Genomic DNA, 901,947 nt, shown 5'->3' with positions numbered 1-901,947 from the left:
CAACGGGCGGGCCTCCGGCAGTCGGGATAAAACGACATCGACAAGTTTCTCGAAAAACACAAGCAGGCAAAGTAGCGGGGGCCTCGGCCCGGGACCGGCCTAGACCTTTGCTTCCAATGTCTGTCTGCTTTCAGCAAATTCACTTCGGACCCAGTCGGCGAACGCGGCGGCCGGCTCGGAAAGCTCCTCCAAGCTCCTGGCAACAAGCCAGTAGCCGCCGGATGCAACGTCGATGTCGAACGGCTTGATCAGTGCGCCGGTTTCGAGCTCGTTGCCGATCTGCAAGAGATCGCCCAGCGCGACGCCATGTCCGAGCAGGGCGGCCTGCTTTGAGAGCGATATATCCGCCAGCAGCGGCCCCCGCGCGGGCACGGCATCGGCCGGCACGCCGGCGGCTTCGAACCAGCGCGTCCAGCCCTGGCGATTTTCCTCATGCAAAAGTGTGTAGCGGGCAAGGTCGATTGGCTTCTCGAGGGGAGGGCCCGAGGCGAGCAGCGCCGGCGACAAAACCGGTGAATCGACTGTGGAGGCAAGCCGCTCTGCCTGGCTGCGGGGCCAGGAAGTTGCGTTGGCGCTGAAGCGCAAGGCAAGCTCAGGTTGATCGCTGCGGAATTCGATCAGCCTGGCATCGACTTCGAGGGACACGTCGATATCGGGCCGCAGCTGGCGAAACCGGTTGAGCCGAGGCACCAGCCAGACGGAGGCAAGCGACGGGAGAAGTGGTGCAAAACAACGAACCCTGAAAACGTGTGGAACATCAATGTGTTAAGGCGATCTCTCGGCACCGTTAGCGTTATCAAAGAGCGTTCAAAGGAGATAATATCGCTGTACGAGAGCGGCCTGGGGCAGAGTCGGATTGCCAGGATGATTGGAATAGGAGCAACTTCAGTCCATCGCGTCCTAGTCGCATCGGGCATCGAAAGACGGCCGACAGGTGGCCAGAAGAAACGACACTCATAGTAGTGCTTCTGCAGGAATGTGTCGAGATTTGGCACCGAATTCAAATGCAGCGTCGAACGAAACGAATCCTTTGGCCACTGGCTAGCCGGAAATGACTTAAGTCCGCCAAACCCAGGCATCCGATGTACGCTATGTGATTGGCTGCTTTCCTGCGAAACCACACAACAGGCGGAGTTACGTCGAGGTGCGATCGACGGGGCTCCATCAACAAGATCGAGGCGAAAGGCATTCCAGACGTCATGCTGAAAGGTCACTTTTCAGTTTCCCATTTTCGGACCGATATATTTTTTGTGGGGGGCGGCGGTCCCGAACCGCCTTGCCCATTGGCTTGACCTCCCCCGGGGACTATCCAAACTGAGTCTCAAAGGGATGATGGGGGAATTGATACCAGCGGGTTTACCCACATGGGTCCAGTGGCACAGTAACAGCACTTGTGGCGGCCGCTGTGGATCGTCGCTTATCGACAGTGGCGAACCGCCCGTGAGAAGCTAGTCCTAGACCTTTTTGATCGCCGTTTCGATTTCTATGCCAAAACGAAGGAGGCGATCGAACAACTTCTCGGAAATCCGCAGGTCTTTCTGGGGGGCACGTAGGGAAAGCGGGTTGGAACCCATCAAATTAATGTCTCGGCTTGGGCCAATTCCTGTTTGGTGATGACGTGGTGAGATGCACGAGTGTACAGCGCGATGGTCAATTTACGGTTGGGGCACACGATGTCATCGATGGACGACGCATCGAAGGACTGGTCTCAGGTGATCCACCAAAATTTCAAAGTCGTGACTGCCTTCTACGATGAGTTTCCGGAGATCGCCGCGCCCTATATGCGCATGACGCAGAAGCTGTAGGCTACCGCCGACGGACGCTAGGAGGGCCGATGGTCGAAGGTGAATTCCACGTCGTGGCGCATTGCCCCGTCTGCGGGGTGCCTGCGGAAGCCTGGCTTGACGAAGTGCCCGCTCCGGACCTCACTGCCGAGTCTGCGGCCGACGCGATCTCGACCGGAGATATCGAGCTCGAATGTGAGACCTGTGGGAACGAGTTTCCGGTAACTGTCACGGCTCATTTGTTCGGAAGATGGGAAGCACATCTAACCGACGATCCCAAGACGAAGGTCGAAATCGAACGCCTCGACTATTCCTACGACGACTGGCTCGAGGACATGGAGCCGGAGCCTCATCCTCGCGAGATATTCGACGCGGCAATTGGCGAATGGTTCAATCTACTTCGCGGAATGGGCGATAGGAAATCCGGGGCAGCCGGCATCAACCGAATGCTACTCGTCCAACTGTTTTCGATCCTCGAGGCGTACCTCTCGGACGCTGTTATCAAACTCGCCTTCGATGATTTGAAAGTCGCCAAAGCGATCGTCGAAAGCCATCCTGAACTGAAAAAGCAGACCGTGACCCTGATAAAGGTGGCCTCAGAACCGAACTTCGTGCGTGACACGGTAATCGCGCAGCTTCGGCAGACTCAGTTCCACCGCTTTGAGTTTCTAAACGGGATACTACACAAAGCTATTGGCCATTATTTATTGCCAAAGGAAAAGGTGATGCGTGACCTGGTCCTTCTGTCTGTCCAAAACCGTCACCATTGCGTTCATCGAAACGGCCGTGACGCTGATGGCAATACCTTGGACAGCCTCACTATAGATTACCTAACCCAGTTAGCTGGATGCTTCATGGCGATGGTTGCAGACCTGGCACCGGCCATCGAAGAGCTGGAGGCGAAACGCAACTTAAGTCTAGATGTACCTTGGTGACTTCGGGCGAGCGAAACCCTGATCACGCGCGGTGCATTGGCTGTGGTGGGGCTTGCAGAAGGACCGGAGATTGCACCAAGCCAGCCGCAAGTGGGGGAAACTGCGGACGCTGAGGATGTGGTCGACTTCATTGGCGCGATCGACGCACAGCCAGGATGCGAGCACTTGGGGTGCGCAGCCAGGATCCAGGCCGCACGGGCGCCGTCTTCCTCAATCTGTGCGACGGTCTTGGGTGCCGCGCTCATATGGCGATCTCCGGCACGCCGGCATCGGTGAGGAGCTGGTAGAGCTCGGCGACATTGTTGCGCGCACCGCGTTCCTGGCAGAACGCGAAGATGGCGCGCTGCTTGGCGCGCGAGAGGGCGACGAAGAAGGCCGCTACTCCCTCGGGATCTCCGGGAACATGCGCCCACCAGGCTTGGTCATCGAGGCCAACAAACACGATCGTGTCATATTCCAATCCCTTGCTTTTGTGCACGGTCATCATCGGGATCTGGTTGACGCCCTCGAAGGCGTCGAGACATGCGGTCCAGTCGGGGGCGCCATCGGCCGACGCGAAGAAATGCAGGCAGAAGGCCTCAAGGATGATTTGGAGGAGGTCACCGACACCGTATTCGGCATAGGTTCGGGCGATGGCTGCCAGATCGAGATATTCAAAGACTCGCGTCGCGAAGTCAGCGGCACTATTCCGAGAGGGAGCAGTCGCCGCCATTTCGGCGCGAAGCGCGGCAAGGAAGGCGGTCAGATCTGCCTCGACCTTCGCCGCGCCGATGTCGTCGTCGGCTACGACCGCCCGGAGCGCCAGAACTTCGGACGAGGCCAACTGCCAGGCCGCAGGCGCGCGGCGTGTCGCTCCGAGGCGGAATATTGCCATCGCGAGGCGACAGAGGTCGTCGGAGAGGAGATCCTGAAGCGAGGTTTTCCCGAGAGCGTGGCTCTCGTTGCGGACGCGCAGGCCATCCGCGACATCTTGATGTCGGTCAATGCATCCCGGCTTCGCCCCCGCATAGTGGAGGATGACGAGTTTTATTTTCGATCGTCTATCGCGTTTCATCGTTCAAGGATCGGTCAATGATCAGGTTCGCTATTGTTTTCGAGCTGGCAGGCTTGTTGGCGTCACTGGCCTCAGCATCGCAGGCGCGCCCTCTCAACTCTTCGGAGCGGGCGGAGTTCGCGAGGGACTTCTCCGTCGGATGCATGACAGGACCGCACATCAAGTCGATGATCGAGAGCCTTGGCGGCAAGAATCGCGAGCGACGCGAGTACTGCGACTGCGCAGGCAGTTATTTTGCCCGGAAACTGACCATCGAGCAGGCGTCCAATTCCAAATCCGTCGCGCCTTCACTGCACGCTCAGGCTCGCGACTACTGCGTGAAGAAGTTGTTTGGTGGAAACCGGAAAGCAAAGTAGTCGGCCAGGGCGCTTTCGGCCAGGTTGGAAACTTAGCTATTTCCGCCATGGTCGATTCACGAGCGGCTACGGCGCTGCGCCCTCGATTGAGGTTGAACTTCAGTGTCACGCCCGGCCGCCGATGTTCTGGGGACTGTCAGGAATTCCGTGTGCGGGCGGGCATAATGGGTAAAAAGGATTCCCACTATGACCCGACGCAAAGAACCTGCGATACCGAATGATCTTCTCGACCAGCTTCTGGCAGGCGGGGCAGCCAGTGCTGCCTTCGAACAGGGCGGCCTGCTGGATACGCTCAAGAAGGCTCTGACCGAGCGCGCGCTGAACGCGGAGATGGACCATCATCTGGCGAGCGGCGAAGACGCTGGCAACACGCGCAACGGTTATGGCCGCAAGACGGTGACGACCGAGACCGGCAAGCTGGAGATCGATGTTCCGCGTGACCGCCAGTCGAGTTTCGATCCGCAACTGATCGCCAAGTACCAGCGCCGTTTTCCCGGCTTTGATGACAAGATCGTGTCGATGTACGCGCGTGGCATGAGCACCCGGGAGATCACCGGGCACCTGCGCGATCTGTACGGCATCGATGTGTCTGCGGACCTGATCTCAACGGTGACGGACGCCGTGCTCGACGAAGTCGCCACCTGGCAGCAAAGGCCGCTCGATCCGATTTACCCGCTGGTCTTCTTCGATGCGATCCGGGTCAAGATCCGCGATGAAGGGATGGTCCGCAACAAGGCCATCCACATCGCACTGGGCGTGCGCGCCGATGGTGCAAAGGAGGTGCTGGGCCTGTGGCTCGAGCAGAATGAAGGCGCCAAGTTCTGGCTGCGGGTGATGAACGAGCTCAAGAACCGCGGCACGGAGGATATCCTTCTGGCCGTCGTCGATGGCCTGAAAGGCTTCCCGGACGCGATCACCGCTGTGTTCCCGGAGGCGATCGTCCAGACGTGCATAGTCCATCTGCTGCGCAACTCGATGGACTTCGTGTCCTGGAAAGATCGCAAGAGCCTCGCCGGCGCACTCAAGGAAATCTACCGCGCCGTCGATGCCGATGCCGCCGAAAAGGCGCTGGCGGCGTTCGAGGCCGGCCCCTGGGGCCTGCGCTATCCCGCCATCGGCCAGAGCTGGCGGCGCGCCTGGGCCGAGGTCATTCCATTCTTCGCGTTCCCTGACGACGTCCGCCGGATCATTTACACGACGAACTCAATAGAGGCGTTGAACTCGAAACTTCGACGGGCTGTCAGGGCCAGGGGCCATTTCCCCAGCGACGACGCGGCGACCAAGCTGCTCTATCTGATCTTGAACCGATCCGAGAAAGAGTGGAAAATGCCGCCACGTGAGTGGACCATGGCCAAGGCCCAATTCGCTGTCATCTTCGGCGAGCGCTTCATCAGGGCAATGGCTGCATAATGTTCAACAGCCCGCCCGCACACGGAATTCCTGACAGTCCCATGTTCTGGGTCACAACATGAAGTGTTCCCGCAGACACGTTGAGGTCGAACGGAGCGAAACATTCTGCGATCCGAAGCCAGAAGCCTTCGGGTCTGGCGCTCCGCATCACGGCCACAGATATGCCCCAACTGAGCGACACGTTGCTTGAGCAACGTGTCGCGAATGTTTCTGCCCGCCATACGCCTTCGGTCGATTGCTTCGGTCCGAATGATGACGCCGCGCTTCCCTGCGGACCGGCGGTGCTATCGGCCTTGCATCACTCGCGTGTCCTGCGGGCTGTGTGTTACGATGTCCTCGTAGCTCAGGCGGCCATTGGCGATACCGTTGATGAAGCGCGTGCAATAAATTCTTGCGACATTGCTTCTCGGACTGACATTCATCTTCTTCGCCCAGAAGACCTTGTGGTCGGCTGACCATCGATTTGACTCGCGGTAGCAGCCGTCGATGGCGTCGCGCCTCATTGCAGGGCTGCCGCGCAAGAACTCCTGCTCTTTCGGATAGAAGCTCTCCTCTGACTCGCACCCGGCCAACGCCGCAGAAATGACGATCGCTGAAACGATAGAGACCAGTCCCATTTTCCTCTCCCTTGCCGTCGACACGAGTTGCTTTGAATCGGCGTCCACGACATCGTGACCCGTTCCGCCCCGCATGCGGCATCTGAAGAGCGCAACGAGCGATGTCTTGGCGATATGGAGGGTGACAAGCTACCTGCCTTGCATGAGGCGAATAAACCGCGGGCTTAGTGTCCTCATGTCCTCGGAGGTTACGCGGCCACTGGCGATACCGTTGACTGCTCGCGTGCACCAGATTCTTGCGATATTGCTTCCGGCCCGGACGTTGAGGCTTTTCGCCATGTTTCTCGCCCACTCGGCGTCGTGGCCGGCCAAGGTCGGCCTTATGTGGCGGTAGCACTCGTCGATGGCATAGCGCTTCATGGCAGGGCTGCCGCGCAAAAGCTCCTGTCCTTGCCGATAGCCGTTCTCCTCCGACACGCACCCGGCGAGCGTCGTAGAGATGACCATTGCTGAAATGATAGAGGACAGTCTCATTTTCCCCTCGCTCGCCACCAATTCTAACGGTATGCGCCTTTTTTTCGACTTATAAGAAGAGAAGCAGCAAACGCCCCGCTACTGCGCGTGTTTGGCGACCAGCTTGGCGAGCAGCTGATCTTCTTGCACGTTCCCAGCCTTGAACTCGTTGACGATGTCCAGCGTCAGAACCTCAGCCTTGTACGACTTGGGTGCGTACCCGAGCTTCCCGCGGAGCTGGTTAAAAACCCTCTGCATCATCCTCACGTCCTCAAGCGAAACTGAAGAGAGGAATTCGCGCGCGACCATTCGAGCGGCCTTGCGTCATCTCAAACAGGGCACGGGATTGGCTGCTTGAACCCCTTGTAGCCCTTCACGGGACAGTCGCAGTTGGGGTCGAACTTCCCTAGCGGTTCATGTCGCTTACACCCGAGTTCTGTCTTATAGGCATGGTTTGGAGGGGGGCCATAGCAGCTTTCGCTCACGCATCCGCAAAGCGTCAGGCCGAGTGCGGATAGGACGAGGACTTTCATGTGTAACTCCCGACTGTCGACAACACATGCGATCGCTTGTCGCATGTCGCAGGAGCGGCGAATTTGTCGAATATCAAATCTGCTAAAGTTTAATCGTGTCTCCTCCGCCTTGTACCTGCCCGCACGGCGTTAGTAGACCGCAACATGCCGAACTTGACTTCCATCTTGTCGTCGATGGAACGGCTAGAGGACTGCGGCTGCTAGCTGGGGGCCAGCGAGGGGGCCAGCCCGCACTTCAGAATGCGAACGAGAGTCCGTAGCGGTATCTTCTCCGACATCGGACCTTACGGCCGTGCCGACCTCGGACACACAAACACCTTCAGCGCGGCGAGCAGCGCCTTCGGATCGGATCGAGCCTGGTAGACCGGCGGAGGTGCCGGGCCGCGTTTGAGAAGGATGTAGATCGCTTCCCATGCCGCGCGAGCGGAATACTCAATGGTGAACGCCACGTCGCGCGACAGCTCTACGTACTGGCCAAGGAGACCGAGATTGGTCGCGCCCTTCGGAACCGGAGGAGGGCGGTCGGAGTGCGGCATCCAGATGTTGTTTGCGTAGGGTAGATCGCATGGGATGTAGATTGACGTTTCAATGATCCGGTCACGGTTCCGATCGAACTGCAGTTGCCGCAGCACTTCCTCCAGGATCTCTTTGCCGGTGCATTGGTCCATGCGCTTCTGCACGTATTTCCCGGTCATTTCCGGAAGCAGGCCGTAGCCCCACCAAAGGTAGGTGCCGTCCGGCTGGCCGATGATTTCGGGCTGATGGAAGACCGAAAGCGACAGGACCCAGGGCGAGTCGATCAGGCTCACCAGCCCGCCGCGTCCTGTCTCTCTGCCCGTTAGCGCATGGCGGATGCGCGCCCGGAGTTCGGCAATCCCGCCGCGTTCTTCGGCGATGCGCATGTGCCCAACTCGCACTGGGTGAGCTTCACGGTCACGACGACTGGCACGGAATTCCTCGACGTCCGCGACGTCGGCCTCGCACCGTCGCTCGACCATATCACCGTCATCCAGCTGGATTATGAATGGGACGGCATGGCGACCTCGATTGTGGTGGCGCCGGAGGACATCGTATTGCTGACCTTCGGATCGCAGGCCGTCGACATGTCAGTCGGGTCGATGACCGCGCCGCCGCCGCGGCAGCGCGAAGGACGCTCCTGGGCGCTCTGGAAGCGTTGTACCCGCTCTGCGCGTCGCCGCCCAGAAAAAAGCCGCCGCCCATCTGGGCATCGGCCTCGTAGATCGTGATGTCGGGACGGGCACGCCGGCGTGGCGGATGAGATAGCCGGCCGCTGCCAGTCCTCCAAAGCCGCCACCGACGATATGGGCCTTCATCGATCCAGCCTCTGGATTACCTTGCGCTCGTCTTTAAGCATGCTCAACGTCGAAAAAACGAGTACCCTTCCTGCGCAACGGCACATTTCCTCACTTGGCCATACGGTCCATCGCGCGTCTGAGCTCTTCAAAGACCGGAACTGCCAGGCCATGGACCGGAAACCAGAACTTTCCGTTGTCGGTAGATACGAGAATGTTGCCTGAGTTGCCCGATGCCCAGATCGTCGGTCCAGCCGTGATGGCGAGCGAATAGATCGTCAGCCAGTTCTGCGGAATCCCTTCGAAGCGCTGGAGGTGCCAGCATTCTCCGCCATCCGTGGTGGCGAATATCATCCCGTGTAGGCCGGCTGCCCAGCCGTGCGAGCTGTCGGCAAATCTAACCGCATTGAGCCTGACTTCGTCGACTGGAAAGTGAGGTGGAAGCTGTATCGTCTGCTGGTGCCAGGTCTTTCCGCCGTCGTCCGTGCGCATTACGAGGGCATCGTTGCCCACAACCCAGCCGGTTCGCTGATCGACGAAATGGATGGCGCGGAAGCGCTTGCTAGCGTCGTGAAACAGCAAGGTCCAATTCTCGCCGGCGTCAGTGGTTCCGGCAATCTCCCCGCCAAGACTGACCGCCCACCCGTTCGATCCGACAAACTGGATTGCATTGATCGGACTTGCCGCTGGCGTGCTTTGTGGCGACCATGCCCATTGAGAGATTTCACGACGGTAGATTGCATTTGGCTCGTCGCCGGCGACCCAGCAAGTGCGTGCCGCATCGCAGAATACGGCATCCGGAACGTGAAAATATGCGAGCGGAGATGTCTCCCAGTTCTCACCTCCGTCTCGGGACTCGAGAATACCTGCCGGACCGACAATCAGGCCGAACCGGTCATCGGCAAAATGCATGCTTCGAAACATCCCGTCTTCGGGCGTGAGACCGGGCACCCACGCGTCAACCAGCCGGGTGTCGGTCCAGGTCACCCCTCCATCGGACGTCCTGTGGAAGCGTCCGTTCCAGTCCATTGCCCATCCTAGCGCTGAACCATTGAACTGGATCGCATGCAGATACTCCTGGTCCCGCTCGCTCTGCGGCTTCAGTTTCTCAAGGGCCGGCGCAGCCGCAGCGAGGACCTCCGACTGCTGCTGTTTCGACAATGCGCCAAAGCGAGCCAGCGTCTCATGTGCGGTCTCGCGCATTGTCGCCAGGTCCGACTTGCGCTGCTGCATGGTGGCCGCCGCCGCCTCGGCTGGTCCCCAGGGGCGCTTTCTTCGCGCTGCATCGAACAGTGTCGCCTGCACCCAGCTGCCGATCGCGGCGTCGGCGCTCGATTGCGGCTGGGAAACGCAGGGCTTCGGCTCGCCCGCATGGGCGTTGCTTGAGGTCAACATGAGAATGATAGACGCGATACGTGCGAATGAAGCGTTTGTCAGACGAGACATTGACTGATCTCCCACCAAACGACGCATGCTGCTCTTTTTTTGCGCGCGGGTGATTGATTCACGTCAATGAAGTGGAGCCAAGGTTCGGCAGGATAGCCGCCGCAAACCGGAGACTACTTGCACCATGAATGCCGCAGTCAGACTTCTACTGGCTGCCCTGCTTGTGTCGGATACTGTTCCGGAGCGCATATGTCTGCGGAGAACGCGCGGGCGACGCCATCATGCCCGGTCATCTACCGTATCTGACTGCGGGGCTTCTGGGTGCTGCCGCCGGTCGGGGATAACAACGCATTGACCCCCTATGGGATCCTTCCTTTGGCGACGGTGCTGCTCATGACATCGGGGCAGCTTCCATGTTGGCGTCCATTTTCCTGATCCTCGTCGGGATGCCTGGCGCCGCGCGATTTGACCCGCGTCAAGGCGCCGGCATCGGAGAGGCAGGATTGTCGCGGCGACAACCGGAAGGGACCCACTCATGGATGCCCGGATTGGATTCGTGGCGGCGGCCCTGCTTTTGTTGGGGGCCACCCAGCAGTGCATGTCTGCGGAGAACGCGCAGGCGAGGCCATCATGCCCCGTAATCTACCCCGATCGCATCTGGCTACGAGGATTTTCGGTGCAGCCGCCCGTTGGGGACCGGTGGTGCCGGGCTTCTCTCAACGCCGGCAACTGGGCTTTGCTCTATTGGAGAGAGAGCGGCTGGGAAAGCGAGACCGGCTGGGAACGTCCGCCGAGGGCGCGGGATCGTACCCATGGCTTCTTGATGTGGGCGCGTCCGGATGAGGTTGATGGCGGTGTGCCGAACTCGATCGCGCAGCTGACGAGTTTCGCCAAGAAATGGATAGGCGCGGGCGGAATCAGCGTTGTCCAGCTTTCCGGCAAAACCCGGCTGACGCTGAAGCGGCTGCCCGGGGCCACGTTGAAACGCGGCCGCGCTGAGCGGGACGACAGTCTGGGAACGCAATGCGTCCGCTATGACCTGGAGTTCGATGAACGGAACAACAAGCTGTTCTCGGGCAATGTGGTAACGTACGAAACGATCGGCTTTCTCTGCCTGGATCTTCTGCATCCCGATGAAGTGATCGACCTCAGTTTTTCGGAGTGGTTCGTCAAGGATGAGCCACCCGCAGTCTCGTTGATGAAAAGCCTCGAGCCGGAGGCCGACTCATTCGTTCGCAGCCTTTGGATCGACAGGCCAAGTGATGCCGCAACGGTCGAGCGCTACACGGCAGCTGCCGACGCGGGATCGGTCCAGGCGCAGTTCGGCTTGGCTTTGCATTTCCAGCTAAACGGCCAGTTTGTCGATGCCGCAAAGGGGTTTCGCGTTGCCGCGGAGAAAGGCCATCCAGGAGCCCAGAACAATCTCGCCGCGATGTACGCGGAAGGCAAAGGCGGCCTGCCGCGTGACGCAGCGCTGGCCGCCCACTGGTTCCGCCTGTCTGCCGAGCAAGGTGTTCCGGAGGCGCAGTACCGGCTTGCCGGACTCTACTTCTCAGGAGACGGCGTTGAGAAGGATGCCGCCGAGGGAATGAAGTGGCTGCGCCGCGCGGCCGACCAGGGATTACCGATGGCGCAGATTAGCTTCGGGAAGAGGTGTCAGGAAGGCGACGGCGTGCAGTCGAATCCGGTTCGCGCCTATATCTGGCTCAAGCTCGGGCTTTGGCGAGCTACGGACGCTGACGAGCGGAAGCTCGCAGAGGAACTGCTCAAGAAACTAACCGTGGCACTGACGCCGAACCAGGTCGTGTATGCGGAACGGCGTGCGGCAGCGTGGAGGCCGGGCCAGGAATAGAAACGGTACTCGGTTGGCCGATGGAGCCTGAGTCCTTAGCGGCCATCGGCCGATTCGTCTTTCAATTCCCTGCAGCTCCGATTGACGCGTATCAAGGAGCGGGCGCCGGAGAGGCCGGCGGAAAACGGTTTGGGTATCCCGGAGAAGCCAGGAGAGCAGTGCGTTTGTCAGCGATCCGGAGGGAAATGCGAACGGTCTTTATCATTTCTGCGATGGTCATTTGCGCAGCGCTGCTGGATGCGAGGTGGATGGCGTTAAATCCGACCGCTCCAGCGTCGAGATCCGCCATTTGGGTTGCGCTTGGGTGACTTCGAAATCAGTTGTTGTGGTCACTCGGCGCGAGTGACCGATGAAACAGCGCCGATTGGTGGGCCGTCAAGACTTGCCCCTGGGTAGGTAATGGGTTGCTGGTCGCCAGTGCTCATTATTGTTCGTATTATTCGCCCACTCGGCCGTGCTGCCTTTTTTGCTGGCACAGAAGAATAAGTTGTTTGGCAGCGCAAAATTTCGCGCCTACCGAATAGGCGCGGCCGATTTGCATCTTTCCGTAGTTTATGCGCTGCCGGCGATACCAATGAGATCGCCACTACTGATAAAAGAGACGACTTAAACGCGACATTTCTCCCAGCGGTTCTTTTGTCCACCTAAAAGATCATGTCAGTGAACGTAATAATACCAGTTGGATATGCGTTGACCGAAATTAAAGCGCGAGAAATTTGCACGAAACGGCAGCTTTGGAATTTTAGCAATTCTTGATATGGGACAAATCCACCGCTCCGGCCACGTCCGACAAGCGCCCACGCAATGTTGGTCAGGAGTTAAAGATGATGAAATATCTCGCCTTTGCTGCGCTTGGACTGGTCCTTTCGGGATGTGTCAGCGAAAGCTGCAAAGGCCCTCTCAGAACCATCCCTGCAAGATGGAACGGGACTGCAAGCTTCACGAACCTCGCGGGAAATGTGCCCAGCCTGCGATTGCGCCATTAAGGGTTACAAGAACTTTAAGCAACCGATCCTGTGCATTAGTCTCAAATCATCGAAGAAGCTCCGCGCTACCATCCGTCTGCACTCCGTGATTCACACTGGACAGGGTATTGGCGGGCTGAAGCCCTTGTAACCCTTTGCGGGGCAATCGCAGTGGGGATCAAACTTCCCAAGGGGTTCGCGGCGCTTGCACCCGCGTTCCGTCTTGAAGGTATGGCCGGGAAGGTAAATGCATGAATTCTCGCTGACGCAGCCGGCGAGCACCAAGCCCAGCGAAGCGACTAAGAAGACTTTCATTTGCTTTGCTCCTGACAGATCGACAATAACGAAAGCGCTTATGGCATGTTGTCGAATCAACCCCTTTGTCCGAGATCAAATCTCTGATGGCGGCAGCCGGAGAGAGCCAAGGCTATCATCCTCACGACGTCACAAAAGCTATATAAAATAGATACTTAGCGGATGCATTCCGGCCATCCCTCAAACCCAATCACCAGATAAGTCGGGCTTTTTCTCATTATGTTTGATCGAGCCTTGCCCGGATGTTGGCTGCGGCTTGTACCGTGACGTCCGGGACTTAGCGGTCCAGCGCGGTCACAATGGCAAGAACACCTTGGTCTTCCTCGATGGTCACCCTGTTTGGGTCGCCACGAACGGCACTGCACTGCCTTGAAGCTGCATAATTCGCCTGCAGGAGTCAGCTATTGTTGAGAGGAATTCCCGCCGACGTTATCATTCCAGCTCAATGTCGGTATATCGCTCTTATCCCCGACTTACGCTGGGTTTGTCGGCCTCTATCTGCGAAAGCTTTGTCCGTTCCTCGTCCAGCAACTGCAAAAGCATCTTCCGGGTCGCGAGGTCGGATTCCGTCTCCAGCCTCTCTTCGAAGTGCTTGATGTTTTCCAGGTGCACAAACTCAGCGTATCTGTGCGGCATCAGCCCCCCTCGACGAACCGAAACGTGCCTTAGGCACCTTTAAGTCAGCGGCGCCTAGGTGCATAAGCGCCTCGGAATGGTGACGGTTGAGTACACGTTGCTCCGATCGCGCAAAGCTGCGCTTACGCGCAATTTGTGCCCCGACGAGGTTCGGCGTCTGCCCGGTACCGTGCACAGCCATTTCTTGAGTGCGACTATGTGGCTTTGCTTGCCATTTTGATACGCGCACAGCCTACTTATTGCCTCATCGCCGGTCACGATAAGGCTTCGACGACTGAGAGTTAGCTGCGCTCCCGCCTTTTCCAGGAGAGCGCCATGGTAACCCTCTCGCCAAATCATTCATTGTCGTCGCTGACGCCGGAAGCGTTCGAATTTCTACGCCCTCACCTGAGAACCGTAGAATCGGTGCAAGGAGCCGTCCTGGTCGAAGGCGGCGGCGAGATTTTCAAGCGTATTTTCCCCATGGCGGGATCATTTCCATGGTGGCGAGGCTCGAAGCGAGCAGGTCAGCCTGTTTGATCCTCATCAAGGCCACAACCAGCTCATCCAGGCAGTCTGAAACCGGAGGGCTTTCGTTCTGGAAAGGTGCGACAATGAACGACAATATTTTACGGCAGAACATCATCGATGAATTGGAGTTTGAGCCCAGCATCGACGCGGCCAATATCGGCGTCGCCGTGGACAACGGCGTGGTCACGCTAACCGGTCATGTTTCGACCTTCGCCCAGAAGGCTACCGCGGAAAATGCGGCACTTTCCGTCAAGGGTGTGAAGGGCCTTGCGCAGGAAATCGAAGTGCGGCCTTACGGTTCAAATGTCACCACAGACGAGGAGATCGCCAAGCGTGCTCTCCACACCATCTCCTGGAACACGGTAATTCCCGAAGGAGCTGTTCAGGTCAAGGTCCAGAATGGCTGGGTAACCCTGACTGGAAAGGTCGACTGGCAATACCAGAAAGCCGGCGCTGCCAACGCCATTCAATATTTGGCGGGCGTACTCGGTGTCTACAACAACATCGAGGTGAAACCCCACGCGTCAGTGTCTGATGTCAAGAAGCGCATCGAAGATGCACTGAAGCGCAATGCCGAAGTCGAGGCGAAGGCAATAAATGTAACCGTGTCCGACGGCAAAGTCCGGCTCGACGGCAAGGTGCATACCTGGGCCGAGCGGAGTGCGACGGTAAGGTCCGCCTGGGCCGCGCCCGGGGTTCACCTGGTCGAAGACCGCATTATGATCGCGTGAAGTGATTTGGATGTTAAGGGAAGCGAAACATGCCGCTTCCCTTCTTCTTCTGCAGGCCTGACGGCAGTGTGGAGCGTCGCCACTCGAAAGGTCGGCACAACCTTGAAGCTAACCGACAGCCTCGATCCAGGTCCTGGATTGGCACGATCGAAGTGAACGTCGTGTTCCACCGCTGGTTTCGCGAGCGGAGAATCTTATCGACTCGGATTCGGGGCCGTTGGCGTTCCTTCGCGACCGCAGCTTGACGACGATCAAGTCTCTTCTCACGCCTGCCGCTAGAGTGACATGTAGTGGAGTGACATCATGAGAGATTTCAAAGGGAAGACTGCGATCGTGACCGGGGCCGGATCAGGCATCGGCGCGGCAATTGCAATTGAACTGGCGGCACGCGGTGCGCATGTCATTGCCGCAGACATTGATTTAGTGGCTGCAGAAACAACGGTGACGAAAATTGCTTCGACGCTTGGCAATGCGCGTGCCTTTCGGGTCGATGTCGCCGATCCGGGCTCGGTCGAGCAAATGGTGGCGTTCGCGGTCGAGACATTTGGCGGGCTCCAACTCGCCGTAAACAATGCCGGCATCGGCGGGCCAAGCGAGACCACGGCCAATTATCCCCTTGATGACTGGCGCAAGATTATCGATGTCAATCTGAACGGCGTTTTCTACGGTCTGAAATACGAGGTCGCCGCCATGCTGAAATCGCGCGGAGGCGCGATCGTCAATATGTCGTCTATTTTAGGCTCGGTTGGTTGGGAGAATGCCTGTGCCTATGTCTCGACCAAGCACGCGCTCATCGGGCTGACAAGGACGGCCGCCATGGAATATGCCGGCGACAATATTCGCATCAACGCCGTTGGTCCCGCCTTCATCGATACGCCATTGCTGACGAAAAACCTCGATGCCGAAACGATCGGACAATTGGCGGCCTTGCATCCAGTAGGTCGCCTGGGGACACCGGAGGAAGTCTCGGCGCTGACGTGCTTCCTGTTGTCAGCCAACGCCAGCTTCATCACCGGCAGCTACCATCTGGTGGATGGTGGGTACACCGCCAAATGATTCAGTTGCCACTGAAAAATGCCCACTGCAGTCGTACTGAAATCTATATCCGAATGGGAGTGCGACACATATCGCTTCCCTCTCGCTGTTGATGGGAGGCAGTCGCGCGGCTGACTTGGCGCAGCGTTCGCGCAAGTCATGGCAATCGACCTATCTATGATAACCCTCTGCTGATCTGATTGAGCGCTTATAGGGCGGGTGGTTGGTGATGTTTAGGAGTTTCGCCTTTTCTTCGTCAAGCAGCTTCAAAAGAAGCTTCCGAGTTGCCGGGTCCGTTTCCGTCTCCAGCCTCTTTTCGAAGTGCTTGATGTTCTCGCGGTGCACGAACTCAGCTTCGCTGCTTGCCATCGTGCGCTCCTCCTCTTGGAGCCTTTCAAGGCTAGGTAAACTACGCCCTTCGCGCCAATGGGTCTAGAGCGTCGCCCAGCCCAGGGGAAGGCGGCAATCCGAGACAGCCTTCAAAACTTTATCAACAATTCAGCCAAGGCCAGGAATTCACCGCAGACTGACAAGTCGCCGGCGTTTCTCTCGGGTCGTCGGCTCAAGCGAGCTTGTGACCCGCCGCCTGAATCGCGAACCGCCGTCTCCGTCTTGATTATCGCCCCGGATTTTTCGCGCGCGTGGTTTTGGGCGGACCAGCCGGCACCGAGAAGGGCATGCCAAGGTTGATGGATGTCGGCGGTACGCTACCCGTCGTCGAGAAGGGCACCACGGCCGGTGCTGGCGATGCGCCGACACGGACGTCTGCAGTTGGATCCTCGGCAAGGAGTTGTTGCGCGGCTATTTCCTGTGTCCATACGGCAAGGACGCTCTGCTGCGTTGTCACGGTGACGACGCAGTAACCTCGGGGATCCAGGACGAAAAGCGCAGCGCCGTCTTCGCTATGAATTTTTTGGAAAGCCCGGTCGATGACTTGCAGGCAGGCAACCAGGCGCTCCAAGTCCGGCAGGTGTGTGTGGCGAAGCATATCCACAAGCCTGAAGGCTTGCACGCCGCCTTCAGTGATCTTCGCGCCTTCGCGGCCAAGTTCGAAGAAGACGTTGACGACAGGCAGCATACCCCTGACCGAGTCATAGACCGCCATGGCTTCCTGGGGACTGCATGCCACCAGGTGCGACGCGTCGGAGGCCATCGTGTCGGAAACTGGGTGCAGGCCCAGCGAACGGGCGATCTCATGTTCTAGCCATTGCCGCACTTCCGGCGGAGCGGATCGAATCTGTTCAGGGCTCAGTGTGATACCGACCATTTTGAAGTCTCCCATTCGCCTGGTGTCGCCACGACAACAGAGAGCCGACACCACGACCTTGATCCGCATCAATCAACGGGCGAGTGACCTTTGGTTGCACGCAAGCTTCCGCGTCGGGTCACGAGAGACAGAGATGGCAGTGTAGGACGGCAGACCAATGTTTAACGGCAGGACGCTTCGCGTTGGCAGGCCACCTGCGCCGATCATCTTGTTCGTTTGATCCGGCTCAAAGCACGCCGTTGCCGATCGCGCTTAAAAAAAGCCCTGCCACCTGCAAAGGAGAAGGAGCGTCACATGAGCTACAAGGATATCCTGGTCTTCCTCGACGGTTCTGTCGAAAACGCGGCACGAGTGGATTTTGCCCTTTCTTTGGCGAGGGCGCATGGTGCGAGGTTGACGGGCGTCGATGTCGACTCCGCGGCGGCGTTTGTCGGCGAGTGGTCCGAACGCGCGAAATCGCTTGAAGAAACATTTCACGCAAGCGCCGAACGGTTCGGTGTGGACGTCCGCTTCAGGGTCGCAGAGCAGAGCTCGGGCGACTGGAAGAGCTACTATACGCCGTATGCGGATCTGGTGATCGCCAGCCAGCCCAATCCCGAGGTCGCCGACAAGATCCTGCCCGAAGTGCCAGGGGATTTGCTTATGTCCGCGGGCGTGCCGATGATCCTACTCCCACGGGACTGGCGTCCGACGCCAGTTGGAGAAGAGATCGTGATTGCCTGGTCACCAAGCGGACAGGCCGCGCGCGCTGTGCACGATGCGATGCCCATACTGACCCAGGCGCGAAAGGTAACCGTATTCAAATTTGCGCCTCCGGCCGACGCAAAGGATGCGGATGTTGACCTGCTGCGCGACCATTTGCGTATGCATGGCGTCAAAGCCGAGACCGACCGCTGGACGGACACTGGCGATCTATCGGCAATCGAGGCGCTATTTGCTTCGCGAGCAATGGAGGAGGCAGACCTTATCGTTGCCGGCGCTTACAGCCATTCGCGAATCCGTGAGGCCTTGTTCGGCGGGATGACCAAATCCCTGCTCGACCAATTCTCCTTGCCGGTGTTCGTCTCGCACTGAATGCGAACCCAATTCGGCAAGGGTCGGGCCACCACAAGCAGGTGAGAACTGGGTGACGGCAGCGGTTGGTACGGCTTGTCAGGTTGAGCCACTTCCCAAATTTTCCGTCTCCAGCTTCTTTTCAAAGTGCTTGAGATTCTCGCACGAACTCAGCTTCTGGCCATCGTGCGCTCCTCCCTCGTGGAGCATTTATGCGCTGCGTAAACTACGCCTTTCCTAAGTTTGAACTCGAAATAGCGAGGCCGAAAACGGGTTGGCAGCGTCACGACAAGATCGGTGACCCGTATCCACTTGGCGCAAGTGCCTCGCAGAGTAACCCTGTGTCCGAGGGCCTTCTCCGCCGCCTCGAAGGGCGTTCGCCCGCGGGCGTCCAACGTCGAAACGACGGATACTCCATCCGGCGGCGATGGATCGCAGCGTCGGAACCCAACCCGGCTATCGAGTATGAGATGGCTGGATAGCAACACAATGGGTCGGCGCTGCCCGAAAGCTCCAGGTTTGGCACTGTTCTCCGCTCAGGTTTGGCACTGTTCTCCGATCCGAGGCCGGCTTGCGCTTCGATCGCTGTCAACAGAGAAGGGCGAAAGCGGCGGGCGTGGCGCCTGCTGCGCGCGTTGGAGCCTCTTGTATTCCGCATCCAGCAAACGGGAAATATGCCGACGCTTGGGTGGATCAAGTTGGGCAGCCATCAGTCCTTGCCAGTAATAGGCAATGTTCGCCTTATGGATCAAAGCCGCCTTCGACTGTGCCATGGATGCTGAGGCTGAACTTTACCAAGGTTCCGAAATATAAGCGAAGATTTGCCGCCGCTCAAGTTCCTGCGCGACTGCCTCGGGAAGCCGACAGCAGTTGCAGTGGACCGCATGCCCCAAATGCCAGAACAGACCGTCATTGGAAGTCTGCTCGGCGGGTGCTGGGTTTTCGCTATGCCACTGCACGTTGACGGGTCTGGCAAACCTAAAATGTAATCGCTCGTGCAACATCGAAGGCCTCCCTTTTTGGAGAAGCCTATCTTCGGGCACGTCTGTCGGGGTTGATCTGAGTCAAGCGTGTCCACGGTCGCGCGATTTATCGTTCCCGCTTCCGTTGAATGATTTAGCGCCGGATGTCGAAGATGACGCTTTCTGAGAGCCTGACTTCTGTCGATCTGACTTTCCAATGTCCGACCTGCAAATTCCCCATCGTCAAGCGCGGGAGCTGGTTCCGCGTCGTGTCCAAATATCGATGCGAAGGTTGCGGGCGCACGATCCGGATTGGCTACCCTGAAAAGCAAAGGCTATTCCAAAAGCACGCCCACCTAGGCGGCTCTGCGCAAACCAGTCGCTTTCGTGGTGCGACTTAGATCTACTCCCTAGCGCACCGCTCCAATCGGGTCTGGTTGCGGCCAATATAAGAGCTTCAGGATTGATCGTGCTACGTTGGGAATGCACTATACTCGATATACAACGGACTGGTGGCCGGTCCAGATGCGGCCAGAGCTTAGTGCAGAACGTTTGTCTGTTCACCACCATGCCTATCTTGAATGCCAACGCCTCTTCTTTCCGCTTTCAGAGCCGGCGGCCGGCAGTGGCGATGCCGATCGTCAGGATCCTTCGTTGTCTCTAACGTCGGAGAGATAGCCTTGTCATTGGACGCCTTGGTTCAGCGAATGCGCAGTATACCGTTGGGCGACGCCGAGCGAGATGCTCTGGCGAGAACGATGACGAGCACAAGGAGTTACAGCCGTGGCGAGACCATCTTTGATTCCGACGAGGATAGTTCAGAGCTTCACATAATGTCGGAGGGCTGGGCCGCCCGCTCCGTTTCGTTCAAGGACGGATCCCGGCAGATTACGGATTTTCTTATCGTCGGCGATCTGTGCGACCTATCGGCATTGGGGAAGGGTTCTGTCGGACGCGTGGCCGCACTCACCCCGGCCGTGGTTACGGTTCTGAATCGGCAGGCCGTGACCGCGGCGATGGCTAGCCATCCCAACCTCGCGAGAGCTTTCATAAGTATCGCCTTGATCGAACAGGCAACCTTGCGGGTTTGGCTGGCATATATGGGGCGGCACGAGAAAACGACGCATCTTGGACATCTCTTTTGCGAGCTGCATGCCCGCCTTCGACGCGTCGATCTTGTGGGGGATCATTCCTTCGATCTGCCATTGACCCATGAGGTCCTGGCTGACGCCACGGGAATGAGTGGCGTTCACCTCAACCGCGTCCTGCAACAGATGCGCAAGGACGGGTTGATCACCCTTCACAAGCATCATTTGGAAATACTTCAGCCACAGCGGTTGCGGGAACTGGCGGAGTTTGATCCTGGTTATATCCGCCCTTTATAGCCATGGGACGGTTGAAGTTGGGAGTTGTTCTCACCATCCACAAGACCACCCCATGTCCAGTCACCGAGCAGTTGGCTGGAGCGAGTCGCCAACTTCCTGCTTGCGCCACGGCGAGGGACGGCGCTCCGCGCGGGACCACTTAGGACGTGTCGATAATTTATCGCGCTAATTTTTGGGATTGCGGCTTGATTGTATAGTTCCATTCACCGTGGAATTCGTTGCGAATGATGTTCAAGCTGGCCATGTCCTCGTCGGAGACTTTGATCCCGGCGGGATAGCGGTTTTCATCAAGTTCGCAACGAACGGTCAGTCCCGCCGTCGAGGTTGTGGCGCCGATGAGTTCGACGATGGTGCGATAATCGGTGAGCGGTCGTCCACGCCAGTTTCTCGAGATGAACGAGAAGAGGCGGTGTTCGATCTTGTTCCATTTGCTGGTGCCGGGCGGGAGATGGAGGACAGCGATGGTCAACCCCAACTCGTCGGCCAGCTTTTGGAGTTCGACTTTCCACAGGCGCACGCGCGAACCGTTGCTTCCGCCGCCGTCGGCGGTGATCGTCAAGGTATGAGCGTGCGCGTAGCGATCACGCCCCATGCTGATCCACCAGGAGCGTATGGCGTTGACGGCGAAGGCAGCGGTATCGTGGTCGATCCCGACGCTGACCCACCCTTTGTCATCGGCGATATCATAAATACCGTAGGGCGCGGCACGACCGAGCTTCGGGTCGACGAAATCATGGACGCGGACCGGCTCTGGTGCTCCGGCCGGTCGGTATTCACGTCCGCCATTCTTGAAGTCGCCGACGAGTTCTTTCTTCTTCGTATCGACGGAGATCGCAGGTTGACCGGCCGTAATGGCGTCCTTGACCGTCCTGGCGATGTGCTGGAACTGTGCGTCGCGATCGACGTGGCTCGATCCCTCCAGCGTCTTTCGATTGCCCTGAAGAGAATACCCAAGCGTTTTCAACAGAGTACCGACGACGTCATGACCGACACGATGGCCCATGGCGCAAAGCGCCGCCGCCAAGTTCCGCAAGCTTTTCGATGTCCACTTCAAGGGTGACATCGGATCGCCACGCGTGGCGGGGTCGACAAGCCTTTCCAGGTCGCTGAGAAGTGTCGGATCCGTCTGCGTCAAAGGTTTGCGTCCGGCACCCTTGCGCCGGATGCCGCCAAGAGCTGAATCCGGCGCCGCGCCGCGCAGTTCCCGCAATCCATATCCGATGGTGCTACGCGCGATCCCCGTTGCCGCGGACACCGCCGCGATCCCGCCCCAGCCCGCGGTGAGCGCTTCCGCCGCCGCAAAGCGGCGACGACCACGCTCGTCCAGCACGGGGCTAACCGCATCATAGCGGAGCTTTATAGCGGCGACATCGATCACCGCCCATGTCTACAAAGCAACGCAGGATTTCGGAATCCCCCAAAACGAGCTTTATCGATTCAGCAATTTATCGACGTGTCCTTAGGGGAAACACCGATCAGTCCCTCGTCGGGATGTCGCCCGTTCGCCTCGCCATTCCGCAATAAGCCGGACGCAGCCCGAACGCGATAGCCCAAACAGTGGCAGCGTACTCAACGGGCAATTCCATGCTCGCGAGACCAACCCATGTAAGTGTTTTCTCGGAGCCTATCTGCATAAATGCATGCTCGCAATTGAGGGTGAGTGGGCATTCGTACGCCGATAACAACGACATCTGACACATAGGGACACTGAGGAGGGAGGTTGCCACGTCGAGGCTCCTGCACTGTAGCGCGGGTTCGAGATGAGGTGCCTCCGACCTATTGGCGACGACTTGTTGATGCGCCGCAGGTTTAGCCGCACGCTCAAGACGGCTGCGGCTAAGGGAGGAGGAGATGAGGCGCGATGCAATCGCGGCCATCCATAAAGCTATCTCGCCGTAACCCCGACAAAGGGGGGCGCACCTTGATTGGTGACTGGCTACCCACCTTCACTTGATAACTGCGATTTCGGAGCCCTCGAAAAAGCAGATCTCCTCCTGAAATCGGAGCGCGTTGCCCCAACATGCGCCCCGGTAGGCCGGCGCCTTCGCCCACTCTACCCCAATGAAGGCGCCGGCCGCTCCCACATGCGAGGTGGTGATGGTGATGAACGGCCGCAAATTCGTCCACGCCGACCGTTCGATGATATCGCCCTTGAGCAGAGCCGGTCGAGGCGACGACAGTCAGCGTTGCGCCAAGCGGTCACTCAGGAGTGGAACCGAATCGCTTCGTCCAGCATCTAGAGCCCCTCATTTGGGGAACACTCTCTCCAGGGGGCCACGGCACTGCCATTGATTTGGATCAATGGCGCCAACCCTACTTCGAGATATTTTCTTAGAAAATTTTGCGAGCTGCCCTTGCGTTACAGGTCGTGGAAATCGCTGGCGCCTGCTGCCCATAAAAAGGAAACGTGGAAAGGACAAACCTGATGTTTGGCGACAAGGAGACGCGCCTGGTCGAGGCTGGACTGCTTCTGGCGGTCCCTGTTTCAATCTTGGTGGCGGTGTTGCTCGCCGGTCTTTCGTTGGCCTGAAACACGGACTATCTATTTTCACGTTCCTTGGGATGAGGCCCCCTTGAGTACTGGCGAGATGAACTTCTCTGAAGACGATCGATGAGCACCACATCGACCGGGCATTGAACCCGCGGGTTTCATCCCTCGCTGTAGGGTCAGGTCATTCTTGAGAGTGTTGAGCCGATAGCCGAGCCAAGTCGAGAATAGTTCGTCTCAACTTAATAGTTGGAGGAGCCTATGAACGGCAAGATTTTCGATAAGCCCGTTTTGGTCAAGAACGGGCAGCATATTATCGAGGAGATTGAAAGCTTGGCTGATGCTTTCCAGTTCCTTGAAAAGTGGCCGGAGAGCCGACGGGGGCCGATCTACCAGACTGCTATTCGTGCCTGTCAGCGCGCCTGTGATGGTTACGTGCCACTTTCCGTTGCGCGCGACGCATTCGCCGGGTTTGCCCGATCAGTCAAGATTCTAGAAGACGTAAGCACGGTGCTGCCGTGGACAGAGAGGACGAATTCCGGCCGCGGCGGCGTACCAATATAAACAGGCGATCGCCATTGGCACTGAGGGCTATAGCGCGCCGATCAGGTGCGCTGAGGACCACCAGCCGAGGCAATCAAGCTTGAGGCTTCCTGAGCAAGGTGGATCACCCGATGGATTGCAAATAATGCTCCCGAGAAGACGAAGGCCGATGGCTTCTCTGTCGAAGACCGCACAGCCAAGGTGATCGCAGACCCAAATCTGTCGGCATCAAGCTCTGCGAGATCCAAGAAGTCGATCCCACACGCCTGCTTTGCGCCAACGCACGAAGCGATTGTCGCAGGTGCTGCGGGTCCATAGCGCTCTGGGAGGTTGCGCCATGGCGCACCGGATCGCAGCACCCAGAAGATGCCAGTCAGCCCGCGGCCAACCTCGACGCGGGAACGCCCTCGGCTTCCGAACGGTGATCAGCTGCGAGTTCCCGATGTTGGGCTGCCAGGCTCTGCAAGGTCTGCCGTTTCATTGGCCTGACGCCCGGACTTGGTCTCACGATTTTGCCTCGGCTCCGGCACGGTTCTCCGCTAGGCAAGTTGAAGATGGTCGGTAGGATTCCCGGGCCATGCGGCGGCTCGCATCCTTGACGCGCGTCAATCCATTAGCCCTCCAAACCGGATAGAAGAAAACATGCGTTTCTTCGCTCTCAAAGGTTCGGAACAACTTGGCGCGGCCGTAGCGCAAGTGCTTTCGATCGAACTCGACCCTCATGAAGAGAGAGATTTCGAGGATGGGGAACACAAGGCTCGCCCGCTGGTCAGCGTACGCGGCAGGGATGTCTACGTGCTGCACAGTCTGGCTGGAAACGGCGGCGCCTCTGCCAACGACAGACTGTGCAAGCTCCTTTTCTTCCTGGCGACATGCAAGGAGAACGGTGCTGCGCGTGCAACGGCAGTCGTTCCCTATCTCGCCTATGCGCGCAAGGACCGGCAAACCAAGGCGCGCGATCCCGTCACCACGCGCTATGTCGCGCAACTCTTCGAGGCTATGGGCACCGACCGGATCGTCACGCTCGACGTCCACAATTTCGCGGCTTTCCAGAATGCCTTTCGATGCGAGAGCGTGCATCTCGATACGCGAAAGTTGTTTGCTCCGCTGATAGGCAAGCTGGCCGGCGACCTGCCGGTGACCATCTTCTCGCCCGATGGGGGTGGCGTGAAACGCGCGCAACTGCTCAAAGAGGTTCTGGAGGCAGAGAGCGATAAAGAAATCGGATTCGGCTTCATGGAAAAGCGCCGCAGCCGGAACGTGGTTTCCGGCGAACTGTTCGCTGGCGACGTCGTCGACAATGCCGTCTTCATCGTCGACGACATGATTAGCACCGGTGGCACCATGCTGCGCGCAGCACTTGCGTGTCGCGAACGCGGTGCCCGGGCCGTTCATGCGATCGCCACGCACGGACTGTTTGGTAAGGGTGTCGAAATGCTGTTCGGCAGTCAGGCGATAGACCGCATCACCGTCACTGACAGCGTGGACTTGGCGTCAGCTGCCAAAGCCCGTCACCCGCAAGCGCCCCTGGACATTCTGCCGATCGGTCGCCTGATCGGCAAGACAATCAGGCGTCTCCACACACAGGGGTCGATTTCCGACCTGATCGGGATTGATGACTGAAAATCTCGCGCTCCGCCTGCCTGATGTAGCCGATCGCCTGCGGGCGCCATTTTTCTGGATGACGGATAGGTGTCTCAAGGAGATGCGCGAGCCCCAAACGGGCCTTTAGCAACGCTCGGAAACCGCCATAGAGCGCCAGCAATTCGGCATCAGGGCGGTCCGGCAGCCGGCCCTCCAGAGCCTTGACCAGGAGCGGCCGAATCCATGGCGCGCCAAGCATCTCGCATTCCAAGCCGAGATAGTTGATCTCGTCATAGGGATCGACGATGCGCATCGATCGGTTGAACTCGAGGCAGTCGATGATTTGGGGTGGCTGACCAATGCAGACGTGTTCGGGGCGCAGGTCACCATGCCCCTCGACGATGGCGCCGCGAAGGATTCGTGCTTCGATCCGAGACCTTAATCGCTGCAGCAGACTGTCTACTGTGTCCAAAGTGCCGGACACCATTTCCACCAACGCGAATTCGGGCCGGAGCAGAATGGCGCGGTTGATGCGCTGCTCTTCAGAAAGGTGGCGCAGATAGGCGCCGCCGCCGTCAATTTCAGCTTGGCGTTGCGCATAAAAGGCCGCCAGCGCTTTGGCGACGTCGTCTATCTCAGTCGCCGCCAGGCGTCCGAGGGCGATGCGCTCGTCCAGCATGTCGCCGTGCGGCAGGCGCTTCATTTCGACCAGCCAGTCTACGACGCGGCCACCACCGCCGAGGGTTAGTCGGCCTGATAGGTCGCGGCGAAGAGGAACGACCCGCCGATAGGTTTCGGCGGCTAGGCGAGCGTTCAGCCGCAATTCCTCGCCACAGTAGAAGTGCCGCTTCGTGATGGTGCTGAAGTCGAGGAACGCATGCCTGACCGGCTTCTTGAGCTTGTAGACCAGATCGTCCGTGAGGAAGACCCAGGACATATGCGTCTCGCGGACATCCACATGTGTCGTTCCAACCCCGTATGCCGCCGGATCGCTGAGAAAGCTCACCTTCGCCGCCAACTCCGCAAATTGCCGATGTCCCATCATCATCATCGTCGGCACAATGGTGGCCAGAAGCGATCCGTACTTTGACGCGTGTCAAGGACGTGCCCGCTGGCCGTGACATTTTGGGTGCAATTCCGGCTGCATGTCATGGAGCGCAACACCATCGGCGATCTTTGTCTGTATCTGGATGGCGTTTTTCCGCGGGTTCGCCGGCAAGGCATGGCCTGATCAATATCGGCAAGTCGAAAGCGCAGGTCTATCTGCAGGCAAGACCGGATTGACTTTGAAGACGTGGCGGGCGGCCGCCCGCAATGCGAGAGAGGCTTGATCCCATGCTGTTCGCAGATCGCTCCGAGGCAGGAAAACGGCTTGGCAAGGCCCTTGATCGCTATCGAGGCGATAATGTCGTGGTACTGGCCTTGCCCCGCGGCGGCGTCCCGGTGGCGGCAGAGGTCGCCTCCCATCTGAAGGCTCCTCTCGACCTGCTTCTGGTGCGTAAGATTGGAGTACCAACCCACCCCGAACTTGCCATGGGCGCGATCATCGACGGCGATGATCCCATCGTTGTGCGCAACGAAGATGTCATTCGTCTAGCCTGGGTTTCGGCGGCAGAGTTTGACAAGTCATGCGAAAGGGAACTCGCCGAGATCGAGCGCCGACGTCGTCTCTACGTCGGCAATCGCCATCATGTCGATGTCAAGAGCAGGATAGCAATCATAGTCGACGACGGGATCGCAACGGGCGCAACCGTTCGGGCTGCGATCCGCGGCCTACGACGGCGCAAGCCCTGCAGCATCGTAGTGGCCGTTCCTGTCGCCCCGCCTGAAACGATCGAGGAACTGAGGAAAGAGGCCGACGATGTCATCTGCCTTGAAGAGCCCGAATTTTTCCAGGCGATCGGCCTTTATTATCGCGATTTCCATCAATTGAGAGACGAGGACGTGATCGCCTTGATGGGCGCTGCACAGGGCAGGGCATCTGCGGGACGCTCGTCGTCGGTCGACGAATAGTGCTTCAGCTATCCCCGATGGGTGGACAGCGCCCATGATTGCAATCATCGCTGAAAGCGGCCGATTTGGACTTCAAAATCGGCATGCCTAACGACTACATTTGTGTTGAATGCTTCGAGGGCCATGCGTTTTTCCAGAGGCGCTCATCATTGAAGCTCAAGCAACGGCACGGGCTGCCCGTTGACGTGAATCAAAATGGCTTTGGGTGCCTGTGCTAACATTCATGCTGTTGGGTGGCTGGTGGCGTCGTCGTTGTACGCTGCCTTGAGCCTATCCATTTGAAGTGAGTGTTGGAGACATGACGCTACCCGATAAATCTCGCACCGCTCTTGTGGCTGACATAGGCGGGACCAACGCGCGGTTCGCGATTGCGGACATCGATGAGCTCACAATCAAACATTTCGCCAGTTTCCAGTGCGACCTGTTCCCATCGCTCCAGGCCGCGGTCAAAGCCTACATGGATTGCATCCCGCATCGGCCCTCGATCGCTGGTTTTGCGATTGCCGGTCCCGTTGCGGAAGAGACCGTCCGCATGACAAATCTTCCATGGTCCTTCTCGCGCAAGGATCTGTGCTCGGCAAGCGGCGCCAAGTATGTTCATTTGGTCAATGATTTCGAGGCGCTCGCCCTGTCTCTGCCCTTTTTGGGCCCACACGACCTCCACAAGATCGGCGGAAGAGAGCCCGTGGATCGCGCGCCGAAGGTCGTGCTTGGACCTGGCACGGGTCTGGGCGTCGCGGGCCTTGTCCTGTCTCCGTCAGGATGGATCTCAATTGCCAGCGAAGGAGGCCACATTTCCTTTGCGGCCGAAGATGCGGATGAGCTCTTACTCATCAAGCGCATCGCAAAGAACGAAAAGCACGTGTCGGCAGAGCGTCTGATTTCGGGTCCAGGGCTCGTGCAGATCTACAAGGCGCTGGCCGAGACGCAGGAGGGGGCAGCGGTACTGGCCTCGGCACCTGAGATCGTGGAGCAGGCACTGCACGCCGAGAATCGTCTCGCCCTTGAGGCTCTCGGATATCTTGAGAGATGGCTCGGCCGTTTCGCCGGAGACATGGCCCTTGTCTACGGTGCCCGGGGCGGCGTCTATCTTGGCGGAGGCATCCCCGCGAGGGTTTTCGACCCTTCAGAAGCCACCGCTTTCCGTTTGGCATTTTTCCACAGGGAGTTTCAATACAAGGGGCGCCTGTCGTCATTTCTTGAACCGATCCCGATCTTTGTGATCAAGGCGCTGGATGCAGGATTGCGAGGCGCGGCAGTGGCGCTGTCTCAAGCCGAATTTCTGTCAGAAGGCAATAGCAGTGCTTCGGGCGGTAGGTCCGCGTCAGATCTTGTTCGACAGCCTGGCTAACAGGCCTCGACATCCGGCAGTTTTGTTCGGTGGTGGCAGCCCCTATTTTGACTATGCAGCCACGCTGAGGTCGAACACATCCTTTCGACGGCAAAGCTCAAAGCCGGGTCTCATAATTGCAGCCGCACCGGCTGCAACACCCAATCTGAGGGCGTCCTCAGGGGCCTTACCTTCCGAAAGTGCCCAGATCATCGCTGCTAGGAAGCTGTCTCCCGCGCCGACGGTAGAACGCGCGCGCACCTTGATCGCAGGTACGCGGAGTACACCTTGGGCGCTGGCAAGGAGTGCGCCGTCCGCCCCCATGGTAACGGCGACCAGCTCTGCCGCGCCACGGGCAACGATGTCGGACGCTGCTTGGCGGACACCCAGTTCATCCAGTTTGTGGCCGACGAACTGCTCCAACTCCCCAAGGCTCGGTTTCACCAGGAAGACACGAGAATGCATGAGTGTCGTCCCGAGACCGGTGCCAGAACTGTCGAGAACAAATCTTGCACCACGCGCTGCTGCCAACTTGGCCATTCGGCCGTAAATGTCGGAAGCTGTGTTTTTGGGGAGACTTCCGCTCGCGATAACGTACTGCCCTGCGTGAGATGAAATTATATCCAGACACGGCTTCAATTCTCCGGGGCGCACCGAAGGCCCTTCGGGAACAAAGCGATATTCGAGGCCCGTGCTGCGCTCGCGAACCATGAAGCTGATCCTGGTATCGCCCTTGATCGGCACAAGACGACCGAGGACTCCTTCCTTTTGCAACAGGCGAGCCAGTAGCGAGCCTGTCTCTCCTCCTGCAAGGAAGTAGGCTTCGGCTTCTCCTCCTAATGCCGTGATCACGCGGGCGACATTGATGCCACCACGATCAAATCTTGTGTCGGTGGTTCGCACCTTGCGAGTGGGATGCACAGTTTCCGTTTCGCTTGACATGTCGACCGCTGGGTTCAGCGTAATGGTCAGGATTTGTGTCACTTCGCCAGATCTTCCTCACCCAGCCACCGCCGCCTAATCACGTAAGTCGATGCGCTGAAGCAGGTTGCGCAACGGGTCGGTCGGCGCTTTGACGTGGCTCAAAGATATCGCACTCGGCTCAAATTCTTGATTGGGATCAAGGCTTATGCAGGTGAATTCCGCAGAGTGTCCCGATGCGTAGGGAGAGTGCGGTGAACGCAGGGTCTGCACTTGTAGATAGGCTTACGGCCCGATTTGACGAGGTCGGACGCGGCGATGTCGGCCATGTCGGAGGCAAGAATGCTTCGCTGGGCGAGATGGTGCAGGCCTTGGCACCAAAAGGCATCCGTGTACCGCCTGGTTTTGCGACGACGGCCAAGGCCTATCGGGACTTTGTGCACGCGAACCGCCTGGAAGAGCGGATCCAAGCACAGCTGGGCGAAATGATTGCTGGAAAGGCATCCCTTGCCGAGACGGGCAAGGCCATTCGGGAATTGTTTCTGCATGGCGACTGGCCCGAGGAAACCGCGACCGCGATCAAGATCGCCTATCGCGCGCTTTGCCGGAGCATTGGAAAAGCAGAGGTCGATGTCGCCGTGCGTTCGAGCGCGACCGCCGAGGATTTGCCCGTCGCGAGCTTCGCCGGTCAGCAGGAAACCTTCCTGAACATTCGTGGTGAGAATGCTCTGTTGGTGGCATGCCGCCGTTGCTACGCATCGCTCTTTACCGACCGAGCCATCAGCTATCGCCAGGCAAAAGGGTTCGATCACATGAGTGTCGCACTTTCAATTGGCGTGCAGCAGATGGTCCGTTCGGATCTTGGCGGATCGGGCGTCATGTTCTCGATCGACACGGAAACCGGCTTCAAGGATGTCGTCGTGATCGACGCCGCCTGGGGGCTGGGCGAAAATGTCGTACAAGGCGCCGTCGATCCCGACGAATACCAGGTCTTCAAACCTCTGCTCTCCGCACCCGCTCTTGTGCCCATCATCGGCAAGAAGTGCGGCGCCAAGGCGCAGAAGATGATCTACGCCGCCGGCGACAACCCAACCCGAAACGTTCCAACCTCGAAGATAGAGCGGACGGCTTTCGTGCTTGAAGATCATGAGATCCTGTTGCTCGCCAGGTGGGCAACTGCGATCGAGGCCCACTACCGCTGTCCCATGGACATGGAATGGGCAAAGGATGGGGAGACAGGCGATATCTTCATCGTCCAGGCTCGGCCAGAGACGGTCCAATCCCGTCGCGAAGCGGCAGCTTTCCGATCTTACACGATCACGCGAAAGGGGAGAAAGCTCATCGCAGGACTTGCGATCGGCGATGCGGTCGTCACGGGCCGCGTCTGCCTGATCGAAAATGCCCGCGACATCGCCAACTTCGTCGACGGTGCAATTCTCGTCACAGGAACCACCGACCCTGACTGGGTACCAATCATGAAGCGGGCGGCAGCGATCGTCACCGACCACGGCGGGCGCACCTCGCACGCTGCCATCGTCAGCCGCGAACTCGGCTTGCCAGCAATTGTCGGCACCGGCAACGCGACCGAATTGTTGCACGGTGAGCAGACCGTAACGGTGTCCTGCGCCGAAGGCGATCAGGGATTTGTCTATGAAGGGACGGCCGACTTCGACACCGAAATCGTCGACATGACCAACCTTCCACAAACGCACACCGAGATTATGCTCAATCTCGCGAACCCTGCCGCCGCGCTGCACTGGTGGCGTCTTCCAGCCGACGGGGTTGGTCTTGCCCGCATGGAGTTCGTGGTAAGCAACCATATCCGCATTCATCCGATGGCGCTTGTGCACTACGACCAGCTCAAGGACGAAGCTGCCAAGCGCGAAATCACGGAATTGACGGTCGGCTATGCGGACAAGACTGAGTATTTTGTCGACAGGTTGGCGCGAGGGCTGTCGCGCATCGCCGCGGCGCTCTACCCAAAGCCCGTCATTGTGCGCATGAGCGATTTCAAGACCAATGAATATGCCGGACTGATAGGGGGCGCCCAGTTCGAGCCAAAAGAGGAAAACCCGATGATCGGGTTCCGGGGCGCGTCCCGGTATTACTCCCCGCTTTACCGAGAGGGCTTCGCACTTGAGTGCCGAGCCATCCGCCGGCTGCGGAACGAAATGGGATTTCGAAACGTCATCGTGATGATTCCGTTTTGCCGTTCGACGCATGAGGCCGACCAGGTGCTCGAGGTCATGGCGGCGAACGGACTAAGGCGCGGCGAAGATGACCTGCAGGTTTTCGTCATGTGCGAAATCCCGTCCAACGTCATTCTAGCGGCGGAATTCGCAAAACGCTTCGACGGCTTCTCGATCGGATCGAATGATCTCACACAGCTTACTCTTGGGGTCGATCGTGACTCTGCCGAGCTCGCGAACCTCTTCGACGAACAGGATGCGGCGGTGAAATGGATGATCTCGAACGTCATCAATGCGGCCCGCAAGTCTGGCGCCAAGATCGGTCTCTGCGGGCAAGCGCCGAGCGATCATCCCGAATTCGCGACGTTCCTCGTCGACTGCGGCATCGACTCGATCTCGGTCAGTCCCGACAGCTTCATCGCGGTGAAGCGAAAGGTCGCCATGGCGGAAACCGCGACCAGAAAAAGTGAGGCAAGACAATGAGAGCCAGCGACATCATGACCATGGGGGCGACGACGGTCCGCCCCGACACCACGATCGAGCATGCGGCGCGCGTCATGCTTGAGCACCGCATCAGCGGCCTGCCGGTCGTAAACGCACAAGGAAAGCTGCTCGGCATCGTTACCGAACGCGACCTGTTGCGTCGGGAGGAGATCGGAACCGCGCGCCATCGCCCGCGATGGCTGGAGATCTGGCTGAATAGGAGTCAGCTGGCGCGAGAGTATGCTCAGGAGCATGGGCGTGAGGTCGAGCACGTCATGAGCCGCGACGTCGCAAGCGTTGGCCCGGATGCGCCGGTCAGCGAGATCGTCGACCTGATGGAAAAGCGTGCCATCAAGCGGCTGCCGGTCGTCAGCGATGGCAAAGTAATCGGCATCGTCAGCCGCTCCAACCTATTGTCGGCGCTGTCGCACCATGTCGGTGAAATCCCCTTATCGGTCGTCAGCGACTTGGAAATCCGCAAGCGCATTATGGAGGAAGTTGAAAACAAGGCCTGGATGCTTGACGTCGCGATCGACGTCGTCGTTCACGACGGTGTCGTCCATCTCAATGGTACGGTCGCGGATGAAAATGTGCGCGCCGCGATACGCGTCGCAGCCGAAAACACGTCGGGCGCCGTCCGCGTGGTCGACAATATCCGCGTTGTTACCCCCGCCGCGGACGATACGTGAGTGTTCCTTGGGGGTGCAATGAAATGGCTTGTAGACAGAATTGATCCGCATGCGAACGTTTGATTGGATCAAGTGACGAGCTTCGTGTTGATGATCGCCACCCAATATCTCGACAACGCTGCCGAGGATTTTCGTCGGCGCTCCCGCCGCAATATGGCTTTGGCCGCATTTAGGATTGGCTGGACATTGCATCCTCTTCGGTCTCGGTTTTTTGATTGCCCCCAAGAGTGGGAACGCGCCAGCGAACCACTCCAAGACCAGCGAGCGCCAGCGCTGTAAGACCTGCGCCCGTCAAAAAGGTCATTTGCGGTCCAAAGATTTCCCAAAGCATGCCTGCCAGCAGGCTCGCCGCCAGCAACGCGAAGCCACCCGCAAGGTTGAACATGCCGAAGGCAGTGCCCCTGAGTTCCGGCGGCGCAGTATCACTGACGAGCGTTGCCAGAAGCCCTTCCGTGAACCCCAGATGCAAACCCCAGAGGGCCACGCCGAGCGCAACACCGGGAAGGCTTCCGGCGCGCGCCAGCACAAGGTCTGCAGCAATGAGGATCGAGAAACCGACAATTATCATTGTCAGGCGATTGACGCGGTCTGAGAGCGCGCCCGCCGGATAGGCCGCGAGCGCGTAGATTACATTCATGACCACAAATATCAGTGGGATGAGAACGGTTGGCAAACCCATGCCTTGTGCGCGCACTAGGAGAAAGGCCTGACTGAACCTGGCCAAGGTGAACACGGTTGCGACACAGACAACAAGCCAGAAGGACGAACCCAGCCGTCGCAGCTCTGGCATGCTCAGGGGAGCCCGCACCTGACGCAAGTCTGCAGGTCGAACCGGCTCACGAACGGCAAGGGCAAGGACGCCAACCGCGAGTGCGCCGGGAAGAACGGCGACCCAGAACACGATCCGAAACTGATTGGAGGTCAGCCACATCAAGCCAATTGCCAGGAGCGGCCCGACAAATGCGCCTACCGTGTCGAGAGATTGACGAAGACCAAAACTCGCGCCTCGCAGGTCTGGCGGTGCGATATCGGCAATCAGAGCATCACGGGGGGCGTCTCGGATTCCTTTGCCGATCCGGTCGACAAAGCGTGCTGCCATAACCCATCCAACTGACGAAGCCAGCGGGAACACCGGCTTGGTGACGGCCGCCAGAGCGTAGCCGATGATGGCCAATAGCTTGCGTTTTCCCAGCCAATCAGACAGCGCACCGGAGAAGACTTTGGTAATGGCAGCCGTCGCTTCGGCAACGCCTTCTATCGTCCCGATCGCCACCATCGATGCCCCCATGACGGTCACGAGATAGATTGGCAGCAAAGCGTGGACCATCTCCGAGGAGACGTCCATCAGCAATGACACGAAACCTAGCGCCCAGATTTCCGAGGAGATGGTCCGAAGGCCTGTGCGAGCACTTTCTGAGGCCGTAGGGTGTTCCATCGCTCCCTTTCTCACCAACTCGATACTGGGACCGCCTCCGTGCCAACCTTGGGGACCGATTATCGCTTCCAGTTCGTCGCACCTGCCAACTTGCTCATTTCAAGGATCTGCTGACACGCGAGACTGATCCCGAACAGAGGCGGGTCATTGAAGGCCTGCTGGAACTGGAGCAACAAAAACTCAAAAATGGCGGAGCGTCAGGCCGCAAGCAATCGCCATCTTCAATCGCTGCGCTAAGGCCAAGAGCGCGCCGGTCAGGCGCGCTGAAGTTCTCTAGCCACGGCAATCACGCGGCCTTGACCGTGATCTTCTTCTCGGCCTTCTGGGCTTCGGCGGTCTTGGGCAGCTTCACCGTCAGCACGCCCTTGGTGAAGCTTGCATCGATCTTGTCGGCGTCGACCCCGTCAGGCAGCTGGAAGGAACGCTGGAAGGAGCCGTAGCGGCGCTCGGACAGATAATAGTCCTTGTCCTTCTCTTCCTTCTCTTCCTGCTTCTCGCCCTTGATCGTCAGCGTGTGGTTGGAGAGCTTGATCTCGACATTCTTCTCGTCGATGCCGGGCAGCTCGGCCGTGATCTCATACTGCTTTTCCTTCTCGACGAGGTCCATCGCCGGCGCCACCGGCCAGTCCGCGCTGCGCAACGACGGCAGGCTCACGACCGAAAAGGGAGCGGGTCGAGGGCAGCCGGAAGTCGAAAGCGTGGAAGTCGTCGAACAGCCGGTCGATTTCGCGACGCAGGCTTTCGAACGGTGCCGTCCAGTTGTCGGACCGGGCAGGGGCAGTGCCTTTCTCTGTCTTGACGGGGAGTTTGGTGGCAGCTTCAGCCATGGTTCTTCTCCTAGCATTTGGGGTTGAATGCGAGCCCGCCGTCTCGACCCTTTCGCCTCAGGTTTCCCTGGGAGCCGGTGAGAGAAGCGGGCCCGCTTGTCAGGGCTGTAAGAGGGAGCTACGCGCCCAACCACTTCCCGATCTCGGGTCGTTACCGCCCCGCGTGGCCACATCCAGCCTGACATGAGCTGCATCAAAGCAGTTGTGGAGTGGCCGCTCATTGATCGGGATCAATGGCGCGAGAAAAAGCCGCTCGCCGGAACTCGAATTGAGAGGCGCGACCATCAAAGGATAGCGCGGTGATTTGAAACGCCATCCCTCGGCACCGCACGGCAGTCCGATGATCAAAGGTGCTGGCGCTCAAGTTCGGCGCAGGAATAGCTGAGTGCGGACAAATCCATCGGTGAGATGGTTTGCGAGCAATGGCGTCGAACGAAAGCTCGGAAATCAGCGACTACAGTTCTTCAAGAACCGGGTCGTCGGCATGATCCTCCAGGATCGCGGCGGACCGATCGTCGGAAGGCTTAGAGGCGGGTTGGGTTCGGTGACCTGGCATCGAATATTGCGCCATTTCGTGCTGTGACAAAAGGGAATGGAGCCGTGACTGTATTGACGCCGGTGATTTGCAACCGAGCCCGATCAGTCCCAGATACCAGCCTCGCTTGCGGCATCACTGCGAATGGCGTTCCAGCACATTGATGCGGTCCTCGGTTATCCTGCCGTCTACGACCTGGATGATCCGGTCGCAGCGGCCGGCGAGATCATGGTTGTGCGTGACGATCAGGAAGGTCGTGCCGCGCTCCCTGTTGAAGCGCCGCATCAATTCGAAAACCGCATCGGCTGAGGCCGTGTCGAGATTGCCGGTCGGTTCATCGGCGAGCACCAGCAACGGATCCATGGCCAAGGCACGGGCTATGGCTACGCGCTGCTGCTGACCGCCCGACATGTTCAGCGCCCGATTGTTGCGCCATCTGCCGAGGTCGACCCAGTCCAGGAGCTCGTCGGCGCGCCGTTCCATAGCGGCGTCCGGTCGGCCACGATCCAGCAGCATCGGCATCATGACATTCTCGCGAGCGGTGAAAGCAGAGATCAGGTAATGGTACTGGAACACGAAACCGATCGTGTGGCCGCGCAGGCTGGTCAAGGCGGCTTCCGACAATTCAGTCGTGTCCTCGCCATGGATCGATAGACGCCCGGAGGTCGGGCGATCGAGCAGGCCAATGATATTGAGCAGCGTGCTCTTGCCTGATCCGGATGGCCCCATCAGGGCGACAAATTCGCGCGGGTGGATGGTGACGTCTATGCCGTGCAGCACTTCGGTCTCGACCGGGGTGCCGACATTGTAGGATTTGCGAATGCCTTCGAGAGCGAGCAGATCAGCCATGGATGGCATCCACCGGATCGAGGCTTGCGGCGCGCAGCGCCGGCACGATGCCGGCTATCACCCCGGTAATGGTGGCAAGGGCCGCCGAAGATACGAACAGGCTCGGTTGGATATAGAGGGGGAACAGTTCGGAGCCATCGGCCTGTCGTGCGTAGCGGTGCCAAACCATCAGAGCGCCGGCGCCGACAAGCGCTCCGGCCAATGAGCCGACAAAACCGAGCACGCCGCCCTGGATCAGGAAGACCCTCAGGATTTGTCCGCGCGCGCAACCCATGGCGCGCAATATGCCGATGTCCTTGGAACGCTGAAGCACGGACACCACCAGGACGGCCGCAATGCCGAACGCCACGGACAGGCCGACAAAGATGCGGATCAGGGCACTGGAGAGGTTTTGGGCCCGGATCGCAGTGAATATCTGGGCGTTGGTCTTGATCCAGCTGTCGGCCTCCACCGGTAGCGTCGCCTGAATGTCCTGAGCAATGGTTTCCGCCGCATAGACGTCGGTGACAGTGAGGTCGATCGTCGTCACGCCGCCGAGCAGCCCGAGCAGGCTCTGAGCCGTCCGCAGCGCGACATAGGCGTTGCGCGCGTTCGCGCCCTTGTTGCCGAGATCGAATATTCCCTTGATTGTCAGTGTGCGGCTGCCGCCAATGGCGGTCGTTACGTTGATCTTGTCGCCGATCGTCGCGCCGATATCCTTGGCGAGTTCGAGGCCGACGAGGATGTCGTCGGAGCCAAGCTCTGAATTGCCGGCGACGATGTAGTTCGGCACACGAACGATGCGGAAATAGTCGTCGGCCTGCATTCCAAAGATGCCGATGCTGCGGCTGGCATCGCCGCGTACGGCAAGTGCTGAACCGGATACGGTCGGCGTTGCGATCACCACATCCGGCCGGGCGCGCATCGCGGCGAGGATCGTCTGCCACTGATCGATGGAAAGGATGCGCTGCGTCGGCTGCTGGACGATCGCGGCCTCGATCACCCCATCATGCCATCTCAGTGGTCGGGCGACTTCCTGTGGCGCCAGGAGCTGGATCTGCGGCTGAGAAGTGAGCACGCGATTGGTGAAGTTGGTCTGCACGCTGGTCAGCATCGCCGACATGAACACGATGACACCGACGCCGATGGCGATGCCGCTGAGGATGAATCCCGACTGCATGCGGCCTTCGGCGAGAAACCGCAGTGCTGCGATCCAGGCAAATGTCAGCCAGGGTTTCATGACGCCACCGGCCTGATGCGCTGGCCGGCCCTGACGCCGGCGGCGATCGGAACGACCAGATCATCCTGCGCAAGTCCTTCAAGGACCTCTATCTGGTCGCTCGTGCGCAGGCCGAGCCTGACCGCCTGCTCGCGTGGGCGGCCGTTGCGAACGACGAGAACCCAAGGCGAAGCGGATGTCGGGTCATGCACCGCGCGCGCCGGAACGACCAGCGTCGAGGCGCGCTTGTCGATTTCTATGTCCACGGAGACGGTCATGTCCTGGCGCAGATAGGGCGGCGGAGCTGTTGCGGTGAGCTTCACCTCCACCGACGCGCGCGTGATGTCGATGGACGGGTTGATGTACGACACCTTGGCGTCGAAGCGATGGTCTGGATAGGCGTCGGCTGAGACCAGTGCGTCCTGACCTACCCGAAGGAGACCGAGGTTCTTCTCGTCGATCTGCAACACCAACTGGACATCGCCGGCGGGCGCCAGCACGAGGAGGGCGTTTCCGGGCTGAACAATGGCGCCACGCTCGACATTGCGGGTGATGAGTGTGCCGTCTCGCGGCGCGGCGATGGTCGCATAGCCAAGGCGCGCTTGCGAAGTCGCGACATTGGCCTGTGCCTGATTGAGCTGGGTCAGCGCCATCACGTAGTCGCTGCCCCCGGGCTGTGCGGTGTAGACGGAGAGCTCGGCCGTGCGGACCTGGGTGCGCGCGACATCAAGATCCCTGGTGGCGGTGTCGAGCGTCTCGCGGGTGCCGAAACCCGCCTTGGAGAGCTGTTCGGCCCTTTGGTAGGCCGCCTGGGCATTGACCAGCGTCGCCTCGGCCTGCTTGAGCGCCTGCTGCGCGGCCGGCAGCGTGAACTCCCGCAGCTGCCGCATCCGCGCCTCCGCCTGCGCGGCGGCGCCTTGCGCCTGGACGACCGCGGATTTCAGTTCGCTGGACTCCAGGACAATGAGCGGCTGGCCCCGTTTGACGATCTGGCCCTCGTCGACCAGCACCTCCGCGACCGTGCCGGTGTACTGCGTTCCGATATTCACGCGATAGGGCGTCTCGACGTGGCCGCTCGCCACGACGGTCCTTGTGAGATCGCCGCGGATCACGCGATAGACGACGACTTCCGGGCCGACAAGCCAGCGCGCCAGCGCCAGGGCAAGAGCGACCGCCAGCAAGGCCAGCCCGCCAAGCAGCCATTTGTGCAGCCAGACAAAATGCCTGGCCGCCGACATGCGCAGCCTGTGGGATATGTCGGGATGCAAATCTGTGTTGGTCTGCAGCATGGCGGCCTCGAGGGGTGAAATCGCCCAAGTGATTATGGCGGCACGCGCCTGCCACCTTGTGCCAGATCAATTCTGACCTTCGGCTTGCCAGTTTCCGATCGCGCGGCCGATCTCGGTTGGCAGTATCGCCTTAAGCTGGCGGGTCGACCACGATCCCGGACAGTGGCTCGACCCAGTACAGGTGGTCGGTCACGGCCTTTACGCCGGCGACGTTTTCTGCCGCGACAAGCGCGGCCTGGCGCTCGCGCTCGTCGAGGATCGCGCCATTCAGTTCGGCAATCCCCTTGTCGACCCTGACATGGATCATGCCTGTTCCAGCCCATGGCTGGGCGGCAAGTTCCGCAACGATCTTCTGACGGATCTGTTCGTCGGTTGCCAACGTCGAGCCGCCCTTTGGAAGAGAGCGAAGCAATGCGCGCAGAAGATCGGAACGTGTGACGATGCCGACAACTTTTCCGCCCTCGACCACCGGAATGCGTTTGACCTGGTGGCGCGTCATGAGTTCGACGACGTCCTCCAATGCGCTTTCAGGGGATGTCGTGACGACGTTCTCGGACATTACCTCGTCGACCCGACGGCCGTTGGCATGGACATACTCCTCGGCGACACGTCCTGGGCTGACGAGAAACTCCAGCCAGCGCGGGCGCTTGCGTTTCGTGCCCAGCTCGCCGCGGCGCAGAAAATCGCCTTCACTGACAATCCCGACCAGCATGCCATCGCTGCGGATGACGGGAAGGCCGCTGATCTTGCGCGACAGCATCAGCCCGGCCGCGTCGGCAATCGACGCCGACGGTTCGACGCCAATGACTGGGGAGGTCATTATCGATAAGGCTTGCATGTTCGTCTCCTTCGAAATTTACCCTTGTTCGGCTTGCCGCCGTGGGACCACGACAGCATGGAACAGCTGGGCTCTTCTTATTCCCTGGGCAGGCGGGCGCTTTGACCGGCGTCAAGGCAGGATCTCGACCGAGGTTGCAGTTTTCGAACCCAATCCTGCAAAATCTGGTTCGAGCGTCGAACGATGGACATCAAGCATAAATTCAACATCGGCTACGTCGTGGCCGCTCTTCTGCTGATCGGCTTGCTTCAATCCTGGCTCGCGTATCGCGATACCGCTCAGCTTTCCTACAGTGACGTCATCCGCCTCGCGCAGGAGGGCAAGGTTGCGTCCGTCACGCTCACCGAGACCATGATCGAAGGTGCGTTCAAGGAGCCGGAGGATGGCAAGACCACATTCCTTGCCAATCGCGTCGACCCTGCGGCAGCCACGGTTTTTGAGAAGGCCGGCGCCAAGGTCAGCGGCGCTTCCGACAGCAACTGGCTGACGACAATTCTCTCCTGGATTCTGCCAGCGCTGATCTTCGTCGGCATCTGGATGTTCTTTTTCCGCAGCTTCGCCGACAGGCAAGGCATGGGCGGCCTGATCAACATCGGCAAGTCGAAGGCGAAGGTCTATCTGGAGCGCAAGACCGGAGTGACTTTTGAAGACGTGGCGGGCGTCGATGAAGCCAAGGCCGAACTGCAGGAAATCGTTTCCTTCCTCAAGGACAAAGACAAGTACGGTCGCCTTGGCGCGCGTATCCCCAAGGGCATCCTGCTGGTCGGGCCGCCCGGAACCGGCAAGACACTGATGGCGCGCGCGGTCGCAGGCGAGGCGGGGGTGCCCTTCTTTTCCATCTCAGGCTCGGAATTCGTCGAGATGTTCGTCGGCGTGGGGGCAGCGCGGGTGCGGGACCTGTTCGAGCAGGCCCGGCAAGCTGCGCCCTGCATCATTTTCATCGACGAACTTGACGCGTTGGGACGTGCCCGCAGCCCGTTCGCGGGTTACGGCGGCGGTGACGAGAAAGAGCAGACATTGAACCAACTGCTGTCGGAACTCGACGGTTTCGATCCGCGTGTCGGTATCGTGCTGCTGGCCGCCACCAATCGGCCCGAAATCCTGGACCCGGCCTTGCTGCGGGCAGGGCGCTTCGACCGGCAGGTCGTTCTGGACCGGCCTGACCGCAAAGGTCGGGAGGCGATCGTCAAGGTCCACATCCAGAAAGTCTCAATCGCTCCTGGCGTCAGCGCGGACGAGATTGCCGCGATAACGCCCGGTTTCACCGGGGCCGACCTTGCCAATCTGGTCAACGAGGCGGCCATCGTCGCCACGCGACGCGGCGCCGACAAGGTGACGATGGATGACTTCACCAATGCGGTCGAGCGCATCGTCGCAGGGTCGGAACGCAAAAGCCGATTGCTGAAACCGCAGGAGCGTGAGCGTGTCGCCTTTCACGAAATGGGGCACGCCCTGGTGGCGGTCGCGAAGAGGAGCGCCGATCCGGTGCACAAGGTATCCATCATCCCGCGCTCGATCGGCGCTCTCGGCTACACCATGCAGCGTCCGACCGAGGATCGGTTCCTGATCACGGTCAGTGAACTGAAGGACCGCATGGTCGTCCTCATGGGCGGCCGCGCGGCGGAGGAAGTCATATTCGGCGAAGTTTCGACCGGGGCGGCCGACGACCTCGCGAAGGTCACGGACATCGCCCGTCAATGTGTCACCCGTTTCGGCATGGACCCGACGGTAGGGCAGGCAGTCCTCGAAGAGCAGCGTCTGCAATGGCTTGGCGACGGCCCTGGCCTGCCGAACAAAAAGGACTATTCGGAGGCCACGGCGCGTGAGGTCGATCTGGCAGTCCGCGGTATGATCGATGAGGCCTTTGCCAATGCCAGGGATTTGCTTCGCGAAAGGATCACCGACCTGCGCGCTGGCGCGAGGCTGCTGCTCGAGAAAGAAACGCTGACGCCTGACGACTTCGCTCCGCTGCGGCGAACCGAGATGCTGGCCCCGGCGGCGTGAAGGCGATGCAGGCGGAGATCCTGGTCCGCATTGAACAAACGAGGAGAGTGTCATGAAACACAAGCTTCAGCAGAAGATGATCGACATCCTGGCGCGTTGCATGGACATGACGATCGCAACGAACCGCTCCGATGGCTCGCCCCAGGCGACGGTGGTCTCGTTCGTCCATGATGGTTTGCTGCTCTATTTCGGCTGCGGCGCCGGCTCGCAGAAAGCAGGGAATATTTCTCGCGATCCGCGCGTTTCGGTCGCCATGACCGCACCCTACGACAACTGGCTGGAGATCAAGGGGCTGTCGATGGCGGCGACCGCCACCGAGGTCGTCTTGCCTGCCGAGCTCACAGAAATAGGACGCCTGATGGTGCAGCGCTTCCCGCAGATTTCGACCATCCAGCCCTCTGAGGCCGCACCCGCGAAGCTCTTCAGAGTACGGCCCACGATCGTCTCCTTGCTCGACTATTCTCTGGGTTTTGGTCATGCCGATCTCGTCAAAGTCGAGGCTGAAGACATCGCCGAAACCCTGGACAGCATGCAACACCATTGGCTTGCGGGCACTTCCGCAACCTCGTGACGACCGCGCCAATCGTCCGACCACCTGACTATCTGACCCGGCATTGAGCAGGATCAATGAGCAGGAGCGCCAAGGGTGCTTTGTTGTCGCCGCGGGCGACAAGTCCGCTTCAACAAACAGGAGACAGACCAATGACGGATCTAACATTGCGTCAGAACATTCTCGATGAGTTGGAATTTGAGCCGAGCATCGACGCCGCCCACATCGGCGTCGCCGTGGAAGATGGCATCGTCACCCTCACCGGACATGTTTCTTCCTACTGGGAAAAGACCACTGCCGAAAATGTGGTCAAGCGGCTCAAGGGCGTGAAGGGTATCGCCGAGGAAATCGAAGTCCGGCTGATTGGACAGAAGGGGACCGCGGACGACGAGATCGCCAGGCGTGCGGTCAATGCCGTGACCTGGAATGTCTCCATCCCGAGGGACAAGGTGCAGGTCAAGGTCCAGGACGGCTGGATCACGCTGACCGGGAAAGTTGAATGGCAATACCAGAAGAACGCGGCGGCCGAGGCCGTGCGCGGGCTGGCCGGCGTTGTCGGCGTTGCCAATCAGATCGAAATCACCCCACGTGCCTCGGTACCCGACGTCAAGAAGCGCATCGAGGATGCGCTGAAGCGCGATGCGGAAATCGAAGCCCAGGCGATCCGCGTCAACGTGCGGGATGGCAGGGTGACGCTTGAAGGCAAGGTCAAGGCATGGTCCGAGCGCCAGGCAGCGGAACGCGCCGCTTGGTCGACGCCGGGCGTCCGGATGGTGGAAGACCGGATTGCGATCGTCTGATGGCTCGACCTGGTTGACGCGGCGGCTCAAGCGGCCGTCGCGCCGATAGTCCGAGGCACGCGCCACCGCGAAGTGCATCTGGCGGTGAGGATCGCGGCCAATGATGGCGAGCAACGCCTTCATTCTATGTCAAGGAGTAACAACATGATTATGACGACTGGCACGCTGGTCGCGGTAACCGAGGGCGAGAAGTTGCGCCTGTTTCGCAACAAGGGCCACGAACCCCAGATCGATCTGGTTGAATTGGGCGAGCCGACGCTCAAAACGGCCAACACCGGGTCGGGCGGTCGCCACCGCAGTTCCACCGCCAATCCGGACGACTCTCGCCTGCGGGAAGACGATTTTGCCGCTGCCGTTGCCGAGTATCTCAATCGGGGGGCGCTGACGGAAGCGTTCGAGCATGTGGTGGTGGTTGCCGATCCGCGCACGCTCGGCGAACTGCGCAAGCATGTCGAGCCTTCGCTTAAAGCGAAACTGGCGGGTGAACTCGGCAAGGATCTCGTGAAGCACTCAGTCGAAGCCATCGAAAATACGTTGGCGGCGGCTTGAGTAGTCCGCACACCCCATAACCAGGCTGCTATCGACGACCGTCGCTGGTGTGGCGGGATGTTGGCTTCACGCACCTATGACTGGCAAGGGATCGCTGGCGGCAGTGTTTTTCGCCAGTGGCGTCCGCCGCAAATCCCCAGCCAAGAATCTCGGGATCCCTGCACAACCGATAGCTGTCAGCCATTGCCGCTAAACGAGCGAGAAGTCCGAGCCCAGGAAGACGAGAAATTGCCCTGTGATCAAAGGAATTCGCAGCACCGGACCGTCGTCGCTGCTGTCCTGAATCGGTGATCCCGTGACACAAGGGTGTACCTTCAGGATCGCTTTCCAGATCGTCGGAAAATCCGCCCCTTTGCTCTTCTCAGCGTTGCACGCGTTGAGAAGCCCCGTAACGCTGTCCGTCATTGAAACCACATTGCCTAAGTGCTTGATCCCAAATCCTATGAATGAATGCAGCTGGGACTGTCTTGATCTCGATCAATTTGCCCGGTTTGCTCGGATAGGCACCCAATCCCTGCCTTCCTTGCGATAATGGCGTTTCACGGCAGCCCAGGCGACGCGATAGGCTGTTTCCTCACGCTTTTCGCCTTGGTCGGCATATTCGTCGCAGGCGCTGTTGAAGGCGGCGCGAAAGATCTCCTGGGCATGCGGGGGCAGGTGGGTCCTGATGGGCGGTGGAAGATCTTCCTCGGTCGCATAAGGCATTGCGGTCCTCACTTCCAGGCCCAACCGACGCCTACGCAGGTGGCTGACGAACAGGCCAAGGCACGTCGAGGGGCGGCGATCAGTTTGACAGGAAGCGGCAGAGCTGGACGTCGTCGAGCAGCGAGCGGGTAACGCCGCCGAACACCCATTCCCTGATCCGGCTGTGTCCATAAGCGCCTGACACGACCAGGTCGGCCTTGGCGGAACTCAGGAAGTCGATCAGCTCGTCGCTCTCGTCATCGGCCTTCAGCACTTCGGTGCGAGCCGTGATACCGTGCCTGGCCAGGAAGGTCGCTACATCCTTTATGCCTGCCGTCGTTCGGTCACCCGGTTCGGAATCGATACTGACCACGATCACATCATCCGCCATCGCCATCAGCGGCACGGCATCGGCCACTGCGCGCCTGGCTTCGCGGGTATCCTTCCAGGCAACCACGATCCTCCCTGTCGGTGCCTGCTCCGCGCCGACCGACGAGATCAACACTGGCCTGCCGGCACGCAGCGCGAGGCCGCCGGGATCGACAGTCCGATAGGAATCGCCGGAGGAAGCCCCTTCAGGAGCTCCAGTGATGATGATATCCGCGCTCCTTGATGCCGCGACCAAGGCATGGTTGGGATTGTCGAGCATGTTGCGCCACTCCGTCGCCACCGAACCGGCAACCAGACCGTCAAACTCGAGGCGCCGCTCCTCGAAACGCTTCTTGATATCGTCCCTCAACTGCTGCCAGACCTCGGCGGCTATAGCGGCACCCTCGGGCGCCATCGTCACGGGCAAGGGCGCATCGGCCGCACAGAAGCCGATCAACCGAGCCTTGGAGCGCCTGGCAAGATCGATGGCGATCCTGGTGACGGGCGCGATCGGGCCATCTATGCCCACATTCAGCAGAATGGATTTGTACCCCATCGGTGATGCTCTTGGTCGGTATCGGTCGGATCGGCTTAATCTAGCCCGTCCCACGCATTGCGATCCTTGATGCCGATCAAGTTGCGACCTCAGGGCATATGCGACTCGAAATGGATGGTCTCTCCGTCCACCACGAAGGTACCCTTTCCAATATGGTGCATGGTCTTGGGCCTTGGCTGCCCCGGATCAACCCAAGCCTTCACGACCTCGAGGACGAAAAGATTGTATTTGTTGACGAGCCGGGTATCGACCACGCGGCATTCGAGATTGGCAAAGCATTCAGCGACCAAGGGCGCGGCGACACGCTCGCCGGGCAGCGGCGTCAGCCAGGTCGTCGCGAACTTGTCTTTGTCCCGGCCTGAGCAGTTGCCGGCCGCCACGACTTTCTCCGCCAGCCCCACGGCCGGGATAGCGATCACGCACTCCTTCGTGTCGCGCAACGCGCCAAACGAGAAATCGCCACTCGACACGACACAGGCAATCGTCGGCGGTGTAAACTCCACCATGTGCCACGACATGGTCATGACATTGGCGCGGCCTCTCGCCCGGGTTGTCAGCAGAGCGACTGGACCCGGCTCGATCAGCCGATAGACATCTGCAAGCGGCAGTTCCTTCATCTTCGCACCTCCGTTGTAGCGCAAGGCGGCCGTCACCGCGGCGAACAGCCTGCATGTGGCGTGTCAGTTCGAGAACAAGCGGTTGACGGAGCCATTGCTGAGCAGGGAGCGGGTCATTCCACCAAAGGCCCATTCACGCAGCCGGCTGTGACCATAGCCGCCGGCGACGACAAGGTCGGCACCCATGCCGTGGGCGAGTTCGATGATGGTTTCGCAAGCATCCCCATGATCCGGGTCCAGGACTTCCGATCTCGCCTTGATGCCATGCCTCATCATGAACCGGACGACGTCGCCGACACTTTCGCGCGCATCCCTCTGCTTCTGTTCTTCGATCGTCGCCACGAGCACATCTTGTGCGCCGGTCAGAAAGGGCAATGCATCGGTGACTGCTCGCCGAGCCTCGCGAGTATCCTTCCACGCCACCAGAACCTTCTCGGGGTCAGGTGGAACAAGCCGGTCAGCCGCGATCAGCACAGGCCGCCCAGCCGACAGCACCAATGTTCCGATGTCGACCACCCGGTTGTGATCAGCGCCGGAGACCGGCGTTCCCGTCACGACGAGATCGGCGGCGCGGGCGTGCATCGCGAGCAGGCGTGTCGGATCCCCGATCTCTTCACGTAAGGTGGCGCCGTCTCCGACGAGAGACAAGAATTCCTCCTTGAGGATCTTCAGGCGATCCTCGATCTCGATCCGACGTTCACGCATGATTTCCGCCGCCGCCATCCCACCATCGTCACCGGGAACAAAGACATATGAATCGGCCGCGGCAAAACCGATCAGCTTGGCTTCGAAGCGTCGCGCCAACTCCAGCGCATAGTTCGTTCGCGGCGCTGCCGGAGAATCGACATCGAGTTGAACCATGATGGTGTTGAAGATCATTTTCGTGCCCTCCGATGAGATTTGTCGCAGGATCACCTGAGGTCCGATCGTGCGCCTTGATGCGCATCAAAGTCTGCCGATCTCGGCGGATCGCGCCTTTCGCCTCCATCTGAATTGTGGTCTCGCCGCCCTACATTGGCATCTCTGGTTCGAGGGCGCGTTCTTTCGTCGGTTCCGGTATTTCGGTCATGGTCGCTTCGGTTAAGAGCAGGACGCTCGCCACCGAGACTGCGTTCTCCAGTGCGATGCGAACGACCTTGGTCGGATCGATGATGCCGGCTTCGACCAAGTCGACATATTCCTTCTTTCCCGCATCGAAGCCGAAATTGCCGGTGCCTTCGAGCATCTTGGCAATGACAACGCCGCCGTCGACCGCGGAATTCTCGGCGATCTGCCGGACCGGTGCTTCGAGTGCCCGCTTGAGAATCTGCACGCCCGTGCGCTCGTCGCCTTCGCAATTCTCTTGCTCGTCGGTCACGGTCTTGATGCAGCGCAAGAGGGCGAGCCCGCCGCCTGGCACTATGCCTTCGGCGATCGCAGCCTTGGTGGCGCTGATGGCATCGTCGAGCGCTTCCTTCTTCGATTTCATCTCGGCCTCGGTCGGCGCGCCGACCTTGATGACGGCGACGCCGCCCGCAAGCTTGGCCAGTCGCTCCTGCAGCTTCTCGCGATCATAGTCGCTCGTCGTATTGTCGATCTCGCGCCGAATCTGTTCGACACGGCCCTTGATCGCCTTTGCATCTCCGCCGCCGCCAATGATCGTCGTATTGTCCTTGTCGACGACAATCCGCTTCGCGCGCCCCAACTGCTCCATGGTGACGTTTTCCAGCTTGAGCCCGAGATCCTCGGAGATGACCTGTCCGCCGGTCAGGATGGCGATATCCTGCAACATGGCCTTGCGGCGATCGCCGAAGCCTGGCGCCTTTACGGCACAGTTCTTGAAGGTGCCGCGGATCTGATTGACGATGAGCGTCGCCAGTGCCTCGCCTTCGACTTCCTCGGCGATAACGAGCAGGGGGGCTCCGGACTTCGCCACAGCCTCGAGCAGCTTGATCAGATCATTCAGCGAAGCGATCTTCTTTTCGACGATGAGCACGAGCGCGTCTTCGAGGACCGCTTCCATCTTCTCGGGATCGGTCACGAAATATGGTGACAGGAATCCGCGATCGAACTGCATGCCCTCGACGACGTCGAGGACGGTTTCCGTGGTCTTCGATTCTTCGACCGTAATGACGCCTTCGCCGCCGACCTTCTCCATTGCCTCGCCGACCAACTGACCGATGAGAGGATCGTTGTGCGCGGAGATCGTTGCCACCTGTTCTTTCTCGCGACGGGTCGAGACAGGCCGAGATATCTGCTTGAGCGTTTCGATTGCCCGTTTGGTGGCGCGGTCAAGGCCTCGTTTTATGTCGATCGCGCTGGCGCCGGCGACGACGTTGCGTACGCCGTCGGCGAACATCGCATGGGCCAGAATGGTCGACGTGCTGGTGCCGTCACCGACCATGTCCCCGGTTTTCTCGGCCGCCTGCCTGAGCATCCGCGCCCCAAGATTTTCCTCGGGATCCTTCAGGTCGAATTCCTTGGCGATGGTCACGCCGTCATTGCAGACTGTGGGAGCGCCCCATTTCTTTTCGATCAGAACCGATTTCGAACGCGGCCCGAGCGTCACGCGTATGGCGTCGGCGAGCTGGGTTGCGCCACGAAGAATCTTTTCGCGCGCTGCTGATCGAAACAATACCTGTTTGTGAGCCATGACCGCCTCGGTGCTATGATCCGCCTTGGCTAGCAGGGGTGAGTTCGGCCGGCTTTGATACGCATCAATCCAAGCGTCAGCGGTAGAGACCGGCGATGCTCGAGAAATTCAGCCTCTGATCCTCATCCTACCCTCACATTCGGCGCCCTGTGAGCATTGATCACTATCTCCGGCCTTTGACGGTGATCAATGATGACCTGCGCAACTGCCTGCTTGATGCTTCGGGGCCCATGCAGGAAGCAGCCATGCGCGGATTTACGAGACGTCTCTTTCTGACAGCGGCTGCGCTTCCCGTTGCGTTGGCATGCCGGCCAGCATCCGCCGATAGCGCCACGGCCCTTCCGGAGGCAATGAGGCTCGGAGGAATGCCCCTGCTTGAGGCCTTGTCCCTCAGGCGCTCGATCCGGCTCTTTGACGACAAGTCGATCGAAGAGGGGGACCTCTCGACTTTGCTGTGGTGCGCTTTTGGTCTGAACAGGCCCGCTACCGGCGGTCATACGGCGCCGTCATGGCACGGCTCGATGGAGACCGCGATCTACGTGGCGGACGGACAGGGAGTGCGCCAATTCGATCCAATGATCCAGGCGGCTCCCATCGTGCTTGCGGAAGATATTCGCATGAGGACAGGTGCCGAGCCCTTCGTTGGAACCGCGCCTGTTGTGCTGATCTATGTCGCCGACCGCGCTCGCATGTACGAAGCAAGCGCCGAGGAACAGATCCAGGCTGCGCACGTCGACACAGCCATCGTGGCACAGAATGTCTATCTCTATTGCGCCTCTGTCGGTCTTGGCACTTGCCTGGTGAGCAGCGTCGACAAACGAGGTTTGGCCCAACTTCTCAAGCTGCCCAAGTCACAGATCGTCACGTTTGTCCAACCCGTCGGATATCCGAAGCCCGCGGTCTAAGCGTAGCGGTTCGATTTTGACTCAGCGTGCCGCCCGGTCGGCCGGAGCGCTTCCTTGGGCTCCTGATGGGGATGTCACGGCGCATGAGAAGCCGTTGGCGCAGGATAGAGCGCCTCTCCGGCTGCGGCATGCCAGTTCAGTATACCCTCCCAAATTTCCTCCGCCGTTTCGGCAAACCAGAAGAGGTCGCGATCCTCCGGATCGATGACTCCTTCCTCCACCAGGAAATCCATGTCGATGGCACGGCGCCAGAACTCCTTGCCAACCAGGACGACTGGAATTGGCTTGATCTTGCGGGTCTGAACAAGGGTGAGGGTTTCGAACAGTTCGTCCAGTGTTCCGAACCCGCCGGGAAAGGCGACAAGGGCCTTCGCGCGTAGCAGGAAATGAAGTTTGCGGATGGCGAAATAGTGCACCTGAAAACAAAGCTCCGGGCTGACATACGGATTGGGGTATTGTTCATTCGGCAAGCTGATGTTGAGCCCTACCGAAGGCATGGAAAGATCGAAAGCGCCCCGGTTGGCAGCCTCCATGATCCCGGGACCTGAACCCGTCATGATCACGATTTGGTGATCCAGCTGATCGCGATTGGCGCCGCTGACCAATCTGCCAAATTGACGTGCGACATCGTAGTAGCGCGCCTTCGATGCGATTCGTTCGGCCGCCCTGAGACGCAAGCTCACGTCGGCGGGCGGTTGCACCAGTTCCGTGCTTCGAAGTGCGCTAAGGTTGCGCCGCGCCGCAACTGGTTCGCAGATGCGCGTACTGCCGAACACGACAATCGTTCCGCGAATGCGGTGCTGACGCAGCAACATCTCTGGCTTGAGGTAGTCGATTTCGAGTCGCGGCCCACGCGTATCATCGCTTTCGAGAAAGGCAGGATCTTCGACTGCCAATCGATAGCTGGGGCTGGCCAGTATGGCCTCAATCCGGCCAGCCGCTCCAGGGTCGTCTGCCGGAGTCTTGCGGGTCTGCCCAGGCAACGGCAGCTGCCGCTGCAGCGGGTGGGGTGGTGGGGGGACGGAGATCACCCGCAGCCTGCGTTTTGATCTACCAGCCTCGGATCGGTCCATCTTGATGGCTTTCCTATTCAGTTTGAACGGCGCATCCGCAATCTCGACATCATACACAGTGGAAGCGCCAACACATCGAGCGTCGCGCCGAGCCGTGTTGGAGCGCAACACTGGAGCGATCAAATCCTGGATCGATAACCGGTCGGTGCCTCGTACCTCTCCAGGGGCAGGTGTTGCAGCATGTCCCGCCGTCCGCGGCTCTTCTTTCCGTTAAGTCTCTTCGCCAGCATCAGGGGAGACAGCAGACGAAGCTTTGAGATGCATCAAAGCGCGACCTGTGTCGGCGCCTAGATTGGCGGCAATCGGCTTTTGGAGCGTGTCATGGAACTGATGGAAGCGTTGCGCACTCGGCGTGCCGTGAGGGAATTCACGGACGAACCTTTGGATGAAACGGGACTGTCAGGAATTCCGTGTGCGGGCGGGCATAATGGGTAAAAAGGATTCCCACTATGACCCGACGCAAAGAACCTGCGATACCGAATGATCTTCTCGACCAGCTTCTGGCAGGCGGGGCAGCCAGTGCTGCCTTCGAACAGGGCGGCCTGCTGGATACGCTCAAGAAGGCTCTGACCGAGCGCGCGCTGAACGCGGAGATGGACCATCATCTGGCGAGCGGCGAAGACGCTGGCAACACGCGCAACGGTTATGGCCGCAAGACGGTGACGACCGAGACCGGCAAGCTGGAGATCGATGTTCCGCGTGACCGCCAGTCGAGTTTCGATCCGCAACTGATCGCCAAGTACCAGCGCCGTTTTCCCGGCTTTGATGACAAGATCGTGTCGATGTACGCGCGTGGCATGAGCACCCGGGAGATCACCGGGCACCTGCGCGATCTGTACGGCATCGATGTGTCTGCGGACCTGATCTCAACGGTGACGGACGCCGTGCTCGACGAAGTCGCCACCTGGCAGCAAAGGCCGCTCGATCCGATTTACCCGCTGGTCTTCTTCGATGCGATCCGGGTCAAGATCCGCGATGAAGGGATGGTCCGCAACAAGGCCATCCACATCGCACTGGGCGTGCGCGCCGATGGTGCAAAGGAGGTGCTGGGCCTGTGGCTCGAGCAGAATGAAGGCGCCAAGTTCTGGCTGCGGGTGATGAACGAGCTCAAGAACCGCGGCACGGAGGATATCCTTCTGGCCGTCGTCGATGGCCTGAAAGGCTTCCCGGACGCGATCACCGCTGTGTTCCCGGAGGCGATCGTCCAGACGTGCATAGTCCATCTGCTGCGCAACTCGATGGACTTCGTGTCCTGGAAAGATCGCAAGAGCCTCGCCGGCGCACTCAAGGAAATCTACCGCGCCGTCGATGCCGATGCCGCCGAAAAGGCGCTGGCGGCGTTCGAGGCCGGCCCCTGGGGCCTGCGCTATCCCGCCATCGGCCAGAGCTGGCGGCGCGCCTGGGCCGAGGTCATTCCATTCTTCGCGTTCCCTGACGACGTCCGCCGGATCATTTACACGACGAACTCAATAGAGGCGTTGAACTCGAAACTTCGACGGGCTGTCAGGGCCAGGGGCCATTTCCCCAGCGACGACGCGGCGACCAAGCTGCTCTATCTGATCTTGAACCGATCCGAGAAAGAGTGGAAAATGCCGCCACGTGAGTGGACCATGGCCAAGGCCCAATTCGCTGTCATCTTCGGCGAGCGCTTCATCAGGGCAATGGCTGCATAATGTTCAACAGCCCGCCCGCACACGGAATTCCTGACAGTCCCGATGAAACCGTAGTGCAAGATCTGATCGGAGCGGCCATCCTGGCGCCGAGCGCCATCAACCGTCAGCCATGGAGCTTCGTCGTCGTGCCCGGAGCCGAGCGTCTACGCAGGCTTTCGGCGGAAGCCAAGCGCCATGTGCAACTGCACTTGCCCGCCGGATCCCCGTTGGCGATGCATGCAGCCGACCCGGCTTTCGAGATTTTTCACGGCGCGGCCGCACTCATCATCATCTGCGCTGCAGATGGTGAGAGCCAGTCATTCGAGGACTGCTGCCTGGCCGGGGAGAATTTCATGCTTGCGGCGCATGCGAAGGGTCTCGGGACGTGCTGGATCGGTCTGTCGCGACCGTGGCTCAACGATCCGGCAGTCAAGGCGGAACTCGGCATTCCGGCAGAGTGGCACGCCGTCGCGCCCATCATTCTGGGTCATCGCAGGTCGCTTCCATCACCAACGCCACGGCAGAAGGCCAAGATCGTATGGAGCCGCTGACGCGCCGCATGCGATCGAGGTCACTTTCGTGGGCGATGCCAACGTGCCGTCAACCGGCGTTGGCGAACCAGGATCGGTACCGACGGCCGCCGCGATCGCCAATGCTGTCTACGCCGCGTCTGGCAAGCGCATCCGACGCCTCCCGATCGCAGCGGCACTGACCTGAGCGATGGCGCCCATCTCAACCTGGTTCGAAACAGTGGCTCCGTGAACAACGAAGATTCCACAGCCGCGGTCATCGATCGCCTTCGGATGCTTCGGTGTCGGATCGGCCCAGGCCGAGCACCAGCCGACCATATCTGCTCGCGAATGCGATCCCGCGGCCCGTCCTGAGTCCGGTCAGCCGCCAAACCCGAACACCTCGACGCTCTGGAGCCTATTCCCTGGCTTCTCGCCCCGAGATCTCCTCTATAGCTATCCGGAAGAATATGTGGCGGGCATCGTCGGCCAGGGGAGGGGTGAGTGGTTTCAGGGCGCCAGGATCCCACCAGCTGGTGTGGGTACTCAGCAATGACCAAGCACGATCCCGCTGGCGCTTGTGACCGATCCTCTCGGGCAACTCTTCGTAGCGTCCATCCGCGACGACGCTCTTCCACTGACGTCTTGGCAACGGACTCTCGACGAGCACGGACACTTGCGGATTGGAACGCATCCAGTCGATCTTCTTGCCTGGAATAGAGAATGCGTAAAATGCCTCATCAGCGTATGCATAATAGATCGGGACCACATAGGGGCGCCCGTCCTTGGCGCAAGCCAAGCGGGCCAAATGATGCCCGGCCAGCAATTCTCGGCATTCGCTCATGCTTAGGGCACGTATCAACATTGTCGTCTCCAGAACGGTTAGGAACCGAAAGCTTTGCCAGGCAACCGGCGCGTCAATCTTGGCAGACTCTACGCTCCCATCGCCTGATGGAAGCTCTCTTTTTTCTGGGGTCGGCCTCGACGCTTCTCGGAGGGAGAGACCGTGTCGCAGCTTAGTTTCTGGCCGATTACCCAGTTCCTCATTTTGCTCACTCTCGCGAACGGAGTGCCCGTGATCGCCAAGAAAATGCTTGGCGACTGGCTTGCTTGGCCAATTGATGGCGGTTGTCTTTTCTGGGACGGGCAACCACTTCTGGGTCGGTCAAAGACGGTCCGCGGGTTGGTCCTGGCAATCCTTGCAACGGCGATGGGCGCTCCCATGATCGGGCTCGACATCGAAACCGGAATGCTCGTCGGTTTCACCGCCATGGTCGGCGACATGTTGTCCAGCTTCCTCAAACGCCGCCTGAGATTGGCTTCGAGTGCCCAGGCCCCTGGTTTCGATCAAGTGCCGGAATCCCTGTTGCCCTTCCTCGTAGCCAGGAACCTCGTCGGATTTTCGGTCTGGGACATCCTAATCGGTGTTGGAGCGTTTTGGATCGGGGAACTGTTGGTGTCCCGGTTCCTCTATATGCTGCATGTCCGAGACAGGCCCTATTAGTTCTCACTTACCGGCGATCGGCGATTTATTTCGAGCTTGCGGATCGCATCGCGAAGCTCGAGCGCCGGCAACTTGGTGAAGTCCTTGGCGATCTCTGCGGTAATGGCTTTGCGGAGGCTTTCCGGAAATGCCTGACGAAGGTCGCCTAACATCTGGGGAGCGGCAACGACGACGAGTTGGTCAAAATCCTTTGCAAGATGATGATTATGCAGCGTGTCGGCCAACGTTGACGCAAAGGCTCGATCCTCCTCGCGCACGGGCTCAGAATGGTACTCCATCGCCGATCGGCGCGTCCCGACAGAGGCGAAGCTGCGACCAGGCCTGTCGGCCATGATTTCGCGCAGTTGCCGTCGTTCCGCGTGAAAAACCAGCTCATCACCGTCACCGGACGGTTCCCCCGCCGATGAGACATCGCGCAGTATTCGCGCGCGTGCTCCATCCGCGACCAAAACCCAGATCCTTTGCCGTCTCATGATAGCCTCGTTAAAAACAGCCATCATAATCATACTATGGCCAAGACTTTTGTTGTTGATCGAGGTCAATGTTGCCCTTGCATCCTCATCGCTGATGCGTCGTCCGCAGCGCCGTCTAGCCAATGACGGATCGAAGCTCGCCTTGACACACGAATACAGCTTGCGTCGGGTTCGGGCTTCGGCACCTGGCCTGTTGATGCGTGTCCATCGAGCTTCGATCCGCAGGCGAGCACGTCCGCCTGTTTGATCCTTGTCAACGCGACAGCCAGCTCATTCGGGCAATCTGATAGAAGGAGGGTTTTCGCTTGTAGAAAGGGTGCGACAATGAACGACAATATTTTACGGCAGGACATCATCGATGAATTGGAGTTTGAGCCCAGCATCGACGCGGCCAATATCGGCGTCGCCGTGGACAACGGCGTGGTCACACTAACGGGCCATGTTTCGACCTTCGCCCAGAAGGCTACCGCGGAAAATGCGGCACTTTCCGTCAAAGGCGTGAAAGGCCTGGCACAGGAAATTGAAGTGCGGCCTTACGGTTCCCACGTCACCACAGACGAGGAGATCGCCAAGCGTGCTCTCCACACCATCTCCTGGAACACGGTAATTCCCGAAGGAGCTGTTCAGGTCAAGGTCCAGAATGGCTGGGTAACCCTGACTGGAATGGTCGACTGGCAATACCAGAAAGCCGGCGCTGCCAACGCCATTCAATATTTGGCGGGCGTACTCGGTGTCTACAACAACATCGAGGTGAAACCCCACGCGTCAGTGTCTGATGTCAAGAAGCGCATCGAAGATGCACTGAAGCGCAATGCCGAAGTCGAGGCGAAGGCAATAAATGTCAGCGTGTCCGACGGCAAGGTCCGGCTCGACGGCAAGGTGCATACTTGGGCCGAACGGAGTGCATCGGTAAGGGCAGCGTGGGCGGCCCCTGGGGTTCACCTGGTCGAAGATCGTATCATGATCGCGTGACAAGGCTGAATGCTAAGGGAGGCGATTGTGTCCGCTTTCCTTTTTTGCAGGCTTGACGGCGGTGATAAGAGCGACGCCGCTCAAGAGGACCGGCGGAAGATCTTAGATATCAACCTGAACAGTGCTTTCTACGGCCTGAAATATGAGATCGCCGCCACGCTCATCAGTTTGCCGCTGAAAACTGCTCGCTGCGGTCGTACTGCGATCTGTATCTGGATGGAGTGCGATGCGTATCGCTCGCCTCTCGCTGATGGGAGCCAGTCGCGCGGCTGAGCCGGCCGCAAAGTTTGCTGACGCCGTGGCAATCGACCTATCTATCATAATCCTCTGCTGATCTGATTGATTGAAGCGCGTCTGCAGTGGCCACGGCACTGGCCGACGGCATCGAAACGAACGTGGCACGGTGCATGAAGTCCGATCCAAACGCGCTTCTGGGCAATGATTGTGATGTAAATCAAATCGTTGACGCAGGAAAATGAATAGGAGGGTTCCATGATTGTGTCGTCCTCTGCAAAGGAAAGACATTGCGCGTTTCCTGGTTCTCCCTCGCGGTCCTATTGATTGAACTCTTCCCGGCAACGCATGCATTTGCGGCAAAAGTCGAAGTTCTGATCGATCTTTCACAGCAAAGGATGATGGTCGAGGTGGATGGTGGAGATCGCTACAGCTGGCTGGTCTCAACGGCGCGGCGGGGATACCGGACGCCAGTCGGGCACTTTCACCCGGTTAGGCTTGAGAGGACGTGGTTTTCCACGCGGTATGATTTATCGCCGATGCCATATTCGATCTTCTTTCGCGGCGGATATGCCATCCACGGCACGAACGAGGTCGGCAAACTTGGGCGCCCGGTATCTCATGGTTGCGTGCGGCTTCTCCCCGCTAACGCACGTCGCCTCTTCGAACTGGTCAGACTATACGGCAAGGGCGCGACCGAAATAACAATCAGGCCATGAGATCAGCTACGGGCCGCCACGAACGGCACTGCACTCCCTTGAAGGTGCATAATTCGCCTGCAGGGGTCAGCTATTGTTGAGAGGAATTCCCGCCGACGTTATCATTCCAGCTCAATGGCGGTATATCGCTTTTATCCGCGACTTATGCTGGGTTGTCGGCCCTGCGTGTCGCAGCCTCTATCTGCGAAAGCTTTGTCCGTTCCTCGTCCAGCGACTGCAAAAGCGTCTTCCGAGTAGCGAGGTCGGATTCCCTCTCCAGCCTCTCTTCGAAGTGCTTGATATTTTCCAGGTGCACAAACTCAGCGTATCTGTGTGGCATCAGGCCCCCCTAACGGGCCGAAGCGTTTAGGAGCATCTGTAAGTCAGCGGCGCCCAGATTTGCGCTTTACGCGCAATTTGTGCCCTGGCGAGGCTCGGCGTCTGCCCGGTACCGTGCATAGTCATTTCTGGAGTGGCGGAGTATCTGGCTTGCTTGCCAATTGCCGGGTGCGCAGCTACTTTTGCCTCATCGCCGGTCACGAATTGAGGCGCCGGCGACTGAGAGTTAGCTGCGCTCCCGCCTTGTCCAAGGGAGCGCCATGGTCGCCGTTTCGCCCAATCGTCTATTGTCGTCGCTGGCGCCCGAAGCGTTCGAATTTCTACGCCCCCACTTGAAACCCGTCGAATTGGTGCAAGGAACCGTCTTGGTCGAAGGCGGCGGCGAGATTGCTCAAGTGTATTTTCCCCATGGCGGGATCATTTCCATGGTGGTGAGGCTCGAAACGGGAGCGACTGTGGAAGTCGCAATGGTTGGCAGTGACGGCCTGTTCGGCGCCTTTGCCGCACTGGATGGCAAGATCTCTCTGAACACAGCCATCATTCAACTGTCCGGAAACGCATCGGTGCTGGAGACCTCCCGTCTGCGGGCGGCGGCCGACCAAAGCGCGCCCTTTCGCGCGCTCCTTATGCGGCACGAACAGGTCATCTTCGCGCAAGCGCTGCAGTCAGCTGCGTGCAATGCGTCTCATACGGTCCAAGCGCGCTTGTCGCGCTGGCTGCTGCGTGCCCGCGTGCGTATTCCGACGAAGCCGGCCATCGATTCCGATTTGAAGCCGGCCAGTCATTCCGATTTCATTCCGGCCGGTGTTCCGATTTGAAGCCGGCCATTTTTCGGACTGATCCTGGGTCTCGTTGATGTTTGGATTGGGTTTCGTTTCAGGTCAAGCGTGCGCTGTTTCGGACGCTCTCGGCGAGCGCTGTTTTCGCATGCTTTCACCGGTGAGATCGATGCGATAGGCGTTGTGAACGAGGCGGTCCAGGATGGCATCGGCCAGGGTTGGGTTTGCAATGATCTCGTACCAGCGATCCAGGGGCAGCTGACTGGTGACGATTGTCGATCGGCGTTCGTAGCGGTCTTCAATGATCTCAAGCACATCACGCCGCTGGTCATCATTGAGTTTTTCCGGTCCCCAGTCATCGAGAATGAGAAGGTCGGTTTTGGCGAGTTGCTTGAGGATCCGGCCATAACGTCCGTCGCCTCTCGCGAGGGCAAGCGTTGCAAACAGCCGGGGAACGCGGTGATAGGCGACGGAGAAATCCTCTCGGCAAGCTTTGTGGCCAAGCGCACAGGCCAGCCAGCTCTTGCCGACGCCGGCCGGCCCGGTGATGAGAAGACTGTGATGCTTTCTGATCCAGTCGCAGCCGGCGAGCGCCATGAACAGATTGCGATCAAGACCGCGTGCGGCACGAAAGTCGGCATTCTCGATCTGTGCGTCATGGCGAAGTTTTGCAGCTCTGGCGCGGGCTTCGAAACGCTTCTGGCGGCGCATGGTAGCCTCGCGCTCGAGCAGCATGGCAAGCCATTCGCCATGCTCGAGGCCGCGTGCTTCGGATTGTGCGTCGAGTTCCTGGAAGGCAGTGGCCATGCCATGAAGGCCGAGTTCGCGCAGCATGTTGATGGTCGGATGGATGAGCATTGGTATGTCTCCTCAATGGAAGTAATCAGGGCCACGCAGATTGGCGTGATCGACGATGGCGGTCGGTTCGGTGGAATGCCTTGCGGCCTTGTGATTGGCGATGAGCGAGGCGATGCTCTTGCAGTTCAGCCCACCGATCTCGACAGCGCGGGCTGAGACGGCTTCGGCGCGATCGCGTGTGACATCGCGAAACAGGCGAAGGACACCCAGGCATGTTCGAAAGCCTTGTTCAGGATGTGGGCGGCTGGCGAGGATTGCGACAACCAAGCCTTCCGTCTCGGGCCCGACGGATGCGGCCCAGCGACGGAAACGATCCGGCGTCCACTCGGCATATCGCCGGTGGGAGCTGGGCATATGATCCGGATCCGTCCCATGACGAGGGCCGCCATAGCGGCGCTGATGGACGGCAATGCGCTTGCCGCGGTGGAAGATCTCGATGGTGCGTGCCGTTGCCCTCAGATCGACTTGCTGACGAATGAGGTTGTGCGGTACGGAATAGAAGAAGGTCTTGAACTCGACGTGGTAATCCGTCGAGACGCGGGCCAAACGCCACTCGGCGAATTCGTAGTCTTCGCTCGGAAGGCTTGCCAGCGCAGCACGCTCGACGCTCTCAAACAGTTGCCGGCGACTGACGCCCAGCCGACGCATGACGTGATCATTGATGCGATTGAGTGCCTGGCGAATTGCGGCATTGGCCTCGGCCAGCGAGAAGAAGGTCTGGTTGCGCAGCCGCCCCAGAATGCATGACTGGGCGAAACGCACGCCGTTCTCGACTTTCGATTTGTCCTTCGGCCGTCGCGGCCGTGCCGGAAGAACGCCGACGCCATAATGGGATGCCATCATGCCGTAGCTGCGATTGATCTCGGGATCGTAGAAGCTGGCGCGGCTGACGCCCGACTTCAGATTGTCGGGGACGATCAGGCGGGGAACGCCATCAAAGAAACGAAACATCCTGACGTGTGAACCAATCCAATCCGGCAGTGTCTGGGTCCAGGTCGCTTCGGCATAGGTCAAGCTGGACGCACCCAGCACTGCCACGAAGATCTCCGCCTCACGGATCTCGCCGGTGTCTCGATCAACGATCGGGATCTTCTTGCCGGAATAGTCGACGAAGACCTTGTCGCCGGCGGCGTGTTCCTGGCGCATCGTCGGCGAAAGCCGCTGTTCGAAGCTGCGAAAGAGCTCGCAGAACCGGCTGTAGCCATATCCGTCGGGATGACTTCCTCGATACTCCTCCCACAAGATGAGGAGCGTGACGCCCGGCTTCTTGAGCTCGACGGCAAGATGGGCCCAGTTCGGCTCTGTGCGCCGCCGCGTGCCCTGCTTGACGCCATTGCGAGCGAAGAGTTTGTTCTCAAGCGCGTCATCGGTCAGCTCGCCTGGCAGGGGCCAGCTCAACCCGATTGCCGCTGCGCGCCGCAGATTATCCTGCACCGTACTGCGTGCTATTCCCAGCACGACCGCAATCTCGCGGGAGCTGGTCCCGCTTCCGGCAAGCCGAAGCATTTGTCTCAACTGTCTCATGGTCAGCCTTCTCTTTGCCGGCATCAAAATGTCCTCGTTCATCGCGAGGTAATTGATGCCAAAGTTGCTGACCCAGGAGGTAATCTTCAGTGCCGAAAACCGGCCGGTCTTTGGTTGGAATGGTGGCCGGCTTCATACCGGAATGGTGGCCGGTGTTTGATCGGAATGGCGGCCGGCTTCACGTCGGAATCCGCACCCGCGATCTCTCCGGAAGCGACACCCTGTCATTTACACAGGAGTTTCTGGCTCAGATGCTGGGCACTCAACGCAACAGCGTGTCCATCGTTGCGAATACGCTCCAGCACGCCGGCCTGATCCGATATCACCGGGGGCACATCGAAATCATCAATGTGCCGGGCCTATTGGAGAGCACTTGCGAGTGCTACGGCACCGTCAAGGCATATTACGACAAGCTCCTGCGCGGCCACTAAGCATGCTGCATGAGGCTCAGAAGTCGCTCTCAACATCTTGAGTAATACCGAGTGGGGGGAATCTGTCACCGAAGTTGCCCCTAAAGCGTCGATCGCTACTACCGGGATTCCGTCTCTTTTTGCGCCTCGTTAATCTACCCGTTGCGCGCGTTGAAGCTTCTTGGTTTCCGCGTCCAGCAAACGGGAAATCTGCCGACGCTTAAGGGGATCTAATTGTACGGCCATCAGTCTTCGCCAGTAATGGGCGACGTTCGCTTGGCTGTTGCGGACGTTCATCCTTGGGTGGGAACTACCGCTTCTGGCGCAACTTGCCCGTTTGAACGAACCGTCGCGATGAGACGGACGAATTAACCATGTACGGGCTCTGGGCTTGAGATCCAATCCGGATCCCGATCGATTGCGCGTGCTTCGCTAGCGGAGCAGCAACAGGCGGCCCCCGCTGGTGTTAGAAGCACCAACGCAGGCCTGACCCGCAACCTGGTAAGAGGTCTTGGGCTATGAGAAGTGATAGATGGCATTTCCGCCGTCCGGAAGGGGACCGGCGGAGTTCGACGGTACGGCAATCGGGTCATAGACGACATTTGGGACAATCGACTGGATCGCCACCGCCTGGAGCCTTCGACAACGACATCGACAGGCTGGTCGATGAAGCCATGAAGGCGGCGCTCGCCGGAGAGGTCCGGGGCGACATCACCTTCGGCGAGTATGCGTCGCTCTTCGGCTTCTTCCGTTCGGCGGTGATGCAGGAAGGCCGGTTGTTGGAAATGGCCGTCGAGCTAGCCGTCCAGCGGAACCCCAATCTGAAACTATTGCCGACGAAAGCGATGCCGATCGTGCCCGCCGCGCAGGAGATGCTGAAGCGGACGCCGTCTGAGGAGATCAAGGGTGTGCGCTTTCCGTCTCGAGTGCATTCGACCGAGACCTACAAGCCTGACCTGTTTGTGGTGAACAGAACAACACACAGCGGGCTAATCCTGGACATCAAGCGAAGCCTCGGCTCCTACCGTCCTCAGGAAGTGGACCGGCTGCGGTTCAGGATGCTGGCGGTGGCGGCGATAGCGCCGGAATGGGTGGCTGAACACCAGGGGCCGCTCCTGGTGAAGATCGAGACCGCTATCGTCGACGGAGCCGATCAGGTGTCCGATCCCGAGCGGGGTGTCTTCCGACTTTCGGAGATCGACGACCTTCTCGAATCCGAGGGCGCTGCCGGCTCCATCAGGCTGATCCGGGAAGCGTTCTCCGGTCGGGTCCAGGATGAGCTCGCGCGCCGCTGCCGGACGCTGGCGGGCGACCACGTCGAACCTGACAAGTACCTCGACGGAGCGAATCCCGCGGGCGACCATCCGCCAGTTGGGCACGAACAGGCCTCTGTCGTTCCGTTGCAGGCGTCCGTGACGCAACAGTCCCGCTTCGGATACGCCCGAAGGCCGAGCCTGCACTGACGCCAAAGGCGATTCCAGCGCTCCATTGTCGACATCACCGACCGCAGCATGCTGCGGAACGGGAGGAGTATGTCCCCATGAGAAAACCCGTCCCCTGGAAGGAGCCTTCGCGGCTCACAGTCGAAGCGCCAAGTACCAGGAAACAGAAGCAGGCGAATCCTGCAGGCGTGGGCAACGGCGTCGGAGCAGCCCCAAGGTCGAAACCTAGGAGGTCGCCCGCATCGGCAACCCACACCGTGGCGCCAACCGTCAAGCCAAGGAAGGCGACTGCCTCGCTTCCGCTTCTGATGCTCCTCGGACACAGCGAATCCTGTGCCGAGCTCAGGCGCGCCGGCGGCATCACGGCTTGCGACTGCAGGATCAAGCCTATGGAAGATCCTGCTGTGACGGTGGGTCTCGTCATCCATTATGCACGGATCAGCCTCGCCCAGCGGGTACCCATTCCGACCGTCATCATCGAACTGCTGACTCGACGGATCGAGGAAGGTGATCCGGCCTGCATCATGGTCGCCGAGTGGTGCGACGCGTCCGGGCTCCTCAACCTGAAACCTTTGACGCGCTCGAAGCGGAGGCCTGGGTGATGGATATCCGTCTTGCAAATCATCTCCTTTGGCGTCTCCGCCACCGCGCGGAGGCTGACGCCATCGACCATGCCGTGGAAGGTGGAATCCTTGTTGAGAGGCTTCGGACGTCGGAAGGGCGGAAGTTGCGGACCTTCACGCCGGGGCCAGCTGTCGCCGGCAAATCGCAGGCCGAGATCTCGCGTCTGATCCAGCATAGCGGCAATGGCGGTCCCAGATCTGGCAGAGCGACGGAAGACGACGTGTACGGCATTGCGATGGAGGATTTGGAGAGTTCAGCCGGTCGCGGTACCAAAGGACTCCGGAAGGGCAGCGGTGCGTCGCGATCCTTTGCAGACCGTCTTCCGGATACGGCAAACCTGCTCCGCACTGTGCGCCGGTCGGCGGAGCCTCTGCGCGCGCTAGACGTCGCTACCATGCTGCTCGTCGCCCAGTCGATCACCATGAGCGCGACACCGGTCGACGAAGTCCTGGAGGCGCTGCGTTTCCCCAGTCCCATCATGACTATCACCGGGCGCGTCGCAGGATTCGAGGAAGCATTCCTCGACCTGCTCGGGCGGGGGCTGGTTCTTCCCGGCATCGTAGCATCTTGCAACGGCAATAACGTCGCGAGGGATGGTTATGGACTCCGCTTCGCCCAAGTCCCCGGTGATCCCCGCTGGCGGGTGGTCACCTTCCAGGGGCAAGATTTCGAGGCAGGTGATGAACAGCAGGCCGAGCGATGCGTCGCAGGCGCCGCCCGGAGTGTCTATCCGATCCTTGGCGTTGCCGAGAGCGATGATCGACTTCCGGAGCTCCTCCGACACGCCGCCCGGATCAATCTGACCTGCGGTCCGATGGACATGGGCATCATCCGCCAGACCATGCGCGCGGTTCTTGGAACAGTGTCGGAAGCTGGCATCGCCCACGCCCATGCATCAGCGCTGACGCTCTCCGATCTGGCGCTCGCGATCCGGCCAGGAACGTCCGTGCGACGCGCCCTTGACCTTCTGGATGACCTTGCCCGCATGCGGCTCGCATCTGCCGTCGAGCAGGAGACTGGCAGCGGCACTACAGACAAGGATTCCGGCCGAAAATCATCCAGCGGCACGAGGGCCTCAAAATCCGGGCGCGACAATCCAGGATCGGGCAGCGCGCGCCGCCATCCGGCCGTGCTGACAGGCACCGAACGGGACCGCTTCATTCCCCGCGTGGAAACGCTGACCGGGTATGGCAAGGCCAAGGATTGGGCACTCGGCCTGAAGGAAGACGTCGAGTTGTGGCGGGCAGGAAAGCTCACTTGGGAATCCATGAGTGTGAAGCTCTTGCTCAGCGGTCCACCAGGAACGGGCAAGACAAGCTTCGCAGAGGCGCTCTGCAACAGTTTGCAGATTCCGCTGATTGCGACTTCGGTCGCGACCTGGCTTGAGCCCGGCTATCTTGGGGACGCCCTGAAACGAATGAGTGCAGCCTTCGCCGAGGCGGAAGCCGCCGCGCCATCGATTCTATTCATTGACGAAATCGACGGCATCGGCAAGCGGGGCACCGAAGGGGAATGGTCGACCTACTGGAACACAATCGTAAATCGCGCGCTTGAGCTTCTGGACGGCGTTGCAAAATCGTCTGGCGTCATCGTCATTGGCGCTACCAACCGCCCATCCGCGATCGATCCCGCCATTGTCCGTTCTGGAAGGCTTGAGACGCACATCATTATCCCAAAACCCGACACGACGGCGCTGGCAGGAATCCTACGCCATCATCTTAAGGGGGATCTCACCTCCGTAGTCGCCAGTGCCCCTGCGCGGCCGTCGGGCACGGATCGCGATCCAAAATCCGAAATCTCCGACACTACAGACAAAAGGGCGTTTCAATGCTGACGTTCAAACCTGGCAGCCAGATTCAGAGCTGGGCATTCGAGGTCGAACTGGGCCGGCTGTCGGCGCTTGTTTCCGATATGGAGCAGGTGGGCCTTGGCACTCCGGTCGAAGACTTGGTCGAAAATGCTCCACGCCTCGACAGCTGGCTTGTCGGTGGACGCTCGAGCCCGTGCCTCGTCGGGCTTTCCACGGGCCATCCGAGGCTCACGGGCGATGAGCGGCCGATCACCACCTCGGACCTGTGGCTGATGTCGACGGACGGGAAGTGGGCTCGCACTTTGTCGCGCTGGTACAAACTTGGCAGGCATGGCCGCTCGTTCGGTGACTCGTGAAACGCGGGATGCCCCTATTCTCACTGCTCCAGGGAGGCGTACATGACTGTTGACGAAAGCCCTGCGGGCAACGCCGCAGTCCCCGAAGTTCTCCGCGCACTGGCGCTGAAGGCGGCGGGGCTGACCGGAGCCGACATTGAAAGACTGGTCCGAGAGGCGCGCCATAAGGCGCGTCGCGAACAGCGTGCTCTCGTGTACTCCGACCTCTTCGACATCCTCACTTCCGGTCGTCCCCAAAGGCCACATACACTGCGGTGGCGAATGGCCGTTCATGAGTCCGGGCACGCTATTGCCTACCTCACTCTCGGGATCGGCAAAATCACCGCGATCACTATCGACAGTGCGGCCGGCGGTTACATCGAAGCCGAGATTCCCGACCTAAACGAAGAGACCGAGGATTTGGGTGGCGCAGTGCTGGTGATGAGAATGGCCGGACGTGCGGCGGAATATGAAATTCTGGGATCGGTCACCGCAGGTTCCGGCGGTTCTTCCACCAGTGATCTGGCAACCGCAACGGCGCTGGCCACTCAAATGGAAACTGTCTTCGGCTTTGCAGCGGAGATGCCCCTTCTACATCGACCGATGGAAGACCGCTCCACGCTACTCACCTACCATCCTTCGCTGGCGGAACGGATCAATGACCGACTTGAGGGTGCCTATGCGCGCGCGCGCAACCTGATCCGGCGCAACAGTGCCGCAATCGAGTTCCTCGCCGAGGCTCTCATCAGGCATGGAACGCTGGAAGGGAATGATCTGAATGCGGTTCTCATCCGGGTCCGTAGTCGGATGATTCATGCTGGATTCTCGGCATGAGCATGATTTCGTACGATGGTGGACGGTCGAGTGACTTCGACTTCTCGTTTCGGTCTTCGCTGCTGATCTACAATCCGCTGATTGCCGAGCGCGTCAAACTCCACCTCTTCGTGGCGGTGGACCGGACCTCGAAGTTCGCCTTCGCTCGGCTGATGGCAGAAGGCGACCACCGTCACCGGCAAGACCTTCCTTGAGGAGTTCGTCGAAGCTGTCCCCTACAAAATCCACACCGTGCTCACCGATAACGGCCATACAGTTCGCCGACCTTGCCCCAAGAACCGGGACGGCACCACCGCAAGCTGGCGCGGTTAAGGGCACGAATGATCCCAGAGAGGCCCGTTGGTTAGTGCGGGGCGACCCGACTCTGGCGCATTGGCAACGCTGCAGGCGTCGGGAGGACTTTCGGGCGATTGCCCATCCGCCGCGCACTGACGGAGCAGAGCAGTGAAAAAGCCCGAAATTATTTTCGCTCGCAAGAGGATATATCCGTCCGCCCGAGCAGTCTCAGACCCTCAGTCGGGCCTCCTTTGAGCAGAACGAAGACGGGGTATCCGACTGGCCTCATCAAGGATTCGTGCCCCGTCCATTTCATGAGAGCGCCGGAGCAAGCACCGGGTGCTGGGGGGCGGCCGGAATCCTTTGCCGGAAGGATTAGATCCTTGCGGTGGACACTTTGCATGCAATTGTTGACACTATAGATGACATTGGTCCGCGAAAGGATTCGCTCATCTCCAATGTACTCATATTAATCGTGGTCGTTAAGGCTGAATACGTTCTCAAATATTCGCCAAAATCCGGACAAATGGCTCGGATAGGCGAAACAACGCTTCATTCAATGGGATTGACATGCCGACCAATATACAGAATGACTTTCTATCGTGAGTACTGAAAGACTGATTGAGACCAACTGGGCGAGACCCGCCCGCCACCGGAAAAGACAGAGAAATTTCCGAGGAGCAACCTGGGGAGACCTGAGAATGACGAGAGCCCCACGAACTGGAATCTATTGCCGGTCCGCCACTGAGGACCAATCCCACCCCGCATCAAACGTCGCGGTCCAACAGGCGGAGTTGACCGCCTACTGCGTCAAAATGGGTTGGCAGGTGGTAAAATGTTGTCTCGACCAGGCAATATCGGGCCATTGCTTCGAACGTCCTGCGCTTAATGAGCTCCTGGCAGCGGTTAAAACCAAACCGCGCAGGTTCGACATAATACTTGTCCGTGATTTTTCGCGGCTGGGACGTTCAATAATCGCCCAGCGCCAGATTGTGAAGATAATAAAAGGTGCTGGGATAGAAATTAGAACGCCGCAGAGCGAGCAAATATCATCGTATTGGCCTTATTTCGTGGACAAAAACTTTCTCTAAATTCTCAGAGACACAAGCGGGAGGATAAATAATGCGTATTCATTTCGCAACCGATGCACGTCCGAGAAGCATGGCCAAGAAGTTAAGGCGGCGTGGCGTGGAGAAGGGCATTGAACTCAAGTTGACTGCAGCCAAACACGCCATGGCGCGAGTCTACGGCTATCGGAACTGGATGGAGTTGGTCTCTACACTAAACACCAGTCCACCATCTCCGTGGGATTCTTACATCGATCTGGACGAGGTACTCCTGCGGAAAAATTACCAGGTGAAAGCATTGGCGTACAAACTTGGCATTGAAGAGATCACAGCTGCGGAACTCATCGCTGAGCTGCAACCGACCGAAGCGAACGCCGGGTCTATGCGCCCGCAGGTTACGCCCTTTCAACCCAGCGCTGTGACGGTAGTCACGAAAACGCGACGCAGAGCTCCGTCTAAATCGGACAGCACGATCCGCATTTTTGATTTCGTCGCGATCGCGTCCCAACCGTCAGACCCCAACAGTAGCTGGGAGGAATAACCGCATTCGAAGGGGAGTTAGTGGTCGCCGCCCGCCAGTCTGTTCCGAGGGCCAAATGTGTGTGAGGCGTTATGTCATTAGGTAAGAGATCATCAAAGAGCTCCGGACCAAGCGGGCCGGGCACCGATCAACCTGTCGTCTTTCCGGAAGCGCCAAGATCACCGACGCGCCGCAAGATTTTGGACCGAACCAGACGATCGCCACTAAGTCCCGCATCTCGTCGGAGCGCGATCGCCGTCACCAACCGTCGCGGCGCTTCGCGCAGACGCCGGCCGCACATCGTGCAAATCTTGATGCCTCTAGTCCCGACCGTCACTGAGGGCGAAATCGAAACCTTAGAGGTCATTCTGAAAGGTGCCATCAGTTTTGAGAACTGGGAGCCCAGGATCATACAATAGCCCGCTTCGCTCCAAAGCCCCTCTCGCCAAGGTGAAACCGACCATACAGCTACCTGAATAGAGGGAAGGACCACCTGTCAAGCAGGTGGTTTCACCCCACTACAAGTCTGGAGAAATACATGGCTAAAAGAGTAAAATCCTCTGCAAAGGGAGTTTCTACATTTTCATTTGCAGATATCGTTGGCACGTCAAAAGTACGGAAGCCGGAGACCATCGCATCGCGGCGCGCACGGCTGCGCGGAAAGGATATCCTATCCAGCTCTACTGCACTGAAGACCATCCGCGTTGCACTTTATCTGCGTGTTTCGAGCGACAAAAGCGTCCAAAGCAATCTTTCCATACCTGATCAGGAAGCCCAGCTAAGAGCGCTCTGCAAGCAGGAGGGGTGGATCATTGTTGCTGTCTACATAGAAGAAGGCGTTTCGGCGAAAACGGCTGCCCGCCCGCAGTTTCAGAGGATGATTGCTGACTCGCAATCCCAAGAAAGGCCCTTTGAGAAAATTCTCATTCACAATACGTCTAGGTTCGCCCGCTCGTCGAGCGATTATGCAATTTACGAGAAACTGTTGGTTCAGCACAACATCGAGATCGTCTCCGTTTCTCAAACCTTTGCAAAAGACGCGGGTGGAATGATTTCAAAGCGGATTTCTAATCTCTTTGATGAGTTTCACTCGCTCCGATCGGCTGTGGATTCAATTCGGGCAAGGCGCCGAATGGTTGAAATTGGCCATTGGCCTGGTGGTCCTCCGCTCTTTGGATATCGACTGATTCCAGCAGGAGATAATCCGTCAAGAAAATGGGTGGCAATCCGGCATGAAGAGCGCGGCGTGGTTGAAAGGATCTACTCAATGGCCCTTTATGGCGACGGCGAAGGGCCGCCACTTGGGTTACAGGCTATCGCTAAGTGGCTCAACAAACGAGGCTACCGGACCCGCGATGGTGCACGCTGGGGTGGCCAAGCAATCCACAAGATGCTTACAAACCCGGCCTATTACGGCGACTACTACTGGTTCGTGAATCCATCAGAGAACGAGTTTATCGAGGACCAGGATCCCATACTGATGGGCATCCCAGCGATTGTAGCTCGTCAAATGTTCGAAGAGGTTCAACTGCTCCTTGAGAGACGCAACCCAAAGATGCATGGGGCGAAACTCATAAGCAGTCCACTACTTCTAGCGGGAATCGCCCGGTGCAAGTGCGGCGCATCAATGACGTTGGGGACGGGCACGGGGAAGCTTGGCGTAGTGTATCGGTACTATCGGTGCAGCGCAGACAGTCGGGGATTAGATCGTTGCAGTGGACCGCGGATTCCGGAAGGCACGCTTGATTCCGCGGTCCTCGATTCCCTAAAGGACCGGATCCTTGACGAAAATCGCTTGTCAGACCTGCTCATCCGACTGAGCGAACGCGACGCACGGCAGCGCACCCGTGCCGACGGGAAGATCCCTGAATTTCAGGCGCGAATGAAGGCCGCGGAAACGGCCTTGCAAGGTATTATGGCGACTGCAAAGCTCGCACCATCCATTACTTCCCAGCCTACCTTCCAAAGGGAGCTAGAGTTGGTGTCAAGCGAATTAGCGGCAGCTAGTCACCTGATGTCCGAAGCGCTTGCGAAAGGTTCCGAACGCTCTGAGGTAACTCCTGCGAGGATAGCTTTCTTCCGATCCCAAATGGAAGAACTGCTGTTTGGATCAAATCGAGCGGTTGCGAAAATCTATTTGGCCACGATCGTCGCACAGGTTGAGGTGGGCGAGCGGTTCGTGCGTATCCACGGCCGCGTCTCGGATCTGAGGGATGCAGTCAGCGCGACGGGGCAAAGCGAGGGCGGTGTCGGTGGCGTACCCGGGGTTCGTAGATATGTTCGCAGATGGCGGCTCGACGCTGACACGAACCACGGACTGCGCCGGCGCTGCCACCAATTCGCCGAGCAGCCGATCGATGGCGTCGAAACTTGTGACAAGCTGATCAAGCAGCCGGCGGCCGGTGTCGGTCAGTTCGACGCGGCGATGGTGACGTTCGAACAAGGGCTGGCGCAGGAAGGTTTCAAGTTCGCGGATCTGGCGGCTGATCGCCGCCTGGGAAACGAAAAGCTCCTCGGCGGCCTTGCTGAAGCTAAGGTGCCGGCCCGCCGCCTCGAAACTCCTCAATGCCGTCAAAGGCAGCCGCCCGCGCTTCATTCGCATAACCCAGGATTATCCGAAGTGGAAATTATACTCGTTTGAAGGCCAAGGCCAGCGGCGGTCTAATCGCGTCAAAGGAGACCGACCATGATCCAGTTCCTGAGCATCTTTGGCGATGTGATGCGGGTCGCAACGTTCCAATGGCGTGACGAAAGACACCACGCAAAGTGTGGCGAAGAGACTGTCCGCCACGGCCGCTGGGCGCCTCCGGTTGACAGGCTGCCGTCTCGTCGCTGCCGCCCATGACGGCGCAGGGGACACGGGGCGGGGATTGCGTTCTCCCGACGAAGCTCACATCTATCGCGCAGAAGCACGCGATACGGAGACTGCGGTGCACGACCCGCATGGGCAGGCCCATACTGTCAGACCGCCAGGGCGCGGGCGCAATTGGCCCGGCCCGTGGCGCAAGACGCCCGGCCGTGTCCTCGGCACGTCTTTCGTGCGGCTTTACCAGCTGACGCTTTCCGGTTTTGTCGGCAATTCCTGCCGGCATGTGCCGACCTGTTCGGAATACGCGCATGAGGCGATTGCCCGCCATGGCCTGTGGGCCGGCGGCTGGATGGGGTTTTTCCGCGTGCTGCGTTGCGGGCCGTTCGGCACGCATGGCATCGATTTGGTACCGGAAGTGCTGGCGGACCGTTATGTCTGGTTCATGCCCTGGCGGTACTGGCGGATCGGCCGGAAACGCGGCAAAGCCCAGGCCTGACGGTGGCCTAACTTCAAAGTCGGACTATTTCGTACCATTCAGCATCATGCTGGGTCGCCGTTTTGATACATGGAATCCTCCAACCACGACGCGACTTCTGTCCAAAACCAGTTGCCGATAAAGCGATCGTCACAGGCGAGGCCCAGTCATTTTTTTATATTCTCTCCAGATTCTGATTGCCATATATACTATGTAGCGCTCATGATGGTATATCAGATACATAATAATAAACAAAACAACAGTGAAGGCGACTGTTCCAACTAAAGATAGTATGAATTCTATCGGGTGTTTTTCGAATTTAATCCAGCTGAATTTATCTCTTATTTCTCCAGATGCCAGCGCTGATGCTGATATGCCGATCGTGTACCCGATCAGGCTCGTTAACGCGATATAGGCTATAACTTTTTTCCAAACACTCATGGAGAGCAAGGCCATAATTTCATTTCTGATCGGCATTCGAGCAGTCGACGCAGACATTGTCCAGACGGGTTAACCGGCGACGATATGAGCTCCTCAGATTTGAAGTGCAACACGCGTTGAATTAACGCGTGTTTGATGGGCCAGCATTATATGGATATCGATTTGAGGGCAGATTTTTAGAATTCGGTAGGGTTAACGCAAGCCTGCACAAAGACTGCGCATTTGAGACAAAATCGAGACAAGAGACCTCGCTAAGTCCGCTGGCGAACACCCTACTGGAGCGAGCATCAATGCGTAACATCGACCGTCTTCCCTTTATCCTGGCTGGAGTCCTCTTCCTGCTCGCCTGGCTGCTGGGGTTCCCGATGCGCGCGCAATCTGCGCCGCTTGGGGATGTGCAGTGCACATTGATCGCCGAAGCGGCGAGCGGCAAGGTTCTTTATCAGGACGGCACCTGCGACCAGCGGTTCAGCCCGGCCTCGACGTTCAAGGTGCCGCTTTCGCTGATCGGCTATGACGCCGGTATCCTGAGCGACGAGCACACGCCGAGCTGGGACTACAAACCCGAGTTCGCGGCGGTGAAGCGGGACCAGAAGACAGTCGACCCGACGATCTGGGAAAAGGATTCGATCCTCTGGTATTCGCGTGAACTTACCCGCAAGCTTGGACCGCAGAGCTTTGCCGGCTATGTCTCGAAACTCGACTACGGCAACAAAGACGTTTCCGGTAATCCCGGCAAGAATGACGGGCTTACCCATTCCTGGGTCAACTCCTCGCTCAAGATCACGCCGGTCGAGCAGGTCGATTTCCTGCGCAAGCTTCTGGCGCACAAATTGCCGGTCTCGGCCAAGGCCTACGACATGACGTCAGCCATCATCCCGACATTCCAGGCCGGAGGCTGGACGGTGCAAGGCAAGACCGGCAGCACGAGGCTGGCCAATGATGCCGACAAGATCAGGGATAAGCGTTCGCTCGGCTGGTTCGTCGGCTGGGCGAAAAAGGACGGACAGCAGATTGTCTTTGCCCGCCTGGTCGTCGATGCCACCCGCACTGATATGCCAAAAGGTCTCAAGACGCGCGCGACGTTCCTGAAAGACCTGCCGCTGCTGGTGAAGTAACCCGTCAGGCGGTTCGGCGCGCGCGGATGATGTGGCCGCCGGAAGTGTTCGTCATTCCCTTCGGGGCTTTGGAAAAGCGAGCGGCGAGATCGCCGCTCTCGATATCCTCGATCTCGTCGAAGCCGAGCTCGCCCAGGGATTTCGCCAGTTCGGCCGGAACGAAGAAGCTGATCCATGGCTCCCCGACAGATGCGACGCGGGCCGCATGGAAGGCCAGCGCGGCCTGTCCCGCCGCGTCACGGTTCTCGGCCGGTTCGCTGTAGTCGAACACGACCTCCGAGCCGGGAAAGCCTGCGATCCAGGACAATGTGTTGAAGATCGCTTCCTTCGTCAGGTAGGGCACGACCCCCAGCCAGATGAAGAAACTCGGCTCGCTCGACCGCAAACCGGCGGCAGCCAGTTCGGCGGAGAGACTCTGCCGCTCGAAATCGACCGGCACGAATCTGGTGGCGGTTGGCTCGGCAAGTCCGCTATCGGCAATGCATTTGCGTTTCCAGGCTTGCGTGGCCGGGTGATCGACTTCGAACACGCTGAGGTCGGGATACGGATTGCGCAGCGAAAACGTATCGAGGCCGGCGCCAAGCACGACGAGTTGGCGGACACCGCGACGCACCGCGGCCGCCAGCCAGTCCTCGGCGAAGCGGGCGCGCGCTGCCACGAACAGACGCATGCGCCGGCGGCGCTCGTCTTCCTGCTCAAGCTCGCGCGCCGCGGGAGCGGCTTCACCCAGAATCGCGATCGCGTAGGGATCGCGAAACAGCCCCGCCTGCGGTGAAAATTGATGCAGGGCCCTCATGCGGGCGACGCCAAGGGCGGTTCGGCTGGGTGTTGCGTTTTCCATATCGACAATTCCAGACGATTGCGGGGATGTTCGCAAGCCTGAGCGGTGGGATGCGACATCTCTGCCGACATTTCCTGACGGCCGGCCAGCCAGCACTCTTTACCTGGCCCGGCACTGCCTCTAAAACCCGCGCGCTGCCGTTTGTCCATGTGATTGGCGCATCCGGCTTTATCTAGTGCATGTCGTAACCCCAGGACTGTCATACACTTTTGGGCGACATGCATTTCAACCACCCGCGCTCGTTTGCGGGACTGGATAGGAGAACCATATGCTGAATTCCGTTTCCCTGACATTTCCCGACGGCTCCGTCCGCGACTACGACGCGGCGATGACCGGCGCCGGCCTTGCCGAATCGATCTCGAAGTCGCTGGCCAAGAAGGCCGTCGCCTACGCCATTGACGGCACCGTGCGCGACCTCTCCGACCCGCTCGGCAAGTCCGGCAAGGTCGAGATCATCACCCGCGACGATGCGCGCGCGCTTGAGCTTATCCGTCACGACACCGCGCACGTGCTGGCGGAGGCCGTGCAGGAATTGTGGCCGGGGACGCAGGTGACCATCGGGCCAGTGATCGAGAACGGATTCTACTACGACTTCGCCCGCAACGAGCCGTTTACGCCGGACGATTTTCCGGTGATCGAGAAGAAGATGCGCGAGATCATCGCGCGCAACAAGCCGTTCACCAAGGAAGTCTGGTCGCGCGACAAGGCGAAAAAGGTCTTCGCCGACAAGGGCGAGCGCTACAAGCTTGAACTGATCGACGCCATTCCCGAGGATCAGGACCTCAAGATCTACGCGCAAGGCGACTGGTTCGACCTCTGCCGTGGCCCGCACATGGCCTCGACCGGCCAGATCGGCAACGCCTTCAAGCTGATGAAGGTGGCCGGTGCCTATTGGCGCGGCGATTCGAACAACCCGATGCTGACACGCATCTACGGCACGGCCTGGGCCGACCAGGCACAGCTCGAAGCCTACCAGACGATGCTGGAGGAGGCCGAGAAGCGCGACCACCGCAAGCTCGGGCGGGAGATGGACCTCTTCCATTTCCAGGAAGAGGGGCCGGGCGTCGTCTTCTGGCACGCCAAGGGCTGGAAGATGTTCCAGAACCTGGTCAACTACATGCGCCGCCGCCTCGACGAGCAGGGCTACCAGGAGGTCAACGCGCCGCAGGTGCTCGACAAGAGCCTGTGGGAAACGTCAGGCCATTGGGGCTGGTATCGCGACGCCATGTTCAAGGTGACGGTCGCCGGCGACGATACCGACGACGACCGCGTCTTCGCGCTGAAGCCGATGAACTGCCCGGGCCACGTACAGATTTTCAAGCATGGGTTGAAGTCTTATCGCGATCTGCCCGTAAAACTTGCGGAATTCGGCAATGTGCATCGCTACGAACCGTCGGGCGCGCTTCACGGTCTCATGCGCGTGCGCGGCTTCACGCAGGATGATGCGCATATCTTCTGCACCGAGGAGCAGCTGGCGTCGGAATGCCTGCGCATCAACGATCTGATCCTGTCGACCTATGCCGATTTCGGCTTCGACGAAATCAGCGTCAAGCTGTCGACGCGGCCCGACAAGCGTGTCGGCACCGACGAGGCCTGGGATCATGCCGAGGCGATCATGGGCAGCGTGCTGGAGACGATCAGGACGCGGTCCGGCAACCGGATCAAGACCTCGATCAATCCGGGCGAGGGCGCTTTCTACGGGCCGAAGTTCGAATATGTGTTGAAGGATGCCATCGGCCGCGAATGGCAATGCGGTACCACGCAGGTCGATTTCAACCTGCCGGAACGCTTTGGCGCCTTCTATATCGGCTCGGATTCGGAGAAGAAGCAGCCCGTCATGGTACACCGCGCCATCTGCGGTTCGATGGAGCGTTTCCTCGGCATCCTGATCGAGAATTATTCCGGCCATTTCCCGCTGTGGTTCGCGCCGCTGCAGGTGGTGGTGGCAACGATCACCTCGGAGGCGGACAGCTACGCGACCGAGGTGGTGACAAAGCTGAAGGCAGACGGGCTGCTGGCGGAAGCCGATCTGCGGAACGAGAAGATCAACTACAAGGTTCGCGAACACTCGCTAGCCAAGGTGCCCGTCATCCTCGTCTGCGGCAAGCGCGAGGCGGAGGAACAGACGGTCAACATCCGCCGGCTCGGCTCGCGCGACCAGGAATCGCTTGGCCTTGCCGAGGCGATCGCGCGACTGACCGAAGAGGCCGTTACACCGGACCGCAGGCGCAAACGCGCGGCCTGATCCGATAGTTCCCAGGAATGGCGGTGGAGCGATCCACCGCCATTTTCATATCCCTGTCACGCCAACCTTGTAACGAGCCCTCATGCTCAAGCTGAAGACGCGCGAAAAACCGTTTCCCGAGCTTTCCTATGCCAATCCGCGACAGCCGGCGCTGACGCGCTGGGTCATTCATTCCATTGAAGGCCTGTCGGGGCGCGACCGCTATGCCGCGCTCTATGATTTCTGGCGCCGCCAGGTGGTGCCATCAGGCGAGCGCGTGTTCAGCCGCATGCTCGACTTGATCGATGTGCGGATACGCACCGCCGACCAATGGCCGCCCGCGCCATTGCCGGACACACCGCTGGTGATCGTGGCCAACCATCCGTTCGGCATTGGCGACGGCATTGCCGTGCTGTCGCTGGCGGAGCAGTTGGGGCGGCCGTTCCGGGTGATGATCCACAAGGATCTGCTCAAGATCCGCGAGATGGAGCCCTATTCGCTGCCGATCGACTTTTCCGAGACCAAGGAAGCGCTGAAGAACAACATGGCCGTGCGTCACGAGGCGGTGCGGCTGCTGAAGGAGGGTGTCACCATCGTGGTATTCCCCGCCGGTGGCGTCGCCACCGCGCCGAAAGGCTTTGGCCGGGCGCGCGACCTGCCATGGAAGATGTTCCCGGCGCGTCTGGTGCAGGATGCCAAGGCATCCGTCATTCCGATGCATTTTTCCGGACAGAATGGCAGGCTGTTCCATTTGGTCAGCGGGCCGATGAACATGGCCGAGCGCGATGGCCGCGTGGCCAAGTTCGTCGGCAAGGCTTCGCTGACGCTGCGGCTTTCGATGCTCATCCACGAATTCGCGCGGCTTTCCGGCAAGGCGATCGACGTGCGCGTCGGCGATGTGCTGAGCTGGAGCGAGTTGGAGCCGCTGCGCGATCGCAAGGCATTGCTCGAGCGGCTTTACCGCGGTGTGTTCGACCTGGCGCCGCAAGTGTCGCGCCGCCGGATTCCGTTCCTGCCGGCGCGGACGAAACTGGCCGCCTAAGGCTAGTCCGCGCCTTCTTCGGGGTCCATGGCCGCGGCTTCGGATGCCAGAACCTCGATTTCCTGGTTCTGCCCGGCCACGACCGTGAAATCCTTCTGGTAGATACGGTCGCGGTTCTTGGCGATGATCGTGTAGTCGCCCTCGGCAAGCACCATCGAGGCGAAGGCGCCGACGGTCTCCTTGATCGGATCGCCGGATTCGTTGAGCAGCGACCATGACGTGTCGGCGATGGCTTCGCCACCGGCTTCGCGCACCAGCTTCATGGTGATCTCGGCGGCGTGATGCTCGACGGTGGCTTCGGTCAGCTTGCCGGCCTCGACGCGGATGTCGGAGCGGATCACCGCGTTGACCGCACCGTAGGTCGAGACGACATGGTAGATGCCGGCATTGAGCCGCACGACGCTGTTGGGCTCGACATCGGGAATGATCAGCGCGCGGTCGCCATTGGCCTCGGCGGTGCCCTCATAGATCGAGAAGCGCAGTTTTTTCGGCGGAATGCGCACGCCGCCGGACAGGACCGCGTCGAGCTTTAGGCCGCCGGCATCGAGTACCAGGCTTTCCCGCTTGGCTTCCTTGCCGACAGTGATGCGCTTGGTGGCGCCGGCGCGGCCATAGGAGGCATGGACCAGATAGCTGCCGGGCTCGAGCTGGAAGACGGCGCTGCCGCCATGCGCGGAGGCGACCATCGGCAATTTGCCGTTGACGGGCTCAGGCTTGAAGACACGCCAGACGAGGCCGCGGGTAATGTCGGTGCCCTTGTCGGTCAGCTGCGCCGACAAAGTGATGGCGCCACCGCCGCCAAGCGCCAGCGGGGCTTCGCTCTTGGGCGTCGCATAGCTCGATATTCCGGGGAGTTTCAGGTCGCCCACGCCATCCTTTTGCTGCGCAGCAGCCAGGGAGACCGGCAGCAGGAACAGCGCGGCGCAGAGCCAAACCAGGAAAAGACGCAGTCGCCCCTCAAACATGCCTTGCGTTGAAGCCCATGGCGGTGGCAATTTCAAGGCTTAAGAGTCCGATCCATGGACTCTTCAGCCCGGCGCTCGCGCGCCTTTGCCCGAGCCGCCCGAATTCCCGATGGTGCGCTTCAGCTCAAAACAGAGTGTTCAGGAGACTTGCGCCCATGGCGTCGCCGATCATCGACTTCCTGCTGACCCGAAATTCCGCGCCGATTCCGGACCTCAAGGAGCCGGCGCCCAGCGACGCCGATATCGCGACGATGATCGCCGCCGCCACGCGCGTGCCTGACCATGGCCGGCTCGAACCCTGGCGCTTCATCCTTTATCGCGGCGATACTCGCATCGAGATCGGCAAAAAGCTGGCGGCGCTTGCCGAACAGCGGGAAGGGCCGCTGCCCGAGGGCCGCCGCAACCAGGAACTGGCGCGCTTTTCCCGTGCACCGCTGGTGATCGGCGTGGTGTCGGTGCCGAAAGAGAACCCCAAGATCCCGCAATGGGAGATGTTCCTGTCCGGCGGCATGGCGGCGATGAACCTGATGATATCAGCCAATGCGCTGGGCTATGGCACAAACATGATCAGCAACTGGTATTCCGACGTTCCGGAGGGCAGGGCGATCCTTGGACTGGCGCCGCAGGAGCGCGTCGTCGGTTTCATCCATATCGGCTCCTATGCCGGCCCGGCGCCGGAGCGGCCACGGCCCGATCCGGCAAAGCTCTATGCCGACTACACGGGACCCTGGGCAGGCTGAATGTTCTACGAACCGTCAAAGGGGCACGGGCTGCCGCATGATCCGTCGAAGGCGATCGTGGCGCCGCGGCCGATCGGCTGGATATCGACGCTGAATGGGGCAGGCGAGATCAACCTGGCGCCATACTCCTTCTTCAATGCCGTTTCGACGCGGCCCTTCATCGTCTGGTTCTCCTCGGAGGGCGAGAAGGACAGCGCTTCCTTTGCCCAGGAGACCGGCGAGTTCGTTGCCAATCTGGTCAGCCGCGATCTCGCGGAGAAGATGAATTATACGTCCGTCAACGCGCCGCGCGGCGTCAACGAGTTCGTCTATGCCGATCTCGCCATGGCGCCTTCGCGTCTCGTGAAGCCGCCGCGCGTCGCGGCCGCGCCTGCCGCGCTGGAATGCCGGGTGACGGAGGTGTTTCGCCCGAAGGCGCTGGACGGAACGCCGACGAGCGCCGTCGTTGTCGCCGGCGAAGTGGTCGGCGTGCACATTGACGACGCCTTCCTGAAAGACGGCCTGTTCGACACCACCAAGGCTGGCAATGTGGCTCGGCTTGGCTACTTGGACTATGCCAGCGTCGACGAAGTCTTTTCGATGCGCCGGCCACGCTGGGGCAAGGATTAGGTTTCAGACCTGGCAGATCACCGCGCCTTGTCGGCTTTCCGTCGGGCCGTCATGACGGCTCTGATATAGCCGGGCTCCCCGATCTGGATGCTGCCGTCGGGAAGGCCGAGAATGCGGTCGAGAGCGATTTCGTAGAGCCTGACGCGTTTTTCCAGGACCTCGATCGCGACCTCCATATCGGCGTCGCTGCCGCCGGCGATCGCCTTGGCGACGACATCATGCGTGGCCAAGCCGAACTGCATGACGATGTCGGCGACACCTTCCGGATCGAAAGTCCTGAAGGTGCCGTCTTCGACACCTTGCCGGATGACCTTGACCAGCAGGGGCGAAAAAGACGCTTGAGCCGCCAGGTTGATGCGGTGGAAAAGAACCAGATTCTCCGGCCGAAACATCGTTTCGAAAAGAGCCCAGGCCTCCGCTGCGGTCTCGATCTTGGCCTGTCGCGACTGGCTGAGCAAGCTGTTCAGCCGTCCAAGCGGGTCGAGGTCGGGATCGTCGAGTACACTCTGAACCGCAGCCAGCGCCTGCCGCGCGAAACGGTCGGCCAAGGCTTCCAGAAGAGCCTCCTTGGAGGGGAAGTAGTGATAGAAGGCGCCCTTCGAGATGCCGGCTGAGGCAATCACGTCGTTGAGGCTCGCTCTGTCGTAACCCTGCGTCAGGAACAGGGCCTGGGCATGGTCCAGAATGTCTTCTCGCCTGATCTCTGGATGCTTGATGACACGGGGCATGACGAAACCTTCTGCACGCGCCGGCCGCTCCCGTCCAGCACGGATATCAGACAGTCCGCTTGAAACACGGACCACTGGTCGGTATGATAGACCATTGGTCTGTTTCAGCCAATGCAGGCGAGGGGCATAATGTGGAAGGTCGGTCATGATCGCGAAATTGCTTCTTCAGACATTCATCTGGTTCGGCGTCATGGGCGCCTTGCTCTTCCTGTCGGCGGGCACCTTTGCTTGGCCAGCAGCCTGGGTCTATCTGGTGGTGATGGTGGGGCTGAGCCTCACCATGGGCGTGGCGCTGGCGCGACGCGATCCGGGCCTGATGAATGAGCGGCTGAGCCCTCCGATCCAGAAAAGTCAGACTCCGGCCGACAAGGTCCTGCTCTCCATACTTCTCATCGGCATCTTCGGCTGGCTGAGCTTCATGGGGTTCGACTTCCGTTTCGGCTGGTCGGCGGTCCCCTTCTGGGCGCAGGCGGTCGGCGCGCTGGTCCTGCTGGTCGGAATCTGGATCTGCTACCTAACCATGCTGGAGAACAGTTTCGCCGCACCCGTGGTAAAGATCCAGGATGAGCGCGGACAGCGCGTGATCACCACGGGCCCCTACAGCTACGTTCGCCACCCGATGTATGCCGGCGCCATCCTCTTTTTCGCCGGCACCGCACTCCTGCTTGGCTCTTGGTGGGGGCTGGTATCGGTGCTCGTGTTCATCGTTCTCCTGGCCATCCGCACCTTCATCGAGGAGAAAACCCTGCGCACCGGCCTGCGCGGCTATAACGACTACGCAACCCGGGTCCGCTATCGCCTGATCCCGATGGTCTGGTAGCCGCCGCACCAGACGCGCGCGGCAGCTTCGCCATCACGGAAGGAATCCTTCACCGTGACCACGCGAAAAGCGATTCCCCTTCCTCTGAACACACGCTAAGAGAGCGGCTTCGGCGATGCGTTGGGGTTAGCGTATCGACCTTGGGGATAGTGCGGGGGCACCACTGGCATGAAAAAACGCGACTCGCTGGGAGCCCGGCTGCGCTACGGCTTCGACAAGAGCATGGCCGCCGGCCCGATCGCCCTGATCGGCTGGCTTGCCGTCGTTTCCCTGCTGATCATCATCGCCGCCGCCGCTTTCCTTGCCGTGACCCGCATCGCGCCGGAAGGCGGCGAGCCGCTGAACTTTTTCGAAGCGTTCTGGGAATCGCTGATGCGCACGCTCGATTCCGGGACGATGGGCGGCGACACCGGCTGGGCCTTCCGCATCGTCATGCTGGTCGTCACGCTTGCCGGCATCTTCGTCGTGTCGGCCCTCATCGGCGTGCTCAGCGCCGGCGTGGACGGCAAGCTCGATGAATTGCGCAAGGGCCGTTCTCGGGTGCTGGAGAGCGACCACACCATCATCCTCAACTGGTCGCCGTCGATCTTCGACGTGATATCCGAACTCGTCATCGCCAATGCCAGCCGTCGCCGTCCGCGCATCGTCGTCATGGCCAATATGGACAAGGTCGCGATGGAGGACGAGATCGCGGCCAAGGTCGGCAAACTGGGCAACACGCGCATCATCTGCCGCAGCGGCGATCCGACCGATCTCTATGATCTCGCCATCGTCAATCCGCAGACCTCGCGGTCGGTGATCGTGCTGTCGCCGGACGGCGACGATCCGGATTCGCAGGTCATCAAGACGGTGCTGGCGCTGGTCAACGACCCGAGCCGGCGCACCGACCCCTACAACATCGCCGCCGAGATCCGCGACGGCAAGAATGCCGAGGTCGCCCACGTCGTCGGCGGGGCCGAGGTGCAGCTCGTGCTGGCCGACCAGCTGATCTCGCGCATCGTCGTGCATTCGAGCCGGCAGTCGGGTCTCAGCGGCGTCTATTCGGAACTGCTCGATTTCGACGGCTGCGAGATCTACACGACAGCGCAGCCAGGGCTCGCCGGCAAGACCTTCGGCGAGGCGGTGATGGCCTATGAGCATTGCGCGCTGATCGGGCTTTGTGACCAGGACGGGCGTGTCAATCTCAACCCGCCGTCAGATACCGTGGTCGGTGCGGATATGCGCGCCATCATCATCGCCGAGGACGATGCCGCGATCAGGCTCGGAAGCACCACGATCAAGATCGATACGGCGGCGATCCTCGGCCCGCGGTCCGTCGAGGCGAAGCCGGAGCGAACACTGATTCTCGGCTGGAACCGGCGCGGTCCGATCATCGCCTATGAACTGTCGCGCTACGTCGCGCCTGGTTCGATCCTGACCGTCGCCGCTGATACGCCTGGCCTCGAGCAGGAAGTTGCCGGACTGCCGGTTGCCGGCGACAATCTGTCGGTTTCCTGCCGCATCACCGACACCTCGAGCAGCACGGCGCTGGCGAGCCTGGACGTGCCTTCCTACGACCACGTGCTCGTCCTCGGCTACAGCGAAGCCATGGCTGCGCAGCCGGCCGACACGCGCACACTGGTGACGCTGCTGCATCTGCGCAAGATCGCCGATGATGCCGGCCTGCACATCTCCATCGTCAGCGAGATGATCGACGTGCGCAACCGCGAGCTTGCGGCGGTGACCAAGGCCGATGATTTCGTCGTCAGCAACCGGCTGGTCAGCCTGATGCTGGCGCAGGCCTCCGAGAACCAATATCTCGCCGCGATCTTCGATGATTTGCTCGACGAGCAAGGCTCCGAAATCTACATGCGCCCGGTCGCCGACTATGTCGCCATCGACCAGCCATTGACCTTCTGGACGATCGCGGAATCGGCGCGGCTGCGCGGCGAGATCGCCATAGGCTACCGGCGAATCCGCGCCGGAGATGCCGACCAGCGGGCGCTGGGCGGCGTTACCGTCAATCCTCCGAAGTCGGAAGCGCTGACCTATCTGCCGGAGGACCGGATCATCGTGCTGGCGCGGGACTGACGACCAAAGGCTCGCCAGGCTAAACGGAGATCCCGGCTGCCTTGGCGCGGGCCAGCAGCCGTTCGGCCAGTCGCAGATGCGGGCGGTCGAACATCTTGCCGTCAATGCCGACGACGCCGGGATTCCCCGCCGCCTCGAACGCCGCGACGATCGCCGCCGACTGTTTCACCGCCTCGGCCGAGGGCGTGAAGGCGGCGTTGATGACGGACACCTGGTCGGGGTGGATCGCCATCTTGCCGGTGAAGCCGTCGCGCTCGGCCTCCGCGCATTCCGCGGTGAAGGCCGCCATGTCGCGAAAGTTCGGGAACACGGTGTCGATCGCCGCGACCTCCGCGGCTGCGGCCGCAAGGATGGTCGTCAGGCGAGCGTGGCGGAACAGGTCGGTGTAGCGGCCGTGCTCGTCGCGTGCCGCGCGTGCGCCGATCGCCGCAGACAAATCCTCTGCGCCCCAGGTCAAGCCGGCGAGCCGCGCGCTTGCGCCGGCATAGGTCGCGGCGGCGAGCACACCCGCCGGGGTTTCGGTGATGATCGGCAGGATTTTGATCGAGCCGTCGGGCAGGTCGTTCTCGGCCTCCCAGACCCTGAGCTTTGCCGAGAGCTGCTGTACATCCTGGCCGCTGTTGGACTTAGGCAGCATGATGCCGACCGGCTTTGCCGAAACGAGCGCGGCAAGATCGTCATCCGTCAACCCGGTCGAGAGGTCGTTGACCCTGATGTAGATGGCCGAGCTGGTTAGCCCCCTGCGTTCGGCAATAAAGCGTGCCGCAATGTCTCGCGCGGCTGCCTTGTTCTGCGGCGCCACGGAATCCTCGAGATCGACGATCACCACGTCGGCGCCCGCGCCAAAACCTTTTTCAAGCTTGCGCTCGGAATCGCCGGGGACGAACAGCAGCGAGCGCATCAGGCGGCCTTCTTCAGCATCATCGCTTGCCTGACGCATTTGGCGACGAGGTCGCCATGCTGGTTGTAGGCGCGGTGTTCGAATTCGACGATGCCGCGATCGGGCTTCGATTTCGATTCCCGCACCGAGATGACAGTGGTCTCGACGCGGATGGTGTCGCCATGGAAGACCGGGTGTGGAAAGGTGGTTTCCTTCATGCCGAGATTGGCGACCGTCGTGCCGACCGTGATGTCGTTGACCGAAATGCCGATCATCAGGCCGAGCGTGAACAGCGAGTTGACCAGCGGTTTGCCCCATTCGCTCCTGGCGGCGAAATCGAAGTCGATATGAAGCGGCTGCGGGTTCAGCGTCATCACCGAAAACAGCATGTTGTCGCTCTCGGTCACGGTCTTGCGAAGCGTGTGCTGGAAGACATGACCGACGACAAACTCCTCGAGATATAGGCCGGCCATTTTCAGTCTCCTGCACTGATTGACGGTTGATAGGCGCTGCATTCAGCGGTCGCAAGCCAGTTAATGAACATGGTGAACCGTTCGTAAACCATTTCTGCCTACCGTCTCCAGCGGGGCCGGAAACCTTCCGGCATGGGGCGTAAGCAGACGGGCATGGTTGTTGTTTCGCATTTCCTGAAATGGATCTACACGGCAAGAGTGTCCGAGCGCGCCGCCGCGGCCAATGCGCTGGCCCGCGCCTATGTCAATTCCGAATTGCCGTTCGAGGACCGATGCGCCGCCGAGGCAGCGCTGACGCTGCTGCTCGACGATGCTTCGTCGAAAGTGCGGCTGGCGATCGCCGAAGCGCTCTCGATGAGCCACCACGCGCCGCTGCAGATCATCAGTGCGCTGGCGTCTGACCAGCCGGAAGTCGCCGGTGTGGTGCTGGCGCGTTCGCCGCTGCTCACCGATGCCGATCTGATCAACCGCGTGGCTGCGAGCCAGAAGGCAACGCAGAAGCTGATCGCCGACCGTCCTGTCGTCTCGATGGCGCTGTCGGCGGCCATCGCCGAGATCGGTGAGGCGGAAGCCTGCGCCGTCCTGCTCGCCAATAGCGGCGCCAGCATTGCTTCGCTGAGCTTCCGCCGCATGGCCGAACGCCATGGGCACCTGCCGCAGGTGCGCGAGGCGCTGATATCGGACATCAGGCTGCCGGCCGACTGCCGGCACATGCTTCTGATCAAGCTCGGCGAGACATTGAAGACATCGCCGCTGGTCATGGCACTGATGGGCGCCGCGCGGGCCGATCGTGTCCTGCGAGACGCCTGCGTCAAGGCCTCTGTGACGCTGATTGAGGGCACGCGCCAGGAAGAACACGCCGCGCTGATCGAACATCTCAGGCTGCGCGGCGATCTCACCGCGAGCTTCCTCATCCGCACCATCGCGCATGGCAAGGTCGATTTCTTCGGCTCCACGCTGGTGGCACTCGGCCAGCAATCCGAGCCACGGGTGAGGGCGCTGCTGGCAGGCGGCCACGACGTGGCCTTGCAGGCATTGTTCCGCAGCGCCGGCCTGGCTGCCGCCACGCATGCCATCATCTTGCGTGCGCTGAAGATCTGGCGCGAGGTTGCCAATGGCAAGCGTGTTGCCGGCGTGCAGGAAGTCAGCTGGCTGATGCTCAAGGAGTTGGGCGGGCAATCCGCGGAAGGCGATCTCGCGGCCTTGGTCAAGTCGATCCATCTCGACGCGCTGCGCGAGAACGCGCGGGGTCACGCGCTGGCGATTGCAGCGGCCTAGCCTCGGTCTTTCGCGAAAAAGTCCGGAAAGTCCTCCATCGCGGCGGCAATGATGCGCAGGGATGCCGCGATCTGCAGCATGTCGCCGGTGGCGTTTCGCTGGGCGATACCAGCCGCATACTGCCGGGCGACAGCGACGGTCGCTGTCTGCGGATCGCCGGGGGAGCGGAACAGCAGTTCGCGCGCCAGCCCTCTCAGGAAATTGGCGATCGAAACCGTGGTTTCCGGTGGGATGGCATGGGTTTGGCTTGCTCCGCGCAGCCTGAGGATCTCCAGGCCGACCGTCGCGGCGGCGACGCTCCCGCCCAGCACCGCCTCGCCCTTCCTGCCGGAGTTCTGCACCAGCGGCATCAGCTGGTTGATGCGGTCATAGGCGAGGCTTTCGAAGGCCGAACGCCTCGGCACGCGCTCGTGCAGGCAAAGCCGTGCCAAATCCTCGCGCATGGCCCGCACGATCCGGTTTGCCGCGAGCCACGGATCGGCGGGCAGCACGGCAATGAAGACGCCGATCGCCAGCAGAATGCCGACCAGCACCGATGCCGAGCCGGCGAAGAACGGGCCAGGATCGTAGGTCATCGCTTGATGCGGGCTGAGGAAAGCGAGGAAGTTGATGGCGAAGGCCGTGGCGACGCCGACATAGCGCGGATTGGCCATGCCCAGCGCGGTCGGCACCAGGATCGGCACGACAAACAGGACGAACCAGCCGAAGCCGGGCAAAGCAGGCAATGCGATCTAGCCGACGAGGAAGGCAAAGGGCAAAGCTAGCAGCGTGCCCTTGAAGAAGCCCCAGGACACCTGCACCGGATCGGGGCGAGCGGCGAATAGGCTGGATACGACGGCGACGAGAATGACCGTGCCCGCCGCCTCGGACCATTTCGTCGTCAGCCAGAAGGCCGCGACCAGCAAAGTGGCAAGGGCCGCACGCACGGCATTGCGCGATGCGCCAGGGTAGTCGCGGTGCACCACCAGGGCAGGCTGCCTGCTGGCGCGGCCCGTGCGGGTGACCGGTGAACGCAAGGCATCGAGCCCGCGCAGCACCTGCTTGAGCGCCTCGGCGAAATCGGCGGCGATGGTGAGGCGGGTGATGGTGCCGACCCTGTCGTCACCCTGGTCGACCGAGGCATCGGGCAGTTGCCGGGCCTTGGCCGAGATCGCGTCGAGCTGTTTAACCCAGGATGCCGTATCGTCCAGTGCGCCGGGCTTTGCCGCCAAATCGCCGACGAGGGCCTGCAATTGCGAACGCACCGGGATGAGGGCGGCGTTTTTCGGGGCGGCGTGCGAATGCAGCGCGCGTGCCGCCGACAGGGCCGAGAGCAATTGTCCGATGGTGCGCCGCACCGGGTGGGCACGCGGCGCGAAGCTCGGCGCTTCCAGCCTGGCATAGGCGCGCATTTCGCCGAGTGTCTGGGTGTCCGCGACGAGTTTGCGATGCAGTGCGGAAAGTGTCGCTGTGTCACCGCCCGAGAAGGCGCCCGCGGCATAGGTGGCAAGGTCGAGAATGCAGCGCTTCAGCCGCGAGATGATGGCATCGCTGGCCAGTTTCGGCAGGATCAGCCGGCTGGTCACGCCCGCGCAGACAATGCCAAGGACGATTTCCGCGCAACGGGCGACAGCGAGATCGACGACCAGATGCGGCTGTCCAAAGGCAGGCAGGCCGATGATCATCGCTGTATAGCCGGCAAGTGCCGCACCATAGGCTTCGGGATTGCGCAGCAATGAGGAAACGAAGGTGCAGATGCCGATCCAGACGGCGAGCACCGTCACCAGAACCCATGGGTTGGTGCCGAAGACAGTGGTGATGCCGATCGCCGCCAGCCCGCCGGCCAGCGTGCCGAGCAACCGGTAGAAACCCTTCGCCAGCACCATACCCGCGACAGGCTGGGCGACGATGAACACCGTCATCATCGCCCATTGCGGGTGGTCGAGCTTGAGGGCATAGGCGGCGAGCAGCGCAATCAGGCCGGCCGAAACGGTGCGCAGGGCGAAAATCCAGTCCGAGCGCGTCGGCTGCGTCAACCCGGTCAGGCTCGTCTCGAAATACGCTTTCAGCCGCGCCCAGGTCACGTGCCGGTCTCCATATCGGAAGCGCAAGCTAAACTGGCCCGCGGCTAGATATCCAGCACTTCCGTCTCGGCGAATTCGGCACGCTCCTGGATGAAGCGGAAGCGGGCTTCCGGCTTGGTGCCCATCAGCTCATCGACCCTGTCCTTGGTGGCTGAATCGATTTCGTTCACATCGACCCTGAGCAGCGTGCGCTTCCTCGGATCCATGGTGGTCTCCTTGAGCTGCGAGGCCATCATCTCGCCCAGGCCCTTGAAGCGGCCAAGCTCGACCTTGCCGCGCCCGGTGAATTCGGTGCGCAGGAGCTCGTCCTTGTGCGCATCGTCGCGGGCATAGGCGACCTTGCCGCCTTGCCGGATCGAGTAAAGCGGCGGCACCGCCAGATAGAGATGGCCGCCACGCACCAGCGCCGGCATTTCCTGGTAGAAGAAGGTGATCAGCAGCGAAGCGATATGGGCGCCGTCGACGTCGGCGTCGGTCATGATGATGACGCGGTCGTAGCGCAAATCCTCGTCGCGGTATTTTGAGCGCGTGCCGCAGCCGAGAGCCTGGATCAGGTCCGATATCTGCTGGTTGGCCGCCAGCTTGTCATTGCCGGCACTGGCCACGTTGAGGATTTTTCCGCGCAATGGCAGTACGGCCTGACTGGCACGGTCGCGCGCCTGTTTGGCCGAGCCGCCGGCGGAGTCACCTTCGACGATGAACAGTTCGGCACCGGCCGCCGCGTTCTGCGTGCAGTCGGCGAGCTTGCCCGGCAGGCGCAATTTGCGCACCGCGCTCTTGCGCGACACTTCCTTTTCCTGACGCCGGCGCACCCGCTCGTCGGCGCGCGCGATCACCCATTCCAGCAGCTTCGAGGCTTCCTGCGGATTGTCGGCCAGCCAATGGTCGAACGGATCGCGGATCGCGGTCTCGACAATTCGAATTGCCTCGATCGTCGCCAGCCTGTCCTTGGTCTGGCCAACGAATTCAGGCTCGCGGATGAACACGGACAGCATGCCGGCCGCCGAGATCATGACGTCTTCGGAGGTGACGATCGAGGCGCGCTTGTTGCCGACCAGATCGGCATAGGCGCGCAAGCCGCGCGTCAGCACGTTGCGGAAGCCGGCCTCATGCGTGCCGCCTTCGCCGGTCGGAATGGTGTTGCAGTAGGAATTGATGAAGCCGTCGCCGCCGAACCAGGTCACCGCCCATTCGAGCGAGCCATGGCCGCCTTGCTTTTCGCTTTTTCCCGCGAAGATTTCCCGCGTCACCTGAAAGTCGTCGCCGAGCGATGCCTTGAGATAGTCCTTCAGGCCGCCGGGGAAATGGAACTCCGCCTTGGCCGGGGTCTGGTCCTTTTCCTTGATCAGTGAGGGATCACAGGTCCAGCGGATTTCGACGCCGCCGAACAGATAGGCCTTCGAGCGCGTCATGCGGTAGAGCCGCGCCGGTTCGAAGGCCGCGCCCTTGCCGAAGATCTGCTCGTCGGGATGGAAGCGGATTTTCGTTCCGCGCCGGTTGTGGACCTCGCCAAGCTGCTCCAGGCCGCTTACCGGAATGCCGCGCGAAAAGCGCTGGCGATAAAGCTGGCGGCCACGCGCGACCTCGACCTCGAGATGGTCCGCACAGTGCGTTGACCACGGAAACGCCGACGCCGTGCAGGCCGCCGGAGGTTTCATAGACCTTGGAGTCGAATTTGCCGCCCGAATGCAGCGTCGTCATGATGACTTCGAGCGCCGGCTTCTTGAATTTCGGATGCGGATCGACCGGGATGCCGCGGCCATTGTCGGTAACGGTCAGAAACCCGTCGGCCGAAAGCTCGACATCGATGAAGGTGGCATGGCCGGCAACCGCCTCGTCCATCGAATTGTCGATGACCTCGGCGAACAGATGGTGCATCGCCTTGTCGTCGGTGCCGCCAATATACATGCCTGGCCGGCGGCGCACCGGCTCCAAGCCTTCGAGCACCTCGATGTCGGCGGCGCTATAGCCCTCGCTGCCATCCTTGGTCGCGGCTGGGCGCTTGGCTGCTGCCTGCACAAGCGGGTCGGCCGGGCGCGCCGGTGAGCGAACCGGCTGCGGCTGCTTGTCCATATTGCCGAAGAGATCGTTGTTGTCGTCCATGCCTGCCATAGGGTCCGGTGCTGCGAATCACCCGCCGATACTGCCACGCTTTTCAGCGCCAAGCGACGGAGGTTCCTGTTACGTTCGGGGATTTGAGCCGTCTTATCCTAAAACCATTCGATAACCAAGCGGGCGGAAATAGGTCCAATACCACCGTTCTACATTCCTGATTCTTTAACAAAGCGGCCTAGCGTGAGCCCAACATAACAAGAAACGATGGCATCAGGGGTTTTCGGCGTGAGGGGCAAGGCCATAACGATGATCGGTATCGCCGCCGTTTTCGGCGCGATCTCGATCTTTGCCGCGGATTTCTGGGTCAAGAGCCAGGCCAAAGCCGATGCCGAGGAGAAGACGGCGTCGATCGCCGCTCCCGCCCCGCCCAGGATCGAGTTCAAGACCATCGTGGTGGCGAACGCGCCGCTGCGCTACGGCCAGGAACTTGACCGCGCCAAGCTGATCGAAATCCCCTGGCCACAAGATTCCCTGCCGCAAGGTGCCTTTGCCACCATCGACGGATTGCTCGGCGAGGGCAATCGCATCGTGCTGTCGCCGATCGAGGTCAACGAACCGGTGCTGCTGACCAAGCTGTCGGGGCCGAACGGCCGCGCTACGCTCTCCAACATGCTTACGCCCGGAATGCGAGCGGTGACCATCCGCACTGACGAGATCGCCGGCGTCGGCGGCTTCGTCACGCCGGGCGACCGCGTGGATGTCGTGCTGACGCGCGATGCCGGCGAAATCCAGGAGGTCGCCAAGAACGCGCAAGGTGCTGCCGGTTCAACCGTCACCTCCGAGATCGTCGTTGCCGACGCCAAGGTGCTGAGTGTCGGCCAGGGTGCCGACGAGCGCCAGACGACGCCGCAGATCACGAATTCCGTGACCATTGAAGTGACGACCGAAGGCGCGCAGAAAGTGGCGCTTGCCCGCACCGTCGGCACGCTGTCGCTGTCGCTGCGCTCAGCCTCCGAAGGCGGCGACGGCAAGAACGGCGTCACCACCATCTCGTCTTTTGGCGGATCGGTGGCGGCCAAGGCTCAGGCCGCGGCCGGCTCGCTGTTCGATGCGATAACCAAGGAGCCGGAGAAGCCGAAATTCAAGACGGTCATCGTGACGCGCGGCACGAAGGCCGAGGAATATCAGGTTCCTGCGCCGGACCAGAAGTAAAGGCCGGTGGGGACCGGACGGGACAGGGCAATTGTGATGCGTACCCTATATCGAATGATGGATCGATCGCGCTTTGCGCGGGCTCTGGCGATGGCTGCTGCGCTGGTTGCGGGCGGAATGCTCGCCTTGCCCGGCGTGGCCAAGGCGGACAATGACATCGTCTATGTCTCGGCGGCCAAGAATGCGTCGATCAAGGTCGCCAAGGGCAAGCCCAAGACGATCGTGACGAATGCCGCCTTCTACCAGATCGTCATCGGCGATCCTGAGATCGCCAACGTCAATCCATTGACCGACAAATCCTTCTATGTGCTCGGCAACAATCTCGGCACCACCGGCGTTGCGCTGTTCGACGAGAAAAAGCAGCTCGTCGGCACCGTCGACATCGAGGTGACGCTCGACACGGATCAACTGGCCAGCACCATCCGCGCCAGCGTGCCGGACGCCAAGATCAAGGTCGGGTCGGCCAATGGCCGTGTCGTGCTGTCGGGCGAGGCCGACGACGCGGTCGCCGCTGACAAGGCAAGCAAGATCGCCAGCCGCTTTTCCGGCAATGAGGAGGTGATCAATTCGGTCAACATCTCGTCGTCGCAGCAGGTTCAGCTCAATGTCCGCTTCGTCGAGATCAATCGCCAGGCGGGGCAGGATCTGGGCGCCAAATACAGTGCCAATTTTGCCTACGGTTTCGGCGGGCGCGATGTTTCGCTCGACCCCGGCACTGTGCCGGCGGCGGGAACCGGTGAAATCATCGGCCGGCTGCTGTCGAACGGCGTGTCGATCGACATCGCCATCAAGGCGCTGGAAGAGCGCGGCCTCGCCCGCCGTCTGGCGGAACCGAACCCGCCGTCTGGCGGAACCGAACCTGATCGCCCGTTCGGGCGAGACGGCGAGCTTCCTGGCCGGCGGCGAATTCCCGATCCCGGTCTCGGAGGACAACGGCAAGATCTCCGTCAGCTACAAGAAATACGGCGTCAGCCTGGACTTCACGCCGACCGTGCTCAAGGACGGGCTGGTCAGCCTCGACATCGCGCCGGAAGTCTCCTCGATCGATGCGTCGTCCTCCTACAACATCGGCACTATCTCCGTGCCGGGATTCATCGTGCGCCGCGCCAAGACCTCGGTCGATCTCAAGAACGGCCAGAGCTTCATGATCGCGGGACTGCTGCAGTCGCAAAACGACATAACCACGTCGCGCATTCCCGGCCTCGGCAAGATGCCGGTGCTCGGGGCGCTGTTCTCGTCGAAATCCTATCAGCGGCGCGAGACCGATCTGGTCATCATCGTCACGCCCTACCTGGTCAAGCCGGTTGATCCGTCGAAGAAAATGGTCGAGCCGACCGATGGCACGCGGCCGGCCAGCAATGTCGACTATTTCCTCAACAACACCGAGGAAGTGAAGGCATCGGACACCGGCCGGGCGCTGGCGCTGGCCGATGGCAGCGCCGCACGGACCGCTCCCGCCACCACGGTCGGGCACTTCCTCGACCTGCCGAAGGACTGAAACCATGCGTCTGGTCCTGACATCAAGTGTCGCCTTGCTTCTTGCCGGTTTGGCCGGCGGCTGCACCAGCGACGATTACATACGCACAGAAGGGGTGACGCCGGGCTCCGGCGACGCACAGGCCGCCAACACCGTCATGCAGATGGTCGATCCCTGGAAATACGGCGTCCAGAACACAAGGCTTCTCGTGCCTGCCAAGCGTGGCGATGCCGGGCCGGTCACGCCGGATCAGGCCGCCGCTTCGAAGGCATCGCAGACGACCACGGGCAACTGACCCCAAAGGGCGATCGCGCTCACAGGCTGACAAAAATGGCAAACGGCATCAAGACCAAGAAGATCCTGCTCGTATCGACGGACAGGACCTTCGTGCAGGACACGCGGACCGCATTCGCCGCCTCCGAGATCATCCAGCTCTCAACGGTGGAAAAGAATGTCACCGAACTGCGCGGCGAGATTCAGGAGGCGGACTTCGGCGCCATCATCGTCGACATGGACGCGGCGAGACTGGAGGAAGTCGAGTCGCTGCAGCGCGTCATGCGCCGTCTGGAGGGCAAGGCGCCGGTGGTTGTCGTCACCCAGGAATTCAACGCCGCCGCGGTGCGCATCCTGGTGCAGCTCAAGGTCGCGGACTTCCTGGTCAAGCCGATCACCACGGCCGATCTGGTGCGCTCGGTGGTGCGGGCCCTGCAAGGGCCGGGGCGTGAGGAAAACACCGAATCGCAGATCTACACCTTCATGCCGGCCGCCGGCGGCGTCGGCACCACGACGCTGGCGCTGCAGACCGCGTTCCAGCTGCATCACTCGGTGACGCGCGGCGCCTCGACCTGTGTGGTCGACCTCAATTTCCAGCAGGGCGCCTGTGCCGAATATCTCGACCTCGAGCCGCGTTTCGACATCACCGAGATCGAAAACCAGCCCGAACGCCTCGACCGGCAATTGCTCGACGTGATGCTGTCCAAGCATGCCAGCGGGCTTTGCGTGCTGGCGGCACCGACGCATCCGTCGGAGATGCGCTCGTTCAAGACCGATGTCGTGGTTCGCATGCTGGACCTCGTCTCGGCCTATTTCGACAATGTCGTCATCGACATGCCGCGCACCTGGTTTCCCTGGACGGAGACCGTGCTGCTGGGCTCCAACAAGCTCTATATCGTCGCCGAAATGACGGTGCCGTGCCTGCGCCACACGCAAAGGCTGATCCAGGCGGTCTACGAGACCGCCGGCAAGGAAGTGAAGCCGAACGTCATCGTCAACCGTTTCGAGCAGAAGATGTTCGACAACGGCATCAAGCAGGCGGATGTCCAGGAGATCCTTGGCGAGCATTTCGTCGGCGGTATCGCCAACAATTACCGGCTGGTGCGCGAGGCGGTCGACCGCGGCGTGCCGCTGCACGAGATCGATCCCAACGCCAATGTCGTCAACGATCTGAAGAAGATCATCCTGCCGGAGGAGGCGGTCGCGACCGGAGCCAAATCGAAGTCGCTGTTCGGTCTCGGCAAGGGCTTCTTGAAGAGGAAGGCCGGATGACCAGCCGTTTTTCCACCCTGCAGAACCGCGATGCGCGTCCGCAGCGCCCGGCTGATACAACGCCGGTCGCGCATCATGCGGTCGTCATCCCGACCAGCCGGAAGGCTTTGCCGGCAAAGCCGGATGTCGCGCCGGCAAAGAACGCCAACAAGGTGCTCGATGCGCGCGTGCGCATTCACCGCATGCTGCTCGAGGAAATCAACCTGGTGGCGCTGGAGCGTTTGCCCAAGGAGGAGATGCGCCGGCAGGTGCATGATTTCGTCTCGGAAAAAACCCGCCAGGAGCGGATGGCGATCAACACCGCCGAACTTGAAGCGCTGGTCGACGATATCGTCGACGAGATGGTCGGCCTTGGTCCGCTCGAGCCCTTGCTCAAGGATCCCGACATCAACGACATCCTGATCAACGGCCACCAGAACTGCTTCATCGAAAAGAAGGGCAAGCTGCAGCAGGTTCATATCCCGTTCAAGGACGAGGCACATCTGCTTAGAATCATTAACAAAATCGTCGCCGCGGTTGGCCGCAGGGTCGACGAATCGCAGCCGATGGTCGATGCCCGCATGCTGGACGGCTCGCGCTTCAACGCGGCCATCCGCCCGGTCGGCGTCGACGGGCCGCTGGTGTCGATCCGCAAATTCTCCAAGAACAAGCTCGGCCTGCACAAGCTGGTCGAATTCGGCGCCATCACGCAGAACATGGCCGAAGTGCTGGCGGCGGCCGTGCACGCCCGCAAGACGACGATCATTTCGGGCGGCACCGGCACCGGCAAGACGACTATGCTCAACGCACTGTCGGCCTTCATTCCCGAAGACGAGCGGCTGATCACCATCGAGGACGCGGCCGAACTTCAGCTGCAGCAGCCGCATGTCGCGCGCATGGAGACGCGTCCCGCCAACATCGAGGGCCATGGCGAACTCAAACAGCGCGATCTCGTCAAGAACGCGCTGCGCATGCGCCCCGACCGCGTCATCCTCGGCGAGTGCCGCGGCGAGGAGGCCTTCGACATGCTGCAGGCGATGAACACCGGCCATGAAGGGTCGATGGCGACCATCCACGCCAACACGCCGCGCGATGCCATTTCGCGCCTCGAACAGATGTTGGGCATGACCGGCATGCCGATGACGGTGCAGTCGATCCGCAGCCAGATCGCCAGCGCCATCGACATCATCGTGCAACTGACCCGGCTTTCCGATGGCAAGCGCAAGGTGACAAGCGTTGCCGAGGTGACCGGCATGGAAGGCGACGTCATCCAGATGCAGGAGATCTTCCGCTTCGTGCGCACCGGCATGGATGCCGATGGCGGCATCCTCGGCTATTTCGAGGCAACCGGCATTAGGCCGCGCTTCCTGGAGGATCTGCGTGCCATGGGCATCGAGTTTCCCGGACGGTACTTCGAACCCGGCCGGCCGCAGGAGTAGCCGGGTGTTCGACGGGCTGAGCGCAATCTATGTCGTCTATGCCGGGGCAGCACTGACCGGCATCATGATCGCCGAGGCCTGCTATCTCCTCTATGCCGGCCGCAGCGACAAGCGCACCGCCATCAACCGGCGCATGAAGCTGCAGGAAAGCAAGATCAGCCAGGAGCAGGTGCTGATCCAGCTGCGCAAGGAGCGCGGCCTCGACGCGGGCACCTCGCTGTTCTCGCCAGACCGGTTCCGCGCGCTGCGTACGCAGTCGGGCATGATCATGCCGCTGTCGAAATTTCTGATGATCACCTCGGGTGTGGCGATGGCCATGACCCTGGTCGCCATCTGGTACGGCTTGCCACTGCTGATGGGGCTTCTCCTGTTCGTCGTGCTGTTGCCGCTGGTGCCGGTGATGGTGATGCGCTCCATGCGCAAGCGTCGGCTTAAGCGCTTTGGCATGCAGCTGCCCGAGGCACTGGAACTGATCACGCGCGGCCTCAAGGCCGGTCACCCCGTGCCGGTGGCCATCGCCATGGTGTCGCGCGAAATGCCCGATCCGATCGGCACCGAGTTCGGCGTCATCGCCGATGAGGTGACCTATGGTTCCGACCTGGTCTCGGCTTTGAATTCGCTGTTCGACAGGGTCGGCCATGAGGATCTGCCGCTGTTCATCACCGCCGTCTCCATCCAGTCCAGTTCGGGGGGCAATCTGCGCGAAATCCTTGACGGCCTGGCGCTGACGATCCGCGAGCGCGGCAAGCTGCGTCGCAAGGTGCGCGCCATCTCGACCGAAGGCCGCATGTCGGCCTACATCCTGACGGCGATACCGGCGCTGCTGTTTGCCGCCATCATGGCGCTGATGCCGGGCTTCTACCGTGATGTCTGGGACGAGCCAAAGACCTGGTACCTGATCGGCGGGTCCGTGACCTGGCTGATGCTGGGCAATCTGATGATGTTCAAAATGTCGAATTTCAGGTTCTGACATGCAGGGCTTCATCGAATTCCTCGCCTCGCTCGCACCGACCTCCCTGATGCCGGTGGCGATCCTGCTTCTGGCCCTGGGCAGCGTCGCCGTCGCCTGGCCGATGGTGGCGGCGAAGGGCGACCGCAACGACGTGAAGCGCCGGCTCAAGGTCGACCATGGCGCGGTGGCCGCGAAGCCCGAGCCGCTGCAGAAGAAGAACGCCAATGTCGTGCGCGAAAAGGCGGTGAAGCGGGCGCAGGAATTCTACGCCAAGAGCGATCCGGAAAATGTCGCCCGGTTGCGCATGAAGCTGATCCAGGCCGGCTATATGGAGCCGCGCGCCGTCGGCACGTTCTTCATCATACGCTTTTCCGCGCTGGTCGGCGGCGCGATCGGCGCCTTTGTCCTCAACCAGTGGCTGGCCAGCGCCGAAGCGACGATGACCAGCCGCTGGGCGTTCGTCATCCTGTCGGGCGTGGCCGGTTATTTCCTGCCCGGCCTGGTGCTGACCCAGCAGGTGCGGGAGAAGATGCGAGAGTACCGCAACGGCTTTCCCGACTTCATGGATCTGATGATCGTCTGTTCGGATGCCGGCATGAGCATGGAAGCCGGTATCGAGCGCGTCTCGAAGGAGCTCGCCAAGACCTATCCGGCGCTCAGCCAGAATTTGCAGCTGGTGTCGCTGGAACTGAGGGCAGGGCGCAGCCTCGACGATGCGCTGAAGGCACTCGCCGACCGCCTCAGCCTGGACGAGGTTCGCTCCTTCGCCACGCTCTTACAGCAGTCGAAGGAACTCGGCACCAGCCTGTCAGGCGCGCTGCGCGTCTTCTCCGACGAAATGCGCCACAAGCGCATGTCGCTGGCCGAGGAAAAGGCACATGCCTTGCCGGCCAAGATGTCGATACCGGTGACGGTGTGCATCCTGCCGGTGGTGCTGATGATCGCGATCATCCCGATCATCGTCAAAATGACGGGTAACCACTAGGCGACATCGATGTTCAGTGGCAAGCCTGCGCATCGCGGCTTGCCGAGCTTGATACGGAGCTTGGCCAACAAGTTGCTGCCCGAACTCGGCCCTGCGACATGAGGATCCCCATGCGAATATTGTTGTGTGCCGCCGCTCTTGCCGCGGCCAGTCTGTGGCCCGCCCTGGCCGCGGCCGATGATTGCGGCGATGCCGCCGCGCTGTTGCGGCAGGCTTATCCCAAGATTCAAAAGAGCGCCGACGGCCGCTCGTTCACGCTCGAACCGCATACCAGCATCCCGCCTGCGGTCCCGCAGGACGGTATGCCTGGCCTGGTCTGCAAGGTCTGGCCTGCCCATGACGATCTGTTGCTGGTCGCGGTGCCGCTGATCGACAGCGTCCAATCCGCCGACGGCCAGCATGTTGGCGACATCGAGCTTCTGGTCGTCGACAGGAAGACCCTGCAGGTACGCCAGCGCCTGCTCCAGCCCAGGCTGATGAACGACGATGCCGTCGCCATCCGGGGAATCGAATTCGATACCGCCCGTTATGGGCTGGCGCCGGGTGTCACCGCCTTCGGCCTGCGCATCGACATGGCCAATCATTCACAGCCCAATCCCTTCAACGAAACCGACCTGCGGCTCTACGCCATATCAGGCAATGCGCTGCAGGCGGTGCTCGACGGGCTTGCCGTAGCCGGCCATGGCGGCGAAGGCGACACAAGTTGCGCGGGATCCTTTCATTCCAGCCAGGTCAGCCTGGCGATGAGCCCGAGGATCCATCGCGGCTACCATGACATCATCGCGGTAGAGCGGAAGGATACCGACGAGCCGCTCCCCGACAAGGATGGAGAGTGCCAGTCCCACCCCGGCAAGTCGGTGAGCCGGACCTACCGGCTGCGCTATGACGGCCACCGCTATCCGGTTCCGGCCGAGCTCAAGGCAATGGATCCGCCGTGAGACCGTCCCCCCGCGTCGGCTTGAGGCGTTGGCGTCCGGTGGTTAATGGCTGGTAATTGCGGAAACCAAATCTTAGCTGCATTTCGGTACCGAAGCTTAATCGCTTTGCTCTAATGTCTTTACCTGAAGAACGACCCGGCAAATCGGGCGACGGGGCAGGGCATGCGTCAGACACAATTTGCGGCGATGGCCACGATGGCGGCCGTCCTGATGATCACCGGGTGCACGACGAACAACAACGTCGACACGACCAAGACGACCGCGATCCAGCCGGCGGCCAACGATGTCGACACATCCGACCTGGCACAAGGCAAGGCGCAGTTTCGCGACGCCAATTATGGTCTCGCCGAACAGCATTTCCGCAAGGCCGTCGAGCTGAAGGCCGACAATGCGGAGGCCTGGATGGGGCTGGCCGCCTCCTATGACGAGCTCGGCCGCTTCGACTTCGCCGACCGCGCCTATGGCCAGCTGTTGAAGGTCGCCGGCCGCAAACCGCAGATCGTCAACAATATGGGCTATTCGCAACTGCTGCGCGGCAACAAGAAGAAGGCCAGGGCGCTGCTGCTCGAGGCGAAGGCCGGCATGGCCGACCCCACGGTCGTCAACGCCAATCTCGCCTTGCTGAACAAGGGCTGATGCGCGTTTGATCCTCGCGCCGCCCAAGGGTCGATTTCCACACAAGCACTGTCGACGCTTTGTAAACCCTAAACGCAGCCTGGGTCGAAAGATCGGCTGAGAACTATGTTCGAGGGCTGCCGCTGACCTAGAATGCGGCGTAACCGCCGACGCTCGAGAGGCCCCCGCCCGATATGCTGGATTTCAGTTCGCTCCTGCTCGCGGCCGCGCTGTCGGGCACATGCCTTGCCGTCACCATGTTTGCCATCTGGCTCACCGCGCCGCGGGCGCGTTTCGTGCTGACGGTGGCGTGCGGCATTATCGTGCTTGTCGCGCATGTGATCCTGTTCTGGCGCTACACCAAGGAGCCTGATCCGCTGCTTTGCCAGATTGCGCTGGCGTTGCTCAGCCTGGGCTTCCTGATCATCTGCCTTTCGGCCATGCAGTATCTCGGCGTGCCGGACCACAGGCGTGCGATCATGCCGACACTTGCCGCCATGGCTGTCTGCGCGGCCTTCACCTTCCTCGGCCTTGACGGTGTCGGCTTCATCGTCACCTACGCGACGGTGACCGTGCTGCTGTCGACGATCGGAGCCATGTTCTGGGTCAATGGCAGCCACGATCGCCGGATCCTGCTGGTGGTTTCGTTCCTGAGTGGCACCTGCGCGGGGTCGTTTGCCCTTTGCGGCGTGGTTCTGATGGCCAAGGGGCAATGGACGCTCGGGGCGGCGCCCGACAATTGGGCCGAACGTCTGAATTCCGTCGTGGCGGTAGCCTGCATGTCCGGTCTGGGCGCCTTGACGCTCTCGCTTCATCATCTGCAGGCGCAGATCGAGCTGAAGGCCGAGACCATGACCGATCCATTGACCGGGCTGATGAACCGTCGCGGGTTGATGTCCCTCCACGGCGAGCGGCCCTTCGGTCCCTTCATGGCGGTCGTCATGTTCGACCTCGATCACTTCAAGAGGACGAACGACATCTACGGTCACCCGGTCGGAGACCAGGTCCTGTGCCGCTTCGCCGCCGTCATCCGGAAATATGCCAGGACCGGCGTCGACGCCTTTCGCCTGGGTGGCGAGGAGTTCGCCATCGTCATGTCGCGGATGACGGAAGAGCGAGCCCATGATCTCGCCAGCAAGATCGGCGTCGCCTTCGGCACCGAAATCGTTCCTACCCCGCTCGGTCCGTTGCGCAGCACGGTCAGCGGCGGCATCGGCTTCGGCGGCGCCGACGGCAGCAGCCTCGACGAGGTGCTGGCCGAGGCGGATGCCGCGCTCTACGCGGCCAAGCGCGCCGGCCGAAACTGCGTCATCAGCGGCAAAAGAATGGGCCAGGCCGAACCGGTCAAGCCGGCCTTGCGCTCAGCCTAGTTATTCAGCCGCGCCCAGGTAATCCGACAGCGGCGGGCAGGAGCAGACCAGATTGCGGTCGCCGGCGACATTGTCGATGCGCGACACCGGCGGCCAGTACTTGGCCGCCGTATCGGCGTCGCCCGCGGGATAGGCCGCTTCCAGGCGCGAGTAGGGGTGGGTCCACTGGCCGGCCAGCGTCTCGGCGGCGGTGTGCGGCGCGTTGACCAGCGGGTTGTCGGCCAAGGGCCAGTCGCCCCTGGCGACTTTCGCCGCTTCGCCGGCAATGGCGATCATCGCCTCGCAGAAGCGGTCGAGTTCGCGCTTCGGCTCGGATTCCGTCGGCTCGACCATCAGCGTGCCGGCGACCGGAAACGACATGGTCGGCGCGTGGAAGCCATAGTCGATCAGGCGCTTGGCGATGTCATCGACACTGATGCCGGCGCTGTCCTTGAGCACGCGGGTATCGAGGATGCACTCATGCGCGATGCGATCGTGCCGGCCCTTGTAGAGCAGCGGGAAGTGCGGCGCGAGCCGTGTCGCCACATAGTTGGCCGAGATGATGGCGGTCTCCGTGGCCTGCTTCAGTCCGGCGGCGCCCATCATGCGGATATACATCCAGGTGATCGGCAGGATGGAAGCGCTGCCGAAGGGTGCCGCCGACACGGCATGCGCCGAGCCTTCGGTGACATGGCCCGGCAGATAGGGCTTCAGATGCGCCTTGACGCCGATCGGGCCGATGCCGGGGCCGCCGCCGCCATGCGGGATGCAGAAGGTCTTGTGCAGGTTCATATGGCAGACATCGGCGCCGATATCGGCGGGCCGGGCGAGCGCGACCAGCGCGTTGAGGTTGGCGCCGTCGAAATAGACCTGGCCGCCATGCTCGTGGATGAGGGCGCAGAGGTGGCGCGCGCCTTCTTCATAGACGCCATGCGTCGAGGGATAGGTGAACATCAGCGCCGCGAGATTCTTGGAATGCTCGTTGGCCTTGGCCCGCATATCGTCCATGTCGATATTGCCGTCTTCCAGGCAGCGCACGACGACGACGCTCATGCCGGCCATCGCCGCACTCGCCGGATTGGTGCCATGCGCGGAAGAGGGGATCAGGCAGACCGTGCGATGGCCTTCGCCGCGCGAGCGGTGATAGGCGCGGATGGCGAGCAGGCCGGCATATTCGCCCTGGCTGCCGGCATTGGGCTGCAGGCTGACCGCGTCGAAGCCGGTGATTTCGGACAGCCAGCCTTCCAGCTCGCCGATCATGGCGCGATAGCCGGCCGAATGGCTGGCCGGTGCGAAGGGATGCAGATTGGCGATGCTTGGCCAACTCACCGGCATCATTTCGGCCGCCGCGTTGAGCTTCATGGTGCAGGATCCGAGCGGGATCATGGAGCGGTCGAGCGCCAGATCCTTGTCGGCCAACCGGCGCAGCAGGCGCATCATGTCGGTCTCCGACTTGTTCTCGTTGAAGACCTGCTGGGTCAGAAACTCCTTTCCACGCGGCTTGCCGGGAACGGTGCTGTCGGCCGAGGAGGCAGCCTTGGCGCCGAACAGGGAAGCGATCGCGTCGAGATCGGCGTCTGTCGAGGTCTCGTCGAAGGCGATGCCGACATGGTCGGTGTCGAGGACGCGCAGCAGCCGGCCGGTCTTTTCGGCAGCCTCGGCGATTTGCGCGGCCTTGCCTTTCGCCTCCACCGTCACCGTGTCGAAGCGGCTGGCGCCGAGCACCGAAACGCCCGCCGCCTTGAGGCCGCTCGCCAGACGGTTTGCCAGAGCGTGGATGCGTCCGGCGATCGCCTGCAGCCCGGCGGGGCCGTGCCAGATGGCATAGGCCGTCGCCATGTTGGCGAGCAGCGCCTGCGCGGTGCAGATGTTGGAGGTCGCCTTGTCGCGGCGGATATGCTGTTCGCGCGTTTGCAAGGCAAGGCGGTATCCGGGCCGGCCCTTGCTGTCGGTCGATTGGCCGACGAGGCGGCCGGGCATCAGACGCGTCAGCTTATCGGAGACGGCGCAGTAAGCGGCATGTGGGCCGCCAAAGCCCATCGGCACGCCAAACCGCTGCATCGGGCCGACGGCGATGTCGGCGCCGAGTTTCGCCGGCGCATCGGTCAGCGTCAGGCCCAGCGGATCGGCGATGAAGACGACGATGGTACCGGTGGCGCGGGCCTTGTCGATCGCGGCCTTGTGGTCGCCATAGACGCCAAAGGTGTCGGGCCAGGAGACGAGCAGGGCAGCGGTGTTGTCGTCGATGGTCTCGCCGTCGATCTCGATGCCGAGCGGTTCGGCGCGGGTGCGCACCACATCCAGCGTCTGCGGATGCGGCGTGCCGGCGAACGCCACCTTGCTGCGCTTGTCACGGTGGTGGCGCAGCGCGATGCCGACCGCTTCGGCGACAGCGGTTGCTTCATCGAGCAGCGAGGCGGATGCCACCGGCAGTCCGGTCAATTCGGTGACCAAGGTCTGGAAATTGAACAGCATTTCCAGACGACCCTGGCTGATCTCGGCCTGATAGGGCGTGTAGGCCGTGTACCAGGCCGGATTCTCGAACAGATTGCGCTGGATGACCGGCGGCACGTGAACGCCGTGATAGCCGGCGCCGATGAAGCTCTTCAGCACGGTATTCCCAGCCATGGTCGCCGACAATTCGGCCAGCGCTTCGGCTTCGCTGGCCGGCGCGGGCAAGGTCAGCGGCAGGTCGAGGCGAATCGACTGCGGCACGGCCTGGCTGATCAGCGTCTCGACGGAAGGGACGCCGATCACCGCAAGCATGGCTCTGACATCGTTCACGCCAGGACCGATATGACGGGCCGAGAAGGGGGTAAGTGCTGTGGTCATTATCTCTAAGTCCTGATTTCAGGCGATATGGGCTTTGTAGGCGGCCTCGTCCATGAGGCCGGCGAGCTGGCTTTCGTCGGCAAGCTTCATCTTCCACAGCCAGCCGGCGCCGGTTGCCGCGGAGTTGACCAGCGACGGGTCGGAAGACAGCGTGCCGTTGGCCTCGGTGATCTCGCCGTCAACCGGCGCGTAAACGTCGGAGGCCGCCTTGACGGATTCGACCACGACGGCGGTGTCGCCCTTGGTCAGCTTCTTTCCGATCTCCGGCAGTTCGACGAAAACGAGGTCGCCGAGCTGCTCCTGCGCGTAGTCGGTGATGCCGACCGTGGCGATACCTCCTTCGACGCGGAGCCATTCGTGATCTGATGTGAAATAGGTCGTTGCCATGGAGTTCATCCTTTGCGGTAGCGATGAGGGGTGAAGGGCAGGGAGCTGATATCGACGGGGATCTTCGTGCCGCGTACGTCGGCGAACAACCGTGTGCCGGGCTTTGCCAGCGCTGCGGCGACATAGCCCATGGCGACCGGATGGCCGGCCGAGGGGCCAAAGCCGCCTGACGTGACATGGCCGGCGTGATTGCCGTCGGCATCGAACAGGGCGGCACCGGCGCGCACCGGCTGGCGGCCTTCCGGCTTCAGGCCGACGCGCTTTTGCGCCGGGCCGCGTTCGACGGCGGCGCGCAAGGCGTCGGCGCCGATAAAGGCGCCGGAAGCTCTGATGTCCTTGGGAATTGCCCACATCAGCGCGGCGGCGGCCGGGTCGGTCTCCGGCGTGATGTCCTGGCCATGCAGGCAGAGGCCGGCCTCAAGCCGCAGGCTGTCGCGCGCGGCAAGGCCGATCCACAGAACGCGTTCATCCTCGAGCAGCTTCGTGACCAAATCACGCGCGTCCGCCTCCGGCAGGCCGATCTCGAAACCGTCCTCGCCGGTGTAACCCGACCGGCTCATGAACCAGTCTTTCCGCGGCTCGACCCCGTGCATGAACAGCAGCGAGCCGGTCTCGATGCCGGCACGGGACAGGACTGCCCAGGCCTCGGGTCCCTGGATGGCCAGGAAGACGCGGTCGAGCGGCTCGACCTTCACATCGAAATTCGCGGCCAGTTCACGCAGATGCTTCTCGTCGGCGGCGGCGTTGCCGGCATTGGCGACCACCATGAACCTTGTATCGCCGAGCCGGGTGACGATCAGGTCGTCGAGGATGCCGCCGGCCTCATTGAGGAAGAAGGACAGTTTCGACTGCGAGATTTCGAGCGCGCCGGCATCCAAGGGGCAAGCGCGGTCGAGCAGCGCAACCGCTTGCGGCCCGCTGACCTCGAACAGTTTCATGTGCGAGATGTCGAAGAGACCGGCATGCTCGCGGGTGTGCAGGTGCTCCTTCATGACGCCGGCCGGATAGGTCAGTGGCATCGACCAGCCGGCAAAGGCGCCGAAGCGCGCACCGGCGGCTGTGTGGATATCTTCGAGGGGAAGGTGTTTTGAGTCGTCGCCCGTCATGTCGTCTCCAGAGTCGCACGCAATCGGCCGCGAATGGCGACCAGTCCGTGCCCCTCTGTCTGAAGCCTGAGAGACTCGCGCAGCCGGAACTCTGTCAGCGGCGCTTACACCTTCGGCGCGGGGGCAAGCCCCGACTTTCCAGAGTGTCTTTCCCGTCTACGGTTCTTTTGCCTGAGAGATTTCGGGCGATTTCCCCTTCGGCGGCAGCTCTCGCTGCTCTCTCCCGCAAACAGGTAGGACTCAGAATCCCGAGCCCTCGACGCGCCATCCATAGCCCGTCGGCGACACCTTGTCACCTCCCAGCGACATCTAAAGGTGCGTCGCGATGTAACGGATTCAGGTGATGCGCTTTAGCTCTTTGTTTGATGCATGTCGTTTTCCCAAAACCGCTGCGCACTTTTGGGCGACATGCACTGGCCGGCAAGTCTTCGCTAACCACGCCGTTTGCCGGTTTTTCAAGACACTCCTGATATAGCGGGCCGATGTAACGCTTTGGGGCGGACGGGGACGACAATGGGCGAATTGATCATGAGCGCGCCGGTGGCGGGGCTGACCTCGAAGAATCGCATTGCCCCGGAGGATGTGGTGATGCTGCGCCGCGACGTGTTCGCCGATGGCGTGGTGACGCGAGGCGAGGCCGAGGCGCTGTTCGCTCTCGACCAGACGGCCCAGGACAAGTGCGCGGAGTGGGCACCGTTCTTCGTCGAGGCGGTGACCGACTACATCGTCCACCAGGAGAAGCCGTCCGGCTATATTTCGCAGGACAATGCCGATTGGCTGGTCCGCACTATTTCGCGCGACGGCATGGTCGACAGCCGCACCGAACTCGAATTGCTGGTCCATGTGCTGGAAAAGGCGAGATCCTCGCCGAGCAAGCTTTGCGTCTATGCGCTGGAGCAGGTCGCGCATGCCGTTATCGACGGCAAGGGGCCGCTGATGCTGGGCGGCGTGTTGGTGCCCGGACTGATCGCCAAGGCGGAAGTCGAGCTGCTGCGCCGCATCCTCTACGCCCATGGCGGCGACGGCAACATCGCCATCACCCGCGGCGAGGCCGAGGTGCTGTTCAGGATCAACGAGCACACCGCCCAGGCCAAGAACGATCCGTCCTGGAACGACCTTTTCGTCAAGGCGATCGCCAATTTCGTCATGTGTTCGGCCGGCTATGAGGCGCCGACCCGCGACGTGGCGCTGCGCCAGGAGAGCTTCCTCGAACATGCCGAGCCGGCAATCGGCGGGTTCTTCAGCCGCATGGTCTCCGGCAGCCTTGCTGGCATCATCGAGGCCTATCGGTCCCCCGATGACATCGAGGCCGAATGGGAGGCCAAGAACAGGGCGGCCGAGGCCCTGGCCCGCCGTGCCGAGACGATCGATGCCGGCGAAGCCAAATGGCTGGTCGAGCATATCGGCGTGGATAGGCCTCTGTACGAGAACGAGCGCGCGCTGCTGACCCTGATCAAGCATGCCTCGCCGGAGATACATCCGGCATTGAGGCCGCTGCTTGAGAAGGTTGCCTAAAGTGCACCGTCCGCTGCTGTCGTTTTACAAAGGATGATGTTGGAGTGGCCTTCGGGCCATTCCGCGAGTTCGGCGATGCGCCGGAAGCCAGCCTTCTCGTAGAGGCCCGGTGCCTGGAAGTCGTGGCTGGAGACCCAAATTCTCCTGACTCCTCGAACCGTTGCCTCAGCGACAAAAGCGCTGAGCAACTGCCTTGCATAGCCGCGACCGCGATAGGCCTCGTCAATCCACATCAATGTCAGCTCGGACGTGCTCGCCCAAGAGTAGCCGGCGGCAACGCCGATCGCATGTCCTGCACCGTCACGAATAACGAAAGCCAGTCCCCGGTCATCGGCGCAGCCCGTCGCGCGCCGGTTGTCGTTGTGGAGGCGTTCCTCGAGCGAACTCAACTCGATCGGCGAAAGATCGTGCTCGGCCTGTATGCGGGTGGTCATCAAATCCCGCCATACCAGTCATAGCCATTGTCTTCCCAATAGCCTCCGCGGCCGCCGCCGACATTGGCGAAGCCGTCGACCAACTCGATCTTGTAGAGATATTTCGGCATTTTATAGCCGAGTTGGCGTTCGACGCGGACGCGCAACGGGGCGCCGTTTTCGACCGGGAGCGGTTTGCCGTTCAGGCCGTAGGCGAGGATCGTCTGCGGATGGCGGGCGTCGATCAGGTCGATCGTGCCGTAATATTTGATGTCGCCGGACAGGCTGCGGTCGATCGTGTCGAGGCAGTGGAACATGACGTAACGCGCCTGCGGCTTGACCACCGCCTGGTCAAGCACCAGCGACAACGGCGTGCCGGTCCATTTGGCGATGCAGCTCCAGCCCTCGACGCAGTCGTGGCGGGTGATCTGCGTGCGGCTTGGCATGTTCTGAAGCTGCTCGCGGCTGAGCGACAGCGGCTTTTCGACGAGGCCCGAGACTTCCAGCCGCCAGTCGGCGAAATTGTTGGCGAGCAGGCCCTTGTAGGTGTCGTCGTCAGGGGCGGTAACGCCGTTCGGCCGCTGCGGCTGGCGGATATCGGCCTCGGTGAATTCCGGTGCCAGCGCGTCACGGCCGGCAAGCAGGCGTTGCGCGCGATATGTCAGCCCATTGGCGTTTTCGAGGAAACTGCGCAGGCCGCTGCCGATGCTCAACTGGCTGTCGAAAGCGTCGCAGCCCGACAGCATGATACCCGAGGCGCCAAGGCTGGCGGCGGTCAGGAATTTCCTTCGACTGATCTGAAAATTGGGGCTGATCTCAAACTTCGCCATGTCAGGCACTCCTCTCGGTCGTCTTGTCGTCATGCGCGGGAGGGTCGGTGCGGTACCAGCCGGTGATGATCGAGCGCAATTCGTTGATCGGGCCGGCGGCCAGGATCATCAGAATGTGGATGATGAAGAAGCCGACCAGCAGCAGCATGACGGTGAAATGAATGGTGCGCGCCGTCTGCCGGCCGCCGAGCACTTCGTTGAGGAAAGGCAGCACCGAATTCATGCTGGGCGACAGGGCAAGGCCGGTGATGATCATCAGCGGCAACAGCACGAACAGCACACCGCCATAGGCCATCTTCTGCAGTGTGTTGTATTCACGTGTGTGATGGAATTTCAGCTTCGCGTGGTCGACTATGTCCCGCGGCAGCCGCTTGAGGTCGTCGAGGCGCGGGGCGAGATCGCGCCTGATATGGCCGTTGACCAGGCTGGCGACCAGCCAGACGATCAAGGTCGTCGTCAGGATCCAAGCGAAGAAGAAATGCACGACGCGGGCGGTGCCGAGGTCATAATAGGACGGGATGGTCGCCCAGGACGGGAAGCCACGCGCCGTCTCGTTGCCTGGCGGACCCGACCAGCCGAGCACGCCCGTCGTGTCGAAGCGGTGCCCGAAGATCTCGGTGAAGCCGCGCGGCCCGGCGCTCGTGTTTTCGGCGCCGATTTCGAAAATGGTGTTGTTGTAGCCGAAGCCGGATTGCTTGCCGATATAGAGCTGCGGCCGGGCGTTGAAGATCTGCAGGCCGGAAAGCAGCATGAAGAACAGCGAAATGGCCCAGATCCAGTGTGTCAACCGCGTCCACCGCGACTGCCGGTAGATCAGCGTGCTGTCGCTCGACACGGGAGCGTCCGGTCCGGTGGCGGATTGGCTTCTGGCAACGGATTCCATTTTGTCTCGTCTCCCGGCCTCGCGGCGCGACCTGCGCGTTCATTGTCCTCCTGATACGTCGCGATCCAAACCGATGTTTCACCCGATCACGGATTTATTACGGGCCACCCAGGCTGACGGCGAGATTGACGGCCGCGGCGACGATGACCGTGTTGAAGAAAAACGACAGGATCGAGTGGACGAGGACGACACAGCGCATATGCGTGGTCGAGATGTTGGTGTCGGCGGTTTGCGCCGTCATGCCGATGACTGCCGAGAAATAGAGGAAATCCCAACCTTCCGGGCGCTTGTCGCCTGGGAACAGCAATCCGCCGACCGGGATTTTCTTCTTGGTTTCAGCGTCCACCGCATCGCCGTCCATCCAGTAGACATGCGCATAGTGAAGTGCGGCCATGGCATGGATGGTGAACCAGCCAAGCGGGATCGACAGCAGCGCGAAACCGAGTTCGACGGAATTGCCTCTGTTCTTCTGGTTGATAAGCAGGAACAACGAGACAACGGCGACGACAACGACGACGAGCGTCACGGCGAAGATGACCAGCACCGGCTGGTCGGTGGCGCGCGCATTCTTGCTCAGATACTTGCCGGTGAATTTGGGCATCTGGCTGACGACGAGAATGACGTAGGCGGCGAAAAAGGCATTGGCGCCGATCGAATAGGCGAGCGGGGCGTGCAGCAGCAACGCCACGAGCAGCGCAAACGCGCCGAAACACGCCGACATTGCGAACAGCATATGGCGCTGCATAGGTTTCTGGATCGGGGCTTCGATGGCCATGACGTCTCCACCCTGGATCGCGCTCGGTTTCTAGCCGGGTGTGGCGGATTTCAGCGCGCGCCGCAAGATGCGGTCGAGTTCACCAAGAAACCGCGAACGGTCCTGCGGCGCGAAGGAGGCATTGTAGCCCTTGCTCTCACCGGTCTCGCGCAAATGCTGCTTGAGGTCGCGCATGGCCACCGCCATGCCGATGGTTTCGGGCGTGAACGGCCGCCCGGTTGGCCCAAGCACATGCGCCCCGAGCGCCACCGCGCGGGCGGCAAGCGGAATGTCCGCCGTGATCACGATGTCGTTGGATTTGGCATTCTCGACGATCCAGTCGTCGGCGGCGTCGGCGCCCTTGGAGACCACGACATTGCGGATCATTGGATCGCGCGATGGCCGCAAGCCGCCATTGGAGACGTAGGTGACGACGACGCCGAGGCGCTCGGCGACCTTTTCCACCTCGGCCTTGACCGGGCAGGCGTCGGCATCGACGTAGATGGCGGGTGCGGGCATAATCCCTCCGAAACGGACAGGGGCCGGAAACGTGTCCGGCCCCTGCCTGAAATCTTACAGTGTTCAGGCCGGCAAGGCGCCGGACTTCTTCGCGGTCCAGGTGGCCATATAGTCCATCAGGCCAGGGTTGAGACAGTCATAGGGTTCGAGCCCGATTGTCCTTAGCTGCGCGCGAATACCGTCCATCCGTTTTGGATCGACGCCGGATTCGATGATCGACGAGACGAAGGCTGCAAACCCCGGCGGCGACCAGCCATCCTCGACGAAGCGCTCGGGATGGATGAAGGTCAGGCCCTTGAAGGGATGGTCGCGCTCGACCGGGCCGTGCATATGGACACCGCAGCCGGTGCAGGCATGGCGCTGGATCAGCGCCGCGGAATCGACCACTTTCAGCTTGTCGCCGTTCTCGCTGACGGTGACGTCGCCCGTGCCGGCCACGGCAACCACCGAGAATACCGCGCCTTCCGGCTTCCAGCATTTGGTGCAGCCGCAGGCATGGTTGTGGGCGATCTGCCCCTTGACCTTCACCTTGACCGGCTTGCTGGTGCAGGCGCAGACCAGCGTGCCGCCGGCAAAGCTCGCGCTCTCCTTTGGCAGGCCATTGTCGATTTTCGGATGCAGTTTCTCCGCCATTCTTTTCTCCTCCCAGTTGTGAACCACAGAGGTCGCTGGCCGGTCGGTCGGCGGCGTGTGGCTTGCTTCAGTAAACGACGACGCTTCGGATCGACTTGCCCTCGTGCATGAGGTCGAACCCCTTGTTGATCTCGTCCAGTTTCAGCAAATGGGTAATCATCGGATCGATCTGGATCTTGCCGTCCATGTACCAGTCGACGATGCGCGGCACGTCGGTGCGGCCGCGCGCGCCGCCGAAGGCGGTGCCCATCCAGGTGCGGCCGGTGACCAGCTGGAACGGCCGCGTCGAGATTTCCTGGCCGGCGCCGGCGACGCCGATGATGACCGACTTGCCCCAGCCGCGGTGCGAGGCTTCCAGCGCCTGGCGCATCACCTTGGTGTTGCCGGTGCAGTCGAACGTGTAGTCGGCGCCGCCGATCTGGTCGGCGTCGCGCTTGGTCATGTTGACGAGGTAAGGCACGATGTCGCCGTCGATCTCCTTCGGATTGACGAAATGCGTCATGCCGAACCGCTCGCCCCATGCCTTCTTGTCGTTGTTCAAATCGACGCCGATGATCATGTCGGCGCCGGCAAGCTTCAGGCCCTGAATGACGTTCAGGCCGATACCGCCGAGGCCGAAGACCACGGCGGTCGCGCCTTGCTCGACCTTGGCGGTGTTGATGACGGCGCCGATGCCGGTGGTGACACCGCAGCCGATGTAGCAGATCTTGTCGAAGGGAGCGTCCGGATTGACCTTGGCCACCGCGATCTCGGGCAGCACGGTGAAGTTGGAGAAGGTCGAGCAGCCCATATAGTGGAAGATCTTGTCCTTGCCGATCGAGAAGCGCGACGAGCCGTCGGGCATCAAGCCCTGGCCCTGCGTGGCGCGGATCGCCGTGCACAGATTGGTCTTTCTCGACAGGCAGGACGGGCACTGCCGGCATTCCGGCGTGTAGAGCGGAATGACGTGGTCGCCCTTCTTGACCGAGGTGACGCCCTTGCCGACATCGACCACCACGCCAGCGCCCTCATGGCCGAGAATGGCTGGGAACAGGCCTTCGGGATCGGCGCCCGACAGCGTGAACTCGTCGGTGTGGCAAATGCCGGTCGCCTTGATCTCGACCAGCACCTCGCCTTCGCGCGGACCGTCGAGGTCGACCTCCATGATCTCCAGCGGCTTTCCGGCGGCGACAGCGACAGCGGCGCGGGTTTTCATAGGGCGTCCTCCAAATGCGAATTTTTTTCCAAGGTTTCAGGTTTTTTCGACACGATCAACTAGAAGCTGGTGCCGAGACTGGGCCACAGCGATGAATTGGAATCGCAAATCGATTGAAAGGCAGTGATTTGCATGGTCGGCTTGACCCCGCAAGCACAGGTCATAAAAGGAACGACCGACCGGAGGGGAATGACCTCAGCATGTTCACGAAAATCCTGATCGCCAACCGTGGCGAGATCGCCTGTCGCGTCATCAAGACGGCGCGCAAGATGGGGATTGCCACGGTCGCCGTCTATTCCGATGCCGATCGCGATGCCGTGCATGTCGAGATGGCCGACGAGGCGGTGCATATCGGGCCTTCGCCCGCCGCGCAAAGTTATCTTGTCCCTGAAAAGATCATCGCCGCCTGCAAGGAAACCGGGGCTCAGGCCGTGCATCCCGGCTATGGCTTCCTGTCCGAGCGCGCCGCCTTCTGCGAAACGCTGGAGAAGGAAGGCATCGTCTTCATCGGCCCGAAGCCCAAGGCGATCAAGGCCATGGGCGACAAGATCGAATCGAAGAAATTCGCCAACGCCGCCAAGGTTTCGACCGTGCCCGGCTGGCTTGGCGTCATCGAGAATGCCGACCACGCCGAACAGATCGCCGGCGAGATCGGCTATCCCGTGATGATCAAGGCCTCCGCCGGCGGCGGCGGCAAGGGCATGCGCATTGCCTGGAACCAGTCGGAAGTGCGCGACGGTTTCGACCGGGCGCGCTCGGAAGCCAAGAGCTCGTTCGGCGACGACCGCGTGTTCATTGAGAAATTCGTCGTCGATCCGCGCCATATCGAGATCCAGGTGCTGGCCGATGCGCATGGCAATGCGCTCTATCTCGGCGAGCGTGAATGCTCGATCCAGCGCCGCAACCAGAAGGTGGCGGAAGAGGCGCCGTCGCCCTTCCTCGATGCCAAGACGCGCAAGGCCATGGGCGAGCAGTCGGTGGCGCTGGCCAGGGCGGTCGACTACCAGAGCGCCGGCACGGTCGAGTTCATCGTCGACAAGGACAAGAACTTCTATTTCCTTGAAATGAATACACGATTGCAGGTCGAGCATCCGGTGACCGAACTCGTCACCGGCATAGATCTGGTCGAGCAGATGATCCGCGTCGCCGCCGGTGAGAAGCTCGCCTTGAAGCAAAGCGACATAAAGCTGAATGGCTGGGCGGTGGAAAGCCGGCTCTATGCCGAGGACCCGTATCGCAATTTCCTGCCGTCGATCGGCCGGCTGACGCGCTACCGGCCGCCGGAGGAAGGGCAATTCGGCGATGTGATCATCCGCAACGACACCGGCGTCACCGAAGGCTCCGAGATTTCGATGTTCTATGACCCGATGCTCGCCAAATTGTGCACCTGGGCGCCGACGCGCATCGAAGCGATCGATGCCATGTCGGAAGCGCTCGACAGTTTTGTGGTCGACGGTATCGAGCACAACATTCCGTTCCTGGCGGCGCTGATGCAGCATCCGCGCTGGCGGGAAGGGGCGATATCGACCGGCTTCATAGCCGAGGAATATCCCGACGGTTTTGCGCCCGTCGTGCCGAACAGCGGAGAAAAAGCAGTTCTCACCTCGATCGTGACCGCGGTGGAATTGCTGCGCCGCGACCGGCTCGACCGGCTGGGCGGGCGGTTGGCGCCGCATTCGGGTGCGCTCAAGCGCGATTGGGTGGTGAAGCTCGGCGACGACTACCTCCAGGCGTCCATCCTCGAAGGCATGATATCCATTCCGATGGAGATCGACCTGTCGATCGACGGCGGCAAGGCGCTGACCGTTTCATCCGACTGGCGGCCGGGCGACCTGATCTGGCGCGGCACGGTCGGCAAGCGCTCCGTTGTCGCCCAGATCCGGCCTGTCGCCAACGGTCTTCGCATCGCCTGGAAAGGCATGTCGGTGACCGCGCGCGCCATGCTGCCGCGCATCGCCGAGCTGGAACGGCTGATGCCGGAGAAGGTGGCGCCGGACACGTCGAAACTGCTGCTTTGCCCGATGCCCGGCCTCGTCGTGTCGATCGCTGTCACCGAGGGCCAGGAGGTCAAGGCCGGCGAGACCTTGGCCGTGGTCGAGGCGATGAAGATGGAAAACGTGCTGCGCGCCGAACGCGACCTCGTCGTATCGAAACTCAACGCCAAGCCCGGCGACAGCCTGGCTGTGGACGCGGTGATCATGGAATTCGCCTAGAGATTGTTTGGAAATTCTACTTCGGCCGCCATCTGAAGGCGTTTTCTGCGCTTCCCGTTCTACTTGCGCACCGGTTCTCGAAACCACCATCATATGACTCGCCGGAGCGAATGTCGAAACAATCTCTGAGGTGAGGCGCCGTGCATTCGGCAAGCCTGTGATTGGCGGTCGTTTGTGCTGGACTGGTATCGCCCTGTCCCGGACAATACATCTCCATCGACTCAAGGCCTTCGACAGCGCGAGAAATCATGGCGGATGACAGACTCCCACGCGACCCCCTGAAGCGCGAAGCCGCGATAGCGGCGGCGCGGCCGGAGGTGCCGGCGCGGCCGTTCGTGCATCTGCGCGTGCATTCGGCCTATTCGCTGCTCGAGGGCGCGCTCCAACTCGGCAAGATCGTCGGCCATGCCGTGAAGGACGAGGCGCCGGCGATCGCCGTCACCGACACCAACAATCTGTTCGGCGCGCTCGAATTCGCGCAGAAGGCGGTGAAGGAGGGTATCCAGCCGATCATCGGCTGCCAGATCGCGCTCGCCTTTTCCGGCGAAAACAGCGACGGCCAGCGGGATCGCCGGCGGCAAGGCCCGGAAATGCGGCCGGTCGTTCTGCTCGCCGCGACCGAAGCCGGTTATTCCAACCTGGTCAGGCTGGTCAGCCGCGTCTATCTGGAAACACCGCCCGGCGAGGCGGTGCATCTGACGACCGAGATGCTGGAGGGAAAGGCCGATGGGCTGATCTGCCTCAGCGGCGGGCCACGCGGCCCGATCGGCAACGCCTTGAAGGAGGATCGCCGCGATCTGGCCGAGGTTCGGCTTTTGACGCTCAAGGCGATGTTCGGCGACCGGCTCTATGTCGAATTGGACCGGGTCGCGGGCTATGACCGGGTCATCGAACATCAGACGATCGATCTCGCCTATGCACACGAACTTCCGCTTGTCGCCACCAACGAGGCGTTTTTCTCTTCACGCGACGATTATGAGGCGCATGACGCGCTGATCGCCATCGCCGAGGGCTCCGTCGTCGCTGTCGATACCCGCCGCCGGTTGTCGCCGGACAATTTCCTGCGCAGCCAGGCCGACATGGCAAAGCTGTTCGCCGACCTGCCGGAAGCGATCGACAATACGGTCGAGATCGCCCAGCGCTGTTCCTATTATCCGAAAACCCGCAGCCCGATCCTGCCACGCTTCACTGGCGGCGATGCCTCCGACAAGGATGCGGCCGAAAAGGCCGAGGCCGCGGAGCTCGCCCGCCAGGCGCGTGAGGGGCTCGACGCACGGCTCGCCCTGCACGGACCAACTCCGGGCTACACGGTCGAGCAGTATCGCGAACGGCTGGAATTCGAGCTCGGCATCATCGAGAAGATGAAATTCCCCGGCTACTTCCTGATCGTTGCCGACTTCATCAAATGGGCCAAGGCGCAAGGCATTCCGGTTGGGCCGGGCCGTGGTTCGGGCGCCGGGTCGCTGGTCGCCTATTCGACGACCATCACCGACATCGATCCGCTGCGCTTCTCGCTGCTGTTCGAGCGCTTCCTCAATCCCGACCGCGTGTCGATGCCCGACTTCGACATCGACTTCTGCCAGGATCGCCGCGAAGAGGTGATCCGCTACGTCCAGCAGAAATACGGCCGCGACCAGGTCGGCCAGATCATCACCTTCGGTACACTGCAGGCCCGCGCCGTGCTCCGCGATGTCGGCCGCGTGCTGCAGATGCCCTATGGCCAGGTCGACAAGCTGTCCAAAATGGTGCCGCAGAACCCGGCCAATCCGGTCAAGCTGGCGGACGCCATTGCCAATGAGCCGCGCTTTGCCGAAGAGGCCGAGAAGGAGCCGATCGTCCAGACGCTGCTCGACATGGCTCAGAAGCTGGAAGGTCTTTACCGCCACGCTTCTACGCACGCCGCCGGCATCGTCATCGGCGACCGGCCTTTGTCGGAACTGGTGCCGATGTACCGCGATCCGCGCTCGGACATGCCGGTCACCCAGTTCAACATGAAATATGTCGAGCAGGCCGGGCTGGTGAAGTTCGACTTCCTCGGCCTGAAGACGCTGACCGTGCTGGAGACGGCGGTCAAGCTGATCCGCCGGCGCGGTATCGACATCGACCTGGCGACGATCCCGCTCGACGACCCCGAGACCTACGCCATGCTGTCGCGCGGCGAGGTGGTCGGCGTGTTCCAGGTGGAAAGTGCCGGCATGCGCAAGGCGCTGATAGGCATGCGGCCCGACTGCATCGAGGACATCATCGCGCTCGTCGCCCTCTACCGGCCAGGCCCGATGGAGAACATCCCGACCTACAATGCCAGAAAGCATGGCGAGGAGGAGATGGCCTCGATCCATCCCAAGATCGACCATCTGGTGAAGGAGACGCAAGGCGTCATCGTCTACCAGGAACAGGTGATGCAGATTGCGCAGGAGCTGTCCGGCTATTCGCTCGGCGAGGCCGACCTTCTGCGCCGCGCCATGGGCAAGAAGATCCGCGCCGAGATGGACAAGCAGCGCGAGCGCTTTGTCTCGGGTGCGGTCGAGCGCGGTGTCAGCAAGACGCAAGCCGACTTTATTTTCGACCTGCTGGCCAAGTTCGCCGACTACGGTTTCAACAAGTCGCACGCAGCCGCCTACGCCGTGGTCTCGTACCAGACCGCCTATCTCAAGGCGCATTATCCGGTCGAGTTCCTGGCCGCGTCGATGACGCTCGATATGGGCAATACCGACAAGCTCGCCGACTTCCGCCAGGACGCGCTGCGCCTCGGCATCGAGGTTCTGGCGCCGTCGGTGATGACGAGTTTTCGGCCTTTCGAGGTCGGCGAGAACCGCATCTATTATTCGATGGCCGCACTCAAGGGCGTCGGCGACGCGGCGGTCGAGCACATCGTTGCCGTGCGGGGCGAAAAACCGTTCAAGAATCTCGCGGATTTCTGCGAGCGGGTCGATCCCAAGATCGTCGGCAAGCGCGTCTTCGAAAGCCTGATCATGGCCGGCGCGCTCGACTGCTTCGGCCATGATCGCGCCCAGATGATGGCTGGCGTCGAACGGATGATGGGATTGGCGTCACTTGCCCAGCAGAACGCCGTTTCCGGCCAGGCCGATATTTTCGGCGCCTCACTCGGCGCTCAGTCGCAGGCGTTGAACCTGCCGGCGACGGACCCATGGCTCGCCGCCGACCGGCTGCACCGCGAGTTCCAGGTCGTCGGTTTCTATCTCTCGGCCCATCCGCTCGACGAATACAAGGCGGCCTTGCAGAAGATGCGGGTGCAGAACTGGGCGGAGTTCTCGGCCGCCGTCAAGCGCGGCGCTTCTGCCGGCCGCCTGGCAGGCACGGTGACCAGCAAACAGGAGCGCAAGACGCGCACCGGCAACAAGATGGGCGTTGTGGCCTTTTCCGATACTTCCGGCCAGTACGAGGCCGTGCTGTTTTCCGAAGCGTTGGCGCAGTACCGTGACTTGCTGGAAGCCGGCCGCTCCGTCGTGATCACCGTCGCGGCCGAGGACCGGCCCGAGGGCGTCAATTTGCGCATCAACTCCGTGCAATCGCTGGAGGAGGAGGCAAGCCGTATCCAGAAGGCGCTGCGCATATTCGTCAGGAACGATGGACCCGCCTCGATAATCCAGTCCCAGCTCACCCAGCGCGGTGAAAGCCAGGTGAGCATCATCGTAATCAAGGAAGAGGCCCAGGGCGAGGTCGAGATCGCTTTGCAGGGCGGCTACCGCGTCTCGCCGCAGATCGCCTCGGCGATGCGCGCCGTGCCCGGCGTGGTCGAAGTGGAACTGGTGTGATCGCCGCGCTTGGCAGGCATCGGCGCATGCCGCCCATGTCATCGCGATCGGCATGAAGGCCGCTGACAGGCGAGCATCACAGGATCGTTCCGCGATGGCGCGGCTGCGCGACATGCTGCGCAGGCTCTATCATGGGCGCACGCCGGCCGCCTTCCGCTTTCAGGTTGCGGCAATCGTCATCGATCTCGCCATCATCGCCTTCTTCATCGCGACACCCGTCATCCAGCATTCGGCCTCGTTCCTGTGGCTGGATTATGCGGTGGCGGCGCTGGTCGGCGCCGATCTGATTGCCAGGCTGCTGGCTTCCAACGACATGCTGCGCCTGATGAAGCAGCCGACCTCCTGGGTGGATGTCTTCATCCTGTTGACGCTGCTGATGCCGACGGCGCTCGCCAATCTCGGTTTCCTGCGCATCCTGCGGCTGTGGTCGCTGTCGCGCAGCGGTTCGATCTGGCGGCATTTCGAGATGCGTGGGCTGAGGCCCTGGCGCGAGGCAAGCAATGCGGTCATCAACCTCTTGACGTTTCTGTTCGTCATCACCGGCTTCGTCTACACCTTCTTCTTCCGAAACGGCGCCGGGCTGGAAAACTACATCGATGCGCTTTATTTCACCGTCGCCACGGTGACGACGACCGGCTTCGGCGACATCGTGCTGCCGGGAATGGCCGGCAAGCTGACGGCGATCGTCACCATGATCATCGGCATATCGCTGTTTGTCAGGCTGGCGCAGGCGATCTTCCGGCCGGCCAAGGTGTTCTTTCCCTGTCCGCAATGCGGGCTGCAGCGGCATGAGCCGGATGCCGTGCACTGCAAGGCCTGCGGGCACGTCCTCAACATACCGAACGAAGGCGACTGACTGGCTGACTGCTACGATGCCGCCACTTCAGCCGGCTGCACCGGTTTGCGCTGCAGGTTGAGCAGATTGCCCATCAGGATCAGGAGAGCGCCACCGGCGGTGAAGGCGTCGATCTGCTCCTTGTAAAGCAGCCAGCCGACCAGCGCCGACAAGGGCACCCGCAGAAAATCCATTGGCGAAATGACGGTGGCGTCGGCATAGGTGAGCGCGCGGGCCATGCAGAAATGTGACGACATGCCGGTGAAGGCGATCAGCAGGATCCAGGGCCACAGTTCAAGCGATGGCGTGCGCCACACGTAGACGGCGGGGATGAGGCCGAGCGCCGACTGGATGATCAGCATCCAGAAGATGATGCGCACGACGCTGTCGGTGCGCGTCAGCGATTTGACCAGGACCAGCGATATGCCGAAACAGACCGCGGCGCCCAGCACGACCAGATGTCCGGGATCAACCGCGTTGACGCCTGGACGGACGATGACCACCACGCCGATCAGGCCGAGCACGACCGCCGCCAGTTTCGGCCGGCTCAGCCTTTCGCCGAGAAACGTCACCGCCAGGATCGCCGTCCAGATCGGCGTGGTGAATTCGATCGAGATCAGCACCGCCAGCGGGATCAGGGTCAAGGCGTAGAGCCATGCCGCCTGGCCGGTATAGTGGACGACGTTGCGCGCGATATGGGCGAGGGGACGCTGCGTGCGCATTGCCGAGAAGCCGCCGCTCGCCAGCACCAGCGGCAAGAGGATGAAGAAGCCGATCACCGAGCGCAGTTCCAGCACCTGGAAGACGTTGAGTTCGGCCGTGGTGGCGCGGCCGGCGACCGACATAGCCAGGAAAGAGCTGATCGACAGCGCCATCCAGAACGCGGCCTTGGGGATCGAGGGGGTGGGTGCCATGGCAGCTATCTCGCAGGCCGGGGCTTTTGCCGCAACCGCTAGCCGCTCCATTCTTCTGGGCCAGTTGCAGCGGCGTGATGTTGCAAAACGGGCATGTTGCGAGCGGAACCCGATAGGCCAGTGGGCGTTGAGTCCCGATATTCAGCCGAGCTTCGCAGGGCATCTTGCCTTTCAGCATCGACAGGAGAGTTTCGATGAGACCATTCGCGCAATTTGCGCTTGCTGGCTGTCTTTTGGTCGCGGCAGGCACGGCACACGCCGATGACACCAAGTTTCTCCAGTCGTTCAAGGGTAATTTTGCCGGCAAGGGCACTGTACAGGTCACCACGGATGTGCCGAACGTCAGTGTTTCCTGCAGCTTCAAGTCGAACGCGACCTCAACCTCGCTCTCGCTGGATGGCAGTTGCCGCGGTCTCGTCTTGGTGACACGTGCCATCAGCGCCAAGTTGAACGTCACCGGCGCGAAATACAGCGGCGTCTATGTTGGGTCGCGCACCGGGCCGGCACAGCTGAACGGCAGCCGTTCGGGCAACGCGATCAATCTTGGCATCCGCTGGGCCCAGGAGGTCAATGGTGATCGCAAGGCGCGGATGACGGTCGAGAAGCGAGGCGAGAATGGCATCCGGCTGACGGTCACCGACACCGATCCGACAACCGGCAAGAACGTGGTGACGAGCAGGATCGATCTGACGCGCACCTGACGGTCTGACCTGAATCGCAACACATCCGGTATCCAGGCTCAGTCTTCAAGCGGCTCCGGCGGATGGGCATCGCGTCCTTTGCCGAACGTATAGCCGGTTTCCACCGCCTTGCGGCCGAACTTGTCGCGCAGCGCATCGATGGCGCCCTCGGCCATGGCGCGCTTGCGCGACTGGACGTCGACCAGATCCGGTGGGTCGGCCTTGTCGTCGTCGGAGAGGTCGCTGACGCCGATGCCGAGCAATCGAAATTTCGTTCCGTCCGTTTCCTTGCGAAGAAGCTCCACCCCGGTCTGAAAGATACGGTCGGCGAGCCGGGTCGGGTCGCCGAGCTGGCGGTTGCGCGTGCGCAGCTTGAAATCCTGCGTCTTCAGCTTCAGCACCACGGTGCGTCCGGCAATGCCTGACTTTTTCAACCGCGCCGAGACCTTTTCCGAAAGCCCTCTCAGCACCGAGACCAGTTCGTCCAGCGACGCGATGTCGGTGTCGAAGGTGGTTTCGGCCGATACGCTCTTGGCGTCCTGGTCGGGGTCGACGCGGCGAACGTCCTCGCCACGCGAAAGCCGGTAAAGCCGGTCGCCCATCACGCCGTAGCGGCGCATCAGGTCGCCACGCTCCATCGTCTGAAGCTGGCCGATGGTGCGGATGCCGTCGCGTTCCAGCGTGGCGTTGAACGCCTTGCCGACGCCCCAGATCATGGTCACCGGCTGCGTCGCCAGGAAGCCGACTGCCTCGGCCTCGCCGATGACCGAAAAGCCGCGCGGCTTGCGGAAGTCCGACGCTATCTTGGCGAGGAACTTGCAATAGGATAGGCCCGCGGAAACGGTGATGCCGATCTCCTTCTCGACGGCCAGTGCGAAGCGCGCCAGCACCACGGCCGGCGGCAGGCCGTGCAGCCGTTCGGTGCCGGCGAGGTCGAGAAACGCCTCGTCGATCGAAAGCGGCTCGACCAGCGGCGTCAGCGCCTGCATCATGGCGCGCACCTCGCGGCCGACACGTACATATTTTTCCATGTTGGGCGGGATCACGACCGCCTCGGGGCAGGCCTCGAGCGCCTTGAACATCGGCATGGCGGAGCGCACGCCCCGGATGCGGGCGATGTAGCAAGCGGTGGAGACGACCCCGCGCTTGCCGCCGCCAATGATCAGCGGCTTGTCCTTGAGCGGCGGGTTGTCGCGCTTTTCGATCGCCGCATAGAAGGCGTCGCAATCGATATGTGCGAGATGCAGCCGGTAAAGCTCGGGATGACGGGCAAGGCGAGGGCTGCCGCAGCGCTCGCAGCGGCGCGTTTCACCGCGCTGAAACGTCAGGCAGTCACGGCAAAAACCGTAATCGGGATTGTTGACAGGGGCCGCCATCACTGCGAACATAAAGAGAACAGAGGCAATGGTACGACAGTGCAGGGTCAGCGACAAGCTTGGCCTGGGGAGAACCGTATGAGCACGACCATAGTACCGCTGGCGCCTGAGCTCTGGCCTGATTTCGAGGACCTTTTCGGCAAACAGGGCGCCTGTTACGGCTGCTGGTGCACGCATTTCCGGCTGGCGCCGGCGGCGCGGCGCGAGAGCAGCCGCGAACGCAACAAGGACCACATCAAGGCGCGCATCGAAGCCGGCCCGCCGCCCGGCCTGCTGGCCTTCGAGGATGGGAAGGCGGTTGGCTGGATGCAGATCGGACCGCGCGCCGACGTGCCCGAATGGAACAACAAGGGCAGGGGCTCGGCGCCGATTGATCCCGCCGACGCTTCCGATCCGGCCGTCTGGGCGATCTCCTGCTTTTTCATCCGCGCCAAGGCGCGGGGCCGGGGCATCACGCATCGCCTCGTCGAAGGCGGCATCGATTTCGCCCGCAGCAACGGAGCACGGCTTGTCGAGGCCTGCCCGATCGACCTGTCGCGCGATTCGCGATCGATCGGCCTGTTCGTGGGCTCGTCGGGGGTGTTCGAGAAAGCAGGGTTCGAGAGGCTGGTGGAACGCAAGGCGGGCCGCCCGCTGATGCGGCTGGTGCTGAAGCCGATTGCCTGACCGTCATCATCTTGCAGTTGTGATGGTATTTCCCTACCAGAAGCACGAAACGATTTTTGTCTTTTCGATCGAACGGAGACTTCCCGTGAACCGTATGTTGCCAATTGCCTTTACCGCGCTTCTGCTCAGCGCGCCCGCCTTCGGCCAGACCGTCGACAGCAAGGGCGCGAAGCAATTGTCCGATGACCTGTCCCGCTATGTCGGCAAACAGGCGCTCGACAAGGGCATCCTGAAGGTTTCGGTCGAAGGCGACGCCTACAAGGTCACGTTGGACATCAAGGCGCTTGCCGCGACGTTTCCCGAGCAGGGAAAGGTGAGATTGGACTTCGCGCCCTACGCCGTGCTGGTGAAGCCGCGCAGCGACGGGACCTGGGATGTCTCGATGGATTTTTCGCAAAGCGGATCTTTCGAGTTCAACGGGCCCGAGGGGCTGCAAAGCACGCAGTTTTCGATCAAGGACGGCAAGGGTTCCGGGGTCTATGATCCCAATCTGGCGGCCTTCATCAGCGGCGCCAGTTCGATGGCCGGCATGACGATGGCCTCGAAGGATGCCAAGCAGCAGATGGAGGCCAGCACGGGTGCCGGCACCGCGACGATCGCCGCCACCAAGGCTGCCAATGGCGGCGTCGATTTCACGATGTCGCAAAAAATTTCGAATTTCGCCGAGGCGATCAAACTGGACGATCCCGAGAACGGGCTGAATTTCCCGGTCACCATCAAGTCGCCGGAATTGTCGGTAGAAGCCAGCGGCAAGGGCGTGCAGACGAGGCCGCTGCTCGACCTCCTGGCATTTGCCGTGGCCAATGAGGACGAGAAGACGCTGAAGGCAAACCAGGCGGAGCTCAAGTCGCTTCTGCGCGCAGCGCTTCCGGTGTGGGAGCGCATCGACGGCACCTATGGCTTCAAGGATTTCGCAGTCGACAGCCCGATTGGCACTTTCGGCGCAACCCAGCTCAGCACCGCGTTCGGCAGCGACGGCGTTTCTCAGAGCGGCAAGGTCACCTACGGCATCAAGGCATCGGGGCTGACCGTGCCGCAGCAGCTTTTGCCTAGCTGGAGCGTTGCGTTGCTGCCCACCGATATCGACCTGAACTTCGGCGGTGCCAATATCGATCTCGACAGCATGGCGAAGAAGGCGATCGAAGCCTTTGATCTCAATCAGGATCCGCCGCTGTCGGCCGAGTTTGGCGACCAGCTCAAGGCCGACTTCCTGGCCAAGGCGCCGAAGGTCGTCATCGGCCACAGCGTTGTGAAGAACAAGGACATGGAGATCGCGCTGGAAGGCGAGATGACGAGCTTCGGGCAGAAACCCGACGCAAATCTCACTGTCGATGTCGCCGGCTTCGACAAGATCATGGCGCATCTGCAGGAAGCGGCAAAGGCGGAGCCGGAGGTCGGGCAGTATGTGCCTGTCGCTCTCATGGTCAAGGGTTTTGCCAAGACGCTGCCGGACGGCCGGCTGGAATGGGCCGTCAGCACCAAGGCCGACGGCTCGGTCACCGTCAACGGCGTCATGCTGAAGCCCGCCGATCCGGCGGTGGACGACAGCGTCGGCGACGGTGACGGCGCGGACGAAAGCAGCGGCGGCGACAATGGCGATGGCGCCAATGGTGGCGGCGGCGACAATGGCGGAGCCGGTGCGAAGCTGAATCCTTGAGGGTTCGGCTTTTCTGCAATTCCGGGAAAGCGCATGGCGCTTTTCCTGAGATTGCGTCTGACGTTTAGAGCCCCAGCGCGCCGGCGATCCTCGGCCCGGCTTCGTGCCAGTCCTGGACGACGATGACATCGTCCGGGACAGGCGGCAGGAAGGCGCGCAGCGAATTGTCGGCCATCAGGTGGAAGAGACTGGCGTCGGCGACGGATTCGCGCACAGACGCCAGATTGTGCGGCTGGTCGTCGACGAAGACCACAGGCCGGCCACTCTTGCCGCGCAGCCTGGCCACCGCCGGTCCCTTGGCCATCTCGGTGGTCAGCAGCGGATAGCTCAGCCCGAGCGCGTCGAGATGCGCGCGGCGCACGGCACGATGCCGGTGCGGCATGGCCGTCAGCATTATGATTTCCGCGCGGTTGCCAAGCCTTGCCAAGGTTTCCGCGGCGCCGTCGGTTATGCTTTGCCAATCGGCCTGGGTGTCGAAGAAATCGCCCAGAAGTGCCGTCACTTCTGGCTGTTCGATCAGACGGCCGCTGGCCGTTTCGGCAATGTTGCCGGTCAGCCGGAAGGACGCCAGCGTCAGGCCATAGCCGCGCGACTTCAAGAAATGCGGGAAGGGGCGAATGAATTCGAGCACGACGTCGTCGACGTCGAGCACCAGCAGCGGCCGGTCGTCCGCTGACAGTTCCTCGATCTGGCGCGCGGTCTCGGGATCATCGCTCATATGGAAAGCTCGTGGTTGTCGTCGCCGATCGGCAGTGCACGCAACGCCTTGCCGACGGCGGCCGGCGGCGTACCGGTTTCCTCGGCAAAGCGCATCAGGGTCGGCTCATGGGCAAGGATAAACTGCAGCACGCCAGCCAAAAAGCCCGGCTCGCCGGCGGCCTTGCGGATCGAATGCGCCTCTATGCCGGTGATCGCCAGAAAGCGCGGCAACAGCTCCGGATCAGAGGCGACGAAGCCCAGCGCCTTCACGGCAATGGTTTCAGCCTCTTCGCGCATTGACGCCGCGTTTGCCATCACTACCTTCGGTACGTGGAATGAGTCTCTTCCGCAGTAATGGCAAGATTTGCTTGCGGCAAGCCTTTACAGCGTCGCGCGCCGTTTGGACGCGCAGCGAGGCGAGGTGGAATTCGCGCTGCTTTGCAGCCCGGAGGTTTCCGTTTCGTCAATCATATTGCCGTATAGTGAAGCAGGGTTTGGTGCGTTCAACCGGGAGCGCATGACGGCCACCTTCGAGCGGAAGGACGGCCGGGACGGGATGTCGATGCCTAAGAAGGTTATGATCGTCGAGGACAATGAGCTCAACATGAAGCTCTTTCGGGACCTCATCGAAGCGAGCGGTTACGAGACGGTGCGCACCCGCAATGGTCTGGAGGCGCTCGACCTGGCACGTCAGCATCGGCCGGATCTCATCCTTATGGACATCCAGCTGCCCGAGGTGTCGGGGCTGGAAGTGACCAAATGGCTGAAGGAAGATGACGATCTGCACGTCATTCCGGTCATCGCCGTGACCGCCTTCGCCATGAAAGGCGATGAGGAACGCATCCGCCAGGGCGGCTGCGAGGCCTATATTTCGAAGCCGATCTCGGTGCCTCGTTTCATCGAAACCATCAAATCTTACCTGGGCGATGCCTGATGTCCCTTTCCAGCCGAGCCGGAGCGTTGTGAAATGACCGCGCGGATCCTCGTCGTCGACGACATCCCTGCCAATGTGAGGCTGCTGGAGGTCCGGCTGCTGGCCGAATATTTCGAGGTGCTGACGGCCACCAACGGGCCTGACGCCATCGAGACCTGTGAAAACGGCAAGGTCGATGTCGTGCTGCTCGACGTGATGATGCCCGACATGGACGGGTTCGAGGTCTGCCGTAGGCTGAAGAGCGATCCCGCGACGTCGCACATCCCGGTGGTGATGATCACCGCGCTCGACCAGGTTTCCGACCGCGTGCGCGGGCTCGAGGCCGGCGCCGACGATTTCCTGACCAAGCCGGTTAACGACCTGCAGCTGATGACGCGGGTCAAGAGCCTGGTCCGGTTGAAGTCTCTCACAGACGAACTCAGGCTACGGGCCTCGACGACGCGCAATATCGGCATCGAAGAGCTGCTCAGCCGCAATTTCGCGTCCGAGGACACGGCGCCGAAAGTGCTGTTGATCGACGAGCGCAAATCGTCTGTCGAGCGCATCCAGAAAATGCTGCTCGACCGTGCCGACCTCGATGTTATCGGCGACCCGCATGCCGGGTTCTTTCAAGCCGCCGAGACGTCCTATGAATGCGTGATGATCTCGACGGCCTTCGCCGATTTCGATCCGCTGCGGCTCTGCTCACAATTGCGCTCGCTCGACCGCACCCGTTTCGTGCCGATCATCCTTTTGGCGGAAGAGGGCGAGGAGGAGCGTATCATCCGCGGTCTCGAACTCGGCATCAACGATTATCTGATGCGGCCGATCGACCAGCAGGAGCTGACGGCGCGGCTGCGCACCCAGGTGCGCCGCAAGCGCTACAACGACCAATTGCGCGCCAGTGTCACCCAGACCATCGAGATGGCGGTGACCGACGGCCTGACCGGGCTGCACAACCGCCGCTACCTCGACAGCCATCTGCAGACGCTGTTCGACCGCGCCGTGGCGCGGCGCCGGCCGCTGTCGGTGATGATCACCGATCTCGACCGTTTCAAGTCGATCAATGATGCCTATGGCCATGATGGCGGCGACGAGGTGCTGCGGGAATTCGCGCGGCGGCTGCGCAAGAATGTCAGGGGTATCGACCTTGCTTGCCGGTTCGGCGGCGAGGAGTTCGTCGTGGTGATGCCCGACACCGATGGCGCCGTTGCCGAGAAAGTGGCCGAACGCATTCGCGCCGAAATCGCCCAGAAGCCTTTCGCCATCGGCGCCGACGGCAAGACGATCGAGGTTACCGTCAGCGTCGGCGTGTCGTCGGTGCTGAAGGGCGTGGATACGGTGGCGGCGCTGATGAAGCGCGCCGATCTCGCGCTCTACGAAGCCAAGAGCGGTGGCCGCAACCGCGTTGTAGCCAAGGCGGCGTGAGCATCCGCGACCGATTCCACGGTCAATCCAACAAGGTTAGCTATTTACCTTAATCCAAGCGATTCGCGAGCCTTGGTTAAGAAACTGTTGATTTTCATAAGCTCTTGCGTAAATGTGAAGGCCAAGACGAAGCCGGCACGAGAGTAGACAACCGGCTCGATCCCTAGAAATACCCCATGATGCTCAGGTCCGCCGCATCTCCTGGGTCCGTGGGGTCGGCCGGCCGGCGCTGGCACATAGTGGCCTCCTCGTACCGCTGCCAAACGCCGACCGGCCCCCTTCCTCCAAACAGAACATCAGAACTTCGTGCCAAGGCACGAAGGACTCTGATTTTTTTGCCTGTGAGCAATCTGGACTCCCGTCTTCGATCCGCGGCTGTCGGCCGGCCAAAGCGACCCGCGCGGGAGAGCACCCCTTCCATTCATACATATGGCGCACAAGGGGCTTGCGGCAAGACCCGGCTCCTCCCGTAAAAAACCCGCAGATCAGGCGCGAAAACGGGAGTGGCGATCAATGATTTCAGAGCATGCGGTGGTGATCGCCGGGGGCGGCCCGTCAGGATTGATGCTGGCGGGGGAACTCGCGCTGGCAGGGATTGATGTGGCCATTGTCGAGCGGCGGCTGGACCAGCAGCTGATCGGGTTGCGCGCGGGCGGCCTGCACGCGCGTACCATCGAAATTCTCGATCAGCGCGGAATCGCCGACCGGTTTGTCTCGCAGGGGCAGAGCTTCCCGACCGTCGGCTTCCACATGATCCGTTTGGATATCAGCGACTTTCCCAGCCGGCACAACTACCTGCTGGCGCTGCGTCAAAACCACATAGAGCGGATATTGGCCGACTGGATCAACGAGTTGGGGGTGCGGATCCATCGCGGACAGGACGTCACTGGTTTCGCGCAGGAGGATGGCGGCGTCGACGTGGAGCTGTCCGGTGGCCAACGGTTGCGGGCGCAATACCTCGTCGGCTGCGACGGAGGGCGCAGCACGATCCGCAAGGCGGCGGGCATTGAGTTCCCCGGATGGGATCCGACGATGAGTTGGATGATCGCCGAGGTCGAAATGTCTGGGGAGCCGGCATTGGGCTTTCGCAGCGACGCCTACGGAATTCATGCGATAGGCAAGATCGAGGAAAGCGGCCGGGTGGGTGTCGTGTTGACCGAGAGGCAGTTGACCATCGGCGGCGAACCGACGCTGGCCGATCTCAGCGAGGCGCTTGTCGCAGTCTATGGCACTGATTACGGGGTCCACAATCCGACCTGGATCTCCCGCTTTACCGACGTGACACGGCAGGCCGCCGCCTACCGCGACAGACGTGTCCTGCTGGCCGGTGACGCCGCGCACATCCATCCTCCGATGGGCGGGCAGGGGCTCAACATCGGCGTGCAGGACGCGGTCAATCTGGGGTGGAAGCTGGCCCAGGTGGTCAAGCTGATATCACCGGAAAGCCTTCTCGACAGCTATCACACCGAGCGTCATCCGATCGCCGTTCGCGTCCTGCGCAACGCGAAGGCACAGGTTGCGCTTCGTCGTATGGATGCCAGCACCAAGGCATTGAACGACACTTTTGCCGAGCTGCTTGGCATGGATGAGCCGCGCAAACGGATCGCCGCGGAGATGTCCGGTCTGGGCATCCACTACGATCTCGGTGTGGGACATCCACTGCTTGGGCGGCGAATGCCCGACCTCGACCTGGCCACGGCCAGCGGTCCAGTGCGGGTCTTCAGCTTGCTTCATGACGCCCGGCCGGTGCTTCTCAACCTGGGCGAACCAGGCAGGCTGGACATTGCGCCCTGGGCGGATCGGGTCCGGCAGATCGAGGCTGGATATGACGGCCCCTGGGAGCTGCCGGTTCTCGGGACGGTCGCCGCGCCCGCCGCCGTTTTGATCCGGCCCGATGGCTATGTGGCCTGGGTTGGGGTCGGAACCCAACAGGGGTTGGCCGAGGCGCTGACCATCTGGTTCGGGCCGCCCGCCAGTTAGCGGATAAGATGGAGGCGGGTCCACGCAATGTCCTGAAGCGCATCGCGTGGCAGCTTGCGACAAGGCAAAAGCCGACAGTTCTCCCGACAATCGATTGACAGGAGGTTTCATCTGTGCAGAAATTGGTTGGACCATTGGACCACTTGAATTCAGGAGGATTTGTGGACCAGAACAGCCTGCCACCCATTCAGACGACGGCGCGCGATGACGCCGTGCTGAAGGCGTTGGTGGGTTTTGTTCGCGCCGAGGCCTTGCAACCCGGCGACCGGCTTCCGACCGAACGCATCCTGGCCGAGCGGCTGAAGGTCAGCCGCAACACGGTGCGCGAGGCGCTGACGCGGTGGGAGGGGCTTGGCCTGGTTGAGCGCCGGCAAGGCAGCGGCACCTACCTCAAGGCGGCTGTTTCGCCCGACATGCTGCACATGCCGCTGACGCTGGCAGGCGGCAACGACTTCACCAGCCTGATGCATACGCTTGAAATTCGCCGCGCGCTGGAAGCGGAGGCCGCAGCCCTTTGTGCCGAACGCGCGAGCCCCGCGGACATTGCCGAAATCAAGCGCAAGCTCGACATCATGGAGCAGGCCTTCCGCACCCGTGACGGCATGTCGTCGGAAGAGGACTGGGAGTTCCATCAGGCGATCTACCGGGTCTCCGGCAATCCGCTGTTCGAGCAGATCATCGCCGCGATGCACGAACTGTTCCATCGCTTCTGGGAGCATCCGCTCGGCGTGCGCGATTTCGGCCACGCCAGCTTTCCCTATCACCGCACCATCTACGAATGCATTGCCGCGCGCGACCCGCAAGGCGCCCGTGCCGAGGCGCTCAAGCTGATCGCCACCGTCGAGGACGATCTCAAACGCGGTGCGGCCAAACTCAAACTTTCGAGCCAGACATGAACGAGCATCCGACCGGTTTCGATCACGACTATCTCGCCGAGGCGGCGACGCTTTTGGCGCATGACGAGCCGTTTCCGGGTGGCGCGGTGGTGCCGCCGATCTACCAGACCTCGCTGTTCACCTTCGCCAGCTATGCCGAAATGGCCGATACCTTTGCCGGCAAACGAAAGCAGCCGATCTATTCGCGCGGTGACAATCCGACGGTGATGGAGTTCGAGGCGCGCGTGGCCGCACTCGAGGGCGCCGAGGCCGCGCGCGGCTTTTCCAGCGGCATGGCGGCCATCAGCGCCACCGTGCTTGCCTTTGTCGGAGCGGGCGAGCGAATCGTGGCGGTCCGCAATTGCTACGGCGATGCCTACCGGCTGTTCGAGCGGCTTTTGCTGCGGCTCAACATCAAGGTCGACTATGTCGACGGCTCCGACCCGGATGCGGTGGCGGCGGCACTTCCGGGCGCCAAGCTGCTCTACCTGGAGAGCCCGACCTCGATGATCTTCGAACTCCAGGACATCGCGCATCTGACCCGGCTGGCGAAAGAGCAGGGCATTGTCACCACGATCGACAATTCCTGGGCGACGCCGGTGTTCCAGAAGCCGATCTCGCACGGCGTCGACCTGGTGCTGCATTCGGCCTCGAAATATCTCGGCGGCCACAGCGACACGGTCGCCGGCGTGGTGGCGGGCTCGGCCGCTCATATCAAGCATATCAACGAGCAGACCTATTCCTATCTCGGCGGCAAGCTGTCGCCATTCGAGGCCTGGTTGCTGCTGCGCGGCCTGCGCACGCTGCCGCTGCGCCTGCCGCACCACATGAAGAGCGGCCTCACCATCGCCGAACGGCTGAAGGCGCATGCCCATGTCGAGCGCGTCAACCATCCCGCCTATTCGAACCATCCCGGCAAGGCGACGTTGGCCGGCTATGCCGGACTGTTCTCCTTCGAGGTGACGGACGATATCGACATCCCGGTCTTTGTCGACGCGCTGAAATATCTCCGCATCGGCGTCAGCTGGGGCGGGCACGAAAGCCTGGTCGTGCCGGCCAAAGCGTCGCTGGAGCAGACGCCGGGACTGAATTCGATGGCGCGCTTCGGCGTCAGCCCCCGAACCATCCGCTTCAATGTCGGATTGGAAAGTGTCGAAGACCTCTGGGCCGACGTCGCTCAGGCCTTCGAAAAAGCCAGAAAATAACAAACGGGTTCAAAATGGGAGTCGTGAACATGAAAAAACTGACCGTCATGCTTGCCACCGTTGCGGGGCTGGCGATTTCCGCCGGGAGCGCGCTGGCCGATTCGACCCTGAAGATGGTCGAAGTCATCACCAGCCCGCCGCGCACCGAATTCCTGAAAAAGCAGATCGCCGAGTTCGAGGCCGCAAATCCCGGCGTCAAGGTCGAGCTGATCTCGCTGCCCTGGGGCCAGGCCTTCGAAAAGTTCCTGACCATGGTGCAGGCCGGCGACACGCCCGATGTGGTCGAGATGCCGGAACGCTGGATGGGCCTCTATGCCAACAATGCCCAGCTCGAGGATCTCGGTCCCTACATGGCCAAATGGGACGACGCCAAGACGCTGGGCGAGCGCGCCAAGCAGTTCGGCTCGACCGTCAACAACACCCAGTTCATGATCCCCTACGGCTACTATGTGAATGCGCTGTTCTGGAACAAGAAGCTGTTCAAGCAAGCCGGCCTCGACGGCCCGCCGGCGACGCTCGACGAGTTCGTCGCCGACTCCAAGAAGATCTCCGCCATTCCGGGCAAATACGGCTACTGCCTGCGCGGCGGACCCGGCGCCTTCAACGGCATGCACATGTTCATGAATATCGCCCAGGGCAAGGGCGGATACTTCAACGAGGACGGCACCTCGACCATCAATGAGGAGGGCTCGGTCAAGGGCCTACAGATGCTTGCCGACATGTACAAGGAAGGCCTGGCGCCGAAGGATGCGGTGAGCTGGGGCTTCAACGAAACCGTCACCGGTTTCTATTCCGGCACGTGCGCCATGCTCAACCAGGATCCGGACGCGCTGCTCGGCATCGCCGACAAGATGAGCGCCGACGACTTCGCCGTGGCACCACTGCCGGTCGGTCCGAGCGGCAAGTCCTATCCGACGCTCGGCTATGCCGGCTGGGCGATGTTCGCCAATTCGCAGCACAAGGACGATGCCTGGAAGCTGATGTCGACGCTTCTGTCGCCCAAGGACAATCTCGAATGGGCCAAGGAAGTCGGCGTGGTGCCGATCCACAACGGCGCCGACCAGGATCCGCATTTCAAGACCGAACAGTTCAAGGGCTGGTTCACCGAGCTCAGCGACACCTCCAAATATGAAATGGTGACGCCGCCGACGCATCTGGAAAACCTCGGCAATTTCGTCGACCAGGTGGCGATCAAGAATTTCCAGGAAGTGCTGCTTGGCCAAAAGACCGCGAAGGACGTCGCAGACCAGTGGGCCGCCTTCCTGACCAAGGAACAGCAGGACTGGCTGGCGAAGAACAAGAAATGATGCCTCCTCCTTCTCCCCGTTTTACGGGGAGAAGGTGTCACGAAGTGACGGATGAGGGGCGGCGCCATACGTCGACAGGTTCGCGCCGACCTCATCTGCCTGCCTGCATCTTCTCCCCGCCGAACGGGAAGAAGGACGCTGTTTTGCCTCCTGGCACCCATCCTCCACCGTAGAGCCCAATCGATGACCTACGCCGTGTCCGAAATCCGATCCGCCGGCAAGCCGCGACGAAAGCGGCTGTCGCACGCCGCCATCGAGCCCTGGCTCTATCTCAGCCCGGCGATCATCCTGCTGGTCGTGGTGCTTTTGGTGCCGCTGGTCATCGGCATCAGCTATTCCTTCCGCAAATTCTCGGCCTTCAAGTCGGAATATGTCGGGCTTGGCCAGTATCAGGCGATGCTGTCGGACCAGGTGCTGGGCCAGGCGCTGGTCAACACACTGTGGTGGACGGCTGCCAGCCTGTTCTTCCAGTTCTTCCTCGGCCTTGGCCTGGCGCTGCTGCTCGACAAGCCGTTCCGCGGCCGCAAGGCGGTGCAGGCGCTGGTGTTCCTGCCCTGGGCGGTGCCATCCTTCCTATCGGGCCTGACCTGGGCCTGGCTGTTCAATCCGATCATCGGGCCACTGCCGCACTGGTTGTTCGCGCTGGGGCTGAAGGCGGAACCGACCAATGTGCTCTCCGATCCTGCCACGGCGATGTGGGGGCCGATCGTCGCCAATGTCTGGTTCGGCATCCCGTTCTTCGCCATCACGCTGCTGGCGGCGCTGAAGTCCATCCCGTCGGAACTGCACGAGGCGGCGGCGATCGACGGCGCTTCGCCCTGGCAGCGCTTCACCAAGGTGACGCTGCCGTTCCTGGCGCCGACGATTGCCATCACTGTGATGCTGCGCACCATCTGGATCGCCACCTTCGCCGACCTCATCTTCGTCATGACCGAAGGCGGACCGGCCGGCTCGACCAACACGGTACCGGTCTACATCTATGTCAGCGCCTTCAAATCGCTGGACAAGGGCTATGCCTCGGCGGTGGCCGTGCTGCTGCTCGTCCTGCTGATTGCCTATGCGATCGCGCTGATCGGCATCCGCCGCTCCCTGGTGAGGCACGTCTGATGATCGCGGGACGCTCAACCTCACAACGGTTCTTCGGCGGCGTCGGTCTTTACGCGGCAATCGCAGCCTATGTGGTCTTCGCCCTGTTCCCGATCTACTGGACGCTGAAGATATCGGTCACGCCGGAACGGCTGCTCTACTCCGAAGGCATCACCTTCTGGCCGTCGCACATGACGCTGCAGAACTTCGTCACCGTGCTCGAGGCCACCGATTTCCCGCGCTATTTCCTCAATAGCGTCATCGTCTCGGTGTCGACGGCGGCCTTGGTGACAATCATCGCTACGCTCGCCGGCTACGCCATGTCGCGCTTCACCTTTCGCGGTAAGGCGGCGCTGGCCTTGATGCTGCTTTTGACCCAGACCTTCCCGCTGGTGATGGTCATTCCGCCGATCTACCGCGTGATGGGGCAGATCGGCCTGATCAACAGCCTGACGGGGCTGATCATCATCTACACCGCCTTCAACACCGCCTTCGCCACCTTCCTGATGCAGTCCTTCTTCGACGGCATCCCGAAGGATCTGGAAGAGGCCGCCATGATCGACGGCTGCACGCGTGCGCAGGCGATGCGCAAGGTGATCGTGCCGCTGACGCTGCCCGGCATGGGCGCGACGCTCGGCTTCGTCTTCACCGCCGCCTGGAGCGAGCTTTTGTTCGCACTGATGCTGATCTCCAGCGACGACCAGAAGACCTTCGCCGTCGGCCTGCTCACCTTCATCGGCAAGTTCGCCGTCGACTGGGGGCAGATGATGGCGGCGTCGATCCTGGCGCTGATCCCGGTCTGTATCTTCTTCGCCTTCCTGCAACGCTATCTCGTCACCGGCCTGACCGCCGGCGCCGTCAAAGGATAGATCGATGGCCTCTGTTACGCTCGAAAAAGTCCGCAAGGATTATGGCGCCGTCCGCGTCCTGCACGCGGTCGATCTTGAAATCGCCGACGGCGAGTTCGTCGTCCTGGTCGGGCCGTCCGGCTGCGGCAAGTCCACGCTTTTGCGCATGATCGCCGGGCTGGAGGAGGCTTCAGGCGGCGAGATCCGTATCGGCGAGCGGCTGGTCAATGATGTGGCACCCAAGGACCGCGATATCGCCATGGTGTTCCAGTCCTACGCGCTCTACCCGCATATGGATGTGTCGAAGAACATGGGCTTCAGCCTGCTTCTGAAGAAGGCGCAGAAGTCCACGATCGATGCACGGGTGGATGGCGCAGCCAAGCGGCTCGGGCTCGACACGTTCCTGCAACGCTTGCCGCGGCAATTGTCCGGCGGCCAGCGCCAGCGCGTTGCCATGGGCCGCGCCATCGTGCGTGACCCCAAGGTGTTCCTGTTCGACGAGCCGCTGTCCAACCTCGACGCCAAGCTGCGCGTGCATATGCGTGCCGAAATCAAGGCGCTGCACCAGCAGTTGAAGACCACCTCGGTCTACGTCACCCACGACCAGATCGAAGCGATGACCATGGCCGACCGGATCGTCGTCATGCATGATGGGCTGATCCAGCAGGTCGGCGCGCCGCTCGATCTCTATGATCGGCCGGCCAACATGTTCGTTGCCGGGTTCATCGGTTCCCCGGGCATGAATTTCCTGCCGGCAACCGTGGAGAAGGCCGGAAAGGTGGACGCGGTGCTTTCCGATGGCCAGAAGCTGCGGCTGCCGGATGGCCTGCCGCTCAAGGATGGCGACGCGATCACCATCGGCCTGCGGCCCGAACATATAAGGCTGGCCGATGACGGCGCGCTGCGGGGCGAGGTGGTGGTGGTGGAGCCGCTCGGGCTTTCGACGCAGTTCTACGTCAAACTGGCCAACCAGCAGCTCTGCGTCTTTGCCATGGGGCGGGCCGGCGTGAAGCCCGGCGACACCGTGCGGCTGGCGGCCGATCCGGCGGCGCTGCATCTCTTCGATCCGAAAAGCGGCGATCGCATCGGCTGAAGGAGCTTTTGGGCGGGGTTGAGGGAACCCAGCCCGCAGCTTCGGCAGTCGGTGCGCTGCAATTGCCGGGGGCAGGTACGCTGCTTCACCAGATTTACGAGGCTCCGTCGCTTCGAAAGGAGAAGCGGGGTTTTTCGTGCCGCCAAACCCGCGTATCGTGCGGGCTATTTGTTGCGCCACTTCGGCGGCCGACTTCTCGGGAAAGGCACGATCGTCAGAGGCGACTTCTGAAATTCCGCAGCCGCTATTTCTTCGATCATCACATCTAGCCTGGCGCGGATCCTCTGACTTGTTTCGTCCTCGCCGCACAGGCGGTTTTGTGCGCATTCCAACAGCTCGCGCGCCGCTGCAAAATCGCTTTGCATCGCAACACCCACTAGCCAACCCAACGCCGCATCGTCCTCCCACTTAGTTTAGGGATTGCTAATAGATGAATCGGCAATTTAAGGAATAGCGTCTCGTGGTTTAGCCATATTGGCTACCCGACGCGTTATGCTGGCCGTCACTTATCTTAACAAAAACACTGACTTAGATACGAAAACGCCGCCCGATGGGCGGCGTTTTGTTCGCAAAGGGAAAACCCAGATTACTTGATCTTGGTTTCCTTGAATTCGACGTGCTTCTTGGCGACCGGGTCGTACTTGCGGAACGACAGCTTGTCGGTCTTGGTACGGCTGTTCTTGCTGGTCACGTAGAAGAAACCGGTGTCGGCGGTCGACAGAAGCTTGATCTTGATGTTTGCGGCTTTGGCCATGGTATCAGTCCGTTTGTTCGTGGGGTTTTGGCCGCTGGAGCACGGGAAAACACCCGGACGCGGGAAACTTGGCGCGACACATAAAGAACGTGCCTGGAAAGTCAAGCCCGGCGGAGCTTTTCCGTCCCACCGGAACTGCCCCATGACCTCAAATCACGCGGTTTCTTTCTCCGGCGCCGCAATCTTTTTCCAGTCTCCAGTGGTGTTCCACCAGCGATTCGGATTGGCACGGTCGTCCAGCCCCTTGGAGCGGCTGGCGAGGATCGGCTGGATGCGGATCACCGGCTCCTGGTAGGAATGGGCCTGGAAAATCGCCTCGACGACACGGCTGGCCAATGCCTGGTCATCAGGCAATTCGAATGACACCTCGACCGTGCCCGGGCGGCGGCGCAATTCGGTCTCGGCGCCGGCCGCGGCCCCTTCAAGCGGCCTGTAACGCTCGATGCCGTGCGCCGACTGATAGGCGTTGCGGTCATATTTGCCCATCGCCAGCGGGGCGATCGCAACCACCGCGTCCATGATGCGGTCGATATCCGCCGCCGGTGCCTGGAAGGTCACAAGCAGCAGAAGCGTCATTCGCAGGGATGTGGTTTCAAAGCCGCTGTCGATCATGGGAGTGTCCTCAACTACCGATGTTTTAGGGACACTCTTTTACCGCGCGGCTGCTGACATGGTTCTGTCAGCAGCCTGCCGCGTGCGGGAACAGAATCGCTATCCGGGACGCTACAAAAGGATCTTGCGTACCAGCCTGAAGCAGACCAGGGCGATATAGGCGCCGAAGAAGAGGCCAAGCGACCAGCCGAAGCCGGAAGGCCCGAAACTGTCCATGCCGATGCCGATCGCCTGTGGGCCAAGCACCATGCCGACACCGTAGCACAGCACGAAGGCCGCGTTGGCCGACGCCAGTTCGTGGCCGGAGAGCTGCGAACCGAGATGGGCGAGGCCGATCGTGTACATGGCCGCGACGACACCGCCCCAGACGAACAAAAGCGCTGCCATCAAGTGCCAGTTCGCCGCAAAGAAGGGCATGAACAGCGTGCCGGCAAGGCCAACCGTGGCGCAGGCGAGCAGCAGATAGCGCCGGTCCGAAACGCGGTCGCTGATCATGCCGATCGGGATCTGCAGGAGCACATTGCCCAACCCGATCATGGTCAGCAGCAATGCGGCGTCGGCTTCGGAATAGCCGATGCGGTTGCCATAGACCGGGAACAGCGCGAAGCCGCCGGTCTCGACCGCGCCGAACACCAGCACGGCAAACGTCGCGGTCGGCACCAGCCAGATGTAGCGCAGGAAATTGCTGGTTTCGCCATCGGCGACGATGGAGGGGCTTTCGTTGCGCGCGGCCAGCACCGGTATCGCGGCCAGCGTGACCAGCGCGATGATGACGCCGAACGGCCTGAAGCCGGAACTGCCAAGATGGGCGAACAGCCATGGTCCGGCGGCAAAACCGAGCGACAGGACGGTGGCGTAGATGCCAAGAACAAGGCCGCGCCGGTGTGGCGGTGCCGACGTGCTGATCCAGAATTCAGACAGGATGAACAGCACCGTCAACGCGATATGCAGCACGATGCGCAGCGGGAACCACATCCAGAAATTGGGCGCGAAATGGAAGCCGACGAAGGCCAGCGCGCCGGTGGCGATCATGGCGATCATGGTCCAGGCGACGCCAAAGCGCATGGCGAGCGGCGTCGCCAGCGGCGCGCCGGCGATCGAGGCCAGGCCGGCGACGGCGGTGTTGAGGCCGATCATCGAAGCCGAGTGGCCGCGCGTTTCCAGGATGACGCTGAGCAGTGGCATGCCGAGGCCAATGGCGATGCCGACGACGCTGATCGACGAGATCGCCGCCACCATTGGCAGCCAGTGTACGCGTTCGTCGCCCTGTGGTTGGGTATCGACCGTCATGGGGTGCTGAATACTCTGTCTCGTTGATCTTACGCAATTCCAGACGGAAAACCGCGTCACACTCTTCCTGGAATTGCCCTACAGAAGTTCGCGGGTGAAGCGGTTGCGGACAAGCCGGTAGAACGGCACGGGACCGCCCGGACGCAGCAACGGATCATGGGCGAGGCGCTTTTCCAACTCGTCCAGGATCATTCGGGTGATGTCGGGTATGTCGGCTTCCCTGGCCTTGGCAAGCGGCAGCCAGACCAGTTCCTCGAGTTCATTGGTCGGACCGCCGCCCGGCAGTTCAACGGCGACGTCGCTGCGCCAGGCGCTGAAAAAACGCGTGTCGAAGCGGCGCACCCGGTTGGGCGGAGTGATAGCGCGCGCGATGAAGCGCAGCGTTTCGAGCGAAGGCCTTACGCCGTGTTCGACAAAACCTTGCCAGTCGCGCTTGTCGGTGGCAAAGGCGGCCCTCTCGCCGATGAGCAAACCGGCTTCCTCATAGGTCTCGCGAATTGCCGACAAGGCGACAGCGCGGGCTCGGGCGGCACTGGTGCGGCCGGGGCCTGCGAGCAGCTTCGCTTCCTCGTCGCGATGCAAAGCGGTGGCCGTCGCGATGCGGCTGTCGGCCGGATCGGTGCGGCCGCCGGGAAACACGAATTTTCCGGGCATGAAGGCGTGGCCGGCGTGACGGCGCCCCATCAGCACCAGCACCTCATCGCCCTTGCGGTCGAGAAGAATCAGGGTCGCGGCATCGCGCGGACGCAGGGGCCGGCCGCCATGTGCGGCAAGACCCTTGTCGAGCTTGTCGACATCCGCCTTGGTCATTGCTTCCATGCGCAGGGACCTAGCGGAAACTTCTTGCATGCGAAAGTGGCCTTAGCGATTGGCGTGTTGCGCCAGCGGCGCATCAGGCGCCGTGGTGGGAGCTCGCCCCATCCTTTTCGCCACCGAATCCGTGCATATAGAACGCCCATTGCAGTCCGATGACGGCGCCTTTGACAGGCTGCAGCAGGGCAACCGACAAGATGATGGTCAAGGGCACCCAGATGAGGATGTGCTGCCAGGTGGACAGCGTCGATGTCGCTTCGACGCCCATGAAGGCGCCGAGAACGATGTGGCCGACGATGACGATGACCAGGTAGGCCGGTAGGTCGTCGGCGCGATGGTGGTGGATTTCCTCGCCACAGACGCTGCAGGTCTCGACAGTCTTGGTGAAACCGCGAAACAGCTTGCCTTCGCCGCAGTTCGGGCAGCGGCCCAAAAGGCCGCGCTTCATCGCCGTCCACAAGGGGCGGGCAACCCGGCCCGTGTGATGTTCACCGCCGAAAACCTGTTCTTGTATCCCTAATTCCTTTGGCATTATCGTCTCCTGCCGCGCGAATCTGGTCGCGATTGCGACGCACGGGCGCGGCCCTTGGCCTTGTGGAACGACCTGGTGGAGCCTGGCAGGGGCTTCGGGTCGGTCAGCATCTCGAAGCGCATGGCGCCGGCCATCGGTGCCACCTCGACGAGCCGGACCTCGACATGGTCCGCGAGCTGGTAGCCTTTGCCCGTGCGTTCTCCGAAGAGCGAGCGAGCGGTTTCGTCGTATATATAGTAATCGCCGCCCAGAGTTGACACGGGGATGAAGCCATCGGCGCCATATTGCGGCAATTGGACAAATAGTCCTGATTTGGTGACGCCGGAGATGCGGGCGTCGAACCGGTCGTCGATGCGTTCGGCGAGATAGGCTGCAATCAGCCGGTCGACCGTGTCGCGCTCGGCCGCCATGGCACGCCGTTCCGTGCCGGAGATCAGGATCGCAACGTCTTCGAGACGAACTGCTTCGTCCTGTGTCAGTCCTCCCGGACCGAGGCCGAGTGCGGCAATAAGCCCGCGATGCACGATCAGATCGGCATAGCGGCGGATCGGCGAGGTAAAATGGGCGTAGCGCCTCAGGTTGAGGCCGAAATGGCCGATATTCCCGGGCGAATATTCGGCCTGGCTCTGCGAGCGCAGCACCACTTCGTTGACCAGTGCCTCATTGTCGGCGCCGCGCACGCGCTCGAGAATGCCGTTGAACTGGCTGGGCCGCATCTGCGCGCCGCGCGCCAGCGACAGGCCGAGCGTCTGCAGGAATTCGCGCAGCGATTCCTGCTTGGCGAGCGACGGCGCGTCGTGCACGCGGTAGACCAGCGCCTGCTTCTTCGCCTCCAGCGTCTCTGCGGCGGCGACATTGGCCTGGATCATGAATTCTTCGATGAGCTTATGGGCATCGAGGCGTTCCGGCACGATGACACGGTCGACCGTGCCATCCGGCTTGAGCATGATCTTACGCTCCGGCAGGTCGAGTTCGAGCGGCTGGCGGCCGGCGCGACCGCGCTTGAGGATCGCATAGGCATCCCAGAGCGGCTTCAGCACCGTGTCGAGGATCGGGCCGGTCTTGTCGTCGGGCACGCCGTCGATAGCCGTCTGCGCCTGCGGATAGGCGAGCTTCGCCGCCGACTTCATCATGATGCGGTGGAACGAGTGCCGGATCTTGTGGCCATCGGCGGAGAAGGTCATGCGCACGGCCAGCGCCGGGCGATCCTGGCCCTCGCGCAGCGAACAGAGGTCGTTCGAGATGCGCTCGGGCAGCATCGGCACGACGCGATCCGGGAAATAGACCGAATTGCCGCGCTTCAAGGCCTCGCGGTCCAGCGCCGTGCCATAGCGGACATAGGCTGCGACGTCGGCGATCGCCACGGTGGCGATCACGCCGCCCGGGTTTTTTTCGTCGGGATCGGGCGTCGCGAAGACCGCGTCGTCATGGTCCTTCGCGTCGGCCGGATCGATGGTGATCAGTGGCAGGTCGCGCCAGTCCTCACGGTGATCCAGCGTCGCCGGCTTGACGGCTTCGGATTCGGCGATGACATCGGCCGGGAAGATGTGCGGGATGTCGTGGGCGTGGATGGCGATCATCGAGACCGCTTTTTCGCTGGTCAGCGAGCCCAGCACATTGAGCACCTTGGCTCTCGGCAGCCCGTAGCGGGAAGCCCGCGCCGGCTCGACCTCGACCAGATCGCCATTCTCAGCGCCGTTCTGGAATTCCTTGTCGACGATCAGTTCGGGCTGGCGCCGTTCCACCGGTTCGATGCGGAAGGTGCCGTCCTTAAGCACGCGGAAGACGCCGAGGACGGCATCGGTGCGCTTCTCGAAGATCTTCATCACCCGGCCGGTGTAGGCGGGGCCGGACGGATCATCGGTCGGGAAGGTCTTGGCCAGGACGCGGTCGCCGATGCCTGGCGCCGGACCGTTGCCACTGCGCGAAACGCGGATCGAGACGACAGGTGGCTCGCCGGTGCTTACGGACTCCGCCGGGTGGGCCAGCAAAATGCCGTCGCCGTCACGGCCAAAGATGTCGAGCACGGCGACATGGGGCAGGGCGCCGACGCGGGCCAGCCGCTTGCGCTCCTTGGTGAGCACGCCTTCATCCTGCAAGTCGCGCAAAATATCTTTCAGCCAGATGCGGTCGTCGCCACGCAGCGCGAAAGCCTTGGCGATGTCGCGTTTTCCGGCACGATCGGGATTTTCGGCGATATAGCGCAGGATTTCGTCGCGCGAAGGCCGGTAGTCGTCCTTGACCTTGGCCCTCGTGTCGGCGGTGCGCGGATCGCCGTGGCTCCGTCCGGTGATCCTGCGCGCCACGCCGTCCTACCCTTTTTTCTTCGCCGCCGGCTTCTTGGCGGCTGTTTTCTTGGCTGCGGGCGCCTTGGCGGCTGCCGCCTTGCGGAACGGCTTCTTGCCGCCGCCGCCCTTGGCTTCCTTCTCGGCAATCAGCGCCAACGCATCCTCGATGGTCACCGATTGCGGATCCTTGCCCTTGGGCAGCGTGGCGTTGACCTTGCCGAAATTGACGTAAGGCCCGTATTTGCCGTCGCGCACGACGATCTTGCCGCCACCGTCCGGATGGTCGCCAAGCTCCTTCAGGGCCGCCGGCGTGCCGCCATTACGGCCGCCCTTGACCTTCGACTGCTTCTCGGCAATCACCGTGACGGCGCGGTTGAGGCCGATCGAGAACACATCCTCGATGCTGTCGAGATTGGCATAGGTGCCATCATGCAGCACGAACGGGCCGTAGCGGCCGAGCCCGGCCGAGATCATCTTGGACGTTTCAGGATGCTTGCCGATATCGCGCGGCAGCGCCAGCAACGCCAATGCTTTCTCATGGTCGATGGTCTCGGGCGTCCAACCCTTGGGCAGGCTCGAGCGCTTGGCGTCCTTACCGTCGCCGCGCTGGAGGTAGGGGCCGAAGCGACCCGAGCGCAGGGTGATTTCCTCGGCCGTGTAGGGATCCTTGCCGAGCACCTTGGTGCCGTCATCCCCGCCGCCATTCTCGCCATTCGGATTGGCGGCGTCGCCGAGCTGGCGGGTGAAGGAGCATTCGGGATAGTTCGAGCAGCCGACGAAGGCGCCGAACTTGCCGAGCTTCAGCGAGAGGTTGCCGGTGCCGCATTTCGGGCAGATGCGCGGGTTCGAGCCGTCTTCGCGCGCGGGGAACACCAGCGGCGCCAGTTCCTCGTTCAGTGCATCGAGCACGTCGGTGACGCGCAGTTCCTTGATGTCGGCGACGGCGCCGGAAAAATCCTTCCAGAAATCGCGCAGCACGTCCTTCCAGGCGAGCTTGCCGTCGGAAATCTCGTCGAGCTTTTCCTCCAGCGATGCCGTGAAGTCATATTCAACGTAGCGCTCGAAGAAGCTTTCGAGGAAAGCGGACAACAGGCGGCCCTTGGCCTGCGGCACCAGCCGGCGCTTGTCGATCGTGACATAGTCGCGGTCCTCGAGCGTCTTCAGGATTGCCGTATAGGTCGAAGGCCGGCCGATGCCGAGTTCTTCCAGCTTCTTGATCAGCGTGGCCTCGGAATAGCGCGGCGGCGGCTCGGTCGTGTGCTGGGTGGCGTTGATCGCCTGGCGGGCAAGCTGCTCGCCGGCGCGGATTTCCGGCAGACGGCGGTTTTCCTCGTCCTCCGCGTCGTCGTCCTTCTGATCGGTGTAGGCGGCGATGAAGCCGTCGAAGCGAACGACCGAACCGACAGCGCGAAGCTCGGCGGTGCGTGCACCGTTGACCGCCTCGATCTCGACTGTCGTGCGCTCGATCTCGGCCGGCTGCATCTGGCTGGCGATGGCGCGCTTCCAGATCAGCTCATAGAGCCGCATCTGGTCGGAATCGAGATATTGCCGAACCGATGCCGGGGTGCGCATGAAATCCGTCGGACGGATTGCCTCGTGCGCTTCCTGGGCATTCTTGGCCTTGGTCGTGTAGAAACGCGGCTTTTCCGGCAGATATTTCGGGCCGAATTCCTTGGCAATGGCGTCGCGGGCAGCGTCGATCGCCTCGGGCGCCATCTGGACGCCGTCGGTTCGCATATAGGTGATCAGGCCGGTCGTTTCGCCGCCGATCTCCATGCCTTCATAGAGCCGTTGCGCCACCTGCATGGTGCGGGTGGCGGAGAAACCGAGGCCCGATGAAGCGGCCTGCTGCAGCGTCGATGTGGTGAAGGGCGGGCCAGGGTTGCGCTTGGTCGGCTTGGCTTCCACCGACAACGCCTTGAAGGTCGCGCCCTCGAGCATCGCCTTGATGTCGTCGGCCTGCGCTTTGTTGGCAATGTCGAGCTTTTGCAGCTTCTTGCGCTCGAAGGCGGTCAGCCGCGCTTCGAAAGTCTCGTTTCGCGGCGTGCCGAGGATGGCGGCGATCTGCCAATATTCCTCGCGGATGAAGCGTTCGATCTCGGATTCACGGTCGCAGACCAGGCGCAAGGCCACGGACTGGACGCGGCCGGCCGAGCGGGCGCCGGGCAGTTTGCGCCACAGCACCGGCGACAGCGTGAAGCCGACGAGATAGTCCAGCGCCCGGCGGGCAAGATAGGCATCGACCAGCGGCGCGTCGATCTGGCGCGGATTGGCCATGGCCTCCAGCACCGACGATTTGGTGATGGCGTTGAAGACGACGCGGCTGACCGGCTTGTCCTTCAGCGCACGCTTCTGCTTCAACACTTCCAGCACATGCCAGGAAATGGCCTCGCCTTCGCGATCCGGGTCGGTGGCGAGGATCAGGCCGTCGGCATCCTTGACCGCCTTGGCGATGTCGGCGAGCCGCTTGCCCGAGGCGGTGTCGACCGCCCAGGACATGGCGAAGTCTTCATCCGGGCGCACCGAGCCGTCCTTGGCCGGCAAATCGCGGACATGGCCGAACGAGGCCAGAACCTTATAGTTCTTGCCGAGGTATTTGTTGATAGTCTTCGCCTTGGCCGGCGATTCGACGACGACGACGTCCATGAGGTCTCATATCAGCTGTGATGCGGCAGAAGAATTCCGCTGCGCGCGACGAAATCTCGTTCTATTTGCCGCTCACATGGCCGCGCTTTTGCATCCGGTCAAGGGGAAGCGCCCAAATTGCGGAGCTGTCCGCAGCAATACACTCTTAGAGTGTATGGAGAAAATCACAGATTTTGGCTTGGAGGGATGACGTCCCCCGCTCGGTGCAAACGGCCCGATTCATTTTTCGCCGAGTCGCGGAGAAGGTGGCTTGCGTACGATGCCGGGACGACGAGGGGAAGGCCGCCTGACGCTGGCCGCCGGCTGCATGGAGGAATGCCCGGCGACCAGCCTTGTCCCGCCGGCAGGCGGGCAATGGTATCGAGGATCAATCGGCTTTGGCGGTATGCCAGACGCCAGCGACGCCATCGCCGCTCACATCTCCGGCTTTCTTGTCCTTGATGAATGTGTAAAGCGGCTTCCCGTCATAGGCCCACATCTTGGTGCCGTCGGTACGGTCGACGATTGTCCATCCTTCCGAAGTCTTCGCGCCGGCCTCCGCCTTCAGCGGTGGCCAGTTGGCGGCACATTTGTCGTAGCAGTTCGACTTGCCTTTCTCATCCTTGTCATAGGTATAGAGCGTCATACCCTTGGCATCGGTGAAGATCTTGGTGCCGCCTACATCGGCCTCCTTCCAGGCGTCGGCGGCAAAGGATGCGGCGGTGCTGAGAAGCAGCGCGGCCAGCCCTATGGTTATGGTTTTCATGGAAATCTCCCTGGCTGATATTGGAGACGCGCGGGAAATCGCGGCCTCTTTGATATCAACGTCGCATGCCGGCGCTTTCGTCCCCATGTCCGTATGCCGCTGAATTTCCACACAATGGTGATTGGCAGACATGCCCGGCCGTCGCTATATCCGCCGGGGAGCGTTTGGAGTTTTGGAATGGCATTGGACATCGGCTATGTCAGCGCCGTCGGGGCGGGAGCCATCTCGTTCCTGTCGCCTTGCGTGCTGCCGCTGGTGCCGCCCTATCTCTGCTACATGGCAGGCGTGTCGGTCGACGATTTTCGCGGCAATGCCGGTGTCACGGCCCGCGAAGGCACACGCGGCGCGCTGCTCTATTCCTCGATCGCCTTTGTGCTCGGCTTCTCGACGGTGTTCGTGGCGCTCGGCGCCGGCGCCTCGACCATCGGCCGGCTGTTGCGCGTCTGGCAGGAGCCGCTGGCGATGGGCGCCGGCGTATTGATCATCCTGATGGGCCTGAATTTCCTCGGCATATTGCGCATTCCGCTGCTGTCGCGCGAGGCGCGCTTCCAGTCGCAAGGCAAGCCGGCCAGTGCCGTCGCCGCCTATGTCATGGGGCTGGCCTTCGCCTTCGGCTGGACGCCCTGTATCGGTCCGGTGCTGGGGCCGATCCTGACGCTGGCCGGCGGGCGCGAAACGGTGGGCGAGGGCGCGCTGCTGCTCGCCGCATATTCGCTCGGGCTGGGCATCCCCTTCCTGATCGCGGCGCTATTTTCCGGCGCCTTCATGCGCTTCCTCGGCAAATTCCGCGTCCATCTCGGCCGCGTCGAAAAGGCGATCGGCGCGCTGCTGGTGGTCGCCGGCGTGTTTTTCCTCACCGGCGGCGTGCAGACCGTGTCCTACTGGCTGCTGGAGAATTTCCCGGTGCTGGGCCGGCTGGGGTAGATCGCCAATGCCGCTATTGCTGTTAGGATCGAGCTGTGGACTAACTGATTAAGAGTCGGCGGCTCCGTCATCTCACCGGAATTTAACCGCATTGGTGCAGCATGGCGCCACTGCTATCCTGTGTTGATTCCCAACCCTTTTCCTATGGTTGTTCGCCTATGAGCCAGAGATCCTGCCTGTCCGTCATTCTCGCCGCCGGCGAAGGCACGCGCATGAAGAGCGCGCTGCCGAAGGTGCTGCACCAGATCGCAGGCCTGCCGATGGTCGCCCATGTGGTCAAGGCGGCCGACGCCGCAGGTGCCAGCAGCGATGCGATCGTCATCGGCCATGGTGCGGAAGAGATGCGCAAGGCGGTGGCGAAGTTCTCGCCCAAGGCCGAAACCTTCGTGCAGGAAGCGCGCTTGGGTACGGCGCATGCTGTTCTTGCCGCACGTGAAGCGATATCAAGGGGTTATGACGACATCCTGGTGATGTTCGGCGACACGCCGCTGATCGATGCGGAAGCGCTGAACTTGGCGCGGCTGAAACTCGCCGAAGGCGCGGCCGTCGCGGTGATCGGCTTCCGTCCGCCTCTTCCAAACGGCTACGGCCGGCTGGTCGAAAAAGGTGGCAAACTGATTGCCATCCGCGAGGAAAAGGACTGTTCCGAGGCGGAAAAGAAGATCGGTTTTTGCAATGCCGGCATGATGGCGGTGGCCGGCGCCCATGCGCTGAAACTGCTCGACGCGGTAGGCAACAAGAACGCCAAGGGCGAATATTATCTCACCGACATCGTCGAGATCGCCGGTGCGCAGGGCCTTGATGTCGTCGCCACCGAGGCCAGTTTCGAGAATGCGCTCGGCATCAACAACCGCGCCGAACTGGCCCAGGCCGAAGGCATCTGGCAGGCGCGCCGCCGTCAGGAGGCGATGCTGTCGGGCGTGACGCTGATCGCGCCGGAGACCGTGTATTTCTCGCACGACACCGAGATCGGCGCCGACACCATCGTCGAGCCGAATGTCTGGTTCGGCCCGGGCGTGAAGATCGCCGGCGGCGCCAAGATCCATGCCTTCAGCCATATCGAAGGCGCAACCATTGCCGCGAACTGCGATGTCGGTCCGTTCGCGCGGTTGCGGCCGGGAGCCGATCTTCGGAACAAAGCCAAGGTCGGCAATTTCTGCGAGGTCAAGCAGGCTGTCATCGAGGAGGGCGCCAAGGTCAACCATCTGACCTATATCGGCGATGCCCGCGTCGGCGCGGGGCGCCAATATCGGCGCCGGCACCATTACCTGCAATTATGACGGCTATTCGAAATTCTTCACCGATATCGGCGAGGGCGCCTTCGTCGGCTCGAACTCCTCGCTGGTGGCGCCTGTTTCGATCGGCAAGGGCGGCTACATTGCCTCGGGCAGCGTCATCACCGAAAGCGTGCCCGACGACGCGCTGGCCTTCGGCCGCGCCCGCCAGAAGACGATCCCCGGAAAGGGCAAGGAATTGCGCCAGCGCTTTGCCTCGGCCGCGGCGGCGAAGAAGAAGGCGGCTGGCGCCGATCACTAGTCTAGCGGTCAGCCGGCGGCTTTACTTCCGCCGAAGCAATCGAAAAACCGACCAATTGCAGTAACCGGATTGCAAGAGCGGTCTGGCATGGTGCATGCGTGGAGAAACGTCCGTTACACCGGACGAAATGCAATGTGACTTTCGCGGTAGGCCGGCCATCCCTAAATAGCGCTGGTTTTCCACGGGGAATCGGGGGCTGTCTACATGTGCGGTATCGTTGGAATCGTCGGCCATTCGCAGGTTGCGCCGCTCATCGTCGATGCGCTGAAGCGGCTGGAATATCGCGGCTATGACTCGGCCGGTGTGGCCACCATCGAACATGGTCAGCTCGCCCGCCGCCGCGCCGAAGGCAAGCTGATCAACCTCGAACGCCGGCTCAAGGAGGAGCCGCTCGACGGCACGATCGGCATCGGCCACACACGCTGGGCCACCCATGGCGTGCCCAACGAGACCAATGCGCATCCGCATTTTTCCGACGGCGTCGCCATCGTCCACAACGGCATCATCGAGAACTTTGCCGAGCTGCGCGACGAACTGGTCCGCGATGGCTATGCCTTCTCCTCGCAGACCGACACCGAGGTCGTGGCGCATCTGGTGGCGCGCGAGCTGGCCAAGGGGCTGAAGCCGGTCGAGGCGGCGCACCAGGCGCTGAGGCGGCTGGAAGGCGCCTTTGCGCTGGCCATCATGTTCAAGGGCGATGAGGACCTGATCGTCGGCGCCCGCAACGGCCCGCCGCTGGCCGTCGGCCATGGCGACGGCGAGATGTTCCTGGGCTCCGATGCCATTGCGCTGGCGCCATTCACCAATTCGATCACCTATCTCGAGGACGGCGACTGGGCGGTGGTGCGCCGCGACAGCGTCGCCATCTTCGACATCGACGGCAGACAAGTCGAGCGCAAGCGCCAGCAGTCGCTGTCGACCTCCTTCATGGTCGACAAGGGCAACCGCCGGCATTTCATGGAGAAGGAAATCCATGAACAGCCCGAGGTGATCTCGCACACGCTGGCGCATTATGTCGACTTCGTCTCCGGCGTCTCCAAGCCGCTCGACCTGCCGTTCGACTTCGCCAAGATCGGCCGGCTGGCGATTTCGGCCTGCGGCACCGCCTATCTCGCCGGCCTGATCGGCAAATACTGGTTCGAGCGCTATGCGCGGCTGCCGGTCGACATCGATGTCGCCTCGGAGTTCCGCTATCGCGAGATGCCGCTGTCGGCCAATGACGCCGCCTTCTTCATCTCGCAGTCGGGCGAGACCGCCGACACGCTGGCCTCGCTGCGTTATTGCCGCAAGGCCGGCATGAAGATCGGCGCCGTCGTCAATGTTCGCGAATCGACCATGGCGCGCGAATCCGACGTCGTGCTGCCGACACTGGCCGGCCCCGAGATCGGCGTCGCCTCGACCAAGGCTTTCACCTGCCAGCTGTCGGTGCTGGCCTCGCTTGCGGTGCGCGCCGGCGTGGCGCGCGGGGTGATTTCGAAGGAACAGGAAAAGACCCTGGTGCGCGCGCTTTCGGAAGCGCCGCGCTATGCCAACCAGGTGCTCAAGCTCGAAGAGCAGATCGAGCGGATCGCGCGCGAACTGTCACGCTACAAGGACGTGCTCTATCTCGGCCGCGACACCAATTTCCCGCTGGCCATGGAAGGCGCGCTGAAACTCAAGGAAATCTCCTACATCCATGCCGAGGGCTATGCGGCGGGCGAATTGAAGCATGGGCCGATCGCGCTGATCGACGAGAACATGCCGGTCATCGTCATTGCGCCGCATGACCGCATTTTCGAAAAGACCGTGTCGAACATGCAGGAAGTGGCGGCGCGCGGCGGCAAGATCATCCTGATCACCGACAGCAAAGGGGCGGCGCAGGTGAGCGTCAAGACGATGGAGACGATCATCCTGCCCGACGTACCCGAAATCATCTCGCCGATCATCTATGCGCTGCCGATCCAGATGCTGGCCTATTTCGCCGCCGTGTTCATGGGCACCGACGTCGACCAGCCCCGAAATCTGGCGAAATCCGTGACGGTGGAGTAGGGGCCTTAACAGGCGCTCTTTAAAAACTTCGCAGTTCCAAACGGCGTCCCGGTTCACTAATGTTGCGCTGCAACCCGCGCCCGGTGAACCATGTCCGATGCTCCCAAGACCTCCGGCATGACCCGGCTGAGGAACTATTTCCTCACGGGCTTCGTCGTCTGCGCGCCGCTGGCCATCACCGCCTATATCGCCTGGTCGTTCATCGGCTGGGTCGATTCCTGGGTGAAGCCCTATATTCCGGCGCGTTACAGTCCCGACACCTATCTGCCGTTCCCTGTTCCGGGGTTCGGGCTGATCGTCGCGCTGATCCTGATCACGCTGATCGGTTTCCTCACCGCCAACATCGTCGGCCGCGCCATTGTCGGTTTCGGCGAGCGCCTGCTTGGCCGCATGCCGCTGGTGCGCGGCATCTATGGCTCGCTGAAGCAGATCTTCGAGACCGTGCTGTCGAACAAGGGCGACATGTTCCGCCAGGTCGGGCTGGTCGAATATCCGCGCAAGGGCGTGTGGTCGCTGGTCTTCGTCGCCAGCGAGAAGGAAACCGAGATCAACGAGAAACTTGACCAGGAAGGCGACCCGCTGATCGCCGTGTTCATGCCCTGCACGCCGAACCCGACGACCGGGTTCCTGATGTATGTGCTGAAGTCGGACATCGTGCTGCTCGACATGACGATCGAGGACGGCGCCAAGCTGATTGTCTCGGCCGGGCTGGTGGCGCCGGAGGTGAAAAGCAAGATGGTGACGCTGAATGGCGAGCCGATCAACGGAACGGTCGCCAATCCGCCGCTGGGGCCTCATCCGGCGCGCAAGAGCCGCACGGCCTCGTCGCGGCCGAACAAATAGAGCAGCAGGCGCAGCGCCTCGCCGCGGCCGGATTGCAATTCCGGGTCGCGTGACAGGATAAGCCTTGCATCGTCGCGGGCTGCCTCCAGGAGATCGGCATGCGCCTCGATGCGCGCCACCTGGAACCCCGGTGTGCCGGACTGGCGGGTGCCCAACAGCTCGCCTTCGCCGCGCAATTTCAGGTCTTCCTCGGCGATCAAGAAGCCGTCCTCGGTCTCGCGCATCACCGACAGCCGGCGTTTTGCGGTCTCGCCGAGCGGATCCTTGTAGAGCAGCACGCAAGAGGAGGGCTTGTCGCCGCGCCCGACCCGTCCGCGTAGCTGGTGCAGCTGTGCAAGGCCGAAACGCTCGGCATGTTCGATGACCATGACGGTAGCGTCGGGCACGTCGACGCCGACCTCGATGACCGTGGTGGCGATCAGGATGCGGGTTTCGCCCTCCTTGAAGGCGCGCATCGCCTCGTCTTTCTCGGCGCCCTTCATGCGGCCGTGGACAAGGCCGATGCGGTCGCCGAACAGCGGCTTCAGCGAGGCAAAGCGATCCTCGGCCGACATCAGCTTGATCTCTTCGGACTCCTCGACCAGCGGGCAGATCCAGTAGATTTTCTGGCCGCCGGCGACGGCGTCCTGCATGCGGGCGACCAGTTCGTCGAGCCGTTCCAGCGGCAGCGTGACGGTGCGGATCGGCTGGCGACCGGCCGGCTTTTCCGTCAGCTTGGAGACATCCATGTCGCCGAAGGCGGTCAGCACCAGCGTGCGCGGGATCGGGGTGGCCGTCATCACCAGCATGTCGGGCGCATCGCCCTTGGCGGTGATGGCAAGCCGCTGATGGACGCCGAAACGATGCTGCTCGTCGATGACGGCCAGCACCAGATCGTGGAAGGTAACCGTCTCCTGGAACAGCGCGTGGGTGCCGACGACGATGTCGATCTCGCCGCTTGCCAGGCCGGCCAGTGTTTCGGTGCGTTCGCGGCCCTTTTCGCGGCCGGTGAGTATGGCGATGCGCAGCCCGACTCTGGCGGCGAGCGGCGCGATCGTCGCCAGATGTTGGCGCGCCAGGATTTCGGTCGGTGCCATCAGTGCCGCTTGGCCGCCGGCCTCGACGGCGCGCGCCATGGCAAGCAGCGCGACCACCGTCTTGCCTGAGCCGACATCGCCCTGCAGCAGCCGCAGCATGCGCTCGGGGTCGGCAAGGTCGGCATTGATTTCGGCCAGCGCGAATTCCTGGCTTGCGGTCAGCGAATAGGGAAGGGCTGCGCGCAGTTTCTCGACGATGCGGCCGTCGCCGACCAGGGGGCGGCCGGACAGGCGGCGGATCTTTGCCCGCACCAGCGCCAGCGAGACCTGGCCCGCCAGCAACTCGTCATAGGCAAGACGCCGCCAGGCCGCGCCGTCGATGGAAACGTCGATGGGATCGGCCGGATTGTGGATGCGGGTAAGCGCGTCGGCAAAGGTGGGAAAGGTGTGCCGGCGCATGAAGGCGCCGTCCTGCCACTCCGGAAATTCGGGCAGGCGCGCCAGCGCCTGGCCGATCGCGCGGCGCAGCACCTTGCCCGAGAGCCCTGCGGTGAGCGGGTAGACCGGTTCGACCAGCGGCAGGTTCTCTGCTTCGCTGGCCAGCGCGATATGGTCGGGGTGGACCATGGTCGGACGGCCGTTGAACCATTCCATGCGGCCCGAGACCACGACATGCTCGCCCACGGGCATTGCCTTTTCGAGATAGGCGGCGTGCGCATGAAAGAAGGTCAGGCCGATCTCGCCGGTATCGTCGTGGGCAAAGACCCTGTAAGGCACCGACCGGTTGCCGCGCGGCGGCGGCTGGTGACGGTCGATGCGCACGTCGAGGGTCACGATCTGGCCTTCCGCGGAACCGGCGATGCCCGGCCGGCTGCGGCGGTCGATGACGGTGTGCGGCAGCACAAACAGAAGGTCGCCCGCGCGGGCCGCTCGATCACCAAGATCCGCCGTGACGACCTTCTCGATCAGCGCGCCGACCTTGGGTCCGACGCCGGCAAGCGAAGTGATCGGAACAAACAGCGGATCGAGGATGGAAGGACGCATGATGTCAGCTTATGTCGCGACGGCCACAGCGCAAGGCTGACAGCCCCTTCTATCCACGCTATATGCGCCGCAGCAAGTGAGGATGCGCCACAATGACCGGAACGAAACGATCAAGCGAGGGGCTGGACGCCCACCGCCGCAAGCTGTTGTTCCGCTCGTGGCACCGCGGCATGCGCGAGATGGATCTCATTCTCGGCACCTTCGCCGACGCCGAGATCGGCGCCTTGACGGCTGAGGAAATCGAACAATATGAGAGGCTCCTCGACATTTCCGACACCAAATTCCTGCCGCTGATCACCGGTGAACGCCCGATCCCGGCGGATATCGATTGTCCTGTCCTGCAAAAGATCCTGGCGTCCCGCCGGACCATGACTTTCTGAACAAAAGCAATTCCAGGAAAAGTGCGAAGCGGTTTTCCCCACAGGAATTGCGACAAACAAAGACCGTGATTTGATGAGCCTCATTCCCACCATTGGTCTGCCGAAAGGCCGTGCCGGCCAGTTCATCGTCGATGGTGTCGCCGATGGATACGAGGCGTTTGCACTGGTGCAGGCCGCATTCGAGATCGCGCCCCACAAGCCGGTGCTGTTCGTGGCGCGCGACGGCCAGCGCCTGCCTGTTATCATCGAGGCACTGGCCTTTGCCGCGCCCGGACTGCCGGTGCTGGAACTGCCGGCCTGGGACTGTCTGCCCTACGATCGCGTCTCGCCCGGCTCGGATGCCGCCGCCAAGCGCCTCGACGCGCTGACGGCCATGATCGCGCTGGCGAAGAAGCCGCATCGCGCCGTCATCCTCACCACCGCCAATGCGCTGCTGCAGCGCATTCCGCCGGCTGATCTGGTCGAGGCACAGACCTTTCATGCCAGGCCCGGCAACCAGATCGACATGAACGCGCTGATTGCGCGGCTGGAAACGTCCGGCTTCGAGCGGGTGCCGACAGTTCGCGGCATCGGCGAGTTCGCGGTGCGCGGCGGCATTCTCGACCTTTTCGCGCCCGGCTGGACCGAGGCGCTCAGGCTCGATTTCTTCGGCGACACGCTGGAATCGATCCGCGTCTTCGATGCCGCCACCCAGCGCACCACCGGCCAGCGCAAGTCGATGGCGCTGCAGGCGATGAGCGAAGTGGCGCTGACGCCTGAAACCATCAGCCGCTTCCGCCGCTCCTATATCGAAGCCTTTGGCGCGCCGCAGCGCGACGACGGGCTCTACGCGGCAGTCAGTGAGGGCAGGCGGTTTGCCGGCATGGAGCATTGGCTGCCGTTCTTCTATGAGCGGCTGGAGACGGTGTTCGACTATCTGCCGGATACGCCTGTGGTTTTCGACCATCTGGCGCATGAGGCGCTGGCCGAGCGCCACACACTGATCCTCGATCACTATGAAGCGCGCAAAAAGCAGGCCGATGCTGCGCTGAAGGATGCCGTGCCCTACAAGCCGGTGGCACCGGATCTGCTCTACCTCTCGCCGGAGAACCTGATCGCCTCGCTCGGTCCACGCGAAGCGATCGACTTCACGCCCTTCGACGCGCCCGATGCCGGCGCGAAAAAGGTCTATCACGCCGGCTCGCGCCATGGCCGCAGCTTCGTCGAGGAGCGCGCCGATCCAAATATCAACGTCTTCGATGTCGTCGTCAGGCATATCGCCGACGAGCGCGCGGCACGTCGGCGTATTGTCATCGCCGGCTGGACAGAGGGTTCGCTCGACCGGCTTGGCCAGATTCTCACCGAGCATCATCTGGGCAATCTCAAGCAGGTCGAGACGCTGGCGCAAGCCGAACAGCTCGAGCCGGGGCAGGCGGCATTGGCCGTGCTGCCGCTTGAATCCGGCTTCGAGACCGAAAAACTGGTCGTCGTCGCCGAACAGGATATTTTGGGCGACCGGCTGATCCGGCGTTCCAAGCGCAAGAAGCGCGCCTCCGACTTCATCGCGGAGGCCTCTGCGCTGTCGGCCGGCGATATCGTCGTCCACACTGACCATGGCATTGGCCGCTTCATCGGCCTGCGCACCATCGAGGCGGTCGGCGCGCCGCATGACTGCCTGGAAATCCACTATGCCGGCGATGACCGGCTGTTCCTGCCGGTCGAAAACATCGAGCTTCTGTCGCGTTATGGCTCCGACTCCGCCGAGGCGACGCTGGACAAGCTGGGTGGCGGCGCTTGGCAGTCGCGCAAGGCCAAGCTGAAGCGGCGCCTGCTCGACATGGCCGGGCAGCTGATCCGTATCGCCGCCGAGCGGCAGATGCGCGCCGCGCCGGCGCTGGTGCCGGCCGAAGGTCTCTATGACGAATTCGCCGCGCGTTTCCCCTATGAGGAAACCGACGACCAGCAGACGGCCATCGACTCGGTCAGGGATGACCTCGGCGCCGGCAAGCCGATGGACCGGCTGATCTGCGGCGATGTCGGCTTCGGCAAGACCGAAGTGGCACTGCGCGCCGCCTTCATCGCGGCGATGGAAGGGTTCCAGGTCGCGGTCGTGGTGCCGACGACGCTGTTGTCACGCCAGCATTTCAAGACCTTTTCCCAGCGCTTCTCGGGCCTTCCCGTCCGCGTCGCGCAGGCCTCGCGGCTGGTCGGTGCCAAGGAACTGGCGGAGACGAAGAAGGCTCTGGCCGAGGGCCAGGTCGACATCGTTGTCGGCACCCATGCGCTGCTCGGCTCCTCGATCTCGTTCAAGAATCTCGGCCTGCTGATCATCGACGAGGAGCAGCACTTTGGCGTCAAGCACAAGGAACGGCTGAAGGATCTGAAGACCGATGTCCATGTGCTGACGCTGTCGGCGACGCCGATCCCGCGTACGCTGCAACTGGCGCTGACGGGCGTGCGCGAACTGTCGCTGATCGCCACGCCGCCGGTCGACCGCATGGCGGTGCGCACCTTCATCTCGCCTTTCGATCCGTTGGTCATTCGCGAGACGCTGCTTCGCGAGCGTTATCGTGGCGGACACTCCTTCTATGTCGTCCCGCGCATCAGCGATCTCTCGGAAATCCATGATTTCCTGAAAGAATCGGTGCCCGAACTGAAAGTGGCTGTGGCCCACGGCCAGATGCCGCCGGGCGAACTCGACGACATCATGAACGCCTTCTATGATGGGCAATACGATGTGCTTCTGTCGACCACCATCGTCGAATCCGGCCTCGACATCCCGACCGCCAACACGCTGATCATCCATCGCGCCGACATGTTCGGCCTCTCGCAGCTCTATCAGTTGCGCGGCCGCGTCGGCCGCTCCAAGGTGCGCGCCTACGCGCTGTTCACGCTGCCGGCCAACCGCAAACTGACTGACGCGGCCGAGCGCCGGCTGAAAGTGCTGCAGTCGCTCGACACGCTGGGCGCCGGCTTCCAGCTCGCCAGCCACGATCTCGATATAAGGGGCGCCGGTAATCTCTTGGGCGAAGAGCAGTCCGGCCATATCAAGGAGGTCGGCTTCGAGCTCTACCAGCAGATGCTGGAAGAGGCCGTAGCCGAGGTGAAGGATTCCGGCGAGGTCCAGGATGGCGGCTGGTCGCCGCAGATCGCCGTCGGCACGGCGGTGATGATCCCGGAAAGCTATGTGCCGGACCTGCAGCTCAGGCTGGCGCTTTACCGCCGCCTCGGCGACCTCGAAAACACCGAGGAGATCGACGCTTTCGGCGCCGAACTGATCGACCGTTTCGGCCCGCTGCCGGACGAGGTGAAGCATCTCTTGAAGATCGTCTTCATCAAGGCACTCTGCCGCAAAGCCAATGTCGAGAAGCTCGATGCGGGCCCGAAGGGCGTCGTCATTCATTTCCGCAAGCGCGAGTTCTCCAACCCGGTCGGCCTGGTCAAGTTCATCGGCGAGCAGGGTTCGCTGGCCAAGATCCGCCCCGACCACAGCGTCGTCTTCACTCGCGATTGGCCGACCGCCGAGAAGCGGCTGGCGGGCTCGGCGGTGGTCATGACGCAACTGGCGCGCCTTGTTGAGAAGGCTGTTTAGCCCACCCGACCCATTCGCCAGTGCTGAAATTCCGGTCTAGAATAGGAAATCGGCTTCGTGTATGGAGCCGCCAACCCATATAGGGGCGGAAAAGGCGGGCGAGGGTGCTCGCCGGAAAGAGTGTTGGGTGCAGCGATGACGAAATGGTCGCCGAATTCGTGGAGAGCAAAGCCGATCAAGCAGGTTCCTGCCTATCCGGACCTTGCCGCGCTGAAGAACACCGAAGCTCAGCTCGCCACCTTTCCGCCGCTGGTCTTTGCCGGTGAAGCGCGCAAGCTGACGAAGCAACTCGCGGCGGTCGCTGCCGGTGAGGCGTTCCTGCTCCAGGGCGGCGATTGCGCCGAAAGCTTTGCCGAACACGGCGCCGACAACATCCGCGACTTCTTCCGGGTCTTCCTGCAGATGTCGGTCGTCTTGACCTTCGCCGGCGCACAGCCCGTGGTGAAGGTCGGTCGCGTTGCCGGCCAGTTCGCCAAGCCGCGTTCGTCCGACAATGAGACCAAGGGCGAGGTGACGCTGCCGAGCTATCGCGGCGACATCATCAACGGCATCGAATTCGACGCCAAGTCCCGTATTCCCGATCCTGCCCGCCAGGAAATGGCGTACCGCCAGTCGGCGGCGACGCTCAACCTTCTGCGCGCCTTCGCCCAGGGCGGTTATGCCAGCCTGGAGAACGTGCATCGCTGGATGCTCGGCTTCGTCGCTGACAGCCCGCAGGGCGAAAAGTACGAGTCGCTCGCCAACCGCATCACCGAGACGATGGACTTCATGAAGGCCGTCGGCATCACCTCGGAGACCAATTACGCGCTGCGCGAGACCGATTTCTACACCAGCCATGAAGCGCTGCTGCTTGGCTATGAGGAAGCTCTGACCCGCGTCGATTCGACCTCCGGCGATTGGTATGCCACGTCAGGCCACATGATCTGGATCGGCGACCGCACACGTCAGCCCGATCATGCCCATGTCGAGTATTGCCGCGGCATCAAGAACCCGCTCGGCCTGAAATGCGGCCCGTCGCTGACCGCTGACGGCTTGCTGGAGCTGATCGACCTGCTCAACCCCGAGAACGAGCCCGGCCGGCTGACGCTGATCGCCCGCTTCGGCTCCGACAAGGTCGCCGACCATCTGCCGAAGCTGGTGCGGGCGGTGCAGAAGGAAGGCCGCAGCGTGGTCTGGTCGTCGGACCCGATGCATGGCAACACGATCGAAGCCGCCGGTTACAAGACGCGGCCGTTCGACCGCATCCTGAAGGAGGTGCAGACCTTCTTCGAGGTGCACCGCGCCGAAGGCACGCATCCGGGCGGCATCCATGTCGAGATGACCGGCAAGAACGTCACCGAATGCACGGGTGGTGCGCGCGCCATCACGGCCGAGGAATTGCAGGACCGCTACCACACGCATTGCGACCCGCGCCTCAATGCCGATCAGGCGATCGAGCTGGCCTTCCTGGTGTCGGATCTCCTGAAGAAAAGCCATCCGGTGCAGCACAAGCAGGCCGTCAACGGCTGATCCTGCCGATCCCAAACGACCAACATGCGAAGGCGCCTGAGAAATCCGGCGCCTTTTCTTGTTCCGGGACGATGTTGTCCAGGCGGTCGTCGCGTCAAACCTTACGAAAATTTATGCTGACGCGACCTGTGCAAAACAAGATTGAGGTGAAGGTTCGCCGTCGACCCAATCATCGCTGGCCAGGATTCGACGAATGGCAATGGAAGACGCTACCCAGGAGCACCTCGAGAACGCCGAGCATGCCGAACATGCCGCGCATGAGGGCAATCCCTTTCTGACCACGGTCTCCGTCACAATAGCGGTGTTGGCGGTTCTCGCCGCGACGGTCGGCAGCTTCGAGTCGCTCGAAACCGCGGAGGCGATAAACGACAAGAGCGAGGCGGCCTATCTCCAGAACAAGGCCAGCGATCAGTGGAGTTTCTTCCAGGCAAAGAGCATCAAGAAGAACAGCTATGAGATCGCGGCGGCGACGGGTGGCCCAGGAACCGACCAATTTCAGGCCGCCGCGAAGCGCAATGAAGCCGATGGTGCAGAGATCCAGGCCAAGGCGACCGAATTTGAAAAGCAGGTCGACGAAAAGCTGCGCGATAGCGACGTGCGCGAACGCCGTCATCATGTCCTGACGCTGGCGGTGACGCTGCTGCACATCTCGATCGCCGTCGCGACGCTCTCCATCATCACCCGTGGCAAGCGCTGGCCGTGGATCGGCTCGCTGGCGCTGGGGAGCTATGGCGGAAAATGGGTGATGACGGTTTGAGAAGGGCGGCGTATCGAGGCGGGTGATTGAAGCCTGCCAGAACCTCTCAAGGAGAGCGATACGCCATGAACGAGACTATCAACATTGTTCGCCTTCGTCAGCCCGACGAGATCGATGATCCCCTGACGGATGTGCTCCGCACCGGCGCGCGCAAATTGCTGGCGCAGGCGATCGAGATGGAGGCCGAAGCGTTTCTTGCCGAGATGCGGGATCTGAAGCTGCCGGACGGACGTGAGCGGCTGGTCCGGCACGGTCGCGGCCCGGAGCGGAGCATCCAGACGGGGATCGGGCCGGTGCCCGTCAGCCGGGTGAAGGTCCGGGACCGCGGCGCGACCGGCGAAGCGGACCGGGTCCGGTTTTCCTCATCGATCCTACCCAAATGGGCGCGTCGGACGCGAAGTCTGGACGCGCTGCTTCCCGTTCTTTACCTGCGCGGCGTTTCGACGGGCGACTTTCAGGAAGCTCTGGCAGCCCTGCTCGGCAAGGAGGCAGCGAACCTCTCACCCTCGGTGATCACGCGGCTGACGGCAGAGTGGACCACCGAATACGAGCGTTGGCAAAAGCGCGATCTTTCGGCGCGCCATTATGTCTATGTGTGGGCGGACGGGGTCTATCTCCAGGCGCGCATGGAAGACCATGCCGAATGCATGCTGGTGCTGATCGGCGCCACGCCTGAGGGCAAAAAAGAACTCGTCGGCTTCCAGACAGGGATTCGTGAGAGTGCGCAGAGCTGGCGCGAGCTGCTGGTCGACGTGAAGCGTCGTGGCCTGCAAATCGCGCCCGATCTTGCCGTCGGCGACGGCGCGCTTGGCTTCTGGAGCGCGCTCGATGAGGTCCTTCCCGGCACCAAGCACCAGCGGTGCTGGGTGCACAAGACAGCCAACGTGCTCAACAAGGTGCCGAACTCAATGCAGGCCGGCATGAAGACAGATCTGCGCGAAATCTTTTCCGCCCCGAACCGAGCCTCAGCCGAGACGGCGATTGCCGTCTTTGTCGAGAAATATGATGCGAAATACGGCAAGGCGGTCGACTGCCTGACCAAAGATCAGAATGCCTTGCTGGCGTTCTACGATTTCCCCGCCGAACATTGGGATCATCTGCGGACATCGAATCCCATCGAGAGCGTTTTTGCCACCGTTCGCCATCGCACGGTGCGCACGAAAGGCTCCCTATCATCGAAGACCGCAAGGCTGATGGTCTTCAAACTGGTCATGGCCGCCGCCAGGACATGGCGACGATTGAAAGGACAAAATCAGTTGCCGAAACTCATCGCAGGTGCCAGATTCCAAGATGGAATCGAGGTCATCGAATTGAAGCCGCAGAGCGCCGCTTGATCAGCCTCGTCACCCAAATTCCAGCATAGCTCGGCGCTGGGCGCCCTGGGTGTGATCGCGGCCGGCTTCGCCTATCTCTGAATTCGTCTATGTCTGATTGAGCCGGCCGGGCATCGCCATCCAATTGGAAAGAGGCCCGCATTGCCTGTCGACGGCGACTGGCGTCAGTCCTTCTTGTAGAGCAGCCAGCTCTTGCCGGCGCGGCCGGCCATCGTCGAATGTTTGGTGACGCGGTTGCGGCCGCTCACTTTCGAACGGTAGAGCGCCCGGTCGGCCTTGGTGTAGAGGTCCTCCGGGCCTTCGGCCTCGGATGCCATGCAGATGCCCATCGAGACGGTCACCGTGCCGTAATTCATGCCGGTCTGGCTGCTGGTGAACGGCGTCTGCTCGATCAGGGCGCGAATGCGCTCGGCGATCTCGTAGGTGGCGTCTTCGCTGGCACCCTCGACGATCAGCGCAAACTCCTCGCCGCCGGTGCGGGCGACGAACATGTCGCCGCGAATGCTGGTCTGGAAAATCTCGGCGATGATCTGGATGATCTTGTCGCCGACAGGATGGCCGTAGCGGTCATTGATGTCCTTGAACCGATCGATGTCGGCAAGGATCAAGGCGTTGAACAGGATGCCCTTGTTGCTGGTGTAGATCCGGGTGATTTCCTTGTCGAAGGCGCGGCGGTTCCAGATTTGGGTCAACGGATCCGTATCGGCCAGCCGCTTGTATTCCTCGAGCTTCGACTTGACGCTTTCGAGTTCGGCCGTCTTGTCGCTAAGCGTCGAAGCGATCTGCTTGCCGTGATCGATCGTCGAATTGGTGGCAACGGCCATGGCGTTGGCGATTTTTTGCAGAAGATCCTGCGAGAGCAGGCTGCGGCCACTCAGGCCATTCGATGTCTCGTCGAGGATCCTGCCGTATTTTTCGATGTGGCTGCGTTCGCTCCGCAAAAGCGCCGCGACCTCCTCGAGTTCCCGGGCGATGACGTCCCGCGCATGCTCGACGATGCCGGGGCCGTGGTTCTGGGCAAAGAAGGCGCGTCCGATCTGATCCAGTTCGTCCTGCGTCGGCCGGCTGCTCAGCGACACGACGGCGAGACTGAGTTCGCGGTTGGTGCCGCTCAATGCCTCGTAGAAGATTTCGTAGTTGCGCGGCAGGCCGAGGACGCCAAGCTGGCGCATGGTGGCAACAACCGTGGCTGCGATGTCGGTGCTTCGTTCGGTTGTGGCGGCTGCCGGCTGCATGTCTGATCCACTCTTCCCCTCGGATCCCGGCGCGGAATTTGCGGGTTCCATTGATCGCCGACCTGGGGAGCGCGACCTGATCGTCCAGAACATCTTGCGAAGAGACGCGTCCCCACCCGCCATCTTCGCTTGGCGTGACCATAGATGCGGTGGCGCTAAAGTTTCCTTAATCCGCACGACTTCCACAGGTTTTTCGCTACCTGTGGCTGTAGAAGCATAAATTTTGTACCACCATCGCGGGACAGAGCCCAGTTTTGAAGGCTTTGACTTCGAAATCCGGGCGTTGTGCTGATGGAAATGAAACTGAATTTCGAATCCGTCATGCCAATCGATGTCGCATTTGCTTGCGCGCAACCACCGCAAAGCTGGAATCCTGGCAACGATGTTGGGCGAGGTTTCTCCAGGGAGTGCCGAAATGAGTGACAGTCACCAGGGATCATGCCTGTGCGGCGCGGTCCGCTTCCGGACAAGGGGAGCATTGCGCGGCGTCGTCTACTGTCATTGCTCGCAATGCAGGAAGCAAAGCGGGCATTTCTATGCCGCGACCAACGTCGCCGACGCCGACATCGTTATCGAAGGCACGGAAAGCATCACATGGTATGAAGCGTCCGCTTTCGCCGGGCGCGGCTTCTGCAGGACATGCGGGTCCGTGCTTTTCTGGAAGCCAAGGGCTCAAGACTATATTTCGGTCATGGCGGGAGCGTTCGACAAGCCGACAGGTCTCAAGGGCGACTGTCATATCTTTGTTGGTGACAAGGGCGACTATTATTCGATCGACGACGGGCTGCCGCAGTTTGAAAAGTCGACGCCTTCGATAGCGGTCGCTGGATGAATTTTGGACGAGACGCCTTATTCCCTTGATCGGGCCGTTGCTTTATCTCGTGCCGATAACTCGGAATGAGGTTTGGGCATGCAGCGGCTGATCGACGCTTTTTTCAATTCGGTGCGGGCGTTTCGCAAGCTGGCCGCCAGCGAGAAGGCTTTCCAGCAGGAACTGATGCTGCTGGTGCTCGCCCTGCCGGCGGCGTGGTTCGTTTCGGTCTCCTGGCGCGGTTATGCCCTGCTGATCGGGGCGGTGCTGTTGCTGATCATGGTCGAGGTGCTGAACACCGGCATCGAGGCGGCCTGCGATGCCTTCAGCCGGGAGTTCAATGTCGACATCCAACTGGCCAAGGATTGCGGCTCGCTGGCGGTGCTGATCTCGGTGATCATCGTCGCCGGCGTCTGGGGCATTGCGCTCATCGAGCGGCTCACCGGCTTTCCGATCTGACCTTCCGAGTGAGGCCGGCGGCATCACTGCTCCCGGCGACGTTCCCGCTTGGCGATGTGGCGGGCGACAAGCCAGGCCAGCACGGCCACGGTGAGGCCAATGCCGAGCCCGATGAACAGCCGCTCGTGGCGCATCAGCGCCTGGCCAACGAAATGCTCGGCGCCGAGCCCGAAGACATAGCCGATCGTACTGAACAGCACCGCCCAGATCGTCGATGAGATGGCGTTGAGAATGACGAAGCGGGGTGCTGCTATGGTCGACAGGCCGGCCGCGATGCCACCGACCAGGCGCATGCCGTAGACATAGCGATTCGACAGCACGAAGATGTTGGGATGGGTGTTGAGCAGACGGTAGGCGCGGCGGAAGCCCGGCCGCCTGCGCAACCTGACGACATGGCGGTTGTCGGCGAAACTTCTGCCCAGGATGAAGAAGCAGGTGTCGCCGGCGAAGGCGCCGAGCGCTGCCGCGACAATGGCATGCCACAGCACGAAAACATTCTGGTGGGCGAAGAAACCGCCGAGGATGGCAGCACTTTCCCCTTCGGCGACGCAGCCGAGAAAGACGGCAAGCAGTCCATATTGTTCGATGAAATGATGGATCGCTTCGGTCATGGGGCCGACTGCTGCCGCGCCAGACTCTCGTCGATGCGCTTGACCGCTTCCGCCAGCCGCACGATCTCGTCGCGCATGCCGATGATCTGGCTGTGGCGCAGTTCATCGAGTTTCTCGTGCAGCGCCATGATCTCGATCTCGGCCTTCAGATTGACCTCGTAATCGTGGGCGGCGTCGATGCGGTCGCGTTCGGTCTGGCGGTTCTGCGCCATCATGATCACCGGCGCCTGCAAGGCGGCGACCATCGACAGCACCAGATTGAGGAAGATGAACGGGTAGGGGTCGAAGGCATCGCGCGTCAGAAGCCAGACATTGCCAACTGTCCAGACAATCAGGAAAGCGATGAAGCCCATGATGAAGGACCAGGAGCCGCCGATGCGGGCGATCGTATCGGCAAGGCGGTCGCCAAAGGTCTGGTGAAAAGCGACCGCCTTGTTGGTGTCCCTGGAGATCGTGGTGCGCTCGAGCGTCGATAGCAGCACCCGGCTCTCCAACTTGCTGAGGCCGTCCGGCCGTCGCTTGAGCCAGCGGTTCGCCAGGTCGTCGATTGTCTTGTACATGGCCGTCTCCGTCGTCGGTGGAGATAGACGTAGAGGCTGCCGCCTCTCGCGGGAAGTGTTACATTCAAGCCAACAGCGAGGGACCCATGGCCGATTTCCAGAAAATTCGCCTGCGCGCGGCAAAACGCAAGGGCGGCGAAGCGGAGCTTGCAACGCTGCTCGGGCCAGTGCCCGACAATGCCGCGGTCGCCGATATCCCGGACGATCGCATTCTCTCGACCATGGCCGAGCGGATCTTTGCCGCCGGTTTCGTCTGGCGCGTCATCGAGCAGAAATGGCCCGGTTTCGAAGAGGCGTTTCTGCGCTTCGAGCCGAAGCGGCTGTTGTTCCAGCCTGACGATTTCTGGCACGATCTGGCTTCCGATCAGCGCATCGTGCGCAACCCGCAGAAAATCAAATCCGTCCGCGACAACGCTGCCTTCGTCGAACGCGTGTCGAAGGAGCATGGCGGCTTCGGCGAATTCCTCGCCAATTGGCCTGCCGACGACCAGATCGGACTGATGGCCTATCTCGGCAAGCATGGCAGCCGACTGGGCGGCAATACAGGCCAGTATTTCCTTCGCTGGCTGGGCTGGGACGCCTTCGTCATCTCGGCCGATATGGCGGCAGCGCTTCGTGACGCCGGCCTCGACATCGCCGAAAGCCCGACCTCGAAGAAGGATCTCGACAAGATCCAGGCCCAGATCAATCAATGGGTGGCGGACACAGGCCTGCCGCGCCGGCACATTTCGCGCATCCTGGCGATGTCGATCGGCGAGAACCATTCTCCGCAGTCGTTGCGCGAATATATGGGCGACGACTGATCGACGGTCTCGACACGATTGACCACGTCAATCGGTCCGACACGATTGACCATGTCAATCGGTCCGGGGTTGGTCCAAGCGAACGCCATTGCGAGGCGAATTTTGCCGCGCTAAGTCAGCAGGCATGACCAAGAAGCCCGACATACTGCGCATCGCGATCGCCCAGCTCAACCCGACCGTCGGCGATGTCGCCGGCAATCTCGCCAAGGCCCGCGAGGCGAGGGCGGATGCCGCGCGCCAGGGCGCCGATCTCGTGCTCTACACAGAGCTTTTCCTTGCCGGTTATCCCCCGGAGGATCTGGTGCTGAAGCCGGCCTTCCTGAAGGCCTGCGAAAAGGCGGCGCAGGAGTTTGCCGCCGATACGTCGGATGGCGGCCCCGGCGTCATCATCGGCACGCCGCTGAAGCGTAAGAGCGGTACGCACAATTCGATCATCGTCGCCGACGCCGGCAAGATCATCGCCGAACGCTACAAGCTCGACCTGCCGAATTATGGCGAGTTCGACGAGAAGCGCGTGTTCCAGGTTGGACCCGAGATCCAGGGACCGGTCAATTTCCGTGGCGTGCGCATCGGCATTCCGATTTGCGAGGATATCTGGGGCGATGTCGGCATCTGCGAATCGCTGGCGGAAAGCGGGGCGGAAATCCTGCTGGTGCCGAACGGCTCGCCTTACTATCGCGCCAAGATCGATGTCCGCCACCAGGTGGTCATCCGTCAGGTCATCGAATGCGGGCTGCCGATCACCTATGCCAATCAGCTTGGCGGCCAGGATGAGCTGATCTTCGACGGCGCATCGTTTGCCATCGGCGCCGACAAGACATTGGCTTTCCAGATGAGCCAGTTCGAGGAAGCGGTCGACGTCATCACGTGGAAGCGCGGGGAGGACGGCTGGGTCTGCTCGGAAGGGCCGATGTCGAAGATCCCCGAGCGGGAGGAGGCCGACTATCGCGCCTGCATGCTGGGCCTGCGCGACTACGTCAACAAGAACGGCTTCAAGAATGTGGTGCTCGGCCTGTCCGGCGGCATCGATTCGGCGATCTGCGCGGCCCTTGCCGTCGACGCGCTCGGGGAAGAGCGGCTGCGCGCGGTGATGATGCCCTACCGCTACACCTCGAAGGATTCGCTCAAGGACGCCGAGGATTGCGCCCGCGCGCTCGGCTGCCGCTATGACATCGTGCCGATCTTCGAGCCGGTCGAAGGTTTCCTGCATGCGCTGACGCAGCTCTTCGAGGGCACCAAGGAAGGCATCACCGAGGAAAACCTGCAGAGCCGCGCGCGCGGCACCATCCTGATGGCGATTTCCAACAAGTTCGGCTCGATGGTGGTCACGACAGGCAACAAGAGCGAGATGTCGGTCGGCTATGCCACGCTCTATGGCGACATGAACGGCGGCTTCAATCCAATCAAGGACCTCTACAAGATGCAGGTCTACGCGCTGTCGCGCTGGCGCAACAGCCATGTGCCGCCGGGCGCGCTCGGGCCATCGGGCGAGGTCATCCCGAAGAATATTATCGACAAGGCGCCGTCGGCGGAGTTGCGCGAGAACCAGACCGACCAGGATTCGCTGCCGCCCTATCCGGTGCTGGACGACATTCTCGAATGCCTGGTCGAGAATGAGATGGGCGTCGACGATATCGTCGCGCGCGGCCATGACCGGGCGACGGTGACGCGCATCGAACACCTGCTCTACATCGCCGAATACAAGCGCCGGCAGGCGGCACCGGGTGTGAAGATCACCCGGAAGAATTTCGGCCGCGACCGCCGCTATCCCATCACCAACCGTTTCAGGGATCGTGGGTAAGCGTTCGTCCGTTGGGCGAAATAGACGGTACCGCGAGGATGCAACATGCCGGACTGTGAGATCAGCTTTGACCTCGCGCGGATCGATTTCCGTGCGACCTCCGACCTGTTGATGGCGAGCTATTGGGGGGCTGGACGCAGCGATGAGTTTCATCGCCGGGCCTTCGCCAATTCGTTCTGCGCGGCCGCCTACATCGATGGCAAGCAGGTCGGTTTCGGCAGGGCAATCACGGACCGCACGGTGTTCGCCTATCTCGCCGACATCATCGTCTGGCCGCAGAATCGCGGGCAGGGCATCGGCCAGCGGCTGGTGCAGGCACTCATCGATCATCCCGAGCTCGGTAACGTCTCGCACTGGAGCCTGTCGACCGGTGATGCGCATGGGGTCTACGAAAAGCTGGGCTTCAAGGCATCGACCGACGGTCGATACATGCGCTTGGACCGCATGCCCCAGTGATCGGCGCGGCGAACGGCTTCTGCCACCGTTGTTGCAAAATAATCGCAGTGGTTGGACCAGATATGCTTTTGGACAGAGCCCGTCTTGGCGATGCATCAGAGCGTCTCTATAAGGACCACTCCGCGATTCACTTGCGGGAGGTCCGAATGGCAGTATTTAAGATGGTAATGCGAGGCCGCGAAGCCTAGGTCTCATCCGGCGCCCCGCGAAGGTCCGTCCTTCGCATTGGAGCCGGTTTGAGCACAGGCTTTTGCCGATGCCGGTCGCCGCCCGACTACGGGCGTAACGCCAAAATATGCCACTCCGCTTCTGGGCAATCATTCGCCCCTTGCGCGGCTTCTTCAATTTTCGACCTTACTGGGATCGGGCTCGTTTGCGCCCGAATGACATCATGGCTCGTTTCAAGATCGATTTGCGCGCGAGCGCCTTTCGTAGCGTTCTTGGTTTCACGCTTACCCATTGGCGGCGCCAGCCCTGGCGGCTTTCGCTGATCATGGGTGGTTTCCTGCTGTCGACGCTGTCCGACGTCCTGACGCCGCTCTATTCCGGCCGGCTGGTCGACGCCGTCGCCAGCAGCGCCGGCGCGGACGCCATTGCCTGGAATGCCGCGATGACGGCGTTTTCGATCTTGATGGCGCTCGCCTTGACGGGCGTCGTGCTGCGGAACCTGGCGTTCATGGGCATCGTCGAACTGACGCTGAAGATGATGGCCGACATCGCCGCCGATGCCTTCCATCGCGTCCAGCGCTTTTCCACCGACTGGCACGCCAACTCGTTTGCCGGCTCGACCGTGCGCAAGGTGACGCGCGGCATGTGGGCGCTCGACCTGCTCAACGACACCATCCTGATCGCGCTGCTGCCGTCGGTGGTCATGCTCGTCGGCTCGACGCTGCTGCTTGGCTGGTTCTGGCCGCTGATGGGTGTGGTCGTCGCCGCCGGCTCGGTGCTGTTCATCATGGTGACGGCGATGCTGTCGCTTGGCTATGTCGCGCCGGCGGCCAGGCTCGCCAATACCTGGGACACGCGTCTTGGCGGTTCGCTTGCCGACGCTGTCAGCTGCAACGCCGTGGTCAAGGGCTTTGGCGCCGAGGAGCGCGAAGAGCGCCGCCTCGCCAGGGTTGTCGCCAAATGGCGGGCGCGCACGCGGCGCACCTGGGTGCGCGGCACCGTCAACGGCACCACGCAAGGGGCGCTGCTGCTGGTCATTCGCGCCGCTGTGATCGGCCTGTCGCTGCTCTTGTGGTCGTGGGGGCAGGCGAGCGCCGGCGACGTCGCCTTCGTGCTGACCTCGTTCTTCGTGCTGCAGGGCTATCTCAGGGATATCGGCACGCATATCCGCAATTTGCAGCGTTCGATCAACGACATGGAGGAACTGGTCGATTTCCAGTCCGAACCGCTCGGCATCGAGGACCGGCCCGGCGCCAGGCCGATCCGGATCACGCAAGGGTCGATCAGCTTTGACAAGGTCACTTTTCACTACGGCAATCACCGGTCGCCGCTCTATCGCGACTTTTCGGTTGATATCGCGCCGGGTGAACGCGTCGGGCTCGTCGGTCACTCCGGTTCGGGCAAGACGACCTTCGTCAAGCTGATCCAGCGGCTCTATGACGTCAATGCGGGCAAGATCCTGATCGACGGCCAGGACATCTCGCAGGTGGCGCAGGCGTCGCTGCGCGGGCAGATCGCCATCGTCCAGCAGGAGCCGATCCTGTTCCATCGCTCGCTGGCCGAAAACATCGCTTATGCTAGGCCGAGCGCGACCCAGGAGGAGATCGAGCATGCTGCGAAGCTGGCGAGCGCGCATGACTTCATCACCAGCCTGCCGAAGGGATATGGCACGCTGGTCGGCGAGCGCGGCGTGAAATTGTCGGGCGGCGAGCGGCAGCGCGTGGCGATCGCGCGCGCCTTCCTGGCCGATGCGCGCATCCTGATCCTGGACGAGGCGACGTCGAGCCTCGATTCGGAATCGGAGGTGCTGATCCAGCAGGCGATGGAGCGGCTGATGGTCGGGCGCACCACGCTGGTCATCGCCCACCGGCTGTCGACGGTGCGGGCGCTCGACAGGCTGCTGGTCTTCGATCGCGGCAACATTGTCGAAGAAGGCTCGCATGACGAGTTGATCCGGCTGAAAGGCGGCATCTACCGCCGCCTGTTCGAGCGTCAGGCGCTCGAACTGACCAAGGGACTGGTCGTTTGACCCGAGATGGCCTCCGGCATCGGCCGGAGGCCATCTCCATCAGGCGCTGTCGGCCGGAGTGACCTGCGCAGCATGCTCTTGCGGCATTCCCGCGGTTTAGACGTTTTTTACGATGCCGGGGCACGACACGCCATTTCTACCACTGGTTGTCATATATTTACGCAAAAGCAATCCAGGTAGCGTAAGTCCGTATCCTGGGATCAGATTGGTCAGCGCGGGATTTCGGCTTCACTTATGCATCTTGCTTCCAAAGATACTGGTGCGGAAAAAGCAGCTGCGCCGCCGGTGCTGGCAATTCACCATGGCTCGGTTCGGCCACTCGCCGCCGAAGATCTCGAGCGGGTCGCCGCACTCTTCCTGACGAAGTTTCGCCGTCGGCGACGTCACCTCCTCGATCGTGCGATCGCTGAGGTGGCCGAGTATATGAGCAAGATCTATCTCGACCCTGCCGGGCAGCCAGGCGCGAGCAACGCTCTTGTCCAGATCAACCCGCAGGGAGATCTGGGTGGCTTCCTCGGTGTCCTGAAGGCCCGCTACGAGCTCAACGGCGCGACATTGAATGCCGCAATCATTGGTCCGCTCATGGCTGACACCGGCACCGATCACGGTTCGGCCGGGCCGCAATTGCTGCGTGCCGTGCATCAAGGCGAATTCGATCTGCACCTCACCGATTCGGCCAACCGGGTATCCCTGGCCTTCGCGCGCCCGATGAAATATCAGTTGCTGCCGGCGCATTGCCTGGGATGGACCCGCATTTTCCGCCCGGCCGCGGTGGCCTCCGCCGTGGCGCGCGGTAAATGGCCGGGTCTGCCGCGCTTCGTGCTCGATCCCTGCGCCCGAGCATTCGACGCTTTTACGAGAAAAAGGTTCGAGCCGCCTGTCCAGCATTCCTCGTCACACCGGGTCCATCGCGAGCCGATGGATGCCGCGCAGTTTGCGGAGCGGCTGCCGGCCATTATCTCAGATTACGCGCTTCGGCCGCGCTGGCAGGATGGCGAACTGCCACGGCTGCTCGCGCTGGCGGCCGAGAAACGGGCCGACGGCCCCCTTCATTTTGGTGGGACCTACGACGAGACTGGTAAAATGCTCGGTTGCTACGCTTTCTACGGGCAGGCCGGCGGCATCGCGAACCTGTTGCAACTCCAGTCCTCTGGACCTCACTGGGGTGCGACGCTGGATGGCGTGATGGAGGACGCGTGGAATATGGGCTGCGCAGGCATCATCGGGCAGACGCAGAGCAGGTTCATGCCGCAACTCTTCAGCTACAAGAATGTCTTCTTCCGCTATGCCGGGGGGACGATGGTGCGCTCGCGCATCCCCGAGGTCGCGCAAGCGGTCCGCTCCGGCGACATCTTTATCGGTGGGTTGATGGGCGACCGCTGGACCCGCCTCAGTTCCGACGACTTCGGCCGCTGATCGCTTTCAACCAGCTGTTCTGATCGGATAAGGGCCATGCGCTTCGCATGGCCTAGTCTTTTCATCGCGCGCATCATGTTCTATGTGTGCCGACCAGCGCGGGGGCGCATCTTGTCAATCACAAAGGCATCCGGTACGCCCCGCTCATGACAGTTACCGTTCGTTTCGCCCCGTCACCGACCGGCCGCATCCATATCGGCAATGCGCGCACCGCTCTGTTCAATTGGCTGTTTGCCCTGAACAACAAGGGCCGCTTCATCCAGCGCTTCGACGACACCGACATTGGCCGTTCGAAGCAGGAATTCGCCGACGCCATCCTCTACGACCTGCATTGGCTGGGCGTTTTTCCCGATGCCACCGAATATCAGTCGCGGCGCTTCGAGGTCTATGACGCGGCGGTCGAGCGGCTGAAGGCAGCGGGCGTTCTCTATGCCTGCTACGAAACACCGGAAGAACTCGATCTTCGGCGCAAGGTGCGCCGCACGCGCGGCCTGCCGCCGGTCTATGGCCGCGAGGCCCTGGCGCTGACGCAGGAGCAGGTGGCCGAATACCAGGCCGACGGGCGCCGGCCGCACTGGCGCTTCCTGCTGCCCAATTTTACCAGCGACCCGCTGCAGCCCGAACGCACCGAGGTTCATTGGAACGATCTGGTGCGTGGCCAGGAAACGGTCGATCTGGCTTCGCTCTCGGATCCAGTGCTGGTGCGCGAGGACGGCACCTATCTCTACACGTTGCCGTCCGTCGTCGACGACATCGAGATGGGTGTCAGCCACGTCATCCGCGGCGACGACCATGTCACCAACACCGGCGTGCAGATTGCCCTGTTCAAGGCGCTGGACGCCGAGCCGCCTGTCTTCGGCCACCACAATCTCTTGACCACCGTCTCGGGCGAGGGGCTGTCTAAGCGCACCGGGGCACTCTCCATCGAAAGCCTGCGCGAGGATGGCATCGAGCCTATGGCCGTCGCGTCGCTCGCCGTTCTGGTCGGCACCTCGGAGAATGTCGCGGCCGCGCATGACCTCGCCGAACTCGCCGGCCGTTTCGATCCGGCCGCGACCTCGAAATCATCGGCCAAGTTCGATCCGGACGAACTGTTCGTGCTCAACCGCGCGCTGATGCACCATATGCCGTTCGACGAGGCGCGCGACAGGCTGATGGTGCTTGGCATCTCCGGCGAACAGGCCGAGCCGTTCTGGCTGGCGGTGCGCGGCAATCTCGACCGGCTGGCCGATGCGGTGGGCTGGTGGCGAATCCTGCGCGAGGGGCCGCAGGACAGACCGGAATTCTCGGACGACGATCGTGACTTCCTCGGACAGGCCTTCGAAGTCCTGCCCGAAGAGCCCTGGAACGGAGCGGTCTGGAAGGACTGGACCGGCAAGATCAGGGAAGCGACAGGGCGCAAGGGCAAGGGGCTGTTCATGCCGCTGAGGCTTGCCCTTACTGGACTGCCTTCGGGGCCGGAGCTTGCAGATTTATTGCCGCTGATGGGTCGGGAAGGAACGTTGGCCCGACGACCCTGACCTTGCGCTGCTCCGGCGGCAAGGCGGATACCGGCGACGTCACCGGCTTGGCGGAAAGCCGCTTGATGGCGCCGCGGTCGAGCCCGCCGTCCCTGTTGGCCAGGGTTTCCGGGTCGGTGCCCGGATCGGGCTTGGAGGCCGGCATGGGAACCAACGGTGCCGCTTCCGTTTCCGGCAGCGACTGATGCGGGGCCGGCGGGTTGCCGCCAATGATCTGGAAATTCTGCGCGGCATTGCAGCCGCAGGCCGGCGGCCGCGATATGTTGGACTGCTTGTAGAGATAGGCGGTCGGAAGCTCGCTGTAGGGCCTGCCGGTGACCGATGACGTCATCGAGGCTGAATCGTCGTCCATGCCGCGCGAATAGAAGACCTGCATCTCGGTGCCGGGGCAGCTCGATTGGCAATTCTTCTGGTCGCGCTCGAAATCGCCGACCGAGGCGGCATTCGACATCGGGAAGAAATAGCCGTCGCAGGTGCGCACGCAGGTGGTGTGGAACTCGCCGCCGGTGCCCGGAGCGTCTGGAACGCCGGGCAGGTTCAGGACGCGGTGGACATTGCGTTCCTCGCCGGGATCGTCCGGCTGGTCAGGCGTGTCGCTCGGCTGGTTGTCGCCGCCGAAAAGCTGGTCGAACAGGTTGGCGTTGCCGTCTTCGCGGTCGGCTTCCTGCAGCGGCGGGCGGCGCGGAGCAACCGTGTCGTCGCGGCAGCCATTGGCGTCGAGCGCAGCCAGGATGCGGCCACGGTCGCGACGCGAGCCGCCGCCACCGGCGAGTTGCGCACGCTTGGCCTGGAGACTGTCGAGATTGGCGTTCATGCGGTCGATGGTGGCGTTGAGCCCGGCGCATCGATTGATGTTGCGGGAAAACAGCGAAAACCCGCAACCTGCATTGTCCGCCTGGTCGCGTGCCTTGGAGATCTGTTCACGCTGCCGGTCGATCGCGGCATCGTATTTGCGGATCATGGCCGGACCACCGCCGCCGCCACGCGAAGCCGCGGCAAGATCGGCCTCCAATTGACGGCAGACCCGCGAGGCGGAGTGTGACTCGGTGATGGTGGCGCCGGACAGCAGGAGGCCAAGCAGCATGGCAGCATGCGCCCGCTTCGACCCTCCGCTTGTCATCCGTCTCAATCCCGCTAGCCCGTGCCCGCCAAGCTACCCCGTTCGCGGTTAATCGTCTATTTCGGCTGCTTGTCAGAACTTGTAGTTCATGCCGATCTTGACCGTGCTGAACTTGTTATCGAACTCGGTGTTGCTGCCGCCGTAGTCGATGGTCTGGTCGCGCAGATCGACATAAAGATACTCGACATTCGCCGACCAATGATCGGTAAATGCCTGTTCCAACCCTGCGCCAAGAGTCCATCCAGTTTTGGTGCCCTTTTCCGAAAAGCTATTGAAAGGCCCGTCAAGGTATCGGTTTTCAACGCTTCCGTAAGCAAGGCCGCCGGTTCCATAGATCAAGCTGTTGTCGAACGCATATCCGGCGCTGGCGCGCAGCGTTCCAAACCAGTCCACCTTGGTATCGTATGTATCGCCGCGGACGCCGACATTGATTTCGCCCGAGTGTCCCTTGATGTCCGCGCCGGCAATGTCGGCTTCGACGCCGAGAACCATGGAATTGATCTGGTAGTTATAGCCGACTTGAACACCACCCAGGAATCCGTCGATGTCGTAGTCCTGGCTTGCCTGAAACGTTGGCGTGTTGGGCGAACTGAAAACCGCGTCGGTCCTGCCGAACCCGTAGCCGATCTGCCCGCCGACATAGACGCCGGACCAGTCATGGACGGTCGCGGGCTCGGAACCGATGGCGTCCGCGGCCAGAGCTTGTCCGCCGATCAACGACAGCAATGCGGATGCGAGCAAGAAGCCTTTCATGACGTCCTCGCCGTCAGATCAGATGTGCAACCATATCAGGTCGGCCTTTCCTGCGAAATCTGCTTCCAGCCAAGGCCGAATTTCCACAATCGCAAGTTGCCTATCGGCAACACCACCATTTGCAACAACTTGTCGCCGGCATGTGAGGATGCTGCCCGGAAGACCAGGCCGAGCCAGCTGAAGCCGGCTTCGGCCTAGTCCAGATTGGCGACGGCCTGTGCCTTGTGCGCGGCCTCGACCACCGCCAGCGCAGTCATGTTGACCACACCGCGCGACGTGACCGAGGGCGTCAGTATGTGGGCCGGCATGTCGGTGCCGAGCAGGATCGGGCCGACATGCAACGCATCCATCATGGCGCGCAGCGCCGTCAGCGTGATGTTGGCCGAATCGAGGTTGGGGAACACCAGCAGATTGGCCTCGCCCTTCAGCCGCGAATGCGGATAGACGCGCTGGCGTAGATGCTCGGACAGCGCGGAATCGGCATGCATTTCGCCGTCGCACTGCAACTCCGGCGCGATGCGCGCCAGGATCGCCGCCGCCTGACGCATCTTGAGCGCGCTAGGTGAATCGCGCGAACCGAAATCCGAGTGCGACAGAAGGGCCGCCTTCGGCTCGATGCCGAAGCGCTGGATTTCCTCGGCCGCCAGCACGGTCATCTCGGCGATCTCCTCGGCCGTCGGGTCGACGGAGACGTGGGTGTCGGTGAGGAAGATGATGCCGCGCTGCGAGATCAGCATCGAAAGCGTCGACAGGTCATAGTCCTTGATGCCCGCGCGCGGCCCGATGATCAGCGTCACGTTGCGCAGATGCCGCTCGAAGCGCCCTTCAAGGCCGCAGACCATGGCGTCGGCGTCGCCGCGCTTCAGCGCGAGTGCCGCGATCACCGTGTTGTCGGTGCGCACCATGGTGCGCGCGGCCTCCGTCGTGACGCCGCGCCGGCCGGCGAGTTCGATCAGCAGGTCGACATAGTGGCGGTAGCGCGGATCGTCCTCGGGGTTGATCAGGCCGAAATCGACGCCCGGCTTGATGCGCAGCCCGTAGCGCTTCAGCCTGACCTCGATGACATGCGGACGGCCGATCAGGATCGGCTCGGCGATGCCTTCCTCGAGCACCACCTGGGCGGCGCGCAGCACGCGCTCGTCCTCGCCATCGGCATAGATGACGCGCTTGGCGCTCGATGCCTTGGCGGACGAGAACACCGGCTTCATCACCAGGCCGGAGCGGAAGACGAAGCGATTGAGCTTGTCGATATAGGCGGCGAAGTCGGTGATCGGCCGCGTTGCCACACCGGTGTCGCAGGCCGCCTTGGCGACGGCCGGCGCGATGCGCAGGATCAGCCTGGGGTCGAAGGGCGAGGGGATCAGGAAATCGGGCCCGAAGATCGGCGTCTCGCCCGAATAGGCGCGTGCGGCGACGTCCGAAGGCTCTTCGCGGGCAAGAGCGGCGATGGCCCGCACGGCAGCCATCTTCATCTCCTCGTTGATGGCGCTGGCGCCGCAGTCGAGCGCGCCCCGGAAGATGTAGGGGAAGCATAGGACATTGTTGACCTGATTGGGAAAATCGGAGCGGCCGGTGCAGATCATGGCATCGGGACGCGCCGCGCGCGCCACTTCCGGCATGATCTCGGGATTGGGATTGGCCAGCGCCAGGATCAAAGGCTTTGGCGCCATATGCTGCAGCAGTTCCGGCTTCAGCACGCCCGCCGCAGAGAGGCCGAGGAAGACATCGGCGCCCGGGATGACATCGGCCAGCGTGCGCGCCTCGGTGTCCTTCACATAGGGGTCTTTCCAGCGGTCCATCTCTTCGGTGCGGCCCTTGTAGGCGACGCCGAAACGATCGGTGACCCAGATGTTTTCGATGCGCACGCCGAGCGAGACCAGAAGGTTCAGGCAGGCAAGGGCGGCCGCACCCGCACCGGAGGTGACGACCTTGATGTCCGAGATGGTCTTGCCGGCGAATTCCAGTCCGTTGAGCACGGCGGCAGCGACGATGATGGCGGTGCCATGCTGGTCGTCGTGGAACACCGGTATGCTCATGCGAGCTTTCAGCCGTTCCTCGACTTCGAAACACTCCGGCGCCTTGATGTCCTCGAGATTGATGCCGCCGAAAGTGGGTTCGAGAGCGGCGACGGTCTCCACCATGCGCTCGATCTCGGGGGCGTCGATCTCGATGTCGAAGACGTCGATGCCGGCGAACTTCTTGAACAGAACCGCCTTGCCTTCCATGACCGGCTTGGAGGCCAGCGGGCCGATATTGCCGAGGCCGAGCACGGCCGAGCCGTTGGAGACGACGCCGACGAGGTTCGCGCGCGCCGTGTAATCGGCAGCGGTTGCCGGATTGTCGCGGATCTCAAGACAAGGCGCAGCCACGCCGGGCGAATAGGCGAGCGCCAGATCGCGCTGGTTGCCGAGCGGCTTGGTTGCCTGGATCTCGAGCTTTCCCGGCGTCGGATGCTTGTGGAAGTAGAGGGCGGCTTCGTCGAGGTCCGAACGTGCCGTTTTCTTGTTCTCGCCTTCCATGCGGCCGCTCCCTCGAAACCTGTGTCGGGAGTCCTTTTAGCATGCGGCCTAGATTTTTCGCGACGCTAATTGACGCGCCGGCAGCATTAAGTGGCTGCGCGTCGAAAATCAATATATATCAGATGCTTGCGGCCATTTCATGCCAGATGAGTCGCGCCGCTTCGCTGACCTCTAGATCAGAAGGCGCTGACGTAGAGGCCGCCATCGACCGGTATGTTCTGGCCCGTGAGGTAGCCGGCATGGACCGAGCAGAGAAAGGCGCAGATCTGGCCGAATTCCTCCGGCGTTCCGAGCCGCTTGGCCGGGACATCGGCGCTGATGCGGGTCTTGCGCGCGGCGGCAGCCGCCGGATCCTCTGGTGTGCCGGCCTCATGCGGGCCGCGCAGCCGGTCGGTGTCGAGCTTGCCGGGCAAGAGGCTGTTGATGGTGACGTTGCGGTCGATCACCGTTCGCGCCACGCCGGCAAGGAAGGAGGTCAGGCCGGCGCGCGCGCCCGACGACAGGTCGAGACCGGGAATAGGAACATAGACCGACAGCGAGGTGATGTTGACGATGCGGCCGAAGCCGCGCTTCGCCATGCCATCGAGGACGGCCTGCACCAGTTCGATCGGCGTCACCATGTTCTGGGTCACGCCTTCGAGGATTTTGGCGCGATCGAGTTCGCGGAAATCGCGCAGCGGCGGGCCGCCATTGTTGTTGACGAGGATGTCGGGCTCCGGACAGGCGGCAAGCAGCGCCTTCTGCACTTCGGGCTTCGAGACGTCGCCGACGACTTCCGTCACGGTCACGCTGTAACGCGCGCGCAGCTCCGCGGCGGTCTTGGCCACCAGTTCGGCGTTGCGCCCATTGACGACGATATCGCAACCGGCCTCGGCCAGCGCCATGGCGCAGCCTTTTCCAAGACCCTTGCTCGAAGCGCAGACGATAGCCTTCTTTCCGCGGATACCAAGATCCATGACGATTTCTCCTGTGATTTGGCCGGCAAGCTAGTCCTTAGGCTGGACCAATCGCAACCGTCATACGGTTGTTGCATGAATCGGGGCATAGGCTGCGCGAAAGCAAGGGTGAAATCGCGATGTCAGGCCCAGAGCCCCGCACTTTCCGCAGCATGTTCATTTCCGACGTCCATCTCGGCTCGAAGGCGGCGAAGGCCGAGTTCCTGATCGATTTCCTGCGCTACCATGACGCCGACATCATCTATCTGGTCGGCGATATCGTCGATGGCTGGCGGCTGCGGCGCAGCTGGCACTGGCCGCAAAGCCACAATGACGTCGTGCAGAAATTGCTGCGCAAGGCGCGCAAGGGCGCCAACATCACCTATATCGCCGGCAATCACGACGAGTTCGCCCGCCAGTTCCAGGGCGTGCATTTCGGCGGCATCGTCGTCGCCGACCGTGCCATCCATGAAACGGCCGACGGCAAGCGCCTGCTCGTCATCCATGGCGACCAGTTCGACACAGTCGTCCACAACCAGCGCTGGCTCGCCTATCTCGGCGACCACGCCTATGACGCGGCGATGATCGTCAACCGCGTGGTGACGCGGCTGCGCCAATTGCTCGGCCTGCCTTACTGGTCGTTTTCGTCCTGGGCCAAGGTCAAGGTCAAGAAGGCGGTCAACTTCATCGGCTCGTTCCAGACCGTGCTGACCGAGGAAGCCCGCCGCTCGCATGTCGACGGCGTTATTTGCGGCCATATCCACCATGCCGCGATCGAGAATTTCGATGACGTGCGCTACATCAACACCGGCGACTGGGTGGAAAGCTGCACGGCCGTGGTCGAGCACTTCGATGGCCGGATGGAAATCCTGACCTGGGCGCAGGTGCTGCCGGAGTCGTTTGACGAACCTTTCATCCCGATGCTCATCGAGGATCGGGTCGGGCAGGCGGCCTGACACGAAGGCCGCGACAACTTTAAGCGTCAATCGATTGGTCCAGCCGGTTTCGCCTGGTTTTCCGCCATGTTAAGGGATCGATCCACGTCGTCAGCCGGTAGAGCGCGGCGTAATTGGATCGATTCATGTCCCTGCCGCCGCTTTCGCCAGAACAGCTCGTCAAACCGCGCCATTTCGAACTGCGCATGAGCCTGATCTTCGGCACATTGTTCATATCGCTCGGCACGCATTTGCCCTATTTCCCGCTGTGGCTGCAGGCCAAGGGATTTCACGCCGAACAGATCGCCGTCATCCTGGCCGCGCCAATGTTCCTGCGCGTGGTGACCACTCCACTGCTGACGACGCTCGCCGATCGGGCGAGGGACCGTGCCAATGTCTATGTCGCGCTGGTGGCAGCCTCCCTGCTGCTGTCGGCGGGTTATCTCCTCACGCCCACCTACGCGATGGTGCTGGCGGTGTCGCTGGCGCTGACCATTGTCTGGACGCCGCATTCGCCGATCGCCGATTCGCTGGCGCTTTCGGGCGTGCGCCGCTTCGGCTCGAACTATGCAAGCATGCGCAAATGGGGATCGATCTGTTATCTCTGCGCCAATGTCGCGGGCGGCTTCATCCTGGCGGCCACCGGACCCCAAGCCGTCCCGGTGATCATATTCTTTGCCCTTGGCGCGGCGCTCGTCGCCGGGCTGCTGGCGCCGCGCATGGGGCGCCCGCGCAAGGCCTCGCCGTTGTCGGCCGCGGAAATCCAGCACGCGGCGCCGAGCCTGTTCAATGCCTATTTCCTCTACTTCACCTTTGGCGTCGGCATCATCACCGCCAGCCACGCCTTCCTCTACGGTTTCGTTTCCATCTACTGGAAATCGATCGGCATCAGCGATTCCGTGGTCGGCCTGCTGTGGGCCTGGGGCGTGGTGTCCGAAGTCTGCATGTTCTTGTTTTTCAATCGTATTTTCGCTTCCGTGTCGGTCGTCAGGGTGATGGTGATCGCCGGCATCGGCTCCATCGTGCGCTGGATCATCTTTCCACTGGTCTGGCCGCTCGGGCTCGGCATCGCCGGCTTCTTCGCCGTGCAGTCACTGCACTCGGTGTCTGTCGCAATGGTGCTCATCGGTCTGCAGAGAATGATCGCCGAGACTGTCTCCGAAGAGCGCACGGGTGCGGCGCAAGGCATCGCCTATTTCTTCAACGGCTTCTTCATGGCAGCCGTTACGCTGGCTTCCGGCCCGCTCTATGACCGTCTCGGCGTCGATGGTTTCCTGGTGATGATCCCGATCGCGATCGTCGGCCTGGTGCTGATCGGGTTCGCCGCGCGCTCAGCCCCAAAGCGCCCGGTCCGGAGGGGAGACGAGCGAACCCTGGTAGACGAGACCCGGAACACGGTCGCGGGCAAGTAGCAGCGGACCGTCGAGGTCGACGAAATCGGCGTCCTGGGCGAGCAGCACCGCCGGCGCCATGGCAAGCGACGTGCCGACCATGCAGCCGACCATGATGCCAAAACTGAGCTCGCGGGCGCGGTCGCGCAGCATGAGCGCCGCCGTCAGTCCGCCCGACTTGTCGAGCTTGATGTTGACGGCATCGTAGAGACCGACCAGCGTTTCCAGGTTCTTCGCCTCATGCACGCTTTCGTCGGCGCAGATCGGCAGCGGATGGGCGATGTGGCGCAGGATCTGGTCCTGGCCAGCGGGCAGCGGCTGTTCGACCAACGCAATGCCTCGCCCCGCCGCGAAAGCGAGGTTTGCGACGATGTTGTCGTCGGTCCAACCCTCATTGGCATCGAGGATGATTCGGCTCTGAGGCGCTGCTTCCGTCACAGCACGAATCCTGGCCATGTCGTTGTCGCCGCCGATCTTGACCTTTAGCAAAGGCCGGCCGGCATTGGCGCGGGCCTGTGCCGCCATCGCATCGGGTTCGCCGAGCGACAGTGTGTAGGCGGTTTCCAGTGGACGCAGCGGTGCGGGCCAGATTGCGTTTGCCACCGGGTTGCCGCTGATCTTGGCTTCAAGGTCCCAGAGCGCGCAGTCGACGGCGTTGCGGGCGGCTCCCGCCGGCATTGCGTCGAGCAAAGCGGTCCGGTCGATGCCGCCGGCGATCCGCTCGCGCATGGCCTCAATCGCGGCGTGTACGCCGTCCATGGTTTCCCCATAGCGCTTGTAGGGAACGCACTCGCCGCGCCCGCTATGACCATCCTGGCTGATCGTGCATGTGATGACCTCGGCCTCGGTCTTGGAGCCGCGCGAAATGGTGAAGGTGCCGGCGATTGGAAAACGCTCGGCCTCAACCGAAATGACACGCGCCATATTTTTCTGCTCCGGCTGTGCCAGAAGGGTTGTCGGCAAATCGACAAGGTCGGACCCATCAGGCTAAACAGGACGCCATGTTGACCATCGGCAAGCGCGACGCAAGCGGCACCACCGCCTCGGAGGCTGACCACCAACCGCGCGTCGCGGTCGGCGAGGAGGGTGGCGTGCTCGGCTGCGCGTTCTCCGGAATCTGGACGACACGGACGGTGGCGCTGATCGACGCCGACATGCGCAAGATCGAGAAACGAAACGGTTTCAAGACCTTGGCGCTCGATCTTTCGAAGATCGAGAAGATCGATACCGCCGGCGCCTGGCTGATCGACCGGCTGGTCAGCGCCTTCGAGAAGAGGAACGTCGAGGTCCGGATGCAAGGCCAAAGCGAGATCGCCGCCATCCTGCTCGACGCGGTCGGCGAGGCTGTGCGGCGCGAACCCGAATCCGGCCCGGCGCGGCCGCCTAACATCGTCATTCGGGCGCTGGAGGCGGTTGGCCGGCGCGTCTACGAGATGCGCGACGATTTCCTCGCCTCGATGAATATTCTGGGCGCCACCATCCGCGGTGCGCAGATGAAGCTCGGCCGTGGCCATGCCGTCAACCCGGCGGCGATCTTCAACCAGATCGACCGCATGGGCGTCGGCGCCATTCCTGTGGTGGTGCTGATGTCGGCGATCGTCGGCGCCATCGTTGCCCAGCAAGGCGCCTACCAGCTCAGCTATTTCGGCGCCGATATCTTCGTCGTCGACCTCGTCGGCGTGCTGATCCTGCGCGAACTCGGCGTGCTGATGACGGCAATCATGATCGCCGGCCGCTCCGGAAGCGCGATCACCGCCGAGATCGGCTCGATGAAGATGCGCGAGGAGGTCGACGCGCTGAAGGTCATCGGTCTCAATCCGATCGGCGTCCTGGTCTTTCCGCGGCTGGTTGCGCTGGTGATCGCCTTGCCGTGCCTGACGATCATCGCCAATTTCGCCGCACTTGGCGGCGGCATCGTCGCGGCGTGGCTCTACTCCGATATCCCACCCGCCGCGTTCATCGACCGCTTGCGTGTCGCCATCGATCTCAGCACGATTTTCGCTGGGCTGATCAAGGCGCCGTTCATGGCCATGATCATCGGCACGATCGCCTCGGTCGAAGGCATGAAGGTCGGCGGTAGCGCCGAATCGCTCGGCCAGCACGTGACCGCCTCCGTGGTGAAGTCGATCTTCGTCGTCATCATCCTCGACGGGCTTTTCGCCATGTTCTACGCAGCCATCGAGTTCTGACACCATGGCGAAGGGCAATGGCATCAAGGTGGAGGAAAAGGACGAGAACGAGATCGTCCTTTCGGTGCGCGACGTCACCGTTGCCATCGACGACAAACTGATCCTCGACAAGCTTTCGCTCGACATCAAGCGCGGCGAGATCCTGGGGTTCGTCGGCGCTTCGGGCGCCGGCAAGTCCGTCCTTTTGCGGACCATTCTCGGGCTGATGCGCAAGCAGTCGGGGACGATCAAGCTGTTTGGTGTCGACGTCGACAAGGCAAGCGATATCGAGCGCCTGCGCATCGACATGCGCCTTGGCGTGCTGTTCCAGCATGGCGCGCTGTTTTCGGCACTGACCGTGCAGGAGAACGTGCAGGTGCCGATGCGCGAATATCTAGACCTGCCAAGGAAGCTGATGGACGAGCTGGCGCTGCTCAAGATCGAGCTGGTCGGTCTGCCGCCGGACGCGGCGCAGAAATTCCCGTCAGAACTTTCCGGCGGCATGATCAAGCGCGCAGCACTTGCGCGCGCCCTGGCGCTCGACCCGGATATCGTCTTTCTCGACGAGCCGACGTCCGGCCTCGACCCCATCAGTGCTGCCGAGTTCGACGAACTTGTCGTCAAGCTGCGCGACACCATGGATCTGACCGTCTATATGGTCACGCACGACCTCGATACGCTGTTTACCGCTTGTGACCACGTGGCGGTGCTCGGCAAGAAGAAAGTATTGGTCGAGGGCACCATCGACGACATGCTGAAGAGCGAGGAACCGTGGGTAAAATCCTATTTCCGCGGAAAACGCGCCCGCCAACTTGATCTTGCCGCACGTGCATAGCCATAAGTGAAATAATGGAAACCAGAGCCAACTACGTCATTGTCGGCATTTTTACGCTGGTTGCGATCCTGGCGGCGTTCGGCTTCGTCTACTGGACGGCGGCGATTGGCGACAGAGGCGAGACGACGCTGCTGCGCGTGCGCATCCCTGGTTCGGCTTCCGGTCTTGGCCGCGGCAGCTTCGTGCTGTTCAACGGCGTCAAGGTCGGTGACGTCAAGCGCGTCTATATCGACGTCGACAATCCGACTGTCGCCATCGCCGACACCGAGATCGACCGGCTGACGCCGATCACCAAGTCGACGCAGGCCGATATCGGGCTTGCCGGCCTCACCGGGCAGGCCAATATCGAGCTCAAGGGCGCCGACCCCAAGGAAGTGAAACTCCTCGACCAGGCCGAGAAGGAAGGCAAGGTCGCCGAGATCGTCGCCAACCCTTCCGCCGTGACCAATCTGCTGCAGACGGCGCAGAACATCTTCACCCGCGCCGACAAGGTGCTGAACGAACTCGAGGGCTTCACTAGGGATGTTCGGGGGCCGCTGACGCAGACCGTGCAGAATGCGCAGACATTCTCCGATGCGCTGGCCAGGAATTCCGACGGCATCGACAAGTTCCTGTCCAGCGTCAGCGCGCTGTCCGACGAACTGAAGGGCGTGTCCGGCAAGCTCGACGGCACGCTGAAGGCGGCGGAAGGCCTGCTCAATGCCGTCGATAGGGACAAGATCAAGAGCATCGTCGCCAATGTCGATACGGTGACCGCGAACCTCAAGCAGACATCGCAACAGCTCGACGGCGTGATCAAGAATGTCGACACGGCGGTCGGGTCCGTCAATGATTTCGCCAAGCAGACGCAAGGCACGCTGGCCAAGGTCGACGGCGTGCTCGAGGGTGTCGACCCGGCGCAGGTGCGTGAGGCTTTGGCCAACATCCAGAAGGCCAGCGAAAACGCCAACAAGGCCGCTGCCGACATTGCCGTGGTGACCGACAAGTTCGCCAACCGCGCCGACGACATCGACCAGACGATCAAGGATGCCAAGCAATTGGCGCAGCGGCTTAACGACGCCTCGGTACGCGTCGACGGCATCCTCGCCAGGGTCGATACCTTGCTCGGCTCGGGGCAGGCAGACGGCGTGATGGCCGACGCCAGGGATACGCTGAAGTCGTTCAAGCAGGTTGCCGATACGCTGAATGCGCGACTTGGCGTCATCACCGACAATCTGGCGCGCTTCTCGGGCCAAGGCCTGTCGAATGTCGAGGCGCTGGTGCAGGACAGCCGCCGCTCGATCACGCGCATCGAGGAAGCAGTCACGGATCTCAGCCGCAATCCGCAGCGCATTCTTTCGGGTGGCGACGGCGAGGTTCGGCAATTCGACGGCAGGGCGCGGCGTTGACTTCGGCGCCTCCTCGCCCCAAGAACATGAGTTGCGGATGCGGGTTGATCTTACGATCCGGGGACAACGGGGATCGCGCGTGAAGTCGGTGTGGGTGAGAACAGGTGGATTGACACCGGCTGCGGCGCTGCTTGCGCTATCGCTTGCCGGCTGTGCGGTACTGGGCGGCAAGCCTGCGCCGCTCGACACATTCGAGCTTTCGGCGCCGTCGGTTGACGCCCATGGCCATAGCCGCAAGCAAATCCTGATCGCCCAGCCTTCGGCGCTCAAGGCGCTGGACAGCCAAAACATCGTCATCAAGCCCTCCGACCACTCGATCCAGTATCTGAAGGGCGCGCAATGGGCCGACCGGCTGCCGCTAATCGTGCAGGCGCGGCTAGCGGAGACCTTCCAGCGTTCCGGCAGCTTTGCCGGCGTCGGCAAGCCGGGCGAGGGCCTGGCGATCGATTACCAGGTGATCGTCGAGATCCGTTCTTTCGAAGTGAGTGTGGACGGTGGCGAACATGCCGAGGTCGACCTGTTTGTGCGCCTGCTCAACGATCGCAACGGCGAGGTGCGCGCTTCCAAGAGCTTCACCGCGTCCGCGCCCGTTTCGGGCAGCGGCAATCCCGCCTATATCAGTGCGCTCGACAGTGCCTTCGGCGATGCCGCCAAGCAGATCGTTCGCTGGACGGATTCGGTGATCTGAGCGCAATCCCGCCAGACGCTTCAAGCTACAAGCGGTCGAAGGCTTCCGGCCGCAGCTTCCCGGTCTTCATCAGATGCTGCAGCGTGTAGGTTACGGACAGCGCGTCGTCGAGCGCGTCATGTCCCTGCAATGGCGGGTGTTCGACGCCGTAATAGTCCGCGAGCTTGTTGCTCGGCGTGTGCGCTAGATCCTCGATCGGCATCCCGGCCGCTATCAGCAGCTTGACGGCGTTGTCGAACCGGGTGGCGGGGATGGACGGCCGAATGCCCGCGACATAGCAGCTGATGGCCATCATGTTCAGTTCTCCTTGCCCCAGGACCAGAACCGCGCGCCATCGGAAAAGCGATCGACCCCGGCAAGTGCTTCTCCAAGCGCAACCCCTTCGGTCTCGATGTTTTTCTCGGTGATGCCGGTCAGTCTGGTGAAGAACGGATCGAGTTCGTATCTCCGGCCAAACCGGTCGATCGGTCTGATATAGGCCTTGTGCGTGCCGAGCAGCGGAATGTCATCTTCGAGACCGAGCCTGACCGCGCCAATCTGCGCGATGACCGGGTCGGGATCGTGGGCTGCGCACCAAAACCGACGTTGCGACCCCTCAAGGCAGAGAAACTCGCAGTCGAATATGATGGCCGTCTTCACGGTTGGTACCCTTTTGGCGAGGGTCAGACAGGTGTGAATGGTTCGGCGCGCGACGGAGCCAGGGCCAGGCGGGACCATGGCCCCGCCTGTTCAATTCGTGGTTAGTGCAGGCGCCCGCTGGCGTGGGCCAGCATGGTGTAGACCTTGCCGGTGTCCGAGGTCAGGTAGGTCTGCGCCATGATGTTGTCGCGGTCGTTGCGCGAGACATCCTTGAGCAGTTTTTCGAAGTCGTCGCAGTAACGATCGACGGCGGCGCGGAATTCAGCCTCGCCCTGATACTTGCGGCGGATTTCGTCGAACGTCTGCTGGCCCTTCAGCGTGTAGAGCCGGCGCGTGAACACGTCCCGTTCGCCGCGCCGATAGCGGTTCCACAACTCGATCGAAGCATCGTGGTCGATGGCCCGTGCGATGTCGACGGACAGCGAGTTCAGCGATTCCACGACATGCAGCGGCGAGCGCTGGGCAGGGGCCGCGCGCGGTGCTTCGGCAGGCGCCGAAGGCGGTGCTGCCGGCCTGAGATCCGCCTCGTTCGATGCCGCGGTCAGCAGGTCGCGCACCCAGCCGCCCTGCGGCGTGCGGGCGCCGGCGTCAGGACGCTGGCGCGGCTCTGCCGGACGCTCTAGATCGAGCGTGCCGCGCAGTGCTGCACCGCCCAACGGCGCCTGGGGCGTGCGAAGCTCCGGCTGCGGTGCCGGCGCGCGACGCGGCGGTTCGGCAGGGCGTGCCGCCGGCGCTTGCGGCGCTGGACGCAGATTGCGTGGCTCCGGGCTGTCGCCGCCGCCGCGACCGGACTTCGCAACGATGTCCGAAAGCTCCTTCAGGGCGTTGATCTGCTCGGAAACGGCGCGGCGGATGGCAGAGGTCGATTCCTTTGCCTCTTCCGGCATCTCGATAACGCCTTTCTTGAGCTCGGCGCGGGTGAGGTCGAGTTCGCTCTTGATCGAGCTCGCGGTGCGCCGCATCTCATCGGTAGCATCTGCGAAGCGCTTGGTTGCCGAATCGACCACGTCGGTGATGGCGTTGCGGATCTTGTCGGCCGACTCCATCGTCTTGCCTTCGGCGTTCTGCAGCGTCTGGCCGACGAGGTTTTCGAAGGAGCGCATGACCCTTTCGAGGTCTTCCGACTTCTTGACCAGGCCGACGGCGAGGTCTTCGAGCGACGACTGCCTTTCCAGCGTGTGCTCGAGGTTGCTCTGGGCCGAACTCAACAGGTCCGAGGCGCTGGCCAGCAGGCGGCTGTGCTCATCGAACTTGGTGGCGATCGAGGCCACCTCGCGCAAGGTCGACGACGACAGTTCCGTCAGCCTTGTGGTGTTCGAATCGACCAGGCGCGCCGAGCTGGCAAAGGTCTGCGCCGCTTTTTCGGTTGTCGCCGCGAAGCTCTGCGTGCTGCCGGTCAGGCGTTCGTCGACCTGGCCGAGATTGACCGCGGCCTGCTCGATCAGCTGGCCGAGCTGCGAACTGGAATTAGTCATGCGGCCGATGAGATCGGCAACGCTGTCCGACAGCGACGAGCGGGCGCCTTCAACCGCCGACAAGGTCTCGGCGGTGCGGTTGGCGAGCGCGTTGACCAGGGCAGCATTTTCGCTGCGCAGCTTCTCGGTCGCGCGTTCGGTGACCTCTTCCATGCTTTTTTGCAGTTCCGAGCCGCCCTGGGCGAAGCGCTCGACTAAAGGCCGCGCGGTTTCGTCGAGGATCTTCGACATTTCGGCCGACCGCGCCGCGAGCATGGTGTTGAGTTCGCGGGTGTTGGCGCCGATCGTCTTGGCGGCGTCGTTGGTGCTCTGGCCGATATGCTGGCCAACAGCAGTGAAGGTCTCGGCGATCACATTGGCGCGCGAAACGAGCTGTGCCTCGGCGCTCGACACCTGCTCGTTGAGCCTCTGGCCTATCGTTTCGGTGGTGTGGGCGAGGCGGTTCTCGACGCTGGCGATCTGCTCCTCGACACGGGCGGCCGCGGCCGCCGCGGTCGACGCAAGACGCTCGTCGGCGCCGGCAAGTGCCTGCTCGATTTCGCGGGCGTGCACGGCCAGTTCCTGGCCGGTCTGGCGCGCACGATCGGCGACCTTCTGCTCGGTGCTGGCGAAAGCCCCGACGATGGTCTGCGCATGCTCGCCGATCGTCGAAGAGCTGTCGGCGATGCGCGAGACCAGGCGCTGGTCGGCCTCGTCGAAGATGCGGCCGATCTCGGACGCACGGCTGGACAGAGCATCCGAGCCCTCGGCGATGCGCGAGACCAGTTGCTGATCGGCGGCATCGAAAATGCGGCCAAGGTCGGTTGCACGGGCGGCGAGAGCCTCGGCGGATTCGCCGATGCGCATGCCGAGCCGCTGGTCGGCGCTTTCGAAGTTGCGCAGGATGTCACCGGCGCGGGCGGCCAGCGATTGTGCCGTCTCGACGGCGCGGGCGACCAGTTTCTGGTCGGCTGCGTCGAAGGTGCCGGCAATCTCGCTTGCGCGGGCCGCCAGATGATCCGCGGTATCCTGGGCCCGGGCAGCCAGCTGGTCGGCCGTTTCCTGGGCGCGGGCGGCGAGCTTCTGGTCCGCCAGCTCGAAGGTGCCGGCGATCTCGCCGGCGCGGGCGGCCAGCTGATCGGCGGTTTCGTGGGCACGGGCCAGCAGCGAGCTGGAGGTGTCGTCGGCGCGAGCGAGCAAGGCGTTGGACGTATCTTCCGCACGGGCGTGGAGGCGACGGTCGGCTTCCTCGAAGGTACGGGCGATGTCTTCGGCCCGCGCCAAAAGGGCGGCGGACGTCTGTTCGGCGCGCTCGGCGATCTTGCGGTCGGCGTCGCTGAAGGCTGCACCGGCCTGCTCATGCAGCGCGCTGGTGACTTCCAGGACCTTTTCGCGCAGGGCGCCGGCGACGAAGACCGCGCTCTTTTCGAGCACGCTGCGGACATTGTCGACGCCGGTCGAGAGCGCGCGCTCCATGGTTCCGGCGCGTTCCTCGATGATGCCGGTCTGACGGCTGAACGCCTGCTCGATCTTCTCCACATCGGCGGCGATCGCGGCCGAAATGTCGGTGCTTCTGGCGGCGATCTGGTCGATATGACCGGACAGCGAGCGGTCGACGTCCTTGCGGGTCTCGGCGAGCTTGCCGAGATCGTCTTCCAGCGCGCGGCTCAGCATGTCGCGGCCTTCGGCCAGCCTGCCGACATGGCCGGCGATGACGCCGTCGATATCGCCGCGGCTTTCGCTCAGCCTCTGCAGGTCGGCCTCGAGGGCGCGCTTGAGAATGTCGCGGCCTTCGGCGAGCTTCTCAACCTGGCCGGCCACCAGCCCGTCGATGCTGGAGCGGCTTTCGGCGAGCTTGGCGAGATCGGCTTCGAGGGCGCGCCTGAGAACGTCGCGGCCTTCGGCCAGTTTCTCGACCTGGCCGGCGACCAGGCCGTCGATGCTCGAACGGCTCTCGGCCAGCTTGGCAAGATCGTCCTCGAGCGCCCTGGACAGGGTCGAGCGTTCCTGGACAAGCCTGTCGGCATGGCTGCTGACCAGGCCGCTGACGCTCTCGAGGTCGGCTTCCAGCGCCTTCGACAGCGTCGACCGGTCCTGGACGAGCCGCTCGGCATGGCTGTTGACGAGGGTGTTGACGCTATCAAGGTCGACTTCCAGCGCCTTCGACAGGGTCGAACGATCCTGGACGAGCCGCTCGGAATGGCTGTTGACGAGGCTGTTGACACTTTCGAGATCGGCTTCGAGCGCCCTGGCGAACTGGGCGCGGTCGTCGACCAGCTTCTGCGACTGGTCGGCAACGGTGTTCTTGATGGTGTTGAGGTCGGCTTCGAGGGCGCGCTTGAGAATGTCGCGGCCTTCGGCAAGCTTCTCGACCTGACCTGCGACCAGCCCGTCGATGCTGGAGCGGCTGTCGGCCAGCTTCGCGAGGTCGTCCTCGAGAGCCTTCGACAAGGTCGAACGATCCTGAACGAGCCTGTTCATGTGGTCGGCGATGACGCTGTTCACATTCTGCAAGTCGGCTTCGAGGACCCGCGAAAGCTGTCCGCGATCCTCCGCCAGCCTTTCCGACTGGCTCGATATGACACCCTTGATGGTGCTGAGGTCCGATTCCAGCGCGCGCTTGAGAATGTCGCGGCCCTCGGCCAGCTTCTCGACCTGACCGGCGACGAGGCCGTCAATGCTCGAGCGGCTTTCGGCCAGCTTGGCAAGGTCGGCTTCCAGCGTCTGCGACAGCAGGCTGCGGTCGTTGGCGAGCTTGACCGAGTGATCGTCAAGCAAGCCCCTGATGCCAGATAGATCGTCCTCGAGCGAACGGCCGAGTTGGCTACGGTCTTCCACGAGCTTTGCCGAATGCACCTCGATCAGGCTCTTAATGCCGGCAATATCGTTTTCCAAGGCCTTGGCGAGCACCGCACGGCCTTCGGCGATCTTCTCGACCTGACCGGCAACCAGCCCGTCAATGCTGGCGCGGCTGTCGGACAGTTTGCCGAGGTCGGCTTCCAGGGCGCGCGACAGAATGTTGCGGCCCTCGGCGAGTTTTCCAACATGACCGGCGACCATTTCATCAATGATCGTGCGCGCTTGCACGAGTTTTCCGGAGTCTTCGTTGAGAGCTAGCGAAAGCCGGTTGCGGCCTTCTTCCAGCCTTTCGAGGTGGCTGCCGAGCGACGCGTCGATGGCGGCGCGCGATTCGTTGACCTTGCGCAGATCCTCTTCGAGGGCGCGCGCGATCAGGCTGCGGCCTTCGGCCAGCTTCTGCACCTGGTTGGTCACCGCGGCATCGATGCCGTCGCGGCTTTCGGCGAATTTCTCCAGGTCCGCCTGCATGGCGGCCGCCATGCGGTCGCGGCTTTCGGACAGCTTGCGGCTGTGGTTTTCGACGGCTTCCTCAATGCCGACACGGGCGTCGGCGAGCCGCTGGATGTCGCTATCGAAGGAACGCGAGACGACATGACGCGCCGCTTCCATGCGACCGGCAAAATCGCTGGCGCGAGCCTCCAGCATGCTCGACGTCGAGGTGACGATGTCAGCCATGTCGGCGCCGATCTGGGTCTTGCCCTGATCGATCATCGCGGCCAGCGTATCCTTGCTCTCGGCGAAGGTGTGGGCGATTTCGCGGGCGCGCTCGACCAGCGTCTCGTTGATCTGCCGGGCGCGGGCCTCGAGCGCGGCGTTGAGCTTCTGCGTGCCGGTGTCGAGCGCTTCGGCGCGGGTCTGGAATTCGCTGATCAGGGCCTGGCCGCGTTCGGCCAGCGTACGTTCGATGCCGTTGAGACTGGCTTCGAATTCCGAATTAAGGGTGCGCGCGGCGCCGCCGAGCAGCGAAACCATGCCGGTGGTGCGATCGTCGAGCAGATCGGTCAGCGACCGGGTCAGGCCGTCCGTCGTATCCGTCAGCTTGGCGATGCGCGTGTCGAGCAGGCTGGCGAAGGCCTCGCCGGAGGTCGAAAGCTTGTCGGTGATGGTGTCGAGCCGGCCTTCCACCGAATCGAAGATCGACATCGAACTTTCATTGATGCGGTCGATGAGCGTGTCGCCGGAATTGGTGATCGTCATCGACAGCTTGGTCGACGCATTGAGGATCGAGTCGCGTATGATGTCGCTGGCGGAGCCGATTTCATCCCTGAGCGTTTCATGCGCACCGGCGATCGAGGCACGGACGCGCTCGGCATGGGTGACGACTGCCTCGCGCTCGCTGCCAAGCCCGTCGACGAGCGAACGGATGCGGGTTTCGTTTTCCGAATAGGAGCGCTCGATCTGGTTGACTTCGCTGTGGACCAGCGTTTCCAGCTCCACGGCGCGGGCAAGCGTGCGTTCGATGCCTTCGCCCATTGCCGCCACCTCGCGGCGAACGGCCTGGCCGATCATCATGACGCGATCCTGTGCCATGTTTTCCGGCTCGGTCAGGCGGAAGGCCACTTCTGTCATCGACTGGGCGGCAATGCGCATGTCCTGGGCGCGGCGAATCATGGCTGCGAAAGCCCAGAACAGGATGATCGGCACGATCGCCGCGACGGCGAGGCCAATCAGCTCGGGACGGGCAAGGAACTGGTCGAGTGTGCGGATCCTCCAGATGCTCGGTCCGAACAGCAGGTTGGCGAGCCCGCCGGCGCCGGCGATCCAGGCGAGCGAGACAAAGGCAACAATCCAGTAGACGGTGTTGGAGGCGCGCCTGTTGAGGCCGTGCAGGAGGGTCTTGTAATCCTTCTGACGATCATCATTGGCCGGCGCGAAGCCCGTCGTGGACTGGGTGCCATTGCCATTGCGTGTCTCAACGGGGCGCAGTTCGGCCGGCTTGGCCTTCGGCGCGGGATTCGCGGGCTGATTGGCAATGGGAGCCTGATTGGCGGCGGGTGCCGGCTTCTGGTTGCGTCCCTCGCGTGCCAGCTCGTCGGCGGCCTGGGATATCTGCGCCTCCAGATCTTCCATCGAAGCCGCGATATCGAGATCGCCGCCGCCGATATCGCCGCTGAGGTCGAGATCGAGCGCTTTTTCCAGTTCCCTGGCCACGTCGCTGTCGAGATTTCTCGTCGTCGTCGTTGGTTTCTTTGCCATGCCTTCGCTACCCTGTACTAGCTGCCGCGGGGCTTATAATTGTCTTTTGTCGTACCCCCGCGCAGGAGGCTGAAAATGGACCTTCGTATCGTAATGACACAGGGGGGTAAAGAAAACATGCATTCCGCGGGATACGTAAAACTTTAAATATAAGGTTAACGCAACCGTGATCCGGGCGCCGTTTTCGCAACATTTTTCCGGGCCATCCATTAACCCGTTGTCCATTGGATTCGCCTAGTTTTTCAGGCGGCCGAAGAAAACGGAGTTCGAGTTCATGCGTGGCGAAAGCGGCATTGCCTTTTCAATGCCCGGAGGCGACGTCTCGGGAACCAGACAGTCCCGACCGGTCGATTTGGCACACCTTGCCCGGCAAACGATGGGCGACCGCGCCCTCGAGCAAGAGGTGCTGGCGCTGTTTGTACAGCAGGCGCTGTCGGTACGCGACAAAATAGTCGATGCCGATCTCAAGGACCGGCTTCTGCTGGCGCATGGGTTGAAAGGGTCTGCTCGCGGCGTCGGCGCCTTTGCGATCGCCGATTGTGCCACTGAGATCGAGCGGCAGCCGGAAGACGGCCAGGCCCTCAAGCGGCTCGGCAAACTGATCGACGAAGTGCGTGATTTCATCGCCGCCATCAATCGCTGACCCGGTTTGTGGAAAAACGTCACCGAGAGGCGCTTTCGCACGGCAGTTGACTTGTCTGCCGGAGTGATTATCTCGGCGGAAACTCCCTTCAGGTGACAAATGACCAAGCTGACCTTCATCGCCCATGACGGCACACAATTCGACGTGGACGCCGAAAACGGCTCGACGGTCATGGAAAACGCCATCCGCAACGCCGTGCCGGGGATCGAGGCGGAGTGCGGCGGCGCCTGCGCCTGCGCCACCTGCCATGTCTATGTCGACGAGGCCTGGACGGCGGAAGTGGGCGAGCCGGAAGCGATGGAAGAGGACATGCTGGACTTCGCCTACGACGTCCAGCCGAACTCGCGGCTGTCCTGCCAGATCAAGGTGCGCGACGCGCTCGACGGCCTGGTGGTGCGGGTACCCGAGCGCCAGGGCTGAAAAGCGGATTTTTCCCACTGCCGCTTGGCAGCGGGCCGGTGGTCATGCAGTCTCACGCCATCCAGCAACGAGGCAGGGCGCATGACCGGGATCATCAGCACAGACGTTCTCATTGTCGGGGCAGGGCCTGTTGGCCTGTTCGCCGTGTTCGAGCTCGGCCTGTTCGACATGAAATGCCACCTGATCGATATCCTCGACAAACCCGGCGGCCAATGCGCGGAACTCTATCCGGAAAAGCCGATCTACGACATTCCCGGCTGGCCTTCGATTTCGGCGCAAGGGCTGGTCGACAAGCTGCTCGAGCAGATCCATCCGTTCAAGCCTGACTTCACCTACAACCGCATGGTCTCCAGCCTCGAGAAACTGGAGGACGGCGGCTTTCGCGTCATCACGGACGAGAACGAGGTGTTCGAGGCAAAGGTGGTGGTGATCGCCGCCGGCGGCGGCTCGTTCCAGCCGAAACGCCCGCCGATCCCGGGCATCGAGCCCTATGAGGGCAAGAGCGTCTTCTATTCGGTGCGCCGGATCGAGGATTTTCGCGGCCACGACCTTGTCATCGTCGGTGGCGGCGATTCGGCGCTCGACTGGACGCTCAACCTGCAGCCGGTGGCCAAGAGCGTGACGCTCGTTCATCGGCGCCCTGAATTCCGCGCGGCGCCCGACAGCGTCAACAAAATGTATGCCATGCAGGAGATGAAGCAGCTGGCATTCAGGGTCGGGCAGGTGACCGGCCTGACCGGCGCCGACGGCCAGCTGTCATCGGCCACCATCAAGGGTGGTCCGGAAGGTGATATCGAAGTGCCATGCACCCGCATGCTGCCCTTCTTCGGCCTGACCATGAAGCTCGGGCCGATCGCGGAATGGGGGCTCAATCTCCACGAGAACCTGATCCCGGTCGACACCGAGAAGTTCCAGACCTCGGTGCCCGGCATTTTTGCCGTCGGCGACATCAACTGGTATCCGGGCAAGCTGAAGCTGATCCTGTCAGGTTTTCATGAGGTGGCGCTTATGGCGCAGGCCGCCAAGCGCATCGTCAGCCCCGGTGAGCGGATCGTGTTCCAGTACACAACCTCGTCGACCAGCCTGCAGAAGAAGCTCGGCGTGGTGGAGTAAAGAGCGCTTCTATTCCGCGATGACGGGCGCGACAGCCTCGTCGCGTCCGCGCAGCGCCTTTTCCGGCATCAGCATCATTGCGACAAGCGCCAGCCCCAGGGTGATGCCGGCGGTGATGAAGATCATCACGAACGGCAAGGCTGACGTCAGCTGGATATGTGTCTGCGAGCCCTCGGCGGAGAGCGGCAGGCCATAGCCCAGCGCCACCGCACCGAGCAGGGCGACGCCCAGCGCGCCACCCAGTGTGCGCAAGAAGGTCAGCACGCCGGTCGCGACCCCGAGATGGGTTCGATCGACGGCGTTCTGGACAGAGACGGTCGCGACGGGGAATGTCGTTCCGCTGCCCAGGCCGATCAGGGTGGTCAGGATCTCGACCTCGAGCAGCGAGGCGTGTCCGGCAATGGCACTAAGCACGCCGATGCTGACAATGGCCAAAGCGATGCCGATCATGGCGATACGCTTGTAGTGCACGAAGCGGGGGATCAGACGGCCGCTGGAGGCGGCACCGGCGACCGTGCCGAGCAAAAGGCCGAGCATGGCCAGTCCCGATTCACTGACGGAGAGCCCGATCACGGTTTGTAGATAGACCGGCAGGTAGACCGAAGCGCCGATATTGGCGGCCTGCAGCAGGAACATCGACAGCGCACCGGCGAGCACGATCGGGTTGCCCAACACTTCAAGCGAGATCAACGGTTCGGCGGCCCTCAGCAGCCTCAGTGCGAACAGGGCCCAGAACACGGCCGACCCGGTCACCAGGCCGAGAATGTCGCCCGAAAACCAGGGATAGGTGCTGCCGCCCCAGTTGAGCGCCAGAAGCAGAAGTGCCGTGGCGATAACCAGAAGCACGGCGCCCAACCCGTCGATACGGTGATGTTTGGCCGCGATCGGCAGCTTCTTCAGTGGCTTGTTGATGATGGCCATGGCCACCAGCCCAAGCGGAATGTTGATCCAGAAGATCAGCGACCAGTGCAGATGCTCGGCAAAGGTGCCGCCCAGCAGTGGCCCTGCAATGCTGGCGACGGCCCAGGTGCCAGAGACCCAGGCCGCGTAGCGTGCGCGTTCGCGCGGCGGCACGAGGTCGCCGATCACGGTTTGCGCCAGCGCAAACAGGCCGCCGCCGCCCGCACCCTGGATCGCGCGCCCTATCACCAGGACGAACATGTTGGGGGCCATGGCGCTGACCAGCGATCCGGCGAGGAAGATGAGGATCGCTGCGTAAACGGTAGGGCGGCGGCCATAGACGTCGGAAATCTTGCCGTAGAGCGGTGCCACGGCGGTGGCGGTCAGGAGATAGCCAGTGACCATCCAGGGGAGATACTCGGCGTGGCCGAGTGCTCGCGCGATGGTCGGCATGGCGGGTGCGATAATGGTCTGGTCGAGCGCCGCTAACAGCATGGACAGAAGAACGCCGCCGATGATGGCGTTCTTCTCGCTTTCGGTCAGCGGCGTGGCGTCAGCCGCCATGGTCTGCTTGTCGACAGCCTGGTCCATAGTATTATCCATATGCTTTGCGCGCGATCCGGGTCGACGATTGGGCTTGCTTGATGCGTTCGCCGCGCGATCGGTCGTGGTGCTCGTGCCTTGAGGGTTGCGCCTTGCCAACCCGTGATATGTCGTTCCGTTTAGGCCGATTTCGACTGCCGTTCGAAAATTTTTCGACTCTGGCACTACGCTTCGGCCCGGTTGGCTTTCGTCGGCGCCATCGCGCGCGCCGATGAAATTCAGGCCGGCGGCGGCAGCCGACCGTTCTCGATGCGCTGGATGCGGTAGCGCATGAGCCGCAGGATACGGCTTTCGAAATTGACGCTCTCGACGCGATCGAACTGCACCTGGGCGCGGTCGTGCCTGGCGAGAATGGCGGCGGTGATCTCGGCCGCCTTGGCCTTGGCCGTATCGCAATCCGTCCGCGGGTAGGTCGCCTTCAGCGCGTTTTCCAGCTCGCGGCCATAGTTCTTGGCGATCTCGACATGGCGTTCTTCATGGCGCTTGATGTCGGCCGACAGCGTGTCCCAGAACAGCTTCACGTCGGGATCCGCCTTGCGCGGGCGGCGCCATTCCGGAAGGATCACCTTGACCTTGACCGTCACGGCGGCGTCGGCGATCCGGCAGGAGCCAGCCTGCGTGGCGTAGCTGATACGGGTGGTGAAGGCCATCTGGGTGGCGCCGGGGTGGCGCGAGCCCGTGCTTTTGACCTGCGGCCCGTGTTTGGAGAGCTGCTTCTCGATGTCTTCGAGCGTGCTGCCGCCAATGGAAAAGTAGCTGTATGTCTTGACGAGATTGGCCGCGCCCGCCGGAACAGCGGTCATGGCAAGCAGCAGCGCGCAAAGCAGGGATCGTTTCATCATATTGCCTCTTTACCCACCTTGCTTTACGGCCGTTGCCGGCGCAACGGAATTGATCCTTTGCGGATCACACATCGTTGATGAGCCCATGGTTGATGAGCAATGACGGCGAGGCGATGGCAGCTGGCGCATGGACGTCATCTCGACCTTGGCGGCAAGGCCGTGGTCGTCGGCGTCCTCAACATCACCCCCGACAGCTTTTCCGACGGCGGACTGTTCGATGCGCCCGAAGCGGCGCTGGCCCAGGCGCGCCGCATGATCGGGGAAGGGGCACGGATCATCGATGTCGGTGGAGAATCGACCCGGCCGGGCGCCGCCGCGATCTCGGCCAGCGAGGAACAGGCACGTATCCTGCCGGTGATCGAGGCGTTGGCGCGCTCCGGTGACGTGCTGATTTCGGTCGACACCTATCGCGCCGAAACCGCGCGGCTGGCCGTGGCTGCCGGCGCGCATATCGTCAACGATGTCTGGGGCCTCCAGCGCGAGCCCGACATCGCGCGGGTCGCCGCCGAAACCGGAGCCGGGCTCATCATCATGCATACCGGGCGGGATCGCGAGAAGCTGCCCGACGTGATCGCAGACCAGTTTGCGTTCCTGGAGAGATCGCTGGAGGTCGCCCGCCGCAACGGCATTGCCGATGATCGCATCGTGCTCGATCCCGGTTTCGGCTTCGCCAAGGAGACGGCGCAGGAAAATCTCGAGCTGATGGCGCGGTTTTCCGAGCTCCATGCGCTAGGCTTTCCGCTGATGGCAGGCACCTCGCGAAAACGCTTCATCGGCACCGTTACCGGCCGCGATGCGGCAGACCGGGCTGCCGGAACGGCGGCGACCAGCGTCATTCTCAGGCTCAAGGGCGCGCATCTGTTTCGCGTCCATGATGTCGCAATCAACGTGGACGCGCTGGCCGTGGCGGATGCTATGCTGGCGCTTGAAACCGCCGTATCGGAACGCTGAGCCATGTATGTCATCCGCCTGAAGAACTGCGCCTTCTTTGCCCGGCATGGCGTGCTCGACGAGGAGGAGGCGCTCGGCCAGCGTTTCTATGTCGACGCGATGCTGTCGGTCGAACCCGGGCGCGCGCTTGTCGACGACGCCATCGAGGAAACCGTCAACTACGGCATTGCCTTCACGGTGATCGAGAAGATCATCACCGGCGAACGGCGTTTCCTGATCGAGGCCCTGGCCATGGAAGTGGCAAAGGCGCTGACGGAGCGGTTTCCGCAGATCAAAAGGGCCGAAATCACCGTGCGCAAGCCGAACGCGCCGGTGCCTGGCGTGCTCGATTATGTCGAGGTGACCGTTGTCTGGCCCGAGTAACACCGTCTACCTCAGCCTCGGCGGCAATCTGGGCGATCCGGCGGCCTCGATGGCGGCGGCGCTGCGCATTCTCGACGCCGATGCGGATACGCGCGTTACCGCCGTCTCGTCGCTCTACCGCACGCCGCCCTGGGGCAAGCTCGACCAGCCGGATTTCCTCAACGCCGCCGCCGAACTGTCGACCCGGCTCGCACCGCGGGCACTGCTTGACCTCTGCCTCGACGCGGAGCGCAAGCTGAAGCGGGTGCGCGAGGAGCGCTGGGGGCCGCGCCTGATCGACATCGACATTCTGGTGTTCGGTAACCGCGTCATCCATGAGACCGGGCTGGAAGTGCCGCATCCGCGCATGCTGGAGCGCGCTTTCGTGCTGGCGCCGCTGGCCGAGATCGCGCCGGATCTTGCCGTCGGCGGGCGAAGCGTATCGGAACGGCTCGGCGCCGTCGACGCCGCCGGAATCGAGCGATTGCCGTCCGGCCGGGATTGGTGGCTGACGTAACGATCAGCCGGAAAATCCGCCTTCGTCGAGAAAGGCCTGCTCCTGTGGTGTCGTCTCGCGGCCAAGCATCCTGTTGCGATGCGGAAACCGCCCGAAGCGCTTGATGATGTCGCGATGCTCCAGCGCGTATTTCAGGTTGAACTCGGCCCTGGCGGTGTGCAGCTCGACCGAAATGTCCTGGTCGGCAAGGTTTTCCGCATGTTCGAACGGCAAATACAGGAACACGCGGACTTCCGGTTCCAGCGCCAGGTCATGCCCGGCAGCGACCGCTTTTTCAGCGAAATGCTTCGCCAGCGGATCGGTGGCGTACATATGGCCGGTGCCACGGAAGCAATTGCGCGGAAACTGGTCGAGCAGGATCATCAGCGCCAGCGAACCTTCGGCATGGTTCGACCAGGCGTCGCATTCACGCCGCGCGGCGGCGTTGTGCAGGTCAAGAAACCGATCGCGGAAATCGGCATCGAAAGCGTCGCTCTTCTCAAACCATGCATCCTCGCCGGCGTCGCGCCAGAATTTGGTGACCGACAGGGCTCTGCTGTCCAATTCCATGCATGATTCCTTGGTTCAATCGGCTGTTTCGGATTTGTGCAGAACGCCGGCCGTCTCCTCGTTGAGGGCCTGACCGGGGCGGCGCGGCGTGGAGAGCGGTGTCGGAATCGGCGTGCCGATATTGCCCCGCAGGAAGCGCTGGCCGGCGCGAATGCCTTCGGCGAGCTGGGTTTCGAAACGGTCGGTGTCACGACGCCTGACGTCCTCGATCGTTTCCGCCACGTCTTCGGGATCAACGCCAAGCGATTCCAAGGCCGAGCCGCCGAAAACCAGTGCCGATTCGAAGGTCTCGCGCAGCTGATAGTCGACGCCGGCGCGAATGAGCTGCAGCGCGGTGCCGCGGTCGAAAGCCCGGGCAAGCACGGTGAGCAGCGGAAATTCGGCCTTGATCAACTGGGCGATGCGAACGGCCGCATCGGCCTTGTCGACGCAGATCAGCACGGCGCGCGCCCGGCCGGCGCCGGCCGCGTGCAGGATATCCAGCCGGGTGCCGTCGCCATAATAGACCTTGAAGCCGAAATCCGCCGCCGCCTGGATCATCTCGACATCGTTGTCGATGATCGACACATCGATGCCGCGCAGCAGCAGCGGCTGGCTGGCGATCTGGCCGAAGCGGCCGAAACCGATGATCAGCACGCTGCCGGTCAGTCCGTCGGCGACATCGACGCCGTCGAGCGACTGCTCGTCGCGCGGGGTGACATAGCGCAAGGCGATGATCGCCAGCGGTGTCAGCACCATGGAGATGATGACGATCGCCGTCAGCGTCGCGTTGGCCTGGTTGTCGATGATGCCGACGGCAGCGGCGGCGGAGTAGAGGACGAAGGCGAATTCGCCGCCTTGCGCCATGAAGACCGCGCGTTCCAACGCTTCACGATGGCCGGTCTTGAGGATGCGGGCGACGATGTAGATGCCAAGCGCCTTCATGACCATGTAGGCGACGACATAGACCGCGATCAGCTTCCAGTTCGCGGCGACCACATGCAGGTCGAGCGACATGCCGACCGCAAGGAAGAACAGGCCGAGCAGGATGCCGCGGAACGGCTCGATGTCTGCTTCCAGTTGATGGCGGAAGGTCGATTCGGACAGAAGCACGCCGGCCAGGAAGGCGCCCATCGCCATCGACAGGCCGCTGAGCTGCATGGCGAGCGCCGATCCAAGCACCACCAGCAGTGCCGCGGCCGTCATCACCTCACGGGCACGGGCATCCGCCAGGATGCGGAAGAACGGGTTGAGCAGATAGCGCCCCGCCAGCACCAGTCCGACGATCGCGGCAAGGCCGATGCCGACCTCGGTCAGCCTTTCCGACAGGCTGGTGTCGGCGCCGCCCGGCGCCAGGAACGCGATCAGGGCCAGCAGCGGCACGATGGCGAGATCTTCCAGCAGCAGGATGGAGACGATGCGCTGACCTTTCTGCGAGGCGATTTCGCCGCGTTCCTCGAGAAGTTGCATCACGATCGCCGTAGAGGTCAGCACGAAACCAGCCCCGGCGACGAAGGATTGCGAGACCGGAAAACCGCCGGCCATTCCCACGCCGGTCAACAGGACCGCGCAGACCCCGACCTGGAGCGCACCGAGCCCGAAGATTTCGCGCCGCAGGCCCCAAAGCCGCGACGGCTGCATTTCCAGCCCGATGATGAACAGGAACATGACGACGCCGAGTTCGGCGACGTGGAGGATGGCGCCCGATTCGGAAAAGATGCGAAGACCAAACGGGCCGATCACCACGCCGGCGGCCAGATAGCCTAGGATGGAGCCGAGGCCCATGCGCTTGAAGATGGGGACGGCGACAACCCCAGCGGCAAGCAGCGCCACCACCTGAATGAGATCGCTGCCTGATGTTTCCGCTGCCATGCCTCTTGTCCCTAAGTCTCCCTATGTCCGACAGCACTCCTTGCATGCAGTTGGAGCGGGAGGCAAGGGCGGGGAGCCTGCCAGGACGGGTAGGGTGCCGTCGAAGCGTTTCCCCTGGTGGAACAACGGTCTCCGCTTGCCTGCCGGACGAATGGTATGTATATCGGTAGGATGATTGACCATTCGTCCCGGCCGTCTCCGCCAGATATCCCGATGGATGCGCTCAGCGAAATCCTACAAGACTTTCGCTTGAGTGGCGTCAATTATGGCCGCTGCGAGCTCCAACATCCCTGGAGCATAGAATTCCCGCAACAATCGCTGCTTCGTTTTCACTTTGTCGGTCAGGGTCCATGCTGGATCCACACCGAAGCGCAGGGATGGCAGGAGTTGCGCGATGGCGATCTGGTGCTGCTGCCGCAAGGCATCGCCCATCGGCTGGCCAGCGCGCCGGACGTTGCAGGCGGCTCGCTCGATGATTGCCGGGTGACCAAGTTGGGGAGCAACGTCTGCGAAGTCGTACGGGAAGGCACGGGCGCGACAAGCACCCTTTTCTGCGGCTCAATGGCCTTGGGCGCCTGTGCGTTAAATCCATTGATCACGCTGATGCCGCCCATCATCAAGGGTTGCGACGTGGCCGGCAATGATCCGGTCGTTGGTCCTCTGCTGGCGGCCATGACCGTGGAGGCCGCGCAACCGCAGATGGGCAGCGCCACCATCTTGTCGCGCATGGCGGACTTGCTGACAGCCCGGCTCATTCGCTGCTGGGTCAATTGCACGGGAGCTTCGACCACCGGTTGGCTCGCTGCCATCCGCGACCCCCATATTGGCCGCGCTCTGGCAGCCATGCACAGAGACCCCGGCCATAACTGGACGCTCGAAAGCCTCGCCAGCCTGGCAGGCCAATCGCGCTCGATTTTCGCCGAGCGCTTCAGCGCTGTATTGGGAGAGGGTGCTGCACGCTATCTCGCCCGTTTGCGCATGCAGCTTGCCCGCGAGTTGTTGGGGCAAAACGGTTTGTCGGTGGCCGAGGTTGCTACTCGCTTGGGCTATGATTCCGAGGCATCCTTCGCTCGCGCCTTCAAGCGCATCACCAATGTCTCGCCAGGCGTTGTGCGTCGCACAATTCCCGGACGAATAGGCATGGATTTCGGATTTTGAGGTACATATAATCCGAAAAGACTCGTTTATGAAGATCTCCAAACCTTGGAGATCTTTCAGTGACTGACACAACATTACAACTTGAGGACGCGGCGATAGGCGTTGATGCCGATGCGCCGGCCGCGTGGAGCGCAACCACCTGGTTCGCAGTCATTTCATTGGCCGCCACCAGCTTTGCCCTGGTCTCAGCCGAATTCCTGCCGGCAGGTTTGTTGACGCCAATGGCGCGCGATCTCGGCATCAGCGAGGGAACGGCCGGACAGGTCGTCACCGCCACCGCTTCAGTCGGCGCCGTGACGGCCATGTTGAGCAATGTCCTCATCGGCCGATTGAACCGCAAGACGGTGCTGGTCGGCCTTATGGCCCTAGCGGTTGCTTCCAATATTCTTGCGGCGCTGGCGCCCAATTTCTGGCTGCTGTTGCTGGGTCGGGCCGGACTGGGGATCGCTCTCAGCGCTTTCTGGGCGCTTTCGGTCGCCGTCGTGGCCAGGCTGGTTGGCGCCAGCGCGACAGGTCGGGGCATGGCTATCGTCACCCTCGGCGTCTCGCTCGCCACCATTGCCGCACCGTCGATGGGCGCGTTGATCAGCGACTGGCTGGGTTGGCGCAGCGCCATGGCCATGACGGCAGGGTTGGCCTTGCTGGCCATGCTACTGCAGTTGCTTAGCCTGCCGTCTTTGCCTGCAACGGCAAGCAATAGTCTTGCGGACGTCCTTCGGCTGACACGGCGGCGTGGCATTCAACTTGGTATGCTTGCCATCCTTTTGCTGATGACGGGGCATTTTGCCGGCTCGGTCTATGTGCGTCCCTTTCTCGAACATGTGACGCTCCTTGCCACCGGGCCAATTGCCCTGGCGTTGCTCGGATTTGGCATCGCCGCAGTGATCGGCAATATTGCCGGTGGCCGCATGGCCGACGCCAATATCCACGTGGCTCTCGTGGTTACCGCCGCATTGATGGCGTTTGCGGCGCTGTCATTAGTGCTTTGGGGCGTGCACATTGGCGTTGCCTTTGGCTTCGTGACACTGTGGGGCTTCGCCTTCGGCATGGCGCCGGTGGTGTTGCCGACAAATTTGTCTCGCGCCGCGCCGGACGCGCTGGAAGCAGCGGGCAGCCTGATGGTCGCCTCTTTTCAGGTCGCCATCACCGTCGGCGCGGTTGTCGGCGGCTATGTTGTGGACACCTACGGCCCTACGGCGCCTTTGACTGTGACTGCTATCCTTGCTGCATCGACAGCCGTCTTGGCGCTGCTACAGCCGCGTAACTGAACTTTGCCGCCGCTGACACAGCAGCCCGAATCCGACCCGGCCAATATTGCAGACGCGTTACACAAGTTTACGCAATGCGCGCGTTGCTTGTTGCCACAATCGAAGGCTAAGGACGCTCGGCTTCGGCCATTGGAGGGTGAGCGACGATCAAGTCGCGCCCTTTTGAGGAGATGACTGACATGAAGAAGTTTTTGCTTGTTGCCGTCGGCCTGGCGGTGCTTGCCGGTTCGGCCTGCTCGAAGGCGCCGGAATGCACGGCCGAGATCGCGACCAAGAAGGCGCAGGACATGGCCGCCGCACTGCAGGAGGCGATCACCAAGGATCCGTCCAAGGCGGCTGACCTGACCGCCAAGGTCCAGGCAGTAACAACCAAGTACCAGGGCACCACGACACTCGCCGACGCCTGCAAGGCGTATGACGAGGTGACGGCCGCCATCAAGGGCTAAGCGCCTTTTTGCTGGTTCGAGGGGGCGGTGGCGATGGGCTGCCGCCTCTTTGCTTTTGGGGATGTGCTAGGGGCAGGCGCGACAATGCGCTCAATTCGGCGCGATGGAGCCGACTTCGACGGCATCGACGCGCTTCAGGCTCATGCCGATGACCGGCACCAGTTGGTCCTGGACACGCACGGCAACCGTCACCGTCATCGAATTGTCGTCGGGAATGCGGGCTTGCATGACGCCGCGGAGCTGATTGCGGTTGATGGTGAAGACCACCTTGCGGGCATCGACAACGTTGCCGCCGATGATGTCCAGGCCCGCACCGTCAGCGCCCCCCATGAAGGAGCCCTTGTAATCGCGGCCCTTGCGCTCGATCTTGGCCGACATCGGCTGGGTGAACATGCCGACGCGGCAGCCGCCGTCCAGAGTCATGCCCATCTTGCCGTCCGGCGTGGAGCCGGTGAAGCTGCAGTTGAATTTCGTGCCCTTGTACTTGCCGGCGACGATTTCGCCCGGGCCGACCCATTTGCCTTCGGCCGACTGGAAGAACTGCTTGTCCGGCTCTGCGGCGGAAGCCTCCGAGGCGAGACCGACGACTGCTGTGATCGCAACGGCCAGGGGCAGGACGCTGGACAGAATTACGCTTTTCATCGACGACACCCGGCAACAAAGAGGCTGTTTGGAACCGGTTCGACCATGAAGAAGATTGGTTAATGCTTCGTCACTGCGGGCCTTCGAAACGGCAATCCGCTCATCGTCAGGAAGAAGAGGACGCTATTTGCCGGAGCCTGTGGTTTCGGTGTCTTTCTTTGCGGCAAACGATGTCAATGCCGAGAGGAAATCGCCCAGTCCCGGACGCTTCGCGGCGCTGAAGGGCAGGGGACGCGCGGTTTCCATCGCCGCGATGCCGATGCGCGCCGTCATCATGCCGTTGACGACGCCCTCGCCAAGCTTGGCCGAAAGCCGTGCCGCCAGGCCGTGGCCGACGATCTGCTGGACGAAACTGTCGCCGACGGCGATCGAGCCGGTGACCGCCAGATGCGCAAGCACGCTGCGCGCCAGGCGGAAGAACCCCAGCGTTCCCGGGCGTCCGCCATAGAGTTCGGACAGACGGCGAATGAGGCGTCCGGCCTCGAACACGACATAGGCGACATCGACGAGCGCGCGCGGGCTGACCGCCGTCACCAGCGAGACGCGTTTGGCGGCTTCGAGAATCATCACCTTTGCCCTGGCGTCGAGGGGGCCGAGGATTTCCGCTTCGGCCAGGCGCACCAGATTGCCGCCGTCGATGATTTCGCCGCGCAGTTCGGCGAGCGCACGCCGGCCGGCCGCGGTCTCGGGCTTGGCCGCGACGAAAGCCGAAAGCTCGTCGACCACCGACCGTGCCGCCTTGGGGTCGTCACGCGCGATGGCGTCGAGCGCGCGTTTTTGCAGTTTTTCGACTTCGGCAAGGCGGGCGATCGCCAGGAATTCCCGAATCAGGATCACCACGAGTGCCAATACGGCGATCGCCGCCATGCCGGCGGCCAGCCAACCCAGCCATTCGGCGCGGGCGAAGAGATCGCGAACCAACTGGTCGGTCCACAGGCCGACAGCCAGCGAAACCAGCACGCCGATGGCGCCGAAGAAGATGCTGCCAAACAACGAGCGTTTCCTGGGGGCGACCGCCGGCGGCGGTTCCGCGGCCACGATGTCCGGTTCGTCGAAGACGTCGACTTCCGCCGGTATGACCAGCGCGACATCGGTCTTCAGCCCGCGGGGTTTGCGCGGGGGCTCGGCCTGCCGCGTCTTTGACGCCTCTTGTGTTGGCGCGGCTTCCGGCTCGATGCGGAAGGCCGCCGGTTTGCGGGGCGCGGTCATGCCAGATGGTCTCCGATCAGGAACTGCAAGGCACGGTCGAGCCTGATATGCGGCAGAGACAGCGTGACGCCTTCGGCCGTGCGTTCGAGTTTTGGTGGGCGGAACCGGACAAAGCGGATTGCCGGGTCCGTGGAATCCTGCCTGTGATCGGGTCCGGAGACGTCGAATACCGCATCAATCTTCTCCGGTAAGTCACCGGGAAATATGGCAGTTTCGGTCTTTCCGTCGAACGTTTCACCGTTGATCTTCTCGCCGGCGATCGGCGTGCCGATGATGACAGGCAACGTCTCACGGCCTTGCTTGACCGTGCCTTCGCGGGTCGCGCGCACCGCCGCCATGGCGACGACGTCGACGTCGGCGCCGGTGAAGTTCGCTCGTGCCACGGCACGGTCCGCCAGCCGCCGCACGATCGCCTGCAACCGGTCATGGCTTTCATGGTGCAGGTGATCGGCCTTGGTCGCGGCGACCAGGATGCGATCGATGCGCCGCGAAAACAGGTCGGTGAGGAAGCTACCCCGGCCGGGGCGAAAACAGCTGAGGATCTCGGTCACCGCACGCTCGAGGTCGGCCATGGCGCCGGGGCCGGCATTCAGCGCCTGCATGGCATCGATCAGGACGATCTGGCGATCGAGGCGGGTGATGTGTTCGCGGAAGAACGGTTTGACGACATGCGTCTTGTAAGCCTCGTAGCGCCTTTCCATCATGGCGTGCAGCGATCCCGGGCGCGGACGCCTGTCGAGGCCAGCCAGCGGCGCGAAGGTCAGTGCGGGCGAGCCTTCGAGGTCGCCAGGCATCAGGAAACGGCCGGGCGGCAAGGTCGAAAGCGCGCGCTCGTCGATCTTGCAGGCCTTGAGATAGGCCGCGAAGCTTTCGGCGAGGCGGCGTGCCGTCATCTCATCGGCGTCGCCATTCGGGTCGATTTCCGCCGAGATCGCCCGCCAGGCCCGCGAAAGATCCTCGCGCACCGGCAAAGTGGCCATCTCCATGGCCTCGTGTGAAAAATCGGCGAAGGATTTGCCGAGCAGCGGCAGGTCGAGCAGCCATTCGCCGGGATAATCGACGATGTCGACCGACAGTTTGCCTGAAGAGAACATGCGGCTCCAGCCGGAGGCCGATTCATATTCGATGGTCAGCCGCAGTTCCGAAATGGCGCGCGTGGAATCGGGCCAGGCGCGGTCGTTGACCAATGCGGCGATATGATCCTCGTACTGGAAGCGCGGCACGGCGTCGTCAGGCTGCTCTTCGAGGAAGGCGCGGGCGATACGCCCGGATTTCTGTGCCTCGAACAGCGGCAGGCGTCCGCCGTGGATCAGATTGTGCACCAGCGCGGAAATGAACACCGTCTTGCCGGCGCGTGAAAGGCCGGTAACACCCAGCCGCAGCGACGGAGAAAAAAGCCCGGTGGCGCGTCCCGACAGCGTATCGAGGGCAATTTTTGCCTCGTCAGTGAAGGTGGTCAGCGATGATGCCAAAATGTGATCTCTCAGGCTTGGGTCCGTCCGATATAGGCGCTGGAAACCCGGCTTTGAAATGGCGCCGGAAATCGATGCCGAAGCAATTCCAGGAAAAGTGTGGAGCGGTTTTCCCGGGAAGAGCGCATAGCGCTTTCCCTTGGAAATTGCGCCAAAACAGGGAGTTAGAGATCGGCCGGTGTCAGGAACGCTTCGAGATAGCCCGTGTCCTGGCCTGCTTTCGTCAGATTGTCCAGGAAACGCACGACAGCCAGGCCCGAGGTCGGGAAACCATGGTTGAGCATCGCCCGCGCCGCCTCGTCGCCATCGCCCGAGACCGCCATGGCGAGATCCTCCGTCATCGGGTTGTGACCGATGACCAGCAGCGAACCTGGCCCGCCATGCTCCCGGATGAGGCGGAGATAGCCGGCCGCATCTTCGCTATAGAGTGTGTCGAAAAACAAGACCTTGCCGGTATCGGTCTGGCCGGCCAGCCCTTCGAGCGTTTCCTTGGCGCGCCGGGCGTTGGAGCACAATGTCAGGTCGGGGACATAGCCACGCGAGCGCATGGCTGCGCCCATCGTCTCGGCATCGGCGCGGCCGGATGCGTCAAGCGGTCGATCGAAATCGCGCATGCCGGGCAGCGCCCAGCCAGCCTTGGCGTGCCGCAACAGATAGAGCCTGCTCACCCAACCTCCGATGATGCCGAAGCCGCGGTACGATTAGCCACAAGAAGGGCGCCGCGCACAATGGCCCCTTGTTCTTCCGCGCAAAGAATCAGCGGCACTTTCTCCATCGAATCAGCGACATCTCGCTCCAATGGGTGCCGCGGGGGAACTTTAACAATTGCGTGAGTCGGTGACTGATTGCGCTTGTGCAGGCGTCGGGCGGCGAATATATAAGCGCCAAATTTGGGGCAGTTTGGGTGAGTCGAATGAACGACATCGTTACCGCCGATTACGTACCCTCCGAAGACGAGCCGTTCATGAACGAGCGGCAGAAATCCTACTTCCGCCTGAAGCTCGTCACCTGGAAAAATGACATATTGCGCGAAGCGCGCGAAACTCTCGAAATCCTGCAGCAGGAAAACGCCAACCACCCCGACCTCGCCGACCGCGCCTCTTCCGAAACAGACCGCGCCATAGAGCTCAGGGCTCGCGACCGTCAGCGCAAACTCATCGCGAAGATCGATTCGGCGCTGCAGCGCATCGACGAGGGCACTTACGGCTATTGCGAGGAAACCGGCGAGCCGATCGCGCTGAAACGGCTCGACGCCCGTCCGATAGCCACCTTGTCGATCGAAGCGCAGGAACGGCATGAGCGCCGCGAAAAAGTCTATCGCGACGACTGACGCATTGCTTCTGGACTGCATCTCAAGGCAGTTACAAGTGAAGTCATTGTCAAAAATGGCCGGGTTTTCCGGCCATTTTTGTTGGCTGTATCACAAATCCGTTGCAGCAAGCGAAAGCAAAACCCGGCCGGCGGGGCGCCTCAGGCGGCAATCATTTCTTCTGGCTTGAAAGTTCGCCCAGAAGCCTGGTCATTTCATCGTCGAGCGATTGCGGCGCCTTGGCCACCGGTTTGCCAACCGGACCACCGGATCGCGGCTGGTCGAGCGAAACCTCCAGGTCCTTCATGAGCGCGTCGTCGATACTGTTCTGCGGTGGCGGTGGCGCGTGCCTGACAGCATTGGCGTTGGCGGAGCCATAGGCAGGCAGCGGCGTGACGTTGGTCGATTGATAGGGTTGCGCCGGTTTCGGTGCGGGGGCTGGGGCTGGGGCTGGTGGTGGCGCTGCCGGGCGCGGGCGGGCAGGCGGCGCCGAGGTCGCCGGCTGCGGCGCAGGTCGTGCCGGTGCGGGAGCCGGTTGAGGCGGCCGCGGTTTTGCCGCCGGGGCCGCGGTGGCCGGGACGGGCTGCAGACCGCCATCTCCGGTCAGCGCTGGACGGCGCGGCGCGGCAAGGCGTATGTCGCGTTCGACGACTACGTCGGTCGGACCGCCGATCAGAAGCAGATGTTCGATGTCGTCGCGGCGCACCAGCACCAGCCGACGATGGCTGTCGACGGCGGTGGCGTCCATGACGGCGAGCCGCGTCTTACGGTTCCGGCCACCGGCGACGAACGTGCCGAAGGTCAGGTTGCGGACCAGCCTGATGATGACGAGCACGATGACCAGCAGGATCAGCGCCGCGAAGGTCCACAGGAGTGCCGCCGCATAACCAGGGCCCGCCACGCTATCCAGCCACTGCATTGGTTTCCCCTGATCGGTCTTGGAAAGAGACGCGACACTAGACCGTTGCGGCTGGCCACCGCAAGTTGCCTTTCACGCATCGTGAACAGCTTGAAACACGGCCGGTATCATTTTTATCTGACATTTGCCGCCCGGGCCTTTTCCGGACTGGGAGAATGTGATTCAACCGGCTAAAGCGGGTCGCGCTGAAGCGGATTCACGCGAGGCGCTCTAGGGCCTTGTTTTCGTGCATGTCGTTTTCCCAAAACCGAAGTCACTTTTGGGCGACATGCATTAGGGGCGGGTGTCGGAACGTCGGACTTCACGAGCAGGGGGCATATGGCCAAGGAAGCGCGCGGCGATTTCTATCCGGTACCGATCGTCGACCAGAACACGCGACCGGGTGCGGTCACCCGGCTCATCATCTTCATCGTCGTTCTGACGGGGGCCGCGATCGTCTTCGGTCTGTTCCGCGAGCGCCTAGGCGATCCCTTCCTGCTCGGCATGCTGGGCGTGCTGGCGATGATCGGCGTCGGCTTTCTGTTCGCGACCGCGATCGGCTTCGTACAAGTCACGCCGCGCTCGACTGGCGATGAACTGTCCAAGGCTTTCGTCGATTCGATGGCGCAGGGCCTGCTGGTGACGGACACCAAGGGCCGCGTCGTCTACGCCAACCGTGCCTATGCCGACATGACCGGAGCGTCCTCGGCCGCCGACCTCAAGACGGTCGAAGGGCTCCTTTCGGATGTTCCCGAGGCCTCGGTGACGATTTACCGGCTGGCCTCCGGCCTGCGTGACGGGCAGCCGGGCGACGGCGAGTTTCGGCTGGCGCAGTCGATCCGGCCGGGAGCCGAAGCGGGCGCCCGCTGGTACCGGGCGCGCGCCCGGACCTTCAACGTTCCGGGCCAGCGCCTGCCGATGCTGGCCTGGCAACTCGCCGACATTTCGCAGGAGCGGGCCGAGCAGGAGCGTTTCTTCCTCGACCTGCAGAAGGCCATCGATCACCTCGACCACGCCCCGGCCGGCTTCTTTTCCGCCGACCAGGACGGTCGCGTCACCTACATTAACGCCACGCTCGCGGAATGGCTGGGCATCGATCTTGCCAGCTTCACGCCCGGCGCCGTCACCTTGCCGGATATCGTTGCCGGCGACGGCATGGCTTTGGTGCGCTCGGTCAAGGCCGACCCCGGCACGACGCGCAACGCGGTCATCGATCTTGATTTGACGACGATGACGGGAGAGGCGCTGCCGGTGCGCTTCATGCATCGCGTTTCGGCCAGCCGCGAAGGCATCGGCGGTCCGACGCGCACGATCGTGCTCAACCGCACGCAAGGCGAGGATGCCTCGGCCGATCTGCGCGCCTCGGAAGTGCGCTTCACCCGCTTCTTCAATTCGACGCCGATGGCGATCGCGGGTGTCGATGCCAGCGGGCGCATCCTGCGCACCAACGCACCCTTCCTGTCGCTGTTTTCCTCGGTCGTCGACCGGGATGCCGTGGACCGCCGCGTGAGGCTCGATACGGTAATCCACGAGCGAGAGCGGCCGGCCTTTGCCGCGGCATTCGAGAAGGCCCGGCAGCGGCAGGCCGACATCGAGCCGATCGACACCGTGCTGCCCGGCAACGAGGAGCGGCACATCCGTTTCTACGTCAATGCCGTCGCCGACGGCACCGGCGGCGAGGGCGCAGAGGAATCGGCCATCGTCTACGCCGTCGAGACGACCGAGCAGAAGGCGCTCGAAGGGCAGATGGCACAAAGCCAGAAGATGCAGGCGGTCGGGCAACTCGCGGGCGGCATCGCCCACGACTTCAACAATGTGCTGACCGCCATCATCATGGCGTCGGACCTGCTTTTGACCAATCACCGGCCGTCGGACCCGTCCTTCCCCGACATCATGAATATCAAGCAGAACGCCAATCGGGCGGCTTCACTGGTCAGGCAGTTGCTGGCCTTCTCGCGCAAGCAGACGCTGCGGCCGGAAGTGCTGAACCTCACCGACGTGCTCGCCGATCTCAGGATGCTGCTTGCCCGCCTGGTCGGCAACGACATCAAGCTGAAGATCGACCACGGCCGGGACCTGTGGCCGGTCAGGGTCGATATCGGCCAGTTCGAGCAGGTGGTGGTCAATCTGGCGGTCAATGCGCGCGACGCGATGCCCGCTGGCGGCGATCTCACCGTGCGCACCCGCAACGTCACCGCCGAGGAGTGCAAGATCTTCTCCTATCGCGAACTCGCCGCGGCCGACTATGTCGTGGTCGAGGTCGAAGACACCGGCAGCGGCATCGCGCCGGACGTGCTGAAGAAGATCTTCGAACCGTTCTTCACCACCAAGGAGGTCGGCAAGGGCACCGGCCTTGGCCTGTCCATGGTCTACGGCATCATCAAGCAGACAGGCGGGTTTATTTTCTGCGATTCCGAGGTCGGCAAGGGATCGACTTTCCGCATCTTCCTGCCGCGCCACATCGCGGAAGCGAAGAAGGCGGCCGAACTCGGGGAAACCCCGAGTGCCACGCCGGTCAAGCCGGTCGACAGCACCAAGGACCTGTCGGGGTCGGCCACGGTGCTGCTGGTCGAGGACGAGGATGCCGTGCGCATGGGCGGCATGCGTGCGCTGACCTCTCGGGGCTATACGGTGCATGAGGCATCCTCGGGCGTCGAGGCGCTGGAAGTGTTCGAAGCCCTGGGCGGCAAGGTCGACATCGTCGTTTCGGACGTGGTCATGCCGGAAATGGACGGGCCGACCCTGCTTGGCGAGTTGCGCAAGCGCCAGCCGGATATCAAGTTCGTGTTCGTGTCCGGCTATGCCGAGGACGCCTTCGCCAGGAACTTGCCGGCCGACGCGCATTTCGGCTTCCTGCCGAAGCCGTTCTCGCTCAAGCAACTGGCGACGATCGTTAAGGATATGCTGGAGTCCTAATTTAGCTTTCTCCAATGGTCTGCCTTGCACAACGCCCCGACAGCGCCATGATTGCGGGCGAGAGGGTAGGCGGGCTTGGGGGAGCAGCGATTGACGCCACACATAGAGGCAGGCAAGGGCGACTACGCCGAAACGGTGCTGTTGCCGGGTGACCCGCAGCGCGCCGAATGGATGGCGAAGACATTTCTCGAAGCGCCACGCTGCGTCAATCGCAGGCGGGGTGCTCTCGGCTTTACCGGCCTTTATCGCGGCCGGCCCATCAGCATTCAGGCAACGGGTATCGGGGTTTCGTCGTTCCTGATCTATACCCACGAATTGCTCGACTATTATGGCATCCGAACATTGATCCGCACCGGGACCTGCGGTGGCCTGAGCGCCGAGGTAAAGCTGCGCAGCCTGGTGATCTCGCAATCGGCACGGCCGGAAAACAAGGAGAGTGGCCAGGTCTTTGGCCTTTATGACGCTGACGCCGGTCCGGATCCGGCGTTGCTCGCCCGCGCATTGGCCAAGGCAGCCGAACTCGGCATTGACCACCATGCCGGCCTGACAGTCTGCACCGACATATTCTACCATCCTGAAACGCACGCTCGATATGCCGAGGCAAGGGCACTCGGAGCGCTGGCCGTGGACATGGAAACCAGCGCGCTCTACCGCATCGCGACGCATTTCGGCGCGAGGGCGTTGTCGCTGTTGACCGTTGTCGACAATCTGGTTACCGGCGAACAGGCCGACTATTCCGAGCGCCAGGCGCTTTTCACCGATATGAGCCGGCTGGCGCTCGAAATCGCTGGGGAAGGGCGCTAGGCAGCTTCCTGCTTCAACGCCATTCGCTCGTCCACGCTGGGCCGATGGCCGCGCAGATAGAGCGCGCAGGTGGTGCGAAGCATGGATGCGAAATTGGGTATCTCGCCGTTGATCTCGATGGCTTCGTCATACAGCTTCGAGATGAATTTCGGCGTCGTCAGGTCCTGGCTGTCGGCGATTTCGTCCAGCAAGGTCCAGAACGTTGCCTCGAGCTGGATGCTGGTCGAATGTCCATCAATGCGGATCGACCGGTTGATCTGGCGATAGCCTTCCGGATCCTGTGCGGCAAACACTCTGCACATTGGTACCTCCCGTTTTTGTTGGTCTTGGGCGTCGACGGAGCCATCGGCGCCTTTTGAACACTGCCTGCGATTTCATCTTCGACCGGACCGTCGATAACGGCAATCAGACTTTCGTCCTTATGGCGATGGCCTCCCTGGAATCTTGGGCGACACTAGCCATTTTCAAGCCGCATGCGTGGTAATCGGCTGCCACCACCTTTTTTCGCCGGCGCGCATAATCGGCTTCGAAAGTACGAACGCTGCGGGGTCTGATTTGGCGAAGGCAATCCACACCATGATCCGGGTTCTCGACGAGGCCCGGTCCATCGACTTCTACACCAGGGCGTTCGGGCTGGAGGTTGCCCAGCGGCTGGATTTCGAGACCTTCACGCTGATCTATCTCAGCAATACCGATACGCCTTTCGAAGTTGAGCTGACCGTCAACAAGGGGCGGCAGGAGCCTTATGCGCTTGGCGACGGCTATGGCCACCTGGCCGTCTCTGTCGCCGATCTCGACAGCGAACATGACCGGCTCGGTGCGCTCGGCTTCAATCCGAAGAAGATCGTCGAGTTCAACCGCGACGGGTCGCTCATCGCACGCTTTTTCTTCATCGAGGACCCCGACGGCTACAAGATCGAGGTCCTGCAGCGAGGGGGGCGCTTCCAATAGGGGACAACCCGCCGCGTGCACCGGCGCGGCGCCAGCAACGGCACCCGAAGGGTGCGAACAGCAAGCAGGGAGGAAACTATGGTCACGATCTATGACGGAAAGCCTGGACTTTCACGTCGCGAGCTTCTCAAACGCGGCAGCATCGGCGCGTTGCTCGTCATCTCCGGCAGCGCGGTCATCAGCCCGGAACAGGCCTGGGGGCTTGAAACCTCGGCGCTGAAGCCCGAGACGATGGCGACACTGATCCAAGTGGCGCGCGACATCTATCCGCACGACCAGGTGCCGGACAAATATTACGCTATCGCCGTCAAAGGCCATGACGAGACAGCCGCCAAGGATCCTGCCCACAAGGAGCTGATCGAGAAGGGCATCGCCGATCTCGACAGCAAGGCTGGCAAGGGTGGTTATCGCGGGCTCGGCTGGGAAGAGCAGCGTGTGGCGCTGCTCACCGAGATCGAGAAGACGCCTTTCTTCCAGGCGGTGCGCGGTGGTCTCGTCGTCAGTCTCTACAACCAGAAAGAGGTGTGGCCGATCTTCGGCTACGAGGGCGAGTCCTACTCCAAGGGCGGCTACATCGCGCGCGGTTTCAACGACATCGAGTGGCTCTGAGCCGCTCTGTCCGTAACCGCTTTTTGACCGATCTCATGGGAGGAAACCATGGCAGCACAATTTGATCTCAAGAATGACGGCGTGGTCGTCATCATCGGCTCGGGCGCCGGCGGCGGCACGCTCGGCAACGAACTGGCGCAGAAGGGCATCGATGTCGTCATCCTCGAAGCGGGCGCCCGCCACGAATATGAGGACTTCATCAATGACGAGTGGGATTCGTTCGCCCAGCTCGCCTGGAAGGACAAGCGCACCACATCCGGCGACTGGCGTGTGGCGAAGGATTTCCCGAACCTGCCGGCCTGGATCGTCAAATCGGTCGGCGGCTCAACCACGCACTGGGCCGGCGCGTCGCTGCGCTTCCAGGAGCATGAGTTCAAGACGCTGTCGACTTACGACAAGCAGGCCGGCGCCAATCTTTTGGACTGGCCGATTTCGCTGGCCGAGATGGAGCCTTATTACGCCAAGGCGGAAGCCAAGATGGGCGTGACCGGCACCAATGACTGGCCGCGGCTGCCGGGCAACAACAATTTCAAGGTGTTGAAGGCCGGCGCCGACAAGCTCGGCTACAAGGAATGCCATACCGGCAACATGGCGATCAACTCGGTCGAACGCGACGACCGCAACTCCTGCCAGCAGACCGGCTTCTGCTTCCAGGGCTGCAAATGGGGCGCCAAATGGTCGACCCTCTATACCGAAATCCCCAAGGGCGAAGCGACAGGCCACCTCGAAGTGCGGCCGAACGCCATGGTGATCAAGATCAACCATGATGCCAAGGGAAAGGTGACCGGCGTCGTCTATGCCGACAAGGACGGCAAGTTGCAGGAGCAGAAGGCCCGTATCGTCGCGGTGGCCGGCAATTCGATCGAAAGCCCGCGCCTGCTGCTCAATTCGCAATCGAGCAAATTTCCGCATGGGCTCGCGAATTCATCAGGGCAGGTGGGCAAGAACTACATGCGCCACACCACCGGATCGGTGTATGCCATCTTCGACAAACCGGTGCACATGTATCGCGGCACCACCATGGCCGGCATCATCCGCGACGAGGCGCGGCATGATCCGTCACGTGGCTTCGTCGGCGGCTACGAGTTCGAGACGCTGTCGCTTGGATTGCCGTTCATGGCGGCTTTCCTCAACCCTGGCGGCTGGGGGCGCTCCTTCACCACCGCGCTTGATCACTATGACCATATGGCAGGCCTGTGGATCGTCGGCGAGGACATGCCGCGCGAGGAGAACCGCATCACGCTGCATGCCGATGAGAAGGACGAACACGGCATGCCGATCGCCGACGTGCATTTCGACGATCACCCGAACGACACGGCGATGCGCAACCATGCCTATAAGCAGGCTTCAGCGCTTTACGATGCGGTCGGTGCGACGCGCACCTTCCCGACGCCGCCCTATCCCTCGACCCACAATCTGGGCACCAACCGGATGAGCGAGAAGGCGGAGCATGGCGTCGTCAACAAGCATGGCCAGACGCACGACATCAAGAACCTGTTCGTGTCGGACGGCAGCCAGTTCACGACGGGTGCCGCCGAAAACCCGACCTTGACCATCGTGTCGCTGGCGATCCGCCAAGCCGACTACATCGCCGCCCAGATGTCGGCGAGAAGCATCTAGTCCACCTCCCGACTGCCTGCTGGCGCGGGACCCGACAGGGTTCCGCGCCTTTTTTTGGCGTTCAGCCCCTTGTGCAGGTCGAGGCGGTGAAGGCTCCGTCGGGCTGCTTCATGATGATATCGAAGGAGGGTGGGTTCTGGCCGTCCAGTGTCGCCTGGGTCATCGACAGCGAGTTGCCGCCGGCGGTGTAGCCGCCGAGCGGTCCCAGCCAGGTGATCTCGCCGTTTGCGTTCATCTGATAGTTGTAGGCCTGCTGGGCGGTTCCGAAGGTTACAGGGCCTGTATAAACGTTCCCCTTGATGGTGATGTCGCCGAGGTCGAGGAACATGCCGAGCAGGTAGACTTCGCAGTGATAGGTGCCGTCAGGCATCTTGCCGTCGCTGAAGTCGGCCTGTGCGGCGCCGGTCGCTGCCGCCAGAAGCGCGGTGCCGATAAAAATGCGTGAAATCAGGGATGCCATGACGTCGCTCGGTTGAGCAGGGAGCTTGCCCTATTTTTGCGCTGGGCCGCAACATTTGTCGCCCCGCCGCACGCGTGGAGGCCAAAATCTAGGCATTTGGTGAAATTGGGCAAAATTTAGGCAGATGCTGTGTGCGCTGCGCAAATTTCCCTCAACCAATTCTTAACCAGCTCTCTTATGTTTGTTCAATCTAATATAATAATCATCTGATAATGTTGGTCTATTTGCCGTTTTTCAGCGCCCCGGCAGCGGTTGGCATGGGGGTTGCATTGTATCGTTGCGGTGCAATCAACCAGCTTGGGAGTCTTCCGTATGAGGGGTAATTTCTCGACAATAACAAAAATGTTTTCGGCGAGCGTGGTTGCCGCCGGCCTGTTGATGTCGGCTCCCGCCAGGGCGGCCGACGATACGATCAAGGTCGGCATTCTCCATTCGCTGTCGGGGACGATGGCGATTTCGGAGACGACGCTGAAGGACGCCATGCTGATGCTCATCGATGAGCAGAACGCCAAGGGCGGCCTGCTCGGCAAGAAGCTTGAAGCCGTCGTCGTCGATCCGGCTTCCAACTGGCCGCTGTTCGCCGAAAAGGCGCGCGAGCTGATTTCGAAGGATAAGGTCGCGGCGGTGTTCGGCTGCTGGACCTCGGTGTCGCGCAAATCGGTGCTGCCGGTGTTCTCCGAGCTCGACAACATCCTGTTCTATCCCGTCCAGTATGAGGGCGAGGAGAGCGAGCGCAACGTGTTCTACACGGGCGCCGCGCCCAACCAGCAGGCCATTCCGGCGGTCGACTATCTGATGAGCGAGGATGGCGGCTCGGTGAAGCGCTGGGTGCTGGAAGGCACCGACTACGTCTATCCGCGCACCACCAACAAGATCCTCGAAGCCTATCTGAAGGCCAAGGGCGTCGCGGCCGAAGACATCATGGTCAACTACACGCCGTTTGGTTTTTCCGACTGGCAGACCGAAGTCTCGGCGATCAAGAAGTTCGGCTCGGCCGGCAAGAAGACCGCCGTCGTCTCGACCGTCAACGGCGACGCCAACGTGCCGTTCTACAAGGAACTCGGCAACCAGGGCATCAAGGCCGAGGACATCCCGGTCATGGCCTTCTCGGTCGGCGAGGAAGAGCTGGCCGGTCTCGACACCGCACCGCTGGTCGGCCATCTCGCCGCGTGGAACTACTTCGAAAGCGTCGACACACCCGAAAACAAGAAGTTCATCGCCGACTGGCACAAGTTCATCAAGAACGACAAACGCACCACCAACGACCCGATGGAAGCCCACTACATCGGCTTCAACATGTGGGTGAAGGCGGTCGAGAAGGCCGGCACCACCGATCCCGACAAGGTCATCGACGCCATGATCGGCGTTTCGGTGCCGAACCTGACCGGCGGCTATTCGACGATGATGCCGAACCATCACATCACCAAGCCGGTGCTGATCGGCGAAATCCAGGCCGACGGCCAGTTCGAGACGGTTTCGCGCACGCCGGGCTTGGTGATGGGCGACGAATGGTCCGACTACCTGCCGGACTCCAAGGATTTGATCTCCGATTGGCGCAAGCCTCTGTCGTGCGGCAACTTCAACGTTGCCACCGGCAAGTGCGGCGGCAAGGGAACGAACTGATCCTCCCCGGGCTGACTAGTCAGACCCGGGCTGACCTAGTCGGACCGCGCGCGTCCGGACGGTTTCCTCCACCGTCCGGACGCCCAATTCAACCTCCAAGGGGTTAACAGAAGCCGATGACGTTGATCCGCACGGGCCTGACACTGCTGTTCCTGTTGGCGACGCTGTCGTCTTCGGGCGCGGCGGAAGCCGACCTGCGCGCCATCATCGCCAAATTCGCGACGGCCAAGGGCTTTTCGGAGATCGGAGCTGTCGTCCATGAACTGGCGGCTGCCGGTGACCCGGCCGTCGAGCGGCCGCTTGCCGCGCTCGCCGACGGCAACCTCTATGTCCGCAAGGCCGATTCCCTGGTCTTCGTCGGCAAGGAAGCCGGCGAAAGGGTCCAGCTTTTCGATCCGCTGAGCAGCGAAGCATCCGGCGAGGCGGCCAAGGACGACATCACCAAGATCAAGGTCAACAACACGCTGCGCCGCGTCATTCGCGATGCGCTGGGCACGCTGACGCTTGGCGCCAAGGACCCGACTGTCCGCATCGCCGCCGCCGACACCATGTTCAAGACGCCCGACGCGGCCAATATCGAACCGCTCGACGCGGCGATCGCCAAGGAGACGGTTGCCAGCGTCAAGGCTCTGCTGGAGCAGGCCCGCGCTGCCTCGATCCTTGTCTCGGACCGGCCTGAAGCCGACAAGCTGGCAGCCATCGCGCTGATCGGCGCGCGCGGCGACCGTGACGCGGTTTCGCTGCTCACCTCGGTCGAGGCCAACGCCTCGGGAGCGGTGAAGGAAGCCGCGACAGCCGCGATCGCCAACATCAATTCGACATTGGCGCTTTGGGATGCCGGGCAGAACATCTGGTACGGCATTTCGCTGGGCTCGGTGCTGCTGCTCGCGGCGATCGGGCTTGCCATCACCTTCGGGGTCATGGGCGTCATCAACATGGCGCATGGCGAGATGGTGATGCTCGGCGCCTACACCACCTTCGTCGTCCAGCAGGTGATCCGCACATCGTTTCCCGGCCTGTTCGACTGGTCGCTGGTCATCGCGCTGCCGCTCGCCTTTCTGGTCGCCGCACTCGTCGGCCTCGCCATCGAACGCGGCGTCATCCGTTTCCTCTACGGCCGGCCGCTGGAGACGCTGCTGGCGACCTGGGGCGTGTCGCTGATCCTGCAGCAGGCGGTGCGCTCGATCTTCGGGCCGACCAACCAGGAGGTTGGTAATCCCTCCTGGATGTCGGGTTCGTTCGATATCGGCCAGCTGGCCATTACCTGGAACCGGCTCTGGATCCTGGTCTTCGCGCTGACCGTCTTCGGCGTCCTGCTCTATGTGATGAAGCGCACGCCCTGGGGGCTGCAGATGCGCGCCGTCACCGCCAACCGGCGCATGGCCGCCTCGATGGGCATCAGGACGCCGTGGGTCGACGCGCTGACCTTCGCGCTCGGATCCGGCATTGCCGGCATTGCCGGTGTCGCGCTCAGCCAGATCGACAATGTCTCGCCCAATCTCGGCCGCGGCTACATCATCGACAGCTTCATGGTCGTCGTCTTCGGCGGCGTCGGCAATCTCTGGGGCACGCTGGTCGGCGCCTTTTCGCTGGGCATCGTCAACAAGTTCCTCGAGCCCTATGCCGGCGCCGTGCTCGGCAAGATCGTCGTGCTGGTGCTGATCATCCTGTTCATCCAGAAGCGCCCGCGCGGCCTGTTCGCGCTCAAGGGCAGGGCGGTGGAAGCATGATCACGGGACGCTTCTTCGCCGCCGGCGCCGACCGCCGCATCGCCATCACCATCTTCATCCTGTTGGCCGCGGCGATTGTCGTGCCGCTGCTCAACCTTGCGGTATCGCCAACCAGCGCCCTCTACGTCCCGGCCTATATCGTGGCGCTGACCGGCAAATATCTCTGCTATGCGCTGCTGGCGCTCTCCCTCGACCTGGTCTGGGGCTATTGCGGCATACTTTCGCTCGGCCACGGCGCCTTCTTCGCGCTCGGAGGCTATGCGATGGGCATGTATCTGATGCGCCAGATCGGCTCGCGCGGTGTCTATGGCAACCCGATCCTGCCCGATTTCATGGTGTTCCTGAACTACAAGGAATTGCCGTGGTTCTGGCATGGCTTCGACCATTTCTGGTTTGCGGCGATCATGGTGCTGGCGGTGCCCGGCCTGCTCGCCTTCGTCTTCGGCTGGTTCGCCTTCCGCAGCCGCGTCACCGGCGTCTATCTCTCCATCATCACCCAGGCGATGACCTATGCGCTGCTGCTCGCCTTCTTCCGCAACGATATGGGTTTCGGCGGCAATAATGGCCTGACCGATTTCAAGGACATTCTGGGCTTCAACGTGCAGGCCGACGCAACGCGTTCGGCGCTGTTCGCTGCCAGCGCGGTGATGCTGGCGCTCGCCGTGTTCATCACCTGGGCGATCGTCGGCTCCAAATACGGTAAGCTCCTGATGGCGGTGCGTGACGCCGAAAGCCGCACGCGCTTCCTCGGCTGGCGGGCGGAGAATGTGAAACTGTTCGCCTTCACCGTCTCGGCCGTCATGGCCGGCATTGCCGGCGCGCTTTACGTGCCGCAGGTCGGCATCATCAATCCCGGTGAGTTCGAACCGTCCAATTCGATCGAGGTGGTGATCTGGGCCGCCGTCGGCGGGCGCGGCACCATCGTCGGGCCGATCATCGGCGCGCTGCTGGTCAATGCCGGCAAATCCTGGTTCACCGGCGTGCTGCCGGAATTGTGGCTGTTTGCGCTCGGCGGCCTGTTCGTCGCCGTCACCTTGCTCTTGCCGAAGGGCATCATCGGCATGTGGGACAGCTGGCGCGGCAATGCGAAGGCGTTGCGGGCGGCCTCCGTCGCTGAAGAGGCCGGCACCAAGGTCGCAGTGGCGTCGGCGACCTCGAAGCCCGCTCGCTCGCCGGCGAGGAATCCGGGCGAGTGGTCCTTGTCCGACTCTGAACCGCAGGCGGCGGAGTAGCGACCATGAGCAAGTCGAACACCATCCTCTATCTCGACGGCGTCTCGGTCTCCTTCGACGGTTTCCGCGCCATCAACAATCTGTCGCTGGTCCTCGACAAGGGCGAGATGCGCGCCATCATCGGCCCCAACGGCGCCGGCAAGACGACGATGATGGACATCGTCACCGGCAAGACGCGGCCCGACGAGGGCGAAGTGTTCTTCGACGGCCGGGTGGATCTCACCAGGCATGACGAGGCCGAGATCGCCATGATGGGCATCGGCCGCAAATTCCAGAAGCCGACGGTCTTCGAAAGCCATACGATCGAGGACAATCTCATGCTGGCGCTGAAGGGGCCGCGTTCGATCTTCCCGGCGCTGTTCCACCGTCGCTCTGCGGCCGAGGCGCGGCAGATCGACGACATTCTCGGCGTCATCCGGCTGGGCGACAAGCGCCACGAGCTGGCCGCCAATCTCAGTCACGGCCAGAAACAGTGGCTGGAGATCGGCATGCTTCTGGCGCAGGACCCGAAATTGCTTTTGGTCGACGAGCCGGTCGCGGGCATGACCGATGCGGAAACCGAAGAGACCGCGCGGCTGCTCAAGGACATTGCGCGCGACCATTCGGTCATCGTCGTCGAGCACGACATGCATTTCGTGCGCGAACTCGGCGTCAAGGTCACCTGCCTGCACGAAGGCTCGGTGCTGTCGGAAGGCACGCTCGATTTCGTCTCAGCCGACGAACGTGTCGTCGAAGTCTATCTGGGGAGATGAGCATGATCTGGCGGGTGCAATTTCATCGCTTCGATCTGTCGTTTCTCCGGTTCTGGAGAAGGCGCTGACATGCTCGAAGTTTCCAACGCCACGCTCCACTACGGCGCCGCCCAGGCGCTGCGCGGCGTTTCGCTGAAGGCGGGCGCCGGCAAGATCACTTGTGTGCTCGGCCGCAACGGCGTCGGCAAGACCAGTTTGATGAGATCGATCGTCGGCCACCACCGGCTGACGAGCGGAAGCGTTGCCTTCGAGGGGAAGGCGCTCGACCGGAGCGCGGCGTATGACCGCGCCCGGTCGGGCATCGCATTCGTGCCGCAGGGCAGGGAGATCTTTCCCCTGCTCACGGTGCGCGAAAACCTGGAATCCGGCTTTGCGCCATTGAAGCGTGCCGACCGCAACGTGCCGGCGCATGTCTTCGAGCTGTTTCCGGTGCTGAAGCAGATGCTTGGCCGCCGCGGCGGCGACCTTTCGGGCGGCCAGCAGCAGCAGCTCGCCATCGGCAGGGCGCTGGTGATGCGGCCGAAGCTGCTGGTGCTGGATGAGCCCACCGAAGGCATCCAGCCGTCGATCATCAAGGACATCGGCCGCGCCATCCGCTATTTGCGCGACCAGGCTGGTATCGCGGTGCTGCTGGTCGAACAATATCTCGACTTCTGCCGCGAGCTTGCCGACGAGGTCAACATCATGGACCGGGGCCAGATCGTCCATACTGGCCCGGCGGAAGATCTAGACCGGGCTGACGTCCGCAAGTTCCTTACCGTCTAGAATCGGTGCTGGACTTCAGCTGACGATCCAAAGTCCTTGGCAAGTCCAATATTCTTTCATCCAGCGATCCGCATCTCTGGCGCGCCAGAGGCGGCATGCTAGTCTTTTGTTGGCTTTGTGAGTCGGCCGCTTCCGTATCAGTCTGGTTATCGCAGATCGAGGGCGCGGCGAAGGCCGGCAAGTTCCACGCAAGCAAGGCTTCCTAGCTTCCCTCCTGCGATCTTTGTCGTTCAAACGCGTTTGGGCACACAGGCTAAGGGACAGCCATGGAACGTTTCGTCGAGGACTACCAGAAGCGGCGGCTTACCGAGCGGGTCGACATCATCGCGGCCATCAACATTTTGAGGTCACAGGGCTGCGAATACGACGACCTGATCGAGGAGATCACCAAGGTGTTCTACGTCGACCTCGATACTTTCAATGAAATCGTGATGGCGGCCTAAAGCGCGTCGCGTCTGAATGGTTTCCTGCGACGCGCTTTAGGTCCTTGATTTCATGCATGTCGTTCTACCGGGGCCACTTTTGGGCGACATGCATTGGAGCCGCTTTCGCCCATCCAATGGTCACAGCTCGGCATGATACGCGCGGTCAGCTCGCGCGCCGGAACGGAGAGGCGGTGACGCGGTTGCGACCGCCGCGCTTGGCGTCGTAGAGCGCCTTGTCGGCGGCACTGAGCACCTTGTCGAAGCTGAGCCCCTCTTTGCTGCCGAATGCAAAACCGGCGCTGACCGTGCACCTCAGTGAGCCGGTTTCGGTTTCTATCAGGCGTGTCGCGAAGGCGGTCCGGATGCGCTCTGCCGCGTCCTCGACCGCTTCCGGCAAGGTGCGCTTCAATACCAGCGCGAATTCCTCGCCGCCCATGCGCGCGGCAACGTCGGTCTGGCGCAGATTACCGGCGAGTTCGCTCGCAAACACCTTCAGCACCTCGTCGCCCGCCGCGTGGCCGAACTCGTCGTTGATGGTTTTGAAATTGTCGAGATCGAAGACGACCACGGCGGTGAAGGCGCCGACCGGGAGATGGCCATGCATGTCGAACAGCGCGCGCCGGTTGAGCAGGCCGGTCAAGGGATCGGTGAGCGCGTTGCGGCGGTGATGCCTCGCCAGACGCCCCTGGTTGAGCGCAAGTGACAGGGCGCCAATACCCGTCATACTGGCGATGACGACAATGAGGCTCAGTTCCTCGGCCCAGTTGCTTGGTGCATGGCCGAGCACCAGCTTGCCGTCCCATGCCAGGACCGCCGCGCACAGCATGAAGGAAACGGCAGTGGCCGAGTAGAGCGTGGTGATGCCGACCGTCAGGGCAGGGGCTTCGTCGCGGCCGCGCCAGTATTCGAATGCCGTCGCGAACAGGAGCAAGGCGGCGAACAGGTTCTCGAACATGAAGCCAAGGCCATCATAGCCCAGAGCCATGGGAGGCAGCGTCACTGCCAGTGAAACACAGCCCAACAGTGCTCGCGGCAGCGGCGAGCCGCCGGTTCTGAACTGGTAGGCCGCACCCAGCATGGTCGAGAAACCGAGCAGCAACAGGGCAAGGGTGGCGATGCCGAGCAAGCGCCCGGGCATGTCGATATAGGCGTCATAGACAAAGATATCGCCGACCACGAACACCAGGCTGATCGCCCATGTCAGCAGGAACCGCTCCGTGCGGGCGGTCAGCCACATGCCGAACAACGTCAGGCTCAGGCAAGCGGCGGAGAAACCGACGGCCAGCAGAAGTGAAGTGTAGTCGAGCGACATGCCCCTCTTTCCCTGCCGGCGGCGGCTCAAGCTGTGCGGCTTGGCGTCGCCGCATTCATGCAGCAAGGAAGTGTCGATATGGTTACGATCGTGGCGAAGATGCCCAGGAATAGGCGCTTTGCTACGCGCAAAACGCATAGATGATGCGCTTACAGCATGTAGCCGAACAACAACGGATGCTTGTCAGCCGGCTACCCGCTTCATCAGCGCCATCGCCCCGAACGGTGCGCGCGCCTTGCCTTCGGTGATGAAGTAGACGAACACATCGCGCGGCTGCACAGGCGCGTCGGTGGCGGGATCGGCGCGCCGCAAATCGGCCGGCTGCTCGCCTTCCGCCCATGTCTTTGCCCGCACCGCCCATTCGTCGAGGCCCTTCGGCGTGTAGCAATCGGGATTGTCGTCCGAGCCGGTCTGCAGCCGTGCGTAGATGAAGTCGCCGGTGATGTCGGCGATATCAGGATATTTGGCATGGTCGGCATAGACGATCGCCGCCTTGTATTTGCGGGCAAGCGCCGCGAATTCCGGCACGATGAAACTGTCGTTGCGCACTTCCAGCGCGTGACGCAGTGCGACACCGTCCTGTTTCTCCGGCAGCAGTTTCAAAAAGGCTTCGAAATCGTCCGGATCGAACTTTTTCGTCGGCGCGAACTGCCACAGGATCGGGCCGAGCTTGTCGCCGAGCGCGGCAACGCCGGAACCGAGGAAGCGCATCATCGATTCCCCGGCTTCGCCCAGCACGCGACGGTTGGTGACGAAGCGGTTGCCCTTCAGCGAATAGACGAAACCGTCCGGCGCCTCGCTTGCCCATTTGACGAAGGTCGGCTCCTTGAAGCTGGAGTAGTAGGTGCCGTTGACCTCGATGCTCGGCACCTGCCGGCTGGCGTAGTGCAGTTGCTTGGCCTTCGACAATTTGTCCGGATAGAAGGACGTGTCCCAGGGCTCGAAGGTCCAGCCGCCCATGCCGGAGCGGATTGTTCCCGATTTGCTCATTATCGTCCTCCCGAGTGCGGTGTCTGGCCAAATTCAGAAGTCTGGGCGCGTTCAGAAAATCAGGCTGTCGTGGTCTCGTCGACCGGTTTTGCCATGTCGACCAGCACCCATCCTGGCCGGTAGGGGTTGGGCCGGCGACCCGTTTCGCGATAACCGTAGGCGAGATAGAGCGCGATGTTCCGCTCCATTTTCGCATTGGTGTAGAGCCGTATCTCCGGCAGGCCCCACAAGCGCGTCTGTTGATCCGCGTGATTGAGCAGCTTTGTGCCAAAACCCTTGCGCTGGAAGGCGGGCGACACAGCGACGGAGAAGATCATCGCGTGATCCTCATGCCGCTCCAGTGTGAGCACTCCGGCAGGTTCGCCACCGCTCTCCAGCAGCCAGACCTCGCCGTTCGCGATGCGCGGCGCGTAGTCTTCGGTCACCGGGATCGGCGGCGCTTCGAGTATGGCGTTGTAAGGAGCGTAGGCGGCTTCCGTCAGCGCGACGATCGCAGCAAGATCTTCAGGGCGGGCAAGTCTCATGACTGATCCATTCCAGCAGCAGCGGCGATCACCTTCTCCATGCCTGTGGCAATCGCCGCGACTGCAGCGCGGCTGACATCGCCCAGGCCGTGGCGACCGGCGATCCAGTGCGGATCGTTGTAGGACAGCCAGGCATTGCCTTGTTCATCTTCCCAGCCCAGCGCCTTGACGGGCAGATCGATGCCGGCAAGCTGACTGTCCTGCATGAGAGGGGTGCCACCTCTGGGGTTGCCGAAGATCAGCAGTTCGGTTGGCCGCAACGCAGCGCCGACATCACGTGCGCCGGCGGCATGATCGATGCGCGCGAAGACGACCAGGCCGGCACGCTTGACCACCTCAGCAAGGCGGTCGATGGTTTCGGTCACGCCAAAGCGGCTCTGAACCGTGATGAGACCATCCCCAGCCATCACTCCGCCGCTTCGCGCTTGCCTCCGGGGCGCCGCTCCAGCAGCTCCTTGAGGAACTGGCCGGTGTAGCTGCGCTTCTCGCGCACGATCGCTTCCGGTGTGCCCTGGGCAACCAGCTCGCCGCCGCCGTCGCCGCCTTCGGGGCCAAGGTCGAGCACCCAGTCTGCGGTTTTGATCACTTCGAGATTGTGCTCGATGACCACCACCGTGTTGCCCTGGTCGACCAGTTCGTGCAGCACTTCCAGGAGTTTGGCGACGTCGTGGAAATGCAGGCCGGTGGTCGGCTCATCGAGGATGTAGAGCGTCTTGCCGGTCGCCTTGCGCGACAGTTCCTTGGCGAGTTTGATGCGCTGGGCTTCGCCGCCGGACAGCGTCGTCGCCTGCTGGCCGATATGGATGTAGCCGAGGCCGACCTGCTTCAGCGTGTCGAGCTTGTCGCGCACGCCCGGCACGGCGGCGAAGAAATCGACGCCTTCCTCGACGGTCATGTCGAGCACGTCGGCGATCGACTTGCCCTTGAACAGGACGTCGAGCGTCTCCCTGTTGTAGCGCTTGCCGTGGCAGACGTCGCAGGTGACGTAGACGTCGGGCAAAAAGTGCATCTCGATCTTGATGACGCCGTCGCCCTGGCAGGCCTCGCAGCGGCCACCCTTGACGTTGAACGAGAAGCGTCCCGGCTGGTAGCCGCGCGCCTTGGCTTCGGGCAGGCCGGCGAACCAGTCGCGGATCGGCGTGAAGGCGCCGGTATAGGTGGCGGGGTTCGAACGCGGCGTGCGGCCGATCGGCGACTGGTCGATGTCGATGACCTTGTCGAGGAATTCCAGACCCTCGATGCGGTCATGCTCGGCCGGATGTTCGCGCGACCCCATGATGCGGCGCGAGGCCGCCTTGAACAGCGTCTCGATCAGGAAGGTCGACTTGCCGCCGCCCGACACGCCGGTGACAGCGGTGAAGGTGCCGAGCGGGATCTCGGCGGTGACATTCTTCAGATTGTTGCCGCGCGCGCCGACGATTTTCAGGCGCCGGTTCTTTTTCGCCTCACGCCGGACCCCGGGGGTGGCCACTTCAAGCGCGCCCGACAGATATTTGCCGGTGATCGAATTGGGGTTGGCCATCACCTGCTGCGGCGTGCCCTGGGCGATGATCTCGCCGCCATGGATGCCGGCGGCCGGCCCCATGTCGACGACATAGTCGGCATGCAGGATGGCATCCTCGTCATGTTCGACGACGATGACGGTGTTGCCGATGTCGCGAAGGTGCTTGAGCGTATCGAGGAGGCGCGTGTTGTCGCGCTGATGCAGGCCGATCGACGGCTCGTCCAGCACGTAAAGCACGCCGGTCAGGCCCGAGCCGATCTGCGACGCCAGGCGGATGCGCTGGCTCTCGCCGCCCGACAGCGTGCCCGAATTGCGCGACAATGTCAGATAGTCGAGCCCGACATCGTTGAGAAAGCGCAGGCGCTCGCGGATTTCCTTAAGCACGCGCACCGCGATCTCGTTCTGCTTATCGTTGAGCTGCGCAGGCAGATCGGTGAACCATTTGTCGGCATTGCGGATCGACTGTTCCGTGACTTCGCCGATGTGCTTGCCGCCGATCTTCACCGCCAGCGCTTCCGGCTTCAGCCGATAGCCTTTGCAGACGGGGCAGGGCGTCGCCGACATGAAGCGCTCGATCTCCTCGCGCATCCAGGCGGATTCGGTTTCCTTCCAGCGCCGTTCGAGATTGGGGATAACGCCTTCGAAGGTCTTGGTCGTCTTGTAGGAGCGCAGGCCGTCATCATACTGGAAGGTGACTTCGCGCTCGCCGGTGCCGCGCAGGATCGCGTCCTGGGCCTCGGCGCTCAAATCCTTGAACTTGTCGCCGAGCTTGAAGTTGTAGGCCTTGCCCAAGGCTTCGAGCGTCTGCACGTAATAGGGCGAGGTCGACTTCGCCCATGGGCTGACGGCGCCGTCGCGCAGCGACACGTTCTCGTCGGGCACGACGAGGTTGGGGTCGATGGCGCGCTGGCTGCCGAGACCGTCGCAGGTCGGGCAGGCGCCGAACGGGTTGTTGAACGAGAACAGCCGCGGCTCGATCTCGGGAATGGTGAAGCCGGACACCGGACAGGCGAATTTTTCCGAGAACAGGATGCGCTCATGCGTCTCGTTCTTCGACTTGTTGACCGAATCCTCGCCGGTCTGGCTGGAATCGAGCGGTTTATCGGCGAACTCGGCCACCGCCAACCCCTCGGCGAGCTTCAGCGCCGTCTCGATGGAATCGGCAAGGCGCGTGGCCAGATCGCCGCGCACGACGATGCGGTCGACGACGACGTCGATGTCGTGCTTGTATTTTTTATCGAGCGCCGGAACATCCGCGATCTCATAGAAGACGCCGTCGACCTTGACGCGCTGAAAACCCTTCTTCTGCAACTCCAGCAGTTCCTTGCGATACTCGCCCTTGCGGCCGCGCACGATCGGCGCCAGCAGGAACAGGCGCGTGCCTTCCTCCAGCGCCAGCACGCGGTCAACCATCTGGCTGACCGTCTGGCTCTCGATCGGCAGGCCGGTGGCCGGCGAATAGGGCACCCCGACACGCGCGAACAGCAGGCGCATATAATCGTAGATCTCGGTGACGGTGCCGACCGTCGAGCGCGGGTTCTTCGACGTGGTCTTCTGCTCGATCGAGATGGCAGGCGACAGGCCGTCGATCTGGTCTACGTCGGGCTTCTGCATCATTTCGAGGAATTGCCGGGCATAGGCCGACAGGCTCTCGACATAGCGGCGCTGGCCTTCGGCGTAGATGGTGTCGAAGGCCAGCGACGACTTGCCGGAGCCCGACAGGCCGGTCATGACGATCAGGCTGTCACGCGGCAGGTCGAGATCGACATTCTTCAGATTGTGTTCGCGCGCCCCGCGAATGGAAAGGAATTTATGGTCGGCCATCGCCGGTCGCCGCCTCAGATCTGGAATTCGTGGGATTGGCGGGATTGTCCCGGCCATCCCCTATGTAGGTGTTTTTGCCGCCACGTCGAGAGACGCCACAATTCCCGACAGAAGTCGTTTAACCGCCTTTCACGCGAAGGGGCAAGCAGAAAGAACAAAGGCCGAACACGCTCCTGACAAAGCTGTGCAGAAACCTGACCTGTACGTAACCTCCCGGCGATCACAATTTTCCGTAACCGGCTATTGAAGGTTGACGTGGCCGGCTCAGGGGAGCAGTCTCCTGAGGTCAGCGAAGCCGGCCGTCTTTCGATGGCCTCGCCGCCCCAAGGCGGCCTGCGAGACGCCGCAGGTATTTGCGATTTGCGCTTCGCTACGACAATGTCGCAACGGACACAGGAGCGGAGCATGACGCCACCGGATAGTCCCCAAGGGCTCCACGCCTCGTTGGAGCCGCGGCAGGCATAAGTGCCAGGGTTTAGCGTTTGCGCCACCCGACAAACCGTGACTTGCCGTATTCCCCAAAAATCAGAGACTGCTAGTCGGATCGTCGGCTGACGCCGCGTAGCATCCGAAATCAAACGCCGGCAGTACACTCCGGCAAAATATGGATTTGAGATCCAGAAAAGCCCCGTCCGTTTGCCTAAGGCACGGCGGGGCTGTTCGTTTGAGGAAATGGCTGAACTGGCCCAGCGGAGGGGCTGCTCACCTTGGGGGCTTAAACCCGCCCGTGGCCATATCGACCGTGATGGTGCCGGAAATCCTGACATCGGTATCGCCGATCTTGAACGTGCCGTTGCCGTTGCTGGGGAACGCATCGTCGGGTTCCGGCTGGGGAGCCGGCTTGGCGATGCGATAATCACCGTTCACGCCGGGCAGGGCGCCTTTCTGTGCCTGGGAGGTATTGTCCGCGGCAAAAGCCCCGCCGGACGTCGCGGCGGTGATCGCAATGGCTGTCATGAGTCTGTTCAGGCGGTAGCGCATGGCATGACTATAGTGCGGCGCTCATTGCGAAACCAGACCAGCGGCGGCGAAATGGATGCGACGCCGTCAGCCTTCAATGTGATGATCAGGCTTCAAGTCTTCAAATTTCTATATTAGTCTGACACAGGGCGTGCTGGCTGGCCTGGTTGCCAGTTGCTAAAATCCATGTAGCAGCGAATGGATATACCTTCGATTCGCACGTCGCCGCCACGCGCCAGACATCCATACCCTCCGGGAACATTAACTAGCAAGAAAAATGCCATGCATATTCCTGCTATAGCTAATATAGCGCGTAATGCTCGTTTGTTTGGATCGTTAGGCTTTGGCATTTATGCCCCTGTTGATAATTCAACGGATTCAATAGCGCCGAATTCATTGATAGGTGATAAAAACTATTTTCTGCATTTAGTGCATCTGCATTTAATTGATGACCAAAATCAGCCTCATGCCGCCTTTTTGCGGGTGTCGAAGACATGGTCGACAATGCCCCATGCCTGGGCCTCGCGAGCGGTCATGAAATGGTCGCGGTCGAGCGTGCGTTCGACCTCCTCATAGCTGCGGCCGCAATGCTGCGCGTAGAGTTCGGCCATGCGCTGTTTGGTCTTGCCGATCCGCTCGGCATGGCGCTGGATGTCGGAAGCTTGGCCCTGGAAGCCACCCAACGGCTGATGCAGCAGAACGGTGGCGTTCGGCAGCGCGATGCGGCGCCCCGGCGTGCCCGCCATCAGCAGGAACGAGCCCATCGAGGCGGCGAACCCCATGCACACGGTCGATACCGGGCAACTGACGTACTGCATCGTGTCGTAGATGGCGAAACCGCTGGTCACCACGCCGCCCGGCGAGTTGATGTAGAGCGATATCTCCTTGTCGGGATTATCTGACTCCAATGACAAAAGCTGCGCGCAAACCAGCGCCGAGACATCGTCGTTGATCTCGCCATTGATGAAGATGATGCGCTCGCGCAGCAGCCGCGAGAAAATGTCGAAGGCGCGTTCACCGCGGCTCGATTGCTCGATCACCATCGGCACCAGACTGGCAAGACCACTCATTTTTCGTCTCCGATTTCCGTGTTCAGGCTGCGAGCAGCAGGGTGTTCGGTATGTTCGCGGCGACAGGCTTTGCGCGCCCTTGCAATCCAAGCGAGAGCCGGCAGCCGGCGCCGGCCATGGCGACGGCAGGCATCGCTTTCCCCGCAAAACCGTCATGGACGATGCGCAGATGCGTACCGCCGGAAACGGTGCGGGCGAGCGTGAAGGTGACGACACTGTCGAACGGATCCCCAGCGTCGCCCGGCTGCTCACGCCAGGAATAGCGCAGCAAGCGCTCCGGCTCGGCGTCGAGGATTTCGCATTCGATGGCAGTGTCCTGCCCGGCGAAGGCAAAACGACTGCCGGTCTCAGGCTTGATATCGTTCGGCATCATCCAGGCGGCGAGCAGTTCAGGCACGGTCAGCGCCCGCCATACTTTTTCCGGCGGTTCGGCAAGGTCGTATTCGAACTCGAGCACATCCGGGGTCGCTTCGCTCTGGTTTCCTGCGTTCATTGATCCCACGCTCGTCATTGATCCATGTCCTTCAAAACCGTCTTCAGCCTTTCGATGCGCTCCGGCCAGAAGGTTCGGTAGCGCTCGATCCAGGAGAGCAAGGGGGCAAGCCCCTGCGGATCGGCACGATAATAGGCGTTGCGGCCGGCCCGCCGCTCGATCACCAGGCCGGCGCCACGCAGCACCGCCAGATGCTGCGACACTGCCGGCTGCGAAACCGTCAGGCCGCTGCGCAATTCCGACACGCTCATCTCAGCTGCGGCGAGGCGCTCGAAGACGGCGCGGCGCGTCGGGTCGGCCAAAGCGCGGAAAATTTCTGCTTCGATCATGACAAAAGCATAAGTCGATACTTATTGATTTGGCAAGCGCTGTTTTGAATCCCATATGATGGGCTCGGGCATTGTTGCCATTCCTTGACAATCAGCAGCAGTGCATATAGGAACGAAAAGGGAACAAAAACCTTGTGGGAAAAGCCAGCCTTAGCAGGCGGCTGACGTTCGTAGCCTGTAAGGTGCTGCGACAAAAATTTGTTTCTCGGATGAGCGCGGAGAAAAATCATGGCGGGTAGCGTCAATAAGGTCATTCTGGTCGGCAATCTCGGCGCGGACCCTGAAATCCGCCGCCTGAACTCGGGCGAGCCGGTCGTCAACATCCGTATCGCCACGTCGGAAAGCTGGCGCGACAAGAATTCCGGCGAGCGCAAGGAAAAGACCGAGTGGCACAATGTCGTCATCTTCAATGAGGGCATCGCCAAGGTGGCCGAGCAGTATCTGAAGAAGGGCATGAAGGTCTATGTCGAGGGCCAGCTGCAGACGCGCAAATGGCAGGACCAGACCGGCGCTGACAAGTACACGACGGAAGTCGTGCTGCAGAGATTCCGCGGCGAACTGCAGATGCTCGACGGGCGCCAGGGTGAGGGCGGCCAGGTCGGTGGTTATTCCGGCGGCAGCAGCCGCGGTTCCGATTTCGGCCAGTCCGGCCCGAACGAAAGCTTCAACCGTGGCGGCAGCGCACCTAGGGGCGGCGGTGGCGGCGGTTCGTCGCGCGAGCTGGACGACGAGATCCCCTTCTGATCGAAAGCAACCAAACGGCCGACGTTGTGTGATCGATACGCCCCGAGGGTCCCGCATGGACTTTCGGGGTTTTGCATTGTTGATTTGGGATCAAAGGACTGAAAGGACAGGGCGGTGAAGGCACGGATAAAGTGGGTCGAAGAGCGCACCTTCATCGGCGAGTCCGGCAGCGGCCACAAGGTGGTGCTGGGAACGGCACCTGGCCCTGAAGGCAAGACGCCGGGTCCGAGCCCGATGGAGCTGGTGCTGATCGGCACCGGCGGCTGCTCGGCCTATGATGTCGTTCATATACTGGAAAAGGGTCGCGAGGCGGTCGAGGACTGCATCGTCGAACTCGACGCCGATCGGGCCGAGACCGACCCAAAGGTGTTCACCCGCATCCACATGCATTTCATCGTCAGAGGCCGCGCGTTGTCGTCCGACAAGGTTCAGCGCGCGATCAATCTTTCGATCGAAAAATACTGCTCGGCCTCCGCCATGATGGCCAAGACGGCCACGATCACGCATGATTTTGAAGTGATTGATACGGCGGCGAAGTAGGGCAGGCGGCACTTACCTGGAATCACCTGCCTGACTCATGAGGCTGTCGAAGCTGCACGAGTTCCCTGGTGGAACACCAGTCGCCAATTCCCGTCACAATGTTTCCAGATAGAACTGCGTAACGACGCGACTGCGCTTTCTGCTCTGGGTCGCAGGCGATAGGTGAGAAGCACGACCTCCGGAGCCAGTTGAACCGCTCCGATATCGGTCATCTCCAAATGATCGTCGGGCGCTGGCTGTTCCTTCGAATCCGTCAGCGCCGCCAGGATCGATCGTTTGTCATATTCGAAACCGGATTTGCCGAACTCGATCATGCGGTCGTCGAGAACGGCGTCAAGAAAACCCGGATCAGAGCGGGTTGGCGCCTTCAGCAATGCCAACTCCAGTTCGACAATCCTGGGATCGACAGCCATTCTCAACCTCACCCCGCCATCAGAGCCTTGATGCCGTCGGCCACGAACTGCACCGCCAGTGCGGCCAGGATGACGCCGAGCAGGCGGGTCAGGATCGAGCGGCCGGTCTGGCCGAGGATGCGGTCGATGCGTTCCGACAGCACGAACACCAGATAGGTGATGGCGAGGCAGACGAAGATGATGCCGACAAGTGCTGCCTGCGCGGCAAAGCCCTGAAACGAGCCGGAGAGCAGCACCGTCGCGGAAATCGCCCCGGGGCCGGCGATCAGCGGGATCGCCAGCGGGAAGGCGGCGATGTTGTGGATCATGTCCTTGGTGATGGCGACGTCGCCGATCTTCTCCTTGCGGTCCTGTCGCCGCTCGAAGACCATTTCGAAGGCAATGAAGAACAGCAGGAAACCGCCGGCGACCCGGAATGCCGGCAGCGTGATGCCGAACACCGACAGGATCGAGGCGCCGGCAACCGCGAACAGCGCCATCACCAGGAAGCCGATGACCGAGGCGCGGACCGAAACCTGCTGGCGCTCCTCGCGGTTCATGCCGCGCGTCACGGCGAGGAACAGCGGCGCTAGCCCCGGCGGATCGATGGTCACGAGAATGGTGACGAAGGCATTGAACAGGCTGTCGAAACTCGGCATCGCTGACCCTCCCGCCGGGCCGAGCCCGCTTCGCATTGGTAGAGCAAAGCCCGGTCGGTGGGAACTGTCTTGACTGCGAAACTGCGGAGCTCAACAGGGTTAGCCGGCAGCGCGCTACAATAGGCCTCCAGGCGATAGCCGTCCGGGTCGCCAAGGCAGACAGATTCCTCCGATGCCGGCCAATCGGCGATAACAACGGTGCGGCCGTTAGGCCCTGAAATTAAGTCGGGACGGCAACAGTCGTTGGCGCAACTATCCGCTGCGCCATGGCTCGTTCCTTTGTCTGGAATGGGGCTTCGATGAGGCGGCACGCGATCTCGGCGATGGCGGCGGTGAGGATGAGCCCCCCCGCCAGAATAACGACGGAATGCGCCGAGTTCCGGATGGCTTCCGCACTGCCGGCGTAGCGGGCGCTGCCCTCTTTGACCAGCCTGAAGGCTATGGAGTGGAAAAGGTAGATGGCGTAGGAGCGCTTACCGATCCAAAGCAGCAGACGTTGGTTTTCCGCGTTTCGGAACAGGTAGCCTCGATCATAAGAGGCGATCCAGACCAGAGAGCCAGCCAGCAGAGCTATCAACCCGACATAGAACGAAACGATCAGTCCGCCCGACAAGAAACAAATGGCGGTGATGGCGAGCGCCGCGAAGAGAAGACCGATGTGGCGGTGGCGAAAGATGGTGGGAGCCAGTCGCCAATAGTCGGCATGCTGCGAAAACAGCGCGATCAGGACGCCCCATGAGATGGCATCGGTCCGCGTGATCCAAAGCCATGAGGTGTTGGGTCGGTAAAGCGGAAACTGGATGACGATGAGGAGAGCACAGATCGCTGCAAGCCATTTACGCGAGAAGATGAACACCAGCGGAAGGGTGATATAGAACTGTTCTTCCAAGGACAGCGACCAAAAATGAAGGTTGATGCCGCATGTCTTCCAGCCGGCTGACAGGCATTGGAAAAAGTGCCAGTTCTGGACGTAGATCACAACCGCCACGGCGTCGTAGAAATTGTTCTGCGGGCTGCCGAAAAAGCCGAACCCGTTCCAGGTGGCGGCCAACACTATCGAGAGAGCCAAGGTCATCCAGGAAAGCGGGGCGAGACGAAAGAAACGCCGGATCCAAAACGACTTCAAGGCGATGAGGGGCGTTTCAGACCGGATATGGCGCAGTAGCGTGGCAGTGACCACAAATCCCGATATCGCGAAGAAGATATCCACGCCAGCCCAAAAATTAGCTACCCTGAATACAGGCCACCAATACGCCGATTCCCAAGCCAGTATGAACGGAACGTGCGCAGTGATCACCATGAGGATGGAGATCGCGCGCAGAATTTCAATCTCGGCGTTCTTGGCCATTGGAGAAAAACCCAGCCTTGGGCGACCCTATATCGTCGCCCGTCGCCGATTCAATACGCGCGTCGTCTCAGCAGTTTCTTTTTCACAATTGGGCCGGCCAAGCCAGCTCGCCACTTCTGAAAAGTTCGACATGGAATCTGCCCGCGCGGGCCGGGCGGAAGGGATTTCTCATGCGTACAATCAGGAAATGGCGTCGCGGATGCCGATCGAGATATGATCGAACATGGTTTTCCCTATCGTTACAAGAGGTTGCTGGTTCAGGCTGTTGCAACGCGCCGCGCCAGGAACTCGACCTCCAGCCGCCATGTCGCGCCATTGTCGTGCGAGCGCTCGCCGAGCCAGCGGAAGGAATCTTCGGTGATCCGCGAAAAGCTCCAGCGCACCGAGGAACCGGTGCCGTCGGCGCCGACCTGCACAATCGCGTCGCCCTCGGCCCGGCCGAGCTGGCGGCTGAAATATTGATTGCGCGGATCGCTCCAGAAAATGTGCCAGGCGTCCGCGCCGGGATCATAGATCCGAAGCGTCGTGCCGTAGAACGTCCACTTGCCGAGGGACGGCTGGGAACCGATGTTCCGTGCGGGCAGGATCCAGACGTCCTGGATGGCGCGGCCCTCGAGCACCCAGCCGAAATGCACCTCGCCACGCCCGGTCAGCACGGTGCCATCCTCGAGGTGGCGCGAGGCGTCGAAAGTCCAGGCGCCGACGAAGCGGCCGTAAAGGTCCAGTTTTTCGGCAAGCCCGCCGATCGGACCGGGACTGTGCAGGGCTTCGGCAAAGGGGTCAAACATGACTGTGGTCTCTTTCTGTCAGGAGACCGCGAGGAGTAGGCGCTGACGGGGTTCTGGGCTTGGGAAAAATTGCTATATTTCGGCCATGGCAGCGACGACCCGCACTCTCGCATCCGGACCCGGCTGGCATGTGGCGGATGTGATCTGCACGGCCGGCGCGGGCGACCGGCCGTTCGAGGAGGCCCATCGGGATTTCTGTATCGCGGCGGTCACCAGCGGCACGTTCCGCTACCGCGCGCAGCAGGGAACGGGCATGATGGCGCCCGGCGCGCTGCTGCTCGGCAATTCCGGCACCTGCTATGAATGCGGGCACGAACATGGCAGCGGCGACCGCTGTCTCTCGTTCCATTTCAAGCCTGTCTACATGGAACGGATCATCGCCGGTGTGCCGGGCGCGAGCACGCTTGCCTTCGAAGCGCCGCGCCTGCCGCCCTTGCCCGCCCTGGCGCCTTTGCTGGCCGAGGCGGAGGCCGCGCGCGAAATGGCCGACAAGGGTGCCTTCGAGGAACTTTCCCTGCGCATTGCCGCCGCGGCTGTGGCCACGGTTTCCGGCGCCACATCCACTAGGCGCGGACCTAGCCGCCGCGATCAGAAACGGGTGGCCGACGCCGTGCGGCGGATCGAACTGGATGCCGACGGGCCGGTTTCGCTGTCGACACTGGCGGATGAGACGGCGACCAGTCCCTATCATTTCTTGCGCATTTTCCGGCAGGTCGCCGGCATGACGCCCTACCAGTTCCTGCTGAAGACCCGCCTGCACCGTGCGGCATTGCGGCTGCGCCTGTCCGCCGACGCGATCTCGGCGATCGCCTTCGACGCCGGCTTCAACGACCTGTCGACGTTCAACCGCCGGTTTCGACGGGTCATGGGTCAGACGCCGGGCGATTATCGCGCCAGCCGATCGGGCCGCATCGTCATACGCGCGCCTAAAGCGCGTCGAGACGCGCTTTAGGTTTTGTTTTTATGCATGTCGTTCTCCCAAAACCGAGGTCACTTTTGGGCGACATGCATTAGGCCGAGGCAGGCTCAGTCCGAGGTCGGGCCGCACCAGCCCGGCAGATAGTCCGCGTCCTTGCCCTTGGCCAGGCTGAGTGCCTCTTTCATCGCCTTGTCGAAGTTCTTCGCAACCGCGTTGCGATCGATGCGCCGACGGAGGAAATCCGCCCAGATGAATTCGCTGAACGGCGTCGTGTCCTTGGCAAAGCCGCCCATCCGGCGCAGTTCGCCTGCCATGCTCCGGTAAGGATCATCGATCAGTTCGCCGATTGTCTTGGGAATAGCCGAGTAATCGCGGCGCCGGCCGCTCTCGTCGAACGGGTGCATCCAGCCTCTGTTATCGAGCACGAAAAGAAACGTGTCCTTGTCGAGCGCGGACAGGTCGCTGATCACGGTCACAAGCACGTCCTTGACGCCTTCCTCGAGCAGGGCGCGAGCGAGGTGATGGTGATCGGTGACGTAGTTGCGATTCTTGGGACCCAACACGACCGGCACCATGTGTTTGCCGAGAAAAGCGCCGGTCTTCTTCTTGGCGTCCTGCTCCCGGATCATCTGGCGCTTCAACGCAACTTCCCGCATGCCGACCGTTATCTGCGTCGGCCTCAATTCCTCGACGGGAACCGGCGTGACAATGGGTTCTCGCGGGTCGATCATGACACTCCATCCTGTCCTTGCTGCTGCTGTTTTCCCGGACTAAGTGATTTGATCGCCGCGTCGACGCTGTGGAATATACGTTGCGGGCCCACCATTTCAGCAATGCCGAACCGCGCCAGCGCCGCCTGGGCGCGCAGCGATTCCAGCCGCGCTATGGCAAAGACCGCGCCCGCCTTGCGGCAATGAAGGATGGTGTCGATCAGGGCCTGCGGGGCGGTGTAGTCGATTTCGACGATGTTGCTGGCCTCCAGCACGACCAGTTTCACGGTTTCGTCCCTGGCATCGACAAGGTCGCAAACGCCGCGCTTGAAGCGATCGGCATTGACGAAGGACAGTGGCGCCTGGAAGGCCACGACCAGCACTCCCGGGAGTTGTTCGCCAGCGCTGGGCTTGGCCGGAGGCCACCAGACGGACGTGCCCGGCACCTGTTCGAGCTCGATAGGCTCCGTGCGCGTCGCGCTCCATATGCCATGCAGCAGCGACAGGCCGATGCCCACCGCCACGCCGGTTGCGATCGGCAACACGACGATTGCCGCCATGGTGACCAGGATCAACTCGAATTCGACCGGCGCTTGTCGATAGACGCCGGCGAACACCTTCCAGCGCAATATGTGCTGGGCAACGAACATCAGGACCCCGGCCAAGGCGGCCTGCGGAACATTGGCGAGCAGGGCGCCGCCAAAGGCACCGAGCGCCAGCACGATGGCCGCGGCAGTGAGGCCGGACAGTTGAGAGCGGCCACCCGACTGGGAGACGATGGCTGTACGCGGCGGGCTGGCATTGACGGCAAAGGCGCCGAACAGGCTCGACAAAATGCTGCCGGCGCCGACGCCGACGAAATCGCGGTTGACGTTGGGCGAGGCGTCCTGTTGCGAGGCGAAGGACCGCGAGGTGGCGGCCGTCTGCACCATGACGACAATGGCGATCAGCAGCGCCAGCGGAACGAGCGCTTGCACATCGCCGAGGCTCGTCACCGGCAAATAGGCGCCCGGCAGGCCGTTTGGCAGAGCGCCAAGCACCTCGACGCCGTGATTCCTGAGGCCGAAGACGACGACCGCAATCGTGGCAAGCACCATGCCGATCAGGGCGCCTGGGATGCGGGCGCTGATCCGTTCCGAACAGAACACGATCGCGAACACGCCGAGGCCGAGCCCCAGGCTCCAGGGATTGGTGAGATGGAGATTGCCGGCAATCTCGCCGACACGCCGCAAGGTTTCTCCACTCTCGGCAGGCAGGCCGAGCAGTCCGGGCATCTGTGAGACGATGATATGGACTGCGATGCCGGCCAAAAAACCTGTCGTAACCGGCACCGACAGGAGATCGGCGATCCAGCCGAGGCGAAAGACGCCGCTCAAGGTTACGATCAGCCCGACCATCAACGCCAGCATGGCCGCCAGTGCCAGATAATGCGGCGAGCCGGATGTGGCGAGCAGCGCCAGGCTGCCGGCGAACAGCGGCGTGATGGTCGAATCCGCGCCAACCGAGAGGTGACGATTGGCGCCGAACAGGGCAAACGCCACCGAACCGGCGACAAAAGCGAAAAAACCGATTTCGGGGGCAAAGCCGCCGAGCCGGGCCGTTGCCATCTGCTCGGGAATGGCGATCGCCGCCAATGTCAGGCCGGCGATCAGATCACCATTGAGATCCCGGAGCTGCCAGCCGCTCAGCGCCTGCAAAGGCAGCCACCGGCGCCAACTCATGGCGCTTGCGGCTTTCGCGTGGGAAAGTTGGTCCATTGCCGGCTTTTGCCTTGTGGCGGCGAAAAGCGTTGTGGCCATATCGTCGCAATCAGTGGTATCCTTTTGAAATTACCACCAAAAATGACACTGGAAAAGTGCCGCGGACATTGGAGTTTCGGCCTTGCTTCCTATATAAGCGGTCAGTGATTCCTGATTAGATTGTGATCCGATTTGACCGACCAAAAGACACCGCGCGGCGCCGACGGCGGCCCCACCGGCATCGAGCCGATCTCCATCATCGAGGAGATGCAGAGCTCCTATCTTTCTTACGCCATGAGCGTGATCGTCAGCCGTGCGCTGCCTGACGTGCGCGACGGCCTGAAGCCCGTGCATCGCCGCATTCTCTATGCGGCGCATGAGAGCGGTTACCACTGGAACCGCAAATATGTGAAGTCGGCCCGCCCGGTCGCCGACGTGATGGGTAAATACCATCCGCATGGCGACGCCTCGATCTATGACGCCTTGGTGCGCATGGCGCAGGACTGGTCGCTGCGCGTGCCGCTGATCGACGGGCAGGGCAATTTCGGCTCGATCGACGGCGACCCGCCGGCGGCCATGCGCTACACCGAATCGCGGCTGACCAAGGTCGCGCATGAGCTTCTGGAGGACATCGACAAGGACACGGTCGATTTCCAGGAGACTTATGATGCCTCGGACACCGAACCGAAGGTTCTGCCGGCGCGCTTTCCCAATCTGCTGGTCAACGGCTCCGGCGGCATCGCCGTCGGCATGGCCACCAACATCCCGCCGCACAATCTGGGCGAAGTCTGCAACGGCGCCATCGCCATCATCGACAATCCGGCGATCGACCTGCCGGCGCTGATGGAGATCATTCCTGGCCCCGATTTCCCGACCGGCGGCATCGTGCTTGGCCGCTCCGGCATCTACAGCGCCTATTCTACGGGCCGTGGCTCGATCGTCATGCGCGGCAAGGTCAACATCGAACAGCGCGGCAATGACCGTGAATCGATCATCATCACCGAGGTCCCCTACCAGGTGAACAAGGCCTCGATGATCGAGAAGATGGCGGAACTGGTGCGCGACAAGCGCATCGAAGGCATTTCCGACATCCGCGACGAAAGCGACCGCCAGGGCTATCGCGTCGTTATCGAGCTGAAGCGCGACGCCGTCGCCGACGTCATCCTCAACCAGCTTTACCGCTTCACCCCGCTGCAGACCTCTTTCGGCGCCAATATGGTGGCGCTGAATGGCGGAAAGCCGGAACTGCTGACCCTGACCGACATGCTGAAGGCGTTCGTCTCCTTCCGCGAAGAGGTCATCACAAGGCGGACGAAATTCCTGCTGCGCAAGGCGCGCGACCGCGCCCATGTGTTGGTGGGTCTTGCCATCGCCGTCGCCAATATCGACGAGGTCATCAAGCTGATCCGCACCGCGCCGGATCCGCAGACGGCGCGCGAGCAGTTGATGGAGCGACGCTGGCCCGCGGGTGATGTCGAATCGCTGATCCTTTTGATCGACGATCCGCGCCACCGCATCAATGAGGATGGCACCTACAATCTGTCCGAGGAACAGGCGCGCGCCATCCTCGAACTGCGTCTGCAGCGCCTGACCGCGCTCGGCCGCGACGAGATCGCCGACGAGTTGAACACGATCGGCGCCGAAATCGTTGATTATCTGGACATTTTGTCGTCCCGGGCGCGTGTCCAGCAGATCGTCAAGGACGAGCTTGCCGCCGTGCGCGACGAGTTCGGCACGCCACGCCGCACCGAGCTCACCGACGGCGGCGCGGATATGGAAGACGAGGACCTGATCCAGCGCGAGGACATGGTCGTGACGGTGAGCCATTCCGGCTATATCAAGCGCGTGCCGCTGTCGCTCTACCGGGCGCAGCGCCGCGGCGGCAAGGGCCGCTCCGGCATGTCGACCAAGGAAGAGGATTTTGTCACAAGGCTGTTCGTGGCCAACACGCACACGCCGGTGCTGTTCTTCTCCTCGCGCGGCATCGTCTACAAGGAAAAGGTCTGGCGGCTGCCGATCGGCAACCCGCAGTCACGCGGCAAGGCGCTGATCAACATGCTGCCGCTCGAGCAGGGCGAGCGCATCACCACCATCATGCCGCTGCCCGAGGACGAGACCAGCTGGGGCGAACTCGACGTGATGTTCGCCACCACGCGCGGCACCGTGCGCCGCAACAAGCTGTCCGATTTCGTCCAGGTCAACCGCAATGGCAAGATCGCCATGAAGCTGGAGGAGGAAGGCGACGAAATCCTCGGCGTCGAGACCTGCACCGACAATGACGACGTGCTTTTGACCGCCAGCTCCGGCCAGTGCATCCGCTTCTCGGTCGGCGATGTTCGCGTCTTCCAGAGTCGCAATTCCGTCGGCGTGCGGGGCATCACCATGGCCGAGACCGACCGCATCATCTCTATGTCGGTGATCGAGCATGTCGATGCGCCGCCCGCCGAACGCGCCGCCTATCTCAAGCGAGCCGCGGCTGAACGGCGGGCTGCCGCTGGCATCGCGGCCGGTGAAGAGGAAGAGATCGCGCTGACCAATGAAGAGGTCGGCGAGGAGGCTGAGCTTTCCGACGAGCGCTACGAGTTCCTCAAGGCGCATGAGCAGTACGTGCTGACGGTAACGGAGTATGGCTACGGCAAGCGCTCGTCGTCCTACGATTTCCGCCTGACTGGGCGCGGCGGCAAGGGCATCCGCGCCACCGACGTGTCGAAGACGGCCGAGATCGGCCAGCTGGTGGCGACCTTCCCGGTCGGCAATGACGATCAGATCATGCTGGTGTCGGATGGCGGCACGGTCATCCGGGTGCCGGTCAACGGCATCCGTTTCGCCAGCCGCGCCACAAAGGGCGTGACCATCTTCAATACCGCCGAGGGTGAGAAGGTGGTTTCGGTCGAGCGGATTTCCGAGCCGCAATCGGACGAGGAAAGCGAAGAGACCATTGAGGGCAGTTCGGAGTCTGCTCCCGGGACGGACGCTGGTCCAGACGGCGCTGAGTAAGTCCAGACATAGCAACGCCGGCCCATCGGCCGGCGCGGCAGCAAGTCCAGAACTGACTTAGTAGTGACGATACGGCTTGCGGGGGCCGAAGCCTTCGAAGCGCTTGGTGGTTGCCTTGACGCGGATGCGTTGCGCCTCCTGATGCAGCCCGAATACGGTGGCGATCAGCATGGCGACTGTCATTGCGGTGGCGAGCATGTAGATCAGCATTTGCGTGTTCTCCTGCGCCTTACAACGGATAGATGGGATTTTGGTTTCATCTTATTAAGGTGCAACCTAGTGAACGCTGCGTGAAGGCTTCGTGATCAGCGTGTTCATCTGTCGTTCATGTGCTGGAAAAGGTTCATGGGTTCCGCGCCGATCGGATTTGCCTTTGCGAGAGAGGCTCGCTAGAGCCTGCTCCATCTTGGTGGACTGAAGATGGAACAGGCTCTAGCTTTCATTTGAGCATGATCTTTTCCAAAAACCGGTTTCCACTTTTTGGGATCATGCATTAGAAGCACCTGCCATGACTGAACGCACCGCACTTTACGCAGGCTCCTTCGACCCGCTGACCAACGGCCATCTCGATGTGCTGAAGGCGTCGCTGGCCGTGGCCGACATCGTCTATGCCGCGATCGGCATTCATCCTGGCAAGAAGCCATTGTTTTCCTTCGAGGAGCGGGTGCAACTCATCGAAGCCGCCACGAAGGCCGAATTCGGCCGCGATGGCGCTCGCATCAAGGTCGTTGCCTTCGACGGGCTGGTGATCGAGGCCGCCAGGAAGCAGGGCGCCTCGATCATGATCCGCGGCCTGCGCGACGGCACCGATCTTGACTACGAAATGCAGATGGCCGGCATGAACGAAACCATGGCGCCCGAGCTGCAGACGGTTTTTCTGCCCGCCAGCCCGTCCGTGCGCACCATTACCGCCACACTTGTGCGCCAGATAGCCTCGATGGGCGGCGACATACGCCCCTTCGTGCCGGCGGCTGTTGCTGGCGCGCTCACCGCAAAATTCGCGAAATAAGCCCGGAGAAAATCCTCATGCAGCTCAAAAGGCTCGCCTCGTTCCTCGTCGTGCTTGCCGGTCTTGTGACCGCCTCGGTCTCGGCCTATGCCGCCGATCCCGAAAACACCATGATCATCACGCTGAAGGACGGCGACGTGACCATCGCGTTGCGGCCCGATCTGGCGCCCAAGCATGTCGCGCAGATCAAGAAGCTCGTGCGTGACCATGCCTATGACAATGTCGCTTTCCACCGCGTCATCGACGGCTTCATGGCGCAGACCGGCGACGTCAAGTTCGGCAACATGAAGAAGGGGTTCAACTCCCAGGCCGTCGGCACCGGCGGTTCGGACCTGCCTGACCTGCCGGCCGAATTCTCGCAGACCGAGCATTATAAGCGCGGCGTGGTCGGCATGGCCCGCTCGCAAGATCCGAACTCCGCCAATTCGCAATTCTTCATCATGTTCGCGCCGGCGCCGCCGCTCGACGGCCAGTACACCATCGTCGGCAATGTCGTCAGCGGCATGGAACTGGTGGACCACATCAAGAAGGGTGACGAGGCGGACAATGGTACGGTCTCCGACCCCGACCGGATGATCAAGGTGCGCATCGCCGCCGACAAGTAATTTCTGTTTTCTCAAAAGGATATCTGACATGGCCGAAATCAAGGACCGCGAGAACGCGCTCATCATGGAAACGACCAAGGGCAAGGTCGTCATCGAACTTTTCCCCGATCTGGCCCCCGGCCATGTCTCCCGCATCAAGGAACTGGCCAGGGAAGGCGCCTATGACGGCGTGGTTTTCCACCGCGTCATCGATGGCTTCATGGCGCAGACCGGCGACGTGAAGTTCGGCAATTCCTCGAAGCCCACCTTCGCGCCGTCGCGCGCGGGCATGGGCGGCTCGGACAAGCCGGACCTGAAGGCTGAGTTCTCCAACGCCAACCACGGCCGCGGCACCTGCTCGATGGCCCGTTCACAGAACCCGAACTCGGCCAATTCGCAGTTCTTCATCTGCTTCGACGATGCCGCCTTCCTCAACCGCCAGTACACGGTCTGGGGCCAGGTCATCGAAGGCATGGACAATGTCGACAAGATCAAGCGCGGCGAGCCGGTCGTCGATCCCGACAAGATCGTGTCGCTGAAGGTCGCGGCCGACGTCAAGTAAGGCGAAACGACAATGATGGGCGTCGTCTGGTCGCTTCTCGGCATCCTGTCCGGCGCCTTCATTGCCATTCAGGCACCGATCAATTCGCAGCTGGCGCGCGGCCTGGGTCTCCCGGTCGCGGCGGCTGCATTCTCGTTTCTGTCTGGCGCGATCGTGCTCGGCATCATCGCCGTTACGGTGATGAAGCTACAAAGCATTTCGCTCGACTGGAAGGCGCCGGCGCCCTGGCTGTTCGTTGTCGGCGGCATGCTCGGCGGCTTCTATGTCACTCTCTCCACAATCCTGACGCCGCGCATCGGCGCCGCTGCGCTGATGGCGTTCCTGGTGGCCGGCCAGTTGCTCGCCGGCATGCTCATCGACCGAATCGGCTTCCTCGGTGTCGCGGTGCGTGAAATTTCGCTCGGCCGTGTCGCCGGCGCGGTGCTGCTCTTGGCCGGAGCGCTGCTTATCCGGCTCTACTGATGCGCGTTGATCTCTTCGACTTCGACCTGCCGGAGGAGCGTATCGCGCTTCGCCCCACCGAGCCACGCGACAGCGCCAAGATGCTCGTGGTCAGACCGGGGGAGGCGCTTGATGACCGCACAGTCGGCCACCTGCCATCCCTGCTCAGAGCCGGCGACGTGCTGGTGTTCAACGACACCAAGGTCATTCCGGCGCAGCTCAAAGGCATAAGGCGGCGCGGCGATGCACAGGCGCAAGTCGAGGCCACGCTGCATATGCGCGTGGCGCCGGACCGGTGGCTCGCCTTCATGCGGCCGGGTAAGCGCATTGCCGCCGGCGACCGCATCCATTTCGGCCATGACGGCAATTCCTGCTTCCTCGGTCAACTCGATGCCACGGTGATCGAGAAGGGCGAGGGCGGCGAGGCCTTGCTTGGCTTCGACCTGTCGGGGCCGTTCCTCGACGAGGCGCTGCATACCGTCGGCCACATTCCGCTGCCGCCCTACATCGCCTCGAAGCGTGATGATGACGAGCGCGACCGTGCCGACTACCAGACGATTTATGCAAGGGAGGAAGGAGCGGTTGCCGCGCCCACCGCCGGCCTGCATTTCACGCCGGAGCTTTTTGCGGCTCTTGACGCCAAAGGCGTCGAGCGCCACTTCGTGACCTTGCATGTCGGCGCCGGGACGTTCCTGCCGGTCAAGGCCGACGATACCGCCGACCACAAGATGCATGCCGAGATCGGTTCGGTCAGCCGGGAAACAGCCAATGCGCTGAACGCGGCCAAGGCGAGGGGCGGGCGCATCATCGCCGTCGGCACGACCTCGCTACGCCTGCTGGAGAGTGCGGCGCGCGAGGACGATACGGTGCCTGCGTGGTCGGGTCCGACCGACATCTTCATCACGCCCGGCTATCGCTTTCGCACCGCCGACATGCTGATGACCAATTTCCACTTGCCGCGCTCGACGCTGTTCATGTTGGTTTCGGCCTTCAGCGGCCTCGATACGATGCGCGCCGCCTATGCGCATGCCATCGCGAACCGCTACAGGTTTTACTCCTATGGAGACGCAAGCCTGCTGTATCGAGCGGAGATGAGCGATGGATGATGACCTGCAGACCCTTGATCGCGATGCCCTGATTGCCGAGGTGAAGAAACTGCGCGCCGGCATTCGCGCGCATCGCGACACGTCAGGCCATGATCTCTGCTGGCATCACCCCGATCTGTGGGATCTGCTGCCTGAAAAGACCGAGCCGTCGATCGCCGTTCCGCCCTGGCCCAAATTCATGCGCGGCTGCATCCAATATCGGCAGTCGCTCGACAGACAGGCGCCTGACGCGCCGATCCACGACAAGGAATTCAATGGCTAAGCCGTTCAGCTTCAAGGTCCTTGCCATCGACGGCAAGGCGCGGCGCGGTGTCATCGACATGCCGCGCGGCGAAATCCGCACGCCCGCCTTCATGCCGGTCGGCACCGGCGGCACCGTCAAGACCATGTATATGGACCAGGTGCGTGGCGTCGGCGCCGACATCATCCTGGGCAACACCTATCACCTGATGCTGCGGCCCGGCGCCGAGCGTGTCGCGCGGCTTGGCGGATTGCATGAATTCGCCCGCTGGCCGCATCCGATCCTGACCGACAGCGGCGGTTTCCAGGTGATGTCGCTGTCGAAGCTCAGGAAACTGACCGAAAAGGGTGTCACCTTCCGCTCGCATATCGATGGCGCGCCCTACGAAATGTCGCCGGAGCGCTCGATCGAGATCCAGGGCCTGCTCGATTCCGACATCCAGATGCAACTCGACGAATGCACGGCACTGCCGGCCGAGCTGAAGGAGATCGAGCGCGCCATGGAACTGTCGCTGCGCTGGGCCGAGCGCTGCAAGACGGCATTCGGTGACCAGCCGGGCAAGGCGATGTTCGGCATCGTGCAGGGCGGTGACAATGCAGCACTTCGAGTGCGTTCGGCGCAGGCGCTGAGCGCGATGGGCTTGAAGGGCTATGCGGTTGGCGGCCTGGCGGTCGGCGAGCCGCAAGCGGTGATGCTCGAAATGCTCGACATCACCTGTCCCGAACTGCCCGCGGACAAGCCACGCTATCTCATGGGTGTCGGCACGCCTGACGATATCCTGAAATCGGTGGCGCGCGGCATCGATATGTTCGACTGCGTGATGCCGACGCGAGCCGGCCGGCACGGCCTGGCCTACACCAGGCGCGGCAAGGTCAATCTGCGCAACGCTCGCCATGCCGACGACCCGCGCCCGCTGGACGAGGAAAGCGATTGTCCCGCGGCGCGCGATTATTCGCGCGCCTATCTGCACCATCTGGTGCGCTCGCAGGAGGCGCTGGGCGCTATGCTGCTCACCTGGAACAACCTGTCCTACTATCAGAAGCTGATGCAGGACATTCGCGCCGCGATCGAGACCGGCAGCTTCGAGGCGCGTGGAGCCGAGATATCAGAGGGCTGGGCGAGAGGCGATATACCGGTCCTGTAGAACCTCAGGTGCTTAGCGAGTTGGATGCGCGCAGGCTGCAGCCGGTGATCTGGAACGTGCCGTCGGGCTGCTGCTGCAGCGTATAGACCGCCTCGTAATCCTTGCCGTCGGGTCCGACGATCAGCACCTGCTGGATAATCGAGCCCGGACCTGTCTGCTCGACCTTGCCGAAGGCATAGGACTGTGGCTTGCGCACCGGCGGGTAGCCATTGGTCACCATGTTCATGAAGGCATCGACGGTCGGGAACACCTGCTTCACGTTCGGGGCGGCAAAGCTGTAGGCCTTGGCGCCGTCATCGGCCAGCAGCGCCTTCAACTGACCGTCGATGACGGCCTGGCCTGCCTTGATTTCGGCATCGCCGGCAAAGGCCGAGGATATGAAGAGGAATGGAATGACTGCGAATGCGAAAAAAGCGCGGCGCATGGCCTGTCTCCGTTGTCCCTCGGAATGATCCCTCAAAAATGATGTCCGAACACGCACGATAACATACGCTTGGTGGTGCATCCCGGTTTCACCGATTGCGAATATTCGCGACCGGAATGTCATGCCTGTTGCGGAGCTGCGCGAGGCCGTGGCCAGGGGCCGCGCCGGCTAAGTGCGGATTCCAGTGCTTGAAAGGCCGCCTCCAGTCTGCCAGAAGGGCCGCTTGGACTTGGACGTTTAGCGGGACGAAGCCATGAAGGCGTTTTTCGTGCAGATCAAATGCGAGTTGGGCAAATCCTATGAGGTTGCCAGCGCGCTTGCCGATGCCGAGATCGCTTCGGAAATCTATTCCACCGCCGGCAATTACGACCTGCTCGCCAAATTCTATGTCGATGACGAGGAAGACGTCGGCCATTTCGTCAACGAGAAGGTGCAGATTCTCCCCGGCATCAAGGACACGTTTACGGTCGTCACCTTCCGCGCCTTCTAGCCGGAAATGCATTTGCCCGGGCACGAGGCAAAGCCTGATCAAGGTCGTATTTCGACTGCCTCAATTTTAGGCAGCTGCAACATACTGATCGTCCGCATCTCCCAAATCACCGATTGCGCTTGATTTTATTCGGCGACGCCAGTGAAATGGCGTCACAGGGGAGTATGCGATTGGCAGCGTTCGATGAAATGCTTCCGGAAGTTTCCGGATTGAGAAGACCGTATTCGGCTTATGATCGCTGGCTGAAGGAGCAGGATCCAGCCAGACTTACCGAGAAGATGCAGGACGCCGAACGCGTCTTCCGCAAGACCGGCATCACCTTCGCCGTCTATGGCGAGCAGGAGGCCTCCGAGCGGCTGATCCCCTTCGACATCGTTCCACGCATCATTTCAGGCAACGAGTGGCGGCGCCTGACGCAAGGCATCGAGCAGCGCGTGCAGGCGCTGAACGCCTTCCTCGACGACATTTACCATCGCCAGGAGATCCTGCGTGCCGGCCGCGTTCCCCGGGACCTCATCGCCAAGAACGAGGCGTTCTTGCCGGAGATGATCGGGGTGCGGCCGCCAGCCGGCGTCTACACCCACATCATCGGCGTCGATATCGTGCGCATCAGCGAGGACGAGTTCTACGTGCTGGAGGACAATGCGCGCACCCCGTCCGGTGTCTCCTACATGCTGGAGAACCGCGAGACGATGATGCAGCTGTTCCCCGAGCTGTTCCAGAAGATCAAGGTACGGCCGGTGGAGAACTACCCGCAACTGCTGCGCCAGTCGCTGGCGGCGGTTCGGCCGCAAAGCACCAAGGGCGCGCCGACCATTGCCGTGCTGACGCCGGGCAGTTTCAATTCCGCCTATTTCGAGCATGCCTTCCTTGCCGACCAGATGGGCGTGCAACTGGTCGAGGGCCAGGATCTCCGGGTCGTCGACGGCCATGTCGCGATGCGCACGACCGAGGGCTACAAGCAGATCGACGTGCTCTACCGCCGCGTCGACGATTCCTTCCTGGACCCGCTGACCTTCCGGCCGGATTCGGCCCTCGGCATACCCGGCATCATGGATGTCTATCGCGCCGGCAACATCACCATCGCCAATGCGCCGGGAACCGGTATCGCCGACGACAAGGCGATCTATTCCTACATGCCCGAGATCGTCGAATTCTACACCGGCCGCAAGGCGATCCTCGGCAACATCCCGACCTGGCGCTGTTCGGAGCCGGACAGCCTGAAATATGTGCTCGAGCACATCCACGAACTGGTGATCAAGGAAGTGCACGGCTCCGGCGGCTACGGCATGCTGGTCGGACCGGCGGCGACCAAGAAAGAGTGCGAGGCCTTCGCCAAGAAACTGGCGGCGAAGCCTTCGAACTATATCGCCCAACCGACACTGGCGCTGTCGACTTGCCCGATCTTGACCGACAAGGGACTGGCGCCGCGCCACGTTGACCTCAGGCCCTACGTGCTGGTTTCCGACCGCATCCAGATCGTGCCCGGCGGCCTGACGCGCGTGGCTTTGAAGGAAGGCTCTCTGGTCGTGAACTCGTCGCAGGGCGGCGGAACGAAAGATACCTGGGTGTTGGATGATTGAAGTGAGTGAGTAGGGAATAGTCAGTAGTGAGTAGTCAGCTGTCGAGGGAAGCGCATGCCATATTTCATTGAAATTCAACTATTTACTACGGACTACTCACTATTCCCTACTCACTAACCCGAAGGGCCTCCCCATGCTTCTCGGCCGCACCGCCAACGGGCTCTACTGGATGAACCGCTATATCGAGCGGGCCGAAAACATGGCGCGGCTGGTCGATGCCGGCCTGCGCATGGCGCTGACCCGCACGCAAAGCGCGTCGGAGGAATGGAATTCCGTGCTGCTCAGCGCCGGCTCCGACGTCGCCTTCAAGCAGAAGTATTCGGACTATACGGCCGCCGATGTCGCTGATTTCCTTTTGCGCGACACCTCGAATCCGTCGAGCACCATGTCGTCGATCGAAACGGCCCGCAACAATGCCCGCATGGTGCGCACGGCACTGACGCGCGAGACTTGGGAAAGCATCAACGAAGCCTGGATGTCACTAAAGCGGATGCTGGCGAGGCCAATCGACGAGCGCGACCTGCCAAGCGTGCTCGATGCCATCAAGCGCGAGACGGCGCTGATCCGCGGCTCGTTCTACGGCACCATGCTGCGCAACGAGATTTTCGACTTCTCGCAGCTCGGCACCTATGTCGAGCGCGCCGACAACACGGCGCGCATCCTCGACGTGAAGTACTACGTGCTGTTGCCGTCGATCTCCTGGGTCGGCTCGACACTCGACAATTATCAATGGGAATCGATCCTGCGCTCGGTGTCGGCGCATCGTTCCTACCGCTGGGTCTATGATGCGGACTACAAGCCGACCAACATCGCCGACTACCTGATCCTCAACGTGCGCATGCCGCGTTCGCTGACCTTCTGCTACCGCTTCTTGTCCGAGCACCTGAAGTTCCTCGGCGACGATTACGGCGAACGTCATGCCTGCCACGCGACGGCGGAGAAAACGCAAGCCATGCTGAGGGCCGGGTCGATCAAGGATATATTCGACGCAGGCCTGCATGAGTTCCTTGCCGGGTTCATTCGCGACAACACCCGGCTCGGCGACGAGATCGCGCAGGATTACCGGTTTTATTGAGGAAGCCATGAGGCTCAAGATCACCCACCGGACCGAATACCGCTACGATGCGCCGGTGCAATATCTGCTGCAGCGGCTGCGGCTGCTGCCGGTGAGCGGGCAGACGCAGACGGTGCTGTCCTGGTCGCTGAAGGTCGAAGGAGCGCGCGAGGAAGTGCGGTTTACCGATCACTACGGCAACGACACAAGACTGCTGAGTGTCGAGGGCGACCACGATTTCATCACGGTCGAGGCGTCCGGCGAGGTGGTGACGCGCGATACGTCAGGCGTTTGCGGGTCGCATCAGGGCTTTGCGCCGCTGTGGCTGTTCGCGCAGGAAACGCCCTTGACCACCATCGGTGGCGGCATCCGTAAGCTAGCCGAAGCGGTCGGCCCGGGAACCGACATCGAAAGGCTGCACCGGCTGATGGCCATGATCGGCGAGCGCGTCGCCTACACGCCAGGCACCACAAATGCGGCCACACCGGCCGAAGAGGCGCTGGCGCTGAAGACCGGGGTTTGCCAGGACCATAGCCATATCTTTGCCGCCGCCGCGCGCGCCATGGGATTTCCGTCGCGCTACGTTTCTGGCTATCTGATGATGGATTCTGTCGAGCAGGCGGCAAGCCATGCCTGGGCCGAAGCGCATGTTCCGGGTCTCGGCTGGGTTGCCTTCGATCCCGCCAACGGTATTTCTCCCGACGAACGCTATGTGAAGGTGGCAACCGGCCGCGACTACCGCGACGCCTCACCGGTGTCGGGAATTCGACTGGGACAGGCGCAAGAACGGCTTGCGGTCACCGTCACGGTAGAGCAGTAATCCGGCAAGGATTAGTGCCAGAAGAGATTCCATGACCTATTGCGTCGGCCTGAAGATCGATCGCGGGCTCGTGTTCATGTCGGACACGCGCACCAATGCCGGCATGGATTCGATCTCGACCTTCAAGAAGATGCATGTCTGGGAACAGCCCGGCGAGCGCGTCATCGTCTTGATGTCGGCCGGCAATCTGGCGACGACTCAGGCCGTCGTCAGCCTGCTTGACGAGCGCACCAAAGCGGTGACCGACCGCCACGAGAAACTGCTCGAAACGCCATCCATGTACCAGACGGTGCGGCTGGTCGGTGATACGGTGAAAGAGGTGATCGCGCAGGCATCACCCGCCGGCGAGAAGGCCGATTCTTATTTCAACGCCTCCTTCATCCTGGGCGGCCAGATCCTGGGCAGTCCGCCGCGGCTGTTCATGATCTATCCCGAGGGCAACTTCATCGAATCGACCGACGACACGCCGTTCTTCCAGATCGGCGAGACCAAGTACGGCAAGCCGATCATCATCCGCGCCTATGAGCGCACGATGAGCCTTGCCGAGACGGTGAAGCTGCTTCTGGTGTCGTTCGATTCGACACTCAAGTCGAACCTGTCGGTCGGCTTGCCGCTCGACCTGCTGTTCCTGGAGAAGGATTCCTTCAAGGTCGGCCTGAAGAAGCGGATCGGCCAGGACGACCAATATTATCGCACCATCTCCGATGGCTGGTCGAATGCGCTGAAGAGCGCCTTTGCCAGCCTGCCGGATTTTCCGGGGTGATGTATGTCGCCCAAAAGTCCCGGTTTCGGGGGAACGACATGCACAAGAACAAGGATCTAAAGCGCATCGCTTGGATCCGATCAAGCGATGCGCTTTAGGGCGCTTGCGGTAGCTGCCGGCGCTTGCATCTATTTCACATGTTAATTATTGATGAATCTGAGAGCCGGGCGAAGAGTGCCGGCATTGCATTCATGTCGGGGAGGACAGGATGAACAATGACGAGTTCCGGCAGTGGTCGCGGCGTGCCGCCGACTGGGGCGCCGATTATCGCAATTCATTGCGCGACCGGCCGGTGCGGCCGCTGGTCGAGACGGGCGACACTTTCAGGAGCATTGAAGCCTCGCCGCCCGAAGACGCCGAGCCGATGGACAGGATCTTCGCCGACTTCGAAGAGAAGATCGTGCCGGGCATGACGCATTGGCAGCACCCACGCTTCTTCGCCTATTTCCCGGCCAATGCGGCGCCGGTTTCGGTGGTGGCTGAGTATCTCGTCTCCGCAATGGCCGCGCAGTGCATGCTTTGGCAGACCTCGCCGGCGGCGACCGAACTCGAGACCCGCACCGTCGACTGGATGCGCCAGGCACTTGGCCTTCCCGAAGGATTTTCCGGCGTCATCCAGGATTCGGCCTCGTCGGCGACACTCAATGCCGTGCTGACCATGCGCGAGCGGGCGCTGGACTGGCAAGGCAACAAAAAGGGGTTGGCCGGGCAGGGGCGGCTGCGCATCTATTCCTCGGATCAGGTGCACACGTCGATCGACCGGGCGATCTGGGTGTCGGGCATCGGCGAAGACAATCTTGTGCGCATTCCCGTCGATGGCCGCTTTCGCGCCATGGATGCGGCAGCACTCGAGGCGGCGATTGTCGCCGATCGCGAGGCCGGCATGCTGCCCGCCGGCATCATCGCCAGCGTTGGCGGTACCAGCACGGGCGGCACCGACGATGTCGCTGCTGTCGCCGCGGTGGCCAAACGCCACGGGCTCTATCTGCATGTCGACGCCGCCTGGGCCGGATCGGCGATGATCTGCCCCGAATTTCGCCATTTCTGGGCCGGTGTCGAACTGGCCGATTCCATCGTCTTCAATCCGCATAAATGGCTCGGCGCGCAATTCGATTGCTCGATGCAGTTCATCCGCCAGCCGGAGGATCTTGTTCGCACCCTGGCGATCAAGCCCGAATTCCTGAAGACGCATGGCCGTGACGGCATCATCAACTATTCCGAATGGTCGGTGCCGCTCGGCCGGCGCTTCCGCGCCCTGAAACTTTGGTTCCTGCTGCGCGCCCACGGGCTGGAAAACCTGCGCGCCATGATCCGCAACCATGTCGCCTGGAGCGAGGGCCTTGCAGCGCGGCTGGCAAGGGAGCCGGATTTCGAGATCGTCAGCGAACCGATGCTGTCGCTGTTTTCGTTCCGGCACAGGGCGCCCCCGAGCGCCGATGCCGACGCGCACAATCTGCGGCTGGTCAATGCGATCAACGACGATGGCCGCATTTACCTGACGCAGACGAGGGTCGACGGGCAGGTGGCAATCCGCTTCCAGGTCGGCCAGTTCGAGGCGACCGCTAGCGATGTCGATGCGGCTTTTGCCGTCATCACCGAAATCGCGCGCGGCATGGTCTGACCGGCCAATACTGGATTGCGCTGGAGTTCGCCTTTGCAATCAGGTGATTTCCATTAGCCGGCTTATGCCTTTTCATTGCTTTCGTTTTCGGCTATAGACAAGAAAAACGAAAACGGGAGGTCGCCCATGTATCTGTCGCCACGCCATGCCGAGATCATCCAGATGGCCAAGGACCATGGCCGCGTGCTGGTCGACGATCTGGCCACGCATTTCAACGTGACGCCGCAGACCATTCGCAAGGATCTCAACGATCTCTGCGACCAACGTCTGCTTTCGCGCATCCATGGCGGCGCATTGTTCCCGTCCGGTATCGAGAACATGGAGTATGAGGCGAGGCGCAAGATCGCCGCGGACGAGAAGGAGGCGATCGGCCGCGCGGCGGCAAGGCTGATCCCCGACAACGCCTCGCTGTTCATCAACATCGGCACCACGACGGAAGCGGTCAGCAAGGCGTTGCTCGACCACAACGGCCTGATGGTGATCACCAATAATATCAATGTTGCCAATAGGATGCGTATATATCCTTCGATCGAGGTGGTGATTGCCGGCGGGGTGGTGCGCGGTTCCGATGGTGGCGTCGTCGGCGAGGCAGCGGTCGATTTCATCAGGCAGTTCAAGGTCGACTACGCCGTTATCGGCGCCTCGGCCATCGACCATGACGGCGCCTTGCTCGACTTCGATTTTCGCGAGGTGAAGGTGGCGCAGGCGATCATTGCCAATGCCAGGCATGTGATTCTGGTCTCCGACCAGACCAAGTTCGAGCGCACGGCGCCGGTGCGTATCGGTCACCTGTCGCAGGTCAACACCTTCATCACCGACCGCTGCGACATCCCCTCGGTGCGCAAGATCTGCCAGGAGGCCGAGGTTCAGCTGATCGAGACGTCGCTGGGGTGAGGCCCTTTCACGATCGTCTCACGGGTTTGTTATATTTCGTTTGACATTCGTTATGAGTTCGAAATAATTCCGCCACGGTTTCGCAAAAGACCAAAAATGGTGCAATGCGAAATCGTGGAGGAGTTAAGTGGACACGTCTTCAGTCCGGGATATTTTCGTCATAGGTGGCGGTATCAACGGTTGCGGCATAGCCCGCGATGCCGTTGGGCGCGGGTTTTCGGTTTTTCTCGCCGAGATGAACGACCTCGCCAGCGGAACCTCCTCCGGTTCCACCAAGCTGATCCATGGCGGCCTGCGCTATCTCGAATTCTACGAGTTCCGCCTGGTGCGCGAGGCGCTGATGGAGCGCGAGGTTCTGTGGAAGAACGCGCCGCACATCATCTGGCCGATGCGCTTTGTGCTGCCCTATGCCAAGGGGCTGCGCCCGGCCTGGCTGATCAGGCTCGGCCTGTTCCTGTACGACCACATTGGCGGGCGCAAATTGCTGCCGGCGACCAGGACGCTCGACATGGCGAGCGATCCGGCGGGCAAGCCTTTGAAGCCGTTGTTCAAAAAGGCGTTCGAATATTCCGACGGCTGGGTCAACGATGCGCGGCTGGTGGCGCTCAACGCACGCGATGCCGCTGATCGCGGTGCAACGATCCGGACCCGCACGAAGGTGGTCGGCGCGCGTCGCGAAAACGGCCTTTGGACAATCAAGATCGAGAACCTGCAGAGCGGCGAGACGGAAGAGATCAAGGCGCGGCTGCTGGTCAATGCCGCCGGACCGTGGGTCGATCATGTGCTTTCCGGTGTCGTCGGCCTCAACGATGTGCACAATGTCCGCCTGGTGCAGGGCAGCCATATCGTCATCGCCAAGAAGTTCGACGATCCGCGCGCCTATTTCTTCCAGAACAAGGATGGCCGCATCATTTTCGCCATTCCCTACGAGGACGAGTTCACGCTGATCGGCACCACCGACCGGGATTATCCCGGCGATCCGCACGATGTGAAGATCAGCGACACCGAGATCGATTATCTCTGCGCCGCGGCCAGCGAGTATTTCGCGCAACCCGTCAAGCGCTCCGACATCGTCTGGACCTATTCGGCCGTGCGCCCCCTCTATGACGACGGCGCCTCCAAGGCGCAGGAAGCGACGCGCGACTATGTGCTGAAGGCCGATGGCGGCGAGGGTGCAGCTCCGATCGTCAATGCGTTCGGCGGCAAGATCACCACCTACCGCCGGCTGTCGGAATCGATGCTGGAGAAGATCGAAGGTTTTCTCGGCAAGCGCGGCAAGCCGTGGACATCGGACGCGCCGTTGCCGGGCGGCGACTTCCCGGCGACCGGGTTCGACGCGCAAGTGGCGAAGCTTAAGACAGCCTATCCTTTCCTCGATGCGCGTCTCGCCCGCCGGCTGACCCGGCTTTACGGGACGCGGGCTCAGCGTCTGCTTGGTCTTGCCAAGTCGAATGCCGAGCTAGGCCGCAATTTCGGCGGCGATCTCTATGAGGCCGAAGTGCGCTATCTCGTTGAAAATGAATGGGCCGTCACATCAGAGGATGTACTGTGGCGCCGCACCAAGCGCGGCCTGCATCTCAACCGCGAGCAGGTGGCGGCACTCGATGAATTCATGCGCGGCATAAGCCGGCGGCATGTCGCGGCCGCCGAATGAAGAGGGTCTTGAGCTGATGCGGAAAGCCTGGGAGGAGGCGTCATGCTTGAACTGAGGAACGTCACCAAGGCGGTCGGTGCGGTCGAGCACGTACGCGATGTGTCGCTGACGCTTCAGCATGGCTCGCTCAACGTCCTGCTCGGGCCGACACTTTCCGGCAAGACCAGCCTGATGCGGCTGATGGCAGGTCTCGATGTGCCGACCTCCGGCTCGGTCTGGTTCGATGGCCAGGATGTCACCGGTGTGGCGGTGCAAAAGCGCAAGATCGCCATGGTCTACCAGCAGTTCATCAACTATCCGGCGATGACGGTCTACGAGAACATCGCCTCGCCGCTCCGGGTGGCCGGCGGGGAGCAAGGCAAGATCGACAGCCAGGTGCGCGAGGCCGCGGCGCTGCTGAAGCTGACGCCCTATCTCGACCGCACGCCGCTCAGCCTGTCGGGCGGCCAGCAGCAGCGCACCGCACTGGCGCGCGCCATCGTCAAGAATGCCAGCCTGGTGCTGCTCGACGAGCCGCTCGCCAATCTCGACTACAAATTGCGCGAGGAGTTGCGGGCCGAACTGCCGAGGATCTTCGCCGCCGCCGGCACCATCTTCGTCTACGCCACGACCGAACCGCACGAGGCGCTGCTGCTCGGCGGCAATACGGCAACGCTGTCGGAAGGCCGCATCACGCAGTTCGGACCGACCATCGACGTCTTCCGCAAGCCGGTCGACCTGGTGACGGCCAGGACCTTCGCCGATCCGCCGCTCAACACCATCGTGCTGGCCAAGAAGGGCGCCGACTTCCTGCTCGAAGGCGGGGTGAAGCTGCCGGTGCCGCCCGAACTCGTCGGCATCGCCGACGGCAACTACACGATCGGCTTCCAACCGCACCATCTGTCGCTCGAACGGCCCAACGCCGGCGCGGTGCCTGTGCGGGCCAAGGTCACCATCACGGAAATCACCGGGTCGGAGAGCTTCATCCATCTCGATTTTGCCGACGTGCGCTGGGTCATGCTGACCCACGGCATCAGGGATTTCGAGACCGACGAAGTGGTCGAGGTGTTCATCGATCCGCGTCACATCATGGTCTTCGACGAGCACGGCCGCGCCGTGACCGCGCCGAAGCTGGCGGCTTGAGGAGGGCGATATGGCGCGCATCGACGTCAACCATGTCAGGCATTCCTACCTGCCGAACCCGCAGAAGGATGCTGATTTCGCGCTCAGGGAAGTGCACCACACATTCGAGGATGGCGGCGCCTATGCGCTGCTCGGTCCATCCGGCTGCGGCAAGACCACGCTGCTCAACATCATTTCGGGCCTGCTGCACCCCTCGCACGGCCAGTTGCTGTTCAACGGCAGGGACGTGACCAATCTGTCGACGCAGGAACGCAACATCGCGCAGGTGTTCCAGTTTCCGGTCATCTACGACACCATGACCGTCTACGACAATCTGGCCTTCCCGCTGCGCAACCGCGGCGTGCCGGAGGCCGATGTCGACCGCAAGGTGCGCGAGACGCTGGAGATGATCGATCTGGCGTCCTGGGCCAGGAAGAAGGCGAGGGGCCTGACTGCCGACCAGAAGCAGAAAATCTCGCTCGGCCGCGGCCTGGTGCGCTCCGACGTCAACGCCATCCTGTTCGACGAGCCATTGACCGTCATCGACCCGCATATGAAGTGGGTGCTGCGCTCGCAATTGAAGCAGCTGCATCGCCGCTTCGGCTATACCATGGTCTACGTCACCCACGACCAGACGGAGGCGCTGACCTTCGCCGACCAGGTCGTCGTCATGTATGATGGCGGCATCGTGCAGATCGGCACGCCGGCGGAACTGTTCGAGCGGCCGCGCCATACCTTTGTCGGCTATTTCATCGGCTCGCCGGGCATGAACGTCATGCCGGTGGCGATCGACGGCAAGACGGCGACGCTCGGCTCGCAGCGGATCGACCTGCCGGGCGCGCCCAAAGCCGCCGGCGCTGTCGAACTCGGCATCCGCCCCGAATATGTGCGGCTCGGCCGCGACGGCATGGCCGTCTCGATCAGCAAGGTCGAGGATCTCGGCCGCCACAAGGTGGTTCGCGCCAAGCTGGAGGGGCGCGACATCGCTGCCGTCATCGGCGAGGACGAGACCGTGCCAGCCGAACCGAAGGTGTGGTTCGATCCGGCCGGCATCAACATCTATGCCGATTCCTGGCGTGTCGAGATGGGGGCATAGATGGACAAGACCTGGAACAACAAGGCCTGGTTCCTCGTGCTGCCGGTGCTGGTGCTGGTGGCCTTCACCGCCGTCATCCCGCTGATGACGGTGGTCAACTATTCGGTGCAGGACACGTTCGGCAACAATGTCTTCACCTGGGCCGGCACCGAGTGGTTCGAGGAACTGCTGTCGTCCAGCCGCTTCTGGGAGGCGATGGTCCGCAACCTGATCTTTTCCTTCATCATCCTGGCGATCGAGGTGCCGCTCGGCATCTTCATCGCGCTCAACATGCCGAAGAAGGGCTGGGGCGTGCCGGTCTGCCTTGTGCTGATGTCACTGCCGCTGCTGATTCCGTGGAACGTCGTCGGCACCATCTGGCAGGTGTTCGGACGCAACGACATCGGGCTGATGGGCTATTACCTCAACGCGCTCGGCATCGACTACAATTACGTGCAGGATCCGTTCGATGCCTGGGTGACGATCATCGTCATGGATGTCTGGCACTGGACCAGCCTCGTGGTGCTGCTCTGCTACGCCGGACTGGTCTCGATCCCGGATGCCTTCTACCAGGCGGCCAAGATCGACGGGGCCTCGCGCTGGGCGGTGTTCCGCTACATCCAGCTGCCGAAGATGCAGCGCGTGCTTCTGATCGCCGTGCTGCTGCGCTTCATGGACAGTTTCATGATCTACACCGAACCCTTCGTCGTCACCGGCGGCGGGCCGGGCAACTCGACGACCTTCCTGTCGATCGACCTCGTCAAGACGGCCCTCGGCCAGTTCGACCTTGGTCCGGCAGCGGCCATGTCGCTCGTCTACTTCCTCATCATCCTGTTGTTGTCGTGGGTGTTCTACACCGTGATGACCAACTACGACGCGGAGCGCTGAAATGGCTGGCGCCAATGAACGAACCGAGCGCAATGCGATGAACGGGACTGCCTCGGAAAGTCTCGCCGGTACGCTGTCGCAGAGCGATCTCGACAGGCGCATGCGCCGGCGCGGCGAGGAATCGCGCTGGTGGTGGATCGTGCCGACGCTCTACATCATCGTACTTTTGCTGCCGATCTACTGGCTCATCAATATGAGCTTCAAGACCAATGCCGAGATCGTCAACTCGATGACGCTCTACCCGCACGCGCCGACAATCGCCAATTACGTCACCATCTTCACCGAGAAGGCCTGGTACTCCGGCTACATCAATTCGATCACCTATGTGGTCATGAACATGGTGATTTCGGTATCGGTGGCGCTGCCGGCGGCCTATGCCTTCTCGCGCTACCGCTTCCTTGGCGACAAACATCTGTTCTTCTGGCTGCTGACCAACCGCATGGCGCCGCCGGCGGTGTTCGCACTGCCGTTCTTCCAACTCTACTCGGCCTTCGGGCTGATCGACACGCATATCGCTGTGGCGCTGGCGCATTGCTTGTTCAACGTGCCCTTGGCGGTGTGGATCCTCGAGGGCTTCATGTCGGGCGTGCCGAAGGAAATCGACGAGACCGCCTATATCGACGGCTATTCCTTCCCGCGCTTCTTCGTAAAGATCTTCATGCCGCTGATCGCGAGCGGCATCGGCGTCGCCTGCTTCTTCTGCTTCATGTTCTCTTGGGTCGAATTGCTGATCGCACGCACGCTGACCACCACCGACGCCAAGCCGATCGCCGCCACCATGACGCGCACCGTTTCGGCCGCGGGCATGGATTGGGGCCTGCTCGCCGCCGCCGGCGTGCTGACGTTGATCCCCGGCGCGCTCGTCATCTGGTTCGTGCGAAATTATATCGCCAAGGGCTTTGCCCTGGGGAGGGTGTGATCATGAACCTGGACCTCTCCTGGATGGCGTGGACGTGGCCGACGGCGGCCTTCTTCGCGACCGTCCTGCTGTTGCTGTGCGGCATGGCGGCGTGGGAATACGCCTCGCCGGGCGGCAATCCCCGCGTCGGCATCCTGCGCTTCGAGACGACGCGCGGCGATCGTCTTTTCCTGTCGCTGCTTGGCAGCGCCTTTATTCATCTCGCTTGGCTGGGTCTCGTTGGATCCAACCTGTGGTGGGCTCTCGCTCTCTCCGTGGTCTACGCCATTGGCGTGTTCCGCTACGTATAGAGGGGGAAACTGTTGGAGCGGCCGCGTGCCGGCGACCGCTCCAGATCGCACTTGAAACCTGAAACAGTGGAGGAAACACATGCGACGGCAATTTTTAACATCAACGACGGCCCTTGTCCTGTTGCTCGGCGCGGGCAATGCCTACGCCGGGATGGATGAGGCAAAAGCCTTTCTGGACAAAGAGATAGGCGGCGTGTCGACGCTTTCCCGCGCCGACCAGGAAAAGCAAATGCAGTGGTTCATCGACGCGGCCAAGCCCTTCGCCGGCATGGAAATCAAAGTCGTGTCGGAAACCTTGACCACCCACCAGTACGAGTCTCAGGTGCTGGCACCGGCCTTTACCGCCATCACCGGCATCAAGGTCACGCATGACGTCATCCAGGAAGGCGACGTCGTCGAGAAGATCCAGACCCAGATGCAGACCGGCCAGAACATCTATGACGGCTGGGTCAACGATTCCGACCTGATCGGCACCCACTGGCGTTACCAGCAGGTGCGCAATTTGACCGACTGGATGGCGGGCGAAGGCAAAGACGTTACCGATCCGATGCTCGACGTCGACGACTTCATCGGCACGAAGTTCACCACCGCGCCGGACAAGAAGCTCTACCAGCTGCCCGACCAGCAGTTCGCGAACCTCTACTGGTTCCGTTACGACTGGTTCAACGACGAGAAGAACAAGGCCGACTTCAAGGCCAAGTACGGCTACGATCTCGGCGTGCCGGTCAACTGGTCGGCCTATGAGGACATCGCCGAATTCTTCACTGGCCGCGACGTCAACGGCAAGAAGGTCTATGGCCACATGGACTACGGCAAGAAGGATCCGTCGCTCGGCTGGCGGTTCACCGATGCCTGGCTGTCGATGGCCGGCAATGGCGACAAGGGCCTGCCGAACGGTGTGCCGGTCGACGAATGGGGCATCAAGGTCGATGCGAATTCGCGGCCTGTCGGCTCCTGCACCGCGCGCGGCGGCGACACCAATGGACCGGCATCGGTCTATGCCATCCAGAAGTATCTTGATTGGCTGAAAGCCTATGCGCCGCCGGAAGCCCAGGGCATGACCTTCTCCGAATCCGGCCCCGTGCCGTCGCAAGGCAATGTTGCCCAGCAGATCTTCTGGTACACCGCGTTCACCGCCGACATGGTCAAGCCTGGCCTGCCGGTCATGAACGACGACGGCACGCCGAAGTGGCGCATGGCGCCGTCTCCGCACGGCTCCTACTGGAAGGACGGCATGAAGCTCGGCTATCAGGACGTCGGTTCCTGGACGCTGATGAAGTCGACGCCGACCGACCGCGCCAAGGCCGCCTGGCTTTATGCGCAGTTCGTCACCTCGAAGACCGTCGATGTGAAGAAGAGCCAGGTTGGCCTGACCTTCATTCGCGACTCCACCATCCATGACAAGAGCTTCACCGAACGTGCGCCGAAGCTCGGTGGTCTGATCGAGTTCTATCGCTCGCCGGCCCGTGTGCAGTGGACGCCGACCGGTACCAACGTGCCGGACTATCCGAAGCTGGCGCAGCTCTGGTGGCAGAACATCGGTGACGCCTCGTCTGGTGCCAAGACACCGCAGGAAGCCATGGATTCGCTCTGCGCCGATCAGGAAAAAGTCATGGCACGTATCGAGAAATCCGGTGTCCAGGGCGACATCGGCCCGAAGATGGCCGAAGAGCATGACCTTGCCTACTGGAACGCCGACGCGGTCAAGGGCGGCAATCTGGCGCCTCAGCTGAAGCTCGAGAAGGAGAAGGACAAGCCGATCACCATCAACTACGACGAACTGGTGAAGAGCTGGCAGAAGTAAGACTGCCCTATGCGGGCGCTCGCGCCCGTGTGAAATTGGGGGAGGCGGCATGTTGCCGTCTCCCCTGTTTTGTGTGAAGGCGGAGGATGCAATGAGCGGTTTTGTGCTCGCAATCGACCAGGGAACGACATCGACCCGGGCGATCCTGTTCGACGACAAGATGAAGGTTGCAGGCACAGGCCAGCAGGAATTCGGCCAGCACTATCCGGCCTCCGGCTGGGTCGAGCACGACCCGGAAGAGATCTGGGCAAGCGTCGTGACGACCGTGAAGGCTGCGCTGAAGAATGCTGGCCGCGAAGCATCCGATGTCGCGGCCATCGGCATCACCAACCAGCGTGAGACCGTCGTCATCTGGGACAGGGCGACCGGCAAGCCGATCCACAACGCCATCGTCTGGCAGGACCGCCGCACCGCGCCGCTCTGCCAGAAACTGAAGAAGCAGGGACTGGAGAAGAAGTTCACGCACAAGACCGGTCTGCTGCTCGATCCTTATTTCTCGGGCACCAAGATCGCCTGGATGCTCGACAAGGTGAAGGGCGCCAGGAAACGCGCAGAGAAAGGCGAATTGCTGGCCGGTACCATCGACAGTTTTCTGATCTGGCGGCTGACCGGCGGCAAGGCCCACGCCACCGACGCCACCAACGCCTCGCGCACGCTGGTCTACAACATCGCGGAAAATGCCTGGGACGACGAGCTTTTGGCCATTCTCAACATTCCAGTGAAAATGCTGCCGGAGGTCAAGGACTGCGCCGATGATTATGGAGTGACCGAGAAAAATCTGTTTGGCGCCGAGATAAGGATCCTCGGCGTTGCCGGCGATCAGCACGCCGCGACCATCGGCCAGGCCTGCTTCGAGCCGGGCATGATGAAATCCACCTATGGCACCGGCTGCTTCGCGCTGCTCAACACCGGGGGCGATCTGGTGCGTTCGAAGAACCGGCTCTTGACTACAATCGCCTATCGGCTGAATGGCAAGACCACCTATGCGCTGGAGGGCTCGATCTTCATCGCCGGCGCTGCCGTGCAATGGTTGCGCGACGGCATCAAGGTGATCGGCAAGGCCGAGCAAAGCGGCAAACTGGCTGATGAAGCCGACCCGACGCAAAACGTCTATCTGGTGCCGGCCTTTGTCGGTCTCGGCGCGCCGCATTGGGACGCCGAGGCGCGCGGCGCGATTTTCGGGCTGACCCGCAATTCCGGGCCTGCGGAGTTCGCGCGCGCCGCCCTGGAGGCCGTCGCCTATCAGACCCGCGACCTGCTCGACGCCATGCGCAAGGACTGGAAGGGCACTTCTGCCAAAACGGTGCTCAGGGTCGATGGCGGCATGGTCGCGTCGGACTGGACCATGCAGCGGCTGGCCGACATACTCGACGCGCCGGTCGACCGCCCGACCATCCTCGAGACGACCGCGCTGGGCGCAGCCTGGCTTGCCGGCTCGAAGGCTGGTGTCTGGCCCAAGGCGAAGGAATTCGCCAAGAGCTGGGCGCTCGAGCGGCGGTTCAAGCCGGAGATGGATATCGCTACACGATCCGCCAAGCTGGCAGGCTGGCGCGATGCTGTGCGCAGGACGCTGAGCGTGTCATAACTGTCTCCACAGAACGGACCTGAGGTGGGGGACATGCAGCCAGACTGGTATCCTGCTTGGCGGGACGAGGCTTTTGAACAGCTAACCGCGAAGAATGCCATTTTGGAGAAGGAGTTTCGCCTCGGCCACTGGCCGCGCTATGACTATGACCTGACGACCGCCAGGCTTGGTTTTCGGACAATGGTACCGTCAAGGTCGTTGCCGAGATTCAGATTGCTGGCTCGACGAGCGCCAAGGCTGGTAACTGGCTTTGGGCATGGTCGAATTCCAACTTGCCCAACGAACTTCTTGCCGACGCCAAACGCGTTCGTTCCTTCGGCGAGGAGAATGATATTGCCGAACTTCAGCAGGCAAGCTGGGCCAGCTGACAGGAAACTTCATTGCGTTGATCGGGATGCTGAAAGTCTCAACGAAAAGGCCCGCGCCATTTCCAACGCGGGCCTTGTACTCAGACTTGCCAGCTACTGACACCCATCCCTGGGGTCAGTAAGGCGAACGGCACTCCTGGCGCGGTCCGTAGTTCGGCTGGAATGTGTTGTCCGAAGCACGATAGCTGCGATAGCGGTCGTAGCACCACTGCACATGCGCATTGCCTTCGTGGACCCGGTTGTTCTCGCTGTTGACGATCGCACCCGTAATCAGCGCGCCCGTCGCGAAGGCCGCCAGCGGGAACCAGTTGTCGCCATGGCGACGATAGCCGCGATGGTACTCACGATAGCCGCGATGACCGTTCCAGTAGGCGCCGCCGTCGTTGTTCCGGGCAAAGTTGCGACGGACGCCGAAGTTGCGGTTGCCATAGCGGTTGTGACGCCATTGGAAATTCTGATCCCCGTTGCGGGCTTCAACGTTCAGGATATTGGATGAGGCCTCCGGTGCCTGCGGCACGAACATCTGAGCGGCATTGGCCGGAATCGCGGCCGCTACAAACGAAACGGACAAAGTGGCCGCCAGCATACCCGATATGATCTTGTTCATGATCTTCTCCTTGAAGGGTGGTTGACGTCCCTTGTGGCGAGACAACGGGCGGTATGGGGTAAGGTTCCTCGCTAAATCCCAAGTTGCTGAATTGTAATGTGTCTCCGGCCTGCCGCCAGTGCCGACGAGAGGTGATGGCACCGCTTTGCCGGGGGCGTTGCGCCGTTGATCGAAGCGGGCAGGGCGCCACCGTGGAAATGCTTGAGAAGTATGGCTCGCGGATACTCTTTTTCCGGTTGACCGGTCGAGGCACTCTCCCTATGTTCCGCGCAATTTCGAGGGCCGCCCTTTCGCGCCCGCGGGAGCGCGTAGCTCAGCCGGTAGAGCAACTGACTTTTAATCAGTAGGTCATGGGTTCGAATCCCATCGCGCTCACCATTGTTTCAATGAAATCAATAGATTGCATGAGGTTGACCGGTTGTTTTGCCACAGCGGCGCATTTGTGTCCGCGTAGTGTCCGTAAGGAGCGGTGGATAAGCTTGCCATTGGCTTTCCATGGTCGTGCAAGTTCCTTCGACACAATAGGGTTCCTCCAATCGGACGCTGGGACCCCCACCTGCTATTGAAGTCGGGCCTTGCCTCGATCTGTTCGGCACCGACAACGGGGCTCTATCAGCGGCACCACAACCCGCGAGATTGTCAGGAGCAGTGAATGTCGGCATTCGCGGCGTCAGGTGGGTTTCCCGACCCAGCATGCCCAACCTTCATTCCTCGGCGGCCCCGATGGCAGCATTTGCGGTGAATCAATGCGCGCGCTGTCCGCAACCTCCAAAGATATCGCAAGAGGTGGCATCCAGTGGTTCGACCCTGTTGCGAAGGAGGCTAAGTCTCATGAGGCCAATAGCATGTCTCTGCATGGCGACATACCCAGAGGCGAACACACCAAAGATCGCATTGAATGCGGTCGCGTTCGTCAAGCATATCGACGCAGCGCTTCATGCCGTCGCCATCAATGTCGACATTCCCGACGTTTCGAACGCCCTCTCAAGATATTTGTTGGATCTTCCCTACAAGATACAGCAGGCCGAAGCGACCAGTCGCAAGCTTGGCAAGGATTTGCTGGAGGCGATTGCGCAAGAAGCAATGCGGGCTGGCGTGACCCTCACCACGCAGGAACTTGCCGCGCCGCCGGCCTTGATGGGAGATACCGTAGCCGAGCAATGCCGATATTTCGATATCGGCCTGGTCGGATGGGCGTTGGAGAACCAGACGGCACGAATGACAGCCGAGGCGGTCGTGTTCGGGTCGGGTCGACCGACACTGATTTTTCCGGATTCCACGAAGGTTGGGGTGCTGGACCATGTGGTCATCGCCTGGGATGGCAGCCGGGTGGCCGCACGGGCCGTTGCCGATGCACAACCGTTCCTGGAGCGTGCTTCGAGGGTCACGGTCGTGACCGTCACGGACGAAAAGCCGCTTCCCGGACACGGTATCGGTGAACGCCTTGCGCTGGGATTCAGGACGCGTGGTCTGGTGGCCGAGGCTGTCTCTATCCAGGCAGGGGACAGTCCAATCGGGACAGCTCTTCAGGAGCACGCTCTCAGGCTCGGCGGCAGGCTGCTGGTCATGGGTGGCTATGGGCATTCCCGCGTCAGGGACTTCGTACTTGGCGGAGCCACCGAAGGCATTCTCAGGGATTTGCGCCTGCCTGTCCTGCTGGCGCACTAGGTGGTGGCGCAATGAGAGGCGAAGCGGATCCTATCCTGCGCTTCCACGGCTCGGCTCATGGCGTCACCGGCTCATGCTATGAGATCGAAATGGCGCACTGGCGAGTGCTCATCGACTGCGGCCTGTTCCAGGGGTCGAAATCCGAGCGGGAATTGAACTATGGCGCGTTCCCGTTTCCACCGGACGTGATTGACGCTGTCATCCTGACTCATGCTCATATCGATCACAGCGGCCTTTTGCCGAAACTGGTCAAGCGGGGTTTTTCCGGTCCGATCCATACGACTCGCGCCACCATCGACCTTTGCTCAGTCATGTTACCGGATGCGGCGCATATCCAGGAGATGGAGGTGGAGCATCTGAACCGGCGCAACGCACAGCGCGGCCGGCCGCCGGTTGAACCGATCTACACCCTGCAGGATGCGGCCGCATGCATGACTTTGTTTCGCGCCCTGGAATACGGCGCATGGACCACCATCGCCGATGGCCTTCGCGCCCGCTTCTGGAACGCGGGCCATCTGCTTGGTTCGGCATCGGTGGAGCTTGAGATCGACCGACGCGATGCCCCGTTGCGCATCATGTTTTCGGGCGACATCGGCCCAGGCCACAAGCTGCTTCAAACCGATCCCGAGGGGCCCGCCGGCGTCGACTATCTGATCTGCGAATCGACCTACGGTGACCGCGACCGCCCGGACGTTTCGCCAGAAGAGCGGCGAATCCAACTCGGCGACATCGTTCGTGGCGCCGCAGAGGCCGGCGGGCCCCTTATCATTCCGTCCTTCGCTGTCGAAAGGACGCAAGAACTGCTGGTCGATCTGTATTTGCTTATGCAAGCAGGGCAGGTGCCGTCAGCGCCGGTCTTCGTCGACTCGCCGCTGGCAACACGCGCCAGCGCGATTTTCGAGCGACATGCCAAGGAGATCGAACAGGGCGATGTGCTGCGCCAAGCGCTCAACTCGAAGGAATTGCGCTTTACCGAGACGGTGGAGCAGAGCAAGGCGATCAACCGCCTGAGCGGCTTCTTCGTGGTGATCGCCGCCAGCGGCATGTGCGACGCGGGACGTATTCGCCATCATCTCAAGGCCAATCTCTGGCGCCGGAACGCCACGGTCATGATGGCCGGATATCAGGCCCAGGGGTCGCTCGGCAGGATTCTGCTTGATGGTGCGCAACGCGTGCGCATCCAGGGTGAGGAAGTCGACGTCAAGGCGCGGATCAGCCTGTTCGAGCTCTATTCCGGCCACGCCGACGCCAGCGAGCTGGTCGCCTGGCTCAAGGCCCGAACGCCGGTGAGGCAGCGGGTGTTTCTGACGCATGGGGAGGACGCTGGTCTCGGCGGCCTGCGTGGAAGGCTTGCAGGACTTATACCCGACGACAAGATCATCATCCCAAGGCTGGACGATGCCTTCCAATTGACCCCCAGTGGCAGTTTGGTGGTCGAGCTCAACGAGCCACGCCGTCTGAAGTCGGAGAAGATTGCCCACCTCGATTGGCACAACGACCTTTCAAGGCTTCTCCTTGACGTAAATCAGGCGGTGAGCGCTGCGGCCGACGAGAGGGGCCGCGCAGCGATTATCAGGCGCATGCGTAGGGCGCTCGAGAACAAGGACGCATAAGGTGGAAGGCCGGCAATTGATTCAGGGCAAGAAGGGCGCGAGAAAGCCTGCCTGTCAACGGACAGCATATCGACTGCGTTTTGATCCGCGGGTTGATCGAAGCTGCGATCGTGGTGCCGAGCGCTATGAACCCTCAGCTATTGGCGTTCGTCATGGCGAGCAATTTTGTCTTCAGCCAAGAACCGGATTGCCGGAGAGGGAGAAAGAACCATGGCAGGGCATCAGGGCTCAGGTTGATGGGATCGCTATTCTCGACTGGCCTCTAATTTTGCTCGCGCCGAGCAGATTGGCCGGTGATGGTGGTTCCCAGATAGGTGGGCGTGTCCCGCTGGGATATCTCTCCTACCGACCGGCGAACCAGGTGCCCCTTCTCACCTCTGACAATTTCAATGGCGTCATTGAGCTTGCCGGTTGCGGCAGGTTTGCCTGTCGCTTCAATGAACTCGATTGCTGCGCTGTCCTTCGGTCCCATGGAGCCAGCCGGAAAATTCTTCCCCGATAGCTCCTTCGGGCCTACGCGCCGCGGCGGGCGATCAGTCGCCGTTCCGTAATCGATATAGACGCCTTCGACATCCGTCAGCATAAGCAGCGTGTCTGCCTTCAACGCGCGAGCGAGAAGCGAGCTTGCCAGATCCTTGTCGATGGCGGCTTCCACGCCGGAAAGACTGCCGTCGTGCCGGGCTATCACCGGAACCCCGCCACCGCCGGTGCAGATGACGATCACGCCGCGTTCTGCTCTTATCTTGTCCGCTCCGCCCTTGTCGCATCGTGCTTCCAGGACCATGTCGAACAGGGAGCGACCAACTTGCGCCTCCGAAATCGTCCAGGGCGCAAATCGGATTTGGTCGGTTAATAGGTCGTCAGGCAATGTCCGCCGGCGAGGCCTTGCGTTTTCGCCCCGTGATCATGGCGAGTACCAGATTTTCGCGATGACGAAAGCTTGCCAGCGCGACGCCGCCAATATGGAAAAAGACCAGCACAAGTAAGCCGTGCGCGCTCAGGCTGTGCGCCGTTTCGACCCACGAGACGCCGAAATACGCGTCCGTCGTCATCAGCCAACCGGTCAATGCGGTTGACCCCATCGCCGCGATCAGCGCGACCACCATTGCGCCGCCGGCTGGGTTGTGGCCGATGTACCGGGCTTCGCGGCCGCTCAGTATTGCCGAGAGATAACGCAGCACCGTCGCCGGGTCGCGCACGAATTGCGAGAAGCGCGCATAGGGCGTGCCCAGAACACCCCATAAGAGCCGCATTGCGACCAGCGCCGCAGCGGTGTAGCCGGCCCAATGGTGAACGTCCTCCGAAGAATGGGAGGTGAGCCAGGCCGTGATGAAGCTGAGCACCAGCGCCCAGTGAAAGCCCCGCACGACCCGGTCCCAGACGCGCACCATCTCCAGCGATGGTTGCGCGTCCGCCGCTCTTGAAGCGTTGCGATCAGTTTTCGCCGGCTTCGGCATTGTCGAGCTTTTCAAGGGTCTCGGCATTGTAGGCCAGATTCACTTTCTTGCCGGCCTTGTCGACTGCGTAGACTTCGTAGCAACCCTTCTCGACCTTGATCTGGCGGACGGTAAGACCTTCGCCGGTCAATTGCGCCTCGAGCGTTGCCTTGGGCTTGAACTGTGATTTCGAGGCGGTGCTGCAGCTGCCGCCAGCAGCGAGCGCCGGTCCTGCAATGATGCCGGCGAGCGCGGCGAGGACGAGGGTGCGATACATGATGGCTCCATTCGAGAGGTTGGGCGCGGATGTTGCGCCTTGAGGGGTGGATTTCGACCGATTCGGTCAGACGGCGGTATCACCGTCATTGGTGCGGGATAGCCAATTCAACCTGACAACTGGCTGACAGCGGCATAGGCACCGCCGATCGGGCTCACCGCCGGTCGGTTTGATCTGGCGCAAGGACCGCGGGTGGCGCCGCGAGCAGGATGATGGCTCGGATACAGAGCGCTTCTGCTGCTATCCCAAGGAGAAAAGTCATGAAAACCATATCGAGGAGAGCTACGATCGGGCTTGCGGCCGCAATGCTTATGATCGGCAGCGTCGACGCGACCCGGGCTGCTTCGATTGTCCAGGTCTCGCTGTGGGACAAGGGGGCAAGCGTGGAAATGCCCATGGGGCTCGCCTATGCCACGCCCGGGATCGATCTCTCCAAGGCCACGATGGGTATCAAGGCTTCCCCTGGAGCGGCGAAGGCCGGGGAGGTCACATTCAGTGTGAAGAATGATTCCAAGGACACCGTTCACGAAATGATCGTCATGTACCTTGCTGATCCCAGCAAGCCGCTTCCCTACCTTGATGCCGAGAACCGCGTCGACGAAGATAGGGCCGGCGACAAGGGCGAAGTTTCGGAGCTTGATCCCGGAAAATCAGGCACATTGACGGTCGAATTGAAGGCTGGAAAATACCTGCTTATCTGCAACGTGCCAGGTCACTATGGAGCCGGCATGTGGGCCGAATTCACTGTCGAGCCATAGATGCTGAACCAGGCAGCCGCCCGGCCGGAACCTGCGACTGCCGCAGTTTTCGAAAGCCTGCCGGGATCGCCGGCCTTGTGGGTTTGGCCGCGCCACGGCGGAATAGGCTGGGCAGTCACGGGATTTGTTTTTCCGGCGCAATATGGAACACGTCATGAGAGCGATGGTGCTCGAAAACATCGGCGTGTCATTGAAGCTGGTCGACAGGCCCGATCCCATGGCTGGACCCGGTGAGACGCTGGCTTTCTCGACGGTCCGGGCTTTCCCGAAAATGTTGGCGGGCAGGTTGAAAAATTCTCACCATGGGCGCCAAGCCGGCCGGCACGTGGTTCACATCCTAACGCGTGCTGTTTGGTCTTTAGAGATTGTGGACTCGATCTCTGACACGAAGTCCTCCACCAGAAGCGAATTGGCATAGGCCGTGACATGATCGCCGTCGAAGAACAACGGGTGTCCGTTCCTGAATGCCGAACATGTAACTTGCGGGCAGAGCGTAGGCAAAGGGTCCCAGACGTGAATGTTCGGCAGAGCCGCTGATATCTCAGCGTAGCCCTTCAAAATTGGTGATCGAAGATTTTCTATCAGCTTTCGATCGATGTCGAATCCGTTGACACAGGACGGATTCATTGAATTGAACCAATCACTGCATCGAAAGGCCGGGGCCCTGAAGATTGGCTTTGGGCCCTCGAAAACAATCGACAGTCCCGCCTTGGAGAGGGGGGTAAGTTGATCGATAGCGTTCTTGACGGCTTGTTCCGTCTGCTGCTCGCTGCTCTGCAGGCTGCTGTCGGGGCCAGCAGCCCATTGAAGGCTAAGTCGGGTCAGCCGGAGCGAGGGCAGGAACAGCAGGTCGCGAGGCTTGGCAATCTTGGCTATGTAGGCTGCACTGGCAGCCGTGGCATGAGCGCACGTCGGCTCAGTGTCGTGGCGAAGATCCAAGCTGACAAACGGGCAACCAGCGGTCGACACCACCACTGTTCGGATACCGGTTTCGAGCGTGAAGCGCTTCAGGAGAGGAATGTAGGCTCCCGCGTGAGAGTCGCCCAGCACGAACAAGGTCTCGCTACGCCCTTCGCCCGGGCACCCGCCTTTGGTGAAGAACTGCGCTTCTTCCACAGTTTCCGTGACGACGGCGCAACCAGGAGACTGGGGAGAGGTGTCTGGTGAGGTCGCGTACCATTCGCCTCTATTCCTCATGACCGTGCTCAAGGCGATTTCATATCGATTGTCGTGCATCAGTTTGAAGCCGAAAAATGCAGCAGCGATGACAGCCAGAAAGAGGGCGACAACGGCTATGTCGGGGGCGGTTCTCAGAAGCCGCAATCGACGCGTCGGTGTTTCGATCCAGAAATACGAAGCGAGGCTGAACGCCACGGCCGCCAGCAACGCTGTTAATTTTGTGGCGGTGGTTTCGGTGCCTATCGTCCATCTTGCGATCACCAAGATTGGCCAATGCCACAGGTAGAGAGAATAAGAGATCCATCCGACGAATCTGACCGGCTTTATTTCCAACACCGCAAAGTGTGGCGCACGGTCGCTTCCCAGATAGTAGAGGCATCCGATCAAGACAGTGGTGCAGGCAACGGCAGCGATGTTCTCAAGCCCATCGTAGGCCTTGCCAAAGTCGAGCACGAACGTTGCCACGAGTCCGATCAGCGCGATCGTGGCTGCAAGATTGCAATGCCTTTCGAAGCCCGTCCGTTCCCCTATCCGGCTGACAAGCTGAAAGCACAATATGCCGCATGCCAACTGCCAAAAGCGGGCATAGGGCATATAGAAGGCCTGAAGCGGATTCGCAGCCAGTAGATGAAGCCATACCGCCACCGACACGACGGCGAGCGCACCATAAACAAGCGCCGAGAATCTCTTCCCGCGCGGTCCTATTACCCAAGGAAAAAACAGCAGCGGGAAAACGACGTAGAATTGTTCCTCAACCCCAAGAGACCACGTGTGGGTGAATGGGTTAAATTCGGTCACGGGTGAAAAATAGTCGGTTCCCTTGGCCAGGAAGATATTGCTGAGGCCGACAAAGGCGGAAGAGGCGGTTTTGCTGATTGATGTGCTGAGCCAAGCGTCCGGAACAAACAGAAAGGTGGCGAGCGCACTAAACAGTAAGCACACCAACAGCGCCGGCATGATTCTTGTGAATCGGCGCGCATAGAATTCCAAGACAAAATGAAAAGCGGACTGGCCCCGGTAGCGCCTCGACACCGTATAGCTGACGACGAAACCAGAAATTACGAAGAAAACATCAACCCCTAAAAAACCATTGGGGAGGCGGTCGCCATACAGATGGTAGAACACGACTGACAGGATCGCGATGGCCCGGAGCCCGTCAAGGAAAGCCAAGTAGTCCGTCGACGAGCGTTCCGACGTCGAACCAAAATTATCGGCCATTGGACGAAACACACGTTCTTGTAGGGAAAAAATTCGATCGGATAACGTTCCGGCTGAGGCCAGTTCAGCCCCAGTTGAAGCGCGGCAGCCTTAACCTGCGGGCAATTACAGTATGTGCCGATCATGGGAAAGGCCGCACACAGGATTTGTTTCATTCGACGGCGTTGTGGGTCGATCCGTGGCTTTCCGCTGCAACCGAATGTCGCGAGCGAGGACGTTCGTCTCGCTCGCAGGACTCCGCAGCAGTGGCGATCGACCGTTCAGCTGTTTCGCGACAGATGCACGTCCAGGACGGCGGCCTTCTTGGCGATCAGGCCTTCCAGATCCGCGTCCGATCGCTTGGTGCCGGTCCGTTCGCGCAGCAGCGAGATCACCGCGCTCATTGAAAGCGGAGCAATTTGGGAAAGCGAAGTAACTTGGGAAAGCGGGGTGTTTTGGGAAAGCGGGGCGGTCTGGGTGGCCAGAATGGCGTCCACCGCGCCGGCAACATCGGGAATCTCCGTTGGTGCTCGCATGGTCGGTTCCTTTCTGCTCAGGTCGGCTTCGGCGGCGTCGGCCGGTCCTCGGACGCCGCGATCGAAGACGACAGCCAGGCCGTTCTTGACAGCGAGGGCGGCGACCATATCGTCGAGCTTGCGGTCGGAGAGGGCTGGGTCCGCGGGTTTCAGGATCTTGCGGATCACCCTAGCGGCCTGATCCGTCGATACGAAGTCATAACGCCGTTTTCTGGCCTCGACATATTGTTCGATGATCATGCTCAGGCGGCGGGCTGCAATGCCCTTGGGTTCCTGCACATCCTTGGGTTCCACGGAGCCTCCCTAGGCTGCCGTGCGTACAAATTCGGCAGCCAAAAAGAAGTAGGGCGGCTTGATCGGACATCAAACGTCCTTCGATCCATTTCGTCGCACCCGCCAAAGGGCCGGAACGATCCTGCGGCTGAAGCATTTCGTTCCATGACCAGCGCATTGAAGGCCGGGCCATGAAGATCGCTCATGTGGCGCCGCTGTACGAATCCGTTCCGCCAAGGCTCTACGGCGGCACAGAGCGCATCATTTCCTACCTGACCGAAGCCCTCGTCGACCTCGGCCACGATGTGACGCTGTTCGCCAGCGGCGACACGAAGACTTCCGCCAAACTCGTGCCCTGCCGCGAGCGGGCGCTTCGTCTTGATCCACGCCCGCTGAAGTCCGAGATCGCGGCGCATCTGTCGATGCTCGACGAGGTGAGGAAACGCGCCGACGATTTTGACGTCATTCATTTCCACCTCAGCCATTTCCTGCATTTCCCATTTTTCCGCGATATGCCGCAGCGCACGGTGACGACGCCGCATGGCAGGCTGGATTACGCGGATCTCGCGCAGGCCTATGACCAGTTCCCGCGCTTCCCGATGGTTTCCATATCGCGCAGCCAACGGGCGAGGTTTGCGTCCGCCAACTGGCTTGCCACGATCCATCACGGCCTGCCCGTCGATCTCTACGAACCCGATTTCGAGGCAGGCTCGGATGGCGGTTATCTTGCCTTTCTCGGCAGGATGTCGCGCGACAAGCGGCCGGACCGGGCGATCGACATCGCCCGCCGCACCGGCCTGAAACTCAAGCTAGCAGCCAAGATCGGCGATGGCGACCGCGCCTATTTCGAGGAAGTCGTTCAACCGATGATCGATGGCGACCGGGTCGAATATGTCGGCGAAATCGGCGAGGACCAGAAGAGCAGGTTTCTTGGCAATGCAGCCGCCCTGCTGTTTCCGATCGATTGGCCCGAACCCTTCGGCCTTGCCGTGATCGAAGCCATGGCCTGTGGAACCCCAGTCATGGCCTGGAGTTGCGGCGCCATGCCCGAAATCGTCGACTATGGGGTTACAGGCTTCGTCGTCGAAACCATCGAGGATGCGGTCGCCACGATGCCGGCTCTCCTGCAGCTCGACAGGCGGCGCATAAGGGCGGTGTTCGAAAGGCGGTTTTCAGCCGACAGAATGGCCAGGGACTACGTCGAGGCTTATTCCCTGCTGCGCAACGGCCATGAGCAAAGCAGAGCGTCGTAGGCCTTCACCCGTCCGAAAAACCCAGCACGGGGACAATCCTGTTGACCATCACCCAACTCGACGAGCGCAAGCTTGATCCTGCCATAGCTCTGGCTTCTCTGGACGAAACCGCGCCGAGGGAGCCGCATCGGCTGTTCGCCCTCAAGCATGGCGATTGCTTTGCCGTTGCCGATGCCTATGGCGATATACGCGGTGTCGGCGACGGGTTTTTTCGCGACGACACGCGCGTGCTTTCCGAATTTCGCCTCACCGTCGGCGGGCGGTCGACGTCGTTGCTGGGCGCGTCGCTCAGCCAGGACAACGTGCTCTTCACCACCAACCTCACCAATCTGCCGATAGAGAGCGCCGCTGGCCGCCAGATTCCGCAAGGCGCTATGCATATCGAGCGCGTCCGGCTGTTGTGGGAGGAAAGGCTTTATGAGCGCATAACGCTGTCCAACTACAGCCGCGAGCATTCTACGATCCTGCTGTCGCTGCGTTTTGCCGCCGATTTCCGCGACATGTTCGAGGTCCGCGGCTCGACCCGATCGAAACGTGGAACCGCCCATACGGCCGAGATCACGGGGAACGCGGTCGTGCTTCGCTACGAAGGCCTGGACAAGGTCGTGCGGACATCGGCGATTTCATTCTCACAGACGCCCGATCAACTGACTTCCGAGCGCGCCGATTTCGTCATCGCCGTCACCAAGCGCAGCAGCCAGACGCTTTATGTGGAAGTGGGCAACGCGACAGACGATCGCCCCGAAAGCCGCCGGTTTCGCGCGGCTGCCGCCCGCGCTCGCTTCGGCATGCGCGCCAAGCGCCGGCATGGCGCGACGCTGCATAGTTCCGGCCGCGTCTTCAACGACTGGATGGAGCGCGCGCGCGCCGATGTCGCGCTGCTCACCACGGAATTGGCGACCGGGCCCTATCCCTATGCCGGCATTCCCTGGTTCTCGACCGCCTTCGGCCGGGATGGCGTGATCTCGGCCTTGCAGATGCTTTGGCTCAATCCCGGTCTGGCGCGCGGCGTCCTGGCGTTTCTCGCTCAACACCAGGCGACCGAGACATCGCCTTTCAGCGATTCCGAACCCGGCAAGATCATGCACGAGACCCGCAAGGGCGAGATGGTGGCGCTAAGCGAACTGCCGTTCGGCCGCTATTATGGCGGTGTCGACACGACGCCGCTCTATATCCACCTTGCTTGCGCCTATGCGGACCGCACGGGGGATACGGCCTTCATCGATACGCTATGGCCATCGCTTTGCGCCGCGGCCGAATGGATCGAAACGGCGAGCCGTTCGACGGGGTTCCTCACCTACCAGCGCGCCGCGGAATCCGGCCTTGCCAACCAGGGATGGAAGGACAGTTTCGATTCCGTCTTTCACGCCGATGGCCGCATTCCGAAGGGGCCGATCGCGCTGGTCGAGGTGCAGGGCTACGTCTTCGCGGCGTTCCAGGGGTTGGCGAAGCTGGCACGGCTGCGTGGCGAGGCGGAACGCGCCGAGAGTTGGGAACTACGCGCCGACACGATTCGCCAAGAAGTCGAGCGCCATTTCTGGATGGAAGACCTCGGCTACTATGCGCTGGCGCTGGACGGCGATGGTCAACCTTGCAAGGTGCGCACGTCCAATGCCGGTCACCTGCTCTATGTCGGCCTTCCCGGTCCGGATCGCGCGCGCATGGTCGCCGATCAGCTGCTGTCGGCCTCGTTTCATTCCGGCTGGGGGCTGCGGACGCTGGCGGACGACGCGATCTTCTTCAACCCGATGTCCTACCACAACGGCTCCATCTGGCCGCACGATACAGCGATCTGTGCTGCCGGGCTGGCGCGGTACGGTATCCGCGACAGCGTCGTGCGGCTGATGAGCGGCACCTTCGAATCCGCTGTCCATTTCAACATGCGGTTGCCGGAACTGTTTTGCGGCTTCACGCGCGCGGCCGGCGAAGCACCGATCGCCTATCCGGTGGCTTGCCTGCCGCAAGCCTGGTCCGCCGGCTCGGCCTTCATGCTCATGCAATCGTGCCTCGGCCTGCAGATCGACGGCTGGACAGGCGAAATCCATGTGACCCGGCCGCGCCTGCCGATCGGCATCGACAACCTCGTCATCCGCCATCTTTCGGTAGGGCAGGCGGCGGTGGATCTGACGTTCCAGCGCGTCGGGGATCGCGTCGGCGCCTTCCTTGCCGAACCGCATGAGGGGCTGGTGCCGCTTGTGGTCAGGAGCTGAAAAATCGGAACCATCCTGCACCGTGAGCGTTGGACCACCACGCCATGGGGTGCCGAAACTCCAGCCGATAAAGCCGCTGCGGTATCCCATTGAAAGGTAATCGATTTCAATGCCCGACAACAGTTCGTATCTGGTCGTTCCCGTTTTCACATTGTGGCTCTTCGTTGTTGCGGCTGTCTGCGTCCTGGCCATTGTGCTGGTGACGATGGTGTTGCGGGCGCGCAAGGGCAGCAGGCTGGCCGCTGTGGAGGTTGACCCAGCTCGCGGCCCATTGCCGGAATTCGAGAAGAACGGGCAGTCGGCGGCTGCGGCACTGGTGCAGTGGTCGCCCGAAACGCTGCGTCACATCCTGGCCACCGAACTTCCCGATGCCCAGGTGATCGTCGTCTCAAACCGTGAACCGTATATCCACAACCGCGAGGGCGACGACATCCAGCTGGTCGTACCCGCGAGCGGGCTCGTCTCGGCACTGGAGCCGATCACACGCGCCTGTGCGGGCACGTGGATCGCCTATGGCGGCGGTTCGGCCGACAAGCTGGTGGTCGACAAGAACGATCGGATCGAGGTGCCGCCGGACAACCCTTCCTACACGCTGCGCCGTGTCTGGCTGAGCGAGGAAGAACAGCAAGGCTATTATCTCGGCTTTGCCAATGAAGGCCTCTGGCCGCTGTGCCATATCGCTTTCACCCGGCCGATATTCCGCGCCTCGGATTGGGAGGCCTACGAGGCGGTCAACCGCAAATTCGCCGACACCGTTGTCGCGGAGGCCCGCAACGAGCGGCCGATCGTTCTGGTCCAGGATTATCATTTCGCGCTGCTGCCGCGAATGATCCGTGAGCGGCTGCCCGAGGCGATCATCATCACCTTCTGGCATATTCCGTGGCCGAATTCCGAGGTATTCAGCATTTGCCCATGGCGCGAGAAGATTCTCGACGGCCTGCTCGGCAGTTCGATCGTCGGTTTCCACACCCAGTTCCATTGCAACAACTTCATCGACAGCGTCGACCGTTTCCTGGAAAGCAGGATCGAGCGCGAGGATTCGGCCATTTCCTATGGCGGCCAGATCAGCCTGGTCCATGCCTATCCGATCTCGATCGAATGGCCGCCGGCGCAACTGGGCAAACTGCCTGACGTGGCGCAATGCCGCCGGCAGGTTCGCGAGAAATTCGGCCTGGCCGAAAATTGTCAAGCTGTGCGTGGGCGTTGAACGTCTCGACTACACCAAGGGCATCCTCGATCGCTTCAATGCCCTCGATGAGCTGCTGACGCTTCATCCCGAATGGATCGGCAAGGTGGCGTTCCTGCAGATCGCTGCGCCCAGCCGCGGCACCTTGCCTGCCTATCAACAACTCTACGAGGAGTGCCTGAGCCATGCCGAGGATCTCAACCGGCGCTATGGTCGCGAAGGCTACACGCCCGTCCTGATGATAACGGAACATCACTCGCAGCAGCAGGTCTACGAAATCTATCGTGCCGCCGACGTTTGCATGGTCACCAGCCTGCATGACGGCATGAACCTGGTCGCCAAGGAGTTTGTCGCGGCGCGTGAGGACGAACAGGGCGTGCTGCTGCTCAGCATGTTCGCCGGCGCCTCCAAGGAGCTTCTGGACGCACTGATCGTCAATCCCTATGACGCGGCCATGATGGGCGATGCCTTGCTGCAGGCCTTGACCATGTCACAGGAAGAGCAAAGCCAGCGCATGCGACGCATGCGCGAGATCGTGCGCGACAACAATGTCTACCGGTGGGCGGGCAGCATGCTTCTCGATGCCGCGCGCTTGCGCAAGCGCGACGCGGTCGATCGTGCCGTCAGCGCCGCTCCAGCGGCCCCAGGCAACGTCATATCGCTGCTCGATCGCAGGCGGGTGGCGGCGCTATGATGTCGATCTCGCCAAACCTCGCCGTGCCGGTCGTTCCGCAAGGGCCATGGAGCCTGTTCCTCGATATCGATGGCACGCTTCTCGAACATGCCGCGCATCCCGATGCGGTGGTTGTCGGTGACGAATTGCGCACCCTGCTGGTGCGGCTCGAAGCGCAACTGGACGGAGCACTGGCGTTCATCACCGGACGGTCGATCGCCGCCGTCGATCATCTCTTCCAGCCCCTCAGATTGCGCGCTGCCGGGCTTTATGGCCTGGAGCACAGGCTGGCGCGCGATGGTCCGGTCGAGGCGGCCGGCGAACCGGCTGATATTGCAGCCCTTGCCAACGAAATCGCGACGGAACTGGACAATGCGGATGTCTATATCGAGCGCAAGGGACCCATCCTGGCCATTCATACGCGGGCGGCACCGCACCTGCTGCAACGCGCGACACAACTCGTCGAACAGGCACTGGACAGATTGCCTGCGGGATATCGGGTCCTGGCCGGAAATGCCGGTGTGGAACTGATGCCGCTGGAGGCGGCGAAGGGAGCGGCCATCCGGCGCTTCCTGCAAATTCCGGCCTTCAGGGGACGACGCCCGGTGTTCCTGGGCGACGATACGTCCGACGAGAACGGGTTCGAGACCGTCAACGAATGGGACGGCATTTCGGTTCGCATAAAGCCGCAGGGATCGACAGCGGCGCTTTTTGGGCTGGCTGGGGTGGACGCGGCCCTGGCCTGGCTGGACGAGATGAGCAGAAGCGAGACCGCGAAAGCGGCGACGCTTGCCGCAACGTCCAAATGAACCGGACTGCCCCGTAAGTCGTTGCCGGTTCACGCGCATGGAAGGAAGTTGCAATGACCCAACTGACCAGCCTCATCCAGGAAATCATGCCCGCTTGGCTCCGGCGGCAATCCAAGACGAACAGCCGAGATCGCCAGGCGGCAGCTGAGCCGCTGCGTCCCGAAGATGCGGACGCAGTCTGGCGCAAGGCTGTCGAAAACGATTTGTTTGGAGCCAACACGCCGGATTACGCCAAGACTGGGGAGAAGCAGCCCAGCCGTCATTGACGGCTGCGCTCAGCCATCCCCGAAAATCAGCGAAACATTGCCGCCGGCATGGCGTTCGAGCCGGCCGGCGAGGTCGAGTTCCAAAAGCACCATGAAGACCTGGGCCGGGTGAAGGCCAGTGTGGCGGATGATCTCGTCGACTGGCACCGGTGTCGGGCCTAGCGCCTCATTGACCTTGGCGCGGTCGCTCTCGCCGGGTGGCGGTGTGGCCGAAAAGTCGGGCGGGTCCTCGAACGGTGGCACAGCAGGCGCCCGCATGCCGGTCAGCGGCGCGATCGCCCTTGAAACGTCCGATGCCTCGGTGACCAGCGTGGCGCCGTCCTTGAGCAGACCGTTGGTGCCGGCGGCGCGTGGATCGAGCGGAGAGCCCGGCACGGCAAAAACCAGCCGGCCCATTTCGCCGGCAAGCCTGGCGCTGATCAGCGAGCCCGAACGCTGGGCGGCCTCGACCACCACCAGCCCGAGGACAGCACCCGCGACAAGACGGTTGCGGCGTGGGAAATCCTGGGCACGCGGCTGCCAGCCGAACGGCATTTCGGAGATGATGGCGCCGCGCTCGGCAATTTCCGCGCACAGGCCGGCATTTTCGGGCGGGTAGGGCAGGTCGAGGCCTCCGGCCAGCACAGCGACCGTGCCGGTTTGCAGGCTGCCCTGATGCGCCGCCGTGTCGATACCGCGCGCCAGCCCCGAGACGATGCCGTAGCCGTCGCCGCCAAGGGCGGCCGCCAGCATGCGCGCCATCTTGATGCCGGCCAGCGATGCATTGCGGGCGCCCACGATGGCGACGCCAGGCAGCCGGAACACAGCGGCATTGCCTTTGACCGCCAAAAGAGGTGGGGGATTGTCCATGCTTCTCAGCAGCGGGGGATAGTCGGGCTCGCCGATGCCGACAAAGCGCGCGCCAGCCCGGCGGGCTGCCTCGAGTTCGGCCTCGGCTTCGGCGACCGACGGAATGCGGGCGATCCGGCTGGCGCCGCCCGAAATCATCAGTTCCGGCAGGATTTCCAGCGCCACTTCGGCGGATCCGAAACGGTTGATCAGGTCGCGAAAGGAAGCGGGGCCGACATTCTGGGTGCGGATCAGCCGCAGCCAGCTCAGCCGCTGCCGGTCGCTGAGGCGCGGCCCGGTGGCCGGCGCGCTCACCGCGGTGGCGCGCTCGCTCACCCCTTGGCTCCGATCTTGCCCTCGGTGCCGGCAAGCAGCCGCGAAATGTTCGCCCTGTGCTTGATGAAGACGATGATGCTCATCACCACGAACAAAACGGCAATTTGCGGCGCGCTCATGAAGTAGAGGGCTATCGGCACGATGACGGCTGCCGTCAGCGCCGCGAGCGACGAGTAGCGGAACAGGAATGCCATCGCCAGCCAGATGACGGCGAAGATCAGTGCCACCTGCCAGGCAAGGCCGATCAGCACGCCGAGATAGGTGGCGACGCCCTTGCCGCCCTTGAAGCCAAGCCAGACCGGGAAGAGATGACCGAGAAAGGCGCCGAGGCCGGCCCAGACCGCCGTTTCCGGTGCGAAATGGCCTGCGATCAGCACGGCGGCGGTGCCCTTCAGCGCATCGAGCAGCAAGGTCGCGGCGGCCAGGCCCTTATTGCCGGTGCGCAGGACGTTGGTGGCGCCGATATTGCCGGAGCCGATCTTGCGCACATCACCGAGGCCGGCGGCGCGGGTCAGCAGCAGCCCGAAGGGAATCGAGCCCAAGAGGTAGCCGAATACCAGCGCCAGGATCAGGCCGTAAGTCATTGTTTCCCCCGCATTTCCCCCAGCTCAGCCCGGTCAGGCGCGACGCCCGTTGCCGGTCTATGCCGAGAACACTGTGCGGCCCGCGACCAGTGTTTGCAAGACCTTGCCTTGCAGGCGGGCGCCTTCGAAGCAGGTGTTTTTCGAGCGCGAGCGGATGCCGCTTTCACTGACGATCCAGGGTTCATCGAGATCGACGATCGCGAGGTCGGCGACTGAGCCCGGCTTCAGTGTGCCGCCGGGCAGTCCGAACAGCCTGGCCGGCGCTGTGGACAGCGTTTCGACCAGCCGCAGCAGGGGGACGTCGCCATTGTGGTAGAGCCGCAAGGCGGCACCCAGCAGCGTCTCCAGCCCGATGGCGCCGGCCGCGGCATCGGCGAAGGGCAAGCGCTTGGTGTCGACATCCTGCGGATCGTGCGAGGAGACGATGATGTCGACCGTGCCGTCCCTGACCGCCTCGATCATCGCCAGCCGGTCTTCCTCGGCGCGCAGCGGCGGCGTCAGCCGGAAGAAGGTGCGGTATTCGCCGACATCGTTTTCATTGAGCGACAGATTGTGGATCGACACGCCTGACGTTACGGCAGCGCCGTCAGCTTTGGCGCGCGTCACGGCGTTTGCCGCCATCGCCGTCGAGATCTTTGCCGCATGGTAGGAGCCGCGCGTCAGACGTGCCAAAGCCAGATCGCGCTCTAGCGGGATCGATTCGGCTTCACGCGGAATGCCGGAAAGGCCGAGCCAGCTGGCGTACAGGCCTTCATTCATCACGCCTGACGAACCGAGGTCGGCATCCTGCGTCTCATGCACGATGGTGGCGCCGAAATCGCGGGCATAGGTGAGCGCTCGGCGCATCACCAGCGAACTGGCGATGGTGTGGCGGCCATCGGTGAAGGCGACGGCGCCGGCCTCGCGCAGCAGGCCGAATTCGGTCATCTCGCGGCCGTCGAGGCCCTTGGTGATCGCCGCCGCCGGAAAAATGTTGACGATGGCGGTGTCCTTGGCGGTGCGCAGCACGAACTCGACCAGCGCGACATTGTCGATCACCGGATCAGTGTCCGGCATCATGACGATGGAGGTGACGCCGCCGGCGGCGGCCGCGACGCTGGCCGAAGCGATGGTTTCGCGATGTTCGCCGCCCGGCTCGCCGATAAAGACACGGCCATCGATCAGTCCGGGAATGATCGCCTTGCCGGCGCAATCGATGGTCGTGGCGCCATCGGGCACGCTCTGGTTCAACGCCGCCTTGCCGGCGGCAACGATCTTGCGACCCTCGACGATGACGGAGCCGACTTCGTCGATGCCGCGCGAGGGGTCGACGATACGGGCGCGTTCAAAGACTGACGTGCTCATGCGCCGCGACCCTCCTGGTTGCGGCCCTCTTGATTACGACGCGGGTCGAGCAGCGCTTCCATCACCGCCATGCGCACGGCGACGCCCATCTCCACCTGCTCCTGGATCACGCTTTGCGGGCCGTCGGCTATTTCCGAGGCGATTTCGACGCCGCGGTTCATCGGGCCGGGATGCATCACCAGCGCGTCGTCCTTGGCGGCCTTCAGCTTTTCGGCGTCGAGGCCGAAATAGCGGAAATATTCGCGCACCGAAGGCACGAAGGCGCCCTCCATGCGCTCGCGCTGCAGGCGCAGCATCATCACCACGTCGGCGTCCTTGAGGCCTTCGGCCATCGAGCGCGTGACGATGACGCCCATCTTCTCGATGCCGGACGGCAGCAGCGTCGAAGGCGCCACCACCCGTACCTGCGCGCCAAGCGCGTTGAGCAGCATGATGTTGGAGCGCGCCACGCGCGAATGCAGGATGTCGCCGCAGATCGCCACGATCAATTTCGACAGCGGCCCCTTGGCGCGGCGGATGGTGAGTGCGTCGAGCAGCGCCTGGGTCGGGTGTTCATGCGCGCCGTCGCCGGCATTGACCACCGAGCAGCCGACTTTCTGCGCCAGCAGGGCGGCAGCGCCCGCCGACTGATGGCGGATGATCAATATATCGGGCCGCATGGCGTTCAGCGTCATCGCCGTGTCGATGAGCGTTTCGCCCTTCTTCACGGAAGAACTTGCCACCGACATGTTCATGACATCGGCGCCGAGCCGCTTTCCGGCCAGCTCGAAAGAGGACTGTGTGCGGGTCGAGGCCTCGTAGAAGAGATTGATCTGGGTGCGGCCGCGCAGCGTCGAGGTCTTCTTTTCGGACTGCCGCGAAATCGCGACGGCCCGATCCGCCCGGTCGAGCAACAGCTCGATGTCGGCGGGCGAAAGGTCGCTGATGCCCAGAAGATGGCGGTGAGGGTAGAGTGGCAGGGACGAAGCGTCGGTCATCTCAAGGCGCTGCTATAGGGTGCGGATTTTGCGCCCGCAAGCACCAGCTTTGGATTGGCGCCTTTCTCCCCGGTATTTTCGTCGCGCACGCGGCAACGCTTGGCTATATCTAGCCGATGGCCCCGGATTCGAGGCTTTCCGACGATAGGGACGAATTGTGACCGACGACGTGACGAACCAGCCGCCGCCGCTGACGGGTGGCAACGCCTGGCGAGGCGATCCGTTGCTGATCCAGCTTGCCGAGCGCTTTTCCGACCCGGTGCGCAAGGACCTCGACGGTCTCGGCCGTTTCGTCCTGACGCAGGAGGCGCAGGAGCTGGCGCGCCTGGCCAATGTCGAGACACCGAAGCTCAGGACCCATGACCGGCAGGGACGTCGCATCGACCTCGTCGAGTTCCACCCCGCCTACCACGCCTTGATGCGCCGCTCGGTGGCGAACGGGTTGCATTCCTCGGTCTGGGAAAATGGCGACGCCGAGATCGGCCGCCGCCATCAGGTGCGCGCCGCCCGTTTCTACCTGACCGCCGAACTCGAGACCGGGCATCTCTGCCCCATCACCATGACCAGCGCCTCGCTGGCGGCTTTGATGGCCAGCCCGAAGCTGTTTCGTGAATGGGCGCCGCGCGTGACGACGCGCAAATACGACCAGAGCCAGAAGCCGCCGGTCGAGAAGACCGGGCTGACGCTCGGCATGGGCATGACCGAAAAACAGGGCGGCACGGATGTGCGCGCCAATGTGACGAGGGCCGAGCGCGCCGGCAGCGGCTTCTATCGCCTGACCGGCCACAAATGGTTCATGTCGGCGCCGATGTCGGACGCCTTCCTGGTGCTGGCGCAGGCGCCGGAAGGATTGTCGTGCTTCCTCGTGCCGCGCGTGCTCGGCGACGGGTCGGGCAACGGCTTCCGCTTCCAGCGGCTGAAGGACAAGCTCGGCAACCGCTCCAACGCGTCTTCCGAGGTCGAATTCGTCAACGCCATCGGCGAGATGGTCGGCGAGCCAGGTGCCGGCGTGAAGACGATCATGGACATGGTGACCTTGACTCGGCTCGACTGCGCGGTGGCGTCCTCGGCGATCATGCGGGCAGGACTGGCGGAAGCGGTTCATCATGCTCGCCATCGCCAGGTGTTCGGCTCGACCTTGATCGAACAGCCGCTGATGCAGCGCGTGCTGGCCGACATGGCGTTGGATGTCGCCGCCGCAACCGCGCTGTCGTTCCGGCTGGCGCGCTCCTTCGACGAAGCGGCGAGCGATCGCGGCGAGGCGGCATTTGCCCGCGCCATGACGCCGGTGGTCAAATACTGGGTGTGCAAGATCGCGCCGCCGCTGCTTTACGAGGCGATGGAGTGTCTCGGTGGCAATGGCTATGTCGAGGAGGCGCCGCTCGCTCGTTATTACCGCGAAGCGCCTGTCAACGCGATCTGGGAAGGGTCGGGCAATGTCATGGCGCTCGATGTGCTGCGCGTGCTCGGGCGCGCGCCCGGCCTGTTCGATGAGGTGCTGGCCGGCATCGACCGCGACCTCGGCGCCGGCGGGCGCGGCACGATCGGCGTGTTGAAGGCGGCGATGCAGGTGGCTTCGACCGACGAGGGCTCGGCGCGCCTGCTGACCGAACAGCTGGCGTTGTCGGCCGCGGCGGCGGAGCTGCGCCGGCTGGGGGCAGGGCGGATTGCCGATGCCTTCGTCGAGACCCGCCTGGCCGGCCAGTGGCGCAACACCTACGGCATGATCGATTCGCGCCACGACGCGCGCATGATCATCGACACGCTCTATCCGCCGGTGAACTGAGCCGAGAGCGGCGCACCGCTCGATTTTTCGATCGGTTCAACGCATCCGAGGACATCGTGAGTGCGTCCTGTGGATCGCCGTTAACCTTAACAAATGGTTTCCATTGCGGCGGCGGGCGGCAAAGCCCACTGTCATTCCTGCCGAAGCAGGGACCACGATGCGACACGTACTGACCTCCTTTCTGTCTGTGCACTGGGCGATTGTCTTCGCCCTGCTGGCGCTGATCTGCATAGATGGAGACCGTGGCGTGGCGGCGGCCCTCGGCGTGCTCGGTGTGACCGTCGAGAGCGCCCGGTTCGTCGATCTGCAGAACGTCGTCGTGGTCGCGCCGCTGGCGATCGCCTTGCTGGTCGTGGCGGTGCTGTTCTTCTGGGCCTTTGTCGATACGCTGATCAACGATGCGGCCAGCCCGGGCGCCGACAGCGTCGTTCGCATCGCCTTCATTTCCGCGTCCGGCGTCCTGTCGATGATCCTGATCGGTGGCGCCGCGCAAGGCATCAACGGGCTGTTCATGGTCGTCGCGGTGCAATTGGCGGCACTTCTGGCTTCCTATGTCGCGATGCTCGCCGAGCGGCGCTCAGCGGCCGCGTCGGATGACGCCGATTTTCGCGCCACGGCGCACAGCATGGCGAAGGCAGCGGCCCACAATTCGCTGCTTTCCCTGATATCGGGCCGGACCGGGCCGAACGGGAAGGGAGGCCGCTGATGCGCTATATCTTCGCATTGTGGGCGGCCCCGATGGCGCTGTTCTGGGGCTGGTTCTACCTGTCGCTCAACGACATGAATTTCGGCTATGTGATGCTGACCCGGCAGCTGCATGATTTCGTGTTCCAGCTTTATGGCCAGATGCTCGGCATCGATCCCGCGATCATCCCGGGAATGGTGGGAAAGGCCTGTATCTTCGACGGATTTCTGCTGATGGCGATATGGGCTTTTCGCCGTCGCCGCGAAATTCTGGATTGGGTCAGGCGTCGTCGTTCGGGCCCGGTTCCGCTTGACCGCCCAATTCCGTTCGATCGCCTGAATCGAGCGACTGAAGCCGGTCCAAGACTCCCTGCAGAATAAAGGCCGCGGCCGCCGAATCGATCTTGCCGGCACGTTTGGCGCGCGAGAAATCCATTTCGATCAACGTCCTCTCGGCCGCCACCGTCGACAGCCGTTCATCCCAGAACACAAAGGGCAGGTCGCTCAGCTGCGCCATGTTGCGCACGAAGGCGCGCGATTTTTGCGCGCGCGGACCTTCCGACCCGTCCATGTTGATCGGCAGCCCGATCGCCACCGCGCCAACATTCTCCTTCTTCAGTAATGCCAGAAGCACGGCGGCATCGAGCGAGAATTTCTTCCGCATGATGACCGGGCGCGGGTGAGCGAAGGCGAATCCCCGGTCGGAAACCGCGACGCCGATCGTCTTGTCGCCGAGATCGAGCCCCGCCAGCGTCCTGCCGTCGGCGAGCCATGCCGGCAATTGCTCAATCGTGATGATAGCCAACGGTTTTCCCTTGTTTTTTTAGCAGCGTGCGTCCTTCCGGATGCGCGGCGGACACTATACCCTTTGATATCGAGGTCATCGGCGTTTTATCCTCTGGCCCGGCAATAATCGAGGAATGCATTTCATGAAACTGACCTGGTACGGCCATTCGGCCTTCCGTATCGAAACCGACGACGCCAAGATCCTTATCGACCCCTTTCTGATCGGCAACCCGTCCTGGACGGGCGGCTGGGAAGGGCCGGCCGAAGGGATCACGCATGTTCTGCTGACGCATGGACACAGCGACCATATCAGCGGCGCGCTGGAAGTGCTCGGCAAGAGCGGCGCGCAGCTGGTCGCCAATTTCGAGATCTGCATGTATCTGGTCGGCAAGGGCGCCGACGGCGGCAAGATCAATCCCGGCAATATCGGCGGCACGGTCGATTGCGGCGGCTTCACCACCACTTTCGTCCAGGCGCTGCACTCTTCCTCGTTTGGCGAAGAAGGCGGCAAGAACGTCTATCTCGGCAATCCGGGCGGGCTGGTCCTGCATTTCCCGGACGACCCGACGCTCTACCATATGGGCGATACCGACATCTTTTCCGACATGGCGCTGATCAACGAATTGCATGAGCCGAAGATCGGCATCGTGCCGATCGGCGATCGTTTCACCATGGGCGGCGCGGTGGCGGCACTTGCCTGCCGGCGCTTCTTCAAGTTCGACACGGTCGTCCCTTGCCATTTCGGCACGTTTCCGATGATCGATCCGACGCCCGAGAAATTCGAGGCCGGCCTCGAAGGGTCCGGTGTGAAGGTCGCGTTGCCGAAAATCGGTGAAACGATTACGATCTAGAAACAGCCAAAGCGGAACAAATCCATGGCGTTGGGGCGATCTCTTTGTGTGTCGATGTTTGTCGCGGCATCGCCCGCGCTCGCCGCGGATGACTTCATCGAAGGCGTCTATCTGCAGTCCGAGGAGCTTTGCACGCAGGCCAGGAAGGACACGCTGCAGAGGCTGATCGATGCTGGCAACATCGTGCTTTCCGTGCATGGCCTGCAGGGCGTTGAATACAATTGCGAATTCGTGCAGGTCAGCAAGGCGACACGCTCGCCAGGCTGGGCGGTGACGGCCATCTGCCAGGAGCCGGGCTATGTCTTTCCCGATGTCCTGTCGGTGACGCGGATCAGCCCGACGCAGATCGATCTCGTATCGGTCCGGCCGCTCGATGACGAAAGCGAAGCGAGCGGCAACAACGGCAGCTATTATCTGTGCGAGGGCGTCGCCTTGCCATAGACTTGTCCTTGGACCGATGGCCGTGAGCCAGGGCGCCACCACGGCCTGGTCTCTCGCATGATGCATGTTGCGCCGCGCGCGCGGCGCCGCTATAGCCCGGACTGGTTTTCCCCGAGGCAAAATCTATGTCCGTTGATCTTCAGACTGTGAAGCGCGTCGCGCGTCTCGCCCGCATCGCGGTGAGCGAAGAAGATGCAGAACGCATGACCGGCGAACTGAACGCCATACTGGGCTTCGTCGAGCAACTGAACGAGGTCGATGTCTCCGGCGTCGGGCCGATGACCTCGGTGACGCCGATGGAGATGAAGAAGCGCCAGGACGTCGTCACCGACGGCAACAAGGCGGCCGACATCGTCGCCAATGCGCCGGCGACCGAAGAGAATTTCTTCCTCGTGCCGAAGGTCGTGGAGTAGGGTGCCGATGGCAATCGAGATCGCCATCGAGACACCGTTGCAGGACGATGTGCGCGGCCTGGTCAAGGAACTCAACGAGACCTTGCTCGAATTGACGCCGCCGGAGCACTGCTATCATCTGACAGTGGAGCAGATGGCCGGTCAGGACACGACCGTTTTCATCGCCCGCGACAATGGCATCGCCGTCGGTTGTGGCGCGCTGAAGCGCCATGGCGGCGCCATTGGCGAGGTCAAGCGCATGTATACGCGGCCTTCGCATCGCGGCCAGAAAATCGGCGCCAGCATCGTTGAGCGCGTCGAGGCGCTGGCGCGTCAGGAAGGGCTGAAGCGGCTGGTGCTGGAGACGGGAGACCGCCATCCCGCCGCTTGGACCGTCTACGAACGTGCCGGGTTTTCGCGCTGCGGCCCGGTGCTGGATTATCCCGATTCCAAGTGGTCGGTGTTTTACGAAAAGAGCCTTTGATGAGCGACCTGACCAGACTGACGATTTCACAGGCCCGCGCCAAGCTGCGCGGCAAGGAAATCACCGCGACCGAGATCACCGAGGCCTATCTCTCGGCCATCGATCGCGCCAATCCGGCGCTCAATGCCTATGTCGCGGTGACTGGCGACAGGGCGCGTGACATGGCCAAGGCGTCCGACGCCAGGCTGGTCAAGGGCGAGGGCGGTGCGCTGGAAGGCATTCCGCTGGGGATTAAGGACCTGTTCGGCACCGAAGGTGTCCACACCCAGGCCTGCAGCCACGTGCTCGACGGCTTCAAGCCACTCTACGAATCGACTGTCACCGCCAATCTGTGGGCGGATGGCGCGGTCATGCTCGGCAAGCTCAACATGGACGAGTTCGCCATGGGCTCGTCCAACGAGACGTCGTATTACGGCCCGGTCATCAACCCGTGGCGGCGTTCGCGCCTCGACACAGTGGTGATGCCGACGACGCATCAGGGCGACGGCGGTTTCGTCTCGGCCGGCGGCACGAAAACCCAGCGCAGCCTGGACAACGCGCAGCTGGTGCCGGGCGGTTCTTCCGGCGGCTCGGCAACCGCCGTCTCGGCGTTCCTGTGCGCCGGCGCGACGGCGACCGATACGGGCGGCTCGATCCGCCAGCCGGCGGCCTTCACCGGCACCGTCGGCATCAAGCCGACCTATGGCCGCTGCTCGCGCTGGGGCATCGTCGCCTTCGCCTCGTCGCTCGACCAGGCCGGTCCGATCGCGCGCGACGTGCGCGACGCCGCGATCCTGCTCAGGTCGATGGCCTCGGTCGATCCGAAGGACACCACCTCCGTCGACCGCCCGGTGCCGGACTATGAGGCGGCCATCGGCAAGCCGATCAAAGGCATGAAGGTCGGCATTCCCAAGGAATACCGCGTCGACGGCATGCCCGAAGAGATCGAGGCGCTGTGGCAGAAGGGCATTGCCTGGCTGCGGGATGCCGGCGCCGAGATCGTCGACATTTCCCTGCCGCATACGAAATACGCACTGCCGGCCTATTACATCGTGGCGCCCGCCGAGGCGTCGTCCAACCTGGCGCGCTATGACGGCGTCCGCTACGGCCTGCGCGTGCCAGGCAAGGACATTGTCGAGATGTATGAGAAGACCCGCGCCGCCGGTTTCGGCCGCGAGGTCAAGCGCCGCATCATGATCGGTACCTATGTGCTGTCGGCCGGCTATTACGACGCCTACTACCTGCAGGCGCAGAAGGTACGCAATTTGATCAAGCGCGACTTCGAAAATGTCTTCGCTGCCGGCGTCGACGTCATCCTGACCCCGGCGACGCCGTCCGCCGCCTTCGGCATCGCCGACGAGGACATGGCGGCCGATCCGGTGAAAATGTACCTCAACGACATTTTCACCGTCACTGTGAACATGGCCGGCCTGCCGGGCATCGCCGTGCCTGCCGGCCTCGACCCCAAGGGGTTGCCGCTTGGCCTGCAGCTCATCGGCCGGCCGTTCGAGGAAGAGACGCTTTTCCAGACCGCTGCCGTCATCGAGCAGGCGGCCGGCACATTTCAGCCTGAGAAGTGGTGGTAAGGGTATCGATCATCTGAAGGGGTGAGCGATGTTCTTCTATCTTTCCAAGGTCTTCTGGTTCTTCATCCAGCCGCTCAACCTGACGATCTTCCTGCTTCTGGCGGGATTGATTGCCGGGCTGATCGGCCGGCGGCGGCTGGCCTTCACCGGCAGTGTCCTGGCGTTTCTAATCCTGGCGCTCTCGACCTGGACGTCGCTTGGCGCGATGATGCTGAACCCGCTCGAGGAGCGCTTTCCACGGCCGCCGCTGCCGCAAAAGGTCGACGGCATCGTCGTGCTCGGCGGCGGCTTCGAGGGCGCCATTAACCTCGCGCGTGGCGGCTATGAATTGAGCAGCAGCGGCGATCGCATGGTCGAGACCGCAATCCTCGCCCGGCGCTTCCCACAGGCCAAGGTGGTTGTATCAGGCGGTCACGGCGCGTTTTTCATCGACGCCGAGGGGGACGCCGACACCGCGTCCCGCCTGCTCGTTCCGCTCGGTGTATCGGCCGATCGTCTTGTCCTGGAAGACAAGTCCCGCAACACCTACGAAAATGCTGTCTTCAGCCGCAAACTTGTCGAGCCGAAGCCGGGCGAGACCTGGCTGCTGGTGACCTCCGCCTTCCACATGCCACGGGCCAAGGCACTGTTCGACAAGGCTGGTTTTCCAACCGTTCCATGGCCGGTCGACTATCACACCTCCGGCAAGGAAGGGTGTCGGCTTGTTTCGCGACAATGCGATTGATTCCGTGCAGAACACCACCATAGCGCTCCGCGAATGGATCGGGCTTTTTGCCTATTGGCTTTCCGGCCGCATCGATCAGCCCTTTCCCGGGCCGGGCGGCTGACCGATGACGGCGCGTCGCGCCGCCGAGAAGAACTGGCGCCGCACCAGCACGGCCAGCAGCAGAAGCGTCGACAGCACGAACACCACTGGGTCAACGAACCAGCCGAGATAGCCGATCGAGAAGAACACGCCGCGCAGGCCCGAGTTGAAATGCTTGCCGGCCAGCATGTTCATCTGCGCCGCGCGCCACACCGCGGTTTCCGTGACCGGATTGCGCGAGGCTTCGCCATGCGGGATCGGCACGGCGCCGATCAGGATCGAGCAATAGTTGAACAGCCGGTAGGCCCAGCCGAATTTGAAGAAGGAGAAGGCGAGGATCAGCACCAGCCCCAGCACCTTGATCTGAAAGGCCGGGCGCGATGGCGCGCCGCCGAGCGGCAGGTTGCTCAGCACTTCCAGCACCCGGTCGGACGCACCGAGCAAGGCAAAACAGCCGCCGAGCGCGATCAGCGAACTCGACGCGAAGAAGGCGGTTCCCTGCTGCAGGCCGCTCATGATGGCGGTGTCGACGATGCGGATTTCGCGCTCGGCCATGGTGCGCATCCAGGCTTCGCGCTGTGCATTCATCGCCGTCGTCAGCGACATGCGGCTGACCAGCTTGCCGTCCGAGGCGAGCGTATGCAGGAGCCACGCGATCAGGAAGAAGGCCAGCGCCCCGAGATCAGCCATCGAAAGATAGAAGGAATCGCCCATGGGCTGAATTTATCACATCCAGCGTGGTTGCTTCGATGCCGGCTCCCGTGATCGGCGGCAATGTCGCTGCCGGAGCAAACAAGGTCGGCAGGTGCTGCGCCGCGCCCGTCAAAAGAGCGGAAACATTCCTGGGAATTCCTATATGTAGAGTCCTCGACGCGACTCCAGGAGACAGCGTGTTCCTTTCGGTTTTCGACCTGTTCAAGATCGGCATTGGCCCCTCGAGCTCGCACACGATGGGGCCGATGACGGCCGCGCGGCGGTTTCTCGACGAGGTCGCCGGAGACGACTGGCCGCGCCCCGCCGGCGCCAAGGTTGCCCGCATCGGCGCCAGCCTGCATGGCTCGCTCGCCTATACCGGCATCGGCCATGGCAGCGACCGCGCCGTCATCCTTGGCCTTGCCGGCCAGACCCCGCAAACAGTCGATCCGGACCAGGCCGACGACATCATCAGCCGCATCACCGCCGACAAGATGATTTCACCGCCAGGTCACCCGTCCTACCATTTCGATCCGGCAACCGATCTGGTGCTCGACCGCAAGACACCGCTTACCGGCCATGCCAACGGCATGGCGTTCCATGCCTATGACGCCGGCGGACGCCTGCTGCTCAAGCGCATCTACTATTCGATCGGCGGCGGCTTCGTGGTGTCGGAAGAAGAGCTGCAGCGCGTGAAGGCCAAGGGGTCGGTGACATCAGAAGGCAAGAAAGTGCCTTATCCCTTCAAGAACGCGGTCGAGATGCTCAAGATGGCGGCCAAGAGCGGGCTTTCCATCGCCGAGATGAAGCGCGTCAACGAGGAAACGCAGATGTCGCGCGAGGACCTCGACGCCGGCCTCGACGCCATCTGGGGTGCGATGAAGAGCTGCATCGATCGTGGCCTGTCGCAGGACGGCATCATGCCGGGCGGGTTGAAGGTGCGGCGTCGGGCCCGGCAGTTGCACGACAAGCTGCAGGAACAGTGGCAGCAGAACCGGCCAAATCCGCTGCTCGCCAATGACTGGCTGTCGATCTACGCCATGGCGGTCAACGAGGAGAATGCCGCCGGCGGCCGCGTCGTAACCGCGCCGACCAACGGTGCGGCCGGCACGCTGCCGGCGGTGCTGCGCTACTGGCTGCATTTCCATCCCGAGGCCGACCAACCGAGCATCCGTGACTTCCTGCTGACGGCTGCGCGCCGTCGGCGGCATCATCAAGACCAATGCGTCGATCTCGGGCGCCGAGGTCGGCTGCCAGGGCGAGGTCGGGTCCGCCTCGGCGATGGCGGCGGCCGGCCTGTGTGCCGTCATGGGCGGCACGCCCGAGCAGGTCGAGAATGCCGCCGAAATCGCGCTCGAACACCATCTCGGCATGACCTGCGATCCGGTCGGCGGGCTGGTGCAAGTGCCGTGCATCGAGCGCAATGCGCTCGGCGCGGTCAAGGCGGTGACGGCCGCGTCGCTGGCGATCAAGGGCGACGGCGTCCATTTCGTGCCTCTCGACGCGGCGATCGAGACCATGCGCCAGACCGGCCTCGACATGAACGAGAAGTACAAGGAAACCAGCCTCGGCGGTCTTGCTGTCAATGTCGTGGAGTGCTGAGCAACGCTTGGCACTGTGGAGAAGTCCCTCAGGCCGTTGACGTCCCGGCGCTCCGGACTAACCTTAGCGAATGGCTCTCAATCTCCTAAAACTGTGCGTCGGCTGCGACAGCGTCGAGGATCTCGAGGAATGGATCGAGTTCCGCCTCGACGAACGGCGCCGGTCCGGCGAACCGGCCGAACACTGGCACACCACCCGCATGGTGCCGACGCGCGGCGCCGAGGTCACCGATGGCGGTTCGCTCTACTGGGTGATCAAGGGCAATGTGCAATGCCGGCAGCTGATCACCGAGATCCGGCCCTTCATTGACGACGAGGGCATCGGTCGCTGCCACCTGATGCTCGATCCGCAAGTCGTGCGCACCGATTGGCAGCCGCGTCGGGCCTTCCAGGGTTGGCGCTATTTGAAACCGTCGGATGCACCACCTGATCTCGGTAAAGGCAAGGCGGGACTGGTCGAGATGCCGCCGAAACTCAGGCGCGAGCTTGCCGATCTCGGCTTGCTGTAGGCCATCGCGCGCAAGCGCTGTCTGTTTTGGCGCGGGCTTTTCTGGCCCTCCATCTTGCTTCGCTCTGGACTTGCAAGCGGCGCGACAACGCCACATCTTGAAATCCATGCGCGATGAAAAGCTGGCGAAGCCGACAAGGTCCACAGGGCTGGGGAGCCATTCCGCATGGCGGTCTTCTTCCTGTCCAGGTGAAAGCCTTCATTCCGGCGCAGAAAAAGTGTTGGATGACATCACGCGGCTGTCCAGGCGGACAGGGCATCTGCGGGGCGGTGGGAAATGTTAGGCGCAATTATCGGTCTGGTCGCATTGCTGCTGGTGCTCCTGGGCGTTGCCTCGGCCTTCCTCCGGGCCGATCCGGCCCGCTTGGCAACCGGCATGAGAACACTGGGACCGATCCTGCTGGCACTGGTGGGCGCCGCCGTGCTTCTGGTCGGTCGAAGCGGAATCGGCGGCGTCGTGCTGTTTGCGGCGATCGGCTGGTATGCTGCCACGCGCAAGAACCGGCCTGATGTCAAGCCGGCGCCGGGAAAACGCTCAACGGTGCGGACGGCAGCGCTTGAAATGGAGCTGGATCACGATACCGGCGGCCTCGAAGGGCTGGTTCTGGCCGGCCGCCATGACGGCAAGATGCTTGGTGCGATGGGCCTTGCGGAGTTGCAGCATCTCTACCGCGAACTCTCCGCCGATGCGGAGAGCCGCCAGTTGCTAGAGACGTATCTTGACGGCAGATTTCCCGTCTGGCGCAAAAACACTGAGACGAACGGTGGCGAAGGGCTGGGTGTTGCGCCAGGTCCGGGCGCCATGACTAAGGAGGAGGCCTACAAGGTCCTTGGTCTTGAAGCGGGGGCCGCCGCGGCGGATGTCCGCAAGGCGCACCGCCGCCTGATGCAGCGCCTGCACCCCGATATCGGCGGCACGTCTTTCCTGGCGGCGCGAATCAACGAAGCCAAGGACGTCTTGCTCTCCAATCACAACTAGTCTCCTTCGACGCAGAAATTTTCCGGGAGATACTTCCACGCCGCCCTACTGCTGGACGGCGTAGCACTCGATTTTCTTCTTCTTTAAAGCGGTGCAGGCCTTCCAGGCGGCGTCCTTCGAACCAAAGCCGCCGAAGCGGGCGCGGTAATAGGTGACGCCGTCCTTGTCGAAGGCGACGGTGAAGCCGGAAGCATCCGCCAGCGCCTTCGGCGCCTGCTTGCTGGTCTTGTCGAGGACGGCCTGGGCTTCCGACTGCTTCGGCGAAGAGGCGACCTGGATCGCCCAACCCGACGGCACCGAAGCGGTGTTGACCGGATCGACGGTTGGCGCCGGCTCGGCGGCCGCCGCCGGCTCGGCATAGGCGGCCACGACCTGTGCGCTGGCGACCTTGGGGGCTGAGACGATGACCGTCTTCACCTTCTTTGCCGGGGCAACCAGCTTGGGCGCTTCGGCCTCGGCGCTCTCTTCGTCATCACCCTGCGCAGCCGTCGCGTCGTCGGCAACGGCGTCATCGGCGCTGGCCACCGCGACCGGCTTGTCGTCCGGGGTCGGCGCGTCGTGCTTGGGCAAAAGAACCTTGGCGAGGGCCTTGACCGGGTTGCTGCTGTCGGCCTTGGCGACGAGGTCGCCGCCACCGCGGGTCGAGGCCCTTGGCATGTAGGTGTTGATCAGGGACGCCATCTGGTTGTCGCGGCTGCCGCCCGACGTGCCGCCCATGACAACGGCGACAAGGCGGCGGTTGCCGTCGGCCACCGATGAGACGAGGTTGAAGCCGGAGGCACGGGTATAGCCGGTCTTGATGCCGTCGACGCCCTTGATGCGGCCGAGCAGTCGGTTGTGACCGTTGATGCGCTGGCGGCCGTAGAGAAACGAGCGCTGCGAGAAATAGCCGTAGTACTGGGGAAAATGTTCCCTGAGCGCAATGCCGAGCGTGGCCATGTCGCGCGCGGTGGTGAACTGGCCGGGGTCGGGCAGGCCGTTGGCGTTGCGGAAGACGGTGCCGTTCATGCCGAGAGCCCGCGCCTTGGCGGTCATCATGCGGGCAAAAGTGGATTCATCGCCGCCAAGCATTTCACCGAGGGCAGTGGCCGAGTCGTTCGCCGACTTGGTGACGATCGACAGGATCGCGGTTTCGACCGAGACCGAACCGCCCGGCTTCACGCCGAGTTTCGTTGGCGCCTCGGCGGAGGCCTTGGCGGAAAACACGACAGGCGTGTTCCGGCTGATCTTGCCCTTCGCCATCGCTTCGAAGGTCAGATAAAGCGTCATCATCTTGGTCAGCGACGCCGGATAGCGCCTGCCATTGGCATCCGCGGAGTACAGCACCTTGCCCGTCTTGGCGTCCACAACGATGGCCGCCTGCCGCGCTGCCAGCGAGGCGGCAACGTCGGAGCAAACGAACGTCATCGCCAGGGCGAGGACCATGATCGCTTTGAGGGGGGAGGTGGATTTGGAAACGATGCCCAACAACGCCTGACGCACTGATATTTCCCTTGAATTCTTCGTTGCGTTGGAGGCGGCAAAGGGTCCTGCCTCACTTTCAGCCAAGCTAACGGGGCAGCGTTACCAATCCGTTTATGGTAACCGCCGCGTTCACCATTTTCTTCGGGCTTGAAACACACTTTATTTGATTTTTAGCCATTGCCTGCGCAGGCGAGCCTCGCGCGCCGGTGAAATATTGACTTTTGTGCGGCGCACAATATATTGAGGTGCATTGCACAACGGCGCCCCGAAGAAGGACGCCTCAACCGTCAAGGGAATCGTGAAATGACCCAGACCTATGAGGACTTCAGCAAATACGGCAAGGAATTCGCCGACACCGGTTTGAAGAGCTTCGCTTCGCTCTCCAAGGGCGCCCAGGCGATCGCCACCGAGGCCGGTGAGTACACCAAGAAGAGCTTTGAGGCCGGCAGCGCTGCTGTCGAGAAGCTTTTTTCGGCCAAGTCGCTGGACAAGGCGATCGAGATCCAGACCGACTATGCCAAGCAGTCCTACGAGGCATTCGTCGCCGAGGCCACCAAGATTGGTGATCTCTATGCCGAACTCGCCAAGGAAGCCTACAAGCCGTTCGAATCGATCGTTGCCAAGGCGAAGTAATTTTCGCCCTGATAGTTTCAGATCCGGCCCTTTGGGCCCGGGACAAAGCCCGGTCGCGGAAACGCGGCCGGGTTTTTTCATGCTAATTTCCGGTTCGCGGCGGCGTAGCGCTTCACGATTGCGAAAATCCGCCAAGTTTGGTCACCTAGCCATATTGTCAGCTAACCAGAAGGGCTTAAAATCGTCCATCGAACACCTACATGTCGAACTCGCATGGGGATTCGAAAGAGGCAGGATTACGTGACGATCAGTTTGACTGCCATGAGACAAGTGGCGCGGATGCAAAACGGCGGCGGCGACGGCAATGAGGCCGGCCGCGGGACGGCCGTTATCACGCGCACCAAAACCAAGACCAAGAAGCCCAGCCTTTACCGGGTCCTCATCCTCAACGACGACTACACTCCCATGGAGTTCGTGGTTCACGTGCTGGAGCGTTTTTTCCAGAAGGACCGCGAAGCCGCCACACGCATCATGCTTCATGTTCACAATCATGGAGTGGGCGAGTGCGGGGTCTATACATTCGAGGTGGCCGAGACCAAAGTGTCTCAGGTCATGGATTTCGCCCGACAGAATCAGCATCCGCTGCAATGCGTGATGGAGAAGAAGTGAGGTAACATGCCGGCTTTCTCCCAAGGCCTGGAAAAGGCGCTTCACCAGGCGCTGACGCTCGCCAATGAGCGGCACCATGAATACGCAACCCTTGAACATCTGCTGCTCGCGTTGATCGACGACACCGAGGCGGCCGCCGTCATGCGCGCCTGCAACGTCGATCTCGACGAGCTGAAGCACACTGTTCTGACCTATATCGACACCGAGCTCGACAATCTGGTCACCGGCTACGACGAGGATTCCAAGCCGACCGCCGGCTTCCAGCGCGTCATCCAGCGCGCGGTGATCCATGTGCAGTCGTCGGGCCGCGAGGAAGTGTCGGGTGCCAACGTGCTCGTCGCCATCTTCGCCGAGCGCGAGAGCCATGCCGCCTATTTCCTGCAGGAACAGCAGATGACCCGCTACGACGCGGTCAATTACATCTCGCACGGCATCGCCAAGCGTCCCGGCGCATCGGAAACGCGCTCGCCGCGCGGCGCCGATGACGAGCAGGGCGGCCAGAATGGCGCCGAGCCGCAAGAGGAAGGCGGCAAGAAGAAGCAGCAGCAGGACGCGCTGACGGCTTATTGCGTCAACCTCAACAACAAGGCCAAGGCCGGCAAGATCGACCCGCTGATCGGCCGCGAGTCGGAAATCAACCGCACCATCCAAGTGCTGTGCCGCCGCTCCAAGAACAACCCGCTCTATGTCGGCGATCCGGGCGTCGGCAAGACGGCGATCGCCGAGGGTCTCGCCAAGCGCATCGTCGAGGGCGACGTTCCCGAAGTGCTGCACAACGCCACCATCTTCGCGCTCGACATGGGCACGCTGCTGGCCGGCACGCGCTACCGTGGCGATTTCGAGGAACGGCTGAAGCAGGTCGTCAAGGAACTCGAGGACTATCCGGGTGCGGTGCTGTTCATCGACGAGATTCATACGGTGATCGGGGCAGGAGCCACCTCGGGCGGTGCCATGGACGCGTCGAACCTGCTGAAGCCTGCTCTGTCGTCGGGTGCGATCCGCTGCATCGGCTCGACCACCTACAAGGAGTTCCGCCAGTTCTTCGAGAAGGACCGCGCTCTGGTGCGGCGCTTCCAGAAGATCGACGTCAACGAACCGACCATCGAGGACGCCATCGAGATCATGAAGGGCCTGAAGCCCTATTTCGAGGAGTTCCACAAGGTCCGCTACACCTCGGAAGCCATCAAGGCTTCGGTGGAGCTGTCGGCGCGCTACATCAACGACCGCAAGCTGCCGGACAAGGCGATCGACGTGATCGACGAGACCGGCGCCTCGCAGATGCTGGTGCCGGAAGCCAAGCGCAAGAAGACCATTGGCATCAAGGAGATCGAAGCAACGATCGCTACCATGGCGCGCATCCCGCCGAAGACGGTTTCGGCCGATGACGAGAAGGTGCTGCAAGGCCTCGATATCGAGTTGAAGCGGGTCGTCTATGGCCAGGATACTGCCATCACGGCGCTGACCTCGGCGATCAAGCTGGCCCGTGCCGGACTGCGCGAACCGGAAAAGCCGATCGGCTCGTATCTGTTCTCGGGTCCGACCGGTGTCGGCAAGACGGAAGTGGCCAAGCAACTAGCCGCCTCGCTCGGCGTCGAGCTGATCCGCTTCGACATGTCGGAATATATGGAACGCCACACCGTTTCGCGGTTGATCGGCGCGCCTCCCGGCTATGTCGGTTTCGACCAGGGCGGCTTGCTCACCGACGGCGTCGACCAGCATCCGCACTGCGTGCTGTTGCTCGACGAGGTCGAGAAGGCGCATCCGGATCTGTTCAACATCCTGTTGCAGGTCATGGACCACGGCAAGCTGACCGACCATAACGGCAAGCAGATCGACTTCCGCAATGTCATCCTGATCATGACCACCAATGCGGGCGCATCGGATGCGCAGCGCGCGGCGATCGGTTTCGGCTCGACCAAGCGCGAAGGCGACGATGTCGAGGCGATCAACCGGCTGTTCACGCCGGAATTCCGCAACCGTCTCGATGCGATCATCCCGTTCGGCTCGCTGCCGGTGCCGGTCATCCATCAGGTGGTGCAGAAGTTCGTCATGCAACTCGAGGCGCAGCTCTCCGAGCGTGGCGTCACCTTCGACCTGTCGCCGGATGCGATCGCCTGGCTCGCTGACAAGGGCTATGACGAGCGCATGGGCGCGCGGCCGCTCGGCCGTGTGATCCAGGAGCACATCAAGAAGCCACTGGCTGACGAGGTGCTGTTCGGCAAGCTCAAGAAGGGCGGCACGGTGCGCGTCACCGTCGAGAAGAAGGAAACCGGCGAGACCGGCCTGAAGCTCGAATCGCTGGCCGACGAGGCGCCGGTGAAGCCGAAGAAGGAAGAGCCGGAAGACGCGCCGAAGCCGCCCAAGGCAGTGGCCAAGAAGCCTGCAGCCAAGAAGGTCGTGGCGCAGAAGCCGGAGCCCAAGGGCAAGGATGGCGGCAAGCGCAGCCTGGTCCCGCAACTGCCCCGCAAGGGCTGATCGGCACGCACTCGAAAAAGCCCCGGCAACGGGGCTTTTTCATTTTTGAGCAATGGGGTGGCTATGCCAGGCCAGATCGTCATCCTCAACGGCGCGCCGCGGTCGGGAAAATCGAGCATCGCTCGCGCCATTCAGGAAAGCTTCGATGGCGCATGGATGAATCTGGGTGTCGACAGCTATGCCCAGATCATACCGCCGCGACTTCGCCGGGAATAGGGTTGCGACCTGGAGGCGAACGTCCCGACCTCGAAGTCTTCGTGCCGCACCTTTATGCCGCCCTCTACGAATCGGTCGCGGTGCACAGCCGGCTGGGGCTGAACGTCGTGACGGACGTCGGCCATCACGATGCCTATTCGAAGCCGCTCGATTGCCTGGCCGATTGCGCGCGCCGTCTCGCCGGCCTGCCGGCGCTGTTCGTCGGCGTTCGCTGTCCGATTGAAATCATCATGGAAAGGCGAGCCGCCAGCGAGGCGGGCCGGGGTTATGTCACCGGCTCTTCGGACGATCCCACCCCTTTGCCGGTGCGTATGTGGCAAGAAGCGGTGCACCGGCCGGGCATATATGATCTCGAGGTCGATACCTCGGTCCTCAGCCCTGAACAGTGCGCACAAGCAATCCGCCAGCGCCTGCGTGATGGCGCTCAGCCGGGTGCGATCGAGCGCTTGGCTCAAGCCGCTAGCTAGACTTTCTCCTGCCCCCGAAACGAAGTTCGGCTCAGCTTCCCAGCGCCGCCCGTATTTTCTCGGCGTTCCCGGCCAGCACTTCGGGTTTCTCCATCTCACCGCTATGCGGCTTCAACGGGATGCCGTCGAAGCGCGGGATGATATGGACGTGCAAGTGATAGACGGTCTGGCCGGAGGCCGGCTCGTTGAACTGCAGGATGGTGACGCCGTCGGCATCGAGCGCCTTCTTGACTGCCAGCGCCACTTTCTGGACGACGGTAAAAAGCGGGCCGAAGGTCGACGGATTGGCGTCGAGCAGGTTGCGCGACGGGGTTTTTGGCACAACCAGCGTATGGCCGGGTCCTTGCGGCATCACATCCATGAAGGCGACGACGGCGTCATCTTCGTAGACGCGGTGCGAAGGGATTTCGCCGCGCAGGATCTTTGCGAAGATGTTGTTGGTGTCGTAGGCGGCCTCAGTCATGGCGAACGCTCCGGATTGTGCCTCGCGTCCCGTGTAGCGAAGCTCTTCCGGAGCGGCAAGACGATGTGGCGGTACGATCAGGCGAGATCGGCCATGCCAGAAGGCGTGCTACTCCTCGAGATCCTTGCGAAACGGCGTGTGTTCTTCGAGATAATCGCTCATCCGCTCCACTTCGCGCCGCTCGCGCTGGAGATAGTCGGCCACCGCATTGCGCAGGCCGGGGTGCGAAATGTAGTGCGCGGAATGCATCGTCACCGGCCGGTAGCCGCGCGCCAGCTTATGTTCTCCCTGCGCGCCCGCCTCCACCACCTTCAGCTTGCGTTCGATGGCGAAGTCGATGGCCTGGTGGTAGCAGACCTCGAAATGCAGGAAGGGATGATCCTCGATGCAGCCCCAGTTGCGGCCGTAGAGCGCGTCCGAGCCGATGAAATTGATGGCCCCGGCGATGTAGCGACCGTTGCGCCTGGCCATCACCAGCAGGATGTCATCCGCCATGCGTTCGCCGATCAGCGAGAAGAACTGGCGGTTCAGGTAGGGGCGGCCCCATTTGCGGCTGCCGGTGTCCATGTAGAAGGCGAAGAAGTCGTCCCAGGCCTTTTCCGTCAGGTCCTTGCCGGTCAGCCAGTCGATGGTGATGCCATCGGCAAGCGCCTCGCGCCGCTCCTTCTTCATCGCCTTGCGCTTGCGCGAGGCAAGCGTGGCGAGGAAGTCGTCATAGGTCGAAAAACCTTCGTTGAAGAAGTGGAATTGCTGGTCGGTGCGGTGCAGGAAACCGGCGGCCTCGAGCGTCGCGACATCGTTCTCCTGCGCGAAGGTGACATGCGCCGAGGACACGCCGAGCTTGTCGGTCACCATTTTGAGGCCGGCGGCAAGCCCGGCCCTCACCGCATCCGGATCCTCGCCTTTGCCGACCAGCAGGCGAGGGCCGGTGACCGGCGTAAACGGCACGGCGCATTGCAGTTTCGGATAATAGCGGCCGCCTGCGCGCTCGAAGGCGTCAGACCAGCCGTGGTCGAACACATATTCGCCCTGGCTGTGCGATTTGAGATAGCAGGGGACGGCGCCCAGCAGCCTGCCTTGCGCGGTCTCCAACCGCAAATGATGTCCCTGCCAGCCGGTGCGCCGCACGGCGCAGCCGGAATCCTCCAACGCGCTTAAAAAAGCGAATGAAACGAGCGGATTATAGCCGTTTTCCGCATCGCCGCGCGTGGTGCCGGCAAAGCCGTTCCACTCATCGCAGGTGAACGCGCCGATGCCCGCGGCGATACGGATCGAATAGTCCGCATTTGCAGTTTGCCCGTCGCCATCGTCGCCCTGATCCATGAGGCTTATTTAAGCTCCATCCGGGGCGCTACAAGTCACGTTTCAGACACTCCGCTCAAGCGACTTTGACCAGCTCGGGTTCGAACCCTTCGAATGTCATCTGATCGGCATATTTGAAGGTCAGGTCGATCGCGGGCTGATCATGCACCGTCCAGGTGATGACAGGCATTTTGAGCTTTTCACGCACGAAACTGACGAACGGGTTCGGCAGGTCGCCGGCGGCGTAGGAGGTGAAGGATAGCTCATGCGCCAGCATGGAAAAATGCGCCTCGATCAGCTTGAGGTCCTTGCCGTAGGCGGTCAAGCCGGCGGGAATGCCGGGTGCATGTTTCGGGAAGTCACGGATCAGCCAGTGATCGAACGACATGATCGCCGCCTTGCCCTTGTAGCGCTTGAGCATCCTGCCGACACTTGCCACTAGGCCTTCATCGCGGCCGGGAACCCCTTTCAGCTCGACGACCATGGGCACGCGGCCGTCGACGAGGTCGAGCGCTTCCTGCAGCGTCGGCACGCGGTCGGATGTGGCGCCAACCTTGAGCGCGGTCAGTTCGGCCGCGCTGCGCTGCCAGACGAAACCGTCCTCTCCAGTCAGTCTTTTCAGGTCGTCATCATGGATGATGACGGGAACGCCGTCCGACGACAGATGCACGTCGCATTCGATGGCGTAGCCCCGTTCGGCCGCGGCCGTGAAGGCGGAAAGCGTGTTTTCCCAGCGCGTCTTGTTCATGTCGTGGAAGCCGCGATGGGCAACGGGCCGGGCGGTTAGCCAGGATAGATCGGTCATGTCAGGCCTTCGTTCATTCGACTTCGAAGATGGCTTCGATTTCCACTGCGGCATTAAGTGGCAGGGAGGCAGTGCCGACGGCGGAGCGGGCGTGTTTGCCGCGCTCGCCAAGGGCGGCGACCAGGAAATCGGAAGCGCCGTTGGCAACCAGATGCTGTTCGACAAAGTCGGGGGCAGAGGCGACGAAGACGGTGATCTTCACCAGCCGGCTGATCTTCTCCAGGTCGCCGAGCGCAGCCTTGGCTTGCGCCAGAATGTTGATCGCGCAGTATCTCGCCGCGTCCTTGCCGCTTGCCGTGTCGACGTCGCGGCCGAGCAGGCCGCTCGCCTGCAGCTTGCCGTCCTTGAGCGGCAATTGCCCGGCGGTGAACAGCAGATTGCCCGACCTGCAGTAGGGAACGTAGTTGGCGGCAGGTGCGGCGGCGACTGGAAGCGTCACGCCGAGATCACTTAGCCGCTTTTCGATTGTTTCACTCATTGCTTTTCCCTATTGCTGGAAGGCGCCGCGCTGGCGGGGCCGAAATTGCTATTTTTGCCTCGCTTCCGCCACGACTTTTTTTAAGCTGGACCATCTTTCCCTGCGGCCTGCCATCAGCCGCGACGATCGGAGTACCTCATGCGCGCAGCGCGCCTCGCATTCCACGCCGTTCTGTTATCGGCGGTGTTCCCGATAGTCCCCGCCTTCGCCGTACCGGCGCTGCAGGCGCATCGCGCCGTGTATGACCTTACCCTCAAAAAGGCCTCCGACCGCTCCGGCATAACAGGTATATCCGGTCGCATGGTCTACGAATTCAACGGTTCGGCGTGCGAAGGTTATACGGTGAAATTTCGCTTCGTCACCCAGATCGTTACCGCCGAGGGCACGAAGCTGACGGACCAGCAGACGACGACTTTCGAAGATGCCGAAGGCAAGACTTTTTCCTTCGTGACCAAATCCTTTGTCGACCAGAACCTCGACAAGGAGGTCAAGGGCATCGCCACGAAAGACGCCAAGGGCCTCAAGGTCGATATCGACAAGCCCGAGAAGAACAGCCTGGAACTCGCCGCCACCCAGTTTCCGACCCAGCATCTGGTCGAACTGATCGGCAAGGCCGAGAAAGGCGAGAATTTCTACCAGACGAACCTGTTCGACGGCTCGGAGGACGCCAATAAGGTGATGGCGACCACTGTTGTCGTCGGCAAGAAGACCGAAGCCGACAAGGTCGATCCGGAGGCTCCGGCGCTGGCCAAACTCGCCACCGACAAGTACTGGCCGGTCGACATCGCCTATTTCGACGACAGCGCCCAGAACGGCGAGGAAGTGCCGGAATACCGGATCAGCTTCAAGCTGCACGAGAACGGCATCACCCGCGATCTCACCATGGACTATGGCGACTTCTCGATGACCGGCAAGCTGGTCAATCTTTCGCTGTTCGACCAGACAAAGCCTTGCGCGGTATCGAAGTAGCAGAGTTGCGCAATTGAGCTGGCCGCGGCGGGCTTGATGGCGGTCTACGTCGATGCGGCGATCTGGAGATGGGCCGGCCATCGCTGGTGCCACCTGATGGCCGACGACACCGACGAGCTGCATCGCTTCGCCGCCGCGCTTGGCGTCAAGCGTTCGTCCTACCAGGGACCGCCCAAGACATCCGCTCCGCATTATGACATAACCGGTTTCGAGCGCGACCGCGCGGTGCGGCTCGGCGCCATCGAATGCAGCCGCGAGGAAATCGTCGCGATCTTCCGGCGCGTGCGGGTGCCCAATGGAAAGGCCAAGCGATGACACCAACGGCATTTCTGGCTTATTGCGCCGCCGTCACACTCGCCGCCGCCACGCCGGGGCCTGCGATGTTCACGGTCATCACCAATGGTGTGTCGCGCGGTTTCCTTCGCGCCTTCATGGCCGGTGTCGGGGTTGCCGCCGGCGATGCCGTGCTGGTCACTCTGGCGCTGCTCGGCCTTGTGGCGTTGGCGCAAACATTCGAATGGATATTTCTCCTGCTGAAATATGCAGGCGCCGCCTATCTGATCTTTCTCGGCATCAGGATGTGGCGCGCCTCGGCCACCCAATCGAATGAGCCGCGGACGGGCGAAGCGGCATTGTCCCGGTCCTTCTTCCTCGGCGCGTCCATTGCGCTGGGCAACCCCAAGGCGATCCTGTTCCACGCCTCGATCATGCCGCTGATCCTCAACCTCGACACGCTGACATTCGTCGATGGCCTGCTGGTGGTGGCCACCGTCATCAGCGTCAATATCCTGACCATGGGGGTCTACGCAGCCCTTGCGGGCCGGGCTTCGGGCTGGTTCAGGACGCCGAAGCGCATGCGGCTGATGAACCGGTTTGCCGGCAGCGCCATGATCGGCACCGGAGCGCTGATTGCCGCACGCTGAGCGGTAAAACACCGCCCCGCTTGCGTTTGTCGCGCTTCCCCTCTATATGCGCGCTCATTCCACACACGGACTTTGGTGTCTGCCCGGGAGAAATCCGGCTGAAACCTCCGGTGGCGTTCGAGGACTGAAGTCCAAAAATGCCTGTGTCCGTGGAGGCTAACCGGAAAGGAAAATGAGAATGGCTCTGCCTGATTTCAGCATGCGCCAGCTTTTGGAAGCTGGCATTCACTTCGGCCACCAGACCCACCGCTGGAACCCGAAGATGGCGCCCTACATCTATGGCGCCCGCAACAACATCCACATCATCGACCTCTCGCAGACGGTGCCCTTGCTGCACCAGGCGCTGAAGCAGGTTTCCGACACCGTCGCCAAGGGCGGCCGCGTGCTGTTCGTCGGCACCAAGCGCCAGGCGTCCGACATCGTCGCCGATGCGGCGCAGCGTTCGGCCCAGTACTACGTCAATTCGCGTTGGCTCGGCGGCATGCTGACCAATTGGAAGACGATCTCGAATTCGATCCAGCGCCTGCGCAAGCTCGACGAGATGCTGGCCGGCGAGGCCCAGGGCCTGACCAAGAAGGAGCGCCTGAATCTCGACCGCGAGCGCGAGAAGCTCGACAAGGCGCTCGGCGGCATCAAGGACATGGGCTCGACGCCTGACCTGATGTTCGTGATCGACACCAACAAGGAAGCGATCGCCATCCTGGAGGCCAAGCGCCTCGGCATCCCGGTCGTCGCCATCATCGATTCGAACTGCGATCCGGACAAGATCGACTTCCCGATCCCCGGCAATGACGACGCGGCCCGCGCCATCCAGCTCTATTGCGACCTGATCGCCAAGGCTGCGATCGACGGCATCGCCCGTCAGCAGGGCGCGCTCGGCGTCGATATCGGCGCTTCGGTCGAGGCCCCGGTCGAGCCGGCGCTCGATCCGGCTCCGTCGACCGAGGCCCCGCAGGCGTAAAACGGCGAGGGCCGGTTCCGGCCTTCATCTTTCTAATATTTTGGCACGCTAAACGGACGCATCATCGAGTACCGGTGGTGCGTCGGTGCATTTAAAACAAAGAGGCGACAATGAGCATTTCGGCTGCACAGGTCAAAGAACTCCGCGACTTGACCGGCGCGGGCATGATGGACTGCAAGGCGGCGTTGAACGAGACGAACGGCAACATGGAAGAGGCCGTCGACTGGCTGCGCAAGAAGGGCATCTCCAAGGCTGACAAGAAGGCCGGCCGTACCGCGGCCGAAGGCCTGATCGGCGTCGATGCCGGCGTGCGCGAAGCTGCCATTGTTGAGGTCAACTCCGAGACTGACTTTGTGGCCCGCAACGAGCAGTTTCAGGAGCTCGTCCGCAACATCGCCAAGGTGGCGCTCGCCTACGGCACGACCGAGGCGGTGGCTGCCGCCAAGTATCCCGGCTCGGACAAGACTGTCACCGAGGTGATCAAGGACGCTGTCGGCACCATCGGTGAGAATATCAGCTTCCGCCGCTCGGCGAAGCTCACGGTGCCGCATGGTGCCGTGGCGACCTATGTCCATAATTCGGTTGCCGACAACCTCGGCAAGCTCGGCGTGCTGGTCGCGATCGAGACCACGGGCAATGAACATGCCGCCAACGCCTTTGCCCGCCAGGTCGCCATGCATGTCGCCGCCACCAACCCGATGGCGTTGACGGTGGAGCAGATCGATCCGGCAGCGGTAGAGCGTGAGAAGGCGATCTTCTCCGATCAGGCGCGCCAGTCCGGCAAGCCGGAAGCGATCATCGAAAAGATGGTCGAGGGCCGCCTGCGCAAGTTCTACGAGGAAGTCGTGCTCCTGAAGCAGGCCTTCGTGCTCAATCCCGACATCACCGTCGAGAAGGCGCTGAAGGATGCCGAGAAGGAAATCGGCGCGCCGGCCAAGATCACCGCCTATCTGCGCTTCGCGCTCGGCGAAGGCATCGAGAAGGAAGCGACTGATTTCGCGGCGGAAGTCGCCGCGGCGGTCAAGAAGTAAACTCCTGCCGCTTTATTCCGAAAGCGTTTTTCGGCCGGATGTCCGCAGGGATGTCCGGCCGATTTCTTGTGCGGTGTCGATAAAGGCCCGCAGTTTCGGCGCCATCGTCGCCCGGCGCGGGAAGTAGAGGAAAAGGCCAGGTTCCTCGATTGCCGATTGCGGCAGAACCTGCACCAGGCGGCCGGCTACAAGATCGGCGCGCGCCAGCGGCTCGAACATATAGGCAAGGCCCACTCCGGCAAGCGCCAGGTCAATCGCTGCGAGCGAATCCGTGACGATGGCCGTACCGCCGGTCTGCACCACGACATCCTTGCCGTCTTCGGTCAAATCCCAGCGATAGAGGGCACCGGAGCGGACAAGCCGGTAGCCGATGCAATTGTGGTTGGCGAGATCGGCCACGCTGCGCGGACGGCCGCGGCGTCCGATATAGGCGGGAGAGGCGACGATGACGGTTTTGAACGGAGGCGTGAGCCGCACGGCCACCATGTCCTGCGCGATCATCTCGCCTAGCCGGATGCCGGCATCAAAGCCTTCGCCGACGATGTCGACCAGCCCCTGGTCGGCGAAAATCTCTACCGTAACGTCCGGATAGCGCTCGGCCATCGCCGCGACGACAGGCGTCACCGCCAACGGAATCGCGATGGTGGAGGCGTTGATCCTGAGCAAGCCGGAGGACCTGCCCTTGACGCTGCGGATTCGATCGATCCGTTCACCAATATCCTGAAGGGCAGGAGCCGCGGCCTCCACCAGCGCCTTTCCGGATTCGGTCAGCGAAACACTGCGCGTCGTGCGCGCGAACAAGGGCTGGCCGATACGCTCCTCGACCAGCCGTACGGCGTGACTGACCGCCGACGGGCTCATGCCGAGTTCGGCCGCCGCGAGCGCGAAGCCGCCACGCCGGGCAACGGCAACGATCACAGGCAGATGTATGAGGAGATCGCGATCCATTCATGAGCAATATCGCATGGTCTTTGCGAACAATGCAATCTTATCGATGCCTCCGCCGGGGTCCACATTGTCGCCAACGCACCGGCGCCCACACATTGGCAATTGGCTGGTTGCATCAAGGAGAAGAGACATGAATGCGTTGAAGCACGTGACGTTCGCGGCAGGCATGGCGCTGGCGCCGATCGATGCCGGCGGGGCGGAACCCTCCGGCTGGCAGGCACTTGCGGACGAACGCGCGGTCATCCGGATCGCCGACGCCATCGACCGCGCCGTCGACGCGCAGGACTGGAAACTGGCGCGCAGTTATTTCGCGGATCGGGTTACCGCCGATTTCAGCAGCCTGTCCGGGCAGCCGGCGGCCAACATCGCCTCCGACGACCTGATCGGCGCCTGGGCCGGCAACCTCAAGGGCAGCAAGACAAGCCTGCATCTGCGCACAAATCATCAGGTCGTTCTCGAGGCGAACACGGCGACGGTCCGCTCGAACGGCTATGCCTGGAACCGGATGGAGGGCAATGGCGACCCGCTTTGGGAAGTCTGGGGCACCTATGAGCATCACCTGACGCGCTCCACCGCCGGCTGGAAGGTCGACGGCTTCGCGTTCCACATGACGCATGAGCGCGGCAACGTTTGGGTCAAGGCAACGCCGGGCAATGACACGGCGGGCCAGTGACACCGCGGCATTCACCAGCAAGCATTGGAAGACGATCATGACCATGACCTATTACACGCTCGGCAACAGCGGCCTCAGGGTCAGCCGGCTCGCTCTGGGCACGATGACTTTCGGCAAGGAATGGGGGTGGGGAGCCGACAGGAACACAGCCCGGGCGATGTTCGACGCCTATGTCGAGGCGGGCGGCAATTTCTTCGACACGGCGGACCTCTACACCGGCGGCACGGCCGAAGCCTGGCTTGGAGAATTCATCGCCGAGCAGGGCTTGCGTGACACCGCGGTGATCGCCAGCAAGTTCACCATGAACATGCAGCCGGGCAATCCGAATGCCGGCGGCAACGGCCGCAAGAACATCATGCGGGCGGTCGATGCCTCGCTGAAGCGGCTGGGCACCGACTATATCGATCTCTATCTCATGCATGTGTGGGACAGGCTGACGCCGGCCGAAGAGGTCATGCGTACGCTGGATGACCTGGTGCGGATGGGCAAGGTGCGCCATGTCGGCCTGTCCGATGTGCCGGCCTGGTATGCGGGGCGCGCGCAGGCGATCGCCGAACTGCGCGGGTATGAGCCGGTTTCGGCCCTGCAACTCGAATACTCCCTGGCCGAACGCGCGATCGAGAACGAGTTCGTGCCTTTCGGCACGCGCCATGGCGCCGGCATCATGGTCTGGAGCCCGCTGGCCAGCGGGCTGCTCAGCGGCAAGTATCGGCCGGCCCAGGCCGGAAATGTGGGCCGGCTCGACGGGTTCCGCAATTCGACGCATCCGGGCTTCCAGAAATTCACGGAGCGCAACTGGGCCATCGTGACCGAACTCGAGAAGGTTGCATCCGAGCTCGGCCGCAGCATGCCACAGGTCGCGCTCAACTGGGTGGCGACGCAGCCGGGGATCGCAACAGTCATCCTCGGTGCGACCACGCTGGCCCAGATACAGGACAATCTTGGCGCGCTGGACTTCGAGATTCCGGCAGCGCTTCGCGACCGGCTGGATTCGGTCAGCAGAACGCCGACGCCGTTCCCCTATTCCTATTTTGGGCCGCAGATACAGGCGCGCGTCACAGGCGGCGCTGCGACCGGCGACAAGCCCTCCGGCTACGCATTGCCGGTGCTTGTCGAGGGCGAGCCAGCCAGCGTGTCCGCCGGCTGATCGATCCGGCAGGCTGCCACCAATTTGCCGGTCGGGCGCCGCGTGACATCGCGGCGCCCTTCGTGTATCGGAACTCGGCATCGTGCCAATGTTCGGGGCGCGACGCCTGCGCGAGGGCGGCCAGCCCAGGCGTGACCACATACAAAAATGACGAGGACCAGATGACGGTGAAGCCCCTCTACCGACGTGTCTTGCTGAAAGCGTCGGGCGAAGCGTTGATGGGCGAACAGCATTTCGGCATCGATGTCTCGGTCGTGGATCGCATCGCCGCCGACATCGCCGAGGCCCGCGCTCTGGGCATCGAGGTCGGCGTCGTCATCGGCGGCGGCAATATCTTTCGCGGCGTGGCCGTCGCCTCCAAGGGCGGGGACCGGGTCACCGGCGACCACATGGGCATGCTTGCCACGGTCATCAATTCGCTGGCGTTGCGCACCTCGCTGAACAAGATCGGCGTCGACGCCGTGGTGCTGTCCGCGATCGCCATGCCGGAGTTGTGCGAAAGCTTTTCACAGCGCCAGGCCACCGCCTACATGAACCAGGGCAAGGTGGTGATCTTTGCCGGCGGCACCGGCAATCCGTTCTTCACCACTGATTCGGCGGCGGCACTGCGCGCGGCCGAAATCGGCGCCGATGCGTTGTTCAAGGGCACGCAGGTCGACGGCGTCTATTCTGCCGACCCGAAAAAGGATCCGAAAGCGACGCGTTTCGAGCGCATCAGCCATGCCGAAGTCATAAATCGAGGCCTTTCCATCATGGATACGGCTGCGATTGCACTTGCGCGCGAAAACAACATTCCGATAATCGTCTATTCGATCCACGAAAAAGGTGGTTTCGGCGATATTCTGAGGGGCGGCGGCCGCTGCACGGTCGTCGCGGACGATTGATCCCGGGCCTGATCCCTACAAAGGGGAAACCGGCTTTTCGAAAATCAGGCTCGAACGGGGCCTTGCCCCGAAGCAGTGAACCCGCAGCAGACGGGTCGAGGAGACTAGGATGAGTGGTGAGTACGACGATCTCAAGCGGCGCATGGATGGGGCAATCGCCGCGTTCAAGCATGACCTGGCTTCGCTGCGGACCGGCCGCGCCTCCAGCAATCTGCTCGATGCCATCCAGGTGCAAGCCTACGGCACCACCATGCCGATCAACCAGGTCGCCAACGTCACGGTGCCGGAGCCGCGCATGATCTCGGTGTCGATCTGGGACAAGTCGATGGTCGGCGCCGTCGATCGCGCCATCCGCGAATCCAACCTGGGTTTCAACCCCATCGTCGACGGCACCAATCTGAGGATTCCGCTGCCGGAGCTCAACGAGCAGCGCCGCAAGGAACTGGTCAAGATCTCGCACGGCTATGCCGAGAATGCCCGTGTCGCCGCGCGCCATGTGCGCCGCGACGGCATGGACTTCCTGAAGAAGGCCGAGAAGGACGGCGTTATCAGCGAGGATGATCAGCGCAAACGTTCGGATCAGGTCCAGAAGCTTACAGACGAAACGATCAGCACCATCGATCATCTGCTTTCCGACAAGGAAGCTGAAATCATGCAGGTTTAGGGTTGGCGGCCGGCTGACCCGAAAGCGAGATCATGACAACGCCCGCGCACGTCGCGATCATCATGGATGGAAATGGACGCTGGGCCAAGGCGCGCGGCATGCCTCGGCTCGCCGGTCATCGCGCAGGCGTTGAGGCATTGCGCAAGACGGTGCGCGCGGCGCCCGATCTCGGCATCTCGTTCCTGACCGTCTATGCGTTCTCGTCGGAGAACTGGTCGCGGCCGAAGGCCGAGGTCAGCGACCTGATGGGGCTATTGAAGCTGTTCATCCGCCGTGATCTCGCCGAACTGCACCAGAGCGGCGTACGGGTCAGGATCATCGGAGACAGGGCAGGGCTGCAGGCCGACATCCGAGGGTTGCTCGAAGAGGCCGAATCGCTCACCGCCCGTAACGAGTCCCTGACGCTGGTGATCGCCTTCAACTATGGCGGGCGCGACGAGATCGTTCGCACGGCGCGCAAGCTTGCCTCGGCCGCGGCGCGCGGCGAAATCGACGCCGAATCGATCACCGCAGAGAGCTTTGCCGGCTGTCTCGACACCCAAGGCATTCCCGATCCGGAACTGGTCATACGCACCAGCGGCGAGCTTCGCCTGTCCAACTTCCTCTTGTGGCAGGCCGCCTACAGCGAACTCGTCTTCCTGCCTTGCTATTGGCCTGACTTCAGCCGCGAACACCTTGCCGAGGCGTTGCGCGAATTTGCCGGCCGCGAGCGCCGTTTCGGCGGATTGGGCCCGCAAGACGTCGCTTCGCGACCGGCCGCGGGATGAGCAACCTTCAGCTCCGCGTCATTTCAGCGGTCGTGCTTGCCGTCATCGCCCTTGGCCTGACCTGGCTTGGCGGCCTGCCATTCCGACTGCTGTGCGCGGCCATGTCGGCGATGATCTTCTACGAGTGGACACGCATGTCGCGGCCCGCCGCGGCCAATGGGCTAGGCTTCCTGCCCGAGGCGCTGGTCGTCGTTTTCATCGGCGCCTTGATTGTCGGGCTTGCCGCACCGTGGCTGCTGCTGCTTGTCGTGATTCTGATCGCCGTTACGGCGATTGCCGCCCTGGTTCGCAAGGCCGGGCAGTGGGAGGCAAGCGGTCTTGCCTATGCCAGCGTGTCCGGCCTGTCGCTTGCGTTGTTGCGCGATGGCGACCATCCGGGCCTCGTCGCCATCCTGTTCCTGTTCGCGGTGGTCTGGGCGACCGACATTTTTGCCTATTTCGTCGGGCGCGCCGTCGGTGGTCCCAAACTGGCGCCGTCGATTTCGCCCGGCAAGACGCGCAGCGGCGCGGTCGGCGGCGCTGTCGGTGGCGTTGTCGCCGGGGTCATGCTGGCAGCAGTCGCCGGTGCCGGCAACCTGGCGCTGCTTGGCTTCGTGGCGCTTGTGCTTTCGATTATCGCCCAGGCTGGAGACCTGTTCGAATCCTGGGTCAAACGGCGGCATGGCCGCAAGGATTCGGGCGTGCTCATTCCAGGCCATGGCGGCGTCATGGACCGTGTCGACGGGCTTGTCGCGGCGGCTCTTGCTCTATACGTCATTGGCTGGATTTCGGCGGGCGCCGATCATCCGGCGCAGGGGCTGTTTCCGATTTGAACGGTGTCGTTTCACGATCTGGTGCGGGCGTGCCTTGGATTCGCCTGGATTGATGTCACAGTCACCGCGACAGCGGAAGAATTTGAGGGCATGAGTTGAACGGGATTCTTCACGCGATTTTCAGCACCGAAGGCTTTTTTCTCGGCACGCTCGTGCCGTTTCTCTTCGTGCTGACCGTGGTGGTGTTCGTCCACGAGATGGGCCACTACCTCGTCGGCCGCTGGTGCGGCATCGGGGTCAAGGCCTTCTCGATCGGCTTCGGTCCCGAACTCATCGGCTTCAACGACCGGCATGGCACGCGCTGGAAGCTTTGCGCCATTCCACTTGGCGGCTATGTCAAATTTGTCGGCGACATGAACGCCACCTCCAGCCAGCCCACCTCGGAAGATCTCGAAACGCTGACCGACGAGGAGCGCAAGGTTGCCTTCCACACACAGGCCATCTGGAAGCGAGCGGCGACCGTGGTGGCCGGGCCCCTGTTCAATTTCCTGCTGGCGATCGTCGTCTTTTCCGTGCTGTTTGCCTCCTATGGGCGTTATGTCGCAGAGCCCATGGTGGCGGAAGTCACGGCGGACAGTCCGGCGGCAAAGGCCGGCATCCAGCCTGGCGATCGATTCGTCAGTGTTGACGGCAGCAAGGTCGAAACCTTTGGCGATGTGCAGCGGCTGGTCTCGGGCCGCGCCGGCGATACCATCACCTTTGTCATGCTGCGCGACGGCAAGGAAGTCACGGTGACCGCGACGCCGCAGTTGATGGAGCAGCAAGACGCGCTCGGCAACAAGGTCAAGGTCGCGGTGATCGGCGTCGTCAACAACAAGGAACTCGGTCAGCCGCGTCTCATCACCTACACACCGGTCGGGGCGGTTGCGGCGGCAGTTGAGGAAACAGGCCACGTCATCGAGCGCACCGGCCAGTTCTTGCAGCGTTTCGCCGTCGGGCGCGAGGACAAGTGCCAGTTGGGCGGTCCCGTCAAGATCGCGGACATGGCCGGCAAGGCGGCGAAACTCGGTTTCGAATGGCTCGTGCAGCTCGTCGCACTGCTCTCTATTGGCATAGGTTTTCTAAACCTTTTGCCGATTCCCCCCCTCGACGGCGGCCATCTGTTGTTCTACGGGGTGGAGGCCGTCATTCGCCGGCCGGTGTCGGAACGGATGATGGAAATGGCCTATCGGGCCGGTCTGCTCCTGGTCTTGTGCTTCATGGGTTTCGTGTTCTGGAACGATCTGTTTGGATGCTGAAATCATGAAGAAATTTGGCTTTGGCATGGTCGATGTTGAGACGCCGTTTACCATGCACGGGGATATGAGTGACGCGAAAGCCACGCACCAGGGTTAAGTAAATACAAATTAACCAGAAGCCTTGCGTGTAGGGAAAATCCGGTTAATACGGTAGGGGAAATTACCGCACGTCCGGTTTTTCTCGCCGTGGGGACTACGAGAAAAGGTTATTAAGCCCGATGAAGGCAGCATCCAAGTTTCTGAGCGCCGCGTCAGCGGCGGCACTGTCCGCCGCTCTGGTCGTGCCAGGTGCGCTCGCAGTACAATTCGTTGCCACATCGGCGGCTGAAGCCGCTGTCGTCAGCAGGGTGGAGGTGAGCGGCAACCAGCGTGTCGACGCCGATACCATCCGCAATTACATCACCATCAAGCCGGGCAAGGCCTTCTCCAGTTCCGATGTGGATGCGGCCGTCAAGGCGCTGTTCGGCACTGGCCTGTTCTCGGACGTCCAGATCAATCAGGTCGGCTCGACGCTGGTGGTCAAGGTTGCCGAGTACAAGGTCGTCAACCAGGTGCTGTTCCAGGGCAACAAGAAGCTCAAGGACAATGCGCTTGAGGCGGCGGTTCAGCTGAAGCCGCGCGGCACATTCTCGCAAGCGACGCTCGATTCCGACGTCGAGGCCGTGAAGGCCGCCTACAGGCGCATCGGCCGCGATGATGCCGGCGTGACCACGCAGATCATGGAACTCGGCGACAACCGCGTGAACGTGGTGTTCCACATCACCGAAGGCGACCGCACGCAGATCGCGGCGATCAATTTCGTCGGCAACAGTGCCTATTCGAGCCGTCGTTTGTCGGACGTGATCAACACCAAACGCTCATCCTGGGTGTCGTTCATCCTGCGCGACGACGTCTATGACGAGGACAAGCTGCGCGCCGACCAGGAGCTGCTGCGCCGCTTCTACTACAATCACGGCTACGCCGATTTCCAGGTCGTGTCGGCCGTCGGCGAACTCGACAATGCGACGAACAAATACACGGTCACCATCACCGTCCAGGAAGGCGAGCGCTATAATTTCGGCGATATCAGCGTCGAAAGCACGATCCCGGAAGTCGACTCCAAGTCGCTGGAATCGGTGGTCGAGACCCACAAGGGCGATGTCTACAACGCCAAGGATGTCGAGGACTCCATCATCGCTCTCACCGAGAAGGTGGCCGGTTCAGGCTATGCCTTCGCGCAGGTGACGCCGCGCGGCGACCGCAATTTCGAGAACCATACGATTTCGGTGGTCTATACGGTCGACCAGGGCACCAAGGCCTATATCGAGCGCATCGAGATCCGCGGCAACGACCGTACGCGTGACTATGTCATCCGCCGCGAATTCGATGTCAGCGAAGGCGATGCGTTCAACCAGGTGCTTATCCAGCGCGCGAAGAAGCGCCTGGAAGACCTGAATTATTTTGACAAAGTCGAAATCTCGACGGTGCCCGGCTCGCAGCCCGATCAGGTGGTGCTGGTTGTCGACGTGGTCGAGAAGTCGACGGGTGAATTCTCCGTTGGCGCCGGCTATTCGACCGGCGGTGACACGGCAGGCCCGTCCGTCGAAGGCTCGATCACCGAGCGCAACTTCCTCGGCCGAGGCCAGTTCATCAAGATTTCAGCCGGTGGCGGCAAGAATTCGCGCGACTATAGCCTTTCGTTCACCGAGCCGTATTTCCTCGGACGGCGCATTGCCGCCGGCTTTGACATCTACAAGTCGACGAGGGAGTACAATAACAACTACGACAGCGATACCACGGGCGCGACAATCCGCTTCGGACTGCCGATCACCAACAGCATCACGACCCAGCTGGCGTACAATATCGCTCAAGAGAAGTACAAGGTCGACGACAGTTGCGGTCCTACCAGCGTCGGAGATCCAGACGGCACCTGCACGATTTCGCCGGCCATCTTGGATGGCATTGATCAAAGTCCTTGGATCAAGTCGTCGGTCAGCCTGGGGCTGGTCTACAACACCATCGACGACATGAAGAACCCGCATGAGGGTATCTACGCCAACACGACCGTGGAGGTCGCGGGTCTCGGCGGCGATGCCAAATTCGTGAAGATTACCGGTCGCGGCAGCGTCTATCAGGCGCTGTCCGAGCAACTCGACCTTGTCGGCCTCATTTCGGGTGGCGCCGGTCACGTCGAGGGTTACGGCAACGAAGGCGGTCTGCGCATCTTCGATCAGTTCCAGAGCACCGACCGCATGATCCGCGGCTTTGCCTATGGCGGCATCGGTCCGGTCGACTCCGCTGGTGTTGGCGACCATCTGGGCGGCACGACCTATTTCAACGCCTCTGCCGAGGCCCAGTTCCCGCTGCCGGTCGTTCCCGAGAGCTTCGGCCTGCGTGGCGCCGTATTCGCCGACGCGGCAACGCTCTACGGTAACAAGATCGGCAACCAGAGCTTGGTTGATCAGTCGTCGGTTGGCATGAAATTGCGCGCTTCGGTCGGTGTCGGCCTGATGTGGGCCTCGCCGTTCGGTCCGATCCGTATCGACTATGCGATCCCGGTCAAGAAGGAAGCGAGCGACGACGTGCAGGAATTCAACTTCGGCATATCGACCCGCTTCTGATCGGCGGCAAACGATGTTCCTGGATTTTTTGGATCCGGGAGAAATGTTCCGACCTAGCTGGATATAGCTTCTGGAATGACCGATCCGGTGTTCTTCGCGCCATCACGCCGGTATACGGCGGCCGAAGTCGCGAATCTGACCGGCTCGGTGCTTGTCGATTCCGGCCAATCCGACGTTTCGATCGAGGCGCTGGCGCCGGCCCACGAAGGCGGTGCCAATGCGCTCGTCTTCGTCGATGGCAGGCGCAATTCCGCGCTGATGCCGTCATTGCGGGCGGCCGCGGTGCTGTGTCCGGCGGAATTCGCCAACAAGGCGCCGTCCAGCGTCGCCGTTTTGGTCCATCCGCGTCCGCAACAGGCATTCGCCCTGGTCGGCCGACTGCTGTTTCCGACAGCTGCCACGCCGGGTCCAATGACCAGTGAGACCGGTATTTCACCGCATGCCCATATCGATCCGACCGCGCATATCGAAGCCGGCGCCATTATCGAGGCAGGTGTGGTCATCGGGCCAGGCGTCTCGATCGGCAAGGGCACCGTCATCGCGCCAAACGCGGTTATTGGACAATCTTGCCAGATCGGCCGTGACGGCTATGTCGGCCCGGGCGCCAGCATCCAGTATGCGCTGATCGGCAATCGGGTCATCATCCACGGCGGCGCCAGGATCGGCCAGGACGGCTTCGGCTTTGTCGGCGGTGCCAAGGGTCCGGAACGCGTTCCCCAGATCGGACGGGTCGTCATCCAGGACGATGTCGAGATCGGTTCCAATTCCACCGTCGATCGCGGCGCCATGTCCGATACGATCATCGGTCAGGGCACCAAGATCGACAATCTCGTGCAGATCGCCCATAACGTCCGCATCGGCCGCAATTGCATAGTGGCCGGGCTTTCAGGTATTTCCGGTTCCGTGGTCGTGGGTGACAACGTTACGATGGGCGGCGGCGTCGGGCTTGCGGATCACTTGACCATCGGCTCAGGAGCCAAGCTTGCCGCCAGAAGTGGATTTATGAACAATGTTCCCGCCGGCGAGATCTGGGGCGGTTATCCGGCACAGCCGATGGCGGAAGCCATGCGGGAGATAGCCATGTTGCGCACGATGGCTAGGGCACGCAAGCAGGGCAAGGACAATGGCTGATATGGTGGCGGCGACGACGCTGGAAGCGGTCGACATACTGGGGCTGATGAAGCTCCTGCCGCACCGCTATCCCTTCCTGATGATCGACCGCATCGTCGACATCGATGGCGACGATTCCGCCGTAGGCATCAAGAACGTCACCATCAACGAGCCGCATTTTCAGGGGCATTTCCCGGAGCAGCCGGTGATGCCGGGCGTGCTGATCGTCGAGGCCATGGCGCAGACGGCAGGCGCCATCTGCATCCGCAGCCTTGGGGCGTCGAAGCCGTCGCTGGTCTATTTCCTGACCATCGACAATGCCAAATTCCGCAAACCGGTCGTTCCCGGCGACCAGTTGAAGATTCACGTCAAGAAAATCAAGAAGCGCGGCAACCTGCTCAAATTCGCCTGCGAAGCCCTGGTCGATGGCACCAAGGCGGCCGAGGCCGAGATTTCAGCCATGATGGTCACCGGCGACTGACGATCGAGTGCTTATGAAAATCAAGACTTCAATCCATCCTTCCTCCGTCGTGGAAGAGGGCGCTCAAATCGGTCAGGGTGTGCGCATAGGGCCGTTCTGCCATATCAGCGCCGATGCCGTGATCGGCGATGGTGTCGAACTGGTCAGCCATGTCTCCGTCATGGGCGCGACCACCATCGGCGCCTCGACCAAGGTCTATCCGATGGCGACATTGGGCGCACCGCCGCAGAACACCAAACACAAGGGCGGCCGCACGACGCTGGTCATCGGCGCCAACTGCACCATCCGGGAAGGCGTCACGATGCATGTCGGGACCGACACCAGCCGCGGCGAAACGACAGTGGGCGACAATGGCAATTTCCTTGCCTACGCCCACATCGCCCATGATTGCGTTGTCGGCAAGAACGCCACCTTCGCCAATGGCGCGACGCTGGGCGGCCACTGCGAGATTGGCGACAACGTCTATATAGGCGGCCTCAGTGCCGTTCATCAATTCGTGCGTGTCGGCGACAATGCCTTTCTTGGCGGGTGCTCGGCCTTCGTTGGTGACGTCATTCCCTATGCCATTGCCGTCGGCAACCGCGCCAGCTTGCGCGGTTTGAACATCATCGGCCTCAAGCGCGCCGGTCTGCCGCGTTCCGAAATCTATCTGTTGCGCAAAGCCTACAGGACGATTTTCGACCGCTCTCGCACCGTTGGCGAGAACATCGAATTCGCCAAGGCCGAGTTCGCCTCTTCGCGGACCGCCATGAAGATCGTCGACTTCATCAGCAGTCGCGGCAAGCGGCACTATGCAGTGCCATCGCTAAAAGGCAGCGATGGCGACGATACCGACGATGAAGACTGAGGCCGCTTCCGCCGGTCTTGATCTCCCGCCAGATGCCAGGGTCGGCATCATCGCAGGCGGCGGCAGTCTTCCGGTCGAAGTCGCGGCGGGCTCGGCCGGGCAAGGTTATCCGCCCTTCATCGTCCTCATGGAGGGCGAAGCCGACCGTCTGCCGGAATTGTGCCGGTACGAGCATGAGACCCTTGCCCTGGAGGCGATCGGCTCGCTTATTCCTTTGCTCAAACGCCACCGGATTACCCATCTGGTGCTTGCCGGCGAGATCAAGCGCCGGCCAAGGCTGACGCATCTGCGCCCAAGCCTTAGCCTGCTGGCGGTGATACCAATTGTCGTCATGGCGCTGGCGCGTGGCGACGATGGCCTGTTGAAGGTGGTGGCGCGCGGTCTCGAGGCCCGAGGGATAAAGGTCATGGGCGCCCACGAAATCGTGCCGAGCCTGGTCGCCGCCGAAGGGGTCTTGACCAAAGCGGTGCCGCAGAAATCGGATTGGCGCGACATCGAGGCAGGCTTTGCCGCGGCGAAGGCCATCGGGGCGCTGGATATCGGCCAGGCGGCGATCGCGGTCGGCGGCCGGGCCATTGCGCTCGAGGGCATCGAGGGTACGGCCGGATTGCTCGACCGCGCCAAACTGCTGCGTGGTCACGGCCGCATCGCCGGCAAGACCCGCGGTGTCCTGGTCAAATGTGCCAAGCCTGGCCAGGAACTGCGCGCGGACCTTCCATCCATCGGGCCGCAGACGGTCGAAGCGGCATATGCGGCCGGGCTTGCCGGCATTGCCGTCGAAGCGGGGCGCTCACTGATCCTCGAAGGCCCCGCAACCCTGTCGCGCGCCAATGAACTTGGTCTGTTCATCGTCGGCCTGGCCGCAGCGGAGCCTGCACATGGCTGACAGGGCGTTGAAGATCGCGATCGTCGCCGGCGAGGAATCGGGTGATCTGCTCGGCGCCGACATCGTGCGTTCACTCCGCCAGATAACAGGTCGCGAGGTGCGGCTCGTCGGCCTCGGCGGCCGGCATCTCGGCGAATTGGGCCTGGTGTCGCCCTTCGATGCCGGTGAGATCGCGCTGATGGGTTTCAGCGCCGTCCTGCGCGACCTGCCGCGCCTCATCAGGCGGATCGGCCAACTGGCCAAAACCATTGCCGAAGAAAAGCCGGACTGCCTGGTCACCATCGACAGTCCGGACTTTTCCTTGCGCGTCGCCAGGAAGGTACGGGCAGCCAATCCGTCGATACCGATCATCCATTATGTCTGCCCGAGCGTCTGGGCCTGGCGGCCGGGCAGGGCGGTGGCGATGAAGCCCTATGTCGACCATATCCTCTGCATCCTGCCGTTCGAGGTGAAGGAACTCGACCGGCTGGGCGGCCCGCCGGGCACCTATGTCGGGCATCGCCTGACGCATGATGCGGGCGTGCTTGCCTCCCAGAAGGCGCAGGCCTTGCCGCGCGATCTTGCCCAGGACCGGATCAAGACATTGCTCGTCCTGCCGGGCTCGCGGCGCGGCGAGGTACGGCGACTGATCGAACCATTCGGCGAGACCGTGTCGATACTGCGCGCGCGCGGGCATCGGCTGCGACTGCTGCTGCCGACGGTTCCGCATGTCGCCGATCTCGTCAAATCCTCGGTCAATCGTTGGGACGAAAAACCCGAAATCATCGTTGATCCGCAACGCAAATGGCAGGCTTTCGGCAAGGCCGATGCCGCGCTGATCGCATCGGGGACCGTGTCGCTGGAACTGGCTTTGGCTGGTGTGCCGATGGTGTCGTCCTACAGGCTCGATCCGGTCGCCCGTGCCGTTGCGCCGTATCTTGTTTCGGTCTGGTCGGCGCTGCTGCCCAATCTCATCTCGGATCGCGCGCTCATCCCGGAGTTCTACAACGAGTACGTCAAGCCGAACAATCTGGCTCGCCAACTGGAAGCGTTGTTTGCCGACAGCGGCATGCGCGCCTGGCAGAAGGACGGCTTTGCGGAGATTGCGCTGCGCATGGCGACGGACAAGCCGTCGGGCGAGATCGCGGCGGGCGTTGTGCTGCGCCATATAAAAAAGGCGCCCTGAGAGGCGCCTTTTTTTAATCGGCAGCTTCGGTCAGCGCTTGGCGATCGGCACGTAGTCGCGCTCCGGCGCACCGGTGTAGAGCTGGCGCGGGCGGCCGATCTTCTGGCGCGGATCCTCGATCATCTCCTTCCACTGCGCGATCCAGCCGACGGTGCGTGCGACCGCAAACAGCACGGTGAACATGGTGGTGGGGAAGCCCAGCGCCTTCAGCGTGATGCCGGAATAGAAATCGACATTCGGGTAGAGCTTCTTCTCGATGAAATAGGGGTCGGTCAGCGCGATCTTTTCCAGTTCCATCGCGATGTCGAGCAGCGGATCGTCCTTGATGCCGAGTTCGCCCAGCACCTCGTGCGCCGTTTTCTGCATGATTTTCGCGCGAGGATCGTAGTTCTTGTAAACGCGGTGACCAAAGCCCATCAGCCGGAACGGGTCGTTTTTGTCCTTGGCGCGGGCGATGAATTCCGGGATGTGATCGACATGGCCGATCTCGCCCAGCATGTTGAGCGCCGCTTCATTGGCGCCGCCATGGGCCGGGCCCCACAGGCAAGCGATGCCGGCGGCGATGCAGGCGAACGGGTTGGCGCCCGACGAGCCGGCGAGGCGAACCGTCGAGGTCGAGGCATTCTGCTCGTGATCGGCGTGCAGGATGAAGATGCGCTCCATGGCGCGCGCCAGCACCGGGTTGATCTTGTATTCCTCGCACGGCACCGCAAAGCACATATGCAGGAAGTTTGCCGCGAAACCGAGATCGTTCTTCGGGTAAATGAAGGGCTGGCCGATATGGTACTTGTAGGCCATGGCCGCGATCGTCGGCATCTTGGCGATCAGGCGCATCGACGCCACCATGCGCTGGTAGGGGTCGGAGATGTCGGTGGAGTCGTGATAGAAGGCCGACAGCGCGCCGACCACGCCGCACATCACCGCCATCGGGTGCGCGTCGCGGCGGAAGCCGGTGAAGAAGCGCGACATCTGCTCGTGCACCATGGTGTGGCGCGTCACGCGGTAGTCGAAATCGTCCTTCTGCGCCTTGGTCGGCAGTTCGCCGTAGAGCAGGAGATAGCAGACTTCGAGGAAGTCGCCGTGTTCGGCCAGCTGGTCGATCGGATAGCCGCGGTGGAGGAGAATACCGGCGTCGCCGTCGATGAAGGTGATCTCGGACTCACAGCTTGCCGTCGAAGTGAAGCCGGGGTCGTAGGTGAAGGCGCCGGTCGTGCTGTAGAGCGAGGCGATGTCGATGACGTCGGGTCCGACGGAGCCGCTTCGCACCTTGAATTCATGGGTCTTGCCGGCGAATTGAAGCGTTGCGGTAGCCTCTAGGTTCGCGCCGCCCACATCCAGTTTTTTCGCAGCTTCGGTCATTGCAAACTCCTTGTTGTTTCCTCATGCCGGCAAAGGCAAATTCTGCAGAGCGACACGTCGAAATCACCGCAATGCGCGTATTCGCCACCGCATTTTAGGAGGTGCGTGCCAGATTGGGCCAAGGCCTAATGTTGCACTGCGAAACGCGCCTTTCAATGCCAATCTTCTTGGGCCAGTTTGCTCCTAATCGATTTGATCCGCTATGCGCGCCAGGCTTTCCTCGCGCCCAAGCACGGCAAGCACGTCGAACACGCCAGGCGAGGTGCTTTTGCCGGTCAGCGCGGCCCGCAACGGTTGGGCCACGGCGCCAAGCTTGTGGCCACCGGCCAGCGCATAGTCGCGGATCACGGCTTCCGCCGCGGCTGCAGTCCAGTCGCCGGAAAACGCATTCAAAGCTTCGTGAGCGCCGCGCAGGATCTTGCGGGCGTCGTCGTTGAGCAGGAGGGCCGCCTTCTCGTCGACCGGCAGCGGTCGCGTGGCGAACAGATAGGCCGCGCCATCGACGAGCTCGACCAGCGTCTTGGCGCGCTCCTTCAGGCCCGGAAGGGCCGCCAGCAACTGCGCCTTGTTGTGTTCGTTGAGGCGCGCGGCCATCGCCGGGCCACCCTCGAGATAGGGCAGAGTGGCGATGAAGATGTCCAACAGCTTCGCGTCGGCCATGCGCCGCATATGCGCGCCGTTGATCGCTTCCAGCTTGGCGAAATCGAAGCGGGCAGCGCCCTTGTTGACGTCGCCGATATCGAACCAGGAGATCATGTCCTTGATCGACATGATCTCGTCATCGCCATGACTCCAGCCCAGGCGCGCCAGGTAGTTGAGCAGTGCCTCCGGCAGGTAGCCCATGGCCCGATAGGCTTCGACGCCGAGCGCGCCATGGCGCTTCGACAGCTTGGCGCCGTCGGCGCCATGGATCAGCGGGATGTGCGACATGGACGGCACGTCCCAGCCCATGGCGTTGTAGATCACGGTCTGGCGGGCCGCATTGGTCAGGTGGTCGTCGCCGCGGATGATGTGGGTGACACCCATGTCGTGGTCGTCGACGACGACGGCATGCATGTAGGTTGGGTTGCCGTCCGAACGCAGGATGATGAAGTCGTCGAGATCCTTGTTGGGGAAGCGCACCTCGCCCTGGACGCGGTCATGGACGATCGTCTCGCCTTCGGTCGGCGCCTTGATGCGGATGGCGCCCTTGACGCCCGCAGGCGCCTCAGAGGGGGCGCGGTCGCGCCACTGGCCGTTGTAGCGCGGCGGCAGGCCCTTGGCCCGTGCTGCCTCGCGCATCGCCTCCAGCTCGGCCGGCGTCTCGTAGCTGTAATAGGCCTTGCCCAGACGCACGAGTTCCTCCGCGACCTCGCGGTGGCGTGGCGCGCGCTCGAACTGCGAGACCGGGTCGCCGTCCCAGGTCAAGCCGAGCCAGGAGAGGCCGTCGAGGATGGCAGCCGTCGCGGCGGCGGTCGAACGCTCGCGATCGGTGTCCTCGATGCGCAGCAGCATCGTGCCGCCGGTGTGTTTGGCATAGAGCCAGTTGAACAGAGCCGTGCGCGCGCCGCCGATGTGCAGATAGCCGGTGGGCGAGGGGGCAAAACGGGTGACGACCTTGTCGGACATGAAACTCTCGGAAACCATCTGAAGCGGGGTGCGGCCGCGCGGACTTTCGCGCGTCGCGCGTTCATGTAGCATAGGGCGTCAGGCGTGCAAGGGGCAGGACCCGATGGCTGGACGAGGCTGGGGCTCGGATCAGGGCGAGGACGCTGGTGTTGGCGTCAGCGAACGGTCGTTGTTTGCATCTCCCCTTGCGAACCCACTGCCATCGCCCCTTATGCCTGCACCCGGCAGCCAGCCGCCGCAGGCGGATATGCCGGCGACACTTCCGCCGCCTGCTTCAGGCCGGATTGTGCGTGTCCGGCGGCGACTCGCCCGGGTTTCCTGGCCTCGCCTACGCCATAGCGCGGCGACAGCAGCGGAGCTCGAGCTTGACCGGGGCATCGCCTTCCTGCTGGTGCCGGTTTGTCTGGCCGCTGGAGCGATCGGCTATTATTCGCTCGCGACGGAGCCTGATTTTGCAAAGCCTGTCGCGGTCGTCGTGCTGATGGCGGTCTGTGCGCTTGTTTCGCGCTCCTGGCCCAAAACCCATCTGGGCTTCACGGCGGCATTGTTGTGCGCGCTTGGCCTGCTTGTCGCCAAGGTCGAGACATGGCGGGCGGGCACCCAGATGCTGGGTTCGGAAATCTCGACGCAAGTCACCGGCCGTGTCGTTTCGCTCGACCGGATGGAGACCGGCCGCATCCGGCTGACCATCGACGTGACGTCGACCGCCCGGCCGAAACTGCGCTATGCGCCGGAAAGGGTCAGGCTTTCGGCGCGAGATATCCCGGCGGAAATGACCGCCGGCTCCCTGGTCACCGGCTATGCTAAACTGTTGCCGCCGACCGGTCCGGTGCGGCCGGACAGTTACGATTTCTCCTTCGACAGCTATTTTGCCGGCATTGGCGGCAGCGGATTCTTTCTCGGCAACCCAAAGCTTGTCTCAGCCACGGACGACGAGGTGCCGCTCACGGCCCGCCTTTTCTCGGGGATAGAAAATGCCCGTGAAGCCATTGCCGACCACATCAGGGCCACGGTTGGCGGTGCCGAGGGTGAGATCGCGGCGGCGCTGATCGTCGGCGTGCGGGCCGGCATTCCCGATGAAATCAACGAGGCGATGCGACGCACCGGCATCTATCACATCATCTCCATTTCCGGACTGCATATGGCGCTCGTCGCCGGTACCATCATGGGGCTGCTGCGCGGCGCCTTCGCGCTGTTTCCGGACTTTTCCGCGCGTCGGCCGGTGAAGAAATATGCGGCCGCCGCGGCCCTTTTCTCGATCGCCGCCTATCTCGTCATTTCCGGCGTCGTCGTCGCGGCCGAACGCAGCTTCATCATGCTGGCGGTGATGCTGATTGCCGTGCTGTTCGATCGCGCGGCGCTGACCATGCGCAATCTTGCGATCTCGGCGATCGCCGTCATTGTGGTGTCGCCGCATGAGGTAGTCGGCCCAAGCTTCCAGATGTCGTTCGCCGCGACCGCGGCGCTGGTCGGCGCTTATGCCGGCTGGGCGGATCACCATGCGGGAAAGGCAAGACCGCCACCGCCAAAGCGATCCCTGCCGGGTTTTCTCACGCGAAAATTCCTGCTGGCGACGGGTGGGTTGGCGATGACATCCATCATCGCCGGCTGCGCCACGGCGCTGTTTGCCATCTGGCATTTCCAGCGTGTGTCGCCGCTCAGCCTGTTCGCCAATCTGGCCGTCATGCCGATCGTGTCACTGATTGTCATGCCTTTCGCTGTTCTCAGTTCGCTTGCGATGCCCTTTGGTGCCGACAGTCCCTTCCTTTACGTGATGGGCAAGGGCCTGACCGCAATGATCGCCATATCGGCGTGGATATCGGAGCGCTCCCCGGTCGATGCGGTCGGGGCTGATTTCGCAGCAATCCGTGCTGCTGGTGACCGTCGCCCTGGTCATCGCGACGATGGCGACGACCTGGCTGCGGCTCGCGGCAGTGCCATTCGCGCTTGCCGGCCTGCTGACAGTATCGGATACGCGCGCCCCGGATGTGCTGATTTCCGAAGATGCGCGTTTGGTGGCGCTGCCGATCGGCGGTGGAGAACTCGCGGTCAGCCGGGCTCGCCCGAACGAGTTCACCGTCGACAATTGGAAACGCGCGCTGGTGTCCGAAACCATCGTCGTGCCGGAGATGTTCGACAAGGCGGACTGGCAATTCGACATTGCCGATGCCGCCAATCTGCCGCCGGGAGCGCCGTTTTATTGCACGGATGGCGTCTGTCTTGCCCGGCACCCGTCAGGGGCGATCATCGCGCATGTCGAAGACCGCAAGGACACCTGGAAGGCTTGCGGTTTCGCCGATTTGATCGTCGTCAATGACGCGACAGGCTATGATTCCTGCCACAATCCGCTGGTTCTTGTCGTCACCAAACGGCAACTTGCCCGCAAGGGCAGTGCCGCCGTCTTCTTCGACCGCCAATCGGCGACAGGTCCGCCAATCATCAGCTTCGCGGTGGACGGGCCATATCGGCCCTGGCACGAGCAGCGAAAATTTTCGCGCGAGGCGAGGGGGCTGCCGCCCTATCAAAAACCCGAAAAGCCGGCCGTTCCTGCTCAGTAGCGCCGGATCAACCCGACAAGCTTGCCTTGCACCTTGACCCTGTCTGGCCCGAAAATGCGCGTCTCGTAGGCCGGGTTGGCGGCTTCAAGGGCGATCGAGGCGCCCTTGCGGCGGAACCGTTTCAGGGTTGCTTCCTCCTCGTCGACCAACGCCACGACGATCTCGCCCGGGCTCGCCGTGTCGGCGTTGCGGATGATGACCGTGTCGCCGTCGAAGATGCCGGCGTCGATCATCGAGTCGCCCTTGACCTCAAGTGCATAATGCTCGCCACCCATGATCATGTCCGGCGGTACCGAGATCGAATGTGTCTGATGCTGGATGGCATCGATCGGCACACCAGCGGCGATGCGACCCATCACCGGGATCGACACGGCGGAAACCGCATCGTCATTATTGCCGGCCGCGGGCAAGCGCGATGCCGCCGGCTTGATCTGGCGGCCAAGACCACCCTGGCCGAGGCTGCCCTGGATGACGCTTGGCGAGAATTTCTTTGCCGCGTTGAGGCCGGGTGCGATCGAATCCGGCAGCCGCAGCACTTCCAGCGCCCGCGCCCGGTTGGGCAGCCGGCGAATGAAGCCGCGTTCCTCCAGTGCCGTGATCAGGCGATGAATGCCTGACTTGGAGGCAAGATCGAGCGCCTCCTTCATCTCGTCGAAGGAAGGCGGAATGCCGCTTTCCTTGAGCCGTTCATGAATGAACATCAGCAGTTCATGTTGCTTGCGTGTCAGCATGGCGGCCCCCAAGGCATTGAACGACGGGTGTGAATCAGAATCGAAAAACAAACCCAGAACAAACACTATCTGTTCCAGTTGTGTTCCGCAACTGTTTAAAGTTTAATGAATTTGTTAACGCGTCTGAAATTATTTGGCCCCGGCAGCGGGCCGCGCTCGACCGCTTCCGCTCCCCGCAGGTTCATTGAAATCATTTTGGTTAATGGCCTGTGGCCTACCCCTGGATGCGGTTTGGCATCAGGCGTTTGAGAGGCGTCCACAGAGCGGATTTGTACGGTGTATCGATCCATTTCCGGCGGAACGAAACGAAATCAAAATGCCAACGGTCGCGGGTTCAGGCCGGCCACGGCCGCGTGGATCTGGACGCCGCGGCGACGTCATCCGGAAACCGCTTTCAGGCTGCCGGCGCGCGCGGTGTAGGTGTTGGCGCCGTTGTCTTCGCTGTGGACATAGACATGCAGCGTGTAGCCGATATGCGCCGTCATCAGCGCCTTTGCCCGCTCGACGTCGCGATCGAGCGCCGCTTCCATGATTGCGGTGTGATGCTCGATGGCGATCGCTTCGCGCAGCGCGTCCATAGCCTCGCCATAGCCGTCCTTGAGGCCGGCCGCCGCCCGCAATGTCGGCGCCAGGCCGAGAAACCGATGATGCCGACACAGCTGATCGGCGATCGTCGAGCGAAAGCGCAACAGCCAGTTCGACGTCGCCGCGCTCAGCAACGCCGCATGGAAGGCCTCGTGGCTCTCGTCCCATTTGTCGACGGCCGCATCGGAAGGGTCTTCGACCGCGGTCTTGCAGCGGGAGAGCCGGTAATGAGCGGTGACGACCGCGTCCTCCCATTCCCTGCCGCCGTTCGCGATCGATTCCAGGAACAGCGGCATTTCGACAACCATCCTTGCGCGCGCCAGGTCCTCGAGCTCGGCGCGCGACACGGGAGCGACGGCAAAGCCGCGATTGCTGATGGCGGTGACCAGGCGCTCGGCTTCAAGTCGGGACAAGGCTTCACGCAGCGGCGTCCAGCCGACGCCGTATGTGCCGCGCAGCGCGCTCAGCTTGAGCGGCGCGCCCGGCATGAGGCGGGTGGTCAGGATATCGCGCCGCAGCAGCTGATAGGCCGCCTCGGTCTTCGTGGAATTGTTCTGATCCTGCATCGCCATCCGTCCGTCATCGGCTTGCGAAAATTATATATGAAGCGGAGGTATGGCAAGAATTATATATAATGTTTGACACACGGCGGGCGACTGACCATGATCGCCGCAGTTGCCGTCCTGTGGGCGGCGCTGATCAAATCTGGGAGGAAATGATGTTGAAGTCGAAGTCCGCTTGGCTGTCGGGATTGGCCCTGGCAGGCGCATTAATGGTCAGCGCAGGCAGCGCCGCGGCCGATCAGATACGCATCGGCATCGCCAATTTCGGCGAGCATCCGCAGCTCAACGCCGCCATAGCGGGCTTCAAGAAGGCATTGACGGACAAAGGCTTTGTCGAGGGCAAGGACGTCGTCTACACCGAAAGCCATACCAATTTCGATGCATCTCTGGTGCCGCAGATGATCGCCAAGCTGCAGGCGGAGCAGCCCAAGCTGATCTACACCATCACCACGCCGGTCTCGCAGATCGCCAAGAAGGCGCTCGCCGGTTCCGGGATTCCGATCGTCTTTGCCGCGGTCACCGATCCGGTGGCGGCCAAGCTGGTGCCGTCGTGGGACGCCGGAGACGAAGGCATGACCGGCGCCAGCGATCTGCAGGATGTCGCCGCGGTGATGGCCTTCACCAAGAAACTGCTGCCGAACGCCAAGCGTTTTGGCGTGCCTTACAATCCAGGCGAGGCCAATGACGTTGCCCTGATCGAAAAGATCAAGGCGGCGGCACCCGCCGCCGGCTTTGAGGTCGTCGAAGTCGGTGTCGACAACGTCAATGACATTCAGCAGCGCATCGCTTCGCTCGCCGGCAAGGTCGACGTGATCTACGGTCCGGCCTCGAACCTGATCCAGCCGGCGATCGCCGCTGTCTCCGCGGCCGCCCGCCAGGCCGGTATCCCGGTCGTCAACTCTGATGACAGCGCGGTCCGCAACGGCACCGTGCCGGCGAGCTTCGCGGTCAATTACACGCAGGTCGGCATGAACGCCGGCAACATCGCCGCCGAAATCCTCAAGGGCAAGGATCCCAAGACGATCGCGCCGTCGCGCCCGGCCTACAAGGATCACATGGCAACGATTTCCCGCAAGGCGATGGCCGCGTTCGGCATCGAGATACCGGCTTCGATGGCCGATTGCGGCTGCATCGTCGACTGATATCGGGCTGCAAGGGGCGATGGCGTTGGCGCCGTCGCCCTTCCGGCCAGGGAGGAACGATGCTCGATATCCGATCCGCGCGCAAAGTATTCTACAAGGGGCAGGCCGACGAGAAGGTCGCGCTCGACGGCCTCAGCCTGTCATTGGCCACCGGCGAGTTCGGCATCGTCATCGGCTCCAACGGGGCCGGTAAGAGCAGCATGCTCAACGCTATTTCCGGAGCCCTCGTCCTGGATTCCGGCAAGATCCTGATCAACGGCGCCGACGTGACAGCCATGCCGGTGCACAAGCGCGCCACACGATTGGCGCGCGTCTTCCAGGATCCGATGCGTGGCACCGCCGCCAGCATGACCGTGGCGGAGAACATGCTGCTGGCCGATCTGCGCAGCCAAAAACGCACGCTGCGGCAAGGGCTGAACGCCACGCGGCTCGCGTCCTACAAGGAGCGCCTGTCGATATTGGGCCTCGGCCTCGAAAATCGTCTCGACACCCGTGTCGACCTGCTCTCGGGCGGGCAGCGGCAGTCGCTGTCGCTGATCATGGCAGTCGGCGGATCGCCGGACCTGCTGCTGCTCGACGAGCATACCGCGGCACTCGACCCGCGCACGGCCGAGATCGTCATGCAGGCGACGGTGCGTGCCGTCAACGCGCTGAAGCTGACCACGCTGATGGTGACCCACAACATGCAGCACGCCGTCGACTATGGCAGCCGGGTGATCATGCTCGACGCGGGCCGGGTCCTGCTGGAGGTCTCCGGCGAGGAGAAGGCGAGGGTCACGGTTATCGATCTGATCGGCCATTTTTCCATCAAGACCGACCGCATGTTGCTGGCGAGCTGATCACCATGGGCTTTATTCCGGACGTTCTGACGAGCTTTGTCGCGATCATGCCGGTGACCCTGGCGCAGAGCCTGATCCTGGCCTTTGTCGTGCTCGGCATCATGATCCCGTTCCGCATGCTGAACTTTCCCGATCTCACTAGCGAAGGCGCCTTTCCGCTGGGCGGCTGCGTCTGCGGCGTGCTGCTGGCTGCCGGGGTATCGCCGCTGACCTGCATCGTCGTCGCATTTGTGGCGGGCTTCGCGGCGGGTTGCTGCACCGCCTTCATCCATCTGCGCTTCCGCATCCACACGCTGCTGGCGGGCATCCTGATGATGACGATGCTCTACAGCATCAACCTGCGCATCATGGGCAAGTCCAACCTTTCGGTTTTCGGCTCGCCCACCGTGTTCGATTGGGTGCCGTTCGCGCGGCCGGGTTTTCCGGCCAGCAAGATCGTCGTCGCCGGCCTTCTCGCGCTCATCGCCTTTGCGGCGCTCTACATGTTCTTCAGAACCGAGAAGGGGACCGCCGTGCGCGCCGTCGGCGCCAATCCCGACATGGCCGAGGCGCAGGGCATCAATGTCTGGGCGGCGACCATAGGCGGTGTCGGGCTGGCAAGCGCGTTTTCGGCCTCGAGCGGCGCGTTGATGGTGCAGTCGCAGGGATTTGCCGACGTCAATATGGGGCTGGGCATCCTCATCAACGGCCTTGCCGCGCTGATGATCGGCGAGGCGGTCGTTGGCAAGCAGACGGTCTCGCGCCAGCTGCTGGCGCCCTTTGCCGGCGCGATCATCTACTACCAGCTGGTGTCGTTCTGCCTTGCCGCCGGCATGCCGCCTCCCGACCTGAAGCTTGCCACGGGCCTGTTCGTGCTCGCCATGCTTGCTCTGCCGAGCCTCAAGCGCAGCCGGGGACCAGCGCCCGCGCGCGAAGCGATCCGTGAATAACCAGGGAATGTCACACATCATGCGTGCAACGATCGATCTCGCCGCAGTCGAAGCCATGGATGCGGCGGATCCGCTGCGTGCCATGCGCGACCGCTTCATTTTGCCGGAAGGTGTGATCTACCTCGACGGCAACTCGCTGGGTGCCGCGGCGCCCGCCGTCTTCAACGAGCTGCAAAAGGCGGCGACGCAGGAATGGGCGCAGGATCTCATCCGCGCCTGGAACACCGCGGGCTGGTTCGACATGCCGGTCGCGCTCGGCGACCAACTCGGACGTCTGATCGGCGCCGAGGCCGGCCAGACGGTGGTCTGCGACACGACCTCGATCAACATCTACAAGGTGCTGCATGCAGCCCTTGGCATTCGGCCGAACCGCTCGGTCATCGTCGCTGAGGGCGACAGTTTCCCGACCGATCTCTACATGGCCGAAGGCGTGGCCTCGACGCGGCCGGGCACGGTGCTGCGGCTCGAAGGCGTCGACGCGCCCACCATCGAGGAGCTGATCGATGAGCGCGTCGGGGTCATCCTGGTCAACCACGTCAATTACAAAACCGGACAATTGCGCGACATGACCGCGCTGACGTGCAAGGCCCATCAGGTCGGTGCGCTGATCGTCTGGGATCTCTGCCATACGGCCGGCGCGTTGCCGGTCGAACTCGATGCTGCGAACGCCGATTTCGCCATTGGCTGCACCTACAAATATCTCAATGGCGGTCCGGGTGCGCCGGCGTTCATCTATGCAGCGAAGCGCCACCACGACGACGTCCATCAGCCGCTGAGCGGTTGGTGGGGCCATGCACGGCCCTTCGCTTTTGAACAAAGTTATGCGGCCGGCAGCGGCATCCGCCGGTTCCTGTGCGGCACGCAGCCGGTGCTGTCGATGCGGGCGCTGAAAGGGGCGCTCGATATCTGGGACGATGTCGACATGGCGGCGGTGCGCAAGAAGAGCATCGCGCTCACCGACCTGTTCATCCAGCTCGTCGAAGCCAGATGCGGCGCCTACGGCCTCGAACTCGAAGGTCCGCGCGACGGCAATGCGCGCGGCAGCCAGGTGTCGTTCCTCCACCCGCATGGCTACCGGGTGATGCGGGCCTTGATCGAGCGCGGTGTGATCGGCGATTTCCGCGCCCCGTCGACCATCCGCTTCGGCTTCACGCCGCTCTATGTCGGCTACAAGGACGTCTGGCAGGCGGTCGAGGTGCTCGAGGACATCCTGCGCACCGGCGCCTGGCAGGAAGCGCGTTTCGCGGTCAAGACGGCGGTGACTTGAGACCTCAGAGCCGCGTGCGGACCGTCCACAGTTCCGGAAACAGCACGACCTCAAGCATCTTCTTGAGATAGGACGCACCTGAGGTGCCGCCGGTGCCGCGCTTCAGGCCGATGATGCGCTCGACCGTGGTGACATGGTTGAAGCGCCAGCGGCGGAAATAGTCCTCGAAATCGACCAGCTTCTCGGCCAGCTCATAGAACATCCAGTAGCGCTGCGGATCGCGGTAGACGGTCTGCCAGGCGACCATGACCTCTTCGTTCTCGGTGCGGGTCTCACGCCAGTCGGTGCGCTTGGCATCGGCGCCGATGTCGAACCCGTTGCGCGCCAGAAGCAGCAGCGCTTCGTCGTAAAGCGATGGCTCGGCCAGGATGGCCTCCAGCTTGCCGGTGAGGTCCGGCCGGTGCTTGTGAGGTCCGAGCATTGCTAGGTTGCGGTTGCCAGCCATGAACTCGATGGCGCGGTATTGCCAGGACTGGAAGCCAGAGGATTGGCCGAGCGCGTCGCGGAACTCGGTGTATTCGCTTGGAGTCATCGTGCGCAGCACGTCCCAGGCGTTGTTCAACTGCTCGAAAATCCGGGCGACGCGCGACAGCATCTTGAAGCTCGGCTCGAGGCGGTCGGCGCGAATGGAGCGTATGGCGGCGCCAATCTCGTGCAAAGCAAGTTTCATCCAGAGCTCCGAGGTCTGGTGCTGGATGATGAACAGCATCTCGTCATGCGCCGACGACAGCGGCGTCTGTGCGTCGAGCACTTTTTCCAGATGCAGATAGTCGCTGTAGGACATGCGCTCCTTGAACGACATCTGCGCGCCTTCGGAGGCCGGATCGTAGGGCTCGCTCAATTGATTTTCTCCGTACGCAGCCGGAAGCGCTGGATCTTGCCGGTCTGGGTCTTGGGCAGGGCGGCGATGAATTTGACCGAGCGCGGATATTTGTAGGGCGCTATCGTTGCCTTGACGTGGTCCTGCAGGCGCTTGACGGTCAACGCATCGGGCGCCACGCCTTGCACCAGCACGACATGCGCCTCGACGATCTGACCGCGTTCGCCGTCATCGGCGCCTATGACCGCGCATTCGGCGACATCGGGATGCGACAGCAGTGCCGCTTCGACCTCTGGTCCGGCGATATTGTAGCCGGCGCTGACGATCATATCGTCGGAACGCGCGGCGAAGTGGAAGAAACCGTCCTCGTCCTGGGAAAAGGTGTCGCCGGTGAGGTTCCAGCCGTCGCGCACATACTCCTTCTGCCTGTCGTCGGCCATGTAGCGGCAGCCGGTTGGTCCGCGCACCGCCAGCCGTCCGGTCTCGCCGCGTGGCACCTCTTGCATCGCGTCGTCGACGATACGCGCTTCATAGCCGCCCACCGGCTTGCCGGTGGATGCAGGCTTCATGTCGCCAAAACGGTTGGAGATGAAGATGTGCAGCATTTCGGTGGCGCCGATGCCGTCGAGGATCGGCTTGCCGGTCTTCTCGGTCCATTCCTCGAAGACAGGAGCCGGCAAGGTCTCGCCGGCCGATACGGCGACACGCAGCGATGACAAATCGGCACCTTCATCCATGGCCTTCAGCATGGCGCGGTAGGCGGTAGGAGCCGTGAAGGAAATGGTCGCTTTGTAGGTCTCGATGATGTGGATCATGTTGGGCGGCGTCGCCTGTTCCAGCAGCGTCGCCGCCGCTCCAAAGCGCAGAGGGAAGATGGCAAGGCCGCCAAGGCCGAAGGTGAAGGCGAGCGGCGGCGAGCCGACAAAGATGTCGTCCGGCGTGACCTGGAGGATTTCGCGCGCATAGGCATCAGCGATGATCAGGAGATCGCGGTGGAAGTGCATCGTGGCCTTCGGCACGCCCGTCGTGCCGGAAGTGAAGCCGAGCAGGGCGACATCGTCGCGGCCGGTATTCACGGCGGTGAAGGTGACCGGCTTGTCGAGCGCGGCGCGGTCGAGCTCGGCATCGTGGTTGGCGGTGCCGTCGAAACCGATCACCTGCTTCAGGAAGGCGCTGTCCTTGGCGCAGGCGGTCATCTCGTCCATCAGCCTGGTGTCGCAAAGCGCGGTGGTGATCTCCGCCTTGTCGACGATCTTGGTAAGTTCGCTGGCGCGCAGCATCGGCATGGTGTTGACGACCACCGCGCCGACCTTGGTGGCGGCCAGCCAGCAAGCAACCATTGCGGGGTTGTTGGCGGAGCGGATCAGCACCCGGTTGCCCGGCTTGACGCCATAATTCTCGACCAGCGCGTGGGCCAGCCTGTTCGTCCAGTCAGACAGTTCCTTGTAGGTGCGGCGGCGGCCATTGCCGATCAGGGCGGTGTGATCGCCAAGACCCTTCTCGACCAGCCTGTCGGTCAATTCGACGCCGGCGTTAAGGCGTTCGGGATAGTCGAAGCCGTCGAGCAGGAAGTCCGGCCACTGATCCGGCGGCGGCAGATGTTCGCGCGTGAACGTGTCGATATGCGCTGAAGGCCCAAGCATGTCGCCGCCATCCCATTTGCTGCCTGGCCAGTGCGCGAAGCATCTGTCCGAGGTCGTGGATCTGAAGTTCCCGTCTTTTCGCGAGAGGCTTTGTGTCGCCAGTTACACCTGTTCGGCGACGCCACCGGAAGGGTGGACATTCGCAGGTTTGGACAGCACAGCGGACCTCCCATTGTCGACTGTTCTCGGGGCAGGATCGCACCAGTCGAAATTTGTTTCAAGCCTAAAATGTTTTTGCCCTGAAGCATTGACGCATGGCATGGTGGCGGCCATTGCTAGCGTCAAACGCATGCGTTTTTGGGGGAGGGTGCCGATGCCTAGACATCGCATTGCCGATTGGAACAACGCCTACGCCAATGGCGCGAACATCGCCGGCAGCGACCGTTGGCCGGCCGCGTGGGCGGAACCGGCGCAGGCCTTCCGGGACGCGCTGGCGGCAGAAGGCCGGGCACGGCTGGACATCGCCTATGGCGAGCGGCCGCGAAATCGCTTCGATCTTTTCCTTCCCGAGGCCGCGCCCCAGGGGCTCATCGTGTTCATCCATGGCGGTTATTGGCTGGAGTCCGACAAGAGCGACTGGTCGCATCTGGCCAAGGGCGCGGTCAGCAGCGGCTTTGCCGTGGCGATGCCGTCCTACACGCAGTGCCCGGACATACGCATCGCGGGCATCGTCCGTGAAGTCGGCGCGGCGATCGAAAAAGTGGCGGCAATGGTCGACGGACCGTTGATGCTGACCGGACATTCGGCCGGCGGACATCTCGCCAGCCGCATGGTGACCACATCGACGCCTCTGGCGGCCGATGTGGCAAAGCGCATCCGCCATGTCGTTTCGATCTCGGGCCTGCACGACCTTCGTCCGCTCATGCGCACCGGCATGAATGGCGCTTTGGCAATCGACGAAGCCGAAGCGCAGGCCGAGAGCCCCGCCCTGTTGCGGCCCTTGGATGGCACCCGCATCACCTGCTGGGCCGGCGGTGGCGAGCGTTCCGAGTTCCTGCGCCAGAATGCGCTGCTGGCCAATATCTGGACCGGTCTTGGCGCCACCACCATCTGCGTGGTCGAGCCCGACCGGCATCATTACGACATTGTCGATGGCCTCGCCGATCCGGCGCACGCGCTGACGCGAACCTTGATCTCGGAATAGGTGAGATCGTTTTTGTCCTGTTATCAGTGAATTATGGGATAATCCTTCAGCGCAGCATCAGCACGCTGCAAGAATCCCCGGCGGCGGATGCAGGGGCAAATGGCGCCCGCACGATCAGTCCATTGGCGTCGGCCAGCATCCTCAGCATGGACGAGTCCTGGATGCTGAACGGCGTCGCCACCAGCCCGCCATCGTCCTCCCTGACCACCGACCGCACATAGTCTTGGCGCAGGTCATTGGCCGGCATTGCGGCGCCCAGTCGGGCCGAACGGATGTCCTGACGATGATCACGGCCGCCGAGCCTCGCCAGAAGCGGCTTGAGGAACAATTGCGAGCAGACCAGGCTTGCGACCGGATTGCCGGGCAGGCCGATGCACCTGATGTCGCCGAGGCGTCCGAACATCAGCGGCTTGCCGGGGCGCATGGCGATCTTCCAGAATCCGAGCGTCATGCCTTCGCCGGTCAGCACGTCATGGATCAGGTCATGGTCGCCAACCGAGGCGCCGCCAAGCGTGACGATGACATCCGCACCGGCCGCGACCGCCTTTTTGACCAGCGCTGCGATGGCATCCTTGCGGTCGGCGGCAATGCCGAGATCGAGCGCGCGGGCGCCGACCGATTGCGCGGCAGCGGCGACGCCATAGGCGTTGGACGAGATGATCTGGTCCGGCCCGAGATCGCTGCCGGGCGGCAGCAACTCGTCGCCTGTGGCGATGATGGCGACCAGCGGCCGCCTTACCACACTCACTCTGGGATGGTTGGCCGATGCCGCCAGCGAGAGTGCCGCCGCATCGAGCAAACGACCTTTTTCCAGCAGGACGTCGCCCTTGGAAAAGTCGAGGCCGATGCGGCGTATGTTGCGCCATTCCGCAGTGGGCTCGATCACTTCGATCTCACCGCCGCCGAGATCCCTCACGTTTTCCTGGATGACGATGGTGTCGGCACCTTCAGGCAGCGGCGCACCGGTGAAGATACGCACGGCCTGGCGCTCGCCGACGGTGCCCTCAAAACCGCGCCCGGCCGGTGCCATGCCGATCACCGAAAGTTTCGATGGCACGGACGCCACTTCGGCCGCGCGCACCGCGTAACCATCCATGGCCGAAGCGTTGAAGGGCGGCTGAGTGCGAAGTGCCGCGACCTGTTCCGCCAGCACCCGATCGACCGCGTCGAACAGAGAAACGCTTTCGCTGGCCAGGGGGGCTGCACCATCCAGCAGGCGCTCAAGCGCCTCGGCCACCGGAACCAGCGCCATCAGGCGCCAGCCTTGTAGTCGCCGGACTTGCCGCCGGTCTTTTCCACCAGCTTGATGCCGGAAATGACCATGGCGCGGTCCACGGCCTTTGCCATGTCGTAGATGGTCAGGCAGGCGACCGATGCGGCGGTCAGCGCTTCCATCTCGACGCCGGTCTTGCCGGTGACACGCGCCAGCGCGGTGACTTTCAGGCCGGGCAGCGCGTGGTCGGGCTCGATGTCGACGGAAACCTTGGTCAGGAGCAGTGGATGGCAGAGGGGGATCAATTCATGCGTCTTCTTCGCCGCCATGATGCCGGCGATGCGGGCGGTGCCCAGCACATCGCCCTTCTTGGCGTTGCCGGCGAGGATGGTCTTCAGCGTCTCGGGCTGCATCGAGACGAACCCTTCGGCGATCGCCGTGCGCGTCGTCTCTTCCTTGTCGCCGACATCGACCATATTGGCCTCGCCTTGCGCGCCGAGATGGGTGAGGGCCGATGTCATCGTCAGACGGCCATAGAGCGACGTGCGTCCATTCGGACGCACAAAGTACGCTCTATCACTTTGAATCTATGCATCGTGCTCTCCGAAAATCGATTCCGATTTTCGGGCCGATGCATCCAGCGCCTTGCCCGTCAGCAGAAGGCGGGTGGCGGCGGTGACGTCCTGTTGCCGCATCAGGCTCTCGCCGACAAGGAAGGTGCCGATGTCCTTCTTCTGCAGCCTGAGGCAATCGTCATGTGTGAAGATACCGCTCTCACTGACCAGCAAGCGGTCGGCCGGCACCATCGTTGCCAGCCGCTCGGAGGTTTCGAGGCTGGTCTCGAATGTTCTCAGATTGCGGTTGTTTATGCCGATCAGCCGCGACGACAGCTTTAGCGCGCGCATCGTCTCGGCTTCATCATGCACCTCGATCAGCGCATCCATGCCGAGTTCAAATGCGGCCGCTTCCAATTCGCTCGCCAAGGCATCGTCGACGCTGGCCATGATGATCAGGATGGCATCCGCGCCCCAGGCGCGCGCCTCATAGACCTGGTAGGGATCGAACAGGAAATCCTTGCGCAGCGCGGGCAGGGAGACGGCTGCCCGCGCCTTGGTGAGGAATTCCGGCGCGCCCTGGAAGGACGGTGCATCGGTCAACACCGAAAGACAGGCGGCGCCGCCCTTCTCATAGGCCTGCGCCAGTGCCGGCGGATCGAAATCGGCACGAATCAGCCCTTTGGAAGGGCTCGCCTTCTTGATTTCGGCGATCAGGGCGAAGCGACCCGATCCGCGCTTCGCCTCGAGTGCTGCAAGAAAGCCGCGTGGTGCGTCGGCGTCCTTCGCCCGCGCCTTGATCTCGGCCAGCGGTTTCAGTGCCTTGGCGGCGGCGATCTCGTCGCGCTTGTAGGCCTCGATCTTGCGCAAAATGTCAGACACGGTTCACCCGTTCGAAATTTCGACCAAACGGTCGAGCACCTGCAGCGCCCGGCCGCTGTCGATGGCTTGTGCCGCGAGCGCGATGCCGTCGGCGAGCGTCGTCGCCTTGCCCGCGATTACCAGCCCGGCGCCGGCATTCATCAGCACGGTGTCGCGATAGGCGCCGGCAGCACCACCCAGCATGTCGCGCAAGGCCTTGGCATTGTAGGCGGCGTCACCGCCGCGCAGCTCGTCCTTGGTGTGGCGCTTCAGTCCAACCTCTTCCGGGGTCAGTGTGAAGCTGCGGATCTCACCGCCGATCAGTTCCGCCACCTGCGTCTCGCCGGTGGTGGTGATTTCGTCATAGCCGTCGCCATGAACGACCCAGGCATGCTCGGTGCCCAGCGCCTTCAATGTCTCGGCCACCGGCATGATCCATTCCGGCAGGAACACACCGACCATCTGCCTGACGACGCCAGCCGGATTGGAGAGGGGGCCGAGCAGGTTGAAGATGGTGCGGGTGCCGAGCTCGACGCGGGTCGGGCCGACATGCTTCATCGCCGGGTGGTGCGCGGGCGCGAACATGAAGCCGACGCCGGCTTCGTGGATGCAACGGCCGATCGTCTCCGGCGGAATGTCTATCTTGACCCCAAGCGCGATCAGGACATCGGCCGCGCCGGTCAGCGAGGACAGGCCGCGATTGCCGTGTTTGGCGACCGGCACGCCGGCGGCGGCGATAACGAAGGCCGAGCCCGTCGAAATGTTGACGCTGTGGGAATTGTCGCCGCCCGTGCCGACGATATCGATGGCACCCGCGGGCGCCTCGACGCGCAGCATCTTGGCCCGCATCGTGGCGACAGCGCCCGAAATCTCGCTGACCGTCTCACCGCGTACGCGCAGCGCCATCAGGAAGCCGCCGATCTGTCCGGGGGTCGCGTCGCCTGACATGATGATGTCGAAGGCCTCGCGCGCTTCCTCGAAGGAAAGCGCGGTGCCGGCCGCCACCTTGGCGATATGGGTTTTCAGCGCGCTCATCTTGTCGAGGCTTGGGCAACGGCGGCCTGGTCGATGCGGACGTCATACTGCGTCTGCAACTGCGCCACCAACTGGTCGAGCAGATCGTCCGACATGCCGGAAGTGAAGGATTTTTGCGCATCCTCCGGTACCGAGCTGGCATCGGCTCCGGCGGGCTCGAACACTTCGGCGACCTTGAACAGGATCTGCCCGTCGCCGGTGGGCGAGGGGATCAAGCCGGTGCCGCCTTCGCCGACGCCGAACATCACGGCAGCGCCTTCCTTGCCGAAATCGGCATCGTCGGCTTCGCGCCTCAGGCCGCGCTTGGTCTGCTTCTCCAGTTTGAGATCGCCGGCGATGACATCGAGCGTGGCACCAGCCTTGAGCCGCTTGTCGAGCTCGCTCGCCTTGGCGGCAAGGCGCTTGGTGGTCTCGGCTGCCGTCCAGTCGGCGACGACTTTCTGGCGGACCTCGTCAAGTGTGCGGTCGCGAGCCGGCGTGATCGAGGCGACTTCATAGAAGATGAAGCCGTTGTCGGCCGTGGTCAGCGCTTCGTTTTCGGTTTTGGGTTCGGCATCAAAGACCGCCTTGATCAGTGCAGGAGATTCCGGCAGGTCCTTGACGATGGAGCCGTCCGGCCTGAGGCCGCTGCGATCGATGGCATCGATGGTGACGTCCTTCAGCTTCAGCTTGGCGGCCGCGTCGGCCAGCGAACTGCCGGAGGCGCGGGTATCTTCGTAATTGTCGTGCACATCCAAAAGGATGCGGCTTGCCTCGCCCAGCGCCAGGTCCTTGCGGATCTGGTCGGACACTTCGGCGAGCGGCTTCACCACCTCGGGCTTGATCTCGGTGACGCGCAGCAGCACCGGACCGAAGGCGCCCTGAACGACCTGGCTGACTTCGTTGGCGTTGAGCGCGAAGGCGGCATCTGCAACCGCCTTGTCGGCGATCTTGTCCTTGGCCAACGTGCCAAGCAGCGTGTCGGCCGGGGTCTTGCCTTCGGCTGTCACCAGCTTTTCGAACGTGGCGCCGGCCTTGAGCGAATCGAGCGCGGCTTTGGCTGCGTCCGGTGTCTTGAACACAAGCTGCTCGATCGTGCGCATTTCGGGCGTCGTGTAGCGCGCCTTGTTCTTGTTGTAATCGTCATTGACCTGCTGGTCGGTGACGGCAGTCGGATCCATGATGTCCACCGGCTCGAGGCGGACATAGGAGAATTTGCGGTACTCAGGTGCGGCGTAGGTCTTCTTGTTGGCCTCGAAATAGGCCTGAAGCACGCTGTCGCTCGGTGCCTCGATGGGCTCGACGAGCTTCTTCGGCAACACCAGATAGTCGACGGTGCGGTCCTCGCCGCGATAGAGCGCAACGGCCTTGAAGAAAGCGTCCGGCGCCTTGAGGCCGTCCGAGACCGCCTCGACGATCTGCTGGCGCACCGCCACCTGGGCGCGATTCTTCAGATAATCCTCGGGCCGCATGCCGACCTGGCGCAGCATGTACTCGAATGTTCTCCTGTCGAACTCGCCGCCTGGACCCTTAAACGCCGGATCCTCGCGTGTCAGCTCGGCCAGCCGGTCCTTGGACAGGCCGAGGCCAAGCTTGCGGGCCTGTTCGTCGAGAACGGCGCCGGAGACAAGCTGAGCCAGGACCTGGTTGTCGATGCCGAGCGCCTTTGCCTGTTCGTGGGTGAGGCGCTGACCGAACTGCTGCGACATGACGGCAAGCTGGCGATCATAGGCGAGGCGGTATTCGTTGATCGATACCTTGGTGCCACCCGCTATTATCACCGAATCGTGGCCGGCAAAGCCGCCCATCAGCCGCCCGGAGATGCCCCAGGCGGCGAAACTGACCACCAGCAGCGAAAGCAATGTCTTCGCGACCCATGTACCCGCCGCGCTTCTCAATACACCAAGCATCGTTACTTCCGATTTATGCGCATTTTCGCATGCGCCGAGTCTGAAACAAGCGCAATAGCGCCCTTCCGGGCCACTGTCGATTGCTTTGTGGCCTGATTTTGGTAGTGAGGGCCAGAGCTTGATATCGCCCGGAGAAGCAGACCATGACGCCAGGAATTCGCCCGCTTGTCGCCGGCAACTGGAAAATGAACGGAACCAGCGCTTCGCTGAACGAGCTCAGGATGATCGGCAACGGTTTCATGAGCGGGCTCGACGCGGAGACCGAGGCCCTGGTCTGCGTTCCCGCGACGCTGCTCTCCCATGCCGCGGAGATTCTGTCGCGCACGCCGGTCCATGCCGGCGGCGAGGATTGCCACACCAAGGAAAGCGGCGCCTACACCGGCTGCATTTCGGCGGAGATGCTGAAGGACGCCGGCGCGAGCCATGTCATAGTCGGCCATTCCGAATGCCGCGAACAACGCGGCGAGGACGATGCGACGGTCCAGGCCAAGGCCGCCGCCGCATGGCGTGCCGGGCTCGTGGCCATCATTTGCATCGGCGAGACGCAGCAACAGCGTGAAGCGGGCGCCACGCTCGACGTGCTGTCGCGCCAGGTCGCCGGCTCGGTGCCGCCGAGTGCCACGCCATCCAACACCGTCATTGCCTATGAGCCGGTGTGGGCGATCGGCACGGGCCTGACGCCGACCGCGGCCGATGTGACCGAAGCGCATGCGCATATCCGCGAAAAGCTCTCGGAGAAACTTGGCGCCGCTGCCGCCAAGATGCGCATTCTCTACGGCGGCTCGGTCAAGCCGTCCAATGCGGTTGAACTGCTCGGCGTCAGGAATGTCGATGGCGCGCTGGTCGGCGGCGCCAGCCTGAAGGCGGCCGATTTTCTGGGTATCGCCGAGGCCTATCGCAGCATTTCAGGCTAAGTTTCACGACGAAGGATGGGGCTCATCCCGTCCAAATTCGTTGCAAAGGGCGCGTTGCTTCCCATATTCCGGCCACGGGCTTGGAAATGCCGTGAAAGCATTGTATTGAGCCGCCTCCAATTCACCGGTCGTGTCCGCGGCCGGGCAAGGCCTTGCCAGGATAAACTATGCAAACCGTACTGATCGTCATCCATCTCATGGTCGTGCTCGCCCTCGTCGGCGTGGTGCTGCTGCAACGCTCCGAAGGCGGCGGCCTTGGCATTGGAGGCGGATCGGGCTTCATGACGGCGCGCGGCGCCGCCAACGCGTTGACCCGGGCAACGGCCATCCTGGCGGCGGCTTTCTTCGTCACGTCGCTGACCTTGTCGATCATTGCCCGCTACGGCGAAAAGCCGATCGACATTCTCGATCGCGTCCCAGCGACCTCGGACGGCGCCGGCAAGGGCGTGCTCAACCAGTTGCCTGGCACGACGACCCCGGCACCGGCCGGCAGCACCACCCCGACGCCGCCGTCGGGCAATGGCGCGGCGACGACGCCTGCGCCGGCAGCTCCGGCCACCGCGCCCGCCTCTGGTGCAACGCCGCCGGCAAGCAACGGCACCACCAACACGGCGCCCGCGGCACCGCAGGTCCCGAACCAGTAACCTCATCTGGTCCAAACCGCGACCTGTGATCGTTTGAACACAGTCGCGGCAAATGCTGCGCGATCACGAAGATTCAACGGGCAGCAGCGTGGTCTCACGCTTGAGGCATCCGCGCTTATTCGACTATAGATTGCACGCGGCATTTTCGGTGTCCTTGGGGGACGCCGGGCGACGCCGTGGGCAACAAGCATTGAACGATCGGATCTTCGCCATGCAGCTTCGCAGCTTCATTTTCCTGGGACTTTGCGCCGTACTCGGCCTGAGTTCCCCGGCTTTCGCCGGCGTGCCGGCCAATTTGGCCGCCAATCAGTCGGTCGACAAAACCGACGCCATCAACGTCGCAGTCAAGAGCGATGCGGCGCAGTTGAAGGCTCTCAAGAAGAAGAAAAGCCCAACACCGGACGATCTCGCCCAGATCAAGAAAATCGAGGCCAAGATCGCCGCCGACAAGGAAGACGCCAAGACCAAGGCGCTCGAAGCCAGGAAGCTGGCGTTGCGCGAGGCGGCCAAGGCCAAGGCCGACGCCGAACGGCAGGCCTTCCTGGCTAAGAAGGGAAAGAGCGCTTCTACAACGGCCGAAGTGGCTGACGCCAAGCCGGCCAAGAAGACCACAAAGGTCATCGAGCCGATCGAACCGATCACACCAATCCAGTCAGCCGAGCCGCTTCCGGCAGAAGCGATGAATGTCGCTCTGACCGGCAACAATGGTGAGCTTCGTAGCGAGGTCATCGGCCAGAAGCAGCCGAGCCGCGGCCTGTTCGCCGGCCTGTTCGGCGGCACCTCTTCCGGCTCGTCGATCAGCTATCTGCCCGAGACGCGGGCTCTCGACCGGGCTCTCGCCCAGAAGGACGCCAAGAAGCCGTTCAAGGTGAAGCCGGAATTCGTGCCGCAGGACGTGGAATTCACCGGCTATGAGCCGGGCACCATCGTCATCGACACCAGCGCGCGCCGGCTCTATCTCGTCGAATCGTTTTCGACCGCGCGTCGCTACGCGATCGCGGTCGGCCGTGAAGGCCTGCAGTTCAAGGGTACGGTCGCGGTGGGCGACAAGCAGGAATGGCCGCGCTGGATCCCGACGCTCGACATGCAGAAGCGCGAGCCCAAGCACTACGGGCAGTACAAGGACGGCATGCCCGGCGGCGGCCAAAACCCGCTCGGCGCCCGCGCCATCTACCTCTATGACGGCAAGAAGGACACGCATCTGCGCATCCACGGCACCATCGCGCCGCAGTCGATCGGAACCAGCGCTTCCAATGGCTGCTTCCGCATGATCAACGAGCACGTCATGGATCTCTACAGCCGCGTCAGGGTCGGCACCAAAGTCGTCATCATCTGACGTTTCCGCCATCCTGCCGAAAGGGCCGGCTCAGCCGGCCCTTTTGTTTTGCCTCGCTCACGACAAGCCTGTCCGGTCGTGATCCCCGGACAAACGAAAACCGTTTGTTCGAGAAAACCGGGTTCCACACTTCGGGATCATGGTCCGACGCCTTCTTGGGAAAAAACCTTCGCGGTGGTTTTTTCTCTGGCGGAATCAATCCAGCCGCGTTAAGCGATGACTCCCATGGCGCGATATGTATTCATCACAGGCGGCGTGGTTTCCTCACTTGGAAAAGGCATAGCCGCAGCGGCCCTTGGGGCTCTCCTGCAGGCGCGAGGCTATCGCGCACGCATCAAAAAACTCGACCCGTATCTCAATGTCGATCCCGGCACGATGTCGCCGTACCAGCATGGCGAGGTGTTCGTCACCGATGACGGTGCGGAGACCGATCTTGACCTTGGTCACTACGAGCGCTTCACCGGCCGCTCGGCCAATCAACAGGACAACATCACCACCGGCCGCATCTACAAGAACATCATCGAGCGCGAGCGGCGCGGCGACTATCTCGGTGCCACCGTGCAGGTCATTCCGCACGTCACCGACGAGATCAAGAATTTCGTCCTCAACGGCAATGACGACTATGATTTCGTGCTGTGCGAGATCGGCGGCACGGTCGGCGACATCGAGGCGATGCCGTTCCTCGAGGCGATCCGTCAGCTCGGCAACGACCTGCCGCGCAACAATGCCGTCTACGTGCATCTGACCTTGATGCCCTACATTCCGACGGCGGGTGAGCTGAAGACCAAGCCGACCCAGCATTCGGTCAAGGAACTGCGCGGCATCGGCATCGCGCCCGACATCCTTCTGGTTCGCGCCGACCGCGCCATTCCCAAGGAAGAGCGCAGAAAACTGTCGCTGTTCTGCAATGTCCGGGAAAGTGCCGTCATCCAGGCGCTCGACGTGCCGCACATCTACGACGTGCCGATGGCCTACCACAAGGAAGGGCTCGATTCGGAAGTGCTGGCCGCCTTTGGCATCGACCCTGCGCCGAAGCCGCGCATGGAGCCCTGGCAGAAGGTGTCGGACCGCATCCACAGCCCGGAAGGCGAGGTGACCATCGCCATCGTCGGGAAATACACTGGACTCAAGGACGCCTACAAATCGCTGATCGAAGCGCTTTCGCATGGCGGCCTGGCCAATCACGTCAAGGTCAAGCTCGACTGGATCGAATCGGAGATCTTCGAGAAGGAGGATCCGACGCCTTGGCTGGAAAAGGTGCATGGCATCCTGGTTCCCGGCGGCTTTGGCGAACGCGGCTCCGAAGGCAAGATCCTGGCGGCGAAATTCGCGCGCGAGCGCAAGGTGCCGTATTTCGGCATCTGCTTCGGCATGCAGATGGCCTGCATCGAGGCGGCGCGGTCGCTGGCGGGCGTCGAGCATGCCTCCTCGACCGAGTTCGGCCCGACCAACGAGCCCGTCGTCGGCCTGATGACCGAATGGCTGAAGGGCAACATGCTTGAGAAGCGGCGGGAAACCGGCGATCTCGGCGGCACGATGCGTCTCGGCGCCTATCAGGCCGACCTCGCCAAGGGCTCCAAGATCGCCGAGATCTATGGTGACACGCAGATTTCCGAACGCCACCGCCACCGCTACGAGGTCAATATCGACTACAAGGAGCGGCTAGAGGATTGCGGCCTGGTGTTTGCCGGCATGTCGCCAGACGGCGTGCTGCCGGAGACGGTCGAATATCCCGACCATCCCTGGTTCATCGGCGTCCAGTATCACCCTGAGCTGAAGAGCCGGCCGCTCGATCCGCATCCGCTGTTCGCCAGCTTCATCGAGGCTGCCGTGGAACAGTCTCGCCTGGTGTAGGCACCCGCCAGGCGGAGCCTCTCATGCAGACCTATGTCGCGCTCCTCTACAGCATCATCCTGGGTGAGGGGCGCCGGGTCGTCATGGCGGACCTCAAGGCGATGGCGGAAGGCCTCGGCTTGAGGAATGTTCGCACGCTGGTGGCGACGGGAAATCTGGTCTTCGAGGCTGAGAGGACCGCGACTGCCGCGCTTGAGAAGCGGCTGGAGGCCGCCTTCGAAACGGCCTTTGACCGCCACGTCGACATCATTGTCCGTGGCGCTGGAGATTGGCAGAAACTCGCGTCGCGCAATCCATTCCCAACCGAATCGGAGGAAGCCGGGGATCAGGTCGCGGTGCGTGTGATGCGCAAGCCTGTGGCCGAAGATGTCCTGTCGGGGCTTCAGGCCTATGCCGCCGAGGACGAGAAGGTGCTCCTGATCGGCGGCGACATATGGCTTGTGTTTTCGCGCGAACGGCCAAGCTCGCGGCTGCTTGCGGCCGCCAATCACAAGCGCCTGGGCATAGGCACGTCGCGCAACTGGAACACGGTGCGCAAATTGGCGGAGATGGTTGGCAGTAGGGAATAGGGAATCTGTTTGTGTATTCCCTAGCCCCTACTGCCTACTGCATCACTTTCAGGCTTTCGCTATCTTGGCGCCCGCACCCACGGCGGCGGTGCGCAGCACGTAATAGATGATGCCGGCAATCGCCACGCCGAAGAACCAGCCATAGACGCCCCACCAGGACGGCAGCCAGTTGGTGAAGTTCGGCAATATCGACGAGAAGACGGCACCGATGCCGGCCGCGATGAAGGCATTGACGTGCCAGCCGCCCTGGAAGCGGAACTCGCCGTCCTCGCGATACAGCGCCTCGACGTCGACCTCGCCTTTGCGGATCAGGTAATAGTCGACCATCATGACGCCGAAGATCGGCCCCATCGTCGCGCCGATGATGCCGACGAAATGCGCCGCACTGCCTTCCCACGGCGCGAATGGATAGAGCACAAGTGCGATGAGTGCTGCGATGTAGCCGCCCTTCTTGAAGTCGATCTGACGCGGGAAGACGTTGGAGAAGTCGAAGGCTGGCGAGACGAAGTTGGCGACGACGTTGATGCCGAGCGTGGCAACCGCGAAGGTCAGGGCCGCGAGTGCCGCCAGGAACCAGCTGTCGAACTTGGCCGAGATCTGGTCGGGATGCAGCAGCACTTCGTGGTAGACGTCATAGGCGGCAATGGTGGTGACGCCGGCGACCAGCGAGAACAGGATGAGGTTGACCGGAAGGCCCCAGATGTTGCCTTTGCGCAGCGCCGCCTTGTCCGGCGCGTAGCGGGCGAAGTCGCAGAAATTGAGATAGAGCGCCGAGAAATAGGTCACCCAGATCGCCGCGACCCCGAAGAGCGTCGTCCACGATCCGGGATCGCCCGGAATCCCGGCATCGGCGGTCTTTTCGCGCAGCACGTCCATCGGAATATCGCTGGTAAAGGCGAAGCTCCCTGATTTGACGCAGAGATAGATGGCCAGGAGCAGCATCATCACCCAGACGGCAGGCCCCGCCCAATCCTGGAAGCGGCGCACTGTTTCCATGCCCTTCTGGATGATCAGCAGTTGCAGCGCCCAGATGATGACGAAGCAGATCACTTCCAGCGTGGAATGGCCGAGAAGATGCGAGGTCTTGTTGAATTCGTCGAACCATTGCAGGCGAGTGAGCAATGCCACGATGGCGCCGGAGGCGGCGGCCGTTTGCGCGCCGTACCAGAAGCAGGCGACGATGGCGCGCACCAAGGCCGGTATGTTGGCACCCCAGATGCCGAAGGAGGCGCGGGCGAGCACGGGGTAGGGCACGCCAGTCTTGACGCCGGCATAACCGACCATGTTCATCAGCGCGTAGATGATCAGCGAGCCGATGCCGATAGCAATGATGAAATTGACGAAGCCGCCGCAGAACAGGAACAGGCTGGCGGCGAGATAATAGCCCCACAGGCTGTGAACGTCCGATGTCCAGACGTTGAAGATCGAGAATGGTCCCCAGTTTCGAACTTTGGCCGGAGCGAGATCCTCGTTGTACAGATCAGGCGATGCGCCTTGTATGGTCACTGCAATGTCCTCCCCTTGATTGGCCACGCGCCTCCACGCGATAGCTGTGCAGGTTAAGCCTGACGCTGGGGAACCGACAAGCAATCCATTTGCCGGCTTTGGCCTTAAAGATATTCAATGCGAACGGCGATTATCGAGGGGTCGCAATGGTGGGCCGCTGTTGGATACCAACAGTTCTGGTGATTCGAATTCGGGCGCTGCTTCTCCACCTAGGCGATGTCCATGACCCGCTTGTGGTCCTCGACTTCCGACAACAGCCAGTCCTGAAACAGGCCGGTGCCCGGCTTGTTGCCGATGCTGCGGCGCTGATGCAGGTAGATGCCGGCCGGATAGGTATGGCGGGCCTGAAACGGCGCGACAAGTTTGCCTTGCTGCAGCAGATCCTGCGCCATCATCGTATCGGCGAGCGCAATTCCGGCGCCATTGATTGCCTCGCGCATGATGAGCGTACAGTCATCCAGCGTCGTGCTGGATTTCGGCGTCGTGTCCAAAACGCCTTCCTGCTCCAGCCAACGCTTCCATCTCATGCTCTCGCATTCGTGGATAAGATGATGGTTGACCAGATCGGCGGGCGATCGCAGCGGCACGGGCCCATCGAGCAATGAGGGCGCACAGACCGGCGTCAGAACCAGCGGGATCAAAAGCGTCAGGGCCGGGCCGGCCTTGTAGACGAACTCGTCGACAATGGCCAAATCGAAGTTGGCGCGCTTGCCTGACGTCGAGATCTCCAGCTCCACGGTCGGATGCAGCTTGCGAAAGTTCGGCAACCGGTCCGCCAGCCAAAGGTTCAGGACCGCCGGGACGCACAAGACCCGGACGCGTTGGGTCCTGCCGTGGCTTGGGCCATCGGCGAGGCTGACGTCGTCGGTGGCGCGCCAGATGGCCTCGAACGCTTCGGAGAGGCTGCGCGCATAGTAGGAGCCCCTGATGGTCGGTGTTATCTGGCGAAAGCCGCGTTCGAACAGATCCTGGCCGAGATTTCTTTCGAGCGCACGGATATGGCGGCTGATGGCCGAGGGTGTCAGGTGCAGCTCTTCGGCCGCATCCTTGATGCTGCCGAGACGTGCGGCGGCCTCGAAAGCGCGCATGCCATTGAGTGAAGGTAGGGCCATTGGCCGATCATGAATTGTCAGTTGAGTTTTTGTCAATCGACTTGGGCGAAATTGGCGTTTGATCGCCTGGCCTGTCGGCGCTACCCAAAAGGCAAGAGCGACTAAGTCGCCATCAGAAAACGATTTTTTGGGGCCTCCGGCACCATTCCACCAAGGGCAGAGACCGGCAACAGGTTTAGCCATTGGCGGGCGAAGCGATGCACGCTGAGCCGAGGCCGGAGTCGTCAGCAAATGGGAGAATGCCAGTCTATGCCTCAATCGCCAGTACCGGTCTTTGAAACGGCGGACGGAATTTCCTCGGAAACCGCTGTCGTCGTGATCTTGCGAACCGCCCAGACAGGCTTTGGCCCGCGGGCAGCGGCACTGGACGCCGAGATGAGCGGGATCCTGTCGCGTGCCTGCTCCGACCCGGCCACCTTGGCCGAATCCGGCACGTGCATCGATCTCATCGCCCCCCAGGGCGTGTCGGCCCGGCGCGTGATCGTCCTGGCCCTTGGCAAGGCCGAGGCCGTAACCGCCCTGTCACTGGCGCGCGCCGGCGGTTTGCTTGCCGCGCATCTGGAAGGCAAGTGCGAGTGCGCCGCGACGCTTGTCCTCGACCCCATTGACGGCATTGACCTGCCCGCAGCCGAGATCCTGGCGCGCGTCGCGCTGGGCATGCGGCTGCGGCGCTATCGTTTCGACATGCGCAACCGGCGCCAGGGGGCGGGAGCGGACCGGACCTTGCGGGTACAGCTGGTCGGAGCAAGCCGCGCGGATCTGACCCCGGCACTGGCGCGGATCAATGCCATCGCGGACGGTGTCGAATATGCGCGCACGCTGGTCAATCTGCCGCCGAACCATCTCCACCCCGACAATTTCCACGATCATCTGGAGCCGCTGCGCGAAGCCGGCATCGACGTCGAGATACTCGATCCATCGCGGCTGAAGGAGCTCGGCATGAACGCGATCCTGGCCGTGGGTTCCGGGTCGGTGCGGCCGCCGCGCGTCGCGGTGCTGCGCTATCGCGGCAAGGGCGCTCCTTCCCAACCGATGGCTTTCGTCGGCAAGGGCGTGTGTTTTGACTCCGGCGGCCTCTGCATCAAGCGCGGCGAGCAGATGTTCGACATGAAGGCCGATATGGGCGGCGCGGCCGCCGTGGTCGGCCTGCTGATCGCGCTTGCCCGGCAAGGCAGCCCGGTGCATGCCGTCGGCGTTCTCGGCATTGCCGAGAACATGCCGTCCGGCACCGCGCTCAAGCCGCGCGACATCGTCACCACGGCGTCAGGACAGACGGTCGAGGTGTTCGACACGGACGCGGAAGGGCGCCTGATCCTGGCCGATTGTCTCTATTATGCCGCCTCGCGCTTCAACCCGTCGGTGATCGTCGATCTGGCGACGCTGACCTATTCGGTGATGCGCGGCCTGGGATCGGTCTTTGCAGGTCTTTTCAGCACCGACGATGCTATCGCGTCGCAGATGATCGCTGCGGGGGAAACGGTTGGCGAGCGGTTCTGGCAACTGCCGCTCGACAAGGCCTATGACGAAGGCCTGCAATCGCCCTTCGCTGACATCCGGCACCACGCCAAGGACATGGAAGACGGTGACGCGCCTTACGCGGCGGCGTTCCTGCGCCATTTCACCGAGGATCGTCCCTGGGTGCATCTCGACATCGCCGGCAAGGAAATGGCCGACGCGGACCGTCCGCTCGGCCGCGAAGGCGCCACGGCGTTCGGCGTGCAGATGCTGGAAGAGTGGGTGCAGACCAGGCTGAACTAGGCGCCTGCTGTCGGGGACAGAAACGAAATGCGTTCAAACGTGATGGGAACCGGGATGTCGTCAGAGGTCGCTAGCAAAGAGGGACGAGCCGCGTTCGGCAGTTACGAGACCTGGTATCGTATTTCTGGCGATCTCGATGCCGACAAGCCCCCGGTGGTGATCCTGCATGGCGGGCCGGGCGCCGCCCACAACTACGTCGATGCCTACAAGCATCTCGCCCGACGGGACCGCGCCGTCATCCACTACGACCAGTTGGGTTGCGGCAATTCCACTTTGCTGCCGGAGAAAGGCGCCGATTTCTGGACGCCACGGCTTTTCATCGACGAGCTGGAAAATCTCGTCGATCATCTCGGCATCCGCGCAGGCTTCCATGTGTTAGGTCAGAGCTGGGGCGGCATGCTGGGCGCCGAGTATGGGGTAACGCGGCCGAATGGCCTGAAGTCGCTGACCATCGCCAACTCGCCGGCTTCGATGAAGCTTTGGGTCGAAGAGGCCAACCGGTTGCGCGCCGACCTCCCCGGGGACGTGCAGGAGACACTGACCCGGCACGAGCAGGCCGGCACGACGGAAGATCCGGCCTACCAGGCAGCGACGATGGTGTTCTACGAGCGGCATGTCTGCCGGGTCGTGCCTTTCCCACCGGAGGTGACGGAGACCTTCGACCAGGTCGTGCGCAACCCCACTGTCTATCATCTGATGAACGGGCCGAACGAGTTCCATGTCATCGGAACGCTGAAGAACTGGAGCATCATCGATCGGCTGCAGGCCGTCGATGTTCCGACACTGATCATCTCCGGACGCTACGACGAGGCCACGCCCGCGACCGTGCAGCCCTTCAAGGACGGCATCAAGGGATCGCGCTGGGAGATATTCGAGCATTCCAGCCACATGCCGCATGTCGAAGAGCAGGACGCGTGCATGCGGGTGGTGGGCGACTTCCTGGACGACAACGACAACTGAGAAAAGGGGAACCAAGACATGAAGAAACTGCTTTTGGCCGCATCAGCCGCGGCACTGCTGGCCGGCACGTGGCTCGCTCCGGCACAGGCTGAATATCTCAAGGAGCACCGAGGTGGCACCATCCGCCTTCTGGCCCGCTCCGCGGCGGGAACGCTCGATCCGCACATCAACTATACCGACCAGGGCTGGCAGATGTACCAGCCGATCTATGACGGCCTGGTGGCCTTCCGCAAGGCCGAGGGCATGGACGGCTTCACCATCGTCCCCGATCTGGCCGAGGCGCTGCCGCAGGTCAGCAATGACGGCAAGACCTTCACCTTCAAGCTGCGCAAGGGCATCAAGTTCTCCAACGGCCAGGATATGGGCGTCAAGGACGTCGTCGCCTCCTTCCAGCGCATCTTCAAGGTTTCCGGGCCGACTTCCGGCACCTTCTATGCCGGCATTGTCGGCGCCGACAAATGCCTGGCCGATACCAAGAACTGCACGCTGGACGGCGGTGTCGTCGGCGATGAAGCGGCCGGTACCATCACCCTCAATCTCACCAAGCCCGACGCAGAGATACTCTACAAGCTTGCCTTGCCGCATGCCGTGGTGTTGCCGGCGGATACGCCCGCCGAAGACATGGGCTCCAAGCCCATTCCCAGCACCGGCGCCTACATGATCTCCGCCTTCGACCCCAACAAGGGCATGACGGTGTCGCGCAACCCGAACTTCAAGCAGTGGAGCGAGGAAGCGCAACCTGACGGCTACCCGGATGTCGTCCAGTATGATTTCGGCCTGTCCGAGGAAGCGGCCGTGACGGCGATCCAGAACGGCGAAGCGGACTGGATGTTCGATGCGCTGCCGAGCGACCGCCTGGGCGAACTTGGCAGCAAGTCCATGGACCAGCTGCACATCTCGCCGCTTTCGGCGTGGTGGTATGCACCCCTGAACAACCGTCTCGCGCCGTTCGACAATGAAAAGGCGCGCCAGGCCGTTGCCTATGCGATCGATCGCAACACGCTGGTCAAGCTGTTCGGTGGCAAGGTGCTAGCCTCGCCGGTCTGTCAGATCCTGCCGCCGGACTTCCCCGGCCATGAGGACTATTGCCCCTTCACCAAGAACCCCGGTGCCAAATGGTCGGCGCCGGATCTCGACAAGGCAAAGCAACTCGTTGAGGAATCGGGCACCAAGGGCCAGAAGGTGACCATTATCGTCGAGGACACCGCCATTTCGCGGTCGATCGGCGTCTACCTGCAGAGCGTGCTGACCACCATCGGCTATGTCGCCGACGTCAAGCCGATCTCGTCCAACATCCAGTTCACCTACATCCAGAACACCAACAACAAGGTGCAGATGTCGGTCACCCAATGGTACAAGGACTATCCTGCGGCTTCCGACTTCCTGAACATCCTGTTCAGCTGCGCCTCCTTCCGTGAAGGTTCGGATGCCTCGATCAACATCGCCGGCTTCTGCGACAAGGACATCGACGCCAAGATGCAAAAGGCGCTGGATCTCGGCGTGACCGACCAGAAGGCCGCAGACAAAATGTGGGCCGAAATCGACAAGCAGGTCACGGACAAGGCGCCGGCAGTCGGTCTCTTCACGCCGAAGCGGCTTGACTTCGTCAGCAAACGGGTTGGCAATTTCAAGTTCAACCGGCAGTTCAACTGGATGATCACCCAGTCCTGGGTGCAGTAACGAACTGCGGAGGGCACGTCCGTGTCGAACCAAGCCGTCGCCATGCCGCGCAAGACGCGAGGGCCCTGGGCCGTCGCGTTTGCGAAGCTGGCAAGGGACAGGGCTGCCATGGCATCCCTGGCCGTGTTCCTCCTCATCGTGCTGGCCTGCCTCAGCGCGCCTCTCTACGCGAAGTGGGCCGGCGTGGACCCCTTCGCCTCGACGCTCGACGCCGTCATCCAGATCGACGGCGCCGACGTTCCGGTGATGGAACAATCGACCGAGGGGCTGGGGCTCGGCTACACGCCGCTCGGTCCGACCTGGCGGCTCGGCAATTATTTCCTCGGCGCCGACAGCCAGGGGCGCGATGTCATGGCCCGAATGCTCTATGGCGGGCTGAGCTCGCTGCTGATCTCCGGTGCGGCCACCATCTTCACCCTGATCATCGGCACGGCGGCGGGATTGATCGCAGGCTATTTCGGCGGCATCACAGATACGGTGCTGTCGCGCCTGCTGGATGTCCTGTGGGCCTTCCCGATCTATCTGCTGGCGATTTCGCTTTCCATCGTCACCATCGCGCAAGGCATCAGGATCGGGCCGATCGATATCGAGTCCGGCAGCCTATGGTTGCCGGTCATCATCATCGGCATCGTCTATGTGCCCTATGTGGCGCGTCCGATACGCGGGCAGGTGCTGTCACTGCGCCACAGCGAATTTGTGCTGGCCGCGATCAATCTCGGCGTGCCGGGATGGCGCATCCTGTGGCGCGATATCCTGCCCAACATCACCACCACGCTCATCGTCTTCGTACCGTTGATGATGGCGCTGAACATGCTGACGGAATCTGCACTTTCCTTCCTGTCGATCGGCGTGCAGCCGCCCGCCGCGAGTTGGGGCACCATCATCCAGGACGGGCAGGCGCTGCTCTACACCAGGCCGCTGGTGGCGCTGGTGCCGGGCCTGGCCATCGCGGTGTCCGTCATGGCGCTCAATGTCTTCGGCGACGGCCTGCGCGACGCGCTCGACCCGCGCTCCAAGGTTCGGTTGGGGCGCGACTGATGATCTATGCCATCCTGCGCCGTTTCGGTCAGATGCTGTTCGTGATGTTCGGTATCTCGGTCATCGTCTTCCTGATCTTCTTCGCGACGCCGGGCGCCGACCCGGCGGCGCGCATCGCCGGGCGCAATGCAACAGCCGAAGTGCTGGAAGCGGTGCGCCACAATTTCGGCTTCGACCGGCCGCTCTACGTGCAATATGTGAAGATGATGGAGAAGATCTTCGTCACCGGCGACCTGACCTCCTTCGTCAATCGCGGCTGGAAGGTGGTGCCGGCGGTGATGGATTCGATCCCCGTCACGCTCTCGCTGGTGTTCGGGGCGGCGATCCTTTGGGTGGTTGTCTCCATCATCATCGGCATCGTTGCCGCCGCCACCCGCGACAGCTGGCTGGACAAGCTGTTGATGGCTTTGGGCCTGCTCGGCATCTCCATGCCGGTCTACTGGCTGGGCGAGGTGATGAACCTGATCACTCAGAGCCGCTACCACGACAGCTGGGCATTCTCATGGGTCCCGCCGCTTGGCTACAAGAATTTCTCCGACGATCCCAAAGGCTGGTTCCTGACCCTGATCATACCCTGGATCACGTTGGCCATTCTCTACATAGGCATTTACGGGCGCGTGCTGCGCGCCGCCATCATCGAATCCTTGCAGGAAGATTTTATCCGCACGGCCCGGGCCAAGGGCCTGTCGGAGACGCGCATCCTGCTGCGCCACGCCTTGCGCACATCGCTCATCGCGTTCGTCACCTTGTTCGGCCTGGACTTCGGCGCGCTGGTGGGCGGCTCGGCGCTGCTGACCGAGGTGGTGTTCGGGCTGCACGGCATCGGCAAGCTCACTTATGACGCGCTGCAGAATCTCGACCTGCCGATGATCATGGCAACGGTGATGTATGCGTCCATGTTCGTGGTCATCGCCAATGCGGTCGTCGATTTCGTCTACATCCTTCTCGATCCGCGCCTGAGGACATCATGATACTGTCGGTGCGCGACCTCAAAGTATCCTTCCGCACCAATGACGGTCTGGTGCGGGCGATCGATGGCGTTTCCTTCGATCTCGAGGAAAGCGAGATCCTCGGCGTCGTCGGCGAATCCGGGTCCGGCAAGACGGTGTCGCTGCTGGCGGTGATGGGCCTCATCACCGATCCGAACGCCAGCATCGAAGGCTCGATCCGCTACAAGGGCCGTGAATTGGTGGGGCTGCCGGCGCGGGAGCTGAGGCGGCTGCGCGGCAACGAGATCGCGATGATCTTCCAGGATCCGATGACGGCGCTGACGCCGGTCTACACGATCGGCTGGCAGATCGCCGAACAGATCCGCGCGCACCAAAATATCAGCAAAGCCAAGGCGATGGTGCGCGTCGAAGAACTGCTGGCCGAGGTGAATTTTCCCAATCCGCACGAGGCGATGTCGCGCTACCCGCACCAGCTTTCCGGCGGCATGCGGCAGCGCGCGGTGATCGCGATGGCCTTGTCCTGCAATCCGGCGCTGCTGGTGGCGGACGAGCCGACCACGGCGCTCGACGTCACGGTGCAGGCCGGCATTCTCGACCTCGTGCGCAAGCTGCGCGCGACGCACAAATCGGCTGTGGTCTTCATCACGCACGACATGGGCGTGGTCTCCGAACTCGCCGACCGGGTGATGGTCATGTATGCCGGCCGCGTGGTGGAACGTGGCAGCCGCATGGAACTGTTTTCCGACCCACGACATCCCTATACGCGTGCGCTGCTGGGTTCGATCCCGCCGCTGACCGGTGAAAAGCCGCGCCGCCTGCCGGCCATTCCCGGTTCGCCGCCATCGCTGCTCCGATTGCCGCAGGGCTGCGCCTTCGGCCCGCGATGCCCGGTGCACTACGAGCCCTGCGTGACCGACAGGCCAGAGCTTGGCATCGGCACTCACGCCGCGGCGTGCTTCCGGGTGGCGCAGGCATGAGCGGACCGATGACCGACAGCCCAATCCTCGAAACGCGTTCACTCGGCAAGCGCTTCTCGATCGGCACCCGTTTCTCCGCCGAAGGCAAGCGAACCGTCCATGCGGTTGACAATGTTTCGCTGACCGTGCGGCGCGGCGAGACGGTCGGCCTGGTCGGCGAATCCGGCTGCGGCAAGTCCACGCTGGCGCGCTGCCTGGTGAGGCTCTACGACATATCCGACGGAGAGCTGCTGTTCGAAGGCGAGGACATCACCTCGAAATCGCTGTCCGAACTGAGGCCGCTGCGGCGGCGCCTGCAAATGGTGTTCCAGGACCCGTCGGCCTCGCTCAATCCGCGCCGGCGCGTCGGCGATCTGGTGGCCGAGCCGCTGCGCATCCACGGCAAGCTTTCCTCGCGCGAGATCACCGCGCGTGTCGCGGAATTGTTCGAGCTCGTCGGCCTGCTGCCGGACCATGTCATGCGCTATCCCCACGAATTCTCCGGCGGCCAGCGCCAGCGGGTCGGCATCGCGCGGGCCATCGCGCTCAATCCCGATCTGGTCGTGCTGGATGAACCGGTCTCCGCACTCGACGTCTCGGTGCAGGCGCAGATCGTCAACCTGCTTGCCGATCTGCAGGAGAAGCTGAACCTCACCTACATCTTCATCGCCCACGACCTGTCGGTGGTGCGCCAGGTGTCGACCCGCATCGCTGTCATGTATCTCGGCTCGATCGTCGAGGAAGGGCCGGCCGAGGAGGTGTTCGCGACATCAGCCCATCCCTACAGCCAGGCGCTGATCTCGGCGGTTCCGGTCGTTGAGACCACGCCCAGCGGGACGCGCAAGCGCATCATCCTCACTGGCGACGTGCCGAGCCCGCTCAAGCCGCCATCCGGCTGCCGTTTCCACCCAAGATGCCCGATCGCGGTCGAGCGATGCCGCACGGAACGGCCGGAGCTGAGGGAGTATCGACCCGGCCGCAAAGTGGCCTGCCACTTCCCCACGGTTTAGCTGGCGACCATCGACCAAAAGTTTTTTTAAAGGTTCTGTTTTCTGTGTGGAACCAACCGCAAGACTGTGCGTTTCATAAGGTTCGATCGGGCGGCATCGCGATCGACCGGGAGGAAACGATGGACTACCTGCATTTCTTTGCGCCCGTGCGGATCTCGCGCGGGCAGGGACACCCTGTAGAAGAAGTGGATAGTGTCGCAGAGGCGATGGTTTTCTTGCGTAAATGGCCGACGGGACGACGTGGGCCAGTGTATCAGTGCGCGCTGAATTGCTGCTCGGCAGCTTTGTCGGGGCAGATGTCGGCGGAGGAGGCCAGGAAGGCATTCACCGGCTTTGCCAGGATCACGCGGCTTCTGGACGACGACATGGCGCTGCCGGTCCCCGGCGGAACCATGGCGGACGTATACGCGCTGCGGCGGTAGCCGCACCCGGATTGCCGAACGCAAGGACTGCGGCCATGACGGCCGCAGTGTGTTGACGCGCCCGTGGTGACGTGGCCGGCCGGTTTTCCCGGAAGGCCTAATCCCAAGCGACGGAATAGCGGTCGATCACCCAAAGCCAGGAGCCGTCGGCCTGCCGCCGGGCAACCTCGCTGGTGACGTCGCCGTCGGGAAGTCGGGTCGAGGTGAGGGCAAGGTCGCCGCAAATGAGCGCCGGCCGCTGTTCTCCGACCGCAAACTTCCGTCCGGACGTAACGATCCCGGCATAGTAGTCACGAATGGCTTCATGGCCGCGCAGAAAACGTCCGCCTCCGCAGTCGATCACGGCATCCGCCTCGAACAGCGCGACCATGCCATCGACGTCGCCCGCATGCTGTCTCGCTATCAGCATGGGCTCCAGCTGCTGAGGGTCGTAGGCGCGCTTTCCCGCACTCGGATCGTTCATTGAGCGCGCCTATGAAGGAAGTTGGGATGCGTGGATCCGCCGTGGTGCAAACTTACTGGACCACTCCCGCGTCGAAACGAGCATATGGCTCATGGCGCCGCCGCGCCCGCAGTCCCCAGTTCGTCGGCGGCTTCACTGATCCCGTGCGCAGCCGCGCGTTCGAGCCAAAGGCGAGCGGCAACCGGGTCGCACTCCCCGGCGAGGCCTTTCAAGAGATAACGTCCGAGCATGAATTGGGCTTGGCTATGCCCGCGTCCGGCAGCGGCGGCGTACCATTTCTGCGCTGCCGCCTGATCGGCCGGCAGGCCGTGGCCGGCTCCGTACAGCGCGCCAATCGCAAACATCGCCCCGGCGTGACCGTCGGCGGCGGCCTGCTCAAACAGCTGCATTGCAGCCTCGGGCTCGGGCATGCCGCCGCGCCCATTGAGCAGCATCTCTGCGAGCGCCACACGTGCGTCGAGCACGCCGGCGTCGGCCGCCCGCGCAAACCACACGCGGGCCTGAGTTGGGTCGGCCGCCACGCCGCGTCCATCCTGGAGGAGGCGGGCATACATATATTGCGCCTCGGCGACGCCTTCGGCCGCGCGCCGCAGCCAGTGTGCCGCTTGCCCCTCGTCCTGGCGAACGCCGACGCCCTTGGCGAAGCAGAGCCCAAGGTTGAATGCCGCGATGAGGTCGCCCGATGATGCGGCCGCCTCGAACCATCCGGCAACGCTCGCACCGTCGTCCGGCTCGCCGGCCCCTCCGAGGATAAGATTGGCGAGGTCTGTCTGTGCCTGCTGATTGCCGCCATTTGCGGAAGAGCGCAGCCAGCGCGCTCCTTCCTCGACATCCTCAGCCACACCATTTCCCGTCAAATAGAGCGAGGCCAAAGCGCGGGCAGCGGCTTGGTGGCCGGCTTCGGCCGCCCGCCGGTACCAATTCGCGGCTTCTGCAAAGTCCGGCCGCTGCGTCTTGGCATAGCGATCGCCCAACATATAGGCTGCCTCGATATTGCCGGCCAAGGCAGCACGCCGCATCCATGCCTCCCCGGCAGCGACATCTTGGCCGACGAGTGCACCGTCGATCAGTGCCAGTCCCAACCGGAACTGGGCGGAAGGCAGGCCCTTCTCTGCAGCAGCCTGATACAGTTGAGCGGCTGCTTCCATGTCGCTTGCTACGCCGAGCCCGTGCTCGGTAAGGACCGCAAGAAGATAGGTCGCGGTCGGCAGGCCGGCGTCGGCCGCACGCCTTACCTCTTCCGCAATCCGAACTCTGTTTTCGCGTTTGCCGCGGCGGGCCAGCGACAGGGCAAAGCCAAGGCACCCTTCGGCGCAGCCGGCAGCAGCCGACTTCTCGTACCAGCGGTGTGCGGCATCGGCATCGCGCATCGATGCGGGGCCGCTGGTAAGGATATAACCGAGGATCGCCTGTCCCGTGGCCGAGCCTGCCTCGGCCGCCTTGGTGGCAAAGTCGAATGCGGCCGTGAAGTCTGGTTTTCCCGGGGAATCAGGTTTGAACAAGTGCTCCGAGGGTCCCTTGCCGTCGGCTTCCGCCGTCACCAGCCCGGTGACGTAGAGCGCGGCGAGAAGCGCCTGCGCATCCGCGCTCCCGTGGTTTGCCGCCCGCAGCAGCCATCGCGCGCCTTCCATACGGCTCGGTGGCACACCGGCGCCTTCCAGATAGCAACGCGCGACCCGGTACTCGGCGTCAACGATCCCCGCGCGCGCCGCTTTCGCCATAAGCGGAAAGGCTTCGGCGGCCTTGCCGCTGTCAGCAAGCTGGATCGCCCGACGCAACACCGCCGCCGGGAAGGCCAGACCAGTCAGCCGATCCAGGATTGTCATCGATCCGAGCCTCTGATTCCTCCAGTACTCTAAGGCTCCCGCATCGCCTCCTGGCCGATCGGGAGCATGACGCCGAGAAGGTACTTGAGTATCGTGCGCCGGCCGACCTTTACGTCGGCGGTCACCGGCATGCCGGGGCTGACGGCGAAACCGGCGGGAACGCCGTGGAGGGCGACCTGGTCGATGGAGATACGCGTGCGATAGAATGGCTCGGCATCGGAAGGCAGCATGGCGAGGGAACTGTTCGGGTCGCGCGCTTGCTCCTGTGCCGAGAAGGAATCTGGGCTGAGTGCCCGCACAGTTCCATGGGCGAGGCCGTATTGCGAATAGGGGAAGGTGTCGAACTTGATGACCACCGGGTCGCCGACATGCACAAAACCGCTGCTCCTGCCAACGATGTTTGTCTCGATCTCGAGGGGCGCGTCGGCCGGCACCAGCGTGATAAAGCGCTCCCCTGACTGCATGACCGAGCCGACGGAGACTTTTGCCACCGATTGAACGATGGCGTCTGATTGGCTCTTCAACTCGACCAACTGGTTTCGAAGCTTTGCCTTGTTGAGAAGTTCGCGGGCGTCGGAGATCCGCGTGCTTGCCTCCGACAGGCTCTGCGAGACTTCAGCGCGCCAGCCCTGAATGTAGCCGTCGCGCTCGGCGGCCACCGCTGCCTGTTGGCGTTTGGCGGCTTCCGCGGTCTGCTCGGCATTGCCGAGCGCCCGGGACATTTCCGCGCGGTTGTCCTCGGCCAGGAGCGTGTTGAGGCGGCTCCCCACCTGCCTTGCCTCGAGCTGCCTGCGCATCTGTTCGATCGAGTCGGCGACCGTCAGCCGCTGCCGGTAGCCGTCGGCATCGGATTGCGATCGCGAAATCACCGAGCTGAGTTCGTCGCGCTGGCGTTCGAAATTCTCCACCTTGGCGTCGTAGACCGCCTTGCGTTGCTCGAATATCGACACCTGCAGGGTCCAACTCGGGTCGAGGCCGTTGTAGGTGAACGCCTGGCCGCTGGCCTCGGCCCTCAACCGCGCCACCTCGGCTTCAAGTGTCGAGACCTGCATCGCCAGTGCCGCCTGGTCGGCCGAGGAAAAGGTCGCATCGAGGCGGGCAAGCAATTGGCCGGCCTTGACGCGCTGTCCTTCCCGCACCTCGATCGAGCGGACAATCGCTGTCTCCAGCGGTTGCACGACGATGTTGGGGGATTGCGAGACCACCAGCCCTCTGGTCGTCACCACCTGATCGACCGGTATCAGACCCGCCAGGGCGATCAGCGCGATGACCAGGCTGGAAACGATCCAGACGATGCCGCGCGCCGCCCGCGGAATAGGCGCATTGGCGACAGCCGTCGACGGCCACTGGAACTCGAGTATGGCCGGCGTCGTCGGATCTCTCGTTTCCATCCGGTGCCACCGAGCGGGAAGGGCGGTGAGAGAGGTGCTGCTCATGGGTTACCGGACCTGATGCGAATATGAGGCGCGCGACATGATCAAACCAGCCGCGGCGGGACGGCGACGGGGCGGCCGTGGCGGCCATCGAGGTGCCGGTTCTGCTGCGACCACAACTGGCGATAGAGCGCGCATCGTTCGAGCAAGGTCGCATGCGGCGCGACGTCGAGGACCTTACCCTGATCCATGACGAGGATGTTGTCGCACTCGGTCAGCGAGGCGAGCCGGTGCGAAACGATGATCATCGTGCGCCCGCTGGCGATGCGCATGAGGTTGGCGCTGACAACCGCCTCGCTCTCCGGGTCGAGTGCGCTGGTCGCCTCGTCGAGGATGAGAATGGTCGGATCGTGGATGAGCGCGCGCGCGATCGCCAGCCGCTGCTTTTGACCGCCTGATAGATTGGGCGAACCTTCCTCGATGTAGGTGTCGTAGCCATTCGGCATCCGCTCGATGAATTCCTGGGCGCCGGCGAGGTGCGCGGCGCGCATGGCGTCGGAAAGGGTCAGGCCCGGGCGCCCGGCGATGATGTTGTCGCGGATCGATCCGCGGAACAGAAAGTTGTCCTGCAGCACCACGCCAAGCCCTTGGCGCAAATGGCGCAGGTTGATTTCCTTGAGGTCGACGCCATCAAGCTTGAGGAACCCACTGTAGTCGCGGTTGATCCCTTGCAGGAGGCGGGCGACCGTCGATTTTCCCGACCCGCTGCGCCCAACAATGCCAAACATGCTGCCGGCGGGAATATGGAAGCTGACCCGGTCGAGCGCCGGTGTCTTGGTGGCGATATAGCTAAAGGTCAGGTCGCTGAACACGACCTCGCCGACCAGCTTGGGTCTCAGGCCGGTGGAATTCGAACTGCTCTCCAGCGGCCGGTTGAGGACCGACGCTGCCTCGCCGATCGCCGCACCGACCTCCTCGTAGTCTTCAACCAGCCGGGCCAGGCCAACCAGCGGCTGGGCCACACGCTGGGCAATCATCATGAAGGCGAACAAGCCGCCGACCATGTAGCCGGTGCGGTCGTTCATCGCGAGATAGGCGCCGATCAGCATGGTGCCGAGCACCATCACACGTTCGATCGGCGTGACCAGGGTCTGCGGCCAGCTTGCCAGCTGTCCGAAGGCGAGACGCGCCTTTCCCGCTTCGGCCACCCGCTCATCCCAGAGCGCCTTGCGCTGCGGCTCGAGACCGAGCGCCTTCACCGTCTTGATTCCGACGACCGTTTCGCCGAGCGCCGCCGACTTCCAGGTCTCGGCGTCGACCACCCGCTGATATCTGCCGCGCAGCGGCCTGAGGAAGGCGAGGATGATCAGCAGGATCACCACGGCGCAGGCCAGCACGATCCAGGCGAGGGAGGCGTTGATGTAGAACATCACCGGTACCAGCACGCACAGCGTGATCATATCCAGGAACGTACTGAGGAGTTTTCCGGTCAGGAACTCGCGGATGCGATAGACCTGGGCGAGGTGATACATCGTCTCGCCGGCCGGATGCCGTTCGAAATAGTCGAGCGGCAGGCGTAACAGCCGGCTGAAGACGTGCAGCTGCAACTTGGTGTCCAGACGGGCGCCGACGACATTGATGATCAGCCGCCGTGCATGGCCAAGCAGTGTCTCATAGGCGAAAACCACGGAGATCACCGCCGACAACAGCACCAGCGTCGAGACGCTGTTGAACTGCAGCACCTTGTTGACCACCGTCATGACGATAAGCGGCGGCAGGATGGTCAGGACACTCAGCGTGAACGAGGCGATGGTGATATCGCGCAGGGCGTGGCTTTCGAGCCGCACCAGTTCGGCGAGCCAGCGAAGGGTGAAGGGCGCATCCGCCGCGACATAGGATCGTGTGGCGCGCAGCAGCAATGCCTCGCCCGTCCACACCTGCGACAGCCGCAACTCGTCGATGGCGACGGCTTCACCATCGTCGGGTGCATCCGCGCTTTTCAGGAAGACGATGTTCCGCTCGGCGCTCGCCCCGGTGAGGAGAGCCGCGCCGCCATCGTTGAACAACAGGACGACCGGTCCGGCTTCCTGGAAACGCAAGAGGTGGGACCAGCGGATGCGCACGGCGCGCGACCACATGCCGGCGTCCTGCGCCCACTGCGACAGATCGGCGGCGGCCGGAATCGCGCTCGCGGCCCTGAATTCGTTCGGGTCGAGCTCGACGCCGTGATAGCGGGCGGCGCGCAGCATCGCCTTGAGGCGTGGCCCGATCTTGTCAAATTCGGCCGGACCGCCAGGGATCCGCGCCATAGTGCTCTCGCCGCCCGCCGCGTCGCCTTGCGCGGAACCGGCTTGGATCGGGACCGCTTGGATTTCGGCGTTCACGGGGATGTTCACCATGGACTTGTCTTCCGGCACGCAAGTGAACTCGACAATTCCCGGGCCGAAGTGCCTCTGCCGAGGGTTTCGATCATGTTGCCATCGTACTCCGAATTGATCGGCCGCGCGACTCTTCTGCCAAACCGTGTCCCGGGATGTTTAACGCGCGAACTTCGCTCTTCCGCGACGTTCGCGCGTTTCCCTTCGGTGGTCTCTCGCCAGTCTTGCTCACTTATGCGGCTTCAGAAGATCCTTCAGGGTCGTCTTGGCGGTGTGGTCGGTGCTGGCGTAGCCGGTACCGTGCTTGGTCGCATCCAAGGTCTGGTCCGTAGTCACGCCGGACGGCTGGTTCTGTTGGTGACCAAATCCCCTGATCGTATTGAGGATATTCAGGAGATCGGTCGTCACCGAGCCGGCCGCCAGGCCGATCAGGTGGTGTAGCGAGGGCTGGCCGCCGCTGCCATTGCCGGTCGAGCCCGGCTGCAGGAATTGCCAGCTATCCTTGAGGCCGAGCGAGTCGGGCGTGACATTGGCGGTCTTCGGGGTGGGCGTCACCAGGGTTGTCGTCGACGGAACGATCGAGTCGTTGTGACCGCCCGAGGGTCCGGTCGGACCAGTTGTGCCGGTCGGACCCGTCGAACCCTTCGGCCCGGTGTCGCCCTTCGGCCCGGTTGCCCCGGTCGAGCCTGCGGCACCGGTTGCACCCGTGGCCCCCTTGGGTCCGGTGTCGCCTTTCGGTCCGGTTGCCCCGGTCGAGCCGGTGGCGCCGGTGGCACCCGTCGCGCCCTTAGGTCCGGTGTCGCCCTTCGGTCCGGTTGCCCCGGTCGAGCCGGTTGCGCCAGTGGCACCCGTCGCGCCCTTGGGTCCGGTATCGCCCTTCGGCCCGGTTGCCCCGGTCGAGCCGGTTGCGCCAGTGGCACCTGTCGCGCCCTTGGGTCCGGTGTCGCCCTTCGGTCCGGTTGCTCCGGTCGAGCCGGTTGCGCCAGTGGCACCTGTCGCGCCCTTAGGCCCGGTGTCGCCCTTCGGTCCGGTTGCCCCGGTCGAGCCGGTTGCGCCAGTGGCACCCGTCGCGCCCTTGGGTCCGGTGTCGCCCTTCGGTCCGGTTGCCCCGGTCGAGCCTGCGGCACCGGTTGCACCCGTGGCCCCCTTGGGTCCGGTGTCGCCTTTAGGTCCGGTTGCCCCGGTCGAGCCGGTTGCGCCAGTGGCACCCGTCGCGCCCTTGGGTCCGGTATCGCCCTTCGGTCCGGTTGCCCCGGTCGAGCCGGTTGCGCCAGTGACACCCGTCGCGCCCTTGGGTCCGGTGTCGCCCTTCGGTCCGGTTGCCCCGGTCGAGCCGGTTGCGCCAGTGACACCCGTCGCGCCCTTGGGTCCGGTATCGCCCTTCGGCCCGGTTGCCCCGGTCGAGCCGGTTGCGCCAGTGGCACCCGTCGCGCCCTTGGGTCCGGTATCGCCCTTCGGTCCGGTTGCCCCGGTCGAGCCGGTTGCGCCCTTCGGCCCGGTTGCTCCGGTCGAGCCCGTTGCTCCAGTCGAGCCGGTCGCGCCTGTCGGACCTGTAGCTCCGGTCGAACCCGTTGCACCCGTGGCGCCGGTAGCCCCAGTTGAACCTGTTGCTCCGGTAGCGCCGGTTGCGCCCGTGGCTCCGGTATCACCAGTTGCACCGGTTGCCCCGGTCGAACCGGTGGCACCCGTATCACCTGTTGCACCAGTTGAACCTGTAGCACCAGTCGATCCTGTCGCGCCGGTATCGCCTGTGGCGCCGGTTGCTCCAGTTGCTCCGGTCGAGCCCGTCGCGCCCGTATCTCCAGTCGCACCCGTGGCACCTGTTGCTCCAGTCGAACCTGTTGCTCCGGTATCACCGGTTGCACCGGTGGCGCCGGTCGAGCCCGTAGCTCCAGTCGAACCAGTGGCACCCGTATCACCGGTCGCACCTGTGGCTCCGGTTGCTCCAGTCGAACCGGTCGCGCCGGTATCGCCTGTGGCGCCGGTTGCGCCAGTCGCACCCGTGGCACCCGTTGAACCTGTAGCTCCGGTTGCTCCGGCCGAACCAGTGACACCCGTTGCGCCGGTCGCACCTGTTGCTCCGGTATCACCAGTTGCACCGGTGGCGCCGGTTGCCCCGGTTGAGCCCGTAGCTCCAGTCGAACCCGTTGCGCCCGTATCGCCGGTGGCACCCGTTGCTCCAGTCGAACCCGTTGCTCCGGTTGCTCCGGTCGAGCCTGTAGCTCCGGTTGCTCCGGTCGAACCAGCGGCACCCGTATCACCGGTTGCACCAGTTGAACCTGTAGCACCGGTCGATCCTGTCGCGCCGGTATCACCCGTGGCTCCGGTTGCTCCAGTTGCTCCGGTCGAACCAGTGGCACCCGTTGCTCCAGTCGAGCCGGTTGCGCCAGTGGAACCTGTAGCTCCGGTTGAGCCCGTGGCACCGGTCGAACCGGTTGCTCCGGTATCGCCAGTTGCCCCTGTGGCGCCTGTGGCTCCAGTCGAGCCCGTGGCACCTGTATCGCCGGTCGCACCCGTGGCACCCGTTGCACCAGTCGATCCTGTCGAGCCGGTATCACCTGTGGCGCCGGTTGCTCCAGTCGCTCCGGTCGAACCAGTGGCACCCGTTGCTCCAGTCGAGCCGGTCGCGCCTGTATCTCCAGTCGCGCCAGTTAAGCCTGTAGCCCCAGTTGAACCTGTTGCTCCGGTATCGCCAGTGGCACCGGTCGCGCCGGTTGCACCAGTCGAACCGGTTGCACCCGTATCGCCAGTTGCACCTGTGGCTCCGGTCGCGCCAGTTGAGCCTGTAGCACCAGTCGAGCCCGTCGCTCCGGTAGAGCCCGTATCGCCGGTTGCACCCGTAGCACCAGTTGCTCCGGTCGAACCAGTGGCACCCGTATCACCGGTTGCACCAGTCGATCCTGTAGCACCAGTCGATCCTGTCGCGCCGGTATCGCCTGTGGCGCCGGTCGCGCCAGTCGAGCCCGTCGCTCCGGTATCGCCGGTCGCGCCTGTGGCGCCGGTTGCCCCGGTCGAGCCTGTGGCGCCCGTATCGCCGGTCGCACCTGTGGCACCGGTTGCCCCGGTCGAGCCTGTGGCGCCCGTATCGCCGGTCGCACCTGTGGCACCGGTGGCCCCGGTCGAGCCTGTGGCGCCCGTATCGCCAGTTGCACCAGTGGCTCCGGTCGCGCCAGTTGAGCCTGTAGCACCAGTCGAGCCCGTCGCTCCGGTAGCGCCCGTATCGCCGGTTGCACCCGTAGCACCAGTTGCTCCGGTCGAACCAGTGGCACCCGTATCACCGGTTGCACCAGTCGATCCTGTAGCACCAGTCGATCCTGTCGCGCCGGTATCGCCTGTGGCGCCGGTCGCGCCAGTCGAGCCGGTCGCGCCTGTGGCGCCGGTAGCTCCAGTCGAACCCGTCGCTCCGGTATCGCCGGTGGCACCTGTGGCTCCGGTTGCTCCAGTCGAGCCTGTGGCGCCTGTATCACCAGTTGCTCCTGTGGCGCCAGTTGCGCCAGTCGAACCCGTGGCGCCCGTATCACCGGTCGCGCCTGTGGCGCCGGTAGCTCCCGTCGAGCCCGTCGCTCCGGTATCGCCGGTCGCGCCTGTTGCCCCGGTCGAGCCCGTCGCTCCGGTATCGCCGGTCGAGCCCGTCGCTCCGGTATCGCCGGTCGCTCCGGTCGAACCCGTGGCACCCGTATCGCCGGTCGCTCCTGTGGCGCCGGTAGCTCCGGTCGAACCCGTCGCTCCGGTATCGCCGGTCGCGCCTGTGGCGCCGGTTGCTCCAGTCGAGCCCGTCGCTCCGGTATCACCGGTCGCGCCTGTGGCGCCGGTAGCTCCCGTCGAGCCCGTCGCTCCGGTATCGCCGGTCGCACCTGTGGCGCCGGTTGCCCCGGTCGAGCCTGTGGCGCCCGTATCGCCGGTCGCGCCTGTGGCTCCGGTAGCTCCAGTCGAGCCGGTGGCGCCTGTATCTCCAGTCGCGCCTGTGGCGCCGGTAGCTCCAGTCGAGCCCGTCGCTCCGGTATCGCCCGTGGCACCTGTGGCTCCAGTCGAGCCTGTAGCGCCCGTATCGCCGGTCGCGCCTGTGGCGCCGGTTGCCCCCGTCGAGCCTGTGGCGCCTGTATCGCCGGTGGCACCCGCGGCTCCGGTTGCTCCGGTCGAGCCGGTGGCGCCCGTATCGCCAGTGGCGCCCGTGGCGCCGGTTGCCCCGGTCGAGCCTGTGGCGCCCGTATCGCCGGTCGCACCTGTGGCGCCGGTTGCCCCGGTCGAGCCTGTGGCGCCCGTATCGCCGGTCGCACCTGTGGCACCGGTTGCTCCAGTCGAGCCTGTGGCGCCCGTATCACCAGTTGCTCCTGTGGCGCCGGTAGCTCCAGTCGAGCCCGTCGCTCCGGTATCGCCGATCGCGCCGGTTGCTCCGGTCGAACCCGTGGCACCCGTATCGCCGGTCGCACCTGTGGCGCCGGTAGCTCCAGTCGAACCCGTCGCTCCGGTATCGCCGGTGGCGCCCGTGGCTCCGGTTGCTCCGGTCGAGCCTGTGGCGCCCGTATCACCAGTTGCTCCTGTGGCGCCGGTAGCTCCAGTCGAGCCCGTCGCTCCGGTATCGCCGGTCGCGCCTGTGGCGCCGGTAGCTCCAGTCGAACCCGTCGCTCCGGTATCGCCGGTGGCACCTGTGGCTCCGGTTGCTCCAGTCGAGCCTGTGGCGCCCGTATCACCAGTTGCTCCTGTGGCTCCAGTTGCTCCAGTCGAACCCGTCGCTCCAGTATCGCCGGTCGCGCCTGTGGCGCCGGTTGCTCCAGTCGAGCCCGTCGCTCCGGTATCGCCGGTCGCGCCTGTGGCGCCGGTTGCTCCGGTCGAACCCGTGGCGCCCGTATCGCCGGTCGCACCTGTGGTTCCGGTTGCTCCGGTCGAACCCGTGGCGCCCGTATCACCAGTTGCACCTGTGGCGCCGGTTGCTCCAGTCGAGCCCGTCGCTCCAGTATCACCGGTCGCGCCTGTGGCGCCGGTAGCTCCGGTCGAACCCGTCGCTCCGGTATCGCCGGTTGCGCCGGTGGAACCTGTGGCTCCGGTAGAGCCTGTGGCACCGGTATCGCCAGTCGCACCTGTGGCTCCGGTCGAGCCCGTGGCGCCGGTGGAACCCGTATCGCCAGTCGCACCGGTTGCGCCAGTTGAGCCGGTCGCACCAGTGGCTCCGGTCGAACCCGTGGCACCCGTATCACCGGTTGCACCAGTTGAACCTGTAGCACCAGTCGATCCTGTCGCGCCGGTATCGCCTGTGGCGCCAGTCGAGCCGGTGGCACCCGTATCGCCGGTCGCACCTGTGGCTCCAGTTGCTCCAGTCGAACCCGTCGCTCCAGTATCGCCGGTCGCGCCTGTGGCTCCGGTAGCTCCAGTCGAGCCGGTGGCACCCGTATCACCAGTCGCGCCTGTGGCGCCGGTAGCTCCAGTCGAGCCCGTCGCTCCGGTATCGCCCGTGGAACCTGTGGCTCCGGTTGCTCCAGTCGAGCCTGTGGCGCCCGTATCGCCGGTCGCGCCTGTGGCGCCGGTTTCCCCGGTCGAGCCTGTGGCGCCTGTATCGCCGGTGGCACCCGTGGCTCCAGTTGCTCCGGTCGAACCCGTTGCGCCCGTATCGCCGGTCGCACCTGTGGCACCGGTTGCTCCAGTCGAGCCTGTGGCGCCCGTATCACCAGTTGCACCTGTGGCGCCGGTTGCTCCAGTCGAGCCCGTCGCTCCGGTATCACCAGTTGCTCCTGTGGCTCCAGTCGCGCCTGTCGAACCTGTAGCTCCGGTCGAACCCGTGGCGCCGGTATCGCCAGTTGCTCCGGTCGAGCCCGTAGCTCCGGTCGAACCGGTGGCGCCCATATCGCCGGTTGCGCCAGTTGCGCCAGTCGAACCGGTTGCACCCGTATCGCCAGTTGCACCGGTGGCACCGGTAGCACCTGTTGAGCCCGTGGCACCCGTATCACCGGTTGCACCAGTTGAACCTGTAGCACCAGTCGATCCTGTCGCGCCGGTATCGCCTGTGGCGCCGGTTGCTCCAGTTGCTCCGGTCGAACCGGTGGCTCCGGTCGAACCCGTGGCTCCGGTTGAACCCGTGGCTCCGGTTGCGCCAGTTGCTCCGGTCGAACCGGTGGCTCCGGTTGAACCCGTGGCGCCGGTTGCGCCAGTAGATCCCGTCGCTCCGGTTGAACCTGTGGCGCCTGTATTACCGGTGGCACCTGTAGAGCCAGTCGAGCCCGTGGCGCCGGTCGCACCTGTTGCACCGGTTGCGCCAGTCGAACCTGTAGCGCCGGTGGCACCTGTAGAGCCGGTCGAACCCGTGGCGCCTGTCGCACCCGTTGCGCCAGTCGGACCTGCAGCAGTCAGATCAACTACGGTCCACGTACCGGCTGTTACCGCAGTTCCAACGGCCCAAGTCCCCGAATTGCCGCTATTAACGTTGCCGGAATTGACAGTGACAGTGGCGCCGGCGGTGAGGTAGATTGGAACGACAGTAGTTCCGCTAGTCGTAATACCGGACGGTAGAGTAAAAGATCCAACGACTACCGTATTTCCACCTATAACTGCTGTAAGAAAATAGACGCCTCCGGTAGCGTTGTTAGGGAACGCAACTTCGATAAAGCTAAGTCCGGCTGGAGCAGAGATATTGTTGTTTAGGAGGTCACTATACGCTCCAACGCCCGCCGCTGTCAGCGGCGGCCGGACCATGGCGCGAGGAGACTGCGTATCCAATTCCCACCTTCCGCCGAGCGCCGCGGCACCGACGAGACCCGTCGCCGCCGCGACGGGCGCGCCGGTCGCGCGCGACAGCGCGGCGACAAATGCCTGCCCACGGGCGCCTTCGCCTGTGCTGCAACCCCACAGCAAAAGATCGCCATCAGGCCCCAGGGCATGACCGATCGCCGCGAGATCGTCCGAATGCCGGTCGACGTTGGCGAGCGAAAGCGCGCCGGTGCTGAAGCTGAGTTCGCCCGAGCGGCCATGGACGACAATGTGGATGGCATCCAGGCTTTCGCGATCATGCAAGGCGCGTGCGATCTCTTCCGAAGCAGGCATCGAGCCGCTGAGAAGCACCGGTTGGACGCTCGGCCTCAGCCCTGCAATGAGCGTGGGAATGTCGGCGACTGAGGGGTCGATGAAGACGATTTCGCAAGTGTTTTTCATCATGCCATCCCCCGGCCAGCTTGGTTGGGGGTGGCGTCACCTATGTTGTTGAGGGTTGCCGTTATTGCCGGATTGAAATTGCCGACGGACCATGTCCCGGCGTTCTTGCCTGTCGAACTCCAACTGCCATTGTAGACAGCGATGGTGTTCGGACCTGGAGCGCCCGGGCCAACAATGTACCGTCCAGCGGGAAGTGCCTCGGAGATCGCGAAAGTGCCGCCGAAATTTGTCGGAACAATAAATTGCCCGATGATATTTAGCGTCCCCCCGTCATTGAGAACTATGAAATACGTTCCAGCCGCCGTGCCGGCCGCCCACTGCCCAAACACGGTGAGTCGTTCACCTTGGCCTGTTGAGGTCAATGCCTGGGAAAATGCCCCCCCATATCCCGCCATACCCACCTCCGTCAGCGGGGGCCGCCCCATGGTGCGGATTCCGACGTGAAGCCGGCCGCCATTCCAACCAAAGACCGGCCGGTTTTCGGCACTGAAGATTACCTCCTGGGTCAGCAACTTTGGCATCAATTACCTCGCGATGAACGAGGACATTTTGATGCCGGCAAAGAGAAGGCTGACCATGAGACAGTTGAGACAAATGCTTCGGCTTGCCGGAAGCGGGACCAGCTCCCGCGAGATTGCGGTCGTGCTGGGAATAGCACGCAGTACGGTGCAGGATAATCTGCGGCGCGCAGCGGCAATCGGGTTGAGCTGGCCCCTGCCAGGCGAGCTGACCGATGACGCGCTTGAGAACAAACTCTTCGCTCGCAATGGCGTCAAGCAGGGCACGCGGCGGCGCACAGAGCCGAACTGGGCCCATCTTGCCGTCGAGCTCAAGAAGCCGGGCGTCACGCTCCTCATCTTGTGGGAGGAGTATCGAGGAAGTCATCCCGACGGATATGGCTACAGCCGGTTCTGCGAGCTCTTTCGCAGCTTCGAACAGCGGCTTTCGCCGACGATGCGCCAGGAACACGCCGCCGGCGACAAGGTCTTCGTCGACTATTCCGGCAAGAAGATCCCGATCGTTGATCGAGACACCGGCGAGATCCGTGAGGCGGAGATCTTCGTGGCAGTGCTGGGTGCGTCCAGCTTGACCTATGCCGAAGCGACCTGGACCCAGACACTGCCGGATTGGATTGGTTCACACGTCAGGATGTTTCGTTTCTTTGATGGCGTTCCCCGCCTGATCGTCCCCGACAATCTGAAGTCGGGCGTCAGCCGCGCCAGCTTCTACGATCCCGAGATCAATCGCAGCTACGGCATGATGGCATCCCATTATGGCGTCGGCGTTCTTCCGGCACGGCCGCGACGGCCGAAGGACAAATCGAAAGTCGAGAACGGCGTGCGTTTCGCCCAGTCATGCATTCTGGGGCGGCTGCGCAACCAGACCTTCTTCTCGCTGGCCGAGGCCAATGCCGCAATTCGCCAGGCACTCAATCGCATCAATGATCACGTCATGCGTCGGCTGGGCGTCAGTCGCCGGCAACTGTTTGAGAGCGTCGAGCGTGCTGCGCTGGCAAGCCTTCCGAGCGAAGACTACGAATTCGCCGAGTGGCGTTTGGCCCGCGTCTCGACGGATTACCACGTCGAGTTCAAGACCTTCTTCTATTCCGTACCGCACAACCTCATTCGTCAGCAAGTCGATCTGAGGGCAACGGCACGCACCATCGAGATCTTCCACCGCGGCAAGCGCATTGCCGTCCATCAGCGCCGCTATGGCGGCCCTCGTCATGGGACGGATCCGGATCATATGCCCAGCTCCCACCGGCGATATGCCGAGTGGACGCCGGATCGTTTCCGTCGCTGGGCCGCATCCGTCGGGCCCGAGACGGAAGGCTTGGTTGTCGCAATCCTCGCCAGCCGCCCACATCCTGAACAAGGCTTTCGAACATGCCTGGGTGTCCTTCGCCTGTTTCGCGATGTCACACGCGATCGCGCCGAAGCCGTCTCAGCCCGCGCTGTCGAGATCGGTGGGCTGAACTGCAAGAGCATCGCCTCGCTCATCGCCAATCACAAGGCCGCAAGGCATTCCACCGAACCGACCGCCATCGTCGATCACGCCAATCTGCGTGGCCCTGATTACTTCCATTGAGGAGACATACCAATGCTCATCCATCCGACCATCAACATGCTGCGCGAACTCGGCCTTCATGGCATGGCCACTGCCTTCCAGGAACTCGACGCACAATCCGAAGCACGCGGCCTCGAGCATGGCGAATGGCTTGCCATGCTGCTCGAGCGCGAGGCTACCATGCGCCGCCAGAAGCGTTTCGAAGCCCGCGCCAGAGCTGCAAAACTTCGCCATGACGCACAGATCGAGAATGCCGACTTTCGTGCCGCACGCGGTCTTGATCGCAATCTGTTCATGGCGCTCGCCGGCTGCGACTGGATCAGAAAGCATCACAGTCTTCTCATCACCGGGCCGGCCGGCGTCGGCAAGAGCTGGCTGGCCTGTGCGCTTGGCCACAAAGCTTGCCGAGAGGATTTCTCCGTCGCCTATCACCGCGTTCCCCGGCTGTTTGCAACGCTTGCCCTCGCGAGAGGCGACGGACGTTATGGCCGGATCCTCAAGCAACTCGCCAAAACCGACCTTCTCATTCTCGATGACTGGGGACCGGAAAAACTCAATGATGACCAGCGGCGTGATGTGCTTGAGATCATTGAAGACCGCTACGAACGCCGATCGACAATCGTCACCAGTCAGCTGCCCCTGGATCGCTGGTACGAGATCATTGCAAACCCAACCCTGGCCGATGCCATCCTGGACCGCCTCGTTCACAACGCCTATCGCATCGATCTCACCGGTGAAAGCATGCGAAAACAGCGCTCGCCGAGAGCGTCCGAAACAGCGCACGCTTGACCTGAAACGAAACCCAATCCAAACATCAACGAGACCCAGGATCAGTCCGAAAAATGGCCGGCTTCAAATCGGAACACCGGCCGGAATGAAATCGGAATGACTGGCCGGCTTCAAATCGGAATCGATGGCCGGCTTCGTCGGAATACGCACCATGGCATCCCTTTTCCGCACGTTCAGTTTCCAGTCGCCGCCCAGCGTCTGCGACCCGACTAGGTCGTTCGCCGCCGCGACTGGCGTTCCCGTCGCGCGTGACAGCGCGTCGATGAAATTGCTTCCGGCCGCGCCAGCGCCGGCGTTGCAGCTCCATAAGAGCAGTTCGCCAAGTCCGCCCAGCGCCCGACCGATCGCAGCGAGATCGCCCTGGTCGTCGTAGAGCGTCTCGGCCGACCATTCGCCCGCTGCGAAGTTCACCCGCCCAGGCGCGCCGTGGGCGATGACGTGCACGGCGTCGAGGCCGTCGCGGCCTTCGAGCGCCAGCGCCATTTGGCGCGCGGCCGGGCGGTTGGCGTCGAGCACGATCGCCTCGACCTCCGGTCGCAGATTGGCGAGGATCGTGCCGAGATCGGATACAGAGGGGTCGACGAAAAGGATTTCTGAGGCGCCAGCCTGGCGCGCATCGGTCCGCGCATTCGGGCGACCGGTTGCCGCGGCCGGCAGCGGATGAATTTGGCGCCCATCGACCCGTGGCTCAACGCCCTGGGGCGCACGCAACAACACTTGATTCACAATACCCACTCCCGTCACCCGTGCCGCCGACGCCTCGACGGCAAACTCGCGAGCGAACTCCGGAATGGGAACGTCTGCCTTCCGCCGAGGACAGACATAGACGCGGCGTCTCACGGCGCGCCCGATGAGCGCACCTTGTTCTTCCGCTAAATTGCCTTGCTACCCAGATCCCTGCCCAAACTCGCCTGCAAGACCTCACGGCCACCCGACCGTGCGATCCGCGGGCACCCTCTATACCCATACATTAGTAAAATCGAAAATTAGCGATTTGTAAACTATTAAGGAAGGATTTGGTAAATTCTGAGGAGCGGGGCAGCAGACGTCGGTCAATATCGAGACGCCGGACTCGCCCAAATTGTTTTGGAAATCTAAGACTTTGGCGGCTTCCTTTAAGTTGCTTTCAATCCGCGAATGGTCGCCATGGCTGGGCCGGAAGCGGACACGCCTGCAGGCGGCTGACCCTGGTACCAGGCATGCCCTACGATGCTGCGCGAGCCGACAGAGCACGAATGAAAAGCGCGCGGGCTCCGCTTTCCAGCGAAGCCCGCGCGCCCGTTCGCCAACCTGGACCGGTTACCGTCCAGGTCCATTCGCCACTCAGTCGTGCGGCTTCAAGAGATCCTTCAGGGACGTCTTGACGGTGTGGTCGTTGCTGGCGTAGCCGGCGCCAGGCTTGGTCTGATCCGAGGTGAGATCCGTGCTCGCTCCGGAAGGCTTGTTCTGGTTGTTGCCAGATCCGCTGACTGTCTTGAGGACGTTCAGCAGGTCTGTCGTCACCGAAGTCGCCGCAAGGCCGACCAGTTGGCCGAACGACGCATGCTTGCCGGGATCACTGTTGCCGTCGGGCGAGCCGGACTGCAGGAACTTCGCCGTGTCCGTCAGCCCCAGCGTGCTGGCCGTGACGTTGGCGTTGTTGCCGCCGTTGCCTTGGCCTCCGGAAGAGTTGCCCTGTCCCTGATGGCTGCTGTTGTCGGCATTGTTATGGTCCCCGGAATTGCCCGGCGCGTCCTGCTGTCCATTGCCGTGGCCGTTATTGCCATGACCATGATCACCGGTCTGACCGCCTGGGCCGGTTGCTCCAGTCGACCCCGTCGGACCAGGCGAGCCTGTTGGTCCGGTCGAGCCCGTCGCTCCGGTCGAGCCGGTTGCTCCGGTCGAGCCGGTCGCCCCGGTCGAGCCTGTCGCCCCGGTCGAGCCTGTCGCCCCGGTCGAGCCTGTCGCCCCGGTCGAGCCAGTCGCGCCGGTTGAGCCCGTCGCACCGGTCGAACCGGTCGAGCCAGTCGCACCGGTCGAGCCGGTTGCTCCGGTCGAGCCGGTCGCCCCGGTCGAGCCTGTCGCGCCGGTCGAGCCAGTTGCCCCTGTCGAGCCCGTCGCTCCGGTAGAGCCGGTCGCACCTGTCGAGCCGGTTGCCCCGGTCGAGCCGGTGGCGCCGGTCGAACCGGTGGCTCCGGTCGAGCCAGTTGCGCCTGTCGAGCCGGTGGCACCGGTCGAGCCGGTGGCACCGGTCGAACCAGTTGCCCCTGTCGATCCAGTCGCTCCGGTCGCACCAGTCGCTCCGGTTGCTCCGGTCGAGCCAGTCGCGCCGGTCGAGCCAGTTGCCCCTGTCGAACCCGTTGCTCCGGTCGAGCCGGTAGAGCCCGTGGCGCCGGTCGAGCCTGTCGCGCCGGTCGAGCCAGTTGCTCCTGTCGAGCCAGTGGCGCCAGTCGAACCGGTTGCCCCGGTCGATCCTGTCGCACCAGTTGCTCCGGTCGAGCCGGTTGCACCAGTTGCTCCGGTCGAGCCGGTTGCCCCGGTCGAACCCGTCGCGCCGGTCGAGCCGGTCGCACCAGTCGAGCCGGTGGCGCCGGTCGAGCCTGTCGCCCCGGTCGAGCCTGTTGCTCCTGTCGAGCCAGTGGCGCCAGTCGAACCGGTTGCCCCGGTCGATCCTGTCGCCCCGGTCGAGCCAGTCGCACCAGTCGAGCCGGTTGCGCCGGTCGAACCGGTGGCTCCGGTCGAGCCGGTGGCTCCGGTCGAGCCGGTGGCTCCGGTCGAGCCAGTTGCGCCCGTCGAGCCGGTGGCTCCGGTCGAGCCAGTTGCTCCGGTCGAGCCGGTTGCTCCGGTCGAGCCGGTTGCGCCGGTCGAGCCAGTTGCTCCGGTCGAGCCGGTTGCTCCGGTCGAGCCGGTGGCACCGGTCGAACCCGTGGCACCGGTCGAACCCGTCGCACCGGTCGAACCGGTGGCGCCGGTCGAGCCGGTGGCGCCGGTCAAGCCGGTGGCTCCGGTCGAGCCGGTGGCTCCGGTCGAGCCAGTTGCGCCGGTCGAACCCGTCGCACCGGTCGAGCCAGTTGCTCCGGTCGAGCCGGTTGCTCCGGTCGAGCCGGTGGCACCGGTCGAACCCGTCGCACCGGTCGAACCGGTGGCGCCGGTCGAACCGGTGGCGCCGGTGGCGCCGGTCGAACCGGTGGCGCCGGTGGCGCCGGTCGAGCCGGTCGAGCCGGTGGCGCCGGTCGAGCCAGTCGAGCCCGTGGCGCCGGTCGAACCCGTCGCACCGGTCGAACCGGTGGCTCCGGTCGAGCCGGTGGCGCCGGTTGCGCCGGTCGAACCAGTTGCTCCGGTCGAGCCAGTTGCTCCGGTCGAGCCCGTGGCACCGGTCGAACCCGTCGCACCGGTCGAACCGGTGGCGCCGGTCGAGCCGGTGGCGCCGGTCGAGCCGGTCGAGCCGGTGGCGCCGGTCGAACCGGTGGCGCCGGTCGAGCCGGTGGCGCCGGTCGAGCCAGTCGCGCCGGTCGAGCCCGTGGCGCCGGTCGAGCCAGTCGCGCCGGTCGAGCCAGTTGCTCCGGTCGAGCCCGTGGCACCGGTCGAGCCGGTGGCTCCGGTCGAGCCGGTGGCTCCGGTCGAGCCAGTTGCGCCGGTCGAGCCGGTGGCGCCGGTCAAGCCAGTTGCTCCGGTCGAGCCGGTTGCTCCGGTCGAGCCGGTTGCGCCGGTCGAACCCGTCGCACCGGTCGAGCCTGTTGCTCCTGTCGAGCCCGTGGCACCGGTCGAACCCGTCGCACCGGTCGAACCGGTGGCGCCGGTCGAGCCGGTGGCGCCGGTCAAGCCGGTGGCTCCGGTCGAGCCGGTGGCTCCGGTCGAGCCAGTTGCGCCGGTCGAACCCGTCGCACCGGTCGAGCCAGTTGCTCCGGTCGAGCCGGTTGCTCCGGTCGAGCCGGTGGCACCGGTCGAACCCGTCGCACCGGTCGAACCGGTGGCGCCGGTCGAACCGGTGGCGCCGGTGGCGCCGGTCGAACCGGTGGCGCCGGTGGCGCCGGTGGCGCCGGTCGAGCCGGTCGAGCCGGTGGCGCCGGTCGAGCCAGTCGAGCCCGTGGCGCCGGTCGAACCAGTGGCGCCGGTCGAGCCGGTGGCTCCGGTCGATCCGGTGGCGCCGGTCGAGCCGGTTGCTCCGGTCGAACCGGTGGCGCCGGTCGAGCCGGTGGCACCGGTTGCGCCGGTCGAACCGGTGGCTCCGGTCGAGCCGGTGGCTCCGGTCGAGCCGGTGGCGCCGGTTGCGCCGGTCGAACCAGTTGCTCCGGTCGAGCCAGTTGCTCCGGTCGAGCCCGTGGCACCGGTCGAACCCGTCGCACCGGTCGAACCGGTGGCGCCGGTCGAGCCGGTGGCGCCGGTGGCGCCGGTCGAGCCGGTCGAGCCGGTGGCGCCGGTCGAGCCAGTCGAGCCCGTGGCGCCGGTCGAACCAGTGGCGCCGGTCGAGCCAGTTGCTCCGGTCGATCCAGTCGCACCAGTCGAACCAGTGGCGCCGGTCGAACCAGTGGCGCCGGTCGAACCGGTGGCGCCGGTCGAGCCAGTTGCTCCGGTCGAGCCAGTTGCGCCGGTGGACCCGGTTGCACCTGTAGAGCCCGTGGCGCCGGTATCACCCGTTGCACCAGTGGATCCAGTCGCGCCGGTCGCACCTGTGGCTCCGGTCGAGCCGGTCAAACCAGTTGCCCCAGTCGAGCCAGTTGCTCCGGTCGAACCCGTGTCGCCGGTCGAACCCGTCGCTCCGGTCGAGCCGGTTGCTCCTGTCGAGCCAGTCGCCCCGGTGGAACCCGTGGCGCCCGTGGCGCCGGTATCACCAGTCGCCCCCGTCGAGCCAGTTGCGCCGGTCGAGCCGGTCGCACCTGTCGCGCCGGTCGAGCCTGTGGCACCTGTATCGCCGGTCGCACCTGTGGCTCCGGTCGAGCCGGTCGAACCCGTCGCTCCGGTTGCTCCTGTCGAGCCAGTCGCCCCGGTGGAACCCGTGGCGCCCGTGGCGCCGGTATCACCAGTCGCCCCCGTCGATCCAGTTGCGCCGGTCGAGCCGGTCGAACCTGTCGCGCCGGTCGCGCCTGTGGCCCCGGTCGAACCCGTGGCGCCGGTATCACCAGTCGCACCGGTCGAGCCGGTTGCGCCAGTCGAACCTGTGGCTCCGGTCGAGCCGGTCGAACCCGTCGCGCCGGTATCACCAGTCGCACCGGTCGAGCCCGTGGCGCCAGTCGATCCGGTGGCTCCGGTCGAACCTGTGGCACCTGTATCGCCGGTCGCACCTGTGGCTCCGGTCGAGCCGGTCGAACCCGTCGCGCCGGTATCACCAGTCGCACCGGTCGAGCCCGTGGCGCCAGTCGATCCGGTTGCTCCGGTTGAGCCTGTGGCACCGGTCGAGCCAGTAGAGCCAGTAGCGCCAGTCGAGCCAGTAGAGCCAGTAGAGCCAGTAGAGCCAGTAGAGCCAGTAGAGCCAGTAGAGCCAGTCGAGCCAGTCGCGCCGGTAGAGCCTGTCGCTCCTGTCGCACCCGCCCCGGTCGCACCCGTGGCGCCAGTAGCTCCGGTCGCCCCCGCGGGTCCGGTCGCGCCTACTTGACCTGTGGTGGCGATAAAAGCAGCGGTATCAAAATGATCGCCATTATCGCCATTATTGGCAGCGATAGGAGTAAAACTATAACCTCCTGCAACAGGGGAAAGCGTGCCATATAATTTGAAAGTGCTGTCGTAAACATAATAGATATCAGTGGTATTTGGAATTGTTATTGTTGCTCTAAAGTCATTAATTAAACCACTTTGGTTTGCTGATGGAAGTTGAAAGCTGCCGACGACTGTATCATCTGAAGTATTAAGCGCCGGATTAGTCGGCGGAGACACATGAGTATCCACTATATAGTACGTGTTAACAGCTGAAGAGTTGCCGCTGGCAGTTATGGTCCCAGTGAGTGTAAGATCGGCGGCAGCAAGTACCCCCGAAAATCTGGCCACGCCAGCTGTAGTCATCGGAGGCAAAGGCGTGGACGCGCTGGCGCGTGCGGATATCTCCCAGGCGCCGCCCAGGGCGGCCGAGCCAATCAGCGACCTGGATGCGCGAACGTCCGCGCCCACCGCCTCTTGCAGCGCCCCTATATAGACTTCGCCCACATCCCCTGATGCCGTCTCGCAGCTCCACAGCCGCAGTTCGCCGTCCGCGGCAAGCGCCCGGCCGATCGCGGAAAGATCCTCAGCCGAATCTCCCACTGTCCCGACCGACCACTCTCCTGCAGCGAAGCTAACCCGGCCAGGCGCGCCATGTGCGATGACGTGCACCGCATCGAGCCCTGCGTGCCCTGCGAGCGCGGCAGAAATCTGCCGCGCCGCCGGCTGGCGGTCATCGAGCACGACAGCCCGGACTTCGGGCCTAAGGTTGCCGAGAACGGTCTCGAGGTCGGAGATCGAAGAATCGACAAAAAGAATTTCAGAGGCACGGGCCATGACTGGCTCCTGTTGGCTTCGAATTCAATTCAAGGGAAAACCGCCCATCGGCTGGCCGGCGAGCGGTCGGAAGAAGGATCTTTGGGCGGCGCGGTCATCTTCCCGACGAGCCGACGGCGCCGTCAGGCCGTTCGACAGCGGGGCTCTCTACGCGGAGGAAGCTACAGGCCTGGAAATTCCCGCCATCGTCGAACGTGCCAATCGCAAATGAGCCGGCTGCGGCGGGAACCTTGACGGTGAGAGCGACGGCGAGGCTTCGCTTGACGGCCTTGGGAAGAATGACCTGGCCGACGACGGCGTTCTTGGCCGTGTCCAGGATAAAATAAGGCACATTTTCGGTGGTGTCGCCGATGGGCAAGACGCCTCTAACGGCAACTTCCATCACTGCAAACCCTGCTATGTAGCTCATCCTATCCTCCTTGGTCCGCGGCCACAGTGCCGCGCCGTCAATTGCCGTTGGCGCCAAATGCCCGCCGCCCGGCCAGGTCAGCGCAGCTGGTGTTCGAAGTGCGTGCGACAGTGCATCGATGAAATTCGTTCCGAGCGCCCGGCCGCGCGGCCGGACGTTCGGCGGCGGGAGCGATCGACTGGCCTCTTGCCTCCGGTTCCGGAAGATCGTGCCGAAATCGGATATCGAGGGATGGATGAAAAAGGGTTCGGAAACGCGGGCCGAGGCGCGCCGGTCAGCCCATTCGGCCGGTCGGTTCTGACGACGCCTAGCCGCAGTGTTCTATCGACCCCGTGCAGTCTGGGGCCTGCACAGATCTTGCGATACGCACGCGATGCCACTTGAATCACAACCCACTCCCGTTACCGTGACGCTGACGTCTCGGCGACAACTCTCGAAGGAATGGGAGGCCGTCCGCCTCCAAAGGGGAGGGCATGGACACGACACACCGTTGGCGCGCCCTGGGGACGCACCTTACAATCTGCCAAACGGCCCTGATTACCCAGACCCTCTAACTCAACTCCCTGAGAGAGACTTACGCAGAAATTCGGGCATGCGGCCGTCCGATCCGCGGGCGTCCCTCAACACCGTATTTTAGTAAATTCGAAATTTAGCAAGTTGTAAACTATAAATTAAGCAATTACTAAATTAGCTGAAAGCAGGGTAGCGCCGCTTTAACAATAGCAGCGGGCTGGGTTAGAAAACCGTTATGAAAATCAGATGCTTATTAGGATTACTTGCAATCCTGCCTGCTTCGGACAGCAATTGAAGGTCTCCATCTTCCATGCAAACCCATCGACGATGGCGCAGCCAGACGGGTTGGCAATGTGTCAGCGGATGTGGGTGCCTCGACCTTGACGGCAGCCTGCAAATGGCGGCGAAATACCGAACCTAAACCGGTGACCGGACGAAGTGGTGAATGCCGGCGGTTGCAGTTGGGGCAGGGTCCTTTCACGATCGCGGTTGCCGCCGGCTGGCACGACGGCTGGCTGCTAACCACGATGGATAAGGTTAAGCGCGGTTTCCAGAGGACGACCTGTGAGATCCGTGAGAAGGAATGATCGGCTCTTTGGAAATATCAGCTGTTGCGCGGCCGGACTGGCAAGTGAACAGCGACAGCAGGGGAAGGCATGAGCGATCGAGACTTGGCAAATCCGCATCGAAACGGATCCGGCATGGCGCGGCGACACGCGAACCGTCCTTATCGCCGACAGTCACATTGAGGGCCGATGGATCACGAATGGCGAACGGCAAGCGGCTCTGCCTCGACATGATCGTCAAGAACGAGATGGCGAACCTTCAACGCTGTCTCGGGGCGGTTGTCGACCACATCGACTGCTGTGTCATCGGCGATACCGGCTCGACCGACGGGACCCAGGATTTCATCAAATCGTTCTTCGCTGCCCGCAACCTGCCGGGCGAGCTGCACGAATTCCCATTCCACAATTTCGAGCAGGCGCGCAACGACCGCTGCTCAGCTGAAGGAATCGCATGAGCACCATCGGCCTGTGCATGATTGTCAAGAACGAGACGAAGGTCATCCTGCAATGCCTCGCCAGCGTGCTCCCCCTTGTCGACTACGTGCTCATCGTCGACACGGGTTCCGAAGACGGCACGCAAGACCTGATACGCGGCTTCCTCGCCGATCACAATGTCCAAGGCGCTGTCATTGACGAGCCATGGCGGGACTTCGCGTACAACCGGACCTTCGCCCTTGAACGATTGCGTGAAATCGAGACTGTCGACTATGCAATGATCATCGACGCGGACGATGTTCTGATCCGGGACGCCGACTTCGATCCGATCAGGTTCAAGTCGCAGATGGAACACGATTTATACGACGTCGAGGTGTTACATGGTGGCATTTCGTTTTATCGCCCGCAGATCTGCCGCAACCGGCTGCCGTTCGCCTTCAAGGGCGTTCTGCACGAATATCTCGAGGCCCCTCCTGGCCATCTCACGCGGGAGACCGCCAAGGGTTTTCGCGTGGCGACGGGGCGTGGCGGAGCACGCAGTCAAAACCCGCGAAAGTACCAGGACGACTCGGCCGTTCTTGAAAATGCGCTTGCAACGGAGACCGACCCCTTCCTTGTTTCGCGATACACCTTCTATCTGGCACAGAGCTACAGGGATTCCGGCGAGCGGGAAAAATCACTGGCGACCTATCTGAAGCGTGCCGAGCTGGGTTTTTGGGACGAGGAGGTCTATGTCAGCCTGCTCGAGGCGGGCAACCTGATGGCAGCACTGGGGCGGCCATTCGAGGAGGTCGTTGCCGCCTTTGAGCGCGCGGCGCAGGTCGTCCCCGCCCGCGCGGAGGCTCTACACGCCGCGAGCCTCTATTGCCGCAGCCAGGGCCGGAATGCGGAAGGAACGGAATTTGCGCGTCGAGGGCTCGACCTTGTTCAACCCGCCGGACTTTTCATTCAGCCCTGGGTCTACGATTACGGAGTGCTCGACGAGTTTGCCGTCAATGCCTACTGGGCAGGCGCTTACCGGGAATCGCTCGACGCTTGTCTAAAATTGCTCGCCTCCGACAAATTGCCTGCTGAAATGACGAAGCGTGTGGTGGCCAACGCGCGCTTCGCCACCGGCAAGCTTCCGGTCAATGAGCCGCCGAAACTTGGGGCGTTCGGGACCGAGAGCTTGATCGACCAGCACAGGCTTGTCCCGCAGCGGTCGTTGCGGTCGCGCATCAAGGGCACGCCGCGCATCCTGGTGACAATCCTGGCAAAGCAGAAAGAGCCGGCACTGCCGCTGTACCTTGAGTGCATCGAGGAGCTCGACTACCCGAAGGCGTCGATCGTCCTGTACATCAGGACAAACAACAACACCGACAGGACCGAGCACATACTGCGCGAATGGGTGGAGCGCGTTGGTCACCTCTATGCCGCGGTTGAATTCGATGCCTCCAACGTGGCCGATAGAGTCGAGCAGTTTGGCGAACACGAATGGAACGAGACGCGCTTCAGGGTGCTTGGCCGAATCCGCAACATAAGTTTGCGGAAAACTCTCGAACACAGCTGCGATTTCTATTTCGTTGCCGACGTCGATAATTTCGTGCGACCGGCCACGCTACGCGAGCTTGTCGCGCTCGACGTGCCGATCGTCGCTCCCCTGCTTCGCTCCATCTCGCCCGGGCAGTACTATTCGAATTACCACGCTGAGATCGACGCCAACGGCTACTATATGCAGTGCGATCAATATGGCTGGGTGCTCAACCGCCACGTGCGCGGCATTATCGAGATGCCGCTTGTGCACTGTACGTATCTTGTCCGCGCCGACGTACTGACCGAACTGACATACGAGGACGCCACATCACGCTACGAGTACGTGATCTTTGCCGACAGCGCCCGCAAGGCCGGCATCGTCCAGTATATGGATAACCGACAGGTCTATGGCTACATCACCTTCGGCGATGGCCAATATTATGTGAGTGACGGGATCGAGCGCGCCCGAGCGCTGTTGCACGGTGCCGGCGACACGCCGGTATTCACTGCCGCCACGCCTCCGGGCGCCGTACCGATGCCAGCCCGACGTGTGGAGCCGCCGCAAATTCACCTAATAAACTTGGACAGCAGCGTCGAGCGCTGGCGCAAATATCAAGATAGGAATCCTCATCTAGCCGCCAATACAATTCGGGTATCGGCCGTCGACGGAGCATCCCTCGATAGGTCGACCTTGCAAACCTTGGTGGACGATGGAGTGATTGCCGAGGATTGCGGGTATCTGCCGGGCGCATTGGGATGTGCTCTATCGCACATCAACTTGTGGAAGTTAGCGGTATCCGAGAAGCGGCCAATTACCATTTTCGAGGACGACGTTTACTCGTCGTTCAACTTTCTTGAGGAGTCGACTCGCGTTCTGTCCATGGCTCCAGAGAACTGGGATATGGTAAAGTGGGGATTCAATTTCGACCCTCTATTCCTGTGGTTGAACTTCGATTTCTCCAAAGCCAAGCTGGAGTTCTACAACCGACAACACAAACAGATTCCGGCCCAATTTCAATCTGAAACCTATCCGCGATCTCTTATCCGACTAGTCCATTCCTTTGGTGCAATGGCTTATTCAGTAACTCCAAGGGGAGCTCAAGTACTTCTTGAAAAATGCCTACCTCTTCGAAAGCGGCTTATTCCGTTTCCTGGGACTGGAGTGGTCCTCGAGGATGAGGGCATCGACTGTGCAATGTCCGCGGTGTATGACTCGATGCAAGCGTTCGTCTGCATGCCGCCACTGGTCATTCACGACGACGAGCAGGCATCAGATCGGGAAGTCGCGAATCGGCAGTGAACTTGGCGTCGATCGCACGTTCAGCCCGACACTTCTTGCTTCGCCTCAAGACTGCCTCTCAATGGGCGCCAAGAAATAGTTATTGTCCGTGGGAAAAGTTTCTTGGACAACGTAGCGGAAAGAGTCGCACCACGAGAAAAGATCTTGCTGGCTTTGCGGCCACACTTCGATAAGTATGTTCGGGCGCCAAGTTTCGATCGTCCCCTGCATTCCTCTGAGCACCTCGAACTCTGAACCTTCCACATCAATCTTCAAGAGGCCAACCGGTTTCTGTTGCAAGAGGAGGTCTCCAGCGACGCATTTGACATTTCCATCATCGTCGTCGAGCATTTGGGCTCGACCCATATTATTGGGATCCGGCGAAAAGACACGCATTTGGGCCGCTTTTGAACCAAGGGCGAGGCCGAGATAGCTCGTGTTTATGTTTGCGCAAGCGTTCAATAGGACGTTTAACTTAAGTATTTCAATCGCTTTCGGATTGGGTTCAAAAACTATCACCTCAGATGGACTGCAGAATTTTGACATAAAGATAGAGTGATTACCTATATTCGCACCAATATCGACAAACACTTTGCCTGGTGTAGAGCGATCGCGAATCAGATCGAGCGTGTCGCGCTCATAAAAGTCCCCTCCAAATAAGATAGACTGAATTATGTCGGTTCGGTCCTGTATGAAGAAGGTGATAATCTTACCATCAATGCGGTGACTAACAATAACTCCGCTTACCTCAGACGCATCGTTGCGGAAATGGAAATTTTCCCAACCTCTGCATAGCGGAGCGGATAGAGTAATACGACCATCAGATCGTGCGGACAGAAAGGTCCCATTTTGAACAAGCCCAAATTTGTTTCTGGGCAGATCCACGATCGTCAGCGTGTTATCGGGCATTAAATTGAGAGCATCGATCCCATCTATTCTCTTAGAACCCGAGATTGCAGAGTACTCAGTGAAATAGACAATATCAGTCGGTCCATCAACGAAACGAATATGGGCCGATTTGCCATCTTTAGTCAGCAACACATTGTTTGGGCTATACTCCATAAGCCCATGCCGAAGCTCGCCAGACGAAGTGTCTACGAAGAGGGTAGTTCCATGCGAAGTAAATATTCGCTTGACGAACCCGGCCTGGTTGAAACTCGCACCCACGAAAGACCCCTCCCTTGATCCCTGATTTTGGGATGATGGTAAGCGAGTTTGGCCATTTTGCAAAAAGGGTCGAGATGGACGCCGGCGGGATTGGCCTAGTCAGGCGGTTGGAAAACGAGTTCCACGCCGATGACGCTGGCCCGCAACAACGCGCGCCGACATCGAATTCGTTGAAATTTGTCGCATAGTGCCCTATTCCCTTCCAGTAAGCGTGCTTGACGACTTTTCCGTTTTCAATCAATGCGGCTGGAATCGGGATCGAGCACGTCACCGGCGTCGATGAGGTGCATTCGATGACGCAAGGCACGCCTGATGATTCCCGCGAAGCTTTCGCGCGCATTTACCAAAGCAACGAGTGGGGCTCCGCGGAATCGCGCTCCGGACTCGGTTCAGCATACGCAACGACGCATCGTGTCCGAACCGTACTGCCGATGCTTTTGCGCGCACTGGATGTGAACTCCATGCTCGATGCGCCCTGCGGTGACTTCAACTGGATGCGCTTCGTCGACTTGGGCAAAACGCACTACATTGGCTGCGATATCGTGCCGGAAGTCATCGAAACGAACCGTGTGCGATATGCGGATCGCGAATTTCACGTGCTCGATCTGGCTGTTGAACCACTGCCGAACGTTGACCTCATTTTTTCACGCGACTGTCTGCAGCATCTGACCGAACCCGACATTTGGCGCGCGCTGCGCAACTTCAAAAAATGCGGCGCGCGCTGGCTGTTCACCTCAAGCCATTCGACCTCGGCACAGGACATTGCGCAGGAAACGGGCGGATTCGGATTTCTCAACTTACAGCAACCGCCATTCTCTTTGCCGCTGCCACTCCTGGTTATGCCGGAGGAGCACTACGCATCGAAGGCGATGTGTCTGTGGGACATGGCGCAAATCGGTGCATGACCAGTGCCATTACCGATTCAAATGTTCGTCGTCGCTGCAAAGGGAACTTAGCAAGTTACATACCCTAACGTGTTGTTCAATGGGTGTGGGGTTGCGTAAGTCCAGCGATCGCGCGCTCCGCACCACACCTCGATGGGTATGTTTGGACAAAGGAGCATAAGCTGACGAACAGGCGAAAGTTCAGTATACTTGCGGCCGTCTCGTTGGCTACCAGCTTGGCACCAGCTGCGCTGCTGAGCCGCTCTCGGAAAGCCTACGCAGCCATGCGCCCCAAAACTCCCTCGGCCCGCCCACAGCCAACCCTCCTGACCGCGCCCATCGAGCTTGCCGGCGACTGGGGCCGCATGCTTGAGGGCGCGGCTGATCAGGTCGTCGAGCGCATGCGGCATGCCTGCCTCGATGGCGTCCGCCTTGTATCCGACCGCCAGCCGACGCGGCTGCGTGTCGACGAACACACTTCTGGCACGCCGGCCATCTGGCTGCATCCGGACGGCACCAGCATGGCCTGGATCATCGTCGACATCGGCGAACGGGACTGGTCAAAGCTCGCCTACCAGTTCGGCCACGAGCTCGGCCATGTGCTCTGCAACAGCTGGCAGCCGGACGCCAAGCCGGCGCCGCCCTGCCAATGGCTCGAGGAAGCCATGGTGGAGGCCCACTCGCTGCGCGGGCTTGGGCGTCTGGCGAGAAGCTGGAAGCAGAACCCGCCCTTCGCCGGCGACAACGCCTTCGGCGATGCCATCGCCCGATACCGCCAGGATATCATCGACCGCTATACGGCTCTCGACGTTAGCCAGGGGCTCACCCGCGACGCCGCGGCATGGTTCACCGATCATCGCGGCGAGATCGAAATGCCCGCCCTTAATCCGTTCGCCCAGGCTATGTCGCTGACCATCCTCGCCGAATACGACCGCGCGCCGGACTGCATCGAGGCGCTGGGGGCACTCAACCGCTGGCCCGGCCGTAGCGGCCTGGCCATTGGTGAATATCTGCGGCAATGGGAGACGAGCTGCGCCGAGCTACAGGCCTCGCCCAGATTACCGGTCCGCCTGCGCGAGCTGTTGCGCATCGTCTGATCAGCAGTAAACCCGCCACCCGCAATCTCCGGAAACCGCGCGGAACCAGCAGGAGGCAAAGGCTTCGCGACGATCGAAAAAGCTCGTGCCGAGCGCGCTTCCACAGCCCGCCTCGGACTGGGGCAAAACTGTCTGGGGCGGGCTTCGGTTCAGCCTTGTCCCCAAAGCGAGCATGGTCTTAATATTCGCTTGCGCTAATATAAAACTGACGTAACGTCACTCCCAGCATCTTGGGGATGCGCAACCGTGGGGAATTACGATGAGAGTGGTTATAGTTTGCGCGGCACTCGTGATCGCTGCGACTGGAGTCGCCGTTGCCAAGGAGAAGAAGGTGGCCGTCAGTGATGCTACGGCCCTTTGCTCTACCAAGCATTCGAGCAAGAGGCCGAGGCCAGAGCTTGACTGCAACTTGACCGGAACAGCGAAATTGCCGGACGGAACAAAGCCGGATAAGCCGCACCTGGGATATGATACCAACCCGTGGATTATAACTGGCCCTTAGGGCCGGTTGACCCAGCCACCGGCTGTCGGTGCTGCGGCAAAGGCTGGTAGAGAGGCTCGACGGTCCGCGCCTCCAGGCGACCGCAGTTGATAACTGCATCATCGCCCTTGTGCGCTCGATCGAGTAGAGGAATATAATCCTCCATTGCGGCGACCGCCAAATGGAGATCGCCAATGGCCAGAGCCACATCTTCCAAGCAGCTATCTCAGGCTGAATGGAGTGCTTGGTGGCGGCGGCGGAAGCGCTCCACAAGAACATCGTGAGGCGGCTTATATCCCCACAACCAGCGAGCACTTCCGAGCTCTCCAAAGGACGCATGAGGCGCTGTTTAAGACGGTAAAGGATGTCACCGGCGACGATCCGCCGCTCATTCAAAGGAATGGGGCAGGTTTCTTTGCCTCCTAGGCCTTTTGTTTTGCGGCCCTGTACTCAGCTTCCCAAGGCAACGCGTCGAAGTCTGGCTTGTAGCCGCCGGCTCTGTAGGCGTCCCGGCTGATGTAACTAGCCTTGGCCCGCTCTACAATGCAGGCAAATGGCGGAATTCCAGGGCACCGGTAAAGGCCTACTGCTTCCATGAGGGTCCTCCATATACGGCCCGGCGCCTATAAGTTGGGATGTGAATAGGAACCGGGCCTAACCGACGGGCTGTTTGTGAGCACGGCGCCGCCGGCTGGTCGACGTATGCGCCAATGTAAATATGCGCGAAGCATGCATATGAAGGACGGGAGGGCCGTTGATGCCCGACAAGCCTGCAATGACCTACTGGTCAACGTCTTCGACAGGCGCACTGGAGCACCGCTGTTCACCACCAAAAGACAAGCAGAAGGCGCTCGATATGGCGTTATCGTCCCATTTCGGGACAGGGGCGCTGGGCATCGATCTTGCGTTGGACCAGGGGCACCGGGTGATCCCGGGCCCTGATCACGCTCCTGATCGGGTAGCAGGCTCGCCGGGCTAGAGGTGGCAGGGGTCTTCGCCCGGCGAGTTGTTGCTACGTCATCCGATCGTTGCACTGGCTAATTTCCGTTGGAGGTTGCCCGGAATGGTGTCCGCCGGACGGTCCGCTTCTCAGGTCTGCCGCACCTCACGCACACGGATCGTCGACTTCCTTATCGTCGGCCATCCGCTCGCGCCTGGCGATTGTGAAAGCGAATACTCGCCCATCATTTTCGTCAGTCACGCGGACCCAATCTTTCTCCCATTTTTGGGAGATTGATCTGCGCGAATTCATGATCAATGCAGCCGCGTCTGGACTACATGCTTCGACCGCCCTCGATCTAATAATTCGATCGAGGCGCATCTCTGCGACATCGTAAATTGGCATAGTACGCCCCCAACAACCCACACTTCCCCAATAGCAGTATTGCTCAGTATAGAAACGGCCGCAAGTGGTGGGCGTTGGACCCGCAAACGTGCGAAATCTTGCTTACGCCAAGGAGCTGGGCGCGAAAGGTTTGGGTTTGCCGGATGCGGCCTTGGAGCGGCGAGGGGACTTGCCTATATCGCACATGTCGTCGATATGAAGGTCGATGAGTTCGCCGAAGAGTTTTTTGGGCGCTGTGCGGAACTTGGTCGGCGTCTCACCGCGATCGACTTGGCACACAGTTCCGGTTGCCCAGCGCCGTGCTGCGTCGGGGCGCAGGAGGGGTCTCGCTGACGTAGCGACCTTTGCGACGGACTTGGAGGCGCCAGGAACCGGACGAGAGTTTTGTGTAGGTGGCCATTTTTTCGTGTGCGCTCCGTGTGCACTGGGAGATCGAAACGTGGCGAAAAGGGTCGTATTCTGGCGTAAAGTGGCGTGGCCGCGCTTTCGACTAACGAATTGATGTTAAAGAAAAAATGCTGAAAAATCAAGAGCATAGACTCGCCGTGGCGCCAATGATGGACTGGACGGACCGGCATTGCCGGTTCTTCCATCGTCAGCTGACGAGCCATGCGCTGCTCTACACCGAAATGGTGGTGGCCGACGCGGTCATACAGGGCGCGCGCGAAAGGCTGCTCGGTTTTGATGCGGTGGAACATCCGGTCGCGCTGCAGATCGGCGGCTCGGATCCGGCGAAACTTGCCGAGGCGGCGCGCATTGGCGAAGCCTTCGGCTATGACGAGATCAACCTCAATGTCGGCTGTCCGTCCGATCGTGTCCAGTCGGGCACGTTCGGCGCTTGCCTGATGAAGGTGCCCGACCTCGTCGCCGACTGCGTCGCGGCAATGAAGGCGGCGGTGGCAATACCCGTCACCGTCAAGTGCCGCATCGGCGTCGACGAACAGGATCCGGAGCCGGCGCTGGATGCGCTGGCGAACGGGGTTTTCACGGCCGGCGCCGACGCCTTGTGGGTGCATGCGCGCAAGGCGTGGCTGGAGGGGTTGAGCCCCAAGGAAAACCGCGACATCCCGCCGCTCGATTATGACAGGGTCTATCGGCTGAAGGCTGGAAAACCGAGCAAATTCATCGGCATCAATGGCGGCATTCAGTCGCTTGAGGAGGCACGCGCGCATCTCGATCATGTCGACAGCGCCATGCTTGGCCGCGCCGCTTACCACACGCCAGGTATTCTGGCGGGCGTCGACGCCGGCTTCTACGGCGCGAAGCCCGAGGCGTTCGATTTCGCCGGACTGATCGATGCCATGGCGGACTATGCGGCGCGCCACATCGAACAGGGCGGGCGGCTCGGCCATGTCACCCGCCACATGGTCGGGTTGTTCCACGGATTGCCGGGTGCTCGCCGTTACCGCCAGATCCTGTCGACCGACGCTAACCGGCCCGGTGCCGGGCCTGACGTGCTGAAGACGGCTTTCGCGGCCGTCGAATTCGGTGGAGGGGCGGCCGAGGCGGCCTGAGCTCAGTCCCGCAGGATCATGCGGTCGCCACGCACGTCGAAGCCCGACAGCGAGCCGATGAAGTTCATGCCGAGCAGGCTCTGGCTCAGCATGCCCGGGGCCGCGACCATCACCGGCATGTCCTTACGCACGATGCCGCCGATCGCCACCGCATCGGTCTTGACCGCGGCGGCGCGCGCCATGCCGTTGGCTGTCGAAACCGGTATCGTGTAATTGAGCGCGGCCGGATTGAAGCCGGCGGCTTGCGCATCTTCCGACGTCAGCACCGTGCTGGTCGCGCCGGTGTCAACAACGGCCCGGATCGGGTTGCCGTTGACCAGGATGCGCGCTTCGAAATGGCCATTGTCGGCCTTGTCGAGGGTCACCGTGGCGTGGCCGTCTTCGACGCCAAGCGCCAGCGGGCTGCCGGGAACGAGACCCGCGGTCACCCGGCTGGCGATGTCTTGCAGTTCGTAGCGGTACTGGTAGCCGGCGATCAGAGCCAGCACGATTGCCGCCCAGGCGCCGAAACTGCGGGCCATGTCGCCCAATGGGCGGCCTGATCGCAGCAGGCCGGCGCCGATCAGGGCGCCGAAGGCGCCAAGCCAGATCAGCCGGCCAAAATCGTAATTCTCGACCCCAAGCGTGCTGCCGGCGGAATCATTGAGCACGAGCAGGGCCGCGCCCACGCCGATCACCGCCATCAGAATCCAGAACAGTCGGCTGCTCATCCGTGCCTCGCTAGAGCAATTCCAGGAAAAGCGTGAACGGTTTTCCCGTGAGAATTGCGTTAAAACAAAGAGTTAGTGCGGTTCGCCGTTTTCCGTGAAACGGTGAACTGCCCTAGAGTGCGTCGCGTTCGCGCGCCATGCGGGTGCGGCGCGTTTCGCGGCGCGGCCGGCGCTCGACCGTTTCCAGTCGGGCCGGCAGTTCGGCCATCACATTGCGGCGCGTTTCGGGCGTCATCCCCATCCAGGCGCCGATTTCCTCGCGCGTGCGGCCGCAACCGAAGCAGAAGCCGGTTTTCATGTCGATCGAGCAGACCAGGATGCAGGGGGATTCGATGGCCGTCATGACTTTCTCTCGCGGGATCCGTGCGGACTCCGCTCTTCCACCTCCACATGGTGCAACGGCAAAGCCAATGCAAGCCCTCGCGATCGCGTCTTCCCAGGCCATCTTTGCGGCAATCAAGGCGGATGTTTGGGAGAGGTTGTGCCGATCACGCAACGCGGCTATGCCGCTCACGAAATCCAGGAATGATTGCTCACGACATGACCAGCGCTCTGCCTTTCGACGACTTTCGCAACTTGCTCGACAATCTGCCGGCGGCCGACCTCAAAGCCGAAGCGCGCGTGCGCGCGCTGTTTGCCAAGGCCGACAAGCCAGTGCATTCGCTCGGCCGCATCGAGGACATCGCGGCGTGGCTTGCCGCGTGGAGCGGCCGGGCTCCGCCCGCGGCAACACGGCCGCTGATGGCAGTCTTTGCCGGCAATCACGGCGTGACCCGTCATGGCATTTCGCCGCGCCCGGTGGCGGCAACCGCCAACGCTGTCGAGCTTTGCGCGGCAGGCGGTGCGGCGATCAACCAGATCTGCATTGCCTATGATCTGGGATTGAAGGTGTTCGATCTTGCCCTGCATATCCCGACCGGCGACATCGCAGAGGATGCCGCGCTTGACGAGCGCGGATGCGCGGCGACCATGGCTTTCGGCATGGAAGCGATCGCGGGCGGCACCGACCTGCTTTGCCTCGGCGATCTCGGCGTCGGCAATTCCACCGTCGCCGCCGCTTTGCTTGCCGCGCTGTTCGGGGGCAGGGGTGCCGACTGGGTTGGCCCGGGATCCGGCGCCGACGCGGCGATGCAGGTCCGCAAGGCCGATGTGGTCGATGCGGCGCTGGCCTTTCACCACGGCCATCTCGACGACCCGCTGGAAGTGCTGCGCCGGGTCGGCGGCCGCGAGTTCGCCGCGATAGCCGGCGCCATTCTCGCCGCGCGGATGCAGAAGATACCCGTGCTGCTCGACGGCTTTGCCGCAACGGCTGCCGCGGCGGTGCTTTATGCCGCGAACCCTGGAGCCCTCGATCACTGTCTTCTCGCCAGCCTGTCGCCGGAGCCCGCGCATGCCAGGGCCGCCGAACTGCTTGGCTTCCGCCCGCTGCTTGACCTCGGCATAAGCCATGGCGAAGGGGCAGGGGCAGCACTTGGCGCGGGCCTGGTCAAGGCGGCGGCGCTGACCAGTTCAGGCATGGCCGCGGCGGTTCGGATCTAGAGGCCTCCCGCCCTGGCGCATCAACGCCTGGGATTGGGGAGACGATAGACGACCGAGGTGTATTTCGGATTGGAGCGCGTCTCGACGATTGAACCGCCAAGGCCTTCCGCAATTCTTCGGCTCGCCATATTCTCTTCGGCGACAGGATATTCGAAGCCATCCGGATCGAGTTCCTCGGACGCCCATGCCACCACGGCGGCGACGGCCTCCCGGCCGATGCCGTTTCCATGGACGTCCCCCCTTATCCAAATTCCGATTTCGGGCCAGGCCGTCTTTGCCGCGTGAAGGCCGACAAGTCCCAGACAGTGATCGTCCACCAGTGAGCGCACAACAAAATGCAGATCCGATCCTTCAAGGATCGGCGCCAACCAGGATCGCCATACCTCGGCAAAGGCCGTTGATGATCGAGGCGGTTCCCACTGCATGAAACGGGTGATTGCGGGCGTGATGGCGGCAAGGACTTCGTCAGCATCAACGTCCGTAAAGAGCTTGAGGCGAAGCCGTTGCGATTTGATTTCGACGCTGCTGGCATCCCAATCTGCGGTCATTGCGGTCCGCGGTCCCCTTTGAGGCGGAATGGAGGCAAGTCGCTGGGGTCGCCTACCGCCGTCGCGCCGCCACCGCCGCGGTTGGCAGGGCCGGCAGTTCTTCCATCACCCGGCTCAGCGGGAAGATGGCAATCGCCTCCGTGCCTTCGCGCAGCTTGGAATGTAGCTCGAATTCGCCGCCATGCATGGCAAGCAGGCCTTGCACGATCGGCAGGCCGAGCCCGGTGCCTTGTTCGGCGCTCTTGATGGCGATCGAGCCCTGGCCGAAAGCGGAGAGCACGACCGGGATCTCGTCCTCGGGAATCCCCGGACCATTGTCCTTGACGGAGATGTATTGCCCGCCACCCGCCGTCCAGCCGACACGGACGCGGATCTCGCCGCCGGTGGCAGTGAACTTTATGGCATTGGACAGAAGGTTGAGCGTGATCTGGCGTACGGCACGCTCGTCGGCGAACAGTCGCGGCAATGTCTGTTCGAAATCCTGGATGACGCGGATATCCTTGTTGCGCGCCTTCAACTCCATCATGTGGCAGCAATCCTCGACGATGTTCAGCAGCATCACCGGCTCTTCGTTGAGCTGGTAGCGACCGGCCTCGATGCGCGACAGGTCGAGGATCTCGTTGATCAGGTCGAGCAGGTGCTGGCCGGAATCATGCACGTCATGGGCATAGTCCCGATAGGTGGGATTGCTCATCGGCCCCAGCACTTCGTTCGCCATCACCTCGGAAAAGCCGAGAATGGCGTTGAGCGGTGTGCGCAATTCATGGCTCATCGAAGCGAGAAAACGCGACTTTGCCAGATTGGCATCCTCGGCCCGCCGCCGCGCCTCGTCCGACATGGACTTCGCTGTCTCCAGTTCGGCGATCAGCGCATCTTTTTCGGAGCGGAACGACAACACCATCAGCGAGGCGCGGTTGAGCTGACGGGCGACATAGACGAAGAAAGGCAGTGACAGGACAAGCAGCCCGGCCAGGACCGCCTCGACCGGCATCCACAGCTTGGTAGCGACGTAGGCATAGAGCGCCACCGGCACGGCGAAAGTCGCCAGCAACGCGCCGCTCAGCGATGAAGCCATGAGCGCCGTCCCGGCCATGGCAAAAAGCAGCACCACCGCCTTGACCACCTGGAACTGATCGACCTGGCAGGCGCCGCAGCCGAGCAAGACGAACCAGCCCCAGCCGAGGCCACAAAGGAAATGGCCGAGCAGGAATTCCCGTCGCGTTTGCAGGGGGTTAAGCTCGGCAGCTTCCGTGCGCTCGATGCGCCGCGCCATGAAGGCGACGATCGTATAGCAGATGAGCGTGAACAACGCCCAGAGCCCGATCTCATTGCCGACGCCGGCGAGCCAGCCGGCAGCGGCGATCGCCAGCACGAGCAACGGGATCGCCACGGCGCCGCTTGTCATGGCGCCGGCGTGGAGTTTCAACAATTCGCGGTCGAAATCGGGATTGCCGGCTTGCTGCGAAAGACGGTCGCGCGTCTTGCGCACCGCACGCGCGACATCGCTGTTGCGATGCCGTTTCCTGCGGTCCACAATGAACTTGTCCGCTGTGTTCGAGCGTTGCAAGGGCATCAAAAACTTCAAATTATTCGTGCAGCGGTTCCAAGGTGTTAAGCTACGTTCGAATGATTAACCAACCGTTTGCCATATGAGCCGTTCCTGGTCGCCAAGATCGCGCCGGCGGTACGCGGCGCCGCGCAGCCTGTGGCGCAAGGTGTTGGACTATGGTCTGGCCATCATCATTCTGGGACTGCTGATCCTGTTGGCGGCGCGCCTCGATCGGGTGGAGACGCGCCAGACTCAAGGCGCTGCCATGATCAATGATGGCGATTCGATTACGCTCGGCACCGAGCGCATCCGCATGCGCGGCATCGACGCCCCGGAATACACACAGACCTGCCGCAGGAACGGCGCCGACTATGCCTGCGGCACGCTTGCGCGCCAGTCGCTGGTGCGCCTGATCGCCGGCAGGCCGGTCACCTGCAGCGGCTGGCAGCGGGACCGCTATGGCCGGTTGCTTGGCGACTGCAAGGCCGGCGGCACCGACCTCAACCGCGCTCAGGTCGAGGCGGGCTGGGCGGTCGCCTTTGGCGACTTCGAAAGTGAGGAAGCGACCGCCCGGGCCGCCAAGGTCGGTATCTGGGCGGGTACGTTCGACCAGCCGCAGGACTGGCGCGACAGCCATCACGGCGAGGTGGTGGAGCGAAAACATGGCACGCTGGCGTCGATCGGCGACGCCGTGCGGGAGATTTTTCGCTTCTGGTAAGGCGTATCGGCTTGGAAGGAAAGGGAGGATCGAAATGAAGCTCTTCGACGGTGGCCGGGCGCCCAATCCGCGGCGGGTACGCGTCTTCCTCGTCGAAAAGGGGATCGCGGTTCCGCTGGTGCCCGTCGACATGGGCGCGCTGGAGCACAAGGGCCAAACGGTGAGCTCGCGCAACCCTTTGCGGCGCTTGCCGGTGCTGGAGCTTGACGATGGCACCGTCATCACCGAATCCGTCGCCATCTGCCGGTATTTCGAGGAGTTGCATCCGGAGCCGGCCCTGTTCGGACGCGGCGCACTCGGCAAGGCACAGGTCGAGATGTGGCAGAGACGGATGGAGTTCAATCTGCTCAGCTGCGTCGCGCAGGCCTTTCGCCACATTCATCCGGCCATGAAGGAATGGGAAATCCCGCAAATCCCTGAATGGGGTGAGGCCAACAAGCCGAAGGCGTTGGAGTTCCTGAGAATCCTCGATGGCGAGTTGGCGAAGCGGGAATTCGCCGCCGGCGACAGCTATTCGATTGCCGACATCACCGGCCTGATCGCAATCGACTTCATGAAGCCGGCGCGCCTTAAGGTGCCGGAGGAGTGCACCAATGTCTTGCGTTGGCATCAGGCGATCTCCAGCCGGCCGAGTGCCGCCGCTTGAGCCTGGAACTGGACAATTTTGCCGCAAAAGTCCGGGCTTGCCGCATCTGTGCCGAAAGCCCCGTCGGAAAGCCGCTGCCGCATGAGCCGCGGCCCGTGCTGCGGCCCTCGTCCAGTGCCCGCATCCTGATTGCCAGCCAGGCGCCGGGAACCAAGGTGCACCTGTCGGGCATGCCGTTCACCGATGCTTCGGGCGACCGCCTGCGCAGCTGGCTCGGCGTGACCAGCGACGAGTTCTACGACATCGAGAAATTCGCCATCGTGCCGATGGGCTTCTGCTTTCCCGGCCAGGATGCCAAGGGTGGTGACCTGCCGCCAAGGCGCGAATGCGCGCCGGCCTGGCGTGCGCCCCTGATGGCGCTGATGCCTCGGATCGACCTGGTGCTGACGATCGGCATCTACGCGCAGTCCTGGCATATGGGCGCCGCGCGCCGCCCTTCGCTGACCGAAACGGTGATGGACTGGCGCGCCATCTGGGAGAATTCAGTCGGCGCAAAAGTGCTGCCGCTGCCGCATCCATCCTGGCGCAACAGCGGCTGGCTGAAGCAGAATCCGTGGTTTGAAATGGATTTGCTGCCTTTCCTGCGCTCGGAAATCCGCTATCGCCTTGGCTAGGCATTCAGCAAGAAATCACTCGCTTTCATAGTGATTGGCAGAATTTCTTTCTTGTGAAAGCCCCGAATAAAGGGGAATATAGCCAAACTATTCCTCAGGAGCCTCTAATGGACCGCCTTGACCGAAAAATTCTCCGCCTCCTGCAGGAGGACGCGACCCTCGCGGTGGCCGATGTCGCCAAGAAAGTCGGCCTGTCGACCACGCCCTGCTGGCGCCGCATCCAAAAGCTCGAGGAGGAGGGCGTCATCAAGCGGCGCGTCGCCATTCTCGACCACGAGAAGGTCAATGTGCGGGTCACCGTTTTCGTCTCCATCCGCACGAATTCGCACAGCCACGAATGGCTGCGCCGCTTTTCCGAGGTCATCCAAGAGTTTCCCGAGGTGGTCGAGTTCTACCGCATGAGCGGCGACGTCGACTATCTCTTGCGTGTCGTGGTGCCCGACATCGCCGCCTACGACGCCTTCTACAAGCGGCTGATCGCCAAGATCGAAATCCGTGACGTGTCGTCGTCCTTCGCCATGGAGCAGATAAAGTACACGACCGAAATCCCGCTCGACTACATGGTGCTGGACAAGGAATCCGGCGCCAACGCCGCCTGAGCGGGCGGCGCCCGCTCAGTTCTTCTTCTTGTTGAGGAAACTCCAGGGCGAGTTCACCGGCAGGGTGACGGTGTCCGGCACGGTGTCGACGCCGATCACATCCGCCTTGCGCACGCTGTAACCGGACTGGATGACGCTGACGCCATCCAAAATGAACAACTGGCTTTTCTCCATGTCCGGTTTCAGAGCGCCGGTGATGGCGACCGACTGGTAGGCTTGCGACATCTTGTAGGGATGGGCTGGCGTGACCAGCACGATCTGATTGGGCGGCGGCGTCGGCATGTGGCTGCACGCGCCCGTCCACGGCACCAGCAGGAACTGGTAGACGAGGTCACCATCGCGATCGACCGGCAATGCATAGCCGGCTAATTGTATGGTCTTGTCCTGCAGGCCGACGGACAGTGTCTCGCCATGATCCGGCAGTTTAGCCGCGATCATCGGCAGGCCTGCGTCTTCGGCGACCGCCTGGGTGGCCGGGCGCAAGTCCTTCCAGAAGATGTGCATGGTCTCGGCCGAGGCGCCGGCCGCGCAGAGAGACAACGCGGCCGCGAGCCCTGTGATTGACGTGAAATGGTTCATGGCCGCTCCCTTTGCAGGCGAGTAAAGACGCCATGCCAAATGACGTCAATGCTCGAGCCGCATCACATGTCGGCGAGAACCGGCCATGCCGGCCTCATGGAAGCCGCGCGACGCGAACATGTCGCGAAAGCCCATGAAACGGTAACTCGGCGACGCTTAGGCCACGGGATAGGCCTCGATGATGCGTGCGCCCTTGGCAAAGGCATGATCGATGGCTGCATCAAGTAAGGCCGAAGCAAGGCCGCCGCCGCGCAAAGCCCTCGGCACATAGAAGCAGACGATCGACCATACACCCGTCTCGCTGTCATCCTGCCGCTTTGAAAGCTTGCGATAGGTCTCGCGCGGAGCGACCGAACACCAGGCAATGGTCTTGCCGTCAATCTCAGCGAGGATACCGACAGGGGTTCCGGCATCGATGAGCGTCATCATCTGCCGCTTCTTCTCGTCGTTCTGGATATGCTCGCGGCCAGAGTGCCGCCAGGCCATGCACCAGCAGTATTTTGGCGCACCTGGCTGCTCGAACAACGTCTCGAATCTGCCACGGGTCGCCAGCGTCACCTCGGTAAAGCGGATATTGGCGAGGTCAAATTTTTCTGGCGGCGATCCGCGCGAGCGTTTTGGCATCGGTCAGTTCCTTCACGGCATTCTTGCCGTTCCAGCGTGCCGTCTTGTCGGTCGATCGCGCGAGCCTTTCGGCGACAGCAAGGGCAGCACCGTGCATAGCCATCGATCGCTTGCCGATCGAACGAAGCGCCCAGTTCACAGCCTTCTTGACGAAATTGCGCTCGTCAGTGGCATGCGCTTCGATGATCGGCAGGAAGGCGAGAAAAGTCGCCTCCGGCTCTTCCTTGCGGTGCACGACAGACCAGGCCATCATGGCGAAAGCCGTGCGTCGAACGAATTCCCGTTCATCGGCCGCGAACTCGCCGATCAGCTCTTTCCAGGCGTCCGTGTCGACGAAGAGTTCCGAGACGCCATCGACAATATCCCAGGAGTCGAAACTCGACGCCCATTGCCTGGCATCCCCGGCGGAAAACCGCTTCGGGTCGGCCGTGACGGAAGCGATGAACTGCGCCTCCATGATGCCTGACGCCCACAGCTTAAAGGCGCGCTCGTGGTTGCGTTTGATCTTCCGGGCGATCTGCCGCTGAATGCCATGCGGGATTCCAAGCGCGCGGTCGATCTTGATGCCGTAGCGCAGCATGCCGAGACGATTTTCCTCCGAGCCGATCGAGCGCAGATGCTCGACGATTTCGTCGGCACTCGATTGGGGCGAAAGCTCGGCCATCGCGACCCCTACTTCTCCAGGCGCGCCAGCAGCGAGGACGTGTCCCAGCGCTTGCCGCCCATGGCCTGCACATCCTTGTAGAACTGGTCGACAAGCGCGGTCACCGGCAGTTTGGCGCCGTTGCGGTCGGCCTCCGCCAGGCAGATGCCGAGATCCTTGCGCATCCAGTCGACGGCAAAGCCGAAATCATATTTGCCGGCATTCATCGTCTTGTGGCGGTTTTCCATCTGCCAGGAACCGGCGGCCCCCTTGGAAATCACCTCGATCACCTTCTCGATGTCGAGCCCGGCGTTCTTGCCGAAATGGATACCCTCCGACAATCCCTGCACCAGCCCGGCGATGCAGATCTGGTTGATCATCTTGGTGAGCTGGCCAGCGCCCGCCGACCCCATCAGCCCGACCATGCGGGCATAGGCGTCGATAACGGGCCTCGCTCTGTCGAAGGCAGCCTGGTCGCCGCCGACCATGACGGTCAGCACGCCGTTCTCGGCGCCGGCCTGGCCACCGGAGACCGGCGCGTCGAGAAATGAAAATCCACCTGCCTCCGCTGCTACCGCCAGTTCGCGCGCGACTTCCGCCGAAGCGGTGGTGTTGTCGATGAAGACCGAACCTTTCTTCATCGATTTGAAGGCGCCTTCGGGACCTGTCGTCACCGAGCGCAGATCGTCGTCATTGCCTACGCAGGAAAAGACGAAGTCCTTGTCCTTCGCGGCCTCCGCCGGCGTCACCGCAAGGCTGCCGCCATGCTGGCCGACCCATTGCTCGGCCTTGGCCTTGGTGCGGTTATAGACGGTGACGTCGTGGCCACCCTTGTTCCTGAGGTGCGCGGCCATGGGGTAGCCCATAACGCCAAGACCGAGAAATGCCACAGATGCCATAAGCTTGCCCTTCAGACGGAAACGAAATGCTGCGGAAGCTCTAGGCCCTGCGCTCAATTCGTCAAGACGCCTGTGGTCTGATCGACTGGCACAGCCGAAAAACGGGTCACCGCTTCAGGTGGATGGTGATCCGGCGCTCGATCCATTCGATCGCATGGCGCAACAACTCGACCATCACCAGGTACACCAGGGCCACCCAGATATAGGCCTGGATGTCGAAGGAATTGGCAAAGGCGAGTTTTGCATTGCCCATCAGGTCGTAGACGGTGATGATGGCGACGATGGCGGATGCCTTGACCATCAGGATCAGCTCGTTGCCGTAGGGCCGCAAGGCGACGATCAGAGCTTGCGGCAGGACGATCTTGCGCAGCGTCTGCAATTTGTGCAGGCCGAGGGAGGCGGCGCCTTCCCATTGGCCCCTGGGCACGCTTTCGATGGCGCCGCGCAGGATTTCGGCCTGGTAGGCGGCGGTGTTGAGCGCAAAGGCGAAGACGCCGCAGTTGAAGGCGTCCTTGAAGAAATCCCAAAGCCCGATCATCTGGAGCTCCGGTCTGAACGACCCTAGCCCGTAATAGACCAGAAAGGTCTGAACCAGCAGTGGCGTGCCCCGGAAGAAATAGACGTAACAGTAGGCAAGACCGGACAGGATCCGGTTCCTGGACATACGCCCGTAAGCAACGGGCATGGACAGGACGGCGCCAAGCACCATCGAAATGGCGACCAGTGACAGGGTAACGCCCAGTCCGCGCAGATAGGCCGGCGCATATTTGGCGAAGAAGGCCGGGTTCCAGGCAAAAAACAGATAGCTGACGATGCCGAGGCCAAAGGCGATCCACAGGCAGACCAGCGCGTAGCCGACGATGCGCGGTCGCGGCCAGCCGCGGGTCCGCGGTGGCGGCCGTTCGACCATGGCGGCGGTGGCGCTCATCGTTGTGCCTCCCGTTTGCCAAGCGAGCGCAAGATGGCACTGGTGGCGAAGGATGACACGACGGCCAGACCGAGAAAGACCAGAGCCGCAATGCTGTAAAACAGGAACGAATGCTTGGTGACGCGAGCCGCCACGCCGGCATTGCGCAGTGTCTCGGCAAGACCGACGACCGAAACCAGCGACGTGTCCTTGAGAAGGCTAAGCCAGCAATTCTCGAGACCGGGGAAGGCAATGCGCAGCAGCTGCGGCAAAATCACCAGTCGCATGGTCTGCCATTTGGACAAACCAATGGAATAACCACCCTCATACTGACCCTTCGGGATGGCGCGGAAGGCCGAGAGGAAAACCTCGCTGGCATAGGACGAGAAGATCAGCGAGAGCACGATCATGCCAGCGACGAAGCTGTTGACGTCGATGGTCGCTTCGGGGCGGAAATACCGGATGAGATGCTGCAGCAGGATTGGCATGCCGAAGAAGAACAGGAAAAGCGTCACCAGTTCCGGCAGGCCGCGAAAGACCGTGGTGTAGATATTGGCGGCGAGGCGAAGCGACGGCTCCTCGGATTGCTTGCCCAGCGCAATGAAAAAACCGATCGCCAACCCAATGGGGAGCGTCGCCAGCGCAAGCAGAACCGTTACAATGACGCCATAGGCAATGTCGTCACTCCAGCCATCAGGTCCCCAACTGAGAAGTGTCCATATGCTTTGGGCTGGCATTGACAGGTGTTATCCCCACGACGTTCCCAGGATGAATAGAAAGACGGCGGGGTATTTCCCCGCCGTCTTGATCCTGTCTATCAGGACTCGGCGCCGAAGACGTCGAACTTGAAGTACTTGTCGTTGATTTCCTTGTATTTTCCATTGGCCCGGATGGCGTCGATGGCCTCATTGAGCTTGTTGACCAGGTCGGTCTCGCCCTTGCGCACGGCAATGCCGGCGCCCGGCCCGAAGATCTCGACCGGCTGCGGCGAGGGCTGGCCGAGAATCTTGCAGCAGGCGCCATCAGGCGAGTCCAGCCATTGCTGCAGCACGACGATATCGTCCTCGATGGCGTCGAGGCGACCATTGGCCAGATCTGCCTGCTCTTCGGGGCTGCTCGGATAACCCTTCACGGTGCTGTCGGTGTAGGTCTTCGAGGCATAGTTGAAATGGGTGGTCGTCGTGGCGACGCCGATGGTCTTGCCAGCCAGATCTTCCTTGGTCACGCCCTTCAGCGTGCTGTCTTTCGGCACGGCGAGAGCCGAGGGCGTGTTGTAGTATTTGTGGGTGAAGTCGACCTTTTCCTTGCGCTCCGGCGTGATCGACATCGAGGCGACGATAGCGTCGAACTTGCCGGCCTGAAGTGCCGGGATGATGCCGTCCCAATCCTGGGCGACGAAGGTGCACTTGACCTTCATCTGATCGCAAAGCGCCTGGGCGATGTCGATGTCGAAGCCGACGAGCTTGCCGTCGGAGGTGAGGTTGTTGAACGGGGGATAGGCGCCTTCGGTGCCGATCCGCAGGGTCTTTTCCTGGGCCTGGGCGACGCCGAGCGTCAGCAGCGCAGCCGATGCGGCGAGCGCGATACGCAGTGCAATACGCATGATAGTCCTCTCTTTAATGGTCCCGGCCGTCGTTCCGAAACGGCTCTATGGGGCGGTGCTTTTGACCGCCCGCTGAAGCGATACTCCCACTCTTTCCAAGAAAAAAGCAACTGCAAAACCACCGAAATCGGCAATGGGGTTCTGCCGTTACGTTACATCTTAAGCAACGAGGCCGGTGGTGCGCTCGATGAAGTCGACTATCGATTTTACGTCGTCGAGGTCGAATGCCGGCAGGCTCTTGTCCGTGACGGCGAAATCGGCGGCGATGGCGACAATATTGGGATCACCCGCTGAAAGCGGCGTCCGATCCTTCGCTTCCAGGCGCCGCGTTTCGATCTTGCGGTGCGATTCGCGCTTGTAGCCTTCGACCAGCACGATGTCGCATGCGGCGAGCCGCGAGAGGATGCTCTGCAGCGGCGGCTCATCCTCGCCGCGCAATTCGTGCATCAGCGCCCAGCGGTTGCCGGACACGATCGCGACCTCTGTGGCGCCGGCCTGCCGATGGCGGAAGCTGTCGGCGCCCGGCTTGTCAATGTCGAAATCATGATGGGCGTGTTTGACCGTCGAGACCTTCCAGCCGCGCCGCACAAGCTCGGCGACCAGCTTTTCGGTCAGTGTGGTCTTGCCGGAGTTTTTCCAGCCGGTGATGCCGAAGACGTTCATGATGTCATGCTCTGCAACAGGCGCCCGGCCTGGGCAAGGTCGTCAGGCACATTGATGTTGAAGAAAGGATCGAGCCCAGCGGATTGCACGAGCTGGAATTCCACCTCGACGTGACCACGGCGCTCGATGAAGGTCGAAACGCGCCTGTTGTCCTCATCAACCAGAAAATGTCGCAAGGCGTCGCGACACTCCATCGGCCACAGCGCGAAGGTCGGGTGCAGCCGACCGGCCGAGGAGGCGACGGCGATTGAACCCGGATGTTCGCCGGCCGCCGCCGCAAGGCGCGCGACAAGATCAAGCGGCAGGAAAGGCGTATCGCCGGCAGCAGTGACGACGGCCTTGCAAGGCGTATTGGCAACTGCCCATTCGAGGCCGGTCAGAATTCCGGCAAGTGGCCCGGCAAAGCCTTCGACGGTGTCGGCAAGCACGGGCAGTCCGAAACGGGAAAAGCGTTCGGGATCGCCATTGGCGCTCAGCGCCAGGGTTTCGATCTGCGGGCCAAAGCGCGACAGGATTTGGTCAAGCACGCTGCCGCCGCCAAGCGGCAACAAGCTCTTGTCGCCGCCTCCCATCCGCCTCGACTGACCACCGGCCAGGACGATCCCTGCAATATCTCGCCTCATGCATCGAGCCTGTACGCCAGCCGCCGGAAATCACAAGACCCGGCTAGATTCCATCCGGCGCCATGGCCGGCCCGGTTGTTTCGGCGACGATCCTTCGCCGGCCGACAACCCGCTCGCGATAGAGCGCGTAGAGACCCGAACCGACGACGATTGTCGCGCCGACGATCATCGGCATGTCCGGTATGTCGCCGAAGACGATCAAGCCAAGCAGAATGGACCAGAGCAGCGCGGTGTAGCGGAACGGCGCGATGAAGGAGATCTCGCCCGAGCGCATCGCCATGATGATGAATTGATAACCGATAAGCACCAGCACCGCGGCCAGCGCCAGCAACGCCGTGGTCTTGCCGGTCATCGGCGTCCAGCCACCCATCGGCGACAACAGCATCGCCCCGACGACGGTCATTGCCAGCGCCGTCGCGGTCGAGACCAGCATGGTCGGTATGGTTTGGGGAATGCGCTTGGTGGCGAGGTCGCGCACGGTGCAGCAGGCGACGCTGGCCAGCGCCCAAAGGGAATAGATGCTGAAGCCATCAAAGCCGGGCCGCACGATGACCAGTACGCCTGCAAAACCGGCTGCGATCGCCAGCCAGCGTCGCCAGCCGACCACTTCGCCGAAAAACAGTGCGGCACCCATCGTCACCGCCAGCGGCAGCGCCTGAAGAACGGCCGAGACACTGCCGATCGGCAAATGGGCAAGCGCGACCAGGAATGACACGGTGGCGCCAGCTTCGCCCAGCACGCGGATTGCCACCAGCGGCTGCAGCATCAGGCGCGGCTGCAAAAGCGCGCCGCGTTGCCATGCCAGCAGGCCGACGAAGAGCGAGGCAAAGGCTCCTCTGATCAGCATGACCTGCGCCATGTTCATCGATTGCGAAGAGTATTTGGTGATGGCGTCGTTGAGCGTGAAGCCAACCATCGCCACCATCATGAACAACGCGCCGCGAAGATTGGGGGAAAGAGGCAAGACATCTACCGGTTGCTTGGGCAAGCAAGCCTGTATCAGCCCGCCACGAAACAGCAATGGCAAAGGGCTGGGCCAGGACCGGGGCATTCGCCGGTGCCGGCATGAAATCACGTCCTCAATTCGGCGCCAATCTGGTCGGGAGGCGGCTTCGCCTCCCGGAAGCTGTGCAGGCGTGGTTATGTCTATTTCTTCGGTGTCAGCACTTCGGTGCCGTTGCCTTCCTTGCCGGCGATGGTCCAAAGGCCATGCAGCGAGCCGTCATCCTCGACCTTGTAGACGACGAGGCCGATGTCCTTGCCCATGACATAGCCGGCGGAGAATGCATCGTCGTTGCGCATGCAGATGCCGTCGGAGGAAGAGCCGCCAGTCTCCCAGTGGATCGCGCAGGTCGTCCCGCTGGTCAACGTGATGGTGGCTTCGCCATCATATTTCGATCCGTCGAAATTGGTGCCGGCGACGGTGTAGGTTCCACCGATCGACTGAGCTGCCGCGGGCACGGCCGCAAGGCCGAGCAATGCAAGAGAAAGAATGAGTTTGCGCATGATTTTTGCCCCCTATCAGCGAAGAGCCGCTTTCAGGGGAAGGCTAGGCCGGAACGACGTGGCGGTAAATCCGGCGGCGGTTCGCGAACAAGACTTTTTCTGGGGTGTGATCGGAAATACTCACTGCCCCTCGAGACTGCCGGCAATGGCGCCGACCAGCGGGTCGTATTTCGACTTCAGGGCTGGCGGGTAATCGATCCAGACCGTGCGGATAACGCCATCCCTGCCGAACAGGCGCCGCTCATAAAAGATCTTTCCATCCTTCGTGCCCGACAGCACCGCCCAGTTCTTGCCGGTCTTGCTGTAGGTAACGGTATAGCCAGGTTCCTTGCTTACCTTTTCATTGGCGACAAAGCCTTTCGGCGTGTCGTCATCGACGTTGAGGATGCCGGAGCAGGTCAGGCTGGCGCCATCCGCGCTCAGCCAAACCTGTCCGTCGCCATTTTCCGGCTCGGGCTGACGATCGGTGAATATCTCATCGGGAAAGGTGCAGACGGTGCCGAAGCGCGCGTTCACATAGGTGAAGGGCTTGGCGCTTGCAGTTGTTGTAACTGGCGTCGCCAAGGACAGAACTGTGGTCAGCGACGACAAGCCGATACGATAAAGACGCAGCACGATGCCCCCTTGGCCTTGGTGACCAAAGATACTCTTGCACCAAATCGGAGAAAAATCAGCCGCCGGTGACGCTCATGTGCCGGGACACCGAGGGACGGCTGGTGCGGCGGTCGATGATGAAATCATGGCCCTTCGGCTTGCGGCCGATGGCCTCGTCGATGGCGTCGGCGACAAGTTCGTTGCCTTCGGATGCACGCAACGGCGCGCGCAGATCGGCTGCGTCTTCCTGGCCAAGGCACATATAGAGCGTGCCGGTGCAGGTCAGCCTGACGCGGTTGCAGCTTTCGCAGAAATTATGCGTCATGGGCGTGATGAAACCGAGCTTTCCGCCGGTCTCGGCGACGTGGACATAGCGGGCAGGGCCACCGGTCTTGAAGGGAATGTCGGTCAGCGTGAACTGGCGCTCCAGCGAGGCGCGCAGCAGCGACAGCGGCAGATATTGGTCGGTGCGATCGGCATCGATCTCGCCCATCGGCATGGTTTCGATGACAGTGAGATCCATGCCGCGGCCATGCGCCCAGCGCATCATGTCGGGCAGTTCAGCGTCGTTGAAATCCTTCAGCGCCACCGCGTTGAGCTTGACCTTCAGCCCGGCCGCCTGAGCGGCATCGATGCCTTGCATGACCTTGTCGAGATGGCCCCAGCGGGTGATCTGGTGGAACTTGTCGGCATCGAGCGTGTCGAGCGAGACGTTGATACGCTTGACGCCGCACTCGGCGAGCTCGGCGGCGAAGCGTGACAGCTGCGAGCCGTTGGTGGTCAGCGTCAGTTCTTCTAGCGCGCCGCTATCGAGGTGGCGCGACAGCTGGCGCACCAGATGCATGATGTTCTTGCGCACCAGCGGCTCGCCGCCGGTAAGGCGCAACCTCTTCACGCCCTTTTCGATGAAGACGGTGCAGAGCCGGTCCAGCTCTTCCAGCGACAGCAGGTCCTTCTTCGGCAGGAAGGCCATGTCTTCGGCCATGCAATACGTGCAGCGAAAATCGCAGCGGTCGGTGACCGACACCCTGAGATAACTGATCGTGCGACCGAAGGGGTCGATCATGTTCATGTTCGAGCGTTTCCGTGGCCGTTGGCGGCGCCGTTATATACAGCTATGTGATACGATCCAGCCCGGCATTCAAGATACCGCTTCTCGATCTTTGGTAACATCCCGGAGCCGACACGGTATGTCGGTTGTTCTATCAGGACTTTTCCCCTTTCGCGAAGCGGCGTAGGGAAAGGCAATCGACATGGGATCAAACAGCATGACCGCGCCAAAAGAACTCAGGGTCTCCAAGGACCGCAAGCTGCTGTCGGTCACCTTTCCCAGTCATCAGCCATTCGAACTGCCTGCGGAGCTTTTGCGCGTCGCCTCGCCATCGGCCGAGGTGCAGGGCCATTCGCCCGACCAGCGGGTGACGGTTCCCGGCAAACGCAACGTGGCCATCCTCAAGATCGAGCCGGTCGGCAACTATGCGGTGCGCATCACCTTCGACGATTTCCACGACACCGGCATCTTCACCTGGAATTACCTGCATACGCTCGGCCACGAGACGGATGAGCGCTGGAACGCCTATCTGGCGGAGCTTGCGGAAAAAGGCTTGAGCCGCGATCGCTAGATCCCTTCGCTGTCGTCAAAAAGTCATCGATGTGGAGTAGCGCCGGCAAAGGTTCGGAGACGAAGAAGATGTCGCTTGTCACCACGGTCGAACAGCTCGAGGCGCTTTACGGCGTTCCAGGCGCAGCCTCGCTGGTCAAGGAACTCGACCATGTCATTCCCGAATACGCCGCCTTCATCGAAGCTTCGCCCTTTGTCGCGCTTGCCACCAGCGGCCCGGAGGGACTGGACTGTTCGCCGCGCGGCGATCTCGCCGGCTTCGTGCGTATCGTTGATCCCAAGACAGTGATGATGCCGGACCGGCGCGGCAACAATCGCACCGATTCGCTGCGCAACATCATCCGGGATCCGCGTGTCGGGCTGCTGTTCCTGGTGCCGGGCTCGGGCACGACGCTGCGCATCAACGGCCGCGCGCACATCACCACGGACGCCGAACTTTGCGCATCCTTCAAGGTCGACGGCAAGGCGGCGCGCTCGGTGACCGTCATCGACGTCGATTCGGTCTATTTCCAGTGCGCCCGCGCCATTGTGCGGTCGGAGCTTTGGAACCCGGCAAAACATGTCGATCCGAAATCGCTACCGACGCCCGGAACAATCCTGGAAATCACCAGCCGCAAGAACATCGACGGCGAGGCCTACGACAAGGAATGGTCGGAGCGGGCGAAGAAAACCATGTGGTGAGTGACTGAAAAGGCTGTCAGGCCTCCTTCAGCACCTCATAGATCTTGCGCATCTGTTCGCCGATCATGTCACACTGCTCCGGCGTCGACTGGCTCATCGCTTTCTCGATCAATGCCATATGCACTTTCAGCGCCTGCATCAGCAGCGCCTCGCCAGCCTCGGTCAAGGCGAGCCGCAGGATGCGCTTGTCCTTCTCGTCGCCTTCGCGGCGCAGCAGGCCGCGCGTCTCCAGCTGCGGCAAAAGCATGGTGATGTTGGAGCGGCCGACGAGCAGTTTGCGGGCAAGGTCGTGCTGCGACATGCCGGGATGGCGGTAGAGGTTCATCAGCACGTCGAGCTGCGCCGGCTTCAGGTCGAGCGGCGCGAGTTTCACCGCCAGCGTGCGCTCCAGCACATGGCAGGCGCGCGCCACCGCGACCCAGTTGCGAAAACGCGGGTTGTCCCAGGGTAGCTCTTGTTTATTGTTCATCTTTGAACTATTATGTTCATGCTTGAACGTATGGATGGATTCTCACTATGGCATCAATCGGGCTGAAGGTCATCCGGAGCGTATTTGGTGCGGCCGAACATATTGCGCCACGCATCAGCGGGCGCGCGGCTTTCGAATTGTTCTGCCGCACACCGAGCGCAAAGGCGCTGACCGATGGCGAGCGCCGCGCCATCGGCCGTGCCGCCGAGTTCATGACCGAGGCGCGCCATCATCGGCTGAAGACGGCAACCGGCTGCGTCATGGTGCACGAGTTCCGGCCGGAGCCGGGCAGGGCTGCACTTGGCACCGTGCTTGTCGTTCACGGCTGGCGTTCGCGCACCGAATATATGCGCGCCTTGATCGAGGGGTATCGCGCGGCCGGCTACAGGGTCGTTTCCCTGGACCTGCCGGGGCACGGTCATTCGCAGGGCCGGCACCTGAACATGGCCAACGCGGTCGACGCGGTGCGCGTCGCCGGCGAATGGTTCGGCCCGTTTGTCGCGGCGGTGGGGCATTCGTTCGGTGGGGCTGTCGCCGCCAATGCCATTGCCGGTTCCATCAAGAACATTCCGCCGCTGGCGGCCGGACGTCTCGTGCTGATCGCAGCACCGAGCTCCTTGCCGGCGATCTTCGCCGATTTCAGCCGCATGCTCAATGTCGGGCCGCGCTCACAGGTTGCGATGGCGGACCGTGTCCAGCACCTGGCCGGCCGGCCGCTGCATGAATTCACCGGCGACCGCCAGCTTGCCCAGGCTCCTGTGCCGACGCTGGTCATCCACGCGCCGGACGATCGTGAGGTGCCGGCCGAGCATGCGAAACGCTACGCCGGTGCCGGCGGCCATGTGCGGCTGCACTGGGCCGACGGTCTCGGCCACCGCCGCATCCTTGCGGACAAGGGCGTGGTGGCACGCGCTGTTGCCTTCGTCGCGGACCGCGAGCCGTCCTTGCTACATTGAGCCGCGGTCAAGTTACTTCTTCTTCTCGCCGGGCTCGACAGGCAGTCCGGCCGCCTTCCAGGCGGTGTAGCCGCCAAGGATATGCTTGACGGGCCCAAGCCCCATATCCTGAGCCGTCTTGGTGGCGAGCGCCGAACGCCAGCCGCCGGCGCAGAAGAACACAAAGCTCTTGCCCGAGGCGAAGAACGGCTTGTGATAGGGACTTTCGGGATCGATCCAGAATTCCAGCATGCCGCGTGTGACATGTTTGGCGCCGGGAATCCTGCCGTCGCGTTCGACCTCGCGCGGGTCGCGCAGGTCGACAAAGATGGTGCCTTCGTCCTCGAGCAGTCCCGCGGCTTCCTCAGGCGAAACCACTTCGATCTCGGCGTTGGCTTCGTCCAGCAGTTCGCGATAACCCTTTTTCACTATCATCCCTCCCGGCCTTGCTGGCAGGTCGGAATTTCGAGCACAACAGCCTGCGTTTGTCACGCTCTGTCGGGGCCTGCCAATACCTGCCAGGCAGACATCGCGCCAGTGACGGTCGCCATCAGCGCGGTGCATGACGCGCCGTCGCGCGCCTGGATGGACATGCCGTGCTGGACCGTGGCGTAGAAGGTCGCCACGGCATCGCAGTCGAAATCGGCAGGCAATTCGCCCTCGGCCACACCGCGCTCCAGGCGCTTGCGCAGGGCCGCAAGATTTTCGGCGCGGCGGCGGCGCAAATCCGTGCAGATGGCACCGCTGCTTGAATCCTCATGCAGTGCGCCCAGCGCAATCAGGCAGCCCTGCGGGCGATCGGTCTGCGAATAGGCCTTGGCCGTCTGGCGCAGGAAGTTCTCGATCGCTTGGCATGCGGTCGGTGCCTCGTCCAAGGCGGCCCAGATCTCGGTTCCTTCGGCTTGCGTGTAGTATTCGGTCGCTTCGAGGAACAGCGCCTCCTTACTGCCGAAGGCCGCATAGAGGCTGGGCGAATTGATACCCATTGCCGCGGTCAGCTCGGCGATCGACGTACCCTCATAGCCCTTGGCCCAAAACAGCTCCATCGCGCGCCGCAGGGCGGCCGTTCGATCGAAGGTGCGGGGACGGCCTCTTTCCGACATGTTCTTCTTTTCTGTGTTGATCGATACATAAATGAGTTGACGCGGTCGAGCAAGGCTGCCAGACATTTATGTATCAATCGATACAGAAATGGAGAAACTAATGTCTTCCAGCAATTTGAACGGCAAGGCGGCACTCGTCACCGGCGGCAGCCGCGGCATTGGGGCGGCGATTGCGCGAAGGCTCGCGGCCGATGGCGCCAAAGTCGCGCTGACCTATGTGCATGGCGAGGAACAGGCCCGCGCGGTCGTTGCCGAGATCGAGGCCAAGGGCGGCCGCGCCATCGCCATCAAGGTGGACAATCGTGATGCCGTGGCGATAGACAGGGCCGTCGATGAGACCGTTGGCGCCTTCGGCCGGCTCGACATATTGGTCAACAGCGCCGGCATCTGGCGCGTGGCCCCCATCGACACATTGTCGTTAGCCGACTTCGACGAGACCATGTCGGTTAATCTCAGAGCCCCGTTCATCGCCTCGAAAGCGGCGGCGGCGCATATGGGCGAGGGCGGCCGGATCATCTCGATCGGCAGCAATCTCGCCGAACGCGTCACCGACACCAGCCTCGGCGCCTACTCCGCCAGCAAGGCAGCGCTGGTCGGCTTGACCAAGGCGCTCGCACGCGACCTCGGTCCGCGCGGCATCACAGCCAATGTCGTCCATCCCGGTTCGACCGACACCGACATGAACCCGGCGGATGGACCGCATGCCGAGCATCAGCGCCAGAAGATGGCGACGCCGCGATTCGGCAAGGCCGATGACATCGCGGGCATGGTTGCCTGGCTTGCCGGTCCGGAAGGACGTTTCGTCACCGGTGCCGCATTGACCATCGATGGTGGCGCCAACGCCTGAATTTGGGGAGCTCTGCAGGCTGGAGCGAAGCACCCGCGCTCCAGCCGTCACGATCTTGTGAAACCGTTCTGCAACAGGCTTTCCAAAATTTATGAAAGCTTAACGAAATCGGTATGAATCGGTATAGTCGCGCCTTACATCCGCCATGCGGTGAGCGAGACGGTCTAGCGTGCGGAACGGGAACCGGTTGCGACCGGAGCGGGTGATCCATGAAATTCCTCGGTAACAAAGCAACCGCGATGCCGCTTGTGGCGATCGCAGCAACGCTCGCCCTGGGCGCGCCTCAGGCAGGCGCCCAGGGGCTCTTCGACATGCTGTTCGGCGGCGGCATCAGGCATGAGCCGCAGGGCGAATTTCCGCCTCCGCCAAAGCACAAACCCAAAGCCCCGGCCGGCGGCGGTGGCGGTGGCGGCGCAAAGATCAGCAGCCCGTCCTATTACACCTACAAGGCTGACAAGCTTGTTCGCGTCGACTTCTCGACGCTGTCCGCCGCGCCGCAGCCGGCGACGGCGCAGGACGCGGCCTTCGTTCCGTCGGCCACCGGGGCTGCTTTCCACGATGCCATTGCCAGCCTCAGTGACTACGAACTCTATGCCGAGCCCGATATCGCCAAGGCGTTGATCGCCTACTACTCGGCCAATCCGGACTTCATCTGGGTGAACGGAACAAGCCCCAACAACCGCGCCCAGGATGCGGTGCGGGTGCTTGGCGAGGCCGCGAGCTACGGGCTGACGCCCGCCGACTACACCGTCGATGTGCCGGCCACGACTTCGGCCTCAACGGATGACGCAGCCAAGCTCAGGGAACTCGTGCGCTTCGAGATGGCGCTGTCGGCACGCGTCTTGCGCTACGCCCATGACGCCCAGAACGGCCGTGTCGAGCCCAACCGGATGACCGGCTACTATGATTTCCCAGCCAAGCCGCTCGACATGGTCGGCGTGCTGAAGACGCTGGCGCATACGCAGGAAGTGCGCACCTATCTCGAATCGCGGCATCCGCAGAATGCGGAATATCAGGCTCTGCGCGTCGAACTGGAGGCCCTGCAGGCCAGTGCGGAAAATGAGATCGTCGTCGATCCAAAGCTGCTGCTTAAGCCCGGCGAGACCAGCCCCGAGCTGCCAAAACTGCTGTCGCTGATCGCGCGCAATCTCGATGACAATATGGGCGGCACCTATGGCGAGCTGCTGTCGCGGCTGGCGACCAGCGAGGTCTATGTCCCCGAGCTGGTACCGCTGATCAAGGCGGTGCAGGTGAAGGAAGGCATGAAGGGCGACGGCGTCATCGGTCCGCGCACTGTCGCCTTGCTGGCCGGCACGTCGAAGGCCGACAGGCTGCTCAAGGTGCAGGTGGCGCTGGAGGAGCTGCGCTGGCTGCCTTCCGATCTCGGCAGCCCGCGTGTCTTCATCAACCAGCCGGCGTTCACCGCGAGCTATATCGACAATGGCGAGGAGAAGCTGAAGACGCGCGTCGTCGTCGGCCGGGTGACCAACCAGACGGCTTTCTTCTACGACCAGATCAAGCAGGTCGACTTCCATCCCTATTGGGGCGTGCCGCAGTCGATCATCGTCAATGAGATGCTGCCCAGATTGCGCAGCGATCCCGGCTACCTCGATCGGGCCGGCTACGAGGTGACGGATTCGCGCGGCAAGCGCATTCCCTCGTCGGCGGTCAATTGGGGCGCTTATGGCGCCAACATTCCCTACAGCGTGCGCCAGCAGCCGAGCGAGGCCAATGCGCTGGGCGAACTGAAGATCCTGTTCCCCAACAAGCATGCGATATACATGCACGACACGCCGCAGAAATCGTTCTTCAAGCAGGATATGCGCGCGCTCAGCCACGGCTGCGTGCGCCTGCAGGATCCGCGCGGCATGGCGGCGGCGGTGCTCGGCACCTCGGTCGACTATGTCGCCGAGAAGCTCAAGCACGGACATTCGACCGAGGATGTGACGCGCAAGATTCCAGTCTATGTCGCCTATTTCACCGCCTGGCCCGACATGTCCGGCAAGGTCGAGTATTTCAACGACGTCTACGACCGCGATTCGCGGCTGAAGCAGGCGCTGGACGCCACCGAGGCCGTGCGCTCGCCATCGAGCTGATCGTTTAGAATTGCGACAACGGGCGGCGGAAACCCGCCTCCCGCCCAGCGATCAGCCAGTAGATCAATCCGGCGACGAGGCCGGCGGCGGCGATGATGCCGATATCGGCCCATCGCTCCGGGTCTATGTCTTCCGCCGAGCTCGGCCAGATGAGGAAGAAGCCGCCGGCGGCGGCGGCGGCGCCGAAGACCATGTGCATCAGGGCATTGCGCAGCGAGAAGAACTCGGCGATCAGCGCGAAGATCAGCGTCTGCAGCCCGGTCACGACAATCGTCAGGAAGTAGACGAACATGCCGAGCGGCGGCACCACCAGGACGGCGATCGGGCTGACGCCCATGACGTCGAAATAGGCCGGCGCGTTGGGCAGGGAACTGAGCGCGGCGTAGATCGCCGCTACAGCGACCAGGCCGACCAGTACCGCGACCAGATAGCCGGCCAGCATCATCAGGATGCGCTTCATCACATGCTTCGCCGTCGCCATGCCCATCCCCCCATGCGGCGCAGTCAACCGTTGCAATCAGCCATCAAAGACGATCCAGCGCAAGGGCAGGCACCGAGCGGGCGGCTTTGGCGGGCTCGCGAACATGAAGCGGAGCCGATCAGGCGCCGCCACACAGATGCTCGGAGTCCGGCAAGGCCCACGAGCCTTTCGCAACCAGATCGATCGAATAATAGACCCGGCCACGGTCGTCGCCCTTCGGACAATCCCTGGGAATCGCAATCAGGCACATCATGACGGGTTCGCCGACCTTGGAGGCGGCAAGGCCCGGTTCGCGATCATAGGAGACGGCCCCACCGCCATTGGTGAAGGTGGCTGCGCTGCCGGCGTCGGGCGAGGCGGTTTCGAGCGGATCGTCGCCAAGCCGCGCGGTCAGCGTCTTGATATGCGTGGACGCGCATTGCCCGACGGCCGAGGGCAGGGGCTGATCGTTGTTGCCGGGATTGCGCGCGGCGGTATCCAGAGCCTTCTTGCCGATCAGGGCTATGTTGTAGTCCTGTACCCATGACGGCGCATTGCCATAGGTCTGCAAGGCGTTGTTCAGCGCGCTGACGATGCAGGCGGTATCGCTCTTGCAGGCGTTGCGGTCGGCGATCAGCCCGCGGGCGATCTTGCGCTTGTCGCCGCCGAAGGCCGGCTCGAACCCCTTGTAGGCCTTGGCGACCAGCAGATCGATGGCCGACAGCTGAGGATCGGCGCAGATCGCCTTCTCCGCCGGCAGGCTCGCCTTGGCGCAGTCGAAGGACGGCCCGTCCGCTCGCGACGAAGTCGCCGCAAGCATGCCGCCAGCCAGGACGATGGCTAAGACGAGCAAGAGATCGGTTCGAACGGAAAATCGCATGACTACCCCAAGCCAACAGGCGCTGCCCGCGCCTGGCGTGCATATCACACGCCAAGGATGGACAATTTGCGGCAATCGGATTGGCCGTCCAGGTGCACGGAGAAAATGGGCAGACCCGTCGAAATGGAGAGTCTCTGCTGGCAGCTCTTACTTAGGCTCGGCCGTCACTGGATCGTAGGTGATTTCGACCTTCGCCTTGTCCGACGTGTAATAAGTGACGGTATAGGCGCCATTGTCCCAGTCGACCTCTTTCACATAGCGAAAGCCGTCGCGCTGCTCGACCTTGGCGAGTATCTCCGACAGCTTCTTGGCGTTGGGCGGCGGCAGCGGCTTGTCATCCGCGGCCAGAGCAGGACCGGCGGCGAGAAGAACGGCGATGCTGGTCGCTACGAGAAATCTGGACATGGTTTTCCCTCAAGTTTCGACGCAAGGAAACGAGCTGGCGTGGCGGTTGGTTCCAGATGGACGCCATGCGTGCCCGGCCATGTCCGCGCAAGCTGCAATTCGCCGCGCCGCTGCCAACAGAGTGTCGACGGGCTAAGGCTGGAAAACCATTTGGAAAATGGTGGGCGATGCAGGGATTGAACCTGCGACCCCACCCGTGTGAAGGGTGTGCTCTCCCGCTGAGCTAATCGCCCGCTCGTTGCCCGAAGGCCAAGCGAGCCGCGATATAAGGGAGGCCGGCCGGTTAAGTCAAGGCGGTGTTAGGCGTTCTTTCAGAGATCGGATTCCGCGCCTTTCGGGGCCGTACCGACTGTATTCTCGCTGCTGTCCGTTCAGTGTCCCGCGGCGCGGATCAGCCGCTCCGCCAGATCCACGGTCAGGGCATCGAAATGCGAGATCACCGCCGAGGGCTCGAATTCGCGGACATGCCGGTCGGTGTAGCCGAAATCGACGGCCACCACCGGAATGCCGGCGGCCTTGGCGGTGTCGATGTCGGTTTGCGAATCGCCGACCATCAGAGCGCGGTGCGGATCGCCGCCGGCCAGCCGGATGGTTTCGGTCAGGTGGCGTGGATCGGGCTTGCGGAACGCGAACGTGTCCTGGCCGGCGATGGCCGCGAAATGCCTGGTCAGGCCGAGTGCTTCGATCAGCGCCAGCGAATTGGCCTCGTATTTGTTGGTGCAGATGGCCAGGAGATAGCCTGCCTTCTCGAAGCGGGCGATCGCCTCGATGACGCCGGGGTAGGGGCGCGATTTGCCGGGGATGTTGTCGGTATAGTGATCGAGGAACAGTTTGAGCAGCCGGTCATGCTCGGCGACGTCGAGCGAGCGCTGCTGGGCGGCGTGCGCCCGCTCTATCATCACGCGGCCGCCATGGCCGACGAAGCGCCTGAAGCCGGCCTCGTCGACGGCCGTGAGTTCGCTGGCGGCCAGGCTGTGGTTCAGGCTGTCGAGCAGGTCCGGCGCCGTGTCAACCAGCGTTCCGTCCAGGTCGAACACGATGATCGGGCGACTCATGATCCATCCGGCGCAGGTTTATACATCCGGAGGCGATAGCGCCTGCGGCGCGTCAAGGCAAGCAGAGCGGTGGATAGGTGCTCAAAGGCTTTGACCACTGTCAAAGGCTTTGACCACGGGCAAAAGCTTTGACCCGGCCGGCAAAAATGCTAGGAGCCCCGAACACTCGGGTTTCTGGGCAGCAAGCGGCATGGATGCAAGACAGTTGAAGGTCGAGGCCGCGCGGGCCGCCCTTGCCCATGTCAGCGACGGCATGCGGCTCGGCATCGGCACCGGCACCACGGCGGAAGAGTTCGTGCGGCTGCTCGCCGACAAGGTCGCCACCGGCATGACTGTCATCGGCGTGCCGACGTCGGAGCGCACCGCAGCACTTTGCCGCGAGCTTGGCGTGCCGCTGTCGACATTGGAGGAAACCCCCGAGCTCGATCTCACCGTCGACGGCGCCGACGAGGTCGACCCGGAACTGACCTTGATCAAGGGCGGCGGCGGCGCACTGCTGCGCGAGAAGATCGTTGCGGCGGCGTCGCAGCGCATGATCGTCATCGCCGACCGGTCGAAGATGGTCCAGACGCTCGGCCGTTTTCCGCTGCCGATCGAAGTCAACCAGTTCGGCCTGCGCGCCACCGAGATCGCCGTAGCCAAGGCGGCTGCGGAGTTCGGCCTTTCCGGTCCGATTACATTGAGGATGACGGGAGGCCAGGCTTTTGTTACAGACGGCGGCCATTTTATCCTCGATGCATCTTTTGGCCGCATTCCGGATACAAGAGCGCTTTCGAATGCTCTCCATGCCATTCCGGGCGTGGTCGAGCATGGTCTTTTCATCGGGCTGGCGTCAGCGGCCATCATCGCCGGCGGCGACGGTATCCAAACCGTCCATGCCGCCCGAAAACCAGGGAGTTCTACCAACCATGATGTTGCATAACCGGGTTCGCGGCCTTTGCGTCGTTCTGGCGGCTTCGGCCGTTTTCGCCTTGTCGTCGCCGGCGTTCTCGCAGGACGTTACCGAATCGCACCTCAAGGCGGCCCGAGCGGCGGTCGCGGCGATCCATGCGACCGACCCGTTCGACAATATCCTGCCGCAGGCGGCGGCCGCGCTCGAATCGCAGCTCATCCAGAAGAACCCGGACATGCAGGAGCTGATCGGCAAGACGATCAACGAGAAGGCGCTGGCGCTGGCCTCGCGCCGCGCCGATCTCGAGAAGGAAGCGGCCCTTGCCTATGCGAAGGTGTTTTCCGAAAAGGAACTCAACGATATCGCGGCCTTCTACAACTCCGACTCCGGCAAGAAGCTGCTCGACAGCGGCCCGACCGTGACGCGTGATTTGGTCAAGGCAGCCGACATCTGGCAGAACGGCCTTGGCCGTGACCTCGCCCAGCAGGTCGGCGAAACGCTGGCAGCGGCCGCCAAGGCAAAGGCCAAGGCCGCGCCTGCGCCCGCCGATGGTGCCGCTCCGGCCGACAATGCGGCTCCGGCGGATGGCGCCGCGCCCGCAGACGGTTCAGCACCGGCCGACGGTTCGGCTCCCGCCGACGGCACGCAGAACTGATCCTGCGTTTTCAAATGCGGCCTTGCGGCCATCTGTGAAGCCCGGCTTGTCCGGGCTTTTCTTTTGGCCTTCGGCGGCCTACCTGTCTCTCACATTTTCCGACGTTCAAGGAGCCGCCTCATGGCCGGTTATGACTATGATCTTTTCGTCATCGGCGGCGGCTCCGGCGGGGTGAGGGCGGCGCGCATTGCCGCCGCACTCGGCAAGCGCGTCGGCATCGCCGAGGAATACCGTTTTGGCGGCACTTGCGTTATCCGCGGCTGCGTGCCGAAAAAACTCTATGTCTACGCCTCGCAATTTCCGGAGCATTTCGCCGATGCCGCCGGCTATGGCTGGACGGTGCCGGAAGCCAGTTTCAACTGGCAGACACTGGTCGCCAACAAGGACCGCGAGATCAGCCGGCTGGAGGCAATCTACAAGAAGAATGTCGAGGGCGCCGGCGGCGAGACCTTCCATTCGCGGGCGATGATCGTAGACCCGCATGTGGTGCATCTCCTGGACAACGACCGCACCGTCACCGCCGACCAGATCCTGATCGCCACCGGCGGCCGTCCGGCGGCCCACCCAGCGCTTCCCGGTCATGAGCATTGCATCTTTTCCAATGAGGCTTTCGACCTCAAGGAACTGCCGAAGGCGATCATGATCGAAGGCGGCGGCTATATCGCGGTCGAATTCGCCAACATTTTCCACGGTCTCGGCGTCGACACCACGCTGGTCTATCGCGGCAAGGAGATCCTCAGCCGCTTCGACATGGATCTGCGCCGCACGCTGCACGAGACCATGGAAAAGAAGGGGATCAAGATACTCTGCCATGCAGTGAGCGAGCGGGTGCACAAGCGGCCGGACGGCCGGCTCGACGCCCTTCTCACCAGCGGCCAGACGTTGACGGTGGACCAGGTCATGCTGGCCATCGGGCGCATCCCCAACACCGAGAATATGGGCCTGGAAGGCATCGGCCTCGAGATGACCCCGGCCGGCGCGATCAAGGTCGACGAGTACTCCCGCACCAACATCGACAATATCTGGGCGATCGGCGACGTCACCAACCGCGTGCAGCTGACACCGGTGGCGATCCACGAAGCGATGTGCTTTGTCGAGACGGCCTTCAAGGGCAACCCGACCGCGCCCGATCACGACACGATCGCGACCGCGGTCTTCTCACAGCCGGAAATCGGTACCGTCGGCCTGTCGGAAGACGAAGCCGTCAAGCGTTTCGCCGATGTCGAAATCTACCGGGCCAGCTTCCGGCCGATGCGGCATACGCTATCGGGCCGTGACGAGAAGATGCTGATAAAGCTGGTGGTCGACGGCGCTTCCCGCAAAGTGCTTGGCGCCCACATATTGGGGCCGGATGCCGGCGAAATGGCGCAGCTGCTCGGCATTCCGCTGAAGGCCGGCCTGACCAAGGATGATTTCGACCGCACAATGGCCGTGCACCCGACCGCGTCGGAAGAACTCGTCACCATGTACAAGCCGACCTACCGCGTGAAGGACGGCCAGCGCGTCCAGTGACGGGCGCGGTTTGCTCCATCAAGGTCGACGGAACCATCCACGGCAGGCAAGCCTGAAAGGCGGAAGCCGCCGCCGGCCATGGCCAGCGGCGGAGACAGCAATGCGGCTACAGCAACGTGCCGCGCAGGATCACCAGTGCCACCGAGAAATAGATCACCAGCCCGGTGACATCGACCAGCGTGGCGACAAACGGCGCCGATGCGCTGGCGGGGTCGAAACCGACCCGTTTCAGCGCGAAGGGCAGCATCGAGCCCGACAAAGAGCCGAAGGTGACGATGCCGACCAGTGCCGCGCCAACCGTCGCGGCAATCAGCGGCCAATGCGGGCCGTAGTCGTAGAAGCCCATATATTGCCAGAGAGCGATGCGGCAGATGCCAACCACGCCAAGCATGGCGCCCAGCACGAGACCGGTGGGTAGCTCGCGCAACGCCACCCGCCACCAGTCACGAAGGCCGATCTCGCGTAACGCCAGCGCGCGGATGACCAACGAGGTTGCCTGCGAGCCGGAATTGCCGCCGGAACTCATGATCAGCGGGATGAAGAGGGTGAGCACGATCGCCTTCTCTAACTCACCCTCGTAGCTCTGCATGGCGTTGGCGGTCAGCATCTCGCTGATGAACAGCGCGCACAGCCAGCCGCCCCGTTTCTTGATCATGGAGAGGAAGCTCATCTTCATGTAGGGCTCGTCGAGCGCTTCCATGCCGCCGAAGCGATGCACATCCTCCGTCGTTTCCTCGATCATCGTGTCGATGATGTCGTCGATGGTGACGATGCCGAGAATCTTGCCGTGGTCGACGACAGGCAAGGCGAGCAGATCGTATTTGGAGATCGTCTGCGCCAGGGTTTCACGATCGGTCAGCGGGGTGACCGTCACCGGCACACGGTCCGGCGCGACCGACAGGATCGGGTCGTCCGGCTCACCGGTGATGAGTCGGCGCAGGCCGGTCGACCGCACCAGGAGGTGCGTTTGCGGATCGACGATGTAGATCGCGTAGACGGTTTCGCGCGTCCGCTCGACCTTGCGGATGTAGTCCAGCGTGCGCCCGACGGTCCAGTCAGAGGGAACGCTGACGAACTCCGTCGTCATGATCGATGCGGCGCTGCCTTCGGGATAGCCCAGAATGGACAACAGGGTGGCGCGCAGTGGCGGCGCCAGTGCGCCGAGCAGTTCGGAACGTGCCGGCTCATCGAGCTCGCGCAGTATGTCGGCCGCACGGTCGACCGACATGGCGGTGAGCAGCTTGCTTGCCTTGGCACGGGGCAGGGCTTCCGCGAGTTCGGGCGCACCGTCGAGTTCGGGCTGGTCGAAGATCTCGACCAGGCGCTCGAAGGGTACCGCGCAAAGCAGATCAGTCGCGGTTTCGCGCGATTCGTGGTTGAGCGCCTCGACCACGTCGGCGACATGGTCGTTTGCAAGGATGCGGGCGATGGCGACGGCCTCGTCGTCCGCTACGGGGGAAAAATCGTTCATGGTTCACTCCTTGCCGTCCGGCAGGACATGAACCATTCAGGTCACGTCTAGGCGGACGGCGGTTGCGTTCGACTAATACTGTCGCCAGGCATGGCGCGGTGACCTTTCCGCTTGCGGGTTCGCGTTTGACTATCAGCAAGCCGGCGCAACATAGGAGCGCGCCTTGCCGAGTCAATCGCGGTGAGTGAGGAAAACGGCGCCTGATGGCTCCGATCGCGATACTGTGATCGCCGACTGCCGCGGTGCCCGGCAAGTCGCCGTGAAACCAACGTTATTTCTGCTTCAGCCGACGTGAGAAACGCAGCCATTTGTCCTCGACCGGACGTGGCTGGGTCAGAATCGTGGTGAGTTCGACCGGCAGGGTCGGAACCAGCGGCTTCTTGGTGGCGACGCCGTCGGCGATCAACACGATCGAATGATAGAACTCGGTGCCGGCAGCCGATCGTGGCGCCACCGCTTCGTGCATGACGCTGATCACCGTGACATCGGGGCAGTTGTCCTTGATCGCCTGATGGAAGGCAATCTTGCCTTCCGGGTCAAGGGCGCCGGTCGCCTCGTCGAGGAACAGCAGCCCCGGTTGCTGCAGGATGATGCGGGCCACCACCAGCTTCTGCTTCTGGCCGCCCGACAGGACCTGATCCCAGCTTTTGCCTTCACGGCTTTCATTGGCCATATGCTCGATGAAGTCGCCAAGGCCGGCCTTGTGCAGCGCGGACGCGACCTGCGCATCGCCGTGGTCGTGCTCGGAGCCCGGCAGGCAGACCAGCTGTTTCAGCGACACCTGCTGGAGCTTGATCTCCTGGGCGGCATAAAAACTCTTCACCCCATCGGGGAAGACGATGGTGCCGCGGCCGTAGGGCCAGAGGCCGTTGATCGCCTTGACCAGCGATGTCTTGCCGCAACCGGATTCGCCCTTCAGGAATGTCCACTCGCCGCGCCGGAAGCGCAAATTGGCGGCGCTGAGGAACGGTGTCGCGTCCTCGCCCTGATGCGCCAGTTCGAGCTTCTGGATGGTCAGACCGAACACCGGGTTCTGGCTGGCATAGTGGAAGTCGGACTGGCCGGTCTGGCTGTAGAACGCCTGCGGATGCTGGACGCTCTCGATCGCGTTTGCCAGCTCCGTGACACGCTGGCTGTTGGCGCGCAGCGTGGCGATGGCGGGCATGACATGGATGAACCACGAGCACTGGCTGATCAGCTGGGCGACCATTTCGGAGCCGGTGATGTAGCCCTTGTAGTCCAAGCGATTGTGTATGAACGACACCAGACCGGGACCATAGGCGACGATCCGGGCGCCGAGGAAGTTGTAGATCAGCTCGAACGACGTGTAGCTATTGTTGACGACATTGAGCTTGCCCCAGGTCTTGTCGATATCGACGTAGAGCTTGTCGTGCATCGACTTTTGCACATCTTCGCCATGCGAGGCGGCGACATGGAAGCTGCGGCGCAGGAACGTCGTCAGTTCACTGCGGTAGCTGCCCTCGGCCTGCTGCATGCGGATATTGAGCCGCTCGAGCAAGCGGCCAAGCTTGACCGCAATCCAAGTGTTCAGCGGCACGTAAATGGCGACGGCGAGGAAGGCCAGCACTGCGCTGCCATAACTGCCGAGGAACTCCAGTCCTTTGACCTCAACCGAGGATCCGATCAGATTTTCGCCGATAAAATAGAGCGAGGTGGCGACACCCAGAACGCCCATGGCGAGACCGATCGCCCCGCCCGTCATGTCCTTGATCGATTCCTGGATGCGCTGGTCGATGTTGTCGGGTGCGACGATATCGCCGGCCGCCGAACCATGCTGAGCATGGAAGTGGGTATGATTGCCGTCGAGCAGAGCCTCGTTGAACTGGCTATTCAGCCAGCCACGCCACTTTCGGTGCAGGGTTGCCGAGACAAGACCACGCACGCCGGTGAAGCCGGCATCCTTGAGCACGACCAGCAGAACCAATATGCCGGCATTGGTCAGAATTGCCTGCAGTGGGCTGGTATTGGCTGCATCGTGGAAGAATGCAATCGAATTGCCCAACTCGCCCAATGCCAGGGCAAACCAGACGCCGGCCTTGCTGGAAAGCGCCGTCAGCAGAGCGATGACGATGGTGAGCGTCCAGGCTTCCTTCCAGCGCTCGGAGAACCAGTAGGCCTTCATCAGCCCCCAGAAACTGCGCATCGAGGATACCGGCGTCAAATGCGACCGCCCTGCGGCGCCGCGGTGTAGTCTATCCGGTACTGACTCCTGCGATCGTCTGCCGATCCGAATCACGATCCCGCCCAAACCTTTTTTGTTTTGTTACGGATGGTAACACCAATTGATCATTTTCCATTAATTTTTATAGGGGGTCAGCGAGATTTGAAGATCCGGCCGTGTCGGGAAGGCAACAGAGCAGGCTTTCCAAGTGCTTCGCGTAAGCCGGCAGGAAGGCGATTTAACATAACAATGTCAGATGGTTACTTGGCTACGACGCAGTGAGCCACAACCTTCCCTTAGGGAAGGCGTCCACACGATTTCGTGACTCTTTTTGGCTTGTCCGGCGAGCCGATTTTTTGTTGGGGCTGACCAAATTCCCGAAAACCGGCCGTCCTTTGACCTCTGATTCCTGCCGCGATCGGCCTTTCCGGGAGCCGAGAAGTGACCTGAAACGGTCTTGTCGCAGGTGAAGGAATGACCGGCCTCAGCCGACCTTGTCCAATTCGCCGCTTGCCTTCGCCGCCGCCACCTGGCGGATGGCATCGGCCAGCGTGTCGACGTCCTGGGCGCCCATCACGGCATATTTGCCTTCAAGCAGGAAGCACGGCACGCCCGATATGCCCATGCGCGACGCCGTGGCGATCTCGGTGCGCACCGCCTCGACATCGGCGTCGGTCGGCAAGAGCGTGGCGACCACCGACGCATCCATGCCGGCCTCGCGGGCGGCTTCGACCAACACGGCATGGTCGCCGATGTTGACACCTTCCTCGAAATTCAACTGGAACAGGCGACGGACCAGCCTGTTCTGCACGGCTTCACCGGCAGCACCCGCCCAACGGATCAGGCGGTGCGCATCGAGCGTGTTCGGCGCCACCTTGATGGCATCGAAGGCAAAGGAAATGCCCTCTGCCTCGCCAAGCGGCTCGATGCGGGCATGAATCTCGCGAATGCGCTCATCGCTGCCGAACTTGGCCCGCATATACTCCCGGCGGTCCTTGCCTTGCGGCGGAATGGTCGGATCGAGCTGGAACGGCCGCCAGCGTATATGCACATCGACGTCGCCGGCCGCGGCAACCGCCTTGTCCAGCCGCTTCTGACCGATGAAACACCATGGGCAGACGACATCCGACACCACATCGACGGTTATGGCGTTCGCTTCGCTCATCTCGATCTCCGGATTTTCAGTTCGGTTTGCGCCACCATGTCGGCAGCTGATAACCGAATATGGGCGTCTTCTTCGGATGTTCCAGATAATTCCAGTAAGCAAGCCACTGCTGCGTGTTATACTGCATCGGCACCATGTAATTGCCCGAGATCAGCAGCCGGTCGAGAACGCGGACGGCGGCGACATAATCCTCCTTCGAGCGGGCGCGCAGCATCGCGTCGATCGCCGCATCGACTGCCGGATCGGCAACGCCGGCGAGATTGAACGAGCCTTCGGCCTTGGCCGCCTCGGAGCTCCAGCGCCCGAGCTGTTCGAAGCCTGGCGACAGTGAATTGTTGAAGCCGCTCGACCCGATCAGAGCCTCGAAATCGAAGCGCTGCTTGCGTGACTGGATCTGGTCGCCGTCGAGGCTACGGATGCTGACGTTGATGCCGATCTTCTCCAGTGTGCGCTGATAGATACCGGCCAGGCGCTCTTCGTCTTGCGAAGCAGTCAGGATCTCGAATGCGAAAGGTTTGCCGTCGGGATCGAGCATCGTACCGTCCTGGACGTGGTAACCGATGCTTTTCAGGAGATCGAAGGCTGTCTTCAACACCTTGCGGTCCTGACCTGAACCGTCGGTCACGGGCGGTTTCCAGGTGCCGTCCATGACATCGGGCGGCACACGGCCGGGGTAGGGGGCGAGCAAGGCCTTTTCCCTGTCGTCGGCCGGATGGCCGAGCGCGGAAAGTTCCGAGTTCTGCCAGTAGCTCATCGTGCGGGTGTATTTGCCGCCGAACAGGTTCTTGTTCGCCCATTCGAAGTCGTAAAGCATGCCGAGCGCGCGCCGAACCACCGGATTGGAGAACTTCGGCAGCCTTGTGTTGAACAGGAAACCGGTCACCACGGGCGGAATGCCGGTGTCGAAGGTTTCAGAAACCACGTCCCCCCTATGGAACGCCGGGAAGTCCAGATCGCGCTCCCGTTTGACCGGATCGCCGTCGTCGTCGATGGCGCAGAGGCCTTTCTTGAAAGCCTCGAGCTTGGCGTTGGCGTTGAGGAAATATTCGATGGTGATCTGGTCGTAATTGTCGAAGCCGCGCTTGGCCGGGACATCCTTGCCCCAATAATCGAGGTTGCGCTTGAACACGATGCGCTGGCCCGGCGCCACCTGGGCAATGGTGTAAGGGCCACTGCCAATCAGCGGCTTCAGCGTTGTCTTGTCGAAAGTCTCCTTGTCAAAGGCATGTTTCGGCAGGATCGGCGTCAGCGCAATGATCATGGGCGTTTCGCGATTGGCCTTGTCATTGAAGGTGAAGCGCACGCTGTGATCACCGGTCTTTTCAAGCTTGGCGATCAGGCTCATGCGTGCGTTGTAGGGCGGGCGACCCTTGTCGGTGAAGACGTCGTAGGTGAACAGCACATCCTCCGGCGTCACCGGCTCGCCGTCCGACCACTTTGCATTGGGATTGAGATGGAACTCGATCGACTTGCGCTCGGGATCCATGTCCGCGCTGTCAGCGAGCAGTCCATAGAGACTGAAGGCCTCGTCGTAGTTGCGCTGCATCAGCGGTTCGAAAACGAGGTTGCCGTAGGTCAGATCCATCATGCCGCGCGCCGTCGTGCGCAGGCTTTTCAGGATGAAAGGGTTGAGGTTGTCGAAGCTGCCGACAACACAATAGGTGATGTTGCCACCCTTCGGCGCATCGGGATTGACGTAGTCGAAATGGGTGTAGTCGGGCGGCAGTGCCGGCTCGCCCTGCATGGCGATGGCATGCTTCGGTTCCGACATGGCCGGCCGCAGCGAAAGGGTGAAAAGCGATATCGCGGTGATCAGCCAAACAAGAACGCGGCCCATGACCGTCTCCTTAACAGGTCGGCTTGATGATTCGGTGCGCACCCTAGCATGAGGCAGGTCCCTGCCGGCCAATCGTGTCATCAAGAATTACAAGTGGGCGGGGCTGGATTCGGCACCGCTTGCAGTGTAACACGCCGTCCGAAGTCATTCTGTTGCCTCATTTCGGCAACAGGTAGCTGGACCACACGGCATAGAGAAGCCGGTTCCGGGATCATTTGAGAGGAAGTGCACGACATGACGAGCCTGAACAGCAATGCGTACCGCCTTTCGGTCATGGCCGCGGGCGTGGTCGGCTTTCTGGGCGCAGGACTTCCCTCTGCTTCCGCACAGCAGCAGCAACAGATTCCACAGGGCTGGTTCAAGGCCTGCACCAAGCAGGAAGACGTCGATATCTGCAACGTCCAGAACATCGTCACGGCCGGCAACGGCCAGCTCGTCACGGGTGTGAGCCTGATCGAGCTCAAGGGCAAGGTGAACCGCAAGGTGTTTCAGGTGACGGTCCCGACCGGCCGCCTGGTACCTCCCGGCATCGGCCTGCAGATCGACACCGGCAAGGCCGTAAAGCTCGACTATGTCATCTGCTTCCCGGATCGTTGCGTGGCCGAAGTGCCGCTGACCGACCAGCTCGTCGCCTCGTTCAAGAAGGGTCAGGGGATCACGCTGACCTCGATCAATTTCCAGAACCAGGCCAACCCGATCAAGATCGCGCTCCAGGGCTTCAGCGGCGCCTATGACGGTCCGCCGCTGCAGCAGTCGGACATCGAGGACCGGCAGAAGAAGCTCCAGGACTTCGTCGCCAAGAACAACCAGGACTTCGCCAAGAAGCTCAAGGATGAGCAGGACAAGGCCAAGACCGCCAACTGATCACCGGCTCGGCCATTCTCGAGTCAAAGAAAAAGCGGGGTCATGCCCCGCTTTTTTCGTGTCTGGCCTTGGCCCGGATTTCCTGACCGACGAACAGAATGCCGCAAGGTCAGTGCCTGGACTGGCGTTTCGGCTCGTAACGCCCGTCCGGCCTCTTGTCGAACATTTCCTTGATCTGCGGGTGGCGGACCGGCTCGCCCGACCGATCCTCGAGGAGATTCTGCTCCGACACATAGGCGATGTATTCGGTTTCCGAATTCTCGGCGAGCAGATGGTAGAATGGCTGATCCTTGCGCGGCCGCACGTCGGCGGGGATGGCTTCGTACCATTCGTCGGTGTTGGCGAATTGGGGGTCGACGTCGAAAATGATGCCTCGAAACGGAAACAGCCGGTGGCGAACCACCTGTCCGATCGCGAATTTGGCCGTTTTCATCGTACTCACCACTGAATTCCTTGACTTTATTTGGCGCAGACTCCGAGTCAATTCAATCCCGAAGCGTTCGAGCGCCTTCAAGCTACGCAGAATGCGACGCAAAGGTTTTGATTGATGTCGCGATGTCGCGATAAAATCCGCAAAATCGCTACTGCTGCCGCATGGGTTTTCGCAGGCCGCCCGCGAGTGCTGCAAAACCACTGCCGGGGCGAAGCCCTTCGCGCATGAAGAAGGCGCGCAGCGGTGCAAAGCCGCCGAGCACGCCGAGACCGGCGCCGCGTGCCATCTGCGCGGGCAGCATGTCGGAAAGCAGCGACATGTTGAGCAGGTTGACCGCGCTGCTGCGCGCCAGAATGTCGGGCCGGCGCTTGAAATCGTAGGCGGCAAGGGCCTTGGCCGCGCCTGGATCTCCGCTATTTTCTTTTGCAATTCCAACCAGATCGTCAATATCCCTGATGCCAAGGTTGAGGCCTTGTGCACCGATCGGCGGGAACACATGCGCGGCTTCGCCGACAAGCGCCACCCTGTCTCGTGCGAAACGCAGGGGCGTCACGGTCGAAAGCGGATAGATCTGGCGGCCCGGCTCCACCGTCACCCGACCCAGCATCGACTGCATCTGCTGCTCGACCCGCAACGAGAGCGTTGCATCATCCAGGGCGGCAAGCTCTTTGGCGTTCTCGGGCTTCACCACCCAGACGAGACTTGAGCGATTACCGGGCAACGGAACCTGAGTGAACGGACCGGTTTCGGTGTGGAACTCGGTCGAGGTGGAGGCGTGCTCACGGCTATGGCCAAAATTAAGCACGAGTGCGGCCTGCGGATAGGCGTGCGAACCGGTCGAAATGCCCGCCGCCTCGCGCGCAGGCGACTGGCGACCATCGGCGGCGACCGCCAGTGAAGCGCCAATCTCGCTGCCGTCGGCGAGAACGGCATGAGCCCGATCGACATCGAGGTGCCAGGTCTTCACCATCGACCTGCGCCATTCGATCCCGGAATGCGCGGCCACCTTGTTGCCAAGCGCCGGGCCAAGGACGCTGTTGGGCAGGTTTAGCCCGAACTGCTCCTCGTCGATCTCGCTGGCGCGGAAGGTGACGACGGGGCTGCGGATCAGCCGGCTGGTCGCGTCGACGATGCGCATGACTTTCAAGGGAGCGGCCTTGGGCCTGATGGCTTCGAGGACCTCGAGCCGCTCAAGCACTTTCAGGGCAGGGTTCATCAAGGCCGTGGTGCGGCCATCGGGGGCCGACGCCTCAGGCCCGACCAGCGTCACCGGGAAGCCGGCATCGGCGAAAGCCAGCGCCGCGATCAGCCCTGCCGGACCGGTTCCGGCAATCAGTATTCGCGCTGTTTCCTGATGCTCCAAGATCGGTTTCCGGCTTGCGATGCGAGGCGGGCCACCAGACCTGCCAATCGAGAAGCATATAGGTCAGTTCATGCGGCTTGATCAACGCGGCGATTCGGCTCATTCGGGTGTCATGACCGGCCCCCAGGACGATTTCAGCCATCTCGACCGCGCCGGCCGCGCCACGGCTGATATTGCGCGCAACCCACGTTTGACGGTCAATATCGTCGTCGGCGCCAGCATTCTGCTTGCATGGTCGTCGCTGGCAACGATGGCGATTCGCGGCGCCGAGGCCTGGGGCAGTGCGCCCGGCGACACACTTCTGCGCGGCCTGCCGCAGCTGCCGCTGCCCGATTTCCTGGAGCGGTTCTTCGCGCTCTGCCTGTCGCCGGCGCCGCTGGATGCAAGCATCGTCCCGCGCGCCCTGGCGCTGATCCTGATGTGGTTCCTGATGGCGATCGCCGCGATGTTGCCGTCGGCGGCGCCGATGATCCGCACCTATTGCGAGATCGCCGATACGGCCCGGATCAAGGGCGAGCCTGTCGTCCATCCGCTGGTGCTGGTTGCCGGCTATCTCGGTGTCTGGCTCGCCGCCTCGATGCTGTTTGCGGCGCTGACGCTCTGCGTGCATGCATTCGCCGCGTCCGGCGAAATCTACGATCCGCTGCTTGGCCTTGCCGGGGCGCTCGCACTGCTGGTTGCAGGCCTCCACCAGTTCAGCGGCCTCAAGGAGGCCTGCCTGAAGAAATGCCGCAACCCGTTCTCGATCCTGTTTTCGAACTGGAGCGCCAAACCCGTCCGCGTCTTCCGGCTTGGTGCGGCGCAAGGCATCTGGTGCCTCGGATGCTGCTGGGCGCTGATGCTGGTGATGTTCGCAGTCGGCGTGATGAACATCTTCTGGATGGCGCTGATCGGCGTGTTCACCCTGATTGAAAAACAGACCACGGGCCGTCTTCCAACCCGGCTGGCCGGTGCGATACTGCTTGTCTGGGCAGCCGCGCTGCTAGTAGTCTCGCTGTGAGTGGGGGAAATTCAATGACAGATCAGGGCTGGGCAATGAAAGGAGAGCTCGTACTCTCCTGCAATTGCACGGTTTTTTGCCCTTGCGTGCTGTCGCTCGGCAGTCACCCTCCGACCGAGGGCTACTGCCAGACCTGGGCGGGTTTCCGTATCGATGCCGGCCATTTCGGCGAGGTCGACCTGTCCGGCCTCAACCTCGGGCTGATCATGGAAATCCCCGGTTACATGAGCCGCGGCAACTGGACCGCCGGCCTCTTCATCGACAAACGCGCCTCGGTCTACGCGATCAAGGCCTTGACGAAGATCTTCACCGGCAAGGCCGGCGGAACCACATCGCTGCTGTCGATCCTGGTCGGAAAATTCCTGGGTGTGGAACAGGTGCCGATCACCTATGAGACACGGGACAAGACGCGTATCTTCCAGATACCGAAGATCATCGATGGTGCGGTCACGCCAATCGCGGGCAAGGATCGCGAGAGGGATACGGTGATCACCAATTCGGAATACTGGATTGCACCGGAGATCATCGTGGCGAGGTCCGACAAGAGCAAGATGCGAGCCTTTGGCCGCAACTGGAATTTTGCCGGTCGATCGGCCGAAATCTGCAAGCTGGATTGGCGGGGCCCGTGAGCAAGAACACATCGGCCAGGAACATGGCGGCACGGAGAGCCGCCAAGAAGATCACGGATCGGATTCCGCGACCGAAGAAGAAGGTCACCTGGCCGCAGGCGAGGGCGTTCTCGGTCCATCTGCTGACGGCGTCGGGCTCGTTCCTTGCCTTCCTGTCGCTGGTGGCGGCGAGTGAGGAACGCTGGACGGCAATGTTCTGGTGGCTTGGACTGGCGCTGTTCGTCGACGGCATCGACGGGCCGATCGCCAGGAAGCTCGAGGTCAAGGAAATCCTGCCGACCTGGTCGGGCGAGCTCCTCGACAACATCATCGACTACGTGACCTATGTGCTGATCCCGGCCTTCGCGCTCTACCAGCGCGGCTTCATGGGCGAGGGTCTGTCGTTCCTGTCGGCGGCGATCATCGTTGTCTCCAGCGCGATCTATTATGCCGACACCGGCATGAAGACGAAGGAGAATTTCTTCAAGGGCTTCCCCGTGGTCTGGAACATGGTGGTGTTCACGCTGTTCGTCATCGAGCCCGGACAATGGGTGTCATTCGCGGTGGTGGTGGTGGCCGGTATTCTGACCTTCATCCCGATCAATTTCATTCATCCGGTGCGGGTCGTGCGGCTGCGGCCCATCAATCTCACAATGACCCTTTTGTGGTGCGCCTTCGGCGCGCTTGCCCTCGCACAGGCGGCGCTTGCCGCTTTCTATGACCAGATCGGTGTGTTGGGCGCACAGGTCAGCACCTTCATCAAGATCGGCATCACCATTACCGGGCTTTACCTGGCCTGTATCGGTGGCATCATGCAGTTCTTTCCAAATCTCGGCGCCAAAAAGGCCTGACTAGCCGCTCCCACAGGAATCCCAATCCATGTCCAAAGCGATCCGCATCCACGCCCATGGCGGCCCGGAAGTTCTGACCTATGAGGACGCCGGTCCCGGCCGGCCGGGTTCCGGACAGATCCTGGTCAGGCATACGGCCATCGGCCTCAACTTCATCGACGTCTATCATCGCTCTGGCCTTTATCCGCCGCCCGGAGGTTTTCCGCTCATTCCGGGCAGCGAGGCCGCCGGCGTGGTGCAGGAGGTCGGCGAGGGCGTCGACTGGCTGAAGCCAGGAGAACGGATCGCCTATTCGACGAATGTCGGGGCCTATGCCGAGCAACGCGTTATCGCCGCAAGCCTCGTGGTCAAGATTCCCGAGGGCATCAGCGACGAGCAGGCGGCCGCGATGATGCTGAAAGGCATGACATCAGAATATCTCTTGCGCCGGACCTTCAAGGTGAAGGCGGGCGACACGATCCTGTTCCATGCCGCTGCCGGCGGCGTCGGGCTCATTCTCGGCCAATGGGCGAAACATCTCGGTGCAACCGTCATCGGCACGGCAAGCTCGACCGACAAGATCGAACTCGCCAAGGCGCACGGTTTCGACCATGTCATCAACTACAAGGAACAGGATTTCGTCGCCGGCGTCGCGGCCATCACCGGCGGCAAGAAATGCGATGTCGTCTACGATTCGGTCGGCAATGATACATTCCCGGCCTCGCTCGACTGCCTCAAGCCTCTCGGCATGTTCGTCAGCTTCGGTCAGTCCTCGGGACCGATCCCGCCCTTCTCGATGTCATTGCTGGCGCAGAAGGGCTCGCTGTTCGCCACAAGGCCGACGCTGTTCGTCTACAACGCCAAGCGCGAGGATCTCGACGCCTCCGCTGCCGCGCTGTTCGACGTGGTGCTCAGCGGCGCCGTCAAGATCCAGATCAACCAGCGCTATGCGCTGAAGGATGCGGGCAAGGCGCATGCCGACCTCGAGGGGCGCAGGACGACAGGGACGACCATTCTCATCCCTTAGTCCCGCCGGGCTTGCTATCCCTTGAATTTCCGCTGAAATTCTTGAAGCTCTTTCAAGACGCGTGCCGCTTTCCGTTGAGAGCCAGCGGCGCCTACCATGCTTGCGGGAACACAGAACATATCTGGTGAACCAGATGGGAGGCACTGTGAGTGCAAATCATGATGGGGCGAACCTGCTCGAGGTTCGTGGCCTGACCAAGATATTCGGCACGCTGACGGCGTGCGACCATATCGATCTCAACATCGCCAAAGGTGAAATCCACGCGCTGCTCGGCGAGAACGGCGCCGGCAAATCGACGCTGGTCAAGATGCTGTTCGGCTCGCTGGAGCCCAATTCCGGCGAGATTTTCTGGAACGGCCAGGCGGTGCGGATCACCAGCCCGGGTGCCGCCAAGAAGCTCGGCATCGGCATGGTGTTCCAGCATTTTTCGCTCTTCGAGGCGCTGACCGCGGCCGAGAACATCGCGCTTTCCCTGGACGACGGCTCGCCGATCAGCAGCATCGCCGCAAAGGCGAGGGCGCTTTCCTACAGCTACGGCCTGCCGCTCGATCCGGACTCGCTGGTCGGCGACCTGTCGGTCGGCGAACGCCAGCGCATCGAGATCATCCGCTGCCTGCTGCAGACGCCGCAGCTCATCATCCTCGACGAGCCGACCTCGGTGCTGACGCCACAGGAAGCCGACAAGCTGTTCGAGACACTGGAGCGGCTGCGCTCGGAAGGCAAATCGATCCTTTACATTTCGCACCGGTTGGAAGAGGTCAAACGCATCTGCGACCGCGCCACCGTGTTGCGGCACGGCAAGGTGGTCGGCCATTGCAACCCGCGCGAGGAGACAGCCTCCTCGCTCGCCCGCATGATGGTCGGCAACGAGGTGCAGGCCGTGGTGCGTGCACCGGTCGAGGGGATCGAGACCGCGCAGCCGCTGCTTGAAGTCCGCGGTCTCACCCGCAAGCCGGCAACGCCGTTCTCCATTCCGCTCAAGAACATCAGCCTCAATGTCCGTGCCGGCGAGGTGATCGGCATTGCCGGTGTCGCCGGCAACGGCCAGGGTGAGTTCTTCGAATCCGTTTCCGGCGAAGTGTTGCAGCAGGACGTCGCCTCGGTGCGCATCCGCGGCAAGGATGCGGGTGGGCTGACCATAACCGGACGGCGGTTGCTGGGTGCCGCCTTCGTGCCGGAAGAGCGCCTCGGCCATGGTGCGGCGCCGCGCATGAAACTTTCGGAAAACCTTTTGCTGTCGCGCCATGCCACGGACGGCAAGGCGTTTGTCGGCACCGGTGGAATGGTCAAGAGCGGCGCCATTTACGCTGCCTCCCAACGCATCATCGAGGCGATGGACGTGCGCAAGAGCGCGCCGGATCCGGAAGCTGCGGCACTTTCGGGCGGAAACCTGCAGAAATTCATCGTCGGCCGCGAACTCGACCGCCGGCCCAGCGTCATGGTGGTGAACCAGCCGACCTGGGGCGTCGACGCCGGCGCCGCAGCCCACATAAGGCAGGCGTTGATCGAACTGTCGCGGAGCGGATCGGCGGTGCTGGTGATCAGCCAGGATCTCGACGAGCTGTTCGAAATTTCGGACGCGATCGCAGTCATGCACAATGGCGAATTGTCCAAGCCGATGCCGATCGCCGAAGCAACCTTCGAGAAGGTCGGCCTGCTGATGGGCGGCGCCGAGCCCGGCCACGCCGAACATACGCTGGAGACGGCATGATGCGCCTCGAACTCGTCAAACGCCCGCAGCGCTCCGCGCTGTTTTCGGCCCTGTCGCCGTTCATCGCCTTCGCGCTGACGATCATCGCCGGCGCCATTATGTTCGCGCTGCTCGGCGTCAATCCGCTGACCGCGTTCCGCATCTATTTTGTCGAGCCAGTCAGCCAGGTCTGGCAGCTGCATGAGCTGGCGATCAAGGCGGCACCGCTGATCCTGATCGCGGTCGGCCTGTCGGTCTGCTACAAGGCAAACATCTGGAACATCGGCGCCGAGGGCCAGTTTATCTTCGGCGCCATCTTCGGCTCGGCCATTCCGGTGCTATTTCCGCAATTCGAAGGCCCGCTGGTGTTGCCGCTGATGCTTTTGCTCGGCATGGTCGGCGGCGCGGCCTATGCGGCGATACCCGCGTTTCTGAAGACCCGCTTCAACACCAACGAGATCCTGACCAGTCTGATGCTGGTCTATGTCGCCCAGCTCTTCCTCGACTGGCTGGTTCGCGGCCCCTGGCGCGATCCGCAGGGCCATGGTTTCCCGCAGACGATCCAGTTCGGCGACTCCGCCGTGCTGCCGGAACTGATGCCGGACGCCGGACGCGCCAATTGGGGCTTTGTCTTCGCGCTGGTTGCCGCGGTGCTGATCTGGATCCTGATGGGGCGCATGCTCAAGGGCTTCGAGGTGCGCGTGCTGGGTTCCAGCCCGCGGGCAGGGCGCTTTGCCGGTTTCGGCCTCAGCCGCATGGTGTTCTTCGCCTTCCTGCTGTCGGGCGCGCTGGCCGGACTTGCCGGCATTTCTGAAGTCTCCGGCGCGATCGGGCAATTGCAGCCGGTGATTTCGCCCGGATACGGCTTCACCGCCATCATCGTGGCGTTCCTCGGCCGCCTCAATCCGCTCGGCATCATCGCCGCGGGCCTGGTTCTGGCTCTGACCTATCTCGGCGGCGAGGCGGTGCAAAGCGCGCTCGGCATTTCCGACAAGGTGGCGCGGGTGTTCCAAGGCATGCTTTTGTTCTTCGTGCTCGGCTGCGACACGCTCATCCACTACCGCATCCGCCTGATCGGCCTGGCGCTGACGAAACAAGAAGGCGCGGCAAAGCTCGACGCTGCACCGAAGTTGAAGGAAGCCCGCTGATGGACATCACCGTCAACATCCTCCTGACCATCGCAACGGCGGCGACACCGCTGTTGATCGCGGCGATCGGCGAACTGGTGGTCGAGCGCTCCGGCGTGCTCAATCTCGGCGTCGAGGGCATGATGATCATGGGTGCGGTCGGCGGCTTTGGGGCCGGTTATCTGACCGGCTCGCCCTGGATCGGCCTTTTGGCGGCGATCGCCATGGGAGCGCTGTTCTCGCTGCTGTTTGCCGTCATGACGCTGTCGCTGGCCACCAACCAGGTGGCGACCGGCCTGTCGCTGACGCTGCTCGGCCTCGGCCTCTCCGGCATGATTGGCACGAGCTTCGTCGGCCAGCCCGGCGTCAGGCTGCCCAATCTCGACATTCCCGGCCTGAGCTCCATCCCGGTTGTCGGCAAGCTGCTGTTCGGCCAGGATCCGGTGTTCTACATCTCGATCGTGCTGACCGCCGCCGTCATGTGGTTCCTGTTCAAGACGCGAACCGGCCTCACGCTGCGCTCGATCGGCGACAGCCATGCCTCGGCACATGCGCTCGGCATCAAGGTCATCCGCTACCGCTATCTCTCGGTGATCTTCGGCGGCGCCTGCGCCGGTCTGGCCGGCGGCCATCTGTCGCTAGTCTACACGCCGCAATGGGTCGAGAACATGACCGCTGGCCGCGGCTGGATCGCGCTGGCGCTGGTGGTGTTCGCCTCGTGGCGGCCATGGCGGGTGCTGGCCGGTGCCTACATCTTCGGCGCGGTGTGGATCGGCCAGCTTCATGCACAGGCTTTTGGCATTCCGGTGCCCTCGCAGATGCTTTCTTCTCTGCCCTATCTGGCAACCGTCGTGGTTCTCGTTCTAATCTCGCGCAACAAGCGTCTGACGATGATGAACACGCCGGCATCACTGGGGCAGCCATTCGTTCCGGATCGTTGACAAAAACAAAAAGACGGGAAGCTCCAAGGCTTAACACAGAGAGGTAACACGATGAAAAAACTGCTTATTGCCCTGATGACGACGACAGCGGCTTTGTCGCTGGCCGCGTCCGCAGAGGCTGCCGACAAGTTGAAGGCCTGCTGGGTCTATACCGGCCCGATCGGCGATTTCGGCTACTCCTACCAGCACGACCAGGGCCGGCTCGAAGTCGAGAAGGCGCTCGGCGACAAGGTCGAGACCGCCTATCTGGAGAACGTCTCCGAAGGTCCCGATGCCGACCGCGCTTTCGAACGCCTGGCGCGCGAAGGCTGCAAGCTGATCTTCGGCACGTCGTTCGGCTTCATGGATGCCGAAGTGAAGGTCGCCAAGAAGTTTCCGAAAGTGATGTTCGAGCACGCCACCGGCTACAAGACCGGTGACAATCTCGGCATCTACAATGCACGCTTCTACGAAGGCCGTTATGTGCTCGGCCAGATCGCCGCCAAGGAATCGAAGTCCGGCGTTGCCGGCTACATCGTCTCCTTCCCGATTCCCGAAGTGGTGATGGGCATCAACTCCTTCATGCTCGGCGCGCAGTCGATCAACCCGAACTTCAAGGCCAAGATCGTCTGGGTCAATTCGTGGTTCGATCCGGGCAAGGAAGCCGACGCCGCCAAGGCGCTGTTCGACCAAGGTGCCGACATCATCGTCCAGCATACCGATTCGACCGCCGCCCTGCAGGTCGCCGAAGAGCGCAAGCTGCATGGCTTCGGCCAGTCGTCCGACATGATCAAGTTCGCGCCGAACGCGCAGCTGACCTCGCTGACCGACGAATGGGGTCCGTACTACATCAGCCGCGTGCAGGCAGCCATCGACGGCACCTGGAAGCCGGACAATGTGTGGCTCGGCATCAAGGACGGTGCGGTCAAGCTCGCGCCCTACACCAACATGCCCGACGACGTGAAGGCAATGGCCGAGGCGACCGAGAAGAAGATCGCCGGCGGCTGGAACCCCTTCACCGGACCGATCGCCAAGCAGGACGGCTCGGCGTGGCTGAAGGACGGCGAGGTCGCCGACGACGGCACGCTGCTCGGCATGAACTTCTACGTGAAGGGCGTCGACGACAAGCTGCCGCAGTAAGCGGCACGATCGATCGGATTTGGAGAGGGCGCCGCGAGGCGCCCTTTTCATTTGTCGGGAGAAAGCGACGGAAAGCTCAGACGGCCGAACCGTAGAGGTCGTAGGCGTCGGCGCGCTCGATCTTGACGGTGACGATGTCACCGGCACGCATCGGGCGGCGCGACTGGATGTGGACCGAGCCGTCGATCTCGGGCGCGTCGTACTTGGTGCGGCCTTTCGCCGATGTGCCATTCGCTTCGTCGATCAGCACCGGCAGGCGCTTGCCGACCTTTTTTGCCAGCTGCGTCGCCGAAATCTTCTGCTGGCGCTGCATGAAGCGGTGCCAGCGCGCCTCCTTGACGTCCTGCGGCACCTGCTCGAGGCCGAGGTCGTTGGAGCGGGCGCCCTTGACCGGTTCGTATTTGAAGCAGCCGGCACGGTCGATCTTGGCCTCGTCCAGCCAGTCGAGCAGCATCTCGAAATCCTCGTCCGTCTCGCCAGGGAAGCCGACGATGAAGGTCGAGCGGATGGCAAGATCCGGGCACACGTCACGCCAGCCGCGGATGCGCTCCAGCGTCTTTTCGCCATGTGCCGGCCGGCGCATGTTTTTCAGCACTTGCGGCGAGGCATGCTGGAACTGGGATATCCAGATAGGGAAGGATTTTTCCTTCGGCCATCAGCGGGATGACGTCGGCGACATGCGGGTAGGGGTAGACATAGTGCATGCGCACCCAGATGCCGAGCTTGCCCAATTCCTCCGAGAGGTCGAGGAATTTCGCGCGCACTTCACGGTCGCCGAACATCGACGTCTGATACTTGATGTCGATGCCGTAGGCGCTGGTGTCCTGCGAGATGACCAGGAGTTCCTTGACGCCGGCCTTGGCCAGCTTTTCGGCTTCGCGCAGCACATCGGCCGCCGGGCGCGAAACGAGATCGCCACGCAGTGCGGGGATGATGCAGAAGGTGCAGCGGTTGTTGCAGCCTTCCGAAATCTTCAGGTAGGCATAGTGGCGCGGCGTCAGCTTGACGCCCTGTGGCGGCAGCAGGTCGATATAGGGATCGTGCGAGGGTGGGGCTGCCTCATGCACGGCTGCCATGACGCTCTCATAGGCCTGCGGCCCGGTGATCGCCAGCACATTGGGATGCTTTTCGCGGATCACCTCCGGCTCGGCGCCGAGGCAGCCGGTGACGATGACCCTGCCGTTTTCCGAAAGCGCGGAGCCGATGGCGTTGAGCGACTCATCGCGGGCGGAATCGAGGAAACCGCAGGTGTTGACCACGACGAGATCGGCGCCGTCATGTTTGCGGGCGATCTCATAGCCTTCGGCGCGCAGGCGCGTGATGATGCGCTCGGAATCCACGAGCGCCTTCGGGCATCCAAGGCTGACGAAACTGACGCGAGGGGCGGACATAGGCAAGTTTCCAATGGGGGCACGGGCCGAAACGCTGGTCCGGCCTCAAATCGCTGTAAATGTCGGTCTGTGGCGCATGGCAGGAGCCAATACGCGCGGCGCAATAGCATGGGTTGCGCAATCAAGCAAACCGGCCGACGGGCTGGTCCGCGCCATCGGGTGGCTCAGTGCCCTCCGGATCCGAACCAAGGCGCCAGGAAAGCGAAGTGCTCGGGGAATTGCTGCACGGCCCCGTCAAGCAGCATCTTGACCGCGACATAGAGGATGATTGCCAGACCGATATAGGCAATCCAACGGTATTTGTGCAGCAGGCGCGCGACGAACGACGCGGCAAAGCCCATCAAGGCGATGGACAGGGCCAGTCCGATGATCAGCACCGTCGGATGGTTCATGGCAGCACCTGCCACGGCCAGGACATTGTCGAGCGACATCGACACGTCGGCAATGACGATCTGCCAGGCGGCCTGCGAGAAGGTCTTGCCGGATACCTTGCCGCCGATGACGCCGTCCTTGTCGAAATCGCCATTCGACAGCGCTTCGGTCGCGTCGCGCTCCTCATCGTGGCTGACGCGCAATTCGCGCCACATCTTCCAGCAGACCCACAGCAGAAGCAGGCCGCCGGCGATCAACAGCATCGGGCCGATGGTCAGCAGCCATTGCGTGATCAGGGCGAAGAAAATGCGAAGCACGGTGGCCGCCGCGATGCCGACCAAAATGGCGCGCTTGCGTTGGGCGGCCGGCAAGCCGGCCGCGGCGAGGCCGATGACGATGGCATTGTCGCCAGCGAGCGCAAGGTCGATGGCAATGACCTGAAGAAGAGCCGAAACGCCTGCGGCGGTAAATATTTCCATCGACCAGGAAGCCCTTCGCCGAGTGTTCGTTGTCGATTGTCCAGACGGGCCTAAAGGCATGGTCCGCTGGCGTCAAGACGCAGGGACAGACAACACTGGAAAACCACTTTCGTGGCAGGGGTATTACAGGGGATTTTCAGCCGCTGCCGGCACGTGAGCCGAAGCCTACGCAAGCCCGCGAAAAACTAATCGTAGAGATTGTATTTCACCCAGTCGGCTTCCGGAATTTCGTCGCCGATCCGGTAGCGCAGCTGCAGGACTTCCATATGGTCGGGGCCGGTCTGGCATTTGAACTTCAGCCGGTACCACTGTCCCTTGCTGCGGAACGCCGCACCCGGACTCCTGATCGCATCGGCGCTCATCTCGGGCGTCGCGAAGGCGTAGGCGACGACCCGGTCGGCCTTGAACTTGCGGTCATCGTGGGTGATCCGGTCCAGGACTTCAGCATCGCAGCGCTGTTCGAGGCGTGTTTGCGGATCAAGTTTCATCAGCCCGGCACGCAATGCATTGTCCATAGCGCTGGCCGGGAAAGCCAGCGTCAGGGACGCAATGGCCATCATGCAGAGTGTCTTCATGGGCGGGACTAGCAGCATGTTTTGTCTGAAAAATCAACCAAGCGGGGCGCGCCATAGCTGGCAAGCCCCGGCATTCAGGCGGTCGACGCAATCAAAATCTCGTGTCGGACATCATCATGCGGTGTCTGCGGCCAACGGACCAGCGAGGCGCGGCCAGCATCGGTGAGATCGTAGAGGCCGCGGTCGACGCGGGCGAACCAGCCATAGACATTGTGCTGCAGGATTTTCGGCGCGATCGGCGTCAAGGCCTTCAGATCGCGCGGTCGTTTGGGTCCGTCCGCCATCGCGGCCGCACAGGTGAGGGCACTTTGGCGGTAGGCGGTCATGATCGGATTGCGCGATCCTCCACCGGCGACAGGATCACCGCGGCGACGCTGGTGCTCGTCGACAAGGCGGGATCGCCGCCGCGCATTCCTGCGCGGCTCCGGCGCGGCGGGACTGACAAGCACCTCGACCTTGTCGTTGGCTGTCACGCCAAGCACACCGAAGCCAAGCCGGCGGCAGAGATTGCGGAACCGGGCGTCGCTTTCGCGTCCCTTGCCGCGCGCCGACATGCGCGCCGCCAGCCAGACTTCGTCGCAAGCGGCCGCGCGGTCGACGCCCTGCAGCACCAATTCCATATTGAATTGCAGTTTCAATTCGCAGATGACGACCACCGGCGGTTCGCCCTCGCGCAGCGCGACGATGTCGCAACCGCCGATCTCGCCCTTCACGACAAAGTCGAGACTTTCGAGGAACCGCTTCACCGGCGCATAAAGTGAGGTCTCGTTCATGCTTCAAGGCTTAGCCGATTCGACGCGAAAAAGCCTTCCGGCTCCTGGGGGCGCGCACCCGACGTTCAAGAATGAATGTTTTCGAGGAAGGCCAGCAGCACGCTGTTGAACTGCCCGGGCCGTTGCAGCGGCGCGAAATGGCTGACGCCGGGCAGGATGATCAATTCCGATGCCGGGATGCTGCGGGCGAGATAGCTCGCGTGCTCGTGTCTGATGAACTCGTCATGCTCGCTGTGAACGATCGCCACGGGCACGCGCGTCCGCGCCAGGTCGGCGGCGGTATAGTTGGGATCGGTCTTCATCATCAGGCCGACGGCTTTGACGAATGCGTCGAACTGGTCCGGCGTCGCCGACAATTCGGCATAGTCCTTGGCGTGCCGGGCAAAACAGCGATCGATGACCGGACTCGGCTCGAATTCCTTGGTGCCGCTCGGATCCATGTTGCAGCCGAAGAAGAACACGCCGGTGACGCGGTCGGCGGCCTTCATGCCAAGGATCAGGGCGACGCAGGCGCCATCGCTCCAACCCACCACAGCAGCCTTCTTCAAGCGCAGCGCGTCCATCACCGCCAGGACATCGGAAGCCATCAGTTCATATTTGTACGGCCGTTCGTCGCGGCTGCTGCGCCCGTGGCCGCGACTGTCGATCACCACGACCTGGTAGCCGGCCTTGACCAGCGCGGGGACCTGAAATCCCCAATTGCCGCTGTGACCGAGGCCGCCATGCAGCAGGATCACCGGAAGGCCGGCGCCAAACGTGGCGTACCAGATTTCTGCGCCCTCATGTTCCACCCGGCTTTCGTCCCTTGCGGCCGGCAGGGGCGTCGCGCCGTGCGTTTCGAATTTCCTGAGATCGTCGTCGTGATGGTCCATGCCGGGAATGCCTCGAGGCGAATGCGCAGGACCCACAATTATTGCTGATATCAGCCGAAACCAACCCGCGACGGAACGTCTGCTGCCACCTGGCGACACCGCCAGTTTCGAGCGGCACAAGTCCTGCGTGTCGGTGTCAGCCGTCAGGCTTCGGTGCTCGGCACCGGTCCGTTCGATCGCTTCTCGCCCGGCAGGAGCGGATAGCTGACCTGCCCGAGATAGCTGGAGGGGATCGGATCATCGACGCCGTATTTTTCCGGCACCTTGTTGCCGGTGGCATTGTAGGTGCCGAACACCATGTCGAGGACAGGCAATTGCCCGGCGAAGTTCTTGTCATAGGCCTCGCGCTGGTTGGCATGGTGCCAGCGATGGAACTGCGGGCTGGCGATCAACCACTTCAAGGGGCCGAACGGTATCCGCACATTCGAATGAACGAGCAGCGTGTGCCAGAAGTAGATGACTGAAAAGATGGCGATCGAGGCTTCGGAGAAGCCGAGGAAAAAGATCGGCGTCAGCGACAATGCCTTTGTCAGGATGGCGTCGACCGGGTGGGAGTGGAATGCGCCGAGCCAGTCCAGTTCCTCGATGCCGTGGTGCACCGCATGGAATTTCCAAAGCGCCGGGATTGTGTGGAATGCCCGGTGTGCCCAGTAGACGCCGATATCCGTGATCAGGATGATTTCGGGAACCTGCAGCCAGACGGGCTGGCCGCCGACGGCCTGCGTGATCGATTGCGGAACGAGGATCGCAGCGGCTTCGAGTGTGTTGGCCGCGATCAGAACGATGACCGTTTTTACGATAAGCCCATTGAACAGCACATAGATCAGATCGACACCCAGGCCCTTGCGCAGGACCTTCTGGGGCCGCTCGGCAAACAGATGTTCGAACGGAATGAAGATCAGTGCGCAGATCAACAGCCCCTTGATGCCAAATATGTCCATTCGCCCGCCTCTATTGCCGTCTTTAGCCAGAACGCTCGCGCCTCGGCTTCCGGGAGAGAACCACATTTCTCCTTTCCAAAGGCTTGATGCCGGTGTCCGAGCCATAGGCATGGCCGAGCCATGGGATCGGGGCGAGAGTGTCACATCGGTGTCGTAACCGGGCGATATGTGGACAAGGCGCGGTCGACGAACGGCAGCGCGTGCCGCGCGTCCTCCCAGGACTAACCCCTCCGGTTCCCTGCCGGCGGGGTTTTCTATTTCCATCTTGGCAGTCGCGAATTGTCCTTGTTATCGTGTGGCCTACGGTCAGCACAGGACACCCCGCCATGCACGTTATGGCCGAGAGCTTGACCAACCAGACTTCCGTCCTTGAGGTGACCTGCCGCCGTAAAGGCGGCGGCTTCCGATCTGGACTATTTCACTGGAATCATCAGGTGCGCATAGGGCGTGTCGGGAAACATGACATATGGCTGTGTCTGATCCGGCTCGTGGGGATACAACGCCATTATGGTCGGGGCGTTCATGACCATTACGTGGGGGCCATCGTGTACCCATTTGCCGTCTACAGGCGGCCTAGGGGCATAGGGATCGGCATTGCTCGCCGCATCGCCCCCCTTCAGCATGTAGGCGAAAGCGACCTTGCCTTCGGGCGGCGCGCTCTTGGACATGATCGCGTGCATCCACGCCATCCCGTTCTCATCTGTGCACATGGGAATCGTCTGTGGGAGTGCCGGGGTCGTCAGGGATGCATGTGAAGCCGTTCGTGCCCTTTCTGAGCGTCTTCATCTCCCAGTTCACGACAGCGGCATTCTTGCCGACTGCCTCAGGTGCTGCCGAAATCGCATTCTCAATCAGCTGCTCATCGGTTTTGTCGGCTGCCACGGCGGCAGATACCCAAGCGACGGCAATAGATGCCAAAAACACACGGCTTGAATGGATGCGCATTGCTTACTCCCCTCGCGAGCGTCAGGGTGATCTGCGCGTCACAACGGTCAGCTCCCGCTCTTTGGAGTTGGCTGCTGCCCCATGCCTAGTGCGCGCCAATGAAGACTCTACTCCTATTCATGCGCGAAACCTAATATGGCAACGCAAACGCATTTGCGGGTAAGCTGATGGAGGAGATATCCTTGAGCTATTCCGCCATCGCTGACCGTTGCGATCCGCTTGAACCAGCCGTCATCCTCGACGTCTTGTCCAAGGTATTGGCCGCGCCCGATGCGGCAATCGGCAGGGTTCGGCGGACATTGCGTGCCACGGACCTTCAGCTCATTCACTTCCAATCATCACGCGGCCGGATCGAACGCCCCGACCAGTTCGCGGATCAGCGCCTGGATCCGCGCGGTCTTGTAGAGATCGGCATGGGCAACTAGCCAGACGTCGAAATCGGCCGAGCGCTCAGGCATGATCCGCACCAGCTCCGGCTCGGCGTCGGCGCGGTAGCAGGGCAGTTCGGCAACGCCGATGCCGGCTGCCGTTGCCTCGACAAGGGTGACGGATGATGATGTGCGGAACACCACCTTGCCGGCGCCGGCCGGCTCTCCGCAGAGGACCGAAGGCATCGTCGGCACCACCGGCTGCTGGTAGACGACGAGATCGTGGCCAGCAAACCCGTCGCCGGGGGCTGGCGTGCCACGGGCGGCGAGATAAATACGGGAGGCATAGATTCCGGTTTTGAGCGTGGCGAGGCGGCGCACGATCAGATCGGGCGCGTCGGGCCGGATGGTGCGGATGGCGATGTCGGCCTCGCGCCGGGTCAGGCTGGCAACGTCCTGAGAGGTCAGGCAGACGACCTCGATGCCGGGATGTTCGGCGCGCATGCGGGCGATGGCCGGAATGACGAACCGCTTGCCGAGCGAGTCGGTCGTGGCCACCCGCACCGTGCCGATCAGCCGTTCGTCGATGCCCATCACCCGTCGCTCCATCTGCGCGACGGACCGCTCGATCACTTCGGCCGGTTCGACCAGCGCTTCGCCGGCCGGCGTCAGCACATAAAGGGACGGCGTGCGCAGGAACAGCCGCGCGCCGAGTTCGTCCTCCAGCGCCGCCAGCCGGCGGCCGACCGTCGCCTGATCGACGCGCATCTTGCGCGCGGCGGCGCGCAGCGTTCCCGCCCGCGCAATCTCCAGGAAGAAGCGTGCATTGTCCCAGTTCATCGTGACCCTCCCGGCGACGCGAAGTGGATGATGCAAGTTTGCATCAGAGAAAGGCAGATATACTGCTTTATCGCATCAAATGCCTCCCTAGATTGGAACCTGCAGGAGGTGTCCGATGACAGGATGCGAAACACTGGAAGACAGCCGCGCTGGTTCAGACGGTACCGACGACGCAATCTCGGCGAGGCGGCGCAGGTTCACCCTGTGGCTCGTGGCTGGCGGCATGTTCATGGCGGTGCTCGACGCCACGATCGTCAACGTCGCGCTGCCGGCAATGCGCGCCGATCTCGATGCGACGGTCGGCGACCTCGCCTGGATCGTCGATGCCTACACGCTGAGCATGGCGGCGCTCATCCTCGCCGGAGGCGTTCTCGCGGATCGCTGGGGCGCGAAGCGCGTCTATCTCGCCGGGCTGGCCCTGTTCGTCCTCGCTTCCGCCTTGTGTGGCGCCGCCGGAGCGGTCGCGTGGCTTGTCGCGACCCGGCTGGCGCAGGGCGTCGGGGCCGCCTTGTTCCTGCCCGCTTCGCTGGCCGTCGTGCGGGAAACCTTCGACGATCCCGACGAACGAGCGCGCGCGATCGCGACATGGGCCGGCATCGCCTCGGTCGCGGCGGCGATCGGGCCTGTGCTCGGCGGGTTGCTGGTTGGCAGTTTTGGTTGGCGCAGCGTCTTCCTCGTCAACTTGCCGGCGGGCTTGCTGGCATTTGGCCTGACGATTCGGATCGTGCGGCTCCGATCGACGCAGCCAACGAAGCGGTTCGACTGGGGCGGGCAACTCACCAGCATCGTCATGCTCGGCGCGTTCTGCTTCGCCGCGATCGAATTGCCGGAACGGGGAGGAGGGTCGTTTGCGATCCGGCTTGCGGCGGCAATCGCTGTCGGCGCCGTCCTGGGCTGGTTCCTGATCGAGCGCCGCACTCGCGATCCGATGGTCCCGCTCGTGTGGTTCCGAAACCCGACCTTTCTCGCGGCCAACCTTGTCGGTTGCCTCGTCTATGTCGGCTATTTCGGCATGCTGTTCATCCTGAGCCTTTATCTGCACGGCGACTACGGGCTCGACGCCAGGCGAACCGGGCTTGCACTGCTGCCCGTCGCGGCGAGCCTGTCGGTCGGCAATGTGATCGCGGGCAGGCTCCAGGCGAAAGTGTCGCCACAGCGCCTCATCGCGGGCAGCTTGATCTGTGCGGCCCTTTCCGCGCCCCTGGCAGCCGGGCTGCTGGTCGGCCATGCGCCCTGGCCGGCTATCGTCGGGTCGCTTGCCATCTTCGGTGCGGGCACGTCCGCGTCCGTGCCCCCGGTGATCGCCACCGTGATCGAGCAGGTTCCCGAGGCCGCGTCGGGCGTGGCATCCGGTCTCTTGAACGCGCTGCGCCAGACCGGGAGCCTGCTCGGCGTCGCCGCCGCGAGCGCCGCATCGACGCTAACGCCAAACCTGCCCGCGGCTCTATGGATTGTCGCGGTGATGGCTGCAGTTGTCTACGCTTTCGCCGCAGGATCGGCGATCGGCTGGATCCGCGCGCCCGCAAGGCCGTGACCGGCCCGGGCTCATGCTGGCGGGCTTAGCTTTAAACCACTCCAGGGTGAAGTATTTGGCCGATATCGATAGTTGGCCGCTGCGGCTCGTCGTGAACGGCGCCTTTCAACAGAAGTCCCGCGCCGGCCAAGATAGCGAGGACGGCAGAGGCGGCCAGCGCAATGGCAACCCGAGGGCTCCTTGGCGGCGCTTTCACAGCCTGAATCAGGTGTTCGAACGTGGCTTCCATCAGCAGATGCTAGACAGCCACTAGCCAACAAGCCGTTAACGCCCATTTACCGGCGCGGGCGTAGGTACGACGGCGGCCATCATCTCGAGACCGCGAGCGGCGCGAATAGGGTCAAACAGCGCGAGCAGCAAAGAGCCTATCGCGATCGCCAGTAGGAAATAGGCTAGCACCTCTAACGGCCTGTGCGTCCAGTGCATTGGAAGGGGCGGCGGAACCGTCCAGGAGGGCGGCGCTGAAAGCTTCGGAATTCGACGCTCTGCCTTCCTGGCTCGTTTCATATCAAGTCGCTGCTGAGCGAATTGCTGCCGGGTCTGTTTCGATGACGAAAGGGAATTGGCCCGCAGCCAGGCTTTGAATTTGCCGGCGTGGACCTGCACTCTGATGGCGGGAAAGCCTTGGCGGCGTTGCTCAACTTCAGACGCTTTAAAACTTTCCCACCACTCCTCCCAGGTCGGCGGCAGATCACCGACTTCCGAAAGCTTGAGGATGAGTGCGTAATCATGAGGAGTGTAGACCGGGGCGGCCGGCCATTGACTGGTATCCGTCATCGCCGAGCCTTGCGCCAGCCGGCCGCGCGCGCCTCGTCCTCGGTGCAAAACCACCGCTCGCCATACTGGGGGCTTATCTTCGTCTCCCAGTAATGTTCCTGGCCGGGCATGTGGTAAATCCGCTCCCCGGTGTTGATAGAAATGTTGCCTTTGATGCTGCAGCCGCCGGCGAGCAGAGATGACGGATCGGGAACGTCTATGCTGCCAAGCCATTCGGTTGGTATGAGCTTCGCGACAGTCTCAAGGCTGCTAGGGCTTGCCGTGAGAAAAGCTGCAAGAGGAACCATTACAAGCGCAAAGAGATATTGGGGCCGCCATAATCCGCGGTGCCGCTTCGTGGCGTTCTTGCGCCAGCGATCAGCCTGATCGGCACCAATATTGTGCTGATGCTGGACTTTGCCCAAATCCCCATCCCCCGGCAGGAGAGAATGCTTCCAATTCGACGCCGAGTCCATACATGTGAGCATTCTCTAATTTAGTAAGAGCAATGCGCGACAGCGAGCTTGTTGAGAGGCCGGGCAAGGGCTGGACGCCCTGGAAAGATGGTCCCGTCGACCTCGAAATTGATCGGGTTTGGTGGGCGGCGAGGGTTCTGCATTTCGCGAAGTTGAACGTCTCATGCTGGTTTGACGGATCGGATCTCGTCGCAATCGAGCACTGAGGATTCCGCCAGCCGAAATGGTGCATGAAGAACAAGCCAAAAGACTGGCAACCACTCCCTGAGGTCTATCGGCTCGAGCGTGAGGGGGAGAAGGAGGCGGCGATGCTGCGCTACCGGCTCGCCGCGGAGGAGCGCGCATTGCCCGCGCTAGCCCGTAGCGGGAGGCTACTTAGCGGGCCGGACGATGCGTCGGTGTAGGAGAGCAGCGGCGAGAAGACGCGCGCTGGCGTGGCGCGGCTGGCCGGTCTAGGTTTGGATTTTGGGGGAGATGCGGGCTATGAGGCGGGCCATTGCTTACTGTCTATTGATCGTCACCTGCTTTGCAGGAACGGCGACGGCTACCGAGAACTCGACACTTCAGCGGACCACCGAGAACTGGACACTTGAGGGAGCTGTCGAGGGCATCAAGGAACAATGGATCGAGATGCCGTTCATCCGAGCATGGGCTTATGCGGAAGCGATCGACCGATATTGCTTCCCCGCAAAATCATACACCAAAGTTGTGGGCGTCGGCATTGAGGAAGCGGCTAAATCCCAGGACAGATTTAGCCTTGGGATGCTTGCCAGCGCGGAACTTGATGCAGCGGACCATTTGCGAGGCGAGTATCTGGCTTGCGCCCCCGCGATGCGGTTCATTGAGGATACCGTCGTTCGAATGCCGGAGTTCGAGAACCAGCTCACCACAGCGCAGTTGCGACTGAACGACGCCAGGGCCGCCATCGCTAAGTCTTGCGCTCTAAGAGCCCGGAAGCGTTCCCCACCACTCAAGATATGCATCGGCGGCTACTTGCCCGACTGATGCGGCCCGCAGCAAGCCGCGCTTAGAACGGCGGCGACGAGAAACACGCGCTGGCGGGGCTCTACGTCGGTCTATCCATGAATGAAATGAAACAGGAAATTTGATGCGGGAATGACAAATATCAGTACTAGCACAACGATGTGAGATCTCTTTATACTCATTTTCGGTCCAGGAAGTGCTTGGCCGGTGGCGACTTTGTTCCAAATTACTACCAGCCCAAACATTCCTATGACGATGAGGAAGGCTAGGGGGAGAGCATAGGGTTTGAACCAAGCAGGGAAGAACGGTCTGCCCACCAAAAGAGGAAAACCCAGAGCGGCACCCACAACCACAGTCGCATTGCGAAAGTCGAGCCGTTTCATCTTTTGAAGATCCTCCCCAACATTTTTCCCCAGCGGCAGCATCGCGCAGCGCACAATCGTGCGCAAGCCGGCTTCCATCTTCACCGAGATCAGGAATATAATCCTCCCGTTGCGGCGAACCCTCAAAAACAGAGATCGCCAAATGGCCAGAAAGAAACCATCCAAGCAGTTATCGCAGGCTGAAATCGAGCGCTTCCTGGTGGCAGCCGAGGCGCTGCACAGGAGCATCGTAAAGCCGTTCATATCGCCGCGTTGCGACCACTACCGGGCAACGCGCATCTTGCATGAGTCGCTGTTAAAGACGGTGCGAGAAGTGACCGGGAAGAAAGTCGAGTTCAATCGCTGGTTTGGAGGCGGTTTGGCCTAGCGATCGCATGCCGGAAGAACCGGCAAACGTCGGGTCTCGCAAGGCGCCCGGTCAGTTGGTTTTGTTAGGCACCATGGGGACATAGTTCGGAGAGAGTTTCCCCGGTGTCGTGGAGCCGGACGGGTTTTGAGGTTTGATCGAACTCCACTCGGTACTGTCGAAATACGTCTGAAGCGGTTTTAACGACTCCGCGGCGATTCCCTTGACAGTGTTCGGATCGACGGTGACACCAGCTTTTTGCATAGCCGCTTCGATATAGGAGGCGAGCGCCGTTTGATCGGGCGCTTTTTCTTCAGCCTGCGCCAAGGCGGTCTGCGCATTCAACAAGGTGGTCTGAAGAAGCGCGATCTTCTGATCCCGCTCCTTGATTTGAAGCTTGGCTCCCCAAAGGTCAAGCGCCACGTCGTTCCATTTGAACATGCTCATAAACACAATACCTGCCAATAGGAGCACGGCGGCAAATGTTCCGACTTTTGTGTGTTTGTGATACTTCCAGGCCGGCAACGCCCAAGACACAAGGCCCACTACAAAAGCTATGCAAGTCATTATGAGAATTGCTCTTGGGTCCATTTTTCTTCCCCCAGCTATATCGCGCGACGATACTGAGATTCCAGACCTAATAGCAAACGCGGCCGCCGCTGGCCGCGATCGGCGCCCGGTGTTCTTCACCTGCATTCCTGACTATCAGGGGCAAGATGTGCGGCGCATCGCGGCTGGGTAGCGCCAAACTCAATGCAAACTCTCAGTTCACACGTTGAAACGTCTCGCACGAAAGTGCACTGTACTGGCTCATTCCTTTTGTCGAACCGTGGCTGTCAATCGGGTCAAACAGCAACTGTCCATGCGCCTTTAATCTTCTTAGCCGGTCGAGCTCCGCCTCACATTCCTCTCTAGCGTGAAATCCACGCGGGTTGCTAATCATGAAGCATTGGCCCGGTTGTGGAGGATGATGCGTGAAGTAGATGCATAAGGCAACGGCGTACAGAGTCACTGGTCATCCTCCCCGTCACCTTTAGCGTTGACTAAATTAGCAGGATGTTGCTCTAACGCAAATCCGGGGGACCAGGCGGAGCGTGACAACTCCCGCGGACGGCCTTGCCGGGCCATTTGCAACCAGAGCGTAGGCGAGGCGGAATCCAGCCGCTTAATCGTGGGAGAGGCCCGCTGCCTCACGGTGGCGGGCTTCAATTTGACCTTAGAGGCAGGGTCTCCAAGTTTGCACTTGCATTCTTGGTCAGAACGCACGATAAGAATGCAGATGCAAACTTATGGTGAGTGCCGAAATGAACGTGTTCTTCGATAGGTTTTCGACCGGGCAGATTGTCGTTGCAACGGGCGTGCCCAACGCAACGCTGCAGTCTTGGCTACACAGAGGCTATCCAGTCGGTAAGGGCGAGGCGCAGATTGTGGGTGGCGGTTCGCCCGGCCGACACCGGCAGTTTACCTTCCGGAACGCGATCGAGATCGCGCTTGCGAAAGAGTTGCTCGAAGCGGGTATCGGCAATGTCGAGAGCGCGTTCCAGGCGGCCAGCTCGTTTGCCCATATCGGAAAGGTCGACGGCAACAGGATGCTGCGCGTTCCAGGCTGCCCTTTCTGGAGTGGTGGCATGTCAGCAACCACGCTCCTTGCGTGCAGCGGCGATAGCTACCATGTCCATCACTATCGTTCCGGCAAGGACGTGCTACCTGAGATCTGGCACGCGCTTAATTCCAAGAGCATGACCGTGATCGATGCCCACGAGGTCTTCGACCGGGTTGCGCAGTCGCTCGGCTACGATCCCGCAGCGGTGATGCGCTTCGCCTACGGTATTTCTTCGTAATCGCGCTTGGCGGCCGATCAACGATCAACATCTGACCTTTGCTAATTTGCAGAGCATGCGCCCGTTGACCTTACCTTACATTCGTGATGCGGTTTTCTTATGCCAGATATCCAGTCCCTGCTGGCCAGCGTTCAAACGATCGCGACGATTATCGCAACCGGAGGGGGAACGTACTTTGCCTTCGCAGGTCTGCACGCATGGAAACGGGAAATGAAGGGACGTCGCGATATTGAACTCTCTCAGCACGTTATTGCGCTGTTTTACGAGGCCGAGGAGAAGGTAGGAGAACTTCGGAGCCCCATGTCATATCCGTCAATCGAATCCGTAGACCGACCAAAATACGATCATGAATCCGAGGGCGAGGCTCGCCTCCGCGACACGCACTATGTGCCAATCGCCCGATGGCAATCGCAGAAGGATTTCTGGAAGGACCTCTCTCCTACAAATCTCGTATGAGAGCTCTATTCGGTCCGGAGGCTAGTCGGCCATTTGAGAAAGTCGATGAAGCGCTCCGGACGTTCTCCGCAGCAGCTCCCACGCGATATCAAAGTATCAGGGGCGAGCGATTGGAATTGAGTGACGCTGCTTTCCGCCAAGAGCTCGATGCTGCCGTTTGGGGTCATCCGTCAGCGCAGGACAAAATTGGACCGCTATTGCATGCCGCGATAAGTCAGATGGAAGATATTTGCGTTCCGATCGTCCAAAACGACTCCCCGCTCAGCACATTGTTGCGCTGGTGGAATGCGCGCTTAGCAAAGGTTATGCGCAATTTTGTGCGTAAGTTAGCAAACGGACAATAGTGCAAGTCTTTCAATGGCCTATGGCGGAGGGAGTGGGATTCGAACCCACGGTGAACTTGCGCCCACGCCGGTTTTCAAGACCGGTGCCTTAAACCGCTCGGCCATCCCTCCAGTGACTGTCCATCACATTCGACTGCTCTAGTGTGCCCGGCAAAGGCCTGTCAACCGGCTTGCGTGTCCGCGCGTGTTCCTTCACCGACCCGCGCGACAGGGGCAATGCCACAATCTTGCCCGGTTCCGGCCACAATCGATTAATATCGTGATAAACAATTCCTGCGCACAAAGGATCGGGGTTCAGGGTGCCGTTGGTATTGTCGAGCGAGTGCTTTGGCTGCTCTGCTGTTCAAACGACGGCGTCTTGATTGAGACTGTAGGGGATTTCAGGATAATGCAGGCTACGACGCGCCCGCGTCTTCGTCGCTCTTCCACGCTCACGCTGCTTGCTGCGTCGGCTGCCTTGCTGGCGGCTTGCGCGTCGCAGCCTGAGCCGAAGGCGATGGTCAATCCCAAGCATCGCTCCAAGGAATATTTCGCCGAAACCGAATATGGCGTGAAGGCGAGCCCGCGCGTCAATTTCATGCGGCGCGGCGGCGGTCGTGACCAGCTCGGCAAGCCTTATCAGGTGCGCGGCAAGTGGTACTATCCCAAGGAAGACCGGCACTACGCCAAGGTCGGCCTGGCCTCCTGGTATGGCGACGCCTTCCATGGCCGGCTGACCGCCAATGGCGAAGTCTATGACACGGCGCAACTGACCGCCGCGCATCCGACCATGCCGCTGCCGAGTTACGCCCGCGTCACCAACCTCGCAACCGGCAGTTCGGTCATCGTGCGCGTCAACGACCGGGGGCCGTATCATGAGGGCCGCATCATCGACGTCTCCGAGCGCGCGGCGCAGATGCTCGACTACGACAAGGTCGGCACCGCCAAGGTCAAGGTCGAATATGTCGGCCGTGCGCCGCTCGACGGCAATGACGACCAGTATCTGATGGCCTCCTACCACCCGGGCAACAGGATTCCCGATCCGTCGGACGGCCTGCCGACCGGCGTCATGGTGGCCATGAACGGACCGTCGCCAAGCCTGCCGGTGGGCGCGGCCGCCGTGCCGTTCCCCGGCCAGCTGACGGATTCCGGTCAGGCCGTGCAGCCGTCCCTGTCGGCGCAGGCACCGGCTTTCGGCGATCTGGCACTGCCCGATTTCGGACCGATCGTGCCGGAGCGTCCGGAGATCCGCCTGCCGCCGCAGTCGCCGTTCGCTGTGGCCTCGCTGTCCTACGCGGATGAACGCGTGCAGCGCGCCGACGTCTTTGCCGCGCTGGATGACAGCGGCATGTCGCCCGCCGATATCCTGCGGTCGTGGAAAAAGTCCAATCCGCAGGCGTCACCGTCCAGCGCCGACTATGTCGCCGCCGGCACGTTCGACGACGCCACCGAAGCCAAGCGCGTGGCAGCGGCACTTCAGCCCTTCGGCCGAACGGAAATCCAGCGTTCCGACCTCGACGGCAATGACTGGTACGCGGTCAATCTCTATCCGAACGGCCATGGCGGCCTGGACGAATTGCTGCAGGCGGCATGGTCGCACGGCGCACCCGATGCACTGGCTGTGCGCAACTGACCTATTTTGCCCGGGCGGTTGATCCGGCGGAAAAAACCCTGATAGCTTGGCTGTGCCAAAACCGGCAAACGGGTCGAGATTTCATGCAGTTGCGCGCCTTTCCGCCATTTGCCGGCTTTCTGGGACTGGCTTTGCTGCTGCTTTGCCTCGTACCAGCTCAAGCGCAGCTTTTCGAGACCAAGGCCACGCAGGCCTTCATGATCGATGCCGACACCGGTACGGTGCTGTTCTCGAAAGACGCCGACAAGCCGATCCCGCCGGCCTCGATGGCCAAGCTGATGACCATGGAGGTGGTTTTCAACGCCATCAAGTCCGGGCGCCTCAAGCTCGACGACACGTTCGTCGTCAGCGAAAACGCCTGGCGCAAGGGCGGCGCGCCATCGGGCACATCGACGATGTTTGCCAAGCTCAAATCGGCGATCCGGCTCGAGGATCTGATCCAGGGCGTGACCGTGCAGGCGGCCAATGACGGCTGCATCGTCATTGCCGAAGGCATGGCCGGATCCGAGGACAGTTTTGCCGCGCAAATGACCGAGCGTGCCCGCCAGATCGGGCTGAAGACATCGACCTTCGTCAATTCGACCGGCCTGCCGGCAGACGGCCAGCAGACGACGGTGCGCGAGCTGGCGCTGCTGGCGCTGCATTTGTGGCGCAATTATCCGGATTTCTATCGCTACTACGGGCTGAAGGATTTCACCTGGAACAAGATCTCGCAGAGGAACCGCAATCCGTTGCTGGCCATGGACATCGGGGCCGACGGTCTGGCTGTCGGCGCGAGCGAGGTCTCGGGCTTCGGTATTGTCGCTTCGGTCGGCCACAACGGCACGCGGGTGATCATGGCGATGAGCGGATTGGCCAACGACAAGGAGCGTGCCGAGGAGGCGCGCAAGCTGCTCGACTGGGGCGCGCGCTCCTTCGAGAAGACCGAGATCTTCGCCAAGGACGAGGTGGTCGGGGAGGCCCAGGTTTTTGGCGGTGCGAAATCCGGCGTGACGCTGAAGGCAAAAGGGCCGATCGACATCTTCCTGCCGATCACCAACCGCGACAAGCTGACGGCCAGGATCGTCTACACCGGGCCGGTTGCGGCACCCGTGGAGGAGGGGCAGCCGGTGGGTGCGCTGCGCGTCTGGATCGGCGACACGCTGAGCCAGGAGACACCGCTTTTCGCTGCCGAATCGATCGGCGTCGGCACATTGCCGCAGCGCGCGCTCGATGCCGTCAAGGAACTGGCGATCGGCTGGCTGCGATAGCACCGACGGCATGGACGTTTTCCCGAACCCGGACTATCTAGTGCGCAACAATCCACCTGGACAAAGGCCCTTTCGATTGGCGCGCGGATTTTTCATCACCTTCGAAGGCGGCGAGGGCGCAGGCAAGTCGACGCAGATCGAGCGGCTGGCGAGAAAGATGCGCGCCAAGAAGTATGATGTCTTGCTGACGCGCGAACCGGGCGGCTCGCCGGGCGCCGAAGCGGTTCGGCATGTGCTGCTTTCGGGTGCCGCCGAGCCATTCGGACCGAAGATGGAAGCGCTGCTCTTCGCCGCCGCGCGTTCCGACCATGTCGAACAGGTCATCCGGCCGGCGGTCGAGCGCGGCTCCATCGTGCTCTGCGACCGTTTCCTGGATTCCTCGCGCGTCTACCAGGGCGTCACCGGCGGGATCGACCCGGCGTTCATGGCCGCGCTGGAACAGGTCGCCATCAATGGCATGATGCCCGATATGACGCTGATCTTCGATATCGATCCGGCCGAGGGCCTCAGGCGCGCGACGCTGCGGCGCGGCAGCGACGCCGACCCCGACCGCTTCGAAAAGGAGACGCTGGCCATTCATCAGGCCCGCCGCGCGGCCTTTCTGGCGATCGCCGCGGCAGAGCCGGAACGCTGCATCGTCGTTGACGCCTCCGCCGATCCCAATACGGTGGAGGATGTCGTCACCGCGGCCGTCTTCGCGGCGCTGGAGGCGAGGGCGCCCGCGCGCAACAGGCAGGCCGCACCGGTATGATCTTCGAACGCATCGCGCCGGAACAGCATGACACGCTGGACGGCGTGCCCGAACCGTCCGAAACGCCCCGTCTGGTCGGGCACAGGGGGGCGGCCGAGATGCTCGCCGCCGCCTATCGATCGGGAAAGCTGCCGCATGCGCTGATCTTCGCCGGGCCGGTCGGCATCGGCAAGGCGACGCTGGCCTTCCACCTGGCGCACCATCTCTTGAAGCACCCGGCCTTCGAGCAGGCGCCGGAACGCCTGGCCAGTCCTGATCCGGCCTCGCCGCTGTTTCGCCAGATCGCGACCGGGGCGCATCCGGGCGTGCTGCACCTGACCCGACCGATGAACGACAAAACCAAGAGCTTCAAGACGGTCGTCACCGTCGACGAGATCCGCAGGGTCAGTCGCTTCCTGTCGATGACCTCGCATGACGGCAGCTACCGGGTCGTCATCGTCGATCCGGCCGACGACATGAATGCCAACGCCGCCAATGCCTTGCTGAAGAATCTTGAGGAGCCGCCGGCACGAACACTGTTCATTCTCATCGTCCATGCGCCGGGCAGCCTTCTGCCGACGATCCGCTCACGCTGCCAGGTGATACGCCTGACACCGCTCGACGCCGAGGAGTTGATGGCGGTGCTGGAAACCGCCGAGCCGCCGCCACCGGACGATCCGGCCGCGCGGGCGGCGCTCGTCGAGCGGGCAGGGGGCAGCGCCCGCAACGCGATCCTTTTGACGCAATATGGCGGGCTGGAGATCGCCGAGACGCTCGATGCGCTGGTGGCGAAGGGAAAGAGCGACATCGGCGGCGCCTATCGGCTCGCTGAAGCCGTCGCCGGCCGCGACCAGGCGATCCAGTTCGATATCTTCAACCGCCGGGCGCTCGACCTTTTATCGGATGCTGCAAGCCAGGCTGCGCTCGCCGGCGACCTCGCAAGGGCGAAAACATTGTCGGACACTTGGCACGAGGCGCTGGACGCTATATCTGAGACCGACACCTACAATCTCGACAAGAAGCAGCACGCCTTGACCATGATCGACCGCCTGAATTCTGCGATGCGAATGTGACGGTCTCCACCGGGATGGCAATCGCCATTCCGATGCGATATCCACCGCCACGGCTTCCATTCAGACATTCATGACGGTTCATTCATGTCACGCGACACATTCTACATCACGACCGCGATTTCCTATCCGAACGGCAAGCCGCATATCGGCCATGCCTACGAGTTGATCGCCACCGACGCGCTTGCGCGCTTCCAGCGCCTCGACGGCAAGCAGGTCTTCTTCCTCACCGGTACCGATGAGCACGGCATCAAGATGCTGCAGACGGCGAAGCGCGAAGGCATTTCGGCGCGCGAGCTGGCCGATCGCAACGCGGCCGATTTCAAGCGCATGGCGACCGCGCTCAACGCCTCCAACGACGATTTCATCCGCACCACGGAAGAGCGGCACTATGCGTCCTCGCAGGCGATCTGGAAGGCGATGGACGCCAATGGCGACATCTACAAGGGCGGCTATGCCGGCTGGTACTCGGTGCGCGACGAAGCCTACTACGGCGAGGAGGAGACGGAGGTCCGTCCCGACAATGTCCGCTACGGGCCACAGGGAACGCCGGTCGAATGGGTCGAGGAAGAGAGTTATTTCTTCCGTCTCTCGGCCTACCAGGACAAGCTCATCGCGCTTTATGAAAGCCAGCCCGACTTCATCGGCCCGGCCGAGCGCCGCAACGAGGTGATGAGTTTCGTCAAATCGGGGCTCAGGGATTTGTCGATCTCGCGCACCACGTTCGACTGGGGTGTCCCGGTGCCGGGCGACGAGAAGCACGTCATGTATGTCTGGGTCGATGCGTTGACCAATTACATCACCGGTGTCGGTTATCCCGATGAAAACGATGAGAAATGGCGCTTCTGGCCGGCCGATGCGCACATCATCGGCAAGGACATTGTGCGCTTCCATGCGATTTACTGGCCGGCCTTCCTGATGTCGGCCGGCATCCCGCTGCCGAAGCGGGTTTTCGGCCACGGCTTCCTGTTCAACCGTGGCGAGAAGATGTCGAAATCGGTCGGCAACGTCATCGACCCGTTCACCATGATCGAGCATTACGGTCTCGACCAGGTGCGCTACTTCTTTCTGCGCGAGGTGCCGTTCGGCCAGGATGGCAGCTACAGCCATGAAGCGATCGTCAACCGCACCAACGCCGATCTTGCCAATGGCCTCGGCAATCTGGCGCAGCGGTCGCTGTCGATGATCGCCAAGAACTGCGGCGGCGTGGTGCCGAAGCGCGGCGATTTGACGGAAGCCGACAGCGCCATCCTGGATCAGGCGGTGACCGCTCTCGCCACCGCGCGCAAGGCCATGGCCGGGCAAGGCATTCATCTGGCACTGGCGGCGATCTTCGATGTGGTGGCGGAAGCCGATCGATACTTCGCTGGACAGGCACCATGGGCGCTGAAGAAAACCGATCCGGAACGCATGGAAACGGTGCTGTGGACCACCGCCGAAATCGTGCGTCGCGTCGCACTTCTGAGTCAGCCTTACATTCCAGGATCGGCAGCGAAGCTGCTTGACCTGCTGGCGGTGCCCGCGGACAAGCGTGATTTCGCACATGTGCACGCCGACCACGCGCTTGTGCCCGGCACGGCATTGCCCGTGCCGGAAGGCGTGTTTCCGCGTTACGTCGAACAGCCGGGCGCGAACGCCTGATGCTTGTCGACAGCCACTGCCATCTGGATTTTCCAGATTTCGCCGAGGAGCGGGCGGCCATTGTCGCCCGCGCCAAAGCGGCCGGAATTGGCCGCATGGTGACGATCTCGACCCGGGTGAAGCGGTTTCAGCAAATACTTGAAATCGCGGAAACTTTCGACGAAGTCTACTGCTCTGTCGGTACCCATCCGCACAATGCGGCAGAGGAGTTGGACGTGACGTCGGCGGAACTGATCCGCCTGTCGGCACACCCGAAAGTGGTGGCAATCGGCGAAGCGGGGTTGGATTATTTCTACGACAAGGCGCCGCGCGATGCGCAGGCGCAGGGCTTTCGCAATCACATTGCCGCCGCTCGCCAGACCGGCCTGCCTCTCGTCATCCATTCGCGCGATGCCGATGACGACATGGCAGCCATTCTCGAGGACGAAACAGGAAAGGGCGCCTTCCCCTTCATCCTGCATTGTTTCTCCTCCGGACGCCGGCTGGCCGAGGTGGGCGTCTCGCTCGGCGGCTATGTGTCGTTCTCGGGCATCTTGACCTTCAAGAACTCAGCCGAACTGCGCGCTATCGCCGCCGATGTGCCGCATGACCGGCTGCTCGTCGAAACCGACGCACCCTATCTGGCGCCGATCCCGTTTCGCGGCAAGCGCAATGAGCCGGCCTATGTCGCGCACACCGCCAAGGTGCTGGCGGAGACGATTGGTGTCAGCGAAGCTGAAATCGCGGATCTGACGACGAACAATTTCTTCCGCCTGTTCGGCAAGATGCCGCGACCTGCCGAACTGAGCGCCTGAACGATGACCGACCGGCTGCGCCTCACCATTCTCGGCTGCGGCTCGTCGCCAGGTACGCCGCGCATCACCGGCGACTGGGGCAATTGCGACCCGAGCAATCCGAGGAACCGGCGCATGCGCACGGCAGCGCTGGTCGAACGGATTGCGGCCGACGGCGGCCGTACCACCGTGGTCATCGACACCGGGCCGGATTTCCGCGAACAGATGCTGCTTGCGTCGGTCAAACGCATCGACGCGGTCGTCTACACGCACCCACATGCCGACCATATCCACGGCATCGACGATCTGCGCGGCTATGTGCTCGAGCAGCGCCACCTGATCGACATCCATGCCGACCAGCCGACGATGCTGCGCTTGCGGCAGGCGTTCGGCTATTGCTTCGAGACGCCGCCGGGCAGTTCCTATCCGCCGATCGTGCGGGCGCATATTATCGACCACGCAAAACCTGTGATGATCGAAGGTGAGGGGGGTGCCCTCGCCCTCGAACCGCTGCCGCAAATTCATGGAGACATCATCTCGCTCGGCTTCCGCATCGGCGGCCTGGCCTATTGCCCTGATATCAGCGACTTTCCCGACGCCACGGCCGAGCGGCTGCGCGGCCTGGAAATGCTGGTCATCGACGCGCTGCAATACAATCCCCATCCCAGCCATCTGTCGCTCGGCCAAGCGCTCGGCTGGATCGAGAGGCTCACACCGAGGAATGCCGTGCTGACCCACATGCACGTGCCGCTCGACTATGCTACGGTCAAGGGCGAAGTGCCAGCCAAGGTCACCCCGGCCTATGACGGCATGGTGATCGAAATTCCCTATGAATCAGCGTGATACGAACGGGCTCTCATGAAGGTGTTCTGCTCTTTGGGGCGAATATCAGCAGCGTTCCAATCCGTTCATAGCCCATGCGGGGATAAAGCAGTCACGACGGAAACAGCAAAACCCGGCCGCGCATGTTGCTGCACGGTCGTATCAGCTTCCTCGGCGGCGACGTAACGTCGGCTGTTAGCTCAAGGCAACACGCCTCGATCGAGTCAAACCTATGAAAATCAGCGGCAATTCCCAGATGCTGGCCAACGCATAAGTTCCATAATCTATCTTATGCGACTTTTGTATGCGCACGCTTCGTCCACGCGCGGCCCCGGATAGCCTGCGAGATTCAACCGAGTGGAGTCTGTTGCGGCCGAGACGAAACGAGGAAATGGCGGCTGCCCTACAGCGCGAGCTTTCTTCGTCGCCCTCGAGCCTGTCGTGCACCGACGACAAAGCCCTTTTGCGCGCACAGACGCACAGCGCCCGCAAGCGCTGCATCCGCTTCCTCCGGGAGGCCGGCGATGTGGAGAACCTCTCCAAGACCGTCGAGGACGAACGACTGGAGGAACAGAAAGTCCGTCGGCTCCGCAATTGCGACAGCCTCCCGGGCCATACGGAGAGCTCCCTCCACATCGCCCTCACGGACCGAGATCTTTGACCGAACGCATCGCAGCAGGCCTTGCGAGTACGTGTCGTCACTGCCGGCGATCCCCTCGCCCAACCGAACGAACGCCTCGGCCTCCTCGTACCGGCCTTGGACATAGATGGCCTGGGCGAGGATGCCGGCAATCGTAGGCAACCATGCGAACTCGCCCGTGCGTTGAAGGGTCCTTACGCCCCAGCGAAGCTCCCGCTCGGCGGCTGCCGCGTCGCCCGCCCAGAGCTCGGCCAGGGCGCTCATCTCAGTAAGAGGTCCCGCGCTCCACACGGTCAGTGCGACTTCCTCGACCATTGACCTCGCCTGCGCTATCAACTGCCGCGCCTCATCGAATCGGCCGCGCATCGCCTCGAGATTCCCCCAGCTGAAGAGCGCCGCCGACATCGCCTTGCGATCACCCTGCGCCCTGGCGAGCACGTCCTTGCACCGGCCGATCGCCGCCATGACCGGCATACGGCCCGCCCACACGACAAGCGGCACCCATGAGAGCGACTCGAGCCATTCTCTGTCGTTGCCGGCTGCAAACGCATGCGCCGCCGCGCTCTCCCACGCCTCTTCAGAGGCGCCGAAATTGCATTTCGTCAGATGAAACAGGCCAAGCAAGGACCAACCCTTGGCCAAGCCGTGCTCGTCGTTCTCCTGCTCGAACATCGACATGGCCTGCCGTGCCTCTCGGTACGCCTCGTCCGCCCACCCCTCGGGCTCTGACAGGAAGCGCACCCACAGATCGAGAATGAGCGCATGCGCTTGCAGTCGACGATCGGCGGAGGCGGTCGCAGCCTCACGCATCTGGGCGATGGCGCCACGCGTGCGCTCGAGGTCGCCGGTCTCCAGCAGTGCAAATGCGAGCTCCGGCAAGAGTGCGAGTCGCCCAGGATCGTCGTGAGGGCCGAGCGAGATGGCGCGCGACAGCATGTTGACCGCAGCGGGCATGTCGCCCCGCGCGAAGGCGCGCTGCCCGGCAGAAGCCAGCGGCACGCTCGCACGTCGTGCCAGAGACTCGACGCGCTCGTTCGATAGACCGAGCTCCGCGAGAGACCTGTAGGCCCGCTCGAGGTGGTAGCCGACGATCTCTTCGTACTCTCGGGCCCGCTCGCGCATCCTTGCCTCTAGCCACGAAGCGAAACGCTCATGCATGTGGGCTCGTACGCCCTTCGGAATGCCATTGTAGGCCGCGTCCCCGACAAGACTGTGAGTGAAGCGAAAGGCATCTTCCTCCTCCAGATCCGAGCGATCCGGGTGGATCAGCTGCTTTCTCGCCAGAGACTGAAGCTGGCCGCCGACGCGAGGCCGCTGCTCTTCTGGCGACATCTCCTCGACGGCCCCCCACCAGAAGATGCGCCCGATCACAGATGCTCGTTCGATCACAGAGCGCTCCTCGGCGCCGAGCCGGTCCAGGCGCGCGTTGATAAGGGCGTTGATCGTCGGTGGAATCGTCAGCCTCGATAGGTGGTCAGCCGCCGTCCACGTTCCGTCGACGGCAATAAGCAAGCCGTCGTCGATCAGCATCCGCAGCGTCTCCTCCACGAAGAGAGGGTTTCCCTCAGCGGCATCGGCGATCCGCGCGCGGGCATCGTTCGCGAGCTCCGCTCCTCCGAGCAAGTTCCGGATCAAGCTGTCTGTATGAGCATCACTCAGCGAGCGCAGGGTGATGAGAGACGCGTTCGCCTTTGAGGTCATCCAGCCGGCGCGGACCTCGAGCAGTTCAGGGCGAGCGAGGCAGAGGAAGAACGCCGGTACGCCGCCCAACGAATCGGCGAGATATTCGAGGAGATCGAGGAACGTCGGCTCGGCCCAGTGAATGTCGTCAAACACAACGACCAATGGCCGATGCGTCGCCAGCTTGCCGAACAGCTTGCGCACGGCCCAGAACGTCTCTTGAACACCAGGCGTCGCGCGGGTGAGGCCCATGAGTGCCGACAGGCGTTCGACGACCAGCGCGGCATCGGGGCCTTCCAGCAATTTGCCAATCTTTGCGCGAGCATCGTCGGGCGAGTGACTATCCGTGATGCCCGCCGCGGCCTTTAGCACCTCGATGATGGGCCAAAAGGTAATCCCCTCGCCGTATGGCAGGCATCGCCCCCCCACGACCATCGTTGTCCTTTCGAGTCGGGGAAGAAATTCATGCGTCAGCCGGGACTTGCCGATTCCCGCCGGGCCCATCACCGTTACGACTTCGCATAATCGAGATTTGACCGTCCTTTCGAACATCTCGCCGATTGCGGCGACTTCTTTGTCGCGACCGATAAGAGGGGATTCGAGACCACGGGCAGCGAGGGCCGCGGGTGCGACATCCACGAGGTTCCAGGCGGCCACGGGCTCTGACTTCCCCTTCACGCGAAGCGGCTCGATCGGCGATGTCATCGCGACATCGCGGACCAGCCGATACGTCGCGTCTCCGATCAGGACCTGCCCTGGCCCGGCAGCTTGTTCGAGCCGAGCAGCAATGTTGACCGCGTCTCCGACCGCGAAAGTTTCGCCCTGGCTGGGATCCCCGGCGATCACCTCACCCGTGGTCATACCTATGCGGATCACGATCCTGATTCCCCAACGCGCCTCGAACTCATCGTTCAGCCGGTGAAGCGCACGAAGCATTGCAACTGCGGCTCGAACCGCACGCACCGCGTCGTCCTCATGCAGGAGTGGGATGCCGAACACCGCCATGATCGCATCCCCGATGAACTTCTCGGTTGTCCCTCCGTGACCACGAATTACCGCGCCCATCTCCCGAAAGTACTGGGTCATGAGATTGCGAAGCGACTCGGGATCGAGCTCGTCTCCCAACGCCGTCGAGTCGACAATATCAGCGAAGAGGACCGTGACCACCTTGCGCGTATCGGCGGCACCGGAAGCTCGTTGGGTTAGCGGCGATTCACAGGACGCACAGAACTGCAATTCGGCTGCATTGGCAGATCCGCATGTCGAACAGATCAAGCTCCCAAGAGCATATCTCATTAGCCTATGGACTGTACGGCCAGGCCTTACGGAGGGCAAGTCCGCTCTCTTGACAGACCCGTCTTAGTCTAGGATATTTTAGGATGGTCTAAGATAACTGGAGGGTGGGGCGATGGCAACAGAATTGCCACCACACGTCAAAAAGTATCTCGACGACATGGAGGTCTCGGCGGATGCCCTTCCACAGGACGCCTGGGAGACGTTTGCCAGCCTTTCGGGGGGCGAGATACTCCTCTTGAGGAAGCTGCGGAAGGACCTGGAGAAAGCAGATGTCGACGTCGTCATCAAGGTTCATTAGCCGCGCTTCTTAACCACCGGGATGCTTCTTAACCACCGGGATGCCGGCATGAGCGGGATCGAGATTGGGGCCGCTACTACGCCGAGCATTCGCCTCCGGCGGAAGATCGATCTTGCGGTTCAACCGTACGCACAGTCATGCCGCACCCTTGTGACGCACCCGAGGCTTGCTGACTTTTGGCTGCGGATTCCGACGTGAAGCCGGCCGCCATTCCGATCAAACACCGGCCACCATTCCGGTATGAAGCCGGCCACCATTCCAACCAAAGACCGGCCGGTTTTCGGCACTGAAGATTACCTCCTGGGTCAGCAACTTTGGCATCAATTACCTCGCGATGAACGAGGACATTTTGATGCCGGCAAAGAGAAGGCTGACCATGAGACAGTTGAGACAAATGCTTCGGCTTGCCGGAAGCGGGACCAGCTCCCGCGAGATTGCGGTCGTGCTGGGAATAGCACGCAGTACGGTGCAGGATAATCTGCGGCGCGCAGCGGCAATCGGGTTGAGCTGGCCCCTGCCAGGCGAGCTGACCGATGACGCGCTTGAGAACAAACTCTTCGCTCGCAATGGCGTCAAGCAGGGCACGCGGCGGCGCACAGAGCCGAACTGGGCCCATCTTGCCGTCGAGCTCAAGAAGCCGGGCGTCACGCTCCTCATCTTGTGGGAGGAGTATCGAGGAAGTCATCCCGACGGATATGGCTACAGCCGGTTCTGCGAGCTCTTTCGCAGCTTCGAACAGCGGCTTTCGCCGACGATGCGCCAGGAACACGCCGCCGGCGACAAGGTCTTCGTCGACTATTCCGGCAAGAAGATCCCGATCGTTGATCGAGACACCGGCGAGATCCGTGAGGCGGAGATCTTCGTGGCAGTGCTGGGTGCGTCCAGCTTGACCTATGCCGAAGCGACCTGGACCCAGACACTGCCGGATTGGATTGGTTCACACGTCAGGATGTTTCGTTTCTTTGATGGCGTTCCCCGCCTGATCGTCCCCGACAATCTGAAGTCGGGCGTCAGCCGCGCCAGCTTCTACGATCCCGAGATCAATCGCAGCTACGGCATGATGGCATCCCATTATGGCGTCGGCGTTCTTCCGGCACGGCCGCGACGGCCGAAGGACAAATCGAAAGTCGAGAACGGCGTGCGTTTCGCCCAGTCATGCATTCTGGGGCGGCTGCGCAACCAGACCTTCTTCTCGCTGGCCGAGGCCAATGCCGCAATTCGCCAGGCACTCAATCGCATCAATGATCACGTCATGCGTCGGCTGGGCGTCAGTCGCCGGCAACTGTTTGAGAGCGTCGAGCGTGCTGCGCTGGCAAGCCTTCCGAGCGAAGACTACGAATTCGCCGAGTGGCGTTTGGCCCGCGTCTCGACGGATTACCACGTCGAGTTCAAGACCTTCTTCTATTCCGTACCGCACAACCTCATTCGTCAGCAAGTCGATCTGAGGGCAACGGCACGCACCATCGAGATCTTCCACCGCGGCAAGCGCATTGCCGTCCATCAGCGCCGCTATGGCGGCCCTCGTCATGGGACGGATCCGGATCATATGCCCAGCTCCCACCGGCGATATGCCGAGTGGACGCCGGATCGTTTCCGTCGCTGGGCCGCATCCGTCGGGCCCGAGACGGAAGGCTTGGTTGTCGCAATCCTCGCCAGCCGCCCACATCCTGAACAAGGCTTTCGAACATGCCTGGGTGTCCTTCGCCTGTTTCGCGATGTCACACGCGATCGCGCCGAAGCCGTCTCAGCCCGCGCTGTCGAGATCGGTGGGCTGAACTGCAAGAGCATCGCCTCGCTCATCGCCAATCACAAGGCCGCAAGGCATTCCACCGAACCGACCGCCATCGTCGATCACGCCAATCTGCGTGGCCCTGATTACTTCCATTGAGGAGACATACCAATGCTCATCCATCCGACCATCAACATGCTGCGCGAACTCGGCCTTCATGGCATGGCCACTGCCTTCCAGGAACTCGACGCACAATCCGAAGCACGCGGCCTCGAGCATGGCGAATGGCTTGCCATGCTGCTCGAGCGCGAGGCTACCATGCGCCGCCAGAAGCGTTTCGAAGCCCGCGCCAGAGCTGCAAAACTTCGCCATGACGCACAGATCGAGAATGCCGACTTTCGTGCCGCACGCGGTCTTGATCGCAATCTGTTCATGGCGCTCGCCGGCTGCGACTGGATCAGAAAGCATCACAGTCTTCTCATCACCGGGCCGGCCGGCGTCGGCAAGAGCTGGCTGGCCTGTGCGCTTGGCCACAAAGCTTGCCGAGAGGATTTCTCCGTCGCCTATCACCGCGTTCCCCGGCTGTTTGCAACGCTTGCCCTCGCGAGAGGCGACGGACGTTATGGCCGGATCCTCAAGCAACTCGCCAAAACCGACCTTCTCATTCTCGATGACTGGGGACCGGAAAAACTCAATGATGACCAGCGGCGTGATGTGCTTGAGATCATTGAAGACCGCTACGAACGCCGATCGACAATCGTCACCAGTCAGCTGCCCCTGGATCGCTGGTACGAGATCATTGCAAACCCAACCCTGGCCGATGCCATCCTGGACCGCCTCGTTCACAACGCCTATCGCATCGATCTCACCGGTGAAAGCATGCGAAAACAGCGCTCGCCGAGAGCGTCCGAAACAGCGCACGCTTGACCTGAAACGAAACCCAATCCAAACATCAACGAGACCCAGGATCAGTCCGAAAAATGGCCGGCTTCAAATCGGAACACCGGCCGGAATGAAATCGGAATGACTGGCCGGCTTCAAATCGGAATCGATGGCCGGCTTCGTCGGAATACGCATTTGGCCACAGTTCCTGCTCACTCAGCACCAAATCATCCGCGCAACGGTGCCCTTGACCGAAGCAGCAGCGGAGCGGGCGGACAAAATGGCGGCTGCTGACCCTGCCGCATCCGGCCTGGCCAGATATCTGAAGGAGCACGTCAAGGAGGAGTTGGGGCATGATGACTTGCTGCTCGATGACCTTGAACTGCTGGGTGTGAAGCGGGCGACGGCGCTGAGCCGCATACCATCTCCCACGGTCGCGAGCCTGGTGGGAGCGCAGTACTACTGGATCCATCACCATCACCCTATCGCGTTCCTTGGTTTCGTCGCGTTGATGGAGGGACACCCGCCGACACCCAAGCTGATCCAGACGCTGATCTCCGCGACGGGGTTTCCGCATGCGGCTTTCCAGACACTCACCGAGCACGGTGAGCTTGATCCCGGACACCGCGATCGGCTCTACCGCACGATCGACGCCCTGCCCCTGACGGCCGAGCACGAAACCCTCATGGGTATCTCCGCCATGCATAGCGCCACGCTTCTCCCACCCACGATCGAGGAGATCCTCGAACAGGGGTAGCGAGGCGGCAATTTGGAAATCAAAATGGCCTCCGGCAACGCGAACGATGGAAATGATCTGCCGCGGCTTGCACGGATTGACCCACGCCTATTCGATCTTCTTTTCAGCGGCTGCAAGGTCGAACGCTACGCGGCAGGCCAGCATCTCTTCGTTCAGGAAGATCCATCCGATCGCATTTACGGGGTGATGAGCGGGACGGTGGAGATATCGATCTATTCGCAGGGCGGCCAGAGGCTGGTGGCCAATATCGAGCTTGCGCACAGCCTGGTCGGAGAGGTTGGCGCGCTCGACGGGCGCCCGCGCACCGCAACCGCCATCTGTCTGACCGCTTGCAATCTAGCCTCGCTCCGCCGGACGCAACTCTTCGATCGCATTGAAAAAAACCCATCTCTGGCACGGGCCATGATTGAGCTGTTGTGCACACGGCTGCGTTGGATCAGCAGCGAACTTGGGGATCACGCTTTCTTCGGCATCGAGGCGAGGCTGGCAAAGCGACTGGTCTTCTTGGCTGGCGTAATGGCGGATGGGTCAGGCTGGATACCGATTTCCCAGTCTGAATTGGCGGAATTCCTGGGCGCCACGCGAGAGTCCGTCAACAAGACGCTTAACAGTTGGCGCAACCGCTCGATCATCGCAATCAAGCGTGGTGGCCTGCGAATAACCAACGTCGGCGCCCTTCGTCATCTGGCCGATTCACAGAACGACAACTGATGTTCGCCACTTCGCAAGGGCGGAATGAGAGCCGCCAAATCGGATCCTGACAGTCCGTAGGAATGTCACTCCCCGCTCGAGGCGGGAGAGCGGTAGCTCTAGCCACCGCTCTCCACTTGTATCTCAGTTGCGGCAATTGGGGCTGACAGGGTCATACTGGTGCGGGCTAACCCCCATGCAATTGGAGTTCGAAACGCCACCAGCCAACCCGATCGATCCTGTCTGGAACCCATACACCGCTTCTCCTGAAGCCAATGGATGTTGGCCCTTGACCTGTCCCGGGCCCTCGAAGTCACCATTGTCGGCACGAAGGCTGTGCACGAATGTCGAGTCGATCGCGAACGCGGGCGCGGCAAGCATGAGCAATGCTGATGCAACTGTAATGATCCTATACATTTTGATCTCCTTTGTTTGGTTCCACCACAAATTACGACTAGAACGAAAAGTTACCTATCTACGAAGACCGTCCTGCTCGTTTTATCTTATATTTCTGCTGCAAGATCTTTTCGCAAGGGCGGGTAACTTTCTGTTCTGACATATCCTGTACGCCGCGCACGAATTTGTATGTGAAGGAGTTCACAAGAGGCTGCCAATATGACGTAGGTCGTTTTTCGGGGCAGTAGTCTGCCCGCCTGTCGAGAAGCGTCTGGAACAGATCCAGCGCGAGATCGACGGCACGACAATCGACTATAATCGCAAAAAAATCAGGGATGATCGAAGGCGCCGTGCTAGGCGACCTGCTTTGCGGCAGTCGGTGTTACGCGGTAACTTCCCCAGTCCGTGCCATCAAGGACCACCAAGAAAATGTCGCCATCATTCCTCGCCCTTCCCGATCGCCTCGCGGATGGCCGTACGCCTCGTGCGGTGATCTTCGGCGCCGGGCACGGCAGCACCTATCCCGGCAAGGACAGCAGTGGCCATGCGTTGGCGGCCGACGCCATCCGTGCGGCCAGCCAGGATGACGCCCCGCTTGTCGGGCACTGGGATTTCGATCTTGGCGGCCCGTTGTTCGACGGCAAGCCGGTCTGCTGCATCGATGCCGGCGACATCTCGACCATCCTGCACGACAATGCCGAAAACAGGGCCCGGATCGAGGCGAGGACGCGCGAGGTCCTGGCCTTGCCGGCCGTGCCGATCCTGCTCGGCGGTGACGATTCCGTCGTCATTCCGTTCCTTGCCGGCTTTGCCGATCACGGACCGATCTGGATCCTGCAGATCGATGCCCATATCGACTGGCGCGACGAGGTGCATGGAGAACGCCACGGCTATTCCAGCCCGATGCGAAGGGCAAGCGAGATGCCGCATGTCGCGGGCATCGTGCAGGTCGGCCTGCGCAGCGTCGGCAGTGCGCGCCTTGCTGAAGTCGAAGCGGCGCAGCACTACGGCAGCCGTTTCGTGACCGCGCGCGAGGTTCATGCACAAGGCGTGGAGGCGGCGCTCAGGCATATTCCGGAAGGCGCACGGGTGGTCGTCACCTTCGACTGCGACAGCCTTGATCCCGGCATCATGCCGGGCGTGGCGGCGCGTACGCCCGGCGGCCTCACCTACACGCAGGCGATCGACCTGATCGCGGGCCTTGGCAAGAGGACCAGGATCGCGGGATTCGACCTTGTCGAGCTCTATCCGCCGGCCGACATTGACGGCCTGTCGGCCCAGACCGCCGCGCGCCTTCTGGTCAACGTGATCGGCACCATCGCCCGGCAGGTTTGAAACCCATCGCAAAACTTTCCCGTCAGGTGGCGCCAACCGCTGAAATGCGCCGATGCACGCCGTCCAGGCTTTCCGCCAGCGCATCGAAGACGTTGCGGGCCGTGAGTTCCTTCAGGACCTGTTCGTTGATGCCGCCACGGGTCGCATAGTCCTGCGCCAGATGCGTGAAGTCCGCCTCAGGCGCCGTCTCCGGAGCGTGCCCGAGCGCAGTGAAGAGCGCGGCGATATAGTCACGCCCCTTGGTGTCCGGCACATCATGCGCTTTCAGCCAGCGATGGATCGTATCGAGGTACTTGAAATAGGTGGCATAGGTCGCGGTCACGACGCTCAACGCGTCGAACTCGCTGGAACTCTCGACCTCGATCACCTTCCCCAGTCCGCCGAACAACGCGGTCACGTCCGGATCAGGCGGATAAATGATCGTCGCCCCCAGCCGCCGGGCGATCATCGGCATGGGCAGCGCTTTGGTCACGCGGCTCGCCGGTGCGGTCAGGCCGGCTATCTCCTCGTGCGAGAACGTGGCGATCAGGCTGATGAGGTGATGGTCGCGCCGAAATTTCAATTCAGGCAGCACCTGATGGGCATCTTGCGGCCGGACAGCCAGCATGACGGTACGGTATCGCAGTCGTCGAGCACCTCCTGATTGTCGGCGGCAACGCGTGTATTCGGATAGCGGGAAGCGAGCTTCGCCGCGATCTCTTCGTTGCGCGGCGACAACACCACCGACACCGGATCGCCATCGAGGGATTTGAGCCCGACGACAATGGCTGAAGTCAGCGCACCTGTGCCGATGAAGCCGAGTTTCATTGGGTGCTCCCAGGCGTTGATTCTGCGGTTGGCCGTCGGTCGGTCACCGCCGGCCCGGCTCCAGGCCGATCTGGTAGCTCAGCGAACGCTTCGCCCCCGGTTCGATCAGCATCACGCCGGGCTTGTCAGTGAATTCGCCATCGAAATCGGTCGGGCTCGCTATGCCATGCCAGGGTTCGATGCACAGGAAGGGCGCGCCGCCGGGCTTGGACCAGATGCCGAGCTCCTCGGCTCCCTGCCATGACATTTCGATCGCCGGACCGCGCTCGGCCGCATAGCGCACGCTGGTGCTCGCTGGCCGGTCCAGGATGACGGCGTCGTCATCGAACAGCCGTTCGGACAGCGCAAGCGTCCTGCCATCGATGGGCGTCGGCCGCGGTTCCGAGAGCAGCAGGCCGTCCTTCAGGCGGCGGATCGGTGCCGGCTCGTCGTCGGAAAAGGTCAGCCGATAGGCCTCCTTGGGCAATTCCGGCAGCAACGGCCAGTTGAATGCAGGATGCGCGCCGATCGAAGCCGGCAACGGCTCGTCACCGGTGTTGGTGATCTTGAAGGTCACACCGAGCTGCTGGCGGTCCAGCGTGTAGGTCACGGCAAGGCGAAAGGCGAAGGGGTAGTGCGCGCGGGTGTCGGCGTCGTCGGTAAGCACCAGCGTGCAGGAGTGGGGTTCCCTCTCCTCCCAGGTGAACGGTTTGTCGCGGGCGAAGCCGTGCTGCGTCATCGGATAGGTCTGGCCGCGATGGCGCAGCCGATCGCCCGTCAGCCGGCCGACTATGGGGAACAGCACCGGCGAATGGCGCCGCCACTCCGGCCCGGCTTGCCACAGAAACTCAAATCCCCGCCCATCCTGCAGCGAAACCAGTTCGGCGCCTTGCTCTGCAATAACGGCCGAGATGCCGTCGCCATGAAGCGTTTGGCTGTCCTGTGCCACATGTCCTCGCGCGTCGGTGTTGAAGGCGGCTGCGGCGGCAGACTAACAAAAGCTCCTGGGGACTCAAGGCATAGACGGGTCTTGCAGGAACGAATTGTGGCCGGAGGATTTCTCCTCCGGCCACCTCTCCGCATCAAGGGCGAGAACCCCGCCCTTGCCCACAGCGGACAGTCGTTACTCCCGCTCGCCCGTGAAGTTCAGCAGCAATTGGAAGATGTTGATGAAGTTCAGGTAGAGCGAGAAAGCACCGAAAACAGCCAGCTTCTGGCGCGATTCCGCGTCGAAATTCTCGGCATATTGTTCCTTGATCGTCTGCGTGTCCCAGGCGGTTAGCCCGATGAAGACGGCGATACCGATCACCGAAATGGCGAACTGCAGCGCGGTCGAGCCGAGGAAGATGTTGACGATGCTGGCGATCACCACGCCGATCAGGCCCATGATCAGGAAAGACGAGAACTGGGTCAGGTCGCGCCTGGTCGTATAGCCGTAGAGACTGGTGGCGCCGAACATGGTGGCGGCGATGAAGAAGGTGCGCGCGATGCTGGTGCCGGTGAAGACCAGGAACACGGAGGCGAGCGACAGGCCCATCACCGCGCAGAAGGCCCAGAACATTGCCTGAGCGCTGGCCGCCGACATGGTCTGCATCTTGAACGAAAACAGCATGACGAAGGCGAGCGGCGCCAGCATCACCACCCATTTCAGCGGGCTGGAGAAGATCGGCACGTAGAGCGCCGGCGTCGACGACACCAGGAAGGCGACCAGGCCGGTGACCACCAGGCCGAGGCCCATATAGTTGTAGACGCGCAGCATGTGCTGACGCAGGCCCTCGTCAAAGACGGCTCCGGCCTGGGCGCCGGTGCCGACGCGATATCCCAGATTGGGCGTGTTCATTTGCAGTCTCCTTTGTGGATCGGTCAGTAAAGCGTGGGGTCGATCAGTAAAGCGTTTTGGCGAGCGTCTCGGCGGCGCGGTCGAGGTCATGAACCCCGCTTTTCGCGACCACCGCATAGGCGACCTCGCCGATCTGGAAATAGGCCGAGGAAATGTCGCCCGACGGCGCGACGGTCGGCTTGACCACGTCGAAGGTTCCCGGCCGGATCGCAAACAGCGACACCAGGCCCATATCCTTGGTGTCGACAGCCACCTCGACGCTCGGGCCGAAGCGCGACGGATAGATCTGCACGTCGCGCACCTTCCAGTCCTTTGGCAGCGACGGCATGACGATCGCGGTCGCAGCACGGATCTCGCCGGCACTGTAATTGGGCGCTTCCGGCTGCGAGGGCATGGTCTCGCGCACCAGCGTCGTCCTGTGTGCCCGCACGGCCTCGTCGACATAGGCGGGCGGCTGCGGCGACGCGACGACCTTGGTCACCGACATCGGCCCGATGATGCCGTTTGCCAGCCAGCCGGCGGCAACGAAGGCAGCAACCGCAGCGGCGCGCTGCAGCACGCCGAAGATGCGGCCACGGACAAGCCCCCTCTCCAGCCGCCGCGCAGCGTCAGCGGTCGCCGGCCGGGCCATGCCCTTGGAGCCGGCAAGCGCCACGCGCAGCTCATCGCGGGTCCGCAGATCCGACATGACGCGCGCGGCGGCCTCCGGGCGAGTCGACAGGAAGGCTTCGACCTCGATGCGGCGGGTGACATCCAGCTGGTCGTCGACATAAGCGTCGAGGTCGGCGTCGGTCACCGGGTCGACAAGAGCGCTCATGGCTCACCTCCCACGATCTTGAGATGATTTTTTCCGCGCACCGGGGCGGCGTCTTCCATCTGGCGAAGGGCGGCGCGCGCCCTGCCGATGCGCGACATCAGCGTGCCCAGCGGCACGCCGGTGGCACTGGCCGCCTGCTGGTAGGAAAGCCCTTCGATGGCGACCAGATGCAGCGCCGAGCGCTGCTCTTCCGGCAGGTTGAAAAAGGCGTCCCGCACCTGCGCCAGGCGCACCGAATGCTCCTGCGGCGCCGGCGTGGCGGCATCGGCGAGGTATCCGGCCTGTTCGATGCGCACGGCTTCCGAGCGGCGCGAACGCATGCGGTCGATGAAGGCGTTGTGGACGATGGACAGCAGCCAGGCCCGCAGGTTTCCGCCGGAGCGGAAGGTGCCGCGCCGCTCATAGGCGCGCACCAGCGCGTCATGCACGAGATCCTCGGCATCCGCGCTGTCGCGCGTCAGCGACTGCGCATAGCGCCGCAGCGATCCGAGCTGTCCTATGATGTCAAAGCGTGGCATCGACCGTTTCATGCCCTGTTTACGGAGCATGTGGGGATTTTAATCCCAGCCGCGCCTTTTTTCTTATGCCCGGTGGTTTCGCCGGGGGATCGCGTTTGCGATCCCCTCGCCCTGCCTGGCTCTCAAGGGCGAAGCGTTGTTGCGGATTTGGGCGCGGCTACACCGCAGGCGCGCAACACCCATCTGCGGCCGTCGCTGCGAAAATCGGTGATGCTCAGCGGCTCGATATCGATCTTCCAACAGGCCGCAAGCGGAGCACCCAGAACATGCACGATCGCGGTCCGGATGACGCTGGCATGGGTCAGCGCGATTGTGTGGCCAGGCTTGGCCATCAACCGGTCCATCAACTCGGAAGCCCGGCGGGCAACGTCAGCCAGCGACTCGCCACCACGCGGCGCTGTGTTGGGGTCTGATAGCCAGGCAGCGATGCCCTCGGGCTGCTCCGCCTGCAGGTCCTCAAAACGCATACCGGCCCAGCTTCCATAGCCCTGATCCGCCAGGAGCGGTTCGACCGATGCGTCCAGCGATAGCGCCTCGGCGGTCTGGCGGGCGCGAAGCGCGGGCGCTGTCCACACGCGGTCGGCGCGGCGCAGCGTCCCGCGCATCGCCTTTGCCAGCGCCAGCGAGCGCGGCTCCAGCGGCTCATCGAGCGGAAACGACCCCCGCCGGGTCGCGGCCGTGGCGCCGTTGCAGATCATCGTCAGCCGTACGAGCATGAGGCAGTCATTCCTTGAGCCGCTTTCGAAGCGACGCATACGCTGCAATTAGAATAGCTGCTATCGTTTCGAAAGGCCGCGCCCCTGGGTGCCGCCCTCCGTTTTGCGCAATTAAACCGCTGGCGAAGTGCGCTCTATTTGCGTATCACTCCGCCGCGCCAACGGAACCATAGCGATGTTCGAAGAACTGCAGCCAGCTCCCGCCGACAAGATCCTGGCCCTGATCGGCCTCTATCGCGCCGATCCGCGACCCAACAAAGTCGACCTCGGGGTCGGCGTCTACAAGGATCGCGACGGCAAGACGCCGGTGATGCGCGCCGTTCGTGAGGCTGAAAAGCGGCTGCTGAACAGCCAGGACACCAAGACCTATCTCGGGCTCGCGGGCGACACCGGGTTCAACGCGGTGATGGCCAAGCTCGCCTTCGGGCCGGGCGCGGACATGACGCGCATCCGGGCGGCACAGGCGCCTGGCGGCTCCGGTGCGCTTCGCCTGGTGGCGGAGCTGCTCAAGCGGACCCGTTCGGACGCCACGATCTGGCTGTCGGACCCGACCTGGCCGAACCATATGCCGGTGATGCGCGCCGCCGGCCTGCAGATCCGCGAATACCCCTATTTCGATGCGACCTCTGGTGCTGTTCGTTTCGACGACATGCTGGCGGCGTTGCGGACGGCCAAGAACGGCGACGTGGTGCTGCTGCATGGCTGCTGCCACAACCCGACTGGCGCCAACCTCGACGCGGCGCAGTGGCAGGCCGTCACCGATCTGGTCGTCGAACGCGGCCTGCTGCCATTCGTCGACATCGCCTACCAGGGCTTTGGCGACGGCCTCGAGGCCGACGCTATTGGCCTGCGCCTGTTGGCGGCGAAAGTACCGGAGATGGTCGTTGCCTCGAGCTGCTCGAAGAATTTCGCCGTCTACCGCGACCGTGTCGGCGCGGCGATGATCCTGGCCAGGGACAGCGCGCAGGCCGACGTGGCGATGAGCCAGATGCTGTCGGCGGCACGTGCAATGTATTCGATGCCGCCGGACCATGGTGCCGCGGCGGTGCGCATCGTGCTGGAAGACGCAAGCCTGCGCGCCGACTGGGAAGCCGAACTGGAAGAGATGCGCCTACGCATGCTCAGGCTTCGCGTGGCTTTCGCCGAGGCGCTGCGCCGGCAGTCCAACTCCGACCGCTTCGACTTCGTCGCCAGCCATCGCGGCATGTTCTCGCGGCTTGGTCTCACGGAAGCGCAAGTCGAGCGGTTGCGTGCCGAGTACGGCGTCTACATGGTCGGCGATAGCCGCATCAATGTCGCCGGTTTGCCAGAGGACGGCATGGACGACCTCGCCAAGGCGATCATCTCCGTGCTCGACTGAGGCGGCTCAGCTGTGGACAAGGCCCCCTTGCAGGCTGACAGCGTTGGCCGCGCGTCGGGTCGCAGGATAGCATCCGCCGCATGACGCCATCCAAAGACATTTCGCGCCTGATCGAGATCATGGCGGCGCTGCGTGCGCCGAAGACCGGCTGCCCCTGGGACATCGAGCAGGATTTCTCGACCATCGCGCCCTATACGATCGAGGAAGCCTACGAGGTGGCGGACGCCATCGCGCGCGGTGACCTCGGTGATCTGCGGGATGAACTCGGCGACCTCCTGCTGCAGGTCGTCTACCACGCGCAAATGGCCGAGGAAGCGGGTAAATTCGCCTTCCCGGATGTCGTCCAGGCCATCACCACCAAGATGATCCGGCGCCACCCGCATGTCTTCGGCGACGAGGAAGCCCGCGGCGCCGGCATGGCCAAGGGCATGTGGGAGAAGATCAAGGCGCAGGAGAAGGCGGAGAAGCGGCAAGCCCGTGTCGCGCGCGGCCTCGACCCCGAAGACAATGGCAAGGGATTTCTGGACAGTGTTCCGGTCGCCCTGCCCGCTTTGACACGGGCGCTGAAACTTCAGGAGAAGGCTGCCCGCGTCGGCTTCGACTGGAGCGAGGCAGCCCCCATCCTCGACAAGATCGAGGAGGAGATCGGCGAATTGCGCGAGGCTCTGGCGAAGGGCGAGACGGCCTCGATCAAGGACGAGTTCGGCGACATGCTGTTCGCCGTCGTCAATCTCGGCCGTCATCTCAAGCTCGATTCGGAAGCCGCGTTGAGCGGCACCAACGAAAAATTCCGGTCACGCTTCCACTATGTCGAGCAGGCCCTGGAGAAGTCCGGCAACACGCTGGAGAAGGCCACCCTGGACGAGATGGAAGCGCTCTGGCAGGAAGCGAAGAGCGCGACGTAGGGCCCTATAGGCCGGCAATCAGGACGGAAAAGCGTTATACGCTTTTCCTGCAATTTCTCCGTCCTAGCCGTTGTTTTTACGGCGCAATCGGCTTTCAATCTCTTCGCGGGCGCTTTGCGTGGCCTTGAGCGAGATGGTGGCGCTGCCGTCTTCATTGTCGGTGCGCGAAACGATATCGCCATTGCGATACAGCCAATCGACAAGGCCGAACTGCGCCGGCTCGATCGTCACCGTAAGGTCTTCGAGCTCGCCAGCCATGCGCGTTTCGATAACCGCCTTCAGCGCATCGATGCCCTCGCCGGTCACCGCCGATATGGCGATCGGCGGACCCTTGCTGCCGTCGGCGGCATCGGCAAGCAGACGGCTCCTGTTGCCTTCGTCCAGCAGATCGACCTTGTTCCAGACCTCGATCACACGCTTGGCATCACTGGCGTCGACACCGAGGTCGGCCAGGATGCGCTCGACGTCCTCGGCCTGTGCCGCCGTGTCGGGATCGGAAATGTCGCGCAGATGGATGACGAGATCGGCTTCGACCACCTCTTCCAGCGTCGCGCGAAAAGCCGCGATCAGATGCGTCGGCAGGTCGGAGATGAAACCGACCGTGTCCGACAGGATGATCGGCGTGCCATGCGGCAGGCGCACGCGGCGCAGCGTCGGGTCGAGCGTGGCGAACAACATATCCTGCGCCAGCACGTCCGCGCCGGTCAGCCGGTTGAACAGGGTAGACTTGCCGGCATTGGTGTAGCCGACGATCGCCACCACCGGGAACGGCACCTTCTTGCGCTTGGCGCGGTGCAGGTCGCGGGTGCGACGCACCGTTTCCAGCTCGTGCTTCAGCTTGATGATCTTTTCCTGCAACTGCCGCCGGTCGGATTCGATCTGGGTTTCGCCGGGGCCGCCGAGGAAGCCGGCGCCACCGCGCTGGCGTTCAAGGTGGGTCCAGCTGCGGACCAGGCGGCCCTTCTGGTAGTTGAGATGGGCAAGCTCGACCTGCAGCGTGCCTTCCTTGGTGCGGGCGCGCTCGCCAAAGATCTCGAGAATCAGGCCGGTGCGGTCCAGAACCTTGGCATGCAGTTCCTTCTCGAGATTGCGCTGCTGCACCGGGGTCAGCGGATGGTCGACGATGACCAGCTCGGCGTCGTTTTCCTTGACGATCTCGGCGAACTCTTCAACCTTGCCGCTGCCGAGCAAGGTCGCTGGACGCGGATCGTTGACCGTCACGACAGCCGTATGGACAGGGTCGAGATTGATGGCGCGCGCAAGGCCGACCGCCTCGTCATGGCGAGCGTCCGCCGAGCGCGTCAACCGAGGGCGGTTGGTGTCGTCGTCGCCGCGCGGCTGGCGGGTAAGCACGGGCACAATGACGACAGCCCGGGTCGGCCCCTTGGCTTCCGTCCCGGGATGATGCGCTGGTTTTCCGCGAACCGTGCCGTCCGCGTCCTTCTCACGTGCCAATCAGGCGCCCTGGCTTTCCTCGCCATCGAACATCTGAACCGGCTGGCTCGGCATGATCGTGGAAATGGCGTGCTTGTAGACGAGCTGAGAGTGACCGTCGCGGCGCAGCAGCACACAGAAATTGTCGAACGAAGTAACCACACCGGTCAGCTTCACGCCGTTGATGAGGAAGATGGTGAGCGGGTTCTTGCTCTTGCGAACTGAATTCAGGAACAGGTCCTGAAGGTTTTGCGATCGTTCCGCCATTGTTCTTGTCTTTCGCCGATCCCCTTCGGTTTGCAAGCCAATGCGCCAAATTGTCGGGCACATGTCAAGCACGCAAACACCGTCTTGTCGTCAGTAACGACAAGCAGAACGAGATATATTGATGTTCATTCCACCTGTGCGGTTATCAGGCTGGACTTTTTTCCGCAATGTCAAAAAAGGCCTGCCGTAACGAAAGTGTCACTGAGCCGGGGTGCCCATTGGCCACAGGATCGCCGTCAATGGCCACGACCGGCATGGCAATCGTCGTAGCCGAACTGATGAACGCCTCGCGCGCCGCCTTGGCCTCGGCGACGGAAAAACCGCGCTCTTCGATCTTCAGGCCGAGCTTTGCCGCAACTTCGAACATGGTCGTGCGGGTGATGCCGCGCAGGATGCCGTGATCCGCTGGCCTCGTAACCAGGACGCCGTCCTTGGTGACGATCCAGGCGTTCGACGAGCCGCCTTCCTTGACGTTGCCGTCGGTGTCGACGAACCATGCCTCCTGAGCACCGGCCTCCTTGGCTTTTTGCTTGGCCAATACATTGGGCAGCAGTCCGACGGTCTTGATATCGACCCGGTCCCAGCGGTTTTCTGGCACGGTGATGACCGCGATACCGGTCTCTGCTCGCTTTGCTCCAGCCGCCGGATCGGCCTTTCTGGCAGTGACCACCAAAGACGGCTTGGTGTCCGCCGACGGGAAAACAAACTCGCGGCTGGCGACACCGCGCGTTACCTGCACATAGACCAGCCCATTGACGACATGGTTGCGGTTGACCACTTCGCGCAGGATGAGCGGCAGCACGTTACGCGCCACCGGCCACGCGATCGACAATTCGGTCAGCGAGCGGTTGAGCCGGGCAAGATGGCGCGGCATGTCGACGATGAAGCCGCGTGCCACCTCGCAGACCTCATAGACGCCATCGGCGAACTGATAGCCGCGATCCTCGATATGCACGGAAGCGTCCGCGTGGGCGACGTAGCGCCCGTTGACATAGGCAATGCGCGGCATTGGCGACCCCTGGAAAATTCTCGGGCTTTCTTATGCGATTCCGCCGCCGCCGTAACCGGCAAATGCTTGGACCACGCGCGGTTCAGCACAGCTCCCGCGCGTCAGACGCCCAGCGACTTCAGTTTGCGGTGCAGAGCCGAGCGCTCCATCCCGATGAACTCGGCGGTCTTGGAGATGTTGCCGCCAAAGCGGTTGATCTGGGCGATCAGATAGTCCTTCTCGAACTGTTCACGCGCTTCGCGCAGCGGCAGCGCCATGATGTGTTGGTCGGACTGATTCGGCGTTCGCGGCATGACATCGCCAATCTCGGATGGCAGAAGGTCCGCGGTGATCGGCGCATCGACGTCGTCGCCGCGCGCCAGGATCATCAGGCGTTCGACATTGTTGCGCAGCTGGCGCACGTTGCCCGGCCAATTGTGCGCCTGCAGCACGGCAAGCGCATCGTCGCCGATACGGCGCGGCTTGATGCCGGCCTGGCGGGCGATCTGCTTCATGAAATTGTCGACGAGATAGGGAATATCCTCGCGCCGCTCGGCCAGCCCCGGCACCATCACCGGAACCACCGCCAGGCGATGGTAGAGATCCTCGCGGAAACGCCCGTCGGCAATCATGGCTTCCAGGTTCTGCGAGGTCGAGGAGATGATGCGGACATCGACCTTGACCCGCTTGGTGCCCCCTACACGCTCGAACTGCTGCTCGACCAGCACGCGCAGGATCTTGTTCTGCGTCTCGCGCGGCATGTCGGCCACTTCGTCGATGTAGAGGATGCCGCGATGGGCCTCCTCCAGCGCGCCGACCTTGCGCTCGACACCATTCGATTCGGTGCCGAACAGTTCGATCTCCATGCGTTCGGGCGTGATGTTGGCAGCGCTCAGCGTCACGAACGGCGCGCCCTTGCGGGCCGACAGCGTGTGAATGGCGCGCGCCGCAAGTTCCTTGCCTGATCCGGACGGGCCGATGATCATGACACGGCTGTTGGTCGGTGCGACGCGCTCGATGGTCTGGCGCAGCTGGCTCATGGCCGACGACATGCCGATCAGGTCGAAGGTCTCGCCGCTGCGCTGCTTGAGATCGGAAACCTCGCGTCGCAGCTTCGAGGTTTCCAGCGCACGCTCGGCGATGAGAATCAGCCTGTCGGCCTTGAACGGCTTCTCGATGAAGTCATAGGCGCCACGGCGGATGGCCGAGACCGCCGTTTCGATGTTGCCGTGACCGGAGATCATCACCACGGGCAAAGTGGGATGCATGGTCTTGATCTCGTCCAGCAGCGCCAGGCCGTCCAAGCGAGAGCCCTGCAGCCAGATGTCGAGGAAAATCAACCTCGGCGCCCGGTCGGCAATGGCCGCCAACGCGCTGTCGGCGTCAAATGCCGTACGGGTTTCGTGACCTTCGTCGCTCAGTATGCCTGCGACGAGCTCGCGGATGTCTTCCTCGTCATCGACGATGAGAATATCAGACGCCATTATCGACCTTTTCAGTTTCTCTCTCGTGTTCCGACTTGCCTTCGCGCAACGGCGTGACGGCCGCGGGCGGCAGGATGATGCTGATCATCGCCCCGCGGCCGCCATGGAAATCCGCAGGCGCATCATGAAGTTCCAGCCTGCCGCCATGGTCCTCCACGATCTTCTTGACGATAGCGAGACCAAGCCCTGTGCCCTTCTCGCGCGTGGTCATATAGGGCTCGAGCAACCGTTGGCGATTCTCCCGCGGCAGGCCTTTGCCATTGTCGATGACGTCGATTCGAATCGCGCCATTCTGACGACCGGCTTGAATCCGGATTATGCCGTGCGAACCGTCCTTTTGTTCCAGTCCGTCGATCGCCTCGGCGGCGTTCTTGATCACATTGCCGAAAGCTTGCGCCAAAAGGCGACTGTCGAACGTGCCCTTGAGCGGTTCGTTACCGAAAATCCGCTCGAAGGTGATGTCGGCGCGGCTGACCTCGACCAGGAAGGACGCCTCACGCAGCGATTCGCGCAGATCGATGGCCTTCATCTCGGGCTTGGGCATGCGCGCGAAGGCGGAGAATTCGTCGACCATGCGGCCTATGTCCTCGACCTGCCGGATGATGGTGTCGGTGCATTGGTCGAAAACCTCACGGTCCTCGGTGATGACCTTGCCATAGCGGCGCTTGATGCGCTCGGCCGAAAGCTGGATCGGCGTCAGCGGGTTCTTGATCTCGTGGGCGATGCGGCGCGCCACATCGGCCCAGGCGGAAGAACGCTGCGCCTGGACCAGATCAGTGATGTCGTCGACGGTCACGACGTAGGATTTCTCCTCCGAGCCGTCATCGCCCGCCTCGACGGTGATCTGCACGTTGAATGTGCGTTCCGTGCCGGCGCGGAAAAACGTCACCTGCTCTCGGTAGACGGGCTTGCCCGACTGGCGGCCGATCTCGAAGACACGGCCAACATGCGGCAGAATGGCGGAAAGGTTCTGCCCGAGTGCAGCACTGGCGGAGATGGCCAGCATCGATTCGGCCGAACGGTTGACGATGGTGACGATGCCGTAGGGATCGACGCCGATGACACCGGCGGTAACACCGGCAAGCACGGCTTCGGAAAAGCGCCGCCGTTCGTCGATCAGGTCCTTTGCCGACAGGATCTCGTTGCGTTGCGATTTCAGCTCCAGCAGCATCTTGTTGAAGGTGTCACCCAGCGAGGCGACGTCGCCGTCGGAAGGCCTGACCGGAACCGCGACGTCTAGATTGCCTGTCGCCACCTCGTCGGCAGCGCCAATGAGCTGGCGAATCGGCCGCACGAGACGGTCGGCGACCGCGATGCCGGTCCAGATCGCCGACAGGATGATGATCAGGGTCAGCGACAGATAGGGCAGTGCGAAGGCCACTTGCGAGGTGCGCCTGTTGTCTTCGAGATTGCGATACTCGTCGGTGTTGGATCTGACGATCTGCCTCGCCTTGATCACCTCGGGATCGACAAGGCGGATGGTGTAGAGGTAGAGGCCCTCGATCTCGCGCAGCTTGACGATGGCGCCCATGATGTTGCGGGTGCGCGGCTCTATCAGCACCGGTTTGCCATCGGTGGCGCTGCTGACTGCGCCTTCCGGCGGTTCCGGCATGGCGAAATCGGCATCGGTCTGCGCGCTCATGACGAACGAACCGTCGGGCTTGATCAGCGCCGCATGGGCCAGCGACCGGCCCACCGCCTCCTTGTTCAAGAGGTCGAGAAAGCCTGTGCGATCAAGGCCGTAGAGTGTTCGCGACGCGTCGAGATCATAGGCCATCGACAGCGTCGTGCCCTGCAAGTTGCGGGCATTTTCCTGGACATAGGCATCGGCGATCGACAGCGAGGAATTGACGATCGTCTTGGTGCGGATCTCGAACCAGCGATCAAGGCCGATATCGAGCGTGATCGAGGCGATGATGGCCACCATGATGGCGGGAATGGCGGCAACCAGCGCGAACATGGCAACGATGCGCACATGCAGGCGCGAGGCCGCCTTGCCGTGCCGGCGCGCCATGACGATGCGATGGACCTCGCGCCCGACCAGCGCCATCAGGAACAGCACGAAAGCGGCGTTGAGCGCGATCAGCGCCCAGGTCGTCCTGGCGTCAGGCGCGATCGGCGTCGCGCCGACCAGGATGGTGAACGAAATGGCCGCCATGACCAGCGCGCCGACAACCGCCACCACGCCGGGCAATGCCAGCAAGCGGCGACCGTCGCGCGCGCCGGGTTCGCTGAATAGCGGTTGGTTGAGTACAGGTGCCTGCGGAGCCATGTCGCCGTCTGGGAGCCAATGATTGCGTCCGATCTATGCAACGCATTGTGGCGATTATGCAACAAGTGTGACAATGGCGGAAATCTTTCGCCGCTCAGTCCCCTGAAAAGAGTGCGTCAGATCAGCGCTCAGCCCGGCCGCGACGATTTATAGACGTTGACGCCCAGTTCGCGAATCTTCTTGCGCAGCGTGTTGCGGTTGAGCCCCAGCAGCTCCGCGGCCTTGATCTGGTTGCCGCGGGTTGCCGTCATCGAGGCCAGGACCAGCGGATATTCGACTTCGGACAGGATGCGCTGGTAAAGCCCGGCGGGCGGCAATTCGCCGGCAAACGAGGCGAAATAGCGCTGCAGGAAATGCTCGACCGCCTGGCCGATGGAGAGGTCGTCGGGAATGAGGTTGCCGCCGCCGGGCACCACGGGGCGCTCGCCGGTCTTCAGCTCCGCCTCGATGATTTCGGCGGAGATCTCATCCTGTGAATAGAGCGCGGCCAGCCGGCGAACCAGGTTTTCCAGTTCGCGCACATTGCCCGGCCACGGGTAGCGTTTCATCAGTTCGATGCCGCCGGACGAAATACGCTTGGTCTGCAGCCCTTCCATCTCGCCGAGCTTGAAGAAGTGGCGCACGAGATCGGGCACGTCCTCGGAGCGCTCACGCAGCGCCGGCAGCCTCAGCGGAACGACGTTGAGACGATAGAACAGATCCTCGCGGAACAGTCCCTGGTTGATCAAGGTGCGCAGATCCTTGTTGGTGGCGGCGACGATGCGCACATCCGTTTTGATCGGCGTGCGGCCGCCGACCGTCGTGTATTCGCCCTGCTGCAGGACACGCAGCAGGCGCGTCTGCGCCTCCATCGGCATGTCGCCGATCTCGTCGAGGAACAGCGTGCCGCCCTCTGCCTGCTCGAAGCGGCCGGTGGAGCGGTTCTGGGCACCGGTGAAAGCCCCCTTCTCGTGGCCGAACAGTTCCGATTCGATCAGGTCGCGCGGAATCGCCGCCATGTTGATGGCGACGAACGGTCCGCCGCGACGGCGGCCATATTCATGCAGCGCGCGCGCCACCAGTTCCTTGCCGGTGCCGGATTCGCCCGAGATCATCACCGTCAGGTCGGTCTGCATCATGCGCGCCAGCATGCGGTAGATGTCCTGCATGGCCGCCGAGCGGCCGACCAGCGGCATCGTTTCGGGCTGTTCATCGGGCCGCGCATCGATCTTCGGCCGGCGGGGCTCCGACAGCGCCCGGTTGACGATGTTGAGCAGTTCGGTCAGGTCGAACGGTTTCGGCAGATATTCATAGGCGCCGGTCTCGGATGCACGGATTGCGGTCATGAACGTGTTCTGGGCGCTCATGACGATGACGGGCAGCTCCGGCCGCGCCTTCTTGATGCGCGGCAGCATGTCGAAGGCGTTCTCGTCCGGCATCACCACGTCGGTGATGACAAGGTCGCCCTCGCCCGCCGCCACCCAGCGCCACAAGGTCGAGGCGTTGGACGTGACGCGCACCTCGTGGCCGACGCGCGAGAGAGCCTGGTTGAGCACGGTGCGGATCGCCGCATCGTCATCGGCGACGAGAATATTGCCGCGAACGGTCATTTGCGGTCTCCTTCACCGTCTTCTTCAGCGCCGAACGGCGTTTCCTTCCAGGCCGGCATCAGGATGCGAAAGGTGGTCCCGCGCGGGGTCGATTCGCATTCGATGATGCCGCCATGCTCGCCGACGATCTTGGCGACCAGCGCCAACCCCAGCCCCGAGCCGTTCGGCTTGGTGGTGATGAAGGGATCGAACAGGATCGGCAGGATATCCTCCGAGACACCGGAGCCATTGTCGCGCACGCAGAACTCGAGCGGCAGCGACACGCGGTCCTGCGTGCCTGGAACCGAAACGCGGATGCCCGGCCGGAATGCGGTCGACAGCACGATCTCGCCATGCGGGTCGCTGCCGATTGCCTCGGCGGCGTTCTTGACCAGGTTCAGGAACACCTGGATCAGCTGGTCGCGATTGGCGAATACCGGAGGCAATGATGGATCATAGTCCTCCAATATCCTGATTTTCTTCGCAAAACCGTTCTTTGCGATCGCCTTCACATGGTCAAGTACGACATGGATGTTGACGGGGTAGCGATCGATCGGCCGCTCGTCGGAAAACACCTCCATGCGATCGACCAGCGAGACGATGCGGTCCGTCTCGTCGGTGATCAGCCGGGTCAGTGCGCGGTCTTCGTCGGAGGCGGACAGTTCGAGCAGCTGGGCTGCGCCGCGGATGCCGGAGAGCGGGTTCTTGATCTCGTGGGCGAGCATCGCTGCGAGGCCGGTCACAGAGCGTGCGGCACCGCGATGCGTCATCTGCCGGTCGATCTTGTCGGCCATCGACCGTTCCTGGAACATGACCACGACGGAGCCCGGGAATTCCGACACTGGTGCGACATAGAGATCGACGACCTTCTCGATGCCGAGGCGTGGCGACGACACATCGACCCGATACTCGTTGACCGGAGCCCGGCGCTCGCGCACCTGATCGACCAGGGTCAGCAGCGGGCTGCCGAAGGGGACGAGCTTGGACAGCGTGTTGCGCGCCAGCATGGTCGCGCTGGAGCGAAAGAAGTCCTCGGCATCGGCATTGGCGAAGGTGATGAACCCGTCCTCGCTGATCATGATCACCGGGCGGCGGATGGTGTTGAGGACGATCTGGGCGGCATCCGCCATTTCAGTTCCCTGGCCAGCGGTGGCGTTCATGCGGCGCTCCGCAGGCTCAAGGGTTGCGGATCGCGCGAAAACACATTGCGCAGCAAGGCAATGACGCGAGCCGGATCGAACGTCGTCAGGATGGCCTTTCGATGGTCGTCGGCGACGCCAACAGCATGGCGATCGAGATACCAGCCCAGATGTTTGCGCGCCTGGCGCAAACCGCTCTCGACGCCATAAAGCGCCAGCATGTCCTCGTAGTGGCCAACGATATAGTCGGCCAGAGCCGCGGCAGTCTGCGGCACGTTGGCCGCCGTTTGGCCCGCCGCCGCTGCCGCGATGCCACCGGCGATCCAGGGCACGCCGTAATGCGCGCGCCCGACCATCACCGCATCAGCGCCCGATTGGTCGAGAATGGCGGCTGCCTCGGCCGGGGAACAGACATCGCCATTGGCAACGACCGGAATGGACACAACTTCCTTGACGCGAGCGATGGCGCGCCAGTCGGCCTTGCCTTGGTAGAACTGGCAGCGCGTGCGGCCATGCACCGTCACCATCTTGACGCCCGCCTGCTCGGCCCGGCGCGCGAGGATTGGCGCATTGAGCGCGCCTTCGTCCCAGCCGAGCCGCATCTTGACCGTCACCGGCACCTTGACCGCGCCGACCACGGCCTCGATCAGCGACAGCGCATGGTCGAGATCCAGCATCAATGCCGAGCCGGCATAACCACCAGTGACCTTCTTGGCCGGACAGCCCATGTTGATGTCGATGATGTCAGCGCCCTCGCCCGCGGCGATCCGCGCGCCTTCGGCCATGTATGCCGCTTCGCGGCCGGCTAGCTGCACCATATGGACGGGCAGGCCCGAATGACGTATGCGCAGATCGAAGCCGGCTCTTCCCTTGGCGAGTTCGCCGCTTGCCACCATTTCGGATACAACCAGGCCCGCGCCATGCGCATGGGCGCGCCGCCGGAAAGGCTCGTCGGTGATGCCCGACATCGGCGCGAGGAATACGCGATTGCGGATTTCCACGCCGCCGACGTTCAAAGGCGCGGCCAATCTGGTTGAGTTAACCATGCACAAAAACCAAGCACGTCCATTCGTTGCACATTCTCTAGCCATATCAGCCGCAATGTGCAACGCGGAATGACGTCACATTGAGGCGCAATTGGGAAAATTCCGGACCCTTAGGGATTTGCCGTGACCAAGGCGCCGCGCGTCCTTCATGGCGTGTGAAGGAGGCTTTGGAGTTCATATTTGACGCACGATCTTTTCGGAAAACCAATTACACTTTTGGGGATCGTGCGCTAAGCCAATCGCCATGACTGACGGAAGTGAAAACTCGAGCGCGACAGGTGAGGTTGCGGTGGTGATCGTCGCCGCCGGCCGCGGCGCTCGTGCCGGGCAGGCCAACGGACCCAAGCAGTACCAGAATATTGGCGGCCGCGCTGTCATTGCGCACACGCTGGAGATGTTTCTGGCCCATCCGCGAACCGGCCGGGTCGTCGTCGCCATCCACGCCGACGACCACGAATTGTTCCGGCAAGCGGCGGGCAGCCAGGCTGAGCGCGTCACTGCCATCATTGGCGGACCGACCAGGCAGGAGTCCGTTCGGCTCGGGCTGCTTGCGCTGAAGGACCACGCGCCGGGCCAGGTTCTGATTCACGACGCCGTCCGCCCGTTCGTCGATGCGGAGTTGATCGATCGCACCATCGCCGCCATCGGCGAGAACGAGGGGGCGTTGCCCGCCCTGCCCGTCGCGGACACGCTGAAGCGCGAGTCGGCCGCCGGCGTGGTCGCGGAAACCGTTTCCCGCAGCGGGCTGCACGCGGCGCAAACGCCGCAAGGTTTTCCCTACGGGCCGATCCTTGCCGCACACGACAAGGCCTATCAACTAGGCAGGCTGGACTTCACCGATGACGCGGCCATCGCCGAATGGGCGCAGATTCCAGTCAAGCTCGTTCCGGGCTCGCCGGACAATGTCAAACTCACCTGGGCACGGGACATCGCCATGGCGCACCAGCGGCTTTCCAGCGAACGCACACATTTCCCCGACATCCGCACCGGCAACGGCTACGACGTCCACGCCTTTGAGCCCGGCGATCACGTTACACTGTGCGGCGTCGCGATTCCGCATGACAAGAAACTATCCGGACATTCCGATGCCGATGTCGGGCTGCACGCCTTGACCGACGCGCTGCTGGCGACCTGCGGCGCCGGCGACATCGGCACGCATTTTCCGCCGTCCGAGCCGCAGTGGAAAGGTGCAGCGTCGCGGATCTTCGTCGAACACGCGGCGAAAGTGGTGCGCGAGCGCGGCGGACGCATCGCCAATGCCGACATCACGCTGATCTGCGAGGCGCCGCGCGTCGGCCCACATCGCGAGGCGATGACGGCGGCCCTGTCGCAAATGCTGGGGATTTCCGCCGACCGCATCTCGATCAAGGCGACAACCAACGAAAAACTCGGCTTTGTCGGTCGCGAAGAAGGCATTGCGGCGATCGCCACTGCCAGCGTGGTGTTTCCCGGCGAGGTGCCGGAATGAGCAACGCCGAACTCGCAAACTCCCTGCTGCTGGCCTGCCAGCAACGTGGCATCATGCTGGCGACGGCGGAAAGCTGCACCGGCGGCATGATCATCGCCGCGCTCACCGACATTGCAGGCTCCTCGGCGGTGGTCGACCGCGGCTTCATCAGCTATTCCAACGAAGCCAAGATGGACATGCTCGGCGTTTCCGCCGAAACGCTCGACGCGCATGGAGCTGTTTCGCGCGAAACGGTCCTGGAGATGGCGGCCGGCGCGCTGGCGCATTCGCGCGCGAGCCTTTCTCTTGCCGTTACCGGCATTGCCGGCCCAAGCGGAGGTTCGGCTGACAAGCCGGTCGGTCTCGTCTGGTTCGGCCTTGCCCTGGCCGGCCAGCCGGTTGTCGCCGAGCGCCAGCTGTTTGGCCACAAGGGCCGCGAATTCATCCGCCACGAGACGGTGAGACATGCGCTGCAACTCGGCCTGCGCGCGCTTGGATAAGGCATGGACTCACTACTATAGCGTCATGCCGGCGCAACCCCATAGATGACGTCGGCACGCTTTTCGAAAGCCTCGGCGAACATGCGGAAGGCGCGGTCGAACATCGTGCCCATCAGCGCGCCCAGAATGCGGCTCTTGAATTCATAGTCGATGAAGAAGCGGACGGCGCAGCCGGCGCCATCGGGCTCGAAACGCCAGACATTGCTCAGATATTTGAACGGGCCATCGATATATTTCACGTCGATGGCGTTCTCGTCGGGCTTCAAAAGCACCTGCGTCGTGAAGGTCTCGCGGATCGCCTTGTAGCCGATGCTCATGTCGGCCAGGAGAACGGTACGTCCGTCACGCTCCTTGCGCGAGCGCACCGTCAGCGCTTCGCAAAGCGGCAGGAATTGCGGATAGGCCTCGACATCGGCTACCAGCGCAAACATCTGTTGCGGCGTATGGGCGACGCGGCGGGTGGCTTCGAATTTCGGCATTCAACCAGCGCTAGACCGACTTCTGAAGCTGTGCTTCCCGCGCCGCGCGCAGCCGGGCGAAATCGTCGCCGGCATGGTGAGATGAGCGCGTCAGCGGGCTCGATGCCACCAGCAGGAAACCCTTGGTCCGGCCGATCGTCTCGAAGGACTGGAACTCTTCGGGCGTGACGAAGCGGATCACCGGATGGTGCTTCTTCGACGGCTGCAGATACTGGCCGATGGTCATGAAGTCGACATTGGCCGTGCGCAGATCGTCCATCAGCTGCAGGATTTCATTTCGCTCCTCGCCCAGGCCGACCATGATGCCGGACTTGGTAAAGATCGACGGGTCGAGTTCCTTGACCCGCTGCAACAGCCGGATCGAGTGGAAATAGCGAGCGCCCGGCCGAACCTTCAGATAGTTCGACGGCACGGTTTCGAGATTGTGGTTGAAGACGTCGGGCTTGGCCGCCACCACGATCTCCAGGGCGCCGTCCTTGCGCAGGAAATCCGGCGTCAGGATTTCGATCGTGGTCAACGGCGTTGCCGCGCGGATCGCGCGGATGACATCGGCAAAGTGCTGCGCACCGCCATCGGCAAGATCGTCGCGGTCGACGGAGGTGATGACGACGTGGCTCAGCCCCATCTGCTTGACGGCATGCGCGACGCGCGCCGGCTCATCGGGATCGAGCGCGGTCGGGATGCCGGTGGCGACATTGCAGAAAGCGCAGGCGCGCGTGCAGATCTCGCCCATGATCATGAAGGTGGCGTGCTTCTTTTCCCAACACTCGCCGATGTTGGGGCAACCAGCCTCTTCGCAGACCGTCACCAGCTTGTGCGATTTCACGATCTCGCGCGTCTCGGCATAGCCCTTGGAGACCGGCGCCTTGACGCGAATCCAGTCGGGCTTGCGCAACACCTCCTGGTCGGGCTTGTGCGCCTTCTCGGGGTGCCGCAGCCGTGGTGCGTTGGCGATCGTGTCGAGGACAGTAACCATCTGAACCCTGGCTTTTCTCGCGACCGCCCGTCGGCGATCGTCACTTTATCGTCATCTAGGACTTTTCAGCACAAAGAAAAAGGCTGCAGCGGCGCATGCCGCTACAACCGTTTTCGCATAGCCGGGAACGGTACCGACTAGCGGCGCACCAGGCGACCGACCCAGATCAGCAGGCAGGCACCGATGAAGCCGGTGATCAGATAGGCGGTCCAGCCGACGCCGAACGGGCCGAAATTGAGGGCCTGCAGGATGGCGTTCAACACGACCGCGCCAACGATACCCATGATAATGTTCATGAAAATGCCGGTGTTGCTCTTCATGACCATTTCGGCAAACCAGCCTGCCAGGCCGCCGATGATGATGGCTGCGATCCAGCCCACGCCGTTCAAGTGCATATGCCTTCTCCTTGCGCGCGTAAAAATGCATGCGGAAACGAACTGCCTTGCCGCCGAGTTCCGGCGGCTTTCGCGGCTGAGTCTCCTGCTGCGAATCTATCATGCGTTCAAGGCGCGGCCATAGGCGTCGAGCACGCTCTCCTTCATCATCTCCGACAGCGTCGGATGTGGGAAGATGGTGTGCATCAGCTCTTCCTCGGTCGTCTCCAAGTTCATCGCCACGACAAAGCCCTGGATCAGTTCGGTCACCTCGGCGCCGACCATGTGGGCGCCGAGCAGCTGACCGGTCTTCTTGTCGAAGATGGTCTTGATGAAGCCCTGGTCCTCGCCAAGCGCGATCGCCTTGCCGTTGGCGGCGAACTGGAAGCGGCCGACGCGGATATCCTTGCCTTCGGCCTTGGCCTTGGCTTCCGTCAGGCCGACGGAGGCGACCTGCGGATTGCAGTAGGTGCAGCCAGGAATCTTGAGCTTGTCGATGGCATGCACGCCGGGGAAATTGGCGATCTTCTCGACGCACACGACGCCCTCATGCTCGGCCTTGTGGGCAAGCATGGGCGGGCCGGCGACATCGCCGATGGCGTAGATGCCCGGCACATTGGTCTTGCCGTAACCGTCGACGACGACGCAGCCGCGATCCGTCTTCACGCCGAGCGCCTCAAGGCCGAGATTCTCGATATTGCCCTGGACACCAACGGCCGAGATCATGCGGTCGGCGGTAATCTTATCGACCTTGCCGTCCTTCATCTCGATATGCGCGGTGACCGAGTTGGCGCCCTTCTCGACCTTGGTCACCTTGGCTTCGAGAATGATCTTCATGCCTTGCTTCTCGAACTGTTTTTGCGCGAATTTCGAGACCTCGGCGTCCTCGACCGGCATCACCGCCGGCAACAGTTCGACCACCGTCACCTCGGCGCCCATAGTGCGATAGAACGAAGCGAATTCGATGCCGATGGCGCCCGAGCCCATCACCAGCAGCGATTTCGGCATCTCCTTCGGCACCATGGCCTCGAAATAGGTCCAGATGAGCTTGCCGTCCGGCTCGATGCCCGGCAGCGCGCGCGGGCGGGCGCCGGTCGCCAGGATGATGTGCTTGGCTGTGTAGGTGCCCTCGCCCTTGACGCCCTTCGGCACAGGCGGCTGTGGTTCCATCGGCTTCTTGGCCGTCTTGGAGACGATGACCTCACCCGGCTTCGACAGCTTGGCTTCGCCCCAGATCACGTCGACCTTGTTCTTCTTCATCAGGAAGGCAACGCCGCCATTGAGCCGCAGCGAGACTTTGCGCGAGCGGTCGACGACGGCCGACGTGTCGACGCTGACCTTGCCGTCGAGCTTCAGGCCATAGTCCTTCAGATGATCGGAATAGTGCATGATCTCGGCCGAACGCAGCAGTGCCTTGGTCGGTATGCAGCCCCAGTTGAGGCAGATGCCGCCGAGATGTTCGCGCTCGACGATGGCCGTCTTGAAGCCGAGCTGGGCGGAACGTACCGCCGTGACATAGCCGCCGGGGCCGGAGCCGATGATGATGACGTCGTAGTTCTCAGCCACGGATTTTCTCCTTCAGTCACAATTCCAGCATGACGCGCACGACCGATGTCAGCGCCTTGCCGATGTTTCGCGTGTTTTCGGCATCGAGATGGACGCCGTCGAGCGGTGTGGTTTGCGCCACCGTGCCGGCGTCGAAGAAGCCGCAGCCGACTTCGTCGGCGAGCGCCGCATATTGTGGGGCGAGCTGCTTCGACGCCTCATCGCCGCCGGCAAACATTTCCCTGAAGTCGGCATTTTCGGTGCGGCTTACAACGGGCGGCGAGACAAGGAGTATCTGTGGCGCCGGCCAGTCGAACGGATAGTCATGACCACGCACGATGTCGATCAACCGTTGGATGCCTTGCTTGGCCGCGACCGGATTGCCGTGAATCCAAGGCTTCATGTCGTTGGCACCGAGCATGATGACGATCAGATCGATCGGTGCATGCGTCGTCAGCACCGTCGGCAACAGCCGCGCACCGTTGCGATCGGCACCTGCCAGATGATCGTCGAAGGCCGTGGTGCGGCCATTCAGGCCATCGGCGATGACCTGGACGCCACCGCCTAGACACGCCTGCAGAACGCTTGGCCAGCGGTCCTGCAGAGCATGGCGCCCGCCTTCGGCGTTGTAACCCCAGGTCAGCGAGTCGCCGTAGCAAAGCACCGTCTTCATGCGTTCACCTGTGCATTCATCAATCCGCGTCCCACCCGCCAGCGTACGAACAGCCAGTGAACCAGCACCGTGGACAGGTTTGGCAAGACCAGGCCGGCGACGATTGGAAGGTCACTTCCCCACTGGCGCTTGTCGACCGGCTGCGAGAACGTCCAGCCGATCAGGCCGAGCCCGACAAGCACGAACAGGACAATGGTGCAAAGGGCCAGCCAGTCGATGATCGCGGGTGCATTCGAAAAGAACTGCGCGACGAAAAACACGATCGTCACGACGATGGTGACAAGCGCGGACGCCATGAACACCAGAATGTATTCTTCCTGCGCGTCGGTTGCGATGGCCAGTCCGAGCGCGACCAAACCGCCGGCAAACCAGGAAATGAAAAAGGCGAAAAGGCTGGTGAAGAATTTCCGCACGAGCCTTTTCCTTTCCTTTCCTAGACCAGCATGCCCATCGGGTTCTCGATCAGCCGCTTGAAGGCGACCAGAAGTTCGGCGCCGAGCGCTCCGTCCACGGCGCGATGGTCGGTCGACAAGGTCACCGACATCACGGTGGCGATTTTGATCTCGCCATTCTTGACCACAGCTCGCTCCTCACCCGCGCCGACCGCCAGGATCGTCGCATGCGGCGGGTTGATGACGGCGGCGAAGTCCTTGATGCCGAACATGCCAAGGTTGGAGACCGCCGTCGTGCCGCCCTGATACTCCTCCGGCTTCAGCTTGCGGCTGCGCGCGCGGCTGGCCAGGTCCTTCATCTCGTTGGAGATGGTCGACAGCGTCTTTTCGTCCGCATGCCGAATGATCGGCGTGATCAGGCCACCGGGGATCGAGACGGCAACGCCGACATCGGCATGCTTGTGCTTGACCATGGCGCTTTCGGTCCACGAGGCATTGGCATCCGGCACCGCCATCAAGGCCATCGCCATCGCCTTGATGACCATGTCGTTGACCGACAGCTTGTAGGCGGGAGCCTCGCCCTTGTCGGTTCTCTTCATCGGGGCGGCGGCATTGATCTGCGTGCGCAGCGCCAGCAATGCGTCGAGTTCGCAGTCGAGCGTCAGATAGAAATGCGGGATGGTGGACTTGGCCTCGACCAGCCGCCGCGCAATCGTCTTGCGCATATTGTCGTGCGGGACCAACTCGTAGGAGCCGGGTTCGAACAGCTTCAGCACCTGGTCGTCCGACATCGCCTTCACCGCCGGAGCAGCGGCCGCAGGCGCGCCGGCAGGAGCCTTGGCGGCGGGAGCTGCCTTGGCGCCGCCGCCAGCAATCGCGGCATCGACATCGGCCTTCACCACGCGGCCATGCGGGCCGGTGCCGGTCACAGCCGACACATCTACACCGGCCTCCTTGGCGATACGGCGCGCGAGCGGCGATGCAAAGGTGCGCTCGCCAGTCGCATGGCCATTGGCGACCGGAGCCGGCTCTGCCTTCGGAGCGGCTGCGGCAGCAGGTTCAGCCTTTGGCGCCTCAGCCTTTGGTGCCTCAGCCTTGGGAGCGTCCGCCTTCGGCGCTTCGGCTTTCGCCGGTGCGGCACCGCCACCACTTTTTGCGGCGGCGCCCGCATCCTCGCCCTCGGCCGCAAGCACGGCGATCAGCGCATTGACCTTGACGCCTTCGGTGCCGGCGGGAACGACGAGCTTGGCCACCGTGCCCTCGTCGACGGCCTCGACCTCCATCGTCGCCTTGTCGGTCTCGATCTCGGCGATGACATCGCCCGGCGAAACCTTATCGCCCTCCTTGACCAGCCACTTCGACAGATTGCCCTCTTCCATCGTGGGCGAGAGCGCCGGCATGGTGATGTTGATTGGCATTTTGTCCTCCCGGCCGGTTCAGCGATACGTGACGGCTTTGACCGCCTCGATGACCTCGCCGACATTCGGCAAAGCCAGCTTTTCGAGGTTGGCCGCATAAGGCATCGGCACATCCTTGCCGGCAATGGTGATGACCGGCGCGTCGAGGAAATCGAAGGCGCGCTGCGACACCTGGTTGGCGATATGGTCGCCGACCGAGCTTTGCGGGAAGCCTTCCTCGACCACGATCAGCCGGTTGGTCTTCTTGACCGAAGCGATGATGGTGTCGAGGTCGAGCGGACGGACGGTTCGCAGATCGATGATCTCGGCATCGATGCCCATGCCGCGCAATTCGGCTTCCGCCTTGACCGCATAGGTCATGCCGATGCCGAAGGAGACGATGGTGACGTCCTTGCCTTGCTTGTGGATGCGGGCCTTGCCGATCGGCAGCACGAAATCATCAAGCTTCGGCACATCGAAGGACTGGCCGTAGAGGATTTCGTTCTCGAGAAAGATAACCGGATTCGGGTCGCGGATCGCGGCCTTGAGCAGGCCCTTGGCGTCCGCAGCGGTATACGGCATCACGACCTTCAGGCCAGGAATGTGACTGTACCACGCGGCGTAGCACTGCGAGTGCTGAGCGGCAACGCGGGCGGCAGCCCCGTTCGGTCCGCGGAACACGATCGGAGCGCCCATCTGGCCGCCGGACATGTAAAGCGTCTTGGCGGCCGAATTGATGATCTGGTCGATCGCCTGCATGGCGAAGTTGAAGGTCATGAACTCGACGATCGGCTTCAGCCCGGCCATCGCCGCACCGACGCCGACGCCGGCAAACCCATGCTCGGTGATCGGCGTGTCGACGACGCGACGCGGCCCGAACTCCTGCAGCAACCCTTGGGTGATCTTGTAGGCGCCCTGATATTCGGCAACCTCCTCGCCCATGACGAAGACATCGCCGTCGCGGCGCATTTCCTCGGCCATGGCATCGCGCAGCGCCTCGCGTACCGTGGTCGAGACCATTTCGGTGCCCGCGGGGATATCCGGGTCTGCGGCAACCTCGGTCTTCGGCGCCGCCGCTACTGGTGCGGAGGCCTCGCCCTTGGCCGCAACTGGCGCCGGTGCAGCCGTTTCAGCCTTGGCGGGCTCTTCGCCGATGCCTTCGCCGGCCTTGTCGGTGTCTTCGCCTTCAACCGCGAGCACGGCAATCACCGCGTTGACCTTGACGCCTTCGGTGCCGGCGGGCACCACGATCTTGGCAAGCGTGCCTTCATCGACGGCTTCGACTTCCATCGTCGCCTTGTCGGTCTCGATCTCGGCGATGACGTCGCCGGCTACGACCTTGTCACCCTCGTTCTTCAACCACTTGGAAAGATTGCCCTCTTCCATGGTCGGCGAGAGAGCGGGCATGAGAATTTCGATCGGCATGTCCTGGCTCTCCCCTTACAATACGATATCGGTCCAGAGCTCGGACGGATCCGGCTCCGCATCGTTCTGGGCAAATTCGGCGGCGTCGGCGACGATGTCGCGAACCTCCTTGTCGATGGTCTTGAGTTCGTCCTCCGTCGCCCACTTCTTCTCGGTCAACCGCGCCTTGACCTGTTCGATCGGGTCATGCTCGGAGCGCATCTTCTGAACTTCTTCCTTCGAGCGGTATTTCGCCGGGTCGGACATCGAGTGGCCGCGATAGCGGTAGGTCTGCATTTCGAGAATGATCGGCCCGTTGCCGGCGCGGCACCATTCGGTCGCCTGATCGCCGGCGGATTTGACCGCACGCACATCCATGCCGTCGACCTGGATGCCGGGAATCTTGAACGAGGCGCCGCGATGCGAAAAATTGGTTTCGGCCGACGAGCGCGACACCGAGGTGCCCATGGCGTAGCGGTTGTTTTCGATGATGTAGATCACCGGCAGCTTCCACAGCGAGGCCATGTTGAAGCTTTCATAGACCTGGCCCTGGTTGGCGGCGCCGTCGCCGAAATAGGTCAGCGAAACGTTGTTGTTGTCGCGGTAGCGGTTGGCGAACGCCAGGCCCGTGCCAAGCGACACCTGCGCGCCGACAATGCCGTGGCCGCCGTAAAAATGCTTTTCCTTGGAGAACATGTGCATGGAGCCGCCTTTGCCCCGTGACAGGCCGCCACGGCGTCCGGTCAGCTCGGCCATGACACCGCGCGGCGAAAGCTCCATGGCCAGCATGTGGCCGTGGTCGCGATAGGCTGTGATCATCTGGTCGCCATCGATCAGCGCCATCTTCATGCCGGTGACGACAGCTTCCTGGCCGATATAGAGATGGCAGAAGCCGCCGATGAAGCCCATGCCGTAAAGCTGGCCGGCCTTTTCCTCGAAGCGGCGGATGAGCAGCATGTGCCGATAGGCGGCAAGCTCTTCTTCCTTGGTGAATTCAGCGGGCTTGGGCGCGGAAAGCCCTGATTTGCCTTCGGATTTCGATTTGGCAGGCGCTTTTCTGGCTGCGGTGGCCATGCATCACTCCCTGTTGGCGTCTCTTTGCGGACATTGGGGCAGGATGAACTCCGCCCTGGGAAGATCAGCTCTCCCCACCGATTTATGCAAGGCTAACACGCGTCAGAGCGTTGCGCCATGACGAATTTGCATAGCTGGCATGCGCCTAAGCGATTAAAATCATTGAAAATATTGTCGATTAACTGAAATTCAGTTATTTCGATGAGGCCGGCAACATGATGGTGATTTCATCGGCCTGGGACAGATTGAGCGCCCTGCGCGCCTGCTCGTCAAGCATGTCCTTCTCCAGCGTGCCGTCATGCATGAGCCGAACGCGCCGTTCGAGTTCCATCCGGCGCGCCTTGACCGCATCGAGCTGAGCCTGCAGCGCAACCGTCTGGGCTTCCAACTGATATTTCGAATTGATGCCGAACTCGCCGTGATAGGCGTGGAAGCCGAAATAGGCCAGGAACACCACGCAAAGCGAAGGGATGATCAGCCGACCGGTGTTTCTCTGCTTGTGCTGACGCGTCCACATGACCGATTCCCCATGGCCGCAAACTCAAACGACCCGGAACCTTTTTCGCCTGATTGTGCTTAACGGACGGTTACGGAGACCGACCCGCGACAAGCCGAATGAGAAAGGGCGGGAATGATCCCGCCCTTCGTGCAGTATCCGAGCTCAATGTTTCGGATCAGCCCTTGATCACCGACTTGCCGGCGTAACGCGCCTGCTTGCCAAGCTCTTCCTCGATGCGGATCAGCTGGTTGTATTTGGCCATGCGGTCGGAGCGCGACAGCGAACCGGTCTTGATCTGCCCGCAATTGGTGGCGACGGCGAGATCGGCGATGGTCGAATCCTCGGTTTCGCCCGAGCGGTGCGACATGACAGCGGTGTAGCCGGCCTTGTGCGCGGTCTCGACGGCATCGAGCGTTTCAGTTAGCGAGCCGATCTGGTTGACCTTGACCAGGATCGAATTGGCAACGCCCATGCGGATGCCGTCGCGCAGGCGCGCTGTGTTGGTGACGAAAAGGTCGTCGCCGACCAGCTGCGTCTTCTTGCCGATCAGGTCGGTCAGGTATTTCCAGCCTTCCCAGTCGTCCTCGGCCAAGCCGTCCTCGATCGAGATGATCGGATAGTCGGCGGCGAGCTTGGCGAGGTACTTGGCCTGGGCCTTGGGATCGCGCGTCTTCTTCTCGCCTTCATAGACGTAGTTGCCGTCCTTGAAGAACTCGGTGGCGGCGCAGTCGAGGCCGAGCGCGATTTCCTCGCCCGGCTTGAAGCCGGCCTTCTCGATCGATTCCATGATGAAATCGAGCGCCACAGGCGCGCTCTTCAGGTTCGGGGCAAAGCCGCCTTCGTCGCCGACATTGGTGTTGTGGCCGGCATCCTTCAGCTTCTTGCGCAACGTATGGAAGATTTCCGAGCCCCAGCGCACGCCTTCGCGCAAAGTCGGCGCGCCGAACGGAAGGATCATGAATTCCTGGAAGTCGATAGGGTTGTCGGCATGGGCGCCGCCATTGATGATGTTCATCATCGGTACGGGCAGGATGTGCGCCTTGGTGCCGCCGACATAGCGATAAAGCGGCAGGCCGGAGGCGTCAGCAGCGGCCTTGGCGACCGCCAGCGAAACGCCGAGAATGGCATTGGCGCCGAGCCGGCTCTTGTTGGGCGTGCCGTCAAGCTCGATCATGGTCTGGTCGATATGGATCTGGTTCTCAGCTTCCATGCCGCCGATCGCCTCGAACAGCTCACCATTGACCGCCTCCACGGCCTTGAGCACGCCCTTGCCGAGATAGCGGGCGCCGCCGTCGCGAAGCTCGACGGCTTCATGGGCGCCGGTCGAGGCGCCCGACGGCACCGCGGCGCGGCCCATCGAACCGTCTTCGAGTACGACATCGACCTCGACGGTCGGGTTTCCACGGCTGTCCAGGATTTCACGTCCGACAATGTCGATGATGGCGGTCATTGCGATGTCCCCGATTGATCTGACGAAAGGTCGCGCCCGTCTTAGCCAAAGCGACGCAAAAGGCAATCCGGCCATGGCCGAATAGTGCCGCCTCCCCGATTCACGAAGCGCAAATTTCTGTCATCATAAGTCATGCGCCCGGACATGCATTTCGGGTTATGGCTGTTGTCGCGCGGGGCGAAACATGAGGAGTTTCGCCATGTCAGAGTTGAGCGGTATCGTGAGTTTGTTCCTGATCGCGGCGGCGTTCCTGACGTCGTGCGACACACAGCAATCGCCACCGAAGGCTTTCGAGCCCTTGCCGGCTTTGCACCTCAGCAAATAGCGTTGCCTTTGAATAAAAAGGGCCTCGTCGAAACGAGGCCCTTTTTATTGCGGTTGCCTCAATGCCAGTAGGGCGTGACCTTGTAGTACTCATAGGATGCATCGCGCGCCGCCTCGCCGTCCGCGCCGGCCAGTTCGTTGATCGAATAGGCGGGTGCGGCCTTCAGCTGCTCCTTGGAGAAGGGCACGACATAGCCGCCCTTGTCCTCATCATAGTCGAGACTGGCCCAGGGAACGGCGTGGTACTTCTCGCCGATGCCGAGAAAGCCGCCAAAGCCGATCACCGCGAACATGATGCCGTTCGACGTTTTGTCGAGCATGATGTCCTCGATGCTGCCGATGCTCTTGCCTTCGTTGTTGTAGACGGACGTGCCGATGACGCGCGAAGCGGCAATCGCTTCGGTGTGGCCTGTCTGGGTTGTCATGGTCTGCTCCTCATTGTCGTTGAACTCTGCTTTGACAATGAGGGGCGCGGGTGAAAGTTCCCGAGTTTTTCGGCGGCGACCAATCACTCCGCGAGGATGAAAGTCACCTTCATGTTGACGCGATAGGCAGCGATCTTGCCGTCCTCGACGACGATCTTCTGATCCTGGATCCAGGCGCCTTCCACGTTCTTGAGGGTTTTCGCCGCGCGGGCGATTCCCTTCTCGATGGCGTCCTGAAAGCTCTTCTTCGACGACGAGGTGATTTCGGTGACGCGGGCGACGGACATTGGCTTCCTCCTGCCAAAACGCTCATTTGCCGGCCAAGCGTACAACCGGTCCCTCGCAACCACAAGCACAGGCAGGAAGCGCCGGCTCAGCGGCCCTTCGCGATCCGGTCGAAAGCCATCAGCCTTTCCAGGAGCGCCGGCATATCCTTCAGCGGCAGCATGTTGGGCCCATCGGAAGACGTCGAATTGTCGGGATCCTGGTGGGTCTCGATGAAGACACCGGCGACGCCAACGGCGACGGCCGCACGAGCCAGCGTCTCGACAAAGCGGCGCTCGCCACCAGACGAGCCGCCCTGCCCGCCCGGCTGCTGGACCGAATGCGTGGCGTCGAAGATCACCGGCGCGCCGATCTCGGCCATGACAGGCAGAGCGCGCATATCAGACACCAGCGTGTTGTAGCCGAAGGACGCGCCGCGCTCGGTGGTCAGAACGTTGGCGTTGCCCGAACCGGTGATCTTCGCGACCACGTTCTTCATGTCCCAGGGCGCGAGGAACTGCCCCTTCTTCACGTTGATGACCTTGCCGGTTTTCGCGGCGGCGACCAGCATGTCGGTCTGGCGCGACAGGAAGGCCGGGATCTGCAGCACATCGACATGCGGCGCGACGATCGCGCACTGTTCCTCGGTGTGGACATCGGTCAGCACGGGAAGCGAAAATTCCTTGCGCAATTCGTCGAAGACCGGAAGTGCGGCATCCATGCCAGCGCCGCGCGTTGCCGACAGCGAGGTGCGGTTGGCCTTGTCGTAGCTGGTCTTGTAGACGAGGCCGATGCCGAGCTTGGCCGTCAGCTCCTTCAGCGCACCGGCCATGTCGAAGGCATGCTGGCGCGATTCGAACTGGCACGGGCCGGCGATCAGCGCCAAGGCCGCCTTGTTGTCGAAGACGACATTACCGACCGTTACCGACGAATTGGGCGCCATCGAATTGGGCACTTGGGGCTTGTTCATTGTATCTCCCGGAAGATGAAAGCCGCGCCCTGTCCGGATGCCGGCCGCACGACAATATCAGCGCCTGCTATATCGTGCTGTATAGCATTGGCTGCAAGCAGGCTCGACGCGGCATCGATGCTGCGGACCGCAAAGACGATCGCGGCGAAGCGGAGCTTTGTGGATGAACCCGCCGGGATGCCAAAGCGAGCGGTGAAAGATTTGGGGTCAAGCACGCTCAAGGTTGCATTCGGCAGGAGAAACGCGCCGTCCTTAGCGCCGGCAGGATCGTTCACCGCCACGGAAACCAGCCTGCTCTGTTCGGTAGGCTGGTCACTGACCGCCACCACCTCGAGGATTCCGCTGGCTCTGTTGGCATGAGCCTGCAAGGCCGCACGGTCCACCTTTGGCGCATTGATCCGCTGGCAGGCGAACAGGAACGCGTCGGGTGCTCCACGGGTCGCGGCAAAGGCGAGCTTGAACGATGCGGTATCGCTCTTGCCCGACGTATCAGTGAAAGCGCGCGAAAAGCTCAGTGTGTCTCCCGCCGACAGACCGGCGTCGACAAAGCGTGCATGGTCGGTATCGGCATTGTCGGTCCCCAGGACCACAGCCGAAAACCCCTCATCGCCGCGGCTGTCGCGATAGAGGCGGTCGCGCGCGACGAAGACGTTGCCGGCGGCCGTCGCGTCGATCGCCGCCTGTTCATTGCCGATCGCGAGCGGCTCCAGATAGGTGCCGTCAGCGAGGAAAACGCAGCAGTTTTCCGTTCCAAAGGGATGGATACCGGTCGGCGCGACGACGAAGCCCAGCGCAGCGAGCCGGGCTCGCGCCACCTCGAGGCTCCCGGTCGGCAGAACGAGATGGTCAAGCGGATGCGTGCCGGTGGTTGGTCTGTCGGTCATCAGGCGCGGTGTGCATCATTCCAAAGAGCGGTTCAAGGCCATTTCCCCTCGGCGGCCGCCGGGACTTGTCGAGATCCAGAACCGCGCCCGGGATCAGCTGCCGGCCACGACATCGGCGGAATAGCGCAGTTCGCGCAAAGGTTTGACCTTGGCTGTGGTCTGCGCATAGAGCGGATGCGCCTTGTAGGCGGCCAGCGCCGCGTCATCGGGAAATTCGGCGTAGACGACGACATCAACTTCGTCCGACAGCGGGTCGACCTTGGTGTTCAAAGTGACCTCGAAGAGACTGGAATGAGGAATGTTGCCGAGCTCCAGCAGCCCGCTGCGCACTGCCTCCACATCCTCCTTGCGCCGTGCGCTGAAGAAAACGATATGCCGGATCAATCCCGCCTCCTCGATCTGAATGCCGGGGTCTTTTGTGACGGCGGTTTCCTCGCGTCAACCGTTCATGGCGCCACGCGTCTTTGCGACGCGCCTCAACGGTGCGGGACCTGATCAAGCAGCAACGGGCACGTCGCACGACGCGCCAGGTTGCTCTCTTCGGGCGGGATATTCAGGCCTTGCCGGTGACGTAACGCACGACGTGGTTGAGCTCCCTGACCGAAATGTCGAGATACCGGCCTTGATTGTAGAGACCGTCCCAGATCAGGAAGAACGCGATTGCCGCAATGACGATTACATAACGCATGGCTAAAGCTATCGCACATGCGCTGCGGCGGCCATAGACGTTTTTGATTGTGGACAGCAGCATTACGCAAGGCCCAGATGCCACGTGGCACAGCCCAGCCAGTGGCCTGCCTCTTGAAGTTCCCCCTCATCACGTGGAAGATTGTGGCAGGCATTCACTGGGAAGCACTGGGAGCTCCCGGGACCAGGCAAGACGTTCGAACCTGGCGAATGATCCAAGAGAACCGTGACCCGGCAATTTGCGCCGGCACCACGGAAATCCAGGGGCATGAAATGGCAGACGGGGACCATCATAGCGTAGCGCCGGGCGAAGCGGTCAGGCTCGACGAGTTCAATTTCGCCGAGATCGTCAAGGGCCTGCCGGCCAAGGCGCGCATGGTGCTGTCGGCGGCGATGAACCTGCCGCGCGGTTCGCTCAAGGTCAGGATGCCGGATGGCCGAGCCGTTCTGGTTGGCGGCAAGGGACCCGGCCCGGACGCCGAGCTGGTGCTCAAGAACTGGCGCCTGCCAGGCCGCGCCTTTTCCGGCGGCACGATCGGCGTTGCCGAATCCTACATGGACGGCGATTGGGAAAGCCCTGACGTCACCAGTTTCCTGGAATTGTTCGTGGTCAATTCGGCGATCGGCGAACGCGTCGCCGGCGGCGCCAGCTGGCTCATCAACACCGTCCAGCGCATCCGCCACTGGTTCAACGAGAACACACGCACCGGTTCGAAGCGCAACATCTCCGCGCATTACGATCTCGGTAACGCCTTCTACAAGGAATGGCTCGACCCGAGCATGACCTATTCCTCGGCGCTCTACACGCATGGCGCCAACGACCTGGAGAGCGCCCAGGCCGCCAAATATCGGGCGCTGGCCAGGGACACGGGTATCGGCCGAAAGGATCATGTGCTGGAGATCGGCTGCGGCTGGGGCGGTTTTGCCGAATTCGCGGCGCGCGAAATCGGCTGCCGCGTGACCGGGCTGACGATCAGCCGCGAACAGCACGATTTCGCCAAGGCACGCATCGCCAAGGCGGGACTTGCCGACAAGGTCGACATCAAGCTGCAGGATTACCGCGACGAAACGGGAACTTACGACCGCATCGCCTCGATCGAGATGTTCGAAGCGGTCGGCGAGAAATACTGGCCTGTGTTCTTCTCGAAGATGAAGTCCTGCCTGAGGCCCGGCGGCACTGCGGGCCTGCAGATCATCACCATCAACGAGGCGCCTACGACACCTATCGCGCCAGGCCGGATTTCATCCAGCGGTATGTGTTCCCGGGCGGCATGCTGCCGACACCGTCGATCCTGAAGTCGCTCGGCAAGGATCATGGCCTTGCGCATCTGCGCGAGCGCGTGTTTCCCGATGACTATGCGCGCACGCTCGCCGAATGGCGCAACCGTTTCTGGGGATCCTGGGAGAAGATCGTGCCGCTCGGCTTCGACGATCGCTTCAAGAAGCTCTGGGAGTTCTACCTGCACTATTGCGAAGCCGGTTTCCGCGCCAGCTACATCGATGTGCGGCAAGTGGTCTACAAGGCCTAGGTCGCCACGAACTGCCGATGTCGGGCCTGATCTCGACATCGCCCTGTGACCGCCGTCAAAAAGTCCGATCCTCAAGCAGGATGTCGCCCGGGACAGGCGAATCGAAAAATCATGCGCAAACGGACTATCTTCTTCACGTGCGTCACCGTCGCCTTGGGAGGTATCTGGCTCAACAACAGCTCATTGCTGTCGAGCCGTCCTGCCGGCTTTCCGGCAGTACTTGCCCATCGCGGTCTTGCCCAGGATTTCGACCGCACGGATCTTGGGTCCGACACATGCACGGCCAGTCGCATGCTGCCGCCGCGCCATGCCCACCTCGAGAACACGATCGCCTCGATGGAAGCTGCCTTCGCGCTTGGCGCGGACGCGCTCGAACTCGATGTCCACCCGACGACGGACGGCAAGTTCGCTGTCTTCCACGACTGGACGCTGGATTGCCGGACCGAAGGCAAAGGCGAGACCCGCGGCCATTCCATGACCGAGTTGAAGACGCTCGACATCGGCTACGGCTACACGGCCGATGGCGGCAAGACCTACCCGTTTCGCGGCAAGGGGATCGGTATGATGCCGTCGCTAGACGAGGTCCTGTCGCACTTCCCGGCTCGCCGCTTCAACATCAACGTCAAGAGCAACGATCCCCATGAAGGCGAGGCGGTGGCTGACTGGCTCGCCAAGCTGACGCCCGCGGAGCGCGGCTACCTTTCGGTCTATGGCGGCGACAAGCCGATTGCCGCGGTCAAGGCGGCGCTGCCGGACATGCATACGCTGAGCCGGGCGTCGCTCACGCAATGCATCGCACGATACGCCGCGCTGGGGTGGAGCGGATATGTTCCGGATGCCTGCCGCCAGGGCATATTGCTGATCCCCATCAACGTCGCCAAATGGATGTGGGGTTGGCCCGACCGTTTTCTCGACCGCATGCAGGACGTCGACACGCGCGTCTACCTACTCGGCCCCTATTCGGGCGGCGGTTTTTCGCAAGGGCTGGACGATCCCCAACTCATCAACCAATTGCCGGATGGCTATTCCGGCGGCATTTCCACGGATGCGCTGGATCGCGTCATGCCTGTGATCAAGCAGCGTTTTGCATCCTAGGCCAGCCGGCCCGCTGTTGTGCCCCTTCACCCCCTTCGATCGCAACCTCTTGATGCGAACGTGATGAAACCGGGATCACGCGGCTATCGTTTCGACGCATCCGACGCCCGCGCCCAACCCAACGCCGAGCGCCTCTGATCATAGGAGGCTTCCTTGAAGCGAACTGTCACCGCCATTGCCATCCTGCTTGCCGCCCTGTCCGCTGCCGAAGCACGGCGCGTAGTTCCACCAACAGTCATGAATGATCCGCTGGGCCGCAGCCTCAGCCCAGCCTTGACGCCTGGTGCGAGCGATCTCATCGACAACACGCCAACCTCGACCATCCACGAGGTGCACACTCCGGCCGGTATGTCGCCCCTGACCGTGCCCAGCGACCCGACTGGCACGTCCCTCGAGCCAACGCAGCCAATCAGCCCGCAAGCCCCCGCGACGGCCTTGCCGCTGGCGCCGGCGCCTGCAAACTGACGCCGTGCGATGCGGATCAGAGAAGGATGCGATATCTAGCGAACCCCGCTTCGCCCTCGCCCGCCGGTTCAATCTTCAGCGACTTCATATCGGCAATGAAATCCTTTGCCCTGACGCCTGTCTCGAACACGACGCTGGTTCCCGGCAGCGGTGCGAACGACCAGTTGCCGTCGGCCGACGGGTTGATCGTGCCCTGGCTCACAATGTAGCGAACGATGACGTCGCGGTTGGTGTCCGGCGCCTCATAGATGATCTTCGAGGCATTGATATCGGGGAAATTGCCGCCGCCGCCGGCTCGGTAGTTGTTGGTCGCGACGACGAATTTCTGATTGGGATCAATTGGTTTTCCGTCGAACATCAAGTCGACGATGCGGTTGGCGCCGGCGTTCGCCACTCCGCCTTTGGCATCATATTTCGGCGGCTGCGACAGATCGATCTTGTAGGAGACGCCATCGATGACGTCGAAATTGTAGGACGGGAAATCGGTGTTTATGAGCGCCTGGTCGGCCTTCCCCACCTCGATCTTGTTGAAGATGCCGGCCGACATCTCCAGCCATTCCTTCACCTGCGCCCCCGTGATCTCAACGGCCCGCACGGTGTTCGGATAGAGATAGAGGTCGGCGACGTTCTTGATGGCGATGTCGCCGGCCGGCACGTCGGTGTAGTAGTCGGCGCCGTTGCGCCCACCGGCCTTGAAGGGAGCAGCGGCCGACAGCAGCGGCACGTCCTTCCACTGCGTGTTTTTGAGAATATCCTTCAAGTACCAGGTCTGCGCCTGGCTGACGACCTGCACCGACGGATCGTCGGCGACCAGCGCGAAATAGGAATAGAGCGGCGCGGAGGTCATTGCCGACCGGACGGCGCACATAGGCCAGGGTCGCCTGATGGTCCTGTTCGAGGGCGGCGATGATGCGCTTGTCGTCAGGAACAGTCGGCTTGTTCTTGTTGTCGACGCGCTCGAAGATCGGCCGCGCCTCGGAGGTCGCGGAGACGACCTTCCATTTCGATCCGTCACGCTCCAGCATGAGGTCGATCAGACCCATATGCGAGCCCCAGAAGCCGCCCATCACGGCGGGCTTGCCCTGCAGCGTGCCTTTCTGCGTGTCGACGCCTTCGAGCGACTGGAAGTCCTTCTTGCCGGGGAACACCAGATGCTGGTGGCCGGTGAAGACGGCATCGATGCCATCGACACCGGCAACGAAGAACGAGGCGTTCTCCATCATGTCGCCCTGCTTCACGTCGATGCCGGAATGCGAGAGCGCGATGACGATGTCGGCGCCTTCTTCCTTCATTTGCGGCACCCAGGCCTTGGCCGCCTCGACGATGTCTCGCGTCTTGACGTTGCCTTCGAGATTCTTGAGGTCCCAGACCATGATCTGCGGCGGCACGAAGCCGATGATGCCGATCCTGATCGGCTGCTCGGCGCCCGAACCATCCTTGATCTTCTTGTCGAGGATCACATACGGCTTGAGATAGAGCTTGTCGTCGCGCGGGTTGGCGGCAAGCTCCGTGCCGCGGATCAGATTGGCGCAGACGAAGGGGAAATTGGCGCCCGCCAGCACCTTGTCCAGGAAAGACAAGCCATAGTTGAATTCGTGGTTGCCGAGCGTTGAGCACTCGTAGCCAAGCAGGTTCATGCCTTTCATGATCGGATGCAGATCGCCGTCCTTCAGGCCTTTTTCGTAGGCGATGTAGTCGCCCATCGGATTGCCCTGCAGCAGGTCGCCATTGTCGATCAGGATCGAATTGACGGCTTCCTTCCGCACCGCGTCGATCAGCGACGCCGTGCGCGACAGGCCCATCGTGTCGTTGGCTTTGTCGGCGTAGTAATCATAAGGCAGCACGTTCACATGGATGTCGGTGGTTTCCATGATCCGAAGATGCGCCTGGTTGGCCTGCGCCCGGGCGGAGAAGGGATGAAGCACGATCAGCGCCCCTGTGGCTGCGGCGCCGGCGAGGAAACCGCGGCGGGAGACGGGATGGAGCAGTTGCGACATGTTCTCTCCTCATTGACAACGTGACATGCCCTGCCCGCAGCGAACTTCGCGCCGAATTCGGCTCAAGTCCACTCAACAAGTCGCGCGCATCCGCACATCAATCCATCAGCGAGAGATGACGGGCGGATGAATGGGACAGTGGAGAAAAGTCAGGCCTTGTCGTCATCGCCCTGGGTGATCAGCCGGGCGCTGCGCTGGCCCGTGACGTAGATCCATAGCCAGCTCAGGGAAACCGCAAGCCGGTTGCGGAAACCGATCAGGAAATAGATGTGCGCGATGCCCCACAGCCACCAGGCGAGCCAGCCCGTGAGCTTGATCCAGCCGAAATCGATCGCGGCTGCGCGTTTGCCGATCGTCGCCAGATCGCCGGCATGTTTGTAGTGGAATGGCCGCACGGTGTTGTCACCGGCGAGCCTGGCCTTGATCGTCGCGGCGACGTGGCGACCCTCCTGCTTGGCGGAAGGCGCCACGCCGGGTACCGGCCGACCATCGGGCCGCAGCACAAGGGCGGCGTCGCCGACGACGAAAATCTCCCGGCTGCCGGGCACGCTGAGGTCAGGCTCGACGAGCACCCTGCCCGCGCGGTCCGCCTTCGCACCCAGCCATTCGGCGGCGGGCGAAGCGGCAACGCCGGCTGCCCACAGGATCGTTCGGGCTGCCAGCTGCTTGTCGCCAAACACGACACCTTCGGCGTCGCAGCGCGTGACGGCCCGGCCGAGCTCGACCGTCACGCCGAGCCGCTCGAGCGCCTTGCTGGCGTATTCGGAGAGTTCTGGCGCGAAATTGGCCAGGATGCGGTCACCGGCCTCGATCAGCACCACGCGCGTTTGCCGCGTGTCGATGTTGCGGAACTCGCCGCGCAGGGTGTCGTGCGCCAGTTCCACGATGGTGCCGGCCAGTTCGACGCCAGTCGGCCCGCCGCCGACGATTGCAATGGTCAGCAGCGCCTGGCGTCTGGCGGGATCGGTTTCCCGCTCGGCCTGCTCGAAGGCCAGGAGAATGCGCCGCCGAATGGTGGTGGCGTCCTCCAGTGTCTTCAGGCCAGGCGCGAAAGGCTCCCATTCGTCGTGGCCAAAATAGGCGTGACGGGCGCCGGTGGCGAGCACCAGCGTGTCATAGGCGACGGCGCTGCCGTCATCGAGCAACACGCGTTTGCCGGTACGGTCGACGCCGGCGACGTTGGCCAGAAGCGTCGTCACGTCCTTGCGTTTGCGCAGAAGATGGCGAATCGGCCAGGCAACCTCGGAGGTCGCCAGCGCGGTCGTCGCCACCTGATAAAGCAGCGGCTGGAAAAGATGGTGGTTGCGCTTGTCGATCATGGTGATGCGCACGGGCTGTCCAGCCAGCGCGTGGGTGAGTTCGAGGCCGCCGAACCCCGCGCCGACGACGACAACATGGTGGCTGGCCTGGTTCATCTCATTCACCCTGATGGCAAGATACCTGTCCCGCATGTAGGTATTTTTGTGCAATGCAACAACAGAAAGATAGTGCCCGGGACTCGCCGTCCCATGTCGTGAATGCACAAGTTCTATCGTGTCGCGAGGTATAGCGTCACCGGACACGCTATGAGGTGACGCATGGCCAACGATCATGACGACCAGGGTCCGGGACAGTATGCCTCGCCTCCCTGCTTGATGCACGAGTTCGATCCGGAATTCCGGGCGCCGCTGTCCGACTGGACCGATGTGCGGCGCTGGCGCAAGGCCGAACGCGAGCGACTGATCGCGGCCCGCCTTGCTGTTTCGGCCGACGCGCGAGCAGCAATGTCCCGGCGCATCGCCAAAGGGCTCGACACGATCATCGGCGAGATCCGCGGCCGCATGGTCAGCCTTTACTGGCCGTTTCGCGGCGAACCGGATCTGCGATCATGGATGGCGTCCGTCAACGAGCGCGGCGGCCGCACAGCGTTGCCCATCGTCGTCGAGAAAGGACACCCCCTGATCTTCCGTGCCTACAAACCGGGCGACCGATTGGAAAAGGGCGTCTGGAACATTCCGATCCCGGCCGAGGGCGATTCGGTGCTGCCGGACATCGTCATCGCGCCGATCGTCGGCATTGATCCGGCAAATTATCGCCTGGGTTATGGCGGCGGCTTCTTCGACCGCACACTGGCCGCCATGCCCGTCAAGCCGCTGGTCATCGGCGTCGGCTACGAACTGCAGCGCATCGCCACCATCTATCCGCAGCCGCATGACATTCCGATGGATCGGATCGTCACTGAAGCCTGAATCCCGTCTAGAGCAAGGTCAGGCCGGCAAGCTCAAGCCATCTCAGGCTTCATGCCCATGGCGGTGCGGTCGACGATTTCGCGCAAGGCGAAGGACGAGTTTATCTTGGTCACGTGCGGCATGGCCGACAGCCATTCCTTGTGGATGCGCTCATAGTCGACCAGATCTTTCGCCGCGATGCGCAGGATGTAGTCGTACTCGCCCGACATCAGGTGGCAGGACAAGACATTGGGGCAGCGCTTGATGGCTGCTTCGAAATCCGACAGCGTCTTCTCGAACTGGCCCGACAGCGATATATGCACGATCGCCGTCATCTGATGACCGAGCGCGGCATTGGACAGCCGGGCGTGGTAGCCGCGAATGGTTCCGGATTTTTCCAAATTATCCAGCCGGCGCGAACAGGCCGACTGCGACAGGCCAACCTTCTCGGCGAGCGCCGCATTGGGTATCCTGCCGTCCTTCTGCAAAGTCTCAAGAATGGCGATATCGATCCTGTCGAGCGGCATTTTTCGTGAATCCTGCGAATATCCTGCTAATTCACGCAAGGATTATCGAAACCGACCTGCCCGCGCAAGCGCATTCGCAAACACTTGCGAGCCGATTCATGGTTCACTCCGACAATACAGGGAGTGAGCCCAAAAGGGCCCGGATCAGGAGAAGAAAATGCGCGTCGGCTGCCCCAAGGAAATCAAGAACCACGAATATCGTGTCGGCCTCACGCCAGGCTCGGTCCGCGAATATGTGGCGCACGGCCACGAAGTGCTGGTCGAGGCCGGCGCCGGCGCCGGCATCGGTGCCGATGACAACGCCTATCGCGCCGCCGGCGCCACCATCGCCAAGACCGCCGCCGACGTATTCGCCAAGTCGGACATGATCGTCAAGGTCAAGGAGCCGCAGCCCAATGAGTGGGTTCAGCTGCGCGAAGGCCAGATCCTCTACACCTACCTGCATCTGGCTCCGGATCCGGAGCAGACCAAGGGCCTGCTCGCTTCGGGCGTCACGGCGATCGCCTACGAAACCGTGACCGACGATCGTGGCGGCCTGCCGCTGCTCGCGCCGATGTCGGAAGTCGCGGGCCGCCTGTCGATCCAGGCCGGCGCCACGGCGCTGCAGAAGGCCAATGGCGGCCGCGGCGTGCTGCTCGGCGGCGTGCCTGGCGTGCTGCCCGGCAAGGTCACCGTGCTCGGCGGCGGCGTCGTCGGTCTGCACGCGGCCCGCATGGCCGCCGGCCTTGGCGCCGATGTCACTATCATCGACCGCTCGATCCCGCGCCTGCGCCAGCTCGACGACCTCTTCGCCGGCCGTGTGCACACCCGCTACTCCACCGTCGAGGCGCTCGAGGAAGAATGCTTCTCGGCCGACATCGTCGTCGGTGCCGTGCTGATTCCCGGTGCCGCGGCACCGAAGCTCGTCACCCGCGAAATGCTGTCGGGCATGAAGAAGGGCTCGGTGCTGGTCGACGTCGCAATCGACCAGGGCGGCTGCTTCGAGACCTCGCATGCGACGACTCACGCCGAGCCGACCTACGAGGTCGATGGCGTCATCCACTATTGCGTCGCCAACATGCCAGGTGCGGTGCCGGTGACCTCAGCCCACGCCCTCAACAATGCGACGCTGCACTACGGCCTGCAGCTCGCCGACAAGGGCCTGAAGGCGCTGGTCGACGACCATCACCTGCGCAACGGCCTCAATGTCCACAAGGGCAAGATCACCAACCGGGCGGTTGCCGAAGCGCTCGGCTACGAGTTGGTCGAGCCGAAGGCTGTTCTGGCCGCCTGATACACCCAGAAAAAGTCAACTTGCTATTCTTGCCCGCCGGTCCACGCCGGCGGGCTTTTTATTGGCCGATCTAGGGCAGCGGCCTGGTTACTGGGCAGAACAGTACCGACCGCAGGTTTTGGTTTGCCCAAAACTGTTGCATATTTGTCATTCCTGGTCTGACCGACTCCCTGCTAGAGACGTGGTGGGTTTATTGATTAGGGGTTGGGCTATGTTTCTTCGCGTTTCTGCGAAATCTTTCCTTTTGGGTGCCGTTTCTGTAGTGGCTTTGATCTCCGCCGCGAATGCGGCTGATGTGGTGCAGCCGGTCGAGGCGTCCGGTTTCAACTGGAGCGGTGCTTATGTCGGCATCGGTGGCGGATTTGGGGCCAGCGTGCACAAGTTCAGCGTGGCGCCGATTGTCGACTTCAACGGTATCGGCGGCAATGGCGTCTTCGGCGAACTGACCGCTGGCTACGACTATATGGTCAATGAACGTTTCCTGCTCGGCGGCTTTATCGATGCCAATATCGGCAATATGGGCCCGTCGATCAGCATTCCGGACGCCGATATCGACCTGACAAATGCCTACGGCTTCGACGTTGGCCTTCGCGCTGGCTACCTCCTCAATCCAAGCACGCTCGGCTATGTGCTCGGCGGCTATAGCTGGCAGCATTTCAAGCTGGACGGGTCTGGAGATGCCGATGGGCTCGAATTCACCGAGAATCGTGGTGGCTATGTTCTCGGCGTGGGTATGGAAACCGTGCTGCGCGGTAACTGGACGCTGAAGACCGAGTATCGCTACGCGAACTATGGTGACAAGTCGGTTATTGATTTTGGCGGAGGTTCTCTGAACGTCGAGCCGTCCACCCACACCTTCCATATCGCCGCCAACTATCGCTTCGGCGCTCAGAGCGGTGGCGGCGCCTCATTTGCGGCCCCGACCTACAACTGGACCGGCTTCTATGTTGGTGGTGCGCTTGGCGCCGGCACGGCGGTTCACGACCTTGGCGTCGACCTTGGCGGCGGCGGCGCTCTCGATCTCAATGGCATTGGCAGCGAAGGCGTGCTCGGCGAAGCCAGCATTGGTTATGACTACGATTTCGGCAGCTGGGTTGCCGGTGTACAGCTCGATGGCAGCTATTCTGGAATTCGCTCCAAACTCGACATCCCTGGCGGCTCGATCAAGCTCGACAACGATTATGGCTTCGATGCTTTGGCCCGCGTTGGCGCCAAGGTCAACGAATCGACCCTTGCCTATGTCATCGGCGGCTACAGCTACCAGCATTTCGATCTGCACGCTTCGGACCCGGTCGGCGATATCATCGATTGGAGCAAGAGCGGCTTCACGGTGGGTGGCGGCCTCGAAACAGCAGTCTCCAACAATGTGACGGTCGGCCTCGAATATCGCTATTCGCAATTCGCCAAGAAGGACTTCTCATCGGAATTTGGCGCACCGGATGGTACACTCACCGACAAAGCTTCGTTCCAGACCGTGCGCATCGGCGCGAAGTACAAGTTCAACTAAAAGCCCTCCAGGCTAAAGTTGCGGCCCGCCGGCCTAGCCGGCGGGCTCTTTTTTGCGTTGAAGGCTTTTGCGCAGAACCCAAGGCAACAAAAAAGCGGAGCCAAAGCCCCGCTTCCTCGATATCGAGATCGCCGCCGGTTCATCCGCGGTCGGCCAATCTATCGACGCTCGCGTTCTATCCGACCTATGCGACGGGAGTACGACAGGCTTCCTGGGCGCAATCCTTTGCGTTTCAGGCTCGCTCAATCTGGCACTGGTAGCAGTTGTTACGCGCCGAGCGGACATGCACGTAGGCGATGTCATCGCGCTCGAACAAGGTCTCGGCCCGTGCCGCAATTGCGTCGGTAGGAATGACCCCGCCACTGCCGTAGACGATTCGATCATCCCTGCCATAGCCGCGCACGATGTAGTCCGGGCTTTCGAGGACCTCGGGAAGCAATTCGGTCTCGACCGCACGCTCGCACTCTTCCGCATGCAGAAAGATCGGCCCGGTTTCGGCATAGGGCTGAAGCTCCGGAAAGGGGCGGTAGGCAAGAATGAGATAGGCATCGCCGGCGGCGATGTTCTTCAGGCAATGGCGGCAAGGCATGCCGTCGCCGTCGGAAATCCTCAGCTCTGGCGTCTGGCCGTAAGCATCGGGACCGCCGCGTTGCAGCGTCCTGACTTGTTCGCTGGGTAGCGCTTTGAACTGAATGGCCATGGTGAAAACCTCCGGTTTGCTGACCGGAAATTATGTGGTCGGGCCAATGCTTCCCACCCGATTCTTGCCAAGGCATAGAGGGACCGATCCGATGTCGGTCCCTCCCATAGATCAAAAGCATCATCGATAGCGCCAGCCAATTAAAATACGCCAGCTCATTAAAGTTGACCGAACCCTGGTTCACCGAATGAAATCGTCGAAGCGTCGCAATGTCACCCTGCGATTCCGCCAGTTTTCGTTCTGCGTCGGCACGAGCAGGAACTCCTCGCCGTAGCCAACGGTTTCCAGGGCAAAGCCGGGCACGCCGAATTCGCGCACCAGCGTGCGTTTCAACGAAGCGGCCCGTTGTTCGGACAGGATCTGGTTCGACTGGAAGGAACCGACGGCATCGGTATGCCCTTCGATCAGCACGCGGGCGCCGGGATCGCGGCGCAGGATGCGCTGCAGCGCGTCGGCGATATTCTCGATCCTGTCGTATTGCGAACTGGAAATAGCGGCCGAGCCAAAAGCGAAATTGATCGACTGGATGTCGATCGAGCGCGCCATGCGGCGCAAATCCGGCCGGCGCTTGAATTCGCGGATCGTGACACGCTCGTTCGGCCGCAACTTCACCCGCGGCGTCGCCTCGAGCTTGCGCTCGATCGTCGCGGCCGAAGGCGTCGTCGCCTGGGCGGCGGCAAGGCTCGGCAAGGCGATCGCTGCGATCAGCGCGACGACAAGTGTACGGCGTGTCAGCATGTCTATCCTCCTTCGGCCTCAGCCGCGTTGATGATGCGGGCAAGATGCCAAAAGCAGGCTGAAGCGCCGATGAACGGCCGGTTCAGGTTCCGGCCGATTTCGGATTCCAGCTGAAATCAGGGCCGCATGACGCTGGCCGAGCGCTCGGCGAAAGGCAGCGGATGCACGACCTCCTTCTTCTGCGCGACCGGCTTGAAGCCGAGCTTCTGGTAGAGCGGCAGAGCCGCCGGATGGTCCAGCGTGCAGGTCTGCACCGTCACTCGTTTTGGCCCATACGACCAGGCGGCTGAAATCGCCGAACCCAGGAACCAGCGGCCAATGCCTTGCCCGGTGGCATGTTCCATCATGCCGAAATAGGCGAGTTCGACTTCATCAGGCAGATGCGGCTTGAGGTCAAAGAAGCCGGCTGGCGCGCCGTCGAGGTAGAGCACCCTGATGTCACGGTCCTCGCGGTGGATGCCGGCCGAAAGCTCCTCATCGTCCAGCCTGAGAACATTCACCCAATGCCATTTGCGCCCGACCCGGTCCATCAAATAGCGATAGAAATGCAAGGGGATGTCCTTGGTCTTCAACAGCGCGACCTGGCGGTTGTAGGGCACTGGCGGGGAGACCGCAGGGGGGGCATGCATTTCGAGAAAAGTCACGGTGACTTCAATGTCCTGCAGCACACCGTTTTCCATCGCGTTCATTCCTTGCTGGCCTTGGCGGGGCCGGTCTTAGCGGGGCCGGCCGTCGCGGGGCCGGTCACGACAGGCGTGTCGGAGAGCCCGCCCCATTCTGTCCATGAGCCGTCATAAAGCCTGTTGTCGGTGTGGCCAAGCGTCTCCAGCGCGAGCGTAACCACCGCGGCGGTGACACCGGAGCCGCAAGATGCGATGACGGGCTTCGACAGGTCGATGCCGGCGTCCTCGATCACCTTGCGCAAACGGTCCTTCGACAACAGCATGCCGTTTTCCGACAGTGCGGAGTACGGCACGTTGCGTGCGCCCGGCATATGGCCGGAGCGGATCCCCGCGCGCGGCTCGGGCTCGACGCCAGTGAAGCGGCCGGATCCACGGGCATCGGCAATCTGGCTGGCGCCGGTCTCGACGATCCGGCGCATGTCGGCGAGGCTGGCGACGCGGCCGGCGTCAAAGTCGGCATGGAACACGCTTGGCGCGATCTTCGTCGGCTCGGACGTTACCGGGCGGCCGGCCGCCTTCCAAGCGTCGAAACCGCCATCCAGAATATAGGTCTGGAAAACACCCATGATGCGGAACATCCACCATGCCCGGGGTGCCGAGAAGAAACCCGGACCATCATAGACGACAATGGTGTCGTCGGCGGACACGCCCATCGCACCGACATATTGCGCGAAATGCTGAGGCGAAGGCAGCGTGTGCGGCAAGGCAGCGTCGGGAGCCGACACCGCGTCCTGATCCAGGAAGCGGGCGCCTGGAATGTGGGCGGCATTATATTCGGCGCGCGCGCCGCGCTTCTGCGCCGGCAGGTACCAGGACGCGTCCACGATGGTCAGGCCGGGCTCGCCCAGGCGCGCCTGCAGCCAGTCCGCATCGACGGTGAAAGGACTGTCTTCGGCCATTCTGGTTCTCTCTGTTCCGGGTAGGGCAAGGTTGCGTGTCAGGCGGCCGGCATCGGGCCGAAACGGATGCGGAAGCGCCTGTTCTCACGGCCCTTTTTTTCGATCTTGCCGATGTGGATTTCACCGATTTCGCCGGTGCTTTTCACGTGTGTGCCACCACAGGGCTGGCTATCGACCGCGCCATTCTCACCAATGCAGACCAGGCGGATCTTGCCGGTACCGACCGGCGGCCGGACGTTCTTCGACTTGACCAGGCCTGGGTTCGCGGCGAGTTCCTCGTCGCTGATCAGCCTGGTGAAAATCGGATGATCGGCGCGCACCAGATCCATCAGGCTCGCGGTGACCTCTTCCTTCGAGAAGCTGGCGTCCGGAATGTCGAAATCGACCCGGCTATCGTCCTCAGAAACCGCCGCACCGGTGATCGGAAACGGGCAAACGACGGTAAGCAGATGGCAAGCCGCGTGCATGCGCATCAACAGGTGCCGACGTTCCCAGTCTATCGCGAGTTTGACCTTCTCGCCAACCGCCAGGGCCGCCTGCTCCGGCGCCGGCACGTGGATGATCTCGTCCTTGGTCTCACCTGTGATGGTGGCGGCAATGACGATGCGGCTACCGTCGGCACGTTCGAGATAGCCGGTATCGCCCGGCTGGCCACCCGAGGTGGCGTAGAAGATCGTCCGATCGAAAATGATGCCGCCACGATCATTGACGGCAGCAACCGCCGCATCCGCCATGGCGAGATAGGAATCGTCGCGAAACAGCGCTTCCGTCTTGTGCGCCATCATGCGACCTTTTCGAAAGGCACCGAAATCTTGCTCTGCAGTTCCATCCAGCCCGGCACCGGGAGATTCTTCTCGCGCAGGAATTCCGGATTGAACAGCTTCGACTGGTAGCGCGTGCCGTAGTCGCAAAGAATGGTCACGATGGTGTGGCCGGGGCCCAATTCCCTGGCAAGCCGGATGGCGCCGGCAATGTTGATGCCGGTCGAGCCGCCGACGCACAGGCCTTCTTCCTGGATCAGGTCGAAGACGATCGGCAGCGCGTCCTCGTCCTTGATCTGGAACGAGAAATCCGGCGTGAACCCTTCGAGATTGGCGGTAATACGCCCTTGCCCGATGCCTTCGGTGATCGAACTGCCTTCGGACTTCAATTCGCCGCTGGTGTAGAAACTGTAGAGCGCGGCGCCAAGCGGGTCGGCAAGCGCGATTTTCACATCCTTGTTCTTGGCCTTCAGCCCGAAAGCGACGCCGGCCAGCGTGCCGCCGGAACCCACCGCCGAGACGAAACCGTCAACCTTGCCGCCGGTCTGGGCCCAGATTTCTTCCGCCGTGGTGCGGATATGCCCATCGCGGTTGGCGACGTTGTCGAACTGGTTGGCCCAGATGGCGCCGTTGGGCTCGGTCCTCGCCATCTGCTCGGCCAGCCGTCCCGACAGTTTCACGTAATTGTTGGGGTTCTTGTAGGGCACGGCCGGCACCTCGATCAGCTCGGCGCCGAGCAACCGGATCGTGTCCTTCTTCTCCTGGCTCTGCGTATCGGGAATGACGATGACCGTGCGATAACCCAGCGCCTTGGCGACCAGCGTCAGCCCGATGCCCGTATTGCCCGCCGTTCCCTCGACGATGACGCCGCCCGGCTTCAACAGGCCGCGCCGTTCGGCGTCGCGGATGATGAAAAGGCCGGCGCGATCCTTGACCGATTGCCCCGGATTCATGAATTCGGCCTTGCCCAGGATCTCGCAGCCGGTTTCTTCGGACGCTTTGTTAAGGCGGATCAGAGGCGTGTTGCCGATCACGTCGATCACAGAACGGGGCATTCAAGATTCCTTGTGTGCATGCGCCGAAACCCTAGAAACCCGAAGCTTCGGTTTCAAGGCAAGAATTCACCTGGTCCAGTCGCATTTCCGGCACTGCTGTGCGTCTACACCCCTTGCAGCCTGCTCGATATCCCAAAGTTCATTTGCACCCGTGGTCGAAAAGCACTCTTTTCATTCGATTTCCTGACCGCTAGAGCAAGGCACCAACAACTCGGCAGGGCGCAACATGACACTCTATCGGGCCGATCCGGAACACGGCGTCGCCTGGGTCACGGGCGGCAGCAGCGGCATCGGCCGCTCGCTGGCCAGGGATCTGGCGTCACGGGGCTATGCGGTGGCCGTAACGGCACTGGACGATGATCCGATCGACACGCTAATCGTCGAGACCGCGCAGATGCCGGGCAGCGTCACCGCCTTTCCCTGTGACGTCACGGATGAGCCGCGCATGGCAAGAACGGTGGCCGCGATCGAGAACGAACTCGGCCCCATCGTGCTCGCCGTCTTCAATGCCGGAAACTACATTTCGACGCCTGGAGAGGCTCTGGTCGTCAAGGACTTTCGCCGGTCCTTCGAGGTCAACTATTTCGGCATCATCAACGGCCTGGTGCCGGTCGTGGAGTATATGCGCGTGCGGTCGCGCGGCCACGTCGTGCTGGTCGGATCGGTCACCGCCTATTTCGGCTGGCCAACCACGGCCGCCTATGGTGGCACCAAGGCGGCGATCAACATCCTGGCCGAGTCACTGAAGTATGATTTCGACAAGATGAACATCCGCGTCCAGGTGATAAACCCCGGTTTTGTCGACACGCCGCTGACCGAAAAGAATATGCTGCCAATGCCAGGCCTGATGCCGGTCACCCGGGCAACACGCCGCATGGTGAAGGCTATCAAATCCGGCGGCTTCGAAACCACGTTTCCTTACCGCACGAGCTGGCCACTGAAATTTCTCGCCATGTTGCCGAGGCCGATAAGCCGATGGGTGATCATCTTGATGACCAGTTGGAAGGCAAGGCCGCTGCATTACGAGCGCAAGCCACCCAACGAATAGGATGCCCACAGGATTGGTGGTGTGGCTGCCTGAACGGCCGTTGCCTGTTCATGGCCACCACCATAGGCTTGTTGTTGTTGCGTGGAGTCTGCGATGGGGCGACGGATCGTGCTTGCTGTGCTGGCCCTGGTCGCCGTCCTTGCATTGGCCTTCGTCCTCGGTCCGCGCGTTCCCGTCGACACCACGATCCGCTTCGATCCTTCCGTCGTCGGTGACGATCCGCAGGCCTATGTGGCAAAGGTGGAGGCCGCCGTGCCCGGTATCCGCGACGGGCTGGAGAAGGAGATCGTCTGGGCCAATCCCATGGTGCATGCCAAGACGCCGCTGTCGATCGTCTACATCCACGGTTTCTCGGCTTCGAAGGGCGAGGTCCGCCCCCTGCCCGACGACGTGGCCGACCTGCTCGACGCCAATCTCTTCTACACCCGCCTGACCGGTCACGGGCAGGACGGCGCGGCGATGACGCAAGGCAGCGTCAATGCCTGGATCAACGACTATGAGGAAGCGCTCGCCATCGGCCGGGCCATCGGCGACAAGGTGATCGTCATCTCGACCTCGACCGGCGGCTCGCTGGCGGCATGGGCGGCTACGCAGCCCGGGGCATCGAATGGGGTGGCTGCCATTGCATTCATCTCGCCCAATTTCGGTGTGAAGGCATCCGGCGCCGAGATCCTGACCATGCCCTGGGGCAAACAGATCGCCGAACTCGTGATCGGCAAGGAGCGCAGTTTTGTGGCGCGCAACGCGCTGCACGAGAAGTTCTGGACCATCAAATATCCGGTTGCCGCGACGCTGCCGATGCAAGCGTTGACGGAACTCGCCTACAGGGCGCCGGTGGAGAAGGCTGATATCCCGGCTTTGTTCATCTTCTCGGATTCGGACAAAGTGGTGCGGCCAGACCGCACCCGCGAAATCGCAGGGCGCTGGGGCGCACCGCACGAGCTGGTGCCGGTCGACGACACCGGCGACCCGGACAACCATGTCATTGCCGGCGACGTGCTGTCGCCATCGACCACGGCATTTCTCGCGCAACGGATTGCCGTCTGGGTCGAGGCGGTGGCGAAGTAGGTGCGCAGACGGAAAGGGCGGCCGAAGCATCGCTTCGGCCGCCCTTTCTCTAATCGGTCAGGCAACCAGCCAAGCGCTAAGACTTGGCCGACCGCGACGAGGCTTGGTTAAGCAGCCCGCGCTGCCGGACGCTTGCCGCCGAAACGGCGCTTGTTGTTGCCCTTGAAGGGCTTGGCGCCTTCCGGCTTGCGCTCACCGGCAAAGGCCGGCTTGTCGCCGAACCGCTTCTTGCCAAAGCCGTTGCCCTTGTTTTCGCCGCCCGGCCGCCGGCCGTCACGACGGCCATTGCGGTCGTTGCGATCATTGGCGGGCTCGAAGCGCTCGTTCTTTTCAGCCGGATTGCGCTGCGGATCGGGGCTGCCGAGATGGTCGGCGACGATCGGCAGTTTGGTGCGGATGATGCGCTCGACCTGGCGCAGCTTGCTGTTCTCAGAAGGATCGCAAAGCGTGATCGCGATGCCGTCCATGCCGTTGCGGCCGGTGCGGCCGATGCGGTGGACGTAGCTTTCCGCCTCATCCGGCAGGTCGAAATTCACGACATGGCTGATGCCGGGGACGTCGATGCCGCGCGCCGCGATGTCGGTCGCGACCAGAATGCGGACCGATCCATCGCGAAAATCGTTCAGCGCCTTCTGACGGGCATTCTGCGACTTGTTGCCATGGATGACGGCCGCCTTGAAGCCATCGCGCTCGAGGTCCTTGGTCACCCGGTCGGCGCCATGCTTGGTGCGCGAAAAGATGATGACGGACTTCATCGCCTCGTCAGCGAGCATTGTCGACAGAACCTGGCGCTTCTGCTTGGTGCGGGCGAAGACGACGCCCTGGACAATCTCGGCCGCCGCGGTGCTTTGCGGCGAGACTTCGATACGGACCGGGTTCTTCAGAAGACCCTTGGCCAGTTCGGCGATCTCGTCCGGCATGGTGGCCGAGAACAGCGCCGTCTGGCGGTCAGGCGCGGTCGCCTTGGCGATGCGCTTGACGTCGTTGATGAAGCCCATGTCGAGCATGCGGTCGCCCTCGTCCAGCACCAGCCATTTGGTGTCGGAGAGGATGAGGTCGCCCTCGCGCACCAGGTCGGTCAATCGGCCGGGCGTGGCAATGAGGATGTCGACGCCGGGAGCAACCTTCTTCACCTGGCTGAAGCGCGAGACGCCGCCCAGCACGAGTGCCGTCGAGACATGCGCGCCCTTGGCGAGGATCTTGATGGTGTCCTCGATCTGCACGGCGAGCTCGCGGGTCGGCGCCAGGATGAGCGCGCGGGTCGTCTTGGCGCGCCGCTTGGTGCCGAGCGCGATGATCTTCGACAGGATAGGCAGCGCAAAGGCCGCGGTCTTGCCGGAGCCCGTCTGCGCGATGCCGAAAATGTCACGGCCTTCCAGCTGGGGCGGGATTGCCTGCATCTGGATCGGCTTCGGTTCGGTGAATCCGGCATTGTGGGTGGCCTTGAGCAGCGCACCCGTGATTCCCAGCGCTGCGAAACCGAAGAGTTCCGCGGTATCGTTGCCGGGCAATGTGTTTTCGTTGGTCAAAATAATCTTCTTTCACGCGGCTTCTTTGCCGCAAACATCAATGGCGGCAGGGCGCAACCTGCCGTCGAAAAATTTGATATGAAACGACAAGGCGGGCGGACGTGTGCGTCCACTCGGCTGCGCTGTCGTGCCCGCAGGCATCATGCCACGGGGCTTTTTCGCCGCCTTGCCGATTTGCCGGAAAGAGGGAAAACAGACGCAACCAGTCTCATTTGTCGAGAAGGCCGGAATCTCCCGGCCCAAGCGCCTATGGGCTGCATATGGCTGAGTTCGCCCCGGAATGCAAGGGGCGTAATGTTGCAGCGCAGCAAAAGCCGGCTAGAGAGCAGTCCGAAATGTCCGCTCAGACCTCATCCGGCCACTTCCTGGCGCCATGTTGCACAAACAGAATTTCTATCTGAGTGTCCGTGACCCGAGAGGCGACGATGTAGGGTGTGCCGGGAATCACCAGTTCACGCGTGCCCTTGATCTCCCCAACTCGTCCGATGAACGGGTTGGCGGATAACAGCCGGGGGTCTTTGAATGGATCTCACTGACGATCCGGGCAGCGGCCCGCGGCTTATGTTGGCCAATGTAGTCGCCGATTGACGCTAGCTCGATCAGATAGTGTCGGGTCCAGACAATTCACACAGAGGCTGATGCCTGACTGTACTTGTTGAGAACGGTCGCGATCTCTTCCTCATTGGCGAAGTCGCCACGGTCGGCGCCCTCTATTCCCGCCTGAACGCCTGCGACCCATTTTTCTTGCCACGCCAGCGAACGTCCATGGGACAGCGCATCCTCAATGATCTGATCACGTGTCAGTGTCGAGCGGGACGTGAGCATATCAATCCGGCGGTTCAAATCCTCGGATATTTCTACGTTGTTCTTCATAGGCTTATTCTGCCATATCTGGCGAATGCCTGCCGAGAAGTATCGCGCATGGGGGACCGAGCGATGAAGGACGTGCTGAAGGAACTCGAGCGCCGGCGCGACATCGCCCGCATGGGTGGCGGCAAGGCGCGCATCGACGCCCAGCACAAAAAGGGCAAGCTCACCGCGCGCGAACGCATCGAGGTGTTCCTCGACGAAGGCTCGTTCGAAGAGTTCGACATGTATGTCGAACACCGCTCGACCGATTTCGGCATGGAGAAGACCAAGATCGCCGGCGATGGCGTCGTCACCGGCTGGGGCACGGTCAACGGTCGTCCGGTCTACCTCTTCGCCAAGGATTTCACCGTATTCGGCGGCTCGCTGTCGGAAGCGCATGCCGAAAAGGTCATCAAGGTGCAGGAGATGGCGCTGCGCAACCGCGCGCCGATCATCGGGCTTTACGATGCCGGCGGCGCGCGCATCCAGGAGGGCGTTGCGGCGCTCGGCGGCTATGCCGAAATCTTCCAGCGCAACGTGCTGGCCTCCGGCGTCATTCCGCAGATTTCCGTGATCATGGGTCCATGCGCCGGCGGCGACGTCTATTCGCCCGCAATGACCGACTTCATCTTCATGGTGCGCGACACCTCCTACATGTTCGTCACCGGCCCGGATGTGGTGAAGACCGTCACCAATGAGACGGTGACGGCCGAAAGCCTCGGCGGCGCCTCGGTGCACACAACCAAATCCTCCATCGCCGACGGCGCCTACGACAATGACGTCGAGGCGCTTCTGCAGATGCGCCGGCTGGTCGACCTGCTGCCGGCTTCGAACACATCGGACATTCCCGAGATCGAATGCTACCAGTCGGTCACCGACCACGATCTGTCGCTCGACCGGCTGATTCCCGACAACGCCAACAAACCCTATGACATCAAGGAGTTGATCCTGAAGGTCGCCGACGAAGGTGACTTCTTCGAGATCCAGCAGAGTTTCGCCAAAAACATCGTGACCGGCTTCGGGCGCGTCGAGGGCCGCACGGTCGGCTTCGTCGCCAACCAGCCGATGGTGCTGGCCGGCGTGCTCGATTCCGACGCCAGCCGCAAGGCGGCACGCTTCGTGCGTTTTTGCGATTGTTTTTCCATCCCGATCGTCACCTTTGTCGATGTTCCTGGTTTCCTGCCCGGTACCGCGCAGGAATATGGCGGGCTGATCAAGCACGGCGCCAAGCTCTTGTTCGCCTATGCCGAGGCGACCGTGCCGAAGATCACCGTCATCACCAGAAAGGCCTATGGCGGCGCCTATGACGTCATGGCGTCAAAGCATCTGCGTGGCGACATGAACTATGCCTGGCCGACGGCGCAGATCGCGGTGATGGGCGCGAGAGGCGCGGTCGAGATCATCTACCGCAAGGACATTGGCGACGCGGAAAAGATCGCAGCCCATACAAAGACTTACGAGGATCGCTTCCTGTCGCCCTTCGTCGCCGCCGAGCGCGGCTATGTCGACGAAGTGATCATGCCGCACTCGACCCGCCGCCGCATCGCCCGGGCGCTGCGGATGCTGCGCAACAAGGACATGCAGAATCCCTGGAAGAAGCACGACAACATTCCGCTGTGAGGCGACCGATAGGCTTCTGCAGGCGGTAGCCGTCGAACACTCATTCCTCCTCGGCCGCGCCGAACCCCGCGTCCCTTGGCTCGCTGGTGGCGCTCGCCCAGGGTGTCGCGTGGTTGTCGATGCGCATCTGGAAGATGAAATAGGTCGGCGAGCAGAAGCCGATGCCTTTCACTTTAGGAGCGCCCGGCGTGTCCGGCGGTAGCGACTGGCACATATAGTCCTCGCGGCAGAAATGATCGGCCGAGCAGGCCGGCCGGTTGCCGCGATTGACTGCGCCGCCGAGGCACTGGTCGAAATTGTTGGTCGCCACGCACGTATCGAATTTCTTGCCGCCGACCAGCCCGCAGATTTCGTTCGGCATCGGCTTGCCCTTCTTGAAGGCGGCGAAGCTGCGATCCTTGTCGTCGCAGGCGCGGTAGGCGATGCCGGCCGGCACGCCGATCTTGGGCGGCCGGCAGGTATAGGCGGTCCGCGAAATCCCCGGCGCGAAGGCGGCGAACTGGCCGGTGATCTTGTAGCGATCGTTGAAAGGCTGCGACGGGTTGCTGGCGATCGACCCGTTCAGGCAGGGGTGGCCGGAGAACATTTTTTCGCTGTCCTTGGGCAACAGACACTGCGCCAGAGTGGTGCGCACGCCAGACGCGGCCACCAGCGGTGTGCAGACCGTACCGCCACCGCATTGCCAGGTCGCGCCGAAACGCTTGGCATCGTCCGGCATCAGGCACGGCATCGCCATTTCTGCCGGCGCGTAGTCGATTTCGCCGGCATCGCTCCATGTGGCTGGCGGCGCGAAGGACAGCGGCCGGTACCGGTTCGGCTCCTTGCCTTCTTGCGTTGCGCGCAGCCAGGCCTGGCGCCGGGGGACCTCGGCATGCAGATGCGGCGAGATACCGACCTCGATGCGATTGAGCGGCGATGTCGTCCTGTCGTCGAGGCCGATGAAGTGGAAGCCGGCCGTGGAACCCGCCTGGTGGCAGCCCTGGCAGGCGCCATTGTCCAGCCGGTCAACCAGTGCCTCCGGTGTGCGCACCAGCTTCAGCGCCGCATAGTCCAGGCTGGCGAAATCCGTGGGCTTGAACAGCGGCGTGAACGGATGGTTGGCCTGTCTTGCGCTGCCGAAGGTCGACCATGAGATGACCTTCTTCGCCAGGAATTCGCTGGGGAGTTCGTAGACGCCAAGATCGACCGCCCCGACATTGGCGCTGACATAATCGGCGAGCTTTTTCTTGAGCGCTGCGTCTTGCGAGAGCCGTGGGGTGTCCGGCGTGTTCTCCAGCGGCTTCTCACTGACGGCGGCGCCATCGATGCCGAATATCCGCATGAGATAGGCGGCCTGCCCGCCGAATTCGGTCTCCTGGCCGGAGGGAAAGCGCACGACCTGCGCATTGAGTTCAAGCTGCTTGAAGGTCAGCCCGGCCCGCTCCAGCGGCCCGCCGGTCAGCCAGCCGGCATCGACGCTCTCATCGAGTTGCGGCGTCCAGCGCCCGGCAACGCCGACGCAGCCGCCGTCGGCATCGGGTGCCGCACGGTAGACGGCGTTGAAGTTGAACGGCAGCCGCGAGGCCAGGACCTTGCCGTCCTTCTTGAAACTGTAGGCCAGGCGATAGATGAAGCGCACCTCGCCGCAGCTCTTGTCACCTTCCAGGGCAGCGAAATCACGCCGGTCGAGCCGGTTGACGACGCCGACCAGCCGGAAGCGCGCCGCCTCCGTCTTCAGCCAGCGCATATCCATGATGCGGCCGACATTGGCGTCGGTCACCTCGTAGAGCGTGCGCCCGCCGGCCTTCATCTCGGCGCGCAGCGTGGCAATGTCTGATGCCGCCGTATCGACGATCGCATGATAGGCTGGCGCCCTGTCATAGAGTGTCTTCAGGTTGTCCTCGCCATCGACGGCGAAAATGCCGGCGAAGCCAAAACCCCCGGCATCGAGGGCGGCGAGCACCGCCGGATCGTCGACGATGGTCACCGGCTGCTCGGCGCGCACGCCTTGCGATGCGAACAGCGCGATGACGGCCGCGACGGCGAGCGCGAAACGCTTCATTCGACGGGCACCTTGCGGCGTGCTTCGACCAGTTCGCGCAACACAGGCACCAGCGCCAACGGCAGATCCTCGGCAATCAGCCCCGGTCCGAACCGGCTGCCGGCCTCGGCATGGATCCACACCGCCGCGCAGGCCGCTTCGAACGCCGGCATGGCTTGCGCCAGCAGACCGGCTGATATGCCGGACAGCACGTCGCCAGACCCGGCAGTGGCAAGCCACGCCGCGCCATTGGAATTGATCGCCGCCCTGCCATCGGGCGCAGCGATCACCGTGTCAGCGCCCTTGTAGACGATAACGGCATTGGCACGTGCGGCCGCCGCGCGCGCCTTGTCGAGCTTGGACGAGGCATTGTCATCGGCGATATCAGGAAACAGCCTGGCGAACTCCCCTTCGTGCGGGGTCATCACCAGGGCCGGTGCATTCGGCCGGCGCGCCGCTTCGAACAAGATTTCCGGCGCCTCGCGAAACGCGGTGATCGCGTCAGCGTCGAACACAAGGCCATCGACCTGTGTGGCGGCATCCTGAGCTTGTCCGGAGGCGAGGAGCGCCAGCCCAAAGCTTCGCGTTTTGTCACCAACGCCGAAGCCCGGGCCAAGGATGAAGGCCGAAGGCCGGCGTTCGCCGACAAATTCCCGGATGTCCGCGACATCATCGGTCTTGCGCAGCATGATCGAGGTCAGATGGCCGGCATTGACCTGCATGGCGTTGCCCGGCGACAGCACGGTCACCGCCCCTGCCCCGCTTCGAGCCGCGGCAAGCGCCGACAGCCGCGCCGCCCCGGTAGCGCTCGGCCCGCCGGAAAAGACGCCGACATGGCCGCGCTTGTACTTGTGTGCATCGACAGCCGGCACCGGGAAGTCGCGTAGCCAATGCGCCTGCCTGTTCGCGAACGTCCGGGGCTGGAGCCGTGCGATGATGTCATCGCCGATGCCGATATCGGCAAGCACGATCTCGCCGCATCGCTCACGGCCAGGCAGGAGCAAATGGCCTGGCTTCTTGCGCGCGAAGGTCACGGTGACGGCGGCGGTAAATGCCACGCCCAAAACTTTGCCACTGTCGCCGGAAACGCCCGAGGGCAGATCGACCGCGACAACCGGCAAACGCCGATCGGTGGCGACAGCCACCGCCCTGGCGGCATCGCCGGACAGCGGTTTAGACAGCCCTGCGCCGTAAAGCGCATCGACCACGATCGAGCCAGGCTCGGCTTCGAACCCGGACAGTGGCCGGGACGCGATCGGGCACTGTGCCGCGGCAAGTGCTGCGTCGCTTCGCGGCCTCGGCGCACCGGACGCCCAGATCGTGGTGGCAACGCCGCTGTCAGCCAGGATACGGGCGACGACATAGCCGTCGCCACCATTGTTGCCGGGACCACACAGCACGTGGACATGGGTCGCTGAGGGGTAACGCCTGAGAACTTCGCCCGCGACCGCTTCGCCGGCGCGGCACATCAGGCCGATGCCGTCCACCGGGCCGGCGGCAATCGTCAGCCGGTCCGCCTCGCCCATTTCGGCGGAAGTAAGAAGTTCATCGCTCATGGATTGCCGATCCGCATTCGATCAAGCATTGTCCAGTTTTCGAGCCGAAGCAAACAAAGAGGAGCGCATCAGCAACTGCGGCCATGCCACCAAGGCGGGCATCAAGGCAAAAAGCGCACACCAGATGAGCATTCCGCCTAATTATTAGGCGGACGCAAGCATGGGGACTGTGTAGGCTTCAGCAGGCCATGCCGCATCCGATGCAGTGAATGACGCGAATTTGCATCTCGGTGCGGCATGGGTTGGAAATCGTATGAAACCGCTTCGAATCCAGCTATCTGGCACAGTTCGTGCTTGATGGAGGCGCAAGCGGGGGTTCACAACCCGTTTTTTTTGGCAGTGGAGGCCACTTTTTACATGAAAAAGATCGAAGCGATCATCAAGCCATTCAAGCTGGACGAAGTGAAGGAAGCGCTTCAGGAGGCCGGACTGCAAGGTATCACCGTAACCGAGGCCAAGGGCTTCGGACGTCAGAAAGGCCATACCGAACTCTATCGTGGCGCCGAATATGTGGTCGATTTCCTGCCGAAGGTGAAGATCGAGGTCGTGCTCGGCGACGACGCGGTCGAAGCCGCCATCGAAGCCATCCGCAAGGCGGCCCAGACCGGCCGTATCGGCGACGGCAAGATCTTCGTCTCCAATATCGAGGAAGTCGTGCGCATCCGCACCGGTGAGACCGGAATGGACGCGGTCTGACGCGACCAGCCTTCTAAGAAACGTCATCCATCAAAAAACGTCATCAAACAGGGATACATGACATGACGACAGCCAAAGACATCATGAAGCAGATCAAGGACAACGACGTGAAATTCGTCGACCTGCGCTTCACCGACCCGAAGGGCAAGCTGCAGCACGTGACGATGGATGTCGTGGAGGTCGAGGAAGACATGTTTGCCGATGGCGTCATGTTCGACGGCTCCTCGATCGCCGGCTGGAAGGCCATCAACGAGTCCGACATGGTGCTGATGCCCGATCCGGACACGGTCCACATGGACCCGTTCTTCGCGCAGTCGACCATGGTCATCCTGTGCGACATCCTCGACCCGGTCTCGGGCGAATCCTACAACCGCGACCCGCGCGGCACGGCCAAGAAGGCCGAGGCCTACATGAAGTCGGAAGGCATCGGCGACCAGATCTTCGTCGGCCCGGAAGCCGAGTTCTTCGTGTTCGATGACGTCAAGTACAAGGCCGATCCCTACAACACCGGCTTCAAGCTCGACTCCACCGAACTGCCGTCCAACGACGACACCGACTACGAGACCGGCAATCTCGGCCACCGCCCGCGCATCAAGGGCGGCTATTTCCCGGTGCCGCCGATCGACAGCGCGCAGGACATGCGCTCCGAGATGCTGACCGTGCTCGCAGAAATGGGCGTGCGCGTCGAAAAGCATCACCACGAGGTCGCGGCCGCGCAGCACGAACTCGGCATCAAGTTCGACACGCTGGTCCGCAACGCCGACAAGATGCTGATCTACAAGTATGTCGTGCACCAGGTCGCCAACGCCTATGGCAAGACGGCCACCTTCATGCCGAAGCCCATCTTCGGCGACAACGGCTCGGGCATGCACGTCCACCAGTCGATCTGGAAAGGCGGCAAGCCGACCTTCGCCGGCAATGAATATGCCGGCCTGTCGGAAAGCTGCCTGTTCTACATTGGCGGCATCATCAAGCACGCCAAGGCGATCAACGCGTTCACCAACCCGCTGACCAACTCCTACAAGCGTCTGGTGCCCGGCTATGAAGCGCCGGTGCTGCTTGCCTACTCCGCGCGCAACCGTTCGGCCTCCTGCCGCATCCCGTTCGGCTCGTCGCCGAAGGCCAAGCGCGTCGAGGTCCGCTTCCCCGATCCGGGCGCGAACCCCTACCTCGCCTTCGCCGCCATGCTGATGGCCGGCCTTGACGGCATCAAGAACAAGATCCATCCGGGCCAGCCGATGGACAAGGACCTCTACGACCTGCCGCCGAAGGAGCTGAAGAAGATCCCGACCGTCTGCGGTTCGCTGCGTGAAGCCCTCCAGAGCCTCGACAAGGACCGCGGCTTCCTGAAGGCCGGCGGCGTCTTCGACGACGACCAGATCGACAGCTACATCGAACTGAAGATGGCTGAGGTGATGCGCTTCGAAATGACCCCGCATCCGGTCGAATACGACATGTACTATTCGGTGTAAGAACCCGTACCGATAGCGTTGAAAAGGCCCTTGAAGGATTTCCGCCTTCAAGGGCTTTTTGCTGTCGTCAATGCGCATCGATGAGCGCGCGAGTGGTCAGCCACGCAAGCGCGAACACTCTCGCTCGGTTCCAAAGCATCGTTTGATGGCGCGGCTTGCCAGCTTCGTGACCGCCGGCGGAAATCGCAAATGAAGGCTGGTGGGTGGCAGTTTCGAGCGCGCAATCGAACGCCAGGAGCGAGCGGCGCACTGCCTCAGGCTGCAATGCCCGCTCGTCCGGCGCCCCGCCAATGCCGTCGTTCAAGAAACCCCGCCCCGTTCGAACAGCATCGCTTTGGCGTAACCCCATGGCCACGAATACGCATGCCGCAGCGTGATCTGTCAACGTCGCCCGACGAATGCATAAATCGCCGATTTCGATGTATGAACAGAGGCTTATACTGGGGATCGTTGGAGTGCGGATGAGCCGGAACACGCCGTTTTCCGGGCTTTTTCGACGAAGTCGAGAGCGTACGACACCAGTGGCGGCAAGCAGCATCAGCCAAAAGCCTCTCCATCCGGCGTATTTGCCCTGGCCTTTTCAACCTGACTTTTTTTGGGGGTATTCGCTTCGCCGGCCAGCACTGCAAAAAAGAATCCGGCGAAGGCCGGGATTCTCGCAAGGACGGGGCGTCGGAGGGCAACGCCTATCCTGCATGGACGATTTCTACGCAGCCGTCGTACAGGCGACCGAGGAGGCGGTGCTCAACGCGCTCGTCGCCAACGATGACATTATCGGCCGCGACGGCAACCGGAGCCCTGCTCTGCCCCATGCCAAGGTGCTGGCGGCGCTGAAGGCACGTGGGGCTGTCGCCGGCTGAGAACGGCAGACGCGCCTCGCAAACACGAAAAAGCCCTAGCGTTTCCGCCAGGGCTTTTTGTTGTCGAGTTCTGGTCGCGGCGAAGACTTTGCGATCCGCGCCGCGAAAACAATCAGGCGGCGGCCGAGACCTTAGCGTCGGTCGCAACCTGCGAGATCGTCTTCAGCACCTGCGAGGCGATCTGGTAGGGGTCGCCCTGGGAGTTCGGACGACGGTCCTCCAGATAGCCCTTGTAGTCATTCTTGACGAAGGAGTGCGGCACGCGGATCGAGGCGCCACGGTCGGCGACGCCATAGCTGAACTTGTTCCACGGCGCGGTCTCGTGCTTGCCGGTCAGGCGCTTGTCGTTGTCCGGACCGTAGACGGCGATGTGGTCCATCAGGTTCTTGTCGAACTGCGCCATCAGGGCTTCGAAATAGGCCTTGCCGCCGACTTCGCGCATGAACTTGGTCGAGAAGTTGCAGTGCATGCCGGAGCCGTTCCAGTCGGTGTCGCCGAGCGGCTTGCAGTGGAACTCGATGTCGATGCCGTAAGTCTCGGTCAGACGCAGGAGCAGGTAGCGCGCCATCCAGATCTGGTCGGCGGCCTTCTTGGAGCCCTTGCCGAAAATCTGGAATTCCCACTGGCCCTTGGCCACTTCGGCGTTGATGCCTTCGTGGTTGATGCCGGCAGCAAGGCACTGGTCGAGATGCTCTTCGACGATCTTGCGCGCGACGTCGCCGACGTTCTTGTAGCCGACGCCGGTGTAGTACGGACCCTGCGGCGCGGGATAACCGCTCTCCGGGAAGCCGAGCGGGCGACCGTCCTTGTAGAAGAAATATTCCTGCTCGAAGCCGAACCAGGCGTCCTCGTCGTCGAGGATGGTCGCGCGGCTGTTCGATTCATGCGGGGTGACGCCATCGGGCATCATGACCTCGCACATGACGAGAATGCCATTGGTGCGGGCCGGATCCGGGTAAAGCGCCACAGGCTTCAACACGCAATCGGAGCTGCGGCCTTCGGCCTGCATGGTCGAGGAACCGTCGAAGCCCCACAGCGGCAGCTGTTCGAGCGTCGGGAATTCCGCGAATTCCTTGATCTGCGTCTTGCCGCGAAGGTTGGGGACCGGGGTGTAACCATCGAGCCAAATGTACTCGAGCTTGTATTTCGTCATTCTAGCCTCTCGTTGCTTGTTCACCGAACACCAAACGGCCTCGACACGCGTCTGCCGTCGGCAGCCGGCGCTGCCGATCCCTAAAATGCAATTCATGTGCCACTCCGACTTCGGCGGGTGCGGCAAAATGGCAGGGATATCGCGTCGAATTTGCTGAGCCGCCTCAGCACTGGGTCCAAATCAATCAAACGCGAATTATGCATAAATATTAGGCAATTGCTGATCTTTTCGTAGGCATATTGCCTAAAGGAATCGCAGGACCTATCTTGTAGGAAAGCTGAATCGACAAGCTCCTGAAAAAGAAAGGAGACCGCCCATGGAAGTCGTCCCCTCCCGTCCGTCGGCAAAAATTCTGATGTTCCCTCTGGCAGCGCGCAAATCTGCCTCAAATTTAGGCGCAAAGGCGAAGTTCGCGGCAGAGGTCGCCTCGTTGCGCTACACGTACGCCGATTTTGACGGCTGGTATCACGAGGCGGCCATCGAGGAAGATAATCAGCCAAAGAGCTGATCCGCTTCTTCGGGTCTCAGACATGGAAAAGCCCGGCGTGAGCGATCACGCCGGGCTTTCTGTTGGCCGATGACGGCTAGGCTATTCCTTGCCGTGTAGGTCGGTGCCAAGCGTATCCTTGACGAAGATCATGCCGATGATCAGCGTCATCGCCGCGATCACCACCGGATACCACAGACCATAGTAGATATCGCCCTTGTAGGCGCTGAGCGCGAAGACTGTTGCCGGCAACAGACCGCCGAACCAGCCATTGCCGATATGATAGGGCAGCGACATGCCGGTGTAACGAATGCGGGTCGGGAACATCTCGACCAGGATCGCCGCGATCGGCCCGTAGACCATGGTCACGAACAGGACCAGGATGAACAGGATGCCGATCGTCATCGGCCAGTTCACGGCGGCCGGATCGGCGAACATGGCGAAGGCACCGCCGCCCGGTATGTTGTAGACGGTGACCTCTGGCGCGCCGGCGGCCTCCTCCGACGTCAACAACTTGTCCTTGACCGCCTGATCGATCGGCACCGCTGTCTTTTCGCCGCCGCGAATGGCAGCCGCGTCGAGCTTGAGTTCAGGATTGGCCGCGACGAAGGCGTCGAGCTTCTGGTCCGCTACCTTGATCGCCGCACGCTTCAGCGGATACCCGCCGTCCTGCAGCGACATGTTGACCGCCTCGACGAAGGCCGCGTCCTTGGCCTTGGCCTGATCGCCAGCGGCGACCGCGTCGTAGGACGACACCGTCTCGTTGCCGATCTTGACGGTAGCAGCCGTACCGGCTGCCGCCGTCGATACCACGTCATAGGGAACCGAGTTCTTGGTCAGGAACGAAGTCGCGATGTCGCATGACGTCGTGAACTTGGCGGTGCCGACCGGGTTGAACTGGAACTTGCAGTCGCCGGGTGCTGCCGTGACCGTTGCCTTTGTATTCAGCTGCGCCTTGGCGAGTGCCGGATTGGCGGCCCAGGTCAATGCCTTGAACAACGGGAAGGTGCAGACGATGGCGAGCGCAAGGCCAGCCATGATGATCGGCTTGCGGCCGATCTTGTCGGAGAGCCAGCCGAACACGACGAAGAAGATCGAGCCGAGTGCCAACGCGATCGCGATCATGATGTTGACCGACTGCGCATCGACTTTCAGTACGTTCTGCAGGAAGAACAGCGCGTAGAACTGGCCATTGTACCAGACGACGGCCTGTCCAGCAGTGAGACCAAGCAGCGCCAGCAGTGCGATCTTGGCGTTCTTCCACTGACCGAAGGCTTCCGAAAGCGGTGCCTTCGAGCCCTTACCTTCGTCCTTCATCTTCTGGAAGGTCGGAGACTCCGAGAGAGACAGTCGAATCCAGATCGAGACGGCGAGCAGCACGAAGGAGACGATAAACGGAATACGCCAGCCCCAAGCGGCGTAGGTTTCCTTGCTCAAGGAGCCCTGAACAATCAGAATGACGATCAGCGACAGGAACAGGCCAAGTGTCGCCGTCGTCTGGATCCACGACGTGTAGAAGCCGCGACGGTCGTCAGGCGCGTGCTCAGCGACATAGGTCGCCGCACCGCCATATTCGCCGCCGAGGGCCAAACCCTGCAACATGCGTAGCACGATCAGGATCACCGGAGCCGCGATACCCAAGGTCGCATAACCGGGCAGCAAGCCGACCAGGAAGGTCGACAGACCCATGATCGTCATGGTGACGAGAAAGGTATATTTGCGGCCGACGAGGTCACCGATACGGCCAAACACCAGGGCGCCGAACGGGCGGACGAGAAAACCGGCGGCAAAAGCCAGCAGCGCGAAGATGTTGCGCGTCGCCTCCGGAATGGTCGGACTGAAAAAGGTCGAGCCAATGAAGGCCGCCAATGAACCGTAGAGATAGAAATCGTACCATTCGAAAACGGTGCCGAGTGAGGAAGCGAAGATGACCTTCTTCTCTTCCCGAGTCATGCCGCGGCTCGTTCTGCCGGCGGTCGATGCCATTGCCATTGAGTTGTCCTCCCGTGAGACGCTGTCCTCGATGCCGGGCGCCAGTGTCAGCGTTCTCCTCCGAACGCGGACTCGGAAATGCCGGGCCATCACGGGAAAAATGACAGAAAGCGCCCGCCGGCGGCAGAGCGACGATGGGATTATGACTTTGGTATTAGGTGCGGTGCGGCAATCGCCGCAGGGTCAACCCTTGAGCGCCTCGAGAAGGCTGACGGCAGCCATCATATCGCGTTTGCGGGCGGCACGGCGCGCGACCGCTTCGGCGTCCTGCCCCCAATGCTCGATCTGCCAGTCCTCGTCGACATGGCCGGCGGCCCAGGCAGTCTCGGCATCGAGCTCGCCGAAATCGACCGCCAGCGCCAGCAGCGCCGAACCCGTCAGCGAGGTCATGAGGTGGATGGCGGCCAACCGCAGCGGCTCGGCGCGCTGATTGAGATGACTGCCCAGAACGGCGATCGTCTCGCGTGGCTGCTCGACATGGATGATGCCCTCGGCAAGGTTGAAGCGAGCCCCCAATGTCGTGCGCGCCCAATCGATGACCGGATCCCACTGCTCGTTCTGCCGCGCGACCAGCCCTTGGGGAGCGTCGGCGCGGTAACAGAGCAGATCCGATGAGGCAAACCGCAGTATGTCTTCCAGCACCGCCTGCGGATCGTTGGCAACGCCGTCGATGGTGGTGTTGACCAGGCGCATCACCGGCATCGTCACCGGATTGATCGTCTCGCCCTGTTCCGCGAACTCGCCTGCAACCAGCACTGCCGCCGCCTCGGTCGGCAGCGCCAGCAGCGCCTTGCCCGGCGTGCGCACCGGCTTGCCGTCGAGATGCACGGCAAAACCTCCCTCTATCGGCACAACCGAAGCGGTTTTGTAGAAGCGCTTGGGCAGCGGCGTCTTCATCTGAATCTGGGCGCGGCGGACCGGATCCGGATCGGAAAGATACTTGCCCGCTTCGAGGTCGTTGAGGATGTCACGCATGAAAAGTCACTCTCACACCGGTGTCGGCTTGCGCGCCGGCCGGTTAACGATGATCAGGCCCGCCGCAATCAAGCCAAGTGCCAGAAAAATGCGAATGGTCAGCGGCTCGTTCAAGATGATCGCGCCGCACAGGACACCGAAAACCGGCGACAGGAAGGTAAAGCTGGACAGGCCGGAGGCCGGATAGCGGCGCAGAAGCCAGAGCCACAGGACATAGGTGAAGGCGACGATATAGATCGCCTGGAAAAGCAGCGCCAAAGTTGGCAACAAGGACGGATCGCGCACCGGCGGGCCGGCGAGAGGCAGCACCAATATGCCGACGATCGCCGCGCCGGCGAGTTGGTAGAGCAGCAGCTTCTCGGCGCTCGCCACGACCAGTTTCGACCGCTTGATGAGGATATTGGTCAAAGCCCAGAAGAACCCGGAGCCAAGACTGAGCAGATCGCCGAACAGCATGTCGCCGCCGCCAAGCTTGTCGGAAAAGACGGCGGTGAGGCCGGCAAAAGCCAGCAGCAGGCCGAGGAACTTGCGCATGGTTATCTGTTCGCCAAGCAGGAAGTGACCGCCAATCAGCATCCAGAACGGCATTGAGTTGACCAGCAGCGTGTTGCGGGCAACAGTCGTATGCTCCAGGCCGACATAGAGGCAAAGGAACTCGATGCCGAAAAGCACGCCTACGGCAATGCCGGCGAGCAATGTGCCATCGCGCCTGAACAGAGCGATGCCGCGCCAGCGGCACCAGAGGAAGACGCAGAAGCCGCCGATGATCGAGCGTGCGATCGACAGGAAGACGGGATCGTAGCCGGCATAGGAGATTTTGGCGGCGACATAGTTCAGGCCCCAGGAAAAGGTCAGGCCGACCATGATGGCGGCGGCGGCCATGTCGACTGTGTCGCGCCGATCGAGCGCGTCAGTGGCGCCGCTCAAGATCAATCCTCCGCGCTGGCGTCGTCGAAGCCGATCAGGTTCCAGCTCTGGCGCATGTGCGGCGGCATCGGCGCGGTGACGTCGATGACGCCCTTGTCGGGATGCGGAATGATGATGCGGCGCGCATGCAGATGCAGGCGATTCTGGATACCGCCGGGGAAATCCCAGTTGGTGTCGGCCTCGAAATATTTCGGATCGCCGATGATCGGGCAGCCGATATAGGCGGCATGGACGCGAAGCTGGTGGGTGCGGCCCGTGTAAGGTTCCATCTCCAGCCAGGTCATGGTCTGCGCCGCCTGCTCGATGATGCGGTAGTAGGACACGGCATGGTCGGCGCCTTTTTCACCATGCGCTGCGACCCGGACGCGGTCGCCATCCTCGGTCGGCTCCTTGATCAGCCAGGTCGAGATCTTGTCCTCGCGCTTCGGCGGCACGCCCTTGACCAGCGCCCAGTAGGTCTTCTTCGTTTCGCGGGCGCGGAACGCTTCCGACAGCTTCATGGCGGCCAGTCTCGTACGGGCGACAACCAGCACGCCCGACGTGTCGCGGTCGAGCCGGTGGACCAGCCGCGGCTTCTCACCCTTCTGGTTGCGCCAGGCTTCCAGCATGTCGTCGACATTGCGGGTGACGCCCGAGCCGCCCTGCACCGCAAGGCCCGCCGGCTTGTTGAAGACGAAAACCTTCGGATCCTCATGGATCAGCATTTTCGCCAGGACGTCGGCATCGCCCTGGTTGCGGATCGAATGGCCAGTCAGCGCGCTCTCGCCCTTCTTGTCGACCTCGAGTGGCGGGATACGCACCACCTGGCCGGGCTCGACACGGCTGTCGGCCTTGACGCGGCCGCCGTCGACGCGGATCTGGCCGGAGCGCAGCAGCTTCTGCAAATGGCCGAAACCAAGGCCCGGGAAATGCGTCTTGAACCAGCGATCGAGCCGCATGCCCGCCTCGCCGGCCTCCACCGTGATCTGTTCAACGCCTGCCATTTTTTCTTCGCTTATCCGTTTCCAAAGCAGGGCTCGGCCTGCGCTTGGCGCGGCAATAGCATTAAGGCAGGCTTCTTGCGAGCCAAAGACCCAAAAACAGGGCGATGATCGCGCCAATGACACTGGCCAGCGCATATCCGAATGCCGGCAGCGTGGCTCCGCGCTCCCACAGCGTCGCGAAATCGAGCGAAAAGGCGGAAAAAGTCGTGAAGCCGCCAAAGATGCCGGTGGCGACGAACAGCCTGACTTCGTTCGACCCGCCGCGGCGCGCCAGGGCGGCGATGAACAGGCCCATGGCAAAGGAGCCGACGATGTTGATGACCATCGTGCCCCAGGGGTAGTTGGGGCCGACAAGACGCAGCGCGCCCATGTTGGTGAGATGGCGGATGCCGGCGCCGATGCCGCCGCCGACGACCACGAGAAGCAGATTGAACATCATCGTCTACTGCCCGTGTCGAGGCCGTGGCGTCAATCCCTTCGCAATCACCATTCAGGCACCGTCCAGTCTGGATACTTCTTCTTGAATTCGACGTAGAGGGCATCGACCTCGGCCTTTCTGACCGGGCGTACCTGTTCGTAGAGATAGCCGGCGACACCGCCTGACAATCGGTACTGCGCAATGCGCCTGTACGCGGCACCGATACCCTTGCCTTCAAGAATATACTGGTTCGGGAGCGTGACGCAGATCTGCGCGCCCGGTTGCAGATGAGTAACCGGCCGGTCGGTCACGACAACATATCTGGATTTCAACGCGTCCGGTCGGAACCGATCACGACTGTCCACCTGGCAAATCCATCCGACATGGGTAACAAGATCCCGTTTCATGCCGAACAACAGGGCGTCGCTCATCACAGGACCCGACGCAAATACCGAAAAGCGGTCCTTCGGTTCCATCCTGTCGACGAGGTCATCGATCAGGCGGCTGTATTCGGGGAGATTGTCAAGGTGAAGGGGAAGCGTGGCTTCCCTGGCGAAGACGAAGCCAACCGGGGACAACAACTGACGGCCGGCTGGAAAAAACGTGCCCAAAAAAGCAAATCCGGCAACAGCGGCCATGGCGACGGTCGGCCATCGTGATTTCAGTCCCGGCACGGAGACGATCGAAACGATTGCCTGGGCATAGGCGGGAAAGAGCCAAAGAAAAATCGGCAAGGAATGATGACGTTCCGGGTCCTGCGTCCGGATGAAAGCCAAGAAGGTAAGCACCGAGGCCATGGCACAGAAGACGGCAAATCTGTTGCGGCGCACAACCGAGATGTAGAGGCCCACCACAATCAACGCCCAGTTCAGATAGCTGAGCCGGGATCCGACGTCACCGAGCTGGGTGACAAAGGTCGTCTTGTATCCGCTGTAAAGGTCGGCGTAGCTGGTTTGCAGAATCTTGGCAATTAGCGGCAGCTGGAAGTTCAACGCCGTCGCGGCAATAAGGAAAATCGCGCACGCGCCGCCCAGAGCCGCGTTGCGGAAGGCCGGCAAATCCCGCTCCCTTGCGATCTGCAGCAAACCCAGGAATGCCGCGGAAACGGTGATCCCTATGTCCGCATAGGCGTACCAGCGGCGCAGCATGAACGCCAACCACAGGCAGGCGCCGACGGCTATTCCACTCACCACCGGTTCGCGGGTCAGGAATTTGGATTTCCAGAAAAAATAGGTTGCCGCGGTCAGGGCGAGACAGCCGGCAATGTCAGGCATTCCCCGAAGCGTCGGCGCCCAGAACGGCGTGTACAGGAAGGCCGCGATCCAGACGGCGATCCAGCTACGGGACGGTATCTCGGAGACCGCCTCCTGATAGCTTATTCTGCCTATCAAAAGAACCGCTGGAACCAGGTAGACCGCGACTATTCCGGTAACGAAGGAAAGCCTTGAACCGCCAAAAACAAGGTGAAACGGCATCAGCGGCACCAGGATCGCCACGCCGTAATCTTCCGTGGCGATAGAGGTGCCCAATTGGCTCAGCCATTCGAAAGGGCTTTCGACCAGAAGTGCGCCCTGCTGGTTGAACATGTTGAAATAGGCCGCGAAGTCCCAATAATAGACGGACTCTTCGAGACTTATGTACGCGGCGCTCACAGCAGCGCCAAGTAACACGGCGCAGATGTAAGCCCCCCAGAATCCGAAGATTTTTTTCCCGATCACTTGAAGCCGCCAAGAATGGAAGAGACGGGGTCCGCCTAAGTCTTATTTAAGCTATTTCTAATACACTCGAATGCCGTTTCCGCGATCGGGATTTGCCAATTCGTATCACGAATTATTGATGACTTGATAAAGATGTATACTTGAACGCATGGACGTCGCAAGCGTCGACGACACACAGAAATACCGCCGAAGGGACCGCTTCTTCCAAGCAGCCGTTCGATATATTATTCATATGTGATATACAGAAGCCGTGCGCGAGAAGTCGGCAAAAGATAATGCATCGCACCCTGACGCTGCCAGCAGAGCCGGCAGCGTCGACGTTTTCAGGTCAGGTGGTTTCGATCTTCTTCGGCTTGGTCGAGCCGATCATCTTCCAGTTCTTGTAGAACATCGAATTGATGCGCTCGACGCTGACCGAGACAACCGCGAGCATGCCGGCAATGAGTCTCGGGAACGGGGACGGCCTGATGATGTCCATGAACACGCAGTAGCGGCGGCCGTCATATTCGTTGACCGAACGGTGCAGCAGCGTGTCGTCGAAGATGAACTGCGGATTGTCGTACCAGTAGTTCTTGACGTTGCCGCATTCGACGAAGATTTCCGCCTTCACCGGGATCAGATTGTAGAGGATGCGAAGGCTGAGGCGCAGCGGGCCGAAGTGCCAGGAGGTCGATTCGCGCTTGCTGAAGACCGAAACGGCGATGGTCTTGATGTATTTGAAATCCTTGTTGAACTCGGCGACGTTGTCGATCCGGTGTTTGCCGTACCACTGGTAGACATACATGCCACGCCGGCCGGCGCCGAAATTGGCATCGATATCGGCGATGATCTCATCCTTGCGCGCCTTGAAGATGTCCAGGACCTCATTGACCTCGCGCTGATAATCCTCCGGAAACTGCTCCAGCTTCCACACACCGGGATTGCGGTAGCAGAGCAGATCGACCAGCAGGTTGAACGGCGACAAGAGCCAGGTGAACAGGCCGTTGCCTAGGAAGTAGCCTGAGAACAGCGCCAGATCCTTCCTGTCGTTGCGCAGCACGTCGATCAGGCCGCAGACGATGAAGATCGTCGTCAGAATGGGGATGAAGTAGAAGCCAAGGGCGAGAAGCGGGATGGCGATGGCGAATTTGCGAAGGGTTTTGCGAAGGTTTTTTGTCATTTTTCCACGCGCGGAGCGCGATCCTGTTGCGAATGAGTGTGCCAAATCTCGGCAACGACCACCGCCCGGCCGTGCGCCTTGATAAGGTTTTTTGGGTCGCCGCACAACGCCACGACATCGTGGCCTGGCAGTTGCCTGGTGGAATTTGCCAGACTTCGGTCAATGCATCGCTGGGGTCAATGCACCGCTGGCAAGCCGAGCTCGTTCCATTTCTCCCTGGCCACGGGATCGCCGACCAGGAACTCAAAGCCGATGACGCTTTCGCCGTCCCGCGCGAGCTGGCATTTGAACTTCAGACCATACCAGTTTTTGCGACTGCGGAAAGCCGCGCCGTCCGCGGTGATCGTGGTGCCGCCGATCTTCTCCTCAGCTGTCGCATAAGGCACGACGCGTTCCGGCTGAAAGTCCACGCGCCATCGCCGGATCTGGTCCATGGCCTCGAGATTGCACAATTGCACCATGCGTTCGTCGGAAGCGAAGGTCGCGAGATCGGCGCGCGCCTGCCGGCTGCGCGGATCGGCGAGCGTCTTGGCCGACAGCATTTCGGTCGGCCGAATCATGGTCGGCGCGGTGGGCGATATAGATCGAGGAGTGGTTGATGGTGTTGTTGGTGTTGGTACGGACGCTTGCGCCTCGGGCGCTGAAGGCGGTGCTGGCGCCGGCGGCGGCCTTGTCGAGGCCTCGAACTGCTGGGGTGTCAGAATGTCGACCGACACCCCTTCCTCGTCCAGCCGCTTCGGCCGCTTTGGCAGCGGCATGAGCGCCAGCATCGCGGCCAGCAGTGCGTGGAGAGCAACCGAGGTTGAGATACCCCATGGCGGGGCCTCGCTTCGAAGCGTGACGACCACCGGGCCACGCAAATCCGCTATTCCCGTTCCTTGCGCAGCTTCGCCCAATAGTCGAGCCGCTTCCTGATGTCGCGCTCGAAACCACGCTCAGGCGGATCGTAGAAGGTCTGGCGGCCCATCTTCTCCGGAAAATAGTCCTGGCCCGAAAATGCGTCGGGCTCATCATGATCGTAGCGATAGCCCGCGCCGTAGTCCTCTTCCTTCATCAGCTTGGTCGGCGCATTGAGGATATGCTTCGGCGGCAGCAGCGAGCCATGCTGCTTGGCTGCCTGCGTCGCCGCCTTGAAGGCCGTGTAGACGGCATTGGATTTGGGCGCGGTGGCGAGATAGACGGTGGCCTCGGCAAAGGCGAGCTCGCCTTCCGGAGAGCCCAGATAGTCGTAGGCGTCCTTGGCGGCATTGGCGACGACCAGCGCCTGCGGATCGGCTAGGCCGATGTCTTCCATCGCCATGCGCACCAGCCGGCGGCCAAGATAGAGCGGATCCTCGCCGGCGTCGAACATGCGCGCGAGATAGTAGAGTGCCGCGTCGGGATCGGAACCGCGCACCGATTTGTGCAGCGCCGAGATCAGATTGTAGTGGCCGTCCTGGCCCTTGTCGTAGATCGGCGCACGGCGTTGGACGATACGCTGCAGCCCTTCGGGATCAAAGACCTCACCGGGCTTGGCGGCGCGCCAGACTTCCTCGGCCAGCGTCAGCGATGCGCGGCCGTCGCCATCGCTCATGCGGATCAGCATGGCGCGGGCCTCGTCATCGAGCGGCAGCGCCCTGCCCTCCGTCTCCTCAGCCCGCACCATCAGCTTGGCGATGCTCTCCTCGCCGAGCGAATGGAAAACCATGACGCGCGCGCGCGACAACAGAGCCGCGTTGAGCTCGAAGGACGGGTTTTCCGTCGTGGCGCCGACCAGGACGACCGTCCCGTCCTCCATGACAGGGAGAAAGGAATCCTGCTGGGCGCGGTTGAAGCGATGGATCTCGTCGACGAACAGCAAGGTCTGGCGGCCGTTGGCGCGGCGCAGCTTGGCCGTCTCGAACACTTTCTTCAGGTCGGCAACGCCGGAAAACACCGCCGAAATCTGCTCGAAGGCAAGGCTGGTCTCGCCGGCGAGCAGCCTTGCCACCGTGGTCTTGCCGGTGCCCGGCGGCCCCCAGAAAATCATCGAGCCGAGTGAGCCCGAGCCGATCAGCCGGGTCAGCGCGCCATCGGGGCCGGTCAGATGCTCCTGGCCGACGACCTCGCCAAGATTTCTCGGCCGCAGCCTGTCGGCCAGCGGCCGACCGAGCGGCGCCTTTTCCGGTTCATCGACACTGAACAGATCGGCCATGTACTTCTTTTGGTTTGGAGCGCGATCCCTTCAGATCGAACTCAGTAACGCAGCACCTGGCGCAGTATCTGCCCGCCGCGCTCGACGGTAAAGCGCCACCAGCGCGTATCCTGCTGGGCTACCTGCGCCAGGGTCGCGGCGGTATCGATGGTGGTGCCGTTGACCTCGCGCACGATGTCGCCCGGCATGAAGCCGAAATCGGCGGCCGGCGAGTCGCGGTTGATGTCGATCACCGTCACGCCCTTGAGGTCGGTGCGCAGGCCAAGCTTCTGGGCAAGCCGCGGCGACAGTTCCGCGACCTTGGCGCCCGAGAACGGGCTGCGGCCATGCAGCGTCACTTCCGAGGCTTTCGCACCTTCCGGCGCGCGCTCCAGCGCGATGTCCATGGCTGCTTGCTGGCCCTTGGTCAGGATCGCGAAATTCGCCTTTGTGCCGATCGACAGCGTCGCCATGCGATAGTCCAGCGCCTCGATGCTCTCGACCGGCTTGCCGTTGATCTGCAGCACGACATCGCCAGCCTTCAGCCCGGCCTTGCCGGCTGGCCCAGTAGCATCGACCGAAGACACCAGCGCACCGGTCGGCTTTTCCATGCCGAGCGATTCGGCGATCTGCGGCGTCACCGCCTCGAACTCGGCGCCGATATAGGGCCGTTCGAAGAAATCGAGGCCGGCCTTGGCCGCATCGGCGAAAGCCCGCACCATGTTGGCCGGGATGGCGAAACCGATGCCGATCGAGCCGCCGCTGCGGCTGTAGATGGCGGTGTTGATGCCGACCAGCTGGCCGCCCATGTTGATCAGCGCGCCGCCGGAATTGCCGGGATTGATGGCCGCGTCGGTCTGGATGAAATAGCCCGAATCCGAGACGCCGATATGGCTGCGGGCAAGTGCCGAAACAATGCCGCTGGTGGTGGTCTGGCCGACGCCGAAGGGATTGCCGATGGCCAGCACCAGGTCGCCGACCTCCAGCGCGTCGGAATCGCCAATGGCGATGACCGGGAACGGCTTGTCGGATTCGATCTTGAGCACGGCTAAATCCAGCGTCTCGTCCTTCAGCATCACCTTGCTGGTGAATTCGCGCCCGTCGGCGGTCGCCACCTTGACCTCGTCGGCATCCTTGATGACGTGAAAATTGGTGACGATGACGCCGCTCGGATCGACAAGCACACCTGAGCCCAGCGAGGATTGGGCGCGCGGCTGCGCACGGCCGAAAAACTCCTCGAAGAACGGATCGCCTTCAAAAGGAGATGTGACCTTGGCCGTCTGCGAGGCATAGACATTGACCACGGCCGGCGCCGTCTGCTTGACCAGCGGCGCGAACGAAAGCTGTACCTCCTCACGGCCGAACGGCACGCGCTTGTCAGGCCCCGAGGTGGCATTCTCGCCTTCGACACCGTGCAGCAGGTCGGTCAGCACGTCCGACAGGCCCGGATCGGCGGGTTTTGCCGCGTCTTCGGCGAACGCCTGCCGGACTGCCGGTGCGGCTGCGAACACCATGAAGGCGCAGAGCAAAACAAGGGACAGTCTTTTGGCGCGCATTCGCGAATCCTCCAAAGCAAGTTCGGGCGCATTGTCCCGACGATTGTGCAAAATGAAAGGCTAAGCCGCTGAAATCCGATTATTTTCGCGCCGGCAGATCATTTTGGGCACGCTTTGACGCGCGTAGAACATGAAAAAGGGGCCCGCAGGCCCCTTCAATTCATTCCGGAAAGACGGAGCCTTATGCGGCCGCGGCTTCCGCGTCGGTGCCTTCGGCTTCGAGGCGGGCGCGGTCGCCAGCGCCCTTGGCCGAGGTGTCGCGATCGACGAACTCAATGACGGCCATCGCGGCGTTGTCGCCGTGACGGAAGCCGGCTTTCATGATGCGCAGATAACCGCCGTTGCGGTTGGCGTAGCGCGGGGCGATGGTGTCGAACAGGCGCTTAACGACGCCTTCATTGCCGATCTGCGCGATCACCTGGCGGCGGGCGTGCAGGTCGCCGCGCTTGCCGAGCGTTACCAGCTTCTCGACGATCGGACGCAGGTCCTTCGCCTTCGGCAGGGTGGTGACGATCTGCTCGTGCTCGAGCAGCGACACGGCGAGGTTGGCGAACATCGACTTGCGATGGCTAATGCTTCGGGCGAAGCGACGGCCTTTGAAACCGTGGCGCATGGCTCTTTTCCTTCTTCAGTTGTTCAAGAGGCCAAGGCCTCTGATGGTTTTCCGCATGACCGTCGGATCGAGCGGCTCACGCCGCCGATCCTTGGAATTCATGCTCAATATTGGTCTTCGTAACGCTTGGCGAGGTCTTCGATGTTTTCCGGCGGCCAGTCCGGCACTTCCATGCCGAGGTGCAGGCCCATTGCCGCCAGCACTTCCTTGATCTCGTTCAGCGACTTGCGGCCGAAGTTCGGGGTGCGCAGCATCTCGGCTTCGGTCTTCTGGATGAGATCGCCGATGTAGACGATGTTGTCGTTCTTCAGGCAGTTGGCCGAACGCACCGAAAGCTCGAGCTCGTCGACCTTCTTGAGCAGCGCCGGGTTGAAGGCGAGCTCGGTGACGGCTTCGGCGGCGACTTCCTTCTGCGGCTCGTCGAAGTTGACGAACAGGCCAAGCTGGTCCTGCAGGATGCGGGCGGCGAAAGCCACCGCGTCCTCGCCCGAGATCGAACCGTCGGTCTCGATGGTCATGGTCAGCTTGTCATAGTCGAGAACCTGGCCCTCGCGGGTGTTCTCGACCTTGTAGGAGACCTTCTTGACCGGCGAATAGAGGCTGTCGACCGGGATCAGGCCGATCGGCGCGTCCTCGGCGCGGTTGCGCTCTGCCGGCACGTAGCCCTTGCCGGTGTCGACGGTAAATTCCATGCGGATTTCAGCGCCTTCGTCCAGCGTGCAGATGACGTGGTCGGGATTGAGGATCTCGACATCGCCAACCGTCTGGATGTCGCCGGCGAGAACCGCACCCGGTCCCTGCTTGCGCACAACCATGCGCTTGGGGCCGTCGCCTTCCATGCGGATGGCGATTTCCTTGATGTTCAAGACGATGTCGGTCACGTCCTCGCGCACACCGGCGATGGACGAGAATTCATGCAGAACGCCGTCGATCTGCACGGCGGTCACAGCCGCACCGCGCAGCGAAGACAGAAGCACGCGGCGCAGCGCGTTGCCCAGCGTGAGGCCAAAGCCACGCTCAAGCGGCTCGGCGACCAGCGTGGTCAGCGTCTTCTTCTTCGACGAGAACTCGATCTTGTTCGGCTTGATCAGTTCCTGCCAATTTTTCTGGATCATGATGCTTTCCTTCCGTTGACCCGCCACCATCCAATCGTGGCGGGCGACCTGGAATACCGCGGAGGAACGCCCCTGTGGGCGTTCGCGCGGCGTTCGGTAATTTCTTAGACGCGGCGCTTCTTGCGCGGGCGGCAGCCATTGTGCGGGATCGGCGTCACATCACGGATCGAGGTGATGGTGAAGCCGGCCGCCTGCAGGGCGCGCAGCGCCGATTCACGACCGGAGCCAGGTCCGCAGACCTCGACTTCGAGCATGCGCATGCCGTGTTCCTGGGCCTTCTTGGCGACGTCCTCGGCAGCCATCTGGGCGGCGAACGGGGTCGACTTGCGCGAACCCTTGAAGCCCTGGGCACCGGCCGACGACCAGGCAATCGAATTGCCCTGCGCGTCGGTGATGGTGATCATCGTGTTGTTGAAGGTCGAATTGACGTGGGCAACGCCCGACGAGATATTCTTGCGTTCGCGACGGCGAACACGTGCGGCTTCCTTGGCCATGGTATTCCTTTCAGTTGATCTCTACACCGCCGTAATGCCAGCGGCTCCACCTTCGTAAGGGAGTGGGGGAATAGGGCAGTAAGGGAGTAGGGAGAAATGCGACCCGACTGGCGGGCATTCCCTACTGCCTTACTCCCCTACTCCCTTATTCACCCAAATTACTTCTTCTTGCCGGCGATCGACTTGGCCGGGCCCTTGCGGGTGCGTGCATTGGTGTGCGTGCGCTGGCCGCGGACCGGCAGCGAGCGACGGTGACGCAGGCCGCGGTAGCAGCCGAGGTCCATGAGACGCTTGATGTTCATCGACACTTCGCGACGCAGGTCGCCTTCGACCTGGTAGTCACGGTCGATGGTCTCGCGGATCTGCAAGACTTCCGCGTCGGTCAGCTGGTTGACGCGGCGCTCGGCCGGGATGCCGACCTTGTCGACGATCTCCTGGGCGAACTTCTTGCCAATGCCGTGAATGTACTGAAGCGCGATGACGACGCGCTTGTTGGTCGGAATGTTGACGCCGGCTATACGAGCCATGTTCTTTCCTTCTCCATGTGGGCCGGCCAACCTTTAAAACAAGGTAGTCCCGGCGCTGTCAAAGTTGCCCCGCGTCCGGTGGAGGCCGGCCCTTGCGGGAGTTTCCAGTTCAAAGCGACTGCCTTGCCCTTGCGGACAAGCAAAGTTCGCACCTGATAGGAAGACGGGCCGCCATACCGCAGCGAGCCGCTCCCGTCAAGCCTAATCTTTAGATTCCGTTACCGCGCCTTGGCGGCGGCCGCGAGCACGGCTTCGATCTCGGCGGTCACCGCGTCGATGCTGGCCATGCCGTCGACCGTCTTAAGCTTGCCCTTGGCGTAATAATAGCCGGTCAGCGGAGCGGTCTTCTTGTAGTACTCGCGCAGGCGCTCCTCGAACACCGCCGGATTGTCGTCCTTGCGCACCGGCTGCCCGGCGGCCTTGGCGTCCTCGGCGCGCTTGACGATGCGGCCGACCAGGGCCCTGTCGTCGACGACCAGTTCGATGACCGTGTCGAGGCCGATGCCACGCTCAGAAAGCATCGATTCAACCGCATCGGCCTGCACCAGTGTGCGCGGGTAGCCGTCGAGGATGAATCCCTTGGCGCAGTCGGCTTGGTCGATCCGCTCGGCGACGATGGCATTGACGATGGCGTCGGACACCAGTTCACCGGCATCCATCACCGCCTTGGCACGCTTGCCGACTTCGGAACCGGCCTGAACGGCGGCACGCAGCATGTCTCCCGTCGAGAGTTGGGGTATGCCGTGTTTTTCTACCAGTCTTTGTGCTTGTGTCCCCTTGCCCGCCCCTGGCGGCCCAAGCAAAATCAACCTCATCTGGCTTTCTTCCCCCCGCGCAGCTTCGACTTCTTGATCAGGCCTTCATACTGGTGCGCGATCAGGTGGCCCTGAATCTGCGCAACCGTATCGAGCGTGACACTGACCACGATCAGAAGCGATGTGCCACCAAGGTAGAATGGTACGCCAGTCGCCGAGATCAGGAACTCCGGCAGCAGGCACACCAGCACCAGATAGATGGCGCCGACGACGGTGATGCGGGTGAGAACGTAATCGATGTAATCGGCGGTGCGCTCGCCCGGGCGATAGCCCGGGATGAAGCCCGAATGCTTCTTGAGCTGGTCGGCGGTGTCCTTCGGGTTGAAGACAATCGCTGTGTAGAAGAAGGCGAAGAACACGATCATCGCCGCGTAGAACGCCATGTAGAGCGGCTGGCCATGGCCGAGCGAGGCCAGGATGGTGCTCGCCCAGGCGGGCATGTTGGTGGTCTGCGAGAAGCCGGCGATGGTGGCCGGCAGCAGGAGCAGCGACGAGGCGAAGATCGGCGGGATGACGCCCGACGTATTGAGCTTCAGCGGCAGATGCGAGGTGTCGCCCTGGAACATGCGATTGCCGACCTGGCGCTTCGGATACTGGATCAGCAGGCGGCGCTGGGCGCGTTCGAAGAACACGATGAGCGCGATGACGACGATGGCCAGGACGATGATCGCCAGGATCAGGCCGGTCGACAGGGCGCCGGTGCGACCAAGTTCCAGCGTGCCGGAAATGGCATGCGGCAAGCCGGCGACGATGCCGGAGAAGATGATCAGCGAAATGCCGTTGCCTATGCCGCGCGCGGTAATCTGCTCGCCGAGCCACATCAGGAACATGGTGCCGCCGACCAGCGTGACGACGGTCGAAACGCGGAAGAACATGCCGGGATCGCTGACGATGCCGTTGCCGTTCTCCAGCCCCACCGAAATGCCATAGGCCTGTACCAGTGCCAGAAGCACGGTGCCGTAGCGCGTGTACTGGTTGATGACCTTGCGGCCCTGTTCGCCTTCCTTCTTCAGCGCTTCCAGCGACGGAATGACCGAGGTCATCAGCTGCATGATGATGGAGGCGGAGATGTAAGGCATGATGCCGAGCGCGAAGATCGCCATGCGCTGCACGGCGCCGCCGGCGAACATGTTGAACATGCCGAGCACGCCCTTGCTCTGCGAGGAGAAGGCTTGGGCGAAGGCGTCGGGATTGATTCCGGGCAGCGGGATATAGGTGCCGAGGCGGTAGACGAGCAACGCGCCAATGGTGAACCAGATGCGTTTCTTCAGGTCCTCCGCCTTGGCGAAGGCCGAGAAATTCAGATTCGAGGCTAGTTGTTCAGCAGCCGAAGCCATGCCTGATTCTCCGCTTGGTAACGCTTGATGGCCCGTGAGGTCAGGCGGTGCGTTTCACCGAAGCTCACGAGATAAGCTCCGGGCTCTAAACATGCAAGCGGCCGCGTTGACGCGGCCGCTTAATTGAGCAGATCAAAGCGCAATCGTGAGCAAAAACGGGATCCCACTCTTGCCGATCGCGCTTCAAATTGCCGTTACTCGGCAGCTGCCTTTTCCGGCAACTTGACCGAGCCGCCGGCCTTTTCGATCTTCTCGATCGCCGCCTTGGAAGCACCGGCGACGTCGAAGGCAAGCTTGGCCTTGAGTTCGCCATCGGACAGCACGCGCACGCCATCCTTGACGCGGCGGATGACGCCGCGCGGCGACGAGCGCCTCGGCCGTCACGGTTGCCTTGGCGTCGAGCTTCTTGGCATCGACGGCTTCCTGGATGCGGGCCAGCGACACGACGACGAAGCTCTTGGCGAAGATGTTGTTGAAGCCACGCTTCGGCAGGCGCCGGTAGAGCGGCATCTGGCCACCCTCGAAGCCGTTGATGGCGACGCCGGAGCGCGCCTTCTGACCCTTGACGCCGCGACCGGCGGTCTTGCCCGAGCCGGAACCGATGCCGCGGCCGAGACGCTTCTTGGAATGCGTCGCGCCGTCCTTGTCACGCAGATCGTTGAGTTTCATCTGAGTTCTCCTGCGCTTTGGCTCAGCCCTCGTCCACGACGCGGACGAGATGCTGAACGGCGGCGATCATGCCGCGCACGGAAGGCGTATCTTCCAGGGTGCGCTGCTTGTGCATCTTGTTGAGGCCGAGGCCGACCAGCGTCGCGCGCTGTTCCTTCGGGCGGCGGATCGGCGAACCGATCTGCTCAACGGTGATGGTCTTGGTTGCTTTCTTGGCCATGGTCAAAATCCCTGGTCAGATCGACTATTCTTCAGCCGCAACGGCGGTGCCGCGGCGGGCCTGAAGGGTCGAATACTTGATGCCGCGAGCGGCAGCCACATCCTTGGGATGCATCTGGCTCTTCAGCGCGTCGAACGTGGCGCGAACCATGTTGTAAGGGTTCGACGAACCCATCGACTTGGCGACCACGTCATGCATGCCGAGCGTCTCGAAAACGGCGCGCATCGGGCCGCCGGCGATGATGCCGGTACCCTGCTTGGCGGCGCGCAGCAGAACGCGTCCGGCGCCCCAGCGTCCCTCGACGTCGTGATGCAGCGTACGGCCCGAGCGCAGCGGCACGAAGATCATGTCGCGCTTGGCCGATTCAGTTGCCTTGCGGATGGCTTCCGGCACTTCGCGTGCCTTGCCATGACCGAAGCCGACGCGGCCCTTCTGGTCGCCGACGACGACGAGTGCGGCGAAGCCGAAGCGACGGCCACCCTTGACGACCTTGGCGACGCGATTGATGTGGACCAGCTTGTCCACCATGCCGTCGTCGCGCTCTTCGCGCTCACGCTCGCGGCCGCGGCCGCCTTCCCTACGTTCCTGTGCCATATCCTGTTCCTTGTTTTTTTCCGGAAGCACGGTTGATGATACGATCCGGCGCCTCTGTGGGTCACCGGGGGCGAAATTAGAAGCTCAGACCGCCTTCGCGGGCAGCTTCAGCCAGCGCCTTGACGCGGCCGTGATAGATGTACGGGCCACGGTCGAAGACGACTTCCTTGACGCCGGCCTTGGTGGCGCGCTCGGCGATCAGCTTGCCGATCGCGGCGGCGGCGGCCGTGTCGGCGCCGGTCTTGAGCGAACCCTTGAGGTCCTTCTCGAGCGTCGAAGCGGCAGCGATGGTGTGGCCCTTGGCGTCGTCGATCACCTGGACATAGATGTTTTTCGAGGTGCGGTGAACCGACAGGCGCGGACGCTCGCCGGCGACCTTCCTGATCTGGCGGCGAACGCGCTGCGCACGGCGCTGCGTGGATTCCTTGGTACCCATGATGGTCTTCCTTGCCTTCAAAAAACGGGGGCCGCCATATGCGGTAGGCGAAGCGCCTCCCGCGACCGCTCCCCGCGGCGTTACACTTACTTCTTCTTGCCTTCCTTGCGGACGATCTTCTCGCCAGCGTAGCGGACGCCCTTGCCCTTGTAGGGCTCCGGACCGCGATATTCGCGGATCTCGGCGGCGACCTGGCCGACCTGCTGCTTGTCGATGCCGGTCACGGTGATTTCCGTCGGCTTCGGCACAGCGATGGTGACACCGGCCGGCGTCTCATAGACGACGTCATGGCTGAAGCCAAGAGCCAGCTGCAGGTTCTTGCCCTGCATGGCGGCGCGATAGCCGACGCCGGTGATCTCGAGCTTCTTCTCGAAGCCGTCCTTGACGCCCTGCAGAATGTTGACGATCTGCGTGCGCGACATGCCCCACTTGGAGCGGGCGGTCTTGGTCTGGTCGCGCGGCTGGACAGCGATCTCGCTGCCTTCCATCTTGACCAGGACTTCGTCGTTCACCACGAACTTCAGCTCGCCCTTGGGGCCCTTCGCCGTCACGGTCTGGCCGTTGACGGTCGCGGTCACGCCCTGAGGCAGCGAAACGGGTTTCTTTCCAATACGAGACATTTTGTTGTCCTCGTCACTTCTCTTGTTTCAGGTCTCTGTCTTCGGAACGATCCGAAGACCGGATTCCAATTTGCGGTCAGCTGCCAGATCAGAAGATCTGGCAGAGGATCTCGCCGCCGACGTTCTGTTCGCGGGCTTCGTGATCGGCCATCACGCCCTTCGGCGTCGAAAGGATGGCGATGCCGAGGCCGTTGGCGACGTGCGGGATCGACTTGGCCGAGACGTAAACGCGGCGGCCCGGCTTCGAGACGCGGGCGATTTCGCGCACGACCGGCGCACCGTCGAAATACTTCAGCTCGATTTCGATCTCGGACTTACCGTTGTCGAAGTCGGTCTGGCTGTAGTCGCGGATATAGCCTTCAGCCTTCAGCACGTCGAGGACGCGGGTGCGCAGACGCGAGGCCGGCGTCGAGACACTCGACTTCTTGCGGCCGTAGGCGTTGCGGATGCGGGTCAGCATATCGCCGAGAGGATCGCTCAATGACATGTTATGTCCTCCTTACCAGCTCGACTTGACCAGGCCCGGGATCTGGCCGTTGTTGCCGAGATCACGAAGCGCGATGCGCGATACTTTGAGCTTGCGATAGTAGGCACGCGGACGGCCGGTGACTTCGCAGCGGTTGCGGATGCGGATCTTGGCCGAGTTGCGCGGCAGGGCAGCAAGCTTGAGCTGAGCGCGGAAGCGCTCTTCCATCGGCTTGGACTGATCCATGATGATCGCCTTCAGGGCAGCGCGCTTGGGACCGTACTGGTCGGCAAGCTTGCGGCGCCTGTTGTTCTTCTCGACTGAGCTGGTCTTTGCCATTTCAGATTTTTCCTTTTCTCGCTGCCGTTACTGGCGGAAGGGGAAGTTGAAAGCCTTGAGCAATGCCCGGGCTTCGTCGTCCGTCTTCGCAGTCGTACAAACGATGACGTCCATGCCCCAGATCTGATCAACCTTGTCGTAGTTGATCTCCGGGAACACGATATGCTCCTTGATGCCCATGGCGTAGTTGCCACGGCCATCGAAGCTCTTGGGGTTCAGTCCGCGGAAGTCGCGGACGCGCGGCAGCGCGATGTTCACGAGGCGGTCGAGGAACTCGTACATGCGTTCCTTGCGCAGCGTGACCTTGGCGCCGATCGGCATGTTCTCGCGGACCTTGAAGCCGGCGATCGAATTGCGGGCGCGGGTGACGACGGCCTTCTGGCCGGCGATCAGCGCCAGGTCTTCGGCCGCAACCGAAGGCTTCTTCGAATCGGCGGTCGCTTCGCCGACACCCATGTTCAGCACGATCTTGTCGAGGCGCGGAACCTGCATGTCGTTGTCGTAGCCGAACTGCTCCTGCAGCGCCTTGCGGATGGTCTCGTTGTAGACCTGCTTCAGACGCGGCGTGTTGGTGGCAGTCGCCTGCTTGCTTTGAGCCTTAGCCATTGATGACTTCTCCCGAGCGCTTGGCGACGCGCACCTTCTTGCCGTCCTTCTGGAAGATGAAACCGACGCGGGTCGGCTTGCCATCCTTGGGGTCGGCGAGCGCGATGTTCGACAGCTGGATCGGCGCTTCCTTGGTAATGATCCCGCCCTCTTGGGACTGGGTCTGCTTCTGGTGACGACGGATCATGTTGACGCCGCGCACCAGCGCGGTGTCATCCTTCGGCTGAACCGAGAGGACTTCGCCCGAACGGCCCTTGTCCTTGCCGGCCAGCACGACGACCTTGTCGCCTTTTCTAATCTTTTGCATTGGTCCGGCTCCTTACAGCACTTCAGGCGCGAGCGAGATGATCTTCATGTGGTTCTTGGCGCGGAGTTCGCGCGGAACCGGTCCGAAGATACGCGTGCCGATCGGCTCTTTCTTGTTGTCGACGAGAACGGCCGCGTTCTTGTCGAAACGGATCACGCTGCCGTCCGGGCGGCGGATGTCCTTGGCCGTGCGAACCACGACCGCCTTCATCACATCGCCCTTCTTAACGCGGCCGCGCGGAATGGCTTCCTTGATGGACACCACGATGATGTCGCCCACGGAAGCGTATTTCCGCTTCGAGCCGCCCAGCACCTTGATGCACATGACACGACGCGCGCCGGAATTATCCGCCACGTCGAGGTTTGTTTGCATCTGAATCATGACTGGCCGCCTTCTTCTTTTCTAACGGGACGGGCTCGAAGCCCCTCCCCGGTCTGTCCAAAATTCGTTGTTTACGCCCGGAGGTCAGGCTTGGTCCGAAGACACGACGATCCAGCGCTTGTCCTTGGAAATCGGCTTCGATTCCTGGATGAACACCTGATCGCCAACCTTGTGGGCGTTGTTCTCGTCGTGCGCCTTGTACTTCTTGGTCATGCGCACGGTCTTCTTCATCACGGGATGCGTGAAGCGCCGTTCGACCTTGACGACAACCGTCTTCTCGTTCTTGTCGCTGACGACGGTGCCCTGCAGAATGCGCTTTGGCATGGTTTTCGTCCTTAAGCCTTCTTGGCCGCGGACTTTTCCGCAGCGATGGTCTTGATACGCGCAATGTCCTTACGGACCTGCCTCACGCGCGCGGTCTTCTCGAGCTGGCCGGTGGCCTTCTGGAAGCGCAGGTTGAACTGCTCCTTCTTCAGGCTGGCCAAATCGTCGGTCAGCTGGTCCTGGGTCTTGGTCCGGATGTCTTCGGCTTTCATGATCAGCCCGTCCTTATTCTGCGATGCGCTGTACGAAGCGCGTCCTGACCGAGAGCTTGGCCGCGCCGAGACGCAGCGCCTCACGGGCGGTTTCTTCACTGACGCCGTCGATCTCGAACATGATGCGGCCCGGCTTGACGCGCGCCGCCCAGTAGTCGACGGCACCCTTGCCCTTGCCCATGCGGACTTCGGTCGGCTTCGACGTGACCGGCAGATCCGGGAAAATGCGGATCCAGACGCGGCCAGCACGCTTCATTTCACGAGTGATCGCGCGGCGGGCCGCCTCGATCTCACGCGCGGTGACGCGGTTCGGCTCAAGCGCCTTCAGCCCGAAACCACCGAAATCCAGGTTGGTGCCGCCCTTTGCGGTACCATGGATACGGCCCTTGAACTGCTTGCGGAACTTTGTGCGCTTTGGCTGCAGCATCGTTCTAACTCCAAATTCCTAAATGTCTCAGGCGTTTTCGCGACGACGACCGCGTTCGCGATCACCACCACCGCCATGCGCAGCATCACCCTCGGTCGCGCGACGTTCCGAAGCCATCGGATCGTGCTCGAGGATCTCGCCCTTGAATACCCAGACCTTGACGCCGCAGATGCCATACGCCGTATTCGCCTCGGCCGTGCCGTAGTCGACATCGGCGCGCAGCGTGTGCAGCGGCACGCGGCCTTCACGGTACCACTCCATGCGGGCGATTTCGGCGCCGCCGAGACGGCCCGAGCAGTTGATGCGGATGCCTTCGGCACCGAGGCGCATCGCCGACTGCACGGCGCGCTTCATGGCGCGGCGGAACGCGATACGGCGCTCGAGCTGCTGGGCGATCGACTGGGCGACCAGGGTCGCGTCGATTTCCGGCTTGCGCACTTCAACGATGTTGAGGTGCGTCTCGGACTTCGTCATCTCCATCAGCTTCTTGCGAAGCTTCTCGATGTCGGCGCCCTTCTTGCCGATGATCAGACCCGGGCGCGCGGCATGGATGGTAACGCGGCACTTCTTGTGCGGGCGCTCGATCACGACCTTGGAGATCGCGGCCTGCTTGAGTTCCTTCTCAAGATACTTGCGGATCTTGATGTCCTCATGCAGCAGCTTGCCGTACTCGCCGGTGTTCGCGAACCAGCGCGAATCCCAGGTGCGGTTGATGCCGAGGCGAAGACCGATCGGATTGACTTTCTGGCCCATTATGCGGCCTCCCCTTTTTCTTCGACTTCACGAACGACGATCGTGAGGTGCGAGAACGGCTTCTCGATACGGCTGGCGCGACCACGGCCACGAGCGTGGAACCGCTTCATGACGATCGACTTGCCGACATAGGCTTCCGCCACCACCAGCGCATCGACATCGAGGTCGTGGTTGTTTTCCGCGTTGGCGATCGCCGATTCCAGCGTCTTCTTGACCGTGCCGGAAATCCGCTTGGCCGAGAATTCGAGGTCGGAAAGCGCTGTCGCGACCTTCTTGCCGCGGATCAGCGCGGCAACGAGGTTCAGCTTCTGCGGGCTGATACGGATCGTGCGCAACACGGCGCGCGCTTCGTTGTCAGCAAGCCTGCGCGGAGCTTTGGCCTTGCCCATGATTATTTCCTCTTCGCCTTCTTATCCGCGCCGTGACCGTAATAAGTCCGCGTCGGAGCGAATTCACCGAACTTATGACCGACCATGTCCTCGTTCACCGAGACGGGAACATGCTTCTGGCCGTTGTAGACACCGAAGGTGAAGCCGACGAACTGCGGCAGGATGGTGGAGCGACGGCTCCACATCTTGATCACCTCATTGCGACCACCTTCACGAACCTTGTCCACCTTCTTGAGAAGGTAGCCGTCGATGAAGGGGCCTTTCCAAATAGAACGAGTCACTTGGCGTTACCTCTTCTTAGCTCTTGCGCTGATGGCGCGAGCGCAGGATGAACTTGTCGGTCGCCTTGTTGGACCGCGTCTTCTTGCCCTTGGTCGGCTTGCCCCACGGGCTGACCGGATGACGGCCACCGGAGGTGCGGCCTTCACCACCGCCGTGCGGATGGTCGACCGGGTTCATGGTCACGCCGCGATTGTGCGGGCGCTTGCCACGCCAAACCGTGCGGCCGGCCTTGCCGTCGTTGATGTTGCCGTGGTCGGGGTTCGACACGGCACCGACGGTGGCCATGCAGGAGCCGTGAACGACACGCTGCTCGCCCGAATTGAGGCGCAGGATCGCCATGCCCTGGTCGCGACCGACGAGCTGGGCGTAACCGCCGGCCGAACGGGCGACCTGGCCACCCTTGCCCGGCTTCAGCTCGATGTTGTGGACGATCGTGCCGACCGGCATCGATGCCAGCGGCATCGCATTGCCCGGCTTCACGTCGACCGCTTCGCCGGCCACGATCTTGTCGCCGGCGGCAAGGCGCTGCGGGGCGATGATGTAGGACAGCTCACCATCGTCGTACTTGATCAGCGCGATGAAGGCGGTGCGGTTCGGATCGTATTCAATGCGCTCGACCGTGCCGACGACGTCGAACTTGCGGCGCTTGAAGTCGATGATGCGGTACGAACGCTTGTGACCACCGCCGATGAAGCGGGCGGTGATGCGGCCGTAATTGTTGCGGCCGCCCGACTTGGTCAGGCCCTCGGTCAGACCCTTGACGGGCTTGCCCTTGTAGAGGCCCGAGCGGTCGACGATGACCAGCTGGCGGGTGCTCGGCGTTACCGGGTTGAATTTTTTCAGTGCCATTGTTCTGTCCTCGCGGCCTTGCTCAGAGACCCGTCGCGACGTCGATCGACTGGCCGTCGGCCAGCGTCACAATCGCCTTCTTGACGTCGCTCTGGCGGCCGATCGTGCCGCGGAAGCGCTTGATCTTGCCCTTGCGGACAAGCGTGTTCACGGCCATCACCTTGACGCCGAACAGCGCTTCGACGGCGGCCTTGATTTCCGGCTTCGACGCCTTCTTGGCGACGTTGAAGACGACCTGGTTCTGCTCGGAAGCCATGGTCGACTTTTCGGTGATCGCCGGGCTGACGATCACGTCGTAGTGACGAAGGTCGGTCATTTAAAGCGCTCCTCGAGAGCCTCGACGGCGGCCTTGGAAAGGACCAGCGTGCCGCGGCGCAGAATGTCGTAGACGTTGATGCCCTGGATGGGCAGCACGTCGATGTTGGGGATGTTGGTCGCGGCCAGCTTGAAGTTCTTGTCAAGCTCGGCACCACCAATCACCAGGGCGTTGCTCAGGCCCAGCGTCGCGAAATTCGCGATCAGCGCCTTGGTCTTGGCCTCGGTCAGCTTCAGCTCGTCGATAACGATGATCGACGCGCTCTTGGCCTTGGCCGAGAGAGCATGCTTCAAGCCGAGAGCACGCACCTTCTTCGGCAGGTCGTGCTCGTGGCTGCGAACGACCGGGCCGTGGGCCTTGCCGCCGCCGCGGAACTGCGGAGCGCGTGCCGAATGGTGACGGGCGCGGCCCGTACCCTTCTGCTTGTACATCTTGGCGCCGGTGCGCGCGATTTCGGCGCGGCCCTTGGCCTTGTGCGTGCCCTGCTGCTTCTTGGCGAGCTGCCAGCGCACGACGCGCTGCAGGATGTCCTCGCGCGGATCAAGGCCGAAAATCTCCTCGGAGAGTTTCACCTTGCCGGCGTCCTTGCCGCCAAGCGTTGTGATCTTGAGATCCATTATTCCGCTCCCTCTGTGGCCGGAGCCTCGTTCTTAACAGCGGCGCGGATCGCGGCGGGCTTCGGCGCATTGGCCGGCAGTGCCACCTTGGCCGCATCGCGGACCAGGATCCAGGCGCCCTTCGATCCGGGAACCGCTCCGCGGATCAGGATCAGGCCGCGGTCGGCATCGGTCGAGACGATCTCGACATTCTGCGTCGTCACGCGGGTATCGCCCATGTGGCCGGCCATCTTCTTGCCCTTGAACACCTTGCCGGGGTCCTGGCGCTGGCCGGTCGAACCGTGCGTACGGTGCGAGACCGAGTTACCGTGCGTCGCGCGGCCACCACCCATGTGGTGACGCTTGATGACGCCCTGGAAACCCTTGCCGATCGTCGTGCCCGTCACATCGACCTTCTGGCCGGCGACAAAGTGCTCGACGGTGATCTCGGCGCCGACATCGATCATGTTGTCGGCCGAGACGCGGAACTCGGCAACCTTCGCCTTCGGCTCGACGGAAGCGGTCGCGAAATGGCCGCGCATCGCCTTCGACGTGTTCTTCACCTTGGCGAGGCCAACGCCGAGCTGAACGGCGGTGTAGCCATTCTTCTCCTGCGTGCGCTGCGCCACGACCTGGCAGTTCTCCATCTGGAGAACGGTGACGGGAACATGTTCCCCGGCATCGTTATAGATGCGGGTCATTCCCACCTTCTTTGCAATCACACCTGAACGCATCGGTTCAATTCCTTTAGAGTTCCGGGCCAGGGGCACCGCCCCTTACCGCGCTCTCATTCCCTTAGAGCTTGATCTCGACGTCGACGCCGGCGGCCAGATCGAGCTTCATCAAAGCATCGACGGTCTGCGGGGTCGGATCGACGATGTCGAGCAGACGCTTGTGCGTGCGCATCTCGAACTGCTCGCGGCTCTTCTTGTCGACGTGGGGCGACCGGTTCACCGTGAACTTTTCGATCCGCGTCGGCAGCGGAATGGGGCCGCGGACGTTTGCGCCGGTGCGCTTGGCCGTCGACACGATTTCCTTCGTCGAGGCGTCGAGCACGCGGTGATCAAACGCCTTCAGGCGGATGCGGATATTCTGTCCGTTCATGCGTCACTTCCTTGTTCTGGCGCGGCGCGGGCAACTTCCGCGCCCGCGACAGATCGGTTTAAGTCCAAATTACTCTTTGATGGTGACGACGATGCCGGCACCGACGGTGCGGCCGCCTTCACGGATGGCGAAGCGCAGCTTCTCTTCCATGGCGATCGGCACGATCAGCTCGACATCGACCGTGATGTTATCGCCAGGCATGACCATCTCGGTGCCAGCCGGCAGCGACACGATGCCGGTCACGTCCGTCGTGCGGAAGTAGAACTGCGGACGGTAGTTGGTGAAGAACGGCGTGTGACGGCCACCTTCGTCCTTGGTCAGGATGTAGGCCTCGGCCACGAACTTCTTGTGCGGCTTCACCGTGCCGGGCTTGGCCAGAACCTGGCCGCGCTCGACACCTTCACGATCAACGCCGCGCAGCAGCGCGCCGATGTTGTCGCCAGCCTGGCCCTGATCGAGCAGCTTGCGGAACATTTCCACGCCCGTGCAGGTCGTCTTGGTCGTCGGACGGATGCCGATGATTTCCAGCTCCTCGCCGACCTTGACCACGCCGCGCTCGACGCGGCCGGTCACGACCGTGCCACGGCCCGAGATCGAGAACACGTCTTCGATCGGCATCAGGAACGGCTTGTCGAGCGGACGAACAGGCGTCGGGATGTAGGCGTCGACCTGAGCCATCAGCTCGCGGATCGCGTCCTCGCCGATCGTCTTGTTGGAATCCTCAAGCGCGGCCAGCGCCGAACCCTTGACGATCGGAATGTCGTCGCCGGGGAACTCGTTCTTCGACAGCAGTTCACGAACCTCGAGCTCGACCAGTTCGAGCAGCTCGGCGTCGTCGACCTGGTCGACCTTGTTCAAGAACACCACGATCGACGGCACGCCGACCTGACGGGCGAGCAGGATGTGCTCGCGGGTCTGCGGCATCGGGCCGTCGGCAGCCGACACGACCAGGATCGCGCCGTCCATCTGCGCGGCACCGGTGATCATGTTCTTCACATAGTCGGCGTGGCCGGGGCAGTCGACGTGAGCGTAGTGGCGGTTGGCCGTCTCGTATTCAACGTGAGCCGTCGAGATGGTGATGCCGCGTGCCTTCTCTTCCGGCGCCGCATCGATCTGGTCGTAGCGCTTGTACTCGCCAAAATACTTCGTGATCGCCGCCGTCAGCGACGTCTTGCCATGGTCAACGTGACCAATCGTGCCGATGTTCACATGAGGCTTAGTGCGCTCGAATTTACCTTTTGCCATGTGATGTCTCCATTTCCTGCTCGCCCATGCGGGCTTTGAATTGCGTTACCGCGACGGCTCTTTCGAGTTACGCGTATTTTTTCTGGACTTCCTGGGCGACCGCGGTCGGGACCGGCTCGTAGTGGTCGAACTGCATCGTGTAGGCCGCGCGGCCCTGGCTCATCGAGCGCAGGTTGTCGACGTACTTGAACATGTTGGCGAGCGGCACCATCGCGTTGATGACGACGGCCACGCCGCGTGCTTCCTGGCCCTGGATCTGACCGCGACGGCCGTTCAGGTCGCCGATGACGCTGCCGACATAGTCTTCCGGCGTCACGACTTCGACCTTCATGATCGGCTCGAGCAGCTGCACGCCCAGCTTGGGTGCGGCTTCGCGGAAGCAGGCGCGGGACGCGATTTCGAAGGCCAGGACCGAGGAGTCGACGTCGTGGTAGGCGCCGTCGATCAGCGTCGCCCGGACACCGATCATCGGGAAGCCCGCGAACGGACCAGCGCCCATGACGCTCTGAATGCCCTTTTCGACACCCGGAATGTATTCCTTCGGCACCGCGCCGCCGACGATCTTGGACTCGAAGACGAACTCTTCGCTCTCCGTGTTCGGCTCGAAGATAACCTTGACGCGGGCGAACTGGCCGGTACCGCCGGTCTGTTTCTTGTGGGTGTAGTCCTGCTCGTGCTTGCGGGTGATCGTCTCGCGATAGGCCACCTGCGGAGCGCCGACATTGGCTTCGACCTTGAACTCGCGACGCATGCGGTCGACGATGATGTCGAGGTGCAGTTCGCCCATGCCGGAGATGATGGTCTGGCCGCTTTCCTCGTCGGTCTTGACGCGGAAGGACGGATCCTCGGCAGCCAGTCGGTGAAGGGCGAGGCCCATCTTTTCCTGATCGTTCTTGGTCTTCGGCTCGATGGCGATCTGGATGACCGGGTCGGGGAATTCCATGCGCTCGAGGATGACCGGGTGCAGCGGATCGCACAGAGTGTCGCCGGTGGTCGTGTCCTTGAGGCCAGCCAGAGCGACGATGTCGCCGGCGAAAGCTTCCTCAACGTCGGCGCGCGAATTCGCATGCATCTGCAGCATGCGGCCGATGCGCTCCTTCTTGCCCTTGACGGTGTTGTCGACCGAGACGCCCTTGGTGAGCTTGCCCGAGTAGATGCGGGCGAAGGTCAGCGAACCGACGAACGGGTCGTTCATGATCTTGAAGGCGAGCATCGACAGCGGCTCGTTGTCGTCCGCATGACGCTCGATCTCGGCGTCGGTCTTGGCATCGACACCCTTGATGGCGGGAACGTCGGCCGGCGACGGCAGGTACTCGACAACGGCGTCGAGCAGCGGCTGCACGCCCTTGTTCTTGAAGGCCGAACCGCAGAACATCGGATAGAACTTGACCGCGATCGTGCCCTTGCGGATCAGCGAACGGATCTCGTCATTCGACGGCATCTTGCCTTCGAGGTAGTTTTCGAGGGCCGTCTCGTCCATTTCGACGGCGGCTTCGATCATCTTCTCGCGGTATTCCACGGCACGAGCCTGAAGATCGGCCGGGATCTCGACGACGTCCCAGGCAGCGCCCAGCGTCTCGTCGCGCCAGACAAGCGCGTTCATCTCGACGAGGTCGACGACGCCCTTGAATTCGGTCTCGGCGCCAATCGGCAGCTGCATGACGACAGCCTGCGCACCGAGGCGTGAGCCGATCATCTCGACCGAGCGGTAGAAATCGGCGCCGATCTTGTCCATCTTGTTGCAGAAGATCATGCGCGGCACGCGGTACTTGTCGGCCTGGCGCCAGACGGTTTCCGTCTGCGGCTCGACACCGGCGTTGGCGTCGAGCAGCGCAATGGCGCCGTCGAGCACGCGCAGCGAACGCTCGACTTCGATGGTGAAGTCGACGTGTCCGGGAGTGTCGATGATGTTGAAGCGATGCATCTTGCCGTCGCGACCTTTCCAGAAGGTCGTAGTGGCGGCGGACGTGATGGTGATGCCGCGTTCCTGCTCCTGCTCCATCCAGTCCATGGTGGCAGCGCCGTCGTGCACTTCGCCGATCTTGTGCGACTTGCCCGTGTAATAGAGGACGCGCTCGGTGGTCGTCGTCTTGCCGGCGTCAATATGCGCCATGATACCGAAATTGCGGTAGTCTTCGATTTTGTATTCGCGGGCCATCGTAGCTGCCTCTCAGTCCTGTTCGCGCTTTACCAGCGGTAGTGTGCGAAAGCGCGGTTGGCTTCAGCCATCTTGTGGGTGTCTTCACGCTTCTTGACGGCCGTGCCGCGGTTGTTGGCCGCGTCCATCAGCTCGCCCGAGAGGCGGTCGATCATGGTGGTCTCGTTGCGGTTGCGGGCAGCCGCGATCAGCCAACGGATGGCCAATGCCTGGCGGCGCTCGGGACGCACGTCGACCGGAACCTGGTAGGTGGCGCCGCCGACGCGACGCGAACGCACTTCCACATGCGGCGCGACATTGTCGAGTGCCTGATGGAAGACGGTGACCGGCTCCTGCTTGGTCTTCGACTGGACCTGGTCGAGCGCGCCATAGACGATGGTCTCGGCGACCGACTTCTTGCCGTCATACATGACGGCGTTCATGAACTTGGTAACGATCAGATCGCCGAACTTCGGATCTGGGTTGATCTCACGCTTTTCTGCACTGTGACGACGCGACATGGCTTTTGTCTCTCAATCTCGTAGCCCGACGCGTTCAAGCAGCGCCAGGGCCGGAAAATCTTACTTTCGGACGCTTGGCGCCGTACTTCGAACGGCGCTGCTTGCGGTTCTTCACGCCCTGCGTGTCGAGCACGCCGCGGATGATGTGGTAGCGGACGCCCGGAAGATCCTTGACGCGGCCGCCGCGGATCATGACCACGGAGTGCTCCTGAAGGTTGTGACCTTCGCCGGGGATGTAACCGATCACTTCAAAACCATTGGTCAGGCGGATCTTGGCCACCTTGCGCAGCGCCGAGTTCGGCTTCTTCGGCGTCGTCGTGTAGACGCGCGTGCAGACGCCCCGCTTCTGCGGGTTCTGCTGCATGGCCGGGACCTTGTTGCGCTTCACCGGCGCAATGCGCGGCTTGCGGATCAGCTGGTTGACGGTAGGCATTAAACCCTCTTGTCTCTCAATTCCGTGTCTCGCCCGGTCAGGGCCGCTCAAAGCGTCATTTCCATACGCAAATTCGGGCCACAAACCGCGCCTCGCGGTCTTGCCCGAACAAATGGCAGAGGAAGCGGAAGCCGCTTCGTGCACGCCGGAAATGTCTTTTCGCTCGTAAAACGAACCCTGTTTGAAGCAAACTCCAAAGCGTGTCGCTTCGGAAGGGAGAGCCTCACATCGGTTCTGACTGGGCGGCTTCTACTCGTAAGCCCGCGAACCGTCAACCCCGCAGTGCCAAATATTGCATTGATGCCGGGGCTTGGCAGCCATGCGAAAGGCGCATGTAATTTTCTTTCGCCATTTTGCAAGTGCGAGGAAGAAAGTGACCGGCTTTTGGCTGTCGCGCGGCCCCGCTTCATGCGAAAAGGCGGCCTGAGCTCTGAAAACCCCCTCGCCTGTCCTTTGCCAAGAGGAATCAGCCCGTGAACGACAATGAAGAACGCCCGGTCACCATCATCACCGGCCGGGTGTGGAAGCGCAAAGGCGGCAAAGCGGAAGGCGTGCATGTCATGCTGGTGGCTCCCGACGACGATTCGGCGGTGCGCCGCGTCCTCGAATCGCTTGCGGCGGAAGGTTATGCCGAGGCCGAGCTCGATCAGATCGGCGATATGGACGGCGTGCCCGATGACGAGCCGCATCTGTCGGCCTATCAGGGCGCGCTCGAAGGCGAAGTCTCGATCGTCACGTTCGACGCGCCGATCTGAGAATCAGGTCCGGACACGGCTTACGCCGGCCGGACCGCCGCTCCATCTTTCGCAACTTGCCCGGTTGTCTTTCTCGCGCCTAGAAAAACCTGTCCTTCCCATTCCGGAGCCCCCATGTCGTCAAACAATAACGCCATCAACATAGGTATCGTCGGCGTCGGCAAGATCGTCCGCGACCAGCACCTGCCGGCGCTAGCCAAGGACCAGAGCTACCGACTCACCGCCGCCGCCAGCCGGCATGGCAAGGTCGACGGCATCCCGAACTTTCCAACCATCGAGGCGATGCTCGACGCGGTGCCGGAGCTTGAGGCCGTCTCGCTCTGCATGCCGCCGCAATTCCGCTACGACGCCGCGCGCACCGCGCTCGAGGCAAGGAAGCATGTCTTCCTGGAAAAGCCGCCGGGCGCAACGGTCAGCGAGGTCGAAGACCTGAAGGTGCTGGCCGAGAAAAACGGCGTCTCGCTATTTGCCAGCTGGCACTCGCGTTATGCGCCGGCGGTGGAGGCCGCGCGCGGTTTTCTCGCATCGACCCAGATTCGGTCGGCGGCTATCGTCTGGAAGGAAGATGTGCGCCGCTGGCATCCGAACCAGGAGTGGATCTGGGCGCCGGGCGGCTTCGGTGTCTTCGATCCCGGCATCAACGCACTGTCGATCGCAACCCACATCCTGCCGGCGATGTTCATCACCTCCGCCGTGCTCGACTTTCCTGAAAACCGCGCTGCCCCGGTCGCGGCGCAAGTCGCCTTCCGCACGTCGAACGGATTGCCGGTGACGATGGACCTCGACTGGCTGCAGACCGGCCCGCAAAGCTGGGACATCCTGGCCGACACGGATGCCGGCAAGATGGTGCTTTCCGGCGGCGGCTCGATACTCGCCATCGACGGCCGCGTCGTGCATGAGGAGCCGGAAGCGGAATACCCCATGCTCTACAAGCGTTTCGCCGAGATCGTGCGCGCCGGCATCTCAGATGTCGATCTCGCGCCGCTGCAGCATGTCGCCGACGCCTTCATGCTCGGCAAGCGCAATGCTGTCGAGGCGTTTTTCGACTGACCTTCAACTGACAATCGCAATCGCAAAGCCGTCATAGCCCTTGGCGCCTACTGTCTGGATGGCGGTGCCATCCAGGCGCTTGTCGCCGCCTATGAATGAGAACGCCGCCCGGGCGCCCACGACATTGGCGTCATGCCCACCGCCGTCGATCACCGCGCCGTCGCGGATGACATTGTCGCAGATGATGACTGTTCCCGGCCTCGAAAGCCGCGTGGCCCAGGAGAGATAGTTCGGGTTGTTCGGCTTGTCGGCGTCGATGAAGATGAGATCGAACGGCCCGGCATTTCCAGCGCTTAGCGCGGCCAGCGATTCAAGGGCCGGCCCGACCCGCAGTTCCACTTGGTTCGAAACCCCTGCACGTCCGAAATTCGACCGCGCGACCTTGGCGTGATGCGGGTCAAGTTCAAGCGTCACGATCTTGCCGTCCATGGGCAAGGCGCGCGCCATCCAGATCGTCGAATAGCCGCCCAGCGTGCCGATTTCGAGGATCTTCTTCGCACCCCGAATCCGCGCCAGCAGTGAAAGCAGCTTGCCCTGCGCCGGCGATACGTCGATCGGCGGCAGGCCTTCGTCACGGTTGGCGGCGAGAACGGCGTCAAGGGCTGGATCCGCTTCGAACAGAGCATCAACGATGTAGTCGTCGACCGCAGCCCAGGTCTTCCTGCTCATCGTTTCTTCTCCGATCAAAAGCCGAAACGCGAAAATGTAGCCCCGGGGCCTTTCTTGCCGCCATGGATACCAACTTCGCCACGCTCCGGAAAACAAAAAAGCCGCCGGGTTACCCCGACGGCCTTGTTGCCTGAGATTTCTTGCCGCCGCGCTTACTGCGCGGCGGTTGTCATATCGGCCAGCATCGGCTCGGCGATTTCCACACCGGAGGCCTTGCGGCGCTCGTCGATGATGAGTTCGTCGCGCGAGGTGGCGATGCGCCGGATCTGGCTCATCGTGCCGCCCGTACCGGCCGGGATCAGCCGGCCGACGATGACGTTTTCCTTCAAGCCCTGCAGCATGTCGGTCTTGCCGGCAACCGCGGCCTCCGTCAGCACCCTGGTCGTCTCCTGGAAGGAGGCGGCCGAGATGAAGGACGGCGTCTGCAGCGAGGCCTTGGTGATGCCGAGCAGCACCGGCTGACCTTCGGCCGGCTTCTTGCCGTCCTCGATCAGGCGCTCGTTGACCTCTTCCAGTTCGATCACGTCGACGTGGTCGCCCGGAATGTAGGTCGAGTCGCCCTGCGTGGTGATCTCGACCTTCTGCAGCATCTGGCGAACGATCACCTCGATGTGCTTGTCGTTGATCGACACGCCCTGCAGGCGGTAAACTTCCTGGATTTCGTTGACGAGGTAGGAAGCAAGTGCCTCCACGCCCTTGATCGCCAGGATGTCGTGCGGCGCCGGATTGCCGTCGAGGATGTAGTCGCCCTTCTCGATGACGTCGCCGTCCTGGAGGTGGAACGGCTTGCCCTTCGGGATCAGGTATTCGACCGGCTCGAGCGTCGAGTCATGCGGCTCGATGATGATGCGGCGCTTGTTCTTGTAGTCGCGGCCGAAGCGGATCGTGCCATCTATCTCGGCGATGATGGCGTGATCCTTCGGACGACGGGCCTCGAACAGTTCGGCAACACGCGGCAGACCGCCGGTGATGTCCTTGGTCTTGGCGCTTTCCATCGGAATACGCGCCAGCACGTCGCCGGGACGAACCTGCGCACCTGGCTCGACCGAGAGAATGGCCTCGACCGAGAGCAGGAAGCGGGCATCGCCACCCTTCGACAGCTTGCCGACCTTGCCCTTGGCGTCCTGAACGACGATCGCCGGCTTCAGATCGTTGCCGCGCGGCGTCGAACGCCAGTCGATGACCTCACGCTTGGTGATGCCGGTCGACTCGTCGGCCGTTTCCTGGACGGAAATGCCGTCGACCAGATCCTCGAACGCCACCTTGCCCTCGATTTCGGTGAGGATCGGGCGGGTGTAGGGATCCCACTCGGCGATACGCTGGCCGCGCTTCACCTTGTCGCCATCGTCCACGAAGATACGCGAACCATAGGTGACACGGTGCGTGGCACGCTCCTTGCCGGCCTCGTCGAGGATCAGCACCGCCATGTTGCGGCCCATGACCATCTGCTGGCCGTCGGAATTGCGCACCACGTTGCGGTTGCGGATTTCGACCTTGCCCTCATAGGAGGCTTCAAGGAACGAACTATCCACCACCTGCGCGGTACCGCCCATGTGGAAGGTACGCATGGTGAGCTGGGTGCCCGGCTCGCCGATCGACTGCGCCGCGATGACGCCGACGGCTTCACCCTGGTTGACCGGGGTGCCGCGCGCCAGATCGCGTCCGTAGCAGACCGCGCACACGCCGACCCTGACCTCGCAGGTCAGTGCCGAGCGGATGCGGACCGACTGGACGCCGGCCTTTTCGATCTGCTCCACGTCACGCTCGTCCATCAGCGTTCCGGCCTTGACCAGCAGGTCACCGGTCACCGGATGGTTGATGTCATCGAGCGCGGTGCGGCCCAGCACGCGCTGGCCGACCGAAGCGACGACCTGACCGGCATCGACGATCGGCTGCATGGTGAGGCCCTTGTCGGTGCCGCAATCCACGGAGTTGACGATGCAGTCCTGCGCCACGTCGACCAGACGACGGGTGAGGTAACCCGAGTTCGCCGTCTTCAAGGCGGTGTCGGCCAGACCCTTGCGGGCGCCGTGGGTCGAGTTGAAGTACTCGAGCACGGTCAGGCCTTCCTTGAAGTTCGAGATGATCGGCGTCTCGATGATTTCACCCGACGGCTTGGCCATCAGGCCGCGCATGCCGGCGAGCTGACGCATCTGGGTGGGCGAGCCACGCGCACCGGAGTGCGACATCATGTAGATCGAGTTCATCGGCTTCTGACGGCCGTTGTCTTCGAACTCCACCGCCTTGATGCGGGCCATCATCTCGTCGGCGACCTTTTCGGAGCACTTGGCCCAGGCGTCGACAACCTTGTTGTACTTCTCGCCCTGCGTGATCAGGCCGTCATTGTACTGCTGCTCGTATTCCTTGGCCAAAGCCTCGGTGTCGGAGACCAGCTTGATCTTGCTGTCCGGGATCAGCATGTCGTCCTTGCCGAACGAAATGCCGGCACGGCAGGCGTGAGCGAAGCCGAGCGCCATGATGCGGTCGCAGAAAATGACCGTCTCCTTCTGACCGCAATGGCGGTAGACGGTGTCGATCATCTTGGAGATGTTCTTCTTGGTCATCTCCTGGTTGGCGGTCTCGTACGGCACATTGACGTTCTTCGGCAGAAGCTCGCCGATGATCATACGGCCAGGCGTGGTGTCATGGATCTTCGACACGACCTTGCCTTCGGCGTCGACCGTGCGGAAGCGGCCCTTGATCTTGGCGTGCAGGGTCACCGCCTTGGTCTCGAGCGCGTGCTGGAGTTCGCCCATGTCGGCAAACACCATGCCCTCGCCCGGCTCGTTCTGGTTGACGATCGAGAGATAGTAGAGACCCAGAACCATGTCCTGCGACGGCACGATGATCGGCGCGCCGGAAGCCGGGTGCAGGATGTTGTTGGTCGACATCATCAGCACGCGGGCTTCAAGCTGCGCTTCCAGGGACAGCGGCACGTGGACCGCCATCTGGTCGCCGTCGAAGTCGGCGTTGAAGGCCGTGCAGACCAGCGGGTGCAGCTGGATCGCCTTGCCTTCGATCAGGATCGGCTCGAACGCCTGGATGCCGAGGCGGTGCAGCGTCGGCGCACGGTTCAACAGAACCGGGTGCTCGCGGATGACCTCGTCGAGAATATCCCAGACTTCCGGACGCTCCTTCTCGACCAGCTTCTTGGCCTGCTTGACGGTCGAGGAGTAACCCTTGGCGTCGAGACGGGCGTAGATGAAGGGCTTGAACAGTTCGAGCGCCATCTTCTTCGGCAGGCCGCACTGGTGCAGCTTGAGCTCCGGACCGGTGACAATGACCGAGCGGCCGGAATAGTCGACGCGCTTGCCGAGCAGGTTCTGGCGGAACCGTCCCTGCTTGCCCTTCAACATGTCGGACAGCGACTTCAGCGGACGCTTGTTGGCGCCGGTGATGACGCGGCCGCGACGGCCGTTGTCGAACAGTGCGTCGACGGCTTCCTGCAGCATGCGCTTTTCATTGCGCACGATGATGCCGGGAGCGCGCAGCTCGATCAGCCGCTTCAGACGGTTGTTGCGGTTGATGACGCGGCGATAGAGATCGTTCAGGTCAGACGTCGCGAAACGTCCACCATCCAGCGGAACCAGCGGGCGCAGGTCCGGCGGGATAACCGGAACCACCTTCATGATCATCCATTCCGGACGGTTGCCGGATTCCATGAAGTTCTCGACGACCTTGAGCCGCTTCAAATACTTCTTCTGCTTCAGCTCGGACGTGGTCGAAGCCAGCTCCGAACGCAGGTCGCCGGCGATCTTCTCCAGATCCATGCCGGCCAGAAGGTCATGAATGGCCTCGGCGCCGATCATGGCAGTGAAGGAGTCCTCGCCATACTCGTCGACGGCGATCATGTACTCTTCCTCGCTGAGCAGCTGGTGCTCCTTCAGCGCGGTGAGGCCAGGCTCGGTGACGATGTAGTTCTCGAAGTAGAGGACGCGCTCGATATCCTTCAGCGTCATGTCGAGCAGCGTGCCGATGCGCGAAGGCAGCGACTTCAGGAACCAGATGTGAGCGACGGGAGCGGCGAGCTCGATATGGCCCATGCGCTCGCGGCGGACGCGCGACAGCGTGACTTCGACGCCGCACTTCTCGCAGATGACGCCCTTGTACTTCATGCGCTTGTACTTGCCGCACAGGCACTCGTAGTCCTTGATCGGGCCAAAAATGCGCGCGCAGAACAGACCGTCACGCTCCGGCTTGAAGGTGCGGTAGTTGATGGTCTCCGGCTTCTTGATCTCGCCGAACGACCAGGACAGAATCTTCTCAGGGCTGGCCAGTGAGATCCGGATGGAATCGAACACCTGCGCAGGCGCCTGCGGATTGAAGAGATTCATGACCTCTTGGTTCATGCCGTTCTCCTTTTCGGGGTCCTCGAAAACCCCTTGCATCTAGTCGCGGGCCAAACGCCCGCCGTCTTTGTCGGCCACCGGCCGTCGAATTCCTTTGGCGCGCCGCAACTTCGTGCGGCACGCTGTAGCCTTTACTCAGCCGCGTCGGGCAGCCGAACCGGGGCGTCGTCGAGCTTGGTGTTCTCCAGCTCGACATTGAGGCCGAGAGACCGCATTTCCTTGACGAGCACGTTGAAGCTCTCCGGAATGCCGGCCTCGAACGTGTCGTCGCCGCGCACGATCGCCTCGTAGACCTTGGTGCGGCCGGCAACGTCGTCCGACTTCACCGTCAGCATTTCCTGCAGCGTGTAGGCGGCGCCGTAGGCTTCCAGCGCCCAGACCTCCATTTCGCCGAAGCGCTGGCCACCGAACTGCGCCTTGCCGCCCAGCGGCTGCTGGGTGACGAGCGAGTACGGACCGATCGAACGCGCGTGGATCTTGTCGTCCACGAGGTGGTGAAGCTTGAGCATGTAGATATAGCCCATCGTCACCTTGCGATCGAACGGCTCGCCCGTGCGTCCGTCATAGAGCTGCGACTGACCGCTGGTGTGCAGGCCCGCCTGCTCCAGCATGATGTTGATGTCAGCCTCGTGGGCACCGTCGAACACCGGGGTCGCGATCGAGACGCCGCGGCGCATCTGTTCGCTGAGGCGAACAATGCTCTCGTCGTCATACTCGCGGATCGGCTCGTTACGGTCATTGGCCGGCATGAAGCTCTCGAGCGTCTTGCGCAGCGGCTTGATGTCGCCGGCGGCCTTGTACGTGTCGATCAGCTCGCCGATCTTCTTGCCCATGCCCGCGCAGGCCCAGCCCAGATGCGTTTCCAGGATCTGGCCGACATTCATGCGGCTCGGCACACCCAGCGGGTTGAGCACGATATCGGCATGCGTGCCGTCCTCGAGGAAAGGCATGTCCTCGACCGGAACGATGCGTGACACGACACCCTTGTTGCCGTGACGGCCGGCCATCTTGTCGCCCGGCTGCATCTTGCGCTTCACCGCCACGAAGACCTTGACCATCTTCATGACGCCCGGAGGCATTTCGTCGCCGCGCTGCACCTTCTCGACCTTGTCCATGAAGCGCTGCTCGAGCGCCTTCTTGGAGTCGTCGTACTGGCCACGCAGGGCTTCCAGTTCGCTCTGGAGCTTTTCGTTCTCCACGGCGAACTGCCACCATTGCGAACGCGGATACTCGTCGAGCGTATCCTTGGACAGCGTCGAGCCCTTCTTGAAGCCCTTCGGTCCGGCGATCGCTTCCTTGCCGACGAGCACGTCGGAAAGACGCGCGTAGACGTTGCGGTCCAGGATGGCCTGCTCGTCGTCGCGGTCCTTGGCGAGGCGTTCGATCTCCTCGCGCTCGATCGCCATGGCGCGCTCGTCCTTCTCCACACCGTGGCGATTGAACACGCGCACCTCGACGACGGTGCCGAAAGTGCCCGGAGGCATGCGCATCGAGGTGTCGCGCACGTCGGAAGCCTTTTCGCCGAAGATGGCGCGCAGAAGCTTCTCTTCCGGCGTCATCGGGCTTTCGCCCTTCGGCGTGATCTTGCCGACCAGGATGTCGCCCGGCTGCACTTCCGCACCGATATAGACGATGCCGGCTTCGTCGAGGTTCTTCAGCGCTTCTTCCGAAACGTTCGGAATGTCGCGCGTGATTTCCTCCGGACCGAGCTTGGTATCGCGCGCCATGACCTCGAACTCCTCGATGTGGATCGAGGTGAAGACGTCGTCGGCCACGATGCGCTCGGAGAGCAGGATCGAGTCCTCGTAGTTGTAGCCGTTCCACGGCATGAACGCGACCAGCACGTTGCGGCCGAGCGCCAGATCGCCGAGCTCGGTCGACGGGCCGTCGGCGATGATGTCGCCCTTGTTGACCCGGTCACCCATGCGCACCAGCGGACGCTGGTTGATGCAGGTGTTCTGGTTCGAACGCTGGAACTTCATCAGCCGGTAGATGTCGACGCCGGACTTGCCCGGATCGAGATCTTCCGTCGCGCGGATAACGATACGCGTCGCGTCCACCTGGTCGACGATGCCGCCGCGGCGGGCGCCGATGGCGGCGCCGGAGTCACGGGCAACGATCGGCTCCATGCCGGTGCCGACAAACGGCGCCTCGGCGCGCACCAGCGGCACGGCCTGACGCTGCATGTTCGAGCCCATCAGCGCACGGTTGGCGTCGTCGTTTTCCAGGAACGGGATCAGGGCCGCGGCCACCGACACCATCTGCTTGGGCGACACGTCCATCAGGTCGACATTCTCGCGCGGCGCCATCATCACTTCGCCGGCACTGCGGCAAATGACGAACTCGTCGACGAAGCCGCCATTCTTGTCGAGCTCGGCGTTGGCCTGCGCGACATGGTGCTTGGCTTCTTCCATCGCCGAGAGATAGACGACGTCATTGGTCAGCTTGCCATCGACGATCTTGCGGTACGGGCTCTCGATGAAGCCGTACTTGTTGACGCGCGCGAAGGTGGCCAGCGAGTTGATCAGACCGATATTCGGGCCTTCCGGCGTCTCGATCGGGCAGATACGGCCGTAATGCGTCGGGTGCACGTCGCGCACTTCGAAGCCGGCGCGCTCGCGGGTCAGACCGCCTGGTCCAAGCGCCGACAGGCGGCGCTTGTGGGTGATCTCCGACAGCGGGTTGGTCTGGTCCATGAACTGCGACAGCTGCGAGGAACCGAAGAACTCGCGCACGGCGGCGGCCGCCGGCTTGGCGTTGATCAGGTCCTGCGGCATCACCGTGTCGATCTCGATCGAGGACATACGCTCCTTGATCGCGCGCTCCATGCGCAGCAGGCCGACGCGGTACTGGTTCTCCATCAACTCGCCGACGGAACGCACGCGGCGGTTGCCGAGATTGTCGATGTCGTCGATCTCGCCCTTGCCGTCGCGCAGTTCGACCAGCGTCTTGACCACGGCCAGGATGTCTTCCTTGCGCAGCACGCGCACGGTGTCCTCGGCCTTGAGCTCGAGGCGCATGTTCATCTTGACGCGGCCGACAGCCGACAGGTCATAGCGCTCTGAGTCGAAGAACAGCGAGTTGAACATGGCTTCGGCGGTCTCGAGCGTCGGCGGCTCGCCGGGGCGCATGACACGATAGATGTCGAACAGCGCGTCCTGGCGGCTCTCGTTCTTGTCGACGTTGAGCGTGTTTCTGATGTAGGCGCCGACATTGACGTGGTCGATGTCGAGAACCTTGATCTCCTGCTCGCCGGTGCCAAGCAGCACCTTCAGGGTCTTCTCGTCGATCTCGTCGCCGGCTTCGAGGAAGATCTCACCGGTAGCGTAATTGACGATGTCCTCGGCCAGGTAGTTGCCGAGCAGATCCTCGTCGGTCGCCTTGATCGCCTTCAGGCCCTTCTCACCGAGCTGGCGCGCCTGACGGGCGGTGATCTTCTTGCCGGCCTCGACAACGATCTCGCCCGTATCGGCATCGACCAGGTCGCCGACGGCCTTGAGGCCGCGGAAACGCTCGACGTTGAACGGAATACGCCAGTGGTCGCCGGCGCGCACATAGGTGATCTTGTTGTAGAAGGTCGACAGGATCTCTTCGCCATCCATGCCGAGCGCCATCAACAGCGACGTCACCGGAATCTTGCGGCGGCGGTCGATGCGGGCGTGCACGACGTCCTTGGAATCGAACTCGATGTCGAGCCACGAGCCGCGATAGGGAATGACACGCGCGGCAAACAGAAGCTTGCCCGACGAGTGAGACTTGCCCTTGTCGTGGTCGAAGAAAACGCCCGGCGAACGGTGCATCTGCGAGACGATGACGCGCTCGGTACCGTTGACGATGAAGGTGCCGTTCAAGGTCATGAGCGGCATGTCGCCCATGTAGACGTCCTGCTCCTTGATGTCCTTGATCGACTTGGCGCCGGTATCCTCGTCGATATCGAACACGATGAGGCGCAGCGTCACCTTCAGCGGCGCGGCATAGGTCAGGTCGCGCTGACGGCACTCGTCAACGTCGAATTTCGGTCCTTCGAACTCGTACTTCACGAACTCCAGCATCGAGGAGCCGGAAAAATCGGAGATCGGGAAGACCGACTTGAAAACAGCCTGCAGTCCCTCGTCCGGACGGCCGCCCTTGGGCTCGTCCACCATCAGGAACTGGTCATAGGATGCCTTCTGAACCTCGATCAGGTTCGGCATCTCCGCAACTTCCGGAATCTTTCCGAAGAACTTGCGTACGCGTCTGCGGCCATTGAAAGTCTGGGTCTGGGCCATCGTCGCTCCTTAGCTCTAAACTCGGGGCGGACCTCGCCGCGGTCCGCCTTGCATACCGAGCCGCCTGGGCGGCGGCTCTCTGTCTGTTCTCCGTTCGCCTTTCGGCGGCCGGCTAAAACGGGAGAAAACCCGTTTCCTGAAGGCCGGTTGCGGCCCTCAGGAAAGAGGTTCTCGTACATCTCGCGCTACGCGTCCTCCCTCCAGGCGAAGGGAGTGGCGGACGGCGCGAGGCCGCCCGCCGCTTTTACGCTTACTTCAGGTCGACCTTGGCGCCGGCTGCTTCCAGCTGGGCCTTGAACTTGTCAGCGTCGGCCTTGGAAACGCCTTCCTTGACCGGCTTCGGAGCCGCTTCGACCAGGTCCTTGGCTTCCTTGAGGCCAAGACCGGTGATGGCGCGGACTTCCTTGATGACGTTGATCTTCTGAGCGCCAGCGTCGGTGAGGACGACGTCGAATTCCGTCTTTTCCTCGGCCGGAGCGGCAGCAGCGGCAGCGCCGCCAGCAGCGGCAACCGCCACCGGAGCAGCAGCCGAAACGCCCCACTTTTCTTCCAGAAGCTTCGACAGCTCGGCCGCCTCGAGGACGGTCAGCTTCGAAAGGTCGTCTACGATCTTTGCGAGATCAGCCATTGTTGTATTCCTTCGTTAGGTTCGAACGTGTGTTTTTGATAGCGAGGAACGGCCTCATGCCGCCTCGTCCTTCCGGGCGTAAGCGCCGATGACGCGCGCGACCGAGGCCGCTGGCGCATTGACGATCTGGGCGATCCGGGTTGCCGGCGTGGCGATCATGCCAACCAGCTTGGCGCGCAGCTCATCGAGCGACGGAAGTGTGGCGAGTGCCTTCACACCGTCGGCATTGAGCGAGGTGGTGCCCATTGCGCCGCCGAGAATGACGAGCTTGTCATTTCCCTTGGCGAAATCGGACGCGACCTTCGGCGCCGCAATCGGATCCTCCGAATAAGCAATCAGCGTCTGTCCCTTGAACAGGTCGATGATCGATGCGGAGTCCGTGCCCTGAAGAGCGATTTTGGCGAGACGGTTCTTCGCGACTTTAACGGTGCCACCGGCGGCGCGCATTTTCGACCGAAGGTCGTTCATTTGCGCGACGGTGATACCGGCATAGTGGGCCACGACCACTGAACCTGCGTTTCCGAACGCTTCGTTCAGGCCCGTGACGAGTTCGCGTTTTTCCGCTCTGTCCACTGCCTATCTCCAGTTGACCCCAATCCCGTCAATGAGAACATCTCATTTCGAGGACAGGCGTCGGGTTGCCTTTTTGCCGGCCGGGCCATCCAGTAACGGATCTCCCGAACGACGCTCGAGGATCCTGCCCCCTTTCGCCACACCGACGGACAAGCCGGCGGTGCGCAGACAAAAGGCAAACACGGTTCGAACCTTTCATTGGAGCACTCGCTCCGTTGTCGGGTCTTCACCCGTCTCATGCAGGCCCACATGAATTAAGGCTTTTGGGCCGCCTGCAATCTCGGACAGGATGTCCGGAAGCCTTTCGACTTCCGGTACCGGGCCCAGGAAAAATCCGAGGCCCGGAATTCAGTCACGGATCGGCCTTCTTGCAGCCGATCCAAATGGTCTTAATCAGGACGCTGCGAGCGTCGAGACGTCGAGCTTGAGGCCCGGGCCCATCGTCGAGGTGACCGACACCTTCTTGACGTAGTTGCCCTTGGCGCCAGCCGGCTTTGCCTTGGTCACCGCATCGGCGAAGGCGCGGATGTTCTCTTCCAGCGCCTTGACGTCGAACGAAACCTTGCCGACGCCGGCGTGAACGATGCCGGCCTTCTCGACGCGGAACTCGACCGCGCCGCCCTTCGATGCCTTGACGGCAGCGGCGACGTCGGTGGTGACGGTGCCAACCTTCGGGTTCGGCATCATGCCGCGCGGGCCGAGCACCTTACCGAGACGGCCGACCAGCGGCATCATGTCCGGCGTGGCGATGCAGCGATCGAAATCGATCGTGCCCTTCTGGACGATGTCGACCAGGTCCTCCGCACCGACGATGTCGGCGCCGGCGGCCTTGGCTTCCTCGGCCTTGTCGCCACGGGCGAACACGGCGACGCGAACCGAGCGGCCAGTGCCGTTCGGCAGGTTGACCACGCCGCGGACCATCTGGTCGGCATGGCGCGGGTCGACGCCGAGGTTCATGGCGACTTCGACTGTCTCGTCGAACTTGACCGAGGAACGGTCCTTGAGCAGCTTCAGCGCTTCACCCAGGGCGTAAGCCTTGTTGGGATCGATGCCTTCGCGGGTCTTCGATACACGCTTTGCAATCTTTGCCATGATCTCAGCCCACCACTTCCAGACCCATCGAGCGGGCGGAGCCCTCGACCATGCGCATGGCCGCCTCGACGTCGTTTGCGTTCAGATCCTTCATCTTGGCGGTCGCGATTTCGCGCACCTTGTCGCGCGAAACGGTGCCAGCCTTGACCTTGCCCGGCTCCTTTGAGCCCGACTTCAGGTTCGCGGCCTTCTTCAGGAAGTAGCTCACCGGCGGCGTCTTCATGACGAAGGTGAACGACTTGTCCTGATAGTAGGTGATGACGACCGGAACCGGCGATCCCTTTTCCATTTCCTGGGTCTGCGCGTTGAACGCCTTGCAGAACTCCATGATGTTGATGCCACGCTGACCAAGCGCCGGGCCGATCGGGGGCGACGGCGTAGCCGAACCCGCGGAGACCTGAAGCTTGAGCTGGCCTGCAATTTTCTTAGCCATCTCTTTTCCTGCCTTTGTCTATGCCGGCCCCATCTCGGGAAACACCGGCGGTTGCAGTCTGGTGGTGCGGTTCGCGCGGCCGGCTAAAGCCACATTCGCCTCCCACCGTTCTCAGGCCATGCGTTTCCGCACCGCCCCCCTGATCGCCAGACCGGCATCAGGGATTTCGGATCAGCCCTTTTCGACCTGTCCGAATTCCAGATCGACAGGCACGGCGCGCCCGAAGATCGAAACTTCCACCTTGAGCCGCGCCCGCTCCTCGTCCACTTCCTGGACGAAGCCGTTGAACGACGCGAAAGGACCATCCGAAACGCGGATCGCCTCGCCGATCTCGAAAGTGACCGAGGGCTTCGGCCGCTCGACGCCTTCCTGCACCTGGTTCAGGATGCGCTGCGCTTCCGCCTCGGTGATCGGCACCGGCTTGGAGTCACCGAGAAAGCCGGTGACCTTCGGCGTGTTCTTCACGAGCGAGAACACGGCGTCGGTCAAATTGGCCTTCAGGAGCACATAGCCCGGGAAGAACTTGCGCTCGGCATCGACCTTGCGGCCACGACGAACTTCGACCACCTTCTCGGTCGGCACCACGATCTGCTCGATATCGGCGGACAGGCCCTTCTGCTTGGCCTTGTTCTCGATGTCCTCGGCGACCTTCTTTTCAAAGTTCGAATAAGCGTGGACGATGTACCAGCGCGCAGCCATTTTTTTAGACTTCTCCGTAGTCGCCGGACTTAGCGTCCAATGCCCAGAATCTGTTCGATCGCGAGGCCCATCAACTGATCGGCGCTAAAGAAAAAGATCATCGCAATCACAGCGAAGGCCAGAACCATCACCGTCGAGATCATCGTTTCGCGCCGCGACGGCCAAGTCACCTTGGCGGTCTCCGAGCGAACCTGCTGGAGAAAGACGAAAGGATTTGTGGTTTTCGAAGCCATATGCCGCTCTGTCTTCAAGACCCGTTGGCCGGGTCCCCTGGATGATCCCGCTGGCCGGGACGTGCCGCCTGAGCCCAGTCTCGCGCCGAATCAGCGCAATCATTTCGCCCATGCAAATCAGACGCGTAAAGCCGGCTTCCCAGCTCCACGCGTCGCGTGTCTGTTCTGTCTACATAAAACCGATTCTTGATCCACGCAAGTGGCAAGTGTCCGCTTTATGACCAAACGCCGCCTCGGAACCATCCAGTCGTTCCGTCCCGGCTATGGCGTCCTTATGCCCCAATCAGCCTAATATGGCAAGCGTGTCGCCGATTTTCAAAGGGCGGTCCGCGGAATTATCATTTCTGACGGCCATTTTGAAATGGCACGGGCAGCAGGGCTCGAACCTACGACCTGCGGTTTTGGAGACCGCCGCTCTACCAACTGAGCTATGCCCGTATCGTGCGCGCCTCGGCGCAGCAGGGGCTTCCTAAAAGCTTCCGCGCTCTCTGTAAAGAGTGGTTTGCACGCAAACGCGCCTTCATCCCCTTTGCCAGAAATCCGGATAGGTCACGACCAGCCCATCGCGGTCGATCTCGAGATGCTCGATGCCAGGGCCGTCCCACTCGCGCCAGCGCACGATCTTGAAATCGTCCGACATCAGTCCGCACTCCGAGGCGGCTGGAAGCTACTTTGTTTCCGGCGGCGTGTACGGCCCGCCCGGCACGCCCCAGCCCCAGGCAGGCATCGGCTCGGTTTCCGGATCGCAGGTCTGGCCTAGATTGGAGTTCATCTTGGCCAATCGGGATCCCCATTCGACATAGCCCATGAAGGCCGAGCGGAATTCGGGATCGTCCGGCAAGCCGACCTCGTCGGCTGCATCGGCGAGCAGGTTGATCCAGCGGCGGCGCTGCTCCTCGGTCAAGTGCTTGCCCAGATGATGCATGACCATCTCGCGGTGGCCGCCGAATTTCTCGCTATAGATCTTCGGTCCGCCGAACACCTCGCCGATGAAGGCCGCGACATGGGCGGGATGGTCCGGCGACATCGTCTTGAATACCGGCCCGACGACCGGGTCCTTTGCCACCTTGTCATAGAAGGTCTGCGTCAGCCGGTTCAGGGCATCGCTGCCACCGGCCCATTCATAGAGTGTCGGAACATCCCGGCTCATTATCGATCCTCCGCCAGCCCCGGCGCCAGCCGCGGCGACGATAGCGGAAAGATCGAAGGCAGCTCAACCTGCCTCGATGACCAGTTCGGAAAGCCGCGCACTACAGCTTTGCGGGCGCTTCGGCCGCCGCGTTGGCGGGCGGCAGGCCGCGGCAATTATCGGGCCTGGGAACGGCCTTGCAAATCGTGGCGCCGGTCAGTGCGTCGACCGATTGCGGTCCGGTTGTCAGTCCCGCTTTCAGCATGATGTCCGGTTCAAGCCGGCGCTCGGCCGAACGCCCCGCGATCGCCTTGAACAGAGCGGGACCGATCGCCATCTCCTCGAGATACGCCTTGACCATCTGCTTCTGTCCCATCGGGTACAGGCTGAGCCGCGCCTGCGGACCGACAAGCCTTCTCGCGCCGCCGGCAAGCATCAGCGCGCAGGCCGTATCGCACTCCACGCCCGCATCGATGCTCAATCCGGCATAGGCACCCTCCTTGGCCAGGCAATTCCATGCCCGTGGGTCGCAATCGACGAAATCGGTCCGGCCCACGGCGACGTCGAGCCTCCTTTCACGGATAAGCCGGCCCGCTGCCAGGGCGCCAGACAGGTCCCCTCCCCGTGAGCTGATCACGACAGGCAGGCGCCGATCGCCAAGCGTGGCGAGCAACTGGCGCAGCTTCGGCAGTGTCTGGCTCGTAATCACGCCTTCCGCCGAGATCCATTCCGGACAGTCAGGATTACACAGCGGATTGCTGCCGCGAACCACGACAAAGCGCATGTCCGCGCCGGCCTTGGCGGTTTCCGGTCCAACTGGTGCGACATCCCCGGGCGTGCCGGTCGCAGCGGTCGATAGCGCCGCATTGTTTGCGGGGCTCGGTATCTCCCGGCAATTCCCGGCCGGCTGTTGCGGCGCGCACAGGCCGGCGGAGGTCAACAGATCCGCCGCGTCCCGGCTGGTCACCAACTTCATCGTCAGCATATCGTCGAGCGCGATCTGGCGGATGTCGCTGGCCGGCGTGGCCTTCATCATTTCCAGCACGCCGTCGCCTATCCCCATTTCCCTGAGATAGGCCGATAGCGTCTTCTCGACCGCCTTGCTCATCTCGTAGGTCTTGTAGATGCCGGCATTTTTCCGGCTGACCACCTTGGTGTTGATGATCTTCTTCTTGCCGTTCACGATCCGGTAGGTGGTCCGGTAGAGCAGCTTCTCGCGCTTGTAGGTGGTGGTGATCTGATGGACGCCGAGATAGGCGAAATATCCGACCACGCGGCGGATACCGCCGGAAAACATCAGCGGACAGGCCGAATTGCACATGGCCCCGTCGTCAAAGGCCATGCCGAAATAGTCGGCACCCTTGCCCTTGTTGTCGCTGCAATTCTTCGCCTCAGGCTGGCAGCCGGTAAACACCGTCACGCCGACGGCGATATCGAGCTTGGCCTTGCGGATCATCCTGCCAAGTGCGAGTGCGGCATCGACATTGCCGCCGGGCGAGCTGACGACGACAGGCAGTTGTCGTCCCTTCAGCGTTTTGAGCGTGCGTTTGAAGAGTGACGGCGTGCCCGCCGCGATCGTGCCTTCAGCCGATACCCATTCCGGACAATTGGGCTCGCAGCCCGGCGCATTGCTGCGCACGACGGCGAAGCGCATCGGTGGGATGTCCAGCGACTGCTCCTGGGCCCGGGCCGGCAGGACAGGCAGCACTATGGCGGTCAACAGCATGAGGCGAACCAGCGCCCGCGACCACCATGCCTTCTCATTGAAACAGCGCCCTGGAACCACTCTTTCGCCAAGCTCCCGCAATGCAACCTATACTAGTTGCCGTGATGGCGCTTGCAACAGCGTAGGCGCAGTTCCGATGTCACGCAGCGACGTAAACGAAAAGGGCGGCCCGAAGACCGCCCTTTCCTTGTCGATCCGGCTATTGCCGGTCTCGATTATTCCTTGATCGTGACGACGATGCCGGCACCGACGGTGCGGCCGCCTTCACGGATGGCGAAGCGCAGCTTCTCTTCCATGGCGATCGGCACGATCAGCTCGACATCGACCGTGATGTTGTCGCCAGGCATGACCATCTCGGTGCCAGCCGGCAGCGACACGATGCCGGTCACGTCCGTCGTGCGGAAGTAGAACTGCGGACGGTAGTTGGTGAAGAACGGCGTGTGACGGCCACCTTCGTCCTTGGTCAGGATGTAGGCCTCGGCCACGAACTTCTTGTGCGGCTTCACCGTGCCGGGCTTGGCCAGAACCTGGCCGCGCTCGACACCTTCACGATCAACGCCGCGCAGCAGCGCGCCGATGTTGTCGCCAGCCTGGCCCTGATCGAGCAGCTTGCGGAACATTTCAACGCCCGTGCAGGTCGTCTTGGTCGTCGGACGGATGCCGATGATTTCCAGCTCCTCGCCGACCTTGACCACGCCGCGCTCGACGCGGCCGGTCACGACCGTGCCGCGGCCCGAGATCGAGAACACGTCTTCGATCGGCATCAGGAACGGCTTGTCGAGCGGACGAACAGGCGTCGGGATGTAGGCGTCGACCTGAGCCATCAGCTCGCGGATCGCGTCCTCGCCGATCGTCTTGTTGGAATCCTCAAGCGCGGCCAGCGCCGAACCCTTGACGATCGGAATGTCGTCGCCGGGGAACTCGTTCTTCGACAGCAGCTCGCGAACCTCGAGCTCGACCAGTTCGAGCAGCTCGGCGTCGTCGACCTGGTCGACCTTGTTCAGGAACACCACGATCGACGGCACGCCGACCTGACGGGCGAGCAGGATGTGCTCGCGGGTCTGCGGCATCGGGCCGTCGGCAGCCGACACGACCAGGATCGCGCCGTCCATCTGCGCGGCACCGGTGATCATGTTCTTCACATAGTCGGCGTGGCCGGGGCAGTCGACGTGAGCGTAGTGGCGGTTGGCCGTCTCGTATTCAACGTGAGCCGTCGAGATGGTGATGCCGCGTGCCTTCTCTTCCGGCGCCGCATCGATCTGGTCGTAGCGCTTGTACTCGCCAAAATACTTCGTGATCGCCGCCGTCAGCGACGTCTTGCCATGGTCAACGTGACCAATCGTGCCGATGTTCACATGAGGCTTAGTGCGCTCGAATTTACCTTTTGCCATAGTCTCTTTCCTTGGACGGCCTTGACCTTCAGTTCAGTCGAATGCGGGGCGATTAGCGACAAAGGCCAAAAAACACAAGCGTCTTTTGGCCGGGTGCCGTCTCACTCAGTCCGAACCTGGGATCCGATTGCGGGGATATGGCGCTGATATAGGAAGGCGATGGGTGAAATGGAATGGGCGACAGGCCGATCGATCGAGGCCTGGATCGCGTGCTCTTGCCGGCCAATTCCTGTCTCGGCCACGGTCGGTTGATGGCCCATTGCGGCGGCCACCGAGGTCTGATCTCCTGACCCCATGCATTTCATCCCTGCCTCGATCCGCGGCCCGCTGTTCATGATCATCTCGACCGGGTCGTACCTGGTCAACGATACGATGATGAAACTCGCGACCGCGAGGCTGCCGTCCTACGAGGTGCTGTTCCTGCGTGGTGTGGCGGCAGCGCTCTGGGGCTTCCCGCTGTTGTTCCTGCTGGGCTACGGCAAACAGATCCCGTTGATCTTCGACGGCCATGTGCTGCGCAGGAACCTGCTCGAGCTGGCGGCGATCCTTTGCTATGTCGTGGCGCTCGCCAATATGCAGATTGCGGATTCCACGGCGCTGGGACAAATCACGCCGCTGCTGATGCTGGTCGGTTCCTCGATCCTGTTTGGCGAGCGCATCGGCGGCCAGCGCATGGCGCTGATCGGGCTCGGCTTCATCGGCGCGCTGATGGTGGCGCAACCGACGATGCAAGGCATCTCCGTGTACGCCCTGCTGGCGCTCGGCAACGCCGCGCTGTCAGCCGCGCGCGACCTTGCCGGCAGGCGTGTTTCTGCAGAGGTGCCGGGGATGATCGTGGCGATTTCCGCCGTGGTGGTGGTGCTGATCGGCGCGGGCGCGGCGCATCTGGCATCCGAGCGCTGGGTGATGCCCGAAGCACGCCATTTGCTGCTGCTGGCCGGCGCCGGTCTTTTCCTGATCTTCGGCCACTTCTTCATCTTCATGGCCTATCGCGTCGGGCCGACCAGCGCGGTGGCGCCGTTCTATTACTGTTTTACCGTCTGGGCCGTCATTTCGGGCCTGCTGGTGTTCGGCCAGTTCCCCAATACTCTGGCGGTCTGCGGCATCCTGCTGGTGGTGGCCAGCGGGCTGACCATCGTGTCGCTGGACCAGCGCAAGCGCCGGCTGACCGTCGTCGCCTAGCATCGGCAGCCGAGCGCTTGTGTTCAATGTTGCGGAGGCCAGGTCGATCGTCTATTCGGCGATGTATCGTCTATCCACGACGCCATGATCAATCAGCCAAGGGAGCTCCCCATGACCGATTTTGACCAGAACAAGAACTCCGACGCCGAGCACAAGGCCGCCATTCGCAAGTCGCTGATCGGTTGGGCGGTGTTCATCACCGGAACGCTGATTTTCTTCGCTGCCGCCGATGCAGTGCTGATGCCATAGGCAAGCCCGAAGCCGGTCTCGCCCCAGCAGAAATTCGAAATTTCAGACGATGCGGCCGGCGCTTAAAGCGTCCGCCTTCCGCTGAATTGGTGGTAGGCCCACAGCACAACTACCGCGCCCACCACCGCGACGATCAGGCTGGGAATGTTGAGGCCGGTGACACCCACGCCGAAGAGTTGGCTGCAGATCACGCCGCCGACAATGGCGCCGACGATGCCGAGCACGACATCCATGATCAGACCCTGGCCGGTCTTGTTGACGATCTTGCTGCCCAGGAAGCCGGCGATGGCGCCGAGAATGATCCAGCTGATGATACCCATTTTTTCCTCTCCATCCCCCGCCATCGCGACATTTTCATATGATTGTCAAAACCTCAAGCCAGCTTGAAATTCCGCCCGGATGCGCCATTGTTGAAGGTGGGCCGGGCTTGGTCGAGATGGAGGATCCACTATGGGACTTTTTGACAACGCCGTTCCCGGCGGCAACATCACCAAACCGCTGATGATCGCGCTCGGCGCGTTGCTGGTCGGAAAAATGCTGAGCGGCAGAAGTGCCGAACAGCCGGATCAGCCTCAAACGCCCGTGCCTGCCGACCCCGCAGCTAGTGACGGCGGCCTGCTCGGCGGACTGGGCGGCCTGCTCGACAGGCTCAAGGATGCCGGCCACGGCAATGTCGCCGATTCCTGGGTCGGCACCGGGCAGAACCAGTCGATCAACGCCAACGATCTCGGCGCAGCACTCGGGCCGCAGGTCATCCGCGAGATCGCGCAACGCACCGGCCTGGACGAACAGGAATTGCTCAAGCAGCTGTCCACCGCCCTGCCCGGCATCGTCGACAAGCTGACGCCGAACGGCCAGGTGCCGCAGCAGCATCAGGTGGCTTCAGCGTTCAACAGTTGACGCGCACACCGATGCCCTGAAGCGCTGCGCGCGTTGTCGCGCAGTGTCCAGGCTTAACGATTGTGGGATGGAAATCTGGAGCGGGTAGCGGGAATCGAACCCGCATATTCAGCTTGGAAGGCTGCTGCTCTACCACTGAGCTATACCCGCGCCTTGCACTGAAGTATCGGATTCACCCGAAAAGCGCCATGCACTTTTCGGCCCGATGCTTTTCTCGTTTCAGGGCTTCCGGGCCGGCAGTGGTGGAGAGGGTTGGATTCGAACCAACGTAGGCTAAGCCAACGGATTTACAGTCCGTCCCCTTTAACCACTCGGGCACCTCTCCAGCCTGCCGCCGGAGCCATGCAACGAGGCATTCTTGCCGATCCCGGAGCCCGAGTTGGATATCTTCTCCGAAATCAGCGAAGCGCCTTATGGCGGCAAGGCCAGTGGGTGTCAACCGCACTGGGAAGGGTTTTTCGATGTTGTTCGCCGGCTGCGGCGACGGGCCGTATCCTTGGCCACGCGAGACGGCTATAGAAGCCGGCCATGAGCAACAAGACCAATACCCCCAAAGACACCCATTACGCCAAGCTGCGCCGCGCGCACCGCGACGAGAAGAGCGGCGGCGCGCCGGCATTCCGGCCGCGCCAGCCCGTGCCGCCCGGCGAGAACGCCGCCGACGGCCTGGTGCGACTTTATGGCCTGCACACGGTGCGGGCGGCGCTCGACAATCCGCGCCGCAAGATTCGCAAAATGCTGGTGACCCGCAACGCGGCCGAGCGCCTTGAGATAGACGATCTCGCCGCCCTGCCCTTCAAGGCGGAGCTGGTCGAACCCAGGGACATCGACAAGATCACCGGTTCGGACGCCGTGCACCAGGGCGTGCTGATCGAGGCGGAGCCGCTGAAGCCCAAGCGCCTCGACGCACTCGGCGACACAAGGCTGGTGCTGGTGCTCGACCAGGTCACCGATCCGCACAATGTCGGCGCCATCCTGCGCTCGGCGGTCGCCTTCGGCGCCGGCGCGCTGATCACCACGGCCCGCCACAGTCCCCAGGAATCGGGCGTGCTGGCGAAATCCGCCTCCGGCGCGCTGGAGCATATCGACCAGATCGAGGTGAAGAACCTCGCCGACGCGCTCGGGCAGTTGCACGAAGCCGGCTTCCAGACCATCGGGCTTGATTCGGACGGGCCGGCGGAACTCGAAACCAGCTTTGCCGGCGACAGGATCGCGCTGGTGCTCGGTGCCGAAGGCAAGGGCCTGCGCCAGAAGACGCGCGAGACGGTGACGACGCTGGCGCGGCTCGACATGCCCGGCGCCATCCGTTCACTCAACGTGTCGAATGCCGCGGCGGTGAGCCTTTATGCTGCACGGGCGTTCTTGAAGCGCGGCTGAGAGCCGGAAGCGCTCTACCAAGAAACAAGAAACGGGTTCCAGCGACAGCGCGGGAACCCGTTCTTGTGCAGGACAAGAGGTGGCGGCTTGGGAACGTTGCGCCGCCCTCTCCCGGCCTATGCTGCTTTGCCCTTCACGTCGGTCAATTTGCCACCGACCTCAAAATTGGCCATCCGCTCCAGTGCCCTGACCAGCGCCGAGTGATCTTCCTTGGCGCCGCCATTGGCCGCACACGAGTTGAACAGCTGCTGCGTGGTCGAGGTGTTGGGCAGCGCCACGCCGAGCGCCTTGGCGCCCTCCAGTGCCAGGTTGAGATCCTTCTGGTGCAGTTCGATGCGGAAACCGGGCGCGAAGGTGCGCTTGACCATGCGCTCGCCATGCACTTCGAGGATGCGTGACGCCGCCAGCCCGCCCATCAGCGCCTGCCTGACCTTGGCTGGGTCGGCGCCGGCTTTCGATGCAAAAACAAGCGCTTCGGCGACGGCTTCAATGGTCAACGCGACGACGATCTGATTTGCCACTTTGGTGGTCTGGCCGACGCCATTGGGCCCGACCAGAGTGATGTTCTTGCCCATCTTCTCGAGGACGGGTTTGGCGCGTTCGAAGGTCTTTTCCTCGCCGCCGACCATGATGGTCAGCGACGCCGCCTTGGCGCCGACCTCGCCGCCGGAAACCGGCGCGTCGAGATAGTCGCAGCCCAGCTCGTTTATCTTTCCGGCGAAAACCTTGGTCTCGATCGGCGAAATCGAGCTCATGTCGATGACCAGCTTGCCTTTGGTCAGGCCGGACGCGACGCCATTGTCGCCGAACAGCACATCGGCCACCTGCGGGGTGTCGGGCACCATGGTGATGATGATGTCGGCGGCCTTGGCCACGGCGGCATGGCCGGAGACTGCTTTCAGGCCCTTGGCGACGAGATTGGCAGGCGGCTTCGAGCGATGGTCGCTGGCGATGACCTTGTAGCCAGCATCCAGCAGATGCCCCGCCATCGGCGCGCCCATGATGCCGAGGCCGATGAAGCCTATGGTTTCCATTGTGGTTCTCCTGAAAGTCTTGCTCGAACTCGTCGAAGGTCGGCGCTGCCCCTCATCCGCCTGCCGGCACCTTCTCCCCGTATAGTGAAGGGGAGAAGGAAGCTCTTAGGCCGCCGCGCTGCCTTGCCTGGTCAGGTCCCGAAACCAACCCAGGCCTGCCTCGGTGCCGGCCTTCGGCTTGTATTCGGCACCGATCCAGCCGGAATAGCCGATGCGGTCGATGTGGTCGTAGAGGAAAGGATAGTTGATCTCGCCCGTACCCGGCTCGTGACGGCCGGGATTGTCCGCAAGCTGGATATGCGCGATGCGGCTAAGGTTGGCCTCGATTTTACGGGCGAGATCCCCCTCCATGATCTGCATGTGATAGATGTCGTATTGCAGGAACAGGTTTTTCGAGCCGACGCGGTCGATCAGCGCCAGCGCCTGGTCGGAGTAGTTGAGGAAGAAGCCTGGAATGTCGCGGGTGTTGATCGGCTCGATCAAAAGCCGGATGCCAGCCTGCTCCAGCTTCTCCGCCGCGAAGGCGAGGTTTTCGGCGAAAACATCCTCGAGCACCTTGCGGTCGACGCCGGCGGGTGCAATGCCGGCCAGGCAATTGACCTGGGGGCAGCCGAGCGCCTGCGCGTAGGTGATCGCCTTGGCGATGCCCTGGCGGAATTCCGGCACGCGGTCCGGCAACACGGCGATGCCGCGCTCGCCCTTGCCCCAGTCGCCGGCCGGCAGGTTGAACAGCACCTGCGCCAGGCCGTTCTTCTTCAGCCTGGCGGCCACCACCTCCGGCGCATGGTCGTAAGGGCCGATATATTCGACGCCCTTGAAGCCCGCGCGGGCGGCGGCGTCAAAGCGATCGAGGAAATCATGCTCGCCAAAGAGCATCGACAGATTGGCTGAAAAACGCGGCATTCTTTTTCTCCTAATCCAGCATCACGATCGCGGTCGGCGCATCCTCATGGCTTTCGGCAAGGTCCTCGAATTCGGTGATCTTGTCGATCTCGGTGCCCATCGAGATGTTGGTGACGCGCTCGAGGATGAATTCAAGCACGACCGGAACCCGGTGCTCCTTCATCAGCCGCTGCGCCTCTTTGAAGGCGGCGGCAAACTCCTCGGGCTTGCGCACCCGGACCGCCTTGCAGCCCATGGCTTCGGCGACGGCGACATGGTCGACGCCATAGCCGGCCTCGGGATCGCCCGATCGGTTGACGTTCTCGAAGGCGAGGCTGACCTCATAATCCATCGAGAATCCGCGCTGCGCCTGGCGGATCAGGCCGAGATAGGCGTTGTTCACGACGACATGGATGTAGGGCAGTCTGTGCTGTGCGCCGACGGCCAGTTCCTCGATCATGAACTGGAAATCATAGTCGCCCGACAGCGCCACGATGGTGCGGTCGGGATCGGCGGCGCGCACGCCAAGGGCTGCCGGCAAGGTCCAGCCGAGCGGGCCGGCCTGGCCGCAATTGATCCAGTTGCGCGGCTTGTAGACATGCAGGAACTGCGCGCCGGCGATCTGCGACAGGCCGATCGTGGTGACATAGGTGACATCGCGGCCGAACGCCTTGTTCATCTCCTCATAGACGCGCTGCGGCTTCAGCGGCACCTGGTCGAAATGCGTCTTGCGCTTCATCGTCTTCTTGCGGGCCTGGCATTCCTTGGCCCAGCCCGACCAGTCGCGCAGCTTTCCGGCCGTCTTCCACTCGGTGGCGACGTCGAGCAGCATTTTCAGCGCCGCGCCAGCATCGGAGACGACGCCGAGGTCCGGCGCGAAGACACGGCCGATCTGCGTGGGCTCGATGTCGACATGGATGAACTTCTTGTCCTTGGTGTAGACGTCCACAGAACCAGTGTGACGGTTGGCCCAGCGATTGCCGATGCCGAAGACGAAATCGGCCTCCAGCATCGTGGCGTTGCCGTAGCGATGCGAGGTCTGCAGCCCGCACATGCCGGCCATCAGCCGGTGATCGTCGGGGATCGCGCCCCAGCCCATCAGTGTCGGGATGACCGGAACGCCTGATATCTCCGCGAATTCGATCAGCAGGTCGGATGCATCGGCATTGATGATGCCGCCGCCGGCGACGATCAATGGCTTGTCAGCCGCGTTGAGCATCGCCAGTGCCTTTTCGGCCTGGGCGCGCGTCATAGCCGGCTTGAATGGCGCCAGCGGCTCATATGCATCGATGTCGAACTCGATCTCGGCCAATTGAACGTCGACCGGCAGGTCGATCAGCACCGGGCCGGGGCGCGACGAGCGCATGAGATGAAACGCCTTCTGCAGCGCCATGGGCACGAGATAGGGCTCCATGACGGTGACCGCCCATTTGGCGACCGGTGCGGCGATGGCGGCGATGTCGACGGCCTGGAAATCCTCCTTGTTGAGCCGCGCACGCGGCGCCTGGCCGGTGATGCACAGGATGGGGATGGAATCGGCTGATGCCGAGTAAAGCCCGGTGATCATGTCGGTGCCGGCCGGACCCGAAGTGCCGATGCAGAGCCCGATATTGCCCGCCTTGGCGCGGGTGAAGCCTTCTGCCATGTGCGAGGCGCCCTCGACGTGGCGGGCCAGCACGTGGCGGATGGTGCCCCTCGCCTTCAAAGCCGAATAGAGCGGATTGATCGCCGCGCCCGGCACACCGAAGGCGCAGGAGATGCCTTCCTTTTCGAGAACGAGAACCGCCGCATCGACAGCGCGCATCCTGGCCATTTTCCGGCCCTCCACTTGGGTTGTCATTGTTGGATGGCCGAGAATGTCAGCAAGCCGGCTATTTTTCAATTTTTTCAGAATATTTTTTCATTTCTAGAAAACGGCGACTATTTGCTGATTTTATTGGATTTTCGGTTTTTCAGGAATTTGCCGCCTCGCCGCAGTGAAAAACTTTTTCATTGCACGTTTGGAGAAATCGGCGAAACTGGCGCGATGGAAACCACTGAAAAACGCCAGCGCGGCCGTCCGCGCGCTTTCAACGGGCCTGCCGAGGCCAGTTCCGTGCAATCGCTGGACCGGGCCTTGCGCATCCTGGCCATTGTGGCGGAGGGCAGCGGCATGTCGCTGAGCGAGATATCGGCGCAGAGCGGCCTTGCCGCCTCCACCGCCTACCGCATGCTGACGACGCTGGAAAACCACGGCATGGTCGAGTTTGACACATCAGACCAGCTGTGGTCGATCGGCGTCGAGACCTACCGCATGGGCGCGGCCTTCCTGCGCCGACGCAAGCTGGTCGACCGCGCCCGCATCGTCATGCAGGAGCTGATGGAAAGAACCGGCGAGACCGCCAATCTCGGCGTCGCCGAGGATGATTGCGTGGTGTTCGTCAGCCAGATCGAGACGCACCAGGCGATCCGCGCCTTCTTCCGCCCGGGCACGCGCAGCCCCTTTCACGCCTCCGGCATCGGCAAGGCGGTGCTGGCGCATCTCGAGCCGGAGCGCGTCGGGACCATTCTGCGCAAGGCCGGCCTGCAGCGCTTCACCGACAGGACGCTGTCCGAGATCCCTGCCCTCGCCCACGATCTGGCTGTCATCAAGCAGCGCGGCTGGTCGGTCGATGACGAAGAACGGCACCCCGGCATGCGCTGTGTGGCGGCTGCCATCTTCAACGAGTTCGGCGAGCCGATCGGCGGCGTCTCCGTATCGGGGCCGACCGTGCGGGTGACGCCGGAGCGGCTGGCCGAGATCGGGCCGATGGTGCGCAGTGCCGCGGCCGAGGTGACCCGGATGATCGGCGGCGCGCAAGTCGGCTGATCAGCCTACCCCGGGAAGCGCGCTCCTGGTCGCAATATCGAAGAAATCGAGCCGTATGGCCATGCCGACACCGCAAGCGCCGGCGGCATGGGCACTCTCTTGCCGTGGCGTTCGAATGCATGCGAAAGGGCGCGGATGAGGAAAACGGTTCAGCTTCTGCTTGTCGCTTCGCTTTGCGGATGCGTGGCGACGACACCTCGACCCGATGCCGGCGACCAGCGTGTCGATCCGATTCCGTTCTCGCTCGCGCTCGAGGAGATCGTCATCACCGGTATTCGTCAGCACTTGCCGGATCCAGCTTCGGCCAGGCTCGGAAGGACGCTTGCCGGGGAGCGGACACTGAACGGCCGCAAGGAGATCGTGGTCTGCGGCTTCGTCGACGGCAAGGATCCGTCCGGCGGCAATGGCGGCGACCAAGCCTTCATTGCCAGGATCTACCCGGATTCGGCAAGCAGCTTCGAGCTTGTCGCTATGGGCGGCGCTTCGGAAACGAGGCGCCTCGTCGATAGCACCTGCCGCGCAGCCGGGTTGCCGATTTCCGATTCCGCCTGATCACACAACTGTAAGTATTTGTGAAACAACGAAAAGGGGCTCGCGCCAGCCCCTTTTTCTGTTGTTGAGCGGTCTCCTCTCAGAGCCGGCAATAGTGGCTGTAGCCGTCGCGGCCGATGTAGGTGTCGGAGTCCGGATCGTAGCTGGAGTAACGATCGAAGCAGCGGCGGACGTGCCAGGAACCACCGTCTTCGTCGACATAGACGGTACGCGGCGGCTGCTGGGCAAGCAGGCTGCCAAGGACGAACCCGCCGACGCCGGCGGCGATGCCGATGCCGAGGTCGTGGTGATGCGAATGAGCCGCCGAAGGCTGAACGGTGCCGACCAGCGCGGTGGCGGCGACGGTGGTGGCGATGAGGCCGGAAACGAGAGTGCGCTTGAACATGATGATCTCCTTGCTTCGTTGACCGAGGCGATCCATCCGCCTCTTGATCATCTGTCGTTGCGGCAACGAAAAAGGTTCGAAGCTTTTTTGATCTTTTTTGGAGGTGCTGTCGGTTCCTGACTGTGGCCCACGGAGAATGCAAAAGGGCGGCCGAGGCCGCCCTTCCAAACGCAACAGGCCGCGGCATCAGAAGATGACAACGACCCCGCCATGATGACGATGGTGGTGATGATGCCGGTGATGATGGTGGTGGTACCACCAGTAGTCGCCATAGTCGTCGTCATAGTAATGATGGTGATGATGCATACCGTGAGCCGACGACGTCTGAACCGTGGCGGCCAACGCGCCTGTGGCAACGAACACGGCGACGAGAGCGGAAGTGAGCATGCGCTTGAACATGATGATCTCCTGGATCCTTGACCGAGACGACCATTCGCCTCTGGAGACCAGTCGGCGCGAGGTGGGAAAAGGTTCGAAAGGGGTGGGGAGATATCTTGGCGGGTGGGGGAAGAGTGAGTAGTGGGTATGCAGGGGCTTGGCCCACTGTTGACTACTCCCTACTGACTATTCCCTACTCACTCCCTCGTTCACCCCATCCCCGTGACATGCCGAAGCCAGAACGCCAGCGCGATGAAACCGATGATCGTGGTCACGCCGGTCCAGTCGACATTGGCCTTCTTGATGTCGCCGATGAGCTTCACCAGCAGCATCCAGGCGATGACGACGAGGGGCAGAATGATGACAAGCCTGATCATGCGACACTCCAGTCCGAAGCGATTGCATCTTCTTGATATGTAGGAAGCGCGCTCGCGAATTTCAGCATGGGCGTCCACGGCGTCATCCACCGCCGGGGTAACCGAAAACGGAGTTTTGTCTTTACTGGCGCACGAAATATGCTACCGGAGCGCCGTGCCCTTGTAGCTCAGCTGGTAGAGCAGCGGTTTTGTAAACCGAAGGTCGGCGGTTCGATCCCGTCCGGGGGCACCAGTCTCGCCGGACGGTTTGGTTGCCAGTATGAGGCTACCAATCACACCCCTATCGCCGCCACCAATATCCGGTTCTGCCTTCGTATCGCCGCGCGCAGTTCCGGGATCCTGGCCTCGTCGCGCTTCACGAATTCGATGAACATCATGTTCATGTTGTTGAAGATCAGTTCGCCGAGCGCTGCCCCGTCTATGTCCTGGCGCACCAGGCCGATCTCCTGCAGCCGGGCGATCAGCGCACGGATCTGTTCGGTGAGCGAGCGGTCGAGCGCGGTGTAGGCCTGGCCGAACGGGCTGTCGGGTAGTTGCGTCGAGATCGCCATGGCCTGGCGCCACATCTCCTTGCTGAGATAATGCAGCGAGTGCTCGATATAGATGCCGATCAGCGTGTCCAGCGCATCGCCGACATTGGCCGGCGGCTTGGCGACGACGCCGCGCCCGGCATTGAGCACCTCGTTGACCTCAAGCGAGACGATGGCGCCGAGGATGTCGCCCTTGTTCTCATAGTAATTGTAGATCGTGCCGATCGACACTTCCGCCTGCGCGGCGATCGCCTCGATCTTGGCGCCCTCGTAGCCGGCCTCGCGGAAAAGTGCCGCCGCCGCCTCGATGATGCGCCTGTGCCGGTCCGCCTTTTGCCTTGCCCGCAATCCGCTCATAGCAGCCTCTTGCCACAAAAACAGAATTGACTCAATTTTAGAATTGGTTCAATTTTTTACAAGAAGCCACAAAGGCAAGGGAGAACACTCGATGTCCGTCAAATCCGGGAATCCGCTTTCCATCCTGAAGCTGCATCTGCACGCCGCCTGCGCCGCCACGGCCCTGCTGCTTGGCGTGGGCAGCCTCGCTCAGGCCGCCGATCTCAACGCGCTGATCTGGTGCGACCATTCCGATCCGGCGCTGCTGAAGCCTTTCGAAGAGGCCAACAACGTCAAGGTCAACGTCAAGGAGTTCGAAGGCACCGGCGCTGGTCTCGCCATCGTCGAGCAATCGCAGCCCGGCGACTGGGACGTGATGGTAATCGATAGCATCGACGTGCCGCGCGGCGTCGAAAAGGGCCTGTTCGAGCCGCTGCCCGAGGACAAGCTGCCCTTCGCCGCCCTCTTCCCGCAGGTGAAGATGGACGGCTCCACCGTGGTCGGCGGCAAGCGCTACGGCATCACCGAAAAGTTCGGCTACAACACGATCGGCTTCAACAAGACCAAGGTCGACCCGGCGGACATGCAGTCCCTGGCGTCGCTGACCAGCGACAAATACAAGGGCAAGGTCGCCATCTATGACTATTACCTGCCGGTCATCGGAATGGCGGCACTGGCCATCGGCAAGAAGACGGCCGAGCTGACCGAAGCCGACCTGCCCGCGCTCAAGGAAGAGCTGCTCAAGATGAAGGCCAACGCCAAGCTGGTCGGCGAGGTCACCGCCAGCCAGACGGCGCTTGCCACCGGCGAGGTCGACATACTGGTCGGCGGCGGCGAATGGGTGACGGCAGGGTTGGCCAAGGAGAACCCCGCGCTCGATTTCTCCATCCCCAAGGAGGGTGCGGTGCTGTGGTCGCAGTCGCTGGCCATGTTCAAGGATTCCAAGAACAAGGACATGGCGCTGAAATTCATCCAGTACATTATGAGTCCCGAAGGCCAGGCGCGCCTTGCCACCTCGTCCTGCTATTGGGGCATGCCGGCGAACACCAAGGCGGCGCTGACCGACGACCAGAAAAAGGTCCTGCGCTTCGATGAGCAGCCAGGCTTCCTCGCCCGTGCGCAAGCCTATCCGGCGCCGAACGGCGATCTCGACAAGAAGATGCAGGATATGTGGACCGAAATGCTGCAGGCGAAATGAGCTGATACCGTTCGTGAGCTCAACCGGAAACAGCGGGCGCGCCCTGCCCGGGACGGGCCGCGCCCTTCCCTGGGCGCTGGTTACGCCTGCCCTCGGCTGGACGCTGCTGTTCTTCGTGCTGCCCTTCGTCGCCATGGGGTTTTCCAGCCTCACGGCGCATGAAGGCGGCGGCTTCACGCTTTCCAATTACAGCCAGTTCTTCACCAACCCATCCTACTGGCAGGCGATGGTGAACTCGCTGGAGGTGACGGCGATCGTCACCTTGCTCTCTGTGCTGCTCGCCTATCCCTTTGCCTGGATCCTCGCCGAACAGGTGCCGGAACGCTGGCAACGGCTGGCGCTGATGCTGGCCGTGCTGCCGTTCTGGACGTCCTATGTCGTGCGCTCCTATTCCTGGCTGCTGGTGCTGGCGCAGAACGGCGTCATCAACCGCGCGCTCACCGGTTCGGGCTTGATCACCGAGCCGCTGCAGCTCGCCAACACGCGGCTGGCCACCGTCACCGGCTTCGTGCACTTCTTCGTCATGCTGCTGACGCTGACCATCTTCGCCAACCTCAAGCAGCTCAGTCCGAGCTACCGCAAGGCGGCCGCCGATCTCGGCGCCGGGCCGGTGCGCACCTTCCTGCATGTCATCCTGCCGCTGACCTTGCCGGGCATCATGGTCGGCGCCTTCCTCACCTTCGTGCTGTGCATCGGCGACTACATCACGCCGCAGATCCTGGGCGGCAACAACGAGCTTTTGATGCCGCAGCTGGTGATGATGCAGATCGGCCGGCGTGGCGATTTTCCGCTGGCCTCGGCGCTGTCGATCATCCTGATGGCGGTCGTAACCATCGCCTACCTCGCCTGCGCCCGCTGGCTGAAGATCGAGCGGGCCTGAGATGCGCCAGGTGGTCCGCGTTGTTTCCTGGCTCTATGTGCTTGCCGTCTACGGCTTCATCTTCCTGCCGGTGGTGGTGCTGGTGCTGTTCTCGCTGCAAGCGACCTCGTTTCCGATCCCGCCCTTCACCGGCCCCTCGCTGCGCTGGTATGAGGCCGTGCTGTCCGATGTCAGGCTGACCTCGGCGCTGGTCAATTCTCTGCTGGTGGCGTCGATCTCCTCGGCCGCCGCCGTCACGCTCGGCTTTCTCTCCGCCTGGGGTTTCGCGCGCTTCGTGCTGCCCGGGTCCGGCCTGCTGCGCGGGCTGATCACGCTGCCGCTGACGGTCAGCTATCTCATCATCGGCATGGGCCTGCTGGTGCTTTTCAACTGGGCTGGTGTTCCGAAATCGCTGCTTGCCGCCGGCATCGGCCATGTCGTGATCAACCTGCCGCTATGCTTTGCCATCATCTACAGCCAGATGGGCGATCATCAGATCAACATCGAGCGCGCGGCGCGCGATCTTGGCGCGCCGGAATGGAAGGTGCTGCTCTTGATCACCGTGCCGGTGATGGCGCCCGCCATCTTCGCAGGCTTCTTCCTGTCGATGACCTTCTCCTGGGACGAGTTCGTGATCTCCTTCCTGCTGACCCGCTTCGACACCACGCTGCCGGTGGAGATCTGGAATCTGCTGCGCTCGGGCCTCAATCCCAAGACCAACGCCGTCGGTTCGCTGGTCTTCGCCGTTTCCATCGTGCTGGTCGTGCTGTTCGAACTGACATTGTTGCGCCGGAGAAAGACATGACCGCGCCTCTGGTCGATATCCGCGCGGTCTCGCACCGTTTCGGGCAGCTGGCCGTGCTAAAAGATGTCTCGCTGCGGATCGAGCCCGGCAGCTACACCATCCTGCTTGGGCCGTCGGGCTCGGGCAAGACGACGCTGTTGTCCATCCTGGGCGGCTTCGTCACGCCCAGCGAAGGCAAGGTGTTCATCCGCGGCGAGGACTGCACCGCGGTGCCGCCGGCCAGGCGCCCGACGACGACTGTGTTCCAGGACTATGCGCTGTTTCCGCATATGAGCGTCGGCGGCAATGTCGGCTTCGGGTTGCGCATGCAGGGCGTCGACGGCGCGACACGCGCCGCAAAGGCGCGCGAGGCGCTGGCGCTGGTGGGGCTGGCCTCCGCCTTCGACAAGAAGCCGCACCAGCTCTCCGGCGGGCAAAGGCAGCGCGTGGCGCTGGCGCGGGCGCTGGTCATCGAGCCGGCGGTGCTGCTGCTGGACGAGCCGCTCGGTGCGCTCGATCTGAAACTGCGCCGGCAGATGCAGGACGAGTTGAAGGCGATCCAGAAACGCGTCGGCACCGCCTTCGTCCATGTCACGCACGATCAGGAAGAAGCGATGGCACTGGCCGACCATTGCGTGGTGATGAATGACGGCCGCATCGAGGACGAAGGACCGCCCGAGCGCGTCTATGCCAGGCCGGCGACACGTTTTTCGGCGACCTTCATGGGCGAAAGCACGATCCTTGCCGGCAAGGTGGCGGAAGCCGGGGACAGGACAAGCACCGTCTCGACGCCGGCCGGCCCGGTTTTGGTGCGCGGCGCTTTGCCTGTGGGTTCGGCCGTCGCATTGGCCATCCGGCCGGAGCATCTCATGCTCGGCGGGACCGCCGGCACCGCAAGCCTCGGCATGGCGAAAGTGAACGATGTCGTCTTCCAGGGCAGTTTCAAACGCGTGCTTGCCGTCTCCGTCGAAGACGCCTCGCTGCAATTCATCGCCAAGCTGCCGGCAACAGCCACCGTCCAATCCGGCGACACGCTTGCCGTTTCGTGCGATACCGACCAGATCATCGTTTTGGCGGACTGAAATGGGATCCCTTCCGGTCATCGGCGCACCAGAATGGTACGAGACCATCCGCATGGCCGACGGCGTCACGCTGATCCACGAGCCGTGGATCAAGCCGTTCTTCCGCTGCAACATCTGGCATGTGCGCGGCCGCGACCGTGACCTTCTGTTCGACACCGGCCTCGGCCATTTCAGCCTGCGCACACATGTGCCGCTGGTGAGCGAGCGCAAGCTGACCTGCGTCGCCAGCCATACGCATTTCGACCATATTGGCTGCCATCACGAATTTCCCGACCGCTGCGTGCACCGAGCCGAAGCAAAAATCCTCGCCGATCCGCGCAACGAGTGGACGGTGGCTGACCGCTATGCGACCGACGATATGTTCGACGGATTGCCGCAAGGCTGGGAGTCGTCCCGTTACCGGATCCTGCCCGCCCCGGCTGACCGCCTGCTCGGCCATGGCGATGTCATCGATCTCGGCGACCGCGCCTTCGAGGTGATCCACACACCGGGCCATTCACCCGGCGGCATCGCACTCTACGAGAAGAAGACCGGCATGCTGTTGTCCGGCGACATCATCTATGACGGCCCGCTGATCGACGACGTCTACCATTCGGATATGTCGGACTATGTCGAGACACTGCTCGCCATGCGCGATCTCGACGTCTCGGTCGTGCATGGCGGCCATTTCCCGAGTTTCGGCAAGGTGCGCTACCGCCAGCTGATCGACGAGTACCTGGCGCAGAAACGCCAGGCCGGCTGCCACCTGCGGCAGCGCCCCTGAGAACAGCTACGGCATCAATTCAAAATGCCGCGGAAATGCCTGATGCAGCAGGAGCAGCATGGTCTTGCGCAGCACATTGGTGTCGCGGCTCGAAGGGTTCAGATGGTCCCAGTACCATGCGCCGTGAACCAGATAATTCAGGCTCTCCGACAAGGTGTTGATGTCGACACCGGTATACCCTGCGCCGCGCGAAATCTCGATCAGCAGTTCGCGCGCTTCGGCGGTGTAGGCGAGATCGCTCGGCAGGCCGATCTCGTTGTAGATCTGCATGCTCTTGCGGTCGCTTGAGAACACGACAAAGACCGACACCCATTTGGGATGCTGCCGGGCGAAACGCTGCGCACAATCGACGGCGCCCAGCAGCCTTTCGACCGGCGACAGGCCGGGCGCCCGCACCAGGCTGATCCACAGCGCGTCATACTGATCGCTGAGATACTGAAGCACGGCGCGGAACAGGTTTTCCTTGCTGCGGAAATGAAAGACGACCAGCGCATTGGACGAGCCGACATGTTCGGCGATACGCTGCATGGTGAGGCTTGCCAGGCCCTCCTCCGCGATGAGATCGATCGTGGCGTCGATGATGCGCTGTACGCTGGCTTCGCCGCGCTCGCGTCGGCGGTCCTTGGGCGGCGCGGCATCGTTTGCCGCGCCCTTGGTCGTCGCGAGCTTGCGTTTCTCCGGCTTTGCGATTGCCTTGCGTTGCGCCATTTTCGTCAGGCCTTTCGGACCCACGGCGGAATATCCCGCCGCACAGATTGCCTTGCCATGTGCCACGCCGGCTGATCCCGAAAATCGCTCAGAGCGACGGGCGTGTCCCGGTGTTCCCATACCATTGCCCCCGAGCCGTTTCATAGGCCAGTCCGGCCCGGAAGACATCGGCGTCGCTATAGGTGCGGCCGACGATCTGGATGCCTGTCGGCACGCCGCTGGCGGCGCGGCCCGACGGTATGGAGAGAACCGGGCAACGGCTCAGCATGTTGAACGGCGTCGTCATCACCCAGCCCAGCGAAGGGTTCACCTCCCTGCCGTTGATCTCCACCCTGTCCCTGGTCTGGTCGAACTCCGCCGGTACCGCGGGCAGCGCGTTTGTCGGGCAGATCAGCACATTATAGGTCTCCAGCAGCGGGCCGAGCGTCTGGTACATCCTGGCCGCCACGTCCAGTGTCGCGACGAAGTCGGTGGCCTTGGACTTTTGCCCGTCCTCGGCAAAGCGCCGGGCATAGCTGGTCATGTCGCTGGCGTGCTCCGCAAGCAGTTGCGACAGCGACGCGCCGAACAGGTGCTCGAGATAGGCCATTCCGGCCTTGAGCACCCCGCTGTCCCAGCCAAGATCGACTTCCTCGACCGTGGCGCCGAGCGAGCGGAACACATCGCAGGTGGCGAGCGTGTTCGTGCGCACGTCGGGGTCGACCTCGAAGGAGCCGAGATCCATCGAAAAGGCAATCTTCCAGCCTTTGATCGGCTTGTAGTCGAGCGGCAGGCGCAGCTTGGGACGCAGCGTGGCGATGTCGAGCGGGCTTGGTCCCGCCATGACGTTCTGCAGCAGGATGGCATCCCTGACGTTTCGCGCCAGCGGCCCGGTGTGGCAGTAGAAATCGAGGTTGAAGGGCGGCTCGTCGGGATTGCGGCCGTAAGGCGGCTTGTAGCCGACGAGACCGCAGGCCGAGGCCGGAATGCGGATCGATCCGGCAATATCCGAACCGGTGGCGATCGATGATGTTCCCGAAGCGAGCGTTGCCGCAGCACCACCCGACGAACCGCCCGGCGTAAAATCGCGATTCCATGGATTGCGGGTGACGCCCCACCGCTTCGACCAGGTGTAGCCCGCGCAGCTGAATTCCGGCGTCGCCGTGCGGGCATGCACGATGCCGCCGGCCTTCATGATGCGCTCGTTCATTGTCGAGGTGTGGCCGCTTACGGCATCCCTGGACAGCAGCGAGCCGTGCGAGGTCGGCTTGCCCTTGATGTAGCTCTCATCCTTGATGCCGATCGGCAGGCCTTCCAGCGCGCCGGTCCTGGCGCCCCTGGCGTATTTCGCCTCGGCCCTGGCGGCCAGCTTCATCGCCTCTTCGAAATGCGTGAAGGTAAAGCAGTTGATCGACGATCTGGTAGCTTCGGCGCGGCGAATGGTGGCCTGCATCAATTCGACGGGCGAGAGTTTCTTCGCCTTGAACAGCCGCAGCGCCTCATGGGCCGGCACGTAGCAGAGGTCGAGATCGGACATTGGAAGTCTCCTGCGATCGCGAGACCGCACCTGGCATGGAGGGTGCCGGACCGCAAACTGCGGCCCGGTGACTGTGGTTGGGTTGGTCCGGCGACGCTATTTCTGGAGGTCGGTCCAGATCTTCGTATAGAGCGCCTGCACATCCGATGGACAGGCCGGCATGAACTGGCCCTTGGCGGCAAATTCAGCCGGAACGTCCACTTCCGGCGCCGTCTTCATGTCGTCCGGCATGAAAGCCTCGGAGCCCTTGATGCCGTTGGCGTAGCGGGCGAAAGCCGAGATCATCGCGGCATTCTTCGGATCCATGATGAAATTCTGGAACAGCTTGGCGTTCTCGACATTCTTGGCGTCCTTGAGCACGGCGACATTGTCCATCCAGATCGGAAAACCTTCCTTGGGATAGCCGTAGACGATCTTGTCGTTCTGCAGCCGCTGGCGCAGCGAAATGCCGTTCCAGTTGACGCCGGCGGCAATGTCGCCCCTGCCCAGGCCGTCGACGGCCGCATAGTCGAGCGAGAGCCATTTCGCCTTGGCCTCGACCAGCTTGTCGTGCACCTTCTTCAGTACCTGCATATCGTTGGTGCAATATTTGCCGCCCTCATAGGCGATGGCGAGGAACATGATGTCCCCCATTTCGGGCACGACATTGATCTTGCCGACAAGCTCCGGCGGCGGGTCGAGGAAAATCGCCGAGGTGTTCGGGTCGCCGGAATACACCGACTTGTTCACCGAAATGCCTGTCGTGCCCCACTGCCACGGAACAGTGTATTTGCGGCCCGGATCGAAGGGAACGTCGACCCATCGCGGATCGACATTCTTGAAATTCTCCATCTTGTTGGGTTCGGTCTCCAGGAGCAGGCCTTCGCTGATCCAGACCGGCACGACGCTGGCCGACGGCACGACGATGTCATAGCCGGACGCACCCTGGCGAACCTTGGCCAATGCGGTGTCGTTGGAATCATAGTCGGTGACGGTGACCTTGACCTTGTAGGTCTCCTCGAACTTCTTGATGAGGTCAGGGCTGGTGTAGTTGCCCCAATTGTAGATGTTGAGTTCGCCATCGGCGCGGGCAACGCCGGTTGCGGCGAGCAGCGACAGCCCGACGGCCGCCGCGGTCAGTTTCCAGTTCATGCTAGTGCTCCCATTGTTGGGACCGGCCGCGTCGCCGCCTCGGTCCGTCTCCTGCTGATGAACAAGCCTGGCTGTGCCCTTCGGCCCAAGGCGGGCCGGCTGGCTGTCAAAATATTCCCCTTTTCGCGGCCATTCACCGGCGGAATGCCAGCTGGCCGACTTGGTCGTCTGCGTTACGATTATTTATAACTAACTATACAGTCAATATCTTTTCGCAGACATTGCCTCGGCTGGCCCAGTTGTCCTGGACAACGCAGCAAGCTGAGACCGGAATGGCAGGCGGCACGGGTATCTCTTTCGCGCTCGGTATGACCGCCCAGAATTTCGGCTTTTCAGGCGCTTGCCGCCGATCTGTCCTCAGTCACAATCCGTCGCCGGTACCACTCGAAGGTGCGCCGGATCCCTTCCTGATAGCCGGTCGTCGCCTCCCATCCGGGAAGAACCTGCCTTACCAGGGTCAAGTCCGGGCAGCGGTTTGTCGGATCCTGCGGAATTGGCGCACGGTGTTCGATGCGGCTGCCTGGAACAAGCGAGCAGACGAATTTCGCGATACCGAGAACCGAGACCTCGCGATTGTTGCCGATGTTCAGGGGTCCTCGGTATGCGATGCTGTCGCGCCAAAAGAAACGTTCCAGGCCATCGACGATATCGTCCACATACCCCCAACTGCGCGATTGGGAGCCGTCGCCATGGACGGTCAGGATTCCCGTGGTCAGGGCTTGGCAGACAAAATTCGAAACGGCGCGGCCGTCATCGATGCGCGTTCGCGGCCCATAGGTGTTGAATAGCCTGACGACGCGCACATCCAGCCCGCTGACGCGTTGCTCTTCGAAAAGCAGCGCCTCGGTGCAGCGCTTGCTCTCGTCATAGGAGGCCCGTGGCCCGGTGCAGTCCACGGATCCCCGGTAGCTCTCCGGTTGCGGCGACATCAGGGGATCGCCATAGACTTCCGAGGTCGAGGCGAAGCAGAAGCGACCGCCGGGCCTGAGCAGCGACAGAAGATTGAGCGCGCCGCCTATATTGGCTTTGATCGTGCGCGCCGGCTCGCGCATGTACCATACGGGCGAAGCCGGTGACGCCAGATGGATGATCTCATCGAAATGCTGGCTGGTCGTGAAGCTTTCGGCATCGGCAATCCGCAAGCTGAGCCGCGGGTCCGAGACATGGGCAATGTTGTCGCGCGATCCGGTCCACAGATTGTCGACGATGACCAGCGTTTCCAGATCCTCACGCAGCAGCAGACGATCGACAAGATGGGAGCCGAGAAAGCCGCAGCCACCAGAAACCAACACGCTGTGCGGCATGCGCGCTCCCCTTCAGAAACACGGCCGGTCAACGCGCCGCAACGCTTGTTTCCCAAAACGACGGGAACAGGATCCTATCCGGATAGGACACGCCTTCTACCAGTGCTTTCGTCGATGCCGCAATTGCAACGATCAAACTTCCGCCAGCCAGGGCTCCGGTCGCCCAAGCATGAAACTGTCGCTCGGGATCGGCCGAGCGTCGGCGGTATCTACAGACGAATGGCGTATTCCGGCGACCTATAGTGCCCGTTGCGGGCAAGGCATTCCGGCGGCATCGCCGCAGCGCGACGCTGTCGGCAGCGGTCTCATGCTCATATTTTCCGACTGGCGCACAAGCTCGGCGAAGACCAGGGCGAAGCTACCCAGCATGACAAAGACGATGATCAGGCGTGCTACCGGCAATATGTCGGCCTCGTCTGGCTGGTGCGTGTCCCCGGAGGAGGCATGCGCACAAAACAAAACTGCCGCAACGTCCTTTTGGCATCCCAAAGGATACAGCGGTGCTGCGGGCGCCCCCACGCCATTCATGCCGGCTAACATGATCGTTCCGCCTTTACGAGACTTTAAGCCCCGCCTTAACCATCACATTCGCTCGTGCACTGTCATGAAGCGCGATCCGCAGGTTCGGCCGATGCCCGCGCGGCATGCCTAGCGTGCCGGCACAACGGCTCTCTTTGCAGACCTGCCCACCCCGTGCTACCCCGGCGCGGATGCGGCCAGACTGCCGCCGCCAATCGGTCGCGATCGGGGAGCCATGAGCACAGCCGCCAACAGCATCGCCTTCGTCTCGTCCGACACAGCAGACGCCAAGGCGGCGCTGGAAAGTCTGTCCGCGCGCTATGGCCAGTGTTCGGTCGCCGAGGCCGCGGTTGTGGTGGCCCTGGGCGGCGACGGCTTTCTGCTGCAGACCTTGCGCGACACGATGGGAACGGGAAAGAAGGTCTACGGCATGAACCGTGGCACCATCGGGTTCCTGATGAATGAGTACCGTTCCGGAGGGCTCACCGAGCGCATCGCGGCCGCGGTCGCCGAAACCATCCGGCCGCTGGAAATGCTGGCCGTCACCTCGGAAGGCGAAACCGTCTCGGCGCTGGCGATCAACGAGGTTGCGCTGTGGCGCCAATCCTACCAGACGGCCAAGATCCGCATCAGCGTCGATGACCAAATACGGCTCGAGGAACTCAGCTGCGATGGCGTCATGATCGCGACGCCGGCCGGATCCACCGCCTACAATCTTTCAGCGCATGGCCCGATTCTGCCGCTCGACGCGCCGCTCCTGGCACTGACGCCGGTCAGCCCGTTTCGCCCGCGCCGCTGGCGTGGCGCATTGCTCTCCAACAAGGCGACCGTGCGCTTCGATATTCTGGAGCCGGAAAAGCGGCCGGTAAACGCCGCGGCGGACCATACGGAGGTCAAGGCGGTGACCTCGGTAACGGTGCGGGAGTCGCCGGCGGCGACTGCAACCTTGCTGTTCGACCCCAATCACTCCTGGAACGAGCGCATCCTTGCTGAGCAGTTCCGTTACTGAGCCGACACAGAGACAAGCGGCCGGATTAAGCATCGCGATTAAGGTTACAGCTTCACAATCGCGCCAATCCCGCCCGTTTCTGTTGACAAATCGCGGACTTGCGCCTAATCGCAATGCCAATCTTGCAAGCGCGTGGCGCTTGCCGCGACGAATAACGTTGCGCCTCCCCGAACCAGCCAAAGACAACAACACTTGTCCTCAGACACCACGATCGCTCAAGAAGCGTTGACCTTTTCAGACCTCGGCCTGTCGCCGAAGGTGCTTTCCGCAGTTACCGATGCCGGCTACACGCAGCCGACACCGATCCAGGCCGGTGCCATCCCGCACGCCTTGCTCGGCAAGGACGTGCTGGGCATAGCCCAGACCGGCACCGGCAAGACAGCCTCCTTCGTGCTGCCGATGCTGACCCGGCTGGAAAAGGGCCGCGCCCGCGCCCGCATGCCGCGCACGCTGATTCTCGAACCGACGCGCGAGCTTGCCGCGCAGGTCGAGGAAAACTTCGTCAAATACGGCAAGAACCACAAGCTCAACATCGCGCTTCTGATCGGCGGCGTGTCGTTCGACGAGCAGGACAAGAAGCTGGAGCGCGGCGCCGACGTGCTGATCGCGACGCCTGGCCGCCTGCTCGACCATCGCGAGCGCGGCAAGCTTCTGCTCAACGGCGTCGAGATCCTCGTCATCGACGAGGCCGACCGGATGCTCGACATGGGCTTCATTCCCGATATCGAGCGCATTTGCGAGATGATCCCGTTCACCCGGCAGACGCTGTTCTTCTCGGCGACCATGCCGCCGGAAATCACCAAGCTGACCGAAAAGTTTCTGCACGCGCCGGTGCGCGTCGAAGTTTCGAAGGCCGCGTCGGCCGCCACCAACATCATCCAGCGGCTGGTCAAATCAGGATCGAAGCCTTGGGACAAGCGCGAGACGTTGCGCAACCTCATCAAGGCCGAAGACGCTGAGTTGAAGAACGCCATCATCTTCTGCAACCGCAAGGTCGAAGTGTCGGAGCTGTTCCGCTCGCTGCTGAAGCATGATTTCGATGCCGGCGCCCTGCATGGCGACATGGACCAGCGCGCCCGCATGCAGATGTTGGCCAATTTCCGTGATGGCAAGCTGCGCTACCTCGTGGCATCGGACGTCGCCGCGCGCGGCCTCGACATCCCCGATGTCAGCCATGTCTTCAACTACGATGTGCCGATCCATGCCGAGGACTATGTCCACCGCATCGGCCGTACCGGCCGTGCCGGTCGCTCCGGCAAGTCCTTCACCATCGCGACGAAGTCCGACACCAAATACATCGACGCCATCGAACGGCTGATCGGCAACAAGATCGAATGGCATGACGGTGACCTGTCGACGGTCGTGGCCAGCGAAGGCGGTGAGGACGATGCTCCGCGCCGTGGCAAAGGCGCGCCGCGTCGCGCCGGCCGCAAGGACGACGATCGCAAGGACAGAGGCGAGCGCAAGAAGGGCGGCGAACGCCGTGCCAGACACACCGGGGAAGACGCCTCGACCGTGGTCGCACAGCAAGAACAGCCCGATGTGGCTGCGACGGCCGTCGCCGATATCGGCGAGCGGCGCGCACGCAAGGAGGCGATCCGTTCGGAAAACACCGAACGCAAATCCTCCGATCGCAACGAACAGCGGGCACCGGAACGCGGTGACACCAGGCCGCAGCGAGACAACAGTCGTCCTGCCCGCCATCGCCACCAGGAAGACAACGACACCACCGTTGGCTTCGGCGACGACATGCCGGCCTTCATGCGCATCGTCGCCAAGGTCTGACTGGGCCAAGCTTGAAATAGCCGCCAAGTGATCGGCAAACGATCACTTGGCCAATTGGCACGTCTTTCGGATATCATCGCGAAGATCGGCAAGGCCGTTGCCTAACAAGGCAGGCAAGATGTGCGGGAACCTTCCTGCATAGGGCACGAGAAATCGAAGATCTATACCTGCCTGCTGAAAGGCATCGCGTGAATAAAGGCTACGTCCGCCTGGAGCATTGATGTAGCGCTGGCCGCCAAGTGCCTGAACGATGGCGATCACGCGGGCTTGTGCACGCAAGGCAGGATCGATGCCGAGGCGGGAGCTGCGTACGACATCCGGTCTGAGCTGAAGCGCATCGGCCGTTAGCCGAAGACCCTCCTCGAGAAAATCTGTCACGTCGCCAAGGGCCCCGGTCAGGTGGCCGTTGATCTGCTCTGCCGCTGTCGTCCGCGCTTGGCCTGGCAGGCCGAAGACAGCCAGCCGCTTGTCCAAGGTGGTTCGGGCATCGTTCGCCCAGCGCAGGTCCTTTATCAGCGCGTCGAAAGGCATCGGCGCAACCGGCAATGTCAGCCAGTGTCCCGGCGTCATTTCGCAGCGGTGCACCCTTCCCCGGCGCGCGAACTGAACATCGTCGAAAACAACGAAGATGTCGCTCGCGGCCATCAGGCGGAAATAACCCGCATAGGGGAAGAAGTATGGCTGCATGACGGCAATGGTGAGCTTGCCCGTCACTATGTTCCCCCTTCGCCATAGAAGAGGCGAGGCAGACTTCGAACGTGCTGCTGGAAGGCTTGCAGAACCGGAGATGCGAATGACCTGTTGCAGAAAGCGTCGAATTCATCGCGCTTGCGCAGGAAGCTGTGACGGTCGAACTGCTCGCGGCGAAGATAATGCAGCACCCTGATATCAGCCGCGTCGTGCAGCCCGTGAGCCAGCATCTCGTCCGAGTTCGGGCAGTTGTACTCCGGCCCAAGCGGCAAAGGATCGGCTCCAACCGTCAGGATCGCCAATGACAGCGCGATCTGGGCAGAAAAGAAAATGGAGGGCGTATCCTTCAAATAGTCCAACACGCGCGCCGTCAGTGGGCGGATCAATGGTTGAATAGCGGTGAATGCCATCTTGTTGAAGGCGACGAAACCATAGTTGAAATACGGCGGGCAGCCACCGAACGCTTCATCAGGCGACTGGGAATATCGGAAGTTCAGGGGCGTGTCGCCGAAGCCGAATGCCCCAAGAAGTCGGCGCCACGCGGCGTCATTTTCGGCGCCATTTCTCGAGAATGGCGAGAAATGCGCCGGCAGCCCGGCCACAGCAGGACGGTCGGCGTCGCGCATGCTTTGCAGAAGGCCGTCGATAGGCCGCATCAGGCAGGCATCGGCATCGACAAGGATGATGACATCGCCGCTTGGCGGTTCGGCATAGCGGTCGAAGCCCGAGGAAAAGCCCCGATCGCTGATAGCGTGAGGCACGGGACGCCACGTCACCGGGTAGGCCGATGACCATCGATTGACGGCACTGATTTCGCCGAAGTCGGCATGCCCCCCCACGGAGACCAAAATGGGGGCGGTGGCATAGGTGCCGCCGAGACTGGCCAGCGACAAAGCAGCCAGTTTGACGTTTGAAAAAAACTCCTGTTCGGGCAGGATCGGGATGCGAAATTCGAAAGTCATTCGAGCCTGCTCAAGTCAAATCGCGAGTTGCCCAGCCGATGCCGGCCTCGCCAAACCCGTTGCCATTGTAGAACATCACGTCGCCGGAGGGGCGCTGCATGATGCAGCAATAGGCCTGCATCGAGCTGTCGAATTCGCCGGCGGCCGGCGGATTGCTGAAAATCACAGGCTCGGCTCCACCGACGGTTCCGTTCCGGGTGTCCATGCGACGAGAAAACAGTCGGTAAGCTTCTTTGCCGCCAGCGCGAAAGTCCCGCCCGCGCCGGCTGTACCACAGGCGCATGCCGCCAGCCTCATTCGTGATCCAGGGGCGCGTCTGACTGATACCGTCACCAAGGTCGTCAGCGGAGACGGCGATCGATTCCGCTTCCCACACGATGGCGTCTAATGAATCACAGCTGCGCAGGACATATTCAGGCTCCCAAACGCCGTTTACCTGCGCCCAGCCGGTGCCGCTCACATACCACATGCGATAGCCGTACTTGGTCTTTCCGACGAAGGGCGTCGACACGAAATACGGATCTGCCGGACCAATGCCCCGGACCGGACCGGCGAATGCCTTCTTGAAACTCAGCCCGTCATCGCTGATGGCGAGCCCGATGGCGATCTGGAAGCTGACATCGTTGCGTGGATAAACACCCGAATAATAGAGGTGCACGCGCCCACCGATTGTCAGCGCACAAGACGGCCCCAGCCCGGTGCTATCGAAGCTCCCTGGCGGGCCCCACTCCAGGAGTGGATCGAGATGCTCGTCCAACACACGCATGCCGTCTTGCGGGTCGACGTCGACGGCCAGAATGGATGACAGGTTGTCCCTGTTGCGTCCTGCGAAATAGATACGCCAAAGCCGAGGCGAAAGGGCGAGAACCGTTGGGGACTGTGCGTGACTGGCCCACCACCCTCCCGCCTTTACCGACACCAGCAATCCCCGCCGGGTCCATTTCCTCTGATGGTCGGGCATCAGCGGAACTTCATCGACTTGATGCGGGCGCTGGAATAGGGCTTCGGCAGATCCGAGGGATGACGAACCACACTGTTGGGCGGCACATCGCGCCGGATCATGCAACGAGACTCAATGTAGCTTCCCGCGCCGACCGTGATGCCGTTGTCGACGCCGACCTGGCCGCCGATCAGGCTGCACGTACCGATACGGACGCCGCTCGCCAAGCCCACCTGCGACGACACGAAGCAGAAGTCCTCGAGGATGGAGTGATGACCCACATGGCTGCCGCTCCACATGATGATGCCCTCGCCGAGGCGAACAAACGGCTGCAGCGTGCAGTTTTCCAGAATGAAGCAGTTGTCGCCAACCGTCTCCGCCATATTGTGGGTCGAGGGATGGATAAAGCGCGCAAAGCCGTATCCACGCTCCCTGCCCTCCGCGTGCCTATTCCTGCGGAACTCGTTGAGATTCTGGTAGCTGAGCGGACCGAGCAGCTTGACGGCATCAGGCGGGAAGCGCTCCTCAAGCCTTTCCCAGGCGACTACGGGAAGGCCCTTGAACTCGGGTTGCGTGAGGAAGGCTTCGTCGACAGTGAACCCAACGACACGATCCTCGCCGAATCTGTCGAGATAGGCCTTGGCAACTTCGGCGAGCTGCCCTGCCCCAAAAATGACCACATCCGCCATGCCGCCCCCGTGCGCCCTTGCCTTGCATCCCTGGTCTGCTCGTCATCACCGTGGATTGTCCGGCTATGCGGCAGCCTTGTAGACGTAAACAGTGTATTCGTAGAGTCCGTAGTCGGCGCGAATGACGTGATGGCGCGACAATTGACCGACGACAAAGCGGCTGATCTGGTCATAGGGCACGTGAAAGAGATCCTCTCGCTCCCAGTCGACGTGTTTGGACATCAAGTTGAAGGCCATTCCCTTGCGTGCATACGGGAACATTTTTGCCAGCAATCCAGTCATGGCATCGAACATCGTCTCGTAGGCGATGCCGCAGCGCTCGGTGAAGACACCGTTCATGACGATGTAGTCGGCCTCGGGCACAGCTGCCCCGTCCTGCATCACGTCCAGGCAGTCAAACGCCACGCCGGGATACTTGCGCCGGCACAGGTCAACAAACCGCGCCGACAGATCGAGCCCCCGGTAGCGCACCTTGCGATCAGTCTGGCGCAGATAGTCGAGGAAATGACCAGCGCCGCAGCCGAAGTCGAGCAGGTCGACTGAGCCGCGCTCACGCATCACCTCTGCCATCACGCGATAACGCGTCGCTGCCCCTTCGGCATCGGGCCAGTCGACTCCTTTAAATGTGTCTCCGTGTCGCGCAAAACACGCCTCATAATGCGCAACAAGCGCGCTGTACGGATTTATATCAGTCAATTGTAATATCTCATGGAATTGCCCTATACGTTCGACATGGCCCTGTATATCACGCCATCAACGACATGAAACGCTGCGCCCCAGTACCTCTGGTCAGATCGGCCCAACACGATGCACAGTTCGCACATCCCTTCGCCGCGCCGGCTTCGCGTTTGTCTCATCAATCCGCGCTTCCACCCTTCCATCTGGACCCGTGATGAAGTCCTTTCCATTTTACCAGGCAGCAAGCGCAGTTGGATCGTGACGGGCTCGTTGCCGGCGCTGGCGGCCCTTGCTCCGGAGCATTGCGATGTCGTCCTGGTCGACGAGAACGTCGAGGACATCGATTTCGAGCAGCTTGGCGACTTCGACATCGTTGGCGTGACCGGCATGATCGTGCAGCGCGACCGCATGTTCGAGATCCTGGATAGGCTGCGTGATCTTCCGGTCACCGCGGTGGTCGGTGGCCCCTACGTTTCAGTGGCTGAATCGGAGTTCGTCGATCGCTGCGACGTGCGTTTCATCGGCGAAGCCGAGGAGACATGGCCGCGATTCCTTACGGCTTTCGCGCAAGACGGGGTGGTGCAACGGCGTTACGAGCAAGACGCCAAAACCAACATGGAGACCGTGCCGACGCCGCGATATGACCTGCTGAAACCCGGACGCTATATGGTAGCATCGCTGCAGTTTTCGCGCGGATGTCCATTCATGTGCGAATTCTGCGACATCATCACCATTTTCGGTCGCCGCCCGCGTCTCAAGTTACCCGCGCAGATGGTCCTCGAATTCGAGGCGATCGTGAAAGCCGGGTTCAGCACCTGCTTCCTGGTCGACGACAATTTTATCGGCAACAAGGCCAAGGCCAAGGAGTTGCTGCGCGTGCTGATCGATTGGCAGCGGGCCAACAACTATCCATTGATCTTCTCCACCGAGGCCAGCATCAATCTGGGCGACGATGAGGAAATGCTCGACCTGATGCGGATGGCCAATTTCCGCCAGGTCTTTGTCGGAATCGAATCGCCTCGCGCCTCGTCATTGGCCGAAACCAGGAAGGTTCAAAACGTTCGCGGCGACTCCATGCTTGAGAAGCTGCAGCGCATCCGCGACAAGGGGCTGGTGATCCACGCCGGCTTCATCGTCGGGTTCGACGCCGACGACGAAGCGATCTTCGACGAGCAGTTTGAATTCATTCAGCAAAGCGGCATCGCGCTGGTGTCGGTGGCCGTCCTGTGTCCAATTCCAACGACGCCACTTTACGATCGGCTGCAGACCGAAGGTCGGCTGGATCTCAGCGACCCACATGTCAGCTTTCATCCCAAGAACATGACGCGCGAAGTCCTCAAGGCCGGCTACGACAGGCTGGTGCGGCGCCTGTACCAGCCGGATGCCTATTTCGATCGCCTGGTGAATGGCTACCTGGGGTCGCCAGGGTTCCGCCGCAGCCGGGCGTCCCAGGCGGCCCTGGCTGGAAGAAAACATTCCAGCCTTAGCCGGCTCGCTGAGTTGGCCGGTGCGGCTCTGATGGCTGCACGCCTTGCTCGAACCATCATTGCCAAGCGAGAGGCGATGTCGCTTGGCAGCGCGTATGTGAGGCACTGGCGCCGTAACCGTCGCCTCTGTGGCCAGGAAGCTATATCCTTTGCCAGCTTCGTATTTCTATGCGCCGATCATTGGCATTTCTATACCGTCTCGCAAAACTCAACCCGGTTCCAGATCGGCAGCAGCCGGCCCGAAACCTTGCGGCCATTGCCGGCCAATGAAGATTTATACCTCAGGATTGCCGACGGCCGTAAAGCTTCATGACAAGCAAATTATGGGATGCCGATCCCGATCCGACGCCTGATGTCCCGGTCGCGCGCCCGCGCCTGCCAACAGCGGACGACATTCTGCCCTATCTGCGCGAGATCGACGCGAACCGCTGGTACAGCAACAACGGTCCGCTGAATCAGCGCTTCCAGGAAGGTCTCAGGGCTCGCATCGCCGTGGGTCATGTCGTGTGCCTGGCAAACGCAACGCTGGGGTTGGCCCTGGCGCTGATGGCGCAGAAACCGGCAAAGGGCAGTCTCTGCATGATGCCGTCCTGGACCTTCGCCGCCAGCGCACACGCGGCGGTCCTCGCAGGGCTCGTTCCCTGGCTTGTCGACGTCGACCTCGACACCCAGCAATTGTTGCCAGAGGCGGCGATACAACTCCTCAGGCAGGCTCCTGGCAAGGTCGGTGCCGTCATGCCGGTTATGCCGTTCGGCGGCCCGATGGATGCCGCGAACTGGGACCGGTTCAAGAGCGATACCGGTCTTGCCGTGGCAATTGACGCGGCCGCGGCCTTCGACTCGCTGACGCCATCGCGGGTTCCGGCAGTCGTCAGCCTGCATGCCACCAAGGCACTCGGCGTTGGCGAAGGCTGCTTCATTGCGTCCGACGACGGCGCTCTGATCGACGAAATTGTGAAGAAGGCCAATTTTGGTTTTGCAAATTCGCGCGAGGCGGCATCGCCGGCGTTGAATGGCAAGCTCAGTGAGTATGGCGCGGCCGTCGGCCTCGCCGCACTGGACGGTTGGACACTTACACGTGCCGCCTACCAGCGTGTTGCCAGAGGCTATTGCCGCTCGCTTGCTTCGACTTCCGGGGTGAACGTGCAGGATGGATTTGGCGAACGCTGGATATCCTCCACCGTTACCGTTGGCCTGCCGTCGGATTCGATGGAAACGGCACTCAATGTGCTGACGCAAGCCCGAATTGGTGTCCGTCGATGGTGGGGCGGCGGCCTGCATCGGCACACAGCCTTCGAACATTTTCCCAAAGTACCGCTGCCGGTCACCGAGACGCTTGTTGCGACTCAACTGGGCCTGCCTTGCTGGACAGATCTTTCGGATGAAGCAATCTCGCGTATCTGCTCCATTCTCACCGACGCGATGACAGCGGGCTGACGCAATATCTTAAGTGGGCTCACAACACAAAAACGGCCCCACGCGAGGGGCCGTTTTGTGGCCGGACAGATAGTTGGCGACCGCCAGCGCATGGCGCTGCGACAGATCGAAATTGTGCCGGTCGCTGTTGTTCGAATCGGCATGGCCGAACACGTCGACGGTCGTCCGGCGGAACTTCTTCAGGACCGACGCAACGGAATTCAGCGCCGACATGTATTGGCTTGGCCGGCCGCTACATCGGCCCAGGCATCATCTTGGTCGGCTTCTCCAGCATCGGAAAATCGGCCTTGCTGCATTTCACGTTCGGGTTCGTCGGACTGAACATGCCGTTCGGATTGTCCCTGAACAGCCAGGCGTGAAGATCGTAGTGGACGAACTCCCTCGGGATGAGCGGATAGTGTCCTTCCATCGGACCCATGAATTTCTGGCCAAACAGTGTGGGGACTTCCTTGACGTTCGGTGTCAACGGCACCAGCCACTCCACGCCGACCAACTTCAGGCCTTTCTTGGTCGGCTCGTAGATCAGCACGTTGGGCTTCATCGGGTCGAGCTTCTGGCCGACGCTTGGGACGTTGACGAAATGGACGCCCATGGCGCCTTTCGGGTAATCCATCGAGCCCGGTATCTTTTCCCCACTGTAGAAGACGCAGCCGACCGTCGACAGATAGAGGTCGCGGACAGCTGCGGTATAGTCTTCATACTTGGCCAATGATTTCTTCAAGGCTTCGATGTCGGCCTTGTTGGCGTCCTCGGCCTGAGCCGTGGCGAGCCCCAACCACAGACCCGCAATACTGGTCAAAGCGAGGACGCCGCAGCGCCCGAGGCAGGTTGTTCTTGTCATGCATTCCTCCCAGATATTTCATCTGGCCGTGCAAGACCGAGGCGGGAAAATGCTTGTTACGCGGCCAGTTGTACCGCCTCATCCCCTCTGGAACAGCGATGATGCTATTCCTTTCCGTGACTGTAGGAAAGCAGTTATTTAGCTGTTGCTAATTCTTAAGCGCGACAGCTGCAGGGTGCGATGGCCGCTCAAACAAAAACGGCCCCGCATTGGGGCCGTTTTCACATTCGTTGCGGTACAGATCGTCAGGTGAGCGGCGACAATTGGATCTCGACGCGACGGTTCTGCTCGCGGCCGGCGGCCGTCGCGTTGGATGCGATCGGCCGCGTCTTGCCGAAGCCGGTGACGGCGAAGCGGCGCTGATCGACGCCCTGACCGGACAGATAGTTGGCAACCGCCAGTGCGCGGCGCTGCGACAGATCGAAATTGTGCTGGTCGCCGCCGGTCGAATCGGTATGACCGAAAACATCGACCGTGGTCTGCTTGAATTTCTTCAGCACCAGCGCAACCGAGTTCAGCACCGGATAGAAGCCTGGCTTCACCGCATCCTGATCGACATTGAAGGTGATGTCCGACGGCATATTGAGGATGATCTGGTCACCACTGCGAGTGACGCTGACACCGGTACCCTCGAGCTGCCGGCGCAGTTCAGCTTCGTTCTGATCCATGGTGGCGCCGATGGCGCCGCCGGCCAGCGCACCGATGCCGGCGCCGATCAGCGCGTTGCGGCGGTCATTGCCGCCGGCAAGCAGACCGAGGCTGGCACCTGCCAGGGCACCGAGACCAGCACCTGCGGCCGTGTTGGAAATCTTCTGGTCGCCCGTATACGGATCCGTGGTGGTGCAGGCGCTCACGAGCAAGGCCGTCGCCACGGCGACGAGCACGGTCTTCTTCATAGATGGTCCCTCTCCAAGTCGCGCCTTTTTGGACGGCGCCAAATCAGCCCTTCGCGCGACTTGTACCATGAATTGCGGCGAAAAGCGGAACGGGAAAAGCACCCGCGACGGCTTTTCCGGGGATCAGTTACCAGAGATTCTTGCCGTCAATGACCACCACTTCCACCTTGTCGAGATTGAAGTCGTCGAACAGCCGCGAGTTGACGCTGATCTTCGGATTGTCGAAATCCGGCTCGCCGGTCGACCAATCCGGCGTCTCGGTGAACGTGCCGCAGCCGCAGTTGGCGCAAAAACCATGTTTCACGGTTTTCGAGCCCCACTCATAGAAGGAAACGTTTTTCAGAGGCGTGATGAGCTTGAACTGCGAGGGGGTATAATAGGCCCAGAGCGAGCCACGTTTCGAGCAGAACGAGCAGGTGCATTGCGTCACCGTTTCCGGTGCCTCTGAAACCTCGAATGTCGTCGCCTTGCAGTGACAGCTTCCCTTGATGGTCATCAACATCACCTCTCCATTGTCCGCCGCCCATGCGGCAAGGCACCATAAAGAAGCGATCCTGACAACTGTCTGTCAGCAGGCTCTACCCCTGAACAGCAGGCCGCGAACTCAGTAGGACGATGGCGGCACGAACAGGCAGATCGTCTTGCCGGCATCAAGCCCGGCCTCATGCGCGCACCAATGGTATTCGCCGTCCGGCGAATTCTTGATGCGCCTGTCGCTGTAGGCCAGCACCTCCCCGGTGTCCTTGATTACATAGCCTTCCGGACGCTCGCTGATCGAGGTCTGCGACACCTCGTGGCAGTCGTAATTCGCGCAGCAAGCGAACGGATAACTCCAGCCTTGCGGCTTGGCCGCGGTCGGCTTGGCGTCGTGCGCCATGGCCGACGCCGACAGGAGCGCGATCACACACGCCGCGCAAAGGGGAAGGACAAGCTGGCCAACCGACGGAACGGCGATCGCCGATCTGGAACTGGCAGCAAACATGGCAACGCTCCTTTCAAACGAGGTTTCAAGCGTTTCGCTTGCCCGTTCCCGGAACGTGTCTTCCCAGCGGCCAATCGTCAGCAGATATGCCGCGACCGGCCATAAATGCTTTTGTCTCCTCCTGCCGCAAATGGTGAGCCGAAATGTGAGTCGGTGCAAGAAATTGCTGCGTGGAGGCTGCGCCCGTTGCTGGCCGCCCAAGGCCGCAAACGTGCCCTCCATGACCACGGCAGGTTGCCGTGAGCAATGGACCGCTTGGTCCCCAAGAAAGTGCGAGCGGGTGCTATGGTCTAGTGGCGGACCGTGCTAGTCCAGATCCGCCACGGCCTCGCCTGCGCCGCCTTCGATGCGTTGCGACAGCGAGGCTTCCATGAAATCGTCGAGGTCGCCATCGAGCACGCTCGACGGGCTGGTGCTTTCGACGCCGGTGCGCAGATCCTTGACCAGCTGGTAGGGCTGCAGCACGTAGGAACGGATCTGGTGGCCCCAGCCGATGTCGCTCTTCGAGGCTTCCGTGGCGTTGGCGATGGCCTCACGCTTCTTCAGCTCTTCCTCGTAGAGGCGCGAGCGCAGCATCTCCCAGGCCTTCGCTTTGTTCTTGTGCTGCGAACGCTCGGCTTGGCAGGCGACCGCGATGCCGGTGGCGATATGGGTGATGCGCACGGCCGAATCGGTGGTGTTGACGTGCTGGCCGCCGGAACCCGACGAGCGATAGGTGTCGATGCGTACGTCGGATTCGGAAACATCGATCTCGATCGTGTCGTCGATAACGGGATAAACCCAGACGCTGGCGAAGGAGGTATGCCGGCGCGCATTGCTGTCATAGGGCGAAATGCGCACCAGGCGATGGACACCGGATTCGGTCTTCATCCAGCCATAGGCATTGTGGCCCTTGATCAGCAATGTGGCGGACTTGATGCCGGCCTCTTCGCCGTCATGCACTTCCAGCACCTCGACCTTGAAGCGGCGGCGTTCGGCCCAGCGCGTGTACATGCGCAAGAGCATCGAGGCCCAGTCCTGGCTTTCAGTGCCGCCGGCGCCGGCATGGATTTCGAGATAGGTGTCGTTGGCGTCGGCTTCACCCGACAGCAGCGTTTCGACCTGGCGGGCCTTGGCCTCGCCCTGCATCGAACGGATCGCCGCTTCGGCCTCGGCGATGACGCCTTCGTCACCCTCTTCCTCGCCGAGCTCGATCAGGCCGATATTGTCTTCCAGCGCCTGGGTCAGGCCCTTGACCGCCGCAATGCCTTCCTCGAGGCCCTGGCGCTCGCGCATCAGCTTCTGCGCTTCCAGCGGTTCGTTCCAGAGGCTGGCGTCCTCGGCCCGCACATTGAGGTATTCAAGCCGCTTTATGGCCTGGTCCCAGTCAAAGATGCCTCCTCAGCAGGGTGATCGCCTGCCTGATCTCGTCGACAATATTCTGCGTTTCCGCGCGCATGGCCTGGTATTTTGTCCTGTTGCTGAAGTGACACTTCGGTCGGCGCGATACATAGGGACGGCGCCGCCATGTGTAAAGCGAAATGGGCCGGCCCCAAGGCCAGCCCAGCGATCCGCATCCGGCCCCGTCAGTAGAGCCCGCCGCCGCCGTCCTGGATGGCCTGGTTGGCCTGCGGCGACAGTGCGCCGCCCGACGCGTTGGAGCCGTCGGCGCCCATTCCGATCACCCAATAGCTGTCGGCGGGACCGGTGCCCGGCTTGAAGGCCTCGATGATGGTGCCGGGATCGCCCGACGCGGCACGCATGCCGGTCTTGCGATTGATCGCGATCAGATTCATGCCCTCCGGAACCTTGAAGTCGACATTGGGCGTGCCGTCCAGCGCCACGCGCATGAAATCCTTGAAGATCGGAGCGGCGAGACCACCACCGGTGGCGCCATGGCCAAGGCCGCGCGGCGTGTCGTAGCCCATGTATAGGCCGACCACGAGGTTCGGCGTGAAACCGATGAACCAGGCGTCCTTTTCGTCGTTGGTGGTGCCGGTCTTGCCGGCAATGTGGCGGCCGAGTTCGCCGATAGTGGCGCCGGTGCCGCGCTGGACCACGCCTTCCATCATCGAGGTGATCTGGTAAGCGGTCATCGGATCGAGCACCTGCTCGGAATTGTCGACCAGTTCCGGCTCCGGCTGGTTCTTCCATTCGCTCGCGTTGCAGCCTTCGCAGCCACGCTCATCCTGCTTGAATACTGTCTTGCCGTAGCGGTCCTGGATGCGGTCAATGAGCGAGGGTTTGATCGACTTGCCGCCATTGGCCATGATCGAATAGGCCGAAACCATGCGCATGACGGTGGTCTCGCCGGAGCCCAGCGCCATCGGCAGATACGGCGCCAGATGATCGTAGACGCCGAAGCGCTCGGCATATTCGACGACCAGCTTCATACCCATGTCGTTGGCAAGCCGCACTGTCATCAAATTGCGCGACTTCTCGATGCCGGAGCGCAGGGTTGCCGGCCCGGCGACGGTGCCGTCATAGTTCTTGGGCGTCCAGGTCGTGTTGCCGCTCTGTATGGTGATCGGTCCGTCCATGATCACCGAGGCCGGCGTATAGCCATTGTCGAGCGCCGCCGAATAGACGATCGGCTTGAACGAGGAGCCCGGCTGACGCATCGCCTGGGTGGCACGGTTGAATTCGGACTGCGCATAGGAGAAACCGCCGACCATGGCCAGCACACGGCCGGTGTGCGGATCCATGGCGATCAGGCCGCCTTCCACCTCGGGAACCTGGCGCAGGCTGTAGGTATTGTCGGAGCCTTCGTTCTTCTGCACGAAGATGACGTCGCCGGGCTTGAGCACGTCGGCCGGCGACTTGGCCTTGACCGTCTTGCCGTCGACCATATGGCGCATGGCAAAGCCCAATGTCGTCCTTGCTGACGGTGCCTTCGACGCGTTCCTTGACGATGTCGCCCGACGCCTGGCGCGCGGGCTGCAGGCCAATCGAGAGGCCTGATGCGGAGGAGTCGAGCACGACGGCCAGCGACCATTCAGGGACGTCTTCCAATCCCTTGACGGCGCCCAGCGGGACGCCCCAGTCGCCGGACACGTCGATTGACGTCACCGGCCCGCGATAGCCACGCAGCGTATCGTACTTGATCAAGCCGTTCTGCATCGCCTTGCGGGCGATGAGTTGGACTTTCGGATCAAGCGTGGTGCGGACGGACAGGCCGCCTTCGTAGAGCGCGTTCTCGCCGTAACGGGCGATGATCTGGCGGCGCACCTCTTCGGTGAAGTATTCGCCGGCGAACAGATAGGTGCCGGTACGGCGCGGCGTCACGCCGAGCGGCTCGGCCTTGGCCTTGTTGCCTTCCTCACGCGTGACGTAGCCATTTTCGACCATCTGGTCGATGACCCAGTTGCGGCGCTCGATCGCGCGATCGGCATGCTTGAAGGGATGGTAGTTGTTGGGGCCTTTCGGCAGCGACGCCAGGTAGGCGGCCTCGGCCACGGTCAGTTCGTTCACCGACTTGTCGAAATAGGTAAGCGCCGCGCCGGCGACACCATAGGCGCCGAAACCGAAGAAGATTTCGTTGAGGTAGAGCTCGAGGATACGATCCTTGGGATAGGCCTGCTCGATGCGGAAGGCCAGGATCATTTCCTTGATCTTGCGCTCGTAGGTCTGGTCCGCGGTCAACAGGAAGTTCTTGGCCACCTGCTGGGTGATCGTCGAGGCGCCGACCTGGCGCCTGCCCGAGCCGAAATTCTGCAAGTTGACGATGATGGCGCGGCCAAGGCCGGTCACGTCGATGCCGGGGTGGTTGTAGAAGTTCTTGTCTTCCGCCGACAGGAAGGCCGCCTTGACGCGATCCGGGATAGCCTGGATCGGCAAATACAAGCGCCGCTCGCGCGCGTATTCGGCCATCAGCGAGCCATCCGAGGCGTGGATGCGCGTGGTCACCGGCGGCTCGTATTTGGCCAGCACCTCGTAGTCGGGCAGATCCTTCGACAGATGGCTGATGTAAATGGCAACGCCCGCCGCGACCAGAAGGGCCAGCGTCGTGCCGATGCCGAAGAAATAGCCAATGAGACGAATCATACCCGCTCCAGTCCTTGGTTCGGGAATTTCCTAAACGAAGCCGCCTTCCACGCAAGCTTTCGAGCCGGTCCCAATCCGTATTCGAAAACCCATGTCGCCACCATGTGGACAAAATACGGCAAGGCCTGATTTCGTGACCGCCCGCCGCAAATAAAGGCACCGGGTGTTGTCATCCAGCAACGCCGCCTCTGGTTGCAGGCGCCGCAAGGCATGTCAACCTCCGGTTCCAGCCCCGGCCTTGGCGGACGCGAACAGCGCAACGGCGTTGGTGATGCTTTGTGCGGCCTTGCCGCGCCATTCCGCGTTAAGCAGTTGCGCCTCGTCCTTGGCATTCGAGAGATAGCCGAGTTCGACCAGCACGGATGGCACGTCCGGCGCTTTCAATACCTTGAAGCCCGCGGAACGCTGCGGATTGTTGATGAGACCGACGCTGGTCGAAAGCTGGCCGACCAACGTGTGTGCGAAACTCATCGAGAAGGTGTGTGTCTCACGGCGGATCAGGTCGATCAGGATATCGGTCACTTCCTTGTTATCGTCCTTGATGACCATACCGGCGAACTGATCGGAGAGATTTTCTCGGTCGGCGAGCGCCTGCGCCTCGGGATCCGACGCCTTGTCGGAGACGGTATAGACCGTGGCGCCGCGGATGCCCTTGACGCTGATCGTGTCGGCATGGATCGAAATCAGCAGATCGGCCTCATGTTGGCGGGCAATGCGCACGCGGTCGTCCAGACGCAGATATTCATCGGTGTCGCGGGTCATGAAGACATCATATTTGCCGATGGCCGCGAGCTTGTCGCGCAGTTCCGTGGCGAAGGCCAGCGTGACGTTCTTCTCGATGGTGCCGTTCAGACCCTCGGCGCCGCCGTCGACGCCGCCATGGCCGGGATCGATGACGACCGTGAAGCGGTGGCCGGGATTGGAGACCGGCCCGGTGCCAACCCGCCCGCCCTTGTCGGTCGAAACCGTCGAGCCGGTGGTCAGTGCCTGGTTGGCAAGGGCGGCGTCGAACTCCCGTTCGGAGGCCGCCGACATGTCGACGGCAATGCGGTAGCCGGTTCCGTCCTCATTCTTGAGCACATCCAGCTTGTCGACGGCGAACGGCCCCTTGCCGGTAAGGATCAGCCGCGAGACACCGTCGCCGAGTGCGCCCAGGCGCACGCCCTTGACCAAGCCGCGTGGCTTCAAATCCTTGGCGTCGATGGCCAGCCTGGTATTCGCCAGGTCGATGACCAGACGATTGGGTCCGCGCAGCAGGAACCATTTGATATCAGGCTCGCGATCGAAATCCATGACGATGCGCATCTTGGTGGCATCGCCCGCCATCTTGTAGCCCTTTGCCACCAGCGGCGCATCGGCGGCGTCGGCAACGGAAAAAAAGGCCTGGGAAATCACCACCAGCAGCGACAGACATAGAGCGGCAAGAATCCGGCCGCCAACACGACATCCCTTGTCTGTGAAGTCTGCCAGTCCCATCTCTCTTCCAGTCGCTCCCGGTTTGGCGCCAGGCGCCCTCTCGTTTCGTCGAAGTGCCGGTTAGGCCGCGAACTCGATTAACGATTGGTATCCAGAGAAGGTTAACCAAGCCTTTTCACGCAAGGATTGGACCCCAGGCTTACGTTACGGAACTGCTTTTTGCCGGCATCGGAAATCGGGGTTGCCTTCCAACCCGCCAAATCATAAAAGCGATAGTGGATCACTGCAATCCTGGAACCGCCCTCCTCCGCAGCTTCCTGCTACAGGGTCAGATGAAAGGCGGCTCCTTTCGCTTCACGCGAAAAGGCTTCAGGTGATTGCGACGAATTTCGCAGGTGTGCTCCCGTGGCGGGGGAATCACCTGCGTGAGGAAAACGGCCGGGTTTGTCCCCGTGCCGGCTCTGTATGAGCAAACAAGCTGGTCCGGTTTCCGGGCTTTGGTTCAAAAGGTTCCGCTGGTGACGATGGCTTCAAGCGCAATCATGGAAAGGTCCGCATCAAACCGCGCCAGTATGGCAGCGGGCGGCACCGCCATGACACGCAGGCACCGTCCGGCGGACATTCAATTATCCGGCACCCACTCTCCAGACACACAGCAGCGGGCTTTGCCCCGCCAGCTGCGGCTGACGGCTGCCGGGGGGAAACGAAATAATGCCCAACAAAATGCTGATAGACGCCTCCCACCCGGAGGAAACACGCGTTGTCGTCGTACGCGGTAACCGTATCGAAGAATTCGACTTTGAATCCCAGGACAAGAAGCAGCTCAAAGGAAATATCTACCTCGCCCGCGTAACGCGCGTCGAACCCTCCCTTCAGGCAGCCTTTGTCGAATATGGCGGCAACCGTCACGGTTTTCTCGCCTTCAGTGAAATACACCCCGACTACTACCAGATCCCGGTCGCCGACCGTCAGGCACTGCTGCGCGCCGAAGCGCAGGAGGCCGAGGACGAAGAGGACGAGGATGGTGACGGCGATGACCGCCAGAGCCGCGATCGCGGTCGGCGCGGACGCCGGCGCGGCGGCAAGAGCCGCGAGCGCGGTGAGCACAAGCGCGATACCGGCGAGGCAGGCGAAGGCTCCGGCGAGCCAAGCGAAGGCGACGACAGCGGCGACATCGTTGTCGAGGAGATTTCAAACACCTCCGAGATCATCGAACACGCAGCCGATACATCGGAACATTCCGAGCCCTCGGGGCATGCCGATACATCAGGCCATGATGAAGGTTCCGCCGATCAGGACGAAACCGAAACCCGCGAGGGTGGTCCGACATCGATCGCCGCCGCGGTCGAAGGCGATGTGATTTCCGAACCTGTCTCGCAGACGGAACAGGCCACTGAAACCACATCCAGCGACAATGATCGTGGCATGTTGGAGGAAGTACAGTCCTCGCATCCCGATGATCACGAGGTCGAATCGGTCGGCGCCGAGGACGCTCTGGAAGAAGTGCGCAACCGTCGCAAACCGGTGCGCCGCCAGTACAAGATCCAGGAAGTGATCAAGCGCCGGCAGATCCTGCTGGTTCAGGTCGTCAAAGAAGAGCGCGGCAACAAGGGTGCCGCACTCACCACCTATCTGTCGCTTGCCGGCCGCTATTCGGTGCTGATGCCGAACACGGCGCGCGGCGGCGGCATTTCGCGCAAGATCACCAGCGCGGTCGATCGCAAGCGCCTGAAGGAGGTCGTTGCCGATCTCGAAGTGCCGCAAGGCATGGGCGTCATACTGCGCACGGCCGGCGAGAGCCGTACCAAGGCCGAGATCAAGCGCGATTATGAATATCTGATGCGGCTGTGGGAAAACGTGCGCAATCTCACGCTCCAGTCCACCGCCCCTGCCCTCGTCTATGAAGAAGGCAGCCTGATCAAGCGTTCGGTGCGCGACCTCTATAACAAGGATATCGACGAGATCCTTGTCTCCGGCGAGGAAGGCTACCGCGAAGCCAAGGACTTCATGCGCATGCTGATGCCGAGCCACGCCAAGGTGGTTCAGCCGTTCCGCGACACGACGCCGATCTTCGTGCGCAACGGCATCGAGGCGCAGCTCGACCGCATGCTGCAGCCGCAGGTGACGCTGAAGAGCGGCGGCTACATCATCATCAACCAGACCGAGGCGCTGGTCGCTATCGACGTCAATTCGGGCCGCTCCACCAAGGAGCACTCGATCGAGGACACCGCGCTCCACACCAATCTGGAAGCGGCCGAAGAAGTTGCCCGTCAGCTCAGGCTGCGCGATCTCGCCGGCCTGATCGTCATCGACTTCATCGACATGGAGGAGAACCGCAACAACCGCTCCGTCGAGAAGCGGCTGAAGGATCACCTCAAGAACGACCGTGCGCGCATCCAGGTCGGCCGAATCTCGCATTTCGGCCTAATGGAGATGTCACGCCAGCGCATCCGCGCCAGCGTGCTGGAATCGACCATGAAGCCCTGCCCGCATTGCGGCGGCACCGGCCATGTCAGGTCCGATTCGTCGGTGGCGCTGATGGTGGTGCGGGCGATCGAGGAATTCCTGCTCAAGGATTCGCGCAGCCACATCACCGTGCGCACGCCGGCGGCAACCGCGCTCTACGTGCTCAACCACAAGCGCGGCACGCTGGTGGAACTGGAAAGCCGCTTCGGCCTGACCATCACCATCGAGGCCGACGATACGGTTGGCGCGCAGCACTACGCGATCTTCCGCGGCGCGCTGGCCGAGAAGCCCGAGGGTTTCGTCGAGGTCCGCAGCCTGCCGGCCTATGTCGAGCCTGAGGAGCCCGAGGACGAGATTGCCGTCGTCGAGGAAGACGATGAGGTCGTGGTCCAGGCCGAGCAGCCACGCCAGCAGCCGCAGCAGAACCAGCAGCCGCGGCCTGCCGGCAGCGAAGATGGCGAAGGCCGCGACCGCAAGCGTCGCAAGCGCCGCAGACGTCGCGGCGGCAGGGATCGCGACCGCGAGCATGGCGCTCCGGCGGACGGCTCATCCATCTCCACTCAGGCCGGCGATTTCGCCGGCGCGGCAGACGCGGCAGGCGATGACGATGGCGAACAGGACGATGCCGCCCCGATCGCTGCCAGCGCGTCCGACGAGGCGGTGCAGGCCGCGGATGACAGCCAGGGCAAGAAGCGCCGGCGCGGCAAGCGCGGCGGCAAGCGCAACCGTCGCGAAGACGGTGAAGGCGAGAGCGAGGCAAGCGCCGGCGAGGCGACCGAGGCTTCGGAAGCCGATGCTTCCGAAAGCGAGCCTGCCTCGATCGAACCGGTGGCTGTTGCCGCGGTGACGGAAGAACCGGTGGCCGCGGCGGGCGAAGAGGTGCCAAGCACCGAGAAGCCCAAGAAGCCGCGTCGCGCAGCCAAGCCGAAGAAGGCAGCCGCCGAAGCGGTCGCTGAAACCGCTGTTGTCGAAGCGGCCGCAGAAGCGCCAGTCGAGCCTCTGGTGGCGGCTGCTGAAGAGGCGGTGGTTGCACCCGTTGCGCAAGAGTCTTCGAAGGCCCGGCCGTCACGACGCAAGCCGGCGGCCATCGACGCGCCCGTGGTGCCGGTGGTGTCCTCGACCGTCGCCGATGAGCCGGAAGCCAAGACCGAAGAAAAGCCGAAGCGCGCCGGCTGGTGGCAGCGGAAGGGCTTTTTCTAAGCATTTCAACTGGTTGAAGTGACTTTCTAATAAAAAAATCCCACGCCGATCGAAAGACGGCGCGGGATTTTTCACATTGCGCGTTCCAACAGGTGGCGACGCGCTGGCTAAGGCGCGAAGATCGACCAGTTCATCATCCTGGCCAGCTTTTCCAGCGCGATCGAACCCAGCTTGGAATTGCCGTTGGCGTTGAGGCCGGGCGACCACACCGCAAGCGACGCCACACCCGGCACAATGCCCAATATGCCGCCGCCGACGCCACTCTTGCCGGGTATGCCGACACGGAAGGCGAAATCGCCGGAGCCGTCATAGTGGCCGCAAGTCAGCATCATGGCGCCGATGCGCCGCGCCCGCTCCGCCGACACCACGGAATGGCCGGTCGCCGGGTTCTTGCCGCCATTGGCGAGGAAGCGGCCGGCCATCGCCAATTGCCGGCAACTCATGGCTATGGCGCAATGGTGGAAATAGACGCCCAGCGCCAGTTCCGGAGCATGATGAAGATTGCCGAAGGATTTCATGTAGTTGGCGAGCGCGAAGTTGCGATAGCCGGTGGCACGTTCGGACGCCGCGACCTCACGGTCGATGATGATGGTCTCGTCGTCGGCGAGAAACTGGATGAAGCGCAGGATCTCGCCGATCGCCTCGCGCGGCTGATGGCCGGCAAGCAGGATATCGGAAATGACGATGGCGCCTGCATTGATGAACGGATTGCGCGGGATGCCGTTCTCGTGCTCGAGTTGGACGATCGAGTTGAATGGGTTGCCCGAAGGCTCGCGCCCGACCCTTTTCCACAGCGCGTCGCCGACATTGCCGAGCGCCAGCGTCAAGGTGAACACCTTGGAGATGCTCTGTATCGAAAAAGCCTGGTCGGCATCGCCCGCCATCAGCACGCGGCCGTCATTGGTGACGGCGGCAATGCCGAATTTCCTCGGGTCGACCTTGCCCAATTGGGGAATGTAGGTGGCGACATCGCCGCGATCGGTGCGTTCGGCCATTTCGGCGGCGACTTCGGCCAATGCCTGCTCAAGTTTGGGAGCCTGTTCGAGTTCCGGCATCGGGGCTACCTCAACCAGCGTTCGATGCGCGCCATCGCCTCGACCATGTCGTCGTGGCTGCCGGCATAGGAAAACCGCATCGTGCGATGTCCGGCCTGGGTGTCGAAGTCGCGGCCGGGCGTCGCCGCGACATGCGCCTCGGCCAGCATCTTGCGCGCGAAGGCCATGCTGTCATTGCTGTGGCGGGTGACATCGCAAAACGCATAGAAGGCGCCGTCCATGGGCGCGGCCAGCGGGAAGCCGAGTTCCGGCAAGCGTTTCATCAGCAGTTCACGGTTCCAGGCATAGCGGCCCTTGATCGCTTCCAGCTCTTCGGTCGCGGCAAAGGCTTCGATAGCGGCGATCTGCGACAGTTCGGGGGGCGAAATGTAGAGGCTCTGGGCGATGCGTTCGACCGGCCGCACCAGCGCTTCCGGCAACACCATCCAGCCGATGCGCCAGCCGGTCATGCAATAGTATTTCGAGAAGGAATTGATCACCGTGACGCTGTTGCCGAAGGCAAGTGCGGTGGTGTCCGGCGCGCCATAGGCCAACCGGTGGTAGATCTCGTCGGAAATGACGGCGATGCCCAGTGCCTCCGCCGTATCGACCAGCGCTGACAGTTCGTCGGCCGGTATGACGGCACCGGTCGGGTTGGCGGGACTCGCGAAAAGCACACCCTTCAACGGCTTCTCGCGATGCGCGGCCTCCAGATGACCGGCATGCAGATAGGCTGCGTCGCCAAGTTCGATCTCGACCACATCGATGCCGAGTGCCGCCATGATGTTGCGATAAGCGGGGTAGCCGGGTGCCGCGATGGCAACGCGATCGCCCGGATCGAACATCGCCAGGAAGGCGAGATTGAAGGCCGCCGACGAACCCGTGGTCACCGCGATCCGGGCGGGCTCGACTTCGAGCTGATAGTGATCCGCGTAATGCGCGGCGATCGCCTTGCGCAGGCCGGCCAGCCCCAGTGTGTCGGTGTAGCCGATGCGGCCGACCTGCAAGACTTCGGCCGCGGCGGCGCGAACCCGCGCGGGCGCCGGGTCGGACGGCTGGCCGACCGCCATGGAGATCACCGGCACGCCTTGCGCCTTCAGCCGGTTGGCTTCGGCCAGCACATCCATGGCGTGGAATGGTTCGACATTGCCACGACGCGAGAGTGAAACGACCATTTTATCCCTATCCCGACGGTTTGGCGCGCCACGCCCCCAAATACATGCGCCGCACAAATGCCCGATTGATGTGAGGATCACAAGTTGAGGAAGTTTTCCGGTGCCGACTTTTCATCTTTCGCCCGCTCGTCTACCAGTGGACACGTCATGTTGAGCCGACCCAGATCGACGATTGCCAGGATTGCGCGTGTTTTCACGACGCTTTCGCTTGGCCTTGCCGTTGGCGTGGCAAGTTCGGTCACCGCCTTCGCCCAGAGCGTTCCGGTGGTGCGAGATGCCGAGATCGAGGCTTTGGTGCGCGACTATGCGCGGCCGATCTTCAAGGCGGCAGGGCTGGCGAATGACGGCATCGACATCGTCCTGGTCAATGATTCCAGCTTCAACGCTTTCGTCACCGGGCGACGGCTGTTCATCAACACCGGCGCGCTGATGACGGCGGAAACACCCAACGAGATCATCGGTGTCATCGCGCACGAGGCCGGCCATATCGCCGGCGGCCACCAGCAGAAACTGCGTGACCAGCTCGAGCGCGCCAAGACGATGGCCATCATTGCGACCTTGCTCGGCGCGGGCGCGATGGTCGCTGGCGCGACCACCAACAGCCGCGGCCTTGCCGGCGCCGGCATGGGCGTGGCCGCCGGCGGCGGCGAGATGGCACAGCGCAGCATCCTCGCCTACCAGCGCACCGAGGAGATAACGGCCGACCGCTCCGCCATCACCTATCTCAACGCCACCGGCCAGTCCGGCATGGGCATGCTGAAGACGTTCCGGCGCTTCCAGACCGCGCTGTCGCTGTCGGGTGCGCAAGTCGATCCCTATCGGATCAGCCATCCGATGCCGCAGGAGCGCATCGCCAATCTCGAAGTGCTGGTGAAGCAGAGCCCCAATGTCGACAAGCCCGACCCGCCGGCCTTGCAGCAGCGCCATGACATGATGCGGGTGAAGATCGCCGTCTACATGGAAGGCCAGGCCACCGCCGCGCGGCTCATGCAAAAGATGAGAGGCAGCCTCGCCGGGCAGTATGGCGACGCCCAATCGACCTACCTCTACGGCGACATCGCCGGCGCACTCGCCAAGACCAATGCCCTGATCAAGGCGCAGCCGAAGAATGCCTATTTCCAGGAGTTGCGCGGCGACATCCTGATGAAGGCCAACAAGCCCAAGGACGCGGCGGAAGCCTACGCCAAGGCGGTCAGCCTCGATCCGGCGCGGTCCGGCTTGCTGCCTGTCTCGCTCGGCCAGGCGCTGATGGCGGTCGGCACGCCTGACTCGCTGAAAAAAGCCGTCGTGCAGATCAACAATGGCCTGGGACGCGACAAGGAAAATTCCGCCGGCTATCGCTACCTGGCGCAGGCTTATGGCGAGCTGGGTGACATACCGGGCGCCGAGCTTGCCACCGCGGAAGGTCATTTCTATTCCGGTAACTACAAGGATGCGAAGATCTTCGCCATGCGGGCGCAGCAGCAGATGAAGCGCGGCGAGCCGCGCTGGATACGCGCCCAGGACATCATAAACTACAAATCGTCAAACAAAATCTAGTGAACCTTCCGGTCACGCACTGCGACACAGCCGGACCAGGAAACAGGCAAAAGGAACGAGAACGATGAAAAAGGCACTGCTGCTGGGCACCACGGGGGTCGCTGTCGTCCTTGCCATGCTGGCTTTCGGTTTCGTGGCCGGCAGCCCACAGATGGCCAAGGCCGGTACGGCGCAGCCTGTCCAGACGATCGCCGATACCAAGATCGACCGTGCCGAGGTCGAGGGGATCATCCGTGACTATCTCCTGAAGAACCCCGAGGTGCTGCTCGAAGTGCAGGACGCGCTCGAGGCCAAGCAGAAGGAAGAGCAGCGCATCGCCTCGCTCGGCGTCATCAAGGGCGCCAAGGACCAGATCTTCAACTCCGCCTTCGACGGCGTCGTCGGCAATCCGAACGGAAAGGTGACGATCGTCGAGTTCTACGATTACAATTGCGGCTTCTGCAAACGCGCCATCGAGGACATGCGGGCGCTGACCAAATCCGATCCGGATCTGCGCTTCGTGCTCAAGGAATTCCCGATCCTCGGCCCGGATTCGCAGAAAGCGAGCGTCGTTTCGATGGCGTTCCACCTGATGATGCCGGAGAAGTACGGCGAGTTCCACAATGCGCTGCTCGGCGGCCAGGGACGCGCCACCGAGGCGGCCGCGATCAAGGTCGCGCTTTCGCTGGGCGCCGACGAGGCGACGCTGCGCGAGAAGATGAAGGATGCTTCGATCCCCGAGGCGTTCTCCAAGACCTACGATCTTGCCAACAAGCTGGCGATCACCGGAACGCCGTCCTACGTCGTCGGCAACGAGGTCGTGTTCGGGGCTCTCGGGCAGGACGTGTTGGCGGAAAAGATAAAGGCGGCGAAAGCCGCGCTTTGATCGGCCCGCGGTTTTCTTCACGGGCGCATTTCTGCCTGTTGTGGACAGTGAAAGAACGCACTTGCGCTCTTTTCGCGGACGACTATGCCCGGTATAGAGGCCCAGCGCGCCGGTTTGATACCGGCGCGGGAAAAGGTCGGTTTTTTTGAAAACGGTTTTCGTGCTGAACGGTCCCAATCTCAACGCGCTCGGCAAGCGCGAGCCGGGCATCTATGGCGGCAAGACGCTTGCCGCGATCGCGGACGACTGCAAGCAGGCCGGCGCGTCGCTCGGGCTCGAGATCGATTTCCGCCAGTCGAACCATGAGGGTGACCTTGTCGACTGGATCCAGGAAGCCGGCGACAAGGCTGCCGGCATCGTCATCAATCCAGGCGCCTACAGCCACACCTCGATCGCCATCCATGACGCCATCCGTTCCGTCGCACCGCTGCCGGTCGCCGAAGTTCACCTTTCCAACCTCCATGCGCGGGAATCATTCCGCCACGTCTCCATGGTCGCGCCGGTCGCCGTCGGCATGATCTGTGGCTTTGGGCCGCTCGGCTACACGCTGGCGCTACAGGCGCTGGCCGCACGCCTATGACCGGCCAACAAACAGAAGGCTCGAAAATGTCGATAAAGAAGACCGGTGTTGACCAGCAACTGATCCGCGATCTGGCGGGCATACTGAACGACACCAACCTGACCGAGATCGAGGTTGAACTGGGCGACCTGAAGGTGCGCGTGTCGCGGCAGGCCCCTGCCGTCCATGCGATCGCGGCGCCCCAGCCCAGCTATGCGCCGGCAGCAGCCCAGCCCGCGGTCGCGGCCGGCCCGGCCACGGTCGACGTGTCGAAGAACGCGGTGGCCTCGCCAATGGTCGGCACCGCCTATCTGGCGCCGTCGCCCGACGCCAAGCCGTTCATCGAGGTCGGCCAGACGGTCAAGGAAGGCCAGACGCTGCTGATCATCGAGGCGATGAAGACGATGAACCAGATCCCCTCGCCGCGCGCCGGCACGGTAACGGCGATCCTGTTCGAGGATGCGACGCCGGTCGAATACGGCATGCCGCTCGTCGTGATCGAGTAGAGCGGGCCGGATGTTCCAGAAGATCCTCATCGCCAATCGCGGCGAAATCGCGCTTCGGGTGCTGCGCGCCTGCAAGGAACTCGGCATCCAGACGGTGGTGGTGCATTCGACCGCCGACGCCGACGCCATGCATGTGCGGCTTGCCGACGAGAGCGTCTGCATTGGCCCGCCGCCATCGCGCGACAGCTATCTCAACATCCATCAGATCGTCGCGGCGTGCGAGATCACCGGCGCCGACGCGGTACATCCGGGTTATGGCTTCCTGTCCGAGAACGCCAAGTTCGCCGACATACTGGCCGCGCACAACATCACCTTTATCGGCCCGACCGGCGACCATATCCGCGTCATGGGCGACAAGATCGAGGCCAAGCGCACCGCCAAGCGCCTCGGCATCCCGGTCGTGCCCGGGTCCGACGGCGCGGTGACCGAGGAGAAGGAAGCCAAGCGAATTGCCGCCGAAATCGGCTATCCTGTGATCATCAAGGCCTCCGCCGGCGGCGGCGGACGCGGCATGAAGGTCGCGCACTCCGAGGCCGACCTCGAGGTCGCTCTGCAGACGGCGCGCTCGGAAGCAGGCGCCGCTTTCGGCGACGACGCCGTCTACATCGAGAAGTATCTGCAGAAGCCGCGCCATATCGAAGTGCAGGTGTTCGGCGACGGCTTTGGCCGCGGCGTGCATTTCGGCGAGCGCGACTGTTCGCTGCAACGGCGCCACCAGAAAGTCTGGGAAGAGGCCAATTCGCCGGCGCTCAACGCCGAGGAACGGTCCCGCATCGGCGGCATCTGCGCCAAGGCCATTGCCGATCTCGGCTATTCCGGCGCCGGCACGATCGAGTTCCTCTACGAGAATGGCGAGTTCTATTTCATCGAGATGAACACACGCCTGCAGGTCGAGCATCCGGTGACGGAAGCAATCACCGGCATCGATCTCGTGCATGAGCAGATACGCGTCGCTTCCGGCGGCGGCCTTTCCGTCAGGCAGGAAGACATCAAGTTCAATGGCCACGCCATCGAATGCCGCATCAATGCCGAGGATCCGCGCACCTTCACCCCCTCGCCCGGCACAATCACGCATTTCCACACGCCAGGCGGTCTCGGCATCCGAGTAGATTCCGGCGTCTATTCCGGCTACAAGATCCCGCCCTACTACGACAGCCTGATCGGCAAGCTGATCGTGCATGGGCGCAACCGCGTCGAATGCATGATGCGGCTGCGCCGGGCGCTGGATGAATTCGTCGTCGACGGCATCAAGACGACGTTGCCGCTGTTTCGCGATCTGGTCGGCAATGCCGACATCGCCAACGGCGACTATGACATCCACTGGCTGGAAAAATACCTGGCCAAGGAAGAGTAGTCCGGGGACGCGATGACCCGTCCTTACGCGCCCGGCTATCGCATTCCCACCGACCTTCTGCTCAAGGCCTACGCTTCGGGCGTCTTCCCGATGGCCGAAAGCGCCAGCGACCCAGAAGTGTTCTGGGTGCGGCCGGAGACGCGCGGCATCATCCCGCTCGACGGGTTCCACACGCCCAAAAGCCTGAGGAAGACGATCCGCAAAAACCTGTTCGACATCCGTTTCGACTTCGATTTCGAAGCGACGATCGACGGCTGTGCCGAAAAGCGCGAGGAGCGGCGATCGACCTGGATCAACGCGCCGATCCGCGAGGCCTATGTGCAGTTGCACCGCATGGGCCATTGCCATTCGGTCGAGGCCTGGCGCGGGGACCAGTTGGTCGGCGGTCTCTACGGCGTGTCGCTTGGACGGGTTTTCTTCGGCGAAAGCATGTTTTCCAAGGAGACGGATGCGTCGAAGATCTGCCTCGTGCATCTGGTCGAGCGCTTGAAGGCACGCGGCTTCGCTCTACTTGATACGCAATTCACCACCGAGCACCTCAAGCGCTTCGGGGCTGTCGACGTGCCACGCGGCAAGTATGAGAGAATGCTCGCCGATGCGTTGAAGGGCGAGGCGATCTTCTTTCCGTGACTGGGGAGCTTCGATGTCGAGCGAAAACCACCTTCGAGCGGATATGCGGCCAATTGTTCAAGCGCTGATCGAAAATGGCAGAGACGTCACAATGGGTCAGCTCAACCAACTGCTTCCCAAGCGCGAATTCAGTTCAGCCGAGATCGAAGACATAATGGCTGCTCTCTCCGAGCATGGAATACACATCACCGAGTGAACTATCCATCGGACCACCAGAGGATCAGCTCTTCGCTGCAGTCTCCAGCGGCGTCTGCGAATGGAACATCATCTTCCAGCCGTTGACGCGATGGACATAGCCGGTGCTGACCAGCGCGGCGTAGGGTTCGCCGTTTTCGCGTGTCGCATGCGCCTCGTAGGTCAGCATGACGATGTCGCTGCCAGGCTCGATTATTCCCTTGAGTTCGATATCGAGGTCGCGCCAGCGGTTGGGCTTGGTCGCGGTCTTGGCCAAGTCGGCATTGACCATCGCCTTCGCCATTCGCGGAAAGGCCACCAGGCATTCCGTATCGGCATTGGCCGCGTAGTAGGCCGCATCGCCGGTCCAGAACCCTTTTTCGAGTTCCAGCAGTTCTTTCTTGCTGGCGGTGATTCGCTTGCTGTCCGACATCGAAATATCCTCCGGGCGCGTCGATGCGCGGTCGTCTGTGGTCCAACGCATGGTGGCCACGACGGTTCCCAGGGATTAGTTGGTGCCTGACGTATCCGGTTCGGCGGGATCGGACTGTTCCGCATCCGGGCTGGCCGCAGGCTTGGCGGCGGCTGGTTCGGTCGCGGCCGGCTTCGAAGCGTCAGCCTTGGTGGTATCGGCCTTGGTGGCATCTGGCGCCGGCACATCGGACTTCTGTTTGCATTCCTTCAGCCAGACGTCATAGACGGCATGCTCGACAGCGTTGAGGCCCGGGCTTTCGGCGAACATCCAGCCGGTGAAGATGCGGCGGATCTTGCGGTCGAGCGTGATCTCGTCGACCTCGACGAAGGAATCGGTCTTCGGCTCCTCGTTCTGCGGCCGGGAATAGCAGACGCGCGGCGTCACCTGCAAAGCGCCGAACTGCACGGTCTCATCGATGTAGACGTCGAAGGTGATGATGCGGCCGGTGATCTTGTCGATGCCGGCGAACTCGGCGACCGGATTGGTGATGCGATCCGATCCCGCGGGCGCGGCCGGTGCGGGAGCGGCGGGTGTCGCCGGTGCGGGCGAAGCCGCAAAGGCCGCGGTGCTGACGACGAGGCCGGCGGCTAGCGTCAGACCGCCCGTCGATATCCGATTGAAAAAGCTCATATAGGGGTACCGGTGGTTCGCGCCCGGGTGATTCCGTCGATCGCCAAGGCTAGTCGCCGTTTTCTGATCAGCAAGCAGCTAAACACCAATTGTGGCGATAAAGGACCGGCCTGCACTTCGTGCTGAGACAAAGTCGGGGCGTCGTACAAGCCGGGGGCGTTACGACCCGGGCGTCCAAGCGTCGTAGTCACCGGTAACCTGCGGGCGATGCTGATTGGTCAGCACCGAGCCCTTCGGGCGGTAGGCCGCCGGCGTGCCGGTCAGATTGGGCTGATGCGGCTTCTGCCAGTCGCGCGGCTTGTAGTCCTCGCTGGCCGGAGCGAGATCGACGCGGTGGTGGATCCAGCCATGCCAGCCGGGCGGTATGGCCGAAGCTTCCGAATAGTTCCGGTAGATGACCCAGCGGCGCGTGCGACCTTCCGAATCGATGCCACCTTCGTAATAGACATTGCCGACCTCGTCCTGGCCGACCCTCTTGCCGTACCGCCAGGTGTGCAGACGTGTTCCCAGCGTCTGGCTGTTCCACCAGGTGAAAAACTGCGTCAGGAAAGTCTTCATCTCAGAGCCCTTTGCGCTGGCGGCGCCTGTTTCCTGCTTATGGCGTCAGGCCTTCGGGAAGGCAAGGGTTTTGCCACGGGGAGCGCGCAAATGGCGCGCCGGGGTACCGACACAGGCCTTTGATCCCGAGAGGCGACAGGATGTGCGCTTGCCAAGCCTTTCGGCTCTTTCTAAAGCTCAGCGCGCCCATGCGGATATCCAATCCAGCCATGGGCCGAGGGAGGTGACGATTGGCCACGAAACTGCCGACCACCGACATTCGCATCGGCACCGAGCTGATTCGCCGCCGCAAGGGCGGCATCCCGTTGGTCTGCCTGACCGCCTACACCTATCCAGTCGCCCGCCTGCTCGACCCGCATGTCGACCTGCTTCTGGTCGGCGACAGCGTCGCCATGGTCCTGCATGGTCACGAGACGACGCTCGGCGCCTCGCTGGAGATGATGGTCGCGCATGGGCAAGCGGTGATGCGCGGCTCGGCCAGGGCCTGCGTGGTCGTCGACATGCCGGCCGGCAGCTACGAGGATTCGGCGGCACAGGCCGTGGCCTGCGCGCAGCGCATCGTTGACGAGACCGGCTGCCAAGCGGTGAAGCTTGAAGGTGGCGTCGACATGGCCGGGCAGATTGCGGCAATCGTCGCCGCCGGCATTCCGGTCATGGGTCATATCGGCCTGCTGCCGCAATCGGTGGAGAAGGATGGCGGCTACAAGATCAAGGGCCGCACGGACGAGACTGTCGTGGCGCTTATGGCGGACGCGCGTGCCGTCGAAAAGGCCGGCGCGTTCTCCGTGGTCATCGAAGGCACCATCGAGGCGGTCGCCGCCGACATCACACGCCGCATCGCCATTCCAACCATCGGCATCGGCGCCAGCGGCGACTGCGATGGCCAGATCCTGGTCATCGACGACATGGTCGGGCTGACCGTCGATCGCGTGCCGAAATTCGTCAAGGAATATGCCGACCTGCGCGGCGTGATCGCGAACGCCGCCGAGCGCTACGCAGCGGAGGTGCGAGACCGGACTTTCCCCGGCCCTGGCCACGTCTTTTCGGGTTCAAAAGCCTCTTCGGGCTTAAACGGCGGGGACGAATCATGAGCCGTCCCGAGGTCGTCGACAGCGTCGCTGCACTTCGCGCGCAGGTCAGTGACTGGCGGCGCGACGGCCTGCGCGTCGCCATGGTGCCAACCATGGGCGCGCTGCATGAGGGTCATCTCTCCCTGATCAGGATCGCCAGGGAAAAAGCCGAGCGCTGCGTGGTGTCGATCTTCGTCAACCCGGCGCAGTTCGCGCCGAGCGAAGATCTCGACAAGTACCCGCGCCAGCTCGCCCGCGACCTCGACCTGCTGGCGACGGTCAAGGCCGATCTCGCTTTCACGCCGACGGTCGGCGCGATGTATCCCTCCGGCTTCGCCACCAGGATCTCGGTCGGCGGCCCGTCCGCCGGGCTCGAATCGGACTTCCGCCCCACCTTCTTCGAGGGCGTCGCCACCGTGGTGGCCAAGCTTTTTCTGCAGGCGACGCCTGACTGTGCGGTCTTTGGCGAGAAGGATTACCAGCAGCTTTGCGTCGTCAGACAGCTCTGCCGCGACCTCGACCTTCCCGTCGAGATCATCGGCGCCCCGACCATACGCGACGCGCATGGCCTGGCCATGTCATCACGCAACGCCTATCTCGACGAGGCTGAACTCGCTGTCGCTCGCCAGCTCAACGCGATCCTGCGCAGGGCGGCAGCCGCACTGGCGGCCGGCACGCACCAGGACGACGCAACTGGAGAAGCCGGCCGAGCCCTTATCGCTGCCGGCTTCCAGAAGATCGACTATGTCGAGGCCCGCGAAAGCCTGACGCTTGCGCCCTGGCGCCGCGACCACGCCGGGCGTGTGCTTGCCGCGGCCTGGCTTGGCAAGACGCGGCTCATCGACAATGTGGAAGTTCCCACCGTCTAGGTGACAATGCGGCGGTTTGCCGCCGCGCTAACTCTTTGTTTTGACGCAATTCCGGACGGAAAACCGCTCACACTTTTCCTGGAATTGCGCTAGCTCTCGCTCTTTCGTCCGCCGGTCCTGACGAGCAGTTGTCCCGCCACGATGCCAGCCACTCCGGCAAAGGCCTTCACAAGGGCATCGATGAGACGTGCGTGACGGCTGGGATCGATGATCTGAAGCAATTCCAGTATGCCTGCGGTCGCAACCACGAAGATCACGGCTTGATACAGGCGATTGGGGAAGCCGAGTGCCACGGCGAGGCCAAGCAACACATAAGCCAAGGCGCGCTCAACATTCGCATCGGCTATGTGCGGTCGCACCTGGATCGGCGACAAGGTTGCAAAAACGATGATGGCGAGCAGCGCCAGGGCTACAATGCGCGACAGTTTGGTCATGTCCCTGAATATCCGTCGTGAGCCGGCGCAGCAAATGCGACAATGACGCATGCCCGAATGGACCGATAGGGACTTCGCCGCCGATGCGGAGTCCCGTCGGTTATGCCGCGCCGGCTGGTACGACTGCGGCGGTTCGCCAGCGCTGATCCATATCCTCCTCGAGCCTATTCCTCCGTCGGCATATGCAGATACATCGACTGAATGCCGACCCGACCCGGACCGGTGAAGCGGTTGACGATGAAATTCATATTGGCGCCGAAGAAGCCGCTCGAAAGGCGGTCGATCTTGGTTTCCATCCTGACGGAGGCATCCTTGAACAGCCAGCCGCCCGGCTCGATGTCGATGGTCTCGCCGGCGGCAAGCGTCTTTTCGAAGACATTGCCGTAGCCATGCAGCCAGACGATGCCATCGCCGCCATCGCCGCGAAAGCGGTCGATGAAGAAGCCGCTCTGGCCGAACAGCATCGTCGCCAGGCCGCGCACACGCTCGAATGTGTAGTCGACATTGCCGGTGGCGGCGAGAAACTGGTGTTCGCGCACCTGGATCTCCTCGCCACGCCTGAGATGGATTGGCACGATGTGGCCGGGTCCATCACGGCTGAAGGCGATGATGCCCGCTCCCGACGCCTCGGTGACGAAGATCTGCATGCCGGCCATCATGCGCTTCAGGGCGCCTTTCAGCGATTTCAGGCCGATGGTGATGGTCGAGTTCTTCCACAACAGGATGTGATGCTCGAAATAGACCGGCATTTGCGTCACATCGACCGAAAGCACGGGCACCAGTTCGCCCGCTATGTGGTAGGTGACGCCACCAAAAGTTTCGTCCGACACCTGCGTCGGCATCAGTTCCGGCAAGCTTGGCATGGTTTCCCCCAGCGCTACCCGGCGTGCCGGTCCATTCCGGCTTCCGCGCGTTCAGCACCGACAGCTTTGGTGAGGAGCCCTCAGGCCGTCAAACGAAAACGGGCCCACCCAGCGCCGCTCGCGCGAAGGTGATCAAGAGAGGTCGACTTCGAAGGAATCAGCCGGCAAGAGGCCTGATGTAGACCAGTGTCGGCTCGCCGGAGGCACCCGCGTGCTCGCCGGCATCGCCGGATCGCACGAAGCCGTTGGCTTCGTAGAAGGCGATGGCGCGGGCGTTCTGCGCCTCCACTTCCAGGCGGATGGCGCGGGCTTCCGGAAAACTCTCGATGATCTCGTCCAGCAACATGCCGCCGATGCCCCTGTCCTGCAGGGCTGGAAGCACGTAGAGCTGTTTCAGGACAACTTCTTCTCCGCCACCAATGCCCTCGGCAAAGGCCACGCCGCCAATACGCTTGCCGTCATCGGCGACGAGGAACTCGCTGTTCGGCTTGCTCAGCCGCGCCTTCAACGAGGCGATCGAGTGCCACGCATCGGTGATTTCGGTGACCTTGGCAGCGCCATAGAGCGCGTCATAGGTCGCGTGCCAGGTTTCAACCAACAGTGCGCGGATGGCAGCGAGATCGCGTTCGCCTGCGGTGCGGACGAACATGGCCTTACTCGATGCCGAGCTTGGCCTTGACGAGGTCGTTGACCGCCTGCGGGTTGGCCTTGCCGCCCGTCGCCTTCATCACCTGGCCGACGAACCAGCCGGCCATGGTCGGCTTGGCGCGCGCCTGTTCCACCTTGTCGGGATTGGCCGCGATCACCTCGTCGACCGCCTTCTCGATGGCGCCGGTGTCCGTGACCTGTTTCATACCACGGCTTTCGACCAGCTGGCGCGGGTCGCCGCCTTCATTCCAAACGATCTCGAACAGGTCCTTGGCGATCTTGCCCGAAATGGTGCCGTCCTTGATCAGGTCGATGATCGCGCCGAGCTGATCGGGCGAAACCGGCGCATTTTCAATGTCCTTGCCCACCTTGTTCAACTGGCCGAGCAGATCGTTGATGACCCAGTTTGCAGCGAGCTTGCCGTCACGGCCGGCGGCCACCTTCTCGAAATAATCGGCGACCGACTTTTCCGACACCAGGATCGAAGCGTCGTAGGTCGAGAGGCCAAGCGCGGAGATGAACCGCGCCTTCTTGTCGTCGGGCAGTTCCGGCAGCCCTTTGGCCAAAGCATCGACATAGGCCTGATCGAATTCCAGCGGCAGCAGATCGGGATCGGGGAAATAGCGGTAATCGTGCGCTTCTTCCTTCGAGCGCATCGAGCGCGTCTCGCCCTTGACGGCATCGTACAGCCGCGTTTCCTGATCGATCTTGCCGCCGTCCTCGAGAATGGCGATCTGGCGGCGCGCCTCGAAGTCGATGGCCTGGCCGATGAAGCGGATCGAGTTCATGTTCTTGATCTCGCAGCGGGTGCCGAACTCGCCACCGGGCCGGCGTACCGAGACGTTGACGTCGGCGCGCAGCGAGCCTTCATCCATATTGCCGTCGCAGGTGCCGAGATAGCGCATGATGGTGCGCAGCTTGGTGACATAGGCCTTGGCCTCATCGCCGGAACGCAGGTCAGGCTTGGAGACGATCTCCATCAGAGCCACGCCGGAGCGGTTGAGGTCGACATAGGACATGGTCGGATGCTGATCGTGCATCGACTTGCCGGCATCCTGTTCCAGATGCAGCCGCTCGATGCCGACCTCGATGTCCTCGAAATCGCCCTGGCGGTCGGGGCCGACTGACACGATCACCGTGCCCTCGCCGACGATCGGCTGCTTGAACTGCGAGATCTGGTAGCCCTGCGGCAGGTCGGGATAAAAGTAGTTCTTCCGGTCGAAAACCGACTTGTGGTTGATCTGCGCCTTCAGCCCGAGACCGGTACGGATCGCCTGTTTGACGCACTCCTCGTTGATGACAGGCAGCATGCCGGGCATTGCCGCATCGACCAGGCTGACATTGGCGTTGGGGGCCGCACCGAAAGCGGTCGAAGCGCCGGAAAACAATTTTGCTTCCGAGATGACCTGCGCGTGCACTTCGAGACCGATGATGATTTCCCAGTCACCGGTGGCGCCGGGGATCAGGCGTTTTGCGTCGGGCGTGCGGGTATCGATCAGAGACATGGGGGCCTGCAAATTGGAAACTGCGGAATATGCAAAAATGCATATTTTGATGTGCATTCTCGCTAGTGCAAACCGCCAAAAGAGACAAGCGCAAAGCCGCAGGCTGGCCTTTTCAGCCGCTTTCGCCTATAGGACGCCCATCCCAATGGAGAGTGGATGTCCACTTACGCTCAGTCCCGGTAAGGCCCTGACCTCGTAGCGAGGCAGGGCAAGAAGACCTGAAACCCGTGCCGCGAAGCTTTGCGGCGGCGGCTGTTTTCGTTTTCCCGGGAATTTCTCCTCATGGATATTTCGCGCACTGAACAGCGCATCCTGCACCTGCTTGCGCAGGGCGGACGCATTGAAATCGAAAAGAACCAGAAGAAACGGATCGCCTCCGTCAAATGCCTGACCCGCGACGGCTGGCACTATCCGGGCGTCGATCTCGACCTGTTTCGAAAGCTGAAACGCAAGAAGGCGGTTTCGTCGTCGGGTGGTGGCCCTTACCGCATCACCAGGCGCGGCCTCGAACTCGTCCGCTCCGAACTCGACAATCGATAGGCTACGGTTCCGCCGGCTGGGTTTCCGGCCGGCGGTTCCTTTCACCGCTCAGGCGGTGGCGATGTAGGCCCTGATCTCGTCCGCCTCGCGCTCGACATCCTCGATGCGGCGCTTGACTACGTCACCGATGGAGACGATGCCATCGAGCAGGCCGTCCTTTTCCACCGGCAGATGGCGGAAACGGCCCCTGGTCATGATCTCCATCACCTCGTTGACGGTGTGGTTCTCGTTGCAGATCTTCACCTTCGGCGTCATTGCCGAACGCACGGCGATATCGAGCGCGGCGGCACCTTCCTTGGCGACAACCCGCACGATGTCGCGCTCCGACAGGATGCCGACAATCTTGTGATCGCCATTGGTGATGACCAGCGCGCCGATCTTGTGTTCGGCCAGGATGCGGATGGCTTCGCTGAGCTTTTCGTTCGGCCCGAGCGTCAACACGTCGTGGCCCTTCTTTTCCAGAATTGCCTTAACCGTCATGGCGTCCTCCTCTGCTTCGCCTGCCGGTTCCCTGCCCAGACCGGCTTTCACGTAAGAGTGAACATCGTGCGCCGTGATCGGTTGCATTTCAAGTGCGGTGGTCGGTGCTCTCCCATTCCGGCTGCTGCCATCGCCGATCGAACCAGCGCAAGCCGAAAAAGCCGGCGACGAAGCCGCCAATATGCGCCTCCCAGGCGATCTGCCCATCTGCTCCAGGCGCAAATCCGAGCAGGCCGGTGGCGAGGTTGATGATCATCCACACGGCAAGGAAAATCACGACACCGCGCGAACGCAAGACAGTCGCGATCGGCAGCACAGGGCCGGCGAAGGCCGCCGTGCCGGCAGAGCGGTCGGTGCGGAAACCGAAACGCGCCGCAGCACCCATCATGCCCGATATGGCGCCGGAGGCGCCGACCAGCGGTGCCTCGCCATAGGGGTGCATGGCCCAGAACAGCGCGACGGAAGCCAGCCCGGTGACGGCGAAGAACAGAGCGAACCGGAGCCCGCCGAGGCGATTGGCCAACGGCGAACCAAAGGCGGCGAGCCAGACCATGTTGATGGCGATATGGGCAAAGCCCCCATGCATGAAGGCATAGGTGAAGGGACGCGTGAACAGGAACCAGTCGAAGCCGTATTGCCCGGTATAGAGGACGGGAATGAAGGCCCCATCGTAGAGCAGCGTCATCTGCTGCGCGTCGTTCAGCACATATTGCTGCAGCAGGAAGACGGCCGCGCAAATGCCGATCACCGCCAGCACGATCGGCGGCAGATTGAACACCGGTTCGCGCGCAGGCGGCGGCAGGCTTTCGGCCGGCTCGGCCTCGGTTGGATTTTGCTGTTCGCTCATCTGCAATCGCACTCGGTGCTGTTCGATCTGGCGAGCATCTAGATCACGGCCATTGGAACCGCAAACGGCGAATCGCCCCAGTGCGAATCAAAAAAGAAGCCGTCCAAGGTTTCCCCTGAACGGCCGGTCGAGCCCCCTGCTCCCCTAAAACTCTTGACTGAAGTGCTGCCGATCGTCGCGAAACGACCGCTTCTGGAGTGGTTTTGATGTGCCACAGGGCCTGCTTGGGAGCAACGTAAACCAGTTGTTAACCTTAACGCCCCCGACCCGTGAACAAGTGTTAACGACGCTGGCACGCTTCCTGCTCCGCAACGCATGTAGGTCATCGGAGGGCGCCCTTCTGTTCACCGATGGGACATCAGACGACAGAATGCGCGGAGCAGCATACCATGAACCAAAACGGATCGATCACGCTGTTCCATTATTGGAACCGCCTGCGTGACGGACGCCCCGCTCCGAAGCGTTCGGAAGTCGAGCCGGCCGATATCAAGTCGCTTTTGGCCGACACGTTCATCCTGGAAAGAGACACGCGCGGCCAACCCATCTTCCGCCTAGCCGGCACCAGGCTCTGCGCCTGTTATGGCCGCGAACTCAAGGGGTTCTCCTTCCCGTCGCTGTGGCGCGAGAAGGATCAGCGTCTGGTCTCACGGCTGATTCACGGGGTTTTCGACCAGAAATCGGTGGTGCTGATCAATTTCGAGGGCTTCAGTCGCAATGGCCGCTCCAACAAGTTCGAATTGCTTGCCTTGCCGCTCGACGGCGGCATCGAGAACCCGCGCTGCCTTGGCGTGATCAGTGCCGCGGAGAAGCCGTTCTGGCTGGGCGCCGACCCAGTCACGGACGCAATGATCGATTCGATTCGTGTCATCGATCCGGAGAAAGAGATGCTCAACAACCGGCCGGCGATCGACGTTCCCTCGCTTGTTCCAGCCGAACTCGAGGCGCCCGATACGATCTCGGCGCTTGGCCGGGCGCGCCGCATCCGCCATCTCGTCGTCTTCGACGGCGGGCGCGACGAATAGTTGATGATCGCACGGTCTCGCAGGCTCGTTTTTCCCCTTTGTTAACCCGCTTTGTTGTACTTCTGTGATGAAGTCCCTCGCATTGACGCGCGGGAATGCCAAACGGGGTGTAGGCAGTCATGAGGTCAGCGGCGGTCGACTACGCGCCGTCCCAAGCTGAAAGGCGTAACTTTCAGCGCGTCCGGGTCAAGATATACGGGCGATTCATGCTGGAAGACCGCACCGAGCATCCTTGCCAGGTTGTCGACATGTCGCCCGGCAATGTCGCGTTCCGCACCGATCGCATCGGCATGCCCGGTGAAAAGGTGATCGCCTATATCGACCATATCGGCCGCATCGAAGGCGTCGTTACGCGCACGCTGCAGGACGGCTTCGCCATGACGGTGATCGCGTCCGACCGCAAGAAGGACAAGCTGGCGGCGCAACTGACCTGGCTTGCCAACAAGCACGAACTCGACCTGCCGGAAGACCGCCGCCACGAGCGCGTCGCGCCGCGCAACCCGACCAGCGTGCTGCAGCTCACCGATGGCCGCCAATACCAGTGCCGGATCATCGACCTGTCGCTGTCGGGCGCCGCGATCGAGATCGACGTGAAGCCGGCGATAGGCGTCCAGGTCATGCTCGGCACCATGCGCGGCCAGATCGTTCGTCATTTCGAGGATGGCGTCGCCATCGAATTCGCCGTCATCCAGCGCCCTGAGACGCTCGATTCCGAATTCAACACGCCACGCGCCTGACCGGGTCCAACGGACGCTGCAAGCAAACCGGCCCTGCGTGGCCGGGCGCTCCGATGCCAGCCCGGGCAATCCAAACAATTCAATACTCAAATGATTCAAATTTTATGTTTATTCTATTGGCGTTTTACTTAAAGTCTGCTTCGCGCTTTTGCGTCAAATAAATCCAGTCGTGGCAATGTCTCCTTCGAACGGGGAGACTGGAAAATGAAAAAAACGAGGGGCAAGCTGTTGCTTATGGCAATGGCGATGCAGCTTTCCGCTTGGGGATCAGCATATGCCGCGGGACCGGCCTATATGCACACTGGCGGCCGTACCACACAGCCTGTCGGCCACTATGAATTCTGCCAGCGCATCCCTGGCGAATGCAACGAGAAGACGCCCAAGGGCGCGCCTGTCGACCTGACCCGCAAGCTCTGGGCGACGATCGTCAACATCAACAATACGGTCAACACCCGCATCAAGCCGCGCACCGACATGGAAAACTACGGTGTCGAGGAGTACTGGGCGTATCCCGACAATGGCTATGGCGATTGCGAGGATTATGCGCTGGAGAAGCGCCGCGAACTGATGGACGCGGGCGTGCCGGCGGGCGATCTCTTGATGACGGTTGCGCGCCAGCCGAATGGCGGCGGCCACGCCGTGCTGACCGTGCGCACCAGCCTCGGCGAGTTCATCCTCGACAATCTGGAAACCAAGGTGCTGTCCTGGACGGACACCGACTACACCTATCTCAAGCGTCAATCGACGGAGAATTCGGGCGTTTGGGTGACGATCAATGACGGCCGCTCCGACGCGGTCGCCAGCGTCCGCTAGGACGCGACGAGAAACCCGGTCGAGTCCCCACCCTCCCCGTCCCCAACGACCGGGTCTAAGGAGCCGGCCCCGTCCCCGGGCCGGCTCCGCCATTTCTGGCGATGCTCGAAACCCAATCAGGGTTGGGCAGGCGCATCCGACTATCCACCGCCTCCTTTGCACGGACAGCGGATCGAGGCATCATAGGCTGTTGGTTTCGTCCTCTGGATCACGGCGATGCTGGAAATCCCGGAAGATCGATGCGAGCGTCATCGTCTGTTCAAGGCGATCGACGATGCCTTCAAGGCCGGTGACTTCGATGGCCTTGGCAAAGCGCTGGGCGGTTCGCCCCGCTGGTTTGACGAACGTATGCCGTTCGAATTCGGCCTCGGACATCCTTTGGAATACGCGATCTATTGGAGCCCGGTCGGCTTCATCTCGACGTTGCTGGATGCAGGCTCGGATCCGAATTACGGGGATCACGGTGGGTTTCCGGCAATCATTGCCGCGCTGTCCACCGACCGGGCCGACCGACTAGAAATCATCCAGATGTTGATCGAGGCCGGCGCCGATCCCAATATGCGGGGCGTGAACGACTGGACGCCTCTTCACTATTCGGTGGCTATCCGCAGCGCCGAAGCGATCCGTCCGCTTTTGGCTGCTGGCGCCGACCCTACTCTCGCAACCCGCATCGATGACTATACGACAGCCATCGAGGAAGCCGACAATGCCGGCTTTGAAGCCGGCGCTTCATTGCTGCGTGATGCCATGGCAAGGCGCGGCTCTAATAGATAATGGCTCGGCCCACGATAGAACCGTCGGCGACCGGGATCGGCCGAAACTGGCCTCAAACCTTCTTCAGCCCTGCCTTGAAGCGCTTGCCATTGGCGACGTAGTGTGCGGCCGAGCCGCGCAGCCTGGCGACGGCTGCGTCGTCCAGCACCCTGATCGCCTTGGCCGGCGAGCCGACGATCAACGAATTGTCCGGAAATTCCTTGCCTTCGGTGACCAGCGCGCCGGCGCCGACGAGCGAATTCTTGCCGATCCTGGCGCCGTTCAGCACGATGGCGCCCATGCCGATCAGGCTGTTGTCGCCGATCGTGCAGCCATGCAGCATGGCCCGGTGGCCAATCGTGCAGCCCTCGCCGATGGTCAGCGGAAAGCTGGGATCGGTGTGCATGACCGTGTGTTCCTGCACATTGGTGTCGGCGCCGATAGTGATCGGCTCATTGTCTCCGCGAATGACGACGCCGAACCAGAAACCGGCATTGCGGCCGACGCGCACGTCGCCAATCAGCGTCGCATCGGGCGCGATCCAGTTTGTGTCAGCATCCGCGAAGCTGGGCTGCGTTCCGTCGATCGCATAAAGCGGCATTGTCGGCCTCCGAATCGTCTCAGACGCCGGACCCTAAGAGGCCGATCGTCCATGAGGCAATAGCAAGCACGACGATGCCCAGCGCCAGGGACCAGGCAATCGCCGTGCAGCCGCATGACAGGAGCGCCATCGTCGAAATGCGCTTCTCGCGGCGGGCATCGAGGGCGTCGTTGACCAGCATGAACGGCCCGGCGCCAGCTGTGGCCGCCAGCGAGCGCAGCACATGGGCGGGCGACACATAGGGCTCAGTGAAGGCGACCTTTCGGCCCGACACCAGCTCCATCGTCGAGCCCGTCAGCCCGCACACCGTCAGCCCGACGACAAAAGCAAACAGGAAGAGTTCCATCTGAGCCATCTTAACCTTCCATTTACCATGAAATCGCACAGTCGTTTCAGGAAGGCTGCAAGAGCCGTGCCGCGCGATGTGTGCCGCCGAGGGACACTGGGAATGGCGGCTGGGATGAGGACCGAGATGAAGCAGGCAGCGACCGCCGACGGCCCTGAACTCACCGTGGTCGATTCCATGCTGATGAAGCGGGTGTTCTATGCCTTCGCCGCACTTGCCTTGCTGTCGGTGGCGATCAGCCTTGGCGGCAAATGGTTCGGCCATAGCATCGCCATGGCCGGATATACCGACGACCCGACGGTGCGCCGGGTGGTGATCGGCAACAATGTGATTTCCGTGCCGGCCAATTTCATCCGTTTCGACCAGGCCCGGCGCGACGGCATCGCTTCGCGTCTCGACCTTTATCTGCGCTATCCCCAGATGGACGGTTACAGCGAGGCGGCCCGCGACGATTTCAACCACTCGGAAGCCAATGGGAAGATCATCTTCCTGTCCTTCGAACAGCAGATGATGTCGCGCGACATGAGCGGCCGGTTCGCGCCGATCTACAGCGCGCTGATCGTCCAGCCCGGCGTTCCAGGACCGGGCGGCACGACGGTCTACGGTTTCAACGAGAAATCAGGCTATCTGAATGAGGTGCTGGTGGTCGGCAAGCGCGGGGGAAAGGACCCTTTCGTGGCCCGCTGCCTGAGCGGGCCGAGTGCCGGTCAATCACTGGCGCCGTGCGAACGGGACGTGCATGTCGGCGACGATCTCAGCCTCACCTACCGCTTTCCCAAGGAATTCCTTGGCGACTGGCAGGCACTCGACGCGGCGATGACGGCTGAGGCCGGGCGAATGCTGAAGAGCGGACATTGAGGGACAATGGCAGGCCGCGCCAGACGCGGCCTGCCATTTGATGCGGGCTCAACCCAGATCGATGTCGAGGATCGCCATCGAGAAATTGTAGTCGCCGTCGTCCTCGTCCTTGAAGACGATGCCGAGGAACTCGTCACCGACATAGACTTCGGCGGAATCTTCCTTGCGCGGCCGTGCCTTGACCTCAAGCTTGGGGTTCTGGAAGACGCGCTTGAAATAGGCGTCCAGCTTTCTGATTTCGTCCGGCTTCAACAGTCTTCTCCGATCATCGGGCTTGCTGGTTTGAAGGGCGCTTCTGGCACGTCGACAATGGCGATGTAAAGGCAAGCCGGCCGTATTGCACCGGAAGCGGCAGCGCCGCCGGACAAAATCGCAATCGCGCCGGACGGCGCGCCGGCGCGGAAATCAGATGTCGAAGCTGATCACCTGGTCCATCGATTGCGACGGCAGGAGCTGGTCCATCTGGCGCGAAGGCTGGTCGCAGCCGGTCTCGCCGACGACGCGGGCCGGCACGCCGGCAACCGTCTTGTTGTGCGGAACGGGCGACAGCACCACCGATCCGGCGGCGACCTTGGAGCAATGGCCGATCTCGATATTGCCGAGAATCTTGGCGCCGGCGCCGATCAGCACGCCACGGCGGATCTTGGGATGGCGGTCGCCGCCGGCCTTGCCGGTGCCGCCCAGCGTCACGCCGTGCAGGATCGACACATCGTCCTCGATGACCGCGGTCTCGCCGACGACGAGGCCGGTGGCGTGATCGATGAAGATACCCTTGCCGATGCGGGCGGCCGGATTGATGTCGGTCTGGAAGACCGAGGACGAGCGGCTCTGCAGATAGAGCGCGAAATCCTTGCGACCCTGGCTCCACAGCCAATGTGCCAGCCTATGGGTCTGAATGGCGTGAAAGCCCTTGAAATAGAGCACAGGCATGATGAAACGGTCGCAAGCGGGGTCGCGGTCGTAATAGGCCTGGATGTCGACACGCACGGTGGTCGGCCATTCCTTGTCGTCAGCCAGCATCGTCTTGAAGGTCTGGCGGATGAGATCGGAGCCGATATCCTGATGGGCAAGCCGCTCGGCGATCCGGTGGATGACGGCCTCTTCCAGGCTCTCCTGGTTGAGGATCGTCGAATAGAGGAAGGCAGCGAGCAGGGGGTCGCGGTTGACGGCGTCCATCGCTTCGTCGCGGATCGAACGCCAGATCGGATCGACCGGCTGCAACGCGCTATGGCGGGAAATGCTGATGCTGTTCATCGACGTCTCGTCCTGCGTCCTGCTGGCTTGCCTGTTGTCCGGCCGCACATATAGGCCAGATCATAGCACGATTGAACTCAATTTTCCTTAGTGCTGTGTCAAATGGATTTGGTTCGCAGGAATTCAAGCGGCCATGGAAAACGAACCCTTGATCGCCGTGCTGCTGGAGGCGGCCTGCCGCACCCACTGCCGGAACGATCTGATGGCGGGCTCAAGGCCGGCGCGGCGCCAATGACGCCGCGCTGCGATGGATCTCATTTCAAGTCGGCAGCGAGGTGCCGGCCTGTTCGGCCACCATGTATTCGGCATACCAGTCGGGCCAGTTCACATCATACTGTCCGCCGGTCCGTTTCTCGTGTTCGCCATGTGCCGCCGCCGCACGGCGCAGCGCCGCGGCAAGCTCGCCCGACGACGTGAATGTCGTGTCGCTGGCATCCACGCGTCCAGGCAGTCGCTGGGTGATTTCCTGCAGTATGAAGCTGTTGCCGTCCGGATCGGCAAACGTGACATAGGATGAATAGCTGCGCCCCTCCGGATGCCGGCCACTGATCGCCGGCTGCCCAGGCCCCGTGCGGTGGAACACCTCGCTCGCCTCGATGCCGCGTGCCACGAGTTCGGCATGCGCCGCCTCGATATCGGACACCACGAGATAAAGTCCCTTCGCCGAGCCCGGCGCGGCCGATGTCAGCCCTTTGCCGAAATGGATCGAGCACGGCGACCCGGGAGGCGTAAACTGCACGACGCGAAACGCATCGCCGACGACGAAGTCCGCATCGAGCCGCCAACCCAGGCCGCTGTAGAAGCGCTTGGACCGATCGGCATCCGCAACGGCGATGATGACGGCCTCCAGCTTCATGTCGATCGTCCCCGGTCTGGGGTTCTCGCTGCCTGGCGTATTGGTCATGTCGGCCTCCTGGGTCGGGTATTCCGGGAATGGCAGCATTCCCCAGAGCTCCGGCCTATGCAAGGTTCGGAGTGACTGGCTCGAAGAGGCTGAGATCGATTAACTGGACGGATGACGAACATGGAAGGCCAGCCCTTGATCGACGAACCGCTGAAACAGGAACTCGCGGCGCTCTACCGCGCCGAAAGCCGTCACTATCACGACCTTGCCCATATCGAGGCGATGCTGGCGCTGGCTGGCGATTATCGAGCGCTGCTCAGTGATCCCCAGGCCGTCGAAGCGGCGATCTGGTTCCACGACGCCATCTATGACAGCAAGGCCAAGGACAATGAGGCCAGAAGTGCCGCGCTTGCCGCGCATAAGCTCACGGGCCGCACCGACGCGGAGCGCCTGGACCGCATCGGCGCGATGATCCTGGCCACGGCTGCGCACCAATTGCCCCAGTTCGACGATGCGAAGGCCACGCGCGACGCCAGTCTTTTCCTCGACATGGATCTGTCGATCCTGGGTGCCGTGCCTGACGTGTTCGACGCCTATGAACGCGCGGTGCGCCGCGAATATGGCTGGGTGGAGGAGCCGATGTGGCGTGCGGGGCGGGGCTCCGTGCTGAAGGATTTCCTTGCCCGCCCGCGCATTTTCCTCACCGAGGAATTTCGCCTGCGCTTCGAGCCGCAGGCCAGGCTGAACATGGCGCGGTCGCTGGCGGCCCTCGCTACAGGCTAGCGGGGATCAGGTAAAGGCGCCTATGGTCGACGCCATTGCCGCGAGGATTGCCAGCCGCCGCCACCGACAGCCCGTTGAGAACGATCCCCAGCACTCCAAGGACGCGATTGTCGCTCGAGCGACGCGCCGGGCATGGCGGCCGTGCTTCTTCCCCATTGTACCGCTGTTGCTCCCCGGCGGACCGCTCAAAGCGGATATTCGGCATAAAACTCCAGAACGCGTTGCTTGAAGGTCTTGTCCCCGACCGCCAGCATATGATCCCTGCCCCCGATGTGGAAAGCTCTGGCGTTCGGCATCAGGGCGGCGAGTTCGTCCGGCGAGCCGCCAATGTCGTCCGTGGTGCCGACCGCGACCAGCGTCGGCTGGGCGATGCGGGCAATATCATCCTCGCTCAGCAGCTCCCGCGATGTGGCGATGCAGGCGGCAAGCGCCCGGCGATCGCTGCGGGTCTGGTCGGCGAAGGCGCGGAAAGAGCGGCCGCGCGGATGGCTGGTCGCCGCCGGATCGTCGGCAAGCAGGGCCGCGGCAATCGGATCCCAATCGCCGACGCCGTCGATCATGCCGATGCCGAGGCCGCCAAAGACCAGCGTCGCCACTTTGTGCGGATCGGACAGAGCCAGAAACGCCGCGATGCGAGCACCCATCGAATAGCCCATGACATGGGCCCGTTCGATGCCGAGATGGTCGAGCAAGGCGGCGGCATCCGAGGCCATTTTCGCTGGCGTATAGTCGGCCTCGTCATAGCTCTTCGATGACGAGCCATGGCCGCGATTGTCGAAGGCGATGGCGCGATACCCGGCATCGTTGAGCGTCTTGAACCAGCCGGGCGACACCCAGTTGACGTAGTGGCTCGAGGCGAAGCCGTGGATCATGAGCACGGGATCGCCCTGCCCCGATGCCGGCTGGCGGTCGAGGAAGGCAAGATCGAACCCGTCATGAGAGAAGAACTGCATCGGCTGCCCCACCTCGCGTTCAGCCGCCGCCGTTGGGTGCATCGCCATTGTCCGGCGGTGGCATGCCGGGTCCGGATACGGTGCCGACTGCCGGGTGGCGCAACAGGTCGCCATACCCGATGCCGTATTTGGCGGCGGTGCCGGCCTTGAGCTCGAGCACGAAGCGCACAGGCACGCCAGGTGAAATGATGGCCTGGGATTGCGGTTCGCCATGCTTGACGGCGCGGATCTTGCCATCCTGGCCGACAAAGATCAGGTCAAGCGGCATCGGCGTGTTTTGCATCCAGAAACTGACCTGCTGCTGTATCTCGAAGACGAACAGCATGCCGTGATCGTCCGCCATGTCCTGGCGAAACATCAGGCCGGCCTCGCGCTCCAAATCGGTGTCGGCGATTTCGATGGAAAAAGAGCGATTCCCATCTTTCGTCACCACGACCAGCGGCGTCGGGTCGACCGGAAGGATCATCGCCCGGCCGTCTGCCGAGGTCGGCCGTTCCGAATAGAAGAAAGCACCTGCGGCCACGATCACGGCCGCAATGGCGCAAAACACGCCCGCCGTCAGCCAGTTCCTGCGAGTCATCCAAGATCCTCGGCCGAAATCGTCCTAGTGCGAAACCGGCAAGGTGCCCATATCGGGGTGAATTTCGGCGGCCATAAGGCCTTTGTCACCGCGGCCGAAACGGACGAGCACGACCTGGCCCGGCCGAAGCTCGGTGATGCCATAGCGGCGCAAGGTCTCCATGTGGACGAAAATGTCCTCGGTGCCTTCGCCGCGCGTCAGGAAGCCAAAGCCCTTGGTGCGGTTGAACCATTTGACCAAAGCGCGTTCGAGCCCGCTCTCCGGCGTCACCGCCACATGGGTGCGCTGTTCCTGCATTTCCGCGGGATGGACGGCGGTGGTGACATCCATGGAAAGCACACGAAAGGCCTGCAGACCGCGATCGCCCTGCTTGACAAGGCAAACCACGCGCGCGCCTTCCAAGGCAGTCTGGAAACCGTCCCGCCGAAGACATGTCACATGGAGGAGGATATCGCCCGAGACACCGTCATCGGGTAGGATGAACCCGTAACCCTTGGCCACATCGAACCACTTGATGGCGCCGGCAATTTCGGTCAGGTCGGCGGCGTCGCCGCCTTCGTCGCGCTTCAAGGCGTCGCCAAGGGTTCCGGCCCGCCCCGTCAAAGAGGCCTTTTCCCCCATAAGAATGCCCCCTTTTTTCAAGAACACCGCAACTGATTCTTGACACCAGATTAACACCGCGGCTTCCGGTGTGTGCAAGACCTTCCCTGCCTTTTTTCACGGTTCATTGCGGGAATACCGGATTTGTTCTTTGCCGGCATCGCCAAGCGCAGGAGATTGCCCTTTCACCGGGGCGACCCTATGTTGCGCCGCACCCCAACAGATCGAGGAAAACTCATGCGCTATCTGCACACCATGGTCCGCGTCGCCGATGTCGATGCCTCGCTCGATTTCTACTGCAACAAGCTCGGGCTGAAGGAGGTCCGCCGCTACGAAAACGAGCAGGGCCGCTTCACGCTGATCTTCCTCGCCGCCTCCGAAGACGAGCAGAGCGGCATCAACGACAAGGCGCCGCTGATCGAACTCACCTACAACTGGGATCCGGAAGACTACAAGGGCGGGCGCAATTTCGGCCACCTCGCCTACGAGGTCGATGACATCTACGCCACCTGCCAGCATCTGATGGACAACGGCGTCACCATCAACCGGCCGCCGCGCGATGGCAACATGGCCTTCATCAGGTCGCCGGACGGCATCTCCATCGAGCTTCTGCAGAAGGGCCCCGCGAAAGCCAAGGCTGAACCTTGGGCTTCGATGGCCAACACCGGAAGCTGGTAGCAATCACGCCATCTTGAAGCGAGGCGGCCGGGGTAAAAGCCGGCCGCCTTTGCCGTTTCGCACCACGCCACCTATCTGACCGGTCATCACGCCTGGCCGGCAGGCCAGCGCCCAGACCAGGAGAAGTCATTCATGCCATCCAGCCATGCCGACGTCGCCACTGAGCACGCCAGCCGCTCCCTGCAGCAGCTGTGCAAGCACTGGGCACACAAATTCCCCGTCGAGTTCAACCCGACCCACGGCACCATCGACCTGACGTCGCTCGGCCGCACCGTCATGGATGCGGACGCGGCAGCGCTGCACATTGTGGTATCAACCAACGAAGCGGGATCGCTCGAGCGCCTGGAGAGTGTCGTGGCCGACCACATCAAGCGCTTTGCCTTCGCGAAGAACTGAACTTCGACTGGAAGCCAGCGACGGCAGCGTAGGTGTTTGTTCGAGCATGACCGTTTCCGAAAACCGGCACGCACTTTTCGGGGTCATGCTTTCCCGCCGGTCTGCCCTGCCATCTCCTGCAGCGCCAGCACCGAGCGCCAGTTGCGCGCGGTGCCCGGCACCTTCAGAGCGCGCGGAATGAGGTTGGCGAAGACTGACTTGCCGAGCCCGTCCGGCGCGCTGAGGTAAAGTACGTCTCCCTTGACTTCGAAGCGTTCGGGGCCCGTGCATTTTTCAGCCAGCCGCGCCACCTCTTCGACGGTCGGCTCACGCTCCAGCGCATAAGCGTGGAGCTTGGTGTGGTCGGCGGCCGCTTCCGGATAGGGATTTTCGCTCACCAGCCGTTCCAACCAGGAGACATCCCGCACCATGATCCGGGAACGAAAACCCCATTTCTTCTCGAAGGCCGCTTCAATCTGTCTGGTCAGCGCGGCGGCGTCGCCTTTGCCGGCTCGGAACACGACGTTGCCGCTCTGCACATAGGTGGCGACGGCGGAAAAGCCGAGATCCTCGAAGAACGAGCGCAGCTCCGCCATCTTGACGATGCGGTTGCCGCCGACATTGATGCCGGAAAACAGGGCGATGAAGACCTTCGCGCTCATATGATGAAGCCTGCCAATGTCTCGTTGTCGGTGATGTCCTGATACTGGACGCCCTCCGCCTCGAAATTTGCCTTCAGCAGGTCGAAATTGCGGCGGTCCTTGGTTTCGATGCCGATCAGCACCGAGCCGAAATTGCGCGCCGACTTCTTCAGATACTCGAAGCGGGCGATGTCGTCGTCCGGTCCCAGCATTTCGAGGAAGTCGCGCAGCGCGCCCGGCCGCTGCGGGAAGCGGATGATGAAGTATTTCTTCAGGCCTTCGAAGCGCAGGGCCCGTTCCTTGACATCCGGCAGCCGCTCGAAATCGAAATTGCCGCCCGAAACCACGGCGACAATGGTCTTGCCGCGGATCTCCTTCCTGGAAAAATCCTTCAACGCGTCGATGGCCAATGCGCCGGCGGGCTCAAGCACGACGCCTTCGACATTGAGCATCTCGATCATGGTCGCGCAGAGCCGGTTTTCCGGGATCAGCCGCACCGTGTCGGCCGCGAATTCCTTGAGATACCGCAAGGGTTCACGGCCGATCTCGGCCACCGCCGCGCCGTCGACGAAGTTGTCGACCTTGGCGAGCTTCAGCCGTTTTCCCGCCTCGAGGCTGTCATGCAGGCTCGGTGCGCCGGCCGGCTCGCAAAAGACGAAACGGGCCTCCCGGCCCTGGTCGGCGAAATAATGCGTCACGCCGGCGGCGAGCCCGCCACCGCCGACCGGCAGCATGATGATGTCGGGCATGCGCGCGCCAGGCATCTGGCCCGCGATCTCATAGGCGACCGTTGCCTGGCCCTCGATAATGTCCTTGTGGTCGAAAGGCGGCACCATGCGGGCGCCTGAGCTTTCGGTGAATTCGAAGGCGGCGCGATAGCAGTCGTCGAAAAAGTCGCCGACCAGCCTGATCTCGACGAAATCGCCGCCAAACAGCCTGGTTTTGTCAATCTTTTGCTGCGGCGTCGTCACCGGCATGAACACCACGCCCTTTTTGCCGAAATGGCGGCAGACGAAGGCAAACCCCTGGGCATGGTTGCCGGCCGACGCGCAGACGAACAGTTCGGCCTGGTTACCGGCGGCAAGCGCCTTGCGGAAGAAGTTGAAGGCGCCACGGATCTTGTAGGAGCGCACCGGGCTCAGATCCTCGCGCTTCAGCAGCACCCGAGCGCCGATCTTCTTCGACAGGTAGTCGTTTTCCTGCAGCGGCGTTTCCGGAAAGATCTGGCGGATCGCGGCGGCCGCGACGGCGACGCGGGAGGAAAAACTGCTCATTGGAAAGCCACCTTGTGCCGCATGTTTCGTACAGACCTGCCATCGATCCGGCCGAACAGCTTCTGTCTGTCGCGGCCGATCCTGCCTATTGCATATCCGGCCCCGCAACGCCATTGTCCGGCCCTTCATGCCAATGCGCAAAGGGCATTCGCAGAATCCTTGCAAGCACTTGGGGGCGTTTGTTCATGCCTGTCGCATCGGTTGGTCTGAAATCCATGTCGCTGCCCGAATTCGGCGAACCGACGGTGATGCCGTTGGTTGCACGAAACACCTATGGAGCGCGCATCGAAGCGCTGATTGCGCGCGGCGCCAAGTCCGGTTTCGATGCCTTCGCGATCTATGGCGACCGCGAACACGCAGCCAATGTTGCCTATCTCTCAGGCTACGATCCGCGTTTCGAGGAGACATTGCTGGTCATCGTTCCCGGCAGCCAGCCAAGGCTTCTCGTTGGCAATGAGGGCTGGGGCTATGCCGAAATCTGCGATGGGCCCTACGAGCGCGTGCTCTACCAGACCTTCTCGCTGCCGGCGCAGCCGCGCGACCGCTCGGATGCGCTGCCTGACATCCTTGCCGGCTGCGGCCTGAAGCCCGGCCACAGGATCGGCGCCATCGGCTGGAAGCCTTTTGGCGCCGGCGATGCCGGTTTCGATGAGACGACGCTCGACCTGCCCTCCTTCGTTGCCGATACGCTGCGCACGCTTGTCGGCAACAAGGGCGCAGTTGTGAATGCCGCCAATCTGCTGATGAACCCGACCGACGGCCTGCGCGCCCTCAACGAGGCCGATCAGTTGGCCAGCTTTGAATTTGCCGCGACCTTCACCTCGCAAGGGCTGCGCAATGTCCTGCAAGGCATCGAGCCCGGCATGACCGAACTGCAGGCGGCGCGGCTGATGGGCATGAACGGCCTGCCGCATGGTTGCCATCCCATGTTGTCGGCGGGAAAGCGCGCCGCCTATGGCTTGCCCAGCCCCCGCCTCGACATCATCCGGCGTGGTGATCCGATCACCATGGCCTATGGCATCCAGGGCGCGCTCAACGCCCGCGCCGGTTTTTTGGCCGAGGATGCGTCAGAGTTGCCACCCGCCGTCCGCGACTACGTCGAAAAGCTCGTCGCGCCCTATTTCGCCGCGGTTGTCGACTGGTACGAGGCGATCGGTATCGGCACGACCGGTGGCGCTCTGTGGAAAGCGGTGGATGATCGCATCGGCGACCCGTTCTTTGGCGTATCCCTCAATCCCGGCCATCTCGTCCATATCGACGAGTGGATGCATTCGCCGGTGTTTTCCGGCTCAGACATCAAGTTGCGATCCGGCATGGCGTTGCAGGTCGACATCATCCCGGCAACCGGCAGCGACTATTTCACCACCAACATCGAGGATGGCATCGCACTCGCCGACGAGGCACTGCGCGAGGAGATCGCAGCGCGCTATCCCGAAACCTGGAGCCGTATTGAAGCGCGCCGCGCCTTCATGGCGGATGTGCTTGGCATCCGCCTCAGGCCGGAGGTGCTGCCCTTCTCAAACATTCCGGCATTCCTTCCGCCATTTTGGCTTTCGCGCAACAGTGCGATGGCTGTAACCAGCCGCTGACCACATTTCGACTGGACACGACTTAGTTCTGCCGCACTCTCCCTGTCCGGGAGGTGCAGCGGGGGTAGATGGGCCTTTTGGCCGGAGTGGAAATTTCAGACGTGCCTTTGAAGAAGATAGTTACTGTTTGTCTCGCCTTGCTCGTCGCCGGCTGCGCCGGCCCGCAGACGCAGGAATTGCTTGGCAGCGCCATCGTCGCCGCGCCGGTGACGGAAATCGCCGGCAACCACTCGATCTTCATCGCCACGACACGCAAGAAGTCTGACGATCCCAACAAGGTTTTCGACGGCGAGCGCTCGGCGACGCTGAATTATGCGCGCGTCAACGTCACCGTTCCGGGCATCCACACGACCGGTCGGATCGAACGGCGCTCCCGCGGCAAGTCGGATGATCCGGCCAAATATTTCATGGCTTCCGAGGTTGTCGGCTACGACACGCAGCCGAAATTCTCCAGCGCGCTCAACGCCGATATCGCGGCGCGCGGCGGCCGCGTCATGGTCTTCGTGCACGGCTACAACACCGGCTTCGACGATGCGGTCTACCGTCTCACCCAGATCGTCCACGATTCCGGCTATCCCGGCACGCCGGTGCTGTTTTCCTGGGCATCGGGCGCCAAGACCACCGACTATGTCTATGACAAGGAAAGTGCCAGCGCCGCCCGCGACCAGCTCGAAGTGACTTTGCGCATGCTGGAGCAGTCCGGCGCGCGTCGGATCGACATTGTCGCGCATTCGATGGGAACCTGGGTGACCATGGAAACCCTGCGCCAGATGGCCATCAGCGGCGACCGTGACCTTGGCGGCAAGCTCGGCGACGTGGTGCTCGCGTCGCCGGACATCGATGTCGACGTGTTCAAGAGCCAGATGCGCCGCTATGGCAAGCCCGACAAGCCCTTCATCCTGCTGTTGTCCGACGACGACCGCGCGCTGAGGCTTTCCGGCCTGATCGCCGGTTCACGGCCACGCGTTGGCGATTACAAGGATGCCGCCGATCTTGCCTCCTACGGCGTGACGGTGGTCGATCTCTCCAAGGTCAAGGGCAGCGACAGCTTCAATCATACGAAATTCGCCGACAATCCGGCCTTGGTGAAGATGATCGGCCAGCGACTGCGCGAAGATGACGGCTTTGCCAGCGACAGGGACGTGACCGACCGCATCAGCCTGCTCGGGCAGTAAATGCAGCGCCGCGAATTTCGCCGTGCCTGTTCACCATTCACGAGGTGTCAGGCCACTTTGAACTGGACCGCGCCGGTCTCTGGCTCTATCGGAATAGCGGTGACGTCATGCTTTTGACGTCCCCCTCTACGGGAGCCGGCGCTTGAGCTTGCGCTTGAACAGTTTCGTCGTGGCGTTGGCGCTCGCCCTTGCCGGCTGTGCTGGCCAGAACACGCATGATCTGCTCAACAAGACGACCGTCTCGGCGCCAGCCTCCGACATCGCGGCCACGCACGAGATTTTCGTCGCCACCACCCGCCAGCAGGCGACCAAGGATCCGCGGCAGGTGTTTGACGGCGATCGCTCATTGACCACCAGCTACGCCCGTGTCGACGTCACCGTGCCGAAAGTCCACCAGGTCGGTGCCATCGAGCGGGCCAAGGGCTCGGCCAACTCGAACCCGGCAAAGCAATTCACCGCCACCAATGTAGTCCACTACGACGATGCTCCGCAATTTGCCAAGGCGGTCGGCGCCGACATTGCCATGCGCGGCGATCGGGCACTGGTGTTCGTGCACGGCTTCAACAATGGCTTCGACGACGGCATCTACCGGCTGACGCAGATCGCTCACGACACGAAATATCCCGGCACGCCGGTGCTGTTCTCTTGGGCTTCGAGCGCCAAGACGACGGGCTATATCTACGACAAGGACAGCGCCAACGCCGCGCGTGACGATCTCGAGGCGACGCTCAGAGTGCTCGCCAAGACGCGGGTCAAGAGCATCGACATCATCGCCCATTCAATGGGAACCTGGTTGACGATGGAGGCTCTGCGCCAGCTCGCCATCACCGGCGACCGCGATCTCGGCGGCAAGCTCGGCTATGTCGTCCTGGCTTCGCCCGACATCGATGTCGACGTATTCAAAAAGCAGATGATGCGATACGGCAAGCCGGACAAGCCGTTTGCCGTGCTGCTTTCAAGCGATGACCGGGCGCTCAAATTGTCGTCACTTATCTCCGGCGACAAGCCGCGTGTCGGTGACTATGGCAATGCCGCCGATCTCGCCAGCTACGGCGTGTCCGTGGTCGACCTGACCAAGATCAAGGGCGGCGACGGTGGCCTCAACCATGCGAAATTCGCCGACAATCCGATCCTAGTGCAGTTGCTCGGCGACCGCCTGCGGACCCCCGCCGGCCTGGCCTCGGACGAACCCGATCCGGCGCAGCTCAACAATCTCGGCCAGGGCCTCGGCAAGGCCGTTGGTTCGGTCGCCGAGGTCGTCATCACCACGCCGTTCAAGGTGCTGACCATCGTCACCGGCGGGTGAGCGAGTCACCCGCGTCAGGATTCGCCTAGACGAACAGGTCGACCTTCTGGAAAGTCGTCACGTCGATCAGCCCGACGTCTGAAATCCTCAGCTCCGGAATGACCACCAGGGCCAGCAGCGAGTGCTGCATGTAGGCGTTGTTCAGGGAACAACCCATCTTGCGCATCGCCTCGGTCAGTTTCTCGGCCTTGGCGGCGACGATCTCGGCGCGCTCGTCCGACATCAGGCCCGCGATCGGCATTTCCACCAGTGCCAATTCCTTGCCCTTGGAGAACAGCACGACGCCGCCGCCGACTTGGCCCAGTCGATTGACCGCCAGCGCCATGTCCTGCTTGTTGGTGCCGACGCAGATGATGTGGTGGGCGTCATGCGCAACGCTCGAGGCCATGGCGCAATCGCCCATATAGCCGAAGCCGGAGACGAAAGCGTTGGTGACACCGCCCGTGCCCCGGTGCCGCTCGACCAGCGCGATCTGGCAGACGTCGTTGCGGCGGTCCATGGCGACCAGACCGTCCTCGACCGGCAGATCGGCCTCCAGAGCCCGCGTCGGTGCCTGGTTCTCGATAACGCCGATGACGCGCACCCGCACCTCGTTGGCGCCCTTGGGAGCCGTGATGTCGAAATCGCCAGCCCTGAGCTTCTTGCCCAACTTGACGGTGTTCTTCGCCGTCTTCGGGTAATCATAGGCCGGAATGTCGATGTCGAGCTTGCCGCCCTTGGCCAGCCTGACGCCGCGCGCATAAACCTCATCGATGGTCATTGCGGCGAGGTCGGAGACAATCAGCAGGTCGGCCAACCGTCCCGGCGCGATCGAACCGATTTCGCGTTCCAGCCTGAAATGCTGGGCAGTGTTGATCGTCGCCATCTGGATCGCCGTCACCGGCTTCAGCCCCTGTTGGATGGCGTGGCGCACCACCCGGTCCATGTGGCCTTCATGCACCAGCGTGCCGGAATGGCTGTCGTCGGTGCACAGGATGAAGTTGCGCGGATCGATGCCGCTTTCGGTCACCGCCTTGATCTGCGAGGCGACGTCGTACCAGGCCGAACCCAGCCGCAGCATCGCCTTCATGCCCTGGCGGACGCGGGCGATGGCATCCTCGGCGCGCGTGCCTTCGTGATCATCCTCGGGTCCGCCGGCGACATAGCCGTGGAACGGCAAGCCAAGGTCGCGCGAGGCATAGTGGCCGCCAACCGTCTTGCCCGCACGAACCGTCGCGGCGATCTCGCCGGACATGACAGGATCATTGGCGGCGACGCCTGGAAAATTCATCACTTCGCCGAGCCCGATGATGTTTTCCCAGGTCATGGCCTCGGCAACATCGGCGACCGTCAGCTCGGCGCCGGCATGTTCCAGCCCCGGTGCCGACGGAACGCAGGACGGCATCTGCACATGCACGTTGATGGGCATCGCCACCGCCTCGTCATGCATCAGCCGCACGCCCGGCAAGCCCAGCACATTGGCGATCTCGTGCGGATCGATGAACATCGAGGTGGTGCCGTGCGGGATGACGGCACGGCAGAACTCGGTCACCGTCACCATGCCGCTCTCGACATGCATGTGCGCGTCGCAGAGGCCAGGCACCAGATAGCGCCCGCCGGCATCGACCACCTTGGTGCCCTGGCCGATAGCGTGGCTGGCATTCGGCCCGCAATAGGCGAAGCGGCCGCCGGCAATGGCGATGTCGGTGCCGGCAATGATCTCGCCGGAGTGAACGTTTACCCAGCGGCCGTTGCGGATAACGAGATCGGCGGGCTTGCGGCCCATGGCGACGTCGACCAGATGCGTCGCCATCTCGGTCCAGGGCTTGGGTTTCGTCGCATGCGCCGCCGGCTTCTTTGCCATGAAGGGACTCCTGTTTGCGCGACTGTGCCAAGCCTGCCTGGTTTTGACCAGCGCCAAACAGCGGACAGACCCGTCCAGCCTCCACAATGGCTGTTCAGCCTTTACCTCGACCGTGACTTTCGCACCGCCCGCCGAAATCCGTTCCGCCAGGCGCTGGAGTTCGCCCGGGGCGAAGCTGCCGCTGAGCATCACCTCGCCGCCGAGGATGGGTTCGACCAGGCGCGTCGACGCCCCACGGCACCGTCGACGCTGAGGTCGACCACCTTCCCGACATTCGCCCTGGTGAAGTCGGCGAACGCCTTCGCGCTGTCCGGTGTCATCTTCAGGTTGAGCGCCCTCTGTCCCGACGCTTGATCGGATACGACCGCTGCCGTGGCGATGGCGAGCGCCAATGGCTCGGCCACAGCGAGGCTCGGGCAATGCCTAGCTGTTCTCGGCTGGCAGGCCGTGCTTCTGCAAGCGACACACGGCCGCATCCAGAAACAGGATTCCGTTTTGTCGTAAATCGGTCTAGCCTGGCCGCCAAGATTTCTTCCGACTCTTCATCCGGGGAGTTCGAATGTATCGCCTTGTCGTCGCAAGTGCCGGTCTTCTTGCCGTCCTGTCGATGCCGGCTTTCGCGGCCGACCCGACGGTCGATGTGCCGATGACCGCGCCCGGCTTCGACTGGACCGGATATTATGCCGGCCTGCAGGCGGGCTACGGCTGGGGCCGGTCGGACATCTCAGGAACGGAAGGAGAGCCATTTTCCGTCTCGCCCGACATAAATGGCGGTTTTGTCGGCGGGCACGTCGCCGGGCTATGGCAGTTCGACCAGGCGGTGATCGGCGCCGAGGCCGACCTCAACTATTCCTCGGTCAACGGCACGGCGGAAGCGGAACCCGGAAACAATTTCGGCACCGACATCAAATGGTTCGGATCGGTCAACGCCAAGGCCGGATATGCGATGGATCGTGTGCTGGTCTACGGCATAGGCGGCATTGCCTTCGCCGGGATCGAAACCTCGCAATCGGCAGGCTCCGCCTTCTCCGAGACACGCCCGAATGTCGGCTGGACCCTAGGCGCCGGCGTCGACTACGCGCTGACCGACAAGTTCGTCGTCGGCGCCCAGTATCGCTATTACGATTTCGGCTCCGAGCACTATGACGGGTCCAGCGACTTCGTCGGCCGCGACCAGGATACGAAGCTGAACACCGTGGGCATCAATCTCAGCTACAAGTTCTGAGCCTCGCCGGCATCGATCGGCGAGCGACAGCTGTGACGTGATCAGCAAAGTCGATGAGGGGCGGCCGGCGCCCCCAGTGGGCGGGGGAATGGGTTGGGCCTGGTAGACGCCGGCCTCGGCGGATCAAGTCCGCCTTGCAAACACCCTACGCATTGCGAGCGCCGCGCTAAATTCCGCGATCACACCAGTATCACTGCGCCCACTCCTCTGGGGTGTGTGTTCAGGATGGCCAAGAACACGACTTGACGGCCTGTGTCTGGCATCTGAAAAGGGCTGATCTGCGGACGTGGCGGAATTGGTAGACGCAAGGGACTTAAAATCCCTCGATCTCTGATCGTGCGGGTTCGATCCCCGCCGTCCGCACCAGCCTTCGCTCTTCGAGCTTCGGGTGGCAGGCCACCCAAAGCTCGGCTCCGTCAAACTGCCCGCACGGGCTAGTCGCCGCATATGCCGCGTGAGCTGCTGATCCGATAAGTCATCCTCGAAGTGATTTCAAAAGGGGGCGCCGGATTTTCAGCGCCGGATCGCAGGCGGCATGTCTTTTATGGCCAACGACGTCGCTACAGTCGCATCAGCCGGCAATTCCATCGCCATTATGCCCGCGGTTGGGCGGTACGGTGCCGAAGCAGCGGTTCTCACGCCGCCTTTCGAGCGGGCCAGCAGCCGCCTGCGCATTCGCAAAGCTATTCGGAACGGGTAATGACAATAACCATAGATAGAAACGCCAGCTGGCGCGACATCGCACGCGTGAGCGAAGGCGAATCCCTGGCGCTTAGCCAGGCAGCGTGGGAGAGGATCGCTTTTGCGAACCAGATCGTAGCGGCCATCGTCGAAAAAGGGATCCGCGCCTACGGCGTCAATACCGGGGTCGGCGCCTTGGCAAGCAAGATCGTGGCGCCTGCCCTGCAAAAGAAATTGTCGCGCAATATCATTCGCAGTCACGCCTGCGGCGTCGGCGACCTCGTGCCGAGACGCGGCGTGCGCGCCATCATTGCTGCTCAAGTGGCAAATTTCGCGCATGGCCATTCGGGCGTTGGCCCTACGATCGTTCGCAATCTGCTCACCTTTATCGAGCGCGACTGCGTTCCCGACGTGCCGTCCCGGGGATCGGCAGGGTATTTGACGCACAACGCGCATGTAGCACTGGTCCTGATCGGCGAAGGCAGTGCAACCGTGGCAGGCCGCTCTATGAGCGGGCTCGCGGCCCTGGCTGAAATGGGTCTGGAACCATTGGAGCTTGGCGCCAAGGAGGGCTTGAGCCTCGTCAACGGAACCGCATGCGCAACCGGCCTGATAAGCATCGCCGTGCTGCGCGCGGAGCGTTTGTTGGGATGGGCTGACGCGGCGGCTGCTTTAACTCTTGAAGCCGCAGGCGCGCAAATGCCGGCTTTTGGCGAGGCAATCCTGGCGATGAGGCCCTCACCCGGCATTCAGGACGTGGGCAAATCGCTGCGTGGCTGGCTTCATGGCAGCGAACTTATCGCGCTGGCTCATGGCAGTCGCACGCAGGACGCACTCAGTCTTCGCGCCGTGCCGCATGTTCATGGCGCCGCCCGGGAGGTGCTGGACCGGTCCGCCGAGCTTGTCGACCGCGAACTGGCAGCCGTCACCGACAATCCCGCAGTATTCGGGTCTCCGAACGATCCTCAGGTCGTTTCAGAGGCGCATGCGGTAGCGCCCGCTCTCGGGCAGGCCGCTGACGGCCTGACCATCGCCTTGGCTCAGGTGGCTGGAATGAGCGAGCGTCGCATCGATCGTCTCGTCAATCCGCTTGTCAACAATTTGCCGGCCTTCCTTGCCGATGAGGACGGAGCCAATTCCGGCTTCATGATCGCGCAATACACGGCCACATCGCTCAGCAACGTCAACCGGCGTCTGGCCGCCCCGGCGGCGACCGACGGCGGCGTCACATCCGGCCTGCAAGAGGATTTTCTGGCTCATCCAACCGTCGCAGCCAACAAGCTGCTGGCAGTTATCGACAACGCCGAATACATTCTGGCGATCGAGCTCATGGCGGCCGCGCAGGCCCATGATTTTCTGGCCGTGCGCGGTGCGCGTGCGCCTGGTACCGACACCATCTATCGAATGGTCCGGGACAATATCGCGCACTATTCCGACGATCGGCCTCTGTCCCGGGACATGGAAGCCTTGCGCAACTTCATCCGCGAAATGGACGTGCCGGCCTGTCCGCGGCACAGTTCGTAAGGCAAATGCTCGGCCAGCTTCGAGAGGCTGGGCCTTCATCGGGTTCAGCTTCAGATGCTGGATTTGGCATCGACGATGCAGTCGTCGGCTATGCCGGCCGGCTCGTCGAGCGGCATTGTCCAGGACCTCGATGTCCTCGCCCTCTTCCGGGGCAACCGTATCGAGAACGGCCATCCGCATTCGTTTTTTAGCAAAGGCGAAACAAAGGATGCATTTCCGCGTTGAGGGTCGTCAAAACGCGGGAGATCAAATGGATCCGGCAACTGCGGCAGTGATGGTTTTGCTCCAGTGCAGCCCGGTTGAGGGTTCTGTCTGCAAACCCGTCGATATGGCGCCGACCATGTATGCGTCGCTCGACTTATGCATGGCTTCGCTGAAGGACAGGCTGGCAAGCGCTCCGAACGGCGAGACCGTTGGCCGGTGTCGCCTCGTCGATGCGACCGTTACAGATGGCTTGCCGGTCGGCTATACAAGGGTTTTTGTGACTCGTGGGCGGGGCGACGACGCCATCACCAGCAGCTACGTCGTACAGCGCCAGCGTTAGCCGCCTCGTTCCCGCTGCCCCACGGTGGCGTTCTCCCCTGTTTGCTAGATGCGCGTAGCGCCACTCTCTCGGCCGCCAGAATGTGGCACCGGTGGTGGCTGATCGGCGCTTCGCTCATGGTCTGGCCCAGAACCTACCTCGATGATTCCGACCAGCGCGCGAACAAACTCAACCATATCGTTCGCCGTGATGGCTGCCCTGTCGGGATCTTGCCCAATGTGCTCGGCGGCCGCGCAACATGCTAGGCGGATGTGATCGTAGTGGGAATCCCTTTCATCCTCCGGCAACATCGCCAGTTTCATGGCCCGGCGATAAATCAGCCGCAGCAATTGTTCGAGAGCGGCTCCGACACTCATGCGTTTTACTCCGCATTTGGTCTAGCGTTCCGGCGCTCAGGGCGCATGTCGGAACGTCGATGGGCGGTATTTCCGCCCCTGTGCCCAAAGGTTGCGTTATAGCCATTAATATATCGTATATTGCTAATATACGATGCCCGAAGCGTTTTTGGTATCGACGATGTCGTAACGACCCAGCCTGACGCCGACGGCGTGAGGCGAAGCCTAGCCAGGACGGCGCGGACCGAGCGACCCTGTACCAGCTGGTTCATCGAAAGCGATTGCTTCGCCCAACTTGGTCAGCATTCGCTCGACTTTCTCGGCCGCGGCATCGGTGCGCTTGATATCCTGGATAATTCGCTGTGTCAGAAGCGCGAACCTGGCGGCGCGATACACCTCACCGCCTCTCGCGGTTTCGTGGTGAAATGCCGCCATCATCATGGGGAACCATCAAAAATTATTGGCGGATCAATCTTTGTCAGGCGCTCCCTGGCCTCGACCAGTTGCCGCTGCGCGGTCCTGATCCGGCTGCAAAGCGCGATATTGATCCCGACGCCGCAGTCCTCGTCCAGCATTTCTTCCGCGCGTTCCAGAGCGAGTTCCGCTCGGTTGACGCGCTGTCTGGCCTTGTCCAGTTCCATATTGAAAAGCTCAACCATTGTTCCGCTTCCGTTGCGGTCCCTTCGAGAGTTAAACCGCCGCTGACCCCCTTTGGTTCCGTGATGCGAGGGATGGAGCCAACTCATGCCGGAATGTCGGTCAAGCCTTCATCGGGTTCAGCTTCAGATGCTGGATCAGGATAATCGTCTTGGCATCGACGATGCGGCCGTCGGCGATGCCGGCCAGCGCTTCGTCGAGCGGCATTTCCAGGACCTCGATGTCCTCGCCCTCCTCCGGCGCGCCGCCGCCAGCGGAGATGCGGTCGGCGGGCGAATAGCGTGCAACGAAGAACCACAGCCGCTCGGTCACGCTGCCCGGGCTCATATAAGGCGAAAACAACCGCTCTACGTCCTTCAGCCGGTAGCCGAGTTCTTCCTCCGCCTCCTTGCGGATGGCGGTCTCGGGGTCGTTTTCGTCGAGCAGCCCGGCACAGGCCTCGATCAGCGGTTCGCGGTGGCCGGTGACATAGGCGGGATAGCGGAACTGGCGCACCAGAAGCACCGTCGAACGCTGTGGGTCGCAGGGCAGGATCACCGCGCCGTCGCCGCGATCATAGGTCTGGCGAACCTGCGTCTCCCACTGCCCGTCGCGCCGGCGATAGTCGAGCACGGTCTTTTTCAGCACCGCCCAGTCGTCGGAAAGAACCTCTTCCGAACGGATACGAATACGATCTTCCATTGGATACCTCGGTATTTGGCGCCGTGCGCAGGCGTAGCCGCGAACCGACGCCTGCGCAATTGGGGCAGCGATTGGTCAGCGTTTCACTCTCTCGTGTGTGGTATGCAAGATATCCGTCGCCTAAATAACGCCTTCCCTCTCCCCGGAGCCCTCTTCATGACCGCATCGCTTTTCCAGCCGATTACCCTCGACGGCGTCACCTTCCCCAACCGCATCGCCGTGGCGCCGATGTGCCAGTATTCCGCCGAGGATGGGTCAGCCAGCGACTGGCATCTTTACCACTGGATGAACCTGGCCATGTCCGGCGCCGGCATGGTCACGGTGGAGATGACCGATGTCGAGCGCCGCGGGCGCATCACCCATGGTTGCCTCGGGCTTTACTCCGACGACAACGAGGCCGCCGCGCGCCGCACTCTGGATGCGGCACGACGCGTCGCCGCGCCGGGCACGAAATTCGGCACGCAGCTTGCGCATGCCGGCCGCAAGGCCTCGAACCGCAAGCCCTGGGAGGGCGGCGGGCCACTGCAGCCGAACGAAGACGCCTGGCAGACCGTCTCGGCCTCGGCCATAGCCTACGACACCGGCTGGAATGTGCCACGCGCGCTCGATGAGGAAGAGATCCTGCAGCTCATCGAGCGGTTCGCCCAAGCCGCCAGGCGGGCCGAACGCGCCGGCTTCGACTTCATCGAACTGCACGCAGCGCATGGCTACCTGATCTTCCAGTTCCTGTCGCCGCTGTCCAACCAGCGCACCGACCGCTGGGGCGGCTCGCGGGAAAACCGGATGCGTCTTGTCGTCGAAATCGCCAGGGCGGTGAAGAAGGCGGTGCCGAAGCTGATGCTCGGCGCGCGGCTGTCGGTGAAGGACTGGGTCGACGGCGGCTTCGACGTCGAGGATGCGATCGAGGTGGCGAAGGCCCTGAAGGCCGAGGGTATCGCCTATCTCTGCTGCTCCAGCGGCGGCAATTCGCCGTCGCAGAAATTGCCCACCGGTCCCGGCTATCAGGTGCATCTGGCGGAAGCCGTGCGCAAGGGCGCCGGCATTCCGACCCGCGCCGTCGGCCTGATCGACGATCCCCAGCAGGCCGAGGCTGTTATCGCCGAAGGCCGTGCCGACATGGTGGCGCTGGCGCGCGCCTTCCTCGCCGATCCACGCTGGGGCTGGCGCGCGGCCGCCACATTCAAGGAAAAGATCCATCCGGCGCCGCAGCTCGCCCGCTCGGTAACGACGATGGAACACTGGATGAAGGCTGCGGGCTGAACCGGCCCGCCCCTCCTGACGCAGGCGCGATCCCGCCCAGCCCGTTTTGCCACAGCCCGCTTCAATTCTGGCGGCAAACTGTTACGCCGGGTGAGGCTGCGGCGGGCGCGGCCGGGCTCGGGAGGAGATCATGTCGTTCAGGGCATTCTTGCCGGCTGCGATGCTTGTGACTGTCGCCGGCCTTTGGCTCGGCGCATCGACGCCGAGCGTGGCGCAATATTGCGAGGGGACGGTGCACGGCCTGTCTGGCCGCTACAATCTGGCGACCGGCAGCGGCTTTCTCGCCGTGCGGACACGGCCCAACTCGTCATCGCGGATGATCGGCCAGCTGTTCAATGGAGACCACGTCGAGATTTTCGACCGGCGCGGCTACTGGTACAAGGTCGAAATCGCCGGGACCACCGGCTGGGCGAACGCACGCTGGCTGCGCAACGACTGCGGCTACTGAGTACGCCGAAACATGTCACCCAAAAAGCGCGCCGCGAAACGAGACGCGACTTTTGGGCGCAGGTTCCGGGCCACTTTTGCAACCAAATTGGCTGCTTTGCGTTGCGGCCATGATGGACAACAAACCTTTTGAAACGCCGGTCGTGGTCGAACTCGGCCATGTCGGCAAATATCGCCATATCCGCAGCACCCAGGAAGCGGCGGAGTGCCTCATGACGGTCTGGCCACTCAATCGCGGCCCCCGTCATCGTGATGCCCTCGACACTTGCCTCAAAGTGCTGGAAGGTTATCGTTCGACAGCGGAAGCGCGACGGGCATTGATCGAGGCCGCCAGGGAATCGGAAGTGCTGGTGCCCGACGACCGGCTATCCGACGACCGGCTGCATTGAGCAGGCGGACCTTTCAACCGGAGGTTTTTATGGCGAAGCTGACTTACAAGATCGTCGAGCATGACGGCGGCTGGGCCTACAAGGTCGGTTCGACCTTCTCGGAGACATTTCCGACCCATCAGGATGCGTTGCGCGCCGCCGAGATCGCCTCGGCCGAGCAGCAGGTGGCGGGCGCGACGGACGGCATCCAGTATGAGGATGCCGACGGCAAATGGCACGAGGAACTGGCCGACGGTCGGGATCGGCCGCAGACCGAGGTTTCCGACTAGTCTCTCCCCAGAAGACAATTTTCCGGCAGGAACAGGCAGGGCGCCGACCGCGGACGTCTGGAGAGACGACGTCCCACGGTCAGCGGCTGCCCAGCGGCTGAATTATTTGCCGCAATAGTGATCGTTGACGTTCAATCCAGCATTGGCATCAGGACCAGCTGTATTGGAGGCACAAGGTCCGGCAGGCCCCGAATTGCCAAGGCTGTCCAGCCCTGAGCGGTCGCCATTGATGCTCCCGGTCGTGTTCTGGTCGACACCGGAAGATTGTTCGTTGCCGAACCAGTTGTGATGGTTGGAATATGTGCCTTCCGATGGCTGGGCCATCGCCGATGTGGCGAGACCGATCGTCAGAACCGATGCTGCGATAAATTTCCTGTACATTGCATTACTCCGTGTCTTGGTCGCCTTGGGTGCGACACGGGGTAAACCCGGCAGTCAGCCGAATGGTTCATTGAAATTGTCGTGAGGCTGTGGTGATGGAAACGCGCGGGCGGCAATCCGCTCGATGAAGCCAATCACACGCTTGGGCTCGACGAATTGCGGCATATGGCCGACGCCGTCGACGGGTTCGAAGTCAAGCCCTGCGATCTTGCCTTGCATCGGCTCGCCATGGATGCGGATGTCGATGACGCGGTCGGCGGTTCCGAAGAGGATGCCGGCAGGCATGACAAGCTCGCCATAGCGCTGTTCGATGCGGCCGAGATCCTGTTCGACGGCCACGACATCGGCTGATGTTGCCTGGAAATGGACTGGCCGCAGCCCGAGCCAGCCGCCGCCGTCGACCATGTAGTCCGCGGGAAAGACCTGCGGCGCGAAGATGAATTCCATTGTCGGCCGCGCATAGCGCAGGCTCAGCGGTATCGCCACGGTATAGGCCATGATCCAGCGCCGCAGGCGAGAGGGGATATAGAGCAGGTCAAATCCTTGCCGCGCCCTGGTTTCCAGATGCGTCAGCGGCGCCAGCAAGGCGATGCCCGAAATTGCCTCGGGATGTTCCACGGCCAGGGTCAATGTGACGGCGCCACCCAGCGAGTGGCCCACCACCAACGGCCTTTCCAGCTCCAATTTTTCGATGAAGCGGCGCACCAGGGCCGCCTGTTCAGGCAAGCGGCCGGTGGCACCGTTCGCGCGCGTCGAATAGCCTGATCCCGGACGATCGAGCGCGATCAGCCGATAGCCTGGGCCGAAATGTCCGAACAGCGTGTGCCGGAAGTGGTGGAGTTGCGCGCCAAGCCCATGCAGGAAGACGATCGGCCGCCCCTCGCCCACATCGACATAGTGGATGCGGTTGCCGTCGATCTCGATGAATTTTCCGACCGGCGGCACCAGCCTTTGCGCCTTCGCCGCGATCCATAGCGTCGCCAGCACCAGGCAGGCGATCCCCAGGACCGCCAGCAGGAACAGCAGGGCCAGCAGCCACGACAGGATCGATATCGGCATTGTTCACCCGGACCAGAACCCGTTTGAGCTTACCTGCATCCGGTCATGCTGTAACCTCGCATCGTCCAGGCACGGATGTTCACCGCCGAGGTGGCATTGCCGATAGCCACGCGCCGCGCTATTTCAAGCGACCCGTCCTGCCGGAGCCCTCCATGACCGAAATCGTTACCGCCGCCATGCTCGTCATCGGCGATGAGATTCTCTCCGGCCGCACCAAGGACAAGAACATCGGCCACCTCGCCGATATCATGACGGCCGTCGGCATCGACCTCAAGGAAGTGCGCATCGTTCCCGACGAGGAAGACGAGATCGTCGCGGCGGTGAATGCCGTGCGTGCGCGCTACACCTATGTGTTCACCACCGGCGGCATCGGCCCGACCCATGACGACATCACCGCCGATTCGATTGCCAAGGCGTTCGGCGTGCCCTGCGAATACGATGCCAAGGCCTATGCGCTGCTGGAGGCAAGCTATGCGGCGCGCGGTATCGAATACACCGAGGCACGCAAGCGCATGGCGCGGATGCCGCGCGGCGCCGACCATATCGATAACCCGGTGTCGGTAGCGCCCGGCTTTCGCATCGGCAACGTCCACGTCATGGCCGGCGTGCCCTCGATCTTCCAGGCCATGCTCGACAACGTCGTGCCGACGCTGAAGACCGGCACGAAGATGCTGTCGGCGACGGTGCACTGTCCGTTCGGCGAAGGCCTTGTCGGCGGGCCGTTGGGTGAGATCCAGAAAGCGCACCCGGATACGATCATCGGCTCCTATCCAAAGTATGGCGACGGCAAGTTCTGGACCGAACTGGTCGTTCGCGCCCGCAGCCAGGAGGTCCTCGACGCCGCGCGTGCCGATGTCGAGGCAATGGTGGCGGGTTTCGCCGCCAAGGCGAGTTGAACCGGTTCTGGCCGGAACAAAGCGTGGCGCGCCGGCGTTGCTTTCACGCGAGTTCAAACACTCGCCAGATTGAGGGATCACCATGCGCTTCAAGACCATCGTTGCCATTCTGCAGAACGAGCAGGACGCCGAGCGCGTGCTCGACTGCGCCATTCCGCTCGCCAACCGCTACGAGAGCCATCTGATCGGCATCCACGCCGAGGCGCTTCCGGTGCCCTACACGTCGGCGACCGGCTTTCCCGATACCGAGTTCCTGCAGGTCTCGGCCGACATGAGCCGGGAGCGGGCCGACAAGCTGCAGGCCGTCTTCCTCAGGCGCATCGAGGATTCCGGCCTCTCCTTCGAGTGGCGCAGCCTGGAGAGCTTCTCAGGCGACAGCGCGTTGACCGGCATTTCAAGCGTGCGCGCCGCCGATCTTATCATTGCCGCCCAGCGCGAAACCGGCGGCGATCCGAGCGCCGATGTCGACACGCTGGTCTATGACGCCGGCCGGCCGGTGCTGGTGGTGCCGAGTGCCGGTCCGCTGGTCACCACGTTCAAACGTGTCCTGCTCGCTTGGAACGGCAGCAAGGAGGCCGCCCGCGCCGCCTTCGACGCCCTGCCCTTCATCATCGAGGCCGAGAAGACCGACATATTGGTCATCGATCCGCCCGATACGTTCGACGAAAGCCCAGAGGCCGCCGGCGCCGAAATCGCGTCGGCGCTGTCACGCCACGGCGCCAATGTAAGCGTCTCGGTGCAGGAATCGGGCGGCACCTCGGTCGACGACATGATCCAGAACAGGGTCGCCGAGACCGGCGCCGATCTGCTGGTGCTTGGCGCCTACAGCCACTCCTGGCTGCGCCAGCTGCTGTTCGGCGGAGTGACGCGCACGGTGCTGCGCACGGGACAGGTAGCGGCCTTCCTGTCGCGATAAGTCCACAGCCATCGCTGCCAGCCGCCCTTGCCAAGGCCGAGGCTTTCCAGTTAATTCCGCGCGCATTCCCCTGTTTTTGTGCACGCGGTCTTCGCGTGCTGCGGAGTGCGCGAAAAATGTCTCTTCCCGAAAAAGGCTTCCCGGTCTCCTGGGACCAGTTCCATCGTGACGCCCGCGCGCTTTCCTGGCGGCTTTCCGGCGCCAACAAGGGGCAATGGAAGGCGATCGTCTGCATCACGCGCGGCGGGCTGGTTCCGGCGGCGATCATCGCGCGCGAGCTCGGCATCCGCGTCATCGAGACAGTCTGCGTCGCCTCCTACCACGACTACACCAGCCAGGGGCAGTTGCAGGTGCTGAAGGAGATTACGCCGGCACTGCTCGCCGACGACGGCGCCGGCGTGTTGATCATCGACGACCTGACCGACACTGGCAAGACCGCCGGCATCGTGCGCGCAATGATGCCGAAGGCGCATTTCGCCACCGTCTACGCCAAGCCGAAGGGCCGGCCGCTGGTCGATACTTTCGTCACCGAGGTCAGCCAGGATACCTGGATCTATTTCCCCTGGGACATGGGCTTCACCTACCAGAAGCCGATCGCCGACGACCACGCCGGCTGATTCGCGACACGCCCCTTTTCCAACTAAGCCGCCACCGACGACAATATTTGCTTCCGTGGGCGGCTCCCCGGGACAGGATATCCTGTGAAATCGACCTCTATTGGCGGGAATCGGCTAGGCTGATCAAAGTTTTTACTTTTATTGGTCAGAATTAGCCGTAAGATTCGTAAGGCGGCAAACGATTCTGGAGGCTGGGGCTAGCTTCTCCGATGTTGACAAGGCCAACGACGCACAACCATCTGGCCGAAAGGGTCCGGCGACTCTTCGGCACCGCGCCGTGCCGTCTGCAGGTTGCCGCGCTGCCCTGGCGCGATACCGGGAATGGCGTCGAGATCATGCTGATCACCAGCCGCGACACGGGCCGCTGGGTGTTGCCGAAGGGCTGGCCGGAAGCCAAGGAGCCGCTCTGCGAGGCGGCGGCGCGAGAGGCCGGCGAGGAAGCCGGATTGCGCGGAACAGTCTCGCATCTCGAAGCCGGCCGCTACTTCTATGCCAAGGTTCTGGCTTCGGGTGAAGAAGTGCCCTGCGAGGTGCTGGTGTTTCCGCTGCACGTCGACAAGATCGCCGACCGCTGGAAGGAAAAGCACTCCCGCACCCGCAAGTGGGTCAATTCCAGCGAAGCCGTGCGTATGATCAATGAGCCGGACCTTTGCCAGATCATCGCCTATTTCTGCGCCGACCCGCACAGATTCTCGTAGGTGACCTCGGCATTCTCCAGGGCAGATTCACAACCCTGTGATGTGTCGAGCATGAAAGGTTTGCTAATCCTTATTCGCTAAGAATCGGCCTATCTGGCGTTTGATTATGGCGAATCCTGTAGACCCACTTCAGCAACATACCGGCGAGCCCGAGCGCGAGCACCGTCCACGCGTGCTCAAGGGTGGAACCGTCATCACCGGGATTCAAAACTCGGAAATCGCCGTCATGCTGCGCAACCAGCATGCGGGCGGCGCCGAATTGAAAATACCGCTCGAGGCGCGGGTGCCCGATCGTTTCCTGCTTTATGTGCCGCTCGACGGCGTCGCCTATCGCTGCGAGGTCCGCTGGCGCCGCAACGACCGGGTCGGCGTACAATTCACTGGCACCGAGCCGAAGCCGAAGCTGCATTACGGCTGATATCTGGCATATCGGCCCGGCAGGGCTTTCGAGGCCGACCAGATTTGCTCACGACGGACGCCTCCCGGCGGTCAAAGGCCGCAGATCCGCCGGTCGAAACGGCAATCGCGGCGGCGCAGTTCTATCCCCGTTATCCACATGTGTGACACACAAGATGTTGGGGTCACAAAAGCTACGCAAACGAATCCTTGACGGCGCAAAACGAGTCGCCTTTTATAGGCCATGTGCTCCTGTTGAGAGCGCGACCGGAAAGTTCTGAGCCCGGTCTTTTTCCCGGATTATGTGCGTTTTTGCCCGCATTTCCGCCCGTTTACGAGGCCGGCGGAAGCGTTGGGGTTGTGGGGTGGTGGGGCGACGAAAGGGAGAATTGTCGGACTGGAATAAATTGTCTGTTAATACTATATTTAGTGTTTGCAGGTAGGTTCGACGCTAGATAGTGTGAATTTCCCTCGAGTGAGGGAATCGAAAAAATCAGATTTGAGGGACCCGCGGGGTCGTCGGCGCGTTGTGACAGGGGCTTCACGAGAAGCCCAGGCTGCAAATGCTGGGGGAGATCGCGGAATGGAGAGCCGGCCGTTTTCGAACGCCGGCAGACGGCGGACATGCGCGTTTCGCATCAGGGGGAGAAATCCCTGGGGAAAAGCGCTATATATAGACAAAAGGACCGGACCAATGCGCATCGAGCGTCGCTTCACCAAGCAAGGGCAATCGGCTTATGCGGAGATCGAATTCCGCAAGGCGCTTTCCGAGATCAAGAATCCGGATGGCTCGGTGGTGTTCCGCCTCGACAACATCGATGTGCCGGCGCAGTTCTCCCAGGTCGCCGCCGATATCCTGGCGCAGAAATATTTCCGCAAGGCCGGCGTGCCCGCGCGGCTGAAGAAGGTCGAGGAGAACGACGTCCCCTCCTTCCTGTGGCGCTCCGTCGCCGACGAAGCTGAACTGGCCAAGCTGCCGGAAGCCGAGCGCTACGGTTCCGAGATCGACGCCCGCCAGGTCTTCGACCGTCTGGCCGGCACCTGGACCTATTGGGGCTGGAAGGGCGGCTACTTCAAGTCGGAGGAAGACGCGCGGGCTTTCCGCGACGAGCTCGCCTATATGCTGGCCACTCAGCGTGTCGCGCCGAATTCGCCGCAATGGTTCAACACTGGGTTGCACTGGGCATACGGCATTGACGGTCCGAGCCAGGGCCACTTCTATGTCGACCCCTTCACCGGCAAGCTGACCAAGTCGAAGTCCTCCTACGAACACCCGCAGCCGCATGCCTGCTTCATCCAGGGCGTGCAGGACGACCTCGTCAACGAGGGCGGCATCATGGATTTGTGGGTGCGCGAGGCGCGCCTGTTCAAATATGGCTCGGGCACCGGTTCGAACTTCTCGCTGCTGCGCGGCGAAGGCGAAAAGCTGTCGGGCGGCGGCCGCTCGTCCGGCCTGATGAGCTTCCTCAAGATCGGCGACCGCGCCGCGGGCGCCATCAAGTCGGGCGGCACGACGCGCCGCGCGGCTAAAATGGTCATCGTCGACGCCGACCACCCCGATATCGAGGAATTCATCGACTGGAAGGTCAATGAAGAGCAGAAGGTCGCCTCGCTGGTGACCGGCTCCAAGATCGTCAAGAAGCATCTCGAAGCCATCATGAAGGCCTGCGTCAATTGCGAAGGCAATGGCGAGGACTGCTTCGATCCGGCCATCAACACGGCGCTGAAGCGCGAGATCAAGGCAGCCAAGAAGTCGGCGGTGCCGGAGAATTACATCTACCGCGTCATCCAGTTCGCCAAGCAGGGCTACACCTCGATGTCGTTCAAGACCTACGACACCGACTGGGATTCGGATGCCTACCTGACGGTTTCGGGCCAGAACTCCAACAATTCGGTGTCGCTGAAGGACAATTTCCTGCGCGCCGTCGAGGACGATGCCGACTGGCACCTGACGGCCCGCAAGGACGGCAAGGTCTTGAAGACGCTGAAGGCCAGGGACCTGTGGGAAAAGATCGGCTACGCCGCCTGGGCGTCGGCGGATCCGGGCCTGCATTTCAACACGACGATGAACGACTGGCACACCTGCGCTTCGGCCGGTGCGATCCGGGCCTCCAACCCGTGCTCGGAATACATGTTCCTCGACGACACGGCCTGCAACCTCGCCTCGATCAACCTGCTGCCCTACCGCAACGCCGACGGCACGATCGATATCGCCGCCTACGAGCATACCGTGCGTCTGTGGACCATCGTGCTCGAAATCTCGGTGATGATGGCGCAGTTCCCGTCGAAGGAGATCGCCAAGCTCTCCTACGAATACCGCACGCTCGGCCTCGGCTACGCCAATATTGGCGGCCTGCTGATGACCTCGGGCATTCCCTATGATTCCGACGAGGGCCGCGCCATCTGCGCCGCGCTCACCGCGATCATGACCGGTGTGGCTTATTCGACATCGGCGGAAATGGCCTCCGAACTCGGCGCCTTCCCCGATTATGACCGCAACGCCCAGAACATGCTGCGCGTCATGCGCAACCATCGCCGCGCCGCCTATGGCGACAAGGATGGCTATGAGAAGCTCGCCGTCAACCCCGTGCCGCTGGTCGCTTCCGACCTCAAGCAGCAGGCGCTTGCCGAGCATGCGAAAGCCGCCTGGGACCGCGCCATCGAGCTCGGCGAGGAGCACGGCTACCGCAATGCGCAGGCGACCGTGATCGCGCCGACCGGCACGATCGGCCTTGTCATGGATTGCGACACCACCGGCATCGAGCCCGATTTCGCGCTGGTGAAGTTCAAGAAGCTCGCCGGGGGCGGCTACTTCAAGATCATCAACCGCGCCGTGCCGGAAGCGCTGCGCACGCTCGGCTATTCCGAGAGCCAGATCGCCGAGATCGAGGCCTATGCGGTCGGCCACGGCAATCTCAACCAGGCGCCCGGCATCAACCCCGGCTCGCTCAAGGCCAAGGGTTTCAGCGACGACAAGATCGCCGCGCTCAATGCGGCGCTGAAGTCGGCCTTCGACATCAAGTTCGTCTTCAACCAGTGGACGCTCGGCGCCGACTGGGTGAAGGAGACTTTTGGATTCACCGACGAGCAGCTTAACGACTTCTCGTTCGAGATGCTGCCGGCGATGGGCTTCTCCAGGAAGGACATCGATGTCGCCAACATCCATGTCTGCGGTGCCATGACGCTGGAAGGCGCACCCTTCCTCAAAGCCGAACACCTCGCCGTGTTCGACTGCGCCAGCCCCTGCGGCAAGATCGGCAAGCGCTCGCTTTCGATCAACAGCCACATCCAGATGATGGCGGCCGCACAGCCCTTCATCTCGGGCGCTATCTCCAAGACCATCAACATGCCCAACGATGCGACGGTGGAAGACGCCAAGGGCGCCTACATGCTGTCGTGGAAGCTGGCGCTGAAGGCCAACGCGCTCTACCGCGACGGCTCGAAGCTGTCGCAGCCGCTGAACGCCTCGCTGCTCGCCGATGGCGAGGAGGATGAGGACGAAGCCGTCGAGCAGTTGATTCAGGCCCCGGCCGCAGCGCGCGCGGCGCAGATCACCGAGCGGATCGTCGAGCGCATCATCGAACGCGTGTCGCGCGAGCAGGAAAAACTGCCTGGCCGCCGCAAGGGTTACACGCAGAAGGCTAAGATCGGTGGCAACACCATCTTCCTGCGCACCGGCGAATATGATGATGGCCGCCTCGGCGAGATCTTCATCGACATGAACAAGGAAGGCGCCACGCTGCGTGGCCTTCTCAACAACTTCGCCATCGCCATTTCGCTCGGCCTGCAATACGGCGTGCCGCTCGACGAATATGTGCATGCCTTCACCTTCACCAAGTTCGAGCCGGCCGGCATGGTCATCGGCAACGATGCCATCAAGAGCGCGACGTCGATCCTCGACTATGTGTTCCGCGAACTGGCCATCTCCTATCTCGGCCGCAACGACCTCGCCCATGTCGACCAGTCGGACTTCTCCAACACCGCGCTCGGCCGCGGCATCAGCGAAGGCAAGACCGACGCCGTTTCCAAGGGTCTGACCCGCGGTTCGCCGGTGAAGCTGGTGTCGAGGGCAATCGGCAACGAGCCGAAGGGCTTTGCCGGCGGCTCGACAGGCACCCCTGCCCGCTCGGCGCCGACCGCCTTCTCCGGCTCCAACGTGCTGGCGCTGAAGCCGGCCAGCGACGAGGCGGTCGCCTACAAGCGCGACTATGAGGAGCGGGCCAAGGAACTGGCCGAGGACATCGCCTTCGAGGAAGCGGTTTCGGAGACTTCGGATGCCACGGCGGCGCTGTTCACCGACGCGGCAGCGAACGAAGCGGCCGAGGCGAAGAAACTCGCCGCCGACCGCCGCGCCAAGTCACTGCTGCAGGGCTACACCGGCAATTCCTGCTCCGAATGCCAGAATTTCACGATGGTGCGGAACGGGACCTGCGAGAAGTGCGACACGTGCGGCGCCACGAGCGGGTGCAGCTGAGAATTTGAAGCGCGCCCTGACTGACTGACGACGCGTCACTGTATCTCGCTCGACGTCAAGGTAACTGCTCATTCGACACACGAAGTTTGCTCACCCTCGTTTTTGAGAGGTGAGCAAACGGAAAAAGGCAGGAGGCCTGGATCAATGTCGGGGCCTCCTGGTTCACGTCTAGGCTGAAGCCGGGGGTGAGCGCTCGGAACCAGCCGGAGGGGTCGCACTGGCAATGGGCAATCCTTTGCCAGTGATTGTTCGACCGCTCTAGAGCTGGTGCGTGACGACTTCGGTACAGGGGCGCCCATCGCCCGGGTGTTCATGCCTGGGTACGTATTCGTGGCCTTATGCGGACCGCAATTGAATCTCTTGATCATGACTGGGAACAAGAGGGCGGCCGCTGGGACGATGATGGTGGGCGCGGCTATTGGCGTCATCGGCTGCGTTATCGGGATACAGATCTACGGCCCATTGGGTGCCGCGATAGGGCTCGCGCTTGCTCCGGTTGTATGGAACGTTGCAATGGCGGTCTACATCCGAAAGCGGCTGAAGACCTTGCCTGGGCTGGTCTATGCGTTGTTGACATTGTTGAACATGCGCGCGGTCAAGAGCCGGCACGGAATTGGTTCTTACCCTGACCCTGATCGGCTTCAAGCGGTCACGGTGATATCGTCACGCGCATTTTATTCTGAGAGCGTTGTGAACCTTCAGTCCCGTTCTGGCGGGGCCGAACTCATGCAAACGCACGATGATTTAGCCCGAAGCGACAAGCACTATCGATACGCGCTCGATAGACCTCTCTCTGTGACGCTGAAGCCTTGGGACCAGGCTTTTGGTCAGGGTCAAAGGGTCCTGTACGGCGAAGAGGGGCAATGGAAATGGTTGGCAACACCAACTCATCGCGCCTGGCATCACTCGACCTTCTGCGATTGATCGCAGCCTTGGCGGTTGTGTGCTTTCACTACCTTTATCGGGGGCCGATTACCGGAGATATCGACGCTGGATATCCTGCGGCTGCCCCGTTTGCCATCTATGGCTATCTCGGTGTCAGCCTGTTTTTCCTGATCAGCGGTTTTGTCATCACGTGGTCGGCTGAGGGGCGAAAGTGGCAGGATTTCGCCGTCGCGCGCTTCGTGCGGCTCTATCCTGGATTTCTGCTCTGCATGACATTGACGTTTGTCGCTCTCTCAATCGCCAACAACCCTAGATTTCCGACGAATTTTTCGACCTATGTCGCCAATCTTTCCATGTTCGCCCGCGCATTCGGCAGGCCGTCCATGGATGGTGTCTATTGGTCGATCATGCTCGAGATCGTATTCTATGGCTGGGTTGCGGCGCTTATTTTTGCGGGTGCCTTCCAGCGTTGGAAGTTGGCGATCGTTGCCATCTGGCTCGTGATTTCGGCAGGAAATGAGCTCTTCTTCGGGAACACGGCGATACGAATTTTGCTTATCACAAGCTATGCGCCTTTTTTTGCCGTCGGTATTTTGGCCCAACAGGTCGTCGCAAAAGGTCGTTCGCCGGCGGCGCTCATCCTTCTTGTCGCAGCCTTCCTGTTGTCGTGCCAGACGATCACATTCAATCAGGGCTGGATGCAGGAGCATTACGGAATGGCCATTCCCTATCCCGCTCTCTTGGTCGCCAATGGATTTGTCTTTGGGATTTTCGCAGGTGCACTCCTGATCCGCTCCCTTGTGGCGCCTTCGAAAACCGTTCTGATGCTCGGCGGATTGACTTACCCACTTTATCTTTTGCACCAGTACATAGGTTATCTCTCTCTCAACGCACTGGCCCCGTTAATCGGCAAGAACGTTGCGTTCTTTGTCGTTTTGCTCGCGGTGCTCCTTGCCTCCTTCTTGATCTGGCGTTTTGTCGAAACGCCGCTACGCAAGCCGCTTATCCGCGGTTTGACGTCCGCCATCGATCACATCGCATCAGCTGGATCCGCGTACGCCAGAAGGAACCGCCCAGTGGCGCGGACTTAGCGTAACCTCCGGGGGCGGGCCAGGAGGTGGGTCGGCGGCTGCAGGAGCACTGTTCTAGGCGCCTGCACGCAACGCGAACTGATCGATCTCACGGCGCTAGCCATCGCCGCATCCTGTCAGAGTGAAGGCATCCCAGGCCGAGCCGTCCGGATTGGCGTTGGCGAAATCGGCCCATTCGGTGAAAGCCACACCGAAATCGGGCAACAGCAGCCCTTTCGGCGCCGGTGTCGCTTCGCGCGAATTCAACTGTTCGGCCCCGCCGCCGGTCAAGGCATAGACCTGACCTTCCCATATCCTGCACAGTCCGCTGCCATCCTGCAGGCCCGCTTCGCGATCGTCGTCGGTGCAGGCGTGGCGGATGGTGCCGAGCGGAAAGGAATTCTTGCCGTTGGTCCAGGTGATGTCGGCCGGCAGGTTATTGTCGGTGTTGGGCACGCTCAGCGAGAACACCTGCGCCGTCAGCGCCGCCGGCTCATTGTCCAGTGGCCGGAATTGCAGGACAGCGCCCGAGCGCGGCTCGCGGTAGGTGGCGTGGCTCAGCAGGCATTCCTTGGCATTCGCCATCTGGATCGGGCCGAGCAGCCCCAGGAAAACGAAAGCCAGTTTGCGAAGGATCACAGGATATCTCCGGGAAAGCGTTGTGGAAGCCAAAAGCCCGTCCTCACACCAGCCCGACCAGAAAGGCAGCGCCGCCGAGAAATCCTGCCGCACAGACCCACAGCAGCCAGAGCCCGCGCACCCGGCATTCGAGCACCGCCGAGCCAGGATTGGCGGGGTCATAGTGCACGTCGACCTTGCTGCCTTCGACATAGTTTCGCGCCTGACCGCCGACGAGGCCGGGCAGCGAAGCCGTGACCGTGGCGCCGAAGGTGACGCGGTCGGCGCTGTAGCGCTGGCCGGCGACGCCATAGCTGTAGACGATGCGGGATTTGAACACGGTGCGCCAGCGTCGATAGCTGCTATAGTTTCGCAGCGCCTGCAGACCTGAGGACTCAACGCGGCCGGCGGCGACCGGCCATTTTGCCGCCTGCTCGGCAAGCGATTTCTGGGCAAAGCCCATGCGTAGCGCGAACAGGCCCATGAACAGCAGCAATGCCGCGGCACCGAGATTCTGCGGTTTGGGCAGATGCGGCCGGATCGCCTCGAGCACGCCGCCGATAGAAAACACCAGAACCGCCGTGCCGATCACCAACCCGGCCGAGAGCTGGAACATGAACTTGAAGGCGCCGTCCGGCATGGTGCGCTCGATCACGGCCTTGCTCGGATCGGCCGGATTGTAAAAGACGGTCACCTCCGCGCCGCGGGGAAACTGCGCAAGGGTTTCGCGGACCTCGAAGTTCCCCAAATTCTCCTTCACGCTGTAGCGCGAGCTTTGAAATTTCTTGCCGCCGACCTTGTATTCGAAGGTGATGGCCGGAAAATTCCGCATCTCCGTGGTATCGGTGCTGTCCGAACCAGCGCCCGAGCTTCTGACCTCACGCGCCTCGACGCGCGACGAGATGACCTTTCCCGGCGTCGGCAACCAGCGGCTGAGCGCCTGCACCTCTCGCCATTTCACGAAGGTGATGACCGACAGCGTGCCGGAGACCGCGCAGGCAAAGCCGACCAGCAGAAATTTGAGTTCCAGCTCCACCCTGATCCCCCCGGAGTGCAGGAATAGGCACTAGACAGCACCGCGGCGGCAATGTCTCGCTTATTCGCAAAGTCGAGAGATGAGCGACCGGGCGTAACGCGCGCCCTCTCATTCTCCCTTGCGGGAGAAGGACAAGATCCCTTCATGCCGGCTTCACAGCCAGGAAGGTGTTCCATTCCTCGGTGTTGCGGCCAATGTTGAAATCGTCCCTGAGAAGGATCAGCCCGGCGGCTTCGAGACGGCCCGCGAAGTCGTCCCTGCGCCACAAGACCGTATGGTAATTGCCTGATGTCTCGCCGTCGCCATTGCGCATCGATACGAGCAAGGCGCCGCCTGGCCGCAGTGACCCAGCTATCTTGGCAAGCACCTGGTCGGTCTGGTCGCGCGGTACATGGATCAGGACGGCGAGCGCCAGGACGGCATCATAGGGGCCGCCGAGATCGTCGGTGAGGAGATCGAGAAGCTCACCATGCTTGCCGCGCGCGGCCTGCAGCTCGAGAAACCGCTTTGTCGCGTCGGTGCGCCGAACCTTGACGCCCAGGCCCTCCAGAAAGTCCGCATCGTAGCCCGCTCCGGACCCGACTTCCAGAACCCGGCCTGACGTGCCGGCGATCGCCACAAGGCGCTTCAGCGATGCCTGCTCTCTCTCGTTGGGACTATGCCGCACGATGGCATCGTAGCGATCCGCATAATCCTCATAGGCGCTGATCGTTTGACGGCTCTTCGCCAGAGCCTGCGACAACACATCCATCTTGCCCTCCCTTGCATCCATGTGAGTCAAAACAGCTTCTTCAGCGAAGGGTGCCGGGAGGCACGTGGCCGTCGAGCACACCGATGTCGCGCAGGAAGTGATCCGACAGCGAACGCTGGTCAAGCAGGCCGCGGCTGCGGGACCTGAACGGCGCGGTGAAGAGATCGAGCACCGGGCGACGAAGCGTGTTGTAGAGGGTGGTGGTCATTGCCGTGGTCCTTTCGGGTTCGGGTTGATGACCAGATCATGCCTGTTCGCGGTCTTGGCTTCCAATTGAACGTCGCGTACCATGCATCAGGAGGATTGATGCATCATGAGTTGGGAGCTACCGCCACTAGGGGCTATCCGGGTCTTTGAAGCCGCAGCTAGACTGGGCAGTTTCACCAAGGCGGCCGAAGAACTCGGCATGACCCAGTCGGCGGCCAGCTATCAGATCAAGGTGTTGGAAGAACGCGCCGGAACGCCGCTTTTCATAAGAAAAACAAGGCAGATTGCCTTGACCGAGGCCGGACAGCAGCTGGCGCCGCATGCATCCGGCGCGTTCTCGGTCCTGGCGGATGCCTGGGTCGCCACCAAGGGCGGAGCGACCGGCGTGCTGTCGGTGACGACCATGGGGACATTTGCATCGAACTGGCTGGCCGTCTGGCTGGGAACATTCCAACTGATGCATCCAGACCTCGCCGTGAAGGTTGATACATCGTCCCGGCTGGTCGATTTCGGGCGCGAGGCCATGGATATCGGGATCCGGACGGGCACCGGCAAATGGCCCGGCCTGACCGCCCACTATCTGTTCAAGGCGGACTACACGCCCATGCTCAGTCCAAAACTGGCCGAGAGCGTCGGCGGCATCCGCCACCCCGAGGATCTCTACAAGGTGGCGCTGTGCGGCCCCAACGATCCCTGGTGGAAAATCTGGTTCGAAGCAGCCGGCGTGCCCTTCGATCCTGCTCGGGTCATCCCCGGTCCGGCGCTTGGCGGGCAGGCCTATGACGCCATGGCTGCACTGACCGATAAGGGCGCTGCAATCCTCACGCAAAACCTCTACAGCGCGCTGTTGGCCAAGGGGCAGTTGATGAAGCCTTTTGACATCGTCGGGTCCGACGGCGACGGCTATTGGCTGGTTCACCTGGAAAGCCGCCGCAACGTCCCGAAGATCAAGGTGTTCAGGGATTGGGTGCTGGCCCAGACCGCGGACATTCGAGAACAGGAAGCGCGCCAGACATAGGCCTACGGGGTTCACTCGCAACAGAGGACCAGATGATCGATCACATAACCATCGAAGTGGCTGACCTGGAGAAGAGCAAGCTCTTCTACGAACGCGCTTTCGTGCCCCTGGGCTATCGCCTGTCCTTCGGCAAGGAGGGCGTGTTCTGGGCCTTCGATGTTGGCAATGGCTGCCTGTTCGAGATCCAGCGAACCGGCGAGGCGCCGCCGCTCACCCATCTGCATGTTGCCTTCCGCGTCGGCAGCAAGGCAGAAGTCGATGCGTTCCACCAGTCGGCGCTGGCAGCCGGCGCCCAAGACAATGGCGCGCCCGGCCCGCGTCCCGATTATGCGGAGAATTACTACGCCTGCTTCGTGCTCGACCCCGATGGCTACAACATCGAGGCAATGATCAACGAGCCCGCGGCTTCCTCCTAGGGCGCGGCAGCCCCGATAGAGCCGAGGATGACGAAGGGACGACATACATCTCGCCCCGCCAGCCGCCGCCTCGGCCACAGTCACCCCCTGTTGCGCACGGCGCCGGCATCGGCCGATCGGTTGATCCAGATCAACGCGGACGCATCGCCCGTGCTGTCTCCTTGCTCCTTGGCTATCATCCCAGGGAGAACGAACGTGTCGACTTACGACCTCATGGTTATCGCCGCAGTCCTGTTCAGCTTCGCATCATTTTCCGCGGTTCTGGCTTTTGCCACCTTCGACGAATCGCGTCGCCGTCGTCCAAAATAAGGCAGTCGGACCGGTTGGATGGGCGGTCGGGCGACCATTCACACGACGAAGTGATATAGGTGCAATTTGACGGCGGATCGGATCGAATGAGAACGTCTGGAAGATAACAACCGGAAAGCGGTCATGAGCGACGAAAACGAGGACGACACCGACATCGTCAACCAGCTCGCCTACGTCAGAGCCGATCCCACCCAGCACGATACGATTACGCTTCTCACCATGATCGATGCTGCGATTGCCGAGATCATGGCGCTGCGGAGAAAGCTGCGGCTGAGCGAGGAAAGGAATGACGGGAGCAATCAGCTCCAATAGACGGCAGGACCGGAACGAATGGCGACGCGAACCCTAATCCGCGTCGGCCATCATCTGACGGCCGCCGCCGCCGGCCCAGGCGCGCCATTGCCGCTCGTCGCCATGGAAGACGTTGAGGTCGATGCGGCCGGTCACACCGTGCGACAGGCCGGATCCGGAATACTGCCAGAAGAGCCATTTGCGGCCGGGATAGACTTTTGACGGGTGCCGCGCCACCGCGCGCAGCCAGAACGGGTAGTCGAGGAAAGCGCCCTGGAGGTTGTCGCGATAGAAATCGGGGGAGGTATAGATGATCGGGCGCTGACCGTAGTGGCGTTCAAGCTTGTCCATGAACACCTGCATCTTCTCCAGCACCTTTTCCCGTGATGGGCGCCGCTTGCAGCTGGAATCGCCATTCCATTCGACGTCGATCACCGGCGGGAGCGCGCCATCGACCTTCGGCACGTTGCGGATGAACCAGTCGGCCTGCTCGCCGGCGGTGCGGCACCAGTAGAAGAAATGATAGGCGCCGCGCTTCAGCCCGGCGGCATCGGCATTGCGCCAGTTCCTCATGAACATCGGATCGAGATGGTCGCCGCCGTCGGTCGCCTTGATGTAGGCGAAGTTGGCGCCCTGGGTGCGCAGCTTCTCCCAGTTCACGTCGCCTTGCCAGCGCGACACGTCGACCCCGTGCACGGCAAGGTGCCGGGGCGAGGCCCGGCCGAAATTGATCGGCTTGGCATCGCGAAAACCGTAGCGCGTGACCGGCCCGGCAAGCATCGCCGGTGCAGCGCGCGACAAGAGTTTCGGCGGCGACACCAAGGCCGCGGGTTCAATGGGCGGATCGACATTGTCCGGCAGTTCGGGCGCCGAAAGCGCCACGGTTTCTTCCTCCGCCAGTCCAAAGGGCCGATCAGGACCGTCCTCGGGCGCGGTCTCGGCCAGCTTGCGCGCATTGCCGGCTTTACTCACCGGAACGGATCCGATCGGTGCGCTTGGCCGCACCACCGAACTGGTGGTCTCATTCGAGGGCTTCTGCACGTCGAGCGCGTCCATGCCCGATGTCGAAGAGCAGCCGGCGAGGCACAGCGATGCGATCACGAAACTGATGGCGCCTGATAACCGCATCTGGACCTGTACTCAAAACACAACAGACCGAAGGCAACGGCCGACGGACAACCGGGCCAGTTATGAACGAGAAATTACCAATAAAGTTTGAATCAAGTTTTTTACCATGACTGTGACCCGTTTCAGACATTCGCCGTCGACGCCGCCGGCCCAGCCTTGACAGTGCCATGATGTGGCTGTTGAGACGGAAGGCGGTGTTTGCCGCAGGCATTTTCCACACGATTTTTACAAAAGGCGCCCAATGATTGCGTTGCAGCGGCTTCTCCTGGTCCCCCTGCTCGCGGCCCTCTCCTGCGGCGGCGCCCTGCTGGCCGAGGCTGCGCATGCCAGCCCGCTGATCGTCGTTCCCCCTGGCAATCGCTCCGAGACGCAGCCGCCGATCCCGGATGCATCGGCGACGCGAACCCGCGCCTTCAAGACCACCTATGCGGAAAAATACGAGAAGATCGTCGCGCTGCTGAAGCGCGAGAAGAAGCTGGTGGCGCATATCAAGCAGGTCGCGGCGGGCTACGATATCGACCCTATCCATATCGTCGGCGCGCTGGTCGGCGAACACACCTACAATGTGACGGCCGTCGGCTCGGTCCAGACCTACTATGTGAAGGCGCTGTCCTATTCCGGCCTCGACTTTGCGTTCCGCTACAAGGGCGTGCCGGTGCAGACCTTTGTCCAGCGGCCGGAATTCGCGGCCTGCGCCGAGGCGAAAGACAGTGCCTCCCTGTGGAGCTGCCGCGACAAAGTGTGGGTCGACCATTTCCGCGGCAAGACGGTCGACGGCGTCACTTATGACGCGATGACCTTCCAGCAGGCCTTCTTCCAGCCCTTCTTCGCCGGCCAGACATTCGGCCTCGGCCAGATCAGCCCGCTGACCGCGCTCGAGGTGACCGATCTGGTCAACAAGGTGAGCGGCTATGACAGGCTGACGCCGGATCATCCGCAGGCGATCTATCGCGATGTCATGGATCCCGATCGCAGCATCGTCTACATCGCCGCGATCGTGCGCGACGCCATCGACGCCTACAAGGAACAGGGCTTCGACATCTCGGGCAATCCAGGCATCACCGCCACGCTCTACAATGTCGGCCAGCCCCGGCAGCGGGCGGCCGACCTGCACGCGGCGCTTGCCGGCGGCAAGGGCCGCAAATTGCCGGTCGAGAACTATTACGGCTGGCTCGTCAATGACAAGCTCGACGAACTCAGAAGCCTGCTCGACAGTGGCAGCTGAGAAACGCTTTTAAACAGGAGCTTGCGTGCAGGCGTTCATCGACCAGAGCGTTTGTTTCATCGAGAACCATCAGGCATGGGCCGGCCTCGTGGTCGGGCTGCTGGCCTTCGGCGAGTCGCTCGTGCTGGTCGGCATCCTCCTGCCCGGCACTACGGTGCTCATCATCGTCGGCGGCCTGGTCGGGGCCGGCATCGTCCAGCCTTTGCCGGTCCTTCTTGCCGCGATGATCGGGGCGGCGCTGGGCGATACCATTTCCTACTTTCTCGGCAGATGGCTGGGGCGCGGCGTCGTCCACAAATGGCCGCTCAACCGTTACCGCCGCGAGGTCGCTAGGGCGCGGCTGTTCTTCCATCGTTATGGCTTTGCAGCGGTTTTCGTCGGCCGTTTCTTCGGCCCGGTCCGCGCCACCGTACCGCTGGTCGCCGGCATGATGGGCATGCACCGGCGTCGCTTCCAGATCGCCAACATCCTGTCGGCGATCATCTGGGCGCCGATCGTGCTGTCGCCGGGTTGGCTCGTTGCCAAGGGCGCCGGCAGCATCCCCGAACTCGACGTGACGAGCCTGTTCGGGCTGGCGGCGATCGGCGTGGTCGCCCTGATCATCATAGCAGTGATCGCGCTCAAGCTCCGGAGCAGACGAACCGCCCGCGCCTAGCCGCGCTTCCTGAACACACCAATCATCGGCCCCAGATTCCAGTAGTCGTCGTTGCGGCCGATGGCAGGCGCGAACAGGCTCGATATCGTGCCGTCGAGAAACAGCGCATTGTCGCAGTCGAGCGCATCGCGGAACAGCCGGGCGAATGCATGGAAATTCACACTGCCGTTCGAAATTGCAAAGACCGCGACGCCGTCCTTGCGCACCCCGACGCCGTCGCGGGTCTTGCGCGAGGTGCCGTCGGACTGGAATTTCGGATGGAGTTGGCCGTCGACCACCAGCATCGGTCCCGATTGCGTGGCATAGTCGGTGGACGGCCGGTTCCTGACGAAGTCCCTGGTCGCCCGGACCGCTGCCTTGCCGCCGCTGACGTAGAAGATGCCATTCGGCTGCAGCGAAAAATTGCCGCTTCCCGATCCCGTCTTCACGCCGGCCATTTCCTGGCCACGCTCGACATAGAGGCCAACCGGCCTGAGGTCCGGATGATACATGCCGGCGTTGACGGCGAAAAGCATGATGCGGCCGGCCGCGCGCTGGGCAGCGTCGAGATTGTGCAGCGACTGAAATGGCTTGCCGGCCGGATCCTTCCAGAACAGCTCGATCGAATACAGCTTCGGATCGACCTCGCAGACGAGATAGCTGGTCGCCTCGAAGGCGAAGTCGCGGCACGGCGGCAGCGACACGAACCATTGGCTGAATGCCATCGTGCCGGCGACGGCCTGCGGCAGCGCGGCTTTGACCAGGCCCGCAAGCAGGGGCGCCGAGTTCAGAAGTGTCAGAAAATCCATGCGCCCGCGGATGCCAGCCTCAATCAGCTGTCGTGGTTATCACCACTTGCCGGCACGATGGAAGACCGGCACCAAAGGATCGGATCGAGGTTCAAGCTCGGACGCGGCGGAGCCGGCGAGACTATTTGACGGCGCTGACCAGTTGTTCGTCGCCACCCAGAATGGAGACCCAGTGCCCGGTGTTGTCGCTCGCCTGACGCTTCAGGTAGCGATAGCTCGTCTGGTTCCAAAGGCGGACCTTGTCGGTCAGATTGTCGAGGATGAAGTCGCCCTTGTCGGTACGCACCGTCAGCACGGCGTGACCCTCGCCATCAGGCTTGCGAACCACCGTCATCAAAAGATTGGCTATGGCAATGCCCAGGCTGTTGAGCTCACGCCGCTTTTCCAGCGCGTAATCCTCGCAGTCGCCAAAACCGTTGTCCGGATAGGCCCACCACTCGTCCTTGCCGTAATTGTCCATGTCGCTCATCGGCTTGACGCGCGTGTTGACCGAGAGGTTCACCGCCGAGATATCGTGCAGCAGCTTGCTGGTCAGGCGTTCCGGCACGCTGTCTGGCGAGCGGATCGAGCATTCGGTGACATGGATCTTGCAAAAATCATAGTGGCCGATCGGCTGGGAGGTCGAGCCGCCGACAACCATGGAGGCAGGCGCGGCATAGGCCGAACCCGCCACCGAACAAAAGACGGCCGCGGCAACCGCCAGCCCCTTCGCCTTGCGGCGCCAACCCATCGAGGATGCCATCCGGCCCCACCCATCTGTTTTGTTAACAGAATGTTAAGGGCGGTTACATTCCGAAGTCAATCAACCCTAGCGATCACATCTGCGAGGGATCGACTCATGCGCTAAAGTGGTTGCCGGCGCGCAACACTAGGCCCGCTAAGCCAGCCATCCCATCGCAAGGCCGAGCAACAGGACGACGCCGAGCAGGCCGCGATAGATGACGAAAGGCCAGGCGGAGAAGCGTTCCAGCACCCGCATCAGGCCCCAGATGGCAAAGAAGGCGGAGATCGAGGCGACGACCAACCCGGTGGCAAGAACCGACCAGCCATGGGCGTCGAGATGAACCTTGTGCAGCTCCCACAGTTCCTTGAGACCGGCAAGCGCGATCGCCGGCAGCCCGAGCAGGAACGAGAAGCGCGCCGCCTCGGCCCGCTTGAAGCCGAGCCCCAGCGCCGCCGTCAGGGTCGAGCCCGAGCGCGAGACGCCGGGGATCAGCGCGCCGATCTGGGCGACGCCGACAAGCAGCGCATCGGCGAGCGACGCTTCTGCGATAGTGCGCTTGTGGCGGGCGAAAATCTCGGCCAGAGCCAGCAGGATCGCCATGGCGATGCACGACCAGCCGATCACGCCCAGGCTGCGCAACGGCGAATTGCAAGCATTGAGAACACCCGATAGCGCGACGCCGGCAATGACGATCGGGATCGTCGCCAGCACGATCCAGGACGCCAGCCGGAAATGCCGGTCGGAAAAATCGCGCCGCGTGAGCGCGTCGAGCGAGCCGAACAGGAGATCCCTGACATCGCCCCAGAAATAGCTGATCACGGCGGCAAGGGCGGCAAGCTGCATGGCGGCGGAGAAGGCGGAGCCCGGGTCCTGCCAGCCGAGTACCGCCGGGGACGATGCGCATATGGGCGGTCGAGGAAATCGGCAGCAATTCGGTGATGCCTTGCACCAGGCCGAGAAAGGCGACCTTGGCATATCCCAGGCCGACAAAGCCCGTATCCACGCCCTGGGTGCAGATGTCAGCCATGTCGAGCCTTTCCGTCGGAGAATCTTGAAGAGCGATCCGCGCGAGCAATAGACTCGCGATGCGCGGAATCCTATTTACGGATTTGTAAGGCGCCGCTTGACAAGCCGCCCGTTCATATTATTCTCCGCTAATCTTACACTGTAAGTTAAATGACGGAGGAGAGCCATGCTGACCGCCCTGTCAGAATTACAGCCCTTGCCCGAACCGCACTCGCCAGCCATCGCGATCGAGGATGTCTCGCGCGACCTCAGCCGTATTATCGAGCGCGCCGAGGTGAATGCCTGGCTCGATCTCTATGCCGCCGCGCCGGCCGATTTCGCCGCAAGGCAGGGCCTTTCGATAGCGGGAGAAGGCGACCTCGCCTGGACCACCTGCACGACGATCCCGTTCGTCCATTTCAACTGCGTGAAGAATTTCGGCGTCGACAGCCCGGCCTCCGAAAGCCAGCTCGACGCGCTGCTGGCGCACTACCGCGCCGCCGGCATTTCGCGGCCCTGGTTCTATGTCAATCCACACAGCGAACCCTCACGCCTCAGATGCTGGCTCGAGGCACGCGGCCTGCAGCGCCAGGGCGGCTGGGAGCGGATCTACCGCGAGGCCGAACCGCTGTCGTCCGAGCCGCTCTTCACGGTTGATGGGGTTTCGGTCGAACGCGTGACGAAGGCATCGGCAAGCGAATGGGCCGGCTTCATCGACAAAAGCTACCGGCTGCCCACCTCACCCTGGCTGCTGGCTCTGGTCGGCCGACAGGGCTGGCATCACTACATGGCCAAAAGGGATAGCGCAGTGGCGGCGGTGCGCTCGCTGTTCATCGGCGCCGACGGCGCGGCCTGGAGCGGCATCGAAGCGCCGGTGCCGGGCATCATGGCGCCGAGCTTCGATCTCGACGCGGTGCTAGGAGAAGCGCTGGTGCGCGACGGCATTGCGGCCGGCGCGAAACTGTTCGTCGCCGACATCGAGGCGCCGCACGAGGAACGCGACGGTCCGGCCTATCGCAACTACGCACGCCTGGGCTTCAGGATTGCCTATTTCCGCAGCCATTACAGCTATTTGCCGCCTAGCTCCAACTGACCGCGCCTAACTGCGCAGCCATTGCTGGAAGCAACTTCTGGCCACTATATGGGCTGGCGGAACGACCGGCTGATCGGAGCGTGCGTGATCGGGCGTCCGGCTGCGAACCCGTTCAAGCAGCATGCGCACCTGTTCCGGGCGCACACGGTCGCGCTCCATGACAAGCAGGACCATCGGATCGCTCAAAAGCTCGTCCAGGGTGCTGATGCTGTCGTTCATCCGTCGTCTCCTCGAAGCCGGCCCGCGCAGCATAGATAAGAAGACAATGATGGCCCGCCAATGACGTTTTGCCGGCTATCGCGTGATGATTTGGATCAATTTTTGGTCATGGTCTCACCTTCCCTTTCACCTTGCGGGAGAAGGAAGACCTAGCCTGGCGGCGGAGCGCCTTCATATTGCGGCAGGCCGTCGTCGAGCACCACCCAGGGCTGTTTCGAGGCGGTGAAAATATGCATCTGCGGCCTGAAGAAAGCGGGGTCGTCGAGCGAGCCGGTGGTGATGCCGATGATGCCGGCGGAATCGCGGCGCGAAAACATCGTCGTGCCGCAGCTTGGGCAAAAACCGCGCTTGAGATCGGGCGAGGTGTTCACTGTCGCCAGCGGCCCCTCGATGGTCACATCATCGATGCGAAACAGAACGCGGGCGTTGAATGCGGCGCCGATCGCCTTCTGGCAAAGCCGGCAATGGCAGATGCGTTCGTTGATAGGCGCCGCGTCGGTGCTGTAGCGCACCGCTCCGCACAGGCACCCGCCCTGATGTTTAGCCATCACCGTGATCCATGACGAGAGTGTACGGCCGAGGTAAATGGCGGGACGGATTGGGTCAATTGAAAAGCTTTGATACAATTTCATCGATTACCGTGATGCGGGTGGAGCCGTGACGCAAGACATCGAAACCATCGGCATTGCGGATCTGTTCGGGCCGCCCTCGCCCGGCCGCGACCGCGTCGACATCAGCATCATGGCCGCCGCGTCCGGAATAGGCTTCATGGCGGTTCGGGATTTTCCCGGACACGCCTGGCTGATGCCGGAACGCCGGGCGCAATTGCTGCGCATCTTCGCTCTTCCCGACACCGAGAAGCAGAAATTGCTGCGCTGGAATTTCGACCGCACCAGCAAGAATGTCTATCGCGGCTGGTTTCCGCTGCAGCCGACAGCCGTCTCATACAAGGAAGGCATCGACATGGGGCCGGATATCGCCGATGCAGCCGGCTTTTCGGCCTCCGACGATCCGCTGTGCGAGCCGACGCCGGTGCCAGCTGAAGATATCTTGCCTGGTTGGCGCGCGGCAGCGGCGGACTATTACCGCGCGATGGAGACGGTCGGCAACGCGCTGATGCGGTCGATCGCGCGCGGGCTTGGCCTGCCGGAAACGATCTTCGATCCGTATTTCGAGCATGGCATCTCGACGCTGCGCCTGATCCGCTACCCGCTCCGTGATGGCAATGCCAGCATCGATATCAGCGGGCCTGACTTCTCGGTGATCCACAAAGGGGAGACCCGCACCATCATCGGCCGCGAGCATGCCGATTCCGGTTTCGTCACCTTGCTGGCGCAGGACGGCGTCGAGGGCTTGCAGGCCAAAAACCTCGCCGGCGAATGGATCGACGTGCCGCCCGCCAACGGCACGCTGGCGGTCAATTTCGGCCAGTTGCTGGAGTGCTGGACCGGCGGGCGTGTGCGGGCGACGCGGCACCGGGTGATCGCACCGAAGACGGCGCGGTTCTCGATCCCGTTTTTCTATGAACCGCGTGTCGACGCCGAGATCGCGCCGCTGCCGCTGAGCGGCGCCGCGCCCTTCGAGCCGTTTCTCTACGGCGACTATCTCTGGGAGGCGGCCACGAATTTCGTCGAGATGAGCGGCATCAAGCATCTCAGGCAGCCGCGTCGGGCAAAAGCTTCTTAGACAATCCGCCGGCCATCCCTCTCGAGACAGCCGGCGGGAATGGCATGCTGTCATTCCGTTTCGCTAACCACCTCGTCCCAGCTCTTCACCTTGGTCTCGCCGTTGAGGAACGGCAAAGCGGCGGCTGTCAGTTCGGGAGCAAAGAAGACGTCGTAGTGCGTGCGGTTGGGCAGGATTGCCAGGCGATTCTGCGACAGGTTCTCGCGCATCCAGCCGGCGTCCTTCAGCCCGCCGCCGAGCATCTGGTAGAACTTGATCTCGTGCTCGGGCTTGTACATGTCGCTGTCGCCATAGGCCAGCATGACCGGCATCTTCAGCTTGGGAACATCGGCCGAGAAATCGTAGTCCTGGCGCATGAAATTGCCGAGCGCATCGAGCAGTTTCGGAAAATCCTCCGGGTGCGGCGCCTCCGCGACGTAGGATTTATACATCGGCGTGTCCTTCATGAATTCGGCCGCCGCCGCGCTCACCTGCGCCTGTTGCGGGCGCATCTCGTCATAGAAGCCGTCGGCGGCATACCCGGTCGAAACCAACACAAGCCGGCGCACGGTCTCGGGATGCTGGACCGCCATGCGGAAGGCGACACCGCCGCCCAGCGAATAGCCCATCACGTCCACCTGGCGATAACCGAGCGCCTTGACGATATCGGCCATGTCGTCGCCGATCGCCTCCAGGCTGAACGGCCGGTCGCCGAGCGCGGTGCGGCCATGTCCCTGCAGGTCGATGCCGATCACGGTGCGGTTTTCGGCGAGCTTGGGTAGGATCGGGGCGAACATGTCGATGGAGCCGAGACCGCCATGCAGGAGAAGCAGCGGTTCGCCCTTGCCGTAAACGGCGTAGTAGTAATTCAGGCCGTTGACCGGCAGCAGGCCGGATTTTTCGGGTTTCGCCAATTTCGTTTCGGTGGTCATGGCAGGTTTTGCCTCCTCGGCATTTGTGGTGCTCGGACAGCTGAGAAGCGCTGCGACCGAAGCGAGAATAGCGAAAAGCAAGGTCTTGGGCATATCGATCTCCTCCGTGCGTTGGCGTCAAAGCGTCTTGGCGAGCTCTTCGAGCTGGTCGGTGCACTGGCCCCAGCCCGCGTGAAAACCCATCTGCTCGTGCTGTTCGCGGCCGGCGACACTCCAGTGGCGGACGCGCGCGATGTAGCGGGTCCGGCCCTCGCCTTCGTCCTCAAAGGTCAGCACGACGGTCATGAACGGCTTTTCCGAAGGCTCCCATGCCTGAGTGTAGGCATCGGTGAAGATGATCTTCTTGCCCGGAATGACTTCCAGGAACACCCCGGGGTTCGGAAATTCATTGCCGTCGGGGCCGGCCATGACGACAAGGCTCGAACCGCCCGTGCGCACATCCATTTCGGCGCGCGGCGTCGTCCAAGGCTTCGGGGCGAACCATTGCGTCAAAAGCCTGGTGTCGGTCCAGCAGCGATAGACGTTCTCGCGCGGCGCATCGATGATGCGGGCGAGAACCAGTTCGCGGTCATTGGCGGGGGCGATGTCGAGCTTGGTGGTCAAGGCGGTCTCCTGCGTTTGATCTGGCTTCCGTCCCAAGGACGAGCCGACAGAACGCAACCCGACAAAGCCCAGTGAAAATTACCGGCAGGCTTTCAATGCTGAGAGGACGAAGGAGGAGTCAATGGCGCTTGGCTTGCACCAGGTAGGCGTCGATCTCGGTCTCGCCGAGCCACTTGGCCGCTTCCAGCCGGTGCAGGCCTTCGACAAGGATATGGCGCTTGCCATCGTGGCGGACCTGGATCGGCGTCTTCATGCCGTTCTCCAATATGTCCTCGGCCAGATGGCGGACGGTCTCGGGGTGCAATGTCTTCTTGCGCGCGGTCGGCACGTAGATGTCGTCGACCTTGACCTTTTGCACTCTGAGCATGCTGGCTCCCCGGGCGGAACATACCGCCTCGCCTGAAATAGTCGCTTTGCCTTGTGCGGCCAAGAGCGGCTAAGCAATTGCTGGCCCGATCGTTTCCATTTGACGCTTGGCCGGCAGATGGCCGAAATGGCGACCTTCGATCCTTTCCGGTGTTCATGACCCATCTGCCGACCGAATTCCCCGATTTCGGGCTGACGCCCGAGCAGCGTCGCCACGCGGTGCGCGGCCATTACTATGAATGGCCCGGCATGGATGGCGCGCGCGGCGAAATCTGGTGCTACTCGGACCGCTTTTCCTATCGCGCCGGCGAGACGGTGGCGCTGCATGTTAGTTCGACGGCGCCGTCGTTCAGCATGACGATTACCCGCGACGGCGGCAGCGAGACAAAACTGTTCGAGAAATCGGGCATTGCATCGCGCTGGCAGGAAAGCCCGGACCAGTGCTCGGCCGAGGGCTGCGGCTGGGAAGCGTCCTTCGAATTCCGTGTCGGGAGCGACTGGCCGTCCGGTGCCTATCGGATAACGCTGATTGCCGATGGTCGGGACGGCAAGCCAATTCACAGCCACCATCTCTTCATCGTCTCTCCCCAACCCGGCAGGAAGCCAGGCCGTGTGCTGCAGGTGGCGGCGACGGGCACCTGGCTTGCCTACAACACCTGGGGCGGCTCCAACCATTATCAGGGCATCACCGGGCCGGACCGCAACCAGTATTCGCCCATCGTGTCGACGCAGCGCCCCTGGTGCCGCGGCTTCGTCGCGCTGCCCAAAGATGCGCCGCGCGTGCCGCTGGAGGTCGCCGTGCCGCCGAAGACCGTGCCGCGGTATCCGCATATGGAATGGGCGCTGGCCACCGGCCATTCGAAGAAATACGCCTCGTCAGGCTGGGCGAGCTACGACAGCCACTTCTTCCGCTTCGCCGAGCGGGCCGGCTATCATGTCGATCTCGCCAGCCAGCACGATCTGCATTTTTCGCCCGACATTCTCGACGGCTACGACTGCGCCGTCTTCGTGGGCCATGACGAGTACTGGACATGGGAAATGCGCGATGCGGTCGACAATTATGTTGAGCGCGGCGGGCATGCGGCTCGTTTCGCCGGCAATTTCATGTGGCAGACGCGGCTCGAGGACGAAGGCGGGCGGCAGGTCTGCTACAAATATCGTGCCCAGACCGAGGACCCCGCCTACCGCGGCGGCGACGTCACTCGTGCCACCAATTCCTGGGAAGCGCCGGAAATCGGCCGGCCGGGTTCAGCAACCTTCGGCCTCAACGCGACGCGCGGCGTCTATGCCGGCTGGGGCGGCTGCGCGCCGCGCGGCGTGCGTGGTTTTCCGGTGTACCGGCCGGAACACTGGGCGTTCGCCGGCACCGGCATCTACTATGGCGACCTGCTCGGCGCCGACAGCCATGTCTATGGCTATGAGGTCGACGGGCTCGACTTCGAAATCCGCGGCGGCCTGCTACCCCACCGCGACCAGCGGAGCGCCGGATGGCTTACAGGTTCTTGCAGTCGGCATGGCCAGCCAGGTCGAGGAAAGCGCCGATATTCCGATCGAGGACCAGTTTTTGACCGACGAGGATGGCCGCTTCACCGCCGAGACTTTGTTCGGCGAGGCGAGCGACGCCAATCTCGAAAAAGTCAAACGCGGCAACGGCATGATCGTCAATTTTCCGCGCGGCAAGGGCGAGGTGTTCCACGCCGGAAGCTGCGAATGGGTCGCCGGCCTGCTAAGACAAGACCCGATGGTCGAACGCGTCACCCAAAATGTCCTTGATCGCTACCTTGGAAAGTCCTGACATGTCGAAGACCCAGACCGCTGCTCGAGATACCGAGGCCCGGCGCCAATCGCATCTGTTCTATCTGTCCAGCCTGCGCCGGCCGCTGATCGATCGCGCCGAGGGCATCTATATGTGGACGCAGGACGGCCGCCGCTTCATCGACGGATCGAGCGGGCCGATGGTCGCCAATATCGGCCATTCCAACCGCAATGTGCTGGACGCCATGAAGCGGCAGATGGACCGCGCCACCTTCGCCTACCGGCTGCATTTCGAGAACGAGCCGGCGGAAGAGCTTGCGCGTGAGCTTGCGGCCAAGCTGCCGGAGGGCATGGACCGCATCTTCTTCGTCTCGGGCGGCTCGGAGGCGACGGAATCCTGCATCAAATTGGCGCGGCAATGGGCCGTTGCCACCGGCCAGGCCAGCCGATGGAAGGTGATCACGCGCTTCCCCTCCTATCATGGCGGCACGCTGGGTTCGCTCTCGATCACCGGCGACGACGCCCTGGCTGAGAACTTTACGCCGATGATGCGGGTGATGCCGACCGTGCCGGCGCCTACCGCCTGGCGCGACCGCGACAACCTTTCGATGGAGCAGCGCGGCATCCGCTATGCCGACATGCTGGAAGAGAAGATCCTGGCCGAAGGCCCGGAGAGCGTCGTCGCCTTCATCATGGAACCTATCGGCGGTGCGGCGACCGCGGCGCTGGTAGCGCCGGACAGCTACTATGCGCGCATTCGCGAAATCTGCGACCGCTACGGCATTCTGCTCATCCATGACGAAGTGATGTGCGGCGCCGGCCGCACCGGGAAATTCCTCGGCGGCGACCACTGGAACTGCAAGCCTGACATCGTCGCGCTGTCGAAGGGGCTGGGCTCGGGCTATGCGCCGCTCGGCGCGCTGGCGGCACCGATGCGGCTGGTGCAGCCGCTGCTGGCTTCCGGCGGCTTCCAGCATGGCCATACCTATGCCGGCAATCCGCTGGCCTGCGCCGCCGGCCTTGCCGTGTTGGGCGAGATGGATCGGCTTGACCTGATCGCCAATGCCGCCGCCATGGGAGGCGTGCTGATGGACGGTCTGAAGGGACTGGCGAAGCGCTTTCCCTTCATCGCCGACGTGCGCGGCAAGGGCCTACTGACCGGCGCCGAGATGGTTGCCGATCCAGAAACGCTGCGGCCGATCGACCAGAGCAGGAAAGCCACGCAGCGTCTGCTCGACCTCGCCTATGAGCGCGGGCTGATCATCTATGGCCGCCGGGTCAAGGGCGGCGTCGACGGCGACAATTTCATGGTCGCGCCACCGATGATCGTCACCAGCGAGCAGGTCGGCGAGATCATCTCCATCATCGGCGACTCGCTGGAGGTTCTGGCATCAGAGCTCGACCTGCCGGTCGAAGGCCGGGGGTAAAGGAATGGCGCCGCGAAAGGTCATCATCACCTGCGCCGTCACCGGCTCGGTCCACACGCCGTCCATGTCGCCCTATCTGCCGGTGACGCCGGACCAGATCGCGGCGGATGCCATTGCTGCAGCGGAAGCCGGCGCGTCGATCCTGCATCTGCACGCCCGCGACCCCAGGGATGGCCGGCCGACCGCCGATCCTGGTGTCTTCATGCAGTTCCTGCCGCGCATCAAGCAGGCGACCGATGCGGTGATCAACATCACCACCGGCGGCTCTTCCCTGATGACCCTGGACCAGCGATTGGCGGCCCCATTGCGAGCGGAGCCCGAAATGTGCTCGCTCAATATGGGATCGATGAATTTCGCGCTGTTCCCGATGCTCGACAAGCCACGGGAATGGCAGCACGACTGGGAGCCGAAGCTGCTGGAGGCGACGCGCGACACCATTTTCAAGAACACCTTCGCCGACATGGAAGGCGTGCTTGAGCGGCTCGGCAAGGGTTGCGGCACGCGCTTCGAATTCGAATGCTACGATGTCGGCCATCTCTATTCGCTGGCGCATTTCCGGGACCGAGGGCTGGTGTCGGGACCGCTGTTCATCCAGTTCGTGCTAGGCATTCTTGGCGGCATCGGCGCCGATCCGGACAATCTCATCCACATGAAGCGCATCGCCGACAAATTGTTCGGCGATAGCTACCAATTCTCGGTGCTGGCTGCCGGCCGCCAGCAGATCCCGCTGATCTCGATCGCGGCTGCGATGGGCGGCAATGTCCGTGTCGGGCTTGAAGACAGTCTCTACGATGGCCGCCAGTTGGCGAAATCCAACGCCGACCAGGTGCGCCGCATCCGGGGCATCCTCGACGGCCTGTCGCTGGAGGTCGCCACGCCGACCGAGGCGCGTGAGATGCTGGCGCTGAAGGGCGGCGACCGGGTGGCGTTTTGAGATGATGACAATCTGAAATGATTGCGTTTCGTCACACCCCCCTCTGGCCTGTCGGCCATCTCCCCCGCAAGGGGGGAGATCGGCAGCTTCAGTCTCGCCGCTCCTGCTCGAACGTTTGTGATTGGCGAAAGCCTGGCGGCCGTCCAATCTCCCCCCTTGCGGGGGAGATGTCCGGCAGGACAGAGGGGGGTGCCTTGGCGCCATACCTGTCGTGAGTGCGATTACGCTCCGTCCCGGCACCATCGATGACGTCGACACCATCCACGCCGCGCTTCTCAAACTCGGCAGCCATATCGGCGCGCATCAGGAGATCACGTCCACTTCAGATGATCTCCGCCGCTACGGCTTCGGCGAAAAGCCGGCCTTCTCCACCCTGATCGCCGAGGTCGGCGGCGAATTCGCCGGTCTTTGCCTGTATTTCCCGATCTTTTCGACCTGGATGGGGCGGCCCGGCATCTATGTGCAGGACCTCTATGTCGAGGATCGCTTTCGTGGCCGCAAGATCGGCGAACGGCTGTTGCGACGTGTTGCTGCGGAATGCCGGAAGGACGGCGGCGTCTATCTCAGGCTGTCGGTCGACACCGACAATGAAGGCGCCAAGGCCTTCTATGAAAGGCTGGGCATCGCCTGGTCGAGTTACGAACAGACGCAGAAAATCATCGGCGAGGCCTTTTTTGCCTTCGCCGACTCGCCGGTCAATGGGGAGCAGGAATGAAGGCCTTTTACGCCGAAGAGCAGAAGCACCACGACCCGAAGGCGTTTCTTTCCAGTGGTGCGGCGCAGCCCAACCCGGAAAAGCCCGAACGCGTCGAGAGATTGTTAGCCGGCGTAAAATCCGCTGGTTGTGCGATCGAGCGGCCGCGCAATCACGGTCTCGGCCCGGTCTCGGCGGTGCATACGCCCGAATATCTCGACTTCCTCGAACATGTTTTCGAGCGCTGGCAGCGCATCGAAGGCGCCTCGGCGGAAGTGATCCCCAACATCCATCCGATCGCGCGCAATGGTTCCTACCCTGCCTCGGCGGTCGGCCAGGCCGGCTACCATATGGCCGACACCGCTTGCCCGATCTCAGGCGAAACCTGGCAAAGCGCGCTGTGGAGCGCCTGGAGTGCGGTCGAGGCAGCGGAAACGGTGATGGCTGGCGCGCCGGCCGCCTATGCGCTGTGTCGTCCGCCCGGCCACCATGCCTTTGCCGATGTCGCCGGCGGCTTCTGCTTCATCAACAATTCGGCCGTTGCGGCGCAGGTGCTGCGCAAGCAGGCGGCACGCGTGGCGATCCTCGATGTCGATCTGCACCACGGCAACGGCACGCAAGGCATCTTCTATGCGCGCCCTGACGTGCTTACCGTTTCGCTGCATGCCGATCCGGTGCGCTTCTATCCGTTCTTCTGGGGTCATGCCGACGAGCGCGGCGAAGGACCCGGCCTCGGCTATAATTTCAACCTGCCCTTGCCGCGCAAATCCGCCGACGCGGCGTTTCTGGAGGCGCTTGGCGTTGCGTTCCAGCGCATTCGCGCCTTTTCGCCGGACGCGCTGGTGGTCGCGCTCGGCCTCGACGCCTTCCAGGGCGATCCGTTCGGCGGGCTCTCGGTGACGACGCCCGGCTTCTCCCGCATTGGCGAGGCGATTGGCAAACTCGGCCTGCCGAGCGTCATCATCCAGGAAGGCGGCTATCTCTGCGACGAACTCGGCGACAATCTCACCGCCTTCCTCACCGGCTTCGGCGGCAGGATGCGGTGACGGTTTCTCCTGGCGTCAGGAGCGCTGCTGCCTGAGCATGGCGACGACCCGGTGCACGCTCTCCAGCGTCTCATCAATCTCAGCCGCCGTGTTGTAGTGGGCGATGCCGATGCGCACGACGCCCTGCTCGGCTGGAATGCCGAGCTGGTGGACGATCTCCCAGGCGTAGTTGTGGCCGGACCAAAGGAAGATGTTTTCGGCGTTCATCTGCCGCACGATCGTCTCCGGTACGATGCCGTCGACGGTGAAGGACACCGTTGGCACGCGATCGGCGAGCCGCTTGCGATCGGTGATGCCATGGATAGTCAGGCCCGGAATGTCGGACAGGCCGTCGATCAGCCTTTGCGCCAGCGGATTCTCGTAGGCGATGGAAACCTCGAACGCCCTGGCGATCTTCTGCCTGCGCGAGCCGCCCTCGCCCGCTGCCGCACCCAGCCCGGCAAAATAGTCGACGGCCGCCGCAAGACCGGCCATCAGCTCGATCTGCGGCGTGCCAAGTTCGAACCGCTCCGGCAGGCCATTGGACGAACAACGGCATTTGTAGGGTTTCAGGCCATCGATGATTTCGCGCCGCCCCCACAAAATGCCCATATGCGGACCGAAGAATTTGTAGGCCGAACAGATTAGGAAATCGCAGCCGAGCTCTTGCACGTCTATCAGGCCATGCGGCGCGAACTGGACGGCGTCGACATAGACCAGGGCGCCAGCCCGTTTTGCGATGGCAGTCAGCGACTTAACCCGGTTGATCGAGCCGGTCAGGTTCGAGGCATAATTCAACGCGACCAGCCGTGTCTTGTCGGACAACAGCCCGGTCAGCGTCGCCTCCTCGACCTGCCAGCTCTTTTCATCGAATGGCAGCCAGCGCACGACGAGGCCCAAATCCTCGGCCAGTTGCAGCCAGGGCGAGACATTGCCCTCATGGTCCATGCGAGTGAGGATGATCTCGTCACCGGGCTTCAGCGCGCGGCCGAGCGTGCGCGACATGTGATAGGTCAGCGTCGTCATATTGGCGCCGATGATGATTTCCTCGAGGCTCGCCGCACCGAGGAAATCGGCCATCGCCTGATGCGCCTCGTCGACGACGGATTGAGCCGCGATCGTCGTTTCGAAATAGCCGCCGAGATTGGCGTTGGTGGTGAGCAGGCAGCGCGACACCGCATCGGCGACGGCCTGCGGCACCTGTGTGCCGGCGGGATTGTCTAGATAGATGCGACGGCGGCCCTTGTCGGTCAGGGAAAGCGCTGGAAATTGTCCCCGCACGGCCTCGATCGAAAAACCCACCATTCTCTCCACCCCTTTGTTATTCCATGATAATCTATCCCCGCCGGTCAGGGGCAGGGATTGCCGACCCGCTGATGGATCGCGTCCACCGCGTTTTGCATCTCTTCGGTCCAGACGACATCCACCGAAGACAACGCCATTTCGAGCTGCGGAATGGTCGTCGCGCCGATAATGTTGGAGGTAACGAAGGGCCGGCTCGAGACATAGGCGTTGGCGAACAGCGCCGGTTCTAGGCCAAAGGAGCGCGCCAGTTCATTGTATTCGAGCAGTGCTTCAGCGGCATTCGGCGTTTCGTAACGCTGGCCGCGATTGAACAATTGCGAGCGCGAGCCCTGCGGTCGGGCGCCATGGTCGTATTTGCCGGTCAAGTAGCCCTGCGCCAGCGGCGAATAAGGCAGCAACGACACCTGTTCGCGCTCGCAGACCTCGGCAAGATTCACCTCGAAGGTGCGGTTGACGAGATTGTAGGCGTTCTGGATCGACGCAACGCGCGGACCAACGCCTTTGTCGGCCTCGGCAAGAAACCGCATGACGCCCCAGGAACTTTCGTTCGACAGGCCGAAATGGCGGATCTTTCCCGCCTTCACCAGCTCGTCGAAGACGGCAAGCGTCTCGGCGATCGGCGTTTCGTCGGCCGGTGCGCCGACTGCATCAGCACGGGGCGCCACCGCCCCGACGCGCGTCGGGTTGGCACCCCAGGGGATATCCCGCTCCGGCCAGTGGATCTGATAGAGGTCGAGATAGTCCGTGCCGAGCTTGGTCAGGGATTTGTCGACGGCGTCAAAAATATCGGCGCGTACCAGTTGCGACGGCCTGTCGCCGCGAAACCAGCTGTTGGCGGTGCGGCCGACGACCTTGGAGGCAAGGATAACCTTGTCGCGGTTGCCCTTGGCCTTCATCCAGCTGCCGATGATCTTCTCCGTCCGCCCCTGCGTCTCCGCTTTGGGCGGGATCGGGTAGAGCTCGGCGGTGTCGATGAAATTGACGCCGCGCGAAAAAGCCAGATCCATCTGCGCGTGGCCGTCGGCCTCGGTGTTCTGCTGGCCCCAGGTCATCGAACCAAGGCAGATCTGGGTAACAAGGAGATCGGTCCGACCGAGACGGCGTTTGTGCATGGAATTTTGCTCCGGAGGGAAAGTCTGCGCGGGAAGGAGGCTGCATGTATAGGGAAAGCCATGCCGCTCTCCAAGCCTCACCAAGCCGACTTTTGCGTGAGCCAGCGGGCCTGGCTAGCGGCGGACACCAGCAACGGCGCGGCGCTTGGCCTCGTCGATCAGCATGTTGGCCACCTGCATGCGGATCATGGCGCGCTGGCGCAGATGCGGGGCGACGCGATCGGGATGGTTGGTGAAAGCAAAGCTGCGGCGCATGCGGCCGAAATCGACGGCGCTCTTGGGCTGGTTCAGGCCCAGTTCGGCCGCGATCGACTCCGGATCGATCGGCGGGAGTTTTTCCTCGGGCTTCGGGTCCTCGGCAGCCAGCGCCAGCTTAGCGTGTTCGAGCAAGGCGGCGAATTCGCTCGCCAGGTCGGCACCGGCCTCGCGATACTCGGCGGCGGATACCTTGATGCGGCCGGAATGGAGTTCATCGGCGACCGACAGATAATCGAACGGAATTGACGGACGCGCGCCAGCCTCGTCGCCCTCGATACCGTCGCCCTTGTCGGAGGCAACGAAGAGGTCGTCGAGCAGCGAAGCGAAATCACGCTTGGCGCTGGTAGCGATGTCAGCCTCCCCCTTGCCTGACTGTCAAAGTTTCCAGACCATAGAACCGGCTCGTTAAAAATACATACCACCGATCTTAATGAATTTAGCCATTCGAGGATCGCGACCGGTCCCTCAAAACAAAAAGCCGGACTGCATTTTCATGCAGTCCGGAAATTCGCCAGGAGTGGCGAGGAAAAACTGGCCATGAGCCAGCGTCGAAGCCTACGGTTGGTGCGACGCGGAAGTTTCAGTGGCCGCAAGAAAATTAGGAAACTTATCCGGACATAGCAGGCATGCAAATGCTGCACTGCACAATTGTCACGATTCACCTATATTGGCTGGCGTGGAGGACCAACCAGGAGCCTGATTCATGGGTTTCTTCACGGAAATGTTCGCCCGGCCGCGCCCGCAGGAACATCTGCGATACCGCGCGGCGCTCGCGCTGCTTCATGCGATGAGCAATGCCGATCGCGCCGATATCGGCATCAAGCCCGCCGATTTTCCGCGCGTCGCCCGCGAAATGTCCATTCGCTAGATGCGTCTCGCGAGATGTCCCGGACGGATCCGGGACATCTCGGAATGCCTGCCCCTTAACGCGATCCCAGGAATGTCGCCTTGCCCAGCGGCACGCCATTGTGGCGAAGGATGTCGTAAGCGGTGGTGAGGTGGAAGTAGAAATTGGGCATGGCCACATGCAGCAGATACTGCATGCGACCCAACGTCGTTTCGCGTCCGCCGAGTTTCAGTTCGATCACCTTGTCGTCGGAGCCGTCGATATCGGCGGCGGAGAACGTCGCCAGAAGCGCGAGCGTCTTGGCGATCCGCGCCTCGAGATCGGCAAAGCTTGCCTCATTGTCCTCGTATTTCGGCACCTCGCGGCCAGCCAGCCGCGACGGCGCGCCCTTGGCGTGGTCGGTGGCGATCTGCACCTGCCGGGTCAAAGCGAACATGTCGGGCGCAAGCCGCGCCGTCAAAAACACCTGCGGGTCGATCTTGCGGTCAAGCGCATTCTGTTCGGCAGCCGCCAGCACATTGGAAAGTGCTTTCAGCCTGGCTGAAAACACGGGCACGGATGCCTCATACATCGATATCGTCACGTCAGATCTCCTGTCCGGTCGGAACGCCGGCGCAGCGACGTAGCGCCTGCGCGCGCGATTCTTCAAGCGCCGTGGGCTCCGCGTCACCACGCCGCCGCAATCGCCATGGTAGAATTTCCGTTATCGACCGGAGATTCCCGATGAGACGCGTCCTTCTTGCAGCGACTGCCTTTCTCTCCCTTGCCATATCAGGCCAAGCGTCGCTGGCCGCCGACGACGCGCCCGAAGCACCCTATGTCGACGACCGATCGAGCGCCGAGGCGGTCATTCGCTCGCTCTACAGCGCAATCAACCGGCACGAATTCGCCCGCGCCTGGGGTTACTACGGAGACGCAAAGCCGGCTAAGGATTTTGACAGTTTCGTCAAGGGTTATGACGGGACCGACAAGGTGGAAGTCACGACCGGAGCTATTTCCGACGACGGGGCCGCCGGCAGCATCTTCTACAACGTCCCGGTCGCCATCCGTGCCACCGACAAGAGCGGCGGCGAAAAGGTCTTTGCCGGCTGCTACACGCTGCGCCAGGTCAATGCGCAGATCCAGGCCGCGCCGCCCTTCGATCCGATCCACATCGAAAAAGGCGCGCTGAAACCCTCAACGGCGGATTTCGAGGCGGCGCTGCCGCCAAGCTGCGGCGACGGCCCGCCGCCGCCGAAGAAGGATACGGCACTCGAGAAGGCCAAGAAAGCCTTCCTGGCGACCTATAGCGACCAGTGCGACAAGCAGTTCCTGGGCAATGAGCCGGAGGTGTTTTCGATCAAGTACAAGGACAAGGATGCGCAGCCCGGCGATCCCGACAAGGAAACGCGGCTGTTCCATTTCTCCTGTTCGGCGGCGGCCTACAATGAAAGTTCGGTCTACTACATGACCGACGAATTGTCTGAAGTGCGGCAATTGCAGTTCGCCGAACCCAAGATGGACATCCGCTACGAGAACAATAACAGCGACGGCAAATTGCTGGGCATGAGCATCGTCGGCTTCGAGACGACCGGTTGGGCGGTCAATTCCAACTATGACGCGGACACCCACACAATCACCACCTTCGACAAGTGGCGTGGCGTCGGCGATGCCTCCGATTCGGGAACCTATCTGTTCCGCAACGGCGATTTCTCGCTGGTCCAGTATGACGTCGATGCATCCTATGACGGCGAGGAGAACCCACAGACGGTCGTCGACTACAACACCGCGCCCTGAGCGCCGGGGCTGCCAGACAGCGCCGGTCAAGGCGCCTTCGACAGCATCCAGTTCAGCGTGCCGCGCCAGTCGACCATGCGGATCGGCGTGCCGTGCGTGCCGGTCTCGAAGCGCACGAACCGGGTCGGATAGGGATAGGCCTTCGACCTGGCGATGATGGAGCGGAAGAAGGCTTCCTGGTTCGCCACGGGAAACACCACGTCATGGCTGCCCTGGCCGAAGAAGACCGGGACATGGCGCCTGAAGGCGGGACTTGCGAGAAAACTCTCGTCCCATAGCGACCCGAGCAGCAGCAGCCCGTTGATGCGCCGGCCGGTATCGTTGCGCGCGGCAAGCTTCCAGCACAGCGCGCCACCCATCGAGCCGCAGGCGACGAAGATTTTCGCGCCCGGCGACTGTTCGGCATAATGATCGATCAAGGCCGCGACCTGTGCGGCCCCCTTGTCGCCGAAATCAGGGAAATCCGGCGAGAGATAAAGCCCGCCATTGCCGGCCATCAGGTTCTTCAGTCGGTTGAAATTGCCGCCGAACGTGAAGTCGTCGACGCCCTGCTTGCGGCTGCCGCCCTGGCCGTGCAGATAGAGCACGATGAGGCCGGCGTCTTGCGTCTTGCCGACGGCGACGTGCCTGACATCGCCGGCGTCCGTCTTCAGCATCAAATCCTGCTGCACCTTGCGCACGCCGGTGTCGGTGTACTGCGGATGCACGCGCTTTTCCGGCACTTCGTCGCGCTGGTTGATATCGCGCATCTCGCGGTAGTCGATGACGGTGTAAGCGCCGCCGTCGCCGGTCGACAATGTCGCCGGATAGGCGAAGAGATCGTCCTTGAAGGGTTTTAGTTCGAGCGCATCGGCCTGGCCGGCAAGGCAAAGAACAAAAACCGCAGCCAGAAACCAGTGGAGGGGAGAAAGAAAACGAAAAGCCATACCGCAGGCTTGCGTAATTCAGCCTGGGTTTGTCAATCCTGCAGCACGCCGCCGGCGCCTTCGAGCGCCTCGCGGGTGTCGACATCGACAGAGGCGCCCTCGCCAATCTCGACATCGACGACATCGAGCCCCTCGGCCTCAACCAGATGGCGTGCGCCGGTATCGCCTTCGAGATGAGCGATGGCCGGGAACAGCGCGCGCGGCAGGAGCACCGGGTTGCCGCGCCTGCCCTGATGCGAGGCGCGGACCACGGAATTGCCTCCGGCCTCGCGGAAGGCATCGATCAGCCGGTCAAGATCGTCAGATTCGATGCCAGGCATGTCTCCGAGGACGATCATCGCGCCGGCGGTGTCTTCGGGGAGATAGGCAATGCCAGCCTTCAGTGAGGTCGACAGGCCATCGGCGAAGTCGGGATTGTCGGCGAAAGTGACGTCGAGGCCAGGCAAAGCCGCGCGTACGCGCTCGCGCTGATGGCCGGTGACGACGATCGTGCCCGACGCCTTCGAGGCGAGCGCGCGCTCTGCGGTGCGACGCACCAGCGGCTTGCCGTCGAACAGCGCCATGAGCTTGTTCGGGCCGCCCATGCGGCTCGACCGGCCAGCCGCCAGAAGCACGATGGCGACCTTGAGCCGGCTCTTGGCCGGCAGCGGTTCGCGCGGCTGCGGCCGCGTCGGGATCTCCATCAGCAGCCCGCCGACCCCCATGCCGGCAATATCCTTCGCGGTGACGTCGAGGCCGGCAACCAGCCGGTCGAGCACCCAGTCGAAGCCGTTTTCCTTGGGACTGCGGGCGCAACCGGGCGCGCCGATGACGCGCTTGCCGCCGAGTGTACCGAGCACCAGCAGATTGCCGGGATCGACCGGCATGCCCGCGCGGACAACTGTTCCGCCCGCCCTCTCGATCGCTGCCGGCACCACATCGGCGAAGTCGCTCATCGCCGAGGCGCCGAAGATCACCACCAGGTCATTGTCGCGCGCCAGCGAGGCAGCAGCCTCCGCCACGGGCGCGATCTCGTGCGGCGTGCGGCGCTCCGCCGTCAACCTGCCGCCCGAACGCGCCAGCCGCGCTTCGGTGACGCGCAGCGTCTTGTCGAGCACACTGGGCTTGATGCCCGGCAGAACCGTCTGGATGACGCCGACGCGCACCGGCTGATAGGCGTTGACGGCAAATATCGCGCCGCCGGCGCAGATCTTCATCACGGTGTCGACCAAGGCGGAGGCGACCGCAAAGGGGATGATCTTCACCGTCGCCACCATCTGACCTTTTTCGACCGGAGCATGCTGCGCGAGCGTGGCAATGGTGATGGCGGGATCGACCGCGTTGATGGCGTCGATCATCCCAGCATCGACCGTGAAGATGCCTGATGCCTTGGCGTGGAGATTGACCCGGCCGGTGGCCGCCGGCCTCACCTCGATGCCGCTGAACCTCATGCTCTCGGCAATTCTCTGCGCCGCGGCGTCCTCGCCGAGATCATCCGAGGCCAGCACCGCCGCAACGACCTGCGAGACGCCAGCCCGCTTGAGTATGGAAACATCTTCGGCGCTCAGCCTGTGCGCCTTGCGAAAGCGCTTTTCGCCGGCGGTGGTGGCATGCGCCAGCACCGCGCCTTCGGCCTCTTCAATCGCAATCGGACCGAATTTCACGCCACTGCGCCTTTGGCATCGAGGCCGCGCGAGCGGAAGGCGTGGATGGTCTGCGCGAGAACGGCGACGGCGATCTCGGCAGGGCTGGCGGCACCGATATCCAGCCCGATCGGCGCATGGATACGGGCGATCTGGTCGGCAGTTGCGCCCAGCGCCAGCAGGCGCTCGACCCGCTTGGCGTGCGTCTTGCGGCTGCCAAGCGCGCCGACGTAGAAGCAATTGGCGTCGAGTGCCGCCTTCAACGCGAAATCGTCGATCTTCGGGTCATGGGTCACGGCGGCAAGTGCGGTGTAGCTGTCGAGCGGCTGGCGCTTCAATACATCTTCCGGCCACTCGGCATGCAGAGCGACATCGGGAAACCGGTCCGGCGTGGCAAAAGCCGTGCGCGGATCGATGATCTCGACGGGATAGCCGGCGATTTTCGCCATCGGCGCCAGCGCCTGGCTGATATGGACCGCCCCGATCACCACGAGGCGCGGCTGCGGCAGATGCGCGTTGAGAAAGAAGGTCCGCCCTTCGGCCTCGACCGAACCGGAATTGCCCGACCGAAAAGCTCTGGCGATCGCGGCTCCAAGATCGCCGGCGACCTGGTCGCCCTCACGCACGATGCGGTCGCGGCCATCACCGAGATCGGTGACGAGGATCGCCGCGCGGCGGGCGCGGCGTTCGGCATTCAAAGTTTTCAGGGCGTATGGATCCATCTGAGATCAGCCCAACCGCTCGACATACACCTTGATGCGGCCGCCGCAGGACAGGCCGACCTGCCAGGCGGTTTCGTCAGCGACGCCGAATTCCAGCATCTTGGCTTTGCCGGAGTCGATGACGTCAATCGCCTCGCTCACCACGGCGCCCTCGACGCAGCCGCCCGAGACCGAGCCGTGGAAATTGCCTTCGGCGTCAATGACCAGATGGCTGCCGACAGGCCTCGGCGCCGAACCCCAGGTCTCGACCACGGTGGCAATGGCGACATCCTTGCCATCTTTCATCCAACCTTCCGCGATGATCAGCGGATCGCGGGCCTCATCGAGATAAAGACTGTCGTTCATCGTTGCTTCTCTCAGGGTCTGTTTTTCCAGGGAGCCGGGAAAACATATGGCTATGCGGCGTGCCTCGCGCCGGCTTCCATCCATCGCCGCGGATCAACGGACTGTGCCGACTTCTTGTCCAGCGACGCGCAGAGATCGGTGAGTGCATCGAGATTGTGTACCGAGCGGAATTCATCGACATGCGGCAGCATCGCCTTGACGCCGCGGGCGCGTGCCTGAAAACCGTCGAAGCGCAGCAACGGGTTCAACCAGATCAGCCGCCCGGCAGGATTTGTGCAGCCGCTCCATCTCTTCGGAAAGGCCGGCGACATCGTCGCGCTCCAGCCCGTCGGTGATCAGAAGCACGACCGCACCCTGTCCCAGCACGCGCCGCGACCATATCAGGTTGAACTCGGCCAGGGTGTCGCCGATACGCGTGCCGCCGGACCAGTCCTTCACCGCCGCCGAACAATCGGCAAGGGCGGCATCGGGATCGCGGTGGCGCATCTGCCGGGTCAGATTGGTCAACCGCGTGCCGAAGACGAAGGTGTGGACGCGGCGGCGTTTTTCCGTCAGCGCGTGCAGGAAATGCAGGAAGATGCGCGTGTACTGGCTCATCGAACCGGAAATGTCGGCCAGCACCACCAGCGGCGGGTGGACTTCGCGGGTCGAGCGGAATTTCGGCAGGATCAATTCACCGCCGGTGCGCGCGGCCGAGCGCATCATGGCACGCGGATCGATGCGGCGGCCATGCGCATCGGCTTTGAAGCGCCTGGTCCGCACCATGTCGAAAGGCAGCCGCAGCTCGGCGATCGCCTTCTTCGCGTCCGCCATTTCGGCTGCATTCATCTGGGCAAAATCCTTGCCGCGCAACACCTCGTTGCCGGAAAAGGTGAAGCGGGCATCAACCTCGATCTCAGGGACTTCCTGAGGTGGCTGGTTGTTCTGATGGCCTTCGAACATGGCTTGGCTGACGCGGTTTTCGGCCGCGCGTGGCTTCTGCTTCTCTTTGATGTCGGGCGCCACCGGCGAAAACATCGCCAGCAGTTTCTCGATCAGTTCGCGCGATTTCCAGAACAGCCGGAAAGCCTCGTCGAAGACCGGGTGATCCTCGTGCCTGGACACCAGCACCGCATGCAGCGTCCAGTAGAAATCGTCACGCGAGCCGATGCCTGCGGCCAGCACCGCCTCGATGGCATCCTTGACCGAGGCCGGCCCGACCCGCATGCCTGCCTTGCGCAAGGTGCGGGCGAAATAGACAATGTTGTCGGCGATGCGCCCGTCCGCCGTCGCCTCTTTGGGGTAAGCACCCGGCGCCTTCATCGCGTTACTCCGCCGCCGCGAGCTCGGCCTTGACCTCGTCGAGGATGCGCCGGCCCTCGCCCGTGCCGATGCGGGCAATGTCGTCCTGGTATTTCAACAGCACGCCGATCGTGTCGGAAACGGTCTCCGGATCGAGCGCCACCTTGTCGAGTTCGGTCAGCGCGCCGGCCCAATCTATGGTCTCGGCAACGCCCGGCACCTTGAACAATTCGATCTGGCGCAGTTTCTGGATGAAGGAGACCACCTCCGCCGAAAGCCGCTGATTGGCTCGCGGCACCTTGCGGCGCACGATCTCCAATTCGCGCTCGGCATTGGGATAATCGACCCAGTGATACAGGCAGCGCCGCTTCAACGCGTCATGGATCTCGCGGGTGCGGTTGGTGGTGATGATGACGATCGGCGGCTCTTCCGCCTTGATGGTGCCGAGTTCGGGCACCGTCACCTGGTAGTCGGAGAGGATTTCGAGCAGGAAGGCTTCGAAGGCTTCGTCGGTGCGGTCGAGTTCGTCGATCAGGAAGACCGGAGCCGCCCCTGTCTTGCCGGTCAGCGCATCGAGCACCGGGCGGCGGATCAGGTATTTTTCCGAGAAGACGTTGCGCTCCATCGCGGTGCGGTCGACCTTGCCGGCAGCCTCCTCCATGCGGATCTCGATCATCTGCGCGGCATAATTCCACTCGTAGACAGCAGACGAAACGTCGAGCCCTTCATAGCACTGCAGGCGGATCAGCCGGCGGCCAAGCGCCTGCGCCAACACCTTGGCGATCTCGGTCTTGCCGACACCGGCCTCTCCCTCGAGGAACAATGGCCGGTTCATACGCAGCGACAGGAAAAGCACGGTCGCCAGCGATCGGTCCGCCACATAATCCGCGCCGGTCAGGAGATCGAGCGTCTCGTCGATCGTCCGCGGTACGGGGCGCGGTTTCAGTTCGGTCATTCTTTCTCCGTGAACGCCGCCGCTCCGCTGTCCAGGACATGGTAGCCGCGGGCGTGATAGATCAGCGGCCGCAAATTATCGCCCATGCGCAGGCCTGTCACCTTGCCAAAAAGCACACGATGCGTGGCCAGATCCTTGGTGTCGAACAGTTCGCAGTCGAATACGGCCAGCGCCCCCTTCAGCGTCGGTGCGCCGGTGGAGATCACGTCCCATTCGCCGAGCGCGAAACGCTCCTCGACCGGCAGGCCGGTCATGCCGGAAAAGCCAACCGACAGCGGCTCCTGGTGCGAGGCCAGCGTGTTCAGGGCAAACCGGCCGTTTTTCACGAACAGCTCATTCTTGGCATTTTCGCGGTTGAGACACACCAAGATGGTCGGCGGCGTGTCCGACACCGAGCAGGCAGCGATCACCGTCGTGCCGCGCTTGCCGGCCGGCCCGTCGGTCGTGACCACATGGACGTGGCCGGCAAAATGGCTCATCGCGTCGCGATAGGCCTGTGGCCCAATGTCATTCTTCTTCAGCACCGGAAATTGTCCATAGCCAGAACCCTACCGCTATATATGGCCAGACATGACATGCCACAAGCGAAGTGCTTGGCCCATATCCCCGAATTCGCGTGTTGCACCAAGGCCGGGCAGCCTTTAGGTCTTGGCGGAATTGGCGCTCGCGCTGTTATCGCGGGCTTGGGAGGAACTCTTCTCAGAATGCGACCCGGGGCAACGATATCGGCCGCGCTGGCCTGGCTATTCCTGGCCGGCGCCGCCAGCGCTCAGACGCTGACGCTCGGCGTTGCTGCTCCGTTGTCGGGACCGTCGGCCATCCTCGGCAAGCAGATCGAGGCCGGTGCTGGGCTCGCGGCGCAAGCAAACGGCGTCGAACTCAAGACCGAGGATGATGCCTGCACCGCCGATGGCGGCGCTGCCGCGGCCAGGGCTTTTGCCGCGGCCAAGGTCAGTGTCGTGGTCGGCTTCCTTTGCACCGAAGCCATCGAGGCGGCGATGCCGATCCTCAAGGACGCCAATATCCCGGTCATCACCGTCGGCGTGCGCACCGAAAGCCTCACCGACCGCCGCGCCAAGACCGGCTGGACGGTCTATCGCCTGGGGCCGCGCGGCGACGATGAGCGCAACGCCGTCGCCTCCACCCTCACCCGCCTGTGGCAGAAGGAGCTGTTCGCCATCATCGATGACGGCACCATCTATGGGCGCGAGATGGCGGAAACATTTCGCGCGGCGGCCGAGCAAGCGGCGCTGAAGCCGGTGTTCGTCGACACGTTCCGGCCGCAGCTCGACAACCAGATAGGGATGATCGGGCGGCTGAAGAAGGCCGGCGCTACGCACGTCTTTGCCGGCGGCGACGGTGACGACATCGCCATTATGGGCCGCGACGCCGCGCAGCTGCAGGCCGGCATCGTCTTTGCCGGCGGCGAAAATCTGCGCACGCCGCCCGGAGACGTGCCCTATGCGACGGGTACGCTGATGATCGCGCCGCCCGAATGGGCCGATGTCGCCGACGCAAAGGTGCTGGAAAGTTTCTCCGCGCGAAAGATCGTGCCGGACGGCTACACGCTGCCGGCCTATGCGGCGGTGGAGATAGCCAAGGCGGCATCGGCCTTGTCCCCAGGCAAGCCGCTGACCGAGGCGCTGAGCGGGCATGATTTCACCACGGCGATCGGGCCGGTCCGCTTCGATGCCAAGGGCGACCTCAGCCATAGCCCCTACCGCGTCTTCCGCTTCGACGGCACGCGCTTCGTGCCTTTGGAAAGCAATTGATGTTCCGCACCGGTCCGCGCAATCTGATCACCGACGTTGCTGGCCTGCGCGTCGGCAATTCTTCCGACGCCCGGCTGAAATCCGGCGTGACGACTATCCTTTGCGACGAACCAGCGGTGGCCGGTGTCCAGATCCTGGGCGGCGCGCCAGGCACGCGCGAGACGGACCTGCTCGAACCGCACAATTCGATCGAGGCGATCCACGCCCTGGTGCTGTCCGGCGGTTCGGCTTTCGGCCTTGATGCCGCGTCTGGCGTGCAGGCGGCACTGCGCGAGCGCGGCATCGGCTTCGAGGTGGGCGGATTTCGCGTGCCGATCGTGCCGGCGGCGATCCTGTTCGACCTGCGCAACGGTGGGAACAAGGAGTGGGGTCGTTATCCCCCATATCGCGACCTCGGTTATGAGGCAGCGCAATCCGCCGCCACCGATTTCCAGTTGGGCACGGTCGGCGCCGGCACCGGTGCGCTGACCGCCGGGCTGAAGGGCGGCCTGGGCTCCGCTTCGACGCTGCTGGACACTGGCGTCACCATCGGTGCGCTGGCCGCCGTCAATCCGACCGGATCGGTGACCGTCGGGCGCACCCGTCATTTCTGGGCGGCGCCCTTCGAAATCAGCGACGAATACGGCGGGCTCGGCTATCCCGCGCCCATGCCGGACGATGCGAAGGCGATCTTGCTGAAATACCGCGACAGGCAGGCAGACAGGCAGATGGAATCCGGCGGCAACACCACGATCGCCGTCATCGCGACGGATGCGGTTCTCACCAAGGCCGCTGCGAAACGCCTGGCAATGTCGGCGCATGACGGCTTCGTGCGCGCCATCTGGCCGACGCACACGCCGGCCGACGGCGATCTTGTGTTCGCACTGGCGACGGGAACAAGCGGCATCCGGCTCGAGGCCGATGCGGCAATCGACCTTTATGCCGCAGCCGGCGCCACCATGGCGCGCGCCATCAGCCGCGGCGTGTTTGCCGCGACGCCGGCGGACAACGACCTGTTTCCCGTCTGGTCGTCGCGTTTGGGCTGAATCGATCGATCAGACCGGATCGGATTTTTCTTCCTCGAACGTCACCGCCACGTCGGAATTCGCCGACAGCCACACCTTCTTGCCATCGACTTCTGCAACCAGGGCCAGAGGAATGTAGTGGTGATGACCTTTGTGAGCGCCCTCGCCGCTGTCGGCCTTGGTCAGCTTGATGCGCTGGCCGTCGACCTTGTCGACAGTGCCGAGATGCACGCCATCGGCGCCCACGACTTCCATATGCTCACGAATTTTGCTGGTGTCGGTCATGGTTGGTTCTCCATTGGGACTGCCGACAATAACAAATGACAAGCCGATTGGATGCATCGGCTTCGTCCTGCACGACGTTTTGATTTCGTCGTGCTAGGGATTGCAACGATCACGGCTGCGGGAGTGAAAAAGATGCGAATGCTTTTCCTGTTTGCCATCTCCCTGGCAGTACAGCTTTCAGCGTCGATCGCCGTCCAGGCCGGCGATGTCGCCGAGCTTGAAATCCTTGGCTTCAGCAAGGATGGCGGCGTGTTCGCCTTCGAGGAATACGGCGTCCAGGACGGGTCGGGCTTCCCCTATGCCAACCGCTATTACATCGACACGAGCACCGACAGCTTTCTCAAGGGCACGCCGATCAGGGTCCGGCTCGACGACGAGAACGCCAAGCTCGACGCGGCGCGCCTCCAGGCCCGGCAAAAGGGCGAGGCCATTGTCAGCCAGGCCGAGTTGAGCGCCAACCGCGGCATCACCGCCGGCTTCAACCCGGTGACCGAGCTTTCGGCCGATCCGCACCGCATGGCGGTCAATCCGCGCCCTATCTTCTCTCCGGTCGACCAACCGCTCGAGTTTCGGCTGGACGAGATCGGCATGAACAACACCGAAGGCTGCGACAGTCAGGGCGAGATCAATGGCTTCCGGCTGCTGCGCATCGAAGCGCAGGATGGCGGCACCACCAAATTGCTGCATGAGGACAAGTCTATCCCCAAAAGCCGCGGCTGCCCGAACGGCTACCGCATCGGTGCGGTCCAGACATTCTCCATGGATAGCCTCAGCGCCTATGCGGTGCTGATCGCGGTGCGCCAATATGGCTTCGAGGGTCCGGACTTCCGCTGGATCGCCGTGACCGGCCGCCTGTGACACCCTACGCCGCCACACTCAACGTGAACTACGTCCGCCGCGCCTTGCCAGGGTGGCGCGCGACGCTTTTCGGCTCGTTCTTGTGGGCCGCAACCATGGGCACGAGCGCGCTCATCAACCTGTTGCTGGATAATTGGGTGACTCCGGAGAAAATCCGCACCGTGTCGCTGCTGTTTGCGGGCGGCGGCGCGCTGGCCTTTCCGGTCGGCCTGTTCGCGGCACGGCTGGTCTCGCTCGGAAGGGGCCGGGAGGTCGCCTTCGCGGCGGCAATGGTGTGCCTTGTCGCCGCGACGATCGGGCTGACCGCCGGGTTCTATGCCTTGCAATACCGGTCCTACTATGCCGAATGGCATGCACCGGTCTTCACCCTCACCTGGGGGTTTCAGCTCGCCTTCACGATGGCGGTGGCGTCCTACCAGTTCATGGTGCTGGGCATCAGGCTCTATTTTCCGCTTGGGTTCATCGCCTTGTTTGCCGCCAGCCTCTGGTTTGCACAGCAGCGGCGTTGAGCATTTTGTCTGTCTCTGTTAGGAGGCGGGCTAACCTTGAGCGGTTCAGCGCTTGGTAGAACCGCCGACCCGCTCTAACTCCTTCTTTTTCGCAATCCCTGTGGGAAAACCGCTGCACACTTTTCCTGGAATTGCTCTAGACACATCAGGACTGACCGATGATCCCTCGCTATTCCCGGCCGGAAATGGTCGCCATCTGGTCGCCCGAAACCCGGTTTCGCATCTGGTTCGAAATCGAGGCCCATGCCTGCGACGCGTTGGCCGAACTCGGCGTCATCCCGAAGGAAGCGGCAAAGACCATCTGGGAAAAGGGCGGTGCCGCGAAATTCGACGTCGAGAAGATCGACGAGATCGAACGCGTCACCAAGCATGACGTCATCGCCTTCCTCACACATCTTGCCGAGTTCGTCGGACCGGATGCGCGTTTCATCCACCAGGGCATGACGTCTTCGGATGTCCTGGACACCTGCTTTGCCGTCCAGCTTACCCGCGCCAGCGACATTCTGCTCGCCGACATTGACGGCCTGCTTGCCGCGCTCAAGCGCCGCGCCTTCGAACACAAGGACACCGTTACCATCGGCCGCAGCCACGGCATCCATGCCGAGCCGACAACCTTCGGCATCAAGCTGGCGCAGGCCTATGCCGAATTCTCGCGCTGCCGCGAGCGGCTGGTGCACGCACGCGAAGACATCGCCACCTGCGCCATATCAGGGGCAGTCGGCACCTTCGCCAACATCGAACCCTATGTCGAGGAGCATGTCGCGGCAAAGCTAGGGCTGAAGCCGGAGCCGGTATCGACGCAAGTGATCCCGCGCGACCGCCACGCCATGTTCTTTGCCACGCTCGGCGTCATCGCCTCGTCGATGGAGCGGCTGGCGACCGAGATCCGGCACCTGCAGCGCACCGAGGTGCTGGAAGCGGAAGAGTATTTTTCGCCGGGCCAGAAAGGCTCGTCGGCAATGCCGCACAAGCGCAATCCGGTGCTGACGGAAAACCTCACCGGCCTTGCCCGCATGGTGCGCTCCATGGCGCTGCCGGCGATGGAGGATGTGGCGCTCTGGCACGAGCGCGACATCTCGCACTCCTCTGTCGAGCGCATGATCGGGCCGGACGCCACGGTGACGCTGGATTTCGCGCTGTCACGCCTGACCGGCGTCGTCGACAAGCTGGTCGTCTATCCCGAGAACATGCTGAAGAACATGAACAAGTTCCGCGGCCTGGTGCATTCGCAGCGCGTCATGCTGGCGCTGACGCAGGCCGGCCTGTCGCGCGAGGACTCCTACCGGCTGGTGCAGCGCAACGCCATGAAGGTGTGGGAGCAAGGCGCTGATTTTCTTGAGGAACTTTTGGCCGACAAGGAAGTCACCGCCGCGCTCCCCGAGGCGGAAATTCGCGAGAAATTCGACCTGGGCTACCACACCAAGCACGTCGACACGATCTTCAGGCGGGTGTTTGGGGAGGCTTGAGAACCTAAACGCGCCAAAGAAAAAGGCCCGCCTTTCCGGCGGGCCTTTTCGTATCCGAACCTGCGAGGGACAAAGCCGATCACGCCTTTCCAGGAACGGTCCTGATCACCGTGCCCCAGGGATCCTCACGGGTCGTTTCGCCGGTCACATTGTCCGAACGCATCTCGACCCAGGCGAGGCCCGAGCGCGACGGGTCGCGACGGCCGGCGCCGGCGCTCTGCCAGGCATTGGCGCCGATGTGATGATGGTAATGGCCTGACGACAGGAACACTGCCTGACCGCCATATCTAGCCACCGTGTCGAAGCCGAATTCCTGGTTCCACCAGGCTTCCGCCTCTTCCGGCCTGCCGACACGCAGATGGACATGGCCGACAATGCTGTTTTCGGGCGCGCCTTGCCAACCTGCATCGCCGGCCGGCACTACGCCGACGACAGCCGGAATGTTGAGCCGTTCGGTCGCCATGGCGATCTTGTCGCCGTTCCATTTCCAGTCCTGCGGTCGACGGTCGGCATAGATCTCGATGCCGTTGCCTTCGGGGTCGGTCAGGTAGAGCGCTTCGCTGACCAGATGGTCGGACGCACCCTCGATGGCGATCTTGTCTGATATGGCGTGGTTGATCCAGCGGCCGAGATCGGCACGGCTGGGCAGCAGGAAGGCCGTGTGGAACAGGCCGGCGCTGCGCGGATCGTCCGGTTTGGCGGAAGCATCCGGCTCAAGGACCAGCAACGGACGGCTGCCGGCGCCGAGCGTGATCGCGCCATCGGCACGGCTCAATTCCTGCAGGCCGACAACCCTGCGGTAATAGGCGGCGAGGCTTTCGGCATCGCGCGCCTTCAGCCCGACGCGGGCAACGCTCACCGGCGTGGTGGCGGCAAATGGCAGTTCGCTCATCGTAATCTCCATTGCGGCAACGCTTGATGAAGCTCCCAATGCCAGGAGCCCGGCGCCGCCGATCATTGTACGTCGTGTCAGCGCCAAAATCCCGGTCCTCCACGGCTGTTTCTCTCCCAACGACAGATCGTCGATCGCGATCGTTCACACAAGACGGCGAAAAGCGAACATGGTGTTCACCATTACGAGCAGGAACGCGTCCATCAACGGTTGCATGAGGCAATCGCGCTCGCTATCTCAGCGCCATGAAAGTCAAAGATGCAGATATCCTGATCGTTCCGGGCTACACCAATTCCGGACCCGAGCATTGGCAAACCCGCTGGCAATCGAAACTGTCGACGGCGCGTCGCGTCGAGCAGGCAGAGTGGTCGAAGCCGGTGCGCGAGGACTGGACGGCGAGCGTGGCCAAAGCGGTCAACGAGGCTGAGAAGCCGGTGGTCATCGTCGCACATTCGTTAGGGGTGGCTGCGGCCGTGCAGGCCATCCCGCAATTCGTCAAACCGGTCGCCGGCGCCTTCTTCGTGGCGCCGCCCGATGTCGCCAACCCAGGGATCAAGCCGAAGCACCTGATGACCTTCGGCCCCTACCCGCGCGAGCCGCTGCCTTTTCCGTCGATCGTGATCGCCAGCCGCAACGACCCGTTCTGTGCCTTCGATGTCGCCGAGGACATAGCCGGCGCCTGGGGTTCGCTGTTCATCGATGCCGGCGAGACCGGCCATCTCAACCAGGATTCCGGCTTCGGCCCTTGGCCCGAAGGCTCGATGACCTTTGCCAAGTTCCTGACGGATCTGTGATTCAGACCCAAAGTCGACGCACAGAGTCCCCGAAGAAACCCCCGAGCTCCAATAAACAATAATTTAAGGTGGCTCGCGATACTTCTTATACGCGGCGAACTCTGTTCACCGCGTATATGCGATATTGCTCAATAACAATTCTTCACGCTCAAACGAAGGTAAGCGCTTGCGCAAGGACGCTTCACTCGAATTTTTGAGGGGTGCTGCAGCGCTGGTCGTTTTGAATGGGCATATTTTGCGTGCTTTCGCCCCGTCGGCGGCGGGCGGAGACGGAGACAACGCCGCGCAATCCCTCAAGACAAGTCTGGCTTTCATCGCCTTCAATGGCGGCTCTGCCGTCTACCTGTTTTTCGTCCTCTCTTCCTATGTGCTTGTGAAGCGCTATTTCCAGTCCCGCGAAGCGCAAGATCTGCTGCTGGGTGCGATTAAGCGTTTGCCTCGTCTGGCGGGACCAGTGCTTGTCACGGTTCTGGCATCCTGTTTCATCTTCAAGCTCGATCTGTATTTCTTCAAGGATGCGGCTGCGGTCACCCAATCCGAGTGGCTGAGCAGATTCGGCAATGCTTCAAGGGTGCTCTCGCCGGAGACAGCGAGTTTCGCCGACGCGTTCCAGCAAGGGGCCTGGCGGACGTTTATCTACGGCGACAAATATTATGACAGCAGCCTGTGGACCATGACGGTCGAGTTCTGGGGGAGCATGTTGACTTTCGCCCTCGCCCCCATCGTCTTTTTCCTCCTGGGCCGCTGGACGCTGCTTTCCTGGTTCTGCATAGCAACAGGCGTGTTCCTGGCGCTGCAAGTCAGCTTCTTCTTTTGTGCCTTTCCGGCCAGCCTCATGCTCTATCCGCTTCTCGCCATGGGTTTGCGCCCGAATCGCTGGGTAAGAGGCGCCATGGTGATCGTTTCCCTTGCGCTGCTGGGCTATGCGGGGAGTGCTGTCGGCATATACCGGCCCTTTGCGCTGCTTGAGACCGCGGTTTCTGATGATGTCGGCCTGAGGCAAGCCTGCGTGGCCATCCCGGCAAGCATCATGTTGGTCTACGCTATGCTAAGTGTGGACGAGCCTCCAGCATGGCTCTCGAGCAAGGCGGCACGTTTCCTGGGCGACCTGTCTTTCCCGCTCTACCTCGTGCATCTCCCCGTTATCTGCTCACTGGCATCATGGGTTCTGTTGGTCAGCGGTTCCACCGCACTTGGTGCCGCCGCCGCCATGCTGGGTTCGATCCTCGCGGCGTTGCCGCTCGTGATCTTCAACAACTGGTGGGTCCAGGTGCTCGGCGCCCTGTTCAACAGGTTCAGGCGCGGCGGCCCTATCGCCGCGGCGCCTGCTGCAGCGAGCGCCTGACCGCCCGGCGCCGCGACGGCGGCTCCTCCGGTTCGGGTTCAGGCTCCGATCGAATCCTTGATATCTTTCAACAGTGTCTTTGCCCCCAATGAAATCAACGCATGCTCGGACCCGGTGGCGAGCAGGCGATAGCCCATCGAGACGACACGGCCGGCAATTGCTGGTTCGACGACGTAGATCGCGGCATGTTTTCCGGCCTTGCGGGTCCGCTCGGCCACCGAGGCCACCGTCTCCATCATGCTCTCCAGCGTCGAACTGACCGTCGCGCCATTGGTCCAGGCAATCGAGAAATCCGACGGCCCGAGGAAGATGCCGTCAATGCCGGGCGTGTCGAGAATGCCGTCGAGCGCGTCGAGCGCGGCGCGCGTCTCGACCATGGCAAAGGCCATGGTGCGCTGATTGGTGTCGCGCAGCCATTCGGCATAGTCGCCCTTGCCGTGGCGCGGAAAGGCGTAGGTGGGCCCCCACGAGCGCTCGCCGAGCGGTGGATATTTCATTGCCGCGGCGAACAGTCTTGCATCAGCCACCGAATTCACCATCGGCGCGATCACCGCCTCGGCGCCGAAATCGAGCGCGCGGCTTGCCATGTCGAAACGGCCGACGGGGATGCGCACCAGCGCCGGCTTGTTTGCGGCAAGCACGGGCATAAGACCGCGCAGCACGCTGTCCTCGTGATGACCGCCATGCTGCATGTCGAGCGTGATGGCATCGAAGCCCTGTTTGGCGAGGATCTCGACGGTCAGGGCGTCCGGCACTCCGGACCAGGCGGTGACCAGCGTTTCATCGGCGGCAAGGCGGGACTTCAGGGACATCTAATCTCTTTCCTCGTTAATGTCGGCAGTTTCAGCCGGAAACCACGGCGAAGGCAAAGAAAAACCGCCCGGCTTGGCCGGGCGGTCGATTGGTCCAGTCAGTCCTTTGCCACAGGTTCCGTCGCAAAACCGGGACATTTTTGCGAAACCTGCGTCTTCCCGGATCAGGTGTTCTTGATCTGCTCGATCGCCTGCGCCATCAGTTCGTCCATGGTGCGGCGGATCTGATGGTCAGACTGCTCGACACCAGCGGCGTCGAAATCCTTGCGGATCTTGCGGAACACGTCGTGATCGCCGGCTTCCTCGATGTCGGAAACAACGACTTCCTTGGCATAAGCATCGGCGTCGGCACCCGACTTTCCGAGCTTTTCGGCGGCCCACAGGCCGAGCGCCTTGTTGCGGCGCGCCGACGCCTTGAAACGAAGCTCTTCGTCGAATGCAAATTTGCGCTCGAAGCCTTCTTCGCGATCTTTCATGCTGCTCATGGCGTCCCTCCGGGTCAAATCCGATTCGTTGGCAAGAGATATGTGTGTTGCCAAAGCACAAACCAAAAGGTCGCGAGCCGGTCAATACGCTTCGTCATATGCTGCGCTGCGGCATTTCAGTCCCGAAAGCGGTTGATTGGACGGATTTGCCGATTGAGCAAACGGTGTGATTGGGATAGACCCGGCATTGAACCCAACCGTCGCCGCACTAATATAGGCAGACGGACAGGAACTGGTCGCTTGCCGCCTGCCCGCAAATCCAGAGAAAAAATCAGATGAAAAATCGCCGCCGCATTTATGAAGGCAAGGCCAAGATCCTCTATGAGGGCCCGGAGCCGGGTACGCTCATCCAGTTCTTCAAGGATGATGCGACCGCTTTCAACAAGAAGAAACACGAGGTCGTCGACGGCAAGGGCGTGCTCAACAACCGCATTTCCGAGCACATCTTCAACCACTTGAACCGCATGGGCATCCCGACCCACTTCATCCGCAGGCTCAACATGCGCGAGCAGCTGATCAAGGAAGTCGAGATCATTCCGCTCGAAGTGGTGGTGCGAAACGTCGCCGCCGGCTCGCTGTCCAAGCGCCTCGGCATCGAGGAAGGCACCGTCCTGCCGCGCTCGATCATCGAATTCTACTACAAGGCCGACGCGCTCGACGATCCGATGGTGTCGGAAGAGCACATCACCGCCTTCGGCTGGGCAAGTCCGCAGGAAATCGACGACGTGATGGCGCTCGCCATCCGCGTCAACGATTTCCTCTCCGGCCTGTTCATGGGCGTCGGCATCCAGCTCGTCGACTTCAAGATCGAATGCGGCCGCCTGTTCGAGGGCGACATGATGCGCATCGTCGTCGCCGACGAGATTTCGCCGGACTCTTGCCGCCTGTGGGACGTGGCGACGCAAGACAAGCTCGACAAGGACCGTTTCCGCCGCGACATGGGGGGCCTCGTCGAGGCCTACCAGGAAGTCGCCCGCCGCCTCGGCATCATGAACGAGAACGAGCCGCCGCGCCCGACCGGCCCGGTGCTTGTCGCTTCGACCGACGTCGTCAAAGGCAAGCCGCACTGATAGCGGCTTGCGATCCGATACTTAGAACAGGAGCATGTCCAGAGTGATCAAGGCCCGCATTACCGTCACCCTCAAGAACGGCGTCCTCGACCCGCAAGGCAAGGCGATCGAACACGCACTGTCCGGTCTGGGCTTCGGCGGCGTCGGCGCGGTGCGGCAGGGCAAGGTGTTCGACGTCGAACTGGCGGAAAGCGACAAGGCCAAGGCCGAGGCCGATCTGAAAGCCATGTGCGACAAGCTGCTGGCGAATACGGTGATCGAGAACTATAGTGTGGCCATAACCTGAGGTTGTGCCGGAGCCACTATGCCGGAAGTTACGAATGAGCTGATGTTCGAGCTTCTGAAGTGCGTTCATCACGAGATTGCTGAGCTTCGTCAGGATGTTTCTGAAACGAAACGGGAATTGAATGTGATGCGGGGTCACATGGTGGCGACGCAAAGCGATATCCACAACATCTACGGAATTCTCGCCCGTCAGGATGATCGGCTCGAACGTATTGACCGCCGTCTCGACCTGCGCGAACTTGCCGAAGCTCAAAGGCCTTTTGAACCAAAATGAAATCAGCCGTCGTCCTCCTGCCTGGCCTCAATCGCGACCGCGACATGATCGCGGCACTGACCAAGATTTCAGGAAAACCGCCGGTTACCGTCTGGCAGACCGACACTGAAATCCCTGACGTCGACCTGATCGCCATCCCAGGCGGCTTCTCCTTCGGCGACTATCTGCGCTGCGGCGCGATCGCAGCGCGCATGCCGGTCATGCGGGCCGTCGCCGAAAAGGCCGCCAAGGGCGTCGCAGTCGTCGGCGTCTGCAACGGCTTTCAGATCCTGGTCGAGGCCGGCCTGCTGCCGGGGGCGCTCATGCGCAACACCTCGCTGAAATTCGTCTGCCGGCAGGTCAAGCTCGAGGTCACCAACGCCAACACCATGTTCACCCGCCGTTACCAGCCGGGCCAGATCATCCGCTCGCCGGTGGCGCATCATGACGGCAATTACTTCGCCGATGCCGAAACCCTTGCCCGCCTCGAAGGCGAAGGCCAGGTGGTGTTCCGCTATGCCGAGGGCACCAATCCCAATGGCTCGATCAACGACATTGCCGGCATCATCAGCGAACAAGGCAATGTGCTCGGCCTGATGCCGCATCCGGAAAACCTGATCGAGGCCGCCCATGGCGGCAGCGACGGCCGGGCGCTGTTCGAAGGCGCGCTCGGTATCGCCGCTTGACGATCTCAGCCGCGAATGCGGCAAGCTTTACACGGACATCGAGTCCATTGCTCTGGGGAGAGAGACGGTCATGAAACTCTATTCGCGGCCGTTGTCGCCCTATTCGTCGATCGTGCGGGCTCTGGCCTATATCAAGGACGTGCCCCTCAAGATCATCGCGCCGCCGCCGGGTTTTCCAATCCCCGAAGCGTTTCGCGCCATTTCGCCGATGAACCGGATTCCGGTGCTGATCACCGGCTCGGGTGAAACCATCGTCGAATCGGTTGTCATCGCCGAATATCTCGAGGAACGGTTTCCGGAACCGGCGCTGCTGCCGCCCGATTCCAAGGACCGCGCGCTGGTACGCATGTTCGCCCGCATCACAGATCTCGACGTACTGACGCCGATGATGAAGCTATTCGAGCTGCATTTCGTGCCGAAGCGCAACAATGCCGAGATCGACGCCCAATTCGCCCGCCTGCATCACGGGCTGGCGGCGATCGAGGCACGCATGGCGCAGGGCCCCTTCGCGCTGGGCAACGACATCAGCTTTGCCGACGCCTGGCTGACGCCGACCCGTTTCATCTTCAACAATTTCCGCGCCATGACCGGTCGCCACGACCTGCTCGACGCCTATCCCAAATTCGATGCCTATCAGCAGATCGCCTCGCAGCATCCGGCCTTGTCGCGGGTCTGGGGCGAGATGACCGACGGCCTGAAGATCTCTCTGACCGAACTCGAGATGGGTGCCGCTTGATCAAGAGCAAGACGATCGTTCTCGTCGCAGCCGCAGGCTTTGCCCTGGCGTCATGCCAATCGACCCCGAAGAGCACGCCGGCGCCCTCAGGCAAAAGTGCGGCACTGCTGGCCATGGAACAAGTGGCAATCGCGGCCCACAAATGCTGGATCGCCAGCAAGGACCCGGCCTTCAAGCAATATCAGATGGCCAATGAACTGAACTCGTTCAGCGGCACGCCGCGTTTCCTTTTGGTGCCGGCCAAGCATTATGGCGGCAAGCCGTTGCTGGTTGTGCAAGCGCAAGGCAATTCGAGCCGCGTCGACGTGTTCGGACCGCTGATGAACGACCCGCTCGGCGCACGCATCGGCTCGGACATTGCCCGCTGGCAGACGGGCAATCCGGCCTGCGCCGCCACCGCCTGAGCATGGGCCGCTTCCTGCAGGTGACGGGTCTGGCCATTGGTCTGGTCGGCCTCGTCCTGCAGTTCTGCATCAGCATCCCAGCGTCGATGGAAGCCGGCCGCAGCCTGCTCGGCTCGATCGTCTTCCTGTTCAGCTTCTTCACCATCCTGACCAACATTGGCGCTGTGCTGGTGTACACATCCCTGCTGTCATCCACCGGCTATGCCTGGCTGCCGGCTTTCGCCGGGCCGCGGATGCGTGCGGGTGTTGCGGTTTCGATCACCGTCGTCTTCATCGTCTATGCCACGGTTCTGGCACGGCTCTGGCAGCCGCAAGGCCTGTTCCTGCTCTGTGATGTGCTGCTGCACTATGTGACGCCAGTCCTGTTCGTGCTGTGGTGGCTGGTAGCAGGGGCCGACGGCAGAACGAGATGGAGCGACATTTCCTGGTGGATGCTCTACCCCATCGCCTATCTTGCCTATGCGCTGGTACGGGCACCGATCGCGGGTGAAGTGCCCTACCCTTTCCTCGATGTCGCCAAGAACGGCGCCGCCAGCGTAGCCATTGCGGCATTGGCCATCACCGCGCTGTTCCTGGTGATCTCTATCATTGCCGCTTTTATCGATCGCGGCATCGGCCATCGCGAGGCCAAAAGGGTCCGTTGAGATTGGCCTCTATTCCCAAAAGCGCCTGATGCCCTCACGATGGGCATCACAGCGAGAGATGCCGATATCCTTGAGCTGATCGTCGGTCATCTCCAGCAAAGCCAGCCGGCCGCGCCGGCGCTCCAGCAAATGGCCGATCCATCGTGCCAGCGAGCTGACCAGACGCACCAGACGGCCGACAAAGCCTCGCTGGCCGGCCGGACGCAGCGCCTCGCCTGGAACCGCGGCTCTGGAATGGCGGATTGTCGCGATTGTATCCATTTTCTTTCTGCCAAGACTCTCAATTGCACCCATTTTGGTGCGCGATTGATATGTATTGACTCATATTTCGGTGCAATATAGAAAATTGTCACCATGACAAATTGGCTTCCAGATCTGACCGGCGGCGCCGGACCGCTCTACCAACGCCTTGCGGACTCCGTTGAAGCGGGCATCGACCAGGGCGTGATCGGCGCTGGGACAAAACTGCCACCGCAGCGCGACCTCGCCTATGACATCGGCACCACGGTTGGCACGGTCGGCCGAGCCTACCAATTGCTGCGTGAGCGCGGGCTGGTGAGCGGCGAAGTCGGGCGTGGAACCTATGTGCTTGGCCGGCGCGCCGACGGCGTGAAACCGGAGACACCCGACGTCAGCGTGGAAGGCACGCGCTATGTCGATGCGCCCCAGGACAAGCTGCGTTTCGACAGCACGGCGGCGCCCGATGTCGGCCAGGGCGCTATCGTCGCCGAAGTCCTGTCGCGCACCGCGCAGGATCATCCCCATGAAATCTCGAGCTATACGCGCGATTTTCCTGCCCGCTGGTACGAAGCCGGCGCCCGCTGGCTGTCGAGAAACACCTTCCGCCCGGCCGCCGACAGCATCGTTCCGACGCTTGGTACCCATGCCGCGGTGATGGCGGCGATCGCCGCACTCACCACGCCGGGCGACTATGTCGCCTTCGAACACCTCACCTATTCGCAGATCTCGCGTAGCGCCGGACTGATCGGCCGGCGAACGGCGTTGGTGGCGTCGGATGACGAAGGCCTCGACCCGGCCGATTTCGAGCGCGTCTGCGCGCAAAAGCACCCGAGGATGATCTTCCTGATGCCGACGGCGCAGAATCCGACCCTGACGACACTGTCCGCCGGGCGCCGCGAGGCGATCGCGCGTGTCGCGCGCGAATACAACGTCATCCTGATCGAGGATGATCTTTACGGCCACCTGACCGACGATCCGACACCGTTGCTCGCTGAATATGCCCCGGAGAGAACGATCGTCGCCGGCGGCCTGTCGAAATCGGTGGCGGCCGGAATCCGCGGCGGCTGGCTCTCCTGTCCTCCCGCCTATCGCCACCGGATCCGCATCGCCCACAAGATGATCACTGGCGGCATGCCCTTCCTGCTGGCGGAGGTGAACACAAGGCTGGTGCTTTCCGGTCAGGCCGGCGATATCCGCAAGCGCAGCATCGCCGAAATCAGCGCCCGCATCGCGATCGTGCGCGAGACCTTGGCCGGCTTCGCGTTCAAGTCACACGACAAGGTGCCCTTTGTCTGGCTGACTTTGCCCGACCCATGGCTTTCCGGCACCTTCAAGAATGCCTGTCTCGAACATGGCGTGCTGATAGACGACGAGGACGAGTTCAAGGCCGGCCGCTCCGAACAGGTCTTTCATGGCGTCCGCTTCGGTACTTCGCAGCCGAAACAGCGGGGCGATGTCGCCGACGGCGTCGCCGTCATCCGCCGTCTCCTCGACGAAGGCCGCGCCGGCTACGACAGCTTCTCCTGAACCTCGAGCGCCTTGGGCGCCTGGGAATACCACCCATTCGGACTGCCCTGTGGCTTTGTCGAGTTTTCGTGCGTTTTTCGCTCGTCGACGGGTGTATCGGCTGCAAAGCTTGCGATAAGAGGGGACTCAAAATCCCCGCTCCATGGACATAAATCACCGCCCATGACCATTTCCAATTCCGTGCCGATCACCCCAGAGCTCATTGCCGCGCATGGGCTGAAGCCCGACGAATATCAGCGCATCCTGGACCTCGTCGGACGCGAGCCGAGCTTTACCGAGCTCGGCATCTTCTCGGCAATGTGGAACGAGCACTGCTCCTATAAATCCTCCAAGAAGTGGCTGCGCACGCTGCCCACGACAGGACCGCAGGTCATCCAGGGGCCGGGCGAGAATGCCGGCGTGGTCGACATTGGGGACGGCGACTGCGTCGTCTTCAAGATGGAGAGCCACAACCACCCCTCCTTCATCGAGCCCTATCAAGGCGCGGCGACCGGCGTCGGCGGCATTTTGCGCGACGTCTTCACCATGGGCGCACGACCGATCGCGGCGATGAACGCGCTGCGCTTCGGCGCGCCTGACCACCCCAAGACCAGGCATCTCGTCGCCGGCGTGGTTTCGGGCGTCGGCGGCTACGGTAATTCCTTCGGCGTGCCGACAGTCGGCGGCGAGGTCAATTTCGACGCCCGCTACAACGGCAACATCCTGGTCAACGCTTTTGCCGCGGGCCTCGCCAAGACCAATGCCATCTTCCTGTCGGAAGCCAAGGGCGTCGGGCTGCCGGTCGTCTATCTCGGCGCCAAGACCGGCCGCGATGGCGTCGGCGGCGCCACCATGGCGTCGGCCGAGTTCGACGACAAGATCGACGAGAAGCGCCCGACCGTGCAGGTCGGCGACCCCTTCACCGAAAAGTGCCTGCTCGAGGCCTGCCTCGAGCTGATGGCCTCGGGCGCCGTCATCGCCATCCAGGACATGGGTGCGGCCGGCCTCACCTGTTCGGCGGTCGAGATGGGCGCCAAGGGCGACCTCGGCATCGAGCTCGATCTCGACAAGGTGCCGGTGCGCGAGGAGCGCATGAGCGCCTACGAGATGATGCTGTCGGAAAGCCAGGAGCGCATGCTGATGGTGCTGCGCCCCGAGAAGGAAAAGGAAGCCGAGGCGATCTTCCACAAATGGGGCCTCGACTTCGCCATTGTCGGCAAGACCACCGACGATCTGCGCTTCCGCGTGCTGCACCAGGGCAACCAGGTCGCCGATCTGCCGATCAAGGATCTCGGCGACAAGGCGCCGGAATATGACCGCCCCTGGATCGAGCCGAAGAAGCCGGCGCCGCTCGCCGCCAACGACATTCCGCAGGCCGATGTTGCCGATGCGCTGCTGAAGCTGCTCGGCGGACCGGACCTGTCGTCGCGCCGCTGGGTCTGGGAGCAGTACGACACGCTGATCCAGGGCAATTCGCTGCAGCTTCCCGGTGGCGATGCCGGCGTGGTGCGGGTGGAAGGCCATGAGACCAAGGCGCTCGCCTTCTCGTCGGACGTGACGCCGCGCTATTGCGAAGCCGATCCCTATGAAGGCGGCAAGCAGGCCGTGGCCGAGTGCTGGCGCAACCTGACAGCCACCGGCGCACTGCCGCTGGCGGCGACCGACAACCTCAATTTCGGCAATCCGGAAAGGCCCGAAATCATGGGCCAGCTGGTCGGCGCGGTGAAAGGCATCGGCGACGCCTGCCGCGCGCTCGGCTTCCCGATCGTGTCGGGCAATGTCTCGCTCTACAACGAGACCAACGGCCAGGGCATCCTGCCGACACCGACCATCGGCGGAGTCGGGCTGATCGCTGACTGGTCGAAGATGGTGCGCATCGGCTTTGCGGCTGAGGGCCAGATGATCCTGCTGGTCGGCGCGCCAGCCTCCTGGGGCACGCATCTTGGTCAGTCCGTCTATTTCAGAGACATCCATGGCCGCACCGACGGTCCGCCGCCGCCGGTCGACCTCGCGCATGAGAAGCGCGTCGGCGACCATGTGCGCACGCTGATCGCCTCCGGCATCGTCACTGCGGCGCATGACGTTTCCGATGGCGGCATCGCCGTGGCGCTGGCCGAAATGGCGATGGCGTCGGGCATCGGCGCGACTGTTCCCGGCCTTGTCGGCACCGATCCGATCCCCGTGTGGTTCGGCGAGGATCAGGGCCGCTATCTGCTGACGCTGTCGATCGACCCGCATGGCGAGGAATGGGACGCCATCCGCAAACAGCAGGGCGAACTCGGCATCTTCGCGCCGTGGATCGGCTCGACCGGAGGCGATGCGCTGAAGCTCGGCGATGCCAGGGCAATCCCGGTCAGCGATTTGAAGGCTGCCCATGAAGGCTGGTTCCCGCGCTTCATGGACCAGGCCAGTTGAGCACACTGGCTGCCCGGGCGCTGCTTGCAGTCGTTTTCTGGCCGTCGCTGTTCTTCTTCTGGTTCCTCGGGCCGTTCGTCTTTTTCCTGTTGTCGACAACCTCGAGCGAGGTTTGCCCGCGGCTGGAAACGCGCGCCGAGTTCCTTGACGCGGCCAACGGCACGCTGCCTATGCTGGTGCTGCAGAACCTCATCTATGCGGTTCCGATCGTCTGTCTGGTGTTCTGGAACCGGCTTCTGCCGGACCCGGCACGAACAAACCGGATCGTCACCTGCATCAAGCTTTTCGCCGTCGCGGCCGTTCTGGGCGCCTTGTGGGAATATGGCTCGTCGTTTGTCTGCGACGGCTATGGCCAACCGTTCTTCTCGCCCGTCTGGCAGATCACCGGCTACCTGCCGATCGCCAATCTTGCGGTCAACATCCCCCTCTATATCCTGGTTTTCAGTCTTGGCCGCACCTTCTCGATGCGCGAAGACGACCCAGCGGCCGATGCGGTCGATCCGGAGGAGAATGCGTCCTAGGCGACAATCGCGCCGGCGGCGGATGGAACGGCTTCAATCGCGGCCGGAAAGGCTTTAGGTTTACCCCGACTCTCATCGCAAGGGCGGCCACATTGCCGCCCGCCCGAAATAGGAATTCTGCAATGGCAATGGATGCCCACGACATCGAAAAACTGATCAAGGACGGCATTCCGGACGCCAAGGTGACGATCCGCGACCTCGCCGGCGACGGCGACCACTATGCGGCTGAAGTCGTCGCCGAGAGCTTTCGGGGAAAAAGCCGCGTCCAGCAGCACCAGATGGTCTATGATGCGCTGAAGGGCAATATGGGCGGCGTGCTGCACGCACTTGCGCTGCAGACCAGCGTTCCCGACTGAGGCCGTTCCGGCCAACACCCGCTTGGCCCAAACCCGCCCATCCTTTGCGCCATTTCGGCCATGGCGCGGCTAATGTCTTGTTTCGGGCAACCTATGGGTTTATTTGAAAGACATGCTTCGAGCCTGACTCCCACAGGCGTGAAAGGATATTCCATGAGCGGTATGAACGACTACATCGACAATGAAGTGAAGGGCAACGACGTCGTGCTTTTCATGAAGGGCACGCCCGGTTTTCCGCAGTGCGGTTTTTCCGGACAGGTCGTCCAGATCCTCGACTATATAGGCGCCGACTACAAAGGCGTGAATGTCCTGGATTCGGCTGAACTGCGCCAGGGCATCAAGGACTATTCCAACTGGCCGACGATCCCCCAGCTCTACGTCAAGGGCGAATTCGTCGGCGGCTGCGATATTGTCCGCGAGATGTTCCAGGCCGGCGAGTTGCAGACCTTCCTGGTCGAAAAGGGCGTCAGCGTCAAAGGCGCCGCCTGATTTTGGGCATGTCGTAACGACTGCATTGAACACCGGGGCAGCCCCACCTCGGCAATCTTTATGTCCCGGTATCGGGACCAAGACGAGCCAATGCGCCGGCCCGCCGGCGCGTTTTCGTTTGAGAGATCGGACTTGCCGTGGACCAGCAATCAACAGCGCCGCAATCGGCAAGCAAACTGCCTATTCCGCGCTGGGAGTTCATTGCGCTGTGCGCGGCGCTGATGGCGCTGAATTCGCTGGCCATCGACATCATGCTGCCGGCGCTGCAGCAGATCGGCGCCTCGCTCGGCGTCGAGAATGAAAACCACCGGCAATATGTGGTCACCGCCTACATTCTGGGTTTTGGTGGCGGCCAGTTGTTCTTCGGGCCGATCTCCGACCGGTTCGGCCGCCGCTCGCCGCTCGTCGCCGGGCTGATCATCTATGTGGCGGCAGCCGCCGCCGCCGCCATCGCGCCAAGCTTTGAAACGCTGTTGATGTGCCGCGCCGTGCAAGGCATCGGCGCGGCGGCCACGCGCGTCATCGCGGTCTCGATCGTGCGCGATACGTTCGAAGGCCGGCGCATGGCGGAGGTGATGTCGCTGATCTTCATGGTGTTCATGGCCATACCGGTCATTGCGCCGGGCATCGGCCAGTTCATCATGCTGTTCGCGACCTGGCACTATATCTTCGTCACCATGGCCGTCGGCGCGCTGATCGTGTCGGCATGGTCGCTGCTGCGCCTGCCTGAAACGCTGCGGCCCGAATATCGCCGGCAACTGACGGTTTCCTCCGTCCTCGGCGGATTCCGCATCGTGCTCACCAACCGCATCGCGCTCTGCTACGCCTTTGCCAGCACTTTCATCTTCGCCGCCATGTTCGGCTTCATCGCCTCGGCGCAGCAGATCTATGTCGGCATCTTCAACGTCGGCGAGATGTTCCCGGTCATCTTCGCCGGGGTCGCCGGCGTGCTCGCCTTCTCCAATTTCCTGAACTCGCGGCTTGTCGGCCGCATCGGCATGCGCCGGCTGTCGCAGAGCGCGCTGCTTTTGTTTCTGGTCATCAGCCTGGCCTGGCTGGTGGTTTCGCTGGAAATCAAGATGCCGCTCTGGCTGTTCATCACCTTCTTTGCCAGCGCCATGCTTCCCTTCGGTGCGCTTGGCGCCAATTTCAACGCATTGGCGATGGAGCCGCTCGGCCAACTGGCCGGCACGGCATCGTCCATACTGGGTTTCATGCAGACGTTTCTCGGCGGCATTCTCGGCACGCTGATCGGCCAGGCTTTCAACGGCACGGTGACGCCGCTTGCCGCCGGATTCTGCAGCGTCTCGGTCGCGGCGCTGCTGATGATCCTCATCGCTGAGCGCGGCAAGATGTTCCAGCCGCACAATCCACCCATTTCAGGGCATGTCACCGACCTGCATTAGACCACGTGCGTCAGGATGCACCTACAAGTGCCGCCGTGAATCGAGGCGCAAGCGTGCGCCCGGCGATTGCACCGCCCATACTGTCCGAAAAGGGCAATGGCAGCGCATCGTCGAGCGCCTTGAGTATGGATGCCACGAAGGCCCGGCTGAGTTGCGGATTGGTCCCCAGATCCGAATAGGTGGCGCGAGGCTTGCCGATCAGCGTGCCGTTGCGGCGCAGCGAGAACTGCAGCGTCAGCGACATGCCCGCGGTTCCCGCTGGCGGCATCCAGCAGGCATAGATAGCCTCCGACATCTCCTTGAGGGTGTCGACCGGATCGGTGCTGTGGCAGGGGCGCTCTTGCGCGATTGCCGTGTTGGCGCTTGCAAACAAGACGGCAGCGAGAGCCGCCGCGAAAATTGCGAACCGAGGTTTCATCCGAGGGCCTGCGCGAAAGCACCAACTCTTCGGCCGCGCACGGTCAAGCGCCGGCCTCTGGAAGTGATCCTACCCAGCCCACAGCTCTCGGCGCAACTCCTGCCAGCTTTCAGGATCGGGGGCGACCAGCAGGCCGCCGCCGACATGCGACGGCAGATAGGCTGTGCCGTCGAAGCGCGCGGCATGGCCGCCGGCCTCCGCATGGATCAGCACGCCGGCCAGATGATCCCATGGCATCAGCTTGTTGTAGACGACGAAATGGCCATGGCCGCTCGCCAGCAAGCGGTATTCGTGGGCGGCGCAGCGGTAGTTGAACTGCGACAGCGTCTTGGTCTGGTTGCAGGCCAGCCGCGTGCGGTCGGGCTCGGCCATGTACTGCCAGGAAACCGCGCCGGTCATCTGCGCGATCGGCGCGCTCGCCGCAACCCACACTGTCTCCAGCGTACCATGCGCATGGCGGATATGACTGCCCGCACCCTTGGCGCCGATCAGCCAGTCCTTGCCGACCGGATCATGGATGATGCCGGCGACCGTCTCGCCCTTGACCACGACGCCGAGCATGACGCCGAACAGCGGCACGCCGGAGGCGAAATTGAAGGTGCCGTCGACCGGGTCGATGACGAAGGCCAGATCGGCGTCGCCCAGGCCATCGAGCAGCGTCGGGTCGTCGGAACAGGCTTCCTCGCCGACAACCATGGCCGAGGGATAACGCTGGCGCAGCCTGGCGGTGATCAGCCGCTCGGCGTTGACGTCCGCTTCCGTCACCAGATCGGCGGCTGAGGTCTTCTGCCTGACGTCGCCATCGCCCAGCCGGCGGAAGCGGGGCATGACTTCGGTGTCGGCGGCCTCGGCCAGCAGGTTGGCCAGCCAGTCGATCGCGTTGTCGTCAAATGTCATCGGATGCGTCTTGTCCTGTGATGAGGGTCTGGTTCAGGGCGGCGAAATCGAACAGTTTCCTGTCGAGGAGATGCGACGGCCTGGTGTTGGACAGGGCGCGGATCATGGTGTCCTTGCGGCCGGGCATGCGCTTTTCGATATCCTCCAGCATCGCCTTCATGGCGTTGCGCTGGAGACCTTCCTGGCTGCCGCAGAGGTCGCAAGGAATGATCGGGAACCGCATCGCCGCGGCGAATTTTTCGAGGTCGATCTCGGCGCAATAGCTCAGCGGCCGCAGCACCATGACGTCGCCTTCGTCGTTGAGCAGCTTTGGCGGCATGGCGGCGAGACGGCCACCATGGAACAAGTTCATGAAAAAGGTTTCGAGAATGTCCTCGCGATGATGGCCGAGCACCAGTGCCGAGCACCCCTCCTCGCGCGCGATGCGGTAGAGATGGCCGCGCCGCAGCCGTGAACAGAGCGAGCAATAGGTGCTGCCTTGCGGCAGCTTGTCGGTGACCACCGAATAGGTGTCCTGGTACTCGATGCGGTGGGCAATTCCGTTGGCGTTGAGATAGTCGGGCAGGATGTGCTTGGGGAAATTCGGCTGGCCCTGATCGAGATTGCAGGCCAGCAATTCGACCGGCAGCAGCCCGCGCCATTTGAGGTCGAGCAGCAAGGCAAGCAGGCCGTAGGAATCCTTGCCGCCCGACAGCGCGACCAGCCAGCGCTGTCCCGGCTCCACCATCGCGAAATCCTCGATCGCCTGGCGGGTCAGCCGCAGCAGCCGCTTGCGCAATTTGTTGAACTCGACCGAGGATGGCACATCGGCGAACAGCGGGTGGGAGCCGCCTTCGGCGGTCGGCTCAAGCGTCTCGATGTCTGGCAGCATGTTCATGGCGCGGCGGCCCCGGAATGTAATGTCCGCCCGGATTAGCGCATTGGCCGGAAAATCGAAACGGCAAAGCGGATGCGCCAAACAAAAAGGCCGCCTCGAGGGCGGCCTTTTCGGTATCGCTAAAAAGCGTTCGCTTAGCGCGAATAGAATTCGACGACCAGGTTCGGCTCCATCTGGACCGCGAACGGAACGTCCGCCAGGCCAGGGATGCGCGAGAAGGTCGCGACCATCTTGTTGTGGTCGGCTTCGATGTAGTCCGGCACGTCGCGCTCGGCGAGGCCGACCGATTCCAGGACGATGACCAACTGCTTCGACTTTTCGCGCACTTCGACGACGTCGCCCGGCTTGCAGCGGTACGAGCCGATGTTGACGCGCTTGCCGTTGACGTTGACGTGGCCGTGGTTGACGAACTGACGGGCCGCGAAAATGGTCGGCACGAACTTGGCGCGGTAGACGACCGCGTCGAGACGCGATTCGAGCAGGCCGATCAGGTTCTCCGAGGTGTCGCCCTTGCGGCGGTCGGCCTCTTCATAGACCTTGCGGAACTGCTTTTCCGAAACGTCGCCATAGTGACCCTTCAGCTTCTGCTTGGCGCGCAGCTGCAGGCCGAAGTCGGAAAGCTTGCCCTTGCGGCGCTGGCCGTGCTGGCCGGGGCCGTATTCACGCTTGTTGACCGGGGACTTCGGGCGGCCCCAGATATTTTCGCCGAGACGACGGTCGATCTTGTATTTCGCGGATTCGCGCTTGCTCATCGCATTCCCTTTTCAAAACAACACACCCGGCACCTCATGGTCCGGGTGAAGGAAACGCGCCCTCCTCTGGCCTCCGTTTTCGAGACCTGACAGGGCTTTCCCACGCAACGCGGCGGAAAACCCACGGGACACGTCAGTTCAAACAAAACCAGAAACCAAGGCAACCGGTCTTGCGCATACAAAACAAACACCGGACATCGCTGCCCGGCGTTGGCGGCTGGTTAAACCGAGATTTAACCGGTGTCAAGCTTGTGAGTGGCGCGGCGCAACGCAACCCTATAGCGTTCCCGGCGTTGAGCGATGCCGGATGTGGCGGGAGGTTTGCGCCAACGGCACCAGGAAGGGATCTGGAGCTAGAGGAGTCCAATCAGCATGAAGAAGTTCTTCCTTACCTTGGCCGGTGCCGCGGTATTGGCCGGATCGATGGCGGTTGCGCCGGAACCGGCCATGGCGCGCCATTGGCACGGCCATAAACAGGTCTGCCGCATCATCGTGAAGAAAAGGGTGGTGTGGCGGCATGGCCACCGCAGGGTGATCGTCGAGCGGATACGGCGCTGCCATCGCTGGTAAGGCAAAACATCCGCCTACGGACTTTGCACTAGAAACAAGGCCCGCGGTTCCGCTGCGGGCCTTGTTTGCTTGGGTCGGCGTTTCACGAACGACACTCAGTCTTTCGACTTCTTTTCAGGCAGCCCTTTACGCTTGGTCTCGGCGAATTCCTCAAGCTGCTTTTCGCTCATGGATTCGTACATTCCTTTGGAAGCGCCTTTGAGCTCGCTCTTTTTCGTCTCGCCGCGCTTGGCGGAGAGTGCGGCGCCGGCGGCTTTCTGCTGGGCTTTCGAGGTGGCTGGCATGGCGGTTCTCCTTTGCTATCAGGCAGGGAAAACGCCGCTCTTCGAGGGCGGTTCCAGTGCCTTTGGCCCCGGTTCTCGTCCGATCGCCGCCGGTCAGGCAGCCAGCTTTGGCGAATTCGTCGGCGGCCTTCCCGTGTCCGAAACCCTAGTGTAGGACGGCCGCATGAAGTCTCTTACAGACCCCTCACAAGCGCTCTCCACCGGCCTGGCGAAAATCCGCACCGAATTCCACGTGCCGGATGGATTTCCGGCTGACGTGATGGCCACGGCGGAGGCGGCGGCCAGACGCGTGCCGAACCAGCATGCCGATCGAACGGACATGCCCTTCGTTACGCTCGATCCGGCGGCCTCCACCGATCTTGACCAGGCGTTCTGGATCGAGGCAAGCGGCGGCGATCTTCTCTTGTATTATGCCATTGCCGACGTTGCATGGTTCGTCGAGGACGGCGACGCGCTGGATCGCGAAGCCTGGACGCGAGGCGAGACGCTGTACCTGCCGGACGGCAAGGCCGGGCTCTATCCGCCGGCAATTGCCGAGGGCGCGGCGAGCCTGTTGCCGGACGGACCACGTCCAGCCGTGATCTTCACCGTTCGGGTCGCTAAGGATGGCGCGGTAAAGTTGGACGGCGCGGAGCGGGCAATCATCCAAAGCCGCGCGAAGCTCGCCTATGACAGCGTAAAGGCCTCCGACGTTCCGGCCGACTTCGCCGAAATGGCGCGGCGCATGGCGGCAAACGAAGAGCGTCGCGGCGCGTCGCGCGTCGACCCGCCCGAGCAGGAGGTGGAAAGGCTTGCCGATGGCAGCTTCCGGCTTTCGTTCAGACCGATCCTGCAATCCGAACAAGACAACGCCGCGCTTTCACTGGCCGCCAATATGGCGATCGCCGACGCCATGTTCGCGCACAAGACCGGCTTGTTCCGTGTGATGTCTGGGCCGGATGCTTCCAAGGTGCAGAGACTGCGCAACGCGGCACGGGCGCTCGGTCTGTCCTGGCCGGCCTCAACCAGCCTGCGCGACTACCAGCACACACTCGATCCGGCTGATCCGAAACAGGCGGCGTTGATGCTGGAAATCCGCCGCGCGGGCAATGGCGCGTCCTACCAGCCCTACCAGGACGGTGTCGTTCCCTGGCATGAGGCGATGGCTGCGACCTATGCCCATGCAACCGCGCCACTCAGGCGATTGGCCGATCGCTATGTCGTGCGCTGCGCGCTGGCTATCGCCAACGGCCAGCCCGTGCCGCAGGCTGTCACCGATGCGTTCGCCGGACTGCCGAAGGTGATGGGACGTGGGGATGCCCGCGCTTCGCAAATCAACCATGCGGCCATCGACCTTGCCGAGGCGGTGATGCTCAGGGGACGCGAAGGGGAAACGTTCAAGGCCGTCGTCACCGACTTCGTCGACCATGGCGTGCGCGTTCAGCTTGCCGACATGCCTGTCGTTGCCACCGTAAAGGCCTCCGGTCTCAGGCAGGGCGACGGCGTGACGCTAAAGCTGGCCTCGGCCGATCCGGATCAACGCAGCATCGTCTTCGAACCCGTTTGAGCGACTGGCGCTCCGCCGCTTGGGTCTTGATTTTATGCATGTCGTTTTCCCAAAACCGAGGTCACTTTTGGGCGACATGCATTACCTCACGGACAGTCCAAAGCCCTGCATCAGCCGGCCGACGGCAAAGTCCGCCTTGCCTGACGTAAAGACGGCGATGTCGGGTTCGCCTTGCGGCAGCGCCCCGTCGACGGGCGGCAAGAGCGAAAGGGCACGCCTTGCGATCGCTTCGGCCGGATCGATCCAGTCGACCGGCCATGGCGCGGTCTTGCGCATGCGGTTGACCAGGAACGGATAGTGCGTGCAGGCCAGCACGACAATGTCGGTCCTGAGCCCCTCATGTTCCATGAAACAGGGCGCGATCTCGGCGCGCACGGCTTCCTCGTCGACAAAGCCCTCGCGCATATAGACTTCGGCAAGGCCCGCCAGCCTGTCGCTGCCAACCAGGCGGACATGGCATTTCTGCGCCCATTTGCTGATCAGGTCGCGCGTGTATTGCCGCTTCACCGTACCCGGCGTCGCCAGCACGGAGACCAGACCGGAGCGGGTGCGCTCCGCCGCCGGCTTGACCGCCGGCACGGTGCCGACGAAGGGATGGCCGGGAAACCTCTCGCGCAGCGCATCGATCACCAGCGTCGAGGCGGTGTTGCAGGCGATGACGGAAATCGCAGGCGCAAACTGGTCGAGCAATTTGGCGAAGAGTTCGAGTATGTGGGTGCGCAGTGCCGGCTCTTCCCAGGCGCCGAAAGGAAAGGCCGCGTCGTCCGCGACATAGACGAAGCGCCGGTCCGGCATCAGCACGCGCGCCTCGCGCAGCACGGTCAGCCCGCCGACGCCGGAATCGAACATCAGGATCGGCTGGTCAGTCATTGTCGGTTCCCTTGCCACCCAGCGGCGGCGCGTCCTCATCGTCACCCATAGGCTTGTGCGCCTGGCGATCTGCCTCTGCCTTGCCGGCGCGCGCGGCGGCCGGAAGCCGCCTTGGATCATCGCCCGGCGAGCCGTCGCCGCGCGGCATTGCCGGCGAAAATCTGTCAAGCGAGGAGATGATGCCGCGCAGCACCTTCAACTCCGGCTCGGCAAAGCCGGCGCGCGTCAGCACGGCGCGCAGATTGTCGACCATCTTGGGCTTCTTCGGCGCCGGCCGGAAATAGCCGCGCGCTTCCAATGCGCCTTCGAGATAGGCAAAAAGGCCGTGCAGTTCTTCCTTGCTGGCCGGCTTCATCTGCGGCCCGGTGAAATTGGTCTTGGTCTCGTCCTCGAGGCCGGACTTCATCCACTCATAAGACATCAGCAGCGCGGCCTGTGCGATGTTGAGCGAGGAGAAATCGGGATCGACGGGAAAGGTGACGATCTCGTCGGCGAGCCCGACCTCGTCATTGTAGAGACCGAAGCGCTCGCGGCCGAACAGGATGCCGGTGCGCTGCCCCATGCCATGGCGGGCGCGCAGCACCCTGCCCGCTTCCACCGGCCCGCGCACGGCCTTGAAGCCGTCGCGCTGCCTGGCGGTTGTGGCGAAAACGAAATTCAGGTCGGCAAGCGCCGAGGCCAGATCGTCGAACACCTTCACGGCGTCGATGACATGGTCGGCACGGCTGGCGGCGGCGCGCGCCTTCTCGCTCGGCCAGCCGTCTCGCGGATTGACCAGACGCAGTTCCGACAGGCCGAAATTGGCCATGGCGCGCGCGACCATGCCGATGTTCTCGCCGAGCTGCGGCTCGACGAGGATGATCGCCGGACCGCCGGGGCCACGCTGAAAGTCTGTTCCGGTCATGTGTTCCAGATAATTGCGCTACGAGGTCACCGCGTCCTGCCATATCGATACGGCTTTTTGAAGAGTTGTCGGTGACCTGGCGACAAATAGCCTTGTCTCGCCACCCCTGTGTTTGCGCGAGAAATCCAAATTCGCTCCATCGGCGGGCTCGAGCAAATGGTCACGCGCCCGTACAAGCAGACCAGCCATGTGCTCCTTCTTCTCAAGAGATGGTGGAGATGTGGGCATCGCGGCACTCTGGCGACGACAAGCTATCCAACCCTATACTCCCTGATGGCCCAACCTTACTCTTCTTATCGGCAACATCTTCCGGTTACAGAAATAACCTATTAGCTATATGTATATTTAAATACAGCGATGCGCCTGTCGCTGTGACATAATCTTAGGAAATTGCAATATCAAAACCGCTTGGGGTCAAGCTGTATCGGAGAATGCATTTTGAAGACGGAGCGTGTCTTGCACGCTCCTGTCATTTATCTATGCCCCAAGCGTTTCGACACGGGTTTTCAATGGCCGACACGGGTGTTGGCCAAACGTCAGGAGGGGCAAATGAACGTCTTACGATTTTTCCTTTCAATCGCTGTGTTGCTTCTGGCATCAGTCTTCCTGATTGCTCCGGCTTCCGCGCAAGCGACACGCACCTGGGTTTCCGGCGTCGGCAACGATGCCGATCCATGCAGCCGAACGGCACCTTGCAAGACGTTTGCCGGCGCCATCTCGAAGACGGCGACGGCCGGCGAGATCAACTGTCTGGACCCGGGCGGATTTGGCGCGGTCACCATCACCAAATCCATCACCATCGACTGCAGAACGACTGAAGGCGGTGTGCTTTCGGCGCTCGTGAACGGCATCATCATAAACACGCCTGTCGGCTCCGTCGTGCATCTTCGCGGTCTCGACATAGACGGCGCGGGCACCGGACTCGACGGCGTGCGGATGACCGGCCAAGGTCAACTGCATATCGAGGACTGCAACATCGAGCGGGTGACCAGCAATGGCGTCGAATTTCTTCCCAACGGTGCCAGCGAACTCTACATGATCAATACGCGGATAGCCGAGGCGGCCGGTGGCGCCATTCTCATCAAAACGACTGGCGCCATTGGCATCAATGCCATCCTGTCCAGGGTGGAACTGACCAACAGCGCCAATGGCATTCTTGTCGACGGCACCGGCAACACCTCTGCCATGAATATGGCACTGACCGACAGCCTGGTCAGCGGCAACACCGGCAACGGAGTGGCGGTCAAGTCCGTCGCCGCGGCATCGTCGGTACGCGCGACGATCGTCAACACCACGATCAGTTCCAATGCCGGCGTCGGCGTCAACGCCAACGGCGCCGCCGCCAGCGGCGCCGGCAGCGCCATCGCCTTTCTCGGCGCCTCGACGGTGTTTGGCAATGTCACCGGGGTCAGCAACACCGGCAGCGGCGCCGTCCAGTCGTTCAAGAACAACATGATCTCCGGCAACGTGGTCGACGGCACACCGATCACGGCCTTCCCCGGCCCTGGCGGCACGCCGCTGCAATAAGCGCGCCTGCCGCCTGCGTGCGGCAGCATGAAAAAAAGGCGATGCCGCCTGCCTCTCGATGGGCGGTGCGGCATCGATTTTGTTCACGATTGCAGGATCGGTTCACCGTTCGCGGAAACGCCGAACCGCTCCGTCCCCTTGTTTTGCGGCAATTTCGAACGAAAAGCCGCTTCACACTTTTCCTGGAATTGCGCCAGCAGCGGCCTGCTTCCGCATTGCCCCGGTTTGCGCCGCCCGGATCGCTTTGCTATAGGCGAAGTCCCTATCCTGGCGGGGCCGACCCGCCATCCCCCAACTGTTGAACGAGGCATTCTTTCCATGGCGAAGATCAAGGTGGCGAACCCGGTCGTCGAACTCGACGGCGACGAGATGACCCGCATCATCTGGCAGTTCATCAAGGACAAGCTGATCCACCCTTATCTCGACCTCAAGCTCGAATATTACGATCTCGGCATCGAGCATCGCGACGCCACCAACGACCAGGTGACCATCGATTCGGCCAACGCCATCAAGAAATACGGCGTCGGCGTGAAATGCGCGACGATCACCCCCGACGAACAGCGCGTCGAGGAGTTCAAGCTGAAGAAGATGTGGAAGTCGCCGAACGGCACCATCCGCAACATCCTCGGCGGCACCATCTTCCGCGAGCCGATCATCATGAAGAACGTGCCGCGCCTGGTGCCGGGCTGGACCAAGCCGATCATCGTCGGCCGCCACGCCTTCGGCGACCAGTACCGCGCCACCGATTTCCGCTTCCCCGGCAAGGGCAAGCTGACGATCAAGTTCGTCGGCGAGGACGGAAAGGTGATCGAACATGACGTGTTCGACGCGCCCGGCGCCGGCGTCGCCATGGCCATGTACAATCTCGACGAGTCGATCCGCGAATTCGCCCGCGCCTCGCTGAATTACGGCCTGCTGCGCAACTATCCGGTCTATCTGTCGACCAAGAACACCATCCTCAAGGCCTATGACGGCCGCTTCAAGGACATTTTCCAGGAAGTCTACGAGGCTGAATTCGAGGCCGAGTTCAAGGCGAAGAAGCTGTGGTACGAGCACCGCCTGATCGACGACATGGTGGCCTCGAGCCTGAAATGGTCGGGCGGCTATGTCTGGGCCTGCAAGAACTACGACGGCGACGTGCAGTCCGACACGGTGGCGCAGGGCTTTGGCTCGCTCGGCCTGATGACCTCGGTGCTGATGACGCCCGACGGCAAGACGGTGGAAGCCGAAGCCGCGCACGGCACCGTCACCCGCCACTACCGCCAGCACCAGAAGGGCGAGGAAACCTCGACCAATTCGATCGCCTCGATCTTCGCCTGGACGCGCGGGCTGGCGCACCGCGCCAAGCTCGACGACAATGCCGAGCTGAAGCGTTTCGCCGAGACGCTGGAAAAGGTCTGCATCCAGACCGTGGAGTCCGGCTTCATGACCAAGGACCTGTCGCTCTTGATCGGCCCCGACCAGCCCTGGCTCTCGACCACCGGCTTCCTCGACAAGATCGACGAGAACTTGCAGAAGGCGATGGCCTAAGAACCCAGCTTTACACATGCCGAAGGCTCCGAAAGGAGCCTTCGCCTTTTTTGGGCCAGCGAAAGCGAAGGGCTGACAGCATGACCAAGCCGATCCTCTATGGCGCGGACTACAGCGTCTATGTGCGCATCGCGCGGATGGCGCTGGAGGAGAAGGGCATCGACTACGAACTCGTGCCGCTCGACATCTTCGCCGCCGAGGGCATCCCGGCCTGGTATCTCGAACATCACCCGTTCGGCCGCATCCCGGCTTTCGAGCATGACGGTTTTCGCCTTTTCGAGACGAATGCGATTACCCGCTATGTCGATGAGGCTTTCGACGGTCCGGCGCTGCAGCCCGCCGATACGCGTGGCCGCGCCAGGATGGGCCAGATGACGGGCATGCTCGACGCTTATGGCTACCGCGCCATGGTCTGGGACGTTGCCGTCGAGCGGCTCGAAAAGCCAGAGCCGGATGAGACCCTGATCGCTAGCGGCCTGAGCCAGGCCCAAACGGTCCTCAGGGTACTCACCTCACTCAAGGCTCCCGGACCTTGGCTGCTCGGCGATCACGTGACACTGGCCGACCTGCATGCCGCGCCGATCATCGCGTATTTCCTCAAGGTTGCCGACGGGCAGAAGCTGCTGGCCGAGTTTCCCGAGATTCAGGCCTGGTGGGACCGCATCGCGGCCAGACAAGCCTTTGCCATGACCGAAAAGGCCGATTGAGAGCCAAGGCGGCGCTAAAACCCTATCTCGGGCCGGGTCACCATCAGCCAGAGAATGGCAAGCACGGCGGCGAAAGCCGGCAAGCCGCAAGCAAACCAGATGCGAAACAGGCGTTTCTCTTCGGCGGGCAGGGGCGCGTTTTCGATGGCGGCCTGCCGCGCCAGGTTGCGGATCCGGATCTGAATCCAGACGACCGGCAGCCAGAACAGGCCGGTGACGACATAAAGCAGCAAGGACAGAACGATCCAGCCTTCGTTGAGCGGCCAGCCCAGTGCCTGAGCCAGCAGCACGCCCGTGATCGGCTGCACGATGACGGCGGTCGCCGTAAAAATCGTGTCGGCGATGACGACCGTGCCCGCGACATGGGCGACGAGGTCGGCGCGTCCGCTGCGTTGCGCCATTAGCATGAAGAAGGCGATGCCGGCGCCAGTGCCGAACAGAACCGTGGCGCCGATAACATGCGCCCAGCGCAATATGTCGGCCCAGAGGCTCATCGCTCGTCGAGCACCGCGAGCGCCACCAGCACTAGGCAAAGCGCCGGGATCGTCTTGACCAGCGGTCCCAGTGGATCGAGCCATAGGCCGGGGACAAGGAGCGTCGCGCCCGCCAGATAGGACAGCGTGATCGCAATCATCGCCAGCAGCGCGTGCCGGGCCAGGGATCGAACCACGACAGCCGCGCCAACCAGGATATCCGCAGCACTTCCGACGAGAACCAAGATGTGAGCGAGGCTCGCCGAGACGCCGTGCGAAACAAGGATATCCGCCGCTGCCTCTTGCCGGATCAGACCGACGACACCCGAAACAAGCCAGAACAAGGACAGGCAAGCGAAGATGACAGGCTTTGCCAGCCAGAGGCGGCCGAACCATCGTTCCTGGACATTGGCGGACATATCGGCCAGCGTTGCTTCCAGCGGCTGAAGCGGACGGCCGGAAATTCGGTTCCAAGCCGCTGCGTCGCCCGTGACGCCGCGCGCCACGGCAGCAAGGGCTGCGCTGCGCAGCGGGGACCGCCAGCCGAGAATGCCAAGCATATCGGCAACCGCGCCCGCAAGCCGGCCGAGAATGGCAGGCATCGGCACCACTCTTGCGGGCTGCAGGCCAAGCCACGCACGCAAGGCGGTCAAGACCTCGGCGAGCGGTCTGGCATTGGCTTCAACGAGATCGACGGCAAGTCGGGGCGGCAGCGATCCGGCGACCGCCCGTGACACCGCTTCGGCAACGTCGGTGACCGCCACGGTCTGGATCGGCTGGCGCGTCATGACGGCCGGAACAAAACCCGGAAATGTCGCAAGGGCACGCAGAAGTGCCGTTCCGCCATAGGCGGCGGGCGCGATCACCAGGCCCGGCCGCAGGATGGTCCACGCCAGCGAGGAGCTTGCGACGGCCTGGTCGCCTTGCGCCTTGGTGCTGAAGAAAGGATTTGCCGAAGCGAGATCGGCGCCGATCGCGGAGATCTGCGCAAAGCGGTGAACACCGGCCTGTTCGCAGGCAGCAACGAGTGCCACCACCGAGCCCCGATGAACAGCGTCGAGGCGGTCGCGCGGGCCGTCCTGCAAGGCGCCCGCCGCATTGACCACCGCGTCCATGCCCGCAACCACCGGCAGCCAGTCTTCGGCGGCAAGCAGTTTCGACATGTCCGCCGCGATCCAGCGAACCGCGGGCCGACGCCGCCCGGCATCCTGAACATCGCGGCCGAGACCGGTCACATGATGACCGTCGCGAAGCAAACGGCCAATGACGGCGTCCCCGATCAACCCATAGCCACCGAGGACGAGAACATTCATGTCATGGCTTTCAGGCGGCTTCGAGCGCCGCCTTCACAGCCGCGATCGCATCATTGGCCTTCGAGGCATCCGGGCCGCCGGCCTGGGCCATGTCGGGCCGCCCGCCACCGCCCTGCCCGCCCAAGGCGGCGGAGGCGACGCGCACCAGGTCGACGGCGCTGAAGCGGCCGACGAGGTCGTCGGTAACGGCGACGACGACGCTTGCCTTGTTGTCCTCGCCGGCACCGACAAAGACGACGACGCCGGAGCCGAGCGAGGTCTTGCCGGCATCGGCCAGCGGCTTCAGATCCTTCGGCGAGACGCCGGAGACCGCCTTGCCGAGGAAGCCAACGCCCGCGACCGTCTCGTTCTCCGAGGGTGCACCCGCCGCGGCGCCGCCGCCCAGCGCCAGTTTCTTGCGCGCTTCGGTCAGGTCCTTCTCGAGCTTCTTGCGCTCTTCGAGCAAAGCCTCGACGCGGGCCGGCACGTCGGCGGGCGAGATTTTCAGCACGGCTGCCGCCGCCTTCAGACGCCGATCCTGCTCGTCGAGATGTTTTCTGGCCGCCTCGCCGGTCAGCGCCTCAATACGGCGCACGCCGGCGGCGACCGCGCTGTCGGAGACGACGCGGACCAGGCCGATATCGCCGGTCGCCCTGACATGCGTGCCGCCGCAGAGTTCGACCGAATAGGGCCGGTTGGCCTTGGCGCCGTGCAGGCCCGTGCCCATCGACACGACGCGTACCTCGTCGCCATACTTCTCGCCGAACAGCGCCATGGCGCCTTCCGCAATCGCGTCGTCGACCGACATCAGGCGCGTGGTCACCGGGCCGTTCTGCACGACGATTTCGTTGGCCATGCGCTCGACCTCTTCGAGTTCCTCGGCCGAGATCGGCTTGTTGTGCGAGATGTCGAAGCGCAGACGCTCGGGCGCGACCAGCGAGCCCTTCTGCGCGACATGAGTGCCCAGCACCTCGCGCAGCGCCTCGTGGATCAGGTGCGTGGCGGAGTGGTTCGCCCGCAGCCTGGTGCGGCGCGCATGGTCGACTTTGAGCTCGACGGCGGCGCCGGTCCTGACCGTGCCGCTCGCCACCTTGCCCAGATGCACGAACAGCCCGTCGGCCTTCTTCTGCGTGTCCGCGATCTCGATCGAGAACTCTTCGCCGGAGATGATGCCGGTGTCGCCCATCTGGCCGCCGGACTCGCCATAGAAAGGCGTCTGGTTGACGACCACCGCAACGGCATCGCCCTTTCCGGCGCTGTCGACGGTCTTGCCGTCCTTGACCAGCGCCTGGATCAGGCCTTCCGCCTGCTCGGTCTCGTAACCGAGGAATTCGGTGGCGCCGGTCTGTTCGCGCACGGAGAACCACACCGTCTCAGTGGCGGCCTCGCCAGACCCGGTCCAATGCTTGCGCGCCTCGGCCTTCTGCTGCTCCATCGCATTGGTGAAGCCGGCAAGATCGACCGAGATGTTGCGCTGGCGCAGCGCGTCCTGCGTCAGGTCAAGCGGGAAACCGTAGGTGTCATAAAGCTTGAAAGCCGTCTCGCCATCCAACATGTCGCCGGCATGCAGCGTTTCCGTCGCCTCGGAGAGCAGGCCGAGGCCGCGCACCAGCGTCTTGCGGAAGCGCGTCTCCTCGAGCTTCAGCGTCTCGGTGATCAGCTGTTCGCCGCGCAGCAGCTCGGGATAGGCCTGGCCCATCTCGCGCACCAGAGCCGGCACCAGCTTCCACATCAGCGGTTCGTTCGCGCCGAGCAGCTGCGCGTGGCGCATGGCGCGGCGCATGATGCGGCGCAGCACATAGCCGCGGCCTTCGTTCGAAGGCAGCACGCCGTCGGCGACCAGGAAGGACGACGAGCGCAAATGATCGGCAATGACGCGGTAGGAGGCCACCGTTTCCGCATCAGGCGCGCGCCCGAGCGCGGAGGACGCCGCATCGATCAAATGCCGGAACAGGTCGGTTTCGAAAACGCTTTCCACGCCCTGCAGGATGGAGGCCATGCGCTCCAGCCCCATGCCGGTGTCGATCGACGGGCGCGGCAGGTCGATGCGCTCCTCCTTCGTCACCTGTTCATATTGCATGAACACCAGGTTCCAGAATTCGAGGAAGCGATCACCATCCTCTTCGGGGCTGCCGGGAGGACCGCCCCAGATGTGCTCGCCGCGATCGATGAAGATTTCCGAGCACGGCCCGCAGGGACCGGTGTCGCCCATCGCCCAGAAATTATCCGAGGTCGCGATGCGGATGATGCGATCATCCGAGAAGCCGGCGATCTTCTTCCAGAAGCCGGCCGCCTCATCGTCGGTGTGATAGACAGTGACCAGCAGCTTGTCCTTCTTCAGCCCGAACTCCTTGGTGATCAGGTTCCAGGCAAGCTCGATGGCACGCTCCTTGAAGTAATCGCCGAAGGAGAAATTGCCGAGCATTTCGAAGAAGGTCAGGTGGCGCGCGGTGTAGCCGACATTGTCGAGGTCGTTGTGCTTGCCGCCGGCGCGAACGCTCTTCTGGGCGGTGGTGGCGCGCGAATAGGACCGCTTCTCCAGACCGGTGAAGACGTTCTTGAACTGCACCATGCCGGCATTGGTGAACATCAATGTCGGATCGTTGCGCGGCACGAGCGGGCTCGAGGCCACGACCTCGTGGCCCTCCTTGCGGAAATAGTCGAGAAAGGTCGACCGGATCTCGTTCACGCCACTCATGACTGCTGCCTTTTCGCGAAAACCGCCGGCGCGGCCGGCGGAAACTGGTGTCTGCTTTCCAGAAATAGACTTGGCCTTTTAGCGGGCACGCTCCAGCCTGTCCAGAAACACGGAACTGGGCCAATCCTGGGAGTCTATTGGCCCCAAAAACGAAAACCGCCGGCGCGAAGGCCGGCGGTTTTGGACGCGGTACTAAAGAACTCGATTACTTAAGCATCAGGTCATAGGCCGACTTTATGGCCGAACTCTGTCCGTTGCCCTACATCGCGCCGGCTTCGTCCTCAAAACCGTCGTCGCCGCCTTCAGACCCGCCATTTTCGAGGAACTTTTCGGCGATCAGCCCGGCATTCTGCCTGAGCGCCAGTTCGATCTCGCGTGCCGTATCGGGATTGTCGCGCAGGAACAGTTTTGCATTTTCGCGGCCCTGGCCGAGGCGTTGCGAATTGTAGGAGAACCAGGCGCCGGACTTCTCGACCACGCCGGCCTTGACGCCGAGATCAACCAGCTCGCCGGTCTTGGACACGCCCTCGCCATACATGATGTCGAACTCTACCACCTTGAAGGGCGGCGCCAGCTTGTTCTTGACCACCTTGACGCGGGTCTGGTTGCCGACGACCTCGTCGCGGTCCTTGACCGAGCCGATGCGTCGAATGTCGAGGCGCACCGACGCGTAGAATTTCAGCGCGTTGCCGCCGGTCGTGGTCTCGGGCGAACCGAACATGACGCCGATCTTCATGCGGATCTGATTGATGAAGATGACCATGGTGTTGGATCGCGAGATCGAGGCGGTCAGCTTGCGCAGCGCCTGGCTCATCAGGCGGGCCTGCAGGCCGGGCAGCGAATCGCCCATCTCGCCCTCGATTTCGGCGCGCGGCGTCAGTGCCGCAACCGAATCGACCACCAGCACGTCGATGGCGCCGGAACGCACCAGCGTGTCGCAGATCTCCAGCGCCTGCTCGCCGGTGTCGGGCTGCGAGATCAGCAGGTTTTCAAGATCGACGCCGAGCTTGCGGGCATAGACCGGGTCGAGCGCGTGTTCGGCGTCGACGAAGGCGCAGATGCCGCCCTTCTTCTGGGCTTCGGCCACCGTGTGCAGCGCCAGCGTCGTCTTGCCCGAGCTTTCCGGCCCGTAGATCTCGATGATGCGGCCGCGCGGCAGGCCACCGACGCCGAGCGCGATGTCGAGGCCGAGCGAGCCGGTCGGCACCGTTTCGATCTCGACGACCTGCTCGTTCGCGCCGAGCCGCATGATCGAGCCCTTGCCGAAAGCCCGCTCGATTTGCGACAGCGCCGCATCCAGAGCCTTTGATTTGTCCACTGCCTTATCCTCTACAAGCCGCAAAGAATTCTGAGCCATGATACATCACCCCTTGGTCGTCAATGAAGGCCGGACAATCCGTAATCCCTGCCATTTTGTACCTTTTTTGTTCTCGTTTGGCAAGAGGGATCAAATATCTGAAAAACAAGTCATATCCGGATTTGTTCTTTTTTCGTACCAAGAGATCGAACAGGAACGCGCCCCACATTGGGCCAGACTGTTCGATTGTATCGATCCGCCGAATCGCCATCTTGCTGGCGAAGGTCTGCGGCGCAGTCTAGCGCTTGTGCAGTCGCAATAACAAAGGGCATATCGCCAGCATGGTGAAATCCATAGAGATACTGGCCGTGGGCGGCGCCCATATCGACCGGCGTGGCCAGGTGTCCGGCGCCTACGTGCCGGCCGCGTCCAATCCCGGCACGATGCGCGAGGATGTCGGCGGCGGCGTGTTCAACGCGCTGCGCAGCACGGTGCGGCGCGGCGTATCGGGCTCGCTGATGTCGATGCGCGGCGGCGATGCCGGGGCCGACACCATTTCGCGAGCCATCGCCGAGGCAGGCATCGCAGACCTGTCGGCGGTCTTCCTCGACCGCACGACGCCGAGCTATACGGCGCTGATCGATCGCGAGGGCGAGTTGATCGTCGGCTTCGCCGACATGGCGCTGTACGATCTGGCGTTTCCCAAGCAGATGAGGCGCTCCAAGGTCCGCGAGGCGATCGCAGCCGCCGATGCCATACTGTGCGATGCCAATCTGCCGTCTTCGGCACTGGAGCGGCTGGTTTCGCTTGCCGCCGGCAAGCCGGTCTATGCCATTGCCATTTCGCCGGCCAAGGTCGTGCGGCTGATACCGGTGCTCGGCGCGCTGGCACTGGTCTTCATGAACCGGCGCGAGGCCGTCGCGCTGGCCGGCGTCAATGCAAATGCCGCCGAGCGAGACGTCGTCGACGGTTTGCGATGCAGCGGCCTTGCCAGCGGCGTCGTGACGGCAGGCAGCGCGCCGGTGCTGGGTTTCGACGAGACAGGCGCTTTTTCGATCCAACCGCCTGCCCCCAGAAAAGTCGCCGACGTCACCGGCGCCGGCGACGCGCTGGCGGGTGCGACGGTGGCAGCCTTGCTGCGCGGCCTGCCGCTGCGCCAGGCCTTGCGCGAAGGCGTCGCGGCGGCGACGCTGGCCATCGAAAGCGCCGACGCCATCCCTGATTTTACCGCGGCAAGCTTCGCGGAAGCGCTGGCACTTGTGCCGGACGCGCAGGAAGTGGCATGAGACCGGCAAATTCATAGTGCCGCTGTATTGCCGGCATGCGCCGCACCGCGAGTTGGAGATCCAGATGAGCCCCGAAACCGCCCGCCCCTTCATCGACATCCACGCACCGGTGGCGCAAGCCCTGGCCGCCGGGCGCCCGGTTGTGGCGCTGGAAAGCACCATCATCACCCATGGCATGCCCTACCCCGACAATGGCGCCATGGCGGCCAATGTCGAGAAGATCATCAGCGACGGCGGCGCCATACCGGCGACGATCGCCGTGGTTGGCGGCCGCATCAAGATCGGCCTGTCCGACGGCGAGCGCGAATCGCTGGCCATGACCGGTGACGCCATGAAGCTGTCGCGCGCCGACCTCGGCTTTGCCGTCGCGCAAGGGCGCACGGGTGGCACGACAGTCGCCGCCACCATGATCGCGGCTGAAATGGTCGGGATAAAAGTGTTCGCCACCGGCGGCATTGGCGGCGTGCACAAGGGCGCCGAGAAGAGCTTCGACATCTCCGCCGATCTCGACGAATTGGCGCGCACGCCGGTCATCGTCGTCTCGGCCGGCGCCAAGGCGATCCTCGACATCGAAAAGACGCTGGAAGTGCTGGAGACGCGAGGCGTGCCTGTCGTCGGCCATGGCTGCGAGACCATGCCCGCCTTCTGGTCGCGGCAGTCGCCGTTCCGCGCCCCGCTGACCCTTTATAAGCCCGAAGAGATCGCGCATTTCTTCCGGACGCGGCAGGCACTGGGCTTGGGTGGCGGCATGTTGATCGCCAATCCGGTGCCGGAAAACCACGAAATCCCTGCTGAAGAGATGGCGGGCTATATCGACGCCGCGCAAAAGGCGGCCGAGGCGCTCAACGTGACCGGCAAGGCGGTGACGCCGTTCCTGCTGGGAAAAATCCTGGAGTTGACCGGCGGCCGCAGCCTCAAGACTAATATCGCGCTGGTCGAAAACAATGCGCGGCTGGCTGCCGAGATCGCCAAGGCGCTGTAGTTCACTTGCCTGCGCGCCGCCCTGCCTCATAGGCGCGGCGCGCCCACACCGTCATCTCGTCGGGATCGTCAAAGGCGCTGTCGGGAATGCTCCAATAGGGCATGGCGACCAGCTTGCCGTGGCGCTTGCCGGTATAGGCCCATTGCTTGCAGCCCTCGGCTTCGAAATCGGGCGCGCTTTGCTCGTCGGCCTTGAGCAGCAACTCGCCGCGCAGCACGATGGCGATGATGACGCCGTCGAAATAGATGCCCTTGCCGCCGAACAACCTGCGGATGCTGACCGGGCCCAGCCCTGAGAACAGTTCGGCGATGCGTTCATTGTCCATGCCGCGATCATGTCACCGGCATTTGACATTGTCATCGCGCAACCAGAACCATGCTGACAGGTTAAGACCATTCCATCGGAGTTTTTGTCATGCCGCTTCTGCTCAAGGGGTCCTGCCGCTGCAACGCGGTGCGTTTCGAGGTGGAGAGCCACACGCCCGTACCGTTCATGCTGTGCTACTGCTCGATCTGCCGCAAGCAGCAGGGCGGCGGCGGGTTCGCCATCAATCTCGGCGCCGCCTATGAGACGCTGAACATCAGGGGCAAGAGGAGCCTTGGCGTATACCGTGCCGAGATCGAGGACGACGAGCATCCGCATTGCGAGGTCTCGACGGGCGAGCGCAATTTCTGCCGCAAATGCGGGTCGGCGCTCTGGCTTTACGACCCGACCTGGCCGGAGTTGGTGCACCCCTTCGCCTCGGCAATCGACAGCGACCTGCCGAAGCCGCCGCAAAAGGTGCATCTGATGCTGAAATACAAGGCGAACTGGGTCGAGCCCGATATCGGCAAGGGCGACAAGACGTTCGATGTCTACCCCGAGGAATCGATCGCCGACTGGCACAAGCGGATGGGGATGTGGGTCGATTAGAGGGAAGGACAAAACCCTATTGTGCTTTGATCATTTTTGACAGCCCGCGAACAGCAGACGCCAGGAAGGCAATGGTTACAGAGCCGAAGAGTATGATCATATCACCCCTATGCACCTCAAGCGCACAAAGTCCGAATAAAATTGCAACAACCATGCCGGATAAATGGCACGCTATATACAATAGCTTTATCTTTTTTGGTATTCCCTTGCCGAATACATAAAAATCGAGCGACGTCCGTATCTGATAGTCGCTCAAATTCACCTGCAGAAGCAGGTTATTTTTCACGTACCAGTAAACCCGGTAGTAAGCGAAATAGGAAAACAAAATAATGAGAACTGACGCGAGAACCAAAGGAGGGAGATGGCTATTCATCGCGGGACCCCGAAACCATCAAACACTGGACGGCGGGAATTTATGACGACAGCGCTCTATTTAGCGTAAATCACGACGCGCGCTTTTGATTTATCCAGCTATACCAGATTCTGATCGTACTTCAGGCCGAAGCGCGTGCTTCCGCCAATGCCTTCAGATCGGCCGGCTTCAGTTCGACGGATTCGCCGCAGCCGCAGGCCGAACTCTGGTTCGGGTTGCGGAAGGTGAAGCCGGTGCGCAACGTCGTCTGCTCGAAATCCATCTCGGTGCCGAACAGGAAAAGCGCGGCCTCCGGCGCGACATAGACGTGGGCGCCGTCGCGCTCGATGTGGTCGTCCTTGGTGTTGGGCTCGGTCACCAGGTCGACCGTATATTCCATGCCGGCGCAGCCGCCCTTCTTGATGCCGAGGCGGATGCCGTGCGCGTTGTCACGGGTAGCCACGATCTCGCGCACCCGGTCTGCGGCCTTTTCGGTCATCGTGATGACGGCGAAGCGTCCCATTCTCTTTCCTTCTCCATTCCATGCAGGTTAAAGGCCTGCCGAATGATTCCTCACCTAAAATGGTGAAGTTTTACCCCTGGCGCAAGTGTACCAGGCTCGACGCTAGTACCACCCCACCGCCACCTGCGCTTCTTCCGACATACGGTCGGGCGACCAGGGCGGGTCGAAGGTCATGTTGACCTCGACGCCGGACACGCCTTCGACGGCGCCGACGGCATTTTCGACCCAGCCCGGCATTTCACCGGCCACCGGGCAACCCGGCGCGGTCAGCGTCATGTCGATCTTGACCGAGCGGTCGTCCTCGATGTCGATCTTGTAGACGAGGCCGAGCTCGTAGATGTCGGCCGGAATTTCCGGGTCGTAGACCGTCTTCAGCGCCGACACGATGTCGTCGGTCAGCCGCGCCAGTTCGTCGGCGGGAATGGCCGAGGCCGATACGATGCCATTTGCAGCCGTTTCCGGCGCGGTCTCTTCGGTTGTGCTCACATCGTCCATGGTCGTCATCACCCAAAGAACTTTCGCGCTTTTTCAAGCGCCTCGGCCAAAGCGTCGACTTCGGCCCTGGTATTGTACATGCCGAACGATGCCCTGCATGTGGAGGTTATACCAAAGCGTTTCAACAGCGGCTGGGCACAATGGGTGCCGGCCCGCACTGCCACGCCCTGCCTGTCTATCACCATCGACACGTCATGGGCATGAATGCCTTGCAGTTCGAAGGAAATGATCGCGCCCTTGCCCGGCGCATCGCCGAAGATGCGCAGCGAGTTGATGGCGCGCAGCCGCTCGTGCGCGTAGGTCTTGAGGTCTTCCTCGTGCGCCGCGATCCGTTCGCGGCCGATCTTTTCCATGTAGTCGAGGGCGGCACCCAGCCCGATCGCCTGGACGATCGGCGGCGTGCCGGCCTCGAAGCGATGCGGCGGCTCGTTGTAGGTAACGATGTCTTCCGTCACCTCCTCGATCATCTCCCCGCCGCCCATGAAGGGGCGCATGCCCTGGAGAATGTCCTTCTTGCCGTAGAGCACGCCGATGCCAGACGGACCGTAGACCTTGTGGCCGGTGAAGACGAAGAAGTCGCAGTCGAGATCCTGCACGTCGATCGGCATATGCACGGCGCTCTGGCTGCCATCGACAAGGACGGGAATACCACGCGCGTGCGCGATGCGCACGATCTCCTTGATCGGCGTCACCGTGCCCAGCGCATTCGACATCTGCGTGATGGCGACTAGCTTGGTGCGGTCGGTCAGCCGCTTCTCGAACTCCTCAATGTGGAAGACGCCGAGATCGTCGACCGGCACCCAGACCAGCTTGGCGCCCTGCCGCTCGCGGATGAAATGCCAGGGAACGATGTTGGAGTGGTGTTCCATGATCGACAGCACGATCTCGTCGCCCTCGCCGATATTGGGCATGCCATAGCCATAGGCGACGGTGTTGATCGCCGAGGTCGTGTTGGAGGTGAAGACGATGTTGTCGGTGCTCGACGCGTTGAGGAAGCGGCGCACCGTCTCGCGCGCCTTTTCATAGGCATCGGTCGCTGCGTTGGACAGGAAATGCAGGCCGCGATGGACGTTGGCGTATTCCTGGGAATAGGCATGCTGGATCGTGTCCAGCACCACCTGCGGCTTCTGCGCCGACGCGCCATTGTCGAGGTAGACCAACGGTTTGCCATAGACTTCGCGCGACAGGATCGGGAAGTCGCGGCGGATCGCCTCGACGTCGTAGAAATCTCCGATCTTGCCTGGAGCGTTCATCATTTCACCCGTGCGTCACAAACCATTCGTCGAGTCTCGCTTCCAGCGCCTCGACGATCGTCTCGTCGTCCAGTTCCTCGATCACCTCGGCCACGAAGGCCTTGACCAGCAGACCGCGAGCCGACTTCTCGTCGACACCGCGCGCCATCAGGTAGAACAGATGGTCGTGGTCGATTTCGGTCACCGTCGCGCCGTGGCCGCAGACGACGTCGTCGGCGAAGATTTCGAGCTCCGGCTTGGTCGAGAACTCGCCATCGTCCGACAACAACAGCGTGTTGCAGGCCATCTTGGCATTCGTCTTCTGCGCATATTGGTGGACGTTGATGCGGCCCTGGAAGACGCCGCGTGCCTTGCCCGTCACCACGTTGCGGATGACCTCGGTCGAGGTCGTATGCGGCACGGCGTGGTCGAGCACCATCGTCACGTCGGAGTGGGTGTCGCCGGCCAGAAGGTTGATGCCGCGCAGCTTGAAATCAGCGCCTTCGCCCGTCGTCTTGACCATGACCTCCTGGCGCACAAGCTTGCCGCCAGCGTTCATCACGAAAAGCGTCAGTTTCGCGTTCTTGCCGATATGGGCCTTGAACTGCGCCAGATGCGTCGCCGTGTCCGGCTGCTCCTGGACGATCAGCCATGTCACCTCGGCACCCTCGCCAAGCACGAGCTGGCTCACGGAACTGACCAGCGCGGCGCCATCACCCGCCTGACGCTCGACGATAACGGCCTTGGCGCCGGCGCCGACGCGAACGGCCAGGCGCACATGGGTCTGGCCGCCGGCCTGCACATTCTGCAGCTCGATCGGCATTTCAAGTTCCGTGCCATCGGCGATGTCGACAAAATAACCATCGGCAACGAAAGCGGTGTTCAGCGCGCCTATGGCATCGTCGCTGCCATAGGGATCGAGCCCCGGCGCGATGCTGCCATCAATCAACTTTTCCGACAGGCACTGGACGGCAACGCCCTCGATGGCCGGCACCTTTGCGTCGGACTTGCCGTTCAGGACCGGCAGAACGGCGGAGCCTTCGACGATCGGCGCGATGGCCTTGGCCATGGCGGCTGGATCGAAGTCCGGCACCACGTTCAACAGCCGGCGCAGATCTGTGTAGTGCCAGGATTCGACGCGCCGCGTCGGCAGGCCGTGCTTGATCGCTTCGATCGCGTCGTCGCGCTTCAGCATCACCGCGCCGTCGCCCGGCAGCAGCGACAGCCGGTCGCCGAACGCGTCGATCAACGCTGTCTCGGCCGGTGTCCGCTGCGGTTGTGTGTGCATATTCATCAGTCTTGCCTCTGGCATCTCACGCGGCTTCGCCGATCACGCCGGCATAGCCATTGGCTTCGAGGTCGAGCGCCAGCGACTTGTCGCCGGACTTGATGACCTGGCCTCTATAGAGCACGTGCACGCTATCAGGCACGATGTGCTCGAGCAGGCGCTGGTAGTGGGTGATGACCAGGAAGGCCCGGTCGGGTGCCCGCAGCGCGTTGACGCCGTCGGAAACGATCTTCAGCGCGTCGATGTCGAGGCCGGAATCGGTCTCGTCGAGCACGCACAGTTTCGGCTCCAGCAGCTTCATTTGCAAAATCTCGGCGCGCTTCTTCTCGCCGCCGGAGAAGCCGACATTGAGCGGCCGCTTCAGCATCGCCATGTCCATGCTGAGCGAGGCCGCGGCTTCCTTCACCCGCTTGAGGAATTCGGGGATTTTCAGCGGCTCTTCGCCACGCGCCTTGCGCTGCTCGTTCATGGCCACTTTCAGGAATTCCATGGTCGCCACGCCCGGTATCTCCATCGGGTACTGGAAGGCTAGGAAAATGCCCGACGTGGCGCGCTCGGCCGGATCCATTTCGAGGATCGACTGGCCGTTGTAGAGGATGTCGCCTTCGGTGACTTCATAGTCCTCGCGGCCGGCAAGGATATAGGACAGCGTCGATTTTCCCGAGCCGTTCGGGCCCATGATCGCGGCGACCTCGCCGGCTTTCACCGTCAGATTCAGGCCGCGGATGATTTCGGTGCCGTCATCGACGATGCGGGCATGCAGGTTCTTGATCTCAAGCATTCTTTTGTTTCCTGAATATCTGTCCGGTCAGCCGACCGAGCCCTCAAGCGAGATACCGATCAGCTTCTGCGCCTCGACGGCAAACTCCATCGGCAGTTGCTGGATGACATCCTTGACGAAGCCATTGACGATCAGCGCGATGGCTTCCTCCTCGGGAATGCCGCGCTGCATGACGTAAAATTTCTGGTCCTCGGAAATCTTCGAAGTCGTCGCCTCATGCTCGAACTGCGCCGTCGAGTTCTTGGCTTCCATGTAAGGTACGGTATGCGCGCCGCACTGGTCGCCGATCAGCAGACTGTCGCAGTTGGTGAAATTGCGCGCGTTGGTCGCCTTGCGGTGCGCCGAGACCTGGCCGCGATAGGTATTCTGCGAGAAGCCGGCGGCGATGCCCTTGGAGATGATGCGGCTCGACGTGTTCTTGCCGAGATGGATCATCTTGGTGCCCGAGTCGACCTGCTGATAACCGTTGGAAACGGCGATCGAATAGAACTCACCGGAAGAGTCGTCGCCGCGCAGGATGCAGCTCGGGTACTTCCACGTGATCGCCGAACCGGTCTCAACCTGCGTCCACGAAATCTTCGAGCGGTCGCCACGGCAGTCGCCGCGCTTGGTGACGAAATTGTAGATGCCGCCCTTGCCCTCGGCGTCGCCGGGGTACCAGTTCTGCACGGTCGAATATTTGATCTCGGCGTCGTCGAGCGCCACCAGTTCGACGACTGCGGCATGCAGCTGGTTCTCGTCGCGCTGCGGCGCAGTGCAGCCTTCGAGATAAGAGACGTAAGCCCCCTCCTCGGCGATGATCAGCGTGCGCTCGAACTGGCCGGTGTTCTTCTCGTTCATGCGGAAATAGGTCGACAGCTCCATCGGGCAGCGCACACCCTTGGGCACGAAGACGAACGAGCCGTCGGTGAACACAGCCGAATTCAGCGTGGCGTAGAAATTGTCGGAGGTCGGCACGACCGAGCCGAGATATTTCTGCACCAGTTCCGGATGCTCGCGGATGGCTTCCGAGATCGAGCAGAAGATGACGCCGGCCTGGGCCAGCTCCTTCTTGAAGGTGGTGACGACGGAGACGGAATCGAACACCGCGTCGACGGCGACGCGGCCGGATTTGTAGACGTTGTCGCTGGGCTCCTCGAGCTCCGAGGCGTCGGTCTTCTGCACGCCGGCGAGGATCTCCTGCTCGCGCAGCGGAATGCCGAGCTTTTCGTAGACCTTCAAGAGTTCCGGATCGACATCGCTGAGCGAGGACGGGCCGGGCGTGCTCTTGGGCGCGGCATAGTAGTAGATGTCCTGGAAATCGATCTTCGGATAGTGGACGCGCGCCCAGGTCGGCTCTTCCAGCGTCAGCCAGCGCCGATAGGCCTCCAGACGCCATTCCAGCATCCAGGACGGTTCGTCCTTCTTGGCCGAAATGAAACGGATGATGTCTTCGCTCAGGCCCTTGGGGGCCTTGTCGACAGCAATCTCGGTCTGGAATCCGTATTTGTATTGGTCGACGTCGATCTTTCGGACCCGATCGATCGTGTCCTGCACAGCAGGCATATGCGTTCTCCATCCACGCCGGGGTCAAGGCCCGGCAGTTTTCAAACTATGGCACCGCGAACGGCAGCCCCCTGAGGCGCCGGAAGTGGCGTAAGTTCCATATAGTGCGTTTCGACCGGAAATTCACCCGGCCACTTGCAAACGCACGGCTCTACCAGGCTGCGAAGCCTGAATTCCCTTTCACCGCGTCAGGCGGCCTGTTCCCTGCCCGCCCGGCGCTGGGCAATTCCCGCCAGCGCGGTTCGGAACAATTCAATGTCCTCGGCGCCCGTCGCAGCACCGATCGACACGCGCAAGGCGCCAAGACTGTCGCCATAGCCCATGGCTTTCAGCACGTGGCTCGGCCCGACCTTGCCCGACGAACATGCGGAGCCGGCCGACAGCGCCACACCGGCGAGATCGAAGGCGATCTGCGCGGTTTCGGCCTTGATGCCCGCAATAGCGAAGAATGTCGTGTTGGCAAGCCTTGGCGCGTCGGTTCCAAAGATTTCCGCGTCTGGCACCAGCATTTTCACGATGGCTTCGATCTCGTCGCGGTGCTGGCGCACCGCATCGATCGCCGGCAGTCCGGCCAGTGCTCCGCGCGCGGCGACACCAAAGCCTGATATGGCGGCGAGGTTTTCCGTGCCACCGCGATGGCCCTTTTCCTGGCCGCCGCCATTGATCAGGGGCTTCGGCATCATCAGATCGGCGGCGGCGACGATGGCGCCGACGCCCTTGGGACCGCCGATCTTGTGCGAAGACAGAATCAAATAATCGGCGTAACCCGCTGACATGTCGATGGAAACGCGGCCTGCGGCCTGAACGGCATCGACGACAAGAATGCCGCCAGCGGCCTTGACGATTTCGGCGATGCGATCGATCGGCTGGATCACGCCGGTCTCGTTGTTGGCGCCATGGATCGCGACCAGCGGTAGGCCATCGGCCTTGTTATGACCTGCAAGTGCCCCGGCCAAGGCCGCAAGGTCGGCAATGCCGTTGGCATCGACGCCGATGCGCGTCACCTGCCCCGCCGGGAAGCGCCCGCCATTCAACAGGCAGGGATGATCGGCCTCGCAGACGTAGAGCCGGCTCATGCGCACGCTGCCGCGCCCCATCTGCCATTCAGGGGCCAGCAAAGTCGAAGCGGCTTCCGTCGCGCCCGAGGTGAAAACGACATGTTCGGGCCTGGCATTGACCAGAGCAGCGACCTCGCGCCTTGCCGTCTCGATCAGGCGCCGCGCGGCGCGGCCTTCGGCATGGACCGATGACGGGTTGGCCGCCACGTCAAGCGCCGCGACCATAGCCTCGCGTGCCGCTGGAAGCAGCGGCGCACTGGCATTATAGTCGAGATACGCGCGTTTTGCGGCCATTTTCGTCCAGTTGATCCCGTCAGAAGCCATTCGGTCGTCGTATGGCGTTATTTCCTTGAAATTCCAAGGCGAGCCGTCCTATTTACGCGGCTTGCGGCGCGGGTGGCCGGGCTCGACGTCTGGTCACTCAGTTTTGAATAGTTCTAAACTAGCTTCTAAGAAGACGCTCGCCCTGCGTCAAGGCCAGAGGAAGACTCGTTCCGGGCGCCGCGCATTCGTATTACCCAAGTGGAGTATTTCATGCCTGAGGTCATTTTCACCGGTCCGGCCGGCCGCCTGGAGGGACGCTACCAGCCCTCCAAGGAAAAGAGCGCGCCGATCGCCATCGTCTTGCATCCCCATCCGCAGTTCGGCGGCACGATGAACAACAAGATCGTCTACGACCTCTTCTATATGTTCCAGAAGCGCGATTTCACCACGCTGCGCTTCAATTTCCGCGGCATCGGCCGCAGCCAGGGCGAATTCGACCACGGCACCGGCGAATTGTCGGATGCCGCCGCCGCACTCGACTGGGTCCAGTCGCTGCACCCGGATTCCAAGAGCTGCTGGGTCGCCGGCTATTCATTCGGCTCGTGGATCGGCATGCAGCTTTTGATGCGCCGGCCGGAGATCGAGGGCTTCATATCGATCGCGCCGCAGCCCAACACCTATGACTTCTCGTTCCTGGCGCCTTGCCCGTCATCGGGCCTGATCATCCATGGCGATGCCGACAAGGTGGCGCCGCCGAAGGATGTGCAAGGCCTGGTCGACAAGCTGCACACGCAGAAGGGCATCACCATCACGCAGAAGACCCTGCCCGGCGCCAACCACTTCTTCGCCAACCACGCCGATCTTTTGATCGAGGAATGCGCGGACTATCTCGATCGCCGGCTGGCGGGCGAATTGTCCGATCCGCGGCCCAAGCGGCTGAGATAAGCAGGAAAGGCGCCAGCACCGATGTACGAGCCTCCCCATTTCCAGGAAACGCGGCCCGACGTGCTGCATGGACTGATCAGGGCGCATCCGCTCGGCATGCTGATCTCGAACGGGCCTGACGGCCCGGTCGCCAACGCCATTCCCTTCCTGCTCGACGCCGCAGCGGCGCCGAACGGGAGACTGCGGGCTCACCTGGCCAAGGCCAACCCGCACTGGCGCCTCATTGCCGACAATCCGGCGTCGCCCGTGCTGATCGTCTTCCAGGGCGCTGACGCGTATGTGACGCCTTCCTGGTACGAGACCAAGCGCGAAACCGGCAAGGTGGTGCCTACCTGGAACTACGCCATCGTGCAGGTACGCGGCGCGGCCAAGGTAATCGACGACCAGGAGTGGCTGGCGCGGCAGATCGGCGATCTGACCGCTTCCCAGGAAGGTGCCCGCGAGGCGCCCTGGGCGGTGACCGATGCGCCGCCGCCCTTCATCCAGTCGCAGATCAAGGGCATCATCGGACTGGAGATCGAGATCAGCGAGATCCACGGCAAGTGGAAGGTCAGCCAGAACCGCCCCGTCGCCGATCGCGCCGGCGTGGCGGAGGGGCTGGAAAGCGAAGTCGCCGACGCGTCCGACATGGCTCGCCTGGTAAGGTCCTACGGCGGCCTGGACAGCAATTAATCGGGCAACGACTTATTTTCCGGAGCAATCAGCCGGAACGATGCCTTGCGGACCGGCAACCCTGAGGGCGTCGGACGGAAGATGAAGCCGAGCCGGGCAAAGACCAGCCCGCAAGCCAGCGCGAAGGTGCAGCCAAGGCCGAAGCCGGCCACCGTATCGCTCGGATAGTGCGCGCCGACGAAAACCCTGGTCGAGGCGAGGCAGGCGGTGATCACCAGCGCGATGTACCAACGCCGCGGAAACAAGAGCAGGAGAACGCCGAACACCGCCCCCATCGTCGTGGCATGGCCGGATGGAAAACCGGCGAAGCGCGCGTCAAAGGCGAAGGGGTGCAGGGCGAGCACGCCAAAGTCCTGGAAGTAGAGCGGGCGGGCCCGGCCGATCGCATATTTCAGGACATTGACCAGCAGGCCCGACAGGCCGACGGCGCTCAGCACCAGAAAAGCCAGGCAAGTCCAGTTGTAGACGAGCATCAGCGATCGCCGTGAAAGGCTGCGCCAATCGGTCAGATTGGCCCCAACGAGCAAAAGTGCCGACGGGATCAGGTACCAGCCGCCGAGAGCGAACTGGGTCAGGAATTCAGCCACCCCGGCTCCCGACCATTGGCCGTGGACCATCCCTGCCGGTGTATCGAGGCGAACAAAGGCCGCCGCCGTCAGCAACACCCAAACGACGAGCCAGACCGGCCATGCGATGTTGGGGTAGCGCGCGGGACGAGCGGCAAAGCGCCTTCTGACGATCTGCGTGGTGTCGCGAAAATTGCTCAGGGATCGGCGCCCTACCCCAAGGAGCCGACCGGAAACTGTAGGGCGCGATTTTACGAGCATTGGGAATTCGACCCCATTGTTGCCGTCATGGGCATCGACGAGCCGTCATGGGGCCACACGATAGAGGCCGAGCGACAATTTGTCTCCCGACGAATAGTTGAGGCCATCAACTTCCGCGACCCGGTTCATCGATTTGCCTTGCACCGACAGCATGCCATTCAGTTTCTGCTCGTCCTCGATCGGCGCCAGCCCCAGCGCGCAGGCAGGATCGGCAAGCAGATGCTGTGCCACGCCGCCGACATCGGTCAGCACCGTTTTGGTGCCGACCAGGAACACCAGGCTCGGCTCCTGATAACGCGCCGAGGCCAGCACCGTCGTGGCGCAAGGCTTGTTGGCAAGCACCGCCTGCTTGATCGCCGGGCTCAGCCAGATCGGCTTCAGCGATGGGGCGATGACGCCGAACAGCAGGGCATAGGTGATGCCGGCACAGGCGGCGGTGGCTCCGATGCGGGGCAGCGGCACCTGCAACTGCCGCGAAAAGGCAAAATAGCCCGTGCCCAGTGCGGCGGCGGCCGCCGGTATGCTCCACCAGGAGAAGCTGTGGGTGAGATAGATCGGCGCTCCAATGCAGACCGCCGCCAGGCCGAGGCTGACCACGACGAGACCAAATGCGGTCGACCACCACAGCCATTGCTGCCAGCGCTTGAGCGGTGCATTGGCGTCCTCAGGCTGCAACATCAGCAGCCAGCCGATCAGCAGAGCCATGCCGGGATAGGCCGGCAGCACATAATGCGGCAGCTTGGTCGGGATCAGCTCGAACACCAGCCAGAACGGGATGTACCAGGCGAGGCAGAAGCGCAGCCTGACATCGTCGCGCATACGGTTGAGGGCCTGGAGGCCGGCGCCGACCGCGATCAGCCCGAAAGGCCACATGAACAGCGAATAGGTCAGCATGTAAAAACCAGGGGGCAGGCCGTGTGATTCCTCGCCCGACGCGACCTTGCCGAGCATGTCCTTGCCGACGGCTTGCTGCAGGAAGGCGCCATGGCTTTTCCAGGTGATCGCGGCAAGCCAGGGTAGTGCGATGACCACGACGAGCAACAGGCCGCGTCCGACCCTGAGCTTCGCCAGCCAGCGACCGTCACGTTCGAAGGCGAACAGCACCGCGATGGTCAGCGCCGACAACAGCGGCGCAATCGGCCCCTTGATGAGGATCGCCGCGCCTTGCGCGATCCAGAAAATCCACCAGAGATGACCGGCGACCGGTTCATTGCGGCGCGACGCGAGATAGATCTGCGCCAGCGCGCCTTGCGCCGCCACGCAGCAGGCCAGCAGCATCGCATCGGTCTTGGCGTCGCGCCCCTCGAAGGCCGTGGCGAAGATCGCCGCCATGACCAGGCCGGCGGCGATGCCGGCATTGGCGCCGAAAAGATTGGTCCCCGTCCAGGCGATCGCCAGCACCGCGATGGCAATGCCGAGCGCCGAGATCGTGCGATAGACCCAGATCGGCGCCTCGGCGCCTTTGCCGCTCAGCGTCACCGCTGCCGATTGCAGCCAGTAGATGCCGCTCGGCTTCTGGTAGCGCGAGGCCTCCTGGAAGCGGATGTCGACATAGTCGCCGCTCTCGGCCATCTGCTTGGTCGCCTGGACGAAGCGCGACTCGTCCCGGTCGATCGGCGGCAGCGATGCCAGCCCCGAAAGCGTCATCACCAGGCTGAACAGGAAGAGAAGAATGTAGTTCCTGTTCAGCGCCATGCATCAGCCTCTCTAACCATTTTCTCGCAGTGACGGGCCGCTCAGTCGACCTTGGTCATCGCCGCCTTGCGCTCATTGGCGATCAGCCAGAGATTTCGGATGTAGATGAACATGCCCATGGCCTGGCCGGCGATGAACACCGGATCCTGGCGCTGGATGGCATAGATCAGAAGCAGGCCGCCGCCGAACAGGGAGAAGAACCAGAAGGCCACAGGCACGACGCTGCGCTTGGCCTTTTCTGAGGCGAGCCATTGTACGACGAAGCGCATGGTGAAGAAGAACTGCGCAACGAAGCCGAGCAGGATCCACGCATCGAATTGCTTGATGAAAACCTGGTGAAGCCAGGTCCCCAGTTCCTGAAGCACGTTAAACACGCTTGATTTCCTCTACTTTGGGCATTCTGCGGCGCCTGCGGCGCAGCCACCAGACACCGCCGAGATCGAGCGCGCCCTGCAGGCCGCGGTCGAAGATGCCATAGTTCGACTTGCCGTGCCGGCGCGAGCGATCCACGACGTCGCAATGCACGACGCGATAGCCTTCCTGGATAACCAGGGCCGGGACGAAGCGGTGCGTGCCGTCGAAGAACGGCAATTTGCGCAGGATATCGGTGTGGACAGCCTTCAGGCCGCAGCCGGTATCGCGCGTGTCGTCATGCAGGATCGCGCCGCGCAGCCAGTTGGCGAAGCGCGACGCCAGCTGCTTGACCTTGCTGTCGCGGCGCTTGAGGCGCTGCCCCTGGGCGGCGCCGAAATCCGGCCCGGCCTGCCGCAAGGCGTCGACCAACACCGGAATGTATTGCGGATCGTTCTGCCCGTCGCCGTCGATGGTGGCGACGATGGCGCCGCGAGCCGCCCAGGCGCCCGAGCGCACGGAAAGGCTCTGGCCGGCGGATTTCTGGTGCCGCAGTTCCCGCACCGGAAAGGAACGAAGCGCCGCCTGTTCAGTAAGCACGGCAGCCGTCTCGTCGGTCGAGCCGTCATTGACGATGATCAGTTCGAAGTCGCGCCCGGCCATCGCCGCCTCGATCTCGTCGATCAAGAGGGGCAGGTTTGCCGCCTCGTTCCTGCAAGGAATGACGATGGATATCAATGCGTCCGGCATGTCGCGTCGGGCTCTGTCGTCGAATGTGGCATTGATGGATGCCGTGCGGTGCCGCTCGAGGTCGTGGGCTGCAAGAACCTTTGGCGCGGCGCCTCATTACGCCAGCCGAAACGATGAAGCAAGCATTCGTGCCGTAAGGCGCGATGCACCGTTTCAACAACCGGTGATCGTCAGGAACTTATGATCCTTGGCGCAGAGGCAATCCGGCGCAAGACCGGATTCCACTTTTGCTGATCGCAACCTCCCGGTTGGCGCGCGATCTGACGCAAAACCGGATTCCACTTTTGCTGATCGCAACCTCCCGGTTGGCGCGCGATCTGACGCAAAACCGGATTCCACTTTTGCTGATCGCGCTTGGATGCTAAACGCGCCCGTTCACATATGCCCCCGCCGGACCGGGCGGACGCTTTCGGGAAAGAAAACATGCCTGCCTTCAAATCCGATTTCCTGCGCACGATGAGCGAGCGCGGCTTCATCCACCAGATTTCGGATGAGACCGGCCTCGACCAGCTTTTCGCCAAGGAAACGGTCACCGCCTATGTCGGCTATGACGCCACCGCCACCAGCCTGCATATCGGCAATCTGATCTCGGCGACCATGCTTTACTGGCTGCAGGAAACCGGACACCGTCCGATCGCCCTGATGGGCGGCGGCACGTCGATGATCGGCGACCCGTCCTTCCGCGACGACCAGCGCAGCCTTTTGACGCCCGAGGCGATCGCCACCAACATCGAAGGCATCAAGCGCATCTTCGGCCGCATCCTGCGCTTCGGCGACGGCCCGAACGACGCCATCATGGTCAACAATGCCGACTGGCTGATGAAGCTCAACTATGTCGAGTTCCTGCGCGACGTCGGCCGGCATTTCTCCGTCAACCGCATGCTGACCTTCGACAGCGTCAAGCTCAGGCTCGACCGAGAGCAATCGCTGTCGTTCCTCGAATTCAACTACATGATCCTGCAGGGTTACGATTTCGTCGAACTCGCCCGGCGCCAGAACTGCCGCCTGCAGATGGGCGGATCGGACCAGTGGGGCAACATCATCAATGGCGTCGATCTCGGCCATCGCATGGGCACGCCGCAGCTTTACGCGCTGACCACGCCGCTGCTCACGACATCGTCGGGCGCCAAGATGGGCAAGTCGGCAAAGGGTGCGGTCTGGCTCAACGGCGACCTCTTCTCGCCCTATGATTTCTGGCAGTACTGGCGCAACACCGAGGATGCCGATGTCGAGCGCTTCCTGAAGATATTCACCCGCCTGCCGCTCGACGAAATCGCGCGCCTGGCCGCGCTTGGCGGCTCCGAGATCAACGAGGCCAAAAAGATCCTGGCCACGGAGACGACGGCGATCGTCCATGGCCGCGAGGCGGCAAACCAGGCCGAGGAAACCGCGCGCAAGACGTTCGAGGAAGGGGCGCTCGCCGATACATTGCCGACCGTCGGGGCCGACAAGGCAGCCCTTGAAGCCGGCATCGGCATCCTGTCGCTGCTGGTCACGGCCGGGCTGGCATCGTCCAATGGCGAGGCGCGGCGCCACATACAGGGCGGCGCGGTTCGCATAAACGACCAGTCGGTCGGCGATGACCGCCGCATGGTCACGCTTCAGGATCTGAGTCCGGAAAACGTCGTAAAGCTTTCACTCGGCAAGAAAAAACACGTTCTGGTGCGGCCGGCCTGAGGCCGTTCATCGATATTCGAAGATCGACCGGAATATGCCCGGCGCGATCACCGACAGCGGGTTGACGTCGAGCACCGGCTTGTTGGCATTGCCCCTGAGCCGATAGGTGACGCCGATCAGGCCGCGGTCGCTGCCGTTGCCCAGCAGCGCGCCGACGATGGGCAATTCGCCGAAGATGCGGTTGAGGCCATAGACCGGCATGAAGGTGCCGGTCATGTCCATATTTTTGTTCTGGTCGTAGAGGATGCCCTGGAACGTCGTGCCGATGCGCGGACCGCGCAGCACGCCATTGGCCAGCTTCAGATAGCCGCTGCCTTTCTCGATCTCGGCATAACCGCGTTCGAACTTGACCCGCGACGTGTCGAGATTGCCCTTGACCGCCTGGTTGAGGCTGCGGTTGTCGCCGGCCGGCGTGGTCGAGACGATGGAGGCGAGCTTCGGTTCGTTGACGATGAAGAAGTTGCTGGTGTCGACCTTGCCCTTCATCGGCCCGTCGCCGGCCCCGGTCAGCGCCAGCATGATCGAGCCGCCTTCCATATGCTCGTAGACGTTCAGGAACCTCAATATCGCGCCGGCGTCCGCTGACTTCACGTTGAGCGAGCGCCGGCCGTCGCCGGTTGTGTTGCTGATGGTGATGGCCGCGCCCGAACTTGCCGTGGCGCTGACCTTCAGCCCGTTCACCCTTGAGCCGGCCGCGCTGTAGTCGAGCTTCAAATTGGACAGTTGCTCGTCATGGAAGCCTGTGAGCTGCTCGACGTCGGCGCTGACGGAAATGTTGTCTGTTCCGGTCGTCTTGGTCGCGGTGTCCACATCGGATGTGAACTGCTTGATGAGCGAACGGGCGTCGAGCGCGTTGCCATTGATGTCGACGGCGTAGCTCTTGCCTGACCGTTTCACCGAAATCGCGACATCGTCACCCCGGTTCAAGGTGACCTTGCCGAACTTGGCCGACGACAGGGCGCCGTTGACCAGCACGATGCTGCCGTCGATCGAGAATGTTTTGCCGTCGAGGCTGAAATCGGACAGTGTCGTGGTGTCCCCGGCCTTGGTCATGACGAAGGTGACGTTAGCGGGAACCCCTGCCCCCTTGCTCCAGCCGGCCCAGGGAATGTCCAGCCTGGCATTGGTCAGGTCGGCCGACACGTTCTGGTTGCCATCGCCGCTCTTGTCGATCGCGACCTTCACCGTTCCGCCAAGCAGCGGCGTCAGGCCTGGCATGGCCGCGGCACGGACCTTGTCGTCGAGCACCATGGCCACCTTGCGGCTGCGCGCCGGCCCGTTGTCCGCCAACGGCTCGATCAGGTCGAGTTCGGCAGGAATGCCGTTGAGCGCTGCCTTGGCGGAGATCACCGCTTTTTCGGGATCGACGGTGATCGAGCCGTCGGCATCCGTCACGGTCTGGCCCTCGAACGGCTTGGCCAGCGACAGGCCGGTGTAGTCGAGCGACACCAGCCAGTCGAGCTTCGAGGTATCGACGCCGGACTGCAGCGGAATGTCCGCCCGGACATGGCCGGTGACGCTGCCGGACAGGTCCTCCGGCAGGAAGCCGACATGGCGCATGGCGTTGATCGGCTCGTAGGAGGCGAGTTCGGCGACAGCCGGCGCTTCGCCCTCCACATCGATGTCGAGGGCGCCGATGACCGGCGGGCGGTTCGCCGCCTTGACCGCCAGCGTACCGTTGCTGGCCGCCACGGTGCGGCCACTGGGCATGTAAACGGTGCCCGAGGAGAGCGAAATGTCGACGTCATTGCCGTGGAAGGCGACGACGCCGACGGCGTCGCGTATCGGCGGAATACGGCCGGCCGTATCAAAACGCGAGCCTTCGATCTGGAAGCGGCCGAACACCTCCTCGGCCGAAAGCGGCACGCCGTTGCCGAGGCGATCCGGCACGACCTGGAACTGTAGGTTGGCGTCGACGACGCGGCCGCCGAACAGATTATCCAGCACCCACAACCGCGCATTGCGCGCCGAGAACCATGGCCACAACTGCTTGACGTGCGAGACCGGCATGTCATGGACGTTGAGCGCCAGATTGACCCCGGGGGCCTTGCCGTCAACGAACGCCACGGCCGCGGTGCCGAGCACCTCGCCTGAGGCAGCGGACCGAACGGCGATCTGCTCGGCCACCAATTTATGGCTCTTGGTCTGATAGACGCCGGCAATGCGGGCGAGGAAGGTCAGCGCGGGCTCGGGCGATTCCGATGGCGCCAGGGTCGAACCGTCGCTGGTCAGGTCATAGCGATAGGAGGGTTCCTCGCCCGCCGCCCCTGTCGCCGGCTTTGGCCCTATCGAGCCGCCGAAATTGAAAGAAGACCGGCCGGTTTTCAGCAGCAGCCTGTCGACCTGGATCTTGTTGCTGCCGTGGACAAGCGTCGCGTCGACATCGACATCGGCCGGAAGCAAGCCGCGCGTGCCAAGATCGAGCACCGACCCGGCGGACGACAGAGAGGCCGTCAGCCGTGATTCATTGGTGCCGGACCCTTCAGCTCCTGTCAGCTTCAACGCGATCGCGCCCAGCTTCCCGGCGCCGGCAGCGGTTTCGTCGGCAGATACCAGATCGACGCTCGCATTCAGCGCCGTCACGCGATGCGCAGCGACATCTCGGGTGGCGGAGGCGGCAACCGTTACCTTTCTGCCGTCGACATCCGCCTCCGAGGAAAACTCCACAGCGCCCGGCCCCGATTGTAAGACGGTGGCGTCGGCGATCTTGACCAACTTGATCGCCCCCGCGTCGGGCAGCAGGAATTCGACATTGGTGAGATCGATCCGGCGCATCGAATCTTCCCGTACGGCGTCGAGCGCGCGATGTATGTTGCCGAACAGCGCGTCGGACAGTCTCTCCGGATCAACGAGGCCGTCCTCGTTGCGCAATTGCGCTGTCCAGTCGCCGCCGGACGGCATCGCCGCCACAACGATGTGTGCGTCCGATATCCTGGCGCTGGTCAGCCGCACCTCTCCCCAAAGAAGCGGGATCAGGCGCATGCCGAAGCGGACGCGACCAGCGTCCGCCATAGGTTTGTCGTCTGATGTCCTCAGGCTGACGTCGCTGACCTGGAGCGCGACGAAGCTCGAACTGTCGAGCGTGATGCGCGCCGGCCCGACCGCCACATTAACATCGACACCGGCGAGTTTCTCGATGGCGGTCTCCGCTTCCGCCCGAAGCCGCTCGGAGCCGACCCCGGATGCCCCGACCAGATAGACAACGACCGCGGCCAGCACCATGAACGCGACCATGCCGACGAACACGCGCGAAAGGATGCGGAAGCCGCGGCCGATCGACGCCTGGCCGAGTGGTGGAACGCGGCACGCGGACGGCAAAGCCCCCAGGTCGGTGATCTCGTCACGCCTGAACCGGATCTTCTCGTGCTGCGGTTGCTCCTGATCCACGCAATCTTCCGTTGTACAAATTCGCTCGTGGACGAATCCCCGGTCGACACTATATCGGTGTGGCGTCGCGCGTAACCTCAAACAAGGGCATCGATATGGCTGACCTCGACGTGGGCGATCTTGCGCCCGCAATTCGATCTGCCGCGGGACGGCGGCGGCTCGCTCAGCCTGACCGCGTCGGCCGGCAAACCCGTGGTGCTCTACTTCTATCCACAGGACGACACAACAAGCTGCACCCAGGAAGCGATCAGCTTTTCGCAGCTGAAACCGGAATTCGAGAAGGCAGGCGCCGTCGTGATCGGTCTGTCACCCGACAACGTCAAGAAGCACGACAAGTTCAAATCGAAATACAACCTCACCGTCGACCTCGCCGCCGACGAGGAGCGCAAGGTGATCGAGGCCTACCATCTGTGGGTCGAGAAATCGATGTATGGCCGCAAATATATGGGCGTCGAGCGAGCGACGTTCCTGATCGGCCGTGACGGGCGGATTGCCAGGATTTGGCGCAAGGTCCGGGTCAAGGGCCATGCCGAGGAAGTGCTGGAAGCCGTTCGCGCGCTTTGAGCGTCAAAGCCCAGGACGCTATCGACAATTCCGGTCGCGCGGGAATGGGCTTACTCGTCCGACGTTTGCGCTTTCGGCTGCGGCTGTGCCCGCCAGGATTCCGTGACATGGACCACACGATCAGCCAGCGCGGCGAGATGACCGCGCAGACCGCGCGCGCCGATCATCGACGACAGCCTGGCTGATTGCGTGGCGAAGCGCCGCTTGAAATCCTCGCCGCCGCAGAGAAAATCGACTTTGGCAAGGCCATGGTCGAGCGACCACTGGATATAGTCCATCATCAGCACCATGCCCGGCGAGGCGCGCTCATATTCGGGATCATAGGTGGTGACGAAAGCCATCATCGTGCCGTGCTGCTCGAAATTGATCGAGACGGCGATGATCGTGTCGTCGAGTTCCAGCACGAAGATGCGCAACAGCCCGAGCTCGGCCAGCACCGAAACCAGCGCGGCGAGAACGGGCGAGCCCTCGTCGAACAGGTCGGAGGCACGGCCATGCCGGGCGAGCCAGAGGCGCTTCAGCACCGCGACCCGTGCGAGCACCGGCTCGCGCGGGTCGTCCGCACCCAGCAGGCGGAAACGCACCGCCCCACCTTCCTCCATGAATTTGCGGCCGCGACGGTAGTTCTGCCGGGCCTTCTTGGACAGCGTCTCGAACCATTCCGCCCCACTTTGCCAGGGGCCGACGACACGGTAGCTGATTTCACTGCGGTGGTTGGGTCGAAGGTGCGAGGCCGGATCCAGCAGGCCTCGGACACCGGCATCCGGCAGCAGCCGGTTGAGATAGACGAGGTCGAAGCCGCCCTGATCAAAAACATGCTGCCAGAGGCGGGAGATCACATGCGGATCGCTGTCGGGCGCAACCAGCGCGTCACCATAGTCGCTGTGATCTTTCGCTGCCCATTCGAGCATGCGGATGCCGGAGCGCTTGAAGGTAGCGAGCGCGATCACGCCGTCGAGCCGATCGCCATTCCAGGCAAGCCCGATCCTGAGCGTGCGCCGCTGCTGATGCGGGGTGGTGCGCCACCAGGCCGCGATCCAGTCCGGGTGCTGGAAGACAAGCCCGCCGGCGCGCTGCCAGAGCGCGGCCCAGGCCGGTGCGATCTCGGCCAGACGCGCCGCTGATGTCACGACTTCGAAGGTGCGTGTCCGCGGGATCGCGAGCACGAAGGGAGCGTTCATGGCCGCGTCCCCTCTTCCGATGACTGTACGGTCCGTGGTTTTGCAGGCCGGATGCGCCTGGCAATATGCCCCCACATCCGCTTCAGCGGCATCACATAAAGGCCCGCGAGGGACTGGTAGTCGCGCACATTGCGGTCGACCAGTCCGAACTTGAAGTCCTCGTCAGGTTTCGGCACGCACAATGTTCCGAAGAGTCGGTCCCAGAACGAGAAGAGCAGGCCGAAATTCTTGTCGTAGTGGCGCGGATCGGTGCTGTGATGCAGTTGGTGCCAATGCGGACACAGGATCACATTGTTGAGCGGGCCGAACGAAATCTTGAAATGGGTGTGCCTGACGAAATCCATCATCAGGATGTTGCGCATGACATAGACGTTGACGCCAAAGACGGTCAGTTCGACAAGGTTCAGTGAAATCAGCGACCAGATGCCGAAGCAGACGCCGACGATGAGGCCATCCCAGGCGCGATTCATCAGTTCGTCGAGCGGGTGGACCCGGTCCTTGGTGATCCCGACCATCACCTCGGCCGAGTGATGCACCTTGTGCAATTCCCAGAGCACCGGATAGCGGTGCTGGGCGACGTGATAGAGATAATAGGAAATATCGTAGGCGAGCAGCATGGTGATGGTGAAGATCAGCACCGTCACCGGGCCTGCCGGTCCCTGGACCAGCGGCGGCTGGAACTGGACGAGTGTCGAAAACAGCCAGTTGGTTGCGTAGCCCACCGCCGAGACGAAGACTATTCCGGCGGGCAGCATCAGGAAGGGCATCAGGGCTTTTTTCGTGACCCAGAACAGCAGGTCGGCCCTCGCCGAGGGATGGGTGATGACCTCGTGCGGGATGACGAACTCGAAGAACTCCTTCCAGCTCTTCTCCTCGACCGTGCGCCAATAGGCGACGAGCGCGCTGACAAAAGCAGTCAACAGCAGAAGCCCGGTCGCCAGCAAACTGGTGCCCGAGATCTTGTCGAGGATCTTGCCAACCAGATCGCCCAGCATTCCTGCCGCCATAGTGAATCCCAAACCCCGGTACCGCTTCTAATCGAAAACCGTCAATTAAAAGCGATCGAAGACAGTTAAGGAAACCTAGACCTTGATCGCGACCGACAGGCCGCTCTGCTGGCAGCCGATTGGCGCTCATCGCCAATGATTTCGCGGCATTACGCACGCTTCTTTGGCCATTTTCATACAACCCTCTGCGCGCGCCGCATGCATTCGGCGCCAGGCGATCGATCAGGCAAGCCTTTGTTAACCCTAATAATGTGTAATCAAGCTGTCGTGGTGTCGTAAACGAAAGCTTGGTCCCGTGAACGCAACCGGTCAGTCCGCAGTCTTCGGCAGGCGCAAGGAACCCCACACGGTCATCATAGCCCGCGGCAACGAGATCAGGCATTTCACGATCCGGCCCTGGCTCGCGGCATTCATCGGCTCGGCACTCGCCGCCATTGCCATCGGCTACCTCCTGGCCACCTCCTATCTCGTGCTGCGCGACGACCTGATCGGCGCCACCACCGCGCGCCAGGCGCGCATGCAGCAGGCCTACGAAGACCGCATCTCGGCGCTTCGCGCCCAGGTCGACCGCATCACCAGCCGCCAGTTGCTCGACCAGCAATTGATGGAAAACAAGGTCAGCGAACTGATTGAACGCCAGACGCAGCTCAGCCAGCGCCACGGCCGTCTCGGACCATTGCTCGAGCGCGCCGAGAACGAGGTGGGAGCAGCGCCCGCCGAGGATCCGGCCGCGGCCGCCAAACCGGACAAGCACGCCGAGGTGACCGGCAGCATCAGCCAGCCCGCGCGGAATTATGCGGTCGCGAGCCTGGGTGCCGACCTGGGTGCTGCCGATACCAGGCCGTTCTCCTTGTGGTCGACCCGCACCGATCCGCTGCCCAGCGATACAGCCGCTGATCGTGCCGACAAGCTGTTCGTCTCGATCAACCAGTCGCTGAAATCCATCGAAAACGAACAGCTCACCCGCATCAGCACGCTTGCAGACAATGCCTACAAGAGCGCCGATGCCATCCAGCAGGCGCTGCAGGCGGCCGGACTGCCGGTCGACAGCGATTTCGGCAAGAACGAAAGCGATGTCGGCGGTCCGCTGATCCCGCTCGACAGTTCGATGATCTTCGACAGCAAGGTCAAGGAACTGGACGAAGCTCTGGATACGCTCGACCAGCTGAAGAAGGAAGCGCGCCAGCTGCCGCTTGCCAACCCCGCCCCCGGCCACTCCGTCACCAGCCCGTTCGGAGTGCGCACCGATCCCATCCTCGGCACCGCGGCACTGCATTCGGGCATGGATTTCAGGGCGCCCATCGGCATGGCGGCCAAGGTCACGGCGCCCGGCATCGTTACCAAGGCCGGCTGGAACGGTGGCTATGGCCGCATGGTGGAGGTCGACCACGGCAACGGCTTTGCGACCCGCTACGGGCATCTCAGCGAAATCGACGTGACCGTGGGCGAGAAGCTGGACGCCGGCGCCATCGTCGGCAAGACCGGTAGCAGCGGCCGCTCGACCGGCCCGCATCTGCACTATGAGGTGCGCCACAATGGCGAAGCGATCGATCCCTTGCGCTTCCTCACCGTCGGCAGGAAGGTCGCCCAGTATCTCTGAGGCGCCAGTCCTGACCTGATTGGCACTCAATACCTCTCGAATAGACCTTCCCGCTTCGATTTCGAGGTGAGTGATCTCCATCCGTGCGGCTTTCGGCCGCCTGTTTCGCCTCTTTTGCCTCCCAGCAGACGTATCATCCCCACGCGCCGGCAAGGCGACTAGTCCACGGCCTTCGGCCCTGTCGGTGTTGACACAATTCAAGTTGTAGGATGATATGTATAACCATATACCACAACATCAACGCCGACCCGACAATGACCATCCACGGCATCTCGCCTGACGTTCTCACCGCCCTGGAGCATGTGCTGGGGCAGAGCGGCGTGGCTGCCGATGCGGCCGACATGGCGAAATACCTCGTGGACTGGTCTGGCGATCATCATGGCGGCGCGCTTGCCGTGCTGAAGCCCGCGTCGGTCGCCGAGGTTCAGGCCGCGGTCCGGCTGTGCGGCACGCTGGGGCTGGCGATGATCCCGCAAGGCGGGAACACCGGACTTGTGGCAGGTGCGATCGACATCGGCACAGCCCGAGGCGCGGTGGTGATCAGCCTGGAGCGGCTGAACAGGATCCGCCTTGTCGATGCCGACAATTTCATCCTACAGGCCGATGCCGGCTGCATCCTGCAGCACATCAAGAACGCCGCCGACGAGCAGGACTGCCTGTTTCCGCTGTCGCTCGGCGCACAAGGCAGCTGCCAGATCGGCGGCAACGCCGCCAGCAATGCCGGCGGCGTCAACGTCTTGCGCTACGGCATGGCCCGCGACCTCATCGTCGGCCTGGAAGCGGTGCTGCCGGACGGCGCGTTGTGGAACGGCTTTTCCGGCCTGCGCAAGGACAATCGCGGCTATGACCTGAAGCAGCTCTTCATCGGCGCCGAGGGCACGCTGGGCATCATCACCGGTGTCGAGATGAAGCTCTTTCCAAAACCCGGCCGCGTCGAGACCGCCTATCTGGGGCTCCCCTCATTCGAAGCGGCGATATCGCTGTTCAGGCGCGCCCGACGCCAATGCTGCGACCTGATATCCGCCTTCGAGATCATCGGCGCGGAATGCATGGAGCTTGCGCGCCTCGCCGACCCGAACATCGTGGCACCGGTCACCACGCCGGTCCATGTGCTGATCGAATTGTCGTCGAGTGCCGCGATCGATTTGCGCGCCCTGCTGGTGGATTTCCTTGCCGGCACGATGGCAGAAGACCTCGTCACCGACGCCGTCCTGGCCGAGAGCGGCGCGCAGGCCAGAGCATTCTGGGCCATTCGCGAGGGGTTGGTCGAGGGCCAAGCCAAGCGCGGCTACCATGTGCGCACCGACCTCTCGGTGCGCATCTCCGACATCCCCACGCTCATCGCCCAGGCCCGCCAGTTTATCGAACTGCAGCATCCGGGCTGGATTTCCCAGGCCTACGGCCACGCGGGCGACGGCAACATCCATTTCAACGTCCTGCCGCCGCTCGACCTTGCCGAGCCCGGCGCCCGCGCCACGGGCGCCACCATCACCACTGGCCTATACGCCATCGTCAACGCCCTCGGCGGCTCGATCAGCGCCGAGCATGGCATCGGACGCACCCGCCAGCGCGTCTATTGGGCGGGAATGTCAGCAGTCCAGCGTCGGCTCGTCAGCACACTCAAAGATGCGCTCGATCCGGGCGGGCTAATGAACCCCGGCTGCCTCTTTCCCGCGACGGAGACTTCTTCATGAAACAAAGACTGGCCGCCATCGGCACTGTCGAGGCGCTGCCGCACCGGGTCGCGGCGTTCCTCAGCCGCGAGATCGAGTCCGGCGATCTCAATCCGGGCAGCCTGCTGCCGACGGAGCAGCAACTTTCGGAGAAATTCGGCGTCAGCCGCAACGTCGTGCGCGAGGCGATCGCGCAGTTGCGCGCCGATGGCATGGTCGAGGCGCGACAAGGCATCGGCTCCTTCGTCCTGGCGCCGGAACAGCGCGCGGCAATCCGCATCGACCGCGAGACACTGAAGGAGGGGCAGAACATGGAGCGGCTGTTCGAGCTGCGCTGCATCCTCGAGGCGGAATCGGCGGCACTTGCGGCCGAACGGCGCGAGCAGGAGCATCTCGACGCGATCAAGGGCGCGCTCGACCGGATGAGCGGCGAGGAGCGCTGGGAAGACGGCAGCATCGACGCCGATCTGCTGTTTCATCGCGAAATCGCCCGCGCGACCGGCAACAGCTACATCCACACCTTCATTTCCTTCGTCTGCGAACAAATCCGCCGCTCGATCTATTACGCGCGGCAGACCAATCCCTTGCACGATCTGGTGGAGGTCAATGTCGGCGAGCATGTGCGCATCTACGAGGCGTTGGTCGCCGGCGATCCGGCAGCAGCCGAAGCCGCGATGCGCGCGCATATTATCGGCGCTGCCAACCGTGTCGGCGTCAAGCTGCCTTCTGCCCGCGGCGAACGCACCGGCGGAGGGAAATGAGCATGGCTGTCGCAAGCATTACCCGCATTTCCGACGTCTGCCTTCTGGTCGAGGATATCGAGCGGACGGTGGCGTTCTATGTCGACAAGCTCGGCTTTCGCTTGCGCCGCCGCGCCGAAGGTTTCGCCGACTTCCATGGCGAAGGCGTGACGCTGGCCGCCTGGGAAATCGACCACATCAGCCAGCATGCCGGCGTCTCCAAACTGCGGTCGCCGCGCCATGCGCACAAGGTCTGCGTCGCCGTCCAACTCGGCGCGCCCGACGAGATCGACCGACTGCATGCCGAGCTGACGGCAAAGGGCGTGCCGTTTTATGGCCCGCCCGAAAACTATGTCTGGAACGCGCGCTGCGCCTACTTCACCGACCCGGACGACACGCTTTGGGAACTCTACGCCTGGCTCGACGGCGGCCCCGGCGACTACCACGACGAACAGCCGTAGACCACCCGCGCCAAGGGAACGGCGCGCAATGAAGAGACGAGACAGTCTTGCAACAGGAGCGAAAAATGAATGGGAATCACGACATGAACCGCCGCGGCTTCATGAAATCCGGCCTGGCGGCCGTTGCCATGGCATCGGGCGGCATGCAGCTGGTGCTGACTCCGGGCGCGAAGGCCGCCGGCAAGGTCGTCATCCAGTATGACTGGCTGATGTCCAACGGACAGATCGGCGACATCGTCGCCGTCGCCAATGGCTACTTCAAGGATGCCGGGCTCGACGTGGAATTCAGCCCGGGCGGCCCGAACGCCTCGACCGTGCCGCCGGTGATATCGGGCGCGGCACAGCTTGGCCAATTCTCCGAAACGCCCCAACTGTTTGCGGCGCGTGCCAGCGGCGTGCCGGTGAAGATCATCGCTTGCGGATTCCGCACCGGCCCCTACGCGCTCACCTCAAAGGCCTCGAATCCGATCAAGGGCGTGGCCGACCTCAAGGGCAAGAAGATCGGCATCCAGCCGACGGCGCGTTTCGTCATGGACGAGATCCTCGCCAAGAACGGCATGAGCGCATCCGACCTCACCGTCATCAATGTCGGCTTCGACAAGGGACCGCTGGTGCGCGGCGATGTCGACGCCATTGGCGGCTGGATCACCAACACGCAGGCGCTCAGCGTCGTCGGCGACGACCGCATCGATCTTCTGGTGCGCGATCTCGGCTTGAATTCCTATGCCGATGTCTATTTCGCCACAGACGCGGCGATCGAAAAGGATCCGGACACGCTGGCCAAGTTCATCGGCGCGGTCGCCAAGGGCTGGGGCTGGGTGCACGCCAATCCGCAGGAGGCGGTGAAGAAGATGGTCGCCGCCTATCCCGAAATGGACCTCGGCTGGGAAGAGAAGACAGTTGACCTCGTGCTGAGGCTCTCGTTCGACGGCGCGACGGCAAAGGACGGCTGGGGCACGTTCGACCTCGCCTCCATCGAAGAGCAGCTGGCGCTGCTCGACAAGGTCGGCCAGTACCCGAACGGGCGCCCCAAGGCCGCCGACGTCTACACCACCAAGATCCTCGAACTTTCGGCTGCCGACCGGCCGAAGCTCGACGCGCCCGCCGCCTGATGGCGAACGCGATCGAAGCCAGCCGGCTGGACGTCGGCTATGGCGGCCGCCAGACGGCCGTCAAGGTGCTCTCCGGCCTCGACCTCAGCGTCGAGGCCGGCTCCTTCCTGTCGATCCTCGGACCGTCCGGCTGCGGCAAGTCGACCTTGCTCAGAGTGGTCGCCGACCTGCTCGACCCGCTCGGCGGCACGATCAGCGTGCTCGGCGACACGCCGCATGCGGTGCGCTCGCGCCGCGATGTCGGCTTTGTCTTCCAGGACCCGACGCTGCTGCCCTGGCGCACGGTGCGCGACAATGTGCGCCTGCCGCTTGGCGTCGGGCAAGGCAGCCTGACGCGCAAGATCGAGGATCGCAGCGAAGAATTGTTAGAGCTGATGGGGCTTGCCGGCTTTGGCGAACGCCTGCCGCACCAGCTGTCCGGCGGCCAGCGCCAGCGTGTGGCCATCGCCAGGGCGCTGCTTGGCCAGCCGAAGCTGCTGCTCATGGACGAACCGTTCGGGGCGCTGGACGAAATCACCCGCGACCGGCTCAACGACGAGCTTCTCAACCTGTGGCGGCGCACGGGAACGACGATCCTGTTCGTCACCCATTCGATCGCCGAAGCCGCCTATCTCGGCGAGCGTGTCATTGTCCTCGCCGCCAATCCGGGGCGGCTGGTCAAGGATCTGGACATGCGGCCGCTCAAGCAGGACGGCAACCGTTGTAAGCGCGAAGACCCGGCAATCGTCGCCGCCATGGCGGAGCTGCGGGCCGCGCTGGAGCAGGCATCATGAGGCCGGCGCCGCTGTCGCCGCAATTGGCGATAGCCCTGCCCGTTCTTGGCGCTGCGTCGCTGCTGCTCGCCTGGCAGTATCTGCTGCCGCTTCTCGGCGTCCCGGCCTATATCGTGCCGACGCCGACAGCCATATCGGGCGTCTTCCAGAAAAATTTCGCGCTGCTCATGGACAATTTGAGGCCGACGCTGATCGAGGCGCTGGCCGGCTTTGTCATCGGCAATCTGGCCGCCGTGCTGCTGGCGGTCCTGTTCGTGCACAACCGCATCCTGCAGGCCACCTATTTTCCGATCGTGCTGTTTTTCAACACCATTCCGATCCTGGCACTGTCGCCGATCATCATCCTGATCTTCGGGCTCGGCATGACGCCGAAGATCGTTATCGCCGCGGTGATCTGCTTCTTCCCGACGCTGGTGAACATGATCCGCGGCCTGGATTCGGCCAGCGACAATGAGCACGAACTGTTCCGGGTGCTGTCGGCGACACGTTCGGAGATTTTCTGGAGCCTGCGCCTGCCCCGCGCACTGCCGATGCTGTTCTCCTCGCTCAGGATCGCCTCGGCGACGGCGGTGATCGGGGCCATCGTCGGCGAATGGATCGGCTCGGACAAGGGCCTAGGCGCGCTGATTATCCAGGCGAGCTTCAATTACCAGTCGGACCGACTTTACGCGGCGATCGTGCTGTCATCTTGCCTGTCGATCGTGCTGTTCTGTGCCGTGGTGCTGGTCGAACGCCGGGTCATCAAATACTGAGCAGGCATCTAACCGGTTCGTGCAGGCTTGCACGAGCCGACTTTGGACCGCGTTGATCAGTCGGTATTTTCCGGCTGCGCCGACAGAAATCCGGTCGCCGCCGCAACCAGGTGGCCGCGCCAACCTTCAAGGCGGCTTCGTCGACGCGAAATTTGGGATGGTGAAGCGGAAAGACCGATCCGACCGCCTCGTTGCGGATGCCGAGCCGGAAATAGACCGAAGGACGCCTCTCGCTGTAATAGCCAAAATCGTCGGCAATGGTCCATCCGGGCGTATCGAGAACATTGTCGGCGCCGATGCAGGCCTTGCCGCTGGCGGCAATCAGCTCGGCCATCTCGCCGTCATTGACCACACCCGGCTCGCCCTTGTGGATGGTGAGCTCCACATCGGCCCCGTGGCTCGCCGCCATGCCCTCCAGGATTTCGCGAACGCGCCGCCAGGCCCGCTCGCGGGTGGCGTCGCTGCCTCTGCGGATGGTGCCCTTCAAGACGACCTTGCCGGCGACGACATTGTAGGCGCTGCCGCCATTGATGCCGGTGACGGAAATGACCAGCGGATCGTAAGGGTCGATCTCGCGCGAGACGATCTTCTGCAATTCGCCGACCATGGAACAGGCCACGGCGATAGCATCGATACCCTCATAGGGCTTTGCCGCGTGTGCCGCCTCGCCGATTACGACGGCGTCGAACGTATCGCATGCCAGCGTGTAGGGACCCGAACGGACCGCGATCTTGCCGGATGGCGTATACGGATCGACGTGAAGGCAGATCGCGGCGTCGACATCGTCGAGCAGCCCCTCCTCCACCACGCGTTTGCCGCCCGAGGGCGAATCCTCTTCTGCCGGCTGGAAGATCAGGCGCACGGTGCCACCAAAATCGGCTCTTGATCTATGCAGATGCGCGGCAACCGCGAAGCCCATCGATGCGTGGGCGTCGTGGCCGCAGGCATGCATCACGCCGGGATTGGCCGACGCATAGTCGACGCCGGACTCTTCTTCGATCGGCAAGGCATCGATGTCGGCGCGAATGGCAATCTTCCGGTTCGACGGCTTGCCGGTGCCGACTATGTCGACCGCGAGGCCAAAGCCCGCGACATCGCGAATGTCTGATATCCCCTCGCCGGCCAGCATCTGCCTGAGATAACGCTGCGTGTTGGCTTCGTGGTTCGACAGTTCCGGATTGCGGTGCAGATGCCGGCGGATCTCGATCATCTGGTCGAGAATTCCGGCATCGATAGCGACCGTGCCGGAACTTTCAGCACTGGCTGCCACGACGGCCCCCTCAGGATTTGACATGGATCTCTCGCGGGAACTTCGTCAGCGTTTCATGGCCGGTTTCGGTCACCAAAATGGTCTCGCTGGTCTCGATGCCCCAACCGTCCATCCACATGCCGAGGATGGAGTGGACGACATTGCCGGATTGAAGCACCGTCTTGTCGCCGGGTCTCAGGCTGATCGTGTGTTCACCCCAATCCGGCGGATAGGCGACGCCTATGGAATAGCCGATGCGCGATTCCTTCTTCAGTCCGTAACGCTGGATGACCTTGCGCCATGCAGCCTCGACCGCCTCGGCAGTCGTTCCCGGCCTCACCGCATCGAGCACCGCGTCCATGCCTTCGATCACCGCCTTTGCCGTGTCCGCAACCCGCGTCGGCGTCTTGCCGAGCTGCATCGTTCTTGCAAGCCCGGCGGCATAGCGGCGGCAGACACCGGCGAGCTCCAGTGCAATCGTCTCGTTGTCTCCAAACCGCCGGTCACTCCACATTATATGCGGGGCAGAAGCGTTCTCGCCGCCGAGGATGGTCGGCGGAAGGGCGGTGATATCGCCGGCAAAGTCCGGGCTGCCGGCGATCTGCGCCGCCTGGATGGAGGCGATGGCGTCGCATTCGCGCACCCCTGGCGCGATCACCTCGAAGGCCCGCGCGACGGCCGCTTCGGCCAGGGTCGACGCCTTGCGCAGATAGGCGATTTCGGGCGCCGATTTGACCGCGCGGATCCAGTTCACCAGCAGATCGGCGTCATGCCATTTCGCATTGGGGAGTCCGGCGACGAGCCGGGCATGGCCTTTCGGCGAGAAATAATAGGCTTCCAGCTCGATGCCGACATGCCTGTTTCCCCATCCCTTGGCGACGATCCAGCTCGCGATCCAGTCCATGGGGTGGCGATCGGCGCGTTGAACGTGATCCTCCGGGAAGCCAACGACATTCTCGGGCTTCATCCAAGCCGTGAGCAGCCCGCCGGCCGCATCCATGGCGCGGCCGATCCAGACCGGCTCGACCTCCTCCAAGGGAACCAGCACCACCTGCGGCGTGTAGAATGACCAGCCATCATAGCCGGTGATGTAGTGCTGGTTGGCAACGTCGTTGACGACAAGGAGTTCGAGACCGCGCTTCGCCATCTCGGCGCGGATCTTGCGAAGCCGCTGCTGGTACTCGTCGCGGGCAAACGGCAGTTCAATCATTTTTGCTCCATGCATTTTTCGACGGTTGCGAACCTCGCCACCATTGAGGCGGTTTCGCTATGGCGGCAATCGGCCAAGGCGGCAGGTGAACAGGTCCTAAGCCGGTGCGGCTTGCGGCTCTCTTGGGCGGGATGTTGCTCTCGTTTATTTTTGAATTCCATTTGACTGAATAAATCTTTGGTGCGAACCTTACGTCAATCGAGGACGCAAGGCATGGCATTGCGGGGGACCAATCAGGAGTTCGGGCGGCCGTACAACCGGCGCATCGTGCTTGAGTCCATCCGCCTGCATGGGCCGATCGCCCGCGGCGAGATCGCCAGCCGTGTCGGGCTTACCGTCCAGACCGTATCGACCATCGTTCGCGAACTGGAAGAACAGGGCTACATCCTCTCCCTGCGCGTGGAGCCCAAGGGGCGCGGCCTGCCGCCGGCGACGCTGCGCATCAATCCCGAGGGAGGCTATGCCGTCGGTATCCACATCACCCCGTTCGGCATCGATGCCGCCCTGATCAATCTGAGCGGCGACGTGATCGAGAGCACCTACCGCGAGGCCCCGAACGCGACGCCCGACCATGCCTTCGAGCTGATCGGTGCGATGGTGATTGAATTGACCGGATTGCGGGCCGGCGGTCGGGTGCTTGGGGTCGGCCTGGCCCTGCCCGGACCGTTCGGTGTCGAATCCATGAGTTTCGTCGGCCCGACCACCATGACTGGCTGGCAGGATGTGGCGCTGCGCGAGCGACTGGCGGCCTCGACCGGACTGCCTGCCTTCTTCGAAACCGACATGGCGGCCGCCGCCATGGGCGAGCGGCTCTACGGCCTCGGCGCCCAATTCTCCGACTATTACTACCTCTATTTCGGCGTCGGCCTTGGCGGCGTCATGGTTCATGACGGCATCGTGCAGCGCGGCGCCTGGGGGAATGCCGGCGAGGTCGGACACATCCCTGTCGTTCCTGCCGGCGAGGCCTGTCCCTGCGGGAACCGGGGTTGCCTCGAAAGATACCTCTCGCTCGAGGCGCTTCGGCGCTGGAACGGCACAGAGCCCGACTGGATCGCGGAAGTCGCGCCGATCTTTCACAATGCCGTCGCCGTCATCGAGAACCTGTTCGACCCCGAAACGGTCATCCTCGGCGGGCTGGCGTCCACCGACCTGCTGGAACGGCTGGCCGGTTCGACCGGCGGCCTGCACAACTCCGTCTCGGCGCGCAAGGACCGCATCGCGCCCCGGCTGATGGTCGCGCGCGGCGGGCAACATTCGGTGCTGCGCGGCGCCGCTGCCCTCGCGGTTTCCGGGGTCCTGTCGCCGCGCTTCGGCCAGATGTTCGCCGCCGAGCGCGAACGCGGCCGCGATCTTCTGACAGCCAAGGAGGTTGCGGCATGAGCGAACCGCTGCTGGTGCTCGACAACGTCACCAAGAACTATGGCGCGATCGAAGCGCTGAAGGGGATCAGCTTTTCCATCGGCAAGGGCGAGGTCGTGGCGTTGCTGGGCGACAACGGCGCCGGCAAATCCACGCTGGTCAAGATCATATCAGGCGGACTGGAGCCGACCTCGGGCCGCATGCTCTTCGAAGGCAAGGAGTTCCTGGCGAGGTCGCCGGCCGAGGCCAAGGCGGCGGGCATCGAAACCGTCTACCAGGACCTGTCGCTCTGCACCAATGTCGACGTGGTGGCGAATTTCTTCATGGGCCGCGAAATCACCAGGAAGGTGCTCGGCATTCCCGTGCTCGACGAGCGCGCCATGGAAGCCGTCGTCTCCAAGGCGCTGGCCAGCGCCGGCACCCGCATTCCGTCGCTGCGCACCAATGTCGAGCATCTCTCGGGCGGCCAGCGGCAAGCCATCGAGCTCAACCGCTTTGTGCACTGGGGCGGCAAGCTGGTGCTGCTCGACGAGCCGTTCGCGGCGCTGGGCGTCGAGCAGACGCGGCGCGGTCTCGACATGATCCGCCAGGTGGCGAGCCAGGGCATCGGCGTCGTCATCATCACCCACATCATGCAGCAGGCCTTTCAGGTCGCCGACCGGATCGTGGTGATCCGGCAAGGCGTCGTGGCCGGCGATGTGGCGCGCAACAAAACAAGTCCCGATGCGGTGATCAACATGATCACCGGGGAGACGCTTGCCGGTGCCGGACCGGCGGGCTGAGGGACAAAAGAGGGGTCCGGCTTAACAGGGAGCCAACGACATGAAGCGAATACTTCTTGCTGTCTTCGGCATCCTGGCACTGGCCTTTGCCACGCTCACGCCGGCATTCGCCCAGTCCAAGGGTGTCGTCTACTATCTTGTGCCGACACTACTCGATGAATTCCAGACCGGCTCGGTGACCGCGCTGGAGCTGTTCCTCAAGCAGGCCGGTTATGAGTTCAAGTCACTGAACGCCGACAACAAGACCGATGCCCAGCAATCGCAGATGAACGACGTCATCGCACTAAAGCCGGCGGCCATTATCCTCGCGGCTGTCGACTTCAACGCGCTGAAACCGTCCATCGAGGCCGCCCGTGCCGCCGGTATCCCGGTGGTCGAGTTCGACCGCCAGATCACTTCGACACCATCCGACTTCACGTCAGTCGCCGGAACGGTCGAAATCGGCCATGTCGCCGCCGACCAAGCCGAAAAACTGTTGAAGGCCAAAAACGGCTCGGTGAAGGGCAAGGTGCTGCAGGTGCTCGGCGATCCAGGCGATCCCTACACGCTCGACATCCAGAAAGGCTTCGAAGAGAAGATGAAGGCGTTTCCGGACGTCAAGATCATCTCGCTTCCGGCCATGCAGTGGGAAGCCAGCAACGCCGGCACCATCGTCGCCGACCAGATGCTGGCCAACCCCGACATCGACCTGATCTTCAGCCATGCCGCGCACCTCTCGGTGGCCGCCGTCGCCTCGCTCGAGGCCGCCGGCAAGAAGCCGGGCGACGTCATGCTCATGAGCTCGAACGGCGCGCCGGTCGGCCTCGACCTGATCCGCAAGGGCTGGCTCAACGTCGAAGTCGAGCAGCCGCTCTACGCGCAGGCCGCCGCCGTCGCCATGTTCATGGACAAGGTGGTCAAGAAGCAAGAGATCAAGCCCGGCGAATATGACGTGATCGGCCTGAAATCGACCGTGACCAAGGAAGCCTGGGGGCCGAACATCAAGATCCCCGGTGCCGCCATCACCAAGGAGAATGTCGACAACCCGGCTTTCTGGGGCAACCAGAAGCCGCCGACGGACGCCATTAAACCCGTCGAGTAGTCCTGTCGTACGGAGCGCTCCGGGCCATCGCGGCCCGGAGCCAATCCTTCGCAAATCGCGCCATTCGGAAGATCGAATTGATTCTTTCGGGCCATGCACCAGTCGGATCAGCCCATGAACCCCCGCACCCGCCATGCCCTGGAGCTCATCCTCGACAACCTCGTCTGGTTCATGCTGGTCTTCGTGCTGGTGGTCTTTTCCATCTTCATCCCGAACTATTTCCAGCTCGGAATCTTCGCCAACATCATCGAGGCTTCGAGCGTGCTCGGCGTCATGTCGATCGGCCTGGCGCTGGTCATCATCGCCGGCCACATGGATTTGTCGGTCGAATCCGTCGCCGCACTCAGCGCCATGGCGGTCGGCATCCTGTTCTGCTCATCCGGAATCGGGCTTGGCGTCCAACTGCATCCGGAATGGCTGATGGTTCCGGTGTCGCTGCTGCTGGCGCTGGCCGTGGGCGGACTGATCGGAGCCTTCAACGGGTTTCTGGTCGTCAAGGTGAAGATGAGCGCGTTCATCATCACGCTGGCCTCCTACATCTGGGTGCGCGGCCTGGTGCTGGTGATTTCGGGCGGCCGCTCGGCGCAGGATCTTGCACCGGCGATCCGCTGGTTCGGCATCCAGCGACTGATCGGCCTGCCGCTCACCGCCTGGATCGCCATTGCCTGTTTCGTCGTCTTCTCACTGATCATGGCCAAGACACCGTTTGGCAGGCACCTGGTGATGATCGGCGGTAACGAGACGGCGACCTTCCGCGCCGGCATCCGGGTGAACCGCAACCTTATCATCGCCTTCGTGCTTGCCGGCGCTATCGCCGGCCTTGCCGGCTGGCTGCTGGCGATCCGCACCTCGGGCGCCACAGCAAATCTCGGCGTTGGCCTGTTGTTCAACGCCTTTGCCGCGGTCGTCATCGGCGGCGTCAGCCTGAAGGGCGGCGTCGGCACCCTGCCCGGCGTCTACGCCGGCGTGCTGCTGCTCTCGGCCATCAACACGGCGATCAATCTGATGGGGCTGCCGGCCAATTTCACCCAGGTCATCCACGGCCTGCTGGTACTTGCGGCCGTGCTGCTCGACGCATTCAAGCAAACCATTCGCCAAAGACTGGCATGACAGGACGGCTCGCATGGCTGGACGATTGAAAGACAAGGTGGCGCTGATCATCGGCAGCGCGCGCGGCATCGGCAAGGGCACCGCACTGCGCTTTGCCGAAGAAGGCGCACGACTCGTGCTGGCCGACAGCGAGGCCGAGGCCGGGCAAGCGACCGCCAGCGAGCTCGGTGTCCCCTTCATCGGCACCGACATTTCGCAAATGCGCGACGCCGAGGCCGCGGTGACACTGGCGCTGAACCATTACGGCCACCTCGACATCATCGTGCAGAATGCCGGGATCTATCCCTGGCAATTGATCGAGAACACCAGCACCGACGACTGGGATCGCGTCATGGCCGTCAATCTGCGCGGCACCTTCAATGCCACTCGCGCAGCCCTGGTGCCGATGAAGGCGCAGCGCTCCGGACGAATGCTCTACACCTCCTCCATCACCGGACCGCATGTCACAAGCCCCGGCCACGGCCATTATTCGGCGACAAAGGCAGGCATCAACGGCTTCATCCGGGCAGCAGCCCTGGAGTTCTCCGGCTACGGCATTACCGTCAACGGCGTCGAGCCCGGCAACATCCTGACCGAAGCCATCCAGGAGCATCGCGGCGCCGCTTATATCAAGAACATGGAGGATTCGATCCCGCTCGGCAGGCTCGGCAGTCCGCGCGATGTCGCCAATGCCTTCCTGTTCCTTGCCTCGGACGACGCAAGCTACATCACCGGCACGACCATTGTCGTCGATGGTGGGCAATTGCTGCCCGAGGGCAAGGATTTCCGGATGGTGCCACCTTGATCGCCCAGATCTTTCGGACGGCGCAGGAGCGATCCGCCCGGTAGAGGCGTCAGGAAGCTCGCACCCCCTATGGCCTGCAACCCCTGATGATGAAAAACCCGCTACGGGAGCGACCCGCGGCGGGCTTTTGGAGTGGCTACATCCCGGAGGAATCGACCGCTTGCAATTGTATTGTGAACCGCGTGACCGTGTCAGCCTATGGTGTGATCGCGGAAGACAAGGCCATCACTTGCGATTGCGCCGAAAAGCCCTCGCGCCCTTGCCGAGAGACCTGGCAGCCTCCTTGGCGTCCTGCCAGCCTTTCAGCTTGATCGTCTTGCCCGTGCCCAGCACGGAGGACAAAAAGAACTGCTCGATCTCCTGGCGCAAATCCTGCGGCAAATGGTCGGCAGTCACGGGCTTGTCCGGCGCATCCTCCTTGCGCGGGCAGAAAATATAACGATCGTTCCGGATGACCGCCCCATCAGGGTCCTTCTGCTTCACCCGCAATGCACCGAGCAGATCGCATTTGATGACCACGCCAGGTGCTGTAGCGGCCTGGTGGATCACCATCCCGTCGAGCGGATCACCATCTTCCCCGACGGTGGAAGGTACGAACCCCCAATCATAAGGGTATGTGTTGCCGACCGGCAGCGGCCTTGAATATTGAAAGACGCCCGTCTTGGGGTCGTAGGCGAGCTTGGCGGCTGCTCCGCGCGGCGTTTCGACGACAACGCGAAACAGGTTCCGCGACTTCGCCGGGAGTTTCAGAAAGTTTGTCATGGCTCGTCCATCCAGCGCCCAGATCGCAGTAGCACGCGCGAACAGGCAAAAGGTTCCCGCGTGGCAACCAACGAACGGAACCCGGTGCCGATACAAATGTTCAACGTTGGAGCGAAGGGAGAGTGTGAATGGTCAAGGTTTCGCCGCATGCGCTCAAGGGTATCGGCTATGTGGTCTCGACGGTAAGCGTCATATTGCTGGCGGTGGTCAGCTGGAAAAATGCCTCGCAAGACCCGGTGCTTGCCGCATGCCTGTTCGGTGGCGCCACCACATCGATTGCGGGCATGTGCTGCCGCTGGACATCCTATGCTATCGAAAAGCGGCAGAACAAGCTGTAACGCGCCGGCCTTGTTCAATCGATCTTGCGCGCAGCGTTGACTGTGGGTTGTACGCCGCGCAAACAAGAGCACTGAAATGGCTCATGCAGGCGCGCCGATACGCAAACAGCATCCGGGCACAAGCTGCGTAGCCGAGCTTGGCCTCCCTCACTCCATAACGATACCAAGCACAGCCGCCTTCTTTGTGACGAGGGCTTTCAGATCCGCGTCAGAACGGTCCGTTCCCGTCCTTTGACGAAGCACTTCGATGAATTCGGCCATCGATAGAAAGGCAGGGCCGTCATGCTCCGTGAGCATCGTTTCGGCCGCCTTGGCCACGTCGACGGTATCCGGTCCAACTGTCGTCTTCATCCGCCACCTCCGCGCAAGGTCGCCTTAGCGGTCAAGAAACTTCGAAGCCCTGCCAACGTTCCCATCGGCGAAATCGCAACCTGCGAAAAGCCTGCGGAGAATGGTCCGTCCGCATGATCGACGGTGACGAGGAACCAACCCGATCATTCTGTCTGGAGTCTTTCGCCCTCGCCTTCGCAGAGGGCCAGAGGATACGTGCGGGGCTTACCGACTTCAAACGGATCTAGGTTCAATCCTCGGAAGCATCAGGCGCCCATCGTCCTGCCTCCAGGAAGGGCCAAATCGCATCTTCAAGACGACGTGGAATGGTGGGCGATGACGGGCTCGAACCGCCGACATCTTCGGTGTAAACGAAGCGCTCTACCAACTGAGCTAATCGCCCGCTCCGGCGCGGACCTTTAAGCGGTCGGGACCGGCTTCGCAAGGCCAAATGAACAGGTGACGCCCTGTCCGCAGGCCCGATTTGCGAACAAAACGCCGGCTGTCAAAAAACCTTCTCCAGTTTGTTGTTATGATGGTTTGGTGCGCTTGACACCCGGTGGCGAACCCCTTATCCAGCGCCCCAACGACGAACACGGCTGACACGTGCTCGTCAATGCGCGGGTGTAGCTCAGTTGGTTAGAGTGCCGGCCTGTCACGCCGGAGGTCGCGGGTTCGAGCCCCGTCACTCGCGCCATTTCCCTCAAGGATCGCAATCCTTGGCACAGGGAAATGCCGACATGAATTGTCAGAATCCACTTTCAGAAATGAAGGGCCAAGGCGCGGGCTTTTGCGCTCTATCGCCGGCTTTGTAGCCTTGCGGTCGATGATCATTCGCCGCGGCCGCGCGAATCGTGCGCGGCCGACTGTTTCGCCGCCGGCTTTAAAAATTCAGCCACGCCCGCGCGGCAATCTGGCAAACGCGAGGCCACTCCAATAGGCTGAAAAGCAGCTCCTGGAACGACTCGGGCTTGAGCCGCGTTTGACCTTGCGAATCCCACTTGCGGATTTGCCCACAAAGCGCTGGATTCATTTCGCAGGTAGCGGAGTTGCATTCGTAGGCTGCCTGAACGGCATGGAGGACTTATCGTGTCAAACGCACCAAACATTTCTATGCGCACATTATTCACGCTCATGTACCTGGGCGGCGCGACGACGGTCGCCACCGCCCTTTTCCCGGCGACCGCGTCGGCCGACCGATTGCAGCCATGCGCGCGCGAGGGCGGGCTCTGCCGTCTGCCGTATCCCGCGGAAGTGGTCTACGGCGCCCGGGGCCGCACGACCTCGCGCTATTTCGACCGAGACGCGGTGCCGTGTTCAAATCGCGTTTTTGGCGATCCGGCGCCGGGCATCCCAAAGTCGTGTTTCATCGTCATGCGCGGCCGGGACCAGTCGGATGACAATTACGACGAACCCCGCCGCGAGAGATGGGCAGCCTGTGCCGATGAAGGCGACTACTGCGATTTCTATGGCCGCAAGGTGGTCAGGTACGGGGCACGCGGCCAATTCACGCAGGACGTGTTCCGCAACGGCGTCCAATGCGACAATGATACGTTCGGCGATCCCGCTCCCGGTCGTGAAAAGCGCTGCTACGTCAGGCAATAGCTGATCGGGCTATCACTGGATGGACATCCAGGGCAGTTTGCCGTTTCATGGAAACAGCGAACTGCCCTAACACTCTGTTTTGGCGCAATTCCATTGGCGCAATTTCAAGGGGAAAGCGCTACGCACTTTTCATGGGATTGCGCTGGATTGGAACAGCCTGATGGCCCGGCTGCCCCCGCGTGCCTCAACCCTTCGCCAGCAGCGCCTCGACCTCTTGCAGCGTCGGCATCGACGGCGCGGTGCCGGGTCGCGTCACCGAGATGCCGGCGACGGCGCAGGCGAAGCGCACCGCCTGCAGCGGCTCCACGCCTCGCGACAGCGCCGCCGCGAAGCCGCCGTTGAAGGCGTCGCCCGCGCCGGTGGTTTCGACAACCGGCCCGGCGCTGATGGCTGCGACATGCTCGGAGCGTCCCTTCGAGTGCAGGAGCGCGCCCTTGTCGCCGAGTGTGACGATGACGGTCCCGACGCCCTTTTCGAGCAGCTTGCCGGCGGCGACCCGCGCCTCATCGACCGACGAGACCTTCAGTCCGGCCAATTCCTCCGTCTCGGTCTCGTTTGGCGTCAGGTAGTCGCAGAGCGTGTAGATACGGTCGGGAAGCTTTGCCGCAGGGGCAGGGTTGAGGATGGTTGTCACCCCTGCCCCGCGCGCGATCTCCAGCGCCCGCATCGCGGCATCGATCGGCTGTTCGAGCTGGGTGACGAAGACGCCGGCGCCACGAATCAGTGCGGCATTGGCCTCGATATCGGCCGCCGAGATCAGCATGGCCGCACCCGGACTGACGATGATGGCGTTGTTGCCGCTGCCCTCCTCGACGAAGATGTAGGCGGCGCCCGTGTAGCTGTCCGGCGTGTCGATGACGGCGCTTCTCACGCCGGCATCCTGCCAGGTCCGCTTGGCCATGTCGGCGAAGGCGTCGACGCCAAGGCGGGTCAGGAAGGTGGTGTCGGCGCCGAGCTTGCCGGCGGCCACCGCCTGGTTCGACCCCTTGCCACCCGGGCCCAGCTTGAACGAATTGCCGAGGATCGTCTCGCCCATGCGCGGCTGGCGATCGGCGCGATAGGCGGTATCGGCGACGAAGACGCCCAATATGACGACAGGCTTTCCGGCTGCCATATCCCTACTCCGCATCCGGCGGTACGACGCCCTTGCGGAAGGCAAAGCAGCCGTAGAAACGGCGTTCGCCGGTCTGGATGACGCAATAGGCCTGCTTGGCGCGCTCGTAGAAGGCGTAGCGCTCGACCGGCAGCATCGGCCAGGACTTGCCTTCAGCCGCGTCGATTTCCTTTTGCACTTCCTTCTGCACGGGTGGGATCTCGTCCGGCTTGCCGACGATTTCCATGCGCGCGGCCGCGTCGTCGACGAACGTATCCAGCGGATAAAGCGACAGCACTGCCTTGACCACCTCGGCGGCCGGCGCATCGATGCGCAGCAGCCGGCCGAGCGCCGTCTGACGCGCCACCGAATCGGAGGGGAAGTTGGTGTCGGCGATGATCAGGTCATCGCCATGGCCCATCGCCCGCAATGCCTGGAGCACGTCGGCATTGAGCAGCGGATTGATGCCTTTGAGCATGATAGTCCTCGTGATGTCCGTTGAAATCAGAGACGCTTGCCGGTCTCGGCATCGAAAAGATGAATGTGGTCGAGCCTGGGCTTCAGGGTCAGCGTGTCGCCGGGCTTGAAGTCGTGGCGCTCGCGAAACAGCGCCACCATCTCGCGGTCGCCAAAGCGCAGGAACACAAGCGTTTCCGAGCCGGTCGGTTCGACCACCGAAATCTTCGCCGGTACGCCATCGGGATGGATTTCCAGATGCTCCGGGCGCACGCCATAGACGACGGCCTGCCCGTCCTGCGCGGCATTGTCGGCAATCGGGAACAATGTGCCTGATATGTCGACGCCGGGCTTGTCGCCCTTTCGCACAACGCCCTTGAGCAGGTTCATCGACGGCGAGCCGATGAAGCCGGCGACGAAGAGATTGGCCGGCCGGTCGAACAGCTCCAGCGGCGCACCGACCTGCTCGATGCGGCCATCGCGCATGACGACGATCTTGTCGGCCATTGTCATGGCCTCGATCTGGTCGTGGGTGACGTAGATCGTGGTGGTCTTCAGTCGCTGGTGCAGTTCCTTGATCTCGGTGCGCATCTGCACGCGCAGCTTAGCGTCGAGGTTGGACAGCGGCTCGTCGAACAGAAACACCTGTGGATTGCGCACGATGGCGCGGCCCATCGCGACGCGCTGGCGCTGGCCGCCGGAGAGCTGCCGGGGATAGCGCTTCAGATAGGGGTTGAGGTCGAGGATATCGGCGGCGCGCTTGACCCGCTCGGCGACCACGGCCGGATCGGTTTTCCGCAATTTGAGGGCAAAGGCCATGTTCTGCTCGACCGTCTTGTGCGGGTAGAGCGCGTAGTTCTGGAACACCATGGCAATGTCGCGTTTTGCCGGCGGCAAATGGTTGACGACGCGGTCGCCGATGGCGATCGTGCCGCCGGAAACGGTCTCCAGCCCGGCCACCATCCTGAGCAGCGTGGACTTGCCGCAACCCGAGGGGCCGACCAGCACCACGAACTGTCCGTCAGCGATGTCGACGCTGACTTCGTGCAGAACCTTGACGGTTCCAAACGCCTTGGCCACCTTGCTGATTGCGACTTGAGCCATCTCTCCCCCATCGGCTCCAACTGGCCGTAGGCGCAGAAGCTAACCAACGCGCCCTGTCAGGGCAAGTCGGTCTCTTATAGATAAAAACCGTTCTCGTTGACACGGCGTTTGGTTGCGAGAATAGTGGCGGGTGCTGGTCCAAATGTCGGCACCGATCCGCAGGGAATTTCAATCGACGCAGGGTGGGGTCCTGCCTAATTCGTATCCGAGCCGGTAGCACAGTTGTGCTTCAGCGTCCGACAGGTGGCCACATCCATTCACACTGATTCTGGGAGGAATAGTCGATGAGAACAGGTCTTTACGATAGGCTGGTCCGGGCCGGCGCCACGCGGCGCGACGTCTTGAAGGGTGCGGCCAGCATGGCCGCGATCGCGGCGGCATCCGGCGCCGGGCTTGGCGCCTTGACGCGCCCCGCTGCCGCCGCAAGCGAACTGCGCTCGAAGATCCTGCAGATTCCCGGCGTTGGCAAAGGTCAGCCGACCGATGCCGATTTCCAGAAGGTCGGCGAACTCTGCCTCGAGGCCACCAAGGCCAATGTCAAGGAAGGCGAATTCGCCGGCGTCGAGCTGACCTTCATGGGCCTCAACAACCAGAACCTGCACAATGTGCTGTTCCGCGGCTTCCTGAAGCCGTGGGAGGCCTATACCGGCGCCAAGATCAGCTGGATCGACCTGGCGCAGGCCGACTACAATGCCCGCCTTCAGCAATCGATCGCCACCGGCACCGTCGACTTCGACATCATCGAGATGGGCGCGCCCTTCGAAGGCGATGTCTGCGGCAAGGGCCTGACCTCGGAGATGCCCGACTGGGTCAAGAAGCAGATCGATTTCGACGACCTGGTCAACTACCTGAAGCCGCCGGTCGGCACCTGGGACGGCAAGCAGTATCGCGTCACCATCGACGGCGACACGCACAATTTCAACTACCGCACCGACGTGTTCGCCGATGCCGACCTCGCCAAGCAGTGGAAGGATGGCGGCGGTGAAGGCGAATGGGGCGTGCCGAAGACCTGGCAGCAGGTGCAGGCCGTCACCAAGTTCCTCAAGGGCAAGAAATTCAAGGGCCAGGACGTTTACGGCTATCTCGACGCGCCCAAGCCATGGGGCGGTTTCGGCTTCTACTTCCTGGGCAGCCGCGCCACCGCCTACGCCAAGCATCCCGACGACAAGGCCTGGCTGTTCGACGCCGACACGATGAAGCCGCGCATCAACAATCCGGCCTGGGTGCGCGCCATCCAGGACGTGATCGACGCGCTGCCGTCGGAACCGGCGGACCAGATCAACGCCGACCCGAACACCACCGGGTTCCAGCAGTTCCTGGCCGGCACCGGTTCGATGATCCCCTGGTGGGGCGACATCGGCTCCAACGTCAAGACCAACGATTCCTCGGTCATCGGCGATGTCACCGGCTTCTCGATCCTGCCGGGTTCGGACGATGTCTACAATTCCAAGACCGGCAAATGGGAGAAGCTCGCCAGCGGGCCGAACTATTCGCCGAACTGCGCCTATCTCGGCTGGGGCGTCTATGTCATGGCTCGCGTCGACAAGGACGAGAAGAAGAAAAAGGCGGCATGGTCCGCCGCCGCTCATCTCGGCGGCAAGGACCTGTCGATCTGGACGGCGATGTATCCGTCCGGCTTCCAGCCCTACCGCAATTCGCATTTCGACATTCCGGAATGGGTGGCGGCCGGCTACGACGAGGCCTTCATCACCTCGTATCTGAAGTCGGAAGGCGACAGCTACAACCATCCGAACGCGGCGATCGAGCCACGCATCCCCGGCATCTTCCAGTATTATTCCGCCGCCGAGGACATTCTGGCCAACACCTTCGCCGGCAAGATGAAGGCACAGGAAGGCGCCGATGCCATCGCCGCCGCCTGGGAAAAGCTCACCGACCAGATCGGCCGCGAAAAGCAGATCAAGCTCTACAAGGCCTCGCTCGGCCTGGTCTGATCGTAGCGTGAACCAGGGTCCGGCGACGAAAGCCGCCGGACCCTGTCTTGACCGGCATCGCCGGTCGCGAAGTGCCTTCTGCAACTGGATGAGACGCGTGGCTGACCAGATTTTGCCCACCAATGATTGGCCGGCAAACGCCGTCCCATCCGACCTGATACCGCCAGGCCGCAAACGCTTGGGCTGGGCGGTGATGGCCGCCGCAACGCTCGGCCTGCTGGCAACGATCCTCGTCCAGATCCTCTACAAGAGCGAAGTCGACACGATCGGCTTCGAGACATGGCGTCCGGTGGTCTATGCCTATGTGCTGTGGGGCGTGGCACTCGGCATCGGCCAAGTGCTGACGCGCGGCGAGGACGGCCAGCGCGCGCTGTTCCTGCTGCCGGCGCTGCTGTTCACCATTGCCATGGTGATCTTCCCGACGCTGTTCGGCTTCTACATCGCACTCACCGACTGGAACCTCTCCTCCTTCAGCGGCCGCAGGTTCAACGGGCTCGACAATTTCTGGCAGATGCTGGGCGATCCCTACTATCGCAACGCGCTGTTCAACATGGTGCTCTACGTGCTCGCCGTGCTGGTCGAATATGTCATCGCCTTCGGGCTGGCGCTGCTGCTCAACGCGCAGATCCGGGCGCGCAAATTCTTCCGCGTCGTCTTCCTGATGCCGCTGATGCTGTCCCCGGTCGCGGTGTCATGGATGATCGGCAAATCGCTGATGGAGTACCGGTTCGGACCGGCGGCAACACTGGCGCGCCATCTCGGCTGGGACAATCCCGCCTTCTTTTCCGATCCCATCATCGCCCGCATATCGATCATGATACTAGATGCCTGGACCTTCATCCCGTTCATGATGATCATGCTGCTCGCCGGCCTGCAGGCGATGTCGCGCGAGGTGCTGGAGGCCGCGCGCGTCGACGGCGCGACCACCTGGCAGACCTTCTGGCAGGTCACTTTCCCGCTGATGTTGCCGGTTTCGGTGACGGCGGTGATCCTGCGCATCATCTTCAAGCTGAAGCTGGCCGACATCATCATCACGGTGACCTCGGGCGGCCCCGGCGGCGCCACCGATTCCGTCTCCAGCTTCATCTACCGCGAATACCGCGACCGCTCCAATGTCGGCTACGGCACCATGCTGGCGATGGCCTATCTGGTCATCATCGTCGTGTTCGTGACCTGGCTGTTGAAGCTTGCCAACCGCTTCGTGCGCAACGTCAATTGAGTGGCCGGATCATGAGCGTTCAGACCACCGAATACACCGTCTCCGAAATCCGCTCTCCGGCGAGCTTCATCACCAGCCGCGTCTTCATCTATGGCGCGCTGGTGTTCTGGGCCTTGATCTGCCTGTTCCCGATCTACTGGACGATAACGACCTCGTTCAAATCGGCGGTCGACGTCACCCAAGGCCATCTGATCCCCTTCGTCGACTTCCAGCCGGACTGGAAAGGCTGGCGCTCGCTCGGCCTGTCGCCGGATTCGATCTTCCAGACGTCCACGGTGCGCGATGAGTTCTTCAAGCGCTTCATGAACTCGGTCATCACCTCGGTCGGCGCGTCGAGCCTCGCCATCGTCATCGGCAGCCTCGCCGCCTACGGCCTCACGCGCTACCGCTACAAGTTCGCCTGGTTCAAGAACGAGGACATCTCCTTCTTCTTCCTGTCGCAGCTGATCCTGCCGCCCGTGGTGCTCGCTCTGCCCTTCCTGGTGCTCTACCGCGAAGTCGGCCTGCTCGACACGCGCATCGGGCTGATCCTGCTCTACACGCTGATGGTGCTGCCGATCGTCATCTGGATCATGCGCGACCAGTTCAACTCCATCCCGGTCGAGCTGGAAGAAGCAGCGCTCGTCGACGGCCTGTCGATCTGGGGGGCGTTCTTCCGCATCGTCATGCCGATCGCGCTGCCGGGCATGGTCGCCGCCTTCATCCTGGCAATGGTGCTGTGCTGGAACGAATATTTCTTCGCTGCCCTTCTGACCTCGACCGATGCCAAGACCATCCCGGTCATGGTGGCGAGCCAGACCGGCTCGCAAGGCATCAACTGGTGGTCGATGGCAGCCCTTGCCACCGCCGCGATCGCGCCGCTGGCGGTCATCGGCATCGCGCTGGAACGCTATCTCATCATGGGCATGACGGCGGGAGCCGTGAAGTGACGAACCAATACTGGTTCGCACGCAACATCCGTGTCGGCTACAAGGGCTACGACCGCTACGGCAAGGGCGTCATGCCGATCGCCTGGCAAGGTCGAGCCGTCATCGCCGGCTTCGTGCTGGCCATGCTGTGCGGCGGCCTGGTCATGGCCCTGGAGGGATTCTACGCCAACCACCTCGGGCTTGGCATAGCCCTCTATGTCGGCCTGGCGATAGCCGGCGCCGGGACGTTCATCTGGACCGTTGCCACCAAGAGCGATCCGGGGACAGGTCGATTGCCGATTACCGGGCGGAGCGGCTGAAAAAACCTTTAGGCCTTCAGGATAGCGCGCAGGTGATCCATGATCATGGCGACGCCCTTGTCCCCAAGCTCAGCCGACGCATCCTTGGCGCTCGCCGTATACCAGCCGGTATTGTCGGCGAAGCGGGCGGCATCGACAACCTCCGGGCATAGCGCCAGCATCAGTGATGTCTCGCCGATGCCGGCATGGTCGAACGGATATTTGCCGTTCATGGCGGCCGGCATCAGCGGATGCACCTGCACCCAGTTGAAGAAATTTTCACCGGCGGCATGTCCGGCATAATAGTCGGCCATGTCCTTTGAGCCCCACCACCCCTCGCCGCGCTGCTTCTCGAGGAAACGGAAGATCGCCTGGCGGCCGGCGGTCTTGAAGGCGAGATCCGTCGGCATGCCGGCGGCGAAATTCTCGGTCTGGTGGTGGATGATGGCGTGGATGTTGCGGAAACCGATGCGCAACAGGCTGTAGAACAATTCCTCGCCGAACGGCGCCAGCTGATTGCCGCCGACCTGGACCGAGCCAGTGCCTTCCGGCGGCGCCACCGCGTAGCTCGCCGCACCGTAGTAGAAGGGCGGCAGGATGACGACATCCCTCTCCTTCTCGAACAGTCCCAGCGTCTTGATGACGGCCAGCGTGTCCATGCCGACTGCCATGTGCTCGCCATGGTATTCGAGCACGCCGAGCGGCAGGGCGACCGGCCAATTCTCGGCGATCGCCTTGCGGATCTGGTGCGGCAGCATCAGTTCATAGCGCATGATCTATTCCATATTGGTGTGGCGGGCACGCATGGCTTCGGGCGACGCGCCGGTCAGGGATTTGAGCTTCAGCACCATCACCTCGAACAGCAGGAACAGCGCCCCTTCGAACAGCGAGCCCATCGGCAGGACCGAAGTCTTTTGCGGCCCCTGATCATTGGCCATGGTCTGGGCCGGAATGAGCAGCGTGGCATCGGCCAACCCCGCCGCGCTGCCGCCGGACTGGGCGGTGAGCAGCAGATTGGTCGCGCCGGCATCGCGCGCGACACGCATCAAGGTCAGCACCGTCGAGGTTTCTCCCGGCCCGGAACTGGCCAGGAAGACGTCGCCAGGCCCCAGTGGCGGCGTGGTCATGTCGCCAACCACCGCGACCGGCAGACCGAGATGGTAGAGCCGCATGGCGAAACCCTTGACCTGCAAGGCCTCGCGGCCGCAGCCATAGACGACGATCTGCCTCGCTTCGGCCAGAATCTTGCAGGCGACGTCGATCTGGCTGTCATCCACGCGCGCCAGCACGTCGCCGAGTTCGTCGAGCGCGGTCTTGAACAGATTTTCGTTCCGGTCGCTCACGACAAACCCACCCTCGAAATCCTCCTCGGATTTTTCACGAACAGCTTGATTTCATTCATGCTAGCAACCGCGAAAATGCGTGTCCAACGCCGCGCAGCGCTTTTGCCTGATCACAGGCATGATAGTGTCATGTCAGACAAATCAACCCCGGGAAAACTGCAAGACATGAAGACACGGCATTTCGACCGCATCGGCAATGGCGGCCTCACCTTTACGGAGCTCGGCTTCGGCACGGCACCGCTCGGCAATCTCTACCGCGCCGTTTCGGACGAGGATGCCAAGGCCACGCTCGACGCCGCCTGGGAGACCGGCTGCCGCTACTACGACACCGCGCCGCTCTACGGGCTTGGCCTGTCTGAAACACGCCTCAACCCCTTCCTGCGCGGCAAGAAGCGCGACGACTATGTGCTGTCGAGCAAGGTCGGCCGCCTCATGCGCGCCTGCCCGCCGGAGCAGCGCACCGGCATCGGCAAGTTCTTCGACACGCCATCACGCCAGGAGGTCTACGACTACAGCTATGACGGCGTCATGCGTTCGTTCGAGGCCTCGCTCGAGCGGCTTGGCGTCGACAGGATCGACATACTGTTCGTGCACGATGTCGACATCTTCACCCATGGCAGCAAGGAGGCGTCCGACCGGCGCATCGAAGAATTCATGCGCTCGGGCTACTATGGACTGCTGTCGCTGCGCGACCAGGGCGCGATCAAGGCGTTCGGCGGCGGCATCAACGAATGGCAGGTTGCCCAGACATTGGCCGAGCGCGGCGATTTCGACCTGTTCCTGCTTGCCGGGCGCTACACGCTGCTGGAACAGGAGGCGCTGACGTCCTTCCTGCCGCTCTGCCAGAAGCGCGGCATCGGTATCGTCCTTGGCGGCCCCTACAATTCCGGCATCCTGGCGACAGGACCCAAGCCCGGCGCCTATTACAACTATTCCGAGGCGCCGAAGGACATTCTCGGGCGGGTCGCCGGCATCGAGGCTGTCTGCAAACGCCATGGCGTCAGGCTGATCGAGGCGGCGCTGCAGTTTCCGCTGCTGCATTCCTCTGTCGTCTCGGTGATCCCAGGCGGCCAGCGGCCGAGCGAAGTGGAAGGCAACCGGGCACTGCTCGACGCGAAACTGCCGGCTGCGCTGTGGGCCGACCTCAAGAAGGAGGGCTTGATGCGCGACGACGCGCCGACCGCATAGGAGCGTTGCCGCCCCCAATTCGGGCCAAAAAATGAAAAGCCGGGTACCGGCGTCGGGCACAAAAAATGAAAAGCCGGGCAAGCCCGGCTTTTCTGTCTCTGAAAAGAAAAAACGCTTAGTTGACTGCGTCCTTCAGGCCTTTGCCGGCCGAGAACTTCGGCACGGTGCGTGCCGGGATCTTCACTTCGGCGCCGGTCTGCGGGTTGCGGCCGGTCGAGGCCGCACGCTTTGACACGGTGAAATTGCCAAAGCCGACAAGCCGGACATCGCCGCCCTTCTTCAGTTCGCCGGTGATGACGGAAAACACCGCATCGACCGCCGACTGCGCGTCACCCTTCGAAATGCTCGCGGCGTCGGCGACAGCGGACACCAGTTCGTTCTTGTTCATAAAAATTCCCTTCCATGAGAACACCGGAACTAACGACTCATCCGGCAGGAAACGGACTTTAGAAAGAAGCGCTGCCGCAACCAAGTCGAAAAGCCCGGAAAAAGTGGAAAAAAGCCCGGAAATCCGGGGTTTTTCACATGAAAAAGCCGGGCGCGAGGCCCGGCTTTCCGTTTGTGCACTGCAACCTTAGAAAGAATCTAATGTGCAAGCGACTTTCCAGCGTCATCGGCACTGTCGGTCGTGGCCGGCGGATTGACCGGTTCGACCCATTCGATCGGCTCCGGCATACGCACCAGCGCATGGCGCAACACCTCACCGACGCGCGAGACCGGAATGATCTCCATGCCGTTCTTCACATTGTCCGGAATCTCCGCCAGATCCTTGGCGTTGTCTTCCGGGATCAGCACCTTCTTGATGCCGCCGCGCAGCGCGGCGAGCAGTTTCTCCTTGAGGCCGCCGATCGGCAAGATGCGGCCGCGAAGCGTTATCTCGCCAGTCATCGCCACATCGGCCCGGACCGGAATGCCCGTCAGCACCGACACAATGGCTGTCGCCATGGCAGCACCAGCGGACGGACCATCCTTCGGCGTGGCGCCTTCCGGCAAGTGCACGTGGATGTCGCGCTTGTCGAACAGCGGAGGCTCGATGCCGAAATCGAGGGCTCTTGAGCGGACATAGGAGGCCGCCGCCGAGATCGATTCCTTCATCACATCGCGCAGATTGCCGGTCACCGTCATGCGGCCCTTGCCGGGCATCATGACGCCTTCGACCGTCAGCAGTTCACCGCCGACTTCCGTCCAGGCAAGACCGGTGACGACACCGACCTGATCGTCAGCCTCGACCTGACCGAAACGATAGCGCTGGACACCAAGGTAATCGGCGAGGTTCGCCGCCGTGATGCTCACCGTCTTCTTCTTCGTCTTCAGGATCTCGGTCACGGCCTTGCGCCCGAGCTTCATCAGCTCGCGCTCCAGGCTTCTGACACCCGCTTCACGGGTGTAGGTCTGGATGATGGCACGGATCGCATCCTCGCCGACGGAGAATTCCTTCGGCTGCAGCGCGTGATCGCGGATCACCTTCGGCATCAGGTGCCGCTTGGCGATTTCGATCTTCTCGTCCTCGGTGTAGCCGGCGATACGGATGATCTCCATGCGGTCCATCAAGGGCGCAGGGATGTTCAGCGTATTGGCCGTCGTCACGAACATCACGCTCGACAGGTCGTATTCGACCTCGAGGTAATGGTCCATGAACGTCGAGTTCTGCTCGGGATCGAGCACCTCGAGCAGCGCCGACGACGGATCGCCACGGAAGTCCTGGCCCATCTTGTCGATCTCGTCGAGCAGGAAGAGCGGGTTGGACTTCTTCGCCTTCTTCATCGACTGGATGACCTTGCCGGGCATCGAACCGATATAGGTGCGCCGATGGCCACGGATTTCGGCTTCGTCACGCACGCCGCCGAGCGCCATGCGGATGAATTCGCGGCCGGTCGCCTTGGCGATCGACTTGCCAAGCGAAGTCTTGCCGACGCCGGGAGGGCCGACAAGGCACAGGATCGGCCCCTTCAGCTTCTTCTGGCGGCTCTGGACGGCCAGATACTCGACGATGCGGTCCTTGACCTTGTCGAGGCCGAAGTGATCGGTGTCGAGCACGTTCTGGGCGTAGGCCAGGTCCTGCTTGACCTTGGAGTTCTTGCCCCACGGGATCGACAGCAGCCAATCGAGGTAGTTGCGCACGACGGTCGATTCCGCCGACATCGGCGACATCGTCCTCAGCTTCTTCAACTCGGCTTCCGCCTTTTCGCGGGCTTCCTTGGAGAGCTTGGTCTTCTTGATGCGCGCCTCGATCTCGGCGGCCTCATCGCGGCCGTCCTCGCCCTCGCCGAGCTCCTTCTGGATCGCCTTCATCTGCTCGTTGAGGTAGTACTCGCGCTGCGTCTTCTCCATCTGGCGCTTGACGCGCGAGCGGATGCGCTTCTCCACCTGCAGGACGGAGATTTCGGCTTCCATGAAGCCCATCGCCTTTTCCAGCCGCTCCTTGACCGAGAGCGTGGCCAGCATTTCCTGCTTTTCAGGGATCTTGATGGCGAGATGCGAGGCAACCGTATCGGCGAGCTTGGAATAGTCGTCGATCTGGCTGGCGGCACCCACCACTTCAGGCGAGATCTTCTTGTTCAGCTTGACGTAGTTCTCGAAGTCGGTGACGACCGAGCGGGCCAGCGCCTCAACCTCGACCTCCTCCTCTTCCGGCTCGACCAACGCGGTGGCGCGGGCCTCGTGGAAATCGGGACGGTCGGTGAACGAAACGATCTTGGCACGCGAAGCGCCCTCGACCAGGACCTTGACGGTGCCGTCGGGCAGCTTCAGCAATTGCAGCACATTGGCGAGCGTGCCGATGTCGAATATGGCATCGGGCTCGGGATCGTCATCGGCAGCATTCATCTGGGTGGCAAGCAGGATCTGCTTCTCCTGACCCATCACCTCTTCCAGCGCCTTGATCGACTTTTCGCGCCCGACAAAGAGCGGAACGATCATGTGCGGGAACACCACGATGTCGCGCAGTGGGAGAACTGCGAAGACGCCGTCGCTGGGAGCCTTGGATATTTTGGCCATTGTCCAACCTTTCATGTCGCGGTCGCCATCAGGCCAACCGCGAATCTTATATTAACGACCGGGGATCGTTCCGCCTACCACCGTTTGTGACGGGAGTTTTACAGCACAGAAATCGGGCACCTCGGCCTTCTCGTGTTAGGTGGATGCAAGCAGGGCAAAGATCAAGAGTTAACATCGCCTGCAATCCACTCCATCGCCGAGGTCGCGTGCTCTACACAGCAAAACGGCGCCGCGACGGCGCCGTTCCACAAAAATATGCGGTGAAGTGCCATTTCAGGCACTGACGTTGCCCTTCTTTTCCTTCTGTTCGGAATAGATGTAGAGCGGCCGGGCGCTGCCGGTCACCACTTCTTCCGAAATCACCACTTCGCGCACGCCTTCGAGCGCCGGCAGTTCGAACATGGTGTCGAGCAGGATCGCTTCCATGATCGAGCGCAGGCCGCGCGCGCCGGTCTTGCGCTCGATGGCGCGCTTGGCGATAGCCGACAGGGCGTTCTCGTGGAAGGTCAGGTCGACATTTTCCATCTCGAACAGCCGCTGGTACTGCTTGACCAGCGCGTTCTTCGGCTCGGTCAGGATCTGGATCAGCGCCGGTTCGTCGAGGTCCTCCAGCGTCGCCAGGACAGGCAGACGGCCGACGAACTCCGGAATGAGGCCGAACTTCAGGAGGTCCTCGGGCTCGACCTGGCGGAAGATGTCACCGGTGCGGCGGTCCTCCGGCGAGGCGACCGTGGCGCCGAAACCGATCGAGGTCTTGCGGCCGCGATCCGAGATGATCTTGTCCAGGCCGGCAAAGGCGCCGCCGCAGATGAACAGGATGTTGGCGGTGTCGACCTGCAGGAATTCCTGCTGCGGATGCTTCCTGCCGCCCTGCGGCGGCACGGAAGCGACAGTGCCTTCCATGATCTTCAGCAGCGCCTGCTGCACGCCCTCGCCGGACACGTCGCGGGTGATCGAGGGATTGTCGGACTTGCGCGAAATCTTGTCGATCTCGTCGATGTAGACGATGCCGCGCTGGGCGCGCTCGACATTGTAGTCGGCCGACTGCAGGAGCTTCAGGATGATGTTCTCGACGTCCTCGCCGACATAACCGGCTTCGGTCAGCGTCGTGGCGTCGGCCATGGTGAAGGGCACGTCGATGATGCGGGCCAGCGTCTGCGCGAGCAGCGTCTTGCCGCAACCGGTCGGGCCGATCAGCAAGATGTTGGACTTGGCCAACTCGACATCGTTGTTCTTGCCGGCATGCGCGAGACGCTTGTAGTGGTTGTGGACGGCCACCGACAGCACGCGCTTGGCGTAGGGCTGGCCGATGACATAGTCGTCGAGAACCTTGAGGATCTCCTGCGGTGTCGGCACGCCCTCGCGCGACTTCACCATCGAGGTCTTGTTCTCCTCGCGGATGATATCCATGCAGAGTTCGACGCATTCGTCGCAGATGAAGACCGTCGGACCGGCGATCAGCTTGCGCACCTCATGCTGGCTTTTGCCGCAAAACGAGCAATAAAGCGTGTTCTTCGAGTCACCGCTGTTGTTGCCGACCTTGCTCATTTCCCTGTCCTTTCATCGCCGCCCGCCGATGGTCTGGCTGAAAGGGCGCATACTCTATTTATCGCGGGAATCCGCCGCCGCCAGTGTCCCGGCTCCCGCAACGTATTCCGTACGAAACACAAATCAGAAAACGTGGCAATGATTCGCAGCAACCCCACACAAAGCTAAGCCGTCGAAAATCAACATAGCCTTAACGTAGGCAATCCCGACCGTCGAGGGAACAGCCAATTGTGGCCGAAATGCCGCAAGACGCGCCAAAAGCGCGTGATGGTGTCATCCAACTGCCACCAAGCCCTTATGCCACGGCGCTCTCAGCCGGCTCGCGCGACGAAATGACCTTGTCGATGAGGCCGAAATCCTTGGCTTCGTCGGCGGTCATGAAATGGTCGCGGTCGAGCGTGCGTTCGATCTCCTCGTAGCTCTTGCCGGTGTGCTTGACATAGACCTCGTTGAGACGGCGCTTCAGCTTGACGATATCCATGGCGTGGCGCTCGATGTCGGAGGCCTGGCCCTGGAAGCCGCCGGACGGCTGGTGAACCATGATGCGGGCGTTCGGCGTGGCGAAACGCATGTCCTTGTGGCCGGCGGTCAGAAGCAGCGAGCCCATCGAGGCCGCCTGGCCGATGCAGAGCGTCGATACAGCCGGCTTGATGAACTGCATGGTGTCGTAGATCGCCATGCCCGAAGTGACCACGCCGCCCGGCGAATTGATGTAGAGGTTGATTTCCTTCTTCGGATTCTCGGCTTCCAGGAAAAGAAGCTGCGCGCAGACCAGCGTCGCCATGCCGTCCTCGACCGGACCGGTGATGAAAATGATGCGCTCCTTGAGGAGGCGCGAGAAGATGTCGTAGGCCCGCTCGCCGCGATTGGTCTGTTCGACCACCATCGGAACGAGGTTCATGTAGGTTTCGACGGGGTTTTTCATCGGTTATCTCTTATCTCGCGGTGGGATTCCGGCGCCGGGAATGCTGGCAGATCGGGCAGAATCGGTTCTGGATCGTTGTTCCGTAGATAGGATGCCGGCTCATCCTTGTGCAAGGCCGACCCGTCCTAGCCATCTGGGTAAGTCGAATCAAGCTTTACGGCCAAGGATTCGCATCGCTGACGCCTGCACCGGTTCCGGAGCAGACGGTACCGGGCCGCAACGTAGCAGTTTCTTAACCGCGTCACTTAACGAAATGCGCCGAAACCGCTTTTCTTAGCGGCGTCTTCCCCTACAATTCAACGTTGAACTTGTGCCTACGGTTCAAACAGGGGGAGTGTCATGTTCAGGAGAATCGCATCCTTCGCCATTGCCGGGCTGGCCATGCTTGGCACGACTTCGCAGACGGCGGCCGGCGGCCGCGCCGTGGAATGCTACGAACCGGTCCACACGCCTGACGTCTACGACACGGTCTATGAAGACGTGATGGTCAGTCCGCCCGGCCAGCAGGTCGACTACACCCCGCCGATCTACGGCACACGCGAACGCGTGGTGATGACGGTTCCGGCACAAGTGACCTACGAGGTCGTGCCTGCCGTTACCCGCACCGTCTACCACACGGTGAGGGTCGATGGCGGCGGCTATTCCTGGGAATGGCGCGTCATCCATGGTCGCAGGGTTCTGTGCAAGATCTGGCACAAGGCGCGCTACGAACGCGTCGCCGAGACGGTGGTGATCCAGCCGGAGCGCACAAGGCGCGTCGTCATTCCGGCGCAATACGACCAGATCGCCGAGGAAGTGCTGGTGCGGCCGGAGCGAAGGCGCATCATCGATGTCCCCGCCTCCTACCTGACCGTCGCGCGGCGCGTGGTGGTCAGAGAAGGGTCGTCTGGCTGGCGGCGCGTGCATATTCCGAGGCACTGCCAGGACTAGGCCACCTCCGCCCGCAGCCACGCCTTCAGGCCGTCGCTATCGCCATCGCCGACAGCCGCCGCAACGCGCCTGCCGACCGCCGCGCCGAACTTGTAGCCATGGCCTGAGCAGGCCGAGACAACAAGGCACTTACCTTTCGCATGCGCCATGAATTTTTCGTCGGCGGTGAAGGTGTAGGCGCAGGTGACCACCTCGGTCACCTCATACTCCTGGATGCGGGCGATCGGTGGCGAAAAGAGGTTGCGGATCGCCTCCCCCTCGCCCGGCACAGGCTGACGGTTCCAGTCGGCGTCGCTGGTCGGCACCCTGTGCAGACCTGAGCCGAATTTCATGCCGGCGCCGCCGGAAGGCGGGATCACGTAGCCGTCGACCGCGCCGCCGACGTCGAGGACGACCGGTGCCGCCTCCCAGGCCGCCTTCAGGTCGGCCGGCGGTTCGGCATAGGCAAGGGCTGTCCGATAGGTCTTCAGTTCACCGTCCAGTTCCGGAAACAGTTTCAGCACCCAGGCGCCAGCAGCGACGACGATGCGGTCGGCCTGCATGGTTTCGCCGCTTTCGAGCACGATGCGGCCAGTTTCGGAGTCGATCGCGGTCACCTTGCTGTGTTCGTAGACATTGGCGCCATTGGTACGCAGCCAGGCGGCAAGGCCGGAAGCGATCTTGCGGCAATGGAGCGTGCCGCCTTCCGGCGAATAATAGGCATAGCGGAACGTGCCCGGCTCGAGGAAAGGCCAGCGCTTGACGGCGGCGTCTGGTTCGAACAGTTCGAAGGGAAAATTCCCCTCTTCCAGGCCCTCGCGGTATTCCTCGGCCTCGTCGCCCGGTTCGCGCGAAATGCAGACGAATCCGCGCGCATCAAGGTGGCTTTCGCCGAGATCGGTCCACATCTCGTCCCAGGCCTCGTAGGCTTCGGTGATCAGCCGGCCATAGCCGCTTCGGGCGCGGTAGGCGCGGCGGATGATGCGGTGATGATCGCCGGACGCGGCCAGCGGATTGGGGATCGGCCCCTGCTCGACGATCGACACGCTGTGGCCGGCCTTGACCAGCGACCACGCCGTGGAAAGACCGGCAATCCCCGCGCCGACAACGATCACGTTCATCGTTCACGCCTTCCGCAGCCGCATTGGCTGGCTCAATTCATTGGAGTGCGGGCGCCAACATACGGTCTGGAATGAGGCTGGCAAGCCGCGCTATGGGTCTGGCATGACCAATTCGACGCTCCCCTATCTTGCCTTTGATCCAGCCACTCGCCAGTTGCGGCTCGACCCGCACGAGCCGGCTTTCTTCCTGAACCCGTACGAGGCCTACGCCTTCCTGCACGGCGTCTCGAACGCCTTCTTCTGGGAGGAATTCGGCTTCTGGTGCTTTGGCGGCTTCGACGATGTCAACCGGCTGCTGCGCGACCGCCGCTTCGGCCGCCAGAACCCGGCCGGCATTCCCGACAGCCGTGGTGTTGGCCAGGACCGCAGCCATCTCAAGGCGTTCGACGGCATTGAAGCCAACTCCATGCTCGAATTGGAACCGCCGGTGCACACGCGGCTGAGAACGCTGGTCAACCGGGCCTTCGTCTCGCGCCAGGTCGAGCGGCTGCGGCCGCGTGTCGAGGCGCTCGCCAACGAGCTGATCGACCGCTTTGACCCGGCCGGGCCGGTCGACCTGCTTCCCGCCTTCGCCTCCCCCCTGCCGATCACCATCATCGCCGAAATGCTCGGCGTGCCGGTCGAGATGGGGCCGCAACTGCTCGACTGGTCGCATCAAATGGTCGCCATGTACGTTCATGGCCGCACGCGCGAGACCGAGGAGACGGCCAATCGCGCCGCGGGCGAATTCACCGATTTCCTGCGCGGCTACATTATCGAGCGACGCAAGAACCCCGGCGACGATCTGCTGTCGCTGCTGATCTCGGCACAGGAGGACGGCCAGAGGCTGTCGGAGGACGAAATGGTGTCCTCGGCCATACTGCTGCTCAATGCCGGCCATGAAGCGACCGTGCATCAGGCCGGCAACGCCGTGCGCTCGATCCTGGCGCAAGGCGGCGATCCCAGCCGCTTCTTCACCTCGGCGGAAGCGACAGCCGCAACCGTCGAGGAATGCCTGCGCTTCGACGCCCCGCTGCACATGTTCACGCGCTACGCCTACCAGGAAATCGAGATTGCGCCCGGCATCGTCGTGCAGCCGGGCCAGACCATCGGGCTTTTGCTCGGCATGGCCAATCATGATCCGCGCGCCTTTGCCGAACCGCAGGCCTTCCGGCCGGACCGGAGCGACCAGAAGAACGTGTCCTTCGGCGCCGGCATCCATTTCTGCATCGGCGCGCCGCTGGCGCGGCTCGAATTGCAGGTGTCGCTGAAGACTTTGTTCGAGCGGCATCCGCGGCTGCATCTTGCCGAACAGCCCCGCTTCCGCGACACTTACCACTTCCATGGGCTGGAAATGCTCGCCGTCGGCTTCTGAACGATCGCGGGCCTGGGGCTGCGCGATGAGACTGTTCTGGAGACCGGCGACGGCGTTCGCATTGGCGTTTCTATGCGCCAGCCTGGGCACGGCGCGTGCCCAGCAACAGCCGGAGAACATCCCGTGGGAGAACAGCATGGCCATCGCGCAGAAGATGGCGATAGGCCTCCTGGAGCGGCAGACCGGATCGAAGGGCCTGCCGCTGGCATCCTTCGCCATCGACGTCGATCTCAATCTTGACGGCTTGCCTGAGATCTTCGCCTACCGCTATGCGCCGGGCTGCGACGGCGTCAATTGCGGCAACTTCCTGTTCGTCCTGGAAGGCGACAGCTATCAGGAGGTTCTCGGCGACATTCCCGGCGCGCGGCTGGTGCCGCAGGACAAGATCGCGCTCAGCCCCTTCAAACGGAACGGCTTTTTCGACATCCAATCCGACACGATGACTATCGGCTGGGGCGGAAAGCGCTATGTCGATGCTTCCACCCTTCCCGCTTCGACGCTTGATGGCACCGCTTTCGTGGCGGCCTGCCAGAAAAACAAGTTGAGCGAACAGCCGTCGCAGGGTGAAACGGAGCAGGTGAGCGCCGCTTGCCAATGCCAGTTCAACCGATTCCAGAAGGTCGGCTTCACGCAGGCCGACCTTGACGCCTATGCGGCCTCACTCATGGGCGAAGACTTCGACTATCCGATAGGCGACAAGGAGGATGCCTGGCTCGCTCTATCGAAAAGCGCCCAGGACGTCGCCACGGGCTGCGAGGTCGCGAGCGGCAAAAGCCAATGGCCGCCGGCCTATTTCGACCATGGCGACCGGCCGCAGCAGAAGCTGAATTTCGGCGCCTTTCTCGACGCCTGCCCGGCGCAGGATTTCATCATGACCAACCACAAGATTGGCTCGCCCGATCGCGCGCTCGCACTATGCGGCTGCGTCGCCCGCGAAATCCCGACCTATGGCGTCAGCCAGCAGGGGCTCGACCTCCTGGCGCAATATTATCGAGACGAGATCACGGACGCCGATATCGAAGCCCAGGACGCCGATCTGCTGACCGCGCATGACAAGGCGTCGGAAGCCTGCCTAAGCCAGTTTCCGGCGAAGTGATCACAGCTTGATCACATACTCCTTGCGGGTGGTTTCAAGCACTTCCCAGCTGCCCTTGAAGCCCGGCCTCAGCACGAAACTGTCACCCGACTTGACCGTGCGCGCTTGCCCACCGTCTTGCGCGATCACCGAAACGCCGGACAGGATGTGGCAGAATTCCCACTCGTCATAAACGATGCGCCATTTGCCGGGAGTCGATTCCCAGATGCCGGCATAGAGGCCGCCGTCCCGCTCCTCGACGTTCCAGGTGCGGAATTTTGGATCGCCCGAGATCAGGCGATCCGGCGCGGGCGCGCCGGATTCGGGTTCGACGCTCTTGGTGTCGACGGAAAGAAAAGCGGCCATCAGCAATCAAACCTTGGCGAGTGCCTGTTCGAGGTCGGCGACAATATCGGTGACGTCCTCGATGCCGATCGAAAGCCGCACGGTGTCCGGGCCGGCGCCGGCCTTGACCTTCTGCTCGTCGGAGAGCTGGCGGTGCGTGGTTGACGCTGGATGGATGACCAGCGACTTGGTGTCGCCGACATTGGCCAGATGCGAGAACAGTTCCAGCGCCTCGACGAATTTGACGCCGGCCTCGTAGCCGCCCTTGAGGCCGAAGGTGAAGACGGCGCCGGCGCCCAGCGGTGAGTATTTCTTCTGCAGCGCGTTGTTCTTGTCGCTGGGCAGGCCGGGGTAGTTCACCCAGGCGACCTTGGGGTGGTTGGACAGCCAGCCGGCGACCGTGACGGCGTTGTCGCAGTGACGCTGCATGCGCAGCGGCAAGGTTTCCAGGCCAGTCAGGATGAGGAAGGCGTTGAAGGGCGAGATCGCCGGGCCGAGATCGCGCAGGCCAAGCACGCGCGCAGCGATGGCGAAAGCGAAATTGCCGAAGGTTTCGTGCAGGACGAGGCCGCCATATTCGGGGCGCGGTTCCGACAGCATCGGGTACTTGCCCGACTTCGACCAGTCGAAGGTGCCACCATCGACAATGACGCCGCCGATCGAATTGCCATGGCCGCCGATGAACTTGGTCAGCGAATGCACGACAATATCGGCGCCGTGCTCGATCGGACGGATCAGATAGGGCGAGGCCAGCGTGTTGTCGACGATCAGCGGCAAGCCATGCTTGCGGGCGATGTCGCCGATCTTCTCGATGTCGACGAAAGTGCCGCCCGGATTGGCCAGGCTCTCGATGAAGATCGCCTTGGTCCTGTCGTCGATCTGGCTCTCGAAGGTCGAGATGTCGTTGGTGTCGGCCCAGCGCACTTCCCAGCCATAATTCTTGAAGGCATGACCGAACTGGTTGATCGAGCCGCCATAGAGCCTTGTCGCGGCGACGAAATTGTCGCCCGGCTGCATCAGATTGTGGAAGACGATGACCTGCGCGGCGTGGCCGGATGCGACCGCGAGGGCAGCCGTGCCGCCTTCGAGTGCGGCGACGCGCTCCTCGAGCACGGCCTGCGTCGGGTTCATGATACGGGTGTAGATGTTGCCAAACGCCTTCAGGCCGAACAGGGACGCGGCGTGGTCGGCATCATCGAAGACGAAGGAGGTCGTCTGGTAGATCGGCGTGGCGCGCGCGCCGGTGGCCGGATCGGGCTTGGCGCCGGCATGGACGGCGAGCGTGTTGAAACCGGGCGTACGGGTCACTTAAAAACCTCCCTCGAGAACCTTCTGAAAATCGCCGAGCATTGTTGGCGAAGCCGGGCATGGAATGCAAAGAAGAAAATACCCTTCGGCGTGGGACCTTCGACCAAGCTGCAGGAAAATACGGCGCTAGCCGGAATAATTTTGCGCTTCTCGCTCGCGGCCTATTTCTGGCGCACGCCGAAACTCTGGAAGCCCTGGCGCATCAGCGGCTTCTTGGACGACAGCACCCCGGAATTGACACCGGTCCAGCCGATCTCGCCGGAGAGCTTGCCGTATTCGATCTTGGGGCAGCGGTTCATCACCACCTTGATGCCGGCGGCCTCGGCGCGAGCGGCGGCCTCGTCATGGCGCACACCGAGCTGCATCCAGATGACTTTCGGCAAGGGATCGAGCCGCAATACCTCGTCGACGATGCCCGGCACCGCGGTCGCGGCGCGGAAGATGTCGACCATATCGATCGGCTCCGGAATATCGGCCAGACTGGCATAGGTCATCCGGCCGAGGATTTCCTTGCCGGCCTGGCCCGGATTGACCGGAAACACCGAAAAGCCCTTGGCCAGCAGGTATTTCAGCACGAAATAGCTCGGCCTGACGTCATTGGCCGACGCGCCGGCCATGGCGATGGTCTTCACCGAATTGAGGATGCCGGCGATGTAGGTGTTGTCGTAGCTATCGTGATTCATGCCTCGTCCTCATACAACGCCTCGGCGAGAAAACCATCCGGGTCGTTGCTGAAATCGCGCAACATGCGGAAGTGGTCCGTATCACGAAAGTCGGCGGGCTCGAGCCCGAAGCGGCTGATGCGGAACAGCCGCGCGCCGGGACAGGCCATCAACAATGGTGAGTGCGTCGCCATGATCACCTGCGCGGTGCCGGACTGGTCCATGCGCCGCAGCATCTTCAGCAGCTCGATCTGGCGCGACGGCGAAAGCGCGCTCTCGGGCTCGTCGAGGATGTAGATGCCTTGCCTGCGGCAGCGCTCCTCGAAGAAGCGGATGAAACCCTCGCCATGCGACCAGGACAGGAAATCCGGCGGCGTCCCGCCCGATTCCCTAGCTGCCTCGTCGAGGTAACGGGCAACGGAATAGAAGGATTCGGCGCGGAAGAACCAACCCGCGGTAACCTTCGGCAGCCAGTGGCAACGAAAATTGTCGGCCAGTGCGGCACCGCTCTTGTCGATGGCACGAGAGTGGTCGACCGGGCGGTAACCCTTGCCGCCGCCGGCCTCGTCATAGCCGGCCAAAGCACCAATCGCTTCCAGCAGCGTCGATTTGCCGGTGCCGTTCTCACCGACGATGATGGTGATCGGCGTGGTGAATTCGAGTTCGAAGTCACGGCCGCGAAACAGCGGCAGGTTCCAGGGATATTTTTCCCAGTCCGCGACCCGCGCCGGGTCAAGCAGGACGCGCTTGAGGTATGGTGCCTTGAGCCGCGTCAGCTGTTTGCGGTAAGCCATCACCCGGGCAACGAAATCGTGCCGTCTTGCGCGATCGGAAAGGCCGGATTGTGCGCCACTTCCCAGACGTGCCCGTCCGCATCGGCGAAATAGCCGTACCAGCCACCCCAGAAGGCGCGGCCGGCCGGCTTGACGATACGGCCGCCGGCTTTCTCGGCCATGGCGAGCACCTCGTCGACCTCGGCGTCGGAGCGGGTGTTGTAGGCGAGATAGACGGCGGACGGCGCTCCGGCGAATGTAATGCCGGAATCCGCCTCGGCACTGGCGCGCGGGAACAGCCCGAGAATGACGCCGCCCATCTGGAAGAAGGCGACGCCGTCGGTGATCGCGGCATGCCGTTGCAGACCCATGGCTTCGTAGAAGCGCACGGCGCGATCGAGATCGTCCGTGGCGATGGTGACGATGGAGATGCGCGGCTCCACGGCTACTCGTCCGCCCATTCCGGCTTGCGCTTGCCGATGAAGGCGCCGATGCCTTCCTCGGCGTCCCGCGCCAACATGTTCTCCACCATGACGCGGCCGGTATAGGCATAGGCGTCCGCCAGGCCCATTTCGGCTTGCGCGTAAAAGGCCTCCTTGCCGGTCTTGACCACCAAAGATGATTTGGAAGCAATGGTTTGCGCGTATTTGGTGACGATCTGATTCAGGTATTCGCGCGGCACGACGCGGTTGACCAGGCCGAACTCCTTGGCGGTTGCCGCGTCGATCGTCTCGCCGGTCAGCAGCATCTCCATCGCCTGCTTGCGCGAGACGTTGCGCGACAGCGCCACCATCGGCGTCGAGCAGAACAGGCCGATATTGACGCCCGGCGTGCAGAAGGTCGCCTCATGCGAGGCGATCGCCAGGTCGCAGCTGGCGACAAGCTGCAGGCCGGCGGCCGTCGCGAGGCCGTCGACTTCTGCGATGACCGGCACGGGATGGCGCGCGATCGCCTGCATCAGCTGGGCGCAAGCGGCGAATGTCTCTTCGAAGAAAGCCTTGCCGCGATCGGCGTCGGCGCGGCGCGCGGTCATTTCCTTGAGATCATGGCCGGCACAGAACACTTTCCCGGCCGCCGACAGGATGATGACACGAACCGCCTTGTCAGCCCTGGCGCGGTCGAGCTCCGCCGTCAGCGCCGCCATTACCGCTAGCGACAGAGCATTGGCCGGGGGATTGGCGAGGGTGAGCCGCAGCAGGCCCTTGTCCAGCCTGGTCGTGACCGGCCCCTCGGCAGCAACAGGCTTGATGGCAAGTATTTCGGCCATGGCTAAGGTCTCCGCGATTCCGGTCGGGCTTACGGACTATCTAATATCGGATCGGCTTTCATCCAACACCCATCGCTTGCGCCAGAAGGCCGAAGATGTTGCCAGCAACGCCCTGCCGCGTTCATACAGGCTTGGCGTAAAAGCGAGAGACCGACATGCCCGCCCAGACCAACCTCAAGCCGATGCTGACCGCAGCACAAGTCAATGTGCTGATGGAAACCGTCTATCCCCAGCTCAACGAGCAGTTCAAATATTATGAGGCCATCGACGTTTTCCCAGGCGGCTGCACCGTGCGGCTCAATGCCGGCGAGCGGCATTTGCGTCCGGGCGGCACGGTGTCCGGTCCATCGCTGTTCACGCTGGCCGACATTGGCGGCTATGTCTGCGTGCTTTCCCATGCCGGGCCGGATGCGCTGTCCGTGACGGTTAACCTCGACATCAACTTCGTGCGCAAGGCCGAGGCCGGGCCGATCGATGGCCATTGCCGCATCCTGAAGCTGGGAAAGAGCCTGATGGTGTTCGACATCGACATCGTCGCCGGCCCGGAAGCGCACACGATCGCGCACGCCACCGGCACCTATTCGATCCCACCGAAGCGCACCGGTGATGTGGTAAAATAATACCTTTTTACTAAGCTATTGTTTTTACTTCGGTTTCTTCGCTAGATGGCTTTTTGATCGGCTTGACGCGCAATTCCCCGTCGCCTATAAGCCCTCACGAAGCAGCGGCCCGCAAAGGCCGCCGTTTTGTTATTGGCGGCGGGCAAGCGTCTTCGCCAATCCAAGCAACAAGAAACGCCTTCTCTTTGAAGGTCAAAACCGAGAGCAGAAAACATGACAACCTTTTCGCAGAAGCCTGCGGATGTGGTGAAGAAGTGGATCCTGATCGACGCCGAGGGTCTCGTCGTCGGCCGTCTCGCCACTGTCATCGCCAATCATCTTCGCGGCAAGCACAAGCCGACCTTCACCCCGCATGTCGACGACGGCGACAATGTCATCGTCATCAATGCCGACAAGGTGGTGTTCACCGGCAAGAAGTTCACCGACAAGGTCTATTACTGGCATACCGGCCACCCCGGCGGCATCAAGGAGCGCACCGCGCGCCAGCTGCTCGAGGGTCGCTTCCCCGAGCGCGTCGTCGAGAAGGCCGTTGAGCGCATGGTCCCGCGTGGTCCGCTCGGCCGTCGCCAGATGAAGAACCTGCGCGTCTATGCAGGCGCCGAGCATCCGCATGTCGCCCAGCAGCCAGAAGTCCTCGACGTGGCCAAGCTGAATTCCAAGAACAAGAAGGTCGCATAAGATGGCTGAGCTTTCCTCGCTCGCAGAACTGGGCGCCGCCACCGGCAACACCAATACGCAGGCCGCGGCACCCGTCCACGTCCAGAAGCTCGACAAGTCGGGCCGCGCCTATGCCACCGGCAAGCGCAAGAACGCCATTGCGCGCGTGTGGGTGAAGCCGGGTTCCGGCAAGATCGTCGTCAACGACAAGGAATTCGCGACCTATTTCGCGCGTCCGGTCCTGCAGATGATCCTCAACCAGCCGATCATCGCCTCCAACCGTTCGGGCCAGTATGACATCGTCGCCACCGTCGTCGGCGGCGGCCTCTCCGGCCAGGCCGGCGCGGTGCGTCACGGCATCTCCAAGGCGCTGACCTACTACGAGCCGGCGCTGCGCGCCGTGCTCAAGAAGGGCGGCTTCCTGACCCGCGACAGCCGCGTCGTCGAGCGCAAGAAGTACGGCAAGGCGAAGGCCCGCCGCTCCTTCCAGTTCTCGAAGCGCTAAGCGCTCCGCAGTTTGGGCAATCGAAAGGCCGCCTCCGGGCGGCCTTTTTGCATTGCGAATCCCTATCCTGCGGAATGATCCGCGTCGCGGATGAACAGGAAGGCGCAGAGCGCCGAGAACGCCACGGCGAGCGCGGAGGCGAGGAAAGCAAGCTGCATGCCCTGGATCGTGCCCAGCGCCAAAGCGGAGCCGAACAGCGCGACGCCGATCGCCCCACCCGACTGGCGCACCGTGTTGAGCACGCCCGAGGCTGTTCCCGAGATTGCCGTCGGCACGGACGACAGCAACGCCGTGGTCATGGCGGGCACCGCAAGACCGATGCCGACCGGCAGAAACAGCAGCCGCCACAGCAGCGACAGATAAGAGGTGTCGGCCTGGATCAGCGCCATCAGGCCGAAACCGGCCGCGCCGATAAGCAGGCCGATCGCCATCGGCGACCGAGGGCCATACGTCGCGGCGATGCGTCCGGCGGCAATGTTCGACACGGTGACCGCCGCCATGAACGGCAGGAAGGCGAGCCCGGTCATTTCAGGCGAAAAATGCCTTTCCTGCTGGAAATAGAGGCTGAGCATGAAAATCGTGCCGTAGAGCGTCAGATTGACCGCCAGTCCAACGAGGCTGGTCGCCGCCGGCACGCGGCTGGCAAATAGCTTCAGTGGAAACATCGGCGCCTTGGTCCGGCTCTCGACCAGCAGGAACAGGCTTCCGGCCACTGCAGCCACGGCCAGTCCGCCGATAACCGGCAATGAAGCCCAACCGGACGAGCCGGTTTCGATGAAGGCGCCGGTCAGCGAAAACAGCGTCAGCACGACAAGCCCCTGCCCGGCCCAGTCGATCGGCGGCTTTTCAGCCTTCAGCGGCGTTTCGCGTAGAAACCGGTAGGCCATCCAGATGGCAAGAGCGCCGATGGGCAGGTTGACCAGGAAGATGCTTGCCCAGCCGAGCGACCCGACCATGAAGCCGCCGAGCACCGGCCCGGCCGAAAGCGCAACACCGCCTGCCGCCGTCCACAGGCCGACGGCCCGCGCGCGGCGCGCCTTGTCCGAAGCGTAGGCACGGTTGAGCAGCGCCAGCGAACACGGCATCAGCAAAGCCGCACCCGCGCCTTGCACGGCGCGCGCCGCGATCAGCACCCAAGGGCTCCCTGCCAGGCCACAGACCAGCGAGGCGATGCTGAACAGCGCCATGCCGCCGACGAACACCCGGCGGGCGCCGATCCTGTCGCCGAGCGCACCGCCGGCGAGCAGCAACGAGGCGAAGGCAAGCGTGTAGGCATCGACCACCCATTGCAGGCCGCCTATGCCCATCGAAAGTGCAGCGCCGATCCTGTTGAGGGCGAGATTGACGATGGAGACATCGAGCTGCACCACCACGAACCCGAGACTGGTCGCGGCGACAGTGGCGGCATATGTGGCGCGGGGCTTGGAAACGATGGTGTCGGTCATGCCTTGGCATAACGGCTTCTCGCTGACACCGTTCCGTCAGGAGAGGCCAGCCTGCGACAACCAGTCAGGGATGCCGATCCCGGCAAATCAATTGATGCTGGCGGTCGCGGCGGGTTCGATGCGTTCGCCCGTCCCGGCATAGGGCACGCGGTAACCGTTCGCCGCCAGCCAATCGATGGCCGCCTTCGGTTCGTCGGTCTGGATGATGGTGGCGCCGCGATCGGCCCAGAAACCCCAGGCTTCGCGCGGCAGGCTGGCCTGGACCGCCAATTCGTCGCCACGGCCGCCTGCGAGAAACCCGCCGGGCTTGTTGACGATGGCATAAGTGTCGGCCCAGATGTGCCAGTTGCCCCGCACCGCGGCCGCGCGCATGCGCGTGCTGAACAACGGTCCGCCGGTTTCGGTCAGCGTCTCGGCGCCAGCCCGCCAGTTGATCAGCTCGATCGCGCGCGGCGAGAAGGCGTGGTCGACCGTTTCGGCGAAACCGGCATCATGCACCGCGTCATCGGCGATGATCGGCATGAACTGGACGCCGCCGCCGATCGCGGCCATGGCGGCCTTCACCGTGGCAATCCTGGTCTGGTTCCAGAGGTTCTCCTTGACGATGACCTGGTCGGCCATGCCGAGATCGCGCGCCACCGCGATCATGCCCGGCAGGTCGCCGACTTCGAGCTTGTTGTCGAGATTGATCAGGATCCGGTCCCTGGTCGCCAGCAGCATCTCGCGCAGCGTCGAAACCCTCTCGTCGGTGACGGCGCGGGTGCCCTCGATCACCAAGCGGCAGGTCTTCAGTTCGGCCAGCGTGTATTTTGCCACCTCGCCGTTGCAGGTCGTGGTGCGGTCGAGCCAGCTGTCATGCATGACGACGAACGCGCCGTCCTTCGAGCGCCTGATGTCGACCTCGACGATCTCGGCGCCCATGGCGATCGAGCCTTCGACGGCGGCGAGCGAATTTTCCGCATAAAGCGTCTTGTCGGCCTGCATACTGCCTGCGCGATGGGCGGCCACCATGACATGGTCGCGCCACTGGTTGGCATGCTCGAAGCGGTCGAGGATCTGCCTGGCGCGGCTTTCGTCCCGCAAAGGCCTGACCGGAGACGGCCGCAAGGGTCGTGCAAAGCAGAAGGCTCAGCCAGATCGTCCGCATTCGAGAATCGCTCCTTGCCGGATCGAAGCCGGGATAGGCGATGCCCATGACATCTGGGTGAACGAAGCCGGCTAGCGGATGGTCGCGATATCTGGCGTCAAATGCGCTTCGAGAGCCGGCGGAACCAGGCCATCGCCGGCATTTCAATGAAACGCCAGGTGATCCACGATGCGGCGATGGTGGCGACGAGCATGATGACGATTGCAACCGTTCCGGCCCAGCCGGTGCCGAAGCCCGTCGCCGGCGAGCCGCGCAGCACGATGTCGCCGACGAGGCCGAGGCCAAGCTTGTGCTCGACGAGCCCGGCAACGTTGATCAGGCGCGCCTGCACGAAGATGTGGACCATGTAAATCGAGTAGGACAGCGCGCCGAGCGTCAGCATGACCGGCGCCCGTAGCAAGGCGGAAATCCAGCCGCCTTCATGGGCGAAGAGAAACAGCGCCAGCGCGAACACCAGGGGTGCCGCGATGCCGAAATCATTGCTGCCCGCCAGCGACACGAAAAACACGATGGCCGCCACCATGACGATTTCGGCAAGGGTCCAGCTCAGCCGCGGGCCGCTTCTGGCGAGGAGCTGTCGTGCCCCTGCAATGGAATCATGCTGAAACCAAGCCAGCAGGGCGCCGAGCGAGAAGCCGTAGAGGCAGCGGATGAAGCCGAAATCGTAGGATACGTCCATATGATGCGTGGAGAAACCAAGCAGGAACAGCGGCGCGGTGACGGCGGCGGCGAAAAGCCATATCCAGGCACGCGCGCCGGCGATGAAGACCACGCCGGCAAACAGGAGATAGGCGAAGAACTCCGCCGAAATGCTCCAGCTTGGCGCATTCCAGGTCAGATGATCCTCGAAGCCCATCCCTTGCAGCAGGAGCAGATTGGCAAGCAGGCTCTTCAAATCGAAACCGCCGGTGAAGGGGGCAGCGCCGGTGCCATGCAATTGCGGCAGCATCAGCCGCAGCAGTTCGAAGCCCGCAAAGGCCGCGAGCATGATGACATGCAGCGGATAGATGCGGCCGAACCGCACCAGCGCGAAGCGGGCGACCTCTACCGGCTGACTCAGCCGATCGGCATAGCTGCTGGCGATGACGAAGCCGGAAAGGACGAAGAAGAAATCGACGAAAAGATAGGACGAACCGATGAAGGCGCTCTGCGAGATCGCGGAAGCGGTCGGGAAATGAAACAGCGCCACAAGCAGCGCGCAGATGCCGCGCCACGAATCGAGAACCTGGAAGCGCTCGCCGGCTATCGTGCCGGCATGGGTCGACACCACGGCATCGGACGGATTAAGAAACGCGGCCTGCGTCATGATGGTACAAATCCTGTCTTGCCGTGGCACCCGGGCGGCGCCGTTTCGTCTCCCCAAGCTGTGACTGGCATCTTCCATGCCGGTTCTGTAGTTGTTGCACCCCGATGAAAACGAGGACCAGTAATGGCGACCAAGAACATCGACCATGCCTTCACCGCCCGCTCCAAAACGGGCGGCGCCCTTGAGCCGACCTATTCCGGCGCGCTGTCGTTCATGCGGCGCAAATACACCAAGGACGTGAAGGGCGCGGATGCGGTGGTGTGGGGCATTCCCTTCGACGCCGCCGTCACGAACCGGCCCGGCGCCCGTTTCGGGCCGCAGGCGATTCGCCGCGCCTCGGCGATCCTCGACAATGACCCTCAGTATCCATTCTCGCGCGATCTGTTCGAACATCTCGCGGTGGTCGACTATGGCGACTGCCTGCTCGACTCCGGCAACCACCAGAAAACCCCCGGCACGATCGAGCGCGAAGCGGCGAAGATCCTGAAATCAGGCGCCTTCCTTTTGACGCTGGGCGGCGACCATTTCGTCACCTGGCCGCTGCTCAAGGCACATGCCGCCATCCACGGACCGCTCGCTTTGGTGCAGTTCGACGCGCATCAGGATACCTGGGAGGATGACGGCAAGCGCATCGACCACGGATCCTTTGTCGGCCGTGCGGTCAAGGAAGGCATCATCGATCCGGACCGTTCGATCCAGATCGGCATCCGCACCCACGCCCCTGATACGTTCGGCATCAAGATCCTCTACGGCCACGAAATCGAGGAGATGCGTGCCTCCGACATCGCCTACGCCATCGTCGACCGCACCGGCGGCAAGAAGACCTACCTGACCTTCGACATCGACTGCCTCGACCCGGCCTATGCGCCCGGAACCGGCACGCCGGTGGCCGGCGGCCCGTCCTCGGCGAAGATCCTGTCGACGCTGCGCCAGCTCAACCAGGTCGATATTGTCGGCGCCGATGTCGTGGAGGTTGCGCCGGCCTATGATCACGCCGATATAACGGCGATCGCCGGCTCGATGGTGGCCATGCAGTATCTCGGCCTGCTGGCTGAACGAAAGGCACGGCAGGAAGAGATGAACAACGGCAATCACAACGGTGCCGCGGTGAATCACGGCAACGGTATATAGTCTCGGAATATCAGGGAATTTGATCAGGTCATGAAACCGAAAATCTTCATCGACGGCGAGCACGGCACCACCGGCCTGCAGATCCGGGCGCTGCTTGCCGAGCGTGGCGACCTGGAGATCATTTCCATCCCCACCGAGCGCCGCAAGGAGACGGCGGCGCGCGCCGAATTCCTCAATGCGGCCGATATCGCGATCCTGTGCCTGCCGGACGATGCGGCGAAGGAGAGCGTCTCGCTGATCGCCAACGACACCACCAAGGTCATCGATGCATCGACCGCGCATCGCGTCGCCGAAGGCTGGGCCTATGGCTTCGCCGAGATGGACAAGGACCAGGCCAAGACGATCGCCACGGCCAAGCGCGTCGCCAATCCCGGCTGCTGGCCGCAGGGACCGATCGCCACGCTGAGGCCACTGGTCACGACAGGCCTGCTGCCGGCGGATTTCCCCATCACCGTCAACGGCATTTCGGGCTATTCGGGCGGCGGACGCCCGATGATCGAGGACTACGTCGCCAAGGGCGAGGACGCCTCGGAGTTCCTGCCCTATGGCCTCACCCTGCAGCACAAGCATGTGCCGGAACTGCGGGCCTATGCAAAACTGTCACATGACCCGATCATGCAGCCGGCGGTCGGCAATTTCGCCCAAGGCATGATCACAGTGGTGCCGCTGCAGCTCGGCGGCCTCGAGCATGTGCCGACAGGCGCGGAGCTTCATGCAGCCATTGCCGACCATTTCGCCGCCATCAAGGGCGGCGTGGTCGAGGTGGCGCCCTATGCGCACCTGGAGCGCATGCCGGAGATCGATCCCGAGATCTACAACGGCACCAACCGCATGAAGGTCTATGTCTTCGCCAACGACAAACGCGCGCAAGCGCTGCTGCTGGCGGTCTACGACAATCTCGGCAAGGGTGCCTCGGGCGCAGCCGTCCAGAACATGGACCTGATGCTCGGGCTTTGATGGACGCACCAGTTTTCCCGGCGCGCTGGAAAATCAGCGCGCCCGAACTCATTGCCGAGACCTTTTCGAGCCGCATCTGGAAGGTTGTTCGCGGCGACGGCTCGCCGGCCGTCGTCAAGGCGCTCAAGCCTTTCGACGATGTCGCCGACGAATTGCGCGGCGAGCATTTCCTCGCCTGGCGGCGCGGTGAAGGCGCGGTGCGCCTGCTTGGCCGCGACGGCCACAGCATGCTGCTGGAATATGGCGGCGACACCTTGCTTACCCAGGTTCTCGATGAACAGGGCGACAATGCCGCAACCGCAATCGCGGCTGAGGTGATGGCGAAACTGTTTTCGCCGTCGCATCACCCCTTTCCGCCCGAGCTGCAGCCGCTCAGGGAGCGGTACGCCAGCCTGTTCAGGAAAGCCGCAATCGACCGAGACGCGGGTCATGCCAGCATCTATGTCGAGGCAGCGTCGATCGCCGGACGGCTGCTGGATAATCCGCACGATATCAGGCCCTTGCATGGCGACCTGCACCACGACAACATCCTGCACGGACCGCGCGGCTGGCTGGTGATCGATCCGAAGGGCGTGCTCGGCGATCCCGGCTTCGACGCCGCCAACATGTTCTACAACCCGCTCGACCGAGACGCGCTTTGCCTCGATCCCCAGCGGATCGCACACATGGCCGAAGTCTTTGCCAAGACGCTGGGGCAGTCGCCGCCGGCAATACTGGACCATGCCATCGCCTATGGCTGCCTGTCCGCGGCCTGGCACCACGAGGATGACAATACGGTCGAGGAAAACCGCGAACTGTCGATCGCCAAGGCGATCCGGGCGGTGCGGGCGAATTTCTGACCTGAGGGACGGGCCGAGCGGCTCGGGATCAACTCCTGAGCACGATCTCCTGCGGCAAGGGATAGGCGCCCTTGGTGCCGCGCCAGTGCGCGGCAGCGAAACCCAGCACGATCAGTGCGAAACCTTGATGCGTCAGCGCCATATGCAGCGGCACCTGCATCAGCAGTGTGCCGATGCCGATCGAGGCCTGCACCAGCACCAGCACAAACAACAGCGTCGCGCGGCGGGCATGGGTCGAGCCGGGCAGCCGCCGACGCGTGGCGATCATGTGCCAGAGCGCGACGGCGAAGACCGTATAGGCGCCGAGCCGATGGATGAACTGCACCGTCTTCGGGCTTTCGAAGAAGTTGCGCCATGCCGGCTCGAGGATCAGCAGATCGCCGGGGATGATCTTGCCGTCCATCAGCGGCCAGGTGTTGTAGCTCAGGCCGGCGTCGAGCCCGGCGACCAGGCCGCCGAGATAGATCTGGATCAGCGCCAGGAACACGATGAAGCCGGCCAGGCGCTGCGTCGAGCGATCGGCGGCGGGCTCCGAATGCGGCGCCAACCCACGCGCGACGACCATGGTGGCGGTGAAGATCAGCGCCGCCAGCGTCAGATGCGTCGCCAGCCGGTACTGACTCACGGACACACGGTCGACCAGGCCTGAGGCCACCATCCACCAGCCGATGGCGCCCTGCAGGCCGCCGAGGAGAAGAATACCGACGAGTTTCGGCCCAAGGGCGCGCTCGATGCGGCGGCTCACCCAGAAGAACAGCAGCGGCAAGGCGAAGACCAGGCCGACGCTGCGCGCCAGCAGACGGTGCGCCCACTCCCACCAGAAGATCGACTTGAACGCCTCGATGCTCATGCCCTTGTTGAGCTCGGTGTATTGCGGGATCTGCTGGTAGCGCTGGAATTCCTCCTGCCACTCGGCGTCGTTGAGCGGCGGAATGACGCCATGGATCGGCTGCCATTCGGTGATCGACAGGCCGGACTCCGTAAGCCGCGTGGCGCCGCCGACCAGCACCAGTGCAAACAGCACCAGAAGCACGACATAAAGCCAGCCGCGCACAAGCGCGCGGTTGTGCAGGTCGCGGTCGCGGGCGACGTATGGGTGGGCGGCTGATATGGCAGCCATGATCTGTCCAGTCCGGTTGAATGTCGCGGATTGGTGAACCATAGCATCCGTGCTGGCAAGACCATGCAGCGCGGCACGCCGTCGCGCCCGATGTCGCGGGTTGCGCGTGTCCTGCGTTCGGCCTAAGCGGTAGCGATCAACGAGGCCAAGCCATGCCCATTCGCCTGAAAAAGCTGATCGGAATGTTCCTGCTGGTGGCACTGGTCATCATCTATGCGCTGGTCGCATCGATCTTCGCCGTCGCCCGGCTGTCGGAGTCCAGCGCGTTGGTGCAATTCCTGTTCTTCCTGCTCAGCGGCCTGCTCTGGGTGCTGCCGGCGATGGGCATCATCAAGTGGCTGATGCTGGAGCCGCGCTCGAAAGGCTGAAACGGGCTGCCTTGGCTCGCAGCTCATACGCTGCTGGATCAACGCGCAAGGCGGATTGACGGCAAACCCGGTCAGATGGTGACGACCATCTTGCCAGCATTGGCGAGCGGCGTCGTCACGCCCGACAGCATGGTGCGGATATGGGCAAGGCTCTGGTAGCGGCCATTGATCGAAATGCGCGGCAAGGCATGCAGGAAGCCGGCATGTTCGGCGCGCAGCACGCCATGGCGGGTCGTCACGGCGGAGACATAGCCGGCGTCAGCGACAAAGCCGACTTCGCGGCAGCCGACGGCGCTTGCATAGCCATAGGGATAGGCGAAATGGAGTGGTTCGCTGCCAAGCTCTGCTCGCAACATGCCCTTCACGGCGTCGATCTCGCGCCGTGCATCGGCCTCGGAAAGCCGCTTCAGATTGCTGTGGTTGATCGTATGGGCGCCGATCGTAACCAGCGGATGCGCGGCGACGGTGCGGATCTCATCCCAGTTCATCAGCGTCCGCAGGCGCGAGGCGTCCGCGTCGACGCCGTTTGAACTGGCGAGATCGCGCAGCACGGTGCGCAGATCTTCCTCACGAACCTCGGTGGCCAGGTAGGCGTGCAGCCGGGTTATTGCCTGGCTTTTCCTGGCCGGGGTCGCGCAATCGATCACCGCCGGACCATTCGAGGTCGACAGAGTCAGGCGGTCCGACGCGTTGACGATATCCTCGGCCACATCCCACCATAGATCGGCGGTGCCGTCGATCAGCCCCGGCGCCACATAGATGGTGATCGGCGCGCGGTGCTTCTCCAGCACCGGCAGGGCCTCGGTCATGTTGTCACGATAGGCATCGTCTGCGGTGATGGTGGCGAACCGGCCGCCCTTGCCGCCTGCCTTGATGCGCTGCACGGCCTCGTCCATCGAGACGAAAACATAGCCGTCCGCCTTCATGTCGGCGATCACCGCGTCAAGGAAACTCGGCGCGATGTTGAGGTGGCGGTTGACGCTGTCGGGTTTTTCCGGTGTCGCAGTCACGCGGTGCAGCATCAGGATGGCACCGATGCCGCCGACAAATGGCCTGGCCAGTGGTGCGAGGCCGGTATAGCGAGCGACGTTGAGCGCCAGTTTCCGGATTGCCTCCCCACCGTCGATCATTCATTCACCTTTTGCGCCTAGGCTGATCCAAGCACGGAATACGCCTGCGCGCCCCCCAAATCGGGATCAATACGCCTTAAGGATTGAGGTATGGTTGACGCAATGGCGTCATTTGACGGCAATCGGCTTGCGGCGATCGAGGCTTCGCCACGCGCCCTGCCGAAGGATGCCGCCGGGCCATCGGTCTCCGTCGTGGGTGCGGACGGGCTGGCGGCCTATGCGGAATTCTGCCGGTCGGCGCTTTATGCGCCGGCCCAGGGCGCAACATGGATCCTGAACTGGGCCGCGCAGCTCGAGCCCGATCTGTTGGTGGCGACGCTCACTCTCGGAGGCAAGCCGGTCATCGCACTGGCGCTGGAGGTTGTCAGCCAGGGCCCGTTCCGGGTCGCCCGTTTCATGGGCGGCCGCCATGCCAATGGCAATTTCGCGGCCGCTGACCCGCAATGGCTGGCCAGGGCGGAGAGCGCGGCCGTCGACTCAGTGTTTGGGGCCATCGCCAAGGCTAGGCCCGACATCGATCTCATCGCGCTGGAACGATTGCTGCCCGATCTCGACGGCATCGCCAATCCGCTCGCATCGCTCGATCATTTCTCCAGCCCCAATCTTTCGCTGGCCGTCGACCTTGGCGGGGGCTTCGATGCGCTGCTGCTGCGCGCCAGCGGCAAGCGCAAACGCAAGAAACATCGGTCGCAGATGCGCAAATTCGACGCCGTCGGCAGCCATCGGCGCATCGAGGCGCGCAGCCCGGACGAGGTGGAGAGATTGCTCGACGCCTTCTTCGAGATGAAGGAGCTCCGCTTTCGCAAGATGGGCATTGCCAATGTCTTCGGCGGCGACCAGACACGCGCCTTCTTCAGGGCGCTGTTCACGCAGGCCCTGGCCGAGGACACGCCCTCTTTCGTGCTGCATGGCTTGGAAGTCGCCGGCAAGCTACGCGCCGTCACCGGGTCGAGCCGCTCCGGGAAACGCCTGATCTGCGAGTTCGGAGCGATCGCCGAGGATGATCTCGCATCCAGCAGTCCCGGCGATTTCCTGTTCTTCGACAACATCCAGGAAGCCTGCGAGACGGGTTTTACCGTCTACGATTTCTCCGTCGGCGACGAACCCTACAAGCGGCAGTGGTGCGATATCGAAACCCGGCATTTCGAGGTGCTGGTCCCGCTGACGCTGAAGGGCCGTGCGCTGGCGCAGACGCTTCGCCAGGGCGCGCGGCTGAAGGCCTTCGTCAAGAACAGCCCGACGATCTGGAAGCTGACCAAGGTGCTGCGCCGCAAGGCAGCCGGACAGGCAGCGCACGCTGCCACGGACGAAAACTAGCCGTCAGAAATTGAGAGCCTCGCGAAGCGCCGGCCCCGCCCTGACGCGCAGATCGAGATCGGCCTCGATATGGTCGATGTGGCGCAGCATCAGCTGGCTGGCCCGTTCGCAATCGCTGCTCTCAAGCGCGCCGACAATTTCCGTATGCTCGCTGTGCCCGCAGGCCGACACGCCAGACCGCCCGTAAAGCGCGATGACAAGCGAGGAGCGCGCGACCAGTTCCTCCATGAAGCGCTGCAGGATGGCGTTGCCGGCGACCGAAGCAAGCAGCAGATGAAAATCGCCGGACGCCTTGATCTCGGAACGCCGCGCGGTCGGACCGCGCTCGGCGATGAAGCGGCCCTCCTCGTCGAGTTGCGCCCTGAAGGCAGCGATGTCGGCCGATGTGACGCGCCCGCAGGCGGCAATGGCAATGCCGGGCTCGATCAGCCGGCGCGAGGCGAACACCTGGCGCGCCTCCTCGGGCGAGGGGTTGGCGACGAACGCGCCGCGGTTGCGCTCCGTGCGCACCAGGCCTTCGAAGGACAACATCTGCAGGGCCGCGCGTGCCACGGTGCGCGACACATCGAACAGCGTGCCGACCTCGCCCTCCGACAGCTTGGTGCCCGGCGCCAGCCGGCGGTCGACGATGGCGTCGCGCAGATTGTCGCGGATCGCCTGCGCGCGATCCTGGTTGGCGCTATCGGTGGAATAGATGTGATCGGCAATATTCATGGCGATGATGTTCCCGCACCCTTCTAACGCGACTCGCCGTCTGCGCACGAGAGGCAAAGTGAACACAAAGCCGAAAAAGATTGCATACGATTTTTGTGCATATCGCGCACAATCGCCCATAATTTGTGCAATGCACAAAGCCGCCCGCCAGATAGGCAACGGCCGACAGGCCTGATTTTCTAGACAATTCAAATGTTTGGCCAGTCACCCCGATATTGGCACGCATGATGCATTGGTTAATGCGACCAAACGGGGAAGCCTGAATGTCCAAAGCCGCCGAGATCGACATCGTGTCCGTTTCGAAAGTCTATGGAACGACGACCGCCGTCGAGGATATCAGCCTGAAGATACCGGCGGGCACCTATTGCTGCCTGCTCGGTCCCTCCGGCTGCGGCAAGACCTCGACGCTGCGCATGATCGCCGGCCACGAAAGCATTTCGTCGGGTGACGTCCGGCTCGGCAACACCGTCGTCACCGACCTGCCGCCGGCCAAACGCGGCACGGCGATGATGTTCCAATCCTATGCGCTGTTCCCGCATCTCGACCTCATCGACAATGTCGCCTTCAGCCTGAAGATGAAGGGCGTCGACAAGGAAAAGCGCCGCGCCAAGGCGCTCGACATGCTGAAGCTGATGCAGATGGAGGCCTATGCGACCCGCCGCCCGGCGCAGCTCTCCGGCGGTCAGCAGCAGCGCGTCGCGCTCGCCCGCGCCCTGATCACCGATCCCGAAGCGCTGCTGCTCGACGAGCCGCTTTCGGCGCTCGATCCGTTCTTGAAGATCCGCATGCGGGCCGAGCTGAAGAAATTGCAGACGTCGCTCGGTATCACCTTCGTCCACGTCACCCACAGCCAGGAGGAGGCGATGGCGCTTGCCGACCTGATCGTGGTGATGAATGACGGCCGCATCGAACAGGCAGCGCCGCCTCGCGACGTGTTCGAGCGGCCGGCCACGGCCTTCGTCGCACGCTTCATGGGCGACCACAATGTCATCTCCGGCCGGGTCACCGACGGCCGAGACGGCATGGTCGTCTTCGACGTCAACGGCGGCGGTTCGCTCGCCGCCAGCGGCGCAGCACAGGAAGTGGGCGCGCCGATCGACATCGCCATCCGTACCGACCATGTGCGCATCGGCGAGGCACCCGCGCCCGGGCTCGGCTTCACCGGCATCGTCGCCAACATCGAATATCGCGGCGCCACGGTGAAGCTCTCCGTCACTGGCGCCGGCATCGACGACTTCACCGTCATCATCGACGATTCCGACTTCTTCGCCAAACCCGTCGCCATTGGCGACGCCGTACCGCTCGCCTGGGATGCCGGGGATGCAATCGTCCTCGGCCGCCTTCATTGATGAGATCAACCAAGCAAAACAAGACAGGGGAATAGACATGACAGACACAATGCAACCCAAGCAAAACAAGACTGGCATCTCGCGCCGCTCGCTGCTCAAGACGGGTGCGGCCGCGGTCGGCTTCGCCGCCGGCTCGGGCGTCATCACGGGCTTCCCGACCATCTGGGCGCAGTCCAACATCACGCTGCGCCAGTTTGGCACCGGCGTGTCGAACCTCAACGCCATTGCCGACAAGTGTAAGGCTGACCTCGGCATCACGCTGGAGATGACGGCAACCGATTCCGACGCCGCCGCCCAGCGCGCTGTGACCCAGCCCGACAGCTACGACATCGCCGATATCGAATACTGGATCTGCAAGAAGGTGTTCCCCACCGGCGTGCTGCAGCCGATGGATGTCAGCAAGCTGAAATATTACGACGAGCTGGTGCCGCTGTTCAAAACCGGCAAACTCACTCCCGACAGCGTGATCGCCCAGGGCACGGCGCCACACACGGTGGGCTACGTCGAGGCGCAGGACTCCAAGACCTTCGCCAAGGCGCCGACCAACTGGTTCACCATGGTGCCCACCATCTACAACGCCGACACGCTGGGCATCCGCCCCGACCTCGTCGGCCGCGATATCACTACCTGGGCCGACATCATGGACCCGGCCTTCAAGGGCAAGACCGCCATCCTCAACATCCCCTCCATCGGCATCATGGACGCAGCCATGATCATGGAAGCCATGGGCAACATTAAATATGCCGACAAGGGCAACATGACCAAGGACGAGATCGACAAGACGATCGACTTCCTGATCAAGGCCAAGCAGGGCGGCCAGTTCCGCGCCTTCTGGAAGTCCTTCGACGAGAGCGTCAATCTGATGGCATCGGGCGAAGTGGTCATCCAGTCCATGTGGTCGCCGGCGGTGGCCGCCGTGCGCTCCAAGGGCATCCCTTGCCGCTTCCAGCCGCTCAAGGAAGGCTACCGCTCATGGGGCGGCGGTCTTGGCCTTGCCGCCCACCTCAAGGGCGCGGAGCTCGACGCTGCCTACGAATACATCAACTGGTACACGTCGGGCTGGGTTGGCGGCTACCTCAACCGCCAGGGCTACTACTCGGCCAACATGGTCTCGGCCAAGAAGTTCATGACCGAGGACGAGTGGGGCTACTGGATCGAGGGCAAGCCGGCCAAGGGCGAGATCAAGGCACCGGACGGCACCGTCATGGAGAAGGCCGGCGCCGTTCGCGATGGCGGCTCCTTCGAGGAGCGCATGGGCAAGGTCGCCTGCTGGAACTCGGTGATGGACGAGGACCGCTACATGGTGAAGCGCTGGAACGAGTTCATCGCGGCGTAAGGAACAAGCGCCTCTCCTCTTCCCCTTCTCCCCCTGGGGAAGGGGAAGGCAGCTCCGCCCGGACAGCAAACCCGCACCGAGAGCCTAGATGACAGTCGCCCTCGAACGCCCCACCATAGCCGCCAGTCCCACCGGGCGTCGCCGCCGCTTTTCGCTCGGTGCCGTCACGCCCTATCTGCAGTCGGCTCCGCTCGCGCTGATCCTCGGCGCGTTCCTGCTTTTGCCCATCATCATGATCGTCGTCGTGTCCTTCTGGGATTACGACTTCGCAGCCATGTATCCGGATTTCCTAACAACCAACTATTCCGACGTGCTGGGCTCCTGGGTCACCTGGAAGACCTATCTCAACACCATCAAATTCGCGGCCATCGTCTGGGCGCTGACCTTGTTCATCGGCTTCTGGGTCGCCTATTTCCTCGCCTTCCACATCCGCACCACGGCCATGCAGATGATGCTGTTCCTGGTCTGCACCGTGCCGTTCCTGACCTCCAACATCATCCGCATGATCTCGTGGATCCCGGTGCTCGGCCGCAACGGGCTGATCAACTCGACGCTGGTGCATATGGGTCTGGTGCCAAAGCCCATCGAATGGCTGCTCTATTCCGAATTCGCGGTCGTGCTGGCCATGGTGCATCTCTACGCGCTGTTCATGGTGACGCCGATCTTCAACACGCTGATGCGCATCGACCGCTCGCTGGTCGAGGCCGCGCGCGATGCCGGCGCCTCCGGCTGGCAGGTGCTTTGGAACGTCATCATTCCACTGGCCAAGCCCGGCATGGCGATCGGCACCATCTTCGTCGTCACGCTGGTGATGGCGGATTTCTCCACCGTGCAAGTGATGTCGGGCGGCCAGAGCGCTTCCGTGGCGCTGATGATGAAGAACCAGATGTCGCTGCTGCAATATCCGGCCGCCGCCGCCAACGCCGTGGTGCTTTTGGTGCTGGTGCTCCTGATGGTCGCCGGCATTCTGCGCATCGTCGATATCCGCCGGGAGCTTTGACGTGAGCCACGAAAAACGCACCCTCGAATTCTACGTGCTGGCGGCCTTCTTCGCGCTGTTTGTGCTGTTCCTCTACGGCCCGCTGTCGGCGATCCTGATCCTGTCGTTCCAGGGCGAGACCGGTGGCCTCACATTCCCGCTCAACGGTGTGTCGCTGCACTGGTTCGCCAATCTGTTCGAGCGCCAGTCGGTCGGCGATTTCGGCGGCAGCTTCAAGCGCTCGCTGGTGCTCGGCTTGATGGTGATGATCGTTACCGTCGTCGTGTCGCTGCTCGCGGGTCTTGCCTTCCGCCGGAAGTTTCGCGGTGCCACCGCCCTGTTCTATCTGGCGGTCGCCAGTCTCGTCGTGCCCTCCATCATCATTTCGCTGGGCATCGGCGTGGTCTTCCAGCAGGTCGGCTTGCGCCCGGCCTGGTATACATCGGCCTTCGGCGCGCATCTGACCTGGACCCTGCCGTTCGGCGTGCTCATCATGTTCGCCGTCTTCAACCGCTTCTCGCCGGCCTATGAGGAGGCCGCGCGCGATCTCGGTGCCACCTCCTGGCAGACCTTCGTCCATGTCGTGCTGCCGATGATCGCTCCGAGCCTGATCGGCGTCGGCCTGTTCGGCTTCACGCTCTCCTATGACGAGTTCGCCCGCACGTTGATGACATCGGGAACCTTCAACACGCTGCCGCTCGAGATCTACGGCATGACCACCAATGTCACGACGCCGGTGCTCTACGCGCTGGGCACGGTGACCACGGTGTTCTCCTTCCTGGTGATCCTGGCGACGCTGGGCGCCATCCTCTATGTCGGCCGCCGCCGGGCGAGAGCATGACCGTGCAGATTCTGGTGGTGAACCCCAACACGACGGCGAGCATGACCGAGACGATCGCGGCGGCCGCACGCGGCGTCGCCGGCGCCTGGACCGAAATCATCGCTGTCACCTCGTCCACGGGGCCGGCCTCGATCGAAGGCTATTATGACGAGGCGCTGGCCGTGCCCGGCCTTTTGATGGAGATCGCCGCCGGCGAACGCCGTGGCGTGCAGGCGGCGGTCATCGCCTGCTTCGACGACACCGGGCTCGACGCCGCGCGGGCCATGGCCGCCATTCCGGTCATCGGCATCTGCGAGGCGGCACTCAGCATGGCCTCCTTCATCGCCCAGCGCTTTACCGTCGTCACCACCACCGAGCGATCGCGCGTGCCGGTGGAAGGGCTGGTGCAGCGCTACGGCATGACTGGACGGGCGCGTGTGCGGGCAGCCGACATTCCGGTGCTGGCGCTCGAGGATCCGGCGTCAGGCGCGATCGGCAAGCTGCGCGACGAAATCGCCCGCGCTGTCGAAGAGGATCGCGCCGAAGCCATCGTGCTTGGCTGCGCCGGCATGGCGGACCTTGCGCACCAGTTGCAGGCGGATTTCGGACTGCCTGTCATCGACGGTGTCGGCGCCGCGATCAAGCAGGCCGAAGCGCTCATCGCGCTCGGCCTTTCGACATCGAAGCGCGGCGCCTACGCCAGCCCGCTGGCCAAGCCTTATCGCGGTATGCTGAAATCGTTCTCGCCCGGAGCAGTCGCCGCGGAGTGAGCACCATGTATCGAACCATCCGCACGCTGTCGCTGGGGGAATTGTCCGGCCTCATCGACTGGGCGGCTGCGGAGGGCTGGAATCCCGGCCTTGAAGATGCGGCGATGTTTCAGGCGGCGGACCAGGAGGGCTTCATCGGTGCCTTTGTCGGGGACGAAATGGTCGCCGCGATCTCGGCGGTGGCCTACGGGCAGGATTTCGGTTTCATCGGCCTTTACATCTGCCGCCCGGACATGCGCGGCAAGGGCTACGGCAAGGCGGTGTGGACTGCGGGCATGGACAGGCTGGCCGGGCGCACCATCGGCCTCGATGGCGTCCAGGAACAGCAGGCCAACTACCGGAGCAAGCGGTTCATGCCGGTCTACGAGACCATCCGCTACAGCGGGCGCCCTGCTTCCCTGCCCGCCGCCGCCGAGCGGCCTCGTATCGTGACCGCGCAGCCGGTGCCCGACATCATAGCCTACGATGCGCATTGCTTTCCTGCGCCCCGGCGCTCATTCCTGCAGCGATGGCTGCTGCCGCCACATCATGCCGTGGCGGCGATCACGTCGCGGGGAACGGCCGGCTATGCGGTGGCGCGAGCCTGCCGAAGCGGCTTCAAGATCGGCCCGCTTTTCGCCGACAACGTGCAGACCGCGCTTGAATTGCTCGGGGAGCTGGCGGGCGCATGCGAGGGTGGCGAATTGAACATCGACGTGCCGACTACCCAGGTGGATTTCATCGCGGCGCTCGAGGCGGCCGGTTTCTCACCGACCTTCAGCACCACCCGCATGTACGAGGGCTCGCCGCCGAAGCTCGATGCCAAGAGGGTGTTCGGCGTGACGACTCTGGAGCTGGGATAGGCCGAGCGCGCGGGTTTCAGGCCGCGGAGCGCCGTCCCGGAGTGCCCGGCGGCTCGTGGCCAAGCGGCGTCACCAGCGTCAGGTCGGGATAACCGCTTTCGATCAGCTTGACCGCGGCCTTGGTGACCTCGTCATCCGGTTCAAGCATGGACAGGAACACCTCGGTGGCTTCGGCTCCCAGACGACTGATGCCTTGCGCGTCGGCCGGCCCGCATTCGACCACCACCAGATCATAGGCGGTGGTCAACGACTGCATGATGATCGGCAGCCGGTCGGCGGCGCGCATGGCGCGGACCGGATCGGCGGTGCCGACGGGAATGACGTGGCAATCAGAATAGAGATCGGCATGGATCACGTCGCTGAACTGCGCCTGCGAGGCGAGCAGGTCGGTGATCCCCGGGAAAAGCCCGCTGTCCAGCATCGGCCGCGAAGCAGCGCCCGAGGCGGTGAGGTCGAGCAGCAGGACGCGCAGGCCGGCGTCGGACACTTCGCGCGCCACCAGGATCGCCGACGCGGCTGCCTCGTCGCCTTCGGGCGAAACGAATATGGCGCGGGCGGCTCCGCTGGCGATCAGCTTTTCCGCAGCCTTCTCGATGTCGATCTCACCGAGCACCGAGCGCGGCCGCTGGGCCTCGACAACCGGCTCCGGCTCGGCGACCGATTCGACTTCGGCGACAGACTCTGCCTTGGCGGCAGGCTCGGGCTCGGCAACGGGCCGCGGCTGCATCACCATCTGCGGTTCCGTGACCGCTACGGGCCATTGCGCCTCGGCGCCACGATCGACGAACCCGCTGGCGACAACCGGCTCCCGGCGGGATAGCTCAGGGGCGTCCGGCTGCTGGCGCGCCGTTGCCGGCATAGCCACTTCGTCGATCGGCGCAAAACGGGCGCCTGGGGCCGGGCGCATGGCGCGGCCCGAGAAGAGTTCCCTGAGCAACGTGAATATGGCCGCGAGCAGAAGCGAAGCCGCAGCAGCCGCGCCAACGATCGGCCCAACCTTGGGGAAGTATGGCTCGGAGGGCACCGAAGCCGGTGAGGCGACGCGGGCGTCGACCGGCACATAATTGCGGTCCTGACGCGAAGCTGCCTCGCGGTAATTGGTCAAATAGAGCTCGAGCTGCTGGCGCTTGGCGGCGGCGTCGCGCTGCAGCGCGTCGAGATCGACCTGCTGCTCACCGGCTTGCGCCGAAGCCGCCTTCAGTTGGTTGACGTCGGAGACGAGCTGGCTTTCGCGCGCCTTGGCGGCATCGGCCTGCATCACCAGGCCCTTCATGATCTTCTGGGCTTCGTTGCGGATCTGCGCGTCGAGATCGGCGAGCTGTGATTTGGCGGCGCGAACGCGCGGATGGTTGTCGAGCATCGTCGTCGACAGATCGGCGATGGTGGCGCGCAGCTCGGCCTGCCGTTCCCGCAAACGCTGGATCAGGTCGGACGACAGCACTTCGGGCAGCGAATCCAGCGAGCCGCCATTCTGCAGCGCCTTGCGCACGCTGTCGGCGGTGCCTTCGGCCGCGGCGCGATTGGCCCGCACCCGCGACAATTCCGTCGACAGCTCGGCCAGCTGCTGGGTGGCAAGGGTGGCATTGTTGCCGCCCATCAGCAGGTCGGATTGCGCACGGTAGGCCGCGACCTTGGCCTCGGCATCCCTGACCTGCTTCGACAGGTCAGCGATCTCGGGCGCCAGAAAGTCGGCGGCGGCGGTGTTCGATTCGCTCTTGGCCGCGCCCTGCCCCGCAATATAGGCAGCGGCAATGGCGTCGGGGATGGCGGCGGCGAGCTTGGGATCCTCGGAGGAGAACTCGATGGCGATGATGCGGGTCTTTTCAACGCCGAAGACGTTGAGCTTCTCGCGCATCTTCTTCAACACGCGTTCGTCGGCCGGAACATCCATCGGATCGTTCTTCAGCCCAAGCAGGATCAGCACGCGGCTGAGCGCCGACATGTTGATCGTTTCGTCGAACTCACGCAGCCGCGCCAGGCCGAGTTTCTGCGCCACCTGCTTGAGGATTTCGTTGGACGAAATGATCTGGACCTGGGTGGCGACGCCTTGTTCATCCAGGATCGGCTTGTCGCCATCATTGTTGCTGCCGGCCGGACGGGTATAGATGGATTCGCGCGGGGCGATTTCCACCTGCGTCTGGGCCTTGTAATGCTTGGTCGCGAATGAAACGAACGCAAACGCCAGACCGGTCACCACCAGAACGAAGAGCAATATGCGCAGCCAGTTCCTCGCCAGGCTGGCGAAGAGCTGCCTGAGGTCAACGTCGACATCTGCGGCCGCGGACTGAACGGACATGCATCCCTACTCCGAAACTGGGTCAGGACGCACCGTAAACAACTATGGTAACTCAGCCGTTAAGATCACGGTAATCCTCCATTAGGGATTACTGGCGGCGCCCAAGAAAAACGATAAAAATGGCAAGACCCCTGCTTCGTGCAGCGCTATCGGCCGGCTCCTTTACCGGCCATTAACCCTAACAGGATGATAACGGACCCGATCCCAGATGTTTGCTGCGACGCCGCAGCGGCCAGTCGAAGGTACGTATCCGATCATGAAAAGCACTGCTTCCCTCTTTCACGCTCTGCTTGCCGTATCGATGCTTGCCGGCTGCTCCAGCTACCGCCCGACGCCGGCAGCCTTCCACGAGGTCCTCGACCAGCCTTACCGTCTCGGTGCCGGCGACCGTGTCCGCGTCACCGTGTTCGAGCAGGATGGCCTGACCAACACCTACAGCGTCGACCAATCCGGCTACCTCTCCTTCCCGCTTGTCGGCGCCATTCCGGCGCGTGGCCACACCGCGCAGCAGATGGAAAAGGAGATCGCCGACAAATTGCGGCAAGGCTATCTGCGCGACCCCGACGTCTCGGTCGAGATCGATCGCTACCGGCCGATCTTCGTCATGGGCGAAGTGGGTGCCGCCGGCCAGTATTCCTACGTGCCCGGCCTGACCGTGCAGAAGGCCATCGCCATTGCCGGTGGCTTCTCGCCGCGCGCCAACCAGGAAAGCGTCGACATCACCCGCGACATCAACGGCAAGGTGATGACCGGGCGCGTGGTGACATCCGATCCGCTGCTGCCCGGAGATACCGTCTACGTCCGCGAACGCCTGTTCTGACAGACACCACGTGGCGGACAAGCTCAGGATCGTCCACTGCTTTCGTTCACCGGTCGGAGGAATTTTCCGGCATGTGCGCGACCTGACCGAAGCACAGGTCGCCGCTGGCCATGTGGTCGGCATCGTCTGCGATTCGACCACAGGCGGGGAATTCGAAGAGCGCCTGTTCGAGCAGATGAAGGACATGCTGGCGCTCGGCATCCATCGCACGCCAATGCAGCGCCATGTCGGCCCGGGCGATCTCGCCTCGGCCCGGCGCACCTACAGGATCATCAAGGAATTGCGGCCGGACGTGTTGCATGGGCACGGCGCCAAGGGTGGCGCCTATGCCCGTCTGTTCGGCTCCTTGTTGCGGGTATCAAGGTCTCGCGTAGCCCGCCTTTATTCGCCGCATGGCGGCTCCCTCCACTATGACGAAACGACAGCCACGGGGAAGCTGTTCTTCGCGCTGGAGCGCTCCATGGCGCATTTCACCGATTGCCTGCTGTTCGTCTCGGACTACGAGCGGCGAACCTATCGCAGGAAGGTGGGCGAGCCGCCGATCCCCAACACACTGGTCTACAACGGACTGCGCGCCGCCGAATTCGAGCCGGTACTCATCGGACCCGATGCGGCGGATCTGCTCTATATCGGCATGATGCGCGACCTGAAGGGACCCGACATCTTCATCGACGCTTTGGCCGCCGCCGGCCCGCGGCTTGGCCGCGCACTGAGCGCGGTGATGGTCGGCGACGGCGACGACCTGCCGCGCTACCACGCGCAGGTAAAGCGCCTGGGACTTCAAGGCCATGTCCGCTTCCTGTCGCCGATGCCGGCCAGGGAAGCCTTCGCACTTGCCTTGCTCGTCGTCGTTCCATCCCGTGCGGAAGCCATGCCCTATATCGTGCTGGAAACACTTGCCGCGGCAAGACCGATGATCGCCACCTCCGTCGGCGGCATACCGGAGATCTTCGGTTCCGGCTCCCCTGCCCTGATCCGCCCCGATCCGGCCGAACTGGCCGGCAAGATGAGCGAGGCGCTGGCCGACCTTGCCGCCTATGGCGCCCTGATGCCCGATGGCCCTGGCCTCAGGGCCCGCTTCGGTGCCGACGTGATGGCCGCAGAAATCGAGAAGGCCTATTTCGCCGCGCTCGGCAGGTAACGCCTGAGCGTTTCCAAAGCCACGCGTTGTTTCAAGGGTTTCTTAGCTCTCTTTTGCTATTCACCCTGGGGAAGCTTGCGGACTGTTCCATGAATGAGATCGATCCCGCGCGCCGCTTTTCACCCGAAGCGGTGCGTAAATTCGACGGCCCGACCGATGGCGATGCGCCCGGCGGCATGAACGATGTCGCCCGGCAGGTCGCGTCGCAATACCGGCGCGATACGATGTCGCCGATCATGGTCAGCGGCGTCCTGCGCATGGTCGAATTCGGGCTGCTGTTCCTTTCGGGGCTCTGCGTCTATTTCTACTTTGTCGGTTTCTTCAACTATCTCGCCTGGCAATATCCGGTGACCATCGCCACCGCGTCGTTCCTCGCCGTGGTGCTGCTCGACGTTACCGACTGCTACCAGGTGGTCTCGCTGATGCGGCCGATCGCCAATTTCGGCCGCATCCTGCTGGTCTGGGCCGGCGCCTTCGCCCTGATGGCATTGACGGCCTTCGCCACGAAGATGTCAGAAGACTATTCGCGGCTTTTGTTCGGCACCTGGTTCGTCGTCGGCTTCGTTCTCTTGTTCGGCCTCAGGCTGGTGATGTCGAGGCTGATCCGGCGCTGGGCGCGCGACGGCCGCATGGAGCGGCGCGCCGTCATCGTCGGCGGCGGCAAGGCGGCGGAAATCCTGATTCGCTCTGTCGAAAAGCAGCCCTACAACGACATCCGCATCTGCGGCATCTTCGATGACCGCTCCGACAAGCGCTCGCCGCCGATCGTTGCCGGTTATCCCAAGCTCGGCACAATTTCGGAATTGATCGAGTTCGCCCGCATCGCCCGCATCGACATGCTGATCGTGTCGCTGCCGCTGACCGCCGAGACGCGCGTGCTGCAGCTGTTGAAGAAGCTGTGGGTGCTGCCGGTCGACATCCGGCTTTCGGCGCATTCCAACGCGCTGCAGTTCCGTCCGCGCGCCTATTCCTTCATCGGCTCGGTGCCGATGCTCGATATTTTCGACAAGCCGATCAACGATTGGGATTCGGTCGCCAAGCGCGCCTTCGACATCGTTTTCTCGCTGATCGGTATCATCGTCTTCTCGCCGGTGATGCTGGCGACCGCGATCGCCATCAAGCTCGACAGCAAGGGGCCGGTGCTGTTCAAGCAAAAGCGGCACGGCTTCAACAATGAGATCATCGAGGTCTACAAGTTCCGCTCGATGTACACGGACCGGTCGGATCCGACCGCCAAGCAGACCGTGACCAAGAACGATCCGCGCGTCACCCGCGTCGGCCGCTTCATTCGCAAGACCTCGATCGACGAACTGCCGCAGTTCGTCAATTCGCTGCTGGGCTCGCTGTCGCTGATCGGCCCGCGCCCGCATGCGATCGCCGCGCAGTCGCACAACCTTCTCTACAACGAGGTGGTCGACGGCTATTTCGCTCGCCACAAGGTCAAGCCCGGCGTCACCGGCTGGGCGCAGATCAACGGCTGGCGCGGCGAGATGGACACCAACGAGAAGATCCGCATGCGGACGGAATACGACCTCTACTACATCGAGAACTGGTCGCTGCTGTTCGATCTCAGAATCCTGTTCCTGACGCCGATCCGGCTGCTCAACACGGAAAACGCCTATTGAGCGCGATTTCCCCTGAGCTGCCGCAGGCCGCGGTCAACGCCAAGCTGATCGCCCTGATTTCCTCCAGTGCGGTGGTGGTCGGCATCCTTCTGTCCGGCTTCGTCATCAGCGAGCCGGCACCTTACGAAATCTACATGACCGGGCTGATCGCCATCTGGGCGCTCTTCGGCCTGCGGATTTCGCGCGCGGCCATGCCGCTTCTGGTGCTGCTGGTGACGATGAACATCGGCGGGATGATCTCCATGACGCAGATGGCGGACCTCGCCTTCACGCCGCTCTATCTCTCCGTGTCATTGTTTCTCGCCTTCAGCGCGGTGTTCTTCGCCTCGGTCACCGCCACGCAGCCAGGCCTCTACCGGCCGATCTTCAATGCCTATGTCGTCTCGGCGGTGGCGACCTCGCTGCTTGGCATAGCAGGCTATTTCCATGCCTTCCCCGGCGCCGAAATGTTCACCAAATACGACCGCGCCGCCGGCGCCTTCCAGGATCCCAACGTCTTTGGGCCGTTCCTGGTGCTGCCCGGCATCTATCTGCTCTATCTGATCCTGACAGGATCGATCGCGCGCATGCCGCTGCTGGCGGTGCCGCTGCTGATCATCGCATTGGGCATCTTCTTCTCCTTCTCGCGCGGCGCCTGGGGCATGTTCGCCGTCTCTGCCGTGCTGCTCACCGGCTGCCTGTTCCTGCAGAGCGCTAGCGGCAAGTTCCGGCTGCGCGTGGTGATCATGACCATCGCCGCGCTGGCACTGCTGACGGTCGCCATCATCGTCATCCTGCAATTGCCCGGTGTGTCGGAGATGTTCTCCAGCCGCGCGCATCTTGAACAGAGCTATGACACCGCCCGCCTCGGCCGCTTCGCCCGCTACGGAATCGGCTTCCAGATGGCGATGGAGCATCCGTTCGGCATCGGGCCGCTGGTCTTCGGCAAGATGTTCGGCGAGGACACGCACGACATCTGGCTGAAAATGCTGATGGACTATGGCTGGCTCGGCTTCGTGTCGTTCCTGACGCTCGTCGTCTGGACCATGGTGGCCGGGTTCCGCATCCTGCTGCGCGACCGGCCGTGGCAGCCCTATCTGTTGTGCGCCTATGTCGCCTTCATCGGCAATATCGGCCTCGGCACCTTCATCGACATCGACCACTGGCGCCATATGTATCTGCTGCTCGGGCTGGTGTGGGGCGCCATCGCGCTCGAATACCGCCATCAGCGGCTGTCGCGGCCGGCATTTCGAGGCGCGCCGGCGATCGCATCCACACCCGCGTAATAAACGCCGAATTTCGGTTGACCCGGGCAGGGTTATCACGATACATCGCGCTCGGTCCGGAGTGTAGCGCAGCCCGGTAGCGCACTTGACTGGGGGTCAAGGGGTCGTCGGTTCGAATCCGGCCACTCCGACCATTTTAAGACAAGGACTTGTCCCCAAAGTCCACCTTCATTTTCCTTGATGCTTTCTATCCAGGGTAACGCAAGGGGTAACTCCCCTCCCAATTGAGTCGCGTTCCTGCGACTATCGGCGAGTCCACGCGACATGGACGCGACATAGGTAAGGGGCATGGGTGCGACACCACTATATCCCGGTCTTCTATCTTAAACGCTGGGTCGGCCCAGACGGCCGCCTGTGCGAGTTCAGTCGACCATTCGGCCCTCGCGTCAACCCGCGCATGACCTCCCCTTCCGGGACCGGCTACGAAGATCGGCTATACAGCATCAGGGGCGCCCAACCCGACGTTGCGGACGTTGTTGAGAAGCGATTCTTTCAAGTTATGGACGATCAGGCGGCGCGCGCTCTCGAGCGACTAGAAACAAGCGGCCCGGTCGGCGATTGGTCCATTAGCGAGAGATCTGCCTGGACAAGATTCCTGCTATCGTTGGCGCTGAGGGCCCCGTCAGATGTAGCGGCCTTGCGAGATCATTGGGATGCTACGTTTACCGAGCCTGATGCTGACGCTGAGCGCGCATATCGGGCGCAACGCAGCGAAACGGATCCGCTCACCTTCCGAGAGCGCCTGAAAGCAATGCCGCCAGATCAGTCGGACCCATACCTTTTCGACGCGTATGTGGACATGATTGACAATTTACGCGTCGGAAGACGGATCAACGACATGTTTTGGGCTGTCGCTGACACCAGGAACGCTAAGTTTGAATTGTTGACCTCTGATAGGCCAGTCATCAGACAGCCCCTGAACGACGAAAACGGACATATCGCATTGCCGATCGGACCCCACAAACTGTTCATGGCGTCCACAAACAAGGCAGCCAATGACCGATTCAAAAACTTGAGCGTCAACGATCTCGTCTCGCAAGTGAATCGACTAGTCGTCGAGCATGCGGAGAAGCTTGTCTTCGGCTCGACTGACGTACAGCTCCGCTTCGTTTCGAATCGTTTGGGCGCTGATCGTCAACCCGGCTTGCTCCGGGTTCGCGCAAAAAGCCCGCCACCGTGAGGCAGCGGGCCATATTCCAACCGGGTTGCGATTTCAGGCCGCCTTATGCGCGCTGTTCACGGCCTCTCTGACTGGCCGAAGGGTGTTGATCGCATCATTGAGCGTGTTTGCAATTGCATCTGTCATCGTGTCGTCGAGCAAGTCACGCGAGTGAAGCGCCAGCCAGGCGGTGCGCAATAGGTCGATGCCGGCATCCATTTGGTCAATCGCGGCGATGTTCTGCCCTGGGAGAGTGATCGTGGTCATGACGATTGCTTCCCATCTAGGAATGCCAGCGCCGACCTCAGCACGTCCTCTGCGCTCGAAGCGCCAATGCAATTCTCTCCAAGCGTGAAGCGGATCGCCTCCGCTACTCCTTGAAGGCTCGTCGCCGGCGGGCAGTCTTTCCACAGCCTATCGAATGCCGGCCCGTAGGTTGCCATCACGAAGGCCTCTTCATCCCCCATGTCTATCAGCTCGTCCGGGAAAGCCGCAAATTCGGCCGCTCCGGCATAATACTCAGCGATGGTTTCGACGAAAGGGTCCGCCTGGCCAACTGGTGCGGCCTGGATCTCTCCAAAATCAGGAAACACTTTCGGCGATGTCGCGACTCCAGCGATCGCGGCGGTCGAGCTTCCAACGGCGGCGAAGGCGCCCAGCAGGGCGCGACGGGAAAAGCGCCCGATGATCGGCATTACCTCGGCAGACGGCATAGATCGTAACCGGCATTTCGATCCTCATCGGCCGCGTCTCAACCGTGCTGGTGCAGCGGTTAGTGGCTAAGGACGTGTCGATAATTTATCGCGCTAATTTTTGGGATTGCGGCTTGATTGTATAGTTCCATTCACCGTGGAATTCGTTGCGAATGATGTTCAAGCTGGCCATGTCCTCGTCGGAGACTTTGATCCCGGCGGGATAGCGGTTTTCATCAAGTTCGCAACGAACGGTCAGTCCCGCCGTCGAGGTTGTGGCGCCGATGAGTTCGACGATGGTGCGATAATCGGTGAGCGGTCGTCCACGCCAGTTTCTCGAGATGAACGAGAAGAGGCGGTGTTCGATCTTGTTCCATTTGCTGGTGCCGGGCGGGAGATGGAGGACAGCGATGGTCAACCCCAACTCGTCGGCCAGCTTTTGGAGTTCGACTTTCCACAGGCGCACGCGCGAACCGTTGCTTCCGCCGCCGTCGGCGGTGATCGTCAAGGTATGAGCGTGCGCGTAGCGATCACGCCCCATGCTGATCCACCAGGAGCGTATGGCGTTGACGGCGAAGGCAGCGGTATCGTGGTCGATCCCGACGCTGACCCACCCTTTGTCATCGGCGATATCATAAATACCGTAGGGCGCGGCACGACCGAGCTTCGGGTCGACGAAATCATGGACGCGGACCGGCTCTGGTGCTCCGGCCGGTCGGTATTCACGTCCGCCATTCTTGAAGTCGCCGACGAGTTCTTTCTTCTTCGTATCGACGGAGATCGCAGGTTGACCGGCCGTAATGGCGTCCTTGACCGTCCTGGCGATGTGCTGGAACTGTGCGTCGCGATCGACGTGGCTCGATCCCTCCAGCGTCTTTCGATTGCCCTGAAGAGAATACCCAAGCGTTTTCAACAGAGTACCGACGACGTCATGACCGACACGATGGCCCATGGCGCAAAGCGCCGCCGCCAAGTTCCGCAAGCTTTTCGATGTCCACTTCAAGGGTGACATCGGATCGCCACGCGTGGCGGGGTCGACAAGCCTTTCCAGGTCGCTGAGAAGTGTCGGATCCGTCTGCGTCAAAGGTTTGCGTCCGGCACCCTTGCGCCGGATGCCGCCAAGAGCTGAATCCGGCGCCGCGCCGCGCAGTTCCCGCAATCCATATCCGATGGTGCTACGCGCGATCCCCGTTGCCGCGGACACCGCCGCGATCCCGCCCCAGCCCGCGGTGAGCGCTTCCGCCGCCGCAAAGCGGCGACGACCACGCTCGTCCAGCACGGGGCTAACCGCATCATAGCGGAGCTTTATAGCGGCGACATCGATCACCGCCCATGTCTACAAAGCAACGCAGGATTTCGGAATCCCCCAAAACGAGCTTTATCGATTCAGCAATTTATCGACGTGTCCTAAGAAGTAAGCGTCGCTTCCATTCGCTCAAGTCGTCAAGCACGCCCTTCGGGGAGCCGGCTTGCGTTTCCAGATGATCAGCGCGATGCTTTCCCTTAGGGAACGGAGGGGGTTAAATTCATGGCGATCAGATATCGTGCTACGACAACGAGCCGGCTCAACACGGATGGCGTATGGGGAGCCTGGATGCTGATCCTGTCTCCGCTGGTGCAGGCGATCAGCTGGCATTACTATTTCGCGAAGCCGGACTATGGATGGCTCGGCCTTATTGCAATCACCTGCCTGACAGTGCCTTCCGGCTTCGTGCTGCTCCTTATCGGCAGGGACTATGACAGCATCGTGGACGAGACGAACTGACGAAAGTCTTTCGTATTTTTAAGCCTTGCGTGCGCGCCTGGTCTCGGCGGCTTCGGCCCTAAGATGGCGGAGATGATTTTCGATCAGAATGAGCGTTGCTAAGGTGCCGCAGAACATCGCAGCCGCGGCGAAGCCGATCAGCAGGCCGAAAAGCACTCCTAGGATGGCATTGCCAGTGCCCTGGAGGTGATATCGCTCCCAGCCGAGCAAGCCGCCGCCCAGGGTGATGATGAAGCCCGACGCAGCGTTGAGCGTGGCGAGCATGTCCGACAACATTCTGGTCATGTGGAACCCCCAAATATAAACCGGGTCACACTAACGCGCAGTGCAGAGGGCCGCCAGCGTTTCACCCTTGGCCGCTGCTCGACTCCGTATGCAGCAGCCCGTGGCGGCTCCCTGTGGCCTGCAGGAAGCGTGCACTTGACCTTGCCCGAAAGAGATCGACTGCGGGACATGACCGGCGTCGAGTTCATTCCGCGATCACACCATAACGTTCCCCCGATAGATCGGCCATCTGTGCGGCGCGGCGGACCTGTGTCCGCCTGGCCGGCGCCTTTTACCCCAACGCCCCCGCCCAACGAGGCGTCGGCCACCTTTCATCGTCGCTTGAACGTAGGCTTCAGTCCCGGTTGCGCTCCCGCTCCTGGCCTTCGTAGTCGGGAATGCAGGTGAAGAACACCGGGCGCCGATCGCGGCCCGCGGCCTTGCAGTGCGAGCAGACGAACAGCGCGACAAGATCCTCATGCATTGAGCCGTGGCCAGGCCCAAGGCGGTCTATGAGCGCCTGTATGTCGAGTTTGGTCGATCTGCAGCACATAGGATGGCTGCAGTTGACGTGGACGCTTTCGCGCGCGGCAAGGGTATCGGCGAGATTCTTGAGAGGCATGGCGATCTACATTGAAGGGTCGCCGCAACGAAGGGATTATATTCCTAGGTCCGCCCACAAACAAGCTCGTGACGCCATGCGGCAAACCGCAATCCGTGGCTCCAGATGACGCAAAATGTGAATTTGCAACGCACCTCCGAAGGTGCGAATTTGGCTCAAGCGACGCCGGGCGGGTGGCTGTGAAACCACTCGATTTCTAAGCACTGGCGTATTAGACGCCTACTTCATGGGGCATCGTCATCGCAAACTCCGTAGTGATCTACTGTCTGCAAAATATGGGCGCCGGCGGCCCCTAAGTCAAGATGTCTCGCCCTCTGTCCGCTTCTGCTTCGCAGCCGCCTTTCTGGGCTTTGACCTAGCTCGCACCGGAGGACGACCCTCAGTCGGGGTGAGGATTTCGGTCTCCGCAGGCTGCTGTAGGACTTTGGCGGTTAGTTGGACTGGCTGGGGCTTGAGAACCTCCTCCTGGGCGGCCGCACGCTCCAGAGAGACGTTGAAATTGTAGACTCTCATCCCTGGCTTCATGTTTTCTTGCAAAACTAGGTCTCGCGTCTCGCTGTGCCCGACGATCACCCGCCTCGGAGTGTTGTTGGTCCACAGCTCAACAACGAGATTGTCATTCATCAAGCGATTTTCAACCTTCAGGGCCAGCTTCTGAGTGTAACGAACCGGTGTATAGGTGTTCTCCTCATGCTTTTCCTGTATCCAGTAATTTATCGCGTACTCGATCTTGCAGAGGTTTTCCGCAGGAATGTTCGTAACAAATGACCGGTTTATCGAATCCCCGACAGCAAAACCAGAACCGTCTGGTTTATCGTTGATGCGAAGGAATGTAAAGCTCGCAGATTTCTTCCCCGGAGGAGGGGTTGAAAATTTCTCATACTTTATCGACGACGCAAATGGCGCATCAACATCGTCAACATAGCTCCTTACCTCTAGGATCGTTTCGGTTTCAAGGAAGAACATCTTGGCGGCATCGTCGTACTCGGTTACTTTTACAACTTGCGTAATTGTCTCCGCATAGGGCTCTAGCCAATCTCTCATCTTCTCTACAACATATTCAATATGAGGGCCTTTTTGTTTTCGAAACAGGATTCGAGCGCGAGTCTCAAACGGCTCTTCTTCAGGCCGAGCCAAAGAAACGATGCCTACAGCAGCACCACCGACGACAAATAGCGCGACCCCAGCTACCCAGCCTGCGAATACCGCTCCAAAATGGGTCGCTGGATCTACATTGATGATTTTATACCAGATAGCCAAATATAATCCGGCCGTTATGACCAATGTCAAAACAACGGCAAGCAGGATCGACAGCACGCGCCAGTCGATTAAGTGAACGTAGCGCCATACCTTTCGCCGAAACCAGCCAGCAGGCGCACTGCCTGTTACGCTCATAAAATGCCCCCCAAAGCGCCTTCCAAGAAACTTCGCGACCTCTGATGATATTTCAACGCCACGACAGAACAAGGGGTCGCTTCGCTCGCAGACGCGTTCTCTTTTACTTTGTCGGCATCGGGCGAGGGTTGTGCGGAGGGTTAGCCCGTCCCTACCTGTACATCCGAGTTCAGGGACGGCGCCAGAGGGCCACACCAGGGCCAGAACGACGCCAGCGGAAAGCGTGAAGGGCCAGCCAGAGGCAAATTCAGGCCGCCCGCTTCTCGCCTTCGCTGATCCTGGCCTTCCGCATTTTGCCAGGACCGGCCGGCTTAAAGGGGACCATCGGCGCCGACCTGAGCCGGCGGGCATAGAGGTAGATCATACCGGCAAGCGCGTGGCGCTGGTGCACCACGCCGCGGAGCTCATTCACCATGGCCATGATCGGCCCTAGGGGCGATTCATCGAACATCTCGAGCAGGGCCGTGGTCTTTACCTCCACCAAGTCGGGACAGGCTCGCGGCAGGTCGCTGATGGCCCACAGTGACGTTTCATCGATAAGGGCCTGATTGCCCCTGCCCTCGGCAAGGATGCACAGCACGAGCCGCGCGTGCTCGACGCCATGCCGATCGATGATCCGCCGGATTGTTCCCACGGCCCGGGGTTCGCCGGGCTGCGGATAAAGGTGCGCGCCTACGATACGAACGTCGAATTCCTGGCAGAGCGCTGCCACGCGTGGATCGGAGACGGTGCTGGCTCTATCGACTATTGACTGCCCGCAAGCCGTCGCGCACAGCAGCAGCGAATTGCGTTCGCATGGCTGCGATGCTGTCCTTGTTGACGCTGGCGCCGGCTGCGATGTGGATATGAAGCGTCTGCTGGATCGGGCGCTGATCGCCGCTTGCCGAAGTGCTGGTGCTTGATGACCGAGGCCGCACGTCCGCGAACTGCTGTGGGGTGGCAATGATCACCTTCTCGTTCGGGTTCTTGAAGAACTCGACCTTCTGGGAGTCGCTGCTGTCTATGCCACCGGTGGCGAAGCCCTTTGCCTGTTCGATGCCGCGAGCGCCTGCGCATATCGTGGATCGCAATAAGGAAAGCGAATCGCCAGCCTCTTGTTCTGGGCTCAGGGAGCAGGTGCGCCTTCGTGAATAGATTTCCTGACCTCGGAGCGGAACTCAGGCGTATCGTGTTCCCCATGAACAGACACAGCGTGTTGTACCGCAGCCTCGATCAGTTCATCCTCCCGATCCGCGGAGATAGCAACGGTGCATTTCATTTCGCTCGGGAATTCTCGGCAGTCAATGTATTTGCGTGCCATCGGTTCCTCCTGGAAATCTCGCCGTTTTCGGCGACCAAACAGCATACTCCTGCCCGCTGAGGCAAACAATCTACGTCTATGGGGTGGGGTCGTCAGCTTTTCGGCCATGCGGAGCATCGCTCGATCGCTATTGACAGACATCGATCCATTCGGCGCCGGTGAGGTCGACCATGCGCTGCGGGCTGAGCCGCACGGCCGCATTGGTGGCTCCGGCGGCAGGCACCACTTCTTCGAATTCGCGCAGCGAGACATCACAATAGACAGGCAGCGGCGACGGCAGGCCGAAGGGGCAGACACCGCCGACAGGATGGCTCGTGGCGGCAACCACTTCGTCCGCGTCCAGCATGCGCGGCTTGCCGCCGAACTGGTCCTTGAACTTGCGGTTGTCCAACCTGGCGATGCCGCTGGTCACCACCAGCATGGTGCGCTCGCCGACGCGCAGGCAGATCGTCTTGGCAATCTGCGCCGGCAGGACGCCATGCGCCTGCGCCGCCAGCGTCACCGTCGCCGAGCTTGCTTGCGTGACAATGACCTCGATGTCAGCTGCATGAGCGGCGAAGAAGGCACGAACGGAGTCCAGGCTCATATCGAAAAAACCACGGAAACCCGCCAGGCGGGCCTTGGCGGGTTCTTTTGCATGGCTGGTCCAGGCCTATGCCAGGGGTCGGCCTTGCGCGGCCGGCATCGGCACGGCGGCAGCGATGAGGGCGTCCTGAGGCAGGCGAAGCGCGGACGCAATACGACGCAGCTTCGACGGATCGGCCGCCCGGCCGTTCTCGATGTCCTCGATCTCGCCGACCGACAGGCCGCAGGTCAGGGAAAGCTCTTCCACACTGTATCCGCGGGTTTCCCGCATGGCTCTGAGGGTGGTGTAATTCGGCCCGATCTCACTGGCTAACGGTTCGGAGAGGGCATGGCTTTTTGCATTGTTGGGCATTGGCAACTCCGCTGGCTGAAAGAGTTTGATCAAAATGGAGCGTTGCCTGAGACGAGCAGGAACATGCCCGCTCGCCAGCGATTTGCCAAGAGCCAAACAGGCCGTCACGCTATCGTGAACCGGACCCGCAAGGCGATCCACGCACATCGACGCCCATCAAGTTCTTTTGAACGGCCCGGCACCTTTTTGCCCGGAGGTTTAGGCCCACCTGTTCGTTGTTCTGATGCGCCGGCGTGAAAACCATCCGGTTTCAGCCGGCCCGTTCCCAGAAGGATCCCCACTATGAACTTCAAGACGTCCCTCCTCGTGCTCGGCACGATTTCCAGCCTTTTCATCGCCGGAGCGGCGACCGCCCAGGCGGCTGACACGCTACGCGTGCGCGGCACGGTGGTCAGTTTCGAGCCGTCGCTGCTGACCGTCAAAACCCGCCAGGGCGACACCTCCGCGATCAAGCTCAATACCGGGTGGAAGATCTCCGGCGTCGCCAGCGCCTCGCAAAAGGACATCAAGCAGGGCGACTTCCTCGGCATCGCCTCCGTCTCGAAGGCGGATGGCGGCAGCGGCGCGCTGGAGGTGGTGATTTTCCCAGCCGCCCTGAAAGGCACCGGCGAAGGCGACCGTCCCTGGGATCTGCAGCCGAACAGCCGCATGACCAACGGCACCGTGGCCGACGTCACCGACATAAGCGGGCGCGCCGTGACGCTGACCTACGATAACGGGCAGACCAAGAAGATTTCCATCCCCGACGACACGCCCGTCGTGACCTTCGCCCCGGCCACGCCGGCCGATCTCAAGCCGGGCGCGACGGTCTTCGCCACCGCCCAGCGCGAGGCTGACGGGACGCTGAGTTCCAGCCGCGTCGTGGTGGGAAACAATGGCGTGATCCCGCCGATGTAGCCGAAATCAGCGGCAAGAGCCGGCTTTTCGGCCCTCACAATAAAGTGTCGGGAAGCCGGTTCCCCAGAAACACGCCGGAAACAAAATTCTACAATCGGGAAATACTGACGAAAAAAATCAGGAGCGTAATTCCATTCGCGGCGATCGGGCCATCGACCCGATTTTAAGATCTGCCGGCGAAAGAAGGAAACGATCCATGAAGAAGTCCCTCCTCTCGGCCCTCGGGCTTGCAGTTGCACTCGCTTTCACGGCGCCGGTCATCGGTGCGACGAGCGCCGATGCGGCCCCGATGGCAAAGCATCATCGTCATCACCGCGTCCATCATCACCATGTTCGTCATCACCGCGTTCACCACTACGTTCATCACCGCCACCATGTGAAGAAGGCCTACTAAATACAGACTGCCAACGAGAAGACCGGCCTTGGTTTCTTGTTCAAGGCTGGTCTTCTCCTGGTCATGCAATGCCAAGCCCGAGACCGGGCTTTCGCGAACAGGGCCAGGCATCCCGATGATGGCCAGGCCGATATCTCCTGGACAGACAGCATCGTTCTGCCGGTCGCGCCGATTGCAGCTCACGCTTCGCCAACCCGCCCTTGTGACTCGATTTTTCCTGAAGCTGAGCTATCTGCCCAATCCGGCCGCGTCCGTGCGCTCGCCATGAGCCGCGATACCTGCCCCGAGACCGCCATGCCGACGCGTGCTGGGGCGGCTGCCGCTCTGATCACATCCCCGCACGCCCATGCCGATGACATCCCCCGCGCGTCCATGCCGACGCGCTCCGTACGGGATGCCAAAGCACGGCTGATCACTGGCGCGCAAAGCCCCTGCCGAGGGCGGCGCGCATTTTTGTCCACGCCCGCATGAACCTTTCCTTCGAGGGCGGCACTAAGCCTGCATGGACGCCGGCAAGGCGATCCCCAACCAGACGGACGCCGGAAAGGCGATCCCCAATCAAACGGAAGGAAATGCAGAAATGACCAACATCTCGAGCTTCAAGCGCCTCTCGCTCGCTGCCGCCATCGCCATTTCGGCAATCGGCTCGATGTCGATGACGAATTCGGCTTTCGCCAACGGCACGCACCCCACCGGCGACGGCGGCGCGGTTTGCAAGGGCGCCGGCCACTGTCTGGTGCTCTCGATCGAGTGCAAGGGCACCTATACCGACGCCACCGATAAGAATGGCACGGTCTATGGCAAATGCAGCCAGACCGCGCAGGTTTCGCCCCAGGCCAAGATCAAGCTCGCGAAGTAACCACTGACAGCGAAGAGAATGGCGGCTCACCCTCCAAGGCCCGCCGCCATTTTCTTGTTTGAATTCCTTGTCTTATGACCGAGAGCGCCCCTTAGGACGTGTCGATAATTTATCGCGCTAATTTTTGGGATTGCGGCTTGATTGTATAGTTCCATTCACCGTGGAATTCGTTGCGAATGATGTTCAAGCTGGCCATGTCCTCGTCGGAGACTTTGATCCCGGCGGGATAGCGGTTTTCATCAAGTTCGCAACGAACGGTCAGTCCCGCCGTCGAGGTTGTGGCGCCGATGAGTTCGACGATGGTGCGATAATCGGTGAGCGGTCGTCCACGCCAGTTTCTCGAGATGAACGAGAAGAGGCGGTGTTCGATCTTGTTCCATTTGCTGGTGCCGGGCGGGAGATGGAGGACAGCGATGGTCAACCCCAACTCGTCGGCCAGCTTTTGGAGTTCGACTTTCCACAGGCGCACGCGCGAACCGTTGCTTCCGCCGCCGTCGGCGGTGATCGTCAAGGTATGAGCGTGCGCGTAGCGATCACGCCCCATGCTGATCCACCAGGAGCGTATGGCGTTGACGGCGAAGGCAGCGGTATCGTGGTCGATCCCGACGCTGACCCACCCTTTGTCATCGGCGATATCATAAATACCGTAGGGCGCGGCACGACCGAGCTTCGGGTCGACGAAATCATGGACGCGGACCGGCTCTGGTGCTCCGGCCGGTCGGTATTCACGTCCGCCATTCTTGAAGTCGCCGACGAGTTCTTTCTTCTTCGTATCGACGGAGATCGCAGGTTGACCGGCCGTAATGGCGTCCTTGACCGTCCTGGCGATGTGCTGGAACTGTGCGTCGCGATCGACGTGGCTCGATCCCTCCAGCGTCTTTCGATTGCCCTGAAGAGAATACCCAAGCGTTTTCAACAGAGTACCGACGACGTCATGACCGACACGATGGCCCATGGCGCAAAGCGCCGCCGCCAAGTTCCGCAAGCTTTTCGATGTCCACTTCAAGGGTGACATCGGATCGCCACGCGTGGCGGGGTCGACAAGCCTTTCCAGGTCGCTGAGAAGTGTCGGATCCGTCTGCGTCAAAGGTTTGCGTCCGGCACCCTTGCGCCGGATGCCGCCAAGAGCTGAATCCGGCGCCGCGCCGCGCAGTTCCCGCAATCCATATCCGATGGTGCTACGCGCGATCCCCGTTGCCGCGGACACCGCCGCGATCCCGCCCCAGCCCGCGGTGAGCGCTTCCGCCGCCGCAAAGCGGCGACGACCACGCTCGTCCAGCACGGGGCTAACCGCATCATAGCGGAGCTTTATAGCGGCGACATCGATCACCGCCCATGTCTACAAAGCAACGCAGGATTTCGGAATCCCCCAAAACGAGCTTTATCGATTCAGCAATTTATCGACGTGTCCTTAGCGCCGGCTGAACAGCAGGCTGGCGACCAGACCGAGCACCACAAGCCCAACCGCGGCGGCCGCAGCCGGATGGTCACGAGCCGATTTCTCGACCACCCTGCCCTGTTTGCGGATTGCCGGCATCGCATCGCGCAGGCGTCCCGCGAGATCCGAATACGTGTCGAAAGCGGCATCGCGGCCATCTTCATAGTAGGCGCCACCCCGCTTTGACACCGCCTTGCGCAACGCCGCGAGTTCCCTCGAGAGGGCCGCGACCTGCTTTTCGAGGTCGATGTCCGAAAGGGTCGAAAAAGATGCCATCATGCGTTTCCTTGTCTTGCCATGCGACGTCGTCTTGCTGAACGACGTCTTGCAGAAGGAAACGTAACGCCTCACCCCGAGGCGGGTTCCGGTATCGAGGCTTCAATGCGCTTCGCGCTGATGTCAGCGCACCTGGTCAAGCAGGCGCTTGCATTCCAGGAGGTCGAACAGCGCCTCCTGCAGCAGCGCGCGATTGTCGCGCGAGAGTTTCGACGAGTCCGGCTGAACCGGGCCTTCCTCATCGCTCTTGCCCAGGCCGAAAAAGCGGCGGCTCGGCTTGACCCTTGGCTGACCTACCAGCTCGTCATCGCCGCCGCGCGGCTGTGCCGCCGGCGTCAGAGGCACCTGATCGGCCTGCTTTCGTTGCGAGATCGCCTCGACGGCGGCCATGTCCCCATTGCCGATTGCAACCAGGAAATGATTGCCGTTCTCGCGCAGCAGCTTCTGCACGCCCTTGATGGTGTAGCCTTGGTCGTAGAGCATGTGGCGGATGCCCTTGATCAGTTCGACATCCTGCGGCCGGTAATAGCGACGGCCGCCGCCGCGCTTCATCGGCTTGATCTGGTTGAAGCGTGTCTCCCAGAAGCGCAGCACATGCTGTGGCAGGTCGAGATCTTCGGCGACCTCGCTGATGGTACGGAAGGCGTCAGGGCTCTTGTCCATGGGCGAAATCCTCACGCTGGAGCGTGATCCGGAACGGTCTTCAGCGAGATCAGGCTCAACAAAGAGAAGCTCATTCCGTTTGCGCGGAATGGATCATACGCGGAACACCAATCCGGCCATGCTGCCGAATCGGGCCTTATTTCAGCGGTTTGTGAAGCAATATTCAAGCCCGGCGTGATCGCGGGGCAGGTTTTCAACCGTACAATGAAGGCTATTTGCCGCCCTTTGCCTTGCTGTTCTGGTGAGAGCGCAAGATGCGGTTCTTCAGCACGTTGGACGATTTGAACGTCATCACCCGGCGCGGCAGGATCGGCACCTCTTCGCCGGTCTTGGGATTGCGCCCGATGCGCTCGTTCTTGGAGCGGACATGGAACGTCGCGAAAGACGACAGCTTGACCGTCTCGCCACGCACAATGGCTTCGCAGATTTCGTCCAGAACGGCTTCGACCAGTTCGGCGGATTCAGTGCGCGACAGGCCGACCTTTCGGTAGACGGCCTCCGCCAGGTCGGCACGCGTAAGTGTCTTTCCCCCCATGCGACCGTCCCATCAGTTCAAAACGTAAAATCGGCACAACAACGGCAGAGCCTAAGTAATTGATCCGGCAAGGTCAAGGACCGAAACCGAGCCGTTCGGCACTTACCAGCGAACCAGAACGGCGCCCCAGGTGAAGCCGCCGCCCATGGCTTCCAGGAGGACGAGGTCGCCCTTCTTGATGCGGCCATCGGCAACGGCCACCGCCAGCGCCAGCGGCACGGAGGCCGCCGAGGTGTTACCGTGCAAATCGACCGTAACCACCACTTTTTGCTCTGCTATCCCGAGCTTCTTGGCGGATGCGTCAATAATTCGTTTATTGGCCTGGTGCGGCACGAACCAGTCGAGATCGTCGGCCGATATGCCGGCGGCCGAGAAGGTTGCCTCGATGACGTCGGTGATCATGCCGACCGCATGCTTGAAGACTTCGCGGCCTTCCATCCTGAGGTGACCGACCGTTCCCGTGGTCGACGGTCCGCCGTCGACGAAAAGCTTGTCCTTGTGCACGCCGTCGGAGCGCAGGCTGGCCGCCAGGACACCGTGGTCGGCAATCGTGCCAGCTCCCTCGCCCGCCTCCAGGACAAGTGCCCCTGCGCCATCGCCGAACAGCACGCAGGTCGAGCGGTCGCTCCAGTCGAGGATGCGTGAGAACGTTTCCGAGCCGATCACCAGCACACGTTTGGCGAGCCCCCCACGGATGTAGAGGTCGGCTGTCGTCACCGCATAGACGAAGCCCGAACACACCGCCTGCATGTCGAAAGCGAAGCCGTGATGCATGCCGAGCCGGTTCTGGATCTCGACCGCGGTGGCCGGGAATGTGTTGTTGGGCGTCGACGTTGCCAGCACGATCAGGTCGATGTCATCAGGCGTCAGCCCGGCATTGGCAAGGGCGGCACGTGCCGCGGCCTCTCCCAGGGAAGCCGTCGTCTCGTCGTCGGCCGCGATATGACGCTGGCGGATGCCGGTACGCTGGGCGATCCACTCGTCCGAGGTTTCAACCATGCCCTCGAAATCGGCATTCTTCATGATGCGGCGGGGCAGCGCGGCGCCCGTGCCGCGCACGACTGATCTGATCAAAGTTCTTTCCTATTCCTTCGCGTCGGTAACGACGTCGGATTTCCGGGATGACAGGGCACGCGGGTTGCGCGCATGAAACAGGTCCAGGTCGGCTTCGATGCGGTCGAGCAGATTGTTGCGCACCATGTCATAGCCGAGCTCGATCGCCGCGGCGAACCCGTCCGAATCGGCACCGCCATGGCTTTTGACGACAATGCCGCTCAGCCCCAGGAAGACGCCGCCATTGGAGCGGCCGACATCCATCTTTTCGCGCAGGCGATCGAAGGCGCCCTTGGCGAAGACATAGCCGATCTTGGCCATCAGGGTGCGGCTCATCGCGGCGCGCAGATAGCCTGCGATCTGGCGAGCGGTGCCCTCCGCGGTCTTCAGCGCGATGTTGCCGGCGAAGCCCTCCGTCACCACAACATCGACCGTACCCTTGCCGATATCGTCGCCTTCGACAAAGCCATGATAGTTCATCGAGGCCATGTTGGCCTCGCGCAGCATGCGCCCTGCCTCCTTGACCTCTTCCTGGCCCTTGATCTCTTCGACGCCGACGTTGAGCAGGCCGACGGTGGGCCTAGCAATGCCGAATACGGCGCGCGCCATGCCGGTGCCGAGAATGGCAAAATCAATGAGCTGTTGCGCATCGGCGCCAATGGTGGCGCCGACGTCCAGAACCACGCTTTCGCCGCGCAATGTCGGCCACAATGCCGCGATCGCCGGGCGATCGATGGTGGCCATGGTGCGCAGGCAGAATTTCGACATCGCCATCAGCGCGCCGGTGTTGCCGGCGGAGATACAGGCGTCAGCGGCGCCCGACTTGACCGCTTCGACCGCCTTCCACATCGACGACTTCCAGCGGCCATGGCGCAACGCCTGGCTGGGCTTGTCGTCCATCCTGACCGCGATCTCGCAATGGAAGAATTCGCTCACCTCGGCCAATTTGGGGAACTTGGCCAGTTCGGGGCGCACAAGTTCCTCACGTCCGTAGATGACGAAGCGGATGTCGGGACGGCGAGTCGCGACCGTCATGAGCGCCGGAATGACCACGGCTGGTCCGTGATCGCCGCCCATGGCATCGATGGAAATCCTGATCACGCGGTATTTATCTCACGGTTATGCGGCAGGTCGCTTTAGTGATCGCGAAGGTTCGGCGAAAATAGCGGTTTTGGGTTTTCACACAACCGACTTTTCCATCGCGGGCGAGGTTTTCAGGATTTTCCCAGCAAGGATCGCAGTTTTTGCTGAAATTCATTCTCCACCGCTTCGGTCTCGCCGCCGGCATCCAGCGACGCGCCCGACTTGCGCGGATAGGGGTTGATCGCCAGTCCGAAGAACTGCTCGGCGAGAGCGCCGACATCGATCGTGTCGCCGGAGAATGTTTCGGGGCTGTCGGGACCATCCGCATCGAGCAGGATCTCGCCGCCGCCCTCGAACCCCTGCCGCCCAAGCTTGGAATCCTCGGGCAGCAGCAGCGCCTCGACCGGCTCGTCGATATGCGCTTCAACGGGATCGAGCGTGACGATGCAGGCTTGGGTGATATCGGCCTCGACACGGCCGCTGACCTTGACGCCATTGCGTTTCCAGGAAGCGACGAGGAGTTCGGCGCGATAGGCTTCGACTGACAGCAGCCCGTGCTCCTCGGCAAGCGCGGCGCGCTGGGCGGCATCGGCCTCGATCACCACCGGCAGGCCCTTCTGCGGCAGCCGGGCGACATTCGCGAAAAAGGAAACCGGACTAGGCGGATCAGCATGTTTCATCAAGCACCTCCCTTGGCGAGCGGAAACACCGCCGTGCCGGAAACGATCGATTGCGACGGCTGCGCGGCCAGTTGCCGGCAGGCGTCGGCGACATAGTCGGCCAGTTGCGACGCCTCCGGCCATGGACCGGTATCGGGCCGGACATTGCGGGCAAGCGCCGCGGTCAGCCCGTCACGATCGCTTCTTTCCAGCGCATCATCATAGGCGGCGGTGCGGCCATAGAACATCTTCGCCAGTTTCTTCATGCGCTTGGGCACGCCGACATCGCCAATGCCGAGTTCCCGCAGCGAATGATCGACGTCGAGAAAGAACTCGTCGATCAGCACCTGGGCGATCTCCTGCGCCACGCCGCCCTCGCCACGCAAGCGATGCTGGAACAGGAACATATGCAGCGAAAGCATCTCGAAACGGCCGAGCGGTGTGTCCGGCACATTCCAGTGGGAATAAAATACAGTCTGCCGCGCCGCCGCCACGATTTGTGCGTAAAGCGCGTCCGTTATGGCGCGGTTGGCGTAGCGTTCGCGACCAAAAAGGCGCTGGAACATGGGGATGGTCTCCCGGGGACCGTTTGTTGAATTGGCCTTGTTGCATCGGCAGGCAAGCTGGTTTACCGGTTTTGCGGCCCAGCGCAAGTTGCGGCGATATAATGGAGAATTGTTGTTGCGCGCGCTGAATTTCAAGTCGACCTTCTCGTCCAGGCCTGCCGGCGCAATCTCGCTGCTGCTCGTCGTTTCGGCGCTTTCGGCGTGTCACGCCAACAAGATGATCGGCGACCTCAATCCGAGCGAGACGTTCACGCAAGGTTACGTCTACGATCAGCAGGCCGTCGATTCGGTGCCCGTCGGTTCTAGCCGTGAGCAGGTGCTTCTGGCGCTTGGCACGCCGTCGACCACGGCGACTTTCGACAACGAGGCCTTTTATTACATTTCGCAGACGCGCAAGCGCTATGTCGCCTTCGATAAGCCTAGGCTCGTCGACCAGAAAGTTCTGGCGGTCTATTTCGGCGCCGATGGCCGCGTCACCCAGATCGCCAATTACGGCATGAAGGATGGCAAGATCTTCGACTTCATCTCGCGCACCACGCCGACTGGCGGCAAGGACCAGAACTTCCTCAGCCAGATCATCAACGGCGCCAGCAAGCTGGCGCCCGGCATCCCCGGCGGCGGCACTCCCTGATCATCAGATCCTGCTTCCCTCGGGAAGGCAGCAACATCTCAGGCGACCAAAAGCCCGTGGGAGCGATCTCACGGGTTTTTGTTTGGCCAAGGTGAGCCAGGACGGCCAGCACGGTGCAAGCCGGCGTCAAAAACCAGCGGGTCTTGGGGTTTGAAGTGAGCAACGGGCCTGATCCGGGCCAAACAAAAACCCGCGGGGATCGCTCCCCGCGGGTTTTATCTAACGGCCAGGCTCCGTTCAGCCGTGCGCGAGCACGGCCAGAAGCAGGAGCGCGACGATGTTGGTGATCTTGATCGCCGGGTTGACCGCGGGGCCGGCGGTGTCCTTGTAGGGGTCACCGACCGTATCGCCGGTCACCGAAGCCTTGTGCGCTTCGGAACCCTTGAGATGCTTGACGCCGTCCTTGTCGACAAAGCCGTCCTCGAACGACTTTTTCGCGTTGTCCCAGGCGCCACCGCCCGAAGTCATCGAGATGGCGACGAACAGGCCGTTGACGATGACGCCGAGCAGCGAGGCGCCGAGGGCGGCAAAGGCCGAGGCCTTCGACCCCGAGATCAAGAGCACGCCGAAATAGACGACGAGCGGCGCCAGCACCGGGAGCAGCGACGGGATGATCATTTCCCGGATCGCCGCCTTGGTCAGAAGGTCGACGGCTCGTGCGTAGTTCGGCTTGGAGGTGCCGGCCATGATGCCGGGATCCTCGCGGAACTGCTTGCGCACCTCCTCGACGATGGCGCCTGCCGCGCGGCCGACGGCCGTCATGGCGATGCCGCCGAACAGATAGGGGATCAGGCCGCCGAAGATCAGGCCGGCGACAACGTAAGGGTTGGAGAGATCGAAGGAAATCTCCCCCATGCCCTGGAAGTAGGGATATTTGTCGCCGTTGGCGGCAAAGAACTTCAGGTCGTTCGAGTAGGCGGCGAACAGCACCAATGCGCCGAGGCCGGCCGAGCCGATGGCATAGCCCTTGGTCACGGCCTTCGTGGTGTTGCCGACTGCGTCGAGCGCGTCGGTGGAGTGGCGCACTTCCTTGGGCAGACCGGCCATTTCGGCAATGCCGCCGGCATTGTCGGTGACCGGGCCGAAAGCGTCGAGCGCAACGATCATGCCGGCGAGGCCGAGCATGGTGGTGACGGCGATCGCCGTGCCGTAGAGGCCGGCGAGCTGGTAGGTCGAGATGATGCCGCCGACGATGACGATGGCCGGCAGCGCCGTCGATTCCAGCGAGACCGCGAGGCCCTGGATGACGTTGGTGCCGTGGCCGGTGACCGACGCCTGGGCAATCGAGTTGACCGGGCGCTTGTTGGTGCCGGTGTAGTATTCAGTGATCACCACGATCAAACCCGTCACCGCAAGCCCGATCAGGCCGCAGATGAAAAGGTTCTTGCCGGTGATGACCATGCCGGCGACCGTGCCGATCTCGCCCCAGCCAAGGCATACCGAGGTGGCGACGCCGAGGCCGACGATCGACAACAGGCCGGTCACGATCAGGCCCTTGTAGAGCGCGCCCATGATCGAACCGTTGGCCCCGAGCTTGACGAAGAAGGTGCCGACGATCGAGGTCAGGATGCAGGCGCCGCATATGGCGAGCGGATAGAGCATCGCGGCGCCGAGAATGGCGGTGCCGCCGAAGAAGATGGCGCCGAGAACCATGGTGGCAACGACCGTCACCGCATAGGTTTCGAACAGGTCGGCGGCCATGCCGGCGCAGTCGCCGACATTGTCGCCGACATTGTCGGCGATGGTGGCCGGATTGCGCGGATCGTCCTCGGGAATGCCGGCTTCGACCTTGCCGACGAGATCGCCGCCGACATCGGCGCCCTTAGTGAAGATGCCGCCGCCGAGACGGGCGAAGATGGAGATCAGCGAGGCGCCGAAGCCGAGCGAGACAAGCGAGTCAATGACGATGCGGTCATTGGGCTGCAGGCCCATGAAATGAGTCAGGATGAGGTAGTAGATCGAGACGCCGAGCAGCGCCAGGCCCGCCACCAGCATGCCGGTGATGGCCCCCGACTTGAAGGCGATGTCGAGACCCGCGGCCAGACTGTTGGAGGCCGCCTGTGCGGTGCGCACGTTGGCACGCACCGAAACATGCATGCCGATGAAGCCGGCAGCGCCCGACAGGACGGCGCCGATCAGGAAGCCGATCGCGGCGGTGATCGAAAGCAGCCACCAGGCGAGCAAGAGCACGACCACGCCAACGATGGCGATGGTGGTGTACTGGCGCGCCAGATAGGCTTGCGCGCCTTCGCGGATGGCGGCGGAGATTTCCTGCATGCGTGCGTTGCCCTGGTCGGACGCAAGGACCGAACGTGTCGCCCAGATAGCGTATAGGACAGAAAGCAAGCCGCAGGCGATGACGGCGGAAATAATGGTCATTGCCGATTTTTCCTCGATTGTTGGCCCAAATGAACCCCTCCCTGGGCCGATGAGACAAAGATGGAATCCCGCGAACGGAATCCGCCTCTTCGCATCGGTGTATGCGAAACAGTGCCGCGAACGTCAAGATATTGTTCAGTTTTTGCCCGGCTTTCGCCCAAAAGACAAAAGTCGCGACGACCCTGCCTGGCGCGGTCCTCATTTAGATCGATTGAAATGACCCAAAGGATCGTGCCGACAGGCCGTCAGCATCCCGAAGGACTACTCCGCCTCACGTCCCATGCGCCGCGCCGCATAGCGCTCGATCGCCGACAATCCGTCATAGATCAGCACGGCAAGGGCCGCCACGATCAGGCCGCCCTGCAGGATGAAAGCAAGATTGTTGGACAGAAGGCCAGCGATGATCACCTCGCCCAGCGTCTTGGCGGCAACCGTCGAGCCTATGGTGGCGGTGGCCAGGCTGATCACCACCGAGAGCCTGATGCCGCCCAGGATGATCGGCGCGCTGAGCGGCAGCTCGACCTTGGTGAGCCTTTGCCAGCCGGTCATGCCCGAGCCGCGCGCCGCCTCGACGACATTGGCCGGCAGCGTCGTCAGCCCGGTCAGAGCATTCTCGAAGATCGGCAGCAGGCCATAGAGAAACAGCGCGATCAAAGTCGGCTTCTCGCCGAAGCCGACAGCCGGCACGGCGAGCGCCAGGACCGCCACCGGTGGGAAAGTCTGGCCGATATTGACCAGGCTGCGCGACAGCGGCAGGAATTCGGCGCCCGCCGGCCTGGTGACAAGGATGGCCAGAGCCACCGCAACGATGGTCGCGGCGACGGTGGCGATCAGCACCGTGCGCAAATGCAGCAGCGTCAGCGTCAGCAGGCTGCCCTGATTGTAGATCACCGGCGCGTTGTTCTCGGTCAGCGGCTTGAGCATCGGCTCAAACCAGCCCGGACTGGTGACGAACGCCACAAGCAACACCACCAGCGCAAGCCTGAGCAGCAAAGGCAGCCAGGCTTTCATGCCGGCCTCGCCGCCCGCTTGACCAGCCCATCCACCGTAACGCGGCCGAGCGGCCTGCCGTCGGCGCCTTTGACCGGCAGCGCCGGCCGGCCTGTCCATAGGAGTTCAGCCAGCGCATCGCGCTGGCTGGCATCGCCGGGGATGGCTTCGCCCTCGGCGGCGCCGTTTTCCACCGCGTCACGCACCCGTCCGAGCGACAGCAGCCTGAATGGCCTTTCGCTGGCGCCGACCAGGGTCTCGACGAAGCTGCTGGCCGGGTTTGCCAGGATCTCGGCGGGTTTGGCGTATTGCACGAGCTTGCCGGCATCCATGACGGCGATCTTGTCGCCCATATGCACGGCCTCTTCCATGTCGTGGGTGACGAGGATGATGGTGGTGCCGAAGCGCTTCTGGATCGCCAACAGATCCTCCTGCGCCTTGGTGCGGATGATCGGATCGAGCGCGCCGAACGGCTCGTCCATCAACAGCACGTTGGGTTCGGCGGCGAGCGCGCGGGCCACGCCGACCCGCTGCTGCTGGCCACCGGACAGTTCGTGCGGGTAGCGCGGTCCGAATTCCTGGGGGTCGAGCTGATAGAGTGTCATCAGCTCATCGACGCGCGCCCTGATGCGATTCTTTTCCCAGCCAAGCAGGACCGGCACGGTGGCTATATTCTGCGCCACGGTGCGATGTGGAAACAGGCCGTGGCCTTGGATTGCATAGCCGATGCTTCGGCGCAGTTCGTAGCCCGGCACCGAACGATTGTCGGCGCCGTCGAGCTTGATAATGCCAGCGGTCGGTTCGACCAGCCGGTTGATCATGCGCAGCAGCGTCGTCTTGCCCGAGCCCGAGGTGCCGACAATGACGGCGATGGTACGTGGTTCGATGACCATCGAGACGTCGTCGACGACGGTGGTCGTGTCATAGCGCTTGGTGATGCCTTCGATCTCGATCATGCCGTTTCAACCCTGCGCTTGGTGGCGGTCATTTCGATCACTGCGTCGAGGATGATGGCGGCGGCGAAGGCGAGCGCCACGGTCGGCACCGCGCCGAGCAGCACCAGGTCCATCGCGGTCTGGCCAACGCCCTGGAAGACGAAGACGCCAAAGCCGCCGCCACCGATCAGCGCTGCGATGGTGGCGAGGCCGATGTTCTGCACCAGCACGATGCGGATGCCGGTGAGGATCACCGGAAAGGCCAGCGGGAATTCGACGCCGAACAGGCGCTGGCGGTCGGTCATGCCCATGCCGCGCGCCGCGTCGTTGGCGGCGCGCGGCACGCCAGCGAGGCCGACCACGGTGTTGGCCACAACCGGCAGCAGCGAATAGAGGAACAGGGCGACGAAGGCCGGCGCGGTGCCGATGCCACGAATGCCGAGCGCGGCCGCTCCAGGCACATGCGTGGCGATCCAGCCGAGCGGCGCGATCAGCAGGCCAAACAGCGCGATCGAAGGAATGGTCTGGATGATATTGAGCACGTTGAGCACTCCGGCCCGCAGCCTTTCGACACGATGACAGAGTATGCCGAGCGGTAGGCCGACGACGACCGCCGCAAGCAGCGAGCCAAGCGCCAGCGTCACATGCTTGGAACCTTCGGCCCAGAAACTGTCGGCGCGGTTGGCGTATTCCTTCAGGATGGAAAGGTCGTTCCAGGCTCCCGACACTAGCAGCAGCCCGATGGCCACGGTGGCGGCGACCAGTACAGCGACGCGGGCCCAAGGCGACAAGTTCAGGCGCGTCAGCACGTCCGCCAGCAAAAGCGTGAAGGCGAAGATGAGTACCCAGAAACCGGAGGCCGGCGATACCCTGGCAAAGGTGTTGCCGGCCGGCGTCAAGAATGTGCCGGCAACTCCGACGAGCAGCGCGAGCGCGGCAAGCGCCACGACACTGGCCGCAAGGCGCAGCATAAGCGGTGTCCTGAAGAGCGCCATGAGCGCCGCGACGATCACGATAGCCATCAGCAATGGCCCGGCGGTTGCTGGCAGCGCCTCGAGAATCGAGCGCGCCTGGCCCGGAGCGATCCGATTGGCGCGGAACGTGGCGAAGGGAGCGAGGAACGCCGCATAGGCCGCGATCGCGGCAATGACCACGCCGAGCTTGTCGAAACGGATCTTCACGCCCTTCCCCGTCGGTCGTTCCGGCGCGCCACGCGAGCGGCGCGCCGGAATCGTCCTACTTCAGAAAGCCGTTTTTCTTCAGGAAGTCCTCGGCGACGCCCTTGACCGGTTCGCCGCCAACCTGCACACGGACCGTTTAGCTCCTGTAGCGTGACCAGGTCGAGCTTGGCGAAGACCGGCTTCAGCAGCGTCTCGATCTCGGGATGTTGCTTGAGTACGGATTCACGGATGATCGGCGCCGGCTGGTAGACCGGCTGAACGCCCTTGTCGTCCTCAAGCACGACAAGGCCGGATGGCGCGATGCCGCCATCGGTGCCGTAGACCATGGCGGCGTTGGCGCCACTGGTCTGGTTGGCGGCCGCGGCGATGGTCGCCGCCGTGTCACCGCCCGAAAGCGTGATCAGCTGGTCCGGCTTCAGCGTGAAGCCGTAGGTGGTCTGGAAGGCCGGAAGGGCGGCCGCCGAATTGACGAACTCGGCGGAAGCCGCGAGCACCACCTTGCCGCCGCCGGCGACGTATTTGCCGAAGTCCGAAAGCGTGACGAGCTTGTTCTGGTCCGTCACTTCCTTGCGCAGGGCGATCGCCCAGGTGTTGTTGGCCGGCGCCGGCGACAGCCAGACGATCTTGTTGGCGTCGTAGTCGAGCTTCTTGGCCGTCTCATAGGCCTTGGCGGCGTCCTTCCAGACCGGGTCATCGGCCTTCTCGAAGAAGAAGGCGGCGTTGCCGGTGTATTCGGGATAGATGTCGATCTCGCCGGCGGTGATCGCCTTGCGCACCACCGGCGTGCCGCCGAGCTGAATGCGGTCCGATGTCTTGATGTTGTTGGCGTTGAGAACGAGCTGGATGATGTTGCCGAGCACGCCACCCTCGGTATCGATCTTCGAAGAGACGACCACCTGAGCACTGGCGGAAGTTGCCGTGATGGCCAGCGCCAATGCCGCGCCGGCGAAACCCTTGACTGAAAACATTGTGAAAACCCTTTGCTGTGAACCGGAATGCGGCGGCCGCATATGAGCATGGCTTCAACGGCCAGTCGGGGCACACGGTTTCATAACAATAGGCACAGACGCAATAATTTTGTTTCAGATCGGCAAATTCAACCGAAGCAATCCTGACAGCATCATGTCAGCTCGACAGCAGTTCAGGGATCAGGTGCGCGCGTTGCGCGGGGCCGTCAACTTGAGCGCGCCGAGGGCCACGAAGCACAGAACTGTGACCGGAAAGATCATCCAGTTCAGCATCTCCCAACCCCAGGCGTTGTAGACCATGCCCGACAGCAGCGACGCGCAGGCGACGGAGCCGAACAGGACGAAGTCGTGGAACCCCTGCACCTTGCCCTTATCCGACGGCCTGTAGCTGGCCGCGACCATGGCGGTGGCGCCGATGAAGCCGAAATTCCAGCCAAGGCCGAGCAGGATCAGCGACGTCCAGAATTGCCACAGCGCCAGGCCCGACAAGGCAACGGCAGCACAGCCGATGAGCAGGATCAGGCCGATGGCGACGATGCGCTCGGCGCCGAAGCGATGGATCAGCGAGCCGGTGAAGAAGCTCGGCGCGAACATCGCCATGACGTGCCAGGAAATGCCAAGCGTCGCATCGTCCTCCGACAGGCCGCAGCCGACCATGGCCAGCGGCGCGCCGGTCATGACGAAGCTCATCAGCGCATAACTGCCGACGGCGCAGAACAGTGCGGCGACGAAGCGCGGCTTGGTGACGATTTCGGACAGGGGCCTGGCATCGCCGCCGGAAACGTCAACCTTGCTCGCCGCCTTCGCCGGCAGGCGCAGAAACGACAGGATAATCGCGCCCACGGCTGCCAGCGGCAGGATGGAGGCGAACGATCCGGCAAACATCACCGGTGCGAACAGTTCCCGGGTGAAGATGACGATCTGTGGCCCGAGGATGGCGGTGATAATGCCGCCGGCCAGCACAAAGGAGATGGCGCGCGCCTTGAACTGCGGCGGCGCATTGTCGGCGGCGGCGAAGCGGAATTGCTGGACGAAGGCTCCACCGATGCCGATCACCAGCAACGCGAACGCGAACAACCAGAAACTACCGTGGAAAAGCGCCAGCGTGGCAATCAGGCCGCCAAGCGCGGTGACGACAGTCCCGGTCATGAAGCCGCCCCGCTGGCCCAGTTGGCGGATAATGGCCGCGGCGGGTAAGGCGCCGAGAGCGACACCGACATTGAAGCCGGTGATCGGCGCCGTCGCCAGCGATTTGTCGGCACCGAGCAGGTATTGGCCGGCCAGCGCGCCCATCGAAATGGCGATGGGCGCCGCCGAGCCGATGATCGCCTGTGAGGCGGCGAGAATCAGCGCGGTGCGCCGCGCCTCCCTGCCCGTCTCAATGGCGATAGCCGTCACGATGCGTCCTTGCCGCGCCCCTCGCCGCGCACCCGGCGTGACACGCGGTCGAGCACGGCATTGACCAGCTTCGGCTCGTCTTCCTCGTAGAAGGCCTTGGCTATGTCGACATATTCCGAAACGATGACCGCCACCGGCACGTCTTCGCGCTTCATCAATTCATAGACGCCAGCGCGCATAATGGCGCGCAGCGTCGAATCGAGCCTCGACAGCGGCCAATCATCGGTCAGCGCCTGGCGGATGACTGGATCGATGGTTTTCTGGTTCTCGACGACGCCGGTCAGGATGGCGCGGAACCATTGGGCGTCCGCCTCGCGATAAAGCGCGCCGTCGACTTCCTTGCCAAGCCGGAACGCCTCATATTCGGCGGTGATCTCGAAGACGCCGCTGCCGGCGACATCCATCTGATAGAGCGCCTGCACGGCGGCCAGACGGGCCGCGCCACGCTTGTTGGCATGGCGCACAGCGGGCTGTCCGGGCGAAGCGGGTTCGCTCACGATCGCGCTCCCAATTGTTCCTTGAGCGCGATCATGGTCAGCGCCGCACGCGCGGCAAAGCCACCCTTGTCGCCTTCCGAGCGCTTGGCCCGCGTCCATGCCTGCGCATCGTTCTCGGTGGTCAGGATGCCGTTGCCGACGCAGACCGAGTCCTGCACGGACAGGTCCATCAGCGCGCGGCTGGATTCATTGGCGACGATATCGAAGTGATAGGTGTCGCCACGGATGATCGTGCCGAGCGCGACAAAACCATCGTAATTTGTGCCGCCTTCCGCCGCGCCATCCAGCGCGAAGGTGATCACTGCGGGAATTTCGAGCGAACCTGGAACGGTGACGACGTCGTAAGTCGCGCCCGCTTCCTCGAGCGCGCTCGTCGCGCCGTCGAGCAGCGCGTCGGCAAGGTCGTCGTGAAAGCGCGCTTCGACAATCAGCAGATGCGCCTTCGCCTTCGGACGAATGAAGGCTTTGCCGTGTTGGGATGTACCAGCCATAAAAGTCTCCGGGGGGTTGCCGGTGACTTAGGCCGAAGCCAGATTGATCGCAAGCAGAAGATTGCTGGAGGGTGCCAGACGCGTTGGACCGGCCGGTTCGGCAGACTTGCTAGAGCCCCTCTTTCGCCGCCTCGATCAGCCGCGCGGCGTAGCGGGCCATGGTGTCGATCTCGAGATTGACGCGGTCGCCGAGCTTGCGCTCGCCCCAGGTGGTCACGGTCAGCGAGTGGTGGATCAACAGCACGTCGAAGCGGGTGCCCTCGACCTTGTTGACGGTGAGCGACGTGCCGTCGAGTGCGACGGAGCCCTTTGGCGCGATGAATTTGGCCAGATGGCGCGGCGCCTCCAGCGTGAAGCGCACCGCGTCGCCCTCGTCCTTGCGCTCGACGATCTCGGCGGTGCCGTCGACATGGCCCGACACGATATGGCCGCCGAGCTCATCGCCGATCTTCAGCGCCCGTTCGAGATTGACCTTGCTGCCGGATTTCCAGCTCGAAGCCGTGGTCAGCCGCAAGGCCTCTTCCCAGGCCTCGACCTCGAACCAGCGCGCGTTCGAGCCATGTTCGGGCAGCGCCGTGACCGTCAGGCAGACGCCGCCGCAGGAAATCGAGGCGCCGATGGCGATGGTTTCGGGGTCATAGGCGGTATCGATACGCAAGCCGACGCCTTCGCTGAGCGGCTTGATAGCCGCGACGGTGCCGATATCGGTGACAATTCCGGTAAACATCGATGCTGATCCCTAGAGGTCCCTTACCCACTCGGCGTAGCTGTCCTCGCCAAAACGCATCTCGCGCAGTTTGCGGAAGCCTGCCGGGATATGGTCTGCATCAACCGGCGATGCAATGCCATCCTCGCCGATCGCCTCCGGCCCCTGGAACAACACGATGCGGTCGACCAGATCTTCGTCGAGGAATGCCTTGGCGACCTGGGCGCCGCCCTCGACCAGCACGCTTGCCATGCCGAGCGCCGCCAAGTCTTCGAGCAGTTCCGGCAAGGCGACGACGCCGTCATGGGTTTCGGTGCCGATGAAGCGTACGCCGGCGCGTTCGAGTGCAGCGCGACGGTGCGGATCGGCCTCAAGACACGCAGCGACATAGAGCGGCACGCGGTCGACACCGGAAACCAGCTTCGAGGCTTCCGGCAGCCGGATCTGGCGATCGAGGATGATGCGCGCCGGCGAACGGTTTTCCAGCCCCGGCAGTCGCACAGTCAGCGCCGGATCGTCTTCCAGCGCCGTGCCTATGCCAATCAGGATGGCGTCGGACTCCGCGCGCATCAGATAGACATCGCGACGCGCGATCTCGCCGGTGATCGCAACCTGGCCGGCGCCTTTCCTGCCGATCTTGCCGTCGCTCGAAAGCGCAAGCTTCAGCGTCACTTCCGGGCGTTTTCGCAGAGATCGAATCAAATAGCCTGCCATCTGCTCGGCGGCTTCCGTGGCCAGCACCTTCTCCACCACCTCGATGCCGGCGGCGCGCAGGATGGCATAGCCCTTGCCGGAGACACGCGGATCCGGATCGCTGGCAGCCCCTACGACGCGCGCAATGCCGGCATTGACCAGGGCATTGGCGCAAGGCGGCGTGCGGCCGTGATGGGCGCAAGGTTCCAGCGTGACATAGGCGGTGGCACCACGCGCGAGCTCGCCGGCCTCGGCCAACGCCTCGGTCTCGGCATGCGGCCGGCCGCCAATGGCGGTGACACCGGTACCGACGATCATCGGCCCCTCGCCGTCATCGCGCACGATCAGCGTGCCGACAGAAGGGTTGGTGGAGGTGCGGCCAGCATTCCTGCGCGAAAGCCGCAAGGCGGCGGCCATGAAACGACGATCAAGGGCCGCTTGTTCGGCCTCGCTCAGTTGCGATGCTGCCATGCTCAGCCGGCGTCCTCTTCACTCTTGTCTTCGTCGCCCTTCAGCTCGCCCAGGAGTTCATGGAAATCCTTGGCCTCGCGGAAATTGCGGTAGACCGAGGCAAAACGCACATAGGCAACGTCGTCGAGCGACTTCAGCGCCTCCATGACCAGCCGGCCGACCTCGCCGGAGGCCACTTCCGTCTCGCCGGAGCTTTCGAGCTGGCGCACGATGCCGGTCACCGCGCGGTCGATGCGTTCGGGATCGACATTGCGCTTGCGCACCGCGATCTCGACCGAGCGCAGCAGCTTGTCGCGGTCGAACGGCACTTTCCGGCCCGACTTCTTGACCACGACCAGATCGCGCAACTGGACGCGCTCGAAGGTGGTGAACCGGCCACCGCAATCGGGGCAGATACGCCGCCTGCGGATCGCCGCGCCATCTTCGGCGGGGCGCGAGTCCTTCACCTGCGTATCTTCGGACTGGCAATAGGGACAGCGCATGGAGAGCCTTGGGTTCGCGAATCTGGTGAGGCGAAAGGCTTAGAGCCTTTCCGACCGGGATTGAAGCCGTTGCGTCTCTTCAACGGACTGCAGCATCAGAGATAGCGAGGCGCGAGGAAGATTGCCAGCGCGGCAACCAGCCAGACGGCGATGCCGCCGGCAACAGCCAGGCGATAGTCGACCTTGTCTATGAACAACCAGCAGGCGCCGAGGAAGGCAAGATAGGCGGGAATTGTCTTCATTCCGGCAAGGCAGGCATCGCGAAAACCGCCCGGATCGCCTTTGGCGCCGACGGCGAGCAAGGCAATGACGGCAAAGGTCGGCGCCAGCGGCAGGATACCTGGCAGGACATTGCCCCGTTTGGACGCCCAGACGATCAGCGCCGTCACCAGCCCGCCGACCACACCCTTCCAGACGATGTCCATCCGCGGTCCCTACCGCGACCAGGCCGTCACGGCGCGACGTCCTTGGTCGGGAAGCCGCAAGACGTCCCGAGGTTGCGGTAGGCCTTGGTGAAGCCGTCCATAGGGATGCTGGCGAAGGCCTGCTTGCCGAAAGTCACGTCGAGCGAGACGACCTGACGCATGGCTCGCAGGAGCGCGAGACTGGTCTTGGCCTGATTGTCGACCGTCCAGCTCGGACGGCCGATGCCGGCATCGTTGGAATAAACCGTTGCCGAAACCTTGACCCCGGGATCGCCGAACGTCGCCGCGATCTTCTTGCCGGTAGGCAGTTGCTTGTTGTCGACGGTGAGCATGATGGCCGGATAGGCATCAGGCGGCAGCGCATCGCCGGTCGAGATCGACAAGGTCAGCGTACCCGAATTGCCGCTCGCATCGTAGAACGCCGTCGAAGCCGCGCAGGTCTTGTGCGCATCCTGGCCGGTATCGAGTGTATCGACCATGGTTGTCCATCGGCCGAAGGTGCTTGTGACAGGCATGTCCGGAGCGGGCTGTGTCTGCGCCGAAGCAGGTCCATAGACGGCCAGCCATCCCACAGCGCCGAGCAAGGCGATACGAAAATTGCGCATCATCGTTTCTCCAGTTCCATGCGCCACCCGATCAGGGGTGGCGCACCGCCGGCGGATAAAAGATGACGCTTCGCGCCTGGTCAATCGATAAGGATGTCAGCCGAGATAGGGATAGAGCGGAAACCGATCAGTCAGCGCCACGACCTTGGCCTTGACCGCCGCCTCGACCGCGGCATTGCCCTCGTCCGAATTGGCGACCTTGAGACCATCCAGCACTTCGGCGATCAGCTTGCCGATCTCGCGGAATTCGGCCTGGCCGAAGCCGCGCGTGGTGCCGGCCGGGGTGCCGAGACGCACGCCCGAGGTGACGAAGGGCTTTTCCGGGTCGAAGGGAATGCCGTTCTTGTTGCATGTGATGTTGGCGCGGCCAAGGGCTGCCTCGGCGCGCTTGCCGGTGGCGTTCTTGGGGCGCAAATCGACCAGCATCAGATGGTTGTCGGTGCCGCCGGAGACGATGTCGAGGCCCGTCTCCTTGAGGCTCGAAGCCAGCGCCTTGGCGTTGGCGGCCACACTCTCGGCATAGACCTTGAAGCTCGGCTTCAACGCCTCGCCGAAGGCCACCGCCTTGGCGGCGATGACATGCATCAGCGGGCCGCCCTGCAGGCCGGGGAACACCGCCGAGTTCATCTTCTTGGCGATGTCTTCGTCGTTGCACAGGATCATGCCGCCGCGCGGGCCGCGCAGCGACTTGTGCGTGGTGGTCGTCACCACATGGGCGTGCGGCAATGGCGAGGGATGCACGCCGCCGGCGACCAGGCCCGCAATATGCGCCATGTCGACCATCAGATACGCGCCGACCGCATCCGCGATCTCGCGAAAGCGCTTCCAGTCCCAGATGCGCGAATAGGCGGTGCCGCCAGCCAGGATCAGCTTCGGCTTGGTCTCATGCGCGGTCTTCTCGATCGCGTCCATGTCGAGCAGATGGTCTTCCTTGCGCACGCCGTAGGAGACAACCTTGAACCACTTGCCGCTCATGTTGACCGGCGAGCCGTGGGTGAGATGGCCACCGGAATTGAGGTCGAGGCCCATGAAGGTGTCGCCGGGCTGCAGCAGCGCCAGGAACACCGCCTGGTTCATCTGGCTGCCGGAGTTCGGCTGGACGTTGGCGAAATTGCAGCCGAACAGCTTCTTCGCCCGCTCGATGGCCAGTTCCTCGGCCACGTCGACGAACTGGCAGCCGCCATAGTAGCGCTTGCCCGGATAGCCCTCGGCGTATTTGTTGGTCATGATCGACCCCTGCGCCTCGAGCACCGCACGGGAAACGATGTTTTCCGAGGCGATCAGCTCGATCTCATGACGCTGGCGGCCAAGCTCGTTACGGATGGCGCCGAAAATCTCCGGATCGGCGTCTTCCAGCGTGGTTTCGAAGAAGGATTCGAATTTGTTCGACGCTGCCGCTGCTGTTGCCATGGCCTGAAATCCTCCGGTTCGGGGCAATTTGCTTATGCTTATCGTTGCCCCAAAACCGCTGCACACTTTTGGGCGACACGCATTGCCGCGCCATTAACACAGTTGTTTTCGACCCGCCACGTTTGCGGCGCGAAATTTGCTGGCCGGTTTGCGGCAGAGACTGCAAATCCGCGGCCGCTGAGCACCGCCGGTGCTATTTCCGTGTCTGCCTGCCGTTCAAAAGGGCTTCTGTCAGGGTGATCTCGGTGAACAGCGCCCGCGCTGTGTGGTCGTTGATCTCGCCGCGGCGAAGCATGGCGCGCAAGGCGTCACGCTCGGCGGAGATGCCGGCGAGCCTCAGATCGATCTCCAGCCTTCCCGCCTCGCGCACCTCGGCGCGCGCCTCATCGGCCTCGTCGGACGCCGCGATGCGGCGCCGGTAGGCAGCGACAATGCCGTTGGCGGCAGCGAGCTTGAGGCCTGGCACATCGCCCTCCTCTTCATCGGTCTGCGCGATGCTTTCGAGGTGGGCGATCGCCGCCTTCGCCGCGCCGACACGCGCCATGCGTTCCTCGGCGGCGCCGGCGTCTTCGCCGGGCTCGACCAGGCCGCGCGCGATCACCGGCAACGCCAGGCTGGCGATGACCAAGGAACAGATGATGACGCCGGCGGCGAGGAAGATGACCAGGTCGCGCGCGGGGAATGGCGAACCGTCCTGGAGGGCCAGCGGCAGCGACAATATGCCGGCCAGCGTGATGGCGCCGCGCACGCCCGCAACCGATCCGGCGAGCCGCACCCGCAGGCCGAACGGTTCGGCCTGCCGCTTGCCGAGCCGCGCCGCATAACCCGCTGTGATGTCGCCAATCCAGATCCAGACGAAGCGGAGCGCGATCAGGCAAAGGGTCAGCAGCAGAACCGTCAGGACCGGCTCCAGAAGCCAATGGCGGCTGGACAGTTCGGGCGGCACCTTGCGAATGATTTCGGGAAGCTGCAGGCCAAGCACGATGTAACAGCGCGCCGTTGAAGACGAAGGAAAACGTCGTCCAGAGCGAGATCGTCTGCATGCGCGCCGAGACGCCGAGAAAGCGGAATATCCCGGTGCTCCCGGTCAAGAGACCGGCGGTCACCGCGGCCAGGATGCCCGAGGCCCCGAAATGCTCGGCGCCGAGATAGGCGACGAAGGGCAGCAGAATGGTGATCAGCACCTGCGCCTCGGCCGGCACGCCGCCTATGCGGTTCAACAGTTGCAGCGCCTTGGCGGCGACGAACAAGGCCGCCACGCCGGCGAGGATACCGACCGCCACGGCGTAGACAAAACTCAGCGAAGCGGCGGCAAAGGAAAAACTGCCGGTCAATGCCGCCGCGACGGCAAAGCGGAACATGACCAGGCCCGACGCATCGTTGAGCAGGGACTCGCCTTCCAGAATGTGCATCAGCCGCGCCGGGACGACGTTCCTGTCGACGATCGAGGAGACGGCCACCGCATCGGTCGGCGACAGCACGGCCGCGAGCGCGAAGGCAACGACCAGCGGAATGCTCGGCACGAGCCAGTGCAAGGCATAGCCGAAACCGACAATGGTGAAGAAGACGAGGCCGATGGCAAGGTCGAGTATCGGCCCGCGCAGTGCCATCAGCTCGCGCTTGGGCGCGCCGAAAGCATCGCTGAAGAGCAGCGGCGGAATGAACACCAGTAGGAACAGTTCCGGATCGATCTCGACATGGATACCGCGCACCGGCCAGGCAAGGGCAGCACCTATGGCGATCTGCAGGACCGGCAGCGGCACCCGCACCAGGCGCACCAGCGCGCCTGAAACGGCGACGAAGACCAACACGACGAGGACGAAGATGGCGGCTTGCATGGCGCGATTCCGGCTGTTTAACGAACCATGCGCAATCGCCGGTCTCGCGTCCAGACAGCGCCGGGACGGCAGTGACCGATGGGGCAGCAGACCGTATGGCCGGCATCACAAAGGCGGTGGCGCGGCTGGTCAACCAGCAACTGATCTAACGATCCACAAACGAAAGGCCGCCCATTCGGGCGGCCTTTCGTCAGAATTATCAGTCTTTTAGAGCGAAGAGGTAATCTGCAGTTCGCTGGCGCCGTCCAAAGCGTAGACGTCGTCGCGGAACTGGACGACGCCGGGTCCGGTCGACCAGGCCGAGAGATAGAGGAAGTGCACCGGCACCGGGTTGGTGACCTGGATCGGCGTGTTCTGGCCGGTCTTGATCGCCGCCTCGAAATGCTGACGGTCCCAGCCGGGCGTGTCGCGCAGGATCCAGGTGACGAGATCGCGCACGTTCTGGACGCGCACGCAGCCCGAGGAATCGAAGCGCATCATCTTGCCGAACAGGCTCTGCTGCGGCGTGTCGTGCATGTAGACGCCGTCCGGGCTCGGGAAGTTGATCTTGACCGACGCCATGGCGTTTTCCGAACCGGGATCCTGGCGGAACCGGTACTTGGCCGCATCATCCGTCGACCAGTCGACATTCATCGGATCGACTTCGCTGCCATCCGGCGCGAACAGGCGGATATGGCTGTTCTTCAGATAGTTGGGATCCTTCCGCATCAGCGGAATGATGTCCTTGCGCACGATCGAGACCGGCGCGTTCCAGTATGGGTTGACGATGATCTCGTTGATCTTGGAATTGACGATCGGCGTCTGGCGATCGATCTTGCCGACGATAGCGGTGTGGCGGAGCACGACACGGTCATTCTCGACGGCTTCGATCTGTGCGGCCGGAATGTCGACCAGCACATAGCGGCTGCCGAGCGTGCCGGCCTTCTCCTTCAGCCGCTGCAAATTGGTCTGCAGCTGGCCAAGCCGGACCTGCGCCGAAACATTCATCGCCGCATAGGTGTATTTGCCCATGGAACCGTCAGCCGGCAAGCCATGGCGCAGTTGGAAGCGCTTGACGGCCGAGTCGACATAGGAATCGAAGGCCGTCGAAATGCCGGCGCTCTGCGACAGGTCGCCAGAGACGATGAGCCGCTTGCGCAGCGGGACGACATCCGGGTCATCGACGCCGAGTTCCAGTTTCTTGGTCGCGGGAACCTCTACCCAGCCGCCCTGCCCGACAATGTTCTGATACTGCGCGACCGCCTGCTCGGTAAACGCAACGGTCTGCGTGCTGAAGATCGGCAGTGTCGAGGCCACCTTGCCGCCTTCGCTGGCGCGGGCATCGAACTGGTCATCCCAATTGCCGCGGGCCGAGGATTTCAGGATATCCCCGATCACGTCCTGCGCGCTCGCGCGGCCGGCCACCATGGTGGCGGCGAGCAACGAGGCTCCGGAAAGGAAAAAGCGGCGGCTGGTTCTCATGGACGTTCCAGACATTCTTGTAGCATTCGATCAGGGGCGATTTTGCCCGCACTCTAAAGTTGGCAATCTTAACAATTAGCCAACCATGTCCGCATCGGTTCGGCCACAAACGCGTGACGCACCGTCCGGTTCCAGGTGAACACATGGCCTTGACCGCAGCTTCACCGGCATCCTCGGTCCCATTGGAATATGGCGGCAACGTGGCCTTGGCCCGCAATTTGCCCCGCCCGGCATGGCGAAATGAAAGGGGCGTGGTTTTTCGGTATCGAAGCCGCCCTGTCGCGCATCGTCAGGGCCGGGGCGCCAAGGGCAGGAACCGAGGCGTTTCATCCGCGCAGACGGCTAGGGCCCTGGGCTGGTCTTGGCTTCCAGTTCCGAACACCGTTGCAGCACCTGGTACTCGGGATACCGCAATATCTTGTTGTCATCGAGCTTGAGCAACAGCGCGCGTCGCTTCTCGACACTCTGCTCATCATCCGAGCAGGTCATGTCCAGGATGACGGCGTCCAGGCCCCTGAGCTTCTGGACCCTGTCGAGGGTGCACCCAACTTCCCACATGTCCACCGATTTGTCGGTGAAGGTTACCCTGGAATCATTGTTCTCGCAGGGGCTGCTACCCTCGATGGCGAAGGAATCTTTCCACCATTCCTGCGCGAAAGCCATCGCCGGTGCCGCCAAGAGCACCGCGGCAACCGAACAGATTTTGCAGCAGCTGCTCCGACCCATCATGCCCCCTTGTACGGCGACACTAGCATTGTGGAGGCGAAAGCAAAGTGCGCGGCGGAACTCGCCGCTCACGGCTCCAAGTGCTGCATCGGTCAAGCGACGGCCACGCCAACTGCTGGCCGGCTGTCCATGATCAGAAAAAGGGCCGGTGCTTTCGGCACCGGCCCCTGACTGAAGGTCGCTGTTCGGGCCGTGCTTCTGCGGCACGGCTGCCGTTCGTGGATGGCTTACATCCGGTAGGCGATGGTATCGTTCCAGAAGCGGTCGAGTCGCTGCAAGGCGCGGTTCATCTGCTTGAACTCGTCCGTGTTGATGCCGCCGACCTGCTCGATCGAGCCGACATGGCGCTCGTAGAGACCGGCGACGACGTCGGCCACCTCATTGCCCTTCGGGGTCAGCGAAACGCGGACCGAACGACGGTCGATGCGCGAGCGCTGGTGGTTGATGAAGCCGAGATCGACCAGCTTCTTCAGATTGTAGGAGACGTTCGAGCCGAGATAGTAGCCGCGCGAGCGCAGTTCGCCGGCGGTCAGCTCGGAATTGCCGATGTTGAAGAGCAGCAGCGCCTGGATGGCATTGATGTCGGAACGGCCATTGCGGTCGAATTCGTCCTTGATGACATCAAGCAGACGGCGGTGCAGCCGCTCGACCAGCTGCAGCGATTCCATGTACAGCGAACGGATAGCCTCGCGGCGATCGTCGGAAACGTTGGCGGTCTTCGCCGCCGGACGCGAATTGATCATTGTCTTTGCCTCTCGTTTGTCGCCCTGGTGATTTTTTGTTTTTCACCTTGATCGCGACACTATCGAATACTCATAAAATTCGACTTAAACGCTAGGGCTAACAAGAGCTTACCGGTAAGAGGTTTCGGAAGAGGCTTAACGAACGGTCACCCGAGTAAGGATAATTAACCTAAAGGCTTAGGCACTTATCGCAGGGCTCAATCCGGTCGTTTGCCAAGTCGTCAACGGCCTCAATGGCTTAGTGCCGGACGGGGCGTTTCTGCAGCCAGATGACGACGCGAAAGACGATGTAGAGCAGCGCCACCGCCGCATGCGAGACGACGATCAGCGGCCGATGGCCAAAAAGCTCGGGAAAACCGGCATACATGACGGTCTCGGTGACCGCGCAGATGAACCAGATCACCGGGCCCCACGAGGCCAGCATCCACAACCCCGCCGCGGCAAAGGGGAAAAAAACGGCGAGCATCACCGCCGCCACCTGCCAATGCACCGGCATCAGGTCGAAGCGCCACAGCGGGCCGGGATAGAAGCCGATCAGCTTGATCCAGTACAGGATGCCGAACAGCAGGCAGTAGCCGGCGATGACGCGCTGGAACCAGGCGAAGATCACCTCGACCGTCGAGGGCTGCAGCACGACGCGTCTCGACGTCACCTCGCTCATAGCAGGAGTTCCCGTTCGCCGAGCCGGGCGAAATAGGCCTCGACATCCGCCTCGCCGACCGCATCGAGCGTTGCCGGTCGCCATTGCGGCTTCGACCCCTTGTCGATGATGGCGGCGCGGATGCCTTCGTAGAAATCGTGGCCGGCAAGCATGCGGTTGAGGATGCGGAACTCCATCTTCATGCACTCGTCCATCGACAAGGTCTGCCCGGCGCTGATCTGCCGCCAGGCGACGCGAAGGCTGGTGGGCGAGCGCGTGCGCATCGTCGCCAGCGTCTTTGCCGCGAATTCGTCGGTGCCCGCCGCGCGGTCAAGACTGTCGATGACATCCTGCAGCGACGGCTGAGCGAAATGGCGAGAGATCGCTTCCAGCGCCGCCCTGTCGGTCTCCCGCTTTGCCGGGACGAAGAAACCGCGCAGCACCGATTCCGGATCGCCGGTCAGCACCAGCCGATCAAGAAAGCTGGCCTGGTCCTCGGCCTTGATGGTGTGGGTGGCCAGCCCCGACCACAGCGCATCGCCATAGCGGATGCGGTTGCCGGTCAGGGCCAGGTACATGCCGAAGGAGCCACCAAGGTCGGGCAGCAAATGACTGGCGCCGACATCCGGGAAAAAGCCGATGCCGACCTCCGGCATGGCGAACTGGGCATTCTCGGTCATCACCCGGTGCGAGCCGTGAAAGGAAATGCCGACGCCGCCGCCCATGACGATGCCGTCGATGAGCGCCACATAGGGTTTCTTGAAGCTGTTGATGTGGGCGTTGAGCCTATACTCGTCGGCGAAGAACTCGACCGGCGGCTTTCCAGCCCGGCCGGCTTCATAAATGTGCAGGATGTCGCCTCCGGCCGAAAACGCCCTGCCCTCGGCCTTGACCAGGACGACGTCCACGCCATCGTCGCACTCCCAGGCATGCAGGGCCTTGCCCAGCGCCCTGACCATGCGATGGGTGACGGCATTGAGCGCCTGCGGCCGCGTCAGCGTGACGACACCGGCCCTGCCCGAGCGCTCGAAGCGAATTTCGTCGCCTCCATCAAAATCCATCGCCAGAGAATCCCTCCCCCGCGCCTGCGGGACTGAAGTGCTAAAGGCGCCGCATGGGTGCGTCAATGGCAGCAGCCTGTGCACCGTGGTCTTGGCGACTGGCGCCGGCCGATGCTACGAAGATCGCCGCCGTTGCAAGCGACGCGCCGATATCGCGCGCAGACGGCGTCGGAGAACAGTTGGCCATGCCCGGATTTCTTCGTGCCGTGCTTTTGACGGTCGTACTTGTGACAACCGGCTTTGCACCGCGTGCTGCATTCGCCATCACGACCGACGATCTCTACCAGTCTCGGACCATCGTCACCGGCCAGGGCGAGGTGAACCGCCGGATAGGCTTCAAGGATTGCCTGGACCGGGTCCTGGTCAGGGTTTCAGGCGATCAACGCCTGCTGGAGAAACCCGAAATGGCGGCTCTGCGCGACAAGGCCGGCGATTTTGTCGACGCCTTCCGCTACCACGACCGGCTGGAGGGCATTCCGATCCATGACGAGCAAGGCACGCATGACCGGCCGCATGATCTGACCTGTCTCTACAAGCCCACCACGGTCGACAAGCTGCTCGCGCAGCTCGGCAGCAAGCCCTGGCTTGGCGAGCGGCCAACGCTCGCCGTCTTTCTCACCGTCGAACAGGGCGCGAGGCATTTCGCGCTCAGCGCCGAGGAAGAGCGTGGCAAGACGATGCGCGAGTCTTTCGTCAATGCCACCGATCCGCTGTTGATGCATGTCGTATTTCCGAAGGCGGTACAGCTGGCCGAGCTGGACGAAAAAGGGCTGCGCACCGACGACATGGCAAGGCTGGATCTGCTGGCCAAACAGGCCGGTGGCGCGCAAGCGCTCGCCGGCAGCATCGTCTGGAGCGACGAGGATCTCGGCTGGATCGCCGATTGGCGCCTCGCCGAACACGGCAAGACCTATCGCTGGCAGGTGCGTGGCGTCAGCTTCGACGAGGCGTTCCGCGTGGCAATCGGAGGCGCTGCGCAGATTCTTTCGGGTAATGGCCAGCCCTGACCGGATAGATATGGCGGGACGCGCCCATCTCTGCTTTGCCGAGCATCTGCCTACAAGGCGGAGATTGGCGACTTCGGCCTGGCACAATCGTGTCGCATTGGTCAGCGGCAAGGGCTCGTGGTAAAACCCGCTGATCCGGAGTATTGGCCATGAACAAATTCACCCCGACAAAGCCAGCCGGCGCGCGTAGCGTCGACGACGTGACCGGCAGCCGCCGTCTGCGCCGCATGCGCAAGGCCGACTGGTCGCGCCGCCTGGTACAGGAGAACCGGCTTTCGGTCGACGACCTGATCTGGCCGATCTTCGTTGTCGAGGGCAGGAACGTACGCGAGCCGATCGCCGCCATGCCGGGTGTCTTCCGCCTGTCGGTCGATCTTGCCGTCAAGGAGGCCGAACGCGCGGCCAAGCTCGGCATTCCGGCACTCGCCACCTTCCCCAATGTCGAACTGGCCCTGCGCGACCAGACCGGCTCGCACATTCTCGATCCGGAAAACATCATCAACCGCGCCACCCGTGCGATCAAGGACGCGGTGCCCGGGATCGGCATCATCACCGACGCCGCGCTCGACCCGTTCACTAGCCACGGCCATGACGGCATCCTGCGCGACGGCATCATCGTCAACGACGAAACGGTCGAACAGGTCGCGGCGGCGGCCGTCATCCAGGCAGCGGCCGGCGCCGACATCATCGCGCCATCCGACATGATGGACGGCCGCATCGGCGCCATCCGCGACGCGCTCGATGCCAACGGCTTTCAGGACGTCGCGATCATGTCCTATGCGACGAAGTTCGCCTCGGCCTTCTACGGCCCCTATCGCGAGGCGGTCGGCACCGCCGGCCTGCTCAAGGGCGACAAGAAGACCTATTATATCGACCACGCCAATTCGGACGAGGCGGTGCGCGAGGCCGAACAGGACATTGCCGAGGGCGCCGACATGCTGATGGTCAAGCCCGGCCTGCCCTATCTCGACATCATCCGCCGGCTGAAGGACGAGTTCCAGATGCCGACCTTCGCCTACCAGGTGTCGGGCGAATATTCGATGATCAAGGCGGCGGGCGCCAATGGCTGGATCGACGGCGAGAAGGCGATGCTGGAATCGCTGCTCGCCTTCAAGCGCGCCGGCTGCGACGGCATCCTGACCTATTTCGCGCCCGAAGTGGCCGAAATGCTGAAGGGGTAGACCGGCCTCCCCGGCAAAGCCTTTCAGTAGACGTCACCAGTCTTTCGACCGGTCGGCGGTTCTTTCGAATTCCAGCAGACAAAAACCGGCAGCCGCGGCTATGATAGCCGCACGGCCGGAGGCGGCCGGCAGCCGCACCTCGCCCGAAGGTATGGCGGACGCCTCCAGAGGATGCTTCTGATCCACTTCATGGTTGGGCGATCGGCGGCCGTCCCAGCGGCCGGTTGTCGTCCGAACCGATCATCACGAAACAATAGGGACACCGCTTGGCGGCGAGATCCGGGTATGTGTCTTTTCGCCTTAGAAAATAGCGCTTGCAATTCGCAACCGGTTTGCTAAACAACAACCGATTGCAAAATACAACTGGTTATCGAGGAGGCTTTCATGTCCAAGCTGCGTGTCAACGCATTCACCCTATCGCTCGACGGCTATGGCGCCGGTCTCGATCAAGATCTGCAAAATCCGCTCGGCATCGGCGGGGAATCCTTGCACAAGTGGTTTGTCGACACCCGCACCTTCCGCAAGATGGTGCTCGGAAAAGATGGCGGCACCGCCGATGTAAACGATGGGTTCGCGGAGCGCAGTTTCGAAAATGTCGGCGCTTGGATTCTCGGCCGCAACATGTTCGGGCCGATCCGCGGCGAATGGCCTGACGACAACTGGAAAGGCTGGTGGGGCGACAACCCTCCCTACCACGTGCCGACTTTCGTGCTGACGCACCACGCGCGGGCACCCATCACGATGGAAGGCGGGACGGCCTTTTATTTTGTGACCGACGGCATCCATTCGGCGCTCGAGCAGGCGAAGGCGGCGGCTGGCGGCAAGGATGTGCGGATCGGTGGCGGCGTCGCCACCATCCGGCAATATCTGCAGGAGAGCTTGATCGACGAGATGCATCTGGCAATCTCGCCGGTGCTGCTTGGCAAGGGCGAGCACCTCTTCGCCGGCCTGGATATGTTGAAGCTCGGCTATCAATGCACCGAGCAGGTGGCGACGGCGCTTGCCACGCATGTGGTGATCAAGCGGGGTTAGCCACTTTCTCCCCGTTCCACGGGGAGAAATGCCCGGCAGGGCAATGAGTGGCGGCGCCGACGTTTGGAGGTTAGAGCGTCCGATGGCAATAAATTCATCAACGCCAGCGCGGCCCTTCGGCGTTCGTTGTTCGAAAAGCCAAGCAGTTGGCTTTTCGTCTGCTGCGCAGACCACTCCTCACCTCCCCGTGACACGGGGAGAATGAAAAGGCGCTCAATACTTCTCCGGCACGTAAAGCTCGCGCGGCAGCGTCTGGCGCTCGTATTCGGGATTGAAGACGCGTTCCGGCAGCGTGATCTCCTCGTGCGGGACCTCTTCATACGGCATCTGCTTGAGCAGATGATCGATGCAGTTCAGCCGCGCCCGCTTCTTGTCATTGCCCTCGACGATGAACCAGGGCGCCTCGGGAATATTGGTGCGGGCGAAGGTCTCTTCCTTGGCCTTGGTGTACTGCTCCCAGCGCACGCGCGATTGCAGATCCATCGGCGACAGTTTCCACTGCTTCATCGGGTCATGGATGCGCATCAGGAAGCGCATCTGCTGCTCCTCGTCGGTGATCGAGAACCAATATTTGACCACTGTGATGCCCGAGCGCACCAGCATCCGCTCGAACTCGGGGACGTCGCGGAAAAATTCCTCGACCTGACCCGCATCGGCAAAGCCCATCACCCGCTCGACTCCGGAGCGGTTGTACCAGGAGCGGTCGAACAGCACGATCTCGCCGCCTGCCGGCAGATGCGGAACATAGCGCTGGAAGTACCATTGCGACTTCTCGCGTTCGGTCGGCGCCGGCAGCGCAACGACGCGGCAGATGCGCGGGTTGAGCCGCTGTGTTATGCGCTTGATGACGCCGCCCTTGCCGGCGGAGTCGCGGCCCTCGAAAATCACCACCAGCTTCTTCTTGTGGTAGGCGACCCAGGACTGCAGCTTGATCAATTCGGACTGCAGCGTGATCAGGTCGCGAAAATATTGCATGCGGTCGATCGAAGGCGGATGCGCGTTCTTGTAGATCTTGGCGATCTCCATCGACAGCGTCGGCTCCGACATTTCGAGTTCATAGTCTTCGTCGAGCGTGTCGGCGAGCTCGGCTTCGAGCCAGTCCTTGGCGGGAGAATTCTGTCTTAGCTCAGTCATTTGCACTGCTCCGCTTGCAAGCCCTGTCGGTTCCCGTACGGCGCCCCAAATTGCTGGCCAGCAGCCTGGAAAGGGAAACACCTGAGCCGACTTCAATATAGACCGGCAGTGACGGTTTTATTGCAGCCCGGGCGCGATAGCGACAGCCGGGGTGTCTACCATGTCCAATCGATCCATCACCATGGCATGGCGACAAGCCGGCCGGATTGTCCTACAAATCCCGGCTCGCATTCCGGGCTGCCCCTTGGCCCCGCCCCAATTCAGCGCAATCGCGAGGGCTGACATGGAATACCGCACCCTTGGCCGTTCCGGCCTGAAGGTTTCGACACTGACTTTGGGCACCATGACCTTCGGCGGCACCGGGCCTTTCGCCGCGGTCGGCAACAGCGATCTTGCCGAAGCCAGGCGCATGATCGACATGTGCATCGACGCCGGCATCAACCTCATCGACACCGCCAATGTCTATTCGAACGGCCTGTCGGAGGAGATCATCGGCGAAGCGCTCGGCGGCAAGCGCAGGAACGACGTGCTCATCGCCTCCAAGGCGCGCATGCGGATCGGCAGCGGACCGAACGACGAAGGCCTGTCGCGCCACCATCTGATCCGCGAATGCGAGAAGAGCCTGAAGCGGCTGAGGACCGACGTCATCGACATCTATTTCGTCCACCAGTGGGACGGGCTTACCCCGGTCGAGGAAACGGTCGCGGCGCTCGACACTTTGGTCAACCAGGGCAAGGTGCGCTATATAGGCTGCTCCAACTGGTCCGGCTGGCAGGTGATGAAGGCGCTCTCGATCAGCGACAGCCGCCACCAGCAGCGCTTCGTCACCCAGCAAATCCACTACACGCTGGAGGCGCGAGAGGCGGAATATGAACTGCTGCCGATCTCGGTCGACCAGGGACTGGGCGTGCTGGTCTGGAGCCCGCTCGCCGGCGGCCTGCTGTCCGGCAAATACCACCGCGACAGCCCGACCGCACGGCAACTCGCTGGCTGGTCCGAGCCGCCGATCCGCGACGAGGACCGGCTCTGGCGGATCGTCGATGTGCTGGTCGAGATCGGCAAGGCTCGCGGCGTATCGGCCGCTCAGGTGGCGCTGGCCTGGCTGCTCGGCCGCCCCGCCGTCTCCTCGCTGGTGATCGGCGCCCGCAACGATGCCCAGCTCAAGGACAATCTCGCTGCCGCAAGCCTGGCGCTCAGCCCTGAGGAACGCCAGCGCCTCGACGCGGTCAGCCGGCCGCCCGTGCTCTACCCCTATTGGCACCAGCAACTGACGGCAAGGGATCGCTTCGGCCCCGCCGACATGGTTCTCGACCGTAGCGTGATCTGACCACCAGGCGGAGGCGCTAGCCCTGGATGAAGCGCCACAGTTCGGGATCGGGTTCGATCTGGCCGCTGAGCACGAAATATTTGTAGAGCACGAGCAGGGAGATCGCCTGCTCGTCCCGCTCATTGGAGAATTTCCGGCAATAGGCGTTGGCTGCGGCGATGATGCGCTCGGCCTGCGCCGGATGCCGTTCGAAATAGCGCACCTTTTCGCTGAGATCGGCAAAATCCGGATCGAGCGGCACATAGTGGACATTGGCCTCGAGCTGCCGCTCCGCAAACCATGTCTCGTATGTCGGTGGCGGCATCAGGCAAAGCGACTTCGAGTTCAAGATCCATTTGAGGTTGGTCGCCACGTCATTGCCCTCCAGCGAGACGATGTAGCGGTAGCGCTGGTGCTGGCTGATGCTGAGAAAGGGCTTGGCGTATTCGGCCGGTGCGTTCGGCTTGTGCGAGCCGGCATCGCAGAATGGCAGGTCGCGCACCGCTTGCAGAAACCGTGTCCTGATCGGATTGTTGAGATCACCACGCCAGACCACCATAGGCAACTTGTCGGCGAACGAGATGGCGTCAGCCGGCATCTGGAAGTGGCGGAACTTGTCGAGCTTCATGATGACCGCGTTCTGGTCGTCATCACGGATCGGCCGATCCTTGACGATCGTCGGCACCTTCGGTACGTCCCTGACGTCGCCGAATTCGACGTCGATGAGCAATCCGGGATCGAAATAGCGGGCGAATTCCTTCAGGTCGTAATAGTACATGGTAGGCGTGAAGGGCAGTTTGCTGATGCGCACCGCATTGGCGCTTGGCGCGAAACCATCCTGCAGCTTGTTGTAGTCATTCAGCCGCCGCCGCGCCGCCTCGTCGGAAAGCATGGCCTGTTCGAGGCGAGCAGCCAGCCTGCGGCGGAACAGGGCTTGTGGAATGACATCGCGCACGACGTTTCGCGCATAGTAGAAAACCCGTGCCGACGTCCGCGCAATTGTGGCCATGATTCACTTGGTCAAAACAAACGGGCAGCTCTCAAATACGCTGGCGCCCCGCGTTTCCTACATCATTATGGCGCCGATCTGGCAAGCCCCCACGGATCTCCGGGGCCGTGCACGCGCACTGTCGTTTCAGCTGTTGTGTTTGACGGCTAATGCTCCTAGGCAGGATCAGAGCCGCAAGGCAGGTCAAAAGGAGCCGATATGGCGCGAGCACCAAACTACGATCAGGAACGCAAGGAACGCGACCGGCAGAAGGCGGCGAAGAAGGCCGAAAAGCTGGCGGCCAAGGTTGCCGCGCGCGAACGTTCCAAGCCCGAGGCAGAGATCGAAAACGAAACGGCGGAATGACGGCAAAAGGCCCGCATATGCGGGCCTTGCCTCAATCCAGCCAATGGTTCTGCGTCAGGCAGGAGCCTTGTCGCTGACAAAAACGTCCACTTCGCGCGCCGCGGCGATAAAGGCACGCCGCGCGTTCATGGCCGGCTTGTCGCCGGCCAGCGCATCGTGGCAGGCCTGCAGCGCCGCGCGATGCTTGGGACTGCGCTTGCCGGGCCAGCTGTTGAGGAGGTATTCGGATGCCTCGCGGGCCGTTCGCAAGAGCTGAGTGCTTCCCGCCGTGACGGACTTGACGGTCACGGGTGTTTCAAATCGGTTGTTTTCCATCGCCGCTCTTACGCCATCGGCGTCCGTGAAGCGAGGCCGAAAGTGGGCTTGGCGTGAGGCGTCGCCTGTTTTTGCCGGCGAGCGCCCTGCCCTATAGCGGTGCTAAGCAGCCACGACGGCAAATCCCCTGGCGCGAAGGCCGCGTCGGTCGTTGGCGAGCGACGTCACAAGCCGGTCGCGGCTGCCGACGATGTGGGCAGAAAGCAGGCGGGCTGCCTGATCGGCATCGCCAAGGCGTGCCGCGGCCAGAATGGCTCGGTGTTCGGCCCAGGCGCGACCAAGGGCCGCTTCGTCACGCACTTCCAGCCAGCGAGCGCGCGACAGGCGCGTCATGGCATCGCGCACGGCCCTGAACAGAAATTCGTTGCCCGACAGGCGCGCCAGCTCGATGTGAAAATCCATGCCGACACGATGCCACTCCTCGCGCGGCGTATTGTCGTCGCAGGAATCGAGCATCCCCTCGATGACGTCGATGGCGCTGCTTTCGGCATGCATGCATGTCAGTCGGACAGCCGCGACCTCGACTGCTTCGCGATAGACCGCGATCTGCTCGAGCTCGGCAAGGTTGATGGGCGATACCGTCCAGCCGCGGCCATCCCTGCCCACCAGCCCCTCGGTCTCCAGCCGCAGAAGTGCTGCCCTGACCGGCGTGCGCGAGGCGCCGAAGCGGCCTTCGATCCAACGCTCGGTCAATTTCTCGCCTGGACCGATCTCGAGCCCCAGGATCATCTCGCGCAACTGCCGTTCGACATTCTGCATCTGCGACATAGCGCTTCCTTGTTCCGAAGCCGCATTGACAGCAGCTGGGTTGGAGTTCATGACGGATACCAATTTGGTATCCCAAAATGGTATCCGCAACAAGCGTTGATATCGAGCAGGCAGGACATGACCCAGGAAGACACGCAACAGAGCGGTTACAACATCCACTGGCGGCGCAATCTCGCCGTCTGTTTCGCTGGCTCGTTCAGCACGCTCATCGCCATGACCCTGCTGTTGCCCTTCCTGCCGCTTTATGTGGAACAGCTCGGCGCGCAGGGTCATGCCGCCATCGTGCAATGGTCCGGCGTCGCCTATGGCGCCACCTTCTTCGCCGCGGCCTTGGTCGCGCCATTGTGGGGGCGGCTGGGCGATCGCTATGGCCGCAAGGTGATGCTGGTGCGCGCCAGCTTCGGCATGGCGATCTGCATGTCGCTGACCGGCATGGTCGAGACGGTCTGGCAATTGGTGCTGCTGCGCCTGCTGATCGGCTTTGCCGGCGGCTATTCCTCGGGGTCGACCATACTGGTGGCCATGCAGACGCCCAAGGACCGTTCCGGCTGGGCGCTGGGCGTGCTGTCGGCAGGAATAACGGCGGGCTCGCTGGTCGGCCCCCTGCTTGGCGGTACGCTGCCGCCAGTGATCGGTATTCGCGCCACCTTCCTTCTGTCCGGAGGCGTCATCTTCCTTGCCTTCCTGGCAACGACCTTCCTCATCAAGGAGACACCGCGCCTGAAGCCGGTAAAGGCGGGATCGGCAGCCAGGTCGAAAAGCGGCTGGTCACGGATTCTGGACAAGCGCCCGGTCGTGGCCATGCTGATAACCGGCATGCTGCTGGCCTTCGCCAACATGTCGATCGAGCCGATCATCACCGTCTATGTGCAGCAGCTCATCGAGGATCCGAGCCGGGTGACGATGGTCGCCGGCGTGGTGATGTCGGCGGCGGCGCTGGGCACCATCCTGTCGGCGTCCTGGCTCGGCAAGCTCGCTGACCGCGTCGGCCACTGGAACGTCGTCGTCGGAGCGCTGGCCGTCTCAGCCCTGCTGCTCATTCCGCAAGCCTTCGTCACCGATGGCTGGCAACTGATCGGGTTGCGCTTCCTGATGGGTCTGGCGCTCGGCGGCTTGCTGCCTTGCATCACCAGCGTCATCCGACACAACATCCCAGACGGCGTCGGCGGCAATGTGCTTGGCCTGGCGATCTCGGCGCAGTATGTCGGGCAGGTTGCGGGACCATTGACCGGCGGCTTCGTCGGCGGTCATTTCGGCATGCGGGCGGTGTTCCTCGGGACATCGGCACTGATGGCCGGCGGCGCCGTCTACAACTGGATTGTCCAGTCGCGGCGCACACGGCGTATGGCGCTGGAAGCAAGTGAGTCCTGAGAGCGTTAGAGGGAGCTGGCCGACATGAATTCCGCCGAACCAACCGCCAGCCGTCTCCTTGTGCTTGCCGGCGGTCTCGTCGGCGCGGCGGGCGTGGCGCTGTCGGCGGCGGCCGCGCACCGCGGCGGCGCCTTCACCGGCACGGCCGCGTCGTTCCTCTTGATGCACGCGCCGGTCTTCGTCGCCGTCGGCCTCATGGGCGCGAATCGCTGCCTGCGCATCGCGAGCCTCGTCCTGCTTGTCGGGCTCCTGCTTTTCGCGGGCGATCTCCTCGCCCGCGATTTCCTCGGATCGAGACTGTTTCCGATGTCGGCGCCGATCGGAGGCACACTGCTCATCGCCGGCTGGCTGGGGATAGCGATTTCCGCCCTTGTACGCCCGCGTTCCTAGGCCAACCACGCAGGCATCAATCCCTGAGACGTTCGGTACGAAGCCAAAGATCGCGATTGCGCGCGGCCGGCTTCGTCAGGCGCCGCATCTTCGGCCGCTCCGCGGCCGGCGTGATGCCCCAGTAGTTGCGATAGATATCCTCGAACAGATGTTTGATGGGGTGCATGGTCTTTCTCCACGGAATTGAATCGATCCAATCGGTGAGCAAAAAAACGCCGATCAGTTTCGCCTGCGCTTTGCAAGGAAGCGAAGGACGCGAATCCATGGTCCGGCCCTGCCCCGGAGCCTGGAGCCGTTGGCGCCCGGCCCGATGCTCCAGTGGTTGCGATAGATGTCCTCGAACAGATAATTCACGGGATGCATGGCGCACCTCCCCTTGACATTCAGCAGCACAAATCTGCGACTTGGATCGATTCAAACATAGGTCTTCATGCATCTTCGGTCAAGCAAAATTTGAATCGATCCAACGAAAGTGCTAGATGCAGATCGGGAACGTGCTAAATGCATGTCAGGAGGCACGCACAATGGCGTCACTCACCGTAGGCAATCGAAGACCCGTCCGGCTGGCCGACATCGCCAAGGCCGCCGGTGTTTCGCACGGCACCGCATCCAATGTCTTCAGCCGCCCCGAGATCGTGCGCGAGGAAGTCCGCGAACGGGTCAAGGCGGCGGCCGAGGCGATGGGCTATGGCGGACCGGACCCCAAGGGCCGCCTGTTGCGCGCGGGCAAGGTCAACGCCATTGGCGTCGCCACGGCCGAACCCCTCTCCTACTTCTTCGACGATCCCTTCGCACGCGTCATGATGGCGGGCATCTCGCAGGCTAGCGACGCGACAGGCGCCGGCATCTCGCTGGTCTCGGCCGCCAACAACGAGCAGCTTGCCTGGAACATCCAGAGCGCCCTGGTCGACGGCTTCATCGTCTTTTGTATCGAAGGCGGTTCACGCCTGGTGCAGTTGGCACGCGAGCGCAAATTGCCTTTCGTGGCGCTCGACCTCGCTTCCGAGGATGGGTCGGTCGCGACAATCGGCATCGACAATGTCGCCGGCGCGGCCATGGCGGCGCGCCATCTCACCGGCCTCGGGCACCGCCGCTTTGCCGTGCTGGCGCTGGAGTTTGTCGACGGCAGGACAGGCCCCGTTTCCCCCGAGCAGGTGCAGACCGCGGTTTATGCGGGGACGCGAGACCGGCTCACCGGCTATTTCCAGGAGCTGTCACGGGTTGGCGTCGACACATCCAAAGTGCCCGTCTACGAGACCGCCAACGATGCGACCAGCACGATCGCGGCACTCGAGGCGATCTTCGGCGTCGCCGAACCGCCCACGGCGATCCTGGCAATGTCGGACAGGATGGCTTTGGTGGCGCTCGAATGGCTGAGCGCGCGCAAACTGAAGGTCCCCGACGATATTTCGATCGTCGGGTTCGATGGCGTTCCGGAAGCTGCGGTGTCCGAGCCGCCATTGACCACCGTCGCCCAACCGATTGCCGAAATCGGCCGTCTCGCCGTCAAGGCGATCCTGGAAAACGACGGCACGACAAATCGCAGGCAACTGCCGGTCGAGCTGATCGTGAGGGCCTCGTCGGCTCCTCCACGCGGCTGACCCACCCGCAACTCAACGATTGGCCCTCGCCACCGCCGAGATGCCGAAAGACGCACGCACCGGCGTGACATCTTTTTGCGACGTGCGGACCTTGCCCGAGCCGCCGATGGTCGACAGCCATTCGAGATAAAAGGCGAGCGCGAACTGCATGGCGATGCCGGCCGAAAGCAGCAGGGTGTCATAGGCAAGCCCGCCCGGATTGATCAGTTTCATCACCTGCGCGACCATGGCGATCACCGTGCCGGCGATGAAGACCGGCAGCGACCGTTTTCCCAGTATCGCCAGTGGGTGGTCGTGGCTGGTGCGGAACAGGTTCGACAGTGCCGGCAAGGCGACGATGAGGTAGCTGACCGCCAGTATATGCAACAGCCGCGGCAGCGACAGGAAGGTTTTGTCGAAGCCACCGATCACCACGGGAAGCTTGAACCACGTTATCTGCCCCCAAAGTGGGCTGTGCACCCAGACCAGCGCCGTCGCCACATAGGCCGCGGCCGCGCCGACCAGCCAACGGTTGACCGGAATGACGCCGCCGCGCCTGACATGCAGCATGGCGGCAAGGCCGATATTGAACAGGAACTGCCAGGACAGCGGGTTCAGGAACCAGAAGCCGGGTTCGGGATAGTTGGGCGGAGCGATCTGCCAGATGCCGGCAATCAGCCACAGCGCACCGGACGCGGCAAGTGCCGCGGCAGGCCGGTAGCTGATGAGCAGGACGAAGGCCGGAGCCATCAAAAGCAGCGCGGCATAGACCGGCAGGATGTTGTTGTAGCCAAGCTGATGGCCGAGCGTGACGATGCCGACCAGCACTTCCGGCGTGTTTTTCATCAATGGTTCGATGTTGATCAGCTTCAGCAGCTCCGGGCGCCTGGTGAACACCGCCACGGCGCAGAACAAACCGATCACCACCATCGTGGTGACGATGTGGGCGACGTAGAGCACGCCTGCGCGCCGCCACATCTTCAACGTGGCCAGAAGCCGGTCACCCGGCCGGAACTTCGTGCCGTAGGCAAGCGCGACAGAGATGCCGGAAATCAGCACGAAAGCCTCCGCCGCGTCCGAGAAACCGAAATTCTTGTAGGTCAGGGTTTCGAAAGCCGTGCCGGGCACATGGTCGATGAAAATGATGATCAGGGCCAGCGCGCGCAGCACATCGATACGCGTATCGCGATCCGAGATACGCGTATCGCGTTCAGGGATACGCAAATTGCGATCCGACAAAACAGGGGTAGTCATCGACAAAAGGCCTCAAAGCTGGTTGTTCATGTCCAGCAATGCGACCCCCGGCGCACCGCTTCGATTCCTCCCACGCGGAGTATATCGGCGCATAAACGGGCCGGAATGCGCCCGGTTCAATCAACTTTCGCGGAGCATGAAAATATTGCGTTTTGAAGCCGGCAAATTGAGCGGAACCTCATATAATCAAGAGGATGAAGGATGATCGGCGACGGCATCGAAAACGCCCCCCTGGTCACGGATATGGCCTTTGCCTACCGCCTCCTGGGCGCTGGCAGAGACAGCCGTCAGTGCCTGTTCCTGCTGCATGGGTCGGGTGTCGACGAGACCACTTTGGTGCCGCTGGCAAGACGGATCGCGCCCACCGCCACGCTGGTCGCGGCGCGAGGCCGCATCCCCCAGGAAGACGGTTTCCGCTGGTTCGAGCGGATAGACCCGACGCGCTTCGAACAGAAGAGCATCCTTGCCGAAACGGCGGCTTTCGCGGCATTCACAAACGAGGCCGCCAAGCGCCATGGGCTTAATCTCGACCACGCAACTTTTCTCGGCTATTCGAACGGCGCCAATCTGGTTTCCAGCCTGATGCTGCTTCATCCGGGCATCGTCCGCAGGGCTGTACTGCTGAGGCCTATGCCGGTGCTCGACCACGTGCCGGCGGCCGATCTCGCCGGCATACGGTCGCTGATCATCGCCGGTGCCGCCGACGAGACCTACGGGCCCTTCGCGCCGGCGCTGGTGACACTGCTCAGCCGGCACGGCGCCGAGATCGACGCCCGGATCATCCCCTCGGGCCATGAAATCGGCGATCCGGACGCCGCCATCGTCAGGCAATGGCTGGTAGGGCCGGCTGCCGTGGCGTAGGCCCAATCACAGGCCGCGACCCGTGCCCCTGCGCTCCGGCAATCGACAGGAGCGCGGAGCCTACCGCCCCATCCTGTTCCAGGCATCAAGCCCGGCGATCTTGTAGGCTTCCGCCAGCGTCGGATAGTTGAAGGTGTTGTTGACGAAGAAGTCGACGGTGCCGCCGAGATTGATGACGGCCTGGCCGATATGGATGAGCTCGGTGGCGCCCTCGCCGACAATGTGCGCGCCGAGCAGGCGGCGTGTTTCGATCGAGAACAACAGCTTGAGGAAGCCGGTGTTGACGCCCATGATGTGGCCGCGCGAGGTCTCGCGGAAACGCGCGACGCCGACCTCATAGGCGGCCCCACTTTCACGCACCTGTTCCTCGGACTGACCGACGGTCGAGATCTCCGGCACCGCATAGATGCCATAGGGGAAGGTTTCGGGCGGCGGCGGCAGGGTCACGCCGAAAGCGTGGCAGGCGGCCACCCGGCCCTGCTCCATCGAGGTCGAGGCGAGACTCGGAAAGCCGATGACGTCGCCGGCGGCGTAGATGTTGGGGACGCTGGTCTGGAAGGTCTGCGGATCGACCTTGATGCGGCCTCGGGAGTCGGCCTCGATGCCGACCACGTCGAGCCCCAGGCTGCCGACATTACCGGTGCGGCCAGCAGCGTAGAGCACGACTTCCGAGCGGATGGTGCGGCCATCGGCCAGTTCCACCTCGGCCGCCTCGGGCTTGGAGCGGATTTCCTTGACCGCGCTGCCAAGCCTTATCGTCATGCCGCGATCGCGCATCTGGTGGATGAAATCGTCGACGATCTCGCGGTCAACGAAATCGAGGATGGAATTGCGCGGCTCGACCAGCGTCACCGGCACGTCGAGCGCGGAAAAGATCGTGGCGTATTCGACGCCGATGACACCGCCTCCGATAACCGTCAGCGTGCGCGGCAGGCGGTCGAGTTCCAGCATCTCGTCGCTGTCGAAGATGCGGGTCTTGTCGAAAGGCACATCGCGCGGCCGGTGCGGCCTGGTGCCGACCGCGATCAGCGCATTGGCGAATCCGACTTCGCTGTAGTCGCCATTGTCCGATGTCAGGCTGACCTTGTTGGGGCCGAGAAATTTTACCGAGGCGCGTGCGCTCTTGACGGTGTTGCGCATGAACTGGTGCTGTAGCACCTCAACCTCGTGGTCGAGCGTCTTGTGCAGGCGCTCGATGAGGTCGCCGACGGAAATGTCCTGCTTGACCCGATAGCCGCGTCCATAAAAACCGCGCTCGCGCCAGCCTGAGAGATTGAGCACGGTTTCGCGCAGCGTCTTCGAGGGAATCGTGCCGGTGTGCACGGAGACGCCGCCAAGACGCCGGCCGCGGTCGACCACCAGCACCGATTTGCCGAGCTTGGCCGACTGCACCGCGGCGCGGCGGCCGGAGGGGCCGCTGCCGATGACCAGCATGTCATAGTCCATAGTGCCCCGTCCCTCTGCCCTTGAGCGCTTTTGTTGCGCCGCAGCAAGCTAATGCTATCCGCACGGCAAATTCAACCGATTCGGATTGTGTCTCGCGTCGCTCTTGCCTTGCGCCCGGGCGAGAACCCCGACCTTGATTCCGACACAGGCCTTTACCATTTCATTTACGAGCGGCCCGCACCCTATGTCGGGCCCTGTTACGAGGAAATGACATGAACGCGCGCGTTCTCGACGGCGAAATCATCAACACCCGGCTTGACGATGTCAGGGCCTATGAAGGCGTGCGCACAAGGCGCATGCTGGCCTTCGTGGTCGACTACATCATCGTCGCCCTGCTCACCATTCCTTTTGCCATACTGGTGTTCTTCCTCGGGCTTTTGACCCTCGGTCTCGGCTGGATGCTGTTCGGCGTCCTCGTGCCGGCCGTCGCCATTCTCTACATCTGGAACACGCTGGGCAGCGCCGACCAGGCGACCACCGGCATGAAGATGATGGGTATCCGCCTCGATCGTCTTGACGGGCGGCCGATCGACGGGCTGACCGCGGTCGTCCATTCCGTGCTGTTCTGGGCGGGCAACGTCATCCTGTCGCCGCTGGTTCTGCTGGTGACCTTGTTCTCCGACCGCAAGCGCACGCTGCACGACCTTTTGCTCGGCACGGTGGTCAGCCGCACCGGCCGCTGAAGGCGTTTTCGGGAGCGCTTCCGCCTTGTCGGCGCAAATGTGAAGGCGTTCGCATGCCCGCATCTTCACAATCCTGTTGAATTTTTCGCTTTCCGCGCCAAAGGTAGAGCGACTCGAAGGAGTGTTTCCAAGACTTAAATGACGCAGCATCCGACCCAGTCGCCGCAGTTCTTCCTGACAGCGCCGTCGCCGTGCCCCTATCTCGACGGCCAGTTCGAGCGCAAGGTGTTCACGCATCTGGTTGGCGACAAGGCGTCGGAGATGAACGACCTCTTGACGCAAGGCGGCTTCCGGCGCTCGCAGAACATCGCCTACCGGCCGGCCTGCGAGACCTGCCGCGCCTGCGTTTCGGTGCGCATCCTCGCCCAGGAATTCACCGCCAGCCGCAACATGAAGCGCGTGCTGCAGCACAATTCCGACCTCGTCGGCGCCATGCACAATGCCGAGCCGTCGACCGAACAATATTCGCTGTTCCGCAGCTATCTCGATGCCCGCCACCGTCGCGGCGGCATGTCCGACATGACGGTGCTCGACTATGCCATGATGGTCGAGGATACCCATGTCGACACCAAGGTGATCGAATACCGGCGACGTGGGCCCGACACCTTCATCACCGGCAAGGGTCAGGGTGAACTCATCGCGGTGGCGCTCACCGACAAAATGGCCGACGGCCTATCGATGGTCTATTCCTACTTCAATCCCGATTTCGAGGAGCGTTCGCTCGGCACGTTCATGATCCTCGATCACATCGCCCGCGCCAGGGCGATGGGCCTGCCCCATGTCTACCTCGGCTACTGGGTCAACGGCTCGCGCAAGATGAATTATAAGATGCGCTTCATGCCGCAGGAGCATCTCGGCCCCAAGGGCTGGGAACGCTACACCAACGAAGCGGTTTCACGCTGAGTTTTTCCACGATCCACGCTTAAACAACTTCAAGGCAGGGATGCTGGTCTTTCAGCCGGTCGGCTGGGGAGAGTGCGCCATTGCAACGGTCAGCCCTCGGCCTGCATCTCATTGCGAAAGTTGCTGCATGTCCCCGCACCGCGATCACCAGAAGGGTCTCTTGATAACCGCCATCGGCGGGCTGACGCTGACCGTCGACATACCACTGATCCGCCTCGCCGATGGCGGCGCATGGACCATCATGCTGCTGCGCACCAGCACCACATTCGTCGCGGCGATGATCATCTGGTCGGTCTGGCGGGCACTCAGCCGAAATGCCCCGCCGCTCATCCCCGGCTGGGCCGGCATGATCGTGGCGACCTTGTATGGGCTGACAGGGATCAGCTTCGTCACCGCCGTCTATCACACCTCGACCGCCGACCTGGTGTTCATCCTGGCCTTCAACACTGTATTCGCAGGGCTATTGTCCTGGATATTCCTGCGGGAAAGACCTCGGCTGGTGACCATCGCGGCGATGCTGATCATGATCCTGGGCGTGCTGGTCATCGTCGGCGGCTCGGTCGGCACCGGCAAGCTGTTCGGTGATTTCATGGCGCTGTGCTCGGCCTTCTTCATCGCGGTCGCCATCACCATCTCGCGCGCCAGCGGCAAGGACATGGGCTTCACCTCACTCGTCGGCGTGCTTCTGCCGATGGCGCTCGCCGCCCTCATGGTGTCAGGCGAAGGCTTTCACGTGAACGCGCCCTGGTGGATCATCTTCAACGGCGCCGTCATCATGCCGATCTCGTTCTTCTGCCTCGCCGCCGGGCCGAAATACATTTCGGGGCCGGAAGTGGCGATGTTCTATCTGCTCGAAACCGTGCTGGCGCCGGTCTGGGTGTGGATGATCTTTGCCGAGACACCGACCCGCAACAGTCTGATCGGTGGCGCGATCCTTATCGTCACGCTGGTCGCCCATTCGCTCTGGCAACTGCATGACGGCCGTAGGCAGCGGGGTGACCTTGCGGTGCACCATCCGGTCTAACCTGTAATTGATGGGCCCAGCGCAAGTTGCGTTTCGGGATCAAGCGCTGGCCTTCTTCGCCACGCCGGGTTCCGGCAGGATTTCGATTTGCGGCGGCCCGCCTTCGATCTCGGCCGCCGAGTCGGCGGTCAACTCGTCGACCAGTTCCACCTCTCGCAGCCACTCGCGCCAGATGGCGACCAGCAGCGCCATCAGCACCGGGCCGATGAACAGGCCGAGGAACCCCATCGTCTTGACGCCGCCGATCAGACCGAAAAAGGTCGGCAGGAAGGGCAGCTTTATCGGCCCGCCGACGAGCTTCGGGCGCAGTGTCTTGTCGACGATGAACAGTTCGACCGCGCCCCACAGGAACAGCGCCAGACCGGCCATGGGCGAGCCGCTGGCGGCGAGATAGATCGAGACAAGGGTGAAGGACAAAGGCGCCCCGCCGGGGATGAGCGCCATGACGCCGGTCAGGGCGCCAAGCGTCACCGGCGACGGCACGCCGGCCAGCCAGTAGGCGATGCCCAGCACCAACCCCTCGCCTATGGCGATGACGGTCATGCCGGTCACAGTCGAGGAAATGGTCGCCGGGACGACGCGCGAAATCCGCTCCCATCGCGTCGGCAGGATGCGTTCTCCCAGGCGATCGACCTGACCGGCAAAATGCTCGCCGTCACGATAGGCGAAGAACAGGGCGATCATCATGAACAGCAGTGTCAGAAGCAACCCAAAGGCACTGCCGCCTGCGGCGAGCGCGCCGCGATAGATGCTGCCTATGTTTGCGCCGCTGATCAGCTGGATCAGTTCACCAATGCCGCCGGGATGACCAAAATTGGTGGTCCATTGCTCGTTCAGCCAGTCGCCTATGACAGGCATCGTCGCGATCCAGTGCGGCGTCACGGCACCATGCCGATTGGTCTCGATCGCCCAGCCGACCCACTCGCGCACCTCGTTGATGGCGTAGGTGCCGGCAAGCCCGATCGGTATCACCAGGAAGGCGAGGATGAACAGGATGGCCAGAGTGGCGGCGATGGTGCGGTTGCCACCGACGCCGGTCAGCAGCCGCTGGTAAAGCGGCCAGCTGGCGAAGGCGATGACGAGCGCGGCCAGCACCGGGAACAGGAAGCCATGGAAGAAATAGACGCCGGCGGCGACGATCAGCACCAGCAGCCAGCGGGCCGCCGACAGCGGCGGAATGACAGCCGACCGCAGCGGCGTCGACAGGCCGAACAGGCGCTGCTGCCGTTCCGGTTTCTGGATCCTGGATTCCTTCAAACGCCCGTCTCTCCCAAACACCTTTCCCCGTTATGCACTGATATAGTGCAGCAATCGTGACGATACTCCAAATGATTGGGGTGCCTTTCTTCCTTCTCCCCCTACGGGAGAAGGTGGATCGGCGCGATAGCGCCGAGACGGATGAGGGGGTTTCCAGCGGAGTGAGGCGTTGGCGTTCCCTGGAACACCCCTCATCTGACCTCGCTTCGCGAGGCCACCTTCCCCCACACAGGGGGAAGGAAGAGACGTTTAGCTACCCGAACTTGCCCGTCCTCGGAAAACCCTTCGGCACCATGCGGCCGGCCGACGCCCGGGCGCCGATCCATTCGGCGAGTTCCTCGCGCGACCTTGTGAAGGTGCGGTCGGCCGAATCCTGCCAGGACAGGCCCGTCTCCAAGGTGAACGGTTTGAGATCGAGCAGGCCGCCATCCTTGTATTTCTGCAGCCGCACGCCCTTGCCGCGGCCCATCTCGGGAATTTCCGAAAGCGCGAACACCAGCATTTTCCGGTTCTCGCCGACGATGGCGAGGTGATCGCCGGTGACCGGTACGCAACGCTTGGCCTCGTCCGGCGCCTTGACGTTCATCACCTGCTTGCCCTTGCGGGTGTTGGCGACAACTTCCTCCTCCGACACGATGAAGCCGTTGGCGTCATAGGAGGCCAGCAGCAGCTTGCGCTTCGGATCGTGGACGAAGGCGGTGACGATGTCCTGGTCGTTGTCCATGTCGACGATGATGCGGATCGGCTCGCCATGGCCGCGCCCGCCCGGCAGCCGGTCGGCGCCGATGGTGTAGAACTTGCCCCCTGTCGTGAAGACCAGCACCTTGTCGGTGGTCTGCGCATGGAAGGCGAGCTTGAGGCTGTCGCCCTCCTTGAAGGTCAGCGTCGAAAGGTCGGCCAGATGCCCCTTCATCGCCCGCAGCCAGCCCTTTTCCGAAACCACCACGGTGACCGGCTCGCGCTCGATCATGGCGTGGGCGATGTCGGTCAGGTCGTGCTCGGGGGCATCGGCGAACTGGGTGCGGCGCTTGCCGAGTTCGGTCTCCGGGCCGAACTTGTCTCGGATGTTGGTGACTTCCCACTTGATCGTCGACCATTGCTTGGCATCGGACGCCAGCAGCGCCTCGATCTGCTTCTTCTCCGCGCTCAGGCCGTCGAACTCCTT

General features: G+C 62.4%; 874 protein-coding genes, 11 tRNA genes, 32 pseudogenes and 1 riboswitch (1 of these 918 only partly in view). Of the genes and pseudogenes, 436 read left to right on the top strand and 481 right to left on the bottom strand.

Annotated elements, in window-relative coordinates; all coding sequences use genetic code 11:
• Positions 1-99: 99 nt before the first annotated feature.
• Positions 100-714, bottom strand: a pseudogene (locus ACVILI_RS21300) (LysR substrate-binding domain-containing protein); the annotation flags it as partial.
• Positions 715-1,682: 968 nt separating this feature from the next.
• On the opposite strand from ACVILI_RS21300, the gene ACVILI_RS21295 reads away from it, so the two are divergent.
• Together ACVILI_RS21295 and ACVILI_RS21290 are read left to right on the top strand one after the other, a co-directional pair.
• Positions 1,683-1,805, top strand: coding sequence for a hypothetical protein (locus ACVILI_RS21295; protein ID WP_276315473.1), 123 nt, complete (start codon positions 1,683-1,685; stop codon positions 1,803-1,805).
• A gap of 29 nt (positions 1,806-1,834) precedes the next feature.
• Positions 1,835-2,719 carry a hypothetical protein gene (locus ACVILI_RS21290; protein WP_069090417.1) on the top strand — a complete coding sequence of 295 codons (885 nt, stop codon included), beginning with the start codon at positions 1,835-1,837 and terminating at the stop codon, positions 2,717-2,719.
• Positions 2,720-2,960: 241 nt separating this feature from the next.
• Here ACVILI_RS21290 and ACVILI_RS21285 read toward each other — a convergent pair whose 3' ends face one another.
• Positions 2,961-3,206, bottom strand: coding sequence for a 3'-5' exonuclease (locus tag ACVILI_RS21285; protein WP_276315479.1), 246 nt, complete (start codon positions 3,204-3,206; stop codon positions 2,961-2,963).
• Positions 3,207-3,281: 75 nt separating this feature from the next.
• Here ACVILI_RS21285 and ACVILI_RS21280 point away from each other — a divergent pair, with 75 nt between their 5' ends.
• The 3 genes from ACVILI_RS21280 to ACVILI_RS21270 all read left to right on the top strand — a co-directional run bounded on the left by ACVILI_RS21280 (position 3,282) and on the right by ACVILI_RS21270 (position 5,539).
• On the top strand, positions 3,282-3,794 hold the full coding sequence (locus ACVILI_RS21280; RefSeq protein WP_240565022.1) for a hypothetical protein: 513 nt from the start codon (positions 3,282-3,284) through the stop codon (positions 3,792-3,794).
• The gene (locus ACVILI_RS21275; RefSeq protein WP_038647176.1) at positions 3,791-4,129 is read left to right on the top strand and encodes a hypothetical protein; all 339 of its coding nucleotides are present in this window, start codon (positions 3,791-3,793) and stop codon (positions 4,127-4,129) included. Before ACVILI_RS21280 ends, ACVILI_RS21275 begins: the two co-directional genes overlap by 4 nt.
• A 186-nt stretch (positions 4,130-4,315) precedes the next feature.
• Positions 4,316-5,539, top strand: coding sequence for an IS256 family transposase (locus ACVILI_RS21270; RefSeq protein ID WP_038649879.1), 1,224 nt, complete (start codon positions 4,316-4,318; stop codon positions 5,537-5,539).
• A 284-nt stretch (positions 5,540-5,823) separates the two neighbouring features.
• Here the strand turns inward: ACVILI_RS21270 and ACVILI_RS21265 are convergent, their stop codons facing one another.
• From ACVILI_RS21265 to ACVILI_RS21255, 3 genes are all read right to left on the bottom strand, one after another.
• Entirely contained in the window at positions 5,824-6,156 is a 333-nt protein-coding gene (locus ACVILI_RS21265) for a hypothetical protein (protein ID WP_141700873.1), read from the bottom strand.
• Positions 6,157-6,708: 552 nt separating this feature from the next.
• The gene (locus tag ACVILI_RS21260) at positions 6,709-6,918 is read right to left on the bottom strand and encodes a hypothetical protein (RefSeq protein WP_038647170.1); all 210 of its coding nucleotides are present in this window, start codon (positions 6,916-6,918) and stop codon (positions 6,709-6,711) included.
• A 508-nt stretch (positions 6,919-7,426) separates the two neighbouring features.
• Entirely contained in the window at positions 7,427-8,044 is a 618-nt protein-coding gene (locus ACVILI_RS21255) for an oleate hydratase (protein WP_038647168.1), read from the bottom strand.
• Here ACVILI_RS21255 and ACVILI_RS21250 point away from each other — a divergent pair.
• Positions 7,988-8,389, top strand: coding sequence for an oleate hydratase (locus ACVILI_RS21250; RefSeq protein ID WP_069090415.1), 402 nt, complete (start codon positions 7,988-7,990; stop codon positions 8,387-8,389). The two genes, ACVILI_RS21255 and ACVILI_RS21250, sit on opposite strands and share 57 nt — an antisense overlap.
• A 177-nt stretch (positions 8,390-8,566) precedes the next feature.
• Here the strand turns inward: ACVILI_RS21250 and ACVILI_RS21245 are convergent, their stop codons facing one another.
• Positions 8,567-9,901, bottom strand: coding sequence for a WD40/YVTN/BNR-like repeat-containing protein (locus ACVILI_RS21245; RefSeq protein ID WP_457102591.1), 1,335 nt, complete (start codon positions 9,899-9,901; stop codon positions 8,567-8,569).
• A 475-nt stretch (positions 9,902-10,376) separates the two neighbouring features.
• Between ACVILI_RS21245 and ACVILI_RS21240 the strand changes: the two genes are divergently transcribed.
• The 3 genes from ACVILI_RS21240 (at position 10,377) to ACVILI_RS21230 (ending at position 15,906) form a co-directional block, all read left to right on the top strand.
• The gene (locus tag ACVILI_RS21240) at positions 10,377-11,693 is read left to right on the top strand and encodes a tetratricopeptide repeat protein (RefSeq protein ID WP_051726817.1); all 1,317 of its coding nucleotides are present in this window, start codon (positions 10,377-10,379) and stop codon (positions 11,691-11,693) included.
• A 2,509-nt stretch (positions 11,694-14,202) separates the two neighbouring features.
• Positions 14,203-14,850, top strand: a complete 648-nt coding sequence (locus ACVILI_RS21235; RefSeq protein WP_240565021.1) for a BON domain-containing protein — start codon at positions 14,203-14,205, stop codon at positions 14,848-14,850.
• A gap of 303 nt (positions 14,851-15,153) precedes the next feature.
• Positions 15,154-15,906: an SDR family NAD(P)-dependent oxidoreductase gene (locus ACVILI_RS21230; protein ID WP_038647160.1), complete on the top strand. Its 753-nt coding sequence runs from the start codon at positions 15,154-15,156 to the stop codon at positions 15,904-15,906.
• 150 nt (positions 15,907-16,056) lie between these two features.
• On the opposite strand, the gene ACVILI_RS21225 is transcribed toward ACVILI_RS21230, so the two are convergent.
• Together ACVILI_RS21225 and ACVILI_RS21220 are read right to left on the bottom strand one after the other, a co-directional pair.
• The gene (locus tag ACVILI_RS21225; RefSeq protein WP_038647158.1) at positions 16,057-16,254 is read right to left on the bottom strand and encodes a hypothetical protein; all 198 of its coding nucleotides are present in this window, start codon (positions 16,252-16,254) and stop codon (positions 16,057-16,059) included.
• A gap of 247 nt (positions 16,255-16,501) precedes the next feature.
• A complete protein-coding gene (locus ACVILI_RS21220; RefSeq protein WP_141700869.1) occupies positions 16,502-17,152 on the bottom strand; it encodes a hypothetical protein in 651 nt (216 codons plus the stop codon).
• Between the two features lie 294 nt (positions 17,153-17,446).
• Between ACVILI_RS21220 and ACVILI_RS21215 the strand changes: the two genes are divergently transcribed.
• Positions 17,447-18,226 carry a universal stress protein gene (locus ACVILI_RS21215; protein ID WP_038647156.1) on the top strand — a complete coding sequence of 260 codons (780 nt, stop codon included), beginning with the start codon at positions 17,447-17,449 and terminating at the stop codon, positions 18,224-18,226.
• A gap of 1,699 nt (positions 18,227-19,925) precedes the next feature.
• Positions 19,926-20,552, top strand: coding sequence for a Crp/Fnr family transcriptional regulator (locus tag ACVILI_RS21210; RefSeq protein ID WP_171903228.1), 627 nt, complete (start codon positions 19,926-19,928; stop codon positions 20,550-20,552).
• A 157-nt stretch (positions 20,553-20,709) separates the two neighbouring features.
• Here ACVILI_RS21210 and ACVILI_RS21205 read toward each other — a convergent pair whose 3' ends face one another.
• Positions 20,710-21,930, bottom strand: a complete 1,221-nt coding sequence (locus tag ACVILI_RS21205; RefSeq protein ID WP_038650363.1) for an ISAzo13 family transposase — start codon at positions 21,928-21,930, stop codon at positions 20,710-20,712.
• Between the two features lie 1,371 nt (positions 21,931-23,301).
• Here ACVILI_RS21205 and ACVILI_RS21200 point away from each other — a divergent pair.
• The gene (locus ACVILI_RS21200) at positions 23,302-23,604 is read left to right on the top strand and encodes a DUF982 domain-containing protein (protein ID WP_038647151.1); all 303 of its coding nucleotides are present in this window, start codon (positions 23,302-23,304) and stop codon (positions 23,602-23,604) included.
• Between the two features lie 225 nt (positions 23,605-23,829).
• On the opposite strand, the pseudogene ACVILI_RS21195 reads toward ACVILI_RS21200, so the two are convergent.
• A pseudogene (locus ACVILI_RS21195) lies at positions 23,830-24,005 on the bottom strand (transposase); the annotation flags it as partial.
• 220 nt (positions 24,006-24,225) lie between these two features.
• Between ACVILI_RS21195 and ACVILI_RS21190 the strand changes: the two are divergent.
• The gene (locus ACVILI_RS21190) at positions 24,226-25,206 is read left to right on the top strand and encodes a ribose-phosphate diphosphokinase (RefSeq protein ID WP_038647149.1); all 981 of its coding nucleotides are present in this window, start codon (positions 24,226-24,228) and stop codon (positions 25,204-25,206) included.
• Here the strand turns inward: ACVILI_RS21190 and ACVILI_RS21185 are convergent.
• Positions 25,151-26,218 carry a hypothetical protein gene (locus ACVILI_RS21185; protein ID WP_051726813.1) on the bottom strand — a complete coding sequence of 356 codons (1,068 nt, stop codon included), beginning with the start codon at positions 26,216-26,218 and terminating at the stop codon, positions 25,151-25,153. The two genes, ACVILI_RS21190 and ACVILI_RS21185, sit on opposite strands and share 56 nt — an antisense overlap.
• A gap of 284 nt (positions 26,219-26,502) precedes the next feature.
• Between ACVILI_RS21185 and ACVILI_RS21180 the strand changes: the two genes are divergently transcribed.
• Both ACVILI_RS21180 and glk read left to right on the top strand, forming a co-directional pair.
• Positions 26,503-27,180, top strand: a complete 678-nt coding sequence (locus ACVILI_RS21180) for a phosphoribosyltransferase (RefSeq protein ID WP_038647147.1) — start codon at positions 26,503-26,505, stop codon at positions 27,178-27,180.
• A gap of 298 nt (positions 27,181-27,478) precedes the next feature.
• Entirely contained in the window at positions 27,479-28,531 is a 1,053-nt protein-coding gene (gene glk / locus ACVILI_RS21175) for a glucokinase (protein ID WP_457102590.1), read from the top strand.
• Positions 28,532-28,582: 51 nt separating this feature from the next.
• Here the strand turns inward: glk and ACVILI_RS21170 are convergent, their stop codons facing one another.
• Entirely contained in the window at positions 28,583-29,494 is a 912-nt protein-coding gene (locus tag ACVILI_RS21170) for a 1-phosphofructokinase family hexose kinase (protein WP_457102589.1), read from the bottom strand.
• A 191-nt stretch (positions 29,495-29,685) separates the two neighbouring features.
• On the opposite strand from ACVILI_RS21170, the gene ppsA reads away from it, so the two are divergent.
• Positions 29,686-32,103: a phosphoenolpyruvate synthase gene (gene ppsA / locus ACVILI_RS21165; RefSeq protein WP_245306989.1), complete on the top strand. Its 2,418-nt coding sequence runs from the start codon at positions 29,686-29,688 to the stop codon at positions 32,101-32,103.
• Positions 32,100-32,792 (top strand): CBS domain-containing protein, encoded by a 693-nt coding sequence (locus ACVILI_RS21160; RefSeq protein ID WP_038647141.1) that lies wholly within the window; start codon positions 32,100-32,102, stop codon positions 32,790-32,792. The genes ppsA and ACVILI_RS21160 overlap by 4 nt, the downstream gene beginning before the upstream one ends.
• A 169-nt stretch (positions 32,793-32,961) precedes the next feature.
• Here the strand turns inward: ACVILI_RS21160 and ACVILI_RS21155 are convergent, their stop codons facing one another.
• From ACVILI_RS21155 to ACVILI_RS21130, 6 genes and pseudogenes are all read right to left on the bottom strand, one after another.
• Positions 32,962-34,227, bottom strand: a complete 1,266-nt coding sequence (locus ACVILI_RS21155) for an MFS transporter (RefSeq protein ID WP_051726809.1) — start codon at positions 34,225-34,227, stop codon at positions 32,962-32,964.
• 286 nt (positions 34,228-34,513) lie between these two features.
• Positions 34,514-35,054: pseudogene (locus tag ACVILI_RS21150) on the bottom strand (Hsp20/alpha crystallin family protein).
• Between the two features lie 670 nt (positions 35,055-35,724).
• Positions 35,725-36,438, bottom strand: coding sequence for an ABC transporter ATP-binding protein (locus ACVILI_RS21145; protein WP_038647137.1), 714 nt, complete (start codon positions 36,436-36,438; stop codon positions 35,725-35,727).
• Positions 36,431-37,657, bottom strand: a complete 1,227-nt coding sequence (locus ACVILI_RS21140) for an FtsX-like permease family protein (RefSeq protein ID WP_038647135.1) — start codon at positions 37,655-37,657, stop codon at positions 36,431-36,433. Before ACVILI_RS21140 ends, ACVILI_RS21145 begins: the two co-directional genes overlap by 8 nt.
• Complete coding sequence (locus ACVILI_RS21135; RefSeq protein WP_141700979.1) at positions 37,654-38,874, bottom strand: efflux RND transporter periplasmic adaptor subunit; 1,221 nt, start codon at positions 38,872-38,874, stop codon at positions 37,654-37,656. The genes ACVILI_RS21140 and ACVILI_RS21135 overlap by 4 nt, the downstream gene beginning before the upstream one ends.
• Positions 38,875-39,055: 181 nt before the next feature.
• On the bottom strand, positions 39,056-39,763 hold the full coding sequence (locus tag ACVILI_RS21130; RefSeq protein ID WP_038647131.1) for a CBS domain-containing protein: 708 nt from the start codon (positions 39,761-39,763) through the stop codon (positions 39,056-39,058).
• A 183-nt stretch (positions 39,764-39,946) separates the two neighbouring features.
• On the opposite strand from ACVILI_RS21130, the gene ftsH reads away from it, so the two are divergent.
• The 4 genes from ftsH (at position 39,947) to ACVILI_RS21110 (ending at position 43,666) form a co-directional block, all read left to right on the top strand.
• The gene (gene ftsH, locus ACVILI_RS21125) at positions 39,947-41,767 is read left to right on the top strand and encodes an ATP-dependent zinc metalloprotease FtsH (protein ID WP_457102588.1); all 1,821 of its coding nucleotides are present in this window, start codon (positions 39,947-39,949) and stop codon (positions 41,765-41,767) included.
• A gap of 52 nt (positions 41,768-41,819) precedes the next feature.
• The gene (locus tag ACVILI_RS21120) at positions 41,820-42,338 is read left to right on the top strand and encodes a pyridoxamine 5'-phosphate oxidase family protein (protein ID WP_051726808.1); all 519 of its coding nucleotides are present in this window, start codon (positions 41,820-41,822) and stop codon (positions 42,336-42,338) included.
• Between the two features lie 131 nt (positions 42,339-42,469).
• Positions 42,470-43,117, top strand: coding sequence for a BON domain-containing protein (locus ACVILI_RS21115; protein ID WP_240565018.1), 648 nt, complete (start codon positions 42,470-42,472; stop codon positions 43,115-43,117).
• 150 nt (positions 43,118-43,267) lie between these two features.
• Positions 43,268-43,666 (top strand): baeRF12 domain-containing protein, encoded by a 399-nt coding sequence (locus tag ACVILI_RS21110; RefSeq protein ID WP_338100926.1) that lies wholly within the window; start codon positions 43,268-43,270, stop codon positions 43,664-43,666.
• A gap of 189 nt (positions 43,667-43,855) precedes the next feature.
• Here the strand turns inward: ACVILI_RS21110 and ACVILI_RS21105 are convergent, their stop codons facing one another.
• The 6 genes from ACVILI_RS21105 to groL form a co-directional block, all read right to left on the bottom strand.
• Positions 43,856-44,071, bottom strand: coding sequence for a hypothetical protein (locus tag ACVILI_RS21105; RefSeq protein WP_038647125.1), 216 nt, complete (start codon positions 44,069-44,071; stop codon positions 43,856-43,858).
• Between the two features lie 72 nt (positions 44,072-44,143).
• Positions 44,144-44,371, bottom strand: coding sequence for a ChaB family protein (locus ACVILI_RS21100; protein ID WP_038647123.1), 228 nt, complete (start codon positions 44,369-44,371; stop codon positions 44,144-44,146).
• A 79-nt stretch (positions 44,372-44,450) separates the two neighbouring features.
• On the bottom strand, positions 44,451-45,275 hold the full coding sequence (locus ACVILI_RS21095) for a universal stress protein (protein ID WP_038647121.1): 825 nt from the start codon (positions 45,273-45,275) through the stop codon (positions 44,451-44,453).
• Between the two features lie 89 nt (positions 45,276-45,364).
• Positions 45,365-45,892, bottom strand: coding sequence for a flavin reductase family protein (locus ACVILI_RS21090; protein WP_038652787.1), 528 nt, complete (start codon positions 45,890-45,892; stop codon positions 45,365-45,367).
• Positions 45,893-45,955: 63 nt separating this feature from the next.
• Positions 45,956-46,771 carry a universal stress protein gene (locus ACVILI_RS21085; protein ID WP_038647119.1) on the bottom strand — a complete coding sequence of 272 codons (816 nt, stop codon included), beginning with the start codon at positions 46,769-46,771 and terminating at the stop codon, positions 45,956-45,958.
• Positions 46,772-46,901: 130 nt separating this feature from the next.
• Positions 46,902-48,524, bottom strand: coding sequence for a chaperonin GroEL (gene groL, locus ACVILI_RS21080; RefSeq protein ID WP_038647117.1), 1,623 nt, complete (start codon positions 48,522-48,524; stop codon positions 46,902-46,904).
• Positions 48,525-48,889: 365 nt separating this feature from the next.
• Here groL and ACVILI_RS21075 point away from each other — a divergent pair, with 365 nt between their 5' ends.
• On the top strand, positions 48,890-49,429 hold the full coding sequence (locus ACVILI_RS21075) for a nitroreductase family protein (protein ID WP_171903227.1): 540 nt from the start codon (positions 48,890-48,892) through the stop codon (positions 49,427-49,429).
• 74 nt (positions 49,430-49,503) lie between these two features.
• On the opposite strand, the gene ACVILI_RS21070 is transcribed toward ACVILI_RS21075, so the two are convergent.
• Positions 49,504-50,559: an LOG family protein gene (locus ACVILI_RS21070; protein ID WP_240565017.1), complete on the bottom strand. Its 1,056-nt coding sequence runs from the start codon at positions 50,557-50,559 to the stop codon at positions 49,504-49,506.
• Between the two features lie 392 nt (positions 50,560-50,951).
• Between ACVILI_RS21070 and ACVILI_RS21065 the strand changes: the two genes are divergently transcribed.
• Together ACVILI_RS21065 and ACVILI_RS21060 are read left to right on the top strand one after the other, a co-directional pair.
• Entirely contained in the window at positions 50,952-52,175 is a 1,224-nt protein-coding gene (locus ACVILI_RS21065; protein ID WP_038649879.1) for an IS256 family transposase, read from the top strand.
• A complete protein-coding gene (locus ACVILI_RS21060) occupies positions 52,175-52,705 on the top strand; it encodes a nitroreductase family protein (protein WP_457102587.1) in 531 nt (176 codons plus the stop codon). The genes ACVILI_RS21065 and ACVILI_RS21060 overlap by 1 nt, the downstream gene beginning before the upstream one ends.
• 376 nt (positions 52,706-53,081) lie before the next feature.
• On the opposite strand, the gene ACVILI_RS21055 is transcribed toward ACVILI_RS21060, so the two are convergent.
• A complete protein-coding gene (locus ACVILI_RS21055) occupies positions 53,082-53,528 on the bottom strand; it encodes a pyridoxamine 5'-phosphate oxidase family protein (protein ID WP_069090404.1) in 447 nt (148 codons plus the stop codon).
• A 141-nt stretch (positions 53,529-53,669) separates the two neighbouring features.
• Here ACVILI_RS21055 and ACVILI_RS21050 point away from each other — a divergent pair, with 141 nt between their 5' ends.
• The gene (locus ACVILI_RS21050) at positions 53,670-54,167 is read left to right on the top strand and encodes a CDP-archaeol synthase (RefSeq protein WP_051726806.1); all 498 of its coding nucleotides are present in this window, start codon (positions 53,670-53,672) and stop codon (positions 54,165-54,167) included.
• Here the strand turns inward: ACVILI_RS21050 and ACVILI_RS21045 are convergent.
• The gene (locus ACVILI_RS21045; protein ID WP_083246461.1) at positions 54,164-54,709 is read right to left on the bottom strand and encodes a host attachment protein; all 546 of its coding nucleotides are present in this window, start codon (positions 54,707-54,709) and stop codon (positions 54,164-54,166) included. The two genes, ACVILI_RS21050 and ACVILI_RS21045, sit on opposite strands and share 4 nt — an antisense overlap.
• A 255-nt stretch (positions 54,710-54,964) precedes the next feature.
• Between ACVILI_RS21045 and ACVILI_RS21040 the strand changes: the two genes are divergently transcribed.
• The 4 genes from ACVILI_RS21040 to ACVILI_RS21025 all read left to right on the top strand — a co-directional run bounded on the left by ACVILI_RS21040 (position 54,965) and on the right by ACVILI_RS21025 (position 57,701).
• On the top strand, positions 54,965-55,612 hold the full coding sequence (locus ACVILI_RS21040) for a BON domain-containing protein (protein ID WP_457102586.1): 648 nt from the start codon (positions 54,965-54,967) through the stop codon (positions 55,610-55,612).
• A 27-nt stretch (positions 55,613-55,639) separates the two neighbouring features.
• On the top strand, positions 55,640-55,885 hold the full coding sequence (locus ACVILI_RS21035; RefSeq protein ID WP_141700866.1) for a hypothetical protein: 246 nt from the start codon (positions 55,640-55,642) through the stop codon (positions 55,883-55,885).
• A 251-nt stretch (positions 55,886-56,136) separates the two neighbouring features.
• Positions 56,137-56,565 (top strand): L,D-transpeptidase, encoded by a 429-nt coding sequence (locus tag ACVILI_RS21030; protein WP_069090402.1) that lies wholly within the window; start codon positions 56,137-56,139, stop codon positions 56,563-56,565.
• Between the two features lie 578 nt (positions 56,566-57,143).
• Complete coding sequence (locus ACVILI_RS21025) at positions 57,144-57,701, top strand: Crp/Fnr family transcriptional regulator (protein ID WP_457102585.1); 558 nt, start codon at positions 57,144-57,146, stop codon at positions 57,699-57,701.
• 63 nt (positions 57,702-57,764) lie between these two features.
• Here the strand turns inward: ACVILI_RS21025 and istB (ACVILI_RS21020) are convergent, their stop codons facing one another.
• Positions 57,765-58,520, bottom strand: a complete 756-nt coding sequence (gene istB, locus ACVILI_RS21020) for an IS21-like element helper ATPase IstB (RefSeq protein WP_038646815.1) — start codon at positions 58,518-58,520, stop codon at positions 57,765-57,767.
• 12 nt (positions 58,521-58,532) lie between these two features.
• Complete coding sequence (gene istA / locus ACVILI_RS21015; RefSeq protein ID WP_148307437.1) at positions 58,533-60,044, bottom strand: IS21 family transposase; 1,512 nt, start codon at positions 60,042-60,044, stop codon at positions 58,533-58,535.
• A gap of 89 nt (positions 60,045-60,133) precedes the next feature.
• On the opposite strand from istA (ACVILI_RS21015), the gene ACVILI_RS21010 reads away from it, so the two are divergent.
• From ACVILI_RS21010 to ACVILI_RS20965, 10 genes and pseudogenes are all read left to right on the top strand, one after another.
• Positions 60,134-60,475, top strand: coding sequence for a Crp/Fnr family transcriptional regulator (locus ACVILI_RS21010; protein ID WP_457102584.1), 342 nt, complete (start codon positions 60,134-60,136; stop codon positions 60,473-60,475).
• A gap of 653 nt (positions 60,476-61,128) precedes the next feature.
• On the top strand, positions 61,129-61,917 hold the full coding sequence (locus ACVILI_RS21005; protein WP_069090401.1) for a hypothetical protein: 789 nt from the start codon (positions 61,129-61,131) through the stop codon (positions 61,915-61,917).
• Between the two features lie 368 nt (positions 61,918-62,285).
• Complete coding sequence (locus ACVILI_RS21000; protein ID WP_141700865.1) at positions 62,286-62,498, top strand: hypothetical protein; 213 nt, start codon at positions 62,286-62,288, stop codon at positions 62,496-62,498.
• A complete protein-coding gene (locus ACVILI_RS20995; protein ID WP_069090400.1) occupies positions 62,498-64,354 on the top strand; it encodes an AAA family ATPase in 1,857 nt (618 codons plus the stop codon). The genes ACVILI_RS21000 and ACVILI_RS20995 overlap by 1 nt, the downstream gene beginning before the upstream one ends.
• Positions 64,348-64,686, top strand: coding sequence for a DUF6634 family protein (locus tag ACVILI_RS20990; RefSeq protein ID WP_051726803.1), 339 nt, complete (start codon positions 64,348-64,350; stop codon positions 64,684-64,686). Before ACVILI_RS20995 ends, ACVILI_RS20990 begins: the two co-directional genes overlap by 7 nt.
• A 42-nt stretch (positions 64,687-64,728) precedes the next feature.
• Complete coding sequence (locus tag ACVILI_RS20985) at positions 64,729-65,499, top strand: ATP-dependent metallopeptidase FtsH/Yme1/Tma family protein (protein WP_051726802.1); 771 nt, start codon at positions 64,729-64,731, stop codon at positions 65,497-65,499.
• Positions 65,500-65,594: 95 nt separating this feature from the next.
• A pseudogene (locus ACVILI_RS20980) lies at positions 65,595-65,748 on the top strand (IS481 family transposase); the annotation flags it as partial.
• A 728-nt stretch (positions 65,749-66,476) separates the two neighbouring features.
• Complete coding sequence (locus tag ACVILI_RS20975; RefSeq protein ID WP_083246459.1) at positions 66,477-66,866, top strand: recombinase family protein; 390 nt, start codon at positions 66,477-66,479, stop codon at positions 66,864-66,866.
• A 31-nt stretch (positions 66,867-66,897) separates the two neighbouring features.
• Positions 66,898-67,383 (top strand): hypothetical protein, encoded by a 486-nt coding sequence (locus ACVILI_RS20970; protein WP_141700864.1) that lies wholly within the window; start codon positions 66,898-66,900, stop codon positions 67,381-67,383.
• A gap of 517 nt (positions 67,384-67,900) precedes the next feature.
• A pseudogene (locus ACVILI_RS20965) lies at positions 67,901-69,118 on the top strand (recombinase family protein); the annotation flags it as partial.
• Between the two features lie 519 nt (positions 69,119-69,637).
• Here the strand turns inward: ACVILI_RS20965 and ACVILI_RS20960 are convergent.
• Positions 69,638-69,958, bottom strand: a pseudogene (locus ACVILI_RS20960) (LysR family transcriptional regulator); the annotation flags it as partial.
• A 334-nt stretch (positions 69,959-70,292) separates the two neighbouring features.
• Between ACVILI_RS20960 and yidD the strand changes: the two are divergent.
• Positions 70,293-70,667: a membrane protein insertion efficiency factor YidD gene (gene yidD / locus ACVILI_RS20955; protein ID WP_027046894.1), complete on the top strand. Its 375-nt coding sequence runs from the start codon at positions 70,293-70,295 to the stop codon at positions 70,665-70,667.
• A gap of 129 nt (positions 70,668-70,796) precedes the next feature.
• Here the strand turns inward: yidD and ACVILI_RS20950 are convergent, their stop codons facing one another.
• Positions 70,797-71,123: a hypothetical protein gene (locus ACVILI_RS20950; RefSeq protein ID WP_019858455.1), complete on the bottom strand. Its 327-nt coding sequence runs from the start codon at positions 71,121-71,123 to the stop codon at positions 70,797-70,799.
• Positions 71,124-71,377: 254 nt separating this feature from the next.
• Here ACVILI_RS20950 and blaOXA point away from each other — a divergent pair, with 254 nt between their 5' ends.
• A complete protein-coding gene (gene blaOXA, locus ACVILI_RS20945) occupies positions 71,378-72,205 on the top strand; it encodes a class D beta-lactamase (RefSeq protein ID WP_038647092.1) in 828 nt (275 codons plus the stop codon).
• A 4-nt stretch (positions 72,206-72,209) separates the two neighbouring features.
• On the opposite strand, the gene ACVILI_RS20940 is transcribed toward blaOXA, so the two are convergent.
• Positions 72,210-73,046 (bottom strand): SAM-dependent methyltransferase, encoded by an 837-nt coding sequence (locus ACVILI_RS20940; protein WP_019858452.1) that lies wholly within the window; start codon positions 73,044-73,046, stop codon positions 72,210-72,212.
• A gap of 268 nt (positions 73,047-73,314) precedes the next feature.
• Here ACVILI_RS20940 and thrS point away from each other — a divergent pair, with 268 nt between their 5' ends.
• Entirely contained in the window at positions 73,315-75,291 is a 1,977-nt protein-coding gene (thrS, locus tag ACVILI_RS20935; protein ID WP_038647090.1) for a threonine--tRNA ligase, read from the top strand.
• Positions 75,292-75,373: 82 nt separating this feature from the next.
• Positions 75,374-76,312, top strand: a complete 939-nt coding sequence (locus ACVILI_RS20930; protein WP_038647088.1) for a lysophospholipid acyltransferase family protein — start codon at positions 75,374-75,376, stop codon at positions 76,310-76,312.
• A 2-nt stretch (positions 76,313-76,314) separates the two neighbouring features.
• Here ACVILI_RS20930 and ACVILI_RS20925 read toward each other — a convergent pair whose 3' ends face one another.
• Entirely contained in the window at positions 76,315-77,277 is a 963-nt protein-coding gene (locus ACVILI_RS20925) for a hypothetical protein (RefSeq protein ID WP_019858448.1), read from the bottom strand.
• 155 nt (positions 77,278-77,432) lie between these two features.
• Here ACVILI_RS20925 and ACVILI_RS20920 point away from each other — a divergent pair, with 155 nt between their 5' ends.
• Entirely contained in the window at positions 77,433-78,017 is a 585-nt protein-coding gene (locus ACVILI_RS20920; RefSeq protein WP_019858447.1) for a nitroreductase family protein, read from the top strand.
• Positions 78,018-78,626, top strand: coding sequence for a flavin reductase family protein (locus tag ACVILI_RS20915; protein ID WP_019858446.1), 609 nt, complete (start codon positions 78,018-78,020; stop codon positions 78,624-78,626).
• A 17-nt stretch (positions 78,627-78,643) separates the two neighbouring features.
• On the opposite strand, the gene ACVILI_RS20910 is transcribed toward ACVILI_RS20915, so the two are convergent.
• Positions 78,644-79,354 (bottom strand): TetR/AcrR family transcriptional regulator, encoded by a 711-nt coding sequence (locus ACVILI_RS20910; protein WP_038647086.1) that lies wholly within the window; start codon positions 79,352-79,354, stop codon positions 78,644-78,646.
• A 145-nt stretch (positions 79,355-79,499) separates the two neighbouring features.
• Between ACVILI_RS20910 and ACVILI_RS20905 the strand changes: the two genes are divergently transcribed.
• Both ACVILI_RS20905 and ACVILI_RS20900 read left to right on the top strand, forming a co-directional pair.
• Positions 79,500-80,174, top strand: a complete 675-nt coding sequence (locus ACVILI_RS20905; protein ID WP_038647084.1) for a methyltransferase family protein — start codon at positions 79,500-79,502, stop codon at positions 80,172-80,174.
• A gap of 168 nt (positions 80,175-80,342) precedes the next feature.
• Complete coding sequence (locus ACVILI_RS20900) at positions 80,343-82,244, top strand: CASTOR/POLLUX-related putative ion channel (RefSeq protein ID WP_038647082.1); 1,902 nt, start codon at positions 80,343-80,345, stop codon at positions 82,242-82,244.
• A 19-nt stretch (positions 82,245-82,263) separates the two neighbouring features.
• Here the strand turns inward: ACVILI_RS20900 and ACVILI_RS20895 are convergent, their stop codons facing one another.
• Together ACVILI_RS20895 and ACVILI_RS20890 are read right to left on the bottom strand one after the other, a co-directional pair.
• Positions 82,264-83,145: an HpcH/HpaI aldolase/citrate lyase family protein gene (locus tag ACVILI_RS20895; protein WP_038647080.1), complete on the bottom strand. Its 882-nt coding sequence runs from the start codon at positions 83,143-83,145 to the stop codon at positions 82,264-82,266.
• A complete protein-coding gene (locus tag ACVILI_RS20890) occupies positions 83,145-83,597 on the bottom strand; it encodes a MaoC family dehydratase (RefSeq protein WP_019858440.1) in 453 nt (150 codons plus the stop codon). The genes ACVILI_RS20895 and ACVILI_RS20890 overlap by 1 nt, the downstream gene beginning before the upstream one ends.
• Positions 83,598-83,750: 153 nt before the next feature.
• On the opposite strand from ACVILI_RS20890, the gene ACVILI_RS20885 reads away from it, so the two are divergent.
• Positions 83,751-84,875 (top strand): DUF2336 domain-containing protein, encoded by a 1,125-nt coding sequence (locus tag ACVILI_RS20885; RefSeq protein ID WP_240565073.1) that lies wholly within the window; start codon positions 83,751-83,753, stop codon positions 84,873-84,875.
• Here ACVILI_RS20885 and ACVILI_RS20880 read toward each other — a convergent pair.
• Positions 84,872-86,938: pseudogene (locus ACVILI_RS20880) on the bottom strand (FUSC family protein). The gene ACVILI_RS20885 and the pseudogene ACVILI_RS20880 sit on opposite strands and share 4 nt — an antisense overlap.
• Before the next feature lie 44 nt (positions 86,939-86,982).
• A pseudogene (gene parE, locus ACVILI_RS20875) lies at positions 86,983-89,041 on the bottom strand (DNA topoisomerase IV subunit B).
• A gap of 216 nt (positions 89,042-89,257) precedes the next feature.
• Between parE and cpaB the strand changes: the two are divergent.
• From cpaB to ACVILI_RS20825, 10 genes and pseudogenes are all read left to right on the top strand, one after another.
• Positions 89,258-90,205 carry a Flp pilus assembly protein CpaB gene (cpaB, locus tag ACVILI_RS20870; protein WP_240565071.1) on the top strand — a complete coding sequence of 316 codons (948 nt, stop codon included), beginning with the start codon at positions 89,258-89,260 and terminating at the stop codon, positions 90,203-90,205.
• Positions 90,206-90,262: 57 nt separating this feature from the next.
• Positions 90,263-91,703: pseudogene (locus ACVILI_RS20865) on the top strand (type II and III secretion system protein family protein).
• A gap of 4 nt (positions 91,704-91,707) precedes the next feature.
• Positions 91,708-91,977 carry a hypothetical protein gene (locus ACVILI_RS20860; RefSeq protein WP_019858432.1) on the top strand — a complete coding sequence of 90 codons (270 nt, stop codon included), beginning with the start codon at positions 91,708-91,710 and terminating at the stop codon, positions 91,975-91,977.
• Between the two features lie 35 nt (positions 91,978-92,012).
• Positions 92,013-93,227 (top strand): AAA family ATPase, encoded by a 1,215-nt coding sequence (locus ACVILI_RS20855; protein WP_019858430.1) that lies wholly within the window; start codon positions 92,013-92,015, stop codon positions 93,225-93,227.
• Positions 93,224-94,645 carry a CpaF family protein gene (locus ACVILI_RS20850; RefSeq protein WP_038647072.1) on the top strand — a complete coding sequence of 474 codons (1,422 nt, stop codon included), beginning with the start codon at positions 93,224-93,226 and terminating at the stop codon, positions 94,643-94,645. The genes ACVILI_RS20855 and ACVILI_RS20850 overlap by 4 nt, the downstream gene beginning before the upstream one ends.
• 4 nt (positions 94,646-94,649) lie before the next feature.
• Positions 94,650-95,615: a type II secretion system F family protein gene (locus tag ACVILI_RS20845; RefSeq protein WP_032930462.1), complete on the top strand. Its 966-nt coding sequence runs from the start codon at positions 94,650-94,652 to the stop codon at positions 95,613-95,615.
• Position 95,616: 1 nt separating this feature from the next.
• Positions 95,617-96,582, top strand: coding sequence for a type II secretion system F family protein (locus tag ACVILI_RS20840; RefSeq protein WP_019858427.1), 966 nt, complete (start codon positions 95,617-95,619; stop codon positions 96,580-96,582).
• Between the two features lie 110 nt (positions 96,583-96,692).
• Positions 96,693-97,520: a PA3715 family protein gene (locus ACVILI_RS20835; RefSeq protein WP_038647069.1), complete on the top strand. Its 828-nt coding sequence runs from the start codon at positions 96,693-96,695 to the stop codon at positions 97,518-97,520.
• Between the two features lie 162 nt (positions 97,521-97,682).
• Positions 97,683-98,156, top strand: a complete 474-nt coding sequence (locus tag ACVILI_RS20830) for a tetratricopeptide repeat protein (RefSeq protein ID WP_038647067.1) — start codon at positions 97,683-97,685, stop codon at positions 98,154-98,156.
• Between the two features lie 173 nt (positions 98,157-98,329).
• Positions 98,330-99,505 carry a GGDEF domain-containing protein gene (locus ACVILI_RS20825; RefSeq protein WP_457102583.1) on the top strand — a complete coding sequence of 392 codons (1,176 nt, stop codon included), beginning with the start codon at positions 98,330-98,332 and terminating at the stop codon, positions 99,503-99,505.
• Here the strand turns inward: ACVILI_RS20825 and gcvP are convergent, their stop codons facing one another.
• The 3 genes from gcvP to gcvT are packed head-to-tail and all read right to left on the bottom strand — an operon-like array spanning position 99,506 to position 103,809.
• A complete protein-coding gene (gene gcvP, locus ACVILI_RS20820; protein ID WP_019858423.1) occupies positions 99,506-102,319 on the bottom strand; it encodes an aminomethyl-transferring glycine dehydrogenase in 2,814 nt (937 codons plus the stop codon).
• 15 nt (positions 102,320-102,334) lie between these two features.
• Positions 102,335-102,703 carry a glycine cleavage system protein GcvH gene (gene gcvH / locus ACVILI_RS20815; RefSeq protein WP_027046888.1) on the bottom strand — a complete coding sequence of 123 codons (369 nt, stop codon included), beginning with the start codon at positions 102,701-102,703 and terminating at the stop codon, positions 102,335-102,337.
• Positions 102,704-102,708: 5 nt separating this feature from the next.
• On the bottom strand, positions 102,709-103,809 hold the full coding sequence (gcvT, locus tag ACVILI_RS20810; RefSeq protein WP_038647063.1) for a glycine cleavage system aminomethyltransferase GcvT: 1,101 nt from the start codon (positions 103,807-103,809) through the stop codon (positions 102,709-102,711).
• Between the two features lie 149 nt (positions 103,810-103,958).
• Positions 103,959-104,045, bottom strand: a riboswitch (glycine riboswitch).
• Between the two features lie 277 nt (positions 104,046-104,322).
• Here gcvT and ACVILI_RS20805 point away from each other — a divergent pair.
• Entirely contained in the window at positions 104,323-105,324 is a 1,002-nt protein-coding gene (locus tag ACVILI_RS20805) for a hypothetical protein (protein WP_038647061.1), read from the top strand.
• On the opposite strand, the gene ACVILI_RS20800 is transcribed toward ACVILI_RS20805, so the two are convergent.
• The 7 genes from ACVILI_RS20800 to ACVILI_RS20770 all read right to left on the bottom strand — a co-directional run bounded on the left by ACVILI_RS20800 (position 105,321) and on the right by ACVILI_RS20770 (position 110,551).
• Positions 105,321-105,758: a GNAT family N-acetyltransferase gene (locus ACVILI_RS20800; RefSeq protein ID WP_051726801.1), complete on the bottom strand. Its 438-nt coding sequence runs from the start codon at positions 105,756-105,758 to the stop codon at positions 105,321-105,323. The two genes, ACVILI_RS20805 and ACVILI_RS20800, sit on opposite strands and share 4 nt — an antisense overlap.
• Positions 105,758-106,567, bottom strand: a complete 810-nt coding sequence (locus ACVILI_RS20795; RefSeq protein WP_038647059.1) for a molybdopterin-binding protein — start codon at positions 106,565-106,567, stop codon at positions 105,758-105,760. Before ACVILI_RS20795 ends, ACVILI_RS20800 begins: the two co-directional genes overlap by 1 nt.
• A gap of 1 nt (position 106,568) precedes the next feature.
• On the bottom strand, positions 106,569-107,450 hold the full coding sequence (locus ACVILI_RS20790) for a cytochrome b/b6 domain-containing protein (RefSeq protein ID WP_038647057.1): 882 nt from the start codon (positions 107,448-107,450) through the stop codon (positions 106,569-106,571).
• Positions 107,451-107,547: 97 nt separating this feature from the next.
• Complete coding sequence (locus ACVILI_RS20785; protein WP_019858416.1) at positions 107,548-108,225, bottom strand: DUF1345 domain-containing protein; 678 nt, start codon at positions 108,223-108,225, stop codon at positions 107,548-107,550.
• A gap of 30 nt (positions 108,226-108,255) precedes the next feature.
• Entirely contained in the window at positions 108,256-108,723 is a 468-nt protein-coding gene (locus ACVILI_RS20780; protein ID WP_019858415.1) for a YaiI/YqxD family protein, read from the bottom strand.
• A 63-nt stretch (positions 108,724-108,786) separates the two neighbouring features.
• Complete coding sequence (gene gfa / locus ACVILI_RS20775; RefSeq protein ID WP_027046885.1) at positions 108,787-109,356, bottom strand: S-(hydroxymethyl)glutathione synthase; 570 nt, start codon at positions 109,354-109,356, stop codon at positions 108,787-108,789.
• A 67-nt stretch (positions 109,357-109,423) separates the two neighbouring features.
• Positions 109,424-110,551, bottom strand: a complete 1,128-nt coding sequence (locus ACVILI_RS20770) for an S-(hydroxymethyl)glutathione dehydrogenase/class III alcohol dehydrogenase (RefSeq protein WP_240565070.1) — start codon at positions 110,549-110,551, stop codon at positions 109,424-109,426.
• Between the two features lie 200 nt (positions 110,552-110,751).
• Between ACVILI_RS20770 and ACVILI_RS20765 the strand changes: the two genes are divergently transcribed.
• The 3 genes from ACVILI_RS20765 to ACVILI_RS20755 all read left to right on the top strand — a co-directional run bounded on the left by ACVILI_RS20765 (position 110,752) and on the right by ACVILI_RS20755 (position 117,396).
• Positions 110,752-112,764 carry an acetyl-CoA carboxylase biotin carboxylase subunit gene (locus ACVILI_RS20765; RefSeq protein WP_038647055.1) on the top strand — a complete coding sequence of 671 codons (2,013 nt, stop codon included), beginning with the start codon at positions 110,752-110,754 and terminating at the stop codon, positions 112,762-112,764.
• 248 nt (positions 112,765-113,012) lie between these two features.
• On the top strand, positions 113,013-116,540 hold the full coding sequence (gene dnaE, locus ACVILI_RS20760; protein ID WP_038647053.1) for a DNA polymerase III subunit alpha: 3,528 nt from the start codon (positions 113,013-113,015) through the stop codon (positions 116,538-116,540).
• A 52-nt stretch (positions 116,541-116,592) separates the two neighbouring features.
• On the top strand, positions 116,593-117,396 hold the full coding sequence (locus ACVILI_RS20755) for an ion channel (protein WP_019858410.1): 804 nt from the start codon (positions 116,593-116,595) through the stop codon (positions 117,394-117,396).
• Between the two features lie 11 nt (positions 117,397-117,407).
• Here ACVILI_RS20755 and ACVILI_RS20750 read toward each other — a convergent pair whose 3' ends face one another.
• Entirely contained in the window at positions 117,408-118,289 is an 882-nt protein-coding gene (locus ACVILI_RS20750) for a DMT family transporter (protein ID WP_038647051.1), read from the bottom strand.
• A 194-nt stretch (positions 118,290-118,483) separates the two neighbouring features.
• On the opposite strand from ACVILI_RS20750, the gene ACVILI_RS20745 reads away from it, so the two are divergent.
• Entirely contained in the window at positions 118,484-118,990 is a 507-nt protein-coding gene (locus ACVILI_RS20745) for a hypothetical protein (RefSeq protein ID WP_038647049.1), read from the top strand.
• A gap of 38 nt (positions 118,991-119,028) precedes the next feature.
• On the opposite strand, the gene ACVILI_RS20740 is transcribed toward ACVILI_RS20745, so the two are convergent.
• Positions 119,029-120,357, bottom strand: coding sequence for a DNA polymerase IV (locus tag ACVILI_RS20740; protein WP_038647047.1), 1,329 nt, complete (start codon positions 120,355-120,357; stop codon positions 119,029-119,031).
• A 66-nt stretch (positions 120,358-120,423) separates the two neighbouring features.
• On the opposite strand from ACVILI_RS20740, the gene ACVILI_RS20735 reads away from it, so the two are divergent.
• Positions 120,424-121,011: a GNAT family N-acetyltransferase gene (locus tag ACVILI_RS20735; RefSeq protein ID WP_019858404.1), complete on the top strand. Its 588-nt coding sequence runs from the start codon at positions 120,424-120,426 to the stop codon at positions 121,009-121,011.
• 85 nt (positions 121,012-121,096) lie between these two features.
• Positions 121,097-122,668, top strand: a complete 1,572-nt coding sequence (locus ACVILI_RS20730) for a hypothetical protein (RefSeq protein ID WP_038652748.1) — start codon at positions 121,097-121,099, stop codon at positions 122,666-122,668.
• 64 nt (positions 122,669-122,732) lie between these two features.
• On the opposite strand, the gene ACVILI_RS20725 is transcribed toward ACVILI_RS20730, so the two are convergent.
• Positions 122,733-123,386 carry a hypothetical protein gene (locus tag ACVILI_RS20725; RefSeq protein ID WP_019858401.1) on the bottom strand — a complete coding sequence of 218 codons (654 nt, stop codon included), beginning with the start codon at positions 123,384-123,386 and terminating at the stop codon, positions 122,733-122,735.
• A complete protein-coding gene (locus ACVILI_RS20720; RefSeq protein ID WP_038647042.1) occupies positions 123,383-123,682 on the bottom strand; it encodes a DUF3572 domain-containing protein in 300 nt (99 codons plus the stop codon). Before ACVILI_RS20720 ends, ACVILI_RS20725 begins: the two co-directional genes overlap by 4 nt.
• A gap of 247 nt (positions 123,683-123,929) precedes the next feature.
• On the opposite strand from ACVILI_RS20720, the gene ACVILI_RS20715 reads away from it, so the two are divergent.
• From ACVILI_RS20715 to ACVILI_RS20675, 9 genes are all read left to right on the top strand, one after another.
• Positions 123,930-124,301, top strand: coding sequence for a response regulator (locus ACVILI_RS20715; protein ID WP_006334976.1), 372 nt, complete (start codon positions 123,930-123,932; stop codon positions 124,299-124,301).
• 33 nt (positions 124,302-124,334) lie between these two features.
• Entirely contained in the window at positions 124,335-125,708 is a 1,374-nt protein-coding gene (locus tag ACVILI_RS20710; protein ID WP_019858398.1) for a PleD family two-component system response regulator, read from the top strand.
• Positions 125,709-126,221: 513 nt separating this feature from the next.
• Positions 126,222-127,688, top strand: coding sequence for an FAD-dependent monooxygenase (locus tag ACVILI_RS20705; RefSeq protein WP_457102582.1), 1,467 nt, complete (start codon positions 126,222-126,224; stop codon positions 127,686-127,688).
• A gap of 161 nt (positions 127,689-127,849) precedes the next feature.
• Positions 127,850-128,584: a FadR/GntR family transcriptional regulator gene (locus tag ACVILI_RS20700; protein WP_027046881.1), complete on the top strand. Its 735-nt coding sequence runs from the start codon at positions 127,850-127,852 to the stop codon at positions 128,582-128,584.
• Complete coding sequence (locus tag ACVILI_RS20695) at positions 128,581-129,768, top strand: PLP-dependent transferase (RefSeq protein WP_457102581.1); 1,188 nt, start codon at positions 128,581-128,583, stop codon at positions 129,766-129,768. The genes ACVILI_RS20700 and ACVILI_RS20695 overlap by 4 nt, the downstream gene beginning before the upstream one ends.
• Before the next feature lie 29 nt (positions 129,769-129,797).
• A complete protein-coding gene (locus ACVILI_RS20690) occupies positions 129,798-131,075 on the top strand; it encodes an ABC transporter substrate-binding protein (protein ID WP_038647038.1) in 1,278 nt (425 codons plus the stop codon).
• A gap of 183 nt (positions 131,076-131,258) precedes the next feature.
• Positions 131,259-132,182, top strand: a complete 924-nt coding sequence (locus tag ACVILI_RS20685) for a carbohydrate ABC transporter permease (protein ID WP_019858392.1) — start codon at positions 131,259-131,261, stop codon at positions 132,180-132,182.
• Complete coding sequence (locus tag ACVILI_RS20680; protein WP_038647036.1) at positions 132,182-133,030, top strand: carbohydrate ABC transporter permease; 849 nt, start codon at positions 132,182-132,184, stop codon at positions 133,028-133,030. The genes ACVILI_RS20685 and ACVILI_RS20680 overlap by 1 nt, the downstream gene beginning before the upstream one ends.
• A gap of 4 nt (positions 133,031-133,034) precedes the next feature.
• Positions 133,035-134,102 (top strand): ABC transporter ATP-binding protein, encoded by a 1,068-nt coding sequence (locus tag ACVILI_RS20675; protein ID WP_019858390.1) that lies wholly within the window; start codon positions 133,035-133,037, stop codon positions 134,100-134,102.
• Positions 134,103-134,688: 586 nt separating this feature from the next.
• On the opposite strand, the gene rpmG is transcribed toward ACVILI_RS20675, so the two are convergent.
• The 8 genes from rpmG to ACVILI_RS20635 all read right to left on the bottom strand — a co-directional run bounded on the left by rpmG (position 134,689) and on the right by ACVILI_RS20635 (position 143,782).
• A complete protein-coding gene (gene rpmG / locus ACVILI_RS20670; RefSeq protein WP_006201775.1) occupies positions 134,689-134,856 on the bottom strand; it encodes a 50S ribosomal protein L33 in 168 nt (55 codons plus the stop codon).
• Between the two features lie 153 nt (positions 134,857-135,009).
• Positions 135,010-135,468: a hypothetical protein gene (locus tag ACVILI_RS20665; protein ID WP_038647032.1), complete on the bottom strand. Its 459-nt coding sequence runs from the start codon at positions 135,466-135,468 to the stop codon at positions 135,010-135,012.
• A 111-nt stretch (positions 135,469-135,579) separates the two neighbouring features.
• The gene (locus ACVILI_RS20660) at positions 135,580-136,758 is read right to left on the bottom strand and encodes an MFS transporter (RefSeq protein ID WP_010909702.1); all 1,179 of its coding nucleotides are present in this window, start codon (positions 136,756-136,758) and stop codon (positions 135,580-135,582) included.
• A 78-nt stretch (positions 136,759-136,836) separates the two neighbouring features.
• Positions 136,837-137,577 carry an NUDIX hydrolase gene (locus tag ACVILI_RS20655; protein WP_038647029.1) on the bottom strand — a complete coding sequence of 247 codons (741 nt, stop codon included), beginning with the start codon at positions 137,575-137,577 and terminating at the stop codon, positions 136,837-136,839.
• A 73-nt stretch (positions 137,578-137,650) separates the two neighbouring features.
• Complete coding sequence (locus ACVILI_RS20650) at positions 137,651-138,103, bottom strand: DUF983 domain-containing protein (RefSeq protein ID WP_019858386.1); 453 nt, start codon at positions 138,101-138,103, stop codon at positions 137,651-137,653.
• Entirely contained in the window at positions 138,103-140,409 is a 2,307-nt protein-coding gene (gene rnr, locus ACVILI_RS20645) for a ribonuclease R (protein WP_038647027.1), read from the bottom strand. Before rnr ends, ACVILI_RS20650 begins: the two co-directional genes overlap by 1 nt.
• A gap of 6 nt (positions 140,410-140,415) precedes the next feature.
• Positions 140,416-143,037: a type I DNA topoisomerase gene (topA, locus tag ACVILI_RS20640; protein ID WP_038647025.1), complete on the bottom strand. Its 2,622-nt coding sequence runs from the start codon at positions 143,035-143,037 to the stop codon at positions 140,416-140,418.
• 367 nt (positions 143,038-143,404) lie between these two features.
• A complete protein-coding gene (locus ACVILI_RS20635) occupies positions 143,405-143,782 on the bottom strand; it encodes a COG4315 family predicted lipoprotein (protein ID WP_019858382.1) in 378 nt (125 codons plus the stop codon).
• A 177-nt stretch (positions 143,783-143,959) separates the two neighbouring features.
• On the opposite strand from ACVILI_RS20635, the gene ACVILI_RS20630 reads away from it, so the two are divergent.
• From ACVILI_RS20630 to ACVILI_RS20615, 4 genes and pseudogenes are all read left to right on the top strand, one after another.
• Positions 143,960-144,706 carry a cytochrome c biogenesis CcdA family protein gene (locus ACVILI_RS20630; RefSeq protein ID WP_019858381.1) on the top strand — a complete coding sequence of 249 codons (747 nt, stop codon included), beginning with the start codon at positions 143,960-143,962 and terminating at the stop codon, positions 144,704-144,706.
• A 158-nt stretch (positions 144,707-144,864) separates the two neighbouring features.
• Positions 144,865-146,242, top strand: a pseudogene (gene glmU, locus ACVILI_RS20625) (bifunctional UDP-N-acetylglucosamine diphosphorylase/glucosamine-1-phosphate N-acetyltransferase GlmU).
• A gap of 204 nt (positions 146,243-146,446) precedes the next feature.
• Positions 146,447-148,270, top strand: coding sequence for a glutamine--fructose-6-phosphate transaminase (isomerizing) (gene glmS / locus ACVILI_RS20620; protein ID WP_457102580.1), 1,824 nt, complete (start codon positions 146,447-146,449; stop codon positions 148,268-148,270).
• Between the two features lie 90 nt (positions 148,271-148,360).
• The gene (locus tag ACVILI_RS20615; protein ID WP_038647021.1) at positions 148,361-149,113 is read left to right on the top strand and encodes a DUF502 domain-containing protein; all 753 of its coding nucleotides are present in this window, start codon (positions 148,361-148,363) and stop codon (positions 149,111-149,113) included.
• Here ACVILI_RS20615 and recG read toward each other — a convergent pair.
• Entirely contained in the window at positions 149,065-151,173 is a 2,109-nt protein-coding gene (gene recG, locus ACVILI_RS20610) for an ATP-dependent DNA helicase RecG (RefSeq protein WP_064985706.1), read from the bottom strand. The genes ACVILI_RS20615 and recG overlap by 49 nt on opposite strands.
• Before the next feature lie 92 nt (positions 151,174-151,265).
• On the opposite strand from recG, the gene ACVILI_RS20605 reads away from it, so the two are divergent.
• The 5 genes from ACVILI_RS20605 to ACVILI_RS20585 all read left to right on the top strand — a co-directional run bounded on the left by ACVILI_RS20605 (position 151,266) and on the right by ACVILI_RS20585 (position 158,724).
• A complete protein-coding gene (locus ACVILI_RS20605; protein WP_038647017.1) occupies positions 151,266-151,553 on the top strand; it encodes a succinate dehydrogenase assembly factor 2 in 288 nt (95 codons plus the stop codon).
• 73 nt (positions 151,554-151,626) lie between these two features.
• On the top strand, positions 151,627-155,124 hold the full coding sequence (gene mfd / locus ACVILI_RS20600; protein ID WP_240565015.1) for a transcription-repair coupling factor: 3,498 nt from the start codon (positions 151,627-151,629) through the stop codon (positions 155,122-155,124).
• Positions 155,125-155,259: 135 nt separating this feature from the next.
• On the top strand, positions 155,260-156,633 hold the full coding sequence (locus tag ACVILI_RS20595) for a class II 3-deoxy-7-phosphoheptulonate synthase (RefSeq protein WP_019858372.1): 1,374 nt from the start codon (positions 155,260-155,262) through the stop codon (positions 156,631-156,633).
• A 193-nt stretch (positions 156,634-156,826) separates the two neighbouring features.
• Positions 156,827-157,390, top strand: coding sequence for a DUF4337 domain-containing protein (locus ACVILI_RS20590; RefSeq protein WP_457102579.1), 564 nt, complete (start codon positions 156,827-156,829; stop codon positions 157,388-157,390).
• Positions 157,391-157,455: 65 nt separating this feature from the next.
• A complete protein-coding gene (locus tag ACVILI_RS20585; RefSeq protein WP_457102496.1) occupies positions 157,456-158,724 on the top strand; it encodes an IS256 family transposase in 1,269 nt (422 codons plus the stop codon).
• A gap of 164 nt (positions 158,725-158,888) precedes the next feature.
• Here the strand turns inward: ACVILI_RS20585 and ACVILI_RS20580 are convergent, their stop codons facing one another.
• Positions 158,889-159,959: a diguanylate cyclase gene (locus ACVILI_RS20580; protein WP_038647013.1), complete on the bottom strand. Its 1,071-nt coding sequence runs from the start codon at positions 159,957-159,959 to the stop codon at positions 158,889-158,891.
• A gap of 415 nt (positions 159,960-160,374) precedes the next feature.
• Between ACVILI_RS20580 and ACVILI_RS20575 the strand changes: the two genes are divergently transcribed.
• Positions 160,375-160,791: a GFA family protein gene (locus ACVILI_RS20575; protein WP_027046878.1), complete on the top strand. Its 417-nt coding sequence runs from the start codon at positions 160,375-160,377 to the stop codon at positions 160,789-160,791.
• A gap of 78 nt (positions 160,792-160,869) precedes the next feature.
• Entirely contained in the window at positions 160,870-161,229 is a 360-nt protein-coding gene (locus ACVILI_RS20570) for a diacylglycerol kinase (protein ID WP_038647011.1), read from the top strand.
• A 23-nt stretch (positions 161,230-161,252) separates the two neighbouring features.
• Here ACVILI_RS20570 and ACVILI_RS20565 read toward each other — a convergent pair whose 3' ends face one another.
• Positions 161,253-161,840: a DedA family protein gene (locus ACVILI_RS20565; RefSeq protein ID WP_038647009.1), complete on the bottom strand. Its 588-nt coding sequence runs from the start codon at positions 161,838-161,840 to the stop codon at positions 161,253-161,255.
• Positions 161,837-162,400: a DUF1003 domain-containing protein gene (locus tag ACVILI_RS20560; RefSeq protein ID WP_019858366.1), complete on the bottom strand. Its 564-nt coding sequence runs from the start codon at positions 162,398-162,400 to the stop codon at positions 161,837-161,839. Before ACVILI_RS20560 ends, ACVILI_RS20565 begins: the two co-directional genes overlap by 4 nt.
• Before the next feature lie 86 nt (positions 162,401-162,486).
• On the opposite strand from ACVILI_RS20560, the gene ACVILI_RS20555 reads away from it, so the two are divergent.
• From ACVILI_RS20555 to ACVILI_RS20530, 6 genes are all read left to right on the top strand, one after another.
• A complete protein-coding gene (locus tag ACVILI_RS20555; RefSeq protein WP_064985699.1) occupies positions 162,487-163,203 on the top strand; it encodes a DNA-3-methyladenine glycosylase I in 717 nt (238 codons plus the stop codon).
• A gap of 124 nt (positions 163,204-163,327) precedes the next feature.
• Positions 163,328-165,004: an NAD+ synthase gene (locus ACVILI_RS20550; protein WP_019858362.1), complete on the top strand. Its 1,677-nt coding sequence runs from the start codon at positions 163,328-163,330 to the stop codon at positions 165,002-165,004.
• Positions 165,005-165,049: 45 nt separating this feature from the next.
• Positions 165,050-165,460, top strand: coding sequence for a GNAT family N-acetyltransferase (locus ACVILI_RS20545; protein WP_019858360.1), 411 nt, complete (start codon positions 165,050-165,052; stop codon positions 165,458-165,460).
• A gap of 391 nt (positions 165,461-165,851) precedes the next feature.
• Positions 165,852-167,657 carry an ABC transporter ATP-binding protein gene (locus ACVILI_RS20540; protein WP_027046877.1) on the top strand — a complete coding sequence of 602 codons (1,806 nt, stop codon included), beginning with the start codon at positions 165,852-165,854 and terminating at the stop codon, positions 167,655-167,657.
• Positions 167,658-167,891: 234 nt separating this feature from the next.
• On the top strand, positions 167,892-169,073 hold the full coding sequence (locus tag ACVILI_RS20535) for a hypothetical protein (protein WP_457102578.1): 1,182 nt from the start codon (positions 167,892-167,894) through the stop codon (positions 169,071-169,073).
• Positions 169,074-169,219: 146 nt separating this feature from the next.
• Complete coding sequence (locus ACVILI_RS20530) at positions 169,220-170,593, top strand: glutamate--tRNA ligase (protein ID WP_019858355.1); 1,374 nt, start codon at positions 169,220-169,222, stop codon at positions 170,591-170,593.
• Here the strand turns inward: ACVILI_RS20530 and ACVILI_RS20525 are convergent.
• The 4 genes from ACVILI_RS20525 to ACVILI_RS20510 all read right to left on the bottom strand — a co-directional run bounded on the left by ACVILI_RS20525 (position 170,511) and on the right by ACVILI_RS20510 (position 175,941).
• Positions 170,511-171,713: a DUF2865 domain-containing protein gene (locus tag ACVILI_RS20525; protein WP_069092245.1), complete on the bottom strand. Its 1,203-nt coding sequence runs from the start codon at positions 171,711-171,713 to the stop codon at positions 170,511-170,513. The two genes, ACVILI_RS20530 and ACVILI_RS20525, sit on opposite strands and share 83 nt — an antisense overlap.
• A gap of 72 nt (positions 171,714-171,785) precedes the next feature.
• Complete coding sequence (locus ACVILI_RS20520) at positions 171,786-172,466, bottom strand: outer membrane protein (protein WP_019858353.1); 681 nt, start codon at positions 172,464-172,466, stop codon at positions 171,786-171,788.
• A gap of 194 nt (positions 172,467-172,660) precedes the next feature.
• Positions 172,661-174,985 carry an NADP-dependent malic enzyme gene (locus tag ACVILI_RS20515; RefSeq protein WP_038646993.1) on the bottom strand — a complete coding sequence of 775 codons (2,325 nt, stop codon included), beginning with the start codon at positions 174,983-174,985 and terminating at the stop codon, positions 172,661-172,663.
• Between the two features lie 176 nt (positions 174,986-175,161).
• Positions 175,162-175,941 (bottom strand): SDR family oxidoreductase, encoded by a 780-nt coding sequence (locus ACVILI_RS20510; protein WP_019858351.1) that lies wholly within the window; start codon positions 175,939-175,941, stop codon positions 175,162-175,164.
• A gap of 119 nt (positions 175,942-176,060) precedes the next feature.
• Here ACVILI_RS20510 and ACVILI_RS20505 point away from each other — a divergent pair, with 119 nt between their 5' ends.
• The gene (locus ACVILI_RS20505; protein WP_027046875.1) at positions 176,061-176,876 is read left to right on the top strand and encodes a UDP-2,3-diacylglucosamine diphosphatase; all 816 of its coding nucleotides are present in this window, start codon (positions 176,061-176,063) and stop codon (positions 176,874-176,876) included.
• A gap of 125 nt (positions 176,877-177,001) precedes the next feature.
• The gene (locus ACVILI_RS20500; protein WP_038646991.1) at positions 177,002-178,267 is read left to right on the top strand and encodes an MFS transporter; all 1,266 of its coding nucleotides are present in this window, start codon (positions 177,002-177,004) and stop codon (positions 178,265-178,267) included.
• On the opposite strand, the gene dgcA is transcribed toward ACVILI_RS20500, so the two are convergent.
• Positions 178,187-179,170 carry an N-acetyl-D-Glu racemase DgcA gene (gene dgcA / locus ACVILI_RS20495; protein ID WP_019858348.1) on the bottom strand — a complete coding sequence of 328 codons (984 nt, stop codon included), beginning with the start codon at positions 179,168-179,170 and terminating at the stop codon, positions 178,187-178,189. The two genes, ACVILI_RS20500 and dgcA, sit on opposite strands and share 81 nt — an antisense overlap.
• A gap of 77 nt (positions 179,171-179,247) precedes the next feature.
• On the opposite strand from dgcA, the gene ACVILI_RS20490 reads away from it, so the two are divergent.
• The 4 genes from ACVILI_RS20490 to ACVILI_RS20475 are packed head-to-tail and all read left to right on the top strand — an operon-like array spanning position 179,248 to position 183,325.
• Positions 179,248-180,435: an ABC transporter permease gene (locus tag ACVILI_RS20490; protein WP_038646989.1), complete on the top strand. Its 1,188-nt coding sequence runs from the start codon at positions 179,248-179,250 to the stop codon at positions 180,433-180,435.
• A 4-nt stretch (positions 180,436-180,439) separates the two neighbouring features.
• Positions 180,440-181,249 carry an ABC transporter ATP-binding protein gene (locus ACVILI_RS20485; protein WP_019858346.1) on the top strand — a complete coding sequence of 270 codons (810 nt, stop codon included), beginning with the start codon at positions 180,440-180,442 and terminating at the stop codon, positions 181,247-181,249.
• A 14-nt stretch (positions 181,250-181,263) separates the two neighbouring features.
• Positions 181,264-182,637: an MlaD family protein gene (locus ACVILI_RS20480; RefSeq protein WP_038646987.1), complete on the top strand. Its 1,374-nt coding sequence runs from the start codon at positions 181,264-181,266 to the stop codon at positions 182,635-182,637.
• 37 nt (positions 182,638-182,674) lie between these two features.
• Complete coding sequence (locus tag ACVILI_RS20475) at positions 182,675-183,325, top strand: ABC-type transport auxiliary lipoprotein family protein (protein WP_051112898.1); 651 nt, start codon at positions 182,675-182,677, stop codon at positions 183,323-183,325.
• A 25-nt stretch (positions 183,326-183,350) separates the two neighbouring features.
• Here the strand turns inward: ACVILI_RS20475 and ACVILI_RS20470 are convergent.
• Positions 183,351-183,964: pseudogene (locus tag ACVILI_RS20470) on the bottom strand (exonuclease).
• A 101-nt stretch (positions 183,965-184,065) separates the two neighbouring features.
• A complete protein-coding gene (locus tag ACVILI_RS20465; RefSeq protein ID WP_240565013.1) occupies positions 184,066-190,473 on the bottom strand; it encodes a kinesin in 6,408 nt (2,135 codons plus the stop codon).
• A 274-nt stretch (positions 190,474-190,747) separates the two neighbouring features.
• On the opposite strand from ACVILI_RS20465, the gene ACVILI_RS20460 reads away from it, so the two are divergent.
• The 3 genes from ACVILI_RS20460 to ACVILI_RS20450 all read left to right on the top strand — a co-directional run bounded on the left by ACVILI_RS20460 (position 190,748) and on the right by ACVILI_RS20450 (position 192,649).
• Positions 190,748-191,116, top strand: coding sequence for an Hpt domain-containing protein (locus tag ACVILI_RS20460; RefSeq protein WP_027046873.1), 369 nt, complete (start codon positions 190,748-190,750; stop codon positions 191,114-191,116).
• Between the two features lie 99 nt (positions 191,117-191,215).
• The gene (locus ACVILI_RS20455) at positions 191,216-191,536 is read left to right on the top strand and encodes a 2Fe-2S iron-sulfur cluster-binding protein (protein WP_010909663.1); all 321 of its coding nucleotides are present in this window, start codon (positions 191,216-191,218) and stop codon (positions 191,534-191,536) included.
• An 81-nt stretch (positions 191,537-191,617) separates the two neighbouring features.
• Positions 191,618-192,649, top strand: coding sequence for an NAD(P)/FAD-dependent oxidoreductase (locus ACVILI_RS20450; RefSeq protein WP_019858339.1), 1,032 nt, complete (start codon positions 191,618-191,620; stop codon positions 192,647-192,649).
• Between the two features lie 9 nt (positions 192,650-192,658).
• On the opposite strand, the gene ACVILI_RS20445 is transcribed toward ACVILI_RS20450, so the two are convergent.
• Positions 192,659-194,140, bottom strand: coding sequence for an MDR family MFS transporter (locus tag ACVILI_RS20445; protein ID WP_457102577.1), 1,482 nt, complete (start codon positions 194,138-194,140; stop codon positions 192,659-192,661).
• Between the two features lie 230 nt (positions 194,141-194,370).
• A complete protein-coding gene (locus ACVILI_RS20440) occupies positions 194,371-194,994 on the bottom strand; it encodes a DUF922 domain-containing Zn-dependent protease (RefSeq protein WP_038646984.1) in 624 nt (207 codons plus the stop codon).
• A 99-nt stretch (positions 194,995-195,093) separates the two neighbouring features.
• Here ACVILI_RS20440 and folP point away from each other — a divergent pair, with 99 nt between their 5' ends.
• From folP to folK, 3 genes are read left to right on the top strand one after another with little or no spacing between them, the layout of a single operon-like run.
• Positions 195,094-195,945, top strand: a complete 852-nt coding sequence (gene folP / locus ACVILI_RS20435; protein ID WP_240565012.1) for a dihydropteroate synthase — start codon at positions 195,094-195,096, stop codon at positions 195,943-195,945.
• A gap of 3 nt (positions 195,946-195,948) precedes the next feature.
• The gene (gene folB, locus ACVILI_RS20430) at positions 195,949-196,308 is read left to right on the top strand and encodes a dihydroneopterin aldolase (protein ID WP_019858335.1); all 360 of its coding nucleotides are present in this window, start codon (positions 195,949-195,951) and stop codon (positions 196,306-196,308) included.
• Entirely contained in the window at positions 196,292-196,804 is a 513-nt protein-coding gene (gene folK / locus ACVILI_RS20425) for a 2-amino-4-hydroxy-6-hydroxymethyldihydropteridine diphosphokinase (protein ID WP_019858334.1), read from the top strand. The genes folB and folK overlap by 17 nt, the downstream gene beginning before the upstream one ends.
• A gap of 3 nt (positions 196,805-196,807) precedes the next feature.
• Here folK and ACVILI_RS20420 read toward each other — a convergent pair whose 3' ends face one another.
• Positions 196,808-197,353 carry a DUF924 family protein gene (locus tag ACVILI_RS20420; RefSeq protein ID WP_038646980.1) on the bottom strand — a complete coding sequence of 182 codons (546 nt, stop codon included), beginning with the start codon at positions 197,351-197,353 and terminating at the stop codon, positions 196,808-196,810.
• 15 nt (positions 197,354-197,368) lie between these two features.
• Positions 197,369-199,204, bottom strand: coding sequence for a monovalent cation:proton antiporter-2 (CPA2) family protein (locus tag ACVILI_RS20415; protein WP_038646978.1), 1,836 nt, complete (start codon positions 199,202-199,204; stop codon positions 197,369-197,371).
• 171 nt (positions 199,205-199,375) lie between these two features.
• On the opposite strand from ACVILI_RS20415, the gene ACVILI_RS20410 reads away from it, so the two are divergent.
• The 3 genes from ACVILI_RS20410 to ACVILI_RS20400 all read left to right on the top strand — a co-directional run bounded on the left by ACVILI_RS20410 (position 199,376) and on the right by ACVILI_RS20400 (position 202,076).
• Positions 199,376-200,362 (top strand): AraC family transcriptional regulator, encoded by a 987-nt coding sequence (locus tag ACVILI_RS20410; protein ID WP_038646976.1) that lies wholly within the window; start codon positions 199,376-199,378, stop codon positions 200,360-200,362.
• Between the two features lie 59 nt (positions 200,363-200,421).
• Complete coding sequence (locus ACVILI_RS20405) at positions 200,422-201,630, top strand: MFS transporter (RefSeq protein ID WP_064985670.1); 1,209 nt, start codon at positions 200,422-200,424, stop codon at positions 201,628-201,630.
• A 179-nt stretch (positions 201,631-201,809) separates the two neighbouring features.
• Entirely contained in the window at positions 201,810-202,076 is a 267-nt protein-coding gene (locus tag ACVILI_RS20400) for a hypothetical protein (RefSeq protein ID WP_019858327.1), read from the top strand.
• Between the two features lie 90 nt (positions 202,077-202,166).
• Here ACVILI_RS20400 and ACVILI_RS20395 read toward each other — a convergent pair whose 3' ends face one another.
• From ACVILI_RS20395 to ACVILI_RS20380, 4 genes are all read right to left on the bottom strand, one after another.
• Positions 202,167-202,718 carry a hypothetical protein gene (locus ACVILI_RS20395; protein ID WP_038646972.1) on the bottom strand — a complete coding sequence of 184 codons (552 nt, stop codon included), beginning with the start codon at positions 202,716-202,718 and terminating at the stop codon, positions 202,167-202,169.
• Between the two features lie 123 nt (positions 202,719-202,841).
• Complete coding sequence (locus ACVILI_RS20390) at positions 202,842-203,927, bottom strand: YcjF family protein (protein WP_019858325.1); 1,086 nt, start codon at positions 203,925-203,927, stop codon at positions 202,842-202,844.
• Positions 203,924-205,399: a YcjX family GTP-binding protein gene (locus ACVILI_RS20385; protein ID WP_038646970.1), complete on the bottom strand. Its 1,476-nt coding sequence runs from the start codon at positions 205,397-205,399 to the stop codon at positions 203,924-203,926. Before ACVILI_RS20385 ends, ACVILI_RS20390 begins: the two co-directional genes overlap by 4 nt.
• A gap of 164 nt (positions 205,400-205,563) precedes the next feature.
• A complete protein-coding gene (locus ACVILI_RS20380) occupies positions 205,564-206,067 on the bottom strand; it encodes a SixA phosphatase family protein (protein ID WP_019858321.1) in 504 nt (167 codons plus the stop codon).
• A gap of 245 nt (positions 206,068-206,312) precedes the next feature.
• Here ACVILI_RS20380 and dksA point away from each other — a divergent pair, with 245 nt between their 5' ends.
• Positions 206,313-206,729, top strand: coding sequence for an RNA polymerase-binding protein DksA (gene dksA / locus ACVILI_RS20375; RefSeq protein WP_010909647.1), 417 nt, complete (start codon positions 206,313-206,315; stop codon positions 206,727-206,729).
• Between the two features lie 151 nt (positions 206,730-206,880).
• On the opposite strand, the gene ACVILI_RS20370 is transcribed toward dksA, so the two are convergent.
• Positions 206,881-207,627: a flagellar biosynthetic protein FliO gene (locus ACVILI_RS20370; protein WP_240565011.1), complete on the bottom strand. Its 747-nt coding sequence runs from the start codon at positions 207,625-207,627 to the stop codon at positions 206,881-206,883.
• A 318-nt stretch (positions 207,628-207,945) separates the two neighbouring features.
• On the opposite strand from ACVILI_RS20370, the gene cckA reads away from it, so the two are divergent.
• Together cckA and ACVILI_RS20360 are read left to right on the top strand one after the other, a co-directional pair.
• Positions 207,946-210,522 (top strand): cell cycle histidine kinase CckA, encoded by a 2,577-nt coding sequence (gene cckA, locus ACVILI_RS20365; RefSeq protein WP_019858318.1) that lies wholly within the window; start codon positions 207,946-207,948, stop codon positions 210,520-210,522.
• Positions 210,523-210,612: 90 nt separating this feature from the next.
• Positions 210,613-211,326 (top strand): purine-nucleoside phosphorylase, encoded by a 714-nt coding sequence (locus ACVILI_RS20360; protein ID WP_027046870.1) that lies wholly within the window; start codon positions 210,613-210,615, stop codon positions 211,324-211,326.
• On the opposite strand, the gene ACVILI_RS20355 is transcribed toward ACVILI_RS20360, so the two are convergent.
• Positions 211,323-211,628, bottom strand: a complete 306-nt coding sequence (locus tag ACVILI_RS20355) for a ribbon-helix-helix domain-containing protein (protein ID WP_038646966.1) — start codon at positions 211,626-211,628, stop codon at positions 211,323-211,325. The two genes, ACVILI_RS20360 and ACVILI_RS20355, sit on opposite strands and share 4 nt — an antisense overlap.
• A 253-nt stretch (positions 211,629-211,881) precedes the next feature.
• Between ACVILI_RS20355 and ACVILI_RS20350 the strand changes: the two genes are divergently transcribed.
• From ACVILI_RS20350 to ACVILI_RS20340, 3 genes are all read left to right on the top strand, one after another.
• The gene (locus ACVILI_RS20350; RefSeq protein WP_027046867.1) at positions 211,882-212,277 is read left to right on the top strand and encodes a VOC family protein; all 396 of its coding nucleotides are present in this window, start codon (positions 211,882-211,884) and stop codon (positions 212,275-212,277) included.
• A 78-nt stretch (positions 212,278-212,355) separates the two neighbouring features.
• Complete coding sequence (locus ACVILI_RS20345; RefSeq protein ID WP_019858314.1) at positions 212,356-212,886, top strand: twin-arginine translocation pathway signal; 531 nt, start codon at positions 212,356-212,358, stop codon at positions 212,884-212,886.
• Between the two features lie 48 nt (positions 212,887-212,934).
• Positions 212,935-214,506 (top strand): GMC family oxidoreductase, encoded by a 1,572-nt coding sequence (locus ACVILI_RS20340; protein ID WP_019858313.1) that lies wholly within the window; start codon positions 212,935-212,937, stop codon positions 214,504-214,506.
• Between the two features lie 61 nt (positions 214,507-214,567).
• Here ACVILI_RS20340 and ACVILI_RS20335 read toward each other — a convergent pair whose 3' ends face one another.
• A complete protein-coding gene (locus tag ACVILI_RS20335) occupies positions 214,568-214,966 on the bottom strand; it encodes a hypothetical protein (protein WP_038646964.1) in 399 nt (132 codons plus the stop codon).
• 312 nt (positions 214,967-215,278) lie between these two features.
• Between ACVILI_RS20335 and urtA the strand changes: the two genes are divergently transcribed.
• From urtA to ACVILI_RS20305, 6 genes are all read left to right on the top strand, one after another.
• On the top strand, positions 215,279-216,589 hold the full coding sequence (urtA, locus tag ACVILI_RS20330; protein WP_019858310.1) for an urea ABC transporter substrate-binding protein: 1,311 nt from the start codon (positions 215,279-215,281) through the stop codon (positions 216,587-216,589).
• 116 nt (positions 216,590-216,705) lie between these two features.
• A complete protein-coding gene (gene urtB, locus ACVILI_RS20325) occupies positions 216,706-218,319 on the top strand; it encodes an urea ABC transporter permease subunit UrtB (protein ID WP_038646962.1) in 1,614 nt (537 codons plus the stop codon).
• Complete coding sequence (gene urtC / locus ACVILI_RS20320) at positions 218,316-219,551, top strand: urea ABC transporter permease subunit UrtC (RefSeq protein ID WP_038646960.1); 1,236 nt, start codon at positions 218,316-218,318, stop codon at positions 219,549-219,551. Before urtB ends, urtC begins: the two co-directional genes overlap by 4 nt.
• Positions 219,552-219,556: 5 nt before the next feature.
• Complete coding sequence (gene urtD / locus ACVILI_RS20315; RefSeq protein ID WP_038646958.1) at positions 219,557-220,303, top strand: urea ABC transporter ATP-binding protein UrtD; 747 nt, start codon at positions 219,557-219,559, stop codon at positions 220,301-220,303.
• Positions 220,304-220,372: 69 nt separating this feature from the next.
• A complete protein-coding gene (gene urtE, locus ACVILI_RS20310; RefSeq protein WP_013895283.1) occupies positions 220,373-221,068 on the top strand; it encodes an urea ABC transporter ATP-binding subunit UrtE in 696 nt (231 codons plus the stop codon).
• A gap of 266 nt (positions 221,069-221,334) precedes the next feature.
• Entirely contained in the window at positions 221,335-221,511 is a 177-nt protein-coding gene (locus ACVILI_RS20305) for a hypothetical protein (protein ID WP_019858306.1), read from the top strand.
• A gap of 145 nt (positions 221,512-221,656) precedes the next feature.
• Here the strand turns inward: ACVILI_RS20305 and ACVILI_RS20300 are convergent, their stop codons facing one another.
• From ACVILI_RS20300 to ACVILI_RS20260, 9 genes are all read right to left on the bottom strand, one after another.
• On the bottom strand, positions 221,657-222,805 hold the full coding sequence (locus ACVILI_RS20300) for a GGDEF domain-containing protein (protein ID WP_240565010.1): 1,149 nt from the start codon (positions 222,803-222,805) through the stop codon (positions 221,657-221,659).
• 183 nt (positions 222,806-222,988) lie between these two features.
• Positions 222,989-223,795, bottom strand: coding sequence for a DUF72 domain-containing protein (locus ACVILI_RS20295; protein ID WP_038646956.1), 807 nt, complete (start codon positions 223,793-223,795; stop codon positions 222,989-222,991).
• A gap of 59 nt (positions 223,796-223,854) precedes the next feature.
• Complete coding sequence (locus tag ACVILI_RS20290; protein ID WP_038646954.1) at positions 223,855-224,319, bottom strand: GNAT family N-acetyltransferase; 465 nt, start codon at positions 224,317-224,319, stop codon at positions 223,855-223,857.
• The gene (locus ACVILI_RS20285) at positions 224,316-224,726 is read right to left on the bottom strand and encodes a DUF302 domain-containing protein (RefSeq protein ID WP_019858302.1); all 411 of its coding nucleotides are present in this window, start codon (positions 224,724-224,726) and stop codon (positions 224,316-224,318) included. Before ACVILI_RS20285 ends, ACVILI_RS20290 begins: the two co-directional genes overlap by 4 nt.
• Positions 224,726-227,647, bottom strand: a complete 2,922-nt coding sequence (gene uvrA, locus ACVILI_RS20280) for an excinuclease ABC subunit UvrA (RefSeq protein ID WP_010909632.1) — start codon at positions 227,645-227,647, stop codon at positions 224,726-224,728. Before uvrA ends, ACVILI_RS20285 begins: the two co-directional genes overlap by 1 nt.
• A 702-nt stretch (positions 227,648-228,349) precedes the next feature.
• Positions 228,350-228,604 carry a hypothetical protein gene (locus tag ACVILI_RS20275; protein WP_223217726.1) on the bottom strand — a complete coding sequence of 85 codons (255 nt, stop codon included), beginning with the start codon at positions 228,602-228,604 and terminating at the stop codon, positions 228,350-228,352.
• Positions 228,605-229,071: 467 nt separating this feature from the next.
• Positions 229,072-229,677 carry an ATP-dependent Clp protease proteolytic subunit gene (locus ACVILI_RS20270; protein ID WP_019858300.1) on the bottom strand — a complete coding sequence of 202 codons (606 nt, stop codon included), beginning with the start codon at positions 229,675-229,677 and terminating at the stop codon, positions 229,072-229,074.
• A gap of 22 nt (positions 229,678-229,699) precedes the next feature.
• Complete coding sequence (locus ACVILI_RS20265) at positions 229,700-230,170, bottom strand: SRPBCC family protein (protein ID WP_038646950.1); 471 nt, start codon at positions 230,168-230,170, stop codon at positions 229,700-229,702.
• Positions 230,171-230,184: 14 nt separating this feature from the next.
• Entirely contained in the window at positions 230,185-230,499 is a 315-nt protein-coding gene (locus ACVILI_RS20260) for an ArsR/SmtB family transcription factor (RefSeq protein ID WP_019858297.1), read from the bottom strand.
• Positions 230,500-230,727: 228 nt separating this feature from the next.
• On the opposite strand from ACVILI_RS20260, the gene ACVILI_RS20255 reads away from it, so the two are divergent.
• Both ACVILI_RS20255 and ACVILI_RS20250 read left to right on the top strand, forming a co-directional pair.
• Positions 230,728-231,243, top strand: coding sequence for a single-stranded DNA-binding protein (locus ACVILI_RS20255; RefSeq protein ID WP_019858296.1), 516 nt, complete (start codon positions 230,728-230,730; stop codon positions 231,241-231,243).
• Between the two features lie 114 nt (positions 231,244-231,357).
• Positions 231,358-231,783, top strand: coding sequence for an OsmC family protein (locus ACVILI_RS20250; protein ID WP_019858295.1), 426 nt, complete (start codon positions 231,358-231,360; stop codon positions 231,781-231,783).
• A gap of 35 nt (positions 231,784-231,818) precedes the next feature.
• Here ACVILI_RS20250 and ACVILI_RS20245 read toward each other — a convergent pair whose 3' ends face one another.
• The 4 genes from ACVILI_RS20245 to ACVILI_RS20230 all read right to left on the bottom strand — a co-directional run bounded on the left by ACVILI_RS20245 (position 231,819) and on the right by ACVILI_RS20230 (position 234,970).
• Positions 231,819-232,196, bottom strand: a complete 378-nt coding sequence (locus tag ACVILI_RS20245) for a nuclear transport factor 2 family protein (protein ID WP_038646948.1) — start codon at positions 232,194-232,196, stop codon at positions 231,819-231,821.
• Between the two features lie 8 nt (positions 232,197-232,204).
• Complete coding sequence (locus tag ACVILI_RS20240; RefSeq protein WP_010909625.1) at positions 232,205-232,834, bottom strand: MarC family protein; 630 nt, start codon at positions 232,832-232,834, stop codon at positions 232,205-232,207.
• Between the two features lie 220 nt (positions 232,835-233,054).
• A complete protein-coding gene (locus tag ACVILI_RS20235) occupies positions 233,055-234,182 on the bottom strand; it encodes an acyltransferase family protein (protein WP_038646945.1) in 1,128 nt (375 codons plus the stop codon).
• Positions 234,183-234,439: 257 nt separating this feature from the next.
• Positions 234,440-234,970, bottom strand: coding sequence for a hypothetical protein (locus tag ACVILI_RS20230; protein ID WP_038646944.1), 531 nt, complete (start codon positions 234,968-234,970; stop codon positions 234,440-234,442).
• 85 nt (positions 234,971-235,055) lie between these two features.
• Here ACVILI_RS20230 and ACVILI_RS20225 point away from each other — a divergent pair, with 85 nt between their 5' ends.
• Positions 235,056-235,922, top strand: coding sequence for a helix-turn-helix transcriptional regulator (locus tag ACVILI_RS20225; protein ID WP_019858287.1), 867 nt, complete (start codon positions 235,056-235,058; stop codon positions 235,920-235,922).
• A 74-nt stretch (positions 235,923-235,996) separates the two neighbouring features.
• Here ACVILI_RS20225 and ACVILI_RS20220 read toward each other — a convergent pair whose 3' ends face one another.
• Positions 235,997-236,620: a ParB-like protein gene (locus tag ACVILI_RS20220; RefSeq protein ID WP_010909621.1), complete on the bottom strand. Its 624-nt coding sequence runs from the start codon at positions 236,618-236,620 to the stop codon at positions 235,997-235,999.
• Positions 236,617-238,320, bottom strand: coding sequence for a SulP family inorganic anion transporter (locus ACVILI_RS20215; RefSeq protein ID WP_457102576.1), 1,704 nt, complete (start codon positions 238,318-238,320; stop codon positions 236,617-236,619). The genes ACVILI_RS20220 and ACVILI_RS20215 overlap by 4 nt, the downstream gene beginning before the upstream one ends.
• A gap of 210 nt (positions 238,321-238,530) precedes the next feature.
• Between ACVILI_RS20215 and gyrA the strand changes: the two genes are divergently transcribed.
• Positions 238,531-241,335, top strand: a complete 2,805-nt coding sequence (gyrA, locus tag ACVILI_RS20210; RefSeq protein ID WP_019858285.1) for a DNA gyrase subunit A — start codon at positions 238,531-238,533, stop codon at positions 241,333-241,335.
• Between the two features lie 57 nt (positions 241,336-241,392).
• Here gyrA and ACVILI_RS20205 read toward each other — a convergent pair whose 3' ends face one another.
• Positions 241,393-241,545, bottom strand: coding sequence for a hypothetical protein (locus tag ACVILI_RS20205; RefSeq protein ID WP_019858284.1), 153 nt, complete (start codon positions 241,543-241,545; stop codon positions 241,393-241,395).
• A 298-nt stretch (positions 241,546-241,843) separates the two neighbouring features.
• On the opposite strand from ACVILI_RS20205, the gene coaD reads away from it, so the two are divergent.
• From coaD to tgt, 7 genes are all read left to right on the top strand, one after another.
• Positions 241,844-242,344, top strand: coding sequence for a pantetheine-phosphate adenylyltransferase (gene coaD, locus ACVILI_RS20200; protein ID WP_019858283.1), 501 nt, complete (start codon positions 241,844-241,846; stop codon positions 242,342-242,344).
• A gap of 110 nt (positions 242,345-242,454) precedes the next feature.
• On the top strand, positions 242,455-242,949 hold the full coding sequence (locus ACVILI_RS20195; RefSeq protein WP_010909616.1) for a peptidylprolyl isomerase: 495 nt from the start codon (positions 242,455-242,457) through the stop codon (positions 242,947-242,949).
• A 28-nt stretch (positions 242,950-242,977) separates the two neighbouring features.
• Positions 242,978-243,490: a peptidylprolyl isomerase gene (locus ACVILI_RS20190; RefSeq protein ID WP_019858281.1), complete on the top strand. Its 513-nt coding sequence runs from the start codon at positions 242,978-242,980 to the stop codon at positions 243,488-243,490.
• Between the two features lie 12 nt (positions 243,491-243,502).
• Positions 243,503-243,952, top strand: coding sequence for a DMT family transporter (locus ACVILI_RS20185; protein ID WP_019858280.1), 450 nt, complete (start codon positions 243,503-243,505; stop codon positions 243,950-243,952).
• Positions 243,952-245,037, top strand: coding sequence for a tRNA preQ1(34) S-adenosylmethionine ribosyltransferase-isomerase QueA (gene queA, locus ACVILI_RS20180; protein ID WP_038646941.1), 1,086 nt, complete (start codon positions 243,952-243,954; stop codon positions 245,035-245,037). The genes ACVILI_RS20185 and queA overlap by 1 nt, the downstream gene beginning before the upstream one ends.
• Positions 245,030-245,299 carry a hypothetical protein gene (locus ACVILI_RS20175; RefSeq protein ID WP_010909612.1) on the top strand — a complete coding sequence of 90 codons (270 nt, stop codon included), beginning with the start codon at positions 245,030-245,032 and terminating at the stop codon, positions 245,297-245,299. Before queA ends, ACVILI_RS20175 begins: the two co-directional genes overlap by 8 nt.
• Entirely contained in the window at positions 245,292-246,422 is a 1,131-nt protein-coding gene (gene tgt / locus ACVILI_RS20170; protein WP_240565009.1) for a tRNA guanosine(34) transglycosylase Tgt, read from the top strand. The genes ACVILI_RS20175 and tgt overlap by 8 nt, the downstream gene beginning before the upstream one ends.
• A gap of 4 nt (positions 246,423-246,426) precedes the next feature.
• On the opposite strand, the gene ACVILI_RS20165 is transcribed toward tgt, so the two are convergent.
• Positions 246,427-246,846 carry a DUF4864 domain-containing protein gene (locus ACVILI_RS20165; RefSeq protein WP_027046864.1) on the bottom strand — a complete coding sequence of 140 codons (420 nt, stop codon included), beginning with the start codon at positions 246,844-246,846 and terminating at the stop codon, positions 246,427-246,429.
• 253 nt (positions 246,847-247,099) lie between these two features.
• Between ACVILI_RS20165 and ACVILI_RS20160 the strand changes: the two genes are divergently transcribed.
• The 16 genes from ACVILI_RS20160 to ACVILI_RS20085 all read left to right on the top strand — a co-directional run bounded on the left by ACVILI_RS20160 (position 247,100) and on the right by ACVILI_RS20085 (position 263,755).
• On the top strand, positions 247,100-247,336 hold the full coding sequence (locus ACVILI_RS20160; RefSeq protein WP_010909609.1) for an Lrp/AsnC family transcriptional regulator: 237 nt from the start codon (positions 247,100-247,102) through the stop codon (positions 247,334-247,336).
• A gap of 170 nt (positions 247,337-247,506) precedes the next feature.
• Positions 247,507-248,919 carry a circularly permuted type 2 ATP-grasp protein gene (locus ACVILI_RS20155; protein WP_032933458.1) on the top strand — a complete coding sequence of 471 codons (1,413 nt, stop codon included), beginning with the start codon at positions 247,507-247,509 and terminating at the stop codon, positions 248,917-248,919.
• Between the two features lie 133 nt (positions 248,920-249,052).
• A complete protein-coding gene (locus ACVILI_RS20150; RefSeq protein ID WP_038646939.1) occupies positions 249,053-249,994 on the top strand; it encodes an alpha-E domain-containing protein in 942 nt (313 codons plus the stop codon).
• 7 nt (positions 249,995-250,001) lie between these two features.
• On the top strand, positions 250,002-250,793 hold the full coding sequence (locus tag ACVILI_RS20145) for a transglutaminase family protein (RefSeq protein WP_019858274.1): 792 nt from the start codon (positions 250,002-250,004) through the stop codon (positions 250,791-250,793).
• Between the two features lie 31 nt (positions 250,794-250,824).
• Positions 250,825-251,556, top strand: coding sequence for a peptidase (locus ACVILI_RS20140; RefSeq protein ID WP_019858273.1), 732 nt, complete (start codon positions 250,825-250,827; stop codon positions 251,554-251,556).
• A 208-nt stretch (positions 251,557-251,764) separates the two neighbouring features.
• The gene (locus ACVILI_RS20135; RefSeq protein ID WP_038646936.1) at positions 251,765-253,177 is read left to right on the top strand and encodes a pyridoxal phosphate-dependent decarboxylase family protein; all 1,413 of its coding nucleotides are present in this window, start codon (positions 251,765-251,767) and stop codon (positions 253,175-253,177) included.
• Between the two features lie 126 nt (positions 253,178-253,303).
• On the top strand, positions 253,304-254,071 hold the full coding sequence (locus ACVILI_RS20130) for a DeoR/GlpR family DNA-binding transcription regulator (protein ID WP_010909603.1): 768 nt from the start codon (positions 253,304-253,306) through the stop codon (positions 254,069-254,071).
• Positions 254,072-254,198: 127 nt separating this feature from the next.
• Positions 254,199-255,725 (top strand): glycerol-3-phosphate dehydrogenase, encoded by a 1,527-nt coding sequence (glpD, locus tag ACVILI_RS20125; RefSeq protein WP_019858268.1) that lies wholly within the window; start codon positions 254,199-254,201, stop codon positions 255,723-255,725.
• Positions 255,726-255,767: 42 nt separating this feature from the next.
• Positions 255,768-256,847: an ABC transporter ATP-binding protein gene (locus ACVILI_RS20120; protein ID WP_038646934.1), complete on the top strand. Its 1,080-nt coding sequence runs from the start codon at positions 255,768-255,770 to the stop codon at positions 256,845-256,847.
• 10 nt (positions 256,848-256,857) lie between these two features.
• Complete coding sequence (locus ACVILI_RS20115) at positions 256,858-257,922, top strand: ABC transporter ATP-binding protein (RefSeq protein ID WP_038646932.1); 1,065 nt, start codon at positions 256,858-256,860, stop codon at positions 257,920-257,922.
• A complete protein-coding gene (locus ACVILI_RS20110; RefSeq protein ID WP_019858264.1) occupies positions 257,923-258,789 on the top strand; it encodes a carbohydrate ABC transporter permease in 867 nt (288 codons plus the stop codon).
• A 37-nt stretch (positions 258,790-258,826) separates the two neighbouring features.
• Positions 258,827-259,708 carry a carbohydrate ABC transporter permease gene (locus ACVILI_RS20105; protein WP_394811856.1) on the top strand — a complete coding sequence of 294 codons (882 nt, stop codon included), beginning with the start codon at positions 258,827-258,829 and terminating at the stop codon, positions 259,706-259,708.
• A gap of 2 nt (positions 259,709-259,710) precedes the next feature.
• Positions 259,711-259,998: a DUF2160 domain-containing protein gene (locus ACVILI_RS20100; RefSeq protein ID WP_038652733.1), complete on the top strand. Its 288-nt coding sequence runs from the start codon at positions 259,711-259,713 to the stop codon at positions 259,996-259,998.
• Between the two features lie 79 nt (positions 259,999-260,077).
• Positions 260,078-261,802, top strand: coding sequence for an ABC transporter substrate-binding protein (locus tag ACVILI_RS20095; RefSeq protein WP_019858260.1), 1,725 nt, complete (start codon positions 260,078-260,080; stop codon positions 261,800-261,802).
• Positions 261,803-261,893: 91 nt separating this feature from the next.
• On the top strand, positions 261,894-263,387 hold the full coding sequence (gene glpK, locus ACVILI_RS20090; RefSeq protein ID WP_038646929.1) for a glycerol kinase GlpK: 1,494 nt from the start codon (positions 261,894-261,896) through the stop codon (positions 263,385-263,387).
• A gap of 206 nt (positions 263,388-263,593) precedes the next feature.
• On the top strand, positions 263,594-263,755 hold the full coding sequence (locus ACVILI_RS20085; RefSeq protein WP_338100925.1) for a DUF6882 domain-containing protein: 162 nt from the start codon (positions 263,594-263,596) through the stop codon (positions 263,753-263,755).
• Between the two features lie 115 nt (positions 263,756-263,870).
• Here ACVILI_RS20085 and ACVILI_RS20080 read toward each other — a convergent pair whose 3' ends face one another.
• Positions 263,871-264,362: a BA14K family protein gene (locus ACVILI_RS20080; RefSeq protein ID WP_038646927.1), complete on the bottom strand. Its 492-nt coding sequence runs from the start codon at positions 264,360-264,362 to the stop codon at positions 263,871-263,873.
• 302 nt (positions 264,363-264,664) lie between these two features.
• Between ACVILI_RS20080 and ACVILI_RS20075 the strand changes: the two genes are divergently transcribed.
• From ACVILI_RS20075 to ACVILI_RS20065, 3 genes are all read left to right on the top strand, one after another.
• Positions 264,665-264,740, top strand: a tRNA-Lys gene (locus ACVILI_RS20075).
• A 345-nt stretch (positions 264,741-265,085) separates the two neighbouring features.
• Complete coding sequence (locus ACVILI_RS20070) at positions 265,086-266,030, top strand: universal stress protein (protein ID WP_240565008.1); 945 nt, start codon at positions 265,086-265,088, stop codon at positions 266,028-266,030.
• Between the two features lie 11 nt (positions 266,031-266,041).
• Complete coding sequence (locus ACVILI_RS20065) at positions 266,042-267,643, top strand: MBL fold metallo-hydrolase (RefSeq protein ID WP_038646924.1); 1,602 nt, start codon at positions 266,042-266,044, stop codon at positions 267,641-267,643.
• A gap of 262 nt (positions 267,644-267,905) precedes the next feature.
• Here the strand turns inward: ACVILI_RS20065 and ACVILI_RS20060 are convergent, their stop codons facing one another.
• The 3 genes from ACVILI_RS20060 to ACVILI_RS20050 are packed head-to-tail and all read right to left on the bottom strand — an operon-like array spanning position 267,906 to position 269,356.
• On the bottom strand, positions 267,906-268,511 hold the full coding sequence (locus ACVILI_RS20060; protein WP_236952058.1) for an amino acid kinase family protein: 606 nt from the start codon (positions 268,509-268,511) through the stop codon (positions 267,906-267,908).
• Positions 268,504-269,100, bottom strand: coding sequence for a cytochrome b/b6 domain-containing protein (locus ACVILI_RS20055; RefSeq protein WP_338100924.1), 597 nt, complete (start codon positions 269,098-269,100; stop codon positions 268,504-268,506). The genes ACVILI_RS20060 and ACVILI_RS20055 overlap by 8 nt, the downstream gene beginning before the upstream one ends.
• Positions 269,078-269,356 (bottom strand): PepSY domain-containing protein, encoded by a 279-nt coding sequence (locus ACVILI_RS20050; protein ID WP_019858251.1) that lies wholly within the window; start codon positions 269,354-269,356, stop codon positions 269,078-269,080. The genes ACVILI_RS20055 and ACVILI_RS20050 overlap by 23 nt, the downstream gene beginning before the upstream one ends.
• Positions 269,357-269,667: 311 nt before the next feature.
• Between ACVILI_RS20050 and ACVILI_RS20045 the strand changes: the two genes are divergently transcribed.
• The gene (locus ACVILI_RS20045; RefSeq protein WP_120145535.1) at positions 269,668-270,114 is read left to right on the top strand and encodes a cupredoxin domain-containing protein; all 447 of its coding nucleotides are present in this window, start codon (positions 269,668-269,670) and stop codon (positions 270,112-270,114) included.
• A gap of 330 nt (positions 270,115-270,444) precedes the next feature.
• Here ACVILI_RS20045 and ACVILI_RS20040 read toward each other — a convergent pair whose 3' ends face one another.
• Positions 270,445-272,511: an acyltransferase family protein gene (locus ACVILI_RS20040; RefSeq protein ID WP_038646917.1), complete on the bottom strand. Its 2,067-nt coding sequence runs from the start codon at positions 272,509-272,511 to the stop codon at positions 270,445-270,447.
• 260 nt (positions 272,512-272,771) lie between these two features.
• Entirely contained in the window at positions 272,772-273,320 is a 549-nt protein-coding gene (locus tag ACVILI_RS20035; RefSeq protein ID WP_084791536.1) for a hypothetical protein, read from the bottom strand.
• Between the two features lie 170 nt (positions 273,321-273,490).
• Here ACVILI_RS20035 and ACVILI_RS20030 point away from each other — a divergent pair, with 170 nt between their 5' ends.
• The 5 genes and pseudogenes from ACVILI_RS20030 to ACVILI_RS20010 all read left to right on the top strand — a co-directional run bounded on the left by ACVILI_RS20030 (position 273,491) and on the right by ACVILI_RS20010 (position 279,696).
• Positions 273,491-274,552 carry a glycosyltransferase family 4 protein gene (locus ACVILI_RS20030; protein WP_038646915.1) on the top strand — a complete coding sequence of 354 codons (1,062 nt, stop codon included), beginning with the start codon at positions 273,491-273,493 and terminating at the stop codon, positions 274,550-274,552.
• Between the two features lie 47 nt (positions 274,553-274,599).
• On the top strand, positions 274,600-276,762 hold the full coding sequence (locus ACVILI_RS20025) for an amylo-alpha-1,6-glucosidase (protein WP_240565041.1): 2,163 nt from the start codon (positions 274,600-274,602) through the stop codon (positions 276,760-276,762).
• A gap of 109 nt (positions 276,763-276,871) precedes the next feature.
• Positions 276,872-278,642 (top strand): annotated as a pseudogene (locus ACVILI_RS20020) (alpha,alpha-trehalose-phosphate synthase (UDP-forming)).
• A complete protein-coding gene (otsB, locus tag ACVILI_RS20015; RefSeq protein WP_038646912.1) occupies positions 278,639-279,430 on the top strand; it encodes a trehalose-phosphatase in 792 nt (263 codons plus the stop codon). The pseudogene ACVILI_RS20020 and the gene otsB overlap by 4 nt, the downstream one beginning before the upstream one ends.
• Positions 279,431-279,483: 53 nt before the next feature.
• Positions 279,484-279,696 carry a hypothetical protein gene (locus ACVILI_RS20010; RefSeq protein ID WP_038646910.1) on the top strand — a complete coding sequence of 71 codons (213 nt, stop codon included), beginning with the start codon at positions 279,484-279,486 and terminating at the stop codon, positions 279,694-279,696.
• A 9-nt stretch (positions 279,697-279,705) separates the two neighbouring features.
• On the opposite strand, the gene dprA is transcribed toward ACVILI_RS20010, so the two are convergent.
• The 4 genes from dprA to ACVILI_RS19990 are packed head-to-tail and all read right to left on the bottom strand — an operon-like array spanning position 279,706 to position 283,765.
• Entirely contained in the window at positions 279,706-280,839 is a 1,134-nt protein-coding gene (gene dprA, locus ACVILI_RS20005) for a DNA-processing protein DprA (RefSeq protein ID WP_038646908.1), read from the bottom strand.
• A 17-nt stretch (positions 280,840-280,856) separates the two neighbouring features.
• Positions 280,857-281,444, bottom strand: coding sequence for a glycerol-3-phosphate 1-O-acyltransferase PlsY (gene plsY, locus ACVILI_RS20000; protein ID WP_038646906.1), 588 nt, complete (start codon positions 281,442-281,444; stop codon positions 280,857-280,859).
• Positions 281,445-281,501: 57 nt separating this feature from the next.
• On the bottom strand, positions 281,502-282,788 hold the full coding sequence (locus tag ACVILI_RS19995) for a dihydroorotase (protein WP_038646904.1): 1,287 nt from the start codon (positions 282,786-282,788) through the stop codon (positions 281,502-281,504).
• Positions 282,785-283,765 carry an aspartate carbamoyltransferase catalytic subunit gene (locus ACVILI_RS19990; RefSeq protein WP_019858236.1) on the bottom strand — a complete coding sequence of 327 codons (981 nt, stop codon included), beginning with the start codon at positions 283,763-283,765 and terminating at the stop codon, positions 282,785-282,787. The genes ACVILI_RS19995 and ACVILI_RS19990 overlap by 4 nt, the downstream gene beginning before the upstream one ends.
• Positions 283,766-283,922: 157 nt before the next feature.
• Between ACVILI_RS19990 and ACVILI_RS19985 the strand changes: the two genes are divergently transcribed.
• The 3 genes from ACVILI_RS19985 (at position 283,923) to ACVILI_RS19975 (ending at position 286,616) form a co-directional block, all read left to right on the top strand.
• Entirely contained in the window at positions 283,923-285,551 is a 1,629-nt protein-coding gene (locus tag ACVILI_RS19985; protein WP_038646902.1) for a DNA alkylation response protein, read from the top strand.
• 157 nt (positions 285,552-285,708) lie between these two features.
• Positions 285,709-286,257, top strand: coding sequence for a hypothetical protein (locus ACVILI_RS19980; RefSeq protein ID WP_019858234.1), 549 nt, complete (start codon positions 285,709-285,711; stop codon positions 286,255-286,257).
• The gene (locus tag ACVILI_RS19975) at positions 286,257-286,616 is read left to right on the top strand and encodes a DUF6105 family protein (RefSeq protein WP_080643738.1); all 360 of its coding nucleotides are present in this window, start codon (positions 286,257-286,259) and stop codon (positions 286,614-286,616) included. Before ACVILI_RS19980 ends, ACVILI_RS19975 begins: the two co-directional genes overlap by 1 nt.
• Here the strand turns inward: ACVILI_RS19975 and ruvX are convergent.
• Entirely contained in the window at positions 286,516-287,040 is a 525-nt protein-coding gene (ruvX, locus tag ACVILI_RS19970) for a Holliday junction resolvase RuvX (protein ID WP_051112828.1), read from the bottom strand. The two genes, ACVILI_RS19975 and ruvX, sit on opposite strands and share 101 nt — an antisense overlap.
• Positions 287,041-287,164: 124 nt before the next feature.
• Here ruvX and ACVILI_RS19965 point away from each other — a divergent pair, with 124 nt between their 5' ends.
• The 6 genes and pseudogenes from ACVILI_RS19965 to ACVILI_RS19940 all read left to right on the top strand — a co-directional run bounded on the left by ACVILI_RS19965 (position 287,165) and on the right by ACVILI_RS19940 (position 291,581).
• A complete protein-coding gene (locus tag ACVILI_RS19965) occupies positions 287,165-287,872 on the top strand; it encodes a metal-dependent hydrolase (RefSeq protein ID WP_027046857.1) in 708 nt (235 codons plus the stop codon).
• A 24-nt stretch (positions 287,873-287,896) separates the two neighbouring features.
• A complete protein-coding gene (locus tag ACVILI_RS19960; RefSeq protein WP_457102575.1) occupies positions 287,897-288,313 on the top strand; it encodes a hypothetical protein in 417 nt (138 codons plus the stop codon).
• A gap of 125 nt (positions 288,314-288,438) precedes the next feature.
• Positions 288,439-288,726 (top strand): Asp-tRNA(Asn)/Glu-tRNA(Gln) amidotransferase subunit GatC, encoded by a 288-nt coding sequence (gatC, locus tag ACVILI_RS19955; RefSeq protein WP_019858229.1) that lies wholly within the window; start codon positions 288,439-288,441, stop codon positions 288,724-288,726.
• Positions 288,727-288,733: 7 nt separating this feature from the next.
• Positions 288,734-289,189: a GNAT family N-acetyltransferase gene (locus tag ACVILI_RS19950; protein ID WP_010909574.1), complete on the top strand. Its 456-nt coding sequence runs from the start codon at positions 288,734-288,736 to the stop codon at positions 289,187-289,189.
• On the top strand, positions 289,189-290,754 hold the full coding sequence (locus ACVILI_RS19945; protein ID WP_019858227.1) for an amidase: 1,566 nt from the start codon (positions 289,189-289,191) through the stop codon (positions 290,752-290,754). Before ACVILI_RS19950 ends, ACVILI_RS19945 begins: the two co-directional genes overlap by 1 nt.
• A gap of 28 nt (positions 290,755-290,782) precedes the next feature.
• Positions 290,783-291,581: pseudogene (locus tag ACVILI_RS19940) on the top strand (YdcF family protein).
• Here ACVILI_RS19940 and ACVILI_RS19935 read toward each other — a convergent pair.
• A complete protein-coding gene (locus tag ACVILI_RS19935; RefSeq protein ID WP_019858224.1) occupies positions 291,554-292,273 on the bottom strand; it encodes a DUF599 domain-containing protein in 720 nt (239 codons plus the stop codon). The pseudogene ACVILI_RS19940 and the gene ACVILI_RS19935 sit on opposite strands and share 28 nt — an antisense overlap.
• Positions 292,274-292,449: 176 nt before the next feature.
• Between ACVILI_RS19935 and ACVILI_RS19930 the strand changes: the two are divergent.
• The 3 genes and pseudogenes from ACVILI_RS19930 (at position 292,450) to ACVILI_RS19920 (ending at position 295,340) form a co-directional block, all read left to right on the top strand.
• A pseudogene (locus ACVILI_RS19930) lies at positions 292,450-293,854 on the top strand (L-serine ammonia-lyase).
• A 70-nt stretch (positions 293,855-293,924) separates the two neighbouring features.
• On the top strand, positions 293,925-294,362 hold the full coding sequence (locus ACVILI_RS19925; protein ID WP_019858222.1) for a DUF1489 family protein: 438 nt from the start codon (positions 293,925-293,927) through the stop codon (positions 294,360-294,362).
• Positions 294,363-294,638: 276 nt separating this feature from the next.
• Complete coding sequence (locus ACVILI_RS19920) at positions 294,639-295,340, top strand: DnaJ domain-containing protein (protein ID WP_038646895.1); 702 nt, start codon at positions 294,639-294,641, stop codon at positions 295,338-295,340.
• A gap of 45 nt (positions 295,341-295,385) precedes the next feature.
• Here the strand turns inward: ACVILI_RS19920 and ACVILI_RS19915 are convergent, their stop codons facing one another.
• Complete coding sequence (locus tag ACVILI_RS19915; protein WP_019858219.1) at positions 295,386-296,822, bottom strand: D-alanyl-D-alanine carboxypeptidase; 1,437 nt, start codon at positions 296,820-296,822, stop codon at positions 295,386-295,388.
• Positions 296,823-297,107: 285 nt separating this feature from the next.
• Between ACVILI_RS19915 and ACVILI_RS19910 the strand changes: the two genes are divergently transcribed.
• The 4 genes and pseudogenes from ACVILI_RS19910 to ACVILI_RS19895 all read left to right on the top strand — a co-directional run bounded on the left by ACVILI_RS19910 (position 297,108) and on the right by ACVILI_RS19895 (position 301,204).
• A complete protein-coding gene (locus ACVILI_RS19910) occupies positions 297,108-297,437 on the top strand; it encodes a phasin family protein (RefSeq protein ID WP_010909566.1) in 330 nt (109 codons plus the stop codon).
• A gap of 279 nt (positions 297,438-297,716) precedes the next feature.
• The gene (gene clpS / locus ACVILI_RS19905; protein ID WP_010909565.1) at positions 297,717-298,046 is read left to right on the top strand and encodes an ATP-dependent Clp protease adapter ClpS; all 330 of its coding nucleotides are present in this window, start codon (positions 297,717-297,719) and stop codon (positions 298,044-298,046) included.
• A gap of 6 nt (positions 298,047-298,052) precedes the next feature.
• Entirely contained in the window at positions 298,053-300,521 is a 2,469-nt protein-coding gene (clpA, locus tag ACVILI_RS19900; RefSeq protein WP_010909564.1) for an ATP-dependent Clp protease ATP-binding subunit ClpA, read from the top strand.
• A 63-nt stretch (positions 300,522-300,584) separates the two neighbouring features.
• Positions 300,585-301,204: pseudogene (locus ACVILI_RS19895) on the top strand (chloramphenicol phosphotransferase CPT family protein).
• Positions 301,205-301,235: 31 nt separating this feature from the next.
• On the opposite strand, the gene ACVILI_RS19890 reads toward ACVILI_RS19895, so the two are convergent.
• The 4 genes from ACVILI_RS19890 to ACVILI_RS19875 all read right to left on the bottom strand — a co-directional run bounded on the left by ACVILI_RS19890 (position 301,236) and on the right by ACVILI_RS19875 (position 304,252).
• Entirely contained in the window at positions 301,236-301,667 is a 432-nt protein-coding gene (locus tag ACVILI_RS19890) for an HIT family protein (protein WP_038646890.1), read from the bottom strand.
• A gap of 108 nt (positions 301,668-301,775) precedes the next feature.
• A complete protein-coding gene (locus tag ACVILI_RS19885) occupies positions 301,776-302,990 on the bottom strand; it encodes a GNAT family N-acetyltransferase (protein ID WP_038646888.1) in 1,215 nt (404 codons plus the stop codon).
• Positions 302,991-303,045: 55 nt separating this feature from the next.
• Positions 303,046-303,774 (bottom strand): glycerophosphodiester phosphodiesterase, encoded by a 729-nt coding sequence (locus tag ACVILI_RS19880; protein WP_038646886.1) that lies wholly within the window; start codon positions 303,772-303,774, stop codon positions 303,046-303,048.
• 13 nt (positions 303,775-303,787) lie between these two features.
• Positions 303,788-304,252 carry a RidA family protein gene (locus ACVILI_RS19875; protein WP_038646884.1) on the bottom strand — a complete coding sequence of 155 codons (465 nt, stop codon included), beginning with the start codon at positions 304,250-304,252 and terminating at the stop codon, positions 303,788-303,790.
• 138 nt (positions 304,253-304,390) lie between these two features.
• On the opposite strand from ACVILI_RS19875, the gene ACVILI_RS19870 reads away from it, so the two are divergent.
• From ACVILI_RS19870 to tsf, 5 genes are all read left to right on the top strand, one after another.
• Entirely contained in the window at positions 304,391-305,221 is an 831-nt protein-coding gene (locus tag ACVILI_RS19870) for a cell envelope integrity EipB family protein (protein ID WP_038646882.1), read from the top strand.
• A gap of 36 nt (positions 305,222-305,257) precedes the next feature.
• The gene (locus ACVILI_RS19865) at positions 305,258-305,536 is read left to right on the top strand and encodes a DUF4031 domain-containing protein (protein ID WP_010909558.1); all 279 of its coding nucleotides are present in this window, start codon (positions 305,258-305,260) and stop codon (positions 305,534-305,536) included.
• Positions 305,533-306,144, top strand: a complete 612-nt coding sequence (locus ACVILI_RS19860; RefSeq protein WP_038646880.1) for a LysE family translocator — start codon at positions 305,533-305,535, stop codon at positions 306,142-306,144. The genes ACVILI_RS19865 and ACVILI_RS19860 overlap by 4 nt, the downstream gene beginning before the upstream one ends.
• A gap of 178 nt (positions 306,145-306,322) precedes the next feature.
• A complete protein-coding gene (gene rpsB / locus ACVILI_RS19855; protein WP_010909556.1) occupies positions 306,323-307,105 on the top strand; it encodes a 30S ribosomal protein S2 in 783 nt (260 codons plus the stop codon).
• Between the two features lie 110 nt (positions 307,106-307,215).
• On the top strand, positions 307,216-308,136 hold the full coding sequence (gene tsf, locus ACVILI_RS19850; RefSeq protein ID WP_038646878.1) for a translation elongation factor Ts: 921 nt from the start codon (positions 307,216-307,218) through the stop codon (positions 308,134-308,136).
• Positions 308,137-308,148: 12 nt separating this feature from the next.
• On the opposite strand, the gene ACVILI_RS19845 is transcribed toward tsf, so the two are convergent.
• Positions 308,149-309,084, bottom strand: a complete 936-nt coding sequence (locus tag ACVILI_RS19845) for a LysR family transcriptional regulator (RefSeq protein WP_240565034.1) — start codon at positions 309,082-309,084, stop codon at positions 308,149-308,151.
• A 130-nt stretch (positions 309,085-309,214) separates the two neighbouring features.
• On the opposite strand from ACVILI_RS19845, the gene ACVILI_RS19840 reads away from it, so the two are divergent.
• The 13 genes from ACVILI_RS19840 (at position 309,215) to lpxB (ending at position 322,358) form a co-directional block, all read left to right on the top strand.
• Complete coding sequence (locus tag ACVILI_RS19840) at positions 309,215-309,757, top strand: nuclear transport factor 2 family protein (protein WP_038646874.1); 543 nt, start codon at positions 309,215-309,217, stop codon at positions 309,755-309,757.
• A 37-nt stretch (positions 309,758-309,794) separates the two neighbouring features.
• The gene (locus ACVILI_RS19835) at positions 309,795-310,904 is read left to right on the top strand and encodes an aldo/keto reductase (protein ID WP_038652721.1); all 1,110 of its coding nucleotides are present in this window, start codon (positions 309,795-309,797) and stop codon (positions 310,902-310,904) included.
• Between the two features lie 161 nt (positions 310,905-311,065).
• A complete protein-coding gene (pyrH, locus tag ACVILI_RS19830; RefSeq protein ID WP_038646872.1) occupies positions 311,066-311,788 on the top strand; it encodes a UMP kinase in 723 nt (240 codons plus the stop codon).
• Between the two features lie 109 nt (positions 311,789-311,897).
• Positions 311,898-312,452 (top strand): ribosome recycling factor, encoded by a 555-nt coding sequence (gene frr / locus ACVILI_RS19825; protein WP_010909550.1) that lies wholly within the window; start codon positions 311,898-311,900, stop codon positions 312,450-312,452.
• Between the two features lie 32 nt (positions 312,453-312,484).
• Positions 312,485-313,219, top strand: a complete 735-nt coding sequence (locus tag ACVILI_RS19820) for an isoprenyl transferase (RefSeq protein WP_019858199.1) — start codon at positions 312,485-312,487, stop codon at positions 313,217-313,219.
• Positions 313,216-314,031: a phosphatidate cytidylyltransferase gene (locus ACVILI_RS19815; protein WP_038646870.1), complete on the top strand. Its 816-nt coding sequence runs from the start codon at positions 313,216-313,218 to the stop codon at positions 314,029-314,031. Before ACVILI_RS19820 ends, ACVILI_RS19815 begins: the two co-directional genes overlap by 4 nt.
• 95 nt (positions 314,032-314,126) lie before the next feature.
• Positions 314,127-315,269 (top strand): RIP metalloprotease RseP, encoded by a 1,143-nt coding sequence (gene rseP / locus ACVILI_RS19810; RefSeq protein WP_038646868.1) that lies wholly within the window; start codon positions 314,127-314,129, stop codon positions 315,267-315,269.
• A gap of 218 nt (positions 315,270-315,487) precedes the next feature.
• Positions 315,488-317,869, top strand: coding sequence for an outer membrane protein assembly factor BamA (bamA, locus tag ACVILI_RS19805; protein WP_457102574.1), 2,382 nt, complete (start codon positions 315,488-315,490; stop codon positions 317,867-317,869).
• 75 nt (positions 317,870-317,944) lie between these two features.
• On the top strand, positions 317,945-319,000 hold the full coding sequence (gene lpxD / locus ACVILI_RS19800) for a UDP-3-O-(3-hydroxymyristoyl)glucosamine N-acyltransferase (protein ID WP_457102573.1): 1,056 nt from the start codon (positions 317,945-317,947) through the stop codon (positions 318,998-319,000).
• Entirely contained in the window at positions 318,993-319,460 is a 468-nt protein-coding gene (fabZ, locus tag ACVILI_RS19795; protein WP_020628878.1) for a 3-hydroxyacyl-ACP dehydratase FabZ, read from the top strand. Before lpxD ends, fabZ begins: the two co-directional genes overlap by 8 nt.
• 13 nt (positions 319,461-319,473) lie before the next feature.
• Entirely contained in the window at positions 319,474-320,307 is an 834-nt protein-coding gene (gene lpxA, locus ACVILI_RS19790) for an acyl-ACP--UDP-N-acetylglucosamine O-acyltransferase (RefSeq protein WP_038646866.1), read from the top strand.
• Complete coding sequence (locus ACVILI_RS19785) at positions 320,279-321,193, top strand: LpxI family protein (RefSeq protein ID WP_038646864.1); 915 nt, start codon at positions 320,279-320,281, stop codon at positions 321,191-321,193. The genes lpxA and ACVILI_RS19785 overlap by 29 nt, the downstream gene beginning before the upstream one ends.
• Positions 321,186-322,358 (top strand): lipid-A-disaccharide synthase, encoded by a 1,173-nt coding sequence (gene lpxB / locus ACVILI_RS19780; protein ID WP_038646862.1) that lies wholly within the window; start codon positions 321,186-321,188, stop codon positions 322,356-322,358. Before ACVILI_RS19785 ends, lpxB begins: the two co-directional genes overlap by 8 nt.
• Positions 322,359-322,388: 30 nt before the next feature.
• Here the strand turns inward: lpxB and gltA are convergent, their stop codons facing one another.
• Together gltA and gltX are read right to left on the bottom strand one after the other, a co-directional pair.
• Positions 322,389-323,717: a citrate synthase gene (gene gltA, locus ACVILI_RS19775; protein ID WP_038646860.1), complete on the bottom strand. Its 1,329-nt coding sequence runs from the start codon at positions 323,715-323,717 to the stop codon at positions 322,389-322,391.
• A 183-nt stretch (positions 323,718-323,900) separates the two neighbouring features.
• A complete protein-coding gene (gene gltX, locus ACVILI_RS19770; protein WP_240565035.1) occupies positions 323,901-325,325 on the bottom strand; it encodes a glutamate--tRNA ligase in 1,425 nt (474 codons plus the stop codon).
• Positions 325,326-325,428: 103 nt separating this feature from the next.
• Between gltX and ACVILI_RS19765 the strand changes: the two are divergent.
• A pseudogene (locus tag ACVILI_RS19765) lies at positions 325,429-327,883 on the top strand (ComEC/Rec2 family competence protein).
• Here ACVILI_RS19765 and lexA read toward each other — a convergent pair.
• Together lexA and ACVILI_RS19755 are read right to left on the bottom strand one after the other, a co-directional pair.
• Positions 327,877-328,614: a transcriptional repressor LexA gene (lexA, locus tag ACVILI_RS19760; RefSeq protein WP_020628877.1), complete on the bottom strand. Its 738-nt coding sequence runs from the start codon at positions 328,612-328,614 to the stop codon at positions 327,877-327,879. The pseudogene ACVILI_RS19765 and the gene lexA overlap by 7 nt on opposite strands.
• A gap of 377 nt (positions 328,615-328,991) precedes the next feature.
• Entirely contained in the window at positions 328,992-329,765 is a 774-nt protein-coding gene (locus ACVILI_RS19755) for a GntR family transcriptional regulator (RefSeq protein WP_038652715.1), read from the bottom strand.
• 152 nt (positions 329,766-329,917) lie between these two features.
• On the opposite strand from ACVILI_RS19755, the gene ACVILI_RS19750 reads away from it, so the two are divergent.
• The 4 genes from ACVILI_RS19750 to kynU are packed head-to-tail and all read left to right on the top strand — an operon-like array spanning position 329,918 to position 333,939.
• Positions 329,918-330,904: an ABC transporter substrate-binding protein gene (locus ACVILI_RS19750; RefSeq protein ID WP_032933440.1), complete on the top strand. Its 987-nt coding sequence runs from the start codon at positions 329,918-329,920 to the stop codon at positions 330,902-330,904.
• A gap of 59 nt (positions 330,905-330,963) precedes the next feature.
• Positions 330,964-331,743, top strand: a complete 780-nt coding sequence (locus tag ACVILI_RS19745) for an ABC transporter ATP-binding protein (protein ID WP_038646859.1) — start codon at positions 330,964-330,966, stop codon at positions 331,741-331,743.
• A gap of 5 nt (positions 331,744-331,748) precedes the next feature.
• Positions 331,749-332,672, top strand: a complete 924-nt coding sequence (locus ACVILI_RS19740; RefSeq protein WP_019858181.1) for an ABC transporter permease — start codon at positions 331,749-331,751, stop codon at positions 332,670-332,672.
• Positions 332,673-332,691: 19 nt separating this feature from the next.
• A complete protein-coding gene (gene kynU / locus ACVILI_RS19735; RefSeq protein ID WP_457102572.1) occupies positions 332,692-333,939 on the top strand; it encodes a kynureninase in 1,248 nt (415 codons plus the stop codon).
• A gap of 4 nt (positions 333,940-333,943) precedes the next feature.
• Here kynU and kynA read toward each other — a convergent pair whose 3' ends face one another.
• The gene (kynA, locus tag ACVILI_RS19730) at positions 333,944-334,780 is read right to left on the bottom strand and encodes a tryptophan 2,3-dioxygenase (protein WP_019858179.1); all 837 of its coding nucleotides are present in this window, start codon (positions 334,778-334,780) and stop codon (positions 333,944-333,946) included.
• Complete coding sequence (locus ACVILI_RS19725) at positions 334,777-336,402, bottom strand: AMP-binding protein (RefSeq protein WP_038646857.1); 1,626 nt, start codon at positions 336,400-336,402, stop codon at positions 334,777-334,779. Before ACVILI_RS19725 ends, kynA begins: the two co-directional genes overlap by 4 nt.
• A 313-nt stretch (positions 336,403-336,715) precedes the next feature.
• On the opposite strand from ACVILI_RS19725, the gene ACVILI_RS19720 reads away from it, so the two are divergent.
• Positions 336,716-337,546, top strand: a complete 831-nt coding sequence (locus ACVILI_RS19720) for an alpha/beta hydrolase (RefSeq protein WP_038646855.1) — start codon at positions 336,716-336,718, stop codon at positions 337,544-337,546.
• A gap of 46 nt (positions 337,547-337,592) precedes the next feature.
• Here ACVILI_RS19720 and ACVILI_RS19715 read toward each other — a convergent pair whose 3' ends face one another.
• The 5 genes from ACVILI_RS19715 to ACVILI_RS19695 all read right to left on the bottom strand — a co-directional run bounded on the left by ACVILI_RS19715 (position 337,593) and on the right by ACVILI_RS19695 (position 343,098).
• The gene (locus ACVILI_RS19715) at positions 337,593-338,798 is read right to left on the bottom strand and encodes a molybdopterin molybdotransferase MoeA (protein ID WP_038646853.1); all 1,206 of its coding nucleotides are present in this window, start codon (positions 338,796-338,798) and stop codon (positions 337,593-337,595) included.
• Positions 338,798-339,280: a cyclic pyranopterin monophosphate synthase MoaC gene (moaC, locus tag ACVILI_RS19710; protein ID WP_019858175.1), complete on the bottom strand. Its 483-nt coding sequence runs from the start codon at positions 339,278-339,280 to the stop codon at positions 338,798-338,800. Before moaC ends, ACVILI_RS19715 begins: the two co-directional genes overlap by 1 nt.
• Before the next feature lie 66 nt (positions 339,281-339,346).
• Positions 339,347-340,195, bottom strand: coding sequence for an indole-3-glycerol phosphate synthase TrpC (gene trpC / locus ACVILI_RS19705; protein ID WP_038646851.1), 849 nt, complete (start codon positions 340,193-340,195; stop codon positions 339,347-339,349).
• A 3-nt stretch (positions 340,196-340,198) separates the two neighbouring features.
• Positions 340,199-341,209, bottom strand: a complete 1,011-nt coding sequence (gene trpD / locus ACVILI_RS19700; RefSeq protein ID WP_038646849.1) for an anthranilate phosphoribosyltransferase — start codon at positions 341,207-341,209, stop codon at positions 340,199-340,201.
• Entirely contained in the window at positions 341,206-343,098 is a 1,893-nt protein-coding gene (locus ACVILI_RS19695) for a SurA N-terminal domain-containing protein (protein WP_038646847.1), read from the bottom strand. Before ACVILI_RS19695 ends, trpD begins: the two co-directional genes overlap by 4 nt.
• A 143-nt stretch (positions 343,099-343,241) precedes the next feature.
• On the opposite strand from ACVILI_RS19695, the gene tpiA reads away from it, so the two are divergent.
• The 5 genes from tpiA to ACVILI_RS19670 all read left to right on the top strand — a co-directional run bounded on the left by tpiA (position 343,242) and on the right by ACVILI_RS19670 (position 348,415).
• Positions 343,242-344,012: a triose-phosphate isomerase gene (gene tpiA, locus ACVILI_RS19690; RefSeq protein ID WP_019858170.1), complete on the top strand. Its 771-nt coding sequence runs from the start codon at positions 343,242-343,244 to the stop codon at positions 344,010-344,012.
• A 167-nt stretch (positions 344,013-344,179) separates the two neighbouring features.
• The gene (secG, locus tag ACVILI_RS19685; RefSeq protein WP_019858168.1) at positions 344,180-344,656 is read left to right on the top strand and encodes a preprotein translocase subunit SecG; all 477 of its coding nucleotides are present in this window, start codon (positions 344,180-344,182) and stop codon (positions 344,654-344,656) included.
• A 211-nt stretch (positions 344,657-344,867) separates the two neighbouring features.
• Positions 344,868-345,992, top strand: coding sequence for a L,D-transpeptidase (locus ACVILI_RS19680; protein ID WP_038652706.1), 1,125 nt, complete (start codon positions 344,868-344,870; stop codon positions 345,990-345,992).
• A 216-nt stretch (positions 345,993-346,208) separates the two neighbouring features.
• Positions 346,209-347,846 carry a CTP synthase gene (locus ACVILI_RS19675; protein ID WP_020628875.1) on the top strand — a complete coding sequence of 546 codons (1,638 nt, stop codon included), beginning with the start codon at positions 346,209-346,211 and terminating at the stop codon, positions 347,844-347,846.
• 23 nt (positions 347,847-347,869) lie between these two features.
• Positions 347,870-348,415 (top strand): DUF1697 domain-containing protein, encoded by a 546-nt coding sequence (locus ACVILI_RS19670; RefSeq protein WP_019858165.1) that lies wholly within the window; start codon positions 347,870-347,872, stop codon positions 348,413-348,415.
• A gap of 48 nt (positions 348,416-348,463) precedes the next feature.
• On the opposite strand, the gene ACVILI_RS19665 is transcribed toward ACVILI_RS19670, so the two are convergent.
• Together ACVILI_RS19665 and ACVILI_RS19660 are read right to left on the bottom strand one after the other, a co-directional pair.
• A complete protein-coding gene (locus tag ACVILI_RS19665; RefSeq protein ID WP_038646845.1) occupies positions 348,464-349,921 on the bottom strand; it encodes an NCS1 family nucleobase:cation symporter-1 in 1,458 nt (485 codons plus the stop codon).
• Positions 349,922-350,130: 209 nt separating this feature from the next.
• Positions 350,131-351,264 (bottom strand): LysR substrate-binding domain-containing protein, encoded by a 1,134-nt coding sequence (locus tag ACVILI_RS19660; RefSeq protein WP_240565036.1) that lies wholly within the window; start codon positions 351,262-351,264, stop codon positions 350,131-350,133.
• Here ACVILI_RS19660 and ACVILI_RS19655 point away from each other — a divergent pair, their 5' ends adjacent.
• The 8 genes from ACVILI_RS19655 to ACVILI_RS19620 all read left to right on the top strand — a co-directional run bounded on the left by ACVILI_RS19655 (position 351,265) and on the right by ACVILI_RS19620 (position 359,807).
• On the top strand, positions 351,265-352,791 hold the full coding sequence (locus ACVILI_RS19655; protein WP_457102571.1) for a leucyl aminopeptidase: 1,527 nt from the start codon (positions 351,265-351,267) through the stop codon (positions 352,789-352,791).
• Between the two features lie 54 nt (positions 352,792-352,845).
• Entirely contained in the window at positions 352,846-353,751 is a 906-nt protein-coding gene (locus ACVILI_RS19650; protein WP_038646840.1) for a proline iminopeptidase-family hydrolase, read from the top strand.
• A gap of 18 nt (positions 353,752-353,769) precedes the next feature.
• On the top strand, positions 353,770-355,431 hold the full coding sequence (locus ACVILI_RS19645) for an ABC transporter substrate-binding protein (RefSeq protein ID WP_038646838.1): 1,662 nt from the start codon (positions 353,770-353,772) through the stop codon (positions 355,429-355,431).
• Between the two features lie 21 nt (positions 355,432-355,452).
• Complete coding sequence (locus tag ACVILI_RS19640) at positions 355,453-356,469, top strand: ABC transporter permease (protein ID WP_019858159.1); 1,017 nt, start codon at positions 355,453-355,455, stop codon at positions 356,467-356,469.
• Entirely contained in the window at positions 356,469-357,440 is a 972-nt protein-coding gene (locus ACVILI_RS19635) for an ABC transporter permease (RefSeq protein WP_038646834.1), read from the top strand. Before ACVILI_RS19640 ends, ACVILI_RS19635 begins: the two co-directional genes overlap by 1 nt.
• On the top strand, positions 357,437-358,396 hold the full coding sequence (locus ACVILI_RS19630; RefSeq protein WP_038646833.1) for an ABC transporter ATP-binding protein: 960 nt from the start codon (positions 357,437-357,439) through the stop codon (positions 358,394-358,396). Before ACVILI_RS19635 ends, ACVILI_RS19630 begins: the two co-directional genes overlap by 4 nt.
• Positions 358,397-358,404: 8 nt before the next feature.
• Complete coding sequence (locus ACVILI_RS19625; protein WP_457102570.1) at positions 358,405-359,385, top strand: ABC transporter ATP-binding protein; 981 nt, start codon at positions 358,405-358,407, stop codon at positions 359,383-359,385.
• A gap of 119 nt (positions 359,386-359,504) precedes the next feature.
• The gene (locus tag ACVILI_RS19620; protein WP_038652700.1) at positions 359,505-359,807 is read left to right on the top strand and encodes a DUF982 domain-containing protein; all 303 of its coding nucleotides are present in this window, start codon (positions 359,505-359,507) and stop codon (positions 359,805-359,807) included.
• Between the two features lie 97 nt (positions 359,808-359,904).
• On the opposite strand, the gene ACVILI_RS19615 is transcribed toward ACVILI_RS19620, so the two are convergent.
• The 6 genes from ACVILI_RS19615 to ACVILI_RS19590 all read right to left on the bottom strand — a co-directional run bounded on the left by ACVILI_RS19615 (position 359,905) and on the right by ACVILI_RS19590 (position 373,508).
• Positions 359,905-360,270: a YybH family protein gene (locus tag ACVILI_RS19615; RefSeq protein WP_038646830.1), complete on the bottom strand. Its 366-nt coding sequence runs from the start codon at positions 360,268-360,270 to the stop codon at positions 359,905-359,907.
• An 89-nt stretch (positions 360,271-360,359) separates the two neighbouring features.
• Entirely contained in the window at positions 360,360-362,096 is a 1,737-nt protein-coding gene (locus ACVILI_RS19610) for a tetratricopeptide repeat protein (protein WP_240565038.1), read from the bottom strand.
• 29 nt (positions 362,097-362,125) lie between these two features.
• Positions 362,126-363,487 (bottom strand): HlyD family type I secretion periplasmic adaptor subunit, encoded by a 1,362-nt coding sequence (locus ACVILI_RS19605; RefSeq protein WP_240565039.1) that lies wholly within the window; start codon positions 363,485-363,487, stop codon positions 362,126-362,128.
• 86 nt (positions 363,488-363,573) lie between these two features.
• Positions 363,574-365,778, bottom strand: coding sequence for a peptidase domain-containing ABC transporter (locus ACVILI_RS19600; RefSeq protein ID WP_051726918.1), 2,205 nt, complete (start codon positions 365,776-365,778; stop codon positions 363,574-363,576).
• 297 nt (positions 365,779-366,075) lie between these two features.
• Complete coding sequence (locus tag ACVILI_RS19595; RefSeq protein WP_457102569.1) at positions 366,076-372,990, bottom strand: DUF4347 domain-containing protein; 6,915 nt, start codon at positions 372,988-372,990, stop codon at positions 366,076-366,078.
• Positions 372,987-373,508, bottom strand: coding sequence for a hypothetical protein (locus ACVILI_RS19590; protein WP_457102568.1), 522 nt, complete (start codon positions 373,506-373,508; stop codon positions 372,987-372,989). The genes ACVILI_RS19595 and ACVILI_RS19590 overlap by 4 nt, the downstream gene beginning before the upstream one ends.
• A gap of 55 nt (positions 373,509-373,563) precedes the next feature.
• On the opposite strand from ACVILI_RS19590, the gene istA (ACVILI_RS19585) reads away from it, so the two are divergent.
• Together istA (ACVILI_RS19585) and istB (ACVILI_RS19580) are read left to right on the top strand one after the other, a co-directional pair.
• Positions 373,564-375,075: an IS21 family transposase gene (istA, locus tag ACVILI_RS19585; protein WP_148307437.1), complete on the top strand. Its 1,512-nt coding sequence runs from the start codon at positions 373,564-373,566 to the stop codon at positions 375,073-375,075.
• Between the two features lie 12 nt (positions 375,076-375,087).
• Positions 375,088-375,843 (top strand): IS21-like element helper ATPase IstB, encoded by a 756-nt coding sequence (gene istB / locus ACVILI_RS19580; RefSeq protein WP_038646815.1) that lies wholly within the window; start codon positions 375,088-375,090, stop codon positions 375,841-375,843.
• A gap of 63 nt (positions 375,844-375,906) precedes the next feature.
• On the opposite strand, the gene ACVILI_RS19575 is transcribed toward istB (ACVILI_RS19580), so the two are convergent.
• The 4 genes and pseudogenes from ACVILI_RS19575 to ACVILI_RS19560 form a co-directional block, all read right to left on the bottom strand.
• Positions 375,907-376,569: a DUF4347 domain-containing protein gene (locus ACVILI_RS19575; RefSeq protein WP_457102567.1), complete on the bottom strand. Its 663-nt coding sequence runs from the start codon at positions 376,567-376,569 to the stop codon at positions 375,907-375,909.
• 597 nt (positions 376,570-377,166) lie between these two features.
• Positions 377,167-381,693, bottom strand: coding sequence for a beta strand repeat-containing protein (locus ACVILI_RS19570; protein WP_457102742.1), 4,527 nt, complete (start codon positions 381,691-381,693; stop codon positions 377,167-377,169).
• Positions 381,694-381,840: 147 nt separating this feature from the next.
• Positions 381,841-382,290 (bottom strand): annotated as a pseudogene (locus tag ACVILI_RS19565) (DUF4347 domain-containing protein); the annotation flags it as partial.
• Between the two features lie 94 nt (positions 382,291-382,384).
• Complete coding sequence (locus ACVILI_RS19560; protein WP_069092176.1) at positions 382,385-382,699, bottom strand: hypothetical protein; 315 nt, start codon at positions 382,697-382,699, stop codon at positions 382,385-382,387.
• Between the two features lie 1,279 nt (positions 382,700-383,978).
• On the opposite strand from ACVILI_RS19560, the gene ACVILI_RS19555 reads away from it, so the two are divergent.
• Together ACVILI_RS19555 and ACVILI_RS19550 are read left to right on the top strand one after the other, a co-directional pair.
• Positions 383,979-384,233, top strand: coding sequence for a glycosyltransferase family protein (locus ACVILI_RS19555; protein WP_038646821.1), 255 nt, complete (start codon positions 383,979-383,981; stop codon positions 384,231-384,233).
• On the top strand, positions 384,230-387,025 hold the full coding sequence (locus tag ACVILI_RS19550; protein ID WP_240565352.1) for a glycosyltransferase family 25 protein: 2,796 nt from the start codon (positions 384,230-384,232) through the stop codon (positions 387,023-387,025). The genes ACVILI_RS19555 and ACVILI_RS19550 overlap by 4 nt, the downstream gene beginning before the upstream one ends.
• Before the next feature lie 45 nt (positions 387,026-387,070).
• On the opposite strand, the gene ACVILI_RS19545 is transcribed toward ACVILI_RS19550, so the two are convergent.
• On the bottom strand, positions 387,071-388,171 hold the full coding sequence (locus tag ACVILI_RS19545; RefSeq protein WP_148307377.1) for an FkbM family methyltransferase: 1,101 nt from the start codon (positions 388,169-388,171) through the stop codon (positions 387,071-387,073).
• A 215-nt stretch (positions 388,172-388,386) separates the two neighbouring features.
• Between ACVILI_RS19545 and ACVILI_RS19540 the strand changes: the two genes are divergently transcribed.
• The 3 genes from ACVILI_RS19540 to dusA all read left to right on the top strand — a co-directional run bounded on the left by ACVILI_RS19540 (position 388,387) and on the right by dusA (position 393,492).
• Positions 388,387-389,076, top strand: a complete 690-nt coding sequence (locus ACVILI_RS19540; protein WP_240564776.1) for a class I SAM-dependent methyltransferase — start codon at positions 388,387-388,389, stop codon at positions 389,074-389,076.
• A 263-nt stretch (positions 389,077-389,339) separates the two neighbouring features.
• Positions 389,340-390,152: a hypothetical protein gene (locus ACVILI_RS19535; protein WP_051726794.1), complete on the top strand. Its 813-nt coding sequence runs from the start codon at positions 389,340-389,342 to the stop codon at positions 390,150-390,152.
• Between the two features lie 2,341 nt (positions 390,153-392,493).
• Positions 392,494-393,492 (top strand): tRNA dihydrouridine(20/20a) synthase DusA, encoded by a 999-nt coding sequence (gene dusA / locus ACVILI_RS19530; protein WP_038646812.1) that lies wholly within the window; start codon positions 392,494-392,496, stop codon positions 393,490-393,492.
• 2 nt (positions 393,493-393,494) lie between these two features.
• Here the strand turns inward: dusA and ACVILI_RS19525 are convergent, their stop codons facing one another.
• On the bottom strand, positions 393,495-394,202 hold the full coding sequence (locus ACVILI_RS19525) for a TIGR02281 family clan AA aspartic protease (RefSeq protein WP_038646810.1): 708 nt from the start codon (positions 394,200-394,202) through the stop codon (positions 393,495-393,497).
• 112 nt (positions 394,203-394,314) lie between these two features.
• Complete coding sequence (locus tag ACVILI_RS19520; RefSeq protein WP_010909481.1) at positions 394,315-394,545, bottom strand: DUF1289 domain-containing protein; 231 nt, start codon at positions 394,543-394,545, stop codon at positions 394,315-394,317.
• 197 nt (positions 394,546-394,742) lie between these two features.
• Here ACVILI_RS19520 and ACVILI_RS19515 point away from each other — a divergent pair, with 197 nt between their 5' ends.
• The gene (locus ACVILI_RS19515) at positions 394,743-395,741 is read left to right on the top strand and encodes a nicotinate-nucleotide--dimethylbenzimidazole phosphoribosyltransferase (protein ID WP_038652675.1); all 999 of its coding nucleotides are present in this window, start codon (positions 394,743-394,745) and stop codon (positions 395,739-395,741) included.
• Between the two features lie 20 nt (positions 395,742-395,761).
• Here the strand turns inward: ACVILI_RS19515 and ACVILI_RS19510 are convergent, their stop codons facing one another.
• A complete protein-coding gene (locus ACVILI_RS19510; protein WP_038646808.1) occupies positions 395,762-396,289 on the bottom strand; it encodes a GNAT family N-acetyltransferase in 528 nt (175 codons plus the stop codon).
• Positions 396,290-396,341: 52 nt separating this feature from the next.
• Positions 396,342-397,862 carry an ATP-binding protein gene (locus ACVILI_RS19505; RefSeq protein ID WP_019858130.1) on the bottom strand — a complete coding sequence of 507 codons (1,521 nt, stop codon included), beginning with the start codon at positions 397,860-397,862 and terminating at the stop codon, positions 396,342-396,344.
• Between the two features lie 76 nt (positions 397,863-397,938).
• On the opposite strand from ACVILI_RS19505, the gene ACVILI_RS19500 reads away from it, so the two are divergent.
• From ACVILI_RS19500 to ACVILI_RS19485, 4 genes are all read left to right on the top strand, one after another.
• The gene (locus tag ACVILI_RS19500; RefSeq protein ID WP_038646804.1) at positions 397,939-398,556 is read left to right on the top strand and encodes a thermonuclease family protein; all 618 of its coding nucleotides are present in this window, start codon (positions 397,939-397,941) and stop codon (positions 398,554-398,556) included.
• A 34-nt stretch (positions 398,557-398,590) separates the two neighbouring features.
• Positions 398,591-399,202 (top strand): glutathione S-transferase, encoded by a 612-nt coding sequence (locus tag ACVILI_RS19495; RefSeq protein WP_038646802.1) that lies wholly within the window; start codon positions 398,591-398,593, stop codon positions 399,200-399,202.
• Positions 399,142-399,816 carry a uracil-DNA glycosylase family protein gene (locus tag ACVILI_RS19490; protein ID WP_038646800.1) on the top strand — a complete coding sequence of 225 codons (675 nt, stop codon included), beginning with the start codon at positions 399,142-399,144 and terminating at the stop codon, positions 399,814-399,816. Before ACVILI_RS19495 ends, ACVILI_RS19490 begins: the two co-directional genes overlap by 61 nt.
• Before the next feature lie 107 nt (positions 399,817-399,923).
• Complete coding sequence (locus ACVILI_RS19485) at positions 399,924-400,415, top strand: Lrp/AsnC family transcriptional regulator (protein WP_006205209.1); 492 nt, start codon at positions 399,924-399,926, stop codon at positions 400,413-400,415.
• A gap of 15 nt (positions 400,416-400,430) precedes the next feature.
• Here the strand turns inward: ACVILI_RS19485 and ACVILI_RS19480 are convergent, their stop codons facing one another.
• The 13 genes from ACVILI_RS19480 to moaA form a co-directional block, all read right to left on the bottom strand.
• On the bottom strand, positions 400,431-400,994 hold the full coding sequence (locus tag ACVILI_RS19480) for a DUF3299 domain-containing protein (RefSeq protein WP_019858125.1): 564 nt from the start codon (positions 400,992-400,994) through the stop codon (positions 400,431-400,433).
• Between the two features lie 156 nt (positions 400,995-401,150).
• Positions 401,151-401,618, bottom strand: a complete 468-nt coding sequence (locus ACVILI_RS19475) for a GNAT family N-acetyltransferase (protein WP_240564775.1) — start codon at positions 401,616-401,618, stop codon at positions 401,151-401,153.
• Positions 401,578-402,282 carry a DNA alkylation repair protein gene (locus tag ACVILI_RS19470; RefSeq protein WP_038646796.1) on the bottom strand — a complete coding sequence of 235 codons (705 nt, stop codon included), beginning with the start codon at positions 402,280-402,282 and terminating at the stop codon, positions 401,578-401,580. Before ACVILI_RS19470 ends, ACVILI_RS19475 begins: the two co-directional genes overlap by 41 nt.
• 8 nt (positions 402,283-402,290) lie before the next feature.
• Complete coding sequence (locus ACVILI_RS19465; RefSeq protein WP_019858123.1) at positions 402,291-403,160, bottom strand: NAD(P)-dependent oxidoreductase; 870 nt, start codon at positions 403,158-403,160, stop codon at positions 402,291-402,293.
• 106 nt (positions 403,161-403,266) lie between these two features.
• Positions 403,267-404,088 (bottom strand): ABC transporter permease, encoded by an 822-nt coding sequence (locus ACVILI_RS19460; RefSeq protein ID WP_038646794.1) that lies wholly within the window; start codon positions 404,086-404,088, stop codon positions 403,267-403,269.
• Positions 404,085-404,804 (bottom strand): ABC transporter permease, encoded by a 720-nt coding sequence (locus ACVILI_RS19455; protein WP_019858121.1) that lies wholly within the window; start codon positions 404,802-404,804, stop codon positions 404,085-404,087. Before ACVILI_RS19455 ends, ACVILI_RS19460 begins: the two co-directional genes overlap by 4 nt.
• Positions 404,805-404,884: 80 nt before the next feature.
• Complete coding sequence (locus ACVILI_RS19450) at positions 404,885-405,670, bottom strand: ABC transporter substrate-binding protein (RefSeq protein ID WP_019858120.1); 786 nt, start codon at positions 405,668-405,670, stop codon at positions 404,885-404,887.
• 159 nt (positions 405,671-405,829) lie between these two features.
• On the bottom strand, positions 405,830-406,333 hold the full coding sequence (gene mobB / locus ACVILI_RS19445) for a molybdopterin-guanine dinucleotide biosynthesis protein B (RefSeq protein WP_038646792.1): 504 nt from the start codon (positions 406,331-406,333) through the stop codon (positions 405,830-405,832).
• Positions 406,330-406,956 carry a molybdenum cofactor guanylyltransferase MobA gene (gene mobA, locus ACVILI_RS19440; protein WP_038646790.1) on the bottom strand — a complete coding sequence of 209 codons (627 nt, stop codon included), beginning with the start codon at positions 406,954-406,956 and terminating at the stop codon, positions 406,330-406,332. The genes mobB and mobA overlap by 4 nt, the downstream gene beginning before the upstream one ends.
• Positions 406,957-406,999: 43 nt before the next feature.
• Positions 407,000-407,920, bottom strand: a complete 921-nt coding sequence (locus ACVILI_RS19435; RefSeq protein WP_038646788.1) for a DMT family transporter — start codon at positions 407,918-407,920, stop codon at positions 407,000-407,002.
• Positions 407,921-408,102: 182 nt separating this feature from the next.
• Entirely contained in the window at positions 408,103-408,462 is a 360-nt protein-coding gene (locus ACVILI_RS19430) for a hypothetical protein (RefSeq protein ID WP_038646786.1), read from the bottom strand.
• A gap of 120 nt (positions 408,463-408,582) precedes the next feature.
• Complete coding sequence (locus ACVILI_RS19425; protein ID WP_019858116.1) at positions 408,583-409,077, bottom strand: hypothetical protein; 495 nt, start codon at positions 409,075-409,077, stop codon at positions 408,583-408,585.
• Between the two features lie 55 nt (positions 409,078-409,132).
• Positions 409,133-410,128 (bottom strand): GTP 3',8-cyclase MoaA, encoded by a 996-nt coding sequence (moaA, locus tag ACVILI_RS19420; RefSeq protein WP_038646784.1) that lies wholly within the window; start codon positions 410,126-410,128, stop codon positions 409,133-409,135.
• Between the two features lie 196 nt (positions 410,129-410,324).
• Between moaA and ACVILI_RS19415 the strand changes: the two genes are divergently transcribed.
• On the top strand, positions 410,325-410,678 hold the full coding sequence (locus tag ACVILI_RS19415; protein WP_038646782.1) for a gamma-butyrobetaine hydroxylase-like domain-containing protein: 354 nt from the start codon (positions 410,325-410,327) through the stop codon (positions 410,676-410,678).
• A gap of 68 nt (positions 410,679-410,746) precedes the next feature.
• Complete coding sequence (locus ACVILI_RS19410) at positions 410,747-411,358, top strand: pyridoxamine 5'-phosphate oxidase family protein (protein WP_038652672.1); 612 nt, start codon at positions 410,747-410,749, stop codon at positions 411,356-411,358.
• Positions 411,359-411,374: 16 nt separating this feature from the next.
• On the opposite strand, the gene ACVILI_RS19405 is transcribed toward ACVILI_RS19410, so the two are convergent.
• Entirely contained in the window at positions 411,375-411,827 is a 453-nt protein-coding gene (locus ACVILI_RS19405) for a MarR family winged helix-turn-helix transcriptional regulator (protein WP_019858112.1), read from the bottom strand.
• 47 nt (positions 411,828-411,874) lie between these two features.
• Here ACVILI_RS19405 and ACVILI_RS19400 point away from each other — a divergent pair, with 47 nt between their 5' ends.
• Positions 411,875-412,783, top strand: coding sequence for an alpha/beta hydrolase (locus tag ACVILI_RS19400; protein WP_019858110.1), 909 nt, complete (start codon positions 411,875-411,877; stop codon positions 412,781-412,783).
• A 12-nt stretch (positions 412,784-412,795) separates the two neighbouring features.
• On the opposite strand, the gene ACVILI_RS19395 is transcribed toward ACVILI_RS19400, so the two are convergent.
• Both ACVILI_RS19395 and ACVILI_RS19390 read right to left on the bottom strand, forming a co-directional pair.
• Positions 412,796-413,191: a rhodanese-like domain-containing protein gene (locus ACVILI_RS19395; protein WP_038652669.1), complete on the bottom strand. Its 396-nt coding sequence runs from the start codon at positions 413,189-413,191 to the stop codon at positions 412,796-412,798.
• A 59-nt stretch (positions 413,192-413,250) separates the two neighbouring features.
• Positions 413,251-413,865: a TetR/AcrR family transcriptional regulator gene (locus ACVILI_RS19390; protein WP_038652667.1), complete on the bottom strand. Its 615-nt coding sequence runs from the start codon at positions 413,863-413,865 to the stop codon at positions 413,251-413,253.
• Positions 413,866-413,965: 100 nt separating this feature from the next.
• On the opposite strand from ACVILI_RS19390, the gene ACVILI_RS19385 reads away from it, so the two are divergent.
• Together ACVILI_RS19385 and ACVILI_RS19380 are read left to right on the top strand one after the other, a co-directional pair.
• Positions 413,966-414,712: a 3-oxoacyl-ACP reductase family protein gene (locus ACVILI_RS19385; protein WP_038646780.1), complete on the top strand. Its 747-nt coding sequence runs from the start codon at positions 413,966-413,968 to the stop codon at positions 414,710-414,712.
• Positions 414,713-414,921: 209 nt separating this feature from the next.
• A complete protein-coding gene (locus tag ACVILI_RS19380; RefSeq protein WP_038646778.1) occupies positions 414,922-416,808 on the top strand; it encodes a L,D-transpeptidase family protein in 1,887 nt (628 codons plus the stop codon).
• Between the two features lie 4 nt (positions 416,809-416,812).
• Here the strand turns inward: ACVILI_RS19380 and ACVILI_RS19375 are convergent, their stop codons facing one another.
• The 5 genes from ACVILI_RS19375 to ACVILI_RS19355 all read right to left on the bottom strand — a co-directional run bounded on the left by ACVILI_RS19375 (position 416,813) and on the right by ACVILI_RS19355 (position 419,608).
• The gene (locus ACVILI_RS19375) at positions 416,813-417,295 is read right to left on the bottom strand and encodes a hypothetical protein (RefSeq protein WP_038646776.1); all 483 of its coding nucleotides are present in this window, start codon (positions 417,293-417,295) and stop codon (positions 416,813-416,815) included.
• Between the two features lie 112 nt (positions 417,296-417,407).
• The gene (locus tag ACVILI_RS19370) at positions 417,408-418,088 is read right to left on the bottom strand and encodes a lysozyme inhibitor LprI family protein (protein ID WP_457102566.1); all 681 of its coding nucleotides are present in this window, start codon (positions 418,086-418,088) and stop codon (positions 417,408-417,410) included.
• Between the two features lie 207 nt (positions 418,089-418,295).
• The gene (locus ACVILI_RS19365) at positions 418,296-418,553 is read right to left on the bottom strand and encodes a PepSY domain-containing protein (protein ID WP_019858102.1); all 258 of its coding nucleotides are present in this window, start codon (positions 418,551-418,553) and stop codon (positions 418,296-418,298) included.
• Between the two features lie 158 nt (positions 418,554-418,711).
• Positions 418,712-418,786, bottom strand: a tRNA-Val gene (locus ACVILI_RS19360).
• A gap of 138 nt (positions 418,787-418,924) precedes the next feature.
• A complete protein-coding gene (locus ACVILI_RS19355; protein ID WP_019858101.1) occupies positions 418,925-419,608 on the bottom strand; it encodes a phosphoglycolate phosphatase in 684 nt (227 codons plus the stop codon).
• 190 nt (positions 419,609-419,798) lie between these two features.
• Here ACVILI_RS19355 and rpiA point away from each other — a divergent pair, with 190 nt between their 5' ends.
• The 3 genes from rpiA (at position 419,799) to gor (ending at position 422,667) form a co-directional block, all read left to right on the top strand.
• Positions 419,799-420,530: a ribose-5-phosphate isomerase RpiA gene (rpiA, locus tag ACVILI_RS19350; protein ID WP_038646772.1), complete on the top strand. Its 732-nt coding sequence runs from the start codon at positions 419,799-419,801 to the stop codon at positions 420,528-420,530.
• Positions 420,517-421,155 (top strand): DUF2059 domain-containing protein, encoded by a 639-nt coding sequence (locus ACVILI_RS19345; protein WP_038646770.1) that lies wholly within the window; start codon positions 420,517-420,519, stop codon positions 421,153-421,155. The genes rpiA and ACVILI_RS19345 overlap by 14 nt, the downstream gene beginning before the upstream one ends.
• 120 nt (positions 421,156-421,275) lie before the next feature.
• Positions 421,276-422,667 (top strand): glutathione-disulfide reductase, encoded by a 1,392-nt coding sequence (gene gor, locus ACVILI_RS19340; RefSeq protein WP_019858098.1) that lies wholly within the window; start codon positions 421,276-421,278, stop codon positions 422,665-422,667.
• A gap of 106 nt (positions 422,668-422,773) precedes the next feature.
• Here the strand turns inward: gor and mgtE are convergent, their stop codons facing one another.
• From mgtE to ACVILI_RS19320, 4 genes are all read right to left on the bottom strand, one after another.
• A complete protein-coding gene (mgtE, locus tag ACVILI_RS19335; RefSeq protein ID WP_038646768.1) occupies positions 422,774-424,138 on the bottom strand; it encodes a magnesium transporter in 1,365 nt (454 codons plus the stop codon).
• 271 nt (positions 424,139-424,409) lie between these two features.
• A complete protein-coding gene (locus ACVILI_RS19330; protein WP_038646766.1) occupies positions 424,410-426,302 on the bottom strand; it encodes an ABC transporter ATP-binding protein/permease in 1,893 nt (630 codons plus the stop codon).
• Between the two features lie 502 nt (positions 426,303-426,804).
• A complete protein-coding gene (locus ACVILI_RS19325; protein ID WP_019858095.1) occupies positions 426,805-427,485 on the bottom strand; it encodes a DsbA family oxidoreductase in 681 nt (226 codons plus the stop codon).
• 16 nt (positions 427,486-427,501) lie between these two features.
• Entirely contained in the window at positions 427,502-429,322 is a 1,821-nt protein-coding gene (locus ACVILI_RS19320) for an extracellular solute-binding protein (protein WP_038646764.1), read from the bottom strand.
• Between the two features lie 234 nt (positions 429,323-429,556).
• Between ACVILI_RS19320 and ACVILI_RS19315 the strand changes: the two genes are divergently transcribed.
• Positions 429,557-430,186 (top strand): invasion associated locus B family protein, encoded by a 630-nt coding sequence (locus ACVILI_RS19315; protein ID WP_027046833.1) that lies wholly within the window; start codon positions 429,557-429,559, stop codon positions 430,184-430,186.
• Positions 430,187-430,295: 109 nt separating this feature from the next.
• Here the strand turns inward: ACVILI_RS19315 and hspQ are convergent, their stop codons facing one another.
• Entirely contained in the window at positions 430,296-430,619 is a 324-nt protein-coding gene (gene hspQ / locus ACVILI_RS19310) for a heat shock protein HspQ (protein WP_019858091.1), read from the bottom strand.
• Positions 430,620-430,767: 148 nt separating this feature from the next.
• Positions 430,768-431,982, bottom strand: a complete 1,215-nt coding sequence (locus tag ACVILI_RS19305; protein WP_038646762.1) for a UbiH/UbiF family hydroxylase — start codon at positions 431,980-431,982, stop codon at positions 430,768-430,770.
• A 112-nt stretch (positions 431,983-432,094) separates the two neighbouring features.
• Here ACVILI_RS19305 and ACVILI_RS19300 point away from each other — a divergent pair, with 112 nt between their 5' ends.
• The 8 genes from ACVILI_RS19300 to ACVILI_RS19265 all read left to right on the top strand — a co-directional run bounded on the left by ACVILI_RS19300 (position 432,095) and on the right by ACVILI_RS19265 (position 440,324).
• Positions 432,095-432,982, top strand: a complete 888-nt coding sequence (locus tag ACVILI_RS19300; RefSeq protein WP_038652664.1) for a DUF2182 domain-containing protein — start codon at positions 432,095-432,097, stop codon at positions 432,980-432,982.
• A 14-nt stretch (positions 432,983-432,996) separates the two neighbouring features.
• A complete protein-coding gene (locus ACVILI_RS19295) occupies positions 432,997-433,611 on the top strand; it encodes a DUF1326 domain-containing protein (RefSeq protein WP_027046832.1) in 615 nt (204 codons plus the stop codon).
• Positions 433,612-433,634: 23 nt separating this feature from the next.
• Positions 433,635-434,441: a phosphatidylcholine synthase gene (gene pcsA, locus ACVILI_RS19290; RefSeq protein ID WP_027046831.1), complete on the top strand. Its 807-nt coding sequence runs from the start codon at positions 433,635-433,637 to the stop codon at positions 434,439-434,441.
• Between the two features lie 28 nt (positions 434,442-434,469).
• Positions 434,470-435,447, top strand: coding sequence for a quinone oxidoreductase family protein (locus ACVILI_RS19285; RefSeq protein ID WP_038646760.1), 978 nt, complete (start codon positions 434,470-434,472; stop codon positions 435,445-435,447).
• A gap of 133 nt (positions 435,448-435,580) precedes the next feature.
• Complete coding sequence (locus ACVILI_RS19280; RefSeq protein ID WP_038646759.1) at positions 435,581-437,158, top strand: ABC transporter ATP-binding protein; 1,578 nt, start codon at positions 435,581-435,583, stop codon at positions 437,156-437,158.
• Positions 437,155-438,285 carry an ABC transporter permease gene (locus ACVILI_RS19275; protein WP_038646758.1) on the top strand — a complete coding sequence of 377 codons (1,131 nt, stop codon included), beginning with the start codon at positions 437,155-437,157 and terminating at the stop codon, positions 438,283-438,285. The genes ACVILI_RS19280 and ACVILI_RS19275 overlap by 4 nt, the downstream gene beginning before the upstream one ends.
• Positions 438,285-439,205, top strand: coding sequence for an ABC transporter permease (locus tag ACVILI_RS19270; RefSeq protein WP_038646757.1), 921 nt, complete (start codon positions 438,285-438,287; stop codon positions 439,203-439,205). The genes ACVILI_RS19275 and ACVILI_RS19270 overlap by 1 nt, the downstream gene beginning before the upstream one ends.
• Positions 439,206-439,256: 51 nt before the next feature.
• On the top strand, positions 439,257-440,324 hold the full coding sequence (locus tag ACVILI_RS19265) for a BMP family ABC transporter substrate-binding protein (protein ID WP_069092151.1): 1,068 nt from the start codon (positions 439,257-439,259) through the stop codon (positions 440,322-440,324).
• 76 nt (positions 440,325-440,400) lie between these two features.
• Here the strand turns inward: ACVILI_RS19265 and rimO are convergent.
• The 9 genes and pseudogenes from rimO to ACVILI_RS19220 all read right to left on the bottom strand — a co-directional run bounded on the left by rimO (position 440,401) and on the right by ACVILI_RS19220 (position 447,880).
• Positions 440,401-441,715 (bottom strand): annotated as a pseudogene (gene rimO / locus ACVILI_RS19260) (30S ribosomal protein S12 methylthiotransferase RimO).
• Between the two features lie 164 nt (positions 441,716-441,879).
• On the bottom strand, positions 441,880-442,566 hold the full coding sequence (locus ACVILI_RS19255; protein WP_019858078.1) for a TerC family protein: 687 nt from the start codon (positions 442,564-442,566) through the stop codon (positions 441,880-441,882).
• A 185-nt stretch (positions 442,567-442,751) separates the two neighbouring features.
• On the bottom strand, positions 442,752-443,159 hold the full coding sequence (locus tag ACVILI_RS19250) for a DUF930 domain-containing protein (RefSeq protein WP_019858077.1): 408 nt from the start codon (positions 443,157-443,159) through the stop codon (positions 442,752-442,754).
• A 56-nt stretch (positions 443,160-443,215) separates the two neighbouring features.
• Entirely contained in the window at positions 443,216-443,914 is a 699-nt protein-coding gene (locus tag ACVILI_RS19245) for a DUF2161 domain-containing phosphodiesterase (RefSeq protein ID WP_240564774.1), read from the bottom strand.
• 65 nt (positions 443,915-443,979) lie between these two features.
• Complete coding sequence (locus tag ACVILI_RS19240; protein WP_457102565.1) at positions 443,980-444,786, bottom strand: alpha/beta fold hydrolase; 807 nt, start codon at positions 444,784-444,786, stop codon at positions 443,980-443,982.
• A 143-nt stretch (positions 444,787-444,929) separates the two neighbouring features.
• Entirely contained in the window at positions 444,930-445,727 is a 798-nt protein-coding gene (locus ACVILI_RS19235; RefSeq protein ID WP_038646753.1) for a sterol desaturase family protein, read from the bottom strand.
• 413 nt (positions 445,728-446,140) lie between these two features.
• Entirely contained in the window at positions 446,141-446,407 is a 267-nt protein-coding gene (locus tag ACVILI_RS19230; RefSeq protein WP_457102564.1) for a hypothetical protein, read from the bottom strand.
• Between the two features lie 16 nt (positions 446,408-446,423).
• On the bottom strand, positions 446,424-446,672 hold the full coding sequence (locus ACVILI_RS19225; RefSeq protein WP_457102563.1) for a hypothetical protein: 249 nt from the start codon (positions 446,670-446,672) through the stop codon (positions 446,424-446,426).
• Between the two features lie 338 nt (positions 446,673-447,010).
• Entirely contained in the window at positions 447,011-447,880 is an 870-nt protein-coding gene (locus ACVILI_RS19220) for a LysR family transcriptional regulator (RefSeq protein WP_019858070.1), read from the bottom strand.
• A gap of 115 nt (positions 447,881-447,995) precedes the next feature.
• On the opposite strand from ACVILI_RS19220, the gene ACVILI_RS19215 reads away from it, so the two are divergent.
• Complete coding sequence (locus ACVILI_RS19215; RefSeq protein WP_038646749.1) at positions 447,996-449,414, top strand: MFS transporter; 1,419 nt, start codon at positions 447,996-447,998, stop codon at positions 449,412-449,414.
• Positions 449,415-449,460: 46 nt separating this feature from the next.
• Positions 449,461-449,667, top strand: coding sequence for a hypothetical protein (locus ACVILI_RS19210; protein ID WP_084791765.1), 207 nt, complete (start codon positions 449,461-449,463; stop codon positions 449,665-449,667).
• An 11-nt stretch (positions 449,668-449,678) separates the two neighbouring features.
• Here the strand turns inward: ACVILI_RS19210 and ACVILI_RS19205 are convergent, their stop codons facing one another.
• Positions 449,679-450,191 (bottom strand): hypothetical protein, encoded by a 513-nt coding sequence (locus ACVILI_RS19205; RefSeq protein WP_038646745.1) that lies wholly within the window; start codon positions 450,189-450,191, stop codon positions 449,679-449,681.
• The gene (locus tag ACVILI_RS19200; RefSeq protein WP_038652661.1) at positions 450,188-450,595 is read right to left on the bottom strand and encodes a sunset domain-containing protein; all 408 of its coding nucleotides are present in this window, start codon (positions 450,593-450,595) and stop codon (positions 450,188-450,190) included. Before ACVILI_RS19200 ends, ACVILI_RS19205 begins: the two co-directional genes overlap by 4 nt.
• Positions 450,596-450,876: 281 nt before the next feature.
• Between ACVILI_RS19200 and ACVILI_RS19195 the strand changes: the two genes are divergently transcribed.
• Together ACVILI_RS19195 and ACVILI_RS19190 are read left to right on the top strand one after the other, a co-directional pair.
• Complete coding sequence (locus ACVILI_RS19195; protein WP_240564773.1) at positions 450,877-451,050, top strand: hypothetical protein; 174 nt, start codon at positions 450,877-450,879, stop codon at positions 451,048-451,050.
• A 79-nt stretch (positions 451,051-451,129) separates the two neighbouring features.
• On the top strand, positions 451,130-451,651 hold the full coding sequence (locus ACVILI_RS19190) for a hypothetical protein (protein ID WP_240564772.1): 522 nt from the start codon (positions 451,130-451,132) through the stop codon (positions 451,649-451,651).
• A 71-nt stretch (positions 451,652-451,722) separates the two neighbouring features.
• On the opposite strand, the gene ACVILI_RS19185 is transcribed toward ACVILI_RS19190, so the two are convergent.
• Positions 451,723-452,079, bottom strand: a complete 357-nt coding sequence (locus ACVILI_RS19185; protein WP_148307375.1) for a hypothetical protein — start codon at positions 452,077-452,079, stop codon at positions 451,723-451,725.
• 76 nt (positions 452,080-452,155) lie between these two features.
• Here ACVILI_RS19185 and ACVILI_RS19180 point away from each other — a divergent pair, with 76 nt between their 5' ends.
• Positions 452,156-452,380, top strand: a complete 225-nt coding sequence (locus ACVILI_RS19180; RefSeq protein ID WP_084791519.1) for a hypothetical protein — start codon at positions 452,156-452,158, stop codon at positions 452,378-452,380.
• A 51-nt stretch (positions 452,381-452,431) separates the two neighbouring features.
• Here the strand turns inward: ACVILI_RS19180 and ACVILI_RS19175 are convergent, their stop codons facing one another.
• A complete protein-coding gene (locus ACVILI_RS19175) occupies positions 452,432-452,950 on the bottom strand; it encodes a hypothetical protein (RefSeq protein WP_038646741.1) in 519 nt (172 codons plus the stop codon).
• A gap of 713 nt (positions 452,951-453,663) precedes the next feature.
• Between ACVILI_RS19175 and ACVILI_RS19170 the strand changes: the two genes are divergently transcribed.
• Positions 453,664-454,200, top strand: coding sequence for a MerR family transcriptional regulator (locus ACVILI_RS19170; RefSeq protein WP_148307374.1), 537 nt, complete (start codon positions 453,664-453,666; stop codon positions 454,198-454,200).
• A 99-nt stretch (positions 454,201-454,299) separates the two neighbouring features.
• The gene (locus ACVILI_RS19165) at positions 454,300-454,656 is read left to right on the top strand and encodes a hypothetical protein (protein WP_038646737.1); all 357 of its coding nucleotides are present in this window, start codon (positions 454,300-454,302) and stop codon (positions 454,654-454,656) included.
• A 365-nt stretch (positions 454,657-455,021) separates the two neighbouring features.
• Here ACVILI_RS19165 and ACVILI_RS19160 read toward each other — a convergent pair.
• A tRNA-Ser gene (locus tag ACVILI_RS19160) sits at positions 455,022-455,111 on the bottom strand.
• Between the two features lie 277 nt (positions 455,112-455,388).
• Between ACVILI_RS19160 and ACVILI_RS19155 the strand changes: the two genes are divergently transcribed.
• From ACVILI_RS19155 to ACVILI_RS19125, 7 genes are all read left to right on the top strand, one after another.
• Positions 455,389-456,612: a septal ring lytic transglycosylase RlpA family protein gene (locus ACVILI_RS19155; protein WP_038646735.1), complete on the top strand. Its 1,224-nt coding sequence runs from the start codon at positions 455,389-455,391 to the stop codon at positions 456,610-456,612.
• Positions 456,613-456,695: 83 nt separating this feature from the next.
• The gene (locus ACVILI_RS19150) at positions 456,696-457,862 is read left to right on the top strand and encodes a D-alanyl-D-alanine carboxypeptidase family protein (protein WP_019858059.1); all 1,167 of its coding nucleotides are present in this window, start codon (positions 456,696-456,698) and stop codon (positions 457,860-457,862) included.
• A gap of 76 nt (positions 457,863-457,938) precedes the next feature.
• Positions 457,939-458,613 carry a dTMP kinase gene (gene tmk / locus ACVILI_RS19145; RefSeq protein ID WP_019858058.1) on the top strand — a complete coding sequence of 225 codons (675 nt, stop codon included), beginning with the start codon at positions 457,939-457,941 and terminating at the stop codon, positions 458,611-458,613.
• Positions 458,610-459,665, top strand: coding sequence for a DNA polymerase III subunit delta' (locus ACVILI_RS19140; RefSeq protein WP_038646733.1), 1,056 nt, complete (start codon positions 458,610-458,612; stop codon positions 459,663-459,665). The genes tmk and ACVILI_RS19140 overlap by 4 nt, the downstream gene beginning before the upstream one ends.
• A gap of 84 nt (positions 459,666-459,749) precedes the next feature.
• Positions 459,750-461,303, top strand: coding sequence for a methionine--tRNA ligase (gene metG, locus ACVILI_RS19135; protein ID WP_038646731.1), 1,554 nt, complete (start codon positions 459,750-459,752; stop codon positions 461,301-461,303).
• Positions 461,303-462,097 carry a TatD family hydrolase gene (locus ACVILI_RS19130; protein ID WP_019858055.1) on the top strand — a complete coding sequence of 265 codons (795 nt, stop codon included), beginning with the start codon at positions 461,303-461,305 and terminating at the stop codon, positions 462,095-462,097. Before metG ends, ACVILI_RS19130 begins: the two co-directional genes overlap by 1 nt.
• Positions 462,098-462,100: 3 nt before the next feature.
• A complete protein-coding gene (locus ACVILI_RS19125) occupies positions 462,101-462,919 on the top strand; it encodes an MBL fold metallo-hydrolase (protein WP_038646728.1) in 819 nt (272 codons plus the stop codon).
• 382 nt (positions 462,920-463,301) lie between these two features.
• Here the strand turns inward: ACVILI_RS19125 and ACVILI_RS19120 are convergent, their stop codons facing one another.
• Entirely contained in the window at positions 463,302-466,385 is a 3,084-nt protein-coding gene (locus ACVILI_RS19120; RefSeq protein WP_051726792.1) for an AAA family ATPase, read from the bottom strand.
• A 241-nt stretch (positions 466,386-466,626) separates the two neighbouring features.
• Between ACVILI_RS19120 and ACVILI_RS19115 the strand changes: the two genes are divergently transcribed.
• The 5 genes from ACVILI_RS19115 (at position 466,627) to ACVILI_RS19095 (ending at position 470,891) form a co-directional block, all read left to right on the top strand.
• On the top strand, positions 466,627-466,812 hold the full coding sequence (locus tag ACVILI_RS19115) for a hypothetical protein (protein ID WP_019858052.1): 186 nt from the start codon (positions 466,627-466,629) through the stop codon (positions 466,810-466,812).
• 376 nt (positions 466,813-467,188) lie between these two features.
• Positions 467,189-468,700 carry an IS21 family transposase gene (gene istA / locus ACVILI_RS19110; RefSeq protein WP_148307437.1) on the top strand — a complete coding sequence of 504 codons (1,512 nt, stop codon included), beginning with the start codon at positions 467,189-467,191 and terminating at the stop codon, positions 468,698-468,700.
• Between the two features lie 12 nt (positions 468,701-468,712).
• Positions 468,713-469,468 (top strand): IS21-like element helper ATPase IstB, encoded by a 756-nt coding sequence (istB, locus tag ACVILI_RS19105; RefSeq protein ID WP_038646815.1) that lies wholly within the window; start codon positions 468,713-468,715, stop codon positions 469,466-469,468.
• Between the two features lie 124 nt (positions 469,469-469,592).
• Entirely contained in the window at positions 469,593-470,180 is a 588-nt protein-coding gene (locus ACVILI_RS19100; RefSeq protein ID WP_457102562.1) for an iron-containing redox enzyme family protein, read from the top strand.
• A 24-nt stretch (positions 470,181-470,204) separates the two neighbouring features.
• Positions 470,205-470,891 carry a Crp/Fnr family transcriptional regulator gene (locus ACVILI_RS19095; protein ID WP_038646726.1) on the top strand — a complete coding sequence of 229 codons (687 nt, stop codon included), beginning with the start codon at positions 470,205-470,207 and terminating at the stop codon, positions 470,889-470,891.
• A 123-nt stretch (positions 470,892-471,014) separates the two neighbouring features.
• Here the strand turns inward: ACVILI_RS19095 and ACVILI_RS19090 are convergent, their stop codons facing one another.
• A complete protein-coding gene (locus tag ACVILI_RS19090) occupies positions 471,015-471,287 on the bottom strand; it encodes a hypothetical protein (RefSeq protein ID WP_148307373.1) in 273 nt (90 codons plus the stop codon).
• Positions 471,288-471,695: 408 nt separating this feature from the next.
• Between ACVILI_RS19090 and ACVILI_RS19085 the strand changes: the two genes are divergently transcribed.
• The gene (locus tag ACVILI_RS19085) at positions 471,696-472,601 is read left to right on the top strand and encodes an agmatinase (RefSeq protein ID WP_038646724.1); all 906 of its coding nucleotides are present in this window, start codon (positions 471,696-471,698) and stop codon (positions 472,599-472,601) included.
• Positions 472,602-472,623: 22 nt separating this feature from the next.
• Here the strand turns inward: ACVILI_RS19085 and ACVILI_RS19080 are convergent, their stop codons facing one another.
• The 7 genes from ACVILI_RS19080 to ACVILI_RS19050 form a co-directional block, all read right to left on the bottom strand.
• Entirely contained in the window at positions 472,624-473,163 is a 540-nt protein-coding gene (locus ACVILI_RS19080) for a hypothetical protein (RefSeq protein ID WP_457102561.1), read from the bottom strand.
• Positions 473,160-473,408, bottom strand: coding sequence for an NAD(P)-binding domain-containing protein (locus ACVILI_RS19075; protein ID WP_240564769.1), 249 nt, complete (start codon positions 473,406-473,408; stop codon positions 473,160-473,162). Before ACVILI_RS19075 ends, ACVILI_RS19080 begins: the two co-directional genes overlap by 4 nt.
• Before the next feature lie 43 nt (positions 473,409-473,451).
• Positions 473,452-474,336, bottom strand: a complete 885-nt coding sequence (locus ACVILI_RS19070) for an aldose 1-epimerase family protein (RefSeq protein ID WP_038646722.1) — start codon at positions 474,334-474,336, stop codon at positions 473,452-473,454.
• Between the two features lie 174 nt (positions 474,337-474,510).
• Complete coding sequence (locus ACVILI_RS19065) at positions 474,511-475,227, bottom strand: Bax inhibitor-1/YccA family protein (RefSeq protein ID WP_038646719.1); 717 nt, start codon at positions 475,225-475,227, stop codon at positions 474,511-474,513.
• Positions 475,228-475,270: 43 nt separating this feature from the next.
• Positions 475,271-476,044, bottom strand: coding sequence for an anti-sigma factor family protein (locus ACVILI_RS19060; RefSeq protein ID WP_038646717.1), 774 nt, complete (start codon positions 476,042-476,044; stop codon positions 475,271-475,273).
• Positions 476,041-476,574 carry a sigma-70 family RNA polymerase sigma factor gene (locus ACVILI_RS19055; protein WP_038646716.1) on the bottom strand — a complete coding sequence of 178 codons (534 nt, stop codon included), beginning with the start codon at positions 476,572-476,574 and terminating at the stop codon, positions 476,041-476,043. Before ACVILI_RS19055 ends, ACVILI_RS19060 begins: the two co-directional genes overlap by 4 nt.
• 110 nt (positions 476,575-476,684) lie before the next feature.
• Positions 476,685-477,278 (bottom strand): histidine phosphatase family protein, encoded by a 594-nt coding sequence (locus ACVILI_RS19050; RefSeq protein ID WP_038652645.1) that lies wholly within the window; start codon positions 477,276-477,278, stop codon positions 476,685-476,687.
• Between the two features lie 175 nt (positions 477,279-477,453).
• On the opposite strand from ACVILI_RS19050, the gene ACVILI_RS19045 reads away from it, so the two are divergent.
• Together ACVILI_RS19045 and mazG are read left to right on the top strand one after the other, a co-directional pair.
• Positions 477,454-478,638 (top strand): amino acid aminotransferase, encoded by a 1,185-nt coding sequence (locus tag ACVILI_RS19045; protein ID WP_038646714.1) that lies wholly within the window; start codon positions 477,454-477,456, stop codon positions 478,636-478,638.
• A gap of 80 nt (positions 478,639-478,718) precedes the next feature.
• Positions 478,719-479,543, top strand: a complete 825-nt coding sequence (gene mazG / locus ACVILI_RS19040; protein WP_038646712.1) for a nucleoside triphosphate pyrophosphohydrolase — start codon at positions 478,719-478,721, stop codon at positions 479,541-479,543.
• A 63-nt stretch (positions 479,544-479,606) separates the two neighbouring features.
• On the opposite strand, the gene hflX is transcribed toward mazG, so the two are convergent.
• The 8 genes from hflX to dusB all read right to left on the bottom strand — a co-directional run bounded on the left by hflX (position 479,607) and on the right by dusB (position 489,741).
• The gene (gene hflX / locus ACVILI_RS19035) at positions 479,607-480,998 is read right to left on the bottom strand and encodes a GTPase HflX (RefSeq protein WP_064982413.1); all 1,392 of its coding nucleotides are present in this window, start codon (positions 480,996-480,998) and stop codon (positions 479,607-479,609) included.
• Positions 480,999-481,244, bottom strand: coding sequence for an RNA chaperone Hfq (gene hfq / locus ACVILI_RS19030; protein ID WP_006202172.1), 246 nt, complete (start codon positions 481,242-481,244; stop codon positions 480,999-481,001).
• Between the two features lie 145 nt (positions 481,245-481,389).
• The gene (locus ACVILI_RS19025; protein ID WP_019858036.1) at positions 481,390-482,253 is read right to left on the bottom strand and encodes a D-amino-acid transaminase; all 864 of its coding nucleotides are present in this window, start codon (positions 482,251-482,253) and stop codon (positions 481,390-481,392) included.
• 101 nt (positions 482,254-482,354) lie between these two features.
• Complete coding sequence (ntrX, locus tag ACVILI_RS19020) at positions 482,355-483,716, bottom strand: nitrogen assimilation response regulator NtrX (RefSeq protein WP_010909346.1); 1,362 nt, start codon at positions 483,714-483,716, stop codon at positions 482,355-482,357.
• A complete protein-coding gene (locus ACVILI_RS19015; RefSeq protein ID WP_019858035.1) occupies positions 483,706-485,988 on the bottom strand; it encodes a sensor histidine kinase NtrY-like in 2,283 nt (760 codons plus the stop codon). The genes ntrX and ACVILI_RS19015 overlap by 11 nt, the downstream gene beginning before the upstream one ends.
• Before the next feature lie 128 nt (positions 485,989-486,116).
• Positions 486,117-487,577: a nitrogen regulation protein NR(I) gene (gene ntrC / locus ACVILI_RS19010; protein WP_019858034.1), complete on the bottom strand. Its 1,461-nt coding sequence runs from the start codon at positions 487,575-487,577 to the stop codon at positions 486,117-486,119.
• Positions 487,574-488,716 carry a two-component system sensor histidine kinase NtrB gene (locus tag ACVILI_RS19005; protein WP_019858033.1) on the bottom strand — a complete coding sequence of 381 codons (1,143 nt, stop codon included), beginning with the start codon at positions 488,714-488,716 and terminating at the stop codon, positions 487,574-487,576. The genes ntrC and ACVILI_RS19005 overlap by 4 nt, the downstream gene beginning before the upstream one ends.
• A complete protein-coding gene (gene dusB, locus ACVILI_RS19000) occupies positions 488,713-489,741 on the bottom strand; it encodes a tRNA dihydrouridine synthase DusB (protein ID WP_064982415.1) in 1,029 nt (342 codons plus the stop codon). The genes ACVILI_RS19005 and dusB overlap by 4 nt, the downstream gene beginning before the upstream one ends.
• Before the next feature lie 244 nt (positions 489,742-489,985).
• Between dusB and ACVILI_RS18995 the strand changes: the two genes are divergently transcribed.
• Both ACVILI_RS18995 and ACVILI_RS18990 read left to right on the top strand, forming a co-directional pair.
• Complete coding sequence (locus ACVILI_RS18995) at positions 489,986-491,209, top strand: bifunctional 2-C-methyl-D-erythritol 4-phosphate cytidylyltransferase/2-C-methyl-D-erythritol 2,4-cyclodiphosphate synthase (protein WP_202360028.1); 1,224 nt, start codon at positions 489,986-489,988, stop codon at positions 491,207-491,209.
• The gene (locus tag ACVILI_RS18990; RefSeq protein ID WP_027046822.1) at positions 491,206-491,688 is read left to right on the top strand and encodes a CinA family protein; all 483 of its coding nucleotides are present in this window, start codon (positions 491,206-491,208) and stop codon (positions 491,686-491,688) included. The genes ACVILI_RS18995 and ACVILI_RS18990 overlap by 4 nt, the downstream gene beginning before the upstream one ends.
• Before the next feature lie 23 nt (positions 491,689-491,711).
• On the opposite strand, the gene ACVILI_RS18985 is transcribed toward ACVILI_RS18990, so the two are convergent.
• From ACVILI_RS18985 to ACVILI_RS18905, 17 genes are all read right to left on the bottom strand, one after another.
• Entirely contained in the window at positions 491,712-492,167 is a 456-nt protein-coding gene (locus tag ACVILI_RS18985) for a type II toxin-antitoxin system RatA family toxin (RefSeq protein WP_019858030.1), read from the bottom strand.
• A 10-nt stretch (positions 492,168-492,177) separates the two neighbouring features.
• On the bottom strand, positions 492,178-493,143 hold the full coding sequence (lipA, locus tag ACVILI_RS18980; protein WP_019858029.1) for a lipoyl synthase: 966 nt from the start codon (positions 493,141-493,143) through the stop codon (positions 492,178-492,180).
• 137 nt (positions 493,144-493,280) lie between these two features.
• On the bottom strand, positions 493,281-493,538 hold the full coding sequence (locus ACVILI_RS18975) for a GlsB/YeaQ/YmgE family stress response membrane protein (protein ID WP_019858028.1): 258 nt from the start codon (positions 493,536-493,538) through the stop codon (positions 493,281-493,283).
• A 99-nt stretch (positions 493,539-493,637) separates the two neighbouring features.
• A complete protein-coding gene (gene lpdA, locus ACVILI_RS18970; RefSeq protein ID WP_019858027.1) occupies positions 493,638-495,083 on the bottom strand; it encodes a dihydrolipoyl dehydrogenase in 1,446 nt (481 codons plus the stop codon).
• Positions 495,084-495,099: 16 nt separating this feature from the next.
• Entirely contained in the window at positions 495,100-495,735 is a 636-nt protein-coding gene (locus ACVILI_RS18965) for an SGNH/GDSL hydrolase family protein (protein ID WP_038646708.1), read from the bottom strand.
• A complete protein-coding gene (locus ACVILI_RS18960; protein WP_038646706.1) occupies positions 495,732-496,148 on the bottom strand; it encodes a hypothetical protein in 417 nt (138 codons plus the stop codon). Before ACVILI_RS18960 ends, ACVILI_RS18965 begins: the two co-directional genes overlap by 4 nt.
• Positions 496,149-496,168: 20 nt before the next feature.
• Positions 496,169-497,545, bottom strand: coding sequence for a pyruvate dehydrogenase complex dihydrolipoamide acetyltransferase (locus tag ACVILI_RS18955; RefSeq protein WP_202360029.1), 1,377 nt, complete (start codon positions 497,543-497,545; stop codon positions 496,169-496,171).
• Positions 497,546-497,563: 18 nt separating this feature from the next.
• On the bottom strand, positions 497,564-498,949 hold the full coding sequence (locus ACVILI_RS18950; RefSeq protein ID WP_019858023.1) for a pyruvate dehydrogenase complex E1 component subunit beta: 1,386 nt from the start codon (positions 498,947-498,949) through the stop codon (positions 497,564-497,566).
• A gap of 15 nt (positions 498,950-498,964) precedes the next feature.
• Positions 498,965-500,002 (bottom strand): pyruvate dehydrogenase (acetyl-transferring) E1 component subunit alpha, encoded by a 1,038-nt coding sequence (gene pdhA, locus ACVILI_RS18945; protein ID WP_019858022.1) that lies wholly within the window; start codon positions 500,000-500,002, stop codon positions 498,965-498,967.
• Between the two features lie 193 nt (positions 500,003-500,195).
• Positions 500,196-500,519: an FtsB family cell division protein gene (locus ACVILI_RS18940; protein ID WP_019858020.1), complete on the bottom strand. Its 324-nt coding sequence runs from the start codon at positions 500,517-500,519 to the stop codon at positions 500,196-500,198.
• 157 nt (positions 500,520-500,676) lie between these two features.
• Positions 500,677-501,951 carry a phosphopyruvate hydratase gene (gene eno, locus ACVILI_RS18935; RefSeq protein ID WP_038646703.1) on the bottom strand — a complete coding sequence of 425 codons (1,275 nt, stop codon included), beginning with the start codon at positions 501,949-501,951 and terminating at the stop codon, positions 500,677-500,679.
• 383 nt (positions 501,952-502,334) lie between these two features.
• On the bottom strand, positions 502,335-502,700 hold the full coding sequence (locus ACVILI_RS18930; protein WP_019858017.1) for a PRC-barrel domain-containing protein: 366 nt from the start codon (positions 502,698-502,700) through the stop codon (positions 502,335-502,337).
• A gap of 83 nt (positions 502,701-502,783) precedes the next feature.
• Positions 502,784-502,987 (bottom strand): dodecin family protein, encoded by a 204-nt coding sequence (locus ACVILI_RS18925; RefSeq protein ID WP_019858016.1) that lies wholly within the window; start codon positions 502,985-502,987, stop codon positions 502,784-502,786.
• Positions 502,988-503,073: 86 nt separating this feature from the next.
• On the bottom strand, positions 503,074-503,934 hold the full coding sequence (gene kdsA, locus ACVILI_RS18920) for a 3-deoxy-8-phosphooctulonate synthase (protein WP_019858015.1): 861 nt from the start codon (positions 503,932-503,934) through the stop codon (positions 503,074-503,076).
• Positions 503,931-504,818, bottom strand: a complete 888-nt coding sequence (locus ACVILI_RS18915) for a VOC family protein (RefSeq protein ID WP_038646701.1) — start codon at positions 504,816-504,818, stop codon at positions 503,931-503,933. Before ACVILI_RS18915 ends, kdsA begins: the two co-directional genes overlap by 4 nt.
• 93 nt (positions 504,819-504,911) lie before the next feature.
• Positions 504,912-505,202 carry a Dabb family protein gene (locus tag ACVILI_RS18910; protein WP_019858013.1) on the bottom strand — a complete coding sequence of 97 codons (291 nt, stop codon included), beginning with the start codon at positions 505,200-505,202 and terminating at the stop codon, positions 504,912-504,914.
• Between the two features lie 169 nt (positions 505,203-505,371).
• Entirely contained in the window at positions 505,372-505,506 is a 135-nt protein-coding gene (locus tag ACVILI_RS18905; protein WP_257784390.1) for a hypothetical protein, read from the bottom strand.
• A gap of 272 nt (positions 505,507-505,778) precedes the next feature.
• Between ACVILI_RS18905 and ACVILI_RS18900 the strand changes: the two are divergent.
• The 3 genes and pseudogenes from ACVILI_RS18900 to ACVILI_RS18890 all read left to right on the top strand — a co-directional run bounded on the left by ACVILI_RS18900 (position 505,779) and on the right by ACVILI_RS18890 (position 508,594).
• Positions 505,779-507,034 (top strand): annotated as a pseudogene (locus tag ACVILI_RS18900) (class I SAM-dependent methyltransferase).
• Positions 507,035-507,145: 111 nt separating this feature from the next.
• On the top strand, positions 507,146-508,129 hold the full coding sequence (locus tag ACVILI_RS18895) for a glycerophosphodiester phosphodiesterase family protein (RefSeq protein WP_038646696.1): 984 nt from the start codon (positions 507,146-507,148) through the stop codon (positions 508,127-508,129).
• A 153-nt stretch (positions 508,130-508,282) separates the two neighbouring features.
• Entirely contained in the window at positions 508,283-508,594 is a 312-nt protein-coding gene (locus tag ACVILI_RS18890) for a hypothetical protein (RefSeq protein ID WP_148307372.1), read from the top strand.
• 16 nt (positions 508,595-508,610) lie between these two features.
• Here the strand turns inward: ACVILI_RS18890 and ACVILI_RS18885 are convergent.
• Positions 508,611-510,591 (bottom strand): annotated as a pseudogene (locus ACVILI_RS18885) (bifunctional 2',3'-cyclic-nucleotide 2'-phosphodiesterase/3'-nucleotidase).
• A gap of 149 nt (positions 510,592-510,740) precedes the next feature.
• Positions 510,741-512,006 (bottom strand): NAD(P)/FAD-dependent oxidoreductase, encoded by a 1,266-nt coding sequence (locus ACVILI_RS18880; protein WP_240564767.1) that lies wholly within the window; start codon positions 512,004-512,006, stop codon positions 510,741-510,743.
• A 162-nt stretch (positions 512,007-512,168) separates the two neighbouring features.
• On the opposite strand from ACVILI_RS18880, the gene ACVILI_RS18875 reads away from it, so the two are divergent.
• Positions 512,169-512,819 carry a 5-formyltetrahydrofolate cyclo-ligase gene (locus ACVILI_RS18875; RefSeq protein ID WP_084791514.1) on the top strand — a complete coding sequence of 217 codons (651 nt, stop codon included), beginning with the start codon at positions 512,169-512,171 and terminating at the stop codon, positions 512,817-512,819.
• A gap of 32 nt (positions 512,820-512,851) precedes the next feature.
• Here ACVILI_RS18875 and ACVILI_RS18870 read toward each other — a convergent pair whose 3' ends face one another.
• Positions 512,852-513,325 (bottom strand): Lrp/AsnC family transcriptional regulator, encoded by a 474-nt coding sequence (locus ACVILI_RS18870; RefSeq protein WP_010909317.1) that lies wholly within the window; start codon positions 513,323-513,325, stop codon positions 512,852-512,854.
• Positions 513,326-513,482: 157 nt separating this feature from the next.
• On the opposite strand from ACVILI_RS18870, the gene ald reads away from it, so the two are divergent.
• Entirely contained in the window at positions 513,483-514,598 is a 1,116-nt protein-coding gene (gene ald, locus ACVILI_RS18865; protein WP_019858003.1) for an alanine dehydrogenase, read from the top strand.
• Between the two features lie 211 nt (positions 514,599-514,809).
• The gene (locus ACVILI_RS18860; RefSeq protein WP_038646688.1) at positions 514,810-516,105 is read left to right on the top strand and encodes an outer membrane protein; all 1,296 of its coding nucleotides are present in this window, start codon (positions 514,810-514,812) and stop codon (positions 516,103-516,105) included.
• A gap of 232 nt (positions 516,106-516,337) precedes the next feature.
• Here the strand turns inward: ACVILI_RS18860 and ACVILI_RS18855 are convergent, their stop codons facing one another.
• The 6 genes from ACVILI_RS18855 to ACVILI_RS18830 form a co-directional block, all read right to left on the bottom strand.
• On the bottom strand, positions 516,338-516,805 hold the full coding sequence (locus ACVILI_RS18855; RefSeq protein ID WP_019858002.1) for a DUF1203 domain-containing protein: 468 nt from the start codon (positions 516,803-516,805) through the stop codon (positions 516,338-516,340).
• Positions 516,806-516,985: 180 nt separating this feature from the next.
• Positions 516,986-517,543, bottom strand: a complete 558-nt coding sequence (locus ACVILI_RS18850) for an OmpA family protein (protein WP_027046819.1) — start codon at positions 517,541-517,543, stop codon at positions 516,986-516,988.
• Between the two features lie 116 nt (positions 517,544-517,659).
• Positions 517,660-518,223, bottom strand: coding sequence for a GNAT family N-acetyltransferase (locus ACVILI_RS18845; RefSeq protein WP_027046818.1), 564 nt, complete (start codon positions 518,221-518,223; stop codon positions 517,660-517,662).
• Positions 518,224-518,228: 5 nt separating this feature from the next.
• Positions 518,229-519,125 (bottom strand): 3-mercaptopyruvate sulfurtransferase, encoded by an 897-nt coding sequence (gene sseA, locus ACVILI_RS18840; protein WP_038646686.1) that lies wholly within the window; start codon positions 519,123-519,125, stop codon positions 518,229-518,231.
• Positions 519,126-519,163: 38 nt separating this feature from the next.
• Positions 519,164-519,907 carry an alanyl-tRNA editing protein gene (locus tag ACVILI_RS18835; RefSeq protein WP_240564778.1) on the bottom strand — a complete coding sequence of 248 codons (744 nt, stop codon included), beginning with the start codon at positions 519,905-519,907 and terminating at the stop codon, positions 519,164-519,166.
• Positions 519,907-520,941, bottom strand: coding sequence for a cysteine synthase A (locus ACVILI_RS18830; RefSeq protein ID WP_019857998.1), 1,035 nt, complete (start codon positions 520,939-520,941; stop codon positions 519,907-519,909). Before ACVILI_RS18830 ends, ACVILI_RS18835 begins: the two co-directional genes overlap by 1 nt.
• Before the next feature lie 226 nt (positions 520,942-521,167).
• Between ACVILI_RS18830 and ACVILI_RS18825 the strand changes: the two genes are divergently transcribed.
• Together ACVILI_RS18825 and ACVILI_RS18820 are read left to right on the top strand one after the other, a co-directional pair.
• Positions 521,168-521,989 carry an SDR family oxidoreductase gene (locus tag ACVILI_RS18825; RefSeq protein WP_038646684.1) on the top strand — a complete coding sequence of 274 codons (822 nt, stop codon included), beginning with the start codon at positions 521,168-521,170 and terminating at the stop codon, positions 521,987-521,989.
• Positions 521,990-522,082: 93 nt separating this feature from the next.
• A complete protein-coding gene (locus ACVILI_RS18820) occupies positions 522,083-523,057 on the top strand; it encodes an alpha/beta hydrolase (protein ID WP_038646683.1) in 975 nt (324 codons plus the stop codon).
• Positions 523,058-523,164: 107 nt separating this feature from the next.
• On the opposite strand, the gene ACVILI_RS18815 is transcribed toward ACVILI_RS18820, so the two are convergent.
• The 3 genes from ACVILI_RS18815 to ACVILI_RS18805 all read right to left on the bottom strand — a co-directional run bounded on the left by ACVILI_RS18815 (position 523,165) and on the right by ACVILI_RS18805 (position 525,459).
• Entirely contained in the window at positions 523,165-524,586 is a 1,422-nt protein-coding gene (locus ACVILI_RS18815; RefSeq protein WP_038646681.1) for a DEAD/DEAH box helicase, read from the bottom strand.
• Positions 524,587-524,929: 343 nt separating this feature from the next.
• Positions 524,930-525,037 carry a hypothetical protein gene (locus ACVILI_RS18810; RefSeq protein WP_276315347.1) on the bottom strand — a complete coding sequence of 36 codons (108 nt, stop codon included), beginning with the start codon at positions 525,035-525,037 and terminating at the stop codon, positions 524,930-524,932.
• Positions 525,038-525,210: 173 nt separating this feature from the next.
• Positions 525,211-525,459 (bottom strand): hypothetical protein, encoded by a 249-nt coding sequence (locus ACVILI_RS18805; protein WP_019857993.1) that lies wholly within the window; start codon positions 525,457-525,459, stop codon positions 525,211-525,213.
• Between the two features lie 63 nt (positions 525,460-525,522).
• On the opposite strand from ACVILI_RS18805, the gene ACVILI_RS18800 reads away from it, so the two are divergent.
• Positions 525,523-527,055 (top strand): acyl-CoA carboxylase subunit beta, encoded by a 1,533-nt coding sequence (locus ACVILI_RS18800; RefSeq protein WP_038646678.1) that lies wholly within the window; start codon positions 525,523-525,525, stop codon positions 527,053-527,055.
• 40 nt (positions 527,056-527,095) lie between these two features.
• Here ACVILI_RS18800 and ACVILI_RS18795 read toward each other — a convergent pair whose 3' ends face one another.
• Both ACVILI_RS18795 and ACVILI_RS18790 read right to left on the bottom strand, forming a co-directional pair.
• A complete protein-coding gene (locus tag ACVILI_RS18795; RefSeq protein WP_038646676.1) occupies positions 527,096-529,096 on the bottom strand; it encodes a hypothetical protein in 2,001 nt (666 codons plus the stop codon).
• On the bottom strand, positions 529,093-530,631 hold the full coding sequence (locus tag ACVILI_RS18790) for a bifunctional ADP-dependent NAD(P)H-hydrate dehydratase/NAD(P)H-hydrate epimerase (RefSeq protein WP_027046813.1): 1,539 nt from the start codon (positions 530,629-530,631) through the stop codon (positions 529,093-529,095). Before ACVILI_RS18790 ends, ACVILI_RS18795 begins: the two co-directional genes overlap by 4 nt.
• A 357-nt stretch (positions 530,632-530,988) precedes the next feature.
• Here ACVILI_RS18790 and ACVILI_RS18785 point away from each other — a divergent pair, with 357 nt between their 5' ends.
• Positions 530,989-531,327, top strand: a complete 339-nt coding sequence (locus ACVILI_RS18785; protein WP_019857988.1) for a P-II family nitrogen regulator — start codon at positions 530,989-530,991, stop codon at positions 531,325-531,327.
• 62 nt (positions 531,328-531,389) lie between these two features.
• Positions 531,390-532,799 (top strand): type I glutamate--ammonia ligase, encoded by a 1,410-nt coding sequence (gene glnA / locus ACVILI_RS18780; RefSeq protein ID WP_010909302.1) that lies wholly within the window; start codon positions 531,390-531,392, stop codon positions 532,797-532,799.
• A 67-nt stretch (positions 532,800-532,866) separates the two neighbouring features.
• Here the strand turns inward: glnA and ACVILI_RS18775 are convergent, their stop codons facing one another.
• Positions 532,867-533,337 carry a hypothetical protein gene (locus ACVILI_RS18775; RefSeq protein WP_148307371.1) on the bottom strand — a complete coding sequence of 157 codons (471 nt, stop codon included), beginning with the start codon at positions 533,335-533,337 and terminating at the stop codon, positions 532,867-532,869.
• A gap of 157 nt (positions 533,338-533,494) precedes the next feature.
• Between ACVILI_RS18775 and ACVILI_RS18770 the strand changes: the two genes are divergently transcribed.
• Entirely contained in the window at positions 533,495-533,659 is a 165-nt protein-coding gene (locus ACVILI_RS18770) for a hypothetical protein (protein ID WP_019857986.1), read from the top strand.
• A 112-nt stretch (positions 533,660-533,771) separates the two neighbouring features.
• Here the strand turns inward: ACVILI_RS18770 and ACVILI_RS18765 are convergent, their stop codons facing one another.
• Entirely contained in the window at positions 533,772-534,812 is a 1,041-nt protein-coding gene (locus ACVILI_RS18765; RefSeq protein ID WP_010909300.1) for a glutamine synthetase beta-grasp domain-containing protein, read from the bottom strand.
• Positions 534,813-535,128: 316 nt separating this feature from the next.
• Between ACVILI_RS18765 and ACVILI_RS18760 the strand changes: the two genes are divergently transcribed.
• Positions 535,129-535,320: a DUF2735 domain-containing protein gene (locus tag ACVILI_RS18760; RefSeq protein ID WP_019857985.1), complete on the top strand. Its 192-nt coding sequence runs from the start codon at positions 535,129-535,131 to the stop codon at positions 535,318-535,320.
• 81 nt (positions 535,321-535,401) lie between these two features.
• Here the strand turns inward: ACVILI_RS18760 and ACVILI_RS18755 are convergent, their stop codons facing one another.
• The 41 genes and pseudogenes from ACVILI_RS18755 to rpsL all read right to left on the bottom strand — a co-directional run bounded on the left by ACVILI_RS18755 (position 535,402) and on the right by rpsL (position 566,306).
• Complete coding sequence (locus tag ACVILI_RS18755; RefSeq protein WP_457102560.1) at positions 535,402-537,291, bottom strand: MFS transporter; 1,890 nt, start codon at positions 537,289-537,291, stop codon at positions 535,402-535,404.
• A 183-nt stretch (positions 537,292-537,474) separates the two neighbouring features.
• Positions 537,475-538,266, bottom strand: a complete 792-nt coding sequence (locus ACVILI_RS18750) for an ATP12 family chaperone protein (protein ID WP_038646671.1) — start codon at positions 538,264-538,266, stop codon at positions 537,475-537,477.
• Positions 538,267-538,278: 12 nt separating this feature from the next.
• Positions 538,279-539,148 (bottom strand): DMT family transporter, encoded by an 870-nt coding sequence (locus ACVILI_RS18745; RefSeq protein ID WP_051726917.1) that lies wholly within the window; start codon positions 539,146-539,148, stop codon positions 538,279-538,281.
• A 47-nt stretch (positions 539,149-539,195) separates the two neighbouring features.
• The gene (locus tag ACVILI_RS18740; RefSeq protein WP_019857981.1) at positions 539,196-540,176 is read right to left on the bottom strand and encodes an RluA family pseudouridine synthase; all 981 of its coding nucleotides are present in this window, start codon (positions 540,174-540,176) and stop codon (positions 539,196-539,198) included.
• Positions 540,177-540,237: 61 nt separating this feature from the next.
• The gene (gene crcB, locus ACVILI_RS18735) at positions 540,238-540,612 is read right to left on the bottom strand and encodes a fluoride efflux transporter CrcB (protein ID WP_038652633.1); all 375 of its coding nucleotides are present in this window, start codon (positions 540,610-540,612) and stop codon (positions 540,238-540,240) included.
• 47 nt (positions 540,613-540,659) lie between these two features.
• Positions 540,660-542,312, bottom strand: a complete 1,653-nt coding sequence (locus ACVILI_RS18730) for a hypothetical protein (RefSeq protein WP_202379242.1) — start codon at positions 542,310-542,312, stop codon at positions 540,660-540,662.
• 328 nt (positions 542,313-542,640) lie between these two features.
• A complete protein-coding gene (locus ACVILI_RS18725) occupies positions 542,641-543,471 on the bottom strand; it encodes an aspartyl/asparaginyl beta-hydroxylase domain-containing protein (protein WP_038646665.1) in 831 nt (276 codons plus the stop codon).
• Positions 543,472-543,647: 176 nt separating this feature from the next.
• Positions 543,648-544,031 (bottom strand): DUF930 domain-containing protein, encoded by a 384-nt coding sequence (locus ACVILI_RS18720; protein ID WP_019857976.1) that lies wholly within the window; start codon positions 544,029-544,031, stop codon positions 543,648-543,650.
• 305 nt (positions 544,032-544,336) lie between these two features.
• Complete coding sequence (locus ACVILI_RS18715; protein ID WP_038646662.1) at positions 544,337-545,644, bottom strand: replication-associated recombination protein A; 1,308 nt, start codon at positions 545,642-545,644, stop codon at positions 544,337-544,339.
• A 41-nt stretch (positions 545,645-545,685) separates the two neighbouring features.
• The gene (locus tag ACVILI_RS18710) at positions 545,686-547,179 is read right to left on the bottom strand and encodes a DegQ family serine endoprotease (protein WP_069092111.1); all 1,494 of its coding nucleotides are present in this window, start codon (positions 547,177-547,179) and stop codon (positions 545,686-545,688) included.
• Positions 547,180-547,360: 181 nt separating this feature from the next.
• A complete protein-coding gene (rplQ, locus tag ACVILI_RS18705; protein WP_010909289.1) occupies positions 547,361-547,792 on the bottom strand; it encodes a 50S ribosomal protein L17 in 432 nt (143 codons plus the stop codon).
• 104 nt (positions 547,793-547,896) lie between these two features.
• Complete coding sequence (locus tag ACVILI_RS18700) at positions 547,897-548,907, bottom strand: DNA-directed RNA polymerase subunit alpha (RefSeq protein ID WP_006205443.1); 1,011 nt, start codon at positions 548,905-548,907, stop codon at positions 547,897-547,899.
• Between the two features lie 104 nt (positions 548,908-549,011).
• Complete coding sequence (gene rpsK, locus ACVILI_RS18695) at positions 549,012-549,401, bottom strand: 30S ribosomal protein S11 (RefSeq protein ID WP_006205444.1); 390 nt, start codon at positions 549,399-549,401, stop codon at positions 549,012-549,014.
• 158 nt (positions 549,402-549,559) lie between these two features.
• Positions 549,560-549,928 carry a 30S ribosomal protein S13 gene (gene rpsM, locus ACVILI_RS18690; protein ID WP_006205445.1) on the bottom strand — a complete coding sequence of 123 codons (369 nt, stop codon included), beginning with the start codon at positions 549,926-549,928 and terminating at the stop codon, positions 549,560-549,562.
• Between the two features lie 218 nt (positions 549,929-550,146).
• Positions 550,147-550,743: an adenylate kinase gene (locus tag ACVILI_RS18685; protein WP_019857972.1), complete on the bottom strand. Its 597-nt coding sequence runs from the start codon at positions 550,741-550,743 to the stop codon at positions 550,147-550,149.
• Complete coding sequence (gene secY, locus ACVILI_RS18680; RefSeq protein ID WP_019857971.1) at positions 550,740-552,080, bottom strand: preprotein translocase subunit SecY; 1,341 nt, start codon at positions 552,078-552,080, stop codon at positions 550,740-550,742. The genes ACVILI_RS18685 and secY overlap by 4 nt, the downstream gene beginning before the upstream one ends.
• 194 nt (positions 552,081-552,274) lie before the next feature.
• Positions 552,275-552,749: pseudogene (gene rplO / locus ACVILI_RS18675) on the bottom strand (50S ribosomal protein L15).
• Positions 552,750-552,771: 22 nt separating this feature from the next.
• Positions 552,772-552,969, bottom strand: a complete 198-nt coding sequence (gene rpmD, locus ACVILI_RS18670) for a 50S ribosomal protein L30 (RefSeq protein WP_006205449.1) — start codon at positions 552,967-552,969, stop codon at positions 552,772-552,774.
• Between the two features lie 24 nt (positions 552,970-552,993).
• Positions 552,994-553,563 carry a 30S ribosomal protein S5 gene (gene rpsE, locus ACVILI_RS18665; protein ID WP_027046810.1) on the bottom strand — a complete coding sequence of 190 codons (570 nt, stop codon included), beginning with the start codon at positions 553,561-553,563 and terminating at the stop codon, positions 552,994-552,996.
• A 76-nt stretch (positions 553,564-553,639) separates the two neighbouring features.
• Positions 553,640-553,999, bottom strand: a complete 360-nt coding sequence (gene rplR / locus ACVILI_RS18660; protein WP_010909284.1) for a 50S ribosomal protein L18 — start codon at positions 553,997-553,999, stop codon at positions 553,640-553,642.
• Between the two features lie 86 nt (positions 554,000-554,085).
• Positions 554,086-554,619 (bottom strand): 50S ribosomal protein L6, encoded by a 534-nt coding sequence (gene rplF, locus ACVILI_RS18655; protein ID WP_019857968.1) that lies wholly within the window; start codon positions 554,617-554,619, stop codon positions 554,086-554,088.
• Between the two features lie 88 nt (positions 554,620-554,707).
• Positions 554,708-555,106: a 30S ribosomal protein S8 gene (gene rpsH / locus ACVILI_RS18650; protein ID WP_006205453.1), complete on the bottom strand. Its 399-nt coding sequence runs from the start codon at positions 555,104-555,106 to the stop codon at positions 554,708-554,710.
• A gap of 12 nt (positions 555,107-555,118) precedes the next feature.
• Positions 555,119-555,424, bottom strand: coding sequence for a 30S ribosomal protein S14 (rpsN, locus tag ACVILI_RS18645; protein ID WP_010909282.1), 306 nt, complete (start codon positions 555,422-555,424; stop codon positions 555,119-555,121).
• Positions 555,425-555,451: 27 nt separating this feature from the next.
• The gene (rplE, locus tag ACVILI_RS18640) at positions 555,452-556,030 is read right to left on the bottom strand and encodes a 50S ribosomal protein L5 (RefSeq protein WP_010909281.1); all 579 of its coding nucleotides are present in this window, start codon (positions 556,028-556,030) and stop codon (positions 555,452-555,454) included.
• A complete protein-coding gene (gene rplX, locus ACVILI_RS18635; protein ID WP_019857966.1) occupies positions 556,023-556,337 on the bottom strand; it encodes a 50S ribosomal protein L24 in 315 nt (104 codons plus the stop codon). The genes rplE and rplX overlap by 8 nt, the downstream gene beginning before the upstream one ends.
• A 12-nt stretch (positions 556,338-556,349) precedes the next feature.
• Entirely contained in the window at positions 556,350-556,718 is a 369-nt protein-coding gene (gene rplN, locus ACVILI_RS18630) for a 50S ribosomal protein L14 (protein ID WP_006205457.1), read from the bottom strand.
• An 84-nt stretch (positions 556,719-556,802) separates the two neighbouring features.
• Positions 556,803-557,042 carry a 30S ribosomal protein S17 gene (gene rpsQ / locus ACVILI_RS18625; RefSeq protein ID WP_010909280.1) on the bottom strand — a complete coding sequence of 80 codons (240 nt, stop codon included), beginning with the start codon at positions 557,040-557,042 and terminating at the stop codon, positions 556,803-556,805.
• 11 nt (positions 557,043-557,053) lie between these two features.
• Complete coding sequence (gene rpmC, locus ACVILI_RS18620) at positions 557,054-557,254, bottom strand: 50S ribosomal protein L29 (protein ID WP_006205459.1); 201 nt, start codon at positions 557,252-557,254, stop codon at positions 557,054-557,056.
• Positions 557,255-557,267: 13 nt separating this feature from the next.
• Positions 557,268-557,681: a 50S ribosomal protein L16 gene (gene rplP, locus ACVILI_RS18615; protein WP_010909279.1), complete on the bottom strand. Its 414-nt coding sequence runs from the start codon at positions 557,679-557,681 to the stop codon at positions 557,268-557,270.
• A gap of 27 nt (positions 557,682-557,708) precedes the next feature.
• Positions 557,709-558,434: a 30S ribosomal protein S3 gene (gene rpsC / locus ACVILI_RS18610; RefSeq protein WP_010909278.1), complete on the bottom strand. Its 726-nt coding sequence runs from the start codon at positions 558,432-558,434 to the stop codon at positions 557,709-557,711.
• Positions 558,434-558,823 carry a 50S ribosomal protein L22 gene (rplV, locus tag ACVILI_RS18605; protein WP_010909277.1) on the bottom strand — a complete coding sequence of 130 codons (390 nt, stop codon included), beginning with the start codon at positions 558,821-558,823 and terminating at the stop codon, positions 558,434-558,436. The genes rpsC and rplV overlap by 1 nt, the downstream gene beginning before the upstream one ends.
• 2 nt (positions 558,824-558,825) lie before the next feature.
• Positions 558,826-559,104: a 30S ribosomal protein S19 gene (gene rpsS / locus ACVILI_RS18600; protein WP_006205463.1), complete on the bottom strand. Its 279-nt coding sequence runs from the start codon at positions 559,102-559,104 to the stop codon at positions 558,826-558,828.
• Positions 559,105-559,120: 16 nt separating this feature from the next.
• Entirely contained in the window at positions 559,121-559,954 is an 834-nt protein-coding gene (gene rplB / locus ACVILI_RS18595; RefSeq protein WP_010909276.1) for a 50S ribosomal protein L2, read from the bottom strand.
• Positions 559,955-559,976: 22 nt separating this feature from the next.
• Entirely contained in the window at positions 559,977-560,270 is a 294-nt protein-coding gene (locus tag ACVILI_RS18590) for a 50S ribosomal protein L23 (RefSeq protein WP_010909275.1), read from the bottom strand.
• A complete protein-coding gene (rplD, locus tag ACVILI_RS18585; RefSeq protein ID WP_019857964.1) occupies positions 560,267-560,887 on the bottom strand; it encodes a 50S ribosomal protein L4 in 621 nt (206 codons plus the stop codon). The genes ACVILI_RS18590 and rplD overlap by 4 nt, the downstream gene beginning before the upstream one ends.
• A complete protein-coding gene (gene rplC / locus ACVILI_RS18580) occupies positions 560,887-561,600 on the bottom strand; it encodes a 50S ribosomal protein L3 (RefSeq protein WP_010909273.1) in 714 nt (237 codons plus the stop codon). The genes rplD and rplC overlap by 1 nt, the downstream gene beginning before the upstream one ends.
• A gap of 61 nt (positions 561,601-561,661) precedes the next feature.
• Complete coding sequence (gene rpsJ / locus ACVILI_RS18575; RefSeq protein WP_010909272.1) at positions 561,662-561,970, bottom strand: 30S ribosomal protein S10; 309 nt, start codon at positions 561,968-561,970, stop codon at positions 561,662-561,664.
• A 69-nt stretch (positions 561,971-562,039) separates the two neighbouring features.
• Entirely contained in the window at positions 562,040-563,215 is a 1,176-nt protein-coding gene (tuf, locus tag ACVILI_RS18570) for an elongation factor Tu (RefSeq protein WP_010909256.1), read from the bottom strand.
• 67 nt (positions 563,216-563,282) lie between these two features.
• Positions 563,283-565,373, bottom strand: a complete 2,091-nt coding sequence (gene fusA, locus ACVILI_RS18565) for an elongation factor G (RefSeq protein WP_019857963.1) — start codon at positions 565,371-565,373, stop codon at positions 563,283-563,285.
• A 29-nt stretch (positions 565,374-565,402) separates the two neighbouring features.
• A complete protein-coding gene (gene rpsG / locus ACVILI_RS18560) occupies positions 565,403-565,873 on the bottom strand; it encodes a 30S ribosomal protein S7 (RefSeq protein WP_006202127.1) in 471 nt (156 codons plus the stop codon).
• A 34-nt stretch (positions 565,874-565,907) separates the two neighbouring features.
• Positions 565,908-566,306, bottom strand: a complete 399-nt coding sequence (gene rpsL / locus ACVILI_RS18555) for a 30S ribosomal protein S12 (protein ID WP_457102559.1) — start codon at positions 566,304-566,306, stop codon at positions 565,908-565,910.
• A 473-nt stretch (positions 566,307-566,779) separates the two neighbouring features.
• On the opposite strand from rpsL, the gene ACVILI_RS18550 reads away from it, so the two are divergent.
• Together ACVILI_RS18550 and ACVILI_RS18545 are read left to right on the top strand one after the other, a co-directional pair.
• Positions 566,780-567,061 (top strand): hypothetical protein, encoded by a 282-nt coding sequence (locus ACVILI_RS18550; RefSeq protein WP_038646651.1) that lies wholly within the window; start codon positions 566,780-566,782, stop codon positions 567,059-567,061.
• Positions 567,062-567,175: 114 nt separating this feature from the next.
• Positions 567,176-568,111 carry a Gfo/Idh/MocA family protein gene (locus ACVILI_RS18545; RefSeq protein ID WP_038646649.1) on the top strand — a complete coding sequence of 312 codons (936 nt, stop codon included), beginning with the start codon at positions 567,176-567,178 and terminating at the stop codon, positions 568,109-568,111.
• A 3-nt stretch (positions 568,112-568,114) separates the two neighbouring features.
• On the opposite strand, the gene ACVILI_RS18540 is transcribed toward ACVILI_RS18545, so the two are convergent.
• From ACVILI_RS18540 to tuf (ACVILI_RS18480), 13 genes are all read right to left on the bottom strand, one after another.
• Positions 568,115-568,780, bottom strand: a complete 666-nt coding sequence (locus ACVILI_RS18540) for an O-methyltransferase (RefSeq protein WP_038646647.1) — start codon at positions 568,778-568,780, stop codon at positions 568,115-568,117.
• 152 nt (positions 568,781-568,932) lie between these two features.
• Positions 568,933-573,129, bottom strand: a complete 4,197-nt coding sequence (rpoC, locus tag ACVILI_RS18535) for a DNA-directed RNA polymerase subunit beta' (RefSeq protein ID WP_027046808.1) — start codon at positions 573,127-573,129, stop codon at positions 568,933-568,935.
• Between the two features lie 131 nt (positions 573,130-573,260).
• Positions 573,261-577,397, bottom strand: coding sequence for a DNA-directed RNA polymerase subunit beta (gene rpoB / locus ACVILI_RS18530; protein ID WP_010909266.1), 4,137 nt, complete (start codon positions 577,395-577,397; stop codon positions 573,261-573,263).
• Positions 577,398-577,647: 250 nt separating this feature from the next.
• Positions 577,648-578,025, bottom strand: coding sequence for a 50S ribosomal protein L7/L12 (gene rplL, locus ACVILI_RS18525; protein WP_010909265.1), 378 nt, complete (start codon positions 578,023-578,025; stop codon positions 577,648-577,650).
• Between the two features lie 54 nt (positions 578,026-578,079).
• A complete protein-coding gene (rplJ, locus tag ACVILI_RS18520) occupies positions 578,080-578,598 on the bottom strand; it encodes a 50S ribosomal protein L10 (RefSeq protein ID WP_010909264.1) in 519 nt (172 codons plus the stop codon).
• 393 nt (positions 578,599-578,991) lie between these two features.
• Positions 578,992-579,690 (bottom strand): 50S ribosomal protein L1, encoded by a 699-nt coding sequence (rplA, locus tag ACVILI_RS18515; RefSeq protein WP_010909263.1) that lies wholly within the window; start codon positions 579,688-579,690, stop codon positions 578,992-578,994.
• A 4-nt stretch (positions 579,691-579,694) separates the two neighbouring features.
• On the bottom strand, positions 579,695-580,123 hold the full coding sequence (rplK, locus tag ACVILI_RS18510) for a 50S ribosomal protein L11 (protein WP_010909262.1): 429 nt from the start codon (positions 580,121-580,123) through the stop codon (positions 579,695-579,697).
• A 171-nt stretch (positions 580,124-580,294) separates the two neighbouring features.
• Positions 580,295-580,822, bottom strand: a complete 528-nt coding sequence (nusG, locus tag ACVILI_RS18505) for a transcription termination/antitermination protein NusG (protein ID WP_010909261.1) — start codon at positions 580,820-580,822, stop codon at positions 580,295-580,297.
• Between the two features lie 29 nt (positions 580,823-580,851).
• Positions 580,852-581,055 carry a preprotein translocase subunit SecE gene (gene secE / locus ACVILI_RS18500; protein ID WP_010909260.1) on the bottom strand — a complete coding sequence of 68 codons (204 nt, stop codon included), beginning with the start codon at positions 581,053-581,055 and terminating at the stop codon, positions 580,852-580,854.
• A gap of 362 nt (positions 581,056-581,417) precedes the next feature.
• Positions 581,418-581,493, bottom strand: a tRNA-Trp gene (locus tag ACVILI_RS18495).
• A 229-nt stretch (positions 581,494-581,722) separates the two neighbouring features.
• Complete coding sequence (locus ACVILI_RS18490) at positions 581,723-582,205, bottom strand: group II truncated hemoglobin (protein ID WP_019857955.1); 483 nt, start codon at positions 582,203-582,205, stop codon at positions 581,723-581,725.
• Positions 582,206-582,305: 100 nt separating this feature from the next.
• Positions 582,306-583,970 (bottom strand): COG3904 family protein, encoded by a 1,665-nt coding sequence (locus tag ACVILI_RS18485; protein ID WP_038652627.1) that lies wholly within the window; start codon positions 583,968-583,970, stop codon positions 582,306-582,308.
• A gap of 155 nt (positions 583,971-584,125) precedes the next feature.
• The gene (tuf, locus tag ACVILI_RS18480) at positions 584,126-585,301 is read right to left on the bottom strand and encodes an elongation factor Tu (RefSeq protein ID WP_010909256.1); all 1,176 of its coding nucleotides are present in this window, start codon (positions 585,299-585,301) and stop codon (positions 584,126-584,128) included.
• A gap of 294 nt (positions 585,302-585,595) precedes the next feature.
• Here tuf (ACVILI_RS18480) and ACVILI_RS18475 point away from each other — a divergent pair, with 294 nt between their 5' ends.
• Both ACVILI_RS18475 and ACVILI_RS18470 read left to right on the top strand, forming a co-directional pair.
• A complete protein-coding gene (locus ACVILI_RS18475) occupies positions 585,596-586,483 on the top strand; it encodes a DMT family transporter (protein ID WP_038646636.1) in 888 nt (295 codons plus the stop codon).
• 111 nt (positions 586,484-586,594) lie between these two features.
• Complete coding sequence (locus tag ACVILI_RS18470; RefSeq protein ID WP_167470477.1) at positions 586,595-586,732, top strand: hypothetical protein; 138 nt, start codon at positions 586,595-586,597, stop codon at positions 586,730-586,732.
• 62 nt (positions 586,733-586,794) lie between these two features.
• Here the strand turns inward: ACVILI_RS18470 and ACVILI_RS18465 are convergent, their stop codons facing one another.
• Positions 586,795-587,052, bottom strand: a complete 258-nt coding sequence (locus tag ACVILI_RS18465) for a GlsB/YeaQ/YmgE family stress response membrane protein (RefSeq protein WP_019857949.1) — start codon at positions 587,050-587,052, stop codon at positions 586,795-586,797.
• Between the two features lie 130 nt (positions 587,053-587,182).
• Between ACVILI_RS18465 and ACVILI_RS18460 the strand changes: the two genes are divergently transcribed.
• Complete coding sequence (locus tag ACVILI_RS18460; RefSeq protein ID WP_038646634.1) at positions 587,183-587,632, top strand: YidB family protein; 450 nt, start codon at positions 587,183-587,185, stop codon at positions 587,630-587,632.
• A 76-nt stretch (positions 587,633-587,708) separates the two neighbouring features.
• Here the strand turns inward: ACVILI_RS18460 and ACVILI_RS18455 are convergent.
• A tRNA-Gly gene (locus tag ACVILI_RS18455) sits at positions 587,709-587,782 on the bottom strand.
• A 90-nt stretch (positions 587,783-587,872) separates the two neighbouring features.
• Positions 587,873-587,957 (bottom strand) — tRNA-Tyr (locus ACVILI_RS18450).
• A gap of 203 nt (positions 587,958-588,160) precedes the next feature.
• Between ACVILI_RS18450 and ACVILI_RS18445 the strand changes: the two genes are divergently transcribed.
• Positions 588,161-589,009: a TrmH family RNA methyltransferase gene (locus ACVILI_RS18445; protein WP_019857947.1), complete on the top strand. Its 849-nt coding sequence runs from the start codon at positions 588,161-588,163 to the stop codon at positions 589,007-589,009.
• A gap of 116 nt (positions 589,010-589,125) precedes the next feature.
• On the opposite strand, the pseudogene ACVILI_RS18440 reads toward ACVILI_RS18445, so the two are convergent.
• From ACVILI_RS18440 to gcl, 3 genes and pseudogenes are all read right to left on the bottom strand, one after another.
• Positions 589,126-590,058: pseudogene (locus ACVILI_RS18440) on the bottom strand (2-hydroxy-3-oxopropionate reductase); the annotation flags it as partial.
• Positions 590,059-590,148: 90 nt separating this feature from the next.
• Positions 590,149-590,946, bottom strand: a complete 798-nt coding sequence (gene otnI / locus ACVILI_RS18435; RefSeq protein ID WP_019857945.1) for a 2-oxo-tetronate isomerase — start codon at positions 590,944-590,946, stop codon at positions 590,149-590,151.
• Between the two features lie 10 nt (positions 590,947-590,956).
• Complete coding sequence (gene gcl, locus ACVILI_RS18430) at positions 590,957-592,738, bottom strand: glyoxylate carboligase (protein ID WP_019857944.1); 1,782 nt, start codon at positions 592,736-592,738, stop codon at positions 590,957-590,959.
• Between the two features lie 213 nt (positions 592,739-592,951).
• Here gcl and bhcR point away from each other — a divergent pair, with 213 nt between their 5' ends.
• Together bhcR and ACVILI_RS18420 are read left to right on the top strand one after the other, a co-directional pair.
• A complete protein-coding gene (bhcR, locus tag ACVILI_RS18425; RefSeq protein ID WP_240564675.1) occupies positions 592,952-593,773 on the top strand; it encodes an HTH-type transcriptional regulator BhcR in 822 nt (273 codons plus the stop codon).
• 135 nt (positions 593,774-593,908) lie between these two features.
• Entirely contained in the window at positions 593,909-594,325 is a 417-nt protein-coding gene (locus ACVILI_RS18420) for a hypothetical protein (RefSeq protein ID WP_038646628.1), read from the top strand.
• A 79-nt stretch (positions 594,326-594,404) separates the two neighbouring features.
• On the opposite strand, the gene ACVILI_RS18415 is transcribed toward ACVILI_RS18420, so the two are convergent.
• The 3 genes from ACVILI_RS18415 to ACVILI_RS18405 form a co-directional block, all read right to left on the bottom strand.
• Positions 594,405-594,710, bottom strand: coding sequence for a BA14K family protein (locus ACVILI_RS18415; protein WP_038652621.1), 306 nt, complete (start codon positions 594,708-594,710; stop codon positions 594,405-594,407).
• 186 nt (positions 594,711-594,896) lie between these two features.
• Positions 594,897-595,109, bottom strand: coding sequence for a hypothetical protein (locus tag ACVILI_RS18410; protein WP_081296009.1), 213 nt, complete (start codon positions 595,107-595,109; stop codon positions 594,897-594,899).
• Between the two features lie 188 nt (positions 595,110-595,297).
• Entirely contained in the window at positions 595,298-595,465 is a 168-nt protein-coding gene (locus tag ACVILI_RS18405; protein WP_019857938.1) for a hypothetical protein, read from the bottom strand.
• A 156-nt stretch (positions 595,466-595,621) separates the two neighbouring features.
• Between ACVILI_RS18405 and ACVILI_RS18400 the strand changes: the two genes are divergently transcribed.
• Positions 595,622-595,697 (top strand) — tRNA-Thr (locus ACVILI_RS18400).
• A gap of 40 nt (positions 595,698-595,737) precedes the next feature.
• Here the strand turns inward: ACVILI_RS18400 and ACVILI_RS18395 are convergent.
• A complete protein-coding gene (locus tag ACVILI_RS18395) occupies positions 595,738-596,352 on the bottom strand; it encodes a TetR/AcrR family transcriptional regulator (protein ID WP_038646594.1) in 615 nt (204 codons plus the stop codon).
• Positions 596,353-596,443: 91 nt separating this feature from the next.
• Between ACVILI_RS18395 and ACVILI_RS18390 the strand changes: the two genes are divergently transcribed.
• Genes ACVILI_RS18390 through ACVILI_RS18370 form a run of 5 tightly spaced genes read left to right on the top strand, consistent with a single transcriptional unit; the run spans position 596,444 to position 601,017 of the window.
• Positions 596,444-597,529 carry a polyamine ABC transporter substrate-binding protein gene (locus tag ACVILI_RS18390; RefSeq protein WP_038646592.1) on the top strand — a complete coding sequence of 362 codons (1,086 nt, stop codon included), beginning with the start codon at positions 596,444-596,446 and terminating at the stop codon, positions 597,527-597,529.
• Between the two features lie 13 nt (positions 597,530-597,542).
• Positions 597,543-598,409, top strand: coding sequence for an ABC transporter permease (locus ACVILI_RS18385; protein WP_069092051.1), 867 nt, complete (start codon positions 597,543-597,545; stop codon positions 598,407-598,409).
• A 1-nt stretch (position 598,410) separates the two neighbouring features.
• Entirely contained in the window at positions 598,411-599,193 is a 783-nt protein-coding gene (locus tag ACVILI_RS18380) for an ABC transporter permease (protein WP_019857935.1), read from the top strand.
• A complete protein-coding gene (locus ACVILI_RS18375) occupies positions 599,190-600,254 on the top strand; it encodes an ABC transporter ATP-binding protein (protein WP_038646588.1) in 1,065 nt (354 codons plus the stop codon). The genes ACVILI_RS18380 and ACVILI_RS18375 overlap by 4 nt, the downstream gene beginning before the upstream one ends.
• A 1-nt stretch (position 600,255) precedes the next feature.
• Positions 600,256-601,017 (top strand): MBL fold metallo-hydrolase, encoded by a 762-nt coding sequence (locus ACVILI_RS18370; protein WP_038646586.1) that lies wholly within the window; start codon positions 600,256-600,258, stop codon positions 601,015-601,017.
• 6 nt (positions 601,018-601,023) lie between these two features.
• On the opposite strand, the gene ACVILI_RS18365 is transcribed toward ACVILI_RS18370, so the two are convergent.
• The 5 genes from ACVILI_RS18365 to ACVILI_RS18345 form a co-directional block, all read right to left on the bottom strand.
• Complete coding sequence (locus ACVILI_RS18365; RefSeq protein ID WP_038652609.1) at positions 601,024-601,725, bottom strand: TetR/AcrR family transcriptional regulator; 702 nt, start codon at positions 601,723-601,725, stop codon at positions 601,024-601,026.
• Between the two features lie 88 nt (positions 601,726-601,813).
• Positions 601,814-603,241 carry an amidase gene (locus ACVILI_RS18360; protein ID WP_240564673.1) on the bottom strand — a complete coding sequence of 476 codons (1,428 nt, stop codon included), beginning with the start codon at positions 603,239-603,241 and terminating at the stop codon, positions 601,814-601,816.
• A 96-nt stretch (positions 603,242-603,337) separates the two neighbouring features.
• Positions 603,338-604,372 carry an extracellular solute-binding protein gene (locus tag ACVILI_RS18355; protein ID WP_019857931.1) on the bottom strand — a complete coding sequence of 345 codons (1,035 nt, stop codon included), beginning with the start codon at positions 604,370-604,372 and terminating at the stop codon, positions 603,338-603,340.
• Between the two features lie 332 nt (positions 604,373-604,704).
• Positions 604,705-605,676: an NAD-dependent epimerase/dehydratase family protein gene (locus tag ACVILI_RS18350; RefSeq protein ID WP_019857930.1), complete on the bottom strand. Its 972-nt coding sequence runs from the start codon at positions 605,674-605,676 to the stop codon at positions 604,705-604,707.
• Positions 605,677-605,913: 237 nt separating this feature from the next.
• On the bottom strand, positions 605,914-606,078 hold the full coding sequence (locus tag ACVILI_RS18345) for a hypothetical protein (RefSeq protein WP_246686982.1): 165 nt from the start codon (positions 606,076-606,078) through the stop codon (positions 605,914-605,916).
• Between the two features lie 352 nt (positions 606,079-606,430).
• On the opposite strand from ACVILI_RS18345, the gene ACVILI_RS18340 reads away from it, so the two are divergent.
• Both ACVILI_RS18340 and ACVILI_RS18335 read left to right on the top strand, forming a co-directional pair.
• A complete protein-coding gene (locus ACVILI_RS18340) occupies positions 606,431-607,204 on the top strand; it encodes an NAD kinase (RefSeq protein WP_038646582.1) in 774 nt (257 codons plus the stop codon).
• Between the two features lie 192 nt (positions 607,205-607,396).
• The gene (locus ACVILI_RS18335) at positions 607,397-608,989 is read left to right on the top strand and encodes a DEAD/DEAH box helicase (RefSeq protein ID WP_038646580.1); all 1,593 of its coding nucleotides are present in this window, start codon (positions 607,397-607,399) and stop codon (positions 608,987-608,989) included.
• Between the two features lie 42 nt (positions 608,990-609,031).
• On the opposite strand, the gene ACVILI_RS18330 is transcribed toward ACVILI_RS18335, so the two are convergent.
• The 5 genes from ACVILI_RS18330 to ACVILI_RS18310 form a co-directional block, all read right to left on the bottom strand.
• Entirely contained in the window at positions 609,032-609,703 is a 672-nt protein-coding gene (locus ACVILI_RS18330; protein WP_051726786.1) for a WbqC family protein, read from the bottom strand.
• A complete protein-coding gene (locus tag ACVILI_RS18325) occupies positions 609,703-610,641 on the bottom strand; it encodes a hypothetical protein (RefSeq protein WP_038646578.1) in 939 nt (312 codons plus the stop codon). Before ACVILI_RS18325 ends, ACVILI_RS18330 begins: the two co-directional genes overlap by 1 nt.
• 10 nt (positions 610,642-610,651) lie before the next feature.
• Positions 610,652-611,602, bottom strand: coding sequence for a glycoside hydrolase family 32 protein (locus tag ACVILI_RS18320; protein WP_147377477.1), 951 nt, complete (start codon positions 611,600-611,602; stop codon positions 610,652-610,654).
• Positions 611,602-612,270 carry an acetyltransferase gene (locus tag ACVILI_RS18315; RefSeq protein ID WP_051726785.1) on the bottom strand — a complete coding sequence of 223 codons (669 nt, stop codon included), beginning with the start codon at positions 612,268-612,270 and terminating at the stop codon, positions 611,602-611,604. Before ACVILI_RS18315 ends, ACVILI_RS18320 begins: the two co-directional genes overlap by 1 nt.
• A gap of 63 nt (positions 612,271-612,333) precedes the next feature.
• Positions 612,334-612,966 (bottom strand): class I SAM-dependent methyltransferase, encoded by a 633-nt coding sequence (locus ACVILI_RS18310; RefSeq protein WP_208863823.1) that lies wholly within the window; start codon positions 612,964-612,966, stop codon positions 612,334-612,336.
• 111 nt (positions 612,967-613,077) lie between these two features.
• On the opposite strand from ACVILI_RS18310, the gene ACVILI_RS18305 reads away from it, so the two are divergent.
• The gene (locus tag ACVILI_RS18305; RefSeq protein WP_084791507.1) at positions 613,078-614,748 is read left to right on the top strand and encodes a radical SAM protein; all 1,671 of its coding nucleotides are present in this window, start codon (positions 613,078-613,080) and stop codon (positions 614,746-614,748) included.
• An 8-nt stretch (positions 614,749-614,756) separates the two neighbouring features.
• Here ACVILI_RS18305 and ACVILI_RS18300 read toward each other — a convergent pair whose 3' ends face one another.
• Positions 614,757-614,936: a hypothetical protein gene (locus ACVILI_RS18300; RefSeq protein ID WP_223217960.1), complete on the bottom strand. Its 180-nt coding sequence runs from the start codon at positions 614,934-614,936 to the stop codon at positions 614,757-614,759.
• Here ACVILI_RS18300 and ACVILI_RS18295 point away from each other — a divergent pair.
• On the top strand, positions 614,850-615,872 hold the full coding sequence (locus ACVILI_RS18295; protein WP_223217937.1) for a DegT/DnrJ/EryC1/StrS family aminotransferase: 1,023 nt from the start codon (positions 614,850-614,852) through the stop codon (positions 615,870-615,872). The genes ACVILI_RS18300 and ACVILI_RS18295 overlap by 87 nt on opposite strands.
• A 60-nt stretch (positions 615,873-615,932) precedes the next feature.
• Here ACVILI_RS18295 and ACVILI_RS18290 read toward each other — a convergent pair.
• From ACVILI_RS18290 to ACVILI_RS18255, 8 genes and pseudogenes are all read right to left on the bottom strand, one after another.
• Positions 615,933-616,088, bottom strand: a pseudogene (locus tag ACVILI_RS18290) (OmpA family protein); the annotation flags it as partial.
• A 16-nt stretch (positions 616,089-616,104) separates the two neighbouring features.
• On the bottom strand, positions 616,105-616,713 hold the full coding sequence (locus ACVILI_RS18285; RefSeq protein WP_027046797.1) for a hypothetical protein: 609 nt from the start codon (positions 616,711-616,713) through the stop codon (positions 616,105-616,107).
• 245 nt (positions 616,714-616,958) lie between these two features.
• Complete coding sequence (locus ACVILI_RS18280; protein WP_010909222.1) at positions 616,959-617,609, bottom strand: OmpA family protein; 651 nt, start codon at positions 617,607-617,609, stop codon at positions 616,959-616,961.
• A gap of 127 nt (positions 617,610-617,736) precedes the next feature.
• Entirely contained in the window at positions 617,737-618,105 is a 369-nt protein-coding gene (locus tag ACVILI_RS18275; protein WP_032933394.1) for a GFA family protein, read from the bottom strand.
• Between the two features lie 108 nt (positions 618,106-618,213).
• A complete protein-coding gene (locus tag ACVILI_RS18270; RefSeq protein ID WP_032921071.1) occupies positions 618,214-618,591 on the bottom strand; it encodes a hypothetical protein in 378 nt (125 codons plus the stop codon).
• A gap of 306 nt (positions 618,592-618,897) precedes the next feature.
• Positions 618,898-620,029 (bottom strand): peptide chain release factor 2 gene (gene prfB, locus ACVILI_RS18265; protein ID WP_141700923.1). Its coding sequence is split into 2 segments (ribosomal slippage): positions 618,898-619,962 and positions 619,964-620,029, totalling 1,131 coding nucleotides; the frame shifts between segments, so codons are not numbered across the junction.
• A 127-nt stretch (positions 620,030-620,156) separates the two neighbouring features.
• Positions 620,157-622,614: pseudogene (locus ACVILI_RS18260) on the bottom strand (penicillin-binding protein 1A).
• Between the two features lie 213 nt (positions 622,615-622,827).
• A complete protein-coding gene (locus ACVILI_RS18255; RefSeq protein ID WP_019857911.1) occupies positions 622,828-624,090 on the bottom strand; it encodes an N-acetylmuramoyl-L-alanine amidase in 1,263 nt (420 codons plus the stop codon).
• Positions 624,091-624,741: 651 nt separating this feature from the next.
• Here ACVILI_RS18255 and ACVILI_RS18250 point away from each other — a divergent pair.
• Positions 624,742-627,696, top strand: coding sequence for an Rne/Rng family ribonuclease (locus ACVILI_RS18250; RefSeq protein ID WP_038646570.1), 2,955 nt, complete (start codon positions 624,742-624,744; stop codon positions 627,694-627,696).
• A 107-nt stretch (positions 627,697-627,803) separates the two neighbouring features.
• Here the strand turns inward: ACVILI_RS18250 and ACVILI_RS18245 are convergent, their stop codons facing one another.
• Together ACVILI_RS18245 and ACVILI_RS18240 are read right to left on the bottom strand one after the other, a co-directional pair.
• Positions 627,804-628,751: a glutaminase gene (locus ACVILI_RS18245; protein ID WP_038646568.1), complete on the bottom strand. Its 948-nt coding sequence runs from the start codon at positions 628,749-628,751 to the stop codon at positions 627,804-627,806.
• A gap of 5 nt (positions 628,752-628,756) precedes the next feature.
• The gene (locus ACVILI_RS18240; RefSeq protein ID WP_038646566.1) at positions 628,757-629,905 is read right to left on the bottom strand and encodes a pyridoxal phosphate-dependent aminotransferase; all 1,149 of its coding nucleotides are present in this window, start codon (positions 629,903-629,905) and stop codon (positions 628,757-628,759) included.
• 147 nt (positions 629,906-630,052) lie between these two features.
• Here ACVILI_RS18240 and ACVILI_RS18235 point away from each other — a divergent pair, with 147 nt between their 5' ends.
• The 7 genes from ACVILI_RS18235 to ACVILI_RS18205 all read left to right on the top strand — a co-directional run bounded on the left by ACVILI_RS18235 (position 630,053) and on the right by ACVILI_RS18205 (position 635,554).
• Positions 630,053-631,444: a tetratricopeptide repeat protein gene (locus ACVILI_RS18235; protein WP_027046793.1), complete on the top strand. Its 1,392-nt coding sequence runs from the start codon at positions 630,053-630,055 to the stop codon at positions 631,442-631,444.
• A 64-nt stretch (positions 631,445-631,508) separates the two neighbouring features.
• Positions 631,509-632,309, top strand: a complete 801-nt coding sequence (locus ACVILI_RS18230; protein WP_019857905.1) for a DsbA family protein — start codon at positions 631,509-631,511, stop codon at positions 632,307-632,309.
• Positions 632,310-632,454: 145 nt separating this feature from the next.
• A complete protein-coding gene (gene aroQ / locus ACVILI_RS18225) occupies positions 632,455-632,889 on the top strand; it encodes a type II 3-dehydroquinate dehydratase (protein WP_038646564.1) in 435 nt (144 codons plus the stop codon).
• 26 nt (positions 632,890-632,915) lie between these two features.
• Positions 632,916-633,374, top strand: coding sequence for an acetyl-CoA carboxylase biotin carboxyl carrier protein (gene accB / locus ACVILI_RS18220; RefSeq protein ID WP_038646562.1), 459 nt, complete (start codon positions 632,916-632,918; stop codon positions 633,372-633,374).
• Positions 633,375-633,384: 10 nt separating this feature from the next.
• Positions 633,385-634,728, top strand: coding sequence for an acetyl-CoA carboxylase biotin carboxylase subunit (gene accC, locus ACVILI_RS18215; protein ID WP_019857901.1), 1,344 nt, complete (start codon positions 633,385-633,387; stop codon positions 634,726-634,728).
• 12 nt (positions 634,729-634,740) lie between these two features.
• Positions 634,741-635,358 carry a leucyl/phenylalanyl-tRNA--protein transferase gene (gene aat, locus ACVILI_RS18210; RefSeq protein WP_038646560.1) on the top strand — a complete coding sequence of 206 codons (618 nt, stop codon included), beginning with the start codon at positions 634,741-634,743 and terminating at the stop codon, positions 635,356-635,358.
• Between the two features lie 13 nt (positions 635,359-635,371).
• On the top strand, positions 635,372-635,554 hold the full coding sequence (locus ACVILI_RS18205; protein WP_019857899.1) for an RNA polymerase sigma factor region1.1 domain-containing protein: 183 nt from the start codon (positions 635,372-635,374) through the stop codon (positions 635,552-635,554).
• A gap of 24 nt (positions 635,555-635,578) precedes the next feature.
• On the opposite strand, the gene ACVILI_RS18200 is transcribed toward ACVILI_RS18205, so the two are convergent.
• The 3 genes from ACVILI_RS18200 to ACVILI_RS18190 all read right to left on the bottom strand — a co-directional run bounded on the left by ACVILI_RS18200 (position 635,579) and on the right by ACVILI_RS18190 (position 637,195).
• Positions 635,579-635,965: a hypothetical protein gene (locus tag ACVILI_RS18200; protein ID WP_038652594.1), complete on the bottom strand. Its 387-nt coding sequence runs from the start codon at positions 635,963-635,965 to the stop codon at positions 635,579-635,581.
• A 75-nt stretch (positions 635,966-636,040) separates the two neighbouring features.
• Entirely contained in the window at positions 636,041-636,637 is a 597-nt protein-coding gene (locus ACVILI_RS18195; RefSeq protein WP_019857896.1) for a DUF2155 domain-containing protein, read from the bottom strand.
• 159 nt (positions 636,638-636,796) lie between these two features.
• Positions 636,797-637,195 (bottom strand): NADH:ubiquinone oxidoreductase subunit NDUFA12, encoded by a 399-nt coding sequence (locus ACVILI_RS18190; protein ID WP_010909204.1) that lies wholly within the window; start codon positions 637,193-637,195, stop codon positions 636,797-636,799.
• A 230-nt stretch (positions 637,196-637,425) separates the two neighbouring features.
• Here ACVILI_RS18190 and panB point away from each other — a divergent pair, with 230 nt between their 5' ends.
• Together panB and panC are read left to right on the top strand one after the other, a co-directional pair.
• On the top strand, positions 637,426-638,286 hold the full coding sequence (gene panB / locus ACVILI_RS18185; protein WP_019857895.1) for a 3-methyl-2-oxobutanoate hydroxymethyltransferase: 861 nt from the start codon (positions 637,426-637,428) through the stop codon (positions 638,284-638,286).
• Positions 638,283-639,134, top strand: coding sequence for a pantoate--beta-alanine ligase (gene panC / locus ACVILI_RS18180; protein WP_019857894.1), 852 nt, complete (start codon positions 638,283-638,285; stop codon positions 639,132-639,134). The genes panB and panC overlap by 4 nt, the downstream gene beginning before the upstream one ends.
• Positions 639,135-639,223: 89 nt before the next feature.
• Here the strand turns inward: panC and ACVILI_RS18175 are convergent, their stop codons facing one another.
• From ACVILI_RS18175 to gatB, 4 genes are all read right to left on the bottom strand, one after another.
• Positions 639,224-639,568: a hypothetical protein gene (locus ACVILI_RS18175; protein WP_019857893.1), complete on the bottom strand. Its 345-nt coding sequence runs from the start codon at positions 639,566-639,568 to the stop codon at positions 639,224-639,226.
• 164 nt (positions 639,569-639,732) lie between these two features.
• The gene (locus ACVILI_RS18170; RefSeq protein WP_019857892.1) at positions 639,733-640,431 is read right to left on the bottom strand and encodes an AIM24 family protein; all 699 of its coding nucleotides are present in this window, start codon (positions 640,429-640,431) and stop codon (positions 639,733-639,735) included.
• Between the two features lie 157 nt (positions 640,432-640,588).
• Positions 640,589-641,080: a GNAT family N-acetyltransferase gene (locus ACVILI_RS18165; RefSeq protein WP_019857891.1), complete on the bottom strand. Its 492-nt coding sequence runs from the start codon at positions 641,078-641,080 to the stop codon at positions 640,589-640,591.
• A 4-nt stretch (positions 641,081-641,084) separates the two neighbouring features.
• Complete coding sequence (gene gatB / locus ACVILI_RS18160; RefSeq protein ID WP_240564672.1) at positions 641,085-642,584, bottom strand: Asp-tRNA(Asn)/Glu-tRNA(Gln) amidotransferase subunit GatB; 1,500 nt, start codon at positions 642,582-642,584, stop codon at positions 641,085-641,087.
• A gap of 282 nt (positions 642,585-642,866) precedes the next feature.
• Here gatB and ACVILI_RS18155 point away from each other — a divergent pair, with 282 nt between their 5' ends.
• Positions 642,867-643,124: a YjhX family toxin gene (locus tag ACVILI_RS18155; RefSeq protein WP_013895772.1), complete on the top strand. Its 258-nt coding sequence runs from the start codon at positions 642,867-642,869 to the stop codon at positions 643,122-643,124.
• Positions 643,125-643,172: 48 nt separating this feature from the next.
• Here ACVILI_RS18155 and ACVILI_RS18150 read toward each other — a convergent pair whose 3' ends face one another.
• Together ACVILI_RS18150 and ACVILI_RS18145 are read right to left on the bottom strand one after the other, a co-directional pair.
• A complete protein-coding gene (locus ACVILI_RS18150) occupies positions 643,173-643,604 on the bottom strand; it encodes a CBS domain-containing protein (RefSeq protein WP_010909196.1) in 432 nt (143 codons plus the stop codon).
• 88 nt (positions 643,605-643,692) lie between these two features.
• Positions 643,693-644,451 carry a rhomboid family intramembrane serine protease gene (locus ACVILI_RS18145; RefSeq protein WP_019857888.1) on the bottom strand — a complete coding sequence of 253 codons (759 nt, stop codon included), beginning with the start codon at positions 644,449-644,451 and terminating at the stop codon, positions 643,693-643,695.
• A gap of 389 nt (positions 644,452-644,840) precedes the next feature.
• Here ACVILI_RS18145 and ACVILI_RS18140 point away from each other — a divergent pair, with 389 nt between their 5' ends.
• The 4 genes from ACVILI_RS18140 (at position 644,841) to ACVILI_RS18125 (ending at position 647,797) form a co-directional block, all read left to right on the top strand.
• Entirely contained in the window at positions 644,841-645,473 is a 633-nt protein-coding gene (locus ACVILI_RS18140) for a PAS domain-containing protein (protein ID WP_038646556.1), read from the top strand.
• A 119-nt stretch (positions 645,474-645,592) separates the two neighbouring features.
• A complete protein-coding gene (locus ACVILI_RS18135; protein ID WP_010909193.1) occupies positions 645,593-646,210 on the top strand; it encodes a PilZ domain-containing protein in 618 nt (205 codons plus the stop codon).
• Between the two features lie 204 nt (positions 646,211-646,414).
• Positions 646,415-647,023, top strand: a complete 609-nt coding sequence (locus ACVILI_RS18130) for a transglutaminase-like cysteine peptidase (protein WP_038646553.1) — start codon at positions 646,415-646,417, stop codon at positions 647,021-647,023.
• Positions 647,024-647,239: 216 nt separating this feature from the next.
• Complete coding sequence (locus tag ACVILI_RS18125; protein ID WP_019857885.1) at positions 647,240-647,797, top strand: ankyrin repeat domain-containing protein; 558 nt, start codon at positions 647,240-647,242, stop codon at positions 647,795-647,797.
• Between the two features lie 52 nt (positions 647,798-647,849).
• Here ACVILI_RS18125 and ACVILI_RS18120 read toward each other — a convergent pair whose 3' ends face one another.
• Both ACVILI_RS18120 and ACVILI_RS18115 read right to left on the bottom strand, forming a co-directional pair.
• The gene (locus ACVILI_RS18120) at positions 647,850-648,377 is read right to left on the bottom strand and encodes a gamma carbonic anhydrase family protein (protein WP_019857884.1); all 528 of its coding nucleotides are present in this window, start codon (positions 648,375-648,377) and stop codon (positions 647,850-647,852) included.
• Positions 648,378-648,396: 19 nt separating this feature from the next.
• Positions 648,397-648,732 carry a DUF6949 family protein gene (locus tag ACVILI_RS18115; RefSeq protein ID WP_038646551.1) on the bottom strand — a complete coding sequence of 112 codons (336 nt, stop codon included), beginning with the start codon at positions 648,730-648,732 and terminating at the stop codon, positions 648,397-648,399.
• Between the two features lie 117 nt (positions 648,733-648,849).
• On the opposite strand from ACVILI_RS18115, the gene ACVILI_RS18110 reads away from it, so the two are divergent.
• On the top strand, positions 648,850-649,581 hold the full coding sequence (locus ACVILI_RS18110; RefSeq protein ID WP_038652591.1) for a hypothetical protein: 732 nt from the start codon (positions 648,850-648,852) through the stop codon (positions 649,579-649,581).
• A 48-nt stretch (positions 649,582-649,629) separates the two neighbouring features.
• On the opposite strand, the gene ACVILI_RS18105 is transcribed toward ACVILI_RS18110, so the two are convergent.
• The 3 genes from ACVILI_RS18105 to ACVILI_RS18095 all read right to left on the bottom strand — a co-directional run bounded on the left by ACVILI_RS18105 (position 649,630) and on the right by ACVILI_RS18095 (position 651,739).
• Positions 649,630-649,833, bottom strand: coding sequence for a DUF3126 family protein (locus tag ACVILI_RS18105; protein WP_019857879.1), 204 nt, complete (start codon positions 649,831-649,833; stop codon positions 649,630-649,632).
• A gap of 153 nt (positions 649,834-649,986) precedes the next feature.
• A complete protein-coding gene (gene cysE, locus ACVILI_RS18100) occupies positions 649,987-650,835 on the bottom strand; it encodes a serine O-acetyltransferase (RefSeq protein WP_038652588.1) in 849 nt (282 codons plus the stop codon).
• A gap of 259 nt (positions 650,836-651,094) precedes the next feature.
• Entirely contained in the window at positions 651,095-651,739 is a 645-nt protein-coding gene (locus tag ACVILI_RS18095; protein ID WP_038652585.1) for a VOC family protein, read from the bottom strand.
• A gap of 120 nt (positions 651,740-651,859) precedes the next feature.
• Between ACVILI_RS18095 and ACVILI_RS18090 the strand changes: the two genes are divergently transcribed.
• A complete protein-coding gene (locus tag ACVILI_RS18090; RefSeq protein WP_084791763.1) occupies positions 651,860-652,462 on the top strand; it encodes an HD domain-containing protein in 603 nt (200 codons plus the stop codon).
• Between the two features lie 185 nt (positions 652,463-652,647).
• Here the strand turns inward: ACVILI_RS18090 and ACVILI_RS18085 are convergent, their stop codons facing one another.
• From ACVILI_RS18085 to ACVILI_RS18075, 3 genes are read right to left on the bottom strand one after another with little or no spacing between them, the layout of a single operon-like run.
• The gene (locus tag ACVILI_RS18085) at positions 652,648-653,415 is read right to left on the bottom strand and encodes an alpha/beta fold hydrolase (protein WP_038652582.1); all 768 of its coding nucleotides are present in this window, start codon (positions 653,413-653,415) and stop codon (positions 652,648-652,650) included.
• 19 nt (positions 653,416-653,434) lie between these two features.
• Positions 653,435-653,995, bottom strand: coding sequence for a DUF192 domain-containing protein (locus tag ACVILI_RS18080; protein ID WP_038646547.1), 561 nt, complete (start codon positions 653,993-653,995; stop codon positions 653,435-653,437).
• 24 nt (positions 653,996-654,019) lie between these two features.
• On the bottom strand, positions 654,020-654,616 hold the full coding sequence (locus tag ACVILI_RS18075; RefSeq protein WP_032920553.1) for a cold-shock protein: 597 nt from the start codon (positions 654,614-654,616) through the stop codon (positions 654,020-654,022).
• A 216-nt stretch (positions 654,617-654,832) separates the two neighbouring features.
• Here ACVILI_RS18075 and gloA point away from each other — a divergent pair, with 216 nt between their 5' ends.
• Positions 654,833-655,273, top strand: coding sequence for a lactoylglutathione lyase (gene gloA, locus ACVILI_RS18070; RefSeq protein ID WP_010909179.1), 441 nt, complete (start codon positions 654,833-654,835; stop codon positions 655,271-655,273).
• 132 nt (positions 655,274-655,405) lie between these two features.
• Positions 655,406-655,701, top strand: a pseudogene (locus ACVILI_RS18065) (DUF2218 domain-containing protein).
• Between the two features lie 51 nt (positions 655,702-655,752).
• Here ACVILI_RS18065 and ACVILI_RS18060 read toward each other — a convergent pair.
• Both ACVILI_RS18060 and ilvA read right to left on the bottom strand, forming a co-directional pair.
• A complete protein-coding gene (locus ACVILI_RS18060; protein WP_038646544.1) occupies positions 655,753-656,310 on the bottom strand; it encodes a DUF1697 domain-containing protein in 558 nt (185 codons plus the stop codon).
• Positions 656,307-657,563, bottom strand: coding sequence for a threonine ammonia-lyase IlvA (gene ilvA / locus ACVILI_RS18055; RefSeq protein WP_038646542.1), 1,257 nt, complete (start codon positions 657,561-657,563; stop codon positions 656,307-656,309). The genes ACVILI_RS18060 and ilvA overlap by 4 nt, the downstream gene beginning before the upstream one ends.
• 185 nt (positions 657,564-657,748) lie before the next feature.
• Here ilvA and ACVILI_RS18050 point away from each other — a divergent pair, with 185 nt between their 5' ends.
• The 3 genes from ACVILI_RS18050 (at position 657,749) to ACVILI_RS18040 (ending at position 661,633) form a co-directional block, all read left to right on the top strand.
• On the top strand, positions 657,749-659,152 hold the full coding sequence (locus tag ACVILI_RS18050; protein WP_038652579.1) for an aminopeptidase P family N-terminal domain-containing protein: 1,404 nt from the start codon (positions 657,749-657,751) through the stop codon (positions 659,150-659,152).
• A 68-nt stretch (positions 659,153-659,220) separates the two neighbouring features.
• A complete protein-coding gene (locus ACVILI_RS18045; protein WP_038646540.1) occupies positions 659,221-660,327 on the top strand; it encodes an alpha/beta hydrolase in 1,107 nt (368 codons plus the stop codon).
• 142 nt (positions 660,328-660,469) lie between these two features.
• A complete protein-coding gene (locus tag ACVILI_RS18040) occupies positions 660,470-661,633 on the top strand; it encodes an alpha/beta hydrolase (protein WP_038646538.1) in 1,164 nt (387 codons plus the stop codon).
• A 25-nt stretch (positions 661,634-661,658) separates the two neighbouring features.
• On the opposite strand, the gene ade is transcribed toward ACVILI_RS18040, so the two are convergent.
• Positions 661,659-663,476, bottom strand: coding sequence for an adenine deaminase (gene ade, locus ACVILI_RS18035; protein WP_038652576.1), 1,818 nt, complete (start codon positions 663,474-663,476; stop codon positions 661,659-661,661).
• 188 nt (positions 663,477-663,664) lie between these two features.
• Positions 663,665-663,880 carry a hypothetical protein gene (locus tag ACVILI_RS18030; protein WP_457102558.1) on the bottom strand — a complete coding sequence of 72 codons (216 nt, stop codon included), beginning with the start codon at positions 663,878-663,880 and terminating at the stop codon, positions 663,665-663,667.
• Positions 663,881-664,035: 155 nt separating this feature from the next.
• On the opposite strand from ACVILI_RS18030, the gene ACVILI_RS18025 reads away from it, so the two are divergent.
• From ACVILI_RS18025 to ACVILI_RS18005, 5 genes are all read left to right on the top strand, one after another.
• Entirely contained in the window at positions 664,036-664,701 is a 666-nt protein-coding gene (locus ACVILI_RS18025; RefSeq protein WP_019857863.1) for an outer membrane protein, read from the top strand.
• 280 nt (positions 664,702-664,981) lie between these two features.
• Positions 664,982-665,067, top strand: a tRNA-Leu gene (locus tag ACVILI_RS18020).
• Positions 665,068-665,400: 333 nt separating this feature from the next.
• A complete protein-coding gene (locus ACVILI_RS18015; RefSeq protein ID WP_038646536.1) occupies positions 665,401-666,906 on the top strand; it encodes an HAL/PAL/TAL family ammonia-lyase in 1,506 nt (501 codons plus the stop codon).
• A 54-nt stretch (positions 666,907-666,960) separates the two neighbouring features.
• Positions 666,961-667,131, top strand: coding sequence for a hypothetical protein (locus tag ACVILI_RS18010; RefSeq protein WP_155772693.1), 171 nt, complete (start codon positions 666,961-666,963; stop codon positions 667,129-667,131).
• Positions 667,132-667,156: 25 nt separating this feature from the next.
• Positions 667,157-667,450 carry a hypothetical protein gene (locus ACVILI_RS18005; RefSeq protein WP_032920551.1) on the top strand — a complete coding sequence of 98 codons (294 nt, stop codon included), beginning with the start codon at positions 667,157-667,159 and terminating at the stop codon, positions 667,448-667,450.
• Positions 667,451-667,494: 44 nt separating this feature from the next.
• Here the strand turns inward: ACVILI_RS18005 and ACVILI_RS18000 are convergent, their stop codons facing one another.
• The 4 genes from ACVILI_RS18000 to ACVILI_RS17985 form a co-directional block, all read right to left on the bottom strand.
• Positions 667,495-667,806 carry a hypothetical protein gene (locus ACVILI_RS18000; RefSeq protein WP_147377476.1) on the bottom strand — a complete coding sequence of 104 codons (312 nt, stop codon included), beginning with the start codon at positions 667,804-667,806 and terminating at the stop codon, positions 667,495-667,497.
• A 204-nt stretch (positions 667,807-668,010) separates the two neighbouring features.
• Complete coding sequence (locus tag ACVILI_RS17995; RefSeq protein WP_038646534.1) at positions 668,011-668,226, bottom strand: hypothetical protein; 216 nt, start codon at positions 668,224-668,226, stop codon at positions 668,011-668,013.
• On the bottom strand, positions 668,223-668,444 hold the full coding sequence (locus ACVILI_RS17990) for a hypothetical protein (protein WP_038646532.1): 222 nt from the start codon (positions 668,442-668,444) through the stop codon (positions 668,223-668,225). Before ACVILI_RS17990 ends, ACVILI_RS17995 begins: the two co-directional genes overlap by 4 nt.
• 100 nt (positions 668,445-668,544) lie before the next feature.
• On the bottom strand, positions 668,545-669,123 hold the full coding sequence (locus ACVILI_RS17985) for an NUDIX domain-containing protein (RefSeq protein WP_064982811.1): 579 nt from the start codon (positions 669,121-669,123) through the stop codon (positions 668,545-668,547).
• Between the two features lie 156 nt (positions 669,124-669,279).
• Here ACVILI_RS17985 and ACVILI_RS17980 point away from each other — a divergent pair, with 156 nt between their 5' ends.
• From ACVILI_RS17980 to ACVILI_RS17965, 4 genes are all read left to right on the top strand, one after another.
• Entirely contained in the window at positions 669,280-670,383 is a 1,104-nt protein-coding gene (locus tag ACVILI_RS17980; protein ID WP_202360084.1) for an NADH:flavin oxidoreductase/NADH oxidase, read from the top strand.
• Positions 670,384-670,513: 130 nt separating this feature from the next.
• On the top strand, positions 670,514-670,831 hold the full coding sequence (locus ACVILI_RS17975) for an SH3 domain-containing protein (protein WP_038646528.1): 318 nt from the start codon (positions 670,514-670,516) through the stop codon (positions 670,829-670,831).
• Between the two features lie 109 nt (positions 670,832-670,940).
• Positions 670,941-671,219: a DUF982 domain-containing protein gene (locus tag ACVILI_RS17970; RefSeq protein ID WP_019857850.1), complete on the top strand. Its 279-nt coding sequence runs from the start codon at positions 670,941-670,943 to the stop codon at positions 671,217-671,219.
• Between the two features lie 29 nt (positions 671,220-671,248).
• Positions 671,249-671,488: a DUF2188 domain-containing protein gene (locus ACVILI_RS17965; protein WP_019857848.1), complete on the top strand. Its 240-nt coding sequence runs from the start codon at positions 671,249-671,251 to the stop codon at positions 671,486-671,488.
• Between the two features lie 102 nt (positions 671,489-671,590).
• On the opposite strand, the gene ACVILI_RS17960 is transcribed toward ACVILI_RS17965, so the two are convergent.
• Together ACVILI_RS17960 and ACVILI_RS17955 are read right to left on the bottom strand one after the other, a co-directional pair.
• A complete protein-coding gene (locus tag ACVILI_RS17960; RefSeq protein WP_038646526.1) occupies positions 671,591-671,869 on the bottom strand; it encodes a hypothetical protein in 279 nt (92 codons plus the stop codon).
• Positions 671,870-671,923: 54 nt separating this feature from the next.
• Positions 671,924-672,928, bottom strand: a complete 1,005-nt coding sequence (locus ACVILI_RS17955) for an alpha/beta fold hydrolase (RefSeq protein ID WP_038646524.1) — start codon at positions 672,926-672,928, stop codon at positions 671,924-671,926.
• Positions 672,929-673,080: 152 nt separating this feature from the next.
• On the opposite strand from ACVILI_RS17955, the gene ACVILI_RS17950 reads away from it, so the two are divergent.
• The 8 genes from ACVILI_RS17950 (at position 673,081) to ACVILI_RS17915 (ending at position 682,901) form a co-directional block, all read left to right on the top strand.
• A complete protein-coding gene (locus ACVILI_RS17950; protein WP_038646522.1) occupies positions 673,081-673,824 on the top strand; it encodes a competence/damage-inducible protein A in 744 nt (247 codons plus the stop codon).
• Positions 673,825-673,906: 82 nt separating this feature from the next.
• A complete protein-coding gene (locus ACVILI_RS17945) occupies positions 673,907-674,740 on the top strand; it encodes a universal stress protein (RefSeq protein WP_038646519.1) in 834 nt (277 codons plus the stop codon).
• A 116-nt stretch (positions 674,741-674,856) separates the two neighbouring features.
• Positions 674,857-675,357 (top strand): xanthine phosphoribosyltransferase, encoded by a 501-nt coding sequence (gpt, locus tag ACVILI_RS17940; protein WP_038646517.1) that lies wholly within the window; start codon positions 674,857-674,859, stop codon positions 675,355-675,357.
• A gap of 209 nt (positions 675,358-675,566) precedes the next feature.
• Positions 675,567-676,055 carry an NUDIX hydrolase gene (locus tag ACVILI_RS17935; RefSeq protein WP_019857844.1) on the top strand — a complete coding sequence of 163 codons (489 nt, stop codon included), beginning with the start codon at positions 675,567-675,569 and terminating at the stop codon, positions 676,053-676,055.
• Positions 676,056-676,161: 106 nt separating this feature from the next.
• Positions 676,162-676,473 (top strand): PilZ domain-containing protein, encoded by a 312-nt coding sequence (locus ACVILI_RS17930; protein ID WP_019857842.1) that lies wholly within the window; start codon positions 676,162-676,164, stop codon positions 676,471-676,473.
• 672 nt (positions 676,474-677,145) lie between these two features.
• Positions 677,146-680,925 carry a vitamin B12-dependent ribonucleotide reductase gene (locus ACVILI_RS17925; RefSeq protein WP_038646514.1) on the top strand — a complete coding sequence of 1,260 codons (3,780 nt, stop codon included), beginning with the start codon at positions 677,146-677,148 and terminating at the stop codon, positions 680,923-680,925.
• Between the two features lie 351 nt (positions 680,926-681,276).
• Complete coding sequence (locus tag ACVILI_RS17920) at positions 681,277-681,849, top strand: hypothetical protein (RefSeq protein ID WP_240564670.1); 573 nt, start codon at positions 681,277-681,279, stop codon at positions 681,847-681,849.
• Positions 681,795-682,901 (top strand): acyltransferase family protein, encoded by a 1,107-nt coding sequence (locus tag ACVILI_RS17915; protein WP_240564669.1) that lies wholly within the window; start codon positions 681,795-681,797, stop codon positions 682,899-682,901. The genes ACVILI_RS17920 and ACVILI_RS17915 overlap by 55 nt, the downstream gene beginning before the upstream one ends.
• Before the next feature lie 96 nt (positions 682,902-682,997).
• Here the strand turns inward: ACVILI_RS17915 and ACVILI_RS17910 are convergent, their stop codons facing one another.
• The 4 genes from ACVILI_RS17910 to ACVILI_RS17895 all read right to left on the bottom strand — a co-directional run bounded on the left by ACVILI_RS17910 (position 682,998) and on the right by ACVILI_RS17895 (position 685,493).
• Positions 682,998-683,519: a hypothetical protein gene (locus tag ACVILI_RS17910; protein ID WP_038646508.1), complete on the bottom strand. Its 522-nt coding sequence runs from the start codon at positions 683,517-683,519 to the stop codon at positions 682,998-683,000.
• A 43-nt stretch (positions 683,520-683,562) separates the two neighbouring features.
• On the bottom strand, positions 683,563-684,534 hold the full coding sequence (locus ACVILI_RS17905) for a DUF3592 domain-containing protein (RefSeq protein WP_038646506.1): 972 nt from the start codon (positions 684,532-684,534) through the stop codon (positions 683,563-683,565).
• Positions 684,535-684,676: 142 nt separating this feature from the next.
• Complete coding sequence (locus ACVILI_RS17900; protein WP_084791761.1) at positions 684,677-685,285, bottom strand: class I SAM-dependent DNA methyltransferase; 609 nt, start codon at positions 685,283-685,285, stop codon at positions 684,677-684,679.
• A gap of 40 nt (positions 685,286-685,325) precedes the next feature.
• Positions 685,326-685,493, bottom strand: a complete 168-nt coding sequence (locus tag ACVILI_RS17895) for a hypothetical protein (RefSeq protein ID WP_164987052.1) — start codon at positions 685,491-685,493, stop codon at positions 685,326-685,328.
• 105 nt (positions 685,494-685,598) lie between these two features.
• On the opposite strand from ACVILI_RS17895, the gene ACVILI_RS17890 reads away from it, so the two are divergent.
• The 3 genes from ACVILI_RS17890 (at position 685,599) to ACVILI_RS17880 (ending at position 687,547) form a co-directional block, all read left to right on the top strand.
• Positions 685,599-686,510, top strand: a complete 912-nt coding sequence (locus ACVILI_RS17890; protein ID WP_019857834.1) for a LysR family transcriptional regulator — start codon at positions 685,599-685,601, stop codon at positions 686,508-686,510.
• 32 nt (positions 686,511-686,542) lie between these two features.
• Positions 686,543-686,926 (top strand): VOC family protein, encoded by a 384-nt coding sequence (locus ACVILI_RS17885; protein ID WP_038646498.1) that lies wholly within the window; start codon positions 686,543-686,545, stop codon positions 686,924-686,926.
• A gap of 432 nt (positions 686,927-687,358) precedes the next feature.
• Complete coding sequence (locus tag ACVILI_RS17880) at positions 687,359-687,547, top strand: hypothetical protein (protein ID WP_019857832.1); 189 nt, start codon at positions 687,359-687,361, stop codon at positions 687,545-687,547.
• Positions 687,548-687,580: 33 nt separating this feature from the next.
• Here ACVILI_RS17880 and ACVILI_RS17875 read toward each other — a convergent pair whose 3' ends face one another.
• Complete coding sequence (locus tag ACVILI_RS17875; RefSeq protein WP_038646495.1) at positions 687,581-688,654, bottom strand: glycoside hydrolase family 25 protein; 1,074 nt, start codon at positions 688,652-688,654, stop codon at positions 687,581-687,583.
• Between the two features lie 241 nt (positions 688,655-688,895).
• Here ACVILI_RS17875 and ACVILI_RS17870 point away from each other — a divergent pair, with 241 nt between their 5' ends.
• Both ACVILI_RS17870 and ACVILI_RS17865 read left to right on the top strand, forming a co-directional pair.
• Positions 688,896-689,879 (top strand): DUF1402 family protein, encoded by a 984-nt coding sequence (locus ACVILI_RS17870; RefSeq protein ID WP_051726783.1) that lies wholly within the window; start codon positions 688,896-688,898, stop codon positions 689,877-689,879.
• A 25-nt stretch (positions 689,880-689,904) separates the two neighbouring features.
• Positions 689,905-690,534: a DedA family protein gene (locus ACVILI_RS17865; protein ID WP_019857828.1), complete on the top strand. Its 630-nt coding sequence runs from the start codon at positions 689,905-689,907 to the stop codon at positions 690,532-690,534.
• Here ACVILI_RS17865 and ACVILI_RS17860 read toward each other — a convergent pair.
• The 3 genes and pseudogenes from ACVILI_RS17860 to ACVILI_RS17850 form a co-directional block, all read right to left on the bottom strand.
• Positions 690,531-691,322: a phosphodiester glycosidase family protein gene (locus ACVILI_RS17860; protein WP_019857827.1), complete on the bottom strand. Its 792-nt coding sequence runs from the start codon at positions 691,320-691,322 to the stop codon at positions 690,531-690,533. The two genes, ACVILI_RS17865 and ACVILI_RS17860, sit on opposite strands and share 4 nt — an antisense overlap.
• A 121-nt stretch (positions 691,323-691,443) precedes the next feature.
• The gene (locus ACVILI_RS17855) at positions 691,444-692,064 is read right to left on the bottom strand and encodes a transglutaminase-like cysteine peptidase (protein ID WP_038646490.1); all 621 of its coding nucleotides are present in this window, start codon (positions 692,062-692,064) and stop codon (positions 691,444-691,446) included.
• Positions 692,065-692,199: 135 nt separating this feature from the next.
• A pseudogene (locus ACVILI_RS17850) lies at positions 692,200-693,073 on the bottom strand (undecaprenyl-diphosphate phosphatase).
• Positions 693,074-693,238: 165 nt separating this feature from the next.
• Between ACVILI_RS17850 and ACVILI_RS17845 the strand changes: the two are divergent.
• On the top strand, positions 693,239-694,144 hold the full coding sequence (locus ACVILI_RS17845) for a hypothetical protein (protein WP_038646486.1): 906 nt from the start codon (positions 693,239-693,241) through the stop codon (positions 694,142-694,144).
• 6 nt (positions 694,145-694,150) lie between these two features.
• Here the strand turns inward: ACVILI_RS17845 and ACVILI_RS17840 are convergent, their stop codons facing one another.
• Both ACVILI_RS17840 and ACVILI_RS17835 read right to left on the bottom strand, forming a co-directional pair.
• A complete protein-coding gene (locus ACVILI_RS17840; RefSeq protein ID WP_038646484.1) occupies positions 694,151-694,363 on the bottom strand; it encodes a hypothetical protein in 213 nt (70 codons plus the stop codon).
• 149 nt (positions 694,364-694,512) lie between these two features.
• Entirely contained in the window at positions 694,513-694,911 is a 399-nt protein-coding gene (locus ACVILI_RS17835) for a GFA family protein (RefSeq protein ID WP_038646481.1), read from the bottom strand.
• Between the two features lie 109 nt (positions 694,912-695,020).
• Between ACVILI_RS17835 and ACVILI_RS17830 the strand changes: the two genes are divergently transcribed.
• Positions 695,021-696,049: an isopenicillin N synthase family dioxygenase gene (locus tag ACVILI_RS17830; RefSeq protein WP_038646479.1), complete on the top strand. Its 1,029-nt coding sequence runs from the start codon at positions 695,021-695,023 to the stop codon at positions 696,047-696,049.
• 50 nt (positions 696,050-696,099) lie between these two features.
• Here the strand turns inward: ACVILI_RS17830 and ACVILI_RS17825 are convergent, their stop codons facing one another.
• The 3 genes from ACVILI_RS17825 to ACVILI_RS17815 form a co-directional block, all read right to left on the bottom strand.
• On the bottom strand, positions 696,100-697,053 hold the full coding sequence (locus tag ACVILI_RS17825) for an alpha/beta fold hydrolase (RefSeq protein WP_038646477.1): 954 nt from the start codon (positions 697,051-697,053) through the stop codon (positions 696,100-696,102).
• Positions 697,054-697,077: 24 nt separating this feature from the next.
• A complete protein-coding gene (locus ACVILI_RS17820; protein ID WP_038646475.1) occupies positions 697,078-697,563 on the bottom strand; it encodes an SRPBCC family protein in 486 nt (161 codons plus the stop codon).
• 118 nt (positions 697,564-697,681) lie between these two features.
• A complete protein-coding gene (locus ACVILI_RS17815; RefSeq protein ID WP_008875526.1) occupies positions 697,682-697,930 on the bottom strand; it encodes a ParB N-terminal domain-containing protein in 249 nt (82 codons plus the stop codon).
• Positions 697,931-698,085: 155 nt separating this feature from the next.
• Between ACVILI_RS17815 and ACVILI_RS17810 the strand changes: the two are divergent.
• The 5 genes and pseudogenes from ACVILI_RS17810 to ACVILI_RS17790 all read left to right on the top strand — a co-directional run bounded on the left by ACVILI_RS17810 (position 698,086) and on the right by ACVILI_RS17790 (position 703,785).
• Positions 698,086-699,724, top strand: a pseudogene (locus ACVILI_RS17810) (N,N-dimethylformamidase beta subunit family domain-containing protein).
• A 1-nt stretch (position 699,725) separates the two neighbouring features.
• On the top strand, positions 699,726-701,111 hold the full coding sequence (locus ACVILI_RS17805; RefSeq protein ID WP_038646468.1) for an aminotransferase family protein: 1,386 nt from the start codon (positions 699,726-699,728) through the stop codon (positions 701,109-701,111).
• Positions 701,112-701,115: 4 nt separating this feature from the next.
• Positions 701,116-702,045 carry a BKACE family enzyme gene (locus ACVILI_RS17800; RefSeq protein WP_038646465.1) on the top strand — a complete coding sequence of 310 codons (930 nt, stop codon included), beginning with the start codon at positions 701,116-701,118 and terminating at the stop codon, positions 702,043-702,045.
• 211 nt (positions 702,046-702,256) lie between these two features.
• Positions 702,257-702,760, top strand: a complete 504-nt coding sequence (locus tag ACVILI_RS17795) for a GNAT family N-acetyltransferase (protein WP_038646463.1) — start codon at positions 702,257-702,259, stop codon at positions 702,758-702,760.
• Positions 702,757-703,785 carry a histone deacetylase family protein gene (locus ACVILI_RS17790; RefSeq protein WP_457102557.1) on the top strand — a complete coding sequence of 343 codons (1,029 nt, stop codon included), beginning with the start codon at positions 702,757-702,759 and terminating at the stop codon, positions 703,783-703,785. The genes ACVILI_RS17795 and ACVILI_RS17790 overlap by 4 nt, the downstream gene beginning before the upstream one ends.
• A 15-nt stretch (positions 703,786-703,800) precedes the next feature.
• Here the strand turns inward: ACVILI_RS17790 and ACVILI_RS17785 are convergent, their stop codons facing one another.
• The 3 genes from ACVILI_RS17785 to ACVILI_RS17775 form a co-directional block, all read right to left on the bottom strand.
• Entirely contained in the window at positions 703,801-705,069 is a 1,269-nt protein-coding gene (locus ACVILI_RS17785; protein WP_038646458.1) for a cysteine desulfurase-like protein, read from the bottom strand.
• Between the two features lie 44 nt (positions 705,070-705,113).
• Positions 705,114-706,181, bottom strand: a complete 1,068-nt coding sequence (locus ACVILI_RS17780) for an aldo/keto reductase (protein ID WP_038646456.1) — start codon at positions 706,179-706,181, stop codon at positions 705,114-705,116.
• A gap of 114 nt (positions 706,182-706,295) precedes the next feature.
• A complete protein-coding gene (locus ACVILI_RS17775) occupies positions 706,296-706,757 on the bottom strand; it encodes a hypothetical protein (protein WP_081296003.1) in 462 nt (153 codons plus the stop codon).
• A gap of 385 nt (positions 706,758-707,142) precedes the next feature.
• Between ACVILI_RS17775 and ACVILI_RS17770 the strand changes: the two genes are divergently transcribed.
• Entirely contained in the window at positions 707,143-707,307 is a 165-nt protein-coding gene (locus ACVILI_RS17770) for a hypothetical protein (protein WP_019857809.1), read from the top strand.
• A gap of 55 nt (positions 707,308-707,362) precedes the next feature.
• Here ACVILI_RS17770 and ACVILI_RS17765 read toward each other — a convergent pair whose 3' ends face one another.
• Positions 707,363-707,869 carry a DUF1993 domain-containing protein gene (locus ACVILI_RS17765; RefSeq protein WP_038646452.1) on the bottom strand — a complete coding sequence of 169 codons (507 nt, stop codon included), beginning with the start codon at positions 707,867-707,869 and terminating at the stop codon, positions 707,363-707,365.
• Between the two features lie 140 nt (positions 707,870-708,009).
• On the opposite strand from ACVILI_RS17765, the gene ACVILI_RS17760 reads away from it, so the two are divergent.
• The gene (locus tag ACVILI_RS17760) at positions 708,010-709,062 is read left to right on the top strand and encodes a DUF1176 domain-containing protein (RefSeq protein WP_038646449.1); all 1,053 of its coding nucleotides are present in this window, start codon (positions 708,010-708,012) and stop codon (positions 709,060-709,062) included.
• A gap of 26 nt (positions 709,063-709,088) precedes the next feature.
• Here ACVILI_RS17760 and ACVILI_RS17755 read toward each other — a convergent pair whose 3' ends face one another.
• The 7 genes and pseudogenes from ACVILI_RS17755 to ACVILI_RS17725 form a co-directional block, all read right to left on the bottom strand.
• Positions 709,089-709,988 carry an alpha/beta hydrolase family protein gene (locus ACVILI_RS17755; protein ID WP_019857806.1) on the bottom strand — a complete coding sequence of 300 codons (900 nt, stop codon included), beginning with the start codon at positions 709,986-709,988 and terminating at the stop codon, positions 709,089-709,091.
• Positions 709,989-710,020: 32 nt separating this feature from the next.
• A complete protein-coding gene (locus tag ACVILI_RS17750; protein WP_019857805.1) occupies positions 710,021-711,631 on the bottom strand; it encodes an NTP transferase domain-containing protein in 1,611 nt (536 codons plus the stop codon).
• Entirely contained in the window at positions 711,628-712,332 is a 705-nt protein-coding gene (locus ACVILI_RS17745; protein WP_038646447.1) for an XdhC family protein, read from the bottom strand. Before ACVILI_RS17745 ends, ACVILI_RS17750 begins: the two co-directional genes overlap by 4 nt.
• A 6-nt stretch (positions 712,333-712,338) precedes the next feature.
• Positions 712,339-712,677, bottom strand: a complete 339-nt coding sequence (locus ACVILI_RS17740) for an XdhC family protein (RefSeq protein ID WP_027046774.1) — start codon at positions 712,675-712,677, stop codon at positions 712,339-712,341.
• Between the two features lie 50 nt (positions 712,678-712,727).
• Positions 712,728-713,979, bottom strand: a pseudogene (locus ACVILI_RS17735) (vWA domain-containing protein).
• 4 nt (positions 713,980-713,983) lie between these two features.
• Entirely contained in the window at positions 713,984-714,913 is a 930-nt protein-coding gene (locus tag ACVILI_RS17730) for an AAA family ATPase (protein ID WP_019857801.1), read from the bottom strand.
• Positions 714,910-715,437, bottom strand: coding sequence for a flavin reductase (locus tag ACVILI_RS17725; protein WP_019857800.1), 528 nt, complete (start codon positions 715,435-715,437; stop codon positions 714,910-714,912). Before ACVILI_RS17725 ends, ACVILI_RS17730 begins: the two co-directional genes overlap by 4 nt.
• A 180-nt stretch (positions 715,438-715,617) precedes the next feature.
• Here ACVILI_RS17725 and ACVILI_RS17720 point away from each other — a divergent pair, with 180 nt between their 5' ends.
• Together ACVILI_RS17720 and ACVILI_RS17715 are read left to right on the top strand one after the other, a co-directional pair.
• Entirely contained in the window at positions 715,618-716,685 is a 1,068-nt protein-coding gene (locus tag ACVILI_RS17720; protein ID WP_019857799.1) for a branched-chain amino acid ABC transporter substrate-binding protein, read from the top strand.
• Positions 716,685-717,710 (top strand): P1 family peptidase, encoded by a 1,026-nt coding sequence (locus ACVILI_RS17715; RefSeq protein WP_038646444.1) that lies wholly within the window; start codon positions 716,685-716,687, stop codon positions 717,708-717,710. The genes ACVILI_RS17720 and ACVILI_RS17715 overlap by 1 nt, the downstream gene beginning before the upstream one ends.
• Before the next feature lie 9 nt (positions 717,711-717,719).
• Here ACVILI_RS17715 and ACVILI_RS17710 read toward each other — a convergent pair whose 3' ends face one another.
• A complete protein-coding gene (locus ACVILI_RS17710) occupies positions 717,720-717,974 on the bottom strand; it encodes a DUF2171 domain-containing protein (RefSeq protein ID WP_010909112.1) in 255 nt (84 codons plus the stop codon).
• 132 nt (positions 717,975-718,106) lie between these two features.
• Here ACVILI_RS17710 and ACVILI_RS17705 point away from each other — a divergent pair, with 132 nt between their 5' ends.
• From ACVILI_RS17705 to purB, 3 genes are all read left to right on the top strand, one after another.
• Positions 718,107-718,832, top strand: coding sequence for a DUF2259 domain-containing protein (locus ACVILI_RS17705; protein ID WP_038646442.1), 726 nt, complete (start codon positions 718,107-718,109; stop codon positions 718,830-718,832).
• Entirely contained in the window at positions 718,829-719,341 is a 513-nt protein-coding gene (locus ACVILI_RS17700) for a hypothetical protein (protein WP_038646439.1), read from the top strand. Before ACVILI_RS17705 ends, ACVILI_RS17700 begins: the two co-directional genes overlap by 4 nt.
• A gap of 158 nt (positions 719,342-719,499) precedes the next feature.
• Positions 719,500-720,807 (top strand): adenylosuccinate lyase, encoded by a 1,308-nt coding sequence (gene purB, locus ACVILI_RS17695; protein WP_038646437.1) that lies wholly within the window; start codon positions 719,500-719,502, stop codon positions 720,805-720,807.
• A gap of 79 nt (positions 720,808-720,886) precedes the next feature.
• Here the strand turns inward: purB and ACVILI_RS17690 are convergent, their stop codons facing one another.
• Positions 720,887-721,699: a VOC family protein gene (locus ACVILI_RS17690; protein ID WP_038652573.1), complete on the bottom strand. Its 813-nt coding sequence runs from the start codon at positions 721,697-721,699 to the stop codon at positions 720,887-720,889.
• Between the two features lie 245 nt (positions 721,700-721,944).
• On the opposite strand from ACVILI_RS17690, the gene ACVILI_RS17685 reads away from it, so the two are divergent.
• Positions 721,945-722,493, top strand: a complete 549-nt coding sequence (locus ACVILI_RS17685) for an RBBP9/YdeN family alpha/beta hydrolase (RefSeq protein WP_064982760.1) — start codon at positions 721,945-721,947, stop codon at positions 722,491-722,493.
• Positions 722,494-722,659: 166 nt separating this feature from the next.
• A complete protein-coding gene (locus ACVILI_RS17680) occupies positions 722,660-723,838 on the top strand; it encodes an acyltransferase family protein (RefSeq protein ID WP_038646433.1) in 1,179 nt (392 codons plus the stop codon).
• Positions 723,839-723,876: 38 nt separating this feature from the next.
• Here the strand turns inward: ACVILI_RS17680 and ACVILI_RS17675 are convergent, their stop codons facing one another.
• Together ACVILI_RS17675 and ACVILI_RS17670 are read right to left on the bottom strand one after the other, a co-directional pair.
• Positions 723,877-724,650 carry an HpcH/HpaI aldolase family protein gene (locus ACVILI_RS17675; RefSeq protein WP_038646430.1) on the bottom strand — a complete coding sequence of 258 codons (774 nt, stop codon included), beginning with the start codon at positions 724,648-724,650 and terminating at the stop codon, positions 723,877-723,879.
• A gap of 164 nt (positions 724,651-724,814) precedes the next feature.
• Positions 724,815-725,135: a DUF1476 domain-containing protein gene (locus ACVILI_RS17670; RefSeq protein ID WP_010909104.1), complete on the bottom strand. Its 321-nt coding sequence runs from the start codon at positions 725,133-725,135 to the stop codon at positions 724,815-724,817.
• Between the two features lie 275 nt (positions 725,136-725,410).
• On the opposite strand from ACVILI_RS17670, the gene purC reads away from it, so the two are divergent.
• The 7 genes from purC to ACVILI_RS17635 all read left to right on the top strand — a co-directional run bounded on the left by purC (position 725,411) and on the right by ACVILI_RS17635 (position 729,213).
• On the top strand, positions 725,411-726,205 hold the full coding sequence (gene purC / locus ACVILI_RS17665) for a phosphoribosylaminoimidazolesuccinocarboxamide synthase (protein ID WP_010909103.1): 795 nt from the start codon (positions 725,411-725,413) through the stop codon (positions 726,203-726,205).
• Between the two features lie 43 nt (positions 726,206-726,248).
• Positions 726,249-726,491 carry a phosphoribosylformylglycinamidine synthase subunit PurS gene (gene purS / locus ACVILI_RS17660; RefSeq protein ID WP_023759521.1) on the top strand — a complete coding sequence of 81 codons (243 nt, stop codon included), beginning with the start codon at positions 726,249-726,251 and terminating at the stop codon, positions 726,489-726,491.
• A gap of 18 nt (positions 726,492-726,509) precedes the next feature.
• The gene (locus ACVILI_RS17655) at positions 726,510-726,764 is read left to right on the top strand and encodes a hypothetical protein (protein ID WP_038646196.1); all 255 of its coding nucleotides are present in this window, start codon (positions 726,510-726,512) and stop codon (positions 726,762-726,764) included.
• The gene (gene purQ / locus ACVILI_RS17650) at positions 726,761-727,429 is read left to right on the top strand and encodes a phosphoribosylformylglycinamidine synthase subunit PurQ (protein WP_019857788.1); all 669 of its coding nucleotides are present in this window, start codon (positions 726,761-726,763) and stop codon (positions 727,427-727,429) included. Before ACVILI_RS17655 ends, purQ begins: the two co-directional genes overlap by 4 nt.
• A 70-nt stretch (positions 727,430-727,499) precedes the next feature.
• On the top strand, positions 727,500-728,165 hold the full coding sequence (locus ACVILI_RS17645) for a glutathione S-transferase family protein (RefSeq protein WP_027046772.1): 666 nt from the start codon (positions 727,500-727,502) through the stop codon (positions 728,163-728,165).
• Complete coding sequence (locus ACVILI_RS17640; RefSeq protein WP_019857786.1) at positions 728,162-728,569, top strand: hypothetical protein; 408 nt, start codon at positions 728,162-728,164, stop codon at positions 728,567-728,569. The genes ACVILI_RS17645 and ACVILI_RS17640 overlap by 4 nt, the downstream gene beginning before the upstream one ends.
• A gap of 2 nt (positions 728,570-728,571) precedes the next feature.
• Positions 728,572-729,213 carry a Pr6Pr family membrane protein gene (locus tag ACVILI_RS17635; RefSeq protein ID WP_019857785.1) on the top strand — a complete coding sequence of 214 codons (642 nt, stop codon included), beginning with the start codon at positions 728,572-728,574 and terminating at the stop codon, positions 729,211-729,213.
• Positions 729,214-729,222: 9 nt separating this feature from the next.
• On the opposite strand, the gene ACVILI_RS17630 is transcribed toward ACVILI_RS17635, so the two are convergent.
• Positions 729,223-729,474, bottom strand: coding sequence for a DUF1127 domain-containing protein (locus ACVILI_RS17630; protein WP_038646199.1), 252 nt, complete (start codon positions 729,472-729,474; stop codon positions 729,223-729,225).
• A gap of 93 nt (positions 729,475-729,567) precedes the next feature.
• Here ACVILI_RS17630 and ACVILI_RS17625 point away from each other — a divergent pair, with 93 nt between their 5' ends.
• The 6 genes from ACVILI_RS17625 to ACVILI_RS17600 all read left to right on the top strand — a co-directional run bounded on the left by ACVILI_RS17625 (position 729,568) and on the right by ACVILI_RS17600 (position 736,146).
• Complete coding sequence (locus ACVILI_RS17625; RefSeq protein ID WP_240564668.1) at positions 729,568-730,980, top strand: aminotransferase-like domain-containing protein; 1,413 nt, start codon at positions 729,568-729,570, stop codon at positions 730,978-730,980.
• Positions 730,981-731,142: 162 nt separating this feature from the next.
• Positions 731,143-733,374, top strand: coding sequence for a phosphoribosylformylglycinamidine synthase subunit PurL (gene purL / locus ACVILI_RS17620; RefSeq protein WP_019857782.1), 2,232 nt, complete (start codon positions 731,143-731,145; stop codon positions 733,372-733,374).
• On the top strand, positions 733,371-733,895 hold the full coding sequence (locus ACVILI_RS17615; protein ID WP_038646425.1) for a hypothetical protein: 525 nt from the start codon (positions 733,371-733,373) through the stop codon (positions 733,893-733,895). Before purL ends, ACVILI_RS17615 begins: the two co-directional genes overlap by 4 nt.
• Positions 733,896-734,017: 122 nt before the next feature.
• Positions 734,018-734,251, top strand: coding sequence for a BolA/IbaG family iron-sulfur metabolism protein (locus ACVILI_RS17610; protein ID WP_010909092.1), 234 nt, complete (start codon positions 734,018-734,020; stop codon positions 734,249-734,251).
• Positions 734,252-734,404: 153 nt separating this feature from the next.
• Positions 734,405-734,740: a Grx4 family monothiol glutaredoxin gene (gene grxD, locus ACVILI_RS17605; RefSeq protein WP_038646422.1), complete on the top strand. Its 336-nt coding sequence runs from the start codon at positions 734,405-734,407 to the stop codon at positions 734,738-734,740.
• Positions 734,741-734,877: 137 nt separating this feature from the next.
• Positions 734,878-736,146, top strand: a complete 1,269-nt coding sequence (locus ACVILI_RS17600; RefSeq protein WP_019857778.1) for a multidrug effflux MFS transporter — start codon at positions 734,878-734,880, stop codon at positions 736,144-736,146.
• 10 nt (positions 736,147-736,156) lie between these two features.
• Here ACVILI_RS17600 and ACVILI_RS17595 read toward each other — a convergent pair whose 3' ends face one another.
• From ACVILI_RS17595 to rpsD, 4 genes are all read right to left on the bottom strand, one after another.
• The gene (locus ACVILI_RS17595) at positions 736,157-736,564 is read right to left on the bottom strand and encodes a hypothetical protein (protein ID WP_038646420.1); all 408 of its coding nucleotides are present in this window, start codon (positions 736,562-736,564) and stop codon (positions 736,157-736,159) included.
• A gap of 69 nt (positions 736,565-736,633) precedes the next feature.
• A complete protein-coding gene (locus tag ACVILI_RS17590) occupies positions 736,634-737,461 on the bottom strand; it encodes an inositol monophosphatase family protein (RefSeq protein ID WP_038646418.1) in 828 nt (275 codons plus the stop codon).
• Positions 737,451-738,338: a tRNA 2-thiocytidine(32) synthetase TtcA gene (gene ttcA, locus ACVILI_RS17585; protein ID WP_038652570.1), complete on the bottom strand. Its 888-nt coding sequence runs from the start codon at positions 738,336-738,338 to the stop codon at positions 737,451-737,453. Before ttcA ends, ACVILI_RS17590 begins: the two co-directional genes overlap by 11 nt.
• Before the next feature lie 134 nt (positions 738,339-738,472).
• Positions 738,473-739,090: a 30S ribosomal protein S4 gene (rpsD, locus tag ACVILI_RS17580; protein WP_013895883.1), complete on the bottom strand. Its 618-nt coding sequence runs from the start codon at positions 739,088-739,090 to the stop codon at positions 738,473-738,475.
• Between the two features lie 372 nt (positions 739,091-739,462).
• Here rpsD and ACVILI_RS17575 point away from each other — a divergent pair, with 372 nt between their 5' ends.
• Complete coding sequence (locus ACVILI_RS17575; protein WP_027042433.1) at positions 739,463-739,660, top strand: hypothetical protein; 198 nt, start codon at positions 739,463-739,465, stop codon at positions 739,658-739,660.
• A 95-nt stretch (positions 739,661-739,755) separates the two neighbouring features.
• Here ACVILI_RS17575 and ACVILI_RS17570 read toward each other — a convergent pair whose 3' ends face one another.
• Complete coding sequence (locus ACVILI_RS17570; RefSeq protein WP_010909084.1) at positions 739,756-739,944, bottom strand: DUF3008 family protein; 189 nt, start codon at positions 739,942-739,944, stop codon at positions 739,756-739,758.
• Between ACVILI_RS17570 and ACVILI_RS17565 the strand changes: the two genes are divergently transcribed.
• Both ACVILI_RS17565 and ACVILI_RS17560 read left to right on the top strand, forming a co-directional pair.
• Complete coding sequence (locus ACVILI_RS17565) at positions 739,943-740,098, top strand: hypothetical protein (protein WP_019857774.1); 156 nt, start codon at positions 739,943-739,945, stop codon at positions 740,096-740,098. The two genes, ACVILI_RS17570 and ACVILI_RS17565, sit on opposite strands and share 2 nt — an antisense overlap.
• A 9-nt stretch (positions 740,099-740,107) precedes the next feature.
• The gene (locus tag ACVILI_RS17560) at positions 740,108-741,490 is read left to right on the top strand and encodes an RNB domain-containing ribonuclease (protein WP_038646414.1); all 1,383 of its coding nucleotides are present in this window, start codon (positions 740,108-740,110) and stop codon (positions 741,488-741,490) included.
• An 81-nt stretch (positions 741,491-741,571) separates the two neighbouring features.
• On the opposite strand, the gene murI is transcribed toward ACVILI_RS17560, so the two are convergent.
• Positions 741,572-742,360 (bottom strand): glutamate racemase, encoded by a 789-nt coding sequence (gene murI / locus ACVILI_RS17555; protein ID WP_038652567.1) that lies wholly within the window; start codon positions 742,358-742,360, stop codon positions 741,572-741,574.
• On the bottom strand, positions 742,353-743,264 hold the full coding sequence (locus ACVILI_RS17550) for an RNA methyltransferase (protein ID WP_069091984.1): 912 nt from the start codon (positions 743,262-743,264) through the stop codon (positions 742,353-742,355). Before ACVILI_RS17550 ends, murI begins: the two co-directional genes overlap by 8 nt.
• 549 nt (positions 743,265-743,813) lie before the next feature.
• Here ACVILI_RS17550 and ACVILI_RS17545 point away from each other — a divergent pair.
• From ACVILI_RS17545 to ACVILI_RS17535, 3 genes are all read left to right on the top strand, one after another.
• Complete coding sequence (locus ACVILI_RS17545; RefSeq protein WP_240564667.1) at positions 743,814-744,791, top strand: right-handed parallel beta-helix repeat-containing protein; 978 nt, start codon at positions 743,814-743,816, stop codon at positions 744,789-744,791.
• Between the two features lie 318 nt (positions 744,792-745,109).
• Positions 745,110-746,321: an NADP-dependent isocitrate dehydrogenase gene (locus tag ACVILI_RS17540; protein WP_038646407.1), complete on the top strand. Its 1,212-nt coding sequence runs from the start codon at positions 745,110-745,112 to the stop codon at positions 746,319-746,321.
• Between the two features lie 80 nt (positions 746,322-746,401).
• On the top strand, positions 746,402-747,028 hold the full coding sequence (locus tag ACVILI_RS17535; RefSeq protein WP_019857768.1) for a glutathione S-transferase family protein: 627 nt from the start codon (positions 746,402-746,404) through the stop codon (positions 747,026-747,028).
• 14 nt (positions 747,029-747,042) lie between these two features.
• Here the strand turns inward: ACVILI_RS17535 and ACVILI_RS17530 are convergent, their stop codons facing one another.
• From ACVILI_RS17530 to recA, 4 genes are all read right to left on the bottom strand, one after another.
• On the bottom strand, positions 747,043-747,522 hold the full coding sequence (locus tag ACVILI_RS17530; protein ID WP_019857766.1) for a DUF2269 family protein: 480 nt from the start codon (positions 747,520-747,522) through the stop codon (positions 747,043-747,045).
• Positions 747,519-748,814, bottom strand: a complete 1,296-nt coding sequence (locus ACVILI_RS17525; RefSeq protein WP_019857765.1) for an SDR family oxidoreductase — start codon at positions 748,812-748,814, stop codon at positions 747,519-747,521. The genes ACVILI_RS17530 and ACVILI_RS17525 overlap by 4 nt, the downstream gene beginning before the upstream one ends.
• Before the next feature lie 10 nt (positions 748,815-748,824).
• Positions 748,825-751,491: an alanine--tRNA ligase gene (alaS, locus tag ACVILI_RS17520; protein ID WP_038646402.1), complete on the bottom strand. Its 2,667-nt coding sequence runs from the start codon at positions 751,489-751,491 to the stop codon at positions 748,825-748,827.
• 259 nt (positions 751,492-751,750) lie between these two features.
• On the bottom strand, positions 751,751-752,848 hold the full coding sequence (gene recA / locus ACVILI_RS17515; protein WP_010909075.1) for a recombinase RecA: 1,098 nt from the start codon (positions 752,846-752,848) through the stop codon (positions 751,751-751,753).
• Positions 752,849-753,129: 281 nt separating this feature from the next.
• On the opposite strand from recA, the gene ACVILI_RS17510 reads away from it, so the two are divergent.
• Together ACVILI_RS17510 and ACVILI_RS17505 are read left to right on the top strand one after the other, a co-directional pair.
• Positions 753,130-754,074 carry a carbohydrate kinase family protein gene (locus ACVILI_RS17510; RefSeq protein ID WP_019857763.1) on the top strand — a complete coding sequence of 315 codons (945 nt, stop codon included), beginning with the start codon at positions 753,130-753,132 and terminating at the stop codon, positions 754,072-754,074.
• A 64-nt stretch (positions 754,075-754,138) separates the two neighbouring features.
• On the top strand, positions 754,139-755,056 hold the full coding sequence (locus tag ACVILI_RS17505; protein WP_027046767.1) for a pseudouridine-5'-phosphate glycosidase: 918 nt from the start codon (positions 754,139-754,141) through the stop codon (positions 755,054-755,056).
• Position 755,057: 1 nt separating this feature from the next.
• Here the strand turns inward: ACVILI_RS17505 and ACVILI_RS17500 are convergent, their stop codons facing one another.
• Positions 755,058-755,381, bottom strand: a complete 324-nt coding sequence (locus ACVILI_RS17500) for a TfoX/Sxy family protein (RefSeq protein ID WP_010909072.1) — start codon at positions 755,379-755,381, stop codon at positions 755,058-755,060.
• Between the two features lie 89 nt (positions 755,382-755,470).
• Here ACVILI_RS17500 and ACVILI_RS17495 point away from each other — a divergent pair, with 89 nt between their 5' ends.
• Positions 755,471-755,968 (top strand): GFA family protein, encoded by a 498-nt coding sequence (locus ACVILI_RS17495; protein WP_019857760.1) that lies wholly within the window; start codon positions 755,471-755,473, stop codon positions 755,966-755,968.
• 16 nt (positions 755,969-755,984) lie between these two features.
• Here ACVILI_RS17495 and ACVILI_RS17490 read toward each other — a convergent pair whose 3' ends face one another.
• The 8 genes from ACVILI_RS17490 to ACVILI_RS17455 all read right to left on the bottom strand — a co-directional run bounded on the left by ACVILI_RS17490 (position 755,985) and on the right by ACVILI_RS17455 (position 763,536).
• Positions 755,985-756,341: a hypothetical protein gene (locus ACVILI_RS17490; RefSeq protein WP_038646400.1), complete on the bottom strand. Its 357-nt coding sequence runs from the start codon at positions 756,339-756,341 to the stop codon at positions 755,985-755,987.
• Positions 756,342-756,462: 121 nt separating this feature from the next.
• Positions 756,463-756,843: a Fe-S cluster assembly scaffold SufA gene (gene sufA, locus ACVILI_RS17485; RefSeq protein ID WP_023810316.1), complete on the bottom strand. Its 381-nt coding sequence runs from the start codon at positions 756,841-756,843 to the stop codon at positions 756,463-756,465.
• Between the two features lie 102 nt (positions 756,844-756,945).
• Positions 756,946-757,338, bottom strand: a complete 393-nt coding sequence (locus tag ACVILI_RS17480) for an SUF system Fe-S cluster assembly protein (RefSeq protein ID WP_027046765.1) — start codon at positions 757,336-757,338, stop codon at positions 756,946-756,948.
• An 8-nt stretch (positions 757,339-757,346) separates the two neighbouring features.
• Positions 757,347-758,591 carry a cysteine desulfurase gene (locus ACVILI_RS17475; protein WP_038652564.1) on the bottom strand — a complete coding sequence of 415 codons (1,245 nt, stop codon included), beginning with the start codon at positions 758,589-758,591 and terminating at the stop codon, positions 757,347-757,349.
• A gap of 4 nt (positions 758,592-758,595) precedes the next feature.
• Complete coding sequence (gene sufD / locus ACVILI_RS17470) at positions 758,596-759,864, bottom strand: Fe-S cluster assembly protein SufD (RefSeq protein ID WP_051726781.1); 1,269 nt, start codon at positions 759,862-759,864, stop codon at positions 758,596-758,598.
• Positions 759,865-759,883: 19 nt separating this feature from the next.
• Positions 759,884-760,639 carry a Fe-S cluster assembly ATPase SufC gene (sufC, locus tag ACVILI_RS17465; RefSeq protein WP_038646395.1) on the bottom strand — a complete coding sequence of 252 codons (756 nt, stop codon included), beginning with the start codon at positions 760,637-760,639 and terminating at the stop codon, positions 759,884-759,886.
• Positions 760,640-760,666: 27 nt separating this feature from the next.
• Positions 760,667-762,184, bottom strand: a complete 1,518-nt coding sequence (gene sufB, locus ACVILI_RS17460; RefSeq protein ID WP_019857752.1) for a Fe-S cluster assembly protein SufB — start codon at positions 762,182-762,184, stop codon at positions 760,667-760,669.
• A gap of 188 nt (positions 762,185-762,372) precedes the next feature.
• Positions 762,373-763,536: a cysteine desulfurase family protein gene (locus ACVILI_RS17455; protein ID WP_038652561.1), complete on the bottom strand. Its 1,164-nt coding sequence runs from the start codon at positions 763,534-763,536 to the stop codon at positions 762,373-762,375.
• Positions 763,537-763,776: 240 nt separating this feature from the next.
• Between ACVILI_RS17455 and ACVILI_RS17450 the strand changes: the two genes are divergently transcribed.
• Both ACVILI_RS17450 and ACVILI_RS17445 read left to right on the top strand, forming a co-directional pair.
• Complete coding sequence (locus tag ACVILI_RS17450) at positions 763,777-764,451, top strand: alpha/beta hydrolase (RefSeq protein ID WP_027046762.1); 675 nt, start codon at positions 763,777-763,779, stop codon at positions 764,449-764,451.
• 21 nt (positions 764,452-764,472) lie between these two features.
• Entirely contained in the window at positions 764,473-765,123 is a 651-nt protein-coding gene (locus ACVILI_RS17445; protein ID WP_038646392.1) for an FMN-binding negative transcriptional regulator, read from the top strand.
• Here ACVILI_RS17445 and ACVILI_RS17440 read toward each other — a convergent pair.
• From ACVILI_RS17440 to ACVILI_RS17425, 4 genes are all read right to left on the bottom strand, one after another.
• Positions 765,120-765,710 carry a phosphatase PAP2 family protein gene (locus ACVILI_RS17440; RefSeq protein ID WP_223217740.1) on the bottom strand — a complete coding sequence of 197 codons (591 nt, stop codon included), beginning with the start codon at positions 765,708-765,710 and terminating at the stop codon, positions 765,120-765,122. The genes ACVILI_RS17445 and ACVILI_RS17440 overlap by 4 nt on opposite strands.
• Before the next feature lie 285 nt (positions 765,711-765,995).
• Positions 765,996-767,645 carry a glycosyltransferase family 39 protein gene (locus ACVILI_RS17435; protein WP_457102556.1) on the bottom strand — a complete coding sequence of 550 codons (1,650 nt, stop codon included), beginning with the start codon at positions 767,643-767,645 and terminating at the stop codon, positions 765,996-765,998.
• Between the two features lie 41 nt (positions 767,646-767,686).
• Positions 767,687-768,019 carry a lipid-A-disaccharide synthase N-terminal domain-containing protein gene (locus tag ACVILI_RS17430; protein ID WP_010909058.1) on the bottom strand — a complete coding sequence of 111 codons (333 nt, stop codon included), beginning with the start codon at positions 768,017-768,019 and terminating at the stop codon, positions 767,687-767,689.
• Complete coding sequence (locus ACVILI_RS17425; RefSeq protein WP_038646387.1) at positions 768,012-768,746, bottom strand: glycosyltransferase family 2 protein; 735 nt, start codon at positions 768,744-768,746, stop codon at positions 768,012-768,014. Before ACVILI_RS17425 ends, ACVILI_RS17430 begins: the two co-directional genes overlap by 8 nt.
• Positions 768,747-769,169: 423 nt before the next feature.
• Here ACVILI_RS17425 and tyrS point away from each other — a divergent pair, with 423 nt between their 5' ends.
• A complete protein-coding gene (gene tyrS, locus ACVILI_RS17420; protein WP_038646385.1) occupies positions 769,170-770,423 on the top strand; it encodes a tyrosine--tRNA ligase in 1,254 nt (417 codons plus the stop codon).
• Positions 770,424-770,429: 6 nt separating this feature from the next.
• Here the strand turns inward: tyrS and ACVILI_RS17415 are convergent, their stop codons facing one another.
• Positions 770,430-773,810 (bottom strand): hypothetical protein, encoded by a 3,381-nt coding sequence (locus ACVILI_RS17415; protein WP_457102555.1) that lies wholly within the window; start codon positions 773,808-773,810, stop codon positions 770,430-770,432.
• A gap of 95 nt (positions 773,811-773,905) precedes the next feature.
• Here ACVILI_RS17415 and ACVILI_RS17410 point away from each other — a divergent pair.
• A pseudogene (locus ACVILI_RS17410) lies at positions 773,906-774,374 on the top strand (peroxiredoxin).
• Positions 774,375-774,424: 50 nt separating this feature from the next.
• Here ACVILI_RS17410 and ACVILI_RS17405 read toward each other — a convergent pair.
• Both ACVILI_RS17405 and ACVILI_RS17400 read right to left on the bottom strand, forming a co-directional pair.
• Positions 774,425-775,555 carry a GNAT family N-acetyltransferase gene (locus ACVILI_RS17405; RefSeq protein ID WP_038646376.1) on the bottom strand — a complete coding sequence of 377 codons (1,131 nt, stop codon included), beginning with the start codon at positions 775,553-775,555 and terminating at the stop codon, positions 774,425-774,427.
• On the bottom strand, positions 775,552-776,550 hold the full coding sequence (locus ACVILI_RS17400) for a sterol desaturase family protein (protein ID WP_202360128.1): 999 nt from the start codon (positions 776,548-776,550) through the stop codon (positions 775,552-775,554). The genes ACVILI_RS17405 and ACVILI_RS17400 overlap by 4 nt, the downstream gene beginning before the upstream one ends.
• A 307-nt stretch (positions 776,551-776,857) precedes the next feature.
• Between ACVILI_RS17400 and ACVILI_RS17395 the strand changes: the two genes are divergently transcribed.
• The 7 genes from ACVILI_RS17395 (at position 776,858) to ACVILI_RS17365 (ending at position 783,673) form a co-directional block, all read left to right on the top strand.
• The gene (locus ACVILI_RS17395; protein WP_038646373.1) at positions 776,858-778,162 is read left to right on the top strand and encodes a M23 family metallopeptidase; all 1,305 of its coding nucleotides are present in this window, start codon (positions 776,858-776,860) and stop codon (positions 778,160-778,162) included.
• Positions 778,163-778,416: 254 nt separating this feature from the next.
• Positions 778,417-779,856, top strand: coding sequence for an FAD-binding oxidoreductase (locus ACVILI_RS17390; protein WP_038646371.1), 1,440 nt, complete (start codon positions 778,417-778,419; stop codon positions 779,854-779,856).
• Positions 779,853-780,596, top strand: a complete 744-nt coding sequence (locus tag ACVILI_RS17385; protein ID WP_038646368.1) for a FadR/GntR family transcriptional regulator — start codon at positions 779,853-779,855, stop codon at positions 780,594-780,596. The genes ACVILI_RS17390 and ACVILI_RS17385 overlap by 4 nt, the downstream gene beginning before the upstream one ends.
• Positions 780,593-781,036 carry a VOC family protein gene (locus tag ACVILI_RS17380; RefSeq protein WP_019857737.1) on the top strand — a complete coding sequence of 148 codons (444 nt, stop codon included), beginning with the start codon at positions 780,593-780,595 and terminating at the stop codon, positions 781,034-781,036. The genes ACVILI_RS17385 and ACVILI_RS17380 overlap by 4 nt, the downstream gene beginning before the upstream one ends.
• An 83-nt stretch (positions 781,037-781,119) precedes the next feature.
• The gene (locus ACVILI_RS17375; protein ID WP_038646366.1) at positions 781,120-782,148 is read left to right on the top strand and encodes an ABC transporter substrate-binding protein; all 1,029 of its coding nucleotides are present in this window, start codon (positions 781,120-781,122) and stop codon (positions 782,146-782,148) included.
• Positions 782,148-782,921: an ABC transporter ATP-binding protein gene (locus ACVILI_RS17370; RefSeq protein ID WP_038646365.1), complete on the top strand. Its 774-nt coding sequence runs from the start codon at positions 782,148-782,150 to the stop codon at positions 782,919-782,921. Before ACVILI_RS17375 ends, ACVILI_RS17370 begins: the two co-directional genes overlap by 1 nt.
• Positions 782,918-783,673: an ABC transporter permease gene (locus tag ACVILI_RS17365; RefSeq protein ID WP_038646363.1), complete on the top strand. Its 756-nt coding sequence runs from the start codon at positions 782,918-782,920 to the stop codon at positions 783,671-783,673. The genes ACVILI_RS17370 and ACVILI_RS17365 overlap by 4 nt, the downstream gene beginning before the upstream one ends.
• Here ACVILI_RS17365 and ACVILI_RS17360 read toward each other — a convergent pair.
• Both ACVILI_RS17360 and ACVILI_RS17355 read right to left on the bottom strand, forming a co-directional pair.
• Positions 783,663-784,967: a M20 metallopeptidase family protein gene (locus ACVILI_RS17360; protein WP_457102554.1), complete on the bottom strand. Its 1,305-nt coding sequence runs from the start codon at positions 784,965-784,967 to the stop codon at positions 783,663-783,665. The genes ACVILI_RS17365 and ACVILI_RS17360 overlap by 11 nt on opposite strands.
• A complete protein-coding gene (locus ACVILI_RS17355) occupies positions 784,954-786,132 on the bottom strand; it encodes a M24 family metallopeptidase (protein WP_038646361.1) in 1,179 nt (392 codons plus the stop codon). The genes ACVILI_RS17360 and ACVILI_RS17355 overlap by 14 nt, the downstream gene beginning before the upstream one ends.
• Positions 786,133-786,345: 213 nt before the next feature.
• Between ACVILI_RS17355 and ACVILI_RS17350 the strand changes: the two genes are divergently transcribed.
• From ACVILI_RS17350 to ACVILI_RS17330, 5 genes are all read left to right on the top strand, one after another.
• Positions 786,346-787,512: an ROK family transcriptional regulator gene (locus tag ACVILI_RS17350; protein ID WP_064982717.1), complete on the top strand. Its 1,167-nt coding sequence runs from the start codon at positions 786,346-786,348 to the stop codon at positions 787,510-787,512.
• Positions 787,509-788,273 (top strand): ATP-binding cassette domain-containing protein, encoded by a 765-nt coding sequence (locus ACVILI_RS17345; RefSeq protein ID WP_019857729.1) that lies wholly within the window; start codon positions 787,509-787,511, stop codon positions 788,271-788,273. The genes ACVILI_RS17350 and ACVILI_RS17345 overlap by 4 nt, the downstream gene beginning before the upstream one ends.
• A 40-nt stretch (positions 788,274-788,313) precedes the next feature.
• Positions 788,314-789,354 (top strand): sugar ABC transporter substrate-binding protein, encoded by a 1,041-nt coding sequence (locus ACVILI_RS17340; RefSeq protein ID WP_019857728.1) that lies wholly within the window; start codon positions 788,314-788,316, stop codon positions 789,352-789,354.
• A 114-nt stretch (positions 789,355-789,468) separates the two neighbouring features.
• Positions 789,469-790,464, top strand: a complete 996-nt coding sequence (locus ACVILI_RS17335; protein WP_019857727.1) for an ABC transporter permease — start codon at positions 789,469-789,471, stop codon at positions 790,462-790,464.
• 13 nt (positions 790,465-790,477) lie between these two features.
• Positions 790,478-791,248: an SDR family NAD(P)-dependent oxidoreductase gene (locus ACVILI_RS17330; RefSeq protein ID WP_038646358.1), complete on the top strand. Its 771-nt coding sequence runs from the start codon at positions 790,478-790,480 to the stop codon at positions 791,246-791,248.
• A 225-nt stretch (positions 791,249-791,473) separates the two neighbouring features.
• Here ACVILI_RS17330 and ACVILI_RS17325 read toward each other — a convergent pair whose 3' ends face one another.
• Positions 791,474-792,106 carry an inorganic diphosphatase gene (locus tag ACVILI_RS17325; protein WP_240564664.1) on the bottom strand — a complete coding sequence of 211 codons (633 nt, stop codon included), beginning with the start codon at positions 792,104-792,106 and terminating at the stop codon, positions 791,474-791,476.
• Between the two features lie 32 nt (positions 792,107-792,138).
• Here ACVILI_RS17325 and ACVILI_RS17320 point away from each other — a divergent pair, with 32 nt between their 5' ends.
• Entirely contained in the window at positions 792,139-792,348 is a 210-nt protein-coding gene (locus ACVILI_RS17320) for a hypothetical protein (RefSeq protein WP_019857723.1), read from the top strand.
• A gap of 147 nt (positions 792,349-792,495) precedes the next feature.
• On the opposite strand, the gene ACVILI_RS17315 is transcribed toward ACVILI_RS17320, so the two are convergent.
• Entirely contained in the window at positions 792,496-792,699 is a 204-nt protein-coding gene (locus tag ACVILI_RS17315) for a hypothetical protein (RefSeq protein WP_038646353.1), read from the bottom strand.
• 306 nt (positions 792,700-793,005) lie between these two features.
• Positions 793,006-793,081 (bottom strand) — tRNA-Val (locus ACVILI_RS17310).
• Positions 793,082-793,298: 217 nt separating this feature from the next.
• Here ACVILI_RS17310 and ACVILI_RS17305 point away from each other — a divergent pair.
• Positions 793,299-793,375 (top strand) — tRNA-Asp (locus ACVILI_RS17305).
• Between the two features lie 392 nt (positions 793,376-793,767).
• A complete protein-coding gene (locus ACVILI_RS17300; protein WP_027046753.1) occupies positions 793,768-794,283 on the top strand; it encodes a hypothetical protein in 516 nt (171 codons plus the stop codon).
• Between the two features lie 184 nt (positions 794,284-794,467).
• Here the strand turns inward: ACVILI_RS17300 and rbsK are convergent, their stop codons facing one another.
• From rbsK to ACVILI_RS17285, 3 genes are read right to left on the bottom strand one after another with little or no spacing between them, the layout of a single operon-like run.
• Positions 794,468-795,397: a ribokinase gene (gene rbsK / locus ACVILI_RS17295; RefSeq protein ID WP_038646350.1), complete on the bottom strand. Its 930-nt coding sequence runs from the start codon at positions 795,395-795,397 to the stop codon at positions 794,468-794,470.
• Positions 795,398-795,401: 4 nt separating this feature from the next.
• On the bottom strand, positions 795,402-795,854 hold the full coding sequence (locus ACVILI_RS17290; RefSeq protein WP_019857679.1) for an RbsD/FucU family protein: 453 nt from the start codon (positions 795,852-795,854) through the stop codon (positions 795,402-795,404).
• A 26-nt stretch (positions 795,855-795,880) separates the two neighbouring features.
• Complete coding sequence (locus ACVILI_RS17285; protein ID WP_019857678.1) at positions 795,881-796,936, bottom strand: ABC transporter ATP-binding protein; 1,056 nt, start codon at positions 796,934-796,936, stop codon at positions 795,881-795,883.
• Positions 796,937-797,220: 284 nt separating this feature from the next.
• On the opposite strand from ACVILI_RS17285, the gene ACVILI_RS17280 reads away from it, so the two are divergent.
• The 4 genes from ACVILI_RS17280 (at position 797,221) to ACVILI_RS17265 (ending at position 801,335) form a co-directional block, all read left to right on the top strand.
• Complete coding sequence (locus ACVILI_RS17280; RefSeq protein ID WP_019857677.1) at positions 797,221-798,888, top strand: ABC transporter substrate-binding protein; 1,668 nt, start codon at positions 797,221-797,223, stop codon at positions 798,886-798,888.
• A gap of 88 nt (positions 798,889-798,976) precedes the next feature.
• Positions 798,977-800,107 carry a carbohydrate ABC transporter permease gene (locus ACVILI_RS17275; RefSeq protein WP_019857676.1) on the top strand — a complete coding sequence of 377 codons (1,131 nt, stop codon included), beginning with the start codon at positions 798,977-798,979 and terminating at the stop codon, positions 800,105-800,107.
• 11 nt (positions 800,108-800,118) lie between these two features.
• Positions 800,119-801,036, top strand: coding sequence for a carbohydrate ABC transporter permease (locus ACVILI_RS17270; RefSeq protein ID WP_019857675.1), 918 nt, complete (start codon positions 800,119-800,121; stop codon positions 801,034-801,036).
• Positions 801,033-801,335, top strand: a complete 303-nt coding sequence (locus tag ACVILI_RS17265) for a hypothetical protein (RefSeq protein ID WP_038646346.1) — start codon at positions 801,033-801,035, stop codon at positions 801,333-801,335. Before ACVILI_RS17270 ends, ACVILI_RS17265 begins: the two co-directional genes overlap by 4 nt.
• 8 nt (positions 801,336-801,343) lie before the next feature.
• Here ACVILI_RS17265 and ACVILI_RS17260 read toward each other — a convergent pair whose 3' ends face one another.
• On the bottom strand, positions 801,344-802,087 hold the full coding sequence (locus tag ACVILI_RS17260) for a creatininase family protein (protein WP_038646343.1): 744 nt from the start codon (positions 802,085-802,087) through the stop codon (positions 801,344-801,346).
• Between the two features lie 3 nt (positions 802,088-802,090).
• Complete coding sequence (locus tag ACVILI_RS17255; RefSeq protein ID WP_038646340.1) at positions 802,091-802,657, bottom strand: SIS domain-containing protein; 567 nt, start codon at positions 802,655-802,657, stop codon at positions 802,091-802,093.
• Positions 802,658-802,822: 165 nt separating this feature from the next.
• On the opposite strand from ACVILI_RS17255, the gene ACVILI_RS17250 reads away from it, so the two are divergent.
• A complete protein-coding gene (locus ACVILI_RS17250) occupies positions 802,823-803,845 on the top strand; it encodes an aldo/keto reductase (protein WP_038646337.1) in 1,023 nt (340 codons plus the stop codon).
• Positions 803,846-803,960: 115 nt separating this feature from the next.
• Here ACVILI_RS17250 and ACVILI_RS17245 read toward each other — a convergent pair whose 3' ends face one another.
• From ACVILI_RS17245 to clpP, 4 genes are all read right to left on the bottom strand, one after another.
• A complete protein-coding gene (locus ACVILI_RS17245; protein WP_006201846.1) occupies positions 803,961-804,233 on the bottom strand; it encodes an HU family DNA-binding protein in 273 nt (90 codons plus the stop codon).
• Between the two features lie 197 nt (positions 804,234-804,430).
• Positions 804,431-806,842, bottom strand: a complete 2,412-nt coding sequence (gene lon, locus ACVILI_RS17240) for an endopeptidase La (protein ID WP_027046751.1) — start codon at positions 806,840-806,842, stop codon at positions 804,431-804,433.
• A gap of 273 nt (positions 806,843-807,115) precedes the next feature.
• Positions 807,116-808,390: an ATP-dependent Clp protease ATP-binding subunit ClpX gene (gene clpX, locus ACVILI_RS17235; protein ID WP_010915651.1), complete on the bottom strand. Its 1,275-nt coding sequence runs from the start codon at positions 808,388-808,390 to the stop codon at positions 807,116-807,118.
• Positions 808,391-808,685: 295 nt separating this feature from the next.
• Positions 808,686-809,315: an ATP-dependent Clp endopeptidase proteolytic subunit ClpP gene (gene clpP, locus ACVILI_RS17230; RefSeq protein ID WP_010915650.1), complete on the bottom strand. Its 630-nt coding sequence runs from the start codon at positions 809,313-809,315 to the stop codon at positions 808,686-808,688.
• Positions 809,316-809,654: 339 nt separating this feature from the next.
• Between clpP and ACVILI_RS17225 the strand changes: the two genes are divergently transcribed.
• Complete coding sequence (locus ACVILI_RS17225; protein ID WP_038646334.1) at positions 809,655-810,245, top strand: hypothetical protein; 591 nt, start codon at positions 809,655-809,657, stop codon at positions 810,243-810,245.
• Here ACVILI_RS17225 and ACVILI_RS17220 read toward each other — a convergent pair.
• The gene (locus ACVILI_RS17220) at positions 810,242-811,345 is read right to left on the bottom strand and encodes an NAD(P)/FAD-dependent oxidoreductase (protein ID WP_240564663.1); all 1,104 of its coding nucleotides are present in this window, start codon (positions 811,343-811,345) and stop codon (positions 810,242-810,244) included. The genes ACVILI_RS17225 and ACVILI_RS17220 overlap by 4 nt on opposite strands.
• Before the next feature lie 103 nt (positions 811,346-811,448).
• On the opposite strand from ACVILI_RS17220, the gene ACVILI_RS17215 reads away from it, so the two are divergent.
• The gene (locus ACVILI_RS17215) at positions 811,449-812,699 is read left to right on the top strand and encodes a cytochrome P450 (RefSeq protein WP_038646330.1); all 1,251 of its coding nucleotides are present in this window, start codon (positions 811,449-811,451) and stop codon (positions 812,697-812,699) included.
• Between the two features lie 25 nt (positions 812,700-812,724).
• Complete coding sequence (locus tag ACVILI_RS17210; RefSeq protein ID WP_019857667.1) at positions 812,725-813,795, top strand: hypothetical protein; 1,071 nt, start codon at positions 812,725-812,727, stop codon at positions 813,793-813,795.
• Here the strand turns inward: ACVILI_RS17210 and ACVILI_RS17205 are convergent, their stop codons facing one another.
• From ACVILI_RS17205 to ACVILI_RS17180, 6 genes are all read right to left on the bottom strand, one after another.
• Entirely contained in the window at positions 813,796-814,140 is a 345-nt protein-coding gene (locus ACVILI_RS17205; RefSeq protein ID WP_027046750.1) for a cupin domain-containing protein, read from the bottom strand.
• Between the two features lie 6 nt (positions 814,141-814,146).
• Positions 814,147-815,427, bottom strand: a complete 1,281-nt coding sequence (locus ACVILI_RS17200) for an O-acetylhomoserine aminocarboxypropyltransferase (protein ID WP_019857664.1) — start codon at positions 815,425-815,427, stop codon at positions 814,147-814,149.
• Positions 815,428-815,588: 161 nt separating this feature from the next.
• Positions 815,589-816,110 (bottom strand): CoA-binding protein, encoded by a 522-nt coding sequence (locus tag ACVILI_RS17195; RefSeq protein ID WP_038646328.1) that lies wholly within the window; start codon positions 816,108-816,110, stop codon positions 815,589-815,591.
• Positions 816,107-816,883: an AAA family ATPase gene (locus ACVILI_RS17190; RefSeq protein WP_019857662.1), complete on the bottom strand. Its 777-nt coding sequence runs from the start codon at positions 816,881-816,883 to the stop codon at positions 816,107-816,109. The genes ACVILI_RS17195 and ACVILI_RS17190 overlap by 4 nt, the downstream gene beginning before the upstream one ends.
• Entirely contained in the window at positions 816,883-817,305 is a 423-nt protein-coding gene (locus ACVILI_RS17185) for a VOC family protein (RefSeq protein ID WP_027046749.1), read from the bottom strand. The genes ACVILI_RS17190 and ACVILI_RS17185 overlap by 1 nt, the downstream gene beginning before the upstream one ends.
• Before the next feature lie 2 nt (positions 817,306-817,307).
• Complete coding sequence (locus ACVILI_RS17180) at positions 817,308-818,129, bottom strand: enoyl-CoA hydratase (protein WP_038646327.1); 822 nt, start codon at positions 818,127-818,129, stop codon at positions 817,308-817,310.
• A 155-nt stretch (positions 818,130-818,284) separates the two neighbouring features.
• On the opposite strand from ACVILI_RS17180, the gene ACVILI_RS17175 reads away from it, so the two are divergent.
• The 3 genes from ACVILI_RS17175 to rpsI all read left to right on the top strand — a co-directional run bounded on the left by ACVILI_RS17175 (position 818,285) and on the right by rpsI (position 819,911).
• Positions 818,285-818,749 (top strand): PaaI family thioesterase, encoded by a 465-nt coding sequence (locus ACVILI_RS17175; protein ID WP_019857659.1) that lies wholly within the window; start codon positions 818,285-818,287, stop codon positions 818,747-818,749.
• 213 nt (positions 818,750-818,962) lie between these two features.
• A complete protein-coding gene (gene rplM, locus ACVILI_RS17170; protein WP_010915638.1) occupies positions 818,963-819,427 on the top strand; it encodes a 50S ribosomal protein L13 in 465 nt (154 codons plus the stop codon).
• Between the two features lies 1 nt (position 819,428).
• Positions 819,429-819,911, top strand: coding sequence for a 30S ribosomal protein S9 (rpsI, locus tag ACVILI_RS17165; protein ID WP_010915637.1), 483 nt, complete (start codon positions 819,429-819,431; stop codon positions 819,909-819,911).
• A 62-nt stretch (positions 819,912-819,973) separates the two neighbouring features.
• Here the strand turns inward: rpsI and ACVILI_RS17160 are convergent, their stop codons facing one another.
• The 3 genes and pseudogenes from ACVILI_RS17160 to ACVILI_RS17150 all read right to left on the bottom strand — a co-directional run bounded on the left by ACVILI_RS17160 (position 819,974) and on the right by ACVILI_RS17150 (position 823,809).
• On the bottom strand, positions 819,974-821,356 hold the full coding sequence (locus ACVILI_RS17160) for an MFS transporter (protein ID WP_038646325.1): 1,383 nt from the start codon (positions 821,354-821,356) through the stop codon (positions 819,974-819,976).
• 87 nt (positions 821,357-821,443) lie between these two features.
• Positions 821,444-822,503: pseudogene (locus ACVILI_RS17155) on the bottom strand (glycerophosphodiester phosphodiesterase family protein).
• A gap of 97 nt (positions 822,504-822,600) precedes the next feature.
• The gene (locus ACVILI_RS17150) at positions 822,601-823,809 is read right to left on the bottom strand and encodes an acyltransferase family protein (protein WP_038646323.1); all 1,209 of its coding nucleotides are present in this window, start codon (positions 823,807-823,809) and stop codon (positions 822,601-822,603) included.
• A 123-nt stretch (positions 823,810-823,932) separates the two neighbouring features.
• On the opposite strand from ACVILI_RS17150, the gene speB reads away from it, so the two are divergent.
• From speB to ACVILI_RS17135, 3 genes are read left to right on the top strand one after another with little or no spacing between them, the layout of a single operon-like run.
• On the top strand, positions 823,933-824,940 hold the full coding sequence (speB, locus tag ACVILI_RS17145) for an agmatinase (protein WP_010915634.1): 1,008 nt from the start codon (positions 823,933-823,935) through the stop codon (positions 824,938-824,940).
• Positions 824,941-824,970: 30 nt separating this feature from the next.
• Complete coding sequence (gene argC, locus ACVILI_RS17140) at positions 824,971-825,897, top strand: N-acetyl-gamma-glutamyl-phosphate reductase (protein WP_038646321.1); 927 nt, start codon at positions 824,971-824,973, stop codon at positions 825,895-825,897.
• A complete protein-coding gene (locus ACVILI_RS17135) occupies positions 825,897-826,736 on the top strand; it encodes an aminoglycoside phosphotransferase family protein (protein WP_038646320.1) in 840 nt (279 codons plus the stop codon). The genes argC and ACVILI_RS17135 overlap by 1 nt, the downstream gene beginning before the upstream one ends.
• A 28-nt stretch (positions 826,737-826,764) precedes the next feature.
• Here the strand turns inward: ACVILI_RS17135 and ACVILI_RS17130 are convergent, their stop codons facing one another.
• Positions 826,765-827,856: a COX15/CtaA family protein gene (locus tag ACVILI_RS17130; protein WP_084791504.1), complete on the bottom strand. Its 1,092-nt coding sequence runs from the start codon at positions 827,854-827,856 to the stop codon at positions 826,765-826,767.
• Between the two features lie 152 nt (positions 827,857-828,008).
• Here ACVILI_RS17130 and ACVILI_RS17125 point away from each other — a divergent pair, with 152 nt between their 5' ends.
• On the top strand, positions 828,009-828,224 hold the full coding sequence (locus ACVILI_RS17125; protein WP_019857652.1) for a DUF2842 domain-containing protein: 216 nt from the start codon (positions 828,009-828,011) through the stop codon (positions 828,222-828,224).
• A 71-nt stretch (positions 828,225-828,295) separates the two neighbouring features.
• Here ACVILI_RS17125 and ACVILI_RS17120 read toward each other — a convergent pair whose 3' ends face one another.
• Positions 828,296-829,354, bottom strand: coding sequence for a polysaccharide deacetylase family protein (locus ACVILI_RS17120; RefSeq protein ID WP_019857651.1), 1,059 nt, complete (start codon positions 829,352-829,354; stop codon positions 828,296-828,298).
• Between the two features lie 90 nt (positions 829,355-829,444).
• Between ACVILI_RS17120 and ACVILI_RS17115 the strand changes: the two genes are divergently transcribed.
• The gene (locus tag ACVILI_RS17115) at positions 829,445-830,671 is read left to right on the top strand and encodes a GNAT family N-acetyltransferase (protein ID WP_038646316.1); all 1,227 of its coding nucleotides are present in this window, start codon (positions 829,445-829,447) and stop codon (positions 830,669-830,671) included.
• 3 nt (positions 830,672-830,674) lie between these two features.
• On the opposite strand, the gene ACVILI_RS17110 is transcribed toward ACVILI_RS17115, so the two are convergent.
• Positions 830,675-831,385, bottom strand: a complete 711-nt coding sequence (locus tag ACVILI_RS17110) for a GntR family transcriptional regulator (RefSeq protein ID WP_038646315.1) — start codon at positions 831,383-831,385, stop codon at positions 830,675-830,677.
• 263 nt (positions 831,386-831,648) lie between these two features.
• On the opposite strand from ACVILI_RS17110, the gene ACVILI_RS17105 reads away from it, so the two are divergent.
• The 6 genes from ACVILI_RS17105 (at position 831,649) to ACVILI_RS17080 (ending at position 837,481) form a co-directional block, all read left to right on the top strand.
• The gene (locus tag ACVILI_RS17105) at positions 831,649-832,734 is read left to right on the top strand and encodes an ABC transporter ATP-binding protein (RefSeq protein ID WP_038646312.1); all 1,086 of its coding nucleotides are present in this window, start codon (positions 831,649-831,651) and stop codon (positions 832,732-832,734) included.
• 37 nt (positions 832,735-832,771) lie between these two features.
• Positions 832,772-834,070 (top strand): ABC transporter substrate-binding protein, encoded by a 1,299-nt coding sequence (locus ACVILI_RS17100; protein WP_038646310.1) that lies wholly within the window; start codon positions 832,772-832,774, stop codon positions 834,068-834,070.
• An 88-nt stretch (positions 834,071-834,158) separates the two neighbouring features.
• Positions 834,159-835,070 (top strand): ABC transporter permease, encoded by a 912-nt coding sequence (locus ACVILI_RS17095; RefSeq protein WP_038646308.1) that lies wholly within the window; start codon positions 834,159-834,161, stop codon positions 835,068-835,070.
• A 1-nt stretch (position 835,071) separates the two neighbouring features.
• The gene (locus ACVILI_RS17090) at positions 835,072-835,890 is read left to right on the top strand and encodes an ABC transporter permease (protein ID WP_038646306.1); all 819 of its coding nucleotides are present in this window, start codon (positions 835,072-835,074) and stop codon (positions 835,888-835,890) included.
• Positions 835,887-836,639, top strand: a complete 753-nt coding sequence (locus ACVILI_RS17085) for an aspartate/glutamate racemase family protein (protein ID WP_019857643.1) — start codon at positions 835,887-835,889, stop codon at positions 836,637-836,639. The genes ACVILI_RS17090 and ACVILI_RS17085 overlap by 4 nt, the downstream gene beginning before the upstream one ends.
• 5 nt (positions 836,640-836,644) lie before the next feature.
• Positions 836,645-837,481: a GNAT family N-acetyltransferase gene (locus ACVILI_RS17080; RefSeq protein WP_038652555.1), complete on the top strand. Its 837-nt coding sequence runs from the start codon at positions 836,645-836,647 to the stop codon at positions 837,479-837,481.
• Between the two features lie 16 nt (positions 837,482-837,497).
• Here the strand turns inward: ACVILI_RS17080 and ACVILI_RS17075 are convergent, their stop codons facing one another.
• Positions 837,498-839,777: a GumC family protein gene (locus ACVILI_RS17075; protein ID WP_240564661.1), complete on the bottom strand. Its 2,280-nt coding sequence runs from the start codon at positions 839,775-839,777 to the stop codon at positions 837,498-837,500.
• Positions 839,778-840,033: 256 nt separating this feature from the next.
• On the opposite strand from ACVILI_RS17075, the gene ACVILI_RS17070 reads away from it, so the two are divergent.
• The 6 genes from ACVILI_RS17070 to ACVILI_RS17045 all read left to right on the top strand — a co-directional run bounded on the left by ACVILI_RS17070 (position 840,034) and on the right by ACVILI_RS17045 (position 845,808).
• Entirely contained in the window at positions 840,034-840,597 is a 564-nt protein-coding gene (locus tag ACVILI_RS17070) for a polysaccharide biosynthesis/export family protein (RefSeq protein WP_027046744.1), read from the top strand.
• A gap of 10 nt (positions 840,598-840,607) precedes the next feature.
• On the top strand, positions 840,608-841,738 hold the full coding sequence (locus ACVILI_RS17065; protein WP_457102553.1) for a glycosyltransferase family 4 protein: 1,131 nt from the start codon (positions 840,608-840,610) through the stop codon (positions 841,736-841,738).
• 89 nt (positions 841,739-841,827) lie between these two features.
• Positions 841,828-843,363, top strand: coding sequence for an undecaprenyl-phosphate glucose phosphotransferase (locus ACVILI_RS17060; protein WP_038646303.1), 1,536 nt, complete (start codon positions 841,828-841,830; stop codon positions 843,361-843,363).
• Entirely contained in the window at positions 843,360-844,628 is a 1,269-nt protein-coding gene (locus ACVILI_RS17055; RefSeq protein ID WP_038646301.1) for an O-antigen ligase family protein, read from the top strand. Before ACVILI_RS17060 ends, ACVILI_RS17055 begins: the two co-directional genes overlap by 4 nt.
• A gap of 57 nt (positions 844,629-844,685) precedes the next feature.
• A tRNA-Pro gene (locus ACVILI_RS17050) sits at positions 844,686-844,762 on the top strand.
• Positions 844,763-844,920: 158 nt separating this feature from the next.
• Positions 844,921-845,808 (top strand): DUF4238 domain-containing protein, encoded by an 888-nt coding sequence (locus ACVILI_RS17045; protein ID WP_038646299.1) that lies wholly within the window; start codon positions 844,921-844,923, stop codon positions 845,806-845,808.
• A 33-nt stretch (positions 845,809-845,841) separates the two neighbouring features.
• Here the strand turns inward: ACVILI_RS17045 and ACVILI_RS17040 are convergent, their stop codons facing one another.
• The 3 genes from ACVILI_RS17040 to ACVILI_RS17030 all read right to left on the bottom strand — a co-directional run bounded on the left by ACVILI_RS17040 (position 845,842) and on the right by ACVILI_RS17030 (position 847,806).
• Positions 845,842-846,054, bottom strand: a complete 213-nt coding sequence (locus ACVILI_RS17040; protein ID WP_038646297.1) for a hypothetical protein — start codon at positions 846,052-846,054, stop codon at positions 845,842-845,844.
• The gene (locus ACVILI_RS17035) at positions 846,051-846,482 is read right to left on the bottom strand and encodes a hypothetical protein (RefSeq protein ID WP_051726779.1); all 432 of its coding nucleotides are present in this window, start codon (positions 846,480-846,482) and stop codon (positions 846,051-846,053) included. Before ACVILI_RS17035 ends, ACVILI_RS17040 begins: the two co-directional genes overlap by 4 nt.
• A gap of 103 nt (positions 846,483-846,585) precedes the next feature.
• Positions 846,586-847,806: an ISAzo13 family transposase gene (locus tag ACVILI_RS17030; protein WP_038650363.1), complete on the bottom strand. Its 1,221-nt coding sequence runs from the start codon at positions 847,804-847,806 to the stop codon at positions 846,586-846,588.
• A 201-nt stretch (positions 847,807-848,007) separates the two neighbouring features.
• On the opposite strand from ACVILI_RS17030, the gene ACVILI_RS17025 reads away from it, so the two are divergent.
• Entirely contained in the window at positions 848,008-848,244 is a 237-nt protein-coding gene (locus ACVILI_RS17025) for a hypothetical protein (RefSeq protein WP_148307365.1), read from the top strand.
• Between the two features lie 18 nt (positions 848,245-848,262).
• On the opposite strand, the gene ACVILI_RS17020 is transcribed toward ACVILI_RS17025, so the two are convergent.
• The 7 genes from ACVILI_RS17020 to ACVILI_RS16990 all read right to left on the bottom strand — a co-directional run bounded on the left by ACVILI_RS17020 (position 848,263) and on the right by ACVILI_RS16990 (position 852,762).
• Positions 848,263-848,508 carry a hypothetical protein gene (locus tag ACVILI_RS17020; protein ID WP_148307364.1) on the bottom strand — a complete coding sequence of 82 codons (246 nt, stop codon included), beginning with the start codon at positions 848,506-848,508 and terminating at the stop codon, positions 848,263-848,265.
• 355 nt (positions 848,509-848,863) lie between these two features.
• On the bottom strand, positions 848,864-849,130 hold the full coding sequence (locus ACVILI_RS17015; protein WP_038646294.1) for a hypothetical protein: 267 nt from the start codon (positions 849,128-849,130) through the stop codon (positions 848,864-848,866).
• 297 nt (positions 849,131-849,427) lie between these two features.
• Positions 849,428-850,525, bottom strand: a complete 1,098-nt coding sequence (locus ACVILI_RS17010; protein WP_148307363.1) for a hypothetical protein — start codon at positions 850,523-850,525, stop codon at positions 849,428-849,430.
• Between the two features lie 247 nt (positions 850,526-850,772).
• Positions 850,773-851,237 carry a hypothetical protein gene (locus ACVILI_RS17005; RefSeq protein ID WP_051726778.1) on the bottom strand — a complete coding sequence of 155 codons (465 nt, stop codon included), beginning with the start codon at positions 851,235-851,237 and terminating at the stop codon, positions 850,773-850,775.
• A gap of 393 nt (positions 851,238-851,630) precedes the next feature.
• On the bottom strand, positions 851,631-851,825 hold the full coding sequence (locus ACVILI_RS17000) for a DUF1059 domain-containing protein (RefSeq protein ID WP_080643723.1): 195 nt from the start codon (positions 851,823-851,825) through the stop codon (positions 851,631-851,633).
• Between the two features lie 127 nt (positions 851,826-851,952).
• Positions 851,953-852,411: a YbaK/EbsC family protein gene (locus ACVILI_RS16995; protein WP_240564660.1), complete on the bottom strand. Its 459-nt coding sequence runs from the start codon at positions 852,409-852,411 to the stop codon at positions 851,953-851,955.
• A 66-nt stretch (positions 852,412-852,477) separates the two neighbouring features.
• Positions 852,478-852,762 (bottom strand): helix-turn-helix domain-containing protein, encoded by a 285-nt coding sequence (locus ACVILI_RS16990; RefSeq protein WP_038646288.1) that lies wholly within the window; start codon positions 852,760-852,762, stop codon positions 852,478-852,480.
• A 282-nt stretch (positions 852,763-853,044) separates the two neighbouring features.
• Here ACVILI_RS16990 and ACVILI_RS16985 point away from each other — a divergent pair, with 282 nt between their 5' ends.
• Entirely contained in the window at positions 853,045-853,659 is a 615-nt protein-coding gene (locus ACVILI_RS16985; RefSeq protein WP_019857634.1) for a hypothetical protein, read from the top strand.
• Between the two features lie 163 nt (positions 853,660-853,822).
• Here ACVILI_RS16985 and ACVILI_RS16980 read toward each other — a convergent pair whose 3' ends face one another.
• Positions 853,823-854,236, bottom strand: coding sequence for a hypothetical protein (locus ACVILI_RS16980; RefSeq protein WP_148307362.1), 414 nt, complete (start codon positions 854,234-854,236; stop codon positions 853,823-853,825).
• A gap of 397 nt (positions 854,237-854,633) precedes the next feature.
• Here ACVILI_RS16980 and ACVILI_RS16975 point away from each other — a divergent pair, with 397 nt between their 5' ends.
• Complete coding sequence (locus ACVILI_RS16975; protein ID WP_032921057.1) at positions 854,634-854,912, top strand: hypothetical protein; 279 nt, start codon at positions 854,634-854,636, stop codon at positions 854,910-854,912.
• A gap of 109 nt (positions 854,913-855,021) precedes the next feature.
• Here the strand turns inward: ACVILI_RS16975 and ACVILI_RS16970 are convergent, their stop codons facing one another.
• The 8 genes from ACVILI_RS16970 to ACVILI_RS16935 all read right to left on the bottom strand — a co-directional run bounded on the left by ACVILI_RS16970 (position 855,022) and on the right by ACVILI_RS16935 (position 861,185).
• Entirely contained in the window at positions 855,022-856,242 is a 1,221-nt protein-coding gene (locus ACVILI_RS16970) for an ISAzo13 family transposase (RefSeq protein ID WP_038650363.1), read from the bottom strand.
• A gap of 81 nt (positions 856,243-856,323) precedes the next feature.
• Positions 856,324-856,626, bottom strand: coding sequence for an MDR/zinc-dependent alcohol dehydrogenase-like family protein (locus tag ACVILI_RS16965; protein WP_027046742.1), 303 nt, complete (start codon positions 856,624-856,626; stop codon positions 856,324-856,326).
• Positions 856,627-856,749: 123 nt separating this feature from the next.
• Positions 856,750-857,289, bottom strand: a complete 540-nt coding sequence (locus tag ACVILI_RS16960; RefSeq protein WP_027046741.1) for a MerR family transcriptional regulator — start codon at positions 857,287-857,289, stop codon at positions 856,750-856,752.
• Between the two features lie 211 nt (positions 857,290-857,500).
• Positions 857,501-857,824, bottom strand: coding sequence for an integration host factor subunit alpha (locus ACVILI_RS16955; RefSeq protein ID WP_010915609.1), 324 nt, complete (start codon positions 857,822-857,824; stop codon positions 857,501-857,503).
• Between the two features lie 102 nt (positions 857,825-857,926).
• Positions 857,927-858,898: a beta-ketoacyl-ACP synthase III gene (locus ACVILI_RS16950; RefSeq protein WP_019857627.1), complete on the bottom strand. Its 972-nt coding sequence runs from the start codon at positions 858,896-858,898 to the stop codon at positions 857,927-857,929.
• Positions 858,899-858,907: 9 nt separating this feature from the next.
• Positions 858,908-859,978, bottom strand: coding sequence for a phosphate acyltransferase PlsX (gene plsX, locus ACVILI_RS16945; RefSeq protein WP_019857626.1), 1,071 nt, complete (start codon positions 859,976-859,978; stop codon positions 858,908-858,910).
• A gap of 113 nt (positions 859,979-860,091) precedes the next feature.
• Entirely contained in the window at positions 860,092-860,640 is a 549-nt protein-coding gene (locus tag ACVILI_RS16940) for a YceD family protein (RefSeq protein WP_038646281.1), read from the bottom strand.
• The gene (locus ACVILI_RS16935; protein WP_038646279.1) at positions 860,640-861,185 is read right to left on the bottom strand and encodes a ubiquinol-cytochrome C chaperone family protein; all 546 of its coding nucleotides are present in this window, start codon (positions 861,183-861,185) and stop codon (positions 860,640-860,642) included. Before ACVILI_RS16935 ends, ACVILI_RS16940 begins: the two co-directional genes overlap by 1 nt.
• A gap of 115 nt (positions 861,186-861,300) precedes the next feature.
• On the opposite strand from ACVILI_RS16935, the gene ACVILI_RS16930 reads away from it, so the two are divergent.
• Entirely contained in the window at positions 861,301-861,816 is a 516-nt protein-coding gene (locus ACVILI_RS16930) for an outer membrane protein assembly factor BamE (RefSeq protein ID WP_038646277.1), read from the top strand.
• A gap of 237 nt (positions 861,817-862,053) precedes the next feature.
• Here ACVILI_RS16930 and ACVILI_RS16925 read toward each other — a convergent pair whose 3' ends face one another.
• The 21 genes and pseudogenes from ACVILI_RS16925 to ACVILI_RS16825 form a co-directional block, all read right to left on the bottom strand.
• Positions 862,054-864,195: a sodium-translocating pyrophosphatase gene (locus ACVILI_RS16925; protein ID WP_038646275.1), complete on the bottom strand. Its 2,142-nt coding sequence runs from the start codon at positions 864,193-864,195 to the stop codon at positions 862,054-862,056.
• A gap of 261 nt (positions 864,196-864,456) precedes the next feature.
• Entirely contained in the window at positions 864,457-865,206 is a 750-nt protein-coding gene (locus tag ACVILI_RS16920) for an ABC transporter permease (protein WP_019857621.1), read from the bottom strand.
• Positions 865,203-866,141, bottom strand: a complete 939-nt coding sequence (locus ACVILI_RS16915) for an ABC transporter ATP-binding protein (RefSeq protein ID WP_019857620.1) — start codon at positions 866,139-866,141, stop codon at positions 865,203-865,205. The genes ACVILI_RS16920 and ACVILI_RS16915 overlap by 4 nt, the downstream gene beginning before the upstream one ends.
• Positions 866,138-867,301 (bottom strand): ABC transporter permease, encoded by a 1,164-nt coding sequence (locus ACVILI_RS16910; RefSeq protein WP_240564659.1) that lies wholly within the window; start codon positions 867,299-867,301, stop codon positions 866,138-866,140. The genes ACVILI_RS16915 and ACVILI_RS16910 overlap by 4 nt, the downstream gene beginning before the upstream one ends.
• A gap of 55 nt (positions 867,302-867,356) precedes the next feature.
• Positions 867,357-868,269 (bottom strand): annotated as a pseudogene (gene osmF, locus ACVILI_RS16905) (glycine betaine ABC transporter substrate-binding protein OsmF).
• A gap of 180 nt (positions 868,270-868,449) precedes the next feature.
• Entirely contained in the window at positions 868,450-869,667 is a 1,218-nt protein-coding gene (locus tag ACVILI_RS16900) for an MFS transporter (protein WP_240564658.1), read from the bottom strand.
• Complete coding sequence (gene nusB / locus ACVILI_RS16895) at positions 869,664-870,164, bottom strand: transcription antitermination factor NusB (protein WP_019857616.1); 501 nt, start codon at positions 870,162-870,164, stop codon at positions 869,664-869,666. Before nusB ends, ACVILI_RS16900 begins: the two co-directional genes overlap by 4 nt.
• Positions 870,161-870,655, bottom strand: coding sequence for a 6,7-dimethyl-8-ribityllumazine synthase (gene ribH, locus ACVILI_RS16890; RefSeq protein ID WP_019857615.1), 495 nt, complete (start codon positions 870,653-870,655; stop codon positions 870,161-870,163). The genes nusB and ribH overlap by 4 nt, the downstream gene beginning before the upstream one ends.
• A gap of 109 nt (positions 870,656-870,764) precedes the next feature.
• Positions 870,765-871,382, bottom strand: coding sequence for a riboflavin synthase (locus tag ACVILI_RS16885; RefSeq protein ID WP_019857614.1), 618 nt, complete (start codon positions 871,380-871,382; stop codon positions 870,765-870,767).
• A 12-nt stretch (positions 871,383-871,394) separates the two neighbouring features.
• Positions 871,395-872,525, bottom strand: coding sequence for a bifunctional diaminohydroxyphosphoribosylaminopyrimidine deaminase/5-amino-6-(5-phosphoribosylamino)uracil reductase RibD (ribD, locus tag ACVILI_RS16880; protein ID WP_019857612.1), 1,131 nt, complete (start codon positions 872,523-872,525; stop codon positions 871,395-871,397).
• Between the two features lie 2 nt (positions 872,526-872,527).
• Entirely contained in the window at positions 872,528-873,007 is a 480-nt protein-coding gene (gene nrdR, locus ACVILI_RS16875) for a transcriptional regulator NrdR (protein ID WP_019857611.1), read from the bottom strand.
• A 95-nt stretch (positions 873,008-873,102) separates the two neighbouring features.
• Positions 873,103-873,432, bottom strand: coding sequence for a GlpM family protein (locus ACVILI_RS16870; protein ID WP_019857610.1), 330 nt, complete (start codon positions 873,430-873,432; stop codon positions 873,103-873,105).
• Between the two features lie 26 nt (positions 873,433-873,458).
• A complete protein-coding gene (locus tag ACVILI_RS16865) occupies positions 873,459-874,037 on the bottom strand; it encodes a hypothetical protein (RefSeq protein ID WP_240564678.1) in 579 nt (192 codons plus the stop codon).
• A gap of 96 nt (positions 874,038-874,133) precedes the next feature.
• The gene (gene glyA, locus ACVILI_RS16860; RefSeq protein WP_019857608.1) at positions 874,134-875,447 is read right to left on the bottom strand and encodes a serine hydroxymethyltransferase; all 1,314 of its coding nucleotides are present in this window, start codon (positions 875,445-875,447) and stop codon (positions 874,134-874,136) included.
• A gap of 193 nt (positions 875,448-875,640) precedes the next feature.
• On the bottom strand, positions 875,641-876,429 hold the full coding sequence (locus tag ACVILI_RS16855) for a hypothetical protein (RefSeq protein ID WP_457102750.1): 789 nt from the start codon (positions 876,427-876,429) through the stop codon (positions 875,641-875,643).
• 64 nt (positions 876,430-876,493) lie between these two features.
• A pseudogene (locus ACVILI_RS16850) lies at positions 876,494-877,285 on the bottom strand (cation:proton antiporter); the annotation flags it as partial.
• 207 nt (positions 877,286-877,492) lie between these two features.
• Positions 877,493-878,746 carry a L,D-transpeptidase family protein gene (locus ACVILI_RS16845; protein WP_027046735.1) on the bottom strand — a complete coding sequence of 418 codons (1,254 nt, stop codon included), beginning with the start codon at positions 878,744-878,746 and terminating at the stop codon, positions 877,493-877,495.
• Positions 878,747-879,088: 342 nt separating this feature from the next.
• On the bottom strand, positions 879,089-879,409 hold the full coding sequence (locus tag ACVILI_RS16840) for a hypothetical protein (protein ID WP_240564657.1): 321 nt from the start codon (positions 879,407-879,409) through the stop codon (positions 879,089-879,091).
• Positions 879,410-879,699: 290 nt separating this feature from the next.
• On the bottom strand, positions 879,700-880,215 hold the full coding sequence (gene ldtR, locus ACVILI_RS16835; RefSeq protein WP_013896002.1) for a transcriptional regulator LdtR: 516 nt from the start codon (positions 880,213-880,215) through the stop codon (positions 879,700-879,702).
• A 238-nt stretch (positions 880,216-880,453) separates the two neighbouring features.
• A complete protein-coding gene (locus ACVILI_RS16830; protein ID WP_019857605.1) occupies positions 880,454-880,876 on the bottom strand; it encodes a DUF6163 family protein in 423 nt (140 codons plus the stop codon).
• Positions 880,873-881,916 carry an enoyl-CoA hydratase/isomerase family protein gene (locus ACVILI_RS16825; protein WP_038646256.1) on the bottom strand — a complete coding sequence of 348 codons (1,044 nt, stop codon included), beginning with the start codon at positions 881,914-881,916 and terminating at the stop codon, positions 880,873-880,875. Before ACVILI_RS16825 ends, ACVILI_RS16830 begins: the two co-directional genes overlap by 4 nt.
• Positions 881,917-882,101: 185 nt before the next feature.
• On the opposite strand from ACVILI_RS16825, the gene ACVILI_RS16820 reads away from it, so the two are divergent.
• The 3 genes from ACVILI_RS16820 (at position 882,102) to ACVILI_RS16810 (ending at position 885,136) form a co-directional block, all read left to right on the top strand.
• The gene (locus tag ACVILI_RS16820) at positions 882,102-882,923 is read left to right on the top strand and encodes a DUF2066 domain-containing protein (protein WP_038646253.1); all 822 of its coding nucleotides are present in this window, start codon (positions 882,102-882,104) and stop codon (positions 882,921-882,923) included.
• A gap of 149 nt (positions 882,924-883,072) precedes the next feature.
• A complete protein-coding gene (gene hemB, locus ACVILI_RS16815) occupies positions 883,073-884,104 on the top strand; it encodes a porphobilinogen synthase (RefSeq protein WP_019857603.1) in 1,032 nt (343 codons plus the stop codon).
• A gap of 384 nt (positions 884,105-884,488) precedes the next feature.
• Entirely contained in the window at positions 884,489-885,136 is a 648-nt protein-coding gene (locus ACVILI_RS16810; protein WP_038646248.1) for a dihydrofolate reductase family protein, read from the top strand.
• A gap of 213 nt (positions 885,137-885,349) precedes the next feature.
• On the opposite strand, the gene ppk2 is transcribed toward ACVILI_RS16810, so the two are convergent.
• Positions 885,350-886,270, bottom strand: coding sequence for a polyphosphate kinase 2 (ppk2, locus tag ACVILI_RS16805; protein WP_038646243.1), 921 nt, complete (start codon positions 886,268-886,270; stop codon positions 885,350-885,352).
• A gap of 283 nt (positions 886,271-886,553) precedes the next feature.
• On the opposite strand from ppk2, the gene ACVILI_RS16800 reads away from it, so the two are divergent.
• Positions 886,554-887,597, top strand: coding sequence for an aldo/keto reductase (locus ACVILI_RS16800; protein ID WP_019857600.1), 1,044 nt, complete (start codon positions 886,554-886,556; stop codon positions 887,595-887,597).
• A gap of 16 nt (positions 887,598-887,613) precedes the next feature.
• On the opposite strand, the gene ACVILI_RS16795 is transcribed toward ACVILI_RS16800, so the two are convergent.
• Positions 887,614-888,585 carry a glycosyl transferase family 90 gene (locus ACVILI_RS16795; protein ID WP_038646238.1) on the bottom strand — a complete coding sequence of 324 codons (972 nt, stop codon included), beginning with the start codon at positions 888,583-888,585 and terminating at the stop codon, positions 887,614-887,616.
• 198 nt (positions 888,586-888,783) lie between these two features.
• Between ACVILI_RS16795 and ACVILI_RS16790 the strand changes: the two genes are divergently transcribed.
• A complete protein-coding gene (locus ACVILI_RS16790) occupies positions 888,784-888,930 on the top strand; it encodes a hypothetical protein (protein ID WP_019857598.1) in 147 nt (48 codons plus the stop codon).
• A 54-nt stretch (positions 888,931-888,984) separates the two neighbouring features.
• Here the strand turns inward: ACVILI_RS16790 and ACVILI_RS16785 are convergent, their stop codons facing one another.
• On the bottom strand, positions 888,985-889,245 hold the full coding sequence (locus ACVILI_RS16785; RefSeq protein WP_010915577.1) for a DUF982 domain-containing protein: 261 nt from the start codon (positions 889,243-889,245) through the stop codon (positions 888,985-888,987).
• Positions 889,246-889,347: 102 nt separating this feature from the next.
• A complete protein-coding gene (locus ACVILI_RS16780) occupies positions 889,348-890,013 on the bottom strand; it encodes a GntR family transcriptional regulator (protein WP_038646236.1) in 666 nt (221 codons plus the stop codon).
• 117 nt (positions 890,014-890,130) lie between these two features.
• Between ACVILI_RS16780 and ACVILI_RS16775 the strand changes: the two genes are divergently transcribed.
• Together ACVILI_RS16775 and ACVILI_RS16770 are read left to right on the top strand one after the other, a co-directional pair.
• On the top strand, positions 890,131-891,384 hold the full coding sequence (locus tag ACVILI_RS16775; protein WP_019857596.1) for a multidrug efflux MFS transporter: 1,254 nt from the start codon (positions 890,131-890,133) through the stop codon (positions 891,382-891,384).
• Positions 891,385-891,408: 24 nt separating this feature from the next.
• Positions 891,409-891,774 (top strand): DUF423 domain-containing protein, encoded by a 366-nt coding sequence (locus tag ACVILI_RS16770; protein WP_240565095.1) that lies wholly within the window; start codon positions 891,409-891,411, stop codon positions 891,772-891,774.
• Positions 891,775-891,790: 16 nt separating this feature from the next.
• Here ACVILI_RS16770 and ACVILI_RS16765 read toward each other — a convergent pair whose 3' ends face one another.
• Entirely contained in the window at positions 891,791-891,940 is a 150-nt protein-coding gene (locus ACVILI_RS16765; RefSeq protein WP_019857594.1) for a hypothetical protein, read from the bottom strand.
• A 358-nt stretch (positions 891,941-892,298) separates the two neighbouring features.
• Between ACVILI_RS16765 and ACVILI_RS16760 the strand changes: the two genes are divergently transcribed.
• The gene (locus ACVILI_RS16760; protein ID WP_457102552.1) at positions 892,299-893,375 is read left to right on the top strand and encodes a LacI family DNA-binding transcriptional regulator; all 1,077 of its coding nucleotides are present in this window, start codon (positions 892,299-892,301) and stop codon (positions 893,373-893,375) included.
• Between the two features lie 12 nt (positions 893,376-893,387).
• Here ACVILI_RS16760 and ACVILI_RS16755 read toward each other — a convergent pair whose 3' ends face one another.
• Positions 893,388-894,608: an OpgC family protein gene (locus tag ACVILI_RS16755; RefSeq protein ID WP_027046732.1), complete on the bottom strand. Its 1,221-nt coding sequence runs from the start codon at positions 894,606-894,608 to the stop codon at positions 893,388-893,390.
• A gap of 201 nt (positions 894,609-894,809) precedes the next feature.
• Between ACVILI_RS16755 and ACVILI_RS16750 the strand changes: the two genes are divergently transcribed.
• Positions 894,810-895,469, top strand: a complete 660-nt coding sequence (locus tag ACVILI_RS16750; RefSeq protein ID WP_038646230.1) for an alpha/beta hydrolase — start codon at positions 894,810-894,812, stop codon at positions 895,467-895,469.
• A gap of 60 nt (positions 895,470-895,529) precedes the next feature.
• Here ACVILI_RS16750 and sthA read toward each other — a convergent pair whose 3' ends face one another.
• Positions 895,530-896,915, bottom strand: coding sequence for a Si-specific NAD(P)(+) transhydrogenase (gene sthA / locus ACVILI_RS16745; RefSeq protein WP_069091935.1), 1,386 nt, complete (start codon positions 896,913-896,915; stop codon positions 895,530-895,532).
• Between the two features lie 212 nt (positions 896,916-897,127).
• Between sthA and ACVILI_RS16740 the strand changes: the two genes are divergently transcribed.
• From ACVILI_RS16740 to ACVILI_RS16730, 3 genes are all read left to right on the top strand, one after another.
• Positions 897,128-897,598, top strand: a complete 471-nt coding sequence (locus ACVILI_RS16740) for an RDD family protein (RefSeq protein WP_019857588.1) — start codon at positions 897,128-897,130, stop codon at positions 897,596-897,598.
• Between the two features lie 138 nt (positions 897,599-897,736).
• Positions 897,737-898,501, top strand: a complete 765-nt coding sequence (locus ACVILI_RS16735; protein ID WP_019857587.1) for an arginyltransferase — start codon at positions 897,737-897,739, stop codon at positions 898,499-898,501.
• Positions 898,502-898,628: 127 nt separating this feature from the next.
• Positions 898,629-899,525, top strand: coding sequence for a DMT family transporter (locus ACVILI_RS16730; RefSeq protein ID WP_019857586.1), 897 nt, complete (start codon positions 898,629-898,631; stop codon positions 899,523-899,525).
• A 39-nt stretch (positions 899,526-899,564) separates the two neighbouring features.
• On the opposite strand, the gene ACVILI_RS16725 is transcribed toward ACVILI_RS16730, so the two are convergent.
• A complete protein-coding gene (locus ACVILI_RS16725; RefSeq protein WP_038646226.1) occupies positions 899,565-900,782 on the bottom strand; it encodes an AI-2E family transporter in 1,218 nt (405 codons plus the stop codon).
• 253 nt (positions 900,783-901,035) lie between these two features.
• On the bottom strand, positions 901,036-901,947 hold the final stretch of the coding sequence (gene parC / locus ACVILI_RS16720) for a DNA topoisomerase IV subunit A (protein WP_038646224.1). Its footprint extends 1,341 nt past the window's final position; only the last 912 of its 2,253 coding nucleotides appear in the window; its start codon lies beyond the right edge, outside the window — the gene reads right to left on this strand; the stop codon is at positions 901,036-901,038.

The sequence above is a fragment of the Mesorhizobium sp. USDA 4775 genome (assembly GCF_054062655.1).
The sequence above is the reverse complement of the archived record's forward strand: the minus strand, read 5'-3'. Positions and strand labels throughout refer to the sequence as shown.

Excerpts from the sequence above, each read along its gene's own strand:
- ACVILI_RS21295 (WP_276315473.1), top strand. The coding sequence starts at position 1,683 with ATGGACGACGCATCGAAGGACTGGTCTCAGGTGATCCACCAAAATTTC.
- ACVILI_RS21290 (WP_069090417.1), top strand. The coding sequence starts at position 1,835 with ATGGTCGAAGGTGAATTCCACGTCGTGGCGCATTGCCCCGTCTGCGGG.
- ACVILI_RS21285 (WP_276315479.1), bottom strand. The coding sequence starts at position 3,206 with ATGATGACCGTGCACAAAAGCAAGGGATTGGAATATGACACGATCGTG.
- ACVILI_RS21280 (WP_240565022.1), top strand. The coding sequence starts at position 3,282 with ATGCAGGCAGAAGGCCTCAAGGATGATTTGGAGGAGGTCACCGACACC.
- ACVILI_RS21275 (WP_038647176.1), top strand. The coding sequence starts at position 3,791 with ATGATCAGGTTCGCTATTGTTTTCGAGCTGGCAGGCTTGTTGGCGTCA.
- ACVILI_RS21270 (WP_038649879.1), top strand. The coding sequence starts at position 4,316 with ATGACCCGACGCAAAGAACCTGCGATACCGAATGATCTTCTCGACCAG.
- ACVILI_RS21265 (WP_141700873.1), bottom strand. The coding sequence starts at position 6,156 with ATGGGACTGGTCTCTATCGTTTCAGCGATCGTCATTTCTGCGGCGTTG.
- ACVILI_RS21260 (WP_038647170.1), bottom strand. The coding sequence starts at position 6,918 with ATGGTCGCGCGCGAATTCCTCTCTTCAGTTTCGCTTGAGGACGTGAGG.
- ACVILI_RS21250 (WP_069090415.1), top strand. The coding sequence starts at position 7,988 with ATGGCGGATGCGCGCCCGGAGTTCGGCAATCCCGCCGCGTTCTTCGGC.
- ACVILI_RS21255 (WP_038647168.1), bottom strand. The coding sequence starts at position 8,044 with ATGCGCATCGCCGAAGAACGCGGCGGGATTGCCGAACTCCGGGCGCGC.
- ACVILI_RS21245 (WP_457102591.1), bottom strand. The coding sequence starts at position 9,901 with ATGTCTCGTCTGACAAACGCTTCATTCGCACGTATCGCGTCTATCATT.
- ACVILI_RS21240 (WP_051726817.1), top strand. The coding sequence starts at position 10,377 with ATGGATGCCCGGATTGGATTCGTGGCGGCGGCCCTGCTTTTGTTGGGG.
- ACVILI_RS21235 (WP_240565021.1), top strand. The coding sequence starts at position 14,203 with ATGAACGACAATATTTTACGGCAGAACATCATCGATGAATTGGAGTTT.
- ACVILI_RS21230 (WP_038647160.1), top strand. The coding sequence starts at position 15,154 with ATGAGAGATTTCAAAGGGAAGACTGCGATCGTGACCGGGGCCGGATCA.
- ACVILI_RS21225 (WP_038647158.1), bottom strand. The coding sequence starts at position 16,254 with ATGGCAAGCAGCGAAGCTGAGTTCGTGCACCGCGAGAACATCAAGCAC.
- ACVILI_RS21220 (WP_141700869.1), bottom strand. The coding sequence starts at position 17,152 with ATGGTCGGTATCACACTGAGCCCTGAACAGATTCGATCCGCTCCGCCG.
- ACVILI_RS21215 (WP_038647156.1), top strand. The coding sequence starts at position 17,447 with ATGAGCTACAAGGATATCCTGGTCTTCCTCGACGGTTCTGTCGAAAAC.
- ACVILI_RS21210 (WP_171903228.1), top strand. The coding sequence starts at position 19,926 with ATGACGAGCACAAGGAGTTACAGCCGTGGCGAGACCATCTTTGATTCC.
- ACVILI_RS21200 (WP_038647151.1), top strand. The coding sequence starts at position 23,302 with ATGAACGGCAAGATTTTCGATAAGCCCGTTTTGGTCAAGAACGGGCAG.
- ACVILI_RS21190 (WP_038647149.1), top strand. The coding sequence starts at position 24,226 with ATGCGTTTCTTCGCTCTCAAAGGTTCGGAACAACTTGGCGCGGCCGTA.
- ACVILI_RS21185 (WP_051726813.1), bottom strand. The coding sequence starts at position 26,218 with ATGATGATGATGGGACATCGGCAATTTGCGGAGTTGGCGGCGAAGGTG.
- ACVILI_RS21180 (WP_038647147.1), top strand. The coding sequence starts at position 26,503 with ATGCTGTTCGCAGATCGCTCCGAGGCAGGAAAACGGCTTGGCAAGGCC.
- glk (WP_457102590.1), top strand. The coding sequence starts at position 27,479 with ATGACGCTACCCGATAAATCTCGCACCGCTCTTGTGGCTGACATAGGC.
- ACVILI_RS21160 (WP_038647141.1), top strand. The coding sequence starts at position 32,100 with ATGAGAGCCAGCGACATCATGACCATGGGGGCGACGACGGTCCGCCCC.
- ACVILI_RS21155 (WP_051726809.1), bottom strand. The coding sequence starts at position 34,227 with ATGGAACACCCTACGGCCTCAGAAAGTGCTCGCACAGGCCTTCGGACC.
- ACVILI_RS21145 (WP_038647137.1), bottom strand. The coding sequence starts at position 36,438 with ATGGCTGATCTGCTCGCTCTCGAAGGCATTCGCAAATCCTACAATGTC.
- ACVILI_RS21140 (WP_038647135.1), bottom strand. The coding sequence starts at position 37,657 with ATGAAACCCTGGCTGACATTTGCCTGGATCGCAGCACTGCGGTTTCTC.
- ACVILI_RS21135 (WP_141700979.1), bottom strand. The coding sequence starts at position 38,874 with ATGTCGGCGGCCAGGCATTTTGTCTGGCTGCACAAATGGCTGCTTGGC.
- ACVILI_RS21130 (WP_038647131.1), bottom strand. The coding sequence starts at position 39,763 with ATGCAAGCCTTATCGATAATGACCTCCCCAGTCATTGGCGTCGAACCG.
- ftsH (WP_457102588.1), top strand. The coding sequence starts at position 39,947 with ATGGACATCAAGCATAAATTCAACATCGGCTACGTCGTGGCCGCTCTT.
- ACVILI_RS21120 (WP_051726808.1), top strand. The coding sequence starts at position 41,820 with ATGAAACACAAGCTTCAGCAGAAGATGATCGACATCCTGGCGCGTTGC.
- ACVILI_RS21115 (WP_240565018.1), top strand. The coding sequence starts at position 42,470 with ATGACGGATCTAACATTGCGTCAGAACATTCTCGATGAGTTGGAATTT.
- ACVILI_RS21110 (WP_338100926.1), top strand. The coding sequence starts at position 43,268 with ATGACGACTGGCACGCTGGTCGCGGTAACCGAGGGCGAGAAGTTGCGC.
- ACVILI_RS21105 (WP_038647125.1), bottom strand. The coding sequence starts at position 44,071 with ATGACGGACAGCGTTACGGGGCTTCTCAACGCGTGCAACGCTGAGAAG.
- ACVILI_RS21100 (WP_038647123.1), bottom strand. The coding sequence starts at position 44,371 with ATGCCTTATGCGACCGAGGAAGATCTTCCACCGCCCATCAGGACCCAC.
- ACVILI_RS21095 (WP_038647121.1), bottom strand. The coding sequence starts at position 45,275 with ATGGGGTACAAATCCATTCTGCTGAATGTGGGCATAGATGGCCCGATC.
- ACVILI_RS21090 (WP_038652787.1), bottom strand. The coding sequence starts at position 45,892 with ATGAAGGAACTGCCGCTTGCAGATGTCTATCGGCTGATCGAGCCGGGT.
- ACVILI_RS21085 (WP_038647119.1), bottom strand. The coding sequence starts at position 46,771 with ATGATCTTCAACACCATCATGGTTCAACTCGATGTCGATTCTCCGGCA.
- groL (WP_038647117.1), bottom strand. The coding sequence starts at position 48,524 with ATGGCTCACAAACAGGTATTGTTTCGATCAGCAGCGCGCGAAAAGATT.
- ACVILI_RS21075 (WP_171903227.1), top strand. The coding sequence starts at position 48,890 with ATGCCCCTGCTTGAGGCCTTGTCCCTCAGGCGCTCGATCCGGCTCTTT.
- ACVILI_RS21065 (WP_038649879.1), top strand. The coding sequence starts at position 50,952 with ATGACCCGACGCAAAGAACCTGCGATACCGAATGATCTTCTCGACCAG.
- ACVILI_RS21060 (WP_457102587.1), top strand. The coding sequence starts at position 52,175 with ATGTTCAACAGCCCGCCCGCACACGGAATTCCTGACAGTCCCGATGAA.
- ACVILI_RS21055 (WP_069090404.1), bottom strand. The coding sequence starts at position 53,528 with ATGTTGATACGTGCCCTAAGCATGAGCGAATGCCGAGAATTGCTGGCC.
- ACVILI_RS21040 (WP_457102586.1), top strand. The coding sequence starts at position 54,965 with ATGAACGACAATATTTTACGGCAGGACATCATCGATGAATTGGAGTTT.
- ACVILI_RS21025 (WP_457102585.1), top strand. The coding sequence starts at position 57,144 with ATGGTCGCCGTTTCGCCCAATCGTCTATTGTCGTCGCTGGCGCCCGAA.
- istB (WP_038646815.1), bottom strand. The coding sequence starts at position 58,520 with ATGCTCATCCATCCGACCATCAACATGCTGCGCGAACTCGGCCTTCAT.
- istA (WP_148307437.1), bottom strand. The coding sequence starts at position 60,044 with ATGAGACAGTTGAGACAAATGCTTCGGCTTGCCGGAAGCGGGACCAGC.
- ACVILI_RS21005 (WP_069090401.1), top strand. The coding sequence starts at position 61,129 with ATGAAGGCGGCGCTCGCCGGAGAGGTCCGGGGCGACATCACCTTCGGC.
- ACVILI_RS21000 (WP_141700865.1), top strand. The coding sequence starts at position 62,286 with ATGGAAGATCCTGCTGTGACGGTGGGTCTCGTCATCCATTATGCACGG.
- ACVILI_RS20995 (WP_069090400.1), top strand. The coding sequence starts at position 62,498 with ATGGATATCCGTCTTGCAAATCATCTCCTTTGGCGTCTCCGCCACCGC.
- ACVILI_RS20990 (WP_051726803.1), top strand. The coding sequence starts at position 64,348 with ATGCTGACGTTCAAACCTGGCAGCCAGATTCAGAGCTGGGCATTCGAG.
- ACVILI_RS20985 (WP_051726802.1), top strand. The coding sequence starts at position 64,729 with ATGACTGTTGACGAAAGCCCTGCGGGCAACGCCGCAGTCCCCGAAGTT.
- ACVILI_RS20975 (WP_083246459.1), top strand. The coding sequence starts at position 66,477 with ATGACGAGAGCCCCACGAACTGGAATCTATTGCCGGTCCGCCACTGAG.
- ACVILI_RS20970 (WP_141700864.1), top strand. The coding sequence starts at position 66,898 with ATGCGTATTCATTTCGCAACCGATGCACGTCCGAGAAGCATGGCCAAG.
- ACVILI_RS20950 (WP_019858455.1), bottom strand. The coding sequence starts at position 71,123 with ATGCCGATCAGAAATGAAATTATGGCCTTGCTCTCCATGAGTGTTTGG.
- blaOXA (WP_038647092.1), top strand. The coding sequence starts at position 71,378 with ATGCGTAACATCGACCGTCTTCCCTTTATCCTGGCTGGAGTCCTCTTC.
- ACVILI_RS20940 (WP_019858452.1), bottom strand. The coding sequence starts at position 73,046 with ATGGAAAACGCAACACCCAGCCGAACCGCCCTTGGCGTCGCCCGCATG.
- thrS (WP_038647090.1), top strand. The coding sequence starts at position 73,315 with ATGCTGAATTCCGTTTCCCTGACATTTCCCGACGGCTCCGTCCGCGAC.
- ACVILI_RS20930 (WP_038647088.1), top strand. The coding sequence starts at position 75,374 with ATGCTCAAGCTGAAGACGCGCGAAAAACCGTTTCCCGAGCTTTCCTAT.
- ACVILI_RS20925 (WP_019858448.1), bottom strand. The coding sequence starts at position 77,277 with ATGTTTGAGGGGCGACTGCGTCTTTTCCTGGTTTGGCTCTGCGCCGCG.
- ACVILI_RS20920 (WP_019858447.1), top strand. The coding sequence starts at position 77,433 with ATGGCGTCGCCGATCATCGACTTCCTGCTGACCCGAAATTCCGCGCCG.
- ACVILI_RS20915 (WP_019858446.1), top strand. The coding sequence starts at position 78,018 with ATGTTCTACGAACCGTCAAAGGGGCACGGGCTGCCGCATGATCCGTCG.
- ACVILI_RS20910 (WP_038647086.1), bottom strand. The coding sequence starts at position 79,354 with ATGCCCCGTGTCATCAAGCATCCAGAGATCAGGCGAGAAGACATTCTG.
- ACVILI_RS20905 (WP_038647084.1), top strand. The coding sequence starts at position 79,500 with ATGATCGCGAAATTGCTTCTTCAGACATTCATCTGGTTCGGCGTCATG.
- ACVILI_RS20900 (WP_038647082.1), top strand. The coding sequence starts at position 80,343 with ATGAAAAAACGCGACTCGCTGGGAGCCCGGCTGCGCTACGGCTTCGAC.
- ACVILI_RS20895 (WP_038647080.1), bottom strand. The coding sequence starts at position 83,145 with ATGCGCTCGCTGCTGTTCGTCCCCGGCGATTCCGAGCGCAAGCTTGAA.
- ACVILI_RS20890 (WP_019858440.1), bottom strand. The coding sequence starts at position 83,597 with ATGGCCGGCCTATATCTCGAGGAGTTTGTCGTCGGTCATGTCTTCCAG.
- ACVILI_RS20885 (WP_240565073.1), top strand. The coding sequence starts at position 83,751 with ATGGTTGTTGTTTCGCATTTCCTGAAATGGATCTACACGGCAAGAGTG.
- cpaB (WP_240565071.1), top strand. The coding sequence starts at position 89,258 with ATGGCATCAGGGGTTTTCGGCGTGAGGGGCAAGGCCATAACGATGATC.
- ACVILI_RS20860 (WP_019858432.1), top strand. The coding sequence starts at position 91,708 with ATGCGTCTGGTCCTGACATCAAGTGTCGCCTTGCTTCTTGCCGGTTTG.
- ACVILI_RS20855 (WP_019858430.1), top strand. The coding sequence starts at position 92,013 with ATGGCAAACGGCATCAAGACCAAGAAGATCCTGCTCGTATCGACGGAC.
- ACVILI_RS20850 (WP_038647072.1), top strand. The coding sequence starts at position 93,224 with ATGACCAGCCGTTTTTCCACCCTGCAGAACCGCGATGCGCGTCCGCAG.
- ACVILI_RS20840 (WP_019858427.1), top strand. The coding sequence starts at position 95,617 with ATGCAGGGCTTCATCGAATTCCTCGCCTCGCTCGCACCGACCTCCCTG.
- ACVILI_RS20835 (WP_038647069.1), top strand. The coding sequence starts at position 96,693 with ATGCGAATATTGTTGTGTGCCGCCGCTCTTGCCGCGGCCAGTCTGTGG.
- ACVILI_RS20830 (WP_038647067.1), top strand. The coding sequence starts at position 97,683 with ATGCGTCAGACACAATTTGCGGCGATGGCCACGATGGCGGCCGTCCTG.
- ACVILI_RS20825 (WP_457102583.1), top strand. The coding sequence starts at position 98,330 with ATGCTGGATTTCAGTTCGCTCCTGCTCGCGGCCGCGCTGTCGGGCACA.
- gcvH (WP_027046888.1), bottom strand. The coding sequence starts at position 102,703 with ATGGCAACGACCTATTTCACATCAGATCACGAATGGCTCCGCGTCGAA.
- gcvT (WP_038647063.1), bottom strand. The coding sequence starts at position 103,809 with ATGACGGGCGACGACTCAAAACACCTTCCCCTCGAAGATATCCACACA.
- ACVILI_RS20805 (WP_038647061.1), top strand. The coding sequence starts at position 104,323 with ATGGGCGAATTGATCATGAGCGCGCCGGTGGCGGGGCTGACCTCGAAG.
- ACVILI_RS20800 (WP_051726801.1), bottom strand. The coding sequence starts at position 105,758 with ATGACCACCCGCATACAGGCCGAGCACGATCTTTCGCCGATCGAGTTG.
- ACVILI_RS20795 (WP_038647059.1), bottom strand. The coding sequence starts at position 106,567 with ATGGCGAAGTTTGAGATCAGCCCCAATTTTCAGATCAGTCGAAGGAAA.
- ACVILI_RS20790 (WP_038647057.1), bottom strand. The coding sequence starts at position 107,450 with ATGGAATCCGTTGCCAGAAGCCAATCCGCCACCGGACCGGACGCTCCC.
- ACVILI_RS20785 (WP_019858416.1), bottom strand. The coding sequence starts at position 108,225 with ATGGCCATCGAAGCCCCGATCCAGAAACCTATGCAGCGCCATATGCTG.
- ACVILI_RS20780 (WP_019858415.1), bottom strand. The coding sequence starts at position 108,723 with ATGCCCGCACCCGCCATCTACGTCGATGCCGACGCCTGCCCGGTCAAG.
- gfa (WP_027046885.1), bottom strand. The coding sequence starts at position 109,356 with ATGGCGGAGAAACTGCATCCGAAAATCGACAATGGCCTGCCAAAGGAG.
- ACVILI_RS20770 (WP_240565070.1), bottom strand. The coding sequence starts at position 110,551 with ATGAAAACCCGCGCCGCTGTCGCTGTCGCCGCCGGAAAGCCGCTGGAG.
- ACVILI_RS20765 (WP_038647055.1), top strand. The coding sequence starts at position 110,752 with ATGTTCACGAAAATCCTGATCGCCAACCGTGGCGAGATCGCCTGTCGC.
- dnaE (WP_038647053.1), top strand. The coding sequence starts at position 113,013 with ATGGCGGATGACAGACTCCCACGCGACCCCCTGAAGCGCGAAGCCGCG.
- ACVILI_RS20755 (WP_019858410.1), top strand. The coding sequence starts at position 116,593 with ATGAAGGCCGCTGACAGGCGAGCATCACAGGATCGTTCCGCGATGGCG.
- ACVILI_RS20750 (WP_038647051.1), bottom strand. The coding sequence starts at position 118,289 with ATGGCACCCACCCCCTCGATCCCCAAGGCCGCGTTCTGGATGGCGCTG.
- ACVILI_RS20745 (WP_038647049.1), top strand. The coding sequence starts at position 118,484 with ATGAGACCATTCGCGCAATTTGCGCTTGCTGGCTGTCTTTTGGTCGCG.
- ACVILI_RS20740 (WP_038647047.1), bottom strand. The coding sequence starts at position 120,357 with ATGTTCGCAGTGATGGCGGCCCCTGTCAACAATCCCGATTACGGTTTT.
- ACVILI_RS20735 (WP_019858404.1), top strand. The coding sequence starts at position 120,424 with ATGAGCACGACCATAGTACCGCTGGCGCCTGAGCTCTGGCCTGATTTC.
- ACVILI_RS20725 (WP_019858401.1), bottom strand. The coding sequence starts at position 123,386 with ATGAGCGATGATCCCGAGACCGCGCGCCAGATCGAGGAACTGTCAGCG.
- ACVILI_RS20720 (WP_038647042.1), bottom strand. The coding sequence starts at position 123,682 with ATGGCAAACGCGGCGTCAATGCGCGAAGAGGCTGAAACCATTGCCGTG.
- ACVILI_RS20715 (WP_006334976.1), top strand. The coding sequence starts at position 123,930 with ATGCCTAAGAAGGTTATGATCGTCGAGGACAATGAGCTCAACATGAAG.
- ACVILI_RS20710 (WP_019858398.1), top strand. The coding sequence starts at position 124,335 with ATGACCGCGCGGATCCTCGTCGTCGACGACATCCCTGCCAATGTGAGG.
- ACVILI_RS20705 (WP_457102582.1), top strand. The coding sequence starts at position 126,222 with ATGATTTCAGAGCATGCGGTGGTGATCGCCGGGGGCGGCCCGTCAGGA.
- ACVILI_RS20695 (WP_457102581.1), top strand. The coding sequence starts at position 128,581 with ATGAACGAGCATCCGACCGGTTTCGATCACGACTATCTCGCCGAGGCG.
- ACVILI_RS20690 (WP_038647038.1), top strand. The coding sequence starts at position 129,798 with ATGAAAAAACTGACCGTCATGCTTGCCACCGTTGCGGGGCTGGCGATT.
- ACVILI_RS20685 (WP_019858392.1), top strand. The coding sequence starts at position 131,259 with ATGACCTACGCCGTGTCCGAAATCCGATCCGCCGGCAAGCCGCGACGA.
- ACVILI_RS20680 (WP_038647036.1), top strand. The coding sequence starts at position 132,182 with ATGATCGCGGGACGCTCAACCTCACAACGGTTCTTCGGCGGCGTCGGT.
- ACVILI_RS20675 (WP_019858390.1), top strand. The coding sequence starts at position 133,035 with ATGGCCTCTGTTACGCTCGAAAAAGTCCGCAAGGATTATGGCGCCGTC.
- rpmG (WP_006201775.1), bottom strand. The coding sequence starts at position 134,856 with ATGGCCAAAGCCGCAAACATCAAGATCAAGCTTCTGTCGACCGCCGAC.
- ACVILI_RS20665 (WP_038647032.1), bottom strand. The coding sequence starts at position 135,468 with ATGATCGACAGCGGCTTTGAAACCACATCCCTGCGAATGACGCTTCTG.
- ACVILI_RS20660 (WP_010909702.1), bottom strand. The coding sequence starts at position 136,758 with ATGACGGTCGATACCCAACCACAGGGCGACGAACGCGTACACTGGCTG.
- ACVILI_RS20655 (WP_038647029.1), bottom strand. The coding sequence starts at position 137,577 with ATGGAAGCAATGACCAAGGCGGATGTCGACAAGCTCGACAAGGGTCTT.
- ACVILI_RS20650 (WP_019858386.1), bottom strand. The coding sequence starts at position 138,103 with ATGCCAAAGGAATTAGGGATACAAGAACAGGTTTTCGGCGGTGAACAT.
- topA (WP_038647025.1), bottom strand. The coding sequence starts at position 143,037 with ATGGACGTCGTCGTCGTCGAATCGCCGGCCAAGGCGAAGACTATCAAC.
- ACVILI_RS20635 (WP_019858382.1), bottom strand. The coding sequence starts at position 143,782 with ATGAAAACCATAACCATAGGGCTGGCCGCGCTGCTTCTCAGCACCGCC.
- ACVILI_RS20630 (WP_019858381.1), top strand. The coding sequence starts at position 143,960 with ATGGCATTGGACATCGGCTATGTCAGCGCCGTCGGGGCGGGAGCCATC.
- glmS (WP_457102580.1), top strand. The coding sequence starts at position 146,447 with ATGTGCGGTATCGTTGGAATCGTCGGCCATTCGCAGGTTGCGCCGCTC.
- ACVILI_RS20615 (WP_038647021.1), top strand. The coding sequence starts at position 148,361 with ATGTCCGATGCTCCCAAGACCTCCGGCATGACCCGGCTGAGGAACTAT.
- recG (WP_064985706.1), bottom strand. The coding sequence starts at position 151,173 with ATGCGTCCTTCCATCCTCGATCCGCTGTTTGTTCCGATCACTTCGCTT.
- ACVILI_RS20605 (WP_038647017.1), top strand. The coding sequence starts at position 151,266 with ATGACCGGAACGAAACGATCAAGCGAGGGGCTGGACGCCCACCGCCGC.
- mfd (WP_240565015.1), top strand. The coding sequence starts at position 151,627 with ATGAGCCTCATTCCCACCATTGGTCTGCCGAAAGGCCGTGCCGGCCAG.
- ACVILI_RS20595 (WP_019858372.1), top strand. The coding sequence starts at position 155,260 with ATGACGAAATGGTCGCCGAATTCGTGGAGAGCAAAGCCGATCAAGCAG.
- ACVILI_RS20590 (WP_457102579.1), top strand. The coding sequence starts at position 156,827 with ATGGCAATGGAAGACGCTACCCAGGAGCACCTCGAGAACGCCGAGCAT.
- ACVILI_RS20585 (WP_457102496.1), top strand. The coding sequence starts at position 157,456 with ATGAACGAGACTATCAACATTGTTCGCCTTCGTCAGCCCGACGAGATC.
- ACVILI_RS20580 (WP_038647013.1), bottom strand. The coding sequence starts at position 159,959 with ATGCAGCCGGCAGCCGCCACAACCGAACGAAGCACCGACATCGCAGCC.
- ACVILI_RS20575 (WP_027046878.1), top strand. The coding sequence starts at position 160,375 with ATGAGTGACAGTCACCAGGGATCATGCCTGTGCGGCGCGGTCCGCTTC.
- ACVILI_RS20570 (WP_038647011.1), top strand. The coding sequence starts at position 160,870 with ATGCAGCGGCTGATCGACGCTTTTTTCAATTCGGTGCGGGCGTTTCGC.
- ACVILI_RS20565 (WP_038647009.1), bottom strand. The coding sequence starts at position 161,840 with ATGACCGAAGCGATCCATCATTTCATCGAACAATATGGACTGCTTGCC.
- ACVILI_RS20560 (WP_019858366.1), bottom strand. The coding sequence starts at position 162,400 with ATGTACAAGACAATCGACGACCTGGCGAACCGCTGGCTCAAGCGACGG.
- ACVILI_RS20555 (WP_064985699.1), top strand. The coding sequence starts at position 162,487 with ATGGCCGATTTCCAGAAAATTCGCCTGCGCGCGGCAAAACGCAAGGGC.
- ACVILI_RS20550 (WP_019858362.1), top strand. The coding sequence starts at position 163,328 with ATGACCAAGAAGCCCGACATACTGCGCATCGCGATCGCCCAGCTCAAC.
- ACVILI_RS20545 (WP_019858360.1), top strand. The coding sequence starts at position 165,050 with ATGCCGGACTGTGAGATCAGCTTTGACCTCGCGCGGATCGATTTCCGT.
- ACVILI_RS20540 (WP_027046877.1), top strand. The coding sequence starts at position 165,852 with ATGGCTCGTTTCAAGATCGATTTGCGCGCGAGCGCCTTTCGTAGCGTT.
- ACVILI_RS20535 (WP_457102578.1), top strand. The coding sequence starts at position 167,892 with ATGCATCTTGCTTCCAAAGATACTGGTGCGGAAAAAGCAGCTGCGCCG.
- ACVILI_RS20530 (WP_019858355.1), top strand. The coding sequence starts at position 169,220 with ATGACAGTTACCGTTCGTTTCGCCCCGTCACCGACCGGCCGCATCCAT.
- ACVILI_RS20525 (WP_069092245.1), bottom strand. The coding sequence starts at position 171,713 with ATGACAAGCGGAGGGTCGAAGCGGGCGCATGCTGCCATGCTGCTTGGC.
- ACVILI_RS20520 (WP_019858353.1), bottom strand. The coding sequence starts at position 172,466 with ATGAAAGGCTTCTTGCTCGCATCCGCATTGCTGTCGTTGATCGGCGGA.
- ACVILI_RS20515 (WP_038646993.1), bottom strand. The coding sequence starts at position 174,985 with ATGGAAGGCGAGAACAAGAAAACGGCACGTTCGGACCTCGACGAAGCC.
- ACVILI_RS20510 (WP_019858351.1), bottom strand. The coding sequence starts at position 175,941 with ATGGATCTTGGTATCCGCGGAAAGAAGGCTATCGTCTGCGCTTCGAGC.
- ACVILI_RS20505 (WP_027046875.1), top strand. The coding sequence starts at position 176,061 with ATGTCAGGCCCAGAGCCCCGCACTTTCCGCAGCATGTTCATTTCCGAC.
- ACVILI_RS20500 (WP_038646991.1), top strand. The coding sequence starts at position 177,002 with ATGTCCCTGCCGCCGCTTTCGCCAGAACAGCTCGTCAAACCGCGCCAT.
- dgcA (WP_019858348.1), bottom strand. The coding sequence starts at position 179,170 with ATGGCGCGTGTCATTTCGGTTGAGGCCGAGCGTTTTCCAATCGCCGGC.
- ACVILI_RS20490 (WP_038646989.1), top strand. The coding sequence starts at position 179,248 with ATGTTGACCATCGGCAAGCGCGACGCAAGCGGCACCACCGCCTCGGAG.
- ACVILI_RS20485 (WP_019858346.1), top strand. The coding sequence starts at position 180,440 with ATGGCGAAGGGCAATGGCATCAAGGTGGAGGAAAAGGACGAGAACGAG.
- ACVILI_RS20480 (WP_038646987.1), top strand. The coding sequence starts at position 181,264 with ATGGAAACCAGAGCCAACTACGTCATTGTCGGCATTTTTACGCTGGTT.
- ACVILI_RS20475 (WP_051112898.1), top strand. The coding sequence starts at position 182,675 with ATGCGGGTTGATCTTACGATCCGGGGACAACGGGGATCGCGCGTGAAG.
- ACVILI_RS20465 (WP_240565013.1), bottom strand. The coding sequence starts at position 190,473 with ATGGCAAAGAAACCAACGACGACGACGAGAAATCTCGACAGCGACGTG.
- ACVILI_RS20460 (WP_027046873.1), top strand. The coding sequence starts at position 190,748 with ATGCGTGGCGAAAGCGGCATTGCCTTTTCAATGCCCGGAGGCGACGTC.
- ACVILI_RS20455 (WP_010909663.1), top strand. The coding sequence starts at position 191,216 with ATGACCAAGCTGACCTTCATCGCCCATGACGGCACACAATTCGACGTG.
- ACVILI_RS20450 (WP_019858339.1), top strand. The coding sequence starts at position 191,618 with ATGACCGGGATCATCAGCACAGACGTTCTCATTGTCGGGGCAGGGCCT.
- ACVILI_RS20445 (WP_457102577.1), bottom strand. The coding sequence starts at position 194,140 with ATGGACCAGGCTGTCGACAAGCAGACCATGGCGGCTGACGCCACGCCG.
- ACVILI_RS20440 (WP_038646984.1), bottom strand. The coding sequence starts at position 194,994 with ATGATGAAACGATCCCTGCTTTGCGCGCTGCTGCTTGCCATGACCGCT.
- folP (WP_240565012.1), top strand. The coding sequence starts at position 195,094 with ATGACGGCGAGGCGATGGCAGCTGGCGCATGGACGTCATCTCGACCTT.
- folB (WP_019858335.1), top strand. The coding sequence starts at position 195,949 with ATGTATGTCATCCGCCTGAAGAACTGCGCCTTCTTTGCCCGGCATGGC.
- ACVILI_RS20420 (WP_038646980.1), bottom strand. The coding sequence starts at position 197,353 with ATGGAATTGGACAGCAGAGCCCTGTCGGTCACCAAATTCTGGCGCGAC.
- ACVILI_RS20415 (WP_038646978.1), bottom strand. The coding sequence starts at position 199,204 with ATGGCAGCGGAAACATCAGGCAGCGATCTCATTCAGGTGGTGGCGCTG.
- ACVILI_RS20410 (WP_038646976.1), top strand. The coding sequence starts at position 199,376 with ATGATTGACCATTCGTCCCGGCCGTCTCCGCCAGATATCCCGATGGAT.
- ACVILI_RS20400 (WP_019858327.1), top strand. The coding sequence starts at position 201,810 with ATGAAGAAGTTTTTGCTTGTTGCCGTCGGCCTGGCGGTGCTTGCCGGT.
- ACVILI_RS20395 (WP_038646972.1), bottom strand. The coding sequence starts at position 202,718 with ATGAAAAGCGTAATTCTGTCCAGCGTCCTGCCCCTGGCCGTTGCGATC.
- ACVILI_RS20390 (WP_019858325.1), bottom strand. The coding sequence starts at position 203,927 with ATGACCGCGCCCCGCAAACCGGCGGCCTTCCGCATCGAGCCGGAAGCC.
- dksA (WP_010909647.1), top strand. The coding sequence starts at position 206,313 with ATGAACGACATCGTTACCGCCGATTACGTACCCTCCGAAGACGAGCCG.
- ACVILI_RS20370 (WP_240565011.1), bottom strand. The coding sequence starts at position 207,627 with ATGCAGTGGCTGGATAGCGTGGCGGGCCCTGGTTATGCGGCGGCACTC.
- cckA (WP_019858318.1), top strand. The coding sequence starts at position 207,946 with ATGGCCAAGGAAGCGCGCGGCGATTTCTATCCGGTACCGATCGTCGAC.
- ACVILI_RS20355 (WP_038646966.1), bottom strand. The coding sequence starts at position 211,628 with ATGTGCAGAGTGTTTGCCGCACAGGATCCGGAAGGCTATCGCCAGATC.
- ACVILI_RS20345 (WP_019858314.1), top strand. The coding sequence starts at position 212,356 with ATGGTCACGATCTATGACGGAAAGCCTGGACTTTCACGTCGCGAGCTT.
- ACVILI_RS20340 (WP_019858313.1), top strand. The coding sequence starts at position 212,935 with ATGGCAGCACAATTTGATCTCAAGAATGACGGCGTGGTCGTCATCATC.
- ACVILI_RS20335 (WP_038646964.1), bottom strand. The coding sequence starts at position 214,966 with ATGGCATCCCTGATTTCACGCATTTTTATCGGCACCGCGCTTCTGGCG.
- urtA (WP_019858310.1), top strand. The coding sequence starts at position 215,279 with ATGAGGGGTAATTTCTCGACAATAACAAAAATGTTTTCGGCGAGCGTG.
- urtB (WP_038646962.1), top strand. The coding sequence starts at position 216,706 with ATGACGTTGATCCGCACGGGCCTGACACTGCTGTTCCTGTTGGCGACG.
- urtC (WP_038646960.1), top strand. The coding sequence starts at position 218,316 with ATGATCACGGGACGCTTCTTCGCCGCCGGCGCCGACCGCCGCATCGCC.
- urtD (WP_038646958.1), top strand. The coding sequence starts at position 219,557 with ATGAGCAAGTCGAACACCATCCTCTATCTCGACGGCGTCTCGGTCTCC.
- urtE (WP_013895283.1), top strand. The coding sequence starts at position 220,373 with ATGCTCGAAGTTTCCAACGCCACGCTCCACTACGGCGCCGCCCAGGCG.
- ACVILI_RS20305 (WP_019858306.1), top strand. The coding sequence starts at position 221,335 with ATGGAACGTTTCGTCGAGGACTACCAGAAGCGGCGGCTTACCGAGCGG.
- ACVILI_RS20300 (WP_240565010.1), bottom strand. The coding sequence starts at position 222,805 with ATGTCGCTCGACTACACTTCACTTCTGCTGGCCGTCGGTTTCTCCGCC.
- ACVILI_RS20295 (WP_038646956.1), bottom strand. The coding sequence starts at position 223,795 with ATGAGCAAATCGGGAACAATCCGCTCCGGCATGGGCGGCTGGACCTTC.
- ACVILI_RS20290 (WP_038646954.1), bottom strand. The coding sequence starts at position 224,319 with ATGAGACTTGCCCGCCCTGAAGATCTTGCTGCGATCGTCGCGCTGACG.
- ACVILI_RS20285 (WP_019858302.1), bottom strand. The coding sequence starts at position 224,726 with ATGGCTGGGGATGGTCTCATCACGGTTCAGAGCCGCTTTGGCGTGACC.
- uvrA (WP_010909632.1), bottom strand. The coding sequence starts at position 227,647 with ATGGCCGACCATAAATTCCTTTCCATTCGCGGGGCGCGCGAACACAAT.
- ACVILI_RS20275 (WP_223217726.1), bottom strand. The coding sequence starts at position 228,604 with ATGACAGCCATTGCGATCACCGCCGCGACGTCCGGCGGGGCTTTTGCC.
- ACVILI_RS20270 (WP_019858300.1), bottom strand. The coding sequence starts at position 229,677 with ATGAGTGGTCTTGCCAGTCTGGTGCCGATGGTGATCGAGCAATCGAGC.
- ACVILI_RS20265 (WP_038646950.1), bottom strand. The coding sequence starts at position 230,170 with ATGAACGCAGGAAACCAGAGCGAAGCGACCCCGGATGTGCTCGAGTTC.
- ACVILI_RS20260 (WP_019858297.1), bottom strand. The coding sequence starts at position 230,499 with ATGATCGAAGCAGAAATTTTCCGCGCTTTGGCCGACCCGACGCGCCGC.
- ACVILI_RS20255 (WP_019858296.1), top strand. The coding sequence starts at position 230,728 with ATGGCGGGTAGCGTCAATAAGGTCATTCTGGTCGGCAATCTCGGCGCG.
- ACVILI_RS20245 (WP_038646948.1), bottom strand. The coding sequence starts at position 232,196 with ATGGCTGTCGATCCCAGGATTGTCGAACTGGAGTTGGCATTGCTGAAG.
- ACVILI_RS20240 (WP_010909625.1), bottom strand. The coding sequence starts at position 232,834 with ATGCCGAGTTTCGACAGCCTGTTCAATGCCTTCGTCACCATTCTCGTG.
- ACVILI_RS20235 (WP_038646945.1), bottom strand. The coding sequence starts at position 234,182 with ATGGCCAAGAACGCCGAGATTGAAATTCTGCGCGCGATCTCCATCCTC.
- ACVILI_RS20230 (WP_038646944.1), bottom strand. The coding sequence starts at position 234,970 with ATGTTTGACCCCTTTGCCGAAGCCCTGCACAGTCCCGGTCCGATCGGC.
- ACVILI_RS20225 (WP_019858287.1), top strand. The coding sequence starts at position 235,056 with ATGGCAGCGACGACCCGCACTCTCGCATCCGGACCCGGCTGGCATGTG.
- ACVILI_RS20220 (WP_010909621.1), bottom strand. The coding sequence starts at position 236,620 with ATGATCGACCCGCGAGAACCCATTGTCACGCCGGTTCCCGTCGAGGAA.
- ACVILI_RS20215 (WP_457102576.1), bottom strand. The coding sequence starts at position 238,320 with ATGAGTTGGCGCCGGTGGCTGCCTTTGCAGGCGCTGAGCGGCTGGCAG.
- ACVILI_RS20205 (WP_019858284.1), bottom strand. The coding sequence starts at position 241,545 with ATGCTGATCTACATGCTCGCCACCGCAATGACAGTCGCCATGCTGATC.
- coaD (WP_019858283.1), top strand. The coding sequence starts at position 241,844 with ATGACTGAACGCACCGCACTTTACGCAGGCTCCTTCGACCCGCTGACC.
- ACVILI_RS20195 (WP_010909616.1), top strand. The coding sequence starts at position 242,455 with ATGATCATCACGCTGAAGGACGGCGACGTGACCATCGCGTTGCGGCCC.
- ACVILI_RS20190 (WP_019858281.1), top strand. The coding sequence starts at position 242,978 with ATGGCCGAAATCAAGGACCGCGAGAACGCGCTCATCATGGAAACGACC.
- ACVILI_RS20185 (WP_019858280.1), top strand. The coding sequence starts at position 243,503 with ATGATGGGCGTCGTCTGGTCGCTTCTCGGCATCCTGTCCGGCGCCTTC.
- queA (WP_038646941.1), top strand. The coding sequence starts at position 243,952 with ATGCGCGTTGATCTCTTCGACTTCGACCTGCCGGAGGAGCGTATCGCG.
- ACVILI_RS20175 (WP_010909612.1), top strand. The coding sequence starts at position 245,030 with ATGGATGATGACCTGCAGACCCTTGATCGCGATGCCCTGATTGCCGAG.
- tgt (WP_240565009.1), top strand. The coding sequence starts at position 245,292 with ATGGCTAAGCCGTTCAGCTTCAAGGTCCTTGCCATCGACGGCAAGGCG.
- ACVILI_RS20165 (WP_027046864.1), bottom strand. The coding sequence starts at position 246,846 with ATGCGCCGCGCTTTTTTCGCATTCGCAGTCATTCCATTCCTCTTCATA.
- ACVILI_RS20160 (WP_010909609.1), top strand. The coding sequence starts at position 247,100 with ATGAAGGCGTTTTTCGTGCAGATCAAATGCGAGTTGGGCAAATCCTAT.
- ACVILI_RS20150 (WP_038646939.1), top strand. The coding sequence starts at position 249,053 with ATGCTTCTCGGCCGCACCGCCAACGGGCTCTACTGGATGAACCGCTAT.
- ACVILI_RS20145 (WP_019858274.1), top strand. The coding sequence starts at position 250,002 with ATGAGGCTCAAGATCACCCACCGGACCGAATACCGCTACGATGCGCCG.
- ACVILI_RS20140 (WP_019858273.1), top strand. The coding sequence starts at position 250,825 with ATGACCTATTGCGTCGGCCTGAAGATCGATCGCGGGCTCGTGTTCATG.
- ACVILI_RS20135 (WP_038646936.1), top strand. The coding sequence starts at position 251,765 with ATGAACAATGACGAGTTCCGGCAGTGGTCGCGGCGTGCCGCCGACTGG.
- ACVILI_RS20130 (WP_010909603.1), top strand. The coding sequence starts at position 253,304 with ATGTATCTGTCGCCACGCCATGCCGAGATCATCCAGATGGCCAAGGAC.
- ACVILI_RS20120 (WP_038646934.1), top strand. The coding sequence starts at position 255,768 with ATGCTTGAACTGAGGAACGTCACCAAGGCGGTCGGTGCGGTCGAGCAC.
- ACVILI_RS20115 (WP_038646932.1), top strand. The coding sequence starts at position 256,858 with ATGGCGCGCATCGACGTCAACCATGTCAGGCATTCCTACCTGCCGAAC.
- ACVILI_RS20110 (WP_019858264.1), top strand. The coding sequence starts at position 257,923 with ATGGACAAGACCTGGAACAACAAGGCCTGGTTCCTCGTGCTGCCGGTG.
- ACVILI_RS20105 (WP_394811856.1), top strand. The coding sequence starts at position 258,827 with ATGAACGGGACTGCCTCGGAAAGTCTCGCCGGTACGCTGTCGCAGAGC.
- ACVILI_RS20100 (WP_038652733.1), top strand. The coding sequence starts at position 259,711 with ATGAACCTGGACCTCTCCTGGATGGCGTGGACGTGGCCGACGGCGGCC.
- ACVILI_RS20095 (WP_019858260.1), top strand. The coding sequence starts at position 260,078 with ATGCGACGGCAATTTTTAACATCAACGACGGCCCTTGTCCTGTTGCTC.
- glpK (WP_038646929.1), top strand. The coding sequence starts at position 261,894 with ATGAGCGGTTTTGTGCTCGCAATCGACCAGGGAACGACATCGACCCGG.
- ACVILI_RS20080 (WP_038646927.1), bottom strand. The coding sequence starts at position 264,362 with ATGAACAAGATCATATCGGGTATGCTGGCGGCCACTTTGTCCGTTTCG.
- ACVILI_RS20070 (WP_240565008.1), top strand. The coding sequence starts at position 265,086 with ATGGCAGCATTTGCGGTGAATCAATGCGCGCGCTGTCCGCAACCTCCA.
- ACVILI_RS20065 (WP_038646924.1), top strand. The coding sequence starts at position 266,042 with ATGAGAGGCGAAGCGGATCCTATCCTGCGCTTCCACGGCTCGGCTCAT.
- ACVILI_RS20055 (WP_338100924.1), bottom strand. The coding sequence starts at position 269,100 with ATGCCGAAGCCGGCGAAAACTGATCGCAACGCTTCAAGAGCGGCGGAC.
- ACVILI_RS20050 (WP_019858251.1), bottom strand. The coding sequence starts at position 269,356 with ATGTATCGCACCCTCGTCCTCGCCGCGCTCGCCGGCATCATTGCAGGA.
- ACVILI_RS20045 (WP_120145535.1), top strand. The coding sequence starts at position 269,668 with ATGATCGGCAGCGTCGACGCGACCCGGGCTGCTTCGATTGTCCAGGTC.
- ACVILI_RS20040 (WP_038646917.1), bottom strand. The coding sequence starts at position 272,511 with ATGGCCGATAATTTTGGTTCGACGTCGGAACGCTCGTCGACGGACTAC.
- ACVILI_RS20030 (WP_038646915.1), top strand. The coding sequence starts at position 273,491 with ATGAAGATCGCTCATGTGGCGCCGCTGTACGAATCCGTTCCGCCAAGG.
- otsB (WP_038646912.1), top strand. The coding sequence starts at position 278,639 with ATGATGTCGATCTCGCCAAACCTCGCCGTGCCGGTCGTTCCGCAAGGG.
- ACVILI_RS20010 (WP_038646910.1), top strand. The coding sequence starts at position 279,484 with ATGACCCAACTGACCAGCCTCATCCAGGAAATCATGCCCGCTTGGCTC.
- plsY (WP_038646906.1), bottom strand. The coding sequence starts at position 281,444 with ATGACTTACGGCCTGATCCTGGCGCTGGTATTCGGCTACCTCTTGGGC.
- ACVILI_RS19995 (WP_038646904.1), bottom strand. The coding sequence starts at position 282,788 with ATGAGCACGTCAGTCTTTGAACGCGCCCGTATCGTCGACCCCTCGCGC.
- ACVILI_RS19990 (WP_019858236.1), bottom strand. The coding sequence starts at position 283,765 with ATGACCGACGCTTCGTCCCTGCCACTCTACCCTCACCGCCATCTTCTG.
- ACVILI_RS19980 (WP_019858234.1), top strand. The coding sequence starts at position 285,709 with ATGCGACACGTACTGACCTCCTTTCTGTCTGTGCACTGGGCGATTGTC.
- ACVILI_RS19975 (WP_080643738.1), top strand. The coding sequence starts at position 286,257 with ATGCGCTATATCTTCGCATTGTGGGCGGCCCCGATGGCGCTGTTCTGG.
- ACVILI_RS19965 (WP_027046857.1), top strand. The coding sequence starts at position 287,165 with ATGAAACTGACCTGGTACGGCCATTCGGCCTTCCGTATCGAAACCGAC.
- ACVILI_RS19960 (WP_457102575.1), top strand. The coding sequence starts at position 287,897 with ATGGCGTTGGGGCGATCTCTTTGTGTGTCGATGTTTGTCGCGGCATCG.
- gatC (WP_019858229.1), top strand. The coding sequence starts at position 288,439 with ATGTCCGTTGATCTTCAGACTGTGAAGCGCGTCGCGCGTCTCGCCCGC.
- ACVILI_RS19950 (WP_010909574.1), top strand. The coding sequence starts at position 288,734 with ATGGCAATCGAGATCGCCATCGAGACACCGTTGCAGGACGATGTGCGC.
- ACVILI_RS19945 (WP_019858227.1), top strand. The coding sequence starts at position 289,189 with ATGAGCGACCTGACCAGACTGACGATTTCACAGGCCCGCGCCAAGCTG.
- ACVILI_RS19935 (WP_019858224.1), bottom strand. The coding sequence starts at position 292,273 with ATGGGCGATTCCTTCTATCTTTCGATGGCTGATCTCGGGGCGCTGGCC.
- ACVILI_RS19925 (WP_019858222.1), top strand. The coding sequence starts at position 293,925 with ATGGCTCTCAATCTCCTAAAACTGTGCGTCGGCTGCGACAGCGTCGAG.
- ACVILI_RS19920 (WP_038646895.1), top strand. The coding sequence starts at position 294,639 with ATGTTAGGCGCAATTATCGGTCTGGTCGCATTGCTGCTGGTGCTCCTG.
- ACVILI_RS19910 (WP_010909566.1), top strand. The coding sequence starts at position 297,108 with ATGACCCAGACCTATGAGGACTTCAGCAAATACGGCAAGGAATTCGCC.
- clpS (WP_010909565.1), top strand. The coding sequence starts at position 297,717 with ATGCAAAACGGCGGCGGCGACGGCAATGAGGCCGGCCGCGGGACGGCC.
- clpA (WP_010909564.1), top strand. The coding sequence starts at position 298,053 with ATGCCGGCTTTCTCCCAAGGCCTGGAAAAGGCGCTTCACCAGGCGCTG.
- ACVILI_RS19890 (WP_038646890.1), bottom strand. The coding sequence starts at position 301,667 with ATGACTGAGGCCGCCTACGACACCAACAACATCTTCGCAAAGATCCTG.
- ACVILI_RS19885 (WP_038646888.1), bottom strand. The coding sequence starts at position 302,990 with ATGGATCAGGGCGACGATGGCGACGGGCAAACTGCAAATGCGGACTAT.
- ACVILI_RS19880 (WP_038646886.1), bottom strand. The coding sequence starts at position 303,774 with ATGACCGATCTATCCTGGCTAACCGCCCGGCCCGTTGCCCATCGCGGC.
- ACVILI_RS19875 (WP_038646884.1), bottom strand. The coding sequence starts at position 304,252 with ATGAGTGAAACAATCGAAAAGCGGCTAAGTGATCTCGGCGTGACGCTT.
- ACVILI_RS19870 (WP_038646882.1), top strand. The coding sequence starts at position 304,391 with ATGCGCGCAGCGCGCCTCGCATTCCACGCCGTTCTGTTATCGGCGGTG.
- ACVILI_RS19865 (WP_010909558.1), top strand. The coding sequence starts at position 305,258 with ATGGCGGTCTACGTCGATGCGGCGATCTGGAGATGGGCCGGCCATCGC.
- ACVILI_RS19860 (WP_038646880.1), top strand. The coding sequence starts at position 305,533 with ATGACACCAACGGCATTTCTGGCTTATTGCGCCGCCGTCACACTCGCC.
- rpsB (WP_010909556.1), top strand. The coding sequence starts at position 306,323 with ATGGCTCTGCCTGATTTCAGCATGCGCCAGCTTTTGGAAGCTGGCATT.
- tsf (WP_038646878.1), top strand. The coding sequence starts at position 307,216 with ATGAGCATTTCGGCTGCACAGGTCAAAGAACTCCGCGACTTGACCGGC.
- ACVILI_RS19845 (WP_240565034.1), bottom strand. The coding sequence starts at position 309,084 with ATGGATCGCGATCTCCTCATACATCTGCCTGTGATCGTTGCCGTTGCC.
- ACVILI_RS19840 (WP_038646874.1), top strand. The coding sequence starts at position 309,215 with ATGAATGCGTTGAAGCACGTGACGTTCGCGGCAGGCATGGCGCTGGCG.
- ACVILI_RS19835 (WP_038652721.1), top strand. The coding sequence starts at position 309,795 with ATGACCATGACCTATTACACGCTCGGCAACAGCGGCCTCAGGGTCAGC.
- pyrH (WP_038646872.1), top strand. The coding sequence starts at position 311,066 with ATGACGGTGAAGCCCCTCTACCGACGTGTCTTGCTGAAAGCGTCGGGC.
- frr (WP_010909550.1), top strand. The coding sequence starts at position 311,898 with ATGAGTGGTGAGTACGACGATCTCAAGCGGCGCATGGATGGGGCAATC.
- ACVILI_RS19820 (WP_019858199.1), top strand. The coding sequence starts at position 312,485 with ATGACAACGCCCGCGCACGTCGCGATCATCATGGATGGAAATGGACGC.
- ACVILI_RS19815 (WP_038646870.1), top strand. The coding sequence starts at position 313,216 with ATGAGCAACCTTCAGCTCCGCGTCATTTCAGCGGTCGTGCTTGCCGTC.
- bamA (WP_457102574.1), top strand. The coding sequence starts at position 315,488 with ATGAAGGCAGCATCCAAGTTTCTGAGCGCCGCGTCAGCGGCGGCACTG.
- lpxD (WP_457102573.1), top strand. The coding sequence starts at position 317,945 with ATGACCGATCCGGTGTTCTTCGCGCCATCACGCCGGTATACGGCGGCC.
- fabZ (WP_020628878.1), top strand. The coding sequence starts at position 318,993 with ATGGCTGATATGGTGGCGGCGACGACGCTGGAAGCGGTCGACATACTG.
- lpxA (WP_038646866.1), top strand. The coding sequence starts at position 319,474 with ATGAAAATCAAGACTTCAATCCATCCTTCCTCCGTCGTGGAAGAGGGC.
- ACVILI_RS19785 (WP_038646864.1), top strand. The coding sequence starts at position 320,279 with ATGGCGACGATACCGACGATGAAGACTGAGGCCGCTTCCGCCGGTCTT.
- lpxB (WP_038646862.1), top strand. The coding sequence starts at position 321,186 with ATGGCTGACAGGGCGTTGAAGATCGCGATCGTCGCCGGCGAGGAATCG.
- gltA (WP_038646860.1), bottom strand. The coding sequence starts at position 323,717 with ATGACCGAAGCTGCGAAAAAACTGGATGTGGGCGGCGCGAACCTAGAG.
- gltX (WP_240565035.1), bottom strand. The coding sequence starts at position 325,325 with ATGTCCGACAAGGTCGTCACCCGTTTTGCCCCCTCGCCCACCGGCTAT.
- lexA (WP_020628877.1), bottom strand. The coding sequence starts at position 328,614 with ATGCTGACACGCAAGCAACATGAACTGCTGATGTTCATTCATGAACGG.
- ACVILI_RS19755 (WP_038652715.1), bottom strand. The coding sequence starts at position 329,765 with ATGCAGGATCAGAACAATTCCACGAAGACCGAGGCGGCCTATCAGCTG.
- ACVILI_RS19750 (WP_032933440.1), top strand. The coding sequence starts at position 329,918 with ATGTTGAAGTCGAAGTCCGCTTGGCTGTCGGGATTGGCCCTGGCAGGC.
- ACVILI_RS19745 (WP_038646859.1), top strand. The coding sequence starts at position 330,964 with ATGCTCGATATCCGATCCGCGCGCAAAGTATTCTACAAGGGGCAGGCC.
- ACVILI_RS19740 (WP_019858181.1), top strand. The coding sequence starts at position 331,749 with ATGGGCTTTATTCCGGACGTTCTGACGAGCTTTGTCGCGATCATGCCG.
- kynU (WP_457102572.1), top strand. The coding sequence starts at position 332,692 with ATGCGTGCAACGATCGATCTCGCCGCAGTCGAAGCCATGGATGCGGCG.
- ACVILI_RS19725 (WP_038646857.1), bottom strand. The coding sequence starts at position 336,402 with ATGCTTGGGCCTTCAGCGCATATCGACACGTTCACGCGCGAACATCTG.
- ACVILI_RS19720 (WP_038646855.1), top strand. The coding sequence starts at position 336,716 with ATGCCTAGACATCGCATTGCCGATTGGAACAACGCCTACGCCAATGGC.
- ACVILI_RS19715 (WP_038646853.1), bottom strand. The coding sequence starts at position 338,798 with ATGGCGCTGGTTCCGGTGGCCGAGGCGCTTGAGCGCCTGCTGGATGGT.
- moaC (WP_019858175.1), bottom strand. The coding sequence starts at position 339,280 with ATGACATCGGCCCTCACCCATCTCGGCGCGCAAGGCGAGGCCAATATG.
- trpD (WP_038646849.1), bottom strand. The coding sequence starts at position 341,209 with ATGAGCGCGCTGAAAACCCATATCGCCAAGGTGGCGGCCGGCACCGCG.
- ACVILI_RS19695 (WP_038646847.1), bottom strand. The coding sequence starts at position 343,098 with ATGCTTGGTGTATTGAGAAGCGCGGCGGGTACATGGGTCGCGAAGACA.
- tpiA (WP_019858170.1), top strand. The coding sequence starts at position 343,242 with ATGACGCCAGGAATTCGCCCGCTTGTCGCCGGCAACTGGAAAATGAAC.
- secG (WP_019858168.1), top strand. The coding sequence starts at position 344,180 with ATGCAAACCGTACTGATCGTCATCCATCTCATGGTCGTGCTCGCCCTC.
- ACVILI_RS19680 (WP_038652706.1), top strand. The coding sequence starts at position 344,868 with ATGCAGCTTCGCAGCTTCATTTTCCTGGGACTTTGCGCCGTACTCGGC.
- ACVILI_RS19675 (WP_020628875.1), top strand. The coding sequence starts at position 346,209 with ATGACTCCCATGGCGCGATATGTATTCATCACAGGCGGCGTGGTTTCC.
- ACVILI_RS19670 (WP_019858165.1), top strand. The coding sequence starts at position 347,870 with ATGCAGACCTATGTCGCGCTCCTCTACAGCATCATCCTGGGTGAGGGG.
- ACVILI_RS19655 (WP_457102571.1), top strand. The coding sequence starts at position 351,265 with ATGGGAGAATGCCAGTCTATGCCTCAATCGCCAGTACCGGTCTTTGAA.
- ACVILI_RS19650 (WP_038646840.1), top strand. The coding sequence starts at position 352,846 with ATGTCGTCAGAGGTCGCTAGCAAAGAGGGACGAGCCGCGTTCGGCAGT.
- ACVILI_RS19645 (WP_038646838.1), top strand. The coding sequence starts at position 353,770 with ATGAAGAAACTGCTTTTGGCCGCATCAGCCGCGGCACTGCTGGCCGGC.
- ACVILI_RS19635 (WP_038646834.1), top strand. The coding sequence starts at position 356,469 with ATGATCTATGCCATCCTGCGCCGTTTCGGTCAGATGCTGTTCGTGATG.
- ACVILI_RS19630 (WP_038646833.1), top strand. The coding sequence starts at position 357,437 with ATGATACTGTCGGTGCGCGACCTCAAAGTATCCTTCCGCACCAATGAC.
- ACVILI_RS19625 (WP_457102570.1), top strand. The coding sequence starts at position 358,405 with ATGACCGACAGCCCAATCCTCGAAACGCGTTCACTCGGCAAGCGCTTC.
- ACVILI_RS19620 (WP_038652700.1), top strand. The coding sequence starts at position 359,505 with ATGGACTACCTGCATTTCTTTGCGCCCGTGCGGATCTCGCGCGGGCAG.
- ACVILI_RS19615 (WP_038646830.1), bottom strand. The coding sequence starts at position 360,270 with ATGAACGATCCGAGTGCGGGAAAGCGCGCCTACGACCCTCAGCAGCTG.
- ACVILI_RS19610 (WP_240565038.1), bottom strand. The coding sequence starts at position 362,096 with ATGACAATCCTGGATCGGCTGACTGGTCTGGCCTTCCCGGCGGCGGTG.
- ACVILI_RS19605 (WP_240565039.1), bottom strand. The coding sequence starts at position 363,487 with ATGGAAACGAGAGATCCGACGACGCCGGCCATACTCGAGTTCCAGTGG.
- ACVILI_RS19600 (WP_051726918.1), bottom strand. The coding sequence starts at position 365,778 with ATGGCGCGGATCCCTGGCGGTCCGGCCGAATTTGACAAGATCGGGCCA.
- ACVILI_RS19595 (WP_457102569.1), bottom strand. The coding sequence starts at position 372,990 with ATGATGAAAAACACTTGCGAAATCGTCTTCATCGACCCCTCAGTCGCC.
- ACVILI_RS19590 (WP_457102568.1), bottom strand. The coding sequence starts at position 373,508 with ATGCCAAAGTTGCTGACCCAGGAGGTAATCTTCAGTGCCGAAAACCGG.
- istA (WP_148307437.1), top strand. The coding sequence starts at position 373,564 with ATGAGACAGTTGAGACAAATGCTTCGGCTTGCCGGAAGCGGGACCAGC.
- istB (WP_038646815.1), top strand. The coding sequence starts at position 375,088 with ATGCTCATCCATCCGACCATCAACATGCTGCGCGAACTCGGCCTTCAT.
- ACVILI_RS19560 (WP_069092176.1), bottom strand. The coding sequence starts at position 382,699 with ATGAGCTACATAGCAGGGTTTGCAGTGATGGAAGTTGCCGTTAGAGGC.
- ACVILI_RS19555 (WP_038646821.1), top strand. The coding sequence starts at position 383,979 with ATGGCGAACGGCAAGCGGCTCTGCCTCGACATGATCGTCAAGAACGAG.
- ACVILI_RS19550 (WP_240565352.1), top strand. The coding sequence starts at position 384,230 with ATGAGCACCATCGGCCTGTGCATGATTGTCAAGAACGAGACGAAGGTC.
- ACVILI_RS19535 (WP_051726794.1), top strand. The coding sequence starts at position 389,340 with ATGCGCCCCAAAACTCCCTCGGCCCGCCCACAGCCAACCCTCCTGACC.
- dusA (WP_038646812.1), top strand. The coding sequence starts at position 392,494 with ATGCTGAAAAATCAAGAGCATAGACTCGCCGTGGCGCCAATGATGGAC.
- ACVILI_RS19525 (WP_038646810.1), bottom strand. The coding sequence starts at position 394,202 with ATGAGCAGCCGACTGTTCTGGATTCTGATGGCGGTGATCGGCGTGGGC.
- ACVILI_RS19520 (WP_010909481.1), bottom strand. The coding sequence starts at position 394,545 with ATGACGGCCATCGAATCCCCCTGCATCCTGGTCTGCTCGATCGACATG.
- ACVILI_RS19515 (WP_038652675.1), top strand. The coding sequence starts at position 394,743 with ATGACCAGCGCTCTGCCTTTCGACGACTTTCGCAACTTGCTCGACAAT.
- ACVILI_RS19510 (WP_038646808.1), bottom strand. The coding sequence starts at position 396,289 with ATGACCGCAGATTGGGATGCCAGCAGCGTCGAAATCAAATCGCAACGG.
- ACVILI_RS19505 (WP_019858130.1), bottom strand. The coding sequence starts at position 397,862 with ATGCCCTTGCAACGCTCGAACACAGCGGACAAGTTCATTGTGGACCGC.
- ACVILI_RS19500 (WP_038646804.1), top strand. The coding sequence starts at position 397,939 with ATGAGCCGTTCCTGGTCGCCAAGATCGCGCCGGCGGTACGCGGCGCCG.
- ACVILI_RS19495 (WP_038646802.1), top strand. The coding sequence starts at position 398,591 with ATGAAGCTCTTCGACGGTGGCCGGGCGCCCAATCCGCGGCGGGTACGC.
- ACVILI_RS19485 (WP_006205209.1), top strand. The coding sequence starts at position 399,924 with ATGGACCGCCTTGACCGAAAAATTCTCCGCCTCCTGCAGGAGGACGCG.
- ACVILI_RS19480 (WP_019858125.1), bottom strand. The coding sequence starts at position 400,994 with ATGAACCATTTCACGTCAATCACAGGGCTCGCGGCCGCGTTGTCTCTC.
- ACVILI_RS19475 (WP_240564775.1), bottom strand. The coding sequence starts at position 401,618 with ATGCCAAAACGCTCGCGCGGATCGCCGCCAGAAAAATTTGACCTCGCC.
- ACVILI_RS19470 (WP_038646796.1), bottom strand. The coding sequence starts at position 402,282 with ATGGCCGAGCTTTCGCCCCAATCGAGTGCCGACGAAATCGTCGAGCAT.
- ACVILI_RS19465 (WP_019858123.1), bottom strand. The coding sequence starts at position 403,160 with ATGGCATCTGTGGCATTTCTCGGTCTTGGCGTTATGGGCTACCCCATG.
- ACVILI_RS19460 (WP_038646794.1), bottom strand. The coding sequence starts at position 404,088 with ATGAGCGCCACCGCCGCCATGGTCGAACGGCCGCCACCGCGGACCCGC.
- ACVILI_RS19455 (WP_019858121.1), bottom strand. The coding sequence starts at position 404,804 with ATGCCAGCCCAAAGCATATGGACACTTCTCAGTTGGGGACCTGATGGC.
- ACVILI_RS19450 (WP_019858120.1), bottom strand. The coding sequence starts at position 405,670 with ATGCGTATTGCACTGCGTATCGCGCTCGCCGCATCGGCTGCGCTGCTG.
- mobB (WP_038646792.1), bottom strand. The coding sequence starts at position 406,333 with ATGAACGTCTTCGGCATCACCGGCTGGAAAAACTCCGGCAAGACCACA.
- mobA (WP_038646790.1), bottom strand. The coding sequence starts at position 406,956 with ATGAGGCGAGATATTGCAGGGATCGTCCTGGCCGGTGGTCAGTCGAGG.
- ACVILI_RS19430 (WP_038646786.1), bottom strand. The coding sequence starts at position 408,462 with ATGCGCAAACTCATTCTTTCTCTTGCATTGCTCGGCCTTGCGGCCGTG.
- moaA (WP_038646784.1), bottom strand. The coding sequence starts at position 410,128 with ATGAACATGATCGACCCCTTCGGTCGCACGATCAGTTATCTCAGGGTG.
- ACVILI_RS19415 (WP_038646782.1), top strand. The coding sequence starts at position 410,325 with ATGACCGCGCCAAAAGAACTCAGGGTCTCCAAGGACCGCAAGCTGCTG.
- ACVILI_RS19410 (WP_038652672.1), top strand. The coding sequence starts at position 410,747 with ATGTCGCTTGTCACCACGGTCGAACAGCTCGAGGCGCTTTACGGCGTT.
- ACVILI_RS19405 (WP_019858112.1), bottom strand. The coding sequence starts at position 411,827 with ATGAACAATAAACAAGAGCTACCCTGGGACAACCCGCGTTTTCGCAAC.
- ACVILI_RS19400 (WP_019858110.1), top strand. The coding sequence starts at position 411,875 with ATGGCATCAATCGGGCTGAAGGTCATCCGGAGCGTATTTGGTGCGGCC.
- ACVILI_RS19390 (WP_038652667.1), bottom strand. The coding sequence starts at position 413,865 with ATGTCGGAAAGAGGCCGTCCCCGCACCTTCGATCGAACGGCCGCCCTG.
- ACVILI_RS19385 (WP_038646780.1), top strand. The coding sequence starts at position 413,966 with ATGTCTTCCAGCAATTTGAACGGCAAGGCGGCACTCGTCACCGGCGGC.
- ACVILI_RS19380 (WP_038646778.1), top strand. The coding sequence starts at position 414,922 with ATGAAATTCCTCGGTAACAAAGCAACCGCGATGCCGCTTGTGGCGATC.
- ACVILI_RS19375 (WP_038646776.1), bottom strand. The coding sequence starts at position 417,295 with ATGGGCATGGCGACGGCGAAGCATGTGATGAAGCGCATCCTGATGATG.
- ACVILI_RS19370 (WP_457102566.1), bottom strand. The coding sequence starts at position 418,088 with ATGCTTGCGGCGACTTCGTCGCGAGCGGACGGGCCGTCCTTCGACTGC.
- ACVILI_RS19365 (WP_019858102.1), bottom strand. The coding sequence starts at position 418,553 with ATGTCCAGATTTCTCGTAGCGACCAGCATCGCCGTTCTTCTCGCCGCC.
- ACVILI_RS19355 (WP_019858101.1), bottom strand. The coding sequence starts at position 419,608 with ATGAGTCGCCCGATCATCGTGTTCGACCTGGACGGAACGCTGGTTGAC.
- rpiA (WP_038646772.1), top strand. The coding sequence starts at position 419,799 with ATGGATGCAAGACAGTTGAAGGTCGAGGCCGCGCGGGCCGCCCTTGCC.
- ACVILI_RS19345 (WP_038646770.1), top strand. The coding sequence starts at position 420,517 with ATGATGTTGCATAACCGGGTTCGCGGCCTTTGCGTCGTTCTGGCGGCT.
- gor (WP_019858098.1), top strand. The coding sequence starts at position 421,276 with ATGGCCGGTTATGACTATGATCTTTTCGTCATCGGCGGCGGCTCCGGC.
- mgtE (WP_038646768.1), bottom strand. The coding sequence starts at position 424,138 with ATGAACGATTTTTCCCCCGTAGCGGACGACGAGGCCGTCGCCATCGCC.
- ACVILI_RS19330 (WP_038646766.1), bottom strand. The coding sequence starts at position 426,302 with ATGCGCAGTTTCTGGGGGCTGATGAAGGCCTACTGGTTCTCCGAGCGC.
- ACVILI_RS19325 (WP_019858095.1), bottom strand. The coding sequence starts at position 427,485 with ATGAGCGAAGCGAACGCCATAACCGTCGATGTGGTGTCGGATGTCGTC.
- ACVILI_RS19320 (WP_038646764.1), bottom strand. The coding sequence starts at position 429,322 with ATGGGCCGCGTTCTTGTTTGGCTGATCACCGCGATATCGCTTTTCACC.
- ACVILI_RS19315 (WP_027046833.1), top strand. The coding sequence starts at position 429,557 with ATGACGAGCCTGAACAGCAATGCGTACCGCCTTTCGGTCATGGCCGCG.
- hspQ (WP_019858091.1), bottom strand. The coding sequence starts at position 430,619 with ATGAAAACGGCCAAATTCGCGATCGGACAGGTGGTTCGCCACCGGCTG.
- ACVILI_RS19300 (WP_038652664.1), top strand. The coding sequence starts at position 432,095 with ATGACCGGCCCCCAGGACGATTTCAGCCATCTCGACCGCGCCGGCCGC.
- ACVILI_RS19295 (WP_027046832.1), top strand. The coding sequence starts at position 432,997 with ATGACAGATCAGGGCTGGGCAATGAAAGGAGAGCTCGTACTCTCCTGC.
- pcsA (WP_027046831.1), top strand. The coding sequence starts at position 433,635 with ATGGCGGCACGGAGAGCCGCCAAGAAGATCACGGATCGGATTCCGCGA.
- ACVILI_RS19285 (WP_038646760.1), top strand. The coding sequence starts at position 434,470 with ATGTCCAAAGCGATCCGCATCCACGCCCATGGCGGCCCGGAAGTTCTG.
- ACVILI_RS19280 (WP_038646759.1), top strand. The coding sequence starts at position 435,581 with ATGGGAGGCACTGTGAGTGCAAATCATGATGGGGCGAACCTGCTCGAG.
- ACVILI_RS19275 (WP_038646758.1), top strand. The coding sequence starts at position 437,155 with ATGATGCGCCTCGAACTCGTCAAACGCCCGCAGCGCTCCGCGCTGTTT.
- ACVILI_RS19270 (WP_038646757.1), top strand. The coding sequence starts at position 438,285 with ATGGACATCACCGTCAACATCCTCCTGACCATCGCAACGGCGGCGACA.
- ACVILI_RS19265 (WP_069092151.1), top strand. The coding sequence starts at position 439,257 with ATGAAAAAACTGCTTATTGCCCTGATGACGACGACAGCGGCTTTGTCG.
- ACVILI_RS19255 (WP_019858078.1), bottom strand. The coding sequence starts at position 442,566 with ATGGAAATATTTACCGCCGCAGGCGTTTCGGCTCTTCTTCAGGTCATT.
- ACVILI_RS19250 (WP_019858077.1), bottom strand. The coding sequence starts at position 443,159 with ATGCTGCTAGTCCCGCCCATGAAGACACTCTGCATGATGGCCATTGCG.
- ACVILI_RS19245 (WP_240564774.1), bottom strand. The coding sequence starts at position 443,914 with ATGAACGAGACCTCACTTTATGCGCCGGTGAAGCGGTTCCTCGAAAGT.
- ACVILI_RS19240 (WP_457102565.1), bottom strand. The coding sequence starts at position 444,786 with ATGGACCATCACGACGACGATCTCAGGAAATTCGAAACGCACGGCGCG.
- ACVILI_RS19235 (WP_038646753.1), bottom strand. The coding sequence starts at position 445,727 with ATGGACATATTTGGCATCAAGGGGCTGTTGATCTGCGCACTGATCTTC.
- ACVILI_RS19230 (WP_457102564.1), bottom strand. The coding sequence starts at position 446,407 with ATGCACGCGATCATGTCCAAGAGCGCGCCGCCCGAAGGCAAGGTCGCT.
- ACVILI_RS19225 (WP_457102563.1), bottom strand. The coding sequence starts at position 446,672 with ATGCGCATCCATTCAAGCCGTGTGTTTTTGGCATCTATTGCCGTCGCT.
- ACVILI_RS19220 (WP_019858070.1), bottom strand. The coding sequence starts at position 447,880 with ATGAACTGGGACAATGCACGCTTCTTCCTGGAGATTGCGCGGGCGGGA.
- ACVILI_RS19215 (WP_038646749.1), top strand. The coding sequence starts at position 447,996 with ATGACAGGATGCGAAACACTGGAAGACAGCCGCGCTGGTTCAGACGGT.
- ACVILI_RS19205 (WP_038646745.1), bottom strand. The coding sequence starts at position 450,191 with ATGACGGATACCAGTCAATGGCCGGCCGCCCCGGTCTACACTCCTCAT.
- ACVILI_RS19195 (WP_240564773.1), top strand. The coding sequence starts at position 450,877 with ATGAAGAACAAGCCAAAAGACTGGCAACCACTCCCTGAGGTCTATCGG.
- ACVILI_RS19190 (WP_240564772.1), top strand. The coding sequence starts at position 451,130 with ATGAGGCGGGCCATTGCTTACTGTCTATTGATCGTCACCTGCTTTGCA.
- ACVILI_RS19180 (WP_084791519.1), top strand. The coding sequence starts at position 452,156 with ATGGCCAGAAAGAAACCATCCAAGCAGTTATCGCAGGCTGAAATCGAG.
- ACVILI_RS19175 (WP_038646741.1), bottom strand. The coding sequence starts at position 452,950 with ATGGACCCAAGAGCAATTCTCATAATGACTTGCATAGCTTTTGTAGTG.
- ACVILI_RS19170 (WP_148307374.1), top strand. The coding sequence starts at position 453,664 with ATGAACGTGTTCTTCGATAGGTTTTCGACCGGGCAGATTGTCGTTGCA.
- ACVILI_RS19165 (WP_038646737.1), top strand. The coding sequence starts at position 454,300 with ATGCCAGATATCCAGTCCCTGCTGGCCAGCGTTCAAACGATCGCGACG.
- ACVILI_RS19155 (WP_038646735.1), top strand. The coding sequence starts at position 455,389 with ATGCAGGCTACGACGCGCCCGCGTCTTCGTCGCTCTTCCACGCTCACG.
- ACVILI_RS19150 (WP_019858059.1), top strand. The coding sequence starts at position 456,696 with ATGCAGTTGCGCGCCTTTCCGCCATTTGCCGGCTTTCTGGGACTGGCT.
- ACVILI_RS19140 (WP_038646733.1), top strand. The coding sequence starts at position 458,610 with ATGATCTTCGAACGCATCGCGCCGGAACAGCATGACACGCTGGACGGC.
- metG (WP_038646731.1), top strand. The coding sequence starts at position 459,750 with ATGTCACGCGACACATTCTACATCACGACCGCGATTTCCTATCCGAAC.
- ACVILI_RS19130 (WP_019858055.1), top strand. The coding sequence starts at position 461,303 with ATGCTTGTCGACAGCCACTGCCATCTGGATTTTCCAGATTTCGCCGAG.
- ACVILI_RS19125 (WP_038646728.1), top strand. The coding sequence starts at position 462,101 with ATGACCGACCGGCTGCGCCTCACCATTCTCGGCTGCGGCTCGTCGCCA.
- ACVILI_RS19115 (WP_019858052.1), top strand. The coding sequence starts at position 466,627 with ATGGCAACAGAATTGCCACCACACGTCAAAAAGTATCTCGACGACATG.
- istA (WP_148307437.1), top strand. The coding sequence starts at position 467,189 with ATGAGACAGTTGAGACAAATGCTTCGGCTTGCCGGAAGCGGGACCAGC.
- istB (WP_038646815.1), top strand. The coding sequence starts at position 468,713 with ATGCTCATCCATCCGACCATCAACATGCTGCGCGAACTCGGCCTTCAT.
- ACVILI_RS19100 (WP_457102562.1), top strand. The coding sequence starts at position 469,593 with ATGGCCGGCTTCGTCGGAATACGCATTTGGCCACAGTTCCTGCTCACT.
- ACVILI_RS19095 (WP_038646726.1), top strand. The coding sequence starts at position 470,205 with ATGGCCTCCGGCAACGCGAACGATGGAAATGATCTGCCGCGGCTTGCA.
- ACVILI_RS19090 (WP_148307373.1), bottom strand. The coding sequence starts at position 471,287 with ATGTATAGGATCATTACAGTTGCATCAGCATTGCTCATGCTTGCCGCG.
- ACVILI_RS19085 (WP_038646724.1), top strand. The coding sequence starts at position 471,696 with ATGTCGCCATCATTCCTCGCCCTTCCCGATCGCCTCGCGGATGGCCGT.
- ACVILI_RS19075 (WP_240564769.1), bottom strand. The coding sequence starts at position 473,408 with ATGAAACTCGGCTTCATCGGCACAGGTGCGCTGACTTCAGCCATTGTC.
- ACVILI_RS19065 (WP_038646719.1), bottom strand. The coding sequence starts at position 475,227 with ATGAACACGCCCAATCTGGGATATCGCGTCGGCACCGGCGCCCAGGCC.
- ACVILI_RS19060 (WP_038646717.1), bottom strand. The coding sequence starts at position 476,044 with ATGAGCGCTCTTGTCGACCCGGTGACCGACGCCGACCTCGACGCTTAT.
- ACVILI_RS19055 (WP_038646716.1), bottom strand. The coding sequence starts at position 476,574 with ATGAAACGGTCGATGCCACGCTTTGACATCATAGGACAGCTCGGATCG.
- ACVILI_RS19050 (WP_038652645.1), bottom strand. The coding sequence starts at position 477,278 with ATGCTCGTACGGCTGACGATGATCTGCAACGGCGCCACGGCCGCGACC.
- ACVILI_RS19045 (WP_038646714.1), top strand. The coding sequence starts at position 477,454 with ATGTTCGAAGAACTGCAGCCAGCTCCCGCCGACAAGATCCTGGCCCTG.
- mazG (WP_038646712.1), top strand. The coding sequence starts at position 478,719 with ATGACGCCATCCAAAGACATTTCGCGCCTGATCGAGATCATGGCGGCG.
- hfq (WP_006202172.1), bottom strand. The coding sequence starts at position 481,244 with ATGGCGGAACGATCGCAAAACCTTCAGGACCTGTTCCTGAATTCAGTT.
- ACVILI_RS19025 (WP_019858036.1), bottom strand. The coding sequence starts at position 482,253 with ATGCCGCGCATTGCCTATGTCAACGGGCGCTACGTCGCCCACGCGGAC.
- ntrX (WP_010909346.1), bottom strand. The coding sequence starts at position 483,716 with ATGGCGTCTGATATTCTCATCGTCGATGACGAGGAAGACATCCGCGAG.
- ACVILI_RS19015 (WP_019858035.1), bottom strand. The coding sequence starts at position 485,988 with ATGGCTCCGCAGGCACCTGTACTCAACCAACCGCTATTCAGCGAACCC.
- ntrC (WP_019858034.1), bottom strand. The coding sequence starts at position 487,577 with ATGACCGTTCGCGGCAATATTCTCGTCGCCGATGACGATGCGGCGATC.
- ACVILI_RS19005 (WP_019858033.1), bottom strand. The coding sequence starts at position 488,716 with ATGAACGCCACCGCTGGCCAGGGAACTGAAATGGCGGATGCCGCCCAG.
- dusB (WP_064982415.1), bottom strand. The coding sequence starts at position 489,741 with ATGGTTAACTCAACCAGATTGGCCGCGCCTTTGAACGTCGGCGGCGTG.
- ACVILI_RS18995 (WP_202360028.1), top strand. The coding sequence starts at position 489,986 with ATGACTGACGGAAGTGAAAACTCGAGCGCGACAGGTGAGGTTGCGGTG.
- ACVILI_RS18990 (WP_027046822.1), top strand. The coding sequence starts at position 491,206 with ATGAGCAACGCCGAACTCGCAAACTCCCTGCTGCTGGCCTGCCAGCAA.
- ACVILI_RS18985 (WP_019858030.1), bottom strand. The coding sequence starts at position 492,167 with ATGCCGAAATTCGAAGCCACCCGCCGCGTCGCCCATACGCCGCAACAG.
- lipA (WP_019858029.1), bottom strand. The coding sequence starts at position 493,143 with ATGGTTACTGTCCTCGACACGATCGCCAACGCACCACGGCTGCGGCAC.
- ACVILI_RS18975 (WP_019858028.1), bottom strand. The coding sequence starts at position 493,538 with ATGCACTTGAACGGCGTGGGCTGGATCGCAGCCATCATCATCGGCGGC.
- ACVILI_RS18965 (WP_038646708.1), bottom strand. The coding sequence starts at position 495,735 with ATGAAGACGGTGCTTTGCTACGGCGACTCGCTGACCTGGGGTTACAAC.
- ACVILI_RS18955 (WP_202360029.1), bottom strand. The coding sequence starts at position 497,545 with ATGCCAATCAACATCACCATGCCGGCGCTCTCGCCCACGATGGAAGAG.
- ACVILI_RS18950 (WP_019858023.1), bottom strand. The coding sequence starts at position 498,949 with ATGCCGATCGAAATTCTCATGCCCGCTCTCTCGCCGACCATGGAAGAG.
- pdhA (WP_019858022.1), bottom strand. The coding sequence starts at position 500,002 with ATGGCCACCGCAGCCAGAAAAGCGCCTGCCAAATCGAAATCCGAAGGC.
- ACVILI_RS18940 (WP_019858020.1), bottom strand. The coding sequence starts at position 500,519 with ATGTGGACGCGTCAGCACAAGCAGAGAAACACCGGTCGGCTGATCATC.
- eno (WP_038646703.1), bottom strand. The coding sequence starts at position 501,951 with ATGACCGCCATCATCGACATTGTCGGACGTGAAATCCTGGACAGCCGT.
- ACVILI_RS18930 (WP_019858017.1), bottom strand. The coding sequence starts at position 502,700 with ATGACAACCCAGACAGGCCACACCGAAGCGATTGCCGCTTCGCGCGTC.
- ACVILI_RS18925 (WP_019858016.1), bottom strand. The coding sequence starts at position 502,987 with ATGTCCGTCGCCCGCGTCACCGAAATCACCTCGTCGTCGAAGAAGAGC.
- kdsA (WP_019858015.1), bottom strand. The coding sequence starts at position 503,934 with ATGAACAAGCCCCAAGTGCCCAATTCGATGGCGCCCAATTCGTCGGTA.
- ACVILI_RS18915 (WP_038646701.1), bottom strand. The coding sequence starts at position 504,818 with ATGACCGACAGACCAACCACCGGCACGCATCCGCTTGACCATCTCGTT.
- ACVILI_RS18905 (WP_257784390.1), bottom strand. The coding sequence starts at position 505,506 with ATGCGTTATGTAATCGTCATTGCGGCAATCGCGTTCTTCCTGATCTGG.
- ACVILI_RS18895 (WP_038646696.1), top strand. The coding sequence starts at position 507,146 with ATGCGCAAACGGACTATCTTCTTCACGTGCGTCACCGTCGCCTTGGGA.
- ACVILI_RS18880 (WP_240564767.1), bottom strand. The coding sequence starts at position 512,006 with ATGAACCAGGCCAGCCACCATGTTGTCGTCGTCGGCGCGGGGTTCGGC.
- ACVILI_RS18875 (WP_084791514.1), top strand. The coding sequence starts at position 512,169 with ATGGCCAACGATCATGACGACCAGGGTCCGGGACAGTATGCCTCGCCT.
- ACVILI_RS18870 (WP_010909317.1), bottom strand. The coding sequence starts at position 513,325 with ATGCCGCTCGACAGGATCGATATCGCCATTCTTGAGACTTTGCAGAAG.
- ald (WP_019858003.1), top strand. The coding sequence starts at position 513,483 with ATGCGCGTCGGCTGCCCCAAGGAAATCAAGAACCACGAATATCGTGTC.
- ACVILI_RS18860 (WP_038646688.1), top strand. The coding sequence starts at position 514,810 with ATGTTTCTTCGCGTTTCTGCGAAATCTTTCCTTTTGGGTGCCGTTTCT.
- ACVILI_RS18855 (WP_019858002.1), bottom strand. The coding sequence starts at position 516,805 with ATGGCCATTCAGTTCAAAGCGCTACCCAGCGAACAAGTCAGGACGCTG.
- ACVILI_RS18850 (WP_027046819.1), bottom strand. The coding sequence starts at position 517,543 with ATGCTGACACGCCGTACACTTGTCGTCGCGCTGATCGCAGCGATCGCC.
- ACVILI_RS18845 (WP_027046818.1), bottom strand. The coding sequence starts at position 518,223 with ATGGAAAACGGTGTGCTGCAGGACATTGAAGTCACCGTGACTTTTCTC.
- sseA (WP_038646686.1), bottom strand. The coding sequence starts at position 519,125 with ATGGCCGAAGACAGTCCTTTCACCGTCGATGCGGACTGGCTGCAGGCG.
- ACVILI_RS18835 (WP_240564778.1), bottom strand. The coding sequence starts at position 519,907 with ATGGCGCACAAGACGGAAGCGCTGTTTCGCGACGATTCCTATCTCGCC.
- ACVILI_RS18830 (WP_019857998.1), bottom strand. The coding sequence starts at position 520,941 with ATGCCCCGTTCTGTGATCGACGTGATCGGCAACACGCCTCTGATCCGC.
- ACVILI_RS18825 (WP_038646684.1), top strand. The coding sequence starts at position 521,168 with ATGACACTCTATCGGGCCGATCCGGAACACGGCGTCGCCTGGGTCACG.
- ACVILI_RS18820 (WP_038646683.1), top strand. The coding sequence starts at position 522,083 with ATGGGGCGACGGATCGTGCTTGCTGTGCTGGCCCTGGTCGCCGTCCTT.
- ACVILI_RS18805 (WP_019857993.1), bottom strand. The coding sequence starts at position 525,459 with ATGAAGAACAACGTAGAAATATCCGAGGATTTGAACCGCCGGATTGAT.
- ACVILI_RS18800 (WP_038646678.1), top strand. The coding sequence starts at position 525,523 with ATGAAGGACGTGCTGAAGGAACTCGAGCGCCGGCGCGACATCGCCCGC.
- ACVILI_RS18795 (WP_038646676.1), bottom strand. The coding sequence starts at position 529,096 with ATGAAGCGTTTCGCGCTCGCCGTCGCGGCCGTCATCGCGCTGTTCGCA.
- ACVILI_RS18790 (WP_027046813.1), bottom strand. The coding sequence starts at position 530,631 with ATGAGCGATGAACTTCTTACTTCCGCCGAAATGGGCGAGGCGGACCGG.
- ACVILI_RS18785 (WP_019857988.1), top strand. The coding sequence starts at position 530,989 with ATGAAAAAGATCGAAGCGATCATCAAGCCATTCAAGCTGGACGAAGTG.
- glnA (WP_010909302.1), top strand. The coding sequence starts at position 531,390 with ATGACGACAGCCAAAGACATCATGAAGCAGATCAAGGACAACGACGTG.
- ACVILI_RS18775 (WP_148307371.1), bottom strand. The coding sequence starts at position 533,337 with ATGCTGCTTGCCGCCACTGGTGTCGTACGCTCTCGACTTCGTCGAAAA.
- ACVILI_RS18770 (WP_019857986.1), top strand. The coding sequence starts at position 533,495 with ATGGACGATTTCTACGCAGCCGTCGTACAGGCGACCGAGGAGGCGGTG.
- ACVILI_RS18765 (WP_010909300.1), bottom strand. The coding sequence starts at position 534,812 with ATGACGAAATACAAGCTCGAGTACATTTGGCTCGATGGTTACACCCCG.
- ACVILI_RS18760 (WP_019857985.1), top strand. The coding sequence starts at position 535,129 with ATGGAAGTCGTCCCCTCCCGTCCGTCGGCAAAAATTCTGATGTTCCCT.
- ACVILI_RS18755 (WP_457102560.1), bottom strand. The coding sequence starts at position 537,291 with ATGGCAATGGCATCGACCGCCGGCAGAACGAGCCGCGGCATGACTCGG.
- ACVILI_RS18750 (WP_038646671.1), bottom strand. The coding sequence starts at position 538,266 with ATGCGTGACATCCTCAACGACCTCGAAGCGGGCAAGTATCTTTCCGAT.
- ACVILI_RS18745 (WP_051726917.1), bottom strand. The coding sequence starts at position 539,148 with ATGGCCGCCGCCGCCATCATGGTCGGCCTGACCTTTTCCTGGGGCCTG.
- ACVILI_RS18740 (WP_019857981.1), bottom strand. The coding sequence starts at position 540,176 with ATGGCAGGCGTTGAACAGATCACGGTGGAGGCCGGCGAGGCGGGCATG.
- crcB (WP_038652633.1), bottom strand. The coding sequence starts at position 540,612 with ATGTTCAATCTGCTTCTCGTGGTCGTCGGCGGCGGCATCGGCGCCGGC.
- ACVILI_RS18725 (WP_038646665.1), bottom strand. The coding sequence starts at position 543,471 with ATGACAAAAAACCTTCGCAAAACCCTTCGCAAATTCGCCATCGCCATC.
- ACVILI_RS18720 (WP_019857976.1), bottom strand. The coding sequence starts at position 544,031 with ATGATTCGGCCGACCGAAATGCTGTCGGCCAAGACGCTCGCCGATCCG.
- ACVILI_RS18715 (WP_038646662.1), bottom strand. The coding sequence starts at position 545,644 with ATGGCCGATCTGTTCAGTGTCGATGAACCGGAAAAGGCGCCGCTCGGT.
- ACVILI_RS18710 (WP_069092111.1), bottom strand. The coding sequence starts at position 547,179 with ATGCGCGCCAAAAGACTGTCCCTTGTTTTGCTCTGCGCCTTCATGGTG.
- rplQ (WP_010909289.1), bottom strand. The coding sequence starts at position 547,792 with ATGCGCCACGGTTTCAAAGGCCGTCGCTTCGCCCGAAGCATTAGCCAT.
- ACVILI_RS18700 (WP_006205443.1), bottom strand. The coding sequence starts at position 548,907 with ATGATCCAGAAAAATTGGCAGGAACTGATCAAGCCGAACAAGATCGAG.
- rpsK (WP_006205444.1), bottom strand. The coding sequence starts at position 549,401 with ATGGCCAAGGAAGCCGCACGTGTTCGCCGTCGCGAACGCAAGAATATC.
- rpsM (WP_006205445.1), bottom strand. The coding sequence starts at position 549,928 with ATGGCTCGTATAGCCGGCGTCAACATTCCGACCAACAAGCGCGTCGTC.
- ACVILI_RS18685 (WP_019857972.1), bottom strand. The coding sequence starts at position 550,743 with ATGAGGTTGATTTTGCTTGGGCCGCCAGGGGCGGGCAAGGGGACACAA.
- secY (WP_019857971.1), bottom strand. The coding sequence starts at position 552,080 with ATGGCTTCGGCTGCTGAACAACTAGCCTCGAATCTGAATTTCTCGGCC.
- rpmD (WP_006205449.1), bottom strand. The coding sequence starts at position 552,969 with ATGGCCAAGAAAGCAACCAAGACCATCACCGTTGAGCAGATCGGTTCG.
- rpsE (WP_027046810.1), bottom strand. The coding sequence starts at position 553,563 with ATGGCACAGGAACGTAGGGAAGGCGGCCGCGGCCGCGAGCGTGAGCGC.
- rplR (WP_010909284.1), bottom strand. The coding sequence starts at position 553,999 with ATGGGTACCAAGGAATCCACGCAGCGCCGTGCGCAGCGCGTTCGCCGC.
- rplF (WP_019857968.1), bottom strand. The coding sequence starts at position 554,619 with ATGTCTCGTATTGGAAAGAAACCCGTTTCGCTGCCTCAGGGCGTGACC.
- rpsH (WP_006205453.1), bottom strand. The coding sequence starts at position 555,106 with ATGTCATTGAGCGATCCTCTCGGCGATATGCTGACCCGCATCCGCAAC.
- rpsN (WP_010909282.1), bottom strand. The coding sequence starts at position 555,424 with ATGGCAAAGACCAGCTCAGTCGAGAAGAACAACAGGCGCCGCAAGCTT.
- rplE (WP_010909281.1), bottom strand. The coding sequence starts at position 556,030 with ATGGCTAAGGCTCAAAGCAAGCAGGCGACTGCCACCAACACGCCGCGT.
- rplX (WP_019857966.1), bottom strand. The coding sequence starts at position 556,337 with ATGCAAAAGATTAGAAAAGGCGACAAGGTCGTCGTGCTGGCCGGCAAG.
- rplN (WP_006205457.1), bottom strand. The coding sequence starts at position 556,718 with ATGATTCAGATGCAAACAAACCTCGACGTGGCGGATAATTCCGGCGCG.
- rpsQ (WP_010909280.1), bottom strand. The coding sequence starts at position 557,042 with ATGCCAAAGCGCATTCTGCAGGGCACCGTCGTCAGCGACAAGAACGAG.
- rpmC (WP_006205459.1), bottom strand. The coding sequence starts at position 557,254 with ATGAAAGCCGAAGACATCCGGACCAAGACCCAGGACCAGCTGACCGAC.
- rplP (WP_010909279.1), bottom strand. The coding sequence starts at position 557,681 with ATGCTGCAGCCAAAGCGCACAAAGTTCCGCAAGCAGTTCAAGGGCCGT.
- rpsC (WP_010909278.1), bottom strand. The coding sequence starts at position 558,434 with ATGGGCCAGAAAGTCAATCCGATCGGTCTTCGCCTCGGCATCAACCGC.
- rplV (WP_010909277.1), bottom strand. The coding sequence starts at position 558,823 with ATGGGCAAGGCCAAAGCTCCGCGCAGGCTTGCTGACAACGAAGCGCGC.
- rplB (WP_010909276.1), bottom strand. The coding sequence starts at position 559,954 with ATGGCACTGAAAAAATTCAACCCGGTAACGCCGAGCACCCGCCAGCTG.
- ACVILI_RS18590 (WP_010909275.1), bottom strand. The coding sequence starts at position 560,270 with ATGACCGACCTTCGTCACTACGACGTGATCGTCAGCCCGGCGATCACC.
- rplD (WP_019857964.1), bottom strand. The coding sequence starts at position 560,887 with ATGGATCTCAAGATCACAACGCTTGGCGGCAAGGACGCCGGCAAGGTG.
- rplC (WP_010909273.1), bottom strand. The coding sequence starts at position 561,600 with ATGCGTTCAGGTGTGATTGCAAAGAAGGTGGGAATGACCCGCATCTAT.
- rpsJ (WP_010909272.1), bottom strand. The coding sequence starts at position 561,970 with ATGAACGGACAGAATATCCGCATCCGCCTGAAGGCGTTTGATCACCGC.
- tuf (WP_010909256.1), bottom strand. The coding sequence starts at position 563,215 with ATGGCAAAAGGTAAATTCGAGCGCACTAAGCCTCATGTGAACATCGGC.
- fusA (WP_019857963.1), bottom strand. The coding sequence starts at position 565,373 with ATGGCCCGCGAATACAAAATCGAAGACTACCGCAATTTCGGTATCATG.
- rpsG (WP_006202127.1), bottom strand. The coding sequence starts at position 565,873 with ATGTCGCGTCGTCACAGTGCAGAAAAGCGTGAGATCAACCCAGATCCG.
- rpsL (WP_457102559.1), bottom strand. The coding sequence starts at position 566,306 with ATGCCTACCGTCAACCAGCTGATCCGCAAGCCGCGCATTGCGCCGGTG.
- ACVILI_RS18545 (WP_038646649.1), top strand. The coding sequence starts at position 567,176 with ATGTCGTCAAACAATAACGCCATCAACATAGGTATCGTCGGCGTCGGC.
- ACVILI_RS18540 (WP_038646647.1), bottom strand. The coding sequence starts at position 568,780 with ATGAGCAGGAAGACCTGGGCTGCGGTCGACGACTACATCGTTGATGCT.
- rpoC (WP_027046808.1), bottom strand. The coding sequence starts at position 573,129 with ATGAACCAAGAGGTCATGAATCTCTTCAATCCGCAGGCGCCTGCGCAG.
- rpoB (WP_010909266.1), bottom strand. The coding sequence starts at position 577,397 with ATGGCCCAGACCCAGACTTTCAATGGCCGCAGACGCGTACGCAAGTTC.
- rplL (WP_010909265.1), bottom strand. The coding sequence starts at position 578,025 with ATGGCTGATCTCGCAAAGATCGTAGACGACCTTTCGAAGCTGACCGTC.
- rplA (WP_010909263.1), bottom strand. The coding sequence starts at position 579,690 with ATGGCAAAGATTGCAAAGCGTGTATCGAAGACCCGCGAAGGCATCGAT.
- rplK (WP_010909262.1), bottom strand. The coding sequence starts at position 580,123 with ATGGCTAAGAAAATTGCAGGCCAGCTCAAGCTTCAGGTCTCCGCGGGT.
- nusG (WP_010909261.1), bottom strand. The coding sequence starts at position 580,822 with ATGGCTGCGCGCTGGTACATCGTCCACGCTTATTCGAACTTTGAAAAG.
- secE (WP_010909260.1), bottom strand. The coding sequence starts at position 581,055 with ATGGCTTCGAAAACCACAAATCCTTTCGTCTTTCTCCAGCAGGTTCGC.
- ACVILI_RS18490 (WP_019857955.1), bottom strand. The coding sequence starts at position 582,205 with ATGAGCCGGGATGTTCCGACACTCTATGAATGGGCCGGTGGCAGCGAT.
- tuf (WP_010909256.1), bottom strand. The coding sequence starts at position 585,301 with ATGGCAAAAGGTAAATTCGAGCGCACTAAGCCTCATGTGAACATCGGC.
- ACVILI_RS18475 (WP_038646636.1), top strand. The coding sequence starts at position 585,596 with ATGCATTTCATCCCTGCCTCGATCCGCGGCCCGCTGTTCATGATCATC.
- ACVILI_RS18470 (WP_167470477.1), top strand. The coding sequence starts at position 586,595 with ATGACCGATTTTGACCAGAACAAGAACTCCGACGCCGAGCACAAGGCC.
- ACVILI_RS18465 (WP_019857949.1), bottom strand. The coding sequence starts at position 587,052 with ATGGGTATCATCAGCTGGATCATTCTCGGCGCCATCGCCGGCTTCCTG.
- ACVILI_RS18460 (WP_038646634.1), top strand. The coding sequence starts at position 587,183 with ATGGGACTTTTTGACAACGCCGTTCCCGGCGGCAACATCACCAAACCG.
- ACVILI_RS18445 (WP_019857947.1), top strand. The coding sequence starts at position 588,161 with ATGAGCAACAAGACCAATACCCCCAAAGACACCCATTACGCCAAGCTG.
- otnI (WP_019857945.1), bottom strand. The coding sequence starts at position 590,946 with ATGCCGCGTTTTTCAGCCAATCTGTCGATGCTCTTTGGCGAGCATGAT.
- gcl (WP_019857944.1), bottom strand. The coding sequence starts at position 592,738 with ATGGCCAGGATGCGCGCTGTCGATGCGGCGGTTCTCGTTCTCGAAAAG.
- bhcR (WP_240564675.1), top strand. The coding sequence starts at position 592,952 with ATGGAAACCACTGAAAAACGCCAGCGCGGCCGTCCGCGCGCTTTCAAC.
- ACVILI_RS18420 (WP_038646628.1), top strand. The coding sequence starts at position 593,909 with ATGAGGAAAACGGTTCAGCTTCTGCTTGTCGCTTCGCTTTGCGGATGC.
- ACVILI_RS18415 (WP_038652621.1), bottom strand. The coding sequence starts at position 594,710 with ATGTTCAAGCGCACTCTCGTTTCCGGCCTCATCGCCACCACCGTCGCC.
- ACVILI_RS18410 (WP_081296009.1), bottom strand. The coding sequence starts at position 595,109 with ATGTTCAAGCGCATGCTCACTTCCGCTCTCGTCGCCGTGTTCGTTGCC.
- ACVILI_RS18405 (WP_019857938.1), bottom strand. The coding sequence starts at position 595,465 with ATGATCAGGCTTGTCATCATTCTGCCCCTCGTCGTCATCGCCTGGATG.
- ACVILI_RS18395 (WP_038646594.1), bottom strand. The coding sequence starts at position 596,352 with ATGAGCGGATTGCGGGCAAGGCAAAAGGCGGACCGGCACAGGCGCATC.
- ACVILI_RS18390 (WP_038646592.1), top strand. The coding sequence starts at position 596,444 with ATGTCCGTCAAATCCGGGAATCCGCTTTCCATCCTGAAGCTGCATCTG.
- ACVILI_RS18380 (WP_019857935.1), top strand. The coding sequence starts at position 598,411 with ATGCGCCAGGTGGTCCGCGTTGTTTCCTGGCTCTATGTGCTTGCCGTC.
- ACVILI_RS18375 (WP_038646588.1), top strand. The coding sequence starts at position 599,190 with ATGACCGCGCCTCTGGTCGATATCCGCGCGGTCTCGCACCGTTTCGGG.
- ACVILI_RS18370 (WP_038646586.1), top strand. The coding sequence starts at position 600,256 with ATGGGATCCCTTCCGGTCATCGGCGCACCAGAATGGTACGAGACCATC.
- ACVILI_RS18365 (WP_038652609.1), bottom strand. The coding sequence starts at position 601,725 with ATGGCGCAACGCAAGGCAATCGCAAAGCCGGAGAAACGCAAGCTCGCG.
- ACVILI_RS18360 (WP_240564673.1), bottom strand. The coding sequence starts at position 603,241 with ATGTCCGATCTCGACCTCTGCTACGTGCCGGCCCATGAGGCGCTGCGG.
- ACVILI_RS18355 (WP_019857931.1), bottom strand. The coding sequence starts at position 604,372 with ATGAACTGGAAACTGACCGCGGCGGCCGTCGGGCTGTCGCTGCTCGCC.
- ACVILI_RS18350 (WP_019857930.1), bottom strand. The coding sequence starts at position 605,676 with ATGCCGCACAGCGTGTTGGTTTCTGGTGGCTGCGGCTTTCTCGGCTCC.
- ACVILI_RS18340 (WP_038646582.1), top strand. The coding sequence starts at position 606,431 with ATGAGCACAGCCGCCAACAGCATCGCCTTCGTCTCGTCCGACACAGCA.
- ACVILI_RS18325 (WP_038646578.1), bottom strand. The coding sequence starts at position 610,641 with ATGACTTTCGAATTTCGCATCCCGATCCTGCCCGAACAGGAGTTTTTT.
- ACVILI_RS18320 (WP_147377477.1), bottom strand. The coding sequence starts at position 611,602 with ATGCCCGACCATCAGAGGAAATGGACCCGGCGGGGATTGCTGGTGTCG.
- ACVILI_RS18315 (WP_051726785.1), bottom strand. The coding sequence starts at position 612,270 with ATGGCGGATGTGGTCATTTTTGGGGCAGGGCAGCTCGCCGAAGTTGCC.
- ACVILI_RS18305 (WP_084791507.1), top strand. The coding sequence starts at position 613,078 with ATGCACAGTTCGCACATCCCTTCGCCGCGCCGGCTTCGCGTTTGTCTC.
- ACVILI_RS18300 (WP_223217960.1), bottom strand. The coding sequence starts at position 614,936 with ATGACCCACGGCGATGCGAGCCCTGAGACCTTCCTGGAAGCGCTGATT.
- ACVILI_RS18285 (WP_027046797.1), bottom strand. The coding sequence starts at position 616,713 with ATGACAAGAACAACCTGCCTCGGGCGCTGCGGCGTCCTCGCTTTGACC.
- ACVILI_RS18280 (WP_010909222.1), bottom strand. The coding sequence starts at position 617,609 with ATGAAGAAGACCGTGCTCGTCGCCGTGGCGACGGCCTTGCTCGTGAGC.
- ACVILI_RS18275 (WP_032933394.1), bottom strand. The coding sequence starts at position 618,105 with ATGACCATCAAGGGAAGCTGTCACTGCAAGGCGACGACATTCGAGGTT.
- ACVILI_RS18270 (WP_032921071.1), bottom strand. The coding sequence starts at position 618,591 with ATGTTTGCTGCCAGTTCCAGATCGGCGATCGCCGTTCCGTCGGTTGGC.
- ACVILI_RS18255 (WP_019857911.1), bottom strand. The coding sequence starts at position 624,090 with ATGGGACTGGCAGACTTCACAGACAAGGGATGTCGTGTTGGCGGCCGG.
- ACVILI_RS18250 (WP_038646570.1), top strand. The coding sequence starts at position 624,742 with ATGCCCAACAAAATGCTGATAGACGCCTCCCACCCGGAGGAAACACGC.
- ACVILI_RS18245 (WP_038646568.1), bottom strand. The coding sequence starts at position 628,751 with ATGCCGGAACTCGAACAGGCTCCCAAACTTGAGCAGGCATTGGCCGAA.
- ACVILI_RS18240 (WP_038646566.1), bottom strand. The coding sequence starts at position 629,905 with ATGGTCGTTTCACTCTCGCGTCGTGGCAATGTCGAACCATTCCACGCC.
- ACVILI_RS18235 (WP_027046793.1), top strand. The coding sequence starts at position 630,053 with ATGTTGAGCCGACCCAGATCGACGATTGCCAGGATTGCGCGTGTTTTC.
- ACVILI_RS18230 (WP_019857905.1), top strand. The coding sequence starts at position 631,509 with ATGAAAAAGGCACTGCTGCTGGGCACCACGGGGGTCGCTGTCGTCCTT.
- accB (WP_038646562.1), top strand. The coding sequence starts at position 632,916 with ATGTCGATAAAGAAGACCGGTGTTGACCAGCAACTGATCCGCGATCTG.
- accC (WP_019857901.1), top strand. The coding sequence starts at position 633,385 with ATGTTCCAGAAGATCCTCATCGCCAATCGCGGCGAAATCGCGCTTCGG.
- aat (WP_038646560.1), top strand. The coding sequence starts at position 634,741 with ATGACCCGTCCTTACGCGCCCGGCTATCGCATTCCCACCGACCTTCTG.
- ACVILI_RS18205 (WP_019857899.1), top strand. The coding sequence starts at position 635,372 with ATGTCGAGCGAAAACCACCTTCGAGCGGATATGCGGCCAATTGTTCAA.
- ACVILI_RS18200 (WP_038652594.1), bottom strand. The coding sequence starts at position 635,965 with ATGTCGGACAGCAAGCGAATCACCGCCAGCAAGAAAGAACTGCTGGAA.
- ACVILI_RS18195 (WP_019857896.1), bottom strand. The coding sequence starts at position 636,637 with ATGAGCTTTTTCAATCGGATATCGACGGGCGGTCTGACGCTAGCCGCC.
- ACVILI_RS18190 (WP_010909204.1), bottom strand. The coding sequence starts at position 637,195 with ATGAAGACTTTCCTGACGCAGTTTTTCACCTGGTGGAACAGCCAGACG.
- panC (WP_019857894.1), top strand. The coding sequence starts at position 638,283 with ATGAGCCGTCCCGAGGTCGTCGACAGCGTCGCTGCACTTCGCGCGCAG.
- ACVILI_RS18175 (WP_019857893.1), bottom strand. The coding sequence starts at position 639,568 with ATGACCAAACTGTCGCGCATTGTAGCCCTGGCGCTGCTCGCCATCATC.
- ACVILI_RS18170 (WP_019857892.1), bottom strand. The coding sequence starts at position 640,431 with ATGCCAAGCTTGCCGGAACTGATGCCGACGCAGGTGTCGGACGAAACT.
- ACVILI_RS18165 (WP_019857891.1), bottom strand. The coding sequence starts at position 641,080 with ATGTTCGTCCGCACCGCAGGCGAACGCGATCTCGCTGCCATCCGCGCA.
- gatB (WP_240564672.1), bottom strand. The coding sequence starts at position 642,584 with ATGTCTCTGATCGATACCCGCACGCCCGACGCAAAACGCCTGATCCCC.
- ACVILI_RS18155 (WP_013895772.1), top strand. The coding sequence starts at position 642,867 with ATGGATATTTCGCGCACTGAACAGCGCATCCTGCACCTGCTTGCGCAG.
- ACVILI_RS18150 (WP_010909196.1), bottom strand. The coding sequence starts at position 643,604 with ATGACGGTTAAGGCAATTCTGGAAAAGAAGGGCCACGACGTGTTGACG.
- ACVILI_RS18145 (WP_019857888.1), bottom strand. The coding sequence starts at position 644,451 with ATGAGCGAACAGCAAAATCCAACCGAGGCCGAGCCGGCCGAAAGCCTG.
- ACVILI_RS18140 (WP_038646556.1), top strand. The coding sequence starts at position 644,841 with ATGAACCAAAACGGATCGATCACGCTGTTCCATTATTGGAACCGCCTG.
- ACVILI_RS18135 (WP_010909193.1), top strand. The coding sequence starts at position 645,593 with ATGAGGTCAGCGGCGGTCGACTACGCGCCGTCCCAAGCTGAAAGGCGT.
- ACVILI_RS18130 (WP_038646553.1), top strand. The coding sequence starts at position 646,415 with ATGAAAAAAACGAGGGGCAAGCTGTTGCTTATGGCAATGGCGATGCAG.
- ACVILI_RS18125 (WP_019857885.1), top strand. The coding sequence starts at position 647,240 with ATGCTGGAAATCCCGGAAGATCGATGCGAGCGTCATCGTCTGTTCAAG.
- ACVILI_RS18120 (WP_019857884.1), bottom strand. The coding sequence starts at position 648,377 with ATGCCGCTTTATGCGATCGACGGAACGCAGCCCAGCTTCGCGGATGCT.
- ACVILI_RS18115 (WP_038646551.1), bottom strand. The coding sequence starts at position 648,732 with ATGGCTCAGATGGAACTCTTCCTGTTTGCTTTTGTCGTCGGGCTGACG.
- ACVILI_RS18110 (WP_038652591.1), top strand. The coding sequence starts at position 648,850 with ATGAAGCAGGCAGCGACCGCCGACGGCCCTGAACTCACCGTGGTCGAT.
- cysE (WP_038652588.1), bottom strand. The coding sequence starts at position 650,835 with ATGAACAGCATCAGCATTTCCCGCCATAGCGCGTTGCAGCCGGTCGAT.
- ACVILI_RS18095 (WP_038652585.1), bottom strand. The coding sequence starts at position 651,739 with ATGACCAATACGCCAGGCAGCGAGAACCCCAGACCGGGGACGATCGAC.
- ACVILI_RS18090 (WP_084791763.1), top strand. The coding sequence starts at position 651,860 with ATGGAAGGCCAGCCCTTGATCGACGAACCGCTGAAACAGGAACTCGCG.
- ACVILI_RS18085 (WP_038652582.1), bottom strand. The coding sequence starts at position 653,415 with ATGCAGTTCTTCTCTCATGACGGGTTCGATCTTGCCTTCCTCGACCGC.
- ACVILI_RS18080 (WP_038646547.1), bottom strand. The coding sequence starts at position 653,995 with ATGACTCGCAGGAACTGGCTGACGGCGGGCGTGTTTTGCGCCATTGCG.
- ACVILI_RS18075 (WP_032920553.1), bottom strand. The coding sequence starts at position 654,616 with ATGGGGGAAAAGGCCTCTTTGACGGGGCGGGCCGGAACCCTTGGCGAC.
- gloA (WP_010909179.1), top strand. The coding sequence starts at position 654,833 with ATGCGCTATCTGCACACCATGGTCCGCGTCGCCGATGTCGATGCCTCG.
- ACVILI_RS18060 (WP_038646544.1), bottom strand. The coding sequence starts at position 656,310 with ATGAGCGCGAAGGTCTTCATCGCCCTGTTTTCCGGCATCAATGTCGGC.
- ilvA (WP_038646542.1), bottom strand. The coding sequence starts at position 657,563 with ATGAGCAGTTTTTCCTCCCGCGTCGCCGTCGCGGCCGCCGCGATCCGC.
- ACVILI_RS18050 (WP_038652579.1), top strand. The coding sequence starts at position 657,749 with ATGCCTGTCGCATCGGTTGGTCTGAAATCCATGTCGCTGCCCGAATTC.
- ACVILI_RS18045 (WP_038646540.1), top strand. The coding sequence starts at position 659,221 with ATGGGCCTTTTGGCCGGAGTGGAAATTTCAGACGTGCCTTTGAAGAAG.
- ade (WP_038652576.1), bottom strand. The coding sequence starts at position 663,476 with ATGGCAAAGAAGCCGGCGGCGCATGCGACGAAACCCAAGCCCTGGACC.
- ACVILI_RS18025 (WP_019857863.1), top strand. The coding sequence starts at position 664,036 with ATGTATCGCCTTGTCGTCGCAAGTGCCGGTCTTCTTGCCGTCCTGTCG.
- ACVILI_RS18015 (WP_038646536.1), top strand. The coding sequence starts at position 665,401 with ATGACAATAACCATAGATAGAAACGCCAGCTGGCGCGACATCGCACGC.
- ACVILI_RS18010 (WP_155772693.1), top strand. The coding sequence starts at position 666,961 with ATGCTGGATTTGGCATCGACGATGCAGTCGTCGGCTATGCCGGCCGGC.
- ACVILI_RS18005 (WP_032920551.1), top strand. The coding sequence starts at position 667,157 with ATGGATCCGGCAACTGCGGCAGTGATGGTTTTGCTCCAGTGCAGCCCG.
- ACVILI_RS18000 (WP_147377476.1), bottom strand. The coding sequence starts at position 667,806 with ATGAGTGTCGGAGCCGCTCTCGAACAATTGCTGCGGCTGATTTATCGC.
- ACVILI_RS17995 (WP_038646534.1), bottom strand. The coding sequence starts at position 668,226 with ATGATGATGGCGGCATTTCACCACGAAACCGCGAGAGGCGGTGAGGTG.
- ACVILI_RS17990 (WP_038646532.1), bottom strand. The coding sequence starts at position 668,444 with ATGGTTGAGCTTTTCAATATGGAACTGGACAAGGCCAGACAGCGCGTC.
- ACVILI_RS17985 (WP_064982811.1), bottom strand. The coding sequence starts at position 669,123 with ATGGAAGATCGTATTCGTATCCGTTCGGAAGAGGTTCTTTCCGACGAC.
- ACVILI_RS17980 (WP_202360084.1), top strand. The coding sequence starts at position 669,280 with ATGACCGCATCGCTTTTCCAGCCGATTACCCTCGACGGCGTCACCTTC.
- ACVILI_RS17975 (WP_038646528.1), top strand. The coding sequence starts at position 670,514 with ATGTCGTTCAGGGCATTCTTGCCGGCTGCGATGCTTGTGACTGTCGCC.
- ACVILI_RS17970 (WP_019857850.1), top strand. The coding sequence starts at position 670,941 with ATGATGGACAACAAACCTTTTGAAACGCCGGTCGTGGTCGAACTCGGC.
- ACVILI_RS17965 (WP_019857848.1), top strand. The coding sequence starts at position 671,249 with ATGGCGAAGCTGACTTACAAGATCGTCGAGCATGACGGCGGCTGGGCC.
- ACVILI_RS17960 (WP_038646526.1), bottom strand. The coding sequence starts at position 671,869 with ATGTACAGGAAATTTATCGCAGCATCGGTTCTGACGATCGGTCTCGCC.
- ACVILI_RS17955 (WP_038646524.1), bottom strand. The coding sequence starts at position 672,928 with ATGCCGATATCGATCCTGTCGTGGCTGCTGGCCCTGCTGTTCCTGCTG.
- ACVILI_RS17950 (WP_038646522.1), top strand. The coding sequence starts at position 673,081 with ATGACCGAAATCGTTACCGCCGCCATGCTCGTCATCGGCGATGAGATT.
- ACVILI_RS17945 (WP_038646519.1), top strand. The coding sequence starts at position 673,907 with ATGCGCTTCAAGACCATCGTTGCCATTCTGCAGAACGAGCAGGACGCC.
- gpt (WP_038646517.1), top strand. The coding sequence starts at position 674,857 with ATGTCTCTTCCCGAAAAAGGCTTCCCGGTCTCCTGGGACCAGTTCCAT.
- ACVILI_RS17935 (WP_019857844.1), top strand. The coding sequence starts at position 675,567 with ATGTTGACAAGGCCAACGACGCACAACCATCTGGCCGAAAGGGTCCGG.
- ACVILI_RS17930 (WP_019857842.1), top strand. The coding sequence starts at position 676,162 with ATGGCGAATCCTGTAGACCCACTTCAGCAACATACCGGCGAGCCCGAG.
- ACVILI_RS17925 (WP_038646514.1), top strand. The coding sequence starts at position 677,146 with ATGCGCATCGAGCGTCGCTTCACCAAGCAAGGGCAATCGGCTTATGCG.
- ACVILI_RS17915 (WP_240564669.1), top strand. The coding sequence starts at position 681,795 with ATGGTTGGCAACACCAACTCATCGCGCCTGGCATCACTCGACCTTCTG.
- ACVILI_RS17900 (WP_084791761.1), bottom strand. The coding sequence starts at position 685,285 with ATGGATGTGTTGTCGCAGGCTCTGGCGAAGAGCCGTCAAACGATCAGC.
- ACVILI_RS17895 (WP_164987052.1), bottom strand. The coding sequence starts at position 685,493 with ATGACCACCACCCTCTACAACACGCTTCGTCGCCCGGTGCTCGATCTC.
- ACVILI_RS17890 (WP_019857834.1), top strand. The coding sequence starts at position 685,599 with ATGAGTTGGGAGCTACCGCCACTAGGGGCTATCCGGGTCTTTGAAGCC.
- ACVILI_RS17885 (WP_038646498.1), top strand. The coding sequence starts at position 686,543 with ATGATCGATCACATAACCATCGAAGTGGCTGACCTGGAGAAGAGCAAG.
- ACVILI_RS17880 (WP_019857832.1), top strand. The coding sequence starts at position 687,359 with ATGAGCGACGAAAACGAGGACGACACCGACATCGTCAACCAGCTCGCC.
- ACVILI_RS17875 (WP_038646495.1), bottom strand. The coding sequence starts at position 688,654 with ATGCGGTTATCAGGCGCCATCAGTTTCGTGATCGCATCGCTGTGCCTC.
- ACVILI_RS17870 (WP_051726783.1), top strand. The coding sequence starts at position 688,896 with ATGATTGCGTTGCAGCGGCTTCTCCTGGTCCCCCTGCTCGCGGCCCTC.
- ACVILI_RS17860 (WP_019857827.1), bottom strand. The coding sequence starts at position 691,322 with ATGGATTTTCTGACACTTCTGAACTCGGCGCCCCTGCTTGCGGGCCTG.
- ACVILI_RS17855 (WP_038646490.1), bottom strand. The coding sequence starts at position 692,064 with ATGGCATCCTCGATGGGTTGGCGCCGCAAGGCGAAGGGGCTGGCGGTT.
- ACVILI_RS17845 (WP_038646486.1), top strand. The coding sequence starts at position 693,239 with ATGCTGACCGCCCTGTCAGAATTACAGCCCTTGCCCGAACCGCACTCG.
- ACVILI_RS17840 (WP_038646484.1), bottom strand. The coding sequence starts at position 694,363 with ATGAACGACAGCATCAGCACCCTGGACGAGCTTTTGAGCGATCCGATG.
- ACVILI_RS17835 (WP_038646481.1), bottom strand. The coding sequence starts at position 694,911 with ATGGCTAAACATCAGGGCGGGTGCCTGTGCGGAGCGGTGCGCTACAGC.
- ACVILI_RS17825 (WP_038646477.1), bottom strand. The coding sequence starts at position 697,053 with ATGCCCAAGACCTTGCTTTTCGCTATTCTCGCTTCGGTCGCAGCGCTT.
- ACVILI_RS17815 (WP_008875526.1), bottom strand. The coding sequence starts at position 697,930 with ATGCTCAGAGTGCAAAAGGTCAAGGTCGACGACATCTACGTGCCGACC.
- ACVILI_RS17805 (WP_038646468.1), top strand. The coding sequence starts at position 699,726 with ATGTCGAAGACCCAGACCGCTGCTCGAGATACCGAGGCCCGGCGCCAA.
- ACVILI_RS17800 (WP_038646465.1), top strand. The coding sequence starts at position 701,116 with ATGGCGCCGCGAAAGGTCATCATCACCTGCGCCGTCACCGGCTCGGTC.
- ACVILI_RS17790 (WP_457102557.1), top strand. The coding sequence starts at position 702,757 with ATGAAGGCCTTTTACGCCGAAGAGCAGAAGCACCACGACCCGAAGGCG.
- ACVILI_RS17785 (WP_038646458.1), bottom strand. The coding sequence starts at position 705,069 with ATGGTGGGTTTTTCGATCGAGGCCGTGCGGGGACAATTTCCAGCGCTT.
- ACVILI_RS17780 (WP_038646456.1), bottom strand. The coding sequence starts at position 706,181 with ATGCACAAACGCCGTCTCGGTCGGACCGATCTCCTTGTTACCCAGATC.
- ACVILI_RS17770 (WP_019857809.1), top strand. The coding sequence starts at position 707,143 with ATGGGTTTCTTCACGGAAATGTTCGCCCGGCCGCGCCCGCAGGAACAT.
- ACVILI_RS17760 (WP_038646449.1), top strand. The coding sequence starts at position 708,010 with ATGAGACGCGTCCTTCTTGCAGCGACTGCCTTTCTCTCCCTTGCCATA.
- ACVILI_RS17755 (WP_019857806.1), bottom strand. The coding sequence starts at position 709,988 with ATGGCTTTTCGTTTTCTTTCTCCCCTCCACTGGTTTCTGGCTGCGGTT.
- ACVILI_RS17745 (WP_038646447.1), bottom strand. The coding sequence starts at position 712,332 with ATGGATCCATACGCCCTGAAAACTTTGAATGCCGAACGCCGCGCCCGC.
- ACVILI_RS17740 (WP_027046774.1), bottom strand. The coding sequence starts at position 712,677 with ATGAACGACAGTCTTTATCTCGATGAGGCCCGCGATCCGCTGATCATC.
- ACVILI_RS17730 (WP_019857801.1), bottom strand. The coding sequence starts at position 714,913 with ATGACCGAACTGAAACCGCGCCCCGTACCGCGGACGATCGACGAGACG.
- ACVILI_RS17720 (WP_019857799.1), top strand. The coding sequence starts at position 715,618 with ATGCGACCCGGGGCAACGATATCGGCCGCGCTGGCCTGGCTATTCCTG.
- ACVILI_RS17715 (WP_038646444.1), top strand. The coding sequence starts at position 716,685 with ATGTTCCGCACCGGTCCGCGCAATCTGATCACCGACGTTGCTGGCCTG.
- ACVILI_RS17710 (WP_010909112.1), bottom strand. The coding sequence starts at position 717,974 with ATGACCGACACCAGCAAAATTCGTGAGCATATGGAAGTCGTGGGCGCC.
- ACVILI_RS17705 (WP_038646442.1), top strand. The coding sequence starts at position 718,107 with ATGCGAATGCTTTTCCTGTTTGCCATCTCCCTGGCAGTACAGCTTTCA.
- purB (WP_038646437.1), top strand. The coding sequence starts at position 719,500 with ATGATCCCTCGCTATTCCCGGCCGGAAATGGTCGCCATCTGGTCGCCC.
- ACVILI_RS17690 (WP_038652573.1), bottom strand. The coding sequence starts at position 721,699 with ATGAGCGAACTGCCATTTGCCGCCACCACGCCGGTGAGCGTTGCCCGC.
- ACVILI_RS17685 (WP_064982760.1), top strand. The coding sequence starts at position 721,945 with ATGAAAGTCAAAGATGCAGATATCCTGATCGTTCCGGGCTACACCAAT.
- ACVILI_RS17675 (WP_038646430.1), bottom strand. The coding sequence starts at position 724,650 with ATGTCCCTGAAGTCCCGCCTTGCCGCCGATGAAACGCTGGTCACCGCC.
- ACVILI_RS17670 (WP_010909104.1), bottom strand. The coding sequence starts at position 725,135 with ATGAGCAGCATGAAAGATCGCGAAGAAGGCTTCGAGCGCAAATTTGCA.
- purC (WP_010909103.1), top strand. The coding sequence starts at position 725,411 with ATGAAAAATCGCCGCCGCATTTATGAAGGCAAGGCCAAGATCCTCTAT.
- ACVILI_RS17655 (WP_038646196.1), top strand. The coding sequence starts at position 726,510 with ATGCCGGAAGTTACGAATGAGCTGATGTTCGAGCTTCTGAAGTGCGTT.
- purQ (WP_019857788.1), top strand. The coding sequence starts at position 726,761 with ATGAAATCAGCCGTCGTCCTCCTGCCTGGCCTCAATCGCGACCGCGAC.
- ACVILI_RS17645 (WP_027046772.1), top strand. The coding sequence starts at position 727,500 with ATGAAACTCTATTCGCGGCCGTTGTCGCCCTATTCGTCGATCGTGCGG.
- ACVILI_RS17635 (WP_019857785.1), top strand. The coding sequence starts at position 728,572 with ATGGGCCGCTTCCTGCAGGTGACGGGTCTGGCCATTGGTCTGGTCGGC.
- ACVILI_RS17630 (WP_038646199.1), bottom strand. The coding sequence starts at position 729,474 with ATGGATACAATCGCGACAATCCGCCATTCCAGAGCCGCGGTTCCAGGC.
- ACVILI_RS17625 (WP_240564668.1), top strand. The coding sequence starts at position 729,568 with ATGACAAATTGGCTTCCAGATCTGACCGGCGGCGCCGGACCGCTCTAC.
- purL (WP_019857782.1), top strand. The coding sequence starts at position 731,143 with ATGACCATTTCCAATTCCGTGCCGATCACCCCAGAGCTCATTGCCGCG.
- ACVILI_RS17610 (WP_010909092.1), top strand. The coding sequence starts at position 734,018 with ATGGCAATGGATGCCCACGACATCGAAAAACTGATCAAGGACGGCATT.
- grxD (WP_038646422.1), top strand. The coding sequence starts at position 734,405 with ATGAGCGGTATGAACGACTACATCGACAATGAAGTGAAGGGCAACGAC.
- ACVILI_RS17595 (WP_038646420.1), bottom strand. The coding sequence starts at position 736,564 with ATGAAACCTCGGTTCGCAATTTTCGCGGCGGCTCTCGCTGCCGTCTTG.
- ACVILI_RS17590 (WP_038646418.1), bottom strand. The coding sequence starts at position 737,461 with ATGACATTTGACGACAACGCGATCGACTGGCTGGCCAACCTGCTGGCC.
- ttcA (WP_038652570.1), bottom strand. The coding sequence starts at position 738,338 with ATGAACATGCTGCCAGACATCGAGACGCTTGAGCCGACCGCCGAAGGC.
- rpsD (WP_013895883.1), bottom strand. The coding sequence starts at position 739,090 with ATGAGCAAGCGCGAATCCGCGAAATACAAGATCGACCGTCGTCTCGGC.
- ACVILI_RS17575 (WP_027042433.1), top strand. The coding sequence starts at position 739,463 with ATGAAGAAGTTCTTCCTTACCTTGGCCGGTGCCGCGGTATTGGCCGGA.
- ACVILI_RS17565 (WP_019857774.1), top strand. The coding sequence starts at position 739,943 with ATGGCGGTTCTCCTTTGCTATCAGGCAGGGAAAACGCCGCTCTTCGAG.
- ACVILI_RS17570 (WP_010909084.1), bottom strand. The coding sequence starts at position 739,944 with ATGCCAGCCACCTCGAAAGCCCAGCAGAAAGCCGCCGGCGCCGCACTC.
- ACVILI_RS17560 (WP_038646414.1), top strand. The coding sequence starts at position 740,108 with ATGAAGTCTCTTACAGACCCCTCACAAGCGCTCTCCACCGGCCTGGCG.
- murI (WP_038652567.1), bottom strand. The coding sequence starts at position 742,360 with ATGACTGACCAGCCGATCCTGATGTTCGATTCCGGCGTCGGCGGGCTG.
- ACVILI_RS17550 (WP_069091984.1), bottom strand. The coding sequence starts at position 743,264 with ATGACCGGAACAGACTTTCAGCGTGGCCCCGGCGGTCCGGCGATCATC.
- ACVILI_RS17545 (WP_240564667.1), top strand. The coding sequence starts at position 743,814 with ATGAACGTCTTACGATTTTTCCTTTCAATCGCTGTGTTGCTTCTGGCA.
- ACVILI_RS17540 (WP_038646407.1), top strand. The coding sequence starts at position 745,110 with ATGGCGAAGATCAAGGTGGCGAACCCGGTCGTCGAACTCGACGGCGAC.
- ACVILI_RS17535 (WP_019857768.1), top strand. The coding sequence starts at position 746,402 with ATGACCAAGCCGATCCTCTATGGCGCGGACTACAGCGTCTATGTGCGC.
- ACVILI_RS17530 (WP_019857766.1), bottom strand. The coding sequence starts at position 747,522 with ATGAGCCTCTGGGCCGACATATTGCGCTGGGCGCATGTTATCGGCGCC.
- ACVILI_RS17525 (WP_019857765.1), bottom strand. The coding sequence starts at position 748,814 with ATGAATGTTCTCGTCCTCGGTGGCTATGGGTTGATCGGGGACGCCGTC.
- alaS (WP_038646402.1), bottom strand. The coding sequence starts at position 751,491 with ATGAGTGGCGTGAACGAGATCCGGTCGACCTTTCTCGACTATTTCCGC.
- recA (WP_010909075.1), bottom strand. The coding sequence starts at position 752,848 with ATGGCTCAGAATTCTTTGCGGCTTGTAGAGGATAAGGCAGTGGACAAA.
- ACVILI_RS17510 (WP_019857763.1), top strand. The coding sequence starts at position 753,130 with ATGGTGAAATCCATAGAGATACTGGCCGTGGGCGGCGCCCATATCGAC.
- ACVILI_RS17505 (WP_027046767.1), top strand. The coding sequence starts at position 754,139 with ATGAGCCCCGAAACCGCCCGCCCCTTCATCGACATCCACGCACCGGTG.
- ACVILI_RS17500 (WP_010909072.1), bottom strand. The coding sequence starts at position 755,381 with ATGGACAATGAACGCATCGCCGAACTGTTCTCAGGGCTGGGCCCGGTC.
- ACVILI_RS17495 (WP_019857760.1), top strand. The coding sequence starts at position 755,471 with ATGCCGCTTCTGCTCAAGGGGTCCTGCCGCTGCAACGCGGTGCGTTTC.
- ACVILI_RS17490 (WP_038646400.1), bottom strand. The coding sequence starts at position 756,341 with ATGAATAGCCATCTCCCTCCTTTGGTTCTCGCGTCAGTTCTCATTATT.
- sufA (WP_023810316.1), bottom strand. The coding sequence starts at position 756,843 with ATGGGACGCTTCGCCGTCATCACGATGACCGAAAAGGCCGCAGACCGG.
- ACVILI_RS17480 (WP_027046765.1), bottom strand. The coding sequence starts at position 757,338 with ATGGACGATGTGAGCACAACCGAAGAGACCGCGCCGGAAACGGCTGCA.
- ACVILI_RS17475 (WP_038652564.1), bottom strand. The coding sequence starts at position 758,591 with ATGAACGCTCCAGGCAAGATCGGAGATTTCTACGACGTCGAGGCGATC.
- sufD (WP_051726781.1), bottom strand. The coding sequence starts at position 759,864 with ATGAATATGCACACACAACCGCAGCGGACACCGGCCGAGACAGCGTTG.
- sufC (WP_038646395.1), bottom strand. The coding sequence starts at position 760,639 with ATGCTTGAGATCAAGAACCTGCATGCCCGCATCGTCGATGACGGCACC.
- sufB (WP_019857752.1), bottom strand. The coding sequence starts at position 762,184 with ATGCCTGCTGTGCAGGACACGATCGATCGGGTCCGAAAGATCGACGTC.
- ACVILI_RS17455 (WP_038652561.1), bottom strand. The coding sequence starts at position 763,536 with ATGGCCGCAAAACGCGCGTATCTCGACTATAATGCCAGTGCGCCGCTG.
- ACVILI_RS17450 (WP_027046762.1), top strand. The coding sequence starts at position 763,777 with ATGCCTGAGGTCATTTTCACCGGTCCGGCCGGCCGCCTGGAGGGACGC.
- ACVILI_RS17445 (WP_038646392.1), top strand. The coding sequence starts at position 764,473 with ATGTACGAGCCTCCCCATTTCCAGGAAACGCGGCCCGACGTGCTGCAT.
- ACVILI_RS17435 (WP_457102556.1), bottom strand. The coding sequence starts at position 767,645 with ATGGCGCTGAACAGGAACTACATTCTTCTCTTCCTGTTCAGCCTGGTG.
- ACVILI_RS17425 (WP_038646387.1), bottom strand. The coding sequence starts at position 768,746 with ATGCCGGACGCATTGATATCCATCGTCATTCCTTGCAGGAACGAGGCG.
- tyrS (WP_038646385.1), top strand. The coding sequence starts at position 769,170 with ATGCCTGCCTTCAAATCCGATTTCCTGCGCACGATGAGCGAGCGCGGC.
- ACVILI_RS17405 (WP_038646376.1), bottom strand. The coding sequence starts at position 775,555 with ATGAACGCTCCCTTCGTGCTCGCGATCCCGCGGACACGCACCTTCGAA.
- ACVILI_RS17400 (WP_202360128.1), bottom strand. The coding sequence starts at position 776,550 with ATGCTGGGCGATCTGGTTGGCAAGATCCTCGACAAGATCTCGGGCACC.
- ACVILI_RS17390 (WP_038646371.1), top strand. The coding sequence starts at position 778,417 with ATGACCATCCACGGCATCTCGCCTGACGTTCTCACCGCCCTGGAGCAT.
- ACVILI_RS17385 (WP_038646368.1), top strand. The coding sequence starts at position 779,853 with ATGAAACAAAGACTGGCCGCCATCGGCACTGTCGAGGCGCTGCCGCAC.
- ACVILI_RS17380 (WP_019857737.1), top strand. The coding sequence starts at position 780,593 with ATGAGCATGGCTGTCGCAAGCATTACCCGCATTTCCGACGTCTGCCTT.
- ACVILI_RS17375 (WP_038646366.1), top strand. The coding sequence starts at position 781,120 with ATGAACCGCCGCGGCTTCATGAAATCCGGCCTGGCGGCCGTTGCCATG.
- ACVILI_RS17370 (WP_038646365.1), top strand. The coding sequence starts at position 782,148 with ATGGCGAACGCGATCGAAGCCAGCCGGCTGGACGTCGGCTATGGCGGC.
- ACVILI_RS17365 (WP_038646363.1), top strand. The coding sequence starts at position 782,918 with ATGAGGCCGGCGCCGCTGTCGCCGCAATTGGCGATAGCCCTGCCCGTT.
- ACVILI_RS17360 (WP_457102554.1), bottom strand. The coding sequence starts at position 784,967 with ATGTCAAATCCTGAGGGGGCCGTCGTGGCAGCCAGTGCTGAAAGTTCC.
- ACVILI_RS17355 (WP_038646361.1), bottom strand. The coding sequence starts at position 786,132 with ATGATTGAACTGCCGTTTGCCCGCGACGAGTACCAGCAGCGGCTTCGC.
- ACVILI_RS17350 (WP_064982717.1), top strand. The coding sequence starts at position 786,346 with ATGGCATTGCGGGGGACCAATCAGGAGTTCGGGCGGCCGTACAACCGG.
- ACVILI_RS17345 (WP_019857729.1), top strand. The coding sequence starts at position 787,509 with ATGAGCGAACCGCTGCTGGTGCTCGACAACGTCACCAAGAACTATGGC.
- ACVILI_RS17340 (WP_019857728.1), top strand. The coding sequence starts at position 788,314 with ATGAAGCGAATACTTCTTGCTGTCTTCGGCATCCTGGCACTGGCCTTT.
- ACVILI_RS17335 (WP_019857727.1), top strand. The coding sequence starts at position 789,469 with ATGAACCCCCGCACCCGCCATGCCCTGGAGCTCATCCTCGACAACCTC.
- ACVILI_RS17330 (WP_038646358.1), top strand. The coding sequence starts at position 790,478 with ATGGCTGGACGATTGAAAGACAAGGTGGCGCTGATCATCGGCAGCGCG.
- ACVILI_RS17320 (WP_019857723.1), top strand. The coding sequence starts at position 792,139 with ATGGTCAAGGTTTCGCCGCATGCGCTCAAGGGTATCGGCTATGTGGTC.
- ACVILI_RS17315 (WP_038646353.1), bottom strand. The coding sequence starts at position 792,699 with ATGAAGACGACAGTTGGACCGGATACCGTCGACGTGGCCAAGGCGGCC.
- rbsK (WP_038646350.1), bottom strand. The coding sequence starts at position 795,397 with ATGGCAGCCGGAAAGCCTGTCGTCATATTGGGCGTCTTCGTCGCCGAT.
- ACVILI_RS17290 (WP_019857679.1), bottom strand. The coding sequence starts at position 795,854 with ATGCTCAAAGGCATCAATCCGCTGCTCAATGCCGACGTGCTCCAGGCA.
- ACVILI_RS17285 (WP_019857678.1), bottom strand. The coding sequence starts at position 796,936 with ATGGCTCAAGTCGCAATCAGCAAGGTGGCCAAGGCGTTTGGAACCGTC.
- ACVILI_RS17280 (WP_019857677.1), top strand. The coding sequence starts at position 797,221 with ATGAGAACAGGTCTTTACGATAGGCTGGTCCGGGCCGGCGCCACGCGG.
- ACVILI_RS17275 (WP_019857676.1), top strand. The coding sequence starts at position 798,977 with ATGAGACGCGTGGCTGACCAGATTTTGCCCACCAATGATTGGCCGGCA.
- ACVILI_RS17270 (WP_019857675.1), top strand. The coding sequence starts at position 800,119 with ATGAGCGTTCAGACCACCGAATACACCGTCTCCGAAATCCGCTCTCCG.
- ACVILI_RS17260 (WP_038646343.1), bottom strand. The coding sequence starts at position 802,087 with ATGCGCTATGAACTGATGCTGCCGCACCAGATCCGCAAGGCGATCGCC.
- ACVILI_RS17250 (WP_038646337.1), top strand. The coding sequence starts at position 802,823 with ATGAAGACACGGCATTTCGACCGCATCGGCAATGGCGGCCTCACCTTT.
- ACVILI_RS17245 (WP_006201846.1), bottom strand. The coding sequence starts at position 804,233 with ATGAACAAGAACGAACTGGTGTCCGCTGTCGCCGACGCCGCGAGCATT.
- lon (WP_027046751.1), bottom strand. The coding sequence starts at position 806,842 with ATGGCCAAAATATCCAAGGCTCCCAGCGACGGCGTCTTCGCAGTTCTC.
- clpX (WP_010915651.1), bottom strand. The coding sequence starts at position 808,390 with ATGAGCAAGGTCGGCAACAACAGCGGTGACTCGAAGAACACGCTTTAT.
- clpP (WP_010915650.1), bottom strand. The coding sequence starts at position 809,315 with ATGAAAAACCCCGTCGAAACCTACATGAACCTCGTTCCGATGGTGGTC.
- ACVILI_RS17225 (WP_038646334.1), top strand. The coding sequence starts at position 809,655 with ATGTTCAGGAGAATCGCATCCTTCGCCATTGCCGGGCTGGCCATGCTT.
- ACVILI_RS17220 (WP_240564663.1), bottom strand. The coding sequence starts at position 811,345 with ATGAACGTGATCGTTGTCGGCGCGGGGATTGCCGGTCTTTCCACGGCG.
- ACVILI_RS17215 (WP_038646330.1), top strand. The coding sequence starts at position 811,449 with ATGACCAATTCGACGCTCCCCTATCTTGCCTTTGATCCAGCCACTCGC.
- ACVILI_RS17210 (WP_019857667.1), top strand. The coding sequence starts at position 812,725 with ATGAGACTGTTCTGGAGACCGGCGACGGCGTTCGCATTGGCGTTTCTA.
- ACVILI_RS17205 (WP_027046750.1), bottom strand. The coding sequence starts at position 814,140 with ATGGCCGCTTTTCTTTCCGTCGACACCAAGAGCGTCGAACCCGAATCC.
- ACVILI_RS17195 (WP_038646328.1), bottom strand. The coding sequence starts at position 816,110 with ATGAATCACGATAGCTACGACAACACCTACATCGCCGGCATCCTCAAT.
- ACVILI_RS17190 (WP_019857662.1), bottom strand. The coding sequence starts at position 816,883 with ATGGCTTACCGCAAACAGCTGACGCGGCTCAAGGCACCATACCTCAAG.
- ACVILI_RS17180 (WP_038646327.1), bottom strand. The coding sequence starts at position 818,129 with ATGGCCGAAATACTTGCCATCAAGCCTGTTGCTGCCGAGGGGCCGGTC.
- ACVILI_RS17175 (WP_019857659.1), top strand. The coding sequence starts at position 818,285 with ATGCCCGCCCAGACCAACCTCAAGCCGATGCTGACCGCAGCACAAGTC.
- rplM (WP_010915638.1), top strand. The coding sequence starts at position 818,963 with ATGACAACCTTTTCGCAGAAGCCTGCGGATGTGGTGAAGAAGTGGATC.
- rpsI (WP_010915637.1), top strand. The coding sequence starts at position 819,429 with ATGGCTGAGCTTTCCTCGCTCGCAGAACTGGGCGCCGCCACCGGCAAC.
- ACVILI_RS17160 (WP_038646325.1), bottom strand. The coding sequence starts at position 821,356 with ATGACCGACACCATCGTTTCCAAGCCCCGCGCCACATATGCCGCCACT.
- ACVILI_RS17150 (WP_038646323.1), bottom strand. The coding sequence starts at position 823,809 with ATGACGCAGGCCGCGTTTCTTAATCCGTCCGATGCCGTGGTGTCGACC.
- speB (WP_010915634.1), top strand. The coding sequence starts at position 823,933 with ATGGCGACCAAGAACATCGACCATGCCTTCACCGCCCGCTCCAAAACG.
- argC (WP_038646321.1), top strand. The coding sequence starts at position 824,971 with ATGAAACCGAAAATCTTCATCGACGGCGAGCACGGCACCACCGGCCTG.
- ACVILI_RS17135 (WP_038646320.1), top strand. The coding sequence starts at position 825,897 with ATGGACGCACCAGTTTTCCCGGCGCGCTGGAAAATCAGCGCGCCCGAA.
- ACVILI_RS17130 (WP_084791504.1), bottom strand. The coding sequence starts at position 827,856 with ATGGCTGCCATATCAGCCGCCCACCCATACGTCGCCCGCGACCGCGAC.
- ACVILI_RS17125 (WP_019857652.1), top strand. The coding sequence starts at position 828,009 with ATGCCCATTCGCCTGAAAAAGCTGATCGGAATGTTCCTGCTGGTGGCA.
- ACVILI_RS17120 (WP_019857651.1), bottom strand. The coding sequence starts at position 829,354 with ATGATCGACGGTGGGGAGGCAATCCGGAAACTGGCGCTCAACGTCGCT.
- ACVILI_RS17115 (WP_038646316.1), top strand. The coding sequence starts at position 829,445 with ATGGTTGACGCAATGGCGTCATTTGACGGCAATCGGCTTGCGGCGATC.
- ACVILI_RS17110 (WP_038646315.1), bottom strand. The coding sequence starts at position 831,385 with ATGAATATTGCCGATCACATCTATTCCACCGATAGCGCCAACCAGGAT.
- ACVILI_RS17105 (WP_038646312.1), top strand. The coding sequence starts at position 831,649 with ATGTCCAAAGCCGCCGAGATCGACATCGTGTCCGTTTCGAAAGTCTAT.
- ACVILI_RS17100 (WP_038646310.1), top strand. The coding sequence starts at position 832,772 with ATGACAGACACAATGCAACCCAAGCAAAACAAGACTGGCATCTCGCGC.
- ACVILI_RS17095 (WP_038646308.1), top strand. The coding sequence starts at position 834,159 with ATGACAGTCGCCCTCGAACGCCCCACCATAGCCGCCAGTCCCACCGGG.
- ACVILI_RS17085 (WP_019857643.1), top strand. The coding sequence starts at position 835,887 with ATGACCGTGCAGATTCTGGTGGTGAACCCCAACACGACGGCGAGCATG.
- ACVILI_RS17080 (WP_038652555.1), top strand. The coding sequence starts at position 836,645 with ATGTATCGAACCATCCGCACGCTGTCGCTGGGGGAATTGTCCGGCCTC.
- ACVILI_RS17075 (WP_240564661.1), bottom strand. The coding sequence starts at position 839,777 with ATGTCCGTTCAGTCCGCGGCCGCAGATGTCGACGTTGACCTCAGGCAG.
- ACVILI_RS17070 (WP_027046744.1), top strand. The coding sequence starts at position 840,034 with ATGAAAAGCACTGCTTCCCTCTTTCACGCTCTGCTTGCCGTATCGATG.
- ACVILI_RS17060 (WP_038646303.1), top strand. The coding sequence starts at position 841,828 with ATGAATGAGATCGATCCCGCGCGCCGCTTTTCACCCGAAGCGGTGCGT.
- ACVILI_RS17040 (WP_038646297.1), bottom strand. The coding sequence starts at position 846,054 with ATGACCACGATCACTCTCCCAGGGCAGAACATCGCCGCGATTGACCAA.
- ACVILI_RS17035 (WP_051726779.1), bottom strand. The coding sequence starts at position 846,482 with ATGCCGATCATCGGGCGCTTTTCCCGTCGCGCCCTGCTGGGCGCCTTC.
- ACVILI_RS17025 (WP_148307365.1), top strand. The coding sequence starts at position 848,008 with ATGGCGATCAGATATCGTGCTACGACAACGAGCCGGCTCAACACGGAT.
- ACVILI_RS17020 (WP_148307364.1), bottom strand. The coding sequence starts at position 848,508 with ATGCTCGCCACGCTCAACGCTGCGTCGGGCTTCATCATCACCCTGGGC.
- ACVILI_RS17015 (WP_038646294.1), bottom strand. The coding sequence starts at position 849,130 with ATGCCTCTCAAGAATCTCGCCGATACCCTTGCCGCGCGCGAAAGCGTC.
- ACVILI_RS17010 (WP_148307363.1), bottom strand. The coding sequence starts at position 850,525 with ATGAGCGTAACAGGCAGTGCGCCTGCTGGCTGGTTTCGGCGAAAGGTA.
- ACVILI_RS17000 (WP_080643723.1), bottom strand. The coding sequence starts at position 851,825 with ATGGCACGCAAATACATTGACTGCCGAGAATTCCCGAGCGAAATGAAA.
- ACVILI_RS16995 (WP_240564660.1), bottom strand. The coding sequence starts at position 852,411 with ATGAGCCTGGACTCCGTTCGTGCCTTCTTCGCCGCTCATGCAGCTGAC.
- ACVILI_RS16990 (WP_038646288.1), bottom strand. The coding sequence starts at position 852,762 with ATGCCCAACAATGCAAAAAGCCATGCCCTCTCCGAACCGTTAGCCAGT.
- ACVILI_RS16985 (WP_019857634.1), top strand. The coding sequence starts at position 853,045 with ATGAACTTCAAGACGTCCCTCCTCGTGCTCGGCACGATTTCCAGCCTT.
- ACVILI_RS16975 (WP_032921057.1), top strand. The coding sequence starts at position 854,634 with ATGACCAACATCTCGAGCTTCAAGCGCCTCTCGCTCGCTGCCGCCATC.
- ACVILI_RS16965 (WP_027046742.1), bottom strand. The coding sequence starts at position 856,626 with ATGGCATCTTTTTCGACCCTTTCGGACATCGACCTCGAAAAGCAGGTC.
- ACVILI_RS16960 (WP_027046741.1), bottom strand. The coding sequence starts at position 857,289 with ATGGACAAGAGCCCTGACGCCTTCCGTACCATCAGCGAGGTCGCCGAA.
- ACVILI_RS16955 (WP_010915609.1), bottom strand. The coding sequence starts at position 857,824 with ATGGGGGGAAAGACACTTACGCGTGCCGACCTGGCGGAGGCCGTCTAC.
- ACVILI_RS16940 (WP_038646281.1), bottom strand. The coding sequence starts at position 860,640 with ATGAAACATGCTGATCCGCCTAGTCCGGTTTCCTTTTTCGCGAATGTC.
- ACVILI_RS16935 (WP_038646279.1), bottom strand. The coding sequence starts at position 861,185 with ATGTTCCAGCGCCTTTTTGGTCGCGAACGCTACGCCAACCGCGCCATA.
- ACVILI_RS16925 (WP_038646275.1), bottom strand. The coding sequence starts at position 864,195 with ATGACCATTATTTCCGCCGTCATCGCCTGCGGCTTGCTTTCTGTCCTA.
- ACVILI_RS16920 (WP_019857621.1), bottom strand. The coding sequence starts at position 865,206 with ATGAAAGCCTGGCTGCCTTTGCTGCTCAGGCTTGCGCTGGTGGTGTTG.
- ACVILI_RS16915 (WP_019857620.1), bottom strand. The coding sequence starts at position 866,141 with ATGATCGAGATCGAAGGCATCACCAAGCGCTATGACACGACCACCGTC.
- ribH (WP_019857615.1), bottom strand. The coding sequence starts at position 870,655 with ATGGCTGGTACATCCCAACACGGCAAAGCCTTCATTCGTCCGAAGGCG.
- ACVILI_RS16885 (WP_019857614.1), bottom strand. The coding sequence starts at position 871,382 with ATGTTTACCGGAATTGTCACCGATATCGGCACCGTCGCGGCTATCAAG.
- ribD (WP_019857612.1), bottom strand. The coding sequence starts at position 872,525 with ATGGCAGCATCGCAACTGAGCGAGGCCGAACAAGCGGCCCTTGATCGT.
- nrdR (WP_019857611.1), bottom strand. The coding sequence starts at position 873,007 with ATGCGCTGTCCCTATTGCCAGTCCGAAGATACGCAGGTGAAGGACTCG.
- ACVILI_RS16870 (WP_019857610.1), bottom strand. The coding sequence starts at position 873,432 with ATGGACATCGTCTGGAAGGGTGTGGTCGGCGGGCTGGTGACGGCGCTG.
- ACVILI_RS16865 (WP_240564678.1), bottom strand. The coding sequence starts at position 874,037 with ATGCGCAATTTTCGTATCGCCTTGCTCGGCGCTGTGGGATGGCTGGCC.
- glyA (WP_019857608.1), bottom strand. The coding sequence starts at position 875,447 with ATGGCAACAGCAGCGGCAGCGTCGAACAAATTCGAATCCTTCTTCGAA.
- ACVILI_RS16845 (WP_027046735.1), bottom strand. The coding sequence starts at position 878,746 with ATGAGAACCAGCCGCCGCTTTTTCCTTTCCGGAGCCTCGTTGCTCGCC.
- ACVILI_RS16840 (WP_240564657.1), bottom strand. The coding sequence starts at position 879,409 with ATGGCTTTCGCGCAGGAATGGTGGAAAGATTCCTTCGCCATCGAGGGT.
- ldtR (WP_013896002.1), bottom strand. The coding sequence starts at position 880,215 with ATGATCAATTCGCGTCCGGCGGCGAAGACCGCCAACGTTTCCGACGAT.
- ACVILI_RS16830 (WP_019857605.1), bottom strand. The coding sequence starts at position 880,876 with ATGAGCGAGGTGACGTCGAGACGCGTCGTGCTGCAGCCCTCGACGGTC.
- ACVILI_RS16825 (WP_038646256.1), bottom strand. The coding sequence starts at position 881,916 with ATGGATTTTGATGGAGGCGACGAAATTCGCTTCGAGCGCTCGGGCAGG.
- ACVILI_RS16820 (WP_038646253.1), top strand. The coding sequence starts at position 882,102 with ATGCCCGGATTTCTTCGTGCCGTGCTTTTGACGGTCGTACTTGTGACA.
- hemB (WP_019857603.1), top strand. The coding sequence starts at position 883,073 with ATGAACAAATTCACCCCGACAAAGCCAGCCGGCGCGCGTAGCGTCGAC.
- ACVILI_RS16810 (WP_038646248.1), top strand. The coding sequence starts at position 884,489 with ATGTCCAAGCTGCGTGTCAACGCATTCACCCTATCGCTCGACGGCTAT.
- ppk2 (WP_038646243.1), bottom strand. The coding sequence starts at position 886,270 with ATGACTGAGCTAAGACAGAATTCTCCCGCCAAGGACTGGCTCGAAGCC.
- ACVILI_RS16800 (WP_019857600.1), top strand. The coding sequence starts at position 886,554 with ATGGAATACCGCACCCTTGGCCGTTCCGGCCTGAAGGTTTCGACACTG.
- ACVILI_RS16795 (WP_038646238.1), bottom strand. The coding sequence starts at position 888,585 with ATGGCCACAATTGCGCGGACGTCGGCACGGGTTTTCTACTATGCGCGA.
- ACVILI_RS16790 (WP_019857598.1), top strand. The coding sequence starts at position 888,784 with ATGGCGCGAGCACCAAACTACGATCAGGAACGCAAGGAACGCGACCGG.
- ACVILI_RS16785 (WP_010915577.1), bottom strand. The coding sequence starts at position 889,245 with ATGGAAAACAACCGATTTGAAACACCCGTGACCGTCAAGTCCGTCACG.
- ACVILI_RS16780 (WP_038646236.1), bottom strand. The coding sequence starts at position 890,013 with ATGTCGCAGATGCAGAATGTCGAACGGCAGTTGCGCGAGATGATCCTG.
- ACVILI_RS16775 (WP_019857596.1), top strand. The coding sequence starts at position 890,131 with ATGACCCAGGAAGACACGCAACAGAGCGGTTACAACATCCACTGGCGG.
- ACVILI_RS16770 (WP_240565095.1), top strand. The coding sequence starts at position 891,409 with ATGAATTCCGCCGAACCAACCGCCAGCCGTCTCCTTGTGCTTGCCGGC.
- ACVILI_RS16765 (WP_019857594.1), bottom strand. The coding sequence starts at position 891,940 with ATGCACCCCATCAAACATCTGTTCGAGGATATCTATCGCAACTACTGG.
- ACVILI_RS16760 (WP_457102552.1), top strand. The coding sequence starts at position 892,299 with ATGGCGTCACTCACCGTAGGCAATCGAAGACCCGTCCGGCTGGCCGAC.
- ACVILI_RS16755 (WP_027046732.1), bottom strand. The coding sequence starts at position 894,608 with ATGACTACCCCTGTTTTGTCGGATCGCAATTTGCGTATCCCTGAACGC.
- ACVILI_RS16750 (WP_038646230.1), top strand. The coding sequence starts at position 894,810 with ATGATCGGCGACGGCATCGAAAACGCCCCCCTGGTCACGGATATGGCC.
- sthA (WP_069091935.1), bottom strand. The coding sequence starts at position 896,915 with ATGGACTATGACATGCTGGTCATCGGCAGCGGCCCCTCCGGCCGCCGC.
- ACVILI_RS16740 (WP_019857588.1), top strand. The coding sequence starts at position 897,128 with ATGAACGCGCGCGTTCTCGACGGCGAAATCATCAACACCCGGCTTGAC.
- ACVILI_RS16735 (WP_019857587.1), top strand. The coding sequence starts at position 897,737 with ATGACGCAGCATCCGACCCAGTCGCCGCAGTTCTTCCTGACAGCGCCG.
- ACVILI_RS16730 (WP_019857586.1), top strand. The coding sequence starts at position 898,629 with ATGTCCCCGCACCGCGATCACCAGAAGGGTCTCTTGATAACCGCCATC.